Raw genomic sequence first — 922,746 nt, forward strand, 5'->3', positions numbered from 1 at the left:
ATACTGGATTTTCAATTACACCACAATATTTATTACCATTCAAAATTTATATCTTTAGAAAAACCAAAAAATAAACCACTACAAATGAAATATGTAGCAAATTGCCTCATCAATTTAACATTTGGCAAAATCACTCTTCTTTTTATTGCTCTTATAATCTTTAATTCCTGTGGGGAACAGCAGAAAGACGATACCCCGTGGGTCGCCCTTTTTGATAACGAAACTTTAAACGGCTGGACACAGAAAGGCGGCAAAGCTATCTACGAGGTACGAGAAGGTACCATTGTAGGCACTACAGTATCCAACACCCCAAATTCTTTTCTTACAAGCGATAAAATGTATGGAGACTTTATTTTGGAGCTAGATTATAAAGTGGACCCAAGTATGAACTCCGGTATTCAAATACGTAGCAATAGCTATCCTTATTATAGAGATGGGCAGGTACATGGGTATCAAATTGAAATAGATCCGTCCGATAGAGCTTGGAGTGCAGGTATTTATGACGAAGGCAGGAGAGGATGGCTACATCCCTTAGCCGATGGAAATACCGCTGCTAAAAAAGCATTCAAACAAAAGGATTGGAACCACTATCGAATAGAAGCTTTAGGGGATACACTTAAGACATGGATTAATGGAATCCCAGCCTCCCATTTGGTAGACGACCAAACGCAAAGTGGGTTCATTGGACTACAGGTGCATAGTATAGGAAAAGATCAAGAACCAGGAACCGAAATCATTTGGAAAAATATTCGCATCCTTACCGACAGCTTAGAAAATTACGCCAAAAAAAGCCCTTTACCGTTGGTAGATAACACTAATCAGCTAACTAAAAATGAGGCTGACCAAGGCTGGAAAATGCTTTGGGACGGAAAAACGACCAAAGGTTGGAGAGGTGCTAAATCGGAAAGTTTTCCAGATAAAGGTTGGAAAATCCAAGATGGTGTACTTACGGTATTATCATCGGGTGGAGAAGAGTCCGCTGCAGGTGGTGATATTGTGACCATAGAAAAATATAGTGATTTTGAATTGATGGTAGATTTTAAGCTGACAGAAGGCGCCAACAGTGGAATTAAATATTACGTGGACACCGAACTAAACAAAGGCCCTGGCTCTTCCATTGGTTTGGAATACCAATTATTGGACGATGAAAGACATCCTGATGCCAAATTAGGAAACCATGAAGGGAGTAGAACGGTAGCTTCACTCTACGACCTCATACAAGCGGATGTCAATAAACCAATCAAACCCATAGGAGAATGGAATACGGCACACATCAGTTCTAAAAACGACACCGTAGCGCACTACCTAAATGGTGACAAAGTACTAGAATACGTGCGCAAAAGCGATGAATACAGAAAACTGGTGGCCAACAGTAAGTATGTTACTTGGCCTAATTTTGGGGAATTGGAAAATGGTCAAATCCTACTGCAAGATCACGGAGACCATGTAAGCTTTAAGAACATTAAAATTAAGCCACTAACCAACAACTAGATCATGACGAACAAAAGAAGAGATTTCATTAAAAAGACAACAGTGGGCTCGTTGGCCTTAACAATTGGAGGACTGCCATTTACCGCTCTGGGAAATACAAGAATAGTGGGTGCCAACGATCACATTAATTGCGCTGTAATTGGTGTACGTAGCAGGGCAAAAGCACATGTTAGGGCAATACATGCCAACATTAATGCAAAAATCCTGTATAACTGCGATGTAGATGATGTTATTATAGAAGAACATAATAGTTGGTGCCAAAAGACCATAGGTTATGTCCCTAAGGTTGAAAAAGATTTTAGAAAAATATTGGAGGATAAAGATGTAGATGCAGTTTTCATAGCTACACCCGAACACTGGCATGCGCCAATGGCTATTATGGCCATGCAGGCTGGTAAACATGTGTATATAGAAAAACCTTGCAGTCATAATCCACATGAAAATGAGCTACTGGTCGCCGCACAGAACAAATATGGCAAAAAGGTTCAAATGGGAAACCAACAGCGGTCAGCAAGAACCTCGATACAGGCCATAAAAGATATAAGGGCCGGTGAGATTGGAGAAGTCTATAAAGGAGAGGCCTACTATTCCAATAACCGTGGTTCTATTGGTAAGGGCAAGGAAATTGCTGTTCCAAAAACACTGGATTGGGATTTATGGCAAGGCCCGGCACCACGGGAGAATTACCGAGACAATATACACCCCTATAACTGGCATTGGTTCAAAACTTGGGGCACTGGAGAAATGCACAACAATGGAACCCATGAGGTAGATATCTGCCGTTGGGCATTGGGTGTAGATTTACCGCAAAGTGTAACTTCCTTCGGTGGAAAATACACCTACGACGACGATTGGGAATTTGTAGACAACCAGCAAGTGACGTTCAAATATCAAGACAATAAATTTATTACCTGGACCGGGCATAGCCGCGGCGTAATACTACCAGAACAACCCGGTCGTGGCGTAACTATTTATGGCAGCAACGGCATCATACAACTAGACCGAAATTTTTACAAACAGTTTGATTTACAAGGAAATCCGGTAAAGTTGGAATTTGAAAAAGCCCAAAGTGCTACCACCAACACCCGTGGAGAAGGAAATTTAGATGTAGACCATGTAGGTAACTTTTTTGATGCCATCCGCAGTGATACTTCTTTACATGCCGAAATTAACGATGCCAGTATTTCCACCATGCTATGTCATTTGGGCAATATGGCACAGGATGCCGGGGAAACCTTAAAAGTTGACCAAAAAACAGGAAAAGTGCTCAACAACGATAACGCCATGAAAAGTTGGAAAAGGGAGTATGCCAAAGGTTGGGAGCCGAAACTATAAACTCGTTTAAATTTTTATTAGGAGGATATGTAAATCGAATTTTATACATCCTCCTTTTTATTGTTTTTATTCTTTTGGAAACCTAAGGTCCTTACATATTTCGGCGATACTGCCCACCTACCTCAAATAGCGCGTTGGTGATCTGTCCTATAGAGCAACGTTTACCTACTTCCATAAGGGTTTCAAAGATATTTTCGTTGTTCATCGCCGTTTTTCTAAGCTTATCTAAAAAACATCTTGGTTCGCGCTATTGTGCAAATTTTCCAATGTTTTAATTTGATATTCTTTCTCCTCCGTTGTGGCCCTAATAACCTCGTCCGGGAGAATGGTAGGAGAGCCTTTGGAACTCAAAAATGTATTTACTCCTATAATCGGAAAGTCTCCATTGTGTTTCAGTGTTTCATAATGCAAGCTCTCTTCTTGAATCTTATTTCGCTGGTACATCGTTTCCATGGCACCTAGTACTCCTCCTCTTTCAGTTATCCTATCAAACTCTAATAAAACGGCTTCTTCTACTAAATCCGTTAACTCTTCAATGATAAAAGAACCTTGAAGTGGGTTTTCGTTTTGGGTAAGCCCTAATTCCTTATTGATAATCAATTGAATGGCCATGGCCCTTCTTACCGAATCCTCGGTTGGCGTGGTAATGGCTTCATCATAGGCATTTGTATGTAAGGAATTACAGTTGTCATAAATAGCATATAAGGCCTGTAATGTCGTACGGATATCATTAAAGTCTATTTCCTGTGCATGCAAGCTTCTACCGGAGGTCTGAATATGGTATTTCAACATCTGCGCACGCTCGTTAGCTCCATATTTATGTTTCATAGCCTTTGCCCAAATCTTTCTTGCTACGCGACCTATGACGGCATATTCCGGATCTATTCCATTAGAAAAGAAGAACGATAGGTTTGGTCCAAAAGCGTTGATATCCATTCCTCTAGAAAGGTAATACTCTACGTATGTAAATCCGTTGGACAAGGTTAAGGCCAGTTGGGTAATAGGATTGGCTCCTGCTTCCGCAATGTGATAGCCGGAAATAGAAACCGAATAAAAATTACGTACCGCATTCATAATAAAATACTCTTGCACATCACCCATAAGTCTTAGTGCAAATTCCGTAGAAAAAATGCAGGTATTCTGTGCTTGATCCTCCTTTAGTATATCTGCTTGCACCGTACCCCTGATTTCGGATATGGTTTTCATTTTAATTTTTTGATATACTTCTTTTGGTAATACCTCATCACCTGTAACTCCTAAAAGGAATAAACCTAACCCATCGTTTCCTTTGGGTAGTTCACCATGGTATTGTGGTCGCTGTTTACCTTCATAAATAGCGTTTATTTTCTTAGTCACCTCATCTTCTAGTCCGTTTTCCCTGATATAAAATTCACACTGTTGATCTATGGCAGCGTTCATAAAAAAAGCAAGCAACATAGGAGCTGGTCCGTTGATGGTCATACTCACAGAAGTCATTGGGTCGGACAAATTAAAACCTGAATAGAGTTTTTTTGCATCGTCCAAACAACAAACACTTACACCTGCATTTCCTATTTTACCATAAATATCAGGTCTGTAATCTGGATCGTTCCCATATAGGGTAACGCTATCAAATGCGGTAGATAATCGTTTGGCAGGAAGCCCCATACTTACATAATGAAACCTTCTGTTGGTCCGTTCTGGACCTCCTTCACCCGCAAACATGCGCGTTGGGTCCTCTGCCGTCCTTTTAAAGGGATATAATCCTGCCGCAAAAGGAAATTCACCTGGTACGTTTTCTTGTAAAACCCATTGTAACAAATCACCCCAAGCCTCATATTTTGGTAACGCTATTTTCGGTATTTTCGAGTGGGAAAGCGATGTGGTGTGCGTATCAATTTTTAATTCCTTATCACGAACTTTAAAGGTATATACCGGATTTTTATAGCTGGCAACTTTATCTTGCCATTCAAGAATTACCTTCCAATTATAGGGGTCTAGGTCTAGCTTTACCCTATCGAACTCCGCCAACAACAGTTTACACAAGTCCCTAGTTTCTTGCGTTCGCTTACTGTCGGCACCTAATTCCAATCCTTGTGTTCCAATTTTCACAACAGCTCCACTTACGGATTCCAAGGTCTTATAAATACCAAATAGTTTTTGGGCCGTTTTGGATTGTTCTAAAACAGTTGCGTCATAACCCCTATTGCTTTCCGCTATTTCAGAAAGATATCGCGTCCGCGCCGGCGGTATCACATAAATTTTTTCACTTGAACCTGCTACAAAATCAAAAGAAGTGTTTAATGGTGCCTTTGTTTTTTCTGCTAGCTCTTCTAGAACAGCACCATACAAACGATTCATTCCCGGATCGTTGAACTGGGAGGCAATGGTTCCGAACACCGGTATATCTTCTTGCTTGGCATCCCAAAGATTATGGTTACGCATGTATTGTTTTTTTACATCGCGCAAAGCATCTAAGGCACCTCTTTTATCAAATTTGTTGATAGCCACCAGGTCGGCAAAGTCCAGCATATCAATCTTCTCAAGCTGGGTTGCCGCTCCAAACTCGGGCGTCATTACGTACAGCGATACATCACTGTGCTCAATAATTTCGGTATCCGATTGGCCAATGCCCGAAGTTTCCAAAATAATTAAGTCAAAATGTGCAGCCTTTAATACTTCAACAGCTTTGTTAACATGTTTGGACAAGGCAAGATTTGATTGCCGTGTTGCCAAACTCCGCATATAGACTCTAGAATTATTAATAGCGTTCATCCGTATGCGATCGCCTAACAAGGCACCGCCTGTTTTTCGCTTTGAGGGGTCAACAGAGATAATTCCTAAGGTTTTCTCCGGAAAATCCATGAGAAACCGTCGCACCAATTCATCAACCAGTGACGATTTACCAGAGCCACCCGTCCCTGTAATTCCTAATACAGGGGTTTTAGAATCCTTTGCCGATACCTCCACGGCGTCCAATGCATTTTTAGCTAAATCGGGAAAATTCTCCGCTGCTGAAATCAATTTGGCAATGGCCTTGTGATCTTTTTTTCGAAGTCTATCCGCTTCATTATCGATACTATCCCCAACTGGAAAGTCTGACTGCCGTACCAAATCATTGATCATCCCTTGCAATCCCATTTCCCTTCCGTCGTCCGGGGAATACAACCGACAGATACCATAATCCATCAACCCCTGTATTTCCTGGGGAAGAATAACGCCGCCGCCGCCGCCAAAAATTCTAATATGCTCGCTGCCCTGCTCCTTTAGCAAATCGTACATGTATTTAAAATACTCATTATGTCCTCCCTGATAAGAAGTAATACATATGGCATTTACATCTTCTTGAATTGCTGTATTTACGACCTCCTCAACGCTACGGTCATGTCCCAGATGAATCACCTCTACACCAGTAGCCTGAATTATTCTCCGCATGATATTAATAGATGCATCGTGACCATCAAATAAAGAAGCGGCCGTTACAATTCTTATTTTATTTACCGGTTTATAAGGAGGTACATTTTTCATTTGGAAAGGTTTAGTATTACCGAACTCTCTCAAATTTAAGCCTTTTCCTGTGATGCATACTAGCCAGCCTTTAAGAATAATAGGCTAATAGATTTTAAATCAATATAGATTTTAAGGTGATTTGCCCATTTTCCAAAAAGAACTGCAAGGTTTTAGCAAAAAGCTTAGCGTTATATCAATTTTAAAAGGAAAATTGTTTCCTAAAAAATCAAAACAATAGTATTATTGTAGTCAGCATTGGTGCGATTCCATTTTGCTATCTTTAGAATTAGAACGGTTGACAGATGCGAAAAAAAATAGTGAGAATCGGGTTTATTTTGTTTTTGATTCCCCTTTTTGCCTTATTGATTTGCAATTACCTCATTAACTCGTTTGCGGAGGGAAAAACTTATAGCAGCACTTCACAGATACCCAAAAATAAGGTCGGGCTCATCCTAGGAACCTCTAAAAAAATCATAGGAGGGCAGCCCAATCCCTATTATGAAAATAGAATTTCTGCGACAGTAACCCTGTACACTGCAGATAAAATAGATTTTGTGCTCGTTAGCGGTGACAATGGAAGTATTTACTACAACGAACCAACAACCATGAAAAAGGATTTAGTTGCCAAAGGAATTCCTGAGGAACATATTTTTTTGGACTATGCCGGTTTCAGGACCTTAGATTCTATGGTACGTGCCAAAGAGGTTTTTGGATTAACAGAGGTTACGATTATATCTCAAAAATTTCATAACGAAAGAGCTATCTATATCGCAGAAAAAAAGGGACTAAAGGCAATTGGTTTTAATGCAACCGACATTGCATTGGAGTCTGGACTACGTGTTCAATTTCGCGAGTATTTTGCACGAGTTAAAGTGTTCTTGGATTTGGCATTGAAAGTACAGCCCAGATTTTATGGAGATAAAGAGATTATAGGCTAGCTTTTTCATGTTTAAACCGATAACTAAAAAACCATGTTAAAAACCAAAACGCTGCTAAAAAACCTAGGACCGGGTCTTCTTTTTGCTAGTATGGCCATAGGGACATCACATTTGGTTCTATCTACCAAAGCGGGTGCTCAATACGGATGGCTCATGGTCATCCCTATTATAATGGCCAATGTACTCAAATACCCCTTTTTCGAATTTGGAGTGCGGTACACCAGTGTAACCAACAAAACACTGATAGAAGGATACTTAAACAGAGGAAAAGGCTATCTATGGTTTTACGGTGCAATAACTCTACTCACCACTTTTACAATTCTTGCAGCATTATACACCGTAACTGCAGGGTTGTTCATTAACCTTTTTAAGATTGGTGACATATCCATAAGCATGGTTGCTTTGGGACTTTTTATATTTATCAGTGGTCTACTGATTATTGGTAAATATAGATTCCTAGAGATAAGCTTGAAATTTGTGATAAGTATTCTGTTTTTAGCACTCATCGTCACCACTGCTTTGGTCGTGTTACAAGGACAGGTAGCACCCGTAACCAATTTTGAGCCTACCCCTATTTTTAATGAAGTAGGGATTCTATTTCTTATAGGTCTTATGGGCTGGATGCCTACGACCGTGGAGGCCTCTAGTTGGGTGAGCCTATGGAGTATAGAGAAATGGAAAAGCCAAGAAAAACCTTCGTTGCGCGAGTCTTTACAAGAGTTCAATATAGGCTATATACTAACAGCAGTATTAGCTCTTTTTTTTATGACCATTGGTTGGTTTACGCTTTATGGCACCAATACCGTTCTTAGCGGAAATGCCGTTAATTTTGCAGATCAGGTAGTACAGCTGTTTACAACACACATTGGCGCTTGGGCCTATCTATTTATTGCCATTTCTGCATTTGCAACCATGTTTAGTACCTGCATGACCGCTCATGATGCGGTGACCAGAGTGAGCTTGGATATCATTGGCCTACTTAAATCAAAAAGGGGCGCTGTAAACAACAAACTAAATTTTGCAATTGGAGTTATCGTATTGGCGCTGGTCAACTTTATAGTTATTGCCGCATTTGGTGCAAATATGGGAAATCTCGTAGCTCTTGCCACCTTTGTTTCGTTCGTAGTAGCTCCGATTATAGGCTACATGAACTTAAAAAATGTAACGAGTGAAGATATTCCGGAAGAACATAGACCTAGTAAATATTTACGATTATTGACCTACTTAGGTATTGTATTCTTGTCCTGTTTTTCGCTGTATTATTTTTACGTAGTGCTATTCTAGTTCTTTTTAGCTATTAACGCATCACCTTAAATAAGGTGCGTTCATTTTGCTTATGTAAGAATTCCAAGCAATAGGCTCCGTTAACACACTTATTGGTCAATTTTTCTTCCCCATAGCCCATTGCCTCTATAATATTAGCTTGTGAAACCCCTTCTCCTAGTAAATAGGCCTGTATTGCATTGGACCTATCCTGAGAAAGCTTCAGGTTTGTCGAAGCGCCACCCCTACTATCCGTATGGCTTGCTATAGCCAATCGTATATCGGGAAACTTACGTACTGTCTCCACGACTTTGTCCAATTCGGTCGCTATAGCCGTATTGATAACACTTTTTCCCTTGTCGAAATAAAATTTATTTAATTTCAATACTTTCTGTTCTTCCACTTCCACTACAAGATCATCCAACAACACAAAACCAATTTCAAAAGGAGATTTCTGCACTTCCTTCATTTCATCAGGCGTTAAACCGATAGAAAACATAGAATAATTTTCTTTAGAAGCTGTTATGGTTACACCATCCTGCCAAGGAATTTCTATTGAAAAGGAACCGTCTGCCTTGGAATATGTTTCTTTTATGTCAGCTCCTTTTGCATTCTGGACTGTGATCTGAACTTGCGCGATTTCAGAACTGGAAGTTGAATTGAAAGTTTTTCCCCTTAATGCGAATGTCTTTAGACCTGGAATACCTTTGATACTAAAACCATAGATATCGTCTCCTCCTTTGCCACCTTCTCTATTTGAGGCCAGATATCCACTATAAGTATCGGTTCCGCTTTCCTTAATAATGAATCCAAAATCATCTTTATCCGTATTGATACCTTTTCCCAAATTCACAGGTATACTATGACCGCCATTGGCCAATATTTTGGACTTATACACATCCATGCCACCTAGGCCATAAAAAACATCGGAAGAAAAATAAAGATCACCATTGAAGAGAAAAGGAGAAATCTCATTTCCGGGAGAATTTATCCGTGGGCCCAAATTTGTTGGCGCCGACATCACCTGACCGTTATTGGTGGTTACATAATAAATATCCGTGCCCCCATAACTATCATCAAAGTTAGCTGCAAAGTACAAACGATCAGATTCTGCATCAAAAAAGGGATAGTAAAAAGAGGTACTTAAATCCTTCAACAAAAACCTAAACTGTCCACTAGAATTCAACACACCAATTGCCAAAGCATTTTTCCACTTATCATCAAAAGCCATCTCCCCTTCGTTTGTATTGGAAAGTATGTAAAATATATTATTCAGCTTTTCCGAATAGAATGGTGTGGACTTATGGAATTTAGAAAAGGGAATTTTAGAAAAAACGGTAGCATTATTCGCCATTCCGTTTTCGTCTAAAGAAGCTGCATAAATATCCAGATAAGATTCTCCAGTAGGTATGTAAGTGTTTTTATCTTCTTGTTGGCGAGCGCTACTAAATAGCAGTTGATCCTTGTAGAATGCAGGTGATGTATCTGCTTGTGGACTGTTAATCGCGATATTAAACAATGTGAAATCTAGGTTGCCCTCTCCCCCCTCCATTAGTTCATAGTTAAAAGTCGCATTTTCTAACAATTCTGATGACAAAGACGCAGATCTGGTTTTCAAAAAGGTTACCACGCGTTCCCTATCGGAAGTTTTGGAAAGACTTTGCAACATTTTATTAAACCTATGAACGGACATGATGGTATCTTTCTTGTTGCTATCTAAATAGATTTTAGATGCGTTTTCATAGGCACCCGTTTTAAAATAGGCATCTGCCAAATTCAAAAGTTGGGTATCGGTCAGTGGTTTCTTTGCACGCTCCTTTGTATACGCTTCAATTGCTTTCTGGTACTCGTAACCATAAAAGTAATTATCTGCTTTAGACCTGTTTTCTTGACCAGAACAGAGGTTTGCCGCAATGATTAAAAAAGTAAGGAATATGTTCCATTTCATCTTTTGATATTTTTTTAAAGGTCGGCTGTGAATCGCCTATCATAGTAATGTGCAGGCTCATTTCATATGCCAGTAGCAAATTAAAAGAATCTTGGAGAATCTATTTGTTTTGCTTTTCCTTTTGAATTTCCACTTTTATCGTTCTTAGCATTTGAATTTTTACCACCTCTGCCCAAATAAAATTTAAGTATCACCTCATGGGAACCCTGATTAAATTCTCCTAATGCATTTGTGTTATAGTCATAAGAGTAGCCTATGAACGTATTGTTTGATATCTGAAATCCTGCCAAACCACTAAATGCATTTTCTACCCTGTACGACACCCCGGCCGTAACCATATCGGATATTAAAAAATTAGCGGAAACATTTACATTAAGGGGGGCCCCGGATAACGAATTGATCAAAAACGCAGGTTTAAATTTTAATCCATCGGAAAGATTAAATACATAACCTCCAATAAAGTTAAACTGAATCTTATCATCTACCACCGAAGCTACCTCATCATTATATACGCCTTCCGTAAGGAAATTGGGAATTGAGGCACCAAGATACCATGCATCACCATACATGAAAAGACCGGCACCTACAGTTGGGTAAAAGTTATTTATGCGTTCCAAACTTAAGGGCTCTCCCGGATTTTCAAATGTACCTTTACTAAAATCAACATTTAGAAAAGAACCGCCCAAGTCCATACCAAAAGATAGTTTGGTGTTATCCGTCACCTTTACTTGATATGAATAGGAGAGATCTGCATAGGTTTGGGACATAGGTCCCAATTGATCATTTACAATATTTATTCCCAACCCCATGGTCTCATTGCTGAACGGAAGGTTTGCCCCAAAACGCATGGTTCTTGGAGCCCCAGGTATATCGATCCACTGTGCCCTATACAATGCAGCAAGTTCTGCAGTTTCAACGGTTCCAACATAAGCAGGATTAAAACTACCTATATTGTACATATATTGTGTATACTGAGGTTCCTTTTGCCCATATGCGGCAGTCGTAACCAAACAAAGGAACAAAAGCAAACAAGGTATAAAAGTATATTTCAATGTTTTGTATATTTTATGCATAACCGCTTTTATCTGATCAATTGAATCCAACCTTTCTCCGTTACCTCATCACCATTATTAATCCGATACTTCATCACATAAAAATAGGTGCCTTTTGGTGCCTCTTTACCTTCATAAGTACCGTCCCAAACATCACCACTATTAGCATTTTGAACCTCAAATACCTGACTGCCATAGCGGTCAAAAATAACAATACTATAAAGTATGTCAACATCCAATCCCGTTTGTGCATCCTCTAAATTAATACGTAATATTTCATTCTGTCCATTACCGTTAGGCGAGAATTGATTATACAAAAATCCTGGTGATGCTTCTGTCTTTTCAACTATGGCAACACGTACCGTTTCTGAATTATTGGTAGCATCACCATCCCACGGCGATGATCTTACTAAACTTGCCGTATTTCCTACTTCCCCTATTTGTGTAACTTTAACCGTAATAAGTAAAGTAGCGGTCTCGTTCCTTGCTAACTCCGGTATTGTCCAGTCCCCGGAAACTTCGTCAAAAGTTCCTATTGTCGTACTTGATTCTATGAAATTAAAGTTGGCAGAATTAGGGTCAAATGTATCGTTAATGACAATTTGAGAAACAACACCTTGCGTAACTTCATTATTCGTTGATTCGTTGGTAACCGTAATTTTATATACAACCTCATCGTTTACCAAGGCAATGTCGGGAGCAGCACTTTTGGTTACGACCAAATCTACCCCTTCTATAATCATTGTCTCTATAATTACTGGATCAGAAATATCATTGTCCGGATTATCGTCTAAAGGAGTGGATTCCAATAGTTGTGCTGTATTGGTATAATTATCCCCTTCTATTACCGTCACTACAATATCCAAGGTTGCTGTTCCTAAGGCAGGAAGATTTTCAATAGCCCATTCCCCCGTAATTTCGTCATAAGTTCCTATGGATGCGGACTGAGAAACAAACTCGAAACCATTTTCTAACAAGTCTCCCACCTTTGCACTGTTAACGATTTTATCCGTTAGGTTGTTTACTGTAATCGTAAAAGTGACAGTATCGTCAATAATTGCATCAAATACATCTGCTGTTTTTGTAATCTCTAAATCAATGGGGCAATCCACACTTGAATTATCCGGAATACAGGGATTTTCGTTGGCGGGATCTTGTTGATCGTTAACACCATCACCATCCGAGTCCAAAACATTGGAATCCAGTGCATCTATGATACCATCGTTATCTTCATCTAAGGGATTGTTAAAATCTGTACCAGCCTCAACACCATCTTCTATACCATCACCATCGGTATCGGGATTATTTGGATCAGTTCCCAACGCTACCTCTTGGCCTGTTACGAGTCCGTCCAAATCATCGTCCGTATTGCAATCACTTACAGAAATGGTGACCTCTACTGTTTCTACCGTACAGGGTGCAGTAAATTCGGTAGTGGTAAACGTAAATACATAATCCCCAGAAATTCGTCCATCGAAGTCAATTTCATTATCACTATTGATTGTGATTGAATTAGACAAGTCTGTTGTTACACTCCAAACACCAACGGTAGCACCGGTTAATCTATCATCCAAATCGATAAGCGTTGGACCATTGGTGGCAACATTACAAGCCGCACCATTGGTGGCAGTTCCAGTTGAACTGGCTTCTCCAACTAAAGCTGTTACTTCCTGTCTGTCGGAAGTACAATTATTTTCCAATGCCGCTACGTAATATGTAGTTGTACTGGAAATCACAGGAGTAATAAAGTTTTCACCGGTAAAAAGCGGGGTATCGGAATCTATAGCAGCATACCAGACCAAAGAAGCTGCGCCACTACCTTCAGCAGTAAGCGTCACAGTGCCCGGACCACAGCGCTCCCCATCCGTAAAACCAGTTATTGTAGGGCTCGTATTAAGGATTAACTCTACTTCGATAACACCACTGGCACAATCATCGGAAAAATCAGTAGGTGTTCCATTATTATTCAGGAAAAACCCAAAATAAGAGCCATCGTTAGGTGGATCTGCTACTTGAGCAGGAGCTAAATAGGCATTTTCATTCAATGGATTTGAAAGGGTACTCCAAGTGAGCACAGTTCCAGCAGGTGCTGGCGTATTCGTATAATCGTTTAAACTGACATCGATTACATCACAAAATGATGTGGAAACACTAGTATCTAAAATGGGCGCGGGCGCACAATTATCATCGTCGTTTATACTACCGGTGGCAGTACCTCCGCTAGCTAATGTAACTGCTGGATTAGTTGGAACTGCTAATTGTACTGTGAAATCTTCGGTCTGCTCCAGTATTTGGTCGTCTACTATGGATGCGGTTATAGTCTGTACCTCACCAGCATCCCCATCAAATGTCAACACACCGGGTATACCCGTAAAGTCGGTACCTCCTCCGGTAGCAGTTCCATTCGAAAACGAATAGGCAACTGTAAATCCGCCAACCACCTCTATGTCCAGGGTTACATCGAACACCAACTCTCCAGAGGTAACATCCTCGTTTTCTGCCTTATCGGCAATGGTAAGAATAGCGATATCGTTGTCAATATTTGTTACTGTAATATCAGCTACAGCGGCACCGTTGAGTGCGTTATAGTTTGCATCACCTGAAGTCACATTTCCTGTGTTTATGGTGTAGCCTACGTTCCCGTCCACAATGTTGTCATCAACGCCGGTTACCGTTACTGCGGTATTGGTATTCCAATTGCCAGGTGTTTTTATTACAGAAACAGGCACTGTCCCTTCACTCACATCATCGCTGGAAAGTGCAATAATTACATTAGCCGTTGGCTGACTGTCCAATGATACCGTAAATGTAGCAGTTCCCCCACCTTCGTTCGTGTTTCCATTGATTGGCGAAATATTAACGCCAACTGCATCGTCATCTTCATTAATGACGGCTACATTTGCTGCTGCAGCACCGCTCAATGCGTTATAGTTTGCATCCGCAGAAGTAATATTTCCGGTCACTATGGTGTAGCCTACGTCTCCGTCAACAATGTTGTCATCCACACCTGTTACCGTTACTGTAGTATTCGCATTCCAATTACCCGGGGTTTTTATTACTGAAGTAGGCACTGTCCCTTCACTCGCATCGTTGCTGGATAACGCAATAACTACATTAGCCGTTGGCTCACTGTCCAATGACACTGTAAACGTAGCCGTTCCCCCTGCTTCATTCGTGTTCCCACTGATTGGCGAAATGTTGATGCCCACTGCATCATTGTCTTCATTGGTTACTTGTAAATTAGGAATTGAACCACCGACCAAAGCATTATAATTGACATCGAATGATGTTACATTGCCAGTAACTATGGTATAGATAACGTCACCGTCAACTAAATTATCATCCACGCCGGTTACCGTTACGATAGTATTGGTATTCCAGTTACCAGGCGTTTTTGTTACTGAAGCAGGCACTGTCCCTTCACTCGCATCGTTGCTGGATAACGCAATAAATACATTAGCTGTTGGCTGACTGTCCAATGATACGGTAAAAGTTGCCGTTCCTCCGGCCTCTGTCGTGTTACCACTTATTGGCGAAATAGTGATTCCAGCCACATCGTCATCTTCATTAGTTACCAGCAAATTGGGAATTGAACCACCTCCAAATGCATTATAATTAGGGTCGGCTGAAGTTGCGTTACCGGTAACTATCGTATAGATAACATCCCCGTCAACTATATCGTCATCCACACCGGTTATAGTTACTTGAGTGTTAGCATTCCAATTACCAGGTGTTTTTGTTACTAAGGCAGGCACGGTCCCTTCACTCGCATCACCACTGGATAGGGCAATTAACACATTAGCTGTTGGCTGACTGTCCAATGTTACTGAAAACGTGGCTGTTCCACCAGCTTCAGTGGTGTTGCCACTAATTGACGAAATATTTATACCTGCGGCATCATTGTCTCGAATTCTACCTCTGGCATCCCCGCCTCCCGAGAGCCCCACACCATTAGAGGGAGCGCCTAATTGAACAGTGAAGTCCTCATTAACCTCATCGACAAAATCATCAGTAATGGGAACCGTAATCGTTCTAGTTTCACCATCAACTCCGAAAAAAAACAATGCAGGACCTAAGGAATTGTCATAATCAACTCCGCCAGTAGCAGAAACATCAGTAAAAGAATAATTTACAGAAGTACCTCCTGGTACATCACCATCAAGGGTAACTGTGAAAACCATATTACCCACATCTTCATCTTCCGTAATGTTTTCTATTGAAAGATCCTGCCCATAACCACTAAAACAGTACATGAAAAACACTCCAAAAAATAATAGTTTTTTAAGAGTATTTAAAAATGAAATCGGCAGCGTATACATTCTATTCTTTTTCATATGTTTTTTTTGGAATAAATCATACTAGAAACAGCAGTAACCCAGTATGTTTACGTCAAAAATCAGGAAATCAATATTACTAAAAAAAAACACCTAAACCATTACATATCAGGTTAAAAAGCAGTATTTGGGTTGAAGTGCAAGTTTTATGGGAATCGTGCTATTCCAGTATGGGAGATTGGGTTTGTGCTGTGGGTGCTATTTTTCTAACTAAGCCCTGCAAGACCTTTCCCGGTCCTATTTCGGTAAATACAGTGGCTCCGTCAGCTACTATGTTTTGAACGCTTTGTGTCCACTTCACTGGTGCAGTTAGCTGTAACATTAAGTTGTTTTTAATCTCATCGGCATCAGTTACCGCTGTAGTTGTCACATTCTGATAGATAGGACAAGTCGGAACACCGAAGGTTGTGGCTTTAATTGCAGCCGCCAATTCCTCTCGGGCAGGCTCCATCAACGGGGAGTGAAAAGCGCCACCAACGGGCAAAACCAATGCTCTCCGAGCTCCTGCTTCTTTCATTTTTTCACACGCGGCTTCAATGGCACCTATTTCTCCTGAAATTACCAACTGGCCAGGACAATTATAGTTTGCCGCAACCACGATACCTGGTGTATCCACACATACTTGCTCTACAATGGCATCATCAAGACCTAAAACAGCAGCCATAGTGCTTGGCTGAACTTCGCAGGCCTTTTGCATGGCCAAAGCTCGTTGTGAAACTAATCGTAATCCATCTTCAAAGCTTAAAACTCCATTGGCGACCAAAGCCGAAAATTCTCCAAGGGAATGTCCTGCCACCATATCTGGGGCAAAAGAGGCTCCCATAACTTTACTCAGAACTACGGAATGTAAAAAAACCGCGGGCTGCGTAACTTTTGTCTCCTTTAATCCTTCAGGTGTTCCGTTGAACATGATATCCGTAATAGAGAATCCTAAAATATCATTGGCCTGATCGAATAATTTCTTCGCAACTGGATAATTATCATAAAGATCTTTGCCCATTCCTACAAATTGAGCTCCTTGACCGGGAAATATATATGCATTCATGTGTTCTAATTTTTGTCGGACAAAAATAAGCATATATTATTGATGTGCAGATATAGATGAAAATCTAACAAGTTACAACACTAGGCTGTTGTTATAATCAAATTACTTCAAACCGTCATCTTCCTTAAACCAACCGGAATACATAATATATGCTTCCGCAATACGGTTTATTTCCCCAGAACTTAATTCGGGACTAATATCCTTTATCTTTTTGGCAGGCATACCTGCAAAGATACTTCCTGATGGGACATGGGTACCCTTCGTTAAGACCGCACCAGCAGCAATAATACTATTGCTTTCTACCACACAATCATCCATGATGATACTACCCATACCCACCAATACATTATCCTTGACGGTGCATCCATGTACAATGGCATTATGTCCTATGGACACATTATTACCGATAACAGTAGCGGATTTTTTGTAGGTGCAATGGATTATAGCGCCATCTTGAACGTTCACCTTGTTACCCATTTTTATATAGTGCACATCTCCCCTAAGTACCGCATTGAACCAAACACTGCATTGATCTCCCATACTTACTTCTCCAACTATGGTTGCATTTTCTGCAATAAAACAATCTTCACCGATTATGGGCGATTTACCCCGTACTGCTTTTATCATATTTCAAACTTTTTATATCACAAAATCTTATCTCATTCAGAACATTTCTACTTCTCTCACGGGCATTACAGACCATCAATCATAAAAAGACAGAAAGGCTTTCTTTTTAGATGCGGATACCAACAATTCCTTTCCATTGGAAACCACCACACTACCACCTTTCCCTTTTCGATACTTCACCACTTCATTTACGTTCACCAAGTACGATTTATGAATGCGTGCAAAAGGGAAGTCCGCAAGGGCATCCTCAAAATACTTTAAGGTTTTACTAACCAGTATCTTTTTATTTTCCAAGAAGATTTCGGTGTAATTATCATCTGCCTTACAATACAAGATATCCTTTACGTTTAACACCTGAAAACCATCTTGTTGTGGCAAAGTTAACTTCCCTTCTATTCCTTTTGCTTTGGCGTTTAAGACCCCTTCCTGCAAATTCACCTCTTTTTGCTTCACTTCAGCAACATAGTCCACCGCCTTGATCAATTCATCTATATTTATAGGCTTCATTAGGTAATACGCGGCATGCTCATTAACGGCATCCTTGGCATAGTGATCGTATGCAGTAACAAACACAGTTTCAAAGTTCCTGTCCGGAACTTGATCTAGAAGGTCAAAGGCATTTCCAAACGGCATTTCCACATCCAAAAAAATCAAATCCAGGTTATTATTATGGATTAGCTGCAAACCTTCCTGAATCGAAGAAGCCTCCCCGACCAAGTTAACCAGAGGACAATACTTACCAAGGTAGTTTCGTAAAATTTCCCTACTATTGGCCTCATCTTCTACGAGTATCGCATTTAGACTCATCTATCTTTTTTTAAGGTGAAAACTACTTTTGTTCCAGAACCGTCCTTCTGCAAATCGCCTATCGTAACGGCTACTTTGTTCTTATGCATATCATTTAATATGGCAACACGCTGTTCTATATTCCCCATACCCTTGGACCTTTGCTTTTTCTGATGTTGCGTCTTAAGCTCCGCAGACCGCTTTCTTCCGATACCATTATCTGAAATACATATTTCTAAAACATTATCTTCCTTTGACCGAACATCGACCTCCAACAACCCTTTTTCTTCTTTATATCGAAGCCCGTGCCAAATTGCGTTTTCTATATAAGGCTGTAGTAACATGGGCGGGATCTGAAAACTAGAAACATCTAACTCCTCATCTATGTTTATTTGGTAATCAAATTTCTCGGGAAAACGGGAATGTTCTAATTTCATGTATAATTCCAATAAATTCAACTCCTTTGAAAGCGGGATAAAGTCCTCTTCTGAATTTTCCAGTACGGAACGCATTAAGGTTGAAAACTCACTTAAATATCTATTAGCACTGCGTTCATCACTCTTTGCAATAAAATTGTTTACCGAGTTAAGCGCATTGAAAATAAAATGTGGATTCATTTGAGAACGCAAAGACTTTAAGGCTAAGAGATTATTGGCCAACTTTTGTTGTTGATTGCTCCTATAAAAAAAGAAGGCAGCCAATGCGGTGAGTACTAATCCAAACACTAATGAATAGACTACCCATCTTTGATTCTTATAACTTTCCTCGGACAATTCTTTTTGGGTAAGGGCCAAATCGTATTTACTTTGGGAAAGTTCCCGTTCCTGCTCTAAACCTGTAATCCTACTTTGGGTAGATGAGATTTCCCTATTAAAGCGCGCTGCCCTGGAAATCTCCTGCTCCTTGCGCACGTACAATGTATCTACCAGTGCCACATAGTCTTGGTAGGTTTCTAAGGCCAAATTAAAATCTCCCCTATATTCATAAACTTCCGATAATTTTCTAGTAGCATCTTTCTGTACCAACAAATCATCTTCAGAGCCAGCTTCTACGATACTCTTTTCAAGGAACGGAATTGCTTCATTGTACTTGTCCTGTGAAATATAGGCATTGGCAATCTTATAGTTGATCCGTTGCGTGGTAATCGTATCGCCCAATTCCTCTTTTAAAATCTGTTTCTTTGGAGCTGTATTTAATTTTTCTAACGTCGCCAAACTATTTTTTCGCATGGCAATTTCCTCAGTAAACTGACTCTTCTTATTGTAAAAATCAGCAACTTTTTCCTCTTCTTGTAATGCCCGTTGCGGTGCCATTTTATTTGCCAATTGCAAGGAATTATCATAATATGCTTCTGCCTCTATAAGCTGATTGCCTTGTGCGTATGCATCAGCTATCTTTGAAGTAAGGTCTGTCATTTTAGGCGCAATCTGGTTTTTAGTGGCCACGACCAATCCTTCGTTATAGAACAAGACTGCCGTTGCTATATCATTACCTCCTTTTTTAGCATCTCCCAGCAGTTCATACATGGTCACCCTTTGATAAGGCAACATATTCTTGAACTCCTTAAGGGGTTCCATTACTTTTTCAACCTCGCTAAATTGTTTGGTTAGGGCATAGGCTTTACCCAACAATAAGGATGTTTCTATAGTTTTGTTTGCATCTAAGGCATCCTCAAAATTATCGACGGCTAAATCGTATTGCTTGTGAAAAAGGTATATCTCTCCTAATGTGGTCAAGGACTTTGCCAGCTCCTTTTTGTTTCCGAGTTTACCGAGCTGGGCAATAGATAGGGCTACAAAATCGATACTCTTAGCAATATCCGTTTTTTTATAAGTTGTGGCAGAATCCAAATAGGCTTGATGCCTAGTGATAGATGATCTTGACGTAGAAACAACGGACTTTTTTTCTTGTTTAGGGATATAATTCTCTACCTGAACCAAAATATCATCTTTACTCCTAATTCGAAGCCTTACGGTTTCAAAACCTAAATCTTCAATGGTAAGTAGCTCCCCTGTCGTAGTAATTATCTCAAATTCTCCTAAGCCATCGGTAAAGGTTTGCCTTCCTGAAGATGTTGTTACCACAACTCCAGAAATAGGAGAACTGTCATCTTTCAACTGTACGCTTCCCTTAAGCTTAAATTGTGCGCCTGTGGTAGTATTCTGGGAAAAACCCAAAAAGCTCCCTAAAAAGAAAATGACTATTATACGATATAAGTACTGTTTCATCTTTGTAAAAATAAGCTTCCGGTTGTGTTAGTTGGAATCACATAACCCAACCTTGCACTCTGTTAGCACTGTAAACATAGCGGATTTACGCGGCACAAAAAAATACGTAAACACCTCTAATTCCATATTAAAAGCACAAACAACGTCTTTTACGAACCCAACAGGCTACTTTACGCATCCAAACATAGACTAGGCTCAATTTCGGTATTTTAAGAACTAGTTTGATTTTAGATTTACCCTCGTAATCTTAAAGCAAATAGAATGAAAAAGCACAAAACAATAATCACGGCAAGTCTAATATGTTTATCCCTGACCATGGCGTACAGTTGTGATCTAAAACCAAAAAACCTAGGTGCAGAAAAACCTACTATAGCACACTCGGTAGCGCCGCTTATAGAAAAACCAAAAAACAATACAGTTAAAATAGCCCTACTATTGGATACCAGCAACAGCATGGACGGTCTCATTAACCAGGCAAAGTCTCAACTTTGGGATATCGTGAACGAATTTACACATGCAAAATGTGGAACCGATAACAGACCGGAGCTGCAGATTGCGATTTATCAATATGGCAACGACGGATTATCAGCCAGAGAGGGATACATTCAACAGGTACTCAACTTTAGCAGTGACTTGGATGAAATATCGGAGAAACTCTTTTCATTACGCACCAATGGAGGTGAAGAGTATTGTGGTGAAGTAATTCAGACATCCTTAAAACAATTGGAATGGGGAAAAAATCCAGATAATCTAAAAATGATATTCATTGCAGGTAACGAGCCCTTTACCCAAGGAAAATTGGATTATAAAGACGCAGCAAGTAATGCCAAGGAAAAAGATATTATTGTAAACACTATCTATTGTGGCAATTATCAGCAAGGTGTACAAAGTGATTGGAAAACTGGTGCGGTACTTACCGGTGGCGAATATATGGCTATTGACCACAACCAAGAAGTGGTACATATTAAAACGCCATATGACGACATTATCATAAAACTAAACACAAAACTAAATGGAACTTACATCTCGTATGGCGCGCTTGGAAACTCCAAAATGAAAATGCAATCATTACAGGACAATAATGCTATGGAATTGGAAGCAACTGTGGCTGTTAAAAGAGCCGTTAGCAAGAGCTCTAGATTATACAATAACAAAAACTGGGATTTGGTAGACGCCCATGACGATAAGGATTTTGATGTAAACACGCTTAAAAAAGAGCAACTACCCAAGATACTGCAAGGAAAGTCTAAAAAGGAAATAACCAGTTATATTGAATCTAAAAAAACCGAACGAAAAGAAATACAAAAAGAAATACAAGAATTAAATGAGAAGCGAGAAGCGTATATTACCCAAAACAAAAAGAACAATACTAGTGGGGAATTGGAAAACGCAATGCTTAGTGCCATTAAAAAACAGGCTAAAGTAAAAAATTACCGCTGGGAGTAAGAAAAAAACTAATTCACAAAGCCTTTTTCGAATTGAAAAGGGCTATTTTTATTGTGCGGCCGGGCAGTAGCAATCGTACTTACGTTCTTTCTGTCCAAAGTCGTACCCAAGGGTAATTTGATGAAAACCACCATTAGAAAAACGGATATCGCCCATTTGATACGAATAATTGTATGACACCATAAAGTTTTTGATATTGGCTCCTACGATTGGCGTAATTAACTGTAAGCGTTGTTCGCCAAAATCGGTTGCAGTTTGAAATTGGGCACCATCAAAACTGCGTCTGTAGGAGAGTCCGCCCCAAACCCTGCCAAAATCAACATCTTTATACACTTTTGCATTAATGTCTATCGTCTTTTCTTTGGTAAAATCAGTTAACTGAAAGAGAATAGAAGGTTCTACCTGCCATTCACTCCGGCCAAAAATATATCCTGCGGAGACCAAATACCTTCTAATATTGTCGATAACCAATTGATTGGGGTCGTCTGCCCTATCCCTATAGTAAACGTTTCTTTGACTACCTAGCGCATTAATAATGGCAACATGGGTATAAAATTCTTGAAAGTTATAGGACAGTCCCAAATCTACATTGTAATAAGAGGCACTTAATTTTATTCCTGCCACAGATGGATCAGGGATTACCGATCTAAACTCGGATTCATCCAAACTACTTTGCAAAATAGTACCACTTAATCCAAACGACAGCTGATTTAAGACCCTAACATCATCACCACCCATTCGTAAATGGTGTGCATACGTTAATTTCATTCCTGTCTGGGAGTGATAGCCATTGGCATCGTTAAATACTATAGCTCCCACACCGCTGGGACTATCCCCCAATCTAAAATGAGCATTTACTGTTTGTAAACTGGGCGCATCATCAACATCAAACCACTGCTTTCTTGCCGTTGCGCGTATCTTGCCTCCCTGCCCTATTCCAGCCATGGAAGGGAATACCAAATAATAGTTGTCCGAGAGATAATCAAAATACACAGGTATTCCTTCCTGAGCTTGAGACTTTATGCTAAAAACCAGAAAGGCAACTATCAATATTATTTTATATCTCATCTTGGAAAATATGGGGTTTGCTTCGAAATGAGCCGAACATAATGTATAACGCCATAACCATAACAATATTATGTGGTACTAAACTTAGATTTCCTTTGTATTTTTGTGCCAAATAGAATTCTTTTCGACTGAGTTGTTTTAAGGAAGAAATTACTCCAAAAAACACAAGGACGAAAAAATCTGAAAAAAAATCGACAAATGAAAGAGTACTCCATAACCGTTTCGGGAACCAAAAACCCCAGCATTATAAAGTTCGAGGCCAACCATATTCTTGCCAATCGTAAAAATTATGAATACAAAAATATCGATGATGCCAAAAACTCACCTTTAGCACAGCAATTATTTCATCTACCTTTTGTAAAAACCGTCTATATCTCTGGCAACTTCATAGGTTTGGAACGCTATGGTATTGTACAATGGGAAGATGTTAAGGATGAAGTTGCCCAACAATTGGTAGAATATTTAAATGCCGGCGAACCAGTTGTAATCGAAGAAGATACTGATAAACCTATTCCTGTTACGGTGTATGCAGAGGTGACTCCAAATCCGGCTACCATGAAATTTGTAGCGAGCAAAAAAATTGTAGCCGGGGCCTTTGAGTTTAAAAACATTGATGAAGCTAGGGATTCTCCACTAGCCATGGCCCTCTTCCAATTCCCCTTTGTAAAACAAGTGTTCTTGGATGATAACTATGTATCTGTTTCTAAATATGAAGTAGCGGAATGGGAAGATATTACCATTGAGCTAAGAGAGCTGATACGAAACTTTATTGCAGACGGAAAGCAAATAGTTGCCGATCAGGCAAAAGCCGTTAATGCAGTGGAACCGCCAAACACCAAAGACGCAGTGCTAGCCGTTGATTTGGATGACACCTCTCTGGAAATAATTGATATTTTGGAAGAATATGTAAAACCGGCCGTAGCCAGCGATGGAGGAAATATACTTTTCAAATCCTATGAAGCGGATACCAAAAAAGTGAACGTGGTTTTGCAAGGCGCTTGTAGTGGCTGTCCTTCCTCTACTTTTACCTTGAAAAATGGCATAGAGACCATGCTTAAAAATATGATGGGCGATAAAGTTAACGAAGTCGTTGCTATAAACGGATAAATGCGCTCAAAGCTAAAACGTTGAGGTATTTTTTTGTATTTTAGAGCAAACACTAAATAACACTAATTATGGCAGTTTTAAAAGTAATAGAAGTTTTAGCAAATTCCGACAAAAGTTGGGAAGACGCAACAAAAAAGGCAGTTGAGCACGCATCAAAATCAGTGAAGAACATCCGTTCTGTTTATATCAATGAGCAAAGTGCCTCTGTTGAAGATGGTAAAATGAATGAATTTAGAGTGAACGTTAAAATTACCTTTGAGGTCAAATAACGCGAAATACAGTTTGATAAAATAGCGCCATTTTGGCGCTATTTTTTTAAATATAAACATCCCAATTCTTATTTTACCCTAACTCCTCGGTTACTTTCTGTGATAACTATAAACCCAATTTGTCTCATTGTCCATAGTACCCAAATCAAATGAAGCACATTATAAAAAGGTGATACTAATTTAGCAATTACACCAAATTCAATTCTCTCGAAGTTAAGGCCAAAACACTACTTAAATTTTTAAGCGAAATAGGCTATCACATTTAACACAGACAGTAAAAGTATTGACCCTTATGACACCTAAGCGTCTGCTTTTATTGCAGTTTCACTACCTTCGTTCCTAAATTAGAAAAGCTAACTTTATCATAATTATTCATGGAAAAACTTACAAATTACGAGGAACATATAGATAACTTTATCACATGGTTCTGGGATGCCTTGCCTAACCTAATTATGGCAATTATCTTACTATTGGTGGGAACCTATCTCATACGTTTTATTAATAGAATGGTACGTAAATTCTTTAAAGCAAAGGACTACGATCCATCACTAGAATCGTTTACTCAAAGCTTAATTTCCATAGGATTAAAGATTGTACTTTTTGTCATCGTTATTACGCAACTAGGCGTGCAATCATCTTCGTTAGTGGCCATTATCGGTGCTGCTGGTTTAGCTATAGGCCTTGCGTTACAAGGTTCTTTATCCAATTTTGCCGGAGGCGTACTTATTCTCCTATTTAAACCATTTAAAGTCGGCGATTTCATCACGGCTCAAGGTGTAGATGGTACGGTTAAAGAAATATCAATTTTTACTACAAAGGTGAAAACATTTGGAAACCAAATTGCCATAATTCCTAACGGTCAGTTATCCAACAATAACATTATAAACTATAATGCGGAAGATACCAGACGTGATAAGATAGATGTGGGCATTGGATATGGCTCCAATATTAAAAAAGCAAAAGATATAATGTTATCCATTTGCGCAGAAAAGGATACTATTTTAAAAGATCCAAAACCTGAAGTATATGTAGGTGCGCTTGCAGACAGCTCTGTAAACCTCACCTTACGATTTTGGGCGAACAACGATGTTTTCTGGGCAGCTCATTTTCATGTTCTAGAAGAAATAAAGTATCGATTTGATGCCGAAGGAATAGAAATTCCGTTTCCGCAACGTGTTATGCATCAAGTTAAATAATAAAAAAAACCATTTATTCTATAAAAGCTCTCGGATAACACCATATCCTTGAGCTTTATTTTTTCTTGGTCTGTAGCATAAAATCTTTGAGGTAGTAGGGCTCAAAATAGGCCACATCTTCAAAATCTTTTTTCAAGTATTTTTGATGCGACAATAGCGCCATTTCCTTTGAAGATGGTACACATGTGGTATCGTACGAAATTGGTCCGCCGTAAAGGGTTTCCTTTATTTTTTGGGCACCGCTACCCAAGATATGAACGGTTTTATTTTTAGTAAACGAATCAAAGGAGTGTAAATCAATTATTTCAGCTTCTGTGTTTCTGATTTGAGTTAAATCACCGTCAAAAACTGCAGAATAGACCTCCATTCTCCTGGCGTCTAGGACAGGAATAATATAGTCGTAAGCACCTTTAACCTGACTCGCAAGACTGGTCAAGGTAGCAACTGAAATTAAAGGCACATCCAAGGAAAAGCACAAACCCTTAGCCGCAGAGACACCAATGCGAAGACCCGTATAGGATCCAGGGCCTTTACTAACGGCAATGGCATCTAATTCGGATAAGGATACATTAGCTTCTTCAATACATTCCAATATAAATATATGAAGCTGTTCCGCATGGGAGTAGTTGGGCGTATTGTTTTCCTTAAGCGTTATGACTTTCCCGTCCTTGGCTACACTTACGGAACAGTTGGTGGTAGCAGTTTCTAAATTCAAGATTAATCCCATATACCAAAGGTATAGATTAGCCATAACAAGAAAAAGCCTGTAAATTTTAAATTCACAGGCTTTGTACTAGTAATTGAGTTAGTCTAATCCAAGGTCATTGGTATTCCAAAATAGAATTCCAGAATTTTTAGTCTAAAAATATAATCGTATTTGGTACGCACTACTTCAGCCTCGGCGTTGTCAACTCGGGCCTGTGCCTGTGTAAAATCAAAGGCGTTCAATAGACCAACATCAAAACGTTCTTTAGAATATTGATAGGCTAATCGCCTAGCTTCCACTGTTTTTTCTGCCGCTTCGTAAGATTCAAAGGACACGTTGGCATTTACATATGCCTGGTTTATTTCGTTCTCTAAATCTAACTTTTGTTGCTCCAATTGTAGCTTTCGTTGTTCCACAGCAATTTCGGAACGTTCAATGCCATTTCTAACGCTAAAACCGTTAAAAATCGGAACATTCAACTGAACACCATAGGAAATACCGTCAAATATCCACAGCTGATCGGTAAAGCTAGGTGTAAAGAATACCGGTGGCCCTCCTTCAGTTACAGGTGGTCCTGGTATTTGGCCCACATCAGAATATCTTGTGTTATAGTTAAAAAACGCACCTATGGTAGGCATCAAGGCACCTTTACTGATGGCCAAGTCCTTTTCGGCCAATTCTATATTGGCTTCAGATAATTTTATGTCATTTCTAAACTCCAAGGCTTTTGCAAAAATAGTACTAGGCGAATTGTTCAAAATATCAGTTACCGGAACGTTAAAAGTCTCATCGGACACGTCAAAATTTTCGTAATCCCCAATCTGTAACAATTGTGCCAAACCAATTCTTGAAATTCGAACATTACCCTCGGTATTAACGATTTGTTGCCGCTGTGTAGCCGCTGTTGCCTCTATATCCAAAAGGTCACCACGCGGCACTACACCAGAAGCTACTAGTTCCTTTAATCTACTTAAATCTTGCTCTGTTGCCTTATATTGTGCTTTCGCAACATTTAAGGCCTCTTTGTTAGATAGAATATTTAAATATGCTACAGCAACTTGCAGCCTTATATCGTCTTTCAAGTCGTCTAATCGATATTGGTTTGCAATCGCATTTATTTTTGCCCTGTTTAAACGATGTACGTTACGTAGGCCATCAAATAGGGTCACAGCAGTTGTGATACCAGCGCTAACATTGTTCTGCGTTGTATTTGTTGGCAGGTTGTTTGTAGGATTAATAGAGAATCCTGTGTTGCTAGAATACGAAGTATTTGCATTCAATGAAGGTAAAAAATCCCCAATGGCATCGGACTTATCTATCATTACATTTTCTAGATCAAGCTCAAATTGCTCTACCGTTAAATTATTCTCCACAGCATATTCCACACACTCCTGTAAGGTCCATTTCTTAGCCTGTGCAGTTGTCACCGTTATTGCAAAAAGTAGCAATACCGTGCTTATAAAATATTTCATTTTTTGATGTTTTGATTATTGTTTTGATTGATGTCTACTCTTCTGTTTCCTCACCTTCGGCTCCTTCTTCTTCTCCTTTTTTGATAGGCTCGGTCTTGTTCCACTGTTTTACTCTATCTTCTTCGGTAAGTCCGGATAGAATTTCTACATTAACCCCGTCCGAGATACCGATTTCTATATCCTTGCGTTCAAATTTTTGGTCGGCTTCCTCCCCTATGGCCAACTCCACATAGGGTTTATTGGTTGTCTTGTCAAATTGTAGTAAAGCTTCTGGAATCACTAAAACGTCTTCTTTCTTCTCTAAAACTATGGACGCATTTGCGCTATAGCCAGCGCGAATAAAAACATCCTCGCTAACTTCCACGTCGCCCTCAATCTTAAACTGTACCGCACCAGCCTCTTCTATACCTTTTGGGGCTATAAATTTTAGTTTGGCATCCAATTCGGTTCCTTCCAAAGCACCTAATGTAATTTTTAAAGGAGTACCTACGGAAAGCTTTCCTACTTCTCCTTCATCTACCTTGCCTTCAAAAATCATCTTTGTTAGATCCGCAATCGTAGCAATGGAAGTACCATCATTAAAGTTGTTGGCCTGTATAACCTGGTCTCCTTCCTTTACCGGTATCTCTAATATGGTTCCAGATACCGTTGCACGAATATTGGTGTTTGCTGCTGCAGAACCACCAATAGACCCCTTTCGGATAATCTGATAGTCTGCGTTGGCATTTTTGAGCTCTTGCTTTGCTTGTTCAAAGGCCAATTCTAGATTGATAAAGTCTTGATTGGAAACCACGCCTTTGTCATACAAGGTCTTGTTGCGTTCGTATTCTATTTTGGAATTGTTCAGTGCCAATTCTGCATTACGGACCCGACCTTGGGCCTGATACAATGTTTGCTCGTTTGGCACCACCTTTATAACGGCTATCAAATCACCCGCTTTTACTTTAGCGCCTTCTTCAAGCAATATTTTGTCAATAATCCCAGAAATTTGTGGTTTTATCTCTACTTCGTCTTGGGGTATTACCTTACCTGTTGCCACCGTTTTCTTTTCAATTGTGGTCTTGAAAGGCTGCTGTGTTTCATAGGTTACAGCGGATTTACTATTGCTTTTGATAAAAAAAAGTGCTGCCCATAACGCCCCTAGCACCAAAACTCCGATGAGTATGTATTTTACAATTTTGTTCATTTTCTTACGTGTATTTATTATGTATTGGTTTAGTTTATTATTCTTCCCGAAGGGCATCAATAGGTTTTATACTAACTGCCCGTTGTGCCGGTATTAGACCAATGAGTACGCCTAAAATTACCATAAGCAACAATGATCCGATTACGTAAGGTATGGGCACGGTAGGATTAGTATATGGCAAATCTACATCTTGCGTAAACGCATCGATGCCTTTTAAGGTCAATGCACCCACAATGATGCCTATTATACCTGCTAATAAGGTCAAAAAGAGGGACTCTATTAAAATTTGGTTACGCACCTCTGCAGGAGTTGCACCTAAGGCGCGTCTTACCCCCAACTCTTTAGTACGTTCCTTAACGGAAATCAACAAAATATTTCCAATACCGATAACACCAGCCAGAATGGTTGCGATACCAACAATTAAGGATAAAAAGGTAAGTCCGTTTGAGAATCCAAAAATCTTTTTAAAGACCTCACCTAGGTTAAATGAGCCAATAGCTTTTTCGTCGCTTGGATCTACCTTATGTATACGTCTTAGATTGGCCTTAATATCTTGTTCTACTTTTACCACATCGGCATCGTCATAGGCAGCTATGGTAAACCAAGCAACATTATCACCGGTGTTGTATATTTTTTTATAGGTTGTGAATGGAATAAAAATATCACTATCGTTGTCGAACGGACCACCTCCTGCAAATTTATGCACCCCAACCACCTGAAAGCTCACGTCCTCTATTTCTAGATAACCGCCTATGGGATTTTCATCTTCATCAAAAAGTTCCTTTTGCGTTCTTTCACCAATAACACAGACTTTTCGTTCCTGTTCAATATCCTCATCGTTAATAAAACGGCCACCATCATAAATCTTTTTTGTCGCAATCTTGGTAAATTCGGGAAAATCGCCAAAAACGGAATAATTGCCGGATTTTATCCCTCTCGTAATTACGCCCGGGCTAGAACCAAACACACCACTTACATTTCGAGGCGCCAAGGTTTCTATTTCCGGTACCTGTCTTTTTAGCTCTTCGGCATCCTTTAATTTCAATTGAATTTGACGACCGGTTTTAAAACCAGCATAGGGCTTACTCGTACTTTGCGCCCAAATAAACATACTATTACGGGCTACGGTCTCAAATTGCTTTTCAAATCCATTGTCCAATCCTTTGGCAGCTCCGGAAAGCGCTATATAAATATAGATGCCAATAAAAACACCAAGCATGGTAAGGAACGTCCGTAACCTATTTTTTCCAATAGATTGAAAAATTTCCCGCCACGTATCCGAATCAAATAACTGTCTCATATTACTCGTCTCTTAATGCTACAATTGGTTTTATTCTGGCAGCTCTCTTTGCCGGCACATAAGCGGCCAAGGCACCTGCTATAATCAATAAAATGGTCACAAAAATTGCGGTCCCAGAATTAATAGAGGGGTTGGTAATGAAGTAATCGTCTTCCAATACTTTTCCACCGATGGAATTAAGCGTAACGATACCAAGTACCATCCCGATAAATCCGAAAATCGCGGTTATAAAGATCGACTCCAACAATATGGTGCTGATAATAATTTTAGGTGTTGCCCCCATGGCCTTACGAATGCCAATTTCTTTGGTGCGTTCCTTTACCACAAAAACCATAATGTTACTTATCCCCAGTATCCCGGAAATAATTACAGCAAAGGCTATCCCGGAAATAATAATTTTTAAAACACTTGCAAATTGCTGATTCTGTTTTAGATTGTCGGCTACGTTTTCGATATATATTCCACGAGGATCATCAGGACTAATTACTTTCTTTTTACGAATAAATTCATTTAGGTTTCTTTGAAATTTCATTGCCCCAGAGTAACCAATGGCTTCATTAAATGCCAAAGTAATCTGATTTACTTTGTCATTGTTTCCCTCAATGAGCTGGCGTGTAGTAAAAGGCAGGTACACATAACGCTCCTCATTATCACCACCGTCGTCTTGAAAAACACCTATAACCTTAAAAGCGCTTCCACCAATATCTATATATTCCCCTAGAGATTCCACCCCTTGAAAAAGATCTTTCTCAACCATTCTGCCGATTACAGCGTACTTGGTTCGATCTCGTAGATCTTTTGTATTGATGTATCGCCCCTTCATCATAATGGTCTTCTCGGCAAACTGCATTCCGGGAGCTATACCACGGGTGGTGTAGTTGTCGGATTTATCCTTATATGTTATTGATGCGCCGCGCTGTATTTGTGGGGTGATATATTCCATTAGCGGTGCAAATTCCTTTGCAATATCATCTAGATCACTATTCCTAAACTCAATTTGGCGTTTGGCTTTGTACCCTCCATATGGAAGCGTAGTCTGTGACGGATATATCCTAAAAATATTTGTGGCATCATCGCCAAAAAATTTCATAAAGGTATTATTAAGCCCATTACCCATGCCGTATAAAGTAACATAGATAAAGATTCCCAATGCCACCGTAAACCCGGTCAGAAAAGTACGGAGCTTATTCTTCTGGATGGTTTTTAATATTTCTTTCCAAGTATCAAAACTAAACATATTGGGATGCCCTTACTTGTTCAACTTTTTTATCTTCTACGATTACACCATCCTTTAAATGTACGATGCGCTTGCACATCTGGGCAATATCTTCCTCGTGGGTTACCACTAAAATGGTATTGCCAGCATCGTTTATTTTTTGAATTAAGTCCATAACCTCGTAAGATGTTGTACTATCCAATGCACCAGTTGGTTCATCCGCCAAAAGTACTTTTGGTTCTGCGGCCATAGCCCTAGCAATCGCTACACGCTGTTTTTGACCCCCAGAAAGTTCGCTGGGCAGGTGTGTGGCCCATTGTTTGAGTCCTACTTGCTCCAAATATTTTAATGCTTTTTCTTGTCGTTCCTTTCTACCAACTTTTTGATAATATAGGGGTAGTGCAACATTTTCAATAGCGCTCTTGTAGTTGATGAGATTGAACGATTGAAATATAAAACCTAGAAATTTATTACGGTACTGTGCGGCTTTGGTTTCGTTGAGATTCTTAATAGGCACATTATCCAAGGTATAAGAGCCTTCGTCCAATTCGTCCAACATACCCAAAATATTAAGCAGTGTTGACTTTCCAGATCCGGAAGACCCCATAATGGCAACAAGCTCACCTTCTTCTACAGAGAAATTTATTCCTTTAAGGACGTGTAACGAATTACTGCCCATTTTATAAGATTTGTGAAGATCTTTAATTTCTATCATGTTGGTTCTCTTAGTGGTTTGGAAGTTTTAAAATATTACATCCATCAATAGGACATAAAACTTCTATAAATGTTACAAAAAAAAATGTTTATTTTTTTACCTGCTTAATTTTGGGCAAACTGGTCCGGTTTTACTTCGTTCCATACCTTAATTTTATCTCCTTCGCTAATACCTGACTTTATCTCTACGTGTATACCATCACTAATTCCAATTTCAATATCCCTACGTTCAAATTTTTGTTCTCCGGTAGCGACCTCAACAAACGGTTTTTTTGTTTTATCATCAAACTGAACCAAAGCCTCCTTTACCGACAATACACTATCGGCCTTGGCTAAAATTATGGACGCATTGGCACTTAGTCCTGCTCGTATAAAAATAGAATCCTGTTTCTTCAGGGTGCCCTTTATTTCAAATTGTATGGCACCGTTTTCTTCCTTTCCTTTGGGAGCAATATAATCCAGAACCGCCTCAAAAATAACGTTTTCCAAGGCTCCTACGGTAATTTGTAACGGTAAGTTCTCTTTTATTTTCCCTACCTCGGATTCGTCTACTTTACCTTCAAAAATCATCTTCTCCACATCTGCAATTGCGGCTATGGTAGTACCTTCATTAAAATTATTGGCTTCTATGACCTGGTTCCCTACCTCAACAGGGACTTCCAGCACCATACCGCTTACTGTAGCCCTAATTTGGGTATTGGCTGCATTGCCGTATCCTTTGGTAGTACCTGTATTCACGATTTCAAAACGCTTATTGGCTGCTCTATAGGATTGTTTGGCTTGATCAAAAGCTACTTGTGCCCGATCTAAATCGGCTTGTGAGATAACTCCTTTGTTAAATATGGTCAATTGTCTATCATAGTTTCTTTTTTGATCATCAAGATTAATCTTGGCGTTATCAATTTCGTTTCGGGCATCGATAAGCGCATTTAAATTAGGTACTACTTTTATCTTAACCAATAAATCTCCAGATTTCACATAATCGCCTCCTTCTACGAACACTTCCTCTATAACACCAGAGATATTTGGTTTTATAAGTACCTCTTCCAAGGGCAAAATGCTTCCCGTGGCCATGGTTTTCTTAATGATGGTTTGTTTGGACGGCACATCGGTTTCATAAACCGTAGGGTCCTCCGCATTTTTTTGATACAAATAGTACATAGACCCGCCAAAGGCCAACACAATGACTAATAAAATACTAATGGTTACTGACTTTTTCATTTGTTAGGTTGATTTTAATTTTATGATCGATGTTATCACTCCGTTCTTAATGCTTCTATAGGACGTACTTTTATTGCACTCTGCGCAGGTATAAAACCTGCAAGCAAGCCAGATAGAATAAGAATCACCAATGCGCCTACCACAACTCCCAAACTTACACTGGGGTTCACAAACATATCCACCGGTCCTACGGAATCCAAAATTGCATTAATTCCATAGATAACAGCTGCCCCAAATATGATACCTGCCATTCCAGACATAATGGTCAAAAAGATAGATTCCATTAATATCTGCTTTTTAATTGACCATGGCGCTTCACCTAATGCCCTTCTAATACCTATCTCTTTAGTGCGTTCCTTAATGACGATAAGCATGATATTACTCACGCCTATAATACCGGACAGCAACACCAAGATGCCAACGAAATAAGCTACCCAGCGCAATGCACCAAAAAGGGACTCCACCCTATTAAACTGCTCGTAAAGGTCAAAGTACCCTACAGCTCGTTGATCCTCCGGATGAATAGTCCTATTCTCCTTTACCACATTTACTATTTGCTCCTTTAAGCTGGTAATGGAATTGTTATCGTTAGCGGTAATCGCCATCCATCCAACATCATTTCCTTTATTAAAGGCTTGTGAAAATGCGGTAAATGGAACAAATATCTCTTTTTGACCTTCCTCCCCGTCCCCATTATTATTTTTCTTCTTATAACTCCCAACTACCATAAAATTCACCCCTTGAATTTTAACGTAGGTACCTATGATATCCTCGCCTTTTTCGTACAGTTCGTTCTTTACACCATCACCGATTACGGCAACTTTACGGTTGTTGTCTATATCATTCTGGTTCACGAACCTACCGGAAGTAATGGTCATGGGCTCTTGCTTTATAATTTCGGGATAATCTCCATATACATTAAAAGCACCTGCATTAAGGCCTCTAATCACATTGTTGGCACCACCAAAACCTCCTAACTGGTTCCTTGGTGATATAAACCGAAGTCCTGGTACGCGATCGTTAATGGCAGTAACATCTTCTAATTTAAAATTGAACCGCCTTCCTTTGGGCAATCCCTTATAGGCCTTAGTCGTGTTTCGGGACCACATGAACATGGTATTCGTTGCTATATCCCCAAAATCTGCACGTATGCCGTTTTCCAAACCCTTACCAGCTGCCAAAAGAATAATCAGGATAAATATACCCCAGCCCACACCAAAAGCGGTTGCCAAGGTTCGGAACACATTTGTGGACAACACCTCTATTATTTCTTGCCAACGGTCTTTATTGAACATTATGATACCTTTTATTCTTATTATATCCACAACTGTATAACAGGAAGCAGTGGTGCGACTTACCAAAAAAACTATTCATCTTTTAGGGCATCGATTACATGAATTCTAGCTGCTCTCCAAGCAGGGAAAAAACCAGCCACCGCACCAGCGAATATCAGTACGAATACGGTTGCCAGAGCTACATTAAAATTTACTGAAGGATTTAGCACATAATCTATCTCCACATGCGGACCAATTAGCTCTAGTAAGCCCATACTAAAAATGAGCCCAGTGAAACCTGCGATGGCAGTTATAAAAACCGATTCGTGCAAAACCATGCCTATGATAGACCAAGGCTTGGCCCCTAAGGCTTTTCGAATTCCTATTTCCCTTGTGCGTTCCTTCACAACAATCAACATAATGTTGCTCACGCCAACTACCCCTGCTATAATGGTACAAATACCTACGAACCAAAAGAAAAGTTTTATGCCCAAAGTTAGACTGTAGAATCGCTTTGCCTCTTCCATAGGGTTCCATATCTGTATGGCACTGGTATCATCGGGCGCAACGGTGTGCGCTTGAAAGAGATACGCTCTTAATGAATTTTTGAATTCTATAGATTGTTCCACTGCTTCATCAAAATTCTCTACTGTAGGCAGGGTATAGCTAATATTATTTATGTAGTCCGCACCATTGAAAACCTGCTGTGCAGTTGTAATGGGTATGTATATGCGTTCTTCTTCGCGTTCCCCGCCTACATCACCATAAACACCGACAATTTTAAAGGGTATTCCAGAAATATCCAAAAACTGGCCCACCGGACTAAGTGTGTCCTTAAAGACGTCTCGTTTTATCTTGTTTCCTATTACTGCAACTTTGGTCACCCCTATCTCATCGCTATGATTCAAGAAACGCCCTTCTGACATGTAGGAGTTTTCTATAAACTGAAATTGGTGAGAAACACCCTGAACACCGTATGCAAGGGATTCCTTGCCATAATTCACAGAACCGTTCCGCACAAAATACCGTGGGGATTTATTCTCGATATCCTCTTCTAGGAGTCTTGCGGCAAAATCATAGTTTTCGTTTCGGAGTTGAATGCGTCTTCCCGGATTAAGTCCTTTATACTCCTTTGTAGTTACTCCCGGCCATACCCATACACTGGTTGCTGCATCTTCCTCAAACTCCTTTGCAATACCATTTTGCATGCCTTGACCAAAACCCAATAAAATAACTAGGATGAAAATACCCGATGCCACGGACAGACCGGTAAGAAAGGTGCGTAATTTATTTTTTCGAATAGTATCGAAAATTTCTTGCCATCGTTCTAAATCGAACATGTTGATTGGTTTTTGATTGATGCGTGTAATACTGATACCACACTATGGATAAGACTACAAATCCATAACAATGTTACACAATCAAATAAAAAAAAGTGTTAAATCTTTAAAATTATGTTAAGACCTCATTTTGCGATAGACAAAATAAAAAAGGCTCGCCACAAGAATATAAGGTATTGCCATGAGATAAACGATTCCATTATTAATACCCTCAGCTGTTTTCCCGGATTCCTCGCTTTCCAGAACCGCCCTGCACATGGCGCATTGCGCCTCAAGTGTATCAGGCACAAATACCAAAGAAATAAATATGATTACAAGAAAACCTTTTCGCATGGTTAATGGATATAATACGGTGAAATCATTACATAGACCACTACACCTGTAATGGCAACATAAAGCCAAATAGGAAATGTATATTTAGCTAAAGCTCTATGCCCCTCATAATCCTTTAAATATGCTTTAGCATAAGTTCTAAGTACTAATGGAACAATGGCAATGGACAATATGATATGCGTAAACAGTATAAAATAATAAACATAACGCACCACTCCTTCCCCTCCATAGGATGTTGAATCCGACGTCATGTGATAGGCTATATACATGATCAGAAACAAAAGTGACAACGCTATATTAAAGGTCATAATATTTTTATGCAATTGCTGATTGCCCTTCTTAATGGCTAAAACCGCAACAATTAACAACACGGCAGTTAAACCGTTAATACTCGCATAAATAGGAGGTAAAAATGACAAAGGCTCCACATTCGGTAGTTTCACACCAAAAAGCAAAGCTACCACTACCGGTATTACCACGGACACCACCGCTATCAATCTATTAAAACGTTTTTCTTTTGCAGTCGTCATCTCCATGCTATTCCTGTAATAATTTCTCAATATCCTCTTGTAAAATACTTATCTGCTCTACTTCACCATGATCGTTCTCCCCCATTTCTCTGGTGATGGCGCCCCGGTAATAGACTATAGGGTTACCAAACTTATCCAACCTAGATCTTATGTAGCCCTGACGATCGACTAGCGCGAACAGTCCAGAATGCTCAAAGCCTCCTGGGGCATCGGGCATTTCGGCCGCAAATATGTTGAAACCTCTGTTTGCCAAATCGTAAACCGCCTCTTTATTTCCTGTTAACAAATGCCAGTCCATATCGGTAATCCCGTATTTTTCGGCATATTTTTTTAAAACCTTGGGCGTATCATAATCCGGTGTAATACTAAAAGAAGCAACTCCAAAATCTGGTTGGTCTTTAAAATGATCTTGGAGCTCTACCAAGTTTTCTGTCATTAACGGACAAATACTGGGGCATGAGGTAAAAAAGAATTCAGCAACATACACTTTTCCTATATAATCCTTATCGGTAATAAGCAGACTATCTTGATTGATAAACTGGAAAGAGGGCACTTTACGTTTGACATCGTTCAATAACACGTAACTTAAGCCTTTCTCTTGAGGCACCGTATTCATTCTATCCATTTCAACAACGGTACCGGACTTAAGCCTATCCACTATTCTAGGCACCACTATTATCCCAAATACGAGTACGATCAAGGAAACCCAAACGTATGTATATTTCTTATTCACTATTTTGACCGGTTTGCGTTATTTTTTTTCAAGGCTAGCCTATATTCTGCTAAAATAATCTTTACATCATCTTCCATCTTATTGTTCAAATCAGCTACGGAGTTGGTATCAAAACCAAATTTTGTACCCACATCTTCGTCATCAGATCTACCCCTTAAATTTCTATCCTTATCGATTATAAAAACATAAGAAGAACTTAGGTCTTCCTTTAATTGGATATCTGTTTTTAGATTCTTGAACAGTTCTTTAATCGTCGCAGTATCAGTAAATGCAAACTTCCATTTAGACACGTCTGCAAGGTTGGAAAGTTCAGCCTTCAACTCTGTTACCTTCTCCTCATTGCCAAATGGCAACACCATAACAAATTGGAAGTCGTTAAATTCATGAAAACGTTTGTAGATTTTCTGATTAAGATTAAAGGCATTGCCTTTCTTACTTTCTACCTCGTTGCCCAAGAATCCGAGTACTGTAATTTTATCCTCAAACTTAATGGAGGTATCGGAGAAAGTAAGCTCTGGAATACCTTCTGTAAGCACTGCCAGTCTCCCAAAATTATTCACTCCAGAAGCAAAAAAAAGGTAAGCCACTATGGGAAGTATAAAAAGGACGATAAGTACAAATGTTTTTTTCATCGATTGTCACTTTATAGCTTAGTAACTACTAATCCTATTCCTTTTAGCCGAACACCTATTTCATGACCCCCGCCTTATTCAAATTCAATTTCCTTGAACCTAAAACTTTCGGAGAACCTGCACAATGCGACCTAAAACCGAACCTTGCAAAAATAAAAAAGACGGTGTTTAAACCGTCTTTTAATTCTGTTAATTATATCTTAGAAATTCCAAGTTATAAATCCGTCCTTATAAATATTATAAATATAGTCCGCTTCTACGAGCAGTATAAAAACCAAGTAGATAACCAGGAATATAGGCGTCCAAACAATGGCTCTTCTAAGAGCACTTTTTTCATCTCTAAGGTGCATAAAGTCCCATGCTATATAATAAGCTTTAACCAACGTAAGAATAATAAAAATCCAATTTAAGAGCTTCATTCCCAGAAAATAGGTTCCAGTAAGGACAGCAGGCTTAATAATTCCTAAGATTACCTCAACAATTGTGATAATAGTCAAGAAAATTAGAACGCCCCATATTTTTTGGGTATTCGATTTAAATTTCAAGAGCCCTCTAAAAATTTCTAGTTTATGTTCGTGTGCCATTTTATATTATAAGTAAATTATACATTTTGACTAGTAATTACACTAGGTAGAAAAAGGTGAAAACAAATACCCAAACTAAATCTACAAAGTGCCAATATAGTCCAACTTTCTCAACCATTTCATAATGACCTCTTCGCTCATAGGTACCAATGACTACGTTGAAGAAAATAATTAAATTAATCATTACACCTGAAAACACGTGAAACCCGTGAAATCCTGTAATAAAAAAGAAGAAATCGGCAAACAGCCTACTTCCATACTCGTTCCGCATCAAATTTGCGCCCTCAACTACCAGCGTCGCACTTTTAATTTTTTCCAATGACTCCTGCCTTGTCAAAAGGGTCTTCTCCCCTTCCTCGTTAAGCACTTCTGTCCTAATTAGTATGTTCGAATTCGCCTCAAATCCTTTCGTAACCTCATTTAAAGAATAGGACGGGAGAGCTTTTTCCTCATAATACCAAATTCCATTCTTTTTTTCATGCGCTACCCGCTCATCCGGTATAACAGTTGCAAAATCTGCAAGCGCAGCTCTTTTTCCCGTATCTGCGTCTACAAATTGAAGTATTCTTCCCCCTTTGGTTTCCAAGGCACCAAAATCTCCTTTAATAAAAGTTGCCCACTCCCATGCCTGAGACCCAACAAATATTGCTCCTCCAATAATGGTTGCGAACATATACCAGATAACTGCGTTCTTTTTCATCTTATGACCAGCGTCCACAGCCAATACCATAGTCACAGAAGACATGATTAGCACAAACGTCATAAAGGCCACATAATACATTGGTGCTTCCACACCGTGAAGTCCTGGGAAGTGGGTAAACACTTCATCTGCAATTGGCCATGTCTCTATGAACTTGAACCTTGAGAAACCATATGCAGCCAAAAACCCAGAAAAAGTAAGGGCATCTGAGACTAAGAAAAACCACATCATTAATTTCCCGTAGCTTGCCCCTAAAGGCCTATTGCCACCACCCCAAACGTTTTCTTCTTCTCCCGTTGTAACCGTAGTATCCATAGATTGATTTATCGTTTTAATAAAACTTTAGCAAATTTACATTTTTTTCAACTATTTAAAAGCTGAATTGTATTCAAAACTATTTTTGTTTAAAAATATTATCTCATAAAGGTCATAAACAACACCAAATACACCCATAAAAGGTCTAAAAAATGCCAAAACGTAGCTCCTAGAGATATTCCCAAATACTCTTGTGAAGAGTAATTGCCTTTTGTCTGTTTGTAGATTACGACCAACAGGGAAGCAATGCCTGCCACTACATGTACAATATGTACCATTGCAATCAAAAACATATAGGACATTTTTATACTACTTGTTGGCCCGGTAAAGTAATAGCCCTGCGCGACCATTTCAGAAAACCCAACAAACTGTAATACGATAAACGTAATTCCTAAACCAAGTGTTACCAACAACCATGTGGTCCCGCCTTTTTGATTATCCTTTTTTACGGCCATTTTAGCCAAGATATACGTTACGCTACTTACGACCAGCAGTACCGTACTTATATAAAAAGCATTTGGAAGACTTAGGTCACTTGCCCAGTCTTCACGTGCGCTACTTACTATGTATGCACTTGTCCAACCAGCAAATCCCATCAGCAGACTAACAATACCAAACCACAGCATCATTTGTTGCGCTCTGTCTTTCTTCTCTTTCGACGTACCTTGCGTTAAATCCATCCTACCCTATAAATTTATCAATTACATAAACAATCTGCATTAAAGTAATATAGCTAACACTAGCCAGCATTAACCTTCTCGCAGAAACATTATCCCTCTTTGTATATAGACGCAATGCAATAAATAACATTACGCCCCCCATTAAGAATATTAAAACTGCAGCAGGAACAGATAATCGAAGTTCACCTGTAATTCCAAAAACAGGAATAACGGATATGACCATCATCCAAATCGTATACATAATAATTTGCAAGGCAGTTCCAGTATCTTTTTTTCCAGTTGGAAGCATTTTAAAACCTCCCTTTTTATAATCCTCGTCCAGCATCCAACCTAAGGCCCAAAAATGTGGAAATTGCCAAAAGAACTGAATCATGAACAATGTACCCGGCTCAATACCAAACTCGTTCGTTGCAGCTACCCAACCCAACATAAACGGAATTGCACCTGGGAAAGCTCCAACAAATACCGCTAGCGGAGTTTTTGTCTTTAAAGGTGTATAGACACTTGTATATAGAAAAATGGAAATGGCGCCAAACATGGCGGTTTTAGCGTTTAAAAAATACAGGCTTACTACCCCCATTATCGTTAAGGCTACAGCTATAGTCATTGCCGTACCAACCTTCATTCTTCCGGCAGGTATTGGTCTATTTGCCGTACGGCTCATTAAGGCATCCAGATCACGCTCAATCACTTGATTGTATGCATTACTGGCGCCCACCATACAGTATCCACCAAATGCCAATAAGAAAATTGCAGATATACTAAGTTGCTCCGCTCCAAGAAAATACCCAGCAATGGAAGAAAAGACGACACTAACCGCGAGTCTTGCTTTGGTAATTTCCTTAAAATCGGCAAAAATCAACGCAAATGAGTTGCTTTTTGCTTCACCTACAACGGTTTTCATCTTCTTTAAAATAGGGGTACAAAGATAACCTCCAAGGAATATCCCTGCAACCAAATACCGCTATTTCTGATTTATTTAAGAACTCCTGAATAAGATACTAATTTATGTAGATAACAAACACAAGGCTATCCAAATACATTTTGGCATAAAAAAATGAGCACAAAAAAATCCCGAGGGAAATCCTCGGGATTTTTCGTTATATAAACTTACGTATCTCTATTGTAGTTTAAAGGTAATTGGAATACTGAATGGCACACGTACCGCTCTTCCTCTTTGCTTACCTGGAGTCATCTTAGGCAATTTGTCTATAATCCTAGCTGCTTCCTTTTCCAAATTCTTATCCGGCCCTCTCATTCTTACTCCACCAATACTCCCATCTTTTTGGATTACGAACATCACATTTACCCTACCTTGCACACCCATCTCTTGGGCAATTTCAGGATAACGGAAGTTTTTGGCGATATGTTTTTGAATCATTTTGTTGAAACAGGCTCTTTTATCGCTTTCATTCTCGCATCCAGGAAACACTGGTACATCCTCAATTACAGAGAAAGGTACATCCAAGTCTTCTTCCATCTCCTCTACAACAACATCTTCGACCTCAATAATCTCTTCCTCCTGACTTGTTTCCGTAGACTCTATGATGGTCTCCTCTACCTCTTCCTCATCCTCTACAATCTCAATAACTTCTGGAGCTTGTGGTGGTGGTGGTGGTGGTGGTGTTTTAATCTGTTCGGTCATTGGAACTTCTTCGTCCAACAAATCGTCTACGTTCATAGAAGTATCATACTCGCTGACCTTATCGTACGTTTTCCACTCAAATGCCACATACGTAAGTAGCATAACCGCAGCCAAACCTAATACGAAATAGAGACTACTATTTTTTGTTAAGTCTGCCTTTGGATTCTTTTTCGGTTCCATATCTATTCAATTTAGTGTTTGCTAATTTAACTAATTAATTACTAAAAATACAATTAAAATTTTCATTTTAAAGCCCAATCCCTGGAAACTAGGCTCTTAACTGTAAACATCCCGGCCAGAGCACCAATGGAATTGGCTAAAACGTCAAATATGTCACCATGTCTGTTCTCTGTAAACCAATATTGCAAGAACTCTATTAGTATCCCGTAAGCGATTGCAAAAAAGAAAGCGCATAACAGTACTTTTCGAAGTGTTGGTTTTAAGGTAAAAAATTCCTGTATCGCCTTAACCCCTACTATTACCAATACAAAATAAAATGTAAAGTGTACCATTTTATCTACATGAGGCACATTGAATCTAGGCAACCCCATACTACCTGTAAAAGAAAATAAGCTGGAAAATGTGATAAACATTAACCAACTTACAAACAGTATTCTAAAAAAAAAGGGTTTAAGCACCAATCAATGCTTTGTAATCCGCATCACTCAACAACTCACTTGCCTCATCCGGATTGCTTATTTTAATCTTGACCATCCATCCATTTCCGTAGGGATCAGAATTCACCACCTCGGGCTCATCTTCCAGCCCTTCGTTAAACTCGATAATCTCTCCTGACAAAGGCAAAAACAAATCTGATACCGTTTTCACTGCTTCAACAGTTCCAAAAACCGCATCTTTCTCTAATACTTCGTCAAGGGTATCGACCTCTACGTAAACAATATCACCCAATTCGCCTTGTGCAAAGTCGGTAATACCTACCGTAGCTATATCGCCTTCGATTTTAATCCATTCGTGGTCTTTGGTGTACTTTAATTCTGCCGGTATATTCATTATTTTTCAAGTTAGATATCAGACAAATGTAACTGATTCTGTAAAGGTTTTCAAAAAAATTAAAGACAGATACCCACCAATTTAAACAAACGTTGTACCGGGAGGTCAAAAAACCAGTTTGAGACAATTTAAAGGAATCCACCACACCTCACACAAAATAGAAGCGGTACGGTGCCCTACTGCCATTAGTTCCCAAAGTTGTAGCGGAGCGTAAAGCCAGCATTAATCGTGGTTTGCGGAAAGGCCGTGGAGACGGCAAACTGGGAAAATGAATGATCATAGAAGAACAAGGCATTTAACTGCTTACTTAAAGCATAATCCGCTGTAAACTTAAAGGATAATAGATTTTGACCAGAAGTAATCTGGTTATTATCGATATCCAGATTTCTTATAATCGTAATATTATCGCGCAAGGTAAGATCTGCTTTCAAATTTAAGTCTCCCTTTAACCGCGTTTTGTTACCGCCAATATTAGTCACTAATTTTACATCTTTAATACGGTAACCCAACCCTACAGTATAGTCCGTTCCGTTAATTTCCGTCATTAGATTATTATCGAAGCTTAAAGACAAAGCCCTGTCGGTGCGAACCTCCGCGAGTACGCTTATTGAATTTTTCATCTCGAAATCCACCCGTACAAGAGGGTTGAAGCCATCCACCATGACCACATTATTTATAATATTATCCGGTAATACATCACCAGTTTCTATATCAATAGATCCGTTTTGCTTCTCTAAATTAGTCTGAAATGAATTGATGCTATAGGAGGAACGATACCCATGTTGCAAAGAAAAACGCTTGAATTTCTTTTTAAAGAACTTGCTCTTCATCAACCCGGTGTACTTGATATTCCAGTTCGGAATTGGAATATCTCTAAAGGCGTCCAAGTTTACGCGGTCTGCATCTTGACCAGAATAAGCCGCAAAAAATGCTGGTAAAAGGACCTCTTGCTGCGTTTTTCCGTAACCTGCAGGAAATACACCGTCTTCGGAAGAAGCACCATCAGGGATACCTCTATCTGCCACCAAACGATTAGCAATAGTCAATCTATTTTCCTTAAACTGCTCAAAAGTGCTAGAATCAAATTCGTCACTTTTACTAAATGCAGTACCAATCATCATCGTAGAAATACTGAAATTTCCAAAGTTATTGCCCAATTGCAGCCTATAAGGCTCATCTGCGGACAAATCAACATTAAAATTTTCCTGATAACTTTCCGAAAACTGCCTATCGGCCACTAAATCTATCGTCAAATCTCTGGTAGGCTGTGCCGTCGCGGTAATATTCAGCTGCGTATTTGTTCTTCTTATAAACTGTTCGTTAAACTCGGGGAAGGTCGTCAACCAACCATTTCTGGCCGCTTCAAAACGAATGTCACTTTGGCTGCCAAAAACAAAACCTAAAGACGGCCTTGATGTACCTATAAAACCAATGGATTGCGTGTAGCCGGGCAGAACCGTTCCATTACTCTCGTTATAATTGATATTTAAACGTTTTACCATGGTTACTACATCTACAACCGTGTTAAAGAGCTTACCGGTCTTTTTCTTTTCCTTTTCCGCTTCATCCGCTCCCAGCCCAAGCGTACTTTTTTTGGTCGTAGCTGCCTTAGAATTTCCTTCTCGCTTTTTAAGTCCTATTAAATCATAGAACTTTTGCATGGTCAGGGATGCAGTAAGGTTGTGGGTATTTGCATTCTGTATGGTATTGATATCGCTACCAACGACTTCTCTAAGGGCGTCACCCCCACGTTGCCAATCAAAATTACCCGTATAACTATATTGTGCATTTATGAAATCCAAGGCCGGTATCTTGGCAAAAGGTATCTCATAATTTAATTGTAATTCTTGGGAGTGCCTGTTTGGTTCGCCAATATCAAAAAAACCGTCCCAAAGGCCCAATGCTTGGTCGATTCTATCCCTGGAATCTACAGGCTCATTTTCGTTAAAATAGTTTCGCACAATATTGTTGTTTGAGGCTGTTAAGTTCAACCTTAGGGACTTCGTTAAATTATAGTTCAACGCATATTGCCAATTGAACAAATAGTTACGCTGCTGCAGCTCCGGAAGTTCCAGACGATCTACACCCTCTTCTCGTACATCCCTAAACCGTTGCGCATTAAATTGCCTATTGATATTAGAATTCAAAGAAATACTTGCCGGCAAAAGATTCAGATTTAAATCCTTTAACCATTTCCAATAGGCCCCGTTAAAAAGGGAATCCTTTTTAGCAAAAGGTGCCACTTCAACCGGATCAAAACTATGTGCATATACAAAACCTGTATTTACGTTCTGGTCACGCAATTTCGCAATCTCAAAATCCCTATGGTCTGTTTCGTTATAAGAATAGTTGAACGTAAAATTTTCTATATCGTAAAAATTGGCGTCCGCTTCTTCTCCCCTATCCTTTCGAACGCCGATTAAGTTGATGCTGGTCCTTTTTGTATAATCCTCTGCCTGCTCCCTTATTTCATCGGCCGCTTGCTGATCTGGTGCGGCATCGATTAGGTCGTCTAATTTTAAATCATCGTAAACGGGATCAAATTCTGGCGTAATAATTTGTTCTGAAATACCATAATTGAACGGTAGTTGTATGCCCCATTTTTTTGGCAACAACTGACCAACATTTACATTGGTAACCAGGTCGTAGGAAACGGCATCTTCCCGTGCGCGCTCATTTGGCATTTGATCAATAGTACCAAAACCGGAAGTACTGGTGCTACCCGTTGCGGTCATGTTCGCAAAATCTGCAATATTGGCATCTACCGCTGCTACCGCTGCCCAACCACCATTATTATCCAGACCTGCCAACCGTAGTTCATTAAACCAAACCTCACCTCTGGCCGGTAAGTTATCTTGGTTCTTAATACCTACCATAATACTTCGAATACTACCCAAAGACGGGTTTCCCCGTATCCCGATACGTAATCTACCTGGTGTTCTAGCATCAAATTCGTTTACTGGAAAGACCTCTCCATTTTCCACTTCAAAGAAACGTACCTGGCTTAAATCTCCACTTTGAATCCATAACGATTTTACTTTGTTCAAATCGCCTAGGCTTATATTCATTTCATTTTCTTCTGGCCAAATTTCGCTTTCTGATGCTGCCCCAAAAGGAGTAAACTGCAACGGCAGTTCAACCTGATAAAAGTTTTGTGAAAAATCTGTTCCAAATCGCAAGAAACCGACCAAAGGCGAAGAACTATCTGCATAGTCACTGTCTACCACTTTTTCTGCATGCATAAACATTTTAAGGTTCTTGTACTGGCGGATATCAATATTCAAATTCTTAAAAACACCCCTTGAATCTTGAGGTTCTAAACCTTCTACCAATAACGAAAGCGACTGCTCGTTCTGACGAATGATGGTATTGTTATTATTCAGCTGCTCCCTAGCTACACCTGGTGGCAACACATAAGGGATAGGAATTCTACTATTATTTTCTTCTATATTAACGGTATTTACATCCAAAGTCGTACCATCATCGGCTGGATTATCATCAACATTGCTGTCTTGGAGGGTCTTGGTATAGGTACGCCAATCACCACGCACCAGATCCAAAGTAGCAAAACGCAATACGGTAGCACCTGTAAAACCGGTCATATACATCCGCATAAAGCTAATAGACCTAAAATCGGTAATCCCACCCACAGCATCGGTAAAATCACTTAACGGAATTTTATACTGTATCCATCTTCTATTCAGTTGATCTCCGTTAGGAAGTTCGGGAGTAGTTCCTTCCTTAATGTCGGTCACGTATTTATCGTTAATCGTAGTATTGGGCTTAATATCAATTCGGTATTCGTAGTAACTATTTACCGTATTCATTGTTAAATCCCGATCAATATCCTCTACATCCGGTAAGGTAGTAGAACCTCTATTGGTATTGGTTACCTGCACGGGAGAGTTCCCATCAGGGTTGTTAAAATCCAAATATCGTTCTAAAATACTACCATCTCGATTCAAATAATATTGAAAGTTATCCAATACGGGATCTGGTCCGGGATTACTGTCATAAATAGCCTGTTCGGCTTCGTCATTAAGACCGTCAAGACCAATATCCTGCAAGGCTCGGTTGGGCTCACTAGCATCAAATGCATAGACCAAAGACTGTGTCGCGGGAACCTCTCCCCAAGCTGACGGTGCTACAAAATCATTACTGTCTACCCCGGGCAAGCCATTTTCATATTGTTTTTTGCCATCCCGTAAAATATCCTCGGAAATGTTTCCTAGGTTCAGCACCAATTCACCCGCGCTGTTAGCCTGTCCGTCCACGTAAGGATCCAATACCCAAAACTGCACGAACTCTACATTGGTCTGCTCAAAATTAGTACTGCTCAAGGAGCGCATAATACCGCCCCACTTTTCCCCTGCAGCAGCAGTATCAAAACTAGGATTATTGTTATAAGGGCCTTTAGCATTTGGGTAATACGCCATATCCAAAGTACCCTGGACGGTCGTCTGCCCTTGGGCAATATCTACCTGCGGAAATACTTCGTCTATAAACACCCTTCTGGTAGGGTTTGTAGATATATCGTTATCGCTTATTCCTGCGGGGCGTTGGTTCGTATAAAAAATAGGATCGATTGTGTACCATGCCATTTTTGCCCTTCCAAAACCGTTCTCTAAGTTGGCTGCGTCTTCCGGCGAACTTCCGGACAATTGGCCGCCAGGCGCAAATTCCAAAGGTGTACTCGCCAAGGACCATGCCAAGGAACCACGTATATCCAAAAGTGTTTGAGCTCCTTCAAAGTCATCCAAATAAGTTGTTGTCTCGCCTTGAAAATCTGCATTTTTAGGTGAATTAGGCTTTAACCAAGCTACCTCGGCACGTACCGATACATTTGACGGTACATCCGTATCAATATTCGGTAATTTATTTACCATTCGAGTTAAAAAAGGGACCTCTGTAGAAAAATTTGAATTAAGTCCAAAAATGGTATTGTTTACTGGCTCTATTCCAAAATTTGACTTTTGTGTAAGTGGGCGCTCGTTTAAATTTAACAAAGTACCCCCCAAAACAAAGTTCTTATTGATTTGATGCTCTACGTTAATTCCGGTAAAACGACGTGTCTGTTGTCCAAAAACAGCATTGTTTTCTACGGAAATATTAATAGGCGTATTAGAAGCCTCCAAACTTGGGTCTAGAAGTTGAACCGTACCCGCCTGATAGTTTACCGTATAGTCTATGCCTTCTTGTAATTGACGCCCACCTGCGGTTACAGTTACCGATCCACGAGGTACATTAAATGCCCCTATAGGAATACCGTTGCTACCCTCTGCCTTAAACCTACCTTTTAGAATAAACTTATTTTTCTCTGGGTCTTGTAATGCAGCCGCTTTGGTGAGCTCATACATATCCCTAAATACGTATTGGTCTTGATTTGGGTTATAGGCAGATGGCGTATTATACTGTCCGGCATTTCCGTTCTCCAACGTTTCGAACAAATACTCTCCAAATGGCTCAACTTTTGTAAAAATAATGCGGCCACCCTGGGTGTCAACCGTAATACCGGGATAAAAATCGAAGAATCCATCACCACCTGGTTGTAAATCGTTATAAATATTTAACCGATCCAAATTAAACACGTCCAATAAGATGCGTTCCTCCAAACCTTCTGGCCATCCGGAACCTGGACCCTCGTCTATTGGAGTTATGTAATTCCTAGGTGTTGGATCGGAATATAGTATGTTCAACTTAAAATCTTCCTGACTCAAACGAAAGGCGCCTGTAGCATAAATATTTTTCATCATCAAATCCCAAATCGGATCGCTGATGTTGGTAATGTTACTTTTTAATAATTTAAGAATTAAGGTGTTGTTTTCTATAACGGGATTGGCTCCTTGGGAAACTGTGGTTGCATCCAAACCTCCGTTCGCAAATTCACCTATTTGAAAAACTTCACCACCAAAAGTATATTGGAATGCTACCGCAAGCACCTCATCATTGCTTAACCGTTGATTTAAGGAAACGTAACCTAATTGAGAGTTGAATGTATAATCTCGTGTTTGCTCCAATTTTCGAGCGTTTTCTAAAATAGCATAATCAAATCCTTGGTTTGGACGATATCCTGCCGCAAAGCTCGCCGGATTAAAAGCATTCTCTACCGTTGCAATGTCCCTAACATTACTTGTTAATGCACCACCTGTACCAATTAATTCCGGATTATAATCATTGGCGTTGTTTCGGGGCCTAACATCTGCAGGATTATTAAAAAAGCCTGCCGCTGCAGCTCCATTTTGACCAACCCTAGTTTTCTCGGGAAAAACCTCCCCTAAATCCTGTAAGGCTACTACATTACGAACATTTAAAGTTTGTTGGCTCCTATTCGTTACCCAAACCTCTAAACGGGTAATTTGAATCTGACTTTGGATATAGGGATAGGTTTCCAGGGCCCTGTCATAATTATCTCTAAAATAATGAGACAAAAAGAAGTGTTTGTCCTCATCATAGTCCAACGCAGTGATATTAAATTCGTTCAAGGTTCCACCACCTTGTGCTACAACTGTGTTGTTCTGGGAACGTTGTTCCGAAAAAACTGCGGTGACCGTGGTTTTCCCAAATTGTAGCTGTGTCTTTACACCAAACAGACTTTGTGCCCCTTTTATAAGCGAACTGTTCAAAGGCATGTTTACGTTACCTACTTCAATTTTCTGGAGAATATCATCTTCGGTGGGCGTATAATCCAGCTTTACAATGTTCTGAAAATCAAATGTAGCCTCGGTGTCGTAGTTAGCATTTACCTCTAAGCGCTCACCGATTTTCCCCAACATACTCAAACTAATTCGTTGATCAAAATCAAAAGACAAGTTGGTCCTGTTCCGAGGAGAAAGTGCCGGATTATCGTTCTTCTGCCAAATAACGCCAAGGTCCATTGCTACGGAACCTTGTGGTATCACTTCTATGGTATTCCCTCCAAATACGGATTCAAAAAAATCGTTGTTTACATAGAAGTTGGGAAGTAAATTTCGTCTTGCTTCTTCGCTTCCCTCCTTTTTACCGGAATACGCATCTGATTTTTCCTTGAAGTAGGATTTGATACCTTCCTTTTTTATGAGGTCGTAATACTGCTCTGGTGTAAGGATAATTGGATATCCAATGTTGAAATCCCCAATCTGTTCATTGTAGACATACCTGTCTAACTTTTCATCATACAGATATTTCGAAACAATACTTTCCGGATTTTCCAGAACGATGCGCCCTAGGTCAAATCCAGTTTTCACAGAATCTACTTCTTGCCCCTCCGTTTCCTGTGCCTTTGCTACTGCTACACTGCAGAAGACTAAAAAGACCAGAAAAAGATACTTAAAAGATGTTTTAAGATTATTGATTGCCCCTAATTTCAAACTGGTTACAAATTTTTGAGCGCGAGTTTTATAATGTTCTCAACGCTTAGCGAGGTATCCTGGGAAATCACCTTATCAACTACCTTTTCGGCCTGTCGTCTAGCAAATCCTAGAACCTCTAAAGCAGATAACGCTTCATCTTTATTTGTATTGTTTGAAGTTGTGGAAAGTTCGTCTATATCGTACACTTTCAAAATCTTGTCCCTGAGGTCTAAAATCACTCTTTGTGCGGTTTTGGCACCGATTCCTTTTATGGACTGAATGGCAAGAACATCACCATTAGCTATAGCATCTCTAATTTGTGCCGGGGACAAAGAAGACAACATGGTTCTTGCGGTACTAGAACCTATTCCAGAAACCGACAGCAATAGTCGGAAAATTTCACGTTCGGATTTTTCGGCGAAGCCGAATAAGGCATGGGAATCCTCCTTTACCTGTAAATGGGTAAAAAGGTGAATCAGCTCTCCATCTGGAATTTTGGAAAATGTATGCAGCGATATATTTACAAAATACCCAACGCCACCACATTCGATAATGACATGAGTTGGATTTTTCTCGACTAATTTTCCTTTAAGATGATGGATCATGTGTTACAAATTCAATTGTCTGATTTAAGTTTGCGGTTACAAAATTCATGACCGAGTAAGGTCAAACTCGCATTTGAATTCACTCTTTTAGTATCCTAATTTACTGGACTGGCTCACTTTTTACTAGTTACTATCGCCTACCCGCTAACCGTTATCAACTATTTAGCAGACTTTGCTTTTTTACGTTTTTCCCGTTCCTGCGCATCGATAACCGCAACGGCGGTCATATTCACTATCTCATCTACACTAGCCCCCAACTGCATAATATGCACAGACTTTCTTAAGCCTACCATAATTGGACCAATAGAGTCCGATTTATTCAGTTCTTTTAGAAGTTTGTAGGTGATATTGGCGGATTCCAAATTAGGAAATACCAAAGTGTTCACCTTCCTACCCGCAAGCTTAGAAAATGGAAATTTACTTTCCAACAATTCTTTGTTTAGGGCAAAATCTGTTTGTATTTCACCATCAACCACTAACTTTGGATTTTTTTCATGCAGAATTTTAACCGCCTCCCGCACTTTCTTTGCATTGGGATGTGATGAAGAACCAAAATTGGCATAGCTCAACAGTGCCATTACAGGTTCAAAACCAAAGGTGCTTGCCACATTTGCCGTCATTTGGGCGATTTCTGCAATTTCTTCGGCATTAGGATCTATGTTTATGGAAGTATCCGCCAAAAACAAGGGCCCCCGATCTGTAATCATAATGTTTACCGTAGATACCTTTTTTACATTTGCAGCCCTTCCAATGACTTCCAAAATAGGTTTTACTACCGTTGGATATGCCCTTGAATACCCTGAAATCATTCCATCTGCATCACCTTCCAATACCATCATAGCACCAAAATAGTTACGCTCTTTCATTCTTATTTTTGCGCTATAAAGGGTAGTACCGCTGCGCCTTCTACTTTCCCAAAACTTTGCAGCATATCTAGCAAGGCGTTCATCAAATTCCTTATCTAAGGGGTCTACTATAGGAATATCGGCATCGAACTCCAGTTCTTTCTTCAATTCGAGAATAATATCCTTACGACCTAAAAGTATAGGCTCTGCAATACCCTCCTCATAAACGATCTGTGCTGCTTTCAAAACATCCAAATGATCTGCCTCGGCAAATACAATGCGTTTCGCATTAGATTTTGCACGACTATGGAGTAAACGCACTACTTTGTTGTCGTTCCCGGAACGCTGCAACAACTCTTCTTCATATTTATCCCAGTCCTCTATAGGAGCTTTTGCCACGCCACTTTCCATAGCTGCTTTAGCTACTGCTGGAGGTATTTTTGCTATGAGTCGCTGATCAAAAGGTTTAGGGATAATATACTCCTTCCCAAACGTCAATCTTGTTTCTCCGTATGCAATATTCACTTGCTCGGGTACAGGTTCTTTGGTCAACTCTGCCAGCGCCTTCACCGCTGCCATTTTCATTTCTTCATTTATAGATTTGGCACGTACATCCAAGGCTCCTCTAAATATAAAAGGAAAACCAAGCACATTATTTACCTGGTTAGGATGATCAGACCTCCCTGTTGCCATGATGATATCCTTCCTTGTTGCAATGGCCAAATCATATTTTATTTCTGGATCTGGATTGGCCATTGCAAAAACTATAGGATTATCTGCCATTGAAAGCAACATTTCCGGAGAGACAATATCTGCAATGGATAGGCCCACAAAAACGTCTGCATCTACCATTGCCTCGAGCAACGTATCTATTTTTCTATCGGAGGCAAATTCTAATTTTTCCTTAGATAAACTTTCACGATCACTACGGATAACACCTTTACTGTCCAACATTACTATATTTTCCGAACGCGCACCAAAGGCTTTATACAATCGGGTACAAAATACAGCAGCGGCACCTGCCCCACTAATAACAATACGTACCTCCTCCATCTTTTTATTGGTAAGTTCCAAGGCATTCAATAACGCAGCCGCAGAAATAATGGCGGTACCGTGTTGGTCATCATGCATTACGGGAATATCCAATTCCTCTTTTAATCGTCTTTCTATCTCAAAAGCTTCAGGGGCCTTTATATCTTCTAGATTAATTCCTCCAAAAGTAGGAGCAATCATTTTTACAGTTTCTACAAACTTATCTACATTCTCAGTATCCAATTCAATATCAATACCATCGATATCGGCAAAAATCTTAAAAAGCAGACTTTTTCCTTCCATAACGGGTTTTGATGCCTCCGGACCAATATTTCCAAGACCTAATACAGCAGTACCATTGGAGATAACCGCTACAATATTCCCCTTAGCGGTATACTTATAAACATTCTCAACATTTTTTGCAATCTCCAAACAAGGTTCTGCAACGCCAGGTGAGTATGCCAAAGCTAAATCTCGTTGGGTGGCATACGGCTTAGTAGGTACAATTTTTATTTTTCCAGGCTGAGGCTTTGCGTGATATATCAACGCTTCCCTTCTTTGTTTTTGTTTGCTCATAGTGTAACTTTAAAACACAAATTTAGGTACTATTCTTCTGAAAAGTGCAAGACCTTCCTCATTTAAAAGAAAATAGGAATTGAAGTTTACTCCAATTGCATAAGGTTAATTATACCTTGTTGTTCGGAACGTTCAGCCGCATTGCCAAAACAGCAGCGATTATAAAAAAAGCGCCAGCAAAAAGTATGGCATTAACCGCATCACCTCCCAATAGATATTTATATATAGGACCAAAGGTCAAGGTCTCTATACCCATTGGAATTACAATCATCATATTTAAAATACCCATATAAACACCACGTCTATCCTGAGGAACTACTTTTGAAACCATAGTGTAGGGAATTCCCATCATTGCCGCCCATCCAATACCGAATAAAATCATTGGCACAAGCACTAGGAGCGAATTATTTATAAAAGGAATGGTAAACAAGGCTAACCCTGTACCTACTAGACTTAGCGCGTAAATCTTCTTACCACCATATTTTAAGGTTAGTGGTACCAAAGCCAATGCAACTACCATAGTTACAATGTTATAGGTCAGGCTCATTTGGGCGGACTGCGATGCTGCTTCAGAAACACCATAATCCATTGTTTTCATAAATAGAGGAGTAATATACTGCCAATAAATAAATAGCGCATACCACTGAAATAGATATACGGCTCCTATTTTCCACATAAACGCAGGCATTTCTGTTATGGCGTTAGAAATTTCAAGAAATGGCTTTGCTATCCTTGTTGCGATAGGTTGCGCTTTATCATGATTGATTTCTGCAAGTTCTTCTTCAGATGGCGGGATTTCCGGCGTTTTTAACACTGACCATAGAATCGTAGCTACAGAAAGTACACCACCTATGTAAAATGAATAATACAACCATTGTGGAATGGTTCCGGCAACTTCAATAGACTCATCTCCCAAAAGATATTGAAAAAGCACTATAGACCCGTTTGCCAACAAAATTCCGGCACCAACAAAAAGGCTTTGCATTTGAAATCCAAGGCTAAGTTGTTTTTCGGGTAGCTTGTCTCCTACAAAAGCCCTATACGGTTCCATAGCCATATTATTACCAGCATCTAAAATCCATAAAAGGCCTACAGCAAACCAAAGGACAGGACTTGTTGGAAAAGCGAATAAACATAAACTACCTATGATAGCTCCGATTAAAAAATAAGGTTTCCGTCGACCCCATTTAGGTGACCATGTTTTATCTGACATCGCACCGATAATGGGTTGCACTATCAATCCCGTAATTGGGCCGGCAATATTTAAAATCGGAAGCATTTCCTCTGTAGCGCCTAGGTATATAAAAATAGGATTGATTGCGGTCTGCTGCAGTCCAAAACTATACTGGATACCCAAAAACCCAACATTCATGTTGAATATCTGCCAGAAACTTAAACTTGGTTTGCCTATTTTCATGCTTTTACTTTTGGTTTGGTTAGGTAATTGTAAGAATATAAAAATAACCCTTGGTTATAAATTCATATTTCTCCCTTTACAATGGACTCCAAGATAGTATTTTTAATACTTGTTTAATCCTAACGTTAAAAAAAAGGAGTTACTTCGGTCTACGAAATCGATAGCGTAGTTCCTTACTACTTCAAAAAGTTGATATTTCTTTGTAGACCCGAGAATTTTGTACGTTTCACCGCAGACTTCTGAAACACTTTCTTGAACACGTCTTCGGTAATTTCCTCCCAATCTTTTTTGGACATGGAAAGCAACTCCGGGTGCGGATTAAACAAGGGTTCGCTATGTGGTTTAGAAAATTTATTCCAAGGACAAACATCTTGGCATACATCACAGCCAAAGGCCCAATCATCAAACTGCCCTTGAAATTCATTTGGAATTTCGTTCTTCAACTCAATCGTGACATAGGATATGCATTTACTACCATCTACCACGTAAGGTGCTACAATGGCCTCGGTTGGGCAAGCATCTATACAAGCGGTACAAGTACCACAGTGGTCTGTTACCGGGGTATCGTATTCCAGGTCCAAATCAACTATTAATTCTGCAATGAAATAAAAAGAACCGACTTGCTGTGTCAGCAGGTTACTGTGTTTTCCTATCCAGCCCAAGCCACTTTTGGCTGCCCAAGCTTTATCTAAAACGGGTGCAGAATCTACAAATGCCCGTCCGTTTACTTCGCCAATTTCATCGGATATGAATTCTTGTAGTTCTCGTAATTTGGATTTTATGACGTGATGATAGTCGTGACCGTAAGCATACTTAGAAATCTTATACGTGTTCTCTATCTGCCTTTCCTGAGGAAAATAGTTCAACAATAGGGATATGACCGATTTTGAACCTTCTACCAAAAGCCTGGGATCTAAACGCTTGTCGAAATGATTTTCCATATACGCCATCTCACCATGCATGTTTTTGTTTAACCAACGCTCCAATCGTGGGGCATCTTCTTCTAGAAAATCCGCTTTAGAGATACCACAAGATAAAAAACCAAGACGCTTAGCCTCGGCCTTAATCATTTCCGATATCTTAGACACGTTCATCGAAGTTTAAAGTGAAGATTAACAGCTACCGGTTTTAAAGAAATGAGGGGATCTATTTGTATTGCCTCAATATCTGGTTCTAGTTTGTAATTACGAAGGATTTCCGCTATGGTAAGTATCATTTCCTGCATGGCAAAATTATTGCCCACACACATACGTGGACCTGCACCAAAAGGAAAATAGTAGTCCGAAAAATCCTTTTTATTACTAGGGTCAAATCGTTCTGGAACATAGTCTTCTGGCGTTTCCCAAAAACGTTCGTCCCTATGCAATTCATACATAGCCAATAATAACATCGTGTTTTTTGGAATTTTATACCCGTCTATTTCGTCCTCCATAATGGATTCCCGGTCTATATAATATGCCGGAGGGTATAAGCGCATGGCCTCTTCCACACATTGCTTTACGTAGCCGAGGTTTCTAATATCTTGCATTTCCAAGTCCTTTTCCCAGTCTATACCAGAAATTTCTTTATAAGCCTTTTCCTGTACCTCCGGATTTTTGGAGAGCAAATACAGGGTAAACCCAAGTGCATTTGCGCTAGTTTCATGACCTGCGGCAAACAGTATAAGCACTTCGTCTATCAATTGCTCTTCTGTCATGGCACCACCATCTTCATAGCGGGCACTTAAGAGCATATCCATCAAATCGTCCTTATCCGTATTTTCTCGGACGCGTTCCGCAATTATTCCGCTTAAAATGGTCCTAGCTTTTTTGGAAAGGGCCAAATGCCGGTTTATTTTACCGGAAAGGGTATACCACCAGTTTAGATAAGGCTGTCGCATTTCTTTGATCAACATCCGTTGGTTCGCCTCGGTAATATCCTTTAAATCGGACATTTGTTGTTTAATATCATCCCTACTGAACAAGGAAGTAGCCACTACCTGAAATGCCAAATCTCCCATCAAGGGATACACATCCTGGAATTCGTTAGGGCGAATTCGGGATAGTTCGCTTCTAATAGATGCATGCATAATATGTAAAAGCCCCTGTAATTTTTTCTTATGAAAAGCAGGCTGCACCATGCGGCGGTGTTTTCGCCAATGCTCTCCGTTAGAAGTCAACAAACCTTTGCCAATGTACTTTGCCACATCCACTGTTTGCAAGGATGATTTTTGGTACTTCTTTTGTTCCGTTTGAAGTACTTGTTTAATGAATTTGGCGTGACGCGTAAATACAATCCGCTTTTTAAAACCAACTTCTACCTCAAATATATCGCCTAATCGATTAAAATTATCATGGTGAAAAGGTATAGGGTTTTTCAGAATCTGTTTCCTATTCTTAAACACATGCATTCGGGAAACTAAGGGGAGTTTTTTCATTAAAATAGACCGCCTTGAATATTATTTTTGATTCTTCCCAAGTGCCTATAAGCCAACTCTGTAACTTCACGTCCACGCGGTGTTCTCATTATAAACCCCTGTTGTATCAAAAAAGGCTCGTAGACCTCCTCTATAGTTTCTGAACTTTCGGATACGGCAGTTGCCAATGTAGTCAATCCTACGGGGCCACCTTTGAACTTATCAATAATCGTCATTAATATTTTATTGTCCATTTCATCTAACCCATGAGCATCCACATTAAGGGCCTTTAAGCTAAACTTGGATATTTCCATATCTATGCTTCCGTTACCTTTGATCTGGGCAAAATCTCGAACACGTCTTAATAAGGAATTACATATTCTTGGCGTTCCCCTACTCCGACCGGCAATTTCTATGGCAGCATCTTGGGTAATAGGCACTTTAAGTATCTCCGCGCTGCGCTCCACAATCGTAGATAATAATTCTGTGGAGTAATATTGCAAACGACTTTGAATACCAAAACGGGCACGCATAGGCGCTGTTAGCAATCCGGAGCGGGTGGTAGCGCCAATAAGTGTAAAGGGGCTCAAATTAATCTGGACCGATCTAGCGTTTGGGCCGCTTTCAATCATAATATCTATTCGGTAATCTTCCATGGCGGAGTACAGATACTCCTCAACAATAGGACTTAACCGATGTATTTCATCAATAAATAGCACGTCTCGTTCATCTAAGTTGGTCAAGAGTCCGGCCAAATCACCAGGTTTATCCAAAACAGGCCCAGAGGTAATTTTAATGCCCACCCCTAACTCATTGGCCAGGATATTGGCTAAAGTGGTCTTTCCTAAACCGGGCGGGCCATGGAACAAGGTATGATCCAAGGCCTCACCACGCTGGTTGGCAGCAGCCACAAATATTTTCAGATTTTCCAAAACCTGTTCCTGTCCTGCAAAATCGTCAAAATTAACCGGTCTTAAGACCTTTTCAATGTCCAGTTCCGCATCGGAAAAACCCTCTGATGAGGGATCTAAGTACTCGTTCATACACTAACAAAGATACGCAAACCGAAAAGAAGTTTTTTCAAGTCACACTAGCTTTATTTAGAATGATTTAGTGTAGAAATTCGTAATTTAATCCCATGAAAAAGAACCTATACACCTCTGGAATCCTTCAATACATTCCTTTCTTTTATGTAATCTGGTCAGATGACCTAATCTCCGCATCAGAAATTAATGTTGTAGAAAACGCGATTAGAAATGATGGCAGTTTAACGACAGATGAACAAAACACCTTGAACTCTTGGTTGCGCGTTACGCAACCTCCAAAGGACGAAACTTTTAAGCACTGGAAACAAACCATTTCCAGTTCAAAAGTACAATTAATAGAAAGGGAGACCTATCCGTTGGCAACGTTCAGTCAGAACGTAGTTTGTCATTATTATGATAGTTGTCCCTTCAATGACAGTCTGAAGGATATAGAAATTAATCTAGGTATACAGCCCAACCACTATAATCATCTTTTTGACGTATCCGTACAACAAGAAATTTCCTCTGATTATTACAATGCATCAGAAATTGATGTAATCTTAAAAGGTAAAAACGCAATGGTGGTGGACAATTTTAGAGCGGCTTTGGCACACCCCATTTTTAAATGGGAGGTTCATAGAAATAAAGAGGAATTCAGAACTACCGTTTTAGAGCAAGTGGTACACTTAGCCGAAAAAGGATACGGTGCCATGGCATTTTCAGAAGCGTATGGTGGAACAGGCGACATGGAAGGTTATGCCACTATTTTTGAAAACATGATGTATGCTGATGGAAGCCTTACAATTAAATTTGGGGTTCAATTTGGACTTTTTGGCGGAAGTATACAGAAATTAGGAACCAAAAAACACCACGGTGACTATTTGTTACAAACGGGGAAAGCGCAGTTGCTAGGTTGTTTCGCTATGACAGAAACCGGTCATGGCTCTAATGTAAGAGGTATAAAGACTACCGCAACTTACGACAAAAAAACAGATAGTTTAATCATACATACCCCTGGAAAAAATGATAACAAAGAGTATATTGGCAACGCTCTACATTCTACTATGGCCTCCGTTTTCGCGCAATTGATTGTAAATGGAAAGAATGAAGGAGTGCATGCCATTTTGGTTCCCATAAGAGATGGGAACCATAAAACATTACCTGGTGTTAGAATCGAAGATAATGGTTATAAGCTAGGACTCAATGGTGTTGATAACGGAAAAATTTGGTTTCATCAGGTACCCGTACCCCGTAAAAATCTCCTAAACAAATACGGTAATATCACCTCAGATGGCATATATGAGTCTGATATTAAAAATCCAAACAAACGATTTTTTACAATGCTAGGAACCCTGGTAGGAGGTCGAATCTGTGTTGCAAGGGCTGGTCTTGGTGGTGCTAAAATGGCATTGACCATAGCAATAAAGCATGCGTTAAAAAGAAGACAGTTCAACGATAGCGTAAAGATACAAGAAGACTTATTGATGGATTACCCTAGCCATCAATTGCGACTTACTCCCTTGGTAGCAAGCGCCTATGTGTATCATATTACATTAGATAAAATGATGGAACTCTATTGTGATGACACCCAACCGGACAAGCGAAAGGTAGAAACGCAAGTGGCGGGATTAAAAGCGGTGATTACTTGGTATGCCAACAGCAGTATACAAGAGGCGAGAGAGGCCTGTGGCGGCAAAGGATATCTACTAGAAAACAGAATTGCGGACCTTAAGGGCGATGTAGATATTTTTACCACTTTCGAAGGCGATAACAATGTCTTACTTCAATTAGCAGCAAAAGGCGTATTATCTGATTTTAAAGCGGAATTTAACAGTGCCGGATTTACCTCGGTGCTAAAGCTATTAAGTCAACAGTTGAGCGATAAACTTGCTACAGTGAATCCCATTTACGCCAATAAAACCGACAAAGATCATTTATACAACCCAAAATTTCATGCACACGCTTTTAATTATAGAACTAGGAGACTCACCTACACCCTGGCCATGCGTATCAGGGATTATATTAAAAAAGGAGTGCCTTCCTACCAAGCGTTTCTGAAAGTACAGACCCATTTGCTTGCTTTGGGAAAAGCATACAGCGTAGAATTGGCGTATGAAACTTTTCATACGTTCACCCAAACTATATCGAATGAGAAGAATCGTGAACTTTTTCAAAAGCTAGGTAGTTTGTATGCGCTATCCGAAATTAGGAAAGATGCCTCTTGGTATTTGGAACAAGGCTATATTGGAAGTACAAAATCAAAGGCGATAAGACAACGCACAGAAAGACTATGTACAGAGCTAAGACCTCATTTAAATAATTTGGTAGACGGTTTTGGTATCCCGGACCACTGCATGTCGGCTCCTATTGCGAAATAGCTTCTCATTACATAAAATGGTTAGTATTTACATCATGGTTGCTTGCTTACCTTGGTTATTTGTTTTCTTTATGCAATTGAGCCGTATCCAAAAACTCAAGCATGGTGATTTTTGGATTTCCATATAAACTGGTTTTAGAGGAACCTTTAGCGGAAAGTTGAAATTCATCATCGGCATACACCCTCGCATCTGGGGAATCCTCGGCATATAGGTGAATTACCCGTGACGTAAACTCCTCTGCCTTGAGCGTGCTATTGCCATATAGTTTTACAGTAAACAACTCTGTATTACCCTCCAGTTTAACCGAAGAGTTTTTGTACATTAACAAGGAATTACTTTGTCCGGTAGCATATACCTTTGCATCTATCCTATCCTTAAATATTAGATTTAAAGAGTCGCTCGCCACGTTAAAATCTCCCGAACTATTCTCTTCCATATGAATGTCTATGACGTCAGCAGATGCATTCAACACGACTCTTGACGCTCCAGAGGTCTTCACCTTAAACTGATCTGTTGTAATGACATCCTTCATAGTAATTAAGCCATTGCTAATGGTCAAGGCATCAAGTTCCGTATAATACACGGTAATATTTAGTTTCTTTTTAGACGTAATATTATAGAAAGAAGAAACAAATAGGGTTCCATTCGATACGTTGAATTTTAGGACATCTATTAAATTGTCGTCAGCTTCTATTGTAACACTTTCTGCAGACGCCTTTTCAATCATAACCTCTATATCATCATCCAGAGATATTGCTCTAAAAGCGGGTAGATTTTCAGTAACTACGGTTACATTTCTGTTCCCCTTTATTTTCGGCTTTCTCTGAGCGAAGGACTGAACTCCTAGAAAACAAACAAACACAACTACTATTATTTTATTCATGATATTATTCTTTATCCGATAGAAAATACAATTCTAAAGGTATTATAAAAATACAATTCTATTACTACAAAGGATAGTGCAAAAAAAATGCCCAACTTTAAAAGTTGGGCATTTAAAATATTTTTAAATTTATTTAATGGTTCAATTCTTCCTCATCCTGTTGTAACGGTATGTTTTGAGGGACGAAATCCTGTCCAGGAATAATATATTCCCCATCTGCATCCACTTTACTATAATCATACGCCCAACGATGTACTTCTGGAATAGCTCCAGGCCAATTTCCATGGATATGCTTTTGTGATGCTGTCCATTCCAATGTATTTGAACTCCAAGGATTTTGAGGTCCTTTTTTACCATAAAACATACTATACACAAAGTTTGCAACAAAAATTAACTGTGCTGCGCCAGCAATTATGGCAAAAACCGTCATTAAAACTTGTACATCGGCCAATTCATCAAACATAGGGAAAGCCGTATTCTCGTAATATCTTCTTGGCACACCTGCCATACCAACAAAATGCATTGGAAAGAAAACGCCATAAGCACAAATCGCCGTTATCCAGAAATGCACATACCCCATGTTCTTATTCAACATTCTTCCTTCGAACATTATCGGGAACCAGTGATACACACCAGCAAATAGGCCGTAAAGCGCAGATATTCCCATTACCAAGTGAAAGTGAGCAACCACGAAATACGTATCGTGTACATTAATATCCAATGTACTATCACCCAAAATAATACCAGTAAGACCACCTGTAATAAAAGTGGAGACTAATCCTATAGAAAATAACATAGCAGGATTCAACTGAAGATTACCTTTCCAGAGTGTGGTTATATAATTAAATGCTTTTACTGCCGACGGTATTGCAATCAATAAGGTAGTAAATGTAAATACAGAACCTAAAAATGGATTCATCCCTGATATGAACATGTGGTGCCCCCAAACAATCGTTGACAAGAATGCTATCGCCAAAATGGATGCTACCATCGCACGGTAGCCAAAAATAGGTTTTCTGGCATTTGTTGACATGACCTCAGACGTAATTCCCAAAGCAGGTAACAATACAATATATACCTCAGGGTGGCCCAGAAACCAAAATAAGTGCTCATACAAAACAGGTGAACCACCTTGATAGTGAAGTACCTCTCCTTGAATAAAAATATCCGAAAGGAAAAACGAAGTACCAAAGCTCCTGTCCATAATTAGCATTAATGCCGCGGATAGTAAAACTGGAAAAGAGATAACACCAATAATAGCCGTTACAAAGAAAGCCCAAATTGTAAGTGGCAATCTTGTCATGGACATACCTTTAGTCCTTAGGTTAATTACGGTAACTATGTAATTAAGTGACCCTAGCAGCGATGATGCTATAAAAATAGCCATGGAGGACAACCATAAGGTCATACCCATACCAGATCCTGGTTGGGCCATTGGCAACGCGCTTAAGGGCGGATATATCGTCCAACCTGCAGCGGCTGGCCCTGCTTCCACAAAAAGTGATATGATCATTATAACACTTGCAACAAAAAACAACCAAAAGGAAACCATATTTAGGAAACCAGAGGCCATATCACGTGCACCAATTTGTAATGGAATCAAAAGATTACTAAAGGTACCGCTTAATCCAGCGGTTAGCACAAAGAAAACCATTATAGTACCGTGCATCGTTACCAATGCCAAATACACATCAGCATCCATGATCCCGTCCGGTGCCCATTTACCTAAAAACGTATCAAATACTAAAAATGCTTCTCCCGGCCATGCCAGCTGCATTCTCATAAGCAAGGACATGGCAATACCTATAAAACCCATTACCAACACACCCAATATAAGGTATTGCTTGGCAATCATTTTATGATCTTGACTGAATATATACTTTGTTACAAAAGTTTCTTTATGATGATGGCCATGATCGTCGTGAGCATGTTCATCTACATGTGCTGTTACTGCTGACATAATCGAATAAATTTTTATTTAACTTCCTTTTTATAGCCTAATCTTATTGCGCAACAGAAGCCATAGTCTCCTGAAACGTATTTTGTGTAGCCAACCACGCATTGTAATCCTCCTCTGACTCCACAATAATCTTCATTTGCATATTATAATGTGATCTCCCACAAATCTTATTACATAGTAAAATGTAATCAAATTCCCAAGGATCTAAAACCTCTCCGGTTGCAGCAGATTTCTCCGCTCTAATAATATTTGTTCTTTTTACTTTATCTACTACCTCAGGATTCTGTCTCATCTCTTCCGTAGTATATATTGGTGTAAATGAAAACTCTGTGGTCATACCAGGAACACAATTCATTTGTGCTCTAAAGTGTGGCATATATGCAGAATGCAATACATCCTGAGAACGCATCTTAAAGTTTACTTTTCTGCCTACCGGTAAATGTAACTCTTTAACGATGACGTCATCTGAACCATAGGTATCTGCTTCATCTAGACCAAGTGTATTAGCCCTATCTATGTCTATCATTCTTACATTCGCACCACCTAGAACATTATCATCTCCTGCATATCTTGCCGTCCAACCGAATTGTTGAGCATACAATTCTACAATCAACGGATCATCATCTTCATTAATATCCATAATATTTGTCCATGTATAAAGACCCCAAAGAATTAAGCCAGCTAATACAATAACTGGTATAATTGTCCAAATAAACTCCAATCGGTCGTTATCTGCATAAAACAATGCTTTTTTACCTTTTTCGCCCTTATACTTGTAACCAAAATAATGTAGCAATGCTTGCGTTATTGTTTGCACTACAAATATAATCACCATGGATACGAGCATTAAATTGTCATATTCCGCACCATGCTCGGAAGCGGCTACGGGCAACAAAAACTTCGCATATTTGGCAAAACTGAATATGGTTATCCCGTAAATAAACACCAGAAATGCAAAGAGCATATAACCGTTGTATTTATTGTCCTTATCCGTAGCTATTTCACTACTATTCGTTTTGAGCTGGGAAAGCTCAAAAATCTTGGTCATTTGCCAAACCGCAATTGCCACGAGTACTAAAACAACTAAAATTAATAATGTAGTCATTGTATGATTTAATATTATACTTTAAACTTACTAATAGTGAAAGTGCTTACTTTCTTCAATAAACGGATTTCTTTTTGGCTGTAAAGGAGCTTTTGTAAGTGCCCTAAAAACCCAAAAGATAAAAAATCCAGCAAAAAACAGTACCGAACTAATCTCAGGAATTCCAATAAACCATTGGTCACCTACCGTAGCAGGCATAATGGCAACAAATATATCCATATAATGCCCTGCAAGTATCACTACACCTGTCATAACCACAAACCAATTTACACGCTTGAAATCACTGTTCATAAGCAATAACAATGGAAATATAAAGTTCATTGCAACCATTCCGAAAAAGGGCAACCTATAATCTTCTATCCTTGTAACGTAATATGTTACTTCTTCCGGTATATTACTATACCATATTAGCATAAATTGAGAAAACCATAAATAGGTCCAAAATACGCTTATACCAAACATGAATTTTGCTAAATCATGAATATGACTATCGTTAACATCTTTTAGGTGCCCTTTTGACTTAAGGTAAATAGTCACCATTGCAATAACGGTTATACCAGACACGAACATACTAGCAAAAATATACCAACCGAACAGGGTACTAAACCAGTGTGGATCCACACTCATGATCCAATCCCAAGACATTATGGATTCCGTAATTAGATAAAACACCAAAAATCCTGCAGAAACCCTGAAATTCATTTTGAAATTAGAATTGTCATCCGATTCATCCTGCTTTAACGAAAGCTTTCTTGAATATTCGCGATAGGCAATCCATCCCAATAAGAAAAAAGCGGCCCTAATTAAAAAGAAGGTAGGATTTAAGTACCCAGATTTTGCTTGAATAATTGCATCATGTGCAACTACTTCAGGATCCATCCAAACGAACAAATGGTTCATGTGTAATGCGGACAACAATAAAATTACGAAAACTACTATCCCTCCTGGCACTAAATATGCGGTAATACCCTCCATAACCCTAAACAGTAGCGGTGACCAACCTGCCTGTGCAGCACGTTGAATTGCATAGAACGCCAGTACCCCTAGGGATATCATCATAAAGAAGAACGCAGCAACATATAACGCTGCCCAAGGCTTGTTTTGTAACTGATGCAATAGGTGCTCGTCATGCGGTGCATCATGTGCTCCATCATGGGATTCTGCCGCGTGGGATGTATCTTCCGAATGATCGCTATCATGTGATGCTACCATTTCTTTCGCCTCTTCTACCGTAGCGGGTGCCATAACAAATCCGCCAACTATTCCCAAAAGGCCAACAGCCATTAGAATTATCGAACCTATTTTAAGTCTATTAGAAAACGTGTACATAGTTTTGCTTACCTGTTATTTGGTTAAATCTTCTTTCAATTGCATTACATATTCAGAAACTTGCCACATTTCTGTCGTATTCATTTGTGAGGCATACGAACCCATAGAATTCAATCCGTAATAAATAACATGATATGTAGAACCCACATTGATGTTCCTAGCTTCGTCCGCATAACTTGGAACACCAAGAATTTTTTCGCGTTCTACAAGCCATCCTTTACCATTTCCTTTGTTACCATGACAGATGGCACAATACACATCGTACATTTCTTTACCCTTGGTTAGATTATTGACCACATTGGTGGAATCCAACGGGCTTTCATTTAATCTAGCCAATTCTTTACCCGCTATCGAGTTTTCTATACCATATGGCAACCAGCCTCTATTTATTGTATTTGCCGGCGGCAACATAGCCTGTGACCCATTAGGAAGAAAATCTACTTCTTGATAGGTTTCATAACCTACTGGTTCATACATATTAGGCATGTATTGGTAATTTGGCTTGGAATTGTCCTGACAGGCAACCAAAACGAACATCAAACCTGCTATAATTCCTATTTTCTTAAAACTGTTCATATTTAATGACTGTTTTTTTCTAATATATTTATTTCTACAGCTCCAGTATTAGCTAATACATCTTTCAACTCCTGTTCATTATTATGAATTTCTATTTCCATCAAAAAATGATCGTCGGTAGTTCTTATGTCTGGATTTTCCGCCTTTTTAAAGGGCCACAACCTACTACGTAAATAAAAAGTTATCACCATTAAGTGCGCAGCAAAAAATATAGTAAGCTCAAACATTATAGGTACAAAAGCCGGCATATTCTCAATGTAACTAAAACTAGGCTTACCGCCAATATCCTGAGGCCAATCTTCAATCATGATATAATTCATCATCACCGTAGCAACTGCCAAACCAACACAACCGTATAGAAAGGATGTAATGGCAAGTCGTGTTGGAGCCAAGCCCATAGCTTTATCAAGACCATGAACCGGAAACGGACAATACACTTCATCTATATGAAGTTTAGCTGCTTTCACCTTTTTAACGGCAAGCATTAACACATCATCATCGTCGTAATAAGCATGTATAACTTTAGATGCCATATTTATTTCTTGTTATTTAATAATACTGTTGCCTGACCTGCCCAATCATCACGCTGTGCCCTGCCCGGGAAAGAACCGGTAATAGAATCCAATAAACCATATTCCTTCTCGGTCATCCTAGCGACCTGAGCAAATGTGTAAATCCCAATTTGATTCAAGGTAGCCTCCATTTGGGGTCCAATACCCTTAACCTTTTTCAAATCATCAGCCGTATCCTTTGTAGCATCAAATGTCCCAATACTACTCAGCAGCTCGGAAACTCCTTGCTTATCACCCGCAGTAGGCACAACTTTTCCCATCAATATATCATCTGTAATTGGCTCTTTCACTACCACATTATCGGAGGCAATCTGATACAATGGCTTACCTGAGTCTCGTAACGTTTTATACTTTTCTCCAGAAGCTTTTAATATAGATTTAACCTCGGCCTGAGCAATTACAGGGAATGTTCTTGCATACAATAAAAATAGTACAAAGAAAAATCCAATGGTACCTATGAAAATTCCAATATCGACAAAGGTCGGTGAAAACATAGTCCATGAGGATGGCAAATAATCCCTATGTAATGATGTTACAATAATTACAAAACGCTCAAACCACATTCCTATATTCACTACAATAGAGATAAAGAAGGAGAACATGATACTTGTCCTTAATTTTTTGAACCACATAAACTGTGGGGAAAACACATTACATGTCATCATGGACCAATATGCCCACCAATAAGGTCCAGTAGCCCTGTTGAGAAAAGCATACTGTTCATATTCCACTCCAGAATACCACGCCATAAACAATTCAGTAATGTAGGCACATCCTACGATGGAACCCGTAAGCATGATTACAATATTCATTAACTCAATATGCTGAACCGTAATATAAGCTTCTAAATGACATACCTTTCGCATAATAATCAACAAGGTATTCACCATCGCAAAACCAGAGAAAATTGCACCAGCAACAAAGTATGGTGGAAAAATAGTCGTGTGCCATCCCGGTATCACCGAGGTTGCAAAGTCAAAAGATACAATAGTATGCACAGAAAGCACCAAAGGCGTAGCCAAACCAGCCAATACCAAAGAAACCTCTTCAAAACGTTGCCAATCCTTTGCTCTACCACTCCATCCAAAACTTAATAAACTATAAATTTTCTTTTGAAACGGTAATATTGCCCGGTCACGTAACATGGCGAAATCTGGTAATAATCCAGTCCACCAGAACACTAGCGAAACGGATAGATACGTTGATATTGCAAATACATCCCAAAGTAGTGGCGAATTGAAGTTAACCCATAACGATCCAAATTGGTTAGGAATAGGAAGTACCCAATATGCCAACCATGGTCTACCCATGTGTATGATCGGGAACAATCCAGCTTGAATAACGGAAAATATGGTCATTGCTTCCGCCGAACGGTTAATAGCCATTCTCCACTTTTGACGGAACAATAATAGTACGGCCGAAATCAAGGTACCGGCATGACCAATTCCTACCCACCATACAAAGTTGGTAATATCCCAAGCCCAGTTTACTGTTTTGTTCAATCCCCAAGTACCGATACCTGTAGATATTGTGTAAATAATACACCCTACTCCCCATAAAAAAGCAACCAATGCAATGGAAAAAACAATCCACCAATGCTTGTTAGCCCTTCCCTCAACGGGAGCAGCAATATCCACGGTTACATCATGGTAGCCTTTGTTACCGAGTACAAGTGGTTTTCGTATAGGAGCTTCGTAATGCGACGCCATAGACTTCTGTTATAATTACTTTCTAGTATTGTTATGCTTCGTTGGTATTTCTAACTTTTACATGATAGAATACGTTAGGTTTTGTTCCTACATACTCTAAAAGATGGTACATTCTATCACTTTCTTTCAGTTCGGCAACTTCACTCTCTTTGTCATTGATGTCGCCAAAAACGATAGCTCCGTTACTACATGCCATTGAGCAAGCTGTTTGAAACTCACCATCTTCGATAACCCGTCCGTCACGCTTAGCATCTAAGATAGTTTTCTGTGTTTTCTGGATACACATAGAACACTTTTCTATAACACCTCTGGACCGTACATTTACATCTGGGTTCAATACCATTTTACCCAAATCATTGTTCATGTGAAAATCGAACTCGTCGTTATTGTTATACAAGAACCAATTGAAACGTCTTACCTTATATGGGCAGTTGTTTGCACAATATCGCGTTCCTACACATCTGTTATACGCCATTTGGTTCTGACCCTGACGACCATGTGACGTTGCAGCTACCGGACATACCGTTTCGCATGGCGCGTGATTACAGTGCTGACACATTACCGGCTGAAAGACTACTTGTGGATTACTTGAAGGATCTTCCAATTCACCAAATCCACCAAGAGATCCATTACCTCCAGAAAGACCATCAAAACCTTCCTTCTTGTTGATATCATCCTCAAAGGAATCCTCGGAAGAATAATATCTATCGATACGCAACCAGTGCATATCCCTTGATTTTCGCACTTCTGCTTTACCTACCACAGGAACATTGTTCTCCGCATGACAAGCAATAACACAAGCCCCACAACCTGTACAGGCATTTAAATCAATAGACATATTAAAATGGTGGCCTATAGACCTATCAAAACTATCCCAAAGATCAACAGAAGATGCGGGCACCTCTTGGTGATCTAAAGACACTTGTGGAACTTCATTCCACTCTGCATGGTCCTTTGTATTAAATATTTCAAGTGTAGTTTCCTTAATGATATCATTACGCCCCATAAGGGTTTTATGCAACTGCACACAAGCAAACTCATGATTACCAGCCGCCTTCTCTATCTTAACTGTTTGATTGGCGTTCATTCCTTGATAAAGCACAAAGGCATTAACCCCTGTTTGCATCTCCTCCTTCATTCCCACCATCTTGCCATAACCGAATGACAATCCAACAGATCCTTTCGCTTGTCCAGGTTGTATCACGATAGGCACATTTTCCAAAACAACACCATCTACGATAAGATTCACGTAATTACCATCCATACCACCGTCGGCAACATTTACATTTTCTACACCAATACTTTCAGCATCGGCTTTGGAAATAGTAACATAGTTATCCCAGGCAACCCGTGTAATTGGGTCAGGAAATTCCTGCAACCAAGGATTACTGGCCTGCTGACCATCTCCCATACCAACCTTGGAATACAATGTAAGCTCTATACCGTCACTGGTAGCATTTACCAAACTTCGCAATGCAGAAGTCATTGGTATAGTCGCAACACCCTCTGTATTCTCTTCAGCTTCTGCGGAATCCATTAAATCATTACCCACAGCTAACGTAGATGCGCTAAACACGCCGTCTTGTAATGTTTGTCCCCAATCGGCACCATTTAAAATAGTACCTGTCCAGGTATCCTTTATATAATCGTAGTACGTTTTATCACTACCCATCCAATCCAAGATAGCAGTTTGCAACTGTTTTGTATCGAAAAGCTGTTGGATTGTGGGCTGCATTAAGGTATAATGACCCTTCTTTATCTCAACATCGCCCCAAGACTCCAAGTAATGGTTCGTAGCTCCTACATATTGAACTACCTCTGTTGTTTCGTTCCAGTTTTGGGAAAAAGCCAATGTAAGATCAACTGCATCAAGACCTTCCTTAAAGTCCGCCGTATTTGGTAATGAGTACATAGGGTTCACTCCATCCATTATCAACGCGGCAACCCTTCCAGCTTTCATATCTGAAATAAGTGCGTTTACAGCCGTCACGCTACCTTGTCGAACATATCTTGGGGCAGCAGGGTCAAAAGAGGTGCTTGCAAGCATTCTGTTTATTGCTAAAACCACCATCTGGGCATTCACATCATCAAGTCCGGATATAACAACAGCATTAGATCCTGCGTTTTTTACCTCTGTAGCCAATTGATCAACAATCGCTTCATATTCAGATGTGTTACCGCCTACGGATACACCACTAAGCTTTCCGTACAATTTGGCTAACACTATTTTCTGTGCTGTTGGCGTTAGCGGAATTCTTTTATCGGCGTTCGCTCCAGTTAAGCTCATATTGGCTTCTAACTGAACATGCCTGGACATTTTTCCATTTTTAGGAATTCGCCCTTTTGAATATCCATTATCGAAACCACCACCTTGCCAATCGGAAAGGAAATCCGCCCCAAAAGAAACTATAAGGTGTGATTTTTCAAAGTCATAATCTGCCAATGCCCGCTCTCCATAAGCATTCTCAAAAGCCGTTAACGCTGCATCCTCAGAAATTGAATCATAAGTTACATGGCTAACATTTTCATTAGCAACAGTTAATTCGGACATCAATCTATTTGTAGAAGGACTAGCATAGGTTTGGGTTAAAAAAACAATTTTTTTACCTTCTCCAGGACTACTCATTTTAGCCTTTACAGCTGCATTCAAAACATCCCACTCAACAGGCTCTCCATTAGCCATTGGTCCTTGCAACCTAGTACTATCATATAAGGAAAGTACAGACGCCTGTATTCTAGCATTAGCACCACCATTTACCTTGGCAAGTGTATTATTCTCCACCTTAATCGGCCGACCTTCTCTTGTTTTTATTAAAATACTCGCAAAATCGAAACCGTTTGCAATCGAAGTAGCATAGTAATTAGAAATCCCAGGAACAATGTTCTCGGGTTGTACCACATAGGGAATTGACTTAATAACCGGACCTTCGCAAGCCGCCAAAGAAGCAGCTGCGGTACTAAAACCAACGTACTTTAAAAAATCCCTACGATTAGTATTTGTAGTAGATAAAGTCTCTTTGTCTCCTAAAAATCCCCAACGGGAATTTCTTCAACAAACTCGTTCTGTCTTAGCGCCTCAACAATGGAATCGTTAGGATCTAACTCCGCTTCGTTTTTCCAGTACTTTTTGTTTGATGACATACGTATATCTGTAATTAACTTCTTAAACTTATTAATAATGACACTTTCCACATTCCAAGCCTCCCATTTGGGCAGCGGTTAAATTTTCTACACCATACTTTTTGGAAAGCTCTGCATGAATCTTTTCGTAGTATTCATTACCCTCTACCTTAACATTGGTTTCTCGGTGACAGTCAATACACCAACCCATTGTTAATGGCGAATATTGGTACATAATCTCCATTTCCTCTACAGGCCCGTGACATGTGGTGCAGTCCACACCCGCAACAGAAACATGTTGAGAATGGTTGAAATATGCAAAATCTGGCAGATTATGGATTCTCACCCATTCTACGGGTTGACTTTCACCAGTATACTTCTGATTTTCTTCATCCCATCCTACAGCCTTGTATAATTTCTTAATCTCATTCGTATAAAACTCATTCGTGTAACCGTTGGCTAAATCTTCAGCCGTAGGTCCTTCCGGATTACCTTTATACTCATAGATTGATTTATGACAGTTCATACATACATTCAACGAAGGTATTCCAGAGTGTTTTGAAACTCTTGCCGATGAATGACAATACTGACATTCTATTTTATTTGCTCCTGCATGAATCTTATGCGAGTAATGAATGGGCTGTATGGGAGCATAACCTTGATCCACACCCACCTGCATCATCCAACCATAAGCAAAGTAAGCACTGCCAAGTAGTAAAAATATAGCAGTAACCAATACCAAAAACTGATTCTGGGCAAAAGCTTTCCAGATAGGAGTTCTCTTTTCAGCGTTTTCTTTCTCCAACATCACTCCATTGGCGTTTGCAATTCGTCTTAAGGTTACGTTAACCAAGACTAACATAACCACCAACAATGCAAAAACAAGAAGCAACGCACCTAAAATAACCTCATTTGATATACCACCCGAAGCAGTACCCGAACCGGCTACAACAGCAGCATCAGCAGCCGCTGCAACGGGAGCAGGGGGAGGAGCGGCCGTATAGGCCAAAATATTATCAATATCGGCATTAGACAGCGTAGGAAATGCGGTCATTGCAGCCTGATTGTACTCCTCATAAATCTTTACAGCATAGGCATCACCGGACTTAATCATGCCCGCACTATTCTTTATCCAAGAATACAACCATTCCTTATCCAAACCTTCCTCTTCTGCCAAACGCGTTTCCACGTTCGCCAACGCAGGACCAGTCATTTTGCGATTCATCGCATGACAAGCGGCGCAATTTTGATTAAACAATGCTTTTCCAGCTACAGGATCTACAGATCCTTCGACAGCCGCATCTTGAGCAGTAAGCGCAACCGAAAAAAGGAGGGAAAATACTACACTAAAGACAGAAGCTTTAGAAAACTGATTTAGGTATGTCACCTTTTTCATATATAAAATGTTTCAATCGGATTCTTGGCATGGTTATGGACATTGCTTGAATATACAACCAATTAAACGCCTGAATTGGATGCAAAAATACGACATTGACTTTATTTGAAAAAAGGTTAATCTATTTATAATTTACAATTTATAATTGTTCTAAATAAACATTTGAGCACGCTACTTAAGCCTCAAAAAAATTACCTTTGCAACTTGCACGTAACCATAATATTACAGCTATGAAACAATTATTTTGCATCTTTCTCTGCTTAACCATAGGTCAGTTCATCCACGCACAGGAAGGAACCATTCGTATTGAACAGGATGAAAAGATAGCGGTATTATTAGACCTGTATAAAACCGCGCTTAAAACTTCAGAATACTACAGAATTCAAGTTGGATTTGGCTCTCACGCACAGGCCGAAAGCATTAAGGCAAATGTAGAGACCGATTTTCCAAGCCTTCCCTCTAAAATTGATTTTGATTCCCCCACCTACCGTGTTAGAGTGGGTAAGTTCAAAACAAAAATGGAAGCTGAACGAAAATTTAACGAGGTAAGGGAAAAATATCCAAATGCTATGTTATTAAAACCAAAAAAATCGACCAAATAGGCCGATTTTTTTTATCTCATTTTAGCGCTTATTATTTCGATTTAAGCTTCTTCTTTACTGCCACTTCCTGGAAACCTTCAATGACATCTCCAATTTGTATGTCATTATAGTTCTTTATCTGGATTCCACAATCATAACCTTTGGCAACTTCCTTAACATCATCTTTGAAGCGTTTTAAAGAGGCGAATTCTCCGGTATAAATAACCACACCATCCCTAATCAAACGGATATTAGTGTTTCTAAACAACTTACCAGTAGTTACCATACAACCCGCTATAGTACCCACTTTAGATATCTTAAACGTTTCTCTTATTTCTGCCGTTCCGGTGATCTCCTCCTTCATTTCAGGAGAAAGCATACCTTCCATTGCATCTTTAAGGTCATTTATCGCGTCGTAGATAATAGAATACATACGGATATCTATTTCCTCCTTCTCGGCAATCGCTTTCGCATTACCCATTGGCCTAACGTTGAACCCAATAATTACAGCATCTGAAGCAGATGCTAGCAAAACGTCCGATTCTGTAATAGGACCAACTGCTTTGTAAATGATATTTACTTGAATTTCATCTGTTGATAGTTTTTGGAAGGAATCCGTTAATGCTTCAACAGAACCATCCACATCACCTTTAAGTATAATGTTCAATTCCTTGAACTCTCCTAGTGCGATTCTTCTTCCTATCTCGTCCAAGGTTATATGACGTTGCGTTCGAACAGATTGCTCACGCTGCAATTGTGATCGTCTTGCGGCAATTTGTTTTGCCTCCCGCTCATCTGCTAACACAAAAAACTTATCCCCTGCCTGTGGCGCACTGTCCAAACCTAAAATTGATATAGGCCTAGAAGGTCCTACTTGCGCTACATTCTTTCCACGTTCATCCTGCATTGCCTTAACCTTACCGCTAGTGGTACCCGCTAAAACGTAATCTCCAATTTTTAACGTTCCTGCCTGAACAAGAATGGTAGAAACATACCCCTTACCTTTGTCCAAAAACGCCTCCACTACAGTACCGGTAGCAGACTTATCCGGGTTAGCTTTCAATTCTAACAATTCTGCCTCCAGCAAAACTTTTTCAAGTAGTTCTTTTACTCCTGCACCAGTTTTTGCGGAAATATCATGGGATTGAATCTTTCCTCCCCAATCTTCCACCAATAAATTCATCTGTGCAAGACCCTCCTTGATTTTTTCAGGATTTGCCGTGGGCCTATCTATTTTATTAATCGCAAATACGATAGGAACCCCTGCTGCCTGCGCGTGACTGATAGCTTCTTTAGTCTGGGGCATTATATCGTCATCAGCTGCTATTACAATAATCGCGATATCCGTCACTTGCGCACCCCTTGCACGCATAGCGGTAAACGCTTCGTGGCCCGGTGTATCTAAAAAGGATATCATCTCTCCGTTTTCCAAGGTAACACCATACGCCCCAATGTGCTGGGTAATACCCCCGCTTTCTCCGGCAATTACGTTTTCTTCCCTTATATAATCCAGTAAGGATGTTTTACCATGATCTACATGGCCCATTACCGTAACAATTGGTGCTCTCGGCTTTAAATCTTCCGGAGCATCTTCTTCCTCTACAATGCTTTCCTCAATATCAGCGGTAACAAAATCTACCTCATAACCAAACTCCTCGGCAACAATAGCCAAGGTTTCCGCGTCTAAACGCTGATTCATGGTCACCATAATACCCAGGGACATACAAGCCGAAATAATTTCTGTAGTAGAGACCTCCATCATCGTTGCAACCTCACTGGCCGTAACGAACTCGGTCACTTTTAAGACCTTACTTTGTAATTCTTGTTGCTCTAAATCCTTTTCTGTCTGCTCTCTATGCTGATCCCTTTTACTTCTCCTATATTTGGCCCCTTTACCTTTCTTGGATTTTCCTTGTAGCTTTTCCAGAGTTTCCCGTACTTGTTTCTGTACATCCTCCTCTGTAGGCTCTACCTTATTTTGCGGCACCAATCGCCTAACGTCGCCTCTCCTCGTACTGCCACCTGATGTCCTAGAACCAGAACCCGTATTGGTGTTTTTACTTACAATACGCTTTCTGCGTTTTTTGCGATCCGTATTATCAGTTTTTTTGTCCTCTTTCTTCTTAGGTTTTCTAAACTTGGATAAATCAATTTTATCTCCCGTTATCTTTGGACCTGATAATTTTTGATACTGTGTTTCAATTGTTTTAGGTCCTTCTGGACTAACCTCGGCCTCCGAATCACCTTCTTTCTCTGAAACTGATGTTGCCTCTTTAGTTTCTGACGATACAGCTTTATCTTTGGTTACAGCTTCATTTTTCTTCGTGTCTTTCGATGACGTTGCTTCGTCCGCCACCATCGTTTCCTCCTTTTTAGATGAAACTTCTTCCTTTGCCACAACCTTCTCTTCTGAAAGAACAACGGGTTCGTCCTTTACAACTTTAGGCTTCGGCTGTGTCTCTTCAATCTTTTCCTCTGGAGCGGCTTCAGCTTTTTTCTTTTTAGGATTCAAGTCGATTTTGCCTACCATTTTAGGTCCCGCAAGCTCTACCTTGGTGCTGATAGGCCTTTCGGATTCTGCATTGCGTTTTTCACGGGCAAGTCTTCTGGCTTCCTGCTCCTGCTCTAGCTGGATCCTTATGGCCTCCTTTTCCTTCCGTTTTTCCTCCCCTACCTCTTTTGAAGCCACTTTTTTGCTCATATCGGTCTGAAACCCATCAAGCAAAACCTGATAAACCTCATCGGATATCTTGGTCGTTGGCCTAGCGTCCACCTCATGTCCTTTACTACTAAGAAAGTCCACGGCCCTATCCAAGGAAATATTAAGTTCACGAAGAACTTTATTAAGTCTTATTTTTGCATTGTCTGCCATAAATACTGATTCCCGTTCTTTATTCTTGTGCTAATATATAGCTAATCTTCTAATTCTTCTTTTAGGATACGAACAACTTCTAAGATTGTCTCCTCCTCTAAATCTGTTCGCTTAACCAAATCATTTACATCCTGCTCCAAGACACTTCTTGCAGTGTCCATCCCAATTTTCTTGAACTCTTCTATAATCCAAGCATCAATTTCATCCTTAAACTCGGTCAGCTCTACATCTTCCTCTACTCCCTCTCTAAATACATCTATTTCGTATCCTGTTAATTGTCCTGCCAATCTTATGTTATGACCTCCTCTTCCAATAGCCTTGGAAACTTCCTCTGGCTTCAGATACACTTGAGCGGTCATTTTTTCATCATTCAACTTTACAGAAGATACTCTCGCCGGACTTAAGGCTCTTGTTACCAATAATTGTGGGTTTGCCGTCCAATTAATTACATCAATATTTTCGTTCCCTAATTCCCTTACGATACCATGTATACGAGAACCTTTCATCCCCACACAGGCACCGACCGGATCGATGCGGTCATCATAAGAATCTACCGCAACTTTTGCTTTCTCACCAGGAATGCGAACCACTTTCTTCACCGTAATCAAACCATCGAATACTTCTGGGATTTCCTGAAAAAACAATTGTTCCAAAAACTTAGGAGCACTTCTGGACATAATAATAGAAGGTTTGGCACCTTTAAGCTCTACACTTTCAATAATCCCCCTAACATTATCACCTTTACGGAAAAAATCAGAAGGTATTTGTCGATCTTTAGGCAAGATAATCTCATTTCCTTCATCATCCAATAAAATCACCGCTTTATGACGTATATGATGTACCTCGGCCGTGTAAATCTCACCTTCAAGCTCCTTAAAGTGCTTATAAATAGTGGTATTATCGTGTTCGTGAATTTTAGAAATCAAATTCTGACGCAAGGCTAAAATTGCTCTTCTTCCTAAATCTATCAACTTAACCTCTTCGGAAACATCTTCCCCCACTTCAAAATCCGGTTCTATTTTTTGCGCATCTGTCAAGGAAATCTCTTCATTTTCATCTTCAACCTCACCATCTTCAACAACGATTCGGTTACGCCAAATTTCCAAATCCCCTTTGTCCGGATTAATGATGATATCAAAATTATCATCTGAACCAAACTTCTTTTTTAACGCATTTCTGAACACATCCTCCAAAATCGCCATAAGCGTTACCCGGTCTATAAATTTATCATCCTTAAATTCCGAGAAAGATTCTATTAACGCAATATTTTCCATGTATACTTTGAAATTAAAATTTTAATACAACTTTTGCTTTACTGATTTCTGAGAAATCAATTTCTTTCCTTTTTTGAACGGTAACCTTGCCTTTACCTATAGGTTTAGGCTCCCTGGCTTTCCATTCCAAAACTATATGCTCTTCGGCAACAGCCGTGAGACTACCTTCGTACGTTTCAGAGGCGGTTTGGACCTCCAATTTTCTGCCAATGTTTTTTTTGTACTGCCTTGGCAGAAGTAATGGCGAAGAAGCTCCTGCGGACGCTACCTCTAAGGCAAAATCTTCTTCTTCCCTGTCTAAATTATGTTCAATAGCCCTGCTTATTTTTATACAGTCGGCCACGGTAACACCATGGTCCCCATCAATCACAACTTTTATCTTATTGTCCGTGCCTACTGAAAAATCGATTAAAAAAAGCGAATCATCTTCTTCCAAACCCGCTTCTAACAAAGCTCTCACCTTACTCTGCAACATAATAATAGTTTCAATACCAACTAATAAAGGACTATAGACAAAGTAAATTTTTTCTAATAAAAGAGGGGACAAATTGTCCCCTCATGAATACTTCAATATCCTTTCAGTGATGCAAATATACAATAAATTTGATTTCTACAATACCGTATCCCCTTACAATTAAATGATTTGACCATACTACCTCGTTCTTTACACATTTTTGCATCCCACCAGTTCATTGGTTCAATCTTTTAGACCTACTTTTATGCACTCAAAAAATTATACTACAAACCACATGGACGTACTATCATCTTATAATCTTATCATTGAGGCCTCTGTAATTATTATACTTTCTTTCTGGTTCAACGGTATTGCAAAGAAGACCAATATCCCATCGGTACTTATGCTAATCGTACTAGGCATTATTTTACAATATGTATTGAGGTATTTTGTGCCAGAAGCCTTGGATTTTTCTGGTGGATTAGAACTCCTTGGAATTATTGGTTTGATAATGATCGTATTGGAAGCCGCACTGGAACTTGAACTCAAGCGTGAAAAACTTGTGCCTATTTTAAAATCCATGGCGATAGCCCTCTTAGGGCTTTTAGGCTCCGCTTATGCAGCGGCGCTCATTTTACATCAGTTCATACCAGATATGAGTATGCAATCTGCATGGCTTTACGCCACACCATTATCCATTCTTTCGAGTGCAATTATCATTCCTAGCGTTAGTGGGCTTTCTGAAAACAAAAAAGAGTTCCATATTTATGAAAGCACGTTTTCTGACATTATGGGGATTATGATGTTTTACTACCTTATTGGCGGCCTTAATCCTGCAGAAGATGGCGGCGTTGCAGGTTTTGCGGGCAATTTAGCACTAACCATAGTAATTGGGCTCGTTGCCAGTTACGCCATTATCCTCATTTTTCAACAAATAAAGAGTCAGGCTAAACTTTTCCTACTGATTGCCGTGCTCTTATTACTTTATGCTATAGGTAAGAAATTTCACCTTTCCTCCCTCATTATCATATTAATATTTGGTTTGGTAATCGCGAACGTTAAACTATTTTTTCCGGGGAAAACCGCCGTTTTTCTAGAGCATGAAAAAATCAAACAAATTTATCATGAGCTACACATCATAACGCTAGAAACCGCCTTTGTGGTGCGAACCTTTTTCTTTGTTGTCTTTGGGCTAAGTATCGTAATTACATCGCTCTTCAACTTTAAAGTAGCCTTGGTAAGCCTACTTATCATTGCATCCATTTATACGATTAGATTTGTAATTTTAAAAATATTTATTGGAAAAGATATCTTACCGCAGTTGTTTGTAGCACCAAGGGGACTTATAACCGTTTTATTATTCTATGCGATACCAGAGAAAGCTCAAGTAACGAGTTTTGAATCTGGAATATTACTTTTTGTTATTATTGCTACAAGCCTAATTATGACATGGGCAATGATCAAGGATAAAAAGAAAATGAATACGCTATTAGACGAAATTGATGAAGAATACACAGAACGGAATGAGGCCGAGGATGCTTTAAGGGAACAACAAAAACTACAACAACTATCAGACGACACTATTTCTACTATGGACTCAGATGCTTCTACGGAAAGTACAAAATCACCCGATTTGTAGCAAACCGCTATCTACCTTATTTAACAGAAGCAGAAACAACACCTGCTTTTACCTGCCCAGTCCCTGTCTTATAGGTATTGATACTGTCCATTTCTTTTCTAAACCTAAGTATCATCAAGGTATCCAACTCACTTTCTATACTATCCTGCATACTCCTCCAGTTACTGGCGTTCATAGATTTATTGAATTCGGTAATTTTGTTAAAGCGCTCCAAGTTATACCGGTTAGCCTTCCAAGCATGCTGGGTACTTTTTTGGTGCTCTTTATCTTGCAGATAAATACCTACAACAAAACCAACAACTACCAATACAAGTATAATTTTGAGATGCTTTGCGGTTAAATTCATAATGAGTGGTTTTAAAAACGAGCTAAATTATCATCCCATTTAAAAAGGAATGCTGTTAATCTAATTCTGATTTTAATTCATTTAGGGATGGCAATATACGAAATATCTCATCTGGACGACAAGATTTGCGATAACGGGATACAATTTGTCGTTAAAACCTTACATAAAGCATTTAAACAAATGACTGTCTCTTAACTAACACAAAATAAGTACATGAGTATGGTATACGCCTTTAAAACTTAAAACTGCTTATAATTTCAGCGTCCACAATAAAAAATACCACCATCTTAACGGTAACGAAATTTACTTTAAAATTTCTGTTGTGCCACAAGAACTCGCGTAGTCTGCGTTTAAGGCAATCTTATCATTCATTTTTCTTAAAACAAAAAACCCGACATCACGTTAAGGATATCGGGTTTTTTTAAGTTGGCCCACAAGGACTCGAACCTTGAATGACGGTACCAAAAACCGGAGTGTTGCCAATTACACCATGGGCCAATCTCTGTATGCAAAACTTAAGTTTTACATTCGAGGGTGCAAATTTAAAACAAAGTTTGGTTTGCACAAACATTTTTTTAAACAATAATCTTAAAAAACACTAGAACCGTCCTGTTAAAGGTTTATAAAAATTGTAGTTCGTTATCTATTTTAATTAGTAAATTCGCCCTTAGCTTTAACTAAGGTTACATGTTTTCAAAGAACTTTCAGAAATGGGACACTATACTTGGGTGGACCGTATTTTTTATTGCCTTCATAACGTACTACATTACCGTTGAACCTACAAACAGTTTTTGGGATGCCGGAGAGTATATCTCAACGGCAGCAAAATTACAAGTAGGCCACCCGCCGGGAGCACCTTTACTTCAAATGATAGGTGCCTTTTTTGCCATGTTTGCATTAGAGCCAAACCAGGTAGCCATGATGGTAAATCTGGTTTCTGGAATATCTAGCGCCTTTACCATATTGTTCATGTTCTGGACTATCACCAACATCACCCAAAAATTAATGGATACTGGTGAAAAACTTACAAATAGTAAGGCAATAGCCATTTTGGGAAGCGGTCTTATCGGATCACTGGCATTCACCTATTCCGATAGTTTCTGGTTTAACGCCACCGAGACAGAAGTATACGCAATGGCAAGCTTTATAATGGCTTTGCTGCTTTGGCTGGGACTAAAATGGACAGATAATTTAGATGACCCAAGAGGCAATAGATGGATTATCCTTATATGCTTCGTAGTCGGACTTACTTTTGGAATTCAGTTTATGGGCTTTTTGGCCATTCCGTCTATTGGGCTTCTCTATTATTTTAAAAAATATAAAACAACGACAGTAAAGAATTTTTTATTGGCAAACATTATTGTTGTAGGTCTTCTAATGCTGGTATATAAATTTTCCTTGACGTATGTATTGGTATTGTTCGGCTGGGGAGAGGTATTTTTTATAAACACCTTTGGTTTACCATTTAATTCGGGCTCCATTATTATTGGCATCCTCTTTATCGCAGCTTTTTACTATGGGCTAAGCTACACTAGAAAAAACAACTATAAAACAGGTAATACAATTGTGCTGTGCCTTATGTTCCTTTTTCTAGGTTTTTCTTCGTGGATTATGTTGCCCATACGTGCCAATGCAAAAGTCGTGATCAATGAAAACAACCCGTCCGATGCACGCGCACTTTTAGCCTATTACAACAGAGAACAGTATCCCGGCGTAGACAGTCCTATTTACGGAAGCTACTATTCCGAAATGTTCGCTGAGCAAGGCGAGGAAAGGGACGCCAAGCCTAAATACGAAAAAGATTACACCCTTGGCAAATACATCATCGTAAACAAATATATTAATGCCGATGTAGGACCTAACCCAGAACACCAAGGTATCCTTCCGAGAATGTGGAGCTCACAACATGCCGAAAATTATATGCGCCACTTTGGCCCCTTGGATTTTAGAATAACAAATCCGAACGAAGAACTCAGAAAAGCGGTAGACCAAGTGAAAACCGGATTCGCCAACGGAGAAATAGACGCAGACCAATACATAAGTTTCCTAAAACGTTTTGACGAATATATAGAAGTAGAACCGCCATCGGTCTGGGACAACATAAAATATATGGTTGAATTTCAATTCAATTATATGTACCTACGCTACTTTATGTGGAACTTTGTTGGAAAGCAAAATGATGTCCAAGGTAGATATAATGACAATGGAAACTGGCTCAGCGGTATTAAGTTTATAGATAGTTGGCGTTTGGGTAGCCAGCACAACCTTCCTAACGAAATAGAAAACAATAAAGGCAGAAATACCTATTTCTTCTTACCCCTTTTGCTTGGTATTATTGGCTTAGTTTTCCAAATCTCCAAAAACCCTAAGCAATTTTGGGTCTTATTAATTTTCTTTTTGTTCACAGGACTCGCTATTCAATTTTACACGAACCCATATATTTTTCAACCACGGGAGCGCGACTATTCCTTAGTAGGCTCTTTTTATGTATTCGCTATTTGGATCGGCTTGGGCGTATATGGCCTTTTTGATGGTTTTAAAGACTGGCTTTCCCCAAAAATATTGTCTCCGGCAGTTGTTGTTATTTGCTTACTGGCTGTACCAACCGTTATGGCCGTACAAAATTGGGACGACCATGACCGCTCCGGCAGGTTTACGGCCAATGCCTCTGCAAAAGCATATTTAGATTCTTGCCAAGAAGATGCCGGCGCTATTTTGTTTACCATAGGTGACAACGATACCTTTCCGCTTTGGTATGCGCAAGAAATAGAAGGCTATCGTACAGATGTGCGCATTGTATGTACCAGTTTGTTCGAAACGGATTGGTACGTAGATCAAATGAAGCACAAAGCCTACGAAAGCGAACCCATTCCGTCGCAGATAGAGCATGAAAAATACCGTCAAGGGAATAGAGACGTGCTCTACTTTCAAAAAGCAACGGACAACAGATGGTCTATCAAAGACTTCATGAATTGGATCGATAGTGACAAGCCTAGGACCAAATTCAAATACTTATTTGAACAAGGCGGCCAAGACCCAAACAATTATGACGAAAATACGCAAAACATGGTCTACTACCCTACCGATAAAATTAGGGTACCGGTTAACAAACAGAATGTTTTGGAAAGTGGACTCGTTAAGGAAAAGGATTCGGCGCTCATCGTTGATTTTATAGATATTGACCTGCCGGGTGTTATTACCAAAAAAAGTATGATGATGTTGGATATTCTTGCCAACAACGATTGGAAAAGACCGCTATATTTCTCTGGAGGAAGTTTCGATGATTCAGAATTTTTGTGGATGAAAGACTACCTGCAATTAGATGGTATGGCATACAAGCTGGTGCCCATAAAAACCGAACGCCTAAATGCGTTTGAAATGGGAAGGGTGGATACCGATTTAATGTATGATATTGTTACAAACTGGGATTGGGGAAATTCTGGAAGCACGGATATATACCATGATACACAAACACGCATCCAAAGTGTTTCTTATAGAAGCAACCTTGCACGCCTGATGGAGGCTTTGATTAAAGAGAACAAAATCGATAAGGCAAAAGACGTCATAGAGATTTCATTGAACAATATGCCTGTAGAACTCTTTGGATATTACACACTGGTAGAACCTTTTGTAGACGGCTATTACAAAGTGGGTGAAACCGAAAAGGCAAGAAATTTATTCGGCAAGTTGAAAACCGTTTACCAAGAGCGTTTGGAGTATTATGCCGGTACTAATTTAGATGAACAATACGGCAACATAGATGAAATTATTGCCGACATGGAAGCCTACAGACGTAATATAGACATTCTTATAAATAATGATGACAGGAATATTGCTGAAAAGGAAACACTCATATTCAACGAGTACATTGATAAATTCCAACACTTTTATAAAGACGAAGATGACTTTGAAGTTCCTGAAATAGCTCCAGAAGCTAATCCGGATATGCAGCAGGATACTATTCAACTAGACAATACCAAAACAGATGCATTACAGGATACTACAGCAGCGTTATTGGAAAACTAAGGTTAGTGTTGTAGAGTGTTGTAGAGATAGTTGTTTGTTAAAATGAACAAGGGGCAAATGAAAGGTATGCCTTATGCTTGAGCAAATATAAGTCCAAGCGCAGTATCTACTTTACCATGCTGTTAATATTATTTCGATAAAACGATACTGCGATTATCCCTACCGACAACAAAATAAAAAGTAGTGATTGTATTTCCCGGTTCAGACCATACATAGACATACGACACTGAACCACACGCTTTAAACTCCAAGGCTGAATTAGGCACTACTGAAATTTGTTTGCAAGAGATTATACTTAAGTGTATTCGCTTAGAATACCTACTAACGTATTAGCGTCCTGTTCACCGCTTTGACGCCAAACCATTTCACCCTTTTTATAAATCATCAACGTAGGTAGTCCTTTAACACGCAAGGCCTGGGAAAGCTCCTTGTTTTTATCAACATCTATCTTTATAACCTTAGCTTTATCGCCCAAAGCGGCAGCTACGTCTCTTAAAACAGGATGCATAGCAGTAGACTGCTCGTTCCATTCGGCATAAAAATCCAATAGAACAGGAATATTCAAATCTATAAGTTCACCAAATTTAGACATATAACAGGCTTTACTTTAAGAATCAAATGTAGTAAAAAATGTTAAAATACGGTCGCTTCCCTAATTTTTGTGACACCGCATGAGGTTAAAATCATGTTAACAACTTCTTTTTTAAGGTAATCACCGTAATCTCTGGCCAAATCCCTACCCTCCCTGGGTAACCCAAAAACCCAAAACCTCGGTTTACATTAATATATTGCCCCTTTTCCTCATAAATTCCCGCCCAGTGCTTATACCGCCATTTTACGGGACTCCATTTTATCCATCCAGGTATTTCTATTCCAAACTGCATTCCGTGCGTGTGTCCGCTCAAGGTTAAATGAAAGTGCTTCTCATCCGGAACCACCTCTAAATCCCAATGGGAAGGATCATGGCTCATGAGTATCTTAAAATCGGTATCGGTTATTCCAGAAACCGCCTTTTGCAGGTCACCCGCTTTTTTAAAACCTCCTTTACCCCAATTTTCTACTCCAACAAGTGCAATTTTGTCATCACCCTTGGTTAAATATCGATGCTCGTTCAACAACAAATCAAAACCCATCTCTTTTTGCAGGTCTTTTAGATCTTGTAAATTTTGGCTTTTAAGTTCCTCTGTTTCCCAAGGAATATAATCTCCATAATCATGATTTCCTAAAACAGCATATTTACCGTCCTTTGCTTCCAGAGTAGCAAACAGATCTGCCCATGGTTTCATTTCCTCGGTTTTATTGTTCACCATATCCCCAGTAAACAAAATAGCATCACTTTGCTGCTTGTTTATGAGAGACACCCCGTATTCTATCATCTTACGATTATCAAAGCTACCACTATGAATGTCGGATATCTGCGTAATGCGGTACCCATCAAAGGCGTCGGGCAAATCATCAAACTCCAAGTTATATTTTAGCACTTTAAAATTATACTTTCCTTTATACATGCCATACAACAAGGCCCCAAAAGGAATAGCCGCCATTCCTAAAGCAAGAACACTTAAAAAACGTCTCCGTTGTGGTAATGAAAACTCACGAGATGCACCAAAAAGCTTTTCATATCCACCGGAAAAAAACCTAAAGATATCCTCAGAAAAAAGAAAAATAATGGTAATTGATTTAAATGTAAGTATCGTCAACAAGAAACCAAAGGCATAGCTTTTTGCGACACTAAGTACCCTACCCTCCTCTTCACCAACCGTAAATTGATAAATAAAATTAACCGCGACCAAGGTGGCAATAAACATGTACAAATAATAGACCCACGGTTGCCTAGCAACTGTTTTTAATGCCTGCAAGACATATATGCTCAACACTATATAAACAACAAGAAATACAATCCAACGTAGCATCCTATTTTTTTTACAAAGATATTTTTAGAAAACCAAACAACTAGCGTTTTAGGTTTTATTTTATAATTTTAACCACAGCCGTCAAAATTTCTAAATTTGAGACCGCTACTCCGTCATCATATAAAAAAGAATCGGAGTTCATAGGAACTTGAGGTTTCTCGTGCAACGTTTTATAGTATCTCGCAGCGGACAAATGCACTGCTTTGAATCCTTTTTCTTTAAACTGATGCACATTATGCTGATTGATACCTGAACCAGGCATAATAACACAGTCCTTAGTCCGCTTTTGCAAATCTTCCAAAAGCTGTAATCCAAGTAAGGCGTTTGGCTCTTGTCCGGACGTTAATATGGTATGTACGCCAAGTGTCTCCAAAACTTCAAGAGTACCATAAGCATCCTTGACCCAATCAAAGGCCCTATGAAAAGTGAAGGATAAATCACCAGAAACCTCAATCAGCTTCTTGGTTCTTTCCACATCCAAGGAAAAATCTGTGTGAAGCACACCAGAAACAATACCATTAACGCCCAGCTCTTTGCACAACGCTATATTTACCTTCATTATATCGAATTCATCTTCAGAAAAAGTAAAATCCCCACTCCTAGGTCGAATGATTACATTCACAGGAATATTTATTTTTTCGCGCACCGCCTTTAATAGACCGTAGGATGGTGTAATTCCACCAACGGCGAGTTCTGAACAGAGCTCAATACGATCAGCTCCTGCTTGTTGGGCAATAAGAGCAGATTGTAAAGAATTGGCACAAACTTCTACAAGCATATTATTATATTTAGGCCCCTAAAAGTAAACAACCCTAACTATGGAAAGAAGAAAGTTTCTTAAAAATTCTAGTTCAGCGACAGCGGCATTAGTTGCCGCCCCGTTTTTAACATCCTGTAAAGAGGAAGCACAACCCTCTAAAAAGATAGCAAACACAAAAGCTTCTTATCCCATCGTTATCTGTACGTGGAATTTTTTGAATGCTTCTGCAAAAGCCTGGGAAGTGTTAAAGGATGGCGGCAATGCTTTGGACGCCATTGAACAAGGTGTAAAAGTTGAGGAAGATGATGTGAGCAACCAGACCGTGGGAACGGGCGGAAGACCAGATAGGGACGGAAACGTAACCCTGGATGCATGTATCATGGATAAGGACGGAAATTGTGGTGCGGTACTCGCCATGCAAAATGTAGCCAACCCCATTTCTGTAGCGCGAAAGGTCATGGAGGATACTCCCCATGTAATGCTTGCAGGACAAGGTGCAGAACAATTTGCATACGAAAAGGGTTTTGAAAAGGTAAATCTTCTAACAGAGCAATCGAGATTGGAATGGCTGGAATGGAAAAAAACATCGGAATACAAACCTATTATCAACATAGAAAACCATGATACCATTGGTATGCTTGCCATTGATAAAAACGGCGACATTGCCGGAGGATGCACCACCAGCGGCATGGGCTATAAAATGGCAGGTCGTGTGGGTGATTCCCCAATCATCGGGGCTGGCCTGTTTGTGGATAACGAAGTTGGTGGTGCCACGGCAACAGGTGTTGGAGAAGAAGTCGTGCGCACCGTTGGGAGTTTTTTAATTGTTGAATTAATGCGACAAGGAAAGTCTCCACAAGAAGCTTGTGAAGAAGGTGTAAAACGAATTATGGCAAAAAATGAGGGACGGAACGACTTTCAAATCGGCTTTATAGCGATCAACAAACAAGGGGAAACAGGCGGATACTGTGTACAACCAGGTTTTACGTATCGCACTTACTCGGAACAGGGCCATGTAAATAATCCTTCTGAGAGTTACATTTCCTAAGACTTCTAAAAAATGGAAATAACACCATCTAACACACCTGAAAAGAAAACAACCTGGTTACAACGACTCAAGGATGAAAGCTGGGAGGCAGAGTTGTTGGTATCTGCCGTAGCCATTTATGCTATTTTCAACACATTTAGTTTATTCGATTGGATATGCAATATGTTTATTGATAAGTTGGACCCTAGCCAATATCTAATTGGATATATGATTACTTTTTTAGGGTTTTTAGCGTTTGGTATCCTAGGCGCCCTATTTGTTATTCATTTTGGACTGCGAGCGTATTGGATAGGGCTGGTAGGTCTCAATTCAGTTTTTCCAGATTATAGCTTGGAGGATAGTGCCTATTCTAAAACTTTTACAGAAAAAATGCTAGCTAAATTACCACGTCTACAAAACTCCATAACCAATTTGGATGAAATATGTAGTGTGATTTTCTCCGTTGCGTTTACCCTGCTATTGATATATTCCTATCTCGGGCTTGTAAGTTCTATTTACTTACTGCTGTTTAATCTCTTATCAGACTATATCCCTAACTATGTTCTGCTAATACCCCTTGTGATTTTTGCTGCGATTTACATTGCTCAAATGATTCTGACGATAGTAGCCAACATCAAAAAATTTAAGACGAACGACACCGTACAAACTTGGTATTTCCAAGCTACGATACTAGGCTCTGCATTGCTTTACGGACCTCTATATAAAAATCTCCTTCAGATAACGATGATATTTGGCAGTAATTTCAAAAAGAAAAAAGCACTGGTTAGAACTATGATTTTCATGCTTGCTTTTGGTGCTATACTGGGTACCTATAAATTGTTCGATTCCAACGTGCTATACTTGATGGGGCTAAACAAGGATTTAGATACTACCAAAGCTTATGAGTTTTATTACAGCACAAATAATAGTGAAAATAAGTTTCTGTTGACCCCAGAAATTCAAACAGATTTAGTTGAGTCTAAAGCGATTCAATTATTCATACCTATTTTTGATAACGAAATTTCTAAATTGGAAGAAATCTGTGAATTAAATCCCAACGGGGATTTTAAGAAACCAAGTACTGCAGAACGAAACAAAATACGGGAATCCTATCTAAATTGCTATACGGAAATGCACCAGATAGCGCTCAACGAAAATCCCATTGAAGTTCAGTTTCTCAAAACAGACCATCCGATCACCGATCAATTCGGAATTAAAACATTTATAGACCTATCGGCACTACAGAGTGGAAATCACACTATTACAGTATTTAAAAAATTAGGAGAAAAGAAAGAAAAATCTTGGGAAATTCCTTTCTATTATGCACCCAACTAAGAATCCTTTTAAAAAGTTTAGCAATTTCAACTTCGTACCTCTAAATTCGTATTTCTAATATCCTACCATGGCAGAACAAAAAAGACTTTTTCTACTAGATGCATATGCTTTAATTTTCAGGGGTTATTATGCCCTTATCAAAAACCCTAGAATAAATTCCAAAGGGATGGACACCAGCGCCATCATGGGTTTTATGAACTCACTTTTTGATGTAATAAAACGGGAAAAACCAGATCACTTGGCTGTATGTTTTGACAAAGGAGGAAGCGCGGAGCGCACTGAATTATTCCCAGAGTACAAGGCAAATAGGGATGAAACCCCTGATGCGATTAAAATTGCAGTTCCCTATATACAGAATATCTTAAAAGCCATGCACATTCCTTCAGTGGTATTGGAAGGCTGGGAAGCAGATGACATTATTGGCACCTTGGCCAAACAGGCCGAAAAAGAGGAGTACAAAGTATTTATGGTAACCCCTGACAAGGATTTTGGACAACTGGTCTCGGAAAATATATTCATGTACAGACCGGCCCGAATGGGTAATGGCATAGAAATTTGGGGCATACCAGAAATACAAAAACGCTTTGGGGTAAAACGTCCTGAACAAGTGATAGACTACTTGGGCATGATGGGCGATGCCAGCGACAACATACCCGGCCTACCAGGTGTAGGGGACAAAACAGCAAAAAAATTCATAGAGCAGTTCGATTCTATGGAAGGTCTTTTGGCCAATACCGACCAGCTAAAAGGCAAGATGAAGGAAAAAATTGAAGCGAACAAAGAGCTAGGCCTGCTTTCCAAAAAACTGGCTACCATTTGTGTTGACTGTGACGTGACGTTTGATGCAAAGGATTATGAAATGTCTGTTCCCGATAACGAGAAGGTGCAGGAAATCTTTGAAGAATTAGAATTTAGAAGATTAAAGGATCAGTTTATTAAAATATTCTCGGGCGAAGACGAGACCACCACCTCACAAGTAACGGGAACAGAAACAGCGAAGAAAGTGTCTTCCTCCGCAGGTAGTGGGCAATTCTCGCTATTTGGAGGAGATGGTGCGTCACCTGCAACCATCAAGGACAGTTCCAGTAGAAAAACCATAAATGACATTCCACATGCCTACCAAAGCGTTGCCCCCGGTATGGCAATGAAACTATTTTTGCAAAATTTAATGAAACAGACATCAGTCTGTTTTGATACCGAGACTACGGGACTTAACCCGCTTACCGCGGAACTGGTGGGAATCGCCTTTAGTTGGGAAGCCACAAAGGGCTTTTACCTTCCATTTCCTGAGGATAAGGAGAAAACTCAACAATTAATCGAAGAACTACGACCGTTCTTTGAGTCAGAAAATATTGAAAAAATTGGGCAGAATCTCAAGTACGATATTAAAGTACTTCACAAGTACGGTATTAAGGTCTACGGCAGCTATTTTGATACGATGTTAGCGCATTATCTTATAAATCCGGATATGCGACATAATATGGATGTGCTGGCGGAAACGTATTTAAACTACAGCCCCTTGTCTATTACAGAACTTATTGGTAAAAAAGGAAAAAACCAATTGAGCATGCGGGATATACCGCTAGAAAAAATAACCGAGTATGCCGTAGAAGATGCCGATATTACCTATCAATTGGCGCAACACTTTAGACCGGAATTGGCAGAAGCCAAAACAGATGGACTTTTTAAAAATATTGAGATACCCCTATTGCGCGTCTTGGCGGATATGGAACTGGAAGGCATCAACTTAGACGAAAAATTCCTAAACTCTCTTTCAGAGGATTTAAACAATGATATTGCTTCTTTAGAACAGAAAATATACGAAGCCGCCGGAACAGAATTTAACATCGGCTCACCTAAACAATTAGGAGAGATTCTTTTTGACAAGATGAAATTGGTAGACAAACCCAAGAAAACCAAAACAGGACAGTATTCCACTGCAGAAGACGTTCTTTCCTATTTGGCAAAAGACCACGAAATTATTCAGCAAGTGTTGGATTACCGCGGATTGGCCAAACTCAAAAGTACTTACGTGGATGCACTACCCCTGCAAGTGGAACCCAGCACGGGAAGGGTTCATACGGACTATATGCAGACCGTTGCGGCAACCGGCAGATTAAGCAGCAACAACCCAAACTTGCAGAATATTCCCATTAGAACAGAACGTGGGCGTCAGGTACGCAAGGCCTTTGTACCTCGAGACGAAAACTATATTCTCATGGCCGCAGATTATTCTCAAATAGAACTGCGTATTATTGCAGCATTGAGCGAAGAAACCACCATGATAGAAGCCTTTAAAAATGGCGAGGACATTCATGCCTCAACCGCATCAAAAGTGTTTAATGTTCCCATTGAAGAAGTTACCCGAGAGCAGCGCAGCAATGCTAAAACGGTGAATTTTGGGATTATCTATGGGGTATCAGCCTTTGGCCTAAGCAACCAAACAGACCTGTCGCGTTCCGAAGCAAAGGAACTCATAGAGACCTACTATAAAACGTATCCAAAGCTTAAAAGCTATATGAGCGAGCAAGTAAATTTTGCGCGCGATAACGGCTATGTACAAACCGTGTTGGGCAGGCGCAGGTATTTGAAAGATATTAATGGTAGTAATGCCATAGTTCGCGGTGCAGCGGAGCGCAATGCGGTTAATGCACCCATACAGGGCTCCGCAGCGGATATTATCAAAATAGCAATGATCAACATTCATCAAAAATTAGAAGCGGGTAGTTACAAATCTAAAATGCTATTGCAAGTACACGATGAATTAGTTTTTGATATTTATAAACCAGAATTAGAAGAACTAAAGTCCATGATAAAGTCCGAGATGGAACAAGCATATACAATGGCCGTTCCTTTAGATGTTGAAGTTGGTTTAGGTCAGAATTGGTTAGAGGCGCACTAAGAATAATGGAAAGAGTATTTTGTTTAAGTGCTGTTGAGACCTATTTTGGAATCGTGGTTTTAACAAAATTTGGCTAAAACTCATTAATTGTGGCCAATAAATAGCAATGAGGTTTGAACATATTTCAACAAAAAACATGGTTAGCTAAATATTATGAAACGTTTATGTTAATGTTTATCTTAAAGTTGTGAATTCTTTTTGAAAACATTTCCTTAGCCACAGCGAATTTAACTAAAAACTACTCAATGAAACTAAAAAGAACTCTGACTTTAGCGTTTTTTAGTATGCTAATAGTTCAACTTGGATTTTCCCAAGACAAAACGATTACAGGTAATATTACCGACCAAACAGGAGTGCCGTTACCCGGTGTATCTATTGTTATAGTAGGTACTACAACCGGAACACAATCGGACTTTGACGGTAATTACTCAATCAATGCCGCAGTTGGTCAAAAACTACGTTTTAGCTATATAGGCCAAAAAACCACTGAAAAAACAGTAGGTGCATCAAATACCATTGATGTTCAAATGCAAGAGGATGCCGAAGCACTAGACGAAGTCATCGTAACAGCGTACGGTACGTCTACCAAGGAGGCATTTACAGGGTCTGCTGCCGTAGTAGGTGCAGAAGAATTATCGATAAGAACGGTGACCTCTCCTATTGCAGCTATTGAAGGACGTGCAACAGGTGTGCAATTTACCGCATCCCAAGGGCCAGGTTCATCACCAGGTATTGTAATACGGGGTGTAGGAACACTTAACGGTGATACCGATCCTTTGTATATTGTGGATGGTATTCAATTTGAGGGAGAATTGAACACAATTAACCAAGAGGATATTGCCTCATTTACAATCCTAAAGGACGCCTCTTCCACCTCGTTATACGGTTCAAGAGCAGCAAACGGCGTGGTAATTATAACCACCAAATCAGGTAAAAAAACCAGTGGAATCCAAGTAAACGCTTCTATGCAGTATGGATTGGTAGATACTTCTATTCCTTTTTATCCGGAACTTTCTCCAGGGCAGTACTATGAAACCATGTGGGAGGCATTAAAGAACTCTAGTGCGGGTGGTGGAGACCCTGCTTTTGCTTCTGCGAACATCTACAACAATTTGGGATACAATCCTTTTAATGTAGCCAATGATCAAATTGTAGGTACCAATGGGCAATTAAATCCTAATGCAAGCGTCATCTACGACAGCTTGGATTGGTATGATTTTCTTTCACGAACAGGTGTTCGCCAAAATTATAACGTTAACGTTTCCGGCGGTGGTGAAGACCATAAGGTATTTTTCTCGGCTTCGTATTTGGACGAGGAAAGTTTTGTAGTTACTTCTGGATTTGATCGTTTAACGACGAGATTGAATGCAGAATTTGATGTAAACGACAATTTAACTGTTGGAGGTAGTGCAAACGTAACCATTTCCGAAACTACGGCTCCTACCTCTGCCGGTACTGGAAGTATTGTAAACCCATTTGGGTTTGCCAAAAATATTGGTTCTGTATACCCAGTTTTTGTGAACGACAGACAAGGAAATATTGTAACCGATGTTTTTGGAGACCCTGTATTCGATAACGGTGAAGGGTTTTCTGAATTTGGTATTGGCTCCAGACCCATAAGCCAAGGACGTCATGCCCTACAGGAGTTGTTATTAAATGATGAGCGGGAAAGGAATAACGCATACGGATTCCGGTTTTTTGCTGATTTGGAAATTTTGGAGGGTCTTAACTTAAGGGCCAACTATGGTAGGGATATCCAAGAAGGACTCGCAAAGGAGTATGAAAATGCAGTTATCGGAGACGCCCAGCCAGATGGTAGATATGGTGAAGACCGTTTTAGAAGACAGGTAGAAAACTTCAACCAAATTCTTACCTACAATAAAAGCTTCAATAACACCCACAATTTGGATATTACATTAGGTCACGAAAGTTACGACAGAACTTTTTCAAGCAATAGTGGTTTAGCTACAGTACAGGCAGCTAATGGTATCTTCGAATTTGATAATTTTTCAAACATTGTGGATTTAGGTGGCTCCTCAACACGAAAATCCATTGAAGGATATTTCGCAAGGGCCAACTACAACTTCAAAAATAAGTATTACATCAGTGGTTCAGCAAGACGTGATGGTTCATCAGTTTTTGACAGGGATACCCGATGGGGAACATTTTATTCTGTAGGTGCATCTTGGAGAATAGACCAAGAAAAGTTTATGGAAAATGTAGGCTTTATTAATTCCTTAAAATTAAGAGGGTCGTACGGTGAAGTAGGAAATGATGATTTAGGAGATTTTTTCCTTTCACAACCTAGATTCTCCATAACCTCTAATGCTGCGAGTCCAGCAATCATCTTTACAGATATAGGTAATTCATCCCTGCAATGGGAAACCATCGAAAACTTTGATGTTGCCTTAGAGTTTGGTTTGTTTAACAATTTCTTAGATGGTTCTGTAGAATACTACAAAAGAAATTCTTCTGATTTGTTGTACCTATTACCAATTGCTCCAAGTAATGGTCTTAATGAAGTTCCTACCAATATTGGGGATATGTTCAACTCTGGATGGGAGGCTGCCTTAACAGCACACCTAATGGACAAAAACAACTTTAGATGGGATTTAACCTTACAAGCGTCGACCTTCAAAAACGAGATTACAAGTTTACCATCTCCTTTTATAAACGACGAACAACGTTGGGAGGAAGGTCGCTCACGGTTTGATTTCTTCATTCTTAGGACTGCAGGTGTAGACCCTGACAATGGTGACCAACTCTTCCTTAAATATGAGCTAGATGCAGACGGTAACAGTGTGCCTGTACGAGATGCGAATGGCGAGATAGAGACTACTAACGATTGGCAGGATACGGAAAGAGCTTATACAGGGGATAGTTCAATTCCTGATCTTTTAGGTTCAATTTCAAATAGTATTAGCTACAAAGGTTTCTCTTTGGATATTCTTTTGAACTATGGTATAGGAGGTAAAATCTTGGATTTTGGATATGCAAATATGATGCATAGCGGTAACTACGGAAGCTCTTACCACCCAGATATTTTAAATGCTTGGAGGCAGCCTGGAGATGTCACAGACATTCCAAGACTGGAAAATGGTAATCCCAATTTGGTGCGTACAGCATCTGAACGTTTCTTAACAGATGCTTCCTTTTGGTCGCTTAGAAACGTGAACTTAGGATACACTTTCGAACCTAAGATTTCGCAACAGCTTGGTCTTGAAAGTTTAAGGTTATCCTTATCTGGTGAGAATTTGTACCTGAAAAGTGCAAGAGAAGGTTTGAACCCTCAGTTTAACTTAGCGGGTACACCTGGTGGTAACGACTTTAACCCACCAAGAATTATTTCTTTTGGCTTAAACGTGACATTTTAATAAAAACATAAAAAGCAATAACTATGTTAAGAACAATAAAATATATGTCATTTGTAATAATGGCAATAGCAATTACTTCGTGTGACGATGATTTCCTCGACACCACGCCAACGGACGCTATTTCGGCCAGTGACGCACTTGCCAATGAGGAAAATATGCAATTGGTATTAAACGGGTTGCATCGAGGATTATACTCACAATCACAAACTATTTTTCCTGGAGGTAATACCGCACGAGCCGGGAATCATTATTGGATCCCTTTAGGCGATAATTTAACAGGCGGGTTGATTCATTCTGCAAATGCAAACAATCTAGGATGGCGAACAGAAATGCAATGGAATTCTCATACAGACCAAACTTCGTTGACTACAGAGATTCTATGGTATCACCGGTACAATATAATAGCAGGGGCAAACCTGCTCATCAATAGAGTTGATGAAGGAGTGTTGACAGAATCCGATAAACTTCGGGAGATTTTAGGTCAGGCATATACTTATAGAGCGTACGCCTACCTTTCTTTGGTGCAGCATTACGCAAAAGGGTATTTGATCGGAAGTCCTGCCACAGATCCTGGTGTCCCATTACTATTTGCATCAGAGTCTCCATTTACCAGTGAGCCAAGATCCACCGTACAGGAAATCTATGATCAAATAGAATCTGATTTAGATGCTGCAATTAGCGCCTTTGAAAATGCACCGAGCAGACCAGGGGGAGCGGCAGGTAAATCACAATTGAACGTAGATGTTGCCTATGGTCTAAAAGCTAGGGTGGCCCTATCAAAAGGAGACTGGCAAGCTGCTGCTGACGCAGCGGTATTGGCAAGACAGGATTATCCCCTAATGAACGAAGCAGATTGGAAATCCGGTTTTAATACCAATGATTTATCCGAAGTCATATGGGGAAGCAATGTCATCGCAGCGGAAACTACTTTTTTTCGTTCTTATTTTTATTTGGCCAGTAATACATTTAACGGTAGCCAGATTAGAAACAATCCCAAAATAGCCGACAGAAGAGTTGTAGACGCCATTCCTGACACAGATTATAGAAAGGATGTTTTTCTGCCGAACGCACCAAACACGAATACTTCTGCTGCCAACGGCCAGGGAGGCTTTGGTAACGATCCTAACTTTACGGACGAAGCTGTTTTTGACGCGGCAGTAGACTCAATAAATTCAGTTTACGGCATCACGACCAGGTTTAATTTACACCCGTATATGCACTTTAAGTTGAAGAATAAAAATCCAGGCTCTATTGATCCGGACGATATTATTTATATGCGTTCAGCTGAAATGTATTTAATAGAAGCTGAGGCAAAAGCGATGCTTAACGATATTGCCGGTGCTCAAGAAGCACTTGCACCTTTAGGATCTGCTAGAGATAGCGCCTATGATGAAACTGCTTTCACTACACAAGAGAGCTTAATGGAACACATTAAGTTCCAACGACGTGTAGAATTATGGGGAGAAGGTTTTGGATATACAGATCACATCCGATGGGATGAAGGTATTGATCATGGTGCAAACGGTGGTTCAGGAGCTTCAGAAGTACTATACCAAGAGGCTTACGTACAAGAAAGACCATCCATTAATGATGATTGGATTTTTAAAATTCCACAAGCCGAGTTTGATGCGAATCCAAACCTAACACCTGCAGATCAAAACTAATATTAAGTATTCAACTGAACAGGTCTATTTCTTGCAAGTATAAAACAGATTTTTCGACCGAATTAGCTTTCAAAAAGCTCTTCTTTCTAAGAAAGAAGAGCTTTTTTGTTGTAGTTATGTCTCTAGCTTAACTTAAACCTTTCAATTCTCTTAATTGAAATACCAATAAACACTGAAACCAATTTCGATATTTAAACACAAACCTGACAGAATTAATGTCACAAATAAAAAGGAAAAACAGAGAGGCTTATGAATATGCCCCCTTTGGGGTGTTAACACTCACTAAGATAATAACTAGTCAGAATCGCAATAGAACATAAATTCAAACAAAAACCTCGCTGAATGCAATTTGGTACTTTGTTAAACATTTCAAAACGATATAAGAGAATAGCCAACCAAACGTTAGTTATAAAAGGACTATCCTTTGTCTACCTTAATACACGTAAATTTGAAAAGGCTTCTAGGTTTGATTGTTATGACATGGGGCTGTATTACTTTTGGCCAGTCGCATTCATCTGAAAGTTATAAAATAGCCAAACAAGAGGTTAGTATCAAGCTTTTTCCAAACCCAGCGACTAGTGTCATCAACATATTAGGCTTAAAAAATAGTACTAAGGCTAACATCATGGTTTCGGATAGCTACGGAACTACAGTTTTGCGCCATGAGTGGGAAATCCAAAACCAAGCGCTCAATATTCCTGTTGCCCACTTGGAAAAAGGCATATATCTCGTAACCATAATATCGCCCGAACAACATATCCAAACCAAATTCTACAAACAGTAGACGATGCAGCCTAAGGTACGCAGACAAACTAAAACTAATTCGTTAAAAATTAAATCCAAATAGCATAAACTACAAAACCTTCCCAGTGGGAAGGTTTTGTAGTAAGAAAGCCAACAGCCTATCTATTATCTTCGTTGAAACACTAGCTCTCCAGAGTCATCAAAATTCGGAATCTCCAAACTAGCCGCATTGACGGTCATTATATCACCGTTAATGGAGACTCTAGCATTTATTGTCTCGCCATCCTCATTAAGAAAACTAACAACTCCTTCTGAATAGATATAGGTATTAGCCTCGGATTCAAAATCCGTAGGACAAGGAACGGATAATCCACCCGCACCTGCATTTATTTCCAAATTATTGACTGCACTTCTTGCTTCGGCCGTTAAATCCTGATTAAACCTTAAGGTAATGATAAAGCAATTTTCATTGGTTAAGACTTCCAAGATCTGACTACCAAATATCGCCTCATCGCTCGCCGTGTTTTGGTCCACTATTAACTCGGTAGCGTCCCAAGTACCAATGATATCATTACTGTCTGCGGTACCCCCATCATTATCAGAACTACAAGACCATGCACAAACACAAACTAATGCAACATAAAAACCTTTTAACTTCATATTATATATGTTTTAATTACCTTAAGATGTAGAACGAAATTCTAACGTAAATATTTTATATATCCCTAAGTCTATGAACTGTACAAAAATAATTTGTGAGTAGCGACCATAAACTTTCAACATCTATAACCCTTCTTAAGGACAAGAGACTAGCTGAAGAGAACAAGAGTAACGGATAAATCCCACATTTTGGCACTAAAAAAATATCTTTATCAAAAGAATTCAGAAAGCATAAAATAAAAAGAAACAACTATTTGCAATTCAAGTTTATAATTGTACATTTGCACCCCATTTATCGGGTTTGATGAAGATTAATAGTTAAAAATATTTGTAGTGGATACATTAAGTTATAAGACCATATCTGCCAATAAAGCAACCGTAAATAAAGAGTGGTTGTTGGTTGATGCCGAGGGAGAAACGCTAGGTCGTTTATCCTCCAAAGTAGCTAATTTATTGAGAGGGAAGCACAAACCAAGCTTTACCCCACATGTAGATTGCGGTGACAACGTTGTCATTATCAATGCTGAAAAAGTTACGCTAAGCGGAAACAAATGGGCAGAAAAAACATACTTACGCTACACTGGTTATCCTGGTGGGCAACGTGCAACCACTGCAATACAATTATTAGAAAAAAATCCTGCAGGTGTTGTTGAGAGAGCTGTAAAAGGAATGCTACCAAAGAATCGTTTAGGTGCGGAGCTTTTTAGAAATCTAAAAGTATACGCCGGTTCTGAACATGGACAAGAAGCTCAAAAACCAAGAGTAGTAAACGTAAAAGATCTTAAGTAATGGAAATAGTTCACAAAATAGGTAGAAGAAAAACAGCAGTAGCTCGTGTATATCTTTCCTCAGGTAATGGAAAAGTAACGATAAACAATAAAGATGTTGCAGTTTATTTTCCAACCGCTACGCTACAATACAAAGTTAATCAACCTTTTGCCTTAACGGATTTGGAAGGAAACTACGATGTAAAAGTAAATGTATACGGTGGTGGTATAACAGGACAAGCAGAAGCGATACGATTGGCTATTTCAAGAGCACTTTGCGAAATAGATGAAGAACACAGAACCGCTTTGAAACCAGAAGGTTTATTAACGAGAGACCCAAGAATGGTTGAACGTAAGAAATTTGGTCAGAAAAAAGCACGTAAGAAATTCCAGTTCTCTAAACGTTAATATCAATTACAGAATTTTCAAGGCGTCCATTATCCAATGGGCGCCTAAATTATATTTTCACTAACAAGTTCCTTGAAAGTCTTTTTTAAAGACACTTAAAAATCCTTTATTCCTTTACTAGGAAAAAAGGTTTACCCTAAAACTCCGAAATTTCGGAGCAGGGCAAGTTAGTTTAGCATCTAAACAAAGGAGGCTTTTCGCACAGCGAAATACCACTTCTTTGTTGCTAATTCAAAAGAACGTAAACTAAATTTAAAATGGCGAAAGTCGAAGTAAAACAATTATTAGAAGCAGGTGTGCATTTTGGACACCTAACAAGAAAGTGGAATCCGAACATGGCTCCTTACATCTACATGGAGCGCAACGGAATACACGTTATCAATCTTTACAAAACAGTTGCAAAAATGGACGAAGCCAACGAGGCTTTGAGCAAAATTGCAGCGTCCGGAAGAAAAATTCTTTTCGTAGCTACCAAAAAACAAGCTAAAGACATTGTTGCAGAGAAAGCAGCAAATGTTAATATGCCATACATTACGGAAAGGTGGCCAGGCGGTATGCTTACCAACTTCGTAACTATCCGTAAGGCTGTTAAGAAAATGGCCATGATCGATAGAATGAAGAAAGACGGAACTTTTCTTACCCTATCTAAGAAAGAACGTTTGCAAGTAGATCGTTTACGTGCAAAATTAGAAAAGAACTTGGGCTCTATTTCTGAGATGACACGTTTACCAGGCGCACTTTTTATCGTGGATACCATGCGGGAACACATCGCTGTAAAAGAAGCTCAAAAATTGAACATTCCTATTTTCGCTATGGTAGATACCAATTCCGATCCAAGGGATGTGGACTATCTTATCCCATCCAATGACGATGCTTCCAAATCTATTGACATTATCATGACACAAGTTACCAATGCCGTTGCAGAGGGTCTTGCAGAACGTAAGTCAGAGAAAAATGCCAACGAGGAGGTAAAAAAGGTTAAAGCAACAAAGAAGGAAGAAGTGGTTAAAAAAGAGGCTGCCAAGAAAGAGGTAGCTAAAAAAGAGTTAAAGCCTACTCCAGAAACTGTTGAGACCAAAGCACCACCGGTTATTGCCAAGACGCCTGAGATAGAAATAGACGTAAAGGCAACAAAAACGGCTGTAGAAAAAGAAATGGAAGCACCTAAAAAGGAAAGCAAATCCAAAACCAACAAAGGGGATGATTTGACCAAAATTGAAGGAGTTGGACCTAAAGCTGCAGAGGCATTGACAAATGCCGGTATGGGCAGTTTCACAGATATCGCAAAAGGTGATGCCGATAAAATAAAAGAGGTGCTGACAGAAGCCAGCTCTAGAATGGCACATTTGGACCCAACATCATGGCCAAAGCAGGCACAAATGGCCGCCGATGGCAAATGGGACGAACTAAAGGAGTGGCAAGATAACGTTAAAGGCGGCGTAGAGTAAACGCTGAAAACTAAAGGAGTACTAAAAATAAATTCCCGTCGCTTGGCGGGAATAACAATAAATATTTTAATTATGGCAAAGATTACCGCCGCAGAAGTAAACAAGTTAAGAAAAGCGACAGGTGCCGGAATGATGGACTGCAAAAATGCTTTGGTAGAAGCCGAAGGCGATTTTGACAAAGCAATCGAGGTACTACGTAAGAAAGGACAGAAAGTTGCCGCCAAAAGAGCTGATAGGGATTCTTCCGAAGGAGCAGCCATAGCAAAGGTTAATGCTGACGCTACTGCAGGTGTTGCTATCGTGCTAGGCTGTGAGACCGATTTTGTAGGGAAAAACGAGAAATTTGTTGCACTTGCAAATCAACTAGCGGAAATAGCATTAAACCATGACACCAAAGAAGCGTTTTTAGAAGCTGATTTTGGAGGCATGACCGTAGCAGACAAACTTATTGAGCAAACCGGGGTTATTGGCGAGAAATTAGAGATTACCGCTTTTGACAAATTGGAAGCTCCTTACGTTGGGTCTTACGTTCACATAAACAAAATTGCAGCTCTTGTGGGCCTTTCTGCAAAGGTCGATAACGCAGAGGTACTAGTAAAAGACTTGGCAATGCAAGTTGCTTCCATGGGAGCCACTACGTTGTCTTATAAAGATTTTGATGCCGCTTTTGTGGCTTCAGAAACAGAAGCAAGAATTGCGGTTATAGAAAAGGAAAATGAAGAGTTAGTGCGTTTAGGAAAAACACTTAAAAATGTTCCTCAGTATATTTCCATGGCGCAATTGACCCCAGCGGTTATGGCCAAGGCCGAAGAAGATGCCAAAGCTCAGTTAAAGGCCGAAGGCAAACCGGAGCAGATATGGGATAAAATTCTACCAGGAAAAATGGACAGATTCGTATCCGATAACACGACCTTAGATCAAGAACAATGTCTTTTAGACCAAAACTTTATCAAGGACGAAAAAATGAGTGTTGCCAATTATGTTGAGTCCTATGGCGATGTTTCCGTTACAGGATTTAAACGTGCCACTGTGGGCTAATCATTCTCATTAAATTTTAAAAACCCCTTAAGCTTAAGTTTAAGGGGTTTTTCTTTGCAATAAAATGCGACCATTATTGTTTCAACCAAGCATTCCGTAATTTATAAAAATCGCTTGAAACACCTTCTAAGGAAAGTATACGACTCACTTCCAATACCGGCACACCTGCAACGCCACTTAAAGTCAATGCTTCTCCTTCTCGCACTATATCCATTGAAATTTGAGTTTCTGGTGTCCAAGTAAAACTATCGGCTATGATAGTTCGCATGGTCTCCAAACGGATATCAGTACCATTAATCCGTTTTATAACATCTCTGTTTTGAACCCCAAGTTCCGTTAAAAAGGAATTCAACGTAATATTCTCACGAACAAAAATAGCGTTCCCATTTTCTTGATCTACATCTATAAATGGCACTTCACCATCCAAAAAATAACCGGTCTCTTCTTTAGCCTTTACTATGGCCAGGCCAACCTTGGCCAAATAAAAGGAATAGTCTATGGGTACTTTTCCTATTACATGGTCATCAAAAAATACTCCTACTTCTGGATAGGTCATTGCCACAATTTCCGGAATAAGATCATCATCACTAAACGGGGTATCCTTACCATATTTCTTTGAAAGCTCCTTCATAAGCCAAAGCACTCCTTTCTCTCCACCACTTTTCTCTCTTAACAAAATATCCAGAGCCATATTGATCAAGGTTCCTTTTTCATACACATTTCCAAAATTACGCTCATAAGGAACTTCTAGGATACGCTCACTCATTATGGTAAAAGACATATCCTCGTCATAAGTTTTTGCATTTGCAACTTTATCCATGATACGCTCAAAGAATTCCGTTTCCTCAATAAGCCCTTGTTGAATTTGAAATAGATTCGCGAAATATTCGGTAGTACCTTCATACATCCATAGGTGCTTAGACATTTTAGGGTCGTTAAAATCAAAAAACTGGACCTCCTTGGAATGGATGTTCAAAGGTGTTACGATATGGAAAAATTCATGTGAGACCACATCTACCATCGCCTGTTCCAAGCGATCTTTTGACATTGACTCGGGCAGTACTACCACGGTAGAGGTATGATGTTCCAGCGCTCCAAAACCCTGGGCATCATTATTATCCAATTCAGATAGATACAATAAAATAGCATATTCTCTGGTAGCGTCTATAGTTCCTAAAAAAGATTTTTGCGCCATCATCATCTCTTCCATACGCTCTTTTAAATCGGATGCTTTATACACACCGTTTGGAGAATATACACCTAATGTTACTTTTATATCTTTAATTTGAAAAACTTCAATATTAAGCTTGGCATATAGGATAGGGTTATCAATAACCTCAAAATAGCGCTTGGCTACAAATCCGTCCCATGACGGATCAGGTTTTCTATCCGGCTCTTGTTGTAAGGTGGTTGTAGCCACGAGATTTGCCGGCTTACGCACCAAAATTGTGTACGGAACCTCCTTATATCCTTCAAAATACCCTACAAAACCATGCAGATTTAACATGAAGTTCTCGCCTTCAAGAATGTTGGTTCCCGCAGGAGAAAAGACTGGGTCCGCCATTTCCTTTTCCGAATCATAAGTGTCGTTTACCCAATACGTTATCTTATCCAGGCTCTTAGCATTGGAGATTCGCCAAGAATTAATATCCTCTTTCATAACTTCCATCACCTTACCGCTATAATCCAAGGCAACCAAATCCTGAATATAAGTGCCATAATCATCCGAGCTATACGTCCCGGGAACTGTTTTGGGTATCTTAAAAGAAACCATATCACTAGTAAAGGCTCCTGGGTCTATAGAAACTTCGACTTTGTCATTTTTAATATTAACCAAATCGAGGGAAGTTATAATTGGAACCTTATCTATGGAAATCAAGGTTTTTTTGGTCCCACAACCGTACAACAAACCAATGGTAATGGCTATAACAACTATTTTTCTCATATAAACCAAGTACTTTAAATTACGCTATTATAAACTGATGCATCAATACTACAAAAGAATACGACAATCTAAAGTCGAGCTTTTAAATATTAGGAAATAATTATGTTTTGAACACAGGCAATCACCTAGCGCTCCCATAGATATTTTTCATTATTTTTGTTTTGAAATTGAATAACCATGCAATACAAAAGAATACTTCTAAAACTAAGTGGCGAAGCGCTAATGGGCGAAAAGCAATACGGTATAGACTCCGATAGGCTTAATGAATATGCCAAAGAAATAAAAGAAGTAGTAGACCAAGGAATAGAAGTTGCCATTGTAATTGGAGGTGGAAACATTTTTAGAGGATTGGCAGGAGCAGCAACCGGTATGGACCGTGTACAAGGAGATCACATGGGAATGTTGGCTACCGTAATTAATGGACTTGCACTACAAAGTGCCCTTGAAATGCAAGAGGTACAGACAAGACTGCAGTCTGCCATACAAATAAATGAGGTTGCCGAACCTTTTATTAGACGTAGGGCGATGCGCCATCTAGAAAAGGGACGTGTAGTTATTTTCGGCGGAGGTACGGGAAACCCTTACTTCACCACAGACTCCGCAGCGGTGCTCCGTGCGATTGAAATTGAGGCAGATGTAATTCTGAAAGGGACCCGGGTAGACGGAATCTATACTTCAGATCCGGAAAAAGATAAATCGGCTACAAAATTCGATACCATTACATTCCAAGACGTACTCAATAAAGGCTTAAAAATTATGGATACGACGGCTTTTACGCTAAGTCAGGAAAATGAACTGCCCATTGTTGTTTTTGACATGAACAAAAGAGGAAATTTGCTCAAAATTGTCAAAGGGGAACATATAGGAACTACGGTGAATATGTAGTTTTGGTATAATTTATGATCATACTTTAGAAATTGTTACTATGAACGAAGAGATAGATTTTATTTTAGACGCTGCTAAGGAAGGTATGGATGCCGCTATATCGCACCTAGAACGTGAGTTCCTAAAAATTCGTGCCGGAAAAGCAAGCCCAGCGATGTTATCATCGGTTTTGGTAGATTATTATGGTTCTCAAACGCCCTTATCACAAGTGGCGAATGTGAATACTCCAGATGGTCGCACCATATCGGTACAACCTTGGGAGAAAAATATGCTTCAGGAAATCGAAAAAGCGATTATGAACTCTAACCTAGGTTTTAACCCCATGAACAACGGGGATATGGTCATAATCAATGTACCGCCTTTAACGGAGGAACGTCGTATTCAGCTCACAAAACAGGCAAAGGCCGAAGCGGAACATGCCAAAGTAGGCGTTAGAAGCGCAAGACAAGATGCCAATAAGGAAATTAAAGATACAGATGTATCGGAAGATTTACAAAAAAATGCAACTGCAGACGTTCAAGAACTTACCGATACCTACGTGAAAAAAATTGATGACTTCCTAGGCATGAAAGAATCTGAAATCATGAAAGTATAAGTTCTTCAATTTAAAACATAAAAAACGGCCTATTGGCCGTTTTTTATTATCGAATAACTAGATTATTTTAAATCCTTCTGTCTAGGAACACTTCATCACATTAGTTACCTTTGCAACCGGCTAAAAACAGCTATGGTAGCAAAACTAACACAAGGATTTTGGGCAAAAACCGCAAGAATTATTCTAAGGAATAGGGTTCTTATATTATTAGGAGTCGCCGCAGTCACTGTTTTTTTAGGTATGCAATGGAAGAATATGCAGTTTTCCAATTCTCCCGCGAACCTTTTACCAGATGACCATCCTGTTAACCAAGAATACCGTTCTTTCTTACGACAATTTGGAGAAGAAGGCAATGCGGTGGTATTTGCAGTTCGCGATAGCGCCCTTTTTAATCCTGTGAATTTTAATCGTTGGAACAAATTTAGTAAACAACTAGGAGCATTTCCCGAAGTTGATTTTGTGCTCTCTACCGATAATCTTCAAGAACTGGTCAAGGATAATGACAAGCAAGAATTTGTCATGCAGCCACTAATAAAAACCCAACCAGAAACAATACAAGAGGTTGACAGTATTATTCAGTACCTTTTTAACGACCTCCCTTTCTACGACAATCTTATCTACAATAAAGAGAGTAGTACCATACGCACGGTAATGTATATGGACAAGGACATTATAAACACGAGTGTCCGTAAAGATTTTGTTCTTAAAGATATGCTGCAGTTGGTAGAACGTTTTGAGTTGGAAACCGGCTTGGATGTACGTATTTCTGGTATGCCCTATGTGCGAACCATGAATTCCCAAAACATCATAGACGAAATAGGGAAATTCATTCTAGCGGCGTTGGGCGTAACATCCCTCATATTTTTCTTTTTCTTTAGAAGTGTACGCGCCACGTTCATCTCTATGTGTGTGGTAATTATTGGTGTAATGTGGGCTTTTGGCATACTAGGCCTGTTGCAATATGAAATTACCGTTCTTACCGCCCTTATACCGCCCTTAATTATTGTCATCGGGATTCCCAATTGTATTTTCCTGATCAACAAATACCAACAAGAAGTAAAAAAACATGGTAACCAGGCGCTTTCCTTACAACGTGTTATTTCCAAAATTGGAAATGCTACGCTAATGACCAATGTAACTACAGCTTCAGGATTTGCTACATTTATCATCACGGATAGCAAACTATTAAAAGAATTTGGCATAGTTGCATCCATAAATATTTTAGGCATCTTTATACTTTCCCTGCTTATTATACCAATTGTCTATAGTTTTATGTCGCTTCCGAAAACCAAGCACTTAAGGCATTTAAATAAAAAATGGGTCGATGCCTTTGTCAGCTGGATGGAAGGTATCGTTCGGAAACAAAGAATATCGGTCTACATCACTTCCATAGCCCTGCTTGTACTTAGCATTATAGGTATTTATCAAATTGATATTTCAGGAAGTCCCATAGAGGATATGCCTAAGAACGCTGATTTCTTTAAGGACATTCGCTTTTTTGAAGAAGAATTCGATGGTATTATGCCGGTTGAAATTGTTATAGACACCAAGAGTCCAAAAGGCGTACTTAAACCTGCTACACTTAAACGAATAGACCGTCTTGGTGATGTCGTAGACGAAATACCGGAACTTTCTAAACCGGTTTCCATCGTTAACCTGGTCAAATATTCTAAACAAGCTTTTTACAACGGTATTCCAAAATACTATCAACTTCCTACCAGTCAAGAGAACACCTTTATTATGGATGTTGCCCGAAAATCCTCGGACGATGGCGACCTACTTAAAAGTTTTGTAGACAGTACTGGGCAAACCGCAAGAATGACCACTTTTATGCGCGACGTAAAAACGGAGCGTATGGAAGAGATAGAACGCACCTTGTTAGAAAATATAATCAAAATATTCCCAGAAGAACGCTACTCCGTTTACATGACAGGTAGTGCGCTTATATTTCTAAAAGGAACCAAATATCTGGTAAAAAACCTTGTCATGTCCCTTGCGTTAGCGATTGGACTCATAGCTTTGTTCATGGCATATTTGTTTCGTTCCTTTAGAATGATCATCATTTCGTTGATACCTAATCTACTACCACTGTTGGTGACTGCAGGTGTTATGGGCTTTGTGGGAGTTCCTATTAAACCATCTACGATTTTAGTATTTAGTATAGCGTTTGGAATATCGGTAGATGACACCATTCACTTTCTGGCCAAATACCGCCAAGAGCTAACCGCTAGTAAATGGCGTATAGAAAAATCTGTTTATGCAGCGTTAAGGGAAACCGGGGTAAGTATGTTCTACACCTCTATCGTGCTATTCTTTGGATTTTCCGTTTTTGTCATCTCCAATTTTGGAGGCACAGTAGCCCTAGGTGCTTTGGTTTCTGCCACCCTACTCTTTGCCATGTTGGCCAATCTTATCCTATTGCCATCCCTATTAATTTCCTTGGAACGTAGTATTTCCAACAAAACTGTGCTTAAGAAACCACAAATAGATATACTTCCAAAAGAAGAGGATACCGACTAGAAAAGGTTTTAATATCCTAGTTGTTTTTAGCATCCTTATAGCTACATTCTTTTTTCTCAAAAACCTATCTTTGAACTTTTAATTTTCAATTGATTAAACATGCACTCAGTTACCATAAAGGAAGTACTTAAAGGAAAATTATTACTACAGGACATCACCATAAACGGATGGGTACGCACATTTAGGAGCAACCGGTTTATTGCCTTGAACGATGGGTCAACGATAAACACCATACAATGTGTGGTAGATTTCGAGAAATTTGATGAGGAGTTACTTAAGCAGATTAATACGGGTGCATCCCTTAAAATTAGCGGAACGCTGGTAGAAAGCCAAGGCCGTGGTCAATCTGTAGAAATTCAGGTGACCGATATTCATGTACATGGTTCTGCAGACCCGGAAACCTATCCAATACAACCTAAAAAGCACTCCTTGGAGTTTCTTAGGGAAAAAGCACATTTAAGAATACGTACCAATACGTTTGCAGCGGTAATGCGGGTAAAATCTGCCTTAGCCTTTGCGATTCATCAGTATTTTACGGATAATGGTTTTTATTATTTTCACGCACCTATTATCACTGGTTCAGATGCAGAAGGTGCAGGAGAAATGTTTCGGGTAACCACATTAGACGAGAAAAATCCCCCATTGACCGAGGAAGGTGAAGTAGACTACAAACAAGATTTCTTTGGCAAGGAAACCAATTTAACGGTTTCCGGACAACTAGAGGCTGAGGCCTACGCTATGGCACTAGGTAAGGTTTATACATTTGGACCTACTTTTAGAGCAGAAAATTCAAATACTACCAGGCACTTGGCAGAATTCTGGATGATAGAACCAGAAATGGCCTTTTTTGACTTAAACGACAATATGGACCTGGCCGAGGATTTTATCAAAAATGTAATCCGCTACGTATTGGAAAACTGTTCAGAAGATTTAGAATTTTTAGAGAAGCGGCTTTTGGATGAAGAAAAAAGCAAGCCTCAAGCCGAAAGAAGTGAGATGCCATTATTAGAAAAATTGAAGTTCGTAACAGAAAATAACTTTAAGAGAGTAAGCTATACGGAGGCCATAGACATTTTAAAAAACAGCAAACCGAACAAAAAGAAAAAATTTCAATATCCCATAGAAGAATGGGGTACAGATCTACAAAGTGAACATGAGCGGTACCTTGTTGAAAAACACTTCAAATGCCCGGTTATACTATTTGATTACCCTGCAAACATAAAGGCATTTTATATGCGTTTGAACGAAGATGGAAAAACAGTACGCGCCATGGATATCCTATTCCCTGGAATTGGGGAAATCGTAGGCGGTTCGCAACGTGAAGAACGTTTGGATATCCTTAAACAGAAGATGGCCGAACTAGATATTGATGAGAAAGAGCTTTGGTGGTATTTAGATTTACGCAAGTTTGGAACGGCAGAACATAGTGGTTTCGGATTAGGTTTTGAAAGGCTTGTACTTTTTGCTACTGGAATGGGAAATATCCGTGATGTAATACCGTTTCCGAGAACGCCACAGAATGCCGAGTTTTAAAAGCATTTCGTTATTTTTATAGTTAGTAGAGAAAACCTATGCTAAAACAACACTTACAGTTTAAACTATCGCAAAAGCTATCACCTCAGCAAATCCAATTGATGAAGCTGATACAACTGCCTACCCAAGCCTTTGAACAGCGCTTAAAACAGGAGTTGGAAGAAAATCCTGCGCTAGAAAGCGGTAAAGAAGAATTGGAAAACATAGACGATGAGTTTGAAGACGATTATGAAGTAAACGACAATGAAACGATAGAGGCAGAGGATATAAACGTAGACGATTACCTGAGTGATGACGAAATACCGGACTATCGTACCCAAGCAAACAACTACAGTTCGGATGATGAGGAAAAAAGTGTACCCTATGCTGCAGGCACCTCTTTTAATCAATATCTATTAAATCAAATGAACACGGTCTATCTTAGCGATGATGAATGGGCCATAGCAGAGTTTCTAATAGGCAGTATTGATGAGAGTGGCTATATACGTAGGCCAATTACAGATATTTTGGATGATCTCGCGTTTACACAGAACATATATACCGAAGAAAAGACCATTGCGCGTGTACTCTCTCTCGTTCAAGCGCTAGACCCACCTGGTGTCGGAGCACGTTCACTGGAAGAGTCGCTTATGATTCAATTAAAGCGAAAAGAGTTAACACCTCCAATTGAACTCGCAATAGAAATCTTAAAAAAATCGTTTGACCAGTTCTCCAAAAAGCATTATCAAAAGCTGATTCAAAAGCATAACATTACTGAAGAAGAGCTTAAAGAAGCTATTTCTGAAATAGAAAAATTGAACCCTAAACCAGGGGGCTCATATTCAGGAAACAACAGAATTGTTGAACATGTGGTGCCCGACTTTTCCATTCGTATTGTAGACGGGGAGCTGGAGCTTAGCCTCAACGGTAGAAATGCACCGGAACTGCATGTATCAAGAGAGTACAACAACATGCTAAAAGGCTATAAGGAATCTCAGGACAAATCGAAATCCCAAAAGGATACCGTAATGTTCATCAAACAAAAGCTCGATGCAGCTAAATGGTTTATAGACGCCATTAGACAGCGACAGCAAACCTTGTTCGTTACTATGAACGCCATCATGCATTATCAAAAGGAATATTTTCTTTCTGGCGATGAACGCAATCTAAGGCCTATGATTTTAAAGGACATCGCAGACGAAATAAAAATGGACGTTTCTACCGTATCTAGAGTGGCCAACAGCAAATATGTAGACACTCCTTACGGAACCAAATTGATTAAAGAGTATTTCTCGGAATCAATGAAAAACGAACAAGGAGAAGATGTATCTACCAAAGAAATTAAGAAAATACTGGAAACGGTCATAAAGAATGAGGTAAAGCGAAAACCACTGACCGATGATAAACTTGCGGCTATTCTAAAAGAGAAAGGGTACCCTATTGCAAGAAGAACGGTAGCTAAATATCGTGAACAACTAGGTATTCCTGTCGCTCGTTTGCGAAAAGAAATTTAATGAGAACATTCCTTACCATTATATCTTACCTATTCCATCCTATATTTATTCCTGTTGGAGGTACAGTCGCATATTTTCTTATCACTCCAAAACATACACCACTGGAAGTTCAGGCCGGTAATATATTACCCATATTCATTTTAACAGTTATTATTCCCATAGTTACCTATCTTATCCTAAAAAATATTGGTGTAGTAAGTTCCATTTTTATGCCCACGGCAAAGGAAAGAAAATACCCGGTTATTATACACATTGTGCTTTTATTGATGATACTTAATAAGGTATTGCCCAATAATTATATTATTGAACTCTATTATTACTTTGTAGGCTTAGTGGGTGCGTCATTTACATGCCTTGTATTGCTCTTTTTCAACGTAAAGACAAGTTTACACCTTGCGGGCATAGGAGGCCTCCTAATGTATCTTATTAGCCTAAGTATTCACTTCGAAATTAATATCATTATTGGCATCAGCCTTTTTATCTGTTTTACCGGACTTGTCGCCTCCTCAAGATTATATCTAAAAGCACATTCCAAACCTGAACTTGTTATAGGTCTTTTTGTTGGGATACTTTCCCAACTATTAACGGTTAAGTATTGGCTATAAGATATAAAAGATGACTCCTACACGTAAGGGACTATAACCTATTGCCTGGTTATTTACGGTAGTACCTTCCTGAAATAATTCGTTTAAAGCATAATACAAGTGTATATTGAACGTATTATAGCCCACATTGACCGTAAGACCATATTGAAGACGTTCTATATCTGTATTATAAAAACCGTTCTTGGTATCGTTGACAACTGATGTAGATCTAGCACCTAAAATATACGCTGCCTTAATTCCTGCATATAGCCTCCAAAATCGATACTCCTCCCTTGTTGAGTTTCGCCATCGAAATTCGAAAGGGAGTTCAATAGCGTGAGTTTCAAGCTTACTACGCTTAAAATCAGGACTCACACCAAGTGAATAGGAAATACCATTGGCCGTTTCGGCGGCTAGTAAATTAGAATAGTAGGTATTAAGGGCCAAACCTAAACCAACACCTAATGCTCTTGTTCCCCTACTATTTAATGGTATATCCTTAATCACTCCAACCTGTAACCCGTAAGATAAATTTCTTTGCGCCACATCATCTGGTTTATTTCGAACAAAATTATAGGTAACCCCGAAATAGAATTGATCCTCAAAATAACGGCTTTCAACGCTATTAGACGCCGTTTGAACCTGGCCTAATATCTGAAGTGAAACACCTAGAAAAAACAACAAAAACCACTTTTCCATACTGTTATAAAGGTAGTAAAATAAAAGGCGCTCCAATTGTATATTGGAGCGCCTTAAAAAGTTTGAAAATATAAACTAGCTACTGAAGATTTCTAAAAGCATCTCCCTCGTATGTTGTATAGTTTACTTTTAGTGCATTTACCTTTCTTAATTCCTGCTTTATATCAGAGATAATACCCATGTTGGCATTCTTATCTACTTTAAGCGCTGTAGTTAATACATTTTGAAGTTCTTGTGATTTCTTAGCACGCTCCATTAAAATGTAATCACCAACCTCAGAAGGGTTAGAAAACTTATCGTTCAACTGAATTTTAGGCTCAGTACCAAACGTCTTCTCATATTCTTTTGTCGGTTTTCCAACATAGATGTAAATAACTCTATCCTTTTTCTCCAATTTCTTAATCTCGCTGGCGTTCGGAAGAATATTATCGACCTTTAAAGAACTATCCTTCATTACCGTTACGGTCATAAAAAAGAACAAAAGCATAAATACAATATCCGGCAATGAAGCTGTTGATACCGCAGGTGTTTCACCGTCTTTTTTCTTTGCAAATTTTGACATAGTGTTCTATTTATGTATTGTTAATTATCAGACGTTTCTGCCTCAGATAATTTTTGAGGGAATAGTTCCTGTATGCGTTTTACCTTCTCCTTCAATTCTTCTTTTACTTCATCAGAAGTTTCAGGATTCAAGTACTCCGCCTCCATATCAACAAAGTTTTTCTTGTAGAGACGCATCGCCTCCCTATTTCGTAGTTCGTTGTATGCTCCGACCAATTCATTTTGAACGGTTATATAAGTACTATACTGGGTTTCACGATCATTCTTCAGCGAAATAATTGCTTTAGCAGGATTATCGGAAGATGACGCATCTCTTGCACCTTGACAATAATTACAATATTCCGGACTTCCTGACGGTGCTCCTCCGTTATCAAGGAAAGCAATAGCTTTCGTTCTGAGATTTTTAATCTCCATTAACTCGTCTTCCACCAAAAGTTGTCCGTTCCTGTTAATATTAACAGTAAAAATGTTCTTTTGTTTGATGACCGGTGGATCCTCAGTTGGTGGCTCCCAAGGTGGCAACATACGATCTAAACCTGCATCTGTTTCTATGGTAGTCGTTACCAAGAAAAAGATAAGCAGTAAAAACGCAATATCTGCCATGGAACCGGCACTTACTTCTGGTGCTCCTTCTCTTCTAGCCATAATTATTATATTTTTTATTTACTGAACATGTTCTTCACTGCAGGTATAATCAAGGATGCTATTGCGATTATGGTAAGGATAAAGAAAACATTCAATCCCATCCCAATGTTTTTAACGGTTCCTTCATCGGACATCGCCAAAAATTCAGGGCTCACATCGGTTCCACTAGCAAGTACATAGGAAATTCCTACTACCAATATAAAGCCACCCACTACGAACAACGTTTTCTTGAGCCCTTGAGGATTCGAAAACAAATTCTTTAAAGTGAACAATAAGCTAGCTAAAATGGCTAAGCCCAATAGGACATAGGTTATAATGAACATTCCGTTCATGGCTCCACTTGCAGCAGCCTCGGCCGCTGGCATATCTGAATCCGGCAACAAATACCATAATATGGCACTTATAACACCAAAAGCAAACAATGCTATTTTTAAAATTTTATGCATAATATTTAAGGTATTAAAAGGTGCAACTTATTTTTTGTGATCTACCAACATATCAATTAATGTGATAGAAGAATCTTCCATATCGTTTACGATACTGTCGATTTTTGCAATAATATAATTGTAAAAAATCTGAAGAATAATTGCCGTAATAAGACCAAATACCGTTGTTAAAAGTGCTACCTGAATATCACCTGCAATAAGAGATGCACTTAAGTTACCAACAGCCGCAATCTTTTGGAATGCCTGAATCATACCTATTACCGTTCCCATGAAACCAAGCATTGGCGCAATAGCGATGAATAAAGATAACCAAGAAACATTTTTCTCCAATTGTCCCATCTGCACTCCTCCGTAAGCAACAACTGCTTTTTCAGCAGATTCAACACTTTCTCCAGCTCTATCCAAACCTTGATAGTAGATTGAAGCTACAGGACCTTTTGTATTTCTACAAACCTCTTTGGCCGCCTCTACACCTCCGGAAGCCAATGCATCCTCTACTTGTTGTTTTAACTTGCCACTGTTAGTGCTTGCCATGTTCAAATAAATAATTCTTTCAATGGCAACTGCCAATCCAAGTATTAAACACAAGAGTACAATACCCATAAAACCGGCACCTCCAGTGATAAACATCTCTTTCAACACTTGATTGAAGCCTTTCTCCGCTTCCGGGGCTGCGTCTTGAACTACTAGCGCTACTGCCGCTACTTTTGCACTTACCATATTTGTACCTGCTACAAATGCACCAGCGACTGCTAGGCTTGGGAATAATTTTTTCATTTTTTCAAACTTAAATTAGTTAGTTAATAGGGTTAAAGATAAAAAAAAAACAATATAAAAAAAGTAAAACTTATAATTGCAGAGAGGAAGGGATTCGAACCCTCGATACCCTTTTGGGGTATACACACTTTCCAGGCGTGCGCCTTCGACCACTCGGCCACCTCTCTAATTCCTTTTTTCAAAGGTTGGGCAAATAACAAAAAAAAGTTAGTTAATAAAATTATACGGGTTTAATTTAATTCATTTCCCCACGTAAAGAAGTCTCAAAAACGGTTTTGAATAATTTAGAAGAGACACCGCTGCCCAACATGTACATCACCTTTGTAATCGCCGCTTCAGTCGTAATATCCTTACCATTAATTACTTGCATTTTCTTCAGCGCTGTACTGGTTTCATATTGCCCCATAATAACACTACCGCCTGAGCACTGTGTTACATTAATTACATGGACTCCACTGGATATTGCTTTTTTTAATAAATTCAAAAATAATATATCCGTTGGTGCGTTTCCAGACCCATAAGTTTCCAAAATCAACGCTTTGAGACCTTTTGTATTTAAGACACTTTCCAAAACTTTTAAACTAATTCCCGGAAATAATTTCAGAATAGCAACGTCTACATCCATTACTTTATGGACAATAAGTTTCTTATTTCGTTTATTAGGCCATAAATATTCTTTAAAAATATTCAAATGAACACCAGATTCTACTAAATGAGGATAATTTAAAGAGGCAAATGCCTGAAAATGTTCTGCATTTATTTTTGTTGTTCTGTTTCCTCGGTATAACTTATACTCAAAATAGAGACCAACTTCCCTCACCACTGGCTTACCATTCTCTCTCAGGGAAGCAATCTGAACAGCCGTGATTAAATTTTCTTTAGCATCGGTCCGTAAATCGCCAATAGGCAACTGTGATCCGGTAAGGATTACGGGTTTATCCAAGTTTTCTAACAAAAAACTCAATGCAGAAGCTGTATAACTCATGGTGTCACTGCCATGAAGCACTACAAAACCGGCATAAGCATCGTACCGTTCTCCAATCATAGACGCAATCGTTATCCAGTCGCGTGGGTGCATATCCGAAGAATCTATTGGCTTTTCAAAAGTTATGGTCTCTATGGCACACTCCAATTGATGCAGCTCGGGAATACTTTTCAGAAGCTCATTAAAATCAAAAGCCTTTAAAACACCAGAGTCGTAATCCTTTACCATACCTATGGTACCCCCTGTATAAATGAGTAATATTTTGGTTTTCTCTAACGTCATAACTTACTGTTTATAAATCAATTAACAACCTAGACTCAGGGTTACAAGGTATGCTTCTGAAAAAATATACTGTGTTTCGAGGCAAGCCTCCTTTAAAATCAAGCCCTCAATATGGGATTAAAGACCAAAAATTAATTTTGAATTTTGTGTGGTAACCGCTGCCACTTCCTCGGTTGTTTTGCCATAGATAGAAGCAACTTTTTCCAAAATTTTTATTATATAAATACTTTCGTTTCTTTTACCCCTGTAAGGAACAGGAGCCAAATACGGGGAATCGGTCTCTAGCACAATATCCTCCAAATCAATTTTATTTAGAAACGTATCAATTTTACCATTCTTAAAAGTAACGACACCACCGATTCCCAATTTCATATTATAGGATATCGCTTTTTGAGCCTGGTCAAAATTTCCTGTAAAGCAATGAAAAATCCCATACAATTCTTCACCCTTTTCAGATTCTAGAATTTCAAAAATAGCATCAAAAGCTTCCCTGCAATGAATCACTATTGGCAATTTATGGGCTTTCGCCAATCTAATCTGAGCTCTAAAAGCATCTTGCTGCTCTTTTAAAAAAGTTTTATCCCAATACAAATCAATCCCTATTTCCCCTATGGCAACATAGGAATGTTGGTTTAGCATCTCTTCTACATGCACCAGCTCCTCCCTATAATTCTCCTTTACATGGGTTGGATGCAATCCTGCCATTAGAAAAACCGTATCGGGATAGGAATTTTTAAGGGAAAGCATTCGGTCTGTATACGAAGCGTCAATCGCAGGAATAAAAAAACGCGTCACCCCATTATCAATGGCCTCTTTTATTACCGCTTCCCTATCGGTATCAAATTCTTCACTATAGAGGTGCGTATGTGTATCTGTAATAATCATGGGACAAAAATAGACTTATCTTTGGAAATTAAAACCCATCTTTAAACCTCGTTTTACAGTTCCCACTTTACAGCTTGGTAAAATTCCAAACTCTTGTATAAAATATGACTACACTTAAGAACTTCATAAAAAAGAAAAAGTACATTCCAGCACGTTTAAAACTTACTGCCACAAATCATTTTACAGTTAAAGCAAAGATAAATGGCGTGAAGGGTCTTTTTATTTTGGATACAGGCGCCTCCAATACATGCGTAGGATTTGATAGATTAGAATATTTTAAATTGACCTCCAAAGTCTCTGATATAAAAGCTGCAGGAGCTGGAGCCACGGGTATGGAAACCCATATTTCCTCAAAAAACAAGATTGAAATAGGGAAATGGAAGAGTAAAAAACTAAAAATTGTATTATTTGACCTAACACATGTAAACCAAGCGCTTGAAGCTCATAAAGTACCCAAGGTAGATGGTATCATTGGTGCGGATGTACTGAAACAGACCAAGGCAATTATAGATTATGATTCAAACTATATTTATCTAAGTTCGAAAAAAGCAAAAAAGAAATCCTAAAATTTATTATTTGGCAAACGTTTCCCAAATCGGTACCAATTACTTAATCTGAGACGTCACCCAAAAAGAATGGATTGCTATTGATTTAAATAAAAAAATGCGAGAATTAGGTCCTCGCATTTTTATAATATTACATCCTTAAAAAAGCTATAGTTCCAATGCCTTCTTTACGTCACCGTTCATCAACAATTCCTCAGGACTTTCCAAAGCCTCTTTTACAGCCACCAAAAATCCTACGGACTCCTTACCGTCGATAATACGATGATCATATGAAAGTGCAACGTACATGATAGGTGCTATGGCAATAGCACCATCTCTAGCTATTGGTCTTTCTACAATGTTATGCATTCCTAAAATAGCACTCTGTGGCGGATTGATTATGGGGGTAGACAACATAGATCCAAAAACACCGCCATTGGTAATGGTAAAGGTTCCACCGGTCATTTCATCTACGGTAATTTCTCCTTCTCTTGCCCTTATCGCCAAACGCTTTACCTCAGCTTCAACACCTCTAAAACTTAAGTTTTCTGCATTTCGTATTACCGGTACCATTAATCCTTTGGGACCTGACACCGCGATACTAATATCACAAAAATCATAAGAAAGCATCTCCTTACCATCTATCATAGAATTAACAGAAGGATACATTTCTAAAGCCCTAACTACGGCCAAGGTGAAAAATGACATAAACCCAAGACCAACGCCGTGCTTTTCCTTGAATGTTTCCTTGTATTCTGATCTCAAAGCAAAAATCGGCGACATATCCACTTCATTAAACGTGGTGAGCATGGCCGTTTCGTTCTTTACCATCACTAATCGTTCTGCTACTTTTCTACGTAGCATGGATAGTTTTGTTCTGCTTTCGCCGCGGTTTCCTCCAGTTGAAGGAGACCCCATGGAAGGTGTTGCCTTTACGGCGTCGTCCTTTGTAATACGGCCATCCCTTCCCGTCCCTTTCACAGCGGAAGCCGATACTCCTTTTTCATCCAATATTTTCTTTGCAGCCGGAGAAGCACTTCCCGTAGCATAGGATTTCTTGACCTCAGGGGATTTCTCTTCTTTTGGTTTTGTAGCTACGTCAGCCTCCTTTTTTGGAGCTTCCGCTTTTGCCTCTGAACCTCCTTCTGGCTTGGCAGCACTTGTATCTATCAAACACACGACGGCTCCAACGGCAACAGCATCTCCTACTTCTGCTTTGAGGGTAACCACACCACTCGCCTCTGCAGGCAATTCTAAGGTTGCTTTATCCGAATCTACTTCGGCTATGGCTTGGTCCTTTTCTACATAATCACCATCCTCTACCAACCATTCTGCAATCTCTACTTCTGTAATGGACTCTCCCGGTGATGGGACTTTCATTTCTAGAATCATTCTTTCTATAGTTTGATATTTTACTTTTTGCTTTGTTTTCTTGTCATATTGTCTTTTGATTTGTCAAAGACAAAATCTATAACTTGCTGATGCCGTGCCTTAGAACGAACGGAGCTACCTGCAGCAGGGGCTGCGTAGAATCTTCTTGAAGCTACCCTAAATTTCTGGGCCTCGCTAAAATGCATCAACATATGGCTCCAAGGCCCCATATTACGTGGCTCTTCCTGTGCCCAAACGAAGTCATCCGCATTCTTGTAACGCTTCATTGCAGCTATCATCTGACTTTCCGGTACTGGGAATAACTGTTCTACGCGAACTAGGGCAACATCATCACGCTCTTGTTTTTCGCGCTCTTCTAGTAAATCATAATAGAATTTACCCGTACAGAGCACAACTGTTTTTACTTTTTTCACATCCGCTGTGGTATCGTCCAAGACTTCTTGGAAACTTCCAGTAGTCAAATCCTTTACAGATGAAACTGCTTTTGGATGTCTCAACAAACTTTTAGGTGTAAAGATGATTAGAGGCTTTCTAAAATTGACCTTCATCTGGCGTCGTAGGATATGAAACATTTGTGCCGGTGTGGTAACGTCTGCGATATACATATTGTCCCTTGCACAAAGTTGTAGGTACCGTTCCATTCTCGCAGAAGAATGTTCCGCACCTTGCCCTTCGTAGCCATGAGGTAACAACATCACCAAACCGTTTTGTAATTTCCACTTATCCTCTGCAGAAGAAATATACTGGTCGATCATAATCTGGGCACCATTGCTAAAATCACCAAACTGTGCCTCCCAAATCGTTAAGGTATTGGGACTCGCCATTGCATAACCGTAATCAAAACCTACTACCGCGTACTCAGATAGAAGCGAATTGTATATTTGAAACTTACCTTGCTCCTCACCTAGGTGATTCAACAACAAGATTTCTTCCTCGCTTTCCTCTACTTTCATTACCGCATGACGGTGGGAAAAGGTACCTCTTTCCACATCTTGACCGGACATCCGTACGCCATATCCTTCTTGCAATAACGACCCATAGGCTAAAAGCTCGCCCATAGCCCAATCTAAATTATCGGTCTCAAAAAACATTTTTCTTCGATCGTTGACCAATTTCTCTACTTTACGCAGGAATTTCTTTCCTTCTGGCAACTGGGTAATAACCTTGGCAACCGATGTAAGCTTCTTCTTATCATAAGTAGTATCCACTTTCTCCATCATCTCCCACTCTCGGACATTGGCGAAACCTTTCCACTCATCTGCCATAAAAGGTGTAATCTCGGTTTTATCCTCTTTACGGGAATCTTCCAACTTTTCTTCCAGCGCTTCCTTGTATTGCTTTTCTAATTCCGCTACATATTCCTCATTTATGATACCTTCCGCTATTAATCGCTCTGCGTAAATATCCCTTGGGTTTTTATGTTTGGCAATTGCCTTATATAGTTTAGGTTGGGTAAATCTAGGCTCATCCCCTTCATTATGGCCATATTTTCGATACCCCAATAAATCGATAAACACATCACGCTCAAATCGCATTCGATACTCCAAAGCGAAAATAGACGCATGTACCACCGCCTCTGCATCATCTGCATTTACGTGCAATACAGGACTCAAGGTAACTTTTGCTACATCTGTGCAATAGGTAGATGTCCTTGCATCTAAATAATTGGTTGTAAAACCTATTTGATTGTTCACTACAATATGGATGGTACCTCCTGTCCTGTAACCATCTAAATTGGCCATCTGAACTACCTCATAAACTATGCCTTGCCCAGCTATAGCCGCATCTCCGTGCACCACAATGGGTAAGACCTTTGAAAAATCTTCTTCAAAATGAGCGTCCTGCTTTGCTCTGGCGATACCTTCTACGACAGCACCTACCGTTTCTAAATGCGAAGGGTTAGGCGCTATATTCATTTTTATCTTATTGCCATTGTCAGACATTCGATCCGACGTCCAGCCCAAGTGATACTTTACATCACCATCAAATATCTCTTGCTCGTAATCCTTTCCATCGAACTCGCTAAAAATATCTTTAGCCGATTTGCCAAAAATATTGGTAAGCACGCTTAATCTGCCTCTATGCGCCATACCCATAACAAATTGTTTCACGCCCATTTCCGCAGCACGCTCCACTATCGCATCCAAGCCGGGTATTAAGGATTCATTACCTTCTAACGAAAATCGTTTTTGACCTACATATTTTGTATGCAAAAACCCTTCAAAAGAAACCGCTTGGTTTAATTTTTTAAGGATGTGTTTCTTTCTGTCGGGACTAAAGTTTGGATGATTATCATTTACGTTTATCCAGTCCTGAATCCACTTCACACGCTCCGGCTTTCGTATATACATATACTCCACCCCAATAGCATCACAATAGATACTGGTTAAATGCGTAATGATCTGCTGCAGTGTACTTGGTCCAATGCCAATTATGTCACCTGCGCTAAAAACGGTTTCTAAGTCTGACTGCAAAAGGCCAAAATTATCTATCTCTAGACTTGGCGTATATTGTCTTCTATCCCTTACCGGATTAGTTTCGGTAAACAAATGCCCCCTACTTCGGTAACCATCTATTAGACGAATCACCTGAAATTCTTTCTGAAGGGACTCCGGCATTTCTACCTGATTCCCATTTACTATTGAGGTTACAATTTCATCACTTATGTGTACGCCGTCACCAGCGCTCTCCATACCAAAATCGAAGCCTTGAAAAAAGGCTCTCCAACTTGGCTCAACACTATCGGGATTGACTAAATACTTCTCATATAGCTCTGAAAAAAACGAGGTATGCGCTGCATTCAAAAAGGAATATTTATCCATGAATTACTTTCTGTATCTTTAGAATAAATTTTATCAAAAATACAACATTTACGATATTTAAAAGAAAGTTCTCATCTAATATTACTAAAAATGAAAGTTTCTCGAAAAAAGAGTCGAAACCAACTTAAAAACAGCCTTTTTCTATTCTCAAGCCTCCTTTTATTTCATTTTTCGCAGGCACAATATACTACCGGGCAGGATGGTTTCTGGACCAAAGTACGCTATGGAGGTGGTATTGGCTTAGATTTTTTCAATGGCAACATCAATGCCTCCATTTCACCGAGTGCCATTTATCCGGTAAGCGATGCATTTGCCGCCGGGATAAGCTTAAATGTAAATTACGCGAAGTTTAACGACGCCAAGTTTTTGGCCTATGGTGGTAGCCTGATCTCCTTATACAATCCTATTCCTCAACTACAACTTTCTGCTGAGCTGGAACAACTTAGGGTAAACAGGACCTTAGGTTCCGGTATCAACCGCTTAGAGGATAACTATTGGTCACCTGCATTGTTTATGGGATTGGGTTACACTACAAGAAATGTTACTGTTGGATTACGTTACAATGTCTTGTTCGATGAGAACGATAGTATTTATGGGGATTCACTAATACCCTTCGTCCGTTTCTTTTTCTAGTGGCTAGATCTATATCTTTCCCTTAAAATCACTTTTTGTAGTTCCCTTTTTAAAATCAGTAACATTACTTGTTCCGCAACATCTACGGTATCGGTTATTTTCAGGTCTTTGAATACACGTTCAGGAATATCTACGGCATACATCAAATTCAAATACTCGGAAAAACGTTCCATCAACAAAAAATACAACTTTTCCCTAATCAATAATTGAAGTTCTTCTGGCCGTGTTCCCTTGTTCAAATCAAGTTCTAGATTCACACGCGTAAAATCCTTTTTCACCTGCACCACCAACGCTTCATATAAACCTTGCGCCTTTGCATAGGCCAAAACACTTTTACTATTCAAAAAATCCGGAATTTCCATTTAAAGGCGTTCTAAAAGCTCTTCTTACTGTTTGTACACTACACCGTTTTTCATAACAAAACTTACCGATTCCAAGGTTCTTACATTTGTTACCGGATTTTCGTCCACTGCTACAATATCCGCTAGAAAACCCACTTTCAAAATTCCCATCTCCTCATCCACACCTAATAGTTTTGCAGGCGTAGTCATTGCAGATTGCAATGCTACAACAACCGGCATACCAGCTTCGTGCATATAGGTAAACTCTTTCCCATTATCACCATGAGGAGAAACCCCGGCATCTGTACCAAATACGATCGGCACTCCTTTTTCGTAAGCCCTTTTGAAATTCTTTTCGCTTATAGGTCCTATTTCCTTTGCCTTTTTAGCTACAACTGCCGGAAGGAAGTTGGGAATTTCCGCCATGGCCGCAGCAGCCTTACCGGCAGATATGGTGGGCACGAGATAGGCATTATGCTTAATCATCAGTTCCATGGTAGGCTCTTCCATTAAGGTACCATGTTCTATTGTTTTTATACCGGCAACGATTGCCCTTCTCATTCCTTCGTCCCCATGCGCATGGGCAGCTGTAAGCATGCCATAATCCTTGGCCGTTTCTACTATCGCCTTTAATTCTTCGGTTGTAAATTGTGGGTTTTGACCGTTTTTTGCAACACTCATTACTCCTCCTGTTGCGGTTATCTTTATAACATCCGCACCATTTTTATACCGTTGACGCACTGCTTTTTTAGCATCTTCAGCGGAATTAACGACACCTTCTTTAGGTCCTGGATCAAGCATCAATTCCTTTCTCACGCCATTGGTTGGGTCGGCATGACCTCCCGTTGTGGCGATGGCCTTTCCAGCGGTAAAAATCCTTGGGCCTGCTACAATTCCTTTATTTATAGCTTTCCCCAAAGCTATATTCACTCCAGAACCTCCTAAATCCCTAACTGCCGTAAAACCGGCCATTAGTGTTCTTTCTGCATATACGGTAGACTGGAAGGCTACATCTACATCGTTCTGCGTAAAGCGCTCCAAATATCTTGTGGGACTAGATTCACTCTCTATATGCACATGCATATCTATAAAACCGGGCAATACCGTTTTTGACCGAAGGTCTACAACAGCATCCGAGCCTGAGCCGCTTAAAAATCCTTTTTCGATACTTTTTATTTTGTTTCCCGATACTACAATCGTGCGCTCACTTAAGAATTTTCCGTTTTCTGAATCGAATAATTCACCACATTGCAAATACATATCTTGGGCAAAAGTGTGAGTTGCACATAGAACGAGTATCAAAAATGTAATCCTGTTTTTCATCTTGGTTTATTTAATTCTTATTGGGTATAGTTTGATTTTATGGCACTTATGCTAAGTTTACGTCCCGATACATAATTTTACTCACGTTGGAAGTTCTTGAATTCACTTTACCTGTTACAAACAAAAAGAGGAAGAAATATACGCTATTTCTTCCTCTTTTCTCCAAAACTTGTGCAAGCTTTTATTTTCTAATTTTTTGTTCCCAGACCCAGGCCGATTTCATAGCCTCGTCCAAGCTATATTCAGATTTCCACCCCAGTACCTTGTTGGCCTTGGTCGTATCGGCATAAGCGGATGTAATATCTCCGGCACGCCTATCTACAATTTTATAGTTCAGCTTCTTTCCAGAAACTTTTTCGAAACTCTGAATTGCCTCCAAAACAGTACTTCCGGTTCCGGTACCCACATTGAACACTTCATAATTTTGATCGTTCTTCCCTGCAAGCAATCTTTCCAAGGCAACTACATGAGCTTTTGCCAAATCTACCACATAGATATAATCGCGTATACAGGTACCATCCGAAGTTGGATAATCATCTCCAAAAACGGATAACTCGTTTCTAAGACCTATTCCGGTCTGTGTGATAAAAGGAATTAGATTTTGTGGTACGCCTACAGGAAGCTCCCCGATTTCGGCACTTGGATGTGCGCCCATAGGATTAAAATAACGTAAGGCAATGGCATTCAATGTTGGTGTCACCTTACAGGTGTCGGCAATAATTTCCTCTCCCATTTGCTTGGTGTTTCCGTAAGGCGATTCTGCCACTTTCACAGGGGCGTCCTCGGTAATGGGCATTTTATCGGCCTGACCGTAAACAGTACAAGACGAACTGAATATAAAACTTGCCTTGTTCTTTTTACAAAGTTCTTTTAAGATATACACCAAAGTTCCTATGTTGTTTTCATAATACAACAAAGGTTTCTCTACACTTTCTCCAACTGCCTTAGAGGCAGCAAAGTGAATCACCCCTGCTATATCCTTATTCCTCTTAAAAAAATCTTCGACCTTATCTCGTTTTTTTAAATCCAATTTTTCAAAAACAGGTCGTTTTCCGGTTATGGCCTCGATGCCATCAAGCACCTTCTCATCTGAATTGGAGCAATCGTCTATAATAACCACCTCAAAGCCCTTTTGCTGTAATTCCACCACGGTATGAGAACCGATAAAGCCAATTCCTCCGGTAACAAGAATTTTTTTCATGTAATTGTGTTTGAATCGTTTTTTTCGAAGCTACTAAAATCTATAGCTTACCCTTTCATAAACCCGATGACCATAGCGGTAATATGGTTGATCTGTTCATCATCCAACTCGGTATGCATCGGCAATGAAATTACTTCGTTCACCAATTGATTGGTTACTGGGAAATCAACCTCCTTATAGCGCTCGTCCAAATAGGCCTTTTGCTTGTGTAACGGAATTGGATAATACACACCGCAAGGAATTCCATTATCATTAAGGTACTTGACCAAGGCATCTCTTTTACCGTTAGTTATGCGCAATGTATATTGATGGAAAACATGACAATCGCAGGAATCACAGATTCCTTCACATCCATTTACCGTTTTGGGTACGATGATATTCGGGTTGTTTTTGAATGCAGCGGAATATTTCCTTGCTGCTATTCTCCGGGCATCGCAATAGCGATCCAATTTTGGCAACTTAGCACGCAAGACTGCCGCCTGTATAGAATCTAGTCTAGAGTTGACCCCTACCACATCGTGATGATAGCGTTCGTACATTCCATGATTTACAATACCTCTAAGGGTGTGTGCTAGTTCATCATCATTGGTAAAAATAGCACCGCCATCGCCATAGCATCCTAAATTTTTGGAAGGAAAAAATGAGGTAGCTCCCACATGCCCCATGGTACCGGCCATTCGTTTTTCACCAGACTTTGACAAATGCTTCGCACCTATGGCTTGGGCATTGTCCTCAATAACATAAAGGTCATGTTTTTCGGCTAGTGCTAAAATAGCATCCATATCCGCACACTGGCCAAACAAATGAACAGGCACTATGGCTTTTGTCCTTGGTGTAATCGCCCGTTCTATGGCCGAAATATCTATATTAAAAGTATCAACATCAACATCTACCAAAACAGGGGTTAATTGCAGAAGTGCAATCACCTCAACTGTAGCTGCAAAGGTAAAATCCGCTGTTATTACCTCATCACCAGGCTTAAGACCTAGCCCCATCATAGCTATTTGTAAGGCATCTGTACCATTGGCACAGGGAATTACATGTTTTACATCTAAGTACTCCTCTAAATCTTTTTGAAACGCATGAACCTCAGGTCCATTTATAAATGCAGATGTTTCTAAAATTTGAGCAATTGAGGTATTTACCTGCTCTTTGATTTCTTGGTATTGACCGCCAAGATCTACCATTTGTATTTTTCTCATTCTTTGATATTAACTCCTTTCGTACAAAAATACGAAACACACGACACTAATTTTATCGAAAGAAATGTAATTTAGCGACAAATAGTTTCTTTTGTACGGTATATATAACCTAATAGTTTCAGCTTCTTGGTCTGTCTTACGATTGGTAGCGAAAGTGAACCACAAACTTGCGCTTTTTGTAAAAGGTAGACAACAAACCTTAGAGACCTTGCGAAAACATATCTCCGATGGCGACCAAGTTATTTGGTTACATGCCGCTTCCTTGGGCGAATACGAACAAGGTCTGCCCATTTTAGAGCATTTAAGGCTGGCCTTTCCGGACTATAAACTACTTTTAACCTTCTTCTCCCCTTCTGGCTTTGAGGTAAAGAAAAACACCCCTGCCGCAGATATAGTGACATATATGCCCCTGGATACCAAAAAGAAAGTTGGCGAATTCCTTGGTATAGCAAATCCAATATTAGCGATATTTATAAAGTACGAAATATGGCCCAACTATTTAGCAGCCCTTAAGCAAAAAAATATCCCAACCGTCTTGGTCTCTGCCTTTTTCAAAAAAGAACAGATATATTTTAAATGGTATGGAGGGTTTATGCGAAATGTATTGAAAACATTTGACCACTTTTATGTGCAGGACAAGAATTCTAAAATACTTTTAAACAGTATAGGATGTAGTAATTGCGATGTAACCGGTGACACAAGATTTGATAGGGTATCCAAAATTTTGAATGCAGATAATTGCTTGGAATTTATGGATACTTTTAATACTACATCACATTGTTTCATTGCGGGAAGCACTTGGCCAGCTGATGAAAAACTACTAGTTGATTATATCAATTCTACCGATAATGATTTGAAATATGTCATTGCACCGCACAACATCAAAAAAGAACATAATACGCGTTTGAAAGAATCTATTTCAAAACCTTCATTACTGTATTCGGAAATAGAAGGTCAGAACCTAAGTGACGTGCAAGTACTTATTGTGGATACCATTGGTTTATTGACCAAAATTTATAGCTACGCAACCATAGCCTACGTGGGAGGCGGTTTCGCTACCGGATTACACAACACCTTAGAACCTGCCGTGTTTGGCATTCCTGTAATCATAGGCCCTAATTATAAAGGATTTAAAGAAGCGGAAGATTTAGTAACCTTAGGCGGTATTAGTTCTGTTGGCAACAAAGAATCACTAACCAAAACGATAAATGAACTCTATCACAGTACAGACAATAGAAATATGCTAGGACAAATAAACTCAGCATATATTTCTAAAAACAAAGGTGCAAGTGCTAAAATCATGAACGACATCACGAAACTGCTTACAAATTGATATCGTACTTATGAACATCCTGTTTACCTTTCTATAGTAACGGGAGTCATTATTTCAAAAAAACTACAACTGGATTTTTGTTATTATATATGATTAATACCCAGCCCTCTTTATCTAATATATCGGTGACCAAAAAATTTGTAGCAACCTTCAAAATACAGCAAATACTTAAAGCCAAGCTTAACGAAGCGACTTTACCCAAAGAAATTTGAAAATTACCTGTTAATTTAGTACCTTAATGACCGTCCGTTTATCTATCGAATAGATCGATGAAATGAAGGATGGTCTATCATTAAGAGGGTGATTTTGACTTTTTATCGATTTATATACCCTTTTAACGCTGCTTTATACAATATTATATACATTGACAACCACAACACTATATGATTATGGAACACGAAGTTACAGCAGGAATAAAAATATTAAATGGTTTTTTGAGAATTATGGTAGCTTGCCTAGTCGTTATTTTATTTGCGATACCTTTGGCTTTCATCTTAGATTGGATTGGAATACTTTAAACCCTTTCCAATTACCAAGGACAAATTTTTAACCCACCTCGTTTTGGTATATTTCCGTACTATCTAGAAATTTGTATTATCACTTAAAAAGTGATAAAAAATAGAAGACAGTCTCATTCGCAGATTAGTTGAAAACGCGTTTAATGCACCGGTAAAAAATCAGTAACTTTTTCATCTGAAGGCAAACCACATTCCTATGGATAATTAGAACAAAAAATCCGATATACAGTACCATTTAGACGACGAAATACCTTTTTTTTAAAAAATCAAACCACAAAATATAAAGTTTTAGCATCGGTCAAGTAGGATTTTACAACATAAATAATGTATTGAGGTATACATTGGATAAATTGGACATATATAACTTTAAAGTAGGTAATGTTATGAACCATTTATCATTTAAGACTGGGGTAGATTCTTATCTATCTGTACTTGTAGTTGCAATGCATGCCTTTTTGGCTGTAGTTGCAGTTGGAACTTTGTTGTCCCTTATTGGGGCAATCTAACCTTTAAAATTATTTTTATTGGTGAAACTTTACATTACAACTAAGCCCCTCTAAAAAGGGGCTGAGTTTTTTTTGTACTCATCGCAAAATTCTTTTGTGATATAGTCAGCAAAGTAATTCAACTGCCTACTTAAATCCTAAAAATCTTTCTTCTTACTTTTTGCCAAAAGTCGCCAAATGGGTACTACTGTCCAGAGAACCAACATCAATATAGAAACAATAAGTCCCTGATTAGTTCCGAAAAATTGTTTAAAAACAGCTCCCGTATATCCCAATAACGCCGAAATATCTAGTTTCAAAAGAATTAAGGTTCGAGATAAATCTATTGGGTTTAAAATCGTTGCCAATAAAGAGAAATTATCGAGCGGATAGTCTTCAAAATACATAAGGGACATCAAAAAGAGTCCGTCATAGATAACGGCCAAGAACAACCACAATAGCACAGCGTAACCAAATCCCTTGATTTTGTTTTCGTTGGATAATGCCAAATTAAAGGATAGTGCAGTAAATATTAGCGTAAGAAACGCTCCTATTACCAAGAGTAAGGAGAAATCAAAAATGGCATCGCTGCGAAACAGGCCATATAACACAAACGGAATACCCAAGCCAAGTACCAAACTAAGGGTAAGGGAACCCGCGACACCCAAATATTGACCCAAGAAAATAGAACTTCTTTTTACAGGCTGAGCCAAGAGAAGCTCGGTAAACTCCTTTGAGTTATAAAAATACATTACTCCGAATATGGTACCGATTAACGGTACCAATACAATGATGATATTCATTAGGGTAATAATGGCCTTGGAAACATCATTGTTTAAAAAGAGTAAAACAAATCCTAACAATAGGTAAAACAAAAAATACACATAGCTCCATCGGCTACGGATAAGGTCGTAAAAACTGTATTTAAGTATCTTAAGCATCGGCGGGAGTGGTTGCTATGGCCGCAATGGCATGTTCTAGATTGGTTTGTTGCGTCTTTTGCTGTAATTCGTCTATGGTACCTTTAAAGTAAATTTTTCCCTCGAGCAGGTATATGATTGTATCCGAAACTTCCGCAACAAACTGCATGATATGGGAGGTAATCAAAATGGTCTTTCCCTTTTCCTTTTCCTTTTGTATCAAATTCTTTAGATTGATGAGCGATGCCGGGTCTAATCCGGTAGTCGGCTCATCCAAGATTAGTAAGGGACTATCAAACATAAAGGCCAAAACAATATTCACTTTCTGTTTGGTACCCCCGGATAGCGTTGCCAATTTCTTATCTAAAAAAGGTTCTAGCTTAAAGAGTGTGATCAGATTTTCCTCACTGCTAGGCCGTTGGCGCAAATCCTTGATCATTCTAATGAGTTCCTTGACCCTCAAATTTCCCGGAAAATTTGCGATTTGAGGTAAGTATTCTATTTCTTGGCGGTATTTCCATTTATTTTTAATCCGTTTTCCGTCTACAGAAATAATCCCTTTATTAGGGACTACCATACCCAAAATACTCTTTATCAAAGTTGTTTTTCCTGAACCGTTAGGCCCCAAAACAGCAAAAATACCCCCCTTCTCAATGGTGAGATCAAGACCAGAGAGTACTTGGTTTTTTCCGAATTGTTTATATAAACTTTCTACGTGTATCATTTTAACCTGTTCCTCTCGTTTTTATTACATACTTTATAATTGGGCTTCTGAAAACTGTAGCCTATTCCCCTCTTACTCCAAACGGTACTTTCTCCATGTTCACCTTTTTCATAAGCGGACTTTCATCAAGCAAATTATCGGGCGTAAATATTGGGGATACTTTTTCCGAAAAATCTATGATATCCATAAATAGACTTCGCAATAATATAATGGTTTCCGGTGTTCGATTTACAATATAAGAAAAGAGTTTCACGGGACGGTAGGGTACATCGCCTACACCATCCTTGTCCAGATCATAACCGGTATAATCGCTCCAATAGTTTCCTATGATCTTGTTGTCGTTCAACTTACTATTATAAGAGATGTCAAAACTATTGTAAAGAAAATTATTGTTTTCGAAGGTATTGGTATAGCAGGCTCCCAATACTTTTAAGGCCCATCCGTTATGAATAAAATTATTGTTCCTGTACTCAATACGATTAGAACCCTCGATATTTATACCAATAGTGTTTTCTTCAAAGGTATTGCCTATAATTTCTGCGTCCGTTATTTCCTTAAGTAACATACCATAAGCAGCGGTTCCCCAATTCTTCCGAAAAATGTTGTTGACCATTTTTATGTGTTTAGAAAACATTACGGCAACACCCGCGCCATTATCCTCAAAGGTATTATTGGTATATACATCATTGTTACTGAACATAAAATGTAGGCCATAGCGCAGGTTATTACTGCTCAGATTATTGTTGATGGTAATTTCGTCCGAAAATTCCAGATAAATACCATCTCGTGCTCCTTGTATAATATTATTATCTACAACAATGTTATTGGAGTACCATAGTTGTATACCATTACCAGAGTTATATTCATCCTTCGCCTCCCCAACAATGTTGTTATGATACACTTTCCCGTTTTTACATTTTTCCAAATAAATGCCAAAAAATAGCTTTTCCAACACAATGTTCTGTATTACAAAGTTTTCACTTCTAACAACTCGTATAGCAGCATGATCAGCGGTATAACTAACACCTACATTGATTATAAAGAGGCCATCTAGGATTACATTGTCCGAGACTATTCTTATAATCTCCCCCTTTTTCTCTCCATCGATTACGGGATAGTCCTCGCCTATTATAGTCAAGGGCTTATCTACCAAAATATTATATTCTTTGTAGGTACCTTTCTTAATTAATAAAGTATCAAAGTCCGCCGCTAGGGCAATACCGTGTTTTACAGTTTTAATTTCGCAGCTTTCACAAACCGCAATGGTATTGGCGCTAATGAATTGAAACCAAAAAACAGAAGTAAATAAAAATATCCAGTGGCATTTTTGCATTATCTTATAATCAAAAATTTAGAATTTTCAAAAGCTTCGACCCAGTGTTTTTCTTCCTTTGGAAAAGTAAAATGTTCCAACGTTTTAATTGCATAATCCTGTCCGTTGATATGAAAAACAATAGCACCTTCCAATAAAACCAACGTGGCATCTGTAGGAGAAGTATGTTCCGGAAAAATAGCTCCTTTTTCTAGACTTATACTAAGGATTTCGAACGTATCGTTCTTGATCAGTTTCTGAATTTGAAGTTTATCGAAAATCTGTGATTTTATCGTATTGTCTGTTTGGTACATTACTTCCTTATTTTAATTATAAACACTCAAATGTTGATAGTCTACTTTTCGCATGGAGCAAAACATGTTAAGATTGGAGATAGGCTGCTCTAAAGCCATTTTACTTGGCGCAACGGTAATCAGTGCTTTTGAATTTCATCTTTGTTATATTTAAGATTAGCGTTAATCAAATCCGCGTAACAATATATGTTTAGATTACAAACCAAAACGTTCCTTAAGTTCTTCCCAAGTAAACAGTTTGCCTTCGTTTGCGGCTTGCGCATTTCTGGCATCCTCCCCTGTGGCAAATGCACTTAAATATTCACCCATAGGACTAGGAATGCTCTTACTTATCAAATACGTAGCGTTTTCGGCATCAATGAATTCGCCTGGTGCGTTAAAATCGTTTACTACATATAATGCTATAGTCTCGCTATCCAATTCTTTCACATGGTTCAACATACATTCGGTTGCGTCAAAAGCAAAACTCTTTCCTTTTTTGGTCATGAACTGCGCCGCATGCTGTTTGTCCACAATCGTCATGCTACAATAATGGCATCCGTCCGAGCCATAAACAACAGGTTTTGGTGCTTTTGTGCAGGAAGTAAGGAGACCGCCTAAAAATAAAAGTATAATAAGTCTCTTTTTCATAGTTTCTTTGATTATTAGAAAAGTCCTCGAGATTTTTTTGCTTTAGCATGCCAAGTTAAGGCTGGCAGCAAAATCATTTGAACAGTTGATAGTAAAACACCATGGCTTTAAAACTAACATTTTACTATCGGCTACCACAATAAATTTTCAATAACAAATTAGGAACTGACTAGCTGAACACGATTTTTCCAGCCTATATAACCAGCAACTAAAGTTAATATCATTCCCGTGAACATTAAATAAGCTCCTAGTCTTGGATACGAATATGCGTCAAAATTTAACATTTTTTGATGTCCGAATAGCGGTGGCTTATAGCTCATGGGCGTACCGTCCGGGTTTGCCAATTTCATAATGGCCTTAGGATCAAGGTTGGTACCATAATCCGTCATCCAGGCATTAAAGTCGTACATGCCCAACACCCCTAGAATGGACATTGTAATAAACCAGCCTAAGAACCATTTATAGGATACCTTATCCAAAAATCCCAAAAGACCTAACAGCGCGCCTACGGCAGCCATGGCGCCTATTACCAATGGAAAAACAGTAAACTCCCACATATCTTCGGGTTTTGGTAACATTTTCATGCCAATGTAGTGGTTAAGACCATCTATATTTTGAAGATCAAACTCGTTTTGACCTTGAAGACCGTCAATATAAATATTCATTCCCAAAGGTTCAGGATATTGGGGCGCACCCAATTCTATGTTCCATAACGGGAAGACGAACAACCCTAATAGCAAAAGAGAACCTATTATCATTATTATACTTGCTTTTTTCATTGTCGTAGTAATTAAATTTTGTACAAATCCGATGTTTATTTTTGGATGGTCGTTTCCGTACTAATTTAAGAAAGCGGGCAGATTGTTAAACGCTACCCGCTTTTCATTTGAAAAAAATGATGTTTAAGGTCTTTTCTAGTCCTCGCCTAAGGACCAAGAAAGGTCAATACTGGAATCTGCTGGAGAAACACGAACATATCCTTGCATCTCTTGGTGCAAGGCCGAGCAAAAATCTGTACAATAGAACGGCCAAACACCTGGTTTTTTAGGTTCCCATACAGACGATTTGGTCTGTCCCGGCATAATCAAAAGTTCTGAGGTATTCTGACCAATCATGGCGAAACCATGGGGCACATCAAAATCTTGCTCGTGGTTGGTAATGTGGAAATACACCTTATCCCCTACTTTCACACCTTCTATATTATCAGGTGTAAAGTGGCTACGGATCATAGACATATAAATATGTACCTCGTCTCCTTTGCGCTCTACCCTTGCCTGATCTGGACTTGTTACCGCATATGGATGCTTGTTTTCATCCAATCGATAGATTTTTTTGGATTTAGGAGCTAATATTTCTGCCGGAATACCAGCTGCATAGTGAGGCTCACCATGCGTAGGAAAATCATATATCAGTTCCATTTTATCCCCAGTTATGTCATACAATTGAGCAGAGTGCTCCAATTCCGGACCGGTAGGCAAATACCTATCTTTGGTAATCTTGTTCATAGCAACAACATACTTGCCAAATGGTTTTCTGGAGTTTCCTCCTGGTATCATTAAGTGACCGACAGAGTAGAATGTTGGTTTTCTGTCGATAACTTCCCAAGTACCCAATTTCCATTTTACTACTTCGGAAGAGATAAAGAAAGTGGTATAGGCATTACCTTGCCCATCAAACTCGGTATGTAAGGGACCTAACCCACCACTTTTAACCACTCCGGCCAAAATATCTTCAAATTTTAAGATAGGAATGCCATAAGCTTCTCCATCAAACTTTTTGCCTTCAATCGCAGCTATCATCTTATCAAAAGAGTGTACCGTTAGATCAGCAGAAAGTTTACCGTTACCGATAATATATTGTCCAGTTGGGTCTACATCACACCCGTGTGGCGATTTTGGTGTTGGCAAGAAATAAACGGCACCAGGTACTTTTAAAGGATCAACTGTAAGCACTTCCTTTTTCATGGTTGAAGTAGCGGTATGCGTTGACTCATCGTACACATTGTGTGCGTAGTTAGCAGGCATCATAGTACCACCACCGTTGTTTACATACTCTTCGATTATTTTCCAATTTACCGCAGCGATAAAATCCTTGTCGTTTTGTGAGGCATTAACCTCTAAAAGCGAACTAGCCTCCTCTGTATTATACGTTGTAAAGAAGAACCAACCATGCGACTTATCACGACCAGGGTGAGAAAGATCATAGTTGAAGCCCGGCATCATCAATTGGAATTTCAAATCCATATGGCCATGTTCCGGATCTACACTTATAAAAGAAAGTGCCCCTTTAAAATTGCTCTTGTACTCGTTTATTGGCATATCTCGTTGTGGTACGGGAACAGAAAAACGTGTTCCAGCAACTACATATTCGGTATTTTCCGTTATAAAGGAAGAACTGTGGTTCCCTGCGCTATTAGGTATTTCAATGATTTCCTCAGTTTCGAAAGTTTCAAGACTGATACGTGCAATTCGCGGTGTATTGTTACCATTGATGAAAATCCATCTGCCATCCAATTCTCCTTTTGATTGGGAAATATCGGGGTGGTGCGAATCATCCCAAGGAACAAATCCAAAGGAAGTTTCCAACATTGGTTTTGTTTCTTCGGAATACCCATACCCAGAAGTGGGAAACTGGGAAAATACAGGAATCTCCTTAAACATTCGGCCAGATGGCAAACCATATACTGTGATATTACCGCTATATCCACCGGAAATAAAGGCATAAAACTCATCCTGCTCGCCTGGGGCCACATATACCTTTTCGGCGTTACTGGAAGAAAGCGCTCCGTTAGAAGAAGCCTTTCCGTTCTGATTACCGCAGCTGGTAAGCATCAAGGCCGACCCTAGCATGGCAAATAAATAATAAGTATACTTTTTCATTCTGTGTTTATTTATAAATTTCTATTGGTTTAATTTATTCTGATGGAGGTAGAATTACCTTGTCTACTACATATACGGTACCGTTGCCCGCATCTACGCTACCCAATATTTTGGCACCGCCCACGTAGATATCCTCTCCTTTTACTTCCACTGTGGTGCTAAGATCACTCGCCTGTCCTAGTTTCTTTATTTTTTTGAGGAGATTCATATCATAATTGCCAGCTGTTACATGGTGCTTTAGGATATGGGCTAATGCATCTTTATTCTCCGGTTTCAATAGATTCTCAACCGTCCCGGCTGGCAGGGCATCAAAAGCGGCATTAGTGGGTGCAAAGACCATTAAAGGACCTGCATTTACCAACGCATTTTCAAGACCTGCTGCCTGTACCGCCGCTACCAATGTAGTGTGGTCAGGAGACCCAATGGCAATCTGCAAAACATTAGGCGTGGACCCATCATCTTCGATAAAGGCTTGGCCTTTTTTCTGGGTATCGGCAGCTTCTGTTGCTGCGGCGGGCGAACTCATGTTATCGGATTTGGTTTCGCCCTTACAACTGCAGATAAAAAGCAGCATAATAACGGATCCAATTAGAAATTTAAAATTGGTTGTTTTCATGATATTGGTTTCTAGTTAATATTCTCGGTTTTAATTTTATCGTTTAAAAGAATCTGCAAAAAGAACATATAGTAAAAAAAGAGGCTGTTTTTGACAATAATGGTTTTCTTAGTCCGTCTTCTCTACCTCCAACGCTACAAGGTTCTGTAATATTCCAAAATAGACCGTACTTGTTCAACGGTTAAATTTTGGTTAGACATGGCGGCTCCATTAAACTCAACCAACAAATCTTTTGCGCACCGATCTTCGGCCACCATCAAAGCAGGGTCCAAAATCATGTTCATAATCCATTCTGGACTCCTTCTTTCCATAATTCCTTGGGGAGAGGGGCCAATAAATCGCTTATCCAATTTATGACATGCGGTACAGTTCGTTTTAAAAAGTTTTGCGCCCGCTGCAGCCATTTCTTCGTCGATAACGGGATCTAATGTAATGTCCCTAATTTCACCTACTCCCTTATCTCCCAAAGTAATGCGTTTTGAAGCTGGCACTTCATCTGCAGCAGGCGCACTTTCTACCGCTTCCGTGGTTTTTTGACGGTCTACACTAAAACCGTCTTTTTTCTTTTCTTCTTTTCCACCGCAACTCATAAGGAGTACAGTGAGGATTATGGCTAAACTTTTAAATGCTCTTTTCATTTTTTAGGTTGTTTATTAATTTCACGAATCAAAAATAGAAGTATTTACAGGGCAAAAATATGATATTTATCATATTAAAAGATAAAAGGGTCTTTAATTATTTTATATTACTTTTGTGTCAGGAAAACCTATTATTATTTCATAATATGCTCTAATAAGTTACTTTTGTATGGAGATGTTATCAAACGCAAGCAAGTACGCTATCAATGCGGTTCTATTTTTAGCCTTAGACACTCATAAAGGGCGTAAGATAGGAGCAAAAGAGATTGCTGAAAATACCAATATTCCCGTACCTTTTTTAGCTAAACTATTACAGGAATTGGCCCGAAAAGGGGTTATATCCTCTTCCAAAGGGCCTAAAGGTGGTTTTTATCTTACTGAAGAAAACAAGTCTCAAAAATTGGTAGTCGTTATAGACGAAATTGACGGTCTTTTAAAACTAGAAGAATGTGTTCTCGGACTTCACGAGTGTAATAGCCATAAACCTTGTCCCATACATGAGATGGTGCAACCGCTTAGGCGAAGATTTCTTTCCGAACTTAATACAAACTCTATTGGTACGTTTGCAAAAAACGTTGAAGCGGGAAAGACCTTTTTAAGCATATGACACCTGAACGATAGGCCAACATTGGTTAATCACTGGAAAATGTTAGAATTATAATTCTAACATTTTAAAAACAAACAAGTGAGAATAGGAGTTAAAAATCAATTTCAATGCTCCATGGATGTTGAGTACGATAAAAGCCATCAGGAAACCAAAATCTTACCGTCGTGCAACATGGTCTTAAAAATGGGTGTTGAGGAACAATAACATGAGCTGCACTCTTCGCAAAAACGGTAACTTTAATTGTGACAGAAATTCTTTAGCGTACGCCAATCGCATCAAAAGGGCTCCTTGGAAAAAATAGTATTGTAAAAAGCTGCTGAAACTTTATATCATTAAGTCCGTTCCAGCAGCTATTGAAATGAAAACTAGCCTTCAAATTCTTTAGAAAACAAAATTGATAGCTGCAAAAGCATTACGGCCCGGGGAAAATATGGGGAGGTTATTTCCTCGTACCGATCGGGCCAAGTGTTCATAGAAATTGTCATCGAATATATTGTTGATCCCGAGCGTTATCCGTGCAGCATCTGTTAATTCATAGGCCAACTTCACATCCAACAAAGTAAAACTAGGCGTGGTTGTCTCGCCATACTCGGTTGATATACGTGATTGCTCCAATACATGTCTAAAGGCAAGTTCGGGCTGCAGCTTTCCCTCATTGTAATTTCCTATCAGCGTATACCTAAAATCCAAGGGGGCGATTTCGGGCAAAGGTTCGTCTCGTTCCAAATCTTGGGCGTAAGTATAGGCCATTCCCACTCGTTGCTGTAACCCTAATACAAGTTCTTGTGTCCAGTTCACTTCAAAACCGGCTTTAAAAGCGTCCTCAATATTCACAAACTGTCGTACGCCAGGGCTTGCAGGTATGCGTGGCGTAAGATTAGGATCAATTACTGAAGAAATAAAATCCTGAAGGTATCCAGCAAAGAGATCTATGTTTAGATTGGTTGAATTTTTTCGCCAATTGAAAGTCAAATCCAGCTGATTATTAATTTCGGAATTCAATTGCGGATTACCGATCAACTCGAAAGGGTCTTGGCCTACTGGAAAATAGTTGATAAAACGTTCCGTTAGTCCTGCACTGCGTTGTGCACGACCCAACCAAAGTCCCATGGTCAAATTCTCCGTAACATTCTGTGTAGCTCCCATACTAATACTAGGATTAAACTGTGTTACTTGTACATCATCATAAACTAAGGAGAATTCGGGAGTAGGCTCATCAATATTGGCACTATTGAGCTCCAATCTGGTTGACAACACAAATCGAATTTTTTCAAAATTTAAATGGTATTCCCCAAAAACAGCTGTTTTATCAATCCTGCCATTCTGCCACGCATTATCCTTAACGATATTACCCGCGTTAGGCCCCATTAAAAATTCTCGCGTTCGGATACCCTCGGCAGCTTCTCTCCTGAAATCTAGACCTGCAAAAAGATTGGACGTATCAAAATTCCATATGCCTTCGGTTCTTCCCCCATAATTCGATGTTTTCGCGTTTGTGGCAGCGTTCAACATTCTAGGGTCTAGCGGCTTTAGCAGATTGTCCATAAGGTGATCTACAAATGACGCGAAAATAGTGGTGTTCCATGATGTTAAGTGGTCATTATCAAAGGTGATATCATTCCTGGCATTGAACATCCAGGTATCATCTTCCCTTAAATCCATCGGTAGTGCGGGGAAATCAGCATCCCTGGCAACATTGTAAATTGCGGATACACGCAACTGATTATCCTCTGAAAGTTTAAAGCCCAAATTGGTTCCAAAACTTCCCCTACTAAATTCCCCATCAATGTTCAGGTCATTTCCCGCGGTGTAATCGTCTCCCTGCGACCATGATCCAAATAAGGCTACGTCATGGTTCTTACCACTAAAGCCTAATTGACCTTCTGTTCTAAAAATAGAACCATTGCCCTCATAACCGCTAGAAACTCTACCATATATATCTTGTTCCTCCGTAAAACGCAATTTTTCAGGTACAAAGTTAATAGTAGCCCCAAAACCAGTTCCATAACGTAATGCATGCGGTCCTTTTAACACCTCTATACGATCGATCATGTTTGGTGCCATCTGGCTTGTAGGGGGATCCATTCTGTTAGGACAGGCTGCAGTTGCACTTTGTGCTCCGTTAAGCACAACGTTCAACTGATCGTACTTGAACCCTCTAAATACGGGGTCAAAGCCATAACCACCACCTTTACGGATACTATTTAATGCCGGATTTTGATTCAATACAGAAGTTGCATCATGTGCCATACGCTCCTGATAATCCAATTCTAATTTTTCAACCGGACTTTTGTTTGGACGAAGCGCAATAACGGTAACCGGGTACAAATTCACGATGCTATTTTGACGATATAGTACCTTATTTTGAATCAGCGCCAAAACCCCATTATCATCCAAGCTCCATTTACCATAATTAATGTGGGAAAAATAAATGGATAATCCAGATTCATATTCAAATTGAATATTCCCATTTTCATCTGAAACACCCTTCTGGGCACCATATTCAAACGTTGCACCTTCTATGGCTAGAGCGTTGTCCCGATCTAATAGTCGTACAGTACTTTTCTCTTGTGCTGTTAATGCTGCTATATTAAAAATTAACAATAGCGCAGCAAGCAGCCCCATTGACTTAGTTTTATAAAAATTCATGAGTTATATATTATGATTCAATAATAATCTAGTGCCATCTTTTTCGTTTTAGACGGATAGCACAAAATGTGAGAAATAGTAAAGGATAGTGCCTAGTGCACTAACACATCTCTGGGGGTTGAATCAGTCTCAAAAGATTAGGTGAGGAAAACAGAATTTTAGAATAACCAATAAGATTTTTTGAAGAAAAACAAAACAATTCTGAGAACTCAAAATCTAGCAATGTTTGATAGCAAATTGGGTAAACCTGCTCCACCGTAATATGTCGTTGTTCAAATGGATTGTTACCATCATCCTTGTTCTCCTTTGCGAGTTGTTTTGCCAAATAACACTTGCCATCGCAATTTAATTGTGGTGTGTCCTTATTCTCGCAAAGTACGTTTACGATATAATCATAATTAACGATATAATCCGCTACCGGCCACAAGGGCTTTAAGAGCATCGTTAGCGCCACAAAAAGGATGACCACACTTTTCATAGGAGCAAATTTATTACCGTTTTACAACGAACAATATGATAAAAGTCATGAAGTTGAAATAATAAAGACTTTTTTGTCCTTTATTTAGATTTGTAAACATTTTCAGCAAAACGTTTAATCTCAATACTACCTCAAAAGGAATCTAAATTTCTACATAAGTATAGAACCTAGCTTATTCAATTGCCATAATTACCTTTTTACGTGTAGGATATTCCATAAAAAAAGCCTCTCATTACTGAGAGGCTTTTATACTGTACAGGCGGAGAGACTCGAACTCTCACACCTTGCGGCACTAGATCCTAAGTTTTTTCTAATTTGTATCTATAAATATTAAAATGCCTTATTATCAGTTACTTATGAAATTTTACAAATCAAATAATACCATAAAAAGCCATATAAAACCACCATTTGTTTTAACATTGTTTTACCAATTTTTGTATCTTTATAAAAAGAACAAATGGCAACGATTAAAGCATTACTTTGGAAAAAAGAGAATAAGGCAGGGGAATGCACCATCGCCATTCGCATTACTAAAAACAGGAAATCGACTTATATCCATACAGGTCAGAAAATTAAACCAAAATATTGGGATGAAGTAACGAGTAAAGTTAAAAAAAGCCACCCGAACTCGAATCGTTTAAACAATTTTATATCCTCCAAAGTCGTAGAAATTAATAAAACGCTATTAGACGTAGAGACAGAAGTCAATTCCAAAAGCCAAATTGCAGAAATAAAAAAAACAATTTCAGGCAAATATGAAAGCTCCTCGTTTTACACATTTGCCGAAGCCTATTTTGATGAACTTGAAAAGAACAAAAAGTATTCTCGCATCGATTGTGAACGACCCTTATTGAATAGGATTAAAAGGTATCCAAGAGCAAAGACGTTGACCTTCGAGGCCATCACCCCTCTTTTTCTACGAGGCTTCATCTCCTATTTAAGAAGCTCTAAAGATTCCGTTGGGGAAAGAAGTATTGTAAACACGCTAATTTTCATACGCACCTTGCACAACAGGGCTTCACAACAGGGCATTATCTCTAGGGACAGTTATCCTTTTGGGAATACCGATGGAAAGATTAAAATAAGAATTCCAAAATCTATAAAAATCGGTCTTACTGCGGAGGAAATCAAAATTATCGAAGAAATAGATCTTTCTGACAATCCAAAGCAACACCATACAAGAAATGTATTTCTTTTTAGTTTCTATCTCGCTGGAATGCGAGTTTCCGATGTAGTTCAAATGACTTGGGCAAACGTTCAGGGAGAAAGAATATATTATACCATGAACAAGAATCAAAAAAACCTTTCGCTCAAAATACATGGTAAACTTCAAAAAATATTGGATGAGTACCTCCCGACGAAAACCGCCCACACCGATTATATCTTCCCTGAATTGAAAGAAGCCGCCAATAATCCGAAAGATATTCTAAGGGTTAGCAAAACGGCAAACAAAAGACTTAATAGATACTTGGCGCAAATTGCCGAAAGAGCGGAAATAACAAAGAAAATCACAATGCACGTATCACGTCATTCCTTTGGGAATATATCCGGTGACCGAATTCCGTTGCAAGTTTTGCAAAAGCTTTATAATCACTCCGATATTAAAACAACAATTGACTATCAGCAGAACTTCGTAAACAAAGATTTGGACGATGCGCTTGATAGTGTCATTGGCTTTTAATCTATTCACGCATTGTGCTTTCTTAAATACTTTATCTTCTTCATAAATAGTTCTTTTTAAAATAATTATGTATTTTTGTTCATAATATTTATTTGTTCACGTTTTCGTGAACAATAAAATAAAGTGAACAATGAACGAGCAAGGAATTGTGCAATATGCATTGGCCAACCTTCAGAAAACAGGTAAAATCGAAGCCAAATGGCTTGATAACGCCCCCAATGAAGTCTTAGATGGCACGATAGCCCTTACCCTGAACAACCGGACTATCAAGCTCGGTGTAGAAATAAAAAAAGAGCTAAGAAATATCCATCTGCCAAAATTAGAGGCATTCGCCAAGGAGTATGAGCCATTTATAATCGTTGCACAAACCATATTTCCTAAAATAAAACAAGAGCTTCGTAACAGGAACATCGCCTATCTTGAGGCAAACGGCAATGTTTACCTCAACGAAAAAGAGACCTTCCTTTGGCTAGATGCCAATGAACCCATCGCAATAAAGCAAAAGACAACAAACAGGGCATTTACCAAAACCGGACTAAAAGTCGTTTACCAGTTCCTATTGGACGATAGATGGGTCAACAAAACCTATCGTGAAATAGCCGATAAAACAGATACAGGTATCGGCAATATTACGAACATCTTCAATGGCCTAAAGGATGATGGTTTCCTCATTCCACTTAACAAGGATACCTATATCTTAGAGAGCAATAAAAAGTTACTCGAAAAATGGATTTTGGCCTATGAAAAAAAGTTGAAACCAAATCTGGCCATTGGAACATACCGTTTTGTTGATAACGATACTGTTTTTAATTGGAAGGACATTAAACTAGAACAAGGGAAAACGTTCTGGGGAGGTGAACCCGCTGGGGATATCTATACCAATTACCTACGTCCGGAAGAGTTGACGTTATACACCACCGAACCAAGAAACGAACTGATGAAGAACTATAGACTTGTTCCCGATGAAGGCGGCAACGTCAAGATATACAAAAAATTCTGGAAAGACAATACGGAGGAAAAAGATGCGGTTCATCCTTTGCTCGCTTACGCTGACCTAATAATGAAAGGGGATAGACGATGTACCGAAACCGCAGAAAAAATATACAATGAGTACTTACAAGATAAATTTTAAACAACTCCGCCAAAGACCCGACTTTTTAGAAATGTTGGCAGCTTTAGAGCGAGGTTTTGCAGCATTCCAACTCGATTTTTATTTGGTCGGTGCCGTCGCCCGTGATGTATGGATGACGGCAATTAATGAAATCCCGCCAAGCAGAATTACAAGGGACATTGATTTTGCCGTTTTTATCGAAGACAAGGGAATCTATGAAAAACTAAAACGACACCTTATTAAAATAGAACACTTTCAACCTTCCAAAGAGAATAACTTCGTGTTATTTTGGCAGGGAAGAATGCAGGTTGACCTCCTTCCTTTCGGAAACATTGAAGATGAAAATGCCAAGGTAAGTTTGGAAGGTACTGGGCTTACCAGTTTGAACATGCCTGGCTTCAAAGAAATTTATGAAAGTGGATTGCCCGAAGTAGAATTGGAAGGGGAACATCGCTTTAAGTTTTGCACTTTGCCCGGAATCGTTATTCTAAAACTCATCGCTTGGGAAGACCGTCCTGAAATCAGAAGGGATGACCTAAAGGACATTCTGACAATACTGACTCATTTTTTTGAAATGTACACCGACCAAATTTACGAGTATCATTCAGATTTATTTGGCGACGATGATTTTGGACTAAATCTTATTGCCGCACGGGTTATGGGTCGGGAGATGAAGAAAATAGCGATCAGGAATGAAAAACTCTATGAAAGGCTGACCAATCTTCTAGAAAAAAATACGATGGATGTCAATACAAGTGAAATTGGGAAGATTATGGCAAATTGGGCCAATACTACCGTTGTGGAAAGTCTAAAACCATTAATTGAAATTCAGCTCGGTTTTCAAGGCGATTAAAAATTAATTTCCCGTCCTACCCCAAATCTTACCATGACTTACCCGCGCTTGGATCCTGCGGAGTTTCTTTAGCGTCCCGACAGGTAAGCGTTAAGAAGAAACTTCGTAGGGCGCGAACCGACCATGGCTCGGCACAGCATACTTCTTCTCTCCCTATCCACAAAAAGCACCCGCAGGGTGCCAAATTCTTTGACCGAATTCCTTTTAGGGTTTACATCGAAAGCCACTTGCCTTTATACTTTGACCGATCCGTCAACTCGTCCTTGAAACCGTTGAACATCTCTTCAGAGCTACTACTACTTCCCAATAATGAATTAACGGCATAAACGCCTTTCCGCAGCAGTCTATTTTGTTGGACGTTCGTTCTCCGTGCCACCAATTCGTTTATACTTTTCTCAAGCCCATTGTCCATATGATGCTGCACGATCTCCCTATGCAAGTTCGGGTAGGTTCTTTCGTTTGTCAGCATAAAGGCGAATTTGTCGTAGACCCCCCTTTCCATGAGATGGCCTGCCCATAGGTTTTTAAGGTTGTTCCTTCCATCTTCGACCAACCCTTGGATGACGGGTTCTTGTTTATTCAACGCTGTGGTCAGATCGGGAATTGAACTCAAATATTGGCTCGTCCTTTTTGGCAATGGGCAACTAGTTCTGTTGTCCGTATAAATGGATTTGACCTCGAAACCTTTTTCTCCCTTTACAAAATAGAATCCCTTGGCATTGAAAAGGGCGATATAGTCCTTTGGGGATTTTTCGAAAGGGGCATGCATCCGTTCCGCATTTTTTACATAGGAAGCCAAGGCGACTTTTTCATATTGATATTTGTAAACAGAATCCATTTTTTCGTAGAGTTTCGGAAATATCATGGGCAGAAAAATGACAGATGTGGTCAGCTTGGGACTGTTTTTGGAAGACTGTTCCGATAACATTTCGAGCATCAGATGGTTTTGACGGACGAATCCTGTGGACACATATTTTTCCATTTCCTTTGGAAAGGGCAAACGGCCTAAATGAACAGGAATCGTATGCTTGTTCGAATTGCTAAAGGAGTGCTTGTTGTCATGGTATTTTACGCCCAAGGATTGGAACAAAAGACGAACGCTGCCCTTTTCAGTACCAACATCGAAAACACCTTTTTCCAATATATTGCCGATAAGCCGGAACTTGCTTTCCAGCGTCTTCTTTTCCTTTTTGGTTTCCAGTTCGTACAATCTTTCCCTGACAACTGGAAACTCTGTTTTAAGTGCCTTGAGCAGCAATCCTTTTTGATTTTTTGGAATATAACGTTCAAGAAATTTGTAATTCTTCGATACCGATAGGTCCTTATCGATATCATCGAATTTCTTCGTCATGATATGTTCAGAGAACAGTCCATTCGGTCTTGGGGATTTTAGATAGGATGCGGTCAAAGCTTCTTTTATCACTTTTTGGATTTCCAACTTGAACTGTTTGCTTTCGATATTTATTGTCGTATGTTCATTCCCCTTTCCGAAAATATCCAAACGGTTTTGCATTCGGATGCTTGGGCTTAGCTCCCTATCCGCGAACACATACCCTGATTTGTCATAGATGGTATAGCCCTCGATAGCATCTTCTCCTTCGTCCAGTTTTATATCGATGCTTTGATATTCCTCCAGGACCCTTTCCAGTTCCCTTGGTTTGATGGTTTGAAAAAGGTCATAGGTAGTTTCTATCTGTTTCAACAGGCGTTTCCGGTGCATCGGCAACAGCTTCGATTTGGAATGGATGTCGAATACCTTTTGTAGTTTCGGGCCGCTCAGCCCTCGATGTACAGCGGAGCCGTTTATGAACCGAGTTCGATACCCTTTTTGGTTGTTCAGTCCGTAGGCTACCCCTATCCTTCCCGTTTCACTCTTGGTGGTTCTTAATTCGATATGATAAGACTTAACCAGTTTTGCCAATTCCTCGAAACTCCGCACCTTGTATTTCTGGTTGATACCGTTCAGTACATCCTGAAGATAATATTTTGTTCCTTTTTCCGCATCCATCCCAAATTGTAGTTCAGGCAATCGGTATATCGGGAGTTCCCTTTTCTGTTTTGTCGTCGGTGCCGGTGTCAGGTCGTACTTTCTTTCCAAGTGCTGCCGCGTCGCCATGCTCCTCCTATGGCTGTTATAAATTTCGAGTACTTTTCCATCTTCTTTGACGATAGTTGATATGATATGGACGTGTTCGTGCTTGGTATCATTGTGCCGTACCACTACATAGGGCTGTTCCCCGTAGCCCATATTTTCCATGTACTCCTCGGATATTTTTAGGAACGTATTGTCATCTAGGTGTTCGCCGTGCGGAAGGTTAAGGCTGATATGGGCATAGCGGTTCTTGGTGGCGTTGCGCTGTCCCTGAAAGTGCAGCACGCTCCCGAAGAACTTAGGCGATATGCTTTGGGAAAACGTATTGCCGTAACCGAGTACCTGCATACCTTCTTTCCCGAAGACATAGTTCAAAGTCCCTGTACAGGTTTCGCCGTAAATGATCTTTGCAATCATCCTGTTCTTTCATCCATCGTTATCTTGATAAGCGCGTACAGCAGTTCGTTGGTCTTATTAATTTCCCCTTCGAGGTTCGAATTCGGGCTTCTCAGGTTCTTATGGTGGGCGATCTTGACCAACTGGTTGATGTTGTTCCCTATCTTGTTGATATGGTAAGCGAGGTTCAAGGCATCTGGAAGTCTATCTTTTTCTTCGGCCTCTCGTTGCAAGACCAATCTTCTCAGCAGCGGGCTTATCGTTCCCCTTTCCGAAATATCCAGGTCATAGGATTCACAGATTTTCTTCAATTTTTCATATTCCGTATCGTTGAACCGTAGCATCACGTTGTGGTACCGTTTCATTTTCCCCAATCGTTTTCGGCCTCTTTTTCGTTGTTCCATTTTCTTAGCTTTTCAAGGCAAAACACTTCGCAAGAAGTAGACAATTCTAAGTTACTTAGAATGCACCTCGCTATCCGTTTCACGGATAAATATAAGTTATAGATGTTGAATATAACTAACTTATAATCATTTATTTAACTCTTAAAAACATATGGAACCATATGAGGTTATTTAAGACCAATCGGGAAATTTATCTGGTCTAATATGGTGTTGAAAAAATGGAAAGAAATACGGAAATATTCAATTTTTTTGTGGGTAGGGAGAAGAAAGGGCAAGCGGCTTTTCCGCCGCTTGGGCTTTTGCGCGGCTCCGAGGGTGTCGTTCAAAACTGTAGCGGAAAGACTTCCCGAGCGGACCGGCGAAGCGTGTCCGTACGGGGAGGATTGTAGTGTAAGGGTTGTACGACTTCCGCAGGGGCTTGGGAAAAATCTCTCAATTTACCGTTCTATAGTGGCCAAGATAATTTAACTACTTTTCAAGAATTTTGTACGCTCAATAAACTCTTTGCAAAAGGTGCGTTCTGTAAAGAGTGCAGATAACATTTTAAAAAGTTCAAATAAAGGTGGATTTAAATGTACTAGTACAATTAAGTTGAAATAAGCTTTATTTGAACTGGTCTAAGGCTTTTCATAGGAGGTTTTGTTGGCAATAGTTATTTTTACAACAAGTGTTTTCGGATACACCTTTTTTAATTCCGAAACATATTTTATTAGTTTACCATATCTTGATTTATCTACACTATTCAAATATGAAATCCAGCCATTTACTTCATTAAGAAGGACGGTGTTTTTCTGCTCTTTTGGTTTAGTAAGATGGAATATTTTTGAACGAACAATCCTATATTTTATCTTTCCAACTCCAAATCGATTGTTCGAGACTACTAACCCCGTAATTCTCTTAGCTCTACTAGCGCCAGCAACTCTTGTCTTTTTTTGGTTAATAAAAAAACCTTCATCTTCTATAATACTTTTTACAATTGGTAAAACCTGAATTGTACTTGAAGGATGAAGTCCAGAAAAAGATAAATCATCTGCATATCGAGTGTATGTAATTCCCCTTTTGCCAACAAATCCTTGTATGCGTTTATCTAATCTCCAAGTTATTAGATTAGCTAATTTAGGCGAACAAGGACTACCTTGCGGTAAAGAATTATCGCAAGTACAAATATTTGTTAGCATTGTTGAAATCAATTTATTGTAGCCTATTGATTTGAAAACATTATAAACTTGAATGTCAGTTACAGTTCCGAAAAAATCAGACAAATCAATTGTAAGCATACAATTTGCATTAATATGAGGTCTTGCGTTATCAGCAATTGAACTGCCTTTTTCAAAACCTTTGCAAGAGTCAGAAACCCTGAGTTTGTTTAGAATGTTGACTAATATCCAAGCTTGTAAACCTTTTAGGTTTTTACTTGGTTGACAAATAGTTCGAGTTCCGCCAGTTTTTTTCTTTAACGGAAATTTTTTATAATGAAAGTCTGACCTTACGGATAATTGATAAAGAGTATATTTTGAAAGATGGGTTATTTGAGAAAAATCATCGATTGTTTGGATTATTGGAAGTCCAAGCATATTCAATCGTATGTTTTCGTTTCTTGCCATAACTTTTTAGAATGAAGGAAAGAAAGTTCTTAATACTTCTCAATATTTGAGTGAAATTTAATGATATCTGAGGAATCGAAGATATCATTAAAATTTGCGATGATAGTATCTAAGTTTAAAACTCGAGTGTCGGAACAACACTCACTCACTTTTTTATTACATAACGCAATAAAAAGCGTCTAAAAAGAACTTTCTTATATCTTCATTTTTTTATTTCTTAATTTAAAATTTAAAAATTCTAATCTTAATTTGTCCAACGCTACTGTTTCTTCTTGAACCTTTATTCTGCTACTTACTTTTCGTAATCTTTCAAATTGCTCTAATCCCAAATCAGTCAATCTATAACCATCAATAGTATATTCAATTGCCTTTTTCTTGGTAAGCGTTGTTAATGCTGTTCGTGTCGCTTCATAGGAATTTGAAATATCATCAATTGCTTCACCAACTATTTTTCCTAAAGTCAAATCATTTATTGGCTCAAGTAAATATATTGTTGGAAGTAAAAATCTATCTAATTGAAGTAGATTTACAGCTTTTGTTTTAACTGCACTATTCTTTTTCGTGAAATTAATTGCATACTTAATTTCGTTAATTTCATTTGATATCTCATCCGGGTTGATGAAAATCACTCCACTTTTATTGGCTTTTTTTATCAGTTTTATCGGCCCTTGATTTATGAAACTTTTGTTTTTCTTATACTTTTGGTCAATCAGACAAACAATTTTTGCCCTCAAATTTTCATTATTAGCAAAAGCACCTAGTTCAGCAAAGGAGCCTGGACTTTCAGGAATCATTAATATAACGTCAACGCTATCGGCAAGTAAATTCTCGAGTGAAAGTAAATCTTTGCTTCTTGAACTATATAAAAGCTCATCAAAGATATCTTCGGGGTAAACAATTTCATACCGATATGAATTCCAAAAATTCTTAATCTCATTCGCTACCTTAAATCTCAATTTATCTTTTAAAGAGATGTCGGCACCACATAGAAACATAGTTGTTTTGAAAGTATTCAACGGTTTGTGAAAGTCGTCACGAATCCTTTTCGCTAACTTTTTACAATCTTCGTCCGATATTTTTCTATATGTACTCAATGTTTCATTCTTTTTGCCCTAGCCATCTACTTCCTATTTTTTTTAGATTATCTAAGTTTGTCGGAGGATTTATCCAACCCTTTACGAAACTTATGTCATTTGAATCCGGCAGCTGACTTTCGTCTAATTTATTAATCTTTATCCGACTTGGAAGTGCAGCTGCCTCTCCTACAAATATCGCTTCCCTTCTAACAAGGGAAGGAAGCATTTTAGTCAGCCCTAAAAGACTGTCAGGCAAAAATTTAGATACATGTTCTTGGTCGCTAGAATTAGTTAATCTCAGAATTATCCATGAATTACATTGAGAAAGAACTGTTGCCTCTACATCAGATGGTCTTTGCGAAACAAGCATTAGGCCGATTCCGTACTTTCTTCCTTCTTTTGCTATTCGCCTTACAGCCTCTTGAGCTTCTTTATATTGTGCTTCACCATGATTAGGAACATAACGATGCGCTTCCTCACATATAAATAGGACGGGGTCTTTTTCCCTCTCCACTCTTGTTTGCCATAATTTATATTGAAATAACAAACGTGCAATTAGAGCAGTTAGTGGTCCCGCAACCTCATTTGGAAGACCTGAAATATCAATGATTCTTAAGTTTTTATCATCTTGCTCACCAACAAATTGATTAAGGATTTCATCCAAGGTCGGCGATGACACACCAAACTCCTCCATTAGAAATGATAGTTGCGGATTGCTACGTAGTACTTTTAGCTTTTTAAGAATAGCTTCTATTTTCTGTCTGTTAGAATCGCTCGGTGTTAAGTTATCGATTTTTCCTGCTTTGCGTCCTTGAACTTTGTCCGCATGCTTTACAAATTCGGAAAGTAGGAATGGCATCGGTTTATCTCTATCGAAGTTGAGAATGTCATTCTCAGTTTTACCTGCTTTGGGAATCTCGCAGTCTGCTTGGCCCATCGGATCTTCTCCAACGTTTTCCACAAGTCCTGCATTGAGTAATCTAGCATAGTTTAAAGCTTGATAAATCATGTTTGTTTGGGACGTGGCTTCAAATTCAGTTTTTCCAATTACCAACGATTTAAATTCATCACTAGACATTAGCCAGTAGGGCAGTTTCAACTGTACAGAATCATTCGACTCCGCCGAAGCCTCATTATATGCTCTGTAAACCACTGCTTTTCCTTTAAAGGCTTTGGCATACTCACCATGAGGGTCAATTATTACGATTCTAGGAGTAATAGAACTTCCATTAGAATCATGTGATAAAACGGAATGTAGAATCGAGGCTACGGTGCCAGATTTCCCTGAACCTGTAGATCCTAAGATAGCACAATGATGTCCAAAAAGTTTATCGATATTAGCCCGGCAAATAGCAGAACTTCCTCCAACGTAATGGCCGATTGGAATCATTGGGTTATCACTTTTTTCATTTATATTTTCCGCAGCTCTGTATATACAGTCAAGCTCTCCGTTTAGACACAAAAAAGCGTCTTGCAGAGGTAAAGGGTAAGTTTCAATACCTCTTGAAAATGTCAATCTTTGTGCCTTTGTATCCCAAACGCCCTGACCAAATAGATCAGCTTCGAGAAGTCTTTTGTCATCTCCTGGTAATATTGGCGTTTTCCCTTCTTCTGCAAGAATATCAGAATGCATTCGTAACATTCTTACATATGCGAATAAAATCTTTCGGCCGAAATGAATTTTTATTATGCTTCCAATTTGACCTATTGAGTAGACTTGGCCGGATACTGCGCGTGTCAATTCAGTAATCTTCCCGTCTAATTCAATTCGAATTGTACTTCCATTCACTTCGGTAATTCTGCCTATCTTAAGACCAGAAGATGTTCTAAATAGTTGATTGGCCATAATTAATTGGATATATAGTTAGTTAATCCATCAAACTTCCACCAGTTAAGTTCGCCTTCTTCGTTTGGCTCAAGTGGTGTAATAGAATTATAGTAAATTCCCTTTTTTCCGGCAGCATAAACACGCTCGCCAAAATTTGGATTGGTTAGCCAAGAATCCAATGTCTTATTTACTTTTTGTCCATTGTTGTTATCCTCGGCAATAAAGGCGATGAGGGTTGTTCGATTCAATTGACTTGATAAAGCGGATTCTATTTCAGCATTGATATGCTCATCACCAAAACTATAGCCACATGTAATTAGTACGTTGTCATTCGATGAACTAAGCGCATTTCTAAAGCCGGTAAATAAGTATGAAAACGGATCTTTCTGTGTCTCAACATACTTGGTAGCTTGAGGGTAGATGAGAATATCCGATATATTTTTAAGGTATTTCGTTCCATATCTAGTTCTTACTAGACCTTTTTCATTGTCACGCTGCCAGTCGATTGAACCGTGCAGTTTATATAAATAGCATTTACTTGGATGAATTACTTCTTTAGAAAATTCATTTGCCGGATTCCAATATCCGATAGAACCACCTGAGAAACCATCAACAACAGTAATTTTTTCAAGTCCAAGTGCGTCTTCAAGTAACGTATCGTAGTTAGTTGTGAAAAACGTTAGTTTAGAGCGAGATGTTAGATTAGCTCTATTAGAATAAATGGACTGGATAAATTTAATGTGTTGGTCAATTTCAACTATAGGTTCTTCGGCCGTGCCGATTAATGGTTCTCCTCCATTTTTTGAATAGCCGTAGCGGACTGTAATTCCTATTGCTTTTATTATTGACTTATATAAATATAGAAGCTCAGCTTCAGAATAATTATTTTTTCCTATGGAAGCGCTCTTTGTTCTTGATCTTTCAGAAAGTGTTATTAAATCACCTAAGTGACTAAGATAATGCTCTATGTGTGCTGACTCCTCAAGCTCTTTGCCCAAAATCTTATAGATCTCAATGTTCTTTTCATGTGTTGATGCTTCTATAATTTCTTTTACCCTATCAGTTAAAGGATACATTAATGGAATGTTCGACTCATAACTTATCCCTGCACCAAATAGCCAATTTTGTCTTGGAGCATCAAGATGTTCTCTGAGTTTTTCGTTTATACTATTGAAATCTTGTTCTTCCATTTTCTATGATTATAATTTGATAAACTTCTTTTAATTGATTTTTTCCAAAAAATATTACCTGCCGTTCTTTATTATTTTTTCAAATAACCTCGATTTAATAAATCTTTCAAATGTCAATTCGTGATAGTCCACATTTTTTGACAGAGATTCATATCTGTAAATTAAGTCTTTTGCCCTGCTTTTATTAACAACAATAATTTGATTGTCAGGATTAAAATTTCTTTTAATCATTGCTCTGATATGAACATCAGCTTCTGGAAATGAATAGCCGATTATTACAAGAGTCTTTGCCGACCGCACCGTATATCCCGCTTCATCATAGAGTTTACTGAAAATGAAATTTGTATTTGTTTTTAAATGTGTCGGAACCTGAATATGTGAAGAGAGTTTGTTATCGTCAAACGGACAACTTGTAATGTCACTCTCAAAAAATGAATCAAATGAGTCTGTTTTTAAATTGATTCCGTGTTGCCAGGGAGTCAAGCCGATTTGGCCACAACAATTGCAATATTTCCAATTTAGGCTTCCGTGTATTTTAAGGAGTTTCGTTCTAATCGGTCTTTCATTACCAAACTGAGTTACCGGCTTGTTAGGATTGACCCACCAATCAAATGGAGTTGTATTATTAGGATATCTAAAGTTTATTAGGTCTATGCAATAGTCAATTAAATATTCACTGTAGATTCTATCAAATGACTCGTCAATAAGTGTGTCATAATTGGTTGTAATAACTCCGATTTCCTTTCGATTTGATTTTATTTTTTTCCAAAACTGTCTGAAATGCTCACTTTGTTTTGTTTTACTACTAATGACGTAATGAAGAACTTTTGTCAAATTAGATTTTAAGTCATGTAGTTCTTTTAATGTCCATTTTTTTGATAGACTTAGATCATTGTTTAAATGGAAGTCAATAAAACCAAAGACTTCTTCCAATGTCGGGTATCTATCTTTGGTGGAAAAGTTGCCTTTAAGAAATGAACGAATCTGTTTTCCTGCAGTCGATTTGGAGAGTTGTAAATCTGAGTCCTCTAATATTAGAGGAATAAGGTCAGCTTGTACAGGTATTCCGTCGCCATAAGAAGCACCTGCACCAAAAAGAAAGACTAACTCTGGTTTGTCATTTTGAATAGGCAATATGTCTTCTTTTCTAGTCTCCAAGAATACTACTTATTGATTTTCTTCCATTTCCATTCTCCCTCTCTCACACCGTAGAATGATTTGGAATGTCCTAACCATTTACCTTCCATATTGCTTCCATCTTGTATTTGAAGGTGAAAAGTCCCAAAATATCCAATTGGGTCATTGATGTCATACCATTCACCAATGAAATAGTCATTCATTATTGTTCCAAACACGCCATAAGTTTTACCATCAGCTATGAATTCTGCATAGCAGTATTTGCCCTGTTGCTTTATTCTCGGGTGACTATGTCTTTTAGTCTCTTCTTTGAATTTTTCACTGCTCTTTAATTCCCAATATTCTTCCCAATTTCCTGAAATATTTATTGGCTTTGTTCTGAAATAGTTTCTAAGCGGTATCCACCAAAAATATTTAATCCACCAATGAGCAATTTTGAAATCCAAGACTAACTTTATTATAAGTGCAAGTATGAATGTCACTGCCCCTGTTAACACACTCTCCCAATTAATCATAGTTATTAGTTTACTCATTTTTATTAATAGCAGGTAACGTAAGAGTATGTGCGCTTATACATATATCGACTTATACAGCGGGATACATGCACAAGTATTAATGTTTTTCTAAAGCAACAAGTCCTCAGAATTTCTAAAGTGGTAGGGGAGTAAACTTCAGTTAGTGTAGCTGCAATATAAGGTAAGTTGTGTAAACTTTCTTACGGAAAAGTGTAAAAAAGAATAAGATTGATCATTGTGATTTTAAACATTAATTTCAGCCATGCATAAATCTGTTTTTTCAGAACTCTTTACATTACGTCTTTTGGAGATGGTTTTCGGATTGCAGTTGAACTCCCTAAAATACACTCCAAAATAGCACAACTCTTTACAAAATCCGCTTTTTGTAAAGAGTTTAAAAGTGTCTCATAAAAGGTGAATTAACGAAACTACTAAAAGAGACCACAAATGCGACACTCAATTAAATCAAGATTCGTTTTGTCATAGCTGTACCATAAACGACCGTTTTATGTGGCTACAAATTTAACATATTCCTGTATTTAAGCAAATGCTAAAATACATACCTTTGTTTTATGGGAAAGCAAATATGTATTCGACTGGAAGCAGACGCAAAACAGATAATGGATTGTAGATCTTCAATAGCTGAGTTGGACAGTTCATTAAATTTTGTTTCCGAAGTCCTAAACTTGGCAGGAAACAAAGTCCGGCTTCAAATTCTCTTTTTGCTTCAAAGGGAGGAAAGACTATGTGTTTGTGATTTGAGCGATATACTTCAGATGAACGTGTCCGCAATTTCACAACACCTAAGAAAGCTAAAGGATAGAGATTTGGTCTACTCCACAAAAGAAGCGCAGACGATTTTTTATGCGCTTAACAAAGACAAGTTGGCGACATTGAGTCCAATTCTCGATTTATTGAAAAACGAAAATATTCTGGTATGATCGGAAATAGCAAATTAATCGGCACTTCGGTTCTGACTGCTCTGGCGGCATCCATATGTTGCATAACTCCCGTACTTGCTGTACTTGCAGGAACAACGGGTTTGGCTTCTACCTTTTCTTGGATAGAACCTTTTAGACCGTATTTAATAGGATTTACGGTTTTAGTCCTAGCCTTTGCCTGGTACCAAAAGTTCAAACCAAAAACCAAAGCGGAGATTGATTGTGCATGCGAAGATGAAAAACCGAAGTTTATCAACTCCAAGGGTTTTTTGTTTTTTATAACCTTATTTGCCGGAGTGATGTTAGCCTTTCCATATTACTCCCATATTTTTTATTCCAATCCCGATACCAATAAAGAAGTGGTGTATGTGGAGCAATCGAACGTTAAAGAAATCAGGGTAACTATTGAAGGGATGACCTGTACTGGTTGCGAAGCACATATCGAAAACGAAGTAAACAAACTCGACGGAATACTAAGAGTCGATGCAGATTACGAAGCGGCGAATACCATCGTAAAATATGATGATACTAAGGTTGATCTTCAAAAAATAGAAACTGCTATACTTAGCACGGGTTACAAAATAGTGAAGTAATGAAGATACTGTTAGAATCCACGGTTACTTGTCCTGAATGCGGACATAAAGCAAAAGAGGAGATGCCCACAACGGCGTGCCAGTTTTTTTACGAATGCAAGAATTGCAAAACGCTGCTAAAACCAAAAGAAGGCGATTGTTGCGTTTATTGTTCCTATGGAACTATTGCTTGCCCACCAATCCAAGAATGTTCAAGTTGCTGTAAATAGGCTAGGTAAAAGCCTAAAAGCACAAGTCGTTACTGGTTTTACCACCACTTCATTTTTTGCAACCGCACCGCATTCAATATAGCTAACAACGCCACGCCCACATCGGCAAAAACCGCTTCCCACATTGTTGCCAGGCCACCTGCACCCAAAATGAGCACAATAATTTTTACCCCGAATGCCATACCGATGTTCTGCCAAACGATACGTCTTGTAGAACGCCCTATTTTAATAGCCCTTCCAATTTTACTAGGTTGGTCGTTCTGGATGATGACATCAGCGGTCTCGATAGCGACATCACTGCCAAGACCTCCCATCGCTATTCCTACATCACTTGTCGCCGAGACAGGCGCATCGTTAATACCATCGCCAATAAAAGCAACTTTGGTATCGGGTTGTTTTTTGAGCTCTTCGACTTCGTTCAGTTTATCTTCCGGTAATAGACCACCCTTTGCCCAATCTATGCCCAATTCTTTTGCAACTTGTTGGGTTATGGAATCCTTGTCGCCTGAGAGCATAATGATTTTGGAAATCCCTGATTCCCTAATTTGTTTTATGGCTTGATGGGCATCTTCCTTCAATTCGTCGGCAATAGTTACATAACCTGCAAATTTTCCATCAATGGCGACCATTACAATTGATTCTACGATACTATCTGTTTCTGAATTAACCTGTATTTTGTTCGAGGTCATTAAGGCTTTATTTCCTACCAACACTATTTTTCCATTGACAGTTCCTTTTAACCCTTTTCCGGCGACTTCGGAAACCTCAGTCGCTTCAAAATCCGTACCGTCTGCCTTGTATTCCAATATCGCCTTGGCAATGGGGTGCGTGGATTGTTCTTCCATTGCCATTAAGTACTGCATAAATTCAGCTTCGGTAAATGCCGAGCTGTTTACCACTTCCTTGATTTTAAAGACCCCCTTGGTTACAGTTCCCGTTTTGTCCATTACGACTGTGTTCACTTTGGTCATTGCGTCCAAAAAAGATGCACCTTTGAACAGAATCCCGTTTCGGGATGCCGCACCCAATCCCCCGAAATAGCCAAGGGGAATGGAAATGACCAACGCACAGGGGCAGGAAATCACAAGGAATATCAGAGCACGGTACAACCAATCCCGAAACACGTAATCGTCCACAAAAAGGTAAGGCAGGAACGTCAGGCCGATGGCGAGGAATACGACGATGGGCGTATAGATGCGTGCAAATTTTCTAATGAACAGTTCGGTCTTTGATTTTCTCGCGGTCGCGTTTTGCACCATATCGAGAATACGTGCGATAGAACTGTCCTTAAATTCCTTGGTCGTCTCGATTTCGATTACGCCATCAAGATTGATGCTTCCGGCGAAAACGGTATCGCCCTTGGTGATGGTATCGGGTTTGCTTTCTCCTGTCAAGGCCGCGGTATTGAAAGAACCCTTTTTTGAAAGTAGTATACCATCGAGCGGTACTTTTTCGCCCACACGAACCTGAATTGTCTCTCCAATCCGGACGATCTCGGGATTGACCGGAACAAAATCCCCATCACGATATACCAGTGCCTCGTTCGGACGGACATCGAGTAACGCCTTTATGTTTCCTTTTGCCCGGTTGACCGCTGCATTTTGGAACAGTTCGCCCACGGCATAGAAAAGCATTACGGCCACACCTTCCGGATATTCCCCGATGGCGAACGCCCCCAAGGTTGCGATTGACATCAGGAAGAATTCGGTAAAGAAATCGCCGTTCTTGATACTGTTCCAACCTTCCTTGATTACGGGAAATCCGACCGGAATATAGGCCACCGTGTACCATACGATCCTAATCCATCCTTTGAAAAAAGGGAATGCGTCAAAATAATCAATCGCAATCCCTACTATCAGCATTACGAAGCTGAAAATTGCCGGCAAATAGGTTCTAAAATTTGATGCTTTTTCGGGACTTCCATGGTTGTGCCCGTCATCGTGTGTATGTTCTCCTTGATGTTTTTTGGGGTCTATTTCCCGCAGGCTTACTTTTTTCTTTTTCATAATTATTGCAAGAACATAAAAATAAGAATGCAACAGAAGTGCATTTATTGTCCGCTACACTTCTCGCAAATACCTTTAAGCACCAAATTGGCATCCTCGGCCACAAACCCATCAGGCAAGCTGATATGAGGTATTTTATGAGCTGTAAGGCACACCGTTTCGTTACAGTTGCTACAATGAAAGTGAAGATGTAAATCTTGCTCTAGTTCACAATTACACCCCGGTTCGCACAGTGCATATTTCTGTATGCCGGTTCCATCGTCAATTTGATGTACCACTCCTTTTTCCTCAAAAGTTTTCAATGTTCTGTATAATGTAGTTCTGTCCGCTTTTGCGAAAACGTTCTCAATGTCGGTCAGAGCGACTGCAACTTCCTTTTCGGCCATATACTTATATATCAATATGCGCATCGCCGTAGGGCGTACCTTCTTCTCTACCAACAATTTTTCTATTTCTTTCATATTAAAAAACAAGACCCATGGTGCACGCCCCTTTACTTTTTTCGCCAATTAGAAAGGCGTAATTTATTACAAAATCGATATAGTTACTTTTTTAAGCAAATACTACTTACTAAAAATTGTAAAAAAATCTACTCCATCCCCTCATGTCCTTCATGCCCAGTCATTGTTTTTCCGCCTTCTTCGTTCATCATGGATTTTTTGCCTTTAAGTTGGGCAGCGGCATCAACGGTAAAAGTTCCATTGGTCACGATTTCATCTCCGTTTTCCAGACCTGAAAGAACGATATACCCGCCGTTAACGGCATCCCCAATAGCAATTTGTCGCATCTCGAAAATTGGGCTATTAGGGTCGGTCTTAACGTAGACGACTGAACGTTCGCCGGTCCAAAGCACGGCACTTTCTTGTATTACAAGGGTATCATCTTTTTTATCTGATACCAAGGCCAATGAACCTGCTACGAACATTCCCGGTTTTAAATGCCCATTTGGATTATTCAAAACTGCGCGAACTTCAACCGTTCTTGTTGAGGAATTGAGTATTGGGTCAATAAAAGAAATCTTGGCATTATATTTTTTATCGGGATAGGACTTCGTAACAATCTCGATATTCTGCCTCTCCTTCAAAAGGGAAACCTGATTTTCGTAGGCGTCGAAAACGGCCCATACAGTTCCCAAATTCGCTATTTTAAATATGGGCGAACCCTTTTTTACATAGTCCCCGGCCTCGACCATAATCTCGGATACCGTACCGGAAACATTCGCATAAATCGGAAAATTCTCCTGTACTTTACCCGATGTCTCAATCAGCTCGATCTGTTTTTCGGAAAGTTTCCACAATTTTAGTTTGTTGCGTACCGCTTTATATAAATCGGGTTGTGATTCTTTTAGACTGGCAGCGGTAATCAATTCCTGTTGTGCGGAAACCAGTTCGGGGGAATAAAGCGTAGCAAGTTGTTGTCCGTTTCGGACTTCCTCGCCCTCCGAATTGACAAACAGTTTCTCGATACGACCATCAAAATAAGAGGCCTGGGTCGCGACCGCTTTTTCATTTTCTTCTATAGTTCCCGAAAGTTTAAGGGTGTTATCTCCAGAAGTACCCGAACCCACTTTTGTAGTCCTAATATTTGCCAACGCCATAGCATTTTTTGTCATTTTGAACTGGCCCATGGCCATGCCCTCATCATTTGATTCCGCGGGAATCAAATCCATGCCACAAATGGGGCAATCGCCCGGTTCAGGCTGCATGATCTGGGGGTGCATCGAACACGTCCACATTTCGCCCGATTCCATTTCTTGGGTGTGGTCGTGTTCGGGGTTAATTCCATCGTTAGAATTACTACCAAAAATGAGCCAGCCACATAGTAGTCCTACGAGTACTGCAATAGCGATATAAATGATGTTTTTGTTCATAATATTATTCGTTTTCCAGACGTTCGATCATCTGTTTCATTTCTTCAATTTCCTTACGTTGCGCTTTGATAATATCCTCAGCTAATTTCCTAACCTCTGGATCTTGAATATCGGCACGTTCACTTGTCAATATAGCTATCGAGTGATGCGGTATCATAGCTTTCATCCAAAGCACGTCGCCAACGATTGGCGCTTGAATTCTCACTAAACCGAGTGCGCCTAAAAAAAGAACCAAACTGCCCACGAGTATACCTACATTCTTCTTTTTGTCATTGTACATTTTGCGCATAAAGAACCACATAATCACAGCCATTGCGGCGATTCCCAAGCAAACCATATAGAAGCGGGTTAGGCTAAAAAATACATGGTCTAAGGAATACGTGTTTAAATACATCGTAATGTACATGGCTACAAATGAGCAAGCCAGCATTATGAAGAATGTCTTATAGTTTCCGTCTTTTGAATGTTGTTTTGAATTTTCCATTTTTTTCAGGTTTTATGTTCATTAAATTATTTAATTGATATTGTCCGTAATCTAAGGGCATTGGCTATGACCGATACGGAACTGAAACTCATGGCCAAGGCCGCTATCATAGGGGAAAGCAGAATTCCGAAAAACGGATAAAGAACCCCAGCGGCAATAGGTACGCCCAAAGTGTTGTATATAAGGGCAAAGAATAGGTTTTGCTTGATATTCTTCATTACGGCATCGCTCAGGTTTCTTGCTTTGACGATACCCTGTAAATCCCCTTTTACCAAAGTGATCGCCGCGCTCTCGATGGCGACATCGGTACCTGTTCCCATGGCAATGCCCACATCGCTTTTTGCCAATGCCGGAGCATCATTGATACCATCGCCTGCCATTGCGACCACTTTACCGCTTTCCTGAAGTTTTTCGACTTCCCTTAGTTTATCTTCCGGTAACATTCCTGCCTTGAAGTCCGCTAAGTTGAGTTCGCTGGCCACGGCCTGCGCCGTATCGTGATTATCGCCCGTAAGCATGATCACATCGATACCTTTTTCCTGTAGCTCTTTGATAGCCTTGGCACTTGTTTTCTTTATCTTGTCCCCAATGACAACATAGCCTGCAACCGTTCCGTCAATGGCGAGATAAGAAACCGTCTTTCCCTGTTTTTGATAGCTTTTGGCCTCGTCCTTCATTTCCGAAGAAATGGTGCCATTGGCATAGTCCATCATTTTAGGATTGCCCAAATCCAACTTTTTGCCATCGACTTTTCCTTCGACACCTTTTCCGGTTACCGCACTGAATCCATCGACCTTTTTGATTTCTGTATTTTGTTCCTTTCCATAGCTTACGGTCGCTTCCGCCAGTGGATGCTCACTATTGCTGTTCAATGAGACAATATACTGCAATATCTCTTCCTCGGAATAGGTGTTACCGAACACACCTATCTTTTCTACGGTGGGTTTTCCTTCGGTAATGGTTCCCGTTTTGTCCACGATAAGCGTATTGACCTTATTCATTTTTTCCAAGGCTTCGGCATTCTTGATGAGTACACCGTTCTGCGCTCCTTTGCCCACACCGACCATTACGGACATCGGCGTTGCCAATCCCAATGCACAGGGGCAGGCGATGATGAGTACGGCGATGGCGTTGACCAAAGCAAAGACGTAGGCCGGATCAGGCCCCCAAACTGCCCAAACGATAAATGTGATTATCGCGATCAGTACTACAATGGGCACAAAATATGCGGATACCGTATCGGCCAAGTTTTGTATGGGCGCACGGCTACGGCTTGCATCGTTTACCATGTGGATGATTTGCGAGAGCAAGGTGTCCGAACCTACTTTCTCCGCCTTCATCAAAAAAGACTGGTTCCCGTTTATCGTTCCGCTACTGACCTTATCATCTACCGATTTATTGACCGGAATAGGTTCGCCCGTAATCATCGATTCATCCACGGAGGTGCTCCCCTCGGTTACTACACCATCCACAGGAATTTTGTCCCCCGGCTTTACCTTTAGGATATCCCCCAATGCAATCTTGTCAATAGGCACTTCCACTTCTTCGCCATCGACAATCTTAACGGCTTTGTTGGGGGCGAGTTTCAGCAGTTCCTTTACTGCCGAGTTGGTCTTGCTGTGTGCGCGGGCTTCCAAAAGCTGCCCTAACAACACCAAGGTCAGAATAACGGTAGCCGCCTCAAAATAGACATGGACTGCCCCTGATTCCGTCTTGAACTCCGATGGAAAAATATCCGGAACCAACATACCGACCACGCTGAAGAGCCAAGCGACCCCCGCACCGATTCCGATAAGTGTAAACATATTCAGGTTCCATGTTTTGATACTGCGGTAGGCCCGTTCGAAGAACATCCAAGTGGCGTAAAACACCACGGGAATCGATAGTGCAAACTGAATCCAATTCCAATTTTTCTGTTTCAAGATATCGTATAACGGATTGTTGGTAATCATTTCACTCATCGCGATCAGGAAGATCGGCAATGTAAACGCTGCGGCAACCCAGAACTTTTTAAGTAACTTTCTATAGGTCTTCTCCTCTGCGGAAATGTCGGGTTGCATTGGCACCAAATCCATACCACATATTGGGCAGCTTCCTGGCTCGTCCTTGACCACTTCGGGATGCATCGGACACGTCCATTGTTCGGAAGATGAAACGGACTGATTTTGTTCCTCGACCAAATCCATTCCACATACGGGACAATCGCCCGGATTGTCATAGGTTTTGTCGCCTTCGCAATGCATTGGGCAATAGAACGTTCCCGTTCCTTTGGACTTTTCGGTTTGCTTTTCTGCCGTATGTTGATGCTCTCCCTGTGTATGGATGCTATACTGGTCTCCATCATTTTTCAAAACCTCTTGAAACTTTTCCAAGGGAATATGTTTTTCCATCTCAATGGTAGCTTCCGATTTTCCCAAATCGACAGAAACTTGGGTCACACCTTCCACTTCGGAAAGTGTTTTCTCCACATGGCTGCGACAGCCGTTGCAGGTCATTCCGTGTATGTGATAGGTGTGTTTCATATTTTACTTTTTTATGGTTTCAGTAACCTTTCCACACTTCAACATTTTATCCCCGTAGTATGGATTCTTTATTTCCTCCACATTGGAGATCCAGTAACCGCCCTTACCGTCAAATGCCATTGGGCAAAACTGTTTGTAGATTGCCCCTTCGGAAATCGATTCCTTGAACATCGGCTCCACCTTTTCGGTAAATTGGGAAAAGAACTCCCGTTGCTTTTCAATATCATCGGCTTCGGCCATGGCCATTGCCATCGATTTCATTTCTTCCCGTTCTTCTGAAAAACTCTCCGCCAGATTTCCCGCGGCCGTTTGTACTTCCCCGGCATCGGAATTGACCAAGGCCATACGGATCTGTTGATAGTTATGGAAAACCTTGCCCGTCATGCCTTCCGAAAAGGAGGCATCGGCGATGTCAGCCGTATTCTCCTTCTTGGTTTCCAATTCTTCAGGAGTACTGATTTTGGCATCCTGTTTATTCTTTGTTTCCCCACATGAGGCCAAAGTAATCAGCGTGATTGTTGCGATTGTCAGCGTTGCGTTTCGTTTCATATTTTTCATTTTTAGAATTTATAATAGAAATTGATAATCAGTTATTTGTATTCAGTTTTTTATTGATTCGTTACATAGTTGATGATGCTCATTTGTAGATAGTAATTCTTGAGTGCCTCTATTCCGTTCATCTGAAATTTCAGTTGCAGTTCCTGAATGTCCAACACATCATTAAAATCGATGGTTCCCGTTTCATAATTTTTGATGAGGATTTCCTCAGCATCGTTTGCCCGTTCCAGATTCTTTAGCTGCGTATCGAATTTGATCCGTGCAGCTTCCCGACTATTGATAGCATCGCTTAAGAGGATTTCCAATAAGTTTTTTCGATTCTCTTTTTGGGCGTTGATTTCATCCTGTCGCAACTCGTTCTGTACGGTTTTCGATTTGTATTTATTGTTGAAAATGGGAACGGACAAGGACACCATCGGCATCAGGATGTCCTTACCATTGTCGCTGAAGTTCATTCCGGCCCTATCGGCTACGGGAATATAATCTAATCCAAAACCGAGATTGGGATTGGCCTCTTTTTGGTTCAGGATTTCCGATTGCGCGATGGATTCATAGAGCCTATCATACTTCTCCAATTCGGGATGCACTTGCAATTGGGACTGTTGAATTTCAGTTGGTTCATATATTGTTAGAGAATCGACAAGCTCGATAGCAATGGAATCTTCCCTGTTCAGCAGCTTATTGAACCTTGTCCTTTCTGTTTGATACTCTTGTTCCAAGACCAATTTGTTTTCTTCCAGTTCATTTTGGCGAATCTGAAGGCGAAGGACATCCACCGCCGATGCCTTGCCCACTTCTACGGAAGTCAATGCCAATCTTTCATAGGTTTTTAGGAGCTGAATATTTTCATCCAAAACCTTTTGTTTTTCCTTGATCGCGAAAAGGGCATAATAGGATTGGGACACCGACAGGCGTAATTTTCGTTTGGTAATCGCGATATCCAGATAATCCACTTCGGCCAACGAGCTGGCATAGTTCTCCCGAGCCGTAATGGTACCGAACCAAGGCAGCATTTGTTTGATGGAAAATCGTGCCTTTTGTGCGCCCGTCCTTGTCTCCGGTTCACTCACGAAAATTCCGGCGCTCAATTCGGTATTCGGTAGCGCATCGGCCTCTTCTACCTTTTCCTTGGCGATATTATACCGAAGCTCGAAGGCCTGTACCTCGGGATTGTTGTTCTCCGCCTCTTGGATATAGGAGTCCAAGGTCTGGGCATTTGCAGCCAAAACCGATAAAAACCCAAGTGCTATTGTCGCTATTCTTTTCATGCGTTTTGTCTTTTAAGTTGCCATTCGCTTTTCCAACTGTACAATACCGGAACGACCAACAGGGTTATCAGGGCGATCAACATTCCCCCGAAAGAGGGAATCGCCATGGGGATCATGATGTCGCTTCCCCTTCCCGTTGATGTCAGTACCGGCAACAATGCTAGAATAGTTGTTGCCGTGGTCATCAAGCAAGGGCGTATTCGTTTTTCCCCTGCTTCAACGACAGAAGCTCGGACCGCTTCCAAAGTATCCGGTTTATTTCGGTCAAAAGTCTGGGTCAGGTAGGTGGCCATGACCACACCGTCATCCGTTGCGATTCCGAACAGCGCGATAAAGCCTACCCATACGGCCACACTCAAATTGATGGTATGCATCTGGAACAGGTCACGAAGATTTTCCCCAAAGAAATTGAAGTTGAGGAACCAATCCTGTCCGTAAAACCATATCATTAAGAACCCTCCCGCAAAAGCGACCGCGATTCCCGTGAATACCATGAACGAGGTTGCTACGGAACGAAACTGGAAATATAGGATCAGGAAGATGATGACCAATGCAAGGGGAACGACCACGGACAATGTTTTTTCGGCCCGTAATTGATTTTCATAGGTTCCCGTAAATTGATAGTTGATGCCTTTGGGAACTATCAATTCGCCATTGTCGATTTTCTGTTGGATAAGGGCTTGGGCATTTTCCACCACACTCACTTCCGCAAAACCATCGAGTTTATCAAAAAGCACATAGCCGACCAAGAAAGTATCCTCACTTTTGATGACCTGCGGACCTTTTTCGTAACGAATATCGACCAGCTCACTCAAGGGAACGGGACTGCCTTTCGCCACAGGAACATAGATGTTCTTGATGTCCGTTGGATTCTCCCTTAGCTCACGTGGGTAGCGAACACGGACTCCGTACCGTTCCCTTCCTTCGACGGTCTGGGTCAAGGTCATTCCGCCAACCGCCACTTCAAGCACCCGTTGTACATCTTCGATTTGGATACCGTATCTGGCAAGTGCTTCCCTATCAATATCAATCAATAGATAAGGTTTGCCAACGATCCGATCGGCAAATACCGCTTCATCCTTAACGCCCTCGGCTTCTTTTAGGATATTTTCCAATTGGATTCCAAAGGCTTCTATTTGGCTCAAATCCTGACCCTTGACCTTAATGCCCATTGGTGCACGCATTCCTGTTTGTAGCATGACCAATCTGGTTTCGATAGGCTGTAATTTTGGCGCGGAAGTAACTCCTGGCAATCTCGTTACCCGAACGATTTCGTTCCATATATCATCGGGGGATTGTATCTCCGGTCGCCAGTTGCGATAGTATTCCCCACCGGAATCTGCAACCAGATTCTCCAAACCGATCTCCGAAAACGATTCAATATCGGCTTCTTTGTAATCGGATGTAGTATCGTCAAGCTCGGTATTCGGGTTCAGGATGAAATCCCCATCCCTGAGGGCAAAAAGCCCATCTTGGTTGATTTTGAATCGTTGTCGTTTTCCATCCTTGTTCAACATGTATTCGGACTTGTACTGAATCATGTTTTCGTACATCGACATTGGCGCGGGGTCGAGCGCGGATTCTGTTCGACCGGCCTTACCGACCACAGTCTCGATTTCAGGGATGCTCGCAACGGCCATATCCAATTGTTGCAATACCCGTTTGTTTTCTTCCACTCCGGCATGGGGAAGGGAGGTCGGCATCAATAGAAACGAACCTTCGTTCAGGGCGGGCATAAATTCCTTACCCGTATTTTGCATAATGAGCACACCGAAAACAACAATGGCAGTTGGAATGGAAAGGAAAAGTAGCTTGTTGCGTAATGCCCAGCGTAGGATGTCCGTATAATTTTTTCTGAAGAGGATGAATACCGCCAACAGTCCAAAACATATCAATCCCACAAAAAGTAGGTTCATAACAATGCTGCGGTCAAATCCCAAAGGCCGCCAATAAGTTGCCAAAAGGAATACAATTGCGGTTGCTGAGATAACGATGTTCAAAAGGTTGGCCTGCTTGTCGGAAAGTGAAAATCCGTTGAACAGACGTCCGGCCAATTCAGCGTTCTTCAAAGGTCGAACTGTTCCAAAGGCCATGAGTACAAGCCCTAACCAATAGCCGTAGACCACCGCCATAAGCCCTGCTACGATAAGTAAGACACTGAACACATAGCCCATGACACTCTTGCTTCGTTTCTTCCTAAACAAAAAGGCGGCGAAAGGCGGGATAAGGAATAGGGCGACAATGATGGAGGCCGTCAGAGCAAAGGTCTTGGTAAATGCCAATGGTCGGAACAATTTCCCCTCGGCCCCTATCATGGTAAACACGGGGATAAAACTGATAATGGTGGTCATTACGGCCGTCAGAATAGCTCCGGACACTTCCGCTGAGGCGTTATATACAACGGTATTTATAGGAAGCCGATCATCGTTTTCATCAAGGTGTCGAATAATATTTTCTGAGAGGATTACCCCCACATCGACCATGGTTCCGATAGCAATGGCGATGCCAGAAAGGGCCACGATGTTGGCATCCACCCCGAAGAGTTTCATGGCGATAAAAACCATGAGAACCGCCACGGGCAAAAGACCGGAAATCAAAACGGAAGCCCGAAGGTTGAATACCATGATGACGATGACAAGAATCGTAATCAGAATCTCCAAGGTCAAGGCTTCGTTGAGCGTACCCAAGGTTTCCTGTATCAGTTCGGTTCGATCATAGAAAGGCACGATGGTCAATTGTGAGATGCTACCGTCGCTCAGTTCCTTGGAGGGTAAACCTGAACTGAGTTCATTGATTTTATCCTTGACATTGTTGATGACTTCTAACGGATTCGCCCCATAACGAGCGACCACAACGCCGCCCACGACTTCCGCTCCTTCCTTGTCCAGAATACCACGCCGCACCGCAGGCCCGAGTGAAACGTTCGCAATATCCTTGACACGGATGGAAGTATAATCTTCCGAGGTTACTACCGCATTTTTAATGTCCTCCAAAGATTCCACATAACCAAGACCCCTTACCAAATATTCGGCCTGATTGATTTCCAAGGTCTGTGCGCCAATATCACGGTTGCTGCTTTTTACCGCATTGACCACTTGGTGTAGCCCTATGTTGTACTGCTTCATCAGTTCGGGATCCACATCGATTTGATATTCCTGTACATAACCTCCGATGGAAGCCACCTCGGAAACCCCGCTGGCAGCAGAAAGCGCATATTTTACATAGTAGTCCTGTACGGTTCTAAGTTCCTGTAAATCCCATCCGCCGGTTACATTTCCATCCTTGTCCCTGCCTTCCAAAGTGTACCAGTAAATTTGACCCAAGCCTGTGGCATCGGGACCCAAGGCAGGGTTTACACCCTCTGGTAAAAGATTATTTGGTAGGGAATTCAGTTTTTCAAGGATTCGGCTACGACTCCAATAGAATTCCACATCTTCTTCAAAAATGATGTAGATACTGGAAAAGCCGAACATGGAGGAACTGCGTATCGTCCGGACTCCCGGAATGCCCAATAACGAAGTGGTCAACGGATAGGAAATCTGGTCTTCGATATCCTGCGGGGAACGTCCGGGCCATTTGGTAAAAACGATTTGTTGGTTTTCGCCAATATCCGGGATGGCATCAACGGCAACAGGGTCGCTGGGCAAGATACCAGTTTCCCAATTGAACGGTGCGTTGACGGTACCCCACCCCACAAAGAGAAGCAGCATGAGTACAGCGACTAACTTATTTTCGATAAGAAATTTAATGCCTTTGTTGAGCATAGGAATTGATTATTAAACATTTAGAAACCGTGCGAAAAGAAAACACGCGAACAACAGGTTTTGCCCAATACGCTGGTTGCGTTGGGCTTATTTTCTAAAGTTAAAAATCAAATGAGGAAGGTCTGATCTAGGATTTGGACATCCCTTATCAGCGGAGGGGGCGAATAATCCCTAAAGGGAACTACGTTTTCATCAAGCCCTTCAAAGGGGTTTATGTAGGAATAAATAAAAGAGGCAACAAACAGTTGTTGGTCAAATGAAAGTTGGTCAAAGGATATTTTCAGATCGTCTTGACCTTCAACAACAACTTCCACGTCTGAACAGCAATCCATTTCCATCTCCATCACGGCGCATTCGCTAGAGGATTTTGACATTTCGGCCTTCATCATGCAGGTGTTCACGCTATCGAAAATGCTGAAATCTACCAAATGGTCGCCACAGTAGTGCATATCCACCGAAAAGGACATGGTAGAGAACAGCACGATAAGTGCCATCGAAAGGGATGCTATTTTGCGAAAGACTTCTTTCATTTGCTTTGCAAAGTTACAAAATTTCGGAATCGGTTATTTTGCTTTAATAAAAGTTTGGGTAACGCTATCGAATCTTTTTGGGGTGTTTTATATAAGTTAGAACCGTTTTGTAAAACAATTTTTGCAGGAATTACATATTAATTGTAATATTGCAATTAAACAATAAATATGGGACTGGCCAAAACGGAAATATTCACTGACCATCAAAATCAAATCGCGATATTCGCGAAGGCGTTCGGGCATCCGGCTCGTGTGGCGATTTTGCAACAGCTGTTCAAAATGGATAGCTGTTATTGCGGGAGCCTGGTCGATGAAATCGGTCTGGCACAGCCTACCATATCACAGCATTTGAAGGAGCTTAGAAATCTGGGGCTGGTCAAGGGTAATGTCGAGGGAACGAGCGTGTGCTATTGTATCGACAAGAAGAATTGGGCGGCGATGAAGGAAGTGATGGGGGATTTCCTTGACCAAGACCTTCCCGAGAACGAAGAATGTTGTTAAAAAAATTTGTATTAATTAATCGTTTTATCGCAATAAACAAATTAAATGCATCATGAATACTTTTAAAACCATTACAATTTTGTCCCTGCTGATTTTGTCCCAGAACGGGATACAGGCGCAAAAGCTCAGAAACAAAATCGTGAAATCCATTGCACAGATCGAAAAATCCTACCCTTCGATCCAAGAAGACCGAAAAATACTGTTGGACCAGCTGGCCTCCAGAATCTTCAAGGGAAACGGAAATGATGAAAATGCAACGGTGGTCTTCATAGACCGGCATAATAAGGAAAAGAGCCAACTTGCGGCCATCTGGCTCAGGACTGGTCTGCTCCATTATGGGCTTAAGGGTTACAATGTTCTCTCGGCCGGTACCGAGATCATCCGAGAACCACTTCAGGCCCTTGCTTCGCTTGAAGAATATGGTTTCAGGGTAAGCAATGCCAGTGGAGGCGAACTCTTTTCCTATAACGTAAAGTCCGGTTCTGAAAATTGGCCGGTCAAATACAAAAATGTTGAATCACTAAATTTGGACGATGATGCCATAAAGATCTTCGTGGAACAAAGAGTTGTCCCTGAAGACGGTCCCAGGCAAATAGAAATTACCTTATCCTCCTTGGACACCATTGCCAATGAAATGCTCTATGTGGCCTCAAGAATCGATTATTTAAACGAAAAAACAAGAACTAAATACTATTAACTATGAAGTTATCAGAAATCAAGGAAAGACTTTCAGGTCTTAAAACCATAGGATTTGAACTACCCAATGGCGAAATGGTGCCCAGCCATTTTCACGTAACTGAGGTCGGCAAAATAAACAAGTCGTTCATCGATTGTGGCGGAACGATACGAAATGAAGAAGTCGTCAATTTTCAGTTATGGGAGGCCGATGATTACGACCACAGGCTACATCCTGAAAAATTGGTACATATCATCGAACTTTCAGAAAGCGTCCTTGGGTTACCTGATGCGGAAATCGAGGTGGAGTACCAAGGGGAGACCATCGGAAAGTTCGGCCTTGGCTTCGACGGCAGAAATTTCCTGCTCGTTACCAAGCAGACCGATTGTCTTGCAAGGGACAAATGCGGCATCCCTGTCGAAAAACAAAAGGTCAAATTGTCCAAACTTTCCGAAGAACCGTGCTGCGCGCCGGATGGAAACTGTTGCTAACCAAAATTTAGAACCAAAAAATGATAACCACACGAACGACCGTATTTCCAGAAATAGAAAAAACGATCAAGAATTTAGACCTCAAAACCATTTCCGGGGAGCGAAAAGCTGTTTTGAAGCCGTTAACCGATTTTATCCGTTCAAAAGCTTCAAAGGGTCAAGAAATCCGCATCAACTTTATCTGTACCCATAATTCACGTAGAAGCCATATGTCCCAAGTATGGGCACAGACCATGGCCAATTATTTCAATGTCAAAAATGTGTTCTGTTATTCGGGCGGTACCGAATCCACGGCCTTGTTCCCTATGGTTGCGGAAACTCTGGAAAATTCAGGATTTCTGGTCAATGCTATTTCAGAGGGAAAGAATCCCATCTATAGCATTAAATATGCGGACAACGAACATCCCATCATCGGGTTTTCTAAAAAACTGGACGACGATTTCAATCCGAAATCCGGATTTGCGGCCATTATGACCTGTGATTCGGCCAATGAAGCCTGTCCATTTGTTCCCGGAGCGGAAAAACGTATACCAATTACTTTTGAAGACCCAAAGGCATTTGACAATACACCGCAACAAATGGAAAAATACAAGGAAAGAAGTCTGCAAATCGCAACCGAACTGTTCTACGTTTTCTCTCAAATAAACCTGTAAAAAATGGCAACAAAAAATTAAGTTTTCTTGACAGAAATCTGACCTTATGGATATTCGTGGCAATGGCAATTGGAGTTGGACTTGGGTATTTTATACCAACATTTCCGGACATCATAAACTCATTTAGTAGCGGAACCACAAACATTCCTATTGCAATCGGTTTAATAGTAATGATGTATCCACCTTTGGCGAAAGTGAACTATTCACTCTTACCAAAAGTCTTTAGAAACACAAAAATCTTATCCATTTCGCTTATTCTTAATTGGATAATCGGTCCCGTTTTAATGTTTGTTTTGGCAATTACGTTTTTACGTGATTATCCTGAATATATGGTTGGTCTAATCTTGATTGGCTTGGCACGTTGTATCGCCATGGTCTTGGTATGGAACGACCTTGCGGAGGGCAGCAGCGAATATGGTGCAGGTTTGGTTGCTTTGAACAGTATTTTTCAAGTTTTTGCCTATAGTTTTTATGCATGGATTTTCATAACCGTTCTTCCACCCTATTTTGGATTTGAAGGTGCTATCGTGGATATTTCAATCGGAACGATCGCGGAAAGTGTAGCTATTTATTTGGGGATTCCGTTCGTCATGGGAATCTTGAGCAGATTGATTTTAGTGAAACTAAAGGGAGAGGACTGGTACACCAACAAATTCATTCCCACCATTTCGCCAATGACCTTGATTGCACTTCTATTTACCATAGTCGTGATGTTTTCTTTAAAAGGAGAATTGATTGTGGAGATCCCAATGGATGTATTGATTATCGCAGTTCCTTTACTCATCTACTTTACCTTAATGTTCATTATCGGGTTTTTCTTTACCAAAGCAATGGGCGCAGAATATGATAAGACCGCTTCAGTAGCTTTTACAGCGGCGGGCAATAATTTTGAGTTAGCCATAGCGGTGGCCATTGCTGTTTTTGGACTGAATTCAGGACAGGCATTTGCAGGGGTAATCGGCCCTTTGGTAGAAGTACCGGCACTTATTTTACTGGTTCGGGTTTCCTTTTGGCTAAAAAAGAAATATTACAAGCCCCAAACCATAGGATAGTAGTTGATTTCTAGGCCGAACCGCCGAGAATTGCTAAAGAAAAGACAGTAATATTAGGGTCTTATATGACCAATATCATACTTCAAAGCTAAAACCAATCGTAATTTTACGATTGGAAATGAAAACCACCTTAGAACATAGTAACAGCGGAACAGAGAACAAAGCATTGGCAAGGTTTGCAAAGGCTCTTGGTCATCCTACTCGAATAGCCATCTTAAAACATTTGGAAAATCAATCCTGTTGTTTTACTGGAGATTTGGTCGATGTATTGCCGATTTCTCAATCAACAGTTTCTCAACATTTAAAAGAATTAAAAAACGCAGGTCTGATTCAAGGAGAATTAAAACCACCCAAAATAAAGTACTGTATAAATCAAGAAAACTGGAAAATTGCAAAGACTTTATTTGAACAATTTTTTGATTGATTTTTTTAGTGATCATATCGCCTATTGGTGAATATTAAATTATTTCAACTATGAAAAATTACATAAGCTATGTGGTGCAGGATGCCAAGGAGCATACACATCACTCAGAGATAATTGACATTAAAAGCCCCCCATATAGTTATAATTCGGACCCAGATGTTACAGCGGTACTCAAATGGGCCGAAAACAAACGGTCGAAACTCCTGCCCGATCAAGAACTCATTATCATGAATATGTATAAATTATAACTTTAAAAAAACACTCACTATGAAAATAATCAAGATTCTGGGAACAGGTTGTCCCAAGTGTAAGCAGACCACTTCGGTAGTAGAAGAGGTCATTCAAGAAAACGGGATAGAAGCAACAATCGAAAAAATCGAGGACATCATGGAAATCATGAAATACAATGTCATGTCGACCCCTGCATTGGTAGTAGATGAAGAGATTACCATAAAAGGACGGGTACCTACTAAAAACGAAGTGTTGGAACTTTTGAACAAATAACGGAAGGTTATGAACTACTCCATTACCGCAACATCCAAAGCGACAGATGATGCCATCATCCATGTGAAACAATCGGATATTGACTTTGGAACGACCGACAGAACAACGGAAACTTTGCCAAATCCGGCCGAATTGTTTTTGGGTTCTTTCGCGGCCTGTATCCTGAAAAACGTAGAACGCTTTTCAGGCATGATGCGATTCAGTTACGAAAAAGCCGAACTCACGGTAAATGCCGAACGTCTTGAAAACCCGCCAAGAATGGATCATCTCACTTACGAGTTGACTATTTATACGAAGGATGACAAATTGAATAGCGAACTATTAAAAAAGAATATCGAAAAGTTCGGTACGATCTATAATACCGTAAAACAGGTTTGCGAGATATCCGGTACTATTCTTGTCCATAAAGATGTTTGATTGGATCCAACATATAGCGGATTGGTTGGTATATGACGTTTTGGGCATGGAAGCCAAAAGCCATTTGGCGGAGGCCCTGAACTTCTTTATTTACGATAGTGCCAAGATTCTCATCCTTCTTTTTGTCGTCATTTTTTTTATGGGAATCGTTAATAGTTATTTCCCCATAGATAAGGTCAAGAATTACCTTTCGAGAAATAAATTATATGGTCTTGAATACCTGATGGCAAGTATATTCGGGGTAATAACCCCGTTTTGTTCATGTTCATCGGTACCCTTGTTTATCGGTTTTGTTAGAGGTGGAATACCGCTCGGGGTAACCTTTGCTTTCTTGATTACCTCTCCTTTGGTCAATGAAGTGGCCATAGGCTTGTTCCTAGGTCTTTTTGGGATGAAGACAACGATAATCTATGTCGTTAGCGGAGTGCTATTGGGGACAATCTCAGGATTTATACTTCAAAAACTGAATCTGGAGCATTTACTGACCCCTTGGGTAAAAGAGGTTTTGGCGAACGCCCAACGGGAACAGGATAAGTTCCAAGAGGAAAAACAGACGTTCGTTAAGCGACTTCCCGTTATCTGGCGCGAGGTCGTCAAAATATTAAAGGGCATCATACCCTATGTAATCGTAGGAATCGCAATTGGTGGATTGATGCACGGCTATATCCCCGAAGGCTTCTTTGAGCAATATATGAACAAAGAGAATTTGTTCGCCGTACCCATCGCCACGATTCTGGCCATACCCATGTACTCCAATGCTTCGGGCATACTTCCCGTAGTGCAGGTTTTGGTGGCCAAAGGAATACCGTTAGGTACTGCAATCGCCTTTATGATGGGTGTCGTTGGGCTTTCGTTGCCGGAAGCGATGCTGTTGAAAAAAGTAATGTCCATAAAACTCATCGGCATTTTCTTCGGGGTGGTAACACTATGCATCATTATTTCAGGATACCTTTTTAATCTAATTTTATAACATTTAAAATCAAATAAATGCAACTATTGAAACTTTACATTGCCCTTTTACTTATCGGTTTCATATCCTATAATGGCAACTCGCAACAGCCTGGCAAGGTGTATACCGTTGGTGCCATGAACGAAATGGGAAAGACCAATTTTAAAACGCAGGTCTGGCTGGACACCCTTCCTCACAAATCACATCTTTTCGGTATGGGCCCCTATGATAGGATGAAAGGGGAAATAATGGTCTTTGACGGAAAACCATTTTATGCATCCGCTTTTGAGGAAGGAAAAGCAGTAGTTGGTCAGAGTTGGGATATACGCTCTCCTTTTTTTGTATATGCCAATGTATCGGAATGGAAGGCGTTTGAGCTTTCCGGGAATATAAGTAGTGTGGAGGATATTCAAAATAAAGTGGCGGTCATTGCACAGAAAAATGGCTATGAGCTGAAAGAACCGTTCCCTTTTAAAATCATCGGGAACTTCGATGCTATCACCACTCATATCGTAACACCAAGAAGTCCAGATGTGGAAGGCTATCGAGCGGATATCAAGCAGCAGCTATTTACCTTCAACAATAGTAAGGGTTCGTTGTTGGGTTTTTACTCCGAAAAGCACCAGGGTATTTTTACGTCCTCGAAAAGTTACGTTCATGTGCATTATCTAGGCGATGACCAAACTTTTATGGGGCATTTAGATAAAATCGATACGAATGTCAAATCACTTACTCTTTTCCTTCCTGCACAAAAAAGCTATAAAACAGGGCTACGAGTTAATGACACGGATTTCTCGAAAGGTAGGTTAGGAAACGTCCAAGAAGTGGAATTAAATGACTTGGCAAAGTTCCATGGTCATCTTTGCGATGGTCTAGTCGTTGGTCATTTGGCCTTACAGGAAGCACTTTTGCAACTCTACCCTGATGGCGTTATCGACCGTACCAATACCCGCATAGTCAGTAAGGCTTCTCCCTGTCTGACAGATACGGCGATATATCTTACTGGTGGTCGTTATCAATTCAATTCCTTTTATGTCTCCGAAGCAATCGAGGGATTGTTTACAGTACAACGAATCGATAATGGCAAAACGGTATCCGTTGCAATGAACAGGGGCGTCAAACCGGAAGAGATTAATAAACTGGGGGCTAAAGCTGTTAAAGGCGAGTTGAGTCCTTGCGAGTTGGATGGCTTAAAGGCTATGGAGGATGAATTTTCCGAGAAGCTTTTTCAGACCGATCCAAAAGATAATTTTACCGTAACCGAACTATCCGATTTCAAATGGCAACCCGTATTGAAGAATGATTTTGTTAAGACCGATGTTTTGAATAAGGATATTCAGAAATGTTCGCGTTAATTATTTCATTAATAGTGGTCATTGGGGAAATTGAATCATTAAACCTAATTACAACTCAAAATAGACTTCCAATTAGTAATAAATTCAATTAAGGTGTCAAGCCTTTACCCCTATTCCTATTTTTTCCGAAAGTCTTTTTTACTGTGTTTGTATCTAAGGCCTTCTTGGATTTACTTATTCTTTTACCTAAAAATCCTGGCCTATCCTGAACAAATTGAAACATTCCCGCCTGCATCGGACTTTTTAAGGCAATATCGGAGCTTTCGTTTTGAAACATGGGGGTTTTTAAATCCAGTTCTTTGGCGACTTCATAACCTAAGTTGAATGCCCTTTTAAATTTCTCGTCAATTTTTAAATCTTCATCCATTTTAAAATGTTTCACGAACATGCTGCTCCATATATTCCACAATTGAATTTCGATCATATAAAATTATCTTCTTCTGCGGTTGGGAAAACCTGATTTTCCCTTCATCCCTCAGTTTCTGCAAAGTAGTGGTTGATTTTATCCTAAGCTCCCGCATCGCTTCCTCGCCATCAATCCACCTGTCCGGCCTTTCTATTCTATTTGCCTCGACATGTTCGACCACCTTATCGAACAAGGCGTAGAATGCTTCTTCTTGTAAACAGACAACTTGCATAGTTTAATTTAAATAGTGTTCAGCATAAATTATCCTTTTCCTACAGGAAGGCTACTTAATTTCGACTATCCACCTATTAATTCGTTGTGAAGTATCCAGTATCAAGGGGTTTTTGCAGAACAGAGCAAAACCCTCAATTGTTTTAACATTGTTTTACCAAAACAAAAAAAAGCCGACTCCTAAAAGTCGGCTTTCCCTTTGTACAGGCGGAGAGACTCGAACTCTCACACCGTAAGGCACTAGATCCTAAGTCTAGCGTGTCTACCAATTCCACCACGCCTGCATATCCGTTCTAAAACGGGATGCAAATATAAAGTAATTTTTGAATTTTAAAACTGCCCTTTCCAAAAGTTTTTTTGGATAGTTACTTATTTAAGCATGCAATGCTATTTAGTTGACATCAATTCTACTCCGTTCCAATTATCTTGAAGCTCCTGAGTGATCAAGCGGGCAGACTTGTTCAAAAATAATTTTGAAGTACCATCCAACTCATTTTTTTTAAAAATCTGCTGAAACGTAACGGCAGCCATGGCAAACTCTTGGTTGAAGTATAAATCCATCGCCTTATTAAAGGTTGGGAGTGTATTCAACTTATGATTCAGTAGCTTTTTGGCATCTCCATTTATGCATTCATAAAGATCAATGGAATTATGCTTTCCTTTTACCTGAACAGGACCAAGGTATCTAAAGTCAAACTCCTCAGGGTTTCTTAAATTATCCTTACATTCCTTGGTCAACAAAATGGAAGTACCATAATGCTTAGATAGCCCTTCAACCCTTGCCGCAGTATTAACCGTATCGGATATAATGGCGGCATCCAATCGCTTAATATCTCCAGTTATCCCCATAATTAGCTTACCGTTTTGCATACCTATGCCAACTTTAATAGGCTCTCTATTTTTTACTTTTCGTTCTTTATTATACTCCTGTAGGGCCTTTTGCATTTCAACCGAAGCCCTTACTGCGTTCTGAGACCCTTTTGGGAACAAGGCCATAAAACCATCTCCCAAATACTGTAAAATAAATCCATTATTTTTTCGGATAATTGGGCCCATTTTATTGTTGAAGGAATTAACGAACAAAAAATTCTCTTTTGGATTCATACCTTCCGAAACCGTTGTAAATTCTCTAATATCCGCAAAGACTACTGTTACTTCCCTCTCTACTAAATCTCCTAACCGCACCTCGGTTATATTGTCTTTTCCAAGGGATTCTAAAAATTCAGAGGGTACAAATTTTTGACTTACCTCATGAATCTCACGTATGGCTTCCTCCCTATCCCTTGACTCTTTTAGTCCTTTTTGGTACAAATGCGCACTTTCAATGGCCGATGCCGATTGTAAGGCAATGGTAGTAAGTAGTTTGAGCTCTGCCGCCGTGAATTCCTTTTTTTCCTCATGCCCTAAAATAACCACTCCTAAGGTTCTATGCTTTACTTTTAAGGGAGCATACATAACCGCTTTTAAATGCTGAATAGAACTATTTTCCTTAATTCTATGCTCCGGCACTATGGCCGCACTACCCTTTAAAATAAGCGCTTTAAGTACCTGGTTTTGGTCTTTTATATTTGCTTTACTGTTAGGATTATCACCAAAGGAAGCCAACTCAAGTACTAAATCTTCATCGGAATCATACATGAGGAACAAACCATGGGTAGAACCAATGATTTGAGAAGATTCTTGAAGCGCAATTTCTGCTATGGATTCGGTATCTATTTTTTCGGAAATCATTTCCGAGAAATCATAAATCATGTTGATCTCTCGGTATAAACTCAATACCTCCTTGCCTATTCTTTTCTTTTCAAATTCCTTGGACAGCAATGTTTTAATAAGATCATAGATATACTTTCCATCTTCGGTACAAGATTTGAAAACGCCCAAGGAAATACCGTCATACTCAATAACCAAATTGTACCTGTACCGTTGACTATCCTCCCCCCATAATATCTTATTCGTGGCATCAATGACAAAAAACTCCTGTTTTAATAGGGTAGATGATCTGTTAAGCAAGGAAATGGACTCTTTATCCTTTTGAAGAATATATTTTAATGCCCTTAACCAAAGGGAATTTATTTTTTGAGTCATACCTGTTAATTGCTTAGGATTTCTTCTGCAATCGTTAGCATCTCGTCCGGATCAAACGGTTTGGTCATATACCGGTCCGCACCCATATCCAAACCTTTTTGGCGGTCTACCTCCTGACCTTTTGCAGTTAACAAAATAATGTAAACATTGCTTAAATTGAGTTCTTTTTTTACTTTTTGACACACCTCCATGCCATTCATTTTTGGCATCATTACATCTAGAAAGACCAGGTTGGGTTTTTCTTCTTGTATGATTTGTAAGGCCTGTTCTCCATTTTCTGCAAACAACAGTTCAACACCTTCATCCTCTAAATCTTCCAACGTCTGCTCAATAAGCATTCTAATATGCGGCTCATCGTCAACTATCAATAATTTTTTATCCATATAATTTTTTTACTCGATAATCGAGGTTTAAATTTTTCGACGCTTGGGTAACTATCAAACGTGAATTTTTTAAAAGGCCTCGTGGACTTTCCCCGAGGTGATTTGCTTGTTTTGCCCCACTCCTATTTATTACTCGTACACAAAGAACATGACGTTCTCCATTCCTTTTTGGATTTTTAAATCCTTAATGAAATTTTTATCACCGTTGTAAACGGAATTGAGCATAATAATATCTGGCTGTGACTCACTTGCCGTCTCCAACAGATTCTTAGAGCTCGCTTCCATTACTTTATACCCCCGGGCACTAAGTACATCAGTCAATGATTTCACGGCGGTGGCATCTTCGTCTACTACGAGCACTTTCTTTTTTGAAACACCCTGTTCCAACAACTCATCTACTTCGTGAAATAGCTTCTCCGTATCTATGGGCTTGGTCAAATACCTGTCTACTCCTATTCTAAACCCACGTTCCTTATCCTGTACAATGGACAGTATAATAATTGGAATATCCATGGTAGCCGGGTCGTTCTTTAAGACTGCCGCAACATCAAAACCATTAATTTCTGGCATCATTACGTCTAGAATAATCAGATCTGGCTTCTCCAAGCGCACCATATCCAGTGCCGCTTTACCGTTTGCAGCTTCCCTAACTCGGTATCCGGTATCGGTAAGTTCTTGGCGCAAGAGAGAACGTATGGGCGTATCATCGTCTACTACTAAAATAGTGGCTTTGCCATCTGTTTTTTTCTTAGAGCTATGACTTATTTGCTTCTTAAGACTTCGTAAAATACGATCTAATTGTATAGGTTCTTGTATAGCAGCTTCTCCCAATATAGGTATGGAAAAGAAAAATGTACTCCCCACGTTAAACTCACTTTTCATCCAGATGATACCTCCGTGATGCTCTATAATCTCGCGACAAATAGGAAGACCAAGGCCTGTTCCCTGAGGCTTATCCGTAAGGGTATCCCCTGCTTGTCTAAAGCGTTCGAATATTTTGTGCTTGTCTTCTTCCGCTACACCTATACCGGTGTCCTGAACCTCAAAAATAAGTTGTCCTTTTTCTTGGTATGCATCAAGAAGTACCGTGCCTTTTTCGGTAAACTTTACCGCATTGGATAAAAGGTTGATGATTACTTGAATCAATTTATCCTCATCTGCTTTTATAATGGGTAAATCCTCAGGGATTTTATGCTTTAGTTTTAAACCTTTTTGCTCAAATAAGGCCGATGTAGCAGCTATGCCACGGTGTATCACATCTTGCAAAAATACCGGACGCATATTCCATTCCATCTTACCCGACTCTATTTTGGCGAGATCTAGAACATCGTTAATGAGGTTGGTCAGGCGTTCCCCTTCGGAAACGACGACATTCAGGTTTTCGCTCACCTGTTTCATCGTTCGCTTTATTTTCTGGTCGCTTACGTCAACTGCAGGGAATATTTTATCCTCTAAACGTTTCCGTATAATTTTAGCAAAGCCCAAAACGGACGTTAATGGCGTCCTTAGCTCGTGGCTCACCGTAGACAAAAAGGCACTTTTTGCTTCGTTGGCATCTTCTGCCTTCGCTTTTGCCTCTTTCGCCTCTTCATATAGTTCGGCATTATGGAGTGCGATACCCACGTTTGTAGCAATGGTTTTTAATAGGTTTTTATCTTCCTCGTTAAACCTACTTTCCTGTTGCGTACTTTGAACGCTCAACACCCCAATAACGGTATCCTCTACTGGGATAGGCACCCCTAAATAGGATACTGCCTGTTTGCCCGTGTGCTTCACCCCTATCTTATCATATTCTGCATTAATATCCGCATCCTTGTTATGTAATAAAGGTTCGCCTGTTTTAATTATTTGGGATGTTAATCCCTGTCCATACATCATGGGCTCCATGGTGTCACCATCTTGATATGGGAAATTAATCATATTCGTATCCGGGTCCAGAATGGCTAAATAAGTGATATCCGATTTAAAAAGTTTTTTCATTTCATCGCCGACCAATTGGATTAAATCATTTAGCTGTAATTTTTCGGTCAATGCCTGACTTACTTGATTTACCGTAGCCAATTCCTTCAAACGTTGGTTGGCCTCGGCGGTCCGAACATAAACCGTTTCTTCGAGAATCTTTTGTTGATTTAGAAGGATTTTGGTCCGAGCCTTTACCACAAGGTACACGACTGCCAAAAATGCCAATCCGTATAAGAGATACGCCCACCAGGTTGCATACCAAGGGGCCGTTATGGAAAAAGAGACCGATGCTTCCTCGGTAGTGTCCCCATAAATATTCTGGGCTTTGGTTTTAAATGTATAGTTACCGGCAGGTAGGTTGATGTACTCCCGCGTAGTTTGTAAGGTCCAATCCGACCATTTCTCATCCAAACCACTTAATTGGGTACTGTATTTTATATCCTTTTGACCTACAAAGAGCGGAGCTGCGTACCCTAAAGTAATTGAATTTTTATCAAACGGAATACTCATCTTTTCAGGGAAGGTGGTGTTACCTCCGTAAACTATAGAATCTCCTGCAATAGTCATACTTCTCACCGCTACCTTAAACTGAGGAATTACCGGTTTTTCTAAATTACCTTCATACCTAAAAATCCCATCTGGTCCAGAAAACCAAATAACTCTGGAACCATCTGCTTTAGGTTCTTCGGGATAAATGTTAGATATCCGTGTGTTGTTTAATTCTTTGAATGTATCCGTATTCACTACCTTAAACTCCCCGTTTTCCTGTTTCTCCGCAATCATTATTCCAGAACCTACGTCTAGAAAACGTTTACCATCGTCCGTAATTCTACTACCAGATCCAGGTTTTTTCCAATCCAAATATTCATCGAAGAAGAATTTCTTTTTCTCAAAACGTTTACTCTCCTCATTAAAATAATATGTTTCTTCAACCGTTTCGGCAAATACTCGAATTTCATCTTCATACCCACCTATCCCTATACTAGAATTTGGCAACCCATCTTTTTCACCAAAAATTATATATTCCGAAGCATCTAAATCAAGTTTACCATCGATATACTTAGGAACCACTTTTATCACCTTGGCATCGTCCCTGGTACTTAACCAGAGTGAGCCATCGGTCTTTTCATGGTAACCCGTTAGATTCGATAGCTTTTGAGTAGCTGATTCCTCTTCAAATTGTTTAGTTTTTTCGTTAAAATATAAACTCATTAAACCTTGCTGATGGCTCACAAATATTCTACTACTATCCACTTTAGATTGTGCTGAATTACCAGCCCTAAGATCATAATTAATATTTTCCCTGACGTAGCTAAACGCTTTGTCCGTTATTTCTATATACCCCATCCCGTTGGAACCTGTATACAAACGATCTCTGAATTCTACAAAATTAGCTCCTTGACCAAACGTGCCTGGTATTTCGACAAACTCATTTTTACTTTCATCCAAATAGGAGACACCATTGTTGGTACTAACATATAGGGTACCCTTATGGCGATACATCGAAAAAACAACGGTATTCAGACCCATATTCGAATCCAATAAGGTTAAACTGGAATTTAAGTTGGTACTAGAGATGCCCTTAAAAAGTGCCATCCATAAAACCCCTCTGGAATCTACATATACGTAATTTACCGCCCCATCTGGTAAACCAGTATCAGGAGTGTATTTTTGAAGGAAGGTACCATCGTGACCCATTAAATACGCACCTGCATTGTTCGTATTAAATACATAGCGGCCATCGTCCAAAGCAAATCCAGGGAGATAGAGATTTCCTTTAACAAATGTATCTATTTCGGTTTTGAAGGGGGTGAAATCTCTTCCGTCGTAGATATAAAAACCTTCATTTCTGGTTCCAATCAATACCTTGTCATCATAAGGCAGGATACTATAAATACGTTCACTAGTAAATTTCTCCCCATTGGGTACCAGCTCAAAGGTATCTTCATCTGTAAGTTTAGTAAGACCCACGTCCCAAATTCTCAAATAATATTCATCATTGACAATACCGCCCACATGAAGACCATGCTCCGATGTGATTACTTTCATAGACTCCCCGTCCCAGCAATACAGTTTAAATTCAGTTCTAAAAATCACCCTACCTTTATAATAGTCAATTTCCCAAACATCAGCAAAAACACGATGTTCTTCTGGAATTTTATCCTTGAGCGACATGTAACTCATTTCTCCGTTTTCCAAGGTTGTCAAATAGCCCAATTCCCCAGAACCTCCAACATAGACTATACCCTTGTCATCCTTAACCAAACTACGGGTACCAATACCAGGAATTTCAATCAATTTCCAGTTTACACCATCAAATTGCAACACCCCTTCAATATTTGCAAAATACATGATACCGTCATCAGCTTCTAAGGCCCACCAATTTATTGGCGCAGCCGAATAATCTTGAAATTTATACGATGTAATTAAAGGACGCCCAACCTTTTCTTGGGCCATACTTGAAGAAAAAAATGAAAAAATAAAGATAAAAGTTAGGCAACGGATAGTGCCCATAGCAATAGTGTAACAGTTCTTTTGCATGTTAGTTGGTATTATTAATAAAAGTGTAGGGGAATACAGTCAGTAATATACAAAATAAACGTTAATACCCTTTATTTGTTTAAGATAAAAAGAATGTACCCAAGATTAGGAGTATTAATCACTAGAACTGCTTCAACATAATTAGGTAAAATACTTCTTTTTTGTACTTTTGAGATCTTTCCAAAAAAACTATGGCCAAGATAACAGATTACATTGCTCAACATAAAGATCGCTTTATTGAAGAACTCGTTGAGCTTTTAAAAATACCCTCCATAAGTGCTGATCCGGCATTTTCAAAAGACGTGCTCAACACCGCCGTTGCCGTAAAAACAGCTTTGGAAAAAGCAGGTTGTGATTTGGTAGAGATTCACGATACAGCGGGATACCCTATTGTGTACGGAGAAAAAATAATCAACAAAGACCTCCCTACGGTTTTGGTCTACGGCCATTATGATGTGCAGCCGCCAGACCCCATAAACTTATGGAACTCACCTCCATTTGAGCCTGTTATCCAAAAAACAGAACTACATCCGAAAGGCGCTATTTTCGCTAGGGGAGCCTGCGACGATAAAGGACAGATGTACATGCATGTAAAGGCCATGGAACTTATGGTACACACAGACCAACTACCCTGTAATGTAAAGTTCATGATTGAGGGCGAAGAAGAAGTAGGAAGCAATAACCTAGCGATTTATGTAGCGGAAAACAGGGATAAACTAGCCAACGATATCATCCTTATTTCCGACACGGGAATGATTGCCAATGATGTGCCAAGCATTACTACCGGCTTAAGAGGATTGAGCTATGTAGAGGTAGAAGTTACAGGCCCTAATAGGGATTTACATTCTGGATTGTATGGTGGGGCAGTCGCCAACCCTATAAATATCCTCACCAAAATGATCGCGTCTTTACACGACAAAGACAATCATATTACCATTCCACGTTTTTATGACAAGGTAGAAGAACTCTCCAAAGAAGAACGTGCCGAGATGGCCAAAGCGCCCTTCTCTCTTGAAGCCTATCAAAAAGCCTTGGATATTAAGTCGGTTTATGGCGAAAAGGGCTATTCCACGAACGAACGTAATTCCATTCGTCCTACCTTGGATGTGAACGGAATATGGGGCGGCTATACCGGCGAAGGTGCCAAAACCGTTATTGCAAGCAAGGCTTTTGCTAAAATATCCATGCGTTTGGTGCCACATCAAGACTGGAGAGAAATCACCGAACTGTTCAAAACACATTTTGAAGAGATTGCTCCTGCAGGCGTAACGGTCCAGGTGAAACCTCATCATGGGGGTCAGGGCTATGTGACCCCAATAGATACTATTGGCTACAAAGCAGCCTCTAAAGCATACGAAACTACCTTTGGCAAAAAACCAATCCCCCAACGCAGCGGTGGCAGTATTCCTATCGTCTCCCTTTTTGAAAAAGAACTGGGCAGTAAGACTATTTTAATGGGCTTTGGTTTGGACAGCGATGCCATACACTCTCCTAACGAACATTTTGGAGTTTGGAACTACCTTAAGGGAATAGAGACCATCCCCTATTTCTATCGGTATTTTACGGAAATGAATAAAAGTTGATTTTGCGTCCCTGTCTGTCAGCAGGCAGGGACGATAAACTCAGGCATAGAAAACCTTACTATATTTTCTTGACGTATTTTGTAATAATCACCGTTTGCGTTGGTCCTACTTTACCCTCAATATAGTCAGCGTTCTCTCTGTCAACGGAAATCCGGCGCACCGCGGTACCTTGTTTCGCTACTTGACTAGAACCTTTTATTTTAAGATCTTTGATTAAGACCACACTATCCCCATTCTGCAAAATAACCCCATTTACATCTCTATGAATTATTTTCTCACTTTCTAACAATCCTTCACCGGTGGCTTTTGCCCATTCCAAGGTGGCATCGTCCAAATACATCATATCCAACAAGTCTTTTGGCCAGCCTTCGGCCTTTAAACGAGATAACATTCTCCATACCACCGCTTTTACGGCATCATGCTCGCTCCACATGCTATCGTTCAAACACCTCCAGTGGTTCGCATCCATCGTTTCCACATCCTCAATTTGACCTTTACATGTTTCGCAGATAAATACGCTACCGTCTACCCCTCCAGTAGATTTTGGCGGCACCTCATAGACACTCAAATCTGAATTTGCTGCACATAATTCGCAGACCCCACCACTTCTTTCTTGTAACTGTTCCGCTAGATCCATGTCTTTTTAATTTATTGTGTTACAAACTTAGCTTTTTATAAAGACTTATAACTCATAGGGTGCTCCCTTAGAAAATGGCCAGGGCTATTCATGACAAGTGCGCTTTATCTCAAAAAACCAATGCAGGCTTACGCCCTAAGCCTGGGTCTACCCCTAACGGTTTAAAAAAGACTCTTGACTTAATCGACCATTCTAACTATTTAAGTCGACATACAATAAGGCTAATCACCAAGCTTCTAGTAGGTCTATCATACCAAGAATCTATTTTTATCTATAAATAATAACTCTACATTTGTAGAATTAAAATATTTGTTCTATGTTTGTAGAGTAAGTAATAAAATTTCAGAACATGCAACTATCAAAATCCGAAGAAGAACTTATGAATATCATATGGAAGCTAAAAAAAGCATTTATGAAAGATCTTTTGGAAGCGCATCCAGAACCTAAACCGGCTACAACGACTGTAGCTACCCTATTAAAAAGAATGACGGATAAGGGGTTTGTAAGCTATACGAACAGTGGGAGAAGTAGGGAATATTATCCTCTTGTTAAAAAGAAAGATTATTTCGCTAAACATGTAAACGGACTCATTAAAAACTTTTTCAATGACAGTCCAGGACAATTTGCCTCCTTCTTTACGCAAGAAACCGACTTGAGTAAAACCGAACTGGAGGAATTGAAAAAACTGATAGACAACGAAATTCAAAAGAAATAATCATGGGCATCTACCTTCTAAAATTCACGGCCTGCCTAGCGGTACTTTACTTTTTCTACAACCTATTTTTAGAGAACGAGAACATGCACACGTTCAAGCGTTTTTATTTATTGGCATCCTTAACGGCTTCCTTAATTATACCGGCAATAGTGTTTACCGAATATGTAGAAGTTGCCCAGACCACCAACATCCCTGCATCTGAATACACAATACCTCTAGCAGTAGACAGACCTATTGGTACTCCTACAGAATTGGAAAATAATGTGTTGGATATAGCACCCATATTGTGGACTGTATACGTTATAGGAGTCTTCTTTTTTGGACTAAAGTTTCTAAAAAACCTTTTTCAAATTCTTAGGAGGGTTCGCAACAATCCAAAGCAACAGTGGGAACGCTATATCCATGTACTGCTAAAAGACCCACTACCCCCTCATACTTTTCTTAGCTATATTTTTCTTAACAAGCAAAAATTCGAAGCTGAGGAAATACCCAAGGAAGTCTTGTTGCATGAACAAACCCATGCAAAACAAAAGCACAGTTATGACATCCTTTTTGTGGAATTTTTACAGGTGGTATTTTGGATAAACCCCTTTGTATTCTTAATTAAAAAATCAATAAAACTAAACCATGAATTTTTAGCCGATCAAGCAGTGTTAAATAAAAATGTTTCTAAAAATAATTATCAAAATACCCTACTATCCTATTTATCTATGGACAGTGAAAACAATCATCAATCACCCTTGGTAAACCCCATCAATTATTCATCAATCAAAAAACGATTTAAAATCATGAAAACACAAACATCAAAAAGAGCTGTAATACTACGAAGCATACTTGTGCTACCCCTATTTAGCATTCTATTATTTGGATTTAGCGAAACAACCACTATTGAGGTACAAACAGACGACATATCCGTGAATACTTCAAACATTGAAAGCACTAAAGCGATTCAGCAGTCAACACCAAATGATGACAGTGCTACTATCCACGGTTTTTCAAATTTCGATTCCGAAGGGAATCTACAAGAAATCGTCTCAGAAATTATAGTGAACATCAACGAAACAGGAGAACTTTCGGTACAGGATGATGTGGTTGAAATGGAATACTTAACAACCTATCTAGCCAAAATCAACCCAAACCTTTCCAAACAAGAGCGGGAACAATTAGTACGTGCCGTAGTGTTTGCTCCTGTGGGAACCCAGGAAAAATTAATAGACCGGATAGATGCCGCATTCATGGAATATGGCGTGGCAACGATAAACATTGTAGGGCCGGAAATGGAGGTTAAGATAACAGGGGCATTGGCCACTCCAGAGCAAGTGGCAGAATACAACAAATTGGCAAAGCACTACAACAGCATGTCCCGTAACAAAATGAAAATTTATAAAAAGGATGTAGAACGTTTGGAATATCTCTTTTCTATCATGTCCGAAAAGCAAAAAAATGATGCAGAACCTTTTCCAGATTTTCCTGAGCCACCACCTGCACCAAAGGCACCTAAAGGGTTGAACGAGCGAGAGGAAGCGGCACATATCATAGAAGAAATAATTGAAAAGCAAGATCCTTATGATGTCGTAAACAGTGGTATTCGAATAAATTCCAAAGGTAAAAAGATAGTTTTCCCTGAAAACTCTAGGGTGTACATCTACAATTCCGATAAAAGCCCGAATACCTCATCCGGACTTATAAACTATGTAACTAGTAATGACCTAAAAGATGCGCAGTTCTATTTTGAAGGGGAAAAGATTTCATCAAAAAAAGGCTTGGAAATAATTAAGAAGCGGAAAGATATAAAAGTGGAAACCATACCACACTCGAACAAACAACCCGAGGTACGTATTTATAAATCGGAAAGTAAAGGTACTATTCCACCACCGCCACATCCACCGCAAGCCCCAAAAGTTCTAAAAGGAGAACGCAGGGATATTCAACCACCGCTAAGCCCCGTAGTCTTAAAAGGAACAGCAAGTTCCATCCCGGAACCACCCATGCCACCAAAGCCGGTAGCCCCTCTAGATCATGTTATTGCCATGGCCAAAAAGGACGCCAAGTTTCTTTACGAGGGAAAAGAAATCAGTGCTGATAAAGCCATTAGACTTATGAAAAACAATAAAGATTTAAATATCGATAGTCGGTCTACTAAAGGAAAACGACCTGTGGTCAACCTATCTAAATCGCCTTTTGAATAATCCTCTTTCCGAGGTGACTTTTTGATACCGTAGGAATCTGTTTAAAAATAGGAACTAAGCAGCAGATAGCTTTATCGGCATAATAAACGAAAGATAAACTCGCGTTACCTTCTGACAGAGACGGGTAATCGTTAACATAGTCAACTGGCAAAAAGACCATTTTCGAGTTTAAGTGTAACATTTCCCTAGAAACTGCGTTCTAACAGGTAAGCCAATCATCAATCAAAAAACGAATTATCATGTTACAACGCTTTTTTATTCTTTGTTCGGGAGCGGATTCCGAGCTTTTAGAAACCTGCTCCAAAGGAGAACAGAACAAATATGCCGGTATTGGCGCTACAGTATTTTTTACAGCCGTAATGGCGTTTATTGCCAGTAGTTACGCGCTGTTTACCGTCTTTGACACTATATATATAGCCGTTTTCTTTGGGGCTATTTGGGGATTACTGATTTTTAATCTGGACCGTTTTATCGTGTCCACCATAAAGAAAAGGGATAGCTTTAAGCATGAACTTCTACAGGCCGCACCGCGTATTGTGTTAGCGATTATTATTGCCATCGTTATTTCCAAGCCTTTGGAAATGAAAATCTTTGAAAAAGAAATCAATCAAGTCTTACTGGAACAGAAAAACGCAATGACCTTGGCGAATAAAGAACAATTGGCCTTGCAATACACTCCAAAGGTTGATGAACTTAAGCAAAACATTAGCGCCTTAAAAGCCGAAGTCATGACCAAGGAGGCCGAGACCAATGCGCTTTATGACACCTATATTTCGGAAGCAGAAGGTACTGCGGGAACTAAGTTATTAGGAAAAGGCCCTGTTTATGAAGAAAAACGTCAAAAACACGATGCGGCATTGGCGGAGCTACAATCTTTAAAAATAAACAACGCTGAAAAAATAGGTGCAATTGAACTTCAAATTGCAGATTTGGATACTGAATATACCAGTGTAGTGGCAAACTCCCAACCCATTATTGATGGATTTGACGGACTCATGGCACGTATAACAGCTTTGGACGCATTGCCTTGGATGCCTTCTTTCTTTATTTTCCTACTATTCCTTGCCATCGAGACCTCTCCCATTATCGCTAAACTATTAGCTCCAAAAGGAGAATATGACATTAAATTAGAGGAAGAAGAAAGTATTTTAGCCTCTTGGGTCGCTCAAAAAATGACGCAACGTGCGCTTATCGTAACTACGGACGACGAGATGAACCAGAACATCTATGAGGATTTAAAAGGAGCGGAAGAACTCTATGGCTACAAAAAGAAAAAAGCAGCCGAACTCTTGCGACTGCAGGCAGACACCTTCCATGACATTCAAGTGAAGGGATTGAAATAGCATATTAGTCTATTGGGTCAGTTGGAAATGAAAAAAGCCGATTCGAATACCGGCCTTTATAATAGATGTGGGGGGAACTATTCTACAACTCTTACACTACCTACATTTATGGTGCTATTGGCGTAAGCGTGCTTAATATTATTTCTTTTGACGTAATACTCACGTCGCAAATCTGATATACTTTATTGGAATCGTTTGTTTGCAAATATCCTAAGTGTTTTTTTGTTTGTTTGAGTTTCGTGACCATCGTCTTTTATTTAGTTATACCCCAAAAGTAGCCTCTTTAAGCAAGAACAGAGCGCGGTGTTCGATGAAGTTAGAATCAAGAATAGGTGAAGTGCAAACAAGTGTAGACGAACGAGGGCATCTCTAATCTTTGTGCTTTAACGTGCAGGCACCAAAAAAAATGGTAGGTTAGTTTCCCCACATCCTATCCCAAAGCATGGACAATAGCCGCTTGGCATCTCCGCGAAATTTAGGGCTTTCCGTTACCCTTATATTTCCGTTTTGCTTCTGTAACAAATAACTAAAAGCCCAATTTGTCTCCTTTGGGTCTAGACTCATTAATCCAAAGCGGAGATCGTTAAAATAAAGCTGATCTTCTTTCTTACTGATGATGTACCAACCTTCAGCTATTTTTATAAGTCGTTTTATTTTTTCTTCCCCCTTTAAGTCTCCTAAATAAGCGTGGTTTTTGGCATACGATTGAAAACTTATCTCCTTAGTGTCGAAAAAAGAATAATTCCCTATCAGATAAGCGTCCTTGGTGTCTACGTTGGCAGTCCATAAAACAGTATTCATAGGAGATGGTCGTATTGCGATATCCGTATATACTATGCCTTGGGCATCCAAACTGATCACAAAAGCACGATAAGCAATAGTTTTCAAAATCAAGGTAAACGCCAAATAGGATGTGCTAATTAGCAATCCCAATCTATTGTAACGTTTTCGTTTGGCCGAAGTTCGATTTTGAAAGGCAGCTAAAATCAAGAAGCATAAAAAAGGAAGTGTGTACAAGGGATCTATGACGAATATATTCTGAAATGCCAACCGCAGATCAAAAGGCCAAAACAACTGTGTTCCCCAGGTGGTAAAAGCGTCCAAAATGGGATGTGTAAAAAGTCCCCAAAAGAATAACCATGACCAATTTTTCCATGTAACGTTGTCTTTACGGTGTAATTTCCAGACCAACCAACCGAATAAAGGCGCCATAAGTATTGCAAAGAAAATAGAATGACTAATACCACGATGTAACTCTGTAGCCGTTACAGTATCGGTAAAATAACGTGCGACAACATCTAAATCTGGAATAGTGCCAGCAATGGCGCCATAAATCATGGCTTTATTGCCTACTCTTTTCCCCAAGACCACCTCGCCTACCGCCGCGCCTAAAACTATCTGTGTTAATGAATCCATAAGCAAAGCTCCCTAGTCCGCCATAAGCGGAGAATTAAAAAATAAAGTTTAAGTTTAAAAACAAACGATAGTGCACATCGCTGTGCGCTATCCGCTTTTTACTTCATATTATAATCTGCCAACTGCAACTGTAAACTTTTTGCTACCTTCTAAAAATTAACCTCTACCCTCAAGCGACTACCTGCTACTGCACGATTCCCATCTTCTTCAATAAAAAGGAGGCGTTCATATTCTGACAAATTCCTTGTTTAAATCTATAGTCAAAGTGTAGTTCGTCATTAATAATCTCAGCATCAAAATAGTGGTTTTTTACTGCTGGCAATTCGCTGGCCACCTCACAAAGGCTTAGGTCGTGTGTAGCAATAATTCCTGTAGCCTGTGAAGCCACCAGACGCTCCACGAATTTACGGGACCCCTTGGCTTTATCCGTACTATTGGTGCCTTTAAGGATTTCGTCCAGAACTATAAAATAACGATCTTCCTGAATTTCGTCTACAATAAACTTTAAGCGTTTTAATTCAGAGAAAAAATAGGATTCATCGTCTGTAAGGGAATCCGTGGTACGCATACTGGTGATTAGTTTAATGGGATTATAGTTTACGGAACTGGCACAAACGGGCAATCCCGTATTGGCCATTACAATCTGCAAGGAAACCGTTCTTAAAAAAGTACTCTTACCTGCCATATTAGCGCCAGTGATAATAAAAAACTCCTCGTTTTTTATCTCAAAATCATTCAATATGCTCTTTTTGGGATCCAATAGCGGATGTCCAGCTTTTTCGGCTTTTATAGCTATAGCTTCGGTTACAATGGCTGGAAAGGTATATGTTGGATGGTTAAACACAAAATTTCCTAAACTGTTCTGGGCGTCAAAAAAAGCAATGACATCGAACCATTTTTCTACAGATGCACCATGTTCGGCTATCCATTTTTCAATCTTTAGACTGGTGCCCAAACTCGCAAGAAAAAGCCCGTTTCCAAATATGAGATAGACTACATTATTGTTCTGGTCCAATTTGGAGAGCAATTTTGAAAAATCCTTTAATACCAAGGATGTTTTTCTTCCCTGACTCACTATTTGCTCTTTTTTTACACTTAATAACTCTGATGAGAACTCCTTTTCCTCAATCAAGGTCAATAATTGATTGTATTGCTGAAACGTGGACTGAATCTTGCCGGTAGACGCACCCAGTTTGGTTATTTTCTTGGCAAAAACTCCGGAAATGAACAGACCAAAAAAGAGCCAATATATTAAAATGGATTCCGAAATAAAATCTAAAAAATATACCATAATCAAAGCGATGGAAGCACCCCCGAAAACCCAAGGCAGAAAGCGCATAATTTTAGGCACAAACGCTGTATATGTTTTCAACCAAGAAACAATAGTATTTGTACTGGTCTCTGTTTTCGCCAAGGCGGCGGTAGCAGAAAAATCCTGTCGCCACTCAGCATATTTGGCAAGTTCCGAAATACCTTCCTGTTTTTCGGTTATGCCGTCAATTCTGTTTTCAGTAAGTATCGCCGCCAAAGCATCGCTACCCTGCCGCAAGGCCGTTCTGTTGATATATTGATAAAAAGAACCTTTACCGAATAGGTCTATATCCTGGCTGTAAAAATGCAAAGAGTCTTTATAGGTATTTCCTTCCGGCAAATCATAGAAATTACGTTGGAGCACTTGTAGCTCTATTTTATTGATATGGATAAGCTCCTTTATCTTGTCCCGTTTTTTTTGCAGATCACTATGCCTGGACACTAAGTATAAAAACGCAACTACAGCAAGTAACACAACAGCAGCTACAAATTTGGTGTTGCCATACAACAGATATACCCCAAGAATAGCCAGCAAAAAAACTGATAAACGTACCATACTGGAGGCAAACAACTGTTTTTTTAACTTGAAAAGCTCGGTGGTATATTTTTGTATTTGAGATTGATAAAAAGAAGCGGTATCCTGCATTTTAACGATACGGTTTTGCAATTAAAATGTAAAGATATGGATAAGGTACTTAAGCGAGTGCGTCCAATTGCGCCTTCAACTTTTTAGTGAATTTAGACACCACCAAATCATAGGAATGATCAATAAGCTCTGTAGTTAATTTAGGATCCAATCGTTCTATAAAAACAGTGTTCCAATGCACCTTACTCATGTGCCATGCTTCTATTATCTCTTCATGGTCCGCTCTAAGTTGAACCGCTCTTTCAGGGTCACATTTTAAATTTACCTGAGTGGGTGTTCTTTCCAGACCACACAGCGCGAACATTTTACCCATAACCTTAAAGACCAAGGTAACTTCATCGAAAGGAAATTCCTCTGTTATTCCCTTTTTGGCAATACAATAGTCCCTAAATTCTTCTATGTTCATAGTTTTCCAATTTGGTATTGATGCATTTTTCTAGCTCTTGCAAACTATCCCAAACATATCTTATTTTCCAGAATTCCTTATCGCCGATATCGTTCGCTTTTATTGGAGCTTGTGCTTGTCCACTCAGTTTATCATAGAAATTGATAGCAATATGATTACTATCCAACACCCATAAATATAGGGCATCTAAGGTTGAACGGGACCTAATTTCTCTAACTAGGCTTTGCATCAACATAGTGCCCAGCCCTTTACCATTGGCTTTGGTACTCACATGAAGATTGTCTAGATAGCTGCCATACCGATTACTTTCATCAATATACGCACAACAAAAACCCATCAAGATACCATCTTCTTCCGAAATGACTATATATTGATTTTCTTGGGGACGCAAACACCGCTCTTTCCAGACGGCCCGTCGCTCTGGTAGCACCTCAACATCCAAAAAATGGTCACTAAAAACACCTCTGTAGTTTTCTTGCCAGCTCTTGGCGTGTAAATGGGCTATGTTCTTATAATCTGATTTATGTGCCTCCCTAAAAGATACCATTTGCTTTAGATACTGGTGGAGTCATATACAATAACCTTGCTCCATAATCCGCTGGATTCTTCTACAAATTTTTTGTGCGGTAGTTCGTCTTGGTACAATTGCTGCGCCTCGGCAGATTCAAAAGTTACGATCAAGGAATAGGTAAACGAACCGTCTACCACATCCCTACTGGCTTTTGGCGGCTTGCCAATAAATTGGGTTTTTGCGTACTCCGAATTGTCCAAAAAAGTACGTAAGGAGGTTTCAAAAGCCTTTCTGTCTGCCGGACTATCCGGATTCTTTAGCCAGAAATATACGGTGTGTGCAAAATTGGAATCAAATTCATTCATGGTTTCGTTGGTTTGGCCTAAAGCCATTGCTACTATCATTAAAAATACTAAAGTTATCCCTTTTTTCATGGTTTCATTTTTTTAGCTTGGCAGCGAAGTTAAGAAAGTTTACATCGTCATATTGTTCTCGAAGAACAGCTTTTGTATCGGATAGGTATCTCGACTGCGCCAGATATGAAAGTAAAATATTTTATGTAGTATTCGCTAAAACCAAGCAACTTTATCAATTTGCGCAATACGCTTATGATTAGCACAATCAGTTATCCTACAGGGAAGTGAACTTCCTAATGCCGGACCATATCAATCTATAAAAATGGTATAAATTGCCGTTTCTCCATTCAACTCAAATTCCGCGTTCTCTATACTGATTTCATTATATTCAGTGAATGAGCAGCAATTTTCGGATTTTCGTTCTGCATCTACAACCAAATTTGCAATTTGCGTTTCACCCACCGAAATTAGTGCGGTTATGAGTTCCGTTTCCCACCCAATTCCGCTAATTTGAATCAAGTTTAGATTGTTTTCATTAATAAAATCAAAAGCTATCGGTACGTTATTATTTACGTTCACGACACTAATATCGATGGCGTTAAAGCTTTCATTCTCAAAAAAATTTTCGTTGGAATCCTTATCTACCAATTCCAAGTCAAAATTCATGGGAGGCGTAAAACAAGCGATTTCAGCACAGTCATCTTCGCAAGCTAGGATAAAGGGCATTGTTAATACGAACAATAGCAGCACTTTAGGAAGTGTTTTACCTTCATAACCAGTTTAAAATCCTTAAAACTTGATCTATTTTTCTATTTTTTTCTTTTGTTCTTCGGTTATGTTTAACCCCGTATAATCAAGTTTCCAACCAATGGTCTCTACGATTTGCTCAATGAGCAAAACGGTTTGTAGGGCTTCGTTTCTTGCAGTTTCCATGAGACCGCTTTCGGGAATTTTTTCTAAAATATGCTTTTTGGCCTCTTGGTTTAATGTAGTAAGATCATTTGGCGTAAAAGTGTTGAACATGCCGTTTTTAATATCGTAAAAATCCAATTCTGGCTGTATGGACAATACTTCTGGTTGTGGAAAACTGGTCAATATAATTTTCCTTTTTCCATCGTCTGCATGCATCAATATTTTTTGCAGGTCATAGCCTATTTGGGCTTTCGCCTTTATAACTATCAAGGCCTTTTTCTTACTAATTACCAAGCTTAAAAAACGCTCTTTGGTGTTTTCATATTTATAAATTTCGGCAAAATCACCCTCGACCGATATCAGTTTACAAACGCTTTTAATTTTCTCCAGCAATACGGTAGATTGATGGTTGGTAAGTTCCTTGTTCTTTTTCTTCCTAAAAAAAGAAAACAACCAGTACATGATAATTGCACCTAATATGAGGCCAAGAAACAGTTCAAAAATGCTATCCATGCTGTAAAGTTAGTGAGAAAGTAAATTATTAGGGTTTTATTTTATAAAGAACTGGCCTGCTAGGACTCGCATCATTTTCAAAAGGTGCTACTTGCAAGTTTAAGAAATAGCTGCCATCGGCAACGGAATTGGGCACATAAATAAACTCGGTTATCGTTGCACTGTAACGAATAGTGTCGCTCACATTCCAAAATGCCTTGTGCGCCAAAAGTGCCCCGTTGTCTTTTTCCTTATCAACGGATGGTAAGTCGATAAGCAAATGGTCCACTCCTATTTCTACCAGTAACTCAGCTGCATCTTCCATCAAATATGGTGGATTAGTATGCCCATACTGCCTAGCCATTTTTGAATTGGTATTGGGTAAGGTGCGTATAATTAGTGCTTCTGGTCTAATGTGGCCCAGTGCATTCTGTAACTGCTTTTTGGTAATAATAAAATCATCACCCCTTTTTCCCGGGGCAATGGTAACCAACTCTGACAAAAAGAAAAATTGGTTTAACTTTTGGTTGATCGAAACAAAATCCTGTGTAATATGGCCCACACATTCCGTATGGGTCCCATGTGCATGCGGATTGAACCAGATATCATTAAAATTGGTACTGGCGCCTTGTGCTACACTACCTACAAAATCGCCATTTTTATGCGGAATTATCTTTGGGTGATCTACATACCACGCGTTTACGTTGGTTGCATTGCCGTGGAGCGGCATGGAGATATCCAGTGGTTTCGCTAAATTTATTTGGTATTCTTTTTTGTTGTGTAGAATAATGGTTCGCATAACTATCTGTATACTTCAAATTTACTTCATTTTTATCATGAACAGGTCGGCGGCTATGCCATCGGCTAAAAACTTACCTTTTTTAGTAGCCAACAATACGTCACCATCCAAATACAATAAATGCTCTTCTATAAATTTATTCGCCTGCAATAGTAAATATTCCTTGTATTTCTTCCCGAATTCAGTAGCGACACTATTGAGCGAAACACCCCAAATAGTGCGAATTCCTGTCATAATGTATTCATTGTACCTATCTGTTGTGGAGAGGACTTCCGTTTCCATGGGTAAAATACCTTGACCGATCGATTTGATGTATTTTGGATTATTGTTAATATTCCAGCCACGCCTTTGGCCATCAAAGGAATGTGCAGACGGACCAATACCAATGTATTTTTTCTGTTGCCAATAGGCCGAATTGTTCTTTGAAAAATAACCGGGCTTCCCAAAATTGGAAATCTCGTAACATGAATATCCCGCCGCCGTGAGCGTATCGTTTAGAATATGAAAATGTGCTTGTGCTTCCTCATCAGCGGCAGGTTTTACCAACCCTTTTTTTACAAAATTGGCTAAGGCCGTTTTTGGTTCTACAGTAAGGGCATAGCTAGAAATATGGGGTATGTTAAAGGACAAGGCTTTTTCTATGTTGGCCTTCCATCGTTCCTCGCCCATATTGGGCATACCATAAATGAGATCGATAGAAATATTGTCAAAATGGCGAGTCGCCAGGGACAATGATTCCCATGCTTCTTTTGCAGAATGCGCTCGGTTCATCAGTTTCAGATCTTCCTCAAAAAACGATTGTATACCTATACTTAATCTATTTATCGGACTATTGGCTAATTGTAAAATCTTCTCATTTGTAAGATCGTCAGGATTGGCCTCTAAGGTGATTTCTGGATCAGGTACGACATCATAATTATCGTAAACAGTGGATATCAGTCGCTCCAGTTCCCCTGTATTCAAAACCGAGGGTGTTCCTCCACCAAAATAGATGGTTTCCACTACGGTTTCACCAAACTCCTGCCTTCGTAGTTCTAATTCTTGGCATAAGGCCGATACCATCGCCTCTTTCTTTCCCATAGTAGTAGAAAAGTGAAAATCGCAATAATGACATGCTTGTTTGCAAAAAGGGATGTGGATGTATATACCAGCCCCCTCCGCCCCCAAAGGGGGAACCTCTTCTTTTTCGTACAAACTTCTTGGGTTTTGCAAAACAAATTATTTCTTAGGCTTTCTTAAATTCACTTGTAATGAGTTTTTAACTCCCCCTTTGGGGGCTGGGGGCTGTTCTGTTTTACAAAGGCACCCCATCCAGAATAGCTCTTCCCCACCTCAATACGCCCCTCGTTGTAAAAGTGGCAAACAGCAGCTGCTAGTCCGTCTGTGCTATCTAGGTTTTTGGGTAAGGTTTTTAGTCCCAAAAGACTTTGCAGCATTTTAGCGACCTGCTCCTTACTGGCATTTCCGTTTCCTGTAATGGCCATCTTTATTTTTTTGGGCAAGTACTCTGTTATAGGAATTTCACGTGAGAGCCCGGCTGCCATGGCAACGCCTTGAGCGCGACCCAACTTGAGCATCGACTGAACGTTTTTACCAAAAAAAGGCGCCTCAATCGCAATTTCATCCGGATGATAGGTGTCTATGAGTTCAATGGTGCGTTCAAAAATGAGTTTTAACTTGGTGTAGGGGTCGCTATATTTTTGGAGAAGCAATTCGTTCATCTGAATGAATTCCATCTTCTTACCCACCACCTTTATGAGGCCAAAACCCATAATCGTAGTGCCAGGATCTATGCCCAGTATTATTTTTTCGTTTGCCAATTTTTACTACTTGGTGTTTAATTGAATTGGGATTCTAAACTTGGTACTTACCGGAATACCCCTTTTCAGCGCCGGGGCAATCTCTGGAACAGTTTTTAAACTCTGTGTTACAATACCGTCAAATTCTGGCATTTGTTTTAGAATAAACCGGTCTTTTTCTATCTCCAATATTTCTATTTCCCCTTCCGTATCTATCACAAAGATAACGGCTATAGTAGGGTTATCATCCGAATCTACAATAAATTCAAACTCATTAAGGGTTTCCTGAAAGTGCGCTGTTAACTTTTGCTCAAAACATTGGCGCTGTATTTCTTTTGAAGCGGTTTCATCACAATCTAAAAAAAGGGGATAGGTGTCTATGGCGTTCCAATCTATTTCCCGAAGTTCGGAATCGACTAGTTCCTGCGTTCTTTTTTCCTTCGATTCAAAGAAATTACAGGAACACAGGCTAAAAGAAACTAAAACAATCAAAAAACGCCTCATTATGCTAAATCTAAAGCGAAAATTACGAATTTTTAATCAGTACGCTCCTTGGCATAATGTATTTGTTCCTTGAGTTCTGAAATCCTTTTTTTAGCAGTCTCTGAGAAATAGTGCACTTTAGTACCAAACCGATCTAAGTACCGCTCATAATGCTTCAACTTTATCTTTGGGTCTTTAAAATATCGGTCTGTTAAGGCACATAGTCTATAGTAAAGCATCCCATCGTTCGGGTCTTCGGCTACCGCTAATTGTAAATACTCCAGCGCTAATTGTAAATCGTCTTTTTCACGAGCCAATCCGGACAATGCCATATAACCTTTTGCCAACACAGGCCTTTGAATTTCCATTCCCTTTTTTACGAATAGTTCGGCGGAGTCCACTTGTTTGTTCTTCCGATAGGTTTCTGCCAAGGCATAATAATAATCCGAATTGGTCTCATTAAATTTTAATAATTCGGTGTAAGCGGCTTTGGCCTTTTCAAACTCCCATTCCTTATAATAACTATAGGCTAGTTTTTCATACACATATTCTTTCTGCTCTCCCAATTCCAATACTTTTTCTAACCATGAGATGGCATCTAAAAACCGAGCGTCGTTATAATAGACCAGGGCTTTTAAATTCACCAAGGCCACATCGTTGTCGTAGAAATGTAGGCCTTGGTCTATATAATCAAGTGCCTGGTTCTTTTCTCCTTTGATAGTAAAATATTTACCCAACTGAAACAGACTTCTAAGGTGCGTGCTATCCTTTTCTATTGCATTTTTATAGGAAACCAAGCTACTGCTGGGCTGGTCCAAATTGCGATGCGCCTCGCCCAAATAGTAATGATATTCGGGATTATCGCCGGCAACAGAAACCAAGTGTTGAAAGTTTTTACGTGCCTCATCAAATTGCTTTTGCTTTAATAGCAGTTTGCCTAGCTCAAATTGAGCGAGTTGCTGCCGGGAATCTAGCTCCAAGACAGCTTTATACTGGTCAAGGGCCTTGTCATAATTCCCAATGGCGCTGTAAGCGCGTGCAATCTGTAATCCCGCAGGTACCGTTCCAAGGCTTGCATACGCGTTTATTGCCTTGGTATAGTTACCCGTGGCGTATAGGCTATCTGCTTCCGTTGCGGTACCCGATTGACTTTTGCCTACTACAGTAAAAAACAGAAAAACTATGGTAAAACCTCTTATCAATCTTTCTTTTTTAAGGTGATTTCCACAACACCATTTTTTCCTTTTTCTCCGTACTTCTCTTTGGCTATTTTACCTTTAAGGACATTTACAGATTCTATAGTGTCTGGATCAATTGTTTCCATAACGCTTGTCTCCGTTTCGATGCCGTCCAACAAAAATATTGGTTCTTCTTTCTGATTGAACATCATTTTTAGACCCTTACCGCTGTATCGATTATCCTCATTTGGAATACTGGATTTATCATTAAATTCATCCCCTAACTTAAAAGTAATGGGTATAGAATAAGCAACATCTATCTTTTCACCATTTTGTATTCCTGACTGCATTTTTGGCAGTAAATCTATAATTCGCTTGGTTTCGTTTTCTAATAGTACATCTGGTCCGCGCATTTTTAAATTTTTAACCATGCCATCTCCGCCAATAATAAAAAGGGTATTAACTCGCCCTTGAATTCCTTTATCCTGAGCCTCTTGCGGATATTTAAAATTCTTAGCAATATGCTTTTGTATGTTCAGATTAAAGCAAGCCCGTTTATCCTCAGCGTTCTCGCATCCTGGAAATATGGGGACTTCATCTACGGTGGAGAAAGGAGCATAACTGGGTTTGTCGTTTTTTGCTTGCTCTAGTTTATTTGCCTTTAATTTAAAAGAAATGGGAATAGAAAATACTACCTGCGCCTTTTTCCCTTTATGTTCTCCGGGTTGCATTTGAGGTAAACGAGAAATAATACGTTCCGCTTCGTTAATCAACAAAGAATCCGGACCTCTCATTTTTAGGTTGGTTATTGCACCCGTTTTGTCTATAATAAACATAGCATTTACCCGACCTTGTATCCCTTTTTCATGAGCTTCTTTTGGATAATTGAAATGTTTACGAATATGGTTACGTACATTTTCGTAAAAGCATCCTCGCTTATCGGCATCGTTTTCACAGCCAGGAAATACAGGTACGTTCTCTACTTTTTCAAAAGCAATAGGATCGGAATTTTTCTCGATTTTATTTTCTACTACCTCACTTTCTCCTAAATCCAAATCGAATACTTCAAACGAATATGTGCCATCCGTTAGTATAAGCCCCTTAAAATCTGATGTTTTGGTTTCGAAGATTTCAGAAATTCTATTATTAAAAGTGCGTACTTCATCACCTGTTAGATCTTTAATAGTTCTAACCTCAAAAACCAAAAGGTCATTTGAGAAATCCCTATGCAAATCCAATAATTTTATACTGGTGCCACCATTTTCAAACCTATTTTGAAGGGAATACCGTAAGTTCTCATCCAATATTTGAAATGCTATCTTGTGTTGAACATAGCTCTCATACTTGGCAGTAGAAGGTAATCTTTTGGTTCTACCTTTAGGGTTGTCAAAAAATGGCGCTTTTGCTTTTTTTAGACTATCTGCATACATGTTATAGAGTCTTTCAGTTATAATCTCTTGCTTGAAGTACATTTCTTTTGTCAAAATACCCTCATTCAAACTAGGGTCGTCATACATATCCTTCCATTTAAAAAAGACTTTTTTCAAACTTCCTGTTTTTGCAACTTCATCATCAATTTCCTTATTAATATTGACAATTAAAGCTGCGTCTTCGGTGGTTTGCTCTTGCAACACATCGTTACCTTTTGAGGTTTCTAAGGATGTATAGGCCAACATCCCAAAAACCAAAGGAACCAACAACAAATATTTTAACTGAAAGACGTTCTTCGATTTTGATTTTTGTAACATGACGATTCGTTTTTTGATTAATGATGATTTATAAAATTGATTGACAAATGAAATATGTTGGGTCTGAAAAATTTGTGATAGCAATAGGTCGTAATGCGCCTTGCGTTCTGCTTTGGGTACCTGTGCATCTGCAATAAATTCGTGCAGTTCCGCTATTCTATTTTGATAGACATACACCAGCGGATTGAACCAGCCAACAATGCGCATGAGTTCAAAAAATAGAAGGTCTAACGTATGGCGTTGTTCTATGTGCACCAATTCGTGTTTGATGATGCTGCCGTGCTCTCTTTCCAGAATTTTATCGCCTAAGAATATCGACCTGAAAAAAGAAAATGCCAACTCACTATTGGTAATGACAATACGGGTGAAATTCGGGAAACGTTCCACGCTACCATTCCTGCTCAAAGTATACAATTGAATTAATTTATACCCAAAATAGAAGGCCGCCAACACCATGCCACCAAACATTATCCCTTCTTGCCATGAAAGTTGGAAAGCCGTACTTGCTTGTCCCGTAGCGGTGACCCCTACACGGTTCATATTCCAGAGAAATTCGGGATACACATAATACGCTTCCGGTACCGATGTTTTCAAAGCCTCGATTTTTATCCAAGGCAAAACCAGGGACAACACATACGTTCCAATCAAGTACACTCGGTTCCATTGGAAAAATGTTTCTTTTTTTAGAAAGAAGTCATAAATGACCAAAAAAGCTAACTGAAAGGCGATGCATTCTAGGATATACTGTATCATGGCGTTCCTTTTTTATCGATTTCCTTTAAAATGGATTCTAGTTCTGTAAGGCTCATATCGTTCTTTTTCATGAAGAAGGACACCATGCTTTTAAACGAACCTTGAAAGTAGCCATCTACCAATTTATTAATGCTCTCATTGCTGTAATCCGACTTCTGTACCAGCGGAAAATACAAATATCCCCTACCCATTTTCTCATGACTCACAAAACCTTTGTCCTCCAAAATTCGAACGATGGTAGATACCGTATTGTAAGCTGGTTTAGGTTCAGGAAGTTCATCAATAACCGCAGCAACATTGCATTTTTCCAATTGCCAAAGTACCTGCATTACTTCTTCTTCTGCTTTCGTTAATTGCTTCATTCAACTAATAGTTTAGTTTATTCTTAAAACAAATATAACTAAATATTTAGTTAAAACTAACTTTTTAGTTAAAAACTAAAGCAATCGATTACAACTATGACGACAGACCTGTCAGGTTTTAAAGCTAAGATCTTGTAACAAAATAGCATTATCTTAGTCTCACAGAAAAGACCTTTTATGGACATTGCATTATTGATTTTAGGCTTTATTTTAATGCTCTTTGGTATTTTAGGTAGTTTTTTGCCAGTTTTACCGGGACCTCCCATCAGCTGGATAGGACTTTTGCTCTTATATCTTACCAAAGCGGTACCTGATAATTGGTGGGTATTGAGCATCACCTTAACCATAGCGCTTGTGGTATTTGCCATGGATTATATCATACCTGCCATGGGCACCAAAAAATTTGGTGGTACCAAAGCTGGGATGATAGGTACCACAATTGGATTGTTGGTGGCACTTTTTTTTCCTATTCTAGGGCCTTTAGGTATTATTATTTGGCCCTTTGTGGGTGCGCTCGTAGGGGAATTACTAAATAAGGCGGATAAAAAAACAGCTACAAAGGCTGCTTTTGGATCATTTCTAGGTTTTTTGACCGGTACCTTTTTAAAGTTTATGGTGGCTATTGTATATCTAGGCCTGTTTATTACCAAAGCCTGGGAGTTCAAAGGTGCCCTTTTTCCGTATTTCGATTAATCCATCCAAACCGTTTTGTCGGCTATAGGCTTTCTGGTTTGCCCGGGAAGTTCTCCCTCATAATAACCCATGTAAAAGAACCCAAGACATTTCTCCCCTTCGTTCATAGGTAGAAAATCATCCATAAAATCAATAAGTGCAGGAGAACTCCAATAACAGCCAATGCCCATTTCTGTGCAAGAAAGCCACATATTTTGTACCGACATGGCGGTAGCAGCTATCTCCTCCCATTCGGGAACAGATTCCATGGGATCGCGTTGCATACAAATAGCAATAATAGCTCCTGCCTTTTTAGGGTTCTCGATTAACTTTTTAGCTTTTATTTGCTTAGGATTTGGGGTAATATCGATATAGGTATTGGATAAAAACTGACCCAACTCTTCTAACTTTTCGCCTTGTATCACTTTAAATCGCCATGGCTCCGTCTTTCTGTGATTTGGTGCCCAATTGGCCGATTCCAAGATTTTTTCAATGTCGGCTTTGGCTATTGGTTTATCCATATATTGCGCGGGAAAAACAGAACGACGGTTTTTTATTATATCATAAATCATAATGCACTATCTTTTTTGTTTGAAGATCTTGCTAAAAGTAAATCCATACAATTTTTTAACACAGGATTAGCGTTTTCCTTTTTCCAGATTACTGATAGTAGGGCGCGTTGCTTCACATCCTTCAACTCAATAAACTTTACCCGCATTTGAAAGCCGGCCTGTAGTGCGGTAGGAACAATAGCAATACCCAGTTTATTTTCTACCAACTTAAAAATGGTGTGTGCGTGAACCGATTTATGCGATACTTTTGGTTTAAAACCAGCATCGGCACAAATGCTCAAAATGGTATCATAATAATAAGGGCTGTATTCCTGACTGAACAAGATAAAATCATCTTCCGCAAAACGGGCCATTCCGTTGTACTCCCTTGTTAACATTGGATAGCTTTCTGGCAATACCAACGAAAAGGTATCTTCAAATACCGTTTGCATATGTAAATCGGCAGGAACGCGATCTAAGCGAACGAATCCTATATCCAATTCATTCTTCAAAACCGCAGCTACCTGTTCCGAATTGGAACGCTCTTCCAATGAAGTTTTTATTTTTGGATACTTGCCCTTAACAGCAACCAATAATTCTGGAATTACATTTTGCATAGCGGAACCCAAAAAACCGATGCGTATCTCGCCAGTATCCCCATCACCGATTAATTGCAACTCCCGTTTTGTATCCTTTAATAATCTAAATATATCTGTGGCCCTAGTTTTTAAATAATGACCCGCCGGGGTTAGCTCTACTTTTTTATTATTTCTCAGAAAAAGCTTTGCCTGTAACAATTCTTCCAACTGTTTAATTTGCCTACTTAGTCCTGGCTGCGAAATAAATAGCTTTTCCGCCGCCTTTCTAAAATGGAGCTCTTCGGCCACTGCTAAAAAATAAGTAAGATGACGTAATTCTATTTGAGTACTCATAGTTATCGATACTGTAGTAAAATGGTATTGGCAAGTATCAAACATAAGTATTAAATTTAAAAACCTAAAATAATTTCAAATGGAAAGTGCGTCAAAAACTTTTAAACTGGGAGAAGATTGGCTTACTGCAAGTAATACCTTACAAATAGCAAAGGGTAGCACCACAATTGTATTATCAAAAGCTACTCGAGACAAAGTAATTCAGAGTTGTCAAATCGTAAAACGTATTGTGGACAAAGGAGAACCGGTTTACGGAATCAATACGGGGTTTGGACCGCTTTGTACGACCAAAATATCAAAATCCGAAACCAGTGTACTGCAGACAAATATTCTACAAAGTCATAGTGTAGGTGTTGGTAAACCAATATCCAAAACTATAGCTAAATTGATGCTGATATTAAAAGCACACGCCTTAGCCAAAGGCTATTCCGGAATAGGGGAAACCACCTTAGACCGAATCATTTGGCATATAGAAAACGATGCCATCCCCGTAGTTCCATCGCAGGGTTCGGTAGGAGCATCCGGAGATTTAGCTCCTTTGTCCCACTTGTTTCTTCCATTGATAGGTTTAGGAAAAGTGGTATACAATAACGAAACAATGACTACGGCCGAACTTTTTGAACGTACCGGACTTTCTTCCCTAAACCTTGGCCCTAAGGAAGGTTTGGCTCTCATAAACGGAACGCAATTCATAGCAGCGCATGCCGTAAAAGTTGTCGAAAAATTACACTCCTTATTATCTCAAGCAGATATTATTGGCGCGATGATGATCGAGGGACTTCAGGGTTCGGTCAAACCTTTTTATAAGGAACTACATGCACTACGACCATTCAAAGGAAATATCCACGTAGCAAAAAGGGTAAAACGCTTACTTAAAGGCTCTGAAATTTTGGAAGATCATATTGACTGTGAACGGGTACAAGACCCCTATTCCCTTCGCTGTATTCCGCAGGTGCATGGTGCATCTAGAAACGCTTGGCTTCATTTAAAAGAGCTATTAGAAGTGGAATTAAACTCCGTAACGGACAATCCAGTAATCATCGATGAGGAGCTCACCATAAGTGGAGGGAACTTTCATGGACAACCGTTGGCCATGGCTTTGGATTACGCATGCCTGGCAGCCTCGGAAATCGGAAACATATCGGACAGGCGTATTTACTTAGCCTTGGAAGGCAACAGTCCGGGGGTACCCAAATTATTGATGAAAGACACAGGCATTAACTCCGGCTATATGATCCTACAATATACAACAGCTGCCCTAGCGAGTGAGAACAAAGGTCTCTGCTTTCCGTCCAGTGCAGATAGCATTCCTACCTCCCTTGGTCAAGAAGACCATGTTAGCATGGGTTCTATTGGGGGCCGTAAAGCATTGCAGGTTATTGGTAATGTAGAAAAAATACTGGCCATTGAATTATTAACGGCAGCCCAAGCCTTTGAATTTAGAAAACCTATGAAATCAGGTCTCTTTCTTGAGGAGATTCACAAGGAAATCAGAAAAAAAGTATCCTTTGCAGACAAGGATCGGATTTTTGCCGATGATATTGAACTAGGAATTAAAATGATAAAGAACAAAACAATTATAAAACTCATCGAACGCATCAGCGAAAAAGAACGGATATCCTTAAAAACGAAGTTCTCCGAGGAATTTGATGTGTATTGATGGTATAAGCTGTTGTCAAGAGTTAAAAATAGTCGCCTCAACACAGTGTACGTTTCCTTCAATAATAAAATAAGCAAATGAAAAATTTAAAACTTATCGGCCCTTTTAAACAACTCATTCCCATGACCGGACTACCGCTAAAGGGCGCACTAGTCGATGCGCAACTACGTATTTTAGAAGATGCTGGAATGATCATTGAAGGGGAACACATCCAAGAAATTGGCGATTTCCAAGACCTTAGATCAAAATTTGACAATATCGAAATTCAAGAACTGCAAGGAGACCACACCTGCATACCGGGTTTTGTAGATGCCCATACGCATATTTGTTTTGGTGGGTCACGTGCCACTGATTACGCTATGCGAAATGCCGGAAAAACCTATTTGGAAATTGCCAAAGCCGGCGGTGGTATTTGGGATACCGTAACCCAAACCCGGAAAGCGAGCAAGGCCGAACTCATTAAAGGCACAATTAAACGGGCAAACCGACACTTGAAAAACGGGGTTACAACGATTGAAGTAAAAAGTGGTTATGGTCTCTCCGTAAAAGAAGAACTTAAAATGCTATACGCCATCAAAGAGGCTAATGTAAACACTGTGGCGGACCTCATCGCAACCTGTCTTGCAGCGCATATGCTCCCAAAAGATTATTCAGGAACTGCCGAAGCGTATTTAGAGGAAATAAGCACGTTACTTTTTCCAAAATTAAAATCCGAAAACCTTACAAACCGTATCGATGCGTTCATAGAGGAAAGTGCTTTCTCGGCCATACAGATTGCACCCTATTTTAAAAAAGCGGCAGCCATGGGTTTTGATATTACCGTACACGCGGATCAATTCTCTACCAGTGGCAGCAAGGTTGCTGTAGAATTTAATGCGGTAAGTGCCGACCATCTGGAGGCAAGTACCGATAAAGAAATAGACCTATTGGCCAAAAGCGATGTCATCGCTACTGCCTTACCCGGAGCTTCTATCGGCTTAGGTTGTGCCTTTACCCCTGCCCGAAAATTACTCGATGCCGGTACTGCCTTGGCCATTGCAAGCGATCATAATCCCGGTTCGGCACCCATGGGCGATTTACTGACACAAGCCGCTATTCTTGGCACCTTTGAAAAGCTCTCGAATGCAGAAGTTTTAGCTGGAATTACTTTTAGGGCTGCTGCTGCATTACAACTATCGGATAGAGGAACATTAGCGAAAGGTATGTTGGCCGATTTCAGCCTTTTCCACACAGCAAACTATCAAGAAATCCTTTACAACCAAGGAAATTTAAAGCCATGTGTAATTTTTAAACGCGGGGTCAATGTATTTGACAAGCATAAATAAAAGCCGCCCTACCCCCAAAGGGGGAGTCTAAAAGTGTCAATGAAAATTGGACTGATGTTGTTATTCATTACTATGCATTAATCACCTATTACTCTTTAAACATGAATTTTAAATCTCAAATACTGCAAGGAATACCGTTAGAACTACCTTTAAAAAAAGAACGTTCGCAAGATGTGAGCCATGCGCCAAAGCGAAAGGACATACTATCCCTAGAAGAAAAAAAACTAGCTATTAGAAATGCGTTACGCTATTTTCCAAAAGATTGGCATTCCGAACTCTCCAAGGAATTTGCGACGGAATTAACCGATTTCGGTAGGGTTTACATGTATCGTTTTACACCGGATTACAAAATGTATGCCCGGCCAATTCATGACTATCCTGCAAACACTCCCCAAGCAGCCGGCCTAATGCTGATGATTCAGAATAATTTAGATCCGGCAGTGGCACAACATCCACAAGAACTTATTACCTACGGCGGAAACGGCGCCGTATTCCAAAATTGGGCACAATATCTAATTACCATGCAGTACTTGGCTATGATGACGGAGGAACAGACGCTACATATCTACTCAGGTCACCCTATGGGACTATTTCCCTCTTCCAAAGAAGCACCTAGGGTAGTAGTTACGAACGGTATGATGATTCCGAACTATTCCAAACCTGACGATTGGGAAAAATTCAATGCGCTCGGTGTTACCCAATACGGACAAATGACTGCCGGCTCCTATATGTATATTGGCCCACAAGGAATCGTTCATGGCACGGCCATTACGGTAATGAACGCATTTAGAAAAGTACTGAAGCCAGATGAAAGTCCGGCCGGCAAAATCTTCCTCACTGCTGGTCTAGGAGGTATGAGCGGAGCACAACCAAAGGCGGGCAACATTGCCGGATGCATAACCATATGCGCAGAAGTAAATCCTACCGCTGCGACAAAAAGACACGAACAAGGTTGGGTAGATGAACTTATTTCCGATATGGATACGCTCATTCGCCGCACTAAAAAAGCGATTCAAGACAAAGAAGTTGTTTCGTTGGCATTTATTGGAAACGTGGTAGCGGTCTGGGAACGTTTTGATACGGAAAACATCTTTGTTCATCTTGGGTCCGACCAGACCTCCCTGCACAATCCTTGGGCAGGTGGATACTACCCGGTAGAATTGACCTTTGAAGAATCTAACGAAATGATGAGCGCAAATCCCAAAGAGTTTAAAAACAAAGTTCAGGATACCTTGCGCAGACATGCAGCCAGTATCAACGCCCATACAGCAAAAGGAACCTATTTCTTTGATTATGGCAATGCCTTTCTTTTGGAGGCCTCCCGCGCTGGAGCGGACGTTATGGCAGAAAATAATATCGATTTCAAATATCCTAGTTACATCCAGGATATTCTTGGGCCTATGTGCTTCGATTACGGATTCGGCCCATTTCGTTGGGTATGTTCCTCCGGAAACCCGAAAGACCTTCAAAAAACAGATGCAATTGCCTTAAAGGTGATGCGAGCTATCAAAGCAACAGCACCAAAGGAAATTCAGCAACAAATGCAGGATAATATCAAATGGATACAAGAAGCGGAACAAAATAAGCTGGTCGTAGGCTCCAAAGCACGAATCTTATATGCAGATGCGGAAGGCCGTGCAAAAATTGCGGAAGGTTTTAACCAAGCGATTGCTTCGGGTGAACTTTCAGCCCCTGTTATTTTAGGGCGCGACCACCATGACGTAAGCGGTACGGATTCACCTTTCAGGGAAACGAGCAATATTTATGATGGTAGTAAATTCACCGCGGACATGGCTATACATAACGTTATTGGCGATAGTTTTAGAGGCGCTACCTGGGTCTCTATCCATAACGGCGGTGGTGTTGGCTGGGGCGAAGTGATCAACGGGGGATTTGGTATGTTGTTAGACGGCTCACAAGAAGCGAGCAAAAAATTGAAAAACATGCTTTTTTATGATGTCAACAACGGTATATCCAGAAGAAGTTGGGCACGAAACAAAGAGGCCATTTTTGCTATTGAGAGAGAAATGAAACGTACGCCAAATCTTAAAGTTACGGTACCAAAATTAGTGGACGATGCATTGTTAGATTGTTTGTTCCAGTAAAAAGCAAATAGGGCAAAATGAATTACGAAATAGTTGCAGGAATTTTATTTTTAATCTTAGGAATTGGATATTTATTTTGGAATCTTAGAAAAGAACCTAAAGATAATCCCAGTATATCTTATCGAGTTGATAATGTAAATTCTTGGGGATTAACTTTTGGTCTTATTCTCATTGGATTAGTTTTGATTTTAAAAAACATCCAATAACAAAAACTTTATAAAGTTCAATAGTTAGTTACCTATTTGAAACTGAATTAATAGTAAAAATGTCAGACTGATCGCAGTCGAAGCCCAATTTTAGTAATCAATGGTTCTTGACTACGCTCGAACTTACATTAATACAAACTTTAATATTTTGATTGTCAATTAGATAACCTCTTTAAAATATGACTATTTAGCTACTAACCTCTATAATTTTATTTCTTTTGCGCTAAACTTTCAAATTTTCCATCGGGATGTATCACTAGTTTATTGCCGGTAAACGGACTCAGTGTCCAAATATGGAAGCCAAAACTATTCGTTTCTAATATAGGCGAAACCGATTTTCCTAAAATCGATTTCGATTTTGTAGTCAATGTAAGTCTATCCTTTTCCCAGATGACCTTTCGTTTGTTTTCATCTCGAAAATCTCGATAGAGTTGATATAAATACCATTTGATATACTCGTCATGGGGAACTGTAAACGTGTTATCCCCACCTGTTTCATCTGTAGAGAAATAAACATACCCCCAATGTTCCGGTTCGTGCATATTGATAACACCTTGTGGCGACCACACCCAATTATACTCGGGAAGATAACTGCCTTGGTCATCTTTTTTTCGAGAATACCGATTGTCTACCAAATCAAAATCCCAGTTTACCCTGGAGAAATTCATCCGCCAGAATTCATTTTTAGGTACCGTAGCCAATCCAACTGGGCCTTTGGCAAAAGACCAAGGAATGGCAATCTCTAGGTTCCAACCCTTATCTACATCGGTTGGATCGTTAAGTGTGCCGTTTATTTGTACGGCAGAACGCAACCCCTTAATGTCCCAATTATTCAGCACATGGGCACCATTGCGATATGGCTTGGATAAATACAGATCCCAAATCGTATTAAGGGCATTAATCTCTAATTCATAATAATCATGGGTATCACCATCAGGGTCAATGAACACCTCTAAATCGTTATTATAAAAGATTACTGTATCCTTCTGTTTTAAAGTTCCCCAAACATGGGGATCTTTTAAATCCGCGTAGATATAGAGATTATCCATATCCCATATCATTTTTATCCGGGTCTCAAATTTCGGCGTTTTTTGACCTTCAATATCTATGAACAGTTGAGACCACTTTGCTTTATGCCAAGCTGGCTCGGTCATTTCACCATCCACAGTTATTGTTTCCGCCGTGTAATACGCAACATACGTTTTTGGTATGTTCTGCGCCACTAGCCAAGCACATCCCATGTAAAAAACAAAAAGGATCAATGATAAAGTTTTCTTATTCTTTAGTGCCGTATTACTCATAATTATTGGCGTATAAATTTTGCTTCTTGCTAATTTTTTCCTCTCCATCAGGTAAGCTATTTTTGGCTATGCCAACATTACTATGAACCACCCCACGCAAAGTGTTTCCCTGTTTAAATAGACCATACTCCTAGTTGAACTCCCTGTTTTTAAAAACTTAAAAATAAACCAAAGTTCTAATTTGCACTCTGACGGATCAAAATAACATCTTCCTAATCATATAAATTTTATTCTATTGTTTTTAAGTATTTTAGTCTCTTATAATTTGGTTAGTGACAAACTACCAGATTTTATTTCTTAAGTCTGGAAATTTTATTGTTTTTTGATTGGTTAAAAATAAAATTAGACCAATAACGTAGCAGCAATGCCAGACGTTTCATTTAATCGAAGTAAGAATCGTTTTATGCAGTTGAACAATAAGGTAGGGGAATTTTTAGGAAAGACCGGGTCTTCCTCCAACTATGGTGTAAAGTACTGGCATCATATTGTTTTTTGGGGCGTGTATTTTCTATTCAATACATTGCGATGGACTAGCATTCACGACGATTTTGTCTATTCGTTAAAAACCAACTTGATTGGTTTTCCCATACATATGACTTTAGCCTATTTCAACGTTTACTACCTAATGCCAAAACTGGTGTACACCAAAAAATATCTCTTGTACACCTTAAGCATCATACTGGCCATTTTTGTAATGTTATTGGTAAAATATAACCTTACCTACTATCTAGTTAGCACAGATGTATGGCCAGAAGGCCCCATAGAAACCAATACCCTTACCTTTGGCTACGCCGTGCAGACCATGATCGGGGAAGTTTATGTCATCTCCTTTTTTACGGCTATTAAATTGACCATTGATTGGTTAAAGGAAAGTAGCAAATTGCATGATTTGGAGCGACGACAACTACAAACCGAACTACGATTTTTACGGTCACAAGTGTCTCCCCATTTTTTTTTAACACACTAAACAACATTTATTCCCTAACCTTGGAAAAGTCGGACAAGGCTCCGGAGGTCATTTTAAAACTTTCCGACCTTATGCGCTACCTCCTCTATGCAACAAAAAAACGAAAACAGGAGCTTACCAAAGAAATAGAATGTATTCAGAACTATATAGATCTGGAGCGAATACGATTCGATGATTCTTTAAAAATTGACATGAATATATCGGGAAATCTCAACAAATGTAAAATTGCACCAATGCTCCTAATACCTTTGGTAGAAAACTGTTTTAAACATGGGGCGAGTAAAAATATTGGTAAAATGTATATTGCCATAGACCTTGAAGTTTCCGATGGTTTTATGATATTTAAGATAGCGAACACCATTCCCAATGCAAATACAACAAGAGATTTGCAAACTAGAGCGGGAGGCATAGGTTTATCCAATGTAAAAAAACGTTTGGAACTAGGTTATAAGCCTACTGATTATGAACTTACTATTTTTGAAGAGGACAATATGTTTAATGTACTATTGAAACTTAAAGTGATATGATATTAAAAGTGATAGTTATAGATGATGAACCCTTAGCCATCAATGTATTAAAAAACTATATTTCTAAAGTTAAGCAGCTACAACTCGTAGAAACCTTTTCAAATGCAGTTGACGCTTCCTCTTTCTTAAGGGATACCGAAGTAGATATTATGTTTTTGGATATTAATATGCCAATGTTGGACGGTCTGGAGTTTTTGGGCACCCTACAAAAGAAACCCTTTGTTATCATGACCACCGCCCATGAAGAACATGCATTAAAAAGTTTTGAGTTGGAAGCGATTGATTATTTGGTAAAACCTATATCGCTCCCTAGATTTCTAAAATCGGTGGATAGAATCATTAGCCTAAAACAAGGTGCACTAAAAGTCTCTGGCACTACAGTGAAAGAGAAACCCAGTATTTTTGTCAAGGTAGATAAAAAGAAACTCCAAAAAATATTCTTAGATGAGATTATGGTAGTTGAAAGTCTCAAGGACTACATTCGTATCATCACACCTACGTCAAAATATATCATCCATAGTACCCTAAGCAGCTTTACGGACGATTTACCATCAGATCTCTTTTTAAGAATACATAGATCCTACACTATAGCCATTGATAAAGTAAGTGTTGTAGAAGGAAATAGCGTCGAAATAGGTGGCCTAAGGTATACCATCGGCAGAAGCTACCTGAACGATGCAAAAAGTAGAATATTACCCAATTTCAATTCATAAGTATGACCTTATTTTTTCTTCATCCAAAGAATGCCTTATGTGCTATTGCTGTTTTAGCTTTAATAAGCAGCTGTCAAGAATCAAAAAAAGAAGAGGTCGTGGAACGTCCGCCAAATGTAATACTGATCTTTACGGACGATCAAGGCTACAATGATGTTGGCGTTTTTGGAGCATCCGATATCGCTACCCCTCATCTGGACCAAATGGCTAAAGAAGGCACCATGCTCACCAGTTACTATGCCGCTCAAGCGGTATGTTCTGCTTCCAGGGCCGGAATACTTACAGGTTGCTACCCCAACCGTATTGGTATTCATAACGCGTTAGGCCCAGGTAACACCCATGGAATAAACGAATCTGAAACCACCTTGGCAGAAATGCTGAAATCAGAAGGCTATGCTACCGCCATATTTGGAAAATGGCATTTGGGCCACCATCAAAAATTCCTACCTACCCGGCATGGTTTTGATGAATGGTTTGGCATTCCCTATTCAAATGACATGTGGCCTTATCATCCGCAACAAGGGCCAATTTTTAATTTTCCCGACCTTCCCTTATATGAAAACGAAACCGTGATAGACACCTTGGTAGAACAATCGCAACTTACCACCCAGATTACGGAACGCAGTGTAGATTTTATTAACAGGAACAAAGACAAACCTTTCTTCCTTTACGTACCTCATCCACAACCCCATGTCCCCTTGTTTGTTTCAGACAAGTTTAAGGGTAAGTCCGGTAGAGGTTTGTATGGAGACGTAATTATGGAAATAGATTGGTCCGTAGGTCAAATTACGGAAGCCTTAAAATCAAATGGACTTGAAGAAAACACCATGGTCATTTTTACTTCGGATAATGGGCCATGGTTATCGTACGGGAACCATGCCGGCAGCGCCTTTCCGTTGCGCGAAGGCAAAGGAACAGCTTGGGAAGGGGGACAACGAGAACCGTTCATCATTAAATATCCCAACGGTATTCCAGCAGGCAAAGTCATTGACGAACCAGTGATGGCCATAGATATTTTACCTACCATCGCAGCCGAAACCAAGGCAACCTTACCCGAAAAAATTATCGATGGAAAAAGTGTTCTCCCATTATTAAAAGGCACCTCGGAAAAAGGACCACAAGAGGCCTATTTCTTTTATTACCGCGTTAACGAACTCTTTGGTATACGGTATGGGAAATGGAAACTGTATTTTCCACATACCTACCGAACTATGCAAGGGCAAGAAGCAGGAAAAGATGGCCTGCCAGGCGATTATCGTATGGTAGACATGGGAGAAATTGAATTATACGACGTACAAAACGATATAAGCGAAACCACCAATGTGGCATCTGAACACCCCGAGATAATAAGTAAAATAAAACTATTGGCAAACGATATGCGTTTTCGATTAGGGGACTCACTTCTAGAGTTGGAAGGTTCTGAAACTAGAGAAGCGGGGCAATTGGAATGAGTAATACTTTCAAGTTTAAAGAGTTTACGGTAAATCAAGACAAGTGTGCCATGAAAATTGGTACCGATAGTGTTTTACTAGGCGCTTGGGCTTCTTTGGAAACAGAGCCGAATACTATTTTGGATATTGGTGCCGGTACTGGTGTAATCGCTCTGATGCTAGCACAACGATGTGATGCCGAGAGTATTGAGGCCATAGAAATAGATGATGCAGCCTATGAACAATGCGTAGAAAATTTTGAAGCTTCTCCTTGGGGAGACCGTCTCTACTGTTTTCATGCTGGCTTAGACGAACTTGTAGACGAAATAGACGAACCGTATGATTTAATAGTCTCCAATCCCCCGTTTTACTCCGAAGAAGTCTCCAGTGGTGATGCTGCTAGGGACTTGGCCAGACAAAACAGTTCATTACCCTTTGAAGACCTCTTACTTGGCGTTTCTAGACTATTGGCCCACAACGGTTATTTTTCGGTCATTATTCCTTACAAGGAAGAATCTAAATTCTTGGAGCTGGCAGGAAAAATTGGTCTCTATCCAAACAGAATTACACGTGTAAGGGGAAATACCTCTGCACCAATAAAGCGCAGTTTGCTGGAACTTTGTTTTGAAAAGGGAGATGCGATTACAAATGAGCTGATTATTGAAACAGAGCGCCATCACTATACAGGAGACTACAAAAACCTTGTTAAGGATTTTTATTTGAAAATGTAACAATAGGTTTTATTAATGTTATATACAAAACAATAGATATTTGATTAATTTTACCGAAAATTAAAGATTTAGATAACGCTACGTACAATTATCAAGCTTTAGACAACGTTTCTTTAGTTATCTTTATTAAAAAAATAAGCTATGCGTCCAGATTTATTTGAAGCACCCGATTACTACAATATAGATGATTTACTTTCCGATGAGCATAAATTGGTCCGTGATGCCGCGCGCCAATGGGTAAAGCGGGATGTATCTCCAATCATTGAGGAATATGCCCAAAAAGCAGAGTTTCCAAAACAGATAATTGGTGGTCTCGCAGGTATTGGTGCCTTTGGCCCATACATACCTGAACAGTATGGCGGGGCGGGGCTAGATCAAATAAGCTACGGACTTATCATGCAAGAAATAGAACGTGGTGATAGTGGTGTGCGTTCTACGGCTTCGGTTCAGTCTTCTTTGGTAATGTACCCTATTTATGCTTATGGTACGGAAGAGCAACGAACTAAATATTTACCTAAATTGGCCAGTGGTGAATGGATGGGTTGTTTTGGACTTACGGAGCCTAATCATGGATCCAATCCAAGTGGAATGGAGACTAAATATAAGGATATGGGAGACCATTATTTGTTAAACGGCGCCAAACTTTGGATATCCAATTCACCTTTTGCAGATGTAGCCGTAGTCTGGGCAAAGAATGAAGAAGGACGAATTCACGGACTGATAGTCGAGAGAGGTATGGAAGGCTTCTCTACTCCTGAAACACATAACAAATGGTCGCTTCGCGCTTCGGCCACCGGAGAACTTATTTTTGACAACGTAAAAGTTCCTAAAGAAAATTTACTGCCGAACAAAACAGGTCTAGGCGCTCCCTTAGGCTGTTTGGATTCTGCACGTTATGGCATTGCCTGGGGTGCTATCGGTGCAGCTATGGACTGTTACGATACTGCTTTGCGATATGCAAAAGAGCGTGTACAATTCGGAAAGCCAATCGCCGCCTTTCAGTTACAACAAAAGAAACTGGCAGAGATGATCACCGAAATAACGAAAGCACAGCTATTAGCGCTAAGACTTGGACAACTAAAGAACGAAGGCAAGGCGACTACCGCCCAAATTTCAATGGCAAAGCGCAACAATGTGGAAATGGCCATAAAAATTGCCCGGGAGGCACGCCAAGTATTGGGCGGTATGGGCATTACCGGAGATTATAGTATTATGCGCCACATGATGAATTTGGAAAGTGTGATTACCTATGAAGGAACTCACGATATACATCTTTTGATTACAGGTGCGGATATTACAGGACACACTGCCTTTAAATAATCTGTAGTCCAATAGTTGATAAAACTCTAGCTACGTGTAGACATTTCCAGTAGTATCGTAATTTTCTAAAATAACTGGAGCTATTGTGATACTACCATTAGTTTCAGATTTCTTGTGACTTTAATAATAAGCTGTTTATTATCAACTATGAATTGACCGAAAGAACCTTAAAAAGATTTAGTCGGGACGCTCCCAAACATTGATATCCCATACGGGATTGATGGTATAAGATGTATTTTGAATAATAATATCTTGGCCATCTGTCTCCACTTCCTCCCTAAACGCTATGAGTACACCGTTAACCTCCCTAAAGTCAGATAGGTACGTGATTTCATTGCCTAACGAATTAAATTTTGCAGTTCCGACCAACCTATTGGTTCCGGCATCTACCACCATGCCGCTTATGTTTCCGTCCAATTGGAGCTTCAGTACTTTAAATCCTTTACCGTTATCCCGTATGGCCAATACCTCTAAACGATTCAGAACTGGGGCTTGTAATAGAAAAAGCCCTGAATAAAACGTATTTCGCATCTCCGCTACACGACTATCTGGGATTTTCGAGATTCCTCCGTTCTGGTAGATCCAACCAGAGTCGCCTTCCAATTGTTCTATATAGCGAAAGTTTGGTGACAGCGACTCCAACCGTAAGAATTTACGCCCTACATCAAGAAGTACCTTAAACTCGATACCTGATGTTTCCATAACAGCTTCCACAGTTGCTATGCTATCTATAGCGCTACCGCCATGGGCTGTTTTTATTTCTTCTAGAATGGTCTTATCCGAGTTTTCTTCGTCAACTACATTGGAACCCCTATTCTTAGTGTCCTTTAGTTCGGTTTCGGATTCCACTTCCTCAGGGCCACCAGAAAAAAAGATAGCACCGTTCATAGCTACGGTAAAAGTTCCATCGTCATCAGGTTCGCTGTAAAAAAAACTGTTACTAGTTACTTCGCCATCGGTATCGACCATTGTCAATAATCCCTTTTCAATGGTATAGGTGCCACTAGCATCCTTATCGGAACTAGTACCACCGCCAATAGAACTCCCACTTACTAGAACCCCACCGGAAGAATTCCTATCAAAAGTACCGTTTGCATAAAAATAAATACCATCATATTGTTGTGTCCCCACGTAAACCATACCTGTACCCATACCACCAGAACTAGATGCACTTTTATACTCATAATAGCCCTCAGGTATCGTATTTGGTAACCGCATTTTTATCATTTGTGCACCGCCATATCTTATGTCTTCATAACCATCCGAGTTATCCTTTTCTATAAAAATGGTATCGTTATCCATGGTTTTGTCCCTATACTCCAAAAGAATTCCACCATTCACTTTTTTATAGCTTCCCTCCACTTTGGTCTGCCAGTCCGGTGCGTCAAGACTTTCACAAAAGGTCCCATTCTCCCGGAGCAAAATCGCTAAATCATAACTGCCCATGTTCATACCCCAAGTAAAGTTTCTCCCTGCAAAAACAACATCATCGCTTACCTCCTGACCGTAAAGTTGGGTGGTTACACTAAGGACACACATAATAATTAATCTGCTGAACGTATTTTTCATAAGGACTAGTATGGACGATTACACGTCAAAATTCATTGGTAAATATAGAACAGCCCATGAAAGTTATAACATTATTTAACAGAGAGATACGTTTATCTTAACACAATACCTTTCCAAATAAAGTAATTTTATGGTGTTCTTATAGAGCTTATTTAAAGTTTGAGTTAGTTAGTATAGGCCGATGGGAGCATCGGCCTATTTTATGCATAATAATTGACATGCCATAGTATACTCAATTCCTTCAACCGTGGCTTATTTGAGTTATTAACTAAGTATTTGGATTTACTAAAGACCCATTTAAATCCGTTAAAACAATTTTTTCTTCGTTCACCACAGAATCTCCTAACTTCACAACAATAAGTTTCACAAGATGCACAAAGCTGATACTTTTACAGTGTAACAAAAACGAATTAATTTTTTTCATTTTCATATAGTGTTCTCGTAAAAGAGTCTGGTTGTTTACAACCGGACTCTTTTTGGTTTAACACGTTTTAGGATGTAACACCGAATAAGAAAATTTTTTAAAATGGGCTAGTTTGAATATTGGGGCTTTAGGAGGATGTATGATGAATAGCACAACAATGCCAGCTCCTCATTTACCAAAACTTAAAAAAAACTAATGTAGAGTTGGTACTTAGTTAGTTTGGATCCTTTTTTACAAAATTTTTATGGAAACAAGCGTTTTAGTTCTGTTTCCATAAACGGAACCTTTTTCAAGGCTTTTTTTGAAAAATCGAAAAGACTATTACAACGGTCTAAGTTCTGATTCTCGTAGGCAACCTTATAGTACCTATTATTTTCTAAATAATCGGTCAACGCCCTTAGTCCGTGAATAAATGGCATAAAAACTGCTCCCATAGGTAAAGACGTGATCTCTGCCTTACTTAATAACGACGGGATACTGGCCAATCCTTCTACAAAGGCGGTAAACAAAGATTCATTAAAATTAATACGTTCTAATTCCTTTTCATCCTCAGGTGCCGTATTTACTACCGTTCTAATAGCATCGCCAAAATCATAAAAAAAATAGCCTTTCATAATGGTATCCAAATCTATGAGGCACAAGCCTTTTCCTGTATGTTTAGAGAACAATATGTTGTTTAGCTTGGTATCGTTATGGCATACACGCGATGGCAAAGCATTCAGTTCTATCTCGTTTAACGTACTCAAGGTTTTTTTAGCAAACGCTATATTCACTTTTGCATGCTCCAGTTTTAGTACATCTGCGCTAGCTATCGCCTTCAAAAACTGTTGCCCCCTTACCGTTAAATCGTGAAAACGTGTTATGGTATCGATATAACCCAAAGGATTCTGGTCTGCCAAAAGCAAGTGGAACGTTCCAATAACACGTCCTGCCTCATAGGCCGTTTCTTTCTGAACGGTTGTATTGTAGGTAATACTGTCCGGAATAAAACCCATGAGCCGCCAATACCCAGAAGCCACTTGTGTGAAGTAGGAACCGTCAACCGTTTTTACTAGCTGAATTTCTTTATAATCGGAAGCTTTGAGGGCTCTTAACGCACTGGAAATGTTATTCATTAATCCGCTCACATCCGAAAAAACATCATGATTGATGCGTTGTAGAATATAAACAGGGGTTTCTTCACTACAAACTAAAAAAGTATCGTTGATTAAACCGGTATTGAGCGGCTGAAAGCTGAACTGTTGATGTTTTACCGTAAAACACCCCAGAAGTTCTTGAAGTTGTTCTGGGGTGTGTACGCTATTATTTAGTTCCATAAAGGAGAAACGTACTGACCTTGGTTTGTTTTGTTCTGCAAACTTTCCATGGCCGTTTCTTTATCACTGGCATAGGTTACACCAAACCAATCACCACCCGATGGAATACACTTCACATCAATTTCCTTTGCCTGAAGCATTTCCTGTATCATAAAAGGTAGGTAGAGTTCGCTATTGGCAATACGATCCTCATCATTAAGGAATGTTTTAAATTCCGATTCTATTTTTTCGAATATTGACATCCTACAAATCCAGAAATTCATACTTGCCTGCTCCTCGCCAGTAAATTCCAAACCCGTATCTTCATCCACGACCTTGTTATTTTTTTGAACAAGCTTCAAACGTTCCTCTACAGAAAGTAAGTCATCTCCTGACACTTTACAGACACCTCTAGATACAGACCCATGTTCGGAAAGGGTATCCTTTAAGGTGTACCCTAATAATGCGTATGCACTTTCATTCGAATTTATAAAATTTGCAGCTTTTTTATAGGCCGCTTGTCCATAAAAGTCATCTGCATTAATAACGACAAAGGGGCCGTGTATTACATTCCTTGCAGTCCAAACAGCATGCGCGGTACCCCAGGGTTTTTTTCGCTCTCCGGTAAAGGTAACACCATTGGGCAAATCGGTTAGTTCTTGTGCTAGCACATCCAGTTTTATGTTTTCAGGCAATCTTTCACTCAAATAATCATTTAAAAAACGAACGTTCTCTTTTTTGGTAATGACTACAATCTGCTTAAAATCATTTTTTATGGCGTCATAAATAGCGAACTCCATTAGAAACTCCTCTTTAGGGCCAAGCTCATCGAACTGTTTTAGTTTTCCGTATCTACTACCGCTTCCGGCAGCCATTAAAAGTAATGTCATGGTTCTAGTATTTAGGTTGCAAAAATAACGATTGTATCCAAAACATTAAACGTATTTAGCCATATGGTCATTAAAAAGGTTGATGGCTCTACATATTGAGATCATATCCTTTAAAATGATCTCATTTTTTCCTATTTTCCATTATTAAATCCAAACTAGATTATGAGTTCAAGACGTAATTTTATCAAAAACACATCGCTTGCAGGAGTAGGGCTATGTGCCATCCCTAGCTTCGCTACCCAACTGTATAGCCCTGCGGACAAACTAAATGTTGCCCTTATCGGGGTAGGATTAAGAGGAACTAACCACTTACAAAACCTATTGCTTAGAAAGGATGTTAATATTACGGCTATTTGTGATATAGATGCTTCTAGAATAGCCATCGCTAAAGATTTAATTTCTAAAGCAGGCGCAAAGGCTGCACAGATTTTTGATGCAAATGACTATGACTACAGAAACCTATTGGAACTTAAAGAGGTAGATGCCGTTGTTATTGCCACCCCTTGGCTGTGGCATACCCGTATGACTGTAGATGCGATGAAAGCCGGCAAATATGCTGGTGTAGAGGTGTCTGCCTCTAATACCTTGGAAGAATGTTGGGATTTGGTCAATACTCACGAAAATACCGGCACCCACATGATGATACTGGAAAATGTAAACTACCGGAGAGATGTACTTGCCATTTTAAATATGGTAAAACAGAACGTTTTTGGGGAATTGGTTCATTTTAGATGCGGGTACCAACACGACTTACGTTTTGTAAAATTCAACGATGGCAAAACAGCCTATGGCAGGGGAGCAGAGTTTGGAGAAAAGGGAATTTCCGAAGCAAAATGGCGAACGGCGCACTCTGTAAAAAGAAATGCAGATGTGTACCCAACACACGGTTTAGGACCTATTGCAGCAATGGCAGACGTGAACCGCGGAAATAGATTTATGTCCTTGACCTCTCACGCAACAAAAGCTATTGGCTTGCACAATTATATTGTTGATGTGGGCGGAAAAGAGCACCCGAATGCCAAAATAAAATTTAAACAAGGCGATGTAATCACCACGACAATTGAGACTGCTAACGGCGAAACCATAATTATTACACATGACTGTAATTTACCAAGACCCTATTCCTTAGGATTTAGGGTACAAGGAGCAAACGGCTTGTGGGAGGTAGATGGCAGTAGAATGTATATTGAAGGCCAATCGGAATCGCATAAATGGGACGAAGCTGCCCCGTGGCTAGAGAAATATGACCATCCGCTTTGGAAAAAATATGGCGAATACGCGTTGGATGCAGGACATGGTGGAATGGATTTCTTTGTATTGAATTCCTTTATAGAGTCGGCCAAGGCAAACATAGCACCGCCTATGGATGCCTATGACGCTGCCGCTTGGAGTGCCGTAACCCCTTTGTCCGAAGTTTCCATAGCCAATAATGGTGAGCCACAAGATTTTCCGGATTTCACCAGAGGCCTCTGGCTAAAACGCAAACCTTACGATTGGATGAAAGAAAATTATTAGTGCCGCCCTTTTTGTAGTTTCAATGGGAATGATCTTACCCACTAGTATGACTTTTGTCATGTTTTCTGATAAAAGTTGCCTTTATCTTTGTACCAAAGACCAACTACATGTGTAGCCTTATTCAAAAGTACAATGTCCCCGGACCTAGATACACGAGCTATCCTACGGTACCATACTGGGATATCGATTCTTTCTCTAGTAAAAAATGGGAAAAATCCGTCCAAAAGAGTTTTACAGAATCCAATAGCACAGAAGGGATTAGCCTTTATATACATCTGCCCTATTGCGAAAGCTTGTGTACCTTTTGTGGTTGCCACAAAAGAATCACAAAACGACATGAGGTAGAGAAACCCTATATAACAACGGTTTTAAAAGAATGGGGCTTGTATGTTGCCCTTTTTTCAGAAAAACCTATTATAAAAGAACTACACTTAGGAGGCGGAACGCCTACATTTTTTAGTCCCGAAAACCTAAAAACCTTAATTGAGGGTATTTTAGAAAAGGCAACAATTGCGAAAAACCATGAGTTTAGCTTTGAAGGCCATCCCAACAATACCACGAAGAAACATTTACAAGTCTTATATGATGTAGGGTTTAGAAGGGTAAGCTATGGTGTACAGGATTATAATGAAAAAGTACAAACGGCCATACATAGGATTCAACCTTTTGAAAATGTAAAAAAAGTAACAGATTGGGCCCGTGAAATCGGTTACACGTCTATAGGACATGATTTAATTTTTGGTTTGCCCCACCAGAGCATGGAGCATGTTATAGAGACAATAAAAAAGACCAAATCCCTACTCCCAGACCGGTTGGCTTTTTACAGTTATGCCCATGTACCTTGGATAAAAGGAAACGGACAAAGGGGCTATAAGGATTCAGACCTGCCTTCAGCAGCTTTAAAAAGACAACAGTATGAAAAGGGTAAAACCTTACTAGGAGAACTTGGCTATAAGGAAATAGGAATGGATCATTTTGCGTTGGAAACTGATGAATTATCCATATCTACCCAAGAAGGTCGTTTGCATCGTAATTTTATGGGGTATACGGCCTCCAAGACCCAATTAATGATAGGATTGGGAGCGTCCAGTATTAGCGACAGTTGGTACGGTTTTGCACAAAATGTAAAAAGTATAGAAGAGTACCGGCAACTAGTAGACAATGATGTGATACCTGTTTTTAAGGGACACATACTATCTGTTGAAGATGAAATCATAAGAAAGCACATCCTAAATCTAATGTGCGACCTTGAAACATCATGGTTTAACGAACAGATGCTTTTCACGGATTTACCTCTTGTTCTAGAACGATTGGATAAAATGAAACAAGACGGACTTATTGAATTGAATATGCATCAATTAAAAGTTACCCCTAAAGGACGGCCATTCGTACGTAATGTTTGTATGGCATTTGATTTAAGATTACATCAAAATGTTCCAGATACAAGATTATTCTCAATGACCATTTAATTATTAACCTAAAAATTATCGATATGGAAAATATTGTTGTACCCGTTGATTTCTCTAGTCAATCCGAATATGCCTTTAAGGTAGCAGCATCTATTGCAAAAAAGCATGGAGCAACCCTTTATGCCTTGCATATGTTAGAGCTCAACGAAGCCTTAATATCTTCAAACGAAGGAGCCCAAATGCAGCATACCGTTTTTTTAATAAAGCTTGCGGAAAAGCGTTTGAACGAATTTTTGGACAAACCTTATCTCAAAGATGTCAAGGTGGTACCGGTGATAAAACACTTTAAGGTATTTAGTGAGATAAGTAATTTGGCCAACGAGCATAACGCTGACTTAATTGTAATGGGAAGCCATGGTAGCGAAGGGCTTAAGGAAATCTTTGTAGGCTCTAATACACAGAAAGTAGTTCGCCATTCAGACATACCAGTATTGGTAATTAAGGAAGAAATAGCCGATTTTAATCCAAGGCAAATGGTTTTTGCATGTGACCTCAAAGAAGAGAACATCAATGCTTTTCAACGTGCCAAATATATTGCCGAAATATTTTCGGCAGAACTAAGATTGGTATATGTGAACACTCCAGGAGATGCTTTTTTAAGCACCTCCGAAATCCAAGAAAAAATAGTAACGTTTTGCGACAAAGTTGGCTTTGAGCTGCTCATTGCAATATATAATGACTACTCCGTGGAAAGTGGCGTATTGAATTTTGGAACGGAAAGCGGTGCGGATATTATTGGAATACCCACACATGGTAGAAAAGGAATATCACATTTCTTCTTAGGCAGTATTGGCGAAGATGTTGCCAACCATTCCACCTTACCAGTGGTAACCTTTAAAATTTAAATTTTATACCAATTTCATCGCTGTAGGATCCCAACCTACAGGCTGTTTTTTGAAATAACTTTCATTTGCCAATAGGGCCGCACCTGCGGCCCTAAGGCCAAATGTTGGATTTTGTACGACCTCTCCGCCTTTACGAATAGCTGAAAAGAAATTATTGAAATGATCATAATGCCCTCCTCGGTAGTCCCTTGGAGCTTCCCAAGTTGTTATTCCAGTATTTAAGGACTGCTCTCTAATAGATGGCATAGCGCTGGCATAATCAGCTTTTATCTTTTGCTGTGTTTCTTCGGTATAGGCTACTAAGGAATAACCTCCTGGTCCTGCACCCAATTTAGACCGTTTTAAAGTTACTTGGTTCTGACCAACTTCCATTTCGCCTTCGGTACCTATCAGTTTAAATCCACCTCCCCCACCATTTCCAGCGATAAAATTAACCCTAAATGCAGCATTGAAAGCGGCATGGGTTGCAGTTTTAGGGTAATCATAAAGTGTAATACTTACATCTGGCACGTCTCGGCCATCTTTCCAATATCTAAGTCCTCCTGTAGCCAAAGCTCTATTAGGACCATGTGAACTTATCACATAATTTAATGTAGAAAATGCGTGTACAAAAAGATCTCCGGCTACACCGGTACCGTAATCTTGGTAATTTCTCCATCTAAAAAAACGTTTCAATTCGTAAGGTACTTTTGGAGCCGAGCCTAAGAACTGATCAAAGTCTATAGTATTTGGGTTTGCATCGGGTGGTATTGGGTACTGCCAAGCACCTTCTGCAGAAAAGCGATCATTGTACATGTCTAACATCACAATATCCCCAATTGCGCCTTCTTCATATAATTGTTTGGCCTTCTCATTTCCCAAAGATGACATTCCCTGACTTCCTACTTGGCATATTTTGCCACTGTCCTCTTGCGCTTTAATAATAGCCTGCCCTTCTTCATATTTTTGTACCATGGGCTTTTCGCAATACACATGTTTACCTGCTTTTAACGCTTCGATAGTTATTTTTTGATGCCAGTGGTCAGGTGTAGCTATTATGACCGCATCAATATTTTTTTGTTCCAGTATTTGTCTGTAATCCCGTGTAACGAAAATCGAATCTCCCCACAACTCCTTTGCTCGGTCCAACCTTCCATTATATAAATCGCAAGCCGCAACCAGTTTCACGCCACTAACCCCTAAAGCAGCCTTGGTATCGTATATTCCTTGGATACCCGAACCAATAAGGGCAATATTAATGTTATCGTTTGCTGAATAGAGTTTATCCGAGTAAGATCTAATAAGGGGCAGTATTTCTGTTTTACCTTTTGCAAACAATAGAGGTGATGCGGTAATCGCTGCCGTGGTAAGGGAAGCCTTTCTTAGAAAAGATCTTCTAGATTCGTTTTTTTTCATTTTTCAATAGCCATTAAAAAGAAAATATTTATTTCGGTCCCTACGAAAATAGTGATTTTATACTCATATTCAGGATTAGTCTTTTAGAGTTTATTTATGATTTAATAAACGGTTTATCGATTACAAGAACGTAATTTTACAGCTTGTAAAAACTGGAAATGTGATCATAGATTTAATCATAGCGATGCTTTGGAGCCTTTCACCTTTTGGTGAAGCAAAGGTTGGTATTCCTTATGGTGTTTTAAATGGGGTAAACATTTATTTGGTCTTTATCGCATGTTTTTTCGCCAATGTTATGGTCTTTCCCATCATGTATTTTTTTCTCACGAAAGTTAATAAGTATCTTCTTAAATGGCACTATTACAAGAAATCTGCCATTTACGTAGCGCGCAAGGCCAAGGTTGGTTCCGGTGACAAAATAAAGAAATACGGTTTTATTGGGCTTATCTTTTTTGTAATGCTCCCTGTTCCCGGCACCGGAGTTTATGCAGGCAGTATTGCGAGCTATCTTTTTAAAATGGAGCGCAAGAGAGCGTTTGCAGCAAACACCGTTGGTATTTTCTTCTCCTCTCTTATTGTTTGGGTTACCACGGTGCTAGCGATGAAGGGTGCGGCTTAATGAGTGTCCATCGTAATTTCGAATCCGACTCAATCCGCCTATTAAATGGATATTACTTCGTACGATTCTTGAAGATTTGCATAAACAACATGGTACTCATTTTTTGAGCGCGGTTTTTTGCAATCCATGCTACATCTCCAGTAAATAATTCATCTATAGTCTCAAACCACAAATTTAGCCAAAGTCCAAAATGTTCGGAGGTAATGGAATGATTCATTTTTTCGTCAACCTCTTGGTGCGCGGTAACAGGGTTACCGTGATAGAGCCGTTTTAAGAATAGTTGAGTTTCCCAAAAATCGATCAATAACTCTAAATGTGATTCCCAATCGGTAATCGTATTATTGAAAATTGGACCCAAAACCTCATCTTCCCTAACCTTTGCATAGAAAGCGCGAACTAATACAGACACATCCGTTCTATCCTCAATTAAGGCAGTAATTTGTTCCATTTACTGTATTTATTAAAATAACAAAACCTGTTGATAAAGATTTAGTTGTTGATAATCGTATTCATCATAAAGGTATGTAGTACTTCCATTTGTGGTCTTCCTTTTCGTTTCCCTAAGCGCCCAAAAATATACAGTGCAATCCAAATAAGAATTAGAAGTATCATAAGTGCTGTTTGCAAAAAATAAGGCTTATCCAAGCTTGCGCTTACATATGCCCATATTCCAAGTGCAATAAACAGTGTGGCCACTCCAAAATGTAAAAACATAAAAAAGGTCCACAATGTAGGGTTGGGACCAAAAAGACCATATACCTTACAATTTTTATCATCTATGTCATTGATTTCCAGATGTAATTGTGGTGTCCAAAAATTGGTTTCTTTTTTATCAAATTTAATAAAAAGATGGTCGTCTATGCGCTTTACATTAATTGGCGGGTTTTGCGCCTTCTGAAAAGCTCCTAACATGGGTTCCTTTGTTCCCGTTAGTTCCAATTGGAACCTAGGTCTCAGAACGATATCATTAGGAATTATTCGCATATCTTAGTTCATGGATGACATTCAATTTGAGAGGAAACTACATCTAACACAGGACTAGGAGATACGTACGGGATTCCCAAGCCAAGACCTCTAAGGATAAATAATATACCCATTACCACTACAAATACGGGAATGAGTTTCTGTATGCGTTTTTTGGTCCCACCCTTTAAAAACCCGCTAAAATACACAGCACTGGTCATTAAGGGAATAGTTCCCAATCCAAATAAAATCATATATAAGCTACCCTTGGCCACATCACCCATAGCGATGGCCGCAAAAAGTGCCATATATACCAACCCACAGGGCAGAAAACCATTTAATACACCTATGGTCAAAAAAGTATCCGGAGTTTTCTTTTTCAATTCCTGGCCCAGTCGGCTTTTTACCCGTGAAATAATCTTATATACCGGTTTGGAAAAGTTATATTTAGCGAAGGTTTTTGCAGGAATGAGCACTAGAATAATCATTAAAACTCCAATAGCAATAGATAGTTTTTGCTGCATTCCAAAAACATAAAGTCCTTTCCCTAAGAGACCGAATACAAGCCCAATAAGTCCGTAGGACAATAATCTTCCGATATGGTACAATGATATTTGCCCTGCTTTTTTTAAGGGATTTTGCCTATCTACCGGAAGCATAAAAGCAATGGGGCCGCACATACCAACACAGTGCAGACTTCCCATTAATCCCAATAAAAGTGCAGATACTAACATTGTTATGCTTGTTACCGAGCAAAGTGAAACAATCTGTCATTTGATTCACGAATTTGATAAATTACCTCGTGTCTCGCAATAACATCTTGATTCCTTGTTCTTAATATGTTATACTTTCTTTTTGCAAATAATCCTGTCCGTCATGGGACCATGTAATTTTAATGTCCCAACGACCATCTAACAAACGTTTGTCAGGTATGAGCAAATTTGTGTTGGATAAACTTACGGGTAAGTCAAAATCCAATTGCTTATTAGATGGTCTGTAAAGGGACACTATTCCTTTTGCTTTTTTAAAGTTGATGTTTTCAGGGAAATGCAAGAGAAGACCTTCCGCTGTCTTTTCTAGCGTAATTTTCTCATGGTTATTCGCATTTACCTCAGCGTTTATTTCGGTCTGGTGGTTCAAGGCATCTTTATAATAATCTTCGGTTACCAAATCATGGTTGGCATTGCTATCCATGTTCATTCGAACCACAAAAAATAGAATGAAGCTAATGAAGCCTATAAACGCGAGTACTATTCCTGTTCCCCAGTTAATTTTCATATTAAATTTCTTTTCTTCGATTCCCTCGGAGAAGGGAATCTGTTAATCATTTTCTTAATAGCTCGTCTTTCGGCCAACTTTTTGTCATCATTGATTTTCACTCTCACTTCAAAACTAATTATAACTCCTAGGAGCCAAAAACGCGGTTAACGTCGTTTCAATCAGCTTATCGCCACTATAAACACCAATTTTTACTTTTTCTTTATCTGTTTTAATAGCGGCATTATGAATCTCTATAAAAAGTGTGCCTTCTGCCAAGCCCTGTGCCGGCACCATAAAATCTTCCTTACGCACCATCTTTATCTCACCTTTATGAGATAAAAGTTTAAAACTTACATCAGGAACCGTATCTACTGTTTTGTTAATAAGCTTAAACGTATAGACATTACTTATAATATCCCCTTCTTTATGTTCGTACAATTGTCCGGGCAACCTTAATATATTCGCTTCTAAATCGTTTCTAAGGAAAAGCATTCCAATAAGTATCCCCGTTAAAATAATCAATACGGCACTGTACCCTTTGAGCCGGGGTGTAAACTTGAATTTTTCCTTCTTTGTTATTTCATCTTCACTCGCATAACGTATCAAACCCTTTGGAAGATTTACTTTTTCCATAATGGTATCGCACTCGTCTATACAAGCGGTACAGTTAACACATTCCAGCTGCGTTCCATTTCTGATATCTATTCCAGTTGGACAAACATTCACACATTGAAAACAGTCTATACAGTCACCGTGGCCCAAGGCTTCCCTATCTTCGTTCTTACGCCATTTTTTTCTTCCGTTCTCCCCTTCTCCCCTTTTATGGTCGTAAGCGACTACGATAGATTTGTTATCCAAGAGAACCCCTTGCATTCTGCCGTAAGGACAGGCAATAATACAGACTTGCTCCCGAAACCAAGCAAACACCCAAAAGAATACCGCCGTAAAAATCAATAGGGATACAAGCGTAGAAAGATGTAGCAGAGGTCCATCGGTAATATAGGCCATAAGCTTATCGCTGCCGATAAGATAGGCTAAAAACACATTGGCTATGATAAAGGAGATGATAAAAAAGATAATCCATTTAATCGTTCTCTTTCTTATTTTCTCGGCATTCCATGGCTGACGATCGAGTTTTATCTGAGCGCCCCTGTCCCCATCTATCCAGTATTCAATTCTTCGGAACACCATTTCTAAAAAAATGGTCTGCGGACACATCCATCCGCAGAAAATACGCCCAAAGGCTACGGTAAACAATGCTATAAAGATGACCCCGATAATCATTGAAATTACAAAGAGATGAAAATCCTGCGGCCAAAATGGAAAACCAAAAATATTGAAACGGCGTTCCAGCACGTTGAACATTAAAAATTGATTCCCGTTTATTTTTATAAAAGGCGCTAAAAGCAAGAAAGCTAATAAAAAGTAACTAACATATTTTCGATAGTTATACCATTTACCGCTCGGTTTCTTGGGAAATACCCAAGCACGTTTACCTTCTTCGTTTATAGTTCCTATACTGTCCCTAAAATTATCTTGATCTTGTGACATTTCTACTTTATTTGATACAATTCTAAGGGATGGTTGTTTTTATTTTACTCGTAATGTTTAGTCTTATTATTGGTTGATGGTACTAATCCGGTTTACTTTAAGACCCTGCCTTTGGTTGTAGTAGCAGGGTCCTAGAGTTGATATTCTCAACTATATTCTACGTTATTCTATTACAGTACCCGCTTCGTCTATGGTTTCCTTGAATTCCAAAGAATCCACTTCTACCCCTATCCTAACGGAATCTACTGCAGGTGCATCCGCTTTCATATGCGGGTCTATCCAGATATCGCCCTCTGCTGCTTTTGGATTGGCCGCTGTCTTACCTTGAAAGGTTAAAACATAACTGGAAACCTGAGCCATTTCCAATGGCTTTAAACTTTGCTTCCATGCTACCATTCCTTTACCATCCCTACCACCTTCGGAAATGGTGTTAAATACGTTTTTAATACCACCGCCAAGAATCCAATTCGCATCGGTTAGGTTGGGACCAATACCACCACCGCCATCGGCCATGTGGCATGCCACACAACTAGCTTCAAAGATAGCTTTACCGGCACTAATGTCAGATGCATCGGTCAAAAGTTCCACGGTATTTACATCTACCAAATCTTTGGCATTCTTCTTATACTCCTCAATTTCTGCCTGTGCAATGGTGAGTTCCGTTAGGTATTCGGTATCTTGGTCATAATCTCCTAATACATGGAACCTCACGAGATAAACGACACCAAATATGATGGTTGCGTAGAACATGTATACCCACCATGGCGGAAGTTTATTATCCAGTTCGCGTATACCATCATAGTTATGATCCAAGATAATCTCTGTTTCCGCTTCCATAGGCTTGGATCCCAATAACTTATTGTACATTTCTTTGCCCCATGTCCATTCCCATCTTTTGGAAGCTGAAGCCATATAGCGCTCCTTAGCCTCTTCCGATAAGGTCTGGAACATAACGTTTTCAATAGCAGCTAGAATAACTTCGATACCAATGAGCAGTAGCAGCACAAAAACTAGGAACAATGCCGCTATTGGGTAGGCTATAAACGCTGGTTGATCACCAGAATCTATAAAGTACTCCATAAGCCCAAAGACAGTAAAAAAGAGAAGTGGAATTCGGATCCACCACGGAGACATATTTTTCATAATTCTATGTTTTGTTGGTTGTTATTATCTAATGGTATTTCACTTACTTCCTTGATGTAGTCTTTTGATGCGGTAAACACCCATGCAAAGAGCACTACAAAAAAGACAAAGAAAATTACTAGGGATATCATAGGATAGGTGGCTATACCATCGATACTTTCCATATATCCTTTTACAAATTTTAGCATGATAATTTAGATTTTAGTAGTTAGACCCTAGACTTGAGATGCTTTAGTAAAGAAAGACGTTTGCTTTTTTTAACATCCCAAATCTCAAATCTTACTTCTTGTTTTATTTATTTTCAGATAACAGTTCGTCCGTTTCCTTAATCTTAATATCGGTTCCCAATCGCTGTAAATAAGCAATCATGGATACAATTTCCCTGTCGCGCATTTCGGTAAATTCGGTTCCGTTTTCAGCGGCATATGTTTTAGATGCCTCATAGCTATTTGCGAAATCTGGATCGGAATACAGGTTTTTCTCAATTTTAGTGGCCTGTTCGTCCATATTTGCTTCAGCATTAGCTATATCCTCCTCTGTATATGGCACTCCTAAAGAAACCATTGCTGCCATCTTTGCTCGAATATTACTACGGTCATGCTCGTTGTTTATTAACCAAGAATACGATGGCATTATAGATCCTGATGAGGTAGTTTGTGGATCGTAAAAATGGTTAAAATGCCAGTTGTCGGAATACTTCCCACCAACTCGTAATAAATCCGGTCCGGTACGTTTACTACCCCAAAGGAAAGGATGGTCATATACGAATTCTCCAGCTTTGGCATATTCGCCATAACGCTCTACCTCACTACGGAACGGTCGCACCATCTGCGAGTGACAACCCACACAACCTTCTCTAATGTAAAGATCCCTTCCCTCCAATTCCAAAGGAGTATATGGTTTTACACTCGTTATAGTAGGAATGTTGGATTTTACCAGAATAGTGGGTACAATTTGTATGACACCACCAATCAGTATCGCTACGGTGGCTAAAATTGTAAGCTGAATTGGCTTACGCTCCAACCACGTATGAAAAGTTTCCCCAGAAGTCCTCTTACTAGATACTCGTGTCAGCGCAGCTGCCTCGGCAAGCTCATCTTCTACCTTCTGTCCGCTTCTGATGGTGACAACAACATTGTACACCATTACTAGCGCCCCAATAATATACATACTGCCACCTATGGCACGCATCCAGTACATAGGCATAATTTCGTTCACGGTCTCCAAGAAGTTACCGTACACCAAGGTCCCGTCCGGATTAAAGTCTTTCCACATTAGGGCTTGCGTAAATCCAGCAACATACATAGGAAGCGCATATAGGATAATACCCAATGTACCTATCCAGAAGTGAAAATTAGCCAAACCATTGGACGCTAATCTAGTCTTGAACATTTTAGGTACCAACCAGTAGATCATACCAAAGGTCAAAAACCCGTTCCAGGCAAGAGCGCCAACGTGCACGTGGGCAATAATCCAATCACTAAAATGCGCAATCGCATTTACATTTTTAAGGGACAACATAGGCCCTTCAAAAGTGGCCATACCGTATCCGGTAATCGCTACCACCATAAACTTTAAGGTAGGATCGGTTCGCACCTTGTCCCAAGCACCACGTAGGGTTAATAAACCATTTATCATACCACCCCAAGAAGGAGCAATAAGCATTACGGAGAAAGCAACACCCAGGTTCTGCGCCCAATCCGGTAAAGCAGAATATAACAAATGGTGCGGTCCTGCCCAGATATAGATAAATATCAAAGACCAAAAGTGAACTATAGATAGTTTATAGGAATATACAGGTCTGTTCGCCGCTTTGGGTACAAAATAATACATAAGACCTAAGAACGGAGTAGTCAAAAAGAAAGCCACGGCATTGTGGCCGTACCACCATTGCACCAAGGCATCTTGCACACCTGCGTAGACAGAGTAACTTTTTAGCGCCGCAACTGGAAGTTCCAAACTATTAAAAATATGTAGTACTGCGACTGTTACAAAAGTAGCTACGTAAAACCAGATGGCTACGTACAAGTGACGCTGCCTTCTTTTGATCATAGTACCAATAAGGTTTACCCCGAAGGCAACCCAAACCAAGGCAATGGCAATATCAATAGGCCATTCCAATTCAGCATATTCCTTAGAGGTTGAATACCCTAAAGGCAGGGTAATTGCAGCGGCTACAATAATTAATTGCCAACCCCAGAAATTAAACTTACTAAGGAAATCACTGAACATCCGTGCCTTGAGCAGCCGTTGTGTAGAATAATAAACACCGGCAAAAATAGCATTACCCACAAATGCGAAAATCACTGCATTCGTATGCAATGGTCGCAAACGTCCAAAACTTAACCAGGATATACCATCGGTCAAGTTGGGAAACATAAACATAAATGCCAGCAATAGGCCGACGGACATTCCTACGATTCCCCATAACATGGTGGCGTAGATGAAATTTTTTACGATTTTGTTATCGTAATAAAACTGTTGTACTTCCATAGTTGATTAGTTATTTTGTTCTTTCAATTGGTCAATATCAGATGGGTGCTCGCCAACTTGTGATTTTACTAGTTCATCCTCAAAAAGCATACGTACCGATGGCGTATATGAATCATCATACTGACCACTGCGTACCGATACAATAAAAGCTATGAAAAATAAGATGGCTACAGTTATACTGATGGCCAATAACACATAAATTACACTCATACCTACCTGAATTCTGGTGTAAAACTAAGCTGATGTCTTTTGAATAAATATGACATTTGTCAGGTTTACAAATTATTTTAATTTTTTTCCTAAAAAGTTGGTCATAAGTGTCGTAAAGCCTACTACACTAATAGAACTTAAGGGCATTAGTATGGCCGCAATTACCGGCTCTAATTGTCCTGTGACGGCAAAATAGAGCCCCACAACATTATAGGCCAAAGACAGTATAAAGCTTAGTTTAATAATTTTTATTGCTTTTTTGGAAGCGAGTATATACGGATACAGTTCCGTGAATTTAGAGGCATCCAATATGCCATCGCAAGCTGGTGAAAACACATTAATATTTTCCGAAATTGCAATACCAACTTCGGCTTGTGCCAAGGCTCCTGCATCATTAAGTCCATCGCCTACCATCATAACTTTTTTACCTTGGGCCTGAAGCGATTCTATAAAGCTTAGTTTATCCTTTGGTTTTTGGTTAAAATATAAGGGTGTTAGTTTTGGCAATAAGGCCTCCAAACGAGATTTTTCTCCCTCATTATCACCGGATAGAATAGCCAAACTCAACGTTTCTTCCATCGATTTAAATACTTCGGAAACCCCTGCTCTATATTGATTGTGGAAGATGTACTTTCCTCTATAATCGTCGTTATTCGCAATATGCACAGAAGTATCCAATGTATTGTTATACTCCGGATTCCCCACAAAATCGGCAGAACCTATTTTTAAATGGTCTGCTCCCTTACTAGCCTCCAACCCTTGACCCAAATATTCATCATATTGATCCAAAGTAATAATGTTCTGTTCGGACAACATATCATATAATGTCCTGCTTAGCGGATGGTTGGATGCGCGCAAGGTATTCTTTAAAAGCGACTCTTCTTCTGAGGTTAAAGGCATTCCTTCATAGGTGGCGGTGCTTTTTTGTGCAGTAGTAATGGTACCTGTTTTGTCAAAGATTGCAGTATCTATCTTCGCTAACTGCTCTATGGTTTGCGTGTCCTTCAAATAGAATTTTTTTTTGCCGAAAATACGCAGCATATTACCCAAAGTAAACGGGGACGCCAAGGCAATGGCACAAGGACAGGCAATGATGAGCACCGCCGTAAAAACGTTCATGACTTTGCTAGGATCTTGATAGAGCCAAAAGGCCGAGGCCAAAAATGCTATGGAAAGCACGCCTATGGTAAAACGTTTTCCAATGCTATCGGTAATGGTTTGGAAACGGGTAGCTTTATCGGTCTGAAAAACGGCATTACTCCACAACTGTGTCAAATAACTCTGGGAAACCGATTTTAGTGCTTCCATTTCCATGGCACCTTGCACTTGCTTTCCACCAGCAAACAGTTTATCGCCCGAAACCTTTTTAACAGGTTCCGATTCACCGGTAACAAAACTATAATCCAACCGTGCGTTTGTGCTAATCAGAATACCATCAACTGGGATAATTTCTTGGTTTCGTATTAATAAACGGTCTCCTTTTTTAATCTCATGGACTTGGACGCTTTCTTCTTTCCCTTCTTTTACTATTCGCGTTACCGCAATAGGAAAGTAGGATTTATAATCACGTTCAAAAGATAGAAACGAGTACGTTTTTTGCTGAAAGAACTTTCCCAATAACAAAAAGAAGACCAAACCGGTAAGCGAATCGAAAAAACCAGGGCCCCAATCAAAGCTAATTTCCAAGGTACTTCTTACAAAAAGGACTAAAACGCCCAGGGCTATAGGGACATCAATATTTAGTATTTTGGAGCGTAGTCCTTTGAAAGCAGACACAAAATAACCCGCGCCCGAATAAAACACGACGGGTAATGAAAAAACAAACATCAACCAACGAAATACATGTTCGTATTGATTGAGCCAGAATTCACCGCCCGTTGCAGAACTGGAAGATAGATCAAAATAATCTGGAAACGATAAGAACATCACGTTACCAAATGCAAATCCTGCAACGCCTAGCTTATAAATAAGGCTTCTATCCTTGCTTTTTTTGTCATTATCAAAATCGTCCAACGAAATATAAGGTTCATAACCAATACGGGAGAGGAGAATAACAACTTCTCTTAAAGACGTCTTTCTGCTGTTATAGGTAATACGTACCGTTTTTTCGGGAAAATCTACTTGGGAGCTGTTGATAAAAGGATTTAGTTTATTAAGGTTCTCCAATATCCAAATACAGGAGCTACAATGAATATGTGGAATATAAAGGTTGATAATTTGCAGATTACCATCATTGAACTCGGTTAGTCTTTCAATAATAGTAGGAGTATCGAGAAAATCGTACTTTCCCTCAACCTCCGCTGGAGTAGCTCCAGCCCCTTGCTGTATATCATAATAATAGGATAGATTATTGGAACTAAAAATTTCGTAAACGGTTTTACATCCATTGCAACAAAAGTTTTTTTCATCGAATTCTACTAATGCGTTGCCGCAATCATCACCGCAGTGATAACAATTAATTTTATCCATAACAATTTACTTATACCTAAGACAAAAATGCTAAGAACGAACGTTTTAAAACATGACTTATGTCAGGTTTTGAAAGGTAGCTTACAATTACTTTTGTAATGAACGAAACAATAGGGAATGGAAGGCTGTGACTTTAGTAACGCAATGCAACTTAATTTTTTGAACAGTCTTTCCGAAAATGAAAAGAAAAGCCTACACCTGAACAGTAGCTCAAAAAAAGTTCGGAAAGGAGCCGTTGTGTTTGCGGAGACAGAATTGCTACAGTCGCTATTCTGTATTAACGAAGGTGCATGTAAATTTTCTATTATAGACGATAGAGGAAAAGAAATAGTTACAGACTTATTAGGGAAAGGAGATCTTATGGGCCGTCGTTCCCTTATTTCCAAAAAAGGTGCCATGGTAACGGCTACGGCAATTACAGACACAACTTTGTGTTGTATTGACAAAGAATCCCTTTTAAAAAGATTGAGCAGAAACAATAATTTCTGTTTAGATGTACTAAGAGGCTTTGTAAACGATGAAGCAGAGCGTTATTTAAAAATGGAACTATATAACAACCAGCGTAGCATAAAAAAACGATTAGCTGGTCTTCTCATCCATATGAAAGAAAAATTTGGTATTGAAAAAAATAAAACACTATCCCTAGCTTTAAAACGTGAAGACATGGCCAATGTTCTAGGCACATCTAGTGAGTACATCATTACGTTGTTGGCCAGTTTTAAAAAACAAGGACTTATTGACCTATACCGTGGAAAAATAACGCTATTATCGGAAAAAGAACTTCGGAAAATCTTGTAGTATCAAATCAAAAAGAAACCTATAATTTTAAAGGTTCTATGTTTTTTGTAACTTGTACTTTTGTGAGGTAGGTTAAACTATTTATGGCATGGAGCAAGAAGAAATGCATCATCGTTGCGAGAATTGCATTGTAAGACAATTCAACTCATTGCGCGCAATGACCAAAGAGGAACTAAAAAAGGTTTCGGATTCTAAAATCTCAAAAAAAATCAAAAAAGGAGAAACCATCTTTCATGAGGGTGATAAACTTAACGGTGTATATTGCGTTCGTGGCGGTGTTTCAAAACTATCGAAGCTAAGTCCCAATGGTAAAGATCAAATTGTAAAATTGGCATCAAAAGGGGAACTTATCGGACAACGCTCCGTTATAGCCGAAGAGCAGGTAAATTTGAGCGCAACTGCGGTAAGCGATATGGAGATGTGCTTCATTCCAAAAGAAGGCATTGTAAATACATTAAACAATAATCCCAATTTTTCTTTAGAAGTACTGCGACATCTTGCCCACGATTTAAAAGAAGCAGATGATGTTGTCGTTAATATGAGTCAAAAAACAGTGAAACAGCGAATAGCGGCAGCTTTTCTATATCTAAAGAATACCTACGGCGAAGACGAGAACGGTTTTTTGCTCTTGACACTTTCCAGAGAAGATATTGCTAGTATCGTTGGCACGGCAACGGAGTCCTGCATACGTATAATTTCAGAATTTAAAAAGAAAGGACTCATCAAAACTTCAGGTAAAAAAATAGGTATCTGCCAAGAAAAAGAGCTACAGGATATGGCAGATGGTTTTTAGGATCACCATATTCAAAACCTGATAATTATCATAGTTTGCTTTAGCGGTTAAGGCTAATTTTACGTTGTAATAATCTAAGATCAGATGAAACCCACGTATTTAAACGATGTTCTTTTTATGGATGTTGTTTATAATTGAAACCTGTTCACAGGCAACAAGGGGTTACATGTGACATTGGCACTTAATAATACGAACACATGAAACGAGTTTTGATTCCCACTGATTTTTCAGATAATGCCTGGAACGCAATAGAGTATGCGTTGGCACTTTTCAAAGAAGAGACTTGTACGTTTTACCTGCTCAATACCTACACTCCTGCGATAGCCCATAGTCGTTTTATGGCGTCTTCCTTAGAAGAAGGACTTTTATCCAATGCAGCTCTTGAAGGCTCTAAAAAAGGTTTGGACAAGATTCTCAAGAGAATAGCCGACACTCATAACAATAATAAACACTCTTTTGAAACCATTTCTTCTTTTAGTCTTTTAATAGACGAGGTATTGGAAACGGTTGCGGAACAAAATATCGATTTGGTACTTATGGGAACCAAAGGATCCAGTGGCCTTGAAGAAGTATTTATGGGAAGTAATACGGTACGCATTATAAAGGCGGTCAAGGACTGCCCCGTGCTAGCCATTCCACAAAATTTCGATTACATTAAACCTACGGAGATAGCTTTTGCAACGGACTTCAATAGATTTTATACCATTTCCGAGCTGCAACCCGTGATGGACCTCGCTAAATCTTTTGGTGCAGTAGTTCGTATTGTCCATGTGCAATACGAGCTTAAGGCATTGACAGAACTACAGCAGTTTAACCTAAGTATGCTTCGTAAATATTTAGGAGAGGTAGAGCACTATGTACATACCGTTTCGGAATTAAATTCTGTCTCTAAAACTTTGGAAAAATTTGCTCAAGAATTAGACATCCATCTTTTGGCAATGCTACAATACCAACATAGTTATATGGAACGTCTAACACGGGAGCCTGTTGTAAAAAGAGTGGCATTTCACACCAGTACACCTTTGTTGGTAATTCCTGAATTGAGCTTAGGAACTTCTTCAAAAAAACGTAATCAGGAAATATCATTTTCTAACTAGAAGGTTCTTGAATCCAAAATTTATATGATTTAGAAATATCCTTCTTTTTACCCAACTGTAACGGATTAAAATTAGTTTTTGCAAACTGATACCAAATAGTAGACGAAAGTGCGGGAGCAATATCGGCGTGGTCCCATAGGATACTACTGCCATAAGATGTTCCCGAATTTGTAACATACGGAATACCTTGGGCGTTTTCAATAGTACTACTTTGGATAAAGGATTTCTCCACCTCTTTTAGTAAACTATGTGATTTTGTGTCATAACCTAATGAGTTGAATGCAACGGCCATTTGCGCCGTTCCCTCTAACCATACTACGTCCTTATCCTCATCAAAACAATAGCCGGATAGCACTTCTCCGGTCATGGTGCTTTCCTGTTGTGTATAAAACCGGTCTGCCTCCAAAAGGGCATCTACAGATATATCTTCAAAAATAGCAGTGCTTAAAGCATAGACATCTAAAGCATGTGCATAGGAAGGATTTTCTGGCCATGACAAAAATACCCCATTATCAGCATCCCAACGTTCGTTTTTAAGATACTCCAAGATGTTTATATGAAAATCATCAAATCCGGAAACGGCATTATAGGCCGTAATAATCCCTTCGGTTACCAGCGGAATTTCCGAACCATCTTGATTTATACCTCCACGTAATGCGCCATTTTCCAATTGCAAGGAACGTAGCCAAGTATTCAAATAATTGGCCATAGTATCGTATTTGGTGCTCGTATAGGCCTTGTTATAATGATTAATCGCTATCAACAACCATGCATTATCTCCCATCCAAAGGCGCTCACCTTCACTCCCATTTGTTTTTCTAAACTGATAAAACCCGCCATTTAGGGTCAGTTCTTCTTGCATTTTTGATTCATAAAAATCCAACACCATTTCTGCCTGTTCCCGTTTGTTTTGGCTCACAAAAAGAATAACTGCCAATGCGTTATCGTAAAGGGACACAAAATTAGTGTACGACGCACTTTCCAAAAGCCCGGAAGGATGTTGCATGCCCAAAACCCAATTTGTAACCGGAGTGTCTAATGTATCTATCGTGCTGACTTCAGGCAGATTCGGAAGCACTTCTTGCTTCACGTCAAATACAATAGCCGTTGCATCCTCTTTTTGACATGAAAGGAACAGCACTACTGCACAAACTGTAACATATAATTTTAAATTCATAAGAGGTAGGTCTTCAATTTATTTGGGACCACTAAGATACCTCCAAGAAAAATACAACTGATTGAATATCGTTTAGTTACATTAAAAACAGGACAAGGGTGGTAATCCGTTCCATAGGACTTGTTTAATGGTATTTCAACCAAGCCAAAGATAACTTTGTGCGATTATGACAGCTATAAAAAATGCATTTCACCGAAATAAGAAAAAACATGGCTGGTTTAAAAATATTAAAAACCTTTACTATCTTTGTGGAGTTGTGTTGTGCTCTGAACAACGTTTGGAGCAAATTGTGTTGATCGATTTTAATCGGTCGTAACCAATGAAAGGCTTTCCATAAAGGGAGGCTTTTTTTGTTTTGGCAATTTTTATGCTATTATGTTTTAAATATGTCTAATCTTTTCATTAATAGCGTCTCGTGCTTTTAATGCTATATTTGGGTCACACCCTATTAAAGAACAAGAGATGGGTTGGTTTTTGTAGTTGAATGTAAGCCGATCCCTATCGTTGTAGACATCACCGGAACCTCCAAGAAAAATACCCGCTGCAAACGAAAGGAGGCTTACAAGCCAATTGATTTTTTTTCCAATTTCAAAGGAATCAACTTCCGTTAGCATATACTCTTTCATTTGTACGTTGGACCGATGAAGTTCAAATCTGTCATTAAAGAGCACAATTTTTACTTGTGGATTTTCTTTTAGTATATATTCTCCCATATTTACAGGCTATGTATTATAGTATGCACCAAAGACGCTGCCAAACGAGCCGTTTGATCGTCGATATCATAGGTGGGGTTTAATTCAGCAATATCCAAAGCACGAAGCTTACCCGAATTCATAATCGTTTTTAAGGAAGCCAAAACTACGTCGGGCGCAAATCCCATTGGTGAAGGAGCGCTAACACCAGGTGCATATGCAGAAGAAAAACCATCTAAATCTATTGTAACGTAAACAGCATCTACATTTGCCGTAAAAGCATTAATCCAGGCATTGATTTCGTTATGGAAATGGATGCGAAAAGTATCCCTTAAGATGTACTTTACATCTAGTTCCTTTGCCGTTTTAAAAAGCGACCTATCATTGGCGTCCTCGCGAATACCAAGACATAGGTAATAAAAATGCTCCCCTATACCCTCGCAGTCTTTGGCAATTTGATAAAAAGGGGTGCCGGAAGAACTTCCGTGTTTATTAGATCGCAAATCAAAATGGGCATCAAAATTTATGATTCCTATCTTTTTTGAATTCCCAAAGTGCTTTCTTATTCCATTATACGTACCGTATGCCGCTTCATGACCGCCACCTAATACGACAGGAAAAATAGAAGCATCCAAGAGTAACGCAACCTTCTCACAAAGTACATTTTGACTAACGGCTAAATCATCGCTAGGACAGGTTACCGTCCCAACATCCAAAATATGTGTATCCTCTCCCAAATTATTGGGTAATTTGCCAAGCTGTTTTCGTATCGCTTCAGGACCATTTTTTGCTCCCACACGACCTTGATTACGCTTCACTCCTTCATCACAGGCAAAACCCAATAGTCCTAAATGTTGTTGGCCGGTTATTTTTAAATTACGAATATCGACACAAGAAATTTTCTCGTGCAAGTATAGCTTTTGCGCTGATATTCTGCCAGAATAAGACTCCTGAGGTGTTACAGTATACCTTCCCATTTTTTAATGTTGTATCTCCTTGAAATGTAACTCTTTTTTTTCGCTTTTATAGAAATCACACGGAAAGGGTGCTTCCAAACAGAAATGCTTTTATTAGCGCTAAGTTCAAAAGGAGCAACCAAATTTTTGTGACCACAAGTTACCATTAGCCAGGCACAATTAATCCATTAAAAAAAAACAAAGTTATTCCGAAACTCTAAAAAGGGGCTAAATGCAACCTCTAGCAAGTATGCTAAGGCTAATTCTAGCCATTACACTCCCAACTTGTCTTATCATAAGTTCAATCAAATAAACCTCCGATACTTATTAAAAATACTGCTTACCGGTAAATAGTTGACCAAAAAATAGCGTTCGGAATTTCAAAAGCGCACCATTACAACCGAATATCTATACAATCCTCAAAGATCTAATACCCAGCCTTAATCCTTGTTTTATGGTAGCTCCACGACTATGGAAAGCTCGCAATAAGATTCTAGAAATAATCGCATGAACGTTAACTACTTTAAGAAATTTTAACAAAACTTACGTTGCATTCGCGCTATTTAGCTTTCCAGTACCGTTATTAGTCGAATATTTTTCGGGTTTCATTTGCAACGCCTCACTTTTAAGTGTTAAATTTATCATAACTTGTATTAATCAACAACTAACTCAACTTTTATGAACAAAAAAATCTTTAGTTTTTTGACACTAGTGTCCCTTCTCTTCTTTCAAGGAGTTGTGGCGCAAAACACTACGGTGTCGGGTACGGTGTCAGACGCTTCTGGCGTGCCGCTCCCCGGGGTTAATGTAGTGGAAAAAGGAACATCCAACGGAACATCGACCGATTTTGATGGTAACTATACCATTAATGCAGACTCAAATGCTACCCTGGTCTTTTCTTCCTTGGGATACGAAACCAAAGAGGTTGCGGTGAACGGCCAAACTACGATCAATACCACACTTGCCGATGGTGCTAGTGAATTGGACGAAGTAGTCGTAACAGCCCTTGGAATTCGTAAGGAAACAAAAGCTTTAGGATATTCTTTAACAGAAGTTGGTGGCGAAGAAATTGCGACTATCAAAACGCCTAACGCAATCAACTCTTTACAAGGTAAAATTGCTGGTGTAAACATCACACAAAACGCGACCGGTGCCGCAGGTTCCAGTAGAGTTATCATTAGGGGTTCCAGTTCGCTTTCGGGGAACAACCAACCTTTATACGTGGTTGATGGTATTCCTATTAATAATGGAAACAACGGTTCTGCCAGTTTATGGGGTGGATCGGATGGTGGTGATGGTATTTCCAGTTTAAATCCAGATGATATTGAATCTATCTCTGTGCTTAAAGGGGGTGCAGCGTCTGCACTTTATGGTTCTCGTGCCTCTGGCGGTGTAATCATCGTAACTACAAAGAACGGTAAAGGACAAGAAGGCTTCGGTGTTGAATATAGTAGCCAAGTCACTTTCGACAGGGTAGATACCTCTATCCAAGACTTCCAAACAGAATATGGCCAAGGACTATTGGGCGCTAAACCTGCAAATGCATCAGGTGCGCTGGAAGCTGGTTATAATTCTTGGGGACCTCGTTTTGATGGTTCTGCTGTCCCACAATGGGATGGGGTAGAAAGACCATATTCTTTTACAGGAAACAAACTAGATAACTTTTACAGAACAGGTACTACATTCATCAACACAATTGCGTTAACCGATGCCAAAGAAGGGTTAACCTATAGAATGTCCGTTTCCGACCTAACTAACGAAGATGTAGTACCGAATGCAGGATTCAACAGAAAATCCTTTTCCTTGAATACCACCGCGGTATTGGGTAAAAAGCTTACCCAACAGGTGAACGCAAAATACATCATAGAAAAAGTGCAGAACAGACCTAGACTATCGGACAGTCCAGGAAATCCCAATTTTGTAGCTATATTACCTGGAAATTTAACTGTCAATGACCTTCTTCCAGCAACGGACGAAAACGGTTTTGAACGGCAGCAAACCGATAATGTTTTTAATACAAATCCATATTTTGCTGCATTCAATTTTAGAAACGAAGACAGAAGAAATAGAATCATAGCCTCTACTTCCTTACGTTATGAATTTACTGATTGGCTGTCCTTAACCGCTCGTGTGGGTATTGATAATGATGTGATTAGAAGAACTGGGGTAACACCATTCGGAACAGGTTTCCAGCCAAGAGGCAGTATTAGCGAACAGGAAAGAAGAACTAATCAGGTAGATTCTGATATTATCCTGGCCGCGAACAGAGATATCACGGATAAGTTTGCTATTTCCGCTTTTGCAGGAGCCAACTCCAACAGTTTACGTAATGAAGTTCTCAACTTAGGTGGTGGTGATTTTATTGTACCAGGGTTAGAAGATATTGCGAATACGGCTACACAGTCTAGAAGTCGGTCATTTTCTGAAAGAACTATAAATTCAGTTTACGGTTCCGTAGAACTGTCCTACGACCGTTGGGCCTATGTGACCTTTACAGGAAGAAACGATTGGTTCTCCACCCTATCTTTTCCAGGCAAAACAACGCCTAACGATGACTTTTACCCATCGGTAAACGGGAGTTTAGTGCTATCAGAAGCCTTTCAAATGCCATCATTTATAGACTTCTTAAAAATTAGGGGTGGTTATTCCGAAGTAGCGGGAGGTGCCCAAGACCCCTATAGTCTAAACTTAACGTACGAGATTTTTGGCCTTCCATTTGGAGGACAGCCCACAGGTAGAATATCTGGAGGAACTGTTCCTAATGCAAATTTAGTAGCCTTTAGCAGAAATGAAGCAGAGATAGGATTAGATTTGCGCATGTTCAAAAATAGGTTGTCTTTTGACCTTGCGTATTACAACAACAATACCACTAATGATATTGTTAACGTAGCAACCTCCCCTTTTTCAGGATTCAACGGTGCTAGCGCCAATCTTGGTGAAATATCCAATGTAGGTTTTGAATTTTTGGTAAGCGGTACTCCTATAAGAACAGCTAATTTTGAATGGAACGTTGCTGTTAACGGAGCACATAATATTGGTACAGTCGAAGCTACTGATGCTGTAGATTCAGATGTACTCCTAGACGAGCCAAGAACTAGAAACGTAAGAATTCACCAAATTGTTGGAGAGCGTTTTGGATCTATAGTTGGGGTCTCTTATGAGCGTGACGCTAACGGTATAATTAAGTATGATATTGATGCTGAAGGTGTACCAAGAGCTGTTGAAGGAGAGCGTAAAATTTTAGGAGAAGGCGTACCGCCTTTAACCTTAGGCTTTACAAACTCATTTAGATATAAAAACTTTAACCTTAACGTGCTAGTTGACGGTAAGTTTGGTGGCCAAATTTTCTCCGGAACAAATACTTTAGCTTACGGTAACGGTTTACACAAAGCTACCTTAGAAGGAAGGGAAACCGGATTAACGGTTTCTGGTATCGATAATGCAACGGACCTACCATTTACTACCACTGTTGCGCCTGAAAACCTTCAAACGTATTGGGGAGAAATTAATGATATTGCAGAGGAGTTTGTGGAAGATTCCGATTTTGTTAAACTTAGACAGCTAAGTTTAGGATATACCCTACCAAAAAAGACCTTGGAAAATATATTCTTAACCAATGTGAATATTTCGTTAATTGCCTCTAATTTGTTCTTTATTTCTCGAAGTATTGATAATATTGATCCAGAGAGTGCCTATAATGTTGGAAATTCTCAAGGATTGGAGTATTTCGGTGTTCCTACAACGAGAAACTACGGTATGACTATTAGTGTAAAGTTTTAAAAAAAAAAATATGAAAAAAGTAATTTGTTTATTTATGATGGCGCTGGTTATTGGCGCTTGTGATGACGGATTTGAAGAGCAGAACATTGATCCGACACGACCCGTTCAAGTTGCCCCTGGCAATAAGCTAACCGCTTTACAAAAGTTCATTTCTAGTGAACGTTATGACAACTGGAGAGCGGGTATGATTTACCAGTCTACCATGATGCAACATATTGCAACTACGGCAGGATACTGGGATGGTGACAAATATACCTGGAACAGAGGCTACGCCTCTTCCTTGATGGACAGGTATTATGGCAACGCCATTAAAACTGCACAAGATTTAATGTTGCAATTAGAAACGGAAGAGTCACCTGAAGAAATGAAGGCCATTGTACGGATTTTACGGGTATTCGCGTTTTCAAGGCTTACCGACCTGCATGGAGACATTCCTTACAGTGAAGCTGGGAAAGCTGTAATTGAAGGTATCTTTCTTCCTAAGTATGATCAGCAGAGCGAAATTTATCCAGATATGCTAAAAGAACTGGAAGAGTCTGCAGCTGCACTAGGTAGTGGAACTTCTGCTTTTGGTGCCGCAGATGTTATCTATAATGGTGATCAGGCCAAATGGAAAAGACTTGCCAATTCGTTAATGTTAAGACTTGGGTTACGTTTAATTAAAGTTGATCCGGCGGCAGCGCAAGCATGGGCTACAAAAGCAATCGCGGGTGGTGTGATGACTTCTAACGATGACATCTTTTATGTAAGACATGATAACAACAACAGAAATGGTATATCCGAAGTTTTTGATGCAGACGGAAATCCAAGAATGGCAAAGACCTTTATTGACTTTTTACAAGCTGGCAATGACCCAAGACTTTCCATTCTAGCCCAAAGGAGATCTGATCAAAGTACCGATCCTGCAGATTTAATTGGTTTTCCTAACGGATTGAACAGTGCCATGCTCTTGGAAATGACCGGAGAGGAAAATATGGACAACTATGCCGAGCCTAATAGACCTATCCTTATGAAGTTCGAGGCGCCAATGATTTTTCAAACCTACGCCGAGGTTGAATTTATGTTGGCAGAAGCCAACGTACGTTGGGGACTTGCGGGCGATCCCGAAACGCATTACAACAACGGGGTTACCGCCGCAATGAAACAATTGTCCTTATATGGTCCTGAAGCAGAAATTGGAGACGCAGATATTGCAGCTTATTTAGCAGCCAATCCGTATGACGCAGCAAACGCCATAGAACAAATTGCAAACCAGTACTGGGTAGCAACCTTCTTGAATGAGTATGAGACCTTCGCCAACTGGAGAAGAACAGGTTTCCCTACCTTGACACCGGTAAACTTTCCTGGCAATGAAACAGGCGGAACAATTCCAAGAAGATTGACTTGGACCGAAAATGAAGCAAGTGTTAATCCTGAAAATTACCAGGCAGCAATTGCAAATCAAGGTCCAGATATTCTTACCACAAGAGTTTGGTGGGACGTGCAATAATATTTAAAATACTTTTTGCAGCAATGCAACGAAGTTTGAGTTAGTTTTAATTGAGTATAAAGGAGGGGCAACCCTCCTTTTTTTGTTGATGTAAGTTATTTTGTACTATGGTAAAATGACTTTACATTTGTATCACTATTTATAAATCGATTCGCATAAGGCTATGATTAACGCAATCAAAAAGCAGAAAAACAAACTATACCACTTACCGCTATTCCTATCTGTGCTACTGCTGTGTTCCTGCAACGAATCGCAAGAAATTAACAAGGTCGAAGAAAAACTATTCACGCTATTACCTTCCTCAGAAACAAATATTGATTTTATAAACACCATTAAAGATGATAAGGAAAAAAGCATCTTTTTATACGCTAACTATTACGGTGGTGCAGGGGTAGGAATTGGAGATTTTAACAATGACGGATTACAAGATATTTTCTTTGCCGGTAACACCGTGCCGGATAGGTTATATATAAATAAAGGAAACTTAGTTTTTGAAGATTATACTGAAACAGCCGGGATATTAAATAGTCATGGATGGTCTACTGGAGTAACCATCGCGGATATCAACAACGATGGATATGTAGATATTTATGTGAGTAGAGAATTATACGATGAAAACGCTGATTGGAGAACAAATCTCCTCTATTTAAATAATGGAGATGGCACTTTTGAAGAAAAAGCAAAAGACTATAACATAGACAACAACCAACGTACCAGACATGCCACTTTCTTAGACTATAACAAAGATGGTCTTTTAGACCTATTCCTACTTACACAACCCCCAAACCCTGGAAGTCTTTCTCAATATCATGATGTTAATAACCTTTTACTACCAGAATACACGCTGCGGCTTTACCGAAATGACGGAGACATCTTTACCGATGTTACCAAGGTTTCGGGAATAGAACGCACAGGTTTTCCCAACGCGGTATCCGCTAGTGACCTCAACAAGGATGGTTGGACGGATCTATATATCGCCAACGATTTTGATGCGCCCGACTTTCTCTTCTTCAATAATCAAGACGGAACATTTTCAAGTCAGGAAAAAAAAGCTTTAAAACAGACCTCGTTTTACAGTATGGGTGTAGATGTAGCAGACATCAACAATGACGACTTTTTGGACGTATTTGTACTTGACATGGTAGCCGAAGACAACTTTCGTTTAAAGTCGAACATGAGCGGAATGGATATTGGCTCGTTTTGGAAAGTAGTAGAAGACGGTGGTGGATTTCAATATATGTACAACTCGTTACAACTGAATAACGGCAATGGAACCTTTAGCAACATAGCACAATACGCCGATATGGCTGCCACAGATTGGAGTTGGTCCAACCTAATAGCCGATTTTGATAATGATGGACAGAAAGACATGTATATTACCAACGGCCTTTTACGTGACATCAGAAACACAGACTCAGACAAAAAGATAGCCAACTACATTAATTCCACAAGAATGGACTACCTCTCCAAAAATCCGGACGGTGGAGCTATCACTAGTATTTGGGACATTGTAGTGTTGGATACTGCCGTTAACATGATTCCATCACAACCATTAAAAAATTATGCGTATAAAAATTTGGGCGATTTAAAATTTGAAAAAAAATCCACCGAATGGGGTCTTGATGACAGTTCTTTTTCCAATGGTTCTGCGTATGCAGATTTAGATAATGATGGTGACCTAGATTTGGTAGTGAACAATATTAATGCTGAAGCATTTATCTATAGAAATAATTCCCAGAACCTTAAAGACAACAACTACCTACGACTACAATTAACTGATGCAAAAAATGAACCGATTTTTGGATCTCGCATTAAGGTATATACTCCTAACGGAATACAAACACAGGAAACTACGAATGTGCGGGGTATCTACTCCACCAGTGAGCCATTAGTGCATTTTGGACTGGGTGCAAATACCACGGTAGACAGTTTAGTTGTACTATGGCCTAACGGAAAAACCACCGTACGACAAAATGTAAACACTAATCAGGTGCTACGGTTATCCATGGAGAATGCGACCAGCCCCGCCAAAAATCTACTGGCCAATACTATAAGTAACCATTTCAAAGAGGCAACCGCTACCTTTTCAGGTGCGTTTACCCACCAAGAAAATAACTTTGATGACTTTGAAAAACAAATTCTACTACCTCATAAAATGTCCCAATTTGGACCCGCAATCGCCGTTGGCGACACTAACAACGATGGTTTAGAAGATTTTTATGCAGGCGGTGCCTCAGGACAAAGCCCCGCGCTATTCATCCAAGATAATTCCGGTAATTTTACATCCGTAGATAATCAGTTTTGGGAAAAGGAACAAGCATACGAAGACATAGATGCACTTTTTGTGGATATAAATGCTGATGGCTATAAAGACCTATACGTGGTAAGCGGCGGGAACGCCTATCAAAAGAACGATTTTCACTATACGGATCGTCTATATTTGAATAACGGCTCAGGAAGCTTTAAAAAAGGAGCTATCCTTGATGGAGATAGGACAAGCGGCTCTGTGGTTAGGGCAGCAGACTACGACAATGATGGGGATATGGATCTATTCGTTGGCGGCAGGCACCTACCCCACCAATATCCAAATCCTACCTCAAGCACGTTATTGATAAATGATAACGGTCAGCTAAAAAACGGCTCCCAAAAATTCGCAAATGAACTTAATGGTATTGGGATGGTTACAGATGCCGTATGGGCAGATTACGACAAAGACGATGATCTTGATTTGATTCTTACCGGCGAATGGATGGCAATTACCATTTTCAAGAACGACGACGGTATACTAACTAAAACAGACATACCCTCTTTAGCGTCTACAAAAGGCTGGTGGTTTAGCCTTGAACAGGGCGATTTTGACAATGATGGGGATATCGATTTCATAGCTGGGAACCTAGGTCTTAACTACAAATACAAGACTAGTACCGCAACCCCTTTTGATATTTACTATACAGATTTTGATGCTAACGGTAACGGCGATATCGTATTAGGCTATTATAACAATGAAAAACACTACCCGCTACGTGGCTTTTCTTGTTCATCACAACAAATACCAGGGTTAAAAGATAAAATTAAAAAGTATGATGTCTTCGCCTCTCTAGAACTTAAAGAAGTCTATGGAGAAGATCAACTCAAAAATGCATTGCATTATAAGACAGACACCTTTGCATCAGCCTATATAGAAAATAACGGAGATGGAAGTTTTACCGTTACTCCGCTTCCAAGCCTAGCCCAGCTATCCAATATTAATGACATGCTTATAAAAGATTTTAATGATGACGGTTTTTTAGATGTACTCGCTATCGAAAATTTATACGTATCCGAAATCGAAACCCCAAGAAACGACGCCGGCACGGGTCTTCTTCTTTTGGGAGATGGCAAAGGCAACTTTAATGTAAAACGTGGTGCAGAGATTGGATTTTATACTGCTAACGATGCTAAAAAAATAAGTCAGATTAAGGTGAATAACCAAAACAGCATCTTAGTAGGAAATAACAATGCCAAGCTGCAATTCTTTGAAATCACTCTCGCTAACGAGGACAATACTCAAATACTACAGTAAAACGCACTACTATTTACTTAATTTAGGAGTCTAAATACAAGGAAACCAAACCCTCTGGTGTAGTTACGGAAATTGTTTTATGCGCTCTATCTACTTTTGTAATAATCTCGTCCGTAATAGGAATCAACAATTGTTTGTCTTCCTTTTTCACCTCAAAAAGTGCCTGCGCCGTAGTATCGTTTACGCTTTGTATTATTCCTATATCTCCGTGAACACTGTCTAGTATGGTAAAACCTATAACTTCATGATAATAAAATTTGTCTCCCCTTAATTTGGGCAGCGAAGTCAGCGGAAGATAAAGAGCCGACCCCATTATGCGATCGGCATCGGATTCTGTCTTCACTTCCTCAAAATCGATACGCAGCAAGTCCGATTTGTGCAATCGGCATCTATCAATAAAAAATGGAACCAGATTGTTTCCTAACGAAACAAATACTGATTCCATATCTTTATATAATTCGGGATCGTCGGTGTCTAACTTAACCAGAACTTCACCCTTAAAACTGTATTTGGAAACGATTTTACCTAAGTAGAAACATTCCTCCTTTTGCATCGTTTCGGTGCTTATTTAGCGTCTCCTGTATCCGCAGGCTTTACTTCATCGTCACTCTTCTCCATCACTTCCTCTACAGATGGCGCTTTTTCCATGGCATCGTTAGCAGCTATTTCAGCTTCTTCTTTTACCGGCGCAACCGCTGTAGTATCTGCGTTGTCTACGTCTGGCGCTGGTGTATCGGGTGTCTCAACAACTTCTGGCTCCAACGCGGCGGCAGCTTCGGCAGCACGCTTCTCATTTACTTCTTTCTCGGCTTTCAAGGCAGCAGCTTTGGCATCGGCTTTCGCTTTGTCCAATCCTCCAACTTTAGTAGCAACAGCAGCTTCTTTTTCTTCTAACCATGCGGTGAACTTTTCCTCGACCTGCTCTTCAGTTAACGCACCTTTACGCAACCCTCCTAAAAGGTGGTTCTTTAGCATAACGCCTTTATAAGAAAGAATAGCTCTAGCAGTATCCGTTGGTTGTGCACCATTCTGTAACCATGTTACGGAATTGTCAACGTTTAGTTCAATAGTAGCTGGGTTGGTATTAGGATTATAAATACCCAATTTCTCCAAGAATTTACCGTCTCTCTTTGCTCGTGCATCTGCTGCAACGATCCAATAGAATGGTTTTCCTTTTTTACCGTGTCTCTGTAATCTAATTTTTACTGGCATATCACATTAATTTGTAGGGTGCCCGACCCTTAGTTATTAATTCTTTTTAATTTCCCTATTAAGGGGCTGCAAATATATAACTTTCAATTTAATACATCACTATTTACTATTCGTAAATTTAGAACTGAATTATTCCTCTATTCACGCTCCACCAACTGATCCTTTCCCATCACCAGTTTTGACCTGTGTTCGGATAGCAGTTCATCGATATCCTTTAAAACCTCTTGATGGGTATCAGCGATATTAAAACGTTCGCTAGCATCAAAAGCTACATTGAACAGCAATGGATTATCATAATCAACCCGACCTCCAAATTCTCCATAAGCACCTTGACTTATGAAATGAGCCTTATAATCCCCTATCCTTACTGCAAATAATTCGGACCCACGATAGTAAAGTATGCTCTTTCTAGGACTGGATTTTACTTTTGATAAGGTCTCGCTCAAATCAAGTCCGTCTATAATTCTATCCTTTGGAATACTTGTATTTGCCATAGCGCTAAATGTCGTGAATAAATCCATAGTAGAACCTAAATCTGAAATTACTGCTGGCGCTATGTACCCTGGACCCCAAAATAACGTAGGCACGCGCATACCACCTTCCCAAGTAGTTCCCTTGCCCGCTCGCAACAAACCAGCAGTACCTCCATTATTCTTAAAAGGCAACCAGGGGCCATTATCAGAAGTAAAAACGACGATAGTATTGTCTGCCAGTCCTTTCGCTTTTAAAGCATCTATGATCTTTCCTACACCATTGTCAATTTCCTCTACCACGTCGCCATAAAGGCCTCGTTTACTCTTATCTTTAAAATCCTCTGATGCAAAAAGGGGAATATGGGGCAGATTATGGGCAAGATATAAAAAGAAAGGGGCTTCCTTTTGCCGATTGATAAATGTAACCGCTTCATCCGAGTATCGCTTGGTAATATTGTTTTGGTTAGCTGGGCGTTCAACTATTTTGGTTCCCCTAAGTAAAGGCACATTAAAATGCTCGGTCTTAATACTGTCATCGGGTCTGTTCCAATAGTCATTAAATTCTTCGCCCTGAAGCCTATCCATGTCATTGGAGTAAGGAATACCAAAATAGGTGTCAAACCCATGATTGGTGGGTAAAAATTCTTTCTTATGGCCTAGATGCCATTTTCCAATAGCAGCTGTAGTATAGCCTACTTCTTTCAATTGTTCTGCTAGTGTAATCTCATAAGCAGGCAATCCGTTTTTAGAGTCTGGAAAAAGTACCCTTTTCTTACTACTTGCCATACCACTCCTTACCGGAAGTCTACCCGTCAAAAGACCTGCCCTGCTTGGTGTACAAACACTTGCAGCTGCATAGAAATTTGTCCATTTTTGACCCTCAAAGGCCATTCTATCCAAGTTAGGGGTTTTTATAGATGGATTTCCAAAGACACCCAAATCCCCATAGCCTAGGTCATCGGCGAAAATAATGATGAAATTTGGTGCTTTTCTTTCGTTTACTTGGCCATATAATTCTACAGCACTGGCAAGAAATATAAACAAGATAGACTTAACCGACATCATAAAAATCTGATTTCTTTTCATAACTCCTCTAGATATTGATCTTAGTAAGATACTGAATATAAAAATTAGTTGCTAGGTTAATAACTCTTCACAACTCCTCTTTTTAAGCCAAGTCCTTTTTCTTAATTTTAACCATCCATTTTTCATTCATTTAATGCTGAAAACTTCGGATACGCTAAACCCCAAGAACACGTACTATGTACCTCATATTTGACACTGAAACTACAGGTCTTCCAAAAAACTGGAACGCCCCTATAACCGACACTGACAATTGGCCACGTTGTATCCAAATAGCATGGCAATTACATGACGAGATGGGCAGGGTCTTGGAGCACCAAGACTATTTAGTGCGCCCAGACGGATTCAATATTCCCTATGATGCGGAACAAATACATGGCATTTCAACAGAACTGGCAACGCAAAAAGGAATTCCCCTTAGCGAGGTTTTAAAAAAGTTCAATACCGCCATGGCAAAGACCAAGTTCATCGTAGGACAAAATGTAACCTTCGACCTGAATATCATGGGCGCAGAATTCCATCGTTTGGGTGTTGAAAATCCTTTACAAGAATTACCCGTCTTGGACACCTGTACGGAGCATACGGCACAATTATGCCAAATCCCCGGAGGGCGTGGCGGCAAGTTTAAATTACCTACCTTAACAGAACTGCATCAGCATCTTTTCAAAAAACCGTTTGGCGAGGCACACAACGCCACCGCAGATGTGGAGGCTACAACGCGTTGTTTCTTGGAACTGGTACGTCTACGACAGTACACTACGGAACAATTGGATGTGCAACCGGACTATTTCAAGAATTTCTCGGAAGCCAACCCCCAGGAGATTCAGCTTATAGGCCTAAAACACATCAACCTAAAAAAGGCCTCTAAAAAAATTGCAGATGCGCTTTGGGAAAAGGATACCGGAGGCGTTAGTCAGGCAGAAATCAAGGAAAATATAAAAACACTGGAAGATGCCACCTTTGTGCACCTTCATAACCATTCCCAGTTTTCGGTACTGCAATCCACCATAAATATAAAATCCTTGGTAAAAGCGGCTGCGGACAACGACATGTCTGCCGTAGCGCTAACAGACCATGCGAACATGATGGGTGCCTTTCACTTTGTGAAGGAAATAGGAAGCCACAACAAAGCCGTACGTGAAAAAAACAAAGTAGCTATAGAAAATGGCGAGGCAGCAATCGCCAAAGAAATTACCCCGATTGTAGGTTGTGAATTCTTCGTTTGCGAAGACCATACCAATAAAAATGTCAAGGATTACGGCTACCAAATAGTGCTGTTGGCAAAAAACAAAAAAGGCTATCATAATTTGGCCAAAATGTCCTCCATTGCTTACACAGATGGTTTTTATTACGTGCCAAGAATCGATAAAAAAGTAATTCAGCAATACAAAGAAGACATCATCGTACTAACTGGAAACCTGTATGGAGAGGTTCCGGGAAAGGTACTGAACGTTGGCGAAAACCAAGCCGAGGAAGCCTTACTTTGGTGGAAGACCGAATTTGGGGAGGACCTCTACATTGAAATAATGAGGCACGGTCAAGAAGATGAAGATCGCGTAAATCAGGTATTGTTGGAGTTTTCAAAGAAACATCAGGTAAAACTTGTTGCCTCAAATAACACCTATTATTCTGCCAAAGAAGATGCCGATGCCCACGACATTCTACTCTGTGTAAAAGACGGGGAGAAACAGGCTACGCCTATTGGTCGGGGCCGTGGTTATCGCTATGGCCTACCAAATCAAGAGTATTATTTTAAATCTCAAGAGGAGATGAAGGAACTCTTTAAAGATGTTCCCGATGCCATTTTGAACGTGCAGGAAATCGTTGATAAAATTGAGCCTTTTGAACTGGCACGCGACGTACTCTTACCTGTATTTGACATTCCGGAAGATTTCAAAGACCCCCAAGACGAGATTGACGGTAAAAACCGAGGAGAGAACGCGTATTTACGACACATTACCTACCAAGGCGCGAACAAACGCTATCCTGAAATTACTGAAGAAATCAGGGAACGAATAGATTTTGAGCTGGATACGATAAAAAACTCTGGTTATCCAGGATACTTTTTGATTACGGAAGATTTTATACGTGAAGCCCGAAACATGGATGTTTCCGTTGGGCCTGGGCGTGGTTCCGCGGCGGGTTCTGTTGTTGCCTACTGCTTAACCATTACAAATATTGACCCCCTAAAATACGACCTGCTTTTTGAGCGTTTCCTTAATCCGGATAGGGTATCCATGCCGGATATTGATATCGATTTTGATGATGAGGGTCGTGGTCGGGTAATGGACTATGTAATCAACAAATATGGTGCAAATCAGGTTGCACAGATTATCACTTATGGTACTATGGCGGCAAAATCCTCCATAAGAGATACGGCACGTGTTTTGGATTTGCCTTTGGGCGATGCGGACAGAATTGCCAAGTTGATACCCACCATGTCTAAGTTGGGTAAAATATTTGGTCAGTCCGATGCCGACTTAAAAAAGAAATTCAGAGCGGAGGATCTAGAAAAAATACATGAACTACTGAACATACACGACGGGGACGATCTAGAAGGGCAAACCTTGAAAATGGCGCGTACCTTAGAAGGCTCTGTTCGAAATACGGGGATCCATGCCTGCGGAGTGATTATTACACCAAGCGATATCACGAATTTTGTGCCTGTTGCCACCGCAAAGGATTCAGATCTATATGTTACCCAGTTCGACAACTCCGTTGTGGAAAGTGCAGGTCTGTTGAAAATGGATTTCTTGGGACTTAAAACCCTAACCTTGATCAAGGACACGGTCAAAATAGTAAAGGCCAAACATAATATTGATTTGGTTCCGGACGATTTTCCCTTGGACGATGAAAAAACCTACGAACTCTTCCAAAAAGGAGAAACGGTAGGGGTATTCCAATACGAATCCCCTGGAATGCAAAAGCATATGAAGGATTTGAAGCCTACTGTTTTTGATGATCTTATTGCCATGAACGCCCTGTACCGACCGGGTCCAATGGAGTACATTCCAAGCTTTATTGCCAGAAAGCACGGTAGCGAAGAAATATCCTATGACCTCCCGGATATGGAAGAATACCTAAAGGAAACCTATGGTATCACTGTCTATCAGGAGCAAGTGATGCTCTTATCGCAAAAGCTGGCGGGCTTTTCCAAAGGTGATGCGGATGTTCTCCGTAAGGCGATGGGGAAGAAAATATTTGCGGTGCTACAGAAAATGAAACCACAGTTTCTAGAAGGTGGCGCAGCCAACGGTCACCCAACGGAGATACTGGAGAAAATATGGAAGGATTGGGAAGCCTTCGCAGCCTATGCATTTAATAAGAGTCACTCTACCTGCTACGCCTATATTGCCTACCAAACTGCATATCTGAAAGCCCACTACCCTGCCGAATATATGGCGGCAGTACTGAGCAACAACATGAATGATATAAAGCAAGTTACCTTCTTCATGGAAGAATGTAAGCGTATGGGCTTGGATGTACTGGGGCCAGATGTAAATGAATCCTATTATAAATTTGCGGTAAACCAAGAAGGAGCCGTGCGTTTTGGCATGGGCGCAGTAAAAGGCGTTGGTCGTGCCGCTGTAGAAACTATTGTGGAACACCGTAAAAAAGACGGAGCGTTTCATTCTGTATTTGATTTGGCAAAGCGCATCGATCTGCGTTCTGCGAATAAAAAGGCATTCGAAAACCTAGCAGTTGCCGGCGGATTCGATTCGTTCGGCACCACACATCGGGCGCAGTATTTTCATACAGAGGGCGATAACATCACCTTCTTAGAAAAAGTTATCAAATCTGCCGCAAAATATCAGGAAAACAAGAACTCCTCCCAAATGGATATGTTCGGGGGCATCAGCGAAGCACAAATCCCAGAGCCGGTTGTGCCACCATGCGAGGAATGGGGCACTATGGAAAAGTTACGGAGAGAAAAAGAGGTCGTAGGGATCTATATTTCAGGACACCCCTTGGATGACTTTAAAACCGAAATAAAAGCCTTTTGTAATGCGGGAATTTCTCATTTAAACGATATGGATAGTTACCTCAACCGCGAGTTAACAGTTGCCGGGGTTATCACCGATGTACAGCATCGAATATCCAAAAACGGAAAAGGTTGGGCTGCCTTTACGATGGAAGATTATACAGATTCCTTCGAATTCAGAATTTTTGGAGAGGAATATCTCAAGTTTAGACATTTTCTAATGATCAATTCCTTTGTGTATGCGAAAATATTTATCCGCGAAGGATGGGTGAACCGCGATACCGGCAAAAAAGGAGATCCAAGAATGCAATTCAATGGTTTTCTATTGCTCCAAGAAGTAATGGAAACCTATGCGAGAAAACTTACTATCAAGCTCAACATCGATGATTTAAAAGAAGAAGGAATCTACGAACTTAAGGACACCTTAACCCTTCATAAGGGGGATCATTCCATCAACTTTGTAGTCTATGAGATGCAGGAAGAAATTAAAGTGAACCTTTCTAGTCGAAAACAAAAAGTGCAAATAAGTAGTGAATTATTACAGGAACTTGAAAAACAGCAGGTGCATTTTAAGTTGAATTAAGGGTTGAACTTTTTAATAGTTGATTTACAACATTTTGAATATGGGGTAAAATCAGTAATCACTAGGGTTGATTTTACAAGCAAAGCAATACATACAAAGGGTTCTTGACACAAAACCTCTTTGAGGGTTTTACCACAACTGAAAATTATTGGCAGAAAAAACAACGCTACTTCAAGTGATGTATAGTACCTTTTTCTCTAGTGAAAATTGTTCCGAAGTATTTAGAAAAGGTCCTTTTGCCTTCAAATAATTCATATGTCTTTACGACCTTAAATAACAATTTCCTTCAAACCGACATCAAATCGATTTACAATTAAAAATCACTTGCCTTTTAAATACTAATATTTCCTACTCTACTGAATACTAGCACATAGCGAAACTTCTTTTCAAAGTGAACGCTAGTACTTGTACCTTTAGTTTTTACAGCACTCCGTTTATGCTTAAGTCAATTCTATTCAATTTGAAAGTGTTACTACTGTAAGTTAATTGTATCACAATCTTTTAACATAGTAATGCTAATTATTTATATTTGACCAAAATAAATCAGTAATGAAACAACTCTTACTCGTTTTAATTGTACTCTTTGTTAGCAACAAGGCAGCCTCACAGGTAGATGAATCACAAACAGGAGCATGGTACATGTATTTTTACAATAAGCAGTTCAAGGATAGTCAATGGGGAATCCAGGGCGATTTCCAGTATCGGGACTGGACTGGCTTAGGAGATATGGAGCAATTGCTACTTAGAAGCGGACTTACCTTTAGACCCAACGAAGCGAACGTTATTTTCACGTTAGGATATGCCAATATCACCACAGGAGTGCCCGGAGAAATAAGTGACACAACAGGAGAAAACAGAATCTATCAAGAAGCCTTAATTCCCCAAAAATTGGGCAGTCGTTACTTCTTGACCCACCGGTTTAGATACGAACAACGGTTTGTAGAAAATCAGGACTTTAGGACCCGCTACCGGTACATGCTCTTCTTCAATGTTCCGTTCAACAAGACCGAATTGGAAAAAGACGCTATATACCTCGCCTTGTATAATGAACTTTTCATCAACGGCCAAACAGAAATAGGAGACGGCAGAACCACAGAACTTTTTGACCGTAACAGGACCTATTTGGGGCTTGGTTATGTACTCACTTCCAAGGTACGTGTTCAATTAGGGTGGATGAACCAAAAAACAGATAACTGGGGAAAAGGCCAACTGCAATTTAGTGTACATCACAGTTTATGAAACAAAGATAAGATTGATAGAAGTACTAATTTTAAAATACAAATTATGAAAAAGAGACAATTAGCAATAGCAGTAGTGATGGTAGCCCTTATTGGATTATCATGCAAAGACACCTACAGAACCGACGTTTCCAAAGAAGCGCAAAAAGAGGTAGCAACGATTCAGGAGGAACCTGTAAAAAGTATTATGACGGCAGCAGAGCAGGCAGATATGTCACCTGACGAAATTATTGGAAGATTAAAAAAAGGTAACGAGAATTTTGCAGTGAACAATCTTACGACCAGAGATCACTCCGCACAGCGCAGAATGGCAATGATCGGACAATATCCAAAAGCACTAGTATTATCGTGTGTAGACAGCAGAGTTCCCGTAGAAGATGTTTTTGATCTAGGAATCGGTGACATTTTTGTCGCTAGAGTAGCCGGTAATATTGAGAATGCCGATATCGTAGGCTCCATGGAGTTTGCAAGTGCCGTGGCAGGTTCTAAGGTAATTGTAGTTATGGGGCACTCGGCATGTGGCGCTGTACACCATGCGATTGATGCCACAGATGCGGGAGGTATGGGAATGAGTTCCCTACAGAACCTTTTGGATGAAATTAAACCTGTGGTAGTAGCGGAGGATGGAGAGGAAGTTAGTTCCAAGAATACGCATTTCGCCAATAAGGTAATTGCTAACAATGTACTTAAAACCGTAGCCGATATTAGGTCCAAATCGCCAACTATGACCTCCCTAGAAGCCGAAGGGAAACTAAAAATTGTAGGAGCGGTTTATGATATGGAAAGTGGTAAAGTCAATTTTTTAAATTAGACTCCTAATACAACTACTAAAAGTTAAAGTCATTAGATAAAAGGAGATAATCAGCTAAGGTTTATCTCCTTTTTTAACGTTGCCGCAATTTTAGTTCAGATTTTTAACTCCAGGATGTTTCCGTAATCACCAAACTATATAAGCTCGCTCAATACCCCGATAACCAAAACATATATAATGGCAGTAAGGAACAACTAAATTAATTGACTAACTTTGTGTAATCAATAAAAGATAAACAAAATGGCATTAGAGATAACAGACGCTACTTTTGACGAGGTAGTTTTAAAAAGTGACAAACCTGTAGTAGTAGATTTCTGGGCAGCTTGGTGTGGCCCTTGTAGAATGGTGGGGCCAATTATTGACGAAGTTAGTACGGAATACGAAGGTAAAGCTGTAGTGGGCAAGGTTGATGTAGATGCTAACCAAGAATTTGCCGCTAAATATGGTGTACGTAACATTCCTACTGTATTGGTCTTCAAAGGTGGTGAGATTGTAAGTAGACAAGTAGGTGTTTCACCTAAGAAAACATATACAGATGCAATAGATGCACTATTGTAGACCCCTGCTTATAGCTCCCAAAAGTAGTAATCATTAGGTACTTTTAAAGAATAATCAACAGTTCAAATCCCGTCTTTTAAGATGGGATTTTTTATTTTCAAATCTTTACTACAGCTCCGTAATTCGGAAACCCGAGCTCCGTTCGCTAGTACAATAATTACTATCTTGTTACCATGAAGTTACAGTCAGAATTAAACAAGGCATCTCTTTTTCAGAACTTGGAACTCTTGGCCTATCAGGTGGTAGAGGGGTTTATAAGTGGGATACATAAAAGTCCTTTCCATGGCTTTTCGGCCGAATTTGCAGAACATAAAATCTACAACAATGGAGAAAGCACAAAACACATAGATTGGAAGTTATTCGCCAAAACAGATAAACTCTACACCAAACGCTACGAAGAGGAAACCAATCTTAGATGCCACATGATTTTGGATAATTCTGCTTCTATGTACTACCCTAAGGTAAAGGAACTAGGACTGGACAGTTTAAACAAGATAAGTTTTGGGGTATTAGCAATTGCGGCCCTCATGAACGTGTTAAAAAAACAACGCGACGCAGTAGGACTTAGCATCTACTCGGATGCATATAATTACTATGCTCCTGAAAAAGGTAGCGAACGCCATTTTCAAATGTTATTGGCTAAACTCAACGAAGTAAGCTTAGATACGCAGCCAACAACAGACACTGCGACTTATACGTATTTGCATCAGATAGCAGAAAAAATAAAAAGACGTAGCCTTATCTTTCTTTTTACGGATATGTTCCAGACCCAAAAATCGGACGACGAACTATTCGATGCCCTACGGCATTTAAAGTATAACAAACATGAAGTGGTCCTTTTTCATCTACTCGACAAAGAACACGAGGTCAACTTTAACTTTGACAATACGCCAAAGCGGTATGTAGATATAGAGACTGGTGAGCATTTGGATTTGTACGCCGACAACATTAAAGAGGCCTACACAAAAGGCCTAAACAAGTATATAGAAGACATAAAACTCAAATGTGCTCAGTATAGAATCAATTACATAGATATTGATATCAAAGGGGATTTCTCAACGATTCTTAATACATTTCTAACAGAGCGAAATAAATTTCTCTAACGATAGTGATATTTTAAAAGAAAATGTTTGTGCAATTGAATAAACAACATATATTTGCACACGCTAAACGCCACGGTCTGGTAGTTCAGTTGGTTAGAATACCTGCCTGTCACGCAGGGGGTCGCGGGTTCGAGTCCCGTCCAGACCGCAAGTAAATAAAAGGCTTCCAAGAAATTGGAAGCTTTTTTATTTTTGGGTTGCACGCAGATTGCACGCAATATTTAGTTCATTTTTCTTCTCAAATATTATAGGTATATGGTGACGACAGCTTTCTGGCAAGACTACCAAAGAGGGATTGACCTTATTGAAACAGACTTCTAAGTTTTCGTTTGGGCAGTATATGCAGCAATAATTACCTCATCTTGCATTGCAAAGAACAATACCTTTATTTCAAACCTTCGCTTCCACTGTGTGCTTTTCTTAATAATACGCGGGGTATACTGAATTCACTGATCCGCAAACCGATAATGACAATAATGTAGTATAAATAGGACAAATTGTCATTATCTGAAAAATATTTTGGCTTAAAACGAAATGAGATAGCAGGGCATGGTGTTTGAAGTACTGCCAACAGAACCAAGTGATTATGAAAAAACCATTTAAGATACTCTCCATAGACGGCGGAGGCATCAAAGGTCTTTACAGTTCAAAAATACTGGAACATTTTGAGGAGGAATTTCAGTGTAATCTAGTAGATTATTTTGACATGATATGCGGCACCTCTACTGGGGGAATATTGGCCTTGGCACTGTCCCTAAAATTAAAGGCTTCTCAGGTTTCCAGTCTTTATGAAGAAAAAGGCAGGTTAATTTTTCCTGCCCAATCCAAGGCTATAGGGATACTGAAACAAACTTTTTTTAAAGGGAAATATGGTGACGAAGCATTACGTGATGCCCTGGAAACTACTTTTAAATCACATAAGATAGGGGATAGTAATTGTTTGCTTTGCATCCCAAGTTATTCATTGACTGATGCTAGGCCCTTTATTTTTAAGTATGACCACAAGGAAGGCAATTTAAGCCGTGATAACAACACAAATTATGTAGACGTAGCCCTTGCCACGTCTGCGGCACCGACGTACTTTCCATTGGCGGAAATTAAAGCTTATGACAATAAGCAATTTATCGACGGGGGTATATACGCCAATAACCCAAGTATTGTCGGTTTTATAGAGGCATTAACATATTTTGTAGGAGAGGACAAAGAATATGATGAAGTTCAAATTCTTTCTATTAGTAGCCTGACCAATTCCGCAGGTAAAAATACAGGCTTGGCCAAGGGTCGTTCCTTTATTCATTGGCGAGATGAGCTATTTGATGCAATGTTAACGGGGCAAGCGAAGTTTATTGATTATTTCATGTCCAAGGTTCATGAAATCAATGCAATCCCAGTAAAACACGTACGAGTGCCAAGTGAGATTTTATCACCGGAGCAACAGGGAATGGTCAAATTGGACAAGGCCACTAAACAGTCTATTGACCTTTTAAAAGGAAAAGGCAATGATATGGGGGTTATTTGGCGAAAAAAAGAAGAAGTAAAACAGTTTTTTGAAACACAAAAAACATACAAAACGAAATAACATTACATGGCAAATTTACACGACACCTTTATTGAATTCAATGATATTATCTACCTGAGTCCTCAGAAAAAAGCTGAACTAAGAACATCTAGAAATTCTGTTAGGGACGATATCACCAAATATTTTAGAGAAAAAAGGGATAAACATACCGTAAAGTATAAAGGCCAAGGTTCGTTTTCCACTAATACGGGTATTTTACCTTTAAGTGGGGAGTATGACGTTGACGATGGGGTATATATATTTGGGAAAGAGGAAGATAGGCCTACGCCGCAGACAGCGCACAACTGGATATATGAGGCCGTAAAGGACAGGACCAGCCAGGATACAATAGACAAAAATACTTGTGTAAGGGTGCAGTATGCCAAACAGTACCATGTAGATTTACCTATTTATTACAAGACAACGGATACCGCTGATGAATACTTCTTTGATTCCAAAGATATACCAGAACTTGCCCACAAAAGTAAAGGATGGATTCAGAGTGACCCCTATGCTTTCAGAAAATGGTTCGATGACGAGGCAAGTGGCAAAAATCAGTTGAAACGTATTGTCAGGTATTTAAAGGCATGGACAGATAACAAATCATATTTGAAATTGCCCAGCGGAATGGTTTTTACGATTCTAGCGGTGGAGCATTACAGTCCAATGGATAGGGATGATGAAGCCTTATTGAAGACTTTGGAGAATATTCAAGAAGCCCTAGATGACACTAGGTTTTGGTCCGCTTCCTACAGTTGCTACAGGCCTACAGTAGATACAACTGAAAATTTGATGGAAAAATATTCTTCCGAGTCGCGAAAGAAGAGTTTTTTGGACAGCTTAGACGGGTTCATCAGTTCTGGGAAACAAGCCCTTGAAATAAAGAGTAAAAAAGATGCATGTGCCAAATGGCAACGGCATTTAGGTAGTCGTTTCCCATGTTCCAATGTTGTGGAGGACGATGAGCAATTGGCGAAATCCTTTGTGATGCCAGATGTAATAAGGGATAATAAATCAGCTTAGTGTTAGGATTAAAAGACCTTTTTGAGCATCTGTGCAAAACAGAAGAATGTCGTATCGTCGACGTTGCAGAATATGAAGCTCTAGGGTATCCATTTTCTAAAAATAGCGAGGTATGGGAGATTACTTCGGAGATTACTTTTGGTGGCGATTTTATGGAATTGACGCTGTATTTGAATCTACCGTTAGAGTTCCCGTACAAACTTCCCAAGCTTTACATTAAAAAAGAAATATACGATGCAATCAAATACATTCCCCATGTTAATGAGGACTATTCCATTTGTATTTTTGATGATGGCTTGAATACCCGTATTCCAAAGGAAAACCTTCCTGACTTTCTTGAATTCATTGTACATAGGGGTAAAAGACTCATCAAGCAAGGGGAGTGCAAGAGCTACAAACTAACGGAATTTAAAAAGGAGTTCAAGGCCTATTGGGATTTGAAATACTCCAATAAAGATCAGATATACCTTATCGGCATGCATTCGATTTCGGATGTTACCAAAGAAATAAAGGCCATCGCCTTTCAAGGTCAGCCCTTGGCAAGATACCATTACTTCCTCTACACGGATAATGAAGAACTTAAAAAAATCGAGGAATATGCGAAATCCTACGGGTGCAGTTTAAAGGAAATCGCAGTAATTGAAATCGAGTTTACAAAAGAAGAGCCGCCTTTTCAAATGACCTACGAGGAATCGCTCGTTTTTATACAGGGAGACATTGCGAGTCTTAAGAAGTTCAAACAGTTGTGTAAAACCAAATCATTAGGCGAGATACTGGTAATTTTTCGGAATCGTTCAGTAGAGAACATTGAGTTTTATGGATGGAACTATGAGGAGGTTCAAATACTACCAAGAAAAAAAGGAGGGCCACGAAAAAAACCTTCCAACTTTGAGATTGTGTCATCTTCTGGAATAGGAAGGGCAAAACATGTTCGACGTTTAACTTTTGACAACTTAAGTACAGAAAGGCTCTCAAAAAGAGCCGCTGGGATTGTTGAGAAGGAATCTAGTGTTTTGTGTACAGGTTTGGGAAGTGTTGGGTCTAACTTGGTCTATTTTCTTAAGAACCTGCCCATCCATAGATTCGGCCTTATTGACCCTCAAAAATTGGGTGCTGAAAACATAAAGAGAAATTTGTTGGGGTTCAGTGATATAGATAAGCATAAAGCAGAGGCGCTTGCCAGTTTTTTGTTGGATCATAATCCAATGAACAAGGTTGACAAACGCCATGAGTCTATAACATCTCTTATAGAAAAGGAACCCGATTTCATCAATTCTTACGATGTCCATATCGTGGCTGTTGGAAAAACCATGGTCGAGGAATTTATACTAAACAAATTGGAAACTGGAACATTGACAAAACCGGTAATTTTGATTTGGGTCGAGCCTTATTTGGCTTCCGGCCAGCTATTGTTGATAAAACCCAGAGATGCTATTGCCGCTGGGAACCTAGTGAAGAATTTCAAGTATGCCATGATCTCAAATAAAAATACGGCTTTGGATGCAGTGTATCTTATTGAAGGAAGTTGCCAGTCAGGATACTTCCCATATTCGGCCACTTATCTTACCCAGTTTCTCGCCAGAGTATTTCCTGTAATTAAGGAAGCGGTTCTTGATGGAATCCCTAAATCGGAAGTATATACTTGGGTAGGCGATAAGGATTTCGTAGTTGGCAAGGGGTTGGTGTTGTCCGATTTTGGAATGGAACAAACCTCATATACCCTGATAAAAAATAATATATGATAACAGTAGTCCTTGGAGATACCAATCTTAAAATTTCGCCGGAAGCTTTCTATAAGATGCAAGCCTATATCCAAGATAACAATTCCAAGGAGGAAGCAGGAGGCATAATGTTAGGATACTGTATAGATGAAAACAATTTCACGGTCATCGATGCTACAGTACCCAATGTTGAGGACAAGCGCAGTAGATATAGTTTTTGGCGCGTCAGTGCACTACATCAACGCTTTTTGACCATTCTTTTTAAAAAGAGTAAAGGGAAAAGCATCTATCTTGGGGAATGGCATACGCACCCGGAAGATATTCCAACGCCTTCTACTTTAGACAGGAAATCCATACTAGACCAAATAAAGAGGAGTCAACTTAACTCGAATAAGATTTTTGCCATCATTGTAGGGCGCAAAGGTTTAAACATAAGCGTTGTAAAAAAATCAGGAATAGTACTTGAGAGTCAACTTGAATTTGATGAACTTTCTTGTCCTTTGGATTAGTAGTCTAAAATTTTTCTATGAAGGAAAATCTAGCAAAATACCTTGTAGAATAAGCAAAAAAATATAGAATATTTTTCTTATATCATATTTTTTATTACAAATAAGACATAAAATATGGCTTATTTAATTATATTTAAATGAAATAAGGAAATAATGATTGAAAAAATTTCTAAATCACAGGTTTTAGAACGTATTCAGTTTGAAAATTACTGGTGGCGCAACAATGGTATTGAAGAAGATTATAATGCTATGCAACGCCGTTTGTACTTTGATATTTTCAAACCTATGGTGTTTGACCGTACAATAAACAGGGCCGTTGTGCTTATGGGGCCAAGAAGGGTCGGGAAAACCGTGATGTTGCACCATACCATTCAAGAGCTAATAGATGAAGGTGTGCCCGCCCAAAAAATTATTTTCATTACGGTTGAAAATCCAATATATACGAATATCGCTTTGGAAGAGCTTTTCAAGTATGCTTTGGAAGCCATAGGGAACCAAAACCCTAAAGACTGTTTCGTATTTTTTGATGAGATACAGTATTTGAAAGATTGGGAAATTCATCTAAAAACATTGGTGGACAGTTATCGTGGCACAAAATTTATAGTATCCGGAAGTGCCGCTGCTGCCTTAAAGTTTAAAAGCAACGAAAGCGGTGCAGGGCGTTTTACGGACTTTTTATTGCCACCCCTTACTTTCTACGAATACATACACATAAACAACCTACAGCACCTAATGGTCGAAAGTAATCTGCTGTGGAAAGGGAAGGAACAGCATTTTTATGATACTGTAAATTCTCAATTGTTGAACGAGCACTTTGTGAAGTATATCAATTTTGGAGGGTATCCTGAAATCATTTTCTCACCTCAAATGCAAAAGAATCCCGGACGCTATATAAAACAGGACATTGTAGATAAGGTATTATTGCGTGATTTACCCAGTTTATATGGTATTAAAGATGTGCAGGAATTGAATAGGCTGTTCACTACCATTTGTTTTAATACTGCCCATGAGTTCGAATATGAAGAGTTGAGTAGAACTTCAGGTGTAAAGAAGCACCTGATAAAAACCTATATTGAATATTTAGAGTCCGCTTTTTTAGTCAAAAAAATCAGTAGAGTAGATCAGAGCGGCAAACGCTTCAAAAGAGAAGTAAAGTTTAAAATGTACCTCTCAAACCCATCCTTATACGCCGCGCTATTTACACCATTGGCGATTACAAATGAAAAACGCATGGGCGACTTGGTGGAAACAGCAATTTACTCACAATGGATGCACCGTGATTGGTTTAATCCGTATTATGCCCGTTGGGGAAAAGGAGAGGTGGACATGGTGGGAATTGATGAGGGCACATTACAACCGATTTGGGCTTTGGAAATAAAATGGAGCAATAGATATGAAGAAAAACCTAGCGAGTTAAAAAGCCTTATTGATTTCTGTAACTCGAATAAATTAACTTCTGCATTGGTTACAACAATTGATGTCAAAACCCAGAAGGAGTTTCAAGGCGTAACCTTGCAATACGTGCCTTGTGCTACCTATGCGTATAATGTTGGAAAGAATACGCTGGATAAGAAGAAATAGAGGGGGTAATCATATTTCATGGTAGAAGCCACAAAAAACCTATAAAGTTTAATCCCGAATTTCTTAAGTCGAACTCACGTTATTTTATATACTTTTACAATTGTCCACAACAATGTCTTCTCTACTGGGATTGTACGCATTCCGTTTAATATCAATTATTTTGGCGAAATCTGTTTCCAATAGATTTTTCAGACCACAAAAATCTGTTAAATTTCTGTTGTCTCTTAGGGTAAGAGTCATGGAAAGGTAAGCCCCATAACCAGCTTCAGGTTCTGCAACTTCATTTCCCAGTGATTCCAATAGTTGAAAACTATCTAAATCTGCTATGTTTAGCTCGATTAAGACTAGTCTCGCCCCTATTGTCGTTATTTTATTAAAGGCATCAAGACTATTTATTGCTGGACATTCCGTAATAATCAAATTATATTTTATTCGTGTAGTTTTTGAGAGGGCAGAAATATCTGAAAGCGATTCATTTCTTAAAATTGAAATATCTTGAATAACATCTGGTAAATTTCTAAGTCCATTTAAATTAGTGAGCTTTGGGTTATCGCCAATTAGAATAAAATCAGCTTTATTAATGTTTTCCATGCCATCAATATTTTCCAAGGCATCATTACCACTGATACTTATTCTTCTTACGCTTGTTAATCTGGATAAACCGTCAAGGTTATTTAACTTATCATTACTATTAATTCTTAAATCTCCATTGAAGTAACCTAGTCCATTTAAGGCATCAATATTTTCTAAATTTTCATTGTATGATATGATTAAGTCCTTAGGGATAAAATCATTTAGTAAATAGGTGTCAATTAATGCGAGGTATTCCAGCCCATCCAAATTTGTCAAAAGAGGATTCCCTGCATTACGAGCACCAATGCTAAAATCACCTCTTATTTGGTTTAGGTTGCTTAAAGCTGCCAGACTAGAAATATTACTACCCCCTTCTTTTCCAATAAATACATCTCCTATAATGGTTAAATATTTCTCTGCTCCAAAGCTGTCTACCTCTTCTTGGGATGATAAAACAACGTTGCCCCGATATATCTTTGCGGTAAAAAAATCGACCTCTCCACCGTAACTGGTACCATTCTTATTGGTAGCGTAAGCTCTTAAATAATATCTGGTATTTGGCTCAAGACCTGTGACAGAGCTTACAAAATCACCTTCTCCTGTCCCATCCTTTGTTGCATCATCATCAATGCTAGGGTTGGGTTGCGCGCTCCAACAGACACCTCTTGCTATTATTCCGCTACCACCTGTATTTAAAATAGTTCCACCGGCTTCAACACTTGTCCCTTGATCTGATGTAGCTACTGTTCTTGTAGTTACTTCGGGGAATCCTGCTTGTGTTGGTCCATCGGTATCTTCTCCAACATCATCAACAGTACAAGAGTTTAGAAGTGAAGTAACGATGATTAAGAGCAAATATTTGAAAGAGAGCGAGATAGTTTTCATGATAGGGCACTTTGTTTATGTGGCTATAGGTATTTAAGACCTAATCTATGATTCATACAATAAATTTACAGAGGTTTCTTTCGCAGAAAAAGGATCTTGAGGGCTTGCAAAATCGCTTTTTAAGCAAGTAAAAAAAGGATAGAACAAATATCATTATCACCGAGATATGTTTCGGCATTACGGTTTTCATTCTTTCGTATAGATGGCCAAATAGGTGATAGAGGGTGTGCCGATACCCAAACAACCAGGTTTTTGAATCTGAAATACTGAGTGAAATTTATACCCTTGCTCAGCGTATTTATTAAATCTGTTTTCAAGGCTGCCAATGGCCTTGTTTGAAAATTGACTTCCAATTTGTTCGATTTTGTATTGCATTTTTTATGATTTAGTTTAATATATCTTTTCCTCCGTTGCTTGGTCTGCAACGTGATAATCTGTTAATGGTGAGGAGACTTCCTTTAAAAAAACCTTTTTCTCTGTAAGCGAGTTCTGAATACCGAGAACAGCTGGGGTCAAATACACATCGATTTCCCAGTTTCGGCGAGATTTTTCTTTGATAGTACCTTAATGAACGAACAATTATTCTCAACCAGATTGGTTTTTTGGGTATTTCAAGATTTTGAATTTCCAAATCCAGCTTAGTATGCTTTGAAAAGTGTCTTTCAATAATTATTGCATCTTTTTCAAGAGCATTTATCTCAAATAAATTATCGTTTATCTTTATGTATTTTGAACTAATTTTTGACATCATGTACGACAGAATTTTTATCAGCTTTTCGATATGATTTTCAAATACAATAAAATTTTAAGAGCTATCTGAGCAAATTCTCTAATCAAACTAAGGTATAATGGAGAAAAATAGGTAGCTATCAAAATACCGGCAAAAAGACCAAATCCTCCAAAATAGCTACTACCACCCCTTATTGCCAATAAGATTCCAATTGGGTAGGCTAGGAAAATCAGTGCGTCAAAAATGCTGATAAGCCATACATACAAAGGAAACTCATCAGATAATTTGCTTACTTCTCCGTTTTGGGATTTGGCGTTGGAGAGGTTTTTTATTGCATTTATGTATATTTTAAGTGGAAGGGTAAAAGGCTTTATGATTAACAATTCTAAAACCCTTAAAAGCGTTTTACCCCAATTTATAATTTTTAGTTCTTCGGCGATAGGTTGGTCCATACTATAAAATTTTAATTACAGTTCGCTTTGGCGTTTAAAAGAGCCTCTGAAAAATTCTTTTTTTCCTCGAAAGAATTATACTTAGCATTCATCTGCTTCATCAGGTCTGCTGCTTCCGCCATATATTCTTGAAGATCTTCTTGGCTTTCGGTATCTCCTGACATTGCTTTCAGTTGCAGTTCTTTTACTTTGCATTGAAGATATGCCACTTTTTGGGCATCGCTTGAGATTGAGTCTCCACAACTGTTTAAGAGTAAAGCAAATAATAAGGTTATGGCTTGGATTGCTTTTTTCATTTTTCAATTAGTTTTTGTTTCAATGTCATTACTTATATAGTCTGTGTAAAACTCGTTCCACACTTTTTTGTTCTTTTTGGTAAAGCTTCCATCAAGGTGTTGTTCATTTTTATCTCTTTCCTCCGCAGCACCTGATCTATATGAATCCAAAATAATCCTGAACTCCACATCTTTTGAGGTGTTGATTCTTTCTAACTGACTTTTTGAGATTGCGTACCTTGCATTTGTCTCAGAACTTACCCCACTCATTTCAATATCAAAATCAGAATTAAAAGAACCTTGAGTACTTAATTCGAGACGACCATCGTCCAATAAGAAGACTAGTGATTCCCCCTCCTTTACCTTTGCGAATTGTTCGTTTTGAACATCTACCTTGAAAAGTATGGACAACTCATAACTACCGTCTTTCAAAATATGTTTTTCTAAATCCAAAAAGGTCTTGAAAGTAGGGGCGTCTGTTCCAAAGATCAGGTTGCCTAACGCATTCACACCCGATAAATCGCAATAAACTCTATTCCCGTTCATTTGATAAGTTCTGGTGTCCTCAAACTTATCAGATGTTTCATTTACACTTACTCCGAAAAGCTCTTTTAAAATGTTAGTTTTTTTCTTTTTTTGTGCGGATACTTCGGGGAAAATAATTAGAGAAAGTAAAATCATAAAAACTATTCGCACTTCGGCAGGGAAAACCCTAGGATTCTGATTATTTTTTTTCATTTGTTAGGTTCTAATGTTTTTTATAATTAAAAAGTGACTTCACCAATCTTCTTATTCCAACCATTTGGATAAAAAAATTCGACTTTGTTCACTCGAACTATAAATTGGCTAAGCCGATCATTATGTTCAGGATTTTCCAAAGCATAAGTTATGATAGTATTTAGCTGTTTGCTCGGTGGTAAAGTTGGGCGCGGATTATTATCCTCAAAATATTGAAATAGCTTTTCGGCTTTTTCCGACGCCAAATGAAGACTTCCGATATATTGAGTTTTGCCATTTGGGTAACGAAAATTAAGGTCTCCATGCCAATCACCTTGTATTCCACCAAAGCCAATAGAAGCTGATGTTGCTATAAATTTTAATTCTTCGGTGGTCATATCATAGGTGCTAACTGTAGCTCTATTTAAGCCTAAATAAGTAAGTGCATTCGGGTCATAATTTTTTGATTTTGATTTTGCTTTTTCTATTCTCCCTTCCCATTGTTTACGAACTTCTTTTAGCTTAAAAGGGTTGTCTTTATTTTTCCAAATACTGGGATCACCTTCCATAGCAAACACATAATATTCAGCTAAATTGATATAAGGTGTTCTTACTGCACTTGTACAGCAATTGCCCCCATTTTTGTATTCGTCTAGAGACCTTGGGTTATCTAAAAATTTAGAATAATCAACTTCTGAACAGAAATTGATTGCCCCTAAGAACATTGTTCTAAGATTTTCCTTAGTAAGTTCAACACCAAATTTTTTAATCTCTTTATAACCTTTAGGTACGGAATAAGATGAAGGTTTTTGTGGTTTTACTTCATTACAAGAAATAAGTAAAGCCAAGAAAAAAAAATTGAAGAAAATTTGTTTCCATTTGTTAAATACGATATACAAAAGGACCTGCCGTAAAGGGTATATTTTAATTTGAATGATTTCATTTTTCGAGTATTTTAAAGTTTGGTTTAAAAACAAACTTAAACCCTACGTAACACTATTCCTTACGGGTTTCCGTAAAGAGCCTGATTAAGCTGTAAAATTTGTTAAAACGTTTAAAAAGAAGGATAAAATACATTGTTAGACCCATCCAAGGTCCTTGCTCATGGCTACTAGTTGGATAACGTTTTTAGCATTGAGTTCCAATTTTAAAACGTTAAGTCGTTTTTCTATGGAACTAATACCACTAGGTTGAATTCTTTTTCTCTTGAAGAGTTCTGAAATTTCCTTTTGATTGAGACCGTTAGCGAGTTGTTTTAAAAGCTCAATATCATAGTCTTCGATTTCAAAGACTTCTTTTCGGTTCATAAAACCGGAGAGATCTGGAGAAATGTAAGTTTGGTTTTTTGAAATCGTCTTTATCGCTTCTATTAGATATTTTAGGCCTTGACGCCCTTTAACCACATACCCATCTATTTTATGATTGATAAATAGTGATTTAACTCTAGCAGAACGATCTTCTACCGAATATACTATGGCTTTTAAATGAGGTTGCTTTGATTTCAAAGTTTTCACCAATTCATCACCAGAGTTAATTTTACTTTCTCGATGGTCCGTTTTAAAAGAAAGGTCGGTAATTACTAAATCAAAGGGTGCATTGTCTTTTTGCGCTCTAAGAAATTTTAAGTGTGCATCGTCGCAATAAAGCGATTGCTGTACTTCCTTTATGGATGTTTCTTGTTTGAGCATTTGGGCGATACCAAAACCAATACTATCCAAGTCTTCCACGACCAATACTTTTTGAAACATTTTCGGCGGCTATATGGGAAAGGCACATTTGATTCTAACTCCTTTACCTAGTTCGGATTCAAAACTAAATGTTCCATCAATATTTTTTATACGGTTTTCCGTATTCGAAAGTCCAGCACCTTTTTGAAAGGACTTTTTTACGCCTTTCCCATTATCACTGTAATCGATTTTTAGTGCTTTTTTCGAGTTTTCAAAAGCAACGGATACCAACGTTGCCTCGCTATGTTTTTTCATATTGACAAAAAGCTCGTTTAATACTCGGTATAACGTTATCTTCTTTTCGTTTGATATGCCACCCCATTTAATAGTACTTAAACCTTTCACGGCAATTGTTGTATCATCGTTTCTAAATTGAGATAATAGTTTTTTCAATTCATCCTGAAAGTTTTGGGTATCGATACTTCCGGTTTCATGGGAAATATCCCTAGTTCTTTTATAGATATCCTCTAAGCTATCCAATGTATTTTCCTTTTGAAAAGTTTTAGAATGTTCCATACGGGTCATAACACCATAAATGTCATTAGCCAATTCATCGTAAACTTTTTTAGAAATTCGTTTTTCGGTTTCGTAAACCTCCTGTAATTTTTCTTTTCTGTGCCTTTGCCGCAAACCGTAAAATGCTGAAATACCTCCTAAGACTAGAAATCCACTCAGGGATAGCCATAGCGTTTTTTGCGTCCGTTGATTTGCCAACTCTGTATTTTTCCGCTCTCTCTCAGCCTCTAGTTTAAGTATAGAAAGTTGTTTCTGCTCATCATCATATTTCATTTTGGCAAATTGGGTCTTTACCTTTAGACCCACTTGATAAAGACTGTCTTGCAAGAGAATGTAGCGATTTCTAATCTTAGCATCGTTTGGTTGCAAGTCCATCAAAAACTTCAATGCATCTTGCTCCGCTTTAGGAATTTTCAATTGTTTTGAAATCTGTATTACGGTATCTAAATATCGTTCCGCTTTTTTTGAGCTAGTTTTTAGAAAGTACTCACCCAAATGGGTATAGCTAGCTATTTGCCCTCTCTTGTCATTTTTGTTTTTTCTTGTGAGCAGGGGTTGTAAAAACTCATTTTGATCTATATTTTTACCTGAAATCCATTTGGCGTACGCCAGATTGTCAAGTATTCGAGCTCTTTGAATATCTCGATTTTTTAATACTGAATCCAACGAAATTTTCGAAAGTATCTGTAACGCTTTCTCATGTTCATGAATATCCAGGTATGCTGTAGCTAAGTTGTTTTTATAAATGAGAATATCTGATGGCGACTTTGAAGAGTTTATAGCTTTCTGATAGTAAGAAACAGCATCATCATAATTTTGTAATTTTCTATTATTGGTGGCCAGCTCATTGTAAGTAGACGAGATTAGTTTAAAATCTACTTTCTTTTTGAAGTAGGCCTCCGCCTCTGTTAAACTCTCTTTGGCACCAAAATAATCGCCTTTATTCTTTTGAATTAGGCCCATGCTTAATAGGGCAGAACCTACATTACTGCTATCTTTAATGTTTTGAAAAAAGGTTTTGGAATTATTAAAATAAGAGTAAGCACTATCTAACTTGGCCATTTTTTTAAAGTTGAGGGCTAAGTTTCTACTTGCAATTCCTGCATATTTATTATTGGATATTTTTTGTGCGCTTTTCAACAAATAAGCATCATACCATTGTATACTATCAATATTGTCTAGATCGTAATGTACATTGCTTTTGGCTAACAAGATTTTCAAAAAGAGTGAATCAATCGGAGCGCGTTTGGTTAGATTTAGTGCGCTATCCAAAAGGACTAATCGGGTATTTAGACTTTTGGTTTTGTTATTGCCTGCCTTTAAAAGAGACGAAACGACAATCTGCTTTGCAGTTTGTTTCGGACTATTAACGTCTTCACAAGCTGAAAAGATTGAGAAAAAGAACAGAATAAGAGATAGTTTATAAAATCTGATCAAATTGGTTTTGGTATAAAAATATGTAAAAAGAGGCCACACCAAATCGATGTAGCCTCTTTTTTCTTGTTTGGGAGCTTACTGCCCTCCCCTTCCTCCTTCCACTTCTCCGTCGTCACCTTCCGTTGCTAGAATCTCATAAAGTTGATCTTCCTCGGCAATCGTTTCTGCCTTGCTGCATGAGGTTAATCCTTGTCCTACCAAAAACACTACTACCAATACTTTTACTAAATTTCTCATTTTTCTAGATTTAATGGTTATTAATTCCTTTAAAATGAGAGGCCTCTCTTTTATAACTAATTGTTCTGTAACGTCTTACAAATCAATTACACCGCAATTTGAGGTTAATGGCGAAAAATAGCGTGTCATGACCGTCATGACCGTTATGACGAAAGTATTATGTGAAAATTCCGTTTGGTTTTTTGTTTATTTTTGAAGCCATGATTATTGTCAAGCTTACCGAAGAACTACTGCCCCATTTTATTTTTCTAGTCGACGGAATAGAAGACAGCAATAATGATTTGGCCGTCAGTACACTACTGCAAGAATGCAGGGAGAAGGGCATCGAAACAAGTTGGCATTCCCTAAGTCGCGCACTTACTTTTAGAAAGATTCTGAGGGAAGGTTTAAAACCAAAACAAACGTATCATATCCCTAAAAAGAAAACCTTAGATGCTCTGACAAAGTACTATTATGGGGAAGCTTTTATTTTCCGGGACCTTGTTAGAAATAGTAATGATATCGATGTGAACCCATCCGAAGTCTCAACGCATTACACGAAGTGCGTCCCTAGAGCAGAGACAGTTGTCACAATATTTGAAAAAAAGGAGGAGAAAATAGAGCATCTTAATGAACAATCGGATGCATGCATCCATTTTTTAAAAGAGCTGGAATCGTGTTCGCTGAAGCAATTCATAGAAGATGAGGTCAATCAGCGCTTTGACTTACTAAAAAATGAAATTAAGGATGAACTTGTAGTGAAATCTGAATTGATAGGGTTTTTGGAAAATAGGTTAGCAAAGTTGGAGCGGAAGAAGTTTTTTTCACATTTTATTTATCGCTTTTTTGGAAGTTTTGGTCTGTTTTTCGTGAACATCGACTATAATGAAATTGGTAAAACCGAAATGCTGGAAGACTTTTTAGATACTTACGAAGGCCTAACAGACGATGATGCTATCGACGAGTTTTTATAAAATATAATACTAATTCTCGAAGAATGAATTTAAAAACAGAACGCAAGGTAAAATTTTGGTTGGGGACTTTAGCCAAAGCTGCCCTTGTTGTTTTGATTATTTTCAAAATATATGATTTTGTGACCTCTCGAAAAAATCAAAATGAGTCCGTGGAAGCTACTAGTGAAATAGTTGAGAAAGATACTTTAGGAGGAGTTGGGGAAATTACTAAAGAAATCCCTTCCGAGGATACATCTGGTTTGACGAAAAATCAAGCTAGTAATGAGCAAAAAGAGGATTTGATTGCGAAAATAAATCCGAATTCCATCAGCATTATTATTTATGATGCGAATGGAATTGACCATCAAATCGTGAACCACTTGGAAAACACACTCTTCCAAAAATATGATATTAGCGCACCACCATCAAAAGCGTTCGATTTTAAAAGCCCATTATTACAGGGGGATTTCTCCAAATTGAGCAAAATAAAAACGAAATATATTGTTACTGGGGAAGTTCGCTATAGTTTTAAAAAGAGTTCGCTGTCCTCTAACACCGTAAGTTGCCAAATCAATTTGCAGTTTAATACCTACGATACCTCGACTGACAGTAAAATTAGAGATTTATCAAAAATAATACTGGTAAACGGAATCGGGTTTTCACAAGAGGAGGCTAAGGCCAATGCTATCAAAAAAATCTAATCTCATTTACTTAATAGTGTAAGTTTTCGATTTGCAGGTTTCTACTTTTAGTTCGCCTTTGTCTTTTAGGTATGAAGAATAACTCTCTGTTATTATATATCCTTCACGTCTTTTGAATTTTTCATCATTTTGAAAGTCTTTAAAAGTTGCTATGTAATAATCGAAAGGACGATTTATTAGTCCATAAACACATTTTGTTTCTTTGGTATCCAAAATTATAGTTTTGTAGTCGCCCCTAGATTTACTTTCAGCATTCCTGTAATGTCGAATTCTTAGTATAATCTTCTCATTCAATGAGTTATTAAAACAAAAATCTCCGGTACTTTTTTTACTGCATTCGGAATCGACAGTATCAGGATTATTTACGGTTTCGTTAGAATTTAATGATGTATTAAAACCTTTGTTTGTTGTATTGCCACCATTAAGGCTAATACCTAAATAGGAACTAATATTTTCATTCAAGGGCAAATTACCCATATTGGCAGCGAATTGTAGCGCCGTCTCAGTGTCCAATACTTTGGCCCTTACTTTTACTACTGAATTCAATACGGTATACGTACCTGTAATAATGGCATCGACAGCTGTGATTTTGCCCAACTCCTTTGCGGTCTCACCATCTATATATCCCTCAGCATTCAGCTGGTGCTCTTGCAAAAGAACATCCAGATGATTTCTGTCAATGACTTGAAAATTTTCACCGGAATTGGTTAGGTATACAGAAAAGTCTTCCGTTATGTAATTACCCAATGCCGTTGTTTCGCCACTTTCAGTAAAAAAACCCCATACGGCTACTTTTGTTTTTCCTTTGGAATCGATTTTTTTAGATATGCCTTCTGCGATTTTTTCCAACCCGGCATCAAAATCTTGTGCTGTCACACATAGCGAAAATGTCATGGCTAGGAATAAACAGGTAAATAGAACTTTCATTTTTTGGTCTGGTTTTGATTAGGTCAACTAAGTTAGAATTTCTTTTAAATAACAGATACGGGAAACCGTAATTTATACATCTTACTAGTATGGTTAATTATTCTTGTTTCTTTTTCAAGATAAAAGTAGTTTTTCAAATCATTTTATCTTGGTTTTTGGAAACTTAAAAAGGCAGATTTTACTTTTATATCTATAGTAATTTTTGGTTTATTCCAAGTCTTTGTGGAAGCTCGATAACAATAGCCATGATTTAGGGTATCACATTTTGTGATACCGTACCAGCAGATGATTATTTCTGACTTGTGTCGATTTCATATCTTTTTCGTTAGAAATTCTCGGAAGAAGGGTGATTACAGTGCATTTTTTTGCACATACTGTCATATGTTTTCAGATTTAGAAAGACTAGAAATCATTCGCTATATTGATACCTATGAATGTTATCTGCATCGAAGAAAAAGCTTTTTACACGCTATTGGATAGGGTGTTTAAGTATGTTGAATCCAAAATGTAAAAGGATACTCCGGATAAATGGATAGACAAAAAAGAAGCGATGCAGTTATTGAGAATAAAATCGGCCACCACTTTACAAAAATTGCGGGACGAGGGCAAGATCAGGTTTTCACAGCCCGAAAGGAAACATATCGTTTACGGCCACGATTCCATCAACGCTTATCTTGATGCACATGTGTTGGAGCCTTTTAATTAAAACAGATTCTTCCTATTACAACTGAGGTAAAAAATCTCCAAACCATAAGTTTTCCAATAATATTTCATTAGAGGATAAGCCTTGAAAAAATGTGTTTATCCCAAAGCAAAACAACATCATAAATCTTTTAATTGGGATATCGATTTGTTCGGCCTTGTTCCTGCGGAAGTTCAAAAATCCTCCACTCCAAGACTTCCCGAGCGAACCGCTACGCCGGTTCGCATTCGGAGCCTTTCCGTTCCATATTTTTGAACCCCCTCGGCACCGCGGAAAAACCCAAGCGGCGGAAAGGCCGCTTGCCTTTTCCTCCCCCTACCCACAAAATTTTTTGAAAATTTCCCAAATTCCGTAATTATTTAGAGACCATATTGGACCAATTAAACTAGTCGATTGGTCTCAAATAGTCTCTATTGGTCTTATATGGTTTTACGACTTAAAACATTGATTATTAGACTATTATAATTCGTTTTGATGTATTATATTTATCCACGTAGGTGGATAGCAAGTGATGTTTCGCGCACCGCAAAACGCCTACTTCTGACGAAGTGAAAAATCGATAAATCAAGTCAAAAAATGGCTAACAACAAAGGTGGGAGAAAACGATTAGGAGACAAGAAAAGGGAGCATGCGATAACGCTCCGGTTCAATGGCACGGAACTGGAAAAAGTAAGGACAATTCTACAATCCTATAACCTCGATTTTAGGAAAAGGGGAACGGTCGGCCCTTTTCTAAGAAAGCTCATTTTGAACGGAAAGACTACAAAGGAAAAACGTATTCCCGATGGTATTTCGAACCTCAGTTACCAGATCAACAAGATAGGCACCAACATCAACCAACTCGTCAAGGTGGCTAATTACAAGAACATGCGCAGCCCGAACTCGAACCTCGAAAGGGAAATACGAAAGGCAAGTGAACTGATGCTCGAACTCATAGAAACGATAAACGACAAGAACCAGAAATGATTGCTAGGGTACTTTACCGGAAAAGCGTACAAGGCGTGCTGAAGTATGTACTCGGAAAAGAGGAGTGTACAGTACTCGGTTTCCAGAACACCTATTCCGATACGGATACCAACACGGAGTTTTTTGGCAGGGTACTCTACCATTTGGGCAATCGGCACGATTCTGAAAAACGGTATGCACATATCTCCCTCAACCTTCCCCGTGGCGAACACTTAAGTGACAGGAATTTTTTCGAACTCTCCAAAGAGTATATGGAACATATGGGCTATGGTGAACAGCCCTTTGTAGTAGTGCGCCATCACGATACCAAACATGAGCATGTGCATATCGTATCGTCCACCATCAAGGAAGACTGTTTGCAGATCAACCTCTCCAATGACATTAGAAGGAGTATTGCGACCCAGAAATACCTTGAAAAAGAGTTCGGGCTTTCCCCATCGCCCGATACGAAACAGACCAAGGAACTCCCTATATACAAAATGCCCGAATTCCGGAACCGGGACATCAACGGGGTCAGGTTCTATATGCAGGACATCGTTAACAACACCCTTCAAAAGTATAAAGTGCGAAGCTTTGATGAACTTGCTGAACATCTCAAAGACCATCACATTGAGTTAAAGACGACCGAACGAAACGGAAGGATAGGCGTGTCTTATGGTATCGCCGTAAAAGATGGTTATAAATCAAGGTTCATCAATGGCTATACCGTCCATCCACAGTTGAGCGGGCCAAAACTTCAAAAGGCATTTGAACGGAACCAAAGCTCGAAACTGTTGCCGATGGTCAAAAAACGGCTGGAAAAACAACTGCAAACCACTTATGGACTATTCAAGACGATAAACCCCGAACATTTGCCCGACATCTTGGAATCCCATCAAAAACTGGATTGCAAGGTCGATTACGATAATGAAGAAAAGGCCATCGATTTCACCATTTATGACAAATCGGGCTATGTCCTCAGAGCCGAAGAAATAGCTCCTACTATCGGAATCCGCCAAAACCCTCAACTGTTCAAGAGGGAATATACCCAGATGAATTCGGAAAGTAAGCAGCTAAAACTGGAACTTCAAAAGTGTATCAAGGAAGCCTATGAAGAGACCTATCGAAATTCGGGAAGAAAACTACTTTTCTCCGAACATATCGATAGGCTAAGTGTAAAACCATTGGTCAAGGAAATAACAAGATCGGAACGTTTTCTATTTCTAAAAAAGTACCTGCATATCGATAACAGAAGAATGGGCAATATGCTACAGGAACAGTACGATATTGTAAAGGACAAGCTATACGTTAAGGAATCTGTCAAGGAAGAACAGCAACTAAAAGGGAAGGCAGAACTTATACGACAGGCAAGCGAGAAGCGGTTATTCGATGCACCGAGACAAAGGGGAATCCTCTTCGAGCTTGTTCGAAGCCTTGGCACCGATTACGGTAAAGGCATGCTCCGATTTTCGAATTCCCATCGACATCAAGTAAAACTAAACTTGGGCCAAATACCGTTACCAAAGCAAATCGACTTTTACGCTTCCCCCAGCTTTATTCAGGAAAACGAAAAAATACTGGACGGGCTTCTGAACGACAAAGCCGAAAAAGAAATCCGCCCAAGCCCGACGGCAATATTCCTGCCTCTGATGTTCCCGAACGTTTACGCGGCCATGACACAAAAATATAGGCAACGGTTCGAGCAGTTGAGCTTGAAGTCCTATCACAAACATGCAGAACGCACGCAGATACCTTTCGAGAAATCCCCTAAGGACTATATAAAGTTCTTTAATGAAAAAGGATTCAAATTTGAAAAGAAGGAAGGGGAGCTCTACATCGGTTCGATATATTCCAAGTATCCGGTAAGCCTTCCGATTGCGCAGAAAACACAGGCCTATCTGAAGTCATCGACCGACTTGAATAAGATTTTAGGAGAGCAAACGAAAATCTTGGAGAACATTGAAACATCCGGGCGGGCTAATCTGAAAAGTCTTTGGGCGGGTCATTTGGTAGAGACCGGGCAATATAGGAAAGCGGCATATCTCTTCGTATTGGACGGGGTAAGACCCAACCTCCCTTTGCAGCAACTGGAACATCATATGCAGTGCGGGTTGAAGGAAGCCCTGGTTACTGTTTCCGAAAAGCAAGTGAATAGAAAACAGGCGCATCTACTTCGAAAAGGGGTTTACGCACTTGGCAATATGTTGGGAAGCAATAGTTTTAGAGAAGAAGAAATGTTCAACGGCTTTAAGGATGAACTGACCGATTACTCGAAATATAAGGGTAGGGGGCTTTGGATGTGAATTCAATTAAGCGGATTAGTCATGTAATCTAGCACCCTACGGGTGCTTTTTGTGGATAGGGAGAGAAAAGAGATGGTGTGCCGAGCCAAGGTCGGTCTGCGCCCTACGAAGTTTCTTCTTAACGCTTACCTGTCGGGACGCTAAAGAAACTCCGCAGGATCCACGCGCAGGTAAGTCATGGTAAGATTTGGGGCAGGACGAATAATCGTTTCAAGGGATATGATGTCGGAATTTGGGATTCGTCATTTTTTTGCAGAAAAAGAAGGAAGGAGGGTTTTCAACCCGATTTACGAAACATTGACAAACTTATTTTTCCGATAGTTGCCCAAAAATCTCATCTTGGTACTCGTCCATTTTCCCTTTTCTTAAATTGGCTAGATATGCCTGCGTAGTACTAATTCGCCTATGCCCTAACATCTGTGAAATAGCCGTAAGTGGAATTCCCATTTCATTTGCACCGGAAGCAAATGAGTGGCGTGCAGCGTAGCTCGTAATGTTTTCTTGAATTCCCGCATGCTCAGCCAGTTTTTTCAAATTATCGTTATAGCGTTTTCTGGCCCAAACGATCTGATTATAGCTTTCGATAGGGTTTTCACTCTTAACGACATCCAACAGATAATCCTTTCTTTTTTTATCCTTTGTAAAATAGGAAAGCAAGGGCTCAAGTTGGTCGTGGATTTTTATGTTATAGGGCTCATCGGTCTTCTTTCTTGAATATCGGATGCGCCCGTCGACAATGTTGGACAGTTTAAGATGGGCCATATCGACATAGGACATGCCGTTGAGCAGGAAGCTCATCATAAAAATATTCCTGTCCCTGAACAGGGCGGTATCTTTCTCTAGGTCAAGCTCAGCGATTTTACGGATAGCATCGATGGGCAATGCACGTTTTTCAGGTTTTCCGTTCCTAATGACATAATCGTCGAAAGCGTATCCTTCTTTATCAGCAATACCTGCTTTAATAGCTTTTCGGTTAATGGCCCTGACGGTTCTAAGGTAGACACTAAGACCGCCCAACTTGTTGCCCTTGCTTAAATGATGTTTCTCGAATCGGTTCAGAAAATCGAGGTTAAGTTCATCGAAAGTAAAATCCTTTTCATTCCTGAAATTCTTGACCGCTTTGAGGGTATGTTTATAAGCCCTTGCGTTTCCGATACGGTTCGATTTAATCAGATCCGCTATGAGCTGCTCCGCAAACTGATAAAAGGTAATCTTATTAGTAGTTCTTGTAATATGGCTTCGCACCTCGGATACGCTCATATATTTGAGCTTGTCCTTATCCTCTAATTGGGTAAGGATGTCCACCATGTGTGCCATTTTTTTCTGTAAAAGATTATTTAGACGGCTAGGAGATTCCGTGCCTTTGAAGGATGGCCTGATTTTCTGCCTTTTTTCGTCCCATTCGGAAACCGCCAATTGATGTCCGGTCCCTATGCTTGTAGTTTTTCTATTGTGGGTCAAACGGAAAATTAATGGAAAGGTTTTGGTATCTTTCCGTCGTGTATCCAATGAGAGCTTTAGATAGGTGGCCATAACAAAGTATTAAAGTCTGCGTGCAAATTTGCACGCAGATTGCACGCAAAAACTGGTTTTTAATAGTCTTATATGTACTTAAAGATACGACAAATCTCTGAAACCCCCTGTATTTATTGATTTTTTAATTCATGTGAATTCAAAAAACACCTGCCTGTCACGCAGGGGGTCGCGGGTTCGAGTCCCGTCCAGACCGCAAAAGCCTCTATTTTTAGAGGCTTTTTTTATTTTAACTATTTGATAATCAGTGTTATAAAAATGTTAATGTTAAATAAAAGTTAATCAGCGTGCTGCGAGCGTGCTGCATTTTTGACCTATTTTTACTTCTTTGCAGCATTTTACAATACCCTACAATTGAAATTGCCATTCATTGTAAAATGAAATAAAATCATTTTATCTTCTTACTTTTCATTTTCTAAACTGAAATGAAGTGAGAATACAATACTGCTCCGATCTGCACTTAGAATTTGCGCAAAACAGAAGATGGCTATCGACTAACCCTTTAATACCTTCAGGGGAGATTCTCATTGTTGCTGGAGATACCCACTACATAGGGCTTGATTTTGAAAACCTAGATATTTTTAAATGGGCATCGGATCATTACGAACAGACCTACGTTATACCTGGAAATCACGAATACTATGGCGGATATGACCTGTTGTCGCATAAAAAACCTTTTAAATGGGAATTACAGCGTAACGTGTTCTTTCTAAATAATCACTCTATAAAAATAAATGACCTCACGCTGCTATTTTCTACCTTTTGGAGTCATATACATGCTGAAAATAGAAACTCGGTATCTAGTGGGGTAAATGACTTCTATCATATCCGAATGGGTGATAGACGGCTGAGCGTCGATGATTTCAATCAGCTTCATGCGGAGGCTTTTGATTTTTTGAATCAAAGCCTCGAAGATCATAGCGGTAAAACAATTGTGGTTACCCATCATTTGCCAACGCCATTGTGTAATTCCCCAGAATTCAAGGGCAGTTTACTCAACGATGCCTTTGTTGTTGATAAAACCGATTACATAACAAAATCAAATATTGATTACTGGATTTACGGTCATGTGCATAGGAACCTTGGCAACGGTATCAAACTAGGAGGTACTACCATGCTTAGCAATCAATTGGGGTACGTTGATTTGAATGAGCATCTAGATTTTTTAAGAGATTGCTTTGTTGAAATTGTATGATAGTTGAAAAAACAACTTAAGCCCACTTTTCAATTTGACAATTTATATCTTTTTGCCATTCCTTTACATTGGTATTATAGGCTAAGGAAATAACACTACATTCCTCTACTCCCAATTTGTCATCATGAGCATTTAAGTGATCATAATAGTGACCATAACTTAAGCTGTTATTTACGCCAGGGTATACCAAGCCAACTTTCTTGGCCTTGTAGTATTTCATGTAAGCAAACATTTGCCGTAGGTCTTCTGGCGAGGGATTATAATTTTTGATATTCTTCCATTTTGTATCCAGAACAACACAGTTTTCTTTACCCCTGTTCAATACAATATCTGGTTTCATTTTTGAATTATACCCTGAGGTAGGCTTCCAAAAGTTTTTGGTGTTCTGCGCTGCAATAGTAGTTTCTGTTTTTTTATGCTTTCTCAAACTGCCATAGACAAATTGTTCCCACAATAAATTCATATCAAACATCAATGCTAATATGTGATTAGACCCTTTACTTACATCTGGGTGGTAATTTAAAAGCAATAGTCGGGCTATTTGAATCGCTTTTTGGTATCCCTGTGTTTTACGGTTTAGAGTTACTTTATTAAAAGTTGCTTCGGAGACCTTAATATCCGGCATTTCTGGAAAATCTAATTCTAAAGACTTGAGACTGCCTTGTATACTTTCATTGGTGTTTATATGAACTAATAGTTTTAAGGCTTTGTACAGAATACAATGCAGTTGATGATTGGTATCGTAGGTCGTATATTGAATGTAAAACCGCTCTTGATGCACCAGGTTTTGACTTATATGCTTACTAAATTTGAGGTTGCCTTTTAGACTCGTACTATTGCCTTCGGTTTTTCTATATTTTTTGACAAGTCCTTGTCGAAGTAAGTATTTTAACTCACTCACAAAGAGTTCAAAATATAAATCAAGAATTGAATTCGTTTTTAATTTGAGACTGCCAGATGTAGGTGCTTTCAATTGGAATAGACCAACGGCATGCAACATATCTATTAAAACCTTCCGCCAGCTCTCTTCAGATGCGGTGATACTTCTGTCAATCTTTGGCAAGATTTCAATTAAAGAGTCTCCTACTTGTAATACCCCAACGTATTCACAAAACTTTACGCCATTATGAACCAAAGAATAATAGGGCACACCAGACTCTCCATAAAATTGTTGCAATGATTTTAACTGAGTTTCAGATAGCCTTTTTTCTCCTCTATCTATTCTTAGAATCTCATGTTCAAATACAATGATGTGGTTGTTCTTGTTCAATTTTCTATCCTAAAAGTTGCAGTAGCGCTTTTTTAAATTCCTCATTGCTCATTTTTTTAGCATCTTTTATTCTATATACTTTTCGCTCTACTAATGAACCTAATTCGTAATCTTCAAAAGGTGCAAAAAATTTTCCATCATTATCACCTTGAACCGATTCCACAAAGCCAGAACCTAAAACCAATCCTATTTTACCATAATCTCCAAAAAAGTATTCCTGCAACAAGGGTATGACTTTATTAGCAAAAATTGCTTTTAACCCATTTAAAGATTTCGTTTTTAGAAAGTAGCTATGCCCTATAGCATGATCTTTATCCAATAGCTTCTCTATTCGCTTATTAATGGTTTTCAAAAGTTTTACTAAGTCAACGGTGTCAATTATACCGTCATTAGCACCATATTGTTTTATGAATTTAGGCTTTGGGGGCATTTCTATAAAGCTGAACCTTCTTCTTAATGCGGAATCTAAGGCCTCCACACTTCTATCAGCTGTATTCATAGTGCCTATGATATAAAGGTTTGGCGGTACACCAAAATATTCTTTACTATAAGGTAATTGCGCTAGTAATGCCTCATCGGCACCAAGCCTTTTATCCTTTTCAATTAGGGTTATCAATTCGCCAAAAATGGCCGATACGTTACCCCTGTTGATTTCATCTATTATTAAAACTATTGGCTTACCGGATTTTCCCTTAAATACTTTTCTGTCCAAAGCAGCTACAACTTCTCTTTTATCCTCCCAAGTGTATTTCCTATCTGCAATGTTTTTAGGCTTATTTAAAACATAATCTTTTTGGATGGCATTCAATACCGACCAATATGCGGTTGAATTACTACCTCCGATTATTGCCCTAAATGAATCATTGATATTCGTTATTTCCTCTAAATTTGCAATGGCCTTTTGGAGTTTAGAAAGCCTGGTTTTAGAAACAGTATATATTCTTTGTCCATTTAAATGTTTTATCTGAATGTTCCCTTGCGAAGAAATACTATCTACATATACCTTACCGCCATTCTTGATTTCAAGCTCAACTTCATTTTCAGAAGCTAGTCTTTCCTCTAGTTTTTGAAGGAAATTATCATAAGCCAAAGAAAAGTCAAGGACATCATCTGTATCTGCACTGTTGTTTTCAATTGCAAAATTAAAGGAAGCCTCAATACAAGCTTTTTTGAATATACCTTCAACAACTTTATAAACTACAGGATCACCTTCTTTTTCTGGCTCTATGGGTTTTATACCTTCAATAAAATCTTCATAGGACATACTTTGATGAAAAGTGGAAAAGATTATTTGACCATCTGCAATTTTGTGATCATATAACTCTTTTATTTTATTTCTCTCTAAACCTTTGATGTTCTCACCACATAATTCTAAAGCTTTATTTACGGTATTAAATGTTTTACCTGTGCCCGGAGGACCAAATAAAATAGTGTTTAGAACACCGTCGGTTTGTATAGAAAGTATATGATTTTCTTTTGGATTTTCAGTGATGTTGGCAGAGGCATAGAAAAATTCTATATATGATTTTACTGCCGCAGAATAGAATCTGTCTCTACCATATGATACTGCTTTAGGATGAAAATACTTCCCATTCGGATCTGTTTGATGCTCTTTTAAATCTTCATAGAGGTCTTTAAGCTCAGAAACATCGTCCATATCATAAACGGCTACCTTAAAAAAATTATTTAAGATGGTTAATGCCCTTATATAGCTTGACGATTTTTTACTGTTTTTATTTTCAGATGATTTTAACCATTTTTCAAATTCCTGAGCTCTTTCATTTTTATGACCGTACGCAGACCAAATGCGTTGAGAATAATTATAGTAGTCCTCCGCCTCAGGTTTTTTCCCGATTATAAAACGATTCAATTCTGAAATTGGCGTTGAAGTATCAGCAAATTGACCTAAACCCAATGAAGCCCTGATTAAAGCATATCTGTTAAAAACATTCATCACATTATAAGCCCCATACATAAATGCTATTTTCCATTTATAGGCATCTCCCAAATCAATTTTATCGAGTATTTCCAGATTATTCTGTATACTAGCTTCTACAATTTTAAGCAAAATAGCTTTCACCGTTGTGAAGGCCACGTTTGGTGACTCCCCATATTTAATATACCAAGCATAAGTGCCGTCGTTGGTTCTATTAGCAGCTGGTTTTGTATCCGAACTTTTTGCCATTCTGTAAATTCCAAATTTGTAAGAACTGCCACCTCTTATCCCTCCCGTTGGTTCTGTAGTATGTTCTATCCAATAAGTAAAGGAGTTCTTATCCAAATTGGTATACTCTTCAAGGGTAAGATTTTGAAGACGGCTTATGGGCCATTCTTTTAGGAAGTTCTCCTTTATTTGATATAATTTTTCATTTTGCATACGGTCATTTTTTGGCAGAATCATAAACTCATTTTCCTCAAAAGTGTTGAAACAATCAGTTCCTAAACCACCTTTAAAATAGCGTTCTATTTTTTTGCCAATTGCGTGAAAATTGGCATAGACCATAACGGCCTTTGGCGGATATCTTTTCCCTTCATATACTAGGTCATATGTTGAAGAAGGGCCGAAACCATTAGGTAATCCTTTTTCATTATAATCTTCAATCCCTTTTAAAATGTGTTCACTCGTTACTTTTTCAAACATATTATCGTACCTATTTAAAATCTAAATCATAGATTCTCTACCATAGTATCTTCTTCCAAAAATGTCACTTGATTCATCAATCCAAAAAAGCTTTACAACATTCCCTCAATGTGTCATGTTCTTCTTTTGTACATGACCAATAGAAGTAATGGGTAAATTACTTATACTTTGCCATTCTTTATTTCTCATCTAAACTTTAAGACTCTAGAGTTTCTTCAACTAATGTGCTTCCACATTCTGGACAAAACCTATAATGATCTTCTATTTTGGACTCACAACTAGGACAAAGTACAACGCTATTGCTAGTAAAATCTTTTTCAGCTTGGTCTTGATAAATAAACTCCTTTGGGATATCCCTAACAAAATCAGAAATCGCTCCTTTTTGAGATATTAAATAAAGATAATCTTCTGCTCTTGTTAGAGCTACATAGAATAGCCTCCTTTCCTCTTCCAGCAAATAATCATAATCTGTTGGTTTTATGACTTGGTAAATTTTATCTTGTAGCCATGGATCTGGAAACCCTCCCTTATTAGAGTGCAATCCTAAAATAAACACAACCTTAGCCTCTAATCCTTTTGCGCCATGGATCGTTTTAAATTGAATTTTGTGACCGCTATTTTTTAAAGCTTGTCTTAAATTTAATGCCATCGCCGACCTTCTATAAAGCACTAAAATATCTTCTGGATTTATACCTTCGTCAATGTGCTTTTCTATTGTTTCCCAAATAAAAGCATGTGAATGTCCTTCTTGTTCTTCATAAAAGATTTTAATCTTTTGTCCACCTCGCTTAACCGCTTTTATTTCCTTTGGTATTTGAAACTTATTTTTCTTGATAGCCTCCGTAGATGCGCTAACAATTGGGTCTGTACTTCTGTAATTTAAATTGAGCGTTAGTAATTCAGAATCTGCAAAATGTTGTTTGAAATCTACAATATACCCTATTTCAGAACCTCTAAAACCGTATATACTCTGCCAATCATCCCCAACACAAAATAATTGTGTTGACTCTTTTGAAAGTAGATTAAGTAATTTTACTTGTAGACTATTTACATCCTGAAACTCATCTACTAAAATATTTTTATATCTATCCTGATATCGTTCACGAATGTTTGGGTACTCTTGTAACAATTGAATACTCTTGGTCAATAACCCATCAAAATCCAAATACGACCTATTGGTGCAATAGTCGTTAAATTCATCAATAATAGGTATGGCAAGTTCGTAGAACATACGAACTCTTTCAAAATCACTTTCTGAAGCCTCTTTTATAATCTGCTCTACAGACTTTTCTGAGGTCACAATTTTATTTCTTACCTCATTTACCTCCCTATAAAAGCTTTTTATTTCTTTCCTAAAATTTGAAAACTCTTCGTCGTAATGAAGAACTGTTGCCGAACTTAAATCAGCACTTATTCTACCTTTAATCACCCGATCTAAAACCTTATTGAATACTGCGGAGTTATGGGTAGCGTCATCATAAGTTTTTATGCACGTATTACCGGCAATCTTCATTTTGCCTTCTTTCCAAAAAGACGGATAACTTTTATCACTAATATGTTCTAAATAAATATTTGCTTGAGGAATAAAAAAATCTGGATGGAACGCCGAGCTACCAACTTTTACCTCTGGTTCGTATACATAGTCAATACTATTACGATAAAGCCAATCTGCAATATATTGCTCAGATTTTGAACGAACTTTATCTCCCTTTAAACTTGTAAAGAATTTACCTTTGGGTCTAAATTCCTCTTGTTCTTTATGCTGGTGAATGAAGTCTACAAAGTAATCTAAAATGTATCGTTTCAATTTCAATAGAAACATCTTATCATTCGACAAATTAATCGTGACCTTCTCAATGATTTGACTAACGGTCTCTTCTGCAGTACTTCCATAAAATTCACTACTTGAATTTTGGTCGGCTACTATTTTAAATTTATTATCAAATACATGTACCCCATCAGTTTTTATGATTTGATAACACAGACTATGTATAGTTTTAACGGTTAACTTATCTAACCATGGAAATTTTTTTAAAAACGATTGGCGTGCTTTACTTTTTTCAGTTATGGAACTGCCTTTAGTCTGCAGAAATTTTTCATAGTAACCCGTGTTATCTGCAGACACAATCAACCTATCAAGCATCTCATTGGCTGCATTTTTAGTAAAAGTTACTGCAAGAATGTTTTTGGCATCTACCAGCTTATCATCTACCAGATAATTTATTTTATGAAGTAAGGTTTTTGTTTTTCCTGAACCTGCCCCTGCTAAAACAAGTAGTCGCTTACACTCGGAAAGCACAGCTGTACGTTGCTTATCATTTAATGTGGTTAAATCTGTTTTGGTTGATAGGTTTTTCATTAAGTAAGCTTAACTAATTTGAGACTTAAAACAAAGTATTGTCATCGGACACTTCTCTTTTTGCATCATCTACCATATACATGACTTTACAATTTGGGCAAAATAGATAATACTCAAAATAATAATTTTGATCGGGTTTTATCTTTCTTTTCTTTGGGCTCTTTTGTATCACTGCGGTATTGCATTTTCTACATAAATCGCCCGCTTTTTCTATTTTCTGTTCTTGGTACCAGTCTATATGCTCCAAGTATACCAGGTATCCTTCATCCTTAATTTTACTCTCTGAGTTAATACCTTCTTTAGCCAAAGCATCACAACGTTCATTCTCCATATGGCCAGCGTGCCCTTTTACCCAGTTAAAAGTGACTATATGTTTATCTATAACATGCAACAACCTCTCCCACAGGTCTTTATTGAGTACTAAATTGCCCTTTCTACGAATCCAATTGTTTCGTTCCCAATTTTCTGCCCAACCTTTTTCTATACCATCTACCACGTATTTAGAATCGGAAAACACCGTGACCGCTGCCTTGGTTTTTATTTTTTCCAGACCAAAGATTACAGCCATCAACTCCATTCTATTATTGGTGGTAAGCTCGTAGCCTCTATAGAATTCCTTTTTTCTCCCTTTATGGCTTAGTATAATACCAAAACCACCTTTGCCAGGATTGGGTTCTGCTCCGCCATCGGTAAAAAGTTCTATGTCTGGTATTTCTTTGTTTTCCAAATTTATTAGCTTTTCTTAAAAACCATCTTCAAAATAGCGTTCTATTTTTCTACCAATTGCGTGATAATTGGCATAAGCCATAACGGCCTTTGGCGGATATCTTTTGCCTTCATATATTAAGTCATATGTTGAAGATGGACCAAAGCCATTAGGCATACCCTTTTGATTAAAATCTGCTATCCCTTTAAGTATATGTTCCTCTGTAACTTGCTCGAAATCCATTAATATTAGTATTTAATTCTCAAGCAAATGGTTATTTTGTAACCAAAACTCTTGTAAATCAGTTTTTAAATTATCTATTCTAACTTTAGTTTCTTTACTCCAGTTAGGCGGGTAACTATTTATTCTAGAAGACCTTAAATCTTTGTTGGATTGGACATTGATATTTAAAAATTTATCTGTTAAAACAAGTGTATGATTCGAATGAAAACGCTCCCATGTAAATTCTCCCTCTGAATTCATTAGCGTATAGCCACATTTTTCAAAAGCTTTAAAAATTTCTTGATCTTCAAAGTGTATTTTTTTATCAAAAGTAGATAAGCAAAGATTGGCGGTATAAGCAATTTTATGAGCACTTCTTTCTTGTGTTCTTCTCTTATTAGCTCCCTTATTATAGAACTGTTTAATGAATTTTTTTAAAAAAATGTGTTTACTCACGATATAATACTTAATTGACTTTTGAAAATTTTTATGATTGAAATATTTTTTATGTTATAATATTTAATTCTTTAAGGATATCCTTTTTAAGCTTACTAAAGGGTCTTCGATTAAAATGATCTTCGATTAAATGAACACCGAAGACGATTCTATAAACATCTTCATATGAAAGTCCTAGTTTATGATAAGTTATAAAAAGCTCTTTGAAGTATCGTTGCGAGAATCTGTATCTAATATCAAACAAATCCCTCAACTCTTCAGAATGGCCAGACATTACTTCGGATAACCTAAATAGCTCAGACGTATTTTTAATTTTTCCTAAATCACTCAACTGACTTGTTTTAATACCAATTTCAACTTCTAAATTTGATTTTCCCCCAAGAATGGATGAAACATCATGAGGGATAAACCTATAAGTATATTCATCAATATAATTGTCAATATATGGGTGCATATAACTACTTAGTGTAAATTCTTTTCTTCCCTTCAAAGAAGAATTACAAATAGTGCAGCTAGGGATCAAGTTATAAATAGACAATCCTAATAGTGGATTTTTAGCCTGGTCAAAAAAATGGTCAAATTGTGGGCGTGTTATTTTCTGATTGGCTTTTGTTCCATTTGCTACTGTAATGGTATACATTCGATTACAATATAGACAAGTACGAATACCAAGATTTTTTGCCAAATCATAAGCATCATAAAGCGTTACACTTTTCTTTCTGAAACCTTTATAATCAAAAATATTCCTAATCTTTCCCTGCATAATTTTACTGGTGGAATATGAGTTAAGCCTTTTAAATCGGGTATTTAATTTTTTAAGAATCTCAGGCGTCCCAGTAATAATTTCGTACAGATTTTCTACAATAAATTTTTTCAACTCCTCATTTATTGTAGAAGAATGAATATTCTCTATCAAGTAATCTTTATATAGAGAATTAAAGTGAATAGAAATGACTTTAGGTTTAGATGCTAAATCAAAGTGAATCATACTCGTTGCCCGTCTGATTTTTAAATTTTTGTTTGAGACTTTCGATTTGCTGAGTTAGAATTTCCTTTGAAAAATCAACTTCCATTTTCTCAGAATACATTTCTGAGAGCTTTTGCTGAACGATAGGCTCATCAATAATTTGTATTATTTTTTTATGGTAATTTGAATTGTTCAAGTCATCTTTATTTCTTAGCCAATCTATGGTTTTATTAATCTTTTCTTTTGCGAAATCACCAAGAAGTCCATCTTCAACAAAAAAAGAATCTGCTAATAAGTCTGTTATATTTGCAGCAAAGGATTTATTCGGATGTGATGAATCGCTATATTCCAAAACTTCCGTTTCTTCCGTTATTGCATTTCTTCTCAAGTAAATAATGTTTTTGTTCGGTAGGTCAGACAGTGTTAAAGGGTCGTGAGTCGTAAATAAAATTTGAACTGTGGGGGTATTCTCGAGAGAACTAAAAAAATATGGAATTGTTTTAGACATGGAATTAACAAATTTCTTTTTCCATATGGGATGAAACCCCAAGTCGGCCTCATCTAACAACAAAATGTAATTTTCAGCTTCATCTAAACTTTTAGTCTCACCACCTAACCTGTTAAATAGAAAATCATATAATCTAGAATAAAAATTTAATAGAGCCAGCTCTCCCGAACTCAGCCTTGTTCTTGATGGCATATAATTAATAAATCCATCAATTAAACTTCCTTTATTTATTTTCTTGCTTTTCTTTTTTTCATAAAAGAAGAATAGTAGTTAATAACATTTATTAAAAATTCCCTTTGATACTTGAGTATAATTGCCGCCTGTTCATTGGACACGAAGAAAACATTGGTTTCAACTTTGCCTTCTTCAGAAATATTTTCAATTAGGGAATACAATTTTTCCAAAAGATTAGAAATTGGTTTCGTTAGAAAAGGTTGTATCTCATCAGATCCGAATGTCAATTTTGAATTATTGATAAAGGTTAGAAAAGAGTTATAAGCATCTAAATGATTACTATCCCGGGTAAATGTTGTGTATGAGAATTCTCCCTCCGATAAGTAATGATTTTGCTTCTCCATCTGTCTCTCAAGCACGGATAAAACATCTCTTAATATATGCCTTTTCAATAAATATTTATTTACCTCTATTTGATTTGAGACTCGACTTTGAGCTTTAAATTTTCTTACCAGTTGCCAATCATCTAGTTCTTTTTTTAGTTTTTCCTTTATTATTTTAAGAGCTGGTCTAAATGCCCTGGGAGTATTCCATTCCCCACCAACCTTGTATCCGTTAATCAACAATCTAGCCTCGCCAAATTCTGGAAAATCAAATAGGTTTTTAAAAATTTTGTCCTTACTTACTAAATCTGAAGACAGGAACGCGATTTGACGTAGCGAATTCTTAAAAGTCAACTCCTGATTGACCGAATAGTTCAAACTGGATTCTGCAGTAGTTTTATTCTGTAAATCACGAATATCTTCTTGTAAAACTTTATCGAATGATATATCGTAGTTATCAACATTATCAAATCTTGGATTGTAACGATAATCAAAGTGTGGAGAGTAATATATAGTTTTAAATTTGCTGTTTGACCTTTCTTGATTTATTGAAAAAGTATCGTCTCTGGTCACAAAACTTAACGTTTCTTGATCAACGTCCCAAATAGAACTCACCGTCTTCAATTCATTTCCGGTAGCCGTTTCAAAAAATAAGTATATATTGTTTGAAGGCAATGCATAAGGATTTTCAATGAACAATCTCCTAATGGAATCAAATATTGATGATTTGCCGGCCCCGTTTTGACCCACTATAGCATTTACGTTTAAAAGCTTAGAATCTAAATTGGTGACGTCGAAGAAGCCTTCTATATAATCTTCATTTAAGGTTCTGTCAACCTCTACTTTGTTTCCAGTCTTTTCAAGACTGTAGATGAATTGACCACCCAAATTGATAATTTGAGGTTTTTGAATTAAGTATTCGTGATAATCTAAATAAATTAATGCTAGTCGCATATCTAAAGGATACTTTTGATTTTTTTTGGTCCCTAATTCTTTCTAATTAACCTGTTAACGATGAATTCAGCACGGTTGTACAATTCATCGTAGGTCAATATTTCAACATTTCGACTGTTCTTTCGGTAGAGTTCAAATGTTTTCTTCTTGATTCTGGCTTCCTGATAATTTTCAGCACTTTCTAATTCAGTCCAACTACCAACTATCAAAATAGTCTTAGAATCATATGCTTTTTCCGCAATTAAATTTCCCTCGCCATCTTCCTGCGGTTTATCAAACTTTATCAGGCCTGCTGCTTTTTGTTCTAAAATCTGAGAACAAGCGTTTTGTAAATCTCTAGACAGTGACCATGCTCCTGAACGATTCTTATCTTTTCCAAATAGAGGTGTTGTAGGTTTTTTAAGCTCAATAAAGGTTACAAATTTAGAATCTGATAGTAAAAAGTCTGTGATAACAGCATTGCCACCAGACAAATCTTGTTCTGAAACATTCGCCTCTTTTTCCAATACCTTTTGAAATTTATAGTCGATCCCGAGTCCTAGAATCCATTGATTACGTTCAAAAAAGGCTTGCCAAGTGGTTTCTTCTTTTGCCTTCGGCAAGTCAATAAGCTCTCTATACTCTTTCCAATACTCTGGATTTGATAGTAATTTCTCAAAGTAGTCAAGTCCTCTTTTCCTAAATGCTACGTTTACGATATCACGAGATGTGATGATTCCTTCTTCTATTACTGATTCAACGACCTGTTGACCGCCTTCTTTGGCAAGAAGTGTTTTTATAAGTTTGATATTTTCAGGGGTAAGTTCAGAATCGGCTATTTTGATTCGTTTCTCGGAAATCGCAGATAAATCAGTTTGATTCAAAAAACTCAAAAAAGCTTTGAGTTGAGCTAAATTAAATTTGCTAAAACCTACTTTCTGCTTCTCATCCTTTCCAATAAGTTTAATGATTTCAATTCCCTCAATATCATTTTTCTCTTTTATATATACAGCCTTTAGCATGGTTCTAGTGGACAGCTTTATTTCAAACCCTTCCTCATCTTCATGTACTACTTGAAAAAACCTTCCTTTCTCAAACTCATGACTATACAAGTGATTTGGTTTAGAGTTGTTGATAATGTCGTCCTCAGTAGGTACGAGGCCGGTTCTTCTATTTCCTAACATCTTATGTATTTTCAACGATTTTTATCTTCTCTTCGTTTAACCCATACAACTTATACACCGTTGCATCAATTTGTTGCTCAAGGGAGTCAATTTGTGCTTGTAAATCTTGGGCTTTTTTCTTGTTTTGTTTAAAGAGTTCGATCCACTCGAACTCATCAGTTTTGGTAAGGGCATCAACCGGTACTTGACCCTCTTTTTCACGCAATTTATTCGTGGCTTTTATGGCTTTGTTCAATTCTTTGACAAATTCGCCAAAATCAAGATCTTGCCAGTTTTCCAGTTTACGGGATACTTTTAGTAAGTTATACTTTGAAATTAAATAATCGGTTGTAGTATTAATTAAATTGTTTTTGTCTGTCGCTAATTCTGATATTTGTTTACCAAATTCTGCTAAATGGTCCGAGTAAGGTTTTCGAATCGGAATAGCTGAAACATTTTTTGCATTATACCTGTAGTACCCGCCCAATTTTTTAGGACATACTTGGTTAAGATAAAAAGTAATCAGTTTCGAATTGAGAAGAGATAATAGTGCTGTTATTGGTATATCGGATGAACCGACAGGTATTAAAGCTGGTGTATTCGCTCCATTAAATGCTGTATTAGAATTAAGTAAACCTACCGTAAATTTCGTGTCAACTCCTTTTAGGACTAATTTATCTGGTAGTATATAATCAAAAGTACCGGCCCGCAGATGTCGGAAAAAGTTACCTTCAAACGCATAATTCTTCCTGCTGTCCTTTCTTTTGAGTAATGCTTCCTTAAACTGAAGTAGATAGTTGTAGCAGTTGGGATAGTTATTAAGGAAGAAGTCATTTTCAAAAAGTTCTGAACTTCCATCGATGTTATGATATGGATATATTATAAATGCTGCCGGTTGAGTTATCGAGTATTTTGAAACTTCCTGACCGCGGTAAGCATATGGCAAAAGTATCACCTTTTCAAGATTATACTTCGATATGATTTCTTGGTCTACAACGAATGCTGCATCCATACCAGTTAAGCAACCTATGTAGGCAGGTGCAAAATCTTTTAATAAATCATAATTGAGTCCTTTGTCTTTTAAGTACTCTACAAGATTAAATGCTGAAAATTGCCAGGGTTTGGAAGATATAGTATCGAATGAGAATTCCTTGAAAGAACTATTGCCAATTCCTGCGTAACTTAAAGACGCTTGATTTGGAATTTCTCTATATTTGAAGCTTTTTGGGCCATTATTTGTTAAAAAGAAAATAGCAGGATAAGTTTCTACATTTTCAAAAACCGGTAGTGAACCAAAATCAATGATTTCTAATATTTTGTTTTTTGATAATATCTTGCGAATATTCTCACCGTAGTCGGTTTGCATCCATTGGGAAGAAGAAATAAAACCGACCTTGCCTTCACTTTTAATAAGTGAGAATACCTTTTCAAAAAATAATATTGACAAATCCAATTTGCCTTTGGGACTTTCATACGATTCAAAATAGTAATCAACTAACTCACTTTCAAGATTTTGAACTCGGACGTATGGCGGATTCCCAATCACCACATCAAAACCACCCTTTGTGAATATTTTTGCAAAAGCGGTTTCCCAACGAAAGGCTTTTTGGCCCGCAATGGCCTTGCTGTCGATCAAGCTATTGCCACATTTAATATTGCTACTCAAATCATTGAGTTTACGACGGGGCTGTGCGGTACGCAACCACAGAGACAGTTTGGCAATCTCGACGGACTCTTCATTGAGATCAACCCCGTAAATGTTATTTTCGAGAATGGTATTCTCAATATCGGGAAACTGTAAACCACCGCCCAAAATCTTAGCCTTAAGCTCGTCTATATATTGATGTTCCTTTATAAGAAAATCCAGTGCCTGATTCAGAAACGCACCAGAACCGCAAGCAGGATCACAGATGGTCAATTGTAATAGCCAATCGCGATATTCATCGAGAACTGCTACCAATTTTTGAACGGTCGCTTTCTGACGGTGCTTTCGGCCCCTGAAATATTCTTCCTCTTTAAAACCAAGCACCGCCTTCTTTTCGTCGCACAGTTTGCCTATGGTATTCTCAACAATGTACTTGGTAATGTATTTAGGGGTGTAAAAAACACCGTCCTTTTTGCGCTTGCTTTTTTGCTTATCGAATTCGGCACCTTCAATTTCTGCGTTGACACTTTCTATCTCGTTAAGGGAATTCTCGAAAATATGGCCCAAAATATTGACATCCACTTGACTTTCGAAATCATATTTGGCCAATTTTAAAGTGTGGCGGTACAGCAAGTCATCATCAATCTCTAAAATGTCGAGAATGGAATCCGGTTGAAAAAGTCCGCCATTATAGGCATAGATTTCTGCCCTGCTAGCCGTTCCTTTTCTTCCAGAATCCAAATAATTGAAATATTGCTTGAACAAATTATACAAGGGGCGTTCATCCCCAAAGTCCATATCAGCTTTCCACTTTTCCAGTATTTGGAGTGTTGAATTGGGTGTAAGCAAGCCTCTGTCCTCCGCAAAAAACACGAACAGAAAGCGGTCAATCAGTTTTTGAGACTTCTTGAAAAGGGCCAGTTTTACATTTTTGTCTAAACTTTGCAATTCCTGTTGAAAGGCAGTATCCGTGGTTATTTCTTCCAATTCTTGCGCCCTGGCTGATTTGATTTTTTTTACGTTTCTCTTTACCAAATCGCGAAAAAGTTCTCTCTTGAAAAGTGAATAATCGTTATAGAACTCCTTAGTGATCTGCTCTTCCTTGACCAACGAGTCCTGCTTGATTTTAAGTGGTAAGGCGTTGAGCAAATTATCCTTGTGCAAGCACAGATATAAAAGGGCAAATCTGTCTTGTGTTAGTTGGAACAGGTCAAAAGCCTCATGATCTGTGGCATCATCGATATAAAACCGCAGCTTTTCAAAATTGGAAGTAATTACATATTGGCAACCTTTATGGTTTACTTTATAGTCGAACGCCTGACGACGGATGCTTTCTAAATCTTTTGTATTAGTTCCTTTAAGTTCGACAACGGCAACAGTTTTTCTGTTGTTTAGAATGGCACCGTCGGCCTTCCGATTGTTATTTTCGTTTTTATACTCTGTTGTAAGATTGTACTTGGGACTCGGCTTTATAGTGTAATCCAGGATGTTCACAAAAAGTTCAGTGAGAAAAGTAGCTTGAAATTGCTCTTCCTTGCTGCTGCGTATGTTATCTTGTATTTCTGGGTTCAGGAAGTATTTTGAGTAATTGCGATATGCTTTTTCTACTGCTGTTTGGTCCAGCTGCGATAGATATTTTTTAAGTACCGATGTTTGGAATAGTGGCATTTACGTTTGGTCAGGTTTAGATTTTTAAAAATAGATTATTTTTATGGTTGCAGGAAAAATCAATCAAAGAGCTAGGGAAGTATGGTTGTTTTTAACCAGTTGAAAGCAGCTTCTTGGTCATAATTAATCCCCGACCTTAATAATCCTTCCATATCTCCAGTAAAGTTTGGGTCGCTTTCTTTTGCTTCAATATTTTGTAAAAATTCTTTTCGGCTTGGTGGTTTACCAACAGAAAAGGCCATATATTCCTTAAAGCAGTGGATGATAGCATTGTGATCTATACCTAAATGTAGTCTGGAATAGTCTAAATCAAATAAATCCCGCCCTTTGCTACGTTGATACAATGCCCTTAGCTTAGTGCCTAAAAGTTCATTAATACTATAAGTTCTAATATTAGCGCTCCCTTCAAACCAATCACTATTTACTTCAAAAGGAAATTCTACCCATGGTAGCACATTAAAATGCTCTTTACAGTTTATTTCTAATTTCAGTCGCAACCGAATGTCTTCATATTCAGAGGTAAAACGATACAAAGCTTTTGCGCCATGACCTCTAACATTCGTACTTCGTGGTTCATCAAAAAAGGTGATTACTTCACCAATACGTTCCATTATGGGTTTAATAGGTCCATGTTTAATTTGAACCAAATCGATATCCTCAGAATACCTTGGTGCAGGATGCAGGTATAGTTTATGTAAGGCCGTACCACCTCTAAATGCCAAATGCTCCCTTAAAAAATCATCAGAAAATAGTTCGACCAAGGTTCTACTAATAACCAAATCCTGTTCCACCTGTGAAAACGATTTCCAAGGAGCATAATCTTGCCAAGCTGCTATATAAGGTCTTGGTATCATATATCGCTCTCCAGTTTTATGTTCACATCAACTTTCCAATGATTTGTTACTGCACCCGCGCTTTCCTTAGATGATGGGTTGAGTAAAACTGGATAGTATTTTACTGTTTTAAAGTATTCAGTAATCAACAGTAACAATTCATCATCAACTTCAAATTCATCAATGAAATACGCCAATCTTTGCAGTGTACTTTTGTGAGGATACCACGCCAATAAATCTGATAATTGGGAATATGTCACGCTTTCCATAAGTTCTTCAAGAACAGAGAACATTCTATTTAATCCACCCAATTTATTTTGATAATGAATTAGGTCTACAGCTGTTAGTATCGGGTCAGAGATTTTAAAAATCCCAGCATCGGACTTTTGAATAAGGATATTTTTTTCAGGCCAATTTGCCGTAGTAAAAAATCGTAAATCGATATTTGATTTATGTATGTCAAGTAATGTAGGTTTTGTAGTGATAATATAATCACGTTGAATCTGTTGATGACTTGCACCATGAAACTTAGCAGCAGAATATAAACCCAAATAGTAAGGTCGATTGAGATTTTTAAAAAGATTCTCAATATATAGCTGTATGGGTAATTTGCCTTGTTTTGAGTATCTGGGAGGGATAATAAGATAAAACCCTCTCCTTAATGGCATAATGTCTCCTTTTCTTGTTAAGTAAGACAAGTCGGTAGTCAAGGCTTCTTTTTCTTTGTGTGTAACCGCTTGAAGCTCCTCAGTAGAAAATGAGTATTCCTCTAGAGAAAGTTTCTCTTTTATATAATCAGCCAAATACACTTATAGTAATTTTCCGAGTAAGTTAGCAATAATTACTAATTATCTCGCATTTTTACTAAAAAATTTTAATCATGCATAAAAAAATATACACCCGACAAGAATTATTTGACCTCGTTTGGAATGAACCTTTAAGTAAACTAGCTACAAAGTTCAACATCGAAACCCAATATCTTAAAGACATTTGCTTAGAAAACAACATACCGTTGCCTACTAGAGGCTTTTGGTCTAAAGTCAGGTTCAATAAGGAAATAGAAAAAATTACCCTACCAAAAATTAAAAACAAGAATCCTAAAATAAACCTTGATCCTAGGCAACAACATAAAAAATTTAAAACCGATTACCATAGAAGGGCTTTTGAACTTGAACAGCGGAGAGATTTAAATTTTAAAGTGCCGGCAAGAATCTCAACGTATCATCCATTAATCATGACTTCAAAGAAACTCCTGGAAAAAATAGACAATAGCGAGAAAAGACTTAGATACTGGGAAGTAGCAAATGAAAACGACTTATTACCCATTCATACAGACTTGAAACATAGAGACAGAGCATTACGGTTTATGGACACTTTAATAAAAATCGTGGAAGCCATGGGATGTAAAATTGTATTTTATTGTAATAGTGCACACGTTGAGATGTTTGGTCAAAAAACAGAAATAAACCTAAGGCAGAAGGTATATAGAATAAGAAATAAAGATGAAAGCGGATGGAGCAGAGAATCTTGGGAAAAGTCTGATAAACTTGAATTTCAGGCTGGCCCTTCATTCAATCAAAAAAAATGGATTGACAATACAAAACGAAAACTTGAAGAATGTCTACCCGAAATAATAGCCTGGATAGAAAAGGACTGCAAATATTGGCATGACCTAAGGACAGAACAGGCCATTGAAGAGAATAAGAGATTGCTACAGGAACAAAAACTAGAGGCCCTAAAAAAAGCCAAAGAATCAGAGCAGGCAAAAGTGAACCAATTATTTATTGATGCAGAAAATTGGAATAAAGCAAAAGTAGCTGAGCACTATATAAGCGCAATGGAAGAACAAGCTGTACAAAAAAACGAGATGAATTCGAATACCAAGGACTATATATCCTGGGCAAGAGAAGTCATTAAAAACTTAAATCCGCTAAGTGATAGTAATTGGTCAGAGCAATAACGTCTTGGCACAATTTAAACCGGTACTTTCTAATTCTTTCAAATAAACGTGAGCAGTTAAGTCTATGTGTCCTAGCGATTCTCCGATACTAAATATAGTAGCACTGTTCTAAGGCAAAAAATTCGCAAAACTATATTGCGGCAGCAAAACGAATATGCTGCCGATAATTGGTTTTCTAATTCTATTCAATTAAACAATAGCACTGCGGCATCATCCAAACAGTGCTGCCCAATTCTTTTAAATATACTTGTGTAGTTGGTTTAAGGCCGGTTTTACTTCAAAAGGTTGAAGAACGAAATGATTATTCAATTAGAGGCAATAATTATCTATTTCTTCCAAAATCTGTTCTGAGGTATATTCATCGACTAGAGATAAATCCAATTCCGTAGCAAAGTTGATTAAGAAATTCTCTAAAGCGCGAATGGTGTCTTTTGTTAAACCGCTATCATTTGGCTCATAAATTTTAAAGGCCAATTCTCTGCCAAATCGTTGGTCGAATTCAGTTTCGTCGAATGTGTTGTCATTATATTCATATTCCTCCAAATAGCAGAGGTAGTTTTTATTAAGTACCCAAAAGTATAAAGCAGTACGCTCTTCTTTTTTGAAAGCCGTAAAGAAACTCCATATATACGCTGAAAGCTCAAGTTCAATTTCAGGCGGTGCCGTATCTATACCATAATAATTGATACTTTGAATCAAGTCGGTGACAACTTCAGCTTGGTGTCCTGACTTAAAAGCGAATTTCATCAGCAACTTTTTCAGAACTGTTTTTTGAGCGTAATCGGTTAAGATTTCATTTATTTCATCGGTTACCAACAATTGGTCGTCAATCGTAATCATGGTTTTATTTGTTTATCTCAAATTTAAACTTAAAAAAAGCTTACGCTTAAAAAGGGTTTGGATTTTTCTATTGAAGCAACCCTTTTGCAACTACTGCCTTCGCCCTTTTCCTTTCCGTTTTTTCTTTTTAAATCGGTTTTCATTATCAAGCTCCAAATTGAATGTATTCCAAGGGTGGTCATCCATTTGATTAAGTTTCAATCCTTCTGATGGAGCTTTTTCCAGATTAAATTTTGGTTGCTCAGCAACTTTGATATGCCGTCCTGAAATGAGTTGTTTCTTTCCGATATGTGCTGTTGCTGAGTTTGAATTTTCTTCAAAAGATATATCAATTCTTCGTTCTGCACTATTAGTTTCGAGAATAATTGTAAGGTCTCTGTCTTGTTCATAATCGATACGTTTTATGATATTGTTCCAGGAATATTTGCGCCCCAAACTACTTCCTTTATAAATGATTTCTTTATGTCTAAAGGATATTCCGGTTACCCTACCTGTACTTTTACTTACATTGAACTTGGGACTTATATTCTTTGCGCCCAATTCCTTTACAAATTCTGTTGTGTTCTTAGAATTTGAGATTGCATTTTCGAGATGGTATTGAAGATTCAACTTCAATGGTGGTTCCCCAGTTCGAAATGCTTTTTGTATCTCTTTGTGGGTAATGGTTGCTTTTCTTGTCAATTTGTTATCCTCAAGCTGAGATAGACTATACATCAATTCCAGTTTCCTTACCAAGCGTTCACTTCGTTCATAATCCTTGCTGTCGTTGACCAGTTCTCCAGAAAACTTTACCCTATTGGCAATAATATGGATATGCTCATGTTCTTGGTCTTGATGTCGGTACATGATATATTGATTGTCATTGAACCCCATGCCTTTTAGGTAATCCATTCCTAAAGAAATGAATTGTTTATCGTTCAATGAATCCTCATAGGGCAGGTTCAGCGAAACGTGATATACCGCCTTTCCTAATCTTGGTCGGAGCTGTCGAACTATATTGAATTCTTGTGTCATGCCAACAGTTTTTCCATAAGTAATATTTGTATCCAGTACATAACCCATACCCTGCTCGACCTTTTTTTCGTTATAGGCCAACACTCCATAGAAATCCTTTCCCTTAATCTGCTTAGCTATCACGGTTTACAATATTTGATTTTAGGACATCCAGAGTACTTTGGAGTTCTAAGAGCAAGGAAATTAGTTGCGGAGGGTTGTCCATACCCAAATGTGCTTTTTTGGTCAATTGATTGATATTGTTTCCGATTCTACCCATCTCAATAAAAAGCTTCCTGTCCTCCGGTGCTATTCTTTTTCTGGGCAATACCCTTCCTGTCGTTTTCAAACGTATAAAATCAGGAATTGCAATTCCCAAGGTTTCTGCATTTTCAGAAACCGTTAGATATTCAGAAACGGTCATCCTGACATTGACGCGAATAGCTTTCAAATCTTGTATTTTCTTTTTTGGTCTAGCCATATCCGAGTGGTTTGGGGAATATTCCCAGCAAGCCATGCGAACAAAGTGAGCAGTTTTTGCTTGCAAAAACATGGCTTGCTTCACGAACTCCGATTAAAAATAGGGTTGATTTAGATTTCAGTTTCTTTCTACTCATTTTAAGAAGAAATATTTCTCATTCTCTTAATGAGGTCATTAATATCGTCCGGGTGAAACAATACCCTTCCCCCTAGCGGAATCTTTTTCAACAACCCTTTATTCATCCATGCATAAATTGTGGGTCGGGTTACTTTAAATTTTTTGACCAAGTCGGCGATTGTCAACAATTCTTCTTCGATTGAAACTTCCTCAGTCGGTCTCACGACAACGGAATCCTTCTGCTTTTGAAGTGATTCTAACGGAACATATTCCTTGAGTCCGTCATCGTCCATGATAAATATTCGTTTCATGATACAGTGGTTTAATGATTTACTTTATTGAACAAACCTAATAGCATTGGACAAGGTTTTATTTGTTTGGCATACATCATTTTATGTACGGTAAACCTTAAAAACTTGAACTTTTTTCAGCAGTAGACCTTCATAAGACTGGACTAAAAAAGAATCGCTTATCCCTTTTTGCAACAAGGTGCTGTTGTACTTACTTTTACAAACCTAGCAGCATTACACAGCATTTTACCTGAGTGCTGTACACAAAACGCTGTACAGCATATTTGAAAGAAAATCTATGGGATTTGAAACGGAATGGTAGATAAGGGTGAAAAGTCCTTTCGCTTTTCACCTTTATCCTCTTTTTTCAAGGGTGTTCACAAAAACCAGCAGTTTTTGTGAACTACCGCAGAAAGGATATGGTTAGGGAAAGGAAAGACTCAGGTGGAGGGTCGAAAAGACTAAGGGTAGTCTACATCAAGTCTTTTTTTCCCTAACCACAAAAAAGTAAAATCATTACAAAAACAATCCATCGGAATATAGAATGCAATATTGCTATCATCATATGATGCTATAGTCATATGAACATAGGTATCAATATTCATTTAAAGCATTTATCATACGTTTAATCAAACGAATATTGCTATGAGATTTTAATATTGGATGTAGAAAAACCGAATTAAAAACATTGTAAAGTGGGCAATTAGTGTAGTAACTCTATACAATTTAAATAACTTTTGGTGAACGTATTCACCAAAAAGACTTACTTTTGGTGAATACATTCACTAAATCACCATGCTAAAAAGAATCTTAGAAGATAAAATCACCAACAAGTTAGATAAGGGGAAGGCAATCATTGTCATTGGGCCTAGACAAGTTGGAAAAACGACCTTAATCAATTCTATATTAAAAAATAGGTCACATTTGTTTTTGGATGGCGATGATTCCACGGTAAGAAATTTGTTGACCAACCCCAATACAGAGGAATTAAAAAGTATCATAGGTGACCATACCACCTTATTTATCGATGAGGCGCAACGCATAGAAAACATTGGTTTGACCTTAAAAATAATTACTGATCAATTCAAAAAAGTACAACTATTTGTAAGCGGTTCTTCAGCCTTTGAATTAAACAACCAAACCAGCGAACCTTTAACAGGAAGAAAATGGGAATATAAATTATATCCTATTTCCTGGAAAGAACTGGAGGGGGATATCGGCTACGTAAAGTCAGAACAACAGCTCGAATTGCGAATTCTTTACGGTATGTATCCTGATGTCATCAACAATCCTGGAGACGAAATCGAAGTTTTAAAACAATTGACAAACAGTTATCTGTATAAAGATATTTTGTCATTCAGCGGGATACGAAAGCCTCAAGTTTTGGAAAAAATTCTACGTGCCCTAGCCCTACAATTAGGAAATGAGGTTAGCTATAATGAGTTGGCACAATTGGTGGGAGTTGATAAAAATACCGTTGCCAATTACATCGATTTACTGGAAAAGGGATATGTAATTTTTAGGCTGACAAGTTTTAGCAGAAACTTAAGGAATGAAATAAAGACGAACCAAAAAATATATTTCTATGACACTGGAGTTAGAAACGCCATTATCGGGAATTTCAATGCACTCGACAGCCGAAGTGATATTGGAGGGCTTTGGGAGAACTTCTTAATAACCGAACGTCTCAAAAAACAGGCATACGAAGGCTCTTTGGCCAATTCCTATTTCTGGCGAACAAAGCAGCAACAAGAAATCGACTATGTTGAAGAAGAATCTGGAAAAATTACTGGTTTCGAGTTTAAATGGAGTCCAAAAGCCAAAGCCAAATTTCCTGAATCCTTTATGGAAAGTTATAATGCTTCCATTGAAGTGATTCACAGAAAAAATTTCCGAAAATTTCTTTAGGAAGTCTAAAATAAATATCGCCTATCTAAAAGCCTATAAAAATTAAATCGTTGAAACCTTCTAGGTCGGAAATATATTTCTTAGAGGGCTAATACTTGGTAATTATAGAAATACAATTTCAATCCAAACCCCAAGCCTCCTTCAATTTCTGTGCGGCCTCGTAATTTGATATTTTGAGATAACGCCGGAATGCCTTCTCCGATTTATGCCCTGAAATTTTCATAATCAACTGCACATCGATACCATCCAGATAGGCATTGGTACAAAAAGAGCGTCTACATGTGTGAGAACTGATTAATTTATACTTTTCCAAAAGTTGGGCTTCTTTAATGGTGCCTCGTTTGTGTTCGATTTCCACTTTATGGTGAAGCTCTGCCTTATCGCCGAGTTCCTTTATACGTCTATTAAACGTAAATGAATCGATTTCTGGGGCATGATCACCATATTTCTTCAAAACTTCCTTCACCTGTTTGCGTAATGGAATTACGATACGGCCTGAAGTTTTCTTTTGTCTGATATTCAAAAAACCTTCATCGTCCAAATATTCAGGTCGAATCCTTGAAACATCGGAAAAGCGAAGTCCGGTCAAGCAACCGATCACAAAGAAATCCTTTACCCTTTCCAGTTCTACATCCTCTTTACAATCAACGGCCGCTATGGCCTTTATTTCATCAGCAGTTAAATAAATATGATCAACTTCTTCTTGCACTACCTTGAAGGCCGTTAAATCGATAGGTTTGATTCTATTTCTGCGCATGCGATCGTTTAGAAAAGCCTTCAGGTTCTTGACCAATTTACCGATGGTATTGTTCTTCATACCGACTCCTCCATTTTTTAAAGGGGCATGGTAGGCCAAATAATCCGTCCATTCTTGGTAAAAATGGTAATCGAACGCATTAAAATCTATGATGATTCCAGAAAATTCTTGAAAGCCCTCCAAATGTTTTTTCAGGGAATTGTAATCCTTGATAACATCCTTAACTACCTTTCCCTTTTTGCTTTCTAAATAATATTCAAATTCGGTAAAAAAGTCCTGTACAGGTGTTGAATTGATGGAGGGTTCCCCATCTTCAAATTGCTTTTTAAATAATTTTTTGGAAAGCGGTTTACCTTGGTTTCGATAAGAAGAAATAATCTGATTGGCCAAACTATCCATTTGAGTGAGCTGAATATATTCTGAACCCACTTCCTTTGATTTTTTGAGGAAAGATTTTTCCTTGTTCCAATACTTCAAAGGAATCTCGATTCCGGTATCGATTTGAATTCTAGCATGACGATTTTCATAGTATCTTAATTTGATACTATGGGTTCCATTTTGGTTGGATTTGTCCGATATGTAAAACCTAAAATTATACATCAGCGTGCTGCATTCGTGCTGCATTTTTACCAAAAATAGTGTTTTATGATGTAAAATAAAAATTTTATTCTTCGTAAAACCCTGATAATCAATAAAATAATGTATGTTAATGAAAAGTTAAATTACAGGGGCAGCATCCCGTCCAGACCGCTTAAAAGCTCTCAAGTAATTGAGAGCTTTTTTTATTTTCTTGATTTATAGTTTACCACTCTCTTCCTTATTTTTATAATTTTTGAAGCCCTAAAAGCGTAAAACTGAACTATCTCTATTAAACAGTCAAAACCTAGCAATATAACACTTCCCAAGATTGGTTGAGATAAGTCTCCTGATTCATCAATATCCTTTCCGTTACTTAATTATCTGGTCACCATAAAAAAGCCATATCTATAGAATATTAGCTAATACTTTCAATAGCAGCCTATAGAAGACTCACAAAATTCTTAATGTTCCGAGGCCTCAATGAAATCCAATCATTGTAATGAATTTCGTTTAACTTACTAAAAGTGCATTTCGTCTACAATAAATTTCGGTTCAACTATACTCAAATCGTTTTGATTTAAATAAATTCGATTTTTAACGTTATAAGATAAAATAGAATGAATATTCTCTTAATTGAAGACGATAATATTGAAGTTATGAAACTGCAACGGACTGTCTCCAAACTTCAAATGAAACATAAGATAACAGAAGCTAAAAATGGAGAAGAAGCACTTTCTATTTTAAAATCTGCTGAAAAGCTACCACATATTGTACTATTAGATTTAAATATGCCCAGAATGAGTGGCATAGAGTTTCTTCAAATACTAAAAGCAGATGATCGCTTACAGTATTTGCCTACCATTATTTTAACAACTTCAGAGAATAGATCAGATTTACTCAAATGCTACCAAATTGGAATAGCAGGCTATGTCATAAAGCCATTAAAGTATGAGGATTACCAACTAAAACTAAAAAAGGTTTTAGAATACTGGGACATCAACCAATTGGTGAAAGGCTAACTAAAAATAGCGTTTCACAACAATAATTACCTTTATCGTCTTACTTTTCCTACTTTTAATTTTTTATTTAATAGTTATGAAAGGCATCATATTTACAGAATTTCTAGAAATGGTAGAATCCAAATTTGGACTTGAAACAGTGGATAATATCATAGAAAATACAGATTTACCTTCAGAAGGTATATATACGTCCGTGGGTACGTACAATTTTAATGAAATGGTGGCTCTTATCACTGAGCTGAGCCACGAAGTTTCTTTACCTCCTGGAGATCTTATATATGCTTTTGGACTTTATCTTTTTTCTAGTTTAGGAAATACCCATCCAGAAGTAATAGCCAATTACACATCACCTTTGGGGCTATTATATTCGATTGAAGACCATATACATGTACATGTAAAAAAATTATACCCAGATGCAGAACTACCCACATTCAAAATACTGGAAAAAACAGACACATCCATATCTATGGTTTATTCCTCGTCAAGAGGTTTATACCGCTTAGCACATGGATTAATTGAAAAAACCTTTGAGCATTTTAACGGTAAAGCCGAGATTTCTTACGAGCTCCTAAAGGAGGACGGGACAGAGGTGAAATTTGATATCGTTCAAAATGGACAGTAAGGAAGTTCTTCTTCTTAAAAAAGCACTGAATCGCCAAAAAAAAGCAAGACAGCAGGCAGAGCGTATCTTAGAGGAAAAATCCAAGGAACTCTATGACACAACCCATCATTTAAAACAAGCCAATAGTAAATTAGAAAATCTTCTTTCTGAAAAAACTTCGGAGATGGACGGTGTTTTTATTAACATCCTAGATCCTTATGTAGTAATGGATTTAGAGTTCAACGTAATTAACTTGAATGTTGCAGCTAAAAATTTCCTAGGGTATGACCATAGTAAAGAACCGTTAAACCTTTCGCAATTATTACATCATGATTTTCTAGATTATACTTTTAGTTCTTTTAAATCTTTATTGGAAGTAGGGACTTTAAAAAATTACAGAGCCAAAATTATCACAAAAGACTTATCCGAAAAATGGGTACAGATAAACGCTAGCCTTATTTATGATTCTATTGGAAAGGCAATTGCGGCCCAAGGTATTATTCGTGATATGACCATGGAAATGGAGATTAAAGAACTGCTTGGAGAACAAAAAAAACAGTTAGATATTATCGTAGAGAATTCTCCTTTGGGAATTGTTCTAACGAATAATGGAAAAATTATAAAAACTAACACCACTTTCAGCAACATGGTTGGTTACTCCAAGAAGGAGCTTGCACATAAAAAGGTTCAAGATATTTCTTCGTTTGAGGATATAGAGAAATCTACTAAGCTCATGGAAGATATGAGTGCGGGTATTCTTGATAACTTTACTATCATTAAAAACTATACTAGAAAAGATGCAACCCATGTCCTTGCCAAGACTATAGTAAGTGCGGTACGAGATGAAAACAATAAAATAGGATATCAGGTAGCTTTAGTTGAGGATATCTCTAAACAAAGAGAAGCAGAGGAGCGCCTTAAAAACGAAAGGGAAAAATACAGCAGCATTATAGCTAACATGAATTTAGGTTTGGTAGAGGTAGATAATGAAGGTATTGTCCAAACTATAAATCAGGGTTTTTCTCAAATGAGTGGTTTTAGTGAAGATGAACTAATAGGGCAAAAAGCCGATAACGTATTACGTGTATTTAATAAAGAACTGATTGCCGAAAAATCAAAAAGCCGACTAAATGGAATGTCTGATTCTTATGAAATAGAAGTATTGCATAAAAATGGAACTACAAGACATTGGCTCATAAGTGGTGCACCTCGTTACGATGCGGATAAAGAAGTAATAGGTTCTATTGGTATTCACTTGGATATTACAAATCAGAAACAACTAGAATTTCAAAAAGAAAACCTTTTAACTGAACTTGAAAGGAGTAACCAGGGCTTACAGGAATATGCCCATATTGTATCTCATGATTTAAAATCGCCATTGAGAAGCATCAGTGCTTTGGCTACTTGGCTTGCAGAGGATTATTATGACAAAATAGACGATAGCGGAAAGTTTAACCTACAGCAAATACAGGAAAAAATAGAAGGTATGGATAGTCTAATAGACGGCATCCTAAAATATTCCAGCATTAAAAATGACACCTTGGACAATACCATGGTAGATTTGAATCAGGTTATACATGAGATTAGGGAAATTATTTTTATTCCAGAGTCCGTTAACGTAATTATAATGAATGTACTTCCCAATATTAAGGTGGATAAAACAAAAATACACCAACTGTTTCAGAACTTAATAAGCAATGCAGTGGTGAACATAGAACGTAAAGAAGGATTGGTAGAAATAAGTTCAAAGGAAACACAATCACACTGGCAGTTTACGATAAAAGATAATGGTGTAGGAATTCCTGAAGAATATCATGAAAAGATTTTTAAGATTTTCCAATCTATTGGAAACAATCAGAGGTCGACAGGGATAGGATTATCCATTGTAAAGAAGATTATAGATTTATACGAAGGAAAAATTTGGTTGGAAAGTGAAGTTGGTCAAGGAACTACTTTTCATTTTACCCTAAAAAAATAATATGCAAGAACAACCTAATTTAAATTATGTCAGAGAGCTGGCTGGTAATGATATTGAATTTGAAAATAGATTTATAGCTATTTTAAAAGAAGAATTTCCTAAAGAATACGATTCCTATGCGCAGTTTATGACCCTCAATAAATTAGTAGAAGCAGCTCAAATAGTGCACAAACTAAAGCATAAATTCAATATTTTGAGTATGACAAATGCCTATAGATTTGCAGTAGATTATGAGGAAGAACTAAATAAGTATAAACCCAAAAATGATTTAGATTTTCGTAAAATCTTAGATGTAATTAAAAACTACCTAAATACTATTTAATATGAATTGTATTATTGTTGATGATGAAACCGCAGCTAGGGCTATTGTAGGGCAATTATGTTCTAAAATTCCTGATTTAGATTTAATAGAAGAATTTGACAATGCTATTGATGCTATTAAATTTTTAAATCAGCAAAACATAGATATTGTTTTTCTTGATATACATATGCCAGGTTTTAGTGGGGTAGATTTCGTACAAACATTAAAGAATCCGCCAAAAATTGTCATGACTACTTCAGATACAGAATTTGCCATTGCTGCTTATGAGTATGAAGCAATTGTAGATTATTTGGTAAAACCAATTACTTCTGAGCGTTTTGAGAAATGCATTCAAAAGGTAAAAAACCATAGAATACAGCAGCCAAAATCAAATTCAGGAGAGGAAACTCAAGGTCATGGAGCAGACCTATATATTAATATCGATAGAAGACTTATAAAACTAAAACTCAATGATATTTTGGTGGTAGAGGCGAAAGGGGATTATATAGATATTAAAACAGAAAAAGAGGAATACCACGTACATACTACCCTGAAGAAAATAAAAGAAAAATTACCTGAGGATTTATTTATGCAAATACACAGGTCTTTTATCATAAATTTCACTAAAATCATTGATATTGAAGATAATAGCGTGCTCATTGAAAAAAATGTAATACCTATTAGTCGTTCTAATAGACCTGAAGTAATGAGGCGTCTCAATTTATTATAAAGTAGATTATCCTTATGCTAAAGACCGTTCATCTACCGCTAATGGCACACTCTCGTTAGCTTAATTTCTTACAATATATTTGGGTGTAATTAAAACAAAAGTTTATCCCAAAGCTATATTTTAGGAATACCTCAATCCTACGTGCATTTATTTTGGAAATTAGGGTAACCGGATTAAAAACGGAAATAAGCACGGTGGTAGTGGTTACAATCGCCGGTATTTTAGGCAAAATATAAACATATGAACTACAAATTATGAGCGCCCATACAGCGCTTTTTTTATTCCCTGAAATTACCGTTTTCTATCAAAAAAAAACAATTATAATACTAGAGTTACGGAAATCCAACATGAACATATTTATCGTGTTAATGAGAACTTATTTTAATGAACAAAACACTAAGTACAACAAGATATATAGTAGATAGATGTATAGTGGGATTGATATTGTCCATACAAAAAACATTATTTGTTTAGATTTCCAAAAAACAAAGGTTTCTCTGAAAGCAACCATTTTATTTTAAAACCAATTTCAGTAAACTCAAAGCCGGCTGCGGTGGCAGAAGCAATATTACTGTACTTACCATAAACGTTTACACTAAAACGTTTAGAAAATTGATGTTGCAGTCCTGCTTCAGCTCTAAAAATATCAGTATACGGGTCTTCCTCTACTTTTTGAAAACCAGAGGCAGCACTAGCCATATAGCTCGTCTTTTCAGAAATTTTTCCACGCACATCTGCAAATAATTCTACCGCCTGGTATTGCTCTGGGCTAAAATAGATAGTAGGTACTTGGTCTTTAAACGTAATGCATTGGTAATTCACGCCTAGCTTTATGGCAGGTTTCCTAAATAGGTTGTAATACAGGGAGGTAAATAATAAGTTTCTAGTATTGGCATCACTCTGTTGGGTATGCATCAATTGGGAATACCAACCAAAATTTACATTGGTTGCTAAGTTATAGGTAAGCCCATAATTGTTTTGTACAATTTCACGTTCAATTAAATCGGCATTAAAATTCTGCACTTCCCTTTGGTAACCTAAACTAAGATTTTGAAGCTTAAAAGGTTGCAAAGACAACTTCATATCTAAAACAGGCTGTGTATAAGCTTCTTCCATGAAACGGGAGTTATTAAAACCCAATACTGCCTTTAAATTTGTTTTTGGCAATAACTTATATTCTAATCCAGCTAAGACCACATGAGAATTGGCTTTGTTTTGCGTAACCGTATTTTCTGTAGTACGGTAAAAATAAGAAACCGTAGTACTAAATTTAGTAGATATAGGCATGTTCACAGTAGTATTCGTATAGAAGGCTACATTATCACCATTGTCAAAGGTATAAGCTGCATGCTCTTCAATGCTTGGGGCATGCATTAGGTTTAGTTTTTCAATAAAACCAAGGGCATCCTTCTGGTTATCGTAAAATTCAAGAGTCTTAAAAGCAGCTTTATAAGCGGGCACTATATTGTCTGCTGCAAATAAGGCATTGGCTTTCCCAAGGTTACCATCAAAAGAGGTTCTATCGTTCTTTAAAATAGCATTGTAATTTGCTATACTTGTTTTAGGTGCTCCTGTATATAGGCCTAAAGTAGCTTTTAAAGCTAAAAGCCAATTTTCATTAGTGTAAACAGTAGCGAGGCTATCTATCTGTTGTTTCGCTTTTAAAAATTCCCTATTCCAAATAAGCGCTTGCACATAACGGTCATAGGTTTGTGTTGTTAAAGAGGTGTCTTTTTTAAAGAAACCTACTTTTGATTTTGATATAAGTGCAACTTGTAATGCTTCCTTATCTTTTTGATTGATATGTGATGCTAAGGCGATACCGTTTAACGCCGTTATAGAATCCCTAGGTGTAGTAGCATACCTTTTATAACTCGTTTTAGCGGCAGTTACCTGTTTGGTAATAAGATACAAATTGGCCAAATTTAATAGCACATCTTTATCTTCGGGAAAATCTATAAAAATTCCTTTAAGCATGTTTTCAGCCGTTTCATACTGTTGTTTATTTACAAAAACATTGGCATAACCCAATCGCATATATTTACGAGAGGTTTTAGCGCTTACGTTCGTTGGTTGTATATCCAATGCTTTTTCTACCCAATGTAAAGCAGCTTCGTATTCTTTTAAATTACTTAAGGTATTTGCGTAACCAAGAATAGCTCCAAATTCAGTAGGATATTCTTTTACCATTTGGGCATATAATGGTTTTGCAGTACTATAATTTTTAGCCCATAAAAAGGACTCATTATAGTTAATACGCACCTCATAATCATTAGGGTAGGTATTCAATAAGTTTAGAAATAGCTGAGTTGCTTTTTCAGGTGCACCATTTAAACCTACAGCACGACCGTAACATAGTAGTGCCGTTTTATTCCTAGCATCCTTTTTCAAATAAGCATCGAAAAAAGTTTCTGCTTCTTGAAAGTTTCCATTTTCCAATAATTCAAATCCTTTTTGCATAGTAACCTGCGCTTTGGCAGAAATTGTAAAAAATAATACTGTGGTTAAAAGTATACGTTTCATAGGTTAAGTTTATTAGGATTTAGAGGGTGATTTGGTTAGCCTTTTATCCTATTCATATTGATACTACAAAGCTAAAACAGACCTATGAGCACCGGAAGTACGATAATTACCATTCATCTACAGCAATATGCCATCTACCTTAGCGGGCCATTTTTGGATGGCGATCTGTTGGATATTTGCTTTATAAACGAGTTAAAAACTTAACCTTAAAAAAAGAAATCATGGCTTTACAAATCACGGAAGCAAGAGGAATGTTCTACGTACATGGTGTATTAAATAGCGGAAACGCGGGTATTTTAAATAGGCATATGCGCATGTTTATCAACCCTCAAGAACCAGTTGTTCTAAACTTAGAAAAAGTAAAGGATATGGATAAAAGTGCCGCTTTTGCATTACAGCAATTATATATAGGAGCCATACGCAACAACAGTATTCTATCTATAGTAGGTATGGAAAATAAGAATATAATACCCGTATTAAACAAAACAAGAACCTCTTATATCTTGAGCTATGACCGGGTATAGAACACTTATAAAAAAAGTTTCCCCCGAACAGTTGTTCATGGGAAGTGTTTTTCTCGTTAATGCGGGCAACTATTTGTACAACTTGTTGTTGGGAAGATTATTAGGACCAGAGGCTTTTGCGGAAGCTGCGTTATTGGTAACATTATTACTGGTGTTATCTTTTTTGGGGATGACATTTCAATTAGCAACTGCCAAGTTTGCCGTGTTGTTATCCGGCGATCAGTGGAATGCTTTCATGGTACTCATATATAGATATGCTTTCGGGTTTGGAATCCTTGCCGGAATCTTAGTTTTTGCTTTCTCAGAAAATCTGCAACAGGTATTCCAAACAAGTTCTAGTGCAATGTTTAAAACATTTGCAGCTGCCATACCCTTATACTTTTTCATGTCTATAAATCGTGGAAAATTTCATGGAAGACAAAAATATAAAAGTCTATCTGTGACCTACCAAACCGAAATGCTGAGTAGGTTGTTAATCACATTAGCACTACTTTGGTTTGTTCCTTTAGAACCATCATTTTTGATAGCCTTGGGTATTGCCCTGTCTTTTGTTTTTGGACTGATACCAAATTCTTTCAGAAATACTAATTTACGAACTAAAACTTCACTCAATCCTAAACTTAAAAAACAAATAACCCAATTTGTTTCGGTTACTGCTGGATATGAGTTAACCCAAATCATTATTAATAATAGTGATGTATTATTGGTGAAGCATTATTTTGATGCGTATGATGCTGGTTTATATGCTTCTCTAGCATTAATAGGCCGTGTAGTATACTTTGTGGCTTGGATGTTTGTAATGCTTTTATTGCCTACCGTGGTACAAAAACAAAAAGATGGTGAAGCTACCACTTCGGTATTATTTGAGTATGTGGGTTATATAGCTGTATTAGCCGTTACTATAGTAATAGGATGTGTATTATTTCCGGAAATTATTATTAAAATGATGTTTGGGGATGCGTATTTAGCAATCACCGATTTATTGTGGCAGTATGCTTTGGCAACATCCCTATTCGCTATATCCAATATTTTTGCTTACTATTTTTTATCATTGGAAAAGTATACTCCTGTACTAGTTTCTGGAATAGTAGGTGTTTCTCAAATTATATTAATTACCTTTTTTCATGACAGTTTAGCTATTATAGTACAATTACAAATCATTGCTATGCTATTTTTATTGATAGCCCAATTGTTATACTTTAAAAAAGAAACCATGAAATAAAAATCGTAATAATTTACCGAGTACGACGAACCCAAAGACGATACAGTCTTTGGGTTTTTTTGTTTGATTTTTACCCTGACGCAAAATACCTGTACGACTAAATGCTATTCTGCCGCTATTTCAAAAAGAGTCATTCCCTTGAGATTAGGATACTACCGCAAGTACTCTTTTTAGTTTGTCTTATCATTGATTCCATTCGCCTATAGCAACCTTCCATCTATCCCAAAATAGCAATAAAACATGGGGTTAAGAAAGATATTTGCATAAGAATTAAAACCCAAAACAATTTAAAACTTAACCTTATGAGACTAGCAATTGTAACAGCGTACCCTCCAAGTAAAGTAACTTTAACTGAGTATGGCTACCATTTAGTAAAACACTTTAGGCTTCAAAAAGAAGTAACAGAAATCATCTTAATTACAGACGTCACCAAAGATGAAAAAGACCTTTTTTTTGAGGAAGATGGATGTAAAATAACCGTTAGAGAATGTTGGAATTTCAATGACTTTACGAACGTAATAAAAATTAATTCAGTTATCTCAGATACAAAACCAGATGCAATATTGTTTAACCTACAGTTTTTAAAGTTTGGGGATAAAAAAATACCGGCTGCTTTGGGGCTTTTACTTCCAATGATTTGCAAATTAAAGGGAATACCTACTATTTCACTTTTACATAATATATTAGAACAAGTTGATTTAGAAAATGCAGGTATAGCAACGAATAAATGGTTGAAGAAGGCTTATAATTTTATCGGTAGTACATTAACGAAGTTCATTTTAACGTCAGATGTGTTAGCGGTAACTATAAGCAAATACAAATTAATACTAGAAGAAAAATATAAATCTAGAAATGTGGCTTTGATTCCGCATGGCGCATTTGAAACACCCCCAGAACCTGATTATACTTTATGCACAGGACCAAAACAAGTAATGGCCTTTGGTAAGTTTGGTACATATAAAAAAATAGAAATACTAATTGAAGCTGTAGAACAGATTAGACAGCGTACCAATGAGGATATTGAAATTGTAATAGCAGGTACGGATAGTCCAAATACCCCAGGTTATTTAGATACCATGAAAGAGAAATATGCCCATATAGAACAGTTACGTTTTACGGGTTATGTAGCAGAAGAAGATGTGCCAGTTATTTTTGGAGAGAGTGCTGTAGCAGTTTTTCCATATACTTCTACCACCGGAAGTTCAGGCGTTTTGCACCAAGCTGGGAGCTACGGAAAAGCGGTGGCATTACCAAATTTGGGAGATTTAAGCATTTTGGTAAAAGAAGAAGGGTATAAAGGAGAATTCTTTAAACCTGACAGCAGGACTTCATTAGCAGATGCAATACAAAACATCTTACAAAACGATGAATACCGCATTTACTTAGGAAAAGAAAATTACAAGGCTGCATGTTCCTTACCAATGTCTGACATTACCCAACTATATGTAGATTATTTTAAGGCGATATTCGTATCCAAATCCAATGGATTCAAATTAGATATGCAGACGTTGAAAAAAAGGGAACTTGTTTAACAAATTTATAGTTAGGTTAAGAAGGGAAAGGGATAGTCTGGTTAGCTATCCCTTTTCTATTTTTTATCAAAAATATGCTGGTAGGCTTTTTTTGGTTTTCCTTCATCATCAATAATTCCAAAATACATTTGTTTGCCTTTTCGCCAAGGTAATTTTCCAACAACAGCATTAGGGATGTTTTCAAAATCATAGAGTGTCCAGAAAAAATATGGGATTTTCTCAGTTTTTAAATATGCCTGCATTTCCTTAAAATAGTTTACTTGATCACTTTGAGCACCTAAATACCCATTCCAAAAACCATCATATGAAGAATAACCATACTCCTGTAGCACAATAGGTTTATGGGAAACTTCTTTTTTAAGCGTCTTATATGCCTCTAGAAATTTAGAAGGTTCTCGGTAGTAATGAAAGGAAACAATATCTACTTTTTGTATTAAATTTTTAGCTGCTTCTGGAGTAGACCAACCAATAGTAACAGGATGTTCTGGGTCCCAAATTTTTACTTGGTCCGTCATTTCTGCCAACCAGGCAAGAACGGTTTCTTTTCCGCGAGATTCAAAATCTAGATCTGGTTCATTTTTTATATCCCATGCAAATAACGCCTTATGGTCTTTTAGTTTCGTTACAATCTGTTCTGCATGCCTGTGGGTAAGTGTCCAATCTTTTATGCTATAGTCTCCATAAAAGTCAAAAAGGGTAATAGTGACGCTGAGGTTGTTTTCAGCGGCCACATCTAACGTGGTTTCTAATTGCTGTAATCTTTCTGCTTTTACAGCTGCCTTTCCAAAATCTTCATAAGGCACAAAAACCCGAATACAATTTAAACCAAGATTTTTGAGTATTGTAAAGTCGGTTTTTAGGGTATTGGCATTAAAGTTTTCCCCAAACATGCTCCAAGGTGTTTTTTGGGGATAATAATTAGCACCTTTTAAGGTACTCACATCGGTACCTAATGTATAATTATTGGGTTGTGCTATAGTGCTTTTAGGAATCTCAACAATGTGCCTTATACGCCAAAAACCATCTTCTAACAGGAACACTACTTTATAGGAAGCAGTTCGTTTTTGACTGGTGATTTTAGTATTGTTTTGATAGGCCTCTTCATACTGTGTTACATTTTTATCAGTAATGACCGCTATTTTACCATCAGCACTATAAAACTCTAATGTAGGGTGATGTTCTAGTGTTGTTGATTTAAACGAAATACCTTGAGACCTATTTATGTTTAGGATTCCCTGTATTTTTAACAAAGCCTTATCCGTATAATAATCTGCCACGCCATAAGGGTTATTATTTTCTAAAGCATTACTGCGCACGTACCATGCTTCTAAATAATCTCGTTCTATCTCAGCTAGTGTTTGCTTTTCCATAGTCCTACCTTCGTTTTCTAAAGGAGTCCAAACTACTTTTGGCATATATGCCACTGAAAGTTCTTTGGGCAAATGGAGCATCGTAGTCCTATCCGCACCTGTATTTAGGTACGACCATACCGCACTGATACCGAAAATAACGAGTCCGTTCAATGCCAAAAATGACGTTACGAGAAAAAACCTATATATGTTGCGGTTCAACTTCATCTAAAGGACACGTTTTGGGTTTTTGCTACTCCTGCTACGGTAACGACAACTTTATAACTTCCGTTTTTGTAAAAATCTTTCGATAGTTCAAAAGAAGCTTTTCCTAATCTTGTTGTGGCTTTTTCTGAGGCAACCAAAATGGCGTTGCTATCATACACTTTTAACGTTGTAGCTATCCCATCAGGAACCCATTGCCCCATAAAACTTGTAACATTGGTAATTGCTAGTATGCTATTGGTTTCACTCCATACAAGATTAAAATCCTTTATGGCAGCATTAAAATTAACATTAACGGTTTCACTTTTTGCAGCTCCCGTAATATATGCGGTAATATTCCATGTTTCTTCCTCATCAGGATGGAGCATTTCCGCTGTGGCTATACCATTTATGGTAGTCCCTAGGGTTTTGAGGTGTATCCCCTTGGCATTGACAATAAGGAAAGAGACCAAAGTCCCATCCGTTATTACATTGCCAAAAGTATCTTTTATAGTGTTCGTTGAAAAACGAATAATCTGATTACCATCTGCATATTCATGATTTCTTTGATATGTTATTTTAAAATCTTTTGGCAAAGCTGGATATACAACTGTTGTTTGCTCTCGGCTATTGTACTCTTGATGGGATGCAGTAACCAATATCCTCCCCGATTGATTAGGACTATAAATATGCTGCCAAGCTATTAGATTCTTTACACTTAATTCTTGTTTTTCAATAACGTCGTTAAACTGATATGCAGTTGTAATTGTCGTGGTATCTAATAATGGATTATCAAACCTATCCGTAGGCGTAACAATGAGCATAGAGAAATCACTCCCTCCTGCGGAGATACTTCTAGGACCTAGGTAGGATGTAATCTGGATAGCCTCCTTTTTATTTGGTAAGATGACAATTTCTCCCTCTTGCTGGTTTTGGTTTTTAGCAATTAATCTCCAAGTGAAGCTTCCTGCTTTTTCTATAATGACGTTAGGTAGTTCAAAAGAGATGCTATCTTTTACCGTTTTTGGAGTCAATACAACACTTCCAAAGGCATTATTGACCCATAGAAACGTTTCCTCTAAGGCTGAAGTAGTTTGAAAATTTATTGAAATGTTTGCACCTGCTATATATTCTTTTTGGATAGTAAGAAGCTTATAAGAATTTACTTTTCCTTTATGGTACACGGAACCTTCCTTGCACCCTAATGCTATAAATAGCAAAACCAATATGTAGTAGTGTTTTTTCAAGTTATTTTGGGTTTCCTATATATCCGTTTAATTCAATTTTTAAGTATTCATATCCTTTACCCGCTATAGGTTGTAATTGTTCTATCCCATGAGCAAATTTCCTTTCTGGAAATACTTTCTTTTTAATAGCAGCGTTTGGAAGTCCGTTTACAAAACAATTTTCTAAACCACTATTTATAATCTTTAGTGTAGAGAGGTCTAGTGGCTTGTATATAAAAGACTGTTTACGCTGTATTCGAACTCCCTCTTTTAAAAAATGATTGTCTACCCAAACTAATTTTTTGTCTTTATTATAATAAGAGAATAAAAGCTGTGGGATAGTTACTTCTTGTATCCCAGAATTAAAAAGTGATCCATTAATTGCAGTGCTTGAAATTTCTACATCTTGTAGCACTATTTTTTTATATAAATCTGTAATAGCGGTATTTCCCGCGCACTGCAGATTAAACTTCGTGGGTTGTTCTTCAAATTTCACAGGTGTAAATTCATCAGGATTAAATTTTGGTGGAATTTTGTCCTTAATAGATGACCACGCAATACCTTCAAAATCTACTCTAAAAGCAGTTATTTCCTTAGGCATTAATTTGTGTTTTACATGGTATTTAGCATTGTAATTTGCCAACTTCTTATCTCCATCGTTATATAGTGTCGCCTTAATTACGATATCCGCTGGACTATCATCTACATTCTGTAATTCTCCAATAATACTGTAGCTTCCGTCGTATTTAACCAGTTTTGCTTTAAGCACTTCTAAGACAGGTTGTTTTAACACATCTTCATGGTGGGTGCGTTCTGTAGTGATTCTTCTTTTACCTTGATTGAAAAATGAAGTGCTATTGGAAGATATGAGTTGGTCCGGAGGCAAATCATTATCAAAACTAACCGGTTCTATAAACCACTTGCCTTCTTTTTTTACTAGTTTATGGTTGTAGCTCTTTTCTATTTTTTCCAAAGGAGTTGTCCATTGGGTAAATACTTTTGCTCTCGCACTAGTATGGGTTTCCTCTATCAGTTGAATTCCAATCGAATCCAACTTCGCATAGGAACTTAGAATACCATCTGTAACGGAAACTTCCAACATATACTGTGATAGTTCCATATTACTATCTGGGTCTAGATAAGAATGTGCGCGTTGAAATTCTTTAAAATCCAAGGCGTCATAATACGCAGTGATAACATTTTTTGGTGCTACTTGAGCAGCATTGGTTAAATAAAAGTAATAAACACCATAAAACATAACGCTCAAAACAAGAATCACCCATACATGACTAACACGTGCCACGTTCCTAGAAAATGTGGTATAAGAAATGCTATATTTTAAGAAAGAACCTTCTGGTAGTTTTCTATTTTTTAAAATACGAAACCATACCCATTGAATATTAACTATAAATGCAATAATCAGAGTAAGCAAGGGAATTATGCCCCACATCATTTTTAGTGTTTTAGAGACATCTTGTTTAGGGATAATTTTTGGAATAGGCGGTACGTTTAATTTTTCCCAAACCATAATACCATTTTCTAGTTGCTGTAATCTTTGCCAACCACTAAAGTACAGTATGGGGTCATAAAACTTATCATTGGAAAAAATATACTTTAAATTATACTTTTCCGGTACAGTTAAGAATTGTTGCAAGGAACCAATGCCCTCAACACCTCTAAATTTTGAATTTTCTAGTCGTTCTATAGCTCTAGTGGTCAGTTCTGGAAGTCTTCGTGCAGAATGGTAATTACCATCAACAGTCATGGCATTGGTCTGGGCAGATAACCAAGCCATTTGGTCACCAAAACCTAAAGGTAAATATCGCCATTGGTCATGCTCATCCTGACTTAAAAAATTTACGATAGGTAGCATCTTTATTTTCTGTGGCTGGGAGGGTCTAAAATAATTTAAACTCATCGTGAAAATGACCATCAATAAAACACCACTGGCTAAACAGCCACCAATTATCCTATGATATACTGCACCAAATTTATGTTGTAAATAAACCTTTAAATCGCCTTCTACCATCCGATATGTAAATTCCCCAAAAATGGGTAATACCATTATGGTTGCCCAAAGGGTAAATCGGTCTAATGTCAAAATATTAAACGCCGTTTCCCCCAAAAGTTTTAATGGAATGGGTGTAGTACCACCTGTTCCTAATAAAGTTAGTATGGCAAAGGATAAACCAAAAAATAAATACCGTTTACTGAAATAGCGATAAAAGAAATAGGGTAATAGAAATAGTAATATTCCCCATGGTATTAAAAAAAACACCAAACCTGAAGATGTTACTTCTAAAAAATTATCACGAGAACCATGCGGTATAGGAACTTGTGTGATAGGGTTTTTCTTTGAGTTTATCCAATAAGGTAGAATACAAAAAATAATTAAGGCAAGTGATGAAAAACCAAAAGATACAATCCGCCAAAATAATTTTTTAAACTGTCCCCAGAAGACTTTAAACGTAACATCTTTCATGTTGGCTACTTGGTCTCTCGAGGCATCCATAAGTACCGTTCCAATCAGAGGAAAAATAAAGAAGACCATTCCAAAAATAGGAGTCACATGATGGGAGGTCACTGTAACAGCAATAAGCGATAAGCTTGTGGCTAGATATCTTAATTTACCTGTTTTTATCCATGAATAAATCTCAGGTAAGGAATGTAATAAAATAGATAGACCAATAATACTAGGGAGCTGACCAAAAACATGAAGGGTTTCAATAAAGGTTGATGAAAAAACACTCAAAATAGCAGTATAACCTGCAATCCTATGATTCCCTGTAATAAGAAGTCCGAACCTATATGCTCCAGTGATAAATAGTAAAATACCAATCATCGCTACTGTGAACATGCCAAATTTAAGTCCGCCTACAAACGATAAAACAGCTATAGTTTGATGCACTAGTGGTGGATAAGCCTGCACTGTAAAACCTGTATACCAACGATAATCCCAGGGTTCAAACCAGTTTTGGGAATAGTGATCAGCAAAAAACAAATGTATTAAAGAATCATACGTGCTTTCCAGTGTAAAGAATATACTAGAACCATGAAAAGCTACTCCAAAAAAGAGTGCCAATATTAATAGAATATTTGTTTTCGGTTTTGCTATCATGTTGTAAGAAAATATAACAAAATAAAGGTATGTATATTGTATATATTCCTAACAATCAAACATCGAGTCGATGAGACCATTCATCTATAGGAAAGCGTAATCTATCATTTTGGCGGCCGAAAAGAATGCAAGCAAAGGTACATTTGCTATGTGATTACCATACAAATTAACCAAATACATTCATTTTAAAATCTTAACCTATGAAAATTTTAGCTATTGATGACCAACAATTAATCCTGATGTCTATTGAAAAAAAACTAACCGAATTAGGCTATGACGTGAAAACGGCAAGTTCTACTGAAGAGGGAGTTAATCTATACAACTCATTTTCTCCAGACCTGGTATTACTAGATATGAATATGCCAGAGATGTCTGGAAACGAATTAGTTAAATGTACGGGTATGGAAGTTGTAAAATACATTCGTTTATTCATGAAACAGGACACTCCAATTTTAGTGCTTTCAGGTAATACAGATGAGGCAGTTGTTTTGGAAAATTTTAACCTAGGAATTAATGACTATATGAAAAAACCCGTGAGTTTAGATGAAATAGCAATACGTATAAAACGTATTATCGGTGCTCCTGCACAAACTACTATTTCAAAAACATCAGGAGATATGCCGCGTATGGTACAAAAACATTGTGTTGGTGTTGTAATCCCATGTTATAATGAAGAGGAGCGATTATTGAGTCAGGAATTCAGAGATTTCGCACATAAGAATTTAGGATACCATTTATGTTTTGTGAATGATGGTAGTATAGATAAAACCTTAGATGTGTTACATGAGCTAAGAAAGGGTAACGAATCCAATATTAGCGTATACAATTGTAAAAAAAATGCTGGTAAGGCAGAAGCAGTAAGGCAAGGGATAGAGCACTTAGTTAAAGACAGCCAGTTTGATTATGTTGGATTTTTAGATGCTGACCTTTCTACCGATTTCAGGGATTTCGATGATTTGGTTAAAACGATTGAAAATTCTGATTTTAAGATTGTAAGTGGTTCTAGGATTAGCAGAATGGGAGCGGATATTACAAAAGAGTCTGCTCGTAAATTCATAAGCATGACTATAAACTTCATTATTCAAACCATTTTAGGAATGCCCTTTAAGGATACACAATGTGGTGCAAAGGTTATGGATAGGGAAATTGCCTCTACCATGTTTAAGAAGAAGTTCATAACCAAATGGTTATTTGATGTGGAAATTTTTATGCGTATGCGTAAATTCTACGGAAAATCAGTTGCTAAGAAACTAATTTGCGAACAACCTTTAAAGAGATGGATTCATGCAGATGGTTCAAAACTATCTATGAAAGATTCTGTTAAGATTGTAGGGCAATTAGGCCAAATAGCATTTAGTTATCATATGCAGAAAAATTAAGATAGTCCAATTACTATAGTAAAAGTAAAAGATTTAATCTTCCGAATAAATAACTAATATAATGTTTCAAAGCGAGCCATGCGGTGAGTTCAATAAACTACTTCTCCCTAGATTTTTGAAGTAGGGTATTCTAGAGAAAGGTCCAAGTCCTGTCCAAATAGCAAGTTAAATCAAGCCCTTCGAATATCGATGGGCTTTTTTATTTGGTCTTAGCACGCATTTTGGTCATAGTTCTTAATAGAAATAAACTTGTTTGGCCTTCCCAACCTCCTATTTTATATAACCAAGTATAGAATTCATACTTAGAGAACGATGAGAACTTACAAGACATTAAAAGTCTTTTAATTTTCCTTAGGCTACATATGCTGAAGCTTTTGTCTAAATAGATTTTAAAACTTAAAAAGGAATTGGTTTAAATACCCAAATAGGATTAAATACAGGATTATAGTTTTGTATCTAATTTTCATAATCGTCCACTAATTCTTTTCTCATGCTGACTTAAACCATTTTACTGCCGATGACTGAAACTCACTTTTGGGTCCTATTCAAATGATTGTTTCACCTAAAAAAAAGAGTTACGGCACTAGTGAAATTTAGAAGATAATCTTGTGGAAATCCAATCACACAAGATTTTTTCGATAATCGAGGATGGGTCAGGAACATGCTCCCTGCCAACTTTTGGAACGGCAAAACAAGAGAACCTGTCTTGAACATGTAGGAAACAAATGATGATTTCGAAATCGAAGTAGCCACCCCGGGATTTATCAAGAAAGATTTTGAAACAACCATTGAAGATGGATACCTGTATATCAAGGCAGAGAAAGAAACTTCACGAGAAGAAAAAGATGATAACTACACCCGTCGCTAGTTTAGTTACAATTCTTTTAAACAATCGCGGCAGTTGATTGAAAGTGTAAAACGGGAGGAGGTCAATACCAAGCACGATGATGGCCTCTTGAGCTTTAAATTAGCAAAAAAGGAGGAGGCCAAAAAGTTACCTCCAAAAAAATTCAAATCTCTTAAAACGATGCTTTGAAATAAATCTAAAATACCCTCTTACCATAACCAAAATGCTTCCATGTAACTAGATTCGGTTACGTGTCATTGTTTTTGATCCTTTCAAAACGGGAGCCTACTTGTGAATTACAATAGCTTGGAAAACTCGGAACAATTTAACATACTTCCATATGATCCAATAAATAGCACTCACCGAAGTTTTTTTTCAAAATTCAACAACGGAATGATACAGGTCATTTCGCAGCTAAAGCATGCTCTTTTATTTTGTAGTCAAATCAACAATCTAATGGTAGAACTAAAGGAAATATATAGATCAGTGGTACTACTTTTTATCCTAATCACTCTTTTGCTCTTGGCAAGTTGTGGTCCTATGGTCTTGACCACCGGGGTTAGCGAACCGCCTCCGCCCTGGTTCTACCCGAATCGTTTGGAGGTGGTGCGTTATGTCTATTTTCCGGAATACCGTTTTTACTATGATCTATCGGCGCGTACCTATCTCTTTTTGGACGGTGGCGTTTGGGTACGGCGCAATGTTTTGCCGCCCCGTTACCGCAGTATTGATCTGAGACGCTCTAAATATGAGCGTATAGAGGGCTATCGGAACGATAATATAAAACAGTACCATGATGATAACAACGCAAATAGAGGTAGAAGCAATAGAACTACGCCAAGAAATAATACTAGAAGAAGTGGTTGAGCTAAAACTCTAAATAAAACTATGAGAAAATGAAAAAACATATTAGAATGTTCTTATTCTTGTTGGCTTTTTCACCCATATCTTGTAAGGATGTGAAAACTCAAGAAGTCAATACCGCAAGCGAAGAACTACAGTTTTATGCAGACAACAAAGATAGTAATACATCACAAGAACGGAATGTCGGCGATTTTAAGGGTGGCCCCGTAGATTTTACGGATACCGCCAAAAAAGTACTGGATGGCGTAGTACATATTAGGTCTACGCAAACTCCCTCGAATAATAACAATTTGACGCCACGAGAACTTCCTGATTTTTTCAAGGATTTTTTTGGCGATCGTTTTCAAATACCGGAAAATGTGCCCCAACAGCCTATGTTCGGTTCAGGTTCTGGCGTGATAATCGATTCAAAGGGACACATCGTCACCAACAACCACGTCATAAATAATGCTTCGGAATTGGAAGTTACCCTTCATAATAACGAGACGTACAAAGCTATAGTAATCGGTGGCGACCCCATGACGGATTTAGCAGTGTTGCAAATCAAAGCTGATAATTTAAAGGTTTTATCGTTTGTTAATTCAGACGATGTGGAAATCGGTGAGTGGGTTCTGGCCGTCGGAAACCCTTATAGTCTATATTCCACGGTAACCGCAGGAATCATAAGCGCAAAGGCGCGTAGTATTAATATCAATCCAGAGCAATTCGCGGTAGAGAGTTTTATTCAGACTGATGCAGCTATCAATCCTGGTAATAGCGGAGGTGCTTTGGTCGACCTTGATGGCAATATCGTGGGCATTAATACGGCCATCGCTAGTAGAACAGGCAGTTATACGGGATATGGTTTTGCCATACCTAGTAACATTGTGACGAAGGTGATAGCGGACCTTTTGAAGTACGGCAGTGTACAACGGGGAATGTTGGGTGTGACCATAACTACCATGAACGGTAATTTGGCCAAGGAAAAGAAGATCGATTTTATCAAAGGTGTTTGGGTCGAAACTGTGAATGAAGAGAGTGCTGCGGAAAAGGCGGGGATTGAATCGGGAGATATCATCGTAAAAGTAGATGGGATACCTGTTGGAACCTCGCCAAGATTACAGGAAATCATAGCCCAGCACAGACCAGGCGACAAGATATCCATTGTTGTGAACCGAAAGGGAAAGGAGCGGGAATTTACAGTTACACTTGAAAACGTGAAAGGTAGCATCCATATTTCCAAAAAAGAAAATTTGGAAATGCTCAATTATCTCGGTGCCGATTTTGAAACCCTCGATAAGGAAACCGCAAAAAAATTAGATTTGGAAGGTGGTGTTAGAGTGGTTAACCTGTATCCAGGTCTTTTACGCCAAAGCACGCAAATACGGACCGGTTATATCATCACCCATGTAGACGGTACAAAAGTGACCGATATAAAAGAGCTTATGTCCGCGCTCGAAAAGAAAAAAGGTGGTGGTGTGATGTTAGAAGGTGTTTACGAAGATATACCCGGAAAACAGTACTACGCTTTTGGCCTGGGTTCTTGATTTGGTTTGTTTACCCGCTTTAGTAGACTTCTAATTTCTTTGTATTTTTTAAGCTACACTTTACTTTGATACCGTTTTACCGTCCTACTTACTATGCTTACATTTGATGAATTATGGCTACCGAAACCTACAGAAGATGTCCCAATTGCGGAAAAATGTCTTTAAATCAAGACTATTGTCCGGCATGTGGAAGCATCATCAATATCACATTAAAACGTGAACTGGAACGAAAAGAAAAATTAGGCCAAAGGAAAAAGAAACTTAAAGACCAAAAAAAGAAAAGCGCGGTTACCCTTTTTCTTGAAAATGTAAAGGACCACGATAATATCATTATCAAATATGTCGCTCGCTTCTTTTATGGTATTTGGATCATTGTACTTGCCATAGGTTCTTTTTTAGCCCTTCTATTTAGTTATATCGCAGCTTAAACCACTATTTTGCAGGTAATCAAACGGTATTATTTTCTTTTTTTCATCGGTGTCGCCCTTATGGTGTATGTGGCGCAACAACTTGCTTTTCCTTTACCCATGCTCGTTAATAATTACCTGAACGACCTGATTTGTATGCCTATCGTGCTTAAGATTTGCCAATATGCGGTTCGGTTTATCAAGAAGGATAAACACATCAACATTCCGATAAAAATTTCATTTGTGCTTACCATCATCTATGCGCTCTATTTTGAGTTTCTACTACCCAATTTTAATGACCGGTATACGGCCGATTTTGTTGACGTTATCTTATATTTTATGGGGTTTTTGTTTTTCCTTTGGATAGAAAATGAACCAAAAGCAGACCATAAAGATGAAATCGATAAAAGCATTACTACCTTGTAAGCCTTTTTTAATTCGCTAAGGGATTCTTTGATTTCCCAAAAACCTTAGCGCTCGTTTTCATATCGGCATACCTGGGATCTTGCACATAATCCTGTTTCTGCATTTTCACTACCTCGATACTTAAAAACCCGAACTCGCTCACTACCTTACCGTAAAAACGATAGATTCCTCTCCCCTGAAAGGGATATACCGCTGCCACGGGAGGAAATAGAACGGTATCAAAAACAGCGCCCTGCTGATCTACCAAAGTGGCAAAATGCATGCGTTTGCCTTTATGGGTTTTGGTGTTTTTAACCGTAACGATATACCCGTAGATATCTATATGCTTATTTAGATAGCGCAAGAGATCTTTACTTCCCGTACTATTTTTTGGAGGTTCTACCAACAAGGCATATGGACTACACAAACAGAAACCCAATAATTCTAATTGGGTAAAGGCCTGTTCTAAATCGGTGGTGTGCAATTTGGGAATTTCAAAATCCTGTTGTTTGGGACGGAACAACTTGGGGTGGTCTATTTTAACGTTCTTGGTCAAGAACAAATGCGCTTTCCACAAGAGTTCATGTTTATTTGTTCCCGTAAAACGGAAAGCATCGATACGAATCAGGATACTTGACTGTTCTATGGATATCAATACCCGATCTAAAAAATCTTCCAAAGAAAGATACGCACCGTTTAGCGCACGCTCCTTTAAAATTCGGTCGACTACGCGGACTTCCAATTCTTTTAAATACATAAACCCTAGATACAGTTCTTTGCCATAAATGCGATTCCCGGCATCACTTTTATTGATACAGGGAGCATGAATGCCAGCCCCCAACATACGAGCCTCATGAATATAAAACTCGGCCCTATAGAATCCGCCGCCATTATTAAGCACGGCCACCATATATTCCAGCGGAAAATAAGCCCGTAAAAACAGGGTCTGGTAACTCTCTACGGCATAAGAAGCAGAATGCCCTTTGGCAAAGGCATACCCGGCAAAACTGGCTACTTGATTCCAGATTTCAAAAATTAATGCATCGCCATATCCCTTTTCTCGGCAGTTTGAAATAAACTTCTCTTCGACCCTTTGAAACTCTGCCCGCGAGCGAAATTTACCGCTCATCCCACGGCGTAGTACATCTGCCTCACCCAAGTCGAGACCTGCAAAATGGTGCGCTACTTTGATTACATCTTCTTGGTAGACCATAACGCCATAGGTCTCTGGCATAATATTCAGCATTACAGGATGTGCTAGTTCTTTTGCCCTACCGGGATTACGATGACGTAAAATATATTCCCGCATCATCCCGCTTTTGGCCACTCCTGGACGAATGATAGAACTAGCCGCCACCAGACCTAAATAATTGTCTACTTGTAATTTTTTAAGCAGCATACGCATAGCAGGGGATTCCACATAAAAACAACCCATACATTGCGCAGTCTTGATCAAATCATTGATTTTAGGGTCATTCTTAAAACGTTTGATATCATGAATATCCCATTGGGCAATTTCTTCCGGTCTGGTCTGTTCCAGAATAGTAATCGACTCTTTAATTTTTGAAAGCCCGCGTTGCCCTAGAATATCAAACTTATACAGCCCAACATCCTCTGCGATAACCATATCGTATTGCGTTGTTGGGTAGCCTTTGGGCGGTAGATGTGTAGCAGAAAACCAGTGCAAGGGCTTATCACTGATCAAAATGCCACCAGCATGAATACTTAGGTAATTGGGCATACCCTCCAAAAGCTTGGTGTATTTAACCACCAAGGCAGAAACTCCGTCTAATCTGGCGTCTTGAAAATTACCGTCACACAATTTATCGATCTCGTCCTTGGGCAAGCCAAATACCTTTCCCAGTTCCCGTACCATTCCCCGCCATTTAAAGGTAACGTAGGTACCCAACAGGGCCACATGCTCAAAACGTTCAAAAATGTATTGGGTCATTATAGGCCTATCGTGATGAGAGAAATCGATATCAAAATCGGGCGGATTGGCACGATACAGGTTCATAAAACGCTCAAAATAAAGATCGAGTTCCATAGGGTCTACATCCGTAATACGCAATAAATATGCAACAATACTATTGGCTCCACTACCCCTACCTACATAAAAGAAATTACGGCTACGGGCATAGCTCACTATGTCCCAATTAATTAGAAAATAGGATACAAAGCCCATTTGCTTGATTAGGCTAAACTCTTTTTCCAAACGTGCGAGCACCGCGTCGTCAACTTCAGGATACCGATACGGGAGCCCTTCCTTACAAAGTTTTTCCAATAGGAGTTCATCTTCCTCTTGACTACCCAAATAATTTTTTAGGTTTTGAGGTTTTCGCCCTTTGGAAAAATCGAAATGAATGGAACAGGCATTCATAAAACGCTCCGTGTTCTCCAATATAAAAGGATATTCAGAAAAAGCTGATGCTAGGTTTTCAATGGGAAACATTTTTTCCTCAGAATCTGCCTGCTCGGTAACACAAAGCTTACTCAACAAAGTATTGTTATCTATTGCCCGTAGCAAACGATGTGCGTTAAAGTCGCGTTTGTTCCTAAACGTTACCGGCTGCTGTACTACCAATTTATCTTTAAGGGCTATTAATCTAGAAAAGCGCAATCGTCTAAGATCGGCAATGGAAACACCTATGAATTCGTGCTCCAAAAAATGTGTTATTTCATGCTGTAATACCTTTTCAAAAGGATAGATAACATAGGCATTCTTGAATTTGGGAGGCCTAACAGGAAAATCCTTTTTGTGGTGTAAGTGTTCCGATAAATAATCATTGAGTTCCAGATACCCCTTATTATTTTTTGCAATACCCACAAAGCAAGGCTCTACCCCGTTCCTAAAATCGATTCCCAGAATAGGTTTGATGTTGAGTTCTTGTGCCTTTCTCACAAAATTCAACCCCGCCGAAGTACAATTGATATCGGTAAGCGCCAATTGGGTCACATGATTTTCTTGCGCTAATTGAAGCAACGCCACCTCCGAAAAAGTGCCGTAACGCAAGCTGTAATATGTGTGGCAGTTTAGGTACAAAATTCAAGTTCAAGTTCAAGTTCAAGTTCAAGCCAAAACACAAGTTCAAAACTTTTGGATACTAGCTGTTTGGTATTGGTATTATTTTAGGTTCGCCATTGCCAAGAGTTTCACCGCATACTGCTACTGTTTACTTCTAACTACCAAACAACGAGCAACCATCAACCAACTACCCATCTGAGTAAGAGTTCCCCCTTTGAAGGTTAGGGGGCTTTATTGTTTTCGATGCGCCAGCACCACCGGCGGTCTCCCATCAAAAGGATTATTCATCCTACCTATAGTTTTGGCATCCATACCAGCTGCCCTTAATACACTTTTGTCTCCATAACGTTTTCTGATCGTATCCATCGCATTATAAAGGTTAAGCGTTTCTTCGGTATCCTCGAACAGGTCTATCTGATAATTGCCTGCCACCAAATGACTGAACCGAACCCCTATAAGCCGCACCAACAAACGTCTATTATACAGTGTTTTGAACAGGTCTAGAATTTTAGGAATCAAAATATGGTCTGCGCTCGTATACGGAATCCGTAATTGTTTGGAGTAGGTATTGAAATCCGAATATCTAATTTTAACATTGATACATGCCGTTAACTTTTCTCCCCTACGTAGTTGGTAAGCCAAATTCTCGGTCATGGCAATAAGGATTCCCTTTAGCTTTACGACATCAATGGTATCCCTCGTAAACGTACGCTCGGTAGATATGGATTTTCGTTCGCAAAAGGGAATTACAGGCGTGTTGTCTATCCCGTTGGATCTTTTCCATATAACACCACCGTTTTTACCCAGTACGCGCTGCATTACGGCCATGGGCATTTCTTGTACCGTACGTACCTGCCGCAATCCTAAATTACGTAGCGTTTGGTAGGTCTTGTCTCCTACCATTGGTATTTTCTTAATGGATAAAGGAGCTAAAAATGATTTTTCAAAACCTTCATCAACCTTTAAATGATTATTGGGCTTCGCCTCGTTCGTAGCCACTTTAGAAACTACTTTATTAGCAGATAATCCAAAAGAAATTGGCAAGCCCGTTTCCTTGATGATACGCTTTCGTAACTCGCCCGAAAATTTATAGGAACCAAAAAACCGATCCATCCCGGTTAAGTCGGCATAAAACTCATCGATACTGGATTTTTCAAAAAGCGGTACCTGCTCCTTTATGATTTCGGTAACCATATCCGAATGCTTGCTATACTCGCCAGAATTACCACGAATTACAAAAGCCTCGGGACATAGTTCCTTGGCCATTTTCATAGGCATACCGGAATGCACACCAAAACCGCGTGTCTCATAACTACAGGCAGCTACGACCCCACGATCTCCAGTACCGCCCACTAACAAAGGTTTGTTCTGTAAATACCGGTTATTAAGGCGCTCAACGGACACATAAAACGTATCTAAATCTATATGTAAAATGGTTTTTTGCATTGCTATCCTGAAATTTGGGATAGCTAATTTATGGATTATTTCCAATGTTTTGGATTATTTCCAAATAAATAATCAACAATTTTGATAAGGTGCCTTTCATCCAACATTTGAGCGTAACTAACGTTATATTAGTGCTAAACTATTTTTACATTAACTAAATTTAGGATAGGTTAATTGATATGTCTTAAATCAAAAGTGTCTTTGAACCCTATTTATCCCCTATGAAATTCCCATTACTACATTACTTCTGCCTCCTTGTCATTGGCCTATCTACATGTTTTTCCCAAAATGGAAAATCGGAGATAATAATAACACAACCAACCACAGGTACCGTATGGTCCATACCGGATTTGGTTACCTTGGAATGGTCCATAAAAAATATCGATCCCGAAAAGTCGACCCGCTTCTTTCTCATCAGAGACGAGATGGTCGTACAAGAACTGGGTTCATTTAAAAATTCAGGCATTGCCAAAGATATAATCCTTGCAAAAAATATTGGTTCCGGCGACCAATACCAAGTGGTAGGGATAGAACTATTCCCAGAAGATAAATTTCAGATTGCAAAATTCATAAGTCCACTATTTACAATAGTAAATAAGGCTTCCGATGAACGTAAGAAAAAGCGGGAACAAGTAAATGAAACGGAAACGCCAACAAAAAGAAAAAGAGAGAAACGGAAGAAAAAAGCCAAGAAAGCAGAACAAAAACCAGTAGTCGTAGAGAACACAACCACACCGGAAAAGAAAAAAGAAAACGTACAACCTCCAAAAAATGAAAACACAGTACCTGTAGAAACCAAAAAAGCCAGGGAAGAATTTGAAGGCAGAAAAATATCTTACACCAAAGATTTAGTGTTCAATAGTACAGATATAAGCGTAAAAATATGGGACCATGGAAGACAGGATGGAGACATTGTATCTATTTATCTCAATGGTAGCTCTGTAGTAACCAAACATTATTTGACCTATTACAAGCGCGAATTCAAAATTAAACTAGATCCTAACAAATCTAACGACCTTTTCCTATACGCCCATAATCTAGGTACTTCACCGCCTAATACCGTTTCGGTAGAAATTTCAGATGGCACAAAGTCAGAAAACATTATTCTCAACTCCGATTTAGAAAGTTGTGAAGCCGTTATGATCAGTGTTAAGAATTAAAGTCTTTTTTAAAAAAGTACATCGTTTTAAACAACCAAGTATAGACTGGAAATACATGTTTTCGTCACCTCCTGAAATTGTCTAAAATTATTCGATAAAAGGGTTATTAGATTACTAAAAATTTAATTAGCAATGTTTTACTAACGTAATAAATTAGTAACCACAAAAGCTAATAAATGAAAATCTATCCCGTCGTTATTTCTTTTAAGCAGTACAGAATGCAAGTGAATAGAAAAACTATGGATTTATAAAACCCTATTGCAGCTTCTACTTAAATCCTATAGCATCCTTCCCTCTACTTTTCCCCAATTAATACTTTTCAAAATATTGTTCAGATACTCCCCTCTTTTATTCTGATATTTGAGGTAATACGCATGTTCCCAAACATCAATACCCAAAATCGGGGTACCGCGCATCTCCGCTACGTTCATAAGTGGATTATCCTGATTCGGGGTCGAAAAAATACGTAACTTCTTATCACTATCCTGAACGACCCATGCCCAGCCCGATCCAAAACGTTTTAATCCGGCATCCGATAATTCGTTGATAAACGCTTCATGTGAATCAAAGTCTTCAATAATCTTGGCTTTAAAAGTATCGCTCATTACGCCTCCAGGTGTCAATGTTTCCCAATAAAGGCTGTGGTTATAATACCCTCCACCATTATTGCGTATGGCCATAGGAAGGTCTTCCGTACGTAGGATTTCTTCGATAGTTTTCCCTGAAATACTGTTTTCCTTAAGGGCCGCGTTGAGTTTATCGGTGTAACCTTGATGATGTTTGGTATGATGTATTTCCATAGTTTTGACATCAATGACATCGGGAAAGGCATCATACCCGTAAGGAATCTCGGGCAATTTAAAAGTACTTGTGGCAAGTGCTTCTGTTTTCATAATTTCTTCTTTTTTAGGTTCCGTTTTACAGGCTGATAGCAAAAGCGAGGGTGCAATGGTTGCCCCTGCCGATGCCAATACAGAGTGTTTTAAAAATTTACGTTTGTCCATATTCTATTTATTGTTCTTTTAATTCATCAATTTTCAAGTTGCTATTTTTATAGATATCCTTTAAAATCGTTTCGCGCCCCGATGAATCCTTGACGTTTAAATCATACCGAATGTTTACTTTCGTACCAATAGGCGTATGGTAATAAATAACCCAGGCAGCTGCTTCCGAAGTGCCTATACATCCATTGGAATAGGCTTTTCCTAACGATTTGGGATTGGTAGTCGGGTGTATCAACTGACCGTTTCTTATACCGTTGATTTCCGTTTCTATCCAAGGTATCTGGGGCATCACCGTGGTTCTTTTATCATCTCTTTTAGTTAGATAAAACCGTTTTCCGTCCACAGGATTATAAAAAACAGGGTTTCTCCGATAATCCACAATTTCGCCCTCTCCCGTTTTTGTTCTAAGATCCGTCATCCGATCGCCCATTTTTAAATAACGCTTTCGATTTTGTCCTACCCTAATAGGAAAAGTGTACAACAAGATAGTATCCTCATAGACCCTGAGCTTAAATTCGGGAATATTAACATCGATATGCGTGCGTTCTATCTTATTCATCATTACTTCAGCGGCCAACGAATCGGGAATCAATAGTGAGTCCGTAGGTCTCAAAACGATTTGCTTTTTTTGGTCATACACAAACGAATCCCGTTCCATCATTCGGTAATAGTCCGTATTTGCCAAAGTAGTAATGACCCAAGGGTTCGCACGAACCAACAGGTGCTCCGAAAGAGTGTAGTCGGTCAATGAATCATACGCGACAACGAGCGAATCTACATAGTTAAAATAACGCTGTAACCGAACGGTATCCTGAACAGCAATCCTTTTTGGAAACTCAAGTTTGCCAGACCTGTTTTCAACTACTTTAGAAAATTGTGCGAAATCCCTTTGGGGCGCCTCCCGCATATAGCCGATAAACAAAGTGGCCAATAGCAACAGAACTACGACGAGCAAGATATTCAATCGACTGTGCATCACTTTATAAAAGGTTTTCGGCATCGAACCGATGGGTATCGTTAATTATCTGATAGCCTAGTTCATGTAGTTCACGTCTTGCAATTTGCAAATCGGCCCAAGTCATGTAATCAAAAGAAACCCTTGCCAACTCATCATCGACCACAACATTCCTAATAGTTTCCTGCATGTTCAGGTTTTCAAAAATTGACTTTTTGTCTTTGCCCGAAATTTTCCTCTCAAGTTCAAATGTGGTTTTCATAGGTTGTTCATTTGACTTTCAAAATTAAGTAGCCAACGCATATTCCGAAATGACATAGGTCAGTATCCCTAAAAAACAAGAATTGCTATTTGAGATGACCCACGTCATTTTTATTTGATCCATCAATCTCTAATTTTGGAACTGGAGCTATTCCGAAAATCGACGTATGGCAAAAGTTCTTAAAGCACCCAAAAGATTACTACGGTTCCTTACCGAAATCGGGGAACTCGCTTATTTTGCAGGACGATTTTTTAAAGAGGCCATGAAACCTCCTTTCGAGTTTAAGGAACTATTACGACAATGCTACCAAATGGGCAACCGATCCATGGTCTTGGTCTTGGTCACGGGCTTCATCATAGGGCTGGTCATGACATTGCAATCGCGACCGACCATGATCCAGTTCGGGGCAGTATCCATGATGCCCAATATGGTAGGTATTTCTATAGTTCGTGAACTGGGTCCTGTAATTACGGCCTTGGTATGTGCCGGTCGTATCGCTTCTGGTATAGGTGCGGAACTCGGCTCCATGAGGGTTACGGAACAAATAGACGCCATGGAGGTATCCGGCACTAATCCGTTTAAATATTTGGTAGTAACGCGAATTTTAGCGACTACTTTAATGCTCCCTCTTTTGGTTATTCTAGGCGATGCCGTAGCTCTCTATGGCTCGGCGTTGGTAGAATACTATAAGGGCGGGGTTTCTTTTCAGCTCTATTTCAACACCGTTTTCAAAGCCTTGTCCTATGGTGATTTGGTACCCGCAACCGTCAAGTCCTTTTTCTTCGGATTTGCCATAGGTCTTGTAGGTTGTTTTAAGGGTTATTACAGTAAAAAAGGAACCGCAGGCGTAGGGGTCGCTGCGAATACGGCAGTTGTTTTTGCCTCAATGCTGCTCTTCGTCATTGATTTTATTGCGGTCTTTATTTCGGATATTTTTTATGATCTATGATGGAAACAAAAGATAACATATCGATCAACGAAAAACAATCGGACTCCAAACAGGTTATATTAGAAATCAAGGACCTGTATAAAAGTTTTGGGGACAATACAGTACTAAATGGATTTAACATGACACTCCATAAAGGGGAAAATTTGGTGGTCATGGGCAAATCTGGATCCGGAAAATCGGTCATGATAAAATGCCTGGTGGGATTGATGCAAGCCGATAGCGGATATATTTCTGTAATGGGAAAAGAAATAAAAACCCTAGACCGTGAAACTTTGGACACCCTGCGTTCCGATATCGGCTTTCTGTTTCAAGGAAGCGCCTTGTACGATTCCATGACCGTACGGGAAAATCTGGAATTTCCCATGCGTAGACACAAAGAAAAATTGGGCAATGTCACCGATACCGAACCCCTAGTTTTAGAGGCACTCGAAAGTGTGGGTCTTGCCCATACGATGAATTTGATGCCCGAAGAACTATCCGGAGGGATGAAACGGCGCGTAGCCTTGGCGCGCACCCTAATCTTAAGGCCAAAAATCATTCTTTACGATGAACCGACCAGCGGATTAGATCCCATTACCTCCAAAGAAATTATTGAACTCATGCGTAACATTCAAAAGAAATACGATACCTCTTCGCTTATCATCACACACGATATGGATTGTGCCCGTGTTATTTCGGAACGCATGATATTATTGGTAGATGGCATCAATTATGCGGAAGGCACTTATGAGGAACTGGTAAAATCGAAGGATCCAAAAGTAGAGGCATTTTTTAAAAAATAAATTATGAACAAGACAACATCTGAAAAAATACGATTGGGCATTTTTGTCCTCTTAGGAACGGTTTTATTACTCTTCGGTGCCTACCAAATTGGTAACCAAGAAAATCTGTTCGGCGATACATTTGGTATTAATGCGGTATTTAAAAATGTTGGTGGACTGCAAAAAGGAAATAACGTTCGCTATTCGGGTATTAATATCGGCACGGTGAAAGGAATAGAAATGGAAAACGATACCGCTATTCGGGTTTTCATGCAAATTCAGCAGAACATGATGACCCATATAAAAAAGAACGCAATTGCCGCCATAGGTTCAGACGGCTTGGTGGGCAGTATGGTCATCAACATCGTTCCAGGCAATGGCGATGCGCCCTTGGTAGCCGAAAACGACGAAATTCCGTCCTTAAGCAAAATTGCGACTGCCGATATGCTGAATACCTTGAGTGTAACCAATGAAAATGCAGCCCTACTTACAGAAGACCTATTAAAAGTAACGGCATCGATCAACAGGGGCAGGGGAACTTTGGGGCGCTTACTTAATGACACTCTCATGGGCAACGACTTAAAACAGACTCTGGCCAACCTAAAATTCATGAGTAGCGAGGCCAATACTACTATTAGCGAGCTGAACAAAATAGTACAGCAATTCGATACCGAAGAAAGTGTTGCAGGCGTACTTTTAGCCGATTCTATTTCGGGGGAGAAGATGCGCAATGTTATTTCATATCTCGAAACCTCATCGCTAGAAATCGAAAAAATGGCCAAAGACCTCAACGTCGTCGTAGGGAGCATCAAAGATGGAAAGGGTGCCGTAAACTACCTGACCACCGACACTCTTTTAGTAAATCAGCTACAGCATACCATGAAAAACGTAGATCAAGGGGTAGCACGTTTCAATGAGAATATGGAGGCCCTAAAGCATAATTTTTTGACCCGAGGGTATTTTAGGAAATTAGAAAAACAAGAAGAAAAGGAGGCGCGCAAACGGCAGCTAGACTAACGTTGAAGATTTTAAATTCATTATATAACTTAAAAACAGAAATCATGTTTACAATTATCAGGGAACTGCCCGAAAGCATTTTGGGAATCTTAGTATCTGGAAAAGTTACAAAAGCAGATTATGATCGGCTTAATCCACTTATGGAACAACATAAGGCAAAATTTGGAAAAATAAAGTTGCTTATCGACATTGAAGAGTTCAAATGGCCTACTGCCGGAGCCATGTGGGAAGATCTAAAAATGAGTTTCAACTATATAGGTTCCATTGAGGCAATGGCAGTTATCAGCGATAAGGAATGGATCGAAGAAACCGCAGAAGCTGTGGGAAACGTGATTCCAAAAGTTAAAGTTGAAGGCTTTGAAACCGACGAACGTTCAGAGGCGATAGCCTGGTTGAAAAAGATGTAGGTTATTTTTGACGCTCTTCAAAGAACAAATGAAACAAACGGTTCTTTTCATTGTCAAATTGTTCCAAAAAAATATCCTTTTTCCGAGAAAGTCCGTTTTCCATGAGATAACTCAAGGGTTCAGTAGCATCAAAACTTCTAAAAACTTCCTTAGAGACGGCCAAGATGGGCAGGGCGAGTATCATTCCAGAAATTCCCCATAAAATTCCCCCGATAAAAAGCCCTAGAATAATGAACATGGGGTTGATCTTAATGCTCGGACCCATAATGTTGGGCGAAATAATATTTCCCTCGATTTGCTGTACAACAAAATATAAAATCACGACGGCCACAGGCTGCCATACGGTATCCGATACCATCAACATATAAAAAAAGGGTAGAATTCCTCCGATGGAGGTGCCTACATAAGGAATGATTTCCAAAAAGCCGGCCAGAAAACCCCAAAAGAAGGGATAAGGAACCCCGATCAGCCACAGACCGGAGCCTATTAAAAGTCCTAGAATAACGATGACCAAGCCCTGCCCCATCATATACCGCTTTGCCAAGGTCTGAATTTCTTCCAGAACCCGCACTACCCTGCCCCGACTTTGAGAAGGCAGTTGCGCAAGAAAAAAGTTTTTAAAGGAAGTGCGGTACAACAACATAAAATAGGTGATGACGATAACTAAGCCCGCATTTGCCACAACATAGCCAGTAGATTGCAGACTTTCCTGTATCAAATCAATAGGAACATCCGATGCTGCAATAATATTATCGGAAATCCATTGGGCCGTGGATTGGTCATCAAGGTTGAATTTCTTATCCGACCAGTCAAAAATCGAGACCAAAACCTCGTTCAATCGATTGCGTACCGATGGAAAGTCATTGAACAGAATACGTGATTGATTGAAAAAGAAAAATAGCACCGCGAACAAAGGAATAACCGCAACGATATAGGCAATGAAAATTGATAAGATGCGGCTACGCACGCTTCTTTCAAAAAAAGCCGCAATCGGCTTTAACATCAAGGCAAAAAAAAAGCGAAAACTAATGGAGCAATAACAATTTTACCCTCCATAAGAATATAGATGATTGCAGTTACGCTAAAGATCAAATAAAAAATGTTGGCTAGATTAATGGTATATTTTTGCATATTTTACGCTCATAGGTGCTTTACAGTCTTTTTTAGTTAGCTCGGTATTCTTGCTATGATTGATTAAGTAGCTATTCTTTTTAGCACTTTTTAATTCTTCAACTAAACTTTTCCACCAAACTGTATAATACATTTTTCAATTTCCTCTTTTGCCCTCTCATTTGTAAAACCAAGACCGATAGCATATTTATCAATCAATTTTCGTTCTTCGGAATCAATTTTGTGGTCGGCATAAATAACGCTGAACAGATCCTGTAGTCGTTCCATGCGCTCTTCCAAGGTATAGGGAGGAATCAAAGGATATTTTTCGGGGTTTTTCAGTATCATTTTAACCTCCTCGTCCGAAACATCCAGCTTAAAGGCCAATCGTTTTAAAATAGCCTTTTCTTCTTCATCAATAGACCCATCAACACTGGCCAGTTTTACAATGGCAGCAAAGTGTGAAATATTACTTTCATGGGCACCTGATTCATATGCTTTTAAGATTGACATGTTTATTTGTGTTTTAAGTTATTATACATTCAATGTGCTACTATGTTGTAAGAAGTATAGCTCCAAGATAATTATGGAGCTTAGTTTTATAATCACTAAAGCCAATAGTGAATTCCTCAAAACCTTCTTTTAACGCTTTATGGTTTTCTAGATAATAGGTATCGCAGGACACATCTTGACATTCCAAAATGCCACGCAACGTGCTCTCATATTCAAACAACTCTTTTTTTAAGTTCTCTGTTTCCCTTTTTTTTGTGCCCATTGTATGTTTGAACTTTTGTAAATGCTCAAAAAGATTGGGCGTGTTCTCCTTATATATTCGGGAGCTCAACAGTCGATTGATGAATTCGAGTTCATTTTCGATATCGACAATAGTTAGTTTCCACCATTTGGCATCATCGTGAAATGCCTTTAGCAGTTCTTCAGACGTATTACGTTCACCCAACATTATCCTGTCTCTTTATTGGTTTCGACGGAAAATTACTTTTTACCGAAAGCTTTTCAAATGACAATCATCAGTTCAGAAAAAAATATAGCCATTAAGTTTTATAGAGTTCCTGAAATGATAATTCTCTTAGGTTCCAAATGCCTTGCGACACCTGTGTCGATGATGGCTTTTTTGCCATTTTGTTGTCACTAAGAAAAATAAGGAATCTGTTCGTTGTACCGCCCGATGCTTATGGTGTGGGATTCCTTCCGCATCGGAATAACAAATTATAGCGACACATTATACGCAACACTTTTTAAATTGAACTTTCCATAAACGAACTCCCCATCGGTATAGTGCCAAACGGCCTCGCCATACGTTGGTAGGTTAAAGCCGTTTACATTTTGATAGTTGCTTGCTGGTGTGGAAAAAGGATAGGTCTTCATTTCATCCACCGATATGCGGTCTTTGGAAACAAAATTGACCAATTGCCCCTTTTCATTAAAATAAAGAACGGCCGATATGCTTGTGCCGTTGTTCTTATAAGTCGCTTTTACAGAAAGGGAATCAATCGTTTCCCAAGTAATCCGGTCATCGATTAAGGCTGCGGGAGCAAATAGGCATAGATCATTAAAAAAAGTAACCGTTTCGGTTTTGAACAATTCGGGCTTGTCGATATCGACTACCGGAAAAAGGGAAAGTACTTTGACCTGCATACGCGCATCGCCCATTTTATAAGCATGATAGCCACTTGTTGCTAATCCTTTTACCTTGGCCTTCATAAAAAACAGTCGTGTTGGATCATCGAAAAAGCTGTATTGTTCTGACGTGAATTTGAACCAATCCTGGCCTCTATCACGCATTTCGCCTTCAAAAACGATTTTCACATTACGAACCTTTGGTTTGCCCACCACACCCACATATCGCAAATAGTTCTGAACCGAAAGGGGAATCTCAGCAAGGTCATTTTCAGTGACAAGTGTATTGCTTCCGGTCATTTTTTCCATGGCAGCGACTACATCTTTTTTATACGTATTGTGAAAATTATGGTCTGCAAAACCAGTTACAGATATCAAAAGAATAATTGCGTTGGCAATAGTGCCATATTTGGCATCGCTCCATACGCTAAAAATCAAAAACTGCGATAAGACCAAGGCTATCAAGGCAACAATTGGCCATGAATCTTTCTTCATTATGTAAAGTAGGGCGGCCATTAAAAAGAGAATTCCCGTGAAGGCCCAAACGGAGCCTATGGGTTTTGAAATTTCTTTTGTAAACTGAGCTATTTTCGCCAAATCATAAGCTTTGACAAAACCCATAAAATGGATTAGGCCGTGTAATAGGAGGAAGATGGCCAATAATTTTTTCATAAACTGTATTTTTATTGTGCTACGTTGATGGGGCCGGTTATCACCATTTTTTTACAAACAGAAGTTTTTTCTATAATATAATCTCCTTAGGTTATAGGCCAAATTAGTATAGGAATAGTTCCATTCCTCCGGCTCCAAAAAATAAGGAATAAAAATATTAAAGTTTACATTCCGGTTGGAATATCAACCAGACCAAGTCCTATTTTAAAACATTGCGTAAAAGCACGTAAGGAACCGAAAACAAAACTTTTTTATAGTAGCCATGAAACTAACATAACCTGCTAGATAGAACAACATTGCTCCGCAATTCAAAAGGTTGTCAAGCCTTTTTTCACCAATAAGCCTCGAGTGAATACTATTAAAACACTTTGGCTATACCCACTCCAAATGAGATATAGTTCAAATCAACATTTGTAGTTGCATTACCGATTTCAATATCCCTTGAAAGAGCACGATAGCCTAGTTGTGGGCGTAAATTCCAGTTGTTACCCAAATCGATTAGAACACCTGCCCCGATTTCCCAACCGAGCCCATGACCGGAATCAGCTGTAATGTCACCAGCAGAATTTTCAACTTCTAAATGGTTGTAGACTCCGCCTGCCCTAATTAAGTACGAAAAGCGCTCGGATGTTCCAAAAGGATGGATAAACTGCAAGCCAAAAGTATACCCTGTTTCCTCAAATTCTGTACCACCAGTTCCTACAAAATTCGCGTTGTCCGATTTGAACTGGTTCCACCCCCAACCGACATAAGCTCCTAAATGTGGAATAAACCGATAGCCTATTGCGGCCTCAAAACCAAATCCTGTGTTGAGTTCTACATCTTCCTGGTCTTGGGTAACGAAATTTACATTTGGCCGGAGTTCTGCCGACCATTTGTCTTGAGCAATTGATAAATTACAAATAATCAATCCCAAGCCTATTATAATAAGTGTTCTTAACTTTTTCAAAATTGATAAATTTAAAGATTTCGTAACAAAACTATCTAGCAATCCCTTTATTCAAAATGATTTTTATCAGTTGTAGTTTAATTGGTAGAAAATAATTGTGCTTAAGCAACTTTCAATTAAAGCTCCATTTGTTACTCGTTCAGCAAATTCAAATACCCTTCCATCAGCCCTATATATTTTTTGACCTCGAATAGGGCTTTTTTTCTATCTAATTTGTTTGAAGCGTTCTTAGCCCGAAGGCTGTTGACCTTGGCTCGCACATTGGCACGATAGCTCTTGTAATAGACAAAAAGTCGTTGTTCTTCCTCGGTTCGCATGGTCGGTAATTGAAGGTTATAATGTAAAATACATACATCGGATAAGTCTTTTTTACCTAGCGCATCCAAGTCCATGCAGAGAAAGGCAACCTCGTTCAAGATATCGATTTGACGGTAATCGTCATTGAATTCAATACAATCAAAGGGTTGGGGTTCCGGCAGGAGAAAGATATTGCGGGTATGTAGGTCGCCGTGGCAATCCCTGAAAAACCCTTCTTGTAATCTTTCATGTAGCAGTTTTTTACTTTTTTGCAGAAAAGTGTTCGAAGTTGTTATAGCATGATCAATACGCTTACCGTATTCTACACCAAGGTTTTTAGATAGAAATTGTTTTTCCAAATCCAAGTCGTTGAATTTTTCCTTTACGCCTAATACATTTTTTTCGCTAATAATCGTGGCTGTCTTATGAAAACCACCAATGCATTCCGCCAACTTTTTGATGTCCGTTTCGCTTACTTTGTTGTTCGATATCAACACATCCATTTGTTTCTCGGGGTCAAGTTTGCGCATTTTTAGGGTATAGTCGATTAGTGTTCCTTTAGTACCACCGATGATAAAATGTCCTTGCAATTCGTAAATCGGCAGAACATCGAGGTATATCTCTTTGGAAAACCGTTGGTTCAGTTCCAGTTCTCGTTCACAAAAATATTTACGCAGTTCCACGGTTGAAAAATCAAGAAAGGAATAGTTGATTGGCTTTTTGATTTTGTATGCAAAACAGTCGCAGAGAATAACCCAAGAAATATGGGTCTCGATAAGTGTACAGGCTTTGGTTTGCTCTGGGAACGTGCCTTCAAAAACTAGCTCATCTATTTCCTGTTGTGTCATCGCTCAGATATTTTGCAGCCTTTTGAAGCATGCCATCGATGTTGTCGTTCGTAGACTGGAGTCGTAAATGATTTTCTTCTATAGGTTCCCATTGTTGGCGTATCAATTGATGAACTTGAAGATCGGCCTCACTGTAGGGCCGGCTTTTTTCTAAGCGTTCCTTAATTATCGGCTCATCTGCCCACACTTCAATAAAATTGATTTTTTCTTTCGTGCTCATTGTAAACAACTCCCTTGCATTCTTTTTATGAAAGGTTGCGTCTAGTACTATATTCCTGCCTATTTTGGTAGCTTCGGCCATCCTTTTGAGCATGGCTTTGTAAACAATGACTTTTTCATCGTTTGAATACGTCCTCTTTGGAAACAATTCTTTGCGCAACCGATCGCTGTTTACATAAGCTGCATCTAATTTTTTTGCTAGCTGTTCTGCAAAAAAACTTTTTCCCGAACCAGGTAGACCCGAAACGATTATTATCATTTTGATTTCAATTTACGAATCCGTGCATTCAGTGATGAAATATTTTCCCTTTCAACTTCTTGAATAATAGAACAGAAATCCGCTTTCAAATCTTTGAACTTTTTAGATAGCTCAAAAAGGGCTTGAACAGAATTCACCCTAACTATTTTACTTTCCTTTTTATCGGTTGTCCAAGCGGCTAATTTGTTCCATACCGTTTTTAATTCCTTTAACGAAAGATGTAATCGAGTTACCAATTGTGCTAAATGCCATTTAAACTCCTTGTTTTTCGCTATTTTAAAAAATTTAATAATTTCTGTTATATGTGAGGATAAATATTCTGGGCGATTTTTGGATATCTTTTCTACCGCATCTGCTGCCCTCATCACAAGCAGACGATCCTCCGAATATAAATATTCAAACAAAGCATCAAAATAGGATTGGGTTTTTACCAACGAAATCAGTTCGTCTACCTGTGCTATAGACCTTAGGTCTTTGCCAAACAGAAAACTTTTAATTTCCTTCATCATAATTGGTTTTTTCTGTTTCCGCTTCCTCGATAGGGGTAGGTTCTAATCTGCGCTTATCTCGCAACGCCCAATAAAATCCCTTAACATCGGCCACCCATTGATCGTACATAAAAACCAGGGTAATTTCCTCTATGGTCTCCAAAATTCCTATAAGGATCATTGCATAAAACAACCAGGTTACAGGGCCAAAGAACAATGTCCATAGAATAAAAACGCCTTGTAGCACAGCAGAAGTTTTGGCCAAATAGGTATGAAAAGCGGTAGTTTTACCATATTTGTGAAAAGCGATTGCCATCTGTAACAGATAGGGCGTAAAGGCAATGGCTATAAGCAAAAGATTTTCTAGAATGAAGTCATTTTCAAAAGTCCACAGTCCGATAAGGCCCATGATAAAAGTGAGCTGATCGCCCATGGAGTCGAGTTGCGAGCCCCTAGCACTGGTGATTTTGAGCTTTCGCGCTAAAAAGCCATCTATAGCGTCGGTACTATAACTTATAAGTAGAAACCAAGTAAATACCTGCTGCTGCTCCAATAATAATAAGGCTAGCAATACCGGTACTGCTGCAATACGGTAGAACGAGAACCAATCGGCGATATTAAAGTTTTTGAAGGTCAACATCTCAGTTTCGTACTTCTAAAAGAGGATTGAGTTTAATAACAACATTGTCCACAGAAATGGATACATCACTTATAATAGACTCGCCCGTAATCGCATCTACCCCTTCCATTTTCTCCGTACCCTCACCTGAAGTGGTCAATACCACCAACTTGTTCTTCAAGACTTGATTCTTGTCCATGAACGATTGTATAGCGTCAGGAGGTTTGCCATATTCCCAAGTATGAAGCAGGAGAATAGCATCAAAATCGGCCGTATCGGTATTCTCCAACAAAGAAATATCGATCACTTTTATAAAAATGGGCTCAGTGTTATAATAACGTGTAATTCCTACAACAAGAGAATCCTTAAATTCGCTGCCCTGCATTGCAATCAAGAGTTTACGATCAAGATCTGGAGCATTGACTTCGTAGCTAGTGGCGACCTCCATTGAATAGGTATGCTTGTACCACGTAATGAAAATCAGAAAAACCCCGATTAGCAATATGACCAGCAAGGCTATTTTTTTTGTGAATTTCATAAACTTCTTTTTATCGTTATTCTACTTTACTATGGTTGTACAACTATCTTAACTATTGACAACCGTTCTAACCCTAAAAATTTATGTGTCGAAACCAATAAACCGGGTTCCAGACTTACTCGTTCCGTATCAAATTTTTATAATATCTGTAGGCGTTTCCACCAATATGGTCCTGTCTCCCCGCAATGCTATTGGCTGTTTCATAATATCGGGGTTTTTCTTTATCATTTTTATCCAATCTTCCGAAGAAAAATCATGATGCTCAAACTTATGTGTATAAGTTGGATGTTCTTGATTGACCAAATCTTTTACCGCGAAGCCCAAGCGACCAGCCAATTCTGCTATTTGTGTGCCCGTCAAGGGCGTATTCAACATGTCGATTTGCAAGATGGGCAAACCTTCTGCTTTTGCATAGGCCAAGGTCTGTTTGGCCCTGCTCGAATTTGAATTGTAGAAAAAGGTAATCTGCCGTTCCGATGTTGCGATTTCTCCCATAATTAAGCCATATTATTTTTGATATGCGTTTCCGTACGATGCTGCACTAACTGCCTAAGACTTTGCAAATAATCTTCAGGGGCTTCTTTGTCCACTTTTGGGTGCGGGGTAATGGGTAAGGTCAACGGATTCTCGTCCAAAAAACGGTACAGTTCCGGATAATTGGTTTCTATCTTGTTCGTTAACTCACTTATTTCGGTCAACAGTGCATTTAGTTTCTTCATCTCAAGCCTTCTGACTGTATTTTACATTTTGGCCTTTTTCTGAAATCTACCATTTTATTTGATTTGAATATTTCTAAAGTATAAATGTAATTGATCAAAGGCTCATCAAAAATGATTAAAATCATTCACACAAATAGTCACCGACTGACAGCCGTCATTTTCAATGTAACAGCATGGTTTTAATTTTGATACTACTAAGAACAATGGTAGCAGCTTCTGCCAGAGTATTTAGGAAAAGGCAGAAATGACCATAAATCCGAAGTTATCATGAAAACGATTTTATACGCCACCGATTATTCAGAGAATTCCGTGGCAGCCCTTCATTTTAGTTATACCCTCAGTAAGGTGCTTAATGCCAACCTAGTGGCATTACACATATTTGAACTGCCGTTGACCTTGGCCAGCACTGTTTCCTATACCTATTCGCGCAAAGAAGTACTTGCCTTTAGCGACCATCGCAAAAAACTGATAGCGTTTTGCACCGAACATTTAAAAAACGAATCCGAACCTTTGAACATAACCTGGAAAGTGGATGAGGGGAAACCTGTCTCTGATATCATTATTAAAAATGTAAAGGAACTCAAAGCTGAATTTATCGTGGTTGGTGCCAAAGGTGGTAGCAGATTACGTAAAATATTGCTAGGAAGTAGCACTACTGCGCTTATAAATACGGCAACTTGTCCTGTACTGGTCGTACCCGAAAATGCCGATTTCCGTGGTATTAAAAAAATAGTCTACGCTACCGATTTTGAAGGGGTCGACATTTTTACCATAGAAAATTTGGTGCGACTGGCAGAACCCTTTAAAGCTGATGTGCATTTAGTACATGTATTTGCAAAGAAATCGGAAACAAGTGAAAACCAAATGGATTGGTTCAAAGGGATGCTAAAACATAAGGTAAGTTATGAGCGTATAAAATTTGAAATCCGATATGGAGACAACATTTTTAGCACCTTACAAAAATATATCAATGAAATCGAGCCTGATTTGTTCGCTATGCTGGAGCGGGAGAACCATAGCCTGATTAAAAATTTAGGACACTATGATTTGGTCAAACGTATGAAAAACGAAGGACATATTCCATTGTTGAGTTATCATAAAAAAAACGTAGGGGTAATCTAAGGGAGGTTTTGCTACTTTTAATTTCTATCTTTTGAACACGATAAAACCATTGCACGAAAAATCTTCCTGCTGTTCAATAGAACATTTATGCCCTTTAATCCACTTTAAGTCTCTATCGAAATCTTTGAACCAAACGCCATAAATTTGAGCTTCAAGTTGTTCATTTGTGAATTCCTCAATGCGCATGGTACAGAAAATAGCATGATGGTCATGTGTCAGCATCAGTACCTTATTCAAGAAATCGATCAATAGGTCTTCGATATCCTCTCCCGACGCCTTCACTTTCATAATACAATCGTAATGGGTTGCGCCAAGGCATGAACCTGGACTCAAAACAAATGCCAAACGGCTAAGACTATTTTTTAAAAGTTCTAGGTACGTACGCCCTTCAACCGGTATAGCCACATCTGGACTGGAAAATCTGCCAGCCTCAGATTTCTTAAACCTAGTTCTTGCCTTTCCCGATGTAGTTTGAATTTCCATGACTGAAATTTAAAAAAGTACCTACCCAAAGGTTTCCCTCATGTTAGAACTCTAAAAATAAAACATGTATTAGCGTTTCAAAATGATACAGATCAGTCGAGTCTATTTTTGTGAGTTTTAATGAAGCCGTTGAGTTGAACAACTAAAATTAAAAAGATTCACTTTTGAACAAACACTTCTTAATAGAAGCCAAGAGCTCTTGAAGTTCACAAGGTTTGACCAGGTAGTCCGAAGCTCCGGCATCCAGGCCCATCTTGATATCGCTTTTTTCGGATTTAGCAGAATAGAAGATAAATGGAATTCTCATAAGTTCTGGTTGGAGCCCTAAATTACCGAGCAGTGTGAGTCCATCCATTTCGGGCATAAGCATATCGCAAATAATGAGGTTGGGTGGTGTACGTTGTATTTTTACAAGGGCCTCTTTACCATTCTTGGCGGTAGTTACTTCATAACCTTCAAGCTCCAAAAGTTCAGCAGTACTTTCCAATATTTCGGCGTGATCCTCAATGAGCATAATGGAAAACATGGTTGGGCTGTTTTTAGGATAAATAACGCGGTAATTGTAACTAAAGGTAGTGTTACTTGTAAGAAAAATAATGAATATAATGTTAAACTCAATAGTCAAACTCCAGATTAACCATTTTTGTCAACTGATCTTTATCATTACATAGACCGGAGGTTTCCTTTAATTTCACCCTTTTAAACCTCTAAAACATTCGTCATGATAAAAGATCTTAATACCAAAGAATGTCTTAAGCTGCTTCGTAAGAACTATATTGGGCGCTTGGCCTATATCATGGGCGAAAGCCCGTACGTAATCCCGATTACCTATTATTATTACGACACAACGGACAACAGCATCATCAGCTATTCTTTGGAAGGACATAAAATCGATGCTATGAGAAGAAAACAGATGGTATCCCTAGAGGTCGACGAAATAGAATCGGTTAGCCATTGGAAATCGGTTTTGGTACATGGGGATTTTGAGGAGCTAACCGGTACACATGCAAAAAAACTTCTTCGCCAATTTTCACAAGGGGTCAAAGATATTATCAATGAAGAACCCAATAAAGATGTTCAGTTTATCAACGAGTTTTCAAGCAAATTAGGAGCGGAAGGCACTTCGCCTGTTGTGTACAGAATCAAGATTAGGGAGATTACTGGGAAGGTAAGAGAAGATTGAAGATTTTTCCAAACCTTTTCGTTACCGTTATTCAGAACCATAAGCCATATAGGAAACGGAGTAACCATATATGAGATTCCACCTTTGATGGAAGGACATTATAAGAGGACTGACCCAAATCATTGTTAGGTTATAGGAATCCCAAGAAATTTGTATGATAAACGCAATAGCTAATGAAAGCCTTCATCAAACGTTTCGAAGAAATAGCAATTACAGACGTCCCTTCTGTAGGAGGAAAGAATGCCTCCTTGGGCGAAATGTACAATCAACTGACTTCGCAAGGGCTTCGCGTACCAAACGGATTCGCAACCACCTCTCATGCGTTTTGGACCTTTTTGGACGAAAACGGCCTCAAAAATAAATTATCAAAAGTAGTGTCGGAATTGGATACGAACCGCTACTCCAATTTAAACACTATCGGAAAAAAAGCCCGCCAACTGATTTTGGGAGGCACACTATCCAAAGAATTTTCCAATACTATTATAAAAGCATATACAGATCTATCTGGGGGAAACAGTTGCGCCATAGCCGTAAGAAGCAGTGCCACCGCTGAAGACTTGCCCGATGCCAGTTTTGCAGGCCAACACGATACTTTTTTGAACATTGAAGGAAAAGATGCCTTATTAGAAGCCGTCAAAAAATGTTTTGCCTCGCTGTACACTAACCGTGCTATCAAATATAGAGACGACAAGGGTTTTAGGCATAGCGACGTAGCACTTTCTGTTGGGGTACAAAAAATGGTGCGAGCAGATAAAGGGTGTTCGGGTGTTGGTTTTACTATAGAACCGGAATCGGGATTTGAAAACGTTATATTACTTTCCGGCGTATGGGGATTGGGCGAAAACATCGTTCAGGGAGTTGTGAATCCCGATGAATTTTATGTCTTTAAACCCAAATTAGAAAGTGGAAAGTATCCTATCATCCAAAAAAAAATGGGCGACAAGAAATTGACCATGATCTATGGCACATCAAAAGATGATGCTGCCACGGTCAACATTCACACCCCAAAAGCCAAACAACAACAATTTGTTCTGTCCGATGAAGAAATAATCACATTGGCAAAATGGGCATCACTAATCGAAAAACATTATCATAATCCAATGGATATCGAATGGGCAAAAGATGGCCTTACCAACGAACTGTTCATCATTCAGGCGAGGCCGGAAACGGTGCATCAGACTAAGGATAAAAACGTACATATAGAATACAAGCTGTCGGAAAAAGGAAAGGTGCTCACTACTGGTAATGCCGTAGGTTCAAAAATAAAAGTAGGTATACCAATTCTTTTACAATCGCCAAAAGAGGCTAAAAACCTAACTGCAGATCATATAATCGTTACCGATACCGTCACCCCTGATTGGGACCCGCTCTTAAAACAGGTTGGGGGCATCATTACCAATAAGGGTGGGCGTACCAGCCATGCAGCAATCGTAGCCCGAGAATTAGGCGTTCCTGCCATTGTCGGCTGCGGAAATGCCACTACGGCCATAGCAGATAGTAAAACAATCACCCTGTCTTGCGCCCAGGGCAAAACGGGTTACATCTACGAAGGGAAGCTACCGTTTAAAAAAGAAAAAATCGATTTTTCGAACATTAAGATGCCCCGTACGGAGGCAAAAATTATTCTTGCCGACCCCGAAAATGCATTTCAATTATCATTCTATCCTAACAATGGTGTAGGCTTGCTGCGTATGGAATTCATTATTACCCACTCGGTAAAAATTCATCCGATGGCCTTGGTCAAGTTCAAAGAACTGAAGAATGCCGGTGTTATAAGTAAAATTAAAAAGATTACGCAAGGTTATAAAAACAAACAGGCATATTTTGTAGATCAATTAGCACAGGGCATTGCCACCATCGCAGCGGCGTTCTATCCCAAAGAGGTTATTGTACGCTTGAGCGATTTTAAGACCAACGAATATGCCCACCTTATTGGCGGTACCGATTTCGAACCCCAAGAAGAAAACCCAATGTTGGGCTTCAGAGGAGCATCACGGTATTACAGCGATTTATACAAGGAGGGATTCGCACTCGAATGCGCCGCTATCAAAAAAGTACGGGAAGATATAGGATTGGACAACCTTAAAGTAATGGTGCCATTTTGCCGCACTTTGGAAGAAGGCAAAAAAGTCATTGGGATTATGGAAGAATACGGATTGAAACGAGGCGAAAACCGATTGGAAATCTACACTATGGTAGAGATTCCAAGTAACGTAATCTTGGCGCAAGAGTTCGCAAAGATTTTTGATGGTTTTTCCATTGGCTCCAACGATTTAACCCAATTGACGTTAGGCATCGATCGCGATTCAGAGCTTATGGGCGAATTGTTCGATGAAAACGATCTGGCGGCCAAACGCATGATAGCTATGGCAATAGTTTCTGCAAAGAATACTGGAACCAAAATTGGACTTTGTGGACAAGCACCCAGTGATTTCCCGGAATTCGCCAAGTTTTTAGTAAGCAAAGGTATCGACAGTATATCCTTCAATCCAGATGCGCTATTGCAAGGTATCGAAAACATCAACAAGGCCGAGAAAAGATTGGTGACTTTTGGCAGGGCAGAAAGTGGCAATTAATGATGTTCCAATAACAAGTTTTAAAACAATTTCAATGCAAAAAATAATAACGCTTACCATGAACCCTGTAGTCGACAAGGATACCTCCGTTGCAGGTGTTGTGCCCAATAAAAAATTGCGCTGCCTTTCGCCTTCCTATTACGCAGGTGGCGGCGGCATTAACGTTTCTAGGGCACTTAAGAAACTAGGTGGCAAATCGATCTGTGTTTATGTAGCCGGCGGATCCGTAGGTACACATCTTAAACAATTGGTTTCTGATGAAAATATAGAACAGAAGGTTATCGAAATAGAGGGGTGGACGCGTGAAAACCTTTCTGTAACCGACACAAATACCCATTTGCAATATCGTTTTGGGGTGCCTGGCCCAGAAGTAAAACAGAAAGAATGGCAACAGGTTTTCGATGTATTGGAACAGCTCTTGGAAAAGAATGATTTTTTGGTCGCCAGCGGAAAATTACCGCTTGGAATTCCGTCCGATTTCTATGTAGAAGTTTCCAAAATTACTGATAAAAAAGAAGCCAATTTCGTATTGGATACTTCCGGTGAAGCATTGCTGCCAAGCATGAAAGCCAATATATTTCTAATGAAGCCGAACTTGGGCGAATTGAGCAGTATTCTGTATGTAGCCTCCATTTCTGCCACAGAAATCGAAAAATTGGCCTTACGCTTTCTAGAAGAGAACAACTGTAAGGTCTTAGTAGTTTCGATGGGTGCAAAAGGAGCGTTTTTGGCCACTAAAGACCAAATGGAACATATTCCTGCCCCTACAGTGCACCAAAAAAGTACGATTGGTGCCGGTGATAGTATGGTTGCCGGAATCGTTTACAGTCTTACTCAAGGAAAACCGTTGAGCGAAGCTGTAAAATATGGGGTGGCTTGTGGTACAGCAGCCACGCTACACCCTGGTACACAACTTTGTAAAAAAGAAGATGCGGACCAACTTTATGATTGGATAAAAAATAACTCTTTAAAAAAACATCCAAACTGACCTAGGTCATTTTGGACAAGGGAATTACATAGTATTTTAGCTGTATAATCAAACGAAAAATAGTTCTTTGAAAAAATAAGTAGGTTGGATTTTGGTTTCGGGGGAACTCAAAATCCACAAAAAAAGAGGTCGTTAAAATAGCCTTTATACCTTTTGAGTCCTGAACGGATTTAGCGATAAATTCGGGCAAGTTCCAGTATAAGCGGTCATAGGATAGTATAACGTCTTCTAGGAAACTAGGATATTTCGATATCCTAGTTTCTTTTTCAAAAAAAAACAATCAAACTGACTTAGGTCATTTTGGAAATAATCATCTTCCCCTAAATTAGTACTATCATTAGATATAGTTCTTTGAAAAAATAAGTAGGTTGGATTTTGGTTTCGGGGGAACTCAAAATCCACAAAAAAAGAGGTCGTTAAAATAGCCTTTATACCTTTTGAGTCCTGAACGGATTTAGCGATAAATTCGGGTAAGTTCCAGTATAAGTGGTTCTAGGTTAGCATAACGTCTTCTTGGAAACCGGAGCATGGGAATGTTCCGGTTTCTTTAAAGGATTGATTACTGCCATCGTAAGGTAGGCAATAATCATAGTGAAGAAAAGAATGCAGTGAAAACCCAATTGTATCGGTTATATCATTTTAGCAATAAAGTAAAAGATAAGTTGAAAGTAGTAGCAAATTTCATTTCTTTATGAAAAACAGGAAGTTTCGGCTTCCTGTTTTTTCAAACTCAAACGTTAAGGGCTTCTAAGCAATAATGCCTTAGCGGCCATAAAATGGTATTAAAGCAATCTTGATATTGAAAATGCTGGCGTAATGCGCAGCTAGCGTGTTTCTACCCGAAACTATTTTTAAAATCAAGGTGGTCGGATACCATAGTTAAGGACTGGAATACTCTAGTATCCCAGTCCTTTTCAAGATATTCAAGTAAAGGCCAATATCTCCGCAAGGCGATAAAGGCCCGAAAGGGTTCGGATTATTTTTAGCAACCATCGTCCCTATACCATTTTAGCAATAAGATGACTCAAGGATAGATTATAAGCGAAGAATAGAACGAACACTTCAAAGGAAACAGGAGACCTATGCCCTCCTGTTTCTATTTTTTGGTATTATCTATAATGCATCATTCTGGATCAAGAGTCGTCATCACGCTTATTCTAACTCTATAAAACAACAGAAATATGGACTATTATTTCAATAAGATCCTTACCGCTACATCCTTTGAAAAGGCAATAGAGCGAATAACCCAAACCCTAAAGGAAGAAGGTTTTGGCATTTTAACCGAAATCGATATCAAAACCACCCTAAAGAAAAAACTGGATATCGATTTTCCCGACTACAAAATTCTGGGTGCCTGCAATCCAGGTTTTGCGCATAAGGCACTTATGGCCGAGGACAAAATCGGAACCATGCTGCCCTGCAATGTTATTGTACGCAAAACTACAAGTGGGGATATCGAAGTAGCTGCTGTAGATCCGGCAGCCTCTATGACCGGTGTAAAAAATGAAGCGCTCACCGAGATAGCCGAGGAAGTGCGAAACAAGATAAAAAGGGCGGTAGATAGTCTGTGACATCTACCATCCTTTGTTGATTTCTACGAATTGGTTCCACTTGATTTGGCGGTGCCGTATTTTCAATTTAGGCCGTTAACATCCCCCCATCAATAATCTGGGTAGTACCCGTGATATATTTGCTTTCGTCCGAAGCTAGGAACAATGCCAGTTCTGCAATCTCTTCCGATTCTGCATAGCGCTTAAAGGGAATGGTGGCCTCGAATCCTTTTTTAACTTCCTCGGGATTATCCGGGTTACTATCTCCCTCAATGCCGCGCATCATCCGATTGTTTACTGGGCCAGGGTGAACGGTGTTCACACGGATGTTCCTGTCTGCAAATTCCAATGCCGCCGTTCTCATGATGCCCACGACGGCATGCTTGCTGGCCACATAGGCGCCCAAGCCTGCAAAGCCTTTAATGCCCGCTACCGATGAGGTAATCATTACGCTGCCGCCCTCCTCCATTTTAGGGATAACATGTTTACATCCCAACCAAACACCTTTTAGGTTTACGGCGATGACCTTGTCAAAAACAGCGTCGGGATAGTCGGCAATAGGTTTGACCCTACCTTCGATACCGGCATTATTAAAGAATACATCAATTTTTCCGTACACCTCCAAAGTTCGTTTTACATATTTTTCTACATCTTCGGTTTTAGAAACATCGGCAACACAATAGGAAAGATTTTCATGGTCTAATTCTTGGCAGGCACTTTCCAGTGCTTCTTTAACACAATCAACAATAACTACTTTCGCCCCATGGGCCAAAAATAGTTTTGCAGTTGCCTGCCCTATACCACCTGCACCTCCTGTAATCAGGGCAACTTTATCTTTTAAGCGTTCCATATTCAATTATTTTATTTTAAATTCTTTTCTACGACTACCAAGCTTCGGTAATTTCAATACAAAAAGTACTTTTTTAATTATCCTTCAGCTCTAGCTGTACCACCTTCCATTGACCGCCCTTACCCTTAACGGCCAAAAGGTCTCCCGTAAGCATTTTTGCATGTAATTCAGGTAGCTTAAAATGTCGTTTGGACATTACGATGTTCTGGCGTTCCTGAACGGGCCACACCATTTCGCCTTGCCTATTTACAAGTACTTCGGTAAATTTATAATCATAAATATTGAGCTTGAACTCATTTTTACCTCTCAAAGTCTTGTTGGCAAAAATGCCAACAGCATAGCCATTCTCAAATGACGTAATATTCACATATTCCGGTTCAATAACCGTTTCTCCCTTTGCATTCATAAATCCATATAAGGAAATACCCTCGGCATCAGGTTTGGAGATAAAACATAACCCATCTTTAAAAGCAGGATACCCGATGCCAGAAACGCCTAGGAGGTTGTCCTTTTCACGATTCCATAACACATCGTCCCTAAAATCGATGGCCAGATGACCTTCTTTATCGATAAAGCCCCATTGGTTACCCTTTCTAACGGCCGCTAGACCTTCGCTAAAAGGCGCTACTTCGTCAAGTCCCGAAATTATAGGTTTGTTGAGTTCTTCAACCGTTTGTGAACTGCCAAAAAAAGGCATTGCCATAACTAGTAGCAATAAATGTAAATGTTTCATTTTTCTATATTTTTTTGAGTTTGAACAAAGGTATTTTAGCTTGGTTTTTTATGAAATGACCAAGGTCATTTCATAAAAAATTGATAGTAGAAGACACCCGTAACGCTTACTACTGCTATCTTATGCATACTACGTTCAAAACATCAAATTAGAATAGATCATACTTTTCAAATCCTTGGGAAGCCCATCACGGATATCTTCCATCTCACCGAGCGAAATGTATTTTCTTAAGAGAATAAAGGTCACATCAATATACTTTTCTACAAGTTCGTCTTCGTAACCAAAATCATTTATGGCCGCCGGACCATCCAATTTCCTTACAAGCGCTATGAACTGCTCCATACGTTTTATCTTCGGCTTCTTGTTTTTGATTGTCCAACCGTTGACATAAGCTGCCTTCAAAAACATGGGTAGTTGTGCCATAAATTGCAGGGATTCCTCAACAGGAATTATTGTGCGAAGCGCGTGCATTATTGAGGTGAAAATACGACCGGCCTTTTCAGTATCGTCGCCGAAACTCAATTGTTTGGCGTAATCGTTTAAGAACGTATTGCCTTCCGTTGCGTATTGATTAAAATTAAGTGCCATAATAAGAAGTTTTTAAGTGAAGTATAAATTTTGCTATTTCTCTTTTATACGCAAATGACCTATGTCATTCTATTACGACTTTTCTACAATTATCTTTAGATACGAGAAATCAATTCTATTAAAACGAAGCCTGTCTTGAACCGTTGGACGTTGCGTACTATAACCGCCACCGATAGACGGAAATGAAATATAAAACCCGAGCCATGAAAAACATTTTGATTCCCACCGACTTCTCCAATAACGCGTGGAACGCCATTTCGTATGCGCTGCAATTCTTTAAAAATGAAAAATGCAAGTTCTATTTTCTACATACCTACACCCCTATTTTTTATAGAATGGATTATGCCATGGGCGGGCCCGCTTTTAGCGCCATTCCCGACATGGAGGTTGATGTTGCCCTAGCGGGCTTGGAAAAAACCTTGGAAGATGTACAGGAACAATTTCCCAATAAAAACCACAGCTTTGAAATCGTGTCGGCTTTTAATACGTTGACGGACGAGGTTAATGAACTTTCTAAAAAAAAGGACATTGATTTGGTGGTGATGGGAACACAGGGCGCAACAGGTGCAAAACAATTTTTTATGGGCACCAGTACCGTATTTGTTATACGAAAAGCAAAAGTACCCGTTATGGCCATTCCACATAACTGTAGATTTAAACCAGTTAAAAAAGTACTGTTCCCTTCTGATTTTTCATCACCCTATAAAAAAACGGAGGTGTACGATATTATCGAATCGGCAAAAATACATGGGGCAGAGATTACAGTACTCCATATTAAGGAAGAATATAACCTGTCCAAAACCCAGTTGGCAAACAAAGGCCAGCTATTAAAATATCTTAGAAACACGCCCTACAAAGAAGTGGAAGTACGAGGTAAATTAATGCCTGACGCAGTTCTGGAATACATAGAGGAACACGAAATAGACCTGTTGGCGATGATGAACCGTAGCCACTCTTTTTTCGAGAAGATATTGATCAAACAAAACATTGACCAAATTGGCTTTCATATTCATATCCCATTTTTGGTAGTACGCGATACCGCAGAAATTGAAGGCTAACCTTTACAAAACTTGTGAATTACCCAACAGATTCTCGTACAACAGCTAATAACGTCGTTTTTACAACCTTAAAATAGCATCACTAGAACCAAACACAGTTTTTTTAAAAACAGTTGTTGTAAACCGGTTATCCCTAATCCAATTCTTCGGTCACAGGTTATGTTGTTGCTATAGTAGCAAATCGTAGGACAACTACACGGAAGCCAATTCCGAAATACGGCCGCTGCCATAGCCTTTAGAATCCTGCGGTTGTTGATATTTGCAGGACTGTATCGGATACCCGATGCGAAAAAGTTCTCGTTTCACCTGTTGTAATGCGAAAGGCGTAGCATACAGAAAAAGTATGCTGCCGTTCTCCACATCGATATCCAGAATACGAATGTCAAGGATACGGTGCAAATTTCTTATAATGATATGCTTTCCTTTATCCGTTTTTAAGTTCTTTACTTCAGCTGTAGCTTTCATTCTAGGGCAGATTTTAGGGATTATTTTTCTAATATAGACGGTATGTATCACTGCCAAAATGACCTATATCATTTTGATATAGTTTGTGATTATTTTAGGACAAGTATTGGTGATAAATAGGGGGCCGTTAAAGATGCCTTATACTATCAAGGCTCCAACAAAAAATCAGGACAGAAAATAGGAAGGATAAAAAACACAAATAAAAAGAATAGAAAGGCCCAAAGTGCCCCCATTAGCAATGGATAGACCAAAATACCCCCTTTGGCCTTAGGATTTAGCGAGTGTGCGATCAAACCATGGATACCCATACTAAAGAGCGTGAAAATAATTCCCGCCGTAACGATTAAAAAAGTTTTTGAATGGGTATCCTTGATGGTATTCAGGTAAAATCCCAGTCCCAGGGCGACAGCTATTACGATACTGTATATTCTTCTTGCCATTATAATTGAATTTGAGCGTTTATAATACTGCACTAAAATAAAAGAGCTGGTGGTTGCCCTCTCGAAAACTTAAAAGTGGTATTTCTCCATACGATTCCATTTTTTTGACAAGGCTGGAACCGAGCCACTTTTTGAATATGCTTTTCTTTTCTCGTTCCAACATCACTACCATATCTGCATCCTCTTCTTGAAGGTACACTCGAAGAGATTCCAAAATATTATCGGAAAAGAAGAGCTTGAATTCCATTTTATCATACGACACTTTTTGTGCGAGCATTTCTTTGAACCATTCCATTTGTGTTTCTCCTTCATATTCATTTTCAGTACTAATATGCACTACTTTGATTTCGGCATCAAAGGCTTTTCCCATTTCGACCAATTTTCGAATGGCGTACACGTCTTCTTCCTCAAAATCGGTAGCATAAATAATAGTCTTGGGCGGCATATAACTAGCATCCGAAGGAATTGCCATAATGGGGCAAGGTGCTTTCTCGATTAACTGTTTTGTAGTACTGCCCATGATGATTTCTCGCAAAGCACTTTCGCCCTTAGTACCCACCACAATCATTTGGGCATGCCATTGCTCCGCTGTGGTAAGAATTCCTTTAATTACCGATGGATGTTCCACCGGCTGCAACTGCACATCGGGTGCCTTCCAGCCGCTACCTAAATGTTCTTCATAGAATTCCTCCAAATTTATACGATGTTGTTTAAAGGCGGTCTGCTCTATATCTGGAAAAGGCTCGTCGAGACCCTCCATCCCCAAAACGGTCGGATAATCGAATACATGGGCAACTACCAGACGAACGCCCATGTGTTTCGCTATATTACTGGCATATTTTAATGCGGCAACTGCATTCTTGGAATAATCAGTGGCGTACAAGATTGTTTTCATGGCTTACTTTTTTTCATTCCCTTCTGGTCGCAACGCACAGACAAAGCGACAACTAAGAAATTTTATGAATTTACTTTTCTAAAGGTAACCGTCTATGTCATTTTTATAAATGACATAAATCATTTCATAGCAAATAGACTTGAGATATTTTTGAATCACTACGGGCTACAAACTTGTTAAGTAAAAAGTTATAATGGATTCCAAAAAGGATAGCACTGGTATCAAGAAGTATTGAAAATGAAACAACCCCACAATAGCAAAGAGAAAACAGAAACCGAGGAAAAGAAGGACGGGAAATCACCCTTTGGCGGTAAAAATATTAGTTGGTTTTATTTTTTCTTGTTCGGACTGCTATTGTGGTTTTCCATCTTTTCGAATCCCGCCACCACTTCCAAAGAAATCAACTGGACATTCTTACAGGATTCTCTTTTGAAACAAAAAGAGGTTTCAAAAATAATCGTCATAAACAAAGAAGTTGCTGAGATCTATATCAAAAAGGAAGGACCCGACAATTCCGAAAATGATGAAGTCATCAACAATTTGTTCCGTTCGGCAGAAGTACCACAATACCGAATGACCATTGGCTCGGTGGAAACTTTTGAGGATAAATTACAAAGAGCACAGTCAGATTTCCAATCAGCGGAAAAAATCAATGTGCAGTACGAAACACGGACCAGTTGGATTAGCATATTATCGTGGTTGCTGCCTCTAGGTATACTAATTCTTTTTTGGATGTTCATGCTAAGTCGAATGGGCGGCTCGGGAACGGGTGGAAATCCGTTATTCAATTTTGGAAAATCAACGCCCAAAATTTCGGACAAAAGCACTAAAGTCTCAGTAACATTCAATGATGTCGCTGGACTCAAAGAGGCTAAAACTGAAGTTATGGAGGTAGTCGATTTCCTGAAAAATCCCGAAACCTATACGAAGTTAGGGGCGAAAATCCCTAAAGGTGTCATGCTTGTGGGACCACCCGGAACAGGAAAAACCTTAATGGCCAGAGCAGTTGCCGGCGAGGCACAAGTACCTTTTTTCTCCATGTCCGGTTCGGAGTTTGTGGAAATGTTCGTTGGCGTTGGCGCCTCAAGGGTACGCGACCTTTTCAAAAAGGCCAAGGAAAAAGCACCTAGCATCATCTTTATAGACGAGATCGATGCCGTGGGACGTTCCCGTGGTAAGGTCAATGCCTTTCAGGCAAACGATGAACGCGAAAGTACGCTCAACCAATTATTGACCGAGCTCGACGGATTCGGTGCAAATACAGGGGTCATCGTATTGGCAGCTACCAACAGACCCGATGTATTGGACAAGGCCTTGTTACGACCTGGCCGTTTTGACCGTCACATCTATTTAGAACTTCCTACCAAAGAAGAACGTCAAGAAATTTTTGAGGTACATCTGCGTCCTTTAAGACTTTCAGAAAATGTAGCGGTGGAATTATTGGCCAAATTGAGTCCCGGATTTTCAGGGGCCGACATTGCCAATATTTGCAACGAAGCTGCCCTGATTGCCGCTAGAAAGAAGAAAAAAGAGGTAGAGCAAGATGATTTTATGGAGGCCCGCGACCGTATCATCGGCGGCATGGAACGAAAAAGCAAAATAATCTCGGAAAAGGAAAAAGAAATCGTGGCCTTTCACGAAGCGGGTCACGCGGTGGTCAGTTGGCATTTGAAACATGTAGATTCTTTAGTCAAGGTTTCTATTATCCCACGTGGAAAATCCTTGGGTTCTACTTGGTATTTGCCACAGGAAAGACAGATTATAACCAAATCACAGTTTCTGGATCAGATTTGCGCCTCATTGGGAGGTAGGGCTGCAGAAGAAATCATTTTTGACGAAATCTCGTCCGGAGCACTTGACGATCTTGAAAAAGTGACCAAGCAGGCCTACGGGATGATCGCATATTACGGCCTGGACGAAGAAATAGGACCAATCAGCTTCTACGATTCCTCAGGAAGGAACGAGCAAATGCTCCATAAACCGTATAGCGAAAATATGGCACAACAAATAGACAAAGAAGTCATAGACCTAATTACCACGGCATACGCGCGTACAAAAACTATTTTACGTGAACATAGAGGCGAATTGGTAAAACTCGCTCATTTACTTCTAAAGCAAGAGGTGGTCGAAAAAGAAGATCTGATAAAAATCCTAGGCAAAAGAGGAGTTGATGAGTTGATTGAAACCAAGGGATAATCACCCCGAACTATCAATGAGAGGTTGCCGAGCATCCTTTCAATATGAGTGAGGAATTTATCTTTTGAAAGAATAATAAACGAAAACTACTATTGCTACCGCAATAAAGAATGAATACAATAAACAATAACTATTAAAAATATAATATCATGGAAAAAGAAGTAGTGTACGACGAAAACCTTCATTTTGAACACCAAAACTGGAAAATGGAACTGGATTTTTGGAAAGACGAACTCAAGACCTTCAACAACCGTTTAAGCGAATTGGTAACACGCTATACCAGTAAGGAGGTCCTTAAACAATTGGAACATTACCAAAATGAATTTGCGCTTCATAACGGAATTATCGAGGATTTCCGAGAAACTATTGAAGAACATGAGATGAGCATCGCAGGCCATAGCAAAACAAACAAGCAATCAATGGATGTAACCCTAGTAAAAACCCACATGGATTTTAGGGAGAAAATGGAAACCCAAAGGCAAATATATGGAGATCTAAAAAAGGGGTTTTTTAGGTTTTTAACCAAATATATGTAGTGGTGTTACCACTAGAATATTTCTATAGTTGTAACTTGTCTACTTTGATCCCCAAGTGGTAAATACTTCATATGTCCATAGATAATTTCAACTTTAAAGGATTGTCCTCCGAGGAAGTACTGGTGGCCAGAAAAACTTACGGGAAAAATTCTTTAGAAGGCAAAAAGGCACATGGACTGTTAGATGCCTTACAAAGTTTGGCAAAAGAACCGATGGTCGTGTTACTGTTGGTGGCCTCGGTCATCTATTTTATTAGCGGCGATGTGGGAGAAGGAGTTTTCCTAGCCTTAGCTATTGTATTGGTATCCGCTATTTCATTGTATCAGGATGGTAGAAGCCGAAACGCACTTAAAAAGCTAAAAGATTTTACCCAACCCAAATGTAAGGTCATCCGTAATGGGAAAGTTATCGAAATCTATAGCGATGAAGTCGTAGTGGGCGATAGCTTAATGGTTGAGGAAGGCACTACGATTGCCGCAGACGGTAAAATTGTACATTCCAACGACTTTTCGGTCAATGAATCTCTTCTCACAGGAGAATCGCTTTCGGTATATAAAGATGTTGAACAGAAGGATAACAGCATCTATAGGGGAACCATGGTGGCCAGCGGACTCGCCATTGCCATCGTAACCGCGATTGGGAACGAGACTGAACTGGGAAAAATTGGAAAAAGCCTGGAAGTAATTCAAGTTGAAAAAACGCCGCTTGAACTTCAGATCAACAATTTTGTAAAAAAAATGGTTGTTGTGGGAACCATTGTTTTTATAATCGTTTGGGGCATCAATTATTACAATTCTAAGGATATACTTGACAGTCTCCTAAAGGCTCTTACTTTGGCTATGTCCATTTTACCTGAAGAAATTCCCGTGGCCTTTACCACCTTTATGGCCTTGGGCTCTTATCGTTTAATGAAAATGGGCATCATCGTAAAACAGATGAAAACCGTGGAAACCTTGGGGAGTGCCACCATTATCTGTTCCGATAAAACAGGTACGATTACCGAAAATAAAATGTCGTTGGCAAAAGTTTTTTCGCTTTCTGCGAAAAAAATTACCGACACGGACAATCTGCTAAACAATGCGGAAAAAGAATTAATTGAAATCGCGATGTGGGCTAGCGAACCCATTCCCTTTGATGCCATGGAAATCGCCCTACACGAAGCCTATCAAAAAACCACAGGAAAGGATAAACGACCGGCGTATAAAATGATCCATGAATATCCCTTGGGCGGAAAGCCCCCAATGATGACACATCTTTTTGAAAATCACAAGGGTAAACGAATTATTGCCGCAAAAGGTGCCCCAGAAGCCTTGATGGCCGTTTCCAACCTTAACCAAGATCAAAAAAACCAAATCCATGATGCCATCAATGAACTTGCCAAAGAAGGTTATCGGGTCCTGGGCGTTGGGAATACCGATTTCACGGGCATCGACTACCCTAAAAAACAACAGGATTTTCGGTTCCATTTTAAGGGAATCGTTGCCTTTTACGACCCGCCTAAAAAGAATATCCAATCCGTTTTCGATACTTTTCACCATGCGGGAATCAAGGTAAAGATAGTAACGGGCGATAATGCCGCCACCACCGCCGCCATCGCCAAGGAAATTGGCTTCAGGGGCTATGAAAAAAGTATTTCGGGAGATGAATTAATGTCCCTGAGTGAAAATGAACTAAAAGAACGGGTGCAGATTACTAACATCTTTACCCGAATGTTCCCTGAAGCAAAACTAAAGATTATCAATGCTTTTAAAGCCAACGGGGAAATCGTGGCCATGACAGGAGACGGCGTAAACGATGCCCCTGCCCTAAAAGCGGCCCATATCGGTATTGCGATGGGCAAAAAGGGTACGGAAATTGCCAAAGAGGCCGCTTCGGTCATTTTATTGGAAGATGACCTTTCCAGAATGGTCGATGCCGTAGCAATGGGCAGGCGTATTTATACCAATTTGAAAAAGGCCATCCAGTATATTATTTCGATTCACATTCCGATCATTCTAACAGTCTTCTTTCCGCTGGTATTAGGCTGGTCGTTCCCGAATATCTTTACCCCTGTACATGTCATTTTTTTTGAATTGATTATGGGTCCTACCTGTAGCATTATTTATGAAAACGAACCAATGGAAAAAGATACCATGGTACAAAAAATGCGTTCGATGGGTGCCACTTTCTTTAGTTGGAAGGAATTGACAACGAGTGTTGTACAAGGCTTATTGATCACTGCTGGTACGCTCCTGACCTATCAATATGCGGTTTATAACGATTTTAACGAGTCAATTACCCGCACCATGGTCTTTGTAGCCTTGATTTCGGCGAATATATTTCTAACATTGGTCAATCGGTCGTTTCGATATTCCATTTTGACTACATTAAAATATAAGAACTATCTGGTGCCCTTGATTATTTTGCTTACCGTAATTTTAACGGCACTATTACTTTTCGTACCGCCGTTGACCCACTTTTTTAAATTTGAACGTTTAAATGCACATCAAATTCTTGTTCCCCTAGGTCTTGGGTTTTTGTCCGTAATTTGGTATGAATTTGTTAAATGGAGAAAACGATTGCAACATACCCCTGTAGAAAGCCAATGAGCAAAGAAAACCTACTTAAGCTTCTTGGCGTACCCAAAGACCATTTTCTTAAATCCCTTAAAATCGTTTTCAAAAAGAACCATACTTTCATAAAGTCTTCGGTGTTCGTCCCTATAATCGGCATCTGCTAGACCTTTTTCACCCTTATGCAACCGTGATAACAATTTTTCATGTGCGATAATATCATCAACCAGATAGTCAAAAAGACTTGCATGGGTTTTATCAAGATATTTGAGCATATTACCATATTCCGAATCCTTTGCTACCTTTTTATCCAATAGATTGGCAAAGAATTTGGTCTCATCTTTCCAGAGCCCAATAGTTTCCAACCACTCGCGACTTTCTTGGTGCAATACGTCTAATCCAGCACCCAACAATAAATCCCTCTTTGGGTTCGATTCTTTTGTGTTCATACCATTCGTGCTTATTCACTATCTTCAAAATGCATGTTGAAAAAACTAGTTTCGAGACTTTTTCTTGCGTTTTCTAATAGTTGCTGTACTTCTTCAAGGCTTTGATTCCTTATTTGCGCTATTTCATCCACATTAAAGTGGTGTTCGGTGGCCAGTTCAAAAACAGTTCGCATAGGCAAAGGCAATTGATGCAGTACCATATTCACATGCCTTCTAATACGCTCTTGTCCTAACTCCTTATCAAGTTTATCCATGAGCTCCATTTTATCATCTTGCACAAACACATGATTTAAGACGTAATCGTTTTTAGGATATGAAAAATCGTCCATTTCTTCCATCATGACCAGATCTCCATCCCCGTCGGTGCTAAAATTTTCCTCCATGGCATCCCATTCAGGTTTTGAAAAATCATCTATATTATCGAAGAAGACTTCATCGAATTCCTCGTCGATAATCGTATCCTCCAATAGGCTATCGGCCTTTTTAAAGAGCCAAGGGTACAGATCTGCTTTATTTTGGACTTCATTAAAGTTATCATAAACCTCAATGAATAATTGATCTATAAAATCGTCGGGGCGATATTTCCCGCTTGGAAGGTTTCCTTTTGACAATGCTACGCTCAAACGTTTAGTAATGTAACGTTTTACCTGCGGAAGTGTCGTCAACAGCAATTCATTAAAGGCTTTTTTATTCCCTGTATCCTTTATTTCTTTTAAATCGGAATACGTGCTGGCCACAAATATGTGGAACTCTTTTTCACTTTTGTAGTCGATAGAATTATTCATGGATATGCTTTTTCGAATTCCACAAATGTGCAAACTAGATGTCATTAACAAAATGATATAGGTCAGTTCCCATGTTTTTTTATAAATGTAAAAGTACCATTGCTTAATATCGTAGGTTACTTTTGAACGACTTTGAGAAGGCGGATAATTGGTGTTGTCAATGTAAAGCGAAGGACGGGTTTTTTAAACCTATGCTCGCCTAGAACATAATCTTTATCCAAATATTAAGCATGCTATTTTAGGTTCAACTTAATTATTTCAAGGAACAATAGCCATTTGAATAGTGAGTCGGATGCTAAAACAGGGTTTACACTGTCGTCTCCAATCCTTCCAAAATAGCTTCCAGCCCACTTAGATTATAACTTTGGTTTTGAAAAAGTAAAAGATACTGTCCTTCGTTTAATTTTTTAACGTTGCTGGCGGCTTGGGTTTCATAAATACCTAATCCCCTTAAAATACCATAAGGACCTTCCGATAGCTCAGCCAGTTTCTTCCCGTCAATATCGTGCAAAAAGAGTTCCGATAAAGGACCACCGATAAAAACAGTTCCAATTTGAGGGTTATGGAAAATACCGAAATCAGTCTTCGGACCTAACCATTCTTTCAAGTATGCTTTGAGCTGACCGTTCTTTTTTTCTGCTTTCTGTAAATCTGCACGAGAATATGCATCTAACTTTATAAGAAGGGTCAACTGTACATTCATAGTATTTTGCTCCTTAAGAAAAGTAATGGCCTTCTCTACCTGCACCAATTTGCTGAAGGTTGTTGAAAGAAAACGCTTTTTGCTGGTTTTAGGGACTTGTAGATTCATAGCAGCTATTTTGCCAATACATTCATTTGATATGTTTTATTTATGGATGCGTCCCTGGTAATTCAATTGCAAGTTACCGTTAGAAAAACAAGTTCAAAATGATACAGATCATTCAAAAAAACGAACGATACTGACCAAAGTCATTTCGGAGATCTCCAATTGGATTTACTTTAGCCATGAAAATTATTATTCACTTAAAACTATAGAAATTATGTCAAACGATAGTGGAAACATTTTATTGGCGCTAGTAACAGGTGCGGCCATTGGGGCAGGTATTGGAATTTTGTACGCTCCGGATAAGGGCAGCGAAACAAGGCACAAGATTAGGGACAAGGCCGTAGATGCCAAGCACGATCTTACCGATCGCATACACCACGCTAAGGAAGAACTGACCAAATCGGCCAACGAACAAAAAGATAAACTAGACCAAAAACTGGACGAGGTCATCTCTACTATGAGCTACAAGGCCGATGATATCATTGCCACGTTAGAGCATAAGTTGGAAGATTTGAAAAAGAAAAACGCCCAACTACAGAAATAACGGTCTATGGTTTTAGAAGAACTAAAAAAAGATCTAACAGAAGCTGAGGCCGATGTTAGATCTTATCTTGATCATAGCGAAGAGTATTTTCAACTAAAGGTGTTCAAGGTACTTATGGGATCCGTGACCTCTCTAGCTCAAATGGTATTAATTGGCGCCATAGGAATGCTTACACTGTTCATTGTTTCCATTGGAGTCTCGCTTGCCCTTAATGAAGTATTGGATAGCTTCTATATCGGATTTATAATCACAGGTATTTTCTACCTTGTTATCGGTGTTATCTGTTATTTTTTCAGGGATAAGCTTAATAAACCACTATTGCGAAAATTCTCAAAACACTATTTTGATTAACATGGAAAAGAGATATAGTTCCTTTGCCCAAATCGACGCCCGATTGAAGATTTTACGCCTAAAGCGCGAAATCGATACCGAGAGTCTTAAACTACACCTAAACCATACGAAAGCTAACCTTAATCCAGGCCATTTGCTTGGGGGCACCAAAGGTATTTTACAAAAAGTGCTGTTGACCTTTGCCATTAAAAAACTCTCGAACATTTCTGGGATTTTAAGTGGTTTTAGACGATAGGAGCCTTTGGAATAAATCCACTTTGTAATTCATAGTGCAACAAAGAATCTCGTCATTCTAGAAGCTGATGCCCTGTATATGGGATTCCTCCTGTGTCGGAATGACATATTGAATGGGGCTGAAATGACGAACCGCAAAGAAATAGTATAACAATTTTTACCTAAAATCGGCTATTTTTTGCAATGCTTCCTTATCCATAATAATAATTCTCCTGGCTCGGCCCATAGTAATCAGTCCTTCTTCCTTGAAGTCCGACAAGGTTCGTATGGCCGTCTCCGTAGCCGTACCTATAATACCTGCAAAATCTTCTCTAGGAATATCAATACCCTCATGGGGACTATCTTTGATGATGCCTTTGTTATGTAAGTTTAACAAGGCCTTGGCCACCCGTTGCCGTACGGATGAATATGCCATACCTACCAATTGATCCTGTACCTCGATCAGATTGTTCGAAATAATATCGATAAACTTATGCGATACTTCTTTGTTATCGTAAAGGAGGTGTATAAACTCCGTTTTCGGAATGCCGTAAACTTCGGCATCTTCCATGACCATAGCGGTTTCTAGATAGGTGCCATTCACGTTCAATAGTGATAACTGCCCCATAAAATCACCTGCTTTATGGATGCCCGTAATAAACTCCTTGCCCGTTTCGGTAGATTTATAGGTCTTTATTGTGCCACTTTCCACAAAGTACAGGGTATGGGCGGCATCGTTTTCCATATATACAAAATCTTTTTTATCATAACTTTTGGAGCGGTAATCCCGTGAAATCGTTTCCAGATTTAGGTAACGTGATGCGTCCCGCATAAATTCATTGATGCCGGCCATACTCTTCGAAAATTCCTTCCGTAAAAAATCGTTCTTTTTTAAACGGCTCGTAATGGCATCTAACAGTTCGTGTTCTTGAAAGGGTTTTGTCAAATAATCGTCCGCGCCAAGGTTCATTCCCTTTCGCAGATCTGCCTTTTCTGTTTTGGCGGTCAGGAATATAAATGGAATGCTGGCCGTTTCAATCTTTTTGCTCAATGCTTCCAAAACACCATAACCATCCATCACGGGCATCATAATATCACAGAGTATAACATCTGGATGAAAGGTTTGCGCCTTTTCAATACCAATGCTACCGTTTTCGGCTGTAGCAACCTTATAATTCGATAGTTCAAGAATATCGGCCGTATTCTCACGAACGTCCTTGTTGTCTTCTATTAATAGGATTTTTTTCATAATCTTCTAAATTTATTCCCATCACGTATTTATAGGGCTTTTAAATTTCACAATAAACGTAGAGCCCTTTCCTACCTCGCTATTAAAACTTACGGTACCGCCCATAAGCTCGGTGTATTGTTTTACAATATGTAGACCTAGACCCGTACCTTGTATATTGGTACTATTTTCTGCACGGAAAAAACGGCCGAAGAGATTATCCTGTTCTTCTACTGGTATACCGATACCTTGATCGGTGACCAATATCGAAACATTTTCGTTTTCATTTGTAAGGGTTACCGTAATTATCGATCCTTCTTCGGAGTATTTTATAGCATTGCTCAACAAGTTGGTAAACACATGCTGCAGTAGTTTGGCGTCTAGATATACCGGCAAGGACTCGGGTGCTGCTATAAGTTTTATATTCTGGCCTCGTTTTCTATTCGGTTGCATTTCATCGATCAAATTGTTCACAAATTCAATAAGGTTAAAATGCTCTGGTTTGGACTGTACTTTGCCTTCCTCCAGCTTGCTAAGCGAAAGGAAATCATTTAAAATGACCACCAAATTCCGAACGTTGTTCTGTATCTGTGATACATACTTGGCACGTTTTGCTTCCTTGCCGGGCATATTTTGCTTAGCAATCAAAATGGCAGAGGTACTTATGGCGCTCAAAGGTGTTCGGAATTCATGGGAGGCCATAGAAATAAATCTCGACTTAAGTTCGTTTAGTTCTTGTTCGCGTACCAGGGCACTGCGAATATCGGCTTCGGCCTGTTTCTGTTTGCTAATATCATTATAAACAAAGAGTGCCCATTTGACCTCATCGTTTTCAAAGTGAAGAGGCGAGGTGTTCACGGTATAGGACTTGTTCCTGAACTGTATCTCAAATGAAAGCTGTTCGCCTTCAAAAGTTCTGGTTATATCTTTTCTTATTCGTTCGATACGTTTTTTTGAAAAAATATTAAGATCATCGATACAAATTCCTTCGAACTGCTTTTTATCGTACCCGGTACGTTGTATTTCTCCCCCATCTATATAAGCAATCTCAAAGTTGGAATTGAATACGATAATAACTCCTTTGGGGAAGTTTTTTGAAATAGCCGTAAACATTGTTTGACTCTCCAACGCCCTATTCTCAGCAGCCTTTGTTTCCGCTACTTGATCCTTTAATTTTATATTTATCTCTACCAGTTGTTTAACGGTTGACTTCAATTCGTCTGTTCGTTCGGCTACTTTTTGCTCCAATTCCTTAGCGTAATCTTCAAGGAGCCATCGGCCTTTATCCAATTCTTCTTGCACTCGGTATTGCTCTAGTGCGATACTAGTTAGTTGCACCAAATCGGCAATAATTTCTTTCTGGTGCTTTGTGGGCGTTATCACCGTTTTATGATAGATGGCAAACGTCCCTAAGACCTTGTTATCAGAAGAAAGGACAGGATAGGACCAACAGGCACGAAGTCCATTTTCAAGGGCAAGTGTACTGTACTCGCTCCAATATTTGTTTTTAGAAACATCGGGTACTACAATCGCCTTCTTTTGATAGGCCGCAGCACCACACGAAACTCTATTTGCTCCAATACCAATGCCCTCTATCTCCCTAGTGAAAGGCCTTGGTAATTTTGGGGCGACCAATTTGTGCAGTGTCTTGTTTTTTGGGTCAAGAACAAGAATTGAGGCCATACTTTCCGCTATACTCAGCTCCAAGGCTTTAACGATTTCGCTGCCTATCGTTTTTAGGGGTTTATGTGCAACGATTTTTTCTAATATTTTCCTAATGTGGTCTTTAAATACCTCTTCGTTCCTTCTATAGGTTACATCGTTCTGTACACCAATAAAATGGGTTAAGTCATCGTGCTCATCGTGCACAGGTGTTATGGTCAATTCGTTCCAGAAAAGGGTTCCATCTTTTTTGTAATTACGCAATATCACCTGACAAGAATCCCCTCTTTGAATTGCCCTCGCCATGGTCGCGATGGCTTTTTGATTTCGGTCATCATTTTGTAAAAAGCGACAATTTTTACCTAGTACCTCCTCACGATCATAACCCGTCATTTGACAAAAAGCATTGTTGGCATAAACAATAGGGTGATCGGCAAGTTTGGCATCGGTAATCAAAATACCGTTTCCGGCAGATGCGAGCGCCCGGTTTTTTATAAATAGGTTCCGCTCTACTTGTTTCCTTTTGGTAATGTCCCTTGCTATTGCCAACACCTTGTTCTCTTGTAAAAAAACAAACCGAGTTTCGTAGTTGCGCATTCCGTTGGTGCGCTCGATCTCGTATTCTACTTGTTGTGTCTGTTGATTCAAAAGAGTTTTGTCCAAAGCGGTCTTTAGTAGTTTATAGTTTGCCTTTGACAGCCATTTCTTCATGTTTTTACCGACTAAATCATCTTTGGACACCAGCCAATCGTTAGAACCAGAGTTGTAGATATCCAAATAATTTCCATTAGCATCTAAGGTTAGAACAGTGTCGGGAATGGCCTCTACAAGTGCCTTATTTTGATAAAGCGTACTTGCAAGTTCCCTTTCCGTTGTCTTTTTTTCTGTAATGTCCCTTACAATAGTTAAAATCGCATGTTGGTTCAAGGGAACTGCGCGGGCCTCCCAAAACTTTTCGTTGTTACCAACTACCGCACTATATTCCACTATTTGAATCTTTCGTTCCCGTAAAGCAAGTTTATGGGCCTTTTTTACTACGGTAAAAACATGGGGCGGAAGCACCTCTTTCATATTCTTTCCGATGAACTTTTCAGGTGGTAGGAAAAGTTTTTCTGGCTCCGGAGCAAAGCAGTCCAGATAATCGCCCTCGTAGTTTTGAATCAACATCATATCGGGTAAAGCTTCCAGCAGTGCCTTGTTCTTTGCCTCGTTCTCACGTAACAGCAATTCGGTATTCTTTTGCGTGGTTACATCGGTTATAAAACCCTCCAAAACCTCTAGGTTTCCATCTTGGTCAAATATACCCTGACCTAGTTCGTTCAAGTATTTTATATTGCCCTGTTTATCGGTAATCCGAAACGATAATTCAAATGGCCTTTTTTCTTGGATTCCCTTTTGGGTGAGGTTCCAAACCTCTTCTTGGTCTTCTTCAACAGTGATATCGGTGAAATGTACCTTGCCTTCCAAAAAATCACTGGGGGAATATCCCGTAATGGGCAAACAACCATCGCTAATGTATTCCATGGTCCAATTAGGATCGTTCTTGCAACGGTAGACAATCCCCTGTAGGTTATCGATAAGGGTGCTGTATTTTCGATTACTTTCCAAGGAAGTAACCTCGGCCTTTTTTTGTTCGGTTATATCGGCAACAAATGCCACAACAACTTGTTGCCCATCTATTTTGGTTGGAGTTAGGCTAATTTTAAGAGGAAATTGCGAACCGTCTTTCCGAAGTCCCCAAAGATCCAAATTCCCACCCATAGATCTTACCTTAGGTTTCTTGGAATAGTCCTTTCTGTATGTTATATGTTTTTTTCGGAGTTTTTGGGGAATGAGCACCTCCACCATTTTTCCTACCAACGCTCCTTTCGTATATCCAAACATCAATTCCCCGGCCTTGTTCGATTCAAGGATGAATCCGTCATGGCCAACCACCAAAATTCCCTCGACGGAAGAATCGAAAATTGCCTTGTAGAGATTCGGGTTTGAATTATTTTTATTCATAGGGCGTAATTGTCTCTCTTTTTTGATACACGTTTTTATTTTCTCTTTTCTGTTTTCATTTCCTCCTTGTTACTCCTTTCTTGCTAGTTGTCATTCTTAAAAAGACCTCTGACCGCTGTTGCCCCAATCCTTGCCCTTCGGCAACGCTCAATGGCGATAAGAGGGAAGACATATTTTCTAAGGTCGCCATTCACATATATAATTTATAACTATGAAGCTGTCTTATCTAATTTTCCTTTTGGAATTTCTTCGTATCCATTCGTCTTAATTTAGGCAGCGCATCCGGATATGTGTTCTGAATAAAGGCCACCAAATCTTCCCTGACCTTACAGCGCAACTTCCACGAATGTGTGGCATTTCTAACGCTGAAAGTTGCCCTAATCTTCATAGCACGTTCATTGGCATCGGTAACTTCCAGGTCTGCGATATGTTTGTCCCACAGCGGCTCATCCCTTAAAATCTCCATGAACTTATAACGTAGTTCGTGTACTGGAAAAGTATAGTCCACATAAAAAAAGACGCTTCCGATTACGGGTCGTGAACTAAACGTCCAATTCACATAGGGCCTATCGTTGAAATAATTTAGAGGAAGTACCAGCCGCCTCCAATCCCATGTTTTTACGACCACATAGGTTAGCGTTATGTCCTCTACGCTTCCAAACTCACCTTCTATGGCCACTTCGTCATCTATTTTTAAGGCTTGGGTAAAAGCCAATTGAAAACCTACGATTAAATTGGCAATCGATTTTTGTGCCGCAACTCCGATAATAATTCCCGCAACACCTGCCGATGTTAAAATCGTATTGCCCAATTGACGTGCACTTGGAATGTTCCATAAAATAGAGGCAACCGCGATAGTTACAATAATGACAAGCCCAATGCTTTTTAGAAATCGAAGTTGGGTCAAGGCCTTGCGTTCGCTTGCCTTGTGGTAGGTACCCTCCTCAACTACAAATTTTTGCTTTACTACTTCCTCTACCGCATATAACAAAGCGATAAATAGCCATGTGAGACAACTAATGATACAAGCTTCCAATACCTTTTCCCAAAACGTACCCAGTTCAAAATATGATATCAAAGGCCGGAGAAATACAAACGGTATAAAAAAGTATAATGGCTTTTTAAAGCGTTGCAGCAGTTGACTCTTTAATACTGACGGCTTTTTTTGATTATATAGTTTTAAAAAGGTCGAAATCATCCAACTCAAAAAAATACCCAATACAATGGCAATGGAGGGCAACACCAGATAGGCCAACCACGATTCTTTATCAAAGAGAAGGGGAGAAAAAGCGTCCATGAGTATTTTTTGTAAAAATAAGATCAACCGGGACAACTAAATATGACCGTGGTCATATTTGGATTTAACTTCATTGCTTTCGATATAGCCGGATGTTAGGTACTAACGATGGTAAAAACGATTAGTAGTTCTTCACTTATTCTGATTGAACGCATGTTGGGGAATGTGTCTCTTCCTTCACCCATTGCCTGTTATATAAGAGTACTCCTATATCTGCTGTAGCAAGACAATAGTAGCTAACAAAGCCGAGTACTATGTCCAAAATTGTAATTACTGACAAAAGTCATTTCCTTTGTTGAAACCAAGTAGTAATTTCGGTTTAAAACCATAAACCATATGAAAACAGGCTTAGTACTTTCCGGCGGAGGAGTTCGCGGTGTTGCCCATATAGGCGTTATAAAGGCCTTGGAAGAACATGGAATTACTATCGATCATATTGCCGGCACAAGCGCAGGAGCGATTATAGGTGCTTTATACGCTGCCGGAACAGGCTGGAAAGAATTGTTGGAGTTCTTTAAAAGTGTACAGTTGTTCAGCATAAGTAAGTACGCCACAAATAAGCCCGGTTTTGTTGATGCGGAAAAGTTCTATACCCGGTTTTTGGACTATTTTCCAGAAGATGATTTTAAGGTGTTGAAAAAACCGCTCTACATCACAGCAACAAATATTTTAGATGGTTCTTTACGAGTTTTTCACAAAGGCGAACTGATTCGTCCTGTTTTGGCATCCTCTTCGTTTCCAGGTGTATTTGCTCCTGTTAAAATAGATGAAGGTTATTATGTAGATGGCGGTATTCTCAACAATTTTCCGTCCGATCTTATTAAAACGTACTGTGACAGAATAATTGGTGTCTACGTGAACCCGTTCGAAAAAATAGAGATAGGCGGACTTAAACATTCCTATTCGGTTTTGGAACGGGCCTTTAAAATAATTATGGCTAAAGAAGCTTTGGCAAAATTCGACGATTGTGATTTGATTATTAGTCCCACCGGCCTTGATAATTACAGTACGTTTGTTCTTAAGGATATGGACACCATTTTTAACCTAGGATATGAGGCTGCCTGTAAAGCCTTTGAACGTTGGGAGTCCAAAAAAACAGCGCAACAAGTAGCTTCAGAATTAGAAGCGATGAACGGATTTTCGATGGATACTATCGATACCGCGAAAAGTGATAAATAGATTAGCTTTAAAATAATATATCATGCCTTTACTTTTTAATATCACGATTTAATCGCCCTACCAATTGCGCCAGCACCAAAGAACCAAGTGCAAATCCAATGACGATGCCCACTTGTTCCAAATATAAGGTCTCTAAAGAAAGTGCTTTGGCAACTGGTGGTATTAGATAAACCGCAACGGTTATCAATACTGAAAATACAATTGCCCCCCACACCCAAACATTCTTAGTAACCTCATTTTTAAAAAACGATTCTTCCCGTTTAGGCATATTAAAAACGTTGAGCAATTGAGCCAATACCAAGGTGTAGAATGCCATATTGTTAATGGTCGTTGGAGCCAATTGCAAGACAAAATTTCCGTATACCACTACCCCAAGAACGGCGGCACTAATACAAAGGCCATATAGGATGGTTGCAAACCAGTCTTTATGGGCCAAGATGGGTTCGTTTGGATTTTTGGGCGGTTGCTCCATAATATCTGCCTCACCCTTACCCAATCCTAGTGCCAAAGCAGGGAATACATCGGTTATTAAATTCAAAAATAATATCTGTAAGGGCAATAAAGGTGCCGGAAGGTTCAACAAAGCGGCAAACCCTACCGATAAAATCTCCGCAAGATTGCACGATAAAAGGTACACCACAAACTGACGGATATTCTGGAACACCACCCTGCCCTGCCTAATGCCAAGTTCTATGGCCGTAAACTTGTCGTTTTTTAATATGACATCGGCAACCTCGCGAGCAGCTTCGGTACCCCGAACACCCATGGCGATACCAATATCCGCTTTTTTTAGGGCAGGTACATCATTGATACCGTCACCGATCATACCCACGATATGACCGTTCTTTTGGTACATGGATACCAAGTTCAGTTTTTGCGCTGGAGTTACCCTTGCGAAAATTAAAGCGTTGAGTACATCTGTGTTAAAATCGCCATTTTCGTCAGTCGCATATCGTAAATCTCTACCCAATTTAACTTTCCCATCCGAGGAAGCTATTTCCAACAACCCAACTTCTTCAGCAATTTTTCGGGAAGTGCCCGGATGGTCTCCCGTTATCATTACCACGCGTATGCCTGCTTTTCTATAAATATCAATGACAGGCTTAACATCTTCCCTTGCAGGATCAATAAAGCCCATGATGCCCAAAAAGGTCAGGTTTTGTAATAAGGAATCTTTTTTTGGAATTTCTAGTACTTCCTTAAAGGCAAAAGCTAAGGTTCGCAGTCCTTGGGATGCCAAACCATCCAACTTTCTATTCCAATCTTCCTTTTGGTCAAAGGGTTTTCTTCCAGATTTATCCCAATAAAAATCGCAATGGGGCACTACACTTTCATAAGCACCTTTTACATACACTTCAAATTCGTTTTCCTTTCCATTGACAGTTGCCATCAATTTACGCTCGGCATCGAATGGCAGTTCTATTTTTTCAGGATGTTCTTTTTTAATAGCGACCGTGTCATAACCCAAATGGTCGGCAAAATACATCAAAGAGAGCTCAATGGAGTCACCCTGTCTATCTTCTAGGTTTGGCGCTACATTATTACAGAGTATAGAAGCCATTATCATTTTATCAAAAGCCCCGTATTGGACTTTCGATTTGAGAATTTCGGATTTAATAGGAAAATCATTGGTGAGCAATTCGTTGCCAAAAACAACGGTATGCACTTTCATTTCATCCTCGGTCAAGGTACCTGTCTTATCTGTACAGATCAAATTGGTCGCACCCAAGGTCTGAACAGCCTCTAGTTTTTTTATGATAACATCTTTTTTCGATAAACGCAACATACCCTTTGCTAGAGCAACAGTAGCCACAATGGGAAGCCCCTCCGGTATCGCGGCAACAGCCAATGCTATTCCGGTTTCAATCATCAAGAACAGATCTTTGCCGCGCACATAACCGGTAAAGACAATAAGTATGGCAAAAAACAGCGTCAACCAAATGAGCCATTTGCTCAATTGGTTCAATTTTTTTTCTAGGGGCGTGCGTTGCTTTTCGGCATCGACACCCATTTGTTGAATCTTGCCCAATTCGGTATTCTTTCCGGTAGCGGTAACCACAGCTTTCCCCGTTCCGGTAACTGCCATAGTTCCCCTAAAGACCATATTGATCTGATCCGTTATAGGAGTATTATCCTTTAGCGATTCTGTATGTTTAGTTACTGGAATACTTTCACCCGTTAAGGCAGATTCCTTGACCGACAGAACATCGACTTCAATCAAACGGGCATCGGCCGGAATCACATCTCCGGTCTGCAACAAAACAATATCTCCCGGCACTACATCCGCAGCCTTAACCTTTATTTTTTTTCCAGAGCGCAAAACGTAGGTCATCGCCTGACCCATTTTACGTAATGTCTCTAAGGAACGAACCGCCTGTAACTCCATAAAAAAACCGATTCCAGCCGAAATCAAGATTACAACTACTATGGCAAAGCCCTCTAGCAAATCACTGAAGAAAAACGCAAGTACCGCCGCCACGGCCAAAATATAGATGATAGGGTCTCGCAACTGATCGGCAAGTATGCGCCATCGGCTTTTTATACCTTCAGCTGGGATTTGGTTTGGACCATAGTGTTCCAAACGCTTAGCTGCTTCTTCTTTTTTTAGGCCTTGTTCGTTATTACTACCCAATTGGGCAATAACTTTTTCCATAGGAAGGGCGAACGGATTTTTTGGCATATTTAGATTTTTAACGTTCGCTGATTCTTCATACTGTTGTCATTTCAATTGAAAAACAGACAATGCCCCCGAACCAACCCTGTTTACATGGACGCATCTAGGATTTGGTAGGAGGGCATTTTTTAAAGGTTAAGACCTCAAGCAATCTCTACTTTCTTAGGAGGCAATTTTTTGGCTTCTTCTTTTTTGGTAAGCTTAAAGCTCAAAATACCGTCATTGTACTTGGCCTTGATATCTTCATCCTTGACCGTATCAGGCAGTTGCAGCGAACGTTGAAACGAACTATAACTAAATTCCCTTCGCGTAAAGTTCTCTTCTTTTTCTTCATCGGAGTGTTCTTTTTCGGCTTTAATATTAAGACATCCGTCTTCAATGGTTACCTCAAAGTCTTTTTTGGCAAAGCCGGGAGCAGCAAGTTCGATCTCGAAATTATCATCTGTTTCCTTGATATTTAGAGCTGGTTCACCCGACTTTCCGTTCCAAAAGTTATCAGGAAGCATGTTACTTGACCATCGGTTATCGAAAAAACTATCCAAATCAAAAAAATCTTGGGTTACCAAATCGCCAAATGGTCTTCTTCTAAATTTTACTAGTGACATAATATTATAATTTTAGGTTAAACAATCATTTAATTAGTGTCTAAATTATGGTAGGTCTTGCCGTTTTAAAATGATTTGGGTCAGTCCACACTTGATTTATGAACTTTTTAAGAAACAATCTTAATATATATGTTCCTTCATAGGAATAATACGCTCAAATTCGGAACAAGAAGCATTGAACAACAATCCCTTTTCCAAAATACGTCCAAATTGGTCAGCAGTCGGGGTAATATAGATTTGTGTTCCCCGGTCACTGCTCTTCGACGTTATTTTAACTGGGGTTATCGAATCTAACTGCGTCAAATTTTCAGGAATCTCTGCTCGTGATAGCGAAAGAAGTCCAGCTCCTTTATGGGATGCTACCAAAACCGCCCAAGCATTTTCATCTAATTTGGAATTTAAAATCAAATGTCCCTTATAGGGTTTCAATAGCTGTTCATCCCCAATAGAAAATAACGTATCACGTATCACCAGTTTTGAGACAATGGTATCGCCTTTTTCCTGGGCGGGAAAATCAGTTTCCCATTCTCTTACAAACAACCTTCCGTTACGGAGTTCCAAATCGCTACTAGAATCAATTTCGGCCCTTGTCAATCTGACCAACAATTCCTTTCGCTTGATAAAAGACTTTTCGTCGACGTATAGCGTGGCACTATCGACCTTGCACCAATAAATGCCTTGGTAGCTGCGAGGAATAACGGATAACGATTTTAGGTCTGCGGGCTGTGGCTCACCAAAAACGACAGGGGGTTGACAAGAAAAAAATAATCCTGAGCCAAATACTGCCAAAATGAATACTATATATTTCATTTTAATGCTTTTAATAGCGATATAAGGCATTCACTCTTGAGTAAGGGTTCGGCATTCCCTCCTTTTCCAATAGATATACCTTACCACCGTTCAGGAAGGTTTTTATGGCTGCTTTGTTCAATAACGATACACTTGTGGGCAATGGTTCCTCATCAATCCGTATCTGTCTTTTTTCAGGATTGTATACTCCCCAGATATCTTTTCTATTCTCCAAGAAAAGTGCATCGATTTTCCCTTCAAGTGCCGCCGGTAATACTTGCTCTATTTCAGAAGATGTTCTACCCGTGCCATCGTACTGTTTAAACGATTCTACTTTTTCTTCTTGATCCTTGTCAAAAATGGGGCTTACTTTTTCCAAAGCCATTTCGTGCAAGAGAAACTTATCGGTTTCTGAAAGGTTACAGGATATATGGTCATCCAACAACTGTTTATAACTGTTTCCTTCCTTATAAATGGAAAACAAATAGTCTTGCGAGGCCACAATCATGGGGATATTATTGGTATTCAAAAGCGTGCTTAGTCCTTTATCTATTGCCTTAAAATATTGTGTTATTTCTTTTTTACGGCCTCGATCGGCCTCGGCGTGTCCGTGATATATGGCCCTACCTTGTGCATCTGCACCGCTTTTATATTGAAGACCTTTTTGCTCATAATCATACCCTACGCAATCTTCCATGCGAGACGGAACTAAATCATCGATGACCATATCAACAATGCTGTGTCGTGTACATTCGTAGAGTTTTACGGTTTCCAACTCCAAAGCAAGTACATAAAACGTACCATCTCCTGTGAATAGAGGCAACAACGGTTTGGCGTAAAAACCGTTTGCCACATAGTTAAATGCCTCGAAATGTATAGGCAATGTATACTTTTCAAAATAAGAATCGGAACAAAAAATAGCAAGTCCATCAGATTGGTGTCGCCAGAATTCGCTATCATCCAAAAGTTCTTTGATAGGGGCTAGCAGCGTATCAATTTCCCTCTGCCCCATCTCCTCTTGTTCCAACTTATTCTTTACCTCCTTCAATTGATTTTTTAAGTGTAGGGCATCTTTTCCCTGTAAAACTGCTTCCCCTGCCCGATGTGTAGGGATAAAAATAGAGATACACGTTTCGCTATGGATACTATCCAAGTGTTCAATTTCCTTTTTAGATATCAATTTCATTTCTTACCTCGTTTTATTATTTGAAGACTAAAGTAATGGGGCAGTTCTATTTGCGAAATGATTTGGGTCAGTATTGGGGTTTTTCATCTATATAGCTGTTCCTAACGAAATTTCTAAATTCCGATGATTGCTTTTTCAGAAAGGACTCATCTTTTTAAAAGCGTTATCCAACACCTCAATATGACATAAATCATTTCAGTTGATTTCTTTCATCATTATTTTTATTCTTTAAAAAAATGAAATCAACATGAAGCACATTCTTGTACCCACCGACTTTTCTGACAACGCATGGAACGCCATTACGTATGGTATTGAACTTTTTCAAAAAACAAAATGTACGTTTTATGTAATGCATATTAATCCGATACCCGGATATACCGGTGCGGGAACATCAGTTAAAAGAGCATCGGGAAAATTAGCGGACGCTCTCTTGAAGGATAGCATGCAAAATCTAAACGCGTTAATAGCGCGCATAAAAGAACTATCCTCAAATACAGAACATACATTTGTTCCCTTGGCCTTTTACAGTCATTTTACCGACACTGTAAAAGGAGTTGTAGAAACTAAAAATATAGACCTTATCATCATGGGTACGAAAGGAGCGACCGGGGCGAAGGAAGTTTTGTTCGGCAGTAATACGGCAAACGTCATCAAAAAATCCAAGTGTACTGTAATCGCTATCCCACCAAACTATGGGTTTAGAGAACCTAAAGAGATTTTATTTCCTACCGATTATGAAATCCAATACGAAAAGGAAAAGTTTCCCCAACTGTTAGAAATTGCCGATGCGTATACTTCTACCATTAATGTATTGCACGTAAGCACGGGCTATGATCTTTCTCAGGATCAAGAACAGAACAAACGACAATTGAAAAAACTTCTTGGCAATTCTTCAATCTTCCATGATGTTCCCGATAACAGTGTTATTTCCGCGGTAAATGAATTCCAGTTGGAAACTCCTGTAGACCTCATAGTTATGGTGCAGAACAAGCACACCTTTATGGAACGTTTGTTTAGGGAACCTGTCATCAAAAAAATTGGATTTCATGTAACGGTACCCTTTATGGTGATTCCGCAATTATAAACCTTTGAATTATGAAAAATATTCTTGTTGCTACTGATTTTTCCAATAACGCTTACTGCGCACTTTTCTATGCGTCAAAACTACTAGAATCTAAAAAGTGTACGTTTTACTTGTTGAACACCTACTCAGAACTCACACCATTAAAAGGCACCTTACTACCTGGATTTGCCGGTAAAAAACTATTGAAACAACTAGAAATCCAATCAAAGGAAAGGCTTACCAGTACGTCCCATAAAATTGTCTTGGACACGGAAAATCCCAAACATACCTTTAAAACAATTTCTAAAAAAGGAGAATTGATAAAGGTTATTATTCAAAACTTGGAAGAACTGGACATAGATTTATTGGTCATGGGAAACAAAGGCCTTACCGAGGCCGTAGATATATTCTTTGGTAGTAATACCATACAAACCGTAAAGCACGTTACAAAATGTCCCGTACTTGCCATACCTGGAGAGCTGGATTTCAAATCACCAAAAGAAGTTGCCTTCGTGACCGATTTTGAAAAAAACTGCACCCAAAAGTCGATTGCACCGCTATTGGAGATTACCGCGCTATCGAATGCCTCCATTAGGATCGTTCACATTAATGAAAAAAATATCTTAACTCCTACACAAGAACAGAGCAGAAAACTTTTAGAAGGTTGTTTACAAACGGTTGAGCACACTTTACATGTGGCGCAGGAATTTGATGACAAAGCCAAAGTTATTGATACTTTTCTAGAAAAACTTAAGATAGATATGTACGCCATGGTAAATTACAAACACAACCTTTTTGAAAAACTGACACATGAACCCATTATCCAAGATGTGAGTATGTACTCGAATATTCCTTTTTTAATACTTCCTTCACGTGATTGATCATTGTAATCTAAAAATGCTCAACCATGAAAAAAAATCAGCAAAGTAATAGGAAAAAGGAAAGCAGTAAGAAAAGGATACCGATACCCCGACTATTTTTTGAAAACTCACTTAAAACAGTGTGATTTTATTATTGCACTTAACTTGGAACAACGCACATTATAAATTCGCGTTTAATCGGAGTTTTTATTTGTATTATTTAAGGTTCAACATTTCTCGGTATTTGGCACTGCTCGATAATCAGTTACCAATATTATTTTTGCCCTCATTTTCTGGAAGTTGTTTTCTCCAAATCTATAACCCGCGTAACTAAAATCCAGAAGGTAATCCTTATCCGTCCGGTTGAAAAACCCTAAAACTTCAGAAACTTGTTGCGATATCATTGTTACCGAACAGAGGAGCAAAAACAATTTAGCATACCTTACGAATGAAATAATTGAAAAAATATATCATAACTTTTACTTTTATATCTTAAAAGCCGGTACTATAATTACCGACTATGAATCAAGTACAAGACACTACAGGATACAGACAGCAGCAATATTAAGTAGTTTTAGAGACTAGAAAATGGGCGTTTTGACTCCATATTTGTACTATTGCTCTGGTAGGCCATTAGTTCTTTTAAACTAAAAGCTTGAAATTTGAGATTAAAGTAGAAATTGAACTGTATACTATCTGTAAAATTTAAAAAATAATACTGACACATGAGTAATAAAGTAGTGGTACTAACTGGAGCGGGAGGTGTTCTTTGCAGCACATTGGCACTAGCACTGGCAAAAGAAGGTCATAAAATTGCCGTGTTGGATTTGAAGAAAGAAGCCGCAGATAAGGTTGCGCATGAAATAAATGGAAATGGCGGAAACGCATTAGGTGTTGTTGCGAATGTCTTAGAAAAAGAATCGCTCTTAGCTGCAAAAAAAGTAATCAATAACAAACTAGGCCCCTGTGATATTCTTATCAATGGAGCAGGTGGAAACCATCCGTTAGGAACCACTAGCAATCCGTACTTGGAAAAAGAGGATTTGGAAAATACCTCGGAAGGGTTTAAAACCTTTTTTGACCTGGACAGCTCCGGAATACAGTTTACGTTTAACCTCAACTTTATAGGAACCTTATTGCCAACACAGGTATTCGCTCAAGATATGGTAGGAAGGGAAGGCTGCAGCATCCTGAACATATCCTCCATGAACGCCTTTACACCCTTGACCAAAATACCCGCTTACAGTGGAGCCAAAGCGGCCGTATCTAATTTTACCCAGTGGCTAGCCGTACATTTTTCAAAAGTGGGTATACGTGTAAATGCCTTGGCCCCCGGTTTTTTTCTGACCGATCAGAACAGGGCTTTGTTAACCGAAACTGACGGCGTATTAACACCTAGAGGCAACACCATTATTGGCCAGACGCCAATGGGTCGCTTTGGAACGCCCGATGACCTTATTGGGACTACACTATGGTTGTGTGGTGATGGCGCAGCTTTTGTAACGGGGATAGTAGTTCCTGTTGATGGAGGATTTAGTGCTTTTAGCGGAGTATAACAAATAAATCAAAGTAATGAACAATAGAAGCGTCATTGTTATTCTGTCCCTATTAACACTAGGTATAGCTACGTATGCGCAAACTGAAAAACCTAAAAATATTCTTCTTATTTGCGTTGATGACCTACGTCCGGAATTAGCCTCTTTTGGGCACGAGTATATTCATTCTCCAAACATTGATAAACTCGCACAGAAAGGACGTGCGTTTATGAATCATTACGTAAATGCACCTAGCTGTGGCCCTTCTCGATACACCCTATTGACCGGGACTTATGGGCCCTCTGAAAACGATGCGCTTTTCCAACGTGCACTAGAGAAAACAAAATACAATAGATATCCTTCCATGCCGGAATGGTTTAAGGAACATGGGTATACAACTGTTTCGGTGGGTAAGGTTTCCCATCATCCAGGAGGACTAGGAGGCCCGGATTGGAACGATGAACAGATTTTAGAAATGCCGAACGCATGGCATCGCAACCTTATGCCTGTTGGTGCTTGGCAACACCCACGCGGGGCAATGCACGGATTAAAAAATGGGATGGTACGGAGCAAAGAAAAAGGTACTATGACCGTATATGAATCCGCAATATATAAGGAAGATACCTATCCGGATGACCTTATTACGGAACAAGCGCTAATAGAACTAGAAACCTTGGCTTCTACTCCGAATAAACCATTTTTTCTTGCGGTTGGTATCATAAAGCCACACTTACCTTTTGGAGTACCAAAGAAGTACTTGGAGCTTTATGATGGTGTATCCTTCCCCAAAAATCCCTATCCAACGAAACCAGTAGGAAAAAGTACTTGGCACCCTTCTAACGAAATAAAACAATATGATCTTTGGGGCAAAAATTTAGATACGGATGCTGAATTAGGCCTACAACTTCGAAAATATTATGCGGCATGTGTAAGCTATGCCGATGCTCAAGTTGGGCGCATACTTAAAAAATTAAAAGCAACGGGAGCAGATAAGAATACTATCGTTGTACTTTGGGGCGATCACGGTTGGAATTTGGGAGAGCATGCCATATGGGGTAAACACAATCTTTTTGATACCGCATTAAGATCCCCACTAATTATTAATTTTCCCGGACTAAAACATGGGGGTACGAAATCTATTGGTATAGTCGAAACATTGGATATCTTTCCAACTTTATGTGATTTAACCGGTGTTCCTAATGCTGATTTTGCCGAGGGCCAATCTTTAAGGCCGATATTAGAAAACCCTCATTCACCTGGGCATCCTGCCATATCCTATTGGAAAAAGGCACAAACTATTCGCGTACCTAATTTCAGGCTCATTATACATGAGGATAACTTTAGCGAACTTTACAGCTACGAATCTGTAGAACAGGAAGCGCTAAATATTGCTGATAAAAATCATAGCAAGGTGCAAGAACTAAGACAAATGCTCAACGATAAATTAAGTACTAAATTTTAGGAGTAAAACTAGTAAAAAATGAGTTCAACGTTAGAACAAACATGGCGATGGTATGGGCCTAATGACCCGGTTTCCTTATCGGATATTCGACAAGCTGGGGCTACAGGAGTAGTATCTGCCTTGCACCATATTCCAAATGGGGAGGTTTGGCCCATTTCGGAAATCAAAAAAAGAAAAGATGCAATCGAATCAGCCGGCCTCACGTGGTCGGTTGTAGAAAGTGTGCCTATTCACGAATCCATTAAAACACAGTCGGATAGCTACCTAAGCTACATTGAAAATTATAAGCAAACACTTTCAAATTTAGGGGAATGTGCTATTGATATCGTCTGTTACAACTTTATGCCCGTACTGGACTGGACGCGTACCAACTTAGACTTTGAAATAGAAGATGGGTCTACTGCCCTACGTTTTGAGTCCGCTGCATTTGCAGCTTTTGAACTATTCTTATTGGAACGTCCAGGTGCAGAAACCACTTACTCGGACACTCAAAAAAGCAAAGCAAAAACCTACTTTGAAGGTTTAAATGATGCTCAAAAACAAAAACTATCAAACAACATCATTGCCGGACTACCGGGAGCAGAGGAAGGCTATTCCTTGGAAGAATTCAATACTATCTTAGCTACCTACGATGCCATCGACGCACCTAAGCTTAAAAAGCACCTCTTTGAATTTTTGTCACATATCATACCCACTGCGGAAAAAGCAGGCGTACTCATGTGTATACATCCGGACGACCCGCCGTATTCTATTTTGGGACTGCCACGCGTGGTAAGTACGGAACAGGATATTGTGGACCTTTATACTGCGGTGGATAGCCCCAACAACGGCCTCACTTTTTGCACAGGCTCCTTTGGCGTTAGGGACGATAACGACTTAGCGGGCATGGTAGAACGGTTGGGCCATCGCATCCACTTTATCCATTTACGAAGCACCCTACGCGATACCGACGGTAATTTTCATGAAGCAAATCATTTGGAAGGCGATGTTGACATGTTCGCCGTTATGAAAGCCCTTATCAAAGAACAGGAAAAACGAAAAACCAATGGCAGAAAAGACCTGCGCATGCCGTTTCGCCCAGATCACGGTCATAAAATGCTGGACGACCTGCGCAAAAAGACCAACCCGGGCTATTCCGGCATCGGCCGCCTGCGGGGCTTGGCAGAATTACGGGGCCTTGAACTTGGTATAAGAAGGTCTATTTACTCGTAGTACGCTACGGGTCATAAGAAAGGAAACAACCTAAAGATGTCGAGGCAAGCCTACCTATCCGGCAGGTTTACAGCCCCGATGATCGAATCAATATTTAATTAATCTTAAAAAACAGATAATGTCAGTATCCTACGAAACACGATATGCCTCCAGTCCAGAAGCCGTTAAAAAATATGACACCACGGAATTGCGAGATGAATTCTTGATAGACAACCTCATGCAAAAAGGGAAAATCAACCTTACGTACACGCATTATGACCGTTATATTGCAGGTTCCGCGGTACCGGAAAGCCCTTTAAAGTTAGAAGCTATAGACCCACTAAAAGCTAGTTTTTTTCTCGAAAGAAGAGAGTTGGGGATTATCAATGTGGGCAATAACGGAACGGTAGTCATAGATGGCAGTACATACAACTTGGCGCATAAAGATGCCTTGTATATTGGTAGTGGCGCTAAAGAGGTTATTTTCAAAAGTGATGACCCTACGAAACCAGCCATGTTCTATTTGAACTCTGCACCTGCCCATACTTCCTACCCAACGAAAAAAGTTAGTCTGGCCGAAGCCAATAAGCTGCAATTAGGCTCTTTAGAAACAGCAAACCATCGTACCGTAAGTCAGATGATTATTGGCGGTGTCGTTACCACATGCCAACTGCAAATGGGAATGACAGAGCTAAAAACAGGTAGTGTATGGAACACCATGCCTGCGCACGTTCACGACAGAAGAATGGAGGTCTATTTTTACTTAGATGTACCTGAAGGACAATCGGTCTGTCATTTTATGGGTCAACCGCAAGAAACCAGACATATATGGATGCAAAATCACGAAGCAGTAATTTCCCCACCTTGGTCTATACACTGTGGTTCCGGAACTTCCAATTACACCTTCATTTGGGGTATGGCTGGTGAAAATTTAGATTATGGGGATATGGACGTTGCCAAAATAACCGACTTAAGATAATTAGATGAGCATAGAACTTTTTAACCTTAGTGGAAAAATTGCACTGGTCACCGGAAGCACCCATGGTCTAGGAATGGCAATGGCCAAAGGTCTTGGTAATGCAGGTGCTACTATTATCGTTAATGGAAATTCATCACAACAGAAAATTGATGATGCTGTAGCCTTTTATAAGAATGAGGGCATCAAAGCTATAGGATATAAATTCAATGTTGCCGATGAGACTCAAGTTATTGAGGCCGTTAACAGCATACAAAGCAAAATGGGTCCAATAGATATCTTAGTCAATAATGCCGGGATTATAAAGCGTACACCTCTAGAAGATATGGAAGTAGCAGACTTTAAGGCCGTTATTGATATTGATTTGGTGAGCCCTTTTATTGTGTCCAAGCATGTGGTTAAAGGGATGATTGCCAGAAAGCAGGGGAAAATCATCAACATTTGCTCAATGATGAGCGAATTGGGCAGAAATACGGTGGGTGCCTATGCAGCGGCAAAAGGTGGACTTAAAATGCTTACACAAAATATGGCCACGGAATGGGCAAAGCACAATATACAGACCAACGGTATCGGTCCGGGATATTTTGCTACCTCCCAGACCGCTCCTATACGGGTAGATGGACATCCCTTCAACGATTTTATCATCAACAGAACACCAGCTGCCAAATGGGGAGACCCGGACGATTTGGCCGGTGCCGCTATTTTTTTGGCATCAAGGGCAAGTGATTTTGTGAACGGACATGTGGTCTATGTAGATGGTGGCATCTTGGCGACCATAGGAAAACCATCCAACGAAAATTAACTAACATGAAAGCACTCCCATTTTTTGCATCAGCATCTATTTTTGTGGCACTCTTATCTTGTGAAGAAGCAAGGGAAGCTAAACTGCAAATCATTGTTAAAAACACACTTAATAACGATCGTTCATTTGAAACGGTTTCGGTGAATTTGGCGTCCATAAACACCGAAGCATCAAAAGGTAATATTGTACTTATTGATGCCGAAACCAAAAGGGAAATCGTTTCCCAGCAAGTGGACGAGGATGGCGATGGTACCATGGATGCTGTTTTGTTTCAACCTGAAATTGCTGCCAATAGCGAAAAAGTATTTGAGGTAAGTTTTGCTGAAAGTATTTCGGCAACCGATAGTATTCCTGCTTGCTATTCACGCTTTGTTCCGGAACGCACGGATGATTACGCTTGGGAAAATGACCGTGTTGCTTTTAGAACCTACGGTCCCGCGGCCCAAAAAATGGTCGAAGACGGGGTCAAGGGAGGTACGCTGTCCAGTGGTATGGACGCTTGGTTAAAACGGGTGGATTATCCTATCATCAACAAATGGTACAAAAAAGAATTGGAGACTGATGGCAGTTACCACAAAGATGACGGCGAAGGTTTGGACAATTTTCATGTTGGCCGTAGCAGGGGTGTTGGCGGTATAGCCAAAAAAGTGGATACTACCTATTATATATCGAGAAACTTCACGTCTTGGAAAACCTTGAGTACAGGACCCATAAGAACCAGTTTTATTCTTACTTACGCCGATTGGGATGCAGCCGGGAATATGATATCCGAGGAAAAAAAGATATCCTTGGACTATGGTCAAAATCTTTCCCGGTTTGAGATTACCCTGAAAGGATCCGATACGATATCCGCCGGATTAACCCTTCATAAAAAAGAAGGTGAAATTGGGGTAGATACCGATAAAGGTTGGCTAAGCTACTGGGAACCCCATTTTGACTCGGAACTGGGTACGGGAATCGTAGTTCCCAAAAATGCCATGATAGGATTTGAGCATTATGATACGGATAGAAAAGACGAGAGCAATCTTTTTGCACATATTAAAACCGATCATAACAAAGCGGTGTATTACGCCGGTTTTAGTTGGAAAAAAAGTGGTCAGTTTACGACAAAAAGCGAATGGGAAGAGTATCTCACCTTGTTTTCGGAACGTCTAAAAAATCCGCTGCAAGTTACCGTGAAATAAAACAAAATGAAACTAAAAACGCAGCTACTCCTTTTATTTACTAGCGTATTCGCCATGTCTTGCGCGGAGACCGATGACACCAAAACCATACGTTTAGGCCATGGACTAGATGTAAGCCATAGCGTACACAAGGCAATGGTAAAAATGGGAATAGACTTGGATTCGCTTTCCAATGGGAAATTAAAACTAGAAATCTACCCTAGTCAGCAGTTAGGTACAGAACGGCAGTGTTTGGAGCTTTTACAGATCGGAAGTTTGGACATGACCAAAGTATCCGTTGGCGTTCTAGAAAATTTTGCACCAAGGATGAAGATTTTAGGGCTGCCCTTTTTATTCCGTGACAGGGAACACTCTTTTACCGTTTTGGACGGCCCCATAGGACAGCAATTATTGAACGAAGGGGAACAATATTGGCTAAAGGGATTAGGGTACTACGACGCCGGTAGCCGTAGCTTTTACACCAAGGATAAGCCCGTAAACACCCCAGACGATCTAGAGGGACAAAAAATAAGGGTAATGGAAAGCGTTACGGCAATGGACATGGTAAGTAGTCTGGGCGGCTCCCCTACTCCAATCTCTTGGGGAGAACTGTACACCGCACTACAACAAGGAGTGGTGGATGGCGCAGAAAACAATCCACCTAGTTTTTATCTCTCCAGACATTATGAGGTAGCCAAATATTACACCTTGGACGAACATACCGTACTCCCCGACGTGCTATTGGCAGGAACCTATCTCTGGGACAAACTAATGCCAGAGGAACAGGGCTGGTTAAAACAAGCCGTGGATGCTTCCATAGTGTACCAACGTAAGCTATGGCTAGAGGCCGAAAACGAAGCCCTGGAAGCCGTCCAAAAAGCCGGCGTTACAATCATTAGACCGGATAAAACCTTGTTCTCGGAAAAGATAAAGGACTCCTTTGAAAAATACAAAGAGGACAAAATGTTCTATCAACTCATAAAAGATATTCAGGCAACCAAATAACCAAACAAAGAACCTATGCAATTGCGAAAAACCGTGGATAAAATATTGGCTAATTTACTGGTCATTATTATGGCCGTAATGGTACTCAACGTACTGTGGCAGGTGGCAAGTCGCTTCATTCTAGGGGCTCCCAGCTCCTTTACGGATGAACTGGCCCGCTACCTTATGATCTGGGTGGGCATTCTTGGCGCCGCCTACATATCCGGCAGGAATATGCATGTAGCCATAGATGTTATACCAACAAGGCTAAGTGAACCCGTGCAAAAGCGCTTGATGTTCATCGTGCGGATCCTTATTATTCTGTTTTGCGTACTGGCCATGGTCATTGGAGGCTCAAGACTTGTTTACATTACCTATGTCCTAGGGCAAAACTCCCCCGCATTGCAGGTGCCCTTGGCCGTTGTATATGCGGTAATTCCCATCAGCGGACTACTCATTATCTACTACAAGATTTCAGATATTTTAAAAAAATAAGCAGCTATGGAGTACGCACCAATACTTGTTTTAGTTATTAGTTTTATATGTCTATTGACTATTGGTACTCCCGTAGCATGGAGTATCGCGATATCGTCCTTATTAACATTATTGGTCAGTATTCCCGTGCTACCTGCATCTACCACCGTTGCACAGCGTATTGGCACCGGGTTAGATAGTTTTGCGCTCTTGGCCATACCGCTCTTTATACTTTCAGGGGAACTCATGAACAAGGGTGGCATAGCGCACCGGCTTATTGCTTTTGCAAAGACTTTGGTAGGCGCACTACCAGGAGGTTTGGCTTTGATCAATATCATATCGGCCATGCTTATGGGTGCCATCGCTGGTTCCGCCATGGCGGCAGCATCTGCAATGGGGAGTATTTTAGGCCCCGAAATGGAAAAAGAAGGGTACTCCAGGGAATTTGGAGCTGCGGTAAATATCACGGCTGCAACCACAGGACTAATCATTCCTCCCAGTAATGTGTTGATTGTTTATTCCTTGGCCAGCGGTGGTGCATCAATCGCAGCCCTCTTCTTAGCGGGTTACATCCCGGGAATCTTAACCGGACTTTTTCTAATGATCGTTGCATCGTTCTGGGCTAAGAAAAAAGGATACAAAGTGGGCGAACGCAGTACCTTAAAAGCCGTTTTAAAAACTTTTGTGGATGCGCTTCCGAGTCTTTTGATGTTGGTCGTTGTTATTGGCGGAATCGTTACCGGCATTTTTACCGCAACCGAAGCCTCTGCGATTGCAGTACTTTACAGTTTTGTACTTGGAATGATCTACAGGGAAATAAGCTTACCAAAAATGCCACAAATCCTTTTGGATTCTGTAGGAACTACTGCTATAGTGATGCTCCTCATTGGTGCCTCAATGAGTATGTCATGGGCATTGAGCTACGAAAACATCCCTCAAGAAATAAGTACCGGTCTTTTGGCACTAAGCGATAACCCTATCGTTATCCTTTTGATCATAAATCTATTGCTCCTCTTTGTGGGGATATTTATGGATATGACACCAGCCGTTCTCATTTTTACACCCATTTTCTTGCCAGTAGTGACCGCTTTGGGACTGGACCCGGTTCATTTCGGAATCATTATGGTACTAAACTTATGTATAGGCCTGTGCACACCACCTGTAGGCTCGGTACTTTTTGTTGGGGTTGGTATTGCAAAAACATCTATAGAAAAGGTGGTGAAACCTTTGTTGCCCTTATTTGTTGCGATGATTTTAGCGTTATTTTTAGTTACGTATTTTCCGGAGTTGAGCCTTTGGCTGCCAAGACAGTTTGGATTATAACAGATATCTTTAAAACAGTATTTCCACGAATTTTTCGTGCATGAATATAGGAAATTTGTACATTGATTATTCAGTTTGATCTTTGTAAACCATCGAACTAAGGATATGTTTATGTCCCTGTCCAGTTATTTTTTAAACGGAATTGAATACCTAACACTACAGGACACCCTGCATCAAGCTAATTCGTAATTTTAATAAAACTCAAATACATTAAAAAATGTTTTTAAAATCAGCAGAGAATCAATTTGACGCTATTGTAGTAGGTACTGGTATTAGTGGCGGCTGGGCCGCAAAGGAACTCTGTGAAAAAGGACTCAAAACCCTCGTGCTGGAACGTGGTAGAATGGTCAACCATCTACTTGATTATCCTACAATGCATCAAGACCCTTGGGATTTACCCAATGCAGGTCAACTTACTACGGAACAAAAGAAAGATTATACCAAACAGTTACGCTGGCGAGTAGATAACACTACAAAACATTTCTTCAATAAGGATTCCGAACACGATTACGATGAAGTAAAACGCTTTGATTGGATCAGAGGAACACAAGTGGGCGGCAGGTCCTTAATTTGGGGAAAGCAGACCTACAGATGGTCCGATCTTGATTTTGAAGCCAATGCCAAAGACGGAATTGGTGTGGATTGGCCTATTCGTTATAAGGATGTTGAGCCTTGGTACAGCTATGTGGAAAAACACGTAGGAATCAGCGGAGAGGCTTTGGGTCTTCCCCATCTGCCTGATAGCGTATTTCTAAAACCGATGGAACTCAACTGCGTGGAAGAGCATTTAAGACAAGGAATTGCAAAAAATTATAGCGATCGTGTTTTGACTATTGGTAGGGTTGCCCATATTACCGAAGGTACCAAACCCGGATCGGGAAGAGGCACTTGCCAATATAGAAACAGATGCAAAAGAGGTTGTCCTTATGGGGCTTATTTCAGCTCAAATTCCTCTACGATACCCATGGCGGAAGCTACTGGAAATTTGACCTTGCGACCGGATTCAATCGTACATGAAGTCGTCTATGACAAGGATAAGGGAAAAGCAACGGGCGTACGGGTAATCGATGCCAAAACAAAAGAGGTACTTGAGTTCAAGGCCAAGGTCATCTTCCTATGCGCATCTTCCATGGCCTCCACCGCAATTTTGATGCAATCCAAATCAGACGCCTTTCCAAACGGAATGGGTAATGCCAGCGGGGAGCTAGGCCATAATATTATGGACCATCAATTGGGAGCAGGAGCGTCCGCCAAAATAGATGGTTACGATAATAGATATTACAAGGGAATACGGCCTAACGGCTTTTACATTCCCCGTTTTAGAAATCTCAATGCATCGTCTGAGAAGGTGGACTTTATCCGCGGATACGGATATCAAGGAGGAGCGGGCAGAAACGATTACAGTACCGTAATTCCCGAATACAGCTATGGTAAAGAATATAAGGCAGCCATGTTAGAGCCTGGTGGTTGGCGTATTAATATGGGCGGTTTTGGAGAGGTACTACCCTATCATGAAAACCACATGTCCTTAAATTATGACAAGCTGGACCAATACGGCCTGCCTACCATTACCTTCGATGCCGAATTCAAGGAAAATGAAAAAAGAATGAAGAAAGATTGGATTATTCAAGCTCAAGAAATGCTGGAGAACTCTGGTTTTAAAGACGTGAGAGCCACCAAAAGGGATTCCTATATGGGTGGTGGCATACACGAGATGGGAACAGCACGTATGGGCCACAATCCCAAGACATCGGTATTGAACAAGCACAATCAGCTACATGAAGTACCCAATGTATATGTGACCGATGGTGCCTGTATGGCTTCCTCTGGAAACCAGAACCCCTCGTTGACCTATATGGCCTTAACTGCAAGAGCGGCCGATCATGCCGTAAATGAGCTAAAAAAGAGGAATCTGTAAGCTACTTTGCAATACCGCCCTATATGCATTACTACGTTTGTAATGATTGCGGTCAGTATTATGACTACCGAGGTTTTTAAATAACGTCCTTGGAACACTCAGTTTTTGAGTTACGCCCGGTCAATTTCTCCATGGTTTCCATAACCAAAAGTGCATCCTCCACAGGGCATGGATTCTCTCCTGCACCTAAAAAATAATCCACCACCGCACTGATCATAGGTTGTTGTAAGTGCTTCGGATTCTTGAACCGGAAAATCTTTTCATCGTCATTGTTTTTTAGTGCGACTTCCTTGCCATAAAAAGAAAAATGGATACTGCCGTTTGTCCCGTAAATAACACATTCCTCCTTCTTGTTATGGGGAGATGCGACGAAGTTCCATATACCTCGAAACTGAACACCGTTTTCAAAACGGATGATGCCGTTTACCACATCGGCGATTCCATTAGATTTATTATTGGAACTAGAAAATCCTGCCACCGAATCTATAGCACCAAAATAATGGTACATTAAATCGATTTGATGCGGGGCGATATCATAGAAATACCCACCACCGGATACTTCTGGATTTAGTCGCCAATTGTCTGCCGTATCTGTTATAATATCGGACTTTCTTGGCTGCAAAATCTGGATATCCACACAAAGCACCTTTCCAATACTACCATCCGCTAAAAGTTTTTTTACCTTTTCAAAGGCCGGCAGTTTTCTTCTATAATGTGCAACGCTCAGCTTACAGGTGGTTTCCTTTATACTTTCGGCGATTATTTGGGCCTCTAGGAAGGTTCTCGCCATGGGTTTTTCCAGATATACATCCTTACCGGCATGCAACGCCATGAGGGTGTACTGTAAATGGGTAGATGGCGGGGTTGCAATATAAATAGCGTTGATGCCCTTATGCTTTAGCAATTCCTCCGCGGAGTCATAGAAAAATGGAACAGTATGTCTTTTTGCAAAATCCTCCGCTTTTTCTTTATCCCTTCGCATAACGGCAATCAATTCCGAATGCTTGGTTTTTTGAAAAGCTGGGCCACTTTTAACTTCTGCGACATCGCCACATCCAATAATGCCCCACTTTACAGTTTTCATTTTTTTGAGATTTTTATGTTCGTTGTACCAAAGAACTAAAGTCCAAAATAATCCTTGGCATTCTGATAACAGATATCGCTTACTATTTTACCAAGCCATTTCTCGTCTGCCGGCAGCTCTCCATTGGCTACATCGGTCCCAATGAGATTGCACAAAATCCTTCTAAAGTATTCATGTCTTGGAAAGGAAAGAAAACTTCGCGAATCCGTTAACATACCCACAAAACAACTTAACAATCCCATGTTAGAAAGGGTATTGATTTGTTTCTCCATCCCATCTTTTTGGTCTAAAAACCACCAGGCGGAACCAAATTGCACCTTGCCTTTACTGCTCCCATCGTTAAAATTACCCGCCATGGTGGCAAATACCTCATTATCGGAAGGATTTAAGTTATAAAGCACCGTTTTCGTAAGCTCATCGGTACTGTCCAACTCATTTAAGAAACCACTTAAGGCTTTGGCTTGGGAGAAATCGCCCATGGAATCGAACCCTGTATCCGGACCTAAACTACTTAAAAGTCGCTTGTTATTGTTCCTGATAGCGCCAAGATGAAACTGTTGGGTCCAACCCCGTTGGCAATATTCCCTAGAAAGAAACAACAGCGTTTTGGCCTTAAAAAAACGCACCTCCTCCGTGGTCAATTCTTGTTGCTCCCTAGCTTTTTTGAAAAGCGTATCGCACTTGTAAAGGTCCGTTTCAAAATAATACAATTGTTCCAGACCGTGATCGGCCAGCCGCCCGCCTATTTCATGAAAATAGTCGATTCTATTGGCTAAGGCAGCCAACAGGTCATCATAGGTTTTGAGTTCGGTCCCTACCATCTTTCCCAATTTTTCCAGATAACTGTTGTACACTGCCGCATCCTCAATGGCAAAGGCCTTGTCCGGCCTAAACGTGGGAAACACCTTTGGGGCGCTATTTTTCTCGCCAAGACTTCTGTGATGTTCCAGACTATCCGTTGGATCGTCCGTCGTACATAAATATTCTACTTTTTTATGTTGTAGCAATCCTATGGTGTGATGCGATTCTTGCTGCAGCATATGGGAGGTACGGTCATATATTTCCTCCGCGTTGTTGGCGGTCAAGATTTCATCGATTCCAAAGTAGCGTTGCAATTCTAGATGTGTCCAGTGGTATAACGGATTACGCACCGTGTACGGAACGGTTTCTGCCCATTTCAGGAATTTATCCTTGTCCGAAGCATTCCCCGTGATGTATTTTTCATGTATTCCCAAGGCACGCATGGCGCGCCATTTATAATGATCACCGGCCAGCCAAACTTGGGTTATATTTTCAAAAACCCTGTTTTGGGCAATTTCCTTAGGCGGAAGATGGTTGTGGTAATCTATAATGGGCAAAGCTGCGGCATACCCATGGTATAGTTTTTTCGCGAACTTGTTTTGCAACAAAAAATCATCGGTTATAAATGTCTTCATATTTTAAAAGTTGATTCAGTTCCGAAACGCTGTTTTGTTTGGTTCAAAAACGCCCCTCTTTCATCGTCTTTGGAATACCCATTACTAATGCTGCCAATGCTACTTCAATGCTTGCGGATGAACTTTTAAACACTTTTCCCAATACCTGGGATTTGCAACATAGACCCAAGCTTTATGCACGCAATTTTTTAATCAGTGCCAAAGTTTCCGTTACTTTCTGTTGTAGGCCGGAATAATCATTGTTTGATAAAATTTCCTTGCTTATTAACTGAGAGCCCATTCCTACGCAGGTAACACCGGCATCGAACCAGCCTTTTAAATTGGATTCTGCCGTGGTTACACCTCCGGTAGGCATGATGTTGGTCCACGGTTGAGGCCCACGGATGGCCTTTACAAAATCAGGTCCATAAACAGCACCTGGAAACAATTTAATGATTTCGCAGCCCAGTTCCTCTGCCCTATTAATTTCGGTCAGGGAACCGCAGCCGGGCGACCACAACACCTTTCGTCTGTTGCATGCTATGGCAATATCTTCCCTCAGTGAAGGTGTTACAATAAAATTGGCTCCCATCTGCATAAACAGACTGGCCGCCGCTGCATCCGTAATGGAACCCACGCCCATTATCATTCCGGGCAATTCCTGTATGGCGTATTTATTCAATTCTGAAAAGACCTCAAAGGCGAAATCGCCCCTCGCGGTAAACTCCATCAATCTAGCACCACCGTCATAACAGGCCTTTAATACCTGTTTTCCCAAACTAATATCCGGATGATAAAACAAGGGAACCATCCCGTTATCCTTCATTACGGATGCTACTTCAATTCTAGAATACTGTGCCATATATGTTGATTGGATTTAAGTAAAAAAATAGGTGCTACAATAAAAAAACGGAAACATCCCTATTGCATTGTGCTTATAAAAATAAGGAATTTCGTTCCTTTGGTAGGACCCCTTTAAGGATTTATCTCGCTACCCTTCCGGAGGCATCGCCACTCATTAATTTTTCTACCTCGGCAACCGTAACCAGGTTGGCGTCACCTTTTATGGTATGTTTTAGGCAAGATGCGGCCACCGCAAAATTGAGGGCGTTTTGGTCATCTGTTGGGTATTTGAGCAGTCCGTAAATCAATCCGCCCATAAAGCTATCGCCACCTCCAACGCGATCAACAATGTCCGTTATTTGATATTCCGGGGACGTAAACATAGTGCTACCGTCGTAGAGTACGCCAGCCCAGGTATTATGTGAGGCAGAAATAGAACCTCTCAACGTAGTAATCACTTTTTTGGCCTTGGGGAATTTCTGCATCATCTGCTCACAGACCGATAAGAAGGCCTCTGCCTTTACGTGCTCGCCCTGCGTGGTAATATCCAAGCCTTCCGGCTTAATATCGAAATGCTTTTCCGCGTCTTCCTCATTCCCTAAAATAATATCGCAATACGAGGTAAGTTCTGTCATAATCGCCTCTCTATTGCCACCGTAGTTCCAAAGTTTGGCACGGTAGTTTAAATCTGTAGAAATGGTTACGCCCATATCACTGGCGACCTTTACGGCCTCTAGACAAGCATCTGCAGCTCCCTGGGAAATGGCTGGGGTAATTCCGGTCCAATGGAACCATTCCACTCCTTGGAAAACGGATTTCCAATCGATCATCCCTGCTGCGATCTCCGCGATGGCGGAATGGGCGCGGTCGTAGACCACCTTACTTCCCCTACTTACGGCTCCCGTTTCCAGAAAATAGATACCCAAACGGTCTCCCCCATAAATAATATGGCTTGTTCCAACATTCCGTTTGCGCATTTCCATGAGGGCACATTCTCCTATGTCATTTTTTGGTAGGCGCGTTACAAATTCCACAGGAACGCCATAGTTGGCCAATGAAACGGCCACGTTTGATTCCCCGCCGCCATAAACCACATCAAAACTATCCGTTTGCGAAAATCTTAAGAATCCCGGAGGAGATAAACGGAGCATAATTTCTCCAAAAGTCACTACTTTTTTCATTTACCTGAATGTTTTACCCTAAAAGGTTATGTTCGAGTCTCAAAATTATACTTTTTCCTCCATTTTCCGGTTCACGATACGGACTAAAAAAGTACAATATACCCGATTCATTATGCGGGTCGTTAGGCACTCTTTTGAAATCTTTTGCTGAACACCAAAAACAGGATACCACACAGAAGCCAAGCAGGTAAGGTCACGAACGACAGGAACACATCAAATTGAATGGATATAAAATAAAACAACCCAAAACTGATCGCCCATGCAAAAAATACCGAGTTGCTAAATTTGATACTGGCAACCTCGGCATAATTCTTTACAATACCCACCTGCTTATGAAAGAAATGCTCAAAAACGATAATTGCACCAAAGGGTGCCAAAATAAACCCGTACAAAGCCACGAAACCTAGTAATTTCATGGCAAATGCGGGAAATAAACCAGCAATCGTAGCTACGGTCCCCGCAATAATGGTGACCCAAAAGGTGGACACTTTAGGGATAATGGCCTGGAACGCCAAACCTGCCCTGTATATGGTAGGGTTGGCCGTAGTCCAGCCTGCCAAGACCACGGCTATAATTCCAAAAATACCAATAGCATTGTTTGCCAAAGGACCGGGTGCAACAGGTGGTGCTTCCCCATTGAACAGGAATGCCTGTGCCTCGGGCGATTTTAAGTACACTGCATAAAGCAGTGCGGCGGCGATCCATGCCATATAATGGCCCACGTACATTCCCGCCGCTGTTGTCCAACCAGAATTGGCTTTTTTTGCAAAGCGGAATACAGAAAGATCGGACATCCCAATATGCATAGCTGCATTCGCGAACCAAGACCAAATGACCACATGCCAAAAGGTGTATTTTAATTGTCCCGGAAAAGGCTCGGACCCTTCGCCCCAAATAGCCCAAAAATCCGCAAAACTTTTTACGCCCAATTGATTAAGAGCCACAGCCCCGCAGGCCACAAAAGCCAAAACAATAACAGGCGACATCCAGTTGGCGGCCTTAGATACCGTGTCATAGCCTTTGGATGCAATCAAGGAAATGACCGCTCCGATAATGATTACGATGATAATCCAAGTCATTCCGTTGGGCATGGTATCCGTTAATTTAGGCATTTCCATATCAAACGGTATCCCCACCGCGGTTGCCGAAACTGTAATCATGGAGCCTGCTAAAAAACAAAAAAGAATACCATTGGCCAGATTATAACCGATGACTAATTTTTTACCACATATTTTTTCAAGCTGATAATATAAGGTCAGTCTATTTTCTACGGCAATCTTTGCTGTTAGAAAACGCCAGCTGAGAACGGCCAAAAGGTTCCCTATCAACAACCCAACAATCAAATCAAAAGCACTTACCCCTGCCGTAAGGAACAAGGGACCGATCATAAACTCCGTTCCAGCGGCATGTTCTCCAGCATACATCCCCAAAAAACTCTTCCAACCCTTACGTTTGGATTGGGGAACGGGTTCCCTTTCAAATTCTCCGCCCGCTATTTCCTCTATCTCCTCTTCAATATTATGTTGGCTCATTATGGGTTGGTTTTAGTTAGTGATTAGATGTTTTGGCAAATCCTCCACCCTTTCGCAGCATAACTGATCCATGACCTGTTTGAACTGTGTCTTTAACATACTTATGGTATGATCGCCACCTTGGTCACCCAAAGCACCGCATCCGTACAAAAACGACCTACCCATAAAAGTAAACTTCGCACCACTAGCCATAGTGCGAGCAATATCAGGCCCGGAGCGAAGCCCGCTATCCATCATTACTTCTATTTGATCTCCATATTTAGCAGCTATCTCGGGAAGTGAGCTTATAGTTGATTGAGCGGCATCCAATTGTCTGCCTCCATGATTGGAAACAATAATTCCGTCAAAACCTAAACGAATCGCATCTTGGGCATCTTGTTCCGACGCGACTCCTTTTAATACTAATTTTCCTTTCCATTTATCACGAATAGGTTTTATTCGTTCTTCATTCAAACGACCCGAAAAAGTCTTGTCCATAAATTGCCCTAGTTGCTTTAAATTAAGGCCCTCTGGGGTATATGGCTTTAAGGTGTCAAAAGTAGGTTGCCCATATTTTAGGGTGTTAAAAGCCCAAGTTGGCTTACCCAAAATCTGTAATATATTGGTGATAGACATCTTTGGCGGTAAGGCTAATCCGTTTCTTATATCCCTTGGGCGATATCCAAAGGTAGGAACATCACATAACAACACCAACACAGGGCATCCTGCAGCCTCGGCCCTATTTATAATATCGTCTCGAAGAGAATCCTCAGCAGGATTATACAATTGAAACCAGGCATTACCCTCTGTCAATTCGCTAGCGCGTTCTATATTCATAGTAGTAACCGTACTCAAAATAAAAGGTATATTGTTTTTATGCGCCGACTTTGCCAATATCTCTGGAGAATTGGGCCACATTAAACCTTGCAAGCCTACTGGGGCTATACCAAAAGGAGCATCGAACTCCATACCCATTACCTTGGTCTTTGTAGAACTAATACCTTTATTCCTTAAGTATCTTGGCTGTAGCTGTACTTCCCTAATCTCAGCAGTATTGCGCACAATACTTACATCTTCATTACAACCACCGTCTAAATACTCGAATGCAAACCTAGGGATACGACGCATCGCCTTGTTTCTTAAGTCGTCCATGGACGGGTAATCAGGGTTGAATTCCTTGGCCATATAAATGGTTTATTTTGATATTAGGGAAATGTGTTTTTTTAAAGCGTAGTTTTTCTTCAGAAACTTGGGCTCTAAGGTTACCTCTGAAATAACAATGGCAGCTCCCAAGGCAGAACCTAAAGAAGAATCCGTGGTACTAAGTTTCATATTTCTGAAATATTGGGAAAGTAACTGAATATAGACTTCGTTGTCACTAAACCCTCCATCAACATATAATCTCTCTATTTTCACCTTACCTATAGCAGACCTTATACTTTTCTCCTGCAATAACACCAATTCCAACATCAATTGATGATAGGCATGTTCAAACTTATCGTAGGTGATAGTTGTCTCTTCGGGCATATTTTCTGAAGCAATGCTATGCCATTTAAACATATGAACAAAATCCTTATTAATTTCAAATAAAGTTGTTTGATCGAATTTTACGCTTTTATGATAGTCGTCTGGCACATTGTACAATTCAGAAAGTGCCTTAACTTGAATTTTATATTCATTCCCTAAAAAAAGCCGGGAAACTTTTACAGGACTTCCATCTATTCGCATGTTAAATAGGGAATCTTTTCTAATATCTTCTAGGGTCAACATACCTTTATTAAACGGATTTATAGAAATACTCCACGTACCGGTAGAAACTAGTAAAAATGATTTGGTCACACTACGGATATAAGGCAATAGTGCGGAAGAACTATCATGAATGCCGGACCCCATTTGGATCGTTTTCCCTTTATAGTTAACCGGCATCGTATCTCTTGTAGAAGCAATCGGTGGTAACTTTTTATCTATACCCTCGGTATATACCCATGAGTGAAAATCCTCCTTTTCAAAGTCCCAAAGCAAGGTATGGCAGCCGATACTGGTGTATTCACTTACTGGAATTCCGGTAAATAAATAGCTTAAATACTGTGGAAGGTGTAGCGAGTGCTTTACCTTCTTAAAAATTTCTGGTTTGGTATGTTTTAACCAATACAAATGCATGCCCGTATTTAACATACCTAACTTGGGTGACCCTGTAACTCTAGAGAGTTCAATTTCTGGACCGTATGTGCTGTAAAAGGACTCATAGATTTCATCCGCAATGGGCTTCATATAGTTGTACAGTGGTGTAAGTGGTTTTCCATGCTCATCAATATGAACTAGACTAGCCCCATAACATGAAAAATTCAAAGCCTCAATCTCAAATTCATTAGAATTCAGCATTTCGTCAAATACCTTTTTCGCCCAATTTTCTAATGCAGTTAAATTTTCGGTAGGATATCCGTCTTCATCGGTAATTTCTTCAAAACGTGAATAGGCACGGTGCACCTCTTGAAAATTCCTATCGAAAAGAAAGAATTTCTTATTGGTACGACCTATATCGAATACTGCTGTTACCTTTGTTTTCATATCAATCAAGTTATAGTCCGGAAGCTACAGAATTAGCTCCCCGTTCATTGATCAGATGCTTTCGCACATTTAAAGAGCGATAGACGTTGATAGGGTCTAAGGCCCCACCTCGATGTAGGCGTGCCTTTTCTAATAGGGGCCTAACATCGGTACGATATGCATCTTGAAGAATTTCTTGGCACTTTACAACATCATGGTTCTCCTGTGCTTCGGCCAACATTATCTGATCAACAAGCAGCGCTCTTGCATATGCTTCTTGTATGGCCTCCAAGGACTGTATTAAATCTTCTAGAGGGTCTTTTATATTATGACTCGCATCGATCATCCAAGCGGGATACGGATTCTGAGGATTATTCTCCATACCATATACCAAAGCGTTGAAAATTAAAAACAGTGCATAGGGCTTTACACTCCCTACGGTTAAATCATCATCACCGTATTTACTATCGTTGAAATGAAATCCTCCCAATTTACCTTTTAACATAAGGGTAGAGACGATTTGTTCGATATTGGTATTTGGCAAGTGGTGACCTAAATCTACAAGCGTGAATGCTTTATCCCCGCATTCGTTGGCCAGCATAAAAGAGGTACCCCAATCTTGTATTACGGTACTATAAAAATTTGGTTCGTAGGGTTTGTACTCGATAAAGAGTTTCCAATCATCGGGAAGTCCTTTATAGATTTCCTTTAAACTGTCTTGTGTGTTCTGCAAGACAGATTGAAAATTACTTTGTCCGGGAAAGTTAGCTCCATCTGCCAGCCAAACGGTTAAGCTTTTGGAACCCAGCTTATTGCCAATTTTAATTACATCAATATTATGTGCAATGGCCTGTTCGCGAACAGCCTTACTGGTATTGCTCAACGAGCCAAACTTATAGCTTTCCGCTGCGCCTTTTAGATCTTGGAAGGTATTTGAGTTTACGGCATCAAAAAGTATATCATGAGAGGCCGCCAACTCTTTGATTGCAGAATAATCATTGGGAACATCCCATGGAATATGTAATGATATGGCTCCGGCAGTCTGCGTAAGCGTGTGAATTAAGCCAACATCATCTATTTTTTGTTCCAGATTAGAAGGTTCACCTTCAAATCCAAAACGTCCAAAACGGGTTCCTCCCGCACCCAGGGCCCAACTAGGTATGGCTACCTGAAAATCCTGTAATTTCTGAACTATGGCATCTACGTTTTTACCATGTTTAGATAGTGTATCGGCCAAAAAAGAGAATTTTGCATTATGTGCCTTTATATTTGTTTTATTGATGTCAGCAACTAGGCTTTTATCTATTCTCATGAAGAAATTTATTATTTTTTAAAAATAAACTTCCATGGACAATTGTTCCATGGAAGCCTAAGAAAACTAACTCAAACAAACTATCGTACGAATGCATTGGCCATTCCGCCGTCTACATTTATTATATTCCCTGTCGATTTATCAAGAATACCTACTAATGTAAAAACACCGTTTGCAATATCCTCTGGGGTAATTATTTCATTCAATAAATTTCTTTTCGCGTAAAACGCAGGTAATTCTTCAACCGTTATTCCGTTTGCTTTTGCCCTACCTTCTGCCCAAGCACCTTCCCATATTTTGCTTCCGACTATAACTCCGTCTGGGTTTACTGTATTTACCCTAATTTTATCTTTACCGAGTTCAGCTGCTAGTAAACGTACCATGTGTTGCTGTGCAGCTTTTGCGGTACCATAAGCAACATTGTTAGGGCCTGCAACCAAACCATTTTTACTTGCGATAGAAATATAATTCCCGCCTAAACCTTGTTTACGCATAATTACCGCAGATTGTTTTGCTAAATCAAACTGTCCTTTTACTAAAATATTTTGTAAAATATTCCAGTCTTTATCCGTTGTATCTTCTAATGGTTTAGAAATTGCTAAACCAGCGCTGTGAACAATAATATCTACACCACCGAAGGTTACGCAAGCTTTCTTAAAAGCAGCTTCGATAGAAGATGTATCGGTTACATCGCATATAGCATATGTAGACACATCTCTTTTGTACGATGCATTAGCTTCTATTAAACTATCTTCATTAATGTCCGTTAAAATCACATTCGCGCCTTCTGCAGCAAGTTTATCTGCAATTGCCTTACCAATACCGCCTCCGGCACCAGTCACAAAAGCCACTTTACGCGATAAGGGTTGTTCTTTTGGCATACGAGATAACTTTGCCTCCTCAAGCAACCAGTACTCAATATCAAAAGCTTCTTGCCTTGGTAATGATGTGTATGCAGTAATTGCCTCTGCACCGCGCATAACATTAATAGCATTAATGTAAAATTCATTTGCAACGCGTGTGGTTTGCTTATTTTTTGCAAAACTAAACATCCCTACACCTGGGTAAATTATAATAACAGGATTGGCATCGCGCATAGCGGGACTGTTATCTTTTCTACACGTATTGTAATAATCTGCATATTCTTGTCTGTAAGCTGCAAAAGCTGGCTCTAATTTTTTAAGAATAGCATTTGAATCAGACAGGTCTTCATTTTTATCTAAGGTTAGAACTAAGGGTTGAATTTTTGTTCTTAAAAAGTGATCTGGACAAGAAGTACCCATAGGCGCCAACCGCGCTAAATCATTACTGTTAATAAATTCTAGCACTACATCTGTATCAGAAAAGTGACCAATCATTCCATTTTCAGAAGAGCACAAACCTCTTAATAATGGCATTAGTTGCGCAGCTTTTTCAAGACGCTCTTCCTTGGGTAGGCTTTCCATTTTTTGACCACCAAAAACACTACCCTTTTCCTTTATTTTAGTTTCTATAAACTCAGAAGCCATCTCAATGACCTCAAGACTGTTCACGTAGCATTCATAGGAAGTATCGCCCCAAGTAAACAGACCGTGTGAACCTAGAACAATTCCTCTAATCCCGGGATTATCGGCTAAACATTTTTCTATCTGTAGGCCTAAATCAAATCCTGGACGTTGCCATGGAACCCAGCCCATGGTATCTCCCCAGATTTCTTTGGTAACTTGCTGGCTATCTTTAGCAGCAGCAACAGCAATTAACGCATCGGGGTGTAAATGATCAATATGTGCAAACGGCAATAAACCATGCAAAGGTGTGTCAATAGAAGGTGCTTTACTGTCCAAATCATAAATACAATGATTAAAAAGACCAACCATTCTATCTTCGTCTTCTAGACCTCCGTAAACCTTTTTCAAATCACGCAATCTACCGGTGTAGATCCCTGCAATTCCGGCCCTATTTAACGTTCCAATATCTCCACCAGAACCCTTGATCCACATTACCTCGACATCTTCATTGGTCAATGGATCTTTCTCTACAGTCCTGCAGCTCGTATTTCCACCACCATAATTTGTAATTCTAAGGTCTGCTCCGAGTATATTTGATCGATATAGAAATAAGGCCACTTGATCGTCTCCTAGGGTCGCTGCTTTTTGCTCGTCCCATAAATAATCAACATATTTAAACTTCTGTATGGTATCTTTCATTTGAAGGAATATTGTGTTTGTTAGCGAAAATAGCTTAAGTAAAAAAACTTTCTGTCCTGTACTGTACCGTTCATGTAAAAATTAAAATTGTTTACATTTGACCGTTTGATTTTAAGATACAAAAGCTGGTTGAGTTTTGATTTTATTGCCTATAATGTAAAAAAGTAAAGATACCGTCAAATGGATATTTTCAATTTTATTAAAATAAATGAGGATTCGAGGGTGCCAAAATACAAGCAAATTGTAGATGGCATAATTCATAACATATCTTCCGGAAATTTAAAGATGGATGATAAAATTCCGTCTATAAACTTGTTTAGTGAAGAATATTTGCTCTCCAGAGATACGGTTGAAAAGGCATATAACATTTTAAAAGAACGCAAGGTCATTATCTCTATCAGGGGAAAGGGATATTATATTGCACGTACGAAATTGATTTCTAAAGTCAATATCCTTTTTTTAATCAATAAGTTAAGCTCTTACAAGTTGCGGATTTATAATTCATTCGTTAACAGCATTATAAGAACATCACATACCGATCTTCATATTTACCATTGTGAAGAAGAGCTTTTCCTTAATCTTCTGGAGAAAAACATTGGGGCTTATGATTATTATGTCATCATGCCACATTTTAAGACAGATAAACTCAAGCACATCAGCGCTACCCCAAATGTGGTCAAAGCAATAAAAAGAATACCAAAGGATAGATTGGTAATTATGGATAACCCTATTTCAGAAATAAAGGATGCATTCATTGAAATTTATCAGGATTTTGAGAATGATATTTACAAGGCCTTACAAAAAGGTCTCAAAAAGATTTCAAAATATAATAAGCTAATTATTGCATATCCAGACAGTTCAGTTTACCCCTATCCTAAAAGAATTCTACACGGGTTCCGAAAATTTTGTGCAGAGAACGAAATAGATTTCGAAGTTTTGGAAGAACTTTATGATGATATAATTCTGAAAAAAGGTGACTTGTTTATAACAATTAGTGAATCTGATCTTGTAAATCTGGTTAATCAAATTCGCAATCAAGAATTTATATTAGGAGATGATATTGGTGTCATTTCTTACAATGACACCCCTTTGAAACAACTATTGGGTATTACATGTATCTCAACCGATTTTAAGGCTATGGGAGAAACTGCCGCCCAGATGATTATGAATAAGGAGAAAGGGAAGATAAAGAACCCTTTCAACTTTATCGATAGAAATTCTATTTAAATTGAACCAATAAGCATTTCTTCTTACTCTCAATTCTTTCCATTTTAGGTATCTTAAATGGCATGAGATATTCGGGCCGTCCTCAATCAGTATACAACAGGATGGTTTACCGAAAAGGCATGCCTAACTTTAAAAATTAAGCTGGTAACAGGCGTCATAGCTGCGTTCTTTCTATCTTAATAATTCATTTATATTGTTGCTGTGACTTTTTATTCTGCAAACGGTCAACAGAACCTAATGGTAAAAAATAACTGCTTTTAAACTACTATATATGAATATGAAGGTTCAATCGTCAATTATTATTATATGTCTTTCAACTCTTGTTTTTAGCACATGTAAACCTGAAAAAGAAAGAATCCCTTCTGGAACAAAAAACACTGTTAAGCCAAACATAGTTTTAATTCTAGCGGATGATTATGGTATTATGGACAGTAGGGCCTATGCCCATAAGTTTTCTGGAGTAGCAACTTCGGAGATGTTCTATGAAACTCCTAATATAGATAAACTTATTAACGAAGGGGTTGCATTCTCCCAAGCCTATGCAAATCAATTATGCTCCCCAACGCGCGCCAGTATTATGACCGGAAAATATGCAGGTAGATTGGGATTTACCACCGCTATGCCACCAAGAGAAACCTATTATAATCAAAATACAACTCCTCCCAAAGGTTATTACGCGCACGACGTGCTGGAACATAAAGATAATATTCTAATCGAACAGGCTTTGATTAATGGCACATCAAATTCTGCGGTACCAACAGGAGCGGCTTATGATGAAGGTAGAGATGAACTTTCCATTGCCGAAGCTCTAAGAGACTATCATTCCGCATTTATCGGCAAATGGCATATCGGTGGTTTCGGCGCCAAGGGATACCAACCGGCCGACCAAGGTTTTGAACCATTAGCCTGGTTTGATGCTGGTGGTTCGGTGTATTATAATTGGAAAAAAGGATGGGACAATAAGGTCAAGAACAGATACCCTAAGATGCCACAGGAGTTTTCTGAAATAGGCAATTCGGGTCAAGAAACGAACGAAATATATCTTACGGACGACTTAACCGCGCAGGCACTTAATTTCATTGACAAAAAATCCCAAAATCAAGATCAACCCTTCTTTCTATATTTTTCGCACTTTGCCGTTCACTCACCATATCAGGGCAAAGAGGATGAGGTTGCCTATTTTGAAGGCAAAACTTCTAAAGGTTGGAACGGTCATAAAGACCCGATTTATGCCTCCATGATAAAAAGTATGGATCGGTCTGTGGGTAAAATTCTTGAAAAATTAAAAGAAACAGGATTGGAAGAAAATACATTGGTCGTATTTATGTCCGATAACGGAGGTATCGACTCAAAAATAACACCAAGAGGAGATGGCACCGATAATAGTCCCTTTTTAGGAGGTAAAGCAAGTTTAACAGAAGGTGGTATTAGAGTACCACTTATATTTCGTTGGAAGGGAAAAATAAAAGAGGGTCAATGGGTAGATATTCCAGTAGACTGCACAGATATATATACCACTATTTTAGAGGCTGCAGGTTACGATTCAAAAACCATTGCCAAAACTAATTCTCTTGATGGCGAAAGTGTAGTCCCCTTATTTACGGATACTAAAAATATTAAAAAATTATATACTAAAAAGACCCATTTTTGGCATTATCCCTTCAACGTAATTTATAACAGTCCTTATGAACCATATCCCCTAACTCCGCATTCTGCAATACGGGAAGGAGATTACAAATTAATTTTTGATTGGTATGGACGATTATATCTTTATAATATTAAACAAGACCCATTTGAAAAAAATAATTTAGCCTCATTAAACCCTAATGTAAGAGACAAGCTTTTTAAAAAATTAATGAATTGGTTAACAAAAAACGTGGAAAAACGATATTGGCCTACCGTCAATCCTGATTATGACCCAAATAAAGAGCTAAGGGACGTCCCTTTTATCAATTTATTCTCGGGTTACTGAAAGAATTATTAAAAAAATTTAGCCAAGAATAAACGGTAAAACCTGTTCACCTCCTTTAAGTTAAACTGGTGTATTCAAAGAGAAACCGTCTAAGAATTGGGTGTTAGGGAAGTTAACGATATCGTTGAACGTAATTACAAGGACTATTATTGAACGTTAATACCAACTATTAACAGGATAGTACAGGACAGCACAGTATTGTACAGGATGCGCAGCAAAAAATATTAAGATAATTTTATGATGTTCTTAATAAGTTTGTTTGATTGTTAAGGATATCACATAACTAACTATTAAATAATTCCAGATTATGAAAAAAATGTTAAACAAGATTTCCCCGAGATTTCTCTTGGTTGTAGTCTTTTTATGGGGTGTTTGCACCCATGCACAAGATGCTACCGTTACAGGTACTGTAACTTCCGCAGCAGACGGTCAACCCTTACCAGGAGTAAATGTATTAGTTAGTGGCACTACACGAGGTGCCGTAACGGATTTTGATGGTAATTACAGCATTTCAGCAAGCCCTAATGCTACTTTAGTGTTTTCTTACATCGGTTTTTTAACCCAGGAAATACCTATTAGCGGGCAGAACCAAGTAAATGCAGCTTTGACCGAAGATGCCACTTCTCTTGATGAAGTAGTGCTTGTAGGTTATGGAACTCAAATAAAAAGAGAGGTGACAGGCTCTGTTCAAACGGTAGATATTACCGAATTGGCAGATATTCCAGTTACACAGGTTGGTCAAAAATTACAAGGGCAACTGGCAGGTGTACAAATCAACCAAACCACAGGTGTACCTGGTGAGGGTCTTAATATCCGTATTAGGGGACAATTATCGGTTTCAGGAGGTAGTGATCCATTATATGTAGTGGATGGTTTCCCGATTGCGGGTAATATCAACACCATAAACCCCGCAGAAATTGAAACGCTGACGGTGCTTAAAGATGCAGCATCTACATCCTTGTACGGTTCTAGGGCCGCCAACGGAGTAGTATTGATTACTACCAAACAGGGCAAGGCGGGCAAGCTCAATGTAAGTTTTAATATGTCTACAGGTCTCCAAAGTGTTCCACAACGTGGTAGAATCGAAATGATGAACTCTGTCGAATTTGCCCAGTTTAAAAAAGAATATTATGAGGATCAGGGAGACCCGGTTCCTGATATTTTTCAAAACCCATCACAATATGAAGGCCAGACCAATGATTGGTACGATGCCCTGCTTCGTACGGCTCCAATATCCATTTATAACCTTACAGTAACCGGAGGTTCGGAAAAATTTCGCACCTCGCTGATTGCTGGCTTAACAAACCAAGATGGTGTGGTTTTAGGTAGTGACTTCCAGCAATTTACCTTACGGGCCAATATGCTCTTTAATCCAAGTGACAAAGTGGAGATAGGGGTAAATGTTGCCCCAAGCTGGGCTATTAGAAATGACCCGCAAACAGATGGTAGCAGAGGTACAGGTCTCTTGTTCAACGCCTTACACACATGGCCAATAATGCCAATCTTCAATCCTGATGGAACTAGAACAGAATTTAATAGGTTCCCAGCAGATACCGGAAACATTTTCGCTTATGCCAACTGGCTAAATTCTGCGGAGCGTATAAAAAATGAGGACAGAGACCTTAATTTACTTTCCAATGCCTTTGTAACGTGGAAACCCGTTAAAGGCCTGAGCATAAAATCTAGTCTAAATGCCGAGTTTTACCAAAGAAACACCGAATTCTTTAGTCCAACAAATGCTACAGGTCGTATAAACCGGCCTATACCTCAACCTAACGAAGGGCGTTGGACCAATAGGGATGAATTTAACTGGGCGAATGAAAATATTCTTACCTATACAAAGGATATCGGGGATCATAATTTCTCTGTCCTAGGTGGTTTTGGATACTATAAGTTCAGAACAGATGTAAACCAAATAAGAGCCACCGAATTTCCAGACGACAGACTACCATTTATACAAACTGCTGTAAATATTGACAGGGGAGCCACTTTCGATCGCGTACAAGAGAACACGCTGGTTTCTGCATTTTCCCAATTAACATACAACTACAAAGGAAAGTATTTGTTGACCGGCGCGGTGCGTAGGGATGGTTCCTCTAGATTTGGTTCCGATAACAGATGGGGTACCTTCCCCTCCGTTTCGGCAGGTTGGATCGTTTCAGACGAATCCTTTTTAGAAAATTCAAATGCCATTTCATTACTGAAATTAAGAAGTAGTTGGGGGGTTACCGGCAACAACAATATAGGTAACTATACCCAATACGCTTTAATTGACAATACTGTTCCGGCGGTCTTTGGCGATACTTTTGCCCCGGGTGCCGCAGTAAATTCTTTGGCCAATCCCAATTTAGGATGGGAAACGACAGAACAATTTGATATTGGTCTTGATTTAAGTCTCTTTAATGATAGGGTATCTTTCGTATATGATTACTTTACGAAAAATACTACCAATCTTTTGTTTAACATTCAAGTACCCCGAGAATCCGGTTTTTCCAACTTTAGTGATAATATTGGCGAAATTCGTTTCTGGGGCCATGAATTTGCATTGAATACCGTAAACACTACAGGTAAGTTTAAATGGACTACCAGCGCCAACATTTCGTTTAACCGGAATGAAGTAGTAGCACTGGCAGAGGGTGTAGACCAAGTGTTTGGCCCTGGAGGTTGGCACATTACCCAAGTGGGGCAGCCTTTTGCACAATTTTATGGTCACCTATCGGATGGGGTCTATTTAAATCAGGCAGATTTGGATAGTTCACCGCAAGTACCGGGAAGATCTACGGTAGGTAGTATCAAACTTTTGGACGTTAATGGCGATGGTGTTATCACCCGAGGAGGTCTTGATGATGACCGCGCGATTATGGGTAATCCATTTCCAGACTTTACCTACGGTATTACCAATAGGGTGACTTATGGTAATTGGGATTTTTCAGTCATTGCCACAGGATCACAGGGCAACGAGCTTTTGGTACGCCACTTGTTCAGCACCACGAATTTAGATGGGGTTTTTAATCTTTTAAAGGATGTAGAAAATCGCTTTAGATCCGTAGATAATCCAGGAGACGGTTTTTATGGTACCACAGTAGGTGGTGGTAGGGTTACCGGTATTGAAAGGGATTGGGTAAACGATCGTTTTATTGCGGATGCATCTAACTTTAACATTAGAAATATTACCTTAGGGTATACCTTACCGGGATTAGAAAAATACTTTAAATCGGCACGTATCTATGGTTCTATTCAAAATGTACACATATTTACAAAATACTGGGGAGGACCAAATCCTGAAATCAGCGTTCAAAACAACGGGCAAGGCGATGGAGGAAATTTAGCGCCAGGTGTAGATATTTCTGGATATCCCATACCACGTATCGTTAACATAGGTGTAAACCTTAACTTCTAAACTAAAGCATAAAACTTAAAATACTTAAAAATGAAAAAAATAATCTTATTTCTTGGTCTTATATGCTTTATAGCAATGAGCTGTGAAAACGAACTTGATGTTTTCCCAGAAGATTCTTTAAGTGTACCTACCTTCTTTAATACAGAAGATGATTTCATTCAAGCGGTTAATGGAGTATACGAACCTTTGCGGGTGATGTATAACCAAACCAAACCGTTCATGGCAGAAATGAGCTCGGACAACACCTATTTTGCTCGAAATACAGCTTTTGGAGCTACGGAAACAAATCAGGATATTGCAGATCATGCCATGATTACCCAGGGCGGTATTACCCCAAATGGCAACGTTCAAAACCAATACCGCGAATTGTATCAAATTGTAGCAAGGGCAAATCAAATTTTGGTTACCATAGACGATGCCGAAATAGACCCTGCAGTACAGGCGAATGTAAAGGGACAGGCACTTTTTTTAAGAGCATTTGCTTATTTTGATTTGGTACAATTTTATGGTTCAGTACCCATGCATTTAGAACCTGTGCTAGATAGACAGGGTGCCGCATTGCCACTTTCTTCGGAGGATGAAATATATGCACAAATAGTTTCTGACGCTCAGGCGGCCATTCCTCTATTACCGCCTAAATCTGCGCAGCAGGAAGGTAGAGTTACTTCCGGTGCAGCTCGTACCCTTTTGGCCAATGTGCATATTGTATTAGAAGAGTGGGCAGCAGCAGAAACCTTGTTGAAAGCTGTCGTAAACAGTGGAGAGTACATGTTAATGCCAAATTACGAAGATGCTTTCTCTGGGAATAGCGACAACAAGAACAATATGGAATCTGTTTTTGAGGTACAGTACAGAGAAGGTGCCGAAGGAGTTCAGGGAAATTTCATGTATAATTTTCTTCCACGACCTATTGAGGCAGATGAGGTTGCCTTGTTATTCGGCACGTCAGATGCGCAGCCTATCAACGGACAAGGAAACAACATACCTACACCAGATATTATTGCTGCCTATGAGGAAGGTGACCTTAGGGAGGATGCATCTATCATGTATATTTTGACCAGAGAAAGCTTTTGGAACGATGGGGTATATCCTATTATAAAAAAGTATGTGGAGCCACATGCCCTGCACAACAACCATGGTATGAACTTTCCTGTTTATCGCTATTCAGAAGTATTATTATTTTTGGCTGAAGCTCTAGAGGAACAAGGTAAAGATGGTGAGGCATTACCCTTTCTCAACCAAGTTAGAACTAGAGCTGGATTAGGAGCGCACACCGGAGATTTAGGAGATGCTATCTTTAGAGAAAGACGCGTAGAATTGGCTTTTGAAAACAAACGTTGGTTCGATTTGGTAAGAACAGGACAAGCTATACAAGTAATGACAGAGTTTGGCAATAGGGTCATCAACAATCCAAATGATTATTATTTCCCTGTAGGCGTAGAAGCAGCAGGAAATGCGTTTACCAATATCAGAGAACGTTATGCACTACCAGCTTCTGAATCGGAATTTAATCCTAATTTCTAGGAATAAGAGCTAATAAAATTGTATGAATTAAAAGAAAACAAAGCTTATGAAAAAAATAGTATTGATAATGGTCAGCCTAGTGCTGACCATTTCCTGTGGAGAGCAAAGCAAGGATGCACTTACTGCGGAGCAGTCAACCGACCCTAAGTTGACAAAGTTGAAACTGCAACCCGGTTTTGAGGCAGAGCACATTTATAGCCCGGCAGAAAACGATAAAGGATCCTGGGTAGCCATGACATTTGATAACAAGGGACGTTTAATTACCTCAGATCAATACGGGACGTTATACCGCATGGAAGTGGCACCTATAGGTTCTAAAAATCTTGTATCTAGCCTAGAAAAGCTTAGGATACAAACGGGAGAACAAGTCGCAGATTCTGTCATTCAAATGGGATATGCCCAAGGTTTGCTGTATGCATTTAACAGTCTTTATGTAATGGTAAACCATCGTGGTAACGAAGAGTTCGAAAAAACTAGTGGCCTATACCGCCTCCAAGACACAGATAACGATGATCAATATGACAGTATTACCCTTCTTAAATCATTAAACGGGGCCGGAGAGCATGGACCGCATAGCATCGTATTATCACCAGATGGCAAATCATTATACGTTATTGCAGGAAACCATACAGACCTACCGGAAATGGATTCGTATCGTTTGCCAAGCAACTGGAAAGACGACAACCTTCTTTACAAAATCAAAGATCCTCGAGGTCATGCCAATGATAGAGGAGCACCAGGAGGTTGGGTGGCAACCACAGACCCCGAAGGAAAAAATTGGGAACTGGTCTCAGCAGGATTTCGAAATCCCTTTGACCTGGCGTTTAACGAACTTGGTGATATGTTCGTTTATGATTCCGATATGGAGTGGGATCTTGGTATGCCTTGGTACCGACCTACGAGAATTTGTCATGTGACGAGTGGCTCCGAATTTGGCTGGCGTACGGGTAATGGTAAATGGTCCCCTGCATACCCTGATAATTTACCACCAGTAATGAATATAGGACAAGGTTCGCCTACGGCCGTTATTTATGGGATGGATGCAAAGTTTCCTGAAAAATATAAACGGAGTGTTTTTGCTTTTGATTGGAGTTTTGGAATTATTTATGCGATGGAACTAGAAACCAAAGGCTCATCATACACCGGTATTAAAGAAGAGTTTTTATCAGGTTTACCATTACCCCTTACGGATGGTGTTATTGGACCCGATGGTGCGATGTACTTTATGACCGGTGGCCGCAGACTTGATTCCGATCTTTACCGTGTTTTTTATTCAGGAGATGAAACTAATATTCCCGCCGAAAGTATCGCATTGCAACAAACAGAAGAAAATAAAATACGAAAAGAACTTGAAACCTTTCATACGGGATCAAAACAAGGAGGTGTCGAGAAAGCTTGGGCGCATCTAGATAGCGATGACCGTTTTATACAATACGCAGCCCGCATTGCGCTGGAACACCAACCCGTTTCCTCTTGGCAAGCAAAAATTTATGAAGAAAAAGATGCAGTCAAAAAGATTCAAGCCGCGATTGCTATGGCACGTCAAGGAAACAAAGATCAACAGGCGAAACTTATCAAAACGTTGACCGAAGTTGACTTTAAAAGTCTTAATACTGGGCAGCAAGTAGATATGGTACGCGCCATCGAATTGGTGCTTTCTCGATTAGGAACGCCTAGCACAGCTACGGAGAAATCAATCGGTAGTTACCTTGCATCACATTATCCTGCCAAAACGGATGTATTGAATCAGCTTTTAAGCAAAACACTTGTCTACGTTGGCGAACCCACAGTAGTATCAAAAACCCTTGCAATGTTGGAAAATCCCCAAGGTGAAAATACAGATGTGATGAGCAATACCGCTACAGAAGCGGCCGACCTGATTCTAAGAAATCCACAATATGGTATGGCCATCGCAGAAACGCTGAAAAACATGCCTCCTGCTCAAAGTACCTATTATGGAAATGTGTTAAGCGATGCTACAAACGGTTGGTCTCCAGAATTACAGGAACGATATTTCAATTGGTTTTATAAAGCATTTTCGTATAAAGCAGGTAGAAGTTATATTGGTTTTGTAGACAAGGCCAGAAAAAATGCGCTAGCTAAAGTTTCTAAGAACAAGCTCGAATTTTATAACAAAATGTCAGGCGACTCCTTATTGAGTAGTTCGGGCAATGATTTAGTAAGTAATGCAATTCAGCCTAAAGGACCTAGAAAAAATTGGAAGGAAGAGGATATTGCCCCTCTTTTGGCCAATGGCCTAGGCACTAGAAATTACGAACAGGGTAGAAATATGTTCTTGGCGACCAATTGCATTACATGCCATGCTATGGGAGGCGAAGGACAAAATATTGGGCCTGAGCTCTCACAAATAGGTAATCGTTTTTCCCCTGAAGATATGTTAAAGTCTATCATTAACCCGAACGAGGTTATATCGGACCAATATAACTCTACCGTTTTTTCACTTAAAGACGGTAATTCGGTAGTAGGTAGGTTGATAAGCGAGGAAGGTGATACCTATAAAATATCACAAAATCCATATGCGCCGGATGTAATTCGAGATATTCCTAAAAGCGAAGTTACCGACACCAAAATGTCTACGGTTTCGTTAATGCCACCGGGAACTATAAACAGATTGAACGATGAAGAAGTTAAAGATCTATTGGCCTATATGATTTCGGGGGGGAATTCAGATAATGCTATTTACAAAACCGCGGAAGGCCAATCGGGTGATTAACATTCTAGGACTTTTGTAATAACGATGTAGTTTAAACAATGTACATACCTAATTTCAACTTTACAGCCTCCCCTTCCGGGCACTTGTTTTCAGTATCCAAACACATTAAGGATATATCTGAAATCAATTATAGGTATAGGAACAAATTAGGTATGATCATTTTTGGGCTTCTACTTTTAGGACAGTTTAGTATAGCCCAAAAAAGTCCACCAACAACGTTACAAGTATCCTCGCCCATACGTTTCATGAAAACCAAAATTGCTTCGGAAAGTTATGAGTCCGTTGGAGTTTTTGATGTAAACAATGACAACATACAGGATATTGTTTCTGGTGCGTATTGGTATATGGGGCCAGATTTTAAAGAACGGCATTACATAGGTTCGGCCAAACGGTATGGAGAATATTATGATGATTTTTCGACCATCCCTTTAGACGTAAATGGAGACGGTCATATGGATTTTATTACTGGTGGATGGTTTGGCAAGGAATTAATCTGGAAAGAAAACCCAGGAGATAATTCCGAATGGAAAGAACACCTTATCGCCATCGCTGGAAATATTGAATCTACTCGAAGTTGGGATATTGACGGTGACGGAATTCAAGAAATTGTACCCAACACACCCAACGACCCCTTAGTCGTTTACCGATTGGTGCTCGATAAGGATGGTAAAGGTACTGGTGAATTCAAAAAATATACAATCACCGGAAAACACGGCCATGGTTTGGGTTTTGGAGACATTAATGGCGACGGTAAAATTGATATTGTAATCCGTAATGGCTGGTTAGAGGCACCGGGAAAACCTTTTGAGGAAAATTGGAAATTCCATCAAGAGTTTGAACTAGGAACGGCAAGCGTTCCGATCATCGTAGCAGATGTTGACCAAGATGGCTTTAACGACATTATTGTAGGTCAAGGACATGATTATGGATTAGATTGGTATCGGCAAGATTTGGGAAAAGCATCCAATTGGACCAAACATCCCATAGACCCTTTCAATTCTCAATACCATAGCATGGAATGGGAAGACATTGACAATGATGGTAAAAAGGAATTGATTACCGGCAAGAGGTACCGGGCCCACAACGGCAAAGATCCTGGTGGTAACGATCCTACAGGAATCTACTATTTCAAATGGACCGGATCTGCATTCAGTAAACAAATAATCGATTATGGCTCGTACGGCGTAGGCAAAGGGACTGGTGTATTCTTTTCGGTAATCGACATTAATGCTTCTGGGAAGAAAGATATTATTGTGGCCGGAAAAGACGGCCTTTACCTATATTACAATAACTAAAATGAACTGGTCAACTTGAAATGAACCATCGGAATAGATGCCGTCAATCAAATTGATAATTAACGAACTTGATTTAAATTATAGAAATTAATACATATTGACAAATGAAACTAAAACGTATTTTTATAACTATCCCAATAGCACTTTTAATAGTCACAGGGATACATTCCTGTAAGGAAGAAAAGACTGGCACAACTGCCGAGAAAACAGAAGAACCAATTTTGGAAGCTGATGGTTTCGAAAGTATATTCGACGGCAAAACCCTTACTGGTTGGAAAGGCGACCCGAACTATTGGCGTGTAGAAAACGGTAATCTAGTGGGTGAGGTAACTCCAGAAACGCTTTTGAAAAGGAACACCTTTATCGTTTGGCAAGGAGGCCAGCCGGCTGATTTTGAACTAAAATTGGAATTTAAGATTGCAGAGTCAGGGAACAGCGGCATCAATTACCGAAGTGAGGTCATTGACAGCATTCCCCATGCCTTAAAAGGCTACCAAGCGGATATTGATGGGAAAATCAGATATACCGGTCAAAATTACGAAGAGAAAAAAAGGGCAACCTTGGCCTACCGAGGAGAAAAAGTAATCATCAATACACAGGATAATCCTGAAGTACAGGGTTCACTTAGGGCCAACGTACAAAAAAACTGCTGGCAAAGTAGGGAAATTATAGGCAGCCTTGGCGTATCCGATTCCCTTAAAACAAAAATTAGAAGCGAAGACTGGAACGAGGTTCATCTGATAATCAAAGGCAATCGCCTACAACATTATGTAAATGATATTTTAATGAGTGATGTTACCGATAACGATAGTATAAACAGAAAACAAAAGGGCTATATGGGCGTGCAAGTGCATGTTGGTCCTCCAATGAAAGTAGCGTATAGAAACATCCGATTGAAAAACCTATAGTAGATGAGTAAAATTGGCTTTGACGTATTGGCTTGGTGCGCTAGGGTTTCAGATGAGTTGCTACCGATTATGAATCGGTCAAAGGCAATAGGCTATGATGGCGTTGCGTTTTTTATTGGACCTCCAGAAGTTTTGAATTATAAGAAACTGGGTGCCCACGTCAGAGATATCGGTTTGGGTGTAACCGCGGTAACTGGTGTAAGTCCTGAAGAGAATCCAATTGATTCTTCACCCCTAGTCCAAGCGAAAAGTTTAGACCGTTTAAAGTGGATCATTTCACCCTGTCTGGCACATGTAAATATTAGTGAGAACGATTGTGAAACACTTGTTGAAGGTCATATTCATATACCATGGGATGATGTATTTCCAACCTTAGCAAAAGTTAACTCTGACCGATGGTTTACTATTGAAGGTTTCACGCGTAATGATGTAGACTTTGCAAATTCCACTAATGTATGGCGAGAGTTCGCACAACCTTGGGATATGGCAGAAAAAGCCTTGACGTTTATTCATAACATGATAAAAAAACAAGCTATTTAGTTTTTATGACCAATACGGATGCTATACAAAAAAGTATAAACAAAATTTCGAACACAGCCCAAATTGGCGGTATCGAAACGGCGGTTTTGGACAATGGTCTAGGGCGTGGAACGCGTATTGCTTGGATCAATACAGGTTCCGGTCTTCGCTACAAGGTCGTTATAGATCGCGCAATGGATATTGCCGATGCATTTTACAACCAACATAGCATAGCTTGGCTTAGTAATTCTGGCGTTACCGCACCTGATCGTTTTTCCAAAGGTATGGGTTGGCTACGTAATTTCGGCGGAGGACTTTTAACTACCTGCGGACTTTCCCATGTAGGCGGTCCCGAAAGTGACGAATATGGAGAACGTGGCCTGCACGGTCTAATAAGCAATACACCTGCGGAGATTATATCTATTATTCAACCCGATCCGGAGAATGGAAAACTGGAAATGAGTATTACGGGCATCATAAAGGAGACGCAAGTTTTTGGACCGGCTTTAGAACTTAAGCGAACGATTTCCGGAAAATTGGGCGAATCAAAAATTATGATTATTGATGAAGTAGTAAATCGCAGCAATACAGTTAGTCCACATATGCTACTTTACCATATCAACTTCGGTTGGCCTTTGGTAGATAAAGGTTCCAAATTAATCTGGCAAGGCAACTGGAATTCACCAACACCAGATTCTCCTGCAAAAATTTTTAAAGAGGGTACTGATTTCAAAACGTGTCCGGATATTTTAGCTGCCCATTCCGGAACAGGAGAAGATGTTGCCTTTATAGATATAGATGCCGATGAACATGGAAAAGCCCAATGTGGCATCTACAACGCAGATCTTAAGCTAGGAGTGTTTTTGAATTTTCCTAAAAAGCAGCTGCCTTGGTTGATCAACTGGCAACACTGGGGAAAAAATGAATATGTAACTGCCCTAGAACCAGCGACCAATCCACCGATAGGCCAGTCCAATGCTAGAGAAAAAAACACCTTGATCTTATTGGAACCCGGAGAGAAAAGAACCTATAGATTAGAATTGGAGGTATCGGAAAAAAACAAGATGAAAAACTTTTGATAGTAATTTAACTAGATAATTTTCTGAATGTTTTAAAGAAGAAAGTTAAATGCAGGGTAAGAAAAGAATACAAACTAAATAAAACAGTAAAACGATAAACAATAACTAGTATCCCAAGTGGGGCAGTATCAAAAATCTTAGTTAAAAGAAGGTAGATGTGAACCTAATGGATATAAAAAACAACGAATACAATGGGAAAAACACTTGCAGAAAAAGCCATAGATCAGGGTAAAGGTATCTTGAGACTTGCACCCACATGGGTACCACGATCTTTTTGCGTACCGGGAAGGCGTATTAAGCTACATCCAGACGATTATTATGTTCTAGGAGGTGAACGCGGAGGAATAGACGAACGATGGTTTTCCTCCACAACGCCTGCAGAAAACGGCCCTTTAACTGGCAAGAACGAAGGTCTTAGTCCAGTTGTCTTGGAAGATGGCGGTAAAGAAGTGCAAATACTTCTAAAGGACGTTATAGATGAACTCAAGGGCAAAATCATTGGAGACAGACTATGGAATGAATACCAAAGCTGGCCAATGTATTCCAAATTTTTTGACAATATGGGACCGCTACCTCATCATATCCATCATAACGATGAACATGCAGCCAAAATAGGACAAAAAGGAAAACCGGAAGCCTACTATTTTCCACCACAGGTAAATAATCATGGGGGCGATTTTCCCTATACTTTTTTTGGTATTACCCCAGGTACCACCAAAGAACAGATTAAAGAATGTTTGAAAAACTTTACAAAAGGAGATAATAAAATAACCAACTTTTCATCTGCTTTTAGGTTAGAGCCTGGAACAGGATGGGACGTTCCGCCAGGTATGCTTCATGCACCAGGTAGTATGTGTACCTACGAGCCTCAAAAAGCATCCGACGTTTTTGCGATGTACCAGTCTTTGGTAAACGAAGCGATCATACCGGAAAACTTACTATGGAACGGCACCCCTGAAGACCGAATGGGCGACTTTGACCAGTTAATGGAAGTCATTGATTGGGACTTAAATACCGATCCGAATATGTTGGAGACACGCTTTATGAACCCGGTTGATGTAGAACCTAGGAGTCAAATGGAAGCAAAGGGTTATATCGACAAATGGATCTGTTACCGTTCCGATGCCTTTAGTGCTAAAGAACTAACGGTACTACCTGGTCAAACGGTTACCATAAAGGATAGTGCATGTTACGGTATGATCATGATGCAGGGACATGGTAAAATGGGTGTCTGGGATATTGAAACGCCATCCTTGATACGGTACGGTCAGTTAACACATGATGAGTATTTTGTAACCGAAAAGGCTGCCAAAGAAGGCGTAGTAATTGTAAACCATAGTAGTACGGACCCTATTGTCATGTTAAAACATTTCGGCCCTGAAAATCCTGATCTTCAGCTTTAATAAAACGAATAATAACTCAGAAAATGAGTGCAAAATATTTTTTTGAACTCATTTTCCTAAAATCACAGTAGTATGCAAACCAATAGTTTTCCAAAATTACACAACGCAACGTGGCCTGGAATCGTAGGAAAAGGGCCTGACTCCCAACCTCCTATTTCTTTTGATAAAATGCTCGAAATGACTGCGGCGGCAAATGTAAACGGGGTTAAATTCGATGGGGTTGACCTAGGACTTTTAGATCCCCATATAAACATTGATAGCTCAGAAGATGAAATCAAGAAAATTGCGGACAAGATTGCTGGCTACGGTTTAAATGTAGGTAGTTTGGTAGCCCCAATTTGGGGAGGGCCAACTTTAGGCAGTTCGGAAGACCGCAAGACCTTTGTTGAAATGGTTAAGAAATCCTGCCGTTTCGGAAAAGTACTACGGGAACACGGTATCCGAACGTATGGTGTCATACGAATAGACAGTGCATCTAGCCCGGAAGAATGGTCAAAAGACCCTGTTAACAATACCAAATTGATCGCCCAAACCTTCAGAGAAGCCTGTGATGTGGCGGCAGATTATGATGAAAAATTGGCCGCAGAAGGCGAAATTTGCTGGGGCGGTATGCACAGTTGGCGCGCCATGGTAGATACGCTTGAAGCGGTAGATCGACCTAACATCGGTTTTCAGGCAGATATGTCTCATACCTTACTTTATCTATTGGGCTACAATGCACCTCAAGATCGCATACTTCCAGAAAATTTTGATTGGAACGATCGTGAAACGTTGACCGCTGCCCTTAAAAAGGTGACTGCTGCCCTTCGTCCATGGACCATCGATTTTCATGTGGCCCAAAATGACGGTACCGTACATGGCACCGGATCACACGATAAAACGGGAAGACATTGCTTAGCAACGGACCCTAACGGAAAATTAGATGTGGCCAATGATGCAGGCTTCTGGTTACGTGATGAAAATGGTTTACCAACAAAGGCATTTGAACATATTTGCTGGGATGGATGCATGTTCGACAATGCTGTATTGACAAAGCAGCAAACATGGAACGATATCTTAGCTACTATGATCAAAGTACGAGAGCAGCATGGTTGGAGCTAGGCCACAATATAAAAATTAAGGAATTACCGCAGCTAATATCGGTAATTCTCAAAAAACTCTAAAACCAATAAAATTATGGCAAATAAAAAAGAACTTAGGATTGGATTGATAGGATGTGGATTTATGGGAAGAACACATTCCAATGGCTACAACCGTGTTTCTAATTTTTTTCCGGACTTGGAATATCGGCCTATACTTAAAGCAGCCTGTTCCCGAACCGAAAGTACGGTAAAGGCCTTCGCTGAGCAATGGGGTTATGAATCTTGGGAAACCGATTGGAAAACCCTTATTGCCCGGGATGATATTGATGCCGTTGACATCTGCACACCAAACAATATGCATGCAGAAATAGCTATTGCAGCTGCAAACGCTGGAAAAATGATTCTATGCGAAAAACCCCTTTCACGTACGTTGAAAGAGGGAGAAGATATGGTGAAAGCTATAAAAAAAACCGGTGTAAAAAATACGGTTTGGTACAACTATCGTCGCATACCGGCCGTAACGTTGGCCAAGCAGATTATTGACTCTGGAAAACTAGGCCGTATATTTCATTACCGTGCCAATTTTCTACAAGACTGGACTATTAGTCCCGAACTACCGCAAGGAGGAGAAGGACTGTGGCGTCTAGATGCCGCTGCATCTGGCTCAGGTGTAACAGGTGATTTGTTAGCCCATTGTATCGATACCGCATTATGGCTAAATGGGAACATCAAAGATGTTTCTGCATTAACCGAGACGTTTATTAAAGAACGTGTACACCAAGCCAGTGGAAAAGTACAAAAAGTGGATATTGATGATGCCTGTATTTTCCATTGTCATTTCAACAACGGATCTCTGGGACTTTTTGAGTCTACCCGATATGCTCGTGGACACAAGGCACTATACACGTTTGAAATCAATGGGGAACATGCATCTATCCGCTGGGATCTGCACGACTTAAACCGTCTTGAATATTTTGACCATGGTGATGACTCCATAGTACGCGGATGGCGCTCTATACATGTTACCGATGGCGACCAGCCCTACATGGACAAATGGTGGGTGCCTGGACTAAGTATAGGTTACGAACATTCTTTTGTACACCAGGTCGCAGATTTTCTTAAAAGTTTAGAGACTGGTGAACCATGTTCACCTACTTTCGAAGAAGCTTTGGTAACACAAAAAGTATGTGAAGCAGTTATCGAATCAGGTAAAAGTAGAAGTTGGAAAGATGTGAATTAAGCATTTGAAAAAAGGGATGAATATTTAATTATGCATCCCTTTATAATCTAAACTAACTCAACTGAAGTTAACTACGCTTCATGCATAATATTACAACCTTTAACTAGTAGTAGCATCCTGTTGTAACCTGCCTGCAAAGGTTGTTTGGGTTGCCAATCTTTTTTAGTAGCAGCTTAGTACTGGATATGGGATATAACTGTTTTTATTTACTTGTGCTTCAATAAGATATTCTGACGATGGCTAGAACAAAAGTATTGACCCCAACCTTGATGTTATTTATCACTCTTTTTTGCATCACGCTATATCCCCAATCACATCAGAATACAGAAATTTCCATACAGGAAAACCAATTCTACATTAATGGTGAACTGACATACAAGGGACAGATTTGGGAAGGCAATAAAATCGAAGGTTTGTTAATGAACTCGCGTATGGTTCAAGGTATATTTGACGACCTTAACCCGGAAACTGTTGAAAAATTTAAGTATCCCGATACTCAAAAATGGGATGCGGATAGAAATACCGATGAATTTGTTGGCGCCATGGAAGAATGGTACAAGCATGGGTTGCTGGCATTTTCATTAAACTTACAAGGCGGAAGCCCTATGGGTTATGGAAACAAGGCTTGGGTCAATTCTACCTTTGATGAAAAAGGAAACCTTAGAACGGCCTACATGCAACGACTAGAAAAGATTTTAAATAAGGCAGATGAACTAGGGATGGTTGTTATTTTGGGCTATTTCTATTTTGGACAGGACCAGTATCTAGAAGACGAAAAAGCAGTGCTGAAAGCAACCGATACCATAACGGCATGGATTGTAGAAAAAGGGTATAAAAATCTTCTTATTGAAATCAACAATGAATGTAACGGACCTTATGACCACCCTATTCTTAAACAGCCACGTGTGCATGAACTAATCAAACGTGTGAAAAATTTAAGCGAGGAAAAACTATTGGTAACCACAAGTTATGGCGGAGGAGTTATTCCCCAAGAAAATGTCTTAGCGATTTCCGACTATATTTTAATTCATGGAAATGGTGTTCATAAACCTGAGGGTATTACACAAATGGTAGAAAAAACCAAAAATGTTACTGGTTTTTCAAATCAACCCATTTTGTTCAATGAAGACGACCACTTTAATTTTGATGATGAAAACTACAATTTCAAGGCTGCTATTAAATCCTACACATCCTGGGGTTATTTTGATTACCGTATGAAAGGGGAAAATTTTGAGGATGGTTACCAAAGTGTTCCAGTAGATTGGAGCATTAATGCACCTAGAAAGAAAGCTTTTTTCAAAAAACTGAAAGAGATTACGGGCTATTAATTTTATTTTGGAACAAAACCTAAACCAAAAAGTCCTGAACACATATAGGGGTTTAACCCTTACTTAGGCTATAGATGCTTGTTTATCCCATATGGCTCTTCAAATATTATATTTAGTAGTATTGAAGAAGTTTTGAGGAAGCCTATTATTGATACTTTTTAGTAATTTAAAAAGTGTATGGGCTTAGCTAAGTTTCATATAAGTAGCGTTAATTCTTTAGAAAGTTATAATGGGAAAAAGAGGATCAATTATTAATATTTTTGCTTTTTTGTTTTTATTATGTGGCTGTAATACAAACAAGAAAACAGAAAAGCCAAAAGAAATTGAGAAACCAAATGTACTGCTTATTGCCGTAGACGATCTTAACGATTGGATAGGCGTTTTAGGTGGCCATCCACAAGCCAAAACGCCCAACATAGACAAACTAGCCCGGCGTGGCGTCCTCTTTAGTAATGCGCAATGTCAAGCTCCGGTCTGTAATCCAAGTCGTGCCAGTTTAATGACTTCACTCTACCCCAGCACTTCAGGTATTTACTTTTTAAATCCCGATATTAAGGAATCACCGGTAGCTCTAAAGAATACCGTTATGCCCAAACGCTTTCAACAAGAAGGGTATACCATATTTGCCGCCGGAAAACTCCTTCATAACGGAAAGGGTATTAATGAAACACATATCCCTAATTACGCAGGTCAATTTGGAGGGTTCGGCCCCATGCCCGATAAAAAAATAAGTTCGTACCCTGGTCATCCCTTATGGGATTGGGGCGTGTACCCACAACAAGACGAGCAAATGCCCGATTATAAAATCGCTACTTGGGCAGAAGAAAAACTAGCACAAAAACAAGAGCAACCCTTCTGGATGGGCGTCGGTTTCTATAGACCGCACGTCCCCCAATTTGCTCCCCAAAAATGGTTTGACATGTACCCTTTGGAAACTTTGGAATTACCTAAGACGATTTCTAATGACCTAGAAGATATTTCTAGGTATGGCATAGCTATTACCCGGGAAAAACATGTTTCTCCAACCCATAAATGGGTAACTGAAAATGAAGAGTGGAAACCACTAGTGCAGTCCTATTTGGCCTGCGTGAGTTTTGTAGACGAACAAGTGGGTAGGGTTATAAAAGCTTTGGACAACGGAGACTATGGTAATAACACCTATGTCATTTTATTCAGTGACCATGGATTTCATATCGGAGAAAAAGAAAGGCACGCAAAAAGAAGTTTATGGGAAGACGGAACACGGGTACCCATGATCATTATGGGTCCGGGTATCCCAGAAGGTAAAGTATCTCATAAACCGGTTCAACTTTTAGATATTTATCCCACCCTACTTGAACTGAGTAGCCTGGAACCTGATTCAAAACATGAAGGGAATTCGCTAGTTCCTTTGTTGCAAGAGGAGGATGTGAGCTGGCCACATTACGCCAGAACCAGCTTTGGTCCTGGTAATTACGCCATAGTCTCGGAACAGTATCGTTTTATTCAATATAACGATGGTACCGAAGAGTTTTACGACCACAATAAAGATACAAATGAGTGGTACAATGAAATCGAGAATCCAGACTATATCGATGTAATTAAAAAACACCGTTCAAAAATACCTACGAAAAGACATGCGATCTTAGGTACTGGCGCTACAGGTCATAAATCGTACGAAGTCACAGAAAAAAATATTGTTTCCGTGAGAGAATAAATATCTAAGATGTAACATAAAGTACTATATATTAATACTTTACAATGCAATAGCAAACAATAAGAATGGACTGATACCCTAGAAAATTTAACGTATTTTAATAGTTAAGACGATGGAATTAAATAATTTACAGGAATTTCAAAAATTAGTGATAGCAAATGCTTCTAAAGTAAAAGGCCTTTCCGTTGGTGAACGAGCACCAGATTTCACTTTAACAAATGCCTTAAGTAAAGAAGTATCGCTTTCCGAAGTGTTAGGGTCTGGAATTGTTATTATTAAGTTTTACCGAGGCGAGTGGTGTCCGATCTGTAATCTAGACCTAAAAGAAATAGAGGCGTTTTTACCACAAATTAGTTCGCTAGGGGCATCGGTGATAGCCATCAGTCCACAAAAACCAGATGATGCACTAACAGCAAAGGAAAAGAATAATCTATCCTTTGAAGTGCTAAGTGATGTTGACCAAAAGGTGATAAAACTATACAACCTCCAATTTGACCCAGGGGATGATTACCATCAGCGACGCGATCTAGCACTTTTAAATGGTAACGGGTTTAAAACGCTGCCCGTTCCTGCCACTTTCATTGTCAATTCAAATCAAATAATTGAAGCCGCTCATGTAGAGGCAAACTATACCGAACGAATGAAACCTTTAGATATAGTAGCTGTATTAAAAAGCTTATCTACTAAAGCTTAAAGTTGCAAGCATTATCCAGAATTATCTATTGTGTATTTACTGGCCTTATACTGTACTAAATTACCTATTAGCCAAGGTTTTCAGGACAGCACAGGATGGCTTATTTAGAGCTAAAACCTAAGTTTGAATACGACTGTTTCGATTTGCTTCTACCTTCATTTTAAGGAATAAAAAGGCGCACATGTAACAACCTATCAACTAACACACATATATAAGAATGAGAGTTTTATTAATAGTACTTTTTTGTGTTTATATACTTCCTATAAAAGCTCAAAAAAAACAAACTCAAAAACCCAACATCATCTTTATCTTAACAGATGATCAGCGCTATAGCGCTCTTGGTTATGCAGGTAACGACCTCATTTCCACTCCTGAAATGGATAAATTAGCGGAAGAAGGAACCTATTTTGAAAATGCAATGGTGACTACACCCATCTGTGCCGCAAGTAGGGCGACTATTTTGACAGGACTCTATGAACGGAAACATAATTTCAACTTTCAGACCGGGACCATTAGAGAGTCATATATGGCAAATTCCTATCCTACAATCTTAAAGAATAACGGATACAGAACTGGGTTTTATGGCAAATATGGCGTTCGCTATGATGATTTGGAAAAACAGTTCGACGAATACGAATCCTATGACCGTAACAACCAATACAAAGACAGACGTGGTTATTACTACAAAACACTAGGAAAAGATACAGTTCACTTGACCCGATACACAGGCCAAAAAGCGATGGATTTTATTGCTGATGCAAACGCTAATGAACCCTTTTGCCTCTCTTTGAGTTTTAGCGCACCACATGCGCATGACCCAGCGGAAGACCAGTACTTTTGGCAACCGGAGTCCGATGCTTTATTACAAAATATGACCATGCCGGGTCCAGACCTAGGTGAGGACAAGTACTTTGAAGCACAACCTAAAATTGTACGTGAAGGCTTTAATAGAACGCGATGGTACTGGCGTTATGATACCCCCGAAAAATACCAACACAGCGTAAAAGGGTATTATCGAATGCTTTCAGGTATTGACAGGGAGATTGCGAAAATCAGGGAACAGCTTAAACAAAAAGGACTCGAGAAAAATACCATAATTATTTTAATGGGTGATAATGGCTATTTCCTAGGCGAGAGACAACTATCCGGCAAATGGTTGCTCTATGATAATTCCGTTAGGGTGCCATTGATTGTTTACGACCCACGATTAAAGAAACAAAAAGATAGCCGTGAAATGGCATTGAATGTTGATGTGCCGTCCACGATTTTAGATTTGGCTGGCCTACAGCAACCAAAAGGCTGGCAAGGCAAAAGTTTGGTGCCATTGGTTTCAGGTGAGACCAACTCCATTCAAAGGGATACCGCTTTTATCGAACACATTTGGGAATTCAAGAACATTCCGCCAAGCGAGGGTGTACGCACAAAAAACTGGAAATATTTTCGATACGTCAATGACCAATCTATTGAGGAACTTTACAACCTAAAAGACGACCCAAAAGAAATCAATAACCTTGCGAAAGATTCTAAATTTTCTGATAAACTGAGTGTATTCAGAGGAAAAACAAACCGAATGATTCTAGAACTTTCAGATGCCTATTCCAAAGGGCCTATGGATTTGGTTGTAGAATGGATACGGAACACAGAAGACGTTTCCATAATAGACCCCAAGCCAGAGTTCGGCTGGGTTGTTCCCGACGGTGCTGTTTCACAGTCGGCCTATCAATTATTGGTATCATCATCCGAAGAAAACAACAACAATAATATCGGGGATGTTTGGGATAGTGAACAAGTACGAACGAACGCTTCCTCTGAAATAGAACATGCCGGAACTATACTAGAACCAGGCAAAACGTATTATTGGAAAGTCCGTATTTGGGATCAAGACAACCGTTTATCACGATACTCGGAGTCGCAAGCCTTTACGATGGGGAACCCTGAAAAAACTATCACTACCGCCAATAGTTTTAATGTGGAACGTATAGCACCTATTGCTTTTGAAAACAGAGGGGATTTTTATTTTATGGATTTTGGAAAATCTGCGTTTGCCACCATCGATTTTACATACAATGCAAAGTCGGCACATACCTTGACGTTCAGAATTGGTGAACAGTTAGAAGGTGAGAATATCAATAGAGAACCCTTTAAAAAGAGTCATATACGTTATCAAGAAATAGAGGTTCCCGTTAAACCAGGACAAACAGAATATCAGCTGCCTGTAAAGGTCGATAAGCGAAACACCTTGCCAGGTAAGGCATTGCCACTTCCCGAGGGATTTCCTGTTTTAATGCCGTTTAGGTATGCAGAAGTGGAAGGCGCGCAAGAAGAAATTACAGCGGACAATTTTAAACAACTGGCGCATTTCAGCTATTGGGAAGAGGATGCCAGTAGTTTTACAAGTTCAGATGACATTCTAAATCAAGTCTGGGATTTATGCAAATATTCGATTAAGGCTACAACCTTTAACGGTCTCTATGTGGACGGTGACCGAGAACGAATTCCCTATGAGGCCGATGCCTATTTAAACCAGTTGAGTCATTATACAACAGATCGCGAATATGCAATTGCACGCCAAACTATTGAATACTTTATGGAACACCCCACATGGCCAACGGAGTGGCAGCAACATGTAGCTTTAATGTTCCACGCAGATTATATGTATACCGGTAATACGGAATTAATTGAAAAATACTACGAGCAACTGAAGTATAAAACGCTTTACGAATTGGCCAATGAAGATGGGTTGATAACCTCTACGAAGATGACCCCTGAATTAATGGCAAATTTAGGTTTTCCTAAGAAAATGAAAGAGACGTTTAGAGATATCGTCGACTGGCCATCTGCGGGTTGGGGCGGTGACCCTACTAACAAAGGCGAACGAGATGGTTATGTTTTCAAGGATTACAATACGGTCGTAAATGCATTTTACTATCAAAACATGAACATCATGGCCGAGTTTGCTGAAGTATTGGGCAAAACCCAGGAGGCGATGGATTTTAAACTCCGTGCCTTAAAAGCCAAAAAAGCGGTCAACGAACAACTATTCGATGCCGAACGGGGTGTTTACGTAGATGGAATCGGTACAGACCATGCCGCATTGCATGCCAACATGCTGCCGCTAGCTTTTAATATGGTTCCTGAAGAACATATCACATCTGTTGTAGAGCACGTTAAATCTCGCGGAATGGCCTGTAGTGTTTACGGCTCACAATATTTGATGGATGGACTTTATAATGCCGGAGCAGCAGATTATGCCTTGGACCTTTTGACCGATACCAGCGACCGAAGTTGGTATAATATGATTCGTATCGGCTCAACAATTACATTAGAAGCTTGGGATTTAAAATACAAGAACAATCTAGATTGGAACCATGCTTGGGGCGCTGTACCTGCTAATTCTATACCACGTGGCCTTTGGGGAATTAAACCTAAAACTCCCGGTTTTGGTATTGCTGCCATAAAACCACAGATGAGCGACTTAAAGAATAGCAGTATTGAAGTGCCGACAATAAAGGGAACCATTAAAGGAAAGTACGAGTTTAAAAATCAAAGATTACAAGTATACACGATTGAGATTCCAGCAAATATGGTGGCCGAATTTGAAATCGCGCCAGCACCCGGAAAGGAACTCATGCATAATGGTAAAAAAGTAAATGCTGCTTTTGGTTCCGTACGATTGGACCCGGGAAAACATGAAATCAAACTAGTGATTAATTCATTTTAGAACAGCAGGGATCATGGCTCAAACACGAATTAACATTTACAAATGAAACCTAAGTTAATAGTCTCCCTTATTGCGCTGTTAGCAGTGTCCTATTTGGTAGTAAACGGCCAGAACTCAGAGTTGACGGTTGCAACTATTGATAAAAATAATATGTTTTTAGAAAAGGACGGCTTGGTTTCGGTTGAAGCTGAATATTTTCATAAGCAAAGTAAGTCTGAAATTAGACAATGGTATAGGACAACGACTCATGAAATTCCTGTAATAGGTCCTGATGAAGACCCATCCCATTCAACCGGCGCTAGTAATAATACCTACCTTGAACTATTACCTGACTCTAGGGTAACCCATGCCGATACACTTATTCGTGGAGAAAATTTTTCCAACAACCCAGGTAAAATGGGTGTTTTGCATTACAAAGTGAGAATACATAATCCAGGTCGCTATTATGTCTGGGTGCGGGCTTTCAGCACCGGTGGCGAAGATAACGGTATACATGTGGGACTGAACGGAGCGTGGCCAGATCATGGCCAACGTATGCAATGGTGTGAAGGAAAAAATCAATGGACTTGGGAAAGCAAGCAACGAACGAAAGAAGTGCATTGCGGTGTTGCCAAAGAGATTTATTTGGACATTCCTAAACCCGGTATTCATGACATTCAATTCAGCATGCGGGAAGATGGCTTTGAATTTGATAAATTTTTACTGACCAAAGACCCTAATTATATACCAAAAGAAGAGGGGCCTAAAGTAATTCCGATGTGGCCCTTGGCATCGTATTTTAAACAAATTTCGGCATCCGTTTTGGAGAACAAAACTCTTCCTGTCGATGATTTTCAAATTGATGGAACGGGTTTTTACAAAGATGCCGGCGGCAAATGGTTAGCAGTCAATCCTAATGAACGAAAAGAAGCTAAAACCATAAGTACATTCAATTTTAAAGAAGGCAATTATGATATGGTTTTTGTTGCCGTGGGCGAAAGCGATGGGCAATCGGTATTTACTATTTTACTTAATGACGAAGAATTAGGAAACTACTCCCCACCTCTTTCAAAGGGAGTATTCGAAGAAGGGGGGGATTTTAATGCCCTTTGGGAGAATGTGCAATTCGAAAAAGGCGATAAAATTACCGTCATTTCCATAATAGGAAGTGCCGATGGCAAAGAATGGGCAAGAGGGCGTTGGTCCGGTATTATTTTCGCTCCTGTTGGCAAAGGAAAAGAAGTGCAAAACACCCCATTTTCTAATTCGGACCAGCTTACTACAAGAACGGAACCAACCATTAAACCACCGGTAGGCCGCATTGCTATTGTAGCTGATGGCAACTCACCAGACCCTGATGACCTTGGAGGTACAGCGGTTTCCCTTGCCTTATTAAAATCAGCCGGACTAGAAAATCGCTTGGTGCATTACTCCCATAGTTGTGACTTGGTACGTGTAGATAGAATTTCCGAGGCCGCCGAGAAAGAACGCCATGCCATGATGCAAACTGCTTGTGATGTCACCGCCCGAAGATGGGGAGGTTTTGATGGGCTTACCTTTTTTGATGCAAAATGGCAACAAGAAGAAACCGTTAAAGATTTAGCCAATGCCATAAATGCATCTAGCGAAAAAAATCCACTTTGGATTGTAGAAGCGGGTGAGCCGGACATCATAGGACTTGCCCTAGACGCTAGTTCAAAAGAAAAACATGAATATGTAAAAGTGGTCACACATCACCCAGCCAACGATGATGCAGGAGATTTTTATACGTGGCAGCAAATTTTAGATTTTGGGGTGGAGGAAGTCCGTATTCCAGATCAGAATATAAATTTAAAGGTGAATCTCCCAGAATGGGATTGGGCCAAAAACCATCCGGACCCTCGAATTCAATGGGTATGGCTACAAGGAAAAATAGCAGAGGTGGATGATGTGGTACGTTTTCAAAAAGGCAAATGGGATTGCTCGGATGCCGGCATGGTATTGTATTGGATTACTGGTGCTACGAATGGAGGTCTTCAACGAGGAACCGTAGGCGATGTTAAACATATATTACAGAGGTACGTTGAAAATCCAACTAACAACTAATGCTGAATTATTTTTTCGAATTAATTAAGAACAAAACTATCAATAACTACAAATGAAAAATTCTATTATCGGCATGTTATGCTTTAGCTTAATCACTATATCCTGTACTACGGAAAAAAGTGATTTTACCCCTTTGTTCAATGGTAAAAACCTTGACGGTTGGGAAATTAAAAATGGTACGGCCCCGTTTAGCGTTGAAGATGGCGTTATCATTGGCACCTATCAATCGGGTACTCCTAACACCTTTTTATGCACCAAAGAAACGTACTCCGATTTTATTCTCACCTTCGAAGCACATTTGGGGGAGGAAACCAACTCGGGCGTAATGTTCAGGGCTCAAAGTAAGCCTGAATATAGAGATGGCAGGGTGCACGGGTATCAAGTGGAAATGGATCCATCTGCACGTAAATGGTCCGGAGGAATTTTTGACGAGGCGCGCAGAGGTTGGATCTATAACCTAGAGCGGAATCCCGAAGCTAAAAACGCCTTTAAATTAAACGAGTGGAATACGTGTCGTGTAGAGGCTATCGGAAATAGTTTGCGAATCTGGATCAACGGTATTCAAACAGCGGACGTGATTGATGCTGTAGATGCCTCCGGATTTATAGGCTTGCAAGTACATGCATGTCCTGAAAAACTCAATGGCCGTCAAGTCAAATTTAAAAACATCAAGATTGCTACAACAAACCTAGATAAACACAAAACAGTTACCGATACTAAAATAGTTCAAAACAGCTATTTAAAGAATACGCTAACAGATCGTGAAAAATCGGAGGGTTGGGAACTTCTTTGGGATGGTAAAACTACTACAGGCTGGAGGGGTGCTAAACTGACTGGCTTTCCTGAGGAAGGTTGGTCCATAGAAAACGGAGAATTGGTAGTGGCGGATTCCGGTGGCGCCGAATCCGAGAATGGCGGCGATATTGTTACCATGAAAAAATATGGGAATTTTGAATTGGAAGCCGATTTCAAGCTAACCGAAGGTGCCAATAGTGGAATCAAATATTTTGTGGACACAGAACTGAACAAAGGAAAAGGGTCGTCCATCGGTTGTGAATATCAGATTCTAGACGATAAATTGCACCCAGATGCAAAAATGGGGACTAACGGTAATCGTACGCTAGCCTCTCTTTATGATTTAATTACGGCCAATGCGCACAACTTTAACCCATACGAATCTACGAGCAAGAGAGTTAATAAATATGAATGGAACCGCGCGCGCATCATAGTAAACGGAGATGATGTGGAACACTATCTCAATGGTATCTTGGTGGTCAAATATAACAGAGCGGGGGACCAATGGAAAGACCAAGTAGCGGCAAGCAAATACAAGGATTGGCCCAATTTTGGTGAAGCCAGAACAGGAAATATACTCCTGCAAGATCATGGTGACAAAGTGTATTACAAGAATATAAAAATTAAAGAATTACCATAATGAAAACATCTAGAAGAAGTTTTATTCAAAAAACCGCGTTAGGAACTACCGGTGCATTATTGGGTAGTGCCAGCCTATCGGCCAAGAGTTACCGTAAAATAATAGGAGCAAATGATAGAATCCATGTTGCTATTGCCGGTTTGGGCCGCCGTGTTAGTGCAATGTATACGCCCATTGAAATGAAGACCAACAATGTAGAGTTACGCTACCTCTGCGATGTAATGGAAAGTCAACGTACAAAGGCCGCAAAAGAAATGGCTTCGCGATTGAGCTACACTCCAAGACTTGAAAACGATATTAGAAAAGTACTTGAAGATAAGGATGTAGATGCTTTTTTTAATTTAACTCCAGATCATTGGCATGCCCCTGGTTCCATCATGGCGCTCAAAGAAGGCAAGCATGTATATGTAGAAAAGCCCTGTAGCCATAACATGGCCGAAAATGAATTGTTGGTTGCTGCACAAAAGAAGTACGACAGAGTCGTTCAAATGGGAAATCAACAACGCTCCGCACAACACACAATTGATATCATTAAAGAAATTCATAATGGCGTTATCGGTACACCATACAAGGCCCTTGCCTTTTTTAGCAACAAACGTGGCGAAGTGCCGTTACAAAAATCTACTCCTATTCCGGCTGGGTTGGACTGGGAATTATTTCAGGGGCCGGCCGTTCGCCGAGAGTATACTTCCGAAACTTGGAACTACAATTGGCATTGGTACGGGTGGAATTATGGGACAGCTGAATTAGGAAATAATGGTACGCACGAATTGGACGTGGCACGTTGGGCCTTGCAGGTAGATTTCCCCAATCATGTAGAGGCCAATGGTACTAAAACGGCCTTTGTCAATGACGGATGGGAAATGTACGATACTATGGAAGCTACCTTTAGTTTTGATAATAATACAACAATAACTTGGGATGGTAAAAGTAGAAACGGTTTCAATACCTATGGGGGCGGTCGAGGTACCATTATCTACGGCAGCGAAGGCAGCGTTTACGTGAATCGCGACCTGTACAGACTTTACGACAGGGGTGGTAATCTGGTCAAGGAGGTTAATGCAAAAACAAAAGAAGGTGGTATCGAGCTAGGCGGTGGCGGAGGAATGACCACGGTGCACGTGCAGAACTTTTTCGAGACGATTAGAGGTAAAGAAGCACTTCAAGCACCTATTGATGACGCGTCTAAAAGTATGGCCTTGGTCCATTTCGGCAATGTCGCCTACAGAATCGGAAACGGTTTTGACATAGACTCCAAAACAGGTAGGATGCTAGATATCAAAGCTTTGAGTTTATGGGGTAGAGAATATGCAAAAGGCTGGGAAGTAACGCTCTGAACCAAACCAAAGGAATCCTCTATGAGAATACAACTGCAAATAGGCATTGTAATGGTTTTCTTCCTAATGGGATGCACCAGTTCCAATTCCGCTTTTGAAGACCGTTTCAAGAATCCGCCCGACGAATTCAAGCCGATGCCTTTTTGGCATATCAATGGTGAAATGACAACGGAAGGCATTCGCAAACAGATGAAAGACGCCAGAGAACTTGGTGGTTTTTCAGGAATAAGTGTGTTGCCCTTGGCCCCAAAGAAGGATGGCAGACCGGGCACCACACCCAAATTTCTTTCTGAAGAATACCTAAAGCGTTTTCAAGATGTTCTTAACAATGCCGAGGAATTGGATATGCAAGTGGTTTTATACGACGATAATGATTTTCCCTCCGGAATGGCTGGGGGAAAAATCGGCGAGCTTTTTCCCCAGCATACCATGAAAAGGCTTGATAAGGTCGAGAAAGAAATTATAGGCCCAATACAATTTGTAGATTCTTTGCCAGAAGGTAAATTACTTTCTGCCGTGGCCATGAACATGGAAAGCCTTGAGCGTATTGACCTTAGTTCTCATATTGCGAACGGAAAGCTGAATTGGAAGGTACCTCCGGGAAATTGGAGAATCATGTATTTTCCTATGTTCGTTGATAGCCATCACAAAGCCTTTCCTGTGGTAGATTATCTAGATACCACGGCGGTACGGGAAATGATCAAGCTAACCTATGACAAATATTACGAACGTTTTGGCAGCTATTTTGGCAACACGATTAAAACTACCTTTTTTGACGATGTAGGATTTTGGAAACATCCAAAGACTTGGACGGGATTATTTAATGAAAAGTTCAAGGAGCTTAATGGGTATGACCCTAAACCCTACTATCCTGCATTGTGGTACGATATAGGAGCGGAGACCCAATCGGTACGGAACGCTTTTTTTAAGACAAGAGCAGAATTACTAGCTGAGGGCTTTCCAAAATTGGTAGGGGAATGGGCAAAAGCCCATGGTGTTAAAGATACGGGACATCCTCCAGGGAATTATGACCCAACGCCGATAGATATGAACGGTGATATCTTTAAGTTTTTTCGCCATACTGCAATGCCACTAACGGACGCGATTATTGGGTATCAATTTGGGCAAGACGGCCATAAATTAATCAGTTCGGCTGCCGATTATTATGATAAGCCCGTAGTCTCCACAGAAATTTATGGGGCCTATAAAGAAAATACCATGGATTCATTGATGCTCTATCGTTCGGTAATGGACCTATTCGTGCGCGGCGTTAATTTTGTTGTGCCACATGGCCTATGGTACGATCCTGAACAAGTTTACATTTCGCCCCTTGTTTCACCCTACAGCGAAAAGATCGCCCCTGCTTTACCAGCCTATTCCGAATTTGTTGGTAGGGCATGTATGCTGTTACAAGGCGGTAAACGTGTGGTAGATATTGGGGTTTTCTATCCTTTTGAAGAATTGGCCGGCTGGTACCGTTTTGACGATCCCGATAATCCACGTCAAGGATTTTTTGTGTCGCCTGAAACAGATTATCTAGATGTTAGTGGCTTGTTGACGAACGATATTCGACAAGATTTTACCTTTATCCATCCAGAATTTTTCCTTGATGAAAAATATGGGATAGCACAAGGAAGTTTGAAGCTTAACAACAAGGAAAACAGCCAAGAATATAAAGTTTTAATTATGTCCGGGGCCAATGTAATTTCTTATAAAACCTTAGATAAAATTAAGGATTTTTATAAGAAGGGCGGTTTGGTGATTTCAACAACGCAACTCCCTTTTAAATCTTCGGAAATGGGCGAAGATGAAAAGGTAAGAGATTTGATCAAGGAAATTTTTGGGATAGACCCTTCCGTGGTCCACGAGCCTAAAGAACTAACTGTTACAAATGATAATGGAGGAAAGGCGGTGTTTATCCCCAACCCAAACAAGAAAACCCTTGCTGCGGCAATAGGTACCCAAATCGTTTCGGATGTGCAGTTCTCGCCTGAACCCCAACTGTTGACCGATATGGGTAAATTCTCATATATACATAAAATAAAGGATGGCAAACACATCTACTATTTTACCAATTCTAGCGATGAGATAATTGAAACGGACGTGATTTTAAAGGGTAAAATAAATCTAAACAATTGGAATCCCCATAACGGAACCACTTCCAAAATAATGAACATCTCCCATATGGAAGAAAACGGACAACAGTTTACAAAGGGTAAGCTTGTACTAAAACCGGTAAGTTCAACATTTTGGATTTCCCCATAAGGATAATCCTTAAGAAGATTTTATCGGTAATCGATCGTCCTTGGCGCGAATGTCCTTACCACGGATTAATGCCGAATTTGAGAATGGACATCTTAGTGTGTTTCAATAGTGTAAAAATCAAATACTATCGGCTAAATATCAGATTTTTAGGTCAATAGACAAGGGAGGCCAATAGCGCATTCCTTACTGATAAGGAATCGACCCAAGGGTCGAGATATCAAAGTAGGATTAGTTCTACTTACAATTTTAAGAAGGTCTAATGGCCTTCTCAAAATCGAGTTCAACAAATGATTTTTTTGCTTCTTAAAAACAAAACGGTAATTAATAATATGAAATCTAGTTTAACGCTTTTGTTCCTTATCCAAGTATTCTTCTTGTCGGCCCAGTCGCTAAAACATCCTGTGATTTATACAACTCCCGAAGAAAGATCGCAGCTTTTAGAGACCATAGAAAAATACGATTGGGCAAAAAGTATGGTAGACCAATTGCACCAAAGGGTAGATGCCAAATTAAATGTCTACGCACGTAATCCAAAGTCCGTTTTAGACTCGATTCCTCCCTTTGCCACAAATGATAGTGAAAATACGGAGTCATTAGCTTCCCCGCTCGCTAAAGGACATAATAAAATTTTAATACTTGCTTCGGAAGCCGGTATGCTCTACTACTTGACAGAAGAGTTAAAGTATGCACAGTTTGCTGCGGACATTCTTACCGTCTATATTGAAGCGATTTACGCTAAAACCGCCCAGACAACAACCATAAGCGGCAATGCCTTTTTTGACCCTAGAACTACCTATCCACACTTTGCGTTGGCTTACGACTTTATATTTCCCTATCTTAAAAAAGAAGGTGCCACGGTCTATGACAAGACTACCAAAAGGCGCATTCCTTTTGATAATGATAAAGCACAGCGGGCATTAAAAAATATGGTTGGTAATGTGCTCCAAGAATATGGTAAGCCAGACATACATGGAAAAATAGTTTCAAACCATCCCATCCTAACCGCACCAGGGGCGTTGTTCGGAATTCTTTGTATAGAAGACGATACCGAAAGAGAGCGTCTGTTCGATATCTTTTGGGATAAGGGTACTGCGCATCAAAACGCTTTTAAGAATACCATTTTACCCATGTTTACAGAACAAGGCCTATGGCCCGAATCATTGAGTTATGGTTTTATGCCAATCATTTCAATGGTGTTGAATATTGTAGACAGAATAAAGCCGAAAATGGAAGTAACCGTAAGCGCAAAACACATTTTTAACGGTAATTTTCTATATGATTATTTACGGCATCCCGATAGGCGATTTGTACGTTATGGCGATTCAAAACGAAACAACGATTTTACGGCTAAAAATTACCGCTATGCCTTGCATATCGCTGAGAGACGCAGGTTTACAGATATCAAGGAAAAAGCACAAATGGCCTTGCATCAGGCGTATGCTGCCGATGTAGGATACCGACCAAAAATTGAGGTTTCCAGTCCTTTCGACAATTATAACCATTTACAATTGTTCTGGGGCCTACCCATTCCTGAAAAATTGGATGACGGATTAAATTTCAATAAAAAAACCGTAATCGTTGAACATGCGGGGGTTGCTTTACAGCGTAACTATGTGAAAGAAAACAACGAACTATTTGGCTTGAGCGGAATTATTGGCGGTGCCCATTATGTACATTCCCACCTAACGGGCATAAGTATGGAACTCTATGGGGCAGGTTATGTAATGGCACCGAATGCAGGACTTCCGCCAACCGTCCCAGAGCGTCAAATACCCTTACACGAACATTATTTTAGATTGTACGCGGGCAACAATACGGTTGTTGTAAACGGCACTTCACACGGGTTGGACGCGGGTTCTTGGAAGGGCAAAGCCAATGTATGGCAAAACACCGTGGTAAATAGCGCTGCCGAACCCAAACATTTGGAAGACGGAGTAGCAGAAGACTTTAGTTTTGTTACCCAAACTTTAAATGATTCCGTGAACGATGTAGACCAGCAACGCACCTTAAGTGCAATACGCACTAGCGAAACGACAGGCTATTATTTTGATATGTTCCGTTCAAAAGCGACTGATTTAAATAAATTCCACGATTATATCTACCATAATATCGGTGATAAAACGCTAATGACCGATCTAAACGAAAACGAACTATCCCTAAAGAAAACCAATCGCTATCAGAGCGATATTGGCGATGTGGTGAAATCGCCGGGCTGGCGTTATTTTGAAAACACGGAAACTACGGACGCCACCACAAAAGCAATAAAGATTAGATTCGATATCGAATATGACCAGCGGTATATGCATCTATTTGTTCCCAATGGTATTCAACGTGAGTATACCAAAGCTTTGGCACCACCCACCCGTGAAGCCAAAAACGGGTATGTAGACAAAAAAACACAGGTACTGGTGATACGCCAACAAGGCGAAGCTTGGCAAAGACCATATATTGGGATTTTTGAACCCTCTACAAAAACAAATTCAAGTGTTGAGCTTGTAGAACCATTAATGGATGGTGAAAAAATAGTGGGCGCCAAGGTAAGCTCAAAAATACAGGGCAAACGCATCACAGACTATATCATTTCTCAAGATAGTTCCGAAGCAAGCTATACCAACAGCAAATTAGACCTTCAATTTAAGGGTCGATTTGCGATTGTACGTAACATAACCAAAGGGAATCACTCAGAAGTCATTTTGTATATTGGGGAAGGAACCAAACTACGGTTCGGTACTAAGGAGCTGAATACTCCAAAAGAACAAAAAGGCATTTTACATTACGCTATTAACTAAGAATACATGAATATGGGAACGAGAATAAAGTGGAAAGTACTGGTAACAAAGCTATTTATAATAGCCATTTTTGCAACAAGTTGCCAAACAAAAAAAAACGAGAATGCTAAAGTGGAGGAGATTTCATCTTCCATAGCATTACCAAATCGTCCCAACATCTTATGGTTGGTCACAGAAGACATGGGATCGTATATTCCTTCCTTTGGAGATTCAACAATTGTAACTCCAAATTTGAGTCGCTTGGCAAAAGAAGGCGTGGTCTATCCCAATTTGTATTCTACTTCGGGAGTTTGCGCGCCCAGTAGGGCAGCAATTACAACGGGAATGTATCCTTCAAGTATAGGTGCAAATCACATGCGAACTACTTCGTATACCGAGGTTACAGGTTTACCTTCATATGCAGCGGTTCCGCCACCAGAAACTCGAATGGTTAGTGAAATACTTCGTATGAATGGTTATTATTGCACCAATAATTACAAAGAAGATTATCAATTTAAAGCCCCCATAACAGCTTGGGATGAAAGTAGTCCGTATGCGCATTGGCGAAATCGCTCTAAAGACCAACCTTTCTTTTCTGTTGTGAATTTTACGGATACCCATGAATCTGGTTTATTTGAGCCTTACGGTCATAGAAATATTGAAACAAGACATTATCAATTGGGCAATCGGGAGTACACATGGGATGCAGACCGCATGGCGGAAGAAGAAACACCGGTACACCTACCAAAAGACACAAAATTTAACATTCCACCCTATTTGCCGGACAACGAAGTGGTACAAAGAGACATGTGGAAACTCTACAACAATATCGCAGAAATGGATAAGCAAGTTGGTGCTGTTCTAAAACAATTGGAAGACGATGGACTTTTGGAAAGTACCATTATAGTTTTTAATGGAGACCATGGCGGACCGTTGCCGAGAGAGAAAAGATTGATTTATGATTCGGGTTTGAATACACCTATGATCATCCGATTTCCAAGCAAAATAAACGCTGGCACCAAAGATGAACAACTAACAAGCTTTGTCGATTTTGCTCCAACACTTCTCTCCATTACAGGGATAAATCCCCCCAATTATATGCAAGGGCAGGCTTTTTTAGGAGAACATAAAGCGACGGAAAAACGAAAGTATATTTACGCCGCCGCAGACCGTTTTGATGGATTTACCGATGTCATTCGAGCGGTGCGCGATAAACGGTTTAAATACATCCGAAATTATAGACCTAACCAAGGCTATTATTTACCTGTGGAGTACCGAGAAAAAATTCCCACCATGCAGGAATTATTGCGCTTGCGTGACCAAGGCGAATTAAACGAAGTACAAGTGCAATGGTTTAGAAGCAGTAAAGACGCTGAGGAATTATTTGATTGCGTTGCCGACCCCTCTGAGCTTCACAATTTAGCTAAGGACCCCAAGCACTCTAAAAAACTGGAAGAATTACGAACAGAGATGGACCGATGGCTTTTAGACATAGGGGATGAACCGAATCTTCCGGAAAAGGAACTCATATCAAAATTATGGAACGGTAAAAAAACCAAGCCTATAACTTCCAATCCTACCATTACTTATTCTGAAGAAAAAATCACAATTAGCTCAAAAACTGAGGGTGCTTCTTTAGGGTATAAAATCCTTCCAAAAAATGAAACTGCGCCAAAGGCTTGGTCCGTGTACCAAGAACCCTTCCGACTTTCAGGAGGAGCCACCATAATAGCACAAGCGCATAGGATTGGGTTCAAGGCCAGCGAAACTGTTGAATTAACGGTAACTAAATAATGAAGACCTTCTAAAACAGTAATTAGATATCTGAGAAAACATTTTAGCAGCATAGTTTGCGGTTGTTTTATACAAGCTACTTCAATTTATATCCAATATCACTTTTATCTAATCTAACATCTTACAGCCAGCACAGTACGGGATATTCAGATGAATCCCAAATGTTACTTTTAAGTCATTTTTCGATAATTTTTTAACCAACCACCCTTGAGTATTAAAAGAAAAAAGTTGATAGCTGTTATTACTTTGTTCCTGTCAGTAACCTTATGAACTAATGAAGTTTCAGCTCAAGAGCCAGAACATCCTTCTTTATTTTTTACCATGGATAAAATTCCTTTCATTTAAAAGAATATAGCAAACAGTGAATGGATAGAGAAAACATACGAGGTAGCCTTTTTATGGGTTATAAGAAAGACAATATGTCTGGCATAGCCTTGTGGAACAACTTGACAGGAGTACATAGCTTTACAATTGAAAAAGGTTTAATAAAGGCAAATGAAGGTGGCTTTTTACTTTCCGAGATGATTAGAAATACCATCCAAGAGAGACAATGTACTACGTCTAAAATAGTAGCAGGCACAATGTATACAGCCGTATATCTTCTTCGCGAAAACGGCCTATAGAGCGCATAAAAGAAGAAGCTCATGTGGCCAACGTAAAAGCTCAGTAGCACAAAAGTTCAAAAAACAAGCCTCATACCATACCCTGAGCCCGTGACCTTGGTATAGGGAACACGCCATCTACTTCAATGGCAAAAAGATGTTGGCCATAAAAAAGGTTCTTGGGACATCCTGGCCCTGTAACATTGTCTCGTCTAAATTGAAGGTGTTAGAGCTGACTGCTAAATTTCTCGGGGATTTCGGTAATTGGTCTAATTTGAATGTTCTTATAGTAAGCCGCCGCCGCCTCTGACTGTATCTGTATCTTGCCCTTTACCAAGGGCAACATCGTATCCGTATGGTCTAAATACCTTGAATTATATAGTGCCATCACCACCTTACCGTTTACTACGTGAAGGCTTGTTCCGCCAAACGACACCAGTTCCAGTGTGTTCCATTCCCCGTGCGGTTTTTCATTGTCAAACCCCTTATTACAATGCACCTGAAGACCGATATGTACGCTAGAAAAATTGTTTTTGACACCTCCGCGGTCGTAAGTGAATTGTTTCTCTCCTTCTCTCTTTGAGGAAGGGATATCGATTGCCGTTTTTGCCAAGGCATAGTAATCGCCCATGTCTCCTTGCTGGACTTGAAACTCTTGCGATTGCATCCAAGCATTCCAAAAAGCACCATGCTCACCTACACCATGGTAGAGAATTCCACTGTCCCTTTTCCTATCCAACCTAGGTTCCCATTTTTTATCCCCCCATTTAAATTGTACTTTAAGGTGATAGTTCCCATATTCTTGTTTGGTCGTAAACGCCCCGTAAATCTCTCCCGAAACATATAAAATATTCTCGTTGTTTATTTGTTTAACCGTAAAGACCCCTTTTGGGTCCTTGTTCAAACCCAGGGGAATTCCTTTTTTGCCATCACTGCTAGGGTCTACACGCCCAACACCTTTAACCGTATGGTGGGGCACCCCGATAAAGACCTCCCAATAGTCCCTATAGTCTTTATTAAGTAAATCGACCCAAGTTGTAGAAGCGTTATCTTGTTCTAGACTTTGCTGGGCCAAACCTATCCCCTGTTTGGTATAATCGGTTTCATCCTGACCATGACAAAAGTAAAACGTTGCTAGTATCAAGTTTAAAACAAACAATTCCTTACACTTCATTCTTTTTAGTTTAGATCAGGGCTTTTTTTTGCTTACCGTATTTAGCACTATAAATTTTCGGTAGGATAGGTAAACCGGTAGCTCCCCGAGCCCAAATCCAATTGCACCCCAGCATCGGTTTGTTTTATTTTCTGTCGTATATCAGATTTTGGCTCGCTGCCATTCACTGAAATAGTAGTCATTTTTGCTTCTGGTAAAGTAATCGTTGCAGTTGTATTGGCAGGAATCACAACTTCATAGTGAAACATATTATCCTTGATTTCCCAATTGGAAGTTATCTGCCCATAACGCGAAATAAATTCAGCCTTCGCAGAAGTAAGGTCGCCACCCGGGTGTGGATGAAACAGGATGTGCTTATACCCTGGATTTTCTGGGTCGATCTGTATACCACCAATATGATTGTACATCCATTCCCCAACGGCGCCATAGGAATAATGGTTAAAACTGTTCATACCTTCAATAATGGTCCCGTCCGGTTTTTGAGTATCCCATCGTTCCCAAATGGTCGTTGCCCCCATGGTTATGGGATATAACCAAGAAGGGAATTCTTTTCGATTTAATAACATAAAGGCCAAATCATCACGCCCTATTTTAGATAAGGTAGTACAGAGAAGGGGCGTTCCTAAAAAACCGGTTGTAAGATGGCCGAAATTCTTTACATCCTCCGCAAAGTAATCGGCGGACTTTTCAATAAGATCTTCTGGAATTAAGTCAAACGAAAGTGCCAGCGCATATGCCGTTTGGGTGTGGGAAACCAACCTTCCGTTCGATGTAATATATTCTTTTACAAAGGCTTCCTTGATGTTCTTGGCCAAGGAATCGTAGTAGGAGACATCTTCAATTTTACCAAGCACCTTTGCAGTCTTTCTCAACAAGGTAGTTGAGTAGTACGCGTAGGCGGTTGCTATTAAATCCTTTTCGGTAACAGAGCCGTTATACGCTGGGTTATTCGCATCAAATGCCAACCAATCGCCCCAATGCCAATGTTTGTTGTTGTTCCACAAATAATCTTCTCCCGATTCCTTCGCCATATAGTCTACCCAGCCTTTCATACTGCTATATTGTTCTTCTAAAATGCGTTTATCCCCGTAAGATTGATAGACTGTCCAAGGCATAATTACGGCGGCATCCGCCCAGCCGGTGGCACCTCCCATAGCCGCTACACCTTGCGCCCCGGTAAGAATATCCGGAACTACATTGGTCACCAACCCGTTTTCATGTTGGTCCAGCGCCAAATCTTTTAGCCACTTGGTGTAGAATGCCGCTACATCAAAATTATAGGCAGCTGTCATACTAAAAACTTGGGCATCGCCTGTCCAACCAGCGCGTTCATCACGTTGTGGGCAATCCGTAGGAATATCTAAAAAATTATCTTTTTGACCCCATTGAATGTTGCTTTGTAATTGGTTGATCATAGGGTCAGATGTCGTAAAGGTACCTGTTGGCGCCATATCGGAATGAATCACTACTCCCGTAATGGCATCCAGGTTTAACTCTCCGGGATAATTGATTACCTGAATATATCGGAAACCATGCGAGGTAAAACGGGGTTCGAACACCTCTTCTCCGGCTCCCTTTAAAATATAGCTATCAGTAGCCTCGGCCGCTCGCAGATTCACGGTATAGAAATTTCCATCTTTATCCAGTACCTCTGCAAACTTCAAGGTTACTTTTTCGCCAGCCTTACCTGTTACTTTCATACGTGCCCAACCCGCAATGTTTTGTCCCAAATCCAAAACTGTCTCTCCTTTTGGAGTGGTAATGAGCTTAATTGGTTTGATTTCTTCAATAGCTTTGACAGGAACTCCTTGTGGGGCGACTAATATGTCCTTGCGATGTTCCAAAATTTCCGTTTGGGTCCATTTACTATCATCGAAATTGGATTCGTTCCAGCCGTTCATTTCAAGTCGAGCGTCGTACTTTTCGCCGTTGTACATATCCGATTCCAAAATAGGCCCATAGGAAGCTTTCCAATCGCTGTCACTTATAATGGTTTCACTTGTGCCATCTGTGTAATCAACTTTTAACTGAACCAATAAACCAAGTTGTTTCCCATAAAAAGCGTAATCGCCTTTCCAACCTATATTTCCACGATACCATCCGTCTCCGACTATCGCACCTATTGCATTATTTTTTTGCAGTATTCGGGTTACGTCATAGGTTTGATATTGAAGTCTGTGATTATAGGTGGTATACCCTGGAGTGAAAAGGTCATTGCCCACTTTTTTACCGTTCAAGTGCAGCTCATAAAGTCCCAAGGAAGTCACATACACTCGGGCCGATTTTATGGGTTTGTTCGTTTGAAATTCCTTTCTGAAGTATTGGGAAGGATGCGATTTCTTTTCCGTGGTAATATCGTTCATGGCAATATAGGATGCCGACCATAGGTTTGGTTCTAAAATACCCGTTTCCCAGTAAGCAGGAGCGCTCCAAGCGGTTGCCTTATCCTTGTTGTTCCATATACGTACTTGCCAATATGCACGTTGCATTGATTTGAGTGCGGGACCACCATAAACGATATCTAAGGATTTATCGCTTTCTATCTTTCCGGATGACCAGATTAAATTTGTGCCTCTTTGTAAGTCTTTCTTTGTTGCAGATACCCGAATTTCATAGGCGGTTTGCATCACATTTTGCCCATCAGATTTTATTTGCCAGCTTAGTCTCGGCTTTACTATATCTATACCGATGGGATTGGTATGATACTCGCAAACCAGATTTATAACTTCATTGGTTTTTGCCGAACGTGCCGTACTTATGGCAAAAATTAGCATAAGTAAACTTAATGAAATCTTACTTTTCATATGAATTTTACGTTTAATTCAAAAATATCGGATTTGCCATGGATAGGCATCCTGTTCTGTCTTGTGCTTTTTGAAAATAAAATGTTTCACAAAAGTGTATTTTTTCCTAGTGAGCTAAAACTCAAAAAAAGTAATCATTTTATAATTTCTGATAATCGATAATCCTGTAAATAAAAGTTAGATAACAAGACGGTGCAGGACACCTTAACGATTTTAGAATGGTATTTTAGTTACCAATTAAGAATATTTGTTTCAAACCTGAAAAAATCGTAACTCTTATATTCTTGAACACATCATATTGAATTTATAAGACGCAACTTTAAACGATGTACAGTGGTATTATAAGATTTGAAAATAGAACCAATATACAATAGAACATAATGAAAATGACCACTAAAATAAGAGCAATTAGCTTACTTTTTATATTTTGCGGCTTAAGCTACAGTACCCTTATAAGTGCACAACAAGTAGATAAAACAGGTATCGAAAAAGCCATGATCCGTGCCATGGAATGGCAAGAGGCACATCCAATTTTTGCCGTCTCTCCAACAGATTGGACCAACGGCGCTTACCAAGTAGGAATTTCACGTGCTCACGCTACTACTAAAAACCAAATTTTTTTAGCTGCGTTGAAAAATTTGGGCTACCGTAATCAATGGAAAACCCATGACCGATTTTATCATGCCGATGATGTTACCGTTTCCTATGGCTATCTCTATTTGGAAATGAATGATACACGCAAGAATTATGTGGACTTAAAACCAACGGAGACCTTTATTCAAAAACATTTGTACGAACCGAACAAGTGGAGGGATGGCATCGATAAAGATGATTCAAAACGTATTCTTTGGTGGTGGTGTGATGCATTGTTTATGGCTCCGCCAATGTTAACACTTTATTCAAAACATACAGGCGATTCAAAATATTTAGATACCATGCATGAATACTATATGGAGACTTATAATCTTTTATATAACAAAGAAGAGCATCTTTTTGCAAGGGACACGCGTTATCAATGGAAAGGAAATGCAGATGACTTAAAGGAAGAGAACGGTAAAAAAATATTTTGGTCTCGTGGCAATGGATGGGTGCTTGGTGGGCTTGCACTTATATTGAACGATATGCCCAAGGATTACAAACACAGAGATTTTTACCTCAATCTTTATAAAGAAATGGCGGCAAAAATTAAGAATATACAACCTCAAGATGGCCTTTGGCGCACTAGTTTGCTTTCCCCAGAATCTTTTGATCATGGCGAAGTCAGCGGTAGTGGTTTTTATACCTATGCACTGGCCTGGGGCGTTAACAACGGAATTTTAGACAAGGCCGAGTATACGCCAGCAGTAACCAAAGCATGGAACGCCTTAATGGCTTGCCAGCACGAAAACGGCATGGTAGGATGGGTACAGAACATCGGCGCAGACCCCCAACCAGCCTCTGCGGATAGCTGGCAGAATTTTGGTACCGGCGCCTTTTTATTGGCGGGTAGCGAAATATTAAAACTAGAACAGAGCATTTAACAAAATCGAAAACTACTGAAAGAGAATTCACCATTTTGAACCTGAAATAAACACAAAATTAGAGTTGCTTAGGTATTCTTATTTTAAAAAAAGATTTCTAACAATCCCTTCAAAAAATACGGTATAATGAAAAACTATAAAGATGGCCAAGAGCAAAATGGGTTGCAAAATTCTAGAAGAGCATTCATAAAAAAAACAACGCTGGCTGCAGGATTAATATCCATTATTCCTAGGCATGTTTTGGGACAAGGTTTTGTGGCACCTAGTGATAAAATTAACCTAGGCTATATTGGCTTGGGCAAACAAGGCGGTATCCTAGGCGAACGTTTTGTTTCCAACACAAATGCACAAATAGTGGCGGGAAGCGATGTTTGGACCGCCAAACGGGATTGGTTCAAAGGCGTCATAGAGAACGCTTATGCAGAAAAGAGACAGGTATCAAAATATACAGGAGTCACGACCTATTTGAACTACAAAGAGCTTTTGGAGCAAGACGGTATTGATGCAGTAGTTATTGCCACCCCGGACCATTGGCACGCCATGCAGTCTGTGGACGCTATGAAGGCAGGAAAGGACGTTTACTGTGAAAAACCCATGACCAACACCATAGATGATGGAAGAAAAATGGTAGACGCCAAAGAAAAATACAATAAAGTACTGCAAGTGGGCAGCATGCAACGCTCCTGGGATCGGTTTAAAAAAGCCCAAGAAATAGTAAGTACCGGAAAGTTGGGCGACATTACTAAAGTCTTGGTAAATGTTGGAGACCCGTATCGTGCCTACGACCTACCCGCAGAACCAACACCGAAAGGTGTGGACTGGAACCTTTGGTGTGGACCCGCTCCCCTACTTACTTATCACAATACCATCGCCCCTGAAGTGGTCAAAAGCTATCCTGCTTGGCGTGATTTTAAAGAAACCGGAGGCGGTATCCTTTCCGATTGGGGCACCCACATGTTTGATATTGCGCAATGGTGTTTGGGAATGGACAAAACAGGCCCGGTATCTTTCATTCCACCAAAAGACCGCAAAGCAGTACGGGGCTTGCAGATGTTCTATGAAAACGGAATTGAAATGGTGCATGAGGATTTTGGCAGAAAATGGGCCGTACGCTTCATAGGAACAGCAGGTACTATGGACGTAAGCAGGGGCTTTCTTGAAACTACTCCCGCCAACATCCTTATGCCCAATGGCGGAGACCCTGCGCAACTTTTCAAGGACCAAGGCAATCACTATCAAAATTGGCTAGATGCCATCAGAACCAGAAAAGAACCTATTTGTAGCGTAGAAACAGGCCATAGGTCTGCCACTATCTGCAATGTTGCCAATATTGCCTACGAATTGGGAAGACCATTGGAATGGAATCCTGTAACAGAAAAATTCAAAGGAGATGCACAAGCCAATAAAATGAGAAAACGCAAGCGTAGAAAATTTTAAGACACTAGAAAAACCTTGATTTTTCCTAAAAATCACAGTTAAAAAGGGCTGCCCCAACCATAAAAAACACTTGAAAATGCAACGATTAGCCTTTAAAATGAAACTGGATGCCGGCCAAAAGGAAGCCTACGCCAAAAGGCATACCCAATTATGGCCAGAATTGAAGCAACTGCTCAAAGAGGCGGGTATAAGCGAATATTCTATTTTTTTGGACGAAGAGACCCACACTCTATTTGCGTTTCAAAAACTATCAGGAGATGGTAGTTCCCAAGATTTGGCAAACCACCCTATCGTTAAAAAGTGGTGGGCTTTTATGGCCGACCTTATGGAAACCAATCCGGACAACTCGCCTGTATCCATTGCCTTGGAAGAGGTTTTTTATATGGAATAAGGAAAGAAAAACGTCTCTAATATAAAATGGCCCCGCTCTAATAGTCCTGACCTATGAAAAGAAGAAAATTTGTCCAATTATCCAGTTTTGCAAGTATTGCATTAGGGTTTTCTTTGTACGGCTGCTGGTCTACCGAAAAAGATAAAAGTGCTCAACTCACTACCTACGAAAAACAAGTTGCAGCCCTACTAAAGAAATGGTGTGACGGAATGATTGCGGTACAAATCAACAATCCAGAAGATTTGAGCTTACACGGCGCCTTGTACTGTCCCGCCTGCGACAAAATACATGGACGCTGTATGGATGCCGTGTACCCCTTTCTCTACATGGCGGACAGTACTGGGGAACAAAAGTATACAGATGCCGCAATAGACGTAATGCAATGGTCGGAAAACGTATCCATGCCCGATGGAAGCTGGACAGTCATCCCCGACCCAAAATCTTGGAAGGGTATTACCGTTTTTGGAGCCATAGCACTTGGGGAAGCCCTCCACCACCATGGTCATGTGCTACCTGAAGAAATTAAGAGAAAATGGACGGCACGGTTACAACAGGCAGCTGACTTTATCCATGAAAATTTTACTATTGATTATAGCCACATCAACTATGCGTTTACAGCGGTCTATGCCCTAAATTTTTTAGGTAGAACGTTTAAAAGACAAGACTATATTGCCCACAGCAAAGAACTGGCGAAGGAAGTACCCAAATGGCTAACCTCGCCCAATAAATTGTTGTTCGGAGAAAACAAGCCTGCAAACAAACCTAGTGCAAAGGGGCTGCTTCCAGTTGATTTGGGTTACAACGTAGAGGAAACCTTAAACGGTTTGGTACAATATGCTGTTTTGGAACAGGATGAGGGTTTACTACAATTATTAACAGAATCCCTTGAAGGCCATCTAGAATTTATGCTACCCGATGGGGCATGGGACAATAGTTGGGGTACACGCCAGAACAAATGGAGCTATTGGGGAAGCCGCACAACAGATGGTTGCCAACCTGCCTTTACGCTTATGGCGGACAGAAACGCCGCCTTTGGTACTGCAGCTATTTTGAATACCGAACTATTGGAACGCTGTACAGTAAACGGCCTTTTGGCAGGAGGATTGCATTATGGATCACATGGCGTAAAACCTTGTGTTCACCATACCTTTGCACACGCAAAGTCCTTGGCGTTCGTATTGGACAATGCCGATAAACTACCCCGACTTTCAAAAGAAAAGGCTCTGCCCAGAAGTTTGGCCGATGGTGTAAAATACTTCCCGGAGCTCGATGTTTGGTTGGCAGCTCGTGGTCCGTTTAAAGCGACCATATCCTCCAACGATGTTATTTTTAAAAAAAAATATTCTCAGGCCGCCACAGGCGGTGCCTTAGCTGTTCTTTGGCATGACAAGGTTGGGCCAATCTTTATCGCTAGCATGGCAGAATATGTTCTGGCCGAGGTAAATAACCAACAACCACAACCTGATGGCGAAGATATTCCCTTAACCCTAAGAATAGAACTTACGAAAGAGGACAAATGGTTCAGCAACTTGTTTGACCTTAGAGCCAAGGTTGCGTTTACAGATGATGGTGAACGCATTCGCTTTCAGGTCATGACACATTTGACTGACAGAGAAGGTGATTTTCTAGAACACGGTACTTACCAACTTCAATATGATTTCTCAAAAGATAAAACGGTTATCACCGCAAAGCGGCCACCGGATACGCTTATTACCGATCAACCCATGGTAGTGCTCCCTATCGTCTCTAAAAGTGGAGAAAAAGTGACCCAAGCCACAGAAAATCGCATTGAGATCAAAAAAGATTCAGGAATGGTTGTGGTTGAGGCAAACGTTCCCATTTCCATCAAAAAAACAAAAAAAGAACGGGTATTCAATATGGTGCCGGGAATGGAAGCGTTACCAATCCAAACATTTTTTGAAAACGATACTACTGAAATTGTGTGTACGGTTACCGTAATCTGACTTTATATACTTCCTTTTGTTGGAGTGGTCTTTCCAAAAATAGCTATTTGGCCTATTTAAAAACCTGATGAATCTTCATCTACATAAAAAGTGTGTAGGGCGCTTACCGGTTTTCCTTCATCGGTTACGCCTTCGATTCGAACCACATACGTTCCGGAAGTATCACCTGTAAAGAAATTAAGTTTTGAATTCTGGATTTGGTCAATATTAATTTCAGGCTTCCAATCCAAGGTAATACGGTAATCCGGTTTCCCTAGTTTGGGTTTGCTAACGGTATGGTTTGGTGAAAAGAACTCCCTAGCCTTATAAAATCCGGGTATAGTGAAGTTCGCGACACCAGGAGAGATTTCTGGGGTATCATCAAAATCCTCCCCTCTTTTGGTGTATATGGCTATTACTCCTCCCGCTCCACGTACACCATAAATAGCAGCTTCTGGACCTACTAGAACATCCATGAACAAAATTTCTGTCGCAGGTATATATTGAATAAAAGCCAGACCTACTTCTGCTCCATCAAGGAGATATAGCGGCGCGCCAAGTGCACTTCGAATAATGGCGCTTGCTTCTGGCGGAAATCCTAAGACCTGTACTCCTGGAACACCTACCAAAAGGTCAAAAACACCTCCGATTAGATTGTTCGTTAACGAATCGGGAATAATTCTACGGCGTGCATTCCCATACAAAGTTCTGGAGCTAAGCTTTTCATTGATAACTTGCTTTCTCGTTTTTACTTTTGCCTTCACCACGGCTTCGTCCAATCGTATTGCCTTCGGGTCGTATTTGAAATCGTTCAACTGTTTGCGGTGTGCCTCCCTCAGGTAGGGTTCTGCTATATACCTAGTGCTATTGTCCTTACTAGGCCTCAATCTAGTATTGGCTTTTACTTCGGGAAAAGCACCATCCAATTGTATCCCTATTTTTTCCGTGCCTTTCTTGGTTGTACCGAACAGCTCCGCTTTTACTACGGCCGCTACAGTATCCCTCAACATAAAAGGGCCAAAACTGAACTTGCCCTGCGTATTTGTCAACATGTTTTCTTGGTATACGTTTCCTGCCAAGGTGTTCAGGGTCACCACAGACCTAAGCGGCTGGAATGGATTATCAAAGTCGGTTGTCTTTCCGCTGATCATTATTCCTTTTTCAGGTTGAAATTCCATTTCCTTGCTTACTCCCTCGGTCATCAAGGACTTCCATACAAAGCGCCGCCATCCGTGGGTAAGCATCAGCAAATCCAGCACATAGTCCCGCGCTTTGGAATCATCCTCAAAAAAGTAGTTCGGGTTTTCGACCGTTCCGCCCAGATCGGAATTCAGCAAAAGCCAGCTTTTAATCGTGGGAGTTGTGCTTTCCAGACTATTTTGAGAACTAACGCTCATTGAAAAACGACCATCTTTAGCTTTGCCTTTGTCATCCTCAACGGCAAGGTTCAACGTCACCTGTTCACGAAAACCATAGCTGGCCTTATCCGTCTTAATGGATAGTTTTACCTTGTTTTTTGGATTCTCTATAAAAGTGAGCCGCTCACAAACAGGTTCCCCGTTGGGAGCGAACAAGGTAAAATGTGCGACCCCGTCATCCAATTGAGTCGTTGAAAGCTTTATTACATAGCTACCTTCGGCACCGTTCTTCTCCAAACGGTTAAAAATCAAGGAACCGCGAAGATGGCCCAAAAGTAAGGTTCCGTTCAGTCCATTTGGGATATTGGTAGATACCCGAACCACCAAATGCCCACCATGGTTCGTAAGCTGTAGCACATAGCCCTTGGTCAACGGTTTGGGGAGTGGATATTTTTCCGTGGCACCGTTGATTTCAATTTGGGCGTAATAATCGCTATTGGCCTCAACTTCAAAATTGACGGAGGCCAGACCGAATTCAAAGCTTCTGAACGGTGCTATTTGCCTACCTTCCGCATCAACTATATTGCCCCGCAATGCGATGCCCGATCCTGCTGCATCCGTGATCTTTAGCCCCATAACGTTTTTAAGGCCGTCGACCAAATGTCCGCCCTCAGGAAAAAATTGAACTATGGGTCTATCTTCTGCCACTACCGCTATAGGGTTTGCAGGAGCTTCTGCCCTACTGCTATGTTCTTCAGGTTCATTTTCCGATATGCTGTCGGGGTTTATATCCAGGTTCCAAACAGAGATTTCCTTTTGAAAGAAAGTAGGGACGCTATCGTTGAGCATATAGTTGGTGTAGGCGCGCAACAGATAGGAACCCTCTTCCAAATCTTTGGACAGCATAATATCACCGGCCGCTCCATTAAAACCGGTGTATAATTTTCGTTGCTCGATTATCTTGTCTTCGGAATCGAGCAGTTCCACGTACACGACCTTACTTTTCAAGCTTTCCAAATGGGTAACGCCGTCCAATACATAGGTCTTGAACCAAATTGTTTCCCCGTTGGCATAGAAGTCCTTATCCGTCTGCAAATAGACTTTATCCGGCGGTGTTTTCTCCACGTAGGTGGCAAGTTTCCCGCTTATATTATTGAACCCATCCGGTTCTTGCGCCTGAACATGGCAGGTTAAAAACTGTAAGGCCAGCACCAGCACAAAACCATAAAATGTGTTTGTAATTTTCATAATGCCAACTGATTACCTAATTGATAAAAGCTTGTAGAAATTACTACTTTCTAATCAAACCGGTATAAAACCAAAGTATAATTTCAACGTTAAATCTTTCTAAATATACTTTTAATGACCCATCAACGCTTTTACTTGGCCTCTATTTTCTACCATACTAATTCCACAATACCTATCTGCAACTTAACATAATATTCTGCCGCTGCGTTTTTAGCGTGGTGCTCCAATTACTTTTACAGGGCTTAAGTCCGCACCGCTTGTTCTGGCTTTATGCTCCACAAAATAAGGTTGAAAGGTATAGGACGAGTTTGGGTCCCAAATAGCGTTGGTCTTGGGAAGCCACTTTTTTAATGCTGCGATTTCATTTTGATATTCCCGATTTTCGGCCTGGTTCGTAAACTCATTTGAATCGTTAGCATGGTCATAAAACTCTTCACCGCCATCTTCATACTGAATGTAACGATACCGTTTAGTCTTAACCGTATGATTGTTCATTCCAAAAGTGGTAATGGCAACAGGCATTTCAGCTTCTTTCTGGCCCAACATTACAGGCACTAAACTTCTACCTTCGTTTCTATCATAAGCCGGTAGTCCGCATAGCTCCAAAAGCGTAGGGTAAATAGAAAGAAGTTCTGCAGGTTCCTCTAGGACCTTACCTTTTGGAAGATTAGGTGCGGCAAATAATAAGGGCGTATTGGTTGCCTTGTCCCAAAGTGCATGCTTGGCAAAGGTCCCTTTTTCCCCTAAACGGTATCCGTGGTCGGACCATAATACAATGACCGTATTGTTAGCATGTTCACTACTTTCGAGAGCATCCAACAGCCTACCTATTTCGTAATCCACATAACTAATACAGGCCAAGTAGGCTTGTATGATTTTTGGCCATTCCCCACTTTTAATGGCCCAATCCGTGGTAGGCATCATAGGAAGGTCATTAATTTGTAACGCGATTGGCGGAACATCGTTTAAATCATCGACCCTATAAGGCATTGTTTTTATACTATCCAAAGGATGCATATCGAACCAGCGCTGCGGTACGTATAAGGGAACATGAACACGCAGAAAACCGACACCCATGAAAAAGGGTTTGTCATACGTTTTGTCTAAACGCTTTTTTGCCCATTCTACGGATCGATGATCTGGCATTAGGGAATCGGCCTCTGGAAAAGCACCCCAATCCGTACTGGTTCTTCCATAATTTTTCCTGTCTGACGTGCCATAGCCATCCCAAACAAAACGTTCTTCTGGATAGGGTCCAAAGCCTTTTTCCCTACCACCTGACTCGTCAAAAACACCTTCTGGGGCATGATCATGAAATAACTTGCCAATGCCCATGGTATGATAGCCGTTATTCCTAAAATACTCAGGAAGCATCACGATATCTTTGGTGGCCGGATTTTCCGAACGTATTTTATTATCATCGATCATCCCATAAATTCCTGTTGTAGAAGGTCTCAAACCGGTCATTAAAGAGGCTCTTGATGGGCCGCATAAAGGAGCCTGACAATGCGCGTTGGAAAAAAGGACACCCTTAGAGGCCAAGCGGTCAATATTGGGAGTTTTTGTACCGAAATAACCATCTAGCACTCCCAGCATAGTATTCAAATCATCCACGGCGATAAATAGCACATTGGGATTTGCGTTTTCTATTACTTTAGCTATTTTCTTTTTTTCATCACATGAATTCAAGAGTAAAGTGCATAACAGTAGAAATACAAGATTTGAATTATTCATTGTTCCTATTCGTTTTAATGTAGTAGTTTTTTATTATCATGAAATTGTAATGCTGATGGTCACCTCATGACTATCCTTTTCAAAATAAGCCATTATGGGCACAGCTTCTACCCCGGGAACCATATTAAAAGTTCTGCTCCGTGGCATATCCTTAATCTTAATAGGTACGCTTGCCTTAATCAAGACTACACCTTCTGGTTTTTGAATAGACATTTCATTTACATTGACTTGGTTTACTGTTTCGCCCGTAGGTGAAATGATAGGAAGAACAAAGGCCGTCCGTTCCTTAATATCTTGCGTGGTCTTGGCCGTAATCTGGATTTTTTCGGCTGTAGAAGTATAGGTAATATCAAAGTCAGATGCGGTATTTTTAACCACTTCCCTAGCTTCGTTCTTGAGTTGAGCCTCAGCGGTTACTTCTATTTTTCCCTCGTTGTCGGAAGAATTGAAAGTAGCTGCTAAATCAAACAAGTTTGTATACCAAACATCGTCTTTATAGGTTTCAATGCGTGGGGTCAGGGCAATATCCTCGCCTGGTGCAACTTGCTGATTATAGATTTCGCCTAGCTTATAAACCGCCATACTTGCAGCGCAAAGCAGTCCAACTTTAGTATGATATAATAATGAAAGTGAACCACCAGTTGCCTGACGGTAATCATCTTCAATTCGATATTCGGCATCGTAAGCCGAGATGGTACCTCTCCAATCTCCCCGTGCAAAAAGTGCCGTATCAATTTCTTTATAATAGGTAATCCCATCGGCTATGGCCCTAGGCAAAGGTGTTGTTGTGTTCACTTCTGGAAGATTATCCCAATGTTCCAATAAGCCTGCCAAGGGTTTTACATGTTCAAAAGTATGATGAATACAGGGTTTGATTCCATGAGAAACGTAATGCGGTCCGCCATGCAATAGACCATTGGCAGTGCAACGTTTCAGTAATTCTGTATTCCGAACCGCAGCGGTACCGAAAGCAGGGTTTCGATCAGCCATCATAACCAGTGCAGGTTGACTGCCGTCACAGGTGCGACTTCCCCAATAACTCCACTTGAACATTCGGGTGCCCCAACCATTGTCCCAGCCACCATCTGGCAGCATAAACTCCAGATGTGTGTTCAATGATTTCATCACTAACTGTAACAAGTCCTCATCATTTTCCTGCAAACCGTATAATACCAAACTGTTGAGTGTTTCTTCAACATTATATCCAAGATCTATTCCAGGTAATCCTTTGGGACTTAGCTTATGCGCGGTTGGCTTGATTTCCCCAAACAAAAAGGTGTTGGTTTCGGTAAAGTATGCTTTAATGTCAGAAGCCAATTTTTTGCTTCGTTTTAAGTATTTAGGTTCATTCAACACCCTTCCGAGTAAATTAAATACATAAATACAGGATGCCCCATAATTTACATTTGTAGTATCTATGGCATCAAATTTAATATAGGTGAACTCGGCAGCTTTTCGTAAACGTACCATCCATCTTTCGCGACGTTCATCTTCCAATAAATCTCCATGATATTTTAAAGCTTCTGCTAGGGAGACTGCACCAAAAGCGGTAATTCCGTCCCACGAGTTGGGCTTAAGTTCGTTGGTCCAAGCTCCGTCTGGTCTGGTAACGTTCTCACTCCATTCAAAAACGGCGATACCCGCGTCCAGATATTTTTGTTCACCGGTCGCTTTGGCCATATATAGAAATGGATAAACAGCATCAAAACAGCGTGTATGAACCGTATCGCAAGCCGGACAAGTTAACATGCCATGTACTTTAGGATTAGAAGGTTCAATTACCTGAACCTTTATCATACCATCGCACCAATCTTTTAATAATTCCTCCGTCAAATTTTTAAACTCCAAGGAATGTACTGGAACGGTTTTGTTATCCCCACAAGAATTCAACAACGTAGTTACAGGCAATGTTACACCTAAAGTTGTAAGGGTTGAGAGTTGAATAAATTCCTTTCTTTTCATTTACTTGGTTTAATACATAGTTTAAGTGAAAACAATCTGTTAAAACATCGTTTTATTTTCATTGAACCATTTTATATATCTCCGATCCTGCGCTTAAAAATGCTCCGGTGCCGTATACTTCGGTCCTATCGATACTAGCATCACCGGGTTCGGCACCAATAGGCTGCACATATCCCAACATGCCATTTTCATTCACATAACTGGCCATGGCTCTCCAACCCGTTTCAACCGCGTTGGTGTATTTTGCTCCTTTTAATATTCCATTATTGATTCCCCAGGCCAAACCATATACAAAGAAGGAAGATCCGCTCGTTTCTGGAGTAGGATAAAATTCCTGGCCCAATAAACTCATTGCCCAATGTCCTTTTGGTGTCTGAAGTTCGATAAGTCGTTCACTCATTTTTTTGAAGAGATCCAAAAAATAATCATATTCCTTAGTTCCTGGTTTCAATTCGGATATTATATCCGCCAAACCTGCATATACCCATCCATTTCCACGTCCCCAGAAAATTTTCGTTCCATTATCCAACTTCGATTTAAACCGTTCGTCTCGATAAAACAGATGCTCCTCTTTGTCAAATAGGAAATCAGTAGTAGCTTTATATTCCTCGAACATGAAGTCTAGGTATTTTTGGTCACCTGTAATATTCGAAAGCTTTGCCCAAACAGGAGGAGACATGAACAGCGCATCGCACCAATTCCAGCGGTCTTGATGATAGGGCGTGTCCCAGTTCAATTTTGTGTTGGCCGGATGATGTATTATAAAATCAAACTGCTTAATGGTAGGGGCCAAGATTTCTTTTTCACCATACTTGCGATATAGTTCGGCATACATGCGACCTACCGCATGATCATCTGCATGATATTTTCGTTCATGTAGTTGCCATTCATTTTGTCTGCCAATACCCTTAAGCCAATTATAATAGGTGTCGTCATCTGCCATTTTGGCCCACTTGACCATGCCCACATAAAGGGCTGCTTTTGTCCAATGCAGGGGGTGGTGGTGCTTATCGCGGCTATATTGGTCATTGATGTGTAAGATCTGCCAATCCGCAACTTTTTTCATGGTACTTTTTACTTCTTTTGGATTTATGGTCTGTCCAAAACAACAAGTAGATGAAACTATTAAAATGAGTACTAATGCGTATTTTTTCATGAAAGGTATTTTGGTTTGATTAATCCCTTTCATCTCCTCATTAAAAAATAGAAAACCAAGGGTAAACCAAGTATAGCAGTGTTTCCATAAAAAAGTATCCTGTACTATACTGTTTCCTATACTATTTTTCTTATTTCAAAGAAACCTTAACAGCATGGGCAAGGGCAACATAAAAATCTTTCAAAAAATCAATGGTACTAATTGAGAATAATCAGAATCCTTAAAGATTTTGTCAATGGGACAGATTGATGTCCCTATACACAGAAACGATAGAATTATAAGTACATTTAATACCTTCCAAAACTCTCAACTTTAAATTTTTTTTACAGGTAACACATACATCTATCAATGAAAACCATACATTGTGTATCCATTATATAATTTACAAAACAATTTTTGTTCTATTCAAAAAATCGGTCAGGCCAGAATCATGATATTTAGCAGAATAACTAAAAACATACTGGACTTTTTCATTGTCCGTATGCTTAATTCACCTGTATTCCATTCCATTCCTTTTCAATACGATTCATTAAATCTTCCACAATTTCAGGATGTTCTACGGCCAAGTCTACCTCTTCAAATGGATCTTTATAAATATCGAATAACTGAGTTTGTTCGTTCGGCCTGTTTTTTTCATTGGGAACGATAAGCTTATATGGTTCGGTTATCGCTATTCTATATTTTAGACTTTCATCAACAGTATTGAAATCGTGCGTATATATTTCCCCAAAAATAGCCTTTCGCTTTTGAAGCTGATTTTCGTTCAATACATTAATTCCATCAAGTTCTTCCGGGATTGCCATTCCTAATAAATCCAAAACCGTGGGTATCATATCTAGGCTGCTGACTAGGGATTGCTCATCCAGTTTAGGCGTTATTTTTCCCTTCCATTTAAACATAATTGGAGTCCGTAATCCGTAATCATATGGCGATTGTTTTGAAATTGGATCGTAGCTAGGATTGTCCTCGTTTTGAACCCAGCCATTATCACACACGTAAACGAACAAGGTATTTTCGGTTTGTCCTTTCTCTTCGATGTAATCCACTAATTGCCCACAAGTAATATCAAACCATTCGCACATAGCCCAATATTTGGCTATTTGTTCTGTTGGCGCTTTGGGTAGGTATTTCTGCAAAAGACTGTCGGGCGGATTATGGGGCGCATGCGGTAAAAAGGGTGCGTACCACATAAAAAATGGCTTTTTCTTCTCCAAGGCCAAATCGATATAGCTGTTGAGGGTATCCATTCCTTTCCGGCCAATTCCCAGACCATAATCACCGTGCCTACCACCTCTTTCCGGGTCGCCATGTGTCATCCCATCGTCGAATCCACCATTTTTATGGTTGCCCAACCACCATTTTCCGGTTTGAAAAGAGAGGTATCCCTTTTCTTTAAGCATTTTTGGAAGCGTATTCAATTTTTTGAAGTTTTCTATAACAGAAGCATAGTTTTGTGCTCTCCAAGGTGTCTCCCATGCCGGTTTTCCATTTTTATCATCACCCGGTAATACCCGATCATTTGCTAGGACCATATGGTCTCTGGGATAAACCCCGGTAATGATAGATGCCAACGATGGTGCACACAATGATGTGGGTACATAGCCATGGGTAAACGTAGCACTCTCCTTGGCTAGTTTATCAATATTGGGTGTCTCTATGTGTTCATGTCCCATAAAACCATAATCGGTCCATGCCTGATCATCGGAAAGTATAAAGACGATGTTCGGCAAGGTTTCTTTGGTTTCCACGATAGACCCTCCTTTGGTTTCTTGCTTGGTGTCTTTGCAAGAAATATAACAACCTGCTATCAAAGCAATCAACACCACTACTGTTCTGTTTTTCATACCAACTTAATTAATAATCTAGTTCTATTTTTAACTATTGATTTTTATTACATCTATTTCCTTTTAACTAACCGTCTTTTATAGCCAAACAATAGAGATAGCACATCGGTGGTTGAAGCTAAAAAAATTATTTTCTCCTAAAAAAAGCTAGCCTACAATCGAGCTACCTGGTTTAATACCCAGGATTCTGCGTCATGTTCGGATTTAACGGGATATGGATTGGAAAAGTAGAAATAGTTTAATTTTAATCATTTTCAACAATAGTTCCGATTTGAACAATCATTTTTTTATTTCCAATCCAAAAGCTTTTATCCCATTATCGGTATAAAATTGCTGTGGAGTCATCACTTCTTTTTTCTCAAGATAGTCATCGTAAACCTTTACTAAATCTGCGTACGAACCGCCCATTTCCGAAAGGGTCCAGTTACTTCCAAAAAGAACACGATCTGGCCCTAAAACATCTACCACCTGGTCTATAAATGGTCTATAAAACTCGGAACTGACCGGTGCGGGGGATTTGCCAGAAAGGGTATATAGCATAGATATTTTAACATAAATATTAGGTAAAGCGGCTAGTTTTTTAAGTCGCTCCTTCCAACTTGCTGGAACAATTTCATCATTCTTAAATTTTCCCCCAGCCATATGGTCAATAATAATAGTCATATTCGGATACTTTCGCGCTATTTTCTCAATCGCTACTATTGGCCCAATATTTTCCTGAAGCTCCAGTACCAATTTTCTTTTGGCCAGTTCTCCTAAGAGGTCTATAACCTTGTCATCGGAAAGGTCGATCGTTTTGCTTGGACGAATGCGAATCCCTCGGAATTTTTCGTTTTGAGAGAGACGTTTCAAATCCTCTAAGTAATATTTATCACGGGGATCCAAGTTTCCTATAAAGGCAAGCATATTCTCCGATTGGTTTACAATATCCATAACCCAATAGTTGTCCTCCCTTCGTTTACTGGCTTCCACGACCACGGCATACGCTACACCAGTAGGCGATGCAACCTCCAGAAATTCAGGTGCTAAATGCGGATGGTAAATCTTCTTATGTTTTATTGAATCCAGAAACACACTACTGCCTACGCGATTGGTATCGTACAAATGAATATGAGTGTCAATACGGAATGTGTTTTGCTGCTTCTCTTGCTTCGCATGAAGCACAAAACATAAGGAAAAAAGTAAGTAAAAGGTTTGCGTGGCGGTTCGTTTTAGTATTGGCATTGTTCTTCCTCTTTTTTTATCTGTATATTCATTTAATTCGTTGTAGCTTTTAGGCTGATTATTCTTAGCCTATAGCACAAGCTTGCTCCAAAACACATTACATTAAACTTCCGTACGAACTCTTTCAATTAAAGTTGGGGATTTTTCCTGCTGATTTTATGATTGGTAACAGTTTCAATTGTGTAAATGAATAAAACGCACTAAATAAACCATCAGATTACACCTAAAAACTAGGTTCAAACCCGCTCTAACTTCACGGGATAAGTCTTATTGGCGTTCCATTGACAGACATACATATTCTCATCATCATCGATACAAACATCGTGACAATGGTTGAAAATAGCTTCTTGCTGCAGCATTCTTTGCAATTGCCCCTTCTTGTATTCCGGGGATGTTCCGCCAGGGTTTGAAACGACCTTGTTGTTTGCATCTAAAATGGTTACAAAACCTGAATTGGGATTGGTACGGGTAGGGTGCGTATCCATATTTCCTTCCTCAAAATCGACTTTTGAAGACCAACATACACCAGCAAATAAGTTCTGCCCATGAATCACAGGACGACAGACAAAAGCACCGGGAAGTGAAATTTCTTCCACATATTTGCCATCTAAGGTGAAACGTTTAAAACAATTACTCGCCCGAGAGGTAATCATTAAAGAAGGATTGTTTTTATCCCTTTCATCGATACAGACCCCATGCGCGGTCTGGAACTGGTCGTTAGCCGTACCACGTCCGTTACCTATTTTGCGAATGAATTCTCCTTCTTTGCTAAACTGAAGTATGTATTGCGACCCGTATCCATCTGCAATATAAATATCGCCGTTAGGTGCTATCGCGGTTTCCGTTGGTTTGAATGCATCTTCTTTTTGGTAAGCACCGTATTCAGATGGATGCCCGATCATCATCAATTCCCTACCGTCCAAGGTTGTCTTTAGCATGGCGCCATCTGTATCGCAGATAAAAAGAAAATCTTCTTCTCCATCATTCCAAAGGGAAAGCCCGTGGCCGCCTTTGTACCGAATACCCCAATTATCCAGTAGCTTCCCTGACTTGTCATAAATCAAAATGTTATTATGGATATCATCGCCCACCATAATTAATCTTCCTTGAGAATCCATCACCATTTCATGGCAATTTTTTACTGGGGTTTTAGTTGGGTCTAGGTTTCCCCATTCCTTATGGACTTTATATTTAAAATCGCCATGACCAATGATTTCATCAGATAATTTAGGTTTGGCACTATTAATATTAAAATGGGGTACGACGAAAATACCAGCTGTTGCCTTTGCTGTAGTACCTATAAATGTTCTGCGACTGGTTTTGGTTGTCTTCATGACTTGAATGAAATTTAATACTGTTCTTCTTTTGTTGATTATTGGGCTAAGTCGTTTTGGTCATTGGCTTACCAAACAAATCCAGAATAGGTTCTCCGTGCCCATCAGGTGTGGTATAAAATGGTCTTCCTTCTATGGTATATTGCGTTTCAGGGTGCATGCCCAAAGCATGATATATCGTTTGGTGCACTTGGTCAATCACTACAGGGTTTTCTATAGACGAGCATGGCCGTTCATCCGCCGTTTTTCCATAGACCAATCCTTTTTCAATACCGCCGCCCCACATGAGAATAGAACTACCGTCTGTAAAATGGCGGTGCATACCATAGAATTTTTCGTCTTCTATAATATCTGGTTGGTTCACCTGGTCTTTAACTGTTTCGCCGGGTCTACCTTCCATAATCGCATCACGACTGAATTCGCTGGCCAAGATGACCAAGGTTCTATCGAGATGGCCGCTTTCGTCCAAATCTTTAATTAATTGAGCAACGGGCCTATCAATCAATTCCTTCATTTTCTTAGCCCTCTTATGGCCGTTTTCGTGAGTATCCCAACCCAAAAAAGGTTCGTATTCTGTGGAAACACTAATGAATCGCCCTCCGTTTTGGGCTAGTCTTTTGGCCAATAAACAGCCAAGTCCAAAGCGACCTGTATTATAGGTATCGTAAACTTCTTTTGGTTCTTCTCCCAAGTCAAATACTTTTGCTTCAGGGGAATTCAACAACCGGTAGGACTGTTCCATAGAACGCATTAGCGATTCTCTTTGATAATCGCTTCCTTCTTCCATGACCTTGCTTTTGTTGGCCAGCTCCTTATACAATTTGTACCGAGCCTCAAAGCGCTTCATTGACATCCCTTGAGGTGGACGAACACTTTCCAGTCCGCCAGATGGGTCTGGAATCAAAAAAGGTCCAAATTCTGTGCCTAAGAACCCAGCTGAGTGAAAGGCTTTTAGTTCTTCGGCCTCCCCAACCGTAAACCGTTGTCCCATAGATATAAAAGGCGGGATAACAGGATTGGCCGGACCCAATTCCTTTGCAATCCAAGCACCGAGATGTGGCGCCTGAACCGATTGTGGTGGTTCATAACATGTATGCCAATGGTATTGATGGCGGGTATGTAAAATGTGCCCCAAGTCGGCGGATTTATAGGAACGTATGATTGCTCCTTTATCCATAACACTACCTATATTCTCTAGTCCTTCGGAAAAATCGAGTCCATCAACTATGGTAGGTTTTTTAGGGAAGGTGCTGAGTATTCTTTTACTTTCCACTCCTTTCTCATACGGGACATAGGCTTTGGGGTCAAAAGTTTCTGTATGTGCCATACCACCGGCCATCCAAAGTAAAATAACGGTATCTGCTGTTGAGGGAATCTTAGGTTGCGAGGTAGAACACGAACTCAAAAAACTAGCCAATGGAATTGTCGTCGCAGAAGCCGCTAAACTTGCCGCTGTCATTTTTTTAATAAATTCCCTACGTGTGTTTTCTTTTTCCATCGCTCTTCATTTTTTAATCAAACTATAATCCTATGCTCTTTCTTGCCTAGTCGATAAATTGAAATTCTGGTAAAATCAAAGTAGACCAGAAAACATCTTGTACAGCTTCAAGTTCAGGTTTGTCGCCTAATACCGCTAGCAAAATTTCCTCTTCTTTTTCAGAAGGTTTTCTACCCAATGATTTTTCATATAATCGCTCTATGATTTTTTGACTATTGTTATTATAACGTTCCATCCATCGTATAGCTCCATCCTCTAAAACCCCATTAAAAAATTCACCATTGGTTAGTTCCAAGGCTTGCAAAAGGGTAGCCTGTTCATCTCTTGAAGTCGTCACATTTTCGCGACTTGGCCTTCCTAATGCTTTCATAAAAGGATGTTGTTTTACGAGACTGGCCCTGGCGAAGGCACCGTTTTGATCTTCAAAAGTATAGTCTATCAATCGGCCCCAATTTGAAGTGCCATAATTTTGCACTTTACCCCAAGCCGTATCATTATAGTCCAAAGAAGTCCAGTCTTCCTCCGGTGCAGCGGCGGTGCTTTGCCAAGTGGTATCGGAATCTATTTGCATTGTTGCCCCTGACTTAAATTGTAGGTGCATGGAAAAAAGAATTCCTGCCGGATTGGCTATACTTCCCTCATTCATTCCTTCTATGGCAATTTGGTTTTTTCCTGGTTTTAAAAACTCTGTAACATTTAATTTACCCACTTTTTTCCAATCGGAACCTTCTGCTACTTTTGTTCCGTTGAGGTAAAGCATATAGGAATGGTCCACCGAAATCAACACGTTTGCTGCTTGTACGGATATATCTGGAATAGTGAATGATTTTCGGAAATAGCGTTTTCCCGGTTCAGGCAAAACGCGTCGGTCGAATTGTATTTCTGGATACCAAATGCGATTCGTTGATAGTTTATCATCACCAGAACTATATTCTACCGTATGATACACAGGCGAAATGACCTGACTAACGGCATCGGAAAATTGTTCGGCACTTAATCTTCGTAAAACTGGCCCATGAAATACATAATCCACCTTCAACTCTTCTTGCCTAGCATGCTTCTCCGTAGGTAATTGGTAGGCCCTAGACATCATAATCCGTTTAATAAGATGTTTTAGGTCATACCCAGACTCAATAAAATCGGAAGCCAACCAATCGAGCAGATCTGCATTCCAAGGTGTATTGTCCATTTCGTCTAGCGGTACAACAATACCCCTCCCCATCAAACGGTCCCAAAATCTATTGGTAATCGTGCGGTACAAACGGCCGTTTTCCCGTTTTACCATCACTTGAGCTAAATTATACAAGCGTTCTTGAACGGTTTCTCCTTCCACACTACCCAATTCCGGATAAAGGAAATTAACCGTCGCCATTTTACCCAAGGGTTTGTCACATCGATTCAATTCCAAGACGGAATCTGCAAAAATTGACGCAAAACCATAGGACTGTTCCAAAGTAAGGTTGCTCACAAAACTGTTATGGCAAGAGGCACATTTTACATTAACGCCCATTAGCGACTGTCCAATATTTTGTGCCGCCTGCATTTCGGTTTGCTGACTTGAATTTACAACTCCCCGCCATTGGATGCCTTTGATAAAACCTTCAGAACCTTTCACAGGGTTTACCAATTCTTTCACCATTTGGTCGTAGGATTTGTTTTGTTCCAGCGCTTTATAAAGCCAATCGGTAATCTGTTTTCTTCCGCCCGTAATAAACCCGGTACCGCTATAATCGTTGCGCAACAGGTCGTTCCAAAAACTTAGCCAATGTTGGGTATAATTATGAGTGTCAGATAGCAAGGTATCGATAAGCTGTTCTCTTTTTTCGGGATTCGAATCATTGTTAAAAGCTGTTATAGCATCCGGTTCCGGTAGGAGACCGATAATATCCAAATAAGCGCGTCTTATAAAAATACGGTCATCAACAACCTCTGACCAATCCACATCTTTATCATTGAAATAGGCATCTATTATTTTATCTACAGGATGTTTTTCTTCAGATATGGGCAGTTCAGGAATGGTAAGTGCCAATTCCGCCTCGGGAAATATCTTCAACGCTTGGTCAGACCAATGTGCCCCATTTTGAATCCATAATTTAACCAGCTCTATTTCACTTTTCTTAAGTGTTTTTCCTTTTTTGGGCATAACGCCCTCCTCATTGGGAGAAAGTGTAATGCGTCTAAACAATTCACTTTTCTCAAGTTTCCCGGGAACAACTGCAAGGCCAGATTCACCGCCTTTGAAGACCCCTTCTTTCGTTTCAAGCACCAGCTCGCCCTTTGATTTGTTCACACTATGACATTGGTAGCAGTTATGGGCAAAAATAGCCCGTACCTCCAAATTCAAACGGTCTTGTTGGGTTTCTGTAATAGCATCGGATTTTTTCAATTCGGCAAGCAATGCAAGGCCTTTCGCATTGTCATAAACTTCTGTGTTTCCTGGTAAGACGCTAATCAGATAATCTTCTCCGTGGGTAAGTGTTGCGCCGAGGTGACCAGCAATACTCAGTAAGACTACCGTTACTGTAAGTCCAGCCCTATACGCCTTAAAATCAGTTAATTTCCCTTTCAGCGTGGCTCTAAGAATGAAAACTGTAATAGTCGCCAATACGGCAGTTGCGATACCCGTATATTGATGGTTGTCTACCAAATCTCCGGTATAGTCTTCTTTCGTGCGAAGCAACCAACCGAATAGTGCAGAAAAAATTGCGAAAATCGCACCGAGATATACGATTAAATGAGTGCCGTCGCGCAGTCCTTTTCGTTTTGCGCCAAGGGTCAATACTTCCATGAATAATGCAACTACCAATAAGCCAATGGGAAAATGCACTAGCAAGGGGTGAAAGCGCCCTAAGAGTTGTACTATCCAATCAAAATCATCCATTTGTTATATTGTTCTGTAAATTGACCAGTTTTATATTACCAAAAAGTTTGTTTTTTCCTTAAAAACAAACTTTAAAATAATCATTTTTTAATTGGGTTTAGCGGAGCAAACCCAAGATTGCCTTTTAAAATTGAGAAATCACATTGCCGGTTTAACATTAAAAGAATAGGTTCCTGAACCAATTTCAAGAACAGTCTCTTTTTCGTTGAATTCCAAAATGGTAATTGAAGGGGTTTTTGAAATGCTTTTATTCCCTTCTCGAATATCCACAACTTTTCCTGTTGGGATATGTACTTTCGCTTTTGTGTTTACTGGAATTTCAACATTCATAACTACCTTATTTCCTTTCCAATTCCATGCAGCGGCTATAGTTCCGTTAATACTTTTATAACTGCCATTAATAAAATCCATTTCCTTACTGATTGCCGGTTTTATAAGGATATTCCTATATCCCGAATCTTCGGTATCGATTCCGACTGCATGTTGAAACATCCATTCCGCAACGGAGCCAAACGCATAATGACTAAATGAATTCATAGCGGCATTGATATCGGAATTGGCCGCATCATCCTTTGTATAGCTATTCCAACGTTCCCAGATAGAAGTACTTCCGTTTTCCACGGAATAGCCCCAACTTGGATACTCGGTCTGTTGAAATATTTTATATGAAATATCATCATACCCATATTTAGATAAGGCCAACATAACATGCTTCGTTCCAAGGAAACCTGTTGCGAATTTGAATCCGTTGTTCTCTATTTTTTCAGCCAACCGAGCCGCTCCTTTTTTTGCCAAATCCGTGGGAAATAAGTCAAAATACAACGCTAGTGCGTAGGTTGTTTGTGTGTCTTCCGAAGTGCGACCATCGGCTAAAATATATTTTTCGGCAAAGGCTTTTTTAATATTTTCAAATAACGTTCTATACTTGTCAGCGTCCTTAGTTTTCCCTAAAGCCTTGGCCATTTCTGCCATGAGTTTTGCATCGTAACCGTAAAAGGAAGCGCCTATAAAATCGTGACTGGTTTCTTCATTAACCGCAAGCCAATCGCCCCAATTATTCCCCCCACCGGGTCGTAAATAATCGGTGCTGGCATCTGCTTGAAAGTCCATGAACTTTTCCATGCCTTCATACATGTATTCCAAAACACGGGTATCATTATAGACCTTGTACATGTTATAGGGAATAATAATTCCTGCATCCATCCAAGCCGGAGCGTATTGATTGGGTCTTGAGTATGGAAAGGGTGCAAAGTTCGGGTAGGCACCGTACCACCGTTGCGCATCGTCTAAATCAATCAAAAATTTGGTCATAAAGGCGGCTACATCCGAATTATAGGACGCCGACCGCATATATACCTGTGCATCACCCGTCCACCCCAATCGCTCATCACGCTGTGGACAATCGGTGGGAATTTCAAAAAAATTCGCACTTTGTGTTGTCTTAATATTTTCAAATAAGGTATTGTTCATCGGATTGGATGCGCTAAACGTGCTGGCATCCGTTTCAATGGAACTCAAAACAATTCCAGTAATGGCATCCAAAGTGGGTTTACCAGGATACCCAGTAACTTCTACATATTGAAAACCATGATACGTGAATTTTGGCTGCCAAGTTTCCTCGCCCTCCCCTTTCAAAATATACGCATCGGTCGCTCTTGCTTTCCGAAGGTTTTCGGTCTGTATTTGACCATCGTTTTTTAAGATTTCTCCGAACCGAAGTTGAACTCTTGTTCCCTTTGGCCCCTTAACTTTCAATTCTGCAATACCTGCAATGTTCTTCCCGAGATTAAAAACATATGTACCGGGACTTGGCTCAGTCATGGCAATAGGTTTTAACACCTCTGTATTCTTTACTTTGGTTCCTGGGTGTGCTTCTACTTTTCCATTGGGATGCGTATATATTTTGGGGCTCTTCCATTCGCTGTCATCATAATTAGGGGCATCCCAACCTAAATTTTCCAATCGGGCGTCATAAGTTTCACCCATAATAATATCCGCTTCGCGAATTGCTCCCTCATTTGATTTCCAAGAACGGTCAGACGCTATGATTTCTGTACTGCCATCTTCATAATCGATTTGTAGTTGACCCATAAAAGATGGATTCACCCCGTAAAATTCCCGTACCTTGTCCAAACGTACCAACAGCGCATAACCCACGTAACCTGCGTACCATCCGTCGGCAATAATTGCTCCTATTACGTTCTCGCCTTCCTTCAAACGCTCGGTAATATCAAAAGTTTGATAATACAATCGTTTGTTGTAGTCCGTCCATCCTGGTAGAAAATAATCGTCCCCCACTTTTTTTCCGTTCAAACGCAATTCATAAAGCCCTAAGGCTGTCGTGTAGACTGTCGCCTTTTTTATTTTTTTATTTAATGTAAACGATTTTCTTAGATATCTAGCTGGGGGCAAGTATAAACTGTCGTATTTATCGGCTTTATTATAGCCCACGTCGTGGCCGATAAAAATTCCTTCCCAGTTTGAAAAATTTAGGAGCCCCATTGACCAATATGCAGGTATACTCCATTCAGATGCATTCCCAGATTCGTCCCACACTTTTGTTTTCCAATAGTATTTTGTATCCGATTCTAAAGAACTTCCTTCGTATTCTATTTGATTGGTAGCGTTGGAATTGACTTTGCCACTATCCCAAATATCACCTTGATTAGTAGTAAGTTTTTCTTCGGAGGAAGCCACAATAATTTGATAGGCGGATTGCGACCTATTTCGTCCTTCGCCCTTTAACGTCCAGCTAAATCTTGGTTTTTCAATATCAATACCTTGTGGGTTTTCGAGATATTCCACTCTAGTTTCATGTATAGAAAGAGCTTTTAAATCAATATTTTGCGATTGGGAGTTAGCAACCGCAAATAAGGAAATAAAAGAAAGAATCAGCTTGGACTTCATATGAATACTAAATTTTAATATTGCTAAAAGCAAGGTAATGGGCTTAGCGTCCAAAAGTATCCTGTACTATATGGTTTTAGAGTGTGATTCCTATTTTAAGCCATTGACGATTTTTACTACAGTACTGTGCAGGACACTTAAACATACCTTATCCGTTACTTTTATAAAAAATACAACTTCTTTGATGCTGTTTTAAAAATAGAATCACGCTACCGTATGAAAAAAATCTTTGTCGTTATATGTGTACTACTATTTGCAAGTAGGTCTTACGCACAATTACCTCCAGCTTTCGGAGATGACTTTGTAGATAAGTCAACTACTTCTGAAATGATCAAAACATATCTTACACCACAGCGAATTGTTTGGCAGTCCGATGATTCGGGAACCGCCATTCAAAATCCTGAAACACTTTTAGAAAAAGGAAACGGACAAGTAGCGGTAAACGATGAAAATCTTTTTCGGTTTGTAAGTTCTGCGGATACAAAGCCAGGAATTCTATTAGATTATGGCAAAGAGATTCAAGGTGGTGTAAAGATTTCAATGGGTATTCGAAAAAGTAAAACACCTTTGAAATTGCGACTCCGTTTTGGGGAATCGGTCGGTGAAGCCATGTCCGATATAGGAGGGAAGCAAAATGCGACCAATGAGCATTCATTACGTGATTTTATAATTGAAGTTCCCTGGCTAGGTAGTGTTGAAGTTGGCGAGACCGGGTTTCGTTTTCTGCGTGTTGACGTGGTGGAAGCTGATGAAGATGCGCCGATAAAATCCATCGATGCCGCCTTTGTGTATCGCGATATTCCCTATTTAGGTAGTTTTGAAAGCAATGACGAACGCCTTAATGAAATTTGGATGACAGGAGCCTATACCGTACATCTCAATATGCAAAATTATTTATGGGACGGTATTAAAAGGGACCGCTTGGTATGGGTAGGTGATATGCATCCAGAGGTGATGACTATTAATACCGTTTTTGGAAACCATGATATTGTAAGTAAAAGTCTTGACCTAGCGCGTGACCAACATCCTTTGCCACAATGGATGAACGGAATTAGTTCCTATTCGATGTGGTGGTTGCTCATTCATAAGAATATTTATGATTACCATGGAGACTTCGAGTACTTGAAAGAACAGGAAACCTATATGATTGCCCTGTTGGACCGACTGAGCACTTTTATCGATAAGGATAACAAGGAAATCTTGGACGGAAATCGTTTCTTGGATTGGCCTACTAGTGAAATTCCAGAGGCGGTTCACGCCGGCTTACAAGCCATGATGGTCATGACCTTTGAAGCGGGTGCCGATATGATGGCCACGCTCGGTAAGAATGACTTGCAAAACAAGTATGTAAAAACAGCTAAACGACTAAAAAAACACAAACCTAAAGACAACACCACCAAACAAGCGGCCGCCTTGATGGCCTTGGCCGATTTGATGGATGCCGAAAAGGCCAACAAAGAAGTTTTGACCAAAGATGGCGTGCAACGCATGTCTACTTTTTACGGGTATTACATTCTAGAAGCGATGGCCAAGGCAAAGGATTATGATGGGGGACTTCGGGTGATTCGGGATTATTGGGGCGGTATGCTCGATTTGGGCGCCACTACTTTTTGGGAAGATTTTGATGTACTCGATGTCGCCAATAGCGGTCGCATTGATGAGCTGATTCCCGCTACCAACTTTGATATTCATGGGGATTTCGGGGAATATTGTTACGTAGGCTATCGGCATAGTCTATGCCATGGCTGGGCAAGTGGTCCCACGTCTTGGTTAAGCCAGCACGTTTTAGGTATTCATGTTACTGATGGGGGGAATAAGGTTAAGATTCAACCAAATCTTGGTGACCTCGAATGGGCAAAAGGAAGCTTTCCTACCAAATACGGTGTATTGAAAGTCAGTCACCAAAAAAATTCCGATGGTACTATAAAAACAGAAGTAGAAGCTCCCGAAGGGTTGATAATCATCAACTAATAGATGAATATTACATTTGAAAACTGATTATTCTATTCCTTCTGACTTTAGAGAAGTACGTAAAAAATAGACGGCATTTGTACATACCGACATGTATAAAACGATAGATTAACAAGAGCGCTCTCATCAGAACGGACTTAAATGGCATTCCTGTTTCTAGAAATATTAAAAAATTCAAATTAATAAAGAGAACCTCAATACCGGCATATGACCCAATTTAAGAAAGTACTAGTATTTAGTGGTATCCTTAGTCTACTTATGGCTTGTAATACCAAAAAAGAAAAAGATATAGTGGCAGTAGAAAAAACGCCTCCAAATGTTTTGATTCTATTGACCGATCAATGGCGAGCGCAGGCAACAGGTTATGCTGGCGACCCAAATGTGAACACTCCTAATCTGGATGACTTAGCAGCTAAGAGTGTTAACTTTCAAAATGCTGTTTCCGGTATGCCGGTGTGTTCGCCTTTTAGGGCGTCACTTTTAACAGGCCAACGTCCTTTAACTCACGGAGTTTTCATGAACGATGTACAATTGGATACCAATGCCATAACTATGGCGAAGATATTCGCAAAAGAAGGCTATGAAACGGGCTATATTGGAAAGTGGCACTTAGATGGCCATGGCAGATTACAGAATGTTGCGCCTGGTCAGCGAAGACAAGGTTTTGACTACTGGAAAGGGAACGAATGCACCCATAATTACAATGAATCGGTCTATTATGACAATGACGATCCAGCAAGAAAAATCTGGAAAGGTTACGATACTTTTGAACAGACCGATGCTGCTATAGATTATATAAAAGACAAAAAAACTTCTAAAAATCCTTTCTTAATGGTAGTATCTTACGGTACTCCCCATGCACCATACCATACTGCTCCAGAAGAATATCGAAATCGGTTTGACCCAGACAAAATCATCCTAAGGGATAATGTTCCAGACCATATGAAAGAGCAGGCCAAGAAAGACCTTGCAGGCTACTACGCCCATATTGCGGCCTTAGACGATATGATAGGAAAGGTCATAGGGAATCTTAAGGAAACCGGTCAATTCGATAACACGATTATCGTTTTCACAGCTGACCATGGAGACCTTTTAGGTTCTCATGGAGCCTATAAAAAACAACAGCCCTATGAAGAATCGGCTCGTGTTCCTATGTTATATTACCTACCAGAAGAACTTAAAATAGCTGCAGGAGTAAAAGATGCGTTGATGAATTCTGAGGATATATTACCGACTATCCTAGGGTTATGTAACATAACAATTCCGGAGACTGTTGAAGGTATCAACTACCGTCCTTATTTGGAGGGAAAAGAGCAAGTAGGTGATGCTACGCTCTTAACTTGTGTGCAACCTTTTGGTCAATGGAACAGAATTAAGCATGGAGGACGAGAATATAGGGCTATAAAAACAAAACAGTATACCTATGCTAGGGATTTGAACGGTCCATGGTTGTTGTTTGATAATATAAACGACCCCTTTCAAAAAAGCAATCTTATAGGAACCGATGAATTCATAACGCTACAAGATGATATGGAAAAACTATTGACTTCACGTTTAAAAGAAACTGGAGATGAGTTTTTACCTGGTATGGCGTACATCGAAAAATGGGGTTATCCGGTTGATGAGACGGGTACTGTGCCCTATACTCATTGATTTCTGACCACTATCCGTTTATCTTCTCAAGAATAAATTATCTTCAAGTAAACGTAAAAATAATTATCAACAAAAGCTTTCATATCTTAAAAACCATACGCGATTTGCATACTTTATTCTAATTCATTTCAAATATAGTGACTGTTCATTCTCTATTGGTTAAGTAAAACACTATTGTCCTTAACAAGATTGATACGCTTTCACTTTTTCAAAAGCCGTTTAAAAGAAATTGTTTTTTCTTTGTTGTACCTCAAATAAAAAAGCCGAGACATAAATCTCGGCTTTCACTTTAAGTACTCGAGGCGGGAATCGAACCCGCACTCCGAAGAACTGGATTTTGAATTCAGAGTGTTTTGGTTTCATTTATACTTAAATAGCTTATTATTAGATATTTAAGTATTTTCAAAAATCATTATAAGCCATATAAAACCATTTAAAACCACCATTTGTTGTACCTATGTTGTACCTAGAATTCGTATCTTTAGTATAAATATCATGGGTATGTCATCAAGTATAAAGGTAACACTTCGCAAGAAAGCGAACAAACAAGGTCTTTACCCCTTAGTGGTTCGTATTACTAAAAACAGGAAAACGACCTATTTGTATACGGGACATTATATTGATATTAAATATTGGGATGCGGACAATCGCGAGGTTCGGAAATCCCATCCGAATTCGAAACGCCTCAATAATCTTCTAATAAATAAGTTAGCGGAAGCAAACCAAACTCTGATTGACTTACAGACGCATAAAAATGATATTTCTTCAAAACAGATAAAAAAAGAAATTGCCGCTCCACTTTCCAAAACAAGTTTTAAGGAAATGGCCGATAAATACTTATCTGATCTAGAAAAAACAAATAAATTACAGCGATTATCTTCCGACAAAGCAAGGGTCGGTCATTTTGTAAAGTTTGTTGATAACGATGATTTAAGTTTTCAAGAAATTGACGAAGCGCTATTGCGTAAATTTTCGCTTTTTTTAAAAACCACCCGAAAGGTATCCCAACGTTCTGTCATCAACAACCTGATTGTAATTAGAACTCTTTATAATCAAGCTATACGCTTAGGGATTGTTGACCGAAAATTATATCCCTTCGGAGCGGATAAAATACGTATCAAATTCCCTGAAACCGAAAAAATAGGGCTAACCAAAGAGGAAATTCAAACAATTGAAGTGTTAGAGGGCTTATCTGAACAGCAATCTCACGCACGAAATGTTTGGCTCTTTAGTTTTTATCTCGCAGGAATGCGTGTTGGAGATGTGCTTAAAATCGAATGGAGCGATATTTATGATGGTCGTTTGCATTATCGCATGGGGAAAAACGAAAAATTATTATCCTTTAAATTACCGGAAAAAATCATATCGATTTTAAATCTTTATAAAAAATCAAAGCAATCTGACGGGGATTTCGTTTTCCCCGAAATGAAAAATGCCAATTTGAAAATTCCAAAAGATGTTTTCAATAAAGTCAAAACGGCGAACAAGAAATTCAATAAATATCTTGAACAAATTGCTGAAAAGGCAGAAATAGACAAAAAGCTGACCATGCACATTGCACGACATAGTTTTGGTAATATTTCAGGTGATAAAATCCCGATTCAGATGCTGCAAAAGCTATATCGCCATTCTTCTGTGACTACTACTATAAACTATCAAGCCAATTTCATGCATAAGGAGACGGATGATGCTTTAGAAAAGGTTATTAACTTTTAAAAAACTCAAATCCATTCTCGGAACAATTTCCGTCCTCCCCCAAATCTTACCATGACTTACCTACGCGTGGATCCTGCGGAGTTTCTTTAGCGTTCCGACAGATAAGCGTAAAGAAGAAACTCCGTAGGGCGCAACCGAACCTTGGCTCGGTACAGCATACTTTTTCTCTCCCTAGCCACAAAAAAGCACCCATGGGTGCCAAATTCTTTGATAAATTCCTATGTTTGATTTACATCGATAAGCCCCTACCCTTATATTTCGAGTAATCGGTCAATTCATCCTTAAAGCCGTTGAAAACTTCTTCCCCTCCAGGGCCTTTGCTTCCCAACAGATTGCCCAGAGCATAAATGCCTTTCCGAAGGAGGCGCACCTGTTTTATATCCATCTGTTTTTTGGAAATAGTATTTAGGGCTTCCTTAAACCCGTTTTCCATATGGTGTTCCAACAGCTGTAAAGGAAGATAGGGTCTGACTCCGTCCAATATGAACAAATAAGCAGCCTTAGTATATTGTCCTCGCTCTATCAAATATGCAGACCAAAGATTCTTCAAATTATCCTGCCTGTGGGTTTTGATATCCTTCAAGGTTTTTGTTTGGCTATCCAAAACCTTATTTATATCGCCCGATGATTCCAGATAGGTCTGTGTTTTTGGTGGGAGCGGAACTTGTATGGGATACTTGGAATATATCGAACCGATATACAGCCTTTCTTCACTTCTTTCAAAATAAAACCCTTTGGCATTGAAAAACTTGATATAATCTCTTGGGGATTTTTCAAAGGATAGCTGCATGCGCTCTGCATATTTATGATAGGCCTTCAGGCTAAGGCATTCAAATTTTTCCCTGTAAGGTTGGGCCATGACGTCATATAGGTTAGGGAACATCAATGGCAGGAATATCGAGGTCGGGTTTAGACCGATTTCTTTTTCGGTCTTCTCGTTCAAAAGTCCATCCAATACTTTTTCGTTCTCCCTGACAAAGAACGGGGATGCATAAAAGTCGATTCGTTCCGGCAATCGTAGTTGGCCCAAATCCATTTTGACCGAATGCCGATTGGAATTCACGTAACTGATAACGCCTCTGCTATATTTAATTCCAAGGCTTGGCAAAAGCTCGAAAGGGATTACCTCTTGCCTTGTTGTATTGAACAGTTGTTTGTCGATTGACTTTTTTACTACGTCGGCCTTTATCTTCAATTCCCGTTCTTCCCGCATCAGTTCGGTGCCATACATCTTATGTTTTACAATGTCGAATTGCGCTCGTATCAATTTGCCCAGCTCTCGGTTGTCGGTGTGCAGGTATTTCCTTAGAAACCGGAACCGTTCAGATTGGGCCATTTCGGCTGCTATAGCCTTTATTGGAATCCTATGGATATGTTCCGAGAAAAGGAGCTTGCTTCTAGAACTTTGATAGGTGCTTCTGTAGGCTTCCTTAATGCAGCGTTGAAGTTCCAATTGTAGCTTTTCGCTTTCCGCGTACATCTGGGTAAATCCGCTTTCGAACAGTTCTGGGTTTTGAAGGACTCCTATATCATTTGCTATCTCCCCGCTCTTGAGTACATAGCCCGATTTGTCATAAATTGTAAAATCCAAGGCTTTTCCTTTTTCATCATAGTCGACCTTGCAATCCAGTTTTTGATGGGATTCCAGAATATCGGGCAGATGTTCGGGGTTTATCGTTTTGAAAAGTCCGTAAGTGGTTTGCAGTTGTTTCTCCAACCGTTTTTTGACCATCGGCAACAGTTTCGAGCTTTGGTTCTGCTCGAAGACCTTTTGCAGTTTTGGACCGCTCAATTGTGGATGGACGGTATAACCGTTTATGAACCTTGACTTGTAGCCATCTTTTACGGCGATACCATAGGATACTCCTACTCTGCCATTTCGTTCGGTCGTCTTTAGCTCAATATGATGTTTTTTGAGGTGTTCGGCAAGTTCCTCAAAACTTCGCACCTTGAATTTCTGCAAGGTGTTATTAACGATGTCCTGCAAATAGAATCTGATTCCGTTGATGTCCTGGTTTCTGAACTTGGGCATTTCGTATTTCGGGAGATCCTTGGTCTGTTTTGTCTCGGGAGATGGGGAAAGCCCGAACTCTTTTTCAAGATATTTCTGTGTTGCTATGCTCCTTCTTATATCATTGGAGAGGTTTATCTGCAAGCAGTCTTCTTTGATGGTGGTCGATACGATATGAACGTGCTCGTGTTTGGTATCATGATGGCGTACCACGACAAAAGGCTGTTCGCCATAGCCCATGTGTTCCATGTACTTTTTAGAGAGTTCGAAAAAATCCCTGTCGCTTAAGTGTTCGCCACGGGGAAGGTTAAGGGAAGCGTGTAGGTAGCGTTTTTCAGAATCGTGCCGATTGCCCAAATGGTAGAGTACCCTGCCAAAAAACTCCGTGTTGGTATCGGTATCGGAATAGGTATTTTGAAAACCGAGTATGGTACTTTCCGTTTTACCCAATACATACTTCAGCACGCCCTGCACGCTTTTCCGGTAAAGCACCCTTGCTATCATTTTTGGTTTTTGGTGTTGATCGTTTCTATCAGTTCGAGCATCAGTTCACTGGCTCTTCGTATCTCCCGTTCAAGGTTCGAATTCGGGCTTCGCATGTTCTTGTAATTGGCCACCTTGACCAGTTGGTTGATGTTGTTTCCTATCTTGTTTATCTGATAACTGAGGTTGCAGATACCATCGGGAATACGTTTTTCCTTGACCGTTTCTTTGTTCAAAATAAGCTTTCTCAAGAATGGGCCGACCGTCCCCCTTTTCCTAAAATCGAGATTATAGGATTGCAGGATGGACTTTACTTTTTTCAGTTCCGTGCCATTGAACCTGAGCGTTATGGCATGCTCCCTTTTCTTGTCTCCGAGACGTTTTCTCCCTCCTTTATTGCTAGCCATTTTTTAACTCGATTTTTATCAGTTTTTACTTCGTCAGAAGTAGGCGTTTTGCGGTGCGCGAAACATAACTTGCTATCCACCAACGTGGATAAAAATAATATATCAAATCGAATTATAATAGTCTAATAATCATTATTTTAAGTCGTAAAACCATCTAAGACCAATAGAGACCATATAAGACCAATTGACTAATTTATATGGTCCAAAATGGTGTCAAAAAAATTATGGAATTTGGGAAATCTCCAAAAAAAATTTGTGGGTAGGGAAAGGAAAAGGCAAGCGCCTTTTTTGCCGCTTGGGTTTTTGTGCGGTTCCGAGGGGGTTCGAAAATCTGGAACGGAAAGGCCCCGAATGCGAACCGGCGAAGCGGTTCGCTCGGGAAGTCTTGGAGTGGAGGATTTTTGAACTTCCGCAGGGACTAGGCCGAACAAATCGATATCCAAATTAAAAGATTTATGATACTATTTTTAATTCAATATAAACCCCGTTTTTTAGGATTTATCTTCCAATGAAACTTAGTAGAAAAAAATAAGGATTGAAGATTTCTTACCTCGGTTGTAACAGGAAGAAACGGTTTTAATTAAAAGGCTCCAGCACATGTGCTTCAAGATAATCGTTTATGGATTCGCGGTCGTAAACGATATGTTTTCTTTCGGGCTGTGAAAACCTAATCTTGCCCTCGTCCCGTAATTTTTGTAAAGTGGTGGCCGATTTTATTCTCAACAGCTGCATCGCTTCTTTTTTGTCCATCCATTTATCCCGAATATCCTTTTCCATTTTGGATTCAACATACTTGAACACCCTATCCAATAGGGTGTAAAAAGCTTTTTCTTCTATGCAGATAACATTCATAGATGTCAATATAGCAAATGATTTCTGGTCTTTCCAAACTTGAAAACACATGACAATAGATTAAATCAGTTTGCTCGGAAATTGCAATTAATCTCAGGAATTTCAAACGAAAGGAGAAGAGTTGGGCTCTTCTTTTTTGAATGATGGACTAGATTTATAACCTGGTTCAAAATCACAATCAGAAGCTACTTTTATGTGTTTTTTACAAATCAAATTTATGAGAGAGATTTTTTTCTAAAATTCTAATTCATATACTCTTGCCATGTAACCAGAACATATTTCTCTTTTCCATTTTCGTCCTTTTTTAAAAACCCATATTCATAAACAAATAGATACACCTCTGCTTTTTGGTTTTTCCAATAATGAGTAAAGAAGTTTGGGTCAAATCCTAATTCCAATAAAACTTTGGCTCTTATTGTTACTTTACCTCCTTTGTTATATTCCTTTAGAATTTTGCGGTTCAATTTTAATTGGTTGTCAACTTTGTTGTAAAATCGTTCTGGATTTTGTTTTTCCATTTTATACTGATACCTGCTTTTACAATGTGTGTCACAAAATTTCTTATCAGTTCTACCCTCCAGTTCTTTGCCACAATGGAAACATTTTTTATGGATTCTCATAACTCCCATTTTAATTAATAATTATACGTATCCTATTCGTATAAGATACGTTTAAATCAATAGTATCCTTTAAATTGCTTAAAAATGAGCAATGGAAAAAGGTAGAAGCGTTACATTAAAACATCTTTTAATTAAAGAAAAACGCTACATAGGCTTACAATTCAACTCGGATAAAGTTATTCATGCTCTTGTCAAACAGCTGCCAGATGTAAAATGGAGTAACAGTTTTAACATGGCCTACATTTTGAACACTAAACAAAATCTTGATCAGATATTCAAAACCTTTAATGGCGTTGTTTGGGTTGATTGCAATCACTTTTTTGATAAAAGCATCACAAAAAAAAATAATGAGCCTATAGATATTACATGGTTTAGAAAAAGGCAACTTCCTGCTACTTATCGTGTTTGCCCTACCAGTTATTTAGATAAGCTAGAATTGAGGAAATATGCCAACAATACCGTAAAAACATATGTAACTTCCTTTGAAACATTTATTAATTATTACAATACCAAAGATTTGATATCCATTAATGAAAGTGATGTTAGAGATTATATCTTAAAACTAATTCAAGAAGATAAATCCAATGCTTACATAAATTCTGCTATTAACAGTATTAAGTTTTACTATGAATCAGTTCTTGGTATGCCTAATAGGTTTTATGAGATAGAAAGACCAAGGAAAGAAAAAAAATTACCAAAAGTACTTTCAAAAGAAGATGTTCTCAGTATTATTGCTCATACCAATAACCTAAAGCACAAATGTATTGTAAGTCTTTTATATTCCTCTGGAATACGCAGAAATGAATTAGTAAATTTAAAAATTACCGATATTGATAGTAAAAGAATGTTGATAAGGATTGAAGCGGCAAAAGGTAATAAAGATCGCTATACATTGCTTTCAGATTCATTGTTGAAAGATTTGCGAGAATACTATAAACAATATAAACCGGAAAAATATATCGTTGAGGGTTTATACGGCAAGCAATATTCAGGTCAAAGTATTGGGAAAGTAGTAAGTAACGCAGCAGAAAAAGCAGGTATTAAGGTCCCTGTTACCCCACATATGCTAAGACATAGTTTTGCCACACATCTACTGGAAGCAGGTGTAGATATAAGACAAATTCAGGTTTTATTGGGTCATAGCTCTAGCAAGACAACTGAAATATACACGCATGTTGCCACAACAACTTTTAAAAAAATTAAAAATCCTCTTGATTTTTAGAAATTTATAAAAGATATATATAACATATGTTATATATCTTCTATATTGGAGGTATATAGAACATATGTTCTATATACAATTGTTACCTGCAAGCTAGAAAAAACGCACGGAATGAAAGAACATACAACAAATTACATAAATACTTTTATTGAAGTGGCACTAGATTGTCCTGTCGATAAAGGAACAGAACCGCCCGAAAGAAAAGGAAAAAAATCCATTGCCAATTATCAATTTGACTTACTAAAAGCGAATCCCTATAAATTCACTTCAGATGATGTTTTTTTTAAGGTGTTTGCAATCAGAAACGATTTGACCAAAGAAGAATTGACTTTGGAACGAGAAAAGTTTTTCTCAAAAGGAAAACCTTGTTTCAGAGCTTCGCCCTTGACCAAAAAGTATGGTTGGGGAATTCATTCTGATAGCGAAAGTAAGATAGCAATGTTCGCAATGGAATCAGAGGAATACGAACAACTTACAAAACGAAAGGATTTAAAAGTTGTAAAGGCTATGAAATCAAAAAAATAACCAACAAAAAGAAATTGAAATGAAAAAAGGAACTATAACTTTAATCTTTTGTCTGACTTTGCTCTGCTTTTCAAAAATTAACGCACAAGAAACAGAAAAACAAACAGAACCGAATAGCGAGAAAATGGAAAACCCAACTAAATATGCCTTGCACGGAAAACTTGTGGCACAACAAGGAAAAGGAAACGATTTAGCTGATATCCTTCTCAAAGCCTCATCATTAATGAAATCTGCGAAAGGTTGTCATTTATATGTTGTTGGCATAAACCAAGATTTCCCTGACGAAATCTGGATTACCGAAATTTGGGAAACCAAAGAAGACCACGACAATTCATTGAATGTGCTTGGAGTTAGGGAACTGATTGGAAAAGCTATACCAATTTTGAACGGAAGTCCCGAAAAAGGACAGGAATGGAACATATTGGGAGGAACAGGAATCGAATAAAGCCAGCAGGTAACAACGTATATAGCTCATAGCTAATTAGTTACTTTATCAAAGTTAAGGCATATTTGGAAAGTCGCCAAATTTTTAAATTTGACGATTTCCAATAAAAAAGATAAAAAGTAAAATTTAAAAATCTGGCTTGTGCTCAACCGAAAATAATTTTCTAATTTGCATGCTACGAGCCATATACAAGACCGTTAGGCACAAGCTCAAAAGTATTCGAATGAAAATTAAAAACCTATCGATAATCATATTTTTCACTACCTTTTTGGTTTATGCTCAAAAAGAAAAAGCAGAATTAATTATTGAACAAAAGAATAGTTTATATCATAAGCCTGTTTCTATTTCGGCAAAAGGGCTACCTAAAAACCAAAAAATCGTATTCATTTTAAAAGCAACGGACGCAAAGAATCATAATTGGAATTCAAAAGCAATATACATTTCAGACTCGAATGGTAATATTGATTTATCAAAACAACCATCTATTGGTGGAACTTATTTGGGTATTGAACCTATGGGACTTTTTTGGTCAATGAAGAGTAATGATTACCATCAAATTGCTACGAATAGTGGATTTAAAACTACGATAAGTATCAGTATGAATGATGAAGTTTTAGATGAGAAAACTATTTACAGAAAAAGTACAAGAGAACTTGAAAATCTAAACATTAAAGGTGTTGCAAAAAGAGATAGTAATATAGCAAACTACTACCTACCTAAATCAGATAGAAAAGTACCAGCCATTATTTTTATTGGCGGTTCTGGTGGTAACTTCAGGGAAGAACGTGCCTCTCTTTATGCAAGTGAAGGATTTGCAGTTCTAGACTTGAAATATTTTAGATATGAAACGCTACCAGATGGAATTATCGAGATTCCACTGGAATATGTCGAAAAAGCTCACAAATGGTTGAGCCAACAACCTGAAATTGACAAAGGGAAAATTGGAATTATTGGTAGGTCAAGAGGTTCTGAACTAGCGATGTTATATGCATCTAAATTCGATAATTTAAAGTTCTTGATTTCTCAAGTTCCTTCAAATGTAGTCTGGTTTGGTTGGGAAGATAATAAGTCATCTTGGACATATAAGAGCAGACCTTTTCAATTTGTCGAATATACAAACGAAGATTCAGAACGAATTGAAAAGGAGTTACAAGAATTAGGGTTACAATATAGGGATGGGCCAAAGTTTTTGAGTGCTTTTAAAAATAAAGATTTAATAAGTAAAGCATTAATTCCAGTAGAAGATATTAAATGTCCTATTCTATTCATTTCAGGTAAAGATGACCAAGTTTGGCCTTCTTCAATGATGGCTAATATGATGGTTGAAAGACTTCAAAAAAAAGAGTTTGATTATGAATTTATTCATTTAGCTTACGAAAATGCTGGTCATAACTTTGCAGGTGGTGGACAAGGATGTGGTATTCCTTTTCTTCCACCTGAAGATTATTCCAAAGGTGGCGCAGCAAAAGGTGGAACTGATAAAGGGAATGTGATTGCGGCCATTGAATCTTGGAATGCTATTTTAGAATTTATTGAAAGACAATTAGAAAATTAAATAATACAGAAAAGCCAGTGCCTAACAAAGAACTGAGGTAAAAAACAAGTAAATTCTTCATTAGTCTGAGACAATAGTATTTTAGGCCCATAGATTCTAAAATCGGATTCTTCGGGCTTTTTTTATTCAATTTATCTTCCATTTATTTTACCCGTAGTACCGAAACGTAAGTTTCATCATAAGGCCTTCCGGACTTTGCAATGGCAAAGGACTGTTTGAGTAACTTGTTAGCCACGGCTATCAATGCCAGCTTCTTACTCTTTCCCTTGTTCACGATTCGCTCATATACCTCCTTACACGCCTTGTTGTGCTTGCAGGCGGTAAAGGAACATAGGAACAAAAGATTACGTAGCTTTCTATTGCCCACTTTGCTTATCCGTGCACGACCTCTAACGCTGCTCCCCGATTCTCTGATCGTTGGGGTAATACCGACATAACTACAGAGCTGTGATGCATTCTCGAACTTGGAAAAACCATCCGTCACAACAATCAAGAACAATGCGGTCTTTTGACCTATTCCAGGTATACTGGTGATTAAGGTCAATTGCTCTTGTTGGTCCTCTTTTACCAATGACAGAATCTTTGATTCGATGGCTATCACCTCCTTATTTAGCTGCTTCTTGTTACGCACCAAGGAACGATGGACAAACTTTGAGGGAATGCCCAGAACAGCTTCTCCATGTATCTTGTTCTTAGTTGCGGTACGTTGTTTTAAATAGGTGTCCAATAACCGGAACAACTGTAAACATTCACTCTGTGTATCCGTCAAGGAATTGTAGAGTGGAACATCATTGGACAAAGCATATTCACAAATAGCCTTTGCATCGCTTTTGTCCGTCTTTACCTTGGCCAGTTTCATTTGTATGAAACGCTTTATGGACAATGGGTTTACAACAGAAACGATTACTCCGTTTTTGTAAAGAAACTGTGCAAGTCTATAATGATAATAACCGGTAGCTTCCATAACCACCAATGAACCTTGGGGCAATTCTTTAAGATATTTCCTGAATCCCGTTTCATCGTTCTTATACTGGTTGTGACCAATGTTACTACCATGTACATCAAAGACATCCTTACTGATGTCAACTCCAAAAGTTTCTTTATATTTATTCATAACGAATGTTTTATGAAAGAACCGGCTACTTCTGCTCACAACAACTTGAAAACGAAATCTAGGTCTCACAGAACTGAACGTGGTTTAAGTAGTAAAAGAGAGAGGATTATCAATGTTGTCGAAGTATAAAGCTTCACCGTGTATAGTAACCTTAATTCTCTCTTTTGTTCTTTCTGATTATTACATCAATTTAAAGAGAATCAAACTTAAGACGTATATATCTCATAGCTAGTTAGTTGCTTAATCGAAGTTAAGGCGTATTTGGAAAGTCGCCAAATTTTTTAATTTGGCTTATTGAGAAAAAAAATAATAAGAAAATTAAAAAATTCGGCTCGTGCTTCATCCGAAAATAATTTCATAATTTGCACGCTACGAGCCATATACAGAGACGTTGTAAAACATTTACAAAAGCCGTAAAACTTAAATAATACTATGTCTAAAAAACGTAAAAAATTAAGTGATTTTATATTGTGGGACCCTGTGGCAACTTTAGTGATTATATTTTTTGGCTTAATTATAATATTGACATTGGCCTTTATTTTAGGCTATATTAAAATTTAAAGAAAACCTTTAAAACAAATGAAAGTTTACGGAAAATGTCCTCAATGTGATAATGAAATTGGATATTCAACAAGTGCAAATACTCGGGTAGAATTTGCAATGCAAGATGGAGAGGCTAAAAAACTGAATTGCAAAAATTGCAGCCGGAAAACTGATTTTCATGTTGACCAACTAAATGCAAAAGAATCGAACTTAGCCAAAATTGGTGCCGGACTTATTTTCTTAATTGGTACGCCACTTATGTTCTTATTTGTTAGTCCCATCTTCTCTGGCAGTCGGAATCATTATGTAATTTTCATTGTTGGCGGATTTTTACTAGTACCAGTCATCGCATACGGAATTATAAAAAAGCAAGACCAAGTAAGAGTTAGTTCCTTCAATCGTAAAAAACTTAAAGGACGGATTCACAACATATAAAAACGTTTTACAACAACACCTATAAACAATACGGGCTTCGGTCTTAATCGCAGGGTTTGTGTATTTTTATGAAGTCCGCAAAATCTTATGGATTTTGCTCTGGACAGGAAAAAATAAATCAAAACAATAAGATTTCGCTATGTGCGTGGCGGAAAGCAAACACCAGTTTGCTCCCGTACTGTTCATAGCTAAACCGTTGTGCTTCATTAAAACCAACCATTGACCAATGATAAAATTCTTTAGAAAAATTAGACAAAACTTGCTTTCAGAAGGAAAAACGGGAAAGTATTTTAAATATGCTCTCGGAGAAATTATACTTGTAGTAATTGGAATTCTAATTGCGCTTCAAATTAATAACTGGAATGAGCAAAGAAAAGATAAAATAGAGGAACAAGGTTTACTTAAACAACTACAAGAAGATTATCAGTCTAATCTTTTGCAATTAGAAGAAAAAATGGCGACCAGGGAAATCATGCTAAAATCAGCAATACAACTGTTGAATGCTTTTGATGAACCAGTTGGTGTTTTTAGAGATTCCGTAATTAAAAATCTCGCTGACATTAGGAATGAGCCGACATTCGATCCTATAAAAAACAACTTAACCAGTTCGGAGAATTTAAGATTGATTAGCAACAACGAATTGAGACGTTTACTATCAAATTGGTCATCTGATGTAGTTGGAGTAACAGAAATCGAAACTAATTGGATTAAATTACTGAACGAGCAATATCATCCAATTATTTCAGAATTAGGTTTGGGCAGAGATGTCTATAATAGTTTTATGAACGCGTCTAAACATTATTGGCTATTAGATAAGAACTCAAATTCTTTTAAATCAGAAATTGGAATTTCAAAATTAAGTGCTACCCTAAATGAAATTTTAATAAATAAAAATTTGGAATCTATCATTTCTGCGGCAATTGTTCTTAATAGAGGTGCTAATCTGCAATCTGACGCTTTGCGCCGAAGAATCTTGGAGATTTTAGAATTAATTGGAGACGAAATGAAAAATTAACGAAAGCACAACAATGGCTATAAGTAATTGCTTGTTCTCGCTTACTTCTGTAAATCCTCACGGATTTTCAGTTTGGTGCGTACTTGTAAAAGTTAGTGCTAACCCACGCAACTACTCATAGCCGAGACCGTTATGTGCAATTACCCAAAATGACAAAATCGACATTAATATTAGTTTTTACTTTTCTATTCCTTTTCTCTTGTAAAGAAACTGTTGAATATGAACAAAGTTTGAGTGATGAGGAACTTTATCCGAATTATGAAAAAGCAATAAAGAACGAAAGTACGTTTCAGAACTTTCTTGTAGTTAAAGTCAAAAATCTGAACAACGGAGAAGTGAGAGAATATTGTACAAAAGGAAACTTTTTAAAAGGAGCTTTGCATAGAGAATTGAATTTAGGATATTCAAAAAACGGAACAATAAAAGTTTACGAAACTGCACTTGAAAATAAAGAACGATATTTTGAATTTAAAAATGATAGTGCAATTTGGAACATAAGTGCATTTGACAAATATTCTATGAAAGAACTGTCTGAATTTGAAAATGAAATCGGAATTGATTCTCTCGTTTATAGAATCGAAAATGGAAAAGATTGGGGAATTACAATCTCTAATGATAAAGAAATGAAAATGGTTGCCCACGCTTTGTTTAATAAAGGGATTTTAACTGGAGAAAACAGTTGCTTTGGAGGAATGTTAACAGTAGATAAATCTGAATAAAAACAGCACATAACAAAGAACTCCTATGAAAAGCCTTAGTCCAGTTCTCTAAAGTTAATTAATATTTTCTTTTTTGCTTTAAACCACCTTTTTTTCTTTTAATATAACTTGCTCCCACTCCTATATGTGATAGACCTTTTGGACTTCACCAGCATCTGTATGATTATAGTTATAATAGGCCCGTTCACTAGCTGAGGTTTGTGATCCCTGTTTGAAAAAGGTCACCTTCTTTGTTTTGTGATACAGGCCTTTCTACTTCTTTTTGAGCTTTGTTATTGTTAGGTATAATACAATATTTAAGATACGACCCCGATCTGATAGGGAATCCCCGTCTTTATTACGGCCAATGTCCTGCTGAGCAGTTTTCTGGCTATCTTCACAATAATTGTTTTGACGTTTTTGCCCAAGTGTTTGCGATAATAATCCTGCATTACGGGATCAGTTCGTATCGCTTGCCATGCCGCTTCTATAAAATAACTGCGTATTAACCGGTGAGCACGTCTTGTAAGCCCTGTACTCCTTAGTTTATTTCCGCTTTGGTAAATGCCTGGGGCAAGCCCTACATAACCGGCTAATTGTTTTAGGTTATTAAAACGTCTTAAATCCCCCAATTCGCAAATAATACCACAGGCTACGATTCCACCTATGCCAGGAATACTTCGTAAGAGTATATAATCCTTCTTATAATGAACCTTGCAGTAGCGACGAAGCGCAGTGGAGACATCACGAAGTTCTTTATCGACAAATCTAAAGTAGCGCATATGGCTATCCAGTGTCATTCGGGCTGGAGAATAGGCAAACTCAAGATTGTCCAACCAGTTGCGAAAATCGTGGCTCCAATGAGAGTTGTCAAACTCAAGAGGCGTAACGACCCCTTGGTTTAAAAGCAGACCCTTAATGAGACTTTTAATTCTTCGATAGTTCTTTACCAAATCATTCCTACGCCGAAAAAGAGAGCGTAGCTGCTCTCGTTCTATATGGGGAACGTGAATACCTTGTAGTCGGCCGTCCTTGAGCTCCCTTGCTATAAGTTGTGCATCGATACGGTCGGTCTTGGTATTTTTCTCCTTCCCCCTTCTGTGGATATCGGCTGGGTTAACTACCAATGAACGCCAACCGTAACCCTCAAAGGACCTATGGGCATAATAACCGCAGCATCCCGCTTCATAGGCCGTAGACACTTCATGTCCGTTATAATGGTGTTCTATATAAGACTTGAGCTTCGCCGGGTCCGGGTTCATCGAAAATGTTTTGCCGGAAGAAATATCCGTAGCACAATGCACCTTCCAACTGCGCTTGTGAATGTCGATACCAATATATAGCTTTGGCGTAGTGATTTGTTGTGTTTCCATATCTTATTGTTTTAGAGTAAATTAAAGATACTGGACGCGCAGTTTTTACATAGATGCTGAGGTAAAAAACAAACAAATTCTTCCTTGATCTGAGACAATACTATTCTAGGCCCATAGATTCTAAAATCGGATTCTTCGGGCTTTTTTTATTCAATTTATCTTCCATTTATTTTACCCGCGGTACCGAAACGTAAGTTTCATCATAAGGCCTTCCGGACTTTGCAATGGCAAAGGACTGTTTGAGTAACTTGTTAGCCACGGCTATCAATGCCAGCTTCTTACTCTTTCCCTTGTTCACGATTCGCTCATATACCTCCTTACACGCCTTGTTGTGCTTGCAGGCGGTAAAGGAACATAGGAACAAAAGATTACGTAGCTTTTTATTGCCCACTTTGCTTATCCGTGCACGACCTCTAACGCTGCTCCCCGATTCTCTAATCGTTGGGGTAATACCGACATAACTACAGAGCTGTGATGCATTCTCGAACTTGGAAAAACCATCCGTCACAACTATCAAGAACAATGCGGTCTTTTGACCTATTCCCGGTATACTGGTGATTAAGGTCAATTGTTCTTGTTGGTCCTCTTTTACCAAGGAAAGGATTTTTGATTCGATGGCTATCACCTCCTTATTTAGCTGCTTCTTGTTACGCACCAAGGAACGATGGACAAACTTTGAGGGAATGCCCAGAACAGCTTCTCCATGTATCTTGTTCTTAGTTGCGGTACGTTGTTTTAAATAGGTGTCCAATAACCGGAACAACTGTAAACATTCACTCTGAGTACCTGTCAAGGAATTGTAGAGTGGAACATCATTGGACAAAGCATATTCACAAATAGCCTTTGCATCGCTTTTGTCCGTCTTTACCTTGGCCAGTTTCATTTGTATGAAACGCTTTATGGACAATGGGTTTACAACAGAAACGATTACTCCGTTTTTGTAAAGAAACTGTGCAAGTCTATAATGATAATAACCGGTAGCTTCCATAACCACCAATGAACCTTGGGGCAATTCTTTAAGATATTTCCTGAATCCCGTTTCATCGTTCTTATACTGGTTGTGACCAATGTTACTACCATGTACATCAAAGACATCCTTACTGATGTCAACTCCAAAAGTTTCTTTATATTTATTCATAACGAATGTTTTATGAAAGAACCGGCTACTTCTGCTCACAACAACTTGAAAACGAGATCTAGGTCTCACAGAACTGAACGTGGTTTAAGTAGTAAAAGAGAGAGGATTATCAATGTTGTCGAAGTCTAAAGCTTCACCGTGTATAGTAACCTTAATTCTCTCTTTTGTTCTTTCTGATTATTACATCAATTTAAAGAGAATCAAACTTAAGCCGTGTATAACTAATTGCTTGGTCTGTGTGTACTCGGAAAATCCTAGCGGATTTTCCTACTGGTTCGTTTCTTTTTTGCTAACTTAGTTCTCGCCAACGCAACTAGCCATACACAACACGTTAGGGGCAATTCTGAATGACTGATAGAATTTAAGCATATTTATAGAAAGCTTAATTTTATAATAACGGTTTGATTACGCATCCTTTTCGATTTTCAAGCATCTAATTGAAAAACAATGTCATGAAGAAAATATTTTTTGTATTATGTGCTAGTCTCATTTTAACAAGTTGTCAAAACGATGATTCTACAACTGAAAATCAGTTAAAGACGATTGATTTTGAAAAGTTTACTTTAAAAACACCTTTGGACTGGAATAGATTTTATCCTCAAGGAACAGACGGCTTTTATGGAGGACTTACCGATAAGAAAGATACTTTATATTTCGACTACGGACCTTTTGCCTTCTCATCTTTAGACGACATCCAAAGCACAGAATATACAATTAGTATTGAGGAATTGGTTGTTAATTCATTTGACTCTAAAATCATAATGAGCAGAACGTTGGAAGAAGATAAATTCGCATTAGGGTTCTATACCGTCAAAGGCGATAGTGAAAATACTAACAGTATTTACAGCTATAACATGAAAAACGAACAAACCTTAAGACAGATTTTTCTTTCGCATAAATTTAAATAAACGTTGGAGTTTATCTTATTTACATTCGGACATCAATCAAAACTGGGATTTTAAGTGAGTGGAATTCTCCCCTTACGCATTAAAGGGTTGTAGGTGAAAAATAAAAATTGAACACTCAAACGGAAAAAACTGCCCCTAACATCACCTATAAACAATACGGGCTTCAGGCTTAATCGAAAGGTTTGCGTATTTTTATAATGACCGCAAAATCTTTGGGATTTAGCTTTGGACAAAAAAGAAAAAGCAAAACAATAAGATTTTGCTATGTGCGTGGCGGAAAGCAAACGCTAGTTTGCTCCCGTACTGTTCATAGCCACACCGTTAGCTGCAAGGCAAACCAAACAAAATCGAAAAAACAGTAACTATGGAACAAAAATCAAATGTCGAAGTAAGATATGCTCAAATTCCTGACGATATTGAGAGTATTAAAAAATTATGGTTTGATTATTTGGTTTGGGGTAATGACAAAATGCAAGAACTTTATGGTGTCCATCCTCATAATCCAAAAGAAGCGGTTGAACAAGATATTCAACAAATTAATAAATTCCAACCACCTCACGGACAACTAATAATAGCAGTTTATGAAACTAAAATATGCGGACTTGGAAGCCTAAAGAGTATAAGTTCCGAAATTGGAGAAATAAAACGGATGTTTGTTGACCCAACTTTCAGACGAATTGGTGCTGGAAGAGCTATACTTGAAGGACTTTTAGTCGAATCGAAAAAAGCTGGTTACAAGAAAGTTCGACTCGACAGCCCGAAGTTTATGGAAGCTGCTCACTCTTTATATAGAAGTTTTGGATTTCGCGACATTGAACCTTATCCAGAAATGGAAATTCCAGCAGAATTTAAGGATTATTTGTTGTTTATGGAATTGGATTTAATTGACAAAAATAGATAGAAAACGAAAAGCCCAGCAGCTAACTTAAGACGTGTATAGTTCATTGCTTCTGCTGGCTAAGGCGAAGGTCCTTCCCTACTTTTTTGTATATTGTTACTGCGGAAAATTAATCGCGTACTTGACTGCAACAAACCATACACGTACACGTTACCTGCAAGCTCAAAAAAAAATGACCGGAACAGATTTTATAGCTGAATTGGAATTTTTAACTACTGAACAAAGTGGACGAAAAAGTCCAGCACATTCAGGTTATCGTCCACATATTGAGTTTAAAAACTATCCTGAATATCTTACTTCAGGACAACAGACTTATATCGGACAAGAAATTGCAGAATTAGGAACTAAAGTAAAAGCTGAAATTGCAATTTTAGGAACCGAATATTTTTCAAAACGGCTTTATGAAAATATGGAATTCAAATTTTGCGAAGGAAGTCGGACTATTGGTTACGGAAAAATAATTAAGATTATAAATCACGACCTAAAATGCGACCCAGAAAATAAACAGGAATCAATAAATCTGAACTTATATCCGAAAGACATTATTGAGCAAATAAAAACTATTAATGGAGGATTAAGAGCGGACTCAAAAATAATAAGTGAATTGCAAAATTTAATTATATGCCATGATTCTTTAAGAAGTCCCAGAATAATCAGGTCAATTATCTACTTATTTACAATTGGTAAAATTGACCGAGAAAAAACATTCGAAATGGCAAAAACTGACTGGAGGGACATACTTATGAACGCGGAATATGACAAAAATGATAACAGAATTCGGGATTTTAACAACGAATTTGGAAGTGAAAAAATAAAGCCAGCAGGTAACAATGGCTATAGCAAATAGGGCATAAAGTACTATATTTAATGGCTTGGGCTTGTTTACTAAGTCCGCCAAATCTTTTGGATTTGGCAATTAAAAAAAGAAAAGTAATTACAAAACAAAAAGCTCTGGCTCGCAGACCAGACGGAAACGAAAAATTTCCTTGCCTGCCCTACTTGCCATAGCCGCACCGTTGTATGCCATTTGAAAAACGACAATGACAGATAAAAAAAACATAATCGAAAAGTTTCTGACTTGGTACAAAAAATTCCAAGTGAGCAAAACCCCACAAATGAATTTAGTTTGGGGTTTTTTCCTGTACACATTAGTAGGTTTTGGGCTATTGTGTATTCCGTTGTTTCATAAAACAACTGTTGGTATTCTTGACAACCTTTTCATTTCAACTTCCGCCATTTCCACCACAGGACTTGTAACGGTAAGTGTTTATGACTCATATAATTTTTTCGGGCAATTAATTGTGATGGGACTATTCCAAATTGGTGGAATTGGATATATGACTCTGACAACTTATTATCTGCTGTTTACAACTCAAAGAATAACGCATTGGCATAACAAAATAATTGGTGCAGAATTTACGCTTCCAAAGACCATTAAAATTAAAGACTTTATTAAAAGCGTAATAATTTTCACCATAGTAATGGAAACTTTAGGTGCAATTTGCTTCTTCGTTGCTTTTCAACAAGAAGGAATGGACACAATGAAAGCGATTTGGTTTTCAATATTTCATAGTGTTTCAGCTTTTTGTACGGCAGGCTTTGGGTTATTCAATAACAGTTTTGAAAGCTATAGTGACAATGGTTTCATTAATACTATAATATCTGTACTTGCAATTGCAGGCTCTCTAGGTTTTATTGTAATCACTGATTTATGGTATAGGGTAAGTGGTAAATCAAAGAGCATTTCTTTTACTACCAAAATTGTTAGTTACGGCTTTATGCTGTTATTATTGATAGGTACTACTCTAGTCTACTTAGCTGAACCCAGCATACAAAACTCTCACTCACAACTCTCAGAATCCTTTTTTCAAGCTATGACAGCTATGACTACTGTTGGCTTCAATACCATTTCAACAGGTGGTTTAAGTTTGCCTATTTTGCTTTTTGTAACATTTTTAATGTATATAGGTGCTTCGCCTTCAGGAACAGCGGGTGGTATGAAAATAACTACACTTACCGCTATGATTTCGGTCTTAAAAAGTAGATTATTTGGTCAAAAAAAGATTTCATTTATGGGACGGGTTATTCCATTTGAACGCCTTTATGTTGCAACTTCTACTTTCATTCTTTACACAAGTGTAATTTTCTTGTTCACATTTCTTTTGACATTTACTGAGCAATTTGAATTTCAAAAAATTCTATTTGAAGTCGCCTCTGCTCTTGGTACTGTTGGACTGAGTACAGGAATCACAGGCGACCTAACTGACATAGGTAAAGTCTTAGTCATTGTTTTAATGTTTATAGGTCGTGTAGGAGTGTTGACCTTTGGGTTTGCATTAATCAACAAAAAACAAAAGGAAAATGAAAAATATATGGAAGATGATTTGGCAGTATAGAGTAAAAATGCTCGTAGTGTGCTTATTGGGTATCATATCTTTACAATCCTGTGTCGAAAGAAGCCAGAACTTAAATAAAGTCGGTGACGACAAGTTTGAAGCGTTAGAGATTGACAGAGTTCCTCAAAACCTAGCTTTCAACGACACAACTTACGTTCCTATTTACTCAGACATTTATAGTGAATCGAAGGATACTAGGTTTAATCTAACTGCTACATTGAGCCTACGAAACACAAGTTTCAAACACAGCATTTATGTTTCAAGTGTTGATTACTACAACTCAGCAGGAGAAAAAACTAAGAGTTTTCTAGAAAAATCAATTCTTCTTAAGCCAATGCAGTCAGTTGAGTATGTCATTGAAGAAGATGACACGAGTGGCGGAACAGGGGCGAATTTTATAATTATTTGGGGTTCTGAAAGTGATAAAGTTGAGCCACTTTTTGAAGGAATTATGATTTCAACACACGGTCAGCAAGGAATATCCTTTTCGACTAAAGGAACTTCAATAAGTAATAATTAAAAACGGCATACAACAATGTATATAAAAAATAGGCGAAACCATAGTAATTTCAAGGGTTTTGGCTCGTATCAAACTTTGTGCTTAGCTGAAAGTTCAGTGCTTCGAAATCGCCTACTTTTCATATACTAAACGTTGTACGCAAGCTAAAAAAACATCGTACTAAAATCAAACAACAGGAAATAAATTGAAGGACAGTAATTCTATATCATACTTTAAAAACATTGCGGAATTGCTAAAAGCGTTAAAAACGTTTACACCGCAATCGAATTTATTTCATATCCACAGACACGAAGAAGTACCTGAAACACATTCATCCGAAACACAAATTTTCAGAAGTGACACTTTTTCAGCTTCCTTGCTTATCGAAGGAGAGGCTAAATATAAAATCGGAATGAAAGAATACGATATGAAAAGTGGTTCGTTCTACTTTATGTCGCCACAACATTTGCGTTACTATAAAAAAACAAAACCGTGGAACGGTTTCGTTTTTTTATTCTCTGCGGAATTTATCAATCAATTTTCAAAAACGAATATCTATCGAGAATATCCATTTTTTCAAATGGACGCAGATGTTCAACTCAAATTAAACACCAAACAGATAGCGGAATTAACTAATTTGTTAAGCAAATTAATTGCTATTTACGAAAGTAACGAAAAGGACAAATTGAAATTGATTTATCATTATTTATCCATTTTACTGATAATATCAAAAAAATGGTATTTCGAGCAAAATGACCAAAAATCTAAATTGAAAGATTCAGATTTACTTTCTAAATCTTTCTACGATTTATTGGAAACCCACTTTTTTAATATAGCCACCCAAAAAGCTGAACATTTATTCTCTGTTTCAGATTTTGCTTCTAAATTAAACATCAGCACAAATCATTTAAGCGATACCATAAAAAAAGAGACAGGACAAACAGCAACTCAAATCATAAAAGAACGCACGATTTTAGAGGCTAAATCGTTATTGAAAAGCACAGAACTATCTGTTTCTGAAATTTCGTATTTCCTAAAATTCCAAGACACATCTTATTTTTCAAAGTATTTCAAAAGTGCCACCAACCTTTCCCCAACTCAATTTAGGGACAAAAAGTAACATTTCTGTAAAATTTACCTATCAAGCAGTAATTTCTACCCAATAGAAGCCTTCTTCCTGCAATACATTTGTACCATCAAGAATTAAAAACACAAAAAGATGGACAAATTAAACGCAACATTTAAAATAAGAAACCTAACTGAAGTTAACCGAATGGGCTTTGGGACAATGCGAGCAACAACAGGAAACGGGATTTGGGGTTATCCAACTGACAAAGCATCTGCGATAACAGTAATAAGAAAAGCAATCGAAAATGGCGTAAACTTTATAGATACAGCAGATTCATATGGTCCTTATACTTCAGAACTCGTGGTTGCAGAGGCAATTGAACCTTATAAAAATGAAGTCGTAGTTGCCACAAAAGGTGGAGCAGTAAAATATAAGCCAGGTGCAATTATGGCTAATGGACATCCTTATTATTTGAGGACTGCGATTGAAGGCAGTTTAAAAAGGCTTGACCGTGAACAAATTGAGGTTTACTTTCTGCATAGAGTTGACCCAAACATTCCGATTGAGGAATCCGTTGGAGCTTTGGCAAAATTTCAGCAAGAAGGAAAAATTAAGCACATCGGAATATCCAACGTAACAATCGAACAATTTGAAAAAGCACAAAAAGTGGCGAAGATTGATGTTGTTCAAAACGCCTTTAGCTTTCAAGACAGACGACACGAAGAGTTAGTAAAGAAACTTTCTGAACAAAACATTGCATTTATGGCTCATACACCAATAGCAGTTAATAATTGGGATGACGAAATTCTCGAACAAGCAAGAAAACAGAACATTTCAGTAAATCAATTATCACTTTCGTGGTTACTTAATTTTAGTAATAACGTCATCCCAATTGCGGGAACTTCATCAGAAAAGCACCTTTTGGAAAATTTAGAATCGATAAATATCAATTTATAATCTTAAAATCAAATACAATGAAAAAAGTAATAGCAATAACAGCAGTAGTATTAGTAGCAATAGGAATCTTTGGATTTACAATATCAGAATCCAATAAAGACAAAGGCTTATCAACAATGAAAGCTGACCACCTTTTATTAGGTGTAACAAATTTTGACGAAACCGTAAAATGGTACAAAGAGATTTTGGGGTTTGAAATAGAAGTACGATGGAAAGTAGAAGGTTTAGACAACCTTGATTTGGCCTATCTAAATAATGGCGATTTTAGAATTGAAATTATTGGAAATAAAGAAGGCACACAAAACAACAAACAAGTGAGCGACTTCGGAGAACACTTATCTCATCAAGGCTATGCACACATTTGCTTTCAAGTGGAAGACATAGATTTAACAATGCAACAACTCAATGAAAAAGGTATTGAAACTTTTGTTAAAGCAGAGACTTATCCTTTGGACTTTTATAACAGACGTGTTGCATTTATAAAAGATTTAAATGGAAACATTATCGAATTTGCAAGTCCAATCGAAGATACAAGATTAAAAAACAATAAAAAATAGAGTAATGAGAACTTCAAAAGTTAATAGCTTACTATTTATACTCTTTTTCACTTCTCACTTTGTATTAGGTCAAGAAAAGGAAAGTAATTTCGATAACATTGAAGTTTTCGGACAAACATTAAAGTATATTGAAAAAGGAACGGGAGAAACATTGATTTTATTACACGGTTTAGGTAGTAATTCAGAAAGATGGTCAAAAAATATAGAGAAGCTTTCCAAAAACTACAATGTAATAGCTTTAGACCAAATTGGCTTTGGATATTCTGACAAACCTTTAATGCCATACAAAGGTTCTACATTAGTGGAGTTTTTAAATGAATTTATGATTCAAAAAAACATTGAAAAAGCTTCTTTGATAGGCAATTCAATGGGTGGTTGGATAGCTTCTCTTTTCGCAGTTACCTATCCCGAAAAGCTGAATAAATTGATTTTAGTAAACCCAGCATTTCTTCTAGGACTTCCTGAAAATGCTGATATCGATAAAATGTACCGTTTTGCAAATCCTACAACTGTAGAGGAAATGAAAAACTATGTTTTAAAGATATATTACAAAAATCAAGAATTACAAACTACTCAAGCGTTAAAAAAATCCTTAATCAAAAAACTTAATTGGAATGATGGATATACGGTTTACCAAATCTTAAAATCCTTAAAGCAAAAACAGGATTTGCTCGATAATAATCTTAATGAAATTAGAGTGCCAACACTCATAATTCACGGAGCGAATGATGCAATAGTTCCAATGCAAACAATAGAAATACTTGAACAAGAAATTAAGACCAATCAGCTCATTGTTTATGACAAAAGTGGCCATTCACCAATGTATTCAGAACCAAATCGGTTTAACAAAGACATATTAAAATATTTAAAAGAGAACTAAAATGATAAAAGAAACAAAACCATCAAAACATAAACTTGCATTTCTAACGTGGATAGTCATTTATCCGTTAATAACAGGAATTTTTTTATTATTCAACGAGCAACTAATGGAATTACCACTTGCAGTCCGAACCTTGATTTTAACAGTAGTTTTAGTCGGACTTATGAACTACGTAATTATGCCGAATTTGAGAAAAAAACTGAACAATTGGCTAACGAATCAAAAAAGGGCAGTAGCTAACAATGTATAAAAATAATAGCGGTTTTGGTGCTTAATCGAAATCGCTTTTTTTATATTTAAGGTCTGTGTTTAATCCGAATAGTTCGTGTTTCAAAATCCGCTACTATTCTTATACTAGACCGTTGGGTGCAATTTTGACCCGTCCTGAAATATGTACACATGAAATGATATGGATGTGAATCTTGCCTACTATCGAAAAAAAGATTGGAGAAAATTCTTGGAGATGATTGACGACAGGGATAGCATGCATGATACATGGAAAGAGTGGCACAAATCATATATAAAGGTAAAACGAGACCTGATTTCCCAAGGTTTTGCTGTAAACGATTTTGTAGTCGATCTGAACGAATTAAAAAAATACTGTGCCGACATGGGGATGAAAATAGATGGGAACGCTAGATCTAGGTTTGTATCAAATAAATAGTAAAATGGACGAAGAATATATATTGAAAATTAAAGGAATTCTAACTCAATGGAATCCTTTAGGAGAACAATCCAGTAAACTAATCGATCTCAATGACTATGAAACCGAAGCTGTCGATATCAACTTTCACATAAACACAGAAATTCATTTTAAAAAGACGACCAATCCTAATAAAAGAGTTCAGATAATAGTAAAGGAAGTCCTGAACGAAGCCTTTGGTCTATCGTTGACCGACAAAGATTGTGAAAAAGCCTCAGAATCTATTTATCAAGTTTTGAACTAAAATCCGAAAGTTTCGAAAAGGTCCTTTCAGATGGGTTTTGTCCGCTTAGGGACGTAAGTCCCTCGGTTTTTTACTAGCAACCAGAATAGTCTTCCAATACAGGAAGCTCAATAATTATGTATGAAGCCTAATTTGTTGTACCTATGTTGTACCTGGAATAAAAAAGCCGAGACATAAATCTCGGCTTTCCCTTTAAGTACTCGAGGCGGGAATCGAACCCGCACTCCGAAGAACTGGATTTTGAATCCAGCGCGTCTACCAGTTCCGCCACTCGAGCTTTTAAAAGTAGGAATGCAAAATTAGAAAAATATTTCGTTACAGCTACAAAATTATTCACATTTATAGTTTAGCAACCCGATTTAATTTTTAAATTTGCACCTCCTTAGAAATCAGGGGTATTCAGACTACTTCCTCACATTCTATCGACACAATATTCAAAGCTATGCCATACCAAGTTCCTGAACCAAAGATTTTTGCTTGTACACAAAGTATGGAGTTGGGCAAAAAAATTGCCAAAGCTTACGGTGCAGAACTTGGGAAAGTTCTTTTCTCGCGCTACAGCGACGGAGAATTTCAACCCTCGTTCGAGGAATCCATTCGAGGTACCCGGATCTTCATCATAGGTTCAACTCACCCAAGCTCAGAAAACCTGATGGAAATGCTGTTGATGATAGATGCCGCCAAAAGGGCTTCTGCACGGCACATTACCGCAGTTATGCCTTATTTTGGATGGGCAAGACAAGATAGAAAAGACAAGCCCAGAGTACCCATTGCAGCAAAACTAGTTGCTAAAATGTTAGAAACTGCCGGTGCAACGAGAATCATTACTATGGACTTGCATGCGGACCAGATTCAAGGATTTTTTGAAAAACCTGTGGATCACCTTTTTGCCTCCACGCTATTTTTACCTTATTTGAAAAACCTAGGTTTGGACAATCTTACGATAGCGTCACCAGACATGGGTGGGTCCAAGAGAGCATACGCCTATTCCAAAGCACTGGAAAGTGATGTTGTAGTGTGTTACAAACAAAGGGCAAAAGCCAATGTAATCAGCCACATGGAGCTTATCGGTGACGTACAAGGAAAAAATGTTGTTTTAGTAGATGACATGGTAGATACCGCTGGAACATTGACAAAAGCAGCCGATTTAATGATGGAACGTGGCGCCATAAGCGTTCGCGCTATAACCACACACGGATTGCTATCCGGTGATGCCTATGAAAAAATAGAAAAATCACAGCTCACAGAATTGATTATCACGGATTCTATTCCGATAGAAATAAAAAGTGATAAAGTGCGTGTACTAAGTTGCGCCAATCTTTTTGCAGAGGTAATGGACAAAGTACACAATAACAACTCTATCTCCTCTAAATTTCTAATGTAACCACCATGGAGATACAAATTAGAATTATTAATTTTTAATATATATAATGAAGTCAATTACAATTAAAGGATCAGAAAGAGAAAGCGTGGGCAAAAAGTCAACAAAAGCCTTACGTAATGCTGGAATGGTTCCTTGCGTAGTATACGGAGGGGAAAAACCACTACACTTTTCAGCACCTGAACTAGCGTTCAGAGATTTAGTGTACACCGCAGCCGCGCATACTGTTGAGGTTGATTTGGGTCACGGAAAAGTAAAAGCTATTATGCAGGACATTCAATTTCATCCGGTTACGGATAAAATTTTGCACATAGACTTTTACCAATTGTTCGATGACAAGGAGGTTACCATGAACATCCCGGTACGTTTAGAAGGAAACTCGCCAGGGGTAAGAAACGGTGGACGTCTACTGTTTAGAAAAAGAAAATTGGCAATTAAAGCTTTACCGGACAAGCTACCGGATTTCTTTGATGTTGATATTTCCAAATTAAAGATAGGCGAGAATATCATAGTTGAATCTTTATTGAACGACGATTTCACTATTCTACACCCGGATAGCACAACTGTTGTACAAGTTAAAATGGCTCGTGCCGCGGTCGCTGTGGATGAGGATGAAGAAGAAGGAGAAGGAGAAGAAGGAGAAGAAGGAGCTACTGCAGAAGGAGCGGGCGAAGATACTGCACAAGAATAGCCATAGGTTATTTTACAGATTAACAAAAAGCATCCCGATATCAGTATCGGGATGCTTTTGTATTTTTATAGCCTTTAAAAGGCTTAAAATCCATGCTCAAACTTTTAAAATTCTTATTTAAAAAAAATAAAGGTTACTTAACAGAAGAAGACCCTATGAAGAAATTTTTAATTGTAGGCCTAGGTAATATAGGGGACGAGTATAAGGACACAAGGCATAATATTGGTTTTAAGATATTGGATGCCTTAGCCACTAAAGAGGAATTCACCTTTGAGACAGTAAAATTAGGAGATATTGGTATGTTCAAGGTAAAAGGCCGAAGCATACTTTGCTTAAAACCATCTACCTACATGAACAGGAGCGGAAAGGCGCTAAAGTATTGGATGGAAAAAGAGAAGATTCCGCTAGAGAACATACTGGTAATTACAGACGATATTAATTTATCGTTCGGGACAATTCGCATAAAAACGAAAGGAAGTGACGGTGGCCATAACGGACTTAAAGATATACAACTGTTCCTGCAAAGCAGTGTATACAATAGATTCCGGTTTGGTGTGGGAGCAGATTTTGGTAGGGGAAGGCAAGTAGAATATGTATTAGGCACATGGAACGAAGAAGAAAACGCATTAATGCAGGAGCGCCTTAAAAGATCTACTGAAGTAATCACCTCCTTTGTGTTGGCGGGCATAGCCCGTACCATGAATGAATTTAATAATTCTTAAACGTTCATAGACTTATAATACCGTAAAGGTATAAACCCCTGAACTCGTAGCATTACCTTCTGAATCTGTGGTAATAACATTCCAATAGTATACTGTATTCGAAGCAACGGAAACTTTTTGTTCCAAGATACTGTTACCTAGATTAGCTATCAAGTCTGTGGGAGGGTTTACAGTTGACAGGTACACCTCAAAATCATCGATGTCATTATCCAAATCACTTGCTGACCAGGATAAGGTAACTTCATTGTTAATATCCTTAAAAACCCGCTGAGACATTCTTGGGCTTAAAATATCTGCAGGAAAAGGTGCAAAAGAAGTATTGGACCCAGCGTTGTAAAAATTCCAAACTTCACTGGAGATACTTTCCTCTACCTGGTTGTTTCGTGATCGAACCTGCCAGGCAAACTGAACCCCTTTCTCTATGGGTAGATTTGCCGATGTTGTAGCAGTGCTTATTGTTTGTGTGGTTCCGGCATTCAAATTGGTTACCCTTAATTCATAGGTCTTCACATTTTTGGCCTCCTGCCATCTAAACGTTACCCTACTTGTTGTTGCCCCTAAAGATTGCCCTGTAGTACATTCTGAATTTTTATCTGGAAACACCAACTGTACTTGACCTGGAGGTTTAGGCTCATCCTTTTTGCCACAACCTATAACCAAGCCCAACAATGCGACAATGAAATAGGTATTCCGTATCATTCCTTAATAATTTTAGTAGTTGTCTTTATTCCCTCACCGATAAGTTGAACATAGTAGAGCCCATTAGGAAGAGCTCCCAAATCTATTTGCGTTCCATTGGCATCTATCACCAATAGACTACTTTTTATAAATCTGCCATCCGCCGAAAATACCCTCATGGATACCTTAGCACCCTCTCCTACAAAATACACCCCAACCATATCCCTAAACGGATTTGGAAATACCAAGGGCTCATCAGAACGTATAAATTGTTCGTTATAGACTCCTTGACAGGGAATATCGGTAAATACTTTTAAACTATTGATCCCATTTTTAAGATCCAAAGTAATACTTGGAGCCTGTGTCTGCACAAGTTCTCCGTTGAGCTCAACATTATAAAAGTCCGAACCTACTAGATCAACGGTCAGTTTTGTGCCGTCGCCAGATACTTTTGAAGTAACGCTCAACGCATCCGGTTCCGAAATAACTACTTGGGTACAGAATTCCTCATAAACAATTGTACCATCTGTTCCATTTATACAAATAGTGTACGTTCCGGCATTTAAATCTGATATCGTAAACATATTGGTAAAACCCTGTGTTTGGTCTAGTCCTACTCCAGTAATTGTAACTTCATAACTTAGCCCAACTTTAGGTGTAATCGTTATGCTACCGTCATTATTAATCCTACAAGTTTCACTTTCAAGGCTGATATTGAAATTCTGATTTGTAAATCGGTATATAGGACACCCAGAGGCGTCTACTTCTTGTCCCTCAGGGGTATTCAAACACAAGTCGTCCCCATCATCAAAAACACCGTCGTTATCCGAATCTGGCCTAAAATCTCCTTCAACACAGACTTCCATTGAAAATGAATTTAATCGCCCACCATCAGCTGCAGCATTATCCTTGATTTCCAGCACCCATTCCCCTAATATTGATTCGCCATTAAAAGAACCTAATGAACCAAGTGGGGCTACCGTTCCGCTTATCGCAGGATTTCCGCCACAGACAAAATCAGGTGCGTCATCGTCAAAAACAGCATTGATATTTCTTGAATCGTTACAAGAGCTAGAAGCGAGGACAACAGTGGTTCCAGCGGGTGAGGTAAGACTGATCTGTAAATCTGCCAAAAAACTATGCTCTACATTCAATGCAACATTAATATCAGCAATTGGCAAGTCCTCATAAAACACAATTTTTGAGGTAATGGTTGGGGTGTCTATAGGCGATATGTCCAATGGCACATCAAAAGCGGCTACCGTATCACAATTAAAGACGATTGTACTAAAACCAAATGGTGGTCCAAAGGTACCTTCACCACAACTATTTTTGGGCTTTACGCGCCAAAAATAACTTGCATTGTTCTCAAGATTTGTTGGAGTGTAAAAAGTATTGGTAACACTAACAGTTTCTATAATATTGGTGAAAGCTATATCTGTGGCTATTTCCACGTCGTATTCGGTATTTCTAATATCGGTATCCCATTCTAAAACAACCTCGGTTGATACATCTATTGCCCCATTTAAAGGAGCTGTAAACACCACATCTGTAAAATCAGTATCAAAGATGGTAAGGTTTAACGTGATTTCTTTAGTTATGCTCGTCGATGTAGCAACTATCTGAACAGGATAGACACCGACCGGAAGACTTCCTGCTCCGGAGAAGGTAATCGTTACCGGAGTGTCATTATCAGTGGCGGTCGGACTTGAAAAAACAGCCGTTAATCCCGCAGGAGCCCCAACGATACTAAAGGTACTTTCTTCTACAAAACCTAAATCGGTATTATAGATAAAATCCACGTCCAAATTATCTGGTTGGCATATCTCATAATCCAATCTGGCAACATTGAGAATTACCTCCGACGGCACAATGCTAAAATTAGCGCTATTTATGGCAAAAAATACATTTTCCGAGGCTTTAACCATGAATCTACCGCTGGTAGTCTCAACTCCAGGTACTACAAAATCATGAACACCATCATTCAATACATCCTCAGCTACGGTGACAGAATATGTCTGGCCACCATCGGTAGAAAGAAAAATGTCTACTGTCTCGGCAAAAACCGGAGCTAAATTTGTGCTGGCAACATCCCATGTAAGTGTACCTACCTCACCGGCCACATAAGAAACGGATGTTTCCTGTGAAGTCACTACAAAAGGACCGGCATCATTAGTCACAAAAACGGATACCTCATCCGAAATTAATTGGCCTCCATTTATTGCATTATCACGAACCGTTAAGGCAAAATTTAATTCGCGCTCTACCAAGGATAGTGTCTCCCAAGCTCCATTTAAGCTAGGCGTATCCTGTGTTAAATCTCCTGAAACCACACGCTCCAATTTTGGAAAATAACGAGACGGCGAAGAATTTGGAGGTAAAGATCTGAATAACGCTCCGGTAGGACTTGTAGGACCAAAAGTGGCTTGTGTAACAATACCGTTATCTGTTTGCTCCCAAACGTAAGACAGAACATCAGCACTATCTGTATCCAAAGCGTTTCCTGTAAGTACAAAGGGAGTCCCTTTTGGAATAGTAACATCTGCAACAGCTACCAAACTTGGTGGTGTATTGAGCAAGGGTATGGTTTCAACGCAAGTCACATTCTCCAAAAATTCCTGTACCTGAACAATACTGATATAATGAAAATAAGCGTCACTGTTCTGTGCCACATCATCTGCCCCCGTAATACCGGCATACCCCATAATGGTGGTACCACTTCCAGGTTCTACTTGTGTCAGAGTACCTTCGGAAATATGGGAAAACGTATGATTTGCTCCTAATTGATGTCCCATCTCATGCGCTACTAAATCTATTGCGAAAGCTTCTCCCTGTGGCGATGACAGCGTGCTATAGGCACTACCCTTTCTACCGCTAAGACAAACTGAACCTACAAATCCAGCATTGCCATCCAAGGTATTATCCCTTTGATTAAATAGATGCCCAATATCGTAGTTTGCCTCACCTATGACGGTATCCAAAGTATTCTGTGTCTGAGAACTTAGATTACCCGTAAAAGGGTCGGTTTCAGAATCTAGGTAGACAACTTCATCGGTAGTACCGATCAACTCCAAGGTAACTGCCAAATCATTTTCAAACACTTCATTAATCCTAGTAACCGTAGCGTTTATAGCAGCTAGGGCATCGACCTTAGTGCCGCCGTGGAAGCTCGTATATTCACCAGATGCAGCTATGGCGAGTCTAAACTTTCGCAATTCCTGATTGTCCACCAAACGTGCCGATAAGGTATTCCCGATTTCTAAGACATCGGGAGACGTATAACAAACAAATGCTTCCTTGGCTGTGCGGTCTTTAGCATGATAGAGCACATATTTGCCCTTTCTACCTTTCTCCATAAAAACCGAACCTCCATTACCGGCGGTAGACATCATACTATGAATTCCCTTGTGTGACACACTAAAACGAATCCGTTTTCCATCACCCAGGGTACTTCGACCTTTGTACGATTTTATATTGGGATATTTTTTTGCCAAAGCAGTAGAAAAAGTACTTGCCTCGATTACCTCAAAAGGAATCTGCTTCCCATTTTCGTCCGGGAAATAAACAACTCCGTTACCGCTACCCGACTTAGACTTAGCTCCCAATTGATTCTTAAACCGAGTTTCATCCAAAGTATAAGCGGTAGCCTTTTCGATTGCAAATTCATTCAAAGTAGCCCGTTCCTCTGCTCGGGTTAAATCAGTGTCTTTCCAATAATTACTCTGGGCGACCCCATAAAAGGAGACAAATACCATGGTAATTGAAAAAACTAAGCGTAATTTTGTACTCATTGAGGGAGCTTTTATCTCAATTTCAAATATAGTTCTTTTATTTTCCATCATACGTGATTACAGTCCAAAGCATTTTCGAATACAAAGCAAAAGAACCTGTTGCCATTACCATTGGCACTTTTGATGGGGTGCATATTGGACATAGAAAAATACTTGAAAAAGTCATAAACCATGCCAAAGAGGGAAATTTAAAATCTGCGGTACTCACCTTTTTCCCACACCCTAGAATGGTACTCCAAAAAGATGCGGACATTAAACTGTTGAATACCATAGCGGAAAAGCAGATGATTCTAGCTAACATGGGCTTGGATATTTTGGTTATTCACCCTTTTACCACTAAATTTTCCAGATTAACGGCAACCGAATTCGTTAGAGACTTATTGGTCAATAGGCTAAAATCGAAAAAAATAATTATAGGCTACGATCACCGTTTTGGTCGTAACCGTACGGCCAACATTACCGATTTAATTGCCTTTGGCAACATATTAGATTTTTCAGTAGAGGAAATTCAGGCACAGGAAATAGAAGAAGTTTCCGTTAGCTCCACCAAAATTAGAAAGGCATTGGAAGAAGGAGAAGTAGATACGGCCAATGCCTATCTAGGATATAACTACATGCTAACAGGCACGGTTACTAAAGGAAAAGGCTTGGGCCGTCAACTTAATTTCCCTACTGCTAACCTTACCATTGAAGAATCCTATAAACTAATTCCCAAAACGGGCGCCTACACAATAAAAAGTATGCTTAACGGTAAAGTTGTGTTTGGTATGATGAACATCGGCTACAACCCAACCGTAAATGGTAAATTCAAGACCATAGAAATACATTTCTTTGATTTTAACGACAATCTATACGACCGCACTATTCAAATAGATATGCTGCACAGGCTAAGGGACGAGCAAAAATTCGATTCCTTAGATGCCTTAAAAAGACAACTGTCAAAGGATAGAGAAATTTCACTTCGATTGATATCCCAATAGGTATGTGGAACAGGTTGCTATTTCAGAAAATGGACAACAGCCCACTACTTATCTTTCGCATATTCTTTGGGTTTCTGATCGCATGTGAGAGCTTTGGTGCAATTATAACGGGATGGGTTCGTAGAAACTTAATTGAACCCCGTTTCAATTTTCCCTTTATAGATTTTGATTGGCTACAACCTCTTCCGGGTGTTGGAATGTATATATACTTTTCCATTATGGGTCTATTGGGTCTATGCATAGCAATAGGTTTCAAATACCGAATCAGCATTATTTCATTTACCGTACTCTGGGCTGCAGTATACCTCATGCAAAAGACGGCGTACAACAACCATTATTATCTATTGGTTCTAATTTCCCTCTTTATGTGTTTTGTTCCAGCGGATAAAAATTATTCGCTAGACTCCAAAAAAAATACGGAACATCGAAACGATTCGATGTATGGTTATATCAAATGGATTGTCGTTTTACAGCTATTCATTGTTTATGTCTACGCATCAATAGCAAAATTATATGGCGATTGGCTAGATTACAGTATGATTCGTATTTTGATGAAACCCGTAGCAAATTACCCTCTTATTGGGGAACTGCTGCAAGAAGATTGGGCGCATAAAATTATTGGAACTACCGGTATTTTATTTGATTTATTGATCATTCCGGCCCTTCTTTGGAAACGCACACGCAAGGTGGCTTTCTTTCTTTCCATCTTTTTTCATCTATTCAATTCCATTGTTTTCCAAATCGGTATTTTTCCTTTTCTATCCTTGGCGTTTAGTGTCTTTTTCTTTGAGCCTGAAACTATACGCCGCATCTTTTTTAAAAGCAAAATACCGTACACGGAAAATGAACTACGAATTCCCAGGAATAAAAATGGAATCATAGGAGTATTGGGCATTTACTTTATAATTCAATTACTCCTCCCTGTTCGTCACTACTTTATAGTAGATGACGTGCTATGGACCGAAGAAGGCCACAGACTAAGCTGGCGTATGATGCTCCGCAGCAGAACGGGAAAAGGCGAATTCAAGGTGGTGAACAATGAAACCGGAGAAAAAACCATCATAAACCCTAAAGAATTTTTAAACAGCAGTCAGCAACGTAAAGTTTTTGCCTATCCCGATTTTGCATGGCAGTTTGCCGGGTATCTAAAAAAAGAATACGCTCAAAAGGGGGAAAATATATCAGTGTATTTAGAAAACTCCTTGGTTAGCATAAACGGCAGACCTTATGCTCCATTTATAGACCCACATACAGATTTGGCCAACACTAATTGGTTGCCATTCCAGCATCATGAATGGATCTTACCTTCATCATTAAAACGTAATCAATAGGTTTTACAGCTAAAATGGCACCGCTCGTTGGCAAAGCTGTAATGGCATTCCAAAAGGATCGCGCAACATTATAATATGGGTTCCGTCCTCCTTTTTTATTTCTTCCACGAAAAGAGCACCTTGTTTTTCCAAACGCTCCCTATCACTTTGTGCATTCTCCGAAACGAAAGCGACGTGGAAGGCAAGTGGATGCTCGGTAGCGAAATCGGTAATTACGGCATCTGGTCGATGGTAAAATTCGATAATCACCCTACCTGTAGCATCTGCCAAAAAGTTCATGAAGGGTGGCTCTTTTTGTTCGGATTTAACGGTAAGTCCAAGATTGGTCGTGTACCATCGTACTACTTTTTTAACGTCCGATACATTTACCGCAAAATGTTCAAAAACCATAAGTTACCTGTTTGATCGTTTAAGAGAGCAAAGGTATCTATTTTAAATCGCAAGATTAGTTTAAATTTGCACTCTTAAACAGCAACACCATGTTACAGTTACAGGCTATTCGAGAGCAAAAGGAGAAGATGATTTCCGCTCTCAAAAAAAGAAATATCGACGGAAATGCATTACTTGAAGAGGTATTGCTTCTAGATGAAAAAAGACGTGCTACCCAAACACGTTTAGATTCCGTTTTGGCCGAATCGAATACGCTTTCAAAAGAAATAGGCATCCTGTACAAAACTGGCAAAGCGCAAGAAGCCAATGGCCTAAAAGAAAAGACAGCAAGCCTGAAAGAGGAATCCAAGCAATTGAACGAAGACCTTGGTACGACAGCGGATGCCTTACAAACATTGTTATACCAAATACCGAACATACCGCACAGCTCTGTACCCGCAGGCAATTCAGAAACGGATAACGAAGAAATATTTAATGAGGGAGACATACCTGAATTGATTACCGATGCCCTGCCCCATTGGGAATTGGCAAAAAAATACGACATCATAGATTTTGAACTGGGAGTTAAAATTGCCGGAGCCGGATTTCCTGTATATAAAGGTAAAGGTGCTCGATTACAACGTGCCCTGATTTCCTATTTTTTAGATAAGAATACCGCCGCCGGCTACACGGAAATACAGGTGCCGCACCTAGTAAATGAACTATCCGGTTACGGAACAGGACAATTACCGGACAAAGAAGGGCAAATGTACCACGTTACGGCAGACGACCTCTACCTAATTCCAACAGCTGAAGTGCCGGTTACCAATATTTTTAGGGACGTTATTTTAAACGAGAGCGATTTCCCTGTAACCTACACAGGCTACACCCCATGCTTTAGAAGAGAGGCGGGTAGTTACGGCGCACATGTTCGTGGCTTAAACCGATTACACCAGTTCGATAAAGTAGAAATTGTAAGGGTAGAACACCCAAGCAAATCCTATGAAGCATTGGACGGCATGGTAGACCACGTGAAAGACATTCTTCGTGAACTAAAACTACCCTACAGAGTCCTTCGCCTTTGCGGTGGCGACTTGGGCTTTACCGCTGCACTTACTTATGATTTTGAGGTGTTTTCTACCGCTCAAGACCGCTGGCTAGAAATTAGTTCGGTTTCCAATTTTGAAACCTACCAAGCCAACCGTTTAAAACTTCGTTACAAAGACGAAAACGGAAAAAGTCAGTTGGCGCATACACTCAACGGAAGCTCATTGGCGCTCCCAAGAGTATTGGCTGGAATACTAGAAAACTGCCAAACAGCAAATGGCATTCAAATTCCTGAGGTATTGGTGCCGTATTGTGGTTTTGACAGCATAAATTAGGATATTAGGTCAATCCCCTATACTACAAACCTGAACTTTGTTAAACTGCAGGAGGAACACCTTTTTAATTGGCAATGAAAATGAAACTACTAATTCTAAAAAAATAGAAGACTAACGTTATTCAGCCTACCATTTAGGCCACAACTCCCGTGCATCTCAAATACCCATTAATTACTTACATTACATCTAGATTAAACTTGCAATTTCTTTAACACCTTCTAATGCCATTCTCATTATCTTTGTGTATGCGTTTTTATTTGGTCCTCCTTGCGTTTTTTGCGCTAACTTATCATACATCTGCCCAAGAAGATTTTTTGGCCAAACAGTACTTCGATGACGGGGATTTTGAAAAAGCGGTGGTTTTTTACGAAAAATTGACAAAGGAAAATCCCAGAAGAACCGACTATCTTCAAGGGCTAATAGCATGTTACCAACAGTTGGAACGCTACGAGGATGCAAAAAATTATTTAACAGAGCGCTTAGAGGACAAGAATCCCCATCCAACGCTTTTTGTTGAACTCGGTTATAATTACACCCTGCAAGATTCCACGGAACAGGCCAACGTATATTTTAAACAAGCACTAAAAACTATTTCCGAAAACCCTAATTACGGTTATGCCTTGGGCTATCAGTTTCAAAAATATAGCTTACTTGATAATGCCATTTCCGCCTATCAAAAAGCTATGGAACTGAATCCTAAAATGGACTATAGTTTTCAACTTGCCCGTATCTATGGGGAACAGGGCAATGTAGATAAAATGTACCGCTCCTACCTCAACTTAATGCGAAACGGCAAAACATCCAAATCGAACATCCTAAGAAGTATCGATGCTTTTGTAACGTCTGACCCGGAAAGTTATAACAACGTTACGCTCAAAACCATTTTACTAGAAAACGTGCAGCAAAATCCGGATGTCATTTGGAACGAATTGCTCAGTTGGCTTTTTGTGCAACAACAGCAATACAGCAGTGCCTTTAGACAGGAGAAAGCTATTTACAAACGAGTGGAAGGTGGCAATACCTTACGCTTGGAAAATTTGGGAAAACTGGCCTTGGACGAAAATCAGACCGAGGTAGCTAGGGATATTTTTGAATATGTCATAAAAGAATCAAACAATGCAGTTACAGTTTTAGATGCGGAGCTAAGCCTTATTGACATCGATTTACAAGATGTTAAGAAAAATCAACTGGAAACTATCCAACAAAAATATGAGGCGTTAATTGAAATTCACGGCTATAAGACCCAAACCTTACAGTTACAGGTAGCCTATGCTAACTTCCTAACATTTAAAAAAGACGACCCAGAACCTGCCATTGATCTCTTAAAGAATTCTTTGGAACTTCCCTTAAATCAAAGAGGAACCGCCTTTATAAAGTTAGCCTTAGGAGATATTTTAGTCTATAACAAAAAGTTCAATGAGGCCTTAATTTACTTCTCCCAAGTACAACAAAAGTTAAAAAACGATGTACTAGGACAGAACGCGAGATACAAAGTGGCAGAAACTAGTTTTTACAAGGGTGATTTTGAGTGGGCGTTAACTCAATTAAAAGTGCTCCGCGGATCCACTTCTCAACTTATTGCCAATGATGCCATGCAATTAAGTCTGTTAATTTCGGACAACTCCTTAGAGGATTCGACCCAAACCGCATTGAAAAAATATGCTCGAGCCGATTTTCTCTCCTACCAGAACAAAACACTAGAAGCTGTAGATGTGCTGGAGGATATACTGCAAAACCATAAAGGCGAAAAAATTGAGGACGAAGCCCTGTTGAAACAGGCGCAATTATTGGAATCACAAGAAAAGTATGAGGTTGCTGAATTAAACTACATTAAAATTATAGAATTCTATGGAAGCGGCATATTGGCAGACGATGCCTACTATGCCTTGGGCGAACTCTACCGTAAAATCCTGAATAAACCAGATAGAGCAAAAGCGCAGTACGAAAAGATTATTTACAACTATCAGGACAGTTACTATTTTCCGCAGGCCCGTAAGAATTTTAGGATGTTAAGAGGCGATGCCGTTAATTAGTCGCCAGTTTGTGTAGGGCGGCCATTAGCCGCATGTACCAATTTTCAGATTAGAATAGGACATCTTTAGAAAAAGAGTTTTTTATAACGTTTTAGGTAAAGTACTTTTGTGACACGTCTCATATACCGGCTTAAGCCAAAACATAAACTAATATTTCACCTTTAACTATTGAACTTAAAAACTTTTAGCCATTGCGTAAACCCCTAAATTACCATTGATGCTCATATACAATGTAACTACCAACATAGAAGAATCTGCCCAAGACGCGTGGGTACAATGGATGAAGGAAACACATATTCCCGATGTTCTTCATACAGGTAAATTCCTTAACGCAAAAATGAGCAAAGTACTTGTAGACGAGGAAATGGGCGGTGTTACCTATTCTGTCCAGTTTACGGTAGCCAACAAAGCACTACTGGAAAGCTATTACCAAGAAGATGCACCAGGTTTGCGGCAGAAAGCAAATACTATGTTTGCTGGACGATTCGTCGCCTTTAGAACTGAATTGGAAGTCGTTCATGAAACACATGTTATGCGCGCTAGTGCCACTCATCACGTTTTTACATACGGAACGTTACAGGACAAAGAAATACAGCTCGGTGTTTTTTCAAGAGTGCTTTCGGGGACTCAAGATACCTTAAGCACGTATAGGATAGCCGTACAAAAAGTAGCAGGCCGCTACCCTACGATAGAGCATACACAAAATGAAAAGGATGAAATAAGAGGTAAGATCTACACCTTAACTACGGAAGAATTGGAATTGGCAGATGCGTATGAAGGAGCCGCCTACGAACGCATAACAGTTACTTTGGTTTCTGGTAAAAAAGCGTGGGCGTACAAAGCAAAAAACACTTAGGAAGAATGCAACGCAATGGGTAAAAAAAAGAAAAAAAAGGGGGAACCCTTCCGTAAAAAATACGAACAAAAAGGACCGGTTAAAGCAAAAAAACACTTAGGGCAACATTTTCTAAAAGATGAGGACATTGCCAAGCAAATCGCCGAAACCCTGACCCTTGCACATTGTACCAATGTAATAGAAATTGGCCCAGGAACTGGTGTGCTTACCAAATACCTCTTATTACGGGAGATAAACTTGGTCGCCATGGATCTGGATGCGGACTCTATTATTTACCTCAATCATAGTTTTCCATTAGAGCACCCGAAAGTCCTACAAGGCAAAGGTTCTTTCAAAGTCATAGAAGCCGATTTTCTAAAGTACGATTTACATACCCTTTTTGGCGACGAACAATTTGCCATCACAGGCAATTTCCCATATAATATTTCTACTCAAATAGTGTTTAAAATGTTGGAGATGCGCGAACAAATTCCTGAATTTTCAGGTATGTTTCAAAAAGAGGTTGCGCAGCGAATATGTGCGTCGCACGGCAGCAAAACCTATGGGATACTATCCGTTTTGGCTCAGGCCTTCTACGATGCAGAATATTTGTTTACGGTACATCCACAGGTATTCGACCCACCGCCAAAAGTACAATCGGGGGTGCTCAGGCTAACCAGAAAAACGGATTTCGAATTACAATGTGATGAAAAACTGTTTTATACCGTAGTAAAGACTGCTTTTAACCAGCGTAGGAAAACACTAAGAAACAGCTTAAAAAGTCTTGCGATTTCAGATATTCTTAAAGAAGATGTTATATTTGACCAACGTCCGGAACAGCTTGCTGTAGCAGATTTTATAGCACTTACCAAGAAGATAGCAGATGATACCCTTTAAACTCACCGAGGAACTTGTAGAAGAGATTGCGCAGCTCATTGAATCTCAAGGAGATGCCGCCCTTAATACACTGTTAGCAGATGTACATTATGCAGATGTTGCAGAAATCATCAACGAACTAAACGAGGACCAGGCTACCTATCTCATAAAATTATTGGACAGCGATAAAACCTCCGATGTGCTTACCGAGCTGGACGAGGATGTTCGGGAAGGTATTCTGGGCAACTTATCTTCTAAGGAGATTGCAGGGGAACTTGAAGAACTGGATACCGATGATGCTGCCGATATCATAGGAGAACTTCCGCAGGAAATCGTGCAACAGGTTATCTCTGAAATAGAAGACCGGGAACATGCCAAGGATATCGTAGACCTTTTACGTTATGACGAAAATTCTGCAGGCGGACTCATGGCAAAGGAGCTTGTAAAAGTGTTGGATAGTTGGAACGTACTTGCCTGTGTCAAGGAAATGAGGCTCCAAGCGGAAAACGTTACCCGCGTACATTCTATTTATGTGGTAAACGAAGACGATATGCTTATGGGGCGGCTTTCTTTAAAAGACCTACTGACCGCGAAAAACACAGCGCAAATAAAGGATGTTTTCATTCCCAAGGTAGATTATGTAAATGTGAACGAAAAACCGGAAGAGGTTGCAAAAATCATGAGTAAATATGATTTGGAAGCCATTCCTGTTGTAGATGAAATTGGTAGATTGGTAGGCCGAATTACCATTGACGATATTGTAGATGTCATCCGGGAAGAAGCCGATAAAGATTATCAGATGGCAGCCGGTATTTCTCAAGATGTTGAAGCGGACGATAGTATTTGGGAACTGACCCGTGCGCGACTTCCTTGGCTTATCTTAGGTCTTTTTGGTGGTGCAGGTGCCGCAGTTATTATGGGCGGTTTTGAGGAAATGTTCAAACAGTACACCATCTTGTTTCTCTTTACGCCCCTAATCGCCGCCATGGCAGGTAATGTAGGGGTACAGTCCAGCGCGATCATTGTGCAAGGTTTGGCAAACGACGATATTAAAGGGAGTATTGGCAATAGACTGATAAAAGAAATGCTTTTGGCATTGCTAAACGGAGTGATACTCGCAGCGCTACTTTTAGTATTTACTTGGGTCTGGAAAGGAGATTTCATGACGGCCTTGGCCATATCTCTTTCTCTAATAGCTGTGATTGTTGTAGCTGGATTCATAGGCACCTTTACGCCACTCTTTCTGCACAAACGAGGAATAGACCCAGCTATTGCTACAGGCCCTTTTATAACTACCAGTAATGATATTTTTGGTATTCTTATTTACTTTATGATCGCTAAAACAGTCTTGGGGATTTAAGGTATTCCATACCGAAAAAGGTGCAACCGGCCTACACGGAATGCGTGGCAGCTGCTTTTATCCCTAATACAAAAGAGCAAACACCTAAAACCGCCTTTAGCAATTAGCATAAATGACATCTTTCTATAATGTTGCAACTAAAAACTAACGATTATGAAACCCATTAACCTAAAAGATAAACATGCCCTTTTTACAAAGCAGTGGCATCCGCACCAAATTGCTACGGTAGACAATATGCAAATTCTATTGGCAAAGGTACAAGGTGAATTCGTTTGGCATGCCCATGAAAACGAAGATGAGCTTTTTCAGGTCCTAAAAGGAACGTTATATATGAAGTTCAGAGATCGAACAGAAGTAGTAAACGAAGGAGAATTAATAATCGTACCAAAAGGCGTGGAACACTGCCCTTCCACAAAAAACGGAGAAGAAGTACATTTATTATTATTCGAAAAACAAGATACCGCCCATACCGGAACGGTAAAACATGAATTGACCCAAACAACCTATCCTAAACTCTAAGCTAGATGAACGTATTACATGTAGACATAAACCACCCTTTGATCATTGAGCAATTTAATACTCTAGGTTTTACCAATGATGAAGATTACACGTCCACAAAAGCTGAAATTGAAGATAAAGTACATACCTATGACGGACTCATTATCCGTAGTAGGTTTAGTATAGACGAATCTTTTCTAAAAAAAGCAAGCAAATTGAAATTTATAGGTCGTTTGGGAGCCGGCCTTGAAAATATAGATGTCCGTTTTGCTAAGGAACAGGGAATCTTTTTAGCGGCGGCCCCCGAAGGGAATAGAAATGCTGTTGGCGAACACGCGCTAGGAATGTTGCTCTCCCTCTTCAATAAGTTGAATAAGGCAGATAAAGAAGTACGAAATGGCATCTGGGACCGCGAAGGCAATAGAGGTTTAGAACTCGATGGTAAAACCATAGGAATTATCGGTTATGGAAACATGGGTAAAGCCTTTGCAAAAAAACTACGTGGTTTTGACGTAGACGTTATCTGTTACGATATCCAAGGTGGTGTAGAGGACGAAAACGCCAGACAGGTTGGCATAATGGAACTGCAGCAAAGAACAGAAATATTGAGTTTACACGTGCCGCAAACCAACGCTACCATCGGCATGATAGATACTGAGTTTATTGGAAAATTCCATCATCCGCTCTGGATATTGAACACGGCCAGGGGAAAATGCATTAGAACAGAAGACCTGGTCGCTGCATTACACTCCGGCAAAATTTTAGGTGCTGGTCTTGATGTACTGGAATATGAAAAAACCTCTTTTGAAGATATGTTCAAAACAGAAGAAGGAAATAATCAAATGCCCATTGCCTTTGAAGAATTATTAAAAATGGACAATGTATTATTATCCCCTCATGTAGCAGGCTGGACAATAGAAAGCAAGGAAAAATTGGCCCAAACTATTGTAGACAAAATCAAAAAAGAATTTTGTTAACCCTAAGAATTTGAAAAGATTACAACAACAATACGTAAGCTCTAATAGGAGTTTTAGTGATTAAATCGCAAAAAACCTTTTTAGTCGTCAACGGCAGCAAACACCATTTGTCTAAACTTCCAACCGGTCTGATCGTTCACGGGGCCCTGCGTTTGTTTCATTAAAATACCGATGATGTTTTCCCTGGGATCCGCAAAATACTGCGTGTTAAAATAGCCACCCCAATCAAACGTACCTTCACTACCTTCCCCACCGGCTACCGCTCCTTTCGTGTTTATCAAACCAAAGGCAAGTCCGTAATGCTTAGTACCATCCCAAATAGTCCCTATTTGATTGCTCATGATACTGTTTACGGTAGTTCGACTAAGGAAACGCACACCGTTCATTTCTCCTTTATTAAGGTACATCTGTAAAAAAATAGCATAATCTTTTGCGGTACTGGAGAGTCCCGCCCCACCAGAAAAGAAGCTTTTAGCACCTTTAATAGGGTAATCCGTATTATAAAAAGTAACGGGATATTTGACCCATTTGTCTCCTTGCTTTTGTTGTACGGGAACCAATCTAGCGTGTTTATCATTTGGAAGGTAAAACCACGTATCTTCCATACCCAAAGGTTCAAAAATTCGATTTTTCAAAAAACGGTCAAACGGCATACCAGAAATCACTTCTACAAAATAGGCAAGCACGTCCAAACCTTCACTATAGGTGTATGCTTCTCCTGGTTCATGGTGCAACGGCAACGCTGCCAATTTCTTCACGCTTTCTCCTATAGTGATGTTCTCTGTGGTAAACAAATCCGTAATACCAGCTTTGGCATAGATTTGCTTAAACCGTTCATCACCATCTATCACGCCATAACCAATACCTGAGGTATGGGTAATCAAATCCCGTATGGTGATTTGATTTTTGGCAGGTTTGGTGGTGTAGGTCCCATCCGTCTCATTATAACTAGCTAAGAGCTGTGCTTCCCCAAATTCGGGAATATAGTTAGCTATTGGATCGTCCATCCTAAATTTACCTTCCTCCCAAAGCATCATTACCGCTGTGGAGGTTATGGCCTTGGTCTGGGAAGCGATTCTAAAAATCGCATCTTTTTCCATGCTTTTTTTGTTGGGCATATCTGCTAAGCCATATGCTTTATGGAAAATAATTTTACCGTTTCTCGCAATAAGAGCTACAACACCAGGAAGCTCATTGTCCGTAATATGTTGTTGCAACATAGCGTCTATCTTAGACAAACGTTCGGGGGACATCCCTTCCGTTACAGCATTACCTTCAGACAATGCAGGCGAATTATTAATGGAGGATGTTTGGGCACTTAGACTTAAACAAAGGGACACGGATAAAAGAAAAATCACTTTTTGCATGGTTGGTATCATTTGGTATCATTAAGAATACCTTATAAAAATAGGGAAAGTTTTTACGATATTCTAAACAGCGTTCCCGTCCCCATCGGATATGGTGTATTACCTATTGATTTCATTTATCCATACCCAATTAAAATTACTGTGCTTCTTTAGTATGTGTTATATTAGTGCGGTAATACTTACTTATATCAATATATTTAAGCTTAAAACAAGCTACATTGTTGTCATTTTATCAGAATTAAAAACCAATAACCGAACAACCAATTTAATATGGATTTTCTAGCGATATTTTCTTTTGTAGGGTTTACCACCTTGGTAGCGATTGTAGCATGGTACGCTACCAGGTCAACTAACGAGAAATCCTCCGACGGTTACTTTTTGGGAGGAAGAAGTCTTACGGCCGGTGTCATAGCGGGTTCACTTTTGTTGACCAACCTTTCTACCGAGCAAATTGTTGGACTTAATGGAGATGCCTACAGAGACGGTATTTTGGTAATGGCCTGGGAAACCTTAGCAGCAATTGCCATAGTTATCTGCGCCATATTTCTATTGCCAAGATATTTAAAAGGTGGAATTAGCACCATACCTACCTACCTAGAGCGCAGATTTGATACCACAACAAAAGCTATGACCTCAGGTCTGTTTCTCAGTGGTTATGCCATTGTTCTTTTGCCCATTGTGCTCTACTCAGGATCGTTGGCCATCAGTGGTATGTTTGATCTCCCTGGAAAATTAGGTATTTCTGAATGGGCGTCTATTTGGCTATGTGTCTGGACTATAGGCATTATAGGTGGTATTTATGCGATTTTTGGGGGACTCAAAGCTGTTGCGGTCTCAGATAGTATTAACGCGATAGGTTTATTGTTAGGCGGGCTTCTAATACCCGTTTTTGGTTTATTGGCTATAAGCGATGATGGAAGTATTCTAGGAGGAATCACGAAATTAACGACTGAGCATCCCGAAAAATTCAACGCAATAGGTTCCGAATCGTCTAGCATACCTTTTCATACCATCTTTACAGGAATGGTTTTGGTACAGCTTTTTTACTGGGGTACCAACCAACAGATCATTCAGCGTGCGCTAGGAGCAAAGAATCTAGTAGAGGGACAAAAGGGGCTTATGCTTGCCGCATTTTTTAAGATACTGGGACCTATAATCGTTGTGCTACCGGGCATCATAGCTTTTCACATGTTTGACGGACAGCTGGAAAGGGCAGATCAGGCCTATCCAAAATTAGTAGCAGAAGTACTTCCTCCAACTTTTATTGGCTTTTTTGCAGCGGTACTATTTGGAGCTATTTTAAGTTCATTTAACAGTGCTTTGAACAGTTGTGTAACCCTATACGGTATTGATATTTATAAAGAATATATTAATAAAGAAGCGCCAGAAAATTTAGTCGTGAAAAAAGGTAAGCAGTTTGGAATTGGTTTGGCCTTGTTCGCCATGATTTTGGCGCCTTTTTTATACTATGCCTCAAGTGGTCTATTTGGCTATTTACAGCAAGTAAACGGCGCCTATAGCATTCCCATTTTATCTGTAATTGTAGTCGGCTTTTTAACCAAACGTGTGCCTGCTATTGCTGCAAAGACAGGGATTATATTCGCCTTTGTAGTTTACGTTGTCTACATTATTCTTTCAAGAGGTTTAAACCTTGATTGGATGCCTCATATGCTGGATGTACAAGCAATTACGTTTGTTTCGACCATTGGGTTGATTTTGATTATAGGAAAATTACGCCCTAGAGATACAGACTATGAACAAACCTATACCAATGAGGTAGATATTACCGCTTGGAAATTTGTAAAACCTGTTGGTCTTGTGATTATCCTTGTCGTCATAAGCACATATATCATATTTAGATAACCGGACTCCTGCATTGTTCAGAAGGAATTAAAATTCTGCTACAAGCACCCCTTAAAAATAGATTTGCTGCGCCATCCTGAACGTGTTGGCATGCGCATCTACTATGGTTTTGATGTCCGGTGAGTAGCCACCGCCCATACTACATTGTACAGGTATTTGAAGCTGATGGCATGTTTCCAAAACAAACCTGTCCCGTTCTTTACAACCTTCGACCGTCAAACCCAAAGTTCCTAATTTATCGGTGGCAATAACATCTACACCGCATAAGTAAAAGATAAAATCGGGCTGTTCTTGTTGAATTAATGTTGGAAGTGTTTTTTTTAGGATGGTTAGATATTCGGTATCGGTTGTACCTTTTGTTAAAGCAATATCCAAATCGGATTGTTCTTTTTTAAATGGATAGTTGGCCTTTCCGTGTATTGAAAACGTAAAGACGGATGCATCGCCCTGAAAAATTTCGGCGGTTCCGTTGCCTTGGTGCACATCCAAATCTACGATCAGTATTTTTTTTGCCAGTTTTTTAGCTTGTAAATAGCGTGCGCCAATGGCCTGGTCGTTTAACATACAAAACGCCTCGCCCCTATCGGTATAGGCATGGTGTGTTCCTCCCGCTATGTTCATCGCCACTCCATATTCCAAAGCAAACTCGCAGCCTTTCATAGTGCCATCTGCTATAATACGCTCCCTTTCTACCAAGTCTTCGGTTAAGGGAAAGCCTATTTTCCGAGCTTCTTTTGGTGAAATTTTGATATTCAAAAGGTCATAAAAATACTCCGGGTCATGAACTGCAACGATATATTTATCATTGGGAATTTCTGGTTCATAAAAGTTGACTTGCTCGCAAGTACCCTCATGCAACAACTGCTTCGGCAGTAAATCATACTTCAACATAGGAAACCGATGTCCGTTTGGTAACGGATGTTGATAAATTGGGTGAAAGGCAATTTTTAACATGGATATTTAACCATAAATTATAGTTGGACAGCAGTCCAGACAGCTTAAAAATCTTATAATCTTAAACGACGAGTCGGTAGACTGTCGTGTTTTTAGCAAAAATACCAAAATCCTGCACTACCTTTGCATACATGCGTAATGCAATCACAACAGACATAGCCTATTGCCAAGAATTGTTGAAAGACAAGCAGTTGGTAGCCATCCCTACAGAAACTGTATATGGACTGGCAGCCAATGCCTTCGATGAAGATGCTATAAACCAAATTTTTGAAATGAAGGGTCGACCACATTTCAACCCCTTAATTGTACATATTCATGATTTGAAGCAACTGGATATCTTGGCAACCGATATCCCGGAAACAGCAATGAAACTGGCCAAAGCATTCTGGCCTGGCTCCTTAACCTTGATTTTACCGAAACAAGCATCTGTTTTGGATGTGATTACCTCGGGAAAAACCACCGTAGGCGTTCGAATACCAAATCACCCAATGACCTTAGAATTATTAAAGGGACTCCCCTTTCCATTAGCGGCTCCTAGTGCAAATCCGTTTACTCGAGTGAGTCCCACCTCAGCAGCACACGTAGCGCATTATTTTGGAGATCGCATACCGGCCATTCTAGATGGTGGTCCTTGTCAAGTAGGCTTGGAATCTACTATTGTTGGTTTTGATGGGGAAAAACCTGTTGTGTACCGTAAAGGAGGAATTTCTATTGAATCGCTAGAAGCAGTCGTGGGTACCGTTGACCTGTTAACCGAGAATGAAACTGCTCCACAGGCTCCAGGTATGCTGTTGAAACACTACTCTCCAAGGACTCCTTTATTAATAAGCAATGATATTCAAAAAAGTCTTGAAACTCATGTCAATAAACGTATTGCGGTTCTTTCTTTTTCATCGAGTGACTTTTGGGGAGCAGAGACAATAAAGGTTCTTTCTCCTAGCAAAAACTTGGAAGAAGCCGCGAAAGTATTATTTGCAACCTTGTACGAACTAGACGAATTAAACCTTGACTTGATTATTACAGAGCTTTTTCCAGAAGAGGGCTTAGGGGCTAGTATTAACGATCGTTTGTTCAGGGCGCAGAATTAAGGACGTCATTACCAGGACTTAGGACGAAGTAATCGGTCTCTTTAAGCTTTATTTGGATTAGAAAACCATTTTGCAAGCTTCTCGCAAAGACAGCTTGCTGGTTTTTTAGGCGTAGGTAATATCATTTGGCTGATTACATGGCGAACAGCGCAAGCTGTAAAACACACTGCGCTACTTCTTATGCATGGCCAATTGGATTCTCTTTCGTGGAATATCTACAGATAAAACCTTTACGATAATCTGTTGATGTAAATGCACATGGGCACTTACATCTTTAACAAAGGTATCCGATAAGTTGGATACATGTATGAGCCCACTTTCCTTAATGCCAATATCTACAAAACAGCCAAAATTGGTAATGTTGTTTACGATACCAGGTACCAATTGTCCCTCTTTAAGGTCTTCAATGGACCTAATATTTTGGTCAAAAGTGAATACTTTGGCTTTTACACGCCGGTCCAACCCTGGTTTTTCAAGCTCCTCTAGGATATCCTTTAGTGTAGGAAGTCCAATATCCTTGGTGCAGTAGTTTTTCAAATCTATTTCCTGTAACAGGTTTTTATTTCCTATCAGATGCAAAACCTTTGTTTTATTGTCTTTTGCCATTTGTTGCACTACGGCATACCGCTCTGGATGTACTGAAGAATCGTCCAAGGGGTTTTTTCCGTCTTTAACCCGAAGGAAACCTGCACCTTGCTCAAAGGCTTTATCACCCAAGCGAGTCACTTTTTTTATTTCATTCCGTGATGCAAAACCACCATTTTCACTTCTATAATTTACAATGTTTTCGGCTAATCTTGGGCCAATCCCGCTCACATAACTTAACAACGGAACGCTGGCGGTGTTGATATTTACACCAACCGAGTTTACACAGCTCTCGACTACACGGTCTAAGGAGATCTTTAACTTGGTTTGATCTACATCGTGTTGGTATTGCCCAACACCGATTGATTTGGGGTCTATTTTAACCAATTCTGCTAATGGATCTGCCAGTCGCCTTCCAATTGAAACCGCACCTCTTACCGTAACGTCATAATTTGGGAATTCATCCCTAGCAATTTTAGAGGCAGAATAAATAGATGCCCCAGCCTCACTCACTACAAACACTTCAACAGGGTTCTTGAAAATTACCTTTTTTACCAATCGCTCTGTTTCCCTAGATGCCGTTCCATTCCCGATCGCAATAGCTTCTATTTTATAAGCATCCGCTAAAGAACTTAACTTTTTTAAGGCACTAGAAGTCTCATTTTGTGGTGCATGAGGATAAATAGTTTCGTTATGCACCAGGTTTCCTTGGGCATCTAAACACACCACCTTACAACCCGATCGGAACCCTGGATCAATAGCCAATATGGTTTTCTCTCCCAATGGAGCACCTAGTAATAATTGACGCAGGTTTTTGGCAAAAACGGCAATGGCATCTTCATCTGACTTTTCTTTAGCACTCTTTACCAATTCGTTGCTTAGGGAAGGAAATAAGAGTCTTTTATAGGCATCTGAAATGGCTATTCGTATTTGGGCAGCACATTGGGTGTTTGAATTTTTAATAATACGTTGCTCCATTCGTTCCAACGCACGTTCATCATCAATCTCAATTTTGATGCGAATAAATTTTTCTGCCTCGGCACGAGAAATAGCTAAGAACCGGTGAGATGGGCAACGATTCAAAGCTTCGCTCCAATCAAAATAATCGCGGTATTTTTGTGCTTTTTCTTCGTCTTTTTGTTTAAGGATTACTTTGGTTGTAATCTGGGCGAAACGTTCTAATTGACTTCTTAACTCGTTACGTATATCGGTACGCTCATTGATCCACTCCGAAATTATATGTCGTGCCCCTTCTAATGCATCATCTTCATTTTCTACCTCTTTGCTCAAGTACTTGCCTGCCAAATATTTCAATTCGTCCGAACGCTGCGCCATTATGATTTTAGCCAAGGGTTCCAGTCCGTTTTTACGTGCAATTTCAGCTTTGGTTTTTTTACTTTTTTTAAAGGGAAGATAGAGATCTTCCAATTGAATTAAATCTGTGGCCGATTCGAATTTACTTTTTAGTTCTGGTGTAAGCGCCCCTTGTTCTTCTACCGCTTTAATGATTGCCTTTTTACGTTTTTCCAAGGCTTCAAATTGTTCCTTAAACTGTACAATGGCAGCAATCTGAACCTCATCTAAATTGCCCGTACGTTCTTTCCTATAACGGGAAATAAAAGGCACCGTACAATCTTCGTTTAAAAGTGCCACCGTATTCTGAATACTCTTTTCTGGAAGTTGGGTATGTTTAAGGATGTAGGGAATTAGCATCATTTACAAATTTTAAATAAGGAGACTAAAAAAACTCATTCAGCGTAGGAAATCTAGGAGTATCGTACTAGTTGATAGTATTCCCATTCCCAACTCCAACCGCATCCGGATTCACAAATACCAACTTACCATCTGCATCTTCGGTCATTAAAATCATGCCCTCACTTTCTACCCCTCTTAAGGCCCGTGGTGCCAAATTCACCAGAACTGTAACTTGTTTACCAACAATTTCTTCTGGCGTAAAACTCTCCGCAATTCCTGAAACAATGGTGCGTATATCCAAACCGGTATCTACCTTCAATACCAATAACTTTTTGGCTTTCGCCATTTTTTCAGCTTCTATAATAGTCCCTACACGCATATCCAACTTGCTAAAATCATCAAAGGTAATGGTCTCCTTTTGAGGCTCTACGGCTTTATTCATTTGTTCGTTTGCTTTTTTAGTAGCTTCCAGTTTTGCTAATTGCGCTTCAATTTCTTGATCTTCTACTTTTCTAAAAAGGAGTTCAGCTTTGCTTATTTTATGGCCGGAAGGGAGTAGCACATCATTGGTGCTTATGTCTTGCCAACACAGCTCAGCTGCGCTCGACGTGACGTTAAGTATACTTTTTAGCTTACCACTTGTAAACGGCAAAAACGGTTCGCTCAATACTGCTAATCCGGTTGCAATTTGCAAGGCAACGAACATAATCGTTTTCACTCGCTCCTCGTCTTGTTTTATTACCTTCCATGGTTCCTCGTCCGCCAGGTATTTGTTACCCAGTCGTGCTAGATTTATGAGTTCTTGTCCCGCTTCTCTAAAACGGTAGCGCTCAATGGAACTCGAGATAGTTTCAGGAAATTGCTTTAAAGCGTTCAGGGTTTCTACATCTACATTTGAAAAATTCCCTGCAAGTGGCACCTGCCCGTCATAATACTTATTCGTTAAAACAACGACCCTATTGATGAAGTTACCAAAGATAGCTACCAATTCATTGTTATTCCTGGCTTGGAAATCTTTCCAAGTAAAATCATTATCCTTGCTTTCAGGAGCGTTGGCCGTTAAGGTATACCGTAACACATCTTGCATGTCCGGAAAGTCCTGTAAATATTCATGTAGCCAAACTGCCCAATTTTTAGAGGTAGATAATTTGTTCCCTTCCAAATTCAAAAATTCATTTGCAGGTACATTTTCGGGGAGAATAAATTCCCCATGTGCTTTAAGAATGGCAGGAAAAATGATGCAGTGAAATACAATGTTGTCCTTCCCTATAAAATGCACTAATTTGGTATCCTCGGATTTCCAGTACGGCTCCCAGTCTTTTCCCTGTTGAAAAGCCCATTCTTTTGTAGAGGATATATAGCCAATAGGAGCATCAAACCAGACATACAGTACTTTTCCCTCACCTCCTTTTACAGGAACTGGAATTCCCCAGTCTAAATCACGAGTTACCGCCCTAGGTTCCAATCCGCCATCGATCCAGGATTTACATTGTCCGTATACATTGGGTTTCCAATCGTTCTTGTGTCCCTCTAAAATCCATTTTCGCAGAAAATCCTCATAGCGATCTAATGGCAAAAACCAATGGGTAGTTTCTTTAGTGGTAGGAACAGACCCAGTGATGGTAGATTTAGGATTAATGAGATCCGTAGCGTTTAAAGTAGACCCACAATTTTCGCATTGGTCTCCATAAGCTTCTTCGTTACCGCATTTAGGACAAACGCCCGTAACAAAGCGATCGGCCAAAAACTGTTTTGCTTCATCGTCGTATAATTGCGCTGTAGTTTCTTCTATAAAATCACCCTGCTCGTACAATTTTACAAAAATGTCGGATGCTGTTTTATGATGTATAGGTGCCGAAGTTCTAGAATAGTTATCGAACGTAATTCCAAAATCTAAAAAAGATCGTTTGATAATTTCATGATATTTATCTACCACTTCTTGGGGGCTAATACCTTCTTTCTTCGCTTTCATGGATATAGCAACCCCATGCTCATCGCTGCCACAAATGAAGGCTACATCTTTATCGACACCCCTTAAATAACGTGCATATATATCTGCCGGGACATAAACGCCGGCCAGATGACCTATATGAATAGGTCCGTTTGTATACGGCAATGCTGCTGTAATCGTATATCTTTTTGGTGATTCTATTGTGGACATCTAAATCTGATTAAGCCACAAAAATACTGAAATTGTTGCTGTAAATAGGTTGCTATAGGGTAGCAAAAGTGACTGCCCTGTTTTATGGAAACGATTTATGCTAAAGATGGTATATAAAAAAACCTTCGACGCATCTAAAAGATACGACCGAAGGTTAAGTTACATAGTGGGGAAACAGTTTAAGCTACCATAACGGATTTACTCATTCTTTGATTTTGTACACTAATACGATAAATGTACTTTCCGGTAGATAGGTGTTCGGGCAAGCGCTCTCGTATATTTATTTCTGTAGAACCTTCCATCATCATCTCATTAAAGACGGTTCCTACATTTTGTCCTAAAATGTTGTACAACTGAATATCTACGTGTGCCGTAAACGGCATTTCTAAGTAAATATGTGGTGTACTGTCCGTTGGATAGTAGGGTTTATGAACAACAGCATTTAAAAGATTTGGGTCGAAAAGGTTATCTTCTGGGTCACTGCCTTCAGGATCAACAGGCGTGGGCGGGGTGACATCTCCATCGCTATAAGCAATATCCGGGAAGGCCTCACCGCTGCAGCTGAACCCTAAATTAACAGGCGCATAAGGTTTGTAATTTAGCAAATGAGCTTCAACTAAAGGGACATCAACACAAAGCCATTCCGCAAGTACCGTAGCATATAAGTCCCTAAAATCCATCGTGTATTCTAGGTTTCCTCTTCCATCGGGATCTTCCAAGGTAGGGTGATCACCAACAAAGGCACTGCCGTTAAGTCCAGAACCAAAAAACAAGGTAGGTGCTGCTTTACCGTGATCGGTACCATTAGACCCATTTTCAAAAATTCGACGACCGAATTCTGAAAAAGTCATGCTCAATACCTTTTCATCTTGCTGTGTACAAGCTAAATCCTCATAAAAATTATTGATAGCAATAGAGAGATTGGACATAAGTCTTTCGTGAGCCAAAGGTTGATTACCATGTGTATCAAAACCACCCATTGAAATCATGTATACCTTGGTGCCCAAGTTCCCTTTTATTAATTTGGAAATAACGGATAACTGTCTTGCAAAAGAGTTGTCCTGATATTCAACACCGCATCCTAGTGCTTCGCCACGCATAAAAGCTTCGTGTATTAAACCTGAATACTCATAAGTGGTATTGGCGACTCCTCTAAGAAATTTTAATTGGTCGCCGTACATACAGTTGTTAAAAAGCTCATCTTCCAAACCATAAACTACTCCGGATTCAGCAATTTCTTCAAGCTGATTAATATTGGAGGTAGTAAATGCATAGTTGGTCTCCTCGCCTTGGAATACCAAATTGCCGAACTGTCCAATTTGAATGGCCGCAGGTGCAGCTGGAGGATTAATAAGATAATCTGGATAGATATTCTCAAAGTGTCTACCCATCCAACCAGTATTTAACCCACTAAAACCATTGGTTTCAATATCGGTATTGGCAAAAATATCGGAACCTGTAAAATGAGAAAGACTTTGTCCTTCATATCCTACGCCATGAACAGCTTTAAACTGACCTTCGCCCCACATACTTTCTAAAGAACTCATATAAGAAGGTACTCCAAACTCGTCCGTAAGTTTTAATACTTTACTTTCTGGGATATAAATATTTGGCCTTGCATTCGCATAGGCATCATATTGCTCAATTGGTATCACGGTACTGAGACCGTCATTCCCACCGGATAAACGAATAAGGATAAGAATATTGTCTGTTTCTGCAGCAGCAATACCAGCCGATAAGGGCGAAGGCGCATTTGCAGTAAGCATATTTGAACCAAGCATCATGGAGCCAGATCCGGCTATTCCCAATGCTTGTATAAATGAACGGCGACTCCAGTATTTATGCTCGTCATCGTGACCGTCGTGTTGTAATCCTTTATGAGGGGTATGGTGTGTATGGCACATAGTAGTAGGTATTATTTTAATTGATATTCGGGTTGTCTTGCGAGGTATTGCATTAAAAGATATACTTGTAATGAAGCATCTTGAAGCATCATGCTCCAACCTCCCGTCTCATAGATATTATTGTCTTCATAGGGTTCCCTGAAAATGGTAATTGCCCTATCGTAATCCGTCTCGGTCAAGAGACCTTTCGGTAGAATAAAATCTATGATCAATCTAGCGATAACATCCGGGTCATTGCTGGTTAAGCCCATATTGCCGGTAATGGATAGCCCTAACGTTCTAAATTGTTCATTATCCTGTTGAAAAAACACCTCTAGGATACTCTCCATGGTGAGCCATCGTCCAATGATAAAATTGTTATTGATCCATTGTCGATCTCGTTGCCAACCGGCTACGTCAAAAGGATCGAATAATTCTTGGCTCAATAGCCTACTGTAATTTGCCATTTCGCTTATGTTGGTATCCGTGTAAGCGAAATCGGTCTCATTTAATGTATTAAAATATAAATCGAACGGACTTTTAATGATAACACCAATAGCCTCATCATCGAAGAAATGTTCGCTTTTGAACAATTGCCTCAGCATGGGTGCCAGTTCAAAGTTATTGGCTACCAGTGTCGCGGCCAATTCGTTTAGTATCGGCTCAGCTTCGGGTGCCAAAGCATCTGGATGTACAAAAAATTTATATAATTTCTTTGAAATGAAAAAAGCGATTTGATCGGCTCTTTCGTTGAAAAGAATATCGATGACATCATCATATCCCCAATTTCCTGTTTGTCCCAAGATAGTCTTAGTACCTTCATCATGCCTATCGGCTCTGAATGTCACTTGCGTGCAACCCTCTTCTCCTCGTTCTACATAACCGGTAAGCGCTCTGGCCGTTTCTATTACATCTTGCTCGGTATATCCCTGTCCTTCTCCCAAGGTGAATAACTCATAAAGTTCCCGAGCATAGTTTTCATTGGGATTGTTTCCGTTATTGAAAACGCCGTCCAAATAAAACAACATGGCGCTAGTAAGTCCAATTTCGCTAACAAAGGTTTTGAAATTTCCTAGAGAATTCCGTTGCAAACAATTGATATAGTAGTAAAGAAAGGAATTACAATCGTATACATCAACTTCGGTCACAAAATGATTGCTCCAAAAGAAGCTCAAACGATCCCTCAGGTTATTCTTGAGTAAACCATTCGCATAGTCCAATCGGAACTGACCTCGTTGTTCGTTTCTGAGTTGCCTTCTGGCATCGCCATCCTCGGGATAATTAGCGTTGGTCCAGTCTGCCCAAACGGGTGCTGGTAAAAGAGGCATATTTAGGGCTTGGTCTACCAGCGTATCCACAAGGTTACCCGCATTTTGGCCTACGGCCTGCCTAATAGTTTCTGCCGATGCGCTAAATCCTAACCTTCTGTAAAGGTGCTGTGCCCTTTGTTGGTCCAAGGGTAGGTTGTAGGGCGCAAGAGTAGAAGTATTACAATTAATGAAATATTCCATAGTCTTAAAAAGCGTTAGTAAATTACGTTCATAGAGTTGGGGCTCATACTGTAACGTAACGAAATTTGGCTTAGTACACTAAACCCGTTATTTTCGTTAACTGACATTCGAATGTACATTCTAAAATCGAAAATAACAGCTGAACAACACATATTTTCGATGAAATACCATCTTTGAATATAATCTTATGGGAAAACACAATGATTTTGGGAAAGAAGGTGAGCAGATTGCTACAGATTACTTGTTAAAGAAAGGGTACACCATAGCGTATAGGAATTATAGATATTTAAAAGCCGAAATTGACATTATCGCCAAGAAAGAAAATATTGTAGCTATTGTAGAAGTACGTTCTAGAACATCCGATTATTTTGAAAATATAGCTGAAACGGTTACACCTAAAAAAATAAAGCTTTTGGTGATGGCAGCCGACCATTATATTCTAAACGCCGATTTAGATGTAGAAGTACGATTTGACATTGTCACCATCCTAAAAAATAAGAGCCGTTTCGAAATCGAACATTTAGAAAATGCCTTTTATCACTTTTAATATCCCTGAGTTTTTATAATTAGGACACAACACATATTGTTTTATTTGTAACAAGTTGTTATATTTGAAAATAATCCGTTCATTATGAAAACAATATCTTCTGTAGTAGAGCAGTATATCAAGAAAAAACCATTTTTACAAAGTGCTTTAGCCCAAGGAATTATCAATTTAACTTCACTTTCACGAATCGTAAAACCCGAAATCGAGGAAGAACTGGGAAAGGATATTAGAAACGGAGCTATTGTGATGGCACTTAAACGACTATCGGACGATTTAGAATTTAGGGCTACCCACAAAATCATTAAAGTTCTTAAAAATATTGGCGAAATTACGGTAAGGTCCTCGTTAACGGACTATACTTTTTTAGCGTCCGATACTATTCTTACACAGCAGGCTAAGCTATTGGAAGAAATCAACACCAATCAGGATGTTTTTTACACTTCCTCAAGAGGTGTGAATGAAATAAACATCGTCATCAGCAATGTGATGGACGACATAGTAGAGCGACTATTTGCAGGTGAAAAATGTACCCAAAAGTCAAGTGAACTTTCTTCCATTACGGTAAAACTACCCGCAGAAAACGTTTCTGTTCCTGGTATCTATTACTTTATATTTCAGCGATTGGCCTGGGAAGGTATTGTTTTGTACGAAGTTATTTCTACCACAAACGAATTTACCATACTCGTAAACGATGAACAGGTAGACATTGCCTTTAAGACGATTAAAGACCTTAAATTACTATAAGGAAACAATATTATTGTTCTCGGTTCAAAACAGAAACCACTTGCTTATCGTTCTCAGGTTGGGCAACAAAACGTTTGTTCGTATCCAAAACAAAATAGGTGGGCGTTTGTTGTATCCCAAAAAGCTGGGCGTAATCACTTTCCCATTTACCTAAAGCTATGGCGTGTTCAAAATTGGGCAAATTGCCTTTTTCCTGTTTCCAATGCGTGTCATCATCCTCTAAGCCTACAGCTACTACCTTTACGTTTTGGTATGAAGCCAACGCTCTATGCAGTGCAGGCAACTCCTTTAAGCAATGGGAACAAGTGCTGCTCCAAAATACAAGTACATATTGTTCTGCCCCTTCCAGACCAGACAACTTCTTCGTTGTTCCGTCTTCCTCCCATGAAATTTCAGGAGAGCGTACTCCTATTCTTAATCGGGAAGAAAGCTCAATCTCATCAATTAAGGCCTGATCTCCGTTCTGCGTTGCCAAATCCTTTAAATACCTACTAAAAATAGTATCCGAAACCCTATGTAATTTATTTTTATTAGCTGTTCTCCATAACATTTGGAAGATAGCCGTTTTAAAGGGTATTGGGCTATCGCCAAGTTTTTCGGCAATTTCTTCTATATTGGCTAAAATGGTACTTTGTGTTGCTTCCGTTGTTTTTACCTGCACTGGCCGGACGGTAAAAACATAGTTTGACAGCTTTTGCTTTAACAATTCCGACGACTGTAGAAATCTGCTATTAAAGTCTATAGCCTCAAAATAGCGTTTCTTTTTGGTCATAAAATAGCGATCTGAATCTTGATAGCTATCCGGCAGGTATGGCGCGTTGGTTTTTATAAGTTGATGCACCAATAAATCCGACCCTTGTGCTTCGTATCGCGCTTGTACTTCGGACAAATTTTTCGTTAATTCCTTAAATTTCTTTTTAGATGTAGCGCCAGCCTCATAAAAATCCACCAACTGACGCTCTAACGATGTTACCTCAGAAAAGTAGTTGTAATAGACCTTATTCTCCTTTGATGCCACAATGGTCATACCGTCCTCCAGATTAAAATTAAATTCGATATCCTCTTTTCCATTATATATCACATCGATAAAAAACTCATCTTGTGGCACTGCATATACTATCCTATACATACCTACAGCAGCGTTTTCTGGCAATTCTAACTTAAAATACCCATTCTTGATTGCAGTATCGGCCATATAACGCTGACCCCCCGGTGTTAATTCATAGGCAATAAGCCATTTAAACTCGGTTGCCGGTGTAAAATTCCCAGATATAACATGTTGTGCTATTCCAGTTAAACCGTACAAAAGCACTAAAAGAACTATTAATCGCGTTTTCATATCCTATCCATACCAATAATTGAACCTAAATCTTAATGCGCTATCAAATATAGGGACTCTTTTGCACCAAAAAGCCTTCCATAAAACATCCTTTTAACCACCAAAGCATTGCAACAAAGTACAGTTTTACACTAAAAACCAAACTCATCATAAATTGAAAACATATACTACCCCGTCAATTTCCCTGTAAATAGGGTGTTCCTATCACAATCTATACTATAGTTTTGACGTTAAACAACACTTTAGAGGTATACTATGATCTATTTTTTTGGAACCCGGGCTAGTAAGATAAAGCAGCATAGGCTTAATAAGACCGTTTGTCCCTTTTGCAGTACTTCAGATTCTTTAGTGGCAAAAACTTACAGTACCTATTTTCATTTCTTTTGGATTCCTATAATACCGTTGTTCAAAACAAATGTAGCGGAATGTTCGCATTGTAAAAAGTCCTATTCGTCCAAGGAATTCACCCCCGAGATGCAACGGGCCCTGGAACGGGAAAATCTTACCAACCCGGCCAAACGGCCTTTATGGCAAGGCTGTGGATGCCTTGTTCTTGTCGTATTTTTTACCATTATGATGAGTATATCTTTTTATGGCGTGTACTTAAGATCGCAGGGCGAGAATACCATGAAGGCAAAAGTAGATGCTAGAACGGAACTGCTAGCTGCGGACATGGCCAAAATGACCAGCATTTTACAGCGTAATAAAGATTCGGTCACCTACCTGTTAAAAGAATGCGTAGACTATGATATTATTAGCGGTTTAGAAACCAAAGACATCAGCTATTTTACAAAACAAAAGGACGATAAACTCTTGGTATTACTTCGTATAGAAAATATAAAAAAGATAAAACCCGAATTCAGAAAGGATATTTTAAGGGTGGTAGAAGATTGTTTATTTCAACAAGACCTAGTTAAGGACGCGGACAAGCTTTATATAGGAATAGAAGGAAGATGGAACACTGTTCTAGTTAAAACCCCTATCGATGAGGATTTGGGGGGTCGTTTTGCCGATAAGTATAAATTACTTCCCTTTTACGGTCCTGCCCCGCCAAACACAAAAGCCAATATATCACTGGATACCAATTCAATAAAATAACCAAAATTATGCCTGTAGTGAAGCAAAGACACTATTGAGGAGTTCTGTTTCCTTTTCATGAACGAAGCCGTCGGATTTTGCTACATCTTCTAGAATTTTGGTCAACGCTTTCTTTTTAGCATCGGTCATTTTCTGTAAAATGGCAATACTTTGCTCCTGTTCAATATTTTGCGCAAACTGAATTTGATTACTATCAAAATCGATTTCCTTCATCAATTTACTTACTTCGTTGATTTCTCCATCGTGTACGATACCATCTGCATATACCATAGAATAAATCATTTTTACGATTGCCAATTTTTCAGCTAAATTAAGCTCCATTTGTAGTTAGTGTGGGTTATTTAATTGCAAGATAACCACAAAAACTGTGTTACGGATTGTGATTATTTTAATTTATATAGAAAATCAGCTGCAGCTTTACTCATTTCTTTATAATCATGCCCAACGTCTGGGATTATCTCTAATCCCCAATTAAAATCAGCATTCATTTCTATCGCTATTTCTTTCGACTTATGGTAAAAGTACTTCCCTCTCGCAAGTCTATGCAACCCTTGTATGTCTACTTCTGGCGATCGTCTTAAATCGCCTCTAGTTTCGTTAGCATTATCATCTTCACCTAAAAACAGAATTAAACTGGTGGTAAAATCTACTTTTTTAGATATCCTTGGACTATCTTTTAATCCATACGGAAATACTATTGTATCCAATGGAAGGGTGTACCATCCAGAATTGGAGGCTACTATTCTATTGGCCTTATTATCAGGTTTAAAAATGGTCAGACGATGCGCCACTTGCCCTCCCGCGGAGTGTCCGAACATATCATACGCATTAGTATGCATTTTAAGTTGACTTCTTACCAGATTAAAAATTCGGTCAAAATCATTATAAATCCATTCTTTTGGGTTTTCACTTAGCTCGTATTGCGTTACAGCGGTTCTTTCCTCGTTCATTTGAACATTGGTAATCATTCCGGCCATGTTATAGCCAGGGAATCCGAGATAGTGTTTTTGCGAATACTCAAGTGACAAGACAAGAATGTTGTATTTTTCTGATTTCTCAACCCATGCATCCCTATAGTCGTCTCCGTTTCGTCCAGCTCCTGGCAAGACTAGTATAACTGGTGATTCTGGTGTTAGTTTTGAAGGTTTATAGTAATGTACGGTAATTGTTTTCTCTTTTTGAAAACCACCTTCAACTAAGAATTTTCCACTTCCGTTCTGAATGTTTATCTCATTCACCAAAAGTGCTGGTTCAGGAACTAATTCACTTCTCTTGACGAGTTCCATAGTGCAAGATGGACAAGTTCCCGGTTCACTAAAAGTAACGTCATCGCAGGGTAAATCGCACGGTTTGCATACAAATTTATCTTGCTTGGTTTGGCAAGAAAAGAGCGAGATGAAAGTTACATATCCTAGTATGATGCATATTAAATTAAACGTTCTCATCGATTGAATTTTATAATAGCTAGTTCTTAGTTAGAAACAATCATCTGTCTTACTTTTACCAATAGTACCACTTCCAAAATTACTGTTGGCACTTGTGTAAACAAGCCTAATAAGACGAGTACGACAGTAAGAAAACAGACCGAGGTAAAAATTTCCAATCCGCCCGCGACATAGCCCAAGACACCCCATTTTTTAGCTGATTTGATGATAGCTATACCAAAGAGTACCCCGAGTGTTCCCATGATAATTGATTCAGCAACAAGAACTCCCTCCATGGGCAATGCAATTTCATAAAAGAGTGAAGTAATGTCATAGATGTAAAAAAGAAGCAGCACCACTATCACAAGTACGGATGCAATTTTCATTAAGTAATTCTGGAATAATTTACCCAAGATCAAGAATCCATAAATAAAGAACGCATAGCTCGCGTAAGATAGTACTTTGATTAGAATATGAACGGGTATACTAAAAATAAGCTCCTCATCAAAAAATCGATAATAGTCTCCAAAACCTTCAAAGGTGCTTATGATTAAAAATAGTATTCCGGAAACTGCAGCAGCGGTTAGTAAAAACCGAACCGATTTAGCTTCAGTCTCGGAACCCAAGACGATACTGTTCCCGTCCGAAGCCTGTTCTTCTCCATACAGCTCCTCATAATCATGGTCTAAGGCAGATAATATCGTTTTGATGGTATAACTTCTTGGAGATACTTCTCCGCTTTCTATGCGCTGTAGCGTCCGCACGTTAATATTACAGCGCTCTACGAGCTCTTCCTGTGTAAATCCTTTTTGTTTGCGTAACTCGATAATCTTGTTACCTAATGCCGGTTGTTTCATCTGTTTGCGTTTTTAAAGTGTTCCGCAATGTTAAGCTCAAGATAAAACGAAACCTATGAATTTTACGAAATTTGACCCGACATTCGCACGGCATTGCCTTTAAAATCAAGGCAATAAGCGTAATTGTGCTATTTACTAACCTTTTTCTAATTGCCAATTAACTGTTGCAATTGCTCTTTAGCACCCCTACCCGGGCGATTTGCATAACCATTAATTAATTTACCTTCTGGACTGTAAATCAAATAATGAGGTATGGTTTCAATTCCTAAATCCTCTATTACTTTCGAAGTATTTCCATTCTCAATAAAGTAATGTTGAGCGTTTTCAGTGGAGTCTTTAATGATTGCTATTTTCCAATTTTTCTGGTTATCATTTAAACTTAGATAAATAAACTCTACTCCTTTATTTTTAAATTCTTTTTTAAGCCTTCTTGATGCCGGCATGAATTGTCTACATGGAGCGCACCAACTAGCCCAAAAGTCAACATAGAGCCATTTACCCTTATTCTTCTCTAATAATTCTGTGTAAGTGATTTTATTGTTATTTATGCTTGTCAATTGAAGTATGTCCGAGAAATCGAAATCAAGGTTATGTTTTTTTCGAAGTTTTTCGAGTTGGGTTCGATTAGTAGTATTCTGCTGTAACTTGTTAAAATATTTTTGTTTGTCTTTTACTCCAAAGTCCATTATAATTCCTTCATAAGCATCTAATAAAAGATAATTTTTGGCTGTCTGATTGAATCTATCATCTTGGATAATAGAGTCAAATCGAGCTCTAGAATCAATGTATGAGCCACCGGATTTTCCATTATCTTCGGTAATATATGCAAGATTATATTGAGATATGCTGTTTAAGTACTTTCTAAAAAAATGAAAACCCATCAAAGAATCTGTATGTGATAAATCAAAACTAACTTGACTTGGTGTTAAGGTCTCAATATTTAGACCTTTGTTGTTATTTAGCCATTTCTGAATAGTGTTAGTTGATTTATGCCTTTCCATTAATTCAGCTAATGCTGCAATACGATATTTATAGTCAGTATCCGATATTTTTCGAGCCTCGTTTAAAGAATCTAAAAAATTTATCTCTCTCTCATTATCCCTTAATGCATCTTTATAATACTTAATGGTTGTAGCATCGAGCTCGTAATTCTCTTCTAATAAAAAACCAAAATACACCTTGTAATGACTTGTGTATTTATTTTTGAATAGGGTTTTTAATCTTACTGAGCTGTAATTAGCTTCTAAATCATTTGTAGACCGGTTGGAAAATTCCAAATGTGGTATTTTGTCTCGGTACGTAAAAATTATTGTATCCCCATTTTTGACAAGAAACGTATGAGACAATGCAGTAAAACTATTTCTCGAACTGAGTTCCAAGTATTCTTGATAATGAGGTATGACAAGTGTGTCTAATTCTTTGATTTTAGGCTCCCATATTTGAACATTGTTTTGAGAATCATAATATTCGAAAATTGGACTATCTACATACCGGTATGCACCTGTCGTATCCATTTGTTTTACTCCCAAACTATCTTGGTTTAAAAAATGTTTAGAATTGGAAGGAGCATATTTAGAAATTATTACTATTTGTTCTGGATCCTTAGTAATTAAGATTTCTTTCTTATCGTTTTTACATCCAAAAACTGTAAGAAAAAGTAAAGCTGATGTGAAACGCATATTCATTTCAGAATAACATATGATGTATCACTAAAGATAGACATTTTTAGTACTTAGTAGTATTAAAGAAAACCATTACGGTTTAAACTGCTTCAATCTTAGACCTTACATTCCCCAGAGGCTCCAACGCTAAATACGCTCTATCCACGCTCCTAATTCCCTCAAAAACAAGCAATAAGCGCAAACCGTTTCTGGTTTTCTTTTCTTTTAGTGTACATTTTTGAGAATTGCTTTGAACATATTTTAAGACTTTAGTAAAGGCAGGGGTCTGGTAAAATTCCGATTGTTGGTCGGCAATAAAGTAGCCTATCAACTTGCCTTGTTTCATGACTATTTTTTCTATCCCTATGCTGTTGGCAATCCATTTGATACGAACAGAGTTCAATAAATCATCGGCTTGGGACGGAAGTTCGCCAAAACGGTCTACTAACTGCGCTTCAAATTTTTGGAGTACCGTCTCATCTTTGATTTGATTTAATTCAGTGTACAGGTTCAGGCGTTCTGTAATATTATTGATGTAGGCGTCTGGAAAAAGCAGTTCAAAATCAGAATCTATTTGCGTTTCCTTTACAAAGATTTTTTCCTTTGCACCTTCTACCTCATCGTACAAGTCTTTGAACTCGTTCTCCTTGAGTTCATCAATAGCTTCGGCCAAAATTTTCTGATAGGTCTCAAAACCAATTTCGTTAATAAAACCGCTTTGTTCCCCTCCCAATAAATCTCCTGCACCACGAATTTCTAAATCTTTCATGGCAATGTTAAAGCCACTTCCCAACTCGGAAAACTGCTCTAGTGCTTCAATACGTTTACGCGCATCGTTCGTCATGGATTCGTAAGGCGGCGTAATGAAATAACAAAAGGCTTTTTTATTACTTCGGCCTACACGTCCACGCATTTGGTGCAAATCACTAAGTCCAAAATTATTGGCGTTGTTGATGAAAATAGTATTGGCATTGGTCACATCCAATCCGCTTTCTACGATGGTCGTGGATACAAGCACATCAAACTCGTTATTAATAAAACTGAGCATTAAGGTTTCTAGTTTTTTGCCTTCCATTTGGCCATGGCCAATGCCTACTTTTGCATCGGGTACTAAGCGTTGAATCATGCCGGCAACCTCCTTTATATTTTCAATTCGGTTGTGAATAAAGAATACCTGTCCGCCACGTTCAATTTCATAGGCAATAGCATCTCTTATAGTTTCCTCGTTAAAACCGATAACTGCACTTTCTATAGGGTATCTATTGGGTGGAGGTGTCGTAATTACCGATAAATCACGCGCCGCCATAAGACTAAACTGCAAGGTTCTTGGAATAGGCGTTGCCGTCAGTGTTAGCACATCTACATTTTCTTTAATCGATTTTAGTTTATCCTTTACTGCGACACCAAATTTTTGCTCTTCATCAACAATCAATAAGCCTAAATCCTTAAAAACTACTTTTTTATTCACGAGTTGGTGCGTGCCAATAATGATATCCACTTTTCCTGCCTCAAGTCTTTCGAGGGTTTCCTTTCGTTCTTTTGCAGTTCGGAAACGATTAAGGTAATCTACCGTTACCGGCATTTCCTTTAAACGTTCGGTAAAAGTTCTGTGATGCTGAAAAGCCAAAATAGTTGTAGGAACTAAAACGGCAACTTGCTTACCATTATCGACGGCTTTAAACGCTGCCCTAATAGCAACTTCGGTCTTTCCGAAACCCACGTCGCCGCAAATGAGACGATCCATAGGTCGTTCGCTCTCCATGTCTTTTTTAATCTCTTCCGTAGCCTTGCCCTGGTCTGGTGTATCTTCATAAATAAAGGAGGCTTCCAGCTCGTTTTGAAGGTAGCTGTCCGGGTCGTATTGGAACCCTTTTTCCAAGCGCCTTTTGGCATAGACCTTTATCAGATTAAAGGCGATTTTTTTTACTCGGGACTTGGTCTTGTCCTTTACTTTTTTCCAAGCTCCAGAACCCAATTTATAAATTTTTGGCGGTGCCCCATCCTTGCCGTTGAACTTGGAAATTTTATGCAAGGAATGAATACTGACATATAAAATATCGCGTTCTCCGTACATTAGTTTTATCGCTTCTTGCTTTTTGCCTTCGACATCTATTTTCTGCAAGCCACCGAACTTACCAATTCCATGATCTATGTGCGTTACATAGTCACCAATTTCTAGTTTGTTTATTTCCTTAAGCGTAATGGCCTGCTTTTTAGCATAGCCATTTTTAAGATGGAATTTATGGTAGCGCTCAAAAATTTGATGATCCGTGTAACAGACCAATTTCAAATCCTTGGCTATAAACCCTTGGTGTAGTGGAAATACAATCGTTTTATAATGTACCTTCTCAGCTATTTCTTCGAATATATCGTTAAATCTTCGCGCTTGCTGATCTGTAGCGCAACAGATATAATTTTCAAAACCCGCAGAATTAAACTCATTTAGGTTTTGTAGCAACAAATCGAACTTCTTATTGAACGAAGGTTGTGGTGTGGTATCAAAACTAATCTCCGTTGCAGTGGAAGAACCATCAACAGCGTTTCCGCCTAGCGTAATCAAACCAAAATCCCTTAATTGCTCCTTAAAGGAGGTGCCGTTCAGAAAAAGTTCGGCTGGCTCTGTATGTTTAATATCCTCGGATAATTTAGTGAACGCCTCTTGGGCCTTTTCAAAGAAATCATCCAAACGACTAAATAACAAGCTGGTATTTTTTGAGAATACGATGGTTTTTTCGGAGATATAACCCAAAAACGATTCCCTTTTCTCCGTTAAAAACTTGTTGGCTACATTGGGTACTATGGTAATCTTTTTAACCTTCTCGGTAGATAATTGCGTTTCTACATCAAATGTACGTATGCTATCTACCTCATCACCAAAAAACTCCAATCTATAGGGCTCATCATGAGAAAAGGAAAACACATCAACAATACCTCCACGGACGGAAAACTCTCCCGGTTCCGTAACAAAGTCGACACGTTTAAACTTGTATTCAAACAGTACCTCGTTTAGAAAATCCAATGAAAGGGTATCTTCCAATTGTATTTTAAGGGTATTTTTATCCAGTTCCTTTCGCGTAACTACTTTCTCGAACAAGGCATCCGGATAGCTCACGATGACCGCAGGTTTTTTTCTTGAATTAATGCGGTTAAGGACCTCGGCCCGTAAAAGCACATTGGCATTATTTGTCTCTTCAATCTGATATGGCCTACGATAACTACCTGGATAGAACAGTACATCCTTTTCACCGATAATAAGTTCAAGGTCGTTTAAATAATACGCTGCCTCTTCCTTATCATTGAAAACGAGTAGCAATGGAGCGCCGGCTTTCTTGAAAGCTTCTGCCAGAACAAAGGAAAGCGATGAGCCTACCAAACCTTTTAATTGAACATGAAACGGGTTACCATGTTCAAATTTGGCAATAGCCCTTTGCAGTTCCTGTACGTTAGGAGCTGTTGAAAACAGTTCGGGAATGGTCAATTTTGACAAAAAATAAGGTATTGAAGTGCAAAGATAGTTTCTAGAGACACTTTATTCCAAGGATTGGACAAGAAATAGCTATTATCCTATAGGCCTCAATTTATAAACGGATTCGTTTTCCTATTCTGGAAACCATGCCAGCCCATGTAAGCAAAAATCAAAATACTACCTCCAAGGGCAGTATAAGCAATGGTTTCCAAGCTGTCCGAATGCCGAATGTAAATGGCAAACAATGCCCAAACCCCTACAGCGGCAAATTCGCGCATATTGCGTTTCAAGATCATTACAAGATTTATAGAGGTAGCAATAACAATCATAATTATAGTCCAACTAAGCTCGGAGAACGGAGTGCCGTCCCATCCAACTTTTGTTAGATAAGCTGAAACATTGGCAATAGTTGCTACAGATATCCATCCGCTATATAAACATATAGGCCACCACACAAATACAATCGTACTAATTGGGGCATTCCAACGTTCCATATTGGTGTTCAAAATGATTTTAATGAGCGAAAAGAGAATGCCTAACATAATCAAGACCGAAACACCCGTATAATCGAATACAAACGCAAATACCCATAGGGAATTCAACACATTGGCCGCTATAAACCAATAGCCCGTCTGTATTATGAATTCACTAGGTTTATCGCCAAAAAAAGCACGCCTAACCTGAAATATTCCGTAGGCAAGGAGACCTAAAAAGATAATACCCCAAATGGCGAAAGCATAACTCGCTGGTGTAAACAAGTTGTCGTATTTCTGACTGATTTCTCCTATAGTGGTTTCGTTGAGTCGTAGGGCTTGGGAAACATAGTTTACTGCAATCACTAAGATGACCGATAATATATTTAGGATGGCGAGGGTCTTTTTCATATTGAGTTTTTTTAAAATTAACTATTGGGCGAGACTATTGCGAACCTTATCCATTTAAAAAATTATCGTTTTGGTTAACGTCCTCTCCGTTTTGACTCTGAAAGTGTAACCGGTAAGACGGCGTCACCCAATAAAGCAAAAACTTCACAATCTTTTTTAGTTTCAAGGGTGTAGGTACCCGTAAATTCTCCAAAAGCTGGTAAAATAAGTTGCCTGGGCGATTTGTAAAAACAAGGTAATCGTACCATTTGTCTACCGAATCCTGTCAATTTTATGGCGGGATGAATATGCCCACAAAAATTAAAAAATCCTTCTCGTTCTTCGGGATGATGGGTAAGCAGGAAAAGTTCTAAAATAAGTTCCTCGACTACCTGTATTCCCAATTCCTCATATTTTAAAGGGGAGATAATATCATGGTTGCCACTAACTAGAATGACCTTAGCGGATTGCGCAGCGATCCATTTCTCAAAAAGCTCCCACTCCCGATTTAAGGAAGAATGGAACAAATCGCCCATAAATACTACCGTTTTAGGGTGGAAGTAACCGATAGCGGTATCCATTGCAGTAAAATTTTTTTGAATCGCCTCTTGTGGTACCGCGGCTCCAAATTTTCTAAAATGAGAAACTTTACCCAAATGCACATCGCTTATTAACAACATGGATTGATCTTCCCAAAATAAAACACCAGAGGCATGCATTTTAAAATTCTGGTTATGGATGTTAAGGGGATGCGTCATTTTTAATTATAGCGTATGCTACTTATAGAGTTTTGATGCAGTTGGTTTTAATGAGTACTACCGGATATATTATGTTACAAAAGTAGAACAAACAAAGAGAATCAGTTTTTGCATATTCAGAATATTTAAAAGGACACCTCACTCGGTCCCTTCTTCTGAGCTGGAAAGCTTACTTCAGTTTCCCCTTCGGGTGTTAGGGGCTATTATTTCATCAAAATAGCAGTCATTCTCTTGATGCGGTCAGCTAATTTTTCACTTGATAATTTTTCCCGTAATCGATCGGTAATAATCGGAAATGAAAAAGGTGTGGCCTTGGTACATTGCTTCCAAACGATTTCCTGTGCAGCAATACGCTCCAATGCCATTCTAAGTCTTCCTTCCTCCAACTGATGCTCAAAAGTTTCTGTATATGCTTGTTGATACAAGAGATTATCGGCTTCAAAATCCTTAAAAACATCGAACAACAGTTGGGAACTGCTTTGCAAGTGTTTCATCTTAATACCTTTATTTGGATATCCGGTAAATACCATCCCACTGATAACAGCAATGTCCCTAAATTTACGCTTGGCCATTTCGTTGGAATTTAAACTTTTCTGCAGGTCAGAAAGCATATATTCCGTGCTTAATAGGTTGTTGTCCAAGATTGCCTCAATATCTATCTGTTTGTCCGACAACAACTCAAAACCATAATCGTTATAGGCCAAGGAACAAGTTATGGGCATTAATAAACTAATTCTGTAGGCCAACATACTACTCATGGCCTCATGCACCCCACGTCCTTCAAAGGGATAAAAAATGTGATGGAAGCCGTCCCGTGTTTTAAACGTTTCTATGAGGAACTCATTGGGTTTGGGGACTATGCTTTCTTCGCGTTGCTTTTTAAACATAGGTGACAACGATTGTATTTCTATCGATTGCTGTTTCTTGTCTAGCGTAGCCGTGTAGAGTTCTTGTCGCAGTAATTCTGACATCTGTGCGGAAAAACTAAGTCGTCCGCCCATCCAACTAGGGACTTTGTTCGTCCGTTTGGTTGAATTCTTCACATGCGCCTGCATGCCTTTCACTCGAATAAATTCCAAATTTCGTCCTGCAAAGGTAAACACATCGCCCTGCGTTAACTTAGAAATGAAAAACTCCTCAATGGTGCCAATATAGCCTCCCTTTTGGTATTTTACAACGATGTTGGCATCGCCAACAATCGTCCCGATCTGAAACCGATGTCGCATAGCAATCCCGCGATTATTGACTTTGAACCTTCCATCTTCTTCAATGTCCACTTTTTTATATTCGTCGTAGGATTGAAGGCTTTGGCTTCCCATCACCAAAAAGTTTAATAACCACTGCCATTGTGCTTCAGAAATACCTTGATAACAAAACGTTGCCTTAATTTCTCTATAAACCTCATCTGGGTAAAATCCGTCAGATACTGCTAACGTAGTCAGATACTGTAAAAGCACATCAAAACTGTTCAAATAGGGAATACGGTCTTCTACCGCTTCATGCTTTACGGCTTGTTGCATGGCGGAAGCTTCAATGAGTTCCATGGCATGAGTGGGGAGGAAGTGAATAACACTTTCCTTTCCTGGGCTATGACCGCTGCGGCCGGCACGTTGTAAAAATCGCGCTACGCCCTTTGGGCCACCAATCTGAATAACCGTTTCTACTGGCGCGAAATCCACACCCAAATCCAGACTAGAAGTACAGACGACTGCTTTTAGACTTTCGTTACGAATAGCCTGCTCTACCCAAACCCGAGTTTCTTTGTTTACACTTCCATGATGCATAGCAAACTCTCCGGCATATTCTGGATGTTTTTCCAGTATTTTTTGGAACCATATTTCACATTGGCTGCGGGTGTTGGTGAAGAGCAAGGTCGTTTTACTTTTATTGATAATCGGCACAACATCTTCCAGTAACTTTAATCCCAAATGCCCGCGCCAAGGAAAGGCTTCCATTTCTTTTGGAATGATGCTCTTCACCGTGATTTTCTTATTGAGTTTCGCTTTGATCAACACCGAGTTTTTAAGGGCAATAGTTTCCGGGCCTAATAGTACTTCCCGTCCTTGTTCCAAATTTCCGATTGTGGCAGAAATTCCCCATATACGTAACTCCTTACTCACACTTTTTAAGCGGGACAGTGCCAGTTCCATCTGAACGCCTCTTTTGGTTCCTAAAAGTTCGTGCCACTCATCTACGATAATGGCGGAGCAGTCTTTAAACACAGTTGCATAGCCTTTTGAAGAAAGCAATAGCTGAAGGCTTTCCGGAGTTGTAATGAGCAGATCCGGCATGTTTCGTTTCTGTTGGGAACGTTCTTTGGTAGATGTGTCCCCCGAGCGTATACCCACCGTCATCTGTGTGCCTAAATCTGTTGTAATCCGTTCTGCGGATTGCTTTATTTCATTGGAAAGCGCACGCAAAGGTGTAATCCAAATTGCCTTTAATCCTTTTTTATGCTTGGCCTTATAATCGGGATTGCTTTTGATGTAGTTTAAGACTACCGGGAACCAAAGCGCATAGGTTTTGCCACTACCGGTTGGGGCATTCAAGAGTCCATGCTTGCCTTGCAAAAAAGCGGTCCAAGTTTTCTTTTGGAAGGTAAAGGGTTGCCAGTTTTGTTCCTTGAACCAGGTTTCTGCTATGTTATAGAGCTCATTTCTGTTCATAGACTATTTGGGAATCAGTGCTTTTAAATCCTCCAAACTATTTGCTTCATGTATCGTTTTATCTTGTCTCCAGCGTAAAATTCTAGGGAACCGGGTAGCAATACCACTCTTATGTCTTTTGGATAAAGCAATACCTTCAAAAGCAATTTCAAAAACATGATAGGGAGTAACACTACGTACAGGACCAAAGCGTTCCAATGTGTTTTTCTTTATCCACGAGTCAACTTTTTTTAATTCCGAATCTGTAAGTCCGGAATATGCTTTTGCAAAAGTGACCAACTCTTTTTCTCCTTGATCATTTTCTTGCCATAAGGCAAAAGTATAATCCGTAAATAGATTACTTCGCCTCCCATGGCCACGCATGGCATATGTGAGTACGGCATCGATAGTTAGCGGGTCTACCTTCCATTTCCACCAATCCCCTTTTTTTCGACCAACCAAATATGGCGAATTCATATTTTTCAGCATTAGGCCCTCGCTCCGCATTTCTCTTGCGCGTTGTCTTTCTTTACTCACATCGTTCCATGAATCAAAATGTATGGTTTCTGAGAGGTGAAAAGGTATGTTTTCCTCTGAATTTTGGTTCAACGATTCAATGGAACTATGAAGTTGTTCTAATAGTTTTCTTCGTTCTACAAAGGGAAGATCCCTTATATCTTTCCCGTTCCATTCCAAGAGGTCATAGGCTTTGAGTATAACCGGAACTTTTAGGAGCAATGCTTTGGAAACTGTTTTACGACCTATTCTGGTTTGCAAATCATTAAAGGTTCCAATTTCATTATTTGGGTAAGGGAGTATTTCTCCGTCTAGTACAGTTCCATTTGGGATTTTACCAATGAACGATGCAAATTCGGGATACTTGTCCGTAACCAGTTCTTCTCCACGACTCCAAACGAAAATTTCATTATTTCTCAGGATCACCTGTGAACGTATGCCATCCCATTTATGTTCGGCGGACCAGTCTTTAACGGCTCCAAGTTCCTTTACCTCGCTTTCAATTGCATAGGCCAAGTAAAAAGGATAGGGTTTGGATAAATAGTCGCTTTCATTCTCCTCTAAAATCAACTCGGTAAAACTAATGGTGTTGGGGTTCCAATTTCCCATTAATTTATAGGCTAATATATCCTCATCAATGTCTGTTGCTTTGGATAATGCACGGGTCATTAATTTTTGACTTACGCCAATTCGGAAACCACCAGTAATCAGTTTCGTGAAAACAAAACGTTCATAATAGTCCAGCACTTGCCAATTGTTTAGTAAATAGGACTGTTTATCTTGGTCAGATTTCTTTTTCAAGGCAATCATCTCTTCCAGGTAGTCTGTCAATGTTTTTTTTGTTGTTGATGCCGTGGTTGGGACTACTAGCGCTATAGTTTCTGCCAAATCACCAACAATATGATAGCTTTCCTCAAAAAGCCACAAGGGTATATTCGCAAGTTCCGAAGCCCATGCTCTGAGCAAAGTAGTATTCACCGGTCTTGGTGGTCTGCGATGCGATAGAATGGCAATGGTCCATACTTTGTCACTATCATTCGCTTTTTTAAAGTATGCAGCCAAAGCGGCTACCTTCAAGGTGGTTTTGTTGGTGCTATCCAATGTTTTTATGAGTAGTGCAAAATCTTTCATGCGGAAACACTTTCAGTACTTTTATCGGTGGCTATTTCGTTTTCTTCTTCTCCGTATTGCGTGCTTTCCGTTCGTGCATCATATCCCAATTCTCTGAGGTAACGTGAAAAAATATCGGTGTATCCGTGCGTACATATAATTTTTTCGGCTTCAGTTGCCTTGATGCTAGCCAGCAAACCCTCCCAATCGCAATGATCGCTCAATACAAATCCTTTATCAACCGCTCGTCTTCGTCTTGCTCCCCTAAACGCCATCCATCCGCTAGCGGAAGCGGTTACATAAGGAACCATCTTTCTTATCCATGTAGAGCCGTGGACACTAGGTGGTGCTAAAACGATATTACCTAACAGCTCGGATTTTTTCGTATCTCTTGTTATTAAATTGGTTTCTGGAAAATCTACCAATGGTCGCAATACAGTTGTCATATTTTCAATAGCGCCATGGGTGTAGATTTTACCAATATCAGTATCCAGATATTTTAACAAGCGTTGCGCTTTTCCCAAACTATATCCAAATAGTACCGATGTTTGCCCTTGCTCCCTATTTTGGTACCACCATTGGTTAATATTGTTCAAAACCTCCTGTTGTGGGGTCCATGAAAATGCGGGAAGTCCAAAGGTACATTCTGTTATAAACATATGGCATTTTACCAATTCGTATGGTGTGGATACACCGTCGTTTTCAGTTTTATAATCCCCGGTAAAGACCCATACCTCTCCTTTGTGTTCCACTCGTATTTGGGAGGATCCGATAATATGACCTGCAGGATGTAGACTGAATTTGACGTTGTTAATATGAAAAATCTCTCCCCATTCCTTTCCGGTGACTTCAATTTCACCTAAACGATGAGAAATGATAGGAACATTTCTATGATGTGTAATGTATTGTTTATGTCCCCAGCGGCTGTGGTCTGCATGGCCATGTGAAATAATAGCCCTATCCACAGGTTTCCACGGGTCTAAATAGACTTTGGCTGCCTCGCAATAAATACCCTTGTCCGTAAATTCTAAAAGTGGTTTTTTCATAGCTATGTGAAATTACAAATTAGCTATCAAAACAAAGTCCACTATCATGTAAACTATGAATTCTAAAAAAATTATATTTGCTCCATATAAAACAGGAAATATGTCATTCACAGATTTATACGGTAACCCCGAGCATAGAAAAAATGTAGCTCATTTTGCTGCAATGGCCACATTAGCAGCGTCTGACGGTGTAATAAGCAAAGAAGAGCAAACCATGTTAGACGGGTTTGCTAGAAAATTAGAAATCTCAGAAAAGGAGTATAAGGAAGTTATGGATCCAAATAAAAAGTTTCCAATAGAACCACCCTCCAGTTCAGAAAAAAGGATGGAGCGTCTTTACGATCTGTTCCGTATTATCTTTGCAGACCATGTGATTGATGACGAAGAAATGGTTTTACTTAAAAAGTATGCAATAGGCCTTGGTTTCTCCGATGAGAGTGCCAACAAAGTGATAGAACGTTCTATAGCAATTTTTAGTGGTAAGATAGATTTTGAAGATTACCTATACCTATTAAAATAGTGTCTTTATTTAATAAAGGATTAAAAAAGGGAGGCGAGTGCCTCCCTTTTTTAATGATAATTATCAAGAAATTCCTGTAGTTTTACTACCATCTTTCGGCTACCGCAAAAGAATGGAACACGCTGGTGAAGTTCGGTAGGTTGGATATCCATAATTCGTGTTCTTCCGCCAACTGCTAATCCGTTTGCTTGTTCGGCAATAAAGGCCATTGGATTGCATTCATATAGTAAACGAAGTTTTCCACTCTCGGTAACGCTGCTCTTCGGATACATATAAATACCACCTTTGATCATGTTTCTATGAAAATCCGAAACAAGAGAACCAATATACCTAGAGGTATACGGCCTATCACCTTCCTCCTGCTGACAATATTTAATGTAGTCTTTAACACCTTGTAAAAAATGCACATAATTACCTTCGTTGACGGAATATATCTTTCCTGTTTCTGGAAACTGCATATTGGGGTGCGACAGATAAAAAGTACCAAGTGCGGGATTTAACGTAAAACCATTAACGCCATCTCCTGTGGTATAAACTAGCATCGTAGACGTGCCATAAACCACATAACCGGCAGCCACTTGTTGATTTCCTGGTTGAAGAAAGTCTTCTAAAGTTACCGGAGTACCTACTGGAGTTACGCGTCTGTAGATGGAGAATATGGTTCCTACGGATACATTCACGTCTACATTTGATGAGCCATCCAAAGGATCTATTAGCACTACGTATTTATTCTGATGATTATTGTCGTTACTATTAATAGCAATAAAACTATCTTCCTCCTCCGAAGCAATTCCACAAACAATTTCCCTATTCTTTAATGTAGAAATGAATTTTTCATTGGCAAAAACATCCAATTTTTTTTGTTCCTCACCTTGTATATTGGTGTCACCGGCATCACCTAATATATCTACCAGTCCCGCCTTATTCACTTCGTGGTTTACCACCTTTGCGGCTAATCGTATCGCATTTATGAGTTTGGAAAGTTCCCCAGAAGAATATTTAAAGGAAGATTGATTCTCAATAATAAACTCTCCAAGCGTCTGATTTCTTTTTGTCATTGGTAAGAAGTTGTGTTTAGACCACAAATATCGGCTAATTTGTGAAACTATATCGTTTTCGTCATTTTTACATTTTTAAAATTTATAACTTTGTGTTTTATTTGTAACAATATGGAGTATACTATACGAGAAGCGGTAAAAGCAGACATGTCCCAAGTACTAGGATTAACATTAGAACTAGCCGTGTTCGAAAAGGAAGATGATGCCGTAGAAATTACAGTAGAAGATTTAGTTGCCGATGGTTTTGGTGCCGTAAAAAAGTTCCAATGCTTTGTGGCAGAAAAGCAAGGTGTCATTGTTGGCTCTGCACTAGTGTATCCCAGATATTCTACATGGAAAGGAACAGTGCTTCATTTAGAGGATTTAATTGTAACAGAACAAATGCGAGGTAGTGGCTTAGGAACTGCACTATTGAACAAGGTGGTACGGTACGGTTATGACCTTGGTGTAAAAAGGATTAGTTGGGAGGTCTTAGACTGGAATGAAAATGCTATAAATTTTTATGAAAGTAAGGGAGCCAATGTGATGCGAGATTGGGATGTTGTACAACTAGATGAGAAAGCCATTCGCGACTATCTAGATAATTTATAATCGGATGAATAGCCGGGAAACCGGAACAACATAATAATTACTATTTTTTATGAAGGTTTTTAAATTTGGAGGTGCATCCATCAAAGATGCAGATGGCATTAGGAATGTTGTAAAAGTATTAAAACACACCGGGCACGCAAATACACTTATCGTTATATCGGCCATGGGTAAGACCACTAACGCTATGGAAGCCATAGTTGATGCCTATTTCAAAGACAAGTCGGCAACTCCTATAGCAATTACGGATATGGTAGACTACCATACCTCAATCTTAAACGATTTATTTCCAAATCCCCAACATAAAATCTATAGGGATTTTAAGGTTTTAATCGACGAGGTCAACGGATTTTTAGCTTGGAACAAATCGCCCAACTACAATTTTGTTTACGATCAAGTGGTAGGTTATGGAGAACTAATCGCCACAACCATTGTTAGTGCCTACCTGTTAGAAATTGGTATTAAAAACAATTGGCTTGACGTTAGGAACTATATAAAAACAGATACTAATTATAGAGATACAACGGTAAATTGGGAAAAAACACAAGAGCGGATTTCTACCATAGACAAAAGTATTTTAAATATTACTCAAGGATTTCTTGGCAGCGATAATAACAATTTTACCACCACACTGGGAAGAGAAGGTTCGGATTATTCGGCCGCAATACTGGCCTATTGCCTAAACGCTGATTCTGTAACTATATGGAAAGATGTTCCTGGCGTCTTAAATGCAGACCCTAGACATTTTAAAGAAACTCAGTTATTAAACAACATCTCCTATCGTGAGGCAATAGAACTCGCTTTTTACGGAGCGTCCGTCATTCATCCAAAGACATTACAGCCGCTACAAAAAAAGGAAATACCCTTGCTTGTTAAGTCTTTTATAAATCCCATGGATAAAGGCACCACCGTAGGAAAGGGCGTAGGAATAGAGCCCAATGTTCCTTGTTTTATCGTTAAAAAAAATCAGGTTTTAATGAAATTGTCCTCTCTGGATTTTTCTTTCATTGTAGAAGATAGTATCAGTCAGCTATTCAAGTTATTTCATGAACATAAAATGAAAGTAGACCTCATACAAAATTCTGCCATTAGTTTTTCCGTGTGCGTTGATAACAAGTTTGGCGGTTTACCGGCATTATTAAACGAACTTAAGAGCAAATACAAAATTGTTCATCATGAAGACGTCTCGCTGTACACCATCAGGCATTTTAATGCAAAAGCATTGGCATCCCTACAGAACGGACATGAAATACTATTGGAACAACGTGGTAAGGAGACAGTACAGCTCGTTGTACAATAAGGTATCCTACCTAAGAATTATAAGGTAAATAAATCGCTCGCTCCTGCTTTTTACTATATTTACACCTACCTAATTATTTCTTTCTATGGGTCTAGTAACCGCAAAAGAAGTGGCGAAAGCTATTAACGTTTCCAAGTATGGCTATTTGGGCACTTTTATTGCGTGGCTGCTTATGAAGGTCACACGTATTTCTGCCATAAATTCATTTTACGATACTATAGCCCATCTAGACTGCGAGGCATATGCGCAGTCAATTTTAGAACATTATGAAATTGATTTTGATATTCCCGAAGAGGACTTTAAGCGCTTACCAAAAGAAGGTTCCTATATAACCGTCTCTAATCACCCGCTTGGTGCCATTGATGGTATTTTATTAATGCGTTTGTTATTGCCATTGCGCAAGGATTATAAAATTATGGCCAATTTTCTTTTAGAGCGTATGGAACCTTTAGCACCCTACGTACTTCCTGTAAATCCTTTTGAAGAACACAAGGGTGCTAGGAGCAGTATTGCGGGCTTTAAAAAAGCACTTCAACATGTTAGGGACGGGCATCCCCTTGGAATTTTCCCGGCCGGGGAAGTATCTACGCACAAAGATGGTAAGTTGATTGTAGATAAACCTTGGGAAGAAGCTGCTTTAAAACTGATTAAAAAGGCGCAAGTTCCCGTAGTTCCCATCTACTTTCACGGAAAGAATAGTACACTATTCTATAGAATATCTAGATGGAACCCTATTTTTAGAACCGCCATGATTCCCTCGCAGGTTCTATCGCAACGTAACCGCCCGTTAAAAGTACGTATTGGCCAACCCATTTCTGTACAAACCCAAAATGAACAGGAAAATTTAGGAGATTATACCGACCTACTGCGAAGAAAAACATACATACTTTCGAATGCCTTCCAAAAAGAACGATTAATAGATCAATTACCCTCAACACTTAAAATTCCTAAACCACCTAAAAAAATTGCGGATGCCATGCGCAAGGAGGTCATGCAAGGCGAAATAGAGAAGTTAAGGGAAAAGGACTGTCGACTGCTTCAAAGTAAAAATTATGAGGTATTTCTTGCCAAAGAACAGGATATGCCATTCATCCTAAAAGAAATTGGCCGTCAGCGAGAGGTGACCTTTAGGGCTATAGGCGAAGGAACCAACAAGGCTATTGATTTGGATATTTTTGATACCTACTACCACCATCTATTTTTATGGGATAATGATGATAATTGTATTGTGGGTGCTTACCGTATGGGAATGGGGTCCAAGATATTTCCCGAATACGGTATTGACGGATTTTACTTGCAAGACCTGTTTCGGGTAGAACCGGAGCTGTATCATATGATGCGCCAGTCCATAGAAATGGGTCGTGCTTACATCGTTAAAGAATACCAACAAAAACCGATGCCATTATTTCTTTTGTGGAAAGGAATTGTGCATACGACGCTAAGACACCCTGAACACAAATACCTTATCGGCGGTGTAAGTATTAGCAACCAGTTTTCTAATTTCTCCAAGTCCTTAATGATAGAATTTATGAAATCTAACTACTGGGACCCCTATGTTGCCCAATACATTAGACCAAAGAAGGAATTTAAAGTGAAGCTAAACGATGCTGACAAGGAATTTGTTTTTGATGAAACCAAGGCCGACTTAAATAAGTTTGACCGCTTAATAGACGAAGTAGAACCAGGAAACCTTCGTTTACCTGTGCTGATTAAAAAATACATCAAACAAAATGCAAAGGTCGTCGCTTTTAACGTAGATCCTCTATTCAATAATTCGGTAGACGGACTTATGTACATTAAAATAGCCGACTTACCCGAAAGTACGGTAAAACCTGTCATGGAGGAGTTCCAAGCAGAGTTGGAGCGAAAATTGGCTGAAACACAATCCCAAGATACTGAAGTGAATTAGTTTGTTCCTATAACATTACTACGCCTTTCAAAAAGCACATTATCTCTCCAAATTCCTTCAACGGTCCTACCAATTTTTTCACGCTTTCCTATATAACGGAATCCCATTTTTTTATGGAGCTGTATGCTCGCTTCGTTTTCGGGAAAAATACCCGATTGCAAGGTCCATAGGCCCTCTTTTTCACTTTCAAGAATAAGTCGTTCTAGTAAAAGCTTTCCAACACCTAAACGCCTAGCGTTTGCCGCTATATAAACACTTACCTCCCCTACACCACCGTAAACACATCTACCGGAAACTGGGGAAAGTGCTGCCCAACCCACTATTTTATCTCCCTGTATAGCTACTATTCTGCACGTTTTCAAGTGAGCCCTATCCCAAGTCTCATAGTCTGGGACATCTGTCTCAAACGTAGCAAATCCTGTAGCGATACCTTGCTCATAGATAGAAGCTACAGCGTTCCAATCTGCAGCTTGCATATTCCGGATATTGACGTTTTGATGATTACTCATTTTAACAGCAATTTATTTTTTGATTAACAGCATCCACTCCCTGGAGCACAAGAATTACTAGATATGTTTTCCATTTCTACGGGAACTCCACAGGTGTTCTTGGCCTTGCAGTCCGTTGGCGTTACCCCAAGATCAACGATAAGTTTTCTTTCATCTACACTATAGTTATGCACATATAATTGTGCGGTATGAAACTGATTGTTACTATACTCAAATTTCACCTCAACCTCTTTTTCCATAGGCTTGATACTATCTACTCGATTTAGAATTTCCAGTGCTTTATGGGTATGCATAAAGTCGCGTTTGCCAACCTCTTCCGGACTTTCCCATAACTGAATAATGGTTTCTTTCCAGAAATCGGTTCCAGCACCGCAGTCGACCGCGTCAATCGTAATATTTTTAATTTCCGTAATATGATAGTTCGCGGCTACCATTCTCCCTGGTGCATATTGAAACAATAATTCCTTATTGGGGTTTTGCTTTAAGAGGGATAAAAATTCATTAGTCTTCATTTATATATCGCTTTAGATTAACAGCATTTCGCTTTTGTAGTATTAAAAAAAGAGTTTAGGCGTTGTTGAACGGAGGACCATGTTTGTAAGTTGATACAATAACAGACTTTCTTTCCGTCAATCTCACCTTTGATCAAGTCTATGCTTTTGAGTTCTTTCAGATGTTGGGAAATGGTGGGTTGCGCCAGACCTATCTCATCTACAATATCATTACAGATACAGGCGTCCTGTTTACTTATAAATTCCAATATCGCAATTCGTGCCGGATTGGAAAGTACTTTAAAGGTATTGGCAAGCTCGTTCTGTTCCGTATTAAAAATCTGTGTTTTTGTTATTCCCATAGTTAATATTTATATATTGCAATATTACGATAATAAATGGAGTAGAAAAAGACCAACTATGAAAATTGGTCTTTTTTTATTTACAAACTTTTGAACCAGTCTTGGAAATAGTCGCCAAGCAGAGGCGTGGGCACCATTTTTTCATTAGCCGCATTGATAACGCTCATCACTACAAGCACAAGACAAATGATAAATGCAAAGCAACCTACAATAGGAATCCAACTTAATACAATGGCAAGAAGCCAAATACCAAGTGTTTGTCTAATATAATAACTACCCAATTCAGTTTTATTACTACTATTCATTACAATAGCTACTATCCATCCAATAAACGTGATGTGCGCTATTATAGCCACCGTTTTACCACTATCGGGATTGTTCGGGTCAAAGGTTTCTTTCACATCCTCCTTAAAGTCTTTTGCTGCCTCTTCTGCTTTGTCAGCAAAATCACTAGTTTTTTTCTTGGCATCGTCAGCAAACTCACTCGCTTTTTCTTTGGCGTTGTCAAAAGCTTCTTCAGCCTTATCCCCAAAATCTTTCGCTTCTTCTTTTCCGTTATCAAAAGAATCCTTTGCCTTATCCCCTAAGTTCTCCGCTTTCTTTTTTGCATTGTCCAAGGCATCTTTTGCCTCGTCCCCTAAATCCTTATTCTCGTCAGACATTTTACTAATTTTTTTGGTGGTTAATTAATGATTAAATGTAACAAAAAAATCAATAGCTAGAGAAACAGCTTATTAACAGCTATGTTTTAGTCCTAAATAGATGGTTTTAAAAACTTTAGGTTTACATCCTAGCAACTCCTATGAAAGATATAAGCTTAACCTTTTGTATGCCTTGGTTTACATCTTATATCGGTTGGTTTTTTATCCATCCAACAAATACAAACCAAGTTTAATTTTCCAATACGGTACTTTCTCTTCAAAGAACTCAAAATAGTCCCGTAAACCTTGAGCATTGGGAAGTGCTTCCTTGGCTTTGGCAATGCTTTCTTGTTCCGCTTTACTCATAAACTGCTGTATCTCTAACTCCTCCCCTTCTGCATGTATTTTCATCAGGTGACCGTAAACGGTGTTTTCAGAAAGCTCTCTTTTTTCTGCTATCTCCTGCACCGTACACCCTTCTTGGAACAAGATATAGGATTGTTTATGTGTAGGCACTTTACTTTTCTTGTTTACTGATTTGTATGCTGCAATTTCTTTAAGGAAAATCTCGGCATACTTTTCCAATTTTGCTTGTCCTACACCGGTAATGTTCATAAACTCGGCCTCGTTCCTTGGCATTTTGGCCTCCATGTCCTTTAAACTGGCATCACCAAAAATAACATATGCAGGAACGTTTTGGTCCATAGCCAGTTGTTGGCGTAACAAACGTAGTTTTTCGAAGAGTCCGGATTTAAGTACACTTGTAACACGGTCCTTTTTCTTGCGGTCTACCGCTTTTTCCAATACGGCCAATCGGATAGTTTTTTTGGCGAATAGCACTTCTTTGGCTAAGGGTGTAAGTCCCAAACGGGCACCTTCTCTAAAATTAATACTCAACACGCCTTGGTTTAAAAGTTGAATCACATATTGCTGCACATCCAACCAAGAAATATTAGTAACTGCTCCGTAGGTTTTTACATGCTGATATCCTTTATCAAACACTTGTGCATTTTTCGCACCACGTAACACATCGATTACTGTTCCCATGGGTTCGCTTTCTTTTAAGCGAGCCACGGCGGAACAGATTTTTTGGGCAAGTAAGGTTCCGTCAAAATAAGCCGGTGGTCGCTTGCAGATATCGCAATTACCACAACCCTCGGTTACGTGTTCGCCAAAATAATTCAACAATGCGATACGGCGGCAACTCAAGGCCTCGGCAAATTGCTGCATGCGTTCCAGTTTGGCATATTCTACCTCGGCATTTTCACTTTCAGAAATAAACCGACGCAATTGGGCCACATCGCCAAAACTGTAAAATAACAGGGCATGGGCGGGCAGGCCGTCCCTTCCCCCACGACCAATTTCCTGATAATAGCCTTCCACATTTTTGGGAAGGTTGTAATGAATGACCCAGCGCACATTGCTCTTATCTATACCCATACCAAATGCAATGGTAGCGGCAATAATCGGCACTCTATCGGTTATAAATTCCTCTTGTACCCTAGTTCGTTCTTCGGGAGATAAGCCTGCGTGATAGGCTTTGGCAGCAAAGCCGGCAGAACGTAGTTTCTCCGCCAGTTTCTCCGTGCTTTTACGGCTTAAGCAGTAAATAATTCCACTCTCATTGGGTCGTTCTTCCAAAAAGTCTAGAATATTTTTAATACGGTTTTGTGCCGGCCGAACTTCCAAAAATAAGTTGGGCCTGTCAAAAGAGGCCAAGTGGCGGGATCCTTCGGTTATTTTTAGTTGATCCGCTATATCCTCTTGCGTACTGCCGTCTGCCGTGGCTGTCAATGCCACGATGGGAATACTAGGGAAACGCTCCTTTAAAGTTCCCAACTGGGTATATGCCGGTCTAAAATCATGTCCCCAAGAAGAAATACAATGCGCTTCATCTACCGCAAACAGACTGATATTAATGTCTTGGAATACGGTGTAGAAACCTCCCAAACTTTCTGGAGCCACATAAAACAATTTAAGGCTCCCCTCCTTTAAGTTTGAAAAAATTTCTTGCTGTTCTTCTTGGGACTGTGAGCTATTATAATACGCGGCAGCAATACCATTTGCCTTAAGCACGTCTACCTGATCCTTCATCAAAGCAATCAAGGGAGATATGACAATGGCCGTACCCTCCAAGGCAAGGGCAGAAAGTTGATAGCAAATCGATTTTCCACCGCCTGTTGGCATAATGGCCAAAACATCCTTTTTATCGATTATATCGGCAATAACCGCTAACTGATTTGTTTTAAAGGAATCATATCCGAAATGGGTTTTTAATAAGGGCAATAATTTTTCTTCTACAGTCGTGGTCATGGGTGTAAAAATAAGGATTGTGTGTTTGTTGTTGAATAGTATAAATCAATAAGTCTCATTCTGTCATTGTGATGCTATTTTTTGGCCGAAGCAATCTATGGAATCAATGTTCCCAAGCCAATTACTGGAGCATTAAAAAACCTTCTCAACGAGAACAAACAGATTACTTTGTCCTACCTGCTCATGAAGACGTACATTGAAAAGGTCACTACAAGGTTTTTAATCAAAAAAGAATAGCCAGCCTTCAGACAAATCATCCCAATTGGGGTTCATATTGGCAATTAAACTTTCCTTACGTTTACGATTACCAGACTTTAACTGCTTTTCTCTTGAAATAGCTAGTTCAACTCTAATAAAATCTTCATAAAAAACTAACTTATCACAATTATATCTTGCAGTAAATCCTTTATAAAATTTGGTCTTGTGCTGATACACCCTTTTGACCAAATTACTTGTCACGCCAATATAAATTACAGTATTGTTTTTATTGGACATGAAATAAACAAATGATTTTTGCAATTTGATGAATTTAGTAAGCGTCCGGTTAGGAGTGGCCGCCGCAATCTGTTGAATCAAAGTTTCGATGCTATTGTGTGTACAAAAAATCTACGTACTCATAACAAAAAGATCACTTCGTCGTACCTCCTCGTGAAGACGCATGATAAAAAAACGTCTTTGCGAGGCTTTTCAGCCGAAGCAATCTGTTGAATCATATTACAGAAGGTTTTTAGAGTATATTCCGCAAACAGAGAACTTTGTCGCTCGAAACAAGGAGATTACTTCGTCGTACCTCCTCTTGAATAGGTAGTGATATTTACCCTACTTCCCCAACATCAATAATTCATTGCAACGAACTTCTGTGAAATAGCGCTTTTCACCCTCCTTGGTTTCGTAAGATCGGTGTGTTAACTTACCGTCTACAGCCACTTGCTTTCCTTTGGTCAAATAGTTATCAACGATGTCTGCCGTTTTGCCCCAGGCTACAATATTGTGCCATTGCGTGTCCTCCACTTTTTCGCCTTTAGCGTTCTTGTAGCTATCTGTGGTCGCTATAGAAAATTTAGCCAGTTTAGCGCCTCCGTCAAGTGTTACGATTTCTGGGTCTTGGCCTAAGTTTCCAATTAACTGTACTCTGTTTTTAAGTGCATTCATAATCCTATGTTTTACTAATTATTGTTTGTAATACCAAGCCACCTTGACTTGACACTGCAAACCTAAACCCGACTTCAAAAATTATTCGGTTACAAAATATTTACTTTCGTTTGTAATCGTTTGTTGTCGTTTGAAAACTTTTTTATTACTGATTATCAAGTTGTTGAAAAAATAACTTATTTTCAAAATATTTCAATTATCTTTCTATTTCAAAACTTGGAAAACGGAAATAGAATGAAATTAGCCATACACAACTGGATGCGTGCGGAATCTTTAGAAGATACTATGGCGCGTATATCGGCAATGGGGTATACCCATTTAGAGGTTCAGGGCACTCCAGAAAACTATGACACCAAAGAAGTCAAAATACTATTGGACAAATACAAGTTGCAATGTTGGGGTTCCGTTACCTTAATGCTAGAGGAGCGGAATATGCTAGCCAAAGACGCTGCGCAACGTCAGCTATCCATACAATATGTGTTGGATGTCGCAAAAATGGTAAAAGAACTTGGAGGAAAAGTGATATCGCTAGTTCCGGCTACCGTAGGTAAAATAATCCCAGATGCACGACCTGAAGTTGAATGGGAATGGGCCGTAGAAGGAATTAAAGAAGTATATGAATACACGGAGGCGAACGGACTTAAAATAGGTATTGAACCTATAAATAGGTTTGAGACTTATTTTATTAATCGCGGAGCTCAAGCACTAGCCTTGGCCGAAGCTGTTGGGGCCAATTGCGGCGTTTGCCTCGATACCTTCCATATGAATTTAGAGGAAGCCGATATGTTCGCTACCATAAAAAAGGTAGGTGATCGATTGATTAATTTTCACGTAGCGGATAACAATCGTATGGCTCCCGGTATGGGGCATCTAGATTGGAAACGCATTATGGAGACTTTGAAACAAATTGGTTATGACAAGGTGCTATCTGTAGAATTTTGTCCGCCCATAGACCGCACACCTGCAAATCAATATCCCAACTCCATTGATACTGCTCCGGTTGGACTAAGCGACGAACAACTCAAATTTTTACAGGATCATGGAAGCTCGGCAATGACGGAAGAATTTTATTCTATGTTAACCCAGAAATCAGTGGATACATTAAACCCTTTTCTATAATATGAAAATCACCAACGTGGAAGCTTTTTGGCTGCGATGCCCCATTCCAAAAGAAAAACAACATTTTTCGGATTATGGCTTGTTAACCAATTTCGACATGACCTTAGTGGTAGTAACCAATGATTCCGGACTTCAAGGTTTTGGTGAGGCAAAGGCAGCTGTTGGCTCTTCTGGTTCTTGCGCCAGTATCGTGAGCTGTATTGAAAATGAAATCAAACCTATTTTACTAGGGAAAGATGCGCGACATATCTCTAGAATTTGGGAACATATCTACAATGGAACACGAGACCATTATGCGCTGTCGCGAGGACGTAAATTCCCAGTTTTAGGTAGACGGGGATTAACCGTATCTGCCATGAGCGGTATTGATACCGCTCTTTGGGATTTAAAAGGAAAAGCTTTGGGCGTACCTGTCGTAGAACTCCTGGGTGGGAGCTGTAGGGATAAAATGCCCGCCTATGCTAGTGGTGGCTGGGCAAAGGTCGACGCCATTGGGGATCAACTCCTCTCCTATACAAAAAAAGGATTTTCAGGCGTGAAAATGCGGGTAGGTATTATGGATGAGACCGTTCAAGCAAGTATTGACCGTGTAAAAGCGGCACGAAAAGCACTGCCCGACAACATCAAGTTGATGACGGACGCCCACGGCACTTTTAGCGTTCCAGAAGCAAAACAGTTTTGTAGAGGCGTTGAAGATTGCAATCTTTATTGGTTTGAAGAACCTATAAGTCCCGACAACAAGATTGGTACCGCTGAAGTACGCGCCAATACCCATATTCCCATTGCCGCTGGCGAAAGCGAATACACCGCATTTGATGTTCGAGATCTGATTGCCGAGCGCGCTTTGGATGTACTACAACCAGATTGCGCCATTATTGGCGGTATCACCGAAGCCATGCGCGTATCACAATTGGCGCATACCTATCAGCTAGAATTGGCGCCCCACTGTTGGGGTTCTGCCTTTTCTTTTATGGCAGGTGCTTCGGTCGCTTTTGCTTCCACATCGGCGAATGTTATAGAATTTTCCCTAGGTGGAAATCCTATGATGTACGACTTAGTGGAAGAGCAAATAAGTGTGGACGAAAACGGTATGCTTCCCGAACCTGATGCACCTGGTTTGGGACTCACCCCTAACTGGGATTTTGTAAACGAATTTAAACAGTAAGACGATGGCAAAAGCAATACAAATCAATCACGTGGCATTGGTGGTAAGCAACCTAGAGGAGGCTTGTAAATTCTATGAAAATGAACTAGGACTCGAACCCATTCCAGCCTTTCTTTTTGATTATCCCACAGCGTTTTTTAAATTTAATGAGGAGCAGCAATTGCATCTAACGGAATGGGAAGATGTTTATTCCTTTCGCGGACATATTTGCGTGCAGGTAGATGATATCAATACCATTTTTCACCGGATGAAGGAACTCGGTGTTATCGATATAAAACCATGGGGACATGTGCGACAATTACCGGATGGTCCTATTCAAATGTTCGTTCGCGATCCTTCGGGAAATCTTATTGAAATTTCATGTGCTCCGAATGCAGCTATCGACCCGAAAATATTTGAAGACGAATTGTTCAAAGAAGGGATTTATGTTTCCGGCAGAAACGATTTTAGAGGATATAAAACCAAGGATGCTACCTTATACCACAAGAAATAAATGGGGCATACAATTCTATTATTAGAAACCATTGCCGATGAGGCAATGCAAATACTTGAAGCATCAAATAATGTGACTACAGTCATTGGGTTTGACGAAACCACCTTAAAAAAAGCCATAAAAACGCATCAAATCGATGCTATCATCACCCGTGGCAAAGGTCAGGTTAGAACGGAATTGATGGAGCAATTACCAGACCTAAAAATCATTGCCCGTTGTGGAGTAGGTCTGGATAATATTGATGTGACCGAAGCAACTAAAAGAGGTATTAAAGTGGTAAACGCTCCCAACTCCAATGCCAATACCATAGCGGAACACACTATCTCTTTGCTATTAATTTTACAACGCAACCTTTACAGTGCCATCACAATGGTCAAAGAAAATCAATGGCAGGAACGCGCCAACTATAGCGGCGATGAAATACACGGTAAAACGCTTGGAATTTTAGGGATGGGAAATATTGGGAAAAAAGTAGCCCGCATAGCTAATGCCATGGGAATGAAAGTAATTTATTGGAGCGCACAAAAGGAGGACGTGCTCCACTCTTTTGAAACCTTTGAAGAGGTTTTAAAGACGGCCGACTGCATCAGTCTGCATCTTCCCTTGACCCCTCAGACAGAAAAGCTGATAGACAAAAAAGCCTTATCACTAATGAAACCCAGTGCACTGCTCATCAATACGGCTAGGGGAGGCATCATCGACCAGAAGGCATTGACACTCGCGTTGGAAAATAATACGATTGGGGGGTTCGCAGCAGATGTATTAGCAACAGAACCACCGGAGATAGACGATACCATAACTAAACATCCAAATTCGTATATCACACCCCACGTAGGCAGTCTCACGAGCACAACCTATACCAAAATGTGCACCATGACAGTAGAAAATACGATTGCACTTCTAAGCAATAACACCCCAACTAAGGACTGTGTTTTTAATCGGGCAGGTTTGGCATCAAATTAATAACATACTATGAAATATAAAGCCGTATTCAGTTCCCTAATTTATTTTTTCACGTGGTTGACTTTTGCACAAGTTACGGTAAATCAAAATCGCCTAGAACAGCGTATTATGGATTTAGCAAAATTTGGGATTCAAGAGAATGGAGAAACCGAACGCGTAGCGTTTAGCGATGCGGATATTGCCGCACAGCAGTGGGTAATAGCCATCTTAAAAGGACTCGATGTAAAGGTTCATATCGATTATGCAGGAAATATTATTGGCAGACGTGAAGGAAAAAAACCGTCCTTAAAACCTATTTCGTTCGGTTCCCATATAGACCGTGTGCCTAATGGAGGAAACTACGATGGCTGCGTGGGGTCCATGGCATCTTTAGAGGTGTTAGAAATACTTAAAGAAAATAAGATAAAAACCAACCATCCTTTAGAAATTATAATTTTTTCTAATGAGGAAGGCGGTGTTATGGGAAGCAGGGCCATTGCTGGACATTTAGGGAAAGAAGCATTGCCCATAGTGAATTCTACCGGTTATTCTATGGGAGAAGGAATTATGCGACTCGGAGGAGATACAACTCGAATCGAGGAGGTAGCGCGTGAAAAAGGTGAATTGGCGGCATTCTTAGAACTACACATAGAACAAGGCGGCACGCTTGAAAAGGAAAATATCCAAATCGGAATCGTTGAAGGTATCGTCGGCCTAAAATGGTGGGAGGTCGAATTTACAGGTTTTGCCAACCATGCAGGAACAACACCCATGAACGCAAGACAAGATGCCTTGTTGGCAGCAGCAAAATTTATCGTTGCCGTAAATGAGGTAACTACTAGTTTTGATGGGGCCCAAGTAGGAACCGTTGGTATGATTACAGCAGAGCCAGGGGCACCTAATGTGATTCCGGGCAAGGTGTTGACTAGTTTGGAGATTAGAGACCTATCCTTGGAAAGGATTGAAAACGTTTATGACACCATCAAAACCAAGGCAACTGAAATCGCAAAGACTTCCAATGTGCAAATTGACTTCAGACCCTTGGACACCACAGCCGACCCGGCAATCATGACGGCCGCCATTCAAGATGAAATTGCTGCATCGGCAACTAAACTTGGACTTACAACGAAAAGATTGCCCAGTGGTGCCGGTCATGATGCACAAGATATGGCATTGATTGCTCCGACTGGAATGATCTTTGTGCCAAGCAGAGGTGGAATAAGCCATTCTCCAAAAGAGTTTACTTCTGCCGAGGACATGGCCAATGGGGCAAATGTTTTGTTACACACAATTTTAGCTTTGGATAAAAAATTAAACTAAAAATATCTGTGAAAAACGTATTAAAATTTCCATCCCTTTTACTTTTGTTACTATTCAGCTCTTGCCAACCAAACGGTGAGGTTTTTGAGGATGCCATCTGTATTCAAAATGTAAGCATTATTCATCCTGAAGACGGATTGATTAAAGATCAAACCGTCATTATTCACGGAGACAAGATCATGAAAGTAGCGCCATCGAAAGCGTTGCAACTATCCCCAAAAAACAAAATCATCGATGGTACTGGCAAATACTTGATGCCCGGCCTATGGGACGCACATGTACATTTTGCCTATATGGAAGATTTAGCACCAAGCATGTTCGATTTATTTTTAGGATATGGTATCACGAGTGTTCGAGATACCGGTGGTAAAATCGACTTTGTCAAAATTTGGAAAGACAAGGCATTGGCGAATCCAAACGATGCGCCTAGAGTAATGATAGCTGGTCCTTTACTTGATGGAACACCCAACGTATATGATGGAAGTACTCCGCAGCACCCTCCCCTATCTGTTGGCTTGCAAACCGTTGAGGCCGCGGCCAAGAAAGTAAACGAACTAGATAGTTTAGGTGTTGATTTGCTGAAAGCCTATGAAATGCTCTCTCCGGAACAGTTTGCCATCATTATAAAAATGGCAAAGGAAAAAGGACTCAAAGTAACGGGGCATGTTCCCTTAAGCATGGATGTCATTAGTGCTTCAAATGCAGGTCTTAATAGCATGGAGCACATGCGGAATTTGGAATTGTCCTGTGCATCGAATTCCGAAGAATTACTACAACAGCGATTAAAGCTGTTGCAAGCTGAAAAGGATAGTCCAGGAAGTACTTTAAGAAGTAAAATCCATGAACTTCAAAGGGAAACGGCCGTTAAGAACTATGACCCTTATAAAGCAGACGAGATTCTCGCAGTTTTGGCCAAAAACCAAACATGGCAAATTCCGACCCTTGCTTTAGCTACATTCTATACCAATCGCCATTTTGAAAACTCTGAATGGCAAGAAAGTATTGCCTATTTACCAGAAGGCACTGAAGAAAAATGGAAAAAAAATGCAGTATCCATAGCTAATATGCCAGTTACCCCATTTCAAATTCAGTACTCTGATTGGCTTATTGGTATGGTTAGAAAAATACACGAATCGAAAATTGAAATCATGGCTGGGACCGATTGCCCGATAGCCCTTTTAACTCCCGGCCTCAGTTTGCACGAGGAATTAGCAATGTTAGTCGAAGCTGGTCTCCCTCCGTTAGAAGCGTTAAAAACAGCCACTGTAAACCCGGCAAAATATTTTAATTTAGAACATGAGTTAGGATTGGTACAAGAAGGTATGTGGGCCGATTTGGTGTTACTGGATGCGAATCCGATTGATGATATCGCAAATACCAAAAGCATCAACGCCGTGATTAAGAATGGAAAATATTTTGATAAAAGGCAATTGAGTGCAATCCTTAAACGGGCCCGAAATCCTGAGCATTAAAAAAAGGAATTGATTTCACTTTCCTAAACCTTTCCTTTATTGTTATATTAGTCACCTATTTTAACCTAAGAACATTCAAAAATGAAAAAAATAGTTACTTCATTAATACTTGCACTGATGTTTAGTAGTGCCATCGCTTGGTCACAGACTACATTAGAAATATCCGATGTCGTAGGGGCCATAACAAAAGAGGCAAACGAAAATTCCCAATTAGAAAGGCTGGCGCATGAGCTCATGGATGTGAACGGACCTAGATTAGTGGGTACACCACAAATGAAAACTGCACACGATTGGGCGGTTAAGGAATACGATAAATGGGGTATTAGCGCAGAAAATCAGCAATGGGGAACATGGCGCGGCTGGGAAAGGGGCATCACCCACGTGGATATGGTTTCACCGAGAATCGCTTCGTTACATGCGACCCAATTGGCTTGGAATCCCAGTACAGGAAAAAAAGGAATTACTGCTGCGCTGATTACCTTACCAACAATAAGCGACTCCATCGCCTTTGCTAAATGGCTACCTAATGTAAAAGGAAAAATAGTCATGGTGAGTATGCTGCAGCCCACAGGTAGACCGGACTATAATTGGGAAGAATTTGCAACTGAGGAATCTTTCGAAAAAATGAAAACCGAACGTGAGGTACAAGAAAATACGTGGCGCGAAAACATGCGAAATACAGGATACACAAGTAGAACCTTAAACAAAGCCTTGGAGAAAGCAGGTGCTGCTGGGATTGCACAATCTCGCTGGTCTAACGGGTTCGGTGCTAACAAGATTTTTAGTGCGGGAACGGATAATATTCCGGTGGTTGATTTATCGCTGGAAGACTATGGAATGTTATATAGAATGGTAGAACACGGTTCAAAACCGGAAATACGGATAGTAGCAGAATCAAAAGAATTGGGTGAAGTACCTACTTTTAATACCATTGCTACGATACCGGGAACCGAGCTTCCGGATGAGTACGTGATACTTTCCGCACATTTTGATTCATGGGATGGAGCGACAGGAGCAACCGATAATGGTACTGGAACCATTACCATGATGGAAGCTGCACGTATCTTAAAAAAAGTATATCCAAATCCCAAAAGAACCATACTTATAGGACTATGGGGCAGCGAGGAACAAGGGCTTAACGGGTCTAGGGCCTTTGTAGAGGATAATCCTAATATTGTGGCCGGTGTACAGGCGGTTTTCAACCAGGATAATGGCACAGGGCGTGTTGTAAACTTATCAGGGCAAGGTTTTTTACATGCCTATGATTATTTAGGCAAATGGTTAGAATCAGTTCCAGAGGAAATAACTAAACATATAGAAACAACATTTCCAGGAAGTCCGGCTGGTGGAGGATCTGATTACGCCTCCTTCGTAGCAGCAGGAGCTCCGGCATTTTCCCTAAGCTCATTAAGTTGGAGTTATTGGAACTATACTTGGCATACGAATTTGGACACCTACGATAAAATTGTTTTTGATGATGTCCGAAGCAACGCAATCCTAACAGCTATTTTAGCTTATATGGCATCTGAAGATTCAGAGAAGACCTCAAGAGAGAAAGCAACTTTAATCGGAACAAGTCGTAGAACTGGTGAGCCATTGGTATGGCCAACACCTAGAAGTCCCAACAGAAAAGGTGGCTTGGATTAAAAACTAATTGTCACATGAGCGCAGTCGAAATGCATTTTAGCTGAATGGTTCTCGACTACGCTCGAACTGACGGAACAAGTACCACTAATTATCTAAAATTCATTGGTGTATTTTAAAAATATCCAAAGAGCTAGTATATCCCTTATTTTACGCATCGCTTTATTTGAAGAATACTACCAACTAAATTTATACTAAATGAAAACCATAAAACTACTGCTCCTTGCACTACTTATCCTTCCAATAACCATGCAATCTCAAAGGAGAAAAAAGAAATCGACGGAACCGGTAGTTACCGTACAAGATTCAATGTTTCACGGACTAAAATGGCGAAATATTGGTCCTTTTAGAGGTGGTAGAAGTGTTGCCTCTTCGGGAGTTGTAGGTGAGCCAATGACGTATTACCAAGGAACTGTTGGTGGTGGCGTCTGGAAAACAACGGATGACGGTATCAGTTGGAAAAACGTTTCAGACGGTTTCTTTAAAACCGCTACCGTAGGTTCCATTGCCGTCTCGGAGACCAATCCGAATATTGTCGTAGTAGGAATGGGAGAGCATGCAGCCCGCGGTGTTATGACCTCTATGGGTGATGGAATATACAAATCTACCGACGCAGGAAAAACTTGGAAGCATATGGGTCTGGACGAAACTAGACACATATCCGATGTGATTATTCATCCTACCAATCCGGATATCATTTTCGTAGCAGCACAAGGAGCTCAATATGGACCTAACGCACAACGCGGCATTTATCGTTCTACCGATGGTGGCGCTACCTGGGACAATGTATTATTTGTAGATAACAATACGGGAGCATCTGACCTAAGCATGGATATGAAAAATCCATTAATTTTATACGCTGCCCTTTGGCAGCATCGCAGGTACCCTTGGATTATGGAATCTGGAGGTTCAACATCAGGGCTGTATAAATCTACAGATGGTGGAACTACCTGGGACCAATTAAAAGAAGGTTTGCCTACAGCATTTGGAAAGGCAGGCATATCGGTATCCAGAGCCAATCCGGAACGTGTCTTTGCCGTTATTGAGGCAGAAGGTGAAAAAGGCGGTGTATACCGTTCCGACGACGCAGGAAAAAAATGGACGCAAGTAAACAAAGATCGCATCAACATTGCTAGGTCTTGGTATTACATGGAAATTTTTGCCGATACCCAAAATGAAAATACCGTGTATGTATTAAACGCACCGGTCACCAAATCCATTGATGGCGGAAAGACTTTTACACCCTTATCAACACCTCATGGAGACAACCATCATTTATGGATACATCCGAACAATAATCAGAAAATGATAAACTCCAATGACGGAGGCTCCAATGTTTCCAATAATGGAGGACAGAGTTGGAGTACCCAAGAAAATCAGAATACCGCACAATTCTACCGTGTAATTACAGATAATTTGGTTCCCTACAATGTCTATGGAGGTCAACAGGATAATTCTACAGTTGCTACCGCATCCCGTACGAACGGAAGAGGCATTGGATGGAAAGACTGGAACGCTACCGCAGGTGGGGAAAGTGCTTTTCTAGCCTTTGACCCTGACAATCCAATTATCGTTTACGGTGGCACCTATCAAGGGAATATTGATAAATGGGATGCCGCTACCGGTGAATCAAAATCTATAAAACAATATCCGGAATTGGGACTCAGCATAGCACCAAAGGATTCTAAATATAGGTATAACTGGAACGCCCCTATTATCACGTCTCCGCATGACCGAAATACGATATACCACGCCGGTAATGTCGTCTTCAAATCTACCGATGAAGGTCAGAGCTGGATTCCAATTAGTCCAGACCTGACCCGAAACGAAAAGGAAAAGCATGGGCCTGGTGGCGGACCCTTTACCAACGAAGCTGCAGGCGGGGAAAATTACAATACGATTACCTACTTGACCGAATCTCCCCTTGAGGAAGGCATATTATGGGCAGGGACAGATGATGGCATACTACAACTAACGCGTGACGGAGGGGACAACTGGACCAATGTTACACCTACAGGTATCACAGACGGTATTATCAATTCTATTGAGGTATCACCCCATGATGCTGCAACGGCCTATATTGTGGTTATGCGCTACAAATCAATGGATTTAGATTCTTATATTTTTAAGACCTCCGATTATGGCCAGACTTGGACAAAAATAACAAATGGAATCACAGGTGAACATACCTTTACCAGAGTAGTTCGTGAGGACAAAGTTCAAAAAGGACTCTTGTATGCAGGCACCGAAACAGGTCTATTTATCTCGCTAAACGATGGTGCTAACTGGCAGCCTTTTCAACTGAATCTGCCTGTTGTCCCCATCAATGATATAACGATTCAGGACAATGATTTAGTAATTGCAACATCGGGCCGTGCCTTTTGGATTTTGGATGATGTGGCAGCGATTCAAAACATAGTAACGACAAAAGAAGCCTTGACTATTTTTAAACCCAAGGACACTTACCTCTATTTTGGGGGGCATACGGAGAAACCAGTTCAAGGGTTAGGCCAAAACCCTAAAAGTGGTGTTACTTTCGATTATTACTTGGACAGTGCAGTAGATTCCATAAAGCTTAGCCTAGAAGTCGTTCAAAATGGAAAAGTGATACGCACCATCACCAATCAGAAACCGACGAAATTTTCATCTTGGCCAGGCGGACCATCAAAACCTGAATTACTCCCATCCAAACAAGGGTATAACCGATTTACATGGGATTTCAGAAGAGATGGCTTACCAAGTATAGATAAGGTGTTTTTATTTGGTGGACATGAAGGTTCTGCGGTTGGTCCTGGAACGTATACGTTAAGACTAAGTACGGAGAACGCCAGTTCAGAGACTAATGTGAACATTCTGCCGAATCCGAAGGTAAAGGGGAATATGACCGATTATAGGGAACAACAAGAAATGCTTACTACCATTGAAGAAACCGTACGTAGTATACATACCGCAGTAAATGCTATGCGTTCTGCTAAATCACAACTAAAACAATACAGCGAACTATTAAAAAACAACGAAGACGCCTCTGAACTGGTTAAAAAAGGAGATTCCTTGGTGAAGCGTATTACAGTATGGGAGGAAAACCTTATACAACCTAAACAGAAGACCTTCCAAGATGTCATTAATTTCACCAATAAGCTAAACGCCCAACTGCTGCATCTACGCGGCTATGTTGCTTCCGTAGAACCGAAGCTAACCGCTGGATCCAAAGAGCGCTTGCAAGACTTATTGCAACAATGGCAAGGATACAAGGCAACGCATGATGCTATTATTAATCAGGAAATGCGCGATTTTAATGACCTGTACAATGAATTGGACCTACCGGCTATTATCTTAACCGAAGAGTAAATTTAATCGCACGAATGACCAATTTCATATCTGATAAAACTTTTAAGGGAGTTGATTTTACCAAAAAACGCCTCCCTAGAGGTGAATTTGAGAATTGTACTTTTAAAACCTGCGATTTCTCCCAAGGTTATTTGGATGGACAGAATTTTATGGAATGTACCTTTATCGATTGTAACCTAAGTAATGCCAACTTAGCGAATACGACCTTTAAGGAAGTAGGATTTAATCAATGTAAAATGATGGGACTAAATTTTGAATCGTGTAACCAGTTTCTTATGGATTTCTCCTTTATAGATTGCAGGTTGAACCTGAGTTCTTTTACCAACATGGAACTTAAGACACAAAGATTTAAAGATTGCAAGCTTATCGCGGTAGATTTTTCTAACAGCATCCTTTCGCAAGCCATTTTTGATTATTGTGATTTGGATAAGGCCATATTTTCGAATACCGACCTACGCAAGGCAGATTTCAGGTCTGCATATAACATTGCTTTACATCCAGAACAAAATATGCTGACGGATGCATCCTTTCACCTCAAAAGTCTGCCTGGCCTATTGTTGCATCATAAAATAAAAGTAGAAGGCTCTTGAAATTCTTTTAAACATCCATAATTTGTATCTTATGCATATAAAGAGCTAAAAATGAAGTGTTTTCTTGTTTTTTTATTTGTGTCGGTCACCACTTTATCCGCACAAAACACCATGTCATTGAATGCGGGAGAAGCATCTCCGCCTGCATCCATATCACAAATAGAATGGATGACGGGTCATTGGAGAGGTGAGGCGTTTGGCGGCATAACCGAAGAAATTTGGAGTCCGCCTGAGGCTGGTGCTATGATGTTCGTTTTTAGGTTAATAGCGGACAACGAAATAAACTTTTATGAAATTGGACATGTAAGAGAAATCGAAGGTTCTTTGGTCTTTGAGCTCAAGCATTTTGGCTCAGACCTGAAAGGATGGGAGGAAAAGGACGAGGTACAAACCTTCAAATTTGTAAAAGCAGAAGAAAACCGTGTGTACTTTGAAGGATTTACTTTTGAACGTATTAGCGACCAAGAAATCAACATCTACGGGCTCATTGAAAACGAAGATACCTCCGCAGAGGAAGTGAAATTCAATTATAAAAGAAACTAAGTGGAAAAGCGAACCTGTTTGGAATGTGATACGGTCATTATGGGCCGTGTAGACAAAAAATTCTGCAATGATTACTGTCGTAACGCATACAACAATCGGGTGAACAAAGATAGTAAGAACCTTATCCGAAACATTAACAACCGTCTTCGTAAAAATTACCGGGTACTGGACAGTTACAAACTAACCGACGGCAAAACCAAAACCACCCGTACACGCCTATTGGACAAAGGCTTCGATTTTGATTTTATCACCAACCTCTACACCACCAAAAAAGGCACTACCTATTACTTCTGTTATGATTTGGGCTACTTGCCTTTGGATAATGATTTTTATATGATTGTGAAGCGGGAGTAGAAAAAAGGCTCCTCACCCCCAAAGGGGAAATACTACGCTTAGTGGTAATTGTTTGATGGTGCTCAAGAAATTTTGTATTAAGCCGCCGCTTCCCTGACTTACAATTTTTCAAACGATTTAAGAAAGTATCGGAATAAGGGATGTTTTGGCAGAGCCATAACGATTTGTAATCATTAATTGCTAAAGCTAACGTACGAGAAAAACTTCCGCCTTTGAGGACATGGGGGACTTTCTATTTATAATTATGTCCACTCAGTTTTAAAGCAGCGACAACGATATCCTTCCTACTAATCTGGCCTACAAGAACATCATTCTTCATAACGGGAAGTCTTCTTCTATTATGTTTAACAAAAATTCCCGCAGCATCGAATATAGAAATATCGTGTGGAATGGTCTCTACGTTTTTCGTCATAAAACGCTCCACACTTTTATCCAATATAGGCTGGTTAAAATAACGGCTTTCAGATATTTGCTTCATACAATCGGCTTCCGAGATAATACCTACCAAAAAACCATTGTTGTCCAAAACTGGGCCCCCAGAAATATGATTTTTTGCAAATTGCTCCATCACCTCCAATATGGACTGATCAGGACTAAACGTTACTAGTTTTTTGGTCATATAATCCTCGACCAAAATAGGAGCATCAAACTCTTTTTTAACTGCCTTACGAACGCCTTGAAAGCTCTTGATTCCCATATGTATTTGTTTTAAGGTTGATTACTAAAGATAACAAAAAATAACGGATGTTGTAAAAAAACCGATGAACCGCCATTGAAAGGGTAATATTTCCTAATTTTAGAACCTAAGCAAATGACTTATAACCAAGCCCAAGAGGTTTTTGTACAAGAGGAAACTTACAATTTTTAATAAAACTTCTGAGCAATAGAATCTCGATTATCAACTAACCCAATGAAAAAAACAACATCTGTACTTACCCTTCTCCTAATAATTCTCGCCATATATTGGAGTTTTAAATCTCAATTACCCGTTTATACCCAAGATGCAGATGCACCTAAAACCGAGTTCTCCACAGATAGGGCATTGACCCATGTAAAAGCAATCTCTCAAGAGCCCCATGGTGTCGGTTTTAATGGTCATCAAAAAGTAAAGCAATATATCGTTGACGAACTTACTAGTTTAGGTCTTGAAACTACAATACAAGAAGGATATACAGCAGGAGATTGGGCGAATTTAAGTAAAGCAGAAAACATACTCGCAAAAATAAAAGGAACAAATAAGGGGAAAGCACTGCTGTTACTCACACACTACGATAGTAGCCCCCATTCTTCTCTTGGAGCAAGTGATGCCGGCAGTGGTGTAGCCACTATCTTAGAGGGTGTAAGCGTGTTTTTAGCAAAAAACAAACAACCTAAAAATGACATCATCATTCTAATTACAGATGCAGAAGAACTAGGCCTAAATGGAGCTGGCCTGTTTGTGAAAAATCATCCTTGGACAAAAGATGTAGGACTGGTACTTAATTTTGAAGCGAGAGGTAGTGGCGGTGCAAGCTACATGCTGATGGAAACGAACCGTGGCAATGGGAATCTAATCAAAGAATTTATCGCTGCCAATCCAGAATTTCCTGTAACTAACTCCTTGGCATATAGCATTTACAAGATGCTCCCCAACGATACTGATCTAACAGTTTTTAGGGAGGATGCGGATATAGAAGGCTTCAACTTTGCCTTCATAGACGATCATTTTGACTACCATACCGTTCGGGATAATTATGACCGACTGGACCGCAACACACTTGCCCACCAAGGCAGCTATCTGATGCCCCTGCTATCTCATTTCAGCGATACAGACTTGAGTACCATGAAAAGTCTGAACGATTACGTCTACTTTAATGTACCTTTCTTTAAAATGGTTTCCTATCCTTTTGAATGGATATGGCCCATGTTGGCCCTCGCTGTTCTCCTCTGCGTTGTTTTTCTAATCCTTGGAATACGCAAAAAAGTACTCAATGGCAAGGATATACTCAAAGGCTTTTTACCCATGTTGATTGTGTTAGGAATTAATGGCCTAGTGGGTTATTTCAGCTGGACCTTTCTAACATGGCTATATCCCAGTTATGCAGATATACTTCATGGCTTTACGTATAACGGGCATGCATACATTCTGGCCTTTACCCTATTCTCTGTGGGTGTATGTTTTTATACCTATCATAAATTAAGAGTGGTTAAAACCCCTAACCTTCTTGTAGCCCCTATTTTTCTATGGCTTATTATTTGTGGCTTAGTTGCGCAATACCTTCAAGGAGCATCCTTTTTTATAATTCCGGTTTACGGAGCGTTAATAGCCTTATACATCCTTATCCATCAAAAAAATCCTAACGCCCTTCTTTTAGTATTTTTAGGTCTTCCAGCCTTATTCATATTTTCACCTTTGGTGGAGATGTTTCCTGTAGGTCTTGGACTAAAAATGTTAGTGGCGAGCACGATAATGACCACGCTGATGTTCTTCCTTTTGCTACCTATATTTACCAGGTTCAGAAATCAACTGGCACTTGCCATGCTTAGTTTTTTATTGTGTTTAGGTTTTTTGGTGTCCGCACATATGACATCAAATTTTACTGTAGACAATGCTAGGCCTACAAGCCTGTTATACGTGATGAATATGGATAATCAAACATCAAAATGGGCAACCTATGACAAAACTATTTCCGATTGGACCGCCCAATACATTGGTGAAAACAAAACAGTTCCCAAACAATTATCCGAAAACACCATCAGCAGTAAGTATGGTTCTGGGTTCACTTACATATCGGAGGCTCCCTTAAAAAATATACGAGGTCCAAAAATAGAAATATCTAGGGATACGGTGATAGGTGATAAACGAATACTGGACTTCTGTATAATACCTCAGCGTAAGGTAAACAGATTGGAACTTTTTACAAATGATATTACGATATCAAAAGCCATGGTAAATGGAATAGCACTATCCGATTATTTTCTTGCGAACCGAAATAGAGGGAAATTGGTTACTCACTACATTAGTAATAACGATTACACCGATATTGTTTTGGAACTTCCCAAGGATTCTGTTTTAGAACTCACCCTTTATGAGGCCTCTAACGACTTGTTGGAAAACGAACAATTTTCCATACCTAAAAGGCCTGAGGACAATATTCCAAAACCCTTTATCTTGAACGATGCCATTTTAACCACGCAAACCGTAACATTTGATTAAGACAATTGGTATCATAGGTTGTGGTTGGCTGGGATTGCCACTAGCAAAAAGCTTGAAAGTAGAAGGATATTCAATTTTTGGAACTACCACCTCCAAAGACAAAATGAATCTTTTAAAAAAGGTAGGAATACAGGCTTTTCAAATTGAATTATCCGATTCGGAAATAAAAGGCCCGATAACAGACTTTCTAAACAGTTGTGAAACGTTGATTATAAACGTACCTCCAAAATTGAGAGGGCCAGGTCCTAAAGCCTCTTATGTTGGAAAAATGCAACTGTTATTGGAGCAACTCCAAAACAGTACAATCACACACGTGGTTTTTGTGAGCAGCACATCGGTGTACAGTGATGCCCAAGGTACCGTTACGGAAAAAACAACTCCTAAACCGACCTCGGAATCAGGAAAACAACTGCTCCAGTGTGAACAGCTATTTAAAAAAAACAACAAAATCAAAACCACTATCGTTCGGTTTGGCGGACTCATTGGTCCGGATAGACATCCTATTACAATGCTTTCGGGAAAGGAAAATCTTAAGGACGGAAATGCTCCGGTAAACCTCATTCACCTAAATGACTGTATTCTTATAATAAAGGAAATTATTAATCAACGGCAATGGGGCAAAACATATAATGCAGTACATCCGGCACATCCAACAAAACGAGACTATTACACACAAAAAGCGATTGAAAAAGGTTTAGAACTACCCAATTACAGTTCCTCATTACCAAAAAAGTATAAAATTATTAATTTTTGTAGTGTTTTTCTTACTAAAATCAGTGTCAACTTTACATCATTGTAGTATTAGTTGACAACGGTTTTGGCACTTTTCACAACAGAACTGCTATATTCATGTTAATATATAGCTGATTTTTAAGTACTTATCGATGAAATACATACCTTTATGTAAACCTTAAATTGATATAGTATGGAAAAGTCAAGATTAAAAGGGAAGATATTATTAGAATTGGACAAGTTGATTTCCTTAAGTTGTAGAAGTCCTAAAAGCATTGATAAATATGAAGAGCTGCATATTGCGCTACTAAAAAAATACTATAACGCCGCAGATGTAACTATAGACTATCACAGGCACCGTGTCAAAATGGATATTGTAACCGATGATACCTTATATGACCCTAAGAAAGTAAATACACATTTACCAATCCTGTATACTAATCTGCTGTTCGCCAACCTTAAAAACTTTCTTAGTTCTTGTATAGATAGAGACGAAAAAAGTATTGGTTTTTATTCTCAGTTGTTAGCTAGTTTTACAGGTCAAAAACTTACTCATAGCGTAGCATAACATATCCAATAATCTAACAGATAAAAGTCGCCCTAAGTGGCGTCTTTTTCTTTTTAGCATATTTAAAGCTTTCCTTAACAAGTTCTTACAGATTATTTTAATAGTTTAGCCCACTTAAAAAAATAATCAGAATGAAAAAACTTTTTCTTGCGCTTACCATGCTATTTGGAATTGTACTTAGCGCGCAGACAACAACCGATCTTCAGAAACACTATGAGGCATTCTATAAAGAAATGCGTTTACAGGGCGATGTCACCGGTGTAATTAATGCACTTACCCATCTGAACATTCTAGCTCCAAGCCAAGAGCGAAGAGACACACTTGCCTATATTTACGCCAATGAAAATCAGCACATGCAGGCGTTGAATACCATTGGTATAGAAAAAGTAGCTACGGATTCTGACCTTGCAGTACAAGTAAAGGCTATTTCCTTGAAAGCCCTAAACCAGCCCAAACGAGCATTGGAGCATTTTGAAGTGTTGAACAGCAGAATGCCCAATCCATATCTGGCCTATGAACTGGCCGATCTTAAAATTCAATTAAGTGACCTACCTGGCGCGACCACGCACATAGAATATGGGATTGCAAACGCAAAAGATGACATGAAATATGCCTTCTATGAGCGCCAACAACCTTATGAAACATCTCTTAAAGCAGCATTTTTACACCTAAAAGCTCTGGTTGCATTTAACAAGGATCAAAACGATATAGATACGGCCATCGGTTTTATTGACCAAGCTTTGGCCATCGATCCTGATTTTAATCTCGCCAGTCTGAGCAAACAAGCATTGGAATCCAAAAAAACAACAGCTGCGGTACCTAAGGAGTAATCACCTTGTTGGGTTAGTACTTATTTATTTACCTAAAACCATTTATAATCACTGACCCTTAAACGTCAAAGATTGTAAATGGTTTTTTGTAATCATCACCGATATATACCATCTAAGTTACGGAAGAAAATTCGGGACTAATCCGTTTTATTAAGAATAAGATCTTCGGGAAGGGTATTGTTAACCTCTACGTTAAACTGATTGCGAAAGCTATTATAAGCAGCAATCATTTCAGTTAGGGAAACTTTAGGGTCCTGACGGTATTCCAAGTCTCCTTTCGTTTTCAATATAAAGGTTTTTAGAACTTTTTGTCGGCCTTTTACTTGTGGAATATCAAATTCAACCGGATACTTGGACGCTTCTAGCAATTTTTGGTTCTCCACCAAATCCTCTATAATTAAAACTAAATCTTCCCTATATGTTACATCATACATACGATCGAAACTAGCGTCAAAAGTTTTAAATTCCAACCAATCCGCAACAATAGCGTTTGATTTTCCATTTAAAGGTATTTTTACCGGAAGCTGGCTCGTCACTATTTCCCATTCGGTTTCTTGACCATCTTGAAGGTCCACAGGACCATCCTTGCAAGAAACAAAAACAAGAAACAGCACAAATAAATAATAGAATTTTGCCATGTGACGAATGTACAAATTTTAAGAAAAGGTATCTTTATACTCTAATTGTTTTAACTCATTGTTTAGATGCAGAAATATATATTGATAATAGGCGCTTGCGGACAAATAGGAACAGAGCTAACACTGGCTCTCCGCGAAAAACACGGTAAGGAACATGTGGTTGCTAGTGATATCCGCGAAGGTAATGACAGTTTAATGGAAAGTGGCCCGTTTGAAATATTAGATGCAACGGATTATGATGCCCTGGAAGAGGTTATAGCCTATTATGACATAAGTGAAGTTTATTTGATGGCAGCTATGTTAAGCGCAACCGCTGAAAAATTTCCTATGCGCGCTTGGAATCTGAACATGAACTCGCTCTTTAATGTGCTCAATCTTGGTAAGGAAAAAAAGATAGATACCATTTTTTGGCCATCAAGCATTGCCGTATTCGGACCTAACACGCCAAAAGAAGATACGCCTCAGAATACGATTATGGAACCGAGCACGGTTTATGGTATTAGCAAGCAGAGTGGCGAACGATGGTGCGAGTATTATTTTAATAAATTTAATGTGGATGTCCGCAGTATACGTTATCCAGGGCTCATTAGTTGGAAAACCATGCCAGGTGGTGGTACTACGGATTATGCCGTGGAAATATATCACAAAGCGCTTGCGGAAGGGGAATATACCTGTTTTCTAAAAGAGGACACCGCATTACCTATGATGTTTATGGACGATGCCATCCGTGCCACCTTACAGCTCATGGAGGCGGATGAAAAGAACATCAAAATACGCTCCTCCTACAACTTGTCCGGTATGAGTTTTACACCTAGAGAAATAGCCAAAAGTGTTCAAAATGAACTTCCAGACTTTAAAATTAAGTACGACCCTGACTTTAGACAGACTATTGCCGATTCATGGCCAAGTAGCATCGATGATACAAATGCGCAACAAGATTGGAGCTGGAAAGCAGCGTTTGATCTAGAAAAAACGACAAAAGAGATGTTAGAGAATTTGAAATAAAACAACCGTTTACGTGCACAAAACAGAGATGGTATTCTTAAACCTATAAATTGAAAGCGACCAAAAAATATTCCCAAGTACAAGAGTATATAAAGAAACGGATTCAGACAGGGGTTTATCCAGTAGGTAGTTACCTGCCCTCGGAAAACGAAATTTGCGAAAAATTCAAAACAACGCGAACTACGGTAAGAAAAGCATTGGACGAATTGTTACGGGAGGGATTTATAGAAAAAGAGCAGGGCAAAGGAAGTAAGGTCATTGAACGACGTAAAGCATTGGGACTTTTAACCGTAAAAGGATTCTCAGGAGCGATTGACTATGAGGTAAAAACGACAATCACCACAGTGCCTCAAATTACGTATTGGGACCCAGTTATTGTGTTTGGATTGACAAGTGAAGAACGCAAATCAAAATGTGTTTACTTTCAGCGGATACGCCACATTAACAATAAGCCCGTTGTTCTGGAGAATAACTGGTACGCCCTAAACGCTATGGAAATCATTAAACCGGCCGAATTCATTGAAGGCTCTTTCTTTAAAACGCTTAGTCAAAACTATCTTATTGAAATTATGGGTGCCGAGCAAGAATTAAGGTCCATTCCGGCTACCAAGGAAATTGCCAAATGCCTTGAACTTTCGGAAGGGGACCCAATTTTACATATATCCGTACGGTTTACCACCAGTAAGCCAGGTTTTAACCTCTATGGAGACCTGTACTGTAATACCAGTGAGTATCCTATCCGTAATGCTTACTTTTCGTAATTAGTAGCGAAAATCTAGAAATCAACTGCCAAATGTCGGTATGTTTAACCTTAAGTAAGACAAAGGATTTACCTAAAATGACCCTATCAAAAAAAGGAGTATAAGCATTTTGGATTATCGAAAAACAACTTTTGGTAATGTTCTTCCAATCCTTTTGATTTAAGGAATTCCGGAATAGTCTCTATTAAATAATTTAACCCTGGACTACCACCATAACTTTTCCAGTAGGCATTCTTGGCCATATCCATACCCATCGTAATCTGTTCTGGATAATCTGGCAGTAAATGGGTCAATAGGTTTAGCGTGTAATTGATATCATCCTTCTTCCATCTAAAAGCGCTATCATATTCCACCCGTACCCCAACATCTAGCACGGCGCGGTTATAGTCCACGCTTTTGGCCCTGTCCACATGGGATAACACCACATGCTCCAAATGTGCCCCTAATTTTTCAAATAACAACGCCTGCTCTAAAGCCTGCCGTCCAAAATTGGTGTGGGTGAGAATAGGTGCTCCGGTTTCTAAGTGAGCGTTTACCACAGCTCTGAAAATAAGCTCCTGATGCTTGGTAAAAGCGTCGTTTCCGGTAGCTAATTTAATAAGTCCTGCCTTATGCCTTGTTCGTTTCACGAAAGGTCCTGAATAGTCGAACGCATCAATTCCTTCTTCAATATCGGCAATAAATAGTCGGGTTAACTCGTCTTCGGAATACGAATAACGCCAATGGTTCTCTGGATAATACTGTTCTAAATGAATACCTGTTGGCACCACGATGTGCACACCACTTCTTTTACTTATCGCCACCGATTTTAATACATTACGGCCAGCATTTGCGGGCATAGTATCAATAACCGTTCTACCTCCCGCTTTAAAAAAATTGAGAAGCTCTTCGGATATCTTCTTTTCATCGTTCAATAAAAATTCTGGATGCTTTGCGGTTACATAGCAGTCATCTATAACAATATGTTCATGCGAATAGGTGAGCCCCATACTTATGCTAGGTACGTCTCCGCAAACCGTTCGAAAAAATTTCTCGTTCATATCGTCAATTGTTTGCCCATCCGTTACGCGTTATATCCGCAACGGTATTGGGTAGTTCCAACACTGCCCCTGTCTGAATAAGGCTGTCCTGTAGTATTTTTATATCGATATTCTTAGCATCTATGTCTTGCGTCAAAGAAACTACGGCAGCCAACCCTGCGGCCTGACCCATGCTCATGGTCTGTGCCATAGAACGACACGAAGCATGTGCATCATGAGTTGCAGAAAAACAGCGCCCTACGACCCAAGTATTATGACTTTCTTTGGGAACTATGGTACCGTACGGAACCCCGTAAATTCCTCCGTTCGGAACGTATTGCCAAAAGGTTTCCGATCCACCGTCTTGACTTTTACGGTGGTCCTCAATAGGGGCACCACAAAGAAAAATTTGGTCGTCAAAGGTTTTTGCTTGCATGCAATCTTCCTTGGTTAGTCGGTAATTACCATAGACCCTTCTCGTTTCGCGAACCCCTATCTGATTGGAAAGCCCGATAATTCGTGCATTTTGGTAACCTGGCACTTCTTTTCTAAAAAAATCTTCAAAAATAAATGCTTGGCGCCTACCCTCTATTTCGGCCTTGGTCATACCTTCTGCATCCAAGGGATCCAAATCGGCCACTTTAACGGCTACCGTAGATATACATTTTGGCTGACACATCTCATGTGCACTCCCCTCTTTTCTCGGTAATGGATGCGTTCCCTTGGCATAAGCTTCCGCCATCTTTTCCTTTAACATTTTCTTACCCCCTGCTGCGTCATAGATATCGTGTTCCACGTTGGACATCCGAAAGGTAGTCGTCATACTTTGTGCGGGTTCTTTTTCTCCCGCTTTTTCATAGGGAATATCCGCCCAATGGCAGTAATCTGCATCTCCTGAAGCATCTATGATACGTTTTGCGGTAATAGTGAAAAATCCAGTCCCTTTATTAAAAAATACGCAGGTAACGCTTTCTCCAACGTGCTCTACACCAACCAAGGTGGTGTGGTAGAAAAGTTCCACCCCATTTTTCAACAGAATATTGTCCCATACCTGTTTCAATTTTTCCGGATTATAGTTAACCCCGGTACCGGCGCCATAGGTATTTGGTCGTAAAAATATATCTCCGGTTTTGAGCAACTCGTTTACGATACCATCGGGTATGCCGCCCACAATCTTTTTAGGAGTTTCAGAAGGTGTAAAAAATCCATAGAAAGTATCTAGCATTTGCGTGGAGGTACCTCCAGGAAATCCGTAACGTTCTATCAAGGTAACCTTGTACTTGCTTTGAGCTGCAGCAATAGCTGCAGTAGACCCGGCGCTTCCACTACCAATAATAAGAATATCCGTAACGTATCTTTTCGCAATCGTCGTAGAAAATGTCATAGTGTTCCTATTTAGGTCCAACGTTAGCGTACAATTTGGCCATCAAATGCGCATGTTCATCATAAGCCGACTCAAAGAGGTCTACCGCACGCTGATCCCCTACAATCTTACCGCTACTCAATACTTTTGGCGATTTCCCGTTTTCGTGAAGAATCTTCGCTGTTTCCGCCTTTAAGCAATTGATAAGTAGTACACCTCCTAATGTAGAACCTGGTGCTACGGGAGAATCGAGTCCGTCTAGATAAATCATGGCATCGCCCAAGGGTGCTCCCGTATCCAGCACATAATCGGCATAATCAATCAATTTTTTACCATCGGATTTCTTTGAGGTACTCCCTTCCAAGTGAAGTTTACTTACCAAGGCGACGACTTTTACCTTTCTTCTTTGAAATTCTTCGGCCATTTCTATAGGCACCACATTGCATCCGCTGGAAGAAACCACCAATGCAGTATCCTGCTCGCTAGTATCAAAATTCCTAAGTATTCTTGTAGCGAATCCGGGAACGTTCTCCAAGAACATGGCCTGTCGCTGCCCATTAGCACCCACGACGAGATTATGAAATGAAAGAGAGAGCTCTACAATGGGGTTGAATCCGGGAAAAGAACCGTACCTAGGCCACATTTCCTCTACTAACATACGGCTGTGCCCCGAACCGAAAAGATGCACCATACGACCCGCCAAAATGGACTTGGCAAATAAGTTTGCTACCTCTTGTATAACCTGTTCTTGGGCGGCGACTACCGAAACAATATCCTTTCCTTTTGCTAAATATTCCTGTGTAACACTCATGCTGTATTTTTAGTTATGTTTTGTTCTTGCAAAAAATGCGGCACCCATGGCACCGGCAAAAGCCCCCAATTTGGCAGCGACTATTTTTGTATTATATCCTCCAGGCTTCCATTCATACCGTTCCATAAAGGTTTCCAAGGGCTGTAGTAGCGCTTCTTTGGCGCCTGCCGTAATTCCTCCGCCCAGTACAATGATCTCTGGCGATAGGATATTGGTCAACGAAGCGAGTCCTACCGCTAGTTTTTGGACGGACTCCAACCACCAAACCTTAGCTTTTTCATCTCCCTTTTCATAGGCATCCACAAGTTCCCTAACCGATGTGTACCTGCTCTCGGTTCTTTCCAATACCGAAAAATTACCGACGGCATGCTCCAAACTCCCCGGCATATTGGTCATGGTAGGCGCACCCAAATAGTCTACCGTCATATGCCCAACGTGACCCGCACGCTGCAGATTCCCTTGATACAGTGCACCATTAATAATAATACCTCCACCTACTCCGGTTCCTAGCGTAAGCATCAATAAATGCTGTATACCTTCTTTACGATAGAACGATTCGTATTCGGCCACACAAGCCGCATGGCCATCATTGATCACATGGATGCTTCTTCCCATATGTTCCGACCAATTAAAATGCTCTATTCCTTTTAACCTTTTGGGCATATGTAGAATCATTTTATTTTGAGAATCTACGAGACCCGGGGCGGAGATTCCGCATCGTAAGGCCTCCGGATTTTCTTTCACAAATTTTTCAGTTGTACTTTGGATAAGGTCGATGATTTTCTTTTTCCAAAGCTCCTTTTCGGGCGCTTCGTCTTCCGTCAGAACTTCATCCTGTTCAAGCACAAGGCCTTTTTCATCCAAAACGACCATTTTGATCTTCGTTCCTCCAACATCTATTCCCAAATAATAGTTGCCCATAACATTCAGCTATCAATATTGGCCTTCACTCAAGGTCCAACCTCCATCCACGGCCAAGACTTGACCCGTTATAAATTTAGAGTCCGGATGCAAAAACATCAGTACAGCGTTGTTAATGTCCTCCGATGCGCCTGGACGACCACCATCAAGTGGCTGTTTTGTTTCCAAAAACCGTAGGATTTCTTTGTCCTCCGCGGCTCTTTTTGCCATGGGCGTTAGGAACAGGCTTGGTGCTATGACGTTAATACGAATATTATTTTTAGCATAGTAGGCAGCGATGGATTTTGAAAACCCGATAATGGCCGATTTTGCCGCAGCATAGGCATGGGTTGTGAAATATTTTGGAGACGGGCTATACGCCAGTACAGAGCCCATATTCAATATAACCCCTTCCCGAACATGTTCTAAAAAGTAGTTGATCATGGCTTGGTTGGACAGCATCATGGAAGTAAGGTTCAGTTCCATAGTTTTATTCCATCCCTCTAGTGTCATTTTATCCAAAGGCCCATCTCCCCATTTCCTGCCGCTACCTCCAGCCACATGAAAAAGACCGGAAACAAAACCGAACGAATCGTGTGCGAGTGCGATGGCAGTTGTCATGGTTTCAGGATCTGTTGCATCTCCACTAAGGGAAAGAGCTCCAGTACCGAGGGTACGTTCAGCGGCCGAACAGCTTTCGCTACTCCTACCTACAACAAGGACCTTGGCTCCATTATCTTTTAAGGCAATGGCAGCTGCCAGACCCATCCCGGTAGTACCGCCCATAATAATATATACAGTGTTCTTAAAATTCATAGTGTTTAGGTTGCCCAGACTTTGGAGCCTTTATTATACGGTATACATGGTTCAAACTTTCCAGGCAAGGGAAGGTATTCCCTCGCTTTTGTCATCCCCATTTCAGATGTAAAATAGCCTGTCAAGGTCAAATCCTTCATCATCTGAAAATAATGTGGCGGTACCTCTTCTTGACTTTCCATTTGCAAATAATACGCTTCCGCTTCTGTCTGCAACACCGTCAATAATTTCAATTTTTCGTGGGGTTTAGCAGCTTCAAAAGAGTTTGAAAATAGTTGCGCCGCACGTGTATCCAAGTCATTTAAACCCTCCAAAAAAATCTGTTGTTCATCCGATGGCATGCAATCTTGGTACATCAACAGCATATATGCACCGATTTCAGTAGCTTTTGCTCCAGGGGAATCTGGGGTAGTCGGTATAATGGTTTCACCAATTTCATCCAACAAGGAAATATCGGTCTCGGAAAGGCTAGTCCTAAGCGTTGGCCTGTATTCACAGCTCTGCATCAAACTTAAAGATGGGACTACCGCTAGGGCACCAGTACCCAAGGTTAATCGATGTATAAACGTCTTTCTTTGCATAAGAAAAAAATTAAAGATTCATTTTCTTGAGTTCGTTCACGGCAAAATCCGCCGCCCTTGCCGTGAGTGCCATATATGTCAGCGACGGGTTCTGACATGCGCTGGAGGTCATGCAGGAACCATCGGTCACGAAAACATTCTCCGCCCCCCAAACTTGGTTGTTTCCGTTAAGCACCGAAGTTTTTGGGTCGCGGCCCATACGGGCGGTTCCCATTTCATGGATATTGAGACCAAAATTTCGGAATTCCTTTTTATCGGTAATATTCTTAAACTTCATGGTATCCAACATTTCCATGGCGGTCTGTACCATATCTTTGGTCATAGCAGTCTCGTTCTGTTTGTACTCTGCATCTATTTCCAAGAGCGGCATACCCCATTCATCCACTTTATCGTCACTTAAAGAAATATGATTCTCGTGGTAGGGAAGACATTCACCCATACCGCTGAGTCCAAATTTCCACGGACCCAATTGGGTCATATCTTCCTTCAACGTTTGGCCAATCGCGGTTTCGCTAATGTCACTTGAAGCACCGCGCGATGCACCGCCGGCATAGGCGTAGCCCCGTTTAAAATTTTCTTGTTGATCGTTACCTACATTTCTAAAACGGGCCAAATAAGTTCCCGTAGGCCTGCGACCGGAATAATACTCTTTCTTAAAACCGTCGTACTCGCCTTCTACTTTGCAGTTATAGTTATGATCCATGAGATTATGCCCTAATTCACCGGAATCGTTGCCCATGCCGTTGGGAAAACGATCGGATTTGGAATTCATTAACAACAGTGTAGAGTTTAGGGTAGAACCGTTTACAAAGACTATTTTGGCGTAGTATTCCCTAATTTCCTTGGTATTGGAATCGATGATTCTTACTCCAGTAGCTTTACCGGTGTCTTTGTCGTACATAATGGATTGCGCCACGGAAAAAGGCCTTATGGTCATATTTCCGGTTTTCTCGGCCGCTGGCAAGGTTGACGAATTACTGCTGAAATAAGCTCCAAACGGGCAGCCACGATTACATAAACTTCTATATTGGCAAGGTCCGCGACCGTTTATATGCTTTGTAAGATTTGCCGTCCTAGAAATGACCAAGTGCCGGTCGTCGTACTGTTTTTTTAAGGTCTCTTGAACGTGTTTTTCCAAGCAGTTCATCTCCATGGGCGGTAAGAATTCTCCATCTGGGATAACTGCGAGTCCGTCTCTATTTCCGCTAATACCGGCAAATTTTTCGACATAACTGTACCATGGAGCGATGTCGGAATAGCGGATGGGCCAATCGATACCGATACCATCCTTGGCATTGGCCTCAAAATCCATATTGCTCCATCGTTGTGTCCAACGGGCCCAAAGCAGGGATTTTCCACCTACTTGGTATCCACGAATCCAATCGAAGGGCTTTTTTTGTTCGTATGGGTGTTCGGTGTCCTTTACAAAGAAATGTTCCGTTCCCTCGTTAAAAGCATAGCAGCGGCTAACTACGGGATTCTCATCCTTTATTTTCTGTGGAATGGCTCCTCGGTGCTTAAATTCCCAAGGATGCATCGTTGCCGTTGGATAATCCTTTATATGTTCTACCATTCTACCCCGTTCCAGCACCAAGGTCTTCAAGCCCTTTTCACAAAGTTCCTTGGCTGCCCATCCGCCACTGATACCCGATCCTATTACTATAGCATCATAGGTGTTTTCAGCGGTTCCTTTTGCATTTATGTACATTTTTTTATGTGAAATTTGAGACTTTGTTATTCTGCTAGGGTAGTTTTTCTTGAAACCGCGCCCGTATTTTTGTTTTTTAGGATGACGGCAACATCACCATTGGGTAAAATTTCCTCTTTGACCAAGTAATGCTCCTTATCGTAAGATTCCCATTTTTTCTGAGATTCCTCGGGTTCGTCTCCGCGCCAATCCTCCAACACTACAGGCTCCCATAACTTGCTTTCGGCCGACTTGAACGCTGCATCCAAAATGGCATTTACCACATAGCCATCATAAAAGGTTTCCAAGGGCTCCCTGCCCTCCTCGATAGCAGAAAACATATCGGTAAACATGTGTGGATACCCTAATTCATGTGCCTCGTCCCCAACAGGAAACAGCCATCCGGTATTGGATTCCGCTTTTTCCGCAACATAACCCTCACCTCCTTTCCCGGTAGTAAACATTTCGAAACCGGTGCGGAGAAAACTATTGACCCAAATGGTACCTTCCGTACCCATAACCTCATCCCTAAGATCCATACCGCCCCTAAAGGTCCAACTAACCTCGAACTGACCAATAGCGCCATTGGCATATTTAACCAAGCCAATAGCGTGGTCTTCTGCATCGATGGGGTGCACTTGGGTATCTGCCCAGCACATGACTTCGATAGGCTTTATATTTTTTCCAATAAAATTTCGACTAATTTCCACACAATGGCAACCCAAATCTATAATGGCACCACCACCGGATTTTTCCTTATCCCAGAACCAATCACTATGCGGACCGGGATGTGTTTCCCTGGATTTTGCCCAAAGCACTTTACCTATAGCCCCTTTCTTGACACTTTCCATGGACTTCAAAAATTTAGGCGTATAGCACAAATCCTCTAGATACCCACCAAATATCCCTGCTTCTTCTACGGCATCCAGCATGCGCTTGGCCTCCTCTGCGGTCCTGCCCAAAGGCTTGGTACAGATAACATGTTTTTTAAATTTTGCACAAGAAAGTACGGCAGCTTCGTGCAAATGGTTAGGAAGTGATATCAGCACTACATCCACATCCGGATGTGCAATAGCTTCATCCATATCTGTACTGTAATGGGGCAAACCATAATCGGTTGCGAAACGTTTGGCATTATCCTCGTTTCTTGAATAGACCATTATTACCTCGTCCTTTCTGCGCTGTGCGTGTAAGGCTTCTGCATAAAATCTGGCAATAAAACCAGAACCTAACATTGCTATTTTCATCCTACTATTATATTTAGTTTTAAGACCATTGAAATGTTTGCTTTACAAATTCCCTACTCATTTTCCAATTCTCCTTAAGTTCGTTTTCGGGCGTAAAATCATTTGGGTAAGCCAACTCTATGGCAGCCTGTCCGTTAAAATTAGTTGCCTTTAGTACAGCGGCTATCGTTTTGAAATCAGTATCGCCTTGACCCACGTATTCGGACCAAGTACCATCCTTATATTCATCTCTTATATGAAGGTATACTATCTGTTCTCCGTAGGTGTTAATAAAGTCTACAGGATTTACTCCTGCGCGAATAAGCCAATTTATGTCGGGGCCCAGTTTAAAGTCGGGAATGCGCGCCAAGGTTCCTTTTAGATCATGTAAATCGTTTTCCACCTCGTAGGTGTGGTTGTGCAAATTGGCTACAATTCCGTTATCATCACAAATCTGTCTTATTTTTTTAAGAATATCCGCCTGTGCATCCAGCTCCGCTTCTGTCTTTAGCCCATCACTTTTACCACCTACGGAAATACCAAAGGTTTTACCACCTATTGCACCTAAACGTGGAACTACCAGATTAATATCCTCCAGAATCGCCTTATGCTCATCTTGTTTCCACATGTTAAAACCTACACCATAAGAAGACCCAGAAACAGGAAGGTCGTAGGTATCTATAAGACCATTTAATCGTTCTACGGAATCCTTGTGCCGCAACTGCCCTTCCATCAATTCCAATCCTTGGATTCCTGCATAACTTAAGTCAGAAAAAATAGTGTCCAACACAGGTGTACAGTCCCAACTGGGTGGAAACTTACTAGCGTATACCCATAAATGGGCGTTTATCGGAATTGTAACAGCATTGGTTTCGCAAGCTACCGCGTTCATTACTAATGATGGCGCTAAAAAAGAAGCAGTTATGCCTGCCGAAGTGTTCCGAATAAATTTTCTCCTACTCTTGTTTTTCTCGTGATTCATTCAGTATGCTTTGGTATAATAATACACTTGTCATATGAAATCTAAAGATAGTTGTTTCCACTTGTACGTACAAGTTTGATTTCTTTGCTAGTGTTTTTATAGAACGATTTCAACAATCCTGCTAGTCTATTGATAGCTTACTACCTGGTATTTTCAAAATGATTGCCGGTACAGGTAGCTTATCAGTCATCATATATTATTCTTTTACATTAAAACAGAACGATTAAACTAATTACAGTATTTCTTTAAAACGCTATTGTATGTTAACTATCCAGCACATATTTTTGATAACACTAAAGATTGGAACTATGAACAAACTAGGTAAACGAAGTCTTTTAACTTTAATGTTTGCTGTAATAACAGCATTTACTTCGGGTACATCCTTATCTGCTCAAAGTGATGCGAGTGCCATTGTTGGGGTTTGGATGCCCAGCGAGGGAACGGCCTATGTGAAAATTTTCAAGGAAAAAGGGAAAGATAAATATCATGGTAAAATCGTTTGGTTGAAGGAACCTAACGGCGAAGATGGTAAGCCAAAAAAAGATCCCGATGGCAAGCCCATATTGAACATGCTTAATTTAAGGGATTTTGTTTTTGAGGAGGATGAATGGGTAGATGGCACCATTTATGACCCAAAATCTGGCAATACCTATTATAGTACTATTGAAATGAAAAATAAGAACAAGCTAGAAGTCCGTGGTTCTGTAGATCCCTTTGGACTCGTAGGTCGGACGGATACATGGGTACGAATGAAAACGAAATAAACAAATTCCATGGCAAAACCAACTTGGCACCTCTTACTCTTGTGTTTTATAGTACCGTTAACTGTTTTAGCGCAAGACGACCCTCCTATAGAAGAGGAGGAAGAGGACAGTTTTGTCGATTATTCCAACTTGGTACAGACTACCGAAAACAAGGCTTTTGCCTCCAATAAAATTGTCGGTCAGACACCCACAAAACTTTTTTCTTTAGGTTATGATTTTCAAACAGCCCATACCTTGGAGACACAGCAACCTCCATTTGTAACACCCGGCCCATCGCCGGAAAATGAAATAAATAGTGCACAAGGTACTCGCGTTACCATTAACTATCCCGTATTTTCCAAAAACTATTTTTTGCTGAATCTTGGGTTTAACTATGCCGAAACCAACTATTCGTTTTCGAACCCTACCACTATGGCTAGCAATCCTTTGAGTCAGGCTTTGGAAAACAATGGCTTGCGGACCCTCGGTTTTACAGCGACCGCTTTTAAGCCCCTGAACATCAAACGTTTTTTGATCTTTCAATTTGGAGCGAACCTCAATGGAGATTATTCCTTCTCAAATATGCAATCGCTCAAATACACCCGTTTTTCCGGCGCCGCTATTTACGGTGTAAAACCAAATGACAGAAAAATGTGGGGTCTTGGTGTAAGCAGAACCTATCTTGGTGGTTCCCTGAACTATTTACCGGTGTATTATCTGATGTATACCGCATTGAGTAAAAATTGGGGACTGGAAATGTTGCTTCCCGCCCGTTTCCAATACCGTAGAAACGTAAATTCCAAAAATATTCTGCTGGCCGGTTGGGAAATTGAAGGAAATACCTACCGTATTAGCAATGATGACAATATTTATAATCTACCCTTTAACGACATGGAACTACGCCGGTCGGAACTGAGACTACGCATAAGCTGGGAACATGCAATTACACCACAAATATGGTTTTCAGCTCAAGCAGGTTATCGTTACAACTGGTCTTTCGATTTGGATAGAGGCGATTTTTTCCGACCTTTTGGGGATGATACGCCTTTTTTAGCTGAAAACAATTTAGGCAATCCTGCTTATTTTAATTTTTCTATTAATTGGGTGAGTCCTTAAGTGTAGTGTTTTGCGTAATATCTTTAGTTTCTTAGCTATCCAAATTTAGATGAATCCGTTATTCCCTAATAACTATTCCTCCTATCATTTCTGTATCCGTTGGCCTTTCAAACCAGGATTCCATAAAATCGAAATTCTCTTTACTTACTTCAAATTCAAATGTCTCCCCTTTTTCGGTATTTCTTTTCATCACTCTCTCTAGCCTAGTTTCCGTAGGTATATCTAAAAAGTGTGTTTTTAGTTCATAGTTATGCAACTTCGCAAATCTTCTGAACTTCTCGCGATGCTTAACTTTAGAGAGCCCTAAATCAAGAATGGTATCCGTTTTTGCCTCTTCAAGTTGTATGACCAAATCAAGAATAATACTTTCAGCACGCTCTATTCGTTCCAAAAACCAATCTAGCCCATCTGTAGGTTTTTTATCGGCCAGAAATAAAATGTTGTTCCATTTGTCGATTGAAAAGATAACTCCCTTAGTTTTCTCTTTCAATTCTTTCGAATATGTGGTTTTTCCAGAACCTGTGTTTCCAACGATAAGATGAATCATTTAATTTCTCTTACATTCGATTAAAAGAAGTACGTATTGCTAATTACTGAACTTCAACTTTTTCTCGATAGCAACAATCATTTCGTTAGCAATATCCTTTCCTGTTGCGTTCTCAATACCTTCAAGACCAGGTGAAGAGTTAACCTCTAACAGTAAAGGTCCTTTGTTGGAACGTATGATATCTACGCCGGCTACGGCCAAGTCTAATATTTTAGCAGCTTTTATGGCCAGCTTCTTCTCCTCTGAAGTGATTTTTATAATAGATGCCTTGCCACCCTGATGAATGTTGGCACGAAATTCTCCTTTTTGCGCCTGACGCTGCATGCTGGCCACCACTTTTCCGTTGATGACAAAACAGCGGATATCCTGCCCGTTGGCCTCTTTTATGAACTCTTGTACCAAGATATTGGTGTTTACGCTTTTAAAGGCATTGATCACACTTTCCGCCGCTTTATTGGTCTCGGCCAATACCACTCCTTTTCCCTGCGTACTTTCTAACAGTTTTATAATTAAGGGCGCGCCGTTTACCATTTTTATTAAATCTTTGGTGTCCATGGGCGACTTTGCAAAACCTGTGATGGGAATATGGATGTCGTTCTTGGAGAACAATTGGGATGCTAACAGTTTATCCCGCGACTGCGTAATGGCCTCCGACGAATTCTGACAATAGGCACCCAAGTTCGTGAATTGTCTGATCAATGCACAACCATAAAAAGTAACCGATGGTTTTATTCTTGGAATTACAGCATCAAAATCGGTTAATATATTCCCGCCTCGGTAACGTATCTCAGGGGAATTGGCATCCAGCTTCATATAGGCAAGCTCCACGTTCAAGAACTGAATTTCATGACCACGGGCTTCTGCTGCCTCTATGATACGCATATTACTATATAGGTTAGGGTTACTGGCCAGCAAGCCTAATTTTAATCCTGATTTCTCTTTTTTGAAAGGCGCGTATTTCGTCTCTATTTCTGTGTCGGAAAAATCTTTAGCGACATAGTTTAGTGCGGGATTAACAATGAATCGATCGTTAAGCGCTTCCCTTCCCAACAGCATACGAAATTCCATCGTATCCCTATTCGCCAAGGTCAATTCCACATCAAACGTATCATCACCAACGGTAACGGGTGTTTTCACGACTAGGCGTTCTTCCGATATACCGGAGGAACTTTTTACCATACGACGATCTACCAGTCTGGCCTGACATTCTATTGCGATACTTCTATTTTCTTGTAAAGGATTCACTTCAAACTTTACCCACTCCTGTGTCCCCTTGGTAATGATTTTTAAATTGGTTGCCTGTATAGAGGAGGTTTTTGCGCCTGAATCTACTCTTGCCTTTATCGCTGGTACACCCAAATTTTCAAAAACACACCACTCTTCACTCCCTATTATTTTTAAATCCTTCAAATCTTTTTTATTTTTTTCTTAGTTCAAAGATATCGGTTCTTCTGTCCTTAAGGTTGCGAACCGCTCCAAATTGATTTAATTCTCGCAATAAATCAATATCTACATCGGCAATTAATATCATTTCCGTATTTGGCGTGGCTTCCGCCTTTATCCCGTTCGTAGGGAAAGAAAAATCACAGGGCGTGAATACCATGGATTGGGCAAATTGAATATCCATGTTCTGTACATTGGGTAAATTCCCCACACTGCCGGCAATGGCAACATAACACTCGTTTTCTATAGCTCGTGCCTGTGCACAATGCCGTACCCTGGAGTAGCCGTTTTGAGTATCTGTTAAAAAGGGAATAAAAAGAATATCCATTCCCTCATCCGCAAGTAATCTGCTTAACTCCGGGAACTCGGAATCATAGCAGATAAGAATACCAATTTTACCACAATCGGTATCAAAGGCCTTTAATTGCGAACCTCCTTGCATGCCCCAAACCTTAGCCTCATCCGGGGTAACATGTAATTTTTCATACCGTTCCATACTCCCATCACGGCGACACAGATACCCTACGTTGTACAACCTACCGTCTATCATCTCCGGCATACTTCCAGAAATAATGTTGATATTATAGGATATTGAAAATTCGGAGAATTTCTGTACAATAGCCTCAGTATGCTTAGCGAGTTCTCGAATCGCATCAGGAGTGGACAAATGGTTGTCTTTGGCCATCAAGGGCGCGTTAAAGAACTCCGGAAAAAGAGCAAAATCCGAACGATAGCCGGAAACCGCATCTATAAAGTATTCCGCCTGCTGCAACAATTCCTCCAAATCCTTATAGGGTCGCATTTGCCATTGAATCAGGCCAAGACGGATAACCTTCTTTTTCGTAGCCGCTTTTTTGCTCGGTTTCTGGTAGTAGATATTATCCCATTCCATTAAAATGGCAAAGTCATTGGAAGCTTTATCGCCTGGCAAATATCCTTTCATCACCTTAGCAGGATGAAAATCGTTACTTATTTGAAAATTAAGCACAGGATCTTGAATCTCTTTTCGGCGCACCTTTGCAATGTATTCCTTGGGAGTTAATTCCTTGGAATGGCTATTGTAGTTTGGCATTCTTCCTCCAAATACAATACTCTTTAAATTTAACTTTTCACACAGCTCTTTGCGGTAATCGTATAACCTCCGTCCTAAACGAAGTCCTCTAAATTGGGGTTTTATAAAGACCTCAATACCATAAAGCACGTCCCCATCAGGGTTGTGGGTGCTAAACGAATAATCTCCCGTAATTTGCTCATAGGTATGTTCATCATCATATTTATCGTAATCTACAATGATAGAAAGTGCAACACCGGCCAACTGTCCGTTAATTTTTATGACCACCTGACCTTCTGGAAATTTTTTAATTAAAGAAGTAATATGCTCCTCTTTCCAATATGCACCGGGCATGTTTGTATATGCAGAAATCATTGCTGTTTTTAATTCTTGATAGTCATCAAGATCCAAAAACTTCAATTCTATATTTTCAATATCCTCTATTTTCATGTAGCATTAATTAAGTAGGTCTTTGATTGAGACCATAATAAAATAGTACCAAATAGTCTGGTACTACTTATAAGTTGATTAGTAAATAAGCTGAACACTAGTGCTTTCTTTAGCAAGATGAAAGGAAGCAGGATTGACGAAGTTGCTTATTCTTCTTCGTCCTCACCGTCTACCATATCCTCTGGAGATGGTTCAACTACGGCAGTTGGATCATCGTCCTCAAAATCCTCATAATCCGAGGCATCGTAATTTTCCATGGTATATTCCAGTTTCTCACTAATCTTAACCAAGTATTTGGTGTCTGCCGTTAAGACCTCAACAGCCTCAATACGTTCTCCTTTAGCGTTACGAAATGAAATGATATCTCGATCATCATACCCATCTGGATAGCGTTCGACCGTAAGCTTCAAAACCTCTGGTGTCAATTTTTTAAAATCAACTATTACTTTGTTTAAATGTGCGTGTTTATCCATAATTACATATCTAAAAGGTAAGCAAAAATTAGGGGAGCAACAATGGTCGCATCACTCTCTATAATAAATTTTGGTGTATTGATGTCCAATTTTCCCCAAGTAATTTTCTCATTAGGGACCGCTCCGGAATATGACCCATAACTGGTGGTACTATCGCTAATCTGACAAAAATAGCTCCAAAACGGCGTGTCCGTACGTTCCATATCTTGATACAACATAGGCACCACACAGATTGGAAAATCGCCAGCAATTCCGCCGCCTATTTGAAAGAACCCAATACCATTTTTAGAATTATTAGTATACCAATCGGCCAAATAAGTCATGTATTCAATACCGGATTTCATAGTACTTGCCTTTAACTCGCCCTTTAAGACATAGGAAGCAAAAATATTCCCCATGGTACTATCTTCCCAACCTGGGCAGATGATGGGTAAGTTTTTCTCTGCTGCGGCATACATCCAAGAATCTTTTAAATCGATTTCATAGTGCTCTTCCAAAACGCCAGAAAGTAACAGCTTGTACATATACTCATGTGGCAAATACCGTTCTCCTTTGGCTTCCGCATCCATCCATATTTTTACAATATGCTCTTGTATTCTTCTAAACGCCTCTTCTTCCGGAATACAGGTATCCGTTACACGGTTTAATCCTTTCTCCAATAAATCCCACTCATCTTGGGGAGTTAAATCCCGATAATTAGGAACACGTTTATAATGGGAATGTGCCACCAAGTTCATTATATCCTCTTCTAAATTGGCACCCGTACAGGAAACGATCTGGACTTTATCTTGCCGGATCATTTCTGCAAATATCTTACCCAGCTCCGCCGTACTCATGGCGCCCGCCAAAGAAACCAGCATTTTAGAGCCTTGCTTCAATTGTGCTTCATAGCCTTTAGCTGCATCAACTAAAGCCGCGGCATTAAAGTGTAAGTAGTACTTCTCTATAAAATTGGAAATTGTTCCTTTACTCTTCGTCATCTTCAAATTTTGAATTCGTATTTGATTTATAATCTACGTCATAGCTATTGTCATAATCCTCATCTGCATTTTGCCCCATGAACTTATAACTTAACATTTTATAATACAATTTTGCGGCTAAAAAATCCGATGACTTATCGGTTTCCTTTGGACACAGTTCCACAATATCAAAACCTACTACATTTTTCTCGGCAAAGACCTGCTTTAAAAATTCCAAGGTCTCGTACCAGAGCAATCCACCCGGTTCCGGTGTTCCGGTAGAGGGCATTATAGAAGGATCTAAAACATCCAAATCGAAGGTGATAAAAATAGTATCCGTGCAAGCCTCCACTACCTTATCTATCCAATACTCATCATTGACCATGTCATGAGCAAAAAAGGTCTTTTCCTCATCCATAAACGTCTTTTCTATAGCATCCATAGAACGTATTCCCACTTGAATCAAGTTGGTGGTCTGGCTGGCTTCATGAACTGCGCAAGCATGGTTGTAGGCCGTACCTTCATAGGACTCACGCAAATCTGCATGGGCATCTATGTGCAGCACTGTAAGATTATCAAAACATTCGTTAAAGGCGCGAATACTTCCTATCGAGACCGAATGCTCCCCACCAAAAAGGGTAACGAACTTGTTACGCTTTATAAAGTCCTTTGTGATGTTATGCACCTCGTTCACCATAGCTTCAGGAGAGCTGTTTTCTGTTACAGGGGCAGTAAGATGTATGCCTTGCTCATACACTTCTGTCGCTGTTTCTATGTCATACAACTCCATGTTTTCAGATGCATCTAAAAACGCTTTTGGGCCCTTATCGGCTCCTTTGCCCCAAGTACTTGTCCCATCATAAGGAACAGGGATTAAAACCACCTTAGCGGTTTCCAGTTGTGCGAATTCATCGGGGATACCGGCGTAATTCTTTAATGTGCTCATTGTAGTAATTGTTGTTTTTAATAATCCTTTGTTAATGTACTGCTTGTTTTACTTCTTCTGTATTTTCGACCGATGTTTCAGAAGAATTATATCCTAATATCTTAAGTAAATCTTCTGCTTTTTGTTGTGGGTTAAATAGGCTAGTCACCAGATTGCCATCTGCATCTCTATCAATTAATATATGCTTTGGCTGTGGGATTAAACAATGCTGCAATCCTCCATAACCCCCAATGGTTTCTTGATAGGCTCCCGTATTAAAAAAGCCAATATACAAAGGTTTATCACGCTTGTACTTAGGAAGATAAATAGCGTTCATATTTTGCTCACTGTTATAATAATCGTCGCTATCGCAGGTAAGTCCGCCCAACAAAACACGCTCGTACTCATCCTTCCACCGATTAATGGGCAACATGATAAAACGCTTATTTATTGCCCAAGTATCCGGTAAGGTAGTAATAAAAGAAGAATCTATCATATTCCATTTCTCCCTATCGTTCTGCTGTTTTTGGTAAAGAATTTCATAGATCGCTCCTCCACTCTCCCCAACGGTAAAGCTACCAAATTCGGTAAAAATATGTGGTACGGGAACATCTGCCTCGGCACAAGTAATGGTGATCTGGTTCAAAATTTCATCGATCATATATTGATAATCATACTCGAACGCCAAACTATTTTTTATAGGAAAGCCACCACCAATATTAAGACTATCCAAAGATGGGCATATCTTTTTTAGCCTAACGTATACCTTAAGACACTTTACCATCTCGTTCCAATAATACGCATTGTCCCGTATGCCCGTATTAATAAAGAAATGCAGCATTTTAAGTTCTACCTTGTCGTTGTCCTTAATCTGGTTCTCATAAAAGGGAACGATATTTTTATACCCTATTCCTAACCTAGAGGTATAAAACTCGAACTTAGGCTCCTCTTCCGACGCAATACGAATTCCAACTTTAAAGGTATCGTCTATAACATCTGACAACAAATCTATCTCTTCGTAGTTATCTATAATCGGAATGCAATTCCTATGCCCGCTGTTAATAAGCCTACCAATATTTTCAACATACTGTGCTCTTTTAAAACCATTGCAGATTACATAGGAATCATTGCTCAGCTTCCCATCTGCCTTTAATTTTTCAACAATATTGATATCAAATGCAGAGGAGGTCTCCATATGTATATCGTTCTTTAAAGCCTCATGTAATACATGCTGAAAATGGGAACTCTTGGTACAGTAGCAATAATGATACTTTCCTTTATAGTTATTCTTTTCGATAGCGTTTGCAAACCAGTTTTTTGCTCGTTTGATGTTATCGGAAATCTTTGGCAAATACGTAAACTTTAGCGGACTCCCGTACTGCGCCACTAACGCCTTTAAGTCTATTCCGTGAAAACGTAAGTATTCGTCGTCCAAGGTAAATTCTTCTTGGGGAAAATGATAGGTTTGATCTATTAGATCAATGTATTTGGTGTTCATTTTTGAATAAATTTTTGAAAATTGAAAATAACTAAAATTGCGTTCGCCTGCTAGCGCAATACATTAAGAAACTAATGTAATCGTATTTTTCAAATCAAAAATTTTTCCTCGGTAGTAGGAATAAAGAAGTAATCGTGCTGACTTTGCACAATTGTAGTATTGTAATCAGAAGTTAGCTTTAAAATTCGGTTACCCATCTGATGGGCCGCTAAAGGGTTTGACTTCTTAATTCCCCTTAGCCCGAACATAGAAACACGGTTCATGATGTTCAGCTACTGCCAAAAAAAGCAAATCGTTTTGTTTCGATTTGACGCGACAAATGAAATACAAAAAATTGGAAAAACAAGTTTTTTAAAAAACTTTATTAAAAATTAACGACGAAGGGACTATTCCTACTTCAATAGGTTGATTTATAGCGTATTGATTTCATATATTTATAACAAATTAAATACCTAAACCCTATGAAAATCCTTAATCACCTAATTTGCGCCACATTTTTTTTGGGAATACAAGTCATTATTGCCCAAATACCCTCTGGCGTCTATACGACTGACATAGAAAACGTGCGACACGAAATAAAAATAGATGGTGATTATTTCATCTATTCCGAATACAAAAGCAAGCCGGCCGAATTCGTGAGAACGCTAGGTGGCTTTACCCAGTTAGAAGATACAGGTGCTGGACAAACGCTTGTTGTTCTTTTAGAATTCAATTCGCACTATGAACAAGATTCTATACGACAGTTAACTATTCCAGTAAGCATGGAAGGTAATATATTGCACCTTAATTGGTTCGAAAAACTACAACTTACTCCCATTAAAAACACCAATCAAGATTTGGACGGGCAGTGGCTATTCGCCACAAGAGGGCCAGACGAGGGACAAGAACGTAGAGGTGAGGAGAACAGCAGAAAAACCCTAAAATTTTTGCAAAATGGTCGTTTTCAATGGATAGCTTATGATACAGATGGCATGCAGTTTAAGGGCTCCGGCGGTGGAAGTTATACCTCTAGTGATGGGGTTTATACAGAAAAAATCGAATACTTCTCCAGGGACAACGCTAGAGTTGGCGCTTCGCTAGCGTTTACGTATAAAGTACAAGAAGACGACTGGCACCATACAGGAAAGAATACTAAAGGTGAACCTATGTACGAGATTTGGAGTAGAAGACCTTTGGCTACTGAATAGGCTTCTAATTTTTTAGGGTAGCTAAATAAATAATTTTATTTTTGCGCTCTTGAAATAAAGAAAACGGTCTCGTAGTTCAATGGATAGAATAGAAGTTTCCTAAACTTTAGATGCAAGTTCGATTCTTGCCGAGATCACTTTTTGGCTATTAAATAGGATTACGAAAAACTTAATACATTTGATTATCAGTGTTTTAATTAATTTTGATATCAAGTGATATTGTTTAATATGCCCTATTGGAGTTCACAAATCGTCAACACTTTTATTGTGATTATTTTTATACCCTGTATGTTTCTCTGATTAAATTTAAATGAACATTTTACTTGTGATTTGACTTTCGTCCTTAATTAAGTTTAACTTAAAGACGTCCGTTATGCGCACAATTTCTACTTTTCCCATTTTATTTTGGATGTACTCCAAAAGAATGAAGAACCATCAAGCACCCCTTTACGCCAGAGTTACGATAAATGGCAAGAAACTCAATATTAGCCTAAAAAGAAGAGTAGATTGCAACTTGTGGAATCCTGAAACACAACGCATGAGAGGGAGCAGTGAAGTTTCTAAATGTATTAATCTATACTTAGGAGAAATATATGCCGACTTATTTCAATGCTACTAAGAACTTAGAACTGAAGGTAAATTAATATCTACTCATTCATTAAAATCGAAATTTTTTCGAGATGAAAAAGAGGAGGATTCCACCTTGACACATATTGTGAAGTACCACAATTCTAATATGTTCCACAAACTACACAAGAATATGTCGTTTATCTATACAGGTCATAAGGACATGAACGAAAGGCTTGTGGAACATACCAAAAATCCAGTCGGTCAGAAAGCGCAAGATGTGTCTTTGTTGCCACAAAGACAAACTTGCTTTACTCCCGGTGGTCTCAAAGAAGGAAAAAAATGAAAGAAAAGTGCTCCAAATCAAAACTAGCGTGCGCCCTATTTCGATTTTACTTTACGCTTATCTACCGGAATACTATAAAATCGAAACAGGACCCATGCGCATATAAGTTATGTTAAGATTTGGGGGATTCAAGTTAAAATGGAACTATGCGCTGATATTTAATAAGTATCAATTATAATTGGTATAATTCAGCTTGGTTCATTTAATGCAAAATACCTTTATTTAGCCGTTCACAAGTTTTCAATAGTGAAGTTAATCCTTTTTAGAAAAAGTGGTAAGCTCCAATTTTGAGATTATTTTAAAGTTGATTTCTATAAATGATCAACTTTAAAATCTATAAAATTCAAAAAGATAAACGCTACGTTTAAACCTCATTTTGTTTGAAAAGTACTTATTGTTATCAAAATGTTAGTTAAACTTTAATTGGGACCAGATGGTACTAAAACTTAAATAATACTTAAAATTTAGAAAACATGAATTTATAGTTTAAGTAATTTCTTTGGAGTCAACTAACGAACCCTTAGAAAATGAAAAAAGCTACACTCCTCTATTACTTTTTATTGGTACCATTTATCTTACTTGCGCAATCGGGAAATATTCAAGGAACGATTTCAGATGAAAATGGTATTTACCTCCCTGGAGCCAACGTTATGATTACTACTCTGTCCAAAGGAGCAATATCAGATTTTGATGGTAAATTTACCTTAGTAGGTATTCCAGAAGGCACCTATACTCTAAAAGTTTCTTATCTGGGTTATGAGGACACAGAACAAAAAGTTTCGGTCAATGCAAACGAAACAACCGAAATATCATTATTTATCGAACCTAAGAGTACCGAGCTTGATGGTGTTGAAGTTACTGCTTATGGTTTGGGCGGTCAATCCAAAGCATTGAATACCCAAAAGAACAACCTTAATATTACAAATGTAGTTTCTACTGACCAGATTGGTAAATTTCCCGATGCCAATATTGGTGATGCCGTAAAGCGTATTCCAGGTATTACCATGCAGGTCGACCAAGGAGAAGCTAGAAATGTTATTGTTCGTGGTCTTTCCCCACAACTGAATTCAGTTACCTTAAACGGTAGCAGAATACCTTCTGCTGAAGGCGATAATAGAAACGTACAGATGGATCTGATACCCTCAGATATGATTCAAACCATTGAGGTTAGCAAGGCGGTAACCCCTGATATGGATGCCGATGCTTTGGGCGGTTCCATCAATCTAATTACAAGGACATCGCCCCAGGGTTTCAGGCTATCGGCAACAATTGGCTCCGGAATCAATTTTATTACGGATAAACCCATTTTCAACGGGTCAATTTTGTTGGGGGATAGAAGTAAGAACGATAAGTTTGGATGGATGGTCTCCGTGTCCGGTAATGACAACGACTTTGGTTCGGACAATGTGGAAGCAGAGTGGACAGATGAGTTTGAGTTCAATACAGGTTTACAGGATGCGGATGGCGAGGATATCTTGGAAGCCGTAGACGTAAATCCGTACACGAACGTGAACGAGCAACGCACCTATTTGGTACAGCGGATAAGGAGAAGTTTCTCTGCTAACATGGATTATAAATTTGATGCGAACAATACCATCTTTTTAAAGACCATGTACAACTGGAGGGACGATCGTGAAAATAGATATGTACTGGCACAGGAAATTTTGGATGCGGAAGATATAGCGGCAGACGATTTTACTATTTCCAATGGTAATATAACCCGTTTTCCTGTTGAGGCGGTAAGAGAAACTAAGGGTGGGTTGGACGATAGACGTAGCAAGAACAGAAGACTGGAAGACCAACGTATGCAAAATTACAGTTTGGGGGGTAACCATCTGTTCGGTAACTTAAAAGTGGATTGGATGACTTCTTACGCACAGGCATCGGAAGAACGGTTAAACGAACGTTATGCCGTTTTTGCGTCAGAGTACATAGTGATCAATGATAATACTGATTCCCGATTTCCTTTAATGACGGCAGAAAATGACTCTGATGACAATAGTTTGGACGGTTTTGAATATGATGAAATTACCAACGAGAATCAATATACGGAAGAGGAAGACATCAATCTTTTTGTAAATTTTCAATTGCCGGCAGATATATTTGGTAACGGGGATGGTACCATTAAATTCGGTGCAAGGGGAAGGTTCAAAAACAAGTTTAGGGATAACGATTTTTTTGAAGTCGATTTGGAGGATGATTTCCCTACGCTAGCCAATGTACCAGTTACCGATCAGACGGATGCTGATTTTCTTGCTGGAAGCCAGTACAAAGCAGGTTTATATCCGGATGAAGTTTGGTTGGGACGTTTAGACCTGTCGAATGGTGAACTGTTACAGGACGAATTTTTGGCAGAAAATTATGATGTAAACGAAAATGTATGGGCAGGCTATTTGATGTTCAACCAAAAGCTTTCAGACAAGTTAAGTTTGCTTGCAGGTGTGCGTGTAGAAAATACGCAACTGGACTCAGAAGGGTTTAGTCTTACTTTTATAGAGGAAGATGAGGATAACGGTATTGAGGAAGCAATAGTTGTAGAAGAGGTAAGTGGTGAAAGTTCTTATACCAATATTCTACCCGGTATCCATTTGAAGTATGATATTTCGGATAGAACCATTTTGCGTCTCGCTTGGACGAATACCCTGGCACGACCTAATTACGTAGATCTCATTCCACGGGTAGAGATTATAAACGAGGATGACGAAATTGTAATAGGGAACCCAGAGTTGGAAGCCACAACATCTATGAACTTTGATGTAATGGCAGAGCATTATTTTGAAAGCGTAGGTTTGATTTCCGGTGGAGTATTCTATAAGGATATCAAGGATTTTATATTTACCAGTATCAGCGAGGTATCGGATAATTCGTTTGGTACGGAGTCGGTTGGTTATGATTTGTTTCAACCCTTGAATGGGGATGCTGCTACCATACTAGGTGCGGAGTTCGCATTTCAACGTCAACTGGATTTTCTACCTGGTTTTGCGAAAAATTTCAGCCTTTACTTTAATTACACGTTTCTGACTTCGAGCGCAGACGGTATTACGAATGAAGATGGAGATGTAAGAACGGATATAGATCTACCCAATACTGCACCCAATATGTTTAATGGTTCCCTGGGCTATGCTGATAGAAAATTTAGGGCACGTTTGTCCGCTAATTTTTCTGATTCCTATATTGATGAAATCGGGGGGAATTCGTTTGAAGACAGGCACTATGATGTGCAGTTTTTCCTAGATTTTAACGCCTCCTTTCAAGTGAATTCCAATCTAAGCTTATATGCAGATTTAAACAATATTACCAACCAGCCATTGCGTTATTTTCAAGGCATAAAGGAACGCACGCAGCAAGTAGAGTTTTATGGACAACGATTTACCTTTGGTTTAAAGTATGATCTGTTCAAAAAGTAAACACTAACCATTATTCCCTCTATAAAGCCGTCCTTTGGGTAAGAAGGGCGGTTTTGTTCTAAATATTCCAACATGATGAAAAGAATTCTATATTCCATTTTAGCACTTATAATTTATGCAGGGTGTAATCAAAGTAAATTGCCCCCGATTGAACCGGACATCATTACCGAATTTACCTTGAACGATACGGATGACCCCGCTATATGGGTACATCCATCCCACCCAGAAAAAAGCATTGTATTTGGAACGGACAAGGAAACTAACGGTGCTATTTATGCCTTTGATTTGGCAGGAAAAATAATAGCGGACAAGACCATAAGAAACATCGAACGACCAAACAATGTCGATGTGGAATATGGTTTTAAACTGAATGATTCCACAACAACCGACATACTCGTTTTCACAGAAAGGGAAAAACAACAGATTAGAATATTTTCCGTACCCGATATGGAGCCTTTGGACCTTGGCGGCTTTCCTGTTTTTATTGATGAGGAACTTTTGGAGAATCGATTGCCGATGGGAATAAGCTTATACAAATCCCCAAAAGATTCCGTAGTCTATGCCATTGTGGGTAGAAAAACAGGGCCTGTCAATGGGTATCTTTATCAGTATGCCTTAGTAGCCGATACTACTGGAATAAAAACAAATTTGGTACGTAAATTTGGTTCTTTTAGTGGTCAAAAAGAAATTGAGGCTATTGCGGTCGATGATGAAAATGGATTTGTTTATTATTCTGATGAAGGGGTCTGTATCAAAAAATACCATGCAGAACCCAAAATGGGCGATGAAGAAATTTCATGCTTTGGTGGAGGTTATTTTTCAGAAGATATTGAAGGTATTGCAATTGCTACTTATGCAGATGGCCATGGTTATCTTATTGTTTCCAATCAACAGAAGGGCGAATTCAATATTTTTTCCACAGAGGACAATTCCTTTATCAAAGCTGTTAACCTTATGACTACTGAAACGGATGGTTGTGAAGTTGTTACCGTACCACTAAATAATCAATTCCCCAATGGTCTTTTCGTTGCTATGAACGACGAAAAGAACTTTTATTTTTATGATTTGGAAAAGTTGGGGCTGAAGTAGTTCTGTGTAGAACAGGTTTATTCAACTAATTATGAGGAAGCCTACAGTTTCAGATAATGAAATTCATAGAATTGCTTTCCTAGAAACCTTGTTTACAATAAAAATACTAGGAACTTGTGTGTAAATCGACTGAAATACATTCATTTAGCTCCATTTGCCTACCTTTGTTATGACGGAAGAAAAATCACAAAAAAGTTCACAAATCGTCAACATTACGGTTAGTAAATAAGCGCAACATCAGCAAAATGAAGGCCTACCGTTTGTAGTTCGATTCTGAGGAAGCAAGTTCGCTCCGAATCTTAAGGGTTACCGAGGCGACAATATTTTAAGCGCGCACCTTGTCCGCTATCTACCCACCCCTATCTACTGAAATACTGCTAAACCGACCGGATTCTTTCACTGATGAATTACGCTAAGATTTTAGATGAGGATTGGGTCAGAATAAACATCATACCCTACCTCTTAAAACAGGTGATAAAATGTTAGTTAACAGTCTTTGATGTAATTGCCATTTTAGCGGTAATTAATTTGAGTATATTTAAGATGATAATTAAGGATTATTTTGAGATACTTAAAAAAACAGTAGAAATTTATTCAGTACGTTTTGGCGTGATAGTATTGAGTTTCTTTCTCTCTATTCTTCTTTTAGGCTGTATTGACCCAGTAGCACCAGATTTTCAAATTGAGGAGGGTTTGATTATAATCGAAGGTCAGGCAAGCTCAACACTGGGCGCTTCATTCGTTAATATTCAGAGAACCAGTAATGAATTCGGTATATACAGAAACATATTTCAAGATGGCGCTATGGTCACTTTTGACAATTTAGATTCTGGGGAATCGGTTACGTTACAAGAGCAAATAGATACCTATGTTACACCAGATGACTTTATGGTCGCCACAGGTGAAACTTGGGAACTGAACGTCACTTTAACTGATGGCAGCACTTACCAATCCTTGCCGGAAACAGCTATTGCCCCAGTGCCCATTGACGAAATATCCTCAACATATGAAAAAGAGTTATTTTTTAGGGAAAATTCGGGTAAATTTGTGCCAGGGCACCGTATAGCGGTGAGTTTTAATGAACCAGTAGAAACCAAGAATTATTATCTCTGGCGATTCCGGTCTTACGAAAAATTGATTTTATGCAAAGTTTGTGACAATGCTATTTTTAGAAATGGGGAATGTGAAGGCAATCCTATACCACCCGCAGTACTTCCTCCTGGTGTTCCTAGAAGAGCGCCATATTATACATACGGCTGCGAAGTGCCATGTTGGACCATTCGTTTTAACGAATCTATTGAAATTCTTGACGATAAATTTACAAATGGCGCAGTCATAAAGGATTATCCTGTGGCAACCGTCCCTTTATATACCAATGAAAACATTGTTATTTCGTTAGAACAGGTATCACTATCCTTTGATGCCTACCAGTACTATCGTAGATTACAGGATATAGTCGATAATAACGGGAATTTTGATGCACCACCACCTGCAGCTGTAATAGGAAACATGTTCAATACGATTGATGACAAAGAGGTGGTTTTAGGCCGATTCACGGCGACGTCCAACACTGTAAAAACCATTTTTATTGAACGAACGGATATATCGGAAGACGAAGTAGACCCGCCACCCATATTCAGTTTTGAAACTGATCCTCCAATCGGAAATCCTATTAGTTTCGCCCCTTGTGTAGAAAGTAGATTTAGAACTGGTATTGAACCCGAAGGGTGGATTGGAAATTGAAAAGTTAGATTTCAATTTCCTAAGTTTAGATTGAATAATTCAAACAGCAGCCAAAATTTATATGTATTTAGCAACTAGCAATTAATTTATTAACTACCTGATTTTATTAAAAATTAAGCCTAACCATATAATTAACAACAATCCAATAGTCAGAAAGATAGTTTTCAATTTTTTTGTTCAACTCCAATAGTCTAACTTTATTAGCATGGGTAACTGTCGTTTATCCTTTAATAATTGGACTCACAAAGCTTTAGCCTGGAACATAGTTCGCTAGTAGATATATCATGAATGTAAAGATCATTACAAAAGGATTTCAACTAGCCTGTCTTTTTAGCATTTTGTCTATAGTATTTCTTGGTTGTATAGACCCCGTTACTCCAGAATTTCAATTTGAGGAGGGTTTGATTATAATAGAAGGTCAGGCAAGCTCAACACTGGGCGCTTCATTCGTTAATATTCAGAGAACCAGTAATGAATTCGGTATATACAGAAACATATTTCAAGATGGCGCTATGGTCACTTTTGACAATTTAGATTCTGGGGAATCGGTTACGTTACGAGAGCAAATAGATACCTATGTTACACCAGATGACTTTATGGTCGCCACAGGTGAAACTTGGGAACTGAACGTCACTTTAACTGACGGCAGCACATATAAATCCTTGCCGGAAACAGTTATCCCCTCAGTACCTATTAATGATATATCCTCAACTTATGAAAAGGAGGTGTTTTTTAGGGAAAATTCGGGTAAATTTGTGCCAGGGCACCATATAGCGGTGAGTTTTAATGAACCAGCAGAAACCAAGAATTATTATCTCTGGCGATTCCGGTCTTACGAAAAATTGATTTTATGTAAGGTTTGTGATAATGGTATTTTTAGAAATGGGGAATGTGAAACAAATCCACCGACAGTATTCCCTCTTCCGCCTGGAGTTAATCCAAGACCACCATATTATACCTACGGCTGCGAAACACCCTGCTGGACTATACGGCTCAACGAGTCCATTGAAATTCTAGACGATAAATTTACCAATGGCACAATTATCGAGGAATATCCTGTGGCAACCGTACCGCTATATACCAATGAAAATATTGTTGTTTCGTTGGAACAATTATCCCTATCCTTTGATGCCTACCAGTACTATCGCAGATTACAGGATATAGTCGATAATAACGGGAATTTTGATGCACCACCACCTGCAGCTGTAATAGGAAACATGTTCAATACGATTGATGACAAAGAGGTGGTTTTAGGCCGATTCACGGCGACGTCCAACACTGTAAAAACCATTTTTATTGAACGGACAGATATATTGGAAGACGAGGTAGACCCTCCTCCGCAATTTAGTTTCGAAGATTTACAACCACCTGTTAGTTCTGCACCCTGTATTGAAAGTCGATTTAGAACTGGTATTGAACCCGAAGGGTGGATTGGAAATTGAAAAGTAAATAAAGTATAAATAACAGTTTATAAATGCATAAAAACTTCCGTATTATAGCAATAGTGATCCTATTTTACGGATACGTCTGCCAATCCCAAAACTTTGATCTCTCTTTTGAAATAACAGCAATGGGCAGACCGCTGGCAAACACCCAGATTTCCATTGACCCATGTTCCTGTGGCGGGCTTACCGACGACGATGGCCTGTTCGCTATTGCCTTGCCATCCGATAACTATCGCGCTACCATTACGTATATCGGTTTTGCGACCGAGGTTCGAGAAATTGAACTCAACAGAAGTATTTTTTTAGAAATTGAACTTAGGGAGCAACAAGAAATGCTTTCAGAGGTCATAGTCAAGGCCAAGACACGGAACGAAAACCTAACCGTGCCACAAATGGGCGTTGTGAGGTTAACATCGAAAGAGCTTAAAAAAATACCCTCTGCGGTAGGGGAATATGACGTGCTACGAGCAATGATTCTCCTTCCTGGTGTGAACAATGCGGGAGAAATCAGTAATGGTCTTTCCGTGCGTGGAGGTTCCCTAGACCAGAATCTGATTCTCTATGATTATGCCCCTGTTTTTAATCCGACCCATCTCTTCGGCCTTTTTTCCGTATTCACTCCCGATGTCATCTCTTCTTCGGATATTTACAGAGCCAATATTCCTTCCAGATACGGGGGGAGGGCGACCTCTGTGTTGGATGTCAAGGTAAAGAACCCCTATGTGGACAAGTTGAAACTTAGTGGCGGTATAGGTCTTGTATCCAGCCGATTAAATATAGAAACCCCCATTGTAAAGGATAAATTAATGTTATTGGCCGGAGTAAGGGCCGGAGTAACCGATTTTTTATTGCCCGTCTTTTCAGAACGTTTGAAAAATACCAAAGCCAGGTTCTACGATAGCACCGTGAAACTGCTTTACCTTCCTACCGAGAACGATCAAGTTACCTTTACCGGATTTTTTTCCAAGGATTTTTACCAATTGGATTTGGTAACACCTGTGGAGAATATAAATGCAGAGAGCAACCAATACGATTTCATCACCCTTAACGGAACGGTCAACTGGTCCCATAGTTTTAAGGACAATTCCAATCTAAGGACAATAGTTGTCGCAAGCGACTACAGTCCCAAAATTATATTTCCAGAGCGCGATAGCGATAATGAGGTAGAGTATAGCTCAAAAATCAATTACCTAAGTCTTATCTCGGAATTTTCAAAAAAGAAGAGTCCTGCTATGGAGTATTACCTTGGAGGGCAAGTCAACCGTTACAACATTGACCCTGGTGCGCTTGACCCTGGGTCGGCCGAAAATGTGCTTCCAATATCCTTGGAAAATGAAATCAGCTATGAATTCTCGGGCTATGGCAATGTCAATTGGACACCGATTGAAACACTTTCCATTTCCGCCGGACTACGTTTTAACCATTTTGTCCTTGTCGGTCCATATACACAAAATACGTTTGACGACTTCAGCGGGGAATTGTTAGGTACAACATCATTTGAAAAAGGGGCGGGAGTAAAAACCTATAACGGTCTTGAACCACGATTGGGACTCAACTTAAAATTGGACGAAACTACTTCATTGAAGGCAAGCTACGCTCGTCTAAACCAATATTTACAGAATATTTATAATAACACTACGCCAGTACCCACTTCTAGATGGAAGACTTCGGACCCCACGGTATTGCCACAGGTAAGCGATAGCTATGGCTTTGGAATATATAAGAATGTAAACAATAACGCCATACAACTTGGACTGGAAGGATATTATAGGGAGGTCGATAACATTTTGACCTATAAGCCCGGTGCCGATTTTTTTCTGAGCGAAACCATAAACAGGGATCTGGTACAAGGCGAAGGACAGGCGTATGGAGCTGAATTCAGCTTAAGAAAACCAGAGGGCACTATCAATGGTTGGATGAACTATACGTGGTCTAGAAGTCGCTTACGCTCCCAAATTGAGAAGCCCGGTGACAGAATTAATAATAATGAATGGTATGCCTCGGATTTTGACAGAACGCATGTCTTTAACGCTACAATGAATATAGAGTCCGACCCTTATAACACCCTTAGCTTTAATTTCACCGCACAGACCGGTAGACCGTATACTTCTCCCAATGGGGTAGTAGTAATAGAAGGAATAGATACACCGCTCTTTTTGGAGCGGAACAACGCTAGACTACCTACCTATCATAGACTCGATTTTTCTTGGAATATCAGGGGTGTTAAAAGTAAAAGTAAGAGATGGTCCGGTGATTGGACCTTTACCGTGTATAATCTATATGCAAGAAGAAACCCCTACAGTATTTATTATACACAAAGGAACGGTGGGGAGAACGGTGATATTTTTGGGGACAGTCCCCTAGGTGCTTTTGAGCTATCCATACTTAACAGTCCTCTTGTTTCACTGACCTATAACTTTGTCTTTGATTGAACTATATAATCATATTGGTTAACGCATTTATATCCCTTGAAAGAATTATATACGGTCCGGTAAAAATGTCGTTTTTCAAAACTTTTTCAAAAATCACAGATTAAATGAGTTTTGTATCCGTTTAGCTCCATTTGCCTACATTTGTTATGACGGAAGAAAAATCATGAAAAAGTTCACAAATCGTCAACATTACGATTAGTAAACAAGTGCAACATCAGTAAAATAAGGGCCTACCGTTTGTAGTTCGATTCTTGCCGAGATCACTTTTTTTGTAGAGATTCAAACATACCTTGACAACATTTATGGTCTTCCAACTTCACGAACAAATGGGAGCCAACGCTTACAAGCTATTTTGAGAAAACAGGAAGCTTGACTTTTGAATGAATCACAATGAGGTTAATTTATAACAAGATTCCTGAAATCTGTTTCAAAATAATAGTATCGCGGGAAGTTTCTTAATACACTAGGCTATTACCCTACAACTACTTTAACAAGGCATTTAAAGTCATGATAAAATGTAGTAACTTAATCCCTTTTAATGATGCTCAACTTAAAAACAAATCATGGTAAGATACCTTCTTGTATTGGCCCTATTATTTTTAAGCTCTAGTTTAGTTGCACAATGGAAACCAGCCGGAGATAAACTAAAAACAGCATGGGGACCAAACATCGACCACGAAAATGTTTTGTCCGAATATCCCCGTCCGATTATGGAACGGGAACAGTGGAAGAACCTGAACGGTCTTTGGGATTATGCCATAATCCCAAAAGACAAAACCCTGCCCTCAAGTTTCGATGGAAAAATCTTAGTCCCTTTTGCTGCGGAGTCAAGTTTATCGGGTGTAATGAAAGAAGTAGGGTCAAAAAATGAACTCTGGTACCAAACCCAGTTCGCGATCCCATCAGAATGGGAAGGCAAGGATATTCTGCTGCATTTTGGAGCTGTGGACTGGCGAGCTGAAATTTGGTTGAATACTGTTAAAATAGGGCAACACGAAGGCGGCTTCACGCCTTTTTCGTTCAATATTAGTCCTTTTCTTGAAGATGGAAAACAAACCATCATAGTAAAGGTTTGGGACCCAACCGATGAAGGCCCCCAGCCTAGGGGAAAGCAGGTAAAAAAACCTGAGGGCATATGGTATACACCGGTCACGGGCATTTGGCAAACCGTATGGTTGGAACCTGTATCTAAACAATACATTACCCAAATAAAGACAGTGCCAGATATCGATAACGGAACAATAAAGGTTTCCACTTTGGCAGAAGGTGCATCCTATGGAGACTTAATAGTCGTTTCGGTATTCGATGACGGCACCACAATAGCCACTGCCAAAGCAACCATAGGTGAAGACATAACAATCCCAATAGACAATCTAAAGTTATGGTCTCCAGAATCTCCTTTTCTTTATGACCTTTCCATTAGCTTGATATGTGATGGAAAAATGACAGATCAGGTCAGTAGTTATTTCGGTATGCGAAAAATAGCTATAAAAAAAGATGACTATGGGGTGATGAGGATGCAACTAAACAACCAAGATTATTTTCAGTTTGGCCCGTTAGATCAGGGTTGGTGGCCAGACGGACTCTATACCGCACCTACGGACGAAGCCCTAAAATACGATATAGAAAAAACTAAGGAACTTGGTTTTAACTTAATCCGTAAGCATGTTAAGGTGGAGCCAGCACGGTGGTACACGCACTGTGATCGATTGGGTGTTTTGGTTTGGCAGGACATGCCCAACGGGGATGATGGGCCACAATGGCAGATGCGGAAGTATTTCGACGGTCCCGAATTCAGAAGAACAGCGGAATCAGAGGCTATCTACCGCAAAGAATGGAAGGGTATTATAGATTACCTATATTCCAATCCAAGTATCGTATCATGGGTTCCTTTTAATGAGGCTTGGGGCCAATTCAAGACTGAAGAAATCGCTGATTGGACCAAGGCCTATGACCCGAGTCGACTTGTTAATGCTGCAAGTGGCGGTAACTTTTACCGAACGGGTGATATTGTAGACCTACATAATTACCCAGGACCGGCAATGTATCTCTATGACGCCGAGCGTACCAATGTGCTTGGCGAATACGGTGGCATAGGTTTGGCCGTAAAAAATCATCTATGGAAACCAGATAACAATTGGGGCTATGTGAAATTTAAAAACTCCAAAGAAACGACCGCTCAATATGTGGCTTATGCCAAGGAACTAAAAAAATTGGTCAAAGCGGGCTTTTCCGGTGCAATTTATACCCAAACTACCGATGTAGAAGGAGAGGTTAACGGCTTTATGACTTACGACAGAAAAGTGGATAAGATGGATATAGATACGGTTAAGAATATAAATCTAGAAGTAATCGGAGAAATAAATGAGTAGCTATGTTACGGTAGAGAAAAACTGAAATCGGAGTTCAACTCTGAAAAACTAACTTCGGATTTAAAAAATAAAGCTATTTGGCAAATTAATTGTAGTTACATTAAAACTTTTAGATAAAATAATTACTAATTATAAATTTCAATACGAATGCAAAAATCATACGTACTTCTTCTTTTTGTTCTTTTGGGTACAACCTGTATTTCTCAAGAAACCAACGAAAATAACAATCCTTTGTTCGAAGGTTGGTACGCCGATCCAGAAGGTATCGTCTTTGATGACACCTATTGGGTATTCCCAACCTTTTCCGATGATTATGACAAACAACTACACTTCGATGCTTTCTCTTCTAAGAATCTGGTAGACTGGGAAAAACACGAACGTATTTTGGATACCACGAAAATAAAATGGCTGCGACAAGCGTTATGGGCACCTTCAATTATTGAAAAAGAAGACAAATATTATCTCTTTTTTGGTGCCAATGACGTACAACGACCGAGTAGGGATGGCTACGACCCCAACAACGACATTAATCATTTTGGAGGTATTGGTATTGCCGTGGCGGATAATCCTAGCGGACCCTACCAGGATTATTTGGGCAAGCCCTTAGTATCCGATTTCTATAATGATGCCCAGCCAATAGACCAGTTTGTATTTAAGGACACCGATGGGACCCATTATTTTTTCTATGGCGGATGGAGTCATTGCAACCTTGGGAAACTGAACGATGACTTTACCGGGTTCATACCTTGGGAAGACGGCAATCCGTTCAAGGAAATTACACCAGAAGGTTATGTTGAAGGTCCGTTCATGTTTTTGAGAAACGGTATCTATTACTTTATGTGGTCCGAAGGCGGTTGGACAAACGGGAGCTATAAAGTAGCCTATGCCATGGCCGAAAAAGCAACTGGACCCTATAAACGCATAGGAACTATTTTAGAGTCGGGCGAGGGAGATATAGCAACTGGCGCGGGGCATCACTCGGTTATTAAAAGACAGGATTCTGACGAGTACATTATGGTGTACCACCGGAGACCAATCCCAAATGAAGATCGTGATCACCGTGTCACCTGTATGGATAAAATGGAGTTCAATGAAGATGGTACCATAAAACCAATCGTAATGACCTTTGAGGGAGTAGCCCCGGATACTTCAGAAAAATAGCTGTAACCAAAGTGCCGACTCAGTCAAAACTAGTATGACACCGAACATAAAAAACGCTAAACCATTTGAAATTCAGTTCAATGACAAACTAGGTTCTACAATACATGTAATTTGAGAACACATGAAAAACCACTACTATTGCGCTGCTATTTTGTACAGCGTTTATAGGAACGGCACAGGAAAAGGTCTTGGTAAAAATAAATGGTCGGTCGAGAAAGCCGAAAATTGGTATAAGAAATTCGATTGGATGACAGGTGCAAACTTTAACGCAGTACAGCGATAAATCAATTGGGGATAAGTGGCCGGGTAATCAAATACCAAATATATGTGGGATACGCCTATAGAGAATATTTCCGAGCCCGACGAATGGTTTCATGAAGTGTTCCAAAAAAACGGCACTCCCTACAGACAGGACGAAGCGGACCTCTTTAGAAAATTGAACGAAAAAAATAGAAACAAATACATTTCACAGTATGAAACCTAATAAACAACACTCTATCTTGTTTGTGCTCCTTGCTATAATAATGGTATTGCAATCGTGCAAGGAAGCGAAAAACAAAGATTCATTAAAAAAGGCGCAACCTAACGTGGAAACGAGTTTTGAATCTAATTTGAAGGCATCTGACTTCGATACGATATTAGACGGGAAACAGGTGAAGTTATATTGGCTTAAAAAAGGGTCGCTTCAAATGGCGATGACAAATTATGGCGGCAGAATAGTAGGCTTGTGGACACCCGACAAAAACGGAAAATTAGTGGATGTTTGTATAGGAAGGGAAAGTACCGAAGCGTACGTAAAGGGACCAGAATCCTACTTCGGAGCAACCATTGGTAGAGTTGGAAATCGTATTGCAGCAGGTAAATTCAAAATTGATGGAAAGAAATATACCATAGCCCCAAACAATAACGCCAACGCCTTGCACGGTGGCGAAAATGGTTTTCAAGATAAAGTTTGGGATGCAAACCAACCCAATGCGTATACCTTGGAATTACGTTACACCTCACCGGATATGGAAGAAGGATTCCCTGGCAACCTTAAGTCCGTAGTCGTTTACTCCCTAACGGAAGATAATAGTGTTAAAGTAGAGTATAAGGCAACTTCGGACAAGCCTACTATTGTTAATCTGACCAACCATGCTTATTTTAATCTCAATGGTGAAGGTAGCGGTACGATTCTAAATCATCGTTTACAGATAAATGCCGACGCGTTTACGCCTGTAGACCAAGGCCTGATTCCTCTAGGAGAGCTAAGACCGGTAGAGGGAACTCCCTTCGATTTTAGGGAACTGACTCCTATTGGGGAACATATCGGGGTTTCCGACGAACAACTAAGCTTTGGTGGAGGCTACGACCATAATTTTGTATTAAATGGACATGATGAATTGGAGCTTGCCCATGCTGCAAAGGTGGTCGGTGATATTTCTGGCATTGTAATGGATGTTTATACACAAGAACCTGGAATACAATTCTATTGTGGTAATTTTATGAACGCTGTGAATACCCTAAAATCTGGTGCCAAAGATGATTTTCGGTCCGCATTTTGTTTGGAGACCCAACATTTTCCGGATTCCCCTAATCAAAAGGATTTTCCGTCTATTGAATTAAGGCCGGGTGAAACTTATCATACGGTGTCTCAATACATGTTTTCGACGGAATGAGATACGTAATTCATCCATAAGATGTAGAGTCCAAGCATAAGGAGTTAAAGGATTATCATGCTATAAATTTAAAATAGAACCAGTAGTACTGTATACTCATCGTATAAGTCGAGTGTAATACATCTTTAAAACAATCCCAAAACTCGGATATGTTCCTATTAAATTTAGGTATAAAAAATAGGCTGAGATGTAAACTGTTACACGGTAGAACAGGATAGACTATACCGTTAAATTAATCACCTCTTTTAAAATCAACACTGCTATCCCGTCTTTACCCCGTAGAACTATCTTCCAAATAGGGCATAAATGTTAAATATTATACAATATAGTACCTTTTTATACATAGTACTGTAACAAAACAAACTCACCATCGTCTATTAGTTGTAAGTCAGTAACAAATAACTATTAGCAACACTAGTATACACTAGAAATTATGAAAGCATCGATCTCAGCAACAGCTACAGAATCTATTACAGGCCAGTGCTTTTCAACCTTTAGCAAAAGTAAAAGAGCACAATGGGCAGGATATAGAAAATTTAATCGATAAGTATTGACCTGGAATCGAATAACAACAGTTTGGAGAACTAAACCAACAATTAAGAAAAAGTAAATCCCAAGCGAAGCTAAAACAATACATATTTGTATCAACATAAAATTATTAATCAATTATAAATCATAAAATCATGAAAGCATCAATCACAGCAACAGCAACAGAATCTAGAACAGGACAGTACTTCTCATCCTTTAGTAAAAGTAAAAGAGCACAATGGGCGGGGTACAGACATTTTAATCGCTAATACGGTTTAAACAACATATCATTCATCAATTCAAAAACAATCATCAATTTAAAAACAACAATCATGAAAGCATCAATTACAGCAACAGCAACAGAATCTAGAACAGGACGGTATTTCTCTTCTTTTAGTAGTAGTAAACGAGCGCAATGGGCGCAATACCGAAACTTTAATCGCTAATCACGATTTGAACAACACATCAATCATCAAAAACAACGATCATGAATACCTTCATCAATCACAATCCAAAGACTTCGAGAAAATTTGTTCTCTTTTCTAATCAACAAGAAAACAAACGAATTCAATGGTCAAGACCACTACTTAACCTCTAATCAAGGTAACGGTAATCACACCAATAATGGGGATACATTTCATCAATGTATCCCCATTATTCATTTTAATCTAACCGCAACGTAAACTACCTTCTTCACTTTTGTACCTTACAGCTCTATATTTTCACTACCAATAGGGGAAATATTAACAACTTTTTTCTCAGATTCACAGAGTGAAAAACAACCGACGTCATCTAAACATTTCCTATCTTAGAAAATTCAAACTAATGCAACCAACCAAATGACACTCTCCCCTTGGGATATAGGAATCGTAATTGCCTATGTTGTTGGAGTTTTGGCACTTGGCTTTTACCTTTCCAAAAAATCTTCAAAAAATCTAGAATCCTACTTTTTAGGTGGCAACGAACTACCGTGGTACTATCTAGGACTTAGCAACGCATCGGGAATGTTCGATATTTCAGGCACCATGTGGTCCGTAGGTATTCTATTTGTTTATGGCTTAAAAAGTGCTTGGCTACCTTGGCTCTGGCCGGTATGGAACCAAGTATTTGTCTTCGTCTACCTCGCTATTTGGATGCGCCGCTCTAGTGTAATGACCGGCGCGGAATGGATTACCTTTCGTTTTGGAGATGGTCGTGGTGCTAAACTATCACATATTATCATTGTAATTTTTGCCGTTATTAGTGTTTTGGGTTTTATCGCCTATTTCTTTGAAGGGATTGGTAAGTATTGTACCTCTATCCTTCCTTGGGATATGGCTTTTGATTTCTTAGGCTATAAAATTTCCTCCGCAAGAAGCTATGCACTTATTATTTGTGGTCTCACGTCCTTATACACTGTAAAAGGAGGTATGCATAGTGTTGTCGCAACCGAAGTAATGCAGTTTGTTATAATGACAATCGCCTGCATTGGTGTGGGAATCGTTGCTTATAATAAGGTAACTGCAGAGCAGATTGCAGCGGTGGTGCCGAACACATGGGATACCCTTTGGTTTGGGTGGAACCTAGATTTGGACTGGAGCAACTCAGCCTTTCCCCAAGTAAACAACAAAATAGCATCCGACGGATTTGACCTATTTGGTATACTTTTCATATTGATGGTACTTAAAGGGGTCTTTGCCTCCATTGCAGGGCCAGTTCCTAGCTACGATATGCAACGAATTTTGGCCACAAAAACACCGGCTGAGGCTGCAAAGATGAGTTTTTTGACCATTTGTGTGCTGTATATCCCACGTTATTTTATGATTATCGGCTTTGCCGTTCTAGCGCTTGTATATTTGGGTCCGGAATTAGCTGCTATGGGCGATAATCTTGATTTTGAACAGGTACTACCGATGGCCATCAATAAATTTTTACCTGTAGGGTTAAAAGGTTTAATGCTTGCAGGTTTCTTAGCAGCCTTTATGGGAACCTTTGCAGCTTTCGTGAACTCCGCACCTGCATACATTGTAAACGACATCTATAAAAAATATATCAACCCAGGCGCACCAGATAAAAAACTAGTGCAACTAAGTATCATCTCATCTTTAGCTTTGGTGATGGTAGGAATAGGATTTGGTTTTAATGCAGGTTCTCTAAATAGTTTAATACTATGGCTTAGTTCCTCACTATATGGTGGTTATGTTGCAGCCAACGTTTTAAAATGGGTCTGGTGGCGTTTTTCTGGTAATGGCTATTTCTGGGGAATGCTATTTGGTTTAATCGCCTCAACAGTAAAATTTATCTTCTTCCCTGATTACGTAGATATTTTTGTATTTCCACTTATTTTTCTTTTCGCTCTACTTGGATGTATTGTTGGCACCTACATAGAACCACTACCCAATCGCGCACAAATAAAAACATTTTACAAACAAACAAAACCATGGGGTTTTTGGAAACCTATTAAAAAAGAGGTTATGGAAGAGGACCCTAGCTTTATCCCTAATATGGACTTTAAACGCGATAGTTTTAACGTGGTCATCGGTATTATTTGGCAGATGTCTCAAGTACTTATTCCAATGTATTTTATGTTGCGCCAAAATACGGAAATGGTGCTATGGAGTGCAGTATTGATTGTGACAAGTGTAGTACTAAAAAAATATTGGTGGGATCACCTTAAAAAATAAGTCCAGGCGAATGGCGTAACCTTGAACCTGAAATCTGAAACCATTTTTAATGCGAATAACAGGAACTTTTATAGACGAAATTAGTCACGATATTCCTCATCAAAACTGGGGGCCAAAAGAATGGGATACCGACTTCGCCCACATGAAGGCTATGGGTATCGATACCGTTATATTAATACGTTGCGGGTATCAACAATTCTTGACGTACCCTTCTGAATACCTCATCAAAGAACACAATTGCTTTGCTCCTCCGGTAGATTTAGTGAAGCTGTATCTAGAGTTGGCGGACAGGCATGGGATGACCTTTTACTTTGGCACCTACGACAGCGGAAAATACTGGAAAACAGGAGATATGCGACATGAAATCGACGTAAATCTTAACGTAATAGAAGAGGTTTATGATAGATACGGACATTACACTAGTTTTGGTGGCTGGTACTTAAGCTTGGAGCTCAGCCGAAAGACAAAAGGAGCCGTTGCCTCTATTGCCCAATTAGCTGATAAATGCAAAGCAGTAAGTAACGGCTTGCCCGTATTAATTTCACCGTGGATAGATGGTAAAAAAGCCGTCATCGCAGCATCGAATCAAATAACCAAAGAGGCTGGCATCTCTTTAAAGGAGCACGAAACGGAATGGGACGAAATCTTTGAGGGCATTAAAAATAGCGTGGATATAGTTGCCTTCCAAGACGGACATGTTGACTATAATGACTTAGAAGATTACCTGAAGCTTAACAAGCGCTTAGCAGATAAACATAAACTACAATCCTGGACCAACTCAGAATCCTTTGATCGCGATATGCCCATCAAATTTTTACCTATTAAGTGGGAAAAACTGCTATTTAAACTAAAGGCCGCAAAGAAAGCCGGCTGCGCAAAAGCGATTACGTTCGAATTCTCTCATTTTATGAGTCCACAATCGGCCTATTTACAAGCAGGTCACTTGTACAACAGGTATATGGAGAGTTCTTTATCACCAAATCAAAAAGAATTCAATAAAAATAATAAGTAGCACCTTGAAACACTACGCAGCACTTTATAAAAAAGAACTCCTAAATCAAATCTTACCCTTTTGGGAGAAGCATTCTTTAGATCAGGAATTTGGCGGGTATTTCACCTGTATTACACCAAAGGGAAAAGTTTATGATACGGATAAATTTATTTGGCTACAAGCACGACAAGTTTGGATGTTTTCTACTTTATTTCAGCAGGTAGAAGGGAAGCAAAACTGGAAAGACATCGCAAAACTCGGTGCTGATTTCCTTGTAAACCATGGCCGAGATCCACAGGGCGATTGGTACTTTTCCTTGAACCAAAAAGGAGTGCCCTTGGTACAGCCGTACAATATATTTTCAGACTGTTTTGCCGCCATGGCCTTTGGTAGGTTATATGAAATAGACCCGCAAGAGAAGTATGCTGAAATTGCCAAAACTACCTTTGAACATATCCTTCAAAGACGTCATAATCCTAAAGGCAAATACGATAAAACTTTCCCAGGCACCCGTTCTATGCAGAACTTTGCCCTGCCCATGATCTTATGTAATCTTTCCTTGGAGTTAGAACCTTTACTTGGTTTGGAGAAGGTTTCCGAGGTAACAGATAGCGTTATAAATTTGGTTATGAACACCTTTTATGACGAATCAACTGGATTAATACTGGAAAATGTTTCGGATACTGGAGAATTTGTAGATAGTTTTGAAGGCAGACTAATAAATCCTGGCCATGCGATAGAGGCCATGTGGTTTATCATGAACTTGGGTATTCGTAAAAACGATACTGCCCTCATCAACAAAGCAGAAAAAATAATGTTCCAACAACTGGAATACGGATGGGACAATAAACATGGAGGCATCCTATACTTTATGGACTGCAAGGGCTATCCACCACAACAGTTAGAACACGACCAAAAATTGTGGTGGGTGCATTTAGAAACCTTGGTAGCTTTGGCAAAAACTTACGCTTATAACCAAAATCCTAAAGCGGCGATATGGTTTAAAAAAGTGCACGACTATACATGGGAGCATTTTCGGGATATAGAAAATGGAGGCGAATGGTTCGGCTACCTCAACAAACAAGGAACGGTCTCATTAAATCTAAAAGGTGGGAAGTGGAAAGGCTGTTTTCATGTACCAAGAGCGTTACTAGAAGTTTGGAAAACCTTAGAAAATTTAAAAGACTAAAAACTTAACATCATAATTATACTAACAAAAAGCATGGGCATGATACGAAAGCTTCCCGTTAAAAATCTAAAATTCTTTTTTCTTTTCCTGTTTTGTGTTTCGATGAGCAGTGCTCAAAACCAAGTAGATATTTTGATTATCGGAGGCGGTGCCGGTGGAACTTCTGCGGGAATACAGGCGGCGCGAATGGGCGTAAGAGTTCAAATTATAGAGGCCACGCCCTGGTTAGGCGGCATGCTAACTTCGGCAGGTGTTTCTGCAATCGATGGCAATCATGAAATGCCTTCTGGTATATGGGGAGAATTTCGTCAAAAATTACGTGACCATTACGGTGGAGCGGCAGCACTGGCTACTGGCTGGGTAAGTCATACTTTATTTGAGCCGTCCATAGGAAACAAATTCCTTCAAGAAATGGCTGCTATTCCAAATTTAGACATTGCTTTTAATGCCGTATACACGGCAGTAAAAAAAGAAGGAGAAGGATGGCATGTAACCTATATAAAAAATAAAAAAACCTACACCACCTCCGCTAAACTACTGATTGATGCTACCGAAATTGGAGAATTGTTGCCTTTAGTAGGTGCCGATTTTAGATTAGGAATGGACGCGAAGAACGATACAGGCGAAACGGAGGCTCCGGAAACAAGAAATACTATTGTGCAGGATTTGACTTATGTTTTAATATTAGAGGATGTTTCAACAGATCCTGGCCGTTTTCAGGGTAAAAAAGGGCTAGTGAAGAAACCAAGAAACTACGACCCTGAAGCCTATGCTTGCGCCTGCAAAAGAGAAAATGGCGAGATGTTCGGTGGGGTGAGTAGCTGTGAGCAAATGCTGACTTACGGAAAACTACCCAACAATAAGTACATGATGAATTGGCCAAATTGTGGGAACGATTATTATGTTAACTGGCCAGATTTATCTATCAAGGAACGTCAAGAAAAACTAAAGGAAGCCAAAGCTTTTACCCAAGGATTTGTCTACTATATACAACATGAATTGGGCTTTAAAAACTTACGCATAGCGGAAGAATTCCCAACCAAAGACAACTTTCCTATGATTCCGTATGATCGAGAAGCTAGAAGGGCAAAGGGAAAAACCTTCTTAACCGTAGATCATGTAGAAAGACCTTATGATTTTAATTTTTACAGGACAGGAATTGCCGTAGGAGATTACCCCATAGACCATCATCACGATAAATTCCCAGACGCTCCAAAGATTGATTTCATTAATATAAAAGTTCCTAGCTACAATGTCCCTTTAGGAAGTTTGGTTCCAGAAAGCGTGGAGAATTTTATAGTAGCAGAAAAGAACATCAGCGTATCCAACATTGTTAACGGAGCTACAAGATTACAACCTGTAGTCTTAGGTATTGGTCAGGCTGCCGGTGCATTGGCGGCTACATCCATCTTAGAAAACAAGAACCCTTCAGAAATATCGATACGGAATGTTCAAAATACGCTGTTAAAAAGTAATGCGTACATCATGCCCTTTATCGATGTTAACAATAAGGACGCTGCGTTTACCGCCATCCAGCGCATAGGCGCTACAGGCATCCTAAAAGCTACCGGAATTCCCTTTAAATGGGCCAACCAGACTTGGTTTTACCCCAATAGAATCGTCTCTGAACACGAATGGAAAACCGGACTTTTACCCTATTTCCCAGAATTGGAAAAAATACCGGCCTCAGGCGCTGGAATCACCTTGCCCTTTATTACTTCCATAGTCCAGCTTGTAAGGCCCAACTATCCTATTGAAACGATTCAAGAAAAATGGAGTGATTGGTATATTGACCAAACATATGATGAACGTATAGAACTGAATAGGCGCAGTGTAAGTATTCTCACAGATGCCTTGTTGAACCCTTTTGAAATGGAAATAGATTGGGACGGGATAATTAAATAGTTCTTGGTTTGGGCTGTAGTTGGTAAAACAAGACTCAACTGCAATTGAAGTTTGTGTTTCGCTTAAAACTAACTACTACATACCCGTTTGTATTTGAACTTGTATTTGTGTTTGACTCTTGAGTTTATATTTAATGCTCATACACTTCAACAATCATCTCTACCTCCACGGCCATATTACCCGGTAAAGAACCCATACCTACCGCAGCTCTAGCGTGTTTGCCCGCCTCACCAAAAACAGCGACCATTAGGTCAGAATAACCATTGATTACCTTGGAATGGTCCTTGAAATCTGGTGATGCATTCACCATCCCCTTAACTTTCACTACTCTTTTTACCTTATTCAAATTTCCTAATTCAGCTTTCAATACCGATAGCTGATTAATACCTACCTCCCGAGCAGCGGCATAACCCTCTTCCACAGTTAAGTCAGCGCCTAATTTCCCAACTACATTCTCACCATTGGCTTGTTTAGGCCCTTTACCTGCCAAGAAAATAAGATTTCCGGTTCGTACGGCATGTACATAATTGGCAACAGGAGTTCCTTGGTCACGAAAAGTGATATTCAACTCCATCAGTTTCGCTTCTGGATCAAAGTCGGATGGTATTTTTTGTAAAGTACTTTCCGCTACGTCAAGTTTTGTTTCTCGGTCTGTATGCTCCCCGCAAGAAACCCCAAACAGTACGACAAGTCCAAGTAAAAATTTCTTCATCTCAGTATGCATTGACTTACAGCTATTGATAAATGTATATTTGATACAAAAATATGATAATATGTTAAGGTTTCATATCATAGAATAGGATTTACACTAAAAACCATAAAAATAATTTCATTTTTACTAGATTAGCATATTAACCAAACCAATAAAATTAATATAATATGGAAAATTCCAAAGTAAATGCGAACAGGCTGTTTTATGGGAGCTGTTTGGCGTTGATTACCACAGCATTCTCTTTTAGTATTAGGGCAGGTATTTTGCCACAATTAGGTGAAGAACTAAGCCTTTCTGGTGAGCAATTAGGATTTATTAATTCCATGTGGTTTTTAGGGTTTCCAATAGCTATGATTATTGGCGGCCTTATCTACCACAAAGTAGGTGGAAAAATAATTATGCAATTTGCCTTCTTTGCCCATGCAGTCGGAATTCTAATGACTATCTACTCCGGCAGCTATACGGGGTTGTTGATTTCCACGCTACTTATAGGACTAGGTAACGGATGTACCGAAGCAGCTTGTAATCCCATGATTGCCGATGCCTACGAAGGCACACGGATGAGCAAAATGTTGAACCGTTTTCACATGTGGTTTCCTGGTGGTATAGCAGTAGGGAGTCTGATTTCCGGATTTATGACGGATGGTATAAATCTTTCTGGAACTCAGCTTGGAGGAGGAATGAGTTGGGAAAGTCAAATTTGGATCATTATGATACCTACGGTAATCTACGCTGTCCTATTTTGGGGTCAACAATGGCCAAAAGCAAAAGTAGAAGAAGCAGCAACGCTATCCGGAAATTTCAAATCTGTATTTTCTCCCTTGTTCATATTCATAGCATTCTGTATGACGCTAACGGCGATATCCGAATTCGGCCCGAACCAATGGGTAGGATTAATATTATCCAAAAGTGGTGCTAACCCAATGATCATACTTGCCCTGACAGCAGGACTTATGGCGGTTACACGATTTTTTGGAGGTGATTTTGTTAAAAAATTCAATGTATCGGGAGTACTTTTGGGATCAGCTATTCTGGCTACCTTAGGTATATATTTATTTAGCACGCAAACCGGGGCAATGGCTTATGTAGCTGCAATCATCTTTGCTTTTGGTATCGCCCTGTTTTGGCCAAATATGATTGGTTTTGTTGCCGATAAAATTCCAAAGAGTGGTGCTTTAGGAATGTCGATTATTGGTGCAATTGGAATGTTTATGACCGGCGCGGTGCAACCTGTTATTGGAGGTTGGATAGATGCCGATAAAGCTGAAGCTATGGCGGCAGGGTTCACTGGTGATGAGTTGGAATTGATAGCGGGTCAGAATACGATGGAAAAACTGACTATTTTCCCCGGCCTTTTAATCATTCTTTTTACGATACTATACTTCTGGATGAAAAATAGAAAGAAAAGTGAGGTAGAAGTGGCTGCGGCCTAATCAAGGTTATTAATACTAAAAAGGCCCAAACAGAAAATTGTTTGGGCCTTTTTAATTTAAACTGTTTTATCTCTCAATTAACAGCTCTAATATTTCAATCGCCGCATCACTTATCTTAGTCCCAGGTCCAAATATCGCCGTAGCTCCGGCATCAATTAGGAATGGATAATCCTGTTTGGGCACTACGCCTCCAACAATGACCATAATATCTTCCCTACCGTACTTTTTGAGTTCTTCTATCACAGCAGGCACCAAAGTTTTGTGTCCCGCGGCCAAGGAAGAAACACCAAGAATATGCACATCGTTCTCCACCGCCTGTTTGGCGGCCTCCTGCGGGGTTTGGAACAAAGGACCAATATCCACATCAAAACCCAAGTCGGCATAACCTGTGGCTACTACTTTAGCGCCCCGGTCGTGCCCATCCTGACCCATTTTAGCAATCATAATGCGCGGCCTTCGGCCATCCTGCGCTGCAAAAACATCGGCGAGTTCTTGTGCTTTCTTAAAACTACTATCGTCCTTTATCGCTTTTGAATACACTCCTGTAAATGATTTTATTTCTGCTTTATGCCTTCCAAAAGCGACTTCTAGGGCGTCGCTGATCTCTCCCAAGGTTGCTCTGGCCCTCGCGGCTTCTACGGCTAAAGCTAACAAATTATCCGCAGTACCGCTCTCCATCATTTTATTTTTAGCTGCTTCGGTCAAGTTCTCCAAACAAGCGTTCACTTCCTTCGTATCCCTTTCTCGCTTTATAGTTTCCAATCGTTCTACCTGTTGTTTACGTACTGCTTGGTTGTCTACTTCCAAAATTTGTAGCGCGTCCTCTTCTTCCAATCGGTATTTATTCACCCCTACCAGTACATCCTGACCACTATCCAAACGCGCCTGTTTCCTGGCAGCTGCTTCCTCAATTCGCATTTTAGGAATCCCGGCCTCAATGGCTTTCGTCATTCCACCTAAATCCTCGACCTCGTCCATCAATTCCCATGCCTTATCCGCAAGCTCTTGGGTTAGGGTCTCCACATAAAAACTGCCCGCCCAGGGGTCCACGGTCCTAGTAATCTTGGTTTCTTCCTGCAAGTATATTTGTGTCTCCCGTGCAATTCGTGCGGAAAAATCCGTTGGTAGGGCTATGGCCTCGTCCAAAGCGTTAGTGTGTAAACTTTGTGTGCCGCCAAAAACGGCTGCCGTTGCTTCTATGGTGGTCCGGGCCACATTATTAAAGGGATCTTGTTCCGTAAGGCTCCATCCGCTGGTCTGGCAATGGGTCCGCAATGCCAAGGATTTTTCATTTTTAGGGTTAAACTGTTTTACCAATTTCGCCCATAGCATCCTTGCAGCGCGCATTTTGGCGATTTCCATAAAATGATTCATGCCAATACCCCAAAAGAAGGAAAGTCGAGGTGCAAAATCATCAATTTGTAACCCCGCTTTTATTCCAGTACGAATGTATTCTAGTCCGTCTGCCAAGGTATACGCCAATTCTATATGCGCTGGTGCACCAGCCTCGTGCATGTGATAGCCAGATATGCTGATACTGTTGAACTTGGGCATAAACTTGCTCGTATACTCAAAAATATCGGCTACCAGTTGCATGGAAGGTTTAGGTGGATAGATATAGGTGTTCCGCACCATAAACTCTTTTAGAATATCGTTCTGTATGGTACCTGACAGTAAATCCTGCGAAACGCCTTGCTCTTCTGCAGCCACAATATAAAATGCCATAATAGGCAGTACAGCACCGTTCATGGTCATGGAAACCGACATCTTATCCAAGGGAATACCATCGAAAAGGAGTTTCATATCCTCCACGGAATCAATGGCCACTCCGGCTTTTCCTACATCACCTACCACACGTTCGTGGTCACTATCATATCCTCTGTGGGTAGGCAGGTCAAAAGCAACGGATAATCCTTTTTGTCCGCCTTTTAAATTTCTTCTATAAAAGGCATTGCTCTCTTGTGCCGTGGAGAACCCGGCATATTGCCGAATTGTCCAAGGCCTTCTAACATACATCGTTGAATACGGCCCCCTTAAATAGGGTGGAATCCCTGCCGCAAAATTTAAGTGTTCAAGCGGTGCAATATCCGACTTGGAATAGGTCTTTTTTAGGTCGATGTTTTCCGCAGTAGCGTACCTTTCGTCCAGATTTGTGTAAGGCTTCTCTACGGAGCTTGTCCTCAACAAACCCGAAGGGCTGGAGGTGACAGTCTTCCTGCTTAAACTAAGATTATCTAGGCTTTTTCTACTCATCCTTCAATCTTTTTTGTTCCAAAGTTTCCGCCAAGCGTTTTTCTATAATAGGTTCTAACAAGGTTTTTCTCGCATTGGTTTTTACAAAAGGGTAAAGTTCCAAGTTCCCTTTCATTTTATCCGTCTCGTTTTGGAATTTATTGGTCCCGACCAACACTTCCTCTTGTTCATTGAAACGTTCTTGCTGTTTCTTGGCCGATTCCTTTATCTTTTCTTGGATGGTATGATCCTTTAATTGTTTTAAGAATCCACCTCCTTTTTCTATCGATTTTAAAAGTGCCAAGCTTTTTTCTGCCAGCTGCTCTGTCAGGGATTCTATATAATAGGAACCATCCGATGTATTGTTCACTTTATCAAAATAGCTTTCTTCTTTAAGGAGTACTAACTGATTCAGCGCAATACGCTCCCCAAAATTATTGGACTTGTGATACAGGGCATCATAAGGCATATTAATGACCGTGTTTGCACCTCCCAAAACTGCCGACATACATTCCGTAGTCGTCCGTAACATATTTACGTTATAATCGTAAAGCGTTTTATTTCGTTTGGAGGGATAGGCAATGATATGGCACTTCAACTGTACATCGTAAACCGAAAGCAGGTGTTCCCAAAGAATTCTCAAGGCCCTTAATTTTGCAATTTCAAAGAAATAATTTCCTCCAACGGATACTTTAAAAACCACTGATTTTATTTTGTTGAGGCTTTTGGACTGGTCCAGGTGATTTAAGTATTCATTGGCATGTGCCATGGCGTAAGCTAATTGTTGCACCATATTCGCACCTGCATTTTCATACAATGTAGCATCGACGCTCAAAACATGATCGGAATTCATTTTTAGTATCGTATCTAGAATTGTATGATCTTTCTCTAGACTGCTGTACCAGTTTCCGGTTCGCGCCAAATTTCCAATAATATCTATATTAAAATAAATGGCATCTTCATGACCCGAAGCAACCTGCAAAACCGATTGAATATAGGCCTGCGAAAGAAACTCCATCTTCAAATAAATGGAAGTGTGTTCCAGATTGATGTTCTTCAGCACCTCGGAAATAACAATCGCTTCTGACGGAATGATAAACTGTAACCGTTCTGCTCCGCTTTGTAGCGCTTTAATAGCTTTCTTATTGGCCATTGCAGCGTTACCTGCATAAATTTCTTGCCCAATAGACCAACTATGTGCTAAAATAGACGGTTCTGAACCGCTATCCGACATGGAATCGCTATGGTAAAAAGGCTTCACTTTTATCCCTTCTGGCGATTCCCAAACCAAAGTATCATTGTAATCTGCCCCTTTGAGGTCGTACTGGATTTTTTGTTTCCAGGCCTTTTCGGAGACTGATTCAAATTCGTTAAATAGTGTATTTTTCATATCCTTTACAAACATAGAGAAATATGTGGGCTTCGTAATTATTGAGTGTTGTTCAATATATTCATTCTATGGAATCTTGAAAACTTACACTGCTTATCTTAGCGTCCAAAGCTGTTTTATCCCTTAAACTGAGAGTGCCTAATCGTAATGCAAATGGCGTTATTTTTATGTTTTGCAAGTTACTTACTTATTCTGAAATCCTTTACCTAGATGTATCCGTTAAAAACGAAACATTCAGAGTTTTTTTACCCACAATTTAATTATACTATACTGCATTTATGAGCAATATCATTTTCTAGATTTAAATCCGTAACTACATTGCTATCCTAAAAACACCAAAACTATGCTTAACAGGGTTCTTCTGCTGTTCTTTCTTGGTATTATTTTCTCCTGTACAAAAGTCGAAGTAACAAGCATTTCTCACAACGATAATCCTATTTATCTTGCTTCCAACGGAATAACTATAGCATGTTACGATTGGGCCAATATTGGTGACCAAGGTGATATTAACGGTACAACATATATCATAGCAGATGAAATTACATTAAGAGAAGCCCTTGAGAATAACGAAGATGTAACAAGATTTTGTACCACTAGAGTAACAAGTATGAAAGGATTATTTAAAGGTTTTAAAATAAACCCTGATATTGGCAGTTGGGATACGAGCAATGTTACCAATATGAGCGAAATGTTCCTAGAATCAAGTTTTAACCAAAATATAGGTGATTGGGATGTAGGCAAGGTTAGCGACATGTCCTATATGTTCAGTTATTCGCCATTCAACCAAAAAATCTCAATGTGGAACGTGAACAAGGTAACCACTATGGAGCGCATGTTTGTTTTTACAACATTCAACCAAGCTATTGGCAATTGGGATGTAAGCGAAGTAACGGATATGACTGGTATGTTTAGGTATGCCGATTTTAATCAAGATATCGGCTCTTGGGATGTAAGTTCGGTGAAAAGCATGGCATACATGTTTTCCGAGTCCGATTTTAATCAAGATATCGGCTCTTGGGACGTAAGCAAGGTCACTTCGATGAATAGCATGTTTTATTCAACAGCTTTCAACCAAGATCTTAGTGGATGGAACGTGGAAAATGTGGTCAGTTGCTTTTGGTTTGACTTATACACAGAACCAACTTGGGTATTGCCCAAACCTAATTTTTCGAATTGCAATTTAAATTAGAAGAGCTGTTTTAAATTATTTCAGTATCCCTTTCGAGCAAGACCAACTATACTATTTACCGATAAATAACATCTTAATATAGTACAGGAAAACTATAATTTTATCTCGGATTTTTCTATGTTTCTTAATTATTATCTAAGGTTAAGACGTTAGAGTGGAATATTCCCATGCTTCTTTTTAGGCAAATACGTTACCTTATTTTCTAACAAGGTAAATGCCTTAATGAGTTTTCTTCGTGTATCCTTAGGAAGTATCACCTCATCTATGAAACCTCTTTCCGCAGCACTATACGGATTAGCGAATTTGTCAGCATACTCCTTTTCCTTTTCAGCCAGTTTCGCTTCCGAATCGGCTGCTTTTTGTATCTCTTTCTTGAATATAATTTCACTAGCGCCCTTTGCTCCCATAACAGCAATTTCTGCCCCTGGCCAAGCATAGTTCATGTCTGCACCAATGTGTTTGGAATTCATCACATCATAGGCACCACCATAGGCTTTTCTGGTAATCACCGTTATTTTAGGTACTGTGGCTTCGCTTAACGCGTATAACAACTTTGCGCCGTTGGTAATAATCCCGTTCCATTCTTGGTCGGTTCCAGGTAAGAAACCTGGCACATCTACCAAGACCAATAAAGGAAGATTAAAGCAGTCACAAAAACGCGTAAAACGGGCCGCTTTTTTTGAGGCATCCACATCCAGAACTCCCGCAAGACTATTGGGTTGGTTAGCAACGACACCAACGCTCCTACCCCCTATTCGTGAAAAACCGACAACGATGTTTTCTGCATAGTCTTTATGAATCTCAAAAAACGAGTTTTCGTCTATTATCCCTTTGATGACCAAGCGCATATCATAAGGCTGATTCGGGCTATCAGGAACGATATGCTCCAGCTCTTCCCGAATCTCGTTTCCAAATTCCATAGGTTTTAACGCCGGCAACTCTTCACAGTTTTGGGGCATATAGGATAGCATATCTTTTATTTGGGCAATACATTCCATATCATTCGCCGCTGTAAGGTGGGTAACTCCGGACTTTGTAGCATGGGTATTCGCACCTCCTAACTCTTCCGATGTTACTTCCTCGTTCGTCACCGTTTTAACCACATTAGGACCAGTGACGAACATATAGCTAGAATTTTCTACCATAAGCGTGAAATCTGTCATTGCCGGCGAATACACTGCCCCACCGGCACAAGGCCCCATGATTCCCGAGATTTGTGGAATGACCCCGGACGCCATTACGTTTTTATGAAAGATATCTGCATAGCCGCCCAAGGAACGTACCCCTTCCTGTATGCGGGCACCACCACTATCGTTTAGGCCGATCATGGGAACACCAATTTTGAGCGCCATATCCATCACCTTGCATATTTTCTCTGCGTGTGTTTCTGAAAGGGCACCTCCAAATACCGTAAAATCCTGAGCGAAAACACATACCTGCCTACCATTGATGGTTCCGTAACCAGTTACTACGCCATCACCGTAGAATTTTTGTTTGTCCATTCCAAAATCGGTTGTCCGATGGGTAACCAAAGCCCCTAGCTCTTCAAAAGAGCCCTCGTCCAATAAAAAATGGATGCGCTCCCTAGCCGTTAACTTCCCTTTAGCGTGTTGCTTTTTTATGCGTTCTTCTCCTCCGCCTGCTCTAGAAGCAGCTAGCTTGGCTTGCAAGTTTTTTATTTTATCGCTCATACTCCAACTCTTATCTTCTTTTAGCTTCTATTTCGTTTCCAATCTTGGGATGCAGTCGTTGGTATTTTTAGCATTTCTTTCTGCTCCAAGTACAGTTGCAAGCCTACCAAGGCAGCTATTCTCTTTTCTTCTTCATACTTGGAGGTCAATGCTTCCGGACGGTAATGGTGTTGAACAAAATGGGTGTCAAAATCACCTGATATAAACGCCTCATGTTCACATACAAATTTTCCAAAAGACAAGGTCGTTTCTACTCCTTCTACTTGGTAGGCATCAATGGCCTGTACCATTAACTGTATGGCTTCTTCTCGAGTTTTTCCGTACGTAATCAATTTTGAAATCATTGGGTCGTAAAACATTGGAACTGTCATCCCTTCCTCAAAACCATCATCTACCCGAATACCTTCCCCGCTTGGCGTTTTATAGGTGGACAGGGTTCCAATACTCGGCATAAAATTCTCTAGCGGGTCCTCTGCGTACACCCGCACTTCCAACGCATGTCCTTTTATCGTCAAATCGGATTGTGCAAAGGCTAACGCTTCCCCTCTCGCAATTTTTATCTGTTGCTCCACTAAATCCAATCCTGTAATTAGTTCCGTTACGGGATGTTCTACTTGTAACCGTGTGTTCATTTCCAAGAAGTAGAACTTTTTATTTTCATCCAACAAGAACTCAACCGTGCCCGCACCCACATAATCACATGCTTTTGCCACACGCACAGCTGCTGCTCCCATAGCAGAACGAATTTCTGGCGTTAGCACACAGGAAGGTGCTTCTTCTACAACTTTTTGGTGCCTACGTTGCACGCTACATTCCCGTTCAAAAAGATGAACGATCGTGCCATGTGTATCTGCCAGCACCTGAATTTCTATATGACGTGGGGAGCCTACATACTTTTCTATAAAAACAGCACCATCACCAAAAGCGGCCACGGCTTCACCAATAGCCCGATCCATTTGTTCGGGAAGTTCTTCCACATTAGCTACCACACGCATCCCTTTTCCTCCTCCTCCGGCAGCCGCTTTAATGAGAATAGGAAAGCCTATTTCTACCGCAACTTTCTTTGCAAGTTCTTTATCCATAATAGCTTCTTCTATACCGGGTACCATGGGAATATCATAGGACTTCACCGCTTCCTTTGCGGCCAGTTTATTCCCCATAACCTCAATCGCATGGGCTTTTGGACCAATAAATGTAATTCCATTATCTGCTACTAATTGTGCAAAGACCGCATTTTCACTTAAAAATCCGTAGCCTGGATGTATGCCATCTGCTCCTGTTTGTTTGGCGGCTTCAATTACCTTATCCATCACCAAATAGGATTCGGAAGAAGGCGCTTTACCTAACAGAACCGCTTCATCGGCAAATTTTACATGAGGTGCATTACGATCAGCGTCGGAATAAACGGCAACTGTTTTTATCCCCATCTTTCGAATGGTTTTCATTACTCTTAAGGCAATTTCGCCCCTATTGGCAACAAGTATTTTTTTCATGCTTCCCTTTACTTAATCCCCGCGAAGGCGAGGATTTATTTAATTCTTTCACTACTGTTGATTTGACGCTATAATCCTTGGGCAAGCTCTACTAAGAGTCCATCTCAATAATCAATTGTCCCTTATCTACGGTATCACCTACCTTTACTTCTATCGATTTAATGGTACCCGCCCCTTGGGCCAAAATTTGATTTTCCATTTTCATGGCAGAAAGCACTAATAAGGGAGTCCCTTCTACAATCTCTTGTCCACCTTCAACCAAAATATGCATAATCAACCCTGGCATCGGTGCCTTTATATTCCGTGCTTTTTGGGAAGCTCCGGATAAGAGCCCCATTTGGTCTACCAATTGGTCATAGCTATCACTGATTTTTATATCGTATGTATTACCGTTAATACGTAAACTTAACATTCGATTAGAAAAGTCTACATCGGTTAACGCTACGTCATAGGCGGTATGCTTGCTTAGCACATGAAATTCGTCAGCATTCAACCGCTGCAAATCCAAGTGGTCCAAATCGGCCTTACTTAGCTTAAATTCGCTATCATTGACCTTAATTACATACTTTTCCATAGGATAATTTTTATACGTACTACTATTTTTGGTTCATCACCATCCAAAATACCTAGCTACTTTTATATGGAGTACTTTTGACGTGTTTCGTGCTCTAATTTACGACTAGTAAATCGTTCCATCAAACCTTAATACATGGTTTTGATTTCAGTTTCATCTAAAAATTCTACTTCGGATCAAGCTCTGATGTAAAGGTAAATTCAACACAAGACTCAGGTATTTTAATAAACTCCCTGAAAACAGGGTGCTTTAGTGCTCCATAATATGTTAATTTTGACTTTAGGTATTGGTAAATAATATGTTCAATCGCCTTTATTAAACCTTGAAAACTAATTTTAATCTTGGGGATACCAAAATTACTTTGTAAAAATAACAACCTCATATGGGAGCAGCGCTTTTATGGGAGGCGATTACTATCTTATAGTAGACTTTTTGGTGTATTCGTATTTGCCTTGTCCTGCCAAACATTCCTAAATGCACAAGAACAAATTAATTTCAAGGCGTTCGGTTACATGCCCAATTTGGTAAACGATTCTTTATACACCTCCTTAAACAGCGCATATTCACCGGACCGGCAACTACCTATTTTATATGCCATTGGCCAACAACACCTCCTATATGGCAATGCGGATTCCATAGTGCACTACGCAAACCGTATACAAAATATTTCCAAAAACCAGAGCGAATTTGTATTGCCCGCCTTATATGCTGCAAAAGCAAATAAACTTTTAGGAGAAGGAAAATACCTAAACGGATTATACGACAAGGCACTTGAAGCGTTTATTACTGGATTGTCAGCCATAGAAGCATCTGAAAATGAAAGTATCACCAAAGGCCTAAAACTAGGTCTTGGCAAAATATACCTACAAAAACAACTATTTGAAAAGGCGGACGCTCTGTTTCTAGAGTTGGTGTCAATGAATAATGATCAGCTGATTGCAGCCGAGGCAAACCTTTTTTTGGGTCGTAGCTTTGTTAAACAAGGTAAATTACAAGATGCCAAGGAAGCCTATTTACATGCCAGTGATATGTTGGGCGATGTACCCGATTCTAAATTGGGTATGGAGATTCGTTTGGCACTAGCGGAACTTGAAATCCAACAAAAGAGATACAGTACTGCTATCCCCATCTATGAGGACATTGTAAAACGTGGATTGCAACAACATTATTTTGATGTCTATACCGAAGCCGTTTTAGGTTACGGAACTGCGTACCGGGCATTGGGTAATTTCGAAGTAGCGGAGATGACCTTGTCCATGGCCTACGCAAATGCCATGCAATGGAACCGTTTAGATCTGCAGAAAAAAATAGTAAACAGTCTAAGACGTACCTATGCTGCAAAAGGGGATTTTGAAAATGCCTACAATCTAATGACACAATATTCGTCGCTCTCCAATCAAATCATAAAACAGCAGAATAGCAAGGCTATTCAGGAACTGGAGTTTAAATATCAGACCCTACAAAAGGAAAACCAGATTTACGAACTGAAGGAGGAGCAGCTAGCAAAACAATCGGAAATTGAACGGCAAAAAACGATTAAAAAAGCAGTCCTTATCGGTTTTTTAGCCTTATTGATTCCCATTATTGCTTTGTTATATGTGTACTACCAAAAGCTACAGACCCAAAGTAAGCTGAGCCAACAACAAGAGGAACTTAATGCGCAACGGATTACGGGTCTTCTAAACGAACAGGAACTAAAACTGGCCAGAACTTCCCTAGAGGCACAGCAAGAAGAGCGTGCGCGCATTGCACAGCAACTACACGATAGCATTGGAGGGAATTTGGCCGGCATAAAACTACAAATGGCCAATATTGCAGACAAAAATGAACTGCAAAAGGGTATTATGGGCCAAATTAATGAAACCTATGAACTGGTACGTGAAATCTCACATGACCTTACCCCTAGAAAATTCAATGAAAATGCGTTTACGCTGCTCATTGCGGAGTATGTTGAAAAAATTAAAAACAGTTCGCAACTAGAAATTACCTTTCAGGCACATCCAAAAGAACGTATCAACAACTTAGGAGAACCTTTGAAGGTTGCGCTATACCAAATATTACAAGAACTATTTACAAACACCATAAAACACGCCGAAGCCAAACAAATTGAATTGCATTTAACGGTGCATAAGAACGTTTTTCAATTACTGTTCGAAGATGATGGATCGGGCTTTGAAGTAGCGGCTACCCAAAACGGTATTGGCCTTTATAACATAAAAAACAGCATACGACAGTGGAACGGAAGCTTGCTTCTTGATAGCGCATTGGGCAGAGGAACGGTTGTTACTATAGAAATACCAATAAAAAATGAACATGAGAAAGCATAAACTAATCATAGCCGATGACCATAAAATGTTCTTGGACGGTGTTATGAGCATTTTAGAACACAAGGATAATTATGAGGTAATCCTTACCGCAAACAACGGTAAGAATGTAGCCAAATATGTAGATATCAATGCAAAAGATGGCATAGACTTGGTCATCACCGACGTAAATATGCCGGAATACAATGGTATTGAACTCAACAAACACATCAAGCAAAACCATCCAAAAATTAAAACCTTGGTCGTAAGTATGCTTCATGATGCAACTACGGTACAGACATTGACAAAGGACAATGTAGATGGTTATATTCCTAAAAATGCTGAAAAAGAAGAGCTGTTGACCGCCATCGAGACCATACTAAATGGCGAAAAGTATTTTGCCCAATCTATTAAGGATGTCTACCTAAAAGGGATGTTCTCTAACGAGCAAAGCTTGGAAGAATCCTTATCCAAAAGAGAGAAGGAAGTTCTCACCCTAATTGCTAAAGAATTTACGACCCAGGAAATAGCGGACGAACTGTTCTTAAGCAAACACACCATAGAAAGTTACCGAAAGAACCTTATCTCCAAACTAGAAGTACGAAACCTTGCAGGGCTTACCAAATACGCTATTAAATTTGGATTGTTAGATTCGTAAGTACGGTACTGTATCCAAACGATTTCCACGCTAGTACTTAGCGTTTACAAAAGCTGTTTAAAACTATATTTAGTTCGTTTTAAACAGCTTTTATTTTTCTATGCTTCATATTACACCCCTGTTTTCAGGGAGTGAAATTCTACGGGAAACAGGGCAAAAAAGAAGCGTATTCCGCTGCATCTTTGCCTTATAAACGTATAAAAACTTGAATCATGATCAACGGAATTTTTTTAGTCTTATTAAGTATCATCGCAGTACCTTCCTTGGTACTGTCCAAAAAACCGAACGCTAAAGAATTATTAGAAAAAATAGAACCCTATCAAGGATGGATCGGGCTTGTGTTTTGCATACTAGGAGTATGGGGAATTATCACTAGTATTATCAACTTAGGTTGGATTACCACCGCTCCAATTTGGTGGGTTACGCTGGCCGCCGGTAGTTTAGTGCAAGCTACGTTAGGCTTTATGCTGGGTTCCGGGCTAATGAACAAACTTTTCATGGGGAAAAACCCAGAAGCCCAGGAAAAAGCGGCGGAACTTAGACGTAAAATTGCGCCAAAACAAGGGAAACTAGGTATGCTTGGCCTTATTGTAGGTGCTTGGATGATTGTTGCCTCTTTCCTATTCACTATATCTTAATTTTAAAACAAAAACGATGAAAAAAGTAATCTTCATTTCAATTTTACTTATTGGCTTACTAACCAACGCCCAAGAACAGCGCACTGTAACAACCTCCGGAAGTGGAGTTGTTAATAGGGAAACCACAATGTATAGGGTAAAAGTTACCTTGAACATGGATCAAGTGTATTACTCCGATCCACAGTGCAAAAGTTTGGAAGAGTTCAAGGAAAAATATTTTAAAACCTTAAGGGAAGAAGGGCTAAATCCCGATGATTTTGAAGAGTCAAAGATGTAATTCCTAACCATGGGGTATCAAAAAGAAGGTACAGTTCTAAAATTTGAAACTGCTGATAATGCCCTTGCGGAAAAACTACTGACCTTAAAAATGAACGGTGTTACCATGCAGTATCAATTTAAATCGGTTTTAAGTGATGAAAAAAGAAACGAACTACGCAAGACAGCTTTGGCGGATGCCCGTAAAAATGCGGAACAACTCTGCAAAATCTCAAATGGTACGTTGGGAGAAATAATGAGTATTAGCGAAACTACCCCAAGACCAGAAATTTGGAGTTCGTATTATGACTCCTATGATGAAATACTAACGCTAGTCGTTAGCTTTGAGCTAAAATAAAGTATTTAGTTGGTTTGGTTTGGACCCGGCTAGAAACGCTATCTGTTTCTTACCGGGTTCTTTGGTTTGCTAAAAACACTAACAATACCAAAACGGGTAGTCCTTACATTCTTATGGGCTCACGAGAAAATACATCCAATTAAACAAGAAATTGGGCTACAAATATTCCATAGAAAATAAAACTACCTGAAGGTGAGTATTGCAGTAATCTGACCAAAGTTGGCACTATATTACCTTTACTTACCTATTGTTTGAATCTTTCCATCAATATAAACTACATTTAGAATGAAGAACAATTTGTAGGACGAAAATTTTTCACTTATGAAATCGGTAAAAATAATTGGCTTGTTGATAGGAAGTTTCCTACTAACCTGTAGCCATGCACAAGAGAAAAGGAATGCACATTATATCAATAATAAAGCCCCTTTAGTAGTTCAGCCCTATACAGCGCTACCCTTAGGCGATATAAAACCCCAAGGCTGGTTGCTGAAAATGTTAGAAATTCAGCGCGATGGCCTTACCGGCAATATGGACGAAATATACGAGGTGGTCATGGGATCCAACAACGGCTGGCTGGGAGGAACGGGCGATAGTTGGGAAAGAGGGCCTTACTGGATAGATGGTTTAACACCATTGGCATATCTACTGAATGACGACGCATTAAAGACCAAGGTACAAGAATGGGTAGATTGGAGTATAGAGAACCAAAGGGAAAATGGCTATTTTGGACCCATACCTAACAAGGAAGGCACTCCTAAAATTAGCGGAACACTGCAAACCATGAGCAAAGATTGGTGGCCAAAAATAGTCATGCTTAAAGTACTGCAACAATACTACTCCGCAACATCGGATGAAAGGGTAATAACGTTAATGGACAAGTATTTTAGATATCAACTTAAAACGCTTCCTGAAATGCCTTTAGACAAGATAACCTATTGGGCCGGAAGAAGAGGCGGCGACAATCTGCAAATTGTCTATTGGTTATACAACATTACACAAGAACCCTATCTATTGGAGCTTGGGGAATTAATACAGGAACAGACCTATGATTGGACGGCAACCCTCTCCGGGAACACCCTGTTACAGGCAAATCCGTATGCTCCCTTGCACTGTGTGAATGTAGCCCAAGGCTTAAAAGAACCTGTTATCTATTTCCAAAAAAGCAAGGATTCCATACACCTTAATGCGCCTTATAAAGGACTGGAATCCTTAAAAAATACACATGGTTTTGCCAACGGAATGTACGGTGGAGACGAAGCACTTCATGGAAACGACCCTACACAAGGGTCTGAGTTATGTTCAGCTGTTGAAATCATGTACTCGTTTGAAAGTATGCTCCCCATTACTGGAAACATGTACTATGCGGATTATCTAGAAAAAGTAGCTTACAATGTACTGCCTACACAGCATGACGATGCCTTTATGAAAAAACAGTATTTTCAACAACCCAACCAAATTAAGGTTACGCACGAATATCGAAATTTCGATTGTGAATACGGCGGCAGTAGCACCTTGTTCGGCACCTTGACCGGATATCCTTGCTGTGTATCCAACATGCACCAAGGGTGGCCTAAACTGGTTCAAAATCTCTTTTATGCAACCGCCAACAATGGTATTGCCGCATTGGTGTATGGCCCTTCAATTGCTGAAGTTACGGTAGCGGACGGCACCAAGGTAAGCGTGACAGAAAAAACCGACTACCCCTTTGAAGATAGGATTGAATTTAACATTTATCCGGATAAAAAAACCAACTTTGATTTTGAATTCCGAATTCCAAACTGGTGCTCGGAGCCTAGAATAAGTGTGAACGGGAAAATGATGACCATAGCTCCTAAGAATCAAACGATAACCATAAACCGAAGCTGGAGCAAAAAAGATAAGGTAGTTTTAGAATTACCTATGGAAGTAAAAACCTCTAGATGGTTTGAAAGCTCCGTTGCCGTTGAAAGAGGCCCTTTGTTATATGCGCTAAAAATTGATGAAAAGTGGGTCGAGCAAAAGAAAGACGAATGGGAAGATACCTTTTTCGAAGTACTGCCGCAAACGCCATGGAATTATGGCCTTCCCAAACGCTATATAGATACAAATGATTTTACGGTAAAGAAAAATGCAAGGGTAGCAGACATGCCGTGGAACCTAGAAAATGCCCCTATTTCCATATTCACAATCGCTAAACAAGTTCCTTATTGGAAGGAGTACAACGGTAATACCGGAAAGTTACCTGAATCCCCCTGGCCGCATAGGGAATTGGGAACCGAGGAGGTTACGATAGAATTAATTCCCTACGGATGCACCACCCTTCGTATCTCACAGTTCCCTGTGGTAGATATCCATAAAAAATACGAATAATCTGTTTGATACGCCGATGACCTTTAATTATTTAGGTGGGGTAAGCTTGCCATTCTATAGCCCAAAACACAACACTATCCCCAAGACAAAATACGGACACGCCCTACATTTTCGGATTTGGATAATTGTCCGATTGATCTTCTACGGATTCATCCATACATATAAAGTCCTTCTCGACCAAAATCGCTAATTGATTTCCAGATTTTAGGTTAATAGTATAGCTATAACCCACTTGATCACTGTCATACCATTTTTTTTTGGCCTCCATGGGCATGTAGACTGTAATCCTATTAGCGGTATAACGTGCCTCAAGATTTTCGATTCCTTGCTTCGCTTCTAAGCTATAGGTTAAGCTGTTAGAGCCAAAATCAATGGTTTGGGCAACACTACCGGTCCTGCAAAATACAGCTACCTCGGATTTAGTTAAACGGAGGCGTACGGAATTTCCATTGATTCTGATTTTCATGGTATGGCAGCTTTTAATCGTATTCTTAGGAACTGGGTCCTTAGATTCACGATTTGGAGCTCAAATTTAATACAAAAAGGCTGTTTTAAATGGATGTATTGGTTGTTGATGAATACGTTTCCAGTTCAATGTGGTATTTTAGAGCAAAAGTTGCCGTTTTTTTCAAACAATAGAACTTCTAAATACCTATGGGCGTTTTTTCCAAAAGTGCAATTGCAACCGGTGATAATACTTTCCAAATAGACACCGTTTTGGTTTCAGAGCCAAAAGCGGATGAAGTGCTAGTACAACTAAAAGCGGCAGGGCTCTGCCATACAGATCATGATTCACTTTCTTGGGGCAAGCCTATAATTATGGGGCACGAAGGCGCTGGTATTGTGAACGCCATAGGAAAAGCCGTAAAGCATGTCGCCGTGGGTGATTCCGTAATCCTAAATTGGGCCACGCCTTGCCGGAACTGTTTTCAATGCAACCTAGGGAACGAGCATATCTGTGAAAATAATTCGCCCGTTGTTGCAGGAGGTAATGGCTATACAGAAGGACATGCGCATTTAAACGGAAGCCTATTCAATGGCCGTCCCATTGAGCGTTCGTTTAATATTGGCACCCTATCCGAGTATACCTTGGTCAAAGCATCGGCCGTAGTTAAAAACCCATTAAAGACTATTTCATTTGCTGCGGCCAGTATACTAAGTTGCGGGGTGATGACAGGCTATGGCTCAGTAGTAAATGTTGCGAAAGTCGGCGCTGGTAGCACTGTTGTAGTTTTAGGCACTGGAGGCGTGGGTCTTAGCGTAGTGCAAGGTGCTAAAATATGCAAGGCCACTAAAATTATTGCTATAGACATCAATGCAAAACGTTTGAAAATGGCGAAGCAATTCGGGGCTACGCATACCATCCTTGCCAACAAAGCCGACAAAGGATTGTTGCAGGCCGCATTGGTTGTCAAAAAACTTACGAATGGAAGAGGCGCCGACTATGCCTTTGAATGCACTGCCGTACCAGAATTGGGAGCTGCACCGCTCGCAATGGTGCGTAACGCAGGCACAGCCATACAGGTAAGCGGGATAGAACAGGAAATACCGTTTGATATGAACCTGTTTGAATGGGACAAAGTATATATTAATCCCTTATACGGCGGATGTAGTCCTCAAGAAGACTTTCCCAAAATCTTGGCGCATTATGCATCGGGCGATTTACAATTGGAAGAAATGATTACAAAAACCTATACTTTAGAAGAACTGCCCCAAGCTTTTGAAGACATGCTCTCCGGTAAAAATGCCAAGGGCGTAATTCTTTTTTAGATGGACAAGCAATTTAGAACAACAGAAATTTCAGACCCTGCTTTTGAGAGCAATCATCTCCGGTTTATTACGGTAAAAAGTGAACACTTAAAGGGAAGGGGCGATATCTGCGTATTTGTTCCTCCTTTGAAAGACCGCTCCAACGTTCCCCTAGTTATTTTACTGCATGGGGTTTATGGCAGTGCTTGGTCTTGGTCACAACAGGGAGGCGTGCACCTTACTGCTCTGGAATTAATGAAGAAGGGCGAAATTGAACCCATGGTAATCGCTATGCCTTCGGACGGACTTTGGGGAGACGGCTCCGGCTATATACCGCATCCGGATAAAAATTTTGAACAATGGATTGTGGATGACGTACCTGCAGCGGTCCGGGAAAATATTCCTTTCGTTAGCGAGGAATCTCCCTTATTTATATCAGGACTCTCCATGGGTGGATTCGGAGCCTTACGTTTGGGACTTAAATATCCAGATAAGTTCCAAGCCATTTCTGCACATTCGGCCATTACACATTTAGACCAGATGGCCCTTTTTGTGGAAGAAAATCCAGCAGATTATAGGCAAGAAGATAGGAATGAAGAATCTATTTTAGGAATCTTATCCAAAAGTGGTCATAAACTACCTAAAATCCGTTTTGACTGTGGCACCCAAGACCCCTTATTAGAACACAACCGAACACTGCATAAAGCAATGGATGACAGGAACATTGCCCATACCTACCAAGAGTTTAGCGGCAGCCATGATTGGCCCTATTGGCATACCCATGTGGCAGATACTTTGCTATTTTTCAATACGGTATAAGTCGTACCGCTTAAGCATGTGATTAAGCTTAGTAGCTACTCTATCCTCCAAGAAAAGAGCCCCTATACGCAGTAACCAAGAAAAAAATAAATATTTTTAAGCAACCAATAGGACCAAAATTTAAATCTTTATGATAGCATCCAAAGTACGTAGAAGCGTTTTCAGTAAAGTTTTAATCCTAGGTGCCCTCCTACTCCTTTCCTCTCTTTTTATCGTTTCCTGCTCCAAGAGTGAGAAATCTGTTTTAGTATATAGTAAAACCGAAGGGTATAGACATGGGGTTATTGAATCCGCAACGTCGGCAATAGAAAAAATGGGAGCTGAAAATGGATTTAACGTAACTGCTACCGAAGACCCGCGCTATTTTGTGGAAGATTCCTTGCACCAGTATGCGGCCATAGTTTTCCTGAATACGACCAAAGATGTGCTTACTGATGTTCAACAGGCCGATTTTGAACGCTATATACAAGCAGGCGGGGGATTTGTAGGAATTCATGCCGCTACCGACACCGAATACGATTGGCCTTGGTACACTAAATTAGTAGGTGCACAATTTGATAGCCATCCCAACATACAGGAAGCGGAACTGAAGGTAGTAGATACCAATCACCCATCAACGAAACATTTGGATTCCGTTTGGGTACGAAGTGATGAATGGTATAATTTTAAAAATATACATCCGGATATCAACGTCCTGATCCAAATTAACGAAGCTAGTTATGAAGGAGGCACCAACGGAGAAAATCACCCTATTTCTTGGCACCACGAGTATGACGGTGGCAGGGCATTCTATACCGAAATGGGCCATACCAAAGAGACGTTCGAGGATACTACCTTTTTAAGTCATCTCTTTGGCGGAATTACCTACGCCATGGGCACGGGCAAGCTCGATTACACCTTGGCAAAAACCGATCGTGTACCACCCGAAGATCGCTTTGTAAAGAAAATCCTGGATTTTAACCTCAACGAACCTATGGAGCTAGACGAACTTCCCGGTAAAGGAATCCTCTTTGTAGAACGCCGGGGCGCTCTGAAACTGTATGATTTCGCAACCGAAGCAACCGAAGTCATCGCGCAACTGGACTTATTTTATGGGAACGAGGACGGACTCCTAGGCTTGGCCGTTGATCCCAATTACGAAAATAACAATTGGATCTACCTCTTCTACTCAAAGGCGGGCGAAACCTCACAACAACATGTTTCCAGATTTGATTTGGTAGACAACAAACTCCTTCTGGATTCTGAAAAGATTCTTTTGGTGATTCCTACGGACAGGCATTGTTGCCATAGCGGTGGCGCCTTGGAATTTGGTCCGGACGGCAATTTATTTATTGCGGTTGGGGATAATACCAATCCCTTTGAATCCTCTGGTTTTGCACCAACGGATGAGCGCGAAGGGAGAAAAGCTTGGGATGCACAACGCTCGGCAGCGAACACAAACGACCTACGCGGTAAAATATTACGGATTGCCCCAACAGCGGATGGAAGCTATACCATACCCGAAGGCAATCTGTTCCCTGAAGGCACAGAAAAAACAAAACCCGAAATTTATGTCATGGGGAATCGAAATCCGTTTCGGCATTCCATTGATAGTGAAACGGGATACCTGTACTGGGGCGATGTAGGTCCCGATTCGGGAACCGCAGACCCTGATCGTGGACCAAGCGGCATGGGCGAATGGGACCAGGCAAGAAACGCAGGATTCTGGGGCTGGCCCTATACCCGAGGCTATAACGAAGCGTATAATGATTTTGATTTTACCACGAATACCTCTGGTCCTAAATTTGACCCGGAAAACCCAATTAACGATTCGCCCAATAACACAGGACTTCAAAACCTGCCACCTGCGCAAAAATCGATGATTCCCCAGACCTACTATCGATCCGAGGAATTTCCATGGTTGGGCGATGGCGGTATCAACCCCATGGCAGGACCGGTATACAGAGGTGCAGACAACCCCAATGCCGCAATCGCCTTTCCTGATTATTTTGAAGGCAAACTATTTGTCTATGAATGGATGCGCGATTGGGTGTACGTTGTTACGATGGATAATGATTATAAGTATGTAAAGGCAGATGCGTTTATGCCCAATACCGAATTTTCACACCCTATGGATATGATGTTTGCCTCTGACGGAAAGCTCTATGTATTGGAATACGGTCAAAAGTGGACCACACAGAACTTGGATGCCCGTTTAAGCAGTATTTCCTATGTCCCCGGTAACCGAAAACCCATAGCAAAAATAGTACAGGACAAAACCGTAGGGGCAACACCTTTGACCGTACAGTTTTCCGCGTCCGAATCCTTGGATTATGATAACGATGAATTAACCTATGCCTGGTTCTTTACCGAGAACACCGTACAAGCAACGGAAGAAAATGCGACATTCGCCTTTAAGGAAGATGGCGTCTATGATGTACGCCTTAAGGTTACCGATACCGAAGGGAATTCAACCATAAGCAATACGAAAATCTTGGTAGGTAACGACCCCCCTGCCTTAAGTATCACCATTCCAGAAAATGATTCCATTTATTGGGACGGCAAAACCATTCCCTATGAAATCATCGTAATAGACGCACAGGATGGGTCGACAGTAGACCAAACGATTGACCCAAAAAATGTAAAGGTCACTTTTGACTATATCGCAGAAGGAAAGGATATGGTAAAAGCCGCAATTGGCCACCAACGCAACATCATCCCAGAAGGAAAACAATTAATAGAGGCTTCGGATTGCAAGGCCTGCCATGCCGTAGGAGAAAAAGTAAACGGCCCTAGTTATACCGAAATTGCAGCGCGTTATGGGGAAGCGGATACCGGCTACCTCGTCTCCAAAATTATTAAGGGCGGTGGTGGCGTTTGGGGCGAAGGTGCTATGGCCGCGCACCCACAGTTAAATGTGGAAGCGGTAACCAAAATAGTGGACTATATCCTTACCCTAAAACCCAATAAAGAAGTTTCAGAAAAATCCCTGTCCCTAGCAGGCACCCTACGTTTTGATCAACATAGCAAAGAAAAAGGCGAAGGCACTTATGTGCTCATGGCCTCGTACAGGGACCGGGGCAATACCAACCAACCGGATTCCGAGTTAACCACCCAAGGGCAATTTGTATTCCGTAGTCAAAAAATAGAAGCGGAAGATGCAAACGAAATCAAGGAAGGGATAAACACCTGGAGTACCAATAACGCCAGAATTGTAGGCGGATTGGTACACGATTCCTTTCTTCGGTTTGATAACATCAACCTTAAAAACCTCAACCAGTTGAAGTTTACCGCCTTTTATGGTGGGGATTATAACTACCAAGGGGTGCTGGAAATACGAGAGGGAGCCTTGGACGGTCCTATGATAGGAACACAAATACTTGGGCATTACGGACCCCAAACCACAAAGTACTATCAAATACCCGTACAACCCAACAAGGATTCTGCCACCCTGTATCTGGTATTTAAAAACCCTGATGACGAAGTACAGTACATTGGCCATGCAGATTGGATTTCGTTTACTTATCAGCGGTAAATAGTACTATTTCGTTGTGAATTTTATTCTACTTGTCCAAAATAGTCGGTTCAAATGCCTGATTTATCTATTTCTTTTCGAAAATCAAGCGTATATGGAATAAAATCTATGTGCTATACCATCCTATTTGGCGAGCAGCCATTTTTCTTCCCATAAAGAACAAAAACACTTGAACCGATATTTGAAATGGGAGAAAAACTGTCATGTGTACAGCTGTTTATTAGTATCATTAGGCAAATAATAATTCCCTTATTCATCTAACAGTTAACCAATGGAACTCTAAGGATTTAACGCTTTGAAACGCTAAAAAGCTAGCGGGCTACACTACAGCCGCAATATCTACAGAAACATCCAATTTGCTTTGTCCACTGCCATACACAACACCTTTTAAGGGCGGTACATCGTAATAATCCCTACCCCAACCTACAACGATATGTTGGTCTTTTGGAATCATATTATTGGTGGGGTCAAAATCTACCCAACCAAAACCTGGGATAAAAATGGCAAACCACGCATGTGAAGCATCTGCTCCAACGAGCTTCACCTTACCTGGTGGTGGAACAGTTTCAATATACCCGCTAATGTACTTGGCGGGAAGACCTACCGAACGGATGCAGGCTATGGCGATCTGTGCAAAATCTTGGCACACCCCTTTCTTTTCACGCATTACCTCTTCTATAGGTGTAGCAACGGTAGAAAATTCAGCATCAAAATCAAAATCGGTATAAATTCGCTGCATTAATTCATAGGCAGCTTCGAATACGGACCGGTTTCCTTTAAAGGATACTTCTGCATATGCCTTTATTGCACTATCGGTTTTTCGAATAAAAATCGACTCCAATAAAAATTGCTTTTCGTCCAAAATTTCTGGATGGGTTCCCCTCAAAGCTATTAGGGCATCGTTCATAGTTACCGATTGGCAGGCAGCACTATAAAAAGATTCATGAAATTGTGCATAATTGCGCTGTATGGTACTCTTAGTGATCACCTTTAAGGTGGTATGCTCTGTTTGAATGGAAAACCTGGTAATGTAATTTCCGAAAAAATCGATTCTTTCCGATAGTTCGGATGGCTCGGGAGCTATTTCAATTTTATAATCCAGAAGTTCTTGTCCCTTTGATTTTCGGGGCCGAAGCGTTGCTATATTATGGCAATAACTAACCGGGGCGTTATACCTGTAGGTGGTGATATGTGTTACGTTGAAAATCATGCTCAGATAGGAAATGACTGGTTGAACATTTGATTTTGCTTATCCGTATGGTTAAAATAGGTATTGCTTATCGCCTGCGACGTCTTATATAACAATTCTGAGGACTGTTTTAAAAGCTGTTCTAAAGCCTCCCTATTAAAATCCTTATCGGATTTTGTTTTGGCAAGTTTGCTAGATTCTGCCAACCTTAGTTTTGAAAATACCTCAAAGACAAACTTCTGGTAATTGCTAAATTGTTGGTCATCCTCGGAATGGGGCAAACGGGCGATATCTTTTTGTAATCTATTTACCATAAAAGCAAGCGACCTAGAATAGTCCATATCCAATAAAAGCAACTCTAGCACATCTTCTAATTGAATGTGGGATCGATAGCTGTATCTATAAATATTAAGGCTTTCATGACTTGTGAGTAAATATTCCAACACATCGTATTCTACCTGTTCCTCATATTTGATAGACAGTAGCGCCCTACATTTGGTGATGGACAACATGCTCTGCTCCATCTGTAGACCAATAAAATACAATAATAGACCCTGCTGAACCATAATACTTTCCTCGATCAATCCCATAAAAGCAATTAACCGGGTAATCAATTGATTCAATACTTTTAAAATTCGATTTACAGAACGGTCCGTACCTTCTAAAAAGGTATTCCAAGTTTTTTGAATGTTCTCAAAAACACGCCACATATCCGAAGACCATAAATTACGAATGGAGTAATAGGAGTTGGTGAACATTTGAATGGTGTGCGCTAAACTACCTATTCTATCAACATCAAGAATGACGGAAAGCATTTCTTTCATGGGGTCGTCCATGGCATCGGTACCATCTTTTGTTTTTTCGGTAAAACCCGGATAGGTATCCGTTAAATGTGTAACCGCTTTAAAAAGCACTCTAAGTTTTTCCGAATCGGGGCGCTCATGGGTATGTTGTATCAAGGCCATTTGGCGCATGACCACCCGTATAAATCTAGCTGTAACCAGCGTACGACCTACATAGCGACCAGCCCAAAAGAGGTTTTCAGCCGTTAGGCTGGGCAAATCGTTAAGTCCGGAAATAGCGACAGACGTTTTCCTTTGCCATTGCCTATTCAGCTCTTGTTTTACAGGTGTATCCTGCATAATCCAAAAATCCTTACTGGTACCACCACGCTGGTTGGACACCTGCATCGTGTCCGCATTCGGCGAAACACGCACCAAACCACCTTGCATTACCGAATAATCATTTTTGGAGGCGGTACAGAAAGCACGGGCCACAATATTTCTAGGTTCTAATGTGCTGTTGGAGAAATTAGGTGCCGTTGAAAAGTTGATCCGTTCCTGCGCCACAAAGCGATAAGGACGTTCTTGGATGACCTTTTTTAGGGCAACCAACTCTTCGGCATTCAGGAATTCCCCAAAATAGATACTTTCCCTGTTGGTACGGTCTATGCGCTTCACTACCAATTTTGAAAGGTTCTGTAAAACGTAATTTTTCTCTTTTTCCTGTCCGCACCACCAAGAGGCTATTTGAGGAAGAATTAAATCTTCCTTTAAAAAATACTTGGCGATTGCAGGCATAAAAGGAATTAAGCCCGGGTTTTCAATAACACCACTCCCTATGGGATTGATAACCGATACATTTTTTCTCCGAACCACATCCAAGAGTCCTGCGACCCCTAAATGTGAATCTTCCCTTAATTCTAACGGGTCTGTAAAAACATCGTCTACCCTTCTTAGAATAACATCTATACGTTTAAGGCCTTGCAAGGATTTCATCCAAACAAAACCGTCGCGAACAAGCAAATCATTTCCTCGAACTAAGGGGTAGCCTAAAAAAGAGGCCATATAGGCGTGCTCAAAATAGGTTTCGTTGTGCGAGCCTGGTGTAAGGATTACGATATTGGGATGCTCCCTTTTTCCAGGAGCGGCATCCACTAACATTTGATGCAGCTCCTGAAAAAATCCGGAATGCCTTTTCACGTTCATTTCAGTAAACATTTCTGGTAAGATCCTGTTAATGGTAGACCTGTTTTCGAGGGCATAGCCCATACCGGAAGGTGCTTCCGTGCGGTCGTTCACTACCCATAACCTGCCATCTGTACCCCGGCAAAGATCTGCAGCATAAATCGAAAGATATTTTTCGGTATTCACTTCCATACCGGCGCATTGTCTCAAAAATCCCCTGTGCCCGTAGATGACCTCGTAGGGAATAATGCCCTCTTTGATCAATTTGCCTTCGCCATATACATCTTTAAGTACCAAGTTCAGTATTTCCGCCCGTTGCTTAATGCCAAGGGTTACTTTATCCCACTCTTTTTGGTGTAAAACAAATGGTACTACGTTGAGGTTCCAAGGCCGATGCATGCCTTGGGGATCATTGTAGACATTATAGGTTACTCCATTTTCGGACAATAACCAATCAATATCCTTTTGGCGGGCCGTTAAACCGGAAACACCTAAAGTATCGAATTCCTTGAATAGCTTATTCCAGTAAGGTTTAACATCGTTATTCAAAGAAAAAAGCTCGTCATTTCCTTGATAGGTACTGTAGCTGCTTAACCAGTTTGTCTTTGTCGTCGGCATTATGTTCTAATATTACTTCTTGCGAAGGTCTGTAACATGCGGGTATTCCGGGTTTACGGGAATCTCCTTATATACAAAGGTATTTGAACCAGCCTTAGGTTCTACCATTCTCCCAACAAAATTAGTTGTAGCGACCATTTCTGTCGGCAGTATCTCTTCTTGGGTCTGCGAAATATCCCAAAAACGGTTGATGCGTCGCGATTCCGCCTCTAAACTATTTACGGGATAGGTATCGTACGAACGTCCACCGGGATGTGCTACAAAATAGGTGCAACCACCAATCGATTTTTGGTTCCAATCATCGACCACATCAAAAACCAAGGGTGTATCTACCCCAATCGTGGGATGTAAGGCAGACCAAGGTTCCCATGCTTTGAAACGCACTCCTGCAACATATTCCCCTTTGACCCCAGTGGGACTCAACTCTACTTTTATACCATTACAGGTCAAGGTATATCGTTCCTCTGTAAAATTAGTTACCTTTACCTGTACCCGTTCCAACGACGAATCTACGTAGCGTGCGGTACCCCTTCCCGACATTTCCTCGCCCAACACGTTCCAGGGTTCAATGGCCATTCGCAATTCCAATTGCATGGCATTGATTTCGACCATACCGTACAACGGAAAACGGAATTCAAAGAACGGATCGAACCAATCCAGTTTAAATGGATAACCCGCGTCGTTCAATTGGTTGACTATATCCTTGATGTCTTCTTTTACGTAATGCTCCAACAGGAATTTATCGTGTAATTCGGTGCCCCAGCGCACCAAATCATGTTTGTACGGTTTTTTCCAGAACCAGGAAACTAAGGTGCGTACCAATAACATTTGCATTAAACTCATTTGGGCATGCGGTGGCATATCAAAGGCACGGAGTTCCAGAATTCCCAATCGCCCTGAGGACGAATCCGGGGAGTATAATTTATCGATACAAAACTCCGCCCTGTGTGTGTTTCCCGTAATATCGGTCAGTAAATGACGGAACAAACGATCTGTTAACCAGAACGGAACTTCTTTATCCTCGGGAATCTGTGAAAAAGCGATTTCCAATTCGTACAGGTTTTCCAAGCGCGCTTCATCAACGCGTGGGGCCTGACTCGTGGGGCCGATAAACGCCCCGGAAAACAGATAGGAAAGTCCCGGATGGTGTTGCCAAAAGGTCAAGAGGCTTCGCAATAATTGCGGGTCGCGCAATAGGGGACTATCGGCAGGTGTTACACCGCCCAAGGTTACATGGTTACCACCTCCGGTACCGGTATGCTTGCCGTCCAACATAAATTTTTCAGTACCCAAACGTGCTTGTTTCGCTTCGGCATACAAGGTCAAGGTATTGTTGGTCAGCTCTTTCCAATTTTTTGCCGGATGTACGTTTACTTCAATAACTCCGGGGTCGGGCGTCACTTTCAGCACCTCCAATCGATTATCACGTGGAGGCTCGTAGCCTTCTAAAATCACGGGCACATTCAGTTCTTTTGCCGTAGCTTCTATGCTGGCTACCATATCTAGAAAGTCCTCCGCGCTATCCAATGGCGGTAGGTAGAGAAAAAGTTTTTCCTCTCGGACCTCGGCACATAAGGCCGTGCGCACAAAAGGTTGTTTCTTTTCTTTGGATGCAGCCGATGTTGAACTCAACCGTTCCTTCAAAGCTTCGCCATAAGCAGGTAAGGCAGGTCTTTTCTCAAAAAGTTCCGGTTCTGCGGTGGGTTCCGATGGCACCTCCGGATTTTTGGGTAATGATTCCAAGGGTAATCGTAAGCCAATGGCAGAATTCCCCGGAGTTAACAGCAAGTGTTTGCCCCTAAATTCCCAAGGATTGGTCAGCCAGTGTCCGTTTTTCTTGACTAGTGGAAACACATGGCCCACGGTCTTTCCTATACCTTGTTCTAAAATATCGCCTAATTTACGGCGTAAATGCGAGTCGTCCTTATCGTATTTTTTCGGGTCTATGTCTACGGGCAACTTGTTTTCCTCCCATAAAAAGTAAAAAGCATCCTCAAAAGCAGGCATGATACTTTTATCGGGACACCCTAAAAAGGTTGCCAAGGTTTTTAAAAAGGTTTCCGTTATGTTCGCGGGCAGTTTATAGTTCTCTGAAAACGATGCCAATAGCTTCGGGTCTTGCCAAATGCGTTCCCCATCCTTTCGCCAGTGTATACCTATTAGCCAGCGCGGTAAGGGTTCGCCGGGATACCATTTGCCCTGTGCATGATGCAGAACGCCTCCTTTTCCAAAAACATCCATAAGTCGCAACGACAGCTTACTGGCCAGTTCGCGTTTATGCTCTCCGTCAGCGGCGGTATTCCACTCTTCGGATTCCATATCGTCGATAGAAACAAATGTTGGTTCGCCGCCCATGGTGAGTCTCACATCATTGGCCTGTAATTCTTCCTCGACTACAAAGCCCAGATCATAGATGGCTTTCCATTGCGCTTCGGTATAGGGTTTGGTTACCCGTGGGGATTCAAATATTCTTGTGACGGAATTATCAAATTCAAAAGTTGTTTGAGTAGGTTCGGTAAAACCACTGACCGGAGCCGCACTTTCATAAGATGGCGTGCAGGCTAAAGGAATATGACCTTCCCCTGCCAACAACCCCGAAGTGGCATCCAGCCCGATCCAACCGGCACCGGGCAAATACACTTCTGCCCAAGCGTGGAGGTCGGTAAAGTCTTCTTCCGGCCCGGATGGACCGTCCAATGATTTTTCGTCCGACTTCAGTTGTACCAAATAACCCGAAACAAAACGAGCTGCCAATCCCAAATGTCTTAGGGTCTGTACCAACAACCAGGCAAAATCACGACAAGAACCCAATTTACTGTTCAAGGTCTCTTCGCAGGTCTGTACGCCAGGCTCCATCCGCAGCGTATAGTTTAAATGATTGTATAAATCGCTATTCAGCCCAATAAGGAAATCAATGGTACGCTTAGGGGTCAGGTCTATTTTAGATAACCAATCCTTTAGCAATGGACCATTATCAACCTTTTCCAAATAGGGTAATAATTCTTTCTTTAACGCTTCCGAATAGGTAAACGGAAAATTCTCTACGGCCTCCTCCACAAAAAAATCGAAAGGGTTTATGGTTTTTAAGTCCGCAATAATTTCGACATCTACGGAAAGTTCGGTGGTCTTATCCGGAAAAACGATACGCGCCAAGTAGTTGCCAAAAGGGTCTTGCTGCCAGTTAAAAAAATGGTTCTCCGGCTTTATTTTAATAGCATAGGATTCTATGGGCGTTCGGCTATGCGGGGCAGGGCGTAATCTAAAAATATGTGGAGATAGGCCTATTGCCTTGTCGTAAATGTATTTTGTCTTATGCCGTATTGCAACTTTTAATGCCATGAAGTGTTCGGATTAATTCTCGTTATAATATAGCTTACAATATTAGGAATATCTAGTTAACCAAGGAGAATAATACAACTAGTTATACATAAAATGCGAACAGTTTTTATTGAAAACGGACTCGCTAACTACGGTTCTGGAAAACTTGATTTTTCGGGTTTACGCTGTGCAACAAATAACTCAAAAAGCACTACAGGTCCATTTAATAACATAACGTAATGCTTACCTGTACAGGTTCCGTTCAAGCTAATAATGGTATTGCTTTCTTACCTAAAATGACAACGGCTTTGTGTTTTTAAGTAAGGTCTTAGGCTTATGTATACCCATACCCTATTTTCAATGTTTCAAAGCCACTCCTGCTAGAACGCTAAGTAAATGGTCTTTTTGTATCTGGTTCACTTCACGTATCCCTGCTTTTGCACACGATTAAGCTTCGTTGACAACAAAATGTAGGAATTTACTTATATAAATTGGATTTTTAGAGTGTAGCATTTTATGCTAATTAACCTAAACTAATACACGCTATGAAAGAATTTTCCCAACGTAGGGTAAAACTTGTACTTATACTTTCCCTTGTCACCACGGGTATTTCGGCCCTATGGTTTTTTCTGGCCAGAAGTGTAAATTTATATGAATTAAGCCTGTACATTGGAGCCACGGTGCCTTTTTTCATCTGTTCCGCTATCATCTCAAAGGTAGGCAACCTCACCCTGGCACGTTTTATTTATCTCATCGCCTTTAATATCAGCGTTGCCATCACTTCTTCTTTCATAGGCAAGGCAGGTAGTGTTGAATTTATACTACTATTTGCCATGGCATTGCCCTTTGTGTTTTTCTCATTCAGACGGGAAAAAAGCTATATCGTAATTTTTCCGTTACTATCTATGGTGCTTTGGTTTCTGCTCTATGGTACAGATTTTAATCTATTTACCGACACCAAGATGGATGCGACACTTGCAGACACCTATATTTATCCCGTATCTATTTTTACCACTGCGGTTCTGGTAACCTACCAATTGATATTTTTCTCCTTGATCAACGCGCGCTTCTATTCCAACATACAAGACCAACGGGAAGATGCCATTGAAGCATCCAATGCCAAATCACAATTTTTAAGCATGATGAGCCATGAGATTCGAACGCCCATGAATGCTATAATCGGACTCTCCCACATTCTAGGGGACACCAATCCAAGACCAGATCAAGAGGAGAATATAGAGGCCTTAAACTACTCGGGTAAAATACTATTGAACTTACTGAACAATGTGCTGGATTACAGCAAAATGGAATCAAGCGGCATAGCCCTAGACCCAATTCCTACAGATGTAATGACCGCTGTAAAGCAGATAAAAAAGATTCATGAACCGGGTTGCTTAGGGAAAGGAATCACGTTTACTGTACAGGTTGACGACAAACTTCCGAACATGTGGTTGGATATTGTTCGTTTTAATCAGGTCATAAACAATCTGGTTTCTAATGCCATAAAGTTTACAAAACAAGGAAGTGTCACCTTAAAAATTACAAAACAGGAAGACCGCGATGGAAATGTACGTATGCGCACCGAAATTATAGATACAGGAATTGGTATCACTAAAGAACAACAAGAAAAGATATGGCAGCCGTTTGCCCAGGCCTCTGTGAGCACAAATCGGTTATATGGTGGTACCGGATTGGGCCTTCCTATCGTAAAAAGTGTCGTAGAAGCCATGGGGTCTACGGTACAAATAGAGAGTGAAGTAGCACTGGGAAGTCGTTTTTATTTTGATTTAGAATTAAAGTCTATCACTAAAGAGACCTTGAACCAAGATGGCGGGAAAAAAGAGCGCAACCTAAAAGGCAGAAGAATACTACTGGTAGAGGATAATAAAATAAATGTCATGGTAGGCAAACAGATATTGGAGAAGGCCAACCTCGTAGTAGATGTCGCCTATGATGGTCTCATGGCGGTAAACATGGTCAAAGAAAATAACTACTGTGCCGTGCTTATGGATATTCAAATGCCCGTAATGGATGGCTATACCTCTTCCATGGAAATACGGAAATTCAATTCCACCTTACCTATTTTGGCACTATCTGCTTCGGTATTTATAGAAGTGAAGAGTAAAATAGAAAAAAGCGGGATGAACGGATTTATATTCAAACCGTTTGACCCCGAAGACCTGTACAACAGAATTGAAGAGGTGATGGATGTGCCGCTTGCCTCGTAAAATTTCGCATACGCCTACCGTACCCGAAAAGAAAATGGTGATCGATTTGAAACCCGATAGTGGGTTGCGCTCGTATGCTTGTGCATATCCTATGAAAACCATCCTGTTGCGCCTAACCATAACTTAGTCATAACCAATACGGTCGCGGATGGTTCCGTCTTCCCTATGGATAATCACATCTGCTTGATGTTTTCTTGCAATGGTTTTGGCTTTATTGATCGCAGTGGACTGTTTCCGGTGTTTGGAGGTAATGCGTTTGTTTCCCTCACGGCGTACCGCCCAAGCGTCCTCATAGGGCACCACATGTTGGTGCCAGGTTCTGGGTCTGTTTTGTGCTCGGGAGCTCTTAAAAAAAACATCTACCAGTTCTATTAGAACGGTAATCCAAGATTTGGAGGGGCTGTGCTTCGCCATAGCGTGTGTATTGTATGCTTCCCAAGATACTATTTTTGTAGCAATACGTATTTGTTGGCGCACGTAGCATACCCATGGCGCCTACAACCGAAATGGTATTTCGAGTGAATTTACGAGGTACGAGGATATTGGTAACGAGATGCAGGCGTGTACCAGAGGTTCTCGATACACTTTTTTCCTTGTTGCACTGCGGAACAAAGCACTCGAACTGACAAACGGACCCGTATAAAAATAAAAACGAAAAAACCACGATGTCACTTCGAGTGAATTTACGAGGCACGAGGAAATTAGTATCGAGAAGCAGGCGTGTACCAAAGGTTCTCGATACCTACCCGTTAAAAAACAACCCCATGCTCATCCTAGATAGTATCGCTTCTTCTTTTTTGCTAACTTCACGGAAACGAGACGATTATGGCTATGTATTCACTGAACATCAACGGAACCTCACATGAGGTTGATGTAGCGCCTGGCACCTCATTGCTCTGGGTGCTACGGGAACATCTGGGCCTCACCGGCACCAAATACGGCTGTGGAATCGCACAGTGCGGCACATGTACCATCCATGTGGACGGCAATCCCGTAAGAGCCTGCATTGTTCAGGTAGATGCGATGGCCAAAGGGCAACAGATCAAGACCATTGAAGGTCTTTCCGAAAAGGGTGACCACCCCGTGCAACAGGCATGGATAGCCGCACAGGCCCCCCAATGTGGCTATTGCCAATCCGGGCAGATTATGCAAGCGGCCGCGCTCTTAGAAACGAACCCAAATCCCTCACGGGAGGAAATCAAAAGCTATATGAACGGCGTGCTATGCCGCTGCGGTACCTATTTGCGTATCCTAGAAGCCATTGAAATGGCCAAAGAACAAACCACTAAAACCTCCTAAGGCCATGAAAAATACAAGCACCAAAACGATGTCCCCCATGGGCCGCAGGCAGTTCTTAAAATCCTCAGGAGGCGTAGCCCTTTTTATTACGGCTTCCGGCCTTTTGCCCAGTATACTTTCCTGTACGGACACCGAGGGGGTTCAGCGCCAACTCACAAAACACGACGTCACCGCCTGGGTACGCATAACAGAAGACGGACAAATCACCCTCTACAATCCCGCGGCCGAAATGGGCCAGGGATCTATGACCTCCCTACCCTTGGTCTTTGCAGAGGAGATGGATGCGGACTGGTCTAAGGTAAACGTTGAATTTTCGCCCCAGGAGGCGGACATCTATGGCTCCCCAGGCTGGCAACCCGGCACCAAGCTCATGTTCACCGTGGGCAGCCGCACTACCAATAGCTACTACGCCGTCATGCGAAAAGCAGGGGCACAGGCCCGGTATGTGCTATTGCACACTGCAGCGGCCCATTGGCAGGTACCGCTTGCTGAATTGACCACGGGTCCAAGTACCGTCATCCACGAAAAGAGCGGCCAAAAAATAGGCTATGGCGCCTTGGCGGACTATTTGGCCATGCCGGAAACCCTGCCCGATTTTAGTGAAACGGGCCTAAAGGACCCCAAGGATTTTCGATTGATCGGGAGCCAGATTCCCCGAACGGAAATCCCTGAAAAAGTCAACGGCAAGGCCCTCTTTGCGGTGGACCTTCGTTTGCCGGATATGGTCTATGGTGTTTTGGAACGGGGCGCCCTACACGGGGCAGCCCCCACCTTGACCAATGAAGAGGACATCCTAGCCATGGAAGGGGTACTTAAAGTGGTGCCCTTTGACTATGCCATTGGCATAGTGGCCAACACGCTGGAGGCCGCCTTAAAGGCCAAAAAGGCCCTTGCCATCCAGTGGGGCAATGCCGAGGCCAAGGGCTTCAATTCGCAGGACATCTACCCTAGCTATGCCAATAGGGCCAGTGCTCCCCAAAAGGGAAAGACCGTCAACGAATTGGGCGATGTGGACCGTGCATGGCGTACGGCCGCCAAAACCTACGAGGCCGATTTTAAGAACGATTACGTGTACCATGCCCAAATGGAACCCCTCAATGCCATCGTACAGGTGGCCCAAGATGGGCAGACTGCCGAAGTCTGGGTGGGAAGCCAGCAAGGCCCGGATACCAAATTGGGCATTCCCGGTCTCTTGGGCATTCCCCATGAGGCGGTGAACGTGCACCTGCAGTATTTGGGCGGTGGCTTTGGACGGCGGAGCATGAACGATTTTGTACTGGAATGCGGGAGCTTGGCACAGGCCATGGCCCCACAACCGGTGAAATTGGTATGGACGCGCGAAGATGATGTTACCTATGGCTGCTTTAGACCCTTGACCCTGCAACGGCTAAAAGTAAGTGTCGATGCCCAGGGTACCCTCACCGGTTTCTCCCATTGTGTGGTGGGCGATGGTGGCAATTTAGTGGCGAGTGGCGCACGTAACGACCATTACGCCATACCCAACCAATGGGTAGAATGGCGCGAGGCCTCCCACGGCATACGCTTAAAACACTGGCGTTCGGTAGGTCACGGTCCCAACAAATTTGCCATTGAGGCCATGTTGGACGAGGTGGCCCAAGATCAAGGGGTTGACCCCGTTGCCCTGCGCAGAAAACTAATGGTCAACGCCCCTAGGGCCTTGGCAACACTGAATAAAGTGGCCGAAATCTCGGAATGGGACGCCCCAATGCCCGAAGGCCGCGCCAAGGGGGTTGCCTTTGTGGAGCACGGTTCCTTGGGTACAGGGGTGTGCGAAATCTCGGTAGACCATACGACAGGCCAAATTAAAGTGCACCGTTTTTGGATTGCCTTGGATGCCGGGGTCATCGTACAACCGGATAATGTAAAAGCCCAAATGGAAGGCGGTGTAATCATGGGCATCAGTTCGGTGCTCAAAGAACAGATTACAGTGGTGGACGGCCAAGTGCAACAACGCAATTATGACGACTACCAACTCCTGCGTATGCAAGAGGTGCCCGATAGTATTGAAACGGTGCTCCTCGCCTCAGCGGAGCATCCGGAAGGGGTGGGCGAAACCGCGACTCCCATGGTGGCGGGAGCCATTGCCAATGCCTTTTTACGGCTAACGGGCAAACGCCTACGGCACCTGCCCTTTACCCCAGAACGGGTGTTGGACGTATTGAACAGTTAAAGTGTTGAATCCCGGAACACAGAAAAGCGGCAGATTTCCAACACCGTGGCGAGGCGTCAAAGCTTTACATATTCGAATTTTGGGCTATTCAGTGTTGTAAATTTCTTATCTTAAAGAAACTATACGGATGTACATCACATAGAACCGTTACATATTCCCCCATGACCAGGTATAGGAATCAAAAATCATGGTATTATGAATACAGGGAAAACTTCAATTCACACCATTGCCCTTTTCTTCATGGCAATTACACTAGTTCAGAGCTGTGTAGTCTATCAAAAGAATCCCGTCGGTCTTTTACAGGCGGAACAATCAGAACAACGCGTTAAGCTGAAAACCAGCGCAGAACAAACTTTCTATTTTGAACAGATTGTGTTGGAAGAAAATCAATTTTATGGTCTCAAAAAAGAAAAACGGGAACTCGTTCCCATAGTCATCACCGATGATGGGGCTACGGATGTCTTTTTACATAGTAAGCGCAAATCAACAATAACCACGATAGGGATTATTCTAGTGCCTTTGATTGGTCTTATTATTTATGGAAGAACAATGACTTTTGATTCAGGATTAGAATTTTGACAAGGCACCAAACGGGTTTGCAAAGCCGGCTATACCGAGCCCACTAACGATACACTACCTAGGCAGCAAAGTGCCAGGGTACTAAAGGTCAGCATTGGTTGCCTTTTAAAATATATCCTTAACTTACTGTAGTATAAAGAACGTAATTTCCCGTACCAACCGCCCTCAAAAGCAACGCTGGTGTAGCTACGTAGGAGAGTAGCTGTTTGCAGTACGATGTTTCAACTAAACCGACAACCTCGGAAAATTAAAAATAGGTATGAAATATAGCATTGGTCTCTGTACGATTTTGTTGTTGTCTTGTCTTTGTGTTCAAGGACAGGAGGATCGATATATCATGACGGTAAGAGGAAAGCTCGCCGTTGGCGAAATGGGGAAAACCTTGGTACATGAGCATATGGTTACCAATTTTGATGGCACCCTTAGCCCCAACCAATCTTTTAAAGACCAGGAACTGGCCATAAAAACAATCTTGCCGTATCTAAACCATCTTAAATCCTTGGGCTATAGCACCCTTTTTGAGTGTACGCCAAGCTATATAGGCAAAGATGTAAGGCTTCTACAAAAGCTTTCAGAACTGTCCGGCCTCCATATTGTCACGAATACGGGATACTATGCGGCGGTGGATAAAAAATATCTCCCGGAAATTGTCCAGGACGAAACCGTAAACTCCTTGGCAGCCCTATGGTATAAAGAATGGCAAGAAGGGATCGCAGATACAGGAATTAGGCCAGGCTTCATTAAGTTGGGGGTAGGCACGGGAACATTGGATGCCATAGAGCAAAAGATTTTCAGGGCCGGGCTGTTGTTAAGTAAAAAAACAGGAATGGCTGTTGCGGTCCATACTGGAGATGGCGCCAGTATGGCATCCCAAGCCCGTTTGGTCGAGGAGCACAATTTTGATTTTAATAGGCTTATTTGGGTCCATGCGCAAAATGGGGAAGAGGAGGAACGTATACGTATGGCCAAAAAAGGACTATGGATCAGCTTGGATGGGGTGAGTAAAACTAGGATCGACGACTATGTTGCCATGATTGTAACCCTTCGGGAACATGGGCTACTATTCAAACTGTTACTATCCCATGATGATGGTTGGGCCGTTGTGAACGATAACGGGGAACATTCCTTAGCGCCCTTTGAAAATGGTAACGATAGCCCCTACCGGACCATTTCGGAGGTATTGTTGCAAAAGCTTTACGAACGTGGATTTACCAAAGAACAGATCGATTTACTTTTTATCGAAAATCCTAAACTAGCGTTTGCACTACCCCATTGAACCTTCAACATAAGGGTTCATGTCGCTTACCAAAGAGGTATAAGCTTGGTACCGCCTAAATCCATATGATTTCTCTAATTACTATCTTTAAACAAGAAGTGTACTAGACTAGCGACTAAAATTTAACCCTTTAATTATCTAGGAATCGAATTCTTACTGACCTTGTAGTCGCGTTTCCCCTTTACGGGAAAAATCACTTCGCTGTAGGGGTCGTATTCAAGGCTTTTACTATTTTATCGAACACCGCTGTATTTTCAAATGTGCCTTGAAACGTATGTGATTGTGGCCCATAGGCAAAAAGAGGGACAAAAATACCGGTATGGTCATCTGTAGTGAAATCCGCTTCAATAATGCCGCTCGCTACATTCCCTTGCGGTAGGGTGAGTCCGCCTGTTTCGTGATCTGCTGTTATGATCACCAAGGTGTTCTTGTTTTTGTCCGCAAATTGTATGGCTTCGCCAACAGCCTTGTCAAAAGCGAGTGCTTCCTCAAGCAGGCCGCCAATGTTGTTGTCATGGCCATAAGAATCTATTTTTGCGCCCTCCACTAGGAGGAAAAAAGGGGCCTTTTTCTGTCCAAAATTAAAAAGTACGTTTTTCAAAGCTTTGTCCAATGGGGCCGGACGCGTATCCGTTGGGAAAAATGCACCCGTTTTTGTAGTGCTCGTGGTTTTAATGCTTTCCAGATCGGCTACCATGTTAAAACCGGAGAATGTATTTTGGGTTAACGTGTCGGCGCCTTTGGCCGCAACAAATATGTCCAGGCTACTATTTTTCAAATCCGTTAGAATGGCCTTGGTCATGGCCCTATCTTTTTGATGGGCATAAAACGAGCTTGGGGTGGCCCCGTCAATTTCATCTGTGGTAATTATTCCGGTCCTAAAACCGGCACCGGATAGCTGTTCTACGAGATTCGTTACAGGTACTCCGTCCGCGTTTACACCAATGGCCCTATTATGAGCTTTGACACCTGTGGCCATGGCAGTGGCCGCCCCAGCGGAGTCTGTTGTAAAATCATCCCCGGATTGTGTCTTTACCAAGCCTATATGCTTCAATTGTGTCAGGCTAAGGGACCCTCGGTTGGCTAAGGCCGTAGCGGAAATTTGGGCCAGACCGTTTCCGTCCCCTATCATAAGAATGATGTTTTTTGGGTGTTCCTCCGCACCATCTCTTTCAAACAAGGGAACATACACAGGGCGTTTCTTGGTGTTTTCATAGACCCGCTTCGGTAAGGAATGTACGTAGGTAACACAGGCATAAGGATGGTCTGTATTTACATAGTCCACCCCTAGGTCTACCATCGCCTTCCAAGCGGTCTTGGAGTCCGGGGTGGCCCAAAACCGAAATGGTTTACCAAAGGAATGCGCTTTTTTAACCGCAGCAGCGATAGGTCCCATATCCTCCGTTGTCAGTCTCCCTTTACCGTTCCAATCTGTAAAACGCCTAAAGGACAAACTGATCAAACCTACTTTCTTAAGGATACTAGCATCTTCAAGGGGTGCTAAACTTTGATAATCAAAAGAGATGAAATCCGGATAGGTCACATACTGCGAAGGTTCAGGCCGGTTACCGGAAATTACAAGGCGTAGGTTGGTACTTTGTATAATGCTTGGATATTCTCGTAATGCTGCAATCAGTGCATCTAAGGTGGGTACTGCCTCGGACTTAATATCAATCAAAACTTGTAGGGGGGCATTATTTAGCAGTCCTAGATCAAGCGCTTCTTTTAAGGGTTCCAGGTACAGTCTTTTCAAGGTCCTAGCATCGGTAGTGCTTTCTGGCTCATGGGCTACGAGTAGGTTTCCATGCTGCAAAAATACATCGGCCTCCAGCGAAGCCACACCGGCCGATACCGCTTTCCAAAAAGGTACATTTTGCTCATAATCATTATGGGAATGCACGTTATAGCCTTGGGAACTACCTACAAAAGTACCAATAAGCAACAGGAAAAGAATCGTTGAAAAGGTTGGTTTCATAGCATTGTGCTCACAAAAAGATTTTCCTCAAGGTAAGACTTAATTTTCATATGTGTTAGCGGGGATATCCCCTTAGGCACCTATTCCTTTGGCAGTTACCATTCGGTGTAACAGAAGAAAAAGCAATTTGTAAACAACTCGAAGGTAAATCCCTGAAAAATTTAGGTACCGCATATTAGGTCCCCTTAACAGCACGCCATGATGCAAAGCGTATTGAAGCTTTTACAAGCAAGTTAAGCCTGTGATGACCAGCTTAGATGCATAAGCGATCAAGATACTCTGTTTTTGTGATAAGTATTAATTGTATGACCATTTAGCCTAAGGCTTCCTAAAGCATACAGAAAATCTCTTATCTTAGTTCCGCACATAAAAGATACATAGATCATTAATGATCTATATACAGTTGTTATACGCCATGGAAGAGATGATAAGAAAACTAAAAAGTCCGACCTGGAAGACCTTCAAAAACCGTACTCGCTAATGGCGAGAGCGCTATTTGAGCAGTATAAGATTATTTTACTTGACAGTTACTAAAGCAAAAGGATGCAAAAGAACTATTTTTCGCAAATATGGGTGGTGGCAGGCTTACTGATGGCGATGCCCGTCACAGTCACAGCTCAGGAAGGTGAGCTCACGCTTAATGACCTGTTCGCAACGCCAAAATTGACGGGAACAACCCCCTCCCGACCCGAGTGGGCACCGAACAGCGAACACTTCGCCTTTTCCTGGAGTGAACCAGGAAATCCTGGGCGTGGCCTCTGGGTATCCACAAGCGATGGGAAGGAAATACGCCTCAGTTCCAATACGGCATCCGCGTCAGTTCGCGATATTGTCTGGACCGACGCGAACACAATCATCAGCCTCCGAGGTAACAACCTATGGCAGACCTCCCTAAGTCAAGGAGACGACATCCAGTTTATGCCCGTCAAGGCAGGTGCACATAACCTGGCTTTATCGCCAAGCGGCAACCAAGCGGCGTATATACAAAACGGTGACCTGTGGCTTGCTGACTTCCCTTCCAAACAGAATCGCCAACTCACCGAGATCGGCATCGCCAGTCTCTCGAGCTTACAGAAGGGGCGCTACAGCCGACCGGAACGTGAAATCGGTCCAGGCATCTGGAGTGGGCCAGAGTACAAGTGGTCCCCGGATGGAAAGACAATCGCGTTTCACGTCGTAGACCGACGAGAGATGCGAAAGGTACCGTTCCCGGATTACCTCGCTGCCGAAACTAATCCCAACGAGGTACGCCGAAGTTACCCGGGCGATCCAAACGAGATTCGCAGGGTTGGCCTACTCGATGTAGAAAACGGTAACATTATGTACCTCGATTTGCCAGACCCACACGCCAACCAGATCATCGACTTCAACTGGTCACCTGGCGGTGCGCTGCTGGTTGATACCGCATCGGACACGGCGGTTGAACGTAAGTTGTTTGTCGTGGCACCCGGAGAAAGCCAACTGCGCGAGATTTGGCGAGGTGTTCGTGAGAGCCGCATGTACACATCGTTTGGATCTACCTGGCATCCGGATGGTAAGAAGGTAGTTTTCTTAAGCGATATGGGTGACCGTTACGGCCTTTATACGATTGATGCCTCACCGTCTAGAAATAATCCACAGCTCCTGACAGATCCGTCCTACGATGTGCTGTCCTCCCCGACTGTTGCTGGTAATACACTGTTTTATGCAGGCAACGGCGTTAATCCTTACGAACAACACGTATATCGCCTGAATTTGTCCGGTGGCGACCCTGAGCAGGTGACGCGTCTTTCTGGCCGGAACGTTGGCTACCCCTCACCGGATGGCCGGACCTTGGTATTCATGCACAGCAACGACACATCACCGCCCGAGCTTTACGTGGTAAGCAGCGAGGGTGGTGTCGCTACGCGAGTAACCCACTCGCCGATGCCCGCCTTCACGGAGCAAACCTGGGAGGCTGCGGAATACGTTAGTTTCCCCAGTCTTGTAGATGACTACACGCTGCATGCCAGGATTCTGAAACCTACCAACATGCAGCCCGGCAAGAAGTATCCAGTGCTGTTTGGTCCCGTGTATTCGAATACAGCAAGGAACCGCTGGGCCGGTAACTACAGCCTAGTACAGCAGCTGTTGGCCAAGAAGGGATATATTATCGTGCAGGTGGATTCACGTGGTAGCAACGGTTATGGCCGGGCATTCCGTGAAGAGTTCCTGTTTGGCTTTGCCGGCGAGGATATTGAAGATTATGCAAGTGCCGTTGCCTACATGGAGTCACTGGATTATGTCGATCCCGATCGCATCGGCATCTGGGGCAGCAGTTACGGTGGCACACTCTCAGTTTATGCGCTGTTGATGAAGCCGGGCTTGTTCCAGGTGGGTGTTGCTGCAGCGGCAGCTGTTGACCCAATGTTCTTTGGCACGGACGACGTTGCGATTGTTCGTAGCCCACAGACACACCCAGAAATCTTCGAAAGAAAAGCGCTCAACTATGCATCGAATCTAGAGGATAAACTCCTTTTCATCCACGGCATGCAGGACCATGTGGTACCATTCAAGACGACGGCCGTGTTAGCTGAAGAACTGATTAAACAGGGCAAGGACTTCGACTTTGCCTTTGCACCAGGTGCGACACATGGATGGAGCCGTGAGCAGCATTACGATAGCTACCTTTTTGGCAAGATAATCGAATACTTTGATCGACACCTAGCTGAACCTTCTAAGTAGCTATTTGCAGGTGTCTTGTTACAAGGTGTTGAGGAACACCGTTCAGATTTTTAGAACGCCGCACACCAAACGATATACCTCATGCCTTACCTAAATTATCTGATAGTGAAACGCAACAAAAGAAACATTCCCGATATTTGAAAACCCAGAGGCACGTGCCATATCTGAGCGTTGTGTTTCATTATGAAAAACTAAAACATGAGTGACATAAAAGAAATAACTGAAGCCTTGATTAAATTCAGAAACGAAAGAGATTGGGAACAATTTCATAACCCTAAAGATCTCGCAGTAGCACTTAATATTGAAGCAGGTGAACTGTTAGAGAACTTCTTATGGAAATCTCATGAAGAAGCCGATAAAGAAAAAGTAAAAGAAGAATTAGCTGATGTACTAGCTTATTCTTTTCTCTTAGCTGAGAAATATGATTTTGATATTAAAGACATCATATTCGAAAAAATAAAAAAGAACGGCGAAAAATACCCAGTAGCGAAATCAAAAGGAACTGCTAAAAAATACAACGTCCTTTAAGGATGCTACGGTACCATACACGAACCGTTGTACTTTCCTAGACTAACAAAACATTGAAGAAGTTGAAAGTAATAAACGTGCTAAATCCACTACAAATAATCTAATCATAAAAAAATGAACCGACCGCTACTAGTCATCCTACTGCTACTACTTACTTTCAGCTGCAAGGAGGAAACATCCGCCCCGCAAACAACAGAAGGAATCCCGATTGATACCATTTTTAGCCAGTATCAAAGCTTCAAGAATCGCATCAATCCCATTGAAGCCACAAAAGGAGGGAATCGTGCATACGATGATCAGATAGCGAATTATATCTCCGATGCCTATCAACAAGACTTGAAGACGAACTACTCCCACTTTTTAGATCTGTTACAGGAAATTGACACCATCACACTATCTGAAGCAGACCTTATGAGCATGAAGGTGATGCAATGGGATTGTGAAGTAAAGCTAGAGGGCCTAAATAATGCCCTAGTAACCATGGCGTCCCCCATTTATAACTTACCCAGTTTTGAATTGATGCCGCTTTTTCAAATTCAGTCCTTGCATTTATACGTGGCCCAACTAGCGGCAGGTGGGAGCGTGCAGCCTTTTGCTACCGCAGCAGATTATGACAATTGGTTGCAACGCGTGGAGGACTACCTTGCCTTTCTGGATACGGCTATGGCCATGATAAAAGAAGGCATGTCCAAAAACATTGTCCTGCCCACCGTGCTCACCCAAAAAATGATACCACAATTAGATGAATTTATCTCCAACCCAGTGGAGGAGCATTTATTCTTCAAACCTATTTTAGCGCTTCCTGAAAAAATAAACGCAGCAGAGCGCCAGCGAATTGCTACGGCCTATCGTACCATGATCACTACGAAGTTAAAACCGAAATATACCGAGCTGCAGCAGTTTTTGGTGAATGAATACCTTCCCGCATGTAGAGCAACGGCAGGTATTGGGGTCTTGCCACATGGACCAGAAACCTATAGGTACCTTATTAAGTTACATACGACGACAAACATGACTGCCGATGAGATCCACGAATTAGGGAAAAGTGAAGTCGCCCGTATTTTAGTTGAAATGGAGGAAGCGAAAAATAAAATAGGGTTTACCGGAGATATCAAGGCATTTTTTGAATTTGTGCGCAACGACCCGGAACAAATGCCTTTTACTGACCCACAACAGGTACTCGGTAATTTTAATAGCATCAAGGAAAGAATTATGCCGACCTTAAATCAAGTGTTTGATTTGAAACCCAAGGCCGATTTTGTTGTCAAAAGAACCGAAGCGTTTCGAGAATCGTCGGCAAGTGCAGAGTATACGCCCGGAACCAAAGATGCGTCGCGGCCAGGTATATTTTATGTACCCATTCCTGATGTAAAAACGTATAACAAATATGCCGATGAAGCGCTATTTCTACATGAAGCCATTCCCGGACACCATTATCAATTAGCATTACAACAAGAAAACACCGCATTACCAGAATTCTTGCATCCGGAAAGCATGGGGGTTTTTGTTGAAGGATGGGCCTTATATGCGGAATCCTTAGGTAAGGAACTAGGGCTTTACGAAGACCCTATTCAATACTTTGGCATGCTAAGTATGGAAATGCACCGTGCCATACGATTGGTGGTAGATACCGGAATACACAGCAAAGGGTGGACACGAGAGGAAGCGATTCAATATTCCCTGGATAACGAGGCGGAATCCGAAGCGTCGGTAATCGCTGAAATTGAACGCTATATGGCGACTCCGGGACAGGCCTTATCCTATAAAATTGGTCAACTAAAAATTAGGGAATTACGGACTAGGGCAGAGACTAGACTAGGGGATGCATTTAGTGTTACCGAGTTTCATAATCAAGTCCTAAATTCCGGTAGCTTGCCCTTAGTATTGTTGGAAGAAAAAATTGATGCATGGATTACGTCGCAATTGGCTGCTGTTGAGTAACATGCAATACTGCTAAAAACGAAGGAAAGTGCCACAGTGAAGCAAAGGCATACTATTTTTTTAAATCCTTAGATATGAGTATCTTAGAGAGCACCCTATCGTATTCCGGTCTTTTTGTAACACTATACAAGTAGCAGATTACACCGGTGCAGGGATAAAAGCTATGTGCACCTAGGGCATACTGTAGGGTTTTGGCTTATCTGCGATGCGCGGAACAGCAACACGATCATTGTTTAACTAAATATATAGAACTATGAAATTAGGCGCCTTTTCAATAAGCCTTAGTGTTAAAGACATTAAAGCTTCCAAACAATTTTACGAGCAGCTCGGTTTTACGGTTTTTGCAGGGGATATGGAGAAAAACTATCTCATCATGAAAAATGAGGATTCCCTGATCGGCTTATTTCAAGGGATGTTCGAAAACAACATCCTCACCTTTAATCCAGGATGGGACGTAAATGCACAAAAACTGGAAGATTTTGACGATGTAAGAGATATCCAAAAACGACTTAAAGACAACAAGATAGCCCTTGAACGCGAAGCGGACCCAACGACTACCGGGCCTGCAAGTATTACGATACTGGACCCGGATGGGAATGCCATCCTCATAGACCAACATGTATAGCGGAAACGACCTTCGTTTTGAAATGGGTGATCCGACTTGCCGTTTTTAACTATCTATGAACAGGATATGGCATCGCTAAACTTAAGCGATACAACCCCTTAGCCCTACGGTAACGCAACCTTTGTATCATTTCAACATCTATTTACATAGTACACCTGCTGTAACCTTCTTAGAAATCAGCATTTGGTGATTTCGCAGGAACGTACGGTTGTACTATACGTGTAGCACGTTGCCCCCAAGAAGAGCCGATGAGGTGTACTTGGCTTTTGTTTTAACCAAAGTACAGCTCGGTCCATTTAGAAAAATAATGGGCCTAGGAACAAAAAAGAGGTTATAGTGTTTTATCTCCTACCATATATAGGATGGCCTTAGGTTCCCGACGGTACCTTTACAGGGTCGGTAAAGCAGTCTTCCCCATGCCTATCCTACGGTAAGAAATAGCGCTGTGTAATTCTTAAAAAAATACGTTTACCTATGAAAACTATTGGAAAGTATGTGATGCGCCTAAAGAAAACGATGGTATTCGGGGTCCTGGCCCTGGGTCTTTTTACGGCCTGCGATGAGGGTTGTAACGATTGTTTAGATCTGGCGGCTAAAACAATTCTTGTAGTCGATGCCTCGGGCACCAATCTTTTATTTGGGAGTACGGCCGTTTATAATCCGGAAAATGTAGTGCTGAGAAGTGCAGATGGCGAAGAACAGGCCGTTTTTATTGATGAAAATACCAATACGCTGCAGTTTTTTTTACAACGGGGTATGGAGGAATATGAGTTGGTACTATCGGAAGATATGGTAGATACCTTAGCTTTTGAACTTACCGAACGTAAAAGTGAACGCTGTTGTGGCACACAGACGGTGTCGACCTCCACCAGTTTAAACGGAGCACGTATTGAAAACTCAGATTTGATTACCATCGTTAAATAAGAAATGTGCGATACAGCACAAATGCACGGTTGTTCGCCCAAAAAATTAGCAAGGAAACAGCGTAGGGCGAATGTCTCACTGGACTTCTTTGCTTCCCGTATGTGAAACCGATATCCACTGTAACCCTCTTTTTGAACCCAAATACTTTAGTTCTTCGCTAACTGCTCCCCCACTGCATCATAGGCTTCTTGGGAAAGCACTTCGGTCCAGACGGTGGTGCCGTTATAGATGGCCAAGTAGGTCACGTCACTTTCTTTACTGGAGGCATGCCAATGCTCCGTATCCTGGGCACAGGTGACCACATCGCCTTCTTTTATGCGTACGGGTTCTTTTCCCCGTTCCTGGTAATAGCCTTCCCCTTCTATGATTAGGAGTACCTGCTGCGCCGTGTGTTTGTGCCAATCCAAGGTAGAGTTTGCCTTAAATGTGGCTTTGGTAATGTTATAATTTTCGTCACTATCCGTTCGTAGTACGCTATGCAGCCAAGCCTCTCCTATATAATGGGTATTCGGGGCTTTGTTTCCTTCCTCCAAGTAGGAGTTTACCGTGTACTCGGATGTTTGGGCACAAAGTACCAGCGGTAGAAATACGAAGACTAGTGTTGTTAACTTTAGCATGATTTCGGTTTTGAGCTCCAAGATAAGATAAAATCCACTATTCCCATGTGCAAACCACTTCACCTGCTGACCTAGGTCATTTTCGGTGTTTTTCCAGCACCTTATATTTGGGACAAACATTACATACGAACCTAAAACAACACATGATGAACACTAAAACTAACAGCGTCTGGAACTTATCTACCTATCTACAGCTATTTCTTCTTCTATGTGCAGGCATCCTGTTAAGTAGTTGCAACGAAGAAGCACGTGGATTTGCCTTGCCCGAAGGCGATATAGAACGCGGAAAGGCCGCCTTTACCAACTTATCCTGTAACGAATGCCATAGCATTTCCGGAATTGAATGGAAGGGAGGACCCGATAACCTGAACATACAATTGGGAGGGGAACTTCCCAGCAAAAAAACCTACGGGGAGCTGGTGACCTCCGTGATTCACCCGTCACACAAAATAGCACAGCCCTACTCCCAAAATAATACGACCACAACCACCGATGCAGGCGCTTCCAAAATGAAGAATTACAACTATGTAATGACGGTACAGGAACTCATTGACCTGGTTACGTTTCTGCAATCGGAATACAAAATAAAGATTCCGAATAGGTATTCCTATCCCTACTATTAGTAGTGCAGGCGGGTAGCTGTTTCCAGTCCTTGACATTTGAAGTGAATTTACAAACTGCAGAATTCCAGTAGTATAACAGTCGCTCAACTATAGGGGCAGATGCTCCCCCGTAACATCGGTTCCGTTTTTCACAATGTAAAGACATAGACCCAGTGTGTCATACCTACCTAGCAAAAACAAAAAAGCCAGTCTTACGACCGGCTTTTGATGCTTCCCCACCGTTCCCGATAGGAATCGGGACAGCGTATAAGAAAAGTACACATGCTGTTATACGCTACAGATTCGCCAAAGAGTCTAATCAAACGCAAACCCGGTTGAAATTCTGTAAATGAATGCATAGAGCACGATGACAAACATGATAAAACTGAACCATGCGAAAAATTTGAAATATCGCTTTGCTATGTAGTGGCCAAGGTCTTTGAAACCTTCCGTATAAATTTCCTTTAATAGTAGAACTGTTTTCATAAACTAGGATTTTAAATTAAAACTAGGTTGCCGCTACTTACTTACGCGTCAACCACTTACCAACTATAAAGTCCCAACACTATGCCAAACCCTACCCCGCTAGGATGAACGGTACTTAATTGTAGACGAATTGTTAAAAAGCGATAATATGTAATCGAAAAACAAAGTTTCCTTGTACTAACTTAACTGCACTAAGGGGTACTATCCTTTCTTAAAAACTATTCAGCACTATTGCCAATGGTTTCTTCTAAAAACCCACGAGGCTTTATTCTAATAAGTCTAACACAATAGATTTAAATGTAATGAGGAACGGAATACTGAGGTTGAAGCATAGCTAAATACCCTTAAAACAGGAAAATACAGGATATAAGCCCTATATAAGTTGAAATACGAAGTAAAAAATAAGGTTTTTTGATGTTTAGAAGATCGCTACACTAAAGATGAACAAAGATCTCCCTTGTCCGCAATTCTTGTTGCCTAAGAAGATTCTGGAACATGGATACGGTTCTTTCCTGATATTGCTCAGGTATCTCTCCCCTAATGAACCAATCCCGATAAATAGGAGTAGTGGCATCCAATCTAAATTCTGTTTGTATATGCTCCATGGCGATATTTCTGGTAGGGTCGTTCATTTGACTGAACATCGATTTAAGATTCTCTATCATTCCTGCTGTGCTCTTATCCTATAAATATACTGTAAAATATGCTATGACGAAATCTTAAAAAATAGCGATAGCAAAAGTTATCTAAACTAGATTGGCAGAATACCATTTAAAAAAAAGTTTGTCGGTACCGTAACCAAAAAAAAGCTGCATTATTTCTGATATGGCTTTTGAATAGTCGGGGTTTCTAAACACCCTTACATCTTTCAAAGGACAGGCTTTTTCATTTCCACTCTTACGTTATTTAAATACTTAACGTGACCTTGGAATATGCTAACCGTTTTTAATTTTTCAGCTTTCCTGCATCTTTCAGCAATTGTACTACCTGTGCTTTAGGCAGTGCTTCAATCGTATGACCATCGCGGCCAACCATGGTTTCGGCTGCAAACAAGGAATTGAGAATAGCCTCTTCCGTGGCTTCAATAACGGCTAAAAAGAGTGGGGTCATAGCCTCGTTTCGTAAGGTCGTACCTGTTTGTAGTTGTTCTTCGGAACGATACGGAATACGGCAACTTTCAGCGGTAGATACGGCGATTACATAATCGCCACTGCCGTTGCTTGCAATGCCCCCTGTTTTTGCCAAGCCCAGCATTGCCCGTTTGGCAAGGCGTTCTAAATTGCGGCTTTCAAGTGGAGCATCGGTCATCACCACCATCATACAAGAACCATCGGCTTCGTATTTAAAACTATCGGAATAGCGGTTTAGTTTTTTACCAACGGCCACGCCGTTTACCTCAAGGACACCACCAAAATTAGTCTGTACCAAGACACCTAGGGTATACCCGCCCGCTTTTGTTGGCAATACTCTAGAGGCGGTGCCTATTCCGCCTTTATAACCAAAACAAACGGTGCCTGTACCAGCACCCACATTTCCTTCTTGAACGCGTCCACCACTACTATTAGCAATCGCATCTAAAACTGCTTTTTTAGTCACATGACGCCCTCGAATATTGTTCAAATACCCATCATTGGTTTCGCCAACCACCGCATTTATAGAACGAACGTTTTTATTCTCAGGTTGGTCCAGTGTATAGCCAACCACTGCATCAATTGCCGTGGCAACATTTAAGGTATTGGTCAAAACAATAGGTGTCTCTAGATTCCCAAGTTCTTTTACTTGGGAGTAGCCCGCAAGTTTTCCAAAGCCATTGCCAATATAAATGGCTGCAGGTACTTTTTGTTGAAAAATGTTGTCCGCATGGGGCAAAATAGCAGTGACTCCGGTTCTTATATCGTCTCCATCAATAAGCGTTGTATGCCCTACGCGTACTCCGGGCACATCGGTTATTGTATTGAAGTTTCCTTGTTTTAAAACACCGATCTCGATACCGTAATCACGGACTCGTTTTTGGTTCTGGGCATTACTTTGACTTACCATTGAAAAAAGAATAAAGCATAGGAAACATACTCTCATGGGGCTAAAAACTGATTAAGAATTAGTTTAAAGCTACATAAAAAATGTACAAGCACTATATTAATTGGGTTTAACCCGATAGGTAATACGCCTATTGGTGATAATAGTGGCGCTAATATCTAAGTTTACCATAGCGGTATCGCAAAGGACACTGCGATCATACATAAGAATACTACAGAAAGAGGCAAAATTACGGCCCCCATTATCCAATTGACGACCTACAGTTATATCAGTGGCCAGCCCTGCATTCAAAGGAGAGAAAGGAGGGGCCATTGGAAAGGTGGTTACCGTGCCATTGGCATCATAGACCACTTCCCCAGTAACTTCATTATAAATTACCGAATAGGAGTTATTGCCCGCTAAAAAAGGACCAAGATTTTGTGTGTAGGTTTGCTGTGCGCCGGTATCACCACGAATAACAGTTATAGACACGCCCAAATCATTAGGCCTTTCATGATAAAGTCTAAAATTACCACCTTCTATTAAGCTCGCCTGACTTTCTTGATCTCGGTACTCAAATGCAATTTCAAAACTGGTAAAATTAAAAATGCCCCCTGAATTGGGTATAATGAAATCGAGACCTACATTTCCACCTGTGGACCCGCTAGGTATATGTAACCCGCATTCTATGGGTACCGCATTGGGGTTTATTCCCGTAGCATTTGGCCCAACCGTTGCATCGGTAAGCGTAGGGGTATCAAAATCGAATTGTGAAATTAACTCGCTTGGCAGACCGTTATCACAAACTTGATAGGTAAACGAATCCGTGCCAATAAAATTGGTGTTTGGGGTATAGGTAAAGCTTCCATCGGTATTTAAAATCAAGTTGCCTGAACTCACGTCGGTTATTGGGGTCGTACGAACTTGTAAACTTGCGTTACCATCAACATCGGAATCATTGGCCAAAATGCCATTTGTGGCAGTGATGGTTCTTGTCACATTGTAACCTACCCTATACGTATCATCGGTGGCAATTGGAGCTGAATTTTGAGCATAACTAATGAGGCTGTTCAATAGTAAAACTATAACAGTCAGCATCTGTAGGGATATGTTAGTTTTCAATAGTTGCTTCATTCCACGCTAAAGGTAGTATATCAAAAAGAGGTCGCCATTAAATTGTTGTGAACGCTACGAAAAGTGATGTTAACCCAGGCCAGTGGTATCTTGAGATCTTTTGACATCTAAAAGACACCCTGTTTTTTATCTTAGGTTGTGCTTCCATTTAAGCAACTTTTAAGGTTGAGCATTTACTCAATGAAAAAGAAGTATGTGAGTTTACTAAAGTTTTAAAATTATGGATGACACCGTTTGCTAACCCTTAAATTCATTATGCGCACTAAAGCGCACCAACCATTTAGACAAAATCAGTTCAGCGTCAAATTTTAATCTTTTGCGAAATACCGATACCGATAAACTGTCTTCTACCAAAGGGTAGTTCACAGGAACCTACCAAAAACAAAAAAGCCGATCTAACGATCGGCTTTTGATGCTCCCCCTCTTGGGCTCGAACCAAGGACCCTCTGATTAACAGTCAGATGCTCTAACCAACTGAGCTAAGGAGGAAAATAACCCGCTTTAATCACTCAAAGCGGCTGCAAATATAATCGTTTTTTCAAATACGCCAAACAATTAAAAGTCATTTTCTATTTAAATATCATTTTATAAAGGTCATTGCCATTAGCGAACAATAACAAGGCAATCAATAAGAAGAATCCTATCATTTGTGCGTTCTCCAAAAATTTATCGCTAGGCTTTCTTCCCGTAATCATTTCGTACAGTAAAAAAGTAACATGTCCCCCGTCTAACGCCGGTATGGGGAGGATATTCATGAAAGCCAGAATAATGGAAATAAACGCTGTAGCACTCCAAAAGCCGGGCCAGTTCCACGTATCCGGGAACAACCCACCAATAGCTGCAAAACCACCTACCCCTTTGTATGCGCCTGTAGAAGGATTGAATATCTTCTTCATCTGCCCTACATAATTGGAAAGCGTAGAAACCCCCTTGTCTATACCTGCGGGAATCGACTCTAGAAAAGAATAGTTTACCTTTTCAATCTTAAGGAGTCCCTTTTCCTGCATAGCCTCAAAACTTAACACGCCAGGACGAACTCCGATGGTTGCCGTGTCGCTTATCATTACTGGGATCTGCATACGGGTATCCCCATCGCGCACAATGGTTAAATCTACTTTTTGCGATTTGTAATTTTCAAGAATCGACTTAGCTTCATCGAAATAGGAAATGCTCGTGCCACCAATGGCTACGACCTCATCTTCGGGCAGTAGTCCAGCATCCTTGTTTTCAGAGTCGGGCGACACCTCTCCGATCACAAAGGGAAACCTGTAAGAAATAAACCGCATTTTATCCTCATCCTCGATTAGCGTTGCAATAAAATCTACCGGTATCTCTTGTTCAAACGTGCGACCATCCCGGAGAACGGTCATGGTATTGCCCGTTACCAGTTCGGGAAGAATTTCCCCGAATTTTTTTATCTTTTCACCGTCTACCGCTAAAATTAAATCCCCGGTCTGTACGCCCAGTTTATCTCCAATGGTTTTCTCCGTCACCCAAAAACCATCCTTTAAACTATCTGCGGTCATATACTGGTCGCCGTAGGACCATGCCATGCCAATATATATAACGACTGCGAGAATAAAGTTCACGGTTACCCCGCCCAACATTATAATCAACCGTTGCCAGGTAGGCTTGCTACGAAACTCCCACTCTTTTGGTTCCTCTTTCATGGCTTCGGTATCCATGCTTTCATCTATCATTCCGGATATTTTCACATAACCGCCCAAGGGAAGCCAGCCGATACCGTACTCGGTACCACCAATCTTTTTCTTAAAGAGTGCAAATTTTACATCAAAAAAAAGGTAGAATTTCTCAACCCTTGTTTTAAATAGCTTTGCCGGTATAAAGTGACCAAGCTCGTGCAGCACGATAAGTAGGGAAAGACTTAAAAAGAATTGTATGATTTTTATAAAAATGGGATCCATTCTGTTGTAGTCAAAATTAAAAACGAACAAAAGTACATTTTTACGACCGCTTAAAAAAAGAAACCGATAACCGTTCTATTATTTTAAGAATAATTTGGCAGCGTTTAGTCGTATCTAACTTGAAAGAATCCCCTACCTGCCGTACCTTTACAACAAAAACAGATGCGCTCCTTTTTAAGTCAGTTTAAGTTGTTGGGGTTGGTACTTTTAGGTATCTCGGCAGTTATTGTTTATTTATTTTACAATGCACTTCAACCTAAAAAGATATTAAAAGTATATTCTCCAGCTATGGTGAACCAAGAGTTAGTGGCCCAAGAAATACAGCATGTTCGTAAATACCACACAATAGCCGATTTTTCCTTGACCAACCAAAACGGGGAGACCGTTACCCAAGATACGTACAAGGACAAAATTTATATTGCAGATTTCTTTTTTACCACCTGTCCTACCATTTGCCCTATTATGACCAAAAATATGGTGAGCGTACAAGAAAAAATCAAGAACGACCCTGAGGTGATGCTACTCTCCCATTCTGTAACCCCACAAATAGATTCTGTTGCCCAACTTAAGAGGTATGCACTTGAGAAAGGCGTAATAGATGCAAAATGGAACTTGGTTACCGGTGACAAAAAAGACATTTATGAACTTGCCAGAAAGTCTTATTTAGCGGTTAAAACAGATGGCGACGGAGGACCGTTTGATATGATACATACCGAGAACTTTATACTGGTAGATAAGCAAAAACGGATTAGGGGGTTTTATGATGGAACCAAAGAAGAGGATATTCAAAAACTCTTGGAAGATCTGTCCATATTAAAAAATAATAATGTGGACTGATGAAAATACACGATCACTTTATATGGATGACACTACTGCTCATAGGCCTTTGGAGCTGTGGTGAGCACCCCAAACCAGAACTTGAGCTTAAGTCTATCCTAGTAGAACAATTAAAAAATACCCATACAGACCAATCGTGGTTCGTACCCACCAAAAAAGCACTTGACGGACTTACCCTTGCACAAACCCAATGGAAAGATAGTACGGAGAATCATTCGATAGCGGAATTGGTTTCGCATTTGATTTTTTGGAACGAAATGAACCTAAAAGCATTTAAAGGTGAAGTAGTTACAGATTTTAGAGGAGAAAATAAGGAAACCTTTACCGTGTATAAAAACAAAGAGTGGGATACGCTGCGTTTAAAACTGGACAAGGTACAAACCGAATGGGAGCAGCTGACCACAAATGCAACGCAAGAGCAGCTGAGCGCTTGGGGTTCAGAGATTGCGAATATGGCGTCCCACACCGCTTATCACACAGGGCAAATCGTCTATATCAGGAAAAGAAATGGTTGGTGGGACTAACTAGCAACATTGAATTGTCGCATCCTAAAACGATACCTAACTATAAAATCCAACACTCCAAAATGCGACCTTCATTTTTCAATGTTTCCCTATTCACTTTAAAATATTTCCCTTATTTTTGCTCTTACTTAAAATCAATCTAAATAAAAATTGGAGTTTACCGTAGCACATCTTAGACGCGGACAGCGGGGAATTATAAAAGAATTTTCCGGAGATTTTATTCCCATAAAATTGCTGGAACTGGGCTGTTTACCGGGGAATGAGGTCGAATTGGTGCAAGTAGCTCCCCTTAACGACCCCATCTATATAAACGTAAACGGTTCGCATATTGCTATACGACGCGAAATGGCTTTTAAAATAGCCTTAGAACTCATTGACGAAAACCTAGTAGTATGAGCAAACAAATCAATGTAGCGCTCATTGGCAATCCCAATACAGGAAAAACATCGGTCTTTAACCAACTTACGGGACTCAACCAAAAAGTGGGAAACTACCCGGGCATAACGGTAGAGAAAAAGGAAGGCATTTGTAAGCTTCCAAGAGGCGTAAAAGCGCACATTTTGGATTTACCGGGAACCTATAGCCTCAACACCACGTCTTTGGACGAGAGTGTTGCTGTGGAATTACTGCTTAACAAAAACGACAAGGACCACCCAGATGTAGCCCTCGTCATAACAGATGTAGAAAACCTAAAGCGGAACCTGCTCTTATTTACCCAAATAAAAGATTTACGGATACCCACCATTCTGGTCATTAACATGGCCGATAGGATGTCGCGCAAAGGAATAAGCATAGACATTACACTCCTGGAAGAAAAGCTACAATCAAAAGTAGCCTTGGTAAGTACCCGAAAAGGGACAGGCATAGACAGACTTAAGGAGTTGATTATTGACTATAAAAGCCTATCCAAGAAACCAAATGTTGATATCAATGTTATAGCACCGGATTATTTTCAGAATTTAAAAAGTACGTTTCCGAACGAAGATCTTTATAAACTCTGGCTGGTGATTACACAGGACGTTAACTTTATGCCCGTTGAAAAGAAACTGATACAGGACACCTCAGCATTTAGCACCAAATCAAAATCGGAGCTTAAACGCCTGCAACAAAAAGAGACGATACTTAGGTATCAATTCATAAATGGCATCCTAAAACAAACCTATAGAGTAGATATCAACGCCGCAAAAGGGTTTAGGGCGAGTTTAGACAAAATCCTTACCCATAGGATCTTTGGCTATTTTATCTTTTTTATTATCCTATTAACCATCTTCCAAGCGATCTATGGATGGAGCGAATACCCTATGGAACTCATCGAAGGCTTTTTTGCATCGGCCACCGAATGGGTAAAAAACACACTTCCGGCAGGGGTTTTTACAAACTTGATTGCAGAGGGGATTCTTTCCGGTATTGGCGGGATCGTCATTTTTATTCCTCAAATTGCCTTTCTTTTTCTTTTTATCGCCCTGCTGGAAGAATCCGGATACATGAGCCGAGTCGTTTTTCTTATGGATCGCGTAATGCGCCCTTTTGGCCTTAGCGGTAAAAGTGTGGTGCCACTTATTTCGGGTACCGCATGTGCTATTCCTGCGGTGATGGCAACACGAACCATAGAGAATTGGAAAGAACGCCTCATCACCATATTGGTAACACCATTTACCACTTGTGCGGCCAGGCTTCCGGTATACCTGATCATCATTGCCCTTGTAATTCCAGAGGGGACATTTTTAGGACTAAGCTACAAGGCATTGACACTTATGCTGCTCTACCTAATAGGCTTTGGAACTGCCATACTTGCTGCAGTAATCCTCAACAAAATCCTAAAGATAAAAAGCAGGTCTTTCTTTGTGGTAGAAATGCCCAGCTATAAGTTACCGCTCTTAAAAAATGTGGGGTATACCGTTTTGGAAAAGACCAAAAGCTTTGTTTTTGGCGCCGGAAAGATTATTCTGGCGATTTCTATTGTATTATGGTTTTTGGGCTCCAATGGATTTTCGGAGGAATTCAAAAATGCGGAAAATATCGTGAGCCAAAGTGTTGCCGATAAGGGATTAAATCCCAATAGCGACACCTACGTTCAAAATAAGTTGGAAGAATATGCTAACGAATTAGCTGCTACAAATTCCCAATTAGGTAAACCACTGGCGCCTTCTGTATTTAGCGATTCGCTTGCCCGTAAAGAAGTGGAACTAAAAGAACGTGCACTTAACCAAGAAATAGCGAGTTATAAATTAGAACATTCCTATATGGGATATATGGGCAAGGGAATTGAACCCATTGTACGCCCGTTAGGTTATGATTGGAAAATTGGAATTGCCGTCTTAACCTCGTTTGCTGCTAGGGAAGTATTTGTTGGGACCTTGGCCACCATTTATAGTGTGGGCAGTGACGAAGATGAGACCATAAAATACAGAATGGCCGCTGAAATAAATCCGGTAACCCAAAAACCACTGTTTAATTTGGCATCGGGAATATCCCTTTTATTGTTTTATGCCTTTGCCATGCAATGTATGAGTACGTTAGCTGTCGTAAAACGCGAAACAAATTCTTGGAAATGGCCAGCAGGTCAACTAGTGTTCATGAGTATTTTCGCCTATATTGTAGCCTTAATCGCATACCAATTACTAAAATAAATCCATGGAGCTACTACAACAGGTTTTGGTTTACGTTACTGTCTTCTTGGCTGCTGCCTATCTGGCAACTAAATTCCTTATTCCCAAATCAGTTTTTAGCAACAAAAAATCCAGCTCTAAAAGTTGCGGACAGGACGATTGCGGCTGTCACTAATAATTCACTCACTTTTGAACATCGTATTCCGTTCGTAAGCTGTAACAGTTTTGCCATCTGTTCGTCTTTTTGGTGTATAAACCATGCTTTCGTTAAATAAAGAATAAATACCTCCTAAAGAAATCTAAAACCTGCTGCTTCTTTGGCGAGCTATTTGTTAGTTTGAAAATAATTAAGAACCACCCATGCAAAGAAAACTTATTCTTTTTAGCCTTATTTCTTTTCTGTTATCGACTATAAACACAAAAGCCCAGAGCCTTAGTTCTAGAATACTCGATAGCGTAACGCAAAAACCCATCCCTTATGCCACTGTTCAGCTAAAGAACAAAGGGGTAATCACAAACGAAGAGGGTCAATTTACATTTCTTTTGAACGAATCGATACAGGCGACCGACTCCCTGCTTATATCGAGTATCGGCTATGAATCCTTGGGCAAGCCAATTAGCGAATTTACCGAAAATGTGATTTTACTTAGCCCTAAGGCCATAGAATTAAGGGAGGTTATTGTGTCTAACAAGAATTTTACCGCAGAAGAAATTGTGGAGATAGCTCAGGAAAATCTTGAAAAAAATTATAGGAAGGAGCTCTCTAAAAAACGCTTATTTCTTAGGCAGTCCGATGAGAATAGGGTCCTTAAAACAGACTATAGCATTAAAGAATCTACTATTGACGCCTTAAATAAATCATTTTTGGACAGTGTATTGAGCACAGTACCAAAAAGTGATAGCTACTACTCTGAAATGTTGGGCGATTTCTATGGCAACCAAGAAGAAGGACAGCAGAAATTGAGCATAATCAAAGCATCCAAACTCTTTGATAAAAGTACGGAGATAGACTACGAGCAGCTAGAAAAGCGCTTTAACGATATCATCAAAAAGAATGTAAAAACAGATTCGTACTTTAAAGTGAAATCCGGTCTTATAGGTACTAAAGTAGAAGCAGAAGATTTTTATGATACAGATGAAGCTGCTATTGACACTACAGACGTAGCAGCGGTAAACAAACAACTGGAAGAAGCGAAAAAGAAAAAGGAAAGACAGAAAGAAAATTTTGCCAAATGGAAACGCTCCAGCCTTACCGACCTATACAATACACTACCGGTTTTTGAAGATACAGACTATAACGTAATATGGAAGCCAAACCGATACCACCTCACCTTAGAAGATTTTACCTATATAGGCGATAAGCCTCTATATGTAATTTCCTTTACCCCAAAAAGATCCGAGGAATATGAAGGCAAATTATACATAAACGCTGATGATTTTGCCTTGGTGAAAATGGAGTTCAAAAATGTGAAATCCATAAAAAACTTTAAGCTACTGGGAATCTCCTATAATGTGTACCTTAAAGAAGGCAGTATATTGTTCAACAAGTCTAATGACGGACTGTACGATTTACAATATCTAAATGTCTTATCGGCAGAGCGGTTTGGCTTTAAACGACCGGTGCAGATCATTGAAAAAAATAAAAATGTAAAAGGAAGAAGAAAACAGAACGAATTGCACCTAAAAATAGATGCAGCGTTCGGTGCCCGAAACCGATATGAAATTGTGGTTTTTGACGTTGAATCAATCAACAAGGAAACATTTACCAACTTCACCGAAAATAACGAAGTGCTTCCTACCTACATGGCCAACTACGATCCTGAATTCTGGAAAGGGTATACGATTATGGAGCCCAACACCGCTATCAAACAATTTACATCCGAGGTAAGCGCGAAATAAGAAACTCGTAACACCTGTAATAAAAGCCTATTTCATATTTACATCCCCCTATACAACTTAGGGGGACGTATCTATTTATACACCTCGAAATCATCTAGGCACTGGCATTGGGTAGCAAAAATCTGCTAGTATCATACAAATTTTTTATAGATACTTGTAACCTTTTGTACATTCCGGACTATATAGTATTGAACACCAACTAAAAGAGCTCCTTTTGAAGGAAATTACGAACGAGGAATTAATGGCAAACGTAGCCAAGGGCGACCTTGAATTGCTAAAGGTGCTTTTTGAAAGGCACCACATTCATGTATATAATTTTCTGTATAAAATGTGTGGAGATACAATGCTAAGCGAAGATCTTACGCAAGAGGTCTTTTATAAACTAATAAAATATAGAACCTCCTATAAAGGTGGAAATTTCATCTCTTGGATGTTCACGATAGCAAGAAATGGCTTGAAAACACATTTTAGAAAAAATAAGGAACAACATGACGATATAAGTAATGTAGCCTATAGGTTGACATTGGTAGAAGAGGAAAACCCGAGCGATTACTCCGACCTACAAAAAGCCTTGTCTGCCTTACCTTCTTCGGATCGAGAGCTAATCATATTGCATCGTTTTCACGGTGCTAAATATCAGGAAATAGCAGAAATAGTAGGTAGCACCCCTGGCGCTATAAAAACAAAGATGAGCAGGGCAATTCAAAAATTGAAAACAGTATATCTTAAAACCGTATAAACCATGCAACACGTAACCAACATACTACATGACTATTTGGACGATACGCTGGGTAAAGAGGAGCATGCCAAGGTAGCTTCCCATTTAAAAACCTGTGCCGAATGCCAAGAAGAACTTGAGCAATTGCAAGCACTTTTTGGGGCATTTGAAACAGAAGCTGTAGAACTGCCCTCTAAAAAAGTAAAAGAAACTTTTCTTGAGGCCTTAGCGGAGGAACAGCGTAAAACGCCAAGGTTGAAACCTTTACGATATACCAAACAGAAAGGGAAGACAGGTTATTCCTATTTCCTAAAGATAGCGGCAAGCGTTGCACTGCTTGCAGGAGCTTTTGCATTGGGCAGGTATGCAAATACGAAACAAGCCAATGATGCCCTGGTCGTACAGCAAAACAAAACTATGGAAGTACAACAAACCGCAATGATATCCTTGCTGGAAAATCAATCGGCAAGTAAGCGTATACAAGGGGCAAACCTCATTACAGCATTTGAAGAACCGGATGAAGAAATAATAAATGCCCTAGCCGATAGAATGTTCTTGGACGAAAACACCAATGTACGCCTAACGGCTGTGGAAGCACTTGCTGTTTTTGCACATTCAGAAACCGTGAAAACCGCATTTATAAAAGCCCTGGCAACCGAAAAAGATCCTAGTGTACAAATAGCCCTAATTCAAAATTTGGTTCGTATACAAGCAAGCAAAGCAGCAGGGCCATTGAAACGCCTATTACAACTAGAGGAAACACAGCCTTTTGTAAAAGAAGAAATCAACCGGGTATTGCCCGAATTAATCTAAGTATCAAATAAATAATTACAAACACATCAAAAAACAAACAATCATGAAACAAATTACAGTCATCCTTTTCGCCTTTTTTCTTACCTGGCATATGCAAGCACAATCCGATTACTCCAAATCACTTGAAGGTATAGAATGGGTGAAAATAGAATCCAAATCAAGTTTAACCGTACAAACGCACGACGAAAACGACATACGTATTGTTTTAAAAAATCCTAAAACGATCCCAGAAAAAGCAAAGGGCTTGCGACTCTTGGGAGATGCGGGAGAAGACAATACCAGTGTGGGCTTCAATGTTACGGTCTCTGGAAACAACCTCATTGTAAAAAATGTTCGTAAATCGGGCGAGGCCATTTTATACTTGCCAAAATCACAGAATATCTCGGTTACGAATACTTGGGGCGGAACAACAACCATAACAGGTTTCAGCGGCGAGGTAGAAGCCAATTCCAATCTTAATGGAGCACTGGTGTTAAGCAATCTTACGGGTGCCGTAACCGCCTACTCCCTAAATCATGGCATAACTGTAACCTTTGAAGAAATTAACCAAAACGCTCCCATAGATATTCGTACTACAAATGGAGAAATAGATGTTACGCTTCCAGCGAAAACGAATGCCAACCTAGCACTTAGCTCTTGGAACGGGGATATCTATTCCAATTTCGAAATCGAAAGAAAACAGAAAGAAGGCTTGATATCTTTCTCTGACCGGGATATAAAAGGAAGCATAAACAGCGGTGGGGTAGCTATCAAGTTAAAATCTACCAATGGCACCATTTATCTTAGAAAACAATAAATCCACATCAGAAAATTAAATTCATCATCAAAAAACGAACAATCATGAAAAAACAGATACTTATCGCACTGTTAAGCCTCATTGCAATGGCGAGCAATGCACAAAAAATAATCGAGAAAAATATAGATTATAAGGACCAGTATATAGTTATGGAGGTGAAATTTGCATCGGACATCAAAGTTGCTACTTGGGACAAAAACCAAGTCTATTTTAAGGCAGACATTAGCACTAAAGATGGAAAATTTCAAGACTCCTACGAAGTAAAGATTGAAGAAACCTCGAATAAAATCAGTATTGTTTCTGAACCGGAAGCGGTATTTAAAAAGTTCCAAGAGGAATGGAACAACAATAATCCGAACAAGAAAAAAAGATACTACAATACCGGTGACTGGTATGATTTCACCTATACCCTATATGTGCCCAAGAATGCTACATTTAAAATAAGCAGTATCAACGGCGACCTTTCCTCCGATAGTATTGAAGGTGATTTTACCGCGGATCTCATCAATGGAAACATAAGCATTAAAGCATATGAGGGGACGTTGAACCTAACAACAATAAACGGCGAAATAGATTTACGAATGGACAATACCAGCATCGTAGCCGAAACTATTCACGGAGATATTTATGCGGATAAAAAACTACAGTTTAATTTTAAGAATCGTCATGTTGGTCAGGAAATATCAGGTACCGTGGCAGAAGGGAAAAACACTTTACGGCTCAATACCATTAACGGGAACATGTACTTAAGGTATTAGAAATAATTCTGAATAAAAGAATACAACAGCATGGCCCAACCTACAACTAAGAAAAGGCCACCCAAGGGAGTAACTGGACCTAAAAATTTCCACTTACTCCCTTTTGCTCCACTAATGCAAAGGCCATAAATACTAAAAGAGAACAAAAAGGTTCCCAAAATAAAACAATACACCATGTATTTTTCTAAGGAGGTATCCAAATTCATATTGAAGCTGAGCATCAATAGCACCAAGGCATGGTACATTTGATATTTTACACCGGTCTCAAAACTGGACAACTGCTCTACCGTCATTATTTTCTTTAAGGCATGTGCTCCAAAAGCCCCGAATATAATTGCGGTCATTCCAAAAAGTGCGCCGATAAATTGTGCCAATAGAACCATCTTTCTTTTTCTTCAAATATACACTATCACCCCAAAACGGTCATAAATACAAACCCCCATTTGTTGGGTATGCCAAAAACAAATAACTAAACTCCTGGTAGGCTTACCACATCCAAGCCTTTCGCAACACCATTTTATTCAAAGGGAATGGTGATTTCGGTATCTTTTTTAATCTTAAAAGCGCATTCACTAAATTTTGGGGGACCAAAGGTTTTCATTTTTGCATTGGAAAACGCAACAGGTTCCTTTGGTATACCTAAGAAGTTGGTATCGAGTTTTCCATTCCCGTTTTTATCATGGAAAACGGCTACCGCATAGTCACCATCGGGGATATCTTCAACGATGAGCGTTGTAATACCTTTCACCGCCTTTGAAGAAACCGCCTTAAACACTTTATCAAACTTTAAAAAAGATTTTTGATCGGTATAGAGGGCGGCACTTACCTTTCCCTCGGCAGATGTAACTCCTTTAATTTCCATACGCAAGGTATGCTGGGCGGCGCCAGCCCCAACTGTTAACACGGCAATAATCATAAGCAAATTCTTTAATTTCATAGTACAAATTTAAATCCAATATAGCAATTAGTATACCAGATACAGGCAATCTTTTACAATTAATGATTTAGATAAAAGCCAAGGAATTTTGACTTCAATTGGGTGCTTCCAAACTGGTGCCAAGCGCAGGAACTAGACTGTTGTATAAATTCAACGTTTTAACCGAGTCTGCTAAGTTCAGGTATAACTTCACTGAATCTCGGTACACCAATTTTATTTTTTGTTGGGAAATATTATCTACAAAAACATATACTTTTTTGTCTGTTAGCGAGTCTTTAAATTCCCTAAAAACACCTTTTTCCTTTTCCAATGCAGAAAAACCATTTAACCGTTGCATAGGTGGCAATCGCGCTACAAAAACCACACTGTCCAGGTCCTTATAATTTACCGTTTGACTGTAAAAACCTGACTTTACCTGTATCTGATTCGCTTTTACGCTCACCCAATTTTTATAATGCATAACCAAGGCCCATGCGCATACGGTAACCGTTAAGATCACTAGCAAATTCCAAATCCAATGTCGTTTTTTGTTGTTCATTAGCACATTCTTTTGTGACAACCCTTTTGCTCAGAAACGTTCCACGTTCCTATTTGTTCGTTCCCAGTTGTTGTCACTTACTTTAAATAACTTATTTCGGCGTAAAATAGTACGTGCACTCGAATAGATTCTGAGATATCCCAATTGTTAGGGGCGCAAATTTCCAACCATAAGAAAAATTCCCCGTGGTTGTTATTCATCTTCCATGACTTCCAAAAACAGATTAGAAGCAATTTGGTCCGATATCTGAATTTCCTTATGATTGATTGCTATTTTCATAGAACCATCAAACTCTTCTCGTTCCAATACGTAAATCGTGTCTCCCAATGCAATTCCTTTCTTCTCCAAAAACTTTAAAAACCCGGTCGATGTATCATGTACACCAACACATATGCCTTTCATTTCCGGCGCTAGTTCATTTAGTAGTTTTTTGACTATTCTTTTGAATTTCCCATCCTTGTACGGAATGGATTGCCCAAAAAAGCCCCTTCTTGGGCTCCCTAAATACGCATCCAGTTTATCTAAAAGCTGTCCACCGTTTACATGTTTTAATTGTTCTGCCAATTCTGCTACTTCCTCCTTGGCAACATTCAACTTCTCCCCAAGAAACACCTCCCATAAGTGTTGTCTTCGAATAACGGATAAGGCACAAAGACTGCCGGCTTCCGTTAAGGAAACGCCCTTATATTTTTTGTAGGTTATAAGATTCTTAGCGGAAAGCTTTTTAACCATATCTGTAACAGAGGAAGGTTTGGTGTCCATTTTACCGGCAATCGCATTGGTCGAAATAGAAGCCTTCCTGTCCTTTCCTAAATGATATATCGCTTTTATATAGTCTTCCTCTGCGGGGGTCATAATACGAAATATTTTTGGCTAAAATACAAGCTTATTAGCGAAGTTGGACTCAAATACATAATAGAACGAACTATTTAAACGAGAGATATAAAATAGAATTTTTCGTAGATTGATGCTCAAATGAATTGCCGATCAAGGTGCCGAAACGAACAAAGAACCCTTTCGACTATAAAATCTATCAATGAGAAAAATAATAGTAGTACTTTTTTTAATCAATTTGGTCTTATTTTCCTGTTCCGACCAAACAGACAAAACAATCATAACATTGGCTACCCCTTCCTTAAAAATCGCTTTAAACGATAAAGGAGAATTCACAGAATTTACAGATGTAAAAAGAGAGAAAAATTATATTCTTAAAGATAGCTTGGTTCCCCTCTTGTCCATTAGGGTAGCAAATATGATTATAGCCCCAAAACATGCAAAAGCTATAGATGGCGGCATCATTTTAGATTTTGACAACGATATTAGCGCTACCGTTGAAATAACCCAAAAAGAAACACATCTTACATTTGAACTACAATCCATAACAAACATGGATAGCGTTGAACTAATTGTTTGGGGGCCATACCTTACGTCCATTGAAAAAACGATTAGCGAAACCGTTGGTGTAGTACGTGATGACGTTTTTGCCTTTGGCATTCAATCCTTGAATATCAAGACCCTAGGAGGGTTTCCTTGGAACGAAAGCGATCGCATGCCCGCTTTTGATATTTTCAAAGAAGAGAATCCCAACGATATGCACCCAAAATCTGACGGTAGCGTATTATATAGGGTTGAAGCGGCCATGCCTATAAAAAACGGGAGCAGTCTACAAGCCTATACCAGAAATAGAAGCAAAGAAAGGATTTATTCGGATGTTGGCCATGAAAAGATTATTGCACCTCCATACGACGACGGCGGTATCATAGGTTCTAAAATAGCGTTATTTGGCAGCGATGAAGCGGCCACCCTAGAAACCATAGGTGCCATTGAATTAGCGGAAGGACTACCGCATCCTGAGATAGATGGCGAATGGGTAAAAACCAACCGCAATGCCGCAGCAGCATACCTCATCACTTCATTTACAGAAACTACTATCGATGATGCGCTGGCATTGACTAAAAAAGCAGGCTTGGAATACCTATATCACTATGGTAAAACATTTGAGAGCTGGGGCCATTTTGAATTGTACAAAGAAGAGTTCCCAAACGGTATTGCCGGACTAAAAACCTGCGTGGAAAAAGCAGCAGCACAAGGCATAAAGTTAGGAACCCATTGTCTTTCTAATTTTGTGCATACCAACGACCCTTATGTTACTCCAGTGCCAGATAAAAGGCTTGCCAAAGTGGGTAGTTCAGTTATCCTTACCGATATTGATAAAAACGCTACCGAAATCCTCATTGCCTCGCCCGAGTATTTTAAACAAATGGAGAACAACAGTCTAAAAACGGTAATGTTAGGTGAAGAACTCATACGTTACGGAGGTATTTCAGAAACAGCTCCATGGCGCTTATTGGACTGCCAACGTGGGGCATTTGAGACCAAGGTGATGCCCCATAAAGCAGGTGATTCCATTTCCAAGCTATTGGACCATCCGTACAATGTGTTTTTAACCGATGCGGACCTAACTAAAGAAATGTCAATAACCTTGGCAGACCTGTACAACAAAACCGGATTACGGCAAATATCCTTTGATGGCCTAGAGGGCAATCGTTCTACGGGCTTAGGCACCTATGGGGAATCTTTAATGCCGTATACCTGGTATAATAACCTATCGGACGATTTAAAAAGCCACCTCATTATTGATGCCAGCCGAACCACACACTTTTTCTGGCACATTTATAGTCGTATGAATTGGGGAGAACCTTGGTATGCTGGTTTTCGTGAAAGTCAAGTCGAGTATCGCTTTAACAATCAAGCCTACTTTAAGCGAAATTTTATGCCCGGAATGTTGGGCTGGTTTAAAATGACCCCAGAAACAAGTATTGAAGACATGGAGTGGATGTTGGCCAGATCTGCCGGGTACGATGCTGGGTATGCCCTTGTGGCCGATTTAGAAATCGTAGCTGGAAATGCGAATTCAGATAAAATACTAGAGCTGATCGGAGATTGGGAAAAACTACGGATTTCAGATTCCTTTACCGAAGCGCAGAAAGAAGTAATGCGAGATAACACAAAAGAATTTTCAATTGAAAAAGTGGGTACTGACGAATGGAACTGGAAGGAGATACAATCAGAAATCTTTGAGCATACAAAAAAAGTCAGACAACCCGGAGAACCGCTATATTCAAAGTTTCAGTTCGATAATAAAGGAAAGGAGCAAACTGTAGATTTTAGTCTAACGGCAACCAATAGTAAAGTTACCGACATTGTCATAGAACTAAACAATTATAAGAAAATTGAAATTCCGTTTGCATTAAAAGAAGGACAAACCCTTTCCTATCGTAACGGTAACGAATTCATTTTATATAATGCTACTTGGAAAATAATAGATTCTGTAAAAGTAGATTTGTCAGATGCTATCCTAAGAACAGGAGAGAATACGATTACCCTGGATTGTGATTTTGATACCTCGAAAAAAGAAGCTAGCCTTAAACTAGAAATAAGAGCACATATACAAAACCAAAAAGTGGTTTTGAACCAATAGCGTCAGTTAATCGGTGGCGGGAAAATTAAATATTCCTAATTTGTAGTTGTATTCTAATATAAAGCTGAACTCTCTTTTAAAATACGAACAGTAATAGGAAACAAATTTTACTTTTCACCAAGATATAATACTTAGTTTTTCTATCTGATACGTATTAAATAACAGTAAAACCAACTATTAATCGCTATTTTTGATGGATGGCCGTATTACATTACGATTATATTATTGTTGGCGCCGGTGCAGCAGGTCTCATGTTACTAAACAGTATGATGGATGATGGTTTTTTTGCTGACAAGTCTATCCTAGTATTGGACAAAGATGTAAAACAAACCAATGACCGCACCTGGTGCTTTTGGGAAAAGGGAAAAGGACAGTTTGACGCCATTGTTCATAAAAAGTGGCACCATATTTACTTTGCAGGAAAGAAATTTGCAAAAAGGTATCCTATTGCGCCTTATTCCTATAAAATGATCCGTGGTATCGATTTTTACAATTCGATTCTCAACCGTATGGCAGGACACGATGGAATCACCTTTAAGCAAGCGCATGTTACTAATGTGGTGGATAACGGTACGCTCGTAAACATAACAACCACAAATGCTACATTTACCGGAAACAAGGTCTTTAATAGCTTGTTCAATTATAATATGGCAACGCACCAGACTACCTATCCTGTACTGCAACAACATTTTATAGGATGGTTCGTAAAGACGACCAAACCTGTTTTTGATGCCGATCAGGCTACCTATATGGATTTCTCCATACCACAAAAAGGGAATACCAGGTTTATGTACGTATTACCTACTTCCGAAAACGAAGCGCTTTTAGAATACACCTTGTTTTCGGAGCATTTATTGCCTAAAGCCGAGTATGAAACAGCAATCAAAGACTATTTGGAACATAATCTCGATTGTTCCGATTACGAAATAACGGATACCGAAATGGGAAGTATACCTATGACGGCCTATGACTTTAAAGAACACCATTCCAAAAACATGCGGTATATAGGTACCGCTGGTGGATGGGCAAAACCTAGCACCGGCTACACCTTTAGAAGTACAGCAAAAAAAACACCCAAATTGGTGGCACATATTAAATCCGGAAAACCGTTGGACAGTTTAAGCTATAAGAACAAATTCTGGTTTTACGACATGTTGTTTATAGACGTACTTTTTAAGGACAATGCCAAAGGTTATAATATTTTCGAAACCTTGTTCAAGAAAAGAACCCCGCAGCAAGTCTTTAAATTTTTGGACGAGGAAACCAATTTCGCAGAAGATGTAGGAAATATGATGGGAAGTCCAATACTACCGTTTATAAAAGCTTTGTTAAGGAGGGTTTTTTAAACCTTCCTGCGCATTAGATTCTCTCCAAAAACTTTTAGTAACTCCTTTTTATCCTCGGTAATCTTTAACCCTTCCAACACGGCAAAAGCCTTTTTGGTAAAAGCTTCGATTTCCTTTTTTGTTAATGCTGCCGAACCAGTTTCAACAAATAGGGCTTTAATGGTCTTGATTTTATCCGATGGGTCTTTTGGCTGGATGGAAAACAAATCAAAAAGCTCTTTGCGTTGCATTGGTGTTCCTTTTTCCAACGCTTTAAGGTATAAGAATGTTTTTTTGTTCTCAATGATATCACCACCCACTTGCTTTCCAAAGGTCTTGGGGTCACCAAAAGCATCTAAGTAATCGTCTTGGAGTTGAAAAGCGATTCCTAAATTACGTCCAAACTCATAAATACTGTTTTGGTCTTTTAATGAAGCATTGGCTACAATACCACCCATCTTTAAGGCAGCAGCAACTAAAACAGCTGTTTTGTATTCTATCATTTTTAGGTACTCCTCCTCGGTAACGTCTTCTCGTGTTTCAAAATCGACATCATATTGTTGCCCTTCGCACACTTCAAGCGCTGTTTTACTAAATAATTGAGCCAAATTTCGAAACGTATCCCCATCGTAATTCTCAAACAATTGATAGGCGTTAATAAGCATCGCATCGCCAGAAAGAATTCCTGTATTGATATCCCATTTTTCATGGACGGTGGCTTTTCCTCTTCGTAAAGGCGCATCATCCATAATATCATCATGAACCAGGGAAAAATTATGAAAAACTTCTACGGCCAACGCCGCATCCAAGGCTTTCTTATAGTCGGTTCCAAAAACCTCGGTAGCCATTAAAACCAATACAGGCCGTAAACGTTTGCCACCTAGTTCTAAAATATAGGTAATGGGGGCATATAGGTTTTTTGGTTCCTTAGTGCTGGTCTTGGACTCCAAATAAGAGATAAAATGGCTGCGATATTGTTCTATGGAATGCATAGCATGTTTTTTTCAAAAATACGTCCATTGTTACAAATAGCTGGTATAACCGTCTACCATATGGCTAAAAAAGTTAATTTATTGCAATAGATTATAAAATCATCGTCTTTAGTATTGAAGACAAACCAACAATCCCTAGCGGTGACCGAGCAACAAGGAAATAATCTCAGCCATTTTTTTAAACAAGAATACCAGGCTTTAAAGGGATACGTGCGCTCAAAAATTGAACATACCTCAGAGAGCGATGCAGAGGATATTATTCAAGACGTTGCCCTTAGGATCTTCTCGAGGCCTCCGGAATCGTTGCCCATTGCCAATATTGGTGGTTTTGTGTACCGGTCGATAAAAAATAAAATTATAGATACGATGCGGGCTAAAAAAGAACGGATTAATGATGCCGATGAGCTGGAAAAACTTTGGACAGAGTTCGCATCTATTTTTTATGAGTCGGATATAAATACGTATTCAACACAAGTAAAAAATAAGCTAAAAAATGCCATTATAGGCTTAAAACCCGTTTATCGTGATATTGTACTGGCCGTTGATTTTGAAGGTTATACGTACCGCGAAATATCTGAGGAAACCGGAATTTCTGCCGGCACCTTAATGTCTAGAAGACACAGGGCTATTGCAATATTATCAAAACAAATTGAAATTAATAAGGAACTATAAAATGTACAATTATGGATGACAAGGAAAATAGTAGAAAACAAGTCGAAAACAAAACTGCTGAATATGTGGCCAAAGGATTTAAAATATTCTTTTTTATCCTGCTGGGCATAGGCATCGCCTTTCTGGTAGGATATATTGTAATGCGTTTATGGAATTGGTTAATGCCAGAACTTTTTGGTTTGCCCTTGGTAAGTTATTGGCAAGCAGTAGGAGTACTCGTTCTTGCCAAAATTATTTTTGGTTTTGGCGGCGGCAACGGTCCCAGCAAAAACAAAAAATCTAACAAAACACCAAGAATGAGTAGCTGTAACCCGTTACGCAGCGATTTTTCCGAATGGAAACACTATGATCAATTTTGGAAAGAAGAAGGAGCGCAGGCATACTCTAATTATGTAGAGCGACGTAATAACCAGAGTGGCGAGCTATAACGCAGATTCCAGCTATAATGGTACTAATCGTAATGGTACCTTTTATGGTTTACAACGTTTTGCGAAAAATGAACGATATGATATTCGTCATAGGAAATACAAAACCTAATACTTTGTTAAATCGATAAAAAACTATGGAAACTTTTATTGTTTTCAACGTTTCCTATTGTACATTTGCCTCCCAATATGAAAGAGAACATTCTACATAAAGCCACCGAATTATTTTTGGAACAAGGTTTCAAGAGTGTGACTATGGACGATCTGGCCAATGAGATGGGTATTTCCAAGAAAACCATCTATTCCCACTTTAAGAATAAGACACAATTAGTAGAAGAGACGACGTCGACTCTATTTTGCACTATTTCTGAAGGCATAGCACATATTTGCGCATTGGGTCAAAATCCAATAGCAGAGCTTTATGAGATTAAAAAATTTGCCATGCTGCATCTAAAGGATGAAAAGTCTTCCCCCCAGTATCAACTCCAAAAATACTATCCTAAGATTCATAAGTCTATGCGCTTTAAACAGTTCGATTTAATGCAAGAATGTGTACTGGCCAATGTAAAAAAAGGTGTGCAGTTAGGTATTTACAGAGAGAACTTGAATATAGATTTCGTATCAAGGATTTATTTTTCGGGAGTTGTAAGTATTAAGGATCATACCATTTTTCCAATAGCTAAATTTCCGACGGCCCAACTAATGGATTCCTTCTTAGAATACCATCTTAGGGGCATTGTAACCCCATCCGGTAGAAAAATTTTAAATAACATCATCAACTCAAACCAAGAATAAATGCAATCAATGAAATTTTTGCTATTGGTAATTCTTATAGGTGCTTGGTCTTTTGGCCAAGAACAAACGTATACGTTTACCCTAGACGAAGCCATCGCCTTTGCCCTAGAGAACAACTACGGTGCCATCAACGCTGATAGAGATGTACTGGATGCCCAAAAACAAAAATGGGAAACCATAGCTACGGGCCTTCCACAGATAACAGGAGCTATTAGTTATCAAAACCAACTGATACAACCCGTTAGTCAGTTTCCTTCCATATTATTACCTCCGGAATTTTTACCTCCTGGAACCGTTCAAGGGCCTGATACCTTCGTGCCAATTGTGTTTGGACCGCCCCAATCAGCAAACGCTACGGCTACCTTAAGACAACAGATTTTTGATGGTTCTTACATTGTAGGTGTACAGGCTACAAAAGCATTTCTAAGTTACAGCGCCAACAATAAAGAGAAAACCCAATTGGAAGTTCGCAAAGCGGTTACGGAAGCCTATGGAAATGTGCTACTGGCAGTAGAGAGCGTTCAAATATTGGAGAAAAACATTGAAAATCTTGAAAAGAACCTTTTTGAAACTACCAAGATTTTTGAAAATGGTCTTGGAGACGAAGAAAGTGTGGAACAGTTACAAATTACCTTATCATCGGTACAGAACCAACTAAAAAATTCTATTCGATTAAAAGAAATTACCCAACAAATGTTGAATCTGGTAATGGGAATCGCTATTGACGCCCCTACCCAACTGACCGAAGACTTGGACGCATTGACTCAAAAACAAATCGATTTCACTTTGTTGGAGAGTGATTTTAAATTGGAGAACAATGTTGATTTTAAACTGGCATTGAACCAAAATGAACAACGTTATTTTGAATGGAAATTGGCCAGAAGTAGAGCCTTGCCAACATTAAACGCATTTGTAAACTACGGTGCAAATTCATTTGGAGATAGCTTTACTTTTCTGGATAACGGTCAGGATTGGTTTGAGCAATCCATCGTAGGGGTAGATCTTAGTATTCCCATATTCAGTTCAGGAAAAAGAAGTGCGAGTACGGCCCGTGCAAAAATAGCGTTGGAAAAAGCTAAAACCCAATTGACCGAAGCCGAGGAGCAGATACGATTACAATTGGAAAGCTCTAGAAGCAATTATACACTCGCCATTGAACAATACGGAACCGCGAAGGATAATCTTAACCTTGCAGAACGTATCGAAAATAAAAATCAAATCAAATATGCCGAAGGCCTTGCCAGTAGTTTTGAACTTAGACAGGCACAAACGCAGCTTTACGATGCCCAGCAAGGGTACCTGCAAAGCATGGTAGAGGTCATTAATAAGAAAACAGCATTACAAACCATACTAAATAACGAACTATAACATGGCAACCCTAAAACTATTTACATTGAAAAATACGAGTTACATATTCATCCTTACGTTGCTATTATCTTCTTGTGGAGACCAGACAGGCCAATCCGTAAGCGAATTAGTTGCTACAGGAAACCTAGAATCCCTTAGGGCAAAGAAAACTGAGATTGGGGAAAAACAGCGAGAATTTGAAAAGAATATAAAATTATTGGATTCTGCCATTGCTGCAAAATCCGGAGAGGAACGACTACCCTTGGTAACTACTATTAAGGTACAGGCAAAAAGATTCGAACATTTTCTAGAATTGCAGGGCGATGTGGCCACCAAACAAAATGTGCTTATATACCCAGAAATGCCGGGAACGCTTCAGCGTGTTTATGTGAGAGAGGGACAACAGGTAAGTAAAGGACAAATCTTAGCCAAAATTGATGATGGAGGTATGAGCAGTCAAGTATCCCAATTAAAGACACAAGCAGAACTGGCGAAAACTACGTACGAACGTCAGAAAAGATTATGGGAACAGAAAATTGGCTCGGAAATACAGTTTCTCCAAGCTAAATCTAGCTATGAAGCAACCGAAAATGCAGTGAATCAAGCACAGAGCCAACTTGGAAAATCTACCATAAGAGCGCCTTTTTCAGGGATTATAGATGATGTCATCAAAGATCAAGGCACTGTAGTAAGTCCTGGTCCTGGATCAGAGATTTTTAGAATTGTTAATCTTTCTGACATGTACATCACTGTAGATGTGCCTGAAAGCCATTTAAAGGGCATACAAAAAGGAAAAGCGGCCATAGTATATTTTCCTGTATTGGGAGACACCATTATATCCGAGGTTCGCCAAACCGGTAATTTCATTAACCCGGGCAATAGAGCGTTCTCCGTTGAAATAGCCGTACCCAATAAAAAAGGAAATATTAAACCTAATCTTACGGCAAGAGTAAACCTTAACGATTATACCAGTGAGAATGCCATCACCATCCCACAAAGTATAATTTCAGAAAACGCTGATGGAGAGCAGTATGTTTATGTTGCCACGACTATTAAAGGGGAAAACAAAGCGGTAGTAAAAAGAAATATCATAGTAACCGGAAAAACACAGGGAAGCATGGTTGAGATTTTATCAGGTGTCTCGGACGGCGATCAGTTGGTAAAAGAAGGTGCTAGGAGTGTAAAAGATGGTCAGAATGTTCAAATATTAAGCAATGAACTAACTACCAACTAAATCGATAAGCCTCTTCAAGAAACTAAGTTTTGGCCCGGTGATAACTTCACGAAGTTGGTTTCATACTTTACCCTGAAGAGGTTTGCCATAAGACGAGAATATCGTTTAAAAAAGAATAAGTGACGGGTATAAGACCCAACAACCACGAACAAAAACTACGAACTAAAAAATGAGCAAGCAAAAGAAAAACGCAGATAAAGAATTTGGATTATCCTCTTGGTCTATTGATAACCCATCGGTTATTTACGTGATGATCGCCATCTTTTTATGGATAGGATACCAGGGCTACCAAGCTATGCCTCGTGAAGATTTTCCGGAAATCGTAGAGACCAAAGTCTACATTAGTACGCCGTATCCCGGCAACACGGCAGAAGACGTGGAGCGCCTGCTAACAGACCCGCTAGAAGAGCGGTTAAAGAACGTAAGTAATGTGGTTGAAATTACTTCTACTTCCCAAGAGGACTACTCCATTATTACTGTGGAATTTGATGAAGAAATCTCGGTCGAATCGGCAAAATTAAAGGTAAAGGACGAAGTTGATGGGGAAAAAGCAAGTGAAGATTGGCCCACCTTTAACAACGCCAAAGTAGAACCTAATATTTTTGATCTAAACCTTTCCGAATCCTTTCCTATTATCAACGTAAACTTCACAGGAGATTATCCTGTAGAAAAGCTAAAGGAGTTCGCGGAATATATGCAGGACGAAATAGAAGATTTACCGCAAATAAAGGAGGTTAGCATCCGTGGAGCCCAAGAAAAAGAGGTAGAAGTTGCGGTAGATGTCTATAAAATGATGGCAGCCAAGGTGAGCTTTCAAGATGTTCTGGGCGCTATTAGCAATGGAAATATGACCATGTCCGCCGGGAATATTGAATCTGGAGGACAACGACGCACCATTCGTATTATCGGCGAAATCGAAGACCCTAAACAATTGAACGATTTTGTCGTGAAATCTGAACAAGGCGCCATTTACTTGAAAGACATTGCGAACATTACTTTCAGCGAAAAAGAAAAGACGACGTACGCACGTGAATTTGGCCAGAACGTAGTGATGTTGGATATTAAAAAACGTTCGGGGAAGAACATGATTGAAGCTGCCAACAACGTGCGCGAACTAGTGAAGGAGGCACAGGAGAATTACTATCCGGCCGATCTAAATATCACCATTGCCAACGACTCATCAGGGCGCACCCTTAACCAAGTAGATGACCTGGTAAACAATATTATTTTCGGTATTCTATTGGTTGTAACTGTATTAATGTTCTTTTTAGGTTTTAGAAATGCGCTTTTCGTAGGCTTTGCCATCCCAATGTCCATGTTCATGTCCTTTATGATCTTGAATTTATTGGGATATACGCTGAACACTATGATCTTGTTCGGGATGATTATGGGGCTAGGAATGTTGGTAGACAACGGTATTGTGGTAGTGGAGAACGTGTATCGTTTAATGAGTGAGGGGATGTCCCGCACGGAAGCGGCCAAAAAAGGTATTGGAGAGATTGCGTTTCCTATCATTATTTCTACCATAACCACGGTAGCGGCCTTCGTTCCACTTGGGCTATGGCCTGGAATATTTGGGCAGTTTATGAAATATTTCCCCATTACCTTGTCGGTGGTTTTAGGGTCGTCGCTTTTTGTGGCTATTTTTATGAACTCCATGTTGGTGTCTAAATTTATGGAAATAGGGGAAAAAGAACTGACCAAAAAACAATTGATCCGGTTGAGTATTATCCTTGGAGGTTTTGGCACAGTTATCCTAATATTTGGAGGTCCCTTACGTGGCTTGGGTACCGTAATGATTTTAACTGCACTGCTCTTCTGGGTATATAAATATGCGATTAAAAAATTAGCGGTAAGCTTTCAAAATAATGCTATGGTACGTTTTGAAAATTGGTATGAAAGACGCTTAAAACATGCGCTTAGAGGTGGGAACGTGTACTGGTATTTTGGAATTACATTTACCATGTTACTAGTTGTATTTGTACTCTTTGGTATGTCTGTTACTAGCGGTAGGACCAAAATAGAGTTCTTCCCAGATAACAAACCCAACGAAATATATGCATACATAGAGTACCCACAAGGAACGTCTATTGAAAAAACGAATACCTTAACAAAAGCAATAGAAGAACGTGTATATGCAGTAGCGAATCAAGATAAATATACCCGAGGAGAATACAATTACCTTGTAGAATCCGCGGTTTCCCAAGTAGGCGAAGGTGCAGGTAACCCAATGACAGACGGTGGATCCTCGGCAGAAATGCCACACCGAGGCAAAGTAACCTTGTCCATGCGGGAATACAAATACCGTAACGGGCTGGATACCGAAAATCTTAGGGCAGAAATCCAAAAGGAACTGACGGGTATTTATCCCGGAGTGGCCATATCCATTGAAAAAGAAGCTGCAGGACCACCAGCGGGGTATCCTATTAATATTGAATTAGAGGGAAAGGATTACTCAGAACTCATAAACACCGCTGAGGATATTAAAAACTTCATCAACACCAAGAATATTGCGGGTATTGAGGAATTAAAAATTGACGTAAACAAGGGCAAACCTTCTATGCAAGTAGTTGTAGATAGGGAAAAAGCGGGCGAACTAGGTATTTCGGTTGCTCAGGTAGGTCAACAATTACGTAGATCTGTATTCGGGGAAAAAGCAGGTGTATACAAAATAGATGGTGAGGATTACGATATTAATATTCGATTCAACGAGGACATCCGCTATGACAAAAGTGCGCTGTTCAATCAAAATATCATTTTCCGAGACCCCGCTAACGGACAGATAAAGGAAATCCCAATTTCTGCTGTGGCTTCTCAACAAAATTCATCCGGATTTAGCGCCATTAAACATAAGGATGCGAAAAGGGTGGTGACGGTATACTCTCAGTTAAAACCAGGATTTAGCGACGCAGGTGCCATTGTTGCCGAAATCCAAAAGGAAATGGAAAATTTCAAAAAGCTTCCAGCGGATATTAAACTGGATTTTACCGGACAGATAGAGGAGCAGAACAAGCAAATGCAATTCTTGGTAGGTGCCTTTTTCTCTGGGCTTGGATTAATTTTCTTGATTTTAATCTTTCAATTTGGAGGCATTTCCAAACCTTTCATCATTATGATTGCCATCTTCCTAAGCTTTATTGGTGTGTTTGGTGGATTGATGCTCACAGGCTGGTCCTTTGTTATTATGATGACCATGATGGGGATTATTTCCCTTGCCGGTATTGTAGTGAATAACGGCGTAGTGCTATTGGATTATACCCAGATTCTAATAGATCGTAAAAAAGTAGATTTGAATTTGGACGATAAAGACTTGGTCTCTATGGAACAAGTAACGGAAATCATTACCAGAGGAGGAAAGGCCAGATTACGACCCGTAATACTTACGGCCATCACAACGGTACTAGGATTAATTCCGTTAGCGATAGGGCTGAATATAGATTTCTTTTCCCTGTTTACGGAGTTTGACCCAAAAATTTATATTGGTGGTGATAATGTTATTTTCTGGGGACCCTTGGCCTGGACCGTAATCTTTGGCTTAATAGTCGCAACGTTCTTAACCTTGATTATTGTACCCGTCCTTTTTAACATAACATACCGTATTAAAACAGCAATAAAAGGAGGTAGCAAGAAAACGGAAACTAATAAGGAGGAATCCCTGGAAACAGCAGCTTAAGTATACCTATAATCAAAAAGGTTATCTAAAAAAGACCCTTGCAACGTGGAAAGCAATAGTTCCGAGTTGCAAGGGTCTTTTTTGTTAATAAGATAACAACAGAAGTTACCTATAGAATACGAATGGTTATCCTAGAACAAAGTTCCCCACCACGTTGGTAAGCAGTATACTTGGGCATGTACTTTTACGTATTATCCTAAAGAACGAACGTTGTATATCAGAAAACCTTGAACCAATTTCATCAATACACGTAAACCCAGTTCTAAAATCAGGGTAATAGGTTAAACCAAAATGGAGTCAAGGGCTTAGAACGTTTAAAGTTCCGAGCAACTCGACTCCATTTTTTATTACTAATGGCCATTATCAATATACAACCATTATTTTACAATCATACCCTACTCGTTTTCCGATAAAGGAATAGGAAGTTGATTAAATATCTGATCACCAGTCCTATCAATAGGTAAGGTGTTTGACAAACCATATCTTCTTAAATCGAAAAAACGATGATTCTCTGCCCATAGGGAATACCGGCGTTGGTTCAACATTTCCGTGGTCAACGCTTCAGCTGTTACAGGTCCGCTATAAGCAGGTAACGCAGCAGAAGTACGTATGACATTAAGTGCCGTCTCTGCCTCCCCTAAGTCGTCTGCCAAAATGTTTGCTTCGGCATACACCAATATCAACTCTTCATTTCTAATGATATCAATATCCGATACGTTAGTGGCATACAAGGTCGTTTCGTGTGTACCATTGAGGTCATCCTGGCTACTTGGATCTGGTCGTACGGCAGATTTGGCGGCTACCCTAGCATCACCAGCTTCTGCTTCTGTAATCCAGCTATTATGAACAATAATCTGATCTCCGTTATTTGGTAAATCGGGAGTTGAAGCTACCCTAAATAATGGATTGGCCTGATCACCGGCTCCTAATCCAAAGATATGTTTAGGCCCTACATCCAAGTCTCCGGCAAGGTCAAAGTAAGAGGCGTTCAATGCCGCTAATGACCCTGCGCTATCGCCATCATACAGAGCCGCTACAGCAGCTACCGCACGGTTAAATTGCGCAAACGTACTTGGCGTGTCAAATCCTTCAAAACCTCTGCTAAGGGAAAATGCAAAGGTGGCACCAGCGTTACCTAAATCTGTATTCGCCTCATCCAGCAAAGCTCTAATAGCATCCATAGCTGGGTCAAACTCTACTATTGGCCCTAAATTATCTGGATCAAGAACATCTATCCGCGCCCTTCCATGCGCTTTCAACAACTGCACTAGACGATAAGCTTTTACAGTTTTTGCAAAACCTAAATAGCCATTGCGTTCGGCATCGTTTACCAATTCTGTATTCCCAACGGCGTCGATTAATAGATTTACGTTCTTAATGTTCCGATAACTAGCATTCCATAATCCAGTAACATAAAACCCATTAGGGTCCAATGGTATTCCGTTCTTCCCAAGAACATCACCGGTATTTCTTGGATCTGCGTTAAAAACGTAGAGTTCGCGCGCCATGGATCCCATTTGGGTACTTGCACCACCCAAACCGTTTCTCAAGGTAGATTCAATGGCCGTAACCAATTCATTTAATTGTCCCTTAGACGCTCCTTCACCAACCCCATCTATACTAGGACCGTTAGGGTCCACAACAGGCTCTATTGAGCAAGAGATAGCCAATACCGCACATAACAATGTAAAGGCCGACCGTGTTATTATTTTAATACTATTTCTCATCATCAATTTTTTTAAAAGTTAACATTTAAGTGAAAGTACACCTGACGTGAACTTGGAAAAGGAGTTACCTCGATACCTGTTGATAGACCACTACTGCCGTTTACGGATACTTCAGGGTCATAACTCGTATAATCGGTAACCAAAAACAAATTTCTTCCTGAAAAGCCTAGTTTTACTGCTTCGACCGTATCACCAAAAATAGAGGCAATAGTGGCTGATGGTAATCTATAGTAAATTGCTGCCTCTCGTAATCTTAAATAACCGGCCGGCTCTAAGAAACGTTGTCCGTTTGCAGGTATAGACAACCGAGCCTGTCCGTCAGCCGTTTCCAAATCTGGTGTAACCCCACCTAGATCGGTTAAGAACTTGGAAAGGTTTAAGTTATCGCCTCCGACTTTCATCTGAAAAATAAAGGAAAGATCAAATTGCTTAAACAAGGTAATGTTGTTGTTCCATCCCATTTGATAATCAGGTTCTGCAACACCAATCTGTGTAGGTTCCGTAACCCCATCGCCATCTAAATCTAGATTGGTGGCAAATTGATTTACCGGTTTCCCTTCTTGGATAAAAATAGTCCCTAATCCCAATCCAAAACCTGCCCCTGGTTGCGGGAAGGCTGGCACTTCTAAACGAGTAATCTCTGATCGGTTTCTAAACCAGTTTAATCCTGTGTTCCATTTAAAGTTTTCGTTATCAACCACATCGGCACGCAAAGCAAGTTCCACCCCTTTATTAACCAAGTCACCAAGGTTTGTTGTCTCCGAGGTAAATCCGGATGATGCTGGTAACGCTCTCGTAAGGATAAGATCGTTTACGGCTTTGTTGTAATAGGTAGCTTCAAAAGCTACTCTGTTGTCAAAAAGGCCTAAGTCAAAACCGATTTCAAATTCTGCGGAGGTCTCTGGTTCTACATCTGGATCGCCTTTAGACCCTAAAACCGATTGCCCAATTGCACCACCGATATTGCTAGCTCCTAAACTCGTAAAGGTTGCCCCAAAATTTGCAGGGCTTCCAGTCTCACCATAGGCGGTTCTAAATTTCAACTGGCTTATTGCTTCTACGTTCCAAAAATCAAGATTAGCAACGTTTACAGCTAAAGAAGCTTTTGGAAAACCATAAAACTTATTTGGGTCACCATTTCTACTGGATTTATCCAAACGATACCCTATAGTAGCGATAAACTGATCTTTATAATTTGCTTCTACTTGACCAAAATACCCGAAATCCTCTTCGCTACTTAAAAATTGATCAATTTCTTGATTCACCGAGTTATCTACGTTGGTTTGCCCAGCTGCCAATAAAGCACCACGGCTATTTACCAAATTAGACTCTTGTGATAAATAGGTAATACCAGCTTGGGTAGTCAAACCTAAATCACCGCCCATAGCATCATGGTTCCAAAGCATGATGGCCTGGCCATTAAACTGTGTAAAGTTATTTTTTCCCTGTGCGATAAAGCCACCTTGGTTTCCTATCTGCGCCTGATGTGTTTCAGGAACATATACATACGTCTCGTTGGCCAAATAATCCAAACCGCCACTTAAAACTAATTTCACGCGGTTCCGTTCGGTTGTTAATATTTTTGTATTTAAAGTTAATCCCTGTACGACACGATTATTACTATCCTCATTTAAGGCATTGTCTCGAACAAAAATTGGATTTCCGGAATAGTTGGGGTTGTTGGGATAATTTCCATTCTCGTCCGGGAATTGGTTGTTCCATGGTCTTGTAAATGCCAAAGTGTAACCATAACTAAGTCCCCCCTCGTTTTCATTACCCGTAAAACTTCTGCTTGAATTACTTCGCGTAAAGTTAGTACTTGATGTAAAATCAAAGACATCGGAAATCTTATGTTCTATATTGGCACGCAAGGTCAAACGGTCGAATCCGGTATTTTTAATAATACCTTCTTCGTCCCTAAAACCACCACCAACATAAAATCTAGTTTTTTCATTACCACCAGTAGCATTTAATCTAGTGTCCGTGATAAAACCGGTTTCTCCATAAATAATATCCTCATAATCGTAGAGACTACCACGTTCAGCTATCGTTGCTTCATACTTGGCGCGTTCTGCTGCATTAAAGGTACTTTCAACAGAATCTGCGGTCCATGGACGCATACCCAAAGGATTGGCGAGCGTATTTGTACCTACGTCCTGGCTAAAGCTAATCTTGGTCTTACCTGCCTGGCCACGCTTGGTCGTAATTAAAATAACACCTGCTCCACCTCGTTGCCCATAAATTGCAGCTGCGGAAGAACCTTTTAGTATCTCGATATTCTGAATGTCGTTGGGATCTAAATCCGCTAACCTGTTTCCAGAGTTTTCTTCATTACCACGGTTTGCACCAGAGGCAAATCGAAGACCTGACGGAATCTCAACATTGTTATAATACACGCCATCAACAATAATCAAAGGTTGGTTGTTACCATTAATAGAAGAAATACCTCTAAGACGCAAGGCGAAGCCTCCACCCGGAGCACCGGAAGAGGAAGTAATATTAAGACCGGGAACTTTTCCGTAAAGGGCACCATCTACGGTGGTTTGACCTGTTGTACCCACCAATTCCTCTGCGGATACCGTAGCCACGGCATTGGCCAAATTTTCTCTTTTTACAGAAGAGGCCAATCCAGTAACCACAACCTCATCCAAGCCCGTTACGGACTCTGCCAAGGTCATGTTCAATGTAGACGCTCCCGTAACCCTAACTTCCTTGGTAGCGTAACCAATGGAAGAAAACACTAATGTAGCCGGAAAGTTGTCTACCGTTATGGTATAATTACCATCAAAATCTGAAATTGTTCCATTTGCGGTTCCTTTCACCACAATACTTGCCCCAGGTACAGGGACGTTGGTTTCATCAGAGACAACACCCTGTATTGTTCCTTGCGCCATCATCGTTAAAGGCAACAAAAACAAGACAAGCGCCATCGCTTGTTTGCATAAAGCTTTTCTCATGTTCATATAGATTTGAATTAGTCAATAAAAAACCAAGTTAAAGAAAGATTTATGGAAAACATTACTATTTTTTATGTTTTTTTTAAGATAGTACGGATAACCTAAAACCCACTTTTAGATGATACACACATTAGCAGCGTACCAAACAAAAACCTATGGTAATATGAAATGCATCATAAAATAGAAATACTACCTAAATGTAAGAATAGTATTAGTGGTTTTACTGAAGAACGAAAAAATGCAAACGCCAAGCTTTACATTGTAGGTAAGTAAAGATAAAATCCAAAATTGCAGATAGTTTGCGATAAATTATACAGCATAAAAAAACCCGCACTTTTTAAGTACGGGCCGTATGTTTAAAGATATGTTGATTTAGTTCTTCACCACGGGAGAAACCTTTTTCGCCTCCGTAACAGCGGCAATTCGGTTATCACTAAAACTTACTTCTTTCACTATATCACCTTCCCAGAACATCCAGGTACCTGTTTTTGCGCCCTTAGTGTAATTTCCCATAGCGATTTTATCACCTTCCTCGTTGAACATGTGCCATTGGCCTTCTAGCTTTTCGTTCATAAAATAGCCTTGTTGGGATATTTCACCATTGGCATGAAAATAAGTCGCTTTTACTTTATCGCCTTCCTTCTCGAACTTAGGTTCTACATCTTGCGCCATGGCTCCGAACGTAAAGGCCATAACCAAAATCATCATCAATTTTTTCATCACTACTAATTTAAATTCTTAACTCGTGCTTTACATTAACGTTACAAATATAGAATTATTTCAATATAAATCAATCTTTAGATAACATTTTATTTACATTAAATTTACATTAATCTTCCTAATCATTTAAAATCAGGCAATTATATTTCCTGTTTGGCTCCTATCCTATCCTTATCCGTTCTTATAAAAGCAGTTCTACATGAGTGGTTAATCCGTAAGACTTCTTAAATTTGCCCCTTAGTTAAAGAAGTCATCATGTATAGAAGTCATTCCTGCGGAGAACTAAGAGCATCACATATAACAATAGCAGTTACCTTATCCGGATGGGTATCCAAAACACGGGATAAAGGTTTTGTGGTATGGGTAGATCTTCGTGATCGCTATGGCATCACCCAATTGGTTTTTGATGCGGATAGAACCTCCCCGGAGTTATTAGAGAAAGCAAGAAGCCTTGGTCGGGAATTCGTAATCCAAGTGAAAGGACAAGTAATTGAACGTGCCTCTAAAAATCCGAACATCCCAACGGGAAATATAGAAGTACTCGTAGAAGAGCTAGTAGTTTTGAACACCTCCAAAACTCCCCCTTTTACCATAGAAAATGAAACCGATGGAGGCGATGATCTCCGCATGAAATATCGATATCTGGATATTCGTAGAAATCCAGTGAAGGAGAATCTCATCTTTAGAAGCAAAGTTGCAATGGAGGTACGCAAGTACCTTTCCGAACAGGAATTTATTGAGGTAGAAACGCCCTATTTAATAAAATCTACACCAGAAGGAGCCCGCGATTTTGTGGTTCCTAGTCGAATGAACGAAGGCCAATTTTACGCCTTACCCCAATCGCCACAGACCTTTAAACAATTGCTTATGGTAGGCGGATTGGACAAGTATTTTCAAATTGTAAAGTGTTTTAGAGACGAAGACCTACGTGCGGATAGGCAACCGGAATTTACTCAGATAGACTGTGAAATGGCATTTGTGGAGCAAGAAGACATTCTTAATGCTTTTGAAGGGCTTACCAAACATCTTTTGAAAACCATTAAAGGAATTGAAGTAGACAATTTCCCAAGAATGACCTATGACGAAGCCATGGCCAAATACGGTAACGACAAACCGGACATTCGCTTTGGAATGGAATTCGGGGAATTAAATGCAGTAGCACAACACAAGGAATTTAATGTGTTCAATACTGCCGAATTAGTTGTAGGTATCGCTGTACCTGGTGCCAACACCTATACGCGCAAGGAAATTGACAAACTAATCGATTGGGTAAGGCGACCACAAATAGGAGCCTTAGGAATGGTGTATTGCAGGTATAACGAAGACGGAAGCTTTAAATCTTCGGTAGATAAATTCTACGACCAAGAAGATTTGGCCAAATGGGCAGAAGCTACTGGAGCTAAACCCGGCGATTTAATTTGCATATTATCCGGGGACGCAAATAAAGTGAGAGCGCAATTGAGCGCCCTACGTATGGAATTAGCGACGAGATTAGGGTTACGGAAAAATACAGAATTTGCTCCGTTATGGGTTATAGACTTCCCATTATTGGAATTGGACGAAGAAACGGGCCATTATCATGCTATGCACCACCCGTTTACATCACCCAAACCTGGGCAGTTGGGATTGTTGGATACCGACCCGGCAGCGGTACGGGCAAATGCCTATGATTTGGTATTGAACGGAAACGAAATAGGTGGAGGCTCTATACGTATACACGATAAAGAAACACAGGCTACCATGTTCAAACATTTAGGTTTTACCCCAGAAGAGGCAAAGGCACAATTTGGTTTTCTAATGGATGCCTTCCAGTACGGATCACCACCACATGGCGGAATTGCTTTTGGCTTAGATAGATTGGTTGCTATTTTAGGCGGAAAAGAAACCATACGTGATTTTATAGCTTTTCCTAAAAACAATAGCGGTCGTGATGTGATGATAGATGCCCCTGCCCCAATTGATGCTGCGCAATTAAAAGAGCTTAATCTTAAACTAGACCTTTAATGTTTAGGTTGGTATTCTTTTTTAAGCTGCCTTGAATACGATTTAATCGTCTAATAATGTTAGTACCCTATGAAAAGATTACTGATTATCGTTGTTACCGTGCTTTTCATTTCTTGTAACAAAAATGAGGCGGAACCTGCTACACCTGAAATAAGAATAGAAAATCAGGGTTTTCTTTATACCATTAATGATGTCACAGACAATTCCATTACAATTCGTGTTACTCAAAACGGAGTTCGTGGTACCGGTGGAGTGTTAAAAACTGAGATATGGTTTAAAAAACCTAACGAATCCCAATGGACCCAACAAGAAATAAATCTTCCGCTCAATGTTGGTGTTGTAGAACATGTAATTGACGGATTAGAGCCAGCAACAAAGTATACAGTAAAACCTGTATTTAGTATAAATGAAATTTCTGATGAAGGTGCCCAACAAACCGCAACAACACTCCCGAATTTTAAATATACGATCAAAAAATGGGGATTAGAACGCTATTTAATAACTCCTTTAGATGAAACCGTCGATTTATCTGCATTGGAAATCCTACCCGCTTTTTATGCAAAATACCAAAACGACAGTATTCCTATGGCATTCGAAACAGTGTCAAATGACTCTTTAATTTTAAAAATTGAAGAAAGTACTTTACCCTTCTTCGAAGACAATGAATCCTACGTTGAAAAAATAGAAGCCGTCGTAAGCTATCAAATTAATGATTTTTACAGTGATACTATCCAATTAGATTTATTTAACAGAAAGCCTAGGTTAGACTCCCTTTATTACCAAACTGTTTTGGAATGTGATGGCTTAGATTATACTAAGCTTGTTTTTGAGGGACTATTTTGGACTGGGTCCATAGAACTTGATGAAAATTTTGAGAATACTCCAAGCGACTACCGTATCTCAATTAAAAATCTTGAAAACCCTTCTATTTCAACTCCAATCCTCACTTTTGATAGTTTAATTGAGCAAGCAGTCAATACATCCTGTGAAACAGGTTTTGATGTAGTTATAGATATACCAATAGAAAATATTTTCCATAAGGGTCGAATACTATGGGTCTCATTGCCAAAAGACTTACTCCCAGAAGGCGATTATCAATTACAATTTAGCGTCATTAAATACAATCAAATATATACCGCTGAACCACTTGATTTTGTATTATCTTATAACAATTAAAGAAATGTATACAGGAAAGGCCAAATTTTCTACCTAATAATTAATGAATCTACTTTTACTGGGTGCCACAGGAAGAACGGGAAAGCATGTTTTGGAACAGGCGTTGAAAAAAGGGTATCACGTTTCGTGCTTGATCCGAAAACCAGAGCGACTAATGCCTCAACAGTATTTGTCCATTTTTGAAGGCGACCCTAGAAATCCAATTGATTTACAAAAAGCGATAAAAGGCTGTCAAGCCATCATAAGCGTTCTGAATATATCACGAACATCGGATTTTCCGTGGTCTAGCCTCCGAACTCCGAAAACTTTTTTGTCGGATACCATGTCTGCCGTTGTGGAGGTCGCTGCTGAACATATGATAGAACAAATTATCCTCTGCTCGGCATGGGGCGTAGGCGAAACACAAAAAGATATTCCTTTTTGGTTCCGGTGGACCGTTGATTACAGCAATATAAAATATGCCTATCTGGACCATAAACGTCAAGAGGAAGTTCTAAAGCAATCCGGTCTTAACTACACCATTGTAAGACCTGTTGGACTGACCAATTTCAACAAGAAGCTTAGCGTAAGAGAAAGTGAGAACAACGTGCCAACACCCAATTTGTTGATATCAAGAAAGGCAGTGGCAAGTTTTATGGTAAAGTGCTTAACCCGTAGCGAAAAGCAATGCAAGACGGTGGTAATCTCGAACGGTTAATACATTAAATCAGAAATTTACCTATTTTTAAAGAAGATGAAAAAGTGGGTAAAAGTAGTGCTATTTAGTCTTTTGGGGCTTGCGTTATTAGTGGGAGTTGTCATCGGCTACTTTTATTTAAAATTTGAGAACGATTTTGACACTACGAACAAACCCTATAAAAAGTATGTAGGGTTTATAGACCAAGACAAAGCCTTGTTAAACGATAAGTATGAACTTTGTGACGACGGAAGGCTATACCACACCTATAGTAGCGCTAGCCTAAAAGCCTATTCTGGAACCAAAAAGCAATTTAGAGCGGCGTTAGCACAGGTATACTCAGGTGATTCCTATTCAGATTCCGGTTATTTGAACTTTCGTTTTTTGGTGAATTGTGACGGAAATGCAGGTTGGTTCGAAACTATAGAAATGAATTTGAATTTAGAAGAATCTTCCTTAAACCCTCAAATGGTAGATTCCTTGTTTACCTTCACGGCAGACCCAAAAAACTGGAATCCTTTAGAATTTAGCGATGGCCCAAGTAATTATTATATGTATGTCTCATACCGAATAGAAAATGGAAAAGTGGTTGAAATTATTCCCTAGCCTTCTTGTTTTTATTCTTTTAGCCAACTGCAGCAAAGAAATAGACAAAAGGAAATTAGCTGAACAAACCTATAAAAATGCTATATTTTATACGCAGGGTTCTACTGCATTTCAAAACGGTATTGCAGAAGCAGTAATGATTGACCCAAGTTATGAACCTGGTGTTTATGAACTTTCGGTTGCAGATTTAAAACGAGGCCTACCCCATAAATGGTTACCACAATACAACAAAGCAGTAGTATTAGACCCAAAGCAGCGCATTCCTTGGCGCGGCTACCTCTACCTCTGGTTCTACCGAGATTATGAAAAAGCCATCGCAGACTTCAACGCATCCGATACCTTAACACCCTATTTGGATTACCCTCAAGGCCACAGCGTAGATTTCTGGCGCGGCATTGCCTATTTAGGCTTAAAAGATTACGAAAATTCCATCGTTTTTTGGGATAAGCACATCACTAAAGAAACAGAAGATTCGGGAGAGGACTGGGTAGAATTGGAGGCTTTTTTATACCGTGGTATCGCATATTACGAAGCTGGCAATAACAAGAAGGCCGTAGAAAATTTTGATAAGGCTATTCAGTATTTCAAACACACCGCAGACAGTAAATTTTACAAAGCAAAAATTTTGAATGAACAAGTCGATACATCCGAAGCTTTACGTTTGGTTGACGATGCAATTGCAGACTTTAATGACGGGTATTATAATAATAGAGGGTATGTAGAGACCTTACGGCAGATTTATATGGAAGATTTGACCGATCTTAGAGATTCCCTTACGAATTAGCAAGGTAAAGTAATAGGTCATAGCTATTTTTTATACTTTTAATCTAGCAAAAACGGTTCATGCCTACCCAACAACAAAAACTCTTCACCAAATTCATAAAATGGCGGTATAAGAATATCTCCAACAAGACCTTTACGCACATCATGGCGGTGGTCGTGGGTTTACTTGCCGGGCTGGCCGCAGTTACCTTAAAGAACCTTACCTATTTTATAGAATCGTTTTTAGAGGATGGTATTATTATATCGGGAAATCAACTCTATTTTATACTTCCCATCATAGGGTTAACGCTTGTATATCTCTACGTGAAATTTGTTCATAGGGAAAGACTGGAACACGCTATTTCATCTATTCTGTTCGCCCTATCCAAAAAGAAAGGGATAATCAACTTGAAAAAAATATACACCCCTTTGATTACGGCGCCATTAACGGTAGGTTTTGGTGGTTCCGTAGGGCTTTTAGGACCTGCGGTGGCATCCGGTTCTGCTATAAGTTCCAACTTAGGTAAACTCGTTCACATCAACGCCAAAACGCGAAACCTATTGATTGCCTGTGCCTCTGCTGGTGCTATTTCCTCTATTTTTCAAGCTCCTATTGCGGCCATTATTTTTGCGGTAGAAGTTTTTAGTATGGATTTTACCATGCTTTCCATGTTACCCTTGTTATTGGCATCTATATCCGGTGTTCTTACGTCTTACTTTTTCCTTGGAAACGAAGTACTTTTCAACTTTTCCCTATCCGATAATTTTGAGGTCAACGACACCCTGTTCTACATCATTTTAGGGATAGGAACGGCAATAGCATCGGTCTATTTTACCAAAATGTATTTTGGGATTTTAAAATTGTTCGAACCGCTGAAAAGTCCGAAATACCGACTTTTAGTGGGTGGTCTGGCGATTGGCATCATGTTATATTTTATTCCCCCACTCTACGGAGAAGGATTTGGTTTTATTAATAATTTGCTCAAAGGAGATCATATTGCAGCCTTAGGCCGTACTCCTTTTGATGCACATATGAATAATATTTGGGTGGTTATAGCATTGCTTTTTGGCCTTACCATTTTTAAGGCGGTGGCCATGACCACCACCTTTGCCGCTGGTGGTGCTGGTGGTATATTCATCCCCACCATGGTGATGGGAAGTGCCCTAGGAAATGTAGTAGCTAAAGTGATTAATAATTTGGGCTTTGGATTTGAAGTATCTGAAAGTAATTTTACACTTATAGGTATGGCCGGCCTTATTGCGGGAGTGCTACACGCCCCATTAACCGCCATATTTCTTATCGCAGAAATTACAGGTGGCTATGAACTTTTTGTACCCTTGATGATCACGGCATCCATATCCTACCTCATCACCAAGAACATTTTGGACCATACCATATATACACGGGAATTGGCTGAACAGGGAGCCTTACTTACACACGATAAAGATAAAAACGTATTGACCGTAATGCAATTAGACGATGTGATAGAACAAGATTTTAAATGCATTACTCCGGAGATGACATTGGGCAAAATGCTACATGAGTCCGTATCCAAATCTACACGAAACCTATACCCAGTGGTGAACCAAGAAAATGTTTTGGTGGGTATTGTGCTATTAGATGATATCCGAGAGTTTATGTTCGATACCGCATTATATGACACTACTACAGTAGCAACCTTTATGCATCAACCACCAGATGTTATTTTCTATGGGGAAGATAGCATGGAAAAGGTCATGGCAAAATTCCAAAAAAGTGGTGCTTGGAATCTACCTGTCATCAAAAAAGGGGGGTATCTAGGCTTTGTCTCTAAATCTAAATTGCTTACGGCCTACCGTAGGGAACTAATCAACTTTACAGGAAATTGATTGTTACAATCCCCTAATATTTTTCCACGGTACTTTTTCAAACAGATAGCTCCATTAAGAATGTGAACTGCACATTACTTTATAATCAAAACTGAACTTTGTCCAATCCTACTAATTTTGTAACTTTAATATGTTGATTTTTAAATCCTTACTTAAAACCTTATGAACTATTATCTATTATTTACGATACTCATAATGGTTGCAGTTTTTGTTTTGTTGCCCTTTGTAGATAAGTGGACGAAATCTAAAAAGCGCAGGGGCGGTAGAAATCCTAGAAGAGGAAGGCGTAGATGATTCATATTATTACGTCAAATCATTTGTCCTATATGCCAGTAAAATTATTGGCACCTATTTTATGATAGGAATTTGGAAGGCATGAAAACTCAAGCTAAGTCGCAATGAGATGCTAGCGCCTACTTCCGCACATCTTCCTTTATAAATTAAGCATACTTTGTTTAACTTTGTGCTTATGAAATTGAAGCATCTCATTACTTTAATCGTCATAGCGTCTTTAGGGTCTATTATTTACGGTTATACACTAGATGCGGAAGAACAAGCGATAGCGCAAAAATTCATTGGCGCTGGAACACTGGCACTGTTTTTAATAGCGATGCCTTTATTTCTTTACAAGGAAAGCAAGCACAGAAAGTGGGACGACTACATGTTAAATGAAGAAAATGTGCGCAAAATGCAGGGAAAAGCTAAAGAAAAGAAATCTGATAGCCAATGAATTAAAGAGATGAGGTATTGCCTATCTACGACTAATGGCTAACCTTATTTCCTTTTTTTTTGAAAAAACCGCCTTAACAAATCAGCTGCTTCATTTTCCAAAACGCCACCGCTAACCGTGGTCTTCGGGTGCAGTTGCGTACCCATTACCCCACACCCCCGTTTTGGGTCGCTTGCGGCGAACACTATTTTATCTATCTGACTCCAATATAAAGCTCCCGCACACATCTGGCAGGGCTCCAAGGTAACATACAACGTACAACCTTTTAAGTATTTACCACCTAAAAAATTAGCTGCTGATGTAATGGCCTGCATCTCTGCATGGGCGGTAACATCGTTTAATTGTTCGGTGAGGTTGTGCCCCCTGGCAATAATACGATCTTGGATTACAATTACAGCACCTACAGGAATTTCTCCGCGCTCAAAAGCATATTCGGCTTCTTGCAAGGCTTTTTTCATAAAATAGGTGTCGTCATAAGGGAGTATCATAGTGTCCTTTTTGCAGCAATAGTACAGAATTTTCCTTTCCAACCCAAAACGGATTTCAAAGCAGCCCATAACCAGTTAGCTTACAAATATGTAGATCAAAACCTGAAAAATCGTAGCTTTGCCATTCCAAAAAAACAACATTGAAACGTATCCTAGATTCTATAACCGACCCTGACCAGTTGCGCAAGCTAGCACCTTCAGATTTACCTAAACTTGCCAGCGAACTTAGGGAATATATTATTGAAATCGTTTCTACCAAAGAAGGTCATTTAGGCGCAAGTCTTGGTGTTATTGAATTGACCATCGCTTTACACTATGTTTTTAACACTCCTGAAGATCGACTCATTTGGGACGTTGGGCACCAAGCCTACGGACACAAAATATTGACGGGCAGAAAAGCCCAATTTGAAACCAACCGACAGTTACATGGTCTTAGCGGTTTTCCTAAACGGGAAGAAAGTACGTATGATACCTTCGGAACCGGCCATAGTTCCACCTCTATATCGGCGATACTAGGAATGGCCATTGCCTCCAAGTTAAAAGATGATACAACAAGGCAACATGTAGCGGTTATAGGAGATGCTTCGATCGCCAGTGGAATGGCATTTGAAGGCCTAAACCATGCCGGTGTGACCGATGCGAATATCCTCATTATCCTTAACGACAACGCCATTGGGATAGACCCTAGCGTAGGCGCCTTAAAAAAGTACCTGACCAATGTTAAAAAAGGAACGGCCAAAGACGAGAACATTTTCGAATGCCTAAATATGGCTTATTCCGGCCCAATAGATGGTCACGACCTTGATTGTTTGGTGCAGGAGTTGGAGCGATTAAAATCCGTCTCCGGACCTAAGCTACTGCATATTATTACTACAAAAGGTAAAGGTCTTAAAAAAGCAGAGGAAAATCAGGTAGTATATCACGCTCCGGGTAAATTTGACAAATCAACAGGGGAACTACATGAAAAATCCAAAATACCACAACCACCAAAATTTCAGGATGTTTTTGGAAAAACCATCGTAGACCTTGCACAGAATAACAAAAAAATAATAGGGATCACACCCGCCATGCCCACCGGAAGCTCCTTGCGCTATATGATGGATACCTTCCCGGAACGTGCCTTTGATGTGGGAATAGCAGAACAACATGCCGTTACTTTTGCTGCTGGTATGGCAACGGAAGGTATGATTCCGTATTGTAACATATACTCTACCTTTTTACAACGCGCTTATGACCAAGTCATCCATGACGTGGCACTACAAAACCTGCCGGTTATCTTCTGTTTGGACCGTGCTGGTCTTGTGGGGGAAGACGGGCCAACCCATCATGGTGTTTTTGATATCACCTATTTACGTTGTATTCCCAATCTTATCGTTTTTGCTCCCAGAAACGCAATTCAACTACGGGATATCATGTACACCGCGCAACTTGGCCTAAATCAACCTATTGCTATAAGATACCCAAGAGGCAGAGGCCTTTTATTGGATTGGGAGAAACCGTACAGCAAGTTAGAAATAGGCATATCCTTTGAGCTAAAAAAAGGAAATAAAATTGCCGTATTAACTACAGGACATTTAGGTAGTATGATTTCTGAAATTATAGGGGAACTTGAAAATGACCCTAGAATTGGACATTATGATTTTCCATTTATAAAACCTTTGGATAAAACCAGGCTAAGAAGTATTTTCGCGAATTACGAGCAACTTATTACCTTAGAAGATGGTTGCGTTACCGGTGGTTTTGGAAGTGCAGTTCTTGAGTTTATTAATAAAGAGAACATCACTATAAATTGTAAGATTTTCGGTATTCCAGATCAATTTATTACTCATGGGCCAGTAAAGGACTTATACAGGATCGCAGGCATAGACAAGAACATGGTAAAATCTTATATAGAAGAAATTTTATGAGTAGAACGCTGACGTTTCATCAAGCCGTTTGGAGCATAATTTTGCTTATGTTTACGACGCTAGCTTTTAGCCAAGATTCTATTCCTAGACCAATAGTTAGGGATACCATGATGCTGGACACTACGGTGACAGATACCATAGTAATCAGAAAGACATTGACCAGGATAAAACACATACCAAGAGGTGTAAATCTTACCAATCCCGTTATTTCATTTAAAAAAACGAAACCACTAAAGGACAAATACAATAGATTTAGGGTACCTTCTTTTTGGACCAAAGAAAATACCTATGGACTAAACCTGAGCGAAGCAGCATTTGTTAATTGGAATGCCGGTGGTGACAATGCCATAAGTGGATTGAGTTTTTTTAGATTTGTTCGCAATTATAAATTTAGATATTTTAATTGGGACAACAACCTAGACCTAAGATACGGTCTCAATGCTCAAGAAGGAAGACAATTGCGCAAGACGGAGGATGTAATTCGATTAAACTCCAACTTAGGATATAGAAGGGATACGATAAGTAACTGGTACTATTCCGTGCAGCTTAACTTTAACACACAATTTTCCAACGGATACAAATATCCGGACAGAGAAAATCCTATATCTCGTTTTATGGCACCAGGATATTTCTTCCTAGGAGCGGGAACCTCGTACATAAGTGAGAATCAAAAATTCAACCTATACCTATCGCCACTTACCCAAAAATCTACTTTTGTACTTGATCAGCGTTTGGCGGATAGAGGGGCGTTCGGGGTAAAAGGTGCGCAAAGGGATAGTAACGGGAATATTATCCAAGAAGGAGAAAACCATTTTTTAGAGCTGGGTTTTCTTATTACCAATAATTTCGATTGGGATATAGCTGAAAACGTAAATCTAAAAAGCAGGCTAAACCTCTATACGGATTACTTAGCAAGTTTTGGAAACATAGATGTTGACTGGGAACTAAATATAAGGTTTAAGGTGAACAAATACATACTCACCACCATAGGAACCCACCTTATTTACGACGATGACATTCTGTTTGACGAGGTAAAGGATGCTAGTGGAACTATAACCGACGATGGGGAACCAAGAATCCAATTTAAGCAAGTATTGGGTATTGGTATTGCCTACGATTTTTAGAGTTGCCTTCCCTTAATTTTATTGTGAATATGTACCGCCGAACTATCCGATAAACTAGCAACATAACAACAGGTATTTAATAATATCTCATAGAGCGAAATATCCGTACGCCTGTAAAATTCAGGAAGTGTTTGGAGTATTAATTTATGGTAATTAGAGGCATTTCCTTTTTTCTTTTCTGCCAACGCATGTACGTACACGTCTAAAATATCAGCTATGATGGTATAGCCTGCAATTTCTTTTTCTATAACCTCTTGCGCCTGATATACATTTTGTACACTCAAAGCTATGATGTCCTTAATTTGGGCATCATACTTGCTCTTATCCAAAAGGGAAACATGAAAATTACCATTAAGTATAACGGTTTCGTTCTCCATAAAAATTGATACCGCATCTTGAATAAGGGTATTAATTGCCAAGGCGCGCAGGTAGCTTAACCTATCTTCCTTGTAGGCCAAAGAGTGGTATTTTTTTGTATTAATGGTATCCTTAACCAATTTAATGAGATATTCTAGCGCATAATCCTCCGAAATAAGCCCAAGATTTATCCCATCTTCAAAATCGATTATAGTATAACAAATATCATCTGCAGCCTCTACTAAAAAAGTAAGCGGATGCCTTGCAAAAGAAACAGAACTCCCGTTGGCCGTTTGCTTAAGGCCCAAATCGGCAGCTACATCCATAAAAGGCTGTTTTTCGGTCTGAAAAAATCCAAATTTTTTATCGGCAATATGTTTTGTAGGCTTTTGAGGTAGCGATTCCTTTGGATATTTCATAAAGGCACCAAGCGTTGCATAACTTAAACGGAGTCCGCCGGCAACTCCTTCTCTATCTTGTGTCATTAACTTAAAACCGTTCGCATTGCCTTCAAAGTCGATAATATCTTGATATTCCTTTTCGGAAAGTTGCTCCTTATAAGTTTTACCGTTTCCAGATTTAAAATATTCTCCAATAGACTTTTCCCCACTATGGCCAAAAGGTGGGTTTCCAATATCATGAGATAGCGCTGCAGCGGCAACAATGGCCCCAAAATCATTGAACTTATATCCGTGCACCTCTTTAAGATAGGGGTGTTTTTCCAAGATTTTTTTTCCTGCCAATCTTCCCAAACTTCTACCCACAACGGAAACTTCCAAACTATGGGTTAACCGGGTATGTACAAAATCTGTTTTGGAAAGTGGAATTACCTGTGTCTTGTCCTGTAAACTCCTAAATGCTGATGAAAAGATTATACGATCGTAATCTACATCAAAACCCAAGCGCGTCTCATCCTGTTCGTTTCGTAGTCTTTTATTGGTGTCTCCATTTCTACGTAAAGAAAGTAATTGTTCCCAGTTCATGGTAATTATTTAAGAGATGCAAGATACATTTTTTGACCGTTACAACTAGGTTTGATGCGATAGGCCAAAACTAAGGAAACTTAATAATAACCTTTACAATATATATAAATAACCACGGGTTAACTTTAACTTAACCTTGTATGGGTTTCTTTGTATAGTAAAGTTAAAATAACAATGAAATACTTAATCGCCCTATTTGCCATCCTATTCGCTTTTTCTTTACAAGCGCAAGACAAAGGAGTCGTTAGTGGTAAAATTCTGGATGCTGAACGTTACAACGAACCTTTATTAATGGCCAGTATTTCGTTAAAAGGAACAGCTTGGAGTACACAGACCAACTTTAACGGAAATTTTGAGATAACAGATGTTACGCCAGGTAAATACATAATGCAGATTCGTTTTTTGGGATACGAAGATGTATTCTTACCCATTGTTATTGGTCAAGATAACACTACTCAGATTAACCATAGTTTAAAAGCGAAAACCTTAACGCGGCCCGACATGGCTGAGACCAATTTAATCTCCAGCAAAACAAGTCCTGTTACTTCAAATCTTAAATAAGGGTTTCATTTGTTATTATTTCTATTTACACAGGTATCCTAATTACTATTGGTTTTTGATTACTAGCCGAAATCTTTATCGTTTCTGGATATAGCAACACAGGATTAGCCTACTTCGCCATTTAGCGTACTAATTTTAGCATTCACTTTTATTTACCGGTTGCTTTGGAAACCCACAGTTGTCTTTGGTCAAGGCGTCTTTTTTTACGCCATAAATCTCGGTACATTTGTGAATCTTGCGTTAAGCATAGATGTCATTAAGGCCTATGTTGTTGATAACTATGTAAAATGTATCAAGACTTAATGTTAAACAAACCTTAAGTTAGCACTGGTTTTACTTCTGAAAATCAACAAAAACTAACTATGTTTAAAACCAATCATTTAGGGCTATGGCTGCTTCTAGCCATACCTTTTTTATCACTTTCCCAAGAAACCAATGCACCTGCATTTGGCAAAGGTTTGTTTAACCTTGTGGGAAAGGATAGTAGTTGGACAATGAAAGTTGGAACAAGAATGCAGATTTTGGCTATTAACAGCTGGGATCAAGTAGCTAATTCCGGACTAACGAACCCAGAACAAAGCTTTCTTGTACGTAGGGCGCGGCTCAAATTTGATGGCTTTGCTTACGACCCTAGATTACAATACAAAATAGAATTGGGCCTTTCCAATCGTGATATTTCCGGTGGTTCGCAATTCACGGCAGACACGCCAAGGTTTATTTATGATGCGGTCGTAAAATGGAACTTTTATCAAAATTTTGTGCTTTGGTTTGGTCAAACAAAATTACCAGGAAATATAGAGCGTGTTATTTCTTCAGGTAATTTACAACAGGTAGATCGTTCGCTTTTGAACGCTAGGTTTAACATTGATCGTGATGTTGGCTTTCAATTGATGCATCATTTCAATTTATCCAAAAAATTCTTGGTCCGTGAAATTATTGCATTATCCCAAGGAGAAGGAAGGAACATAACAACGGGCAATCTCGGCGGACTTCAGTTTACCAGTCGATTGGAACTATTGCCCTTTGGCGAATTTTTAAGTAAAGGAGACTATAAAGGGAGTGATCTAAACCGTGAAACAACCCCCAAACTAATGTTGGCGGCTTCTTACGACATCAACCAAGATGCCGTGAAAACCAGAAGTAACCAAGGCGATTACATGGTAACCGATTCCGGTTTCTATGAAACCACTATTAAGACTGTTTTTGTTGACGCCATGTTTAAATATAATGGCTTTTCTTTTATGGGAGAGTATACGTATAGATCCGCAAAGGACGCCATAGCTAAAAATTTAGATGGTAGCCTTACAGGAGATGTTGTACAAGTGGGTAATGGACTTAACCTACAAACAGGGTATCTATTGACCAACAATTGGGAGATTTCAGGACGATATACCGGCATTCGATTAGATGAAGAGATAACGGGAATAAATCCCCAAACGCAATACACTTTAGGACTTTCTAAGTACATTGTGGGTCATAAATTAAAAGTTCAGTCAGATTTGAGCTATTTATCCGAGAATGATAGCTCTAACGGCTTGATGTACAGGTTACAGGTAGAAATTCATTTCTAGTAAAAAGATAACCTTAAGCTAACATTATAGCCGTGTGCGTTAATGATATTTGCAAGTTGATAGTATAGAATATGGATAACATTTATTTATTGATGATTATAGCCTTGGCTATCTTGGCGATAGCCGATTTAGTCGTAGGCGTTAGTAACGATGCGGTGAATTTTTTAAATTCCGCCATTGGGTCAAAAGCGATTTCGTTTAGAACCATTATGATCGTCGCAAGCTTGGGTATCGCGGCAGGTGCGGTTTTTTCTAGCGGTATGATGGAAGTTGCCAGAAAAGGGATTTTTAATCCTAGTGAGTTCTATTTTGATGAAATCATGTTCATTTTTATGGCCGTAATGATTACGGATATTTTATTATTAGACTTCTTTAACACCTTAGGCATGCCAACGTCTACAACCGTATCAATTGTATTTGAACTGTTGGGCGCCGCCGTTGCTATGTCATTTATAAAAATAGCAGCGGATAACGGAGGTTTTACGGACGTTATTAATTACATTAATAACGAGAAGGCAATTGAAATCATACTAGGTATTCTCCTTTCGGTCGTTGTTGCATTTACCATCGGGGCCGCAGTACAATGGATTTCAAGATTGTTGTTATCCTATCAATATGAAAAAAAAGCGAAATGGGTAGGGGCGCTGTTTGGTGGTATTGCGCTATCTTCAATTACCTATTTTATATTAATGAAAGGTATCAAAGGAACGGCCTTTGCGAGCAACAGCTATGCTATTATTGAAGGTCTTACCATCGCAGATTTTCTAGAGGCGCACTGGATAAGTATCGCCGCTGCCAATTTTTTGATTTGGTCAATTCTATCCTATTTAGTAACCACCTTCTTTAGGACTAATATATATGTTTTAATTATTGGTGCGGGTACGTTTGCATTGGCACTGGCATTTGCCGGGAATGACCTTGTTAACTTTATTGGTGTTCCAATTGCCGCTTGGCAGTCTTATGAAGCATGGGTAGTGTCTGGTGTACCTGCAAGCGAGTTCAGTATGGAGATTTTAGCGGCAAAAGTAGCAACTCCTACCCTATTATTGTTCATAGCGGGTATGGTTATGGTGCTAACGCTTTGGTTCTCCAGTAAAGCAAAAAGTGTTGTCAAGACCTCTATTGACCTATCTAGTCAAGAAGCGACGAAAGAGCGCTTTCAACCTAATTTTCTATCTCGCGGATTTGTACGTTTGGCAATTTCCATGGCAGAGATGACTAATTACATTTTACCTGATTCTTGGCAGAAAAAAATAGATCAGCAGTTTGACAAACCTGTGATTACCCTATCAAAAAACCGAGTTCACGAGCTACCTGCTTTTGATATGGTACGTGCTGCCGTAAATCTTATGGTAGCAGGTATACTAATATCTATTGCAACCTCTTATAAATTGCCCTTGTCAACAACCTATGTTACTTTTATGGTGGCCATGGGAACTTCACTAGCAGATAGGGCCTGGGGTGCAGAAAGTGCAGTGTATCGCGTAGCAGGGGTGCTCAACGTAATTGGCGGATGGTTTGGAACCGCTATTATCGCATTTGTAGCGTCCGGTACCATACTTGCTATCATAAGTTTTGGTAAAGGAACAGCAATAGCCGTCCTATTGTTCGCGGCAATTTTATTATTGTCTAGAAGCTACATTTCGCATAACAAAAAAGCAAAGGAACTACGGGCCGAAGACTCCTTGAACAAAGCAGAAAGTAGCTCCATACAAGGAGTTATTATTGAGAGTGCCAAGAATATTTCAAACGTATTAAAAAGAACCAATAAAATCTATACCAACTCCATTAACGGACTCGCAAAACAAGATCTTAATTTATTGAAGAAGAATAAAAAGCAAGGAGAAAAACTGTCCAACGAAATAGATGAACTTCGTGATCATATCTTCTACTTTATTAAAAATTTGGATGAAAACAGTGTCGGCGCAAGTAATTTCTACATTAATACTTTGGGCTACTTAACGGATATATCCCAATCCTTGGACTACATTGGAAAGGTTAGCCTTAAACATGTAAACAACAACCATAAAAAATTAAAATACAACCAAATAAAAGAACTAAAGGAGATTGATTTAAAACTAGAAGAAGTATTGAATCAAACCCAAAATGCCTTTTCCAATCAATCCTTTGAGGAAATAGGAGTGGTCCTAAACCAAAAACAAGAGTTGTTCCATCTAGTTTCCGATAAAATTCAAACGCAAATCGCAAGAACCCGTAACGAGGAATCGAGTCCTAAGAACACTACTTTGTATTTTTCGCTTCTCCTTGAAACGAAAGATCTGATGACGGCTACCATGAACCTACTTCAACAATATCACGATGAGCATGACAGCTCTGTAGCGCCTGCCACCATAGAAACACAAATACCCGAAGAAGAAGAATAGGATTGCTTGGGCTATGAATTATAACCGTATCTTTTCATCTTAAAACTAAAGTATGACAAAGTACATTTGTTTTTTAATGTTGCTGCAGCTGCCCTTCGCTGCCTTTAGTCAAAATCTAAGCGGTCCGCAACTTTTGGATAATGCCATAGCATATCATGATCCAAAGGGAACCTGGAATACTTTTAAAGGAGCATTTAATGTTACCATGACCACACCAAATTCAAGTGAACGAACCACTACAATTATATTGGATTTTCCAGCTCAATTTTATAGTTCTACCGTGGAAAAAGATGGAAACACCATTAAATCTACCCTTGAAAAAGATTCCTGTACCCTAATGCTAAACGGAAGTACGGAAATTTCAAAAGCACAAAAGGACAGCCTCCGAATAACCTGTGACCGGGCCAAAATGATGCGAGACTATTATAGCTATCTCTATGGACTTCCCATGAAACTAAAAGATGCTGGAACCAATGTTTATGAAACGGTTCAAAAAAAGACCTTTAAAAATAAAGAATATTTAGTACTAAAGGTTGATTATGATAAAACCGTTGGAAAAGATACATGGTATTTCTACTTTGACCCGAAGACCTACGCAATGGAAGTCTATCAATTTTTCCATGACGAATCCCAAAACGATGGCGAATATATTATATTGACAGACACCATGATGGTGAACGATATAATTATGCCCAAAATAAGAGCATGGTACTACAATAAAGATGATGGTTACTTAGGAACCGACACCTTGAAAGAAGCCAAAATTTCGGAGTAAAAATCACTTATTTAGTCATAGTATACCTACTCTATGTAATGCTATTTAGCATTGAAAGTAAAGGAATGCGACTTTAACATTCTTTGTTTTATTATGACAGACGTTTTAGTTTTAATTGCAATAACCATACAATACTCAACATTCCACTGTTTGAGATACAAAAGTAGATAGGAAACGGCCTTCGTTTTGGATGTTTACTTAACGGGCTCTAATAACTGATCTATCCTGGCCAAAACATCATCGTAGTGATAGCTGGTAACCGTATTTACTCTTGCATTCTTAGCGGTCCTTATTTTTCTTATAAGTCGACTAAGCTCACCCCTAACCAAAGCCCTAACATCAGAGGTTTCTACATTATAGAACAATGCACTTTCAAATCCAGTTCTCGTTCTACCTCTAGAAGATTCATTGGTCATTAAATACTCCATTCGTTCGATATACGAACGTTGTAAATTTCTGCGATACAGATCTACATTGACCCTTCTACCGGTCTCCTTCCATATGCCATTGGAGAGGTCCTGCATCATTTCCAAGGCGCTATAATAGTCGTCATTAATCGTTTCAGCATCTATTAACCTTCCTATTCTATCAAAACTTAAAACCGAATTCAAATATCTTGTTTGCAACCTCCTGACTTTTTCAAAATATCCTGCATGGTCTATATTCTGCAAAATCCTTTTATCGACTAGCCACTCAGGGGTATCAAATAGATTCTCATGTAACCACAGCATCGACTCTTGCTGCGTTTTCTCGTTTAAATGGGTATACACAAAGCCTTCTTGTTCGGGGGTTCTAATATTTTCATAAACCCCACCAATATTATTCGTTACATGACCAACATATCTGCTGTAAACTCCCAACAACTCACCATATAACTCTTCCAAATCAGCATAGTTATTTGTGCTGTCAGAGGTCCAAGAAACTAAATTCTTAGCTACATACTTTAAATTATTTAACCCATAGTCGCTAGCAGCTATAGGGTTATCTCCAATAGCTTCCGTCTGTGATTGTGGATCAAACCTACTAGACTGGCGACCAAACTTATATTTGGCATCATTTGCTTTTTCTAGAATCCACTTGTTTAACGTCGATTTTTCTGCTTCCGGAGTATCGGCATCTTGCAAAAATCTATATCCCCAATTTGTCGCGTAATGATCATAAGGTCCCATTTGACGAATGAAACGAATATTTTCGTCTCCTGGTTGTGCAATATAATTATATCGCGCATAGTCCATAATACTAGCAGCGATTCCATTCTTTTGGGTAAATTCACCATCCCTGTAGGATTCTACAGGATAGGAATAACTAGCAGCCATATTGTGTGGAAAACCCAATGCGTGCCCTACTTCGTGGGCGATAACCATACGCATCATCTCCCCTATTTCTTCTTCTGGCGTATTCAACGTTCTTGCTGATGGATTGGCAGCACCCGTTTCCAATAGGTAGCGATTTCTATAGCTGCGTAAATGGTTATGATACCAAATAATATCACTTTCTATAATTTCTCCGCTACGTGGATCAGAAACACTTGGCCCAACCGCGTTTCTAGTGGTACTAGCAACGTATCTTACAACGGAGTATCTAATATCTTCTGGGCTAAATTCAGGATCTTCCTCTGGCGTTGGGGCGTCCTTGGCTATAATCGCATTTTTAAAACCTGCTGTTTCAAATGGTTTTTGCCAATCCTCAATTCCCTGTTTGATATACTTTTGGAGACTCTCAGGTGTTCCTGGATCTAAATAATATACGATTGGTTTCACTGGCTCTACCAATTCTCCTCTGGCATAGGCTTCTGGATCTTTGGGTTCTAATCGCCAACGACGGATAAAAGTCTTTCTGTCAGCTTTAAGCTCATCACTACCAAAATCATATTGACTAACAGTAAAAAACCCAACTCTCGGGTCATAAAACCTAGGTTGCATAGGTTTCTCCGGCAGTAAAATCATAGATTGATTCATTTGTAAACTAATAGCACCGGTAGCCGCTTGTGAAGGTGGTTCGGCCGCTTCGTAGGTAAAATCTTGTTTTACCTCTACATTTTCCGGAAAGCTTTTTGCGCTATTGATAAAGCTCCTTGTCTTATCCAGTTTACGAACCTTATATTGCTTTCTAAGTGATGGAGAAAGACCACTAATTGCAGGGATATCTTCTTGAAAAAAGTCAGTAACATTAATAACTACTGCTGTTGAATCTGGATTAAAAGCTTTAATATCGAAAGCGAACAATGTAGGCTCATAGTTATTTACACGAACCGAATTATTAATGGCCTTAGTGCTATCCGCAACATTGCTATATGATTTAACCTTAATTAATATTTTATTCTGAAAACGTTTCCACTGTACCACCTGCTGGTTGGTCTTGGAGCCTGCATTTACATAACCCCCGCCAAGACCATTGGGAATTTGTGCAATTCTGCTTACCCATAGCATATCCTTTTCTAATTTAGAAAACGGAATTTCATAGAAAAAATCTTCTTTGACTTTATGAACGTGAAAAAGCCCTTCATCGGTAATGGCCTCTTTTGTAATGACTTCACTGTACTTTTTTATTTCTCCTTTTTTACTTGACGACTTTTGAACCTGTTCCTTATCCGGTTTTCCCTTTTTCTTTTTTTTAAATAATTGTGCGGAACTTGAAAAGTTTATACAAAGAGTTGTTAGAAGTACTACAAGTAATTTTTTTCTCATGCTTGATTCTTAATTGATAATGCTTTAAAAATACAGATACGTCGTTGAAGAGACTCTCTTTTTTGTTAAATATTAACATTCGGTAAATAAATTCAAAAAATGTTAATTGATTAATCTTTTTGAATGTATCTCCTAGTTGTCTAAAGCGTTCAAAATGAATTAAAAATGTCCCTAAGATAATGTGTTTGACTAAGAACTAGTATGCCAACTCCATATTGGCGCTGCGGTAAATTACATATTCTTAGCCCCTAAATATCCGAATTGGATTTAACTGTGATACTTATGACTTCTAAATAATAATTCCATAGAAAATGATTAATTGACAAGTATGATAATCTTATGGTAATCAAATATGAGAGCTACCTGCGGTAGAAATTCATTTCGTCCATATACTTCCAAACGGGACCAGGGAGTAGAGGACGTACATTTTTTCCGTTCCCATGTTCCCTGCGTATAAAGGTGGATGAAATTTCCATGATAGGTGCATTTACCTTATGAATACGGGAGTGATTCTTAAAATGATGTTCTATTTTACCTTCTGAAATTCTAGGGTAAACAAAGAGGTCATAATGCTCTAAAATTACTTCGTAGTTCTTCCACTTATGAAAACTCTTTAGGTTATCCTCACCCATAATTAAACAAAACTGATATCCTTTTGGATACTTTTCAGACAAGTGCGCTAGCGTATTTACCGTATAATTAGGCTGCGCCAAGTTAAATTCAATCGTACTCGGCTTTAGTTTCGGATAGTCTTGGGTAGCTTCCAATACCATTTGGTATCTATGGTTATTATCTAAAAGAGATTTCTTTACCTTAAACGGACTTTGAGGAGTTACTACAAACCAAACCTCGTCCAAGTCCGAAAACTCCACCATATGGTTTGCAATGACCATATGGCCTATATGTATGGGGTTAAAAGTGCCAAAATAAAGACCTACCTTCTTCATTTTTATACCTTTTATTGTTGAATGCCGATAAAGTTGGCAACTAATTCTTCAGCTTCCTTTAGGGCAATATCCAAATCATAATTCTTAATAATTTTGTCAAATTGGGGCGCTGTTGCCAATTCTACAGAAGCTTTAGCAATTCGCATATTGATTTTATCATCGCTCTCCGTACTACGCTTTTTTAATCGAATTTTAAGCTCATCTATACTTGGAGGTTTTACAAATACAGCTAAAGTTTGTTCCGGAAATTTCTTCTTAATCCGTAATCCACCTGCAACATCAATATCAAAAATTACATTTTTACCCTCGGACCATAATCGCTCTACCTCACTCTTTAAGGTCCCGTAAAAATTATCGCGATACACCTCTTCCCACTCTAAAAAATCATTGTTCTTAATGTGGTTCTTGAACTCGGAAACCGACATAAAATAATAGTGTTCCTTGTTCTTTTCCTTTCCCCTTCTAGGTCTGGAAGTTGCAGATACGGAAAATGCCAGATTCAGCTCCGGCTGTTCTAAAAGGTGTCTCACGATAGTAGTCTTACCACTACCGGACGGAGCCGAAAAAATTATAAGTTTACCACCCTTCATAATTATTAATCTTATAATTAATGATAATTTTTTAGTAATTACCCGTGCCTTTAGCACTACCATTTATGACCAAAGTTCCAAATCTGTTATCACTGCACTAAAGCACGTTCAACATCTGTTCTTTTATTTTCTCCAATTCGTCCTTCATCTGAACGACTAATTGTTGCATTGGCGCATAGTTGGCCTTTGAGCCAATGGTGTTGATTTCACGACCTATCTCCTGAGAAATAAACCCTAGCTTTTTACCGTTACTTTGGTCGGACTGTAGGGTTTTGGTAAAATAATCAAGGTGATTTGCCAAGCGTACTTTTTCCTCGGTAATGTCATATTTCTCCAAGTAATAAATCAATTCTTGTTCAAACCGGTTGGCGTCCACTTCTGCTTTTACATCCTGTACCGCTTTTTCTAAACGCTCCCTTATCGTTGCTTGTCTGTCGGGATCCATTTCCAACACATCGGCCAATAGCTTTTGCAAAGAAGCTATACGCTCCAAAAAATCCTTTTCCAAAACACTGCCTTCTTCAGATCTAAAAGAGTTGATTTCGGCAAGAGCTCCTTGTAAGGCCTTTAAAATTTCGGCATACTCTTCTTCATCTATATCTTCCTTATCAGTTTTCATGGCATCAGGAAAACGCAATGCCATTTCTAATAACTTTAGCTCATCGCCGTCCGCTATCGCCTTTAATTGTTTCATGTATTGGCGTACCGCAATTTCGTTTACCTGTGAAGATGTTTCATTTGCGGTCAACTCTATATACAAGTTGAAATCTACCTTTCCACGTTGTAACGAGTTGGCAATAAGCTTACGCACCTCGAGTTCCTTTTCGCGATAACTTGATGGCATACGGGCATTAAGATCAATACTCTTACTATTGAGTGATTTGATTTCTATCGTTATTTTTTTTGTAGGAAGCTGTACTACATACTTCCCAAATCCGGTCATGGATTGAATCATAATTGCGCTTTAAATCCTGGCAAAGATAGCCAAATTAAGAGGTGTGCTTTTTGGGATGGCCATTTTTATCAAAACGCTTATTTAGCTGTGTTTCGCACCAATAGAATCCCACAGCCAACCCAAAAAGCAAAGTAAAAATGGTTATCAAGAAAATGGTTTCAATAGGAAGGAAAAAGTACAAAATCGTTCCTAAACTCAAAAGCGCCAAACTAGGATAAAATATCATTTTAGCTCCAAGTAAATTGGCGAAATCCCAAATTTTTTGATTGGCCATACTTCTTCTGGTACGATAGCCATACAGTTGGTTAATGCGTTTTAGGGGAAACTTCATATAAATCCACCCGAGACGGGTAATTAAGATTCCATTTAGATTAGCCTCCAAAAACACACCAACCTCCATCTTATAGTTCTCGTATCCAAATATTTCTATAGCTTACCCTACTATTATCCTGATGATCTTGTAGCATTAACGGACCTTTTCCATGTGCTGGATTTTTAGGCCAACCAATGTAGGGTGTCGTCCCTTTTAATTCAGCAACATCCTGAATCAAAACTCCGTTGTGCAATACGGTCATGGTGCCGGATTTTATCTTTTCTCCTGCATTATTAAACTCCGGTGAGTGATAGATGATATCATAGGTGTTCCATTCTCCAGAGGGAACAGATGCCATCGCCAGTGGGGTATGCTGCTTGTAGATAGAGCCCACTTGTCCGTTTACATAAGTGGGATTGTCGTTATTGTCCAAAATCTGTACTTCATAAAGTCCATTCAGAAAGACCCCACTATTAGCCCTGTTTTGACCATCTCGCTGCACCTCGGCAGGAGAACTCCATTCCAAATGCAATTGTACATCACCAAAGTTTTGTTTGGTCCGAATATTGCCCGTTTTATCTTTTACAGTCATACTGCCGTCATCGTTTAGGTTCCATTGAGCAGCGGTACTATCTTGGGTATGTATCCATCCGTCCAATGAAGTGCCATCGAACAAAACAAGGGCATCACTGGGAGCAGAACCGTTAACACCTGGTTTTACCACAGGTACTTTGGGTTCATAAAACTCAGTCCCCTCTGGTTCGGTTGGCTCTACACCACTATACTCCTCGTGTATAATTACATTGGATGTAGGTACTTCTTTATCGTCGGATACTTCTGGTTTAACCACCTCGTTACAAGAAGCTATACTTAATACCAAAACAACAAGCATTAAATTTTTCATACTACAATTCCTTTATTTTAATATTACGAAAAGAGACAACATCTCCGTGGTCCTGTAATGCAATTTTACCTGTTTTGTATGTTCCAAATCCTTCCCATCCATCGAACTTAGAACCCTTTAGCAAGGTTTGCAATGCTTCGCCATTAACGGGAAATTTAGCTACTTCTACGCCGTTTAGTACAGATGTTCCTTCGTTGGTTTCATGATTAATGGTAATTACCGCCGTATTCCATTCCCCAATCGGTTTCGTTACATCCGTTGGAGGAGGCACTAAATCATAGAGCGCACCAGCTTGGCGTGTAGGTCCGTTTTTTGCATCAGGATGCTTGTCATTATCCAATAGCTGAATCTCTAATCCTGTTTGATAGGGTTCCCCAAATTTATCATCTTCGCTTACTCCCCACATAATGCCACTATTACCCGTATCGGACATTTTCCATTCTAAAGAAAGTACAAAATTGGTATACTCTTTCTTGGTTACAATATTAAAAGATTGGCGACCGCCATCTGGTTTTTTTCGCTCTTCTGCCGTTGGTGGATAAAAAACGATGACGTCGTTCTCTTCTTTCCAAAAACTGGGTAATTCCCCACCTTTAAAGGCCTGCCAATGGTCCAAAGATAATTTAGTCCATTCATTTTGGGCAACTGCCTCTGTCTTTTCTTCCGCTATTTCAGTTGTTTCGGACGTAGATGTGTTCTTTGGATTTTCCTTGCAACTAAATGCCAGCACTACTGCCGCCGTTAACATAATTGTTTTTTTCATTACTCTAGTTTTTGGATCACTGTGTAAAGTAATCGGAGTTTTTAATTGATTATATAAAAGGGTTATCGTTGTAAAAACTGATAGTGAATCAGTATAAAATAATAGTATATCTTCTCTGTTTTATTCTACTCAAGGCTATGGAATATATCGGTTATTAAATTCCCAATATTTTCTTCAACACATCCTTATCAATATCCGCCCCGGCAAAATCATCAAAGGTCTTTTCTGTAGCTTCAATAATATGGTCTTGAATAAAAATGGCACCTTCGCGTGCACCCTGCTCCGGACTTTTAATGCAACATTCCCATTCCATTACCGCCCAAACATTACAGCCGTACTGCGTCAACTTAGAAAAAATAGTTTTAAAATCTATTTGGCCATCACCTAAGGAACGATACCGACCGGCCCTATCTCCCCAATCATTATAGCCGCCAAAGGAGCCTTTTTTGCCTGTTGGGTTAAACTCTGAATCCTTTACATGAAAAGATTTTATAAACTCATGGTAATGGTCTATGTAAGCAATATAGTCTAATTGCTGTAACACAAAGTGACTAGGATCGTATAAAATATTAACACGCTTATGGTTGCCTGTTGCCTTAAGAAAACGTTCAAAGGTATCGCCATCATGAAGATCCTCTCCCGGATGTATTTCATAACAAACATCTACCCCTTCATTATCAAAGTGATCTAAAATAGGGAGCCATCTTTTTGCCAATTCCTCAAAACCCATTTCTACCAATCCGGCAGGCCGTTGCGGCCAAGGATGCGCCGTATGCCAAAGCAAGGCGCCCGAAAAAGTAGCATGCGCAGAAATACCTAAGCGTCTACTTGCCGTAGCTGCTTTCTTCACAGTTTCTACAGCCCATTCCGTTCTCGCCTTAGGGTTGTTTCTGAGCGCTTCTGGCGCAAAACTATCGAACATAAGATCATAAGCGGGATTTACAGCAACCAACTGTCCCTGCAAATGCGTAGACAGTTCTGTTATTTCAAGTCCATAAGAATTTACTTTCCCTTTTAGCTCATCACAATACGTCTGACTCTCGGCGGCTTTGTCCAAATCGATTAAAAAGTGTTCCCATGTAGGTATTTGAATACCCTTATAGCCCAAATCTGATGCCCATTTACATATACCGTCCAAAGAATTAAACGGTGCCTTACTATCTACAAATTGTGCTAAAAATACAGCGGGTCCTTTAATTGTCTTCATTTTAAAGCGTTAATTGAACTTAATATGTTTGCTATTATTTTAAGAATTTAACCCTATATTTAGGACTAAAAATTCACTTTACATGTTCTCACCATGTTAGGACATAAATATAGGAAATACCATAAGAAATCCACAAAAAATCTAGAATGAATCAAAACGAACAATATGATGCCATTGTCGTTGGCACCGGTATCAGCGGTGGTTGGGCTGCCAAAGAGCTATGTGAAAAAGGTCTTAAAACATTGGTTTTGGAACGAGGTAGGATGGTAAAGCATATCGAAGATTACCCAACTATGAACGATGACCCTTGGGATATGCCATTAAAAGGGGAGTTATCTGTGCAAGAAAAGAAGCAACAGCATGTACAGACCAGAGTAAATTGGGCCCCCAAAGCGGACAATAAACATTTCTTCGTAAACGACCTAGAGCATCCTTATGTAGAAAAAAAACGATTTGATTGGATTCGAGGTTACCAAGTAGGCGGACGCTCCCTTACTTGGGGCAGGCAAAGCTACAGATGGAGCAATATTGATTTTGAAGCCAATAAAAAAGATGGTATTGGCGTAGATTGGCCCGTTAGGTATGAAGATATTTCTCCCTGGTATGATAAAATCGAAGAATATATTGGTGTAAGTGGTCAAAATTTAGGATTAAAACAACTTCCTGATGGTAAATTTCAACCTCCAATGGCGCTTAATTGTGTAGAGGAAGATTTTAAAACCAAAACTGCTGAGAAATTTGATGATGGTAGATTGATTACAATAGGGCGTGCAGCACATATAACCGACCCGAATGCTTCCTTTGAGGGACGCGGAGTTTGTCAAAATAGAAACAGATGCTCTAGAGGCTGCCCTTTTGGAGGTTATTTTAGCAGTAATTCCGTCACCCTACCCGCAGCGGAGCGTACCGGTAACATGACTTTAAGGGCCAACTCGATCGTACATGAAATCATGTACGATAATGAAACCAAGCAAGCGACGGGCGTACGCGTCATAGACTCAGAAACTAACGAAAAGATAGAATTTAAGGCGAAGGTAATTTTCCTGTGTGCTTCGGCAATGGCATCTGTGGGGATTTTGTTACAATCCAAATCCGAGCGTTTTCCAAATGGAATGGGCAATGATTCGGATGCCTTGGGACGCGGCATCATGGATCATCACTACAAATTAGGTGCAACCGCAAAAGTAGATGGGTATTTAGATAAATATTACAAAGGCCGAAGGGCCAACGGTTTCTATATTCCAAGATTTGTAAACTTGGACGAAAAAACAAAACGCGAAGGTTATTTAAGAGGCTTTGGATACCAAGGCACGGCAAGTAGGCAAGATTGGTCGGAATCGATTGCTGAAATGGGTTATGGTAAAACACTAAAGGATGAAATTCTTAAACCAGGCTCGTGGCAAATTGGCGTAACGGGTTTTGGAGAGTTCTTACCCTATGATGACAACAGAGTTCTCCTTAGTAAAACGGAAAAGGACAAGTGGGGACTACCCCAACTGGAGTTCGATGTAGAGTTTAAGGAGAACGAATACAATATGAGAAAGGATATTAAAACGGAAATCGTTGCTATGTTCGAAGCTGCCGGATTTAAAGATGTACAGCCCTACGAAGAATCCTCTGGACCTGGACTAGGCATACACGAAATGGGCGGCGCCAGAATGGGGCGTAATCCAAAAACTTCTGTATTGAACAAAAATAACCAAGTGCATTCCGTACTTAATGTATATGTTACGGACGGTGCGTTTATGAGTTCATCGAGCTGTGTAAACCCTTCCTTAACCTATATGGCGTTTACGGCAAGGGCGGTAGACCATGCCGCAGAACAATTGAAGAAAGGAGTCTTTGCTTAAAAAAGCTTATTTTAACTTTAATAGGACGTCATATACCGAATTTTAAGGCATACCCTATGGTACTCCTTTATATTGCACTATATTTTAAGATTGAAATTGTAACAATACACCATATGGAGAATGCTTCTGCTAGAAATATGTGGGGAGATTATTTGGATAAACACTTAGAACATGCCTTTCATGAAGCACCAAAAACAGTCATTTTCGGAGACAATGAAGAAGATGCCAACGCACTAGCCGACTTGGTGGTAAAAGGTATAAAAAAAGCAACTTCACATTCCCTTTTAGGACTACAATACAGGAAAGAATCACTCCCGAAAATTGGGGACTTCTTAGTTGTCACCAATTGGGCAGAGGAAGCACAATGTATCATACGAACAACCGGAGTGCAACTTATCCCATACTTTAATATTACCGAAGCACACGCCGCTTTAGAAGGTGAAGGCGACAAATCCTTGGCTCACTGGAAAAACGTACATTGGGACTACTACACTAGGGAACTAGAAGCTTTTGAACGGGTTCCAAGGGATAGTATGATTATTGTTTTTGAAGATTTTGAGCGGGTATTCTAAACGAAGATACTATTTGTTTTTACTCCTGAATTGTTTTCATAACGCTGTTGTATCCTTTTATTATGAAAGCTAGAAACAGTTTGTTCTAAAGTAAATTGATCAATTTATTATGTGATGATTGTCTTGTTCGATAATGAATTTACATCTGTAATCAACTTACCTTCAGCAAACACCTCTACATTCTTAAAACTAGTCTGGTATACCTATCAATAGCTTTGTCGCTATACTTATTTATCGTAATATTGCAATAAACAAATAAAAGAGCCATGGGAGTAACGAAATCCGAAATTTTCACAGACCAGCAAAATGAAATATCGCTATTCGCAAAAGCCCTAGGGCACCCGGCACGGGTAGCAATTTTACAATATTTGTTTGAGTTAAATACCTGCGTTTGCGGTGACCTCGTTAACGAAATAGGACTTGCACAACCTACTATTTCCCAACACCTAAAAGAACTGAAACAGCTAGGGCTAATTAAAGGAAATATTGAAGGAACAAGCGTTTGCTATTGCATACATCCAGAAAATTGGACCAAAATGAAGGTTGTCCTGATGCCATTTATACAACTGGATACTACCAAAGAAACATCCTGTTGCTAAACCTATAAACACAATACTATTTTAATCGTACTAAATAAGATATCATGAAAAACGAACAAGAACTAAAACAGGTAGTTAAAGAACGTTACGCTAAAATAGCGGAACAGGGAAAAGCTGAAAATGCAGCCTCGTGTTGTGGTGCCACCACCCCTTCTAATAAAGTGTATAATATCATGATGGATGATTATTCGGACACCGAAGGTTATCTTGAAGATGCCGATTTGGGCTTGGGCTGCGGACTTCCTACACAATTCGCCCAAATTAAAACAGGTGATACCGTTATTGACCTGGGCTCCGGTGCAGGAAATGATTGCTTTGTGGCACGACATGAAACCGGTAGTGAGGGTAAGGTCATCGGTATAGATTTTACACCCATCATGATCGAAAAGGCCCGTATAAATGCAGAAAAACTAGGCTATAACAATGTAGAGTTCAGAGAAGGTGATATTGATGCCATGCCCGTTAGCAATGATACTGCAGATGTCATTGTTAGCAATTGTGTATTAAACCTTGTTCCCAACAAACAAAAGGTGATCGGAGAAATTTATAGGGTATTAAAACCTGGCGGTCACTTTAGTATTTCCGATATCGTTTTAATCGGTGACCTGCCAAAAGCTTTAAAAGATGATGCCGAAATGTACGCTGGTTGTGTTGCAGGTGCTATTCAGAAAAAAGATTATCTACAATTGATGAAAAATCATGGTTTTAAGAATCTAAAAATCCAAAAAGAAAAACCTATTGTTATTCCAGATGATATCCTAAGCAAATACCTTTCACAAGAGGAAGTAAAAACCTTTAACCAAAAAGCAATAGGAATTTTCAGCATTACCGTTTATGCAGAAAAACCGGGCACAACGCTAGAAAAGCCAAAAGTGACCCTTTCAGAAATCTCAAATACCTGCGCTCCAGAAACTGGATGTTGTTAAAAATTAGACAGGTTCCGAAAACAGGACTGCTTTGGAAAGGGAACAGTTATAGTCCATAAATGAAAAAAGGGCCGAAAAACATTGTTTTTCGGCCCTTTTTATATTGATGATGTTTACCCTTATTCTTCCAAAGCAACCCAAGTATTCCCATCTTTATGGGACTTCACGGTAGCCTCAATAAAATCCATGCCACGAACACCGTCCGTCATGGTAGGGAATTCACCATCGTTATATTTCTCACCGCGTATGGCACGTGCTGCTCCTAAGTAAATATTTGCCATAGAATCAAAAATACCTTCTGGGTGGCCGGCAGGCAATTTAGTGCCATCCAAAGACAGTTCAGAGTTATAGGCGTGTCCGGGTTTGTAGACTTGCGTGGGCTCCGTATCGCTCATTTTGTAGAGGAAATTTGGCTTTTCCTGTTCCCATCTAAATGCTCCTTTTTCGCCATAAATTGCAATGGCAAGTCCGTTTTCCTCACCAGTTGCTACTTGACTTCCTCGGATAACTCCCTTTACATGATCTCCCATACGTATAAGTACCGTTCCATCTACATCCATTTGGTTGTCCTCGTAAAGATAATTGAAATCACATAACAAGGACTTCACTTTTAAGCCAGTGGTATATTCTACCATGTTAAACGCATGAACGCCAATATCGCCCATACAAGAACTGATTCCCGCTTTTTTAGGGTCTAGTCGCCAAACGGAGTTCCGCATGTCTTTATCATGGATAATGGTATTTATCCATCCTTGATAATATCTTGCATCTACCTTGTGGATTTTACCAAGCGCTCCCGCCTTAATCATTTCACGCATTTGACGCACCATAGGATAGCCCGTGTACGTATGGGTCAGGGCAAAAACAGTACCCGCTTCCTCATGGGCCTGCTGTAGTATTTTAGCTTCCTCCAAAGTGGTGGTCATTGGCTTTTCGCAGATGACATGAAAACCATTGTCCAATAACTTTTTGGCCATTGGAAAATGCAAAAAGTTAGGTGTAAGCACGGAACATACCTGAATACGCTCTTCTTTTGGAAGTTTCATTTCTTCGGCGATAAACGTTTCAAAATCCTTATAGATACGGTTTAACGGCACGTCTATCTCCGCGGCGAATGCTTTATTCGCTTCAAAATCTATATTAAATACCGCACCGGTAATTTGATAATTATCATTTATATGGGAAGCTACCCTGTGTAAAACTCCAATGAGGGAATCTCCTCCTCCTCCTAAAATTCCTAATCGTATTTTCTTTGGCATCTTGTAATCGTATTAAAATTAGTATAAATTATTTGCTAAACATAATCTTACATTACTAGCACATGGATTTCATAATAACAGGCAAGTAATAAATTTAAAGACTTTCGATGTATCTAAAAAATTAAGATTTGTAGTCGATTTTTTCTGGTTTGAAAAACAGGGCAAAAACAACCATCACAAATAAGGCAAAGCCGGCCGGATACAACCAAATGGTCTCCCAAATATGAGAACCATCGCTTAAAAGATAGCTATCGGATATTTTACCAGCTATCCAAAAACCTATCAACATACCAATGCCGTAGGTGGCCAATGTAATTAAACCCTGTGCCGAACTCTTATATTTTTCTCCAGCTTTGCTATCCGTATAAATTTGCCCGGAAACAAAGAAAAAATCATAACAGATACCATGTAGTGCGATACCTATGATGAGCATAAAACCGAGCTCACCTACATCTCCATAAGCAAATAACACATAGCGGACTACCCATGCCAGCATTGCTACCAAAATGGTTTTCTTAAAGCCAAATTTAGTAAAGAAATAAGGAAGCAAGAGCATAAAAAGTATCTCGGAAATTTGCCCTAAGGTCATTTTACCTGTAGGGTTCTCCATCCCTATCTCTACTAAAAAAGGATTAGCGTTTTGGTAGTAAAAAGCCAGAGGAATACAGATTAAAATAGAAGAGATAAAGAATATCAAAAAATTCCGATCCTTAAACAGTTCCAACGCATCTAAACCCATGAGTTCTTTTATACTTGGATTCTGGTTACTGGCTGCCGCCTTTGGTGGTGTTTTTGGCAGGCTAAAACTGAAAACCCCAAGTATGACAGATGCAATTGCCGTCATCAAAAACGTATTTTTGAGTAAACCTTCTTGTATGCCAGATTCAGAATCCCAACTAAACAAGTAACTAATCAGTAGCCCAGCTATGACCCAACCCAAAGTTCCAAAAACCCGTACCAAGGAAAACTCCTTTGCCGGATTTTTCATTTGATTGAAAGAAACAGAATTCACCAAAGCCAGTGTAGGCATATACAAAATCATATAACCAAGAACATAAGGGTAGAACACGTCAAAATTATCGGAGCCGTACATTAAATACAATAACAAGGCACCACCCAAATGTAGGATTCCTAATATTTTTTCGGCGTTAAAATACCTATCGGCAATAATACCGATAATAAAAGGAGCCAAAATTGCTCCCCATGATTGTGTAGAAAAAGCAAGTGCTATTTCACCATCAGTTGCATTAATGTTATTGCCCAAAAAAGTACCAAGGGTCACGAACCACCCGCCCCAAATAAAAAACTCCAAGAACATCATTATACATAGCTGTATCCGAATTCCAACGCTCATAAAAGTGTTTTATCGTTTATAATTCACATAATCCAGAACAATAGGGGCGATGCCATTATTTCTAAAATCCGTCGCTATTTGTCCACGATGGTTGGTAGAATGGTTAATAATATGAAAAAGCATATCCTGAAGGGTGTTGGTAAACAAACGTCCTTCAGAATTATCATAATCTATACGTTTTTCAAAATCCTCGGCATTCGTACAGATTTCAAAAGAGGTTCGTTGGTTCTCATAATGAATATCCTCCCAATCCTTTAAAGGATGTCTTTGCCACACCTTTAAATCAGGTACTTTACCTACAATTCTTGCATTCCAAATATGATGGGCGTTCAATAAGTGACTAAATAACTCCTCTGACTTGTCCAAGGTTTTATCCAAACCGGCACAGTGCTCAATAATCTTCTTATTACAATAAAAATTATAATCGAACAACTCATTAAAAAAAGGCTTCATAACACTGTGGCTTTTTGGTTATTTAATTTCTTCGTTCGCCTTTAGCAGTAAATCACGAGTAGCTATGATACCTTCTTCTTCGCTTAACTCGCTGCCTTCGTACTCCACACCAATAAATCCGGTATATCCGGCATCCTTTACCATTTGTACCATTTTCATATAATCTATTCCGGTATCGTAACCCTGATCATCAAAGTTATTGCTCTTTGCACTAACCGCCATGGCATAAGGCATTAGTTCCTTTACTCCTTTATACTTATCGTACTCCACGGCACATTCCCAACTATCCGGTTTTCTTGTAATACAAAAATTACCGAAATCCGGTAGGGTACCCACATTGTCCATATTAGTCATTTCCATAACCTCGGCATGTAAGGCACCGTTGGAAGATAATCCTCCGTGATTCTCGACCAAAACATTGATATTTTTAGTCTTGGCATACGTACCTAACTTGGTAAGGCCGTCTACAGAATTCTTTTTCCAAACTTCTGGGTCAGAACTTCCGTTAAGATTTACTCTAATGGCATGGCAGCCCATTGCTGCTGCGGCATCTACCCATTTTTTATGTTTTTCTACGGTTTCGTTACGCTCTGCTTCATCATCGGCGGCAAGGTTACCCTGACCGTCTATCATAATAAGTACATTCTTCATCCCATGCTTTTTCGCCTCTGCATTGCTCTTAGAAACGAAAGCGGCCATGGCTTCTTCTGAGTAATTGGCATCCGACAACTCAGGATTATAGAGTTGACTCACATATTCCAACCCCGTAAAGCCCCATTCCTTGGATTTTTGAGCAAATGAATATGGGTCTACACTATCATTACGGATCATTTTATGCATTGACCATTGTGCCAATGAAAGGTCAAAAAAGGGTTCCTTATTCGCCTCTAATGTAATTTCTTCCGATTTTTCATCCTTGTTTTCATTCGCTTCCTTGCAAGAATAAGTTGCAAAAAAGACGAATGCGGCGCAAAATGTAACTGATTTTTTAAAAGAAAAGATTGTTCTCATACGTAAAAAAATTTCATTATTTATTGGTTTAATATACATCCTTTGATCAACGATTCACTTGAAGATTATGAAAAAACATATTTGTAATTTACAAACGATGTTCATTAAGAATAAGCTTTAAATGTATTGAATTAATTTTATATTTAATAAATTTAGGAAATAAACAATCCCTATGAGTAAATTTTATTACAACGAAGAACAGGAATCCTATGACGCCATTGTGGTAGGAACGGGAATTAGCGGAGGCTGGGCCGCAAAAGAATTATGCGAAAAAGGATTAAAGACCTTAGTCCTTGAGCGGGGCAGGATGGTAACGCATATCGAAGATTATGAAACGGCCAATAAAGACCCTTGGGATTTTTCCAATGGTGGGGACATTACCAAAGAAATATTAGAGAAACAGCCAAAACAGAGTAGAACAGGATATACCACTAAACAAGCTAGCAGCATGTGGTTTGTAAACGACTTGGAACATCCCTATAACGAAACCAAGCGTTTTGATTGGATGCGTGGATACCATGTAGGCGGAAGATCGTTGCAATGGGGCAGACATAGCTACCGATGGAACGAAATGGATTTTGAAGCCAACAAAAAGGATGGTATAGCGGTAGATTGGCCTGTACGGTACAAGGATATTGCCCCTTGGTATGACAAAGTGGAGTCATATATTGGAGTAAGTGGCGAAAACTTAGGAATACCACAACATCCGGATGGTGATTTATTACCAATGATGGAACTTAATTGTCTGGAACAACATTTTAGGGAAAAAGTAGCGGATAATTTTGACGGCCGTGTAGTTACTGCAGGTCGCGTAGCACACCTTACGGGAGACAAAAAATTTGATGGTAGAAGCAAATGCCAGTTTAGAAATAGATGTATACGAGGTTGCCCTTTTGGCGCATATTTCAGTAGCCTTTCCTCTACGCTCCCCGCAGCGGAACGTACCGGAAATCTTACCTTAAGACCCGACTCGATTGTAAGTGAAGTTATATATGATGCGGATACAAAAAAAGCAACTGGAGTAAAGGTCATTGATCGTGTAACCAAAGAAACCTACGAATTTAAGGCCAAGGTAATCTTCCTTTGTGCTTCGGCAATTGCCTCTACATCAATACTAATGCAGTCAAAATCTGACCGTTTCCCTAACGGAATGGGCAACGACTCGGACCAACTGGGACGCAATATCATGGACCACCATTTAGGTGTTGGTGCTTCTGGTAAGTTTGATGGTTTTGAAGATAAATACTATAAAGGAAGAAAACCTAATGGTGTATACATTCCAAGGTTTAGAAACCTTGGAACGGATTCAGATAAAAGAGACTACATAAGAGGTTTTGGGTACCAAGGTGGTGCATCTAGGGGAAATTGGGAAGATACGGTAGCTGAATTATCACATGGTAAGAATTTAAAGGACGCTATCCTAAAACCAGGAGGTTGGCAATTTGGTATTGGTGGTTTTGGCGAGGTACTTCCTTATCAAGAAAATCGTTTCACGTTAGATTATGATAAATTAGACCAATGGGGGCTACCCACCGCTACGTTCGATGCTGAGTTTAAAGAAAATGAATGGAAAATGCGAGAGGACATGAAAGAATCTGCCGTAGCTATGCTTGAGGCTGCCGGACTTAGAGATGTTACACCCTACGACAATCCTGGAGCTTTAGGCCTAGGCATACATGAAATGGGAACTGCGCGCATGGGCCGGGACCGCAAGACTTCTGTATTGAACGGGAACAACGCACTACATGATGTACCTAACGTGTATGTAACCGATGGTTCTTTTATGACATCGGCCAGTTGCGTAAACCCATCATTAACCTACATGGCGTTTACGGCAAGAGCTGCCGACCATGCCGTAAATCAACTTAAAAAAGGAAACATATAATGAATAGAAGAAAAGCACTTAAAAATATGGGTTTGGCCTTAGGTTATACCGTGGCCACTCCTACGCTAATCAGTTTGGTTCAAGGTTGCAAAACGGAACCCGCTATCACATGGACGCCAGAGTTTTTTACAAAAGACCAAGGCGCAGTTCTTACAAAATTGGTAGATATTATCTTGCCTAAAACGGATACCCCTTCTGCCTCAGAGGTGCAAGTGGACATATTTATTGACCGTTTTGCAAAAGAAGTCATGGAAAAAGAGCAACAAGATTTTCTAAAAATGTCGATGTCAAAATTCATGGCCAAGGCCTTGGCAGATAGTTCTATCGAAAAAATAGAAGACCTTACTGCAGAAAACATGGAACCTGTTTTGGCGTCGGCCTTAAAAGTGACCCAAGATGACCAAGTACTATACATGGATAAAATCAACGCTTATAATGAAGCAATGGCCGAAGGGAAAGAAACCAGCCTAGAGGATGGTGTTTCTAGATATGCCTTTGCAAATAACCTAAGAGGATTGGCCATTTGGGGCTATAAAACCTCTGAATATGTCGGCGAAGAAGTATTGGCATACCTTCCGGTTCCAGGAGAATATATAGGTTGCGGAGAGGTGCAGGAACTCACCGGTGGAAAAGCTTGGTCCTTGTAGCGAAAATTTGATTGTTGCTATAACTTTCAATATTGCAAATGCCTAGACTTTGAATCCTTAATGGTAGACTCATGAAAAGAAGAAGTTTTATTCATAAAACCGCCCTTACCACAGGCGTGATTTCTCTTGGTGGGGCTTTTTCATATACGCAAACCGCTAACCCAAAAATAATACAGCATCCCTTTAATCTAAAATATGCCCCACATTTGGGCATGTTTAAAAATCTTGCTGGAGAAGACCCCATAGACCAATTAAACTTTATGGCCGACCAAGGCTTTAAAGCCTTTGAGGACAATGGCATGAAAGATCGCGATAGTGCGTTACAGGAAAGGATGGCGCAGACGATGCAAAAAAGAGGTTTGGAAATGGGCGTGTTTGTAGCGCACCAAATTTATTGGAAAGAGCCAAACTTAGCTTCTGGCGACACTACCAAAAGAAAAGAGTTCCTAAGCGATATTAAAGCATCTATCGCAGTTGCCAAACGGGTGAACGCAAAATGGATGACAGTTGTGCCAGGACATGTAGATCTTCGGCTAAACATGGGATACCAGACCGCCAACGTGGTAGAAGCATTAAAACAAGCTTCCGAAATGCTGGAACCGCACAACATAACAATGGTTCTGGAACCACTAAACTTTATGAACCATCCTGGACTATTCCTTACCGAATCACCACAAGCGTATGAAATTTGTAAGGCAGTAGATTCACCTTCCTGCAAAATTCTTTTTGATATTTATCATCAGCAAATCCAAGAAGGCAACCTTATCCCAAATATGGAAGCATGTTGGGACGAAATAGGATACATCCAAATAGGAGACAACCCAGGTCGCAATGAACCTACAACCGGCGAAATAAACTACAACAATGTATTTAAATTCATACATGGTAAAAAGTTCAACGGTATTTTAGGTATGGAACATGGAAATTCTAGACCCGATAAAGATGGGGAGCTAGCTGTAATTGATGCGTATAAGAAAGTGGATGACTTTCTATAACTCCAAGGATAAAGTCCTTATATAGAAGGTATTTGCAAATTACCTCTTCTCATGTTAAGTTTCCTTCATGATACCTAATATTGACCTTACCGGTATATTAATGTTTTAGCTTATACTATGGTTCAATTTAAGTAGTTTATCGAAAAAATATAACCTTTCGATGAACTGCATGTTCATAAGGTAAGGAATCTACTACTTTTTCGTTTATTTGTGTATGTCCCCATATATAAGCCTACTTATCGCATACATTACTTTATTTTGTTTATCCAAAATAATATTTCGATTATATGTAAATAGAAAAATACGTGTTAAAACTAGCGTTCTAAATGCGGAAAGCAATACGAGGACTAAAAACCATACATCATGGTTATTTAATTTGCTTACCAAAAATTTGATAAAGTTTCCGTAGCTCCAACCAGGTTATTCACTTCAATAAATAACTTCCCAGTTATATTATAATAAACAAGTACATGCAATTGTGTTGGTCTCTCAACTATTAACTTAAGTTACGGCATACTCAAACATTTTAGAGAATGCACCTAGATCTTTCTCATTTTTCTTCACTGCTATTCTAAAATAACTGCTATGTCTAGGATTCCATATTATACGGCTCCTCCCTATGTCTCATAAAATGAAAATGCCCGTCAAGCGCTAACGTAAGGTAGTTCCCCCGAAACCTATCATTAGACCAGTAATCGAATAAACAAGCTATCCGATTACCTTTTTGATTTGACGCTCAAAACATAGTTGCAGAGCCGTATTTCTTAATATGAACAACTTCTTATCTCGCATCAAAGTCACCTTTAATGTCTATAGTTTCTCCATTTTGATTTAAAAGAACCATTCTCATTGTACCCTTAACACTGGTATTACAAAAACGGATAATACGAACATTTCCCTTTTTTGTAAAAAATAGTTTCTCCCCCAGGGTGTCACTACTGAAAGCGCCAAATACCCCATTAGAAGGATTTAAAAAACTCTCTACAATTTTCACCTTATAATTTCCTAAAGGCAAATTATCAGTTGTATTCTCTTTACAAACTACAACCTCCATATTATGGGGCAACACGGCATTACTCCCATTAAAATGCAATTTCAAAACACTAAAAACAGCACCAGTTGAAGAGATTTTATCCATATAGCTAAAACTCATTTCTCCAGTTAGTTGATAATCAGAATTTCCTTCAACTTCCAATATGTAAGTCCCACTTAGCATTAAAGGCAATTTCTTTAAATCTTTTCCTGTACTTGAAATTAAAAGCAATGGCAAAAAACCTAAAAATATAATTCTTAATATTTTAAACCCTATCGCGTACATAACTACTCCGGACTAATTTGACTATTCTCATGATAACTAGCAACAGTATTTAGCTGCTCGTTGTTATCCATGCTATCTTCATTGGTTCCTCCAAAAACCATTGCCGTAAAAAGTGAGAGCAACAGGAAAACAAACATGATTAGACATTTTTTCATCTTACTATATTTTGGTCTATCGTTACGCTTTGAAACGTAATCTCCTAAACTTAAGTACCATTTAAACTTTGCTCTAAATTAACTGAAGAACTAACGCAAATGAGCGGCGATGTATAGTCTGTCAATTTTATTGTATAAACGGGTAACGACCCGAAAACCTTAACATCAAACATATTTATTTGTAATCTTTTACTTACAATTTTTAATGAAATAAATTCATATCCAATTGTATACTATACTTGCGAATTATACCAAATTAACTCCCATTGACACATAAATACGTTTCAACTAACACCTAAGAATTATTTTTAACTAACTTCCATTATTGATTTGCGTAGATTATGCTAGAAGCGGTACTTGTAGATGATGAAATAAAGGCCTTACAGAGTCTGTCCTGGGAGCTCACTAATTTTAGTGACGAGATAAGTGTATCGGCATCTTTTACGAATCCGTTTGAAGCTTTGGAATATCTCGAAAAAAACACGCCTGATTGCCTATTTTTAGATATTGAAATGCCCACAATGGATGGTTTTCAGTTTATTAAGAAATTGAGCAATAAAAATTTTCCGGTCGTAATTACGACCGCGTACAATCAATATGCCATAAAAGCACTAAAAAACGAAGCTATAGACTATCTTCTAAAACCTATAGATACAGATGACCTTCAGGAAACCATTGTAAAAATTAAAAAGTTTAATAGTCGAAATTTTACTGCCGATAAATTAGAGAAAATACTACTCAATTTTAATTCAAAATCCGTCAATAAAAAAATAATGCTGAATACGGACGGGAAACTTATCTTTTTGGAGAGCGACGATATTCTTTATGCGGAATCTGATGGCAACTACAGTACTATTTTCTTATCTGACGGTCATAAGATTGTACTTACTAAAAAATTAAAAGAAGTTAACACCATTCTACCTTCAGATTCGTTTTTTAGAATCCATAATTCATACATCATCAACCTTAATAAGATTAAAGAGTTTTTAAAAACCGATGGTTATGTTGTCTTAAAATCCAATCATAAAATACCGGTATCCAGACAAAAAAAATCAGATTTCTTAGACTTACTTTAAATGGTTTTCATATACTTACTTAAGGCCATTGTAAAATCCCATACCAGTTTCAAATTCAAAAAAAAAGGTAGGCAAATCTCCTTTTTCGTAACTCTTTACGTATTATTTGCTACACCGGCAGTTGCGCAAACTATACCAGAATCGTTCAAACAACTTGCCGATAGCGTGATTAACGCCGCACCTAAGTCGTTTACCGAAATACACAAGGCAATGCGCAAGCACAGAACCGATACTGTTAATATGCGGTTCTTTAGTGAATTATCAAAAGAGAAAGGATACTTGGAGGGTGAGTCCTATGCCTTAAGTGAATTAGGACGTACATATAGATATATTTCCAATTATAGCAAAGCGATACAACTACACGAAAAAGCACTAGAAATAGCCAATACGGCCAATAACCTAGAGCTTAAAATCTCTAGCCTCAACTACTTAGGAGTTGTATACAGGCGAACATCATCGGTGAGGACAGCGATGGACTTTAATCAACAAGCTTTAGTACTTGCAGAGGCAGTTACAAATCCATCGGAAGGTATAAAGCGGAGTATCAACGTTTCGTTGAATAGTATAGGCAATCTTTACATAGCACTTAACCAATATGACCTGGCAATCTCTTATTTTGAGCGTTCCTTAAAATTAGAGGCAGAACTAAACAATATTTTAGGGCTAGCGGTAAACCACCAAAATATTGGCCAATGCCAAGAAGAAATGGAAATGTTGGATCAGGCGCTGGAAAACTATTCTATATCCTTGTCCTATAACGAAATGTTAGATAACAATATGGGGCGCGTAATCTGCAAGAATAGTATTGCCAAAGTCTATATAAAAAAAACGCGATATGAAGAAGCTCTAAACTTAATAGAGGAAACGATACCTGTAGCCATGCAAATGGGAAATGGGTATTTAATAGCCCAATCCTATAACAATTTGGGTTGGGCACAGCTTCGAATGAAGCAAAACGCTAATGCTGAGCGGAGCTTGTTAAAAGGGTACTCTGTAGCGGAGAAACATAATCTTAAAGACGAATTATCGCAAGCAGGTCATTTATTATCTGAACTTTATGAAGTAAAAAAGAACTACCAAAAAGCATTGAACTATAAGACCAAAGCCATAGGTTTGGACCAAGAGATTTTAAACGATGGTACTATTCGCTATGTCAACGATATTCTTTTTAGGTACGACAATGAAAAAAAAGGGAATGAAATTGAAGTTTTAGCAAAACAAAATGAAATCGTAAGACTAAAGCTTAGAAAGAATAGAACTTTACTCCTCATTGGAGTTTTATCCCTTATTCTCTTAACGGGGATTCTTTACATTCTATACCGCCAATACCAATTGAGCAACGAAAAGAAGTTGTTAACCTTGGAACAGACGATGCTACGTAGTCAAATGAATCCCCATTTTCTGTTTAATTCTCTTAATTCCATAAAATTATACATCATTAACAATGAGAAAAAAAATGCGGTACACTACCTCAACAAATTTTCAAAGTTGGTGCGAAAAATTCTAGAAGCATCATCCCAACGCGAAATTCCATTGGCAGAAGAGCTAGAAACAGTTGAGCTTTATATGAACATAGAGAACATTCGATTTTCCAACGAAATCAATTTTAAAATAAATATCAGCGATGATATTGATGTTCATACTGTAAAAATTCCTTCGTTAATACTACAACCTTTTTTAGAAAACGCGCTATGGCATGGACTCTCCTCAAAAGAAGGAGCTAAAAACATTACATTAGACGTTACCTCTGGTGAAGACGGCTTCATTAACATAGCTGTCACAGATAATGGTGTTGGAAGGGATAAAGCAGAAAAAATTAAGGAAGGTAAAGTATTAAAACGAAAATCTATTGGTATCGATATTACCAAGGAACGCCTTGCAAACTTCTCCAAGGACTATCAAAATTCTTTTCATGTAGAGATTATTGATATTTACGACAACGCTAATCTACCATCAGGTACAAAAATATTACTTCACATACCTACTATTTAAGGTGTTCGCCTGCTACCGTTTCTAATTCTGAGTACCAATCGGCCCCAAATTTTCGTATTAAAGCCTCCTTAACGAATTTATATACCGGTACTTGTAATTCCTCGCCCAACGAACAGGCCGGATCGCAAATTTGCCATTTATGGTAATTAACCGCAGTTAATTCTGTATACTCCCGTATTCGAACGGGATACAGATGGCAGGAAACAGGTTTTTTCCACGTTATCTTACCTTCATTGTATGCCTCTTCTATACCGCATTTAGCGGTGTTCTTATCATCAAAAAACACATAGGCACAGGCACTACCGTCTATTAAGGGCGTTTCCCATTCCCCATCATCACCTTTTACAAAAGCGCCCACATCTTCTATAACCTTTATACCTTCTGGGCTCAAAAATGGTTTTACCTTGGTGTAGATATCTACCAGTATTTCCGTTTCCTTATCCTCTAATGGCGCACCTGCATCACCATCTACACAACAAGCGCCTTTACAAGCGGCTAAATTGCAAACAAAATCGTTTTCTATAATTTCTTCGGATACGATTGTCTTCCCTAGTTGGAACATTTCTTTTTTTTAGTCTCGCAAGATACACCATTTAAGGAGTACCGTCCAGGAAGATATTTTAAGAATAAAAATCCAAATGGCATTATTAAGCGTAAATTTGCAAAAAATTTGAAAGAATGACATTTAATTTTGACCTTAGACAAATTGCAACATCGGGCATGGTACTTTTTGCCGTGATAGATATTTTAGGTAGTCTCCCTATAATTATCGGACTTCGAAAAAAAGTTGGACATATACAATCCGAGAAAGCTTCTATAGTAGCTGCTTGCCTTATGGTAGCCTTTTTATTTATAGGCGAAGAACTCTTAAAACTTATAGGTATCGATGTAAACTCTTTTGCTGTAGCGGGAGCCTTTATTATCTTTTTCCTTGCCATTGAAATGATTTTAGGCATTACCTTGTATAAAGACGATCAACCGGAGAGTGCGTCTATCGTCCCTATAGCTTTCCCCTTGATTGCAGGCGCGGGAACTTTAACTACCTTACTGGCTATGCGCGCGGAGTATTATGTGGAGAATATTATTGTGGCGATTATCGTAAATATTATTTTTGTGTTCATCGTACTTAAATCATCGGCCAGGATAGAAAAATTCTTAGGGAAAAATGGCGTAAGCGTTATCCGAAAAGTATTTGGCGTAATTCTTTTGGCCATAGCTGTTAAATTATTCACAGCAAACATCAACGAGCTTTTTAACAAGTAAAAAAGGGCGTATTTTTACAACAATCCTTGATATTATGAACAGAATATTTTTGATTATATTAATTGTTCTCGCGATAGCGCTTATTGCCTATAACGTAACCCTAATAGATTTTGCTGCTCCTTTTCAAGGAGATAGCACCATCGCTCTTATTGGAATTGTGGCCTCCCTTTGTGCTATCATACTTATTTTGCTATACATGACAAGCAAAAAAGTACAGCAGAAAATAAATGAGGACTGACTTTTGGCTTTAGTGCAAAACACCCGTTATTACTTAAACAGGGGCGAACCAATGTTTTAAAATAGAAGGCTGCCTAATTACACTTCCGTAAATGCAATTGCCAGAGCCTCCTAGTTTGTTGCCTCAATAGCGTCTGCTTCTTCCTGTCTTACGGCAGGGTTGTCCAACTCAAGCACTTTTTGAAGCATCGCGTCCCGATTGCCCTTAATTTTACCATGTACATTGGCATCGAATAACTGCTCTCCCAACGCTGCCTTTAAATAGAGTTTAATACCTTCTTGATTGCCATAAAAATCCATGGACAGTTCTCTTTTTAGGGAATAGTCTACAAAGTTTTGAAACAAGATGTCGTCAACGGTATAGTCCGTTATAAATTCCTCTTCAGAATAGTGTTCGTATCGCTCTCTATCCTCATCCAAATGCTCAAAAACAAAGAAAGACAGAAAACCATAACTGTCCATACTTTGCACAGCTTCCTCTTCGTTGGAACCAATTGGCACAAAAACATCCGGTATAATACCACCACCACCATATACAACTTTCCCTTTTGGCGTCTTAAATTTTAGGGAGTCGGCTACCTTAATACTATCTACAGAAAAGAGCTCACCATTATGGTACCGCTCCGTAAAACGTTTGTAATAGTCTTTGTTTCCCTTTTGGTAATCCTTTTGAATACTCCGTCCGGTAGGGGTGTAGTATCTGGACACGGTTAACCGCACGGCAGAACCATCTCCCAATGCCATCTCGCGCTGTACCAATCCCTTGCCAAAGGAACGGCGGCCAACTATCGTACCTACATCATTATCCTGTAGGGCACCTGCGATTATTTCACTGGCCGAGGCGGAACGTTCGTTTATTAGTACGTATATAGGTTTGTTCTCAAAACTCCCTTTATCCGTAGCGTATGTTTTGTCTATATTTCCTTTTTTATTTTTAGTGAAGAGAATAAGCTTGTTATCCTGTAGAAATTCATCTGCCATTTTCTCCGCAACCCCCAAATACCCTCCCGGGTTGTCCCGTAGGTCCAGGACAAGTTTCTGTGCACCTTTTCGCTGTAGGGTATTTAAGGCGGATTTAAATTCTCTATACGTGGATTCTGCAAACCGATTGACTTTAATGTAGCCCATATCCGCTGTTAACATATAATAGGATTCTACACTTTTAAGGGGCACAATACCGCGTTTGACATCAAAGGTTATGGTTTTATCCTCGGATTTGCGATAGACCGTCAATTTCACATTGGTGCCTTTCTTTCCTTTTAATTTATCTACAATGACCGAGCTAGGCATACCCTTTCCAAAAAGAGTATCGTTATTTGCCATAAGAATTCGATCTCCTGCTTGTATCCCTTTTAAAAAGCTTGGTCCGCCTTTTACCGCTCTTATAACGGCAATAGAATCCTTATAGGGATAAAAATTGACCCCAATACCCACAAAATCGCCCTTCATACTCTCAGACACCCTCGCCATATCTTCCTCCGGAATATACACGGAGTGGGGATCTAGCTTCTCTAAAATACTGTTTACGGTAACATCTACAATACTATCGGTATCAATATCATCTACGTACTCATAATCGATATAATCTATGAGTCGGTTTAGTTTATCTTTTTTGGAGTTTGTAGTAAAAAGTCGCTCTGGTGTATCGTTAAAATGTAATTTACCCCCCACAAAAACACCTAATGCCAAAGCTGCGGCAATTAGGGAGGGTATTACGTAGGTATATTTCTTTTTCATGTACGTTCCTTTAGGTACTACCCATCTATTTTGGGCATGTGCACTAATTGCACCCCTGCTTTTTCCAAAAATTCCAATCCGGAATTATCCTTGTATCCTTTTTGATATACTACACGATTTATGCCAGACTGGTGTATTAACTTACTACATTCCCTACAAGGCGATAAGGTAATATATAAGGTAGCACCTTGGCAAGACTGTGTAGAACCTGCAACTTTTAATATAGCGTTGGCCTCTGCGTGCAATACGTACCACTTGGTATAGCCTTCGTCATCCTCACAAAAATTCTCAAATCCCGTTGGTGTACCGTTATAACCATCGGAAATAATCATTCGCCCCTTAACGATTATGGCACCAACCTGTTTGCGTTCACAGTAAGACAATTTGCCCCATTCCTGCGCCATTCTCAAATAGGCCTTATCATATTTTTCTTGCTTGTTTTTCTTCATCCAATTAGCTCCCGTAGGCCCATACACCTCTAAGATAAACGCTTTGCGAACCTCTTACAACCTATAGGCAATAATTTAACAAAACCATACTACCATGGAAACGTATCATACAGCAACGGTATTGTAATTAAAATAATAATTGTACTTGCCACCGTAATAAAAACAGCTTGTTTTAATTTTAAGACAGACTGGCATAGATACGCAAGTACCAGCACTAGGAACACAATAATAACTTGAGAAAGCTCTATTCCTAATGCAAAACCCAACAAGGGCCTTACTTTCTCGTCCAAATCGGCTACTAACATTTTAAAATAGTTAGAAAACCCAAAGCCATGTACCAAACCAAAGAACGCTGTAGCTACACTGTGCCAGACCATACTTTTATGTGCCGTTTGGTTTCGTAGTTTTAAGATGTTGTACAAAGCGGTGAGCAAAATTGTAACAGGTATCAAAAACTCGATTAAGGAAACGTCTACCGTGATAATTTCGAACGCAGATAGCCCTAAGGAAAAACAATGTGTTACCGTAAAGATAGTGGCCAGCCAAACTACGTTTGTCCAATTTTTAAAGGTAAATGGTATGGCCAGGGCCGATAAAAACAGAATGTGGTCGTAAGCGCTAAAATCCAACACGTGATCCAGTCCTAATTTTGTGTAAAACCAAAAATCTTGCATGGCAATTTGTTTAAATAAGTTTTTAATTAGCCTCGTTATCAACCAATCCCTCGTTCCTGCTGAATAGTCTCATAGGCCTTTTGTACTTCCTTGAATTTTTCCTCGGCTCCTTTTTTTATGGCTTCGTCTTGTGTATTTACGCGATCGGGATGGTATTTTTTTGCCATATCCCTGTACGCCTTTTTAACTTCCTGGTCCGTAGCTGATTTTTGAATATCCAGAATCTTATACGAATTATCGGCGGACTTGATGAACATCGCCATGATACTTTCAAAATCTCGTAGGCCTACACTCAAATAACCTGCAATTTCTCGTAGCTTGGACACTTCTGGGTTGCTGATACTACCATCGGCCTGTGCGATACCGAATAGAAAATGAAGCAATTGTAACCGCACTTCATAGCGTGTTCTATGGGTCAAAAAAGTACATATTCGCTGTGCAGAAATTTCCCTTTTTTTATTTACCTCATTAAAAGTTCTAAAAATAGCATTTGCTTTCTCCTTTCCATACGTACCCACAAAATACTGGCGAACATAATCCATCTCACGCTGACTCACCTGTCCGTCTGCCTTAATGACAATGGAGCAAAGCGACAGGAGATTCAATTCAAAGTCTGCTGGAGAAACGGACTGCCGTGTCATGTCTCCGAAAATACTTTGCGCACCTCCAGATTTAGATCCAAAAAGACTATCCAGCACACTCCCGGCAAAAAAACCCAAAAAAGCTCCACCAATTCCCCTAATAAAAAAACCAATAAAGGCTCCTACCCATTTAATCATAATCGTTTTTAACTAGTTGCCAAAGATAAAATATTAAGCATAGAACAAATGACTAATGAAACGTTAAGGTCTCTATAAGAAACAACACAAATTAGTTATCTTTGAAATTCGATTGATAATTTAAAAAATAGACTATGTATCCTGCGGAATTAGTAAAACCTATGAGAGAGGACTTGGCATCTGCCGGGTTTGAAGAATTACATACAGTAGAAGCGGTAGAAAATGCCATTAAAAAAGAAGGAACTACCTTGGTGGTAGTAAATTCTGTTTGTGGCTGCGCGGCCGCCAATGCTAGACCTGCTGCAAAAATGAGCTTGCAAAACGCCAAAAAACCTGACCATACCGTTACGGTATTCGCCGGGGTTGATACAGATGCGGTAACTGCGGCAAGAAACCTTATGGTTCCTTTCCCACCATCATCACCATCTATGGCCCTGTTCAAAGACGGTGAGTTGGTACACATGATAGAGCGACATCATATCGAAGGAAGGCCGGCAGAAATGATTGCCGAGAACTTGGTACAGGCATACGAGGAGTTTTGCTAGAAAATACCATACTGTGTTTCCTTTGAATATGAAAAACAAAAATTAAAACCACTTCAATCGGAGTGGTTTTTTATTTTTGCACTATGCAGAAGCTACTGTCCTATCCATTAACGATTCTTTTTTTCTTTGCCTTTGGCGGGACTTTATTGCTTTTCCATCCTATCATTTGGTTCTGCCATCACGTTTTTGGCTATGAAGGCATAAAACGTGCTATAAGCGTTCTCAACCTGACATTAATGCGTACCACAAATTTGTTGGGAACTACCTACCGATTTACTAACAACCACAACATTCCTCTTAACAGACCCCTTATTATTGTGACCAATCACCAGAGTATGTACGATATACCGCCTATTATCTGGTACATGCGCAATCACCACCCGAAATTCGTAAGCAAGAAAGAATTGGGAAGCGGTATCCCAAGCGTTTCCTACAACTTAAGACACGGCGGCGCAGCGCTGATTGATCGCAACGACGGGAAATCAGCAATTATGGAAATCGGTAGATTGGGGAGCTATGTTGAAGAACATAAAAGGGCAGCCGTAATTTTTCCCGAGGGTACGCGAAGCCGGGACGGACACCCAAAACCCTTTAAACCCATGGGCCTTAAGATGCTAATGAAAAAATCCCCATCGGCGTTAATAGTACCAATAAGCATTAATAACTCCTGGAAATTGGTGCGTTATGGCAAATTCCCCATGGGATTGGGCGCAAAAGTATCTTTTGATGTACACGAACCGATAGAAAACAAAGGGAATATTGATGAATTGATAACCCAAATAGAAACCGCCGTAAAATCTGGCATAACCTACTTTAAATGACCGATTCTGAACTTGTAGAAGAAACCATCACTTTTGTAAAAGAGACCTTACAAGATGCCGAAGGTGGACACGACTGGTTTCATATTCAACGGGTGTTCAATAATAGCATCCTTATTGCCAAGACAGAAAAAGTAAACCTCTTGGTCATAAGCCTTGGTGCGCTGCTGCACGATATTGCAGATGCTAAATTCCACGATGGGGACGAATCCGTTGGCCCAAAAATGGCCAAAGCTTTTTTAAAATCTTTGGAGGTCGATAAAAAGATCGTAGACCATGTGGTGAAAATCATCAAACATATTTCCTATAAAAATTCCTTGGATAAGGGAAACAAAAAGAAATTTAACTCACTGGAACTTCAAGTAGTTCAAGATGCGGACCGTTTAGATGCTATTGGGGCTATAGGAATTGCTAGGGCTTTTAACTACGGTGGCTATAAAAACAGGGCCATGCATAATCCGGATATTCCGCCAAACCTTAAAATGAGTAAAAGCGAATATAAGAAGTCGGATGCGCCTACCATCAATCATTTTTATGAAAAACTATTGCTACTCAAAGACAAAATGAATACCAAGACCGGAAAGCATCTGGCCGAGCAGCGACATCAATTTATGCTGGACTACTTAAAACAATTTTATAAGGAATGGAATCCTTTAGCCGTTAAACTGAACTTAAGTTAATCCTTTTCCTTTCAAAGTAATACATCGGTATCCAAACACTCTTGGATGTTGGTTTACAGTAGCTTGATTGGCTTAAAAACAATAAGTCAACACTTTTGACTTGTCGCTATTTATTTCGTTACCGCCTCCATAATGGCAATATAAAGATAGGTAGCACCAATAAAAGCGGTCGCAGTAACCGCTGCTACGCCCAATAAATTACCAATTGGTTTTTTTAGCTTAATATTTTCGACAATTTTATAGGCAATAATAAAAAGGACCACAACCTGAAAAACAATAGTTGCATACGGCAAACTGTATCTGAAAAAATCAATATCAAAAATATAGGCAACTATTCCATAGCAGATGACCAAAATAGAACTGCCGAGTATAATCATCAGTAGTTTATAGAGTAGCTTTGTTCTCATTACGTTTTGTTAGCTTATGCATTAAAAGGCCTTTCCCACAACTCTTTTTGTAAAATTACTGAAATCGAGACCAATGCTACCTACTTGATTAAAAACAATAAATAAAATACTATTATCCCAAACCTATAAATCATTTGATTACATTTAAAAAAAGCATTATTAAGTCATGAAAAAATCTCTTTCCATACTTGTTGTTGGTCTTGTTTTAATGGCCTTTGGTACCTCAAAAACTAGTATTACAGAAGTTTTGCACGAAACTTCTAGATTTGATAATCCAACACCAGTTGATACGACAGGAGCCAAACAATTCTGGGATAGTTTAAAAAGCCATTGCGGCAAGGCCTTTGAAGGAAAAATAATGGACGCACCAGCCGGAGACGATTTTTACGGTAAACGCTTGGTAATGCATGTGCTCTCATGTAATAAAGATGAAATTTTGATTCCCTTTAATGTGGGCGACAACCGCAGTAGAACATGGGTTTTAAAATACAAAAACGGTAGGATAGCACTAAAGCACGACCATAGGCATGAAGACGGAACATCGGACAAAGTGACCATGTACGGCGGAACGACCAGTAATAGTGGTCTCCCAGATCTAGCCGTTTTTCCAGCGGATGAACAAACGGCTGCTATAATTCCCGCAGCAGCCAATAATGTATGGTGGATTACCCTTGATGAAAAAGCATTTACCTACAATCTAAGACGTATAGGTACAGAACGTTTTTTCTCCGTATCCTTTGATTTAACTACAGAAATAGACAAGCCAAAACCATCTTGGGGTTGGGAAGGTTATGAATTATCAAATAAAAATTGAGATAGCTCCTTCGTCTTCCCGTCGAATGCAAAACCAACTATACTTTTGTTGACCAATATCCCAAGGAATACCTTTCAAAACCTCCTCCATGTTCCTTAAAACCTGAACAAAAGATTTAATTCTGCAATTATTGGCTAACTTTAAGTATGGCTGTAATTCAAACGCGTTTAAATCAACTGGAAAGGCTCTTTTTGTCCGAAAGTTCAAAAAAAGCTATCGAACGCGTTATATTAATACTTGCCATTGCCAGTTTTGTAGTACACCTGTTATTTATTTATTTTTCTGAATTGTTCCTATTCTTAAACCCGGAGAGTCCTTTACTAGGTAGTCCTATTGCCGCAGTATACACACCATTCTCCTTTATTTTAGTTTACGAGGTATACCTTTTGGTGTACTATTTGCCCCGATCTATAACCACTTACATCAGTAAGCAATACGAAATCATTAGTCTAATTATCATTAGAAGATTGTTCAAAGATTTGGCAAACCTTGAACTGAGTACCGACTGGTTTACCATCAAGGACGACTTACAATTTACCTACGACATCCTCGCCTCGGTAATGCTATTCTATCTACTATACTGGTTTTACCGTTTAAACAAGAGTCGAAAGATTTTACACCCCAATATATCCTCACTTGGGATTGCCATGGATAAGTTTGTTACCTTCAAAAAGGTAACCGCTGTGATTTTGGTGCCGCTTTTACTAGGTTTGGCCATGTATACGTTCGGTAAATGGGGCTATCTTGAATTTATGGATAATGACGGTAGTTTAAAGGAACTAAAAAACATCAATAATATCTTTTTTGATGAGTTTTTTACAGTGCTCATTGTTGTAGATGTATTACTGCTCTTAGTCTCCTTTTTCTATACGGACAAGTACCATAAGGTAATCCGAAACTCGGGGTTTGTTATTTCTACCATTCTCATCCGGATATCCTTTTCGGTAGATGGACTAGTGAATACCGTTTTAATTGTTTTCGCGGTTATTTTTGGGTTGACCATATTGGCCATACACAATCAGTTTGAAAGAGATTTAGAGAGCAAACAATAATAAATCATAAATCAACCTTTAGCGGTAAAAAATGTTTGATTGCAGTATTGCTTGTTGATAAGCTGCCTAAGGTTTAAACTCCCCAACAAGCGTTATAAAATTATCACGTAAGTTGCTTGTGGTCCCACTAGAAGTTTCAAACAAAAAACCAGCTGTATCCTGATCTGACACCGCTGGTTTTCTATTCCAATTACACTAATCAATGTATGTTTTATTTTCTTATCCCCTTGTCAACCACCCTCTTTTACTTGCGGTAGCTATGGCGTACGGCGTAATCCAAAACAGCCCGAACGTAAACAAAACGCTGTAGGAGTATGCCCAGAACGATTCGGCCAAACTATACCGTTTTGCATAGAAAAGTACAGGGAATGTTGATAGCACTAGAATACTCAAAAAGGTTGAACTTAGGAAAAGTAACGGATGTGTCAACACAAAAAATAACATAAAGAACATGAAGGGGTAGCTCATGATAATTTTTGTAGCCTGACTGAAAAACAATAACCGCGTACCTACTTTTGAACCTTCCCTGAAATTAGTGAATACATATTTAGACATTTGAATGTTCTCCCGAACATTACTTCTGCCCCATCTAATGAACATTTTATACAACCCTTGATACTGCTCTGGCACATTGGTATACGCATAAGCGTTTCTTTGGAACAGGACGTGATATCCTTGCCTTAAAATCATATTGGTCATCGCTCTATCCTCACCAATATCTGACGCTTGACCCATAAAAGTTTGGTTAATCCATTCCGGAAGACAGGCAAAAACAGCCTCGCTACGGTAGGCCGCCAAAGCACCTGGTGTACATAATACGGAATTTAAGCTACTTTCCGCGGAACGCACAAATTCAAAACTAAGTACAAAACTCACATCCAACATCTTGGGCAATAGTGCCTTTTCGTTGTTCAATACACGAATATTCCCTGCAACGGCGCCACATTTTTTATTGGTTACAAACGGACTAACCAAATTACGGAGCGTATCTTTCTTTACTATGGAATCGCTATCCACGGTTACAAAAACTTCTCCTGTACCTTCGTTAAATCCACGATATAACGCATGACGTTTTCCCATATTTTTTGGTTGTTGGCAAATAGAGACCCGATCTCCCAATTGCTTTTTGGCCTCTTGCATCCATTTCCAGGTATCGTCCTTACTGCCATCATCTATGGATAGTAACTGTAATTTTTCTTGTGGAAAATCACTCTCTGCCAAACTCTTTAATGTTGCCCAAACCTGTTTTCCTTCGTTATAAGCGGGAACGATTACAGTAACGGTTGGCAGTTCATCATCAGATACCGAGGCAATAGGCTTATACATGAAATAGCGCACCAAAGTGTACAAAAAGAACAAGGCCTTGTAAAGAAACAAACTAGATGCGATAGCCATAAAAATGAACCCAAAGGTGGAAGCCCTACGGTCTAGTCTAAACTGTGTAAAATCGTTCTGTAAAATAAAAACGAGATACGCCGCGCCTATCATTAATACGAAGGTGCTACCCAAAACGAAAACGCCCCAAGCGTTTGCCGTTGCAAAGAAGTTCTTGATATTACCAATAATTCCTTTGGAACCTTGCGCATCTAACGCTAAGTTAGATTCCTGTACTCTTTTAATCATTTTGTTTTCAAGTTTCATATGAGAAGTTTGCTCGTAAAAATGTTCTTAGGTTATACGTGTGGTTTGTAAGTTTAGATGTATGTTACCCTTAAATTAACATCATTAAAGGGTATTTAACTTTTTGCTTGCACTTACTCCGTTTTACAGAGGCAGTTCTAAGCAACTGTGTAGATTTCTAAATGAAAAATAAGGAATCTCAAAAAACGTGTCCCATGAATTTGAGACTTGTTGAAATACAATGGTTTCAACTCTGGTTTTACTTAAAATATACTGTTCTCGGAACAACCCTGTTCATGATTACTATTCTATTGATCAGTAATCTTATAAGAGAGATTTTGATAGCCAAGGCTGCCATCGGAAGCTATAGTTTCAACCAAAACACTATAATCACCAACAGCATCCCCATTATGAAAAGTAATAGTTGTAGGGTCAGAACCTATTGTAATACTAGGCTGCCAATAAATCAGAGTTCTCAAATCTGGTTTGTCTTGACCTTTTAGAATAGGTTTGTCATAATTTGGAGCATAAAATTCCTTTAAAGGAGAAAATACATCTAACATATAATTTAGGCTTCCGGACGGTTGCCTTTCGGTTGCCGACATACCTACACCACCTTTTGTGTAAATGGAAATGATATGGCCTAAATTTGGAGCTTCCAAAACATCGGTTTCTGGAAAAACGGTCAAATATTGGGACTTAAAACTTTTAGCATACTTTATCAATTCTAAGCTTTCTACAATACTTACATCCATGCCGGGCACGGTACTATACTCACCTCTGGTAATTAGTCTGCCGTTTACTGCAATTAAAGTAGGTTCACTTCCTGCATTAATATGCGCCATTGCAAACCCATCCGAAAACTGCTCTATGGTAATTTCATCGGAATAATTGGCCATAAGCACACTATACAAGCCAAAAGACCATTCTTTTTCTTTTTCCCGGATAGCATCCCCCGTAATAACAACATCAGGCTCACCGTACTGTTTATAAGCCGCTGCACGTTCAGGCGTTATGCGATAGCCATCTACAACCACCTCATCTAATTGGGTAACTCCATAAAGAGAGTCGAAAATTATATTTGCCTTGTCTCGCCATTTTTTTGCGGCGATTAATGCACGAGAAGCGTGGGTCGTTTTATTTTTTCCCGACAAGAAAGCAGGATTCATTTTTAGCACGTTAGTCCTATCCAAGGTTATTTTATACCGATTCTCTCCATCTTTCCGGTTTCGAGTGCTAAGGAGTAGTTTTATAGGTTCGCCATAAAGGTCATCCAGTAAAAACTCAAAACGTCCTATGGTATCTACCTCCTGCATATACACCTTAGCCTCTTGTCCAAATGTTCCCAAGGTTACATCCACATCGCTTACACTTGTTTTCTTTGGTGAAGTGGAACCTATACTGCCCTTAAGGGACAATCCTTTTTCGGGCAAAAAAAGTCTGTCACCATCCCGCTTTACGGGAAACTTATAATTACGCCAGCCTTGGGTCAACAAAAGAGCCTCCATATCCTCAAACCGATCAGGATTCTCGGGGTTAAAATAATAATCAATATCCTCTATTTCGCCACGCAGCTCAGAATCCAGTAAAAAATAAGACCTTATCGTACCATGTTTACCTTGGTTCCAATGCTGTTTATTGATAACCAAAACAGACATGTCATGAACTAGCGATGTGTTATCACGTTGCTTAATTTTGATGTCAAGTTGGACTTTTTCCCTTACTTGGTAACTGGGTTTATCCGTACTTAAAACAATAGCTGTTTTCTTATCCATAACTTCGTTATAAAATAAGCGTTCCGCAATAGGATTATCAAACTTATCAAATAGGGTAAAGACCAAAATTCCTTCCGGTAAATCATAAGATATCAAGTCTTTAAGTAAATATCCATTGTGCAAAGGGCCTTCAATCGAAAAATAATCTACTCCCCTACAACTTACTTTAACGGTAACATCTTGTAGTTCATTGGAAATCACTTTTAAACCTATTTTATCATTTCTTTGTTCTATGGAAAGAACACTTCCCCTAGCCACCGGTTTGGGTAAGTCATAGCCAAAAATAACATCTCCATGTTCTGGAATGAAAGCTTTTAATACATACTGCTCGGTGCTATCTGGAGTAAACACAACCGTTCCCATTCCTAGGCGATTGCTCAATATAGGAACAATGGTATTTCCGGACATATCTTGAATTTCACCTTGCACCATCACACCTTTACCATCCCTACCAACAGCCTTAAAACCTAATTTGTTCTCAATGCCGTGTACCAGTTTTCCGCTTTCTGGAAAAACCTGTACATCTGGCCTTGCAGTGGCCATAAGTAAGGTTCTCGAGCTTTGAAATCCGTCATTGTTCAAACTCAGTGTTATCCAATCAACGCCTTTAGGAATAATGTAATCCAAAGGATAGTGGTCTTTATCCCATTTTAAGCTGAGTGTATCCCTGCCATCCTTCCAAGCCAAGGTTACTATCAACTGTTCTGGGAAGCTCTCCGTTGAACTTGTTTCCAAAATAGGACTTTTTAGTATAAATTGACCTTGCTCTTGTTCCATTAATGAAACTTTATCTAAAAACAAATTAGAATTTTCGCTTTCTCCTGAATAAATATGAACAGAGGCATTAAATGTAAAATCCTCACCAAAATTCCGGTTCCATTGGGTGTAAGCTCGTATGAGATAAGTACCAGCTGCTAGCCTAGGATGTAGCTGTAGCTCAAAAGCGCTGTTGGCTAAACCTTCGCTTAGTTTGATCGTTTTGTGGGATACTATTTGTCCGGTGGAATTAATCAAATCAACATACAATACTCCACTTTTGTGGGAAGGAAGATGATTTTGTGCATCTAGTACGACTGCTTTAAACCAAATGGTTTCATCCGTTGCAAAATGACTTGAACCAAGTTGCAGGTATACCTTCTCAGGAGCTGCAGTACCAAGCTTTTTGTGCAATTCTTGCGCAGTTACCTTTGTAAGGCTTAGCATGAAAACGGAAACAAAAAAAAGCCATCCTAATTTGAGGTATTTTAACCTATATGATTGAGCTGCACTCGGCCAAAGAATAAACTGTATGTATTTTGTTTTAAACATAAATGATACTTACCCATCGAAGTTTTGCTCAGCATAAACATTCATTAGCACAACACACATATGTTTTTTATACAGTTTCAGTCCAGACCTTTCTCAAAAGCTTCCTTACCACCTACAACAGGAATCGTAAGGCTGGTTTTATCCAAATCTATAGTCAACTCCGTTCCCGGTTCTGGCCATAAGGTAAACTCCCTGTCACTGGAAAAAATGAGGAGACCTATCTGTTGCCCTTTTGGGATAATCTGGTCGTCTGGCATCAGCTCAAAAGAAACCGTATAGGACTTACCGGGTACTAGCGGTTTACTTTTTGATAGCGATCTATAGTTTTGTGGATCTGCCCATCCTCTGGTAATGATGTTATCTGTAATTTTCGCATTTTTACCATCATTCCAAGGAAGAGACACCAACCAAACGGAAAGATTCGCCGCGGGCTTATTGCTTGCTAGGGTAACACTCACTTTCGGAGTTCCCGAGATATGAAGGTCCTTGTCTAATTTAGGCGTAACGTACATTAACCTGTGTTCGGTAATTTCGGCCTTGGCCAATGTTTCACCGGAAAAAGAATAGTTATCAACTAAGGTTTCGCTGGTTTTAGTAACCGATTTGTTCAAAAGTAATTGCCCTTGTCCTGGCGCGCCAGCTCTCAAATAAAGGGTGATGTTTTCTGCATCTGGGTTTGGGTAATCCGCATACGAAGTAGGGTTTTCCTGTGTATCATCTTCCCGAACGATCCACGCTTTCGCATCGTTTTCTACGCCATTTGCTATACCATGTAAGTAGCGGGTAAACCAGCGGTTCATCAATTTCATAGGTGGAGGACCTCCATGTCCGTTTTGATGGTAATATATCTGACTGGGAATCCCTTTTTCCTTGGCTGCCTTGTAAATTCTATAGCTATGCTCAGGCATAACGTTCCAATCGTTAAAACCATGTGACATCAATAAAGCGGCCTTCATAGGTTCTATGTCGTTTAAATAATCCCTACCTGCCCAAAAATCGTTGTAATCTCCAGTAATCCTATCCATACCATTTTTCATTTCGGTATCCCGTACCCTTGCATTATTACTTGCGCGCTTGGATTCGGCCCCGCTATGGATAAAATCATAAAGTACGTCTATATCTTCCCCTAAATAACCGCCCGGAGAGCGCACCAAACCATTGGATCTGTAATAGTGATAGTAGGATGTATTTGGGGCAATGGGTATAATAGCCTCCAGACCTTCTACTCCGGTAGTCGCGGCCGCCAAGGGAAGTGTTCCGTTGTAGGATGTTCCCGTCATACCCACTTTTCCTGTAGACCAGAATGCCGTAACTTCCTCACCACCATTCGGCTCGGTATATCCTTTTGCACGACCGCAGAGCCAGTCTATCACCGCTTTTGGCGCAAGTGACTCATTGTCTCCACCAACGGTAGGTGCTCCTTGGGACAAGCCCGTTCCGGGCGAAGATGAATGCACTACGATATACCCTCTAGGCACCCATTTTTTAATATGCGAATTTGAAATTATTGGGCGATTACCTGTACGTGTCACGGCTGCATGTACACGAGGGTTTGTAGTAGCACCCAGTTCGTGCTTCACGTTCCAAAAAAGTCCATCTACGAAAGGTGCCACACCAGCAAAATAGGGACTCGTAACATAAATAATTGGAAGTTTTAATTTTTCAGTCTCTGTTTGTTCCGGTCGGGTCACGCTGACGTGCATACGATCTGGTTTCCCATCGGAGTCGCTATCAAAATCAGTCTCCACCCACAAATCGTGACGTAGCCATGTACTAGCGTCCTCAAAAGCAGGAACTAGCTGTGCTTCGCCATCTATAAAAATAGGTTGTGCATCTGAGGTACTTTGCGCAAACGCAAAAAAGTGAGAAACTAAAACTAAGGCAAACGACAGGTATTTACTGTTTATTTTCATAACGATAAGTTGTTGCTGGAAGTAGCGTATTAATAAAACAATATAAGGTAAAAAAAATTCAACCACCTTTGATATACTTAGATTGCTAAAATTACCCAGATTCCAGGTATTTCTATCAGTAGTTAGTTATCAATTCTTTTAATTTCCGCTTCGGTTAAAAGTGGCTCGTTTCGTAGTCTAAGAAACACTTGTGCCGTGGTAATTACATCCAGCTCGCAATACCGTGCTATTCTGTTTAAATCATTATCCTTGTAATATACATCACGTACCATACTACCATCTATGTCTTCTTTTGGAGAGGCAATACCCAGTACATTAGCTAATAACTTTAAAGAGGTATAATTTTTATAGTCTCCAAATTTCCAGAGATCCATCGTATCCAGATGGTTGACCTCCCAGGGCTTCTTACCAAACAAATCTAAGTGATAAGGTAAGGAAATACTATTTACAATCATTCGCCTTGCGATATAAGGAAAATCAAACTCCTTACCATTATGTGCACATAGCATGTGTTTTGCCAAACCAAAATGATTTTCTAAAAGTTCCTTAAAGTCTTGAAGCAGTACTGATTCTTCACCTTTAAAGGTCGTTACTCTAAATGATTTGGTTTCTCCATCCAGTTTAAAATAGCCGACGGATATACAAACAATTTTACCGAACTCTGCCCAGATCCCAGCACGGTCATAAAATTCCTCGGGCGTAAGTCCATCTTTACGGTGGTAGTTCGATTTTTGTGCCCAAAGTTCTTTTGTTTCTGCATCGATAGCACCAAAATCCTGATGTTGCGGAACCGTTTCTATGTCTAGGAAAAGAATATACTCTAAGTTGATTTTGTAAAGCATAGGCTAGAATTATAGCTTTTAAATTATAACAATAATTTGATATGGCAAGAATCCAACCAACCAAAACGAAGTGCAATCGCAGCAAACTTTAGTAATCTTTTGTACTAAGATTACTTATTATATGGAACGATTCAAGGAAATGCAAACTAAATAACAAGCCTGTTGCGCTATAAGAGGAGATATGCTTAAGCTTTTTGATAAAAACCACAGTACCGACCTATCGGTCTATTTTGTTCTATGACCCCAAAGTTATCTAATGGAAAAGCGATGCTAGCAGGTTAGAAACAATCGATGAACTACCGTCTTTAAGGCTTGATTCTTTATTACGGCAGTCGCACAGACTAGCCGGTCGGTAAAATCTAAAAAAGGGACTGTTGTTTTGCAGGGCTTTCGTGTTCTAAAAGCCATTTTTTCCGTGATAATCCTCCTGCATAGCCGGTAAGTGAACCATCACTTCCAATAACCCTGTGGCACGGTACTACAATCCAAAGTGGATTTTTACCGTTGGCCGCTGCGACAGCTCTAATCGCCTTTGCATCGCCTAAGGTTTTTGATAGTTGCAGATAGGAGACCGTTTTACCATAGGGGATTTCCAACAAGCCCTTCCAAACCCTTTGCTGAAAATCGGTTCCAGTAGGATTGAGAAGTAAATCAAAGTCGGTGCGTTTGCCTTCAAAATATTCGTTGAGTTGATAAACCGCATCTTCCAAAACCTCTGGAACAATCTGGGTGATGACTTCATCGGTGTTCAAGACCGAGATAGAAGATACTCCCAAAGCATCGCCGGTTACTTTAGCAACACCAAGTGGTGTTTTTATGAACGCTTCCTCCATACTACCTACAATTACTCTTCTTTCGGTGTCTCAACGGTATTGTCTATTATGCCCGCTTGTTTGGCGCGGTTCTCCCAATTCTTGCGTGCTAAGACTTGAAGATCGGCAATGTTATCGCTTTCATCCATAATTTCTAGCCCCAGTAAAGTCTCAATAATATCCTCCATAGTTACCAGTCCGGCAACCGATCCGTACTCGTCCACCACCAAAGCAATATGAACTCTTTCCGCTATGAAGGTATCAAACAGTTTGGGAATAGGTGTATTGCGGCGTGTAATCAATATATCTCTTCGTAATTCAGCTAAAGGTTTATTTCCATTCTTATTTATAATTTCCTCGTACACATTATCTTTTAACACAAACCCTGTGATATTATCTACCTTCCCATTAAAAATCGGAATTCTAGAAAAACGAAGTTTTGGATTCTCTTCAAAAAACTGTTGAATAGAAATTGCATCTGAGGCTATCTTTACAACCGCTCGTGGTGTCATCACATCTTTAGCAAGCACTTCATCGAACCGTAATAGATTTTTAATAATCGTAGACTCCGATTTTTCAAAAACCCCTTCTTCATGTGCCATATCTGTCATTACCGTAAAATCCTCTCGGCTTAACACGCTGCCGTGATGCCCTTTCCCGCCTACCAATTTGGTAAAGAGTTGTAAAATCCAAAGTAAGCCTGTATACTTTAAAGCCAGTACCAGAACCTTTAGTGCTTTGGCCGTAAAGTTGGCCAATTGTCTCCAATAGGTGGCTCCAATGGTTTTGGGGATAATTTCAGAGGCTACTAAAATTAAGATTGTCATGATTGTGGAGACGATACCCACCATAAGCTCCTCTGAAAATGGAATTCCGAACAATGAACTTTGGGAGGACCCATATAACTCTACGTAGGCCACCTTGGCCTGTACACCTACTAAAATTGCGCCAACGGTATGTGCAATGGTATTTACCGTAAGAATGGCGATTAACGGCTTGTCTACATCCTTTTTAAGTTCTTCCAAAGTAACTGCATAGGCTTTTCCCTCTCTTTTTTTGACATTGACAAAAGTTGGGGTTATGCTAAGAAGAACAGCTTCTAGAATAGAACACAAAAAAGAAAAAAAGATTGATATAATAGCGTAAAAAACAAGTAATCCCATTAGTTTATTTTGAAGTTTAAAGATACCAATAAAAACTTATGCCTTACTTATTTAAGGCCGTTCCAATGTATCGGACATTTTATTTTGCTCAAGTGCTTTATAAAACACTTGTTGAACGGCAGAACGTATATTCAAGGTATACAAATTTCTATTCTCCCTTGTTGGATAGACCCTGTTTGAAAAAAAAATATATACCAATTGGTTTTCCGGGTCTGCCCAAACAAAGGTTCCCGTAAATCCGCTATGTCCAAAGCTTTGGGGGCTCACTTCCGGTGCAGGGTAAGCATCTTCCAATCTTAGTTCTTGGTTGTTTAATAATGGTTTGTCAAATCCAAGGCCTCTTCTATTTTCATTTTCCGGAAATTGTACGCTTGTGAACTCCTTCAGTACTTCTTGAGAAACTAACTGTTTGCCCCCGAAACTTCCATTTTGCACATAAAATTGCATCATTTTAGCCAAATCCTGAGCCGACCCAAAGAGTCCGGCGTTTCCTGATACACCACCCAAAAGTGAGGCATTTTCATCGTGTACCCAAGCCTTAGTCAAGTCATGCCTGTACAGGGTATCCATTTCTGTTGGTACAATAGCATTTGAAAAGTTTTTGGACATGGGCAAAAACCCTAAGGTATTTGCACCTATTGGTTTGTAAAACCTGTCTTCTATATAGCGTTCAAAGGATTGACCGGTTAATTGTGTTATCAATTCTGGAAAAATAAGAAAGGTTAGTCCGGAATACACATATGTTTTGTCTTCGGATACCTTAGATCTATTTATCATCCGGTACATTTTTCTATTGAATCTGTTTTTTACGTAAATCCCTGGATACGCTTCCCTAGCAAAGCCCTTTCTTTTATTTGATTTGATAAATCGCTTTTTGAGTCGCCCGTCTTTCTTAAGAATCTTGGTCAAAAATACGATGTAGGGCTTTAATCCGGCCTGATGCGCCAGTATTTCCCGAAGGGTAAGGTTACGTTTATCTTTAATTCTCCTCCACGGTTTCCAGTAGTTGCTAAACGGCAGGTCTAAATCTAACTTGCCTTGATCCACTAATTTCATGAGCGCAGGTAGCGGACCTAAAATTTTAGTTACGGAAGCCAGGTCATATATATCGTTCAAGGCCACGGGCTGAAGACTATCGTATGTATGAAACCCATAAGACTGATGAAAGATTACTGCTCCTTGTTGTGCCACCAAAACCTGTGCTCCCGGAAAGGCATGGTTTTTTATACCATTTGTTATAATAGAATCAACCTTTTTGTTCACCAACAAACTATCAATCGGTTTTGGAGTCAAAGCATTGACATTCAAGTGCTGTGCAGTTATTGTAACATAAAATAAACCAATTAGTATAGTGAAAAAATGTCTCATAATTAACTAAGCTATAATTAGCGACTACATGTATTTCAATAACTAGTAGACAAGTAAGTCATCGTTATCTATGAGCAAAATACACATTAAGCCTTAGGGTTTTTTTTACGAATCCGTTTGTATAGTTTTATCCCTATCATCAATAAAACTCCCAAAACGATAATGCCCAAAACACCAAAAATCCAGTTGAAGGTACTTTTTAAAATGACCAAAAATACCACGGCAAAGAGAATTAGGGTTGCGCCTTCATTCCAAATTCGCATGTAATTGGAAGTGTATGCTATCTCATCATTTTGGAATTTTTTAAATATGACGTGGTTACGTAAATGATATGCAATCAATAACAGAACAAAAGCTAATTTTATATGCATCCATGATTGTTGTAGCCAGACTGGTTGCAAAATCAAAAGCCAAATAGCAAAGATGGTAGCCAAAACTGCAGAGGGCCATGTTATAATATACCAGAGCCGCTTGGTCATTAATTTTAATTGTTCTGAAAGGATTTCCTTATCCGGCGAGGGTTTTTGCCAAGCTTCAATATGATAAATAAACAACCGAGGTATATAAAAAAGCCCAGCGAACCACGTGATTACAAAAATGAGGTGCAGGGCTTTTATATAATTGTAATATTCTGTCATTAAAAAGTATCAAGTCTTTCCGCCATAGGAGGATTCAAAACAAAAATCAAATCTAAGGTCTTTTTGACAATCGGAAATATCTATTTTAAAAAAGCTAACTTCTTCCCTCTGCCAACTTTTAATACCGAATAGCACCAATTCCAGCATTCCACAACTTCGTGTTGAATTCTGGTATGGTGGTTTTCATAAAAGTGCTTGCTTTACTTTTTAGGCCATTCCATTGCGCATCCAATTCAATTTTACGTTCTTTAGACCCCTGATTTACCCTAGGAATTGTACTGTTGGTTGCATCGACCAAGAACAAATATTCAGCCGTAAATTTATTTGGAAAATTCTCTACATCATCATATGCTTGTGACTTTCGTTGAATCATATCGTTGTCCCAAGTATCCAATTGTTCCAATAGCTTTTCACCTTCTGCCTTAACAGTCGGGTCCTTTACCTCTGCCAGCACTTTTTTAAGTTGCGTTTGAACTTTAAACAGGGTATTTACCATGGTGTGCATTTCTGTAACACGACCTTCCATTTCAGTCATGAACGAATGATATTCCGCATACTGCTCTGGCGTAGTCCTGTACGTTGGCATCGCTACAATTTTGCCTTCACTTGACATAGTTTCCGCACCAGCTTTTAAACGGATGGTATACGTTCCTGGAGGTACCACATGGCCACCAAAGCGCGATTCTATGTAGGTACTTGGAATTCCTGGAAGAATCGGTGTTTGCATATTCCACACAAACCTATTTAAACCTTCTTTCTTCGGCAGTGTTGGAGCCGGTCTTGGCCCACCCCCATTATGAGGAATGTACTCTTTGTCTTTTTCAGAAGAAAAACTACGAACCAAATTCCCAGAGGCATCTAAAATATCCATGGTGATTTCGGTAGAATCCTTTAGCTTAGTAAGTTCATAATAAATGACCATCCCGTTTGCAGGGTTCACTCCCGAGAGCGTATTTGTTCCGTCAAATTTATCTGTATTTCCACTCATAGGACTACCCCAAGAACCATTCATGGCGTCATTGGGCTGGTATAATTTCATCCCTTTCTTCGTAGCATCATATTTTGCCAGCATGGAAACATCGTCCAATATCCAAAAGGCCCTACCTGAAGTTGCTATAATCAGGTTCCCATGATTTATCTTTATATCTGTAATTGGTGTTTTAGGAAGATTGAGCTGAAACGGTTTCCAACTTTTCCCACCGTTCCAAGAAAGGTATAATCCTTTTTCGGTACCTGCATACAGCAGGTCTTTCCGAATTGGGTCTTCCCGAACTACTCTGGTAAAAGCGCCGTCTGGTATTCCGGTATTGATGCTAGCCCATGTTTTGCCGTAGTCCGTACTTTTATAGATTGCTGGTGTATGGTCGTTAAATTTATATTTTGTCGTAGCTATATAAACCGTTGCGGTATCATGCGGTGAAACCTCAATAGCATTCACCAACGATTCCCCTAAATTCTTAGGCGTAATATTCTGCCAGGTCACTCCGTTGTCTTTTGTGATATGTACAAAACCATCGTCGCTACCTGTATAAAAAACTCCTGCTTCATGCGGAGATTCCAACACGTAAGCAAGTGTTCCATAGTTTTCTGCTCCTACAGCTTCGTTGGTATACGGACCACCACCGTTACCTTGTTTGGCATCGATATCACGCGTAAGGTCGGGGGACATTTCTTCCCAAGTAACACCCATATCACGGGTGCGTAATAAAAGTTGTGCCCCATGATAATAGGTGTCGGGTTCGTGTTGTGATTTCAAGGTAGGGGCATTCCAATTATAGAGATATTTCATATTGCGTGCTTCCCTTCCCAGATATTGAATAGGCGCCGCCATTACTTGGGTAGATGCTTTCGATTCCATATCCAGAACATCAATAGTACCCAAATAACTACCGCCCATCACGTATCTAGGATTATCAGGATCAAAGGCCAAAAAAGCACTTTCGCCACCAGCAGACGGACTAAAATCGGACATTGTAATGCCTCTACTTCCAACGGACATATTGGCAACCATGGCTGAAGAATAATCCTGTTGCCCCGCATAAATATTATATGGGAAAAGATTATCTGTATTGATACGGTAAAATTGTCCGGTAGGCATATTCACTTGTGAAGACCATGTTTCCCCAAAATCAAAAGTAACTCCTGCGCCACCATCATCTGCAAGGATCATATTTTTTGAATTGGAAGGATTAATCCATAAATCATGGGTGTCTCCATGTGGCGCATCAACAACTTCCCACGTCTTTCCGCCATCCAAAGAGCGTAGGGCTGGAGCACTCAGCACGTAAACAATATTTTCGTCCTTAGGATCTGTAAACACTTCTATATAATACCATGCCCGTTGCACAAGGCGATTGTCTCCACTGACCATATTCCAAGTCTTTCCGGCATCGTTAGACACGAAAAGTCCACCTTTATCTTGATTACTATCACTTTCAATTAACGCGTATACCTTATTTGAATTCGCCGGACTCACAGAAATCGCCATTTTTCCCTTTTCTTCGGGAAGACCTTCGGTCATCTCTGTCCAAGTCTCGCCAGCATCGGTAGATTTATACAACCCGCTTCCTTCGCCACCACTTACGACCATATTTGGTAGGCGTTGGTGTTCCCACATGGCTGCATACATAATTTCAGGATAATTAGCATCCATAGATAGTTCAGCGACACCTGTCAATTCATTTACAAAAAGGGTATTCTTCCAAGTTTTTCCACCATCCGTAGATTTATATACACCACGTTCCTTATTAGGACCATACAATTGTCCTTGAGCGGCAACATATACAATGTCAGGATTGGTCGGATGAATAATAACGCGAGAAATATGCTGTGTTTCTGTAAGCCCCATATGCTTCCAGGTTTGCCCCGCATCGGTAGATTTGTAGACTCCATCTCCATAGGAACTCATCACCCCTCTTGGCGCATGCTCGCCCATACCCACATAAACAATATTGGTATTTAAGGTAGAAACGGCCACAGCGCCCACCGAACCCATTTCAAAATAACCATCTGAAATATTATTCCATCGCTGCCCAGCATCTTTAGTTTTCCATAAGCCACCTCCGGTTGTTCCCATATAGTAGGTCATTGGATCTCCAACCACTCCGGATGCCGTTACCGAACGGCCCCCTCTAAAAGGACCTATATTTCTAAATTTCAAGGGTTTGAAATACTCTTCAGCCGATTGGGCGAAGGTGATGACTGTCGCGAACAACAGCATTACGATTAAAATTGGATTTTTCATTTTTTATTGGTTAATGTTAAATAATGTGTTTTTCACGCATTACTTATGTTTTTATAAACTTTGACTTTTAAGATGCGTGCTCAACTACTTTTTATTTACTGAATATTTACTATATAACCACAATGCAAGTCCCGCAAAAACACCTGCGAAAATTGCCCTACCCCATTCAATGTCTGCCTTGAAGAATAAATCGTAGATAATAAACCCAGAAGTCATTGCAAGCGCAAATGTGATAATTTTCTTAAAGTTCCAATCTTTCATTTCGTTGCCATATGGTCGGTTTGTTTTGCATTATTTTCAAATTAAATAGCCTTGGTACGTAAAACCAGTCATCTCGATTTGGAGCATTCCACCAAAAATACGATTGAAGTATTTTTCAATTAAAAGGAACAACACGGATTAGTCTTGCAATTTAAAATAACACCTCCCTCATTGTCTCCTTGAAAAGAGAGAGGTGTTATGAATCAGCATATACACTGCAGAACTACTCCACAAACAAATAGTTCAATTTCATATCGTTAAAAGCAGCATTGAACTCTTTCAACTCGTTATCGAGCATCGCATCAAATGCTGTTAACTGTGTTTCAATTTTACCGGTAAGTTCTTTTTGAACCGCTATATCTTGATCTGTAGGTGGAAAATCACCTATACCCACCAAACGATTCAAATGCGCCAATTTATTCGTCAACCGAATAGGAAAATTCAAAGGATCTTGACCACTTCTATTTTGCGTTTGGTATAAGGCTTTCTCAATTTTGCTGAACTCTTCTTTCATTGCATTGGCCTTTTCTACCAAATCTTTTGTTTGCTCCTTGCCTTTGTATTGCTTTGCAAAAGCCTCTAATTGTGCATTTACGCCTCTTATTTTTTTGATGGATCCGTGTGCCTTGTTAATTGTGGCATTGATACTTGAAATAAAATCATGCTGCTTCTGCATATCGGCTATGGACACCTCAGCCCTTGGGTCAGGGATAATGTTGAACTCCTGCGTTTGATTCTCCCCGTTTACATTTAGGTGTACCTTATACTTTCCAGGTACCGCTTTTGGTCCGTTGAAGCCCGCTGCCCAGAAAATCATACCGTCTAAGGTCTCAGCTTCTTCACCTCGAGTATCCCATACGTGTGTATTTCCTCCTTTTTCAACTTTTAATTTTTTATCCTTTTCTTTAGCTGTAGAACTAAAAGATGCCAAGGTATCTCCGGCCATAGTGGTGTAAGTAATCGCAACATCATCCTTCTCTTCCAAATTTTTTAAATAAAAATTAGTGATTACCCCGTTTGGATGGTTCATCCCTTCTGTTTTTGAAGGTTCAGTACGTGCACGGCCTTGTGTTCGATAGCTGTCTTTTGGCTGGTACAAAATAGATGTCATATTTTTCTTTGCTTCATCTAATTGATGAAGAACCGTAAGGTCATCTAGAATCCATAAGCTCCTTCCCTGGGTTGCTACGATTAAGTTGTTGTCTTTGATTGCCAAATCGGTAATTGGAACTATAGGAAGGTTCATTTGAAAAGGACTCCAATTGGCTCCATCATCGAATGAAATATACATTCCTGTTTCTGTTCCGGCATAGAGCAAGCCTTTTCTTTTCGGGTCCTCGCGCACTACCCTAGTAAAATGCTCATCGGGTATACCGTTCGTAATTTTTGACCACGTCTTTCCATAATCGGTGGTTTTATATAGGTAAGGCGCAAAATCCCCTAACTTATATTTTGTTGCCGCTACGTAACAGGTTCCTTCATCAAAAGCGGAAGGCTCAATACTGTTAATCATATTCCATTCTGGCATTCCGGCAGGGGTTACATTTTCCCAATTAGCACCCCCATCTTTGGATACGTGAATCAATCCATCATCACTTCCTACCCATAACAAGCCTTCTTTTAAAGGACTCTCGTTGGCTGCGAATATGGTACAGTAATACTCTACTCCTGTGTTATCCTGTGTTATCGGACCACCACTGGACACCAATTTAGTAGGATCATTTCGTGTTAAATCATCAGAAAGCAAATCCCAACTTTGCCCTTCGTTCGTACTCATGTGTACGTGCTGAGAAAAAGTATATAATTTCTTTGGGTCGTGCTTACTGAACATGATTGGGAAGTTCCATTGGAAACGGTATTTCATTCCTTCTGCACCATATCCCATCGGGTTATCCGGCCAAACGTTTACACCTCTAACAGTTCCTGTTTCGTGATTTACGCGGGTAAGGAATCCTCCGTAAGAACCTCCGTAAACAATATCATTGTTCAAAGGGTCTACGGCAATATGGGCCGATTCGCCTCCTGCGGTTTCCTCCCAATCGTCCTCACTAATACTACTTCCATCACTTCTGTGGTTTACTCGCAAGGTTGAATTGTCTTGTTGCGCTACATAAATACGATAAGGGTGCGAATTATCCGTAGTAACTCGATAATATTGAGCCGTAGGTTGGTTATGGTACGTACTCCATGTCTCGCCAGCGTCATAAGAAATCTGGGCACCTCCGTCATCGCCAATAATCATACGTTTTGAATCCTCTGGTGCAATCCATAAATCGTGGTGGTCACCATGTGGCGCATTGAAGGTATTAAACGTCTTTCCACCATCGGTAGATCGGTGGTAGCGCACGTTCATTACATATACCGTATTTTCATCTTCCGTATCTGCGTACAATCTCGTATAGTACCAAGCGCGTTGGCGTAATTTCCGCTCGCTGTTTACTTGTGTCCAATCTTTACCTCCATTCTCGGAACGGTAGAGTCCGCCTTTTTCTTTGTTCTCTACCAAAGCCCAAACACGTTCAGAATTTTTGGGGGATACCGTTACACCAATAATTCCCAAGGTATCGGTAGGAAAACCATCGTTCTTTGAAATTTCTGTCCATGACTCACCGCTATCCGTACTCTTCCATAGAGCGGAACCATCGCCACCACTACTCAAACTATAAGGGGTACGTTGAGCGCGCCACGAAGAAGCATATAAAATACGTGGATTATTTGGGTCTAACGTCAGGTCTACAAAACCAGATTGGTCGTTAACAAACAGTTTTTTATCCCATGTCTTTCCACCATCTGTACTTTTATAGATGCCACGGTCTTCGGTAGGTTTGTATATGTTGCCTAATACGGCAGCATATACTATATCCGCATTGTTAGGATGTATACGAATACGCGGCACATGGCGACTGTTCTTTAATCCTGCAGAAGTCCACGTTTTACCTCCGTTTTCCGTTTTCCAAATACCGTAGCCCGAGGAAACATTACCCCGAAGCGTTTTTTCGCCACCGCCTACATAGATGACATTCGGGTCGCTATTTGCAACCTCAACAGCTCCTATACTACCTCCAAAATAACCATCGGAAATATTTTCCCAAGTACGGCCACCATCCAATGTTTTCCAAACACCACCACCTGCGGCACCAAAATAAAACAGATTGGGTTCGCCGGGAACACCTGTTACAGCTGCAGATCTACCACCACGATGGGGGCCAATAGAACGGTACTCCATACTGGAATAGAGTTCTTCGGCAAATGCTGTTTTTACGGGAGTTACCTTTTTTCTTCTTTGCGAGTTTACTGTTAGAGGAACAAACAATAAGGCCAAGATAACTAAGCCCAGTTGGGTGTAGAATTTTTTCATTTTTTAAGTGGATTAATTAGTCCCCCTAAAAGTAATGAAAATCACGAGAATTAATAACAATGATTTTTAAGAGGTCTCCCGGTCTTCTTTTTCCTTCATAAAGTCATCATATTTCTTTTTTGTCTTAACATACTCCTTAATACTGTATAGTAACAGTGCGAATGTTACAAAAAGAAGGGCAATGATTAGTATTTGCATATTAAAAAAAGGTTGGTATCTCTTGTAAGACACAAAATTTTTCAAAAAGTCACATTCGCCTATTTCATCAGCGAATTATAGCTACCATGAAGAAGCAATTTTGTAGGTAGTACAAATTTAAATACGAAGATTTTTCTTAATCTCTTTGCTCAAAAAGAATCCCGTTACCAAGGTGGCCAAAACATCGGAAATGGCAAAAGAAATCCATACGCCTAATTCCCCAAAAAACTGAGGTAAAAGAAGTACCAAAGGAATAAAAAAGAAGCCCTGCCTAGTTAAGGTCAATAATAATGCCGGCACCGCTTTTCCTATGGCCTGAAAATAGGCAGCGCCAATGAGTTGTATGGCTATGATAGGCGTGGCGGCAAACACCCAGCGCATCGCGGTCGGTGTTTGCTCCATCACGTAGGCGTTTATGGCCAACTCTTCTGCGGAAGCACCTTCTGCATTTCCTAAAAAAAGAAAGGCGATTTCAGCCGGAAAAAGAAACAAGCCTACGAATACGATAGTAGCCAATAGTGCCGCATATTTTATAGCAATATTGATAGATTCCCGGACCCGTCCGTAATTTTGCGCCCCATAATTATAACCGGCAATAGGCAAAAAGCCTTGGGTAACACCAAATACGGGAAACAAGGCGAACATAAGCATACGCCCAATTATGGCATATACGGTCACGGAGGCTTCCCCTCCCAAGCTAAACAGGATATTATTCAATAATAGATAGATTATGCTAACGACCGCTTGGCGCGATAGGGTTACAAAACCTAATGAACTAATTTCTTTTAGAATATCCTTGTCCAATCCAAAATGCTCCCAGCTGATTTTGAGCTCCGAATTTTTGGACAAGAAAAAATAAAGAATGTAGCTGAAAGAGAATGTATAAGCCAACGTTGTGGCCCATGCCGCACCGTGCATACCCCAATCGAACAAATAAATGAACACATAATCCATGGTAAGATTTGCCACCGATGGAACAATCATGGCCACCATCGCGAACTTAGGTTTTCCCTCGGCACGTATAACCGCGTTGCCCATCATACTCAGCGCCAAAAATGGCACACCATACAGGACAATGACATAATAAATCTTGGCATAGTCAAAAATAGCACCCTTACCGCCAAACGCAGGAATAAGACTATCTACAAAGTAGAGACCTAAAAGTACCATGGAGACGGTCACCAAAATCGTCAGGGTAATCTGGTTGCCAAAGGTTTTAAGGGCTTTACCCCTATTATCTGCACCTAATGCTCTTGACAATATACTAGCGCCACCGATGCCTATGGCCATTCCTAAAGCTCCAATAAAAAAGGAGACCGGAAGCACTACGTTAATGGCGGCAATGGCTACGGAACCGATCCAATTACCCACAAAAATAGAATCCACCAAAACATTAAGGGACATCACCAAAATTCCGATACTCGCAGGTACGGCCTGCTTTACCAGTAGATTCCCTACGGGCTCTGTACCCAATTGTTCCGATGAAAGCTTGGCCATGTTCCTATTTAAGACTGTTTACTTACTAATGCATTACTAATCTAGCCTATTTAAATAGGCAAATCTAGGGTGTTTATAGGCGATACAGGTGACATCCAAAAAAAGCCCCTTAATCCCTATCAAAAGAGGAAAACTATAGATAGAAAGAGCTATCCTCTACCAAAAAAAAGCTTTCAAATTCTTTTGCCCTTTTACACCTTTTTATAAAAAAGAAATCGAATTTTAATTTATGAAAAGTGAGCCAAATTAATGGTTGACCAGAGAATATTCATACCTCTAGCAGCTTAAAGGTATATCTACCACCCAAATAGTTACAACTATCAAAACATGATTTTCAAAAAACTCCCGTCTGCAAGAATATGCACGTTAATCACAGACCACTGCATCCAATTTTCCCGTACGCTCCCAATCGTTCGCCCATTTTGCCATTGTGGCTACCCAGGCATCGTTATCGTTTAAGCAAGGAATATGCTTGTAATTCTCACCTCCGGCTTCCTCAAACTCTTCTTTGCCTTCCATGGCAATCTCTTCCAGGGTTTCCAAACAATCACTTACGAATGCGGGTGTGATGACCGCTAAGTTCTTAACCCCTTCTTTTGCTAAACGCTCAAATTCGTAATCGGTATAGGGTTTTAACCATGGGTCACCCGCCAATCTGGACTGGAAAGAGGAACTTACTTGCTCCTCTGGCAGACCTAAATAAGCTTTTACCATTTCGGTAGTGTCGTACACTTGATGCCTGTAACAGGTGTTATGGGCCACAGAATTAATCTTACAGCAGCTCCCGTCAATTTTACAATGAAATTTTGTAGGATCGCTTTTACGGATATGCCGCTCCGGAATCCCGTGATATGAAAAGAGTATATGGTCGTAGTCAAAATCTTTGAGTCCGTCCCTTATGCTTTCGGAAAGAGCCTTAATATAATCCGGATGTTTATAAAAGGCCGGCAAGGTAGTCACCTTCATATTCGGAAATCCTTTTTGCTGCTCCTCCAAGGTCTTAACTACAACCGTTTCGTAAGAAGACATAGCATAATGTGGATATAAAGGAACCAAAAGCACATCGTCTACTCCTTGACCTTCCAATTCCTTCAGCGCATCTTTAATACTACTGCTACCGTAACGCATGCCCAAGGCAACGGGCATTTTGGTGTGCTTTTTTAGTTTTTCGGTAAACTTTTCCGAAAGTATAATCAGCGGCGAACCTTCGTCCCACCATATTTTGGCGTAGGCCTTTGCAGATTTTTTTGGGCGGGTCTGTAAGATGATGCCGCGAACCAAAATCGTCCGTAACCATTTGGGTGCATCAATGACCCTTTCATCCATTAAAAACTCATCTAAATAAGGCTTTACATCTTTAGCTGTGGGGCTGTCCGGAGAACCCAGATTAACCAATAAAACTCCCTTCATAGCGCATATATTTTGATGCAAAAATAAGCTATGTCAGCTATTTAAACCAGAGCAGTATACCTTACTTTTTTTGATTGCGATATAAGAAGTATCGATATTTATTAAAAATTACAATTCTTTGCTGTATTATAATATCTTAACTTAACGTGTATGGATAGTTTTTTTAATCATTTTTCGAATAAATCGGTGCTTGCTCTTTTTATAGCCTTTATAGTATTCTTAGCCCTGTATTGGACCGTTTTGCTTGTACTACGGAAATTAGGAAAAGACCCTAAATACATGCTTCCAAAAGGTGTAATGAAAAAAATAGCATTACCTATTTTTTTCATTTTCATATCAATTGTCATACGAATGGAGTCCTTACGAACGGTATTAGGACTTGGAAACGAAGCTTATCTTTTTAAGAAAGCAAGTACCCTGTTTTTCATATGCTCCATGACGTGGTTCATATTAGTGGTGCTCAAAGTAATAAAAAGAATTGTTATTAATAACTATAACATCAACGAGGCTAATAATTTAAGAGCCCGAAAAGTTTATACGCAATTTAACATTCTCGAACGGATTATAATTTTCATCGTTATCATTTTCGCAATTGGTTTGGCACTTATGACCTTTGAAGAAATCCGAGAAATTGGCATAAGTGTATTCGCATCTGCAGGGGTTGCAGGAATAATCATTGGATTCTCCGCACAAAAATTGATAGGCACCATATTAGCTGGTATTCAAATTGCTATTGCGCAACCTATAAAGATAGATGATGTAGTTATTGTAGAGGGGGAATGGGGACGTATAGAAGAAATTGCCTTGACCTATGTTGTGGTGAAAATATGGGACAAACGAAGATTAATTTTACCCACTCCTTATTTTATTGAAAAGCCTTTCCAAAACTGGACCAAGAGTTCTTCAGATATCTTAGGCACCGTTTTTTTACATATGGATTATAGAGTACCCTTCGATGAATTACGAACAGAATTGACAGCTATTTTGAAAAGCACAGATCTTTGGGACGGCGAGGCTAATAATATTCAAATAACGGATAGCAAAGCTGGTTTTGTAGAAGTAAGAGCCATGGTGAGTGCAAGGGATGCCTCGGACGCATGGGATTTAAGAGTACTTGTAAGGGAAAAGTTGATTACCTTTTTACAAAAGAATTATCCGGATAGTATCGCGCATAATCGGGTTATGTTGAAAGAGATATCAATAGATGACTAAGTTCCAATAGGAATAAATGCTTAAGTAAATCGAAAACCTAATGGTTTTTCACTTTCGGTTTTATTTATAGCTATTACCAGTTCTAAATACTTAAATGGAGTATTTAAGCCATTTCATCATTGAGGCTTCAACTACGCTCAGCCTGACATTAGACAAATTATTGGAACATGTAGTTATCCAACCCCTTTCTAAACGCTAAAATCTTATATCTTTACTGTCTTACCTATTAAGAATGAAACACCTCATCCTACTTTTTTTTATATTAATGCCCCTTTGTACGGTGCTATCCCAACAAATTACCTGTTCCCCTGAGGACAGAAATCTTGTTGAAGCTAAAATTTTAGAAGTTGATGGACTTTTAGATTCCGATTTTGGGATTACCCTAACGAATGTTGGTAAAACCTTTCTTCAAACCCCCTACGTAGCCAAAACCTTGGAAATTGGAGAAACCGAAACCTTGGTTGTTAATCTGCAAGGGTTGGACTGCACCACCTTTATAGAAAATGTGCTGGCATTTAGTTTGATGTTGAAAAACGACCAAACTACCTTTTTAGATTTCACGGAGACCCTAGAAACCATTCGGTATAAAGACAGGAAAATGCAGGGTTACGGCTCCCGATTACATTATTTTACAGAATGGATACGCAACAATGAAGAAAAGGGATTTCTAACTGATATAACTTCCGAAATAGGCGGTGTTATTCTAGAAAAGGACATCAACTTTATGGGTACGCACCGTGAGTTGTATCCTTTTTTAAAGGACGAGGGCAATTTTGAAAAAATCCTGGCAACGGAAAAGGAACTGGCGAAAGAACCCTTTTGCTACCTACCCCAAGACCAGATAGAAGCCAATGAGCATCTGATAAAAACAGGGGACATCATTGCTTTGGCAACCGCGATAAACGGATTGGATGTAACCCACACCGGTATTGCCACACGGGAAAAGAATGGTCGCATACATTTTTTGCATGCTTCAACCGGTTCTATGGAAGTAGAGGTAACGAAAAAGCCCTTAGCAGAGTATTTAAAGGGGGTACGGAAGAATATCGGAATTTTGGTAGCGCGACCTAAAATGCCTTAAAAAAAGTCCGATAATTAAAAAAATCTTACTACCCTAGCTCCTTCATATATTTTTTGGGTGTTGTGCCGTACTTTTTTCGAAAAGCGGCAATAAAGTGACTACTGGTGCTATACCCTATTCGCAGTCCAATTTCGTTAACGTTATACTGACCAGAATCTAGTAAGCGTCGGGCATACTCCATTTTATAGTCGAAAAGAAAACTGTAGACCGAGTCCCCATATATTTGCTTAAAACCTTCTTTTAAGCGTTTTAAGCTCAACCCTACTTCCTTCGCCAATTCATTTAGGGAAGGTGGCTCTGCCATATTTGCAATAATAAGTTCCTTGGCCCTACGAATACGTTTTACATTATCCTCATCTACCAAAAAGGGACATTGTTCTACATCGGCATCGGGGCTTTTGTTGAAGTAGAGTGATACCAACTCATACACCTTGCCTTTTATATATAACTTCTTAATAGTGGGGTGCAAGTTGTAGTTCATCATCTGGCTCAACACTACTGCTATCGCAGGAGAGACTGCCTCTTGGGCATAATATTTTTTCTCCTTATTCTCGCCGTCGAGAAAAGGAATATAACTGGCCTCCTCGGAAAATAGGGAATGAAATTTACGTATCGTCATTACTACAGAAACCATCCAAGAACCTGCCGACAAGGAAAGATTCAGTGGTAAATCTTGCTGGGTATTATATAACAAAAGGGAATTCTCTTCGGAGACATCAAGTGCATAATTGCCATCGTTGAACAAAAATTTACTACTTCCTTTTAAACAAAAGTGAAATTGAATGTATCGTTTGTTGATTTCACGCGTTATCTGGACATCTTCTGCCTTATCGTTCTGAATTTTAAGTACATAAAACCCGTCATCGATCAATATTTCCTCAAATGAACCTATAGCGACATTTTTTAATTTCATCTTAAAGTGATTTACAGGTAATCTATTTAGATTCTTTCTAAATAACTTAACTTGTATTGCTTGTTATCCTTATAAAAATAAGGTTGTTTAACGTAAAATTACTGAATTATGTCTAAAAACTCTTCAATCGATATTAATTGTTCCTCTAGCGTTACTTTTATAAAATACTTGCTCCTATTTTTGTCCCACTTTATGAAAGACTATCATCTCTCTAAACACAACTCCTTTTATACCATTGGCCTAAACTACAAAAAGGCTGATGAAGAAGTGCGAGGTATGTTCAGTCTTAGCGAAACATCAATACAACAACTTTTGCTAAGCGCCAAAGAACAAGGTTTGGATGGTCTTTTGGTTACCTCTACCTGCAACAGAACAGAACTTCATGGTTTTGCACAACATCCGTATCAACTTATAAAATTGCTTTGTGACCACTCCAAGGGTAATGTAGAAGAGTTTCAAGAAGTTGCCTATGTGTACAAAAACAATGAAGCCATTGCACATTTATTTCGGGTAGGTACTGGTTTAGACAGTCAGATTTTAGGGGATTTCGAGATTATTAGTCAACTAAAACAAAGCTTTAACCGCTCAAAAAAAATAGGTATTGCCAATCCGTTTCTGGAACGTTTATGTAACGCAATAATTCAGGCCAGTAAACGCATAAAAAACGAAACGGAAATTTCTTCAGGAGCTACATCGGTGGCTTTTGCATCGGTACAGTACATTCTAAAAAATGTATTGGATATAGCAACCAAAAATATTTTACTTTTTGGAACCGGAAAAATTGGACGTAATACTTGTGAGAATCTTATTAAGCACACCAAAAATCCGCATATTACCCTTATCAATAGGACCAAGGAAAAGGCAGATAAGGTTGGTGGTAAATTCAACCTTACTGTTAAAGATTATGGAGATTTACAGGCCGAAATACGGAAAACGGATATCTTGGTGGTGGCTACCGGAGCACAAAAGCCAACGGTATCTATAGATTTGATCCACACCAAAAAACACCTACTTATTTTAGATCTGTCCGTTCCTAAAAATGTGGATGAAAAAGTGTCCCAACTCGAAAACGTAACGGTGGTATATCTTGATCAGTTATCACAAATGACGGACGAGACCTTGGAAAGAAGAAAACAATTTATTCCAGAGGCAGAAGCGATCATAGAAGAAGCCAAGATAGATTTTACCCAATGGTTGGAAACGCGCAAATTTGCTCCTGTCATAAAAGCGCTAAAAATGAAGCTCAACACCATGAAGGTAGAAGAGCTAGACTATCAATCGAAAAAAACAGCTGGTTTTGATTCGGAACACGCAGAAATAATTTCCGACCGCATTATTCAAAAAATAACAAAACAGTTTGCAAATCACTTAAAGGACGACAACGTGGACTCGGATTCCAGTTTAGCACTTATCCAAAAAGTATTTCAAATAGAACTGGACCATAAATGAGTAAAACTATTAGAATAGGTACCCGCGACAGTGAATTGGCACTGTGGCAAGCAAACGAAGTAAAAGACCAACTCAAAGCCCTAGGACACAAAGCACAAATCGTAAAAGTAAAATCTACAGGCGACCTTATCCTGGATAAGCCACTTTACGAACTAGGTATTACAGGTATCTTTACAAAAACCTTAGATGTTGCCATGCTAAACGGTGATGTGGATATTGCCGTACACTCCATGAAGGACGTTCCCACAGCTTTACCCAAAGGAATTGTGCAAGCAGCTGTTTTAAAGCGAGCCAATTATCTGGATATTCTGGCGTACCACGACAACGAAGAATTTCTAGGGCAGCGCGAGGGCATCATTGCAACAGGTAGTCTTAGAAGAAAAGCGCAATGGTTAAACCGTTACCCTACACACACAGTTGTAGACCTAAGGGGAAATATAAACAGTAGGCTGGAAAAACTGAATACGAATAACTGGAATGCAGCAATATTTGCCGCTGCAGGCCTAGAACGCATAGGTCTGGAACCAGAAAACACAATTGGACTCACATGGATGCTACCCGCGCCCGCGCAAGGTGCCATTATGGTAGTAGCCATGGAAAATGATGAGGAGGTACGAGAAATCTGTGCACAGCTAAACCACGAAGAAACGGATACCTGTACGCGTTTAGAGCGTGAGTTCCTTAGGGAATTAGAAGGCGGCTGTTCGGCACCTATAGGTGCTTTAGCCTATATTGATAAAGAAAATGTAGTAAATCTTAAAGGGGTGCTACTCACAGTAGACGGCACCAAAAAACTGGAAGCGGCACTAACCGCTCCCCTGGGACAACACCAAAACTTGGGCATTGATTGTGCCAAGAGTATCTTGAGCCGCGGCGGGAAACGCTTAATGACCGAACTTTCCCAAAGCGCCCTTAAAACACAGGTGTTTTCCACCAAAAAACTTACCACTGCGCAACTTCAGCGTTTTGATAGTGTTATAAGGGTAGATTCAGAGGATTTTATTAAGATAAACCCTAATCGGGTATCGCCTATTGTGTTGAAAAAAAAGGTGAAAAATGCAATATTCACAAGCAAAAATGCAGTTGAAGGCCTATTAACCAATATAAGTGCAGATGAACTAGACTTTGAGAATATCTATTGCGTAGGGCGTAAAACAAGGCGACTTATTCAGAAAAAAATTGGTAAAGTAACCCACTTTGAAAACAATGCTGCGGCCTTGGCAAACCACTTGGTAGAATTTATTGAAGGTACGGAAGCGACACATTTCTGCGGAAACCTGAGTTTGGACGAAATTCCCAAAACCTTAGAAGCCTCCCATATTACCGTACATAGTGTTGAGACCTACAAAACAAAATTGTCCGGCCAAGAAATAGATGATGCCGTAGAAAGCGTACTGTTTTTTAGTCCGTCTGGGATAGAAAGCTATTTAAGCAACAACAAACCCAACAAAATTGCCTATTGCATTGGGGAAACTACCGCTAAGGCAGCTAGAGCACACTTTACCGATGTTAAGGTCGCTAAAATTCCAGATGTAGCGAGTGTGATAGATTTGGTGAACGAAGATTATAAATCCTCCTAACCCGATATCAGATGGGAAATATGAAAATATATTATGATTAAAAACGATTTATTCATTAGAGCCTTAAAGGGCGAAACTGTAGAAAGACCACCTGTTTGGATGATGCGCCAAGCGGGGCGGTATCTGCCAGAATTTATGGAAATAAAGGCGAAGTATGACTTCTTTACCCGCTGTCAAACACCAGAGTTGGCATCTGAAATTACAGTACAGCCTATTAGACGCTATGGTATGGATGCCGCCATACTATTTTCTGATATTTTGGTGATTCCACAAGCGATGAATATTGAGGTGGAAATGAAACCTAATTTTGGACCCTATCTACCCAATCCTATTCGCTCTCAAAAAGATTTGGATTCCGTCATCGTGCCCGATGTAAACGATGCCTTAAGCTATGTGATGGAAGCGATTAAGGCGACCAAAGAAAAACTGAACGAGGAGATTCCACTGATCGGTTTTGCCGGTTCCCCATGGACCATTCTTTGTTATTGTGTGCAAGGTCAAGGTAGCAAAAACTTTGATAAGGCCAAGGAACTTTGCTTTACTCAGCCCTTGGTGGCGCATGCCCTTTTGCAAAAAATAACCGATACCACTATTGCCTATTTGAAAGCAAAAGTAAAAGCCGGTGTAAATGCGGTACAGGTATTCGATTCTTGGGGCGGCATGCTCTCTCCTACGGATTATCAAGAATTTTCATTCCAATACATACAACAGATTATTGACGCCTTAAAGGATGATGCTCCTGTTATTGTGTTTGGCAAAGGATGCTGGTTCGCCTTGGGCGATATGGCCAAATCAGGCGCCAGTGCCTTAGGGGTAGACTGGACCTGTTCTCCACGAAATGCACGCTACCTCTCCGGTGGGAAAATTACCTTACAAGGAAACTTTGACCCTTCTCGACTACTATCGCCTCCGGAGGATATTAAAAAGATGGTTACGCAAATGATTCATGAATTTGGCAAGGACCAGTTTGTTGCCAATCTAGGACACGGAATTTTGCCTAATATTCCTTTAGATAATGCCAAGGCCTTTGTGGATGCGGTGAAGGAGTATAAGCCGCTTTCTTGAGTTGGTTTGGATTTGAGATGTTGGGTTGAAGCATTTTTTAAATGTATTGGTCAAATTATTGTGGTCCGATTTTTAGGTTCGAATTTTATAGGTTTGACAGATGGTGATAATCCCATAAAAACTATCAAACTTAATCAACCCTAACTAGTAAGAACTACCCCGCCTACAAAACGTTAAACTTCTTAAGGCCTAAAAGCCTGCGAAGATATTCGATATCATAATTGTTCAGTATCTTTATTGGCATGGACCGCGTACTCAGTATCAGGTCTAACACTAAAACATCCAAACATAATTACGAGCAATGAACAAAAAGGAGCTGTCAGAATTAACAGATCAAGAGCTACTGGATGAAGACAAAAAAATTAAACCAAGTCCTATCACAGATGCGGTACTGATTGGTTTTTTGGTTGGGATAATCCTATTCAGCGTTGTAAAGAATACTTGGGGTCTAGTTACCTTACTTCCTCTGTTTTTAATATACATATTCCTTAAAAAGGGGAAAAACAAAAGAGCTTTGCAAGAAGAACTAAAAAAGCGAAACTTAAATTAATGTGCATCTTTCAATTAACTTGATTTCAAATTGATACATCAAAAAGGCATCAAATACCCCCAATGAATTTCAAGCTAAATGGTTTCGAAATTGCGCCTATCCAAGAAAAGGATGCATGGCGGCTTTGTGACTTTATGGTCGCCAATAGCGAACGATTTAAAAACGATTTTCCGGGCACCTTAAAACAGAACTTAAATCCTACGCTGTCAAACCTATTCGTTCAGGAAAAAACAAGGCAATATAAGACCGGCGAGGAATTCCTATTTACCATAAAGGAAGAGGAACAGAGAACCATCATTGGGTTGATCTATTTAAAAGAACTTCAAAAGAAAAAAGGGCAAGGAGAATTAGCCTATTGTATCGGTTATGAATACGAAGGCAAGGGACTCACAACCCGTTTTGTAGATTATGTTATTCAATGGGCCTTTATAACCCTGGGACTAAATACACTTCAAATTATTGCACATAAAGACAATTTTGGTAGTATTCGCATTGCCGAAAAACTTGGTTTTACATGGAAAACAAGCCTACCTGATGCGCACACGAGATTCGACGGTAGCATTGTAACCATGGAGCTTTACGAAATATACCGTTCAGTACAATGAAGGTTTGGAATACCCTAAAACGTTTAAAAATCAAAAGCTTGTTCAAGCTACTAGTACTAAGTATTCAACATCCACTTTTCTTATATCCCACTTTCTTAGCCACAAAGGAGTGTATGCGGATTTCTACACTGTACTTTGACAGGGAACACTACAGAAATACTCCTGCAAATGCTTTTAGGCATGCGTTTTGGAATTACTTGATTGCCAATGAATGTTCTAAATGGAGCAACAAGCAATTAAAAATACTAAAATGGACAGAAGCTATAACCGACTGGCACGAAAACGCCTTTATCAATAAGGAACTCCCCCGGTTAATGGACTTTCACAACAACGAAATAGGAAGAACCGTATATCTTCAAAATACGGCCAATAACGTGGAGGCAGTTATCCAACGTTTACTGAACAAGACTCAGAATGCCATAAAGGTTAAAACGTTAGAGGATATTTCTTCCGCTTCGGAAAATCTAGTCTACCTCTACCCTGCTGTAAAAGCAACTACATAGACCCTATTCACTGCTTCATCTTAAAATTTTAAGATAATCTTAAAAACTTTATTTCCTATCTTGGGGCACACTAAAATATCATTATGAAAACAAAACACTATCTGGCAAGCCTACTCTTTATCGCTTGCATGGGAATCGCTGCTGCCCAAATGACAAAAGTAGCTTCTGTAGAAGGCATTACGGAATACAAAATGGATAATGGTCTAAAAGTATTGTTGTTCCCCGACAACTCTGCACAGACCATCACTGTAAATATCACCTATTTAGTAGGTTCTCGCCATGAGGGCTACGGCGAAAAAGGCATGGCGCACCTATTGGAACACATGGTTTTTAAAGGAACCCCTAACCATCCCGATATTCCAAAAGAACTGAGTTCGCGGGGAGCAAGACCCAATGGCACCACTTACTACGACCGCACCAATTATTATGAAACTTTTAATGCTACAGAAGATAATTTGGAGTGGGCCTTAGATTTGGAGGCAGACCGTATGATCAACTCCTACATAGCTAAAAAAGACCTGGAATCCGAGTTTTCAGTTGTAAGAAACGAATTTGAGAGTAGTGAGAACGACCCTTCAACAGTTTTAAGACAAAAAGTAATTAACAGTGCCTACTTGTGGCATAACTATGGTAACACAACCATTGGAAATCGATCGGATATCGAACGTGTTCCTATTGAAAATCTTAAGGCATTTTATAAAAAATTCTACCGCCCGGACAATGCCGTGTTGATGGTTACCGGAAAAATCGATGAAGAAAATACCTTGGCATTAATAGAAGAAAAATTTGGCAAAATAGCCAAACCTGCAACACCATTACGGGATTCCCACACCGTAGAACCAGCACAGGACGGTGAAAAAACAGTGTCCGTTAGTCGTGTAGGCGATTTACAAATTGTAAGTGCACTCTATCATACGCCGGCGGGTTCTAGTCCGGATTATGCCGCCTTGTCCGTTATTGAAGACGTACTGAGCAACGAACCTTCTGGCAGGTTATATAAAGATTTGGTAGAATCACAAAAAGCATCGTCCTTGTGGTCCTACGCCCCCTTTTCAAAAGAACCGGGCTTTTTCTATATCAATGTAGATGTTCCTTCGGACAAGAATGCAGATGAAGTACAAGAAATTTTAAAAAGCACCCTTGACAATCTTAAGGATAATCCCATTACCCAAGAAGAATTAGATCGTGCGAAATCAAATTTGCTAAAGGGAATTGACCAAATCAATAGAAATTCGGCCTATCTAGGAACTTACATGAGTGAATTTATTGGTGCTGGAGATTGGAGACTCTCTTTTCTTCATAGAGACCGTATTGAGGCAATGACCTTGGAACAGGCGAATATGGTTATGGAAAAATACTTCATACCCACTAATAGAACCTCCGGTCGTTTTTACCCTACCAAAGAACCTGTTCGGGTTTCTATTCCCCATACAGAAGATGTTTATGCGCTTGTGAAAGATTATAAAGGAAGGGAAGCGATGAGCACTGGCGAAGCTTTTGACGTAGCCTATGACGCCATAGCGAACAGATTAAAAAAAGGAACATTGGCCAATGGGGTCGAATATGGGTTCATTGAAAAAGAGAATCGTGGAAATACGGTAACATTAAGCTTTAGCGGAAGAAATGGAGATGTAAAATCATTGATGAACAAAGGTGTTATTCCCAGGTTTACAGCGCAAATGCTGGACAAAGGCACTACTTCTAAAACCCGGCAACAAATAGAGGACGAATTAAGTAGAATTAAATCTTCCGTAAGTTTTAGAGGGACCAACGGTAACATTTATGCAAATATTTCTTCTACCGAGGAATATTTAATGCCAGCCCTTGAATTAATGGCCGAAATACTTAAAAATCCTTCCTTTGACGCTGCCGAACTTGAAAAACTGAAGACCGAGGAATTGGCATACTTGGAAAGTAACAAAACCGAACCGCAGTTTTTAGCGCAACAACGGCTATCGGAAATCAATAATTCTTATCCTAAAGGGCATCCCTTATACAACATGAATATTGCCGAGCAGGAAGAGGCCATCAAAAATTTGACTGTGGAAGACCTTAAAACCTTTTACGAAGAATTTTATGGTTTAGGTAAATCCATATTGGTGAGTATAGGAAACCTTGACTCGGAAAAGGTATCTACCTTTATAGAGACGGAATTTTCCGATTTTAAAAGTAAACATCCGTACGCCAAGATTAGCGACCCACATAAAGTGGTTAAAGCGATTAATGAGAATGTACTCACACCGGACAAGCAAAATGCAATGACCTTTGGCTTAATGGACGTAAAAATCAGTGAGGATCATAAAGACTATGCAGCACTAAACATAGCTTCAACTATATTAGGAGGAGGTGTACTAAACTCAAGGATAACGGTAAGGTTAAGACAAAATGATGGTGTAAGTTACGGAGCTGGTGCAGGGTTTCAAGCCGATGGCGACAAAGAGGACCAAAACTCTCAAATGTATCTTTATGCAATTTATGCCCCAGCAAACTTTGACAAGGTACAACTAGGGTTTAAAGAAGAAATAGCTCGGTTTATCAGTGATGGAATCACCCAAGAGGAGCTTGAGGATGCAGTAAATGGTTGGACACAGGGGCAAAGTGTTTCTAGAGCTAAGGACAACGAACTATCCAGTCTGATCAATAACAATATTTTTTATGACAGAGATATGAGCTTTCATAAAGAATTAGAGGCAGCAGTGGCCAAACTTACGGTTGCTGATGTGAATGCAGCGATAAAAAAATATGTAAAACCTTATGAAAAATGGTCTGTAGTGAACGCAGGGGATTTTAAATAAGAACAAGATTTTTTTATGATTGAAAGCAGGAGCCAACAGGTTCCTGCTTTTTTTGATCAAAACCGAGTCTAATTAACTCTTTTTAAAAGCTTAATTTTGTGGCTGAACCTATCTAAGAATCGCAACTGACAGGTCTTTCCAAAGATGAAAATGAGGATAACCTAGTACCCAATCACAATACAATGAAAGATATATTCTTCTCCTATATTGAACAATTACAAGACAGCATTACTGCAAAACTGGAAGAAGTAGATGGCAAAGCTACTTTTAAGCAAGACATCTGGGAACGACCGGAAGGTGGTGGTGGAAGAACGCGAGTTATTGAAAACGGCAATGTATTCGAGAAGGGCGGTGTAAATATCTCAGGCGTTCACGGAGAACTACCTAAAAGTATGCAAGCTTATTTTGGCGTGGAAGATGCTGATTTTTTTGCCTGTGGATTGAGTTTGGTGCTCCACCCAAAAAACCCAATGGTGCCCACCGTACATGCAAACTGGAGGTATTTTGAAATGTACGATAAGAAAGGTAACATTGTAGACCAATGGTTTGGTGGCGGACAAGATTTAACGCCCTATTATCTATTTGATGAAGATGCTATTCATTTTCATACCGTTTGCAAAGATGCATGTGACAAACACCACCCGGAATTCTATTCTAATTATAAAGAGCGTTGCGATGAATACTTCTGGAACACCCATAGAAACGAGGCTAGGGGCATAGGCGGACTCTTTTTTGACTATTGTAAGGCTAATAAGGAAATGGGTATTACCGACTGGTATAAATTTGTGACCGAAGTAGGCAATAGTTTCCTGAACAGCTATGTTCCCATCGCGGAAAAAAGAAAGAATCTACCTTATAGTAAGGCGCAGCGCGATTGGCAAGAAATACGTCGTGGAAGGTATGTGGAGTTCAACTTGGTGCATGATAAAGGTACCTTGTTCGGGTTAAAGACGAATGGCCGTATAGAAAGTATTTTAATGAGTTTGCCACCACATGTACAGTGGCATTACGACCACCAGCCCGAAGAAGGAACTGAAGAAGAGCGACTTCTTGAAGTTTTAAAAGCGCCCAAAACCTGGGTGTAACCAAATGTAGCCATGGCAAAAAAGGGAAAAGCGAAAAATACGGTCAACAAAGCCAAACACACCAAACTTATGGACCGAAAGAAAAACAAGCTAAAAAAAGAAGCAGCGCTGCGTAAACAACGTTTAAAAGCAATTCTGGATAAATCCAAGGAAAAAGAATAGTTGAAAAACCAATTATAAATGAAACAGAAAATATACCAAATAGATGCGTTTACGGATACCGTTTTTGGCGGTAATCCTGCGGCAGTCTGCATCTTACAAGAATGGATCTCGGATAAATTGATGCAAAACATAGCAGCGGAAAACAACCTTGCGGAAACTGCTTTTGCGGTTCCTAAAGCAGATTTTTACGAATTGCGTTGGTTTACCCCGGAATTGGAGGTAGATCTCTGTGGGCATGCTACGCTAGCGACTGCTTATACGCTTTTCCAATACTACACATATGAAAAAAATACCATACGGTTCGTATCCCCTAGGAGCGGTGAATTACTGGTAGAGAAAAATCAGGACGGCAGTATGACGATGGACTTCCCTACCGACGATCTACAACCTATGGAAAATCAAGAAACCATAAATAAAGCCATTGGGAAGGTTCCTATCAAAACTTTTAAAGGAAAAACGGATTTTCTATTGATTTACGAATCGCAACAGGTGATTGAGGCGCTAGATCCCAACTTTCATCTTTTAGATCAATTGGACTGTCGTGGGGTTATTGTCAGCGCACCGGGAACAGAAGTGGATTTCGTATCCCGATTTTTTGCGCCCCAATGTGGCATCCCGGAAGACCCCGTTACCGGTTCCGCGCATACGTCACTTGCACCCTATTGGTCCGCCCAATTAGGAAAAACACGTATGACGGCAAAACAGCTTTCCCAACGTGGCGGAGATTTAAACTGTGAATACCTTGGAGAACGTGTAAAAATATCCGGGAAGGCAGTTTGTTATATGATTGGGGAATTAGACATGTTAGGTCCTGGCTTGATTGAAACATAGGCGTTCAAATGTCAGTTCGAGTGAAGACCTGGAAGTGAATGTGTATCGAGAACCTTTTGACATACGATTCCACCTCGATACTATTTTTACTTCCAAGTGACCGTCTTCTCAGAAACTTCCTCGAATTGATAGCGCATGTGGGCAAATCGTGCTTTTAGTAAGTGTTTTCTACCATCCAAATTACGAGTGAAAAGAATTTTAGACCCATCTACATACTTATTCCAATATTTTTTAAAAGCTAGTGCATCTTCCTTTCTCTTTGCAAACTGTGTTGGTACTACATAGTAATTTCGGAAACCCAATTTTCTTTTGAGCCAACTCTGGTTTACCAACAAGTATCTTGGATTTTCTATAGGTGCAATAATTTCATCCAATAGGCTTACGAACAAATTACAATCATGCTGATTGGCACCTTCTAGATATATCATAAAGGCACCATCGGTATTTTGCTCTGCTACAATACCAATATCTTCAGATGCAGTCGTCAGCGATTCTTGAGCAACAAGATGGGCGAATACGGCATTGGCAATTTTCTTGGTCTTTTTAAACTGGTTGCCAAAAAGAAAATACACCTTCAAAGCCTTGAACGTTTTTGGTCCAAATCCGACTATTAAGGCACTTCCTAAGAGGTAAATAACGGACAACCAACCCTTGTTAAGTAGTGCCCCAAAATTCTTGAGGAAGAACTCTGGCAAAAACAAGGAAAGACCCGTTACAATTTGAACCGATAAGTATTTTACCGCGTTAAGTCCTGCCAAGCGCTTGGTTTTCACAAAAGGCACTTCCTTCTCGTAAGGCACCTTTAAAGCGCGAATAAGCACATTTCCTTGCGCTATTGCAGTTTTCCATCGGTCTTTTAGTACCGAACGGTTCTGGGCTTCCTGTATCATATCCGCATTTAAAGCCTCTACGTCTAAATCGGTATTTAAGGTTTCAGGCAATCCCAAACGGGCGAGTCCATTCTCGATATAGGGCTCCCCTTTTAGCGAGACGCCGTTAAACGCTTGAAACCGTTGTTTCAATTTCTCCATTTCCTTGCCACCATCATCGGTAGTGGGATCTAGGCAAGCCAAATGCCAAATAGCTCCTGTCTTGTCCGCTACATCAGCGTCGACCCGCATGGCCCTTCCCCGCATCTGATTGGAAGACACAAAAGAACCCACGTAGGAGGCCAATATCAAGGTATTGATGCTAGGAGCATCCCAGCCTTCGCCCAATAAGGCCTTCGTACCAATTAGTATATTTATGGTTCCGCCTTCAAATAATTGGGTAACCGCAGCTACAATTCTGTTTTTTCCTTTTTCTGGAACCCTAGTATAATAGTAATCTTCAATAAAATTTAACCTCTCGGTTTTTAGATTGCTTTCCGGCATCAAAAGTTTTAATTCCTCTAGGGCCTTCCTATGTAAAATGATAAGCGAGCCCGTCAGTACACCAACCTGACTTGTGAACCCATCTTGGGCCATTAAATACTGAAAAATAGATACTACGCCAAGCTTGTTAAGTTTATTAAGGTCTTGTCCGTTAAAATCCAAAAACTCCTTACGGATATAGTCGGTAAGCACTACGGCCCTTATATTAGATTTTAAGGTTTTCGAGGTGTTTTTAAGGATATTCCGGATACTTTTGAGTTTACTAGGGCTATTGGCCAAATTGCGATATAAATCCTGATTTCCAATAAAATCGACGTTCTTCCGTTCCAATACCCCAATTCTACGCAATTCCTTTTCAATGGGCATCAGTACATCCTCGTGAAAAGCAAAATTCTCCCGTTGGTTTACAATCACCTCTTGCAACAAACACTCCGACCATTCATAGGTAAACGATGGAAATGCTACATCCTTTGTCCGGAATCCCAAAATGGCAAGCTTAGCTGGCTCAATTTCATGCCCTGCCGCCCTCAAGTATATCAATACAGAAGAGAAAAAGGAGGGATTTTCATAGATGTGTTCCAATGCAGTTTCCGAACTGCCATAGATTATCAAGCCCTTTAGAAATACTTGAAAAGCAGCGTTTTCAAGCAAGGTATTCGTGAAATTTATAATCTGCTCTCGGTAGTTTACAATATACTTTATCTGCGCATTGTCCGGTCTACTGAAGTAAATAAAATCCTGATGCGGGCACAGGTCGCCATTTTCTATAAGGTCAGGCACCGCAATTTCATCGTCTATGGGGCCGCATAAGTCAAAATAACGGTTAATTTCTAAAGTAGAACTATCGTAAGGTGGTGTTGCAGTTAAGGAAACAATAGTTAATCCATCGATTCCTTTTAGCTGAAAAAGGCAGTTCCACCATTCGTTTTTTAGATGATGTGCCTCGTCCAAAACCAAGGTTTCGATGTTGTTCTGCTTAACAAATTCCACTAAATGATTCCCAGCGTTGTCTCCAAACGATTTATGAAGTGCAAACAGGGATTGATAGGTAGAAAAGGTAAGAAGCGCAGGATTTTTTATAGAAAGAGAAAGCGTCTGTTTTTCAGGAATAGGCTCAAAAAAATCTACCAAACGGTCTCGCCATTGATTCCTGATTGTTAATGTAGGAGCTAACACCAACGTAGGCTTACCAATACGTAGCAGCATCTCTAAGCCAAGAATAGTCTTACCGGAACCTGGAGGAGCAATTACATGAAGGTGGTTATCCGTAATATGCTCCTGAAAACCATCCAGAAATTTACCTTGATACTCCCGCCATGGGAATTTAAAAATTAACGGGGTGGCGAATAAACTCAATGTCCTTCTATTGTTTTAAAACTATTTGAAAACGACTCCCTAATTAAAATTAAAAAAAGCGTTCCCAGTACAGGTGTTTCGTACTAAGAACGCATAGCTTTCTATTTTTATTTCAGAACTACTCCTCCACCGACTTCAAGTTATCATCAGAATTACGGTCTATTAACTTATTATAGGGGTCTATTCCTGCTTTTAAGGGCTTTTCATCTGTTGTGATTGTAAATGTATTATCCCCTGGACTTAACCACTTTAATTCAAAGAAAAATGGATTCTTGACCGTTACGCCGTCATCATTGGTTTCATCTTCTCCAAAAAGACCAACGTCTACCAAGTTCTTTTTTTCGTCTACCAACTTTTCTTTACCGGTATCGTCATAATATATCTTCTTAGAATTTACCGTAAACGTGGTTTCCCACTTCCCATTATCAAGTTCCTTAGTCTTAGCGTCCATGACCCTATTCTCATAAAGGACAATTTCCTTAAATCCGTCATCAACTTTGTACTTTAAGGAATCCGGTGTAACCGCATATAGTGCGTTATAAAGATCTTCCGAACTCGCATAACGTCCCTTTTCAAAATACTTAAATTCATCCATAAAATTCCTAAGCCCAGTATTCACAACGTTTTCACCCATTACATCCTGTAAGTCATACATAACCATGGAACCCTTCTCATACCAAATATACTGACCGGTTTCAACATCCATCAGGGAGCGTTCCGGTTTAAAGCTAAATTGCCTGCTTGAGAGGTAACTATCCAAAGACTCCTTTAAAAAGGACTTGATGCCGTTCTCGCCATATTCTTGCTTCATGGTCATTAGCGATACGTATTCTGCCAAAGTTTCGGAAATAATATTCGCTCCAGAAGTCTTGCTCGGCGTTACAATATGTCCCCACCATTGATGTGCTACTTCGTGCGATGTTACCCTAAAGGCATAATTGAAGTCCTCTGCTTTTGTAAAATCGGCTACAAAGCCAAAATCTTCTGAATAGGGAATGGTTGTGGCAAAGGATTGCGCAAAATTGGAATGTGCTGGAAACTCTATAACGCGAATGACAGAATAGGGATATTCTAAATAATTTTTAGAATTATAATCCAAGGATATCTTTATTCCTTTTATGAAATAAGCAAGGTTTTCCTTATGTTTTGGTGAGTGGTAGATTTCAATCTTCACTTTCTTACCACTTGGTGCTATCCACTCATCTGTTTCGATATCATACGCCGCTGAGACAAAATTGAAAAAATAATCGGACTTCTCCTCCAGTCTATAATTGTAATAACTACGCTCGCCCTCGTCCCATTTTTTAGTTAAAACTCCTGGAGCAATGGCTACTTGACCTTTTACCGTACTAACCGTTGCCTCAAAATTCATATAGTTGGCATCCTCGTTGAAAAGATTTTTCTTTAACGCCATTGTATCCGTGCGCGGTGGATATAAGAAATCCAATTCCTCTAAACCATACTTTTTACGGACTCCATTATCCGACAACGCCCTATCGTAATGAAAAGATGGAAATATGGCATCCCTAAAAAAGCTGCCATTTCCTAATACAGCCGTTTCCGTATCCATAGCGAATCCATGAGTACGTACCTTCGTTTCTATGACCAAATTTGCCGTGTCTTTGGGTTGCAGGGCTTTGGGCAACTTATAGATAAACAAGCGGTATAAACTGTCGCTAAGGAAGGGACTTATCTCCGTACCATTATAGACTACCTTGGTGATTTTAGTATCGGATATCGGAAACTTGATTTCCATTAGTAAGGTATCGATAGGCACTTCTGAGGGGTTCACTACCTTAAAAATACCTTGAGCATCCACTTTTCGTTCTTTGGGATAGATATCAATATTCGCTTTTAGGTCGATCACCTGTATGTGGGGTTTATCGATATACTTCCCATAGGCCTTTTCGGAGTCTGCAGACAATTTCTGGCTATAATCCCCATCTTCAAGTTGGTTCAACACCTTCAAATTATAAAAGCTATACGCCCCAACAGATACAAAGGCCAAAACAAAACACAGGGTGTACGCAATAGTTATACCATTCAAACGCTGTTTGGCTAACTTCAGTCGCTCCTTTGCGGACGAAAAGAAGCCCCTGTTCCAGAATATCTTACCAATAGCCGCAAGAATACAAGTGAACAAGATCCAATAGAGATTTAACCAAAACTCCCCGTATAAGTAATGACCAAAGCCATTTAAATCACTTAAAAAACTACCAGGCACTCCACCGAAAACAATTAGGGGATTACTGGATTTGAATGCCAGGTTTATCAATAATGGGAGACCAATATAAATAGCCACCACTATAAAATGACCTAAAAACTTATTGTTGACCAGCACATGTATAAAGAACGCTAGCAATAATGTGGTAAAATATCCAGGGAATATTTTAGCGAAGTTATAGGTAAAATACATGCCCAGCTCATAGTTAAAATAGCCATTAAACGTTTGGTATAATATACCTACAAGTATACCAAGCAAAGTTAGCACCACTGCCACTCCTGTAAGGGCAAGTATCTTAGAAAGGTATAACGTACTATTGCTTACCGGTAGGGCGTCATAGAATTCAAAGGTCTTGTTTTTGCGTGTTCTATGTACGGCCTCACCCGCATAAATAATAAGAATAATCACCGAAAAGAGTGAAATACCCCCAGCAATCTGAACCACCATATACCGAGTCAATGGCAATGAAGGTGTCCCATATATTTGATTGGATTGATAGGCTACAAAGCCGGCAATTAAGATCCCGATAACAATCAAAACAAGAAACACGGATTCTTTTACTATGGATAGAAACTCTATCTTACTTAACGACCAAAGATTCTCCCGCTGTGCTTTTTTTGAAAAAGACTGCACAATGGTTGTCAATCCGCTCGCTTGAAACACTTCGTTATCCTCTTTATTGGTCTTCTTCTTTTTGGATGCCAAAAACCCTTTATACGAGAACTTAAATAGCGTAAAAAAGAAGATTGCCATACCAATACCTAACCACAACATTCTATTGATCAAGAACTTTCCTGTTAGCGATAATTGCATGGTGTTCAATTCGTTGATGCTCGAATACTTTGTTAAGTAACCATGAGCACTTTCACCAAAAGGATCTACGTAAATACTCAGCCATTCGGTATCCAATTTTGATACCAGCTGACCGGAAACAATGGTGGCAATTAAAATAACAATACCACCCAAATACAGAATAGGCATCCGCTTAAAAAAGGTCATTAAGCTAAAGAACAAACTTCCAATAAAGAAAGCATTGAAGGTTAGTAGATAAACAAAGGGTAAAAAGTAGGACCAAAAATTAAAATCGGTATAGGTTCCGTAGTCTGGCCTATCTAAAAATCCACCGAACTGATACCCAATAATCGCACCCAAAACAGCGCCTAGATTCATAATCGTCACCAAGGTAAAGCTGCCCCAAAACCGACCAAGTATATAATTCTTTTCCGAGACCGGAAAGGTGAAATAGGTCTGCGCGGTGCCATGTTCCTGATCTCGGAACACCGGAACGCCCATCACCGCGGCATAAAAGAACAGGGATAAAATGCTCATCCCGCCTAATACGCCAACAATGGCATTTGGACTGTTGGTAAACTGCGCGGTAACCGATTTATCAAATACCGCTAATAATAACGGAATAAGGAACATTAGAAAAATATAGATATAGGTGGCAGGCCTGCGTAACCTATATTTTAGCTCAAACAGCAATATCTCTTTCATAATTATACGGTTTGAGGTTGGTTAATACTATAGAAGTAGAAATCTTCCAAATCGTTGTTTACCGGCTCAAAACCGTCTCCTGGATGGGAGTCGCTGTATACATTTAAATTAAAATTACCACTTCGTAAGTAGGTTGACAAAACAGTGTATTCCGATTGGTATTTTTCTGTTTCGTCCTTACTTATGTTTTTTCGGTATACCTTACCGTTCAGCGTATTGGATAGCTCTTGTGGATGTCCTTGTACAACCACACTACCCTCATTAAAAACAGCCATATTCGTGCATAAATTCACCACATCGTCTACAATATGGGTAGATAAAATTACTACGGCATCTTCGCCTAGTTCACTTAGTAAATTATGAAAGCGGTTTCGTTCCAAGGGATCCAAACCAGCAGTGGGCTCATCTACGATAATTAATTTTGGATTTCCGATCAAGGCCTGTGCTATTCCAAAACGCTGGCGCATCCCTCCAGAGTAATCACCAAGATTCCGTTTTCTAAACTTGTAAAGATTCACTTTATTAAGTAAATCTGACACATAGGAAGCGCGGTCGTTCTTACTTTGTATGCCCTTTATCTTTGCAATATGGTTCAGCATCATTTCTGCCGATACTTTTGGGTAGACTCCAAAATCCTGTGGCAAATACCCTAATACCTTACGAAGTTCGTCCGGAGCGTCAAAAACATCTATTCCATCAAAGACAATACTCCCGCCATCTGCATTTTGTAGGGTAGCAATGGTACGCATTAAGGTAGATTTACCTGCGCCGTTTGGTCCTAAAAGACCAAACATTCCTTTGCCGATTTCTAAATTTACGTTGTTTAATGCCTGTGTACCGTTGGGGTAGGTCTTGTTTAATTGAGTAATAGAAAGCATATAGTTAGTGTTTGTTGATTATCCTGTTTAGAAAATTAGTAGTTAAGATATCATTTTTGTTACGATAATTAGAAATAATACCATCATGAACCGAGAAGAAAGACGCTCCAAACAGAAAGAATTCTTAGGCTTAACCTATATTTGTAAGGGATTTAGGCAACGTATTAAAATTTATCGGAAAACAATAAAACATTAAAATCATGTATCCACTAATAAGAAACCGTAGACTAAGGAATTCAGATGCCATACGCCATTTGGTACGTGAAACCATTCTCACACCTAGCGATTTTTTGGTTCCTCTTTTTGTGGTAGAAGGCAAAAATGTAAAAGAGGAAATTGCCTCTATGCCCAACTATTACCGATTAAGCTTGGACAACTTGGAAAAAGAGGTGAAGGAACTCTGGAATATGGGGCTTTGCGCAGTTTTGCTTTTTGTAAAGGTTCCAGATAATTTAAAGGATAATGCAGGCTCCGAAGCCTTAAATGACCACGGATTAATGCAGCTTGCTATTAAAACGGTTAAAAATGCGTGTCCGGATATGTTGGTAATGACCGATGTTGCCATGGATCCCTACTCCTCTTATGGGCATGATGGTATTGTAGCAGACGGACAAATATTGAACGATGAAACCGTAGAAGTACTTGCGGAAATGAGTGTGTCGCATGCCAAAGCAGGTGCCGATTTTGTAGCGCCTAGCGATATGATGGATGGTCGAATTCTAAGTATTCGAGAAGCCTTGGAAGACGAAGGCTATCTAAATACAGGAATCATGAGCTATAGCGCCAAATATGCCAGTGCATTTTATGGTCCCTTCCGGGATGCCCTAGATTCGGCACCAGTAGCCCTTAAAAATATTCCAAAGGACAAAAAAACATACCAAATGGATTCTGCCAATAGGTTCGAGGCCATTCGCGAAACCCAACAGGACATAGATGAAGGTGCAGATATTGTAATGGTAAAACCGGGCCTATGCTATTTGGATATTGTTCGCGAAATTAAGAACGAAGTAGATGTACCTGTAGCAGTGTATCAGGTTTCCGGAGAATATGCCATGCTAAAGGCAGCTGCGGAAAGAGGCTGGTTAGACCATGACGCCGTAATGATGGAACAATTGATTTCGATAAAACGGGCTGGTGCCAATATCATCGCCAGTTACTTTGCAAAAGACGCCGTTAAACTGATGGGATAAAAACGTTTTATACTCCTTGTGTTACCTAAAACTGGTATCGTACAAGCATTACGATACAAGAATATAAATTCCTCCAAGAAATGATTTAAAGGGCAAAACCTGTCCCTATCTGAATCTACATACTACTTTGGTGCGATATTTGCTAACTTTGAACGAAATGCCATACCCTTGCTAAAGAAATTATCCTTACGGTCCCGGATCTTTATTTCAATGATCTTATTGGTATTGATAGCCTCTATCTTGATTTTAGGTATTACCATCTACCAATTTAGAGAAATAAATGAGGATTACCATCAAAACAGGATGGAGCGCAAGGAAGAACAAATACGGCAAAGCATAGATCTTACCATCGCAAAGACGACCTACCCGGTTACCGAGGAGAACTTGGGACTAATCTTTATGGAAGATATTTATGAGATTGCCGTGGTTCAGAACATGAACTTCAACCTATATACCTTGGATGGAGCTTTAATCAAGAGTTCCCGGCCCAAATTTGAAAACGACCCCATATCCCTCTGTATAGCACCAGAAATACTTAATACCCTTGAAGCTAGTGCCGACAAACGCTACGTTGAGGAAAATGCCGCTGCTGGAGACAACTATCAATCCTCCTACACCTATATTCTAGACCGAAAATTTAAGCCCATAGGTATTTTAAATCTGCCTTATTTTGAAGATAACTCCTTTAATGATAAAGAATTACGAGAGTTTTTAATGCGTTTGGGGGGTGTTTACTTTTTAATGCTGATAATGGCCATTGCGCTAGCCTTTATCATCTCCAAGTACATTACGCGATCTTTGGAAACAATTTCGAACATGATGGAACGCACCAACTTAAATCGTGCGAACGAAAAGATATTTATAGACAGCCCTGGTGAAGAGATTGAAAAACTGATATCCTCTTACAATGGAATGATAGACGAGTTAGGACAAAGTGCAGCAAAATTGGCCCGCAGCGAAAGAGAGCAAGCATGGCGGGAAATGGCAAAACAAGTAGCTTACGAAATCAAAAACCCGTTAACGCCTATGCGATTGACCGTACAAAGTTTTGAACGTAAGTTTGACCCTAAGGACCCTAACATAAAAGAAAAAGTAAAGGAATATTCCAATACGCTTATCCAACAGATAGATACCATGAGCAGTATTGCATCGGCATTTTCTAACTTTGCAGAAATGCCTGCGCAACAGAACGAAACCCTCGACGTAGTTAAAATCGTGAAACTGGCCTTGGACATCTTCAATGAAGACTATATTCACTTTAGTGCGGATAAAGAGGAAATTATCGCAAAACTAGATCGAACACAACTTATTCGAGTAGTTACCAATCTGGTTAAAAATGCAATTCAGGCCGTTCCAGACGTTCCTGAACCAAGGGTTTTGGTTTCCGTGGCTAGCGAAGGTAATTTCGTAAAAATATCAGTAGCCGATAACGGTATTGGCATACAGGAGGATAATCGGGAAAAAATATTTGAACCTAAGTTCACTACAAAGAACAGTGGTATGGGATTAGGTCTTGGAATGGTAAAGAATATCGTGGAAACCTATAAAGGAAGTATCGATTTTACCTCGCAACCCGATAAAGGCACCATATTTTTTGTAAAATTTCCAAAAGAAAAAAAGCTAATCTAAATTCGAATTTGAACTATGTCATACAACACCCTATTAACTGCGCAACAAGAATCGATAGCAACGGTTACCATTAACCGCCCAAACAAATTAAACGCCTTAAACAAGGAAACCATTGGGGAACTGCACGACGTTTTTGGCGAACTGGATGCCGATAAAAACATAAAGGTGATTATACTTACGGGTAGCGGGGAAAAGGCATTTGTTGCGGGTGCGGATATTTCTGAATTTGCGCAGTTCTCTGAAAAGGAAGGTGGAAAATTAGCAGCAAAAGGTCAAAAACTTCTCTTCGATTTTATTGATAATCTGTCTACTCCGGTTATTGCCGCTATAAATGGTTTTGCTTTGGGTGGAGGCCTAGAATTGGCTATGTCCTGTCATTTTAGAGTGGCGAGCGACAATGCCAAAATGGGACTGCCCGAAGTATCGTTAGGCGTAATACCGGGCTATGGTGGCACGCAAAGATTGCCTCAACTTGTTGGAAAGGGAAGGGCCATGGAGATGATTATGACTGCCGGGATGATCTCTGCGGAGCAGGCCCTGTCCTATGGTTTAATAAACCACCTTACCGCCCCGGAAGAACTGATGCCTTTATGCATAAAACTTGCAAAACGAATTTCCAATAACTCATCAGTTGCCATTTCTTATGCAATAAAAGCGGTAAATGCTGGTTTTAAGAATACTGTAAACGGTTACGAGCAGGAAATTAAGGCGTTTGGCGCTTGTTTTGGAACGGACGATTTTACCGAGGGTACATCGGCATTTTTAGAAAAACGTAAAGCAAATTTTCCTGGGTCGTGATATTAAAACGGTCTAATCATGTTCAGGAAACACCTATTTTTTATCCTATTAAGTATAGTGACATGGGATAGCTACGCCCAAGACACCGAGTTAAACTACACCATTGGCGAAACCATTAAGGATAGGCACCAATACTCTAATCTATTATCCATTGCAGAAGATGGAAAAGGGGGCACCGTTGTGGTGCGTTCCTATTTTAGTGGTATTGTACTAAAACCGAAAGGTTATCTTGTTGAGCACTACAATAAGGATTTAGAGTTGTTGTCCGAATACAACTACAAACTTAAAGACGCCAATTTTGTAGAAGCCTATGTAAAAAATGGTCAGGTGTATCTTTTGTTTTTGGAATATGATTACTCCAAGTTAGCTTACGAATATATTGTTCATCGCAGTCCGTTCACTGAATTTAATTTTACCAAAGAACTTCTATTGTCCATACCTTCGGATGCTGTTCAACAACCGTTGGACCGCAATTACTACAACCGTAATTTCTCATCTGGCTTTACCACATCGGTCCTGTTCAACGATGAAAAATCTGCCTTTGTGATTACGACTCATTATAAAAAAAGAAAGGAGAACAAACATGTCATACATGTATTCGATGGTAGTTTGCGAAAGTTAATGGAACATGATTTTTCAGATCAAGTAGAAGAAAAAAATTACGCCTTCGAAAACGTAGTATTCTCTGCCGATTTAACAAATGTGTACTTGGTAGGAAAAGCCTATTTTAAAAAGAAACGTTTTACGGCTATAGAGCGTAAGTATCAATACGAGTTGGTTCGTATATCGGGCACTACAAAAAGCATACAGGCATTTGATAGCCCTGGGAAGTTCCCGGAAGCCCTTAAACCCATTTTTAAGGGTAATAAGCTACTCTGCATAGGGTTTTATGCAGATCGGAAGGATAACCGTTATAATGGAATTGCTTATTATAAACTAGAGCCTAATTCTTTGGCAATTCAATCCGAGAAATTCAATCCATTTTCAGATCAGTTTATGATGGACAAGTTTGGAAGGGGAAACGAAACCACCATCAAGGACTTGGTGTTTAAGGGAATGGATTTTACAGATGATGGACATATCCTCTTTAACGCGGAAGAATATTTTACTAGTAACAGCATACAGTCCAATAGTAGCGGTGGCCGCCTTATGGTAAATCGCTATCATTACAATGATATTGTAAGCGTAAAGCTGGCTGCCGATGGCGATTTGGTATGGGCACGCAACATCAACAAAACAGAGGTGACCCAGGGTGATGGCGCCTATACCTCCTATTGCTCATACACCAAGGACAATAACACCTATTTCTTTATTAGCACCGCTTCGGAAAACCCACAACAAATGAGCGGGGAACGTATACAGTTCAAACAGGGACTGAGTAGAAATAGAAATATCTTTTTGATCAAACTTGATGAAGACGGACAAATGACATTCCAAAAAGCAATTGATAATAAGGAAGTCCGCTTACCGCTGATGGTCTCTAGACCATTAAAGGATACTACTGCGGATGCATTGTTGTTCTACGCAAAGCGTGGCGCTAAAAAACAACTGGTCCAGGTTAGTCTTTAATGCAAGCTTTTTTTATAAGTGAACCAGACATAAAAGATGCTCTGGCAACTGTTAATTTGATTAATTGAAGAAAAAGAATAATCCAGATTACAGGTATTTTTTAACTACATTCGCGCACCTTTTTAGCACTTTTTGAAAACAATTCATACCCTTGAAGATTGGCTTTCCTGGATGGATGTCCTTTCCGAAAAAGACTACGTCGTTATCGACGATTTTTTAGACGAAGACCTTTACCATACACTTCGGAGTTTTCTTTTTGAAAAAATTGATGCGTTCGACCAAGCTGGTATCGGCACATTGAACCAGCATGTAATCAAACGAAATATACGTGGGGACAATACCTATTGGCTCAATAAGATCAGGGATACTTCGTTAACACCTTTTTGGGAACTTTTGGAAGAGACTAAATTTATTCTCAACCGTTACTGTTATTTGAGCCTATCAGGTGAAGAATTTCATTTGGCACATTATCCTTCGGGTGGCCATTATGCGCGTCATTTAGATCAATTTGAAGGCCGTAACAACCGGATGATTTCTATGGTCATTTATTTAAACGAGGATTGGTTGCCTTCTCATGGAGGGCAATTAGAAATTCTAGATCAGAACAAACAGCTACAGTTAGTCGCCCCTTTGGCCAAGCGCTGTGTACTCTTTAAAAGTGCCGAGGTGCCGCATGCCGTTCTTACATCTTTTAAAGACCGTTATAGCTTAACCGGTTGGCTGCTCTACCAACCTGCCGGAGTTTCAACGATTTTAGGTTAATTAACCGTCCAAGCATTCCCATCTGACGCAGGTTTAACGTTTTTATGAATGCTTATGTACACTATTATACAATTTTGGCACTTAATTAAACGGTCACTATTACATTTGTTTTTTCCCAGATAAGATGTACCTCGGTTGTGCCCGACAGCTACTTAAAAAACTAGTTGACCTTCTCGTAGACTACCTCCCCATTAAAAATGGTCATGGCAATCTGGGTGTCCAATATATTGTTTTCCGCTACGGTCATTAAATCCTGATCATAAATAGTGAAATCGGCTAGTTTACCTGGCACAATTGAACCTTTAATATCCTCCTCAAAAGCTCCATAAGCAGCATCTAAGGTATAGGAACGTAGGGCCTGTTCCCGAGTCATTTTTTGTTTAGGTTCATAGCCACCCTCAGGCATGCCCTTTAAGGTTTTACGGCTCACACTCGCATAAAAACTGGCAATCGGGTTTAAGGGCTCCACAGGCACATCTGTCCCATTTACAATAGGAATTCCACTTTGCAATAAGTCCTGCCACATATAAGCGCCTTCCTTAATTCTTTTTTCACCTAGTCGATCTATTGCCCAAGGCCTGTCAGAAGACATGTGTACGGCCTGCATGGCCGGAATAACACCTAGCTCGGCAAATCTCGGAATATCATCTGGATGCAGGTGCTGTGCATGTTCAATTCGATACCTATTATCATTCGTTAAATCCGGCAGTTCTGTAAATGCCGCTTCATAACGGTCCAATATTTCCTTATTCGCACGATCTCCAATGGCGTGGGCACACACTTGAAAACCATGTTGCAAACCATTAAGTGCCGTTTCCTTTACAAATTCCATAGGAAGGGTCTCATGACCAAAATGTCCTGGCCTATCGGTATACTCATCCAATAACCAAGCACCTCGGGAACCTAAGGCACCATCGCAATTCAATTTTACGGAACGAATGGTAAATAAATGATCCGAATCTACCATAGGCCCTTGAGCGTACCATTTTTTCAATAGTTCTTTGTCCCAACCTGTAAGCATGGCATAGATACGTATGCCCATCTTTTTCTCTGCCTTCATTTTTTCAAATAAAGAAATGGTTTCCTGACCGATACCCGCATCATGGAATCCTGTAATCCCATTTCTATGGCATGCAGCTACCGCCAGTTCAAACGCTTTAGCATCCTTCTCAGGGGTCGTCTCGGGAATGTGTTTTGCAATAAGGGACATGGCACGTTCATTAAAAATTCCGGTAGGCTGGCCCAAATCATTTCGCATCACTTCCCCACCTTCAACCTCTAAGCCGTCTATACCTTCTTTGCCCATTACCTGTAACCCGGCAATTTCCATGGCCTTGGCATTGGCAAACGCGGCATGTCCACTGGCGTGTCTTAAAAAAACAGGGTTCTCTGGAGAAATACTACTCAATAATTCATGCGTTTGAAAACCGTTTACCAATTCCTTGGGCATTTCCGTCCATTTACTTTGGTGCCATCCACGACCGGTAATCCATTCCCCAGGTTTCGCTTTTTCGACAGCTAGGGCTACGGCATCCACAATTTCTTGATAGCTCGTGGTATTCATTAAATCTAAATTGAGCTCATTGTAACCCAATCCCATAAAATGACCATGACCTTCAATAAGACCAGGTGTCATTGTTTTTCCCTCTAGGTTTATCACTTTGGTTTCCTCGGTCTTAAATGCCTCTGCCTCCGCAAGGCTTCCTGCAAAAAGAATCTTATTGTCTTTGGTGGCTACAGCTTCTACGGTAGCCTGAACACTATCCACCGTATAAATAGTCCCTCCGTGAATAAGTAAGGTTGCTGCTTCTTTCTCATTTTTTGCACAAGAAGAAAAGACTAAAACACCCAGGGCGATAGTCCATAAAATAGATTTTTTAATTGGCATGAAATTATATTTAAATGGTTAAAAAGCAATACACTATTTAATTTGAAAAAGCTTTACCTATTTTTTCAAACGGAATATAGGAAAAATCGAGACAAGATAATAGGCATGTCAACGTAAGTATTATTTGAAAAATCCATGCCTGTTAACTAATTCATAGAGCTACTAAAGACAAGGTGGTAGATTATGGTTATAAAAATAGTATGAAGCAGCTACTTTGTTTTAGTCTAAAATTATCGAAATATGATAGTCTGGTTTTTGTTCACTTTTCAACAGACAAGGCAATTATATTTTCCCAAACACTGGAATAAACAGGAATCCCATCCTTTAAATTTTCAATTCTCGTTTGTGCACTTCTTTCTCCCGGGTAGTAGATTTTTTCTCCAGGCTGCATAGGTGCAACATCATGCGTATATCCAATAATTTCGTTTAGGAGTCTTTCTTGTAGGTCCTTATCCCCAAAAATTTCCGGATAAATACAAAGATAGACTTGTGAGATACCTGTTTCCATTACATTTTTACCTATTCTATAGGTTGAATTCCCGGCCGATAATACCGTTGCCAACATATCTAAGACCATAGAGAGTGCCGAACCTTTCCAATAACCGATGGGCAATCCCCGCTCTTTTATCAAAATCTTTTTCGGATCATTGGAAAGTTGATCCTTATCATCCCAGCCGCCTGCATAAGGTAGCTTTTCTCCTTTGAGCCTATAGGAATTGATTTTGCCGAATGCAAATTGGGAAAGTGACATATCCAACACAACGTGACCTTCTTTACGTGGTATGGAAACAACAAAGGGATTATTACCTATTCTGCTTTCTTTACCACCCCAAGGCGGCATGTTCGGTTGTGTATTCGTGAACATAATGGAAATGCAATCTGCATCTGCCGCTTGCCTACCATACGTTCCGCCCCTCATCCAATGATTGGTGTTGCGCAAGGCTACCAGTCCCATTCCGTGTAGTTTTGCCAATACTATAGCCCTATCCGTGCACTTTATTGCATTGATAATTCCAGGTCCTAGATGACCGTCCCAACGTTCTATATTTCCAAAAGATGCAATATTATTCGCTTCCTTATCGATTTCAACCAAACCTTTTTCTATATACTCAATAAAAAGCGGCACCCGGTTTATACCATGGGAGGACACACCTGCTAAAGTGCTTTCCGTATATACATTCGCCAACAACCGCGCTTTCTTTTCAGAAAAAGTATATCGCAGAAATATTTTATGTAACACTTCTTGCATTCGTTCTGGCGAAATTCGTACTTGTTTATCCATCATTTTATTGATTCGTTGAAATCGGTGTTGCTAAAACAGGTTTGTAAAGCGTTTTCAAGTACCTAGATTTTTTTATAAAAATAAAAAATAAGTCAACCCTCTTAATGTAAGTATATGGATTAGCGAACTAGACGATAAGAATAGTACCTGTAAGATTACTGTTTTTTACCAGTTTCCCTGCACCCAGGAGGTCATTATCTTGGTACTTCTTCTATTTTAAAACTTCTATCCTCTGCTTTAAATCCTCCGGTTTTTTAATCCGAATAGCTATGGATGTGTACCTCCATTGTTTGCCATTTCTATACGAAACAACGTCCATTTTACTGCGTACATCGCGCTCATGTTTAGTGCCATATACATCAAAAGTGATATTTAGCGTATCATAATTATTAGAATAGCGATGGGAACCTTCCAAAATGGCCAGAGAACTTAACGGGTGTAATTCTCCCAATAGTGCGAGTACCTTTTCATCTGCTCTCGCAATCTTCAAAGCACCATCGCACACCTCGGATTCTGAATAGACCTTTGCAATACCTACTATGTTCTCTCCTAATTTAGAACTGAATAGTACGGTGAAAAGGAAACAAAGGAATACGATTAAGGGAATACTCCATTTCCAATTACGTTGAAACCAGCTTTTATGTTCAGTTAAGTCGTTCATTCCCTTAGCACACGCTATTATGCAAAGATTCGTATTTAATCCAGTGCGTCATTTATTTGCTGTTCTCCTTTTATTTAAGACCCTCCAAATTCATGATACTTCTTTTTCTTATGTAAGCTGATATGTAAGTATATCAAATTGGCCATCAAAAGATTCCTTTTCGATTAAACGTCCAACCGCCGAAGTTTTGGAGTTTCCAAAAATCGGAATTCCCTCACCTAGTATAATCGGGTTCAGTTTTAACTTTAGCACATCAATTAATCCATGGTCCAGAAGCCACCCTGCAAATTGTCCTCCGCCACAAAGGTATATGTCGGTTTTAGCATTTTTGGTGATTTGTTTGATACGTTCAAGAGATGTTTTTTCAATTAGAACCTTATCCGAAAGTTCGTCTATCTTTAAGGTATCAGAAAAAATATGATGCATCATGTCCGGATAGGCTGGCTGACCGGGAACTAGTCCATATTGATATCCAAATTCATACGTTCTACGCCCCATGATAACCGTTTCAAAGCTTCTTAAATCTGACAGGTATTTGTCTACACCCGCGCCTTTGGGAACAAACTTACTAATGTCATCGTTCATGCCGGCAATAAATCCATCAAGTGAACTTGCCACATAATATACTATTCTTCGCATCTCTAAACTTACTGATAATACACGAGTTTTCCGCAATACACCTAGGTATCCAATAAATCTTAAGGATACTTTAAAGCAAGAAAGATACTTTAAAAACCCATGTGCGAACTAAAATATATAACTTGTAATACCCTTTAACTCCTATTGAATATGAAAAATGTAGTAGCGCTATTCCTAAGTATCCTTTGTGTCTTTGGAATGTTTGGACAAACCGAAATTACCCCAAAAACACCTTTTACCAAAGACTATATAGCTGTTTGGCTTACGGCCAGAGATCATTGTTTAAACATTGCCAAGACAATGCCAGGAGAGCTATATTCATACAAGCCAACACCTGTAAGCAAGTCTTTTGGCGAACAGATGGTGCATATTGGATATACCGTACCGCTACTTACCAAACGTTATGTGCAGGGCATGGAGGTGAAACCAAGTGTTCCGGACGCTTCCAAAATGACAAAAGCTGAAATCATAGACCTATTAGAAACCGGTTTTGCCTATACTACAAATGTTATTAATACTATTGAGCAGGAACAATTAGATGAAACTTGCGTGATGTATCATAGTGGGAATACCGTAAGCAGGGCATTTGCCTTGTTTTATGTACAAGACCATATGGCCAACCACAGGGCCAAGGCTAATTTATACCTTCGGATGAACAACATACAACCCCCGGAATATACGTGGTAATCTTAAGGGGAATTTTTAGCAAATTATTTTCTCCAAGAATACCAGAGGAACATCGTAAGTTTGGAAAGCTGGGTAGGAACACCTGATTTTAAGGTATTTGAGAAAAGGGTTGTGCAAAATCTGTTATCGGCTTTACCAAGGCATCGAAATTTGACTTTCCTATACTGACCCGATAAGAAAAAAGCCCAATAATGAGGCTTATAGTGATTCGTTTTTTCAGAAATCAATGATTTGTGTAAGGGTTATACTATTGTTGTGCATAGTTTTTATTCAAGCTCTAAATCAGACTTTTCATATTTCACAAATCCATTTTTTGTTGGCAGTTGCTTATTTAAGAACCAATATTTCCTAACATTTTTTATTTTTTCATTTGGATTATCTTCCATAAAATCCCTTGTATATTGGTTGAACAAATTGTTGTCTGCAATTTTCCTTTTAAAATCAGGGTTTTCTTTTCTTTTTTCAAGTTGATAGTATTCAAGAATTGCATGTTCTAACGTTTTTCCTACGTTAATTTTCACCCAATCCATGAAGTCACTATTACATGAAAAAGTGTTCCCTATTTGACTTTTCATAAATTTCCTGTAATTAGGACCAAAAGATACATTGTCTGTAATTTTAGTTTTTAAATTCAACTCTGATTTTGCCCAATTGAATTTAGATTTTTTCTTTTTCTTTTTAATTTCCGGTTTAATTTTTCCTTTATTATCTAGCGCAAACATTATTCTGTCGCGAAGTTCAAATTTCCGACCGTGTGACGGTAATTCTGACCGTTTACAGATTTCAACCAATTCTTTTTTCAGCCAATACCAATTATTGAATTCTGTTCCAGACTTTATGTTTTCAAAATCAGGTCTTTTCATTTAAGTTCTGATGTTTTTTCCAATTATGAACAACGTTTTGTGTATGGTGTGTATCCCGAAGGGTACGCATTATTCACCTTGTTAGCTGCAGTTTACTTCACAAAATACATTTCCAATTCCCCTTTCCCTTTTGCGTGGATTTTTCCACGAGAAAGACATGCAAAGTCGTTTTTAATCAGTTGAAAGGTGGATGAAGATATATTGATTTTACCTACCTCACCAGAGGATTCTATTCTACTAGCGGTATTTATGGTGTCTCCAAAGAGGTCGTATGCAAACTTCTTTTTGCCTACAACACCTGCTACTGCAGTTCCTGTATGTATCCCAACCCTCATTCTCCATCTTATTTCATGGCTTTTATTTCTCTCCTCAAGATAGGATAGCATCATTTGTGCTGCTCTAATACAGTTAACAGCATGATTTGTCGTTTCTTTTTCAAGGCCACATGCTGCCATATAAGCATCACCAATTGTTTCAATCTTTTCAACCTCCGTTTCTTCCATTATTTCATCGAATCGACCAAATATGTCATTGAGTTCATTGACCAAAGTGATTGCCGACATGGATGCTACTAGCTCCGTAAAACCTTCAAAATCAGTAAATAGGATAGTGATACTCTTATGTCTTTTAGGGATTGTATTACCACTTTCTTTTAAGTCCCTGATTATGTTTGCCGGTAGAATATTATGGAGAAGATCATCTGATTTTTTCTGTTCAGTCATTAAAGATTCCTCTGATTTATCAATTAGAACAGACATACTTGATATGAGTATGAGGCAAATAAATCCAGTTATGCTGATATTAACTATTTGTGATATGTAAGGATCTAATCCGTCAAAATGAGCTGTTATACTTGATTGAAATATTACAGTAACAATCAATGTCAGGCAAGCTATAATGCTAAAAACATGGGCTATATGCCTTGCCTTTCGGGGGAAAGTCATGTATGGTAGGATAATAATAAGGAAATAAACAACTGCAACCCCTGAGGAATATCCCAACAAATAAAGAAACACGAGAACGGACAGATTAGATGCCAGTACGAGCCATATAGAGGCCAGGATTCGCCACCCTTTCTTGTTGAATATTAACGCCATTAGAAACGTCAATACCAGCAAAGCATTGCTCCCGTAAATCACTAGTGCGTCTGTAAGAAAAAATACAATTAGCATCCAAATTGCATTATAAACCACTCCTAAACCGGACGCAATATTCGTTACACGCAAATATCTTATTTCAGCGATCGAAGAGTTGTAATTAGCACCAATATCAACCATTCTATGAAAGAATGTAGATTTGTTTTTATCAAAAGATGACATAAGCTTTTCTCAATTCCTATAGGTTATTAGTTTCTTTACTATTGTAGCTAGCGTACAGCTATAGATTATATAATCTATAGCTGCAATGTAGGGAAAAACGAGAGAACTGTTATTTTCAGCACTAAATCGGGCTTACGATACGCTTACAAACAAAATTTAAAATAAACTAAAAACGATTACTCCCAACCTAGTCTAGTAACCCTTCAAAAACAAAAAAAGTGACCTGTAAAAGGCCACTTTCATATACTACTTATTCATCACATTCGCTTACGCCAAATCAAAACGATCTAAGTTCATCACTTTCGTCCATGTTTTAATGAAGTCGTTTACGAATTTCTGCTCCGAATCGGAAGAACCGTACACCTCTGCATAGGCACGCAGCTCTGTATTGGAACCAAAAATAAGATCGGCACGTGTACCTGTCCATTTAATACTTCCCGTTTTACGGTCACGCCCAGAGAATAGGGTCTCATTATCCGATGCGTCTTCCCACTTCACACTTAAATCTAACAGATTTACAAAGAAATCATTGGTCAACACTCCACGGCGATCGGTGAGCACGCCATGTCTGCTTCCGTCAAAATTAGTGTCCAATACACGCATACCTCCCATTAAAACCGTCATTTCAGGAGCGGTCAACTTCATCAATTGTGCGCGGTCTACCAATAAAGCCTCAGCCGAAGCCTTATAATCTGGATTTTTGTAATTTCTAAATCCATCTGCAGAGGGTTCCAAGGCCTCAAATGAATAGACATCGGTTTGTTCCTGAGTAGCATCTGTACGACCCGCAGTAAAAGGAACTTCCACATCATGTCCTGCATGTCTTGCTGCTTCCTCTATTCCTGCACTACCGCCAAGCACGATCAAATCTGCCATGGATATTCTCTTGTTCCCGGATTGTGTGCTATTGAATTCTTTTTGAATACCCTCCAATATGTTTAAAACATCGTTCAAACCTTTTGGATTGTTTACTTCCCAACTGCGTTGTGGCTCCAAGCGGAGACGTGCGCCGTTGGCACCACCTCGTTTATCGGAATCTCTATACGTAGATGCAGAAGCCCATGCCGTAGATACCAATTGAGATACTGTTAAGCCAGAAGCCAATAAGCGCTTCTTAAGTTCAGCGACATCGGCATCGGAAACCAACTCGTAATCAACGGCTGGCACCGGATCTTGCCAAAGTAATTCTTCTTTGGGTACTTCTGGGCCTAAATATCGTTGTACCGGTCCCATATCCCTATGCGTTAGTTTAAACCAAGCACGTGCAAAAGCATCTTCTAACGCTTCAGGGTTTTCGTAGAAATGCTTTGATATTTTTAAATAATCAGGGTCCAATTTCAAGGCCATATCGGCATCGGTCATCATCAGATCCTGTGTCTTGGACGCATCTCCGGCACGGGGCGCTTGTTTCGCTTTAGATTCCGCTGTTGGTCTCCACTGGTTGGCACCGGCAGGACTCTTTGTTCGCTCCCAATCATAATCTAAAAGCACCTTAAAGTAATCATGATCCCATTTGGTGGGGTTGGGTGTCCATGCACCTTCAATACCGCTTGTAATGGCATCGTCCAACACACCTGTTCCAAAAGAATTCTTCCATCCCATACTTTGTTCTACGATACTGGCACCTGCGGGTTCTGCACCTACATATTCATCTGGATTAGCAGCACCGTGCGCTTTTCCAAAGGTATGCCCGCCAGCAGTCAAAGCTACGGTTTCCTCATCGTTCATCGCCATACGACCAAAGGTCTCCTTCATCAACTTAGCTGTTCCCAAAGGATCGGATTGGCCATTTGGTCCTTCTGGGTTTACATAAATAAGACCCATATGAGAAGCTCCTAAATTAGCTTCCAACACATATTCACCGTCGGAGAATCGCTCATCGTTCCCCATCCATTCTGTTTCAGAGCCCCAGTAAATGTCTTCTTCGGGCTGCCATATATCTTCACGGCCACCACCAAAACCAAAGGTTTTGAAGCCCATAGACTCCAAAGCACAGTTTCCTGTTAGGATCATTAAATCTGCCCAAGACAATTTTTTACCATATTTCTGCTTAATAGGCCATAGTAATAATCGTGCCTTGTCCAAGTTTCCGTTGTCCGGCCAACTGTTCAACGGTGCAAACCGTTGTGAACCCGAACCAGAACCACCTCTACCATCACCAATACGGTATGTTCCCGCGCTATGCCATGCCATACGAATCATAAAAGGCCCGTAATGACCGTAATCTGCAGGCCACCAATCTTGAGAAGTTGTTAGCGCTTCTACAATATCCTTTTTTACCTCGGCCAAGTCCAAGGACTTAAATTCCGCTGCGTAATCAAAATCCGGATCCATTGGGTTGGTCAAAGATGAGTTTTGACGCAGTACGTTTAAACGTAATTGATTTGGCCACCAATCTAAATTGTTGGTACCACCTCCTGCAGTCTCTTTTAGGGATCCCCCCAAATATGGGCATTTACTGGAATCATTAATGTCCCAAGCAGTGCCATTTGAATTTTTGTCGTTCGTATCCATTGTTCTGATTTTTATGCTTTAGTGCATAAAGTTATAAAATTGTTAGGCGTTTACGATAGTAAAACTCTTGTTTTGTCTTATTTTAATATCGATAGAACTTATATTAAAATTTTATTTTCATCATTAAAATCTATTAATGAAAAAACCTGTTGCATACTGTATGCAACAGGCCTTTAAAGTAGGGGTGTTTAGATTTCGGGGGAACGTTAGAATTAAGTGCTACTTACTGTTTGTAAAACTTAGCACTTCGTATACCTTGGACGTCTTGTATTTGGAGTATATAAAGACCCCCGGCCAAATCGGCTACATTGATTTTTGCGTTTTTTGCCGCACCACGCTTTACCGTGGTTCCTGACATACCTGTAATGGTATAGCGAGCACTTTCATTTGTTTCGTCATGCAGATTGATAAACGCTACGGCAGGATTCGGATAAATGGAAAAATTGATTTCGGCTGCTACATTTAAGGTTTCAAAAGAATTTAGAGGACCTACCTGCGTATCTTTGCCCAAGAAAGTAAATTGATACTCCATGCTATACTCTGACGCTACGTTCTGCGAGCAAAAAGTTCGCACACGAAAAACATAGTCTAGATCAGTTTCCATACCATTTAACGTAAAACTTGGTTCGGAAACATAGGCCGTTTCCCACATGGCAGCTGTCATCTTTTTATACTGAACTTCGTATAGTGCGTCTGTAATTGAATCCCATTGTATGGCTAGTGTCTCATTAGTAGCTTCGGCTAGCAGTAAACTTTCGGGCGCGTTAAGTGCACAGTCTGTAAGTGCAGCACCCGATACCAAAAGGGTGAAATCTTGTTTGCCTTCCTTTAAGGTGCCTTTATGTGTGACCGTAATGGTATAATCGCCTTCGGCTTTGGGTATCACTATCCGTTCAAACGGATCAACGTGGTTATCACCTTTTATAGCTGGTGCTGCAGGGTTAGTGGCACTTAACCTCCAAGGATAAAAATCTATACCGTTTTGCGTAATCCGTATATCCAAATCATTGACCAAAGCAGCGGTGGTATCATTTAGGTTTCCTCTATTAATGAAATCCGAGGCGGGATCGGTCCAAGAAATGGAAACATTCAAATCCTCTATTTCGTTTGCTGTAAGGATAATCGTGTACGTTTTATCTTGTTCCAAGCTAGTTTCTTCAATGAGGGAGCTGTACTCTTTATTTAAGAGTAGTTCCGCAGCTTTTTTAGCATTCATAACGCCCCAACCCAACTTATAGTCCGGTCCTGGTTGGTCCACGTCATCCGCCGTATGCAAGGCAAGGCCTTTTAGGGTCGCGGCACGCATATACGAACCATATAGCTGCTCGTTATACTGTTGTAAAAGTAAAAGTGCTCCCGTTACACCAGGGGTTGCCATAGAGGTTCCGGAAGATGTGCCATAGCTCTTGTCCGATTGGGAAGCAGTGGAAAAGATAGAGGACCCATCACCGGCAAGATCCGGTTTTATTCGACCATCATCTACGGGTCCAAAACTACTATAAGCAGAAACATTTGCCTTTTTTAAGTCCCCACTACGCGCTATGTTGGTATCGGCAGCTGCCACGGTAATACTGTTTTTTGTAAGTGTAAACCCTAGCATAACATCAAAACCGTCTGCAGCACTTCCCGCTATCGGATGCTGATTGTCCTTTCGTTTTTGAGCGTTGCCAGCAGCGTTCACCATTAAATAATATGGGGCGTTGTACATAATTCTGTCCCAATCCTGACTTACCTTAATATAGGAGCCAAAATACCAATCGGGCACACGATCCGTCTTTATTCCATAAGAATGGTTGGAAAGTAACAGCCCGTTCGCGGCAGCCTCGGCAACTTCAATCTTATCTCTAGACCAGTCGTTGGTCACCACATTGGCTCTGTATGCCACGCCTTGGGCATCCTTTTTAACTCCTGCAGAAATTAAACTACCTGTAACCATGGTGGCATGGTTGTCCACTTCCCCGCTACCATCTCCAATTATTGCACGGAGATCATATTCTTGATGCGTTATTAGCGCTACTCCAGAATCCCAAACCCCTAATTGCATACCTGAACCGTCTAAATTCAAGTCCAGCATTCCATTGGTGTGCAGCGTATTGGCTCTTGATACCTGACTCGCATTATCGGAGTAGGTTTCATAATACAAAGGACTCCCATCTGTTCCTACTTCTTGAAGGGCTACTTTTGTGCCATCAGCCATCGTTTCGGTAAGTTTCCAGTGATTACTCTTGGCAAGGGCCAAAGTTTTTTTCCTGTTTTCCTCAAAATCAAATTCGAGGTCTACGTGCATTGCCCCAATTTTAGAAAAATCATAGTCCTTCTTTATGATCTTCTTTAAGGCATCAGACTGTGCGGATATCGTAAATGTAACGCACAAAAGCAACATCGAGGTACACAAAAAGGAAGGTAGGAGATTCCTTGGTTGTTGATATTCCATAGGTAAGTAGGTTAAAATTGTAAGATTTGGACTACAATTATATAAACTTAACAGACCCAGTATGTAAAAAATTGCAATTATTCGATGAATAGCCTAGTGCAAGGATGCATCTTGTTGTGAAAGTGCTCTTTTTTGATGTTTGTAGGTTTTTTCCTATTTTATTATTTACCAATAAAAATTATCTGGGATTGAATTTCAGCACTACATACACTGGAAAGTGATCGCTGTAACCTCCCAAATATTTACGCCCCGCATAGGTGCGATGTGGATTACCCTTGTATTTACAAGACTTTTCCCGTAAAAAAGCTTTATCAAAAATGTCTGCCTTGGAGAAACTATGTGTCCCCTTTTCAAAATTTAAAAAGTTATGTGATATGATAATCTGATCAAAAAGACTCCATAAATTCTTGTAATTGGCACTGCCTCTTTGTTTAGGAAAATGTAATTTTTCCATCGGGTTATACAAGGTAGTATCTTGCAATAGACTTTGTATACTCTTGGAACTAGGGTCATCATTAAAGTCTCCCATAACCAGAAAATTAGGATATAGCTCTATCGCCGCTATTTCCTCCATTTTTTCCTTAATGAGTTTTGCTGCAACTAGGCGCTTATATTCTGTAACGTCTCCACCGTCCCTTCTCGAGGGCCAGTGGTTTACAAAAACATGTACTATTTCGGTATTCAAAGCACCTTTTACATACAATACATCCCTGGTGGTATCCCTATCTCCATTTAAGTTATCTACAATGAGGGGAAGCGCTTCCGAAGTAATCACGGTAAAATATTTAGGATTGTAAAGCAGGGCTGTATCAATACCCCTTTCATCCGGCGACTCGTAGTGCACATACTCATAGTTTAGCGTATCCAAAGGTTTCGTCTCTATCAAATCTCGAATCACGTGTTGATTCTCGACCTCGGAAATCCCTACGAGCACAGGAGGATATTTATTTTCCTTTTTGCCGATATCCCGTATAGTTCGTGCCAACTTCTTGCGTTTACTTTCGTATCGTTCTAATGTCCATTGTTTAAACCCTGTTGGCGTAAAATCATCATCCAAGGTGTGCTTGTTATTCTCCGCATCAAAAAAATTCTCAAGATTGTAAAACGCGATGGTGTATAATTGATCAGTGGATTTTCTTTTAAAAAAAGGGAAACGCATAGGTGCTTTTATTGAGTTAATAAAAATACTAAAATAGGCTGGGCGGTTTTGCTTAATTTTGCACTTTACCTTTATATGATAGAAAAGAAAACAGTAGATTACGAAAAAGCTGTCCTTATTGGTATTATCAATAGGGAACAGAGCGAAGATAAGGTCACTGAATATTTAGACGAACTAGAATTCCTTACCTATACCGCAGGTGGTGAGGTAGTAAAACGGTTTGTACAACGCATGGACCTACCGAATCCCAAAACACTTATCGGAAGCGGAAAGATGGAGGAAGTTGGCGCATTTGTAAAAGCAAACGATGTGGGTTCTGTAATTTTCGATGACGAACTTTCACCGGCACAACAACGGAATATAGAAAAAGAACTTAAGTGTAAGATTATAGACCGTACCAGCTTAATCTTGGATATTTTTGCGCAACGTGCCCAAACGAGCTACGCAAGAACGCAAGTAGAATTGGCACAGTATGAATATTTACTTCCCAGACTAACCGGACTGTGGACACACTTGGAGCGTCAAAAAGGAGGTATTGGTATGCGCGGACCTGGAGAAACAGAAATAGAAACGGATAGGCGGATTGTTCGTGATCGTATCAGCCTGCTAAAGAAGAAGCTCCTAAAGATTGACCGGCAAATGGAAACACAGCGCGGAAATCGTGGTGCGCTGGTTCGTGTGGCCCTTGTTGGGTATACCAACGTAGGAAAGTCTACCTTAATGAACGTTATTAGTAAAAGTGATGTCTTTGCAGAAAACAAGTTATTTGCTACCTTAGACACTACGGTTCGTAAAGTGGTCATTGGCAACCTGCCTTTTCTTTTAAGCGATACGGTAGGTTTCATAAGAAAGCTCCCTACACAATTGGTGGAAAGTTTTAAAAGCACGCTTGACGAAGTTCGTGAAGCTGACCTTTTGTTACATGTGGTAGATATTTCACACCCACAGTTTGAAGAACACATTGCTTCCGTGCACAAGATTTTAGATGAAATCAAAAGTGCTGACAAAAAGACCATTATGGTATTCAATAAAATTGACCAATACGAGCATGACACTATACCCGAGGACGATTTAATTACCGAACGTACTTCGCGCCATTTTACCATTGAAGAATGGAAACGCACCTGGATGGAAAAAGTAGGCGACCGCGCCTTGTTTATATCAGCCTTGAACAAAGAAAATCTGGACGAGTTTAGAAAACGAGTTTACGACGAAGTACGAGATATTCATGTTACCCGATTTCCTTACAATAACTTTCTTTACCCAGAACATTTAGACGAATACTAGCGATTGCGGTTTACCGTAAATAGCTAGTTGCCCTAGCTCACATATATTGATAGCGTATTTAACCTCCATTTTTAGTGGATACTGAATACGCTATTCGTATTTATGGAAATTTGTTTACATAGTGTTTCCTTTTTTAAAGACCAAAACCATTCGTTTTTAGATTTGATTTCTGCAAAGTGAGTCCAGTTTAAGAGCTCCGATTAAAATTTTATAAATCTAATTGTGTAGTTCATCGATCAATTTTAACCGTTGCTATTTTTCACCACATTATAGCATCCCTTCACAACATAAATTGCCCAATAAAAGATGTGATGTCATACCTTTGACATGTGTTTAAGCACTAGTGTTGACCCCAAATCGATACGGACTTATACCCAAAGTAAAACCCAAATTTTACGATAATAACTTAACCAAAAAAACCCCGCTCTAAGAGTAGGGTTTTTTGTTTATATCTGAACAGTCTATTCCTTTAGAAGGCGTAATTTAGGCCAAATAAGAAATATGTTTGTAAATCATTGTCTACACTTTCAAACGTTGTGGTAGGATCGTCCACTAGCGCAAAATTTAAAGCCTCTTGCTTATTGTTTCTTAAGCCAAACTCCAGACCAAGACCTATACCATTCCATAAAGTATACCCTAATGAGTTAATCCAAGTATAGTTAGATAAATCCCCGTCCTCATAACTCTGGAACATTGAGAAATTAGTTTTAAAATTCACGGCGCCAATCTTTCTCGTATAATCTGCAAGTATTTTTGCTCCTAAAGAAGATTGAAAAACGGCATCGTTATTACTGAACACAAAGTTGTAGTTCAATGGATGTACCACAACAACCAAATCGGTGATTGGGGTCCACGTTGCACCGACCCCAACATCAAGATATCCTGGGTCATTGAAGTTGTCTAAAATTGTAGTTCTGTACTCGCCTAAACCGGAGATAGCAAACTTATCGCTTATCTTACGGCCGTAAAGCGATGAAATTGTAAATACATCGGCAGCTTGTCTAAAACTATCGTCATCTGTGGCCAAGTCTTTGTCATCGAACTTTATCCACGAAAGGTTTATATTTCCTGAGTTTCTCCAGAAAAATTTCTCTTGATTCAGATTCGCAAAACCATTTACGGTAATACCAATGTTACCTGATGAATTGTTAGGAGAACCTTGCGCATACCAGTTGTTAAAGCTACTTAGATTAGCCCCAATGGTACCAAACGCACCTTTTTTCCATCCTGGAAGTGCATCTATTTTCCCCTGTATGGCGTCTACCCTAGATTGGATAGCCTTAAGCGAGTCCTTCTTAGCTCCTAATTGAGATGTGAGTTCCTCTTCTGTTTGCGAGAAACCAAAAGCACAAGTGAATACAAGTGCAATCGTTAAAAAAATGTTTTTCATGATGTAGTGTTTATTTCTTAGAAACGTAAAAGTACTAATAGTCACTATTTCAATAGAAATAAAAGTATTTTATTTTCTTTTGAAAAGTGGTACAGAAGAACAGGCCTCCCCGTACATAATAGACTTCGCTACTGGCATTAATTTTTCGGTAAGTAACAAATAAGCATTTGGAGGAACCGGTTTATGACTGCATCCTTTTATAATAACAGGAATATCTGCATAGGCCGTAACATCCAATTCAGATAGGATAGTTTGGTATAAACTAGTTTCCAAATCTACCAAACTGCCTTGCACTATTCTTTTGGCATAAGGTTGTAATTTCGTCGTTACCAACATATATGCCCAACCCGGAACAATGGCGTCTGTTGTGCAGGTAAGGGCTACAAAGGCACCTGAATACTGCTCCCAATCATGCTCCAAAAGAAATGCTCTGAACTCTTTTTCCCTTAGAATAATGCCTTCATACAACCAATCCTTTAGGTCTAGGACTTTTCGCTCTCCTTTGGGATAATAATCCTCTAAATCAAACGTGACCAGTTTGCTTTGGGCTACCTTATTTATGATTTCATCTGCCATAACCGATAATTATAGCATTCCCAATTCCAACTTTGCCTCGTCACTCATTAAATCCTGAGTCCACGGAGGGTCAAAGGTAATCTCTACCTCCGCATCCTTTATGGCATTTAAGGATTTTACCTTTTCCTCTACTTCTACAGGTAAGGTTTCTGCAACAGGGCAGTTCGGCGAGGTCAAGGTCATTAGTATTTTAACCTCGTTATCCTCGTTTACCAATACATCGTAGATAAGTCCCAATTCATAAATATCTACAGGAATTTCTGGATCGTAAATCGTTTTTAAAACCTTTACTATCTTCTCTCCTAGCTCCTCGCTATCGGCTGCTGTGTTTATATCGCTCATGTCTTACTTAGTTGTGTTTGATAGGCAACGGCATAAAGCTTGATCTGCTTGATCATGCTTACCAAACCGTTGGCCCGTGTTGCGGACAAATGTTCCTTTAATCCTATTTCGTCTATAAAATCTGTGTTGGCATCAATAATGTCCTGGGGTTTTTGATTGCTGAACGCGCGGATTAAAATCGCTATTATGCCTTTTGTGATGATAGCGTCGCTATCTGCGGTAAACACCAGTTTATCGGTTTCCAAATCTGCATGCACCCATACCTTGCTTTGGCATCCTTTTATAATGTTATCGTCTGTTTTAAATTCCTCGGCAATCAGCGGGAGCGATTTCCCCAAGTCTATCATATATTCATAGCGCTGCATCCAATCCTCGAACATGGCAAACTCTGCTACGATATCTTCCTGTATCTCTTTAATCTTCATCTCCATATTTTATACAAAAATACAATAACAAACGGTGGATTTCAATACTTTAAGAGAATGATAACGGGAGGCTTACACCAACATGGCGGCGGCGCGTTGTACCCCAGCTACCAGCACATCTACTTCTTCTTTGGTATTGTAAAAACTAAAACTAGCGCGCACCGTACCTGGAATTTTGTAAAAATCCATTATGGGTTGGGCGCAATGATGCCCGGTTCGTACCGCTATTCCCAGTTTATCCAAAATTGTTCCAATATCATAGGGATGTACTCCTTTGATATTAAAGGAAATTACCGATGTTTTCTGCTGTGCGGTTCCATAAATTTTAAGTCCGTCTATCTTTAAAAGCTCTTCCGTAGCATAATCCAATAATTCATGTTCATAGGCAGCAATCGCTTCAAAACCGATGGCATTCATATAATCCAACGCTGCACCAAAAGCGATACCGCCACAAATGTTAGGCGTTCCTGCTTCAAATTTATGTGGTAAACCGGCATAGGTAGTTTTTTCAAAAGTTACCTCGGCAATCATTTCTCCGCCTCCTTGGTAAGGAGGTAACTTATTCAACCATTCTTCTTTTCCGTACAGCATACCTACGCCCGTAGGCCCACATATTTTATGCGCAGAAACAGTATAAAAATCAACATCCAAGGCTTGCACATCCGCAATTAAATGGGGAGCGGCTTGCGCACCGTCTATCAATACGGCAGCGCCGACCTTGTGGGCTTTATCAATGATTTCCTCAATTGGATTAATGGTTCCCAAAGCGTTTGAAATATGGTTACAGAACACCAATTTTGTTTTATCGGAAAGTAGGGTATCGTACACCTCCATCAATAATTCCCCCTCTTGGTTCATAGGAATCACTTTTAAGGTAGCCCCGGTACGCTCGCAAAGCATTTGCCAAGGCACGATGTTGGAATGATGTTCCATGGCGGAAACCAAGACCTCATCACCTTTTTTAATAAAAGAGGAAAAACCATTGGCGACAATATTAATACTGTGCGTAGTGCCCGAGGTATAGATAATCTCATAAGCATGCTTGGCATTGAAATGCTTCTGGATTTTCTGACGCGCCTCCTCATATTTATCCGTTGCCTCTTGTGAAAGCGCGTGTACTCCTCTATGGATATTCGCATTGTAGTTGGAATAATAGTCTACAATCACATCGATGACCTGTTGCGGGGTTTGTGAGGTTGCCGCATTATCCAGATAAACCAGTGGTTTACCGTTGACTTCTCTTTTTAAAATGGGAAAGTCGGCTCTTATTTTTGTTACATCAAACATAGCAATTCAATTGAATTACAAAGATACTTACTGTGGAATTAACTACGGTGTTTTCATGGCATTGATTATGAATCTACAGGGTACAGCACACTGCTAGAAATAGGTTCCATTCAGCAAAGATAATTGGGTGCTGACATGAAAGACCCCAAAGGTTTTAGCAACCTTTGGGGACTGGCTTGGGTCTTAAGAGGTCCTATATTGCAAATATATCAGGTATCTCTCCTATTATACATAGCTTTTTAAAACCTAAAACCTACTCCTAACCTAAGAGTGTTTAAGCTTATAGTATCATCACTTTGAACTGCTTCACCCTGAAACATAAATTCATTATCAACATTCAAATTAATAAAGTCATATTGTGCCTGGATAAAGAATCGTTTGGTTATGTCGTAGGATAAACCAAGGTTCAAATTAAAACCACCGTTTGTTGTATTTATTTTAATCTCTTCACCAATTGATATTACATCTGTATCCTCATTTACTATACTGTAACCTAATGCTAAACTTGGTCTTAATTTCTGAATTCCAGGAATTCTAAACTCAGCAAACACTCTGGGTTGATAATAAAACCCCTTGTAGTTTCCTTCAACGTTTTCGAAATCATCGAAGCTTTCACTTGAAAATCCCACATTGGCACCCACTCCCAATTGCACAAATTCAAAATCAGCAAATCTATATTTTAAACCGAAATCCAAGATATTGTCATCTCCTCCAACACCGTCTGATGGTATGATTCCATAATTGGCCTCTACACTCCATTTTTTGTCTTGAGCGAACGCGGTTAAAGAAACTAGGAACAAAAGCACCAAAAGTAATTTTACATTCATATGATTCTAATTTTTTAGTTTCTCAAATGTAAACCATCACCAGTGTAGGAAAATCTAACAAAAGGTTAAATAGCAGCCAATAAGGTGCCAAAAAACAGTAAACCAATATGTAAAATCAAAAATTTGAAGCAATTACCGAAACATATAATTCATTGACAGTTGAATGGACGCATTGTAGTTTTGTGCGCCTGCCAGTGCATTAAGTCGGTTTCGTAGTCCTACATAAAACCGGGGAGAAATAGAAAGATCATCGGTTAACTTATAACCAAGTCCTACGGCAGCCCCATAGTCCAGCTGAAAATCACCGGAAACGGAAGATCTCCTATCTGCATTTACATTAGAATTCTGATCTAGGTCTTTAATCTTGGTTACTTGATTCAACAGGAAACCAAACTGTGGACCAAATTCCACATCCAGCTTATCGTTTAAAGCAAATTTTCCTAAAATGGGAACGGTAATAAAATTTAATTGTACGTTGGTCCTAAAGTCATTATCATCTCCCACAGCTCCGCCATTTTGGATAGCGGCCAAATCTGTACTAAACTGAAATCCCTGGGAAGAATACATCAGCTCTGGCTGTAACTTGAATTTTTCGGAAAAATCGATTTCCAAAAAAACACCACCATGACCAGAAAAGCGAAATTTTAAACCCTGCGTTAAATCGCCTACAATGGAAGAATAATTGACTCCGCCTTTGATTCCGAAACGCGTTTCTTGAGCCGTTCCTATTCGGTATATAAACATAAAAAGAGCCGCTATTAAAACGGCTCTTTTATATGCTATAATTTTAAATCTCATTTCTCTATAGATCAAATCCCAAATTTACCCCTAACTTTTTGGCTATCAGCTTATTGATTCTAGTCTTTACTTCTGGAATACGTACACTCTCCAACACATTGTTCGCAAAGGCATACATTAATAATGCTCTAGCTTCCTTTTTAGGAATTCCTCTACTCTGCATATAAAACAAAGCATCTTCATCCAATTGACCAATTGTGCAACCATGGGAACATTTTACATCATCGGCAAAAATTTCCAATTGTGGTTTTGTGTTTATGGTGGCCTTATCACTTATCAAAATATTATTATTCTTTTGAAAAGCGTTAGTTTTTTGGGCAATCTTATCTACGATAATTTTCCCGTTAAACACACCTGTTGAACTATCTCCGTAAATTCCTTTATAGTCCTGATGACTCTCACAGTTTGGTTCTATATGATGCACCAAAGTGTGGTGGTCTACATGTTGTTTTTCGCCAAGAATGGTCACTCCTTTCATGGTAGAGTCCATATACTCCCCATTTTGAAAGAAGTTGAGGTTATTACGCGTTAGTTTACCACCAAAAGAGAACGTATGCACTTTTACGTGACTTTTTCCTTTTTGATCCACATAGGTATTGTCTATAAGAGACGCACTAGCGGTATCGTTCTGTATCTTGTAATAATCAACAATAGCACTTTCTGCAGCAAATATTTCAGTAACAGAATTGGTAAGGACATCATTAGACGTTAGGCTTTGATGACGCTCTATAATTTGAACCTCAGCATTTTCCTCTACAATAATAAGGTTTCTTGGCTGTAACATTAATGATGCCTCGTTTCCTGTAGCGAAATGTAAGATTTCTACAGGCTTCTTTGGCATTTTATTCTTTGGTATATAGATATACGCTCCTTCTCTACTAAATGCTGTATTTAGTGTTGTTAAGGACTCATCTTTAGAAGCTACCTTATTAAAGTATACATCTATGATTTGCTTATACATAGGTTTGGTCAAGGCCGAGCTCATTAAACAGATATCTACACCATCGTGCGTTGTTTCTGAAAGATGAGAACTATAAACACCATCTATAAAAACAATCTTATACGTATCTATTTCATGAATAAAATACTTCTTTACGTCCTTGTATTCAATAGCACTGTCTTGCTTTGGAAAAATACTGAAATCTACTTTTTGCAGACTATTTAGCGAAGTGTATTTCCATGCCTCCTCTTTTTTAGAAGGAAAACCTTTATGTTCAAAATTCTTTATCGCCTCTGTACGTACATCGTGAACAGGATGTTCCACATCCACGTTGTTCTCGAACGCCATAAAAGAAGAAATTAATTTGTCTTTTAAATCCATATTTTTGATAACTATATGTAGGCAGTAAAAAGAAGTAGGGACCTAGCACCCACTTCTTTTTACTTCGTACTTTTTTAAACTACAGCTTCGTTCTTTAACCAATCGTATCCTTTTGCTTCTAACTCCATAGCCAACTCTTTGGTTCCGGATTTTACAATTTTTCCGTCGTGAATTACGTGCACAAAATCAGGTACGATATAATCCAATAGTCTTTGGTAGTGCGTAATTACGATAACTGCGTTATCCTTGCTTTTAAGCTTGTTTACGCCATTGGCTACAATACGAAGAGCATCAATATCAAGACCAGAGTCTGTTTCATCCAAAATAGCCACTTTTGGCTCTAACATAGCCATTTGAAAAATTTCATTACGCTTCTTTTCACCACCAGAAAATCCTTGATTTAAAGAACGAGATAAAAACTTACGATCTATCTCTAAAAGTTCTGATTTCTCACGAATCAATTTCAACATTTCATTCGCTGGCATATCCTCTAAACCTTTAGCTTTCCGCGTTTCGTTGATAGCCGTTTTCATAAAATTAGTTACAGATACACCTGGTATCTCAACTGGATATTGAAACGAAAGGAACACTCCTTTGTGTGCTCTTTCTTCTGGAGAAACCTCTTCTAGGTCTTCGCCTTCCAAGCTAACCGAACCTTTTGTAACTTCAAATTCTTCTTTTCCAGCAATCACAGATGCCAAGGTACTTTTACCAGAACCGTTAGGGCCCATAATAGCGTGAACCTCACCTGCATTCACCGTTAGGTTAATACCTTTTAAAATTTCTTTATCCTCTACTTGAGCGTGTAAATCCTTAATTGTCAACATTAGCTTCTACTTTAAATATTCTGGTGCCTTAGGCATTTTATTAAAATCTTCTTTTTGATGCTGTACGTATACTTTTGCATTTTTCTCCTTAGCGAACGCCTCAAAAGCATCCATGCTAGATAGGGTTTGTTCTACATTATAGTTAAAACTTGGAACCCTCTTATATTCTCTATTTTCATATAGGTGATACAAATCGCCAGTTAATAAAACAGGCCCGTGGTCTGCCAGTTCCAAATACAATACCTGATGCCCTGGTGTATGCCCTGGCATTGATTTGATAACGACAGTACCATCTCCAAAGACGTCATAATCTCCTTCCAATTTTTTTACGTTTTTGAGCTCCTTGATGGCTTCATATAATCCAACATTTTCCCCATTTTTAATTTCATCACTTGTAATCATTTCATATTCCGTACCCTGAACCAACCATGTTGATTTATGCAGTACATTGGCATGACCACTATGATCAAAATGAGTATGTGAGAGGGCTAAAAAATCGATGTCATCCGGAGTCATCCCAATTACCTTCAATTGATTCAATACAGAATCCTGCCTTGAAATAGTAAAGGCGCCTCCCTCTGGCGTAATTGGTCCAGGAGCCGCAACAAGTGCTTCCGGCAAACCTGCATCCCACATCAGATTCCCTTTTGGATGACTGATCACGTAAAAGGGATCAGCAAATTCCTTGGTCTGCCCTTGATAAGTGGTGTCTTGAGAAAATAATTCCAAATTATTCACGCCTACAGAACCACCGCTAAAGGTATAGAGCTTTACCTCAGATTTTTGAACCTCAACAACCGTCTCAACGGTTTCTTTTTTAGCTTCTTTACAAGAGAAAGCCAATACTGAGATTAAACCAATATATACTATTTTTTTCATTTTCGTTTTACAACTAATTTGGTACGTATCCCAAAACGCTTATCTAATCTTAATCAATCCTATGACTGCGATTAGGATAACTTTGCCTAATTCCTATGTTTTGCAACTCCTGTATTAGTTAGCGTCTTTTTTTTATCCTACAGAACCTTCTAAACTTATCTCTAACAGCTTTTGAGCTTCTACAGCAAACTCCATCGGCAACTTATTTAGTACTTCCTTACTAAAACCGTTAACGATCAAGGCAATAGCCTTTTCAGTATCGATACCTCTTTGGTTGCAATAAAAAATTTGGTCCTCGCCAATTTTACTGGTAGTTGCCTCGTGCTCTACTTGAGCCGTTTTATTTTTTGCTTCGATGTACGGGAATGTATGTGCACCACATTCATTACCCATTAATAGAGAATCACATTGCGAAAAGTTTCGTGCGTTTTCTGCCCTTGAGCTGATTTGAACCAATCCCCTATAACTATTCTGTGATTTTCCTGCTGATATTCCTTTGGAAATAATGGTGCTTCTTGTATTCTTTCCTAAGTGAATCATTTTAGTGCCCGTATCTGCTTGCTGATAATTATTCGTTACAGCAATAGAATAAAACTCCCCAATGGAATTATCACCTTTCAATACACAAGAAGGATACTTCCAAGTAACTGCAGACCCTGTTTCTACCTGAGTCCATGAGATTTTAGAACGGTTTTCACACAATCCTCTCTTGGTTACAAAATTGTACACCCCGCCTTTACCTTCCTTATTACCAGGATACCAGTTTTGAACGGTAGAGTATTTTATCTCTGCATCATCCAAGGCAATTAATTCTACAACAGCAGCATGTAATTGATTCTCATCTCGTGATGGCGCAGTACAGCCTTCCAAGTAACTTACATAACTACTTTCATCTGCAATGACCAAGGTACGCTCAAATTGCCCTGTTCCTCCTTCATTAATTCTAAAGTAGGTAGAAAGCTCCATGGGACAACGCACTCCTTTTGGAATATAACAGAAAGATCCATCTGTAAAAACAGCGGAATTCAACGCTGCATAAAAGTTGTCTTTTTTAGGGATTACCGTACCCATATATTTTTTGACCAAGTCTGGGTGTTTCTGAATTGCCTCGGAAATCGGCATAAAAATAATTCCCTTTTCGGCAAGTGTTTTTTGAAACGTAGTGGCTACAGAAACTGAATCTACAACGATATCTACAGCTACGTTTTGCAACTTCTTTTGCTCATCTACCGATATACCCAATTTTCTGTACATCTCCAGCAATTCTGGGTCAACATCGTCCAAGCTTTTATTTGGATCAGGTGGTTTTGGCGCAGAGTAATAGCTTATGGCTTGAAAATCTGGCTTTTCATAGTGTACGTTTGCCCATTCCGGCTCTTCCATTTTCTCCCAAATACGGTACGCATCCAATCGCCATTCCGTCATCCATTCCGGCTCCTCTTTCTTTTTAGAAATAGCCCTAACAATATCCTCGTTTAAGCCTTTAGGGAATGTTTCTGACTTTAGGTCTGTATAAAACCCGTATTCATACTCCTTCGTTTCCAGCTCTTTCTTTAATTCCTCTTCTGTATATGCCATGCTTAAGTGTATCTAATATTATAATGAAAAGCTCTCTCCGCAACCACAAGTACGCTGTGCGTTAGGGTTGTTAAAAACAAAGCCCTTACCGTTTAACCCTCCGGAATATTCCAACACCGTACCCACCAAGTATAAAAAACTCTTCTTATCTACGATGATACGTACGTTGTTATCTTCAAAAAGCTTATCAGTCTCTTCAACTTTATTGTCAAAATCGAGCTCGTAGGACAAACCGCTGCATCCGCCGCTTTTTACGCCTACACGAACATAATCCTTAGCTGCGTCAAAGCCGCCCTCGGTCATGAGGTCTATGACTTTCTTTTTTGCCGTTTCAGATACTTCTATCATCTCTTAATTGGATTTGGTCTAAATAGTTTACAAATATATAGGATAAGTAGTTCTATTCCATAAAACCTAACATTATTATAACATATAATAGCATAGGGTTTTTTTATGGACAGTATAAGGAGAACCCTTACTTCACTTTAATCATTACAATATCGGATTTTCCTTTGGAAATAGTATTTTGGAAATCATCACTAGAGGTTTCTCCCACGAGCACTATACCACCGTCTAAATTCTCTACAATATCGAAAGCAAAATCCAAACCACTACCTCCAAAAGATTTTTGCCAAACCAGATTACCTGCTTCATCCGTTTTAATGACCCATATATCATTTTCCCCATAATTAGCGTTGGCATCCTTGTCTGAACTTTTGGAATTGCCTACGACAAAATAACCTTCATCCTTACTAGCAATAACCGCTTGTGCAGCATCAAATCCAGAACCCCCATAAGCCTGCTCCCAAACTATACTGCCCGTGTCATTTACTTTTACCAACCAAAAATCAGACTCCCCATTTGTCTTAGAAACATCTCCATCAGTACTAAAAGTGTTGCCTGTTATTACATAACCTCCATCCGGCGTTTTAGCAATATCGTAAGAGATCTCTATTCCAGAACCTCCAAAGGAACGTTCCCAAAGCAAATACCCGTTACCATCAACCTTTACCATCCAAAAATCATAACTCCCTTGCGAGTTACTAATATCAAAATCATCGCTTTCAGTAAATCCAGCCATCACAAAACCACCATCTTCAGCCTCTACTACAGCATGTGCCCTATCATTGTTTGTACCTCCAAAATAACCCCTCCATTGTAGCCCACCAGTTGCATCGATTTTAGTCCCCCAAAATTCCCCAACGCCATGTCTCGTAAGTGTGTTTGATTTCTCTGTATTCCCATCTGCCCGTGCCGATGTAATATCCAAAAATCCGGTAAAAAACAAACCGCCATCCTGCGCCTCTATTATGTCATAAGAGTGGTCATGGCCCGAAAAACCAAAACTCTTTTCCCATTCTAATTCCCCTTGCGCATCTACTTTTAACACCCAATTATCGTGAAATCCATTATTTCTAGAGCCATCCCCATCATCGCTCATGGCATATCCGGTTAAGGCAAAACCACCATCCTTGGTTTGAACCAAGCTCTGACCTCTGTCATCCTTACTGCCACCATAGGTTTTGTTCCATTCAAGATTTCCAAGTCCATCGAATTTTAACAACCAATAATCGTTTACTGGATTTGCCTTATTCTGAACATCTCCGTCCATACTATTCGTAAAACCTAAAACTGCATAACCACCATCTGTGGTAGAAATTATTGCTTGTGCTGTTTCTTCTCCACTTCCACCAAACGTTTTTATCCACTCCACTTCGCCCAAAAAGTTAGTTTGCGTCTCCGTAAGTGAACCAACACTTTCATCCTTAGTACAGGCAAATAAGAGGATGGGAAAAAATAAAAAAAACGACTTCCGCATTTCTTACTCTGATTTTTTAATTACAAATAACCCACGGTTGATGTCGCTAACTAAAATCTTACCGCTATTTAAAAAGGGGTACACACTCCATACGCCATCAAACTGTGTATTATCATTAACAGGATAGGTGTCAAAAAAACCTGTTTCGAAAACTGATTTTTCTGCTATTCCGGAAATATCCAAAACACGAACCCCGGCAGTATAATTCGCAAGGAAAAATTCATCTCCTACAACATAACCATTATGATCTATAGCACTGGTTGGACCTAAATATGTATCGTGTAATACGGGATTGTCCAAATCTGTTACATCGAAAATTAGCGTCCTAGATCGGAACCCTGAATTTATTTCATCCAACTCATCTCCAAGAATAAAATAGCGTTGGTCTTCGGTAAACCAGCCTTGATGGGTATATCCTATAAATGGATATCCTAAAGTTGAAATTGTTAAGGGAGTATTTTTTTGGGAAACATCTACTATGACCACTTGATCTTCATTCGCTCCAACAAAAATTTCAGAGCCGACATAATCCGTATCCGGACCGGTGTAGTTAATCACTTGTGCATCATGCGTGTATCCATTGACCCCCCAACCGCCAGCTGAATTAGGTGTTCCGGGATTTTGTAAATCTAAAAAGTGTACGCCCCCATTAAATTGATCATTGCGATCTGTGCCTACTGGATATGCAAAACCTGTTTGCTCATTGATGACAATATTGTGGGCATTCCCAATATCCGTATAACGGTAGTTCGCAGAAAACACCTTAGGAAGGTTATTGGTATCCCTTAGCTTTTTTAAATCGAACACTTGAACACCGTGGTTATTTGCCTCCGCAACTATATAGGCGAAGTCTTTATAGACCTTTATATCTCGCCATGGGCTTGAAGTCGTTGCAGAAGGCAACTTGCCCAAATAAATCAAATTTTCGGTATCGGAAATATCCACAAAAGCAGTGCCATCATCCAAACCCATTAAGGCATATTCTTTTCCGGTGCTAGTATCCATCCACCCCCAAATGTCGTTTCCTGAATCAGACTCAAAATCTTCTAACGAAATTCTTCCCAACAAATCATAGCCTTCGCAGGGATATTCTCCGGCCATCCCATTTTCACATGGAACAAAAGAACTGGATGAGCCAACACTCTCGTCATCCGTCATGGATGCACTATCGTTAGCGGTAAATGCATCGTCACCACTGGAACAAGAAAATACTAAAGAAATAAGAATAGAGGTTAAAAGAACTTGTTTCATTTACTTTTATTTGCCGTGTACTTCTTGTAAAGATATGAAATACCCCAGCAGTCTATATAAATATCCAAAGGCTTAGTTAAGAGAATACAAAAAAATTAATTATATTCAACGCTCTTTTTAATTTCTACAACAAGCACTTTTATAATTATGGTAAAAAAACCTTCAATTCTTAAGAACGAGTCAAGAAGATCGTTCGTGAAAAAATCGACTGTCGCTGCTGCAGGATTTATGATCGTACCAAGACATGTATTGGGCGGCCAAGGATATGTAGCCCCTAGTGACAAACTGAACATCGCCGGTATTGGTGCAGGTGGTAAAGGAAAAAGTGATTTATCCTCTTTTGCCGAAAGTCCAAATGTGAACATTGTTTCGCTTTGTGATGTCGACGATCGCCAAGCGATTGATTCTAGAAAGGCATATCCAAAAGCGAGCTATTACCACGATTTTAGAGAAATGTTGGAGAAGGAAGGGAATACTATTGATGCCGTTTCCGTATCCACTCCAGACCACAACCATGCTGTTGCAGCCTACCAAGCAATGTCGATGGGGAAACATGTCTATGTTCAAAAGCCTTTGACACATGATATTTGGGAGGCTCGTATGCTTACAGAAGCTGCCAAAAAGTTCAAGGTGGTTACCCAAATGGGAAATCAGGGAGGTTCTGGAGATGGGGTGCGTAAAATGAAAGAGCTTTACAATGCCGGAATCATTGGAGATGTACATACAGTAAAATGTTGGACTAACCGTGCAATATGGCCGCAGGCACTGCAAACACCTACCAAAAAAGACAAAATTCCAAAAGGACTCAACTGGGACCTTTGGTTAGGCACTGCAGAAAAGAGAGATTATAACGATGCTTACCTTCCGTTCGATTGGAGGGGATGGTCGGATTTTGGAACTGGTGCATTAGGCGATATGGCCTGCCACATTATGGATCCTGTATATCGAATATTACCAATTTTGTATCCGGATACCTTTGAATGTAGTATTTCTGATTCATTCAGTGGGAATTTTGCCTATAGAGATTATCCAAAAAGCTTCCCGAGCTCAAGTAAAATACACCTAAGCTACCCTAGAACAGACGGTAATGGAAAGATAAAAGTTACTTGGATGGATGGTGGACTCTTACCTGAAAGACCGGAAGAACTTGGAGATGATGAAGCATTAGGAAACTGGGATGGTGGTGTCTTGTTCATTGGAGATAAAGGAAAATTATTGGCAGATTGTTATGGTGCCAATCCTAGACTACTACCACTAAGCCTTAACGAACAGTTTGAAGTAGAAGAAACTATTGCCCGTGTACCAGAAGGTCATTACCTGCAATGGGTTAACGCGTGTATGGCAGGATATGGAAACGCGGAGACCAGTTCTTCTTTTGATTATGCAGGGCCATTTACAGAGAGTATCCTTATCGGGAACCTGGCACTAAAAGCGTATTTTGAAATAGATCCTTCGGCGGAGAACAAAAGTTTCTGGGGTGGAGGAAAACAGTACTATGGCAGAAAACGTTTACAATGGGATGCTGAGAACATGAAGGTGACCAATTTTGAACCCGCGAACAAATATGTGAAACGTACCTACAGCGATGGTTATTCTTTAGGATAATAATAGCGTGTAAAATTCTTTATTAAAACCGAAGCATTACGTTTCGGTTTTTTTATGTCCAAGAATTTACGCTAACTCCGTACTTTTGCATCATGCTAGAAAACAAAAATAACGAACTTACCTCATTGGAAAAATTAGGTGAATTTGGCCTTATAGAACACTTGACCAAGGAGTTCACTATCACCCATAAATCCACTTTAAAAGGAATTGGTGATGATGCCGCAGTTTTAGACTTTACGAACAAGAAAACAATAGTAACTACCGATTTACTGATTGAAGGCATACATTTTGACCTCAGCTATATGCCTTTGAAGCACCTTGGATATAAGTCGGTCATGGTTAATCTGAGCGACGTATATGCCATGAACGCAACAGCAACCCAAATAACGGTGTCCATTGCAGTATCCAATCGATTTCCCTTAGAAGCTTTAGAAGAATTATATGCAGGCATCGCAACTGCTTGTAAAGCATTTGGCGTAGATTTAGTAGGTGGGGATACCACTTCGTCAAAGACCGGATTAATGATTAGTATTACGGCACTTGGCCAAGTAGATGAAGATAAAATCACCTATCGTTCGGGAGCAAAACCAAACGATTTATTAGTCGTTAGCGGAGACCTGGGAGGTGCCTACATGGGGCTACAAGTATTGGAGCGTGAAAAAGAAGTTTTTAAAGTTAATCCTAATAGCCAACCAGATCTTGAGCCGTATTCTTATATCGTAGAGCGACAATTAAAGCCAGAGGCAAGAAAGGATATCGTAGCCCTTCTTCAACAATTAGATGTACAACCTACGTCAATGATCGATATTAGTGACGGACTATCATCAGAAATCTTACACCTCTGTAAGAATAGTAATGTGGGCTGTAATTTGTTTGAGGACAAAATTCCGTTGGACCCGACGGTTATTTCTAGCTGTGAAGAATTTAAAGTAGATAGTACCATGATTGCCTTAAGTGGCGGTGAGGACTACGAATTACTATTTACCGTAGACCAGTCGGCTTTTCTTAAAATAAAGGGGAACCCAAGCTTATCCATCATTGGACACATGACACAGGCTACTGAAGGAGCGCACTTAATAACAAGGGGCGAAACAAAGATTCCGCTGACTGCGCAAGGGTGGAATTCTTTTTCGGAAAGCGAATAATTGCATAGCTTGTAACTTCGAGCGCAACAAACCTGTATGGAAATCATCTTAAATGCTGGCCTTGGAATCGGAGTTTTCATGTTTCTACTCCTCCTCTTCAAGAAAAACAAGAACCGGAGCGACTATCTTTTTTTAGGCTGGTTATTGGTGACCTTAGGGCAAATCGCTTTTTATGAAATTACCATTTACCAGTTTCCAATTGAAGGCTTTTGGGCCATTCTAAGCTTTTCATTGCCCTTATTGGGGGCGCCATTGCTATTTCTTTACATTTTATCCCTAACCGGACATCGAATTACGTGGAAAACGCTATCGCTACATTTAGGAGTTTATGTGCTCTATGTTATCTTCTTTTTTGTACTACAGCAAAAAGAAAGCCTTCTCCTGACAGCAACGAACGGCTTTATCGACCCCAACGAGAAATCCCTTTGGTGGATGCAATACTACGCCGTACCCCTTGCCATTTCAGGATTTGTCTATTGTACTTGGGATTTGATCCTGTTGAAAAGACACCAAGCAACTATTCTGGATTATTTTTCCTTTGAGGAAAAGGTCAACTTGAAATGGGTCAGTTATATCGTGAACTCCTATTTTCTTCTGTTCCTGGCTTCTTCGTTCTTAATTTTCGGGGCGGTGCAGTTTCAATTGCTTCCCGTCGAAAAAGCTTTTGCATTGGTTGGAATTTGTCTTAGTGTTATGGTCATAGCCTTCGGATTCTATGGGTTCCGTCAAACCGCTATTTTCTCCAATAGCGACTTGCAAAAAATCTCGGGCTTAAACACTACGGATACCTCGAATCAAAATGCCTCGTATTCCAAATCAGGACTTACCGTTGAAAAAATAGAACGTTTGGCTAGCCGACTCGTCGAACATATGGAAACCGAAAAACCTTTTTTAAACGAAAACCTGAACTTATCGCTACTTGCCGAAAAAAGCGAAATACCCCAATCTCATATCTCCCAAGTTATCAATCAACATTTTCAGATGCACTTTTATGATTTTGTAAATCAATATCGGGTCGAGGAGGCTAAAAAGATGTTGTCCTCACCTGAATTTGATCATCTATCCGTTTTAGGTATCGCCTTCGATTGTGGTTTCAAATCCAAATCTTCGTTCAACCGGTACTTCAAAAAATATACGGGGGTTTCTCCTTCCGAATTCAAGAAAAAATAGCCCCAATGGGTTTCAGCCGATGGGTTGGGTCGCGCATCTTTTTCATTATCAGGAGTTTTGTCCTAAACTTTTGAAATGGAAGACTACACATTCCTACACCGGAGCAATATTATTGTGCATGTCATTTTAGGAACGTTCGCTTTGCTACTTGGTCTATTTATCCTTTTGACAAAAAAGGGAGGAAAAAAACATCGAAAAATCGGAAGATGGTTCCTCGTACTTCTCACCATTGTGGTAACGACGGGATTGTTAGGCGTATTCTTTTTTAAGGCGAACCAATTTCTTTTAGTACTTACATTGTTGAGCGGGTATAATGCGTATTCCGGTTTTCGAATCATTAAGATGAAATCGAACACCTTTAAACCTTATGATGTTCTTGTCGCTTTGGCTACACTTGGTTCCGGTATATTCTTTCTGTATTACATTAAATCGATCGGTATGGTTTGGTCACCCGTTATCATCTATGCAACTCTTGGGTTCCTGTTCTTTTCGATTTCCTATGATCTCTTGCGCTATTTGATTCCCGAGAAGAAGTATGGGAAACTTTGGCTCTACGAACACATCTACAAGATGATAGCCGCTTTTACGGCACTTCTGGCAGCGGCCACAGGTACCATTTTACCGAATTTCAAACCGTACAGTCAATTTCTGCCTTCCGTTTTCGGAACATTCTTGGCGCTAGGTTTCGTCATTTTCTTCTATCAAAAAAAATTCTAAAGCTACAAAATCATGAATCTTTCAAAAAACAGAACCATCGTACTACTGTCACCCTTTGTTATAATTGCCGTCAACCTTTTGGCCGCTTATATTTTTGGGCAATTTATTGACAAATGGGCTTTTATTCCGATGATTTTATTTGGTTGGGCCTTGTGGCTCTTCTTTATAATGAAATATGGCGGTCAAAAATCGATTGAAAAATGGTTGAAAAAACCCGGGAGTTCTGTAGGATGGAGTATAGTGGCAATCGTAATCGGGTTGATTCCCTTGCCGATATTCCTTTTGCACTCTGAAACTTTAGCGGGTTGGCAAATTTGGTTGCCGTGGATTCTGTTGGCTCTTATTAATCCATGGATTGAAGAATTTTACTGGCGGGGCTTACTTACGGACTACACCAAAACTTGGCCAAATTGGGTATCGGTTTTATTCACAAGTAGCGTATTCGCCATAAATCATATTGCATTTGGTATCAATTCGGAAGTCAATAGTGGAATCGATTTGATCATTGCAACTTTCATTATGGGAATCGTATGGGCGACGATATACTTAAAAACAGGAAGTTTACGATGGGCCATTTTTTCACATTTTCTGGTCGACTTCCTGAATTTATCCGCAGCGGCATTTTTAGATCTTTTCGATAAGGGAAGTTGGTAAACAAAAAAATTCCCGAAAACAAGGGCAAACTTTACTTATCCATTGTGGGGCGTTACGACAGTTAAGATGAAAGCGGCTTACTTAATTTACGGGAATAACCATTAAACTCCTTTACCAGCCATGGGACTGGAGTTTATGTATATTGTATTTTTTTTAGGAGGGGAGGGAAGAATTATGCTACTTGTTGCGCAGCTTGATGTCTTCTCTGATAAATATGTTCTAAAGTCCTATTAATATCCTGAAGTTCAGGTGTCAATATAGATAGGTTACCGCTTACATCTGTAGTAACCTGTTTTTGACAGTGGATACATTTGTATTCTTTGATATGGGATGTAACCTTTTTTGATATGGAGTAATGGTGGCCAAAAATATTACAGAATATTTTTTTCATTTGGTAGGGTTTTTAAAGAGCATCGGCACGATTTGGGAATCTTTATAATGCTTTGTTCAACGTTTCGTTTTTAGGATAATAAACCAATGGTTAATTGGTGTGTTTATTAATTTTGGTTCAAGATATAGTATATTAATCATCTGAACCATAATTTGTTGTGATGTGTTCAATTCCTGTTGTCAACTTCCAAAAGTTATAGGTAAGGGATTTTTGTTGTTACGCTTTCCTATTTTTAAATTATCTTGCCGAGCAACTTTTACTATGCGCGAAACCAAAAAAATCCTCGTTACAGCCTTTGCTCTTTTCTCTCTATTTTTTGGGGCGGGTAATCTTATTTTACCTCCCTTATTGGGTTTTAATTCAGGTGGTGTTTGGTGGTTGGTTGCTCTAGGCTTTTGTCTTTCGGCAGTAATAATTCCAATTTTGGGGATTTTGGCACATGCCAAGCTTCAAGGAACTATTTTTGATTTTGGCAAAAAAGTATCGCCTTCCTTCGCCTTGGTGTATTCCGTTATTATTTATGCTATTTCAATTAGTCTACCGTCACCTAGAACAGCATCTGTGACTCACGAAATGGCCGTACAGCCTTTTTTTGACAGTCCATCTTGGCTTACAAGTATCCTTTATTTTGGCTTAGTATTTGTTTTTGTAATAAATAGGTCTAAAATTTTGAATATTATAGGTAAGTTATTGACTCCCGCAATCATTATCATACTTCTTTTATTAATTGGGAATATCCTGTTTTCATTTCCTTTTGATTTTTCAAACATGCAAATAGCGAGTGCTTTCACAGATGGTATTTTGGAAGGCTACCAAACCTTTGATGCCATCGGTGCCGTTGTTGTAGGTGGGGTTATCATTATATCAACTAATATAGAGAATAAAGAGGCTTCTTATTCAGATAAGAAAGCACTGATTCGCAAGGCGGGTTGGTTGGCAGGATTAGGTTTATTTCTTATTTATGCTGGTTTGATTCTTTCCGGCAGCCTGATGCATGGCTCGTTTAATGCAGAGGTGACTAGAACAGCATTGCTAAGCGGAATGGCGATTCTGAGTTTAGGGACCATTGGTAATCTAGGCCTTAGTATCTTGGTAAGTTTAGCTTGTTTTACTACGGCAGTTGGTATTGTAACAGGTACTTCGGATTTTGTAAGGGCACAATTCAAGAATTCCAAAATGGCATATACCCTAACCGCTATTTTAGGATGTATATTGGGGGTGGTAATGGGGCAGTTTAATGTAGCATACATCATTGCAGTTGCCTTACCCGCGCTCATGTTTATTTACCCCATTACCATAGTTCTTATACTATTAAATGTGGTTCCTGAGAAATATGGCTCTGCCAACGTTTTCAAGGCTGTTGTACTTACCACTATTATTTTTAGTGTTCCAGATTTTTTGGGATCGGTTGGTATCCCGCTAGCGGCAAAAGGCGAGTATCTTGAATGGATACCTTTACAAAAATATAGTTTGGGTTGGGTGTTACCGGCTTTAGTAGTTTTTTTATTGGGGAATGTTTTCAATGGGAAAACAGTGTCTAAAGCATAATATCATTTAAAAATGTTGCAGTCGCAATATGTAAGTAGTAGCATTTCTTACTCCTCTAGCCTCTTTCTTTTTTTAGAATAATAATAAAACAAATAGGCTATTAATACGAGTACCGCAAAAGGCAAATAAGTGCCAATGGCAACGCCAATTTCGTAGGCCCTATCCGGAGCTTCTTGTATCTTTTTTTCAATATCGGCCGCTTCTTGAAGCATTACTAGTAAAGGCATACTTTCTAAAATTTAAATTCAATACTGATAGGGCAATGATCGCTTCCCATAACCTGGTCATGAATTTCTGCGGAAGTTACTTTGGGCCAAAGCGATTCACTGACCAAAAAATAATCGATACGCCAACCTACGTTACGGCTTCTGGCACCACCCCGCATACTCCAGAACGAATATTTGTCAAACGTATGGGGATGTTTGGCCCTAAAGGTATCCACCAATTTCAGTTTTTGCAACATGTTGTCTAACCCGTCGATCTCGGCTTGGGTAAAACCTGCAGTTTTGTTGTAGTTGGATTTTGGGTTCGCTAAATCGTTTTCGGTATGCGCCACATTAAAATCGCCTGTAACCACCAAAGGCTTACTTTCCGATAGCTTTTTTAGGTACGCCGTAAAGTCCTTGTCCCACTGTTGACGATACTCCAAGCGCTTTAATCCGCTACCGCTGTTGGGCACATAAACATTTACGAAATGAAAGTACTCGTACTCGGCATGCGTAATACGCCCTTCCAGATCATGCTCGGGTACGCCCATATCTATAGAGAAGGCTATTGGTTTTGCCTTACTAAGAATAGCCGTACCGGAATATCCTTTGCGTTCTGCACTGTTTGAATACAGTTCGTAACCATCAAGTGCGTCCAAAGCCCCGGCCACTTGATCATCCTGTGCCTTGGTTTCCTGCACGCAGAACACATCGGCATCAAAATCGGACACCACATCTGCAAAACCCTTTTTTACCGCCGCACGAATACCGTTTACGTTCCAAGAGACTAGTTTCATATTTACTTGTTTTATTTTTAAAAATGATTCAAGCTTACCAAAGGAGGTGTGTAATTCGCCATTAAATAAATTGACCAGAATTCAAACCTGTCCTACGACTGCGCTCAGGATGACGACCATTTATATAACCGACCACAATCACTGACCACCTGTGACTCTTTACCGCAAACTATTTTGTCATCAAACTCTCTATCTCCTCCACCTCAATAGGAATATTCCCCATTAAATTAAAAGGTTCGCCTTTTTCCTGTAGCACCACATCGTCCTCCAAACGCACTCCAAATCCTTCTTCCGGAATATAGATACCTGGTTCTACGGTAAAGACCATATTCGCTTTCATAGGGGTTTTGAGTTCTCCGTAATCGTGGGTATTTAAACCAATATGGTGACTGGTACCGTGCATAAAGTACTTTTTATACGCTGGCCAATCCGGATTTTCGTTCTGTACATCGGCCCTGTCCAACAATCCAAGTCCTAACAGCTCAGAAGTCATCAATTTACCACATTCTTTATGATATTCCGCCCAAATTGTCCCTGGCACCAAAAGTTTGGTCGCATCGTTCTTCACGCGTAAAACAGCCTCGTACACCTCCTTTTGTCGTTTTGTAAATTTTCCATTTACCGGAATCGTACGTGTAAGGTCACTGGAGTAGTTGGCATATTCGGCGGCCACGTCCATCAAAATCAAATCGCCCTCCTTACATTGCTTATTATTTTCTAAATAATGTAATACGTTTGCGTTATTACCAGCTGCGATTATCGGCGGATAGGCGAAGCCTTTAGAGCGGTTACGAATGAATTCATGGATAAGTTCTGCCTCTATCTCATGTTCCCAAACGCCCGGTTTTACAAATCCTAGTAAGCGTCGAAATCCCTTTTCGGTAATGTTACAGGCCGTCTGCATCAAGTCTATTTCTTCCGGCTCTTTTATCCCTCGAATGTCCTGAAGGATGGGATTGCTCTTTGCTACGCGATGCGCAGGATACTGCGCCTTTGTCTTTTTAATAAAGCGGTCTTCCCTTGTTTCGTTCACCACGGCTTGGCGGTAGTGCTCGTTGGTATTAAAGTAAATGGTATCCGCCTCGGACATCAAATCAAAGAAAACCTTGTCAAAATCGGTTAACCAGTAAATGGTTTGAATTCCAGATACTTCAGTCGCCATTTCTTTGGTCAGTTTTGCGCCTTCCCAAACGGCAATATGGTCATTGGTTTCCCGAACGAACAAAATTTCGCGGTGTTTTTTATCCATCGCATCCGGAAAGAGCAACAAGATAGTTTCCTCTTGATCCGCACCGCTGAGGTAAAAAATATCGCGATGCTGCTCAAAGGGCATCACACTATCTGCACTAATAGGGTAAATATCATTGGAATTAAAGACCGCAATGCTTTTAGGCATCACGCGCTGCATGAATTTTTTACGGTTTTTTATAAAAAGGGAATTAGGAATTTGTTCGTATTTCATTGTTCTGGAATTTGAACCCCTAAATTAAGAATTCCGAATTTGCCCTGCGAACATTCGATAGCATTTAAGCCGTTATTCTTTTTTCATTCGCCATAACTTTAGTTCTACAACCGCAAAAATAAGTACTATTCCACTTAGGAAACTGGTTATAAATAAGTCGTCGCTATCCATAAATTTTAAGTCCTGGTTGATGTATAAAAGGACGCACATAAGTATGCTTACCCCTAAAAATAAGCGTGATGCCCATTTATTGGCTACCTCCCAATTCTCATCATTTTTTGTGGACGAGGGTGTTCTGTATCCGTAGACTGGATTAATACCTTTTGGAGGAACAAAAAAGTAAAACAAGCCCACAACTAAAAGAATAAATGCTCCTAGAAGAAAAAAATCTTGCATAGCTAATCTTATGTTAGTCTTCCTAAAATATAAAAAACCAGTAATAAATACAATACGCGTATTTCGTTTCATGTAAGGATGGTCAAACCAATTGTAAAGCTACATTCAGTTTCTAATTTTGGTTATCTTAGTAGACTTTCAAGTAGAACACTATCTCAACTTCGGCAAAATGAAAAGAAACTCATTACTCTCAATCTTACTTTTTTTTACAACCCTGATTTCCCAAGCGCAAACCGACCCCTCCGTTTTCGAAAACCTAGATTTTAGATTTATAGGTCCTGAAGGGAACCGTACCATTGCTATTGCAGGGGTTCCCGGAGACCCAATGATAAATTACATCGGTGCCGCCTCTGGAGGATTATGGAAAACTACGGATGGCGGACTCAATTGGGACCCTATTTTTGATGATCAGGATGTTTCTTCCATAGGTTCCCTGGCCATTACTCCCACAAATCCAGATATCGTTTGGGTAGGCACCGGAGAAACCTTTGTCATCCGACCAGCACATGCCATGGGTGACGGTATTTATAAGTCCGAAGACGGAGGAAAAACATGGAAAAATATGGGGCTCAAAAAAACGGGTCGCATTGGACGAATTATTGTACATCCTACCAATCCAGATATCGTCTATGCCGCAGCATTGGGTCACACCTACGGACCACAACAGGAACGGGGTGTTTACAAAACTACAGATGGTGGTAAAAACTGGAAACGTATCTTTTTCGTGGATGAAAATACTGGAGCGGCAGAATTGGCCTTGGATGCTAAAAATCCAGAAAGACTGCTAGTGGGTATGTGGTCTATTCATATTAATACTTGGGGATTGCGAAGTGGCGGTCCCGGAGGAGGGGTTTATAGAACTTTGGACAGTGGAGCGTCATGGGAGCCAATGAACGCAAACGGACTTCCCGGGGGAAAAGACAATCCCGTAGGCAAAACTGCGGTCGCCATCTCTCATTCAGAACCAGATATCGTGTATGCGCTGTTTGAAATTGATAGCCCGGCTTTATACCGATCAGAGGACTTTGGCGAAACCTGGACCTTACAGACCCGTAACCATGATATTGGGGAACGTGCTCCGTACTACATCCGTATGGCCGTTTCGCCAAGCGACCCCAACGAACTTTATTTTGCCAACGTAAAATTCAGCACTTCCAAAGACGGGGGCAAAACCATTAAAGGAGGCTACCGTGCCGGTGGTGACAACCATGATATTTGGTTAGACCCTACAAACGCCGATCGTTTAATGGTAGCGCATGATGGCGGTGCCAGTATCAGTCTTAACCACGGCAAAAGTTTTCAGCGTATCGTACTGCCCATTGCACAAATGTACCATGTGTCTGTAGATGATCAGATACCGTATAACGTTTATGGCAACCGGCAGGATGGCTATTCCTATAAAGGCCCCAGCAACAGTAGACAAGGCTATATTCCTTTAGGGCTTTGGGAAGGTGTGGGCGGATGCGAAAGTGGTTTTGCCCAACCCGACCCTTTTGATAACGACATTGTTTGGTCCGGGTGTTATGATGGCGGACTGCAACGCTATAATGCCAAAACCGGCCACGCAAGAGATGTACGGGTTTGGCCCGAAGCCGGTTACGGATGGGAACCGGGCAAACTAAAATATCGGTGGCATTGGAATTTCCCACTGGCCTTTTCTCCCCATACCAAGCACCGGGTTTATGTAGGTAGTCAATACGTGCATAAAAGTGATGACGGCGGACAAAGTTGGCAGGTGATCAGTCCAGATTTAACCTTAAATGATAAATCACACCAACAAAATTCCGGAGGTATCGCAGTAGATAACTTAATGACCTTTGATGGTTCCGTATTGTTCAGTATCGTAGAATCAAAACTAGAACCAGGATTGATATGGGCGGGAACCAACGACGGACAAGTACAAATAACAAAAGACGGCGGAACCAACTGGACCAACGTAACCGCAAACATTCCCGGTTTACCCGAGTGGGGCACCATTGCCAATATTGAAGTATCGCACTATAAGGAAGGAACGGCCTACATTACGGTAGACCTGCACCAAATGGGTGATTTTGAGGCCTACGCCTATAAAACGGAGGATTATGGAACTAGGTGGAAAAAGATAACGGATTCCATGCCTAAATCGGTGCACACCTTCGCGCACGTCATCAAAGAGGACCCCAAGAGAGAGGGGATGTTATACTTAGGCGTGGATAACGGACTATATATTAGTTATACTGATGGGGATACATGGATGCGCTTGCGGAACAACCTTCCCCCAGCACCCGTGTACTGGCTGGAAATTCAGGAACGTTTTGATGATTTGGTCGTAGGCACCTATGGTCGTGGCTATTATATCTTGGACAATGTAGCGCCGATACGGGAATTTGATGTCGACGCCAAAGACCAAAAAGCACATTTGTTCAGTATGCGGCCTGCGTATCGATTTATTGACAAACAAGCTATAAAGACAGATGGACCGAGCATGAACTCGGGCCGAAACCCGGGGTATGGAGCCGATATCCATTACTATCTTAAAGACAGCACAGATCAAAAAGTAGCCATAGAAATATTGACCATGGACGACCAATTAATAAGAAGTTTGGAAGGCAAACAAGATGCCGGTATCCATAGAGCCATGTGGGATTTAAGATACGAACCTACTTATAAACCAAAATTGCAGTCTACACCACCCGGAAGACCTTGGGTGCAATTGAACGGAGAAGGATGGCGACCGTTAGTAACTTGGGATTTGGACCTGTGGCGCGGACAATTCGGTCCCCGGGTGGTGCCACAGCGCTATAAAATAAAACTGATCGTAGGCGAAGAAGAATTTATACGTGAGGTTGATGTACTAAAAGATCCTGATTCCGAAAGCAGTTTGGAAGAATTAAAGGAACAAGTAGCCTTTTCCCTAGAACTAAGGGATGCTATGAACTTAGCCGTTACCATGATCAATGACATTGAAACCATACGGGCAGAACTCAATGAAATCATTCCAAAACTGACCAAAAACGGCGATCGTAAAAAAGCGGAGGAACTGCGAATACTTGCAGAATCCATTGCAGGCTCTTTGTATGACATTCATTTAACGGGAGCTCGTGAAGATGCTTTTAGATCTCCTATGAAACTTTATGGTCGGTTAAGTGCATTGGCCAGTGATATAGGCGGATTTGGGGCAGATTTTAAACCGACCGACCAACAACGTGAAGTATATGCTATCTTTAACAAACGTTTAAAAACTGTAGATGTGAAATTCAAAAAATTCATGGATGTCGAAGTCAATAAATTGAATATTCAACTGAAGAAAAGTGAACTCGAAATCCGAACGGACAAAAAACTGAAATCATAAAAACCCTTACCAAAACCATGAAAAAAATTATTCTATTTTCTTTAGCCATAGTTGTGCTAAGCGCATGTACAGAATCGAAAAAAGAAGAGACCCAAGCGGAACTGTTTGCACGTGTTGATACAGAAATACAACAGAATTCCAAAGCGTACAGCACCTTAAAAGAGGCCAGTGAGACCATTGGGCACCGCCTTACCGGATCAGAAAATGGGGCCAAGGCGGAAGAATACACCTATAACAAATTTAAAGAGTACGGATTTGAGGATGTGCAATACCAAACCTTTGAGGTAGAAGCTTGGGCACGAGGAACGGTCGCTTTGGAAATAGAAAGCGAACCTATGAAAGTAGTGACCTTGGGACATTCCCCCATTAAAGCAGATGTTACCGGCGAAATCGTAGATATGGGCAATGGACTGGAGGCCGATTATGCCGCAGCTCCGGATGCCGTAAAAGATAAAATCGCCTTGGTATACATTAATATTTTAGAAGGAAGTCCGGAAGGCTTGACCAACCTACACCGTAGTGAAAAAACAGCGTTGGCCATGAAATATGATGCAAAAGGTATCATCATTATCAATCAGGTTCCCAATGGTGTGTTATTGACAGGGACTGCCTCTGTAACAGGCGGACTTATTCCTATCCCGGCCGTTTGTATTGGAATGGAAGACGGGATGGCCTTGAAAGAAAAACTCAAAGAACAAGCTGTTTCGGCACACATAGAAATGACCAACACGAGCGATGTCATCAAAGCCAGAAATGTGATAGCCACCTTACCAGGTAGTGAATTACCGGAAGAGGTTATCGTCATTGGGGGGCATTTGGATTCTTGGGATTTGGCAACCGGAGCCATAGACAACGGCATCGGTTCTTTTGCGATCATCGATATAGCACGTGCCTTTAAGGCGAATAACCTACAACCCAAGCGGACTATTAAATTCATCATGTTCATGGGCGAGGAACAGGGATTATTGGGCTCCAAATACCTGGTAAACCAAGCCATTGCAAATAATACGATAGACAATATTAAATACATGATGAATCTGGATATGGCAGGAAATCCAATTGGGATGAACGCCGGTGGAAAACTGGAAAACGAGGCCTTCTTTACCGAACTAGGGGCAGCCATCCAAAAACAGGATACGATATATCAGAATAGCTTCTCCAACCGTTCCGGTCTGCATAGTGACCACCAACCCTTTATGTTGGAAGGTGTTCCCATTTTATCCGTACACAGCAATCTAGACCGATCTATTTACGGCTGCTACCATAGCGATTGTGATGATTTTCCTTTAGTAAACGAGGAACATATTACCAACACGGCCCGGTTTGGCACCATGATGCTGTACGGCCTAGCTAATGCGGAAACCCTACCTGCTACTAAGATGAACAGTGAAACAACAAAACAATTTATGATCGATAACAACCTTAAAGAGAAGTTGATTATTGGCGGAGATTGGAAATGGGGGGAGTAAACGTCTATAAAGAGTGTTAAGTGAATAGTAGACTTTAAAAAAACAAATTTATTGTATGAGAAAACAGCTCTTTTTTATTGGTTACTTATTCATCATTACCTTGGGCTGCTCACAAGTAAAAGAAACACCACCAAAATCCCAAGAGTATTTTGATATCATCCGACCTGCCTTTACCGGCGATTTGGCATATAAAACCACCGATTATGTAGCGAAATACTGGCGCGTGGCAGGGAATACCGGTTTTAACAAAAGTGTCTATTGGATTGCCGAACATTTGGAAAAAGCGGGCTATGTGCTAGAGAAAAAAGCCACCGCGAACGACCGACTTACGTATCGTATCGAAACACGTGAAATGGACCATCCTACTTGGGAGCCGGTTTCGGCCGCTGTGCAAATTATGGGGGAAGAAACCCCGTTGCTAATTTCAGAAAGCAATCGGAATATGACCTACCTCAATTCGGCCTCCACTCCCAAGGAAGGTGTTGTGGCGGAGGTTATCCATCTAAAAAATGAAGAAAATATTAATCAATATAATGTAAAAGGGAAGGTCGTTTACATCGCGGCGAGCGCACGGAGACTTGTTCAAAGATTAATAGACCAAGGCGCCTTAGGCATTATTACGTATAACAATCCATCCTATCTTCAACCGGAAAAGAATACGACCTCCATTCAGTTTCGGAGCTTACCTCCCCAAACGGATGCTTCGTTTTGGGGCATCGCGCTATCTTATGCGGCAAAAGAACGGTTGGAATCGGCCTTGGCCAAAGGAAAAGTAGAAGTCCAAGTAAACATTCAAACCAGGAGCTACACATCCGAAGAGCTTACCGTGGTAGCCGATATAAAAGGGGGCAAACTTCCCAAAGAACGCATGGTATTTAGCGCCCATATTCAGGAACCCGGAGCAAACGACAATGCCTCAGGAGTTGGTGCTCAATTAGAAATGGCCACTTTGGCAGCTCAGCTTTTTAACTCGGAAAAAATAGACTTGGATCGTACCTTGACCTTTCTTTGGGGCGATGAAATCATTTCTACGAGACGCTATATTGAAGAAGATTCCGAACGTGCAAAAAAAATAAAATGGGGCATTAGTTTGGATATGGTAGGCGAAAATACAGCAATTACGGGAGGTAGTTTCTTGATCGAAAAAATGCCGGACCCCAGTGCCGTTTGGACCCGTGGAAACGACAAACATACCGAATGGGGCGGAGAGGTTTTATCATTGGAAGACATGAAACCGCACTACCTCAACGATTTTATGATCGGAAATTTCGAAAATCAGGGTACGTTTGCCAATTGGGAAGTCAATTCCAATCCGTTTGAAGGGGGCAGCGATCATACGCCTTTTTTACATGCCGATATTCCCGGATTATTACTCTGGCATTTCACCGACCAGTTTTACCATACCGATAATGATAAAATTGATAAAGTTTCTCAAGAAACCCTTAAAAATGTAGGGACGGGTGCTTTGGCCAGTGCATTGACGCTCGTAAATGCGAATACACAAACTGCAGAAAATGTCCTGAAAAACATAGAAAAAGCAGCGACAGAGCGCTTAGAGGTAGAATATGAATTAAGTGCAAAAAGCATTCAGAACGGTGCAAATTATAAGGAAGAAAAGGCGATTCTAGATGCCTGGTCAGCTTGGTATTCCAAAACCTTCCAAACCGTGACCGATTTGGAACAGCAGCCTACCAAAATATTACAAGATAAGATTGTGACTGCTCAAAACAAACTCAAAACTCTCGTTAAGCAACAGCTGGATCAGCTTGAAAAAATTTAGTGAAAGTCGGTAAATCAAGCTTAAATGACCTAAAATACTCCTAGATTAAAAATTAGCCAATTGTATTTTACTTAAGTGTCGGTTAGAGTGCAATCGAGAACGTTCCATTGCTAAGTCGGACTTCGACTGCGCAAAGACTGCCATTTCTACATTAAATTGATTAGGAATTTAACAAATAAGCACTCCTCTTTTAATTTAATTCCACGTCATATTCCTTTAACTCTTCAACCGTCATCATCAGTACATTAACATCCATGGTAATTGGCGTTAGCGGCTCGTCCAAACTGTCCCTTTGAACACTAACCATAGCATCGACCACATCCATGCCTTTAATGACTTTTCCGTAGACGGTATAATCACCATCCAAACGGTGTTCCCCTTCTTTATTTTGAACAATATAAAATTGGCAACGTGCGGATAACTTATCCGGATTGCCATCCCTACCTGCTCCAAATGCCCCATACGTATGCGTGAGTTTTTCATGGAACTCGGGTTTTAATAAATATTCCAGATCATTAAAACCTTCTGGGGTATCCGGGCAACCGGCCTGTGCCACAAAATTGGGAATAACGCGATTAAAAGTAAGACTATCCCAATACCCTTTATTGGCAAGTTCGATAAAGCTTTTTTTATGGTTGGGCGTTTCATTGTAGAGCCAAACGAGTATTTCGCCCTGAGGGGTTAGTATCTGACCTACTTCATAGCTTTTAACGGCTGAACAAGCCTGCAAAAGGAGAACCAAAGCGCTAATGACTACTATGCGTTTCATAATCAAGATTTTAAAACTTAAACCTACAAAAAAAGATACCCTTTTAATGCTTTTTTTTTATTTAAAATTAGGTGTTGTTTCCTATCCCATGCCCATGGCTCCTTATATAATGTTATGAACCGCCATAAGAATGCTTTGGCCAAGGCTACCATAGGAAGCTGAAGCTGATCCGGCGCCAACAACAAGTATTCCAAGCAACTGTACCCAAAGCCCCAAACTAAGCGATTTACTGTAAGACGTCTGCATTCGTGAATTTTTCTTGTCACCGGAAAAACTTATTGTTACCTTCCGCTTAAGAACTTCAACATATTAAAATGAAAAAAATTCTCCTAATTACACTTATTAGTAGTAGTCTTGGATTTGCACAAGTCCAACCTAGCTTACCAGCAGAAGTACTCACATCATTGCAATCAAAACTGGAACTTACAGAAAATTCGATTCTGAAAAATATTCCCTTAAAAAACATAGGCCCTACTGTAATGAGTGGTCGTGTGGCCGATCTTGAAGTCAATCCAGATGATCCTACCGAGTTTTACGTAGGCTACGCCTCTGGCGGGGTGTGGCACACTATAAATAACGGCACTACGTTTACGCCAATTATGGACAATGCCAAGACCATTAATGTAGGCGATATTGGTATTCATTGGCCAACTAAAACTATTTATGTTGGTACAGGAGAAAACATTTCGTCCCGCTCCTCCTATTCGGGAATAGGGATGTTAAAGACCACAGATAATGGAAAAACTTGGCAAGATATCGGCCTACATGATGCCCATCATTTTGGTCGGATTCTAGTAAATCCAAATAATCCCAATGAAGTAAGCGTAGGTGTAACCGGTCACTTATATTCCCCCAACAAAGAACGCGGAATGTATAAAACTACCGATGGCGGTAACACATGGAAACAAACCCTATACATCAACGATGCTACCGGAATCATTGATGTAGCGCACGCACCCGATAATTTTGCTATACAATATGCCGCAGCATGGGAAAAAAATCGAAAAGCTTGGGATTTCACGGGTAACGGAAATGCATCTGGCATATATAAAAGTATAGATGCGGGAAGTTCATGGGTTAAAATTTCTACTGCTGGAAGTGGTTTCCCTACGGGCGAAGGCGTAGGTAGAATAGGATTTGCGGTGTACGATGAAAATACGGTGTACGCCGTTCATGACAATCAGTATAGAAGACCTAAAAAAGCGGATGAAAAAGATAAAAAAGAAGACATTGGGAAAAATAATTTTGTGTCGATGTCCAAAGTAGATTTTCAAAAACTGGACGACAAGAATTTGGACGCCTTTTTAAAGGAGAATCGATTTCCCAAAGCCTACACGGCAGCCACGGTAAAGGAAATGGTAGCTCAAAATGAAATTAAGCCCGCAGACATTGCGAGCTATTTGGGAGAAGACGATCCAGATGTTCCTACTACACCAGTAATTGGTGCAGTAGTATACCGAAGTGATAACGGAGGAAAAACATGGACAAAGCAGAACGAAGAATATATAGACGATTTGTTCTATAGTTATGGCTATGTATTCGCACAAGTACGTGTAGATGCGTCCAATAAAGAAAAAATCTATCTCTTGGGTGTGCCCATTATCAAGTCGGACGACGCAGGAAAAACCTATACCTCCATTCAAAAGGAAAACGTACACGTAGACCATCATTCACTTTGGGTAAATCCAAAACGTCCGGGGCATTTAATCAACGGCAACGATGGAGGTTTAAATATTTCCTATGACGATGGTGAAAACTGGACCAAAAACAACTCGGAATCCGTTGGTACTTTTTTTGCTGTAAATATAGACCATCAAGAACCCTACAATGTGTATGGTGGCTTGCAGGACAATGGCGTTTGGATGGGGCCACATAATGCGGAAAGCAACTTTGAGTGGTTACAGAGCGGCCATCATCCTTGGAAAGGAATTGCGGGAGGTGATGGAATGCAAATCCAAATCGACCGCAGAAATCCGAATATCATTTTTACGGGTTCCCAATTTGGCTATTATTCCCGGTTGGATATCGAAAATGACAAACGAACGTTTATAAAACCAGCTCACAAATTAGGCGAATCGCCGTATCGTTTCAACTGGGAATCGCCCATTCTGTTATCCTCCCATAATCAAGATATTCTTTATTTTGGAACGAACAAATTCATACGTTCCATGGACCAAGGAGATACTTGGGAGGCTATTTCCCCAGATATTACCGCTGGTGGCAAAAAAGGTAATGTTCCGTATGGTACGCTCACCACTATTTCAGAATCGCCCTTTCAATTTGGGCTGCTCTACGCGGGTAGCGATGACGGAATGATTCAAGTTTCAAAAAATGGAGGAAGTACTTGGGAAGAAATAGGGAAAAACATCAACGTAGAAGGGCTTAAAACTGACCAAGCCCTTTGGGTAGCACAAGTGCTCGCGTCCAAACACAAAAAGGAACGTGTGTATGCCGCCTTAAGCGGATACCGTTATGACGATTTTACGACCTATCTCTATCAGAGTGACGATTACGGTACCACTTGGAAATCTATTTCATCCAATATACCCCACTCGCCCATGAACGTTATCATTGAAGACCCTGTAAACGAGAACCTCCTGTTCGCCGGAACGGATAACGGACTATATGCAAGCATGGATCAAGGAACCTCTTGGGAAGCTTTCCAAAACGGGATGCCCTTCGTAGCGGTCCATGATCTGGTCATACAGCCCGAGGCAAAACATTTAATCGTTGCCACCCATGGCCGTGGCATCTACAAAGCGGATATTGCGCCACTACAACGAATGACCCGAGAGGTGATAAAAAAAGAATTGTACGCTTTTGATTTGGAAAATATAAAACACTCAAGCCGATGGGGAAGTTCTTGGAGCTCGTGGATGAAAGCTAATACCCCAGGCCTAGACCTTACTTTTTACACGGCTAAACCGGACACTTTTACCGCTATCGTAAAAACCGAAGATGGTATTGCGGTAAGCGCCACTGAAGTAAAAGCGGACAAAGGTCTTAATGTGCTTTCCTATGACGTAGCCTTCTCCAAAGCGGGAAAAATGGACTATCTTAAAAAACACAAGGCAAAATTAGAACCAGCGAAAGACGGTAAAACCTACCTTCCAAAAGGTACGTATACTGTAGAACTAAAAGGAAACGGATTAACAGAAACCAAATCTTTCACAATAAAATAAATCCAATGAATCGATATAAAACACTACTGGTAGTTCTTTGTTTACTAATGGTGATTTCCAGCTCGGCTCAAGCTCCGAAAAACGAAATAAAAGTATTAATCATTGATGGTCAAAACAATCATGTGCAATGGCCAAAAACTACCTATATGCTAAAATGCTACTTGGAGAAAAGCGGGCTTTTTAATGTGGATGTAATTCGCTCTGACTATACATGGAAAGGGGAGGAATTTATTGCCAATTTTCCTATTGACGGCCTGCCCCCAACCGTAGCCTTGGAAGAACCGAGAACAGATGCAGATTTTAATCCTAATTTCTCCGATTACGATGTCGTTATCTCCAATTTTGGATGGAATGCCTCAACCTGGCCAGAAAGCACACAAAAAGCCTTTGAAACCTATATGGAAAATGGAGGTGGATTGGTCGTTTTTCACGCAGCAAACAATTCGTTCCCGAAATGGGAGGCCTATAACCATATGATTGGACTCGGCGGTTGGGGCAACCGTACCGAAAAAAATGGTCCTTATGTCTATTACAACGATGCTGGGGACCTTATACGTGATACCTCGCCAGGAAAGGGTGGCGGACACGGTCCCCAAAGTGAATATCAAGTTCAAGTTCGAAATACAGAACACCCTATTACCAAAGGAATGCCAGAATTGTGGATGCACACCAAGGATGAACTTTACGACAAGTTGAGAGGCCCCGCGGAACACATGGAGATCTTAGCGACGGCGTACTCGGATCCAAATAACAAAGGAACTGGAAGACACGAGCCTGCACTCATGACACTAAACTATGGTAAAGGTCGTATTTTTCACAACATTATGGGGCATGCAGATTATTCGGTTGCCTGTGTAGGATTCATCACCACGATGCTCCGTGGTACGGAATGGGCCGCAACAGGGAACGTGACTCAAGAAATTCCTCAAGATTTTCCGACTGCCGCAACACCAAGCTCAAGAATATTTCAAAAATAATCCATGCAACTAACGTTAAGTATTCCCGCCCTGCTATTCCCAGCAATATCATTGACCATGTTGGCCTATAATGCCCGGTATCTGGCCATTGCGGCACTAATTCGTCAATTACATCAAAAATATCTGGAAACAGCATCTGAATCCGTGAAATTACAAGTAAGAAAACTAAGTAAACGATTAATAATTATCAAAAACATGCAGGGTTCCGCAATCTTTAGTTTTTTATTGGCAGTAATTACTATGGCATTGATATACATGGAATATTCCTTATTGGCCAAGGTAGTTTTTGGCATCAGTCTTTTGGCCTTGATGATTTCTTTGGTACTAAGCCTTATTGAGGTACAATTATCTACAAAGGCACTTTCCATTCAGCTGAAGGATATGGAATGATTTATAAACTTATTTCATTTTATGACATTGATTCGTCCAAGACATCAAAAAAGCATATAAAAAACCTGAGCTATATTAAATTTGGAAATGGCTATGATTTTGGAAGTTTAAAAACCTTCTTAAGTATCTACCTCCACTACTTAAATTAGCATACTATTTTAAAGCTCCCCTTACGCAATAACAGTTTGAACCAAGCAATGAAAGAAGCTATCTCATACAACAGCAACAAAAGTTACCCTAATTACGAACTAGAATCTCAAAGTTTGGGTTAGGTTTGGTCATTTTTTAAAATCACAAAAATTGCTTCCATAGAGTGAAAGACATCCTGTTTTTATACGTTTTTTCCGATATTATGTAGCTAAAACACTATTATTCTTATATTTAGTAAAAAGTTATAACTAAAGTTCAATTTATGAAAAGGGTAAAAGAACTGAGCTACTTTAAAAACATAAGAGAAGTACGGGAGTTCGAATTTGGTGTTTTCTACTTTTTCGATACATTAGTTATTTCAGAAATCAACAATGGCGTATTTTTTCAATGGGAAATGGCCAAAAAAGCCGTTAAAGCTTCCAAGGAGTTTTACGGAGAAAATCAACCTATTGTATATATTTCAAACCGTATAAACAATTATACGGTAGCACCAACGGATTGGTTAAAATTTTATAATAACAGACATGAATTAAAATATTACTCGGTCGTGGGAAGTACAAAAGGAAGCCTTCCCAGTACGCTATTGGAAAAAATGTTTTTTAAAGGTTCTTTGCGGCAGTTTGATGATTTGGAAGAAGCCATTGAATGGAGTTTAGAGGTAATTAAAGAAACAACACCTCAATCTTAGTAGTATAATTTTTTTAGTTACATGGATTTGGACTCCTTTTCAATTGTAATTTAATTAACTTTTCCCTTATTGTTCTCCTAAGGCTCCGATATGTAATAAAGCATCGCCTTGATTAACGACTGCTTGGTGATTTAAACAAATAATATACCCATCAAAAGGAGCCTTTACCTGCTTTGTTTTTTTTGCATAGGTATCGGATACCAGACCTAGTAAATCACCCTTTTCTACCTTACTTCCATTATTGATTTTTGACACAAAGATTCCTGCTGTGGGTGCACGAAGCCATTTTCGTATATTCAAATAAACCGATTGGTTTAATTTGGCATGGTCTTCGTCGCTTATGTCCATCATGTCTAAATGCCTAAATACGTTAAGGATTCCAGTTATGCCTTGCTTGATAGAAAATTCGTCAAAACGCATACTTTCACCGGCTTCAAAAACGACGGCCGGTATCTGCAAACGAAAAGCAGCATTCCTAAAAGATCCTTTAATCAGTTTAGAAGTAAAGGTAAACGGGGCATTAAACATCTTGGCCAATTCGGCACTTTTTTGATCTTCTTTGGTATATCTAATCTGCGGGAAATTATGTCGTTGCCCACCGCCGGTATGTAAATCTATGGCAACATCAATTTGGGGCAATATTTCGCGTAGGTAATGATAAGAAATCCTACTCGCCATTGACCCGGATTTTGTTCCTGGAAAACTTCTATTAACATCCTTCCCGTCGGGCACATCTCTAGAATAATGGATAAACCCAAATATATTAAGTATTGGCACTGCGATCACCGCCCCGGCATCTACCTTAAAGCTACCATTGTGCAACATACTGCGTACAATTTCCACGCCATTAACCTCATCCCCATGTAAACCCGCTTGCACTAGTACCACAGGCCCAGGTCTTTTGGCATTAAAGACGTAAACCGGAATATCAATTATAGTGCCTGTAGGCAACCGGTCTATCGTTATTTTTACAAATTTTGACTTACCCGGAGCAACAGCTTCACCACCAACTGTTATAGTTTTGTTTTCTCTTGTTATTTCCATAAACTAATTATGTACTTCTATTTCTTAAATCGCTAACTGCAAGTATTCTTTACAAGTGGTTCCTTTTAATAACCAGATTGCATGGTAAAATTACAGCTAAATAAACTCGGAATGGAAGTTAATGCCAAGACCATTTGAGTTTAGATTCAATTTCTTGATTTTTTATCGACGTTTTGTTAAACGGTAATTCTGATTTGTGTTTAATATTTCGTGGTAAACTACTGTATTTGAATGGTAAAATCTAAACAGGTTTTTTAACAAGATCAAAATGGGTCTAAATAATATACTAATAGCTGAATAAAGTTGTTAATAACTAAACCGTGCCGTAAATTTGGTATGCTAAATTTTGAACAAATGAGTGGATTGTTAACATCTTCAATAGCCCGAAAAGTAGTGATGGCGCTTTCCGGTCTTTTTTTGGTCTTTTTCTTGGGTCAACATTTTGTCATCAACATCACATCCGTTATTGCTCCGGAAACTTTTAATACATGGTCCCATTTTATGGGCTATAATCCTTTGGTTCAGTATATTCTTCAGCCTATTCTCATAGCCGGTGTTATTGTGCACTTTGTTATGGGCATTGCATTAGAAATACAGAATAACAGGGCACGTACGGTTAAATACGCGAAATACAAGGGTAGCGCCAATGCTTCATGGATTTCAAGAAACATGATTATTACTGGCTTGGTAGTATTAGCATTTTTAGGACTGCACATGTATGATTTCTGGGTTCATGAAATGGCTTACAAATATATTGAAGCACGACCCGAAGACCCGACGCGTTATTACGCAGAAACAGTAGAAAAATTTGAACCTGTACTTAGAACGATACTCTATGTTGTTTCTTTCGGGTTATTGGCCTTGCATTTACTGCACGGTTTTGCCTCTTCGTTTCAAACTATGGGTGTGAACAATAAGTATACTCCTGCGATAAAAACATTTACCAAGATATACGCTATTGGCATTCCATTAGGGTTTGCCTTTATTGCTATCTATCATCATCTTAACCCAATAACACATTAAGTATGGGCATATTGGATTCTAAAGTTCCTGCTGGGCCGCTGGCCGATAAATGGACTAAACATAAAAACGAAATTGACCTTGTTAACCCCGCCAATAAACGTAACATAGATGTTATCGTTGTAGGTACCGGATTGGCAGGAGGTTCTGCTGCCGCCACATTGGCGGAATTAGGCTATAACGTAAAAACTTTTTGCTACCAGGATTCCCCAAGACGTGCGCATTCAATTGCAGCACAAGGCGGAATAAATGCAGCAAAAAATTACCAAGGCGATGGTGATAGTAACTACCGTTTGTTCTACGATACCGTAAAAGGTGGCGATTACCGTTCACGGGAGGCAAACGTTTATCGGTTGGCGGAAGTATCCGGACAGATAATTGACCAATGTGTGGCACAAGGCGTTCCTTTTGCACGAGAATACGGAGGTCTTTTGGACAACCGTTCTTTTGGTGGTGTTTTAGTTTCTAGAACATTTTATGCAAAAGGGCAAACAGGACAACAATTGTTGTTAGGTGCATACTCCGCAATGAACCGTCAAATTAATAGAGGAAAGATACAGCCCTTTAACCGTCATGAAATGATGGATTTGGTTAAGGTTGATGGAAAAGCTCGCGGTATTATAGCACGTAATCTTGTTACGGGAGAAATAGAACGTCATTCAGCACATGCTGTGGTATTGGCAACAGGAGGATACGGAAACGTATTTTTTCTTTCTACCAACGCAATGGGAAGTAATGTGATGGCCGCTTGGAGGGCACACCGCAGAGGAGCTTTCATGGCTAATCCTTGCTTTACACAAATACATCCTACTTGTATTCCAGTTTCTGGAGATCATCAATCCAAGTTAACTTTAATGTCAGAATCCTTGCGGAACGATGGCCGTATTTGGGTTCCAGCAAAGGCAGAAGATGCACAAGCCATACGCGAAGGCAAACTAAAGCCTACGCAACTTAAGGAAGAGGATAGAGATTACTATTTAGAAAGACGCTACCCTGCTTTTGGAAACTTAGTTCCAAGAGATGTAGCCTCCAGAGCAGCAAAAGAACGTTGCGATGCTGGTTTTGGCGTAAACAAAACGGGCGAAGCGGTATACTTGGACTTTGATGCTGCTATTATGCGCTATGGTAAAGAAAAAGCGTTAACCTCTGGGATGAAAGATGCCGATGACAAAACCATACGGGCATTAGGAGAGGAAGTGATAGAGACAAAATACGGAAACCTCTTTCAGATGTACGAGAAAATCGTTGATGAAAATCCGTACAAGACTCCCATGATGATATATCCCGCAGTTCACTACACCATGGGTGGCCTATGGGTAGATTATAATCTGCAAACAACAGTAGAAGGGTGTTATGCTGCCGGTGAAGCTAATTTTAGTGACCACGGGGCAAACAGACTCGGTGCTTCGGCCTTGATGCAAGGTTTAGCCGATGGCTATTTTGTACTACCGTATACTATTGGTGATTACTTATCCAAGGACATTAGAACAGGAAAAATACCTACAGATTCTCCAGAATTCGAAGCTTCCGAAAAAGAAGTGCGTGATAGAATAGAAAAATTGATGAATGGGAAAGGAACACATTCCGTTGATTATTACCACAAGATACTTGGTAAAATCATGTGGAATAAATGTGGTATGTCCCGTAATGCTAAAGAATTACAGGAGGCGATAGACGAAATTTCAGCGTTGCGTGCGGATTTTTGGGAAAACGTTCGCGTGCCTGGCTCTCCTGATACCAAAAATCAGGAATTGGAGAAAGCTGGCCGCGTTGCAGATTTCTTAGAACTAGGAGAATTGTTCGCAAAAGATGCATTAACAAGAAATGAATCCTGTGGTGGTCACTTCCGTGAAGAATACCAAACGCCGGAAGGAGAAGCATTGCGAGACGATGAGAACTTTAAATTTGTATCCTCATGGGAATACAAAGGCGAACCTAAAGATGCCGTGCTTCATAAAGAAGAACTAAAATACGAGAATATAGAATTGAAAACGCGTTCTTATAAATAGTTTATAGTTGATACGTTAGAAGTTTGTTCATTTGAACTTGAACCATCAACAAAATACAAAATAAAAACTATGAAATTAACATTGAAAATCTGGCGTCAAAAAGACGCTAATTCCAAAGGAAAAATGATGGACTATACTATAGACGGTATAGATGGCGATATGTCCTTTTTGGAAATGATGGATGTTCTTAATGAAGATTTGATCAACAAGGGTGAAGAGCCTGTAGAATTTGACCATGATTGTCGTGAAGGTATTTGTGGATCTTGTTCATTACAAATTAATGGAGAACCTCACGGACCCGATAGATTGGTTACCACCTGCCAACTTCACATGCGCAAATTTAATGATGGCGATACCATTACCATAGAACCATTTAGAGCAAAAGCGTTTCCTGTAATCAAAGATTTGATCGTAGACCGAACGGCTTTTGATAGAATTCAACAAGCGGGAGGTTATATTTCCGTAAACACATCTGGAAATACGCAAGATGCGAACTCTATTCCTATCGATAAACATGATGCCGACGATGCTTTTTATTCAGCAGCGTGTATTGGATGTGGAGCCTGTGTTGCTGCTTGTAAAAATGCAAGTGCAATGCTCTTTACCTCAGCGAAAGTATCACAATATGCTTTGTTGCCACAAGGCCAAGTCGAGGCAGTTGATAGGGTACAGAACATGGTGCGTCAAATGGATTTGGAAGGTTTTGGAAACTGCACCAATACCGGAGCTTGCGAAATAGAATGCCCTAAAGGAATCTCATTAGAAAACATTGCGCGAATGAATCGTGAATATTTGAGCGCTAGCGTAAAAGGCTAATCGAATAACAATTAAAATAGATAAAAAATCCCATGCTCTTCAGCAAGGGATTTTTTATTTTTAAGCTATGTCCAATAATTATTCTGAAGAACGCATCAAAGTACCACGCTTTAACGAGGAATCGGGATTTTATACTACACCAGAGCGCTCCAAAATTATGAGTAAGATTCGTGGAAAAAACACGAAACCTGAACTCGCATTTAGGAAGGCTTTATATGCAGCCGGATATCGCTACAGGATAGATTATAAAAAACTAATTGGCAAACCGGACATCGTACTCAAAAAATACAGAACGGTAGTTTTTATTGATGGCGAGTATTGGCATGGCCACAATTGGGAGGAACGTAAACCAAAAGTAAAGACCAATAGGGAATTTTGGATTGCCAAAATAGAACGTAATATGCAACGGGATAGAGAAGTGAACCAAAAGCTTAGTGATTTAGACTATATGGTTTTTCGTTTTTGGGAAAGTGAGGTAAAAAAGAATTTAAAAAACTGTCTAAACCAAGTCATTCGCCATTTAGAAAATCAAACGAACTAAACTACCTTTAGGACAAATTGATATCCGCTATGCAGCATTCCTCCAAACTCCCCAATATTGAAACTACCATTTTTACCACGGTAGGCAATTTGGCAAGAAAACACCAGGCCATAGACCTTTCCCAAGGCTTTCCAAACTTTGAATCGGACCCAGAGCTCGTAAAGCTTGTTTGTGAAGCCATGCAGAAAGGCCACAACCAATATGCGCCTATGCAGGGCTACTATGGATTACGAGAAGCCATTTCAGAAAAAATTGTAAATACCCATACGTACGAGTATCTTCCAGAAACGGAAATAACCATTACAGTAGGTGCTACACAAGCAATTTTCACGGCGATTACCGCCTTTGTTCTCACAGGAGACGAAGTAATTGTAATAAAACCCGCGTATGACTGTTACGAACCGGCTATCCTCTTAAACGGTGGTGTTCCCGTGTACTTACAATTACCAGCTGAGAATTATAGTATAGACTGGGAAGCTTTTCAAAAATTGATTACCCCAAAAACAAAAATGGTAATTTTAAACACGCCCCATAATCCTACTGGGCGAATGCTATCTCGAAAAGATATGCTCGAATTAGAAGCCATTCTAAAACCTACCGACATCCTATTGTTAAGTGATGAAGTATATGAACACATTGCTTTCGATGGATCAGTCCACGAAAGCGCCTGTCGTTATCCAGACTTGGCCCAAAGAAGCTTTATTTGTGCTTCTTTTGGAAAGACGTTTCATGTAACCGGATGGAAAATGGGCTATTGTGCCGCTCCAGCATCTCTTATGGAAGAGTTTCGAAAAGTACATCAATTCGCCGTATTTTGTGTAGACCATCCCGTTCAACGTGCTTTGGCGGCGTATCTAAAGAATGAAAATCATTATTTGGAACTCAACGCTTTTTATCAACAAAAAAGAAACTACTTTATCAATGGCCTCTTGGACTCCAACTTCAAATGGAAACCTTCTGAAGGTACCTACTTTCAACTTTTAGACTATACAAATATCACCAATGAACCAGATGAGGTATTTGCTAAAAGACTAATTACCGAAATGGGCATAGCTAGCATTCCCATTTCATCCTTCAACGTAAATAAACGAGATGATAAGGTGCTGCGTTTTTGCTTTGCCAAAAAACAAGAAACCCTGGACAAAGCTATTTACATTCTTAATCAATTATAACGCAGCGCGGCATTTACCTTGGTCATAAACTCGCCGATCATAGCTGGCTCCAACCAACGTGTGACCACAACCAGATCATTTTCTTTATCTATCACGATGAAATTTCCTCCAAAACCGGCAGCATAGTAAATGTTTTCCGATAAGCCTTCCCAATGTCTATCTCCCTTTTTGTTCAACCACCACATATAGCCATAATTTACATTGGGCTTTGATGGAGCGATCGCCATCTTTATCCAATCTTCGCTGATCAATCGTTCTTGTTTCCATTTGCCGTTATTCAAAAATAATAACCCAAAACGCGCCATATCCTCGGTATTAATAAACAGGCCCGCGCCAGAATGTCCGCCCCCAGTTACCGATTTCACTTTAATTCCGTCTACCTCTGTCCATGCGTGGTCATAACCATACCATCGCCAAGTTGTCGACGCTCCAATTCTATCCATAATATATTCCTTTAGCACAAGTGGCATTGGCTTCCGCCAAACATGCGTAAGTGCGTAGGCCAGCACATTAACACGAACATCGTTATACTCCATGACCGTTCCAGGTTCTTTGGGCGCCTCAAACTTCCAATCATCAATACCACCTTCCTTGGGTGGTCTATCCGCCCAATCCTTACCTCCCCATAGTTCCCCGGACCAAGCCGAATTTTGCTGTAATAGATGTTCCCAAGTAATCTTTGAATTATGTGCACCATCGAAAGTTCCATCCCAGATATACTGCCCCACTTTGTCATTTGTACTAGAAATAAGTCCATTATCAAACGCTAGACCAGCCATCGTACTTAAAAAGCTTTTGGTTACACTAAAAGTCATATCTACGCGTTTAGTATCGCCCCATTGGGCAATGATGATTCCGTTTTTAAGAATCATACCGGCTGGTGCTCCGCGCTTTTTAGTGGGGCCTAGAATTTCGTGAAATGGCTCTCGTTCGAAACCTTTAAGGATAGCAATCCTTAAATCTCGAGACCCATTGTATTCATTGGACTCCGCGAATGATACAGCTTTCTGCAACATAGAAGTATCTATATTGTACTCCTTCGGGGACTTTTGTTCCCAAGCTGTATTGCGTTCCGGAAAATAATACGATTGTGACTGTCCCAATACGCTAAAGGAAATCAGTAGAAAAAGGCTTGTTAAAAATTTCATATCTTCTTTTAAATTTAGTCCTTTACTTTGGTTAAATCACACCTCATTAACCAATCCGTTTGTTTATCCGTTCCTATGTAATAAGGATGGGTTCCAAATTTACTAAAACCATGCGTTTGATAAAACTGTATGGCCTTTACATTCTTTTCCCAAACCCCTAGCCATAGGAAACACTTTTTAGCCTGTTTCCCTTTTTCCTTTAATATTTGAAGGAGTAATGTGCCGTAGCCTTGCCCTTGAAATTCATCTTTTATATAGAAACGCTCCAACTCCATACCATCCTCTGATTTAAGATCTGTCTGTGCTTGAAGTTGGTTTATCTTTACGTATCCTATCAATCGATTTTCCGAATACACAAAATAGAAAAAACTATCTGGGTTTTGTAGCTGCTGAAGTAATGTATCCCTATTAAAAGCGGAATTAATATACGATTTAAAGTCAAGTGGATTATTATCCTTCTCAAAAGCCTTTGAAAAGGTATCTCTGGAAAGCACAACCAGTGTGTCTATATCAATCTCTTTACAATGTCTTACATCCAACTCCACGAGCTAAAGATAAAATATTTATACGCAAATAATTCAAAAAGGATAAGCAAGCAAAAACATATTCCCCATAAAAAAATCGCATAAAAAAAGAGCAACTTGGGGAAGTCGCTCTTTTTACATCATTCTTTTAAAAAATACTAAAGCATAAATAACTTTTTGGTCAATCGGATGATACCGCTGAAGAAATCATTGTGATATACTTGTACGTTTTCTTGTGGTGCCATGAGGTTTGTTTTAGGTTAATTTTATGGTTCTATTTGGGTCGCATTATAGTTTTGACACTATAAATATAGCAGCTAACGTTTTTAAATTCCTTATTATTGTTGCCAACCTGTCATAAAATGTTGTGAAAATCTTTAGGTGCTTCCTTTTATCGATAAAACACACAGCTTTTTTAATCCAAAACCATCTCGGGCACTTTTCCTTTTATAATAAGCGTCCCTTCTGTTGCCGCCCTAATTTCTTCCACAGAAACACCAGGAGCACGCTCTAGCAATACAAATCCCGCAGGGGTTATGTCCAAAACCGCTAGGTTAGTTACTATTTTCTTCACACAACCTACTCCGGTTAAGGGAAGTGAACACGCTTTTAACAATTTTGAATCGCCAGCCCTATTGGTATGCATCATTGCTACGATAATCTGCTCGGCGGAAGCGACCAAATCCATAGCTCCTCCCATTCCTTTCACCATTTTGCCAGGGATCTTCCAATTGGCAATATCGCCATTTTCGGCAACCTCCATTGCACCCAAAATGGTAAGGTCTACATGCTTACCCCGTATCATGCCAAAACTGAGAGCGGAATCAAAAAACGATGCGCCAGGTAAGGTGGTAATCGTCTGTTTCCCAGCATTAATAATATCCGCGTCCTCCTCGCCCTCAAAAGGAAAAGGCCCCATACCCAAAACTCCATTTTCACTTTGGAACTCTACACTAATATCCTCCCTTACAAAATTGGCTACCAAAGTAGGTATGCCTATTCCAAGGTTCACATAGTATCCGTCCCTTACTTCCTGTGCAATTCTTTTTGCAATTCCATTTTTGTCCAACATCGCTTATATCCTTTGTCTTACGGTTCGTTGCTCAATTCTCTTTTCATAGGATTCTCCTTCAAATATGCGCTGAATGAAGATTCCAGGAATATGTACTTGATTAGGATCTAAACTACCAACAGGTACCAATTCTTCTACCTCTGCAACCGTAATTGTGGCCGCTCCGCACATGGCAGGATTAAAGTTTCTTGCGGTACCCTTAAAAATAAGATTTCCTGCCTCATCACCTTTCCACGCCTTTACAAAGGCAAAATCGGCCTTATAGGCCTCTTCCAACACATACATTTTACCATTAAATTCACGGGTTTCCTTTCCTTCGGCTACTTCCGTGCCAAAACCTGCCGGTGTAAAGAAAGCCGGGAAACCACCTTGGGCCGCCCTACACTTTTCCGCAAGGGTTCCCTGTGGAGTTAGCTCTACTTCCAATTCTCCACTTAACATTTGGCGCTCAAATTCATCGTTCTCTCCAACATAGGAGGAAATCATTTTTTTAATTTGACGTTTTTGCAATAGTAATCCTAGACCAAAGTCATCAACACCGGCATTGTTAGAAATGCAGGTAATATCTTTTACGCCCAAAGCTACCAATTGTGCGATAGCCTTCTCCGGAATACCACATAGACCAAAACCGCCTAACATTAAGGTCATTCCATCTTTTACACCGGCTAAGGCTTCATGTACATCGGCGACAGTTTTTCGTATCATAACACCATTAATTATTGTCTGTCTAATTTACAGCTATTATTAATGTATTCCCAAAAAAAGACCCCGCATTCTGCGGGGTCATTACTTTAAATATATGCTATTACAGCATTTAGTCCATCAGCATTAAAAATCTAAATCATCTAAATCTTCTTCAATATCAACATCCTTTTGTTGGTCTTCATTGAATTCTACACAGTCTGTCTGAATTGACATATCCTCGGGTTTCTCAAAATCCTCTTTGGAAACACCCAACTCCTCATTTGCATAATTCTTTTTCATGTATAACCCCCAAATAGGTAAGGCCATGGTGGCGCCTTGACCATAAAGGATATTTTTAAAGTGGACGGAACGTTCTTCCCCACCTACCCAAACACCAGTCACCAAATTAGGTACCATGCCCATAAACCAACCATCACTATTATTCTGGGTAGTCCCGGTTTTACCGGCAATAGGGTTCGTAAGCTCATAAGGATATCCTGTAACTACCTCTTTATAGACGGTATTGTTCTTGTTGTAACTATGGCGTAGTCTGGTGCCCGATCCCCCTTGGGTAACGCCCTTCATTAAGTCTACCATAGCATATGAAACCTCCTTGCTCAATACATCTTTTGTTTCCGGCACATACTCATAAAGCACCGTCCCGTTTTTATCCTCTATTCTAGTAACCATTACTGGTTTTACATATACCCCTTGGTTGGCAAAGGCACCATACGCACCTACCATTTCGTAGACATTAACTAATTCTGTACCCAAAGCGATCGCAGGAACAGGTAGAATTTCATTGGTGAAGCCTAAGTTTTTTACAATGGATACGACCGACTTAGGCCCTACTTTATCTATTAATTGGGCTGTTACAGTATTCACCGAGTTCGCTAAGGCGTATTTTAAGGTCATGTCTTTCCCAGAAAATTTAAAATCTGAATTTCTTGGGCACCATGCTTCCATATTCCCGTGCCTACCTGGCTCAATACAATAAAGTATATCCGGCAAAGTCTCGCAAGGGGACAATCTCAATTGATCTATAGCTGCGGCATACACAAAAGGCTTAAAGGTTGAACCTGCCTGCCGTGCACCTTGTATCACATTATCGTATTGAAAATGTTTGTAATCTACACCTCCTACCCAAGCCTTTACATGACCGGATTGTGGTTCCATAGACATCATGGAAGCCCGCAGAAACGTCTTGTAGTACCGAATTGAATCCATAGGTGTAAGTATGGTATCTTTCTCACGTGTATCACTTTTCCAGTCAAAAACGGTCATCTCCGTTTTTTTGGTAAAGGACTCCCTAATTTCCTTTTCAGATTTTCCGGCATCCTTCATTTTACGCCACCGTTCCGAGGTTTTAACGGCACGTTCCATGATACCATCGGTTTCCTCGGTAGTCAAGTCTAAGAACGGGGTTGTAGGATTTCGTTCTTTCGTGTTCTGAACAAAAAATTCGGTCTGTAGGCGTTCCATGTGTTCTGAGACCGCTTCTTCTGCATTTAATTGCATCCTAGAATCTATAGTCGTATATATCTTCAATCCATCTAAATACAGATTGTAACGGTCTCGCTCTCCTTCTCTGGCAGGTTTTGGATTCTTATCTATCCAACCCTTCATAAAGCGTTGCAAGTACATTCTAAAATATGTAGCTAAACCTTCTCTATGGCTTTCTGGATTAAAATTGATATCCATTCTTAGGCCTTGTAGCGAATCTTTTTCCTGCTCGGTAATATAATCGTAACGTGCCAATTGTCCTAAAACGATATTTCGTTTGTTCAGGGTAATTTCCTCTCTTCGTAATGGGTTAAAAAGTGATGAATTCTGAAGCATTCCTACCAACATAGCAGATTCTTCTACCTTTAGGTCCTTTGGTTCTTTACCAAAGTAAATTCGGGATGCGGAACGAATACCATCAGCGTTGTTTCCAAAGTCATAAATGTTAAGGTACATGGCGATGATTTCCTCTTTGGTATAACTGCGTTCCAAACGCGTTGCCAAAACCCACTCCTTTAATTTTTGCTGAATGGTCTCAAATTTATTTCTTGATCTTACACCTACAAAAAGTTGACGTGCCAATTGTTGTGTAATGGTACTCGCTCCTCCACGTTTTCCTAAGAAGAAAGCAGCTCTTAGCGTTCCTCTGGCATCTATACCAGAATGCTCTCTAAAACGGATATCCTCACTTGCTATGAGTGTGTTGACCAGATTTTCTGGGAGCTCATCATAGGTTACATCTGTTCTATTATCATCCAAATAAAATTTACCAAGGAGCTCCCCATCAGAAGAAACTATCTGTGATGCTAAATTGGTTTGTGGATTTTCTAGATACTCGTAAGGAGGTAACTCCCCAAAGAAACCCCAAGAAGCCGATAAAAAAAGTAATGCGAAGAGCGCAATTCCTGAAACAAATAGTATCCAGAACCATTTTATATATTTAAAAAACCCTTTGGACTCTTCCTTTTTAACCGTTTTTGCCATTGAACTATGGATTGTTTTTTGTTATCTCAATGCCTACGTCCGTAATACCTTCTAGTCCTACGACCCCGGAAACGTTTCCATTTTTACGCATTGCATGTGAAAGCTCTAAGGTATATACGCCAGAAGTAGGGAAAACGATGTTTTCCTTATACCATAATTTATTCTCTTTAATACTACCACTACCCTTTCCAAGCCACGTCCCGTCTGGTAAGGCCATATTATATTCCAGGGTGTCTTGGACTACTTCACCTTCCGGTGTATTTAACGAAGCGATTAAAAAAAGATTGCTGTATGGGAAATTTTGGTCATTTCTAACATTGATGAAAACGTCGTAACCTTGTAGGGAATCCATTTTAGAAAAGGTAAATTCCTTAACATCGTCCTTGTTCCAAACTGCTCCACTTATACTTTTGTATTCGGAAACGACCGGCGTATCTGTGCAGGATATCAGCATACTTGTGCATACTAAAAGATAAATAAGCCTATTCATTTTTAGGCTTTGGATTTCTGTTCGTATTCTTCTTTCTTCTGTTGTTATTATTCCTATTTCTCCCTCCACTAGCAGCACTATTGGCTTTACTTTTACTTTTATTTTTATTCCGATTTCGGTTTCTGTTGTTTCGGTTGCCCTTGCTCTTTGGCTTATCAAAACGCGTAAGACTATCCTGCCCAACAACATTTTCAAAAACCACTTTTTCTTCTATTACATTGTCAACAGCGTATGCCTCTAAGCTGACTACCTTTTCCTTTTTCTTGTTTTTATCTAAAATTTCATTAACCTGGTCCTTGGAAAGCACATGCCAATTGGAAGGTTCATCTTTATAGGAGAACCATAATAATTGCTTAAAAATATCTGTTTTTTGACAAAAGGCAAGTCCTTTTTCTGTGAACAATCTGGTTTCTTGCGATGGGAAATCCTTTAAGGCATCCAAATAAACATCCAACTCATAATTTAGACAACATTTAAGCTTGCCACATTGTCCTGCCAGTTTTTGGGGATTTAAAGATAATTGCTGGTATCGCGCCGCAGAGGTACTAACAGACCTAAAATCATGAAGCCAGGTAGAACAACAGAGTTCTCTGCCACAAGAGCCAATACCCCCTAAGCGCTGTGCCTCCTGCCTGTAGCCTATTTGTCGCATTTCTATTCGAATCCCAAAAGCCTTGGCCATATCCTTGATAAGTTGGCGAAAGTCTACCCGATCTTCTGCAGTGTAATAAAAAGTAGCCTTCGAGCCATCACCCTGAAACTCCACATCAGAAATCTTCATTTGTAACTGCAGGATAATGGCGATTTCGCGCGCACGCTTTTTGATTTCCTCTTCCCTATCCCTGCATTTCTGCCAGATATCGATGTCTTTTTGGGAGGCCTTTCTGTATACTTTAGGAAAATCTTCTTTTTTAAAATCCTCCTTCTTTCGCTTCATCTGTACACGAACGAGCTCGCCTGTTAAGGTAACCATACCAATGTCATGACCAGATGTGGCCTGTGTAGCAACCACGTCTCCAATAGAAAGCGAAAGATTTTCTGTGTTTTTAAAGAACTCTTTTCTGCTATTTTTAAATCGTACCTCCACAAAATCAAAGGGTTTTTCCCCATTAGGAAGTGACATATTAGAAAGCCAATCGAAAACTGTTAATTTATTGCAACCATCCGTACCGCAAGTACCATTATTCTTGCATCCCTTAGGTTGTCCATCCGTACCGGTAGAACAACTGCTACACCCCATATTATATATATTGACTCCAAAAAACAAGTTGTTTTTTGGATTAAGGTTCGTAAAAAACTAAATCTTAAATGTAAAGATACTATTTTTTTAATGTGAAGTGAAAGTGAGGTTGAGGTGACTTTGGTCTTTAGGCAAAAGCTACTTCTTAAACTTTAGAACCTCGGAGCGTCCTTTTTTAAAGATCAAATTACTCACTGTTTTACCCCTTCGCAATGCTTTCTGTTCTTCAAAAGGTAACTCATGTACCGTCTTACAATCATCGGAACAACATTCGTTCATTTTATCGGCACAGGAAGGACATTGTATGAACAATAGATGACAGGCCTCGTTGGCACAATTCACATGTTCGTCACAGGGCGCGCCACATTGATGGCAACTGGCAATTATATCCTCCGAAATTCGCTCACCACGGCGGTGATCAAACACAAAATTTTTGCCTTTGAACTTGTTCTCTAACCGCTGGTTTTCTACCTGTCTGGCATACTCAATAATTCCACCCTCCAGTTGGTAAACCTGCTTAAACCCTTTATGCTTATAATAGGCACTGGCCTTTTCACAGCGGATGCCTCCGGTGCAGTACATGACCAATTTTTTATCTTCTTTACAATCTGCCAGATCATTTTCTATGATATCCAAAGAATCCCTAAAAGTATCTACATCTGGTGTAATGGCGTTTTTAAAATGACCTATTTCACTTTCATAGTGGTTTCGCATATCCACCAGTACGGTATCCGGATCTTCTATGAGTTGGTTAAACTCCAGAGCATTAACATGAACCCCCTTATCCGTAACGTCAAAAGAAGCATCATTAAGTCCGTCTGCAACAATCTTGTGTCGCACTTTTACCTTCAATTTTAAAAAAGACATATTGTCTTGTTCAATGGCAATATTCAGGCGTACACCTTGCAAAAAGGAGATGCTATCCAAATGCGTCTTAAACGTTTCAAAATTATCCGCAGGTACGGATAATTGAGCATTAACACCCTCATGTGCGACGTAAATACGTCCCAAAACCTCAAGGGCATTCCAATGAATAAATAAATGATTTCTGAATATGGATGTGTTTCCAATATGTGCGTATTGGTAAAAAGAGATCGTAAGACGTTCTTTGCCGGCTTCCGCTATTAAAGCAGCTCTTTCCTTCGCACTTAATGTATTGTACAGTTGCATGCTATACCAATGTTTAAGTTAAAGAATATTCTAAAGGGCAAAGGTAGTATAAATTGAACTTAAATATCATTTGTTGAACAATCATAGGCCCTAAACTAAAAAGAGTCTTGACTTCTCAAGACTCTTTATGGGCCATTCCATTTTTCTTCTTCATAGCAACATTTAGCCTACTTTAAAGGAGATGGCCACCAAACAGTGCGTTGTTTGTGAACAACAACACTAATGTCATTAACCAATACTATGCCTAATAGATGGCTATTGTACAAAAGGGTTGCGTAAGCTTAATTATATTTTCGAGCTTCTTAGAATTGGGACATTGTAATTTCTTGTTTTTATGTTAAAAAGCCTTTCTGCCCGTAGACCGATCAATCATTCCAAATTGTTTCACTAAATACTTGTCTAAAATCCCATATCGGGTCTTAAATCATATACCCGATAACAAATTTGACATTACAACAATCATTTAAAAAAAAGAAATGTTAATTTAGCAATCCATAAAATTCAAAGGCTTTTTGAAAGATAAGCTGTGTCGCCTTAAAAACGCACACTTGCTAAAAACTTTACAAAAGTTCTAATCTGTATAAGCCAATTGTTATCCTGAATATTTAAAAATCATACACTATGAGTTCTGAAAAAGAAGCAAAATTAAAAGCCCTTAAACTTACCCTTGACAAAATGGACAAAACCTATGGAAAAGGTGCTGTTATGAAAATGGGGGATAGCGTTGTTGCCGATGTAGAGGTAATTCCTTCAGGGTCCTTAGGACTTGATATTGCTTTGGGTGTTGGGGGATATCCTCGTGGAAGGGTCATCGAAATCTATGGTCCGGAATCATCAGGTAAAACAACATTAACGCTACATGCTATAGCAGAGGCTCAAAAAAATGGTGGAATAGCAGCATTTATTGATGCAGAACACGCCTTTGACCGTTTTTATGCCGAAAAATTAGGGGTAGATATCGATAATCTAATTATTTCCCAACCTGACAATGGAGAACAAGGATTGGAAATTGCGGATAATTTGATTCGGTCGGGAGCTATTGATATTGTAGTTATAGATTCAGTTGCCGCATTAACGCCTAAAAGTGAAATTGAAGGTGAAATGGGCGATTCTAAAATGGGATTACACGCACGTTTAATGTCACAGGCACTGCGAAAACTAACCGGTTCTATTAGCAAAACACATTGTACCGTAATTTTCATTAACCAACTAAGGGAAAAAATAGGTGTTATGTTCGGCAACCCGGAAACGACAACCGGTGGTAATGCACTTAAATTCTATGCTTCGGTTAGAATAGATATCAGAAGGTCTACACAAATAAAAGATACAGATGGTAATGTACAGGGAAACAAGACCAGGGTCAAAATTGTGAAGAATAAAGTAGCTCCACCTTTCCGTACTACCGAATTCGATATTATGTACGGTGAAGGCATTTCTAAAGTTGGGGAAATTATAGACCTTGGTGTTGAATATGAGATCATTAAAAAAGCAGGTTCTTGGTTTAGCTACGGAGACACCAAACTTGGTCAGGGTAGAGATGCCGTAAAGGCTCTACTGCTAGATAATCCAGAGCTATTTGAAGAATTGGAAGGTAAAATACGGGAAGCCATAAAAGCAATAAACTCTTAAATACCCTTATTTATTTTCTAATTTTTTAGTCCTGCACGCAACCCTTGCGCACAATTTTCATCTTAAAACTAAAAACAAAGTGCTATGATGAGGAAAAAACTGATGCTCCTGCTATTTTGTACAGGGGTTCTGTTAGGGGGTTGCTCTCTTGACGACGACGATGGTCAAAATTTTCATTTTGCCACGTTACGTATAAACAATGCCGTATTACCTGAGTCGTTTGACTTAAATGAAACCTATGAGGTTTTGGTAGACTATACCCTACCTAACAACTGTTCCTTTTTTGATGGTTTTGAAGTTACCCAAGAAGATACTACGGTAAGAAACGTTATTGCCGTTGGCTCTGTGAGAACAGATCAAGCAGGCTGTACGGAAGAAACAATTGAAGCACAAGCTTCTTTTAAATTTACCGTTATCCATGACCAACCCTATACCTTTAGATTTTATCAAGGGGAAAATAGTGAGGGCGAACTATTATTTCTAGAGGTAGATGTGCCCGTAAACTAAAATACCGAACCAACCCATTTTAAGTGAGTCAAGAGGAACTCATACTGCATTGTAAAAAAGGCGACAGACAGGCGCAAGCCCAACTGTATCATACTTATTCTAGTATACTCTACGGTATTTGCTTAAAATATTCAAACAATAAAACAGAAGCAGAAGATAGTCTGCACGATAGTTTTATGACCATATATGAAAAAATAGGTCAATTTTCCTCCAAAGGGTCTTTTGAAGGTTGGATGAAACGTATAACGGTAAACACGGTATTACAAAAATATAGGAAAGAAGAGTATTTGAGTGTGGTAAATGAAAATACGCAAGAAGCGGTAGAACTAGATACAAATGATGACGATATCCCTTTGCAGACTTTGTTAAAGTATATTCAAGAGCTTCCGAACAAGTATAGAACCACATTCAACCTTTATGTGTTAGATGGGCACACACATAAAGAGATTGGTGAATTATTAGGAACAACGGCAGGCACATCAAAATCGAATCTTGCACGTGCCAGAATGCTGTTGAAAGAAAAAATTGAAACAAAGATTTTCCAATCCATCATAGGCGTTGCCATGGTATTGGGAAATTGCTTTTGATTCTCAGGAATCGACAAAAGAATAAAGCTTAAAAAGATGAGCAAAAAGAAACTAGACGAACTGTTCCGAGACAAGTTCTTGGGTTTCAAAGAAGTTCCCGACGATAGGGTCTGGGCTTCTATTGAAGCCTCGCTGAACAAAAAGAAAAAGAAACGAATACTTCCGCTGTGGTGGTCACTTGGTGGTATCGCAGCTGCATTAGTGGTTGGACTCCTTATTTTTAACCCATTTAATCAAGAAGGCAACACGGATCAAATCATAACAGATATTGAGCAAAAAGAAACGGACACTATTAAAACATCCGGTGATGCCACTAAAGAATTGGATTTGAACCCACACAGCGAGGATTCCATTGAATTTGCTACTGATACGGAATCCCATTCCGTTTCCGAGCAACCCGAAGTACAGGTTGCAACCACCACGGATTCAAAAGACGACTCTTTAAAAGGTTCACGTAACCAAGGCCAAAAAAATAAAACTATTCCGGGTGTCAAATGGTCCAAAGAGAATGAAGCCATAGTGCACTCACCTCAAACGAGTAAAGATAAACGCGAAAAATATAAGGATATCAACAAGGCCAACTTAAAATCGGAAATCGACGTTGCCGATACTAAAGAAGCGGTACAACAATCATCCGAAAAATCGCTACCCGCACAAAATTTGAAGGGCAATAAAAAGATAGTAAAGGACAGCAACGAAACTGCAGTTGCAACGAACAATAGCGATTCCAAGCAAAATAAGGCTGTTGAAAACGAGTTGCCCAATGCAAACATTACTGGACAAATAGGCTCGGAAAAAACCGAAACTCAAGTAGCGTTGAACGAAAAAGAGCAAAAAAGTGATAGTATACTTTCAACTAACAAAAAATCAATTTTTGATGAAATAGAAATCCAAAAAGTGGAAGCTATTGCTGAAACACCCACGAAAAAATGGTCTGCCGGGCCAAGTGTAGCCCCAGTTTATTTCAATGCCATCGGTGAAGGCTCTTCCGTGCACTCCATTTTTGTACCAAATGCCAAGTCCGGTAATATCAATATGAGTTATGGGGTATCGGTTGGATACGAACTAAGTTCAAAACTTAGCGTACGCACAGGTATTCATAAGGTAGACTTTGGTTACGATACCAATGATATTGCATTTTCTTCCTCACCATTGGCTACTACAAATGGGCAAATAGATAACATAAATTACAGAGCAACCTCTAAAAACTTGGTTGTATCCAGTAAACCTGGAGGTAGTGCTCGCGAGCAGGCACCGACGAATTCGATCGACTTTTCTTCCTCCCAAAATATCGAAAGGGAAGGTTTCATGACACAACAGATGGGATATTTAGAAATACCCTTAGAATTAAATTATGCCCTTTTAGACAATAAGTTTGGTTTAAATGTGATTGGTGGTGTAAGCTCACTTTTTTTAGTGGATAATTCCGTAGCCTTAACCTCAGGTAACCTTACTACGGAAATGGGTGAAGCAAACAATGTAAACGACCTTAATTTTAGCGCTAATTTTGGTCTTGGCGTCAACTACAAGTTTTCTCGTAACATTCATTTGAACATTGAGCCGGTATTCAAATATCAGTTAAATACTTTTTCTGAAACGGATGGTACGTTTAACCCATATACCGTAGGGGTTTACAGCGGACTTAGTTTTAGGTTTTAAGACTTAAGATTAAATCCGATAAAATTACCTCCCGCACCTCTTCGCGTAAGGTAGATGTATCGCTCTGCGCCAAGATACCTGTTTCAAAAAACTCATGCACTTTTGCACGACTAATGCCCGGTCCTCCACTAAAAAAGGTAAAAGAAAACCGTTTTTTATTATCGTAAAAAGTTATGGGTACTACCGCTATATTATGAGCAATTGCCATTCTAAAAGCCCCATCCTTAAATTTGTCCAATAAAATATGTTCTTCCGGCACCCCTCCTTCCGGGAAAATACAGATGCTTAAGCCTTGATTGAGTCTTTTCTGTGCCCTGCGATACACACCAGTCCTACTGCGTGTGTCTTCTCTATCGACCAAAATACAGACCCGTTTATAGAAAAATCCGAATAACGGTATGTTGACCAACTCCTTCTTGCCAACGAATACAAAGGGGTTTTTACTCACATAGAGCATCAACATGATATCCAACATACTCGTATGATTTGCAACCAGCATATAACTCTGTCCGCTAACCAATCGCTGTTCATAAACTACTTTTGGCAGACAGCCCATACCGTATAGGATTGGCTTCGCCCACATATTGCGTGCCATCCAAAAAAACTGGGGATACCAAGTCTCTTTTGAGGCAAATACTAACAATATGGGAAAAAAAAGGAGAATAGGTATTGCCACCAAAACATAAAACCAAATGCGGTATAACACATGGCCTATACTTTTAATCATTTTGAGCATGAATCAAAAGTAGGGATTTTGATAGTTATTTTTTGATTTGTTTTACCTTTGCTTCCTTATTACAAAAAGCAAATGGCTAGAATATTAACAGGTATACAAAGTACAGGGACACCACATCTAGGTAACATCCTTGGTGCTATAATACCCGCCATACAGATGGCGCAAGACCCAAAAAACGAATCCTTTCTGTTTATTGCGGATATGCATTCCCTAACCCAAATAAAAGAAGGGGACGAACTTAGAAACAATACCTATGCCACCGCTGCCACTTGGTTGGCGTTTGGGTTGGATATTGAAAAGACCGTATTCTATCGCCAAAGTGATGTGCCGCAAGTAACGGAACTTTCTTGGTACCTCAGTTGCTTTTTTCCCTACCAACGATTGACCTTAGCACATTCTTTTAAGGACAAACAGAATCGTTTGGAGGACGTAAATGCCGGTCTTTTTACCTATCCTATGCTCATGGCGGCGGATATACTGTTATACGATGCCAATATTGTACCTGTAGGAAAGGATCAAATGCAACATATAGAAATGACACGCGACGTGGCCTCCCGATTCCATGCCCAATTAGGCGATACCTTTGTATTACCTGAAGGCAAGGTACAAGAAGAAACCATGTATGTTCCAGGAACCGATGGCGCTAAAATGAGTAAGAGTAAAGGAAATTTAATAAACCTTTTCCAAACAGATAAAAAACTGCGCAAACAGATCATGGGCATCCAAACCGATAGCACCCCCATGGAAGATGCCAAAGACCCGAATACCGACAACGTATTTGCACTTTACAAAATATTGGCGTCACAGCCACAGATAGAAGAAATGAGTGCCAATTACCTAGCGGGAAACTACGGCTACGGACATGCCAAACAAGCCTTATACGAGGTCATTCAGAACAAGTTTGATCAGCCTCGTGAAAGGTTCGAATATTATATGAATCATTTGAACGAAGTAGACGAAGCCTTGGCCTTAGGAGCCGAAAAAGCTAAAAAAATAGCTGATGGGGTTTTGGAACGCGTTCGGGAGAAGCTGGGATATTAAAATTGGTCGTAATTTCATTTGAAATAGATAATTGCGTCAAAACAGATGTTATAAATCAAAGTTAAAGTAACTGGATATTTATACTAAATAGTATAACTTGAATTTGCATTGTAAATTCTATTACCAGATGAAATATAACTACCTTATTACCTATATATCCTTTGTCTCCTTGCTGTTTCTTCACCTGAACTGCTACGGTCAAGAGAATCCAAGGTTCCAAAATATTCTTGGTAAACTTGCAACCTATAGTGCTAACAAAAGCCCAGAAAAAACATATATAAAAACGGACAAAGACTTGTACATAAATGGGGAAACTATCTGGTACAAGGTTTTTCTTCTTGATGGGGCGACCCTCACAGATTCCCAAAAAAGCAATGTTATTTACGTTGAATTATTAAATTCCCAAGATAGTGTCATAACCCAACAAAAATTATTTGTTAAGAATTCAGGGGGCGATGGAACTATTGAAATACCGGAGACCGCTAAAGGTGGGGATTACCGGCTACATGCGTTCACCAAATATATGCTAAATGAGAAAACCCCGATTTTCCATACCAAACAAATAAGCATTAAGACGGCAATAAATGCAAGCACGGTGCCTGAAACGTTAGAAAATGAAGTAGTGCCTATCGCAACGAATTCGGTCATAAAGGAAAGACCATTGATTTCCTTTTTTCCAGAGGGTGGTGACCTTGTTTCGGGTCTGATAAGTGTGATTGGAATCAAAGCAACCACGGCCAAAGGAAACGGCATCGCTCTGAAGGGGGACATACTGGATGAATCCGATCAGGTAGTTTCTACCTTTGAAACCTATGACTTTGGGTTGGGGAAGGGAACTTTTATTCCCGATATCAACAAAAACCATCGCGCGCGTGTGATTGTTAATGGTAAAGAAGAAATATATCCTTTACCAATTCCCGTCCCAAAGGGAAACACTTTAAGCAGCAGGGACACAGACAATTTTCTAGTAATCGATGTGGCTACCAATGTAGAGGAAGGACTTTACGGAAGTATGCTCGTAGGCCACGTAAAGGGCGAAGTCTTTTTTCAACGTATTGAAAAATCCAAGGGTAAAAAATATACCGTTAAACTTTTTACGGATAAAATGAAGGATGGTGTGGCTCATTTTACACTTTTTACTGCGACCGGAGAGCCTGTTTGCGAAAGATTGGTTTTTATCGATAACCCCTTAAACGATTTGAAGCTCTCAATAAATGCGAACAAGAGCAACTATTCACTAAGGGAAAAGGTATCGTTGAACCTGGCTATCGATCACAATGGAAAGGAGCCTGTTTTAGGGAACCTTACGGCAAGTGTTATTGCGGCGGAAAGTATTTCTGTAAATGCACCAAGTACCATTAAAAGCTGGCTATTATTAAACTCTGATATGGGAGGGACGGTTCCCGATGCCAATTTTTTCTTTGATGGTACAAATGCTAAAAAAAGATATCTTCTAGACGCTCTGATGCTCACCCATGGGTGGCGAAGATTTGTATGGGAAGATATGTTGGCCAATCGGGTAGACAAAGGATTAATGTTCAAACCTGAAAAGGGAATCATGGTAGAAGGTAAAATCACCAGTTTTAAAAACAAATATCAACCTAAGGAATCCGCTGTAAGTTTTAACGTTTTGGGGGAGGATATTTACCAGACAAAAAAAACGACGAATCGTCAAGGAGATTTTAGTTTTGGCCCATTTATCTTTCAGGATTCCGTAAAAGCTTTAGTCACAGCGGAACCCATAAACATATCAGCAAAAAAGAAAGAAAACGAACTGGCAATTTATCTAAAAGATAGTTTTCCTAAGCCTTCCTTAATCAATCAAAACATCTCTGGGAATACAATATCCAATACCACCTTTCCCGATACATACTTGGAACAGGCCTATAACCAAAAAGTTCAGAATTTAAAATACGACCCAGAGGTGATAAAACTGGACGAGGTCACCGTTGATGGTCAAAAAAAACAGACACGCAAACAGATTATTGAAGAAAGGATAAATAAGTTAACCATTCATAGAGAGCCTGACGCAAGAATTTTCGAGGATTCCATACCGGGATCGGATTATCTCAGTGCTTTTGATTTGATACGAAATGTGATTGGTGTTCAAGTCGTAGGAACATATCCTAATCAATCGGTAGTCATTAGGGGGGGGAGCTCAAGTTTGCTTGGATCTAACTCACCTCTTTTTCTTTTGGATGGCATGGAAATCGGAGCACCGGCTTCCGCCATGATGGCAAACGAAATTATGTTTATAGATGTACTTATGGGGGCAAATGCTGCCATGTATGGTGTAAGAGCCGCTAACGGGGTTGTTGCTATGTACTCCTATGTTGATTTGGGTATTGATGAATCTGTTCAGACACGTCGCCCCGGTATTACTAATTTTAAAATAAATGGATTTCATAAAAAAAGGGAGTTTTATAGCCCCGATTATGACAAGCCCGAGCCTAAACACCTGCAAAGGGACTATAGGACTACCCTACATTGGGAACCCAATTTTAGTTTTGACAAAAACCATAACTCCGATCTTAGTTTTTTCACTGGGGACGAGCCAGGCGTATATGCTATCCAAATTGAAGGACTCACCTTAGATGGCAGGATAGTCAGCGCTACCAAAAACTTTTTGATTGAGTAATCTATTAATTTAGACGTATTTAAAAAATAGGGGGATAAATTTACCTATTCCTCAATCCCTAACAGTTCCATCTCAAATATCAATGCAGCATAAGGGGGAATTTCACCTGCACCTCTTGGACCGTAGGCTAAATCTTGTGGGATAAACACCTTCCATTTAGAGCCTACAGGCATTAATAACAAGGCTTCGGTCCAGCCTTGAATTACTTGAGTAACTCCAAAAGTAGCAGGCTCGCCCCGTCTTATAGAACTATCAAATACAGTTCCATCGATGAGGGTTCCCAAGTAGTGCACTTTTATCCTGTCCGTTGAACTTGGAATGTCACCTTCTCCTTTAGTCAGAATTTCGTATTGCAGCCCACTTTTGGTAGTTACTACTTCAGGTCTTTTTCCGTTTTCTTCCAAGAAATTTTCACCTTCGGCGCTTTGCACTTTGGCCAATTCTTCCTGTTTTGCTTGAATTGTACGTTTTATAAGCATTTGCGCATCTTGGATTTGCATCTTTTCTTTGCCCTTAAACGCATCTTCCAACGCCATGGAAAAGGCATTATAGGATAGGGAATCAAAACCTACCGTTTTTAGGTTACTGCCAATACTAATGCCAAAAGCATAGCTAAAGTTTTGTAAAGTGTCCTGCAAGTCCAGCTCCTTCGCTTTGGCTATTGCATTTAGTTGTGCCTGCATTTCAACTGCATTTGCCTTTAGCTGTGCAACTTCTTCAATGAGGTCTTTTTTCTTTTGGGCAAAACTGAAAAAACCAGAAAGAAATACCATTAATACAATAATCGACTTATACATTTTACTCAAATTTTATTTGGATGCGAAAATAGTTAAAATCCTAAAGAATATGATTTGTTATCATTAACAATCACTTCCGAACAGGAACAAAATGACTACTACCAATTATAAAATGTATGTCGTCTTTAGGATATAAACCAAAAAATAACGACTCTGTGGTGCCGTTACCGTAATTTAACTTGATTGTCCTATTCTCAATTTTATAAGTGCCAGAACTATTTTTATTGACTAAAACCGGTCTCCAACCACCAATACCCCCTTTAGTAGTTTTCCATTCAAAACGTCCTTGAGCATCAAAATAAACAATACTGGAATTAATTATAGTACCTCCCGTGAAAGGGTCAGAGGTTTTAAATGTACCATTCAGTACAAAATTGTTTTTGGCAGGACGCACCTTGAACCAGTTTTTCCAATCGGAAACATCTCCATCCCCACTATCGGTTAAGTAAAAAACATTATTCTTTATTTCCCATGTGTCCCAATGCTTGGGGTTTTCCCTTTTTGAAGCAGCAACATCCAACGTTTCCAAAGGTTTAGATGGTTCGTATAAACATTCACCATTGGCAAAAAGGGCATACACCTTATTTGAAACATATACGCCCCCCAAACCGTAGGATGTTTTGGTTATCATCACCACGTCTTTTAAATTTTTGTTATTGAAATCAATGTTATTGACCGTTTTTGTAGGGATTGCAATCGCTTTTGGAGCTTGAACTAACGTGGTTGCATCTTTATTGACACTTGAAATCGCAGCTAAACTATAGGTTTCTAAAAGTTCGTTTGCCATTGCTTTGGCAACAGCGCTATTCTTTTTCTCAAGTTCATTGATGGACCCCAGCCAAATGGCTCTTAAAATCAATTCATCATACTTTTTTTGTTTTGCCGTGTTATCCAGATCCTCATCAATCCCGTTCGTTTTATAATAGGCTTTCATTTTATTAATATTCTCAACGGAGTTCCCGTCCCTAATTATGTTCCCTGTGCTTATTTCTGCACAAATATCTTCCACAACTCCTACTATTATTCCTATTTCGTACGGTTGCATGTCATACTTGGAGGTAAGATTTTCATATAACCGAAATAGTTCTTCGCTCTTAATCAATCGTTCCATCACGGTTAGCCCTATGGCAGGGGTTTTTGTTTTAAGTTCCTCCCAAAGGGCATTGGCAACCTCTTTTCGCACGGCGGCATCGGGAGTATAAGTTGTTTGACCATAAGACAAAAAACAAGTGAAGAAAAATAAAAGAAAAACACTTCTCATGATTAGGTTTTAAGCTAAAATTAAACAATTTTATGGTGTGATGTTGCCAAGTTTTACTGAAGATTAGTTGTTTTAAAGATATTAAAAGAGGCAATTAGGGACAGGATACCAAAAAAAGAGATATGAACTAGATAGTCGGTTTTTAGAATGATGACTTATTGGTACCATGCGTAAAATGGGGGTATCTGAAAGTATATCCTAGACAAACTACACAAACTGGTAATCCAATCAGGTAAAAGAAGAAATTTTTAGACCGATTAGTCTGTCAAAACGCTAAATCGCCTCAAACAATTTTCCAGGCAATGGGCGTATAAGCCCTTTCATTTCCATGGCTAACAAGGTAGAAGACGCCTTAAAGATTGGGATGTTACAAGAAAGCGCTATACTATCCAACATTTGCTTTCCATTTTGTTGCAGGTATGTATAAATGGACTGCTCGGTTTCGTCCAAATCTACGAACAACTGTTTTTGTACCGCAGTCGTTTTCTTTTCCTCCAAATCCCAATCAAGGATATAGATCATGTCGGCTGCGGATGTCAACATATGTGCTTTTTGATGTTTGATTAGATTGTTACAGCCTAGACTATACTTATCAGAAGTGCGACCGGGTACGGCAAAAACATCCCTATTATAGCTGTTGGCAATATCTGCTGTGACCAAGCTGCCCCCTTTTTCTGCCGATTCTACGACCAAGGTTGCTTCACTCATTCCCGCAATAATGCGGTTTCGTTTTAGAAAGTTCTCCCTTTCAGGATTACTGGTACTCCAAAATTCAGTGTAAAAGCCGCCATTAGTGCAAACATCGGCCTGATATTTAGCATGTGTTTTCGGATATATCTGATTAAGTCCGTGTGCCAAACAGCCTATGGTCTGCAAGCCATGTTTTATAGCTTCGCGTTGAATACAAATATCTACCCCGTAAGCAAATCCGCTTATGATAATCGGGTTCAAAGGAGCAATATCTGCAATAAAGCGTTCACAAAACGCGGTGCCATAACTCGTAATTTTTCGGGTACCCACAACACTGATAAGCTTTTGACCCTCTAAAGCTATCTTTCCCTTTTTGAAAAGTAGGATAGGGCTATCGATACAATGCTTTAAATAATGCGGATAGTCGGCATCCTCAAAGTATGTCCACTCCACATCGTTGGTAGTTATGAACAAACACTCTTTTTCGGCCGCCTTCAAATGCTCAGCGTCGAACAAATGTTTTATGGTATGGGTGCCAATACCATCGATTTGTAATAGATGGTTCCGTTTAGCCTTAAAAATAGCCGATGGACTACCGAAGTGTGCAATAAGTCGTTTTGCTATTACATCGCCAATATTGGTAACATGCTGCAGTCTTAAGATTGCAATGAGCTCATCCGTAGTGTGTTGGAATTTTATCATCAGGTAGTGCAAAATAACACAAATATTAATGTTAATAAAAAGTTAGGGGAAGGGTTTTTATCGCCCTTATTTTTTTTGATATTTGTTCTTAATGGTACTAGAACACTATATCAGCGAATTGCTTTACAGATACAGCTGTGTGGCAGTCCCCACATTTGGGGCCTTTCTTACACAGAAGACTTCTGCTCGAATCAACGATACCACCAATACCTTCTTTGCTCCAACTAAAACCATTGGTTTCAACCAACAGTTAACTTCAAACGATGGCCTTTTGGTTTCCCACATTGCAGAAGCAGAAAAAATTTCATTTGACATCGTACTTTCTAAGATAGAGGAAACGGCAAGCAAATGGAAAGAACAATTGACTGCCGGAGAGAAACTAAGTTTGGAGCGTATTGGCCTGTTATGGACAAATGCAGAAGGTAACATTCAGTTTCAACCGTATTTGGAAGTAAATTACCTTACTTCCTCCTTTGGTTTTGCCCCATTTAACGCCATTCCTGTAACGAGGGAGGTTTTAAAGCAAGAAGTAGTAGCTCTAGAAGAGAAAATACCCTTCATTATAAGTCCGGAACAACGCGAAACCAATTCTTTTAGACCCTATTTAAAATACGCTGCTATTTTTCTGCTGGCACTCTCTACCGGGCTTGCAGGATACCATGTGTATAACAATGGACTCGTAAATGAGCAATTAGCGCGGCAAGATGCCCAGGAACAAGTAACAAAACAGATACAGGAAGCTACGTTTTTTGACACTACTCCTTTAGAATTACCTACCGTAAAGGTTAATGCTGTTTCTATTCATAAAAAAATGTCCGCAACCGGGAAACATCATATCGTTGCAGGCGCGTTTCGAATTAAATCCAATGCAGATAGAAAAGTAAAGACATTACAAGACAAAGGTTACAATGCAGCCTATTATGGCACCAATGCTTACGGATTGCACATGGTTACGTATGACCGTAGTGATAATGCCCAAGAGGCACTGGAATCGTTACGAGAAATAAAACGTACCGAATCTTCGGATGCGTGGTTGCTTTCAGAAAAGTAAGAAAATCCGCTAGGCCATATATAGAGCGTCTTATTTTCTGCTCTTTTTACACTAATAGATTATACTTTTATTAGCTGCTTCAGTTTGGATTTACCTAAGGTCAGATACTGCTATAACTTCATTATAAACTACTGAACCATGGCAGTACCTGCCAACAAGTTGAACGAACGAATATGAAATACGCCTATACCATAATTTATGTAGCCGATGTTATGGAATCCATTGAATTCTATGAAAAAGCATTTGGGTTTACCAGGAAATTCATAACACCAGAAAACGACTATGGAGAGCTGCTCACAGGAGAAACTACCATCGCATTTGCTTCAACAGCATTAGGCAACGCTAACTTTAAACAAGGTTTTACAAAAATTACGAATTCTGGTAAGCCCGTTGGCGTGGAGTTGGCATTTGTAACAGAAAATATTGATGTCGACTTTAAAAAAGCTGTTGCTGCCGGAGCAACAGCTTTTGAAGCTATTATTGAAAAATCATGGGGGCAGAAAGTTGGCTATGTTCTTGACAACAACGGATTTCTAATTGAAATGTGTACGCCAATAAACATAAGATAATGTGCAAAGCTTAAATCAATGCCTTAATCTGGTATACGTTTCACAAAGTGCCTTTCTTACCTTAATACGTTCGGAACTGATAAAATATTCCAAAACGCTTACCCTTTCCCTTTTTAGCCCCGTATCTTTGCGGAAATATTTATGTTGATGGAATTGAAAACACCTTTAGGATCAAGAACTACGATGACGGATATGGTGCTCCCAAGCGAGACCAATCCCTTGAATAACCTATTTGGAGGAGAACTTTTGGCCCGTATGGACCGAGCAGCCAGCATTGCCGCGAGAAGGCACAGCAGACGTATTGTAGTAACAGCCTCCGTAAACCATGTTGCGTTTAATAGAGCCGTTCCAGTTGGTAGTGTTGTTACGGTAGAAGCGGCCGTTTCACGGGCTTTTAAAACGTCTATGGAGGTGTATATCGATGTTTGGATGGAAGATCGTTTTAGCGGGGAAAGAACCAAGGCCAACGAGGCAATTTATACGTTTGTAGCGGTAGATGATACCGGAAAACCTACAGATGTGCCACCATTAACTCCCGAAACCGATTTAGAAAAAGAACGTTTTGCCGGAGCCTTGCGAAGAAAACAACTCAGTCTAGTGCTAGCGGGTAAAATGAAACCGGATGATGCTACGGAATTAAAAGCTTTGTTTATGGGGTCCTAAAAATCAAAGTGGTCTGGATGTGCACCTGTACGTTCGTTTCTATCTAAACTATCTAAATACCTAACATCTTCTTGTGACAACTCAAAATCAAAAATATCGGCATTGGAAGCTATACGGTGTCCATGCACGGATTTTGGAATAGGTATCACTCCTTTTTGAAGATTCCAGCGAAGTATAATCTGAGCTACCGATTTTCTATATTTTTCAGCTAGCTGATTACAAAAATCCAACTCAAATACCTTACCGACCATGAAGGGCGACCAGGCTTCATACTGAATGGTATTTTTAGTGCAAAAATCGATTAAATCCTGCTGCACCAAGTATGGGTGAAATTCCATTTGATTGACCATGGGTACTATAGTAGCATCGGCCATTACGTCTTCCAAGTGGTGTTGAAGAAAATTACTTACCCCAATAGCCCTTACCTTTTTATTGGCGTATAAGTATTCCAATGCTTTCCAAGTTTCCTTGTATTTACCTTTCACGGGCCAATGAATTAGATATAAATCAAGATAGTCTAACTGCAAACGGTCCAAACTGTCTTGAAAAGCTTTTAAGGTGCTGTCATATCCTTGATCGGTATTCCAAACTTTAGAGACCACAAAAATGTCGGCTCTAGGTACATTACTCGCTTTTATGCCCTTGCCAACGCCTTCTTCATTGTTATACACAGCAGCAGTATCTATATGCCTATACCCTACATCAAGAGTCGTTTTAACAGCATTGACCACCTCATCTTCATTGTCCGCTTGATACGTGCCCAAACCTAAGTAAGGCATCCTAACTCCATTATGAAGCTTGAAACTTCCATCTATCCCGGTAATACTGCTCTCCTGCTTCATGCTATAAAATTATAATTGATATACCCAATCTTCTGGATTTAGTTTAGAGGTGTTCTGATATAAATAAAACTTTAACCGCGTTTGACCGTTGGACGTATTGGTAAACACCGTCCCCAAAGCCTCCTTGATAGCCACTTTGTCCCCTTTTTTAACGTACAATTGGTCTAGATTGTAATAGGTACTTATAAAGTTACCGTGCTTTATCTGCACTCCTTTGTTTCCACCTGGAACAGATAATATCGCAATTACCTCACCCTCAAAAATTGCTCTTGCCTTTGCTCCGGAATCGGTAGCTATGATTACACCATTGCTTTCGTGCTTAATACCAGGATATATGGGGTCCTTATAGATACCAAAACCCTGACTCTTTATCCCTTTTTCTACGGGCCAGATGAGTTTGCCCTTATTGGCCGAAAAATTATTCGCAATAATGGTTGCTTCGGGTGTTAGTAAAAACTCGCTGTTCGAAGCCTTCTCCTTTGTTTTAACCCCAGATTTTTTATTGGAGGCGGCAATGGCACTACGAATTAGTTTTTCTATTTGTTGATCTATCTTTTTAGCTTCCTGTTTCTTTTTCGAAATAGCAGTGGAATATTTAGATTCGTTCTTGCGTATGGTGCTCAAAAGAGCTTTTTGGTCTTGGATTTCACCAAACAGTGCATCCTTGGCTTTACGGTTTTGCGCCAATAGGACTTCTTTTACTTTTCGCTCTTCGTTCAAATCGCTGTTTAAACGGGCCAATTCTTCGGTCTTTACCGCTATTTGCTCTCCCTGTTCTCGCCTATAGTCGGTATACTGCTTCATATACTGCATCCGTTTAAATGCCTGAAAAAAACTTTCAGAGGACAACAAAAACATTAATCTGTTTTGTTTTGATTTGTTCTGATAGGATTTTTGAACCATGGTGGCGTACTCCTGTTTTATCTGTTCTAGATCGCTTTTTAACTTTCCTATGTTTCTAATATTTGTATTTATCTGCCGGTTAAGCAGATTGGATTGCTGATTGGTAACCCGTATCAATTCTTGACGCACAGTAATTTTTTTATCCAGCGCCTCCATCTGATCTAGAACATTTCCTTTTTCTTTCTTTTCGGCAAAAAGTAAACGGTTAATATCCCGTATTTCCTGTTGTAGTTTTTCGCGCTTTTCCTCAAGTGCTTTTTGTTCTGTTGTCTGTGCATGGGCGGTCTGGACCAAGCTGGTCATCAACACCAAAAAAAACAATTGAAAACCTGTTTTTAGACTCATGTTATTCTAGCACAATTTCTTTATAGCCGTTTGGTATAGTATATGGAAAATTAAGCTTTTGATTTAATTCTAAATTCCGATACTCCAAAGTTATTGTATTTTCGGTAGTACCATCTAGCGCACTAATAAAAATTTCATTTGGCCATACGGTAGGGCCTACATTTTGATAATTCTTATACTTGATTTGAAGCATCCTTCCTTTTTCAGGTTGAGACACTTGTTGTGTGGCCATTTTGAAATTCTTGGGTTCTATTTGAAACATCACTTTAAACAAGGTCCTGGCAGTTTTAGGAGTTAGTCTATAACTATTGTCTATTGTACTAACAACATATTTATCATTTTTTAAATCTAAGATGGCTTCTCCCAAGAGTAGATTTTGAACACTGTTAAAATCTACCTCCGTACCTAAGAGTTGACTGAGGTATGAAAAATTACCATCAAAATATTCATTTTGAAGTTTGTTGTAAAAGGAGACCCTATCTGGTGTAACATAGGCTTTTACAATCCCAAACGGTGCACTTATCCAGATGCCCTTATCCTTTTCCATACGTAAACTAACTGCGAAACTTTGGGCATCATCTCCGTTGGCATAGTCTATTTTTAACTTTCCTCTAAGCGTATTAAAATTTGTTTTATTCTGGTCATGTGATTTTATGATCGATTTTGCGGACAGCCGCTCATCTATACTGCCATCGGAAACAACTTTAGCACCTTTACAAGAGAAGATCAATACGGCTAAAAGCGCATAATTAATTGCCTTCAGGGACTGGGTTAAGCTAATTTTCATACCTAAAATCCGGGTTTTACCTTACGAAGGTACATATTTGCCTTTGAAGGATTGGAGATCGCGTTATATGCTATGGAAAGTTCGGTATAAATTTTGTTCGCTAGTGAAATATCACTGACCATATAATCTAAAGCTGTTTCCAATACATTAATAGCATCCCTATATTTCCCATTTTTATTTAAGGCATATCCATTAGCATAGTAAAAATAGGGTTGGGCCGGGTAATTTTCCAAGGCATCTTCTGAAACTCGCAGTAACATGGCATTTCCGGAGGTCATCATAAGTAAGCCTCTGATTCTCGCCTTATAACTTTCCATGGCATTTACAGCTGTGTTATTGGCTATGGTAGCGGATGTAAACGAGACGCTTGTACTGTTCCTTTGCTTAATAGCAATAGCATCCTTGATTTTTTGACCCAATATACTTACGCTCTTAGAGGGTTCCAACGAACCAACAAGCTTCAAAGCTTCATCGTAATTATCTTGTCCATAATATATTTTAGCCAAGTTTTCCCTGAGTATCATATGCTGCATTGGAATATCCTTTTCAACGCTTGAAAGGTTATTTCCTTGGGCCTTAAGACTAGTTATAAGGGTATACAAATACCAGTAATTATCTGGTTTTTTTGAAACAGCATCAACTGCGTAATCTAGGGATTCGATATAATTTTTGTCTAAGAAGTACAACTTAGCCAATTCATGGGTTACGGCCTCATTATCAGGCTGTAGGCGTTTACATTCCAGTAAGTAATTGATTGCCCTGTCGTAGTTTTGAATACCTTTTTGTTTAAGCCCTTCGAAGAAATTTTCTTGAAACTCGTCCGAATATTCCTCTAAAAACACCTCGGCGCTTTCTTCCACTTGGATTTCCTGTTCTTCTTGGGCATAACTATACCATGGAGTACAGCATACTCCTAAAAACAACAACAAGAGAACAAATTCTTTGTACATAACTCAATGCATATTCTTTTTTTGGGGTTAATGGACCTTTACTTTACCCCAGTACTACCAAAACCTCTTTCTCCCCTAGCGGTATCGGACAGTTCTTCAACTAGCTCCCACTCTGCACGTTCATGCTTGGCAATAACCATCTGGGCAACCCGCTCGCCGTTTTCAACGATAAACGCATCGTTTGACAGGTTAACCAAAATAACACCTACTTCACCTCTGTAATCTGCATCAATGGTACCCGGTGCATTTAAAACGGTGATTCCTTTTTTTGCCGCCAGTCCACTTCTTGGTCTTACCTGGGCTTCGTAACCCACGGGAAGCTCTATAAAAAGACCTGTTTTTATAATGGTTCTTTCTAAAGGTTCTAAGGTTATTGCCTCAGAAAGGTTTGCGCGCAAATCCATTCCCGCTGAAGCGTTTGTTTCGTAATGTGGCAATTGATGTGCCGATTTATTTATTATTTTAATTTTCATAGCTGTTTTAAGAATACTTTTTTAAGATTATCCGCCTCCAATTTATAGACCATTCCCAGAAAAAGAAGCAGCAAGACAATTCCAACGATTAAATTTCTGTCAAAAATATAAAATGAGAGGATTGAAAAGCCGATGGACACTCCTAAATAAAAACCAATTTTTCTGAAATTATATGGAATAGGATAGTACATACGACCAAAATAAAAGGAAAGCCCCATCATAGTGCCGTAGGCCACCAAAGTGGCAATTGCAGAAGCCATATAGCTAAAATACTGTATAAGGGCAAAATTAATGATAATCGTTAGTACTGCCCCAATCATCGAGATGTATGCACCGAACTTTGTACGGTCCGTTACCTTGTACCAGACGGACAGATTATGATAGATTCCCAAGAAAAAACTGGCCAACAATATAATGGGGACTACCGGCATGGCGTCCCAATAGGCTTCGTCCCGCACAAAAAGTTCCTTTAAAATATCTGCAAAGACCACCACCGCCAGCAAAATAATACTTCCCAATACCACAAAGTAATTGGTAATTTGTGCATAGGCCTTTTGGGGGTTCTTGGTATCCGAATGACTAAAGAAAAACGGTTCTATACCCATTCTAAAAGCAGTAGCAAATAGGGTCATAAAAACCGCCAGTTTAATACATGCTCCATATTTGCCTACTTCTGCAATGGCGATATCATCTGGCAGTAAACGTTCTAGCAAGATCTTGTCCAATACTTCGTTTACAGTGAAAGCGATACCGGCTACTAGCACGGGCATAGCGTAACGCATCATTCTTTTCCAAAGTGTTAAGTCAAACACATAAGGTCTTCTGAGGTAAACCGGCAATAAAAGCATTAGAGTGACCCCACTTGCGACCAAATTAGCAATGAGTATATACGATATCTCATAATTTTCGATGTAGATACTGTTCAAAAAACCCGTTCCGTCAGCGGAAACCCAGTTAGGCAATGCTACTAAGAAAAAAAGGGTTAGGCCTAAATTCAAACAAACATTTAGAATTTTAACCGTAGCGAAACGCATTGGCCGCTCATTGGCCCTTAGCCATACAAATGGGATTATTGCCAAGGCATCAAAGGCAAGGATTCCAAACACATAACCAATATACTGGGGTTTTATCTCTAGAAGCTGAGACAAACTACCCTTAAACAAAAACCCTATGGTCAAAAAAGAGAGGGTGGTAACTAAAATAGAAAGTAAGGCCGTGGTAACTACTTTTTTGCGTTGATCGGTTTCTTTGTAAAAACGGAAAAACGTAGTCTCCATACCGTAGGCCAAGAAGACATTAAAAATAGCGAAATACGCGAATATAACTATTACCTCTCCGTACAACCCTGGCAGCATTACCGCTGTGTAAATCGGAACCAATATCACATTGAGCATCCTAGGCAACACGGTTGCAAGGCCATATATCGCAGTTTGCTGGAAAAGTTTTTTAAGTGGATTCAATCCTGTTGTTTTGAAGCCTTAAAAGTACCTATTTACACCCTGTAAACAAACTTAGTTTTAAGGGAAACCAATTCAGAACATCTAAATATCGGTACGACATTCATATTCTTGTGGTTTCCCTGTAATGTGTCCCAAAGAAAATACGATGCTTTAATACCCCTTAAAAAGCAAACCAAAAGGGGTTTCTTATGAATGAAAAGAATACTTAATCCTGTCGCAATCGTTTCAGCTCTTTCATTTCTTTTCGTATCTGCTTGGCTATAAAAACTGAAAAAAAGATGAGCAGCACTATCGATGATATAACGATATAGGTATAAAATCCAGCAGATAAATTAGCTTTAAACAGCGGCAATAGTATTAGAAAACCTGCAACGTAACAACCAATGATTATAGGTGTCCATAGATAATGGACACGTTTTCTACGCTTATAATATGCTATCAAATCATTCTTAAAATCGGTTTGATTCGATAGGGTATTCATTTTACTAAGATTCCGAATACTCAAAACTTCCAGTAGAATACGCATGAGAAGACTCCCTATCATAAAAGTAATCCCTAGTACTACTTGTTGGTTGCTGTAGCCTGCTATATAAAAGAAAAAACCAATTAGTATAATTATGGTGCTTCCTAAAACTAAATAGGTAATCCGTTGTTTGTTTTTAATCATCCGCAAACTATCCAATAGGGTTTGAAACCCTTTTTCAGTGGCTTCTATTTCGGGTTGATTTTTCCAATTCGACTGTAGTTCTTCAAAATTATTCATGGGATACACATTTTATTAATTGACTTTTAATTCGATGTATTCGCGTTCGAATGGCATCATGCTTCATTCCGACAATTTCGGATATCTCGTTTTGCGGAAGGCCCTCCAACACGAGAAGAATAATGGCTCTATTTGTTTCGGTTAGCTTCTGTATACATTCGTACAACTGAACTAATTGATTTTCTCTGTCCTCATTTGTACGTTCTTCAACGATCTCGGAAACATCAGCAATCGCAACTGTTCTAGAACTCTTTTTTTCAGTTCTTAATTTAGACAAACAAGTGTTCACACTTATCCTGTAAATCCAAGTACTTATGCTGCTTTCACTTCTAAAGTTTTCTAAGTTCTCCCAAATCTTTATAAATATCTCTTGGGTCAGGTCTTTGGCTATTTCTTGGTCCCCTGCTACATAACCAAGGCATAGGCGCATCACTTTAGGATAATGTGCTGAATAAAGGGATTTATATCTTTTATCTTCGCTATTCATTAGTGTCCCAAACTAGTATTTAATTTTTCTTGAAACCATTGTGGACTGTCATACATTATAAAATGCGCGGCATCTACTGCGAATTTAATCTCATAATCCTTCAGGTTCTTATATTGTTCTGCGTAGGTGCGCTTTGCCATTTCCAAACCATACGGCTGTGCCGCTGCTAAAATACTCACCGGAATACTGATTTTAACAAGATCTTTCCTTAAATCGAGTTTTAAAAGGTCTGTATAGCCATAGACATAGGTTTCCCTATCTGCCTGAATCATCCATTCCTTTATCTGATTCTGTTTTCCTTTATTCAAGGTCATCCCAGTAGCCATTTGAGTAGCCATGGCATCAAATGCAACAGTATCCATTTCCAGTATTTGTTTGTTCCATGGACTTTCGTATACCACATCCTCACTTCTGAAATTTGGTATCATAAGTGCTCCAGTTGATGGCAAGGCGTCTACTACTATAATTCTTGAAAAGGGATGTTCTTCTTCAGTGGCCAACCAAAGCCCCAATGCACCGCCCAAACTATGCCCAATAACGATTGCATTGTGTATATTTTGGTCCTCTACATAAGCTTCTACACCTTTCTTAATCTTGGGAAGCCATGGTTTTTCGATTGGCGCTACATCGCCAAAACCAGCAAACGTAAAAACGTGACACTCATAATTGCTGGAAAGTTCAGCAACGGTTTCTTCCCAAACGGCATCAGTACAGGTAAAACCTGGAAAAAGTAATAATGGTTGTCCTGTCCCTTCTACGGTAACGGTAAACGGATAGTCTTGCGCGGTGCCAATATGGGAGATAATAAGTAGTAAAATTACATGGATGATTCTCAAGGTTTTCATGGTATCTAGTTTAAGGATTTTCCTTTTAGATACATATTCTTGAAAATGTTACATCTCAAACTAAAAAATTACTTGCCAACATAAATTAATGTGGCAAATCCTTATGAAAAGTGTAGACAGAGTTAAATGAATCCTATGAAACTAATTCACTTTCATTATCTGAAAGATTTATTCGTCGCATGGCTAAAGAAGCAAGCACTAAAGCCACTAAAAGAAATACCGATGCCAAAGCATAGGGCGCACCAGGAAAGTAGATATCACCTTCAGGACGGATGAAATAGTAGAAAACCGGAGAGAATATCAACTGACCCAAAATAGCCGTGACACTTACCAAGCCTGTAATTGCACCTTGCAGATTCCCTTGTTCCTTTTCAGAAACCTGATTGGAAATAACGCCTTGTACCGTTGGTCCTGCAACTCCACCTAAGGCATAGGGAACTAGAAAGGCATAGAGCATCCATGGTTCTTCCGCAAGGGAAAAAAGGAACATCCCAACTGTCCATAACAAAAAACCTGAAATCACCACGGTGTTACGGCCAAACTTTTTCACAGCAATTCCTACCAAAAAACCTTGGGCTATGGCAACCAATAAACCTACGACCATTAACGAGACACCTATGTCCCTTGGGCTCCAATCGTAACGTTCAATACCGTAATAAGACCATGTAGAGGGTAGCGCCTGACCTGCTAGATTAGCTAAAAAGAAGGCCGCTATAAGCAATAAGACCCCTTTGTAATTTCGAAGACTCACCAAAGAAACTCCTGGAATCATTTTTACTAAATTGATGGGTCTTCTATTTTCAGCAGCCAAGGATTCGGGCACAAAGAACCAGCCAAATAAAAAGTTGGCAAAGGTTAGTCCCGCGGCTATATAAAACGGCAAACGAATATCAATTTCACCAAAAAAACCACCTATGCCAGGTCCTATGATAAAACCAAGACCAAAAGCTGCACCAATAAGTCCAAAGTTCTTCGCCTTTTCCTGTTTTGTGCTGATATCTGCAATATATGCAGAAGCAACCGTGAAACTTGCCCCTGTAATTCCAGCTAAAAAACGACCTACAAACAGCCACATAATTGTCGGGGCCCAGGCGTGAATAAGGTAATCTATACTTAACCCTAACAAGGCCATCAATAGAATAGGACGCCTGCCATAGCGATCTGAAATCTCTCCTAGTACAGGCGAAAACAAGAACTGCATGCCAGCGAAAGCGGTGGTTAACCACATTCCATAAATTACAGCCATATGGGTTCCCTCTCCCGTAAGCTCCATAATCAATTCTGGAATTATGGGAAGTATGATTCCGATGCCGATAACATCAACAAGAATGGTAATAAAGATAAAAAGTAAGGCAGTTTTCTTTGCTTTCATGCGACTGCAAAAGTCGGTTAAAAATTGCAGCCTAAAAAAGAAAAAATATAAGTCCAGTATCAATTTTAGTATCTTAACAGAACAGATTATAACGTTATGAGAAAATTGCATCTTTCAAGTCTTTATGTGTTACTTGTTCTTGGTTTTATTTCTTGCAAGGACAAGATCATTAAAACCAAAGAGTCGGGTAAACCCAATATTCTCTTTATAATGGCCGACGACCATGCCTACCAAGCGATAAGTGCCTATTCTGACAAACTTATTGAGACGCCCAATATCGATAGGATCTCCAAAGAGGGTATTACCTTTACCAATGCCAGTGTCACCAACTCTATCTGTGCACCATCGAGAGCCACCATCTTAACCGGAAAGCATACGCACATCAATGGGAAAACAGATAATGCGCGTCCTTTTGACGACTCACAAATCACTTTTCCTCAATTGTTTCAAAAAGCAGGATACGAAACGGCAATGTTTGGTAAACTACATTTTGGCAATAGTCCTAAGGGGGTTGATGAATTCATGATATTACCGGGACAAGGGAATTATATTAATCCAGATTTTATCACTAAAACAGGCGATACGGTAAGCATAACCGGCTATGTAACCGACATTATTACAGACCTCACCCTAGATTGGCTAGACACCAAACGAAATGTTGAGAAGCCGTTTATGCTCATGTATCTTCATAAGGCACCCCACAGACCTTGGTGGCCTAGCCCAGAGAAATTTAAGGAATTTGTTGGGAAGCAATTTCCCGAACCTTCCAACCTTTTTGATGACTACAGCAATCGAGGTACAGCCGCCAAAACTGCGGAAATGAACCTATTGACTCACATGATGTACAACCACGACAGTAAAATACGGCCAGAAACTACAGAAAGAATGCCCAACCTAAGACCCAAGGTTTCTGAATTTAAAAATGGCTTTTACGGACCCTACGGAAGAGCCAATGCTGAGCAAAAAGCACTATACGATCCAATTTTGAACAAAATTAATCTAGAATTTGAACAAAATTGGCCAACTATGACAAAGGAAGAAAAAATGCGATGGAAATACCAACGCTATATGCAGGACTATTTGGCCTGTATCTCATCTGTAGACGATAATGTAGGCCGTGTACTGGATTACTTGGATGACAAGCAACTTTCAGACAACACCTTGGTCGTTTACACCTCTGATCAAGGTTTTTATTTGGGAGAACATGGCTGGTTCGATAAGCGTTTTATTTACGATGAATCCTTTAAAACACCGCTATTGGTAAAATGGCCCAACCAAATAAAACCCGGTATTACGAACGAGGAAATGGTTCAAAATCTGGATTTTGCCCAAACTCTTTTAGAAGCAGCACAAATTGAAGCACCAAACGATATGCAAGGTGAGAGTTTAATGCCTTTATTAACTTCTAATACGTCACAGTGGACACGGGACGCAGTGTACTATCATTATTATGAATATCCTGCGGTACATCAGGTAAAACGGCACTATGGTATCGTAACGATAGATTACAAACTAGCCCATTTTTACTACGATGTAGATGAATGGGAACTCTACGACCGTAAAAAAGACCCTAAAGAGATGCGCAATGTTTATGATGACCCTGAATATGCTAAAGTTGTAGTAGAATTAAAGGTGAAATTAGAGAAATTACGAACGCAATATGGAGATTCGGACGATCTCAATCAAAAGTATATTGATCTGCATCTTGAGAAGGAAATTAAATCACCACTTTGAATACCAACCTGGAGGAAGACCCCTAAGGTTTAATAAAACATATTTTCAACTATATTGAAAGTGGAATCTGTTTTCTTTAATGGCTAGAACTTGTAAAGCTAAAGTTATGTTTCAAATACAAGAAGAAGAAAGGCTCCCTAAAAAGGAGCCTTTAAATTGTTCTAAACTTTTAATATACAAGCCCTTCGACTACGCTTAGGATGACATTTTTACTTAGTTATTTAATGCCTCGGCACCACCAACTATCTCAAGGATTTCATTAGTAATGGCAGCTTGTCTTGCTTTGTTGTAAGTAAGCTTCAACTGATCTCTTAATTCTGTTGCGTTATCCGTTGCCTTATGCATTGCAGTCATACGTGCACCATGCTCACTTGCAAAAGAATCACGTATTCCTTTATACAATTGTGTTTTTAAGGATTTGGGTATCAGTTGTTCAATGATTTCCAACTTAGAGGGTTCAAAAGTATAATCCGTGCTCAAATTTTCATCACCTACCATAGGAACTATAGGTAAGAACTGTTCGGTCATTACAATTTGAGTCGCTGCATTTTTAAATTTATTGTATACAATTTCGATACGATCATAAGAACCGTTAGTGAATTGTTCCATTAGACTTTCCGCTATAGATGCTACATTGTCAAACGTAAGGTCCTCATAAATGCTGCTATGGTTAGCAATTACGGTATGCTTTTTTCCTAAGAAATCGTTCGCTTTCTTTCCTACAGCAAGAAAATCTACATGCTTACCTGCATGCACTGTATCGACCAAATTTGCGCATTGCTTTAATATATTGGTGTTAAAAGCACCGCATAAACCTCTATTGGAAGTAATAGCTACTACCAATACCTTATTTACGACTCTATTATCTGCATAAGTACTTCCAGAATCAGAATCCATACTGGCACTTAAGCCTTGTAATAATTCCGTTAGCTTATCTGCATACGGCCTCATCGCAGTAATGGCATCTTGAGCCTTCTTTAATTTAGCAGCAGAAACCATTTTCATGGCACTCGTAATCTGCATTGTAGAAGAAACCGATGCTATCCTATTCCGTATTTCCTTTAAATTGGCCATTTTTCTTAGTATTACGTAGCAAATACAAAGTAGTAAACAACATGGTGCTTACTACTTTGTGCTACCGCTTATTTTTACCCTACGTATTTTGATGAAAGCTCTTTACAAACAGTAGTCAAGGTATTTGTTACCTCATCCGTTAGCTTTCCTGCTTTTATCGTGTCTAGGATATCTCTATGCTTCGCATTTAAAAATTCGATGTAATCCCTTTCAAATTCCCTTACCTTTTCTACTGGAACATCTCTTAATAAGTTTTTAGATCCCGCGTAAATGATAGCCACCTGATCCTCTACAGTGAACGGATCGTTTTGTGCCTGCTTTAAGATTTCTACGTTTCTACGACCTTTCTCGATAACGTTCAAGGTAGCGGCATCCAAATCAGAACCAAACTTCGCAAAAGCTTCCAGTTCACGAAACTGAGCTTGATCCAATTTAAGTGTACCTGCTACTTTCTTCATAGCCTTAATCTGTGCGTTACCACCTACACGCGATACCGAAATCCCTACGTTAATTGCTGGACGAACTCCTTGATTAAATAAATCCTGTTCCAAGAAAATCTGACCATCCGTAATAGAAATTACGTTTGTTGGAATATAGGCCGATACATCACCTGCCTGAGTTTCGATAATTGGCAATGCCGTTAAAGACCCTCCACCTTTTACCAATGGCTTTAATACATCCGGTAGATCATTCATTTCCTTAGCAATAGCATCATTGTCGATGACCTTTGCCGCACGCTCCAATAATCTGGAGTGTAGGTAGAAAACATCTCCAGGATACGCCTCACGTCCCGGTGGTCTTCTTAATAACAACGAAACCTCACGGTATGCAACGGCTTGTTTAGATAAATCATCATATATAATCAGTGCTGGACGACCAGTGTCTCTAAAGTACTCTCCAATAGATGCGCCAGCAAAAGGAGCATATACCTGCATTGGTGCAGGATCGGAGGCATTAGCAGCGACTATAGTTGTGTATGCCATTGCGCCTTTATCTTCCAATACTTGTGCAATCCCTGCAACCGTAGAAGCTTTTTGTCCAATAGCAACATAGATACAATACACTGGCTCACCAGCATCGTAAAATTCTTTTTGATTTAATATGGTATCGATACAAACTGTAGTCTTACCAGTTTGACGGTCACCAATCACCAATTCTCGCTGGCCTCTACCAACAGGAATCATAGCATCAATTGCCTTAATACCAGTTTGCAAAGGTTCTGTAACCGGTTCTCTAAATATTACCCCAGGTGCCTTACGCTCCAATGGCATTTCATATGTTTTACCGGCAATTGGTCCTTTACCATCTATAGGTTGTCCTAAAGTATCTACAACTCTTCCTACAATACCTTCACCAACATTGATAGATGCGATACGTTGTGTTCGCTTTACCGTTGTTCCTTCTCCAATTGCTCTAGAGTGGCCCAATAAAACCACACCTACGTTGTCTTCTTCAAGGTTTAGAACGATTCCTTCCAGACCACCTTCGAATTCAACTAATTCTCCATACTGCACATTGGCCAAACCGAATACCCTTGCGATACCGTCACCTACCTGCAATACTGTTCCTACTTCATCCAAAGTAGCGGTTGCATCGAAACCTGATAATTGTTGCTTTAAAATTGCTGATACTTCAGCGGCTTTTACTCCTGCCATTTTCTAAGACGTTAGATGTTAGACACTAGACATTGGATGCCTATTTGTCTTCCTAATTTATTATAGACTATTTGTAAATTCTCTTTTTAAATTGTTCAATTTATTGGCAATACTAGCATCATACTGTAAATCGCCAACTCTTAGAACAAATCCACCAATGATATGCTCATCAACTGTATTCTCAATTGTAACCTCTTTCCCCGTTAGGGTAGTTACTTGCTTTAAAACCTTCTTTTCCATTGCGGCATCCATAGGAACGGCAGTAGTCACATAAGCGACGTCCTTTCCCTTTTGCTGCTCGTTAAGAATAATGAATTTTAAAGCTACTTCATTTAAAATGGATACTCGTTTGTTATCCACCAACATACTGATCAATCCTTCGGAAATAGCGTGACTCCCTTTGAATATCATTAGTAAAGTTTCCTTTTTAGTAGCACCGGAAATTACAGGGCTTGACAGCATTTGTCGTAGCTCCTTACTTTCGGAAATAGTAGCCACAATAGAACGCATGTCCTTCTCAACGGCATCTGTAGCCTTTTTGTCCACTGCCAAATCTAAGATGGCCTTGGCGTAACGTATCGCTGCTCTAGATTCGCTCATGCTTTCTTACTTCAATTTGATGTCTCCCAATAACTCGTCAACCAATTTCAATTGCTTGTCCTTGTTAGAAAGTTCTTGCTTTATTACCTTTTCAGCTATTGCAACGGAAAGTTCGGCAACTTGATTTTTTATATCGGCCATTGCTGCTTTCTTTTCGCTTTCGATAGCGGCTTGTGCCTGCAACACAATTTTATCTCCCTCTATCTTGGCCTGTTCTTTAGAATCGGAGATTAATTTATCCTTTATCTCCCTGGCTTCTTTAAGCATAGCTTCACGCTCAGCACGAGCTTCTTTTAACAACTTATCGTTGTCAGCTTGAAGGTTTTGCATTTCCTTACGAGCATTTTCTGCCGCATCCAAAGCATTAGTAATACCTTCCTCACGTTCGTTCAATGAACTTAATATAGGTTTCCAAGCGAATTTTACCAATAACAAAATTAACCCTAGCAAAAGGATTGTTTGTACTATGAATAACCCTGGAGAAAAATCGTTTATTAAAGTTTCCATAACTATAAATTCTACTTCTTATTTTTTATTTAAAACAATTCCCTGCAACCAACCGTTGCAGGAAAATGTCTATTCTAGTTTTTATTCTTATTTTCCTAAGAACAAGGCACCAAAAGCCAAACCTTCTAAAAGTGCAGCAATAATAATCATCGCAGTCTGAATTTTTCCAGTAGCCTCTGGCTGACGAGCAATACCTTCCATTGCTTTTCCACCAATTTGACCTAGACCAATACCTGCTCCGATTACGATTAAACCGGCTCCAATTAAGTTGTACATAGTAAATGAATTTATATTAAATTAAAAAAACTCTAAATAAAATTTTCACGAACATCCTCTGCATCTACAACTTCATGACTATGATCATCATGTTCGTGCTCATGATCATGTTCCGCAACAGCCATTCCTATAAATAGGGCCGAAAGCATCGTGAAAATATATGCCTGTAAAAAGGCAACTAAAACTTCTATTAATGTTATAAAGAAGGATAAAATGAACGACAAAGCGGTAGCTCCTGCAACACCCAAGGTATCCTTTAAAGTAAACATTATGGCAATTAAGCTCATTACGACAATATGACCCGCGGATATATTTGCAAAAAGACGTACCAACAAAGAAAAAGGCTTAATGATTAATGCCCCTGCTAATTCTATAATCGCAAGTACAGGCCTAATAAGAATGGGAACTCCAGGCATCCATAAAATATGCATCCAATAGTCTTTATTGCCACTTACGGTATAAATTATTAAAGTGAATATTGCAAGACATGCAGTTACCGCTAATTGTCCAGTAACATTAAAGCCAAATGGCGTTAACCCCAACAAGTTCAATATCCATATAAAAAAGAATACGGTTAACAGATAGCCTGTGAATTTTCTGTAATGCTTTTCTCCAATATTCGGTCTTGAAATCTCATCGCGGACGTAAAGCACTAGTGGCTCAAGTACGCGGCCAAATCCTGTAGGAACTTTTTTATTTTTATATTGCCGTGCCAAAGAAGAGAAAGCAAACAACATAAATAATCCTACTAACAAAACACCAACAACGCTTTTGGTAATAGAAAAATCTAATACCTTGCTAGCATTTGTAGGATGATTACCTTCATCAAGAGCAATTTCTGTAGCACCTTCGTTTAATTCGTAAATTTTGCTGTGCAGCTTTACGAATTGCGTACCGTTTTTTTCAACGACTACTTCTGCATCATCATCGTGATGAAAAGCTGAAGACATAAATGTTGTCAAACCCTCACTTGACCAAACTATTACAGGCAAAGGAAAACCCACGTGTTTGCGTTCACCTGCATCATTTGTATAGGAAAATAAATGAAAATCATGTGAATCCTTTATATGATGATTTATGTAGGCGCTTATCTCGTCCTTGGTGTCAACTTGTCCTGGCTCATCGGAGATTGGGTTAGAATAACCCATTGCCGCGCATAAAAACAAAATTGCGGAAGTAAATTTAATAAGGTATGTAGATGCTTTTTTCATTGCGATTCTTTCAAAATATGTCTTTCTAAAAGTCGCGCAAAGGTACTTATTAAAAAATAATTTTCTACACTTTTTTGGCTAATTCTTAATTGAGTCTATTTTCATTAAAATTTTAGAGATAAAATACACCTCTGGCACCAGAAAAATAAAGACAGGAATAAGTAGGGAAATTTTTTCTGTAAGGGTAAGCACTTCTTCCCCAAAAAGGGTAGAAGAGAAAATAACTGAAAACAAAAGCACCTTAAAAATTAACGCTCCAAGATATAGAAACCCCAACTGAGCTTGCCATTTCTCAGATGTTCCCAGGACTAAAAAAATACTGCACAATAAAAACGAAAAAATGGCATGAAATAGATAAACATAAACTAACGAGAAGCTTACATCATTAATCTTTTCACCTAACAGGTAAAGGTGAACACTTATGCTCAAACCCAAAAGCAGTCCAAAAAATAACAAATACACGGCCAATGTCTTTATCAAATCCTACTTATTAAGTTGATTTGCCTGAACTATTACGGAATACATAGATAAAAAAATAGCTAGAAGTGTACAGGTAGTCTCCCAAAAGGTTTTATCGAATTCACCATCTAACCAAGAACCCAGCAAGTTCCCTAGATATATAGTGGCTCCCATCTGTATTGCAATTCCCGATAGTTTTGCTGCGGTCCTTAGACCCTTGTTGTCTTTACGAGGCTTTTGCTGGCTCATTTTTACCTTTGAAACTTCCCGAACTTGAGCTGATAGCGCTTCCGCTCCCTTTCATGGTACATGAAGCGTTAAACGTGGCTCCTGGCTCTACGGCAAGTTTACTAACAGATACGGTTCCTTCTATGACGGCACTGGATTTTAAGGATAATAAATCGGACACTAAAAGTTCGCCGTTAAAGCTGCCTTCTATATCTGCATTTACGCATTCTACCTTGCCATGTATATAGCCATCCTTGCCGATTACTACTTTTCCGGATGTTTTTACATTACCGTCCAATTTACCGTCTATACGGAAATCTGCCTCGGAAATGATATCTCCTTTAATCTTCGTGTTTTTCTCTATTCTGTTGGGTTGTCCTCCTACTTCGTTCATAGCTCTAGGTTTTTGTTTATCTGAAAACATGGATTTAGGGTTTTGGGGTTATAAGCGTATTAAGGTAATCCTGTAAATTTTTGTGTATCTGAATTACCTTATAGTTATCCGATAAAATTACAAAATTCTTGTCAGCAACGCGGTAATCCCTGTTGTTTTTTAGTAGTTCGGCGTAACCAAGTGCAAATTCCTTGGATTTAAACCCGTGAACCACTACAAATTGATCTTCTAAATTGTAAATATCCTTGGATACACTATTTCTGTATTTAAGGTCTGTGATGGATTTCTCTAACAGCTCCATTAATTTTAAGGCTTTTTCATTGTTGCTTCGTTTAAATGGGAACATTACCTTCCAATTAGACGTTCCTTTAGAGTCGGTCTCCGGTGAAAATTCTTTTTGCTCCAATTTGGGCAACTGTTCGGATATCATCTGTTCCGCTTTCTTCCCCTCTGGATTGTTCGGATAGGTGAGCGCTACATAGTTTAAGGCCTCTTTAAAATCCTCATATCCTTGTAACCTACCAATAGCGTTGGCCTTTAACATCTCAAACTTGGGCACAATGGCATCACCCGTAAATCTATTTATGTTTTCTTCTGATGCGGTTATCACCTGAAGAAACTCCTGGTCATTAAACTTTGCATACAGCGCTTCATAGCGTTTATCCGGACTATCGGAATCGTTAGCTAATACCGCTTGTGGATTTAAGAGTATCTCTGCATAGCGGGAATCTGAATGATTTGCTATGATATCCGCTTTCATTGTAACCATTAACGGACTACCTTCCTCCTCGTATATTTTGTACAAATTATATTTAGATGGAAGAATCAAACGCTCCTCTGGGTTGGAGGCCAATACATTCTCCAACTTGCCCGACGCCAATAGATTTTCATTAAACTTCTCCTTATAAATTAACCCCAGTTGATAGTTTGCAAAATTGCGTTCTGTCCTTAGGCTATCGATAATCGAAACTTCTTTGGGAACACGATCCATGTAGAAATCCAAGGAAAATTTTTTGTCTTCGGTCAGTTCTGCATCGGTCGGCAATTCCGCGACCGGTTCTCCAATGGCCTCGGAAGCTCTAGCTACTGCTTTATTGGACCACCGCCAATCATCTGCCAATTCCCTATTGCCCCATCTGTTCTTAAATTCATTCTGACCGTAACCTAGGCTTGTAATGTTGTAAAAATAGAATTTACCCTTGTTCTGCTTGCCGCCCTTGCTCTTTGTAAATGCTGCAAAACCTTCGGTTATCTTGTCCTTTTCCTTTTTCTGTGCCTCTTCTTGGGCCATTTTAAGCTCAGCGATATAGTTTTCAAAATAAGCAATACGATCATCTATCGGTAATTCGTAGAGCGTAATGACACTGTCCGTGTATTGTACGATATCTTCATATTTTATTACGTCCTCTAGATTATCCAACTTCTTGCTTATGGTTCTGAATTTCTTGGTATTCTCATCTAGATTAGGTAAAACGCTATCGTAATACGCACCTGCATCCTTATAACTATTACGGTCGAAGTTATATTCTGCAAGGTTTTCATAGTTAAGGGCATTCAGCTTAGGCGTGTTTTGAGTTGCCCTAAGGGATTTGTTAAAATAAGCAACAGCCAAGCTGTCCGAGCCTTGTTCTAAATGAAATTCGGCCACTTGCCTAAAGATCTTATCCAAAAACGGTCGATTTTCACGATTTTCTTCAAGCCAAGTGAGGTATTCCAACACTTCCAACTTATTGTCATCGGTGATCACCGTATTCCTAATTTTCTGGATTTCGGCATTGATCATGTATACCCTTGGCGATTTTCGATTTAACTCAATCACTTTATCATAGGCATAGTTCGCACTGTCTTTATGGCCTAATTGATTGTACAACTGACCTATAATGTAATAGTACCTCCCTTTTTCGGGATTTTCTTTTGTGTAGTACGATGCTATTTTTAATTGCTGTATGGCCGTATCTGGCGCATTAAGATTAATATAGGCCTGAGCCAGCATAGCGCGGGCATCTGCATATTCCTGGTCTTTTAAGGTCTCATATTTCATGAGGCGCTTCAGGTTCTTTATGGCCAAGTCTTCGTTTTCCAGTCTAATATTGGTTTTCTCCCGCCAAATAGTGGCCTCATTTAGCTTATCGCTTTGCGAATACTTGTTTAGAATGTAATTGAATGCCTCCAGAGCCGGGATATAACGTTCATCAAAATAGCGTGCTTTTCCCAAGAGCAGAAAAGCTTCGTCGGTCTGGGGATTGCGCTCTTCGTCCTTGATATCCATACTATGCTTCTGAATTGCCTTAGTAGCCTTATCCTCTGCAAGTAAAAAATTTGGATTGTTATCTTCTGAATCTAACTTTACCTCCCCGGAAACTTCTAAACGTTCTATTGGTAAAACTTCCCAATAGTCGTCTTTATAGCTCTCGTTTAGCGTAACCCGACCTTCTTCAAAAGCAATATTGCCATTGTACAAGGTATTATACTTGGTGTTTAAAGCATGCCAGTTACGGTTTAACGCAGCGTCTTTTTTAGTGGAACACCCGTTTAAGATGATTGCTCCTAAAAGCAGGACCGAAATGTATTTGATTTGAAACTTCAAGATTATATCTATACGTATGTATGGTTAACTTAAAAATGGTCATATTATTATGTAGTTCATCGATAAAAAGATGATTTAAATACTCCAAAAATTCCGCAATACCCAGATAGGGTCGCATTCTAAATAAACCCTATGGTCTGTTTTGCTCTAAATTCTAAGTATCGGAAGGCTATTTAGCGTATTTTGTCGGTGCTTTTTGGTTAGCCATCCGAGCTAGGTTTCACATTATGAAATACATTGTAACAAAAAACCGACTGTACAGTCGGTTTAGCTTAGGTAAGGTACTTATCGATAAAGTGCATTTTTAAGAGTGAACACATAGGTGTTTATCCAGCAAAAAAGGATTCCAGTTCTTTTAAGGTTTCGGTAGAAGTCTGAATATCCTTTACTACTTCGCCTTTGTTCAAAACTACAATACGTTCACATACCTCAGTTACGTGAATTAGATCGTGACTGGAAACCAACACAGTTACATTATCCTTGGCCGCCAGGTCTTTGATAATACTTTTAAGCCTTATTTGTGTGGTGGGATCCAGATTGGCAAAAGGCTCATCCAAAACTATCACTTCCGGATTGCCAATAAAAGAGGCCACTATACCTGCTTTTTTCTGATTTCCTTTAGAAAGATCCCGTAGGTACTTCTTCTGACCTAAAATTTCGCCGTGGAAAAAGTCCTCATAGTTGGCCAATAAGGCATCCACATCGGCTTTATTCGCTCCTCTCAGGTCTCCAATGAAGTAGAAATACTCCTCTGGTGTTAAATATCCTATTAGAAAACTCTCATCTATAAAAGACGATGTAAAGGGTTTCCAAGCTTCACTGGTATTTACTTGTACCTCATTGGAGGTTATGTGGCCAGAGCTCGGTTGAATTAAATCCAACAAAAGGCTAAAAAACGTTGTTTTACCCGCTCCATTATTGCCCACCAAACCAAAACTCTGTCCTTTGGGAATTTCTAAATGTTCAATATCCAATACGGTTTGCTTTCCGTAGGTTTTGGTTAGTTTTTCAGTTCGTATCATTCTAGTAAAGTAAATGTTAGTAGTTGTTTTAATTAAATTCTTACTGCTTGATTATAGTATTAACTCGCCTTCTCTTTAAAACCGGCGATCATACCGTATTTCTTTTTTCGATACTGTTCCGTTATAAGATTTAGCAAGTAATTCTTCATGGCAAATCCTATGACACCCAAAACAGTTAAAATAATAATGGCAGCCTCGAAAGAAATCGCGTAGTAAAAAATAGAAAAGAGCACTATTGGGGCAACCAAAACAGGAAGCATAATCAAAAACTGCGTAGCGCTGGTGCCTTGCATATTCCCAAACGGACTCTGATCAAGTTCAATTCGTTTTTTATTAAAAGAACCGAAAAATAAAATGACCGGTATATTCACTCCCAAGTTATACATCGCACAAGCAAAATTAATAGCCAAGGCCTCCCAACCAAAGTATACATAAGGGATGGTCAATAAAAACATCACTACCACACTTACCGAAATTAAACTGGCTTTGGATTCCAAATACTTACGCAACGGAATATTTTGGGACATCATCATGGAATAATAACTACTATCCCAAGCTGGGATAAACTGTCCAAAATTGCTCAGGAAAATACCCGTCATAAAGACCCCTAAAAATACTTTCATAGGTACCATATCCGCATAGATGTCCTGTGTATAAAATATCAATCCGTAAAAAACGAACAATAAAGAAATAAACACTTGGCTCTTGGTGCGCTTGTTACGCCATATCATTTTCAAATCTAATTGCAAGAACGGTCCCATTTCACCGAATTTCTTGGCCCATGCCATGTCGCTCGTATTTGCTTCGACAGATTTCGGTTTTAAAGTGGCATCCAAATAGATTTTAGTATACAAGTACTTATAGTTGATATAGTAGATAAGTATGGCAAGCCCAACCGGAACCAAAGCGGCTATGGGATAGGCATACAAGGCATGGAAAATAGGAGCGAAAAACGTTTTAATGTCAAAAACCCCAAAATAATTAAGCGCATAGCCGAAGACAATAATACTACCAATGGCGATCAAGGCCTTATCATTCTTGTTGATGAGCAGGTTTATATAGTTCACACAAAGTACGATAGCAAAAATGGCTACGACCCACAATATCACGTTTAGTGCAGGATAGCCATGAAATAAAAGCACTATGGCAAAGGGCACAAAGAAAAATAGGGATAACAAGTTGTAAATAGACACTCCGGAGCGACCCAAAATATAATGCGCAATAGCACTTTTCTTTACAGGGGTGGTCAGGAAAGGCTTAATATCCATCACCGGTAGCTTTTGCATAAAGTAGCGCAAGAACAGTTCTATGAGCACCCAGTATATAAAATACTGACTAATGGTCCACATAGGACTTTGGTCCGGGAAAATCTTTTTAAGTATAAAATACATTCCGCCCCCTGCACCTGCCAAGGAAACAAGCATATACACACCAAAGAATCCCATTAAGATTTTAAGACCCAGGCTCTTCCCAAAGGTAGCGGATCTAAAAAATGACTTCCATTGAAGTCCGGTAAAAAGTTTGAACATAGTCGGTTGGTTTAACGTTCTTATGATTGGTAAGTAATAATTGAATTTTGTTACATTTTCTATTGAAATTTGTATTCTGGGTAGGTTTCTGCTAATAGTTCCTCGGCTTTTGAGGGGATGGTGTACCCGCAAATCTTTAAGGCAATTGCTATTATTACGATTAAAAAAGCCGCAAGTAATTGCCCGTATGTACTTTGCAGCAAACCCTGATTGTTAGCGAGATTTAGAAAATGAACTGGAAGAAAGAACAACTGCACCGCGAAACCTTGTTCATAAATCATCTGTTGCAACATCCACTTCCTCGAAATAACTTTTACTCGCTTTTTTAACCGATAGGCCCTAATGAACATATGCAGAGCTAATGCAAAAAATACACCTGCAACCGATCCAAATTTAATATCCCCTTTGGGAATAAAATTTAAAACCGTGAAAACTGCAGCTATCGCCAAAATTAATCCTACCATTTTAGGAAAAGACCACCATTGTTTAAAATAACGCCAAAGAATTGCCCTGTATTTTTTTCCATTGCCTTTTTTCGCTTCTCCACTACATCCATAAAACCAAAGATTCCGAACTTTTTAAATTCCAATTCCTTGGCCGTTTCAAAGCTTAAGTTTGTTTGTTGCTCCCATAGTTGCTCTATACCGTTAGCGAGATGGTCAACAAGTTCGGTCTGCAGGTCGTAGTGTTCTACATAATGGGCTCTTGTGAATTTATAGAGTTCTTGTATTTGGTATTTGGTAAGGGTCATTTAATTCTTAAGCAAATCGCTATAGTTTTTTATTATTTGATTTTTACATTTTAGCACTTCCTGTATGCCAGCAATATTGAAGACTATAGCTGCAAACCAATAAAAGAAAAACCATATCGTATTTTCTTTAAGTAATGGAATAGTTAACCCCAACAAGTACAAAAACATGGATGGGAAAGCCATAATAGAACCCATATATTTAGCTGATAATATTTTTTTATGCATACCTTTTGGCCTATATCCTAAATAAATATAAATTATTTGAGGTGTTATTAAACTCATAAAGAATAACAATTTGACAACAGTTTCTCCTAAACTTACAATTGAAAGTAATATTGAGAAACCAATCATCAGCACAATGAAAACGTTTTTAACAGAACTAAAATAACTCATTATCCTTTTCAGAAGTGATTTCTGATAGCCCCAATGTTTACTTCTATCCCATTGTTTTTCAAATTTTCTTGCAAAGTTTCCTTTTGTTTTTAAAAAATCACCTAATAAAACATACTCGGATTCCGTTTCAAATTCCGATGCAAGATGGTCTATAAGTTCGATTCGAACATCAATAAACTTAACCCCAATAAATTGAAGATAGTTGTCTATATATTGTATTTGTTCCTGGTTCAGTTTCATGCTATCCCCATTTTTTGAATTTTACGATGAGACTTATAAAACTGAACAAAAAACCAAGAAAAAGCGAGCGTAAAGGCATGGACAAATAAAGATACATATGCAATAGAACCTTCTTTTTCCAAACTTAAAATATCGCTAATAATGGGGTTGTATAGGACCAACAATAAACAAAAGGTAATGGCATTGATTTTAAAGAGAAAACTATACGACGTTTGATACCCCGAGTGCTTCATTTTATACTTTAAAATTAATAAGAGCAGAAAGAGACCTATATAAACAACTCCAATAAGGGAATTTACCAGCATTAACATTTGCTCAGACCAGAAATTTTTGGTGCTATAGAAAACCAGAAGGGCTAATACAGCGGGTAAGGCTGCTTTTAGATACATGATTTTAGTCTGTTTGACACATTTCTGAATCACGATCTTGGGACCCATCCACAAAAGACCAAGCCAATAGCTGGAATGACTTTGTAAGTCATTGCGCCATTTTTGTTTCTCTATGGCAAAGGCTTCTTCAAAAGTAAGCTGCTGACTAAACATGCCTTCAGAAATACCTGCAGACATATGGTCTAGAACTTCGTTCCTTAAATCAATTTGGGTAAGTTCCATTCGATTCAAAAATCCTTCTATATTAGCTAGTTGGCCTTGGTTCAGTTTCATATAACCTGTCTTTAATTAATACTCCATTTCGGGTTCACCAATTGCTGCATGCTGCGAATAAACTCCTCTAATTCTGCCAAACGGCTTACCGTTTCTTTTTGCCCCTGTTCCGTGAGTTTATAATATTTTCGAAGCCGATTGTCCACTTTCGCCACCTCAACATCCAACAAACCTTCGGCCTCCAACTTATGTAATGCCGGATACAGCGCGCCCTCGGTTATTTTCAGCTCCCCTTTTGTGAGTTCCTTCACCTTTTGAGTAATCTCGTACCCATACATCTTCCCCTCTTCATCCAACATCTTTAGGATTATGGTATTTAAACTGCCTTTATATAATTTTGAATTTGCCATGGCTATTGTCTGAAATCCAAATATACATAATTTCCCTATGCATAAGAGTTCTATGTATGTTTTTTTGAAATTTCCGTTTTGTATCGGTATCTCATTGCTTAATTTTGCATTCTACTTTAAAGAAGAAAGAAATTATGGCCGATTTTCATGCGCTAACCGTAAAAGCAATCAAAAAATTAACCCCAAGTTCCGTAGCAGTAACTTTTGAAATTCCAAAAAATCTTGCGCAAGACTTTGCATTTACTGCAGGACAATACATCACAATTAAAAAAGAGATAAAAGGAACCGAACTACGCAGAGCCTATTCCATAAGTTCTGCACCTTCTGCGGCAGATATCACCATAGGTATTAAAAAAGTAGATCGTGGCGGATTTTCTGATTATGCAAACACGAAGCTCCAAGTAGGGGACGTGCTGGAAGTAATGCCTCCAGAAGGCCGTTTTACCTTTAAATCGTCCAACGTAAAAAATATAGCTGCTTTTGCCGCTGGCAGTGGTATTACGCCAATTATGAGTATTGCCAAAACCGTGTTGGACAGTAATCCAAAAAATACTTTTGTGCTGGTGTACGGGAACAAATCTTATGAGGAGACCATGTTTTATACCGATTTGGTAAAACTAGAACTAGACTATACCAATCGGTTTTTTGTCTATTTCACAACTACTCAGGCGAGAGAAGACAAGGCTTTATTTGGGCGAATAGATACAGCAACCGTTAACTACGCTTTAAAGAATAAGCATAAGGATGTCAATTTTAACGACTACTATCTTTGCGGTCCGGAAGAAATGATTCATTTGGTTACGGATACACTGGTTGAAAATGATGTGCCGAAAGATAAAATACATTTTGAACTATTTACCGCCTCTGAAATAAAGGAGGAAATGCCTATTGAAGCTGAGGGGCAAACAAAGGTGAAAGTGATTGTGGACGATGAAGAGTTTGATATCATCATGGACAAAAAAATGTTGGTGTTGGATGCCGTCCTCAAGGAAAACATAGACGCACCCTATTCCTGCCAAGGTGGTGTATGCAGCAGTTGTATTGCCAAAGTAAAAGAAGGACACGCAGAAATGGTAAAAAACCAAATCCTTACCGATGGTGAAATTGCAGATGGATACATACTAACGTGCCAAGCACATCCTACTACAGCTACCTTAACGGTAGACTATGATGATGTTTAAAAAAGACGGCAGCCACCTAGCACCCAAAGGGGGTGTTGCTATAGGCTACATGGAACATTGTTGCCATTATTGGCAGTATTCAAATTCTTGACGAACAACTAAACATCCGAGTAAGCGTTCTCCCTCTTGCAGGGCTAGAGGGGACTGCCCTTTTCAAACTCCCTTACTGCAGTTTCATACCCTATTGCATAGGCTTTCTCTAAACCTTTTCTGTCTAGAATACCAATATGTTCCAGTTCCTGCGGCTCAAAGATTAAATTGCACCTATCAATTTTTTCCCTGTTAATGGCGTAAATCATTAAGCCAGTAACTCTTCCAGTTAGTTGGATAGAGTTATTAAGGTCTTTTTTTTGCGATTTGGATACGATGGATACATTACTCCCAATCACAAAATCGACTTTACCAACAACGGGTTCAGAAGGAAAATTGTTCATAATACCGCCATCAGCATACAACATATCCTTATAACTGACCGGGCTAAAAACCGGAGGTAATGCCGCTGATGCCAATAAAGGTTTTATAAGCTCCCCTTTCGTAATAAATTCTTCTTGGCCTAATTCTAGATTTGTAGCCACAACATGAAGTTCTTTTTTTAAGTCCTCAAAACTATCATGTGGGAAATAATCCTTGAAAATATCGATATAGCGTTCAGTATTTATCAAACCAGGTTTGGCCAGGGCAAAGAAATTATATTTAAACAACGGTGTTTCCTTGAAAAAACGCATCATATCCAATACAGAATTTCCATTAGCATACAACGCTCCTATCAAAGCACCTACGCTGCTTCCTGCAACAATTTTGGCATCCAATCCAAACTCCTCCATGGCCTTTATGACTCCGATATGAGCCATACCACGGACGCCACCACCGGATAATACAAGACCAATTGACTTAGATTGTAACGTTACGGGTTCCATAGGTTTTATTGTGCTGCAAAAGTAGAACGTTTAAGACGAAACAAGCTTGCTCTACA

Annotated in this window: 772 protein-coding genes, 8 tRNA genes and 5 pseudogenes; 364 read left to right on the forward strand and 421 right to left on the reverse strand. The window is 39.6% G+C overall.

What is annotated here, in order from left to right:
* Positions 1 to 84: 84 nt before the first annotated feature.
* Positions 85 to 1,491 carry a 3-keto-disaccharide hydrolase gene (locus MS6x_RS06005; RefSeq protein WP_482606058.1) on the forward strand — a complete coding sequence of 469 codons (1,407 nt, stop codon included), beginning with the start codon at positions 85 to 87 and terminating at the stop codon, positions 1,489 to 1,491.
* A 3-nt stretch (positions 1,492 to 1,494) separates the two neighbouring features.
* Positions 1,495 to 2,826, forward strand: a complete 1,332-nt coding sequence (locus MS6x_RS06010; protein WP_482606060.1) for a Gfo/Idh/MocA family protein — start codon at positions 1,495 to 1,497, stop codon at positions 2,824 to 2,826.
* Positions 2,827 to 3,126: 300 nt separating this feature from the next.
* On the opposite strand, the pseudogene MS6x_RS06015 reads toward MS6x_RS06010, so the two are convergent.
* Positions 3,127 to 6,333: pseudogene (locus MS6x_RS06015) on the reverse strand (methylmalonyl-CoA mutase family protein); the annotation flags it as partial.
* Positions 6,334 to 6,617: 284 nt separating this feature from the next.
* Between MS6x_RS06015 and MS6x_RS06020 the strand changes: the two are divergent.
* Both MS6x_RS06020 and MS6x_RS06025 read left to right on the forward strand, forming a co-directional pair.
* Positions 6,618 to 7,253: a SanA/YdcF family protein gene (locus MS6x_RS06020; RefSeq protein WP_482606061.1), complete on the forward strand. Its 636-nt coding sequence runs from the start codon at positions 6,618 to 6,620 to the stop codon at positions 7,251 to 7,253.
* 33 nt (positions 7,254 to 7,286) lie between these two features.
* Positions 7,287 to 8,537 (forward strand): NRAMP family divalent metal transporter, encoded by a 1,251-nt coding sequence (locus MS6x_RS06025; RefSeq protein WP_482606063.1) that lies wholly within the window; start codon positions 7,287 to 7,289, stop codon positions 8,535 to 8,537.
* A gap of 13 nt (positions 8,538 to 8,550) precedes the next feature.
* Here MS6x_RS06025 and MS6x_RS06030 read toward each other — a convergent pair whose 3' ends face one another.
* The 7 genes from MS6x_RS06030 to MS6x_RS06060 all read right to left on the reverse strand — a co-directional run bounded on the left by MS6x_RS06030 (position 8,551) and on the right by MS6x_RS06060 (position 20,536).
* Positions 8,551 to 10,464 carry an OmpA family protein gene (locus MS6x_RS06030; protein WP_482606064.1) on the reverse strand — a complete coding sequence of 638 codons (1,914 nt, stop codon included), beginning with the start codon at positions 10,462 to 10,464 and terminating at the stop codon, positions 8,551 to 8,553.
* An 80-nt stretch (positions 10,465 to 10,544) separates the two neighbouring features.
* Complete coding sequence (locus tag MS6x_RS06035) at positions 10,545 to 11,516, reverse strand: PorP/SprF family type IX secretion system membrane protein (RefSeq protein ID WP_482606065.1); 972 nt, start codon at positions 11,514 to 11,516, stop codon at positions 10,545 to 10,547.
* A 29-nt stretch (positions 11,517 to 11,545) separates the two neighbouring features.
* Positions 11,546 to 15,850, reverse strand: coding sequence for a Calx-beta domain-containing protein (locus MS6x_RS06040; RefSeq protein ID WP_482606067.1), 4,305 nt, complete (start codon positions 15,848 to 15,850; stop codon positions 11,546 to 11,548).
* A 160-nt stretch (positions 15,851 to 16,010) separates the two neighbouring features.
* Positions 16,011 to 16,895, reverse strand: coding sequence for an ACP S-malonyltransferase (gene fabD, locus MS6x_RS06045; RefSeq protein ID WP_482606069.1), 885 nt, complete (start codon positions 16,893 to 16,895; stop codon positions 16,011 to 16,013).
* 102 nt (positions 16,896 to 16,997) lie between these two features.
* Entirely contained in the window at positions 16,998 to 17,522 is a 525-nt protein-coding gene (locus MS6x_RS06050) for a gamma carbonic anhydrase family protein (protein ID WP_482606070.1), read from the reverse strand.
* Between the two features lie 75 nt (positions 17,523 to 17,597).
* On the reverse strand, positions 17,598 to 18,329 hold the full coding sequence (locus MS6x_RS06055) for a LytR/AlgR family response regulator transcription factor (protein WP_482606072.1): 732 nt from the start codon (positions 18,327 to 18,329) through the stop codon (positions 17,598 to 17,600).
* Entirely contained in the window at positions 18,326 to 20,536 is a 2,211-nt protein-coding gene (locus tag MS6x_RS06060; RefSeq protein ID WP_482606074.1) for a tetratricopeptide repeat-containing sensor histidine kinase, read from the reverse strand. Before MS6x_RS06060 ends, MS6x_RS06055 begins: the two co-directional genes overlap by 4 nt.
* A 261-nt stretch (positions 20,537 to 20,797) precedes the next feature.
* On the opposite strand from MS6x_RS06060, the gene MS6x_RS06065 reads away from it, so the two are divergent.
* Positions 20,798 to 21,982 (forward strand): vWA domain-containing protein, encoded by a 1,185-nt coding sequence (locus tag MS6x_RS06065; protein ID WP_482606076.1) that lies wholly within the window; start codon positions 20,798 to 20,800, stop codon positions 21,980 to 21,982.
* Positions 21,983 to 22,030: 48 nt separating this feature from the next.
* Here the strand turns inward: MS6x_RS06065 and MS6x_RS06070 are convergent, their stop codons facing one another.
* Complete coding sequence (locus MS6x_RS06070) at positions 22,031 to 23,050, reverse strand: PorP/SprF family type IX secretion system membrane protein (RefSeq protein WP_482606077.1); 1,020 nt, start codon at positions 23,048 to 23,050, stop codon at positions 22,031 to 22,033.
* Between the two features lie 198 nt (positions 23,051 to 23,248).
* Here MS6x_RS06070 and MS6x_RS06075 point away from each other — a divergent pair, with 198 nt between their 5' ends.
* The 3 genes from MS6x_RS06075 (at position 23,249) to MS6x_RS06085 (ending at position 25,622) form a co-directional block, all read left to right on the forward strand.
* The gene (locus MS6x_RS06075; RefSeq protein WP_482606078.1) at positions 23,249 to 24,157 is read left to right on the forward strand and encodes a NifU family protein; all 909 of its coding nucleotides are present in this window, start codon (positions 23,249 to 23,251) and stop codon (positions 24,155 to 24,157) included.
* A gap of 68 nt (positions 24,158 to 24,225) precedes the next feature.
* Positions 24,226 to 24,426, forward strand: a complete 201-nt coding sequence (locus MS6x_RS06080; protein WP_482606080.1) for a dodecin family protein — start codon at positions 24,226 to 24,228, stop codon at positions 24,424 to 24,426.
* A 374-nt stretch (positions 24,427 to 24,800) separates the two neighbouring features.
* Complete coding sequence (locus MS6x_RS06085; protein ID WP_482606081.1) at positions 24,801 to 25,622, forward strand: mechanosensitive ion channel family protein; 822 nt, start codon at positions 24,801 to 24,803, stop codon at positions 25,620 to 25,622.
* A gap of 55 nt (positions 25,623 to 25,677) precedes the next feature.
* On the opposite strand, the gene tsaB is transcribed toward MS6x_RS06085, so the two are convergent.
* From tsaB to ruvB, 27 genes are all read right to left on the reverse strand, one after another.
* Complete coding sequence (gene tsaB / locus MS6x_RS06090; protein WP_482606083.1) at positions 25,678 to 26,349, reverse strand: tRNA (adenosine(37)-N6)-threonylcarbamoyltransferase complex dimerization subunit type 1 TsaB; 672 nt, start codon at positions 26,347 to 26,349, stop codon at positions 25,678 to 25,680.
* A gap of 83 nt (positions 26,350 to 26,432) precedes the next feature.
* A complete protein-coding gene (locus tag MS6x_RS06095) occupies positions 26,433 to 27,800 on the reverse strand; it encodes a TolC family protein (RefSeq protein WP_482606085.1) in 1,368 nt (455 codons plus the stop codon).
* A gap of 34 nt (positions 27,801 to 27,834) precedes the next feature.
* Positions 27,835 to 28,986, reverse strand: a complete 1,152-nt coding sequence (locus MS6x_RS06100) for an efflux RND transporter periplasmic adaptor subunit (protein WP_482606086.1) — start codon at positions 28,984 to 28,986, stop codon at positions 27,835 to 27,837.
* Positions 28,987 to 29,023: 37 nt separating this feature from the next.
* Positions 29,024 to 30,286: an ABC transporter permease gene (locus MS6x_RS06105; RefSeq protein ID WP_482606088.1), complete on the reverse strand. Its 1,263-nt coding sequence runs from the start codon at positions 30,284 to 30,286 to the stop codon at positions 29,024 to 29,026.
* Position 30,287: 1 nt separating this feature from the next.
* The gene (locus MS6x_RS06110) at positions 30,288 to 31,523 is read right to left on the reverse strand and encodes an ABC transporter permease (RefSeq protein ID WP_482606090.1); all 1,236 of its coding nucleotides are present in this window, start codon (positions 31,521 to 31,523) and stop codon (positions 30,288 to 30,290) included.
* Positions 31,516 to 32,217, reverse strand: a complete 702-nt coding sequence (locus tag MS6x_RS06115) for an ABC transporter ATP-binding protein (protein WP_482606092.1) — start codon at positions 32,215 to 32,217, stop codon at positions 31,516 to 31,518. The genes MS6x_RS06110 and MS6x_RS06115 overlap by 8 nt, the downstream gene beginning before the upstream one ends.
* A gap of 104 nt (positions 32,218 to 32,321) precedes the next feature.
* Positions 32,322 to 33,437 carry an efflux RND transporter periplasmic adaptor subunit gene (locus tag MS6x_RS06120; protein WP_482606093.1) on the reverse strand — a complete coding sequence of 372 codons (1,116 nt, stop codon included), beginning with the start codon at positions 33,435 to 33,437 and terminating at the stop codon, positions 32,322 to 32,324.
* Positions 33,438 to 33,472: 35 nt separating this feature from the next.
* Positions 33,473 to 34,732, reverse strand: a complete 1,260-nt coding sequence (locus MS6x_RS06125; protein WP_482606095.1) for an ABC transporter permease — start codon at positions 34,730 to 34,732, stop codon at positions 33,473 to 33,475.
* 71 nt (positions 34,733 to 34,803) lie between these two features.
* Positions 34,804 to 36,051 carry an ABC transporter permease gene (locus MS6x_RS06130; RefSeq protein WP_482606096.1) on the reverse strand — a complete coding sequence of 416 codons (1,248 nt, stop codon included), beginning with the start codon at positions 36,049 to 36,051 and terminating at the stop codon, positions 34,804 to 34,806.
* Between the two features lie 117 nt (positions 36,052 to 36,168).
* Positions 36,169 to 36,384 carry a hypothetical protein gene (locus MS6x_RS06135; RefSeq protein WP_482606097.1) on the reverse strand — a complete coding sequence of 72 codons (216 nt, stop codon included), beginning with the start codon at positions 36,382 to 36,384 and terminating at the stop codon, positions 36,169 to 36,171.
* A gap of 2 nt (positions 36,385 to 36,386) precedes the next feature.
* Positions 36,387 to 36,920, reverse strand: a complete 534-nt coding sequence (locus MS6x_RS06140) for a DUF420 domain-containing protein (protein ID WP_482606098.1) — start codon at positions 36,918 to 36,920, stop codon at positions 36,387 to 36,389.
* A 1-nt stretch (position 36,921) separates the two neighbouring features.
* Positions 36,922 to 37,650, reverse strand: a complete 729-nt coding sequence (locus MS6x_RS06145; protein WP_482607149.1) for an SCO family protein — start codon at positions 37,648 to 37,650, stop codon at positions 36,922 to 36,924.
* Positions 37,647 to 38,279 (reverse strand): hypothetical protein, encoded by a 633-nt coding sequence (locus MS6x_RS06150; RefSeq protein ID WP_482606100.1) that lies wholly within the window; start codon positions 38,277 to 38,279, stop codon positions 37,647 to 37,649. Before MS6x_RS06150 ends, MS6x_RS06145 begins: the two co-directional genes overlap by 4 nt.
* A 200-nt stretch (positions 38,280 to 38,479) precedes the next feature.
* Entirely contained in the window at positions 38,480 to 38,863 is a 384-nt protein-coding gene (locus MS6x_RS06155) for a cytochrome C oxidase subunit IV family protein (RefSeq protein WP_482606102.1), read from the reverse strand.
* A 37-nt stretch (positions 38,864 to 38,900) separates the two neighbouring features.
* The gene (locus MS6x_RS06160) at positions 38,901 to 39,878 is read right to left on the reverse strand and encodes a cytochrome c oxidase subunit 3 (RefSeq protein WP_482606104.1); all 978 of its coding nucleotides are present in this window, start codon (positions 39,876 to 39,878) and stop codon (positions 38,901 to 38,903) included.
* Between the two features lie 98 nt (positions 39,879 to 39,976).
* Complete coding sequence (locus MS6x_RS06165; RefSeq protein WP_482606105.1) at positions 39,977 to 40,558, reverse strand: cytochrome c oxidase subunit 3; 582 nt, start codon at positions 40,556 to 40,558, stop codon at positions 39,977 to 39,979.
* Position 40,559: 1 nt separating this feature from the next.
* A complete protein-coding gene (gene cyoE, locus MS6x_RS06170; RefSeq protein WP_482606106.1) occupies positions 40,560 to 41,462 on the reverse strand; it encodes a heme o synthase in 903 nt (300 codons plus the stop codon).
* Between the two features lie 216 nt (positions 41,463 to 41,678).
* Positions 41,679 to 42,383 carry an energy transducer TonB gene (locus MS6x_RS06175; RefSeq protein ID WP_482606108.1) on the reverse strand — a complete coding sequence of 235 codons (705 nt, stop codon included), beginning with the start codon at positions 42,381 to 42,383 and terminating at the stop codon, positions 41,679 to 41,681.
* 62 nt (positions 42,384 to 42,445) lie between these two features.
* A complete protein-coding gene (locus tag MS6x_RS06180; RefSeq protein ID WP_482606109.1) occupies positions 42,446 to 42,796 on the reverse strand; it encodes a VanZ family protein in 351 nt (116 codons plus the stop codon).
* A 37-nt stretch (positions 42,797 to 42,833) separates the two neighbouring features.
* Positions 42,834 to 43,214, reverse strand: a complete 381-nt coding sequence (gene gcvH / locus MS6x_RS06185; RefSeq protein ID WP_482606110.1) for a glycine cleavage system protein GcvH — start codon at positions 43,212 to 43,214, stop codon at positions 42,834 to 42,836.
* 185 nt (positions 43,215 to 43,399) lie between these two features.
* The gene (sov, locus tag MS6x_RS06190; RefSeq protein WP_482606112.1) at positions 43,400 to 50,560 is read right to left on the reverse strand and encodes a T9SS outer membrane translocon Sov/SprA; all 7,161 of its coding nucleotides are present in this window, start codon (positions 50,558 to 50,560) and stop codon (positions 43,400 to 43,402) included.
* Between the two features lie 5 nt (positions 50,561 to 50,565).
* Positions 50,566 to 51,147: a Holliday junction branch migration protein RuvA gene (gene ruvA, locus MS6x_RS06195; protein WP_482606114.1), complete on the reverse strand. Its 582-nt coding sequence runs from the start codon at positions 51,145 to 51,147 to the stop codon at positions 50,566 to 50,568.
* Between the two features lie 158 nt (positions 51,148 to 51,305).
* On the reverse strand, positions 51,306 to 53,600 hold the full coding sequence (locus MS6x_RS06200) for an NADP-dependent malic enzyme (RefSeq protein ID WP_482606116.1): 2,295 nt from the start codon (positions 53,598 to 53,600) through the stop codon (positions 51,306 to 51,308).
* Positions 53,601 to 53,709: 109 nt separating this feature from the next.
* On the reverse strand, positions 53,710 to 55,017 hold the full coding sequence (locus tag MS6x_RS06205) for an MFS transporter (RefSeq protein WP_482606117.1): 1,308 nt from the start codon (positions 55,015 to 55,017) through the stop codon (positions 53,710 to 53,712).
* Positions 55,018 to 55,193: 176 nt separating this feature from the next.
* Positions 55,194 to 56,111 carry a tRNA epoxyqueuosine(34) reductase QueG gene (gene queG, locus MS6x_RS06210; RefSeq protein WP_482606119.1) on the reverse strand — a complete coding sequence of 306 codons (918 nt, stop codon included), beginning with the start codon at positions 56,109 to 56,111 and terminating at the stop codon, positions 55,194 to 55,196.
* Positions 56,108 to 57,433: a cytochrome P450 gene (locus tag MS6x_RS06215; protein WP_482606120.1), complete on the reverse strand. Its 1,326-nt coding sequence runs from the start codon at positions 57,431 to 57,433 to the stop codon at positions 56,108 to 56,110. The genes queG and MS6x_RS06215 overlap by 4 nt, the downstream gene beginning before the upstream one ends.
* Positions 57,433 to 58,455, reverse strand: coding sequence for a Holliday junction branch migration DNA helicase RuvB (gene ruvB, locus MS6x_RS06220; RefSeq protein ID WP_482606121.1), 1,023 nt, complete (start codon positions 58,453 to 58,455; stop codon positions 57,433 to 57,435). The genes MS6x_RS06215 and ruvB overlap by 1 nt, the downstream gene beginning before the upstream one ends.
* A gap of 95 nt (positions 58,456 to 58,550) precedes the next feature.
* Here ruvB and MS6x_RS06225 point away from each other — a divergent pair, with 95 nt between their 5' ends.
* The gene (locus tag MS6x_RS06225) at positions 58,551 to 60,815 is read left to right on the forward strand and encodes an acyl-CoA dehydrogenase family protein (protein ID WP_482606123.1); all 2,265 of its coding nucleotides are present in this window, start codon (positions 58,551 to 58,553) and stop codon (positions 60,813 to 60,815) included.
* 55 nt (positions 60,816 to 60,870) lie between these two features.
* Here the strand turns inward: MS6x_RS06225 and MS6x_RS06230 are convergent, their stop codons facing one another.
* From MS6x_RS06230 to MS6x_RS06270, 9 genes and pseudogenes are all read right to left on the reverse strand, one after another.
* On the reverse strand, positions 60,871 to 61,698 hold the full coding sequence (locus tag MS6x_RS06230) for a GIN domain-containing protein (protein WP_482606125.1): 828 nt from the start codon (positions 61,696 to 61,698) through the stop codon (positions 60,871 to 60,873).
* A gap of 133 nt (positions 61,699 to 61,831) precedes the next feature.
* Complete coding sequence (locus MS6x_RS06235) at positions 61,832 to 63,658, reverse strand: cytochrome c oxidase subunit I (protein ID WP_482606127.1); 1,827 nt, start codon at positions 63,656 to 63,658, stop codon at positions 61,832 to 61,834.
* Positions 63,659 to 63,701: 43 nt separating this feature from the next.
* Entirely contained in the window at positions 63,702 to 64,763 is a 1,062-nt protein-coding gene (locus MS6x_RS06240; protein ID WP_482606128.1) for a cytochrome c oxidase subunit II, read from the reverse strand.
* Between the two features lie 30 nt (positions 64,764 to 64,793).
* Positions 64,794 to 66,092, reverse strand: coding sequence for a quinol:cytochrome C oxidoreductase (locus MS6x_RS06245; RefSeq protein WP_482606129.1), 1,299 nt, complete (start codon positions 66,090 to 66,092; stop codon positions 64,794 to 64,796).
* A gap of 15 nt (positions 66,093 to 66,107) precedes the next feature.
* Complete coding sequence (locus MS6x_RS06250; protein WP_482606131.1) at positions 66,108 to 66,668, reverse strand: c-type cytochrome; 561 nt, start codon at positions 66,666 to 66,668, stop codon at positions 66,108 to 66,110.
* A gap of 2 nt (positions 66,669 to 66,670) precedes the next feature.
* Positions 66,671 to 67,201, reverse strand: a complete 531-nt coding sequence (locus MS6x_RS06255; RefSeq protein ID WP_482606133.1) for a DUF3341 domain-containing protein — start codon at positions 67,199 to 67,201, stop codon at positions 66,671 to 66,673.
* 2 nt (positions 67,202 to 67,203) lie between these two features.
* Positions 67,204 to 68,949, reverse strand: a complete 1,746-nt coding sequence (nrfD, locus tag MS6x_RS06260) for an NrfD/PsrC family molybdoenzyme membrane anchor subunit (protein ID WP_482606134.1) — start codon at positions 68,947 to 68,949, stop codon at positions 67,204 to 67,206.
* 31 nt (positions 68,950 to 68,980) lie between these two features.
* Positions 68,981 to 72,090: pseudogene (locus MS6x_RS06265) on the reverse strand (TAT-variant-translocated molybdopterin oxidoreductase).
* Between the two features lie 31 nt (positions 72,091 to 72,121).
* A complete protein-coding gene (locus MS6x_RS06270) occupies positions 72,122 to 73,465 on the reverse strand; it encodes a cytochrome c3 family protein (RefSeq protein ID WP_482606135.1) in 1,344 nt (447 codons plus the stop codon).
* A gap of 230 nt (positions 73,466 to 73,695) precedes the next feature.
* Here MS6x_RS06270 and MS6x_RS06275 point away from each other — a divergent pair, with 230 nt between their 5' ends.
* On the forward strand, positions 73,696 to 74,067 hold the full coding sequence (locus MS6x_RS06275) for an SPOR domain-containing protein (RefSeq protein WP_482606136.1): 372 nt from the start codon (positions 73,696 to 73,698) through the stop codon (positions 74,065 to 74,067).
* Between the two features lie 31 nt (positions 74,068 to 74,098).
* On the opposite strand, the gene infB is transcribed toward MS6x_RS06275, so the two are convergent.
* From infB to rimP, 3 genes are read right to left on the reverse strand one after another with little or no spacing between them, the layout of a single operon-like run.
* Entirely contained in the window at positions 74,099 to 76,918 is a 2,820-nt protein-coding gene (gene infB, locus MS6x_RS06280; protein ID WP_482606137.1) for a translation initiation factor IF-2, read from the reverse strand.
* A gap of 41 nt (positions 76,919 to 76,959) precedes the next feature.
* Positions 76,960 to 78,192, reverse strand: a complete 1,233-nt coding sequence (gene nusA / locus MS6x_RS06285) for a transcription termination factor NusA (RefSeq protein WP_482606138.1) — start codon at positions 78,190 to 78,192, stop codon at positions 76,960 to 76,962.
* 13 nt (positions 78,193 to 78,205) lie between these two features.
* Positions 78,206 to 78,667, reverse strand: coding sequence for a ribosome assembly cofactor RimP (gene rimP, locus MS6x_RS06290; protein ID WP_482606139.1), 462 nt, complete (start codon positions 78,665 to 78,667; stop codon positions 78,206 to 78,208).
* A gap of 274 nt (positions 78,668 to 78,941) precedes the next feature.
* On the opposite strand from rimP, the gene MS6x_RS06295 reads away from it, so the two are divergent.
* Positions 78,942 to 80,285, forward strand: a complete 1,344-nt coding sequence (locus MS6x_RS06295; protein ID WP_482606141.1) for a cation:proton antiporter domain-containing protein — start codon at positions 78,942 to 78,944, stop codon at positions 80,283 to 80,285.
* Positions 80,286 to 80,301: 16 nt separating this feature from the next.
* Here MS6x_RS06295 and MS6x_RS06300 read toward each other — a convergent pair whose 3' ends face one another.
* Entirely contained in the window at positions 80,302 to 80,631 is a 330-nt protein-coding gene (locus MS6x_RS06300) for a hypothetical protein (RefSeq protein ID WP_482606142.1), read from the reverse strand.
* A 426-nt stretch (positions 80,632 to 81,057) separates the two neighbouring features.
* A tRNA-Gln gene (locus tag MS6x_RS06305) sits at positions 81,058 to 81,129 on the reverse strand.
* 189 nt (positions 81,130 to 81,318) lie between these two features.
* Here MS6x_RS06305 and MS6x_RS06310 point away from each other — a divergent pair.
* Complete coding sequence (locus MS6x_RS06310) at positions 81,319 to 84,657, forward strand: glycosyltransferase family 117 protein (RefSeq protein ID WP_482606144.1); 3,339 nt, start codon at positions 81,319 to 81,321, stop codon at positions 84,655 to 84,657.
* Between the two features lie 295 nt (positions 84,658 to 84,952).
* Here the strand turns inward: MS6x_RS06310 and MS6x_RS06315 are convergent, their stop codons facing one another.
* From MS6x_RS06315 to MS6x_RS06325, 3 genes are all read right to left on the reverse strand, one after another.
* Positions 84,953 to 85,249, reverse strand: a complete 297-nt coding sequence (locus MS6x_RS06315) for a thioredoxin family protein (protein ID WP_482606145.1) — start codon at positions 85,247 to 85,249, stop codon at positions 84,953 to 84,955.
* 91 nt (positions 85,250 to 85,340) lie between these two features.
* On the reverse strand, positions 85,341 to 86,570 hold the full coding sequence (locus MS6x_RS06320) for a metallophosphoesterase (RefSeq protein WP_482606147.1): 1,230 nt from the start codon (positions 86,568 to 86,570) through the stop codon (positions 85,341 to 85,343).
* Positions 86,571 to 86,625: 55 nt separating this feature from the next.
* Positions 86,626 to 87,348: a copper homeostasis protein CutC gene (locus tag MS6x_RS06325; protein ID WP_482606148.1), complete on the reverse strand. Its 723-nt coding sequence runs from the start codon at positions 87,346 to 87,348 to the stop codon at positions 86,626 to 86,628.
* Positions 87,349 to 87,388: 40 nt separating this feature from the next.
* Between MS6x_RS06325 and MS6x_RS06330 the strand changes: the two genes are divergently transcribed.
* The 6 genes from MS6x_RS06330 to MS6x_RS06355 all read left to right on the forward strand — a co-directional run bounded on the left by MS6x_RS06330 (position 87,389) and on the right by MS6x_RS06355 (position 98,416).
* Entirely contained in the window at positions 87,389 to 88,378 is a 990-nt protein-coding gene (locus tag MS6x_RS06330; RefSeq protein WP_482606150.1) for an isoaspartyl peptidase/L-asparaginase family protein, read from the forward strand.
* A 12-nt stretch (positions 88,379 to 88,390) separates the two neighbouring features.
* Entirely contained in the window at positions 88,391 to 89,692 is a 1,302-nt protein-coding gene (locus tag MS6x_RS06335) for a hypothetical protein (RefSeq protein ID WP_482606152.1), read from the forward strand.
* Between the two features lie 67 nt (positions 89,693 to 89,759).
* The gene (polA, locus tag MS6x_RS06340; RefSeq protein ID WP_482606154.1) at positions 89,760 to 92,594 is read left to right on the forward strand and encodes a DNA polymerase I; all 2,835 of its coding nucleotides are present in this window, start codon (positions 89,760 to 89,762) and stop codon (positions 92,592 to 92,594) included.
* Positions 92,595 to 92,839: 245 nt separating this feature from the next.
* The gene (locus tag MS6x_RS06345; protein WP_482606155.1) at positions 92,840 to 95,968 is read left to right on the forward strand and encodes a SusC/RagA family TonB-linked outer membrane protein; all 3,129 of its coding nucleotides are present in this window, start codon (positions 92,840 to 92,842) and stop codon (positions 95,966 to 95,968) included.
* Between the two features lie 23 nt (positions 95,969 to 95,991).
* On the forward strand, positions 95,992 to 97,632 hold the full coding sequence (locus MS6x_RS06350; protein ID WP_482606156.1) for a RagB/SusD family nutrient uptake outer membrane protein: 1,641 nt from the start codon (positions 95,992 to 95,994) through the stop codon (positions 97,630 to 97,632).
* 448 nt (positions 97,633 to 98,080) lie between these two features.
* The gene (locus MS6x_RS06355; protein WP_482606158.1) at positions 98,081 to 98,416 is read left to right on the forward strand and encodes a T9SS type A sorting domain-containing protein; all 336 of its coding nucleotides are present in this window, start codon (positions 98,081 to 98,083) and stop codon (positions 98,414 to 98,416) included.
* A 125-nt stretch (positions 98,417 to 98,541) separates the two neighbouring features.
* On the opposite strand, the gene MS6x_RS06360 is transcribed toward MS6x_RS06355, so the two are convergent.
* On the reverse strand, positions 98,542 to 99,036 hold the full coding sequence (locus tag MS6x_RS06360) for a hypothetical protein (RefSeq protein WP_482606160.1): 495 nt from the start codon (positions 99,034 to 99,036) through the stop codon (positions 98,542 to 98,544).
* A gap of 333 nt (positions 99,037 to 99,369) precedes the next feature.
* On the opposite strand from MS6x_RS06360, the gene rplM reads away from it, so the two are divergent.
* The 4 genes from rplM to tsf all read left to right on the forward strand — a co-directional run bounded on the left by rplM (position 99,370) and on the right by tsf (position 102,697).
* Positions 99,370 to 99,825, forward strand: coding sequence for a 50S ribosomal protein L13 (rplM, locus tag MS6x_RS06365; protein WP_482606161.1), 456 nt, complete (start codon positions 99,370 to 99,372; stop codon positions 99,823 to 99,825).
* Positions 99,825 to 100,211: a 30S ribosomal protein S9 gene (rpsI, locus tag MS6x_RS06370; RefSeq protein WP_482606163.1), complete on the forward strand. Its 387-nt coding sequence runs from the start codon at positions 99,825 to 99,827 to the stop codon at positions 100,209 to 100,211. Before rplM ends, rpsI begins: the two co-directional genes overlap by 1 nt.
* A 257-nt stretch (positions 100,212 to 100,468) precedes the next feature.
* Positions 100,469 to 101,659 (forward strand): 30S ribosomal protein S2, encoded by a 1,191-nt coding sequence (gene rpsB / locus MS6x_RS06375; protein WP_482606165.1) that lies wholly within the window; start codon positions 100,469 to 100,471, stop codon positions 101,657 to 101,659.
* A gap of 72 nt (positions 101,660 to 101,731) precedes the next feature.
* On the forward strand, positions 101,732 to 102,697 hold the full coding sequence (gene tsf, locus MS6x_RS06380; RefSeq protein ID WP_482606167.1) for a translation elongation factor Ts: 966 nt from the start codon (positions 101,732 to 101,734) through the stop codon (positions 102,695 to 102,697).
* A gap of 73 nt (positions 102,698 to 102,770) precedes the next feature.
* Here the strand turns inward: tsf and MS6x_RS06385 are convergent, their stop codons facing one another.
* Positions 102,771 to 104,642 carry a M61 family metallopeptidase gene (locus MS6x_RS06385; protein WP_482606169.1) on the reverse strand — a complete coding sequence of 624 codons (1,872 nt, stop codon included), beginning with the start codon at positions 104,640 to 104,642 and terminating at the stop codon, positions 102,771 to 102,773.
* Positions 104,643 to 104,819: 177 nt separating this feature from the next.
* Between MS6x_RS06385 and pyrH the strand changes: the two genes are divergently transcribed.
* The 6 genes from pyrH (at position 104,820) to MS6x_RS06415 (ending at position 112,273) form a co-directional block, all read left to right on the forward strand.
* A complete protein-coding gene (pyrH, locus tag MS6x_RS06390; protein ID WP_482606170.1) occupies positions 104,820 to 105,527 on the forward strand; it encodes a UMP kinase in 708 nt (235 codons plus the stop codon).
* 40 nt (positions 105,528 to 105,567) lie between these two features.
* Positions 105,568 to 106,122, forward strand: coding sequence for a ribosome recycling factor (gene frr, locus MS6x_RS06395; protein ID WP_482606172.1), 555 nt, complete (start codon positions 105,568 to 105,570; stop codon positions 106,120 to 106,122).
* Positions 106,123 to 106,254: 132 nt separating this feature from the next.
* A complete protein-coding gene (locus tag MS6x_RS06400; protein ID WP_482606173.1) occupies positions 106,255 to 108,642 on the forward strand; it encodes an efflux RND transporter permease subunit in 2,388 nt (795 codons plus the stop codon).
* A 99-nt stretch (positions 108,643 to 108,741) separates the two neighbouring features.
* Positions 108,742 to 110,175, forward strand: a complete 1,434-nt coding sequence (asnS, locus tag MS6x_RS06405) for an asparagine--tRNA ligase (protein WP_482606174.1) — start codon at positions 108,742 to 108,744, stop codon at positions 110,173 to 110,175.
* Between the two features lie 38 nt (positions 110,176 to 110,213).
* Positions 110,214 to 111,668, forward strand: coding sequence for an RNA polymerase factor sigma-54 (gene rpoN, locus MS6x_RS06410; RefSeq protein ID WP_482606175.1), 1,455 nt, complete (start codon positions 110,214 to 110,216; stop codon positions 111,666 to 111,668).
* A complete protein-coding gene (locus tag MS6x_RS06415; protein ID WP_482606176.1) occupies positions 111,668 to 112,273 on the forward strand; it encodes a hypothetical protein in 606 nt (201 codons plus the stop codon). The genes rpoN and MS6x_RS06415 overlap by 1 nt, the downstream gene beginning before the upstream one ends.
* Here the strand turns inward: MS6x_RS06415 and MS6x_RS06420 are convergent.
* From MS6x_RS06420 to MS6x_RS06455, 8 genes are all read right to left on the reverse strand, one after another.
* Positions 112,268 to 112,951 carry a porin family protein gene (locus tag MS6x_RS06420; RefSeq protein WP_482606178.1) on the reverse strand — a complete coding sequence of 228 codons (684 nt, stop codon included), beginning with the start codon at positions 112,949 to 112,951 and terminating at the stop codon, positions 112,268 to 112,270. The two genes, MS6x_RS06415 and MS6x_RS06420, sit on opposite strands and share 6 nt — an antisense overlap.
* A 79-nt stretch (positions 112,952 to 113,030) precedes the next feature.
* Complete coding sequence (locus MS6x_RS06425; protein ID WP_482606180.1) at positions 113,031 to 113,513, reverse strand: ExbD/TolR family protein; 483 nt, start codon at positions 113,511 to 113,513, stop codon at positions 113,031 to 113,033.
* A gap of 20 nt (positions 113,514 to 113,533) precedes the next feature.
* Positions 113,534 to 114,157 carry an ExbD/TolR family protein gene (locus tag MS6x_RS06430; protein WP_482606181.1) on the reverse strand — a complete coding sequence of 208 codons (624 nt, stop codon included), beginning with the start codon at positions 114,155 to 114,157 and terminating at the stop codon, positions 113,534 to 113,536.
* A gap of 14 nt (positions 114,158 to 114,171) precedes the next feature.
* On the reverse strand, positions 114,172 to 114,603 hold the full coding sequence (locus tag MS6x_RS06435; protein WP_482606183.1) for a hypothetical protein: 432 nt from the start codon (positions 114,601 to 114,603) through the stop codon (positions 114,172 to 114,174).
* A 27-nt stretch (positions 114,604 to 114,630) separates the two neighbouring features.
* Complete coding sequence (locus MS6x_RS06440) at positions 114,631 to 115,380, reverse strand: MotA/TolQ/ExbB proton channel family protein (RefSeq protein ID WP_482606184.1); 750 nt, start codon at positions 115,378 to 115,380, stop codon at positions 114,631 to 114,633.
* A gap of 79 nt (positions 115,381 to 115,459) precedes the next feature.
* Positions 115,460 to 115,547: transfer RNA gene (locus tag MS6x_RS06445), tRNA-Ser, on the reverse strand.
* Between the two features lie 68 nt (positions 115,548 to 115,615).
* Entirely contained in the window at positions 115,616 to 116,647 is a 1,032-nt protein-coding gene (locus tag MS6x_RS06450) for an asparaginase (RefSeq protein ID WP_482606186.1), read from the reverse strand.
* A gap of 117 nt (positions 116,648 to 116,764) precedes the next feature.
* The gene (locus MS6x_RS06455) at positions 116,765 to 117,532 is read right to left on the reverse strand and encodes a TatD family hydrolase (RefSeq protein WP_482606188.1); all 768 of its coding nucleotides are present in this window, start codon (positions 117,530 to 117,532) and stop codon (positions 116,765 to 116,767) included.
* Positions 117,533 to 117,636: 104 nt separating this feature from the next.
* Here MS6x_RS06455 and MS6x_RS06460 point away from each other — a divergent pair, with 104 nt between their 5' ends.
* Positions 117,637 to 118,098: a retropepsin-like aspartic protease gene (locus MS6x_RS06460; protein WP_482606190.1), complete on the forward strand. Its 462-nt coding sequence runs from the start codon at positions 117,637 to 117,639 to the stop codon at positions 118,096 to 118,098.
* 147 nt (positions 118,099 to 118,245) lie between these two features.
* On the opposite strand, the gene odhB is transcribed toward MS6x_RS06460, so the two are convergent.
* The gene (gene odhB / locus MS6x_RS06465) at positions 118,246 to 119,469 is read right to left on the reverse strand and encodes a 2-oxoglutarate dehydrogenase complex dihydrolipoyllysine-residue succinyltransferase (RefSeq protein WP_482606191.1); all 1,224 of its coding nucleotides are present in this window, start codon (positions 119,467 to 119,469) and stop codon (positions 118,246 to 118,248) included.
* A gap of 20 nt (positions 119,470 to 119,489) precedes the next feature.
* Positions 119,490 to 122,291, reverse strand: coding sequence for a 2-oxoglutarate dehydrogenase E1 component (locus MS6x_RS06470; protein ID WP_482606192.1), 2,802 nt, complete (start codon positions 122,289 to 122,291; stop codon positions 119,490 to 119,492).
* A gap of 90 nt (positions 122,292 to 122,381) precedes the next feature.
* On the opposite strand from MS6x_RS06470, the gene MS6x_RS06475 reads away from it, so the two are divergent.
* Positions 122,382 to 122,924 carry an alpha-ketoglutarate decarboxylase gene (locus tag MS6x_RS06475; protein WP_482606193.1) on the forward strand — a complete coding sequence of 181 codons (543 nt, stop codon included), beginning with the start codon at positions 122,382 to 122,384 and terminating at the stop codon, positions 122,922 to 122,924.
* Here MS6x_RS06475 and MS6x_RS06480 read toward each other — a convergent pair.
* From MS6x_RS06480 to MS6x_RS06495, 4 genes are all read right to left on the reverse strand, one after another.
* Positions 122,921 to 123,286 carry a hypothetical protein gene (locus MS6x_RS06480; RefSeq protein WP_482606195.1) on the reverse strand — a complete coding sequence of 122 codons (366 nt, stop codon included), beginning with the start codon at positions 123,284 to 123,286 and terminating at the stop codon, positions 122,921 to 122,923. The genes MS6x_RS06475 and MS6x_RS06480 overlap by 4 nt on opposite strands.
* 24 nt (positions 123,287 to 123,310) lie before the next feature.
* The gene (locus tag MS6x_RS06485) at positions 123,311 to 124,588 is read right to left on the reverse strand and encodes a metal-dependent hydrolase family protein (RefSeq protein ID WP_482606196.1); all 1,278 of its coding nucleotides are present in this window, start codon (positions 124,586 to 124,588) and stop codon (positions 123,311 to 123,313) included.
* A gap of 181 nt (positions 124,589 to 124,769) precedes the next feature.
* A complete protein-coding gene (gene galE, locus MS6x_RS06490; protein ID WP_482606197.1) occupies positions 124,770 to 125,789 on the reverse strand; it encodes a UDP-glucose 4-epimerase GalE in 1,020 nt (339 codons plus the stop codon).
* A gap of 47 nt (positions 125,790 to 125,836) precedes the next feature.
* A complete protein-coding gene (locus MS6x_RS06495) occupies positions 125,837 to 126,991 on the reverse strand; it encodes a DegT/DnrJ/EryC1/StrS family aminotransferase (RefSeq protein ID WP_482606199.1) in 1,155 nt (384 codons plus the stop codon).
* A 91-nt stretch (positions 126,992 to 127,082) separates the two neighbouring features.
* Between MS6x_RS06495 and MS6x_RS06500 the strand changes: the two genes are divergently transcribed.
* A complete protein-coding gene (locus MS6x_RS06500; RefSeq protein WP_482606201.1) occupies positions 127,083 to 128,324 on the forward strand; it encodes a 3-deoxy-D-manno-octulosonic acid transferase in 1,242 nt (413 codons plus the stop codon).
* Positions 128,325 to 129,225: 901 nt separating this feature from the next.
* Positions 129,226 to 129,348: a hypothetical protein gene (locus MS6x_RS06505; RefSeq protein WP_482606203.1), complete on the forward strand. Its 123-nt coding sequence runs from the start codon at positions 129,226 to 129,228 to the stop codon at positions 129,346 to 129,348.
* A gap of 137 nt (positions 129,349 to 129,485) precedes the next feature.
* Here the strand turns inward: MS6x_RS06505 and MS6x_RS06510 are convergent, their stop codons facing one another.
* From MS6x_RS06510 to MS6x_RS06550, 9 genes are all read right to left on the reverse strand, one after another.
* The gene (locus MS6x_RS06510; protein ID WP_482606204.1) at positions 129,486 to 130,268 is read right to left on the reverse strand and encodes an ABC transporter permease; all 783 of its coding nucleotides are present in this window, start codon (positions 130,266 to 130,268) and stop codon (positions 129,486 to 129,488) included.
* On the reverse strand, positions 130,261 to 130,971 hold the full coding sequence (locus MS6x_RS06515) for an ABC transporter ATP-binding protein (protein ID WP_482606206.1): 711 nt from the start codon (positions 130,969 to 130,971) through the stop codon (positions 130,261 to 130,263). The genes MS6x_RS06510 and MS6x_RS06515 overlap by 8 nt, the downstream gene beginning before the upstream one ends.
* 61 nt (positions 130,972 to 131,032) lie before the next feature.
* Positions 131,033 to 132,304: a nitrous oxide reductase family maturation protein NosD gene (locus tag MS6x_RS06520; RefSeq protein WP_482606208.1), complete on the reverse strand. Its 1,272-nt coding sequence runs from the start codon at positions 132,302 to 132,304 to the stop codon at positions 131,033 to 131,035.
* Entirely contained in the window at positions 132,304 to 132,597 is a 294-nt protein-coding gene (locus MS6x_RS06525) for a cupin domain-containing protein (protein WP_482606210.1), read from the reverse strand. The genes MS6x_RS06520 and MS6x_RS06525 overlap by 1 nt, the downstream gene beginning before the upstream one ends.
* Positions 132,598 to 132,792: 195 nt before the next feature.
* On the reverse strand, positions 132,793 to 133,227 hold the full coding sequence (locus MS6x_RS06530) for a nitrous oxide reductase accessory protein NosL (protein ID WP_482606211.1): 435 nt from the start codon (positions 133,225 to 133,227) through the stop codon (positions 132,793 to 132,795).
* Between the two features lie 158 nt (positions 133,228 to 133,385).
* On the reverse strand, positions 133,386 to 134,006 hold the full coding sequence (locus MS6x_RS06535; protein ID WP_482606213.1) for a hypothetical protein: 621 nt from the start codon (positions 134,004 to 134,006) through the stop codon (positions 133,386 to 133,388).
* A 135-nt stretch (positions 134,007 to 134,141) separates the two neighbouring features.
* On the reverse strand, positions 134,142 to 136,106 hold the full coding sequence (nosZ, locus tag MS6x_RS06540; RefSeq protein WP_482606214.1) for a Sec-dependent nitrous-oxide reductase: 1,965 nt from the start codon (positions 136,104 to 136,106) through the stop codon (positions 134,142 to 134,144).
* A 34-nt stretch (positions 136,107 to 136,140) separates the two neighbouring features.
* Positions 136,141 to 136,722, reverse strand: a complete 582-nt coding sequence (locus tag MS6x_RS06545) for a fasciclin domain-containing protein (protein ID WP_482606216.1) — start codon at positions 136,720 to 136,722, stop codon at positions 136,141 to 136,143.
* Between the two features lie 134 nt (positions 136,723 to 136,856).
* Positions 136,857 to 137,360, reverse strand: coding sequence for a c-type cytochrome (locus MS6x_RS06550; RefSeq protein ID WP_482606218.1), 504 nt, complete (start codon positions 137,358 to 137,360; stop codon positions 136,857 to 136,859).
* Positions 137,361 to 137,529: 169 nt separating this feature from the next.
* Here MS6x_RS06550 and MS6x_RS06555 point away from each other — a divergent pair, with 169 nt between their 5' ends.
* Entirely contained in the window at positions 137,530 to 137,967 is a 438-nt protein-coding gene (locus MS6x_RS06555) for an RrF2 family transcriptional regulator (RefSeq protein WP_482606220.1), read from the forward strand.
* Between the two features lie 381 nt (positions 137,968 to 138,348).
* On the opposite strand, the gene MS6x_RS06560 is transcribed toward MS6x_RS06555, so the two are convergent.
* Both MS6x_RS06560 and MS6x_RS06565 read right to left on the reverse strand, forming a co-directional pair.
* Entirely contained in the window at positions 138,349 to 140,592 is a 2,244-nt protein-coding gene (locus tag MS6x_RS06560) for a TonB-dependent receptor domain-containing protein (RefSeq protein WP_482606221.1), read from the reverse strand.
* A gap of 124 nt (positions 140,593 to 140,716) precedes the next feature.
* Positions 140,717 to 141,094, reverse strand: a complete 378-nt coding sequence (locus MS6x_RS06565; RefSeq protein ID WP_482606223.1) for a hypothetical protein — start codon at positions 141,092 to 141,094, stop codon at positions 140,717 to 140,719.
* A gap of 457 nt (positions 141,095 to 141,551) precedes the next feature.
* Here MS6x_RS06565 and MS6x_RS06570 point away from each other — a divergent pair, with 457 nt between their 5' ends.
* The 3 genes from MS6x_RS06570 (at position 141,552) to MS6x_RS06580 (ending at position 144,739) form a co-directional block, all read left to right on the forward strand.
* On the forward strand, positions 141,552 to 142,775 hold the full coding sequence (locus MS6x_RS06570; RefSeq protein ID WP_482606225.1) for a tyrosine-type recombinase/integrase: 1,224 nt from the start codon (positions 141,552 to 141,554) through the stop codon (positions 142,773 to 142,775).
* Positions 142,776 to 142,905: 130 nt separating this feature from the next.
* Positions 142,906 to 143,907: a type IV toxin-antitoxin system AbiEi family antitoxin gene (locus MS6x_RS06575; RefSeq protein ID WP_482606227.1), complete on the forward strand. Its 1,002-nt coding sequence runs from the start codon at positions 142,906 to 142,908 to the stop codon at positions 143,905 to 143,907.
* Entirely contained in the window at positions 143,882 to 144,739 is an 858-nt protein-coding gene (locus MS6x_RS06580) for a hypothetical protein (protein WP_482606228.1), read from the forward strand. The genes MS6x_RS06575 and MS6x_RS06580 overlap by 26 nt, the downstream gene beginning before the upstream one ends.
* Before the next feature lie 211 nt (positions 144,740 to 144,950).
* On the opposite strand, the gene MS6x_RS06585 is transcribed toward MS6x_RS06580, so the two are convergent.
* Both MS6x_RS06585 and MS6x_RS06590 read right to left on the reverse strand, forming a co-directional pair.
* Positions 144,951 to 147,248, reverse strand: coding sequence for a relaxase/mobilization nuclease domain-containing protein (locus tag MS6x_RS06585; RefSeq protein WP_482606230.1), 2,298 nt, complete (start codon positions 147,246 to 147,248; stop codon positions 144,951 to 144,953).
* Positions 147,245 to 147,631, reverse strand: a complete 387-nt coding sequence (locus tag MS6x_RS06590) for a plasmid mobilization protein (RefSeq protein WP_482606232.1) — start codon at positions 147,629 to 147,631, stop codon at positions 147,245 to 147,247. Before MS6x_RS06590 ends, MS6x_RS06585 begins: the two co-directional genes overlap by 4 nt.
* Positions 147,632 to 147,849: 218 nt before the next feature.
* Between MS6x_RS06590 and MS6x_RS06595 the strand changes: the two genes are divergently transcribed.
* Complete coding sequence (locus MS6x_RS06595) at positions 147,850 to 148,020, forward strand: hypothetical protein (protein WP_482606234.1); 171 nt, start codon at positions 147,850 to 147,852, stop codon at positions 148,018 to 148,020.
* A 228-nt stretch (positions 148,021 to 148,248) separates the two neighbouring features.
* On the opposite strand, the gene MS6x_RS06600 is transcribed toward MS6x_RS06595, so the two are convergent.
* The 6 genes from MS6x_RS06600 to MS6x_RS06625 all read right to left on the reverse strand — a co-directional run bounded on the left by MS6x_RS06600 (position 148,249) and on the right by MS6x_RS06625 (position 154,981).
* The gene (locus MS6x_RS06600; RefSeq protein WP_482606236.1) at positions 148,249 to 149,235 is read right to left on the reverse strand and encodes a retron St85 family RNA-directed DNA polymerase; all 987 of its coding nucleotides are present in this window, start codon (positions 149,233 to 149,235) and stop codon (positions 148,249 to 148,251) included.
* 194 nt (positions 149,236 to 149,429) lie between these two features.
* The gene (locus tag MS6x_RS06605; protein ID WP_482606238.1) at positions 149,430 to 150,329 is read right to left on the reverse strand and encodes a retron St85 family effector protein; all 900 of its coding nucleotides are present in this window, start codon (positions 150,327 to 150,329) and stop codon (positions 149,430 to 149,432) included.
* A 4-nt stretch (positions 150,330 to 150,333) separates the two neighbouring features.
* Positions 150,334 to 152,157: an ATP-binding protein gene (locus MS6x_RS06610; RefSeq protein ID WP_482606240.1), complete on the reverse strand. Its 1,824-nt coding sequence runs from the start codon at positions 152,155 to 152,157 to the stop codon at positions 150,334 to 150,336.
* A gap of 2 nt (positions 152,158 to 152,159) precedes the next feature.
* Entirely contained in the window at positions 152,160 to 153,329 is a 1,170-nt protein-coding gene (locus MS6x_RS06615; protein ID WP_482606241.1) for an SIR2 family protein, read from the reverse strand.
* A gap of 54 nt (positions 153,330 to 153,383) precedes the next feature.
* A complete protein-coding gene (locus MS6x_RS06620) occupies positions 153,384 to 154,487 on the reverse strand; it encodes an SIR2 family protein (RefSeq protein ID WP_482606242.1) in 1,104 nt (367 codons plus the stop codon).
* Between the two features lie 5 nt (positions 154,488 to 154,492).
* A complete protein-coding gene (locus MS6x_RS06625; protein ID WP_482606243.1) occupies positions 154,493 to 154,981 on the reverse strand; it encodes a hypothetical protein in 489 nt (162 codons plus the stop codon).
* Between the two features lie 572 nt (positions 154,982 to 155,553).
* Here MS6x_RS06625 and MS6x_RS06630 point away from each other — a divergent pair.
* From MS6x_RS06630 to MS6x_RS06640, 3 genes are read left to right on the forward strand one after another with little or no spacing between them, the layout of a single operon-like run.
* The gene (locus MS6x_RS06630; RefSeq protein WP_482606244.1) at positions 155,554 to 155,922 is read left to right on the forward strand and encodes an ArsR/SmtB family transcription factor; all 369 of its coding nucleotides are present in this window, start codon (positions 155,554 to 155,556) and stop codon (positions 155,920 to 155,922) included.
* On the forward strand, positions 155,919 to 156,515 hold the full coding sequence (gene merTP / locus MS6x_RS06635; protein ID WP_482606245.1) for a mercuric transport protein MerTP: 597 nt from the start codon (positions 155,919 to 155,921) through the stop codon (positions 156,513 to 156,515). The genes MS6x_RS06630 and merTP overlap by 4 nt, the downstream gene beginning before the upstream one ends.
* Positions 156,515 to 156,724 carry a GDCCVxC domain-containing (seleno)protein gene (locus MS6x_RS06640; protein ID WP_482606247.1) on the forward strand — a complete coding sequence of 70 codons (210 nt, stop codon included), beginning with the start codon at positions 156,515 to 156,517 and terminating at the stop codon, positions 156,722 to 156,724. Before merTP ends, MS6x_RS06640 begins: the two co-directional genes overlap by 1 nt.
* A 38-nt stretch (positions 156,725 to 156,762) precedes the next feature.
* Here the strand turns inward: MS6x_RS06640 and MS6x_RS06645 are convergent, their stop codons facing one another.
* The 9 genes and pseudogenes from MS6x_RS06645 to MS6x_RS06685 all read right to left on the reverse strand — a co-directional run bounded on the left by MS6x_RS06645 (position 156,763) and on the right by MS6x_RS06685 (position 169,726).
* Positions 156,763 to 158,730, reverse strand: coding sequence for a heavy metal translocating P-type ATPase (locus tag MS6x_RS06645; RefSeq protein WP_482606249.1), 1,968 nt, complete (start codon positions 158,728 to 158,730; stop codon positions 156,763 to 156,765).
* A 44-nt stretch (positions 158,731 to 158,774) separates the two neighbouring features.
* Positions 158,775 to 159,191 (reverse strand): Fur family transcriptional regulator, encoded by a 417-nt coding sequence (locus MS6x_RS06650; protein ID WP_482607150.1) that lies wholly within the window; start codon positions 159,189 to 159,191, stop codon positions 158,775 to 158,777.
* A 131-nt stretch (positions 159,192 to 159,322) separates the two neighbouring features.
* Positions 159,323 to 160,600: pseudogene (locus MS6x_RS06655) on the reverse strand (efflux RND transporter periplasmic adaptor subunit); the annotation flags it as partial.
* A 4-nt stretch (positions 160,601 to 160,604) separates the two neighbouring features.
* Entirely contained in the window at positions 160,605 to 161,084 is a 480-nt protein-coding gene (locus MS6x_RS06660; RefSeq protein ID WP_482606251.1) for a DUF305 domain-containing protein, read from the reverse strand.
* Positions 161,085 to 161,110: 26 nt separating this feature from the next.
* A complete protein-coding gene (locus MS6x_RS06665) occupies positions 161,111 to 163,606 on the reverse strand; it encodes a heavy metal translocating P-type ATPase (RefSeq protein ID WP_482606253.1) in 2,496 nt (831 codons plus the stop codon).
* Between the two features lie 3 nt (positions 163,607 to 163,609).
* The gene (locus MS6x_RS06670) at positions 163,610 to 164,155 is read right to left on the reverse strand and encodes a DUF3347 domain-containing protein (protein ID WP_482606255.1); all 546 of its coding nucleotides are present in this window, start codon (positions 164,153 to 164,155) and stop codon (positions 163,610 to 163,612) included.
* Between the two features lie 59 nt (positions 164,156 to 164,214).
* Entirely contained in the window at positions 164,215 to 165,432 is a 1,218-nt protein-coding gene (locus MS6x_RS06675) for a TolC family protein (protein WP_482606256.1), read from the reverse strand.
* Positions 165,429 to 169,196, reverse strand: coding sequence for an efflux RND transporter permease subunit (locus MS6x_RS06680; RefSeq protein WP_482606258.1), 3,768 nt, complete (start codon positions 169,194 to 169,196; stop codon positions 165,429 to 165,431). The genes MS6x_RS06675 and MS6x_RS06680 overlap by 4 nt, the downstream gene beginning before the upstream one ends.
* A 107-nt stretch (positions 169,197 to 169,303) precedes the next feature.
* Positions 169,304 to 169,726, reverse strand: coding sequence for an HYC_CC_PP family protein (locus MS6x_RS06685; protein ID WP_482606259.1), 423 nt, complete (start codon positions 169,724 to 169,726; stop codon positions 169,304 to 169,306).
* Positions 169,727 to 169,894: 168 nt separating this feature from the next.
* Here MS6x_RS06685 and MS6x_RS06690 point away from each other — a divergent pair, with 168 nt between their 5' ends.
* The 11 genes and pseudogenes from MS6x_RS06690 to MS6x_RS06740 all read left to right on the forward strand — a co-directional run bounded on the left by MS6x_RS06690 (position 169,895) and on the right by MS6x_RS06740 (position 176,748).
* Positions 169,895 to 170,227 carry an ArsR/SmtB family transcription factor gene (locus MS6x_RS06690; protein WP_482606266.1) on the forward strand — a complete coding sequence of 111 codons (333 nt, stop codon included), beginning with the start codon at positions 169,895 to 169,897 and terminating at the stop codon, positions 170,225 to 170,227.
* Between the two features lie 52 nt (positions 170,228 to 170,279).
* A complete protein-coding gene (locus MS6x_RS06695; RefSeq protein ID WP_482606268.1) occupies positions 170,280 to 170,924 on the forward strand; it encodes a hypothetical protein in 645 nt (214 codons plus the stop codon).
* Between the two features lie 2 nt (positions 170,925 to 170,926).
* Positions 170,927 to 171,394: a DUF6428 family protein gene (locus MS6x_RS06700; protein ID WP_482606270.1), complete on the forward strand. Its 468-nt coding sequence runs from the start codon at positions 170,927 to 170,929 to the stop codon at positions 171,392 to 171,394.
* Positions 171,395 to 171,414: 20 nt separating this feature from the next.
* Positions 171,415 to 172,047: a low molecular weight phosphatase family protein gene (locus MS6x_RS06705; RefSeq protein WP_482606272.1), complete on the forward strand. Its 633-nt coding sequence runs from the start codon at positions 171,415 to 171,417 to the stop codon at positions 172,045 to 172,047.
* An 11-nt stretch (positions 172,048 to 172,058) separates the two neighbouring features.
* A pseudogene (gene arsB / locus MS6x_RS06710) lies at positions 172,059 to 173,099 on the forward strand (ACR3 family arsenite efflux transporter); the annotation flags it as partial.
* 118 nt (positions 173,100 to 173,217) lie between these two features.
* The gene (locus MS6x_RS06715; protein ID WP_482606274.1) at positions 173,218 to 173,523 is read left to right on the forward strand and encodes an ArsR/SmtB family transcription factor; all 306 of its coding nucleotides are present in this window, start codon (positions 173,218 to 173,220) and stop codon (positions 173,521 to 173,523) included.
* Between the two features lie 50 nt (positions 173,524 to 173,573).
* On the forward strand, positions 173,574 to 173,771 hold the full coding sequence (locus MS6x_RS06720; RefSeq protein WP_482606276.1) for a hypothetical protein: 198 nt from the start codon (positions 173,574 to 173,576) through the stop codon (positions 173,769 to 173,771).
* A 19-nt stretch (positions 173,772 to 173,790) separates the two neighbouring features.
* On the forward strand, positions 173,791 to 174,027 hold the full coding sequence (locus tag MS6x_RS06725) for a thioredoxin family protein (protein ID WP_482606277.1): 237 nt from the start codon (positions 173,791 to 173,793) through the stop codon (positions 174,025 to 174,027).
* A gap of 9 nt (positions 174,028 to 174,036) precedes the next feature.
* Positions 174,037 to 174,444: an OsmC family protein gene (locus tag MS6x_RS06730; protein WP_482606279.1), complete on the forward strand. Its 408-nt coding sequence runs from the start codon at positions 174,037 to 174,039 to the stop codon at positions 174,442 to 174,444.
* Complete coding sequence (locus tag MS6x_RS06735) at positions 174,437 to 175,414, forward strand: permease (RefSeq protein ID WP_482606281.1); 978 nt, start codon at positions 174,437 to 174,439, stop codon at positions 175,412 to 175,414. The genes MS6x_RS06730 and MS6x_RS06735 overlap by 8 nt, the downstream gene beginning before the upstream one ends.
* Before the next feature lie 17 nt (positions 175,415 to 175,431).
* Positions 175,432 to 176,748 (forward strand): acetolactate decarboxylase, encoded by a 1,317-nt coding sequence (locus MS6x_RS06740; protein WP_482606283.1) that lies wholly within the window; start codon positions 175,432 to 175,434, stop codon positions 176,746 to 176,748.
* An 88-nt stretch (positions 176,749 to 176,836) separates the two neighbouring features.
* On the opposite strand, the gene MS6x_RS06745 is transcribed toward MS6x_RS06740, so the two are convergent.
* The 6 genes from MS6x_RS06745 to MS6x_RS06770 form a co-directional block, all read right to left on the reverse strand.
* On the reverse strand, positions 176,837 to 177,115 hold the full coding sequence (locus tag MS6x_RS06745) for a hypothetical protein (protein ID WP_482606285.1): 279 nt from the start codon (positions 177,113 to 177,115) through the stop codon (positions 176,837 to 176,839).
* 1 nt (position 177,116) lies between these two features.
* Positions 177,117 to 177,386: a helix-turn-helix domain-containing protein gene (locus tag MS6x_RS06750; RefSeq protein ID WP_482606287.1), complete on the reverse strand. Its 270-nt coding sequence runs from the start codon at positions 177,384 to 177,386 to the stop codon at positions 177,117 to 177,119.
* Between the two features lie 201 nt (positions 177,387 to 177,587).
* A tRNA-Leu gene (locus tag MS6x_RS06755) sits at positions 177,588 to 177,669 on the reverse strand.
* Between the two features lie 103 nt (positions 177,670 to 177,772).
* On the reverse strand, positions 177,773 to 179,470 hold the full coding sequence (locus tag MS6x_RS06760) for an adenylate/guanylate cyclase domain-containing protein (RefSeq protein WP_482606288.1): 1,698 nt from the start codon (positions 179,468 to 179,470) through the stop codon (positions 177,773 to 177,775).
* Between the two features lie 5 nt (positions 179,471 to 179,475).
* Entirely contained in the window at positions 179,476 to 179,853 is a 378-nt protein-coding gene (locus MS6x_RS06765; RefSeq protein WP_482606290.1) for a response regulator transcription factor, read from the reverse strand.
* A 129-nt stretch (positions 179,854 to 179,982) separates the two neighbouring features.
* Positions 179,983 to 184,356, reverse strand: coding sequence for a response regulator (locus MS6x_RS06770; RefSeq protein ID WP_482606292.1), 4,374 nt, complete (start codon positions 184,354 to 184,356; stop codon positions 179,983 to 179,985).
* Between the two features lie 191 nt (positions 184,357 to 184,547).
* Here MS6x_RS06770 and MS6x_RS06775 point away from each other — a divergent pair, with 191 nt between their 5' ends.
* Positions 184,548 to 185,939 (forward strand): dipeptidase, encoded by a 1,392-nt coding sequence (locus tag MS6x_RS06775; protein ID WP_482606294.1) that lies wholly within the window; start codon positions 184,548 to 184,550, stop codon positions 185,937 to 185,939.
* Positions 185,940 to 185,997: 58 nt separating this feature from the next.
* Here MS6x_RS06775 and MS6x_RS06780 read toward each other — a convergent pair whose 3' ends face one another.
* Positions 185,998 to 186,576 (reverse strand): PhnA domain-containing protein, encoded by a 579-nt coding sequence (locus MS6x_RS06780; RefSeq protein WP_482606295.1) that lies wholly within the window; start codon positions 186,574 to 186,576, stop codon positions 185,998 to 186,000.
* Positions 186,577 to 186,925: 349 nt separating this feature from the next.
* Between MS6x_RS06780 and MS6x_RS06785 the strand changes: the two genes are divergently transcribed.
* The 3 genes from MS6x_RS06785 to MS6x_RS06795 all read left to right on the forward strand — a co-directional run bounded on the left by MS6x_RS06785 (position 186,926) and on the right by MS6x_RS06795 (position 190,823).
* Positions 186,926 to 187,291, forward strand: coding sequence for a BlaI/MecI/CopY family transcriptional regulator (locus MS6x_RS06785; RefSeq protein WP_482606296.1), 366 nt, complete (start codon positions 186,926 to 186,928; stop codon positions 187,289 to 187,291).
* 2 nt (positions 187,292 to 187,293) lie between these two features.
* Complete coding sequence (locus MS6x_RS06790; RefSeq protein ID WP_482606297.1) at positions 187,294 to 189,480, forward strand: M56 family metallopeptidase; 2,187 nt, start codon at positions 187,294 to 187,296, stop codon at positions 189,478 to 189,480.
* A gap of 239 nt (positions 189,481 to 189,719) precedes the next feature.
* Positions 189,720 to 190,823: a DUF4407 domain-containing protein gene (locus MS6x_RS06795; protein ID WP_482606299.1), complete on the forward strand. Its 1,104-nt coding sequence runs from the start codon at positions 189,720 to 189,722 to the stop codon at positions 190,821 to 190,823.
* Between the two features lie 414 nt (positions 190,824 to 191,237).
* Here the strand turns inward: MS6x_RS06795 and MS6x_RS06800 are convergent, their stop codons facing one another.
* From MS6x_RS06800 to MS6x_RS06865, 14 genes are all read right to left on the reverse strand, one after another.
* A complete protein-coding gene (locus tag MS6x_RS06800; RefSeq protein ID WP_482606300.1) occupies positions 191,238 to 192,239 on the reverse strand; it encodes a metal-dependent hydrolase in 1,002 nt (333 codons plus the stop codon).
* A 184-nt stretch (positions 192,240 to 192,423) separates the two neighbouring features.
* Positions 192,424 to 194,196 (reverse strand): MutS-related protein, encoded by a 1,773-nt coding sequence (locus tag MS6x_RS06805; RefSeq protein ID WP_482606302.1) that lies wholly within the window; start codon positions 194,194 to 194,196, stop codon positions 192,424 to 192,426.
* Between the two features lie 49 nt (positions 194,197 to 194,245).
* A complete protein-coding gene (locus MS6x_RS06810) occupies positions 194,246 to 194,602 on the reverse strand; it encodes an MmcQ/YjbR family DNA-binding protein (RefSeq protein ID WP_482606304.1) in 357 nt (118 codons plus the stop codon).
* Positions 194,583 to 195,149 (reverse strand): GNAT family N-acetyltransferase, encoded by a 567-nt coding sequence (locus MS6x_RS06815; protein ID WP_482606305.1) that lies wholly within the window; start codon positions 195,147 to 195,149, stop codon positions 194,583 to 194,585. The genes MS6x_RS06810 and MS6x_RS06815 overlap by 20 nt, the downstream gene beginning before the upstream one ends.
* A gap of 5 nt (positions 195,150 to 195,154) precedes the next feature.
* Positions 195,155 to 195,547 (reverse strand): Dabb family protein, encoded by a 393-nt coding sequence (locus MS6x_RS06820; RefSeq protein ID WP_482606307.1) that lies wholly within the window; start codon positions 195,545 to 195,547, stop codon positions 195,155 to 195,157.
* A 231-nt stretch (positions 195,548 to 195,778) separates the two neighbouring features.
* Complete coding sequence (locus MS6x_RS06825) at positions 195,779 to 196,195, reverse strand: hypothetical protein (protein ID WP_482606308.1); 417 nt, start codon at positions 196,193 to 196,195, stop codon at positions 195,779 to 195,781.
* Positions 196,196 to 196,270: 75 nt separating this feature from the next.
* Positions 196,271 to 196,894, reverse strand: coding sequence for a DUF4230 domain-containing protein (locus MS6x_RS06830; protein WP_482606310.1), 624 nt, complete (start codon positions 196,892 to 196,894; stop codon positions 196,271 to 196,273).
* A 28-nt stretch (positions 196,895 to 196,922) separates the two neighbouring features.
* On the reverse strand, positions 196,923 to 197,672 hold the full coding sequence (locus MS6x_RS06835) for a cyclase family protein (protein ID WP_482606311.1): 750 nt from the start codon (positions 197,670 to 197,672) through the stop codon (positions 196,923 to 196,925).
* A 21-nt stretch (positions 197,673 to 197,693) separates the two neighbouring features.
* The gene (gene hemW, locus MS6x_RS06840; RefSeq protein ID WP_482606312.1) at positions 197,694 to 198,866 is read right to left on the reverse strand and encodes a radical SAM family heme chaperone HemW; all 1,173 of its coding nucleotides are present in this window, start codon (positions 198,864 to 198,866) and stop codon (positions 197,694 to 197,696) included.
* 47 nt (positions 198,867 to 198,913) lie between these two features.
* Positions 198,914 to 199,492 carry a crossover junction endodeoxyribonuclease RuvC gene (gene ruvC, locus MS6x_RS06845; RefSeq protein ID WP_482606314.1) on the reverse strand — a complete coding sequence of 193 codons (579 nt, stop codon included), beginning with the start codon at positions 199,490 to 199,492 and terminating at the stop codon, positions 198,914 to 198,916.
* 6 nt (positions 199,493 to 199,498) lie between these two features.
* Positions 199,499 to 199,975 carry a hypothetical protein gene (locus tag MS6x_RS06850; RefSeq protein ID WP_482606316.1) on the reverse strand — a complete coding sequence of 159 codons (477 nt, stop codon included), beginning with the start codon at positions 199,973 to 199,975 and terminating at the stop codon, positions 199,499 to 199,501.
* 32 nt (positions 199,976 to 200,007) lie between these two features.
* The gene (locus MS6x_RS06855; protein ID WP_482606318.1) at positions 200,008 to 201,156 is read right to left on the reverse strand and encodes a tetratricopeptide repeat protein; all 1,149 of its coding nucleotides are present in this window, start codon (positions 201,154 to 201,156) and stop codon (positions 200,008 to 200,010) included.
* The gene (locus MS6x_RS06860; protein ID WP_482606320.1) at positions 201,153 to 203,633 is read right to left on the reverse strand and encodes an energy transducer TonB; all 2,481 of its coding nucleotides are present in this window, start codon (positions 203,631 to 203,633) and stop codon (positions 201,153 to 201,155) included. Before MS6x_RS06860 ends, MS6x_RS06855 begins: the two co-directional genes overlap by 4 nt.
* Positions 203,630 to 203,995, reverse strand: coding sequence for a BlaI/MecI/CopY family transcriptional regulator (locus MS6x_RS06865; RefSeq protein WP_482606321.1), 366 nt, complete (start codon positions 203,993 to 203,995; stop codon positions 203,630 to 203,632). The genes MS6x_RS06860 and MS6x_RS06865 overlap by 4 nt, the downstream gene beginning before the upstream one ends.
* A 177-nt stretch (positions 203,996 to 204,172) precedes the next feature.
* Between MS6x_RS06865 and MS6x_RS06870 the strand changes: the two genes are divergently transcribed.
* Positions 204,173 to 204,688 (forward strand): DUF456 domain-containing protein, encoded by a 516-nt coding sequence (locus tag MS6x_RS06870; RefSeq protein ID WP_482606323.1) that lies wholly within the window; start codon positions 204,173 to 204,175, stop codon positions 204,686 to 204,688.
* Here MS6x_RS06870 and MS6x_RS06875 read toward each other — a convergent pair.
* Positions 204,685 to 205,239, reverse strand: a complete 555-nt coding sequence (locus MS6x_RS06875; protein ID WP_482606324.1) for a nitroreductase family protein — start codon at positions 205,237 to 205,239, stop codon at positions 204,685 to 204,687. The two genes, MS6x_RS06870 and MS6x_RS06875, sit on opposite strands and share 4 nt — an antisense overlap.
* Positions 205,236 to 206,150, reverse strand: a complete 915-nt coding sequence (locus tag MS6x_RS06880; RefSeq protein WP_482606326.1) for a LysR family transcriptional regulator — start codon at positions 206,148 to 206,150, stop codon at positions 205,236 to 205,238. The genes MS6x_RS06875 and MS6x_RS06880 overlap by 4 nt, the downstream gene beginning before the upstream one ends.
* A 79-nt stretch (positions 206,151 to 206,229) precedes the next feature.
* Between MS6x_RS06880 and hutH the strand changes: the two genes are divergently transcribed.
* The 4 genes from hutH to MS6x_RS06900 all read left to right on the forward strand — a co-directional run bounded on the left by hutH (position 206,230) and on the right by MS6x_RS06900 (position 211,446).
* Complete coding sequence (hutH, locus tag MS6x_RS06885; protein ID WP_482606327.1) at positions 206,230 to 207,810, forward strand: histidine ammonia-lyase; 1,581 nt, start codon at positions 206,230 to 206,232, stop codon at positions 207,808 to 207,810.
* Between the two features lie 77 nt (positions 207,811 to 207,887).
* Positions 207,888 to 209,135, forward strand: coding sequence for an imidazolonepropionase (gene hutI, locus MS6x_RS06890; RefSeq protein WP_482606328.1), 1,248 nt, complete (start codon positions 207,888 to 207,890; stop codon positions 209,133 to 209,135).
* 101 nt (positions 209,136 to 209,236) lie between these two features.
* On the forward strand, positions 209,237 to 211,240 hold the full coding sequence (locus MS6x_RS06895) for a urocanate hydratase (protein ID WP_482606329.1): 2,004 nt from the start codon (positions 209,237 to 209,239) through the stop codon (positions 211,238 to 211,240).
* A gap of 17 nt (positions 211,241 to 211,257) precedes the next feature.
* Complete coding sequence (locus tag MS6x_RS06900) at positions 211,258 to 211,446, forward strand: hypothetical protein (RefSeq protein WP_482606331.1); 189 nt, start codon at positions 211,258 to 211,260, stop codon at positions 211,444 to 211,446.
* Between the two features lie 209 nt (positions 211,447 to 211,655).
* On the opposite strand, the gene MS6x_RS06905 is transcribed toward MS6x_RS06900, so the two are convergent.
* Positions 211,656 to 212,747: a carbohydrate-binding family 9-like protein gene (locus MS6x_RS06905; RefSeq protein ID WP_482606333.1), complete on the reverse strand. Its 1,092-nt coding sequence runs from the start codon at positions 212,745 to 212,747 to the stop codon at positions 211,656 to 211,658.
* A 364-nt stretch (positions 212,748 to 213,111) separates the two neighbouring features.
* Here MS6x_RS06905 and MS6x_RS06910 point away from each other — a divergent pair, with 364 nt between their 5' ends.
* The 6 genes from MS6x_RS06910 to MS6x_RS06935 all read left to right on the forward strand — a co-directional run bounded on the left by MS6x_RS06910 (position 213,112) and on the right by MS6x_RS06935 (position 218,435).
* On the forward strand, positions 213,112 to 213,714 hold the full coding sequence (locus MS6x_RS06910) for a LytS family sensor histidine kinase (RefSeq protein ID WP_482606335.1): 603 nt from the start codon (positions 213,112 to 213,114) through the stop codon (positions 213,712 to 213,714).
* 20 nt (positions 213,715 to 213,734) lie between these two features.
* Positions 213,735 to 214,241: a sensor histidine kinase gene (locus MS6x_RS06915; RefSeq protein WP_482606336.1), complete on the forward strand. Its 507-nt coding sequence runs from the start codon at positions 213,735 to 213,737 to the stop codon at positions 214,239 to 214,241.
* The gene (locus MS6x_RS06920) at positions 214,238 to 214,954 is read left to right on the forward strand and encodes a LytR/AlgR family response regulator transcription factor (RefSeq protein ID WP_482606338.1); all 717 of its coding nucleotides are present in this window, start codon (positions 214,238 to 214,240) and stop codon (positions 214,952 to 214,954) included. Before MS6x_RS06915 ends, MS6x_RS06920 begins: the two co-directional genes overlap by 4 nt.
* Before the next feature lie 2 nt (positions 214,955 to 214,956).
* A complete protein-coding gene (locus MS6x_RS06925; RefSeq protein WP_482606340.1) occupies positions 214,957 to 216,405 on the forward strand; it encodes a sulfatase family protein in 1,449 nt (482 codons plus the stop codon).
* On the forward strand, positions 216,402 to 217,115 hold the full coding sequence (locus MS6x_RS06930; protein ID WP_482606342.1) for a tRNA1(Val) (adenine(37)-N6)-methyltransferase: 714 nt from the start codon (positions 216,402 to 216,404) through the stop codon (positions 217,113 to 217,115). Before MS6x_RS06925 ends, MS6x_RS06930 begins: the two co-directional genes overlap by 4 nt.
* A gap of 141 nt (positions 217,116 to 217,256) precedes the next feature.
* Positions 217,257 to 218,435: an acyl-CoA dehydrogenase family protein gene (locus MS6x_RS06935; RefSeq protein WP_482606343.1), complete on the forward strand. Its 1,179-nt coding sequence runs from the start codon at positions 217,257 to 217,259 to the stop codon at positions 218,433 to 218,435.
* Between the two features lie 177 nt (positions 218,436 to 218,612).
* On the opposite strand, the gene MS6x_RS06940 is transcribed toward MS6x_RS06935, so the two are convergent.
* From MS6x_RS06940 to MS6x_RS06950, 3 genes are all read right to left on the reverse strand, one after another.
* Positions 218,613 to 220,004 carry a hypothetical protein gene (locus MS6x_RS06940; protein ID WP_482606345.1) on the reverse strand — a complete coding sequence of 464 codons (1,392 nt, stop codon included), beginning with the start codon at positions 220,002 to 220,004 and terminating at the stop codon, positions 218,613 to 218,615.
* Positions 220,005 to 220,670: 666 nt separating this feature from the next.
* Positions 220,671 to 221,744 (reverse strand): phosphotransferase enzyme family protein, encoded by a 1,074-nt coding sequence (locus MS6x_RS06945; protein WP_482606346.1) that lies wholly within the window; start codon positions 221,742 to 221,744, stop codon positions 220,671 to 220,673.
* Positions 221,735 to 222,613, reverse strand: coding sequence for a nucleotidyltransferase family protein (locus tag MS6x_RS06950; RefSeq protein ID WP_482606348.1), 879 nt, complete (start codon positions 222,611 to 222,613; stop codon positions 221,735 to 221,737). The genes MS6x_RS06945 and MS6x_RS06950 overlap by 10 nt, the downstream gene beginning before the upstream one ends.
* Positions 222,614 to 222,775: 162 nt before the next feature.
* Between MS6x_RS06950 and MS6x_RS06955 the strand changes: the two genes are divergently transcribed.
* From MS6x_RS06955 to MS6x_RS06965, 3 genes are all read left to right on the forward strand, one after another.
* On the forward strand, positions 222,776 to 224,128 hold the full coding sequence (locus MS6x_RS06955) for a Gfo/Idh/MocA family protein (protein ID WP_482606350.1): 1,353 nt from the start codon (positions 222,776 to 222,778) through the stop codon (positions 224,126 to 224,128).
* A gap of 107 nt (positions 224,129 to 224,235) precedes the next feature.
* Positions 224,236 to 225,597, forward strand: coding sequence for an oxygen-independent coproporphyrinogen III oxidase (hemN, locus tag MS6x_RS06960; RefSeq protein ID WP_482606352.1), 1,362 nt, complete (start codon positions 224,236 to 224,238; stop codon positions 225,595 to 225,597).
* 23 nt (positions 225,598 to 225,620) lie between these two features.
* The gene (locus MS6x_RS06965) at positions 225,621 to 226,442 is read left to right on the forward strand and encodes a universal stress protein (protein WP_482606353.1); all 822 of its coding nucleotides are present in this window, start codon (positions 225,621 to 225,623) and stop codon (positions 226,440 to 226,442) included.
* 3 nt (positions 226,443 to 226,445) lie between these two features.
* Here MS6x_RS06965 and MS6x_RS06970 read toward each other — a convergent pair whose 3' ends face one another.
* Positions 226,446 to 227,837: a Gfo/Idh/MocA family protein gene (locus MS6x_RS06970; RefSeq protein ID WP_482606355.1), complete on the reverse strand. Its 1,392-nt coding sequence runs from the start codon at positions 227,835 to 227,837 to the stop codon at positions 226,446 to 226,448.
* A gap of 160 nt (positions 227,838 to 227,997) precedes the next feature.
* Between MS6x_RS06970 and MS6x_RS06975 the strand changes: the two genes are divergently transcribed.
* The gene (locus MS6x_RS06975; RefSeq protein ID WP_482606357.1) at positions 227,998 to 228,456 is read left to right on the forward strand and encodes a COG2426 family protein; all 459 of its coding nucleotides are present in this window, start codon (positions 227,998 to 228,000) and stop codon (positions 228,454 to 228,456) included.
* 52 nt (positions 228,457 to 228,508) lie between these two features.
* On the opposite strand, the gene MS6x_RS06980 is transcribed toward MS6x_RS06975, so the two are convergent.
* The 10 genes from MS6x_RS06980 to MS6x_RS07025 form a co-directional block, all read right to left on the reverse strand.
* Positions 228,509 to 228,904, reverse strand: a complete 396-nt coding sequence (locus MS6x_RS06980; RefSeq protein ID WP_482606359.1) for a group III truncated hemoglobin — start codon at positions 228,902 to 228,904, stop codon at positions 228,509 to 228,511.
* Positions 228,905 to 228,945: 41 nt separating this feature from the next.
* A complete protein-coding gene (locus MS6x_RS06985; protein WP_482606360.1) occupies positions 228,946 to 229,440 on the reverse strand; it encodes a GTP-binding protein in 495 nt (164 codons plus the stop codon).
* Positions 229,441 to 229,448: 8 nt separating this feature from the next.
* Positions 229,449 to 230,153 (reverse strand): sulfite exporter TauE/SafE family protein, encoded by a 705-nt coding sequence (locus MS6x_RS06990; protein WP_482606361.1) that lies wholly within the window; start codon positions 230,151 to 230,153, stop codon positions 229,449 to 229,451.
* 100 nt (positions 230,154 to 230,253) lie between these two features.
* Positions 230,254 to 230,697, reverse strand: a complete 444-nt coding sequence (locus MS6x_RS06995; protein ID WP_482606363.1) for a FixH family protein — start codon at positions 230,695 to 230,697, stop codon at positions 230,254 to 230,256.
* Positions 230,698 to 230,811: 114 nt separating this feature from the next.
* Positions 230,812 to 232,230 carry a cytochrome c oxidase accessory protein CcoG gene (gene ccoG, locus MS6x_RS07000; protein WP_482606364.1) on the reverse strand — a complete coding sequence of 473 codons (1,419 nt, stop codon included), beginning with the start codon at positions 232,228 to 232,230 and terminating at the stop codon, positions 230,812 to 230,814.
* Positions 232,231 to 232,392: 162 nt separating this feature from the next.
* Entirely contained in the window at positions 232,393 to 233,373 is a 981-nt protein-coding gene (locus tag MS6x_RS07005) for a cbb3-type cytochrome c oxidase N-terminal domain-containing protein (protein WP_482606366.1), read from the reverse strand.
* The gene (locus MS6x_RS07010; RefSeq protein WP_482606367.1) at positions 233,370 to 233,561 is read right to left on the reverse strand and encodes a CcoQ/FixQ family Cbb3-type cytochrome c oxidase assembly chaperone; all 192 of its coding nucleotides are present in this window, start codon (positions 233,559 to 233,561) and stop codon (positions 233,370 to 233,372) included. Before MS6x_RS07010 ends, MS6x_RS07005 begins: the two co-directional genes overlap by 4 nt.
* Positions 233,562 to 233,664: 103 nt before the next feature.
* Positions 233,665 to 235,866, reverse strand: a complete 2,202-nt coding sequence (gene ccoN, locus MS6x_RS07015; protein ID WP_482606369.1) for a cytochrome-c oxidase, cbb3-type subunit I — start codon at positions 235,864 to 235,866, stop codon at positions 233,665 to 233,667.
* A 6-nt stretch (positions 235,867 to 235,872) separates the two neighbouring features.
* Positions 235,873 to 236,076 carry a cbb3-type cytochrome oxidase assembly protein CcoS gene (gene ccoS / locus MS6x_RS07020; RefSeq protein ID WP_482606370.1) on the reverse strand — a complete coding sequence of 68 codons (204 nt, stop codon included), beginning with the start codon at positions 236,074 to 236,076 and terminating at the stop codon, positions 235,873 to 235,875.
* Positions 236,077 to 236,148: 72 nt separating this feature from the next.
* A complete protein-coding gene (locus MS6x_RS07025; RefSeq protein ID WP_482606372.1) occupies positions 236,149 to 238,545 on the reverse strand; it encodes a heavy metal translocating P-type ATPase in 2,397 nt (798 codons plus the stop codon).
* 117 nt (positions 238,546 to 238,662) lie between these two features.
* Here MS6x_RS07025 and MS6x_RS07030 point away from each other — a divergent pair, with 117 nt between their 5' ends.
* The 3 genes from MS6x_RS07030 (at position 238,663) to MS6x_RS07040 (ending at position 241,233) form a co-directional block, all read left to right on the forward strand.
* Positions 238,663 to 239,343, forward strand: coding sequence for a Crp/Fnr family transcriptional regulator (locus MS6x_RS07030; protein WP_482606373.1), 681 nt, complete (start codon positions 238,663 to 238,665; stop codon positions 239,341 to 239,343).
* Positions 239,344 to 239,431: 88 nt separating this feature from the next.
* A complete protein-coding gene (locus tag MS6x_RS07035) occupies positions 239,432 to 240,136 on the forward strand; it encodes a Crp/Fnr family transcriptional regulator (protein WP_482606375.1) in 705 nt (234 codons plus the stop codon).
* Positions 240,137 to 240,333: 197 nt separating this feature from the next.
* A complete protein-coding gene (locus MS6x_RS07040; RefSeq protein WP_482606377.1) occupies positions 240,334 to 241,233 on the forward strand; it encodes a universal stress protein in 900 nt (299 codons plus the stop codon).
* On the opposite strand, the gene MS6x_RS07045 is transcribed toward MS6x_RS07040, so the two are convergent.
* From MS6x_RS07045 to hutG, 3 genes are all read right to left on the reverse strand, one after another.
* Positions 241,226 to 242,410 (reverse strand): hypothetical protein, encoded by a 1,185-nt coding sequence (locus MS6x_RS07045; protein WP_482606378.1) that lies wholly within the window; start codon positions 242,408 to 242,410, stop codon positions 241,226 to 241,228. The genes MS6x_RS07040 and MS6x_RS07045 overlap by 8 nt on opposite strands.
* A gap of 380 nt (positions 242,411 to 242,790) precedes the next feature.
* Positions 242,791 to 243,123, reverse strand: coding sequence for a hypothetical protein (locus tag MS6x_RS07050; RefSeq protein ID WP_482606380.1), 333 nt, complete (start codon positions 243,121 to 243,123; stop codon positions 242,791 to 242,793).
* A gap of 2 nt (positions 243,124 to 243,125) precedes the next feature.
* Positions 243,126 to 244,079, reverse strand: a complete 954-nt coding sequence (gene hutG, locus MS6x_RS07055) for a formimidoylglutamase (RefSeq protein WP_482606381.1) — start codon at positions 244,077 to 244,079, stop codon at positions 243,126 to 243,128.
* A 657-nt stretch (positions 244,080 to 244,736) separates the two neighbouring features.
* Between hutG and MS6x_RS07060 the strand changes: the two genes are divergently transcribed.
* From MS6x_RS07060 to MS6x_RS07070, 3 genes are all read left to right on the forward strand, one after another.
* Positions 244,737 to 247,838 (forward strand): SusC/RagA family TonB-linked outer membrane protein, encoded by a 3,102-nt coding sequence (locus MS6x_RS07060; RefSeq protein ID WP_482606382.1) that lies wholly within the window; start codon positions 244,737 to 244,739, stop codon positions 247,836 to 247,838.
* A gap of 10 nt (positions 247,839 to 247,848) precedes the next feature.
* A complete protein-coding gene (locus MS6x_RS07065; RefSeq protein WP_482606384.1) occupies positions 247,849 to 249,327 on the forward strand; it encodes a SusD/RagB family nutrient-binding outer membrane lipoprotein in 1,479 nt (492 codons plus the stop codon).
* Positions 249,328 to 249,490: 163 nt separating this feature from the next.
* Positions 249,491 to 252,889, forward strand: coding sequence for a VCBS repeat-containing protein (locus MS6x_RS07070; RefSeq protein ID WP_482606386.1), 3,399 nt, complete (start codon positions 249,491 to 249,493; stop codon positions 252,887 to 252,889).
* Between the two features lie 22 nt (positions 252,890 to 252,911).
* On the opposite strand, the gene rimM is transcribed toward MS6x_RS07070, so the two are convergent.
* The 3 genes from rimM to MS6x_RS07085 form a co-directional block, all read right to left on the reverse strand.
* Positions 252,912 to 253,442, reverse strand: a complete 531-nt coding sequence (gene rimM, locus MS6x_RS07075; protein WP_482606388.1) for a ribosome maturation factor RimM — start codon at positions 253,440 to 253,442, stop codon at positions 252,912 to 252,914.
* Between the two features lie 11 nt (positions 253,443 to 253,453).
* Positions 253,454 to 254,101 (reverse strand): 30S ribosomal protein S16, encoded by a 648-nt coding sequence (locus MS6x_RS07080; RefSeq protein WP_482606390.1) that lies wholly within the window; start codon positions 254,099 to 254,101, stop codon positions 253,454 to 253,456.
* 137 nt (positions 254,102 to 254,238) lie between these two features.
* Positions 254,239 to 255,660, reverse strand: coding sequence for a sulfatase family protein (locus MS6x_RS07085; RefSeq protein WP_482606392.1), 1,422 nt, complete (start codon positions 255,658 to 255,660; stop codon positions 254,239 to 254,241).
* A 176-nt stretch (positions 255,661 to 255,836) separates the two neighbouring features.
* On the opposite strand from MS6x_RS07085, the gene dnaE reads away from it, so the two are divergent.
* The 11 genes from dnaE to MS6x_RS07140 all read left to right on the forward strand — a co-directional run bounded on the left by dnaE (position 255,837) and on the right by MS6x_RS07140 (position 270,324).
* Entirely contained in the window at positions 255,837 to 260,222 is a 4,386-nt protein-coding gene (gene dnaE, locus MS6x_RS07090) for a DNA polymerase III subunit alpha (protein ID WP_482606393.1), read from the forward strand.
* A gap of 549 nt (positions 260,223 to 260,771) precedes the next feature.
* Positions 260,772 to 261,461 (forward strand): DUF2490 domain-containing protein, encoded by a 690-nt coding sequence (locus MS6x_RS07095; RefSeq protein WP_482606395.1) that lies wholly within the window; start codon positions 260,772 to 260,774, stop codon positions 261,459 to 261,461.
* Positions 261,462 to 261,506: 45 nt separating this feature from the next.
* Positions 261,507 to 262,271: a carbonic anhydrase family protein gene (locus MS6x_RS07100; RefSeq protein ID WP_482606396.1), complete on the forward strand. Its 765-nt coding sequence runs from the start codon at positions 261,507 to 261,509 to the stop codon at positions 262,269 to 262,271.
* 240 nt (positions 262,272 to 262,511) lie between these two features.
* Positions 262,512 to 262,829 (forward strand): thioredoxin, encoded by a 318-nt coding sequence (gene trxA, locus MS6x_RS07105; protein WP_379931970.1) that lies wholly within the window; start codon positions 262,512 to 262,514, stop codon positions 262,827 to 262,829.
* A gap of 173 nt (positions 262,830 to 263,002) precedes the next feature.
* Positions 263,003 to 263,932: a DUF58 domain-containing protein gene (locus tag MS6x_RS07110; protein ID WP_482606397.1), complete on the forward strand. Its 930-nt coding sequence runs from the start codon at positions 263,003 to 263,005 to the stop codon at positions 263,930 to 263,932.
* A 74-nt stretch (positions 263,933 to 264,006) separates the two neighbouring features.
* Positions 264,007 to 264,080: transfer RNA gene (locus MS6x_RS07115), tRNA-Asp, on the forward strand.
* Positions 264,081 to 264,518: 438 nt separating this feature from the next.
* Positions 264,519 to 265,511, forward strand: coding sequence for a CBASS cGAMP-activated phospholipase (locus MS6x_RS07120; RefSeq protein ID WP_482606399.1), 993 nt, complete (start codon positions 264,519 to 264,521; stop codon positions 265,509 to 265,511).
* Positions 265,512 to 265,517: 6 nt separating this feature from the next.
* Positions 265,518 to 266,513 carry a CBASS cGAMP synthase gene (locus MS6x_RS07125; protein ID WP_482606401.1) on the forward strand — a complete coding sequence of 332 codons (996 nt, stop codon included), beginning with the start codon at positions 265,518 to 265,520 and terminating at the stop codon, positions 266,511 to 266,513.
* Entirely contained in the window at positions 266,513 to 268,255 is a 1,743-nt protein-coding gene (locus MS6x_RS07130) for a ThiF family adenylyltransferase (RefSeq protein ID WP_482606402.1), read from the forward strand. The genes MS6x_RS07125 and MS6x_RS07130 overlap by 1 nt, the downstream gene beginning before the upstream one ends.
* Positions 268,252 to 268,743, forward strand: a complete 492-nt coding sequence (locus tag MS6x_RS07135) for a Mov34/MPN/PAD-1 family protein (RefSeq protein WP_482606404.1) — start codon at positions 268,252 to 268,254, stop codon at positions 268,741 to 268,743. Before MS6x_RS07130 ends, MS6x_RS07135 begins: the two co-directional genes overlap by 4 nt.
* Before the next feature lie 153 nt (positions 268,744 to 268,896).
* Positions 268,897 to 270,324 (forward strand): ATP-binding protein, encoded by a 1,428-nt coding sequence (locus tag MS6x_RS07140; protein WP_482606406.1) that lies wholly within the window; start codon positions 268,897 to 268,899, stop codon positions 270,322 to 270,324.
* 84 nt (positions 270,325 to 270,408) lie between these two features.
* Here the strand turns inward: MS6x_RS07140 and MS6x_RS07145 are convergent, their stop codons facing one another.
* The 10 genes from MS6x_RS07145 to MS6x_RS07190 all read right to left on the reverse strand — a co-directional run bounded on the left by MS6x_RS07145 (position 270,409) and on the right by MS6x_RS07190 (position 277,873).
* Complete coding sequence (locus MS6x_RS07145) at positions 270,409 to 271,782, reverse strand: hypothetical protein (RefSeq protein WP_482606407.1); 1,374 nt, start codon at positions 271,780 to 271,782, stop codon at positions 270,409 to 270,411.
* A gap of 186 nt (positions 271,783 to 271,968) precedes the next feature.
* The gene (locus tag MS6x_RS07150; RefSeq protein ID WP_482606409.1) at positions 271,969 to 272,157 is read right to left on the reverse strand and encodes a hypothetical protein; all 189 of its coding nucleotides are present in this window, start codon (positions 272,155 to 272,157) and stop codon (positions 271,969 to 271,971) included.
* A 10-nt stretch (positions 272,158 to 272,167) separates the two neighbouring features.
* Positions 272,168 to 272,533 carry a membrane protein insertion efficiency factor YidD gene (yidD, locus tag MS6x_RS07155; RefSeq protein ID WP_482606410.1) on the reverse strand — a complete coding sequence of 122 codons (366 nt, stop codon included), beginning with the start codon at positions 272,531 to 272,533 and terminating at the stop codon, positions 272,168 to 272,170.
* A gap of 17 nt (positions 272,534 to 272,550) precedes the next feature.
* On the reverse strand, positions 272,551 to 272,964 hold the full coding sequence (locus tag MS6x_RS07160) for a hypothetical protein (protein WP_482606412.1): 414 nt from the start codon (positions 272,962 to 272,964) through the stop codon (positions 272,551 to 272,553).
* 11 nt (positions 272,965 to 272,975) lie between these two features.
* The gene (locus MS6x_RS07165; RefSeq protein ID WP_482606414.1) at positions 272,976 to 273,260 is read right to left on the reverse strand and encodes a hypothetical protein; all 285 of its coding nucleotides are present in this window, start codon (positions 273,258 to 273,260) and stop codon (positions 272,976 to 272,978) included.
* A gap of 3 nt (positions 273,261 to 273,263) precedes the next feature.
* Positions 273,264 to 273,977: a hypothetical protein gene (locus tag MS6x_RS07170; RefSeq protein WP_482606415.1), complete on the reverse strand. Its 714-nt coding sequence runs from the start codon at positions 273,975 to 273,977 to the stop codon at positions 273,264 to 273,266.
* Positions 273,978 to 274,003: 26 nt separating this feature from the next.
* The gene (locus tag MS6x_RS07175; RefSeq protein ID WP_482606417.1) at positions 274,004 to 274,804 is read right to left on the reverse strand and encodes a hypothetical protein; all 801 of its coding nucleotides are present in this window, start codon (positions 274,802 to 274,804) and stop codon (positions 274,004 to 274,006) included.
* A gap of 231 nt (positions 274,805 to 275,035) precedes the next feature.
* Positions 275,036 to 275,704: a response regulator gene (locus MS6x_RS07180; RefSeq protein ID WP_482606418.1), complete on the reverse strand. Its 669-nt coding sequence runs from the start codon at positions 275,702 to 275,704 to the stop codon at positions 275,036 to 275,038.
* Positions 275,705 to 275,713: 9 nt separating this feature from the next.
* A complete protein-coding gene (locus MS6x_RS07185) occupies positions 275,714 to 277,420 on the reverse strand; it encodes a tetratricopeptide repeat-containing sensor histidine kinase (protein ID WP_482606419.1) in 1,707 nt (568 codons plus the stop codon).
* A gap of 291 nt (positions 277,421 to 277,711) precedes the next feature.
* Entirely contained in the window at positions 277,712 to 277,873 is a 162-nt protein-coding gene (locus MS6x_RS07190) for a hypothetical protein (RefSeq protein WP_482606420.1), read from the reverse strand.
* Between the two features lie 200 nt (positions 277,874 to 278,073).
* On the opposite strand from MS6x_RS07190, the gene MS6x_RS07195 reads away from it, so the two are divergent.
* Together MS6x_RS07195 and MS6x_RS07200 are read left to right on the forward strand one after the other, a co-directional pair.
* Positions 278,074 to 278,826, forward strand: coding sequence for a hypothetical protein (locus MS6x_RS07195; RefSeq protein WP_482606421.1), 753 nt, complete (start codon positions 278,074 to 278,076; stop codon positions 278,824 to 278,826).
* A 23-nt stretch (positions 278,827 to 278,849) separates the two neighbouring features.
* Positions 278,850 to 279,506, forward strand: coding sequence for a hypothetical protein (locus MS6x_RS07200; protein WP_482606423.1), 657 nt, complete (start codon positions 278,850 to 278,852; stop codon positions 279,504 to 279,506).
* 6 nt (positions 279,507 to 279,512) lie between these two features.
* Here MS6x_RS07200 and MS6x_RS07205 read toward each other — a convergent pair whose 3' ends face one another.
* Positions 279,513 to 280,433 carry a FlgO family outer membrane protein gene (locus MS6x_RS07205; protein WP_482606425.1) on the reverse strand — a complete coding sequence of 307 codons (921 nt, stop codon included), beginning with the start codon at positions 280,431 to 280,433 and terminating at the stop codon, positions 279,513 to 279,515.
* A gap of 532 nt (positions 280,434 to 280,965) precedes the next feature.
* On the opposite strand from MS6x_RS07205, the gene MS6x_RS07210 reads away from it, so the two are divergent.
* From MS6x_RS07210 to MS6x_RS07225, 4 genes are all read left to right on the forward strand, one after another.
* On the forward strand, positions 280,966 to 281,139 hold the full coding sequence (locus MS6x_RS07210; protein ID WP_482607151.1) for a helix-turn-helix domain-containing protein: 174 nt from the start codon (positions 280,966 to 280,968) through the stop codon (positions 281,137 to 281,139).
* Positions 281,140 to 281,220: 81 nt separating this feature from the next.
* On the forward strand, positions 281,221 to 281,391 hold the full coding sequence (locus MS6x_RS07215; protein ID WP_482606426.1) for a hypothetical protein: 171 nt from the start codon (positions 281,221 to 281,223) through the stop codon (positions 281,389 to 281,391).
* A 321-nt stretch (positions 281,392 to 281,712) separates the two neighbouring features.
* Entirely contained in the window at positions 281,713 to 282,102 is a 390-nt protein-coding gene (locus MS6x_RS07220; RefSeq protein ID WP_482606428.1) for a hypothetical protein, read from the forward strand.
* Positions 282,099 to 284,384 carry a relaxase/mobilization nuclease domain-containing protein gene (locus MS6x_RS07225; protein WP_482606429.1) on the forward strand — a complete coding sequence of 762 codons (2,286 nt, stop codon included), beginning with the start codon at positions 282,099 to 282,101 and terminating at the stop codon, positions 284,382 to 284,384. Before MS6x_RS07220 ends, MS6x_RS07225 begins: the two co-directional genes overlap by 4 nt.
* Positions 284,385 to 284,690: 306 nt before the next feature.
* On the opposite strand, the gene MS6x_RS07230 is transcribed toward MS6x_RS07225, so the two are convergent.
* Positions 284,691 to 285,917: a phage integrase SAM-like domain-containing protein gene (locus MS6x_RS07230; protein WP_482606431.1), complete on the reverse strand. Its 1,227-nt coding sequence runs from the start codon at positions 285,915 to 285,917 to the stop codon at positions 284,691 to 284,693.
* Between the two features lie 132 nt (positions 285,918 to 286,049).
* Between MS6x_RS07230 and MS6x_RS07235 the strand changes: the two genes are divergently transcribed.
* Positions 286,050 to 286,110: transfer RNA gene (locus MS6x_RS07235), tRNA-Asp, on the forward strand.
* Positions 286,111 to 286,347: 237 nt separating this feature from the next.
* Positions 286,348 to 287,112 carry a metallophosphoesterase gene (locus MS6x_RS07240; protein WP_482606433.1) on the forward strand — a complete coding sequence of 255 codons (765 nt, stop codon included), beginning with the start codon at positions 286,348 to 286,350 and terminating at the stop codon, positions 287,110 to 287,112.
* 16 nt (positions 287,113 to 287,128) lie between these two features.
* Here MS6x_RS07240 and MS6x_RS07245 read toward each other — a convergent pair whose 3' ends face one another.
* From MS6x_RS07245 to MS6x_RS07305, 13 genes are all read right to left on the reverse strand, one after another.
* Positions 287,129 to 288,382: an McrC family protein gene (locus MS6x_RS07245; RefSeq protein WP_482606435.1), complete on the reverse strand. Its 1,254-nt coding sequence runs from the start codon at positions 288,380 to 288,382 to the stop codon at positions 287,129 to 287,131.
* A 4-nt stretch (positions 288,383 to 288,386) separates the two neighbouring features.
* Positions 288,387 to 291,023: an McrB family protein gene (locus MS6x_RS07250; RefSeq protein WP_482606437.1), complete on the reverse strand. Its 2,637-nt coding sequence runs from the start codon at positions 291,021 to 291,023 to the stop codon at positions 288,387 to 288,389.
* A gap of 196 nt (positions 291,024 to 291,219) precedes the next feature.
* Positions 291,220 to 293,382, reverse strand: coding sequence for a UvrD-helicase domain-containing protein (locus MS6x_RS07255; RefSeq protein WP_482606438.1), 2,163 nt, complete (start codon positions 293,380 to 293,382; stop codon positions 291,220 to 291,222).
* Between the two features lie 25 nt (positions 293,383 to 293,407).
* The gene (rnhA, locus tag MS6x_RS07260; RefSeq protein ID WP_482606440.1) at positions 293,408 to 294,109 is read right to left on the reverse strand and encodes a ribonuclease HI; all 702 of its coding nucleotides are present in this window, start codon (positions 294,107 to 294,109) and stop codon (positions 293,408 to 293,410) included.
* 15 nt (positions 294,110 to 294,124) lie between these two features.
* The gene (locus MS6x_RS07265; protein WP_482606442.1) at positions 294,125 to 294,331 is read right to left on the reverse strand and encodes a ScoMcrA-related endonuclease; all 207 of its coding nucleotides are present in this window, start codon (positions 294,329 to 294,331) and stop codon (positions 294,125 to 294,127) included.
* A 12-nt stretch (positions 294,332 to 294,343) separates the two neighbouring features.
* Positions 294,344 to 294,766: a hypothetical protein gene (locus tag MS6x_RS07270; protein ID WP_314013610.1), complete on the reverse strand. Its 423-nt coding sequence runs from the start codon at positions 294,764 to 294,766 to the stop codon at positions 294,344 to 294,346.
* Between the two features lie 49 nt (positions 294,767 to 294,815).
* On the reverse strand, positions 294,816 to 295,754 hold the full coding sequence (locus MS6x_RS07275) for a hypothetical protein (RefSeq protein ID WP_482606444.1): 939 nt from the start codon (positions 295,752 to 295,754) through the stop codon (positions 294,816 to 294,818).
* Positions 295,741 to 296,433 (reverse strand): AAA family ATPase, encoded by a 693-nt coding sequence (locus MS6x_RS07280; protein WP_482606446.1) that lies wholly within the window; start codon positions 296,431 to 296,433, stop codon positions 295,741 to 295,743. The genes MS6x_RS07275 and MS6x_RS07280 overlap by 14 nt, the downstream gene beginning before the upstream one ends.
* Positions 296,434 to 296,468: 35 nt before the next feature.
* Positions 296,469 to 297,752 (reverse strand): ATP-binding protein, encoded by a 1,284-nt coding sequence (locus MS6x_RS07285; protein ID WP_482606448.1) that lies wholly within the window; start codon positions 297,750 to 297,752, stop codon positions 296,469 to 296,471.
* 32 nt (positions 297,753 to 297,784) lie between these two features.
* Positions 297,785 to 298,915 carry a Shedu immune nuclease family protein gene (locus MS6x_RS07290; protein WP_482606449.1) on the reverse strand — a complete coding sequence of 377 codons (1,131 nt, stop codon included), beginning with the start codon at positions 298,913 to 298,915 and terminating at the stop codon, positions 297,785 to 297,787.
* Position 298,916: 1 nt separating this feature from the next.
* Entirely contained in the window at positions 298,917 to 302,207 is a 3,291-nt protein-coding gene (locus tag MS6x_RS07295) for an Eco57I restriction-modification methylase domain-containing protein (RefSeq protein WP_482606451.1), read from the reverse strand.
* A 71-nt stretch (positions 302,208 to 302,278) separates the two neighbouring features.
* Complete coding sequence (locus MS6x_RS07300) at positions 302,279 to 303,061, reverse strand: nucleotidyl transferase AbiEii/AbiGii toxin family protein (protein WP_482606453.1); 783 nt, start codon at positions 303,059 to 303,061, stop codon at positions 302,279 to 302,281.
* Complete coding sequence (locus MS6x_RS07305) at positions 303,058 to 303,849, reverse strand: type IV toxin-antitoxin system AbiEi family antitoxin domain-containing protein (RefSeq protein ID WP_482606455.1); 792 nt, start codon at positions 303,847 to 303,849, stop codon at positions 303,058 to 303,060. Before MS6x_RS07305 ends, MS6x_RS07300 begins: the two co-directional genes overlap by 4 nt.
* A 71-nt stretch (positions 303,850 to 303,920) precedes the next feature.
* Here MS6x_RS07305 and MS6x_RS07310 point away from each other — a divergent pair, with 71 nt between their 5' ends.
* Positions 303,921 to 305,000, forward strand: a complete 1,080-nt coding sequence (locus MS6x_RS07310) for a hypothetical protein (protein WP_482606457.1) — start codon at positions 303,921 to 303,923, stop codon at positions 304,998 to 305,000.
* Between the two features lie 309 nt (positions 305,001 to 305,309).
* Here MS6x_RS07310 and MS6x_RS07315 read toward each other — a convergent pair whose 3' ends face one another.
* From MS6x_RS07315 to MS6x_RS07330, 4 genes are all read right to left on the reverse strand, one after another.
* Positions 305,310 to 305,840, reverse strand: coding sequence for a hypothetical protein (locus tag MS6x_RS07315; protein WP_482606459.1), 531 nt, complete (start codon positions 305,838 to 305,840; stop codon positions 305,310 to 305,312).
* A 90-nt stretch (positions 305,841 to 305,930) separates the two neighbouring features.
* A complete protein-coding gene (locus tag MS6x_RS07320; RefSeq protein WP_482606460.1) occupies positions 305,931 to 306,977 on the reverse strand; it encodes a relaxase/mobilization nuclease domain-containing protein in 1,047 nt (348 codons plus the stop codon).
* Entirely contained in the window at positions 306,967 to 307,314 is a 348-nt protein-coding gene (locus MS6x_RS07325; protein WP_482606461.1) for a plasmid mobilization protein, read from the reverse strand. Before MS6x_RS07325 ends, MS6x_RS07320 begins: the two co-directional genes overlap by 11 nt.
* Before the next feature lie 137 nt (positions 307,315 to 307,451).
* Positions 307,452 to 307,742 carry a helix-turn-helix domain-containing protein gene (locus MS6x_RS07330; RefSeq protein ID WP_482606463.1) on the reverse strand — a complete coding sequence of 97 codons (291 nt, stop codon included), beginning with the start codon at positions 307,740 to 307,742 and terminating at the stop codon, positions 307,452 to 307,454.
* 774 nt (positions 307,743 to 308,516) lie between these two features.
* Here MS6x_RS07330 and MS6x_RS07335 point away from each other — a divergent pair.
* Positions 308,517 to 309,629 (forward strand): ATP-binding protein, encoded by a 1,113-nt coding sequence (locus tag MS6x_RS07335; RefSeq protein WP_482606465.1) that lies wholly within the window; start codon positions 308,517 to 308,519, stop codon positions 309,627 to 309,629.
* 118 nt (positions 309,630 to 309,747) lie between these two features.
* On the opposite strand, the gene MS6x_RS07340 is transcribed toward MS6x_RS07335, so the two are convergent.
* Entirely contained in the window at positions 309,748 to 311,010 is a 1,263-nt protein-coding gene (locus MS6x_RS07340; RefSeq protein ID WP_482606466.1) for a site-specific integrase, read from the reverse strand.
* A 572-nt stretch (positions 311,011 to 311,582) separates the two neighbouring features.
* Here MS6x_RS07340 and MS6x_RS07345 point away from each other — a divergent pair.
* The 5 genes from MS6x_RS07345 (at position 311,583) to MS6x_RS07365 (ending at position 315,594) form a co-directional block, all read left to right on the forward strand.
* Complete coding sequence (locus MS6x_RS07345) at positions 311,583 to 311,984, forward strand: response regulator (protein WP_482606467.1); 402 nt, start codon at positions 311,583 to 311,585, stop codon at positions 311,982 to 311,984.
* 76 nt (positions 311,985 to 312,060) lie between these two features.
* The gene (locus MS6x_RS07350; protein ID WP_482606469.1) at positions 312,061 to 312,606 is read left to right on the forward strand and encodes a heme NO-binding domain-containing protein; all 546 of its coding nucleotides are present in this window, start codon (positions 312,061 to 312,063) and stop codon (positions 312,604 to 312,606) included.
* Entirely contained in the window at positions 312,596 to 314,563 is a 1,968-nt protein-coding gene (locus MS6x_RS07355) for a PAS domain-containing sensor histidine kinase (protein WP_482606471.1), read from the forward strand. The genes MS6x_RS07350 and MS6x_RS07355 overlap by 11 nt, the downstream gene beginning before the upstream one ends.
* A 1-nt stretch (position 314,564) precedes the next feature.
* Positions 314,565 to 314,885, forward strand: a complete 321-nt coding sequence (locus tag MS6x_RS07360) for an Hpt domain-containing protein (RefSeq protein ID WP_482606472.1) — start codon at positions 314,565 to 314,567, stop codon at positions 314,883 to 314,885.
* A gap of 1 nt (position 314,886) precedes the next feature.
* On the forward strand, positions 314,887 to 315,594 hold the full coding sequence (locus MS6x_RS07365) for a LytR/AlgR family response regulator transcription factor (protein ID WP_482606474.1): 708 nt from the start codon (positions 314,887 to 314,889) through the stop codon (positions 315,592 to 315,594).
* A 462-nt stretch (positions 315,595 to 316,056) separates the two neighbouring features.
* Here MS6x_RS07365 and MS6x_RS07370 read toward each other — a convergent pair whose 3' ends face one another.
* Positions 316,057 to 318,117 (reverse strand): tetratricopeptide repeat protein, encoded by a 2,061-nt coding sequence (locus tag MS6x_RS07370; protein ID WP_482606476.1) that lies wholly within the window; start codon positions 318,115 to 318,117, stop codon positions 316,057 to 316,059.
* Between the two features lie 221 nt (positions 318,118 to 318,338).
* On the opposite strand from MS6x_RS07370, the gene MS6x_RS07375 reads away from it, so the two are divergent.
* The 3 genes from MS6x_RS07375 to MS6x_RS07385 all read left to right on the forward strand — a co-directional run bounded on the left by MS6x_RS07375 (position 318,339) and on the right by MS6x_RS07385 (position 321,395).
* A complete protein-coding gene (locus tag MS6x_RS07375) occupies positions 318,339 to 318,641 on the forward strand; it encodes an STAS domain-containing protein (protein ID WP_482606478.1) in 303 nt (100 codons plus the stop codon).
* Complete coding sequence (locus MS6x_RS07380; RefSeq protein ID WP_482606479.1) at positions 318,628 to 319,863, forward strand: oligosaccharide flippase family protein; 1,236 nt, start codon at positions 318,628 to 318,630, stop codon at positions 319,861 to 319,863. The genes MS6x_RS07375 and MS6x_RS07380 overlap by 14 nt, the downstream gene beginning before the upstream one ends.
* A gap of 302 nt (positions 319,864 to 320,165) precedes the next feature.
* Positions 320,166 to 321,395 carry a glycosyltransferase gene (locus tag MS6x_RS07385; RefSeq protein WP_482606481.1) on the forward strand — a complete coding sequence of 410 codons (1,230 nt, stop codon included), beginning with the start codon at positions 320,166 to 320,168 and terminating at the stop codon, positions 321,393 to 321,395.
* 56 nt (positions 321,396 to 321,451) lie between these two features.
* On the opposite strand, the gene MS6x_RS07390 is transcribed toward MS6x_RS07385, so the two are convergent.
* From MS6x_RS07390 to MS6x_RS07400, 3 genes are read right to left on the reverse strand one after another with little or no spacing between them, the layout of a single operon-like run.
* On the reverse strand, positions 321,452 to 322,972 hold the full coding sequence (locus MS6x_RS07390; RefSeq protein ID WP_482606483.1) for a glycoside hydrolase family 2 TIM barrel-domain containing protein: 1,521 nt from the start codon (positions 322,970 to 322,972) through the stop codon (positions 321,452 to 321,454).
* Entirely contained in the window at positions 322,969 to 324,195 is a 1,227-nt protein-coding gene (locus tag MS6x_RS07395) for a hypothetical protein (RefSeq protein ID WP_482606485.1), read from the reverse strand. The genes MS6x_RS07390 and MS6x_RS07395 overlap by 4 nt, the downstream gene beginning before the upstream one ends.
* A gap of 1 nt (position 324,196) precedes the next feature.
* Positions 324,197 to 327,292, reverse strand: coding sequence for a hypothetical protein (locus MS6x_RS07400; protein ID WP_482606487.1), 3,096 nt, complete (start codon positions 327,290 to 327,292; stop codon positions 324,197 to 324,199).
* A 200-nt stretch (positions 327,293 to 327,492) separates the two neighbouring features.
* Between MS6x_RS07400 and MS6x_RS07405 the strand changes: the two genes are divergently transcribed.
* From MS6x_RS07405 to MS6x_RS07430, 6 genes and pseudogenes are all read left to right on the forward strand, one after another.
* Complete coding sequence (locus MS6x_RS07405; RefSeq protein ID WP_482606489.1) at positions 327,493 to 328,671, forward strand: glycosyltransferase; 1,179 nt, start codon at positions 327,493 to 327,495, stop codon at positions 328,669 to 328,671.
* Positions 328,672 to 329,404: 733 nt separating this feature from the next.
* Positions 329,405 to 329,539 (forward strand): annotated as a pseudogene (locus MS6x_RS07410) (Hsp20 family protein); the annotation flags it as partial.
* 435 nt (positions 329,540 to 329,974) lie between these two features.
* Complete coding sequence (locus MS6x_RS07415) at positions 329,975 to 330,385, forward strand: hypothetical protein (protein ID WP_482606491.1); 411 nt, start codon at positions 329,975 to 329,977, stop codon at positions 330,383 to 330,385.
* 29 nt (positions 330,386 to 330,414) lie between these two features.
* Positions 330,415 to 331,908, forward strand: a complete 1,494-nt coding sequence (locus MS6x_RS07420; RefSeq protein WP_482606492.1) for a Do family serine endopeptidase — start codon at positions 330,415 to 330,417, stop codon at positions 331,906 to 331,908.
* 113 nt (positions 331,909 to 332,021) lie between these two features.
* Entirely contained in the window at positions 332,022 to 332,336 is a 315-nt protein-coding gene (locus tag MS6x_RS07425) for a hypothetical protein (protein WP_482606494.1), read from the forward strand.
* Positions 332,337 to 332,345: 9 nt separating this feature from the next.
* Complete coding sequence (locus MS6x_RS07430) at positions 332,346 to 332,741, forward strand: hypothetical protein (protein WP_482606496.1); 396 nt, start codon at positions 332,346 to 332,348, stop codon at positions 332,739 to 332,741.
* 7 nt (positions 332,742 to 332,748) lie between these two features.
* On the opposite strand, the gene MS6x_RS07435 is transcribed toward MS6x_RS07430, so the two are convergent.
* A complete protein-coding gene (locus MS6x_RS07435) occupies positions 332,749 to 335,763 on the reverse strand; it encodes a DNA polymerase III subunit alpha (RefSeq protein ID WP_482606498.1) in 3,015 nt (1,004 codons plus the stop codon).
* Between the two features lie 213 nt (positions 335,764 to 335,976).
* Positions 335,977 to 337,191 carry a DNA polymerase IV gene (dinB, locus tag MS6x_RS07440; RefSeq protein WP_482606499.1) on the reverse strand — a complete coding sequence of 405 codons (1,215 nt, stop codon included), beginning with the start codon at positions 337,189 to 337,191 and terminating at the stop codon, positions 335,977 to 335,979.
* Positions 337,192 to 337,412: 221 nt separating this feature from the next.
* Between dinB and MS6x_RS07445 the strand changes: the two genes are divergently transcribed.
* Entirely contained in the window at positions 337,413 to 338,351 is a 939-nt protein-coding gene (locus MS6x_RS07445; RefSeq protein WP_482606501.1) for a hypothetical protein, read from the forward strand.
* A gap of 278 nt (positions 338,352 to 338,629) precedes the next feature.
* On the opposite strand, the gene MS6x_RS07450 is transcribed toward MS6x_RS07445, so the two are convergent.
* The 3 genes from MS6x_RS07450 to MS6x_RS07460 are packed head-to-tail and all read right to left on the reverse strand — an operon-like array spanning position 338,630 to position 340,572.
* On the reverse strand, positions 338,630 to 339,355 hold the full coding sequence (locus MS6x_RS07450; protein ID WP_482606503.1) for a superoxide dismutase: 726 nt from the start codon (positions 339,353 to 339,355) through the stop codon (positions 338,630 to 338,632).
* Positions 339,356 to 339,362: 7 nt separating this feature from the next.
* Positions 339,363 to 340,355, reverse strand: coding sequence for a L,D-transpeptidase (locus tag MS6x_RS07455; protein ID WP_482606505.1), 993 nt, complete (start codon positions 340,353 to 340,355; stop codon positions 339,363 to 339,365).
* Positions 340,336 to 340,572 (reverse strand): heavy metal transporter, encoded by a 237-nt coding sequence (locus tag MS6x_RS07460; RefSeq protein WP_482606507.1) that lies wholly within the window; start codon positions 340,570 to 340,572, stop codon positions 340,336 to 340,338. The genes MS6x_RS07455 and MS6x_RS07460 overlap by 20 nt, the downstream gene beginning before the upstream one ends.
* Positions 340,573 to 340,738: 166 nt before the next feature.
* On the opposite strand from MS6x_RS07460, the gene MS6x_RS07465 reads away from it, so the two are divergent.
* Genes MS6x_RS07465 through MS6x_RS07480 form a run of 4 tightly spaced genes read left to right on the forward strand, consistent with a single transcriptional unit; the run spans position 340,739 to position 343,706 of the window.
* Positions 340,739 to 341,521, forward strand: a complete 783-nt coding sequence (locus tag MS6x_RS07465) for an MlaE family ABC transporter permease (protein WP_482606509.1) — start codon at positions 340,739 to 340,741, stop codon at positions 341,519 to 341,521.
* A complete protein-coding gene (locus MS6x_RS07470; RefSeq protein WP_482606511.1) occupies positions 341,518 to 342,303 on the forward strand; it encodes an ABC transporter ATP-binding protein in 786 nt (261 codons plus the stop codon). The genes MS6x_RS07465 and MS6x_RS07470 overlap by 4 nt, the downstream gene beginning before the upstream one ends.
* Positions 342,304 to 342,306: 3 nt before the next feature.
* Positions 342,307 to 343,299: an MlaD family protein gene (locus tag MS6x_RS07475; RefSeq protein WP_482606512.1), complete on the forward strand. Its 993-nt coding sequence runs from the start codon at positions 342,307 to 342,309 to the stop codon at positions 343,297 to 343,299.
* A 44-nt stretch (positions 343,300 to 343,343) separates the two neighbouring features.
* Entirely contained in the window at positions 343,344 to 343,706 is a 363-nt protein-coding gene (locus tag MS6x_RS07480; protein ID WP_482606514.1) for a SpoIIAA family protein, read from the forward strand.
* Position 343,707: 1 nt separating this feature from the next.
* Here the strand turns inward: MS6x_RS07480 and MS6x_RS07485 are convergent, their stop codons facing one another.
* The 12 genes from MS6x_RS07485 to MS6x_RS07540 form a co-directional block, all read right to left on the reverse strand.
* Positions 343,708 to 344,712: an AI-2E family transporter gene (locus MS6x_RS07485; protein ID WP_482606515.1), complete on the reverse strand. Its 1,005-nt coding sequence runs from the start codon at positions 344,710 to 344,712 to the stop codon at positions 343,708 to 343,710.
* Positions 344,713 to 344,939: 227 nt separating this feature from the next.
* A complete protein-coding gene (locus tag MS6x_RS07490) occupies positions 344,940 to 345,329 on the reverse strand; it encodes a tellurite resistance TerB family protein (protein WP_482606517.1) in 390 nt (129 codons plus the stop codon).
* A gap of 40 nt (positions 345,330 to 345,369) precedes the next feature.
* On the reverse strand, positions 345,370 to 345,777 hold the full coding sequence (locus tag MS6x_RS07495) for a hypothetical protein (protein ID WP_482606519.1): 408 nt from the start codon (positions 345,775 to 345,777) through the stop codon (positions 345,370 to 345,372).
* Between the two features lie 266 nt (positions 345,778 to 346,043).
* Entirely contained in the window at positions 346,044 to 347,126 is a 1,083-nt protein-coding gene (locus tag MS6x_RS07500) for a DUF6544 family protein (protein WP_482606521.1), read from the reverse strand.
* Positions 347,127 to 347,484: 358 nt separating this feature from the next.
* Entirely contained in the window at positions 347,485 to 348,075 is a 591-nt protein-coding gene (locus tag MS6x_RS07505) for an outer membrane beta-barrel protein (RefSeq protein ID WP_482606523.1), read from the reverse strand.
* Between the two features lie 131 nt (positions 348,076 to 348,206).
* Positions 348,207 to 349,220, reverse strand: a complete 1,014-nt coding sequence (locus MS6x_RS07510) for a hypothetical protein (protein WP_482606525.1) — start codon at positions 349,218 to 349,220, stop codon at positions 348,207 to 348,209.
* Positions 349,198 to 349,698 carry a P-loop nucleotide/nucleoside kinase family protein gene (locus tag MS6x_RS07515; protein WP_482606526.1) on the reverse strand — a complete coding sequence of 167 codons (501 nt, stop codon included), beginning with the start codon at positions 349,696 to 349,698 and terminating at the stop codon, positions 349,198 to 349,200. Before MS6x_RS07515 ends, MS6x_RS07510 begins: the two co-directional genes overlap by 23 nt.
* Entirely contained in the window at positions 349,695 to 350,207 is a 513-nt protein-coding gene (locus MS6x_RS07520; protein WP_482606528.1) for a hypothetical protein, read from the reverse strand. Before MS6x_RS07520 ends, MS6x_RS07515 begins: the two co-directional genes overlap by 4 nt.
* The gene (locus MS6x_RS07525) at positions 350,191 to 350,826 is read right to left on the reverse strand and encodes a CDP-alcohol phosphatidyltransferase family protein (RefSeq protein WP_482606529.1); all 636 of its coding nucleotides are present in this window, start codon (positions 350,824 to 350,826) and stop codon (positions 350,191 to 350,193) included. The genes MS6x_RS07520 and MS6x_RS07525 overlap by 17 nt, the downstream gene beginning before the upstream one ends.
* Position 350,827: 1 nt before the next feature.
* The gene (locus tag MS6x_RS07530; protein WP_482606530.1) at positions 350,828 to 351,343 is read right to left on the reverse strand and encodes a hypothetical protein; all 516 of its coding nucleotides are present in this window, start codon (positions 351,341 to 351,343) and stop codon (positions 350,828 to 350,830) included.
* A gap of 129 nt (positions 351,344 to 351,472) precedes the next feature.
* Positions 351,473 to 351,838: an arsenate reductase family protein gene (locus MS6x_RS07535; protein ID WP_482606532.1), complete on the reverse strand. Its 366-nt coding sequence runs from the start codon at positions 351,836 to 351,838 to the stop codon at positions 351,473 to 351,475.
* A 2-nt stretch (positions 351,839 to 351,840) separates the two neighbouring features.
* Entirely contained in the window at positions 351,841 to 352,062 is a 222-nt protein-coding gene (locus MS6x_RS07540) for a hypothetical protein (protein ID WP_482606534.1), read from the reverse strand.
* 267 nt (positions 352,063 to 352,329) lie between these two features.
* On the opposite strand from MS6x_RS07540, the gene MS6x_RS07545 reads away from it, so the two are divergent.
* Complete coding sequence (locus MS6x_RS07545; protein WP_482606535.1) at positions 352,330 to 353,184, forward strand: universal stress protein; 855 nt, start codon at positions 352,330 to 352,332, stop codon at positions 353,182 to 353,184.
* 24 nt (positions 353,185 to 353,208) lie between these two features.
* Here MS6x_RS07545 and MS6x_RS07550 read toward each other — a convergent pair whose 3' ends face one another.
* Both MS6x_RS07550 and MS6x_RS07555 read right to left on the reverse strand, forming a co-directional pair.
* Positions 353,209 to 353,667: an archease gene (locus MS6x_RS07550; RefSeq protein ID WP_482606537.1), complete on the reverse strand. Its 459-nt coding sequence runs from the start codon at positions 353,665 to 353,667 to the stop codon at positions 353,209 to 353,211.
* A 148-nt stretch (positions 353,668 to 353,815) separates the two neighbouring features.
* Positions 353,816 to 354,193, reverse strand: a complete 378-nt coding sequence (locus MS6x_RS07555; RefSeq protein ID WP_482606539.1) for a response regulator transcription factor — start codon at positions 354,191 to 354,193, stop codon at positions 353,816 to 353,818.
* Positions 354,194 to 354,388: 195 nt separating this feature from the next.
* On the opposite strand from MS6x_RS07555, the gene MS6x_RS07560 reads away from it, so the two are divergent.
* The 4 genes from MS6x_RS07560 to MS6x_RS07575 all read left to right on the forward strand — a co-directional run bounded on the left by MS6x_RS07560 (position 354,389) and on the right by MS6x_RS07575 (position 359,985).
* On the forward strand, positions 354,389 to 354,850 hold the full coding sequence (locus MS6x_RS07560; protein ID WP_482606541.1) for a pyridoxamine 5'-phosphate oxidase family protein: 462 nt from the start codon (positions 354,389 to 354,391) through the stop codon (positions 354,848 to 354,850).
* A 173-nt stretch (positions 354,851 to 355,023) separates the two neighbouring features.
* On the forward strand, positions 355,024 to 357,426 hold the full coding sequence (ppsA, locus tag MS6x_RS07565; RefSeq protein ID WP_482606542.1) for a phosphoenolpyruvate synthase: 2,403 nt from the start codon (positions 355,024 to 355,026) through the stop codon (positions 357,424 to 357,426).
* A gap of 34 nt (positions 357,427 to 357,460) precedes the next feature.
* Positions 357,461 to 358,414, forward strand: a complete 954-nt coding sequence (locus tag MS6x_RS07570; RefSeq protein ID WP_482606543.1) for a 1-phosphofructokinase family hexose kinase — start codon at positions 357,461 to 357,463, stop codon at positions 358,412 to 358,414.
* Between the two features lie 1,181 nt (positions 358,415 to 359,595).
* Positions 359,596 to 359,985 carry a DUF302 domain-containing protein gene (locus MS6x_RS07575; protein ID WP_482606544.1) on the forward strand — a complete coding sequence of 130 codons (390 nt, stop codon included), beginning with the start codon at positions 359,596 to 359,598 and terminating at the stop codon, positions 359,983 to 359,985.
* Positions 359,986 to 360,052: 67 nt separating this feature from the next.
* On the opposite strand, the gene MS6x_RS07580 is transcribed toward MS6x_RS07575, so the two are convergent.
* The 3 genes from MS6x_RS07580 to MS6x_RS07590 form a co-directional block, all read right to left on the reverse strand.
* A complete protein-coding gene (locus MS6x_RS07580) occupies positions 360,053 to 360,814 on the reverse strand; it encodes an SDR family NAD(P)-dependent oxidoreductase (RefSeq protein ID WP_482606546.1) in 762 nt (253 codons plus the stop codon).
* A gap of 73 nt (positions 360,815 to 360,887) precedes the next feature.
* Complete coding sequence (locus MS6x_RS07585; protein WP_482606547.1) at positions 360,888 to 361,547, reverse strand: WG repeat-containing protein; 660 nt, start codon at positions 361,545 to 361,547, stop codon at positions 360,888 to 360,890.
* A gap of 135 nt (positions 361,548 to 361,682) precedes the next feature.
* Entirely contained in the window at positions 361,683 to 362,135 is a 453-nt protein-coding gene (locus MS6x_RS07590) for a DUF2267 domain-containing protein (protein WP_482606549.1), read from the reverse strand.
* Positions 362,136 to 362,338: 203 nt separating this feature from the next.
* Here MS6x_RS07590 and MS6x_RS07595 point away from each other — a divergent pair, with 203 nt between their 5' ends.
* Entirely contained in the window at positions 362,339 to 363,193 is an 855-nt protein-coding gene (locus MS6x_RS07595; RefSeq protein ID WP_482606551.1) for a universal stress protein, read from the forward strand.
* Between the two features lie 192 nt (positions 363,194 to 363,385).
* Here MS6x_RS07595 and MS6x_RS07600 read toward each other — a convergent pair whose 3' ends face one another.
* From MS6x_RS07600 to MS6x_RS07610, 3 genes are all read right to left on the reverse strand, one after another.
* Complete coding sequence (locus MS6x_RS07600; RefSeq protein ID WP_482606552.1) at positions 363,386 to 363,658, reverse strand: hypothetical protein; 273 nt, start codon at positions 363,656 to 363,658, stop codon at positions 363,386 to 363,388.
* A gap of 146 nt (positions 363,659 to 363,804) precedes the next feature.
* On the reverse strand, positions 363,805 to 364,098 hold the full coding sequence (locus MS6x_RS07605; protein WP_482606554.1) for a hypothetical protein: 294 nt from the start codon (positions 364,096 to 364,098) through the stop codon (positions 363,805 to 363,807).
* 19 nt (positions 364,099 to 364,117) lie between these two features.
* A complete protein-coding gene (locus MS6x_RS07610; protein WP_482606556.1) occupies positions 364,118 to 364,993 on the reverse strand; it encodes a universal stress protein in 876 nt (291 codons plus the stop codon).
* Between the two features lie 237 nt (positions 364,994 to 365,230).
* Here MS6x_RS07610 and ftsH point away from each other — a divergent pair, with 237 nt between their 5' ends.
* From ftsH to MS6x_RS07625, 3 genes are all read left to right on the forward strand, one after another.
* On the forward strand, positions 365,231 to 367,189 hold the full coding sequence (gene ftsH, locus MS6x_RS07615) for an ATP-dependent zinc metalloprotease FtsH (protein ID WP_482606558.1): 1,959 nt from the start codon (positions 365,231 to 365,233) through the stop codon (positions 367,187 to 367,189).
* Positions 367,190 to 367,338: 149 nt separating this feature from the next.
* Positions 367,339 to 367,725 (forward strand): hypothetical protein, encoded by a 387-nt coding sequence (locus MS6x_RS07620; protein WP_482606559.1) that lies wholly within the window; start codon positions 367,339 to 367,341, stop codon positions 367,723 to 367,725.
* A gap of 71 nt (positions 367,726 to 367,796) precedes the next feature.
* On the forward strand, positions 367,797 to 370,313 hold the full coding sequence (locus tag MS6x_RS07625; RefSeq protein ID WP_482606561.1) for a cation-translocating P-type ATPase: 2,517 nt from the start codon (positions 367,797 to 367,799) through the stop codon (positions 370,311 to 370,313).
* 11 nt (positions 370,314 to 370,324) lie between these two features.
* On the opposite strand, the gene MS6x_RS07630 is transcribed toward MS6x_RS07625, so the two are convergent.
* The 3 genes from MS6x_RS07630 to MS6x_RS07640 all read right to left on the reverse strand — a co-directional run bounded on the left by MS6x_RS07630 (position 370,325) and on the right by MS6x_RS07640 (position 372,322).
* Entirely contained in the window at positions 370,325 to 370,726 is a 402-nt protein-coding gene (locus MS6x_RS07630) for a hypothetical protein (RefSeq protein ID WP_482606563.1), read from the reverse strand.
* 11 nt (positions 370,727 to 370,737) lie between these two features.
* The gene (locus tag MS6x_RS07635) at positions 370,738 to 371,511 is read right to left on the reverse strand and encodes a sigma-70 RNA polymerase sigma factor region 4 domain-containing protein (protein ID WP_482606565.1); all 774 of its coding nucleotides are present in this window, start codon (positions 371,509 to 371,511) and stop codon (positions 370,738 to 370,740) included.
* A gap of 307 nt (positions 371,512 to 371,818) precedes the next feature.
* Positions 371,819 to 372,322, reverse strand: coding sequence for a hypothetical protein (locus MS6x_RS07640; protein WP_482606566.1), 504 nt, complete (start codon positions 372,320 to 372,322; stop codon positions 371,819 to 371,821).
* Positions 372,323 to 372,533: 211 nt separating this feature from the next.
* On the opposite strand from MS6x_RS07640, the gene MS6x_RS07645 reads away from it, so the two are divergent.
* From MS6x_RS07645 to MS6x_RS07655, 3 genes are read left to right on the forward strand one after another with little or no spacing between them, the layout of a single operon-like run.
* The gene (locus MS6x_RS07645; RefSeq protein ID WP_482606568.1) at positions 372,534 to 372,863 is read left to right on the forward strand and encodes a YtxH domain-containing protein; all 330 of its coding nucleotides are present in this window, start codon (positions 372,534 to 372,536) and stop codon (positions 372,861 to 372,863) included.
* A 6-nt stretch (positions 372,864 to 372,869) separates the two neighbouring features.
* A complete protein-coding gene (locus tag MS6x_RS07650) occupies positions 372,870 to 373,214 on the forward strand; it encodes a hypothetical protein (RefSeq protein WP_482606570.1) in 345 nt (114 codons plus the stop codon).
* 1 nt (position 373,215) lies between these two features.
* Positions 373,216 to 373,449 (forward strand): DUF6327 family protein, encoded by a 234-nt coding sequence (locus tag MS6x_RS07655; RefSeq protein WP_482606572.1) that lies wholly within the window; start codon positions 373,216 to 373,218, stop codon positions 373,447 to 373,449.
* A 156-nt stretch (positions 373,450 to 373,605) separates the two neighbouring features.
* Here MS6x_RS07655 and MS6x_RS07660 read toward each other — a convergent pair whose 3' ends face one another.
* The 3 genes from MS6x_RS07660 to MS6x_RS07670 all read right to left on the reverse strand — a co-directional run bounded on the left by MS6x_RS07660 (position 373,606) and on the right by MS6x_RS07670 (position 379,618).
* Entirely contained in the window at positions 373,606 to 374,676 is a 1,071-nt protein-coding gene (locus tag MS6x_RS07660) for a response regulator (protein WP_482606574.1), read from the reverse strand.
* A gap of 21 nt (positions 374,677 to 374,697) precedes the next feature.
* A complete protein-coding gene (locus MS6x_RS07665; RefSeq protein ID WP_482606575.1) occupies positions 374,698 to 378,321 on the reverse strand; it encodes a sensor histidine kinase in 3,624 nt (1,207 codons plus the stop codon).
* A gap of 226 nt (positions 378,322 to 378,547) precedes the next feature.
* On the reverse strand, positions 378,548 to 379,618 hold the full coding sequence (locus MS6x_RS07670) for a mechanosensitive ion channel family protein (RefSeq protein ID WP_482606577.1): 1,071 nt from the start codon (positions 379,616 to 379,618) through the stop codon (positions 378,548 to 378,550).
* Positions 379,619 to 379,954: 336 nt separating this feature from the next.
* Between MS6x_RS07670 and MS6x_RS07675 the strand changes: the two genes are divergently transcribed.
* The gene (locus MS6x_RS07675) at positions 379,955 to 380,797 is read left to right on the forward strand and encodes a patatin-like phospholipase family protein (RefSeq protein WP_482606578.1); all 843 of its coding nucleotides are present in this window, start codon (positions 379,955 to 379,957) and stop codon (positions 380,795 to 380,797) included.
* A 28-nt stretch (positions 380,798 to 380,825) separates the two neighbouring features.
* Here MS6x_RS07675 and MS6x_RS07680 read toward each other — a convergent pair whose 3' ends face one another.
* From MS6x_RS07680 to MS6x_RS07695, 4 genes are all read right to left on the reverse strand, one after another.
* A complete protein-coding gene (locus MS6x_RS07680; RefSeq protein ID WP_482606580.1) occupies positions 380,826 to 383,477 on the reverse strand; it encodes a cation-translocating P-type ATPase in 2,652 nt (883 codons plus the stop codon).
* A 137-nt stretch (positions 383,478 to 383,614) separates the two neighbouring features.
* Entirely contained in the window at positions 383,615 to 384,076 is a 462-nt protein-coding gene (locus tag MS6x_RS07685; protein WP_482606582.1) for an Hsp20/alpha crystallin family protein, read from the reverse strand.
* Between the two features lie 120 nt (positions 384,077 to 384,196).
* On the reverse strand, positions 384,197 to 384,886 hold the full coding sequence (locus MS6x_RS07690) for a hypothetical protein (RefSeq protein WP_482606584.1): 690 nt from the start codon (positions 384,884 to 384,886) through the stop codon (positions 384,197 to 384,199).
* Between the two features lie 10 nt (positions 384,887 to 384,896).
* Positions 384,897 to 386,051: a baeRF7 domain-containing protein gene (locus tag MS6x_RS07695; protein ID WP_482606585.1), complete on the reverse strand. Its 1,155-nt coding sequence runs from the start codon at positions 386,049 to 386,051 to the stop codon at positions 384,897 to 384,899.
* A gap of 247 nt (positions 386,052 to 386,298) precedes the next feature.
* Here MS6x_RS07695 and MS6x_RS07700 point away from each other — a divergent pair, with 247 nt between their 5' ends.
* From MS6x_RS07700 to MS6x_RS07755, 12 genes are all read left to right on the forward strand, one after another.
* Positions 386,299 to 387,135, forward strand: coding sequence for a universal stress protein (locus MS6x_RS07700; protein WP_482606587.1), 837 nt, complete (start codon positions 386,299 to 386,301; stop codon positions 387,133 to 387,135).
* Positions 387,136 to 387,146: 11 nt separating this feature from the next.
* On the forward strand, positions 387,147 to 387,995 hold the full coding sequence (locus tag MS6x_RS07705; protein WP_482606588.1) for a universal stress protein: 849 nt from the start codon (positions 387,147 to 387,149) through the stop codon (positions 387,993 to 387,995).
* A gap of 704 nt (positions 387,996 to 388,699) precedes the next feature.
* Positions 388,700 to 389,530 carry an SDR family oxidoreductase gene (locus tag MS6x_RS07710; RefSeq protein WP_482606590.1) on the forward strand — a complete coding sequence of 277 codons (831 nt, stop codon included), beginning with the start codon at positions 388,700 to 388,702 and terminating at the stop codon, positions 389,528 to 389,530.
* A gap of 16 nt (positions 389,531 to 389,546) precedes the next feature.
* Complete coding sequence (locus tag MS6x_RS07715; protein ID WP_482606592.1) at positions 389,547 to 390,971, forward strand: sulfatase; 1,425 nt, start codon at positions 389,547 to 389,549, stop codon at positions 390,969 to 390,971.
* A gap of 18 nt (positions 390,972 to 390,989) precedes the next feature.
* Positions 390,990 to 392,183: a mannonate dehydratase gene (gene uxuA, locus MS6x_RS07720; RefSeq protein ID WP_482606593.1), complete on the forward strand. Its 1,194-nt coding sequence runs from the start codon at positions 390,990 to 390,992 to the stop codon at positions 392,181 to 392,183.
* A 118-nt stretch (positions 392,184 to 392,301) separates the two neighbouring features.
* Positions 392,302 to 393,141 (forward strand): 5-dehydro-4-deoxy-D-glucuronate isomerase, encoded by an 840-nt coding sequence (gene kduI / locus MS6x_RS07725; RefSeq protein ID WP_482606595.1) that lies wholly within the window; start codon positions 392,302 to 392,304, stop codon positions 393,139 to 393,141.
* Between the two features lie 4 nt (positions 393,142 to 393,145).
* Positions 393,146 to 393,940, forward strand: coding sequence for a gluconate 5-dehydrogenase (locus MS6x_RS07730; protein WP_482606597.1), 795 nt, complete (start codon positions 393,146 to 393,148; stop codon positions 393,938 to 393,940).
* Positions 393,941 to 393,945: 5 nt separating this feature from the next.
* Complete coding sequence (locus MS6x_RS07735) at positions 393,946 to 395,124, forward strand: DUF4861 domain-containing protein (protein WP_482606599.1); 1,179 nt, start codon at positions 393,946 to 393,948, stop codon at positions 395,122 to 395,124.
* 6 nt (positions 395,125 to 395,130) lie between these two features.
* Positions 395,131 to 396,108, forward strand: a complete 978-nt coding sequence (locus tag MS6x_RS07740; RefSeq protein WP_482606601.1) for a TRAP transporter substrate-binding protein — start codon at positions 395,131 to 395,133, stop codon at positions 396,106 to 396,108.
* A 15-nt stretch (positions 396,109 to 396,123) separates the two neighbouring features.
* A complete protein-coding gene (locus MS6x_RS07745; RefSeq protein ID WP_482606603.1) occupies positions 396,124 to 396,582 on the forward strand; it encodes a TRAP transporter small permease in 459 nt (152 codons plus the stop codon).
* A 6-nt stretch (positions 396,583 to 396,588) separates the two neighbouring features.
* Positions 396,589 to 397,884 carry a TRAP transporter large permease gene (locus MS6x_RS07750; RefSeq protein ID WP_482606605.1) on the forward strand — a complete coding sequence of 432 codons (1,296 nt, stop codon included), beginning with the start codon at positions 396,589 to 396,591 and terminating at the stop codon, positions 397,882 to 397,884.
* A gap of 217 nt (positions 397,885 to 398,101) precedes the next feature.
* On the forward strand, positions 398,102 to 399,802 hold the full coding sequence (locus tag MS6x_RS07755; protein ID WP_482606607.1) for a GMC oxidoreductase: 1,701 nt from the start codon (positions 398,102 to 398,104) through the stop codon (positions 399,800 to 399,802).
* Positions 399,803 to 399,878: 76 nt separating this feature from the next.
* Here the strand turns inward: MS6x_RS07755 and MS6x_RS07760 are convergent, their stop codons facing one another.
* The 9 genes from MS6x_RS07760 to MS6x_RS07800 form a co-directional block, all read right to left on the reverse strand.
* Entirely contained in the window at positions 399,879 to 400,886 is a 1,008-nt protein-coding gene (locus MS6x_RS07760) for a Gfo/Idh/MocA family protein (RefSeq protein ID WP_482606609.1), read from the reverse strand.
* A gap of 35 nt (positions 400,887 to 400,921) precedes the next feature.
* On the reverse strand, positions 400,922 to 402,322 hold the full coding sequence (gene uxaC / locus MS6x_RS07765) for a glucuronate isomerase (protein WP_482606610.1): 1,401 nt from the start codon (positions 402,320 to 402,322) through the stop codon (positions 400,922 to 400,924).
* Positions 402,323 to 402,494: 172 nt separating this feature from the next.
* Positions 402,495 to 403,163 (reverse strand): bifunctional 4-hydroxy-2-oxoglutarate aldolase/2-dehydro-3-deoxy-phosphogluconate aldolase, encoded by a 669-nt coding sequence (locus MS6x_RS07770; protein WP_482606612.1) that lies wholly within the window; start codon positions 403,161 to 403,163, stop codon positions 402,495 to 402,497.
* 121 nt (positions 403,164 to 403,284) lie between these two features.
* Positions 403,285 to 404,325 (reverse strand): PfkB family carbohydrate kinase, encoded by a 1,041-nt coding sequence (locus MS6x_RS07775; protein WP_482606614.1) that lies wholly within the window; start codon positions 404,323 to 404,325, stop codon positions 403,285 to 403,287.
* Positions 404,326 to 404,447: 122 nt separating this feature from the next.
* Positions 404,448 to 405,857 carry a purine-cytosine permease family protein gene (locus MS6x_RS07780; RefSeq protein ID WP_482606616.1) on the reverse strand — a complete coding sequence of 470 codons (1,410 nt, stop codon included), beginning with the start codon at positions 405,855 to 405,857 and terminating at the stop codon, positions 404,448 to 404,450.
* 12 nt (positions 405,858 to 405,869) lie between these two features.
* Positions 405,870 to 407,021: an alpha-hydroxy acid oxidase gene (locus tag MS6x_RS07785; RefSeq protein ID WP_482606618.1), complete on the reverse strand. Its 1,152-nt coding sequence runs from the start codon at positions 407,019 to 407,021 to the stop codon at positions 405,870 to 405,872.
* A 9-nt stretch (positions 407,022 to 407,030) separates the two neighbouring features.
* The gene (locus tag MS6x_RS07790) at positions 407,031 to 408,404 is read right to left on the reverse strand and encodes an FGGY-family carbohydrate kinase (protein WP_482606620.1); all 1,374 of its coding nucleotides are present in this window, start codon (positions 408,402 to 408,404) and stop codon (positions 407,031 to 407,033) included.
* A 10-nt stretch (positions 408,405 to 408,414) separates the two neighbouring features.
* Positions 408,415 to 409,695, reverse strand: a complete 1,281-nt coding sequence (locus MS6x_RS07795) for a sugar isomerase (protein WP_482606622.1) — start codon at positions 409,693 to 409,695, stop codon at positions 408,415 to 408,417.
* 80 nt (positions 409,696 to 409,775) lie between these two features.
* Positions 409,776 to 411,881 carry a bifunctional aldolase/short-chain dehydrogenase gene (locus MS6x_RS07800; protein WP_482606623.1) on the reverse strand — a complete coding sequence of 702 codons (2,106 nt, stop codon included), beginning with the start codon at positions 411,879 to 411,881 and terminating at the stop codon, positions 409,776 to 409,778.
* Positions 411,882 to 412,061: 180 nt separating this feature from the next.
* On the opposite strand from MS6x_RS07800, the gene MS6x_RS07805 reads away from it, so the two are divergent.
* From MS6x_RS07805 to MS6x_RS07915, 23 genes are all read left to right on the forward strand, one after another.
* A complete protein-coding gene (locus tag MS6x_RS07805; RefSeq protein WP_482606625.1) occupies positions 412,062 to 413,108 on the forward strand; it encodes a GntR family transcriptional regulator in 1,047 nt (348 codons plus the stop codon).
* 271 nt (positions 413,109 to 413,379) lie between these two features.
* Complete coding sequence (locus tag MS6x_RS07810; RefSeq protein ID WP_482606627.1) at positions 413,380 to 415,080, forward strand: sulfatase; 1,701 nt, start codon at positions 413,380 to 413,382, stop codon at positions 415,078 to 415,080.
* Positions 415,081 to 415,387: 307 nt separating this feature from the next.
* Positions 415,388 to 418,480, forward strand: a complete 3,093-nt coding sequence (locus tag MS6x_RS07815) for a SusC/RagA family TonB-linked outer membrane protein (RefSeq protein ID WP_482606628.1) — start codon at positions 415,388 to 415,390, stop codon at positions 418,478 to 418,480.
* Between the two features lie 30 nt (positions 418,481 to 418,510).
* Positions 418,511 to 420,004 carry a RagB/SusD family nutrient uptake outer membrane protein gene (locus MS6x_RS07820; RefSeq protein ID WP_482606630.1) on the forward strand — a complete coding sequence of 498 codons (1,494 nt, stop codon included), beginning with the start codon at positions 418,511 to 418,513 and terminating at the stop codon, positions 420,002 to 420,004.
* Between the two features lie 46 nt (positions 420,005 to 420,050).
* A complete protein-coding gene (locus MS6x_RS07825) occupies positions 420,051 to 422,738 on the forward strand; it encodes a c-type cytochrome (protein ID WP_482606631.1) in 2,688 nt (895 codons plus the stop codon).
* Between the two features lie 38 nt (positions 422,739 to 422,776).
* Entirely contained in the window at positions 422,777 to 424,033 is a 1,257-nt protein-coding gene (locus MS6x_RS07830; protein ID WP_482606633.1) for an FG-GAP repeat domain-containing protein, read from the forward strand.
* 104 nt (positions 424,034 to 424,137) lie between these two features.
* The gene (locus MS6x_RS07835; protein ID WP_482606635.1) at positions 424,138 to 424,941 is read left to right on the forward strand and encodes a 3-keto-disaccharide hydrolase; all 804 of its coding nucleotides are present in this window, start codon (positions 424,138 to 424,140) and stop codon (positions 424,939 to 424,941) included.
* A gap of 3 nt (positions 424,942 to 424,944) precedes the next feature.
* Positions 424,945 to 425,481 (forward strand): hypothetical protein, encoded by a 537-nt coding sequence (locus MS6x_RS07840; protein ID WP_482606637.1) that lies wholly within the window; start codon positions 424,945 to 424,947, stop codon positions 425,479 to 425,481.
* Between the two features lie 5 nt (positions 425,482 to 425,486).
* Positions 425,487 to 426,539 (forward strand): aldose 1-epimerase family protein, encoded by a 1,053-nt coding sequence (locus tag MS6x_RS07845; RefSeq protein ID WP_482606638.1) that lies wholly within the window; start codon positions 425,487 to 425,489, stop codon positions 426,537 to 426,539.
* A 191-nt stretch (positions 426,540 to 426,730) separates the two neighbouring features.
* Positions 426,731 to 427,942, forward strand: coding sequence for a hypothetical protein (locus MS6x_RS07850; RefSeq protein ID WP_482606640.1), 1,212 nt, complete (start codon positions 426,731 to 426,733; stop codon positions 427,940 to 427,942).
* 72 nt (positions 427,943 to 428,014) lie between these two features.
* On the forward strand, positions 428,015 to 429,043 hold the full coding sequence (locus MS6x_RS07855; RefSeq protein WP_482606642.1) for a sugar phosphate isomerase/epimerase family protein: 1,029 nt from the start codon (positions 428,015 to 428,017) through the stop codon (positions 429,041 to 429,043).
* A gap of 75 nt (positions 429,044 to 429,118) precedes the next feature.
* On the forward strand, positions 429,119 to 430,264 hold the full coding sequence (locus MS6x_RS07860; protein ID WP_482606644.1) for a Gfo/Idh/MocA family protein: 1,146 nt from the start codon (positions 429,119 to 429,121) through the stop codon (positions 430,262 to 430,264).
* A gap of 236 nt (positions 430,265 to 430,500) precedes the next feature.
* On the forward strand, positions 430,501 to 431,592 hold the full coding sequence (locus MS6x_RS07865; RefSeq protein ID WP_482606645.1) for a hypothetical protein: 1,092 nt from the start codon (positions 430,501 to 430,503) through the stop codon (positions 431,590 to 431,592).
* Positions 431,593 to 431,821: 229 nt separating this feature from the next.
* Positions 431,822 to 433,288 (forward strand): sulfatase, encoded by a 1,467-nt coding sequence (locus tag MS6x_RS07870; RefSeq protein ID WP_482606647.1) that lies wholly within the window; start codon positions 431,822 to 431,824, stop codon positions 433,286 to 433,288.
* A gap of 112 nt (positions 433,289 to 433,400) precedes the next feature.
* Positions 433,401 to 433,982, forward strand: coding sequence for a peroxiredoxin-like family protein (locus tag MS6x_RS07875; RefSeq protein WP_482606648.1), 582 nt, complete (start codon positions 433,401 to 433,403; stop codon positions 433,980 to 433,982).
* A gap of 217 nt (positions 433,983 to 434,199) precedes the next feature.
* Positions 434,200 to 437,703, forward strand: coding sequence for a sulfatase-like hydrolase/transferase (locus MS6x_RS07880; protein ID WP_482606649.1), 3,504 nt, complete (start codon positions 434,200 to 434,202; stop codon positions 437,701 to 437,703).
* Between the two features lie 42 nt (positions 437,704 to 437,745).
* Positions 437,746 to 439,767: a hypothetical protein gene (locus MS6x_RS07885; RefSeq protein ID WP_482606651.1), complete on the forward strand. Its 2,022-nt coding sequence runs from the start codon at positions 437,746 to 437,748 to the stop codon at positions 439,765 to 439,767.
* Positions 439,768 to 439,819: 52 nt separating this feature from the next.
* Positions 439,820 to 441,202 carry a 3-keto-disaccharide hydrolase gene (locus tag MS6x_RS07890; protein WP_482606653.1) on the forward strand — a complete coding sequence of 461 codons (1,383 nt, stop codon included), beginning with the start codon at positions 439,820 to 439,822 and terminating at the stop codon, positions 441,200 to 441,202.
* Positions 441,202 to 442,539, forward strand: a complete 1,338-nt coding sequence (locus MS6x_RS07895; protein ID WP_482606655.1) for a Gfo/Idh/MocA family protein — start codon at positions 441,202 to 441,204, stop codon at positions 442,537 to 442,539. Before MS6x_RS07890 ends, MS6x_RS07895 begins: the two co-directional genes overlap by 1 nt.
* 21 nt (positions 442,540 to 442,560) lie before the next feature.
* Positions 442,561 to 444,804: a glycosyl hydrolase gene (locus MS6x_RS07900; RefSeq protein WP_482606657.1), complete on the forward strand. Its 2,244-nt coding sequence runs from the start codon at positions 442,561 to 442,563 to the stop codon at positions 444,802 to 444,804.
* A gap of 329 nt (positions 444,805 to 445,133) precedes the next feature.
* Positions 445,134 to 447,593 (forward strand): endo-acting ulvan lysase-like protein, encoded by a 2,460-nt coding sequence (locus tag MS6x_RS07905; RefSeq protein WP_482606659.1) that lies wholly within the window; start codon positions 445,134 to 445,136, stop codon positions 447,591 to 447,593.
* 12 nt (positions 447,594 to 447,605) lie between these two features.
* Complete coding sequence (locus MS6x_RS07910) at positions 447,606 to 449,366, forward strand: sulfatase family protein (protein WP_482606661.1); 1,761 nt, start codon at positions 447,606 to 447,608, stop codon at positions 449,364 to 449,366.
* Positions 449,367 to 449,731: 365 nt separating this feature from the next.
* Positions 449,732 to 449,989: a hypothetical protein gene (locus MS6x_RS07915; protein WP_482606663.1), complete on the forward strand. Its 258-nt coding sequence runs from the start codon at positions 449,732 to 449,734 to the stop codon at positions 449,987 to 449,989.
* A gap of 205 nt (positions 449,990 to 450,194) precedes the next feature.
* Here MS6x_RS07915 and MS6x_RS07920 read toward each other — a convergent pair whose 3' ends face one another.
* Positions 450,195 to 451,142: a 3-keto-disaccharide hydrolase gene (locus tag MS6x_RS07920; RefSeq protein WP_482606664.1), complete on the reverse strand. Its 948-nt coding sequence runs from the start codon at positions 451,140 to 451,142 to the stop codon at positions 450,195 to 450,197.
* Positions 451,143 to 451,189: 47 nt separating this feature from the next.
* On the reverse strand, positions 451,190 to 453,946 hold the full coding sequence (locus tag MS6x_RS07925; protein WP_482606666.1) for a glycoside hydrolase family 78 protein: 2,757 nt from the start codon (positions 453,944 to 453,946) through the stop codon (positions 451,190 to 451,192).
* Positions 453,947 to 454,332: 386 nt separating this feature from the next.
* On the opposite strand from MS6x_RS07925, the gene MS6x_RS07930 reads away from it, so the two are divergent.
* The 4 genes from MS6x_RS07930 to MS6x_RS07945 all read left to right on the forward strand — a co-directional run bounded on the left by MS6x_RS07930 (position 454,333) and on the right by MS6x_RS07945 (position 459,258).
* Positions 454,333 to 455,466, forward strand: coding sequence for a glycoside hydrolase family 88/105 protein (locus MS6x_RS07930; protein WP_482606668.1), 1,134 nt, complete (start codon positions 454,333 to 454,335; stop codon positions 455,464 to 455,466).
* 126 nt (positions 455,467 to 455,592) lie between these two features.
* Complete coding sequence (locus tag MS6x_RS07935) at positions 455,593 to 456,903, forward strand: Gfo/Idh/MocA family protein (RefSeq protein ID WP_482606670.1); 1,311 nt, start codon at positions 455,593 to 455,595, stop codon at positions 456,901 to 456,903.
* A gap of 76 nt (positions 456,904 to 456,979) precedes the next feature.
* Positions 456,980 to 457,294 (forward strand): L-rhamnose mutarotase, encoded by a 315-nt coding sequence (gene rhaM, locus MS6x_RS07940; RefSeq protein ID WP_482606672.1) that lies wholly within the window; start codon positions 456,980 to 456,982, stop codon positions 457,292 to 457,294.
* A gap of 53 nt (positions 457,295 to 457,347) precedes the next feature.
* The gene (locus tag MS6x_RS07945) at positions 457,348 to 459,258 is read left to right on the forward strand and encodes an ulvan lysase-like protein (RefSeq protein WP_482606673.1); all 1,911 of its coding nucleotides are present in this window, start codon (positions 457,348 to 457,350) and stop codon (positions 459,256 to 459,258) included.
* Between the two features lie 56 nt (positions 459,259 to 459,314).
* Here the strand turns inward: MS6x_RS07945 and MS6x_RS07950 are convergent, their stop codons facing one another.
* The 10 genes from MS6x_RS07950 to MS6x_RS07995 all read right to left on the reverse strand — a co-directional run bounded on the left by MS6x_RS07950 (position 459,315) and on the right by MS6x_RS07995 (position 478,383).
* Positions 459,315 to 461,843 (reverse strand): TonB-dependent receptor plug domain-containing protein, encoded by a 2,529-nt coding sequence (locus MS6x_RS07950; RefSeq protein ID WP_482606675.1) that lies wholly within the window; start codon positions 461,841 to 461,843, stop codon positions 459,315 to 459,317.
* A 210-nt stretch (positions 461,844 to 462,053) separates the two neighbouring features.
* Positions 462,054 to 463,577: a sulfatase gene (locus MS6x_RS07955; RefSeq protein ID WP_482606677.1), complete on the reverse strand. Its 1,524-nt coding sequence runs from the start codon at positions 463,575 to 463,577 to the stop codon at positions 462,054 to 462,056.
* 36 nt (positions 463,578 to 463,613) lie between these two features.
* Positions 463,614 to 465,539, reverse strand: coding sequence for an ulvan lysase-like protein (locus MS6x_RS07960; protein WP_482606679.1), 1,926 nt, complete (start codon positions 465,537 to 465,539; stop codon positions 463,614 to 463,616).
* Positions 465,540 to 465,597: 58 nt separating this feature from the next.
* The gene (locus MS6x_RS07965; RefSeq protein WP_482606680.1) at positions 465,598 to 466,695 is read right to left on the reverse strand and encodes a glycoside hydrolase family 88/105 protein; all 1,098 of its coding nucleotides are present in this window, start codon (positions 466,693 to 466,695) and stop codon (positions 465,598 to 465,600) included.
* Between the two features lie 485 nt (positions 466,696 to 467,180).
* Positions 467,181 to 468,539: a sulfatase family protein gene (locus tag MS6x_RS07970; protein ID WP_482606682.1), complete on the reverse strand. Its 1,359-nt coding sequence runs from the start codon at positions 468,537 to 468,539 to the stop codon at positions 467,181 to 467,183.
* Positions 468,540 to 468,818: 279 nt separating this feature from the next.
* Entirely contained in the window at positions 468,819 to 469,763 is a 945-nt protein-coding gene (locus MS6x_RS07975) for an amidohydrolase family protein (RefSeq protein ID WP_482606684.1), read from the reverse strand.
* A gap of 236 nt (positions 469,764 to 469,999) precedes the next feature.
* Positions 470,000 to 471,097, reverse strand: a complete 1,098-nt coding sequence (locus tag MS6x_RS07980; protein ID WP_482606685.1) for a 6-bladed beta-propeller — start codon at positions 471,095 to 471,097, stop codon at positions 470,000 to 470,002.
* Positions 471,098 to 471,143: 46 nt separating this feature from the next.
* Positions 471,144 to 472,595, reverse strand: a complete 1,452-nt coding sequence (locus MS6x_RS07985; protein WP_482606687.1) for a DUF1501 domain-containing protein — start codon at positions 472,593 to 472,595, stop codon at positions 471,144 to 471,146.
* 46 nt (positions 472,596 to 472,641) lie between these two features.
* Complete coding sequence (locus MS6x_RS07990) at positions 472,642 to 475,476, reverse strand: DUF1549 domain-containing protein (RefSeq protein ID WP_482606689.1); 2,835 nt, start codon at positions 475,474 to 475,476, stop codon at positions 472,642 to 472,644.
* A gap of 138 nt (positions 475,477 to 475,614) precedes the next feature.
* A complete protein-coding gene (locus MS6x_RS07995) occupies positions 475,615 to 478,383 on the reverse strand; it encodes a family 78 glycoside hydrolase catalytic domain (RefSeq protein ID WP_482606690.1) in 2,769 nt (922 codons plus the stop codon).
* Between the two features lie 216 nt (positions 478,384 to 478,599).
* On the opposite strand from MS6x_RS07995, the gene MS6x_RS08000 reads away from it, so the two are divergent.
* The 3 genes from MS6x_RS08000 (at position 478,600) to MS6x_RS08010 (ending at position 483,723) form a co-directional block, all read left to right on the forward strand.
* On the forward strand, positions 478,600 to 480,354 hold the full coding sequence (locus MS6x_RS08000) for an alpha-L-rhamnosidase-related protein (protein WP_482606692.1): 1,755 nt from the start codon (positions 478,600 to 478,602) through the stop codon (positions 480,352 to 480,354).
* 207 nt (positions 480,355 to 480,561) lie between these two features.
* Entirely contained in the window at positions 480,562 to 482,007 is a 1,446-nt protein-coding gene (locus MS6x_RS08005) for a sulfatase family protein (RefSeq protein ID WP_482606693.1), read from the forward strand.
* 501 nt (positions 482,008 to 482,508) lie between these two features.
* Positions 482,509 to 483,723: a phage integrase SAM-like domain-containing protein gene (locus MS6x_RS08010; protein WP_482606695.1), complete on the forward strand. Its 1,215-nt coding sequence runs from the start codon at positions 482,509 to 482,511 to the stop codon at positions 483,721 to 483,723.
* 229 nt (positions 483,724 to 483,952) lie between these two features.
* Here the strand turns inward: MS6x_RS08010 and MS6x_RS08015 are convergent, their stop codons facing one another.
* The 4 genes from MS6x_RS08015 to MS6x_RS08030 all read right to left on the reverse strand — a co-directional run bounded on the left by MS6x_RS08015 (position 483,953) and on the right by MS6x_RS08030 (position 488,096).
* A complete protein-coding gene (locus MS6x_RS08015) occupies positions 483,953 to 486,238 on the reverse strand; it encodes a relaxase/mobilization nuclease domain-containing protein (RefSeq protein WP_482606697.1) in 2,286 nt (761 codons plus the stop codon).
* Positions 486,235 to 486,624, reverse strand: a complete 390-nt coding sequence (locus tag MS6x_RS08020) for a hypothetical protein (protein ID WP_482606699.1) — start codon at positions 486,622 to 486,624, stop codon at positions 486,235 to 486,237. Before MS6x_RS08020 ends, MS6x_RS08015 begins: the two co-directional genes overlap by 4 nt.
* A 576-nt stretch (positions 486,625 to 487,200) precedes the next feature.
* Complete coding sequence (locus tag MS6x_RS08025) at positions 487,201 to 487,476, reverse strand: helix-turn-helix domain-containing protein (RefSeq protein WP_482606701.1); 276 nt, start codon at positions 487,474 to 487,476, stop codon at positions 487,201 to 487,203.
* Positions 487,477 to 487,718: 242 nt separating this feature from the next.
* Positions 487,719 to 488,096: a hypothetical protein gene (locus MS6x_RS08030; protein ID WP_482606703.1), complete on the reverse strand. Its 378-nt coding sequence runs from the start codon at positions 488,094 to 488,096 to the stop codon at positions 487,719 to 487,721.
* Positions 488,097 to 488,187: 91 nt separating this feature from the next.
* On the opposite strand from MS6x_RS08030, the gene xerA reads away from it, so the two are divergent.
* From xerA to MS6x_RS08050, 4 genes are all read left to right on the forward strand, one after another.
* On the forward strand, positions 488,188 to 489,318 hold the full coding sequence (gene xerA, locus MS6x_RS08035; RefSeq protein WP_482606705.1) for a site-specific tyrosine recombinase/integron integrase: 1,131 nt from the start codon (positions 488,188 to 488,190) through the stop codon (positions 489,316 to 489,318).
* Between the two features lie 111 nt (positions 489,319 to 489,429).
* On the forward strand, positions 489,430 to 489,843 hold the full coding sequence (locus MS6x_RS08040; RefSeq protein WP_482606707.1) for a DUF6157 family protein: 414 nt from the start codon (positions 489,430 to 489,432) through the stop codon (positions 489,841 to 489,843).
* Positions 489,844 to 489,862: 19 nt separating this feature from the next.
* Positions 489,863 to 490,288, forward strand: a complete 426-nt coding sequence (locus MS6x_RS08045; protein ID WP_482606709.1) for a putative quinol monooxygenase — start codon at positions 489,863 to 489,865, stop codon at positions 490,286 to 490,288.
* Positions 490,289 to 490,511: 223 nt separating this feature from the next.
* Positions 490,512 to 491,843, forward strand: coding sequence for an acyl-CoA thioester hydrolase/BAAT C-terminal domain-containing protein (locus MS6x_RS08050; protein ID WP_482606711.1), 1,332 nt, complete (start codon positions 490,512 to 490,514; stop codon positions 491,841 to 491,843).
* A 142-nt stretch (positions 491,844 to 491,985) separates the two neighbouring features.
* Here MS6x_RS08050 and MS6x_RS08055 read toward each other — a convergent pair whose 3' ends face one another.
* Entirely contained in the window at positions 491,986 to 492,957 is a 972-nt protein-coding gene (locus MS6x_RS08055) for an IS110 family RNA-guided transposase (RefSeq protein ID WP_482606713.1), read from the reverse strand.
* Between the two features lie 579 nt (positions 492,958 to 493,536).
* Between MS6x_RS08055 and MS6x_RS08060 the strand changes: the two genes are divergently transcribed.
* The 3 genes from MS6x_RS08060 (at position 493,537) to MS6x_RS08070 (ending at position 495,669) form a co-directional block, all read left to right on the forward strand.
* Positions 493,537 to 493,935 carry a hypothetical protein gene (locus tag MS6x_RS08060; RefSeq protein WP_482606715.1) on the forward strand — a complete coding sequence of 133 codons (399 nt, stop codon included), beginning with the start codon at positions 493,537 to 493,539 and terminating at the stop codon, positions 493,933 to 493,935.
* Positions 493,936 to 494,161: 226 nt separating this feature from the next.
* Positions 494,162 to 494,950 carry a DUF6090 family protein gene (locus MS6x_RS08065; protein WP_482606716.1) on the forward strand — a complete coding sequence of 263 codons (789 nt, stop codon included), beginning with the start codon at positions 494,162 to 494,164 and terminating at the stop codon, positions 494,948 to 494,950.
* A gap of 149 nt (positions 494,951 to 495,099) precedes the next feature.
* On the forward strand, positions 495,100 to 495,669 hold the full coding sequence (locus tag MS6x_RS08070) for a hypothetical protein (RefSeq protein WP_482606718.1): 570 nt from the start codon (positions 495,100 to 495,102) through the stop codon (positions 495,667 to 495,669).
* A gap of 296 nt (positions 495,670 to 495,965) precedes the next feature.
* On the opposite strand, the gene MS6x_RS08075 is transcribed toward MS6x_RS08070, so the two are convergent.
* Both MS6x_RS08075 and MS6x_RS08080 read right to left on the reverse strand, forming a co-directional pair.
* Complete coding sequence (locus tag MS6x_RS08075; RefSeq protein WP_482606719.1) at positions 495,966 to 497,021, reverse strand: IS110 family RNA-guided transposase; 1,056 nt, start codon at positions 497,019 to 497,021, stop codon at positions 495,966 to 495,968.
* 166 nt (positions 497,022 to 497,187) lie between these two features.
* Positions 497,188 to 498,159, reverse strand: a complete 972-nt coding sequence (locus tag MS6x_RS08080) for an IS110 family RNA-guided transposase (RefSeq protein ID WP_482606721.1) — start codon at positions 498,157 to 498,159, stop codon at positions 497,188 to 497,190.
* A gap of 452 nt (positions 498,160 to 498,611) precedes the next feature.
* On the opposite strand from MS6x_RS08080, the gene MS6x_RS08085 reads away from it, so the two are divergent.
* The 11 genes from MS6x_RS08085 to MS6x_RS08135 all read left to right on the forward strand — a co-directional run bounded on the left by MS6x_RS08085 (position 498,612) and on the right by MS6x_RS08135 (position 507,270).
* Entirely contained in the window at positions 498,612 to 499,067 is a 456-nt protein-coding gene (locus MS6x_RS08085) for a membrane lipoprotein lipid attachment site-containing protein (RefSeq protein WP_482606723.1), read from the forward strand.
* Between the two features lie 364 nt (positions 499,068 to 499,431).
* Complete coding sequence (locus tag MS6x_RS08090; protein ID WP_482606725.1) at positions 499,432 to 499,968, forward strand: GNAT family N-acetyltransferase; 537 nt, start codon at positions 499,432 to 499,434, stop codon at positions 499,966 to 499,968.
* Between the two features lie 169 nt (positions 499,969 to 500,137).
* Positions 500,138 to 500,812 (forward strand): elongation factor Tu, encoded by a 675-nt coding sequence (locus MS6x_RS08095; RefSeq protein WP_482606726.1) that lies wholly within the window; start codon positions 500,138 to 500,140, stop codon positions 500,810 to 500,812.
* Between the two features lie 193 nt (positions 500,813 to 501,005).
* The gene (locus MS6x_RS08100; RefSeq protein ID WP_482606728.1) at positions 501,006 to 502,361 is read left to right on the forward strand and encodes a TrkH family potassium uptake protein; all 1,356 of its coding nucleotides are present in this window, start codon (positions 501,006 to 501,008) and stop codon (positions 502,359 to 502,361) included.
* Positions 502,327 to 502,881: a DUF3124 domain-containing protein gene (locus MS6x_RS08105; protein WP_482606730.1), complete on the forward strand. Its 555-nt coding sequence runs from the start codon at positions 502,327 to 502,329 to the stop codon at positions 502,879 to 502,881. The genes MS6x_RS08100 and MS6x_RS08105 overlap by 35 nt, the downstream gene beginning before the upstream one ends.
* Before the next feature lie 229 nt (positions 502,882 to 503,110).
* Complete coding sequence (locus MS6x_RS08110; RefSeq protein WP_482606732.1) at positions 503,111 to 503,980, forward strand: AraC family transcriptional regulator; 870 nt, start codon at positions 503,111 to 503,113, stop codon at positions 503,978 to 503,980.
* Between the two features lie 99 nt (positions 503,981 to 504,079).
* Positions 504,080 to 504,886 carry an aldo/keto reductase gene (locus MS6x_RS08115; protein ID WP_482606734.1) on the forward strand — a complete coding sequence of 269 codons (807 nt, stop codon included), beginning with the start codon at positions 504,080 to 504,082 and terminating at the stop codon, positions 504,884 to 504,886.
* Positions 504,887 to 504,903: 17 nt separating this feature from the next.
* Positions 504,904 to 505,443: a VOC family protein gene (locus tag MS6x_RS08120; protein WP_482606735.1), complete on the forward strand. Its 540-nt coding sequence runs from the start codon at positions 504,904 to 504,906 to the stop codon at positions 505,441 to 505,443.
* Between the two features lie 4 nt (positions 505,444 to 505,447).
* Entirely contained in the window at positions 505,448 to 506,323 is an 876-nt protein-coding gene (locus MS6x_RS08125; RefSeq protein WP_482606737.1) for an alpha/beta fold hydrolase, read from the forward strand.
* A gap of 409 nt (positions 506,324 to 506,732) precedes the next feature.
* Positions 506,733 to 506,987, forward strand: a complete 255-nt coding sequence (locus MS6x_RS08130; RefSeq protein WP_482606739.1) for a hypothetical protein — start codon at positions 506,733 to 506,735, stop codon at positions 506,985 to 506,987.
* 4 nt (positions 506,988 to 506,991) lie between these two features.
* The gene (locus MS6x_RS08135; protein ID WP_482606741.1) at positions 506,992 to 507,270 is read left to right on the forward strand and encodes a hypothetical protein; all 279 of its coding nucleotides are present in this window, start codon (positions 506,992 to 506,994) and stop codon (positions 507,268 to 507,270) included.
* A gap of 197 nt (positions 507,271 to 507,467) precedes the next feature.
* Here MS6x_RS08135 and MS6x_RS08140 read toward each other — a convergent pair.
* Positions 507,468 to 507,547 (reverse strand) — tRNA-Leu (locus tag MS6x_RS08140).
* Between the two features lie 165 nt (positions 507,548 to 507,712).
* On the opposite strand from MS6x_RS08140, the gene MS6x_RS08145 reads away from it, so the two are divergent.
* From MS6x_RS08145 to pth, 3 genes are all read left to right on the forward strand, one after another.
* Complete coding sequence (locus MS6x_RS08145; RefSeq protein WP_482606743.1) at positions 507,713 to 508,654, forward strand: ribose-phosphate pyrophosphokinase; 942 nt, start codon at positions 507,713 to 507,715, stop codon at positions 508,652 to 508,654.
* A 46-nt stretch (positions 508,655 to 508,700) separates the two neighbouring features.
* The gene (locus tag MS6x_RS08150; RefSeq protein WP_482606745.1) at positions 508,701 to 509,342 is read left to right on the forward strand and encodes a 50S ribosomal protein L25/general stress protein Ctc; all 642 of its coding nucleotides are present in this window, start codon (positions 508,701 to 508,703) and stop codon (positions 509,340 to 509,342) included.
* Between the two features lie 92 nt (positions 509,343 to 509,434).
* Complete coding sequence (gene pth / locus MS6x_RS08155) at positions 509,435 to 510,064, forward strand: aminoacyl-tRNA hydrolase (RefSeq protein WP_482606747.1); 630 nt, start codon at positions 509,435 to 509,437, stop codon at positions 510,062 to 510,064.
* A gap of 12 nt (positions 510,065 to 510,076) precedes the next feature.
* Here the strand turns inward: pth and MS6x_RS08160 are convergent, their stop codons facing one another.
* Together MS6x_RS08160 and MS6x_RS08165 are read right to left on the reverse strand one after the other, a co-directional pair.
* Positions 510,077 to 510,763 (reverse strand): hypothetical protein, encoded by a 687-nt coding sequence (locus MS6x_RS08160; protein WP_482606749.1) that lies wholly within the window; start codon positions 510,761 to 510,763, stop codon positions 510,077 to 510,079.
* Complete coding sequence (locus tag MS6x_RS08165; RefSeq protein ID WP_482606751.1) at positions 510,760 to 514,533, reverse strand: reprolysin-like metallopeptidase; 3,774 nt, start codon at positions 514,531 to 514,533, stop codon at positions 510,760 to 510,762. Before MS6x_RS08165 ends, MS6x_RS08160 begins: the two co-directional genes overlap by 4 nt.
* 53 nt (positions 514,534 to 514,586) lie before the next feature.
* Here MS6x_RS08165 and MS6x_RS08170 point away from each other — a divergent pair, with 53 nt between their 5' ends.
* Both MS6x_RS08170 and MS6x_RS08175 read left to right on the forward strand, forming a co-directional pair.
* Positions 514,587 to 515,513 carry a bifunctional riboflavin kinase/FAD synthetase gene (locus MS6x_RS08170; protein WP_482606753.1) on the forward strand — a complete coding sequence of 309 codons (927 nt, stop codon included), beginning with the start codon at positions 514,587 to 514,589 and terminating at the stop codon, positions 515,511 to 515,513.
* A 29-nt stretch (positions 515,514 to 515,542) separates the two neighbouring features.
* Positions 515,543 to 516,844, forward strand: a complete 1,302-nt coding sequence (locus tag MS6x_RS08175; RefSeq protein WP_482606755.1) for an HTTM domain-containing protein — start codon at positions 515,543 to 515,545, stop codon at positions 516,842 to 516,844.
* Positions 516,845 to 516,853: 9 nt separating this feature from the next.
* On the opposite strand, the gene MS6x_RS08180 is transcribed toward MS6x_RS08175, so the two are convergent.
* Positions 516,854 to 517,234 carry a VOC family protein gene (locus tag MS6x_RS08180; RefSeq protein WP_482606757.1) on the reverse strand — a complete coding sequence of 127 codons (381 nt, stop codon included), beginning with the start codon at positions 517,232 to 517,234 and terminating at the stop codon, positions 516,854 to 516,856.
* Positions 517,235 to 517,323: 89 nt separating this feature from the next.
* Between MS6x_RS08180 and serS the strand changes: the two genes are divergently transcribed.
* The 7 genes from serS to MS6x_RS08215 all read left to right on the forward strand — a co-directional run bounded on the left by serS (position 517,324) and on the right by MS6x_RS08215 (position 525,174).
* Complete coding sequence (serS, locus tag MS6x_RS08185) at positions 517,324 to 518,595, forward strand: serine--tRNA ligase (protein ID WP_482606758.1); 1,272 nt, start codon at positions 517,324 to 517,326, stop codon at positions 518,593 to 518,595.
* Between the two features lie 221 nt (positions 518,596 to 518,816).
* A complete protein-coding gene (locus MS6x_RS08190; protein WP_482606760.1) occupies positions 518,817 to 520,628 on the forward strand; it encodes a tetratricopeptide repeat protein in 1,812 nt (603 codons plus the stop codon).
* A gap of 217 nt (positions 520,629 to 520,845) precedes the next feature.
* A complete protein-coding gene (locus MS6x_RS08195; protein WP_482606762.1) occupies positions 520,846 to 521,484 on the forward strand; it encodes a DUF4286 family protein in 639 nt (212 codons plus the stop codon).
* 15 nt (positions 521,485 to 521,499) lie between these two features.
* A complete protein-coding gene (rsmA, locus tag MS6x_RS08200; RefSeq protein ID WP_482606764.1) occupies positions 521,500 to 522,360 on the forward strand; it encodes a 16S rRNA (adenine(1518)-N(6)/adenine(1519)-N(6))-dimethyltransferase RsmA in 861 nt (286 codons plus the stop codon).
* Entirely contained in the window at positions 522,347 to 523,699 is a 1,353-nt protein-coding gene (gene mgtE / locus MS6x_RS08205) for a magnesium transporter (protein WP_482606766.1), read from the forward strand. Before rsmA ends, mgtE begins: the two co-directional genes overlap by 14 nt.
* Before the next feature lie 153 nt (positions 523,700 to 523,852).
* The gene (locus tag MS6x_RS08210) at positions 523,853 to 524,218 is read left to right on the forward strand and encodes a cupin domain-containing protein (RefSeq protein ID WP_482606768.1); all 366 of its coding nucleotides are present in this window, start codon (positions 523,853 to 523,855) and stop codon (positions 524,216 to 524,218) included.
* A gap of 5 nt (positions 524,219 to 524,223) precedes the next feature.
* Positions 524,224 to 525,174 (forward strand): 2-hydroxyacid dehydrogenase, encoded by a 951-nt coding sequence (locus tag MS6x_RS08215; protein ID WP_482606770.1) that lies wholly within the window; start codon positions 524,224 to 524,226, stop codon positions 525,172 to 525,174.
* A gap of 80 nt (positions 525,175 to 525,254) precedes the next feature.
* On the opposite strand, the gene MS6x_RS08220 is transcribed toward MS6x_RS08215, so the two are convergent.
* A complete protein-coding gene (locus MS6x_RS08220; RefSeq protein ID WP_482606772.1) occupies positions 525,255 to 526,541 on the reverse strand; it encodes a serine hydrolase domain-containing protein in 1,287 nt (428 codons plus the stop codon).
* A gap of 270 nt (positions 526,542 to 526,811) precedes the next feature.
* Between MS6x_RS08220 and MS6x_RS08225 the strand changes: the two genes are divergently transcribed.
* Entirely contained in the window at positions 526,812 to 528,404 is a 1,593-nt protein-coding gene (locus tag MS6x_RS08225) for a solute:sodium symporter family transporter (protein ID WP_482606774.1), read from the forward strand.
* A 51-nt stretch (positions 528,405 to 528,455) separates the two neighbouring features.
* Here the strand turns inward: MS6x_RS08225 and MS6x_RS08230 are convergent, their stop codons facing one another.
* Entirely contained in the window at positions 528,456 to 529,358 is a 903-nt protein-coding gene (locus MS6x_RS08230) for a histone deacetylase family protein (protein ID WP_482606776.1), read from the reverse strand.
* A 131-nt stretch (positions 529,359 to 529,489) separates the two neighbouring features.
* On the opposite strand from MS6x_RS08230, the gene MS6x_RS08235 reads away from it, so the two are divergent.
* Positions 529,490 to 530,446: an L-threonylcarbamoyladenylate synthase gene (locus tag MS6x_RS08235; protein WP_482606778.1), complete on the forward strand. Its 957-nt coding sequence runs from the start codon at positions 529,490 to 529,492 to the stop codon at positions 530,444 to 530,446.
* 171 nt (positions 530,447 to 530,617) lie between these two features.
* Here the strand turns inward: MS6x_RS08235 and MS6x_RS08240 are convergent, their stop codons facing one another.
* From MS6x_RS08240 to MS6x_RS08255, 4 genes are all read right to left on the reverse strand, one after another.
* Positions 530,618 to 532,747: a Tex family protein gene (locus tag MS6x_RS08240; RefSeq protein ID WP_482606779.1), complete on the reverse strand. Its 2,130-nt coding sequence runs from the start codon at positions 532,745 to 532,747 to the stop codon at positions 530,618 to 530,620.
* A 64-nt stretch (positions 532,748 to 532,811) separates the two neighbouring features.
* A complete protein-coding gene (metG, locus tag MS6x_RS08245; protein ID WP_482606781.1) occupies positions 532,812 to 534,887 on the reverse strand; it encodes a methionine--tRNA ligase in 2,076 nt (691 codons plus the stop codon).
* 179 nt (positions 534,888 to 535,066) lie between these two features.
* A complete protein-coding gene (locus MS6x_RS08250; RefSeq protein WP_482606783.1) occupies positions 535,067 to 536,791 on the reverse strand; it encodes a DUF1501 domain-containing protein in 1,725 nt (574 codons plus the stop codon).
* An 11-nt stretch (positions 536,792 to 536,802) separates the two neighbouring features.
* Positions 536,803 to 538,281, reverse strand: a complete 1,479-nt coding sequence (locus MS6x_RS08255; protein WP_482606784.1) for a DUF1800 domain-containing protein — start codon at positions 538,279 to 538,281, stop codon at positions 536,803 to 536,805.
* A 187-nt stretch (positions 538,282 to 538,468) separates the two neighbouring features.
* Between MS6x_RS08255 and MS6x_RS08260 the strand changes: the two genes are divergently transcribed.
* Together MS6x_RS08260 and MS6x_RS08265 are read left to right on the forward strand one after the other, a co-directional pair.
* Positions 538,469 to 538,828, forward strand: a complete 360-nt coding sequence (locus tag MS6x_RS08260; protein ID WP_482606786.1) for a YraN family protein — start codon at positions 538,469 to 538,471, stop codon at positions 538,826 to 538,828.
* An 84-nt stretch (positions 538,829 to 538,912) separates the two neighbouring features.
* The gene (locus tag MS6x_RS08265; RefSeq protein ID WP_482606788.1) at positions 538,913 to 539,572 is read left to right on the forward strand and encodes an aspartate kinase; all 660 of its coding nucleotides are present in this window, start codon (positions 538,913 to 538,915) and stop codon (positions 539,570 to 539,572) included.
* Between the two features lie 10 nt (positions 539,573 to 539,582).
* Here the strand turns inward: MS6x_RS08265 and MS6x_RS08270 are convergent, their stop codons facing one another.
* A complete protein-coding gene (locus MS6x_RS08270) occupies positions 539,583 to 540,911 on the reverse strand; it encodes a TlpA family protein disulfide reductase (protein ID WP_482606790.1) in 1,329 nt (442 codons plus the stop codon).
* 255 nt (positions 540,912 to 541,166) lie between these two features.
* Here MS6x_RS08270 and MS6x_RS08275 point away from each other — a divergent pair, with 255 nt between their 5' ends.
* A complete protein-coding gene (locus MS6x_RS08275; RefSeq protein ID WP_482606792.1) occupies positions 541,167 to 542,009 on the forward strand; it encodes a zinc-ribbon domain-containing protein in 843 nt (280 codons plus the stop codon).
* Positions 542,010 to 542,015: 6 nt separating this feature from the next.
* Here MS6x_RS08275 and MS6x_RS08280 read toward each other — a convergent pair whose 3' ends face one another.
* The 10 genes from MS6x_RS08280 to MS6x_RS08325 all read right to left on the reverse strand — a co-directional run bounded on the left by MS6x_RS08280 (position 542,016) and on the right by MS6x_RS08325 (position 556,355).
* Entirely contained in the window at positions 542,016 to 542,330 is a 315-nt protein-coding gene (locus tag MS6x_RS08280; protein ID WP_482606794.1) for a tellurite resistance TerB family protein, read from the reverse strand.
* A gap of 62 nt (positions 542,331 to 542,392) precedes the next feature.
* The gene (locus tag MS6x_RS08285) at positions 542,393 to 543,295 is read right to left on the reverse strand and encodes an alpha/beta hydrolase family protein (RefSeq protein WP_482606796.1); all 903 of its coding nucleotides are present in this window, start codon (positions 543,293 to 543,295) and stop codon (positions 542,393 to 542,395) included.
* Between the two features lie 185 nt (positions 543,296 to 543,480).
* Positions 543,481 to 544,290 (reverse strand): helix-turn-helix domain-containing protein, encoded by an 810-nt coding sequence (locus tag MS6x_RS08290; protein WP_482606798.1) that lies wholly within the window; start codon positions 544,288 to 544,290, stop codon positions 543,481 to 543,483.
* Between the two features lie 146 nt (positions 544,291 to 544,436).
* Positions 544,437 to 545,969 carry a TlpA family protein disulfide reductase gene (locus tag MS6x_RS08295; RefSeq protein WP_482606800.1) on the reverse strand — a complete coding sequence of 511 codons (1,533 nt, stop codon included), beginning with the start codon at positions 545,967 to 545,969 and terminating at the stop codon, positions 544,437 to 544,439.
* Positions 545,970 to 546,051: 82 nt separating this feature from the next.
* Positions 546,052 to 549,438 (reverse strand): transcription-repair coupling factor, encoded by a 3,387-nt coding sequence (gene mfd / locus MS6x_RS08300; protein WP_482606802.1) that lies wholly within the window; start codon positions 549,436 to 549,438, stop codon positions 546,052 to 546,054.
* Positions 549,439 to 549,524: 86 nt separating this feature from the next.
* Positions 549,525 to 550,301 (reverse strand): tryptophan-rich sensory protein, encoded by a 777-nt coding sequence (locus MS6x_RS08305; RefSeq protein ID WP_482606804.1) that lies wholly within the window; start codon positions 550,299 to 550,301, stop codon positions 549,525 to 549,527.
* A 74-nt stretch (positions 550,302 to 550,375) separates the two neighbouring features.
* Complete coding sequence (gene pdeM / locus MS6x_RS08310; RefSeq protein WP_482606806.1) at positions 550,376 to 551,038, reverse strand: ligase-associated DNA damage response endonuclease PdeM; 663 nt, start codon at positions 551,036 to 551,038, stop codon at positions 550,376 to 550,378.
* Positions 551,039 to 551,241: 203 nt separating this feature from the next.
* The gene (locus tag MS6x_RS08315) at positions 551,242 to 553,704 is read right to left on the reverse strand and encodes a ligase-associated DNA damage response DEXH box helicase (protein WP_482606808.1); all 2,463 of its coding nucleotides are present in this window, start codon (positions 553,702 to 553,704) and stop codon (positions 551,242 to 551,244) included.
* 3 nt (positions 553,705 to 553,707) lie between these two features.
* Entirely contained in the window at positions 553,708 to 555,330 is a 1,623-nt protein-coding gene (locus MS6x_RS08320; RefSeq protein WP_482606810.1) for an ATP-dependent DNA ligase, read from the reverse strand.
* Positions 555,327 to 556,355 (reverse strand): ligase-associated DNA damage response exonuclease, encoded by a 1,029-nt coding sequence (locus MS6x_RS08325; protein ID WP_482606812.1) that lies wholly within the window; start codon positions 556,353 to 556,355, stop codon positions 555,327 to 555,329. The genes MS6x_RS08320 and MS6x_RS08325 overlap by 4 nt, the downstream gene beginning before the upstream one ends.
* Before the next feature lie 100 nt (positions 556,356 to 556,455).
* On the opposite strand from MS6x_RS08325, the gene MS6x_RS08330 reads away from it, so the two are divergent.
* The gene (locus MS6x_RS08330; protein WP_482606813.1) at positions 556,456 to 556,875 is read left to right on the forward strand and encodes a tellurite resistance TerB family protein; all 420 of its coding nucleotides are present in this window, start codon (positions 556,456 to 556,458) and stop codon (positions 556,873 to 556,875) included.
* A 50-nt stretch (positions 556,876 to 556,925) separates the two neighbouring features.
* Here MS6x_RS08330 and fbp read toward each other — a convergent pair whose 3' ends face one another.
* On the reverse strand, positions 556,926 to 557,933 hold the full coding sequence (gene fbp, locus MS6x_RS08335; protein WP_482606815.1) for a class 1 fructose-bisphosphatase: 1,008 nt from the start codon (positions 557,931 to 557,933) through the stop codon (positions 556,926 to 556,928).
* 111 nt (positions 557,934 to 558,044) lie between these two features.
* Here fbp and MS6x_RS08340 point away from each other — a divergent pair, with 111 nt between their 5' ends.
* The 3 genes from MS6x_RS08340 (at position 558,045) to MS6x_RS08350 (ending at position 561,730) form a co-directional block, all read left to right on the forward strand.
* Positions 558,045 to 558,524 carry a GNAT family N-acetyltransferase gene (locus tag MS6x_RS08340; protein ID WP_482606817.1) on the forward strand — a complete coding sequence of 160 codons (480 nt, stop codon included), beginning with the start codon at positions 558,045 to 558,047 and terminating at the stop codon, positions 558,522 to 558,524.
* A 49-nt stretch (positions 558,525 to 558,573) separates the two neighbouring features.
* The gene (locus tag MS6x_RS08345; protein ID WP_482606819.1) at positions 558,574 to 559,821 is read left to right on the forward strand and encodes an aspartate kinase; all 1,248 of its coding nucleotides are present in this window, start codon (positions 558,574 to 558,576) and stop codon (positions 559,819 to 559,821) included.
* Between the two features lie 85 nt (positions 559,822 to 559,906).
* Complete coding sequence (locus tag MS6x_RS08350; protein ID WP_482606821.1) at positions 559,907 to 561,730, forward strand: GNAT family N-acyltransferase; 1,824 nt, start codon at positions 559,907 to 559,909, stop codon at positions 561,728 to 561,730.
* Here the strand turns inward: MS6x_RS08350 and MS6x_RS08355 are convergent.
* From MS6x_RS08355 to MS6x_RS08385, 7 genes are all read right to left on the reverse strand, one after another.
* Positions 561,727 to 562,239 (reverse strand): GNAT family N-acetyltransferase, encoded by a 513-nt coding sequence (locus MS6x_RS08355; RefSeq protein ID WP_482606822.1) that lies wholly within the window; start codon positions 562,237 to 562,239, stop codon positions 561,727 to 561,729. The two genes, MS6x_RS08350 and MS6x_RS08355, sit on opposite strands and share 4 nt — an antisense overlap.
* A 23-nt stretch (positions 562,240 to 562,262) precedes the next feature.
* Positions 562,263 to 562,751, reverse strand: coding sequence for a DUF6428 family protein (locus tag MS6x_RS08360; protein WP_482606823.1), 489 nt, complete (start codon positions 562,749 to 562,751; stop codon positions 562,263 to 562,265).
* A gap of 17 nt (positions 562,752 to 562,768) precedes the next feature.
* A complete protein-coding gene (locus tag MS6x_RS08365; protein ID WP_482606824.1) occupies positions 562,769 to 563,092 on the reverse strand; it encodes an ArsR/SmtB family transcription factor in 324 nt (107 codons plus the stop codon).
* A gap of 80 nt (positions 563,093 to 563,172) precedes the next feature.
* Entirely contained in the window at positions 563,173 to 563,754 is a 582-nt protein-coding gene (locus MS6x_RS08370) for a YtxH domain-containing protein (RefSeq protein ID WP_482606825.1), read from the reverse strand.
* Between the two features lie 201 nt (positions 563,755 to 563,955).
* Positions 563,956 to 566,046 (reverse strand): DNA helicase RecQ, encoded by a 2,091-nt coding sequence (gene recQ / locus MS6x_RS08375; RefSeq protein WP_482606826.1) that lies wholly within the window; start codon positions 566,044 to 566,046, stop codon positions 563,956 to 563,958.
* A 219-nt stretch (positions 566,047 to 566,265) separates the two neighbouring features.
* The gene (locus tag MS6x_RS08380) at positions 566,266 to 566,565 is read right to left on the reverse strand and encodes a GIY-YIG nuclease family protein (RefSeq protein ID WP_482606827.1); all 300 of its coding nucleotides are present in this window, start codon (positions 566,563 to 566,565) and stop codon (positions 566,266 to 566,268) included.
* A gap of 300 nt (positions 566,566 to 566,865) precedes the next feature.
* Entirely contained in the window at positions 566,866 to 567,198 is a 333-nt protein-coding gene (locus tag MS6x_RS08385) for a single-stranded DNA-binding protein (RefSeq protein ID WP_482606828.1), read from the reverse strand.
* Between the two features lie 234 nt (positions 567,199 to 567,432).
* On the opposite strand from MS6x_RS08385, the gene MS6x_RS08390 reads away from it, so the two are divergent.
* The 11 genes from MS6x_RS08390 (at position 567,433) to MS6x_RS08440 (ending at position 580,188) form a co-directional block, all read left to right on the forward strand.
* Positions 567,433 to 568,317 carry a sugar phosphate isomerase/epimerase family protein gene (locus MS6x_RS08390; protein ID WP_482606829.1) on the forward strand — a complete coding sequence of 295 codons (885 nt, stop codon included), beginning with the start codon at positions 567,433 to 567,435 and terminating at the stop codon, positions 568,315 to 568,317.
* Position 568,318: 1 nt separating this feature from the next.
* Positions 568,319 to 569,482: a mandelate racemase/muconate lactonizing enzyme family protein gene (locus MS6x_RS08395; RefSeq protein ID WP_482606830.1), complete on the forward strand. Its 1,164-nt coding sequence runs from the start codon at positions 568,319 to 568,321 to the stop codon at positions 569,480 to 569,482.
* 4 nt (positions 569,483 to 569,486) lie between these two features.
* The gene (locus tag MS6x_RS08400) at positions 569,487 to 569,975 is read left to right on the forward strand and encodes a VOC family protein (RefSeq protein WP_482606831.1); all 489 of its coding nucleotides are present in this window, start codon (positions 569,487 to 569,489) and stop codon (positions 569,973 to 569,975) included.
* Positions 569,976 to 570,938, forward strand: a complete 963-nt coding sequence (locus tag MS6x_RS08405) for a 2-hydroxyacid dehydrogenase (protein ID WP_482606832.1) — start codon at positions 569,976 to 569,978, stop codon at positions 570,936 to 570,938.
* A 9-nt stretch (positions 570,939 to 570,947) separates the two neighbouring features.
* Positions 570,948 to 572,237: a M20 family metallo-hydrolase gene (locus MS6x_RS08410; RefSeq protein WP_482606833.1), complete on the forward strand. Its 1,290-nt coding sequence runs from the start codon at positions 570,948 to 570,950 to the stop codon at positions 572,235 to 572,237.
* 8 nt (positions 572,238 to 572,245) lie between these two features.
* Entirely contained in the window at positions 572,246 to 573,709 is a 1,464-nt protein-coding gene (locus tag MS6x_RS08415) for an amidohydrolase family protein (RefSeq protein ID WP_482606834.1), read from the forward strand.
* Positions 573,710 to 573,790: 81 nt separating this feature from the next.
* A complete protein-coding gene (locus MS6x_RS08420) occupies positions 573,791 to 575,356 on the forward strand; it encodes a M20/M25/M40 family metallo-hydrolase (protein ID WP_482606835.1) in 1,566 nt (521 codons plus the stop codon).
* A gap of 195 nt (positions 575,357 to 575,551) precedes the next feature.
* Entirely contained in the window at positions 575,552 to 578,701 is a 3,150-nt protein-coding gene (locus MS6x_RS08425; RefSeq protein ID WP_482606836.1) for a WD40/YVTN/BNR-like repeat-containing protein, read from the forward strand.
* A 14-nt stretch (positions 578,702 to 578,715) separates the two neighbouring features.
* A complete protein-coding gene (locus MS6x_RS08430) occupies positions 578,716 to 579,291 on the forward strand; it encodes a pentapeptide repeat-containing protein (RefSeq protein WP_482606837.1) in 576 nt (191 codons plus the stop codon).
* A 51-nt stretch (positions 579,292 to 579,342) separates the two neighbouring features.
* Entirely contained in the window at positions 579,343 to 579,834 is a 492-nt protein-coding gene (locus MS6x_RS08435) for a DUF6265 family protein (RefSeq protein ID WP_482606838.1), read from the forward strand.
* 39 nt (positions 579,835 to 579,873) lie between these two features.
* Positions 579,874 to 580,188: a hypothetical protein gene (locus MS6x_RS08440; RefSeq protein ID WP_482607152.1), complete on the forward strand. Its 315-nt coding sequence runs from the start codon at positions 579,874 to 579,876 to the stop codon at positions 580,186 to 580,188.
* Positions 580,189 to 580,420: 232 nt separating this feature from the next.
* Here MS6x_RS08440 and MS6x_RS08445 read toward each other — a convergent pair whose 3' ends face one another.
* A complete protein-coding gene (locus MS6x_RS08445; RefSeq protein WP_482606839.1) occupies positions 580,421 to 580,885 on the reverse strand; it encodes a CBS domain-containing protein in 465 nt (154 codons plus the stop codon).
* Positions 580,886 to 581,098: 213 nt separating this feature from the next.
* On the opposite strand from MS6x_RS08445, the gene MS6x_RS08450 reads away from it, so the two are divergent.
* From MS6x_RS08450 to MS6x_RS08465, 4 genes are all read left to right on the forward strand, one after another.
* Complete coding sequence (locus tag MS6x_RS08450; protein WP_482606840.1) at positions 581,099 to 583,384, forward strand: M28 family peptidase; 2,286 nt, start codon at positions 581,099 to 581,101, stop codon at positions 583,382 to 583,384.
* Entirely contained in the window at positions 583,377 to 584,183 is an 807-nt protein-coding gene (locus tag MS6x_RS08455; protein ID WP_482606841.1) for an SDR family oxidoreductase, read from the forward strand. The genes MS6x_RS08450 and MS6x_RS08455 overlap by 8 nt, the downstream gene beginning before the upstream one ends.
* Positions 584,184 to 584,309: 126 nt before the next feature.
* Positions 584,310 to 584,684 carry a hypothetical protein gene (locus MS6x_RS08460; protein WP_482606842.1) on the forward strand — a complete coding sequence of 125 codons (375 nt, stop codon included), beginning with the start codon at positions 584,310 to 584,312 and terminating at the stop codon, positions 584,682 to 584,684.
* A 131-nt stretch (positions 584,685 to 584,815) separates the two neighbouring features.
* Positions 584,816 to 585,514: a hypothetical protein gene (locus tag MS6x_RS08465; RefSeq protein ID WP_482606843.1), complete on the forward strand. Its 699-nt coding sequence runs from the start codon at positions 584,816 to 584,818 to the stop codon at positions 585,512 to 585,514.
* Positions 585,515 to 585,651: 137 nt separating this feature from the next.
* Here the strand turns inward: MS6x_RS08465 and MS6x_RS08470 are convergent, their stop codons facing one another.
* Positions 585,652 to 586,152: a hypothetical protein gene (locus MS6x_RS08470; RefSeq protein WP_482606844.1), complete on the reverse strand. Its 501-nt coding sequence runs from the start codon at positions 586,150 to 586,152 to the stop codon at positions 585,652 to 585,654.
* Between the two features lie 66 nt (positions 586,153 to 586,218).
* Here MS6x_RS08470 and MS6x_RS08475 point away from each other — a divergent pair, with 66 nt between their 5' ends.
* Entirely contained in the window at positions 586,219 to 587,157 is a 939-nt protein-coding gene (locus MS6x_RS08475; protein ID WP_482606845.1) for an NAD-dependent epimerase/dehydratase family protein, read from the forward strand.
* A 50-nt stretch (positions 587,158 to 587,207) separates the two neighbouring features.
* Positions 587,208 to 587,918: a GntR family transcriptional regulator gene (locus MS6x_RS08480; protein WP_482606846.1), complete on the forward strand. Its 711-nt coding sequence runs from the start codon at positions 587,208 to 587,210 to the stop codon at positions 587,916 to 587,918.
* Positions 587,919 to 588,004: 86 nt separating this feature from the next.
* Here MS6x_RS08480 and MS6x_RS08485 read toward each other — a convergent pair whose 3' ends face one another.
* The 9 genes from MS6x_RS08485 to MS6x_RS08525 are packed head-to-tail and all read right to left on the reverse strand — an operon-like array spanning position 588,005 to position 597,303.
* Entirely contained in the window at positions 588,005 to 588,958 is a 954-nt protein-coding gene (locus MS6x_RS08485; protein ID WP_482606847.1) for a phosphotriesterase family protein, read from the reverse strand.
* A 4-nt stretch (positions 588,959 to 588,962) separates the two neighbouring features.
* The gene (locus tag MS6x_RS08490; protein ID WP_482606848.1) at positions 588,963 to 590,321 is read right to left on the reverse strand and encodes an FAD-dependent oxidoreductase; all 1,359 of its coding nucleotides are present in this window, start codon (positions 590,319 to 590,321) and stop codon (positions 588,963 to 588,965) included.
* A 7-nt stretch (positions 590,322 to 590,328) separates the two neighbouring features.
* Positions 590,329 to 591,111: a sugar isomerase domain-containing protein gene (locus MS6x_RS08495; protein ID WP_482606849.1), complete on the reverse strand. Its 783-nt coding sequence runs from the start codon at positions 591,109 to 591,111 to the stop codon at positions 590,329 to 590,331.
* Between the two features lie 9 nt (positions 591,112 to 591,120).
* Positions 591,121 to 592,032: an ROK family protein gene (locus MS6x_RS08500; protein ID WP_482606850.1), complete on the reverse strand. Its 912-nt coding sequence runs from the start codon at positions 592,030 to 592,032 to the stop codon at positions 591,121 to 591,123.
* Between the two features lie 12 nt (positions 592,033 to 592,044).
* Positions 592,045 to 592,827 (reverse strand): SDR family NAD(P)-dependent oxidoreductase, encoded by a 783-nt coding sequence (locus MS6x_RS08505; RefSeq protein ID WP_482606851.1) that lies wholly within the window; start codon positions 592,825 to 592,827, stop codon positions 592,045 to 592,047.
* Positions 592,828 to 592,832: 5 nt separating this feature from the next.
* Positions 592,833 to 593,408: a gluconate 2-dehydrogenase subunit 3 family protein gene (locus MS6x_RS08510; protein ID WP_482606852.1), complete on the reverse strand. Its 576-nt coding sequence runs from the start codon at positions 593,406 to 593,408 to the stop codon at positions 592,833 to 592,835.
* Positions 593,409 to 593,418: 10 nt separating this feature from the next.
* The gene (locus MS6x_RS08515; protein ID WP_482606853.1) at positions 593,419 to 595,116 is read right to left on the reverse strand and encodes a GMC oxidoreductase; all 1,698 of its coding nucleotides are present in this window, start codon (positions 595,114 to 595,116) and stop codon (positions 593,419 to 593,421) included.
* A 26-nt stretch (positions 595,117 to 595,142) separates the two neighbouring features.
* Positions 595,143 to 596,342 (reverse strand): Gfo/Idh/MocA family protein, encoded by a 1,200-nt coding sequence (locus tag MS6x_RS08520; protein ID WP_482606854.1) that lies wholly within the window; start codon positions 596,340 to 596,342, stop codon positions 595,143 to 595,145.
* 19 nt (positions 596,343 to 596,361) lie between these two features.
* Positions 596,362 to 597,303 carry a sugar phosphate isomerase/epimerase family protein gene (locus MS6x_RS08525; RefSeq protein WP_482606855.1) on the reverse strand — a complete coding sequence of 314 codons (942 nt, stop codon included), beginning with the start codon at positions 597,301 to 597,303 and terminating at the stop codon, positions 596,362 to 596,364.
* A gap of 308 nt (positions 597,304 to 597,611) precedes the next feature.
* On the opposite strand from MS6x_RS08525, the gene MS6x_RS08530 reads away from it, so the two are divergent.
* Both MS6x_RS08530 and MS6x_RS08535 read left to right on the forward strand, forming a co-directional pair.
* Positions 597,612 to 598,067 (forward strand): DUF2147 domain-containing protein, encoded by a 456-nt coding sequence (locus MS6x_RS08530; protein WP_482606856.1) that lies wholly within the window; start codon positions 597,612 to 597,614, stop codon positions 598,065 to 598,067.
* Positions 598,068 to 598,076: 9 nt separating this feature from the next.
* Complete coding sequence (locus MS6x_RS08535; protein ID WP_482606857.1) at positions 598,077 to 599,162, forward strand: hypothetical protein; 1,086 nt, start codon at positions 598,077 to 598,079, stop codon at positions 599,160 to 599,162.
* Positions 599,163 to 599,220: 58 nt separating this feature from the next.
* Here the strand turns inward: MS6x_RS08535 and MS6x_RS08540 are convergent, their stop codons facing one another.
* From MS6x_RS08540 to MS6x_RS08570, 7 genes are all read right to left on the reverse strand, one after another.
* Positions 599,221 to 599,709, reverse strand: coding sequence for a P-loop nucleotide/nucleoside kinase family protein (locus MS6x_RS08540; protein ID WP_482606858.1), 489 nt, complete (start codon positions 599,707 to 599,709; stop codon positions 599,221 to 599,223).
* Between the two features lie 39 nt (positions 599,710 to 599,748).
* Positions 599,749 to 601,119, reverse strand: a complete 1,371-nt coding sequence (gene rimK, locus MS6x_RS08545; protein ID WP_482606859.1) for a 30S ribosomal protein S6--L-glutamate ligase — start codon at positions 601,117 to 601,119, stop codon at positions 599,749 to 599,751.
* A 7-nt stretch (positions 601,120 to 601,126) separates the two neighbouring features.
* On the reverse strand, positions 601,127 to 602,653 hold the full coding sequence (locus MS6x_RS08550) for a carbon-nitrogen hydrolase family protein (RefSeq protein ID WP_482606860.1): 1,527 nt from the start codon (positions 602,651 to 602,653) through the stop codon (positions 601,127 to 601,129).
* Positions 602,654 to 602,799: 146 nt separating this feature from the next.
* The gene (locus tag MS6x_RS08555) at positions 602,800 to 603,126 is read right to left on the reverse strand and encodes a hypothetical protein (RefSeq protein ID WP_482606861.1); all 327 of its coding nucleotides are present in this window, start codon (positions 603,124 to 603,126) and stop codon (positions 602,800 to 602,802) included.
* A gap of 2 nt (positions 603,127 to 603,128) precedes the next feature.
* Positions 603,129 to 604,106 (reverse strand): deoxyhypusine synthase family protein, encoded by a 978-nt coding sequence (locus MS6x_RS08560; RefSeq protein WP_482606862.1) that lies wholly within the window; start codon positions 604,104 to 604,106, stop codon positions 603,129 to 603,131.
* Positions 604,093 to 605,031, reverse strand: a complete 939-nt coding sequence (speB, locus tag MS6x_RS08565) for an agmatinase (protein WP_482606863.1) — start codon at positions 605,029 to 605,031, stop codon at positions 604,093 to 604,095. Before speB ends, MS6x_RS08560 begins: the two co-directional genes overlap by 14 nt.
* A 31-nt stretch (positions 605,032 to 605,062) precedes the next feature.
* Positions 605,063 to 606,508 carry an arginine decarboxylase gene (locus MS6x_RS08570; protein WP_482606864.1) on the reverse strand — a complete coding sequence of 482 codons (1,446 nt, stop codon included), beginning with the start codon at positions 606,506 to 606,508 and terminating at the stop codon, positions 605,063 to 605,065.
* A 461-nt stretch (positions 606,509 to 606,969) separates the two neighbouring features.
* Between MS6x_RS08570 and MS6x_RS08575 the strand changes: the two genes are divergently transcribed.
* From MS6x_RS08575 to MS6x_RS08660, 18 genes are all read left to right on the forward strand, one after another.
* Positions 606,970 to 607,695 carry a hypothetical protein gene (locus MS6x_RS08575; protein WP_482606865.1) on the forward strand — a complete coding sequence of 242 codons (726 nt, stop codon included), beginning with the start codon at positions 606,970 to 606,972 and terminating at the stop codon, positions 607,693 to 607,695.
* Positions 607,696 to 607,760: 65 nt separating this feature from the next.
* Positions 607,761 to 607,832 (forward strand) — tRNA-Arg (locus tag MS6x_RS08580).
* A 272-nt stretch (positions 607,833 to 608,104) separates the two neighbouring features.
* The gene (locus MS6x_RS08585; protein ID WP_482607153.1) at positions 608,105 to 608,314 is read left to right on the forward strand and encodes an Arm DNA-binding domain-containing protein; all 210 of its coding nucleotides are present in this window, start codon (positions 608,105 to 608,107) and stop codon (positions 608,312 to 608,314) included.
* Positions 608,315 to 608,455: 141 nt separating this feature from the next.
* Positions 608,456 to 608,608, forward strand: coding sequence for a hypothetical protein (locus MS6x_RS08590; protein ID WP_482606866.1), 153 nt, complete (start codon positions 608,456 to 608,458; stop codon positions 608,606 to 608,608).
* A gap of 527 nt (positions 608,609 to 609,135) precedes the next feature.
* The gene (locus MS6x_RS08595; RefSeq protein ID WP_482606867.1) at positions 609,136 to 612,015 is read left to right on the forward strand and encodes a TonB-dependent receptor; all 2,880 of its coding nucleotides are present in this window, start codon (positions 609,136 to 609,138) and stop codon (positions 612,013 to 612,015) included.
* A 72-nt stretch (positions 612,016 to 612,087) separates the two neighbouring features.
* Complete coding sequence (locus tag MS6x_RS08600) at positions 612,088 to 613,104, forward strand: phytase (protein WP_482606868.1); 1,017 nt, start codon at positions 612,088 to 612,090, stop codon at positions 613,102 to 613,104.
* A gap of 543 nt (positions 613,105 to 613,647) precedes the next feature.
* Positions 613,648 to 614,847: a DUF4249 domain-containing protein gene (locus MS6x_RS08605; protein ID WP_482606869.1), complete on the forward strand. Its 1,200-nt coding sequence runs from the start codon at positions 613,648 to 613,650 to the stop codon at positions 614,845 to 614,847.
* Positions 614,848 to 615,131: 284 nt separating this feature from the next.
* On the forward strand, positions 615,132 to 616,289 hold the full coding sequence (locus MS6x_RS08610) for a DUF4249 domain-containing protein (protein ID WP_482606870.1): 1,158 nt from the start codon (positions 615,132 to 615,134) through the stop codon (positions 616,287 to 616,289).
* Between the two features lie 32 nt (positions 616,290 to 616,321).
* Complete coding sequence (locus tag MS6x_RS08615; protein ID WP_482606871.1) at positions 616,322 to 618,724, forward strand: TonB-dependent receptor; 2,403 nt, start codon at positions 616,322 to 616,324, stop codon at positions 618,722 to 618,724.
* Positions 618,725 to 619,287: 563 nt separating this feature from the next.
* Complete coding sequence (locus MS6x_RS08620; RefSeq protein WP_482606872.1) at positions 619,288 to 621,096, forward strand: glycoside hydrolase family 2 protein; 1,809 nt, start codon at positions 619,288 to 619,290, stop codon at positions 621,094 to 621,096.
* A 147-nt stretch (positions 621,097 to 621,243) separates the two neighbouring features.
* A complete protein-coding gene (locus tag MS6x_RS08625) occupies positions 621,244 to 622,257 on the forward strand; it encodes a glycoside hydrolase family 43 protein (protein WP_482606873.1) in 1,014 nt (337 codons plus the stop codon).
* 121 nt (positions 622,258 to 622,378) lie between these two features.
* Entirely contained in the window at positions 622,379 to 622,540 is a 162-nt protein-coding gene (locus MS6x_RS08630; RefSeq protein ID WP_482606874.1) for a hypothetical protein, read from the forward strand.
* A 42-nt stretch (positions 622,541 to 622,582) separates the two neighbouring features.
* A complete protein-coding gene (locus tag MS6x_RS08635) occupies positions 622,583 to 622,741 on the forward strand; it encodes a hypothetical protein (protein WP_482606875.1) in 159 nt (52 codons plus the stop codon).
* On the forward strand, positions 622,731 to 623,915 hold the full coding sequence (locus MS6x_RS08640; RefSeq protein ID WP_482606876.1) for an aldose epimerase family protein: 1,185 nt from the start codon (positions 622,731 to 622,733) through the stop codon (positions 623,913 to 623,915). Before MS6x_RS08635 ends, MS6x_RS08640 begins: the two co-directional genes overlap by 11 nt.
* A 1,367-nt stretch (positions 623,916 to 625,282) precedes the next feature.
* Positions 625,283 to 627,106 (forward strand): sodium:solute symporter family protein, encoded by a 1,824-nt coding sequence (locus tag MS6x_RS08645; RefSeq protein WP_482606877.1) that lies wholly within the window; start codon positions 625,283 to 625,285, stop codon positions 627,104 to 627,106.
* 49 nt (positions 627,107 to 627,155) lie between these two features.
* On the forward strand, positions 627,156 to 628,118 hold the full coding sequence (locus MS6x_RS08650; RefSeq protein WP_482606878.1) for a DUF4434 domain-containing protein: 963 nt from the start codon (positions 627,156 to 627,158) through the stop codon (positions 628,116 to 628,118).
* A gap of 4 nt (positions 628,119 to 628,122) precedes the next feature.
* Complete coding sequence (locus MS6x_RS08655) at positions 628,123 to 629,286, forward strand: n-acyl-d-glucosamine 2-epimerase (protein ID WP_482606879.1); 1,164 nt, start codon at positions 628,123 to 628,125, stop codon at positions 629,284 to 629,286.
* Between the two features lie 39 nt (positions 629,287 to 629,325).
* On the forward strand, positions 629,326 to 631,191 hold the full coding sequence (locus tag MS6x_RS08660; RefSeq protein ID WP_482606880.1) for an FAD-dependent oxidoreductase: 1,866 nt from the start codon (positions 629,326 to 629,328) through the stop codon (positions 631,189 to 631,191).
* Positions 631,192 to 631,321: 130 nt separating this feature from the next.
* Here the strand turns inward: MS6x_RS08660 and MS6x_RS08665 are convergent, their stop codons facing one another.
* Positions 631,322 to 631,903: a RidA family protein gene (locus MS6x_RS08665; RefSeq protein ID WP_482606881.1), complete on the reverse strand. Its 582-nt coding sequence runs from the start codon at positions 631,901 to 631,903 to the stop codon at positions 631,322 to 631,324.
* Between the two features lie 167 nt (positions 631,904 to 632,070).
* On the opposite strand from MS6x_RS08665, the gene MS6x_RS08670 reads away from it, so the two are divergent.
* Entirely contained in the window at positions 632,071 to 633,336 is a 1,266-nt protein-coding gene (locus MS6x_RS08670; protein ID WP_482606882.1) for an MFS transporter, read from the forward strand.
* A 66-nt stretch (positions 633,337 to 633,402) separates the two neighbouring features.
* On the opposite strand, the gene scpA is transcribed toward MS6x_RS08670, so the two are convergent.
* Together scpA and MS6x_RS08680 are read right to left on the reverse strand one after the other, a co-directional pair.
* Positions 633,403 to 635,589 carry a methylmalonyl-CoA mutase gene (scpA, locus tag MS6x_RS08675; RefSeq protein ID WP_482606883.1) on the reverse strand — a complete coding sequence of 729 codons (2,187 nt, stop codon included), beginning with the start codon at positions 635,587 to 635,589 and terminating at the stop codon, positions 633,403 to 633,405.
* A complete protein-coding gene (locus tag MS6x_RS08680) occupies positions 635,582 to 636,958 on the reverse strand; it encodes a methylmalonyl-CoA mutase subunit beta (protein WP_482606884.1) in 1,377 nt (458 codons plus the stop codon). The genes scpA and MS6x_RS08680 overlap by 8 nt, the downstream gene beginning before the upstream one ends.
* Positions 636,959 to 637,301: 343 nt before the next feature.
* Between MS6x_RS08680 and MS6x_RS08685 the strand changes: the two genes are divergently transcribed.
* Entirely contained in the window at positions 637,302 to 638,147 is an 846-nt protein-coding gene (locus MS6x_RS08685; protein WP_482606885.1) for a BspA family leucine-rich repeat surface protein, read from the forward strand.
* Between the two features lie 149 nt (positions 638,148 to 638,296).
* Here MS6x_RS08685 and MS6x_RS08690 read toward each other — a convergent pair whose 3' ends face one another.
* From MS6x_RS08690 to MS6x_RS08700, 3 genes are all read right to left on the reverse strand, one after another.
* Positions 638,297 to 639,838, reverse strand: coding sequence for an acyl-CoA carboxylase subunit beta (locus tag MS6x_RS08690; protein WP_482606886.1), 1,542 nt, complete (start codon positions 639,836 to 639,838; stop codon positions 638,297 to 638,299).
* 20 nt (positions 639,839 to 639,858) lie between these two features.
* Complete coding sequence (locus MS6x_RS08695; RefSeq protein ID WP_482606887.1) at positions 639,859 to 641,331, reverse strand: acetyl-CoA carboxylase biotin carboxylase subunit; 1,473 nt, start codon at positions 641,329 to 641,331, stop codon at positions 639,859 to 639,861.
* 91 nt (positions 641,332 to 641,422) lie between these two features.
* On the reverse strand, positions 641,423 to 641,905 hold the full coding sequence (locus tag MS6x_RS08700; protein ID WP_482606888.1) for an acyl-CoA carboxylase biotin carboxyl carrier protein subunit: 483 nt from the start codon (positions 641,903 to 641,905) through the stop codon (positions 641,423 to 641,425).
* Between the two features lie 341 nt (positions 641,906 to 642,246).
* On the opposite strand from MS6x_RS08700, the gene MS6x_RS08705 reads away from it, so the two are divergent.
* The 6 genes from MS6x_RS08705 to MS6x_RS08730 all read left to right on the forward strand — a co-directional run bounded on the left by MS6x_RS08705 (position 642,247) and on the right by MS6x_RS08730 (position 648,466).
* Positions 642,247 to 644,232, forward strand: a complete 1,986-nt coding sequence (locus MS6x_RS08705; protein WP_482606889.1) for a tetratricopeptide repeat-containing sensor histidine kinase — start codon at positions 642,247 to 642,249, stop codon at positions 644,230 to 644,232.
* Positions 644,219 to 644,866, forward strand: coding sequence for a response regulator transcription factor (locus tag MS6x_RS08710; protein ID WP_482606890.1), 648 nt, complete (start codon positions 644,219 to 644,221; stop codon positions 644,864 to 644,866). Before MS6x_RS08705 ends, MS6x_RS08710 begins: the two co-directional genes overlap by 14 nt.
* 212 nt (positions 644,867 to 645,078) lie before the next feature.
* Positions 645,079 to 645,504, forward strand: a complete 426-nt coding sequence (locus MS6x_RS08715; RefSeq protein ID WP_482606891.1) for a hypothetical protein — start codon at positions 645,079 to 645,081, stop codon at positions 645,502 to 645,504.
* 16 nt (positions 645,505 to 645,520) lie between these two features.
* Positions 645,521 to 645,781: a hypothetical protein gene (locus MS6x_RS08720; protein WP_482606892.1), complete on the forward strand. Its 261-nt coding sequence runs from the start codon at positions 645,521 to 645,523 to the stop codon at positions 645,779 to 645,781.
* A gap of 9 nt (positions 645,782 to 645,790) precedes the next feature.
* Positions 645,791 to 646,117: an SIMPL domain-containing protein gene (locus tag MS6x_RS08725; protein ID WP_482606893.1), complete on the forward strand. Its 327-nt coding sequence runs from the start codon at positions 645,791 to 645,793 to the stop codon at positions 646,115 to 646,117.
* 321 nt (positions 646,118 to 646,438) lie between these two features.
* On the forward strand, positions 646,439 to 648,466 hold the full coding sequence (locus MS6x_RS08730; RefSeq protein ID WP_482606894.1) for a beta-L-arabinofuranosidase domain-containing protein: 2,028 nt from the start codon (positions 646,439 to 646,441) through the stop codon (positions 648,464 to 648,466).
* Positions 648,467 to 648,569: 103 nt separating this feature from the next.
* Here MS6x_RS08730 and MS6x_RS08735 read toward each other — a convergent pair whose 3' ends face one another.
* Positions 648,570 to 648,932: a DUF7009 family protein gene (locus MS6x_RS08735; protein ID WP_482606895.1), complete on the reverse strand. Its 363-nt coding sequence runs from the start codon at positions 648,930 to 648,932 to the stop codon at positions 648,570 to 648,572.
* 188 nt (positions 648,933 to 649,120) lie between these two features.
* Between MS6x_RS08735 and MS6x_RS08740 the strand changes: the two genes are divergently transcribed.
* From MS6x_RS08740 to MS6x_RS08750, 3 genes are all read left to right on the forward strand, one after another.
* The gene (locus tag MS6x_RS08740; RefSeq protein ID WP_482606896.1) at positions 649,121 to 650,236 is read left to right on the forward strand and encodes a zinc-binding dehydrogenase; all 1,116 of its coding nucleotides are present in this window, start codon (positions 649,121 to 649,123) and stop codon (positions 650,234 to 650,236) included.
* Positions 650,237 to 651,034, forward strand: coding sequence for an alpha/beta hydrolase (locus MS6x_RS08745; RefSeq protein ID WP_482606897.1), 798 nt, complete (start codon positions 650,237 to 650,239; stop codon positions 651,032 to 651,034).
* A 130-nt stretch (positions 651,035 to 651,164) separates the two neighbouring features.
* Positions 651,165 to 654,548 (forward strand): ThuA domain-containing protein, encoded by a 3,384-nt coding sequence (locus MS6x_RS08750; protein ID WP_482606898.1) that lies wholly within the window; start codon positions 651,165 to 651,167, stop codon positions 654,546 to 654,548.
* A gap of 319 nt (positions 654,549 to 654,867) precedes the next feature.
* Here MS6x_RS08750 and MS6x_RS08755 read toward each other — a convergent pair whose 3' ends face one another.
* The 3 genes from MS6x_RS08755 to MS6x_RS08765 are packed head-to-tail and all read right to left on the reverse strand — an operon-like array spanning position 654,868 to position 661,661.
* Positions 654,868 to 655,758, reverse strand: coding sequence for a transglutaminase family protein (locus MS6x_RS08755; protein WP_482606899.1), 891 nt, complete (start codon positions 655,756 to 655,758; stop codon positions 654,868 to 654,870).
* 2 nt (positions 655,759 to 655,760) lie between these two features.
* Positions 655,761 to 658,322 (reverse strand): circularly permuted type 2 ATP-grasp protein, encoded by a 2,562-nt coding sequence (locus MS6x_RS08760; RefSeq protein WP_482606900.1) that lies wholly within the window; start codon positions 658,320 to 658,322, stop codon positions 655,761 to 655,763.
* A gap of 12 nt (positions 658,323 to 658,334) precedes the next feature.
* On the reverse strand, positions 658,335 to 661,661 hold the full coding sequence (locus MS6x_RS08765; RefSeq protein ID WP_482606901.1) for a transglutaminase family protein: 3,327 nt from the start codon (positions 661,659 to 661,661) through the stop codon (positions 658,335 to 658,337).
* 524 nt (positions 661,662 to 662,185) lie between these two features.
* On the opposite strand from MS6x_RS08765, the gene MS6x_RS08770 reads away from it, so the two are divergent.
* Positions 662,186 to 663,868, forward strand: coding sequence for an ATP-binding protein (locus tag MS6x_RS08770; RefSeq protein ID WP_482606902.1), 1,683 nt, complete (start codon positions 662,186 to 662,188; stop codon positions 663,866 to 663,868).
* A 123-nt stretch (positions 663,869 to 663,991) separates the two neighbouring features.
* On the opposite strand, the gene MS6x_RS08775 is transcribed toward MS6x_RS08770, so the two are convergent.
* The gene (locus MS6x_RS08775; RefSeq protein WP_482606903.1) at positions 663,992 to 664,282 is read right to left on the reverse strand and encodes a DUF2188 domain-containing protein; all 291 of its coding nucleotides are present in this window, start codon (positions 664,280 to 664,282) and stop codon (positions 663,992 to 663,994) included.
* A gap of 417 nt (positions 664,283 to 664,699) precedes the next feature.
* Here MS6x_RS08775 and MS6x_RS08780 point away from each other — a divergent pair, with 417 nt between their 5' ends.
* The 4 genes from MS6x_RS08780 to MS6x_RS08795 all read left to right on the forward strand — a co-directional run bounded on the left by MS6x_RS08780 (position 664,700) and on the right by MS6x_RS08795 (position 669,213).
* Positions 664,700 to 665,167 carry a (2Fe-2S)-binding protein gene (locus MS6x_RS08780; RefSeq protein ID WP_482607154.1) on the forward strand — a complete coding sequence of 156 codons (468 nt, stop codon included), beginning with the start codon at positions 664,700 to 664,702 and terminating at the stop codon, positions 665,165 to 665,167.
* Between the two features lie 37 nt (positions 665,168 to 665,204).
* Entirely contained in the window at positions 665,205 to 667,358 is a 2,154-nt protein-coding gene (locus MS6x_RS08785; RefSeq protein WP_482607155.1) for a xanthine dehydrogenase family protein molybdopterin-binding subunit, read from the forward strand.
* Positions 667,359 to 667,553: 195 nt separating this feature from the next.
* On the forward strand, positions 667,554 to 667,937 hold the full coding sequence (locus MS6x_RS08790; RefSeq protein WP_482606904.1) for a hypothetical protein: 384 nt from the start codon (positions 667,554 to 667,556) through the stop codon (positions 667,935 to 667,937).
* Between the two features lie 259 nt (positions 667,938 to 668,196).
* Entirely contained in the window at positions 668,197 to 669,213 is a 1,017-nt protein-coding gene (locus MS6x_RS08795; RefSeq protein WP_482606905.1) for a phosphotriesterase family protein, read from the forward strand.
* A 193-nt stretch (positions 669,214 to 669,406) separates the two neighbouring features.
* Here MS6x_RS08795 and MS6x_RS08800 read toward each other — a convergent pair whose 3' ends face one another.
* Positions 669,407 to 671,188, reverse strand: coding sequence for an alkaline phosphatase (locus MS6x_RS08800; protein ID WP_482606906.1), 1,782 nt, complete (start codon positions 671,186 to 671,188; stop codon positions 669,407 to 669,409).
* 543 nt (positions 671,189 to 671,731) lie between these two features.
* Here MS6x_RS08800 and MS6x_RS08805 point away from each other — a divergent pair.
* The 5 genes from MS6x_RS08805 (at position 671,732) to MS6x_RS08825 (ending at position 677,909) form a co-directional block, all read left to right on the forward strand.
* Entirely contained in the window at positions 671,732 to 673,891 is a 2,160-nt protein-coding gene (locus MS6x_RS08805) for a S9 family peptidase (RefSeq protein ID WP_482606907.1), read from the forward strand.
* Positions 673,892 to 674,089: 198 nt separating this feature from the next.
* Entirely contained in the window at positions 674,090 to 674,419 is a 330-nt protein-coding gene (locus MS6x_RS08810) for a nucleotide pyrophosphohydrolase (protein WP_482606908.1), read from the forward strand.
* A 114-nt stretch (positions 674,420 to 674,533) separates the two neighbouring features.
* Positions 674,534 to 676,360: a DUF885 domain-containing protein gene (locus tag MS6x_RS08815; protein ID WP_482606909.1), complete on the forward strand. Its 1,827-nt coding sequence runs from the start codon at positions 674,534 to 674,536 to the stop codon at positions 676,358 to 676,360.
* Between the two features lie 253 nt (positions 676,361 to 676,613).
* Positions 676,614 to 676,985: a VOC family protein gene (locus MS6x_RS08820; RefSeq protein ID WP_482606910.1), complete on the forward strand. Its 372-nt coding sequence runs from the start codon at positions 676,614 to 676,616 to the stop codon at positions 676,983 to 676,985.
* Positions 676,986 to 677,459: 474 nt separating this feature from the next.
* On the forward strand, positions 677,460 to 677,909 hold the full coding sequence (locus MS6x_RS08825) for a hypothetical protein (RefSeq protein WP_482606911.1): 450 nt from the start codon (positions 677,460 to 677,462) through the stop codon (positions 677,907 to 677,909).
* A gap of 146 nt (positions 677,910 to 678,055) precedes the next feature.
* Here MS6x_RS08825 and MS6x_RS08830 read toward each other — a convergent pair whose 3' ends face one another.
* Entirely contained in the window at positions 678,056 to 678,526 is a 471-nt protein-coding gene (locus tag MS6x_RS08830; protein ID WP_482606912.1) for a cupin domain-containing protein, read from the reverse strand.
* 143 nt (positions 678,527 to 678,669) lie between these two features.
* Here MS6x_RS08830 and MS6x_RS08835 point away from each other — a divergent pair, with 143 nt between their 5' ends.
* Entirely contained in the window at positions 678,670 to 679,149 is a 480-nt protein-coding gene (locus MS6x_RS08835) for a c-type cytochrome (protein WP_482606913.1), read from the forward strand.
* 294 nt (positions 679,150 to 679,443) lie between these two features.
* Here the strand turns inward: MS6x_RS08835 and MS6x_RS08840 are convergent, their stop codons facing one another.
* The 6 genes from MS6x_RS08840 to rseP form a co-directional block, all read right to left on the reverse strand.
* The gene (locus MS6x_RS08840; RefSeq protein ID WP_482606914.1) at positions 679,444 to 679,614 is read right to left on the reverse strand and encodes a DUF6747 family protein; all 171 of its coding nucleotides are present in this window, start codon (positions 679,612 to 679,614) and stop codon (positions 679,444 to 679,446) included.
* Positions 679,615 to 680,048: 434 nt separating this feature from the next.
* Positions 680,049 to 680,279 (reverse strand): hypothetical protein, encoded by a 231-nt coding sequence (locus MS6x_RS08845; protein ID WP_482606915.1) that lies wholly within the window; start codon positions 680,277 to 680,279, stop codon positions 680,049 to 680,051.
* A gap of 280 nt (positions 680,280 to 680,559) precedes the next feature.
* On the reverse strand, positions 680,560 to 681,654 hold the full coding sequence (locus MS6x_RS08850) for a DmpA family aminopeptidase (protein WP_482606916.1): 1,095 nt from the start codon (positions 681,652 to 681,654) through the stop codon (positions 680,560 to 680,562).
* Positions 681,655 to 681,750: 96 nt separating this feature from the next.
* Complete coding sequence (locus MS6x_RS08855) at positions 681,751 to 682,764, reverse strand: Ig-like domain-containing protein (RefSeq protein WP_482606917.1); 1,014 nt, start codon at positions 682,762 to 682,764, stop codon at positions 681,751 to 681,753.
* Between the two features lie 415 nt (positions 682,765 to 683,179).
* Positions 683,180 to 683,253, reverse strand: a tRNA-Asn gene (locus MS6x_RS08860).
* 80 nt (positions 683,254 to 683,333) lie between these two features.
* Positions 683,334 to 684,689, reverse strand: a complete 1,356-nt coding sequence (gene rseP / locus MS6x_RS08865) for an RIP metalloprotease RseP (protein ID WP_482606918.1) — start codon at positions 684,687 to 684,689, stop codon at positions 683,334 to 683,336.
* A gap of 162 nt (positions 684,690 to 684,851) precedes the next feature.
* Here rseP and MS6x_RS08870 point away from each other — a divergent pair, with 162 nt between their 5' ends.
* From MS6x_RS08870 to MS6x_RS08915, 10 genes are all read left to right on the forward strand, one after another.
* Positions 684,852 to 685,526, forward strand: a complete 675-nt coding sequence (locus MS6x_RS08870; protein ID WP_482606919.1) for an SCO family protein — start codon at positions 684,852 to 684,854, stop codon at positions 685,524 to 685,526.
* The gene (locus MS6x_RS08875) at positions 685,526 to 686,050 is read left to right on the forward strand and encodes a DinB family protein (RefSeq protein WP_482606920.1); all 525 of its coding nucleotides are present in this window, start codon (positions 685,526 to 685,528) and stop codon (positions 686,048 to 686,050) included. The genes MS6x_RS08870 and MS6x_RS08875 overlap by 1 nt, the downstream gene beginning before the upstream one ends.
* 150 nt (positions 686,051 to 686,200) lie before the next feature.
* The gene (locus MS6x_RS08880) at positions 686,201 to 686,446 is read left to right on the forward strand and encodes a FeoA family protein (RefSeq protein ID WP_482606921.1); all 246 of its coding nucleotides are present in this window, start codon (positions 686,201 to 686,203) and stop codon (positions 686,444 to 686,446) included.
* Positions 686,443 to 688,680 (forward strand): ferrous iron transport protein B, encoded by a 2,238-nt coding sequence (feoB, locus tag MS6x_RS08885; protein ID WP_482606922.1) that lies wholly within the window; start codon positions 686,443 to 686,445, stop codon positions 688,678 to 688,680. Before MS6x_RS08880 ends, feoB begins: the two co-directional genes overlap by 4 nt.
* Positions 688,681 to 688,684: 4 nt before the next feature.
* The gene (locus tag MS6x_RS08890; RefSeq protein WP_482606923.1) at positions 688,685 to 688,834 is read left to right on the forward strand and encodes a hypothetical protein; all 150 of its coding nucleotides are present in this window, start codon (positions 688,685 to 688,687) and stop codon (positions 688,832 to 688,834) included.
* Between the two features lie 185 nt (positions 688,835 to 689,019).
* Positions 689,020 to 690,558, forward strand: a complete 1,539-nt coding sequence (locus MS6x_RS08895) for a carboxypeptidase-like regulatory domain-containing protein (protein ID WP_482606924.1) — start codon at positions 689,020 to 689,022, stop codon at positions 690,556 to 690,558.
* Between the two features lie 214 nt (positions 690,559 to 690,772).
* Complete coding sequence (locus MS6x_RS08900; protein WP_482606925.1) at positions 690,773 to 691,297, forward strand: RNA polymerase sigma factor; 525 nt, start codon at positions 690,773 to 690,775, stop codon at positions 691,295 to 691,297.
* 3 nt (positions 691,298 to 691,300) lie between these two features.
* Positions 691,301 to 692,089 carry a HEAT repeat domain-containing protein gene (locus MS6x_RS08905; RefSeq protein WP_482606926.1) on the forward strand — a complete coding sequence of 263 codons (789 nt, stop codon included), beginning with the start codon at positions 691,301 to 691,303 and terminating at the stop codon, positions 692,087 to 692,089.
* A gap of 43 nt (positions 692,090 to 692,132) precedes the next feature.
* Positions 692,133 to 692,885 carry a DUF4097 family beta strand repeat-containing protein gene (locus MS6x_RS08910; protein WP_482606927.1) on the forward strand — a complete coding sequence of 251 codons (753 nt, stop codon included), beginning with the start codon at positions 692,133 to 692,135 and terminating at the stop codon, positions 692,883 to 692,885.
* Between the two features lie 44 nt (positions 692,886 to 692,929).
* Positions 692,930 to 693,643 carry a DUF4097 family beta strand repeat-containing protein gene (locus MS6x_RS08915; protein WP_482606928.1) on the forward strand — a complete coding sequence of 238 codons (714 nt, stop codon included), beginning with the start codon at positions 692,930 to 692,932 and terminating at the stop codon, positions 693,641 to 693,643.
* Here MS6x_RS08915 and MS6x_RS08920 read toward each other — a convergent pair.
* From MS6x_RS08920 to MS6x_RS08935, 4 genes are all read right to left on the reverse strand, one after another.
* A complete protein-coding gene (locus tag MS6x_RS08920) occupies positions 693,640 to 694,026 on the reverse strand; it encodes a DUF423 domain-containing protein (RefSeq protein WP_482606929.1) in 387 nt (128 codons plus the stop codon). The genes MS6x_RS08915 and MS6x_RS08920 overlap by 4 nt on opposite strands.
* A 134-nt stretch (positions 694,027 to 694,160) precedes the next feature.
* The gene (locus tag MS6x_RS08925) at positions 694,161 to 694,580 is read right to left on the reverse strand and encodes a DUF2141 domain-containing protein (protein ID WP_482606930.1); all 420 of its coding nucleotides are present in this window, start codon (positions 694,578 to 694,580) and stop codon (positions 694,161 to 694,163) included.
* A gap of 94 nt (positions 694,581 to 694,674) precedes the next feature.
* Positions 694,675 to 695,118 (reverse strand): hypothetical protein, encoded by a 444-nt coding sequence (locus MS6x_RS08930; RefSeq protein WP_482606931.1) that lies wholly within the window; start codon positions 695,116 to 695,118, stop codon positions 694,675 to 694,677.
* Between the two features lie 192 nt (positions 695,119 to 695,310).
* The gene (locus MS6x_RS08935) at positions 695,311 to 695,973 is read right to left on the reverse strand and encodes a metal-dependent transcriptional regulator (RefSeq protein WP_482606932.1); all 663 of its coding nucleotides are present in this window, start codon (positions 695,971 to 695,973) and stop codon (positions 695,311 to 695,313) included.
* A gap of 181 nt (positions 695,974 to 696,154) precedes the next feature.
* On the opposite strand from MS6x_RS08935, the gene MS6x_RS08940 reads away from it, so the two are divergent.
* Positions 696,155 to 698,599, forward strand: a complete 2,445-nt coding sequence (locus MS6x_RS08940; RefSeq protein WP_482606933.1) for a hypothetical protein — start codon at positions 696,155 to 696,157, stop codon at positions 698,597 to 698,599.
* 197 nt (positions 698,600 to 698,796) lie between these two features.
* A complete protein-coding gene (locus tag MS6x_RS08945; RefSeq protein ID WP_482606934.1) occupies positions 698,797 to 699,945 on the forward strand; it encodes a lycopene cyclase family protein in 1,149 nt (382 codons plus the stop codon).
* On the opposite strand, the gene MS6x_RS08950 is transcribed toward MS6x_RS08945, so the two are convergent.
* Positions 699,942 to 700,916, reverse strand: a complete 975-nt coding sequence (locus tag MS6x_RS08950; RefSeq protein WP_482606935.1) for a polyprenyl synthetase family protein — start codon at positions 700,914 to 700,916, stop codon at positions 699,942 to 699,944. The two genes, MS6x_RS08945 and MS6x_RS08950, sit on opposite strands and share 4 nt — an antisense overlap.
* Before the next feature lie 114 nt (positions 700,917 to 701,030).
* Between MS6x_RS08950 and MS6x_RS08955 the strand changes: the two genes are divergently transcribed.
* The 6 genes from MS6x_RS08955 to MS6x_RS08980 all read left to right on the forward strand — a co-directional run bounded on the left by MS6x_RS08955 (position 701,031) and on the right by MS6x_RS08980 (position 709,062).
* A complete protein-coding gene (locus tag MS6x_RS08955) occupies positions 701,031 to 701,588 on the forward strand; it encodes an RNA polymerase sigma factor (RefSeq protein ID WP_482606936.1) in 558 nt (185 codons plus the stop codon).
* An 11-nt stretch (positions 701,589 to 701,599) separates the two neighbouring features.
* Positions 701,600 to 702,016 carry a hypothetical protein gene (locus MS6x_RS08960; protein ID WP_482606937.1) on the forward strand — a complete coding sequence of 139 codons (417 nt, stop codon included), beginning with the start codon at positions 701,600 to 701,602 and terminating at the stop codon, positions 702,014 to 702,016.
* 186 nt (positions 702,017 to 702,202) lie between these two features.
* Positions 702,203 to 702,808, forward strand: coding sequence for a TetR/AcrR family transcriptional regulator (locus tag MS6x_RS08965; RefSeq protein ID WP_482606938.1), 606 nt, complete (start codon positions 702,203 to 702,205; stop codon positions 702,806 to 702,808).
* Between the two features lie 9 nt (positions 702,809 to 702,817).
* Positions 702,818 to 704,176 (forward strand): TolC family protein, encoded by a 1,359-nt coding sequence (locus MS6x_RS08970; RefSeq protein ID WP_482606939.1) that lies wholly within the window; start codon positions 702,818 to 702,820, stop codon positions 704,174 to 704,176.
* Between the two features lie 25 nt (positions 704,177 to 704,201).
* On the forward strand, positions 704,202 to 705,389 hold the full coding sequence (locus MS6x_RS08975) for an efflux RND transporter periplasmic adaptor subunit (protein WP_482606940.1): 1,188 nt from the start codon (positions 704,202 to 704,204) through the stop codon (positions 705,387 to 705,389).
* Positions 705,390 to 705,558: 169 nt separating this feature from the next.
* Positions 705,559 to 709,062, forward strand: a complete 3,504-nt coding sequence (locus MS6x_RS08980) for an efflux RND transporter permease subunit (protein ID WP_482606941.1) — start codon at positions 705,559 to 705,561, stop codon at positions 709,060 to 709,062.
* A gap of 395 nt (positions 709,063 to 709,457) precedes the next feature.
* On the opposite strand, the gene MS6x_RS08985 is transcribed toward MS6x_RS08980, so the two are convergent.
* The 3 genes from MS6x_RS08985 to MS6x_RS08995 form a co-directional block, all read right to left on the reverse strand.
* On the reverse strand, positions 709,458 to 710,789 hold the full coding sequence (locus tag MS6x_RS08985; RefSeq protein WP_482606942.1) for a RagB/SusD family nutrient uptake outer membrane protein: 1,332 nt from the start codon (positions 710,787 to 710,789) through the stop codon (positions 709,458 to 709,460).
* 11 nt (positions 710,790 to 710,800) lie between these two features.
* Positions 710,801 to 713,746 carry a SusC/RagA family TonB-linked outer membrane protein gene (locus MS6x_RS08990; RefSeq protein WP_482606943.1) on the reverse strand — a complete coding sequence of 982 codons (2,946 nt, stop codon included), beginning with the start codon at positions 713,744 to 713,746 and terminating at the stop codon, positions 710,801 to 710,803.
* 372 nt (positions 713,747 to 714,118) lie between these two features.
* Positions 714,119 to 714,466 carry a toxin-antitoxin system YwqK family antitoxin gene (locus tag MS6x_RS08995; protein WP_482606944.1) on the reverse strand — a complete coding sequence of 116 codons (348 nt, stop codon included), beginning with the start codon at positions 714,464 to 714,466 and terminating at the stop codon, positions 714,119 to 714,121.
* Positions 714,467 to 714,721: 255 nt separating this feature from the next.
* Here MS6x_RS08995 and aspS point away from each other — a divergent pair, with 255 nt between their 5' ends.
* The 7 genes from aspS to MS6x_RS09030 all read left to right on the forward strand — a co-directional run bounded on the left by aspS (position 714,722) and on the right by MS6x_RS09030 (position 722,289).
* Positions 714,722 to 716,470 carry an aspartate--tRNA ligase gene (gene aspS / locus MS6x_RS09000; RefSeq protein WP_482606945.1) on the forward strand — a complete coding sequence of 583 codons (1,749 nt, stop codon included), beginning with the start codon at positions 714,722 to 714,724 and terminating at the stop codon, positions 716,468 to 716,470.
* Positions 716,471 to 716,539: 69 nt separating this feature from the next.
* Positions 716,540 to 717,646 carry a fibronectin type III domain-containing protein gene (locus tag MS6x_RS09005; RefSeq protein WP_482606946.1) on the forward strand — a complete coding sequence of 369 codons (1,107 nt, stop codon included), beginning with the start codon at positions 716,540 to 716,542 and terminating at the stop codon, positions 717,644 to 717,646.
* Positions 717,647 to 717,689: 43 nt separating this feature from the next.
* Complete coding sequence (locus MS6x_RS09010; RefSeq protein ID WP_482606947.1) at positions 717,690 to 718,343, forward strand: NAD(P)H-binding protein; 654 nt, start codon at positions 717,690 to 717,692, stop codon at positions 718,341 to 718,343.
* Positions 718,344 to 718,379: 36 nt separating this feature from the next.
* On the forward strand, positions 718,380 to 718,928 hold the full coding sequence (locus MS6x_RS09015; protein ID WP_482606948.1) for a hypothetical protein: 549 nt from the start codon (positions 718,380 to 718,382) through the stop codon (positions 718,926 to 718,928).
* Positions 718,900 to 719,712, forward strand: coding sequence for a tetratricopeptide repeat protein (locus tag MS6x_RS09020; RefSeq protein ID WP_482606949.1), 813 nt, complete (start codon positions 718,900 to 718,902; stop codon positions 719,710 to 719,712). Before MS6x_RS09015 ends, MS6x_RS09020 begins: the two co-directional genes overlap by 29 nt.
* Positions 719,713 to 719,771: 59 nt before the next feature.
* Positions 719,772 to 721,559, forward strand: coding sequence for a chloride channel protein (locus MS6x_RS09025; RefSeq protein WP_482606950.1), 1,788 nt, complete (start codon positions 719,772 to 719,774; stop codon positions 721,557 to 721,559).
* Between the two features lie 469 nt (positions 721,560 to 722,028).
* Positions 722,029 to 722,289 (forward strand): hypothetical protein, encoded by a 261-nt coding sequence (locus MS6x_RS09030; protein WP_482606951.1) that lies wholly within the window; start codon positions 722,029 to 722,031, stop codon positions 722,287 to 722,289.
* Between the two features lie 44 nt (positions 722,290 to 722,333).
* On the opposite strand, the gene MS6x_RS09035 is transcribed toward MS6x_RS09030, so the two are convergent.
* The gene (locus MS6x_RS09035) at positions 722,334 to 722,777 is read right to left on the reverse strand and encodes a nucleoside deaminase (protein WP_482606952.1); all 444 of its coding nucleotides are present in this window, start codon (positions 722,775 to 722,777) and stop codon (positions 722,334 to 722,336) included.
* 140 nt (positions 722,778 to 722,917) lie between these two features.
* Here MS6x_RS09035 and MS6x_RS09040 point away from each other — a divergent pair, with 140 nt between their 5' ends.
* Together MS6x_RS09040 and MS6x_RS09045 are read left to right on the forward strand one after the other, a co-directional pair.
* Positions 722,918 to 724,684: a 1-deoxy-D-xylulose-5-phosphate synthase gene (locus tag MS6x_RS09040; RefSeq protein ID WP_482606953.1), complete on the forward strand. Its 1,767-nt coding sequence runs from the start codon at positions 722,918 to 722,920 to the stop codon at positions 724,682 to 724,684.
* A complete protein-coding gene (locus MS6x_RS09045) occupies positions 724,681 to 725,808 on the forward strand; it encodes a DUF3078 domain-containing protein (protein ID WP_482606954.1) in 1,128 nt (375 codons plus the stop codon). The genes MS6x_RS09040 and MS6x_RS09045 overlap by 4 nt, the downstream gene beginning before the upstream one ends.
* Here the strand turns inward: MS6x_RS09045 and dgt are convergent.
* Positions 725,805 to 727,148, reverse strand: a complete 1,344-nt coding sequence (gene dgt / locus MS6x_RS09050; RefSeq protein ID WP_482606955.1) for a dGTP triphosphohydrolase — start codon at positions 727,146 to 727,148, stop codon at positions 725,805 to 725,807. The genes MS6x_RS09045 and dgt overlap by 4 nt on opposite strands.
* Before the next feature lie 174 nt (positions 727,149 to 727,322).
* On the opposite strand from dgt, the gene MS6x_RS09055 reads away from it, so the two are divergent.
* From MS6x_RS09055 to MS6x_RS09070, 4 genes are all read left to right on the forward strand, one after another.
* Complete coding sequence (locus tag MS6x_RS09055; RefSeq protein WP_482606956.1) at positions 727,323 to 727,709, forward strand: carboxypeptidase-like regulatory domain-containing protein; 387 nt, start codon at positions 727,323 to 727,325, stop codon at positions 727,707 to 727,709.
* 362 nt (positions 727,710 to 728,071) lie between these two features.
* Positions 728,072 to 729,280 (forward strand): porin, encoded by a 1,209-nt coding sequence (locus tag MS6x_RS09060; protein ID WP_482606957.1) that lies wholly within the window; start codon positions 728,072 to 728,074, stop codon positions 729,278 to 729,280.
* A gap of 71 nt (positions 729,281 to 729,351) precedes the next feature.
* Positions 729,352 to 731,664, forward strand: coding sequence for an inorganic phosphate transporter (locus MS6x_RS09065; RefSeq protein WP_482606958.1), 2,313 nt, complete (start codon positions 729,352 to 729,354; stop codon positions 731,662 to 731,664).
* A 52-nt stretch (positions 731,665 to 731,716) separates the two neighbouring features.
* Positions 731,717 to 732,439 carry a DUF6503 family protein gene (locus tag MS6x_RS09070; protein WP_482606959.1) on the forward strand — a complete coding sequence of 241 codons (723 nt, stop codon included), beginning with the start codon at positions 731,717 to 731,719 and terminating at the stop codon, positions 732,437 to 732,439.
* A gap of 194 nt (positions 732,440 to 732,633) precedes the next feature.
* Here MS6x_RS09070 and MS6x_RS09075 read toward each other — a convergent pair whose 3' ends face one another.
* The 8 genes from MS6x_RS09075 to MS6x_RS09110 all read right to left on the reverse strand — a co-directional run bounded on the left by MS6x_RS09075 (position 732,634) and on the right by MS6x_RS09110 (position 740,805).
* Positions 732,634 to 735,126 (reverse strand): zinc-dependent metalloprotease, encoded by a 2,493-nt coding sequence (locus tag MS6x_RS09075; protein ID WP_482606960.1) that lies wholly within the window; start codon positions 735,124 to 735,126, stop codon positions 732,634 to 732,636.
* A gap of 359 nt (positions 735,127 to 735,485) precedes the next feature.
* Positions 735,486 to 736,073 (reverse strand): nicotinate (nicotinamide) nucleotide adenylyltransferase, encoded by a 588-nt coding sequence (gene nadD / locus MS6x_RS09080; protein ID WP_482606961.1) that lies wholly within the window; start codon positions 736,071 to 736,073, stop codon positions 735,486 to 735,488.
* Between the two features lie 11 nt (positions 736,074 to 736,084).
* Entirely contained in the window at positions 736,085 to 736,663 is a 579-nt protein-coding gene (gene gmk, locus MS6x_RS09085; protein ID WP_482606962.1) for a guanylate kinase, read from the reverse strand.
* 97 nt (positions 736,664 to 736,760) lie between these two features.
* Positions 736,761 to 737,618, reverse strand: coding sequence for a YicC/YloC family endoribonuclease (locus MS6x_RS09090; protein ID WP_482606963.1), 858 nt, complete (start codon positions 737,616 to 737,618; stop codon positions 736,761 to 736,763).
* Between the two features lie 34 nt (positions 737,619 to 737,652).
* Positions 737,653 to 738,018 carry an SdpI family protein gene (locus MS6x_RS09095; RefSeq protein ID WP_482606964.1) on the reverse strand — a complete coding sequence of 122 codons (366 nt, stop codon included), beginning with the start codon at positions 738,016 to 738,018 and terminating at the stop codon, positions 737,653 to 737,655.
* A gap of 1 nt (position 738,019) precedes the next feature.
* Entirely contained in the window at positions 738,020 to 738,835 is an 816-nt protein-coding gene (locus tag MS6x_RS09100) for a 3-keto-disaccharide hydrolase (protein ID WP_482606965.1), read from the reverse strand.
* A gap of 1 nt (position 738,836) precedes the next feature.
* Positions 738,837 to 739,598, reverse strand: coding sequence for a 3-keto-disaccharide hydrolase (locus MS6x_RS09105; RefSeq protein WP_482606966.1), 762 nt, complete (start codon positions 739,596 to 739,598; stop codon positions 738,837 to 738,839).
* Between the two features lie 154 nt (positions 739,599 to 739,752).
* Entirely contained in the window at positions 739,753 to 740,805 is a 1,053-nt protein-coding gene (locus MS6x_RS09110) for a sugar phosphate isomerase/epimerase family protein (RefSeq protein ID WP_482606967.1), read from the reverse strand.
* A gap of 146 nt (positions 740,806 to 740,951) precedes the next feature.
* Here MS6x_RS09110 and MS6x_RS09115 point away from each other — a divergent pair, with 146 nt between their 5' ends.
* From MS6x_RS09115 to MS6x_RS09130, 4 genes are all read left to right on the forward strand, one after another.
* Positions 740,952 to 742,655: a GMC oxidoreductase gene (locus MS6x_RS09115; RefSeq protein ID WP_482606968.1), complete on the forward strand. Its 1,704-nt coding sequence runs from the start codon at positions 740,952 to 740,954 to the stop codon at positions 742,653 to 742,655.
* A gap of 56 nt (positions 742,656 to 742,711) precedes the next feature.
* Positions 742,712 to 743,227 (forward strand): ASCH domain-containing protein, encoded by a 516-nt coding sequence (locus MS6x_RS09120; protein ID WP_482606969.1) that lies wholly within the window; start codon positions 742,712 to 742,714, stop codon positions 743,225 to 743,227.
* Positions 743,228 to 743,493: 266 nt separating this feature from the next.
* Complete coding sequence (locus MS6x_RS09125) at positions 743,494 to 743,826, forward strand: ArsR/SmtB family transcription factor (protein ID WP_482606970.1); 333 nt, start codon at positions 743,494 to 743,496, stop codon at positions 743,824 to 743,826.
* A gap of 44 nt (positions 743,827 to 743,870) precedes the next feature.
* Positions 743,871 to 744,752, forward strand: a complete 882-nt coding sequence (locus tag MS6x_RS09130) for an arsenite methyltransferase (protein WP_482606971.1) — start codon at positions 743,871 to 743,873, stop codon at positions 744,750 to 744,752.
* A gap of 119 nt (positions 744,753 to 744,871) precedes the next feature.
* Here the strand turns inward: MS6x_RS09130 and MS6x_RS09135 are convergent, their stop codons facing one another.
* From MS6x_RS09135 to MS6x_RS09150, 4 genes are all read right to left on the reverse strand, one after another.
* Positions 744,872 to 746,011 carry a Gfo/Idh/MocA family protein gene (locus MS6x_RS09135; protein ID WP_482606972.1) on the reverse strand — a complete coding sequence of 380 codons (1,140 nt, stop codon included), beginning with the start codon at positions 746,009 to 746,011 and terminating at the stop codon, positions 744,872 to 744,874.
* A gap of 121 nt (positions 746,012 to 746,132) precedes the next feature.
* Entirely contained in the window at positions 746,133 to 747,365 is a 1,233-nt protein-coding gene (locus tag MS6x_RS09140) for a nucleoside permease (protein WP_482606973.1), read from the reverse strand.
* Positions 747,366 to 747,374: 9 nt separating this feature from the next.
* Positions 747,375 to 747,818 carry a DinB family protein gene (locus MS6x_RS09145; RefSeq protein ID WP_482606974.1) on the reverse strand — a complete coding sequence of 148 codons (444 nt, stop codon included), beginning with the start codon at positions 747,816 to 747,818 and terminating at the stop codon, positions 747,375 to 747,377.
* A gap of 18 nt (positions 747,819 to 747,836) precedes the next feature.
* Positions 747,837 to 748,829 carry a sugar phosphate isomerase/epimerase family protein gene (locus MS6x_RS09150; protein WP_482606975.1) on the reverse strand — a complete coding sequence of 331 codons (993 nt, stop codon included), beginning with the start codon at positions 748,827 to 748,829 and terminating at the stop codon, positions 747,837 to 747,839.
* Between the two features lie 172 nt (positions 748,830 to 749,001).
* On the opposite strand from MS6x_RS09150, the gene MS6x_RS09155 reads away from it, so the two are divergent.
* The 3 genes from MS6x_RS09155 (at position 749,002) to MS6x_RS09165 (ending at position 752,356) form a co-directional block, all read left to right on the forward strand.
* Positions 749,002 to 750,714 (forward strand): GMC oxidoreductase, encoded by a 1,713-nt coding sequence (locus MS6x_RS09155; protein ID WP_482606976.1) that lies wholly within the window; start codon positions 749,002 to 749,004, stop codon positions 750,712 to 750,714.
* On the forward strand, positions 750,714 to 751,361 hold the full coding sequence (locus MS6x_RS09160; RefSeq protein ID WP_482606977.1) for a gluconate 2-dehydrogenase subunit 3 family protein: 648 nt from the start codon (positions 750,714 to 750,716) through the stop codon (positions 751,359 to 751,361). Before MS6x_RS09155 ends, MS6x_RS09160 begins: the two co-directional genes overlap by 1 nt.
* Before the next feature lie 71 nt (positions 751,362 to 751,432).
* The gene (locus MS6x_RS09165) at positions 751,433 to 752,356 is read left to right on the forward strand and encodes a hydroxypyruvate isomerase family protein (RefSeq protein WP_482606978.1); all 924 of its coding nucleotides are present in this window, start codon (positions 751,433 to 751,435) and stop codon (positions 752,354 to 752,356) included.
* Positions 752,357 to 753,137: 781 nt separating this feature from the next.
* Here MS6x_RS09165 and MS6x_RS09170 read toward each other — a convergent pair.
* Together MS6x_RS09170 and MS6x_RS09175 are read right to left on the reverse strand one after the other, a co-directional pair.
* The gene (locus MS6x_RS09170; protein WP_482606979.1) at positions 753,138 to 753,674 is read right to left on the reverse strand and encodes a hypothetical protein; all 537 of its coding nucleotides are present in this window, start codon (positions 753,672 to 753,674) and stop codon (positions 753,138 to 753,140) included.
* A gap of 2 nt (positions 753,675 to 753,676) precedes the next feature.
* Positions 753,677 to 753,829, reverse strand: a complete 153-nt coding sequence (locus MS6x_RS09175) for a hypothetical protein (protein WP_482606980.1) — start codon at positions 753,827 to 753,829, stop codon at positions 753,677 to 753,679.
* A gap of 341 nt (positions 753,830 to 754,170) precedes the next feature.
* Between MS6x_RS09175 and MS6x_RS09180 the strand changes: the two genes are divergently transcribed.
* Both MS6x_RS09180 and MS6x_RS09185 read left to right on the forward strand, forming a co-directional pair.
* Positions 754,171 to 754,905: a LytR/AlgR family response regulator transcription factor gene (locus MS6x_RS09180; protein WP_482606981.1), complete on the forward strand. Its 735-nt coding sequence runs from the start codon at positions 754,171 to 754,173 to the stop codon at positions 754,903 to 754,905.
* Positions 754,906 to 756,897, forward strand: a complete 1,992-nt coding sequence (locus tag MS6x_RS09185) for a tetratricopeptide repeat-containing sensor histidine kinase (RefSeq protein WP_482606982.1) — start codon at positions 754,906 to 754,908, stop codon at positions 756,895 to 756,897.
* Here MS6x_RS09185 and MS6x_RS09190 read toward each other — a convergent pair.
* On the reverse strand, positions 756,890 to 757,459 hold the full coding sequence (locus MS6x_RS09190; RefSeq protein ID WP_482606983.1) for a DUF3109 family protein: 570 nt from the start codon (positions 757,457 to 757,459) through the stop codon (positions 756,890 to 756,892). The genes MS6x_RS09185 and MS6x_RS09190 overlap by 8 nt on opposite strands.
* A gap of 116 nt (positions 757,460 to 757,575) precedes the next feature.
* Here MS6x_RS09190 and MS6x_RS09195 point away from each other — a divergent pair, with 116 nt between their 5' ends.
* Both MS6x_RS09195 and MS6x_RS09200 read left to right on the forward strand, forming a co-directional pair.
* Positions 757,576 to 758,160, forward strand: coding sequence for a MarC family protein (locus MS6x_RS09195; protein ID WP_482606984.1), 585 nt, complete (start codon positions 757,576 to 757,578; stop codon positions 758,158 to 758,160).
* Positions 758,161 to 758,194: 34 nt separating this feature from the next.
* Positions 758,195 to 758,398: a hypothetical protein gene (locus tag MS6x_RS09200; protein WP_482606985.1), complete on the forward strand. Its 204-nt coding sequence runs from the start codon at positions 758,195 to 758,197 to the stop codon at positions 758,396 to 758,398.
* Positions 758,399 to 758,508: 110 nt separating this feature from the next.
* On the opposite strand, the gene MS6x_RS09205 is transcribed toward MS6x_RS09200, so the two are convergent.
* The 4 genes from MS6x_RS09205 to MS6x_RS09220 form a co-directional block, all read right to left on the reverse strand.
* Entirely contained in the window at positions 758,509 to 760,134 is a 1,626-nt protein-coding gene (locus tag MS6x_RS09205) for a S41 family peptidase (RefSeq protein WP_482606986.1), read from the reverse strand.
* A 17-nt stretch (positions 760,135 to 760,151) separates the two neighbouring features.
* The gene (locus MS6x_RS09210) at positions 760,152 to 760,583 is read right to left on the reverse strand and encodes a deoxycytidylate deaminase (RefSeq protein ID WP_482606987.1); all 432 of its coding nucleotides are present in this window, start codon (positions 760,581 to 760,583) and stop codon (positions 760,152 to 760,154) included.
* A gap of 89 nt (positions 760,584 to 760,672) precedes the next feature.
* Positions 760,673 to 761,257 carry a HupE/UreJ family protein gene (locus MS6x_RS09215; protein ID WP_482606988.1) on the reverse strand — a complete coding sequence of 195 codons (585 nt, stop codon included), beginning with the start codon at positions 761,255 to 761,257 and terminating at the stop codon, positions 760,673 to 760,675.
* Between the two features lie 38 nt (positions 761,258 to 761,295).
* Positions 761,296 to 762,036, reverse strand: a complete 741-nt coding sequence (locus MS6x_RS09220) for a TerB family tellurite resistance protein (protein ID WP_482606989.1) — start codon at positions 762,034 to 762,036, stop codon at positions 761,296 to 761,298.
* 134 nt (positions 762,037 to 762,170) lie between these two features.
* Here MS6x_RS09220 and MS6x_RS09225 point away from each other — a divergent pair, with 134 nt between their 5' ends.
* From MS6x_RS09225 to MS6x_RS09235, 3 genes are all read left to right on the forward strand, one after another.
* A complete protein-coding gene (locus MS6x_RS09225) occupies positions 762,171 to 762,581 on the forward strand; it encodes a BrxA/BrxB family bacilliredoxin (RefSeq protein WP_482606990.1) in 411 nt (136 codons plus the stop codon).
* An 83-nt stretch (positions 762,582 to 762,664) separates the two neighbouring features.
* Positions 762,665 to 763,402 (forward strand): lysophospholipid acyltransferase family protein, encoded by a 738-nt coding sequence (locus tag MS6x_RS09230; protein ID WP_482606991.1) that lies wholly within the window; start codon positions 762,665 to 762,667, stop codon positions 763,400 to 763,402.
* Positions 763,399 to 764,079, forward strand: coding sequence for an HD domain-containing protein (locus tag MS6x_RS09235; RefSeq protein WP_482606992.1), 681 nt, complete (start codon positions 763,399 to 763,401; stop codon positions 764,077 to 764,079). The genes MS6x_RS09230 and MS6x_RS09235 overlap by 4 nt, the downstream gene beginning before the upstream one ends.
* Before the next feature lie 110 nt (positions 764,080 to 764,189).
* On the opposite strand, the gene MS6x_RS09240 is transcribed toward MS6x_RS09235, so the two are convergent.
* Positions 764,190 to 764,486, reverse strand: a complete 297-nt coding sequence (locus tag MS6x_RS09240; RefSeq protein WP_482606993.1) for a hypothetical protein — start codon at positions 764,484 to 764,486, stop codon at positions 764,190 to 764,192.
* Between the two features lie 166 nt (positions 764,487 to 764,652).
* On the opposite strand from MS6x_RS09240, the gene MS6x_RS09245 reads away from it, so the two are divergent.
* Together MS6x_RS09245 and MS6x_RS09250 are read left to right on the forward strand one after the other, a co-directional pair.
* Entirely contained in the window at positions 764,653 to 765,300 is a 648-nt protein-coding gene (locus MS6x_RS09245; protein WP_482606994.1) for a hypothetical protein, read from the forward strand.
* Between the two features lie 146 nt (positions 765,301 to 765,446).
* Positions 765,447 to 766,352 carry a hypothetical protein gene (locus MS6x_RS09250; protein WP_482606995.1) on the forward strand — a complete coding sequence of 302 codons (906 nt, stop codon included), beginning with the start codon at positions 765,447 to 765,449 and terminating at the stop codon, positions 766,350 to 766,352.
* Between the two features lie 219 nt (positions 766,353 to 766,571).
* On the opposite strand, the gene MS6x_RS09255 is transcribed toward MS6x_RS09250, so the two are convergent.
* From MS6x_RS09255 to hemH, 14 genes are all read right to left on the reverse strand, one after another.
* Entirely contained in the window at positions 766,572 to 767,975 is a 1,404-nt protein-coding gene (locus MS6x_RS09255; protein WP_482606996.1) for a glycosyltransferase family 2 protein, read from the reverse strand.
* A 305-nt stretch (positions 767,976 to 768,280) separates the two neighbouring features.
* Complete coding sequence (locus tag MS6x_RS09260; protein ID WP_482606997.1) at positions 768,281 to 771,055, reverse strand: hypothetical protein; 2,775 nt, start codon at positions 771,053 to 771,055, stop codon at positions 768,281 to 768,283.
* Between the two features lie 77 nt (positions 771,056 to 771,132).
* Positions 771,133 to 772,968: a Xaa-Pro dipeptidyl-peptidase gene (locus MS6x_RS09265; RefSeq protein ID WP_482606998.1), complete on the reverse strand. Its 1,836-nt coding sequence runs from the start codon at positions 772,966 to 772,968 to the stop codon at positions 771,133 to 771,135.
* A gap of 122 nt (positions 772,969 to 773,090) precedes the next feature.
* A complete protein-coding gene (locus tag MS6x_RS09270) occupies positions 773,091 to 773,810 on the reverse strand; it encodes a 3'-5' exonuclease (protein WP_482606999.1) in 720 nt (239 codons plus the stop codon).
* Between the two features lie 359 nt (positions 773,811 to 774,169).
* The gene (locus MS6x_RS09275; protein ID WP_482607000.1) at positions 774,170 to 774,643 is read right to left on the reverse strand and encodes a methylated-DNA--[protein]-cysteine S-methyltransferase; all 474 of its coding nucleotides are present in this window, start codon (positions 774,641 to 774,643) and stop codon (positions 774,170 to 774,172) included.
* An 11-nt stretch (positions 774,644 to 774,654) separates the two neighbouring features.
* The gene (locus tag MS6x_RS09280; protein ID WP_482607001.1) at positions 774,655 to 775,785 is read right to left on the reverse strand and encodes a CNNM domain-containing protein; all 1,131 of its coding nucleotides are present in this window, start codon (positions 775,783 to 775,785) and stop codon (positions 774,655 to 774,657) included.
* A 51-nt stretch (positions 775,786 to 775,836) separates the two neighbouring features.
* Entirely contained in the window at positions 775,837 to 777,153 is a 1,317-nt protein-coding gene (locus tag MS6x_RS09285) for a serine hydrolase domain-containing protein (protein ID WP_482607002.1), read from the reverse strand.
* Positions 777,154 to 777,239: 86 nt separating this feature from the next.
* On the reverse strand, positions 777,240 to 777,791 hold the full coding sequence (locus MS6x_RS09290; protein ID WP_482607003.1) for a CopD family protein: 552 nt from the start codon (positions 777,789 to 777,791) through the stop codon (positions 777,240 to 777,242).
* A gap of 118 nt (positions 777,792 to 777,909) precedes the next feature.
* Positions 777,910 to 781,035 (reverse strand): VPS10 domain-containing protein, encoded by a 3,126-nt coding sequence (locus MS6x_RS09295; protein WP_482607004.1) that lies wholly within the window; start codon positions 781,033 to 781,035, stop codon positions 777,910 to 777,912.
* An 84-nt stretch (positions 781,036 to 781,119) separates the two neighbouring features.
* Entirely contained in the window at positions 781,120 to 781,296 is a 177-nt protein-coding gene (locus tag MS6x_RS09300) for a hypothetical protein (RefSeq protein ID WP_482607005.1), read from the reverse strand.
* A gap of 223 nt (positions 781,297 to 781,519) precedes the next feature.
* A complete protein-coding gene (locus MS6x_RS09305; RefSeq protein WP_482607006.1) occupies positions 781,520 to 784,654 on the reverse strand; it encodes a WD40/YVTN/BNR-like repeat-containing protein in 3,135 nt (1,044 codons plus the stop codon).
* 66 nt (positions 784,655 to 784,720) lie between these two features.
* A complete protein-coding gene (locus tag MS6x_RS09310; protein ID WP_482607007.1) occupies positions 784,721 to 784,852 on the reverse strand; it encodes a hypothetical protein in 132 nt (43 codons plus the stop codon).
* Between the two features lie 117 nt (positions 784,853 to 784,969).
* A complete protein-coding gene (locus MS6x_RS09315; RefSeq protein WP_482607008.1) occupies positions 784,970 to 786,349 on the reverse strand; it encodes an MATE family efflux transporter in 1,380 nt (459 codons plus the stop codon).
* A gap of 366 nt (positions 786,350 to 786,715) precedes the next feature.
* Positions 786,716 to 787,759, reverse strand: coding sequence for a ferrochelatase (gene hemH, locus MS6x_RS09320; RefSeq protein ID WP_482607009.1), 1,044 nt, complete (start codon positions 787,757 to 787,759; stop codon positions 786,716 to 786,718).
* 150 nt (positions 787,760 to 787,909) lie between these two features.
* Between hemH and MS6x_RS09325 the strand changes: the two genes are divergently transcribed.
* Together MS6x_RS09325 and MS6x_RS09330 are read left to right on the forward strand one after the other, a co-directional pair.
* A complete protein-coding gene (locus MS6x_RS09325) occupies positions 787,910 to 788,971 on the forward strand; it encodes a mechanosensitive ion channel family protein (RefSeq protein WP_482607010.1) in 1,062 nt (353 codons plus the stop codon).
* A gap of 232 nt (positions 788,972 to 789,203) precedes the next feature.
* The gene (locus MS6x_RS09330; protein WP_482607011.1) at positions 789,204 to 790,052 is read left to right on the forward strand and encodes an N-acetylmuramoyl-L-alanine amidase-like domain-containing protein; all 849 of its coding nucleotides are present in this window, start codon (positions 789,204 to 789,206) and stop codon (positions 790,050 to 790,052) included.
* 28 nt (positions 790,053 to 790,080) lie between these two features.
* Here MS6x_RS09330 and MS6x_RS09335 read toward each other — a convergent pair whose 3' ends face one another.
* Positions 790,081 to 790,965 (reverse strand): helix-turn-helix domain-containing protein, encoded by an 885-nt coding sequence (locus tag MS6x_RS09335; protein WP_482607012.1) that lies wholly within the window; start codon positions 790,963 to 790,965, stop codon positions 790,081 to 790,083.
* Between the two features lie 192 nt (positions 790,966 to 791,157).
* Here MS6x_RS09335 and hemA point away from each other — a divergent pair, with 192 nt between their 5' ends.
* The 10 genes from hemA (at position 791,158) to MS6x_RS09385 (ending at position 801,590) form a co-directional block, all read left to right on the forward strand.
* Positions 791,158 to 792,414, forward strand: a complete 1,257-nt coding sequence (gene hemA, locus MS6x_RS09340; protein WP_482607156.1) for a glutamyl-tRNA reductase — start codon at positions 791,158 to 791,160, stop codon at positions 792,412 to 792,414.
* Positions 792,411 to 793,994 carry a hydroxymethylbilane synthase gene (hemC, locus tag MS6x_RS09345; RefSeq protein WP_482607013.1) on the forward strand — a complete coding sequence of 528 codons (1,584 nt, stop codon included), beginning with the start codon at positions 792,411 to 792,413 and terminating at the stop codon, positions 793,992 to 793,994. The genes hemA and hemC overlap by 4 nt, the downstream gene beginning before the upstream one ends.
* Before the next feature lie 33 nt (positions 793,995 to 794,027).
* Positions 794,028 to 795,059 (forward strand): uroporphyrinogen decarboxylase, encoded by a 1,032-nt coding sequence (hemE, locus tag MS6x_RS09350; RefSeq protein WP_482607014.1) that lies wholly within the window; start codon positions 794,028 to 794,030, stop codon positions 795,057 to 795,059.
* Between the two features lie 301 nt (positions 795,060 to 795,360).
* Complete coding sequence (locus MS6x_RS09355; protein ID WP_482607015.1) at positions 795,361 to 795,609, forward strand: FUSC family protein; 249 nt, start codon at positions 795,361 to 795,363, stop codon at positions 795,607 to 795,609.
* 62 nt (positions 795,610 to 795,671) lie between these two features.
* Positions 795,672 to 796,214: a GNAT family N-acetyltransferase gene (locus MS6x_RS09360; RefSeq protein ID WP_482607016.1), complete on the forward strand. Its 543-nt coding sequence runs from the start codon at positions 795,672 to 795,674 to the stop codon at positions 796,212 to 796,214.
* A 38-nt stretch (positions 796,215 to 796,252) separates the two neighbouring features.
* Complete coding sequence (locus MS6x_RS09365) at positions 796,253 to 796,717, forward strand: DUF6973 domain-containing protein (RefSeq protein ID WP_482607017.1); 465 nt, start codon at positions 796,253 to 796,255, stop codon at positions 796,715 to 796,717.
* Positions 796,718 to 796,800: 83 nt separating this feature from the next.
* Complete coding sequence (locus MS6x_RS09370; protein WP_482607018.1) at positions 796,801 to 799,512, forward strand: M16 family metallopeptidase; 2,712 nt, start codon at positions 796,801 to 796,803, stop codon at positions 799,510 to 799,512.
* A 182-nt stretch (positions 799,513 to 799,694) separates the two neighbouring features.
* Positions 799,695 to 800,597, forward strand: a complete 903-nt coding sequence (gene hemF / locus MS6x_RS09375) for an oxygen-dependent coproporphyrinogen oxidase (protein ID WP_482607019.1) — start codon at positions 799,695 to 799,697, stop codon at positions 800,595 to 800,597.
* A 12-nt stretch (positions 800,598 to 800,609) separates the two neighbouring features.
* Complete coding sequence (locus MS6x_RS09380) at positions 800,610 to 800,759, forward strand: hypothetical protein (RefSeq protein WP_482607020.1); 150 nt, start codon at positions 800,610 to 800,612, stop codon at positions 800,757 to 800,759.
* Positions 800,760 to 800,777: 18 nt separating this feature from the next.
* Positions 800,778 to 801,590, forward strand: coding sequence for a PhzF family phenazine biosynthesis protein (locus tag MS6x_RS09385; RefSeq protein ID WP_482607021.1), 813 nt, complete (start codon positions 800,778 to 800,780; stop codon positions 801,588 to 801,590).
* Positions 801,591 to 801,676: 86 nt separating this feature from the next.
* Here MS6x_RS09385 and MS6x_RS09390 read toward each other — a convergent pair whose 3' ends face one another.
* From MS6x_RS09390 to MS6x_RS09400, 3 genes are all read right to left on the reverse strand, one after another.
* Positions 801,677 to 804,319, reverse strand: a complete 2,643-nt coding sequence (locus MS6x_RS09390; protein WP_482607022.1) for a DEAD/DEAH box helicase family protein — start codon at positions 804,317 to 804,319, stop codon at positions 801,677 to 801,679.
* Between the two features lie 118 nt (positions 804,320 to 804,437).
* On the reverse strand, positions 804,438 to 808,040 hold the full coding sequence (locus tag MS6x_RS09395; protein ID WP_482607023.1) for an ABC transporter permease/M1 family aminopeptidase: 3,603 nt from the start codon (positions 808,038 to 808,040) through the stop codon (positions 804,438 to 804,440).
* A gap of 2 nt (positions 808,041 to 808,042) precedes the next feature.
* Complete coding sequence (locus MS6x_RS09400; protein ID WP_482607024.1) at positions 808,043 to 808,918, reverse strand: ABC transporter ATP-binding protein; 876 nt, start codon at positions 808,916 to 808,918, stop codon at positions 808,043 to 808,045.
* A 200-nt stretch (positions 808,919 to 809,118) separates the two neighbouring features.
* On the opposite strand from MS6x_RS09400, the gene hemB reads away from it, so the two are divergent.
* The 5 genes from hemB (at position 809,119) to MS6x_RS09425 (ending at position 814,866) form a co-directional block, all read left to right on the forward strand.
* Positions 809,119 to 810,108, forward strand: coding sequence for a porphobilinogen synthase (gene hemB, locus MS6x_RS09405; protein ID WP_482607025.1), 990 nt, complete (start codon positions 809,119 to 809,121; stop codon positions 810,106 to 810,108).
* A 210-nt stretch (positions 810,109 to 810,318) separates the two neighbouring features.
* Positions 810,319 to 811,737, forward strand: coding sequence for a sensor histidine kinase (locus tag MS6x_RS09410; RefSeq protein WP_482607026.1), 1,419 nt, complete (start codon positions 810,319 to 810,321; stop codon positions 811,735 to 811,737).
* A 15-nt stretch (positions 811,738 to 811,752) separates the two neighbouring features.
* A complete protein-coding gene (locus MS6x_RS09415; RefSeq protein ID WP_482607027.1) occupies positions 811,753 to 812,535 on the forward strand; it encodes an enoyl-CoA hydratase/isomerase family protein in 783 nt (260 codons plus the stop codon).
* 18 nt (positions 812,536 to 812,553) lie between these two features.
* The gene (locus MS6x_RS09420; RefSeq protein WP_482607028.1) at positions 812,554 to 814,104 is read left to right on the forward strand and encodes a hypothetical protein; all 1,551 of its coding nucleotides are present in this window, start codon (positions 812,554 to 812,556) and stop codon (positions 814,102 to 814,104) included.
* A 132-nt stretch (positions 814,105 to 814,236) separates the two neighbouring features.
* A complete protein-coding gene (locus tag MS6x_RS09425; protein WP_482607029.1) occupies positions 814,237 to 814,866 on the forward strand; it encodes a 2OG-Fe(II) oxygenase in 630 nt (209 codons plus the stop codon).
* Between the two features lie 160 nt (positions 814,867 to 815,026).
* Here MS6x_RS09425 and MS6x_RS09430 read toward each other — a convergent pair whose 3' ends face one another.
* The 4 genes from MS6x_RS09430 to MS6x_RS09445 form a co-directional block, all read right to left on the reverse strand.
* A complete protein-coding gene (locus MS6x_RS09430) occupies positions 815,027 to 816,754 on the reverse strand; it encodes an amidohydrolase (RefSeq protein ID WP_482607030.1) in 1,728 nt (575 codons plus the stop codon).
* Positions 816,755 to 817,013: 259 nt separating this feature from the next.
* Positions 817,014 to 818,039 carry a 3-dehydro-L-gulonate 2-dehydrogenase gene (gene yiaK, locus MS6x_RS09435; protein ID WP_482607031.1) on the reverse strand — a complete coding sequence of 342 codons (1,026 nt, stop codon included), beginning with the start codon at positions 818,037 to 818,039 and terminating at the stop codon, positions 817,014 to 817,016.
* Between the two features lie 208 nt (positions 818,040 to 818,247).
* Positions 818,248 to 818,697: a cytochrome c oxidase assembly factor Coa1 family protein gene (locus MS6x_RS09440; RefSeq protein WP_482607032.1), complete on the reverse strand. Its 450-nt coding sequence runs from the start codon at positions 818,695 to 818,697 to the stop codon at positions 818,248 to 818,250.
* A 108-nt stretch (positions 818,698 to 818,805) separates the two neighbouring features.
* Positions 818,806 to 819,336 carry a dihydrofolate reductase family protein gene (locus tag MS6x_RS09445; protein WP_482607033.1) on the reverse strand — a complete coding sequence of 177 codons (531 nt, stop codon included), beginning with the start codon at positions 819,334 to 819,336 and terminating at the stop codon, positions 818,806 to 818,808.
* Positions 819,337 to 819,486: 150 nt separating this feature from the next.
* Between MS6x_RS09445 and MS6x_RS09450 the strand changes: the two genes are divergently transcribed.
* Entirely contained in the window at positions 819,487 to 820,023 is a 537-nt protein-coding gene (locus tag MS6x_RS09450) for a DinB family protein (RefSeq protein WP_482607034.1), read from the forward strand.
* Positions 820,024 to 820,289: 266 nt separating this feature from the next.
* On the opposite strand, the gene MS6x_RS09455 is transcribed toward MS6x_RS09450, so the two are convergent.
* The 5 genes from MS6x_RS09455 to MS6x_RS09475 all read right to left on the reverse strand — a co-directional run bounded on the left by MS6x_RS09455 (position 820,290) and on the right by MS6x_RS09475 (position 828,312).
* Positions 820,290 to 820,886, reverse strand: coding sequence for a DUF6434 domain-containing protein (locus MS6x_RS09455; RefSeq protein ID WP_482607035.1), 597 nt, complete (start codon positions 820,884 to 820,886; stop codon positions 820,290 to 820,292).
* A 92-nt stretch (positions 820,887 to 820,978) separates the two neighbouring features.
* Entirely contained in the window at positions 820,979 to 822,205 is a 1,227-nt protein-coding gene (locus MS6x_RS09460) for an adenylate/guanylate cyclase domain-containing protein (RefSeq protein ID WP_482607036.1), read from the reverse strand.
* 267 nt (positions 822,206 to 822,472) lie between these two features.
* Entirely contained in the window at positions 822,473 to 824,719 is a 2,247-nt protein-coding gene (katG, locus tag MS6x_RS09465) for a catalase/peroxidase HPI (RefSeq protein WP_482607037.1), read from the reverse strand.
* 223 nt (positions 824,720 to 824,942) lie between these two features.
* Positions 824,943 to 827,153, reverse strand: a complete 2,211-nt coding sequence (locus tag MS6x_RS09470) for a S8 family serine peptidase (RefSeq protein WP_482607038.1) — start codon at positions 827,151 to 827,153, stop codon at positions 824,943 to 824,945.
* Between the two features lie 178 nt (positions 827,154 to 827,331).
* Positions 827,332 to 828,312, reverse strand: a complete 981-nt coding sequence (locus MS6x_RS09475) for an endonuclease/exonuclease/phosphatase family protein (RefSeq protein ID WP_482607039.1) — start codon at positions 828,310 to 828,312, stop codon at positions 827,332 to 827,334.
* A gap of 75 nt (positions 828,313 to 828,387) precedes the next feature.
* Here MS6x_RS09475 and hflX point away from each other — a divergent pair, with 75 nt between their 5' ends.
* Positions 828,388 to 829,599: a GTPase HflX gene (gene hflX / locus MS6x_RS09480; protein ID WP_482607040.1), complete on the forward strand. Its 1,212-nt coding sequence runs from the start codon at positions 828,388 to 828,390 to the stop codon at positions 829,597 to 829,599.
* 469 nt (positions 829,600 to 830,068) lie between these two features.
* Here hflX and MS6x_RS09485 read toward each other — a convergent pair whose 3' ends face one another.
* From MS6x_RS09485 to MS6x_RS09550, 14 genes are all read right to left on the reverse strand, one after another.
* On the reverse strand, positions 830,069 to 830,989 hold the full coding sequence (locus tag MS6x_RS09485; RefSeq protein ID WP_482607041.1) for a DUF3078 domain-containing protein: 921 nt from the start codon (positions 830,987 to 830,989) through the stop codon (positions 830,069 to 830,071).
* A gap of 69 nt (positions 830,990 to 831,058) precedes the next feature.
* Positions 831,059 to 831,565, reverse strand: coding sequence for a DUF2480 family protein (locus MS6x_RS09490; protein ID WP_482607042.1), 507 nt, complete (start codon positions 831,563 to 831,565; stop codon positions 831,059 to 831,061).
* A 9-nt stretch (positions 831,566 to 831,574) separates the two neighbouring features.
* The gene (locus MS6x_RS09495; protein ID WP_482607043.1) at positions 831,575 to 831,907 is read right to left on the reverse strand and encodes an SUF system Fe-S cluster assembly protein; all 333 of its coding nucleotides are present in this window, start codon (positions 831,905 to 831,907) and stop codon (positions 831,575 to 831,577) included.
* Positions 831,904 to 832,332, reverse strand: a complete 429-nt coding sequence (locus MS6x_RS09500) for a SufE family protein (RefSeq protein WP_482607044.1) — start codon at positions 832,330 to 832,332, stop codon at positions 831,904 to 831,906. The genes MS6x_RS09495 and MS6x_RS09500 overlap by 4 nt, the downstream gene beginning before the upstream one ends.
* A 72-nt stretch (positions 832,333 to 832,404) precedes the next feature.
* On the reverse strand, positions 832,405 to 833,619 hold the full coding sequence (locus tag MS6x_RS09505) for an aminotransferase class V-fold PLP-dependent enzyme (RefSeq protein WP_482607045.1): 1,215 nt from the start codon (positions 833,617 to 833,619) through the stop codon (positions 832,405 to 832,407).
* A gap of 239 nt (positions 833,620 to 833,858) precedes the next feature.
* On the reverse strand, positions 833,859 to 834,446 hold the full coding sequence (locus MS6x_RS09510; protein WP_482607046.1) for an outer membrane protein: 588 nt from the start codon (positions 834,444 to 834,446) through the stop codon (positions 833,859 to 833,861).
* Between the two features lie 132 nt (positions 834,447 to 834,578).
* Entirely contained in the window at positions 834,579 to 835,244 is a 666-nt protein-coding gene (locus tag MS6x_RS09515) for a porin family protein (protein WP_482607047.1), read from the reverse strand.
* 4 nt (positions 835,245 to 835,248) lie between these two features.
* Positions 835,249 to 836,565, reverse strand: coding sequence for a Fe-S cluster assembly protein SufD (gene sufD / locus MS6x_RS09520; protein WP_482607048.1), 1,317 nt, complete (start codon positions 836,563 to 836,565; stop codon positions 835,249 to 835,251).
* A 74-nt stretch (positions 836,566 to 836,639) separates the two neighbouring features.
* On the reverse strand, positions 836,640 to 837,392 hold the full coding sequence (gene sufC, locus MS6x_RS09525; protein WP_482607049.1) for a Fe-S cluster assembly ATPase SufC: 753 nt from the start codon (positions 837,390 to 837,392) through the stop codon (positions 836,640 to 836,642).
* 6 nt (positions 837,393 to 837,398) lie between these two features.
* On the reverse strand, positions 837,399 to 838,271 hold the full coding sequence (locus tag MS6x_RS09530; RefSeq protein WP_482607050.1) for an N-acyl homoserine lactonase family protein: 873 nt from the start codon (positions 838,269 to 838,271) through the stop codon (positions 837,399 to 837,401).
* Positions 838,272 to 838,403: 132 nt separating this feature from the next.
* Positions 838,404 to 839,849 carry a Fe-S cluster assembly protein SufB gene (sufB, locus tag MS6x_RS09535; protein ID WP_482607051.1) on the reverse strand — a complete coding sequence of 482 codons (1,446 nt, stop codon included), beginning with the start codon at positions 839,847 to 839,849 and terminating at the stop codon, positions 838,404 to 838,406.
* Positions 839,850 to 839,867: 18 nt separating this feature from the next.
* Positions 839,868 to 840,197 carry a HesB/IscA family protein gene (locus MS6x_RS09540; RefSeq protein WP_482607052.1) on the reverse strand — a complete coding sequence of 110 codons (330 nt, stop codon included), beginning with the start codon at positions 840,195 to 840,197 and terminating at the stop codon, positions 839,868 to 839,870.
* Between the two features lie 127 nt (positions 840,198 to 840,324).
* Positions 840,325 to 841,668, reverse strand: coding sequence for a hypothetical protein (locus MS6x_RS09545; RefSeq protein ID WP_482607053.1), 1,344 nt, complete (start codon positions 841,666 to 841,668; stop codon positions 840,325 to 840,327).
* A 3-nt stretch (positions 841,669 to 841,671) separates the two neighbouring features.
* Positions 841,672 to 842,919 (reverse strand): choice-of-anchor B family protein, encoded by a 1,248-nt coding sequence (locus MS6x_RS09550; protein WP_482607054.1) that lies wholly within the window; start codon positions 842,917 to 842,919, stop codon positions 841,672 to 841,674.
* Between the two features lie 195 nt (positions 842,920 to 843,114).
* Here MS6x_RS09550 and MS6x_RS09555 point away from each other — a divergent pair, with 195 nt between their 5' ends.
* From MS6x_RS09555 to MS6x_RS09580, 6 genes are all read left to right on the forward strand, one after another.
* Entirely contained in the window at positions 843,115 to 844,524 is a 1,410-nt protein-coding gene (locus MS6x_RS09555; RefSeq protein ID WP_482607055.1) for a Gfo/Idh/MocA family protein, read from the forward strand.
* A gap of 92 nt (positions 844,525 to 844,616) precedes the next feature.
* Positions 844,617 to 845,669, forward strand: a complete 1,053-nt coding sequence (thiL, locus tag MS6x_RS09560) for a thiamine-phosphate kinase (RefSeq protein WP_482607056.1) — start codon at positions 844,617 to 844,619, stop codon at positions 845,667 to 845,669.
* Between the two features lie 36 nt (positions 845,670 to 845,705).
* Positions 845,706 to 846,839 (forward strand): helix-turn-helix domain-containing protein, encoded by a 1,134-nt coding sequence (locus tag MS6x_RS09565; protein WP_482607057.1) that lies wholly within the window; start codon positions 845,706 to 845,708, stop codon positions 846,837 to 846,839.
* A 75-nt stretch (positions 846,840 to 846,914) separates the two neighbouring features.
* Positions 846,915 to 847,556 (forward strand): hypothetical protein, encoded by a 642-nt coding sequence (locus MS6x_RS09570; RefSeq protein WP_482607058.1) that lies wholly within the window; start codon positions 846,915 to 846,917, stop codon positions 847,554 to 847,556.
* Between the two features lie 12 nt (positions 847,557 to 847,568).
* Complete coding sequence (locus MS6x_RS09575) at positions 847,569 to 848,210, forward strand: CPBP family intramembrane glutamic endopeptidase (protein ID WP_482607059.1); 642 nt, start codon at positions 847,569 to 847,571, stop codon at positions 848,208 to 848,210.
* Positions 848,211 to 848,862: 652 nt separating this feature from the next.
* Positions 848,863 to 850,149 carry a branched-chain amino acid transport system II carrier protein gene (locus MS6x_RS09580; RefSeq protein WP_482607060.1) on the forward strand — a complete coding sequence of 429 codons (1,287 nt, stop codon included), beginning with the start codon at positions 848,863 to 848,865 and terminating at the stop codon, positions 850,147 to 850,149.
* 47 nt (positions 850,150 to 850,196) lie between these two features.
* On the opposite strand, the gene MS6x_RS09585 is transcribed toward MS6x_RS09580, so the two are convergent.
* From MS6x_RS09585 to MS6x_RS09600, 4 genes are all read right to left on the reverse strand, one after another.
* Positions 850,197 to 850,376, reverse strand: coding sequence for a hypothetical protein (locus MS6x_RS09585; protein ID WP_482607061.1), 180 nt, complete (start codon positions 850,374 to 850,376; stop codon positions 850,197 to 850,199).
* A gap of 5 nt (positions 850,377 to 850,381) precedes the next feature.
* Entirely contained in the window at positions 850,382 to 851,152 is a 771-nt protein-coding gene (locus MS6x_RS09590; RefSeq protein ID WP_482607062.1) for an exodeoxyribonuclease III, read from the reverse strand.
* Between the two features lie 169 nt (positions 851,153 to 851,321).
* Positions 851,322 to 852,614, reverse strand: coding sequence for an aminopeptidase P N-terminal domain-containing protein (locus MS6x_RS09595; RefSeq protein ID WP_482607063.1), 1,293 nt, complete (start codon positions 852,612 to 852,614; stop codon positions 851,322 to 851,324).
* A gap of 72 nt (positions 852,615 to 852,686) precedes the next feature.
* Positions 852,687 to 853,010, reverse strand: coding sequence for an SdpI family protein (locus MS6x_RS09600; protein ID WP_482607064.1), 324 nt, complete (start codon positions 853,008 to 853,010; stop codon positions 852,687 to 852,689).
* A 169-nt stretch (positions 853,011 to 853,179) separates the two neighbouring features.
* Here MS6x_RS09600 and MS6x_RS09605 point away from each other — a divergent pair, with 169 nt between their 5' ends.
* Genes MS6x_RS09605 through MS6x_RS09615 form a run of 3 tightly spaced genes read left to right on the forward strand, consistent with a single transcriptional unit; the run spans position 853,180 to position 859,590 of the window.
* Positions 853,180 to 856,341, forward strand: coding sequence for a WD40/YVTN/BNR-like repeat-containing protein (locus tag MS6x_RS09605; protein ID WP_482607065.1), 3,162 nt, complete (start codon positions 853,180 to 853,182; stop codon positions 856,339 to 856,341).
* A gap of 17 nt (positions 856,342 to 856,358) precedes the next feature.
* On the forward strand, positions 856,359 to 857,810 hold the full coding sequence (locus MS6x_RS09610; RefSeq protein WP_482607066.1) for a M20/M25/M40 family metallo-hydrolase: 1,452 nt from the start codon (positions 856,359 to 856,361) through the stop codon (positions 857,808 to 857,810).
* A 55-nt stretch (positions 857,811 to 857,865) separates the two neighbouring features.
* Positions 857,866 to 859,590, forward strand: coding sequence for a M28 family peptidase (locus tag MS6x_RS09615; protein ID WP_482607067.1), 1,725 nt, complete (start codon positions 857,866 to 857,868; stop codon positions 859,588 to 859,590).
* A gap of 190 nt (positions 859,591 to 859,780) precedes the next feature.
* Here MS6x_RS09615 and MS6x_RS09620 read toward each other — a convergent pair whose 3' ends face one another.
* Positions 859,781 to 860,359 (reverse strand): peptidylprolyl isomerase, encoded by a 579-nt coding sequence (locus MS6x_RS09620; protein ID WP_482607068.1) that lies wholly within the window; start codon positions 860,357 to 860,359, stop codon positions 859,781 to 859,783.
* Between the two features lie 314 nt (positions 860,360 to 860,673).
* On the opposite strand from MS6x_RS09620, the gene MS6x_RS09625 reads away from it, so the two are divergent.
* From MS6x_RS09625 to MS6x_RS09640, 4 genes are all read left to right on the forward strand, one after another.
* The gene (locus tag MS6x_RS09625; protein ID WP_482607069.1) at positions 860,674 to 863,541 is read left to right on the forward strand and encodes a glycosyl hydrolase; all 2,868 of its coding nucleotides are present in this window, start codon (positions 860,674 to 860,676) and stop codon (positions 863,539 to 863,541) included.
* 5 nt (positions 863,542 to 863,546) lie between these two features.
* Positions 863,547 to 864,518 carry a ThuA domain-containing protein gene (locus tag MS6x_RS09630; RefSeq protein WP_482607070.1) on the forward strand — a complete coding sequence of 324 codons (972 nt, stop codon included), beginning with the start codon at positions 863,547 to 863,549 and terminating at the stop codon, positions 864,516 to 864,518.
* A gap of 3 nt (positions 864,519 to 864,521) precedes the next feature.
* Complete coding sequence (locus tag MS6x_RS09635) at positions 864,522 to 864,908, forward strand: DUF2721 domain-containing protein (RefSeq protein WP_482607071.1); 387 nt, start codon at positions 864,522 to 864,524, stop codon at positions 864,906 to 864,908.
* Positions 864,909 to 865,320: 412 nt separating this feature from the next.
* Positions 865,321 to 865,746 carry a hypothetical protein gene (locus tag MS6x_RS09640; protein ID WP_482607072.1) on the forward strand — a complete coding sequence of 142 codons (426 nt, stop codon included), beginning with the start codon at positions 865,321 to 865,323 and terminating at the stop codon, positions 865,744 to 865,746.
* A gap of 66 nt (positions 865,747 to 865,812) precedes the next feature.
* Here MS6x_RS09640 and MS6x_RS09645 read toward each other — a convergent pair whose 3' ends face one another.
* Positions 865,813 to 866,790: a succinylglutamate desuccinylase/aspartoacylase family protein gene (locus MS6x_RS09645; protein WP_482607073.1), complete on the reverse strand. Its 978-nt coding sequence runs from the start codon at positions 866,788 to 866,790 to the stop codon at positions 865,813 to 865,815.
* A 354-nt stretch (positions 866,791 to 867,144) separates the two neighbouring features.
* On the opposite strand from MS6x_RS09645, the gene MS6x_RS09650 reads away from it, so the two are divergent.
* The 5 genes from MS6x_RS09650 to MS6x_RS09670 all read left to right on the forward strand — a co-directional run bounded on the left by MS6x_RS09650 (position 867,145) and on the right by MS6x_RS09670 (position 872,348).
* Positions 867,145 to 867,813 carry a succinate dehydrogenase cytochrome b subunit gene (locus MS6x_RS09650; RefSeq protein WP_482607074.1) on the forward strand — a complete coding sequence of 223 codons (669 nt, stop codon included), beginning with the start codon at positions 867,145 to 867,147 and terminating at the stop codon, positions 867,811 to 867,813.
* 2 nt (positions 867,814 to 867,815) lie between these two features.
* Positions 867,816 to 869,819 (forward strand): fumarate reductase/succinate dehydrogenase flavoprotein subunit, encoded by a 2,004-nt coding sequence (locus tag MS6x_RS09655; protein WP_482607075.1) that lies wholly within the window; start codon positions 867,816 to 867,818, stop codon positions 869,817 to 869,819.
* Between the two features lie 69 nt (positions 869,820 to 869,888).
* Positions 869,889 to 870,635, forward strand: a complete 747-nt coding sequence (locus tag MS6x_RS09660; protein ID WP_482607076.1) for a succinate dehydrogenase/fumarate reductase iron-sulfur subunit — start codon at positions 869,889 to 869,891, stop codon at positions 870,633 to 870,635.
* Between the two features lie 67 nt (positions 870,636 to 870,702).
* Positions 870,703 to 871,176 (forward strand): very short patch repair endonuclease, encoded by a 474-nt coding sequence (locus tag MS6x_RS09665; RefSeq protein WP_482607077.1) that lies wholly within the window; start codon positions 870,703 to 870,705, stop codon positions 871,174 to 871,176.
* Positions 871,177 to 871,205: 29 nt separating this feature from the next.
* Positions 871,206 to 872,348, forward strand: a complete 1,143-nt coding sequence (locus MS6x_RS09670; RefSeq protein WP_482607078.1) for a methionine aminotransferase — start codon at positions 871,206 to 871,208, stop codon at positions 872,346 to 872,348.
* Here the strand turns inward: MS6x_RS09670 and MS6x_RS09675 are convergent.
* The 8 genes from MS6x_RS09675 to trhO all read right to left on the reverse strand — a co-directional run bounded on the left by MS6x_RS09675 (position 872,339) and on the right by trhO (position 881,163).
* A complete protein-coding gene (locus MS6x_RS09675; protein ID WP_482607079.1) occupies positions 872,339 to 873,496 on the reverse strand; it encodes a serine hydrolase domain-containing protein in 1,158 nt (385 codons plus the stop codon). The genes MS6x_RS09670 and MS6x_RS09675 overlap by 10 nt on opposite strands.
* Before the next feature lie 14 nt (positions 873,497 to 873,510).
* Complete coding sequence (locus MS6x_RS09680) at positions 873,511 to 874,041, reverse strand: GNAT family N-acetyltransferase (protein WP_482607080.1); 531 nt, start codon at positions 874,039 to 874,041, stop codon at positions 873,511 to 873,513.
* 394 nt (positions 874,042 to 874,435) lie between these two features.
* Positions 874,436 to 875,092: a 3-oxoacid CoA-transferase subunit B gene (locus MS6x_RS09685; RefSeq protein WP_482607081.1), complete on the reverse strand. Its 657-nt coding sequence runs from the start codon at positions 875,090 to 875,092 to the stop codon at positions 874,436 to 874,438.
* A gap of 3 nt (positions 875,093 to 875,095) precedes the next feature.
* Positions 875,096 to 875,797 carry a CoA transferase subunit A gene (locus tag MS6x_RS09690; protein ID WP_482607082.1) on the reverse strand — a complete coding sequence of 234 codons (702 nt, stop codon included), beginning with the start codon at positions 875,795 to 875,797 and terminating at the stop codon, positions 875,096 to 875,098.
* Positions 875,798 to 875,920: 123 nt separating this feature from the next.
* Positions 875,921 to 878,263, reverse strand: a complete 2,343-nt coding sequence (locus MS6x_RS09695; protein WP_482607083.1) for a penicillin-binding protein 1A — start codon at positions 878,261 to 878,263, stop codon at positions 875,921 to 875,923.
* A gap of 4 nt (positions 878,264 to 878,267) precedes the next feature.
* Positions 878,268 to 878,753, reverse strand: coding sequence for a gliding motility lipoprotein GldH (locus tag MS6x_RS09700; protein WP_482607084.1), 486 nt, complete (start codon positions 878,751 to 878,753; stop codon positions 878,268 to 878,270).
* Positions 878,746 to 879,993, reverse strand: a complete 1,248-nt coding sequence (locus MS6x_RS09705) for a PSP1 domain-containing protein (RefSeq protein ID WP_482607085.1) — start codon at positions 879,991 to 879,993, stop codon at positions 878,746 to 878,748. The genes MS6x_RS09700 and MS6x_RS09705 overlap by 8 nt, the downstream gene beginning before the upstream one ends.
* Positions 879,994 to 880,131: 138 nt before the next feature.
* The gene (gene trhO, locus MS6x_RS09710) at positions 880,132 to 881,163 is read right to left on the reverse strand and encodes an oxygen-dependent tRNA uridine(34) hydroxylase TrhO (protein WP_482607086.1); all 1,032 of its coding nucleotides are present in this window, start codon (positions 881,161 to 881,163) and stop codon (positions 880,132 to 880,134) included.
* A gap of 621 nt (positions 881,164 to 881,784) precedes the next feature.
* Here trhO and recA point away from each other — a divergent pair.
* The 4 genes from recA (at position 881,785) to MS6x_RS09730 (ending at position 885,545) form a co-directional block, all read left to right on the forward strand.
* A complete protein-coding gene (recA, locus tag MS6x_RS09715; protein WP_482607087.1) occupies positions 881,785 to 882,792 on the forward strand; it encodes a recombinase RecA in 1,008 nt (335 codons plus the stop codon).
* Positions 882,793 to 882,876: 84 nt separating this feature from the next.
* On the forward strand, positions 882,877 to 883,299 hold the full coding sequence (locus tag MS6x_RS09720; RefSeq protein ID WP_482607088.1) for a hypothetical protein: 423 nt from the start codon (positions 882,877 to 882,879) through the stop codon (positions 883,297 to 883,299).
* Between the two features lie 23 nt (positions 883,300 to 883,322).
* On the forward strand, positions 883,323 to 883,886 hold the full coding sequence (locus MS6x_RS09725) for an RNA polymerase sigma factor (protein ID WP_482607089.1): 564 nt from the start codon (positions 883,323 to 883,325) through the stop codon (positions 883,884 to 883,886).
* 36 nt (positions 883,887 to 883,922) lie between these two features.
* Complete coding sequence (locus MS6x_RS09730) at positions 883,923 to 885,545, forward strand: outer membrane beta-barrel protein (RefSeq protein ID WP_482607090.1); 1,623 nt, start codon at positions 883,923 to 883,925, stop codon at positions 885,543 to 885,545.
* Here the strand turns inward: MS6x_RS09730 and MS6x_RS09735 are convergent.
* Positions 885,535 to 886,281 (reverse strand): lysophospholipid acyltransferase family protein, encoded by a 747-nt coding sequence (locus tag MS6x_RS09735; RefSeq protein ID WP_482607091.1) that lies wholly within the window; start codon positions 886,279 to 886,281, stop codon positions 885,535 to 885,537. The two genes, MS6x_RS09730 and MS6x_RS09735, sit on opposite strands and share 11 nt — an antisense overlap.
* Before the next feature lie 72 nt (positions 886,282 to 886,353).
* On the opposite strand from MS6x_RS09735, the gene trpS reads away from it, so the two are divergent.
* Together trpS and MS6x_RS09745 are read left to right on the forward strand one after the other, a co-directional pair.
* Complete coding sequence (gene trpS / locus MS6x_RS09740; RefSeq protein WP_482607092.1) at positions 886,354 to 887,322, forward strand: tryptophan--tRNA ligase; 969 nt, start codon at positions 886,354 to 886,356, stop codon at positions 887,320 to 887,322.
* Between the two features lie 127 nt (positions 887,323 to 887,449).
* Positions 887,450 to 889,960 (forward strand): TonB-dependent receptor plug domain-containing protein, encoded by a 2,511-nt coding sequence (locus MS6x_RS09745; RefSeq protein WP_482607093.1) that lies wholly within the window; start codon positions 887,450 to 887,452, stop codon positions 889,958 to 889,960.
* Between the two features lie 44 nt (positions 889,961 to 890,004).
* On the opposite strand, the gene bamJ is transcribed toward MS6x_RS09745, so the two are convergent.
* From bamJ to dprA, 3 genes are all read right to left on the reverse strand, one after another.
* A complete protein-coding gene (bamJ, locus tag MS6x_RS09750; protein WP_482607094.1) occupies positions 890,005 to 890,757 on the reverse strand; it encodes a BamJ family beta-barrel-assembly machinery protein in 753 nt (250 codons plus the stop codon).
* 70 nt (positions 890,758 to 890,827) lie between these two features.
* Complete coding sequence (locus MS6x_RS09755) at positions 890,828 to 892,018, reverse strand: hypothetical protein (RefSeq protein ID WP_482607095.1); 1,191 nt, start codon at positions 892,016 to 892,018, stop codon at positions 890,828 to 890,830.
* A 273-nt stretch (positions 892,019 to 892,291) separates the two neighbouring features.
* Positions 892,292 to 893,410 (reverse strand): DNA-processing protein DprA, encoded by a 1,119-nt coding sequence (gene dprA, locus MS6x_RS09760; RefSeq protein WP_482607096.1) that lies wholly within the window; start codon positions 893,408 to 893,410, stop codon positions 892,292 to 892,294.
* Between the two features lie 91 nt (positions 893,411 to 893,501).
* Between dprA and MS6x_RS09765 the strand changes: the two genes are divergently transcribed.
* The 3 genes from MS6x_RS09765 (at position 893,502) to MS6x_RS09775 (ending at position 895,693) form a co-directional block, all read left to right on the forward strand.
* The gene (locus tag MS6x_RS09765) at positions 893,502 to 894,461 is read left to right on the forward strand and encodes an HU domain-containing protein (RefSeq protein WP_482607097.1); all 960 of its coding nucleotides are present in this window, start codon (positions 893,502 to 893,504) and stop codon (positions 894,459 to 894,461) included.
* Positions 894,462 to 894,634: 173 nt separating this feature from the next.
* Positions 894,635 to 895,030, forward strand: coding sequence for a VOC family protein (locus MS6x_RS09770; RefSeq protein ID WP_482607098.1), 396 nt, complete (start codon positions 894,635 to 894,637; stop codon positions 895,028 to 895,030).
* A gap of 147 nt (positions 895,031 to 895,177) precedes the next feature.
* On the forward strand, positions 895,178 to 895,693 hold the full coding sequence (locus MS6x_RS09775; protein ID WP_482607099.1) for an acyl-CoA thioesterase: 516 nt from the start codon (positions 895,178 to 895,180) through the stop codon (positions 895,691 to 895,693).
* Here MS6x_RS09775 and MS6x_RS09780 read toward each other — a convergent pair.
* The 10 genes from MS6x_RS09780 to MS6x_RS09825 all read right to left on the reverse strand — a co-directional run bounded on the left by MS6x_RS09780 (position 895,690) and on the right by MS6x_RS09825 (position 904,920).
* Positions 895,690 to 896,535 carry an aldo/keto reductase gene (locus MS6x_RS09780; RefSeq protein WP_482607100.1) on the reverse strand — a complete coding sequence of 282 codons (846 nt, stop codon included), beginning with the start codon at positions 896,533 to 896,535 and terminating at the stop codon, positions 895,690 to 895,692. The genes MS6x_RS09775 and MS6x_RS09780 overlap by 4 nt on opposite strands.
* 9 nt (positions 896,536 to 896,544) lie before the next feature.
* Positions 896,545 to 897,783 (reverse strand): murein hydrolase activator EnvC family protein, encoded by a 1,239-nt coding sequence (locus MS6x_RS09785; protein WP_482607101.1) that lies wholly within the window; start codon positions 897,781 to 897,783, stop codon positions 896,545 to 896,547.
* A gap of 1 nt (position 897,784) precedes the next feature.
* Positions 897,785 to 898,570, reverse strand: a complete 786-nt coding sequence (lolB1, locus tag MS6x_RS09790) for a lipoprotein insertase outer membrane protein LolB1 (RefSeq protein ID WP_482607102.1) — start codon at positions 898,568 to 898,570, stop codon at positions 897,785 to 897,787.
* 2 nt (positions 898,571 to 898,572) lie between these two features.
* Positions 898,573 to 899,520 (reverse strand): tetratricopeptide repeat protein, encoded by a 948-nt coding sequence (locus MS6x_RS09795; protein ID WP_482607103.1) that lies wholly within the window; start codon positions 899,518 to 899,520, stop codon positions 898,573 to 898,575.
* 38 nt (positions 899,521 to 899,558) lie between these two features.
* On the reverse strand, positions 899,559 to 899,993 hold the full coding sequence (gene dut / locus MS6x_RS09800; protein WP_482607104.1) for a dUTP diphosphatase: 435 nt from the start codon (positions 899,991 to 899,993) through the stop codon (positions 899,559 to 899,561).
* Positions 899,990 to 901,453, reverse strand: coding sequence for a lipopolysaccharide biosynthesis protein (locus MS6x_RS09805; RefSeq protein ID WP_482607105.1), 1,464 nt, complete (start codon positions 901,451 to 901,453; stop codon positions 899,990 to 899,992). The genes dut and MS6x_RS09805 overlap by 4 nt, the downstream gene beginning before the upstream one ends.
* Before the next feature lie 205 nt (positions 901,454 to 901,658).
* Positions 901,659 to 902,216, reverse strand: coding sequence for a hypothetical protein (locus MS6x_RS09810; RefSeq protein ID WP_482607106.1), 558 nt, complete (start codon positions 902,214 to 902,216; stop codon positions 901,659 to 901,661).
* Positions 902,209 to 902,703, reverse strand: a complete 495-nt coding sequence (locus MS6x_RS09815) for an RNA polymerase sigma factor (RefSeq protein WP_482607107.1) — start codon at positions 902,701 to 902,703, stop codon at positions 902,209 to 902,211. Before MS6x_RS09815 ends, MS6x_RS09810 begins: the two co-directional genes overlap by 8 nt.
* A complete protein-coding gene (locus MS6x_RS09820; RefSeq protein ID WP_482607108.1) occupies positions 902,703 to 903,548 on the reverse strand; it encodes an alpha/beta fold hydrolase in 846 nt (281 codons plus the stop codon). Before MS6x_RS09820 ends, MS6x_RS09815 begins: the two co-directional genes overlap by 1 nt.
* Before the next feature lie 133 nt (positions 903,549 to 903,681).
* Complete coding sequence (locus tag MS6x_RS09825; RefSeq protein WP_482607109.1) at positions 903,682 to 904,920, reverse strand: TCR/Tet family MFS transporter; 1,239 nt, start codon at positions 904,918 to 904,920, stop codon at positions 903,682 to 903,684.
* Between the two features lie 96 nt (positions 904,921 to 905,016).
* Between MS6x_RS09825 and MS6x_RS09830 the strand changes: the two genes are divergently transcribed.
* Positions 905,017 to 906,654 (forward strand): sulfatase family protein, encoded by a 1,638-nt coding sequence (locus tag MS6x_RS09830; RefSeq protein WP_482607110.1) that lies wholly within the window; start codon positions 905,017 to 905,019, stop codon positions 906,652 to 906,654.
* A gap of 213 nt (positions 906,655 to 906,867) precedes the next feature.
* Here the strand turns inward: MS6x_RS09830 and atpG are convergent, their stop codons facing one another.
* The 17 genes from atpG to MS6x_RS09915 form a co-directional block, all read right to left on the reverse strand.
* Entirely contained in the window at positions 906,868 to 907,728 is an 861-nt protein-coding gene (gene atpG / locus MS6x_RS09835) for an ATP synthase F1 subunit gamma (RefSeq protein WP_482607111.1), read from the reverse strand.
* Between the two features lie 74 nt (positions 907,729 to 907,802).
* On the reverse strand, positions 907,803 to 909,383 hold the full coding sequence (gene atpA / locus MS6x_RS09840) for a F0F1 ATP synthase subunit alpha (RefSeq protein WP_482607112.1): 1,581 nt from the start codon (positions 909,381 to 909,383) through the stop codon (positions 907,803 to 907,805).
* Between the two features lie 60 nt (positions 909,384 to 909,443).
* Entirely contained in the window at positions 909,444 to 909,983 is a 540-nt protein-coding gene (gene atpH, locus MS6x_RS09845) for an ATP synthase F1 subunit delta (RefSeq protein ID WP_482607113.1), read from the reverse strand.
* Positions 909,984 to 909,989: 6 nt separating this feature from the next.
* Positions 909,990 to 910,490, reverse strand: a complete 501-nt coding sequence (locus MS6x_RS09850; protein WP_482607114.1) for a F0F1 ATP synthase subunit B — start codon at positions 910,488 to 910,490, stop codon at positions 909,990 to 909,992.
* 87 nt (positions 910,491 to 910,577) lie between these two features.
* Entirely contained in the window at positions 910,578 to 910,766 is a 189-nt protein-coding gene (atpE, locus tag MS6x_RS09855) for an ATP synthase F0 subunit C (protein ID WP_013993139.1), read from the reverse strand.
* 32 nt (positions 910,767 to 910,798) lie between these two features.
* Complete coding sequence (gene atpB, locus MS6x_RS09860; protein ID WP_482607115.1) at positions 910,799 to 911,977, reverse strand: F0F1 ATP synthase subunit A; 1,179 nt, start codon at positions 911,975 to 911,977, stop codon at positions 910,799 to 910,801.
* Positions 911,978 to 912,055: 78 nt separating this feature from the next.
* Positions 912,056 to 912,457 (reverse strand): DUF6168 family protein, encoded by a 402-nt coding sequence (locus MS6x_RS09865; RefSeq protein ID WP_482607116.1) that lies wholly within the window; start codon positions 912,455 to 912,457, stop codon positions 912,056 to 912,058.
* Positions 912,458 to 912,460: 3 nt separating this feature from the next.
* Positions 912,461 to 912,685: an AtpZ/AtpI family protein gene (locus tag MS6x_RS09870; RefSeq protein WP_482607117.1), complete on the reverse strand. Its 225-nt coding sequence runs from the start codon at positions 912,683 to 912,685 to the stop codon at positions 912,461 to 912,463.
* Complete coding sequence (locus MS6x_RS09875; protein ID WP_482607118.1) at positions 912,663 to 913,088, reverse strand: bactofilin family protein; 426 nt, start codon at positions 913,086 to 913,088, stop codon at positions 912,663 to 912,665. Before MS6x_RS09875 ends, MS6x_RS09870 begins: the two co-directional genes overlap by 23 nt.
* 4 nt (positions 913,089 to 913,092) lie before the next feature.
* Entirely contained in the window at positions 913,093 to 915,645 is a 2,553-nt protein-coding gene (gene porW, locus MS6x_RS09880) for a type IX secretion system periplasmic lipoprotein PorW/SprE (RefSeq protein WP_482607119.1), read from the reverse strand.
* Between the two features lie 326 nt (positions 915,646 to 915,971).
* On the reverse strand, positions 915,972 to 916,667 hold the full coding sequence (locus tag MS6x_RS09885; protein ID WP_482607120.1) for an ABC transporter ATP-binding protein: 696 nt from the start codon (positions 916,665 to 916,667) through the stop codon (positions 915,972 to 915,974).
* A gap of 59 nt (positions 916,668 to 916,726) precedes the next feature.
* Positions 916,727 to 918,196 carry a DUF5687 family protein gene (locus MS6x_RS09890; protein ID WP_482607121.1) on the reverse strand — a complete coding sequence of 490 codons (1,470 nt, stop codon included), beginning with the start codon at positions 918,194 to 918,196 and terminating at the stop codon, positions 916,727 to 916,729.
* Between the two features lie 59 nt (positions 918,197 to 918,255).
* Positions 918,256 to 918,660, reverse strand: a complete 405-nt coding sequence (locus MS6x_RS09895; protein ID WP_482601537.1) for a hypothetical protein — start codon at positions 918,658 to 918,660, stop codon at positions 918,256 to 918,258.
* A complete protein-coding gene (locus MS6x_RS09900) occupies positions 918,654 to 918,947 on the reverse strand; it encodes a hypothetical protein (RefSeq protein ID WP_482601538.1) in 294 nt (97 codons plus the stop codon). Before MS6x_RS09900 ends, MS6x_RS09895 begins: the two co-directional genes overlap by 7 nt.
* Positions 918,948 to 919,580 (reverse strand): hypothetical protein, encoded by a 633-nt coding sequence (locus MS6x_RS09905; protein WP_482601540.1) that lies wholly within the window; start codon positions 919,578 to 919,580, stop codon positions 918,948 to 918,950.
* Positions 919,577 to 920,242: a hypothetical protein gene (locus MS6x_RS09910; protein ID WP_482601542.1), complete on the reverse strand. Its 666-nt coding sequence runs from the start codon at positions 920,240 to 920,242 to the stop codon at positions 919,577 to 919,579. Before MS6x_RS09910 ends, MS6x_RS09905 begins: the two co-directional genes overlap by 4 nt.
* A gap of 11 nt (positions 920,243 to 920,253) precedes the next feature.
* Positions 920,254 to 920,592, reverse strand: a complete 339-nt coding sequence (locus MS6x_RS09915) for a PadR family transcriptional regulator (RefSeq protein ID WP_482601544.1) — start codon at positions 920,590 to 920,592, stop codon at positions 920,254 to 920,256.
* A gap of 134 nt (positions 920,593 to 920,726) precedes the next feature.
* On the opposite strand from MS6x_RS09915, the gene MS6x_RS09920 reads away from it, so the two are divergent.
* Complete coding sequence (locus tag MS6x_RS09920) at positions 920,727 to 921,773, forward strand: 2Fe-2S iron-sulfur cluster-binding protein (RefSeq protein WP_482601546.1); 1,047 nt, start codon at positions 920,727 to 920,729, stop codon at positions 921,771 to 921,773.
* A 134-nt stretch (positions 921,774 to 921,907) separates the two neighbouring features.
* Here the strand turns inward: MS6x_RS09920 and MS6x_RS09925 are convergent, their stop codons facing one another.
* Positions 921,908 to 922,690 (reverse strand): patatin-like phospholipase family protein, encoded by a 783-nt coding sequence (locus tag MS6x_RS09925; RefSeq protein ID WP_482601548.1) that lies wholly within the window; start codon positions 922,688 to 922,690, stop codon positions 921,908 to 921,910.
* Positions 922,691 to 922,746 lie beyond the last annotated feature (56 nt).

The organism is Maribacter sp. MS6, from assembly GCF_056839185.1.

Bases quoted from the DNA above. Each gene is read 5' to 3' on its own strand.
- MS6x_RS06005 (WP_482606058.1), top strand. From the start codon at position 85: ATGAAATATGTAGCAAATTGCCTCATCAATTTAACATTTGGCAAAATC.
- MS6x_RS06010 (WP_482606060.1), top strand. From the start codon at position 1,495: ATGACGAACAAAAGAAGAGATTTCATTAAAAAGACAACAGTGGGCTCG.
- MS6x_RS06020 (WP_482606061.1), top strand. From the start codon at position 6,618: ATGCGAAAAAAAATAGTGAGAATCGGGTTTATTTTGTTTTTGATTCCC.
- MS6x_RS06025 (WP_482606063.1), top strand. From the start codon at position 7,287: ATGTTAAAAACCAAAACGCTGCTAAAAAACCTAGGACCGGGTCTTCTT.
- MS6x_RS06030 (WP_482606064.1), bottom strand. From the start codon at position 10,464: ATGAAATGGAACATATTCCTTACTTTTTTAATCATTGCGGCAAACCTC.
- MS6x_RS06040 (WP_482606067.1), bottom strand. From the start codon at position 15,850: ATGAAAAAGAATAGAATGTATACGCTGCCGATTTCATTTTTAAATACT.
- fabD (WP_482606069.1), bottom strand. From the start codon at position 16,895: ATGAATGCATATATATTTCCCGGTCAAGGAGCTCAATTTGTAGGAATG.
- MS6x_RS06050 (WP_482606070.1), bottom strand. From the start codon at position 17,522: ATGATAAAAGCAGTACGGGGTAAATCGCCCATAATCGGTGAAGATTGT.
- MS6x_RS06055 (WP_482606072.1), bottom strand. From the start codon at position 18,329: ATGAGTCTAAATGCGATACTCGTAGAAGATGAGGCCAATAGTAGGGAA.
- MS6x_RS06060 (WP_482606074.1), bottom strand. From the start codon at position 20,536: ATGAAACAGTACTTATATCGTATAATAGTCATTTTCTTTTTAGGGAGC.
- MS6x_RS06065 (WP_482606076.1), top strand. From the start codon at position 20,798: ATGAAAAAGCACAAAACAATAATCACGGCAAGTCTAATATGTTTATCC.
- MS6x_RS06070 (WP_482606077.1), bottom strand. From the start codon at position 23,050: ATGAGATATAAAATAATATTGATAGTTGCCTTTCTGGTTTTTAGCATA.
- MS6x_RS06075 (WP_482606078.1), top strand. From the start codon at position 23,249: ATGAAAGAGTACTCCATAACCGTTTCGGGAACCAAAAACCCCAGCATT.
- MS6x_RS06080 (WP_482606080.1), top strand. From the start codon at position 24,226: ATGGCAGTTTTAAAAGTAATAGAAGTTTTAGCAAATTCCGACAAAAGT.
- MS6x_RS06085 (WP_482606081.1), top strand. From the start codon at position 24,801: ATGGAAAAACTTACAAATTACGAGGAACATATAGATAACTTTATCACA.
- tsaB (WP_482606083.1), bottom strand. From the start codon at position 26,349: ATGGGATTAATCTTGAATTTAGAAACTGCTACCACCAACTGTTCCGTA.
- MS6x_RS06095 (WP_482606085.1), bottom strand. From the start codon at position 27,800: ATGAAATATTTTATAAGCACGGTATTGCTACTTTTTGCAATAACGGTG.
- MS6x_RS06100 (WP_482606086.1), bottom strand. From the start codon at position 28,986: ATGAACAAAATTGTAAAATACATACTCATCGGAGTTTTGGTGCTAGGG.
- MS6x_RS06105 (WP_482606088.1), bottom strand. From the start codon at position 30,286: ATGAGACAGTTATTTGATTCGGATACGTGGCGGGAAATTTTTCAATCT.
- MS6x_RS06110 (WP_482606090.1), bottom strand. From the start codon at position 31,523: ATGTTTAGTTTTGATACTTGGAAAGAAATATTAAAAACCATCCAGAAG.
- MS6x_RS06115 (WP_482606092.1), bottom strand. From the start codon at position 32,217: ATGATAGAAATTAAAGATCTTCACAAATCTTATAAAATGGGCAGTAAT.
- MS6x_RS06120 (WP_482606093.1), bottom strand. From the start codon at position 33,437: ATGAAAAAGTCAGTAACCATTAGTATTTTATTAGTCATTGTGTTGGCC.
- MS6x_RS06125 (WP_482606095.1), bottom strand. From the start codon at position 34,732: ATGTTCAATAAAGACCGTTGGCAAGAAATAATAGAGGTGTTGTCCACA.
- MS6x_RS06130 (WP_482606096.1), bottom strand. From the start codon at position 36,051: ATGTTCGATTTAGAACGATGGCAAGAAATTTTCGATACTATTCGAAAA.
- MS6x_RS06135 (WP_482606097.1), bottom strand. From the start codon at position 36,384: ATGCGAAAAGGTTTTCTTGTAATCATATTTATTTCTTTGGTATTTGTG.
- MS6x_RS06140 (WP_482606098.1), bottom strand. From the start codon at position 36,920: ATGGAGATGACGACTGCAAAAGAAAAACGTTTTAATAGATTGATAGCG.
- MS6x_RS06150 (WP_482606100.1), bottom strand. From the start codon at position 38,279: ATGAAAAAAACATTTGTACTTATCGTCCTTTTTATACTTCCCATAGTG.
- MS6x_RS06155 (WP_482606102.1), bottom strand. From the start codon at position 38,863: ATGGCACACGAACATAAACTAGAAATTTTTAGAGGGCTCTTGAAATTT.
- MS6x_RS06160 (WP_482606104.1), bottom strand. From the start codon at position 39,878: ATGGATACTACGGTTACAACGGGAGAAGAAGAAAACGTTTGGGGTGGT.
- MS6x_RS06165 (WP_482606105.1), bottom strand. From the start codon at position 40,558: ATGGATTTAACGCAAGGTACGTCGAAAGAGAAGAAAGACAGAGCGCAA.
- cyoE (WP_482606106.1), bottom strand. From the start codon at position 41,462: ATGAAAACCGTTGTAGGTGAAGCAAAAAGCAACTCATTTGCGTTGATT.
- MS6x_RS06175 (WP_482606108.1), bottom strand. From the start codon at position 42,383: ATGGAACCGAAAAAGAATCCAAAGGCAGACTTAACAAAAAATAGTAGT.
- MS6x_RS06180 (WP_482606109.1), bottom strand. From the start codon at position 42,796: ATGTTTATCACATTTTCCAGCTTATTTTCTTTTACAGGTAGTATGGGG.
- gcvH (WP_482606110.1), bottom strand. From the start codon at position 43,214: ATGAATATACCGGCAGAATTAAAGTACACCAAAGACCACGAATGGATT.
- ruvA (WP_482606114.1), bottom strand. From the start codon at position 51,147: ATGATCCATCATCTTAAAGGAAAATTAGTCGAGAAAAATCCAACTCAT.
- MS6x_RS06200 (WP_482606116.1), bottom strand. From the start codon at position 53,600: ATGAGCAAACAAAAACAAAGAAGGGAAGCGTTGATATATCACGCAAAG.
- MS6x_RS06205 (WP_482606117.1), bottom strand. From the start codon at position 55,017: ATGAAAATAGGCAAACCAAGTTTAAGTTTCTGGCAGATATTCAACATG.
- queG (WP_482606119.1), bottom strand. From the start codon at position 56,111: ATGAACGTGTCTAAGATATCGGAAATGATTAAGGCCGAGGCTAAGCGT.
- MS6x_RS06215 (WP_482606120.1), bottom strand. From the start codon at position 57,433: ATGAAAAAACTCCCCTTAGTTTCCCGAATGCATGTGTTTAAGAATAGG.
- ruvB (WP_482606121.1), bottom strand. From the start codon at position 58,455: ATGAACGAGTACTTAGATCCCTCATCAGAGGGTTTTTCCGATGCGGAA.
- MS6x_RS06225 (WP_482606123.1), top strand. From the start codon at position 58,551: ATGAAAAAGAACCTATACACCTCTGGAATCCTTCAATACATTCCTTTC.
- MS6x_RS06230 (WP_482606125.1), bottom strand. From the start codon at position 61,698: ATGAATAAAATAATAGTAGTTGTGTTTGTTTGTTTTCTAGGAGTTCAG.
- MS6x_RS06235 (WP_482606127.1), bottom strand. From the start codon at position 63,658: ATGTCAGCAGTAACAGCACATGTAGATGAACATGCTCACGACGATCAT.
- MS6x_RS06240 (WP_482606128.1), bottom strand. From the start codon at position 64,763: ATGACTACATTATTAATTTTAGTTGTTTTAGTACTCGTGGCAATTGCG.
- MS6x_RS06245 (WP_482606129.1), bottom strand. From the start codon at position 66,092: ATGTACACGTTTTCTAATAGACTTAAAATAGGTTCGATAATTCTAATG.
- MS6x_RS06250 (WP_482606131.1), bottom strand. From the start codon at position 66,668: ATGAACAGTTTTAAGAAAATAGGAATTATAGCAGGTTTGATGTTCGTT.
- MS6x_RS06255 (WP_482606133.1), bottom strand. From the start codon at position 67,201: ATGGCATCTAAAGTTATACATGCTTATTACGACGATGATGATGTGTTA.
- nrfD (WP_482606134.1), bottom strand. From the start codon at position 68,949: ATGGCGTCGCATTACGAAGCTCCTATACGAAAACCACTTGTACTCGGT.
- MS6x_RS06270 (WP_482606135.1), bottom strand. From the start codon at position 73,465: ATGAAAAAGGTGACATACCTAAATCAGTTTTCTAAAGCTTCTGTCTTT.
- MS6x_RS06275 (WP_482606136.1), top strand. From the start codon at position 73,696: ATGAAACAATTATTTTGCATCTTTCTCTGCTTAACCATAGGTCAGTTC.
- infB (WP_482606137.1), bottom strand. From the start codon at position 76,918: ATGGCAGACAATGCAAAAATAAGACTTAATAAAGTTCTTCGTGAACTT.
- nusA (WP_482606138.1), bottom strand. From the start codon at position 78,192: ATGGAAAATATTGCGTTAATAGAATCTTTCTCGGAATTTAAGGATGAT.
- rimP (WP_482606139.1), bottom strand. From the start codon at position 78,667: ATGTTGCAGAGTAAGGTGAGAGCTTTGTTAGAAGCGGGTTTGGAAGAA.
- MS6x_RS06295 (WP_482606141.1), top strand. From the start codon at position 78,942: ATGGACGTACTATCATCTTATAATCTTATCATTGAGGCCTCTGTAATT.
- MS6x_RS06300 (WP_482606142.1), bottom strand. From the start codon at position 80,631: ATGAATTTAACCGCAAAGCATCTCAAAATTATACTTGTATTGGTAGTT.
- MS6x_RS06310 (WP_482606144.1), top strand. From the start codon at position 81,319: ATGTTTTCAAAGAACTTTCAGAAATGGGACACTATACTTGGGTGGACC.
- MS6x_RS06315 (WP_482606145.1), bottom strand. From the start codon at position 85,249: ATGTCTAAATTTGGTGAACTTATAGATTTGAATATTCCTGTTCTATTG.
- MS6x_RS06320 (WP_482606147.1), bottom strand. From the start codon at position 86,570: ATGCTACGTTGGATTGTATTTCTTGTTGTTTATATAGTGTTGAGCATA.
- MS6x_RS06325 (WP_482606148.1), bottom strand. From the start codon at position 87,348: ATGCTTGTAGAAGTTTGTGCCAATTCTTTACAATCTGCTCTTATTGCC.
- MS6x_RS06330 (WP_482606150.1), top strand. From the start codon at position 87,389: ATGGAAAGAAGAAAGTTTCTTAAAAATTCTAGTTCAGCGACAGCGGCA.
- MS6x_RS06335 (WP_482606152.1), top strand. From the start codon at position 88,391: ATGGAAATAACACCATCTAACACACCTGAAAAGAAAACAACCTGGTTA.
- polA (WP_482606154.1), top strand. From the start codon at position 89,760: ATGGCAGAACAAAAAAGACTTTTTCTACTAGATGCATATGCTTTAATT.
- MS6x_RS06345 (WP_482606155.1), top strand. From the start codon at position 92,840: ATGAAACTAAAAAGAACTCTGACTTTAGCGTTTTTTAGTATGCTAATA.
- MS6x_RS06350 (WP_482606156.1), top strand. From the start codon at position 95,992: ATGTTAAGAACAATAAAATATATGTCATTTGTAATAATGGCAATAGCA.
- MS6x_RS06360 (WP_482606160.1), bottom strand. From the start codon at position 99,036: ATGAAGTTAAAAGGTTTTTATGTTGCATTAGTTTGTGTTTGTGCATGG.
- rpsI (WP_482606163.1), top strand. From the start codon at position 99,825: ATGGAAATAGTTCACAAAATAGGTAGAAGAAAAACAGCAGTAGCTCGT.
- rpsB (WP_482606165.1), top strand. From the start codon at position 100,469: ATGGCGAAAGTCGAAGTAAAACAATTATTAGAAGCAGGTGTGCATTTT.
- tsf (WP_482606167.1), top strand. From the start codon at position 101,732: ATGGCAAAGATTACCGCCGCAGAAGTAAACAAGTTAAGAAAAGCGACA.
- MS6x_RS06385 (WP_482606169.1), bottom strand. From the start codon at position 104,642: ATGAGAAAAATAGTTGTTATAGCCATTACCATTGGTTTGTTGTACGGT.
- pyrH (WP_482606170.1), top strand. From the start codon at position 104,820: ATGCAATACAAAAGAATACTTCTAAAACTAAGTGGCGAAGCGCTAATG.
- frr (WP_482606172.1), top strand. From the start codon at position 105,568: ATGAACGAAGAGATAGATTTTATTTTAGACGCTGCTAAGGAAGGTATG.
- MS6x_RS06400 (WP_482606173.1), top strand. From the start codon at position 106,255: ATGGTAGCAAAACTAACACAAGGATTTTGGGCAAAAACCGCAAGAATT.
- asnS (WP_482606174.1), top strand. From the start codon at position 108,742: ATGCACTCAGTTACCATAAAGGAAGTACTTAAAGGAAAATTATTACTA.
- rpoN (WP_482606175.1), top strand. From the start codon at position 110,214: ATGCTAAAACAACACTTACAGTTTAAACTATCGCAAAAGCTATCACCT.
- MS6x_RS06415 (WP_482606176.1), top strand. From the start codon at position 111,668: ATGAGAACATTCCTTACCATTATATCTTACCTATTCCATCCTATATTT.
- MS6x_RS06420 (WP_482606178.1), bottom strand. From the start codon at position 112,951: ATGGAAAAGTGGTTTTTGTTGTTTTTTCTAGGTGTTTCACTTCAGATA.
- MS6x_RS06425 (WP_482606180.1), bottom strand. From the start codon at position 113,513: ATGTCAAAATTTGCAAAGAAAAAAGACGGTGAAACACCTGCGGTATCA.
- MS6x_RS06430 (WP_482606181.1), bottom strand. From the start codon at position 114,157: ATGGCTAGAAGAGAAGGAGCACCAGAAGTAAGTGCCGGTTCCATGGCA.
- MS6x_RS06435 (WP_482606183.1), bottom strand. From the start codon at position 114,603: ATGCATAAAATTTTAAAAATAGCATTGTTTGCTTTTGGTGTTATAAGT.
- MS6x_RS06440 (WP_482606184.1), bottom strand. From the start codon at position 115,380: ATGAAAAAATTATTCCCAAGCCTAGCAGTCGCTGGTGCATTTGTAGCA.
- MS6x_RS06450 (WP_482606186.1), bottom strand. From the start codon at position 116,647: ATGACGTTAGAGAAAACCAAAATATTACTCATTTATACAGGGGGTACC.
- MS6x_RS06455 (WP_482606188.1), bottom strand. From the start codon at position 117,532: ATGATTATTACAGATACACATACGCACCTCTATAGTGAAGAATTTGAT.
- MS6x_RS06460 (WP_482606190.1), top strand. From the start codon at position 117,637: ATGACTACACTTAAGAACTTCATAAAAAAGAAAAAGTACATTCCAGCA.
- odhB (WP_482606191.1), bottom strand. From the start codon at position 119,469: ATGATTCTAGAAATGAAAGTCCCATCACCGGGAGAGTCCATTACAGAA.
- MS6x_RS06470 (WP_482606192.1), bottom strand. From the start codon at position 122,291: ATGGATAAATATTCCTTTTTGAATGCAGCGCATACCTCGTTTTTTTCA.
- MS6x_RS06475 (WP_482606193.1), top strand. From the start codon at position 122,382: ATGAAAGTTTCTCGAAAAAAGAGTCGAAACCAACTTAAAAACAGCCTT.
- MS6x_RS06480 (WP_482606195.1), bottom strand. From the start codon at position 123,286: ATGGAAATTCCGGATTTTTTGAATAGTAAAAGTGTTTTGGCCTATGCA.
- MS6x_RS06485 (WP_482606196.1), bottom strand. From the start codon at position 124,588: ATGAAAAACAGGATTACATTTTTGATACTCGTTCTATGTGCAACTCAC.
- galE (WP_482606197.1), bottom strand. From the start codon at position 125,789: ATGAAAAAAATTCTTGTTACCGGAGGAATTGGCTTTATCGGTTCTCAT.
- MS6x_RS06495 (WP_482606199.1), bottom strand. From the start codon at position 126,991: ATGAGAAAAATACAAATGGTAGATCTTGGCGGTCAATACCAAGAAATC.
- MS6x_RS06505 (WP_482606203.1), top strand. From the start codon at position 129,226: ATGAACCATTTATCATTTAAGACTGGGGTAGATTCTTATCTATCTGTA.
- MS6x_RS06510 (WP_482606204.1), bottom strand. From the start codon at position 130,268: ATGCTTAAGATACTTAAATACAGTTTTTACGACCTTATCCGTAGCCGA.
- MS6x_RS06515 (WP_482606206.1), bottom strand. From the start codon at position 130,971: ATGATACACGTAGAAAGTTTATATAAACAATTCGGAAAAAACCAAGTA.
- MS6x_RS06520 (WP_482606208.1), bottom strand. From the start codon at position 132,304: ATGCAAAAATGCCACTGGATATTTTTATTTACTTCTGTTTTTTGGTTT.
- MS6x_RS06525 (WP_482606210.1), bottom strand. From the start codon at position 132,597: ATGTACCAAACAGACAATACGATAAAATCACAGATTTTCGATAAACTT.
- MS6x_RS06530 (WP_482606211.1), bottom strand. From the start codon at position 133,227: ATGAAAAAGAGACTTATTATACTTTTATTTTTAGGCGGTCTCCTTACT.
- MS6x_RS06535 (WP_482606213.1), bottom strand. From the start codon at position 134,006: ATGAAAAAAGCAAGTATAATAATGATAATAGGTTCTCTTTTGCTATTA.
- nosZ (WP_482606214.1), bottom strand. From the start codon at position 136,106: ATGAAAAAGTATACTTATTATTTATTTGCCATGCTAGGGTCGGCCTTG.
- MS6x_RS06545 (WP_482606216.1), bottom strand. From the start codon at position 136,722: ATGAAAACAACCAATTTTAAATTTCTAATTGGATCCGTTATTATGCTG.
- MS6x_RS06550 (WP_482606218.1), bottom strand. From the start codon at position 137,360: ATGAAAAGAGCATTTAAAAGTTTAGCCATAATCCTCACTGTACTCCTT.
- MS6x_RS06555 (WP_482606220.1), top strand. From the start codon at position 137,530: ATGGAGATGTTATCAAACGCAAGCAAGTACGCTATCAATGCGGTTCTA.
- MS6x_RS06560 (WP_482606221.1), bottom strand. From the start codon at position 140,592: ATGGGGCTGCTTGCTGCGCTATTGTTAATTTTTAATATAGCAGCATTA.
- MS6x_RS06565 (WP_482606223.1), bottom strand. From the start codon at position 141,094: ATGAAAAGTGTGGTCATCCTTTTTGTGGCGCTAACGATGCTCTTAAAG.
- MS6x_RS06570 (WP_482606225.1), top strand. From the start codon at position 141,552: ATGGCAACGATTAAAGCATTACTTTGGAAAAAAGAGAATAAGGCAGGG.
- MS6x_RS06575 (WP_482606227.1), top strand. From the start codon at position 142,906: ATGAACGAGCAAGGAATTGTGCAATATGCATTGGCCAACCTTCAGAAA.
- MS6x_RS06580 (WP_482606228.1), top strand. From the start codon at position 143,882: ATGAGTACTTACAAGATAAATTTTAAACAACTCCGCCAAAGACCCGAC.
- MS6x_RS06585 (WP_482606230.1), bottom strand. From the start codon at position 147,248: ATGATTGCAAAGATCATTTACGGCGAAACCTGTACAGGGACTTTGAAC.
- MS6x_RS06590 (WP_482606232.1), bottom strand. From the start codon at position 147,631: ATGGAACAACGAAAAAGAGGCCGAAAACGATTGGGGAAAATGAAACGG.
- MS6x_RS06595 (WP_482606234.1), top strand. From the start codon at position 147,850: ATGGAAAGAAATACGGAAATATTCAATTTTTTTGTGGGTAGGGAGAAG.
- MS6x_RS06600 (WP_482606236.1), bottom strand. From the start codon at position 149,235: ATGGCAAGAAACGAAAACATACGATTGAATATGCTTGGACTTCCAATA.
- MS6x_RS06610 (WP_482606240.1), bottom strand. From the start codon at position 152,157: ATGGCCAATCAACTATTTAGAACATCTTCTGGTCTTAAGATAGGCAGA.
- MS6x_RS06615 (WP_482606241.1), bottom strand. From the start codon at position 153,329: ATGGAAGAACAAGATTTCAATAGTATAAACGAAAAACTCAGAGAACAT.
- MS6x_RS06625 (WP_482606243.1), bottom strand. From the start codon at position 154,981: ATGATTAATTGGGAGAGTGTGTTAACAGGGGCAGTGACATTCATACTT.
- MS6x_RS06630 (WP_482606244.1), top strand. From the start codon at position 155,554: ATGGGAAAGCAAATATGTATTCGACTGGAAGCAGACGCAAAACAGATA.
- merTP (WP_482606245.1), top strand. From the start codon at position 155,919: ATGATCGGAAATAGCAAATTAATCGGCACTTCGGTTCTGACTGCTCTG.
- MS6x_RS06640 (WP_482606247.1), top strand. From the start codon at position 156,515: ATGAAGATACTGTTAGAATCCACGGTTACTTGTCCTGAATGCGGACAT.
- MS6x_RS06645 (WP_482606249.1), bottom strand. From the start codon at position 158,730: ATGAAAAAGAAAAAAGTAAGCCTGCGGGAAATAGACCCCAAAAAACAT.
- MS6x_RS06650 (WP_482607150.1), bottom strand. From the start codon at position 159,191: ATGAAAGAAATAGAAAAATTGTTGGTAGAGAAGAAGGTACGCCCTACG.
- MS6x_RS06660 (WP_482606251.1), bottom strand. From the start codon at position 161,084: ATGGAAAATTCAAAACAACATTCAAAAGACGGAAACTATAAGACATTC.
- MS6x_RS06665 (WP_482606253.1), bottom strand. From the start codon at position 163,606: ATGAAACACACCTATCACATACACGGAATGACCTGCAACGGCTGTCGC.
- MS6x_RS06670 (WP_482606255.1), bottom strand. From the start codon at position 164,155: ATGAAACGAAACGCAACGCTGACAATCGCAACAATCACGCTGATTACT.
- MS6x_RS06675 (WP_482606256.1), bottom strand. From the start codon at position 165,432: ATGAAAAGAATAGCGACAATAGCACTTGGGTTTTTATCGGTTTTGGCT.
- MS6x_RS06680 (WP_482606258.1), bottom strand. From the start codon at position 169,196: ATGCTCAACAAAGGCATTAAATTTCTTATCGAAAATAAGTTAGTCGCT.
- MS6x_RS06685 (WP_482606259.1), bottom strand. From the start codon at position 169,726: ATGAAAGAAGTCTTTCGCAAAATAGCATCCCTTTCGATGGCACTTATC.
- MS6x_RS06690 (WP_482606266.1), top strand. From the start codon at position 169,895: ATGGGACTGGCCAAAACGGAAATATTCACTGACCATCAAAATCAAATC.
- MS6x_RS06695 (WP_482606268.1), top strand. From the start codon at position 170,280: ATGAATACTTTTAAAACCATTACAATTTTGTCCCTGCTGATTTTGTCC.
- MS6x_RS06700 (WP_482606270.1), top strand. From the start codon at position 170,927: ATGAAGTTATCAGAAATCAAGGAAAGACTTTCAGGTCTTAAAACCATA.
- MS6x_RS06705 (WP_482606272.1), top strand. From the start codon at position 171,415: ATGATAACCACACGAACGACCGTATTTCCAGAAATAGAAAAAACGATC.
- MS6x_RS06715 (WP_482606274.1), top strand. From the start codon at position 173,218: ATGAAAACCACCTTAGAACATAGTAACAGCGGAACAGAGAACAAAGCA.
- MS6x_RS06720 (WP_482606276.1), top strand. From the start codon at position 173,574: ATGAAAAATTACATAAGCTATGTGGTGCAGGATGCCAAGGAGCATACA.
- MS6x_RS06725 (WP_482606277.1), top strand. From the start codon at position 173,791: ATGAAAATAATCAAGATTCTGGGAACAGGTTGTCCCAAGTGTAAGCAG.
- MS6x_RS06730 (WP_482606279.1), top strand. From the start codon at position 174,037: ATGAACTACTCCATTACCGCAACATCCAAAGCGACAGATGATGCCATC.
- MS6x_RS06735 (WP_482606281.1), top strand. From the start codon at position 174,437: ATGTTTGATTGGATCCAACATATAGCGGATTGGTTGGTATATGACGTT.
- MS6x_RS06740 (WP_482606283.1), top strand. From the start codon at position 175,432: ATGCAACTATTGAAACTTTACATTGCCCTTTTACTTATCGGTTTCATA.
- MS6x_RS06745 (WP_482606285.1), bottom strand. From the start codon at position 177,115: ATGGATGAAGATTTAAAAATTGACGAGAAATTTAAAAGGGCATTCAAC.
- MS6x_RS06750 (WP_482606287.1), bottom strand. From the start codon at position 177,386: ATGCAAGTTGTCTGTTTACAAGAAGAAGCATTCTACGCCTTGTTCGAT.
- MS6x_RS06760 (WP_482606288.1), bottom strand. From the start codon at position 179,470: ATGACTCAAAAAATAAATTCCCTTTGGTTAAGGGCATTAAAATATATT.
- MS6x_RS06765 (WP_482606290.1), bottom strand. From the start codon at position 179,853: ATGGATAAAAAATTATTGATAGTTGACGATGAGCCGCATATTAGAATG.
- MS6x_RS06770 (WP_482606292.1), bottom strand. From the start codon at position 184,356: ATGCAAAAGAACTGTTACACTATTGCTATGGGCACTATCCGTTGCCTA.
- MS6x_RS06775 (WP_482606294.1), top strand. From the start codon at position 184,548: ATGGCCAAGATAACAGATTACATTGCTCAACATAAAGATCGCTTTATT.
- MS6x_RS06780 (WP_482606295.1), bottom strand. From the start codon at position 186,576: ATGGATCTAGCGGAACAGTTACAAGAAAGAAGTGGTGGGGTCTGCGAA.
- MS6x_RS06785 (WP_482606296.1), top strand. From the start codon at position 186,926: ATGCAACTATCAAAATCCGAAGAAGAACTTATGAATATCATATGGAAG.
- MS6x_RS06790 (WP_482606297.1), top strand. From the start codon at position 187,294: ATGGGCATCTACCTTCTAAAATTCACGGCCTGCCTAGCGGTACTTTAC.
- MS6x_RS06795 (WP_482606299.1), top strand. From the start codon at position 189,720: ATGTTACAACGCTTTTTTATTCTTTGTTCGGGAGCGGATTCCGAGCTT.
- MS6x_RS06800 (WP_482606300.1), bottom strand. From the start codon at position 192,239: ATGGATTCATTAACACAGATAGTTTTAGGCGCGGCGGTAGGCGAGGTG.
- MS6x_RS06805 (WP_482606302.1), bottom strand. From the start codon at position 194,196: ATGCAGGATACCGCTTCTTTTTATCAATCTCAAATACAAAAATATACC.
- MS6x_RS06810 (WP_482606304.1), bottom strand. From the start codon at position 194,602: ATGAACATAGAAGAATTTAGGGACTATTGTATTGCCAAAAAGGGAATA.
- MS6x_RS06815 (WP_482606305.1), bottom strand. From the start codon at position 195,149: ATGGTATCTTTTAGGGAGGCACATAAATCAGATTATAAGAACATAGCC.
- MS6x_RS06820 (WP_482606307.1), bottom strand. From the start codon at position 195,547: ATGAAAAAAGGGATAACTTTAGTATTTTTAATGATAGTAGCAATGGCT.
- MS6x_RS06825 (WP_482606308.1), bottom strand. From the start codon at position 196,195: ATGCCCTTTATCCTAGCTTGCGAAGATGACTGTGCTGAAATCGCTTGT.
- MS6x_RS06830 (WP_482606310.1), bottom strand. From the start codon at position 196,894: ATGGATAGCATTTTTGAACTGTTTCTTGGCCTCATATTAGGTGCAATT.
- MS6x_RS06835 (WP_482606311.1), bottom strand. From the start codon at position 197,672: ATGCGAACCATTATTCTACACAACAAAAAAGAATACCAAATAAATTTA.
- MS6x_RS06850 (WP_482606316.1), bottom strand. From the start codon at position 199,975: ATGAGGCGTTTTTTGATTGTTTTAGTTTCTTTTAGCCTGTGTTCCTGT.
- MS6x_RS06860 (WP_482606320.1), bottom strand. From the start codon at position 203,633: ATGATACAGTATATCCTAGAATGCATCGCCTTTCAGTTAGCTTTTTTG.
- MS6x_RS06865 (WP_482606321.1), bottom strand. From the start codon at position 203,995: ATGAAGCAATTAACGAAAGCAGAAGAAGAAGTAATGCAGGTACTTTGG.
- MS6x_RS06870 (WP_482606323.1), top strand. From the start codon at position 204,173: ATGGACATTGCATTATTGATTTTAGGCTTTATTTTAATGCTCTTTGGT.
- MS6x_RS06875 (WP_482606324.1), bottom strand. From the start codon at position 205,239: ATGATTTATGATATAATAAAAAACCGTCGTTCTGTTTTTCCCGCGCAA.
- MS6x_RS06880 (WP_482606326.1), bottom strand. From the start codon at position 206,150: ATGAGTACTCAAATAGAATTACGTCATCTTACTTATTTTTTAGCAGTG.
- hutH (WP_482606327.1), top strand. From the start codon at position 206,230: ATGGAAAGTGCGTCAAAAACTTTTAAACTGGGAGAAGATTGGCTTACT.
- hutI (WP_482606328.1), top strand. From the start codon at position 207,888: ATGAAAAATTTAAAACTTATCGGCCCTTTTAAACAACTCATTCCCATG.
- MS6x_RS06895 (WP_482606329.1), top strand. From the start codon at position 209,237: ATGAATTTTAAATCTCAAATACTGCAAGGAATACCGTTAGAACTACCT.
- MS6x_RS06900 (WP_482606331.1), top strand. From the start codon at position 211,258: ATGAATTACGAAATAGTTGCAGGAATTTTATTTTTAATCTTAGGAATT.
- MS6x_RS06905 (WP_482606333.1), bottom strand. From the start codon at position 212,747: ATGAGTAATACGGCACTAAAGAATAAGAAAACTTTATCATTGATCCTT.
- MS6x_RS06910 (WP_482606335.1), top strand. From the start codon at position 213,112: ATGCCAGACGTTTCATTTAATCGAAGTAAGAATCGTTTTATGCAGTTG.
- MS6x_RS06920 (WP_482606338.1), top strand. From the start codon at position 214,238: ATGATATTAAAAGTGATAGTTATAGATGATGAACCCTTAGCCATCAAT.
- MS6x_RS06925 (WP_482606340.1), top strand. From the start codon at position 214,957: ATGACCTTATTTTTTCTTCATCCAAAGAATGCCTTATGTGCTATTGCT.
- MS6x_RS06930 (WP_482606342.1), top strand. From the start codon at position 216,402: ATGAGTAATACTTTCAAGTTTAAAGAGTTTACGGTAAATCAAGACAAG.
- MS6x_RS06935 (WP_482606343.1), top strand. From the start codon at position 217,257: ATGCGTCCAGATTTATTTGAAGCACCCGATTACTACAATATAGATGAT.
- MS6x_RS06940 (WP_482606345.1), bottom strand. From the start codon at position 220,004: ATGAAAAATACGTTCAGCAGATTAATTATTATGTGTGTCCTTAGTGTA.
- MS6x_RS06945 (WP_482606346.1), bottom strand. From the start codon at position 221,744: ATGGAACTAAATAATAGCGTACACACCCCAGAACAACTTCAAGAACTT.
- MS6x_RS06950 (WP_482606348.1), bottom strand. From the start codon at position 222,613: ATGACATTACTTTTAATGGCTGCCGGAAGCGGTAGTAGATACGGAAAA.
- MS6x_RS06955 (WP_482606350.1), top strand. From the start codon at position 222,776: ATGAGTTCAAGACGTAATTTTATCAAAAACACATCGCTTGCAGGAGTA.
- hemN (WP_482606352.1), top strand. From the start codon at position 224,236: ATGTGTAGCCTTATTCAAAAGTACAATGTCCCCGGACCTAGATACACG.
- MS6x_RS06965 (WP_482606353.1), top strand. From the start codon at position 225,621: ATGGAAAATATTGTTGTACCCGTTGATTTCTCTAGTCAATCCGAATAT.
- MS6x_RS06970 (WP_482606355.1), bottom strand. From the start codon at position 227,837: ATGAAAAAAAACGAATCTAGAAGATCTTTTCTAAGAAAGGCTTCCCTT.
- MS6x_RS06980 (WP_482606359.1), bottom strand. From the start codon at position 228,904: ATGGAACAAATTACTGCCTTAATTGAGGATAGAACGGATGTGTCTGTA.
- MS6x_RS06985 (WP_482606360.1), bottom strand. From the start codon at position 229,440: ATGCGAATAATTCCTAATGATATCGTTCTGAGACCTAGGTTCCAATTG.
- MS6x_RS06990 (WP_482606361.1), bottom strand. From the start codon at position 230,153: ATGTTAGTATCTGCACTTTTATTGGGATTAATGGGAAGTCTGCACTGT.
- MS6x_RS06995 (WP_482606363.1), bottom strand. From the start codon at position 230,697: ATGAAAATTAACTGGGGAACAGGAATAGTACTCGCGTTTATAGGCTTC.
- ccoG (WP_482606364.1), bottom strand. From the start codon at position 232,230: ATGTCACAAGATCAAGATAATTTTAGGGACAGTATAGGAACTATAAAC.
- MS6x_RS07005 (WP_482606366.1), bottom strand. From the start codon at position 233,373: ATGAAAAATATGTCTCCGTGGTGGATCCGAATTCCACTTCTCTTTTTT.
- MS6x_RS07010 (WP_482606367.1), bottom strand. From the start codon at position 233,561: ATGCTAAAATTTGTAAAAGGATATATGGAAAGTATCGATGGTATAGCC.
- ccoN (WP_482606369.1), bottom strand. From the start codon at position 235,866: ATGGAAGTACAACAGTTTTATTACGATAACAAAATCGTAAAAAATTTC.
- ccoS (WP_482606370.1), bottom strand. From the start codon at position 236,076: ATGAGTGTAATTTATGTGTTATTGGCCATCAGTATAACTGTAGCCATC.
- MS6x_RS07025 (WP_482606372.1), bottom strand. From the start codon at position 238,545: ATGGATAAAATTAATTGTTATCACTGCGGTGATGATTGCGGCAACGCA.
- MS6x_RS07030 (WP_482606373.1), top strand. From the start codon at position 238,663: ATGGAAGGCTGTGACTTTAGTAACGCAATGCAACTTAATTTTTTGAAC.
- MS6x_RS07035 (WP_482606375.1), top strand. From the start codon at position 239,432: ATGGAGCAAGAAGAAATGCATCATCGTTGCGAGAATTGCATTGTAAGA.
- MS6x_RS07040 (WP_482606377.1), top strand. From the start codon at position 240,334: ATGAAACGAGTTTTGATTCCCACTGATTTTTCAGATAATGCCTGGAAC.
- MS6x_RS07045 (WP_482606378.1), bottom strand. From the start codon at position 242,410: ATGAATTTAAAATTATATGTTACAGTTTGTGCAGTAGTGCTGTTCCTT.
- MS6x_RS07050 (WP_482606380.1), bottom strand. From the start codon at position 243,123: ATGGGAGAATATATACTAAAAGAAAATCCACAAGTAAAAATTGTGCTC.
- hutG (WP_482606381.1), bottom strand. From the start codon at position 244,079: ATGGGAAGGTATACTGTAACACCTCAGGAGTCTTATTCTGGCAGAATA.
- MS6x_RS07060 (WP_482606382.1), top strand. From the start codon at position 244,737: ATGAACAAAAAAATCTTTAGTTTTTTGACACTAGTGTCCCTTCTCTTC.
- MS6x_RS07065 (WP_482606384.1), top strand. From the start codon at position 247,849: ATGAAAAAAGTAATTTGTTTATTTATGATGGCGCTGGTTATTGGCGCT.
- MS6x_RS07070 (WP_482606386.1), top strand. From the start codon at position 249,491: ATGATTAACGCAATCAAAAAGCAGAAAAACAAACTATACCACTTACCG.
- rimM (WP_482606388.1), bottom strand. From the start codon at position 253,442: ATGCAAAAGGAGGAATGTTTCTACTTAGGTAAAATCGTTTCCAAATAC.
- MS6x_RS07080 (WP_482606390.1), bottom strand. From the start codon at position 254,101: ATGCCAGTAAAAATTAGATTACAGAGACACGGTAAAAAAGGAAAACCA.
- MS6x_RS07085 (WP_482606392.1), bottom strand. From the start codon at position 255,660: ATGAAAAGAAATCAGATTTTTATGATGTCGGTTAAGTCTATCTTGTTT.
- dnaE (WP_482606393.1), top strand. From the start codon at position 255,837: ATGTACCTCATATTTGACACTGAAACTACAGGTCTTCCAAAAAACTGG.
- MS6x_RS07095 (WP_482606395.1), top strand. From the start codon at position 260,772: ATGAAACAACTCTTACTCGTTTTAATTGTACTCTTTGTTAGCAACAAG.
- MS6x_RS07100 (WP_482606396.1), top strand. From the start codon at position 261,507: ATGAAAAAGAGACAATTAGCAATAGCAGTAGTGATGGTAGCCCTTATT.
- trxA (WP_379931970.1), top strand. From the start codon at position 262,512: ATGGCATTAGAGATAACAGACGCTACTTTTGACGAGGTAGTTTTAAAA.
- MS6x_RS07110 (WP_482606397.1), top strand. From the start codon at position 263,003: ATGAAGTTACAGTCAGAATTAAACAAGGCATCTCTTTTTCAGAACTTG.
- MS6x_RS07120 (WP_482606399.1), top strand. From the start codon at position 264,519: ATGAAAAAACCATTTAAGATACTCTCCATAGACGGCGGAGGCATCAAA.
- MS6x_RS07125 (WP_482606401.1), top strand. From the start codon at position 265,518: ATGGCAAATTTACACGACACCTTTATTGAATTCAATGATATTATCTAC.
- MS6x_RS07135 (WP_482606404.1), top strand. From the start codon at position 268,252: ATGATAACAGTAGTCCTTGGAGATACCAATCTTAAAATTTCGCCGGAA.
- MS6x_RS07140 (WP_482606406.1), top strand. From the start codon at position 268,897: ATGATTGAAAAAATTTCTAAATCACAGGTTTTAGAACGTATTCAGTTT.
- MS6x_RS07145 (WP_482606407.1), bottom strand. From the start codon at position 271,782: ATGAAAACTATCTCGCTCTCTTTCAAATATTTGCTCTTAATCATCGTT.
- MS6x_RS07150 (WP_482606409.1), bottom strand. From the start codon at position 272,157: ATGCAATACAAAATCGAACAAATTGGAAGTCAATTTTCAAACAAGGCC.
- yidD (WP_482606410.1), bottom strand. From the start codon at position 272,533: ATGATGTCAAAAATTAGTTCAAAATACATAAAGATAAACGATAATTTA.
- MS6x_RS07160 (WP_482606412.1), bottom strand. From the start codon at position 272,964: ATGGACCAACCTATCGCCGAAGAACTAAAAATTATAAATTGGGGTAAA.
- MS6x_RS07165 (WP_482606414.1), bottom strand. From the start codon at position 273,260: ATGAAAAAAGCAATCCAAGCCATAACCTTATTATTTGCTTTACTCTTA.
- MS6x_RS07170 (WP_482606415.1), bottom strand. From the start codon at position 273,977: ATGAAAAAAAATAATCAGAATCCTAGGGTTTTCCCTGCCGAAGTGCGA.
- MS6x_RS07180 (WP_482606418.1), bottom strand. From the start codon at position 275,704: ATGTTTCAAAAAGTATTGGTCGTGGAAGACTTGGATAGTATTGGTTTT.
- MS6x_RS07190 (WP_482606420.1), bottom strand. From the start codon at position 277,873: ATGAGAAATTTAGTAAAAGTATTGGTAGTAGTGTTTTTGGTAGGACAA.
- MS6x_RS07195 (WP_482606421.1), top strand. From the start codon at position 278,074: ATGATTATTGTCAAGCTTACCGAAGAACTACTGCCCCATTTTATTTTT.
- MS6x_RS07200 (WP_482606423.1), top strand. From the start codon at position 278,850: ATGAATTTAAAAACAGAACGCAAGGTAAAATTTTGGTTGGGGACTTTA.
- MS6x_RS07205 (WP_482606425.1), bottom strand. From the start codon at position 280,433: ATGAAAGTTCTATTTACCTGTTTATTCCTAGCCATGACATTTTCGCTA.
- MS6x_RS07220 (WP_482606428.1), top strand. From the start codon at position 281,713: ATGGCTAACAACAAAGGTGGGAGAAAACGATTAGGAGACAAGAAAAGG.
- MS6x_RS07225 (WP_482606429.1), top strand. From the start codon at position 282,099: ATGATTGCTAGGGTACTTTACCGGAAAAGCGTACAAGGCGTGCTGAAG.
- MS6x_RS07230 (WP_482606431.1), bottom strand. From the start codon at position 285,917: ATGGCCACCTATCTAAAGCTCTCATTGGATACACGACGGAAAGATACC.
- MS6x_RS07250 (WP_482606437.1), bottom strand. From the start codon at position 291,023: ATGTTTGAAAAAGTAACGAGTGAACACATTTTAAAAGGGATTGAAGAT.
- MS6x_RS07255 (WP_482606438.1), bottom strand. From the start codon at position 293,382: ATGAAAAACCTATCAACCAAAACAGATTTAACCACATTAAATGATAAG.
- MS6x_RS07265 (WP_482606442.1), bottom strand. From the start codon at position 294,331: ATGGATTTCGAGCAAGTTACAGAGGAACATATACTTAAAGGGATAGCA.
- MS6x_RS07275 (WP_482606444.1), bottom strand. From the start codon at position 295,754: ATGATTCACTTTGATTTAGCATCTAAACCTAAAGTCATTTCTATTCAC.
- MS6x_RS07280 (WP_482606446.1), bottom strand. From the start codon at position 296,433: ATGCCATCAAGAACAAGGCTGAGTTCGGGAGAGCTGGCTCTATTAAAT.
- MS6x_RS07285 (WP_482606448.1), bottom strand. From the start codon at position 297,752: ATGCGACTAGCATTAATTTATTTAGATTATCACGAATACTTAATTCAA.
- MS6x_RS07290 (WP_482606449.1), bottom strand. From the start codon at position 298,915: ATGTTAGGAAATAGAAGAACCGGCCTCGTACCTACTGAGGACGACATT.
- MS6x_RS07295 (WP_482606451.1), bottom strand. From the start codon at position 302,207: ATGCCACTATTCCAAACATCGGTACTTAAAAAATATCTATCGCAGCTG.
- MS6x_RS07300 (WP_482606453.1), bottom strand. From the start codon at position 303,061: ATGATACCAAGACCTTATATAGCAGCTTGGCAAGATTATGCTCCTTGG.
- MS6x_RS07310 (WP_482606457.1), top strand. From the start codon at position 303,921: ATGCATAAAAAAATATACACCCGACAAGAATTATTTGACCTCGTTTGG.
- MS6x_RS07315 (WP_482606459.1), bottom strand. From the start codon at position 305,840: ATGATTACGATTGACGACCAATTGTTGGTAACCGATGAAATAAATGAA.
- MS6x_RS07325 (WP_482606461.1), bottom strand. From the start codon at position 307,314: ATGGCTAGACCAAAAAAGAAAATACAAGATTTGAAAGCTATTCGCGTC.
- MS6x_RS07330 (WP_482606463.1), bottom strand. From the start codon at position 307,742: ATGAAACGAATATTTATCATGGACGATGACGGACTCAAGGAATATGTT.
- MS6x_RS07335 (WP_482606465.1), top strand. From the start codon at position 308,517: ATGCTAAAAAGAATCTTAGAAGATAAAATCACCAACAAGTTAGATAAG.
- MS6x_RS07340 (WP_482606466.1), bottom strand. From the start codon at position 311,010: ATGCAGCACGAATGCAGCACGCTGATGTATAATTTTAGGTTTTACATA.
- MS6x_RS07345 (WP_482606467.1), top strand. From the start codon at position 311,583: ATGAATATTCTCTTAATTGAAGACGATAATATTGAAGTTATGAAACTG.
- MS6x_RS07350 (WP_482606469.1), top strand. From the start codon at position 312,061: ATGAAAGGCATCATATTTACAGAATTTCTAGAAATGGTAGAATCCAAA.
- MS6x_RS07355 (WP_482606471.1), top strand. From the start codon at position 312,596: ATGGACAGTAAGGAAGTTCTTCTTCTTAAAAAAGCACTGAATCGCCAA.
- MS6x_RS07360 (WP_482606472.1), top strand. From the start codon at position 314,565: ATGCAAGAACAACCTAATTTAAATTATGTCAGAGAGCTGGCTGGTAAT.
- MS6x_RS07365 (WP_482606474.1), top strand. From the start codon at position 314,887: ATGAATTGTATTATTGTTGATGATGAAACCGCAGCTAGGGCTATTGTA.
- MS6x_RS07370 (WP_482606476.1), bottom strand. From the start codon at position 318,117: ATGAAACGTATACTTTTAACCACAGTATTATTTTTTACAATTTCTGCC.
- MS6x_RS07375 (WP_482606478.1), top strand. From the start codon at position 318,339: ATGGCTTTACAAATCACGGAAGCAAGAGGAATGTTCTACGTACATGGT.
- MS6x_RS07380 (WP_482606479.1), top strand. From the start codon at position 318,628: ATGACCGGGTATAGAACACTTATAAAAAAAGTTTCCCCCGAACAGTTG.
- MS6x_RS07385 (WP_482606481.1), top strand. From the start codon at position 320,166: ATGAGACTAGCAATTGTAACAGCGTACCCTCCAAGTAAAGTAACTTTA.
- MS6x_RS07390 (WP_482606483.1), bottom strand. From the start codon at position 322,972: ATGAAGTTGAACCGCAACATATATAGGTTTTTTCTCGTAACGTCATTT.
- MS6x_RS07400 (WP_482606487.1), bottom strand. From the start codon at position 327,292: ATGATAGCAAAACCGAAAACAAATATTCTATTAATATTGGCACTCTTT.
- MS6x_RS07405 (WP_482606489.1), top strand. From the start codon at position 327,493: ATGAAAATTTTAGCTATTGATGACCAACAATTAATCCTGATGTCTATT.
- MS6x_RS07415 (WP_482606491.1), top strand. From the start codon at position 329,975: ATGGTAGAACTAAAGGAAATATATAGATCAGTGGTACTACTTTTTATC.
- MS6x_RS07420 (WP_482606492.1), top strand. From the start codon at position 330,415: ATGAAAAAACATATTAGAATGTTCTTATTCTTGTTGGCTTTTTCACCC.
- MS6x_RS07425 (WP_482606494.1), top strand. From the start codon at position 332,022: ATGGCTACCGAAACCTACAGAAGATGTCCCAATTGCGGAAAAATGTCT.
- dinB (WP_482606499.1), bottom strand. From the start codon at position 337,191: ATGCAAAAAACCATTTTACATATAGATTTAGATACGTTTTATGTGTCC.
- MS6x_RS07445 (WP_482606501.1), top strand. From the start codon at position 337,413: ATGAAATTCCCATTACTACATTACTTCTGCCTCCTTGTCATTGGCCTA.
- MS6x_RS07450 (WP_482606503.1), bottom strand. From the start codon at position 339,355: ATGGACAAACGTAAATTTTTAAAACACTCTGTATTGGCATCGGCAGGG.
- MS6x_RS07455 (WP_482606505.1), bottom strand. From the start codon at position 340,355: ATGCCGAAAACCTTTTATAAAGTGATGCACAGTCGATTGAATATCTTG.
- MS6x_RS07460 (WP_482606507.1), bottom strand. From the start codon at position 340,572: ATGAAAACCACATTTGAACTTGAGAGGAAAATTTCGGGCAAAGACAAA.
- MS6x_RS07465 (WP_482606509.1), top strand. From the start codon at position 340,739: ATGGCAAAAGTTCTTAAAGCACCCAAAAGATTACTACGGTTCCTTACC.
- MS6x_RS07470 (WP_482606511.1), top strand. From the start codon at position 341,518: ATGATGGAAACAAAAGATAACATATCGATCAACGAAAAACAATCGGAC.
- MS6x_RS07475 (WP_482606512.1), top strand. From the start codon at position 342,307: ATGAACAAGACAACATCTGAAAAAATACGATTGGGCATTTTTGTCCTC.
- MS6x_RS07480 (WP_482606514.1), top strand. From the start codon at position 343,344: ATGTTTACAATTATCAGGGAACTGCCCGAAAGCATTTTGGGAATCTTA.
- MS6x_RS07490 (WP_482606517.1), bottom strand. From the start codon at position 345,329: ATGTCAATCTTAAAAGCATATGAATCAGGTGCCCATGAAAGTAATATT.
- MS6x_RS07495 (WP_482606519.1), bottom strand. From the start codon at position 345,777: ATGTTGGGTGAACGTAATACGTCTGAAGAACTGCTAAAGGCATTTCAC.
- MS6x_RS07500 (WP_482606521.1), bottom strand. From the start codon at position 347,126: ATGAAAAAATTATTGGCCATCTTCCTCCTATTACACGGCCTAATCCAT.
- MS6x_RS07510 (WP_482606525.1), bottom strand. From the start codon at position 349,220: ATGACACAACAGGAAATAGATGAGCTAGTTTTTGAAGGCACGTTCCCA.
- MS6x_RS07515 (WP_482606526.1), bottom strand. From the start codon at position 349,698: ATGATAATAATCGTTTCGGGTCTACCTGGTTCGGGAAAAAGTTTTTTT.
- MS6x_RS07520 (WP_482606528.1), bottom strand. From the start codon at position 350,207: ATGATGAAGGAAATTAAAAGTTTTCTGTTTGGCAAAGACCTAAGGTCT.
- MS6x_RS07525 (WP_482606529.1), bottom strand. From the start codon at position 350,826: ATGTTGACCTTCAAAAACTTTAATATCGCCGATTGGTTCTCGTTCTAC.
- MS6x_RS07530 (WP_482606530.1), bottom strand. From the start codon at position 351,343: ATGAAATTCACAAAAAAAATAGCCTTGCTGGTCATATTGCTAATCGGG.
- MS6x_RS07535 (WP_482606532.1), bottom strand. From the start codon at position 351,838: ATGGGAGAAATCGCAACATCGGAACGGCAGATTACCTTTTTCTACAAT.
- MS6x_RS07540 (WP_482606534.1), bottom strand. From the start codon at position 352,062: ATGAAGAAACTAAATGCACTGTTGACCGAAATAAGTGAGTTAACGAAC.
- MS6x_RS07545 (WP_482606535.1), top strand. From the start codon at position 352,330: ATGAAAACGATTTTATACGCCACCGATTATTCAGAGAATTCCGTGGCA.
- MS6x_RS07550 (WP_482606537.1), bottom strand. From the start codon at position 353,667: ATGGAAATTCAAACTACATCGGGAAAGGCAAGAACTAGGTTTAAGAAA.
- MS6x_RS07555 (WP_482606539.1), bottom strand. From the start codon at position 354,193: ATGTTTTCCATTATGCTCATTGAGGATCACGCCGAAATATTGGAAAGT.
- MS6x_RS07560 (WP_482606541.1), top strand. From the start codon at position 354,389: ATGATAAAAGATCTTAATACCAAAGAATGTCTTAAGCTGCTTCGTAAG.
- ppsA (WP_482606542.1), top strand. From the start codon at position 355,024: ATGAAAGCCTTCATCAAACGTTTCGAAGAAATAGCAATTACAGACGTC.
- MS6x_RS07570 (WP_482606543.1), top strand. From the start codon at position 357,461: ATGCAAAAAATAATAACGCTTACCATGAACCCTGTAGTCGACAAGGAT.
- MS6x_RS07575 (WP_482606544.1), top strand. From the start codon at position 359,596: ATGGACTATTATTTCAATAAGATCCTTACCGCTACATCCTTTGAAAAG.
- MS6x_RS07580 (WP_482606546.1), bottom strand. From the start codon at position 360,814: ATGGAACGCTTAAAAGATAAAGTTGCCCTGATTACAGGAGGTGCAGGT.
- MS6x_RS07585 (WP_482606547.1), bottom strand. From the start codon at position 361,547: ATGAAACATTTACATTTATTGCTACTAGTTATGGCAATGCCTTTTTTT.
- MS6x_RS07590 (WP_482606549.1), bottom strand. From the start codon at position 362,135: ATGGCACTTAATTTTAATCAATACGCAACGGAAGGCAATACGTTCTTA.
- MS6x_RS07595 (WP_482606551.1), top strand. From the start codon at position 362,339: ATGAAAAACATTTTGATTCCCACCGACTTCTCCAATAACGCGTGGAAC.
- MS6x_RS07600 (WP_482606552.1), bottom strand. From the start codon at position 363,658: ATGAAAGCTACAGCTGAAGTAAAGAACTTAAAAACGGATAAAGGAAAG.
- MS6x_RS07605 (WP_482606554.1), bottom strand. From the start codon at position 364,098: ATGGCAAGAAGAATATACAGTATCGTAATAGCTGTCGCCCTGGGACTG.
- MS6x_RS07610 (WP_482606556.1), bottom strand. From the start codon at position 364,993: ATGAAAACAATCTTGTACGCCACTGATTATTCCAAGAATGCAGTTGCC.
- ftsH (WP_482606558.1), top strand. From the start codon at position 365,231: ATGAAACAACCCCACAATAGCAAAGAGAAAACAGAAACCGAGGAAAAG.
- MS6x_RS07620 (WP_482606559.1), top strand. From the start codon at position 367,339: ATGGAAAAAGAAGTAGTGTACGACGAAAACCTTCATTTTGAACACCAA.
- MS6x_RS07625 (WP_482606561.1), top strand. From the start codon at position 367,797: ATGTCCATAGATAATTTCAACTTTAAAGGATTGTCCTCCGAGGAAGTA.
- MS6x_RS07630 (WP_482606563.1), bottom strand. From the start codon at position 370,726: ATGAACACAAAAGAATCGAACCCAAAGAGGGATTTATTGTTGGGTGCT.
- MS6x_RS07635 (WP_482606565.1), bottom strand. From the start codon at position 371,511: ATGAATAATTCTATCGACTACAAAAGTGAAAAAGAGTTCCACATATTT.
- MS6x_RS07640 (WP_482606566.1), bottom strand. From the start codon at position 372,322: ATGAATCTACAAGTCCCTAAAACCAGCAAAAAGCGTTTTCTTTCAACA.
- MS6x_RS07645 (WP_482606568.1), top strand. From the start codon at position 372,534: ATGTCAAACGATAGTGGAAACATTTTATTGGCGCTAGTAACAGGTGCG.
- MS6x_RS07650 (WP_482606570.1), top strand. From the start codon at position 372,870: ATGGTTTTAGAAGAACTAAAAAAAGATCTAACAGAAGCTGAGGCCGAT.
- MS6x_RS07655 (WP_482606572.1), top strand. From the start codon at position 373,216: ATGGAAAAGAGATATAGTTCCTTTGCCCAAATCGACGCCCGATTGAAG.
- MS6x_RS07660 (WP_482606574.1), bottom strand. From the start codon at position 374,676: ATGAAAAAAATCCTATTAATAGAAGACAACAAGGACGTTCGTGAGAAT.
- MS6x_RS07665 (WP_482606575.1), bottom strand. From the start codon at position 378,321: ATGAATAAAAATAATTCAAACCCGAATCTCTACAAGGCAATTTTCGAT.
- MS6x_RS07670 (WP_482606577.1), bottom strand. From the start codon at position 379,618: ATGGACGCTTTTTCTCCCCTTCTCTTTGATAAAGAATCGTGGTTGGCC.
- MS6x_RS07675 (WP_482606578.1), top strand. From the start codon at position 379,955: ATGAAAACAGGCTTAGTACTTTCCGGCGGAGGAGTTCGCGGTGTTGCC.
- MS6x_RS07680 (WP_482606580.1), bottom strand. From the start codon at position 383,477: ATGCCAAAAAATCCGTTCGCCCTTCCTATGGAAAAAGTTATTGCCCAA.
- MS6x_RS07685 (WP_482606582.1), bottom strand. From the start codon at position 384,076: ATGTCACTAGTAAAATTTAGAAGAAGACCATTTGGCGATTTGGTAACC.
- MS6x_RS07690 (WP_482606584.1), bottom strand. From the start codon at position 384,886: ATGAAATATATAGTATTCATTTTGGCAGTATTTGGCTCAGGATTATTT.
- MS6x_RS07695 (WP_482606585.1), bottom strand. From the start codon at position 386,051: ATGAAATTGATATCTAAAAAGGAAATTGAACACTTGGATAGTATCCAT.
- MS6x_RS07700 (WP_482606587.1), top strand. From the start codon at position 386,299: ATGAAGCACATTCTTGTACCCACCGACTTTTCTGACAACGCATGGAAC.
- MS6x_RS07705 (WP_482606588.1), top strand. From the start codon at position 387,147: ATGAAAAATATTCTTGTTGCTACTGATTTTTCCAATAACGCTTACTGC.
- MS6x_RS07710 (WP_482606590.1), top strand. From the start codon at position 388,700: ATGAGTAATAAAGTAGTGGTACTAACTGGAGCGGGAGGTGTTCTTTGC.
- MS6x_RS07715 (WP_482606592.1), top strand. From the start codon at position 389,547: ATGAACAATAGAAGCGTCATTGTTATTCTGTCCCTATTAACACTAGGT.
- uxuA (WP_482606593.1), top strand. From the start codon at position 390,990: ATGAGTTCAACGTTAGAACAAACATGGCGATGGTATGGGCCTAATGAC.
- kduI (WP_482606595.1), top strand. From the start codon at position 392,302: ATGTCAGTATCCTACGAAACACGATATGCCTCCAGTCCAGAAGCCGTT.
- MS6x_RS07730 (WP_482606597.1), top strand. From the start codon at position 393,146: ATGAGCATAGAACTTTTTAACCTTAGTGGAAAAATTGCACTGGTCACC.
- MS6x_RS07735 (WP_482606599.1), top strand. From the start codon at position 393,946: ATGAAAGCACTCCCATTTTTTGCATCAGCATCTATTTTTGTGGCACTC.
- MS6x_RS07740 (WP_482606601.1), top strand. From the start codon at position 395,131: ATGAAACTAAAAACGCAGCTACTCCTTTTATTTACTAGCGTATTCGCC.
- MS6x_RS07745 (WP_482606603.1), top strand. From the start codon at position 396,124: ATGCAATTGCGAAAAACCGTGGATAAAATATTGGCTAATTTACTGGTC.
- MS6x_RS07750 (WP_482606605.1), top strand. From the start codon at position 396,589: ATGGAGTACGCACCAATACTTGTTTTAGTTATTAGTTTTATATGTCTA.
- MS6x_RS07755 (WP_482606607.1), top strand. From the start codon at position 398,102: ATGTTTTTAAAATCAGCAGAGAATCAATTTGACGCTATTGTAGTAGGT.
- MS6x_RS07760 (WP_482606609.1), bottom strand. From the start codon at position 400,886: ATGAAAACTGTAAAGTGGGGCATTATTGGATGTGGCGATGTCGCAGAA.
- uxaC (WP_482606610.1), bottom strand. From the start codon at position 402,322: ATGAAGACATTTATAACCGATGATTTTTTGTTGCAAAACAAGTTCGCG.
- MS6x_RS07770 (WP_482606612.1), bottom strand. From the start codon at position 403,163: ATGGCACAGTATTCTAGAATTGAAGTAGCATCCGTAATGAAGGATAAC.
- MS6x_RS07775 (WP_482606614.1), bottom strand. From the start codon at position 404,325: ATGAAAAAAGTAGTGACTTTTGGAGAAATTATGCTCCGTTTATCTCCT.
- MS6x_RS07780 (WP_482606616.1), bottom strand. From the start codon at position 405,857: ATGAGCCAACATAATATTGAAGAGGAGATAGAGGAAATAGCGGGCGGA.
- MS6x_RS07785 (WP_482606618.1), bottom strand. From the start codon at position 407,021: ATGGCCAAGGAATTCAACCCTGATTACCCGTCCATGGACGACTTAAGA.
- MS6x_RS07790 (WP_482606620.1), bottom strand. From the start codon at position 408,404: ATGAAAACAAAGGTAACAGCAGTATTCGATATAGGTCGTACCAATAAG.
- MS6x_RS07795 (WP_482606622.1), bottom strand. From the start codon at position 409,695: ATGAGAATAGATAAAAGCCTAGTTGCTGACATCAATAAAACAAATATA.
- MS6x_RS07800 (WP_482606623.1), bottom strand. From the start codon at position 411,881: ATGAAAGATACCATACAGAAGTTTAAATATGTTGATTATTTATGGGAC.
- MS6x_RS07805 (WP_482606625.1), top strand. From the start codon at position 412,062: ATGGATATTTTCAATTTTATTAAAATAAATGAGGATTCGAGGGTGCCA.
- MS6x_RS07810 (WP_482606627.1), top strand. From the start codon at position 413,380: ATGAATATGAAGGTTCAATCGTCAATTATTATTATATGTCTTTCAACT.
- MS6x_RS07815 (WP_482606628.1), top strand. From the start codon at position 415,388: ATGAAAAAAATGTTAAACAAGATTTCCCCGAGATTTCTCTTGGTTGTA.
- MS6x_RS07820 (WP_482606630.1), top strand. From the start codon at position 418,511: ATGAAAAAAATAATCTTATTTCTTGGTCTTATATGCTTTATAGCAATG.
- MS6x_RS07825 (WP_482606631.1), top strand. From the start codon at position 420,051: ATGAAAAAAATAGTATTGATAATGGTCAGCCTAGTGCTGACCATTTCC.
- MS6x_RS07830 (WP_482606633.1), top strand. From the start codon at position 422,777: ATGTACATACCTAATTTCAACTTTACAGCCTCCCCTTCCGGGCACTTG.
- MS6x_RS07835 (WP_482606635.1), top strand. From the start codon at position 424,138: ATGAAACTAAAACGTATTTTTATAACTATCCCAATAGCACTTTTAATA.
- MS6x_RS07840 (WP_482606637.1), top strand. From the start codon at position 424,945: ATGAGTAAAATTGGCTTTGACGTATTGGCTTGGTGCGCTAGGGTTTCA.
- MS6x_RS07845 (WP_482606638.1), top strand. From the start codon at position 425,487: ATGACCAATACGGATGCTATACAAAAAAGTATAAACAAAATTTCGAAC.
- MS6x_RS07850 (WP_482606640.1), top strand. From the start codon at position 426,731: ATGGGAAAAACACTTGCAGAAAAAGCCATAGATCAGGGTAAAGGTATC.
- MS6x_RS07855 (WP_482606642.1), top strand. From the start codon at position 428,015: ATGCAAACCAATAGTTTTCCAAAATTACACAACGCAACGTGGCCTGGA.
- MS6x_RS07860 (WP_482606644.1), top strand. From the start codon at position 429,119: ATGGCAAATAAAAAAGAACTTAGGATTGGATTGATAGGATGTGGATTT.
- MS6x_RS07865 (WP_482606645.1), top strand. From the start codon at position 430,501: ATGGCTAGAACAAAAGTATTGACCCCAACCTTGATGTTATTTATCACT.
- MS6x_RS07870 (WP_482606647.1), top strand. From the start codon at position 431,822: ATGGGAAAAAGAGGATCAATTATTAATATTTTTGCTTTTTTGTTTTTA.
- MS6x_RS07875 (WP_482606648.1), top strand. From the start codon at position 433,401: ATGGAATTAAATAATTTACAGGAATTTCAAAAATTAGTGATAGCAAAT.
- MS6x_RS07880 (WP_482606649.1), top strand. From the start codon at position 434,200: ATGAGAGTTTTATTAATAGTACTTTTTTGTGTTTATATACTTCCTATA.
- MS6x_RS07885 (WP_482606651.1), top strand. From the start codon at position 437,746: ATGAAACCTAAGTTAATAGTCTCCCTTATTGCGCTGTTAGCAGTGTCC.
- MS6x_RS07890 (WP_482606653.1), top strand. From the start codon at position 439,820: ATGAAAAATTCTATTATCGGCATGTTATGCTTTAGCTTAATCACTATA.
- MS6x_RS07895 (WP_482606655.1), top strand. From the start codon at position 441,202: ATGAAAACATCTAGAAGAAGTTTTATTCAAAAAACCGCGTTAGGAACT.
- MS6x_RS07900 (WP_482606657.1), top strand. From the start codon at position 442,561: ATGAGAATACAACTGCAAATAGGCATTGTAATGGTTTTCTTCCTAATG.
- MS6x_RS07905 (WP_482606659.1), top strand. From the start codon at position 445,134: ATGAAATCTAGTTTAACGCTTTTGTTCCTTATCCAAGTATTCTTCTTG.
- MS6x_RS07910 (WP_482606661.1), top strand. From the start codon at position 447,606: ATGGGAACGAGAATAAAGTGGAAAGTACTGGTAACAAAGCTATTTATA.
- MS6x_RS07915 (WP_482606663.1), top strand. From the start codon at position 449,732: ATGGATAGAGAAAACATACGAGGTAGCCTTTTTATGGGTTATAAGAAA.
- MS6x_RS07920 (WP_482606664.1), bottom strand. From the start codon at position 451,142: ATGAAGTGTAAGGAATTGTTTGTTTTAAACTTGATACTAGCAACGTTT.
- MS6x_RS07925 (WP_482606666.1), bottom strand. From the start codon at position 453,946: ATGAAAAGTAAGATTTCATTAAGTTTACTTATGCTAATTTTTGCCATA.
- MS6x_RS07930 (WP_482606668.1), top strand. From the start codon at position 454,333: ATGACCACTAAAATAAGAGCAATTAGCTTACTTTTTATATTTTGCGGC.
- MS6x_RS07935 (WP_482606670.1), top strand. From the start codon at position 455,593: ATGAAAAACTATAAAGATGGCCAAGAGCAAAATGGGTTGCAAAATTCT.
- rhaM (WP_482606672.1), top strand. From the start codon at position 456,980: ATGCAACGATTAGCCTTTAAAATGAAACTGGATGCCGGCCAAAAGGAA.
- MS6x_RS07945 (WP_482606673.1), top strand. From the start codon at position 457,348: ATGAAAAGAAGAAAATTTGTCCAATTATCCAGTTTTGCAAGTATTGCA.
- MS6x_RS07950 (WP_482606675.1), bottom strand. From the start codon at position 461,843: ATGAAAATTACAAACACATTTTATGGTTTTGTGCTGGTGCTGGCCTTA.
- MS6x_RS07955 (WP_482606677.1), bottom strand. From the start codon at position 463,577: ATGAATAATTCAAATCTTGTATTTCTACTGTTATGCACTTTACTCTTG.
- MS6x_RS07960 (WP_482606679.1), bottom strand. From the start codon at position 465,539: ATGAAAAGAAAGGAATTTATTCAACTCTCAACCCTTACAACTTTAGGT.
- MS6x_RS07965 (WP_482606680.1), bottom strand. From the start codon at position 466,695: ATGAAAAAATACGCATTAGTACTCATTTTAATAGTTTCATCTACTTGT.
- MS6x_RS07970 (WP_482606682.1), bottom strand. From the start codon at position 468,539: ATGAAAAACAGAACAGTAGTGGTGTTGATTGCTTTGATAGCAGGTTGT.
- MS6x_RS07975 (WP_482606684.1), bottom strand. From the start codon at position 469,763: ATGCCAATACTAAAACGAACCGCCACGCAAACCTTTTACTTACTTTTT.
- MS6x_RS07980 (WP_482606685.1), bottom strand. From the start codon at position 471,097: ATGAAGACAACCAAAACCAGTCGCAGAACATTTATAGGTACTACAGCA.
- MS6x_RS07985 (WP_482606687.1), bottom strand. From the start codon at position 472,595: ATGGAAAAAGAAAACACACGTAGGGAATTTATTAAAAAAATGACAGCG.
- MS6x_RS07990 (WP_482606689.1), bottom strand. From the start codon at position 475,476: ATGGATGATTTTGATTGGATAGTACAACTCTTAGGGCGCTTTCACCCC.
- MS6x_RS07995 (WP_482606690.1), bottom strand. From the start codon at position 478,383: ATGAAGTCCAAGCTGATTCTTTCTTTTATTTCCTTATTTGCGGTTGCT.
- MS6x_RS08000 (WP_482606692.1), top strand. From the start codon at position 478,600: ATGAAAAAAATCTTTGTCGTTATATGTGTACTACTATTTGCAAGTAGG.
- MS6x_RS08005 (WP_482606693.1), top strand. From the start codon at position 480,562: ATGACCCAATTTAAGAAAGTACTAGTATTTAGTGGTATCCTTAGTCTA.
- MS6x_RS08010 (WP_482606695.1), top strand. From the start codon at position 482,509: ATGTCATCAAGTATAAAGGTAACACTTCGCAAGAAAGCGAACAAACAA.
- MS6x_RS08015 (WP_482606697.1), bottom strand. From the start codon at position 486,238: ATGATAGCAAGGGTGCTTTACCGGAAAAGCGTGCAGGGCGTGCTGAAG.
- MS6x_RS08020 (WP_482606699.1), bottom strand. From the start codon at position 486,624: ATGGCTAGCAATAAAGGAGGGAGAAAACGTCTCGGAGACAAGAAAAGG.
- MS6x_RS08025 (WP_482606701.1), bottom strand. From the start codon at position 487,476: ATGAATGTTATCTGCATAGAAGAAAAAGCTTTTTACACCCTATTGGAT.
- MS6x_RS08030 (WP_482606703.1), bottom strand. From the start codon at position 488,096: ATGAGAATCCATAAAAAATGTTTCCATTGTGGCAAAGAACTGGAGGGT.
- xerA (WP_482606705.1), top strand. From the start codon at position 488,188: ATGGAAAAAGGTAGAAGCGTTACATTAAAACATCTTTTAATTAAAGAA.
- MS6x_RS08040 (WP_482606707.1), top strand. From the start codon at position 489,430: ATGAAAGAACATACAACAAATTACATAAATACTTTTATTGAAGTGGCA.
- MS6x_RS08045 (WP_482606709.1), top strand. From the start codon at position 489,863: ATGAAAAAAGGAACTATAACTTTAATCTTTTGTCTGACTTTGCTCTGC.
- MS6x_RS08050 (WP_482606711.1), top strand. From the start codon at position 490,512: ATGAAAATTAAAAACCTATCGATAATCATATTTTTCACTACCTTTTTG.
- MS6x_RS08055 (WP_482606713.1), bottom strand. From the start codon at position 492,957: ATGAATAAATATAAAGAAACTTTTGGAGTTGACATCAGTAAGGATGTC.
- MS6x_RS08060 (WP_482606715.1), top strand. From the start codon at position 493,537: ATGAAAGTTTACGGAAAATGTCCTCAATGTGATAATGAAATTGGATAT.
- MS6x_RS08065 (WP_482606716.1), top strand. From the start codon at position 494,162: ATGATAAAATTCTTTAGAAAAATTAGACAAAACTTGCTTTCAGAAGGA.
- MS6x_RS08070 (WP_482606718.1), top strand. From the start codon at position 495,100: ATGACAAAATCGACATTAATATTAGTTTTTACTTTTCTATTCCTTTTC.
- MS6x_RS08075 (WP_482606719.1), bottom strand. From the start codon at position 497,021: ATGGAAACACAACAAATCACTACGCCAAAGCTATATATTGGTATCGAC.
- MS6x_RS08080 (WP_482606721.1), bottom strand. From the start codon at position 498,159: ATGAATAAATATAAAGAAACTTTTGGAGTTGACATCAGTAAGGATGTC.
- MS6x_RS08085 (WP_482606723.1), top strand. From the start codon at position 498,612: ATGAAGAAAATATTTTTTGTATTATGTGCTAGTCTCATTTTAACAAGT.
- MS6x_RS08090 (WP_482606725.1), top strand. From the start codon at position 499,432: ATGGAACAAAAATCAAATGTCGAAGTAAGATATGCTCAAATTCCTGAC.
- MS6x_RS08095 (WP_482606726.1), top strand. From the start codon at position 500,138: ATGACCGGAACAGATTTTATAGCTGAATTGGAATTTTTAACTACTGAA.
- MS6x_RS08100 (WP_482606728.1), top strand. From the start codon at position 501,006: ATGACAGATAAAAAAAACATAATCGAAAAGTTTCTGACTTGGTACAAA.
- MS6x_RS08105 (WP_482606730.1), top strand. From the start codon at position 502,327: ATGAAAAATATATGGAAGATGATTTGGCAGTATAGAGTAAAAATGCTC.
- MS6x_RS08115 (WP_482606734.1), top strand. From the start codon at position 504,080: ATGGACAAATTAAACGCAACATTTAAAATAAGAAACCTAACTGAAGTT.
- MS6x_RS08120 (WP_482606735.1), top strand. From the start codon at position 504,904: ATGAAAAAAGTAATAGCAATAACAGCAGTAGTATTAGTAGCAATAGGA.
- MS6x_RS08125 (WP_482606737.1), top strand. From the start codon at position 505,448: ATGAGAACTTCAAAAGTTAATAGCTTACTATTTATACTCTTTTTCACT.
- MS6x_RS08130 (WP_482606739.1), top strand. From the start codon at position 506,733: ATGGATGTGAATCTTGCCTACTATCGAAAAAAAGATTGGAGAAAATTC.
- MS6x_RS08135 (WP_482606741.1), top strand. From the start codon at position 506,992: ATGGACGAAGAATATATATTGAAAATTAAAGGAATTCTAACTCAATGG.
- MS6x_RS08145 (WP_482606743.1), top strand. From the start codon at position 507,713: ATGCCATACCAAGTTCCTGAACCAAAGATTTTTGCTTGTACACAAAGT.
- MS6x_RS08150 (WP_482606745.1), top strand. From the start codon at position 508,701: ATGAAGTCAATTACAATTAAAGGATCAGAAAGAGAAAGCGTGGGCAAA.
- pth (WP_482606747.1), top strand. From the start codon at position 509,435: ATGCTCAAACTTTTAAAATTCTTATTTAAAAAAAATAAAGGTTACTTA.
- MS6x_RS08160 (WP_482606749.1), bottom strand. From the start codon at position 510,763: ATGATACGGAATACCTATTTCATTGTCGCATTGTTGGGCTTGGTTATA.
- MS6x_RS08165 (WP_482606751.1), bottom strand. From the start codon at position 514,533: ATGAGTACAAAATTACGCTTAGTTTTTTCAATTACCATGGTATTTGTC.
- MS6x_RS08175 (WP_482606755.1), top strand. From the start codon at position 515,543: ATGGACAACAGCCCACTACTTATCTTTCGCATATTCTTTGGGTTTCTG.
- MS6x_RS08180 (WP_482606757.1), bottom strand. From the start codon at position 517,234: ATGGTTTTTGAACATTTTGCGGTAAATGTATCGGACGTTAAAAAAGTA.
- serS (WP_482606758.1), top strand. From the start codon at position 517,324: ATGTTACAGTTACAGGCTATTCGAGAGCAAAAGGAGAAGATGATTTCC.
- MS6x_RS08190 (WP_482606760.1), top strand. From the start codon at position 518,817: ATGCCATTCTCATTATCTTTGTGTATGCGTTTTTATTTGGTCCTCCTT.
- MS6x_RS08195 (WP_482606762.1), top strand. From the start codon at position 520,846: ATGCTCATATACAATGTAACTACCAACATAGAAGAATCTGCCCAAGAC.
- rsmA (WP_482606764.1), top strand. From the start codon at position 521,500: ATGGGTAAAAAAAAGAAAAAAAAGGGGGAACCCTTCCGTAAAAAATAC.
- mgtE (WP_482606766.1), top strand. From the start codon at position 522,347: ATGATACCCTTTAAACTCACCGAGGAACTTGTAGAAGAGATTGCGCAG.
- MS6x_RS08210 (WP_482606768.1), top strand. From the start codon at position 523,853: ATGAAACCCATTAACCTAAAAGATAAACATGCCCTTTTTACAAAGCAG.
- MS6x_RS08215 (WP_482606770.1), top strand. From the start codon at position 524,224: ATGAACGTATTACATGTAGACATAAACCACCCTTTGATCATTGAGCAA.
- MS6x_RS08220 (WP_482606772.1), bottom strand. From the start codon at position 526,541: ATGCAAAAAGTGATTTTTCTTTTATCCGTGTCCCTTTGTTTAAGTCTA.
- MS6x_RS08225 (WP_482606774.1), top strand. From the start codon at position 526,812: ATGGATTTTCTAGCGATATTTTCTTTTGTAGGGTTTACCACCTTGGTA.
- MS6x_RS08230 (WP_482606776.1), bottom strand. From the start codon at position 529,358: ATGTTAAAAATTGCCTTTCACCCAATTTATCAACATCCGTTACCAAAC.
- MS6x_RS08235 (WP_482606778.1), top strand. From the start codon at position 529,490: ATGCGTAATGCAATCACAACAGACATAGCCTATTGCCAAGAATTGTTG.
- MS6x_RS08240 (WP_482606779.1), bottom strand. From the start codon at position 532,747: ATGATGCTAATTCCCTACATCCTTAAACATACCCAACTTCCAGAAAAG.
- metG (WP_482606781.1), bottom strand. From the start codon at position 534,887: ATGTCCACAATAGAATCACCAAAAAGATATACGATTACAGCAGCATTG.
- MS6x_RS08250 (WP_482606783.1), bottom strand. From the start codon at position 536,791: ATGTGCCATACACACCATACCCCTCATAAAGGATTACAACACGACGGT.
- MS6x_RS08255 (WP_482606784.1), bottom strand. From the start codon at position 538,281: ATGGAATATTTCATTAATTGTAATACTTCTACTCTTGCGCCCTACAAC.
- MS6x_RS08260 (WP_482606786.1), top strand. From the start codon at position 538,469: ATGGGAAAACACAATGATTTTGGGAAAGAAGGTGAGCAGATTGCTACA.
- MS6x_RS08265 (WP_482606788.1), top strand. From the start codon at position 538,913: ATGAAAACAATATCTTCTGTAGTAGAGCAGTATATCAAGAAAAAACCA.
- MS6x_RS08270 (WP_482606790.1), bottom strand. From the start codon at position 540,911: ATGAAAACGCGATTAATAGTTCTTTTAGTGCTTTTGTACGGTTTAACT.
- MS6x_RS08275 (WP_482606792.1), top strand. From the start codon at position 541,167: ATGATCTATTTTTTTGGAACCCGGGCTAGTAAGATAAAGCAGCATAGG.
- MS6x_RS08280 (WP_482606794.1), bottom strand. From the start codon at position 542,330: ATGGAGCTTAATTTAGCTGAAAAATTGGCAATCGTAAAAATGATTTAT.
- MS6x_RS08285 (WP_482606796.1), bottom strand. From the start codon at position 543,295: ATGGAACTCGTCAAGAGAAGTGAATTAGTTCCTGAACCAGCACTTTTG.
- MS6x_RS08290 (WP_482606798.1), bottom strand. From the start codon at position 544,290: ATGAAACAACCGGCATTAGGTAACAAGATTATCGAGTTACGCAAACAA.
- MS6x_RS08295 (WP_482606800.1), bottom strand. From the start codon at position 545,969: ATGCGTTTCACATCAGCTTTACTTTTTCTTACAGTTTTTGGATGTAAA.
- MS6x_RS08305 (WP_482606804.1), bottom strand. From the start codon at position 550,301: ATGAAAAAGACCCTCGCCATCCTAAATATATTATCGGTCATCTTAGTG.
- pdeM (WP_482606806.1), bottom strand. From the start codon at position 551,038: ATGACGCATCCCCTTAACATCCATAACCAGAATTTTAAAATGCATGCC.
- MS6x_RS08315 (WP_482606808.1), bottom strand. From the start codon at position 553,704: ATGAACAGAAATGAGCTCTATAACATAGCAGAAACCTGGTTCAAGGAA.
- MS6x_RS08320 (WP_482606810.1), bottom strand. From the start codon at position 555,330: ATGAAAGATTTTGCACTACTCATAAAAACATTGGATAGCACCAACAAA.
- MS6x_RS08325 (WP_482606812.1), bottom strand. From the start codon at position 556,355: ATGAAAAAACCACTTTTAGAATTTACGGACAAGGGTATTTATTGCGAG.
- MS6x_RS08330 (WP_482606813.1), top strand. From the start codon at position 556,456: ATGTCATTCACAGATTTATACGGTAACCCCGAGCATAGAAAAAATGTA.
- fbp (WP_482606815.1), bottom strand. From the start codon at position 557,933: ATGACAAAAAGAAATCAGACGCTTGGAGAGTTTATTATTGAGAATCAA.
- MS6x_RS08340 (WP_482606817.1), top strand. From the start codon at position 558,045: ATGGAGTATACTATACGAGAAGCGGTAAAAGCAGACATGTCCCAAGTA.
- MS6x_RS08345 (WP_482606819.1), top strand. From the start codon at position 558,574: ATGAAGGTTTTTAAATTTGGAGGTGCATCCATCAAAGATGCAGATGGC.
- MS6x_RS08350 (WP_482606821.1), top strand. From the start codon at position 559,907: ATGGGTCTAGTAACCGCAAAAGAAGTGGCGAAAGCTATTAACGTTTCC.
- MS6x_RS08355 (WP_482606822.1), bottom strand. From the start codon at position 562,239: ATGAGTAATCATCAAAACGTCAATATCCGGAATATGCAAGCTGCAGAT.
- MS6x_RS08360 (WP_482606823.1), bottom strand. From the start codon at position 562,751: ATGAAGACTAATGAATTTTTATCCCTCTTAAAGCAAAACCCCAATAAG.
- MS6x_RS08365 (WP_482606824.1), bottom strand. From the start codon at position 563,092: ATGGGAATAACAAAAACACAGATTTTTAATACGGAACAGAACGAGCTT.
- MS6x_RS08370 (WP_482606825.1), bottom strand. From the start codon at position 563,754: ATGTCTGACGAGAATAAGGATTTAGGGGACGAGGCAAAAGATGCCTTG.
- recQ (WP_482606826.1), bottom strand. From the start codon at position 566,046: ATGACCACGACTGTAGAAGAAAAATTATTGCCCTTATTAAAAACCCAT.
- MS6x_RS08385 (WP_482606828.1), bottom strand. From the start codon at position 567,198: ATGAATGCACTTAAAAACAGAGTACAGTTAATTGGAAACTTAGGCCAA.
- MS6x_RS08390 (WP_482606829.1), top strand. From the start codon at position 567,433: ATGAAATTAGCCATACACAACTGGATGCGTGCGGAATCTTTAGAAGAT.
- MS6x_RS08395 (WP_482606830.1), top strand. From the start codon at position 568,319: ATGAAAATCACCAACGTGGAAGCTTTTTGGCTGCGATGCCCCATTCCA.
- MS6x_RS08400 (WP_482606831.1), top strand. From the start codon at position 569,487: ATGGCAAAAGCAATACAAATCAATCACGTGGCATTGGTGGTAAGCAAC.
- MS6x_RS08405 (WP_482606832.1), top strand. From the start codon at position 569,976: ATGGGGCATACAATTCTATTATTAGAAACCATTGCCGATGAGGCAATG.
- MS6x_RS08410 (WP_482606833.1), top strand. From the start codon at position 570,948: ATGAAATATAAAGCCGTATTCAGTTCCCTAATTTATTTTTTCACGTGG.
- MS6x_RS08420 (WP_482606835.1), top strand. From the start codon at position 573,791: ATGAAAAAAATAGTTACTTCATTAATACTTGCACTGATGTTTAGTAGT.
- MS6x_RS08425 (WP_482606836.1), top strand. From the start codon at position 575,552: ATGAAAACCATAAAACTACTGCTCCTTGCACTACTTATCCTTCCAATA.
- MS6x_RS08430 (WP_482606837.1), top strand. From the start codon at position 578,716: ATGACCAATTTCATATCTGATAAAACTTTTAAGGGAGTTGATTTTACC.
- MS6x_RS08435 (WP_482606838.1), top strand. From the start codon at position 579,343: ATGAAGTGTTTTCTTGTTTTTTTATTTGTGTCGGTCACCACTTTATCC.
- MS6x_RS08440 (WP_482607152.1), top strand. From the start codon at position 579,874: ATGGGCCGTGTAGACAAAAAATTCTGCAATGATTACTGTCGTAACGCA.
- MS6x_RS08445 (WP_482606839.1), bottom strand. From the start codon at position 580,885: ATGGGAATCAAGAGCTTTCAAGGCGTTCGTAAGGCAGTTAAAAAAGAG.
- MS6x_RS08450 (WP_482606840.1), top strand. From the start codon at position 581,099: ATGAAAAAAACAACATCTGTACTTACCCTTCTCCTAATAATTCTCGCC.
- MS6x_RS08460 (WP_482606842.1), top strand. From the start codon at position 584,310: ATGGAAAAGTCAAGATTAAAAGGGAAGATATTATTAGAATTGGACAAG.
- MS6x_RS08465 (WP_482606843.1), top strand. From the start codon at position 584,816: ATGAAAAAACTTTTTCTTGCGCTTACCATGCTATTTGGAATTGTACTT.
- MS6x_RS08470 (WP_482606844.1), bottom strand. From the start codon at position 586,152: ATGGCAAAATTCTATTATTTATTTGTGCTGTTTCTTGTTTTTGTTTCT.
- MS6x_RS08475 (WP_482606845.1), top strand. From the start codon at position 586,219: ATGCAGAAATATATATTGATAATAGGCGCTTGCGGACAAATAGGAACA.
- MS6x_RS08485 (WP_482606847.1), bottom strand. From the start codon at position 588,958: ATGAACGAGAAATTTTTTCGAACGGTTTGCGGAGACGTACCTAGCATA.
- MS6x_RS08490 (WP_482606848.1), bottom strand. From the start codon at position 590,321: ATGACATTTTCTACGACGATTGCGAAAAGATACGTTACGGATATTCTT.
- MS6x_RS08495 (WP_482606849.1), bottom strand. From the start codon at position 591,111: ATGAGTGTTACACAGGAATATTTAGCAAAAGGAAAGGATATTGTTTCG.
- MS6x_RS08500 (WP_482606850.1), bottom strand. From the start codon at position 592,032: ATGGGCAACTATTATTTGGGAATAGATGTTGGAGGAACGAAGATCAAA.
- MS6x_RS08505 (WP_482606851.1), bottom strand. From the start codon at position 592,827: ATGAATTTTAAGAACACTGTATATATTATTATGGGCGGTACTACCGGG.
- MS6x_RS08510 (WP_482606852.1), bottom strand. From the start codon at position 593,408: ATGCAAAGAAAGACGTTTATACATCGATTAACCTTGGGTACTGGTGCC.
- MS6x_RS08515 (WP_482606853.1), bottom strand. From the start codon at position 595,116: ATGTACATAAATGCAAAAGGAACCGCTGAAAACACCTATGATGCTATA.
- MS6x_RS08520 (WP_482606854.1), bottom strand. From the start codon at position 596,342: ATGAAAATAGCAATGTTAGGTTCTGGTTTTATTGCCAGATTTTATGCA.
- MS6x_RS08525 (WP_482606855.1), bottom strand. From the start codon at position 597,303: ATGAATCACGAGAAAAACAAGAGTAGGAGAAAATTTATTCGGAACACT.
- MS6x_RS08530 (WP_482606856.1), top strand. From the start codon at position 597,612: ATGAACAAACTAGGTAAACGAAGTCTTTTAACTTTAATGTTTGCTGTA.
- MS6x_RS08535 (WP_482606857.1), top strand. From the start codon at position 598,077: ATGGCAAAACCAACTTGGCACCTCTTACTCTTGTGTTTTATAGTACCG.
- MS6x_RS08540 (WP_482606858.1), bottom strand. From the start codon at position 599,709: ATGATTCATCTTATCGTTGGAAACACAGGTTCTGGAAAAACCACATAT.
- MS6x_RS08550 (WP_482606860.1), bottom strand. From the start codon at position 602,653: ATGAAAATAGAGGATATTGAAAATATAGAATTGAAGTTTTTGGATCTT.
- MS6x_RS08555 (WP_482606861.1), bottom strand. From the start codon at position 603,126: ATGGATAAACACGCACATTTAAACAAAGTAATAGTTGATTTTAAAAAA.
- MS6x_RS08560 (WP_482606862.1), bottom strand. From the start codon at position 604,106: ATGACGAAGAGTAAAGGAACAATTTCCAATTTTATAGAGAAGTACTAC.
- speB (WP_482606863.1), bottom strand. From the start codon at position 605,031: ATGAGCACATTAAAGAATTACGCCGGTATCCCCGATGAATTCGCACAA.
- MS6x_RS08570 (WP_482606864.1), bottom strand. From the start codon at position 606,508: ATGAACACCAAATACATTGATCTAATAGATCAAACCTATCATTTTCCC.
- MS6x_RS08575 (WP_482606865.1), top strand. From the start codon at position 606,970: ATGAAAATCCTTAATCACCTAATTTGCGCCACATTTTTTTTGGGAATA.
- MS6x_RS08585 (WP_482607153.1), top strand. From the start codon at position 608,105: ATGTACTCCAAAAGAATGAAGAACCATCAAGCACCCCTTTACGCCAGA.
- MS6x_RS08590 (WP_482606866.1), top strand. From the start codon at position 608,456: ATGTCGTTTATCTATACAGGTCATAAGGACATGAACGAAAGGCTTGTG.
- MS6x_RS08595 (WP_482606867.1), top strand. From the start codon at position 609,136: ATGAAAAAAGCTACACTCCTCTATTACTTTTTATTGGTACCATTTATC.
- MS6x_RS08600 (WP_482606868.1), top strand. From the start codon at position 612,088: ATGATGAAAAGAATTCTATATTCCATTTTAGCACTTATAATTTATGCA.
- MS6x_RS08605 (WP_482606869.1), top strand. From the start codon at position 613,648: ATGATAATTAAGGATTATTTTGAGATACTTAAAAAAACAGTAGAAATT.
- MS6x_RS08610 (WP_482606870.1), top strand. From the start codon at position 615,132: ATGAATGTAAAGATCATTACAAAAGGATTTCAACTAGCCTGTCTTTTT.
- MS6x_RS08615 (WP_482606871.1), top strand. From the start codon at position 616,322: ATGCATAAAAACTTCCGTATTATAGCAATAGTGATCCTATTTTACGGA.
- MS6x_RS08620 (WP_482606872.1), top strand. From the start codon at position 619,288: ATGGTAAGATACCTTCTTGTATTGGCCCTATTATTTTTAAGCTCTAGT.
- MS6x_RS08625 (WP_482606873.1), top strand. From the start codon at position 621,244: ATGCAAAAATCATACGTACTTCTTCTTTTTGTTCTTTTGGGTACAACC.
- MS6x_RS08630 (WP_482606874.1), top strand. From the start codon at position 622,379: ATGAAAAACCACTACTATTGCGCTGCTATTTTGTACAGCGTTTATAGG.
- MS6x_RS08635 (WP_482606875.1), top strand. From the start codon at position 622,583: ATGTGGGATACGCCTATAGAGAATATTTCCGAGCCCGACGAATGGTTT.
- MS6x_RS08640 (WP_482606876.1), top strand. From the start codon at position 622,731: ATGAAACCTAATAAACAACACTCTATCTTGTTTGTGCTCCTTGCTATA.
- MS6x_RS08645 (WP_482606877.1), top strand. From the start codon at position 625,283: ATGACACTCTCCCCTTGGGATATAGGAATCGTAATTGCCTATGTTGTT.
- MS6x_RS08650 (WP_482606878.1), top strand. From the start codon at position 627,156: ATGCGAATAACAGGAACTTTTATAGACGAAATTAGTCACGATATTCCT.
- MS6x_RS08660 (WP_482606880.1), top strand. From the start codon at position 629,326: ATGATACGAAAGCTTCCCGTTAAAAATCTAAAATTCTTTTTTCTTTTC.
- MS6x_RS08665 (WP_482606881.1), bottom strand. From the start codon at position 631,903: ATGAAGAAATTTTTACTTGGACTTGTCGTACTGTTTGGGGTTTCTTGC.
- MS6x_RS08670 (WP_482606882.1), top strand. From the start codon at position 632,071: ATGGAAAATTCCAAAGTAAATGCGAACAGGCTGTTTTATGGGAGCTGT.
- scpA (WP_482606883.1), bottom strand. From the start codon at position 635,589: ATGAGTAGAAAAAGCCTAGATAATCTTAGTTTAAGCAGGAAGACTGTC.
- MS6x_RS08680 (WP_482606884.1), bottom strand. From the start codon at position 636,958: ATGAAAAATACACTATTTAACGAATTTGAATCAGTCTCCGAAAAGGCC.
- MS6x_RS08685 (WP_482606885.1), top strand. From the start codon at position 637,302: ATGCTTAACAGGGTTCTTCTGCTGTTCTTTCTTGGTATTATTTTCTCC.
- MS6x_RS08690 (WP_482606886.1), bottom strand. From the start codon at position 639,838: ATGAGCGATAAAATAAAAAACTTGCAAGCCAAGCTAGCTGCTTCTAGA.
- MS6x_RS08695 (WP_482606887.1), bottom strand. From the start codon at position 641,331: ATGAAAAAAATACTTGTTGCCAATAGGGGCGAAATTGCCTTAAGAGTA.
- MS6x_RS08700 (WP_482606888.1), bottom strand. From the start codon at position 641,905: ATGGAAAAGTATGTAATTAAGGTCAATGATAGCGAATTTAAGCTAAGT.
- MS6x_RS08710 (WP_482606890.1), top strand. From the start codon at position 644,219: ATGAGAAAGCATAAACTAATCATAGCCGATGACCATAAAATGTTCTTG.
- MS6x_RS08715 (WP_482606891.1), top strand. From the start codon at position 645,079: ATGATCAACGGAATTTTTTTAGTCTTATTAAGTATCATCGCAGTACCT.
- MS6x_RS08720 (WP_482606892.1), top strand. From the start codon at position 645,521: ATGAAAAAAGTAATCTTCATTTCAATTTTACTTATTGGCTTACTAACC.
- MS6x_RS08725 (WP_482606893.1), top strand. From the start codon at position 645,791: ATGGGGTATCAAAAAGAAGGTACAGTTCTAAAATTTGAAACTGCTGAT.
- MS6x_RS08730 (WP_482606894.1), top strand. From the start codon at position 646,439: ATGAAATCGGTAAAAATAATTGGCTTGTTGATAGGAAGTTTCCTACTA.
- MS6x_RS08735 (WP_482606895.1), bottom strand. From the start codon at position 648,932: ATGAAAATCAGAATCAATGGAAATTCCGTACGCCTCCGTTTAACTAAA.
- MS6x_RS08740 (WP_482606896.1), top strand. From the start codon at position 649,121: ATGGGCGTTTTTTCCAAAAGTGCAATTGCAACCGGTGATAATACTTTC.
- MS6x_RS08745 (WP_482606897.1), top strand. From the start codon at position 650,237: ATGGACAAGCAATTTAGAACAACAGAAATTTCAGACCCTGCTTTTGAG.
- MS6x_RS08750 (WP_482606898.1), top strand. From the start codon at position 651,165: ATGATAGCATCCAAAGTACGTAGAAGCGTTTTCAGTAAAGTTTTAATC.
- MS6x_RS08755 (WP_482606899.1), bottom strand. From the start codon at position 655,758: ATGATTTTCAACGTAACACATATCACCACCTACAGGTATAACGCCCCG.
- MS6x_RS08760 (WP_482606900.1), bottom strand. From the start codon at position 658,322: ATGCCGACGACAAAGACAAACTGGTTAAGCAGCTACAGTACCTATCAA.
- MS6x_RS08765 (WP_482606901.1), bottom strand. From the start codon at position 661,661: ATGGCATTAAAAGTTGCAATACGGCATAAGACAAAATACATTTACGAC.
- MS6x_RS08770 (WP_482606902.1), top strand. From the start codon at position 662,186: ATGAAAGAATTTTCCCAACGTAGGGTAAAACTTGTACTTATACTTTCC.
- MS6x_RS08775 (WP_482606903.1), bottom strand. From the start codon at position 664,282: ATGGCGAAGCACAGCCCCTCCAAATCTTGGATTACCGTTCTAATAGAA.
- MS6x_RS08780 (WP_482607154.1), top strand. From the start codon at position 664,700: ATGTATTCACTGAACATCAACGGAACCTCACATGAGGTTGATGTAGCG.
- MS6x_RS08785 (WP_482607155.1), top strand. From the start codon at position 665,205: ATGGGCCGCAGGCAGTTCTTAAAATCCTCAGGAGGCGTAGCCCTTTTT.
- MS6x_RS08790 (WP_482606904.1), top strand. From the start codon at position 667,554: ATGAATACAGGGAAAACTTCAATTCACACCATTGCCCTTTTCTTCATG.
- MS6x_RS08795 (WP_482606905.1), top strand. From the start codon at position 668,197: ATGAAATATAGCATTGGTCTCTGTACGATTTTGTTGTTGTCTTGTCTT.
- MS6x_RS08800 (WP_482606906.1), bottom strand. From the start codon at position 671,188: ATGAAACCAACCTTTTCAACGATTCTTTTCCTGTTGCTTATTGGTACT.
- MS6x_RS08805 (WP_482606907.1), top strand. From the start codon at position 671,732: ATGCAAAAGAACTATTTTTCGCAAATATGGGTGGTGGCAGGCTTACTG.
- MS6x_RS08810 (WP_482606908.1), top strand. From the start codon at position 674,090: ATGAGTGACATAAAAGAAATAACTGAAGCCTTGATTAAATTCAGAAAC.
- MS6x_RS08815 (WP_482606909.1), top strand. From the start codon at position 674,534: ATGAACCGACCGCTACTAGTCATCCTACTGCTACTACTTACTTTCAGC.
- MS6x_RS08820 (WP_482606910.1), top strand. From the start codon at position 676,614: ATGAAATTAGGCGCCTTTTCAATAAGCCTTAGTGTTAAAGACATTAAA.
- MS6x_RS08825 (WP_482606911.1), top strand. From the start codon at position 677,460: ATGAAAACTATTGGAAAGTATGTGATGCGCCTAAAGAAAACGATGGTA.
- MS6x_RS08830 (WP_482606912.1), bottom strand. From the start codon at position 678,526: ATGCTAAAGTTAACAACACTAGTCTTCGTATTTCTACCGCTGGTACTT.
- MS6x_RS08835 (WP_482606913.1), top strand. From the start codon at position 678,670: ATGATGAACACTAAAACTAACAGCGTCTGGAACTTATCTACCTATCTA.
- MS6x_RS08840 (WP_482606914.1), bottom strand. From the start codon at position 679,614: ATGAAAACAGTTCTACTATTAAAGGAAATTTATACGGAAGGTTTCAAA.
- MS6x_RS08845 (WP_482606915.1), bottom strand. From the start codon at position 680,279: ATGATAGAGAATCTTAAATCGATGTTCAGTCAAATGAACGACCCTACC.
- MS6x_RS08850 (WP_482606916.1), bottom strand. From the start codon at position 681,654: ATGGTAAGTCAAAGTAATGCCCAGAACCAAAAACGAGTCCGTGATTAC.
- MS6x_RS08855 (WP_482606917.1), bottom strand. From the start codon at position 682,764: ATGAAGCAACTATTGAAAACTAACATATCCCTACAGATGCTGACTGTT.
- rseP (WP_482606918.1), bottom strand. From the start codon at position 684,689: ATGGATCCCATTTTTATAAAAATCATACAATTCTTTTTAAGTCTTTCC.
- MS6x_RS08870 (WP_482606919.1), top strand. From the start codon at position 684,852: ATGCGCTCCTTTTTAAGTCAGTTTAAGTTGTTGGGGTTGGTACTTTTA.
- MS6x_RS08875 (WP_482606920.1), top strand. From the start codon at position 685,526: ATGAAAATACACGATCACTTTATATGGATGACACTACTGCTCATAGGC.
- feoB (WP_482606922.1), top strand. From the start codon at position 686,443: ATGAGCAAACAAATCAATGTAGCGCTCATTGGCAATCCCAATACAGGA.
- MS6x_RS08890 (WP_482606923.1), top strand. From the start codon at position 688,685: ATGGAGCTACTACAACAGGTTTTGGTTTACGTTACTGTCTTCTTGGCT.
- MS6x_RS08895 (WP_482606924.1), top strand. From the start codon at position 689,020: ATGCAAAGAAAACTTATTCTTTTTAGCCTTATTTCTTTTCTGTTATCG.
- MS6x_RS08905 (WP_482606926.1), top strand. From the start codon at position 691,301: ATGCAACACGTAACCAACATACTACATGACTATTTGGACGATACGCTG.
- MS6x_RS08910 (WP_482606927.1), top strand. From the start codon at position 692,133: ATGAAACAAATTACAGTCATCCTTTTCGCCTTTTTTCTTACCTGGCAT.
- MS6x_RS08915 (WP_482606928.1), top strand. From the start codon at position 692,930: ATGAAAAAACAGATACTTATCGCACTGTTAAGCCTCATTGCAATGGCG.
- MS6x_RS08920 (WP_482606929.1), bottom strand. From the start codon at position 694,026: ATGGTTCTATTGGCACAATTTATCGGCGCACTTTTTGGAATGACCGCA.
- MS6x_RS08925 (WP_482606930.1), bottom strand. From the start codon at position 694,580: ATGAAATTAAAGAATTTGCTTATGATTATTGCCGTGTTAACAGTTGGG.
- MS6x_RS08930 (WP_482606931.1), bottom strand. From the start codon at position 695,118: ATGAACAACAAAAAACGACATTGGATTTGGAATTTGCTAGTGATCTTA.
- MS6x_RS08935 (WP_482606932.1), bottom strand. From the start codon at position 695,973: ATGACCCCCGCAGAGGAAGACTATATAAAAGCGATATATCATTTAGGA.
- MS6x_RS08940 (WP_482606933.1), top strand. From the start codon at position 696,155: ATGAGAAAAATAATAGTAGTACTTTTTTTAATCAATTTGGTCTTATTT.
- MS6x_RS08945 (WP_482606934.1), top strand. From the start codon at position 698,797: ATGGCCGTATTACATTACGATTATATTATTGTTGGCGCCGGTGCAGCA.
- MS6x_RS08950 (WP_482606935.1), bottom strand. From the start codon at position 700,916: ATGCATTCCATAGAACAATATCGCAGCCATTTTATCTCTTATTTGGAG.
- MS6x_RS08960 (WP_482606937.1), top strand. From the start codon at position 701,600: ATGGATGACAAGGAAAATAGTAGAAAACAAGTCGAAAACAAAACTGCT.
- MS6x_RS08965 (WP_482606938.1), top strand. From the start codon at position 702,203: ATGAAAGAGAACATTCTACATAAAGCCACCGAATTATTTTTGGAACAA.
- MS6x_RS08970 (WP_482606939.1), top strand. From the start codon at position 702,818: ATGAAATTTTTGCTATTGGTAATTCTTATAGGTGCTTGGTCTTTTGGC.
- MS6x_RS08980 (WP_482606941.1), top strand. From the start codon at position 705,559: ATGAGCAAGCAAAAGAAAAACGCAGATAAAGAATTTGGATTATCCTCT.
- MS6x_RS08985 (WP_482606942.1), bottom strand. From the start codon at position 710,789: ATGAGAAATAGTATTAAAATAATAACACGGTCGGCCTTTACATTGTTA.
- MS6x_RS08990 (WP_482606943.1), bottom strand. From the start codon at position 713,746: ATGAGAAAAGCTTTATGCAAACAAGCGATGGCGCTTGTCTTGTTTTTG.
- MS6x_RS08995 (WP_482606944.1), bottom strand. From the start codon at position 714,466: ATGAAAAAATTGATGATGATTTTGGTTATGGCCTTTACGTTCGGAGCC.
- aspS (WP_482606945.1), top strand. From the start codon at position 714,722: ATGTATAGAAGTCATTCCTGCGGAGAACTAAGAGCATCACATATAACA.
- MS6x_RS09005 (WP_482606946.1), top strand. From the start codon at position 716,540: ATGAAAAGATTACTGATTATCGTTGTTACCGTGCTTTTCATTTCTTGT.
- MS6x_RS09010 (WP_482606947.1), top strand. From the start codon at position 717,690: ATGAATCTACTTTTACTGGGTGCCACAGGAAGAACGGGAAAGCATGTT.
- MS6x_RS09015 (WP_482606948.1), top strand. From the start codon at position 718,380: ATGAAAAAGTGGGTAAAAGTAGTGCTATTTAGTCTTTTGGGGCTTGCG.
- MS6x_RS09020 (WP_482606949.1), top strand. From the start codon at position 718,900: ATGGAAAAGTGGTTGAAATTATTCCCTAGCCTTCTTGTTTTTATTCTT.
- MS6x_RS09025 (WP_482606950.1), top strand. From the start codon at position 719,772: ATGCCTACCCAACAACAAAAACTCTTCACCAAATTCATAAAATGGCGG.
- MS6x_RS09030 (WP_482606951.1), top strand. From the start codon at position 722,029: ATGAAATTGAAGCATCTCATTACTTTAATCGTCATAGCGTCTTTAGGG.
- MS6x_RS09035 (WP_482606952.1), bottom strand. From the start codon at position 722,777: ATGATACTCCCTTATGACGACACCTATTTTATGAAAAAAGCCTTGCAA.
- MS6x_RS09045 (WP_482606954.1), top strand. From the start codon at position 724,681: ATGAGTAGAACGCTGACGTTTCATCAAGCCGTTTGGAGCATAATTTTG.
- dgt (WP_482606955.1), bottom strand. From the start codon at position 727,148: ATGAACTGGGAACAATTACTTTCTTTACGTAGAAATGGAGACACCAAT.
- MS6x_RS09055 (WP_482606956.1), top strand. From the start codon at position 727,323: ATGAAATACTTAATCGCCCTATTTGCCATCCTATTCGCTTTTTCTTTA.
- MS6x_RS09060 (WP_482606957.1), top strand. From the start codon at position 728,072: ATGTTTAAAACCAATCATTTAGGGCTATGGCTGCTTCTAGCCATACCT.
- MS6x_RS09065 (WP_482606958.1), top strand. From the start codon at position 729,352: ATGGATAACATTTATTTATTGATGATTATAGCCTTGGCTATCTTGGCG.
- MS6x_RS09070 (WP_482606959.1), top strand. From the start codon at position 731,717: ATGACAAAGTACATTTGTTTTTTAATGTTGCTGCAGCTGCCCTTCGCT.
- MS6x_RS09075 (WP_482606960.1), bottom strand. From the start codon at position 735,126: ATGAGAAAAAAATTACTTGTAGTACTTCTAACAACTCTTTGTATAAAC.
- nadD (WP_482606961.1), bottom strand. From the start codon at position 736,073: ATGAAGAAGGTAGGTCTTTATTTTGGCACTTTTAACCCCATACATATA.
- gmk (WP_482606962.1), bottom strand. From the start codon at position 736,663: ATGAAGGGTGGTAAACTTATAATTTTTTCGGCTCCGTCCGGTAGTGGT.
- MS6x_RS09090 (WP_482606963.1), bottom strand. From the start codon at position 737,618: ATGATTCAATCCATGACCGGATTTGGGAAGTATGTAGTACAGCTTCCT.
- MS6x_RS09095 (WP_482606964.1), bottom strand. From the start codon at position 738,018: ATGGAGGTTGGTGTGTTTTTGGAGGCTAATCTAAATGGAATCTTAATT.
- MS6x_RS09100 (WP_482606965.1), bottom strand. From the start codon at position 738,835: ATGAAAAATTTAATGCTTGTTGTTTTGGTATTAAGTATAGCTTCTTGT.
- MS6x_RS09105 (WP_482606966.1), bottom strand. From the start codon at position 739,598: ATGAAAAAAACAATTATGTTAACGGCGGCAGTAGTGCTGGCATTTAGT.
- MS6x_RS09110 (WP_482606967.1), bottom strand. From the start codon at position 740,805: ATGAAGACAATTAAAGGACCCGCTGTATTTTTAGCACAATTTGTAGAT.
- MS6x_RS09115 (WP_482606968.1), top strand. From the start codon at position 740,952: ATGAATCAAAACGAACAATATGATGCCATTGTCGTTGGCACCGGTATC.
- MS6x_RS09120 (WP_482606969.1), top strand. From the start codon at position 742,712: ATGGTACTCCTTTATATTGCACTATATTTTAAGATTGAAATTGTAACA.
- MS6x_RS09125 (WP_482606970.1), top strand. From the start codon at position 743,494: ATGGGAGTAACGAAATCCGAAATTTTCACAGACCAGCAAAATGAAATA.
- MS6x_RS09130 (WP_482606971.1), top strand. From the start codon at position 743,871: ATGAAAAACGAACAAGAACTAAAACAGGTAGTTAAAGAACGTTACGCT.
- MS6x_RS09135 (WP_482606972.1), bottom strand. From the start codon at position 746,011: ATGCCAAAGAAAATACGATTAGGAATTTTAGGAGGAGGAGGAGATTCC.
- MS6x_RS09140 (WP_482606973.1), bottom strand. From the start codon at position 747,365: ATGAGCGTTGGAATTCGGATACAGCTATGTATAATGATGTTCTTGGAG.
- MS6x_RS09145 (WP_482606974.1), bottom strand. From the start codon at position 747,818: ATGAAGCCTTTTTTTAATGAGTTGTTCGATTATAATTTTTATTGTAAT.
- MS6x_RS09150 (WP_482606975.1), bottom strand. From the start codon at position 748,829: ATGAGAACAATCTTTTCTTTTAAAAAATCAGTTACATTTTGCGCCGCA.
- MS6x_RS09155 (WP_482606976.1), top strand. From the start codon at position 749,002: ATGAGTAAATTTTATTACAACGAAGAACAGGAATCCTATGACGCCATT.
- MS6x_RS09160 (WP_482606977.1), top strand. From the start codon at position 750,714: ATGAATAGAAGAAAAGCACTTAAAAATATGGGTTTGGCCTTAGGTTAT.
- MS6x_RS09165 (WP_482606978.1), top strand. From the start codon at position 751,433: ATGAAAAGAAGAAGTTTTATTCATAAAACCGCCCTTACCACAGGCGTG.
- MS6x_RS09170 (WP_482606979.1), bottom strand. From the start codon at position 753,674: ATGTACGCGATAGGGTTTAAAATATTAAGAATTATATTTTTAGGTTTT.
- MS6x_RS09175 (WP_482606980.1), bottom strand. From the start codon at position 753,829: ATGAAAAAATGTCTAATCATGTTTGTTTTCCTGTTGCTCTCACTTTTT.
- MS6x_RS09180 (WP_482606981.1), top strand. From the start codon at position 754,171: ATGCTAGAAGCGGTACTTGTAGATGATGAAATAAAGGCCTTACAGAGT.
- MS6x_RS09185 (WP_482606982.1), top strand. From the start codon at position 754,906: ATGGTTTTCATATACTTACTTAAGGCCATTGTAAAATCCCATACCAGT.
- MS6x_RS09190 (WP_482606983.1), bottom strand. From the start codon at position 757,459: ATGTTCCAACTAGGGAAGACAATCGTATCCGAAGAAATTATAGAAAAC.
- MS6x_RS09195 (WP_482606984.1), top strand. From the start codon at position 757,576: ATGACATTTAATTTTGACCTTAGACAAATTGCAACATCGGGCATGGTA.
- MS6x_RS09200 (WP_482606985.1), top strand. From the start codon at position 758,195: ATGAACAGAATATTTTTGATTATATTAATTGTTCTCGCGATAGCGCTT.
- MS6x_RS09205 (WP_482606986.1), bottom strand. From the start codon at position 760,134: ATGAAAAAGAAATATACCTACGTAATACCCTCCCTAATTGCCGCAGCT.
- MS6x_RS09210 (WP_482606987.1), bottom strand. From the start codon at position 760,583: ATGAAGAAAAACAAGCAAGAAAAATATGATAAGGCCTATTTGAGAATG.
- MS6x_RS09215 (WP_482606988.1), bottom strand. From the start codon at position 761,257: ATGCAAGATTTTTGGTTTTACACAAAATTAGGACTGGATCACGTGTTG.
- MS6x_RS09220 (WP_482606989.1), bottom strand. From the start codon at position 762,036: ATGATTAAATGGGTAGGAGCCTTTATTGGTTTTTTTATTAGGGGAATT.
- MS6x_RS09225 (WP_482606990.1), top strand. From the start codon at position 762,171: ATGTATCCTGCGGAATTAGTAAAACCTATGAGAGAGGACTTGGCATCT.
- MS6x_RS09230 (WP_482606991.1), top strand. From the start codon at position 762,665: ATGCAGAAGCTACTGTCCTATCCATTAACGATTCTTTTTTTCTTTGCC.
- MS6x_RS09235 (WP_482606992.1), top strand. From the start codon at position 763,399: ATGACCGATTCTGAACTTGTAGAAGAAACCATCACTTTTGTAAAAGAG.
- MS6x_RS09240 (WP_482606993.1), bottom strand. From the start codon at position 764,486: ATGAGAACAAAGCTACTCTATAAACTACTGATGATTATACTCGGCAGT.
- MS6x_RS09245 (WP_482606994.1), top strand. From the start codon at position 764,653: ATGAAAAAATCTCTTTCCATACTTGTTGTTGGTCTTGTTTTAATGGCC.
- MS6x_RS09250 (WP_482606995.1), top strand. From the start codon at position 765,447: ATGGCTGTAATTCAAACGCGTTTAAATCAACTGGAAAGGCTCTTTTTG.
- MS6x_RS09255 (WP_482606996.1), bottom strand. From the start codon at position 767,975: ATGATTAAAAGAGTACAGGAATCTAACTTAGCGTTAGATGCGCAAGGT.
- MS6x_RS09260 (WP_482606997.1), bottom strand. From the start codon at position 771,055: ATGTTTAAAACAAAATACATACAGTTTATTCTTTGGCCGAGTGCAGCT.
- MS6x_RS09265 (WP_482606998.1), bottom strand. From the start codon at position 772,968: ATGAAAATAAACAGTAAATACCTGTCGTTTGCCTTAGTTTTAGTTTCT.
- MS6x_RS09270 (WP_482606999.1), bottom strand. From the start codon at position 773,810: ATGCTTTACAAAATCAACTTAGAGTATATTCTTTTCCTAGACATAGAA.
- MS6x_RS09275 (WP_482607000.1), bottom strand. From the start codon at position 774,643: ATGGAGGAAGCGTTCATAAAAACACCACTTGGTGTTGCTAAAGTAACC.
- MS6x_RS09280 (WP_482607001.1), bottom strand. From the start codon at position 775,785: ATGGGATTACTTGTTTTTTACGCTATTATATCAATCTTTTTTTCTTTT.
- MS6x_RS09285 (WP_482607002.1), bottom strand. From the start codon at position 777,153: ATGAGACATTTTTTCACTATACTAATTGGTTTATTTTATGTTACAATA.
- MS6x_RS09290 (WP_482607003.1), bottom strand. From the start codon at position 777,791: ATGACAGAATATTACAATTATATAAAAGCCCTGCACCTCATTTTTGTA.
- MS6x_RS09295 (WP_482607004.1), bottom strand. From the start codon at position 781,035: ATGAAAAATCCAATTTTAATCGTAATGCTGTTGTTCGCGACAGTCATC.
- MS6x_RS09300 (WP_482607005.1), bottom strand. From the start codon at position 781,296: ATGAAAGATTGGAACTTTAAGAAAATTATCACATTTGCGCTTGCAATG.
- MS6x_RS09305 (WP_482607006.1), bottom strand. From the start codon at position 784,654: ATGAAAAAATTCTACACCCAACTGGGCTTAGTTATCTTGGCCTTATTG.
- MS6x_RS09310 (WP_482607007.1), bottom strand. From the start codon at position 784,852: ATGCAAATACTAATCATTGCCCTTCTTTTTGTAACATTCGCACTGTTA.
- MS6x_RS09315 (WP_482607008.1), bottom strand. From the start codon at position 786,349: ATGGCCAAGCTTTCATCGGAACAATTGGGTACAGAGCCCGTAGGGAAT.
- hemH (WP_482607009.1), bottom strand. From the start codon at position 787,759: ATGAAGGGAGTTTTATTGGTTAATCTGGGTTCTCCGGACAGCCCCACA.
- MS6x_RS09325 (WP_482607010.1), top strand. From the start codon at position 787,910: ATGGATAGTTTTTTTAATCATTTTTCGAATAAATCGGTGCTTGCTCTT.
- MS6x_RS09330 (WP_482607011.1), top strand. From the start codon at position 789,204: ATGAAACACCTCATCCTACTTTTTTTTATATTAATGCCCCTTTGTACG.
- MS6x_RS09335 (WP_482607012.1), bottom strand. From the start codon at position 790,965: ATGAAATTAAAAAATGTCGCTATAGGTTCATTTGAGGAAATATTGATC.
- hemA (WP_482607156.1), top strand. From the start codon at position 791,158: ATGAAAGACTATCATCTCTCTAAACACAACTCCTTTTATACCATTGGC.
- hemC (WP_482607013.1), top strand. From the start codon at position 792,411: ATGAGTAAAACTATTAGAATAGGTACCCGCGACAGTGAATTGGCACTG.
- hemE (WP_482607014.1), top strand. From the start codon at position 794,028: ATGATTAAAAACGATTTATTCATTAGAGCCTTAAAGGGCGAAACTGTA.
- MS6x_RS09355 (WP_482607015.1), top strand. From the start codon at position 795,361: ATGAACAAAAAGGAGCTGTCAGAATTAACAGATCAAGAGCTACTGGAT.
- MS6x_RS09360 (WP_482607016.1), top strand. From the start codon at position 795,672: ATGAATTTCAAGCTAAATGGTTTCGAAATTGCGCCTATCCAAGAAAAG.
- MS6x_RS09370 (WP_482607018.1), top strand. From the start codon at position 796,801: ATGAAAACAAAACACTATCTGGCAAGCCTACTCTTTATCGCTTGCATG.
- hemF (WP_482607019.1), top strand. From the start codon at position 799,695: ATGAAAGATATATTCTTCTCCTATATTGAACAATTACAAGACAGCATT.
- MS6x_RS09380 (WP_482607020.1), top strand. From the start codon at position 800,610: ATGGCAAAAAAGGGAAAAGCGAAAAATACGGTCAACAAAGCCAAACAC.
- MS6x_RS09385 (WP_482607021.1), top strand. From the start codon at position 800,778: ATGAAACAGAAAATATACCAAATAGATGCGTTTACGGATACCGTTTTT.
- MS6x_RS09395 (WP_482607023.1), bottom strand. From the start codon at position 808,040: ATGAAAGAGATATTGCTGTTTGAGCTAAAATATAGGTTACGCAGGCCT.
- MS6x_RS09400 (WP_482607024.1), bottom strand. From the start codon at position 808,918: ATGCTTTCTATTACTCAATTAAACAAGACCTACCCCAACGGTACACAG.
- hemB (WP_482607025.1), top strand. From the start codon at position 809,119: ATGTATCCACTAATAAGAAACCGTAGACTAAGGAATTCAGATGCCATA.
- MS6x_RS09410 (WP_482607026.1), top strand. From the start codon at position 810,319: ATGATCTTATTGGTATTGATAGCCTCTATCTTGATTTTAGGTATTACC.
- MS6x_RS09415 (WP_482607027.1), top strand. From the start codon at position 811,753: ATGTCATACAACACCCTATTAACTGCGCAACAAGAATCGATAGCAACG.
- MS6x_RS09420 (WP_482607028.1), top strand. From the start codon at position 812,554: ATGTTCAGGAAACACCTATTTTTTATCCTATTAAGTATAGTGACATGG.
- MS6x_RS09430 (WP_482607030.1), bottom strand. From the start codon at position 816,754: ATGCCAATTAAAAAATCTATTTTATGGACTATCGCCCTGGGTGTTTTA.
- yiaK (WP_482607031.1), bottom strand. From the start codon at position 818,039: ATGATGGATAAACAAGTACGAATTTCGCCAGAACGAATGCAAGAAGTG.
- MS6x_RS09440 (WP_482607032.1), bottom strand. From the start codon at position 818,697: ATGAACGACTTAACTGAACATAAAAGCTGGTTTCAACGTAATTGGAAA.
- MS6x_RS09445 (WP_482607033.1), bottom strand. From the start codon at position 819,336: ATGCGAAGAATAGTATATTATGTGGCAAGTTCACTTGATGGATTTATT.
- MS6x_RS09450 (WP_482607034.1), top strand. From the start codon at position 819,487: ATGAAAAATGTAGTAGCGCTATTCCTAAGTATCCTTTGTGTCTTTGGA.
- MS6x_RS09455 (WP_482607035.1), bottom strand. From the start codon at position 820,886: ATGAAAAGACCTGATTTTGAAAACATAAAGTCTGGAACAGAATTCAAT.
- MS6x_RS09460 (WP_482607036.1), bottom strand. From the start codon at position 822,205: ATGTCATCTTTTGATAAAAACAAATCTACATTCTTTCATAGAATGGTT.
- katG (WP_482607037.1), bottom strand. From the start codon at position 824,719: ATGGATACGAACGACAAAAATTCAAATGGCACTGCTTGGGACATTAAT.
- MS6x_RS09470 (WP_482607038.1), bottom strand. From the start codon at position 827,153: ATGGAATATCAACAACCAAGGAATCTCCTACCTTCCTTTTTGTGTACC.
- MS6x_RS09475 (WP_482607039.1), bottom strand. From the start codon at position 828,312: ATGCGTTTCCCTTTTTTTAAAAGAAAATCCACTGATCAATTATACACC.
- hflX (WP_482607040.1), top strand. From the start codon at position 828,388: ATGATAGAAAAGAAAACAGTAGATTACGAAAAAGCTGTCCTTATTGGT.
- MS6x_RS09485 (WP_482607041.1), bottom strand. From the start codon at position 830,989: ATGAAAAACATTTTTTTAACGATTGCACTTGTATTCACTTGTGCTTTT.
- MS6x_RS09490 (WP_482607042.1), bottom strand. From the start codon at position 831,565: ATGGCAGATGAAATCATAAATAAGGTAGCCCAAAGCAAACTGGTCACG.
- MS6x_RS09495 (WP_482607043.1), bottom strand. From the start codon at position 831,907: ATGAGCGATATAAACACAGCAGCCGATAGCGAGGAGCTAGGAGAGAAG.
- MS6x_RS09500 (WP_482607044.1), bottom strand. From the start codon at position 832,332: ATGAAGATTAAAGAGATACAGGAAGATATCGTAGCAGAGTTTGCCATG.
- MS6x_RS09505 (WP_482607045.1), bottom strand. From the start codon at position 833,619: ATGTTTGATGTAACAAAAATAAGAGCCGACTTTCCCATTTTAAAAAGA.
- MS6x_RS09510 (WP_482607046.1), bottom strand. From the start codon at position 834,446: ATGAATGTAAAATTACTTTTGGTGCTTTTGTTCCTAGTTTCTTTAACC.
- MS6x_RS09515 (WP_482607047.1), bottom strand. From the start codon at position 835,244: ATGAGATTTAAAATTATAGCATATAAAAGAGCCGTTTTAATAGCGGCT.
- sufD (WP_482607048.1), bottom strand. From the start codon at position 836,565: ATGGATTTAAAAGACAAATTAATTTCTTCTTTTATGGCGTTCGAGAAC.
- sufC (WP_482607049.1), bottom strand. From the start codon at position 837,392: ATGTTGACAATTAAGGATTTACACGCTCAAGTAGAGGATAAAGAAATT.
- MS6x_RS09530 (WP_482607050.1), bottom strand. From the start codon at position 838,271: ATGAAAAAAATAGTATATATTGGTTTAATCTCAGTATTGGCTTTCTCT.
- sufB (WP_482607051.1), bottom strand. From the start codon at position 839,849: ATGGCATATACAGAAGAGGAATTAAAGAAAGAGCTGGAAACGAAGGAG.
- MS6x_RS09540 (WP_482607052.1), bottom strand. From the start codon at position 840,197: ATGATAGAAGTATCTGAAACGGCAAAAAAGAAAGTCATAGACCTCATG.
- MS6x_RS09545 (WP_482607053.1), bottom strand. From the start codon at position 841,668: ATGCGGAAGTCGTTTTTTTTATTTTTTCCCATCCTCTTATTTGCCTGT.
- MS6x_RS09550 (WP_482607054.1), bottom strand. From the start codon at position 842,919: ATGAAACAAGTTCTTTTAACCTCTATTCTTATTTCTTTAGTATTTTCT.
- thiL (WP_482607056.1), top strand. From the start codon at position 844,617: ATGCTAGAAAACAAAAATAACGAACTTACCTCATTGGAAAAATTAGGT.
- MS6x_RS09565 (WP_482607057.1), top strand. From the start codon at position 845,706: ATGGAAATCATCTTAAATGCTGGCCTTGGAATCGGAGTTTTCATGTTT.
- MS6x_RS09570 (WP_482607058.1), top strand. From the start codon at position 846,915: ATGGAAGACTACACATTCCTACACCGGAGCAATATTATTGTGCATGTC.
- MS6x_RS09575 (WP_482607059.1), top strand. From the start codon at position 847,569: ATGAATCTTTCAAAAAACAGAACCATCGTACTACTGTCACCCTTTGTT.
- MS6x_RS09580 (WP_482607060.1), top strand. From the start codon at position 848,863: ATGCGCGAAACCAAAAAAATCCTCGTTACAGCCTTTGCTCTTTTCTCT.
- MS6x_RS09585 (WP_482607061.1), bottom strand. From the start codon at position 850,376: ATGCCTTTACTAGTAATGCTTCAAGAAGCGGCCGATATTGAAAAAAAG.
- MS6x_RS09590 (WP_482607062.1), bottom strand. From the start codon at position 851,152: ATGAAACTAGTCTCTTGGAACGTAAACGGTATTCGTGCGGCGGTAAAA.
- MS6x_RS09595 (WP_482607063.1), bottom strand. From the start codon at position 852,614: ATGAAATACGAACAAATTCCTAATTCCCTTTTTATAAAAAACCGTAAA.
- MS6x_RS09600 (WP_482607064.1), bottom strand. From the start codon at position 853,010: ATGCAAGATTTTTTTCTTCTAGGAGCATTTATTCTTTTAGTTGTGGGC.
- MS6x_RS09605 (WP_482607065.1), top strand. From the start codon at position 853,180: ATGAAAAGAAACTCATTACTCTCAATCTTACTTTTTTTTACAACCCTG.
- MS6x_RS09610 (WP_482607066.1), top strand. From the start codon at position 856,359: ATGAAAAAAATTATTCTATTTTCTTTAGCCATAGTTGTGCTAAGCGCA.
- MS6x_RS09615 (WP_482607067.1), top strand. From the start codon at position 857,866: ATGAGAAAACAGCTCTTTTTTATTGGTTACTTATTCATCATTACCTTG.
- MS6x_RS09620 (WP_482607068.1), bottom strand. From the start codon at position 860,359: ATGAAACGCATAGTAGTCATTAGCGCTTTGGTTCTCCTTTTGCAGGCT.
- MS6x_RS09625 (WP_482607069.1), top strand. From the start codon at position 860,674: ATGAAAAAAATTCTCCTAATTACACTTATTAGTAGTAGTCTTGGATTT.
- MS6x_RS09630 (WP_482607070.1), top strand. From the start codon at position 863,547: ATGAATCGATATAAAACACTACTGGTAGTTCTTTGTTTACTAATGGTG.
- MS6x_RS09635 (WP_482607071.1), top strand. From the start codon at position 864,522: ATGCAACTAACGTTAAGTATTCCCGCCCTGCTATTCCCAGCAATATCA.
- MS6x_RS09640 (WP_482607072.1), top strand. From the start codon at position 865,321: ATGAAAAGGGTAAAAGAACTGAGCTACTTTAAAAACATAAGAGAAGTA.
- MS6x_RS09645 (WP_482607073.1), bottom strand. From the start codon at position 866,790: ATGGAAATAACAAGAGAAAACAAAACTATAACAGTTGGTGGTGAAGCT.
- MS6x_RS09650 (WP_482607074.1), top strand. From the start codon at position 867,145: ATGAGTGGATTGTTAACATCTTCAATAGCCCGAAAAGTAGTGATGGCG.
- MS6x_RS09655 (WP_482607075.1), top strand. From the start codon at position 867,816: ATGGGCATATTGGATTCTAAAGTTCCTGCTGGGCCGCTGGCCGATAAA.
- MS6x_RS09660 (WP_482607076.1), top strand. From the start codon at position 869,889: ATGAAATTAACATTGAAAATCTGGCGTCAAAAAGACGCTAATTCCAAA.
- MS6x_RS09665 (WP_482607077.1), top strand. From the start codon at position 870,703: ATGTCCAATAATTATTCTGAAGAACGCATCAAAGTACCACGCTTTAAC.
- MS6x_RS09670 (WP_482607078.1), top strand. From the start codon at position 871,206: ATGCAGCATTCCTCCAAACTCCCCAATATTGAAACTACCATTTTTACC.
- MS6x_RS09675 (WP_482607079.1), bottom strand. From the start codon at position 873,496: ATGAAATTTTTAACAAGCCTTTTTCTACTGATTTCCTTTAGCGTATTG.
- MS6x_RS09685 (WP_482607081.1), bottom strand. From the start codon at position 875,092: ATGTTGGACAAAAATGGAATTGCAAAAAGAATTGCACAGGAAGTAAGG.
- MS6x_RS09690 (WP_482607082.1), bottom strand. From the start codon at position 875,797: ATGATACGAAAAACTGTCGCCGATGTACATGAAGCCTTAGCCGGTGTA.
- MS6x_RS09695 (WP_482607083.1), bottom strand. From the start codon at position 878,263: ATGGCAAAAACGGTTAAAAAGGAAGAGTCCAAAGGGTTTTTTAAATAT.
- MS6x_RS09700 (WP_482607084.1), bottom strand. From the start codon at position 878,753: ATGAATAGGCTTATTTATCTTTTAGTATGCACAAGTATGCTGATATCC.
- MS6x_RS09705 (WP_482607085.1), bottom strand. From the start codon at position 879,993: ATGGGGTGTAGCAGTTGTTCTACCGGTACGGATGGACAACCTAAGGGA.
- trhO (WP_482607086.1), bottom strand. From the start codon at position 881,163: ATGCAACTGTACAATACATTAAGTGCGAAGGAAAGAGCTGCTTTAATA.
- recA (WP_482607087.1), top strand. From the start codon at position 881,785: ATGAGTTCTGAAAAAGAAGCAAAATTAAAAGCCCTTAAACTTACCCTT.
- MS6x_RS09720 (WP_482607088.1), top strand. From the start codon at position 882,877: ATGATGAGGAAAAAACTGATGCTCCTGCTATTTTGTACAGGGGTTCTG.
- MS6x_RS09730 (WP_482607090.1), top strand. From the start codon at position 883,923: ATGAGCAAAAAGAAACTAGACGAACTGTTCCGAGACAAGTTCTTGGGT.
- MS6x_RS09735 (WP_482607091.1), bottom strand. From the start codon at position 886,281: ATGCTCAAAATGATTAAAAGTATAGGCCATGTGTTATACCGCATTTGG.
- trpS (WP_482607092.1), top strand. From the start codon at position 886,354: ATGGCTAGAATATTAACAGGTATACAAAGTACAGGGACACCACATCTA.
- MS6x_RS09745 (WP_482607093.1), top strand. From the start codon at position 887,450: ATGAAATATAACTACCTTATTACCTATATATCCTTTGTCTCCTTGCTG.
- bamJ (WP_482607094.1), bottom strand. From the start codon at position 890,757: ATGTATAAGTCGATTATTGTATTAATGGTATTTCTTTCTGGTTTTTTC.
- MS6x_RS09755 (WP_482607095.1), bottom strand. From the start codon at position 892,018: ATGAGAAGTGTTTTTCTTTTATTTTTCTTCACTTGTTTTTTGTCTTAT.
- dprA (WP_482607096.1), bottom strand. From the start codon at position 893,410: ATGATAAAATTCCAACACACTACGGATGAGCTCATTGCAATCTTAAGA.
- MS6x_RS09765 (WP_482607097.1), top strand. From the start codon at position 893,502: ATGGTACTAGAACACTATATCAGCGAATTGCTTTACAGATACAGCTGT.
- MS6x_RS09770 (WP_482607098.1), top strand. From the start codon at position 894,635: ATGAAATACGCCTATACCATAATTTATGTAGCCGATGTTATGGAATCC.
- MS6x_RS09775 (WP_482607099.1), top strand. From the start codon at position 895,178: ATGGAATTGAAAACACCTTTAGGATCAAGAACTACGATGACGGATATG.
- MS6x_RS09780 (WP_482607100.1), bottom strand. From the start codon at position 896,535: ATGAAGCAGGAGAGCAGTATTACCGGGATAGATGGAAGTTTCAAGCTT.
- MS6x_RS09785 (WP_482607101.1), bottom strand. From the start codon at position 897,783: ATGAGTCTAAAAACAGGTTTTCAATTGTTTTTTTTGGTGTTGATGACC.
- lolB1 (WP_482607102.1), bottom strand. From the start codon at position 898,570: ATGAAAATTAGCTTAACCCAGTCCCTGAAGGCAATTAATTATGCGCTT.
- MS6x_RS09795 (WP_482607103.1), bottom strand. From the start codon at position 899,520: ATGTACAAAGAATTTGTTCTCTTGTTGTTGTTTTTAGGAGTATGCTGT.
- dut (WP_482607104.1), bottom strand. From the start codon at position 899,993: ATGAAAATTAAAATAATAAATAAATCGGCACATCAATTGCCACATTAC.
- MS6x_RS09810 (WP_482607106.1), bottom strand. From the start codon at position 902,216: ATGAATAATTTTGAAGAACTACAGTCGAATTGGAAAAATCAACCCGAA.
- MS6x_RS09815 (WP_482607107.1), bottom strand. From the start codon at position 902,703: ATGAATAGCGAAGATAAAAGATATAAATCCCTTTATTCAGCACATTAT.
- MS6x_RS09820 (WP_482607108.1), bottom strand. From the start codon at position 903,548: ATGAAAACCTTGAGAATCATCCATGTAATTTTACTACTTATTATCTCC.
- MS6x_RS09825 (WP_482607109.1), bottom strand. From the start codon at position 904,920: ATGAAAGCAAAGAAAACTGCCTTACTTTTTATCTTTATTACCATTCTT.
- MS6x_RS09830 (WP_482607110.1), top strand. From the start codon at position 905,017: ATGAGAAAATTGCATCTTTCAAGTCTTTATGTGTTACTTGTTCTTGGT.
- atpG (WP_482607111.1), bottom strand. From the start codon at position 907,728: ATGGCCAATTTAAAGGAAATACGGAATAGGATAGCATCGGTTTCTTCT.
- atpA (WP_482607112.1), bottom strand. From the start codon at position 909,383: ATGGCAGGAGTAAAAGCCGCTGAAGTATCAGCAATTTTAAAGCAACAA.
- atpH (WP_482607113.1), bottom strand. From the start codon at position 909,983: ATGAGCGAATCTAGAGCAGCGATACGTTACGCCAAGGCCATCTTAGAT.
- MS6x_RS09850 (WP_482607114.1), bottom strand. From the start codon at position 910,490: ATGGAAACTTTAATAAACGATTTTTCTCCAGGGTTATTCATAGTACAA.
- atpE (WP_013993139.1), bottom strand. From the start codon at position 910,766: ATGTACAACTTAATTGGAGCCGGTTTAATCGTAATCGGAGCAGGTATT.
- atpB (WP_482607115.1), bottom strand. From the start codon at position 911,977: ATGAAAAAAGCATCTACATACCTTATTAAATTTACTTCCGCAATTTTG.
- MS6x_RS09870 (WP_482607117.1), bottom strand. From the start codon at position 912,685: ATGAGCCAGCAAAAGCCTCGTAAAGACAACAAGGGTCTAAGGACCGCA.
- MS6x_RS09875 (WP_482607118.1), bottom strand. From the start codon at position 913,088: ATGTTTTCAGATAAACAAAAACCTAGAGCTATGAACGAAGTAGGAGGA.
- MS6x_RS09885 (WP_482607120.1), bottom strand. From the start codon at position 916,667: ATGATACGAACTGAAAAACTAACCAAAACCTACGGAAAGCAAACCGTA.
- MS6x_RS09890 (WP_482607121.1), bottom strand. From the start codon at position 918,196: ATGTTCAAACTTTTTACCGGACTTCAATGGAAGTCATTTTTTAGATCC.
- MS6x_RS09895 (WP_482601537.1), bottom strand. From the start codon at position 918,660: ATGGTAGGATTAATTTTGGCGATAGCTGCAGTTTTCACGGTTTTAAAT.
- MS6x_RS09900 (WP_482601538.1), bottom strand. From the start codon at position 918,947: ATGACCCTTACCAAATACCAAATACAAGAACTCTATAAATTCACAAGA.
- MS6x_RS09905 (WP_482601540.1), bottom strand. From the start codon at position 919,580: ATGAAACTGAACCAGGAACAAATACAATATATAGACAACTATCTTCAA.
- MS6x_RS09910 (WP_482601542.1), bottom strand. From the start codon at position 920,242: ATGAAACTGAACCAAGGCCAACTAGCTAATATAGAAGGATTTTTGAAT.
- MS6x_RS09915 (WP_482601544.1), bottom strand. From the start codon at position 920,592: ATGGCAAATTCAAAATTATATAAAGGCAGTTTAAATACCATAATCCTA.
- MS6x_RS09920 (WP_482601546.1), top strand. From the start codon at position 920,727: ATGGCCGATTTTCATGCGCTAACCGTAAAAGCAATCAAAAAATTAACC.
- MS6x_RS09925 (WP_482601548.1), bottom strand. From the start codon at position 922,690: ATGGAACCCGTAACGTTACAATCTAAGTCAATTGGTCTTGTATTATCC.